The 901,519-nt window shown below is 73.4% G+C and carries 855 protein-coding genes, 12 tRNA genes, 1 pseudogene and 1 riboswitch (2 of these 869 cut by a window edge); of the genes and pseudogenes, 490 read left to right on the top strand and 378 right to left on the bottom strand.

Features of this window, described 5'->3' with window-relative positions:
- Together ald and FHR78_RS11315 are read left to right on the top strand one after the other, a co-directional pair.
- On the top strand, positions 1-171 hold the final stretch of the coding sequence (gene ald / locus FHR78_RS11320) for an alanine dehydrogenase (protein WP_166760561.1). 942 nt of this gene lie to the left of the window's left edge; 171 of the gene's 1,113 nt are visible here — the last part of the coding sequence; its start codon lies off the left edge, out of view; it ends in the stop codon at positions 169-171.
- A 259-nt stretch (positions 172-430) separates the two neighbouring features.
- Positions 431-703 carry a hypothetical protein gene (locus tag FHR78_RS11315; protein WP_166760560.1) on the top strand — a complete coding sequence of 91 codons (273 nt, stop codon included), beginning with the start codon at positions 431-433 and terminating at the stop codon, positions 701-703.
- A gap of 133 nt (positions 704-836) precedes the next feature.
- Here FHR78_RS11315 and FHR78_RS11310 read toward each other — a convergent pair whose 3' ends face one another.
- On the bottom strand, positions 837-1,238 hold the full coding sequence (locus FHR78_RS11310; RefSeq protein WP_347878160.1) for a PLDc N-terminal domain-containing protein: 402 nt from the start codon (positions 1,236-1,238) through the stop codon (positions 837-839).
- Between the two features lie 364 nt (positions 1,239-1,602).
- On the opposite strand from FHR78_RS11310, the gene FHR78_RS11305 reads away from it, so the two are divergent.
- Together FHR78_RS11305 and FHR78_RS11300 are read left to right on the top strand one after the other, a co-directional pair.
- Positions 1,603-2,232: a TetR/AcrR family transcriptional regulator gene (locus FHR78_RS11305; RefSeq protein ID WP_166760558.1), complete on the top strand. Its 630-nt coding sequence runs from the start codon at positions 1,603-1,605 to the stop codon at positions 2,230-2,232.
- 126 nt (positions 2,233-2,358) lie between these two features.
- The gene (locus FHR78_RS11300) at positions 2,359-3,390 is read left to right on the top strand and encodes a S66 family peptidase (protein ID WP_166760557.1); all 1,032 of its coding nucleotides are present in this window, start codon (positions 2,359-2,361) and stop codon (positions 3,388-3,390) included.
- Positions 3,391-3,537: 147 nt separating this feature from the next.
- Here the strand turns inward: FHR78_RS11300 and FHR78_RS11295 are convergent, their stop codons facing one another.
- Positions 3,538-5,010, bottom strand: coding sequence for an SLC13 family permease (locus tag FHR78_RS11295; protein WP_166760556.1), 1,473 nt, complete (start codon positions 5,008-5,010; stop codon positions 3,538-3,540).
- A gap of 110 nt (positions 5,011-5,120) precedes the next feature.
- Positions 5,121-6,482: a homoserine dehydrogenase gene (locus tag FHR78_RS11290; protein ID WP_347878159.1), complete on the bottom strand. Its 1,362-nt coding sequence runs from the start codon at positions 6,480-6,482 to the stop codon at positions 5,121-5,123.
- Between the two features lie 178 nt (positions 6,483-6,660).
- On the opposite strand from FHR78_RS11290, the gene FHR78_RS11285 reads away from it, so the two are divergent.
- The 5 genes from FHR78_RS11285 (at position 6,661) to nhaA (ending at position 11,653) form a co-directional block, all read left to right on the top strand.
- Positions 6,661-7,980 (top strand): four-carbon acid sugar kinase family protein, encoded by a 1,320-nt coding sequence (locus FHR78_RS11285; RefSeq protein ID WP_166760555.1) that lies wholly within the window; start codon positions 6,661-6,663, stop codon positions 7,978-7,980.
- Positions 7,977-8,876 carry a class II aldolase/adducin family protein gene (locus FHR78_RS11280; protein ID WP_243862283.1) on the top strand — a complete coding sequence of 300 codons (900 nt, stop codon included), beginning with the start codon at positions 7,977-7,979 and terminating at the stop codon, positions 8,874-8,876. The genes FHR78_RS11285 and FHR78_RS11280 overlap by 4 nt, the downstream gene beginning before the upstream one ends.
- Positions 8,877-8,886: 10 nt before the next feature.
- A complete protein-coding gene (locus FHR78_RS11275) occupies positions 8,887-9,666 on the top strand; it encodes a DeoR/GlpR family DNA-binding transcription regulator (RefSeq protein WP_347878158.1) in 780 nt (259 codons plus the stop codon).
- 380 nt (positions 9,667-10,046) lie between these two features.
- Positions 10,047-10,217 (top strand): hypothetical protein, encoded by a 171-nt coding sequence (locus tag FHR78_RS11270; RefSeq protein ID WP_166759760.1) that lies wholly within the window; start codon positions 10,047-10,049, stop codon positions 10,215-10,217.
- 230 nt (positions 10,218-10,447) lie between these two features.
- Positions 10,448-11,653: a Na+/H+ antiporter NhaA gene (gene nhaA, locus FHR78_RS11265; protein WP_166760793.1), complete on the top strand. Its 1,206-nt coding sequence runs from the start codon at positions 10,448-10,450 to the stop codon at positions 11,651-11,653.
- Between the two features lie 121 nt (positions 11,654-11,774).
- Here nhaA and FHR78_RS11260 read toward each other — a convergent pair whose 3' ends face one another.
- Positions 11,775-12,422: a GNAT family N-acetyltransferase gene (locus FHR78_RS11260; protein WP_166760554.1), complete on the bottom strand. Its 648-nt coding sequence runs from the start codon at positions 12,420-12,422 to the stop codon at positions 11,775-11,777.
- Positions 12,423-12,648: 226 nt separating this feature from the next.
- On the opposite strand from FHR78_RS11260, the gene FHR78_RS11255 reads away from it, so the two are divergent.
- Complete coding sequence (locus FHR78_RS11255) at positions 12,649-13,860, top strand: multidrug effflux MFS transporter (RefSeq protein WP_347878157.1); 1,212 nt, start codon at positions 12,649-12,651, stop codon at positions 13,858-13,860.
- 67 nt (positions 13,861-13,927) lie between these two features.
- On the opposite strand, the gene FHR78_RS11250 is transcribed toward FHR78_RS11255, so the two are convergent.
- The gene (locus tag FHR78_RS11250) at positions 13,928-14,143 is read right to left on the bottom strand and encodes a hypothetical protein (protein ID WP_166760552.1); all 216 of its coding nucleotides are present in this window, start codon (positions 14,141-14,143) and stop codon (positions 13,928-13,930) included.
- 173 nt (positions 14,144-14,316) lie between these two features.
- Between FHR78_RS11250 and FHR78_RS11245 the strand changes: the two genes are divergently transcribed.
- Positions 14,317-15,156 (top strand): ZIP family zinc transporter, encoded by an 840-nt coding sequence (locus FHR78_RS11245; protein WP_166760551.1) that lies wholly within the window; start codon positions 14,317-14,319, stop codon positions 15,154-15,156.
- A 113-nt stretch (positions 15,157-15,269) separates the two neighbouring features.
- Here FHR78_RS11245 and FHR78_RS11240 read toward each other — a convergent pair whose 3' ends face one another.
- The 3 genes from FHR78_RS11240 to FHR78_RS11230 form a co-directional block, all read right to left on the bottom strand.
- Positions 15,270-16,106: a GDSL-type esterase/lipase family protein gene (locus tag FHR78_RS11240; protein ID WP_166760550.1), complete on the bottom strand. Its 837-nt coding sequence runs from the start codon at positions 16,104-16,106 to the stop codon at positions 15,270-15,272.
- Between the two features lie 332 nt (positions 16,107-16,438).
- Positions 16,439-16,738, bottom strand: a complete 300-nt coding sequence (locus FHR78_RS11235; protein WP_166760549.1) for a hypothetical protein — start codon at positions 16,736-16,738, stop codon at positions 16,439-16,441.
- Positions 16,739-17,171: 433 nt separating this feature from the next.
- The gene (locus FHR78_RS11230) at positions 17,172-17,960 is read right to left on the bottom strand and encodes a hypothetical protein (RefSeq protein WP_166760548.1); all 789 of its coding nucleotides are present in this window, start codon (positions 17,958-17,960) and stop codon (positions 17,172-17,174) included.
- Positions 17,961-18,130: 170 nt separating this feature from the next.
- Between FHR78_RS11230 and FHR78_RS11225 the strand changes: the two genes are divergently transcribed.
- Positions 18,131-18,799, top strand: a complete 669-nt coding sequence (locus FHR78_RS11225; protein ID WP_166760547.1) for a response regulator — start codon at positions 18,131-18,133, stop codon at positions 18,797-18,799.
- Complete coding sequence (locus tag FHR78_RS11220; RefSeq protein ID WP_166760546.1) at positions 18,796-20,487, top strand: ATP-binding protein; 1,692 nt, start codon at positions 18,796-18,798, stop codon at positions 20,485-20,487. The genes FHR78_RS11225 and FHR78_RS11220 overlap by 4 nt, the downstream gene beginning before the upstream one ends.
- 131 nt (positions 20,488-20,618) lie before the next feature.
- On the opposite strand, the gene FHR78_RS15440 is transcribed toward FHR78_RS11220, so the two are convergent.
- The 6 genes from FHR78_RS15440 to FHR78_RS11190 form a co-directional block, all read right to left on the bottom strand.
- Positions 20,619-21,503: a DUF805 domain-containing protein gene (locus FHR78_RS15440; RefSeq protein WP_208393063.1), complete on the bottom strand. Its 885-nt coding sequence runs from the start codon at positions 21,501-21,503 to the stop codon at positions 20,619-20,621.
- Between the two features lie 193 nt (positions 21,504-21,696).
- Positions 21,697-22,167, bottom strand: a complete 471-nt coding sequence (locus FHR78_RS11210; RefSeq protein ID WP_166760545.1) for a GNAT family N-acetyltransferase — start codon at positions 22,165-22,167, stop codon at positions 21,697-21,699.
- A 162-nt stretch (positions 22,168-22,329) separates the two neighbouring features.
- Positions 22,330-22,956, bottom strand: a complete 627-nt coding sequence (locus FHR78_RS11205; RefSeq protein WP_166760544.1) for a hypothetical protein — start codon at positions 22,954-22,956, stop codon at positions 22,330-22,332.
- Between the two features lie 170 nt (positions 22,957-23,126).
- The gene (locus FHR78_RS11200) at positions 23,127-23,897 is read right to left on the bottom strand and encodes an alpha/beta hydrolase (RefSeq protein ID WP_166760543.1); all 771 of its coding nucleotides are present in this window, start codon (positions 23,895-23,897) and stop codon (positions 23,127-23,129) included.
- A 221-nt stretch (positions 23,898-24,118) separates the two neighbouring features.
- Positions 24,119-25,576 (bottom strand): sugar porter family MFS transporter, encoded by a 1,458-nt coding sequence (locus FHR78_RS11195; RefSeq protein ID WP_347878156.1) that lies wholly within the window; start codon positions 25,574-25,576, stop codon positions 24,119-24,121.
- Positions 25,577-25,580: 4 nt separating this feature from the next.
- Positions 25,581-25,651: transfer RNA gene (locus FHR78_RS11190), tRNA-Gly, on the bottom strand.
- A 180-nt stretch (positions 25,652-25,831) separates the two neighbouring features.
- On the opposite strand from FHR78_RS11190, the gene FHR78_RS11185 reads away from it, so the two are divergent.
- Complete coding sequence (locus FHR78_RS11185) at positions 25,832-26,314, top strand: hypothetical protein (protein WP_166760542.1); 483 nt, start codon at positions 25,832-25,834, stop codon at positions 26,312-26,314.
- A 184-nt stretch (positions 26,315-26,498) separates the two neighbouring features.
- Positions 26,499-27,383, top strand: a complete 885-nt coding sequence (locus tag FHR78_RS11180) for a DUF2231 domain-containing protein (RefSeq protein WP_166760541.1) — start codon at positions 26,499-26,501, stop codon at positions 27,381-27,383.
- 111 nt (positions 27,384-27,494) lie between these two features.
- On the opposite strand, the gene FHR78_RS11175 is transcribed toward FHR78_RS11180, so the two are convergent.
- Entirely contained in the window at positions 27,495-28,541 is a 1,047-nt protein-coding gene (locus tag FHR78_RS11175) for a dipeptidase (protein WP_166760540.1), read from the bottom strand.
- Positions 28,542-28,694: 153 nt separating this feature from the next.
- On the opposite strand from FHR78_RS11175, the gene FHR78_RS11170 reads away from it, so the two are divergent.
- Complete coding sequence (locus tag FHR78_RS11170; RefSeq protein ID WP_166760539.1) at positions 28,695-28,892, top strand: hypothetical protein; 198 nt, start codon at positions 28,695-28,697, stop codon at positions 28,890-28,892.
- Between the two features lie 104 nt (positions 28,893-28,996).
- Complete coding sequence (locus FHR78_RS11165; RefSeq protein WP_166760538.1) at positions 28,997-29,329, top strand: gamma-glutamylcyclotransferase family protein; 333 nt, start codon at positions 28,997-28,999, stop codon at positions 29,327-29,329.
- A 64-nt stretch (positions 29,330-29,393) separates the two neighbouring features.
- Here FHR78_RS11165 and FHR78_RS11160 read toward each other — a convergent pair whose 3' ends face one another.
- Entirely contained in the window at positions 29,394-29,552 is a 159-nt protein-coding gene (locus FHR78_RS11160) for a hypothetical protein (protein WP_166760537.1), read from the bottom strand.
- Positions 29,553-29,634: 82 nt separating this feature from the next.
- Entirely contained in the window at positions 29,635-29,901 is a 267-nt protein-coding gene (locus FHR78_RS11155; RefSeq protein ID WP_166760536.1) for a hypothetical protein, read from the bottom strand.
- A 134-nt stretch (positions 29,902-30,035) separates the two neighbouring features.
- Between FHR78_RS11155 and FHR78_RS11150 the strand changes: the two genes are divergently transcribed.
- On the top strand, positions 30,036-30,992 hold the full coding sequence (locus tag FHR78_RS11150) for a GNAT family N-acetyltransferase (protein ID WP_166760535.1): 957 nt from the start codon (positions 30,036-30,038) through the stop codon (positions 30,990-30,992).
- Positions 30,993-31,134: 142 nt separating this feature from the next.
- Positions 31,135-31,956, top strand: a complete 822-nt coding sequence (locus FHR78_RS11145; protein ID WP_166760534.1) for an ornithine carbamoyltransferase — start codon at positions 31,135-31,137, stop codon at positions 31,954-31,956.
- Positions 31,957-32,039: 83 nt separating this feature from the next.
- Here the strand turns inward: FHR78_RS11145 and FHR78_RS11140 are convergent, their stop codons facing one another.
- Both FHR78_RS11140 and FHR78_RS11135 read right to left on the bottom strand, forming a co-directional pair.
- Positions 32,040-32,603 (bottom strand): GNAT family N-acetyltransferase, encoded by a 564-nt coding sequence (locus FHR78_RS11140; RefSeq protein ID WP_347878155.1) that lies wholly within the window; start codon positions 32,601-32,603, stop codon positions 32,040-32,042.
- 43 nt (positions 32,604-32,646) lie between these two features.
- Positions 32,647-33,117, bottom strand: coding sequence for a hypothetical protein (locus FHR78_RS11135; RefSeq protein WP_166760532.1), 471 nt, complete (start codon positions 33,115-33,117; stop codon positions 32,647-32,649).
- 81 nt (positions 33,118-33,198) lie between these two features.
- Between FHR78_RS11135 and FHR78_RS11130 the strand changes: the two genes are divergently transcribed.
- A complete protein-coding gene (locus FHR78_RS11130; RefSeq protein ID WP_166760531.1) occupies positions 33,199-33,849 on the top strand; it encodes a hypothetical protein in 651 nt (216 codons plus the stop codon).
- Between the two features lie 24 nt (positions 33,850-33,873).
- On the opposite strand, the gene FHR78_RS11125 is transcribed toward FHR78_RS11130, so the two are convergent.
- Positions 33,874-34,113, bottom strand: a complete 240-nt coding sequence (locus FHR78_RS11125; RefSeq protein ID WP_166760530.1) for a hypothetical protein — start codon at positions 34,111-34,113, stop codon at positions 33,874-33,876.
- A gap of 9 nt (positions 34,114-34,122) precedes the next feature.
- Positions 34,123-34,320: a hypothetical protein gene (locus FHR78_RS11120; protein WP_166760529.1), complete on the bottom strand. Its 198-nt coding sequence runs from the start codon at positions 34,318-34,320 to the stop codon at positions 34,123-34,125.
- Between the two features lie 154 nt (positions 34,321-34,474).
- Between FHR78_RS11120 and FHR78_RS11115 the strand changes: the two genes are divergently transcribed.
- The 4 genes from FHR78_RS11115 to FHR78_RS11100 all read left to right on the top strand — a co-directional run bounded on the left by FHR78_RS11115 (position 34,475) and on the right by FHR78_RS11100 (position 37,981).
- Complete coding sequence (locus FHR78_RS11115) at positions 34,475-34,627, top strand: hypothetical protein (RefSeq protein WP_166760528.1); 153 nt, start codon at positions 34,475-34,477, stop codon at positions 34,625-34,627.
- A 170-nt stretch (positions 34,628-34,797) separates the two neighbouring features.
- Positions 34,798-35,802 (top strand): aldo/keto reductase family protein, encoded by a 1,005-nt coding sequence (locus FHR78_RS11110; protein ID WP_166760527.1) that lies wholly within the window; start codon positions 34,798-34,800, stop codon positions 35,800-35,802.
- A gap of 232 nt (positions 35,803-36,034) precedes the next feature.
- Positions 36,035-36,208, top strand: a complete 174-nt coding sequence (locus FHR78_RS11105; protein ID WP_123548416.1) for a CsbD family protein — start codon at positions 36,035-36,037, stop codon at positions 36,206-36,208.
- A gap of 828 nt (positions 36,209-37,036) precedes the next feature.
- Positions 37,037-37,981 carry an NAD-dependent epimerase/dehydratase family protein gene (locus tag FHR78_RS11100; RefSeq protein ID WP_166760526.1) on the top strand — a complete coding sequence of 315 codons (945 nt, stop codon included), beginning with the start codon at positions 37,037-37,039 and terminating at the stop codon, positions 37,979-37,981.
- Between the two features lie 77 nt (positions 37,982-38,058).
- On the opposite strand, the gene FHR78_RS11095 is transcribed toward FHR78_RS11100, so the two are convergent.
- The 5 genes from FHR78_RS11095 to FHR78_RS11075 all read right to left on the bottom strand — a co-directional run bounded on the left by FHR78_RS11095 (position 38,059) and on the right by FHR78_RS11075 (position 41,902).
- Positions 38,059-38,760 carry a lytic polysaccharide monooxygenase gene (locus FHR78_RS11095; protein ID WP_166760525.1) on the bottom strand — a complete coding sequence of 234 codons (702 nt, stop codon included), beginning with the start codon at positions 38,758-38,760 and terminating at the stop codon, positions 38,059-38,061.
- 28 nt (positions 38,761-38,788) lie between these two features.
- Positions 38,789-40,165 (bottom strand): fibronectin type III domain-containing protein, encoded by a 1,377-nt coding sequence (locus FHR78_RS11090; protein WP_166760524.1) that lies wholly within the window; start codon positions 40,163-40,165, stop codon positions 38,789-38,791.
- A 107-nt stretch (positions 40,166-40,272) separates the two neighbouring features.
- A complete protein-coding gene (locus tag FHR78_RS11085) occupies positions 40,273-40,695 on the bottom strand; it encodes a hypothetical protein (protein ID WP_166760523.1) in 423 nt (140 codons plus the stop codon).
- A complete protein-coding gene (locus FHR78_RS11080; RefSeq protein ID WP_166760522.1) occupies positions 40,695-41,348 on the bottom strand; it encodes an Asp23/Gls24 family envelope stress response protein in 654 nt (217 codons plus the stop codon). The genes FHR78_RS11085 and FHR78_RS11080 overlap by 1 nt, the downstream gene beginning before the upstream one ends.
- Positions 41,345-41,902 (bottom strand): RNA polymerase sigma factor, encoded by a 558-nt coding sequence (locus FHR78_RS11075; RefSeq protein WP_208393062.1) that lies wholly within the window; start codon positions 41,900-41,902, stop codon positions 41,345-41,347. The genes FHR78_RS11080 and FHR78_RS11075 overlap by 4 nt, the downstream gene beginning before the upstream one ends.
- 129 nt (positions 41,903-42,031) lie before the next feature.
- On the opposite strand from FHR78_RS11075, the gene FHR78_RS11070 reads away from it, so the two are divergent.
- Positions 42,032-42,523: an Asp23/Gls24 family envelope stress response protein gene (locus tag FHR78_RS11070; protein ID WP_166760521.1), complete on the top strand. Its 492-nt coding sequence runs from the start codon at positions 42,032-42,034 to the stop codon at positions 42,521-42,523.
- 77 nt (positions 42,524-42,600) lie between these two features.
- On the opposite strand, the gene FHR78_RS11065 is transcribed toward FHR78_RS11070, so the two are convergent.
- Complete coding sequence (locus tag FHR78_RS11065; RefSeq protein WP_166760520.1) at positions 42,601-43,581, bottom strand: NAD(P)H-quinone oxidoreductase; 981 nt, start codon at positions 43,579-43,581, stop codon at positions 42,601-42,603.
- Between the two features lie 217 nt (positions 43,582-43,798).
- Between FHR78_RS11065 and dcd the strand changes: the two genes are divergently transcribed.
- Complete coding sequence (gene dcd, locus FHR78_RS11060; RefSeq protein WP_166760519.1) at positions 43,799-44,386, top strand: dCTP deaminase; 588 nt, start codon at positions 43,799-43,801, stop codon at positions 44,384-44,386.
- Between the two features lie 34 nt (positions 44,387-44,420).
- On the opposite strand, the gene aroQ is transcribed toward dcd, so the two are convergent.
- Together aroQ and FHR78_RS11050 are read right to left on the bottom strand one after the other, a co-directional pair.
- A complete protein-coding gene (gene aroQ / locus FHR78_RS11055) occupies positions 44,421-45,056 on the bottom strand; it encodes a gamma subclass chorismate mutase AroQ (protein ID WP_166760518.1) in 636 nt (211 codons plus the stop codon).
- Between the two features lie 365 nt (positions 45,057-45,421).
- Positions 45,422-46,582: an AraC family transcriptional regulator gene (locus tag FHR78_RS11050; protein WP_166760517.1), complete on the bottom strand. Its 1,161-nt coding sequence runs from the start codon at positions 46,580-46,582 to the stop codon at positions 45,422-45,424.
- A gap of 239 nt (positions 46,583-46,821) precedes the next feature.
- Between FHR78_RS11050 and FHR78_RS11045 the strand changes: the two genes are divergently transcribed.
- Entirely contained in the window at positions 46,822-47,859 is a 1,038-nt protein-coding gene (locus tag FHR78_RS11045) for an aldo/keto reductase (protein ID WP_166760516.1), read from the top strand.
- Between the two features lie 165 nt (positions 47,860-48,024).
- On the opposite strand, the gene FHR78_RS11040 is transcribed toward FHR78_RS11045, so the two are convergent.
- The 3 genes from FHR78_RS11040 to FHR78_RS15210 form a co-directional block, all read right to left on the bottom strand.
- The gene (locus FHR78_RS11040; RefSeq protein ID WP_166760515.1) at positions 48,025-48,876 is read right to left on the bottom strand and encodes a tryptophan-rich sensory protein; all 852 of its coding nucleotides are present in this window, start codon (positions 48,874-48,876) and stop codon (positions 48,025-48,027) included.
- Between the two features lie 752 nt (positions 48,877-49,628).
- Positions 49,629-51,947 carry a heavy metal translocating P-type ATPase gene (locus FHR78_RS11030; RefSeq protein WP_166760514.1) on the bottom strand — a complete coding sequence of 773 codons (2,319 nt, stop codon included), beginning with the start codon at positions 51,945-51,947 and terminating at the stop codon, positions 49,629-49,631.
- 64 nt (positions 51,948-52,011) lie between these two features.
- Complete coding sequence (locus FHR78_RS15210; protein WP_166760513.1) at positions 52,012-52,455, bottom strand: DUF3817 domain-containing protein; 444 nt, start codon at positions 52,453-52,455, stop codon at positions 52,012-52,014.
- A gap of 33 nt (positions 52,456-52,488) precedes the next feature.
- Between FHR78_RS15210 and FHR78_RS15205 the strand changes: the two genes are divergently transcribed.
- The gene (locus tag FHR78_RS15205; RefSeq protein ID WP_166760512.1) at positions 52,489-52,941 is read left to right on the top strand and encodes a hypothetical protein; all 453 of its coding nucleotides are present in this window, start codon (positions 52,489-52,491) and stop codon (positions 52,939-52,941) included.
- A gap of 444 nt (positions 52,942-53,385) precedes the next feature.
- Here FHR78_RS15205 and FHR78_RS11015 read toward each other — a convergent pair whose 3' ends face one another.
- The 4 genes from FHR78_RS11015 to FHR78_RS11000 form a co-directional block, all read right to left on the bottom strand.
- Complete coding sequence (locus FHR78_RS11015; RefSeq protein WP_347878154.1) at positions 53,386-54,360, bottom strand: oxidoreductase; 975 nt, start codon at positions 54,358-54,360, stop codon at positions 53,386-53,388.
- On the bottom strand, positions 54,357-54,935 hold the full coding sequence (locus FHR78_RS11010; protein ID WP_166760511.1) for a molybdopterin-dependent oxidoreductase: 579 nt from the start codon (positions 54,933-54,935) through the stop codon (positions 54,357-54,359). The genes FHR78_RS11015 and FHR78_RS11010 overlap by 4 nt, the downstream gene beginning before the upstream one ends.
- A gap of 158 nt (positions 54,936-55,093) precedes the next feature.
- Positions 55,094-55,585 (bottom strand): hypothetical protein, encoded by a 492-nt coding sequence (locus tag FHR78_RS11005; RefSeq protein ID WP_166760510.1) that lies wholly within the window; start codon positions 55,583-55,585, stop codon positions 55,094-55,096.
- A 141-nt stretch (positions 55,586-55,726) separates the two neighbouring features.
- Positions 55,727-56,635 (bottom strand): hypothetical protein, encoded by a 909-nt coding sequence (locus FHR78_RS11000; protein ID WP_166760509.1) that lies wholly within the window; start codon positions 56,633-56,635, stop codon positions 55,727-55,729.
- A gap of 194 nt (positions 56,636-56,829) precedes the next feature.
- Here FHR78_RS11000 and FHR78_RS10995 point away from each other — a divergent pair, with 194 nt between their 5' ends.
- The 4 genes from FHR78_RS10995 to FHR78_RS10980 all read left to right on the top strand — a co-directional run bounded on the left by FHR78_RS10995 (position 56,830) and on the right by FHR78_RS10980 (position 60,958).
- Positions 56,830-57,450, top strand: a complete 621-nt coding sequence (locus tag FHR78_RS10995) for a superoxide dismutase (protein WP_166760508.1) — start codon at positions 56,830-56,832, stop codon at positions 57,448-57,450.
- Between the two features lie 316 nt (positions 57,451-57,766).
- A complete protein-coding gene (locus FHR78_RS10990) occupies positions 57,767-59,206 on the top strand; it encodes a sensor histidine kinase (RefSeq protein WP_166760507.1) in 1,440 nt (479 codons plus the stop codon).
- Positions 59,203-59,931, top strand: coding sequence for a response regulator (locus FHR78_RS10985; RefSeq protein ID WP_166760506.1), 729 nt, complete (start codon positions 59,203-59,205; stop codon positions 59,929-59,931). Before FHR78_RS10990 ends, FHR78_RS10985 begins: the two co-directional genes overlap by 4 nt.
- Positions 59,932-60,010: 79 nt before the next feature.
- Positions 60,011-60,958 (top strand): hypothetical protein, encoded by a 948-nt coding sequence (locus tag FHR78_RS10980; RefSeq protein ID WP_166760505.1) that lies wholly within the window; start codon positions 60,011-60,013, stop codon positions 60,956-60,958.
- A gap of 293 nt (positions 60,959-61,251) precedes the next feature.
- Here FHR78_RS10980 and FHR78_RS10975 read toward each other — a convergent pair whose 3' ends face one another.
- Entirely contained in the window at positions 61,252-61,905 is a 654-nt protein-coding gene (locus FHR78_RS10975) for a ScbR family autoregulator-binding transcription factor (protein WP_166760504.1), read from the bottom strand.
- 94 nt (positions 61,906-61,999) lie between these two features.
- On the opposite strand from FHR78_RS10975, the gene FHR78_RS10970 reads away from it, so the two are divergent.
- Complete coding sequence (locus FHR78_RS10970; RefSeq protein ID WP_166760503.1) at positions 62,000-62,566, top strand: GNAT family N-acetyltransferase; 567 nt, start codon at positions 62,000-62,002, stop codon at positions 62,564-62,566.
- A gap of 72 nt (positions 62,567-62,638) precedes the next feature.
- Here FHR78_RS10970 and FHR78_RS10965 read toward each other — a convergent pair whose 3' ends face one another.
- Complete coding sequence (locus tag FHR78_RS10965; protein WP_166760502.1) at positions 62,639-63,712, bottom strand: EamA family transporter; 1,074 nt, start codon at positions 63,710-63,712, stop codon at positions 62,639-62,641.
- A gap of 71 nt (positions 63,713-63,783) precedes the next feature.
- Here FHR78_RS10965 and FHR78_RS10960 point away from each other — a divergent pair, with 71 nt between their 5' ends.
- Positions 63,784-64,716, top strand: a complete 933-nt coding sequence (locus tag FHR78_RS10960) for a LysR family transcriptional regulator (RefSeq protein WP_166760501.1) — start codon at positions 63,784-63,786, stop codon at positions 64,714-64,716.
- 244 nt (positions 64,717-64,960) lie between these two features.
- Here FHR78_RS10960 and FHR78_RS10955 read toward each other — a convergent pair whose 3' ends face one another.
- Positions 64,961-66,292 carry a M23 family metallopeptidase gene (locus FHR78_RS10955; protein ID WP_166760500.1) on the bottom strand — a complete coding sequence of 444 codons (1,332 nt, stop codon included), beginning with the start codon at positions 66,290-66,292 and terminating at the stop codon, positions 64,961-64,963.
- 503 nt (positions 66,293-66,795) lie between these two features.
- On the opposite strand from FHR78_RS10955, the gene FHR78_RS10950 reads away from it, so the two are divergent.
- On the top strand, positions 66,796-67,950 hold the full coding sequence (locus tag FHR78_RS10950; RefSeq protein WP_166760499.1) for a glycoside hydrolase family 6 protein: 1,155 nt from the start codon (positions 66,796-66,798) through the stop codon (positions 67,948-67,950).
- Between the two features lie 258 nt (positions 67,951-68,208).
- Here the strand turns inward: FHR78_RS10950 and FHR78_RS10945 are convergent, their stop codons facing one another.
- Positions 68,209-68,607 carry a MerR family transcriptional regulator gene (locus FHR78_RS10945; protein WP_166760498.1) on the bottom strand — a complete coding sequence of 133 codons (399 nt, stop codon included), beginning with the start codon at positions 68,605-68,607 and terminating at the stop codon, positions 68,209-68,211.
- 118 nt (positions 68,608-68,725) lie between these two features.
- Between FHR78_RS10945 and FHR78_RS10940 the strand changes: the two genes are divergently transcribed.
- A complete protein-coding gene (locus FHR78_RS10940; protein ID WP_208393177.1) occupies positions 68,726-70,342 on the top strand; it encodes a SulP family inorganic anion transporter in 1,617 nt (538 codons plus the stop codon).
- Positions 70,343-70,476: 134 nt separating this feature from the next.
- Here FHR78_RS10940 and FHR78_RS15665 read toward each other — a convergent pair whose 3' ends face one another.
- Complete coding sequence (locus FHR78_RS15665) at positions 70,477-71,526, bottom strand: NlpC/P60 family protein (RefSeq protein WP_166760496.1); 1,050 nt, start codon at positions 71,524-71,526, stop codon at positions 70,477-70,479.
- Positions 71,527-71,648: 122 nt separating this feature from the next.
- Positions 71,649-72,248: a DUF1992 domain-containing protein gene (locus tag FHR78_RS10930; RefSeq protein WP_166760495.1), complete on the bottom strand. Its 600-nt coding sequence runs from the start codon at positions 72,246-72,248 to the stop codon at positions 71,649-71,651.
- A gap of 319 nt (positions 72,249-72,567) precedes the next feature.
- Here FHR78_RS10930 and FHR78_RS10925 point away from each other — a divergent pair, with 319 nt between their 5' ends.
- Both FHR78_RS10925 and FHR78_RS10920 read left to right on the top strand, forming a co-directional pair.
- Complete coding sequence (locus FHR78_RS10925) at positions 72,568-73,089, top strand: SRPBCC family protein (RefSeq protein ID WP_166760494.1); 522 nt, start codon at positions 72,568-72,570, stop codon at positions 73,087-73,089.
- A gap of 188 nt (positions 73,090-73,277) precedes the next feature.
- Positions 73,278-74,342 (top strand): TerC/Alx family metal homeostasis membrane protein, encoded by a 1,065-nt coding sequence (locus FHR78_RS10920; RefSeq protein WP_166760493.1) that lies wholly within the window; start codon positions 73,278-73,280, stop codon positions 74,340-74,342.
- 1,139 nt (positions 74,343-75,481) lie between these two features.
- Here FHR78_RS10920 and FHR78_RS10915 read toward each other — a convergent pair.
- The 4 genes from FHR78_RS10915 to FHR78_RS10900 all read right to left on the bottom strand — a co-directional run bounded on the left by FHR78_RS10915 (position 75,482) and on the right by FHR78_RS10900 (position 79,272).
- Positions 75,482-77,008 (bottom strand): PTS ascorbate transporter subunit IIC, encoded by a 1,527-nt coding sequence (locus FHR78_RS10915; RefSeq protein WP_166760492.1) that lies wholly within the window; start codon positions 77,006-77,008, stop codon positions 75,482-75,484.
- A 41-nt stretch (positions 77,009-77,049) separates the two neighbouring features.
- A complete protein-coding gene (locus tag FHR78_RS10910; RefSeq protein WP_166760491.1) occupies positions 77,050-77,322 on the bottom strand; it encodes a PTS sugar transporter subunit IIB in 273 nt (90 codons plus the stop codon).
- An 87-nt stretch (positions 77,323-77,409) separates the two neighbouring features.
- Entirely contained in the window at positions 77,410-77,877 is a 468-nt protein-coding gene (locus FHR78_RS10905) for a PTS sugar transporter subunit IIA (RefSeq protein WP_166760490.1), read from the bottom strand.
- A gap of 234 nt (positions 77,878-78,111) precedes the next feature.
- Positions 78,112-79,272 carry an ROK family transcriptional regulator gene (locus FHR78_RS10900; protein ID WP_166760788.1) on the bottom strand — a complete coding sequence of 387 codons (1,161 nt, stop codon included), beginning with the start codon at positions 79,270-79,272 and terminating at the stop codon, positions 78,112-78,114.
- A gap of 106 nt (positions 79,273-79,378) precedes the next feature.
- On the opposite strand from FHR78_RS10900, the gene FHR78_RS10895 reads away from it, so the two are divergent.
- From FHR78_RS10895 to FHR78_RS10870, 5 genes are all read left to right on the top strand, one after another.
- Positions 79,379-81,541, top strand: coding sequence for a transketolase family protein (locus FHR78_RS10895; protein ID WP_166760489.1), 2,163 nt, complete (start codon positions 79,379-79,381; stop codon positions 81,539-81,541).
- 622 nt (positions 81,542-82,163) lie between these two features.
- Positions 82,164-83,225, top strand: coding sequence for an iron-siderophore ABC transporter substrate-binding protein (locus FHR78_RS10890; RefSeq protein ID WP_166760488.1), 1,062 nt, complete (start codon positions 82,164-82,166; stop codon positions 83,223-83,225).
- 25 nt (positions 83,226-83,250) lie between these two features.
- The gene (locus tag FHR78_RS10885; RefSeq protein ID WP_166760487.1) at positions 83,251-84,297 is read left to right on the top strand and encodes an iron chelate uptake ABC transporter family permease subunit; all 1,047 of its coding nucleotides are present in this window, start codon (positions 83,251-83,253) and stop codon (positions 84,295-84,297) included.
- Positions 84,294-85,484: a FecCD family ABC transporter permease gene (locus FHR78_RS10875; RefSeq protein ID WP_347878153.1), complete on the top strand. Its 1,191-nt coding sequence runs from the start codon at positions 84,294-84,296 to the stop codon at positions 85,482-85,484. Before FHR78_RS10885 ends, FHR78_RS10875 begins: the two co-directional genes overlap by 4 nt.
- Positions 85,481-86,317, top strand: coding sequence for an ATP-binding cassette domain-containing protein (locus FHR78_RS10870; RefSeq protein WP_166760486.1), 837 nt, complete (start codon positions 85,481-85,483; stop codon positions 86,315-86,317). Before FHR78_RS10875 ends, FHR78_RS10870 begins: the two co-directional genes overlap by 4 nt.
- A 436-nt stretch (positions 86,318-86,753) precedes the next feature.
- Here the strand turns inward: FHR78_RS10870 and FHR78_RS10865 are convergent, their stop codons facing one another.
- Positions 86,754-87,794 (bottom strand): hypothetical protein, encoded by a 1,041-nt coding sequence (locus FHR78_RS10865; protein WP_166760485.1) that lies wholly within the window; start codon positions 87,792-87,794, stop codon positions 86,754-86,756.
- Positions 87,795-88,057: 263 nt separating this feature from the next.
- Between FHR78_RS10865 and FHR78_RS10860 the strand changes: the two genes are divergently transcribed.
- From FHR78_RS10860 to FHR78_RS10835, 6 genes are all read left to right on the top strand, one after another.
- A complete protein-coding gene (locus FHR78_RS10860; protein WP_166760484.1) occupies positions 88,058-88,363 on the top strand; it encodes a Dabb family protein in 306 nt (101 codons plus the stop codon).
- 81 nt (positions 88,364-88,444) lie between these two features.
- Complete coding sequence (locus FHR78_RS10855; RefSeq protein ID WP_166760483.1) at positions 88,445-88,978, top strand: hypothetical protein; 534 nt, start codon at positions 88,445-88,447, stop codon at positions 88,976-88,978.
- A gap of 238 nt (positions 88,979-89,216) precedes the next feature.
- Complete coding sequence (locus tag FHR78_RS10850; protein WP_166760482.1) at positions 89,217-90,524, top strand: ice-binding family protein; 1,308 nt, start codon at positions 89,217-89,219, stop codon at positions 90,522-90,524.
- A 39-nt stretch (positions 90,525-90,563) separates the two neighbouring features.
- The gene (locus FHR78_RS10845; protein ID WP_166760481.1) at positions 90,564-91,121 is read left to right on the top strand and encodes a MarR family winged helix-turn-helix transcriptional regulator; all 558 of its coding nucleotides are present in this window, start codon (positions 90,564-90,566) and stop codon (positions 91,119-91,121) included.
- 117 nt (positions 91,122-91,238) lie between these two features.
- Positions 91,239-91,592, top strand: a complete 354-nt coding sequence (locus FHR78_RS10840; protein WP_166760480.1) for an ATP-dependent DNA ligase — start codon at positions 91,239-91,241, stop codon at positions 91,590-91,592.
- Positions 91,593-91,814: 222 nt separating this feature from the next.
- Positions 91,815-94,586, top strand: coding sequence for a glycoside hydrolase family 70 protein (locus FHR78_RS10835; RefSeq protein ID WP_166760479.1), 2,772 nt, complete (start codon positions 91,815-91,817; stop codon positions 94,584-94,586).
- 121 nt (positions 94,587-94,707) lie between these two features.
- On the opposite strand, the gene FHR78_RS10830 is transcribed toward FHR78_RS10835, so the two are convergent.
- Positions 94,708-95,763, bottom strand: coding sequence for a zinc-dependent alcohol dehydrogenase (locus FHR78_RS10830; protein ID WP_166760478.1), 1,056 nt, complete (start codon positions 95,761-95,763; stop codon positions 94,708-94,710).
- A gap of 139 nt (positions 95,764-95,902) precedes the next feature.
- Between FHR78_RS10830 and FHR78_RS10825 the strand changes: the two genes are divergently transcribed.
- From FHR78_RS10825 to FHR78_RS10800, 6 genes are all read left to right on the top strand, one after another.
- Positions 95,903-96,574, top strand: coding sequence for a hypothetical protein (locus tag FHR78_RS10825; protein WP_166760477.1), 672 nt, complete (start codon positions 95,903-95,905; stop codon positions 96,572-96,574).
- 400 nt (positions 96,575-96,974) lie between these two features.
- The gene (locus FHR78_RS10820; protein ID WP_166760476.1) at positions 96,975-97,451 is read left to right on the top strand and encodes a hypothetical protein; all 477 of its coding nucleotides are present in this window, start codon (positions 96,975-96,977) and stop codon (positions 97,449-97,451) included.
- 20 nt (positions 97,452-97,471) lie between these two features.
- Positions 97,472-98,623: a zinc-dependent alcohol dehydrogenase gene (locus FHR78_RS10815; RefSeq protein WP_347878152.1), complete on the top strand. Its 1,152-nt coding sequence runs from the start codon at positions 97,472-97,474 to the stop codon at positions 98,621-98,623.
- Between the two features lie 112 nt (positions 98,624-98,735).
- A complete protein-coding gene (locus FHR78_RS10810) occupies positions 98,736-99,896 on the top strand; it encodes a glutathione-independent formaldehyde dehydrogenase (RefSeq protein WP_166760474.1) in 1,161 nt (386 codons plus the stop codon).
- A 23-nt stretch (positions 99,897-99,919) separates the two neighbouring features.
- The gene (locus tag FHR78_RS10805; RefSeq protein ID WP_347878151.1) at positions 99,920-100,567 is read left to right on the top strand and encodes a DUF1345 domain-containing protein; all 648 of its coding nucleotides are present in this window, start codon (positions 99,920-99,922) and stop codon (positions 100,565-100,567) included.
- Positions 100,568-100,759: 192 nt separating this feature from the next.
- Positions 100,760-101,083: an ATP-dependent DNA ligase gene (locus FHR78_RS10800; RefSeq protein ID WP_166760473.1), complete on the top strand. Its 324-nt coding sequence runs from the start codon at positions 100,760-100,762 to the stop codon at positions 101,081-101,083.
- A 25-nt stretch (positions 101,084-101,108) separates the two neighbouring features.
- Here FHR78_RS10800 and dnaB read toward each other — a convergent pair whose 3' ends face one another.
- The 7 genes from dnaB to FHR78_RS10765 form a co-directional block, all read right to left on the bottom strand.
- A complete protein-coding gene (gene dnaB, locus FHR78_RS10795; protein ID WP_166760472.1) occupies positions 101,109-102,503 on the bottom strand; it encodes a replicative DNA helicase in 1,395 nt (464 codons plus the stop codon).
- A 690-nt stretch (positions 102,504-103,193) separates the two neighbouring features.
- A complete protein-coding gene (rplI, locus tag FHR78_RS10790) occupies positions 103,194-103,646 on the bottom strand; it encodes a 50S ribosomal protein L9 (RefSeq protein ID WP_166760471.1) in 453 nt (150 codons plus the stop codon).
- 28 nt (positions 103,647-103,674) lie between these two features.
- Positions 103,675-103,935 carry a 30S ribosomal protein S18 gene (rpsR, locus tag FHR78_RS10785; RefSeq protein WP_055964231.1) on the bottom strand — a complete coding sequence of 87 codons (261 nt, stop codon included), beginning with the start codon at positions 103,933-103,935 and terminating at the stop codon, positions 103,675-103,677.
- Positions 103,936-103,986: 51 nt separating this feature from the next.
- Positions 103,987-104,544 carry a single-stranded DNA-binding protein gene (locus tag FHR78_RS10780; RefSeq protein ID WP_166760470.1) on the bottom strand — a complete coding sequence of 186 codons (558 nt, stop codon included), beginning with the start codon at positions 104,542-104,544 and terminating at the stop codon, positions 103,987-103,989.
- Positions 104,545-104,547: 3 nt separating this feature from the next.
- Positions 104,548-104,991, bottom strand: a complete 444-nt coding sequence (gene rpsF, locus FHR78_RS10775) for a 30S ribosomal protein S6 (protein WP_166760469.1) — start codon at positions 104,989-104,991, stop codon at positions 104,548-104,550.
- 172 nt (positions 104,992-105,163) lie between these two features.
- A complete protein-coding gene (locus FHR78_RS10770) occupies positions 105,164-106,555 on the bottom strand; it encodes an extracellular solute-binding protein (protein ID WP_166760468.1) in 1,392 nt (463 codons plus the stop codon).
- Positions 106,556-106,571: 16 nt separating this feature from the next.
- On the bottom strand, positions 106,572-108,002 hold the full coding sequence (locus tag FHR78_RS10765) for a CCA tRNA nucleotidyltransferase (RefSeq protein WP_166760467.1): 1,431 nt from the start codon (positions 108,000-108,002) through the stop codon (positions 106,572-106,574).
- A 173-nt stretch (positions 108,003-108,175) separates the two neighbouring features.
- On the opposite strand from FHR78_RS10765, the gene FHR78_RS10760 reads away from it, so the two are divergent.
- The 6 genes from FHR78_RS10760 (at position 108,176) to FHR78_RS10735 (ending at position 116,236) form a co-directional block, all read left to right on the top strand.
- Entirely contained in the window at positions 108,176-110,497 is a 2,322-nt protein-coding gene (locus tag FHR78_RS10760) for a DUF6049 family protein (RefSeq protein WP_166760466.1), read from the top strand.
- Positions 110,494-112,167: a murein biosynthesis integral membrane protein MurJ gene (murJ, locus tag FHR78_RS10755; protein ID WP_347878150.1), complete on the top strand. Its 1,674-nt coding sequence runs from the start codon at positions 110,494-110,496 to the stop codon at positions 112,165-112,167. The genes FHR78_RS10760 and murJ overlap by 4 nt, the downstream gene beginning before the upstream one ends.
- Before the next feature lie 206 nt (positions 112,168-112,373).
- Positions 112,374-113,381, top strand: coding sequence for a thioredoxin-disulfide reductase (trxB, locus tag FHR78_RS10750; RefSeq protein WP_166760465.1), 1,008 nt, complete (start codon positions 112,374-112,376; stop codon positions 113,379-113,381).
- A gap of 71 nt (positions 113,382-113,452) precedes the next feature.
- A complete protein-coding gene (gene trxA, locus FHR78_RS10745) occupies positions 113,453-113,779 on the top strand; it encodes a thioredoxin (RefSeq protein WP_166760464.1) in 327 nt (108 codons plus the stop codon).
- A gap of 123 nt (positions 113,780-113,902) precedes the next feature.
- Positions 113,903-115,210, top strand: coding sequence for a PLP-dependent aminotransferase family protein (locus tag FHR78_RS10740; protein WP_166760463.1), 1,308 nt, complete (start codon positions 113,903-113,905; stop codon positions 115,208-115,210).
- Positions 115,211-115,276: 66 nt separating this feature from the next.
- Positions 115,277-116,236 carry a D-alanine--D-alanine ligase family protein gene (locus tag FHR78_RS10735; protein ID WP_166760462.1) on the top strand — a complete coding sequence of 320 codons (960 nt, stop codon included), beginning with the start codon at positions 115,277-115,279 and terminating at the stop codon, positions 116,234-116,236.
- Between the two features lie 588 nt (positions 116,237-116,824).
- Here FHR78_RS10735 and FHR78_RS10730 read toward each other — a convergent pair.
- From FHR78_RS10730 to rpmH, 8 genes are all read right to left on the bottom strand, one after another.
- Complete coding sequence (locus FHR78_RS10730; protein WP_166760461.1) at positions 116,825-117,784, bottom strand: ParB/RepB/Spo0J family partition protein; 960 nt, start codon at positions 117,782-117,784, stop codon at positions 116,825-116,827.
- On the bottom strand, positions 117,784-118,686 hold the full coding sequence (locus tag FHR78_RS10725; protein WP_166760460.1) for an AAA family ATPase: 903 nt from the start codon (positions 118,684-118,686) through the stop codon (positions 117,784-117,786). Before FHR78_RS10725 ends, FHR78_RS10730 begins: the two co-directional genes overlap by 1 nt.
- Positions 118,687-119,206: 520 nt before the next feature.
- Positions 119,207-119,857 (bottom strand): 16S rRNA (guanine(527)-N(7))-methyltransferase RsmG, encoded by a 651-nt coding sequence (gene rsmG / locus FHR78_RS10720; RefSeq protein ID WP_347878149.1) that lies wholly within the window; start codon positions 119,855-119,857, stop codon positions 119,207-119,209.
- Positions 119,858-119,865: 8 nt separating this feature from the next.
- The gene (locus FHR78_RS10715) at positions 119,866-120,465 is read right to left on the bottom strand and encodes a protein jag (protein ID WP_166760459.1); all 600 of its coding nucleotides are present in this window, start codon (positions 120,463-120,465) and stop codon (positions 119,866-119,868) included.
- 85 nt (positions 120,466-120,550) lie between these two features.
- A complete protein-coding gene (gene yidC / locus FHR78_RS10710) occupies positions 120,551-121,513 on the bottom strand; it encodes a membrane protein insertase YidC (protein WP_166760458.1) in 963 nt (320 codons plus the stop codon).
- Positions 121,514-121,523: 10 nt separating this feature from the next.
- On the bottom strand, positions 121,524-121,886 hold the full coding sequence (gene yidD, locus FHR78_RS10705; RefSeq protein WP_166760457.1) for a membrane protein insertion efficiency factor YidD: 363 nt from the start codon (positions 121,884-121,886) through the stop codon (positions 121,524-121,526).
- The gene (rnpA, locus tag FHR78_RS10700; protein WP_166760456.1) at positions 121,883-122,218 is read right to left on the bottom strand and encodes a ribonuclease P protein component; all 336 of its coding nucleotides are present in this window, start codon (positions 122,216-122,218) and stop codon (positions 121,883-121,885) included. Before rnpA ends, yidD begins: the two co-directional genes overlap by 4 nt.
- Before the next feature lie 8 nt (positions 122,219-122,226).
- A complete protein-coding gene (rpmH, locus tag FHR78_RS10695) occupies positions 122,227-122,364 on the bottom strand; it encodes a 50S ribosomal protein L34 (protein ID WP_123356527.1) in 138 nt (45 codons plus the stop codon).
- A gap of 309 nt (positions 122,365-122,673) precedes the next feature.
- Between rpmH and dnaA the strand changes: the two genes are divergently transcribed.
- The 10 genes from dnaA (at position 122,674) to FHR78_RS10645 (ending at position 134,006) form a co-directional block, all read left to right on the top strand.
- Positions 122,674-124,089: a chromosomal replication initiator protein DnaA gene (gene dnaA, locus FHR78_RS10690; protein ID WP_166760455.1), complete on the top strand. Its 1,416-nt coding sequence runs from the start codon at positions 122,674-122,676 to the stop codon at positions 124,087-124,089.
- Between the two features lie 492 nt (positions 124,090-124,581).
- Complete coding sequence (dnaN, locus tag FHR78_RS10685; protein WP_166760454.1) at positions 124,582-125,730, top strand: DNA polymerase III subunit beta; 1,149 nt, start codon at positions 124,582-124,584, stop codon at positions 125,728-125,730.
- A 56-nt stretch (positions 125,731-125,786) separates the two neighbouring features.
- On the top strand, positions 125,787-126,671 hold the full coding sequence (gene gnd, locus FHR78_RS10680) for a phosphogluconate dehydrogenase (NAD(+)-dependent, decarboxylating) (RefSeq protein WP_166760453.1): 885 nt from the start codon (positions 125,787-125,789) through the stop codon (positions 126,669-126,671).
- Between the two features lie 15 nt (positions 126,672-126,686).
- The gene (gene recF / locus FHR78_RS10675; protein WP_166760452.1) at positions 126,687-127,859 is read left to right on the top strand and encodes a DNA replication/repair protein RecF; all 1,173 of its coding nucleotides are present in this window, start codon (positions 126,687-126,689) and stop codon (positions 127,857-127,859) included.
- On the top strand, positions 127,856-128,464 hold the full coding sequence (locus FHR78_RS10670; RefSeq protein WP_347878148.1) for a DUF721 domain-containing protein: 609 nt from the start codon (positions 127,856-127,858) through the stop codon (positions 128,462-128,464). The genes recF and FHR78_RS10670 overlap by 4 nt, the downstream gene beginning before the upstream one ends.
- Before the next feature lie 164 nt (positions 128,465-128,628).
- Positions 128,629-130,602, top strand: coding sequence for a DNA topoisomerase (ATP-hydrolyzing) subunit B (gyrB, locus tag FHR78_RS10665; protein WP_166760451.1), 1,974 nt, complete (start codon positions 128,629-128,631; stop codon positions 130,600-130,602).
- A 77-nt stretch (positions 130,603-130,679) separates the two neighbouring features.
- Positions 130,680-133,352 (top strand): DNA gyrase subunit A, encoded by a 2,673-nt coding sequence (gyrA, locus tag FHR78_RS10660; protein ID WP_166760450.1) that lies wholly within the window; start codon positions 130,680-130,682, stop codon positions 133,350-133,352.
- Positions 133,345-133,752 carry a DUF3566 domain-containing protein gene (locus FHR78_RS10655; protein ID WP_166760449.1) on the top strand — a complete coding sequence of 136 codons (408 nt, stop codon included), beginning with the start codon at positions 133,345-133,347 and terminating at the stop codon, positions 133,750-133,752. Before gyrA ends, FHR78_RS10655 begins: the two co-directional genes overlap by 8 nt.
- Positions 133,753-133,823: 71 nt before the next feature.
- Positions 133,824-133,897: transfer RNA gene (locus tag FHR78_RS10650), tRNA-Ile, on the top strand.
- A gap of 36 nt (positions 133,898-133,933) precedes the next feature.
- Positions 133,934-134,006: transfer RNA gene (locus tag FHR78_RS10645), tRNA-Ala, on the top strand.
- Between the two features lie 317 nt (positions 134,007-134,323).
- Here FHR78_RS10645 and FHR78_RS10640 read toward each other — a convergent pair.
- Entirely contained in the window at positions 134,324-134,869 is a 546-nt protein-coding gene (locus FHR78_RS10640) for a hypothetical protein (RefSeq protein WP_166760448.1), read from the bottom strand.
- A 138-nt stretch (positions 134,870-135,007) separates the two neighbouring features.
- Here FHR78_RS10640 and FHR78_RS10635 point away from each other — a divergent pair, with 138 nt between their 5' ends.
- Both FHR78_RS10635 and FHR78_RS10630 read left to right on the top strand, forming a co-directional pair.
- A complete protein-coding gene (locus FHR78_RS10635; protein ID WP_166760447.1) occupies positions 135,008-135,547 on the top strand; it encodes a peptidylprolyl isomerase in 540 nt (179 codons plus the stop codon).
- On the top strand, positions 135,548-136,393 hold the full coding sequence (locus tag FHR78_RS10630; protein WP_166760446.1) for a rhomboid family intramembrane serine protease: 846 nt from the start codon (positions 135,548-135,550) through the stop codon (positions 136,391-136,393).
- A 165-nt stretch (positions 136,394-136,558) separates the two neighbouring features.
- On the opposite strand, the gene FHR78_RS10625 is transcribed toward FHR78_RS10630, so the two are convergent.
- Positions 136,559-136,822, bottom strand: a complete 264-nt coding sequence (locus FHR78_RS10625) for a cell division protein CrgA (RefSeq protein WP_166760445.1) — start codon at positions 136,820-136,822, stop codon at positions 136,559-136,561.
- A 114-nt stretch (positions 136,823-136,936) separates the two neighbouring features.
- On the opposite strand from FHR78_RS10625, the gene FHR78_RS10620 reads away from it, so the two are divergent.
- The 3 genes from FHR78_RS10620 to FHR78_RS10610 are packed head-to-tail and all read left to right on the top strand — an operon-like array spanning position 136,937 to position 138,512.
- A complete protein-coding gene (locus FHR78_RS10620) occupies positions 136,937-137,713 on the top strand; it encodes a class E sortase (protein WP_166760444.1) in 777 nt (258 codons plus the stop codon).
- A 2-nt stretch (positions 137,714-137,715) separates the two neighbouring features.
- The gene (locus FHR78_RS10615) at positions 137,716-137,877 is read left to right on the top strand and encodes a hypothetical protein (RefSeq protein ID WP_166760443.1); all 162 of its coding nucleotides are present in this window, start codon (positions 137,716-137,718) and stop codon (positions 137,875-137,877) included.
- Positions 137,874-138,512, top strand: coding sequence for an anthranilate synthase component II (locus FHR78_RS10610; RefSeq protein ID WP_166760442.1), 639 nt, complete (start codon positions 137,874-137,876; stop codon positions 138,510-138,512). The genes FHR78_RS10615 and FHR78_RS10610 overlap by 4 nt, the downstream gene beginning before the upstream one ends.
- 27 nt (positions 138,513-138,539) lie before the next feature.
- Here the strand turns inward: FHR78_RS10610 and pknB are convergent, their stop codons facing one another.
- From pknB to FHR78_RS10575, 7 genes are all read right to left on the bottom strand, one after another.
- A complete protein-coding gene (gene pknB, locus FHR78_RS10605; protein ID WP_166760441.1) occupies positions 138,540-140,249 on the bottom strand; it encodes a Stk1 family PASTA domain-containing Ser/Thr kinase in 1,710 nt (569 codons plus the stop codon).
- A gap of 202 nt (positions 140,250-140,451) precedes the next feature.
- Entirely contained in the window at positions 140,452-142,251 is a 1,800-nt protein-coding gene (locus FHR78_RS10600) for a serine/threonine-protein kinase (protein WP_166760440.1), read from the bottom strand.
- A complete protein-coding gene (locus tag FHR78_RS10595; protein WP_166760439.1) occupies positions 142,248-143,720 on the bottom strand; it encodes a peptidoglycan D,D-transpeptidase FtsI family protein in 1,473 nt (490 codons plus the stop codon). The genes FHR78_RS10600 and FHR78_RS10595 overlap by 4 nt, the downstream gene beginning before the upstream one ends.
- On the bottom strand, positions 143,720-145,012 hold the full coding sequence (locus FHR78_RS10590; RefSeq protein WP_243862504.1) for an FtsW/RodA/SpoVE family cell cycle protein: 1,293 nt from the start codon (positions 145,010-145,012) through the stop codon (positions 143,720-143,722). The genes FHR78_RS10595 and FHR78_RS10590 overlap by 1 nt, the downstream gene beginning before the upstream one ends.
- A 169-nt stretch (positions 145,013-145,181) precedes the next feature.
- Positions 145,182-146,426: a PP2C family protein-serine/threonine phosphatase gene (locus tag FHR78_RS10585; RefSeq protein WP_166760437.1), complete on the bottom strand. Its 1,245-nt coding sequence runs from the start codon at positions 146,424-146,426 to the stop codon at positions 145,182-145,184.
- Between the two features lie 6 nt (positions 146,427-146,432).
- Positions 146,433-146,969, bottom strand: a complete 537-nt coding sequence (locus tag FHR78_RS10580; RefSeq protein ID WP_432207149.1) for an FHA domain-containing protein FhaB/FipA — start codon at positions 146,967-146,969, stop codon at positions 146,433-146,435.
- The gene (locus FHR78_RS10575; protein WP_166760436.1) at positions 146,966-147,679 is read right to left on the bottom strand and encodes an FhaA domain-containing protein; all 714 of its coding nucleotides are present in this window, start codon (positions 147,677-147,679) and stop codon (positions 146,966-146,968) included. The genes FHR78_RS10580 and FHR78_RS10575 overlap by 4 nt, the downstream gene beginning before the upstream one ends.
- A gap of 109 nt (positions 147,680-147,788) precedes the next feature.
- Between FHR78_RS10575 and FHR78_RS10570 the strand changes: the two genes are divergently transcribed.
- The 3 genes from FHR78_RS10570 (at position 147,789) to FHR78_RS10560 (ending at position 149,770) form a co-directional block, all read left to right on the top strand.
- Positions 147,789-147,872: transfer RNA gene (locus tag FHR78_RS10570), tRNA-Leu, on the top strand.
- A gap of 240 nt (positions 147,873-148,112) precedes the next feature.
- Complete coding sequence (locus FHR78_RS10565; RefSeq protein WP_347878147.1) at positions 148,113-149,237, top strand: Fic family protein; 1,125 nt, start codon at positions 148,113-148,115, stop codon at positions 149,235-149,237.
- Entirely contained in the window at positions 149,237-149,770 is a 534-nt protein-coding gene (locus FHR78_RS10560; protein WP_166760435.1) for a hypothetical protein, read from the top strand. The genes FHR78_RS10565 and FHR78_RS10560 overlap by 1 nt, the downstream gene beginning before the upstream one ends.
- Before the next feature lie 18 nt (positions 149,771-149,788).
- On the opposite strand, the gene FHR78_RS10555 is transcribed toward FHR78_RS10560, so the two are convergent.
- Positions 149,789-150,508 (bottom strand): SOS response-associated peptidase, encoded by a 720-nt coding sequence (locus FHR78_RS10555; protein WP_243862280.1) that lies wholly within the window; start codon positions 150,506-150,508, stop codon positions 149,789-149,791.
- A gap of 579 nt (positions 150,509-151,087) precedes the next feature.
- Here FHR78_RS10555 and FHR78_RS10550 point away from each other — a divergent pair.
- Positions 151,088-151,624 (top strand): universal stress protein, encoded by a 537-nt coding sequence (locus tag FHR78_RS10550; protein WP_166760434.1) that lies wholly within the window; start codon positions 151,088-151,090, stop codon positions 151,622-151,624.
- 91 nt (positions 151,625-151,715) lie between these two features.
- On the opposite strand, the gene FHR78_RS10545 is transcribed toward FHR78_RS10550, so the two are convergent.
- On the bottom strand, positions 151,716-152,630 hold the full coding sequence (locus FHR78_RS10545) for a cation diffusion facilitator family transporter (protein WP_166760433.1): 915 nt from the start codon (positions 152,628-152,630) through the stop codon (positions 151,716-151,718).
- A gap of 175 nt (positions 152,631-152,805) precedes the next feature.
- On the opposite strand from FHR78_RS10545, the gene FHR78_RS10540 reads away from it, so the two are divergent.
- The gene (locus tag FHR78_RS10540; RefSeq protein WP_166760432.1) at positions 152,806-153,729 is read left to right on the top strand and encodes an NAD(P)H-binding protein; all 924 of its coding nucleotides are present in this window, start codon (positions 152,806-152,808) and stop codon (positions 153,727-153,729) included.
- 250 nt (positions 153,730-153,979) lie between these two features.
- Here the strand turns inward: FHR78_RS10540 and FHR78_RS10535 are convergent, their stop codons facing one another.
- The 3 genes from FHR78_RS10535 to nucS form a co-directional block, all read right to left on the bottom strand.
- A complete protein-coding gene (locus tag FHR78_RS10535) occupies positions 153,980-155,257 on the bottom strand; it encodes an MFS transporter (protein WP_166760431.1) in 1,278 nt (425 codons plus the stop codon).
- Positions 155,254-155,943, bottom strand: a complete 690-nt coding sequence (locus FHR78_RS10530; RefSeq protein WP_166760430.1) for an HAD hydrolase-like protein — start codon at positions 155,941-155,943, stop codon at positions 155,254-155,256. Before FHR78_RS10530 ends, FHR78_RS10535 begins: the two co-directional genes overlap by 4 nt.
- A 63-nt stretch (positions 155,944-156,006) precedes the next feature.
- Positions 156,007-156,702 (bottom strand): endonuclease NucS, encoded by a 696-nt coding sequence (gene nucS / locus FHR78_RS10525; protein WP_166760429.1) that lies wholly within the window; start codon positions 156,700-156,702, stop codon positions 156,007-156,009.
- A gap of 142 nt (positions 156,703-156,844) precedes the next feature.
- On the opposite strand from nucS, the gene FHR78_RS10520 reads away from it, so the two are divergent.
- Complete coding sequence (locus FHR78_RS10520) at positions 156,845-157,912, top strand: LacI family DNA-binding transcriptional regulator (protein WP_166760428.1); 1,068 nt, start codon at positions 156,845-156,847, stop codon at positions 157,910-157,912.
- Between the two features lie 211 nt (positions 157,913-158,123).
- Here FHR78_RS10520 and FHR78_RS10515 read toward each other — a convergent pair whose 3' ends face one another.
- Both FHR78_RS10515 and FHR78_RS10510 read right to left on the bottom strand, forming a co-directional pair.
- The gene (locus tag FHR78_RS10515; protein ID WP_432207154.1) at positions 158,124-159,455 is read right to left on the bottom strand and encodes an MATE family efflux transporter; all 1,332 of its coding nucleotides are present in this window, start codon (positions 159,453-159,455) and stop codon (positions 158,124-158,126) included.
- On the bottom strand, positions 159,452-160,717 hold the full coding sequence (locus tag FHR78_RS10510) for a uracil-xanthine permease family protein (RefSeq protein ID WP_166760427.1): 1,266 nt from the start codon (positions 160,715-160,717) through the stop codon (positions 159,452-159,454). The genes FHR78_RS10515 and FHR78_RS10510 overlap by 4 nt, the downstream gene beginning before the upstream one ends.
- A gap of 137 nt (positions 160,718-160,854) precedes the next feature.
- Here FHR78_RS10510 and FHR78_RS10505 point away from each other — a divergent pair, with 137 nt between their 5' ends.
- Positions 160,855-162,819: a M13 family metallopeptidase gene (locus tag FHR78_RS10505; protein ID WP_166760426.1), complete on the top strand. Its 1,965-nt coding sequence runs from the start codon at positions 160,855-160,857 to the stop codon at positions 162,817-162,819.
- Between the two features lie 149 nt (positions 162,820-162,968).
- The gene (locus tag FHR78_RS10500) at positions 162,969-163,748 is read left to right on the top strand and encodes a serine hydrolase (protein ID WP_347878145.1); all 780 of its coding nucleotides are present in this window, start codon (positions 162,969-162,971) and stop codon (positions 163,746-163,748) included.
- Between the two features lie 23 nt (positions 163,749-163,771).
- On the opposite strand, the gene FHR78_RS10495 is transcribed toward FHR78_RS10500, so the two are convergent.
- Complete coding sequence (locus FHR78_RS10495) at positions 163,772-164,179, bottom strand: NUDIX hydrolase (protein ID WP_208393060.1); 408 nt, start codon at positions 164,177-164,179, stop codon at positions 163,772-163,774.
- A gap of 375 nt (positions 164,180-164,554) precedes the next feature.
- A complete protein-coding gene (locus FHR78_RS10490; RefSeq protein WP_166760423.1) occupies positions 164,555-165,838 on the bottom strand; it encodes a glutamyl-tRNA reductase in 1,284 nt (427 codons plus the stop codon).
- Positions 165,839-166,002: 164 nt separating this feature from the next.
- Here FHR78_RS10490 and FHR78_RS10485 point away from each other — a divergent pair, with 164 nt between their 5' ends.
- From FHR78_RS10485 to hemL, 12 genes are all read left to right on the top strand, one after another.
- Entirely contained in the window at positions 166,003-167,025 is a 1,023-nt protein-coding gene (locus FHR78_RS10485; RefSeq protein ID WP_166760422.1) for an NADP-dependent oxidoreductase, read from the top strand.
- A gap of 57 nt (positions 167,026-167,082) precedes the next feature.
- Positions 167,083-168,147 (top strand): uroporphyrinogen decarboxylase, encoded by a 1,065-nt coding sequence (gene hemE, locus FHR78_RS10480; protein ID WP_166760421.1) that lies wholly within the window; start codon positions 167,083-167,085, stop codon positions 168,145-168,147.
- Between the two features lie 13 nt (positions 168,148-168,160).
- Positions 168,161-169,558 carry a protoporphyrinogen/coproporphyrinogen oxidase gene (locus FHR78_RS10475; RefSeq protein ID WP_347878143.1) on the top strand — a complete coding sequence of 466 codons (1,398 nt, stop codon included), beginning with the start codon at positions 168,161-168,163 and terminating at the stop codon, positions 169,556-169,558.
- Between the two features lie 221 nt (positions 169,559-169,779).
- Positions 169,780-170,031: a hypothetical protein gene (locus FHR78_RS10470; RefSeq protein ID WP_166760420.1), complete on the top strand. Its 252-nt coding sequence runs from the start codon at positions 169,780-169,782 to the stop codon at positions 170,029-170,031.
- Positions 170,028-170,477 (top strand): phage holin family protein, encoded by a 450-nt coding sequence (locus FHR78_RS10465; RefSeq protein WP_347878142.1) that lies wholly within the window; start codon positions 170,028-170,030, stop codon positions 170,475-170,477. Before FHR78_RS10470 ends, FHR78_RS10465 begins: the two co-directional genes overlap by 4 nt.
- Positions 170,478-170,548: 71 nt before the next feature.
- The gene (locus FHR78_RS10460; RefSeq protein WP_166760419.1) at positions 170,549-170,776 is read left to right on the top strand and encodes a DUF3618 domain-containing protein; all 228 of its coding nucleotides are present in this window, start codon (positions 170,549-170,551) and stop codon (positions 170,774-170,776) included.
- A 77-nt stretch (positions 170,777-170,853) separates the two neighbouring features.
- Entirely contained in the window at positions 170,854-171,639 is a 786-nt protein-coding gene (hemQ, locus tag FHR78_RS10455) for a hydrogen peroxide-dependent heme synthase (RefSeq protein WP_166760418.1), read from the top strand.
- Positions 171,636-172,859, top strand: a complete 1,224-nt coding sequence (locus tag FHR78_RS10450) for a ferrochelatase (protein ID WP_166760417.1) — start codon at positions 171,636-171,638, stop codon at positions 172,857-172,859. The genes hemQ and FHR78_RS10450 overlap by 4 nt, the downstream gene beginning before the upstream one ends.
- Before the next feature lie 4 nt (positions 172,860-172,863).
- The gene (gene hemC, locus FHR78_RS10445) at positions 172,864-173,847 is read left to right on the top strand and encodes a hydroxymethylbilane synthase (protein ID WP_166760416.1); all 984 of its coding nucleotides are present in this window, start codon (positions 172,864-172,866) and stop codon (positions 173,845-173,847) included.
- Entirely contained in the window at positions 173,844-174,641 is a 798-nt protein-coding gene (locus FHR78_RS10440) for a uroporphyrinogen-III synthase (RefSeq protein WP_166760415.1), read from the top strand. The genes hemC and FHR78_RS10440 overlap by 4 nt, the downstream gene beginning before the upstream one ends.
- A gap of 82 nt (positions 174,642-174,723) precedes the next feature.
- A complete protein-coding gene (gene hemB / locus FHR78_RS10435; RefSeq protein ID WP_166760414.1) occupies positions 174,724-175,713 on the top strand; it encodes a porphobilinogen synthase in 990 nt (329 codons plus the stop codon).
- Complete coding sequence (hemL, locus tag FHR78_RS10430; protein WP_166760413.1) at positions 175,713-177,059, top strand: glutamate-1-semialdehyde 2,1-aminomutase; 1,347 nt, start codon at positions 175,713-175,715, stop codon at positions 177,057-177,059. The genes hemB and hemL overlap by 1 nt, the downstream gene beginning before the upstream one ends.
- A 54-nt stretch (positions 177,060-177,113) precedes the next feature.
- Here the strand turns inward: hemL and FHR78_RS10425 are convergent, their stop codons facing one another.
- From FHR78_RS10425 to FHR78_RS10400, 6 genes are all read right to left on the bottom strand, one after another.
- A complete protein-coding gene (locus FHR78_RS10425) occupies positions 177,114-177,932 on the bottom strand; it encodes an ABC transporter ATP-binding protein (RefSeq protein ID WP_347878141.1) in 819 nt (272 codons plus the stop codon).
- Between the two features lie 8 nt (positions 177,933-177,940).
- Positions 177,941-178,630, bottom strand: a complete 690-nt coding sequence (locus FHR78_RS10420) for a GntR family transcriptional regulator (protein ID WP_166760412.1) — start codon at positions 178,628-178,630, stop codon at positions 177,941-177,943.
- Positions 178,631-178,843: 213 nt separating this feature from the next.
- Positions 178,844-179,818, bottom strand: coding sequence for an MDR family oxidoreductase (locus FHR78_RS10415; protein ID WP_166760411.1), 975 nt, complete (start codon positions 179,816-179,818; stop codon positions 178,844-178,846).
- 126 nt (positions 179,819-179,944) lie between these two features.
- Positions 179,945-181,435: an SPFH domain-containing protein gene (locus tag FHR78_RS10410; RefSeq protein ID WP_166760410.1), complete on the bottom strand. Its 1,491-nt coding sequence runs from the start codon at positions 181,433-181,435 to the stop codon at positions 179,945-179,947.
- 106 nt (positions 181,436-181,541) lie between these two features.
- Positions 181,542-182,039: a hypothetical protein gene (locus FHR78_RS10405; protein WP_166760409.1), complete on the bottom strand. Its 498-nt coding sequence runs from the start codon at positions 182,037-182,039 to the stop codon at positions 181,542-181,544.
- Positions 182,040-182,139: 100 nt separating this feature from the next.
- Entirely contained in the window at positions 182,140-183,165 is a 1,026-nt protein-coding gene (locus FHR78_RS10400; RefSeq protein WP_166760408.1) for a 6-phosphofructokinase, read from the bottom strand.
- 88 nt (positions 183,166-183,253) lie between these two features.
- Between FHR78_RS10400 and FHR78_RS10395 the strand changes: the two genes are divergently transcribed.
- Positions 183,254-183,874, top strand: coding sequence for a hypothetical protein (locus FHR78_RS10395; RefSeq protein WP_166760407.1), 621 nt, complete (start codon positions 183,254-183,256; stop codon positions 183,872-183,874).
- Between the two features lie 57 nt (positions 183,875-183,931).
- Here the strand turns inward: FHR78_RS10395 and FHR78_RS10390 are convergent, their stop codons facing one another.
- The gene (locus FHR78_RS10390; RefSeq protein ID WP_166760406.1) at positions 183,932-184,417 is read right to left on the bottom strand and encodes a pyridoxamine 5'-phosphate oxidase family protein; all 486 of its coding nucleotides are present in this window, start codon (positions 184,415-184,417) and stop codon (positions 183,932-183,934) included.
- A gap of 117 nt (positions 184,418-184,534) precedes the next feature.
- Here FHR78_RS10390 and FHR78_RS10385 point away from each other — a divergent pair, with 117 nt between their 5' ends.
- Both FHR78_RS10385 and FHR78_RS10380 read left to right on the top strand, forming a co-directional pair.
- Positions 184,535-185,251, top strand: coding sequence for a GntR family transcriptional regulator (locus tag FHR78_RS10385; RefSeq protein WP_347878140.1), 717 nt, complete (start codon positions 184,535-184,537; stop codon positions 185,249-185,251).
- Positions 185,248-185,997: a GntR family transcriptional regulator gene (locus tag FHR78_RS10380; RefSeq protein WP_208393204.1), complete on the top strand. Its 750-nt coding sequence runs from the start codon at positions 185,248-185,250 to the stop codon at positions 185,995-185,997. Before FHR78_RS10385 ends, FHR78_RS10380 begins: the two co-directional genes overlap by 4 nt.
- Here FHR78_RS10380 and FHR78_RS10375 read toward each other — a convergent pair.
- Complete coding sequence (locus FHR78_RS10375) at positions 185,991-186,725, bottom strand: sugar transferase (RefSeq protein ID WP_166760404.1); 735 nt, start codon at positions 186,723-186,725, stop codon at positions 185,991-185,993. The genes FHR78_RS10380 and FHR78_RS10375 overlap by 7 nt on opposite strands.
- Positions 186,722-187,441, bottom strand: a complete 720-nt coding sequence (locus tag FHR78_RS14880; protein WP_208393059.1) for a GntR family transcriptional regulator — start codon at positions 187,439-187,441, stop codon at positions 186,722-186,724. Before FHR78_RS14880 ends, FHR78_RS10375 begins: the two co-directional genes overlap by 4 nt.
- Before the next feature lie 85 nt (positions 187,442-187,526).
- On the opposite strand from FHR78_RS14880, the gene FHR78_RS10365 reads away from it, so the two are divergent.
- Complete coding sequence (locus FHR78_RS10365; RefSeq protein ID WP_347878139.1) at positions 187,527-188,474, top strand: DNA-3-methyladenine glycosylase family protein; 948 nt, start codon at positions 187,527-187,529, stop codon at positions 188,472-188,474.
- A 40-nt stretch (positions 188,475-188,514) separates the two neighbouring features.
- Here the strand turns inward: FHR78_RS10365 and FHR78_RS10360 are convergent, their stop codons facing one another.
- On the bottom strand, positions 188,515-189,021 hold the full coding sequence (locus FHR78_RS10360; protein WP_166760403.1) for a MarR family winged helix-turn-helix transcriptional regulator: 507 nt from the start codon (positions 189,019-189,021) through the stop codon (positions 188,515-188,517).
- A 41-nt stretch (positions 189,022-189,062) separates the two neighbouring features.
- Here FHR78_RS10360 and FHR78_RS10355 point away from each other — a divergent pair, with 41 nt between their 5' ends.
- On the top strand, positions 189,063-192,689 hold the full coding sequence (locus tag FHR78_RS10355) for a proline dehydrogenase family protein (protein ID WP_166760402.1): 3,627 nt from the start codon (positions 189,063-189,065) through the stop codon (positions 192,687-192,689).
- A 6-nt stretch (positions 192,690-192,695) separates the two neighbouring features.
- Here FHR78_RS10355 and FHR78_RS10350 read toward each other — a convergent pair whose 3' ends face one another.
- Positions 192,696-193,133: an Lrp/AsnC family transcriptional regulator gene (locus FHR78_RS10350; protein ID WP_166760401.1), complete on the bottom strand. Its 438-nt coding sequence runs from the start codon at positions 193,131-193,133 to the stop codon at positions 192,696-192,698.
- A 110-nt stretch (positions 193,134-193,243) separates the two neighbouring features.
- Between FHR78_RS10350 and ddaH the strand changes: the two genes are divergently transcribed.
- Positions 193,244-194,113, top strand: a complete 870-nt coding sequence (gene ddaH, locus FHR78_RS10345) for a dimethylargininase (protein ID WP_347878180.1) — start codon at positions 193,244-193,246, stop codon at positions 194,111-194,113.
- A complete protein-coding gene (gene rocD, locus FHR78_RS10340; RefSeq protein ID WP_166760399.1) occupies positions 194,110-195,363 on the top strand; it encodes an ornithine--oxo-acid transaminase in 1,254 nt (417 codons plus the stop codon). The genes ddaH and rocD overlap by 4 nt, the downstream gene beginning before the upstream one ends.
- 79 nt (positions 195,364-195,442) lie before the next feature.
- On the opposite strand, the gene FHR78_RS10335 is transcribed toward rocD, so the two are convergent.
- The 4 genes from FHR78_RS10335 to FHR78_RS10320 all read right to left on the bottom strand — a co-directional run bounded on the left by FHR78_RS10335 (position 195,443) and on the right by FHR78_RS10320 (position 197,648).
- Complete coding sequence (locus FHR78_RS10335; RefSeq protein WP_166760398.1) at positions 195,443-196,966, bottom strand: glycosyltransferase family 39 protein; 1,524 nt, start codon at positions 196,964-196,966, stop codon at positions 195,443-195,445.
- 325 nt (positions 196,967-197,291) lie between these two features.
- Positions 197,292-197,364, bottom strand: a tRNA-Phe gene (locus FHR78_RS10330).
- 64 nt (positions 197,365-197,428) lie between these two features.
- Positions 197,429-197,505, bottom strand: a tRNA-Asp gene (locus FHR78_RS10325).
- Positions 197,506-197,575: 70 nt separating this feature from the next.
- A tRNA-Glu gene (locus FHR78_RS10320) sits at positions 197,576-197,648 on the bottom strand.
- 309 nt (positions 197,649-197,957) lie between these two features.
- Between FHR78_RS10320 and FHR78_RS10315 the strand changes: the two genes are divergently transcribed.
- Positions 197,958-199,253, top strand: a complete 1,296-nt coding sequence (locus FHR78_RS10315) for a M23 family metallopeptidase (protein ID WP_166760397.1) — start codon at positions 197,958-197,960, stop codon at positions 199,251-199,253.
- 278 nt (positions 199,254-199,531) lie between these two features.
- Here FHR78_RS10315 and ppa read toward each other — a convergent pair whose 3' ends face one another.
- Positions 199,532-200,023, bottom strand: a complete 492-nt coding sequence (ppa, locus tag FHR78_RS10310; RefSeq protein ID WP_166760396.1) for an inorganic diphosphatase — start codon at positions 200,021-200,023, stop codon at positions 199,532-199,534.
- A 69-nt stretch (positions 200,024-200,092) separates the two neighbouring features.
- Here ppa and tilS point away from each other — a divergent pair, with 69 nt between their 5' ends.
- The 13 genes from tilS (at position 200,093) to FHR78_RS10245 (ending at position 214,112) form a co-directional block, all read left to right on the top strand.
- Complete coding sequence (gene tilS / locus FHR78_RS10305; RefSeq protein WP_166760395.1) at positions 200,093-201,085, top strand: tRNA lysidine(34) synthetase TilS; 993 nt, start codon at positions 200,093-200,095, stop codon at positions 201,083-201,085.
- Between the two features lie 45 nt (positions 201,086-201,130).
- Positions 201,131-201,682: a hypoxanthine phosphoribosyltransferase gene (hpt, locus tag FHR78_RS10300; RefSeq protein ID WP_166760394.1), complete on the top strand. Its 552-nt coding sequence runs from the start codon at positions 201,131-201,133 to the stop codon at positions 201,680-201,682.
- A gap of 201 nt (positions 201,683-201,883) precedes the next feature.
- The gene (gene ftsH, locus FHR78_RS10295; protein WP_166760393.1) at positions 201,884-203,875 is read left to right on the top strand and encodes an ATP-dependent zinc metalloprotease FtsH; all 1,992 of its coding nucleotides are present in this window, start codon (positions 201,884-201,886) and stop codon (positions 203,873-203,875) included.
- 1,008 nt (positions 203,876-204,883) lie between these two features.
- A complete protein-coding gene (gene folP, locus FHR78_RS15720) occupies positions 204,884-205,696 on the top strand; it encodes a dihydropteroate synthase (protein WP_166760773.1) in 813 nt (270 codons plus the stop codon).
- Positions 205,693-206,148, top strand: coding sequence for a dihydroneopterin aldolase (gene folB, locus FHR78_RS10285; RefSeq protein ID WP_166760392.1), 456 nt, complete (start codon positions 205,693-205,695; stop codon positions 206,146-206,148). Before folP ends, folB begins: the two co-directional genes overlap by 4 nt.
- Entirely contained in the window at positions 206,145-206,774 is a 630-nt protein-coding gene (folK, locus tag FHR78_RS10280) for a 2-amino-4-hydroxy-6-hydroxymethyldihydropteridine diphosphokinase (RefSeq protein ID WP_347878137.1), read from the top strand. The genes folB and folK overlap by 4 nt, the downstream gene beginning before the upstream one ends.
- A complete protein-coding gene (locus FHR78_RS10275; RefSeq protein WP_208393058.1) occupies positions 206,771-207,241 on the top strand; it encodes a DUF3180 family protein in 471 nt (156 codons plus the stop codon). Before folK ends, FHR78_RS10275 begins: the two co-directional genes overlap by 4 nt.
- Before the next feature lie 43 nt (positions 207,242-207,284).
- Entirely contained in the window at positions 207,285-207,764 is a 480-nt protein-coding gene (locus tag FHR78_RS10270) for a PH domain-containing protein (protein WP_166760771.1), read from the top strand.
- Positions 207,765-207,814: 50 nt separating this feature from the next.
- Positions 207,815-209,950, top strand: coding sequence for a PH domain-containing protein (locus FHR78_RS10265; RefSeq protein ID WP_166760391.1), 2,136 nt, complete (start codon positions 207,815-207,817; stop codon positions 209,948-209,950).
- Positions 209,947-210,708, top strand: coding sequence for a DUF2520 domain-containing protein (locus FHR78_RS10260; RefSeq protein ID WP_166760390.1), 762 nt, complete (start codon positions 209,947-209,949; stop codon positions 210,706-210,708). The genes FHR78_RS10265 and FHR78_RS10260 overlap by 4 nt, the downstream gene beginning before the upstream one ends.
- 123 nt (positions 210,709-210,831) lie before the next feature.
- Positions 210,832-212,370, top strand: coding sequence for a lysine--tRNA ligase (gene lysS, locus FHR78_RS10255; protein ID WP_166760389.1), 1,539 nt, complete (start codon positions 210,832-210,834; stop codon positions 212,368-212,370).
- 100 nt (positions 212,371-212,470) lie between these two features.
- The gene (locus FHR78_RS10250) at positions 212,471-212,671 is read left to right on the top strand and encodes a hypothetical protein (RefSeq protein WP_166760388.1); all 201 of its coding nucleotides are present in this window, start codon (positions 212,471-212,473) and stop codon (positions 212,669-212,671) included.
- A gap of 415 nt (positions 212,672-213,086) precedes the next feature.
- The gene (locus FHR78_RS10245) at positions 213,087-214,112 is read left to right on the top strand and encodes a sigma-70 family RNA polymerase sigma factor (RefSeq protein WP_166760387.1); all 1,026 of its coding nucleotides are present in this window, start codon (positions 213,087-213,089) and stop codon (positions 214,110-214,112) included.
- A gap of 121 nt (positions 214,113-214,233) precedes the next feature.
- Here the strand turns inward: FHR78_RS10245 and FHR78_RS10240 are convergent, their stop codons facing one another.
- Both FHR78_RS10240 and FHR78_RS10235 read right to left on the bottom strand, forming a co-directional pair.
- The gene (locus FHR78_RS10240; protein WP_166760386.1) at positions 214,234-215,151 is read right to left on the bottom strand and encodes a hypothetical protein; all 918 of its coding nucleotides are present in this window, start codon (positions 215,149-215,151) and stop codon (positions 214,234-214,236) included.
- A 198-nt stretch (positions 215,152-215,349) separates the two neighbouring features.
- The gene (locus FHR78_RS10235; RefSeq protein ID WP_166760385.1) at positions 215,350-216,321 is read right to left on the bottom strand and encodes an NAD(+)/NADH kinase; all 972 of its coding nucleotides are present in this window, start codon (positions 216,319-216,321) and stop codon (positions 215,350-215,352) included.
- 286 nt (positions 216,322-216,607) lie between these two features.
- Here FHR78_RS10235 and FHR78_RS10230 point away from each other — a divergent pair, with 286 nt between their 5' ends.
- The 4 genes from FHR78_RS10230 (at position 216,608) to FHR78_RS10215 (ending at position 221,134) form a co-directional block, all read left to right on the top strand.
- Positions 216,608-219,097, top strand: a complete 2,490-nt coding sequence (locus FHR78_RS10230) for an ATP-dependent Clp protease ATP-binding subunit (RefSeq protein ID WP_166760384.1) — start codon at positions 216,608-216,610, stop codon at positions 219,095-219,097.
- A 190-nt stretch (positions 219,098-219,287) separates the two neighbouring features.
- Positions 219,288-219,824 carry an amino-acid N-acetyltransferase gene (locus FHR78_RS10225; RefSeq protein ID WP_166760383.1) on the top strand — a complete coding sequence of 179 codons (537 nt, stop codon included), beginning with the start codon at positions 219,288-219,290 and terminating at the stop codon, positions 219,822-219,824.
- 167 nt (positions 219,825-219,991) lie between these two features.
- Positions 219,992-220,663, top strand: a complete 672-nt coding sequence (locus FHR78_RS10220) for a hypothetical protein (protein ID WP_166760382.1) — start codon at positions 219,992-219,994, stop codon at positions 220,661-220,663.
- A 3-nt stretch (positions 220,664-220,666) separates the two neighbouring features.
- The gene (locus FHR78_RS10215) at positions 220,667-221,134 is read left to right on the top strand and encodes a dehydrogenase (protein ID WP_166760381.1); all 468 of its coding nucleotides are present in this window, start codon (positions 220,667-220,669) and stop codon (positions 221,132-221,134) included.
- A gap of 623 nt (positions 221,135-221,757) precedes the next feature.
- Here the strand turns inward: FHR78_RS10215 and radA are convergent.
- Positions 221,758-223,122: a DNA repair protein RadA gene (radA, locus tag FHR78_RS10210; protein ID WP_166760380.1), complete on the bottom strand. Its 1,365-nt coding sequence runs from the start codon at positions 223,120-223,122 to the stop codon at positions 221,758-221,760.
- A 276-nt stretch (positions 223,123-223,398) separates the two neighbouring features.
- Between radA and FHR78_RS10205 the strand changes: the two genes are divergently transcribed.
- Together FHR78_RS10205 and FHR78_RS15655 are read left to right on the top strand one after the other, a co-directional pair.
- Positions 223,399-226,074, top strand: coding sequence for a metallophosphoesterase (locus FHR78_RS10205; RefSeq protein ID WP_208393057.1), 2,676 nt, complete (start codon positions 223,399-223,401; stop codon positions 226,072-226,074).
- 364 nt (positions 226,075-226,438) lie between these two features.
- Complete coding sequence (locus FHR78_RS15655; protein ID WP_166760379.1) at positions 226,439-228,991, top strand: Ig-like domain repeat protein; 2,553 nt, start codon at positions 226,439-226,441, stop codon at positions 228,989-228,991.
- 97 nt (positions 228,992-229,088) lie between these two features.
- On the opposite strand, the gene FHR78_RS10195 is transcribed toward FHR78_RS15655, so the two are convergent.
- A complete protein-coding gene (locus FHR78_RS10195) occupies positions 229,089-229,964 on the bottom strand; it encodes an SGNH/GDSL hydrolase family protein (protein WP_208393056.1) in 876 nt (291 codons plus the stop codon).
- Between the two features lie 236 nt (positions 229,965-230,200).
- Here FHR78_RS10195 and FHR78_RS10190 point away from each other — a divergent pair.
- The 3 genes from FHR78_RS10190 (at position 230,201) to FHR78_RS10180 (ending at position 231,887) form a co-directional block, all read left to right on the top strand.
- Positions 230,201-230,291 (top strand) — tRNA-Ser (locus FHR78_RS10190).
- Between the two features lie 834 nt (positions 230,292-231,125).
- Entirely contained in the window at positions 231,126-231,530 is a 405-nt protein-coding gene (locus tag FHR78_RS10185; RefSeq protein WP_166760378.1) for a hypothetical protein, read from the top strand.
- A 9-nt stretch (positions 231,531-231,539) separates the two neighbouring features.
- Entirely contained in the window at positions 231,540-231,887 is a 348-nt protein-coding gene (locus FHR78_RS10180; RefSeq protein WP_166760377.1) for a hypothetical protein, read from the top strand.
- 56 nt (positions 231,888-231,943) lie between these two features.
- On the opposite strand, the gene FHR78_RS10175 is transcribed toward FHR78_RS10180, so the two are convergent.
- The 8 genes from FHR78_RS10175 to FHR78_RS10140 form a co-directional block, all read right to left on the bottom strand.
- Positions 231,944-232,315, bottom strand: a complete 372-nt coding sequence (locus tag FHR78_RS10175; protein WP_166760376.1) for an AAA family ATPase — start codon at positions 232,313-232,315, stop codon at positions 231,944-231,946.
- Positions 232,316-232,403: 88 nt separating this feature from the next.
- Positions 232,404-235,592, bottom strand: a complete 3,189-nt coding sequence (locus tag FHR78_RS10170) for a DEAD/DEAH box helicase family protein (protein ID WP_166760375.1) — start codon at positions 235,590-235,592, stop codon at positions 232,404-232,406.
- Positions 235,593-235,596: 4 nt separating this feature from the next.
- Positions 235,597-237,687, bottom strand: a complete 2,091-nt coding sequence (locus FHR78_RS10165; RefSeq protein ID WP_166760374.1) for a site-specific DNA-methyltransferase — start codon at positions 237,685-237,687, stop codon at positions 235,597-235,599.
- Between the two features lie 9 nt (positions 237,688-237,696).
- Entirely contained in the window at positions 237,697-238,365 is a 669-nt protein-coding gene (locus FHR78_RS10160; protein WP_166760373.1) for a DUF4391 domain-containing protein, read from the bottom strand.
- Positions 238,355-241,624, bottom strand: a complete 3,270-nt coding sequence (locus FHR78_RS10155; RefSeq protein ID WP_166760372.1) for a helicase-related protein — start codon at positions 241,622-241,624, stop codon at positions 238,355-238,357. Before FHR78_RS10155 ends, FHR78_RS10160 begins: the two co-directional genes overlap by 11 nt.
- Positions 241,625-241,925: 301 nt before the next feature.
- On the bottom strand, positions 241,926-244,046 hold the full coding sequence (locus FHR78_RS10150; protein ID WP_166760371.1) for a GmrSD restriction endonuclease domain-containing protein: 2,121 nt from the start codon (positions 244,044-244,046) through the stop codon (positions 241,926-241,928).
- Positions 244,047-244,803: 757 nt separating this feature from the next.
- Positions 244,804-245,370, bottom strand: a complete 567-nt coding sequence (locus FHR78_RS10145) for a hypothetical protein (protein ID WP_166760370.1) — start codon at positions 245,368-245,370, stop codon at positions 244,804-244,806.
- 388 nt (positions 245,371-245,758) lie between these two features.
- A complete protein-coding gene (locus tag FHR78_RS10140; protein WP_243862279.1) occupies positions 245,759-246,424 on the bottom strand; it encodes a nuclease-related domain-containing protein in 666 nt (221 codons plus the stop codon).
- Positions 246,425-246,621: 197 nt separating this feature from the next.
- Here FHR78_RS10140 and FHR78_RS10135 point away from each other — a divergent pair, with 197 nt between their 5' ends.
- On the top strand, positions 246,622-246,873 hold the full coding sequence (locus FHR78_RS10135; protein WP_166760368.1) for a hypothetical protein: 252 nt from the start codon (positions 246,622-246,624) through the stop codon (positions 246,871-246,873).
- Positions 246,874-246,912: 39 nt separating this feature from the next.
- On the opposite strand, the gene FHR78_RS10130 is transcribed toward FHR78_RS10135, so the two are convergent.
- A complete protein-coding gene (locus tag FHR78_RS10130) occupies positions 246,913-247,506 on the bottom strand; it encodes a DUF3592 domain-containing protein (protein ID WP_166760367.1) in 594 nt (197 codons plus the stop codon).
- A gap of 201 nt (positions 247,507-247,707) precedes the next feature.
- Complete coding sequence (locus FHR78_RS10125) at positions 247,708-248,157, bottom strand: MaoC/PaaZ C-terminal domain-containing protein (protein WP_166760366.1); 450 nt, start codon at positions 248,155-248,157, stop codon at positions 247,708-247,710.
- Positions 248,158-248,234: 77 nt separating this feature from the next.
- Between FHR78_RS10125 and FHR78_RS10120 the strand changes: the two genes are divergently transcribed.
- From FHR78_RS10120 to FHR78_RS10110, 3 genes are read left to right on the top strand one after another with little or no spacing between them, the layout of a single operon-like run.
- Positions 248,235-249,356: a glycerate kinase gene (locus FHR78_RS10120; protein ID WP_166760365.1), complete on the top strand. Its 1,122-nt coding sequence runs from the start codon at positions 248,235-248,237 to the stop codon at positions 249,354-249,356.
- 35 nt (positions 249,357-249,391) lie between these two features.
- Complete coding sequence (locus FHR78_RS10115) at positions 249,392-250,543, top strand: DUF993 family protein (RefSeq protein WP_166760364.1); 1,152 nt, start codon at positions 249,392-249,394, stop codon at positions 250,541-250,543.
- 1 nt (position 250,544) lies between these two features.
- Positions 250,545-251,348, top strand: coding sequence for a TIM barrel protein (locus tag FHR78_RS10110; protein ID WP_166760363.1), 804 nt, complete (start codon positions 250,545-250,547; stop codon positions 251,346-251,348).
- Here the strand turns inward: FHR78_RS10110 and FHR78_RS10105 are convergent.
- The 4 genes from FHR78_RS10105 to FHR78_RS10090 all read right to left on the bottom strand — a co-directional run bounded on the left by FHR78_RS10105 (position 251,345) and on the right by FHR78_RS10090 (position 256,139).
- Positions 251,345-252,373: a LacI family DNA-binding transcriptional regulator gene (locus FHR78_RS10105; RefSeq protein ID WP_166760362.1), complete on the bottom strand. Its 1,029-nt coding sequence runs from the start codon at positions 252,371-252,373 to the stop codon at positions 251,345-251,347. The two genes, FHR78_RS10110 and FHR78_RS10105, sit on opposite strands and share 4 nt — an antisense overlap.
- Before the next feature lie 20 nt (positions 252,374-252,393).
- Positions 252,394-253,167: an SDR family NAD(P)-dependent oxidoreductase gene (locus FHR78_RS10100; RefSeq protein ID WP_166760361.1), complete on the bottom strand. Its 774-nt coding sequence runs from the start codon at positions 253,165-253,167 to the stop codon at positions 252,394-252,396.
- Positions 253,164-254,528 (bottom strand): MFS transporter, encoded by a 1,365-nt coding sequence (locus FHR78_RS10095; RefSeq protein WP_166760360.1) that lies wholly within the window; start codon positions 254,526-254,528, stop codon positions 253,164-253,166. The genes FHR78_RS10100 and FHR78_RS10095 overlap by 4 nt, the downstream gene beginning before the upstream one ends.
- Positions 254,529-254,606: 78 nt before the next feature.
- Positions 254,607-256,139, bottom strand: coding sequence for an acyl CoA:acetate/3-ketoacid CoA transferase (locus FHR78_RS10090; protein ID WP_166760359.1), 1,533 nt, complete (start codon positions 256,137-256,139; stop codon positions 254,607-254,609).
- A 286-nt stretch (positions 256,140-256,425) separates the two neighbouring features.
- Here FHR78_RS10090 and FHR78_RS10085 point away from each other — a divergent pair, with 286 nt between their 5' ends.
- The gene (locus tag FHR78_RS10085; protein WP_166760358.1) at positions 256,426-257,499 is read left to right on the top strand and encodes a ubiquitin-like protein; all 1,074 of its coding nucleotides are present in this window, start codon (positions 256,426-256,428) and stop codon (positions 257,497-257,499) included.
- Between the two features lie 82 nt (positions 257,500-257,581).
- On the opposite strand, the gene FHR78_RS10080 is transcribed toward FHR78_RS10085, so the two are convergent.
- Both FHR78_RS10080 and FHR78_RS10075 read right to left on the bottom strand, forming a co-directional pair.
- Positions 257,582-258,250, bottom strand: coding sequence for a response regulator (locus FHR78_RS10080; protein WP_166760357.1), 669 nt, complete (start codon positions 258,248-258,250; stop codon positions 257,582-257,584).
- Complete coding sequence (locus FHR78_RS10075; RefSeq protein WP_166760356.1) at positions 258,243-259,514, bottom strand: histidine kinase; 1,272 nt, start codon at positions 259,512-259,514, stop codon at positions 258,243-258,245. Before FHR78_RS10075 ends, FHR78_RS10080 begins: the two co-directional genes overlap by 8 nt.
- Before the next feature lie 157 nt (positions 259,515-259,671).
- On the opposite strand from FHR78_RS10075, the gene FHR78_RS10070 reads away from it, so the two are divergent.
- The 4 genes from FHR78_RS10070 to FHR78_RS10055 all read left to right on the top strand — a co-directional run bounded on the left by FHR78_RS10070 (position 259,672) and on the right by FHR78_RS10055 (position 261,812).
- Positions 259,672-260,037 carry a PadR family transcriptional regulator gene (locus FHR78_RS10070; protein WP_208393053.1) on the top strand — a complete coding sequence of 122 codons (366 nt, stop codon included), beginning with the start codon at positions 259,672-259,674 and terminating at the stop codon, positions 260,035-260,037.
- The gene (locus FHR78_RS10065; RefSeq protein ID WP_166760355.1) at positions 260,034-261,068 is read left to right on the top strand and encodes a hypothetical protein; all 1,035 of its coding nucleotides are present in this window, start codon (positions 260,034-260,036) and stop codon (positions 261,066-261,068) included. Before FHR78_RS10070 ends, FHR78_RS10065 begins: the two co-directional genes overlap by 4 nt.
- Before the next feature lie 130 nt (positions 261,069-261,198).
- On the top strand, positions 261,199-261,507 hold the full coding sequence (locus FHR78_RS10060) for a hypothetical protein (protein WP_166760354.1): 309 nt from the start codon (positions 261,199-261,201) through the stop codon (positions 261,505-261,507).
- A gap of 71 nt (positions 261,508-261,578) precedes the next feature.
- Positions 261,579-261,812, top strand: coding sequence for a hypothetical protein (locus FHR78_RS10055; protein ID WP_166760353.1), 234 nt, complete (start codon positions 261,579-261,581; stop codon positions 261,810-261,812).
- A 31-nt stretch (positions 261,813-261,843) separates the two neighbouring features.
- Here FHR78_RS10055 and FHR78_RS10050 read toward each other — a convergent pair whose 3' ends face one another.
- The gene (locus FHR78_RS10050) at positions 261,844-262,737 is read right to left on the bottom strand and encodes a helix-turn-helix transcriptional regulator (protein WP_166760352.1); all 894 of its coding nucleotides are present in this window, start codon (positions 262,735-262,737) and stop codon (positions 261,844-261,846) included.
- Positions 262,738-262,899: 162 nt separating this feature from the next.
- On the opposite strand from FHR78_RS10050, the gene FHR78_RS10045 reads away from it, so the two are divergent.
- Both FHR78_RS10045 and FHR78_RS10040 read left to right on the top strand, forming a co-directional pair.
- Positions 262,900-264,486, top strand: coding sequence for a Na+/H+ antiporter (locus FHR78_RS10045; RefSeq protein ID WP_166760351.1), 1,587 nt, complete (start codon positions 262,900-262,902; stop codon positions 264,484-264,486).
- 257 nt (positions 264,487-264,743) lie between these two features.
- On the top strand, positions 264,744-268,100 hold the full coding sequence (locus tag FHR78_RS10040; RefSeq protein ID WP_166760350.1) for a hypothetical protein: 3,357 nt from the start codon (positions 264,744-264,746) through the stop codon (positions 268,098-268,100).
- Between the two features lie 264 nt (positions 268,101-268,364).
- Here FHR78_RS10040 and FHR78_RS10035 read toward each other — a convergent pair whose 3' ends face one another.
- The 3 genes and pseudogenes from FHR78_RS10035 to FHR78_RS10025 all read right to left on the bottom strand — a co-directional run bounded on the left by FHR78_RS10035 (position 268,365) and on the right by FHR78_RS10025 (position 269,645).
- A complete protein-coding gene (locus FHR78_RS10035; RefSeq protein ID WP_166760349.1) occupies positions 268,365-268,769 on the bottom strand; it encodes a tautomerase family protein in 405 nt (134 codons plus the stop codon).
- An 88-nt stretch (positions 268,770-268,857) separates the two neighbouring features.
- Positions 268,858-269,043, bottom strand: a pseudogene (locus FHR78_RS10030) (VIT1/CCC1 transporter family protein); the annotation flags it as partial.
- 101 nt (positions 269,044-269,144) lie between these two features.
- Positions 269,145-269,645, bottom strand: coding sequence for a hypothetical protein (locus FHR78_RS10025; protein ID WP_166760348.1), 501 nt, complete (start codon positions 269,643-269,645; stop codon positions 269,145-269,147).
- Positions 269,646-269,821: 176 nt separating this feature from the next.
- Here FHR78_RS10025 and FHR78_RS10020 point away from each other — a divergent pair, with 176 nt between their 5' ends.
- From FHR78_RS10020 to FHR78_RS10010, 3 genes are all read left to right on the top strand, one after another.
- Complete coding sequence (locus FHR78_RS10020; protein ID WP_166760347.1) at positions 269,822-270,646, top strand: oxidoreductase; 825 nt, start codon at positions 269,822-269,824, stop codon at positions 270,644-270,646.
- Between the two features lie 143 nt (positions 270,647-270,789).
- Positions 270,790-270,960: an antitoxin gene (locus tag FHR78_RS10015; protein WP_166760346.1), complete on the top strand. Its 171-nt coding sequence runs from the start codon at positions 270,790-270,792 to the stop codon at positions 270,958-270,960.
- A gap of 294 nt (positions 270,961-271,254) precedes the next feature.
- Positions 271,255-272,154, top strand: a complete 900-nt coding sequence (locus FHR78_RS10010; RefSeq protein WP_166760345.1) for an EamA family transporter — start codon at positions 271,255-271,257, stop codon at positions 272,152-272,154.
- A gap of 94 nt (positions 272,155-272,248) precedes the next feature.
- Here the strand turns inward: FHR78_RS10010 and FHR78_RS10005 are convergent, their stop codons facing one another.
- From FHR78_RS10005 to FHR78_RS09995, 3 genes are read right to left on the bottom strand one after another with little or no spacing between them, the layout of a single operon-like run.
- Positions 272,249-272,602, bottom strand: coding sequence for an SdpI family protein (locus tag FHR78_RS10005; protein ID WP_166760344.1), 354 nt, complete (start codon positions 272,600-272,602; stop codon positions 272,249-272,251).
- Positions 272,599-272,805 (bottom strand): helix-turn-helix domain-containing protein, encoded by a 207-nt coding sequence (locus tag FHR78_RS10000; RefSeq protein ID WP_166760343.1) that lies wholly within the window; start codon positions 272,803-272,805, stop codon positions 272,599-272,601. The genes FHR78_RS10005 and FHR78_RS10000 overlap by 4 nt, the downstream gene beginning before the upstream one ends.
- Complete coding sequence (locus FHR78_RS09995) at positions 272,798-273,217, bottom strand: hypothetical protein (RefSeq protein WP_166760342.1); 420 nt, start codon at positions 273,215-273,217, stop codon at positions 272,798-272,800. The genes FHR78_RS10000 and FHR78_RS09995 overlap by 8 nt, the downstream gene beginning before the upstream one ends.
- 184 nt (positions 273,218-273,401) lie before the next feature.
- Between FHR78_RS09995 and FHR78_RS09990 the strand changes: the two genes are divergently transcribed.
- The 6 genes from FHR78_RS09990 (at position 273,402) to FHR78_RS09965 (ending at position 280,649) form a co-directional block, all read left to right on the top strand.
- Positions 273,402-274,328, top strand: a complete 927-nt coding sequence (locus FHR78_RS09990) for a phosphate/phosphite/phosphonate ABC transporter substrate-binding protein (RefSeq protein ID WP_166760341.1) — start codon at positions 273,402-273,404, stop codon at positions 274,326-274,328.
- 130 nt (positions 274,329-274,458) lie between these two features.
- The gene (gene phnC, locus FHR78_RS09985; RefSeq protein WP_166760340.1) at positions 274,459-275,283 is read left to right on the top strand and encodes a phosphonate ABC transporter ATP-binding protein; all 825 of its coding nucleotides are present in this window, start codon (positions 274,459-274,461) and stop codon (positions 275,281-275,283) included.
- Positions 275,280-277,136: a PhnE/PtxC family ABC transporter permease gene (locus FHR78_RS09980; RefSeq protein ID WP_166760339.1), complete on the top strand. Its 1,857-nt coding sequence runs from the start codon at positions 275,280-275,282 to the stop codon at positions 277,134-277,136. The genes phnC and FHR78_RS09980 overlap by 4 nt, the downstream gene beginning before the upstream one ends.
- Positions 277,133-278,428, top strand: coding sequence for a TIGR03364 family FAD-dependent oxidoreductase (locus FHR78_RS09975; RefSeq protein WP_166760338.1), 1,296 nt, complete (start codon positions 277,133-277,135; stop codon positions 278,426-278,428). Before FHR78_RS09980 ends, FHR78_RS09975 begins: the two co-directional genes overlap by 4 nt.
- On the top strand, positions 278,425-279,324 hold the full coding sequence (locus tag FHR78_RS09970; RefSeq protein ID WP_166760337.1) for a phosphonatase-like hydrolase: 900 nt from the start codon (positions 278,425-278,427) through the stop codon (positions 279,322-279,324). The genes FHR78_RS09975 and FHR78_RS09970 overlap by 4 nt, the downstream gene beginning before the upstream one ends.
- Positions 279,324-280,649 (top strand): alcohol dehydrogenase catalytic domain-containing protein, encoded by a 1,326-nt coding sequence (locus tag FHR78_RS09965; protein WP_243862278.1) that lies wholly within the window; start codon positions 279,324-279,326, stop codon positions 280,647-280,649. The genes FHR78_RS09970 and FHR78_RS09965 overlap by 1 nt, the downstream gene beginning before the upstream one ends.
- 430 nt (positions 280,650-281,079) lie before the next feature.
- On the opposite strand, the gene FHR78_RS09960 is transcribed toward FHR78_RS09965, so the two are convergent.
- A complete protein-coding gene (locus FHR78_RS09960; RefSeq protein ID WP_166760336.1) occupies positions 281,080-281,829 on the bottom strand; it encodes a UTRA domain-containing protein in 750 nt (249 codons plus the stop codon).
- A gap of 188 nt (positions 281,830-282,017) precedes the next feature.
- The gene (chrA, locus tag FHR78_RS09955; RefSeq protein WP_166760335.1) at positions 282,018-283,298 is read right to left on the bottom strand and encodes a chromate efflux transporter; all 1,281 of its coding nucleotides are present in this window, start codon (positions 283,296-283,298) and stop codon (positions 282,018-282,020) included.
- 88 nt (positions 283,299-283,386) lie between these two features.
- Here chrA and FHR78_RS09950 point away from each other — a divergent pair, with 88 nt between their 5' ends.
- The gene (locus FHR78_RS09950; RefSeq protein WP_347878136.1) at positions 283,387-284,067 is read left to right on the top strand and encodes a histidine phosphatase family protein; all 681 of its coding nucleotides are present in this window, start codon (positions 283,387-283,389) and stop codon (positions 284,065-284,067) included.
- A gap of 123 nt (positions 284,068-284,190) precedes the next feature.
- Here the strand turns inward: FHR78_RS09950 and FHR78_RS09945 are convergent, their stop codons facing one another.
- Positions 284,191-284,856, bottom strand: coding sequence for an SDR family NAD(P)-dependent oxidoreductase (locus FHR78_RS09945; protein ID WP_166760334.1), 666 nt, complete (start codon positions 284,854-284,856; stop codon positions 284,191-284,193).
- 91 nt (positions 284,857-284,947) lie between these two features.
- Complete coding sequence (locus FHR78_RS09940) at positions 284,948-285,922, bottom strand: NAD-dependent epimerase/dehydratase family protein (protein WP_166760333.1); 975 nt, start codon at positions 285,920-285,922, stop codon at positions 284,948-284,950.
- A gap of 66 nt (positions 285,923-285,988) precedes the next feature.
- Between FHR78_RS09940 and FHR78_RS09935 the strand changes: the two genes are divergently transcribed.
- The gene (locus FHR78_RS09935) at positions 285,989-286,507 is read left to right on the top strand and encodes a hypothetical protein (protein ID WP_166760332.1); all 519 of its coding nucleotides are present in this window, start codon (positions 285,989-285,991) and stop codon (positions 286,505-286,507) included.
- Positions 286,508-286,801: 294 nt separating this feature from the next.
- Positions 286,802-287,677 carry an SDR family NAD(P)-dependent oxidoreductase gene (locus FHR78_RS09930; protein ID WP_166760331.1) on the top strand — a complete coding sequence of 292 codons (876 nt, stop codon included), beginning with the start codon at positions 286,802-286,804 and terminating at the stop codon, positions 287,675-287,677.
- A 526-nt stretch (positions 287,678-288,203) separates the two neighbouring features.
- Here FHR78_RS09930 and FHR78_RS09925 read toward each other — a convergent pair.
- Positions 288,204-288,854 (bottom strand): NAD(P)-dependent oxidoreductase, encoded by a 651-nt coding sequence (locus tag FHR78_RS09925; RefSeq protein WP_166760330.1) that lies wholly within the window; start codon positions 288,852-288,854, stop codon positions 288,204-288,206.
- Between the two features lie 189 nt (positions 288,855-289,043).
- Here FHR78_RS09925 and FHR78_RS09920 point away from each other — a divergent pair, with 189 nt between their 5' ends.
- Positions 289,044-289,382 carry a winged helix-turn-helix transcriptional regulator gene (locus tag FHR78_RS09920; protein ID WP_243862469.1) on the top strand — a complete coding sequence of 113 codons (339 nt, stop codon included), beginning with the start codon at positions 289,044-289,046 and terminating at the stop codon, positions 289,380-289,382.
- Positions 289,383-289,413: 31 nt separating this feature from the next.
- On the opposite strand, the gene FHR78_RS09915 is transcribed toward FHR78_RS09920, so the two are convergent.
- Positions 289,414-289,731, bottom strand: coding sequence for a hypothetical protein (locus tag FHR78_RS09915; RefSeq protein WP_166760328.1), 318 nt, complete (start codon positions 289,729-289,731; stop codon positions 289,414-289,416).
- Positions 289,732-290,218: 487 nt separating this feature from the next.
- Here FHR78_RS09915 and FHR78_RS09910 point away from each other — a divergent pair, with 487 nt between their 5' ends.
- Positions 290,219-290,710, top strand: coding sequence for an FBP domain-containing protein (locus tag FHR78_RS09910; protein ID WP_166760327.1), 492 nt, complete (start codon positions 290,219-290,221; stop codon positions 290,708-290,710).
- Positions 290,711-290,840: 130 nt separating this feature from the next.
- On the opposite strand, the gene FHR78_RS09905 is transcribed toward FHR78_RS09910, so the two are convergent.
- Complete coding sequence (locus FHR78_RS09905) at positions 290,841-291,404, bottom strand: TetR family transcriptional regulator (RefSeq protein ID WP_166760326.1); 564 nt, start codon at positions 291,402-291,404, stop codon at positions 290,841-290,843.
- A 113-nt stretch (positions 291,405-291,517) separates the two neighbouring features.
- Here FHR78_RS09905 and FHR78_RS09900 point away from each other — a divergent pair, with 113 nt between their 5' ends.
- Complete coding sequence (locus FHR78_RS09900; RefSeq protein ID WP_208393051.1) at positions 291,518-292,981, top strand: DHA2 family efflux MFS transporter permease subunit; 1,464 nt, start codon at positions 291,518-291,520, stop codon at positions 292,979-292,981.
- Positions 292,982-293,594: 613 nt separating this feature from the next.
- On the opposite strand, the gene FHR78_RS09895 is transcribed toward FHR78_RS09900, so the two are convergent.
- The gene (locus FHR78_RS09895) at positions 293,595-294,914 is read right to left on the bottom strand and encodes an NAD(P)/FAD-dependent oxidoreductase (protein WP_166760325.1); all 1,320 of its coding nucleotides are present in this window, start codon (positions 294,912-294,914) and stop codon (positions 293,595-293,597) included.
- Between the two features lie 318 nt (positions 294,915-295,232).
- Here FHR78_RS09895 and FHR78_RS09890 point away from each other — a divergent pair, with 318 nt between their 5' ends.
- From FHR78_RS09890 to FHR78_RS09865, 6 genes are all read left to right on the top strand, one after another.
- Positions 295,233-295,487 carry a hypothetical protein gene (locus FHR78_RS09890; protein WP_166760324.1) on the top strand — a complete coding sequence of 85 codons (255 nt, stop codon included), beginning with the start codon at positions 295,233-295,235 and terminating at the stop codon, positions 295,485-295,487.
- A 74-nt stretch (positions 295,488-295,561) separates the two neighbouring features.
- On the top strand, positions 295,562-296,152 hold the full coding sequence (locus FHR78_RS09885) for a dienelactone hydrolase family protein (RefSeq protein WP_166760323.1): 591 nt from the start codon (positions 295,562-295,564) through the stop codon (positions 296,150-296,152).
- A gap of 242 nt (positions 296,153-296,394) precedes the next feature.
- Positions 296,395-297,582, top strand: a complete 1,188-nt coding sequence (locus FHR78_RS09880) for a cobalamin-independent methionine synthase II family protein (protein ID WP_166760322.1) — start codon at positions 296,395-296,397, stop codon at positions 297,580-297,582.
- Positions 297,583-297,881: 299 nt separating this feature from the next.
- Entirely contained in the window at positions 297,882-298,949 is a 1,068-nt protein-coding gene (locus FHR78_RS09875; protein WP_166760321.1) for a hypothetical protein, read from the top strand.
- Between the two features lie 65 nt (positions 298,950-299,014).
- Positions 299,015-299,431: a phage holin family protein gene (locus FHR78_RS09870; protein ID WP_166760765.1), complete on the top strand. Its 417-nt coding sequence runs from the start codon at positions 299,015-299,017 to the stop codon at positions 299,429-299,431.
- A complete protein-coding gene (locus tag FHR78_RS09865; RefSeq protein WP_166760320.1) occupies positions 299,428-300,018 on the top strand; it encodes a DUF3618 domain-containing protein in 591 nt (196 codons plus the stop codon). The genes FHR78_RS09870 and FHR78_RS09865 overlap by 4 nt, the downstream gene beginning before the upstream one ends.
- Positions 300,019-300,155: 137 nt before the next feature.
- Here FHR78_RS09865 and FHR78_RS09860 read toward each other — a convergent pair whose 3' ends face one another.
- Positions 300,156-300,428: a hypothetical protein gene (locus FHR78_RS09860; protein WP_166760319.1), complete on the bottom strand. Its 273-nt coding sequence runs from the start codon at positions 300,426-300,428 to the stop codon at positions 300,156-300,158.
- A gap of 299 nt (positions 300,429-300,727) precedes the next feature.
- On the opposite strand from FHR78_RS09860, the gene FHR78_RS09855 reads away from it, so the two are divergent.
- Positions 300,728-302,233: a carboxylesterase family protein gene (locus FHR78_RS09855; RefSeq protein WP_347878135.1), complete on the top strand. Its 1,506-nt coding sequence runs from the start codon at positions 300,728-300,730 to the stop codon at positions 302,231-302,233.
- A gap of 429 nt (positions 302,234-302,662) precedes the next feature.
- Here FHR78_RS09855 and FHR78_RS09850 read toward each other — a convergent pair whose 3' ends face one another.
- Together FHR78_RS09850 and FHR78_RS09845 are read right to left on the bottom strand one after the other, a co-directional pair.
- Positions 302,663-303,937: a hypothetical protein gene (locus FHR78_RS09850; RefSeq protein WP_166760318.1), complete on the bottom strand. Its 1,275-nt coding sequence runs from the start codon at positions 303,935-303,937 to the stop codon at positions 302,663-302,665.
- Complete coding sequence (locus FHR78_RS09845; protein ID WP_166760317.1) at positions 303,927-304,472, bottom strand: RNA polymerase sigma factor; 546 nt, start codon at positions 304,470-304,472, stop codon at positions 303,927-303,929. The genes FHR78_RS09850 and FHR78_RS09845 overlap by 11 nt, the downstream gene beginning before the upstream one ends.
- A gap of 253 nt (positions 304,473-304,725) precedes the next feature.
- Here FHR78_RS09845 and hxlB (FHR78_RS09840) point away from each other — a divergent pair, with 253 nt between their 5' ends.
- A complete protein-coding gene (hxlB, locus tag FHR78_RS09840; protein WP_166760316.1) occupies positions 304,726-305,352 on the top strand; it encodes a 6-phospho-3-hexuloisomerase in 627 nt (208 codons plus the stop codon).
- A gap of 70 nt (positions 305,353-305,422) precedes the next feature.
- Positions 305,423-306,046, top strand: a complete 624-nt coding sequence (hxlA, locus tag FHR78_RS09835; protein WP_166760315.1) for a 3-hexulose-6-phosphate synthase — start codon at positions 305,423-305,425, stop codon at positions 306,044-306,046.
- A 230-nt stretch (positions 306,047-306,276) separates the two neighbouring features.
- Here the strand turns inward: hxlA and FHR78_RS09830 are convergent, their stop codons facing one another.
- Positions 306,277-306,945 (bottom strand): CG0192-related protein, encoded by a 669-nt coding sequence (locus tag FHR78_RS09830; protein WP_166760314.1) that lies wholly within the window; start codon positions 306,943-306,945, stop codon positions 306,277-306,279.
- Between the two features lie 57 nt (positions 306,946-307,002).
- Here FHR78_RS09830 and FHR78_RS09825 point away from each other — a divergent pair, with 57 nt between their 5' ends.
- The 8 genes from FHR78_RS09825 (at position 307,003) to FHR78_RS09790 (ending at position 318,318) form a co-directional block, all read left to right on the top strand.
- Entirely contained in the window at positions 307,003-307,272 is a 270-nt protein-coding gene (locus FHR78_RS09825; protein ID WP_347878134.1) for a DUF1653 domain-containing protein, read from the top strand.
- 600 nt (positions 307,273-307,872) lie between these two features.
- Positions 307,873-308,967, top strand: a complete 1,095-nt coding sequence (locus tag FHR78_RS09820) for a phospholipase (protein WP_208393050.1) — start codon at positions 307,873-307,875, stop codon at positions 308,965-308,967.
- Positions 308,968-309,220: 253 nt separating this feature from the next.
- On the top strand, positions 309,221-309,985 hold the full coding sequence (locus tag FHR78_RS09815; protein ID WP_166760313.1) for a DeoR family transcriptional regulator: 765 nt from the start codon (positions 309,221-309,223) through the stop codon (positions 309,983-309,985).
- Positions 309,986-310,272: 287 nt separating this feature from the next.
- On the top strand, positions 310,273-311,358 hold the full coding sequence (locus tag FHR78_RS09810) for an ABC transporter substrate-binding protein (protein ID WP_166760312.1): 1,086 nt from the start codon (positions 310,273-310,275) through the stop codon (positions 311,356-311,358).
- 222 nt (positions 311,359-311,580) lie between these two features.
- Positions 311,581-313,326, top strand: coding sequence for a sugar ABC transporter ATP-binding protein (locus FHR78_RS15190; protein ID WP_166760311.1), 1,746 nt, complete (start codon positions 311,581-311,583; stop codon positions 313,324-313,326).
- Positions 313,323-314,303, top strand: coding sequence for an ABC transporter permease subunit (locus tag FHR78_RS09800; protein WP_166760310.1), 981 nt, complete (start codon positions 313,323-313,325; stop codon positions 314,301-314,303). Before FHR78_RS15190 ends, FHR78_RS09800 begins: the two co-directional genes overlap by 4 nt.
- Entirely contained in the window at positions 314,300-315,340 is a 1,041-nt protein-coding gene (locus FHR78_RS09795; protein WP_166760309.1) for an ABC transporter permease, read from the top strand. Before FHR78_RS09800 ends, FHR78_RS09795 begins: the two co-directional genes overlap by 4 nt.
- A gap of 167 nt (positions 315,341-315,507) precedes the next feature.
- The gene (locus FHR78_RS09790; RefSeq protein WP_166760308.1) at positions 315,508-318,318 is read left to right on the top strand and encodes a PA14 domain-containing protein; all 2,811 of its coding nucleotides are present in this window, start codon (positions 315,508-315,510) and stop codon (positions 318,316-318,318) included.
- Between the two features lie 182 nt (positions 318,319-318,500).
- On the opposite strand, the gene FHR78_RS09785 is transcribed toward FHR78_RS09790, so the two are convergent.
- Both FHR78_RS09785 and FHR78_RS09780 read right to left on the bottom strand, forming a co-directional pair.
- Positions 318,501-318,806, bottom strand: coding sequence for a hypothetical protein (locus FHR78_RS09785; RefSeq protein WP_166760307.1), 306 nt, complete (start codon positions 318,804-318,806; stop codon positions 318,501-318,503).
- A 92-nt stretch (positions 318,807-318,898) separates the two neighbouring features.
- The gene (locus FHR78_RS09780) at positions 318,899-319,195 is read right to left on the bottom strand and encodes a hypothetical protein (protein WP_166760306.1); all 297 of its coding nucleotides are present in this window, start codon (positions 319,193-319,195) and stop codon (positions 318,899-318,901) included.
- Between the two features lie 266 nt (positions 319,196-319,461).
- On the opposite strand from FHR78_RS09780, the gene FHR78_RS09775 reads away from it, so the two are divergent.
- Complete coding sequence (locus tag FHR78_RS09775; protein ID WP_166760305.1) at positions 319,462-320,259, top strand: transglutaminase-like domain-containing protein; 798 nt, start codon at positions 319,462-319,464, stop codon at positions 320,257-320,259.
- 434 nt (positions 320,260-320,693) lie between these two features.
- On the opposite strand, the gene FHR78_RS09770 is transcribed toward FHR78_RS09775, so the two are convergent.
- The 3 genes from FHR78_RS09770 to FHR78_RS09760 all read right to left on the bottom strand — a co-directional run bounded on the left by FHR78_RS09770 (position 320,694) and on the right by FHR78_RS09760 (position 324,081).
- Complete coding sequence (locus FHR78_RS09770) at positions 320,694-322,142, bottom strand: glucose-6-phosphate dehydrogenase (protein ID WP_166760304.1); 1,449 nt, start codon at positions 322,140-322,142, stop codon at positions 320,694-320,696.
- 153 nt (positions 322,143-322,295) lie between these two features.
- Positions 322,296-323,039: a hypothetical protein gene (locus FHR78_RS09765; protein WP_166760303.1), complete on the bottom strand. Its 744-nt coding sequence runs from the start codon at positions 323,037-323,039 to the stop codon at positions 322,296-322,298.
- Positions 323,029-324,081 (bottom strand): hypothetical protein, encoded by a 1,053-nt coding sequence (locus tag FHR78_RS09760; protein ID WP_166760302.1) that lies wholly within the window; start codon positions 324,079-324,081, stop codon positions 323,029-323,031. Before FHR78_RS09760 ends, FHR78_RS09765 begins: the two co-directional genes overlap by 11 nt.
- Positions 324,082-324,163: 82 nt before the next feature.
- Between FHR78_RS09760 and FHR78_RS09755 the strand changes: the two genes are divergently transcribed.
- From FHR78_RS09755 to FHR78_RS09685, 15 genes are all read left to right on the top strand, one after another.
- Positions 324,164-325,489 (top strand): hypothetical protein, encoded by a 1,326-nt coding sequence (locus FHR78_RS09755; RefSeq protein WP_166760301.1) that lies wholly within the window; start codon positions 324,164-324,166, stop codon positions 325,487-325,489.
- Positions 325,486-329,910, top strand: a complete 4,425-nt coding sequence (locus FHR78_RS09750) for an FtsK/SpoIIIE domain-containing protein (protein ID WP_166760300.1) — start codon at positions 325,486-325,488, stop codon at positions 329,908-329,910. Before FHR78_RS09755 ends, FHR78_RS09750 begins: the two co-directional genes overlap by 4 nt.
- A gap of 201 nt (positions 329,911-330,111) precedes the next feature.
- Positions 330,112-330,780, top strand: a complete 669-nt coding sequence (locus FHR78_RS09745) for an FHA domain-containing protein (protein WP_166760299.1) — start codon at positions 330,112-330,114, stop codon at positions 330,778-330,780.
- A 61-nt stretch (positions 330,781-330,841) separates the two neighbouring features.
- Entirely contained in the window at positions 330,842-331,444 is a 603-nt protein-coding gene (locus FHR78_RS09740; RefSeq protein ID WP_166760298.1) for a hypothetical protein, read from the top strand.
- A 106-nt stretch (positions 331,445-331,550) separates the two neighbouring features.
- Positions 331,551-331,877, top strand: a complete 327-nt coding sequence (locus tag FHR78_RS09735) for a hypothetical protein (protein WP_166760297.1) — start codon at positions 331,551-331,553, stop codon at positions 331,875-331,877.
- A complete protein-coding gene (locus FHR78_RS09730) occupies positions 331,871-332,704 on the top strand; it encodes a PRA1 family protein (RefSeq protein ID WP_166760296.1) in 834 nt (277 codons plus the stop codon). The genes FHR78_RS09735 and FHR78_RS09730 overlap by 7 nt, the downstream gene beginning before the upstream one ends.
- 154 nt (positions 332,705-332,858) lie before the next feature.
- Entirely contained in the window at positions 332,859-333,152 is a 294-nt protein-coding gene (locus FHR78_RS09725; RefSeq protein WP_166760295.1) for a WXG100 family type VII secretion target, read from the top strand.
- A 59-nt stretch (positions 333,153-333,211) separates the two neighbouring features.
- Positions 333,212-333,607 (top strand): WXG100 family type VII secretion target, encoded by a 396-nt coding sequence (locus tag FHR78_RS09720; RefSeq protein ID WP_166760294.1) that lies wholly within the window; start codon positions 333,212-333,214, stop codon positions 333,605-333,607.
- Positions 333,604-333,912, top strand: a complete 309-nt coding sequence (locus FHR78_RS09715; protein WP_166760293.1) for a WXG100 family type VII secretion target — start codon at positions 333,604-333,606, stop codon at positions 333,910-333,912. The genes FHR78_RS09720 and FHR78_RS09715 overlap by 4 nt, the downstream gene beginning before the upstream one ends.
- Entirely contained in the window at positions 333,909-337,544 is a 3,636-nt protein-coding gene (locus FHR78_RS09710) for a hypothetical protein (RefSeq protein ID WP_166760292.1), read from the top strand. The genes FHR78_RS09715 and FHR78_RS09710 overlap by 4 nt, the downstream gene beginning before the upstream one ends.
- Positions 337,545-338,110: 566 nt before the next feature.
- Complete coding sequence (locus FHR78_RS09705) at positions 338,111-338,773, top strand: hypothetical protein (RefSeq protein WP_166760291.1); 663 nt, start codon at positions 338,111-338,113, stop codon at positions 338,771-338,773.
- Positions 338,774-338,910: 137 nt separating this feature from the next.
- Positions 338,911-340,095 carry a hypothetical protein gene (locus FHR78_RS09700; RefSeq protein ID WP_166760290.1) on the top strand — a complete coding sequence of 395 codons (1,185 nt, stop codon included), beginning with the start codon at positions 338,911-338,913 and terminating at the stop codon, positions 340,093-340,095.
- Positions 340,096-340,198: 103 nt separating this feature from the next.
- Positions 340,199-341,395 (top strand): hypothetical protein, encoded by a 1,197-nt coding sequence (locus FHR78_RS09695; RefSeq protein WP_166760289.1) that lies wholly within the window; start codon positions 340,199-340,201, stop codon positions 341,393-341,395.
- Between the two features lie 54 nt (positions 341,396-341,449).
- On the top strand, positions 341,450-342,625 hold the full coding sequence (locus FHR78_RS09690; RefSeq protein WP_166760288.1) for a hypothetical protein: 1,176 nt from the start codon (positions 341,450-341,452) through the stop codon (positions 342,623-342,625).
- Between the two features lie 264 nt (positions 342,626-342,889).
- A complete protein-coding gene (locus FHR78_RS09685; protein ID WP_166760287.1) occupies positions 342,890-343,822 on the top strand; it encodes a hypothetical protein in 933 nt (310 codons plus the stop codon).
- 16 nt (positions 343,823-343,838) lie between these two features.
- Here FHR78_RS09685 and FHR78_RS09680 read toward each other — a convergent pair whose 3' ends face one another.
- Both FHR78_RS09680 and FHR78_RS09675 read right to left on the bottom strand, forming a co-directional pair.
- Positions 343,839-344,531, bottom strand: a complete 693-nt coding sequence (locus FHR78_RS09680; protein ID WP_166760286.1) for an SDR family oxidoreductase — start codon at positions 344,529-344,531, stop codon at positions 343,839-343,841.
- 34 nt (positions 344,532-344,565) lie between these two features.
- Complete coding sequence (locus tag FHR78_RS09675; protein WP_166760285.1) at positions 344,566-345,012, bottom strand: hypothetical protein; 447 nt, start codon at positions 345,010-345,012, stop codon at positions 344,566-344,568.
- Between the two features lie 91 nt (positions 345,013-345,103).
- Between FHR78_RS09675 and FHR78_RS09670 the strand changes: the two genes are divergently transcribed.
- The 4 genes from FHR78_RS09670 to FHR78_RS09655 all read left to right on the top strand — a co-directional run bounded on the left by FHR78_RS09670 (position 345,104) and on the right by FHR78_RS09655 (position 351,706).
- A complete protein-coding gene (locus tag FHR78_RS09670) occupies positions 345,104-345,994 on the top strand; it encodes a hypothetical protein (RefSeq protein ID WP_166760284.1) in 891 nt (296 codons plus the stop codon).
- A 545-nt stretch (positions 345,995-346,539) separates the two neighbouring features.
- Positions 346,540-348,702 (top strand): glycosyltransferase family 2 protein, encoded by a 2,163-nt coding sequence (locus FHR78_RS09665; protein ID WP_243862276.1) that lies wholly within the window; start codon positions 346,540-346,542, stop codon positions 348,700-348,702.
- The gene (locus FHR78_RS09660; protein WP_166760283.1) at positions 348,699-349,430 is read left to right on the top strand and encodes an HlyD family efflux transporter periplasmic adaptor subunit; all 732 of its coding nucleotides are present in this window, start codon (positions 348,699-348,701) and stop codon (positions 349,428-349,430) included. Before FHR78_RS09665 ends, FHR78_RS09660 begins: the two co-directional genes overlap by 4 nt.
- Positions 349,431-349,612: 182 nt before the next feature.
- Positions 349,613-351,706, top strand: coding sequence for a glycosyl hydrolase (locus FHR78_RS09655; protein WP_166760282.1), 2,094 nt, complete (start codon positions 349,613-349,615; stop codon positions 351,704-351,706).
- 15 nt (positions 351,707-351,721) lie between these two features.
- Here FHR78_RS09655 and FHR78_RS09650 read toward each other — a convergent pair whose 3' ends face one another.
- Complete coding sequence (locus tag FHR78_RS09650; RefSeq protein ID WP_166760281.1) at positions 351,722-353,344, bottom strand: PQQ-like beta-propeller repeat protein; 1,623 nt, start codon at positions 353,342-353,344, stop codon at positions 351,722-351,724.
- 69 nt (positions 353,345-353,413) lie between these two features.
- On the opposite strand from FHR78_RS09650, the gene FHR78_RS09645 reads away from it, so the two are divergent.
- Positions 353,414-353,692 carry a hypothetical protein gene (locus FHR78_RS09645; RefSeq protein ID WP_166760280.1) on the top strand — a complete coding sequence of 93 codons (279 nt, stop codon included), beginning with the start codon at positions 353,414-353,416 and terminating at the stop codon, positions 353,690-353,692.
- 186 nt (positions 353,693-353,878) lie between these two features.
- Here FHR78_RS09645 and FHR78_RS15650 read toward each other — a convergent pair whose 3' ends face one another.
- Positions 353,879-355,765: a PQQ-binding-like beta-propeller repeat protein gene (locus tag FHR78_RS15650; RefSeq protein ID WP_166760279.1), complete on the bottom strand. Its 1,887-nt coding sequence runs from the start codon at positions 355,763-355,765 to the stop codon at positions 353,879-353,881.
- 214 nt (positions 355,766-355,979) lie between these two features.
- Here FHR78_RS15650 and FHR78_RS09635 point away from each other — a divergent pair, with 214 nt between their 5' ends.
- Positions 355,980-357,512: an APC family permease gene (locus FHR78_RS09635; protein ID WP_166760278.1), complete on the top strand. Its 1,533-nt coding sequence runs from the start codon at positions 355,980-355,982 to the stop codon at positions 357,510-357,512.
- Positions 357,513-357,661: 149 nt separating this feature from the next.
- On the opposite strand, the gene FHR78_RS09630 is transcribed toward FHR78_RS09635, so the two are convergent.
- From FHR78_RS09630 to FHR78_RS09620, 3 genes are all read right to left on the bottom strand, one after another.
- On the bottom strand, positions 357,662-358,318 hold the full coding sequence (locus FHR78_RS09630; RefSeq protein WP_166760277.1) for a peroxiredoxin-like family protein: 657 nt from the start codon (positions 358,316-358,318) through the stop codon (positions 357,662-357,664).
- 315 nt (positions 358,319-358,633) lie between these two features.
- Positions 358,634-359,410 (bottom strand): Fpg/Nei family DNA glycosylase, encoded by a 777-nt coding sequence (locus tag FHR78_RS09625; RefSeq protein ID WP_166760276.1) that lies wholly within the window; start codon positions 359,408-359,410, stop codon positions 358,634-358,636.
- A gap of 253 nt (positions 359,411-359,663) precedes the next feature.
- A complete protein-coding gene (locus tag FHR78_RS09620) occupies positions 359,664-364,628 on the bottom strand; it encodes an Lhr family ATP-dependent helicase (RefSeq protein WP_166760275.1) in 4,965 nt (1,654 codons plus the stop codon).
- A 62-nt stretch (positions 364,629-364,690) separates the two neighbouring features.
- Between FHR78_RS09620 and FHR78_RS09615 the strand changes: the two genes are divergently transcribed.
- The 3 genes from FHR78_RS09615 to FHR78_RS09605 all read left to right on the top strand — a co-directional run bounded on the left by FHR78_RS09615 (position 364,691) and on the right by FHR78_RS09605 (position 367,059).
- On the top strand, positions 364,691-365,002 hold the full coding sequence (locus FHR78_RS09615) for a hypothetical protein (protein WP_166760274.1): 312 nt from the start codon (positions 364,691-364,693) through the stop codon (positions 365,000-365,002).
- Positions 365,003-365,094: 92 nt separating this feature from the next.
- Positions 365,095-366,075, top strand: coding sequence for an aldo/keto reductase (locus FHR78_RS09610; RefSeq protein WP_166760273.1), 981 nt, complete (start codon positions 365,095-365,097; stop codon positions 366,073-366,075).
- 90 nt (positions 366,076-366,165) lie between these two features.
- A complete protein-coding gene (locus tag FHR78_RS09605; protein WP_166760272.1) occupies positions 366,166-367,059 on the top strand; it encodes an SDR family oxidoreductase in 894 nt (297 codons plus the stop codon).
- Between the two features lie 403 nt (positions 367,060-367,462).
- Here FHR78_RS09605 and FHR78_RS09600 read toward each other — a convergent pair whose 3' ends face one another.
- Both FHR78_RS09600 and FHR78_RS09595 read right to left on the bottom strand, forming a co-directional pair.
- On the bottom strand, positions 367,463-368,314 hold the full coding sequence (locus FHR78_RS09600) for an NAD-dependent epimerase/dehydratase family protein (protein WP_166760271.1): 852 nt from the start codon (positions 368,312-368,314) through the stop codon (positions 367,463-367,465).
- Between the two features lie 339 nt (positions 368,315-368,653).
- Positions 368,654-369,106, bottom strand: a complete 453-nt coding sequence (locus FHR78_RS09595; protein WP_166760270.1) for a DUF1810 domain-containing protein — start codon at positions 369,104-369,106, stop codon at positions 368,654-368,656.
- Between the two features lie 177 nt (positions 369,107-369,283).
- Between FHR78_RS09595 and FHR78_RS09590 the strand changes: the two genes are divergently transcribed.
- Positions 369,284-370,399 (top strand): GNAT family N-acetyltransferase, encoded by a 1,116-nt coding sequence (locus FHR78_RS09590; RefSeq protein ID WP_208393049.1) that lies wholly within the window; start codon positions 369,284-369,286, stop codon positions 370,397-370,399.
- Positions 370,400-370,564: 165 nt separating this feature from the next.
- On the opposite strand, the gene FHR78_RS09585 is transcribed toward FHR78_RS09590, so the two are convergent.
- A complete protein-coding gene (locus FHR78_RS09585) occupies positions 370,565-371,245 on the bottom strand; it encodes an SIMPL domain-containing protein (RefSeq protein WP_166760269.1) in 681 nt (226 codons plus the stop codon).
- A gap of 72 nt (positions 371,246-371,317) precedes the next feature.
- A complete protein-coding gene (locus FHR78_RS09580; RefSeq protein ID WP_166760268.1) occupies positions 371,318-372,019 on the bottom strand; it encodes an alpha/beta hydrolase in 702 nt (233 codons plus the stop codon).
- 100 nt (positions 372,020-372,119) lie between these two features.
- On the opposite strand from FHR78_RS09580, the gene FHR78_RS09575 reads away from it, so the two are divergent.
- Both FHR78_RS09575 and FHR78_RS09570 read left to right on the top strand, forming a co-directional pair.
- A complete protein-coding gene (locus FHR78_RS09575; RefSeq protein ID WP_166760267.1) occupies positions 372,120-372,677 on the top strand; it encodes an NUDIX hydrolase family protein in 558 nt (185 codons plus the stop codon).
- Between the two features lie 399 nt (positions 372,678-373,076).
- Positions 373,077-373,787, top strand: coding sequence for a hypothetical protein (locus FHR78_RS09570; protein WP_166760266.1), 711 nt, complete (start codon positions 373,077-373,079; stop codon positions 373,785-373,787).
- A gap of 962 nt (positions 373,788-374,749) precedes the next feature.
- Here FHR78_RS09570 and FHR78_RS09565 read toward each other — a convergent pair.
- From FHR78_RS09565 to FHR78_RS09555, 3 genes are all read right to left on the bottom strand, one after another.
- On the bottom strand, positions 374,750-376,642 hold the full coding sequence (locus FHR78_RS09565) for a DEAD/DEAH box helicase (protein ID WP_166760265.1): 1,893 nt from the start codon (positions 376,640-376,642) through the stop codon (positions 374,750-374,752).
- Between the two features lie 413 nt (positions 376,643-377,055).
- Positions 377,056-377,460, bottom strand: a complete 405-nt coding sequence (locus FHR78_RS09560; RefSeq protein WP_166760264.1) for a hypothetical protein — start codon at positions 377,458-377,460, stop codon at positions 377,056-377,058.
- A 64-nt stretch (positions 377,461-377,524) separates the two neighbouring features.
- Positions 377,525-378,151, bottom strand: a complete 627-nt coding sequence (locus FHR78_RS09555) for a DUF1684 domain-containing protein (protein ID WP_347878179.1) — start codon at positions 378,149-378,151, stop codon at positions 377,525-377,527.
- Between the two features lie 169 nt (positions 378,152-378,320).
- Here FHR78_RS09555 and FHR78_RS09550 point away from each other — a divergent pair, with 169 nt between their 5' ends.
- A complete protein-coding gene (locus tag FHR78_RS09550) occupies positions 378,321-378,647 on the top strand; it encodes a DUF4333 domain-containing protein (RefSeq protein ID WP_166760262.1) in 327 nt (108 codons plus the stop codon).
- A gap of 65 nt (positions 378,648-378,712) precedes the next feature.
- Here the strand turns inward: FHR78_RS09550 and FHR78_RS09545 are convergent, their stop codons facing one another.
- Positions 378,713-379,204 (bottom strand): hypothetical protein, encoded by a 492-nt coding sequence (locus FHR78_RS09545; protein WP_166760261.1) that lies wholly within the window; start codon positions 379,202-379,204, stop codon positions 378,713-378,715.
- A gap of 261 nt (positions 379,205-379,465) precedes the next feature.
- Between FHR78_RS09545 and FHR78_RS09540 the strand changes: the two genes are divergently transcribed.
- Together FHR78_RS09540 and FHR78_RS09535 are read left to right on the top strand one after the other, a co-directional pair.
- Entirely contained in the window at positions 379,466-380,101 is a 636-nt protein-coding gene (locus FHR78_RS09540; RefSeq protein WP_166760260.1) for a hypothetical protein, read from the top strand.
- A gap of 51 nt (positions 380,102-380,152) precedes the next feature.
- Positions 380,153-380,458 (top strand): DUF427 domain-containing protein, encoded by a 306-nt coding sequence (locus FHR78_RS09535; RefSeq protein ID WP_166760259.1) that lies wholly within the window; start codon positions 380,153-380,155, stop codon positions 380,456-380,458.
- Positions 380,459-380,871: 413 nt separating this feature from the next.
- Here the strand turns inward: FHR78_RS09535 and FHR78_RS09530 are convergent, their stop codons facing one another.
- The 9 genes from FHR78_RS09530 to FHR78_RS09490 all read right to left on the bottom strand — a co-directional run bounded on the left by FHR78_RS09530 (position 380,872) and on the right by FHR78_RS09490 (position 389,858).
- Complete coding sequence (locus FHR78_RS09530; RefSeq protein WP_166760258.1) at positions 380,872-381,528, bottom strand: CGNR zinc finger domain-containing protein; 657 nt, start codon at positions 381,526-381,528, stop codon at positions 380,872-380,874.
- Positions 381,529-381,613: 85 nt separating this feature from the next.
- Positions 381,614-382,069 (bottom strand): SprT-like domain-containing protein, encoded by a 456-nt coding sequence (locus FHR78_RS09525; RefSeq protein ID WP_166760257.1) that lies wholly within the window; start codon positions 382,067-382,069, stop codon positions 381,614-381,616.
- Between the two features lie 151 nt (positions 382,070-382,220).
- Positions 382,221-383,456, bottom strand: a complete 1,236-nt coding sequence (locus FHR78_RS09520; RefSeq protein WP_166760256.1) for a tetratricopeptide repeat protein — start codon at positions 383,454-383,456, stop codon at positions 382,221-382,223.
- 100 nt (positions 383,457-383,556) lie between these two features.
- A complete protein-coding gene (locus tag FHR78_RS09515) occupies positions 383,557-384,789 on the bottom strand; it encodes a PQQ-dependent sugar dehydrogenase (RefSeq protein WP_166760255.1) in 1,233 nt (410 codons plus the stop codon).
- A 512-nt stretch (positions 384,790-385,301) separates the two neighbouring features.
- Positions 385,302-385,730, bottom strand: a complete 429-nt coding sequence (locus tag FHR78_RS09510) for a flagellar assembly protein FliW (protein ID WP_166760254.1) — start codon at positions 385,728-385,730, stop codon at positions 385,302-385,304.
- Entirely contained in the window at positions 385,727-386,608 is an 882-nt protein-coding gene (gene flgL, locus FHR78_RS09505; RefSeq protein WP_166760253.1) for a flagellar hook-associated protein FlgL, read from the bottom strand. Before flgL ends, FHR78_RS09510 begins: the two co-directional genes overlap by 4 nt.
- 5 nt (positions 386,609-386,613) lie before the next feature.
- Complete coding sequence (gene flgK, locus FHR78_RS09500; protein ID WP_347878133.1) at positions 386,614-388,029, bottom strand: flagellar hook-associated protein FlgK; 1,416 nt, start codon at positions 388,027-388,029, stop codon at positions 386,614-386,616.
- 2 nt (positions 388,030-388,031) lie between these two features.
- Positions 388,032-388,559 (bottom strand): flagellar protein FlgN, encoded by a 528-nt coding sequence (locus FHR78_RS09495; protein WP_166760252.1) that lies wholly within the window; start codon positions 388,557-388,559, stop codon positions 388,032-388,034.
- Positions 388,560-388,673: 114 nt separating this feature from the next.
- On the bottom strand, positions 388,674-389,858 hold the full coding sequence (locus FHR78_RS09490) for an ROK family transcriptional regulator (protein ID WP_166760251.1): 1,185 nt from the start codon (positions 389,856-389,858) through the stop codon (positions 388,674-388,676).
- A 265-nt stretch (positions 389,859-390,123) separates the two neighbouring features.
- Between FHR78_RS09490 and FHR78_RS09485 the strand changes: the two genes are divergently transcribed.
- From FHR78_RS09485 to FHR78_RS09460, 6 genes are all read left to right on the top strand, one after another.
- Positions 390,124-390,852 (top strand): amino acid ABC transporter ATP-binding protein, encoded by a 729-nt coding sequence (locus FHR78_RS09485; protein WP_166760758.1) that lies wholly within the window; start codon positions 390,124-390,126, stop codon positions 390,850-390,852.
- Between the two features lie 129 nt (positions 390,853-390,981).
- A complete protein-coding gene (locus FHR78_RS09480) occupies positions 390,982-391,935 on the top strand; it encodes a glutamate ABC transporter substrate-binding protein (RefSeq protein WP_347878132.1) in 954 nt (317 codons plus the stop codon).
- A 129-nt stretch (positions 391,936-392,064) separates the two neighbouring features.
- Positions 392,065-392,709, top strand: coding sequence for an amino acid ABC transporter permease (locus FHR78_RS09475; protein WP_166760250.1), 645 nt, complete (start codon positions 392,065-392,067; stop codon positions 392,707-392,709).
- Entirely contained in the window at positions 392,706-393,593 is an 888-nt protein-coding gene (locus tag FHR78_RS09470; RefSeq protein WP_166760249.1) for an amino acid ABC transporter permease, read from the top strand. The genes FHR78_RS09475 and FHR78_RS09470 overlap by 4 nt, the downstream gene beginning before the upstream one ends.
- Positions 393,594-393,691: 98 nt before the next feature.
- Positions 393,692-394,795 carry an asparaginase gene (locus tag FHR78_RS09465; RefSeq protein ID WP_347878131.1) on the top strand — a complete coding sequence of 368 codons (1,104 nt, stop codon included), beginning with the start codon at positions 393,692-393,694 and terminating at the stop codon, positions 394,793-394,795.
- On the top strand, positions 394,792-396,573 hold the full coding sequence (locus FHR78_RS09460) for a copper homeostasis protein CutC (protein ID WP_166760248.1): 1,782 nt from the start codon (positions 394,792-394,794) through the stop codon (positions 396,571-396,573). Before FHR78_RS09465 ends, FHR78_RS09460 begins: the two co-directional genes overlap by 4 nt.
- Before the next feature lie 164 nt (positions 396,574-396,737).
- Here FHR78_RS09460 and FHR78_RS09455 read toward each other — a convergent pair whose 3' ends face one another.
- Complete coding sequence (locus FHR78_RS09455) at positions 396,738-398,795, bottom strand: bifunctional lysylphosphatidylglycerol flippase/synthetase MprF (RefSeq protein WP_243862275.1); 2,058 nt, start codon at positions 398,793-398,795, stop codon at positions 396,738-396,740.
- Between the two features lie 72 nt (positions 398,796-398,867).
- Here FHR78_RS09455 and FHR78_RS09450 point away from each other — a divergent pair, with 72 nt between their 5' ends.
- Both FHR78_RS09450 and FHR78_RS09445 read left to right on the top strand, forming a co-directional pair.
- Positions 398,868-400,196: an alpha/beta hydrolase gene (locus FHR78_RS09450; protein WP_166760246.1), complete on the top strand. Its 1,329-nt coding sequence runs from the start codon at positions 398,868-398,870 to the stop codon at positions 400,194-400,196.
- A gap of 48 nt (positions 400,197-400,244) precedes the next feature.
- On the top strand, positions 400,245-401,045 hold the full coding sequence (locus tag FHR78_RS09445; protein ID WP_166760245.1) for a DNA-formamidopyrimidine glycosylase family protein: 801 nt from the start codon (positions 400,245-400,247) through the stop codon (positions 401,043-401,045).
- 147 nt (positions 401,046-401,192) lie between these two features.
- On the opposite strand, the gene FHR78_RS09440 is transcribed toward FHR78_RS09445, so the two are convergent.
- Positions 401,193-401,753, bottom strand: coding sequence for a CGNR zinc finger domain-containing protein (locus FHR78_RS09440; protein WP_166760244.1), 561 nt, complete (start codon positions 401,751-401,753; stop codon positions 401,193-401,195).
- A gap of 106 nt (positions 401,754-401,859) precedes the next feature.
- Here FHR78_RS09440 and FHR78_RS09435 point away from each other — a divergent pair, with 106 nt between their 5' ends.
- The 7 genes from FHR78_RS09435 (at position 401,860) to FHR78_RS09405 (ending at position 409,417) form a co-directional block, all read left to right on the top strand.
- Positions 401,860-402,861, top strand: coding sequence for an EamA family transporter (locus tag FHR78_RS09435; RefSeq protein WP_166760243.1), 1,002 nt, complete (start codon positions 401,860-401,862; stop codon positions 402,859-402,861).
- Between the two features lie 88 nt (positions 402,862-402,949).
- The gene (locus FHR78_RS14870; RefSeq protein WP_208393048.1) at positions 402,950-404,461 is read left to right on the top strand and encodes a glycoside hydrolase family 16 protein; all 1,512 of its coding nucleotides are present in this window, start codon (positions 402,950-402,952) and stop codon (positions 404,459-404,461) included.
- A 499-nt stretch (positions 404,462-404,960) separates the two neighbouring features.
- Positions 404,961-405,782, top strand: a complete 822-nt coding sequence (locus FHR78_RS09425) for a sigma-70 family RNA polymerase sigma factor (protein WP_166760242.1) — start codon at positions 404,961-404,963, stop codon at positions 405,780-405,782.
- Between the two features lie 141 nt (positions 405,783-405,923).
- Positions 405,924-406,772 carry a flagellin gene (locus FHR78_RS09420; RefSeq protein ID WP_243862274.1) on the top strand — a complete coding sequence of 283 codons (849 nt, stop codon included), beginning with the start codon at positions 405,924-405,926 and terminating at the stop codon, positions 406,770-406,772.
- Between the two features lie 266 nt (positions 406,773-407,038).
- A complete protein-coding gene (gene fliD, locus FHR78_RS09415; RefSeq protein ID WP_166760241.1) occupies positions 407,039-408,421 on the top strand; it encodes a flagellar filament capping protein FliD in 1,383 nt (460 codons plus the stop codon).
- Entirely contained in the window at positions 408,421-409,110 is a 690-nt protein-coding gene (gene fliS, locus FHR78_RS09410; protein ID WP_166760240.1) for a flagellar export chaperone FliS, read from the top strand. The genes fliD and fliS overlap by 1 nt, the downstream gene beginning before the upstream one ends.
- The gene (locus FHR78_RS09405) at positions 409,100-409,417 is read left to right on the top strand and encodes a hypothetical protein (RefSeq protein ID WP_166760239.1); all 318 of its coding nucleotides are present in this window, start codon (positions 409,100-409,102) and stop codon (positions 409,415-409,417) included. Before fliS ends, FHR78_RS09405 begins: the two co-directional genes overlap by 11 nt.
- A 119-nt stretch (positions 409,418-409,536) precedes the next feature.
- On the opposite strand, the gene FHR78_RS09400 is transcribed toward FHR78_RS09405, so the two are convergent.
- Both FHR78_RS09400 and FHR78_RS09395 read right to left on the bottom strand, forming a co-directional pair.
- Positions 409,537-410,127, bottom strand: coding sequence for a DJ-1/PfpI family protein (locus FHR78_RS09400; RefSeq protein ID WP_166760238.1), 591 nt, complete (start codon positions 410,125-410,127; stop codon positions 409,537-409,539).
- A gap of 65 nt (positions 410,128-410,192) precedes the next feature.
- Positions 410,193-410,507: a hypothetical protein gene (locus tag FHR78_RS09395; RefSeq protein ID WP_166760237.1), complete on the bottom strand. Its 315-nt coding sequence runs from the start codon at positions 410,505-410,507 to the stop codon at positions 410,193-410,195.
- 290 nt (positions 410,508-410,797) lie between these two features.
- Here FHR78_RS09395 and FHR78_RS09390 point away from each other — a divergent pair, with 290 nt between their 5' ends.
- The 5 genes from FHR78_RS09390 to fliG are packed head-to-tail and all read left to right on the top strand — an operon-like array spanning position 410,798 to position 414,666.
- A complete protein-coding gene (locus tag FHR78_RS09390) occupies positions 410,798-411,160 on the top strand; it encodes a flagellar basal body rod protein FlgB (protein WP_166760236.1) in 363 nt (120 codons plus the stop codon).
- Positions 411,157-411,552: a flagellar basal body rod C-terminal domain-containing protein gene (locus FHR78_RS09385; RefSeq protein ID WP_166760235.1), complete on the top strand. Its 396-nt coding sequence runs from the start codon at positions 411,157-411,159 to the stop codon at positions 411,550-411,552. The genes FHR78_RS09390 and FHR78_RS09385 overlap by 4 nt, the downstream gene beginning before the upstream one ends.
- Positions 411,552-411,917 (top strand): flagellar hook-basal body complex protein FliE, encoded by a 366-nt coding sequence (gene fliE, locus FHR78_RS09380; RefSeq protein ID WP_166760234.1) that lies wholly within the window; start codon positions 411,552-411,554, stop codon positions 411,915-411,917. The genes FHR78_RS09385 and fliE overlap by 1 nt, the downstream gene beginning before the upstream one ends.
- Positions 411,917-413,605 carry a flagellar basal-body MS-ring/collar protein FliF gene (gene fliF / locus FHR78_RS09375; RefSeq protein ID WP_166760233.1) on the top strand — a complete coding sequence of 563 codons (1,689 nt, stop codon included), beginning with the start codon at positions 411,917-411,919 and terminating at the stop codon, positions 413,603-413,605. The genes fliE and fliF overlap by 1 nt, the downstream gene beginning before the upstream one ends.
- 41 nt (positions 413,606-413,646) lie before the next feature.
- Positions 413,647-414,666, top strand: coding sequence for a flagellar motor switch protein FliG (fliG, locus tag FHR78_RS09370; protein ID WP_208393138.1), 1,020 nt, complete (start codon positions 413,647-413,649; stop codon positions 414,664-414,666).
- Between the two features lie 313 nt (positions 414,667-414,979).
- Here the strand turns inward: fliG and FHR78_RS15645 are convergent, their stop codons facing one another.
- Together FHR78_RS15645 and FHR78_RS09360 are read right to left on the bottom strand one after the other, a co-directional pair.
- The gene (locus FHR78_RS15645; RefSeq protein ID WP_166760231.1) at positions 414,980-415,384 is read right to left on the bottom strand and encodes a transcriptional regulator; all 405 of its coding nucleotides are present in this window, start codon (positions 415,382-415,384) and stop codon (positions 414,980-414,982) included.
- Positions 415,381-415,824, bottom strand: a complete 444-nt coding sequence (locus FHR78_RS09360; RefSeq protein WP_166760230.1) for a chemotaxis protein CheY — start codon at positions 415,822-415,824, stop codon at positions 415,381-415,383. The genes FHR78_RS15645 and FHR78_RS09360 overlap by 4 nt, the downstream gene beginning before the upstream one ends.
- 214 nt (positions 415,825-416,038) lie before the next feature.
- On the opposite strand from FHR78_RS09360, the gene FHR78_RS09355 reads away from it, so the two are divergent.
- The 8 genes from FHR78_RS09355 (at position 416,039) to FHR78_RS09320 (ending at position 424,975) form a co-directional block, all read left to right on the top strand.
- Complete coding sequence (locus tag FHR78_RS09355; protein WP_166760229.1) at positions 416,039-416,887, top strand: hypothetical protein; 849 nt, start codon at positions 416,039-416,041, stop codon at positions 416,885-416,887.
- Positions 416,881-418,284, top strand: a complete 1,404-nt coding sequence (locus FHR78_RS09350) for a FliI/YscN family ATPase (protein WP_432207153.1) — start codon at positions 416,881-416,883, stop codon at positions 418,282-418,284. Before FHR78_RS09355 ends, FHR78_RS09350 begins: the two co-directional genes overlap by 7 nt.
- Entirely contained in the window at positions 418,284-418,835 is a 552-nt protein-coding gene (locus FHR78_RS09345; protein WP_208393047.1) for a flagellar FliJ family protein, read from the top strand. The genes FHR78_RS09350 and FHR78_RS09345 overlap by 1 nt, the downstream gene beginning before the upstream one ends.
- On the top strand, positions 418,832-419,647 hold the full coding sequence (locus FHR78_RS09340; protein ID WP_347878130.1) for a C40 family peptidase: 816 nt from the start codon (positions 418,832-418,834) through the stop codon (positions 419,645-419,647). The genes FHR78_RS09345 and FHR78_RS09340 overlap by 4 nt, the downstream gene beginning before the upstream one ends.
- 926 nt (positions 419,648-420,573) lie before the next feature.
- Positions 420,574-421,569, top strand: a complete 996-nt coding sequence (locus tag FHR78_RS15640; protein WP_166760227.1) for a flagellar hook-length control protein FliK — start codon at positions 420,574-420,576, stop codon at positions 421,567-421,569.
- Positions 421,570-421,672: 103 nt separating this feature from the next.
- Positions 421,673-422,113, top strand: a complete 441-nt coding sequence (locus tag FHR78_RS09330; protein ID WP_166760226.1) for a flagellar hook assembly protein FlgD — start codon at positions 421,673-421,675, stop codon at positions 422,111-422,113.
- A gap of 151 nt (positions 422,114-422,264) precedes the next feature.
- Positions 422,265-423,437 (top strand): flagellar hook protein FlgE, encoded by a 1,173-nt coding sequence (locus FHR78_RS09325; protein WP_166760225.1) that lies wholly within the window; start codon positions 422,265-422,267, stop codon positions 423,435-423,437.
- Positions 423,438-423,712: 275 nt separating this feature from the next.
- Positions 423,713-424,975, top strand: coding sequence for a mannosyltransferase family protein (locus FHR78_RS09320; protein WP_166760224.1), 1,263 nt, complete (start codon positions 423,713-423,715; stop codon positions 424,973-424,975).
- Between the two features lie 113 nt (positions 424,976-425,088).
- Here FHR78_RS09320 and FHR78_RS09315 read toward each other — a convergent pair whose 3' ends face one another.
- The 8 genes from FHR78_RS09315 to FHR78_RS09280 form a co-directional block, all read right to left on the bottom strand.
- Positions 425,089-425,364: a DUF4190 domain-containing protein gene (locus FHR78_RS09315; RefSeq protein ID WP_166760223.1), complete on the bottom strand. Its 276-nt coding sequence runs from the start codon at positions 425,362-425,364 to the stop codon at positions 425,089-425,091.
- A 123-nt stretch (positions 425,365-425,487) separates the two neighbouring features.
- A complete protein-coding gene (locus tag FHR78_RS09310; protein WP_432207152.1) occupies positions 425,488-426,171 on the bottom strand; it encodes a YitT family protein in 684 nt (227 codons plus the stop codon).
- Between the two features lie 154 nt (positions 426,172-426,325).
- Positions 426,326-426,841, bottom strand: a complete 516-nt coding sequence (locus tag FHR78_RS09305) for a hypothetical protein (protein WP_166760222.1) — start codon at positions 426,839-426,841, stop codon at positions 426,326-426,328.
- A gap of 79 nt (positions 426,842-426,920) precedes the next feature.
- The gene (locus FHR78_RS09300; protein WP_166760221.1) at positions 426,921-427,463 is read right to left on the bottom strand and encodes a hypothetical protein; all 543 of its coding nucleotides are present in this window, start codon (positions 427,461-427,463) and stop codon (positions 426,921-426,923) included.
- Positions 427,460-428,707, bottom strand: coding sequence for a hypothetical protein (locus FHR78_RS09295; protein ID WP_166760220.1), 1,248 nt, complete (start codon positions 428,705-428,707; stop codon positions 427,460-427,462). The genes FHR78_RS09300 and FHR78_RS09295 overlap by 4 nt, the downstream gene beginning before the upstream one ends.
- 77 nt (positions 428,708-428,784) lie before the next feature.
- A complete protein-coding gene (locus tag FHR78_RS09290; RefSeq protein WP_166760219.1) occupies positions 428,785-429,354 on the bottom strand; it encodes a hypothetical protein in 570 nt (189 codons plus the stop codon).
- A gap of 71 nt (positions 429,355-429,425) precedes the next feature.
- The gene (locus tag FHR78_RS09285; protein ID WP_166760218.1) at positions 429,426-430,709 is read right to left on the bottom strand and encodes a hypothetical protein; all 1,284 of its coding nucleotides are present in this window, start codon (positions 430,707-430,709) and stop codon (positions 429,426-429,428) included.
- Positions 430,706-431,011, bottom strand: coding sequence for a hypothetical protein (locus tag FHR78_RS09280; RefSeq protein ID WP_166760217.1), 306 nt, complete (start codon positions 431,009-431,011; stop codon positions 430,706-430,708). Before FHR78_RS09280 ends, FHR78_RS09285 begins: the two co-directional genes overlap by 4 nt.
- Positions 431,012-431,338: 327 nt before the next feature.
- Between FHR78_RS09280 and FHR78_RS09275 the strand changes: the two genes are divergently transcribed.
- The 13 genes from FHR78_RS09275 (at position 431,339) to csrA (ending at position 442,821) form a co-directional block, all read left to right on the top strand.
- Complete coding sequence (locus FHR78_RS09275; protein ID WP_166760216.1) at positions 431,339-431,734, top strand: flagellar FlbD family protein; 396 nt, start codon at positions 431,339-431,341, stop codon at positions 431,732-431,734.
- A complete protein-coding gene (locus FHR78_RS09270) occupies positions 431,734-432,534 on the top strand; it encodes a motility protein A (protein ID WP_166760215.1) in 801 nt (266 codons plus the stop codon). The genes FHR78_RS09275 and FHR78_RS09270 overlap by 1 nt, the downstream gene beginning before the upstream one ends.
- On the top strand, positions 432,531-433,565 hold the full coding sequence (locus FHR78_RS09265; protein ID WP_347878129.1) for an OmpA/MotB family protein: 1,035 nt from the start codon (positions 432,531-432,533) through the stop codon (positions 433,563-433,565). The genes FHR78_RS09270 and FHR78_RS09265 overlap by 4 nt, the downstream gene beginning before the upstream one ends.
- 46 nt (positions 433,566-433,611) lie before the next feature.
- The gene (locus FHR78_RS09260; protein WP_347878128.1) at positions 433,612-434,559 is read left to right on the top strand and encodes a flagellar motor switch protein FliM; all 948 of its coding nucleotides are present in this window, start codon (positions 433,612-433,614) and stop codon (positions 434,557-434,559) included.
- Positions 434,556-435,287 (top strand): flagellar motor switch protein FliN, encoded by a 732-nt coding sequence (gene fliN, locus FHR78_RS09255; protein WP_166760214.1) that lies wholly within the window; start codon positions 434,556-434,558, stop codon positions 435,285-435,287. Before FHR78_RS09260 ends, fliN begins: the two co-directional genes overlap by 4 nt.
- A 2-nt stretch (positions 435,288-435,289) precedes the next feature.
- The gene (locus FHR78_RS09250; protein WP_166760213.1) at positions 435,290-435,877 is read left to right on the top strand and encodes a flagellar biosynthetic protein FliO; all 588 of its coding nucleotides are present in this window, start codon (positions 435,290-435,292) and stop codon (positions 435,875-435,877) included.
- Between the two features lie 221 nt (positions 435,878-436,098).
- On the top strand, positions 436,099-436,980 hold the full coding sequence (gene fliP, locus FHR78_RS15635) for a flagellar type III secretion system pore protein FliP (protein ID WP_432207151.1): 882 nt from the start codon (positions 436,099-436,101) through the stop codon (positions 436,978-436,980).
- Positions 436,980-437,255 carry a flagellar biosynthesis protein FliQ gene (gene fliQ / locus FHR78_RS09240; RefSeq protein ID WP_166760212.1) on the top strand — a complete coding sequence of 92 codons (276 nt, stop codon included), beginning with the start codon at positions 436,980-436,982 and terminating at the stop codon, positions 437,253-437,255. The genes fliP and fliQ overlap by 1 nt, the downstream gene beginning before the upstream one ends.
- 6 nt (positions 437,256-437,261) lie before the next feature.
- Complete coding sequence (locus FHR78_RS09235; protein WP_347878126.1) at positions 437,262-438,014, top strand: flagellar biosynthetic protein FliR; 753 nt, start codon at positions 437,262-437,264, stop codon at positions 438,012-438,014.
- A 2-nt stretch (positions 438,015-438,016) separates the two neighbouring features.
- Positions 438,017-439,249 (top strand): EscU/YscU/HrcU family type III secretion system export apparatus switch protein, encoded by a 1,233-nt coding sequence (locus tag FHR78_RS09230; RefSeq protein ID WP_166760211.1) that lies wholly within the window; start codon positions 438,017-438,019, stop codon positions 439,247-439,249.
- Positions 439,249-441,300, top strand: coding sequence for a flagellar biosynthesis protein FlhA (locus FHR78_RS09225; RefSeq protein WP_166760210.1), 2,052 nt, complete (start codon positions 439,249-439,251; stop codon positions 441,298-441,300). Before FHR78_RS09230 ends, FHR78_RS09225 begins: the two co-directional genes overlap by 1 nt.
- Positions 441,301-441,319: 19 nt before the next feature.
- Complete coding sequence (locus tag FHR78_RS09220) at positions 441,320-442,447, top strand: hypothetical protein (protein ID WP_166760209.1); 1,128 nt, start codon at positions 441,320-441,322, stop codon at positions 442,445-442,447.
- A 119-nt stretch (positions 442,448-442,566) separates the two neighbouring features.
- Complete coding sequence (gene csrA / locus FHR78_RS09215; RefSeq protein WP_166760208.1) at positions 442,567-442,821, top strand: carbon storage regulator CsrA; 255 nt, start codon at positions 442,567-442,569, stop codon at positions 442,819-442,821.
- A gap of 75 nt (positions 442,822-442,896) precedes the next feature.
- Here csrA and FHR78_RS09210 read toward each other — a convergent pair whose 3' ends face one another.
- Positions 442,897-443,754, bottom strand: a complete 858-nt coding sequence (locus tag FHR78_RS09210) for a spermidine synthase (protein WP_166760207.1) — start codon at positions 443,752-443,754, stop codon at positions 442,897-442,899.
- A 339-nt stretch (positions 443,755-444,093) separates the two neighbouring features.
- Between FHR78_RS09210 and rpoB the strand changes: the two genes are divergently transcribed.
- From rpoB to FHR78_RS09195, 3 genes are all read left to right on the top strand, one after another.
- Complete coding sequence (gene rpoB / locus FHR78_RS09205) at positions 444,094-447,585, top strand: DNA-directed RNA polymerase subunit beta (protein ID WP_166760206.1); 3,492 nt, start codon at positions 444,094-444,096, stop codon at positions 447,583-447,585.
- Positions 447,586-447,633: 48 nt separating this feature from the next.
- Positions 447,634-451,515 carry a DNA-directed RNA polymerase subunit beta' gene (locus FHR78_RS09200; protein ID WP_166760205.1) on the top strand — a complete coding sequence of 1,294 codons (3,882 nt, stop codon included), beginning with the start codon at positions 447,634-447,636 and terminating at the stop codon, positions 451,513-451,515.
- 239 nt (positions 451,516-451,754) lie between these two features.
- Positions 451,755-452,867 carry a GNAT family N-acetyltransferase gene (locus FHR78_RS09195; RefSeq protein WP_166760204.1) on the top strand — a complete coding sequence of 371 codons (1,113 nt, stop codon included), beginning with the start codon at positions 451,755-451,757 and terminating at the stop codon, positions 452,865-452,867.
- A gap of 54 nt (positions 452,868-452,921) precedes the next feature.
- Here the strand turns inward: FHR78_RS09195 and map (FHR78_RS09190) are convergent, their stop codons facing one another.
- Positions 452,922-453,692, bottom strand: coding sequence for a type I methionyl aminopeptidase (gene map, locus FHR78_RS09190; RefSeq protein WP_166760203.1), 771 nt, complete (start codon positions 453,690-453,692; stop codon positions 452,922-452,924).
- A gap of 114 nt (positions 453,693-453,806) precedes the next feature.
- Here map (FHR78_RS09190) and FHR78_RS09185 point away from each other — a divergent pair, with 114 nt between their 5' ends.
- A complete protein-coding gene (locus FHR78_RS09185; protein WP_166760202.1) occupies positions 453,807-454,346 on the top strand; it encodes a GNAT family N-acetyltransferase in 540 nt (179 codons plus the stop codon).
- Positions 454,347-454,521: 175 nt separating this feature from the next.
- Here FHR78_RS09185 and FHR78_RS09180 read toward each other — a convergent pair whose 3' ends face one another.
- From FHR78_RS09180 to FHR78_RS09165, 4 genes are all read right to left on the bottom strand, one after another.
- On the bottom strand, positions 454,522-454,881 hold the full coding sequence (locus FHR78_RS09180) for a hypothetical protein (protein ID WP_166760201.1): 360 nt from the start codon (positions 454,879-454,881) through the stop codon (positions 454,522-454,524).
- Positions 454,882-455,060: 179 nt separating this feature from the next.
- A complete protein-coding gene (locus tag FHR78_RS09175; RefSeq protein ID WP_166760200.1) occupies positions 455,061-455,513 on the bottom strand; it encodes a roadblock/LC7 domain-containing protein in 453 nt (150 codons plus the stop codon).
- Positions 455,510-456,094, bottom strand: coding sequence for a GTP-binding protein (locus FHR78_RS09170; protein WP_166760199.1), 585 nt, complete (start codon positions 456,092-456,094; stop codon positions 455,510-455,512). The genes FHR78_RS09175 and FHR78_RS09170 overlap by 4 nt, the downstream gene beginning before the upstream one ends.
- Complete coding sequence (locus FHR78_RS09165) at positions 456,094-456,801, bottom strand: hypothetical protein (RefSeq protein ID WP_166760198.1); 708 nt, start codon at positions 456,799-456,801, stop codon at positions 456,094-456,096. The genes FHR78_RS09170 and FHR78_RS09165 overlap by 1 nt, the downstream gene beginning before the upstream one ends.
- 341 nt (positions 456,802-457,142) lie before the next feature.
- Here FHR78_RS09165 and FHR78_RS09160 point away from each other — a divergent pair, with 341 nt between their 5' ends.
- The 42 genes from FHR78_RS09160 (at position 457,143) to map (FHR78_RS08955) (ending at position 490,775) form a co-directional block, all read left to right on the top strand.
- Positions 457,143-458,816 carry an ATPase, T2SS/T4P/T4SS family gene (locus tag FHR78_RS09160; RefSeq protein ID WP_166760197.1) on the top strand — a complete coding sequence of 558 codons (1,674 nt, stop codon included), beginning with the start codon at positions 457,143-457,145 and terminating at the stop codon, positions 458,814-458,816.
- 58 nt (positions 458,817-458,874) lie between these two features.
- A complete protein-coding gene (locus FHR78_RS09155; RefSeq protein ID WP_279589941.1) occupies positions 458,875-460,689 on the top strand; it encodes a PilT/PilU family type 4a pilus ATPase in 1,815 nt (604 codons plus the stop codon).
- A complete protein-coding gene (locus FHR78_RS09150; protein WP_166760196.1) occupies positions 460,689-461,921 on the top strand; it encodes a type II secretion system F family protein in 1,233 nt (410 codons plus the stop codon). Before FHR78_RS09155 ends, FHR78_RS09150 begins: the two co-directional genes overlap by 1 nt.
- A 258-nt stretch (positions 461,922-462,179) precedes the next feature.
- Positions 462,180-462,608, top strand: a complete 429-nt coding sequence (locus FHR78_RS15630) for a prepilin-type N-terminal cleavage/methylation domain-containing protein (protein WP_166760195.1) — start codon at positions 462,180-462,182, stop codon at positions 462,606-462,608.
- Positions 462,609-462,730: 122 nt separating this feature from the next.
- Positions 462,731-464,077: a hypothetical protein gene (locus tag FHR78_RS09140; RefSeq protein ID WP_166760194.1), complete on the top strand. Its 1,347-nt coding sequence runs from the start codon at positions 462,731-462,733 to the stop codon at positions 464,075-464,077.
- Positions 464,074-464,736: a type II secretion system protein gene (locus FHR78_RS09135; protein ID WP_166760193.1), complete on the top strand. Its 663-nt coding sequence runs from the start codon at positions 464,074-464,076 to the stop codon at positions 464,734-464,736. Before FHR78_RS09140 ends, FHR78_RS09135 begins: the two co-directional genes overlap by 4 nt.
- Positions 464,737-464,762: 26 nt before the next feature.
- Positions 464,763-466,529: a hypothetical protein gene (locus FHR78_RS09130; protein WP_166760192.1), complete on the top strand. Its 1,767-nt coding sequence runs from the start codon at positions 464,763-464,765 to the stop codon at positions 466,527-466,529.
- Positions 466,526-467,359 carry a prepilin peptidase gene (locus FHR78_RS09125; protein ID WP_166760191.1) on the top strand — a complete coding sequence of 278 codons (834 nt, stop codon included), beginning with the start codon at positions 466,526-466,528 and terminating at the stop codon, positions 467,357-467,359. Before FHR78_RS09130 ends, FHR78_RS09125 begins: the two co-directional genes overlap by 4 nt.
- 31 nt (positions 467,360-467,390) lie before the next feature.
- Positions 467,391-468,440 (top strand): type IV pilus assembly protein PilM, encoded by a 1,050-nt coding sequence (pilM, locus tag FHR78_RS09120; protein ID WP_166760190.1) that lies wholly within the window; start codon positions 467,391-467,393, stop codon positions 468,438-468,440.
- Complete coding sequence (locus FHR78_RS09115; protein ID WP_166760189.1) at positions 468,437-469,102, top strand: PilN domain-containing protein; 666 nt, start codon at positions 468,437-468,439, stop codon at positions 469,100-469,102. The genes pilM and FHR78_RS09115 overlap by 4 nt, the downstream gene beginning before the upstream one ends.
- A gap of 4 nt (positions 469,103-469,106) precedes the next feature.
- Complete coding sequence (locus tag FHR78_RS09110; protein WP_166760188.1) at positions 469,107-470,072, top strand: hypothetical protein; 966 nt, start codon at positions 469,107-469,109, stop codon at positions 470,070-470,072.
- An 82-nt stretch (positions 470,073-470,154) separates the two neighbouring features.
- Positions 470,155-470,709, top strand: coding sequence for a DUF6121 family protein (locus tag FHR78_RS09105; RefSeq protein WP_166760187.1), 555 nt, complete (start codon positions 470,155-470,157; stop codon positions 470,707-470,709).
- A 334-nt stretch (positions 470,710-471,043) separates the two neighbouring features.
- Complete coding sequence (rpsL, locus tag FHR78_RS09100) at positions 471,044-471,418, top strand: 30S ribosomal protein S12 (RefSeq protein WP_043593380.1); 375 nt, start codon at positions 471,044-471,046, stop codon at positions 471,416-471,418.
- Complete coding sequence (gene rpsG, locus FHR78_RS09095) at positions 471,418-471,888, top strand: 30S ribosomal protein S7 (RefSeq protein ID WP_166760186.1); 471 nt, start codon at positions 471,418-471,420, stop codon at positions 471,886-471,888. Before rpsL ends, rpsG begins: the two co-directional genes overlap by 1 nt.
- Positions 471,889-471,972: 84 nt before the next feature.
- The gene (gene fusA / locus FHR78_RS09090; RefSeq protein ID WP_166760185.1) at positions 471,973-474,087 is read left to right on the top strand and encodes an elongation factor G; all 2,115 of its coding nucleotides are present in this window, start codon (positions 471,973-471,975) and stop codon (positions 474,085-474,087) included.
- A 126-nt stretch (positions 474,088-474,213) separates the two neighbouring features.
- Positions 474,214-475,407 (top strand): elongation factor Tu, encoded by a 1,194-nt coding sequence (gene tuf / locus FHR78_RS09085; protein ID WP_146902811.1) that lies wholly within the window; start codon positions 474,214-474,216, stop codon positions 475,405-475,407.
- Between the two features lie 151 nt (positions 475,408-475,558).
- Complete coding sequence (locus FHR78_RS09080) at positions 475,559-475,771, top strand: Rv0909 family putative TA system antitoxin (protein WP_166760184.1); 213 nt, start codon at positions 475,559-475,561, stop codon at positions 475,769-475,771.
- A gap of 96 nt (positions 475,772-475,867) precedes the next feature.
- Complete coding sequence (locus FHR78_RS09075; protein ID WP_166760183.1) at positions 475,868-476,842, top strand: DNA topoisomerase IB; 975 nt, start codon at positions 475,868-475,870, stop codon at positions 476,840-476,842.
- Between the two features lie 116 nt (positions 476,843-476,958).
- Entirely contained in the window at positions 476,959-477,789 is an 831-nt protein-coding gene (locus tag FHR78_RS09070) for a DarT ssDNA thymidine ADP-ribosyltransferase family protein (RefSeq protein WP_166760182.1), read from the top strand.
- 439 nt (positions 477,790-478,228) lie between these two features.
- A complete protein-coding gene (gene rpsJ, locus FHR78_RS09065; RefSeq protein WP_043593369.1) occupies positions 478,229-478,537 on the top strand; it encodes a 30S ribosomal protein S10 in 309 nt (102 codons plus the stop codon).
- 17 nt (positions 478,538-478,554) lie between these two features.
- Positions 478,555-479,205, top strand: a complete 651-nt coding sequence (gene rplC / locus FHR78_RS09060) for a 50S ribosomal protein L3 (protein ID WP_347878177.1) — start codon at positions 478,555-478,557, stop codon at positions 479,203-479,205.
- Between the two features lie 3 nt (positions 479,206-479,208).
- Positions 479,209-479,871, top strand: coding sequence for a 50S ribosomal protein L4 (rplD, locus tag FHR78_RS09055; protein ID WP_166760180.1), 663 nt, complete (start codon positions 479,209-479,211; stop codon positions 479,869-479,871).
- Complete coding sequence (gene rplW, locus FHR78_RS09050) at positions 479,868-480,167, top strand: 50S ribosomal protein L23 (protein ID WP_123547687.1); 300 nt, start codon at positions 479,868-479,870, stop codon at positions 480,165-480,167. Before rplD ends, rplW begins: the two co-directional genes overlap by 4 nt.
- A gap of 19 nt (positions 480,168-480,186) precedes the next feature.
- Entirely contained in the window at positions 480,187-481,026 is an 840-nt protein-coding gene (gene rplB / locus FHR78_RS09045) for a 50S ribosomal protein L2 (protein WP_166760179.1), read from the top strand.
- Positions 481,027-481,038: 12 nt separating this feature from the next.
- Positions 481,039-481,320: a 30S ribosomal protein S19 gene (rpsS, locus tag FHR78_RS09040; RefSeq protein ID WP_056057385.1), complete on the top strand. Its 282-nt coding sequence runs from the start codon at positions 481,039-481,041 to the stop codon at positions 481,318-481,320.
- A gap of 24 nt (positions 481,321-481,344) precedes the next feature.
- Complete coding sequence (gene rplV / locus FHR78_RS09035; protein ID WP_055799894.1) at positions 481,345-481,737, top strand: 50S ribosomal protein L22; 393 nt, start codon at positions 481,345-481,347, stop codon at positions 481,735-481,737.
- Positions 481,737-482,516 carry a 30S ribosomal protein S3 gene (gene rpsC, locus FHR78_RS09030; protein ID WP_166760178.1) on the top strand — a complete coding sequence of 260 codons (780 nt, stop codon included), beginning with the start codon at positions 481,737-481,739 and terminating at the stop codon, positions 482,514-482,516. Before rplV ends, rpsC begins: the two co-directional genes overlap by 1 nt.
- A 2-nt stretch (positions 482,517-482,518) precedes the next feature.
- Positions 482,519-482,938, top strand: coding sequence for a 50S ribosomal protein L16 (gene rplP, locus FHR78_RS09025; RefSeq protein WP_043593355.1), 420 nt, complete (start codon positions 482,519-482,521; stop codon positions 482,936-482,938).
- The gene (rpmC, locus tag FHR78_RS09020) at positions 482,938-483,270 is read left to right on the top strand and encodes a 50S ribosomal protein L29 (protein ID WP_166760177.1); all 333 of its coding nucleotides are present in this window, start codon (positions 482,938-482,940) and stop codon (positions 483,268-483,270) included. Before rplP ends, rpmC begins: the two co-directional genes overlap by 1 nt.
- Positions 483,270-483,566, top strand: coding sequence for a 30S ribosomal protein S17 (gene rpsQ / locus FHR78_RS09015; protein WP_166760176.1), 297 nt, complete (start codon positions 483,270-483,272; stop codon positions 483,564-483,566). Before rpmC ends, rpsQ begins: the two co-directional genes overlap by 1 nt.
- 34 nt (positions 483,567-483,600) lie before the next feature.
- On the top strand, positions 483,601-483,969 hold the full coding sequence (gene rplN / locus FHR78_RS09010) for a 50S ribosomal protein L14 (RefSeq protein WP_043593350.1): 369 nt from the start codon (positions 483,601-483,603) through the stop codon (positions 483,967-483,969).
- A 3-nt stretch (positions 483,970-483,972) separates the two neighbouring features.
- A complete protein-coding gene (gene rplX, locus FHR78_RS09005; RefSeq protein ID WP_133738230.1) occupies positions 483,973-484,332 on the top strand; it encodes a 50S ribosomal protein L24 in 360 nt (119 codons plus the stop codon).
- Complete coding sequence (gene rplE / locus FHR78_RS09000) at positions 484,332-484,919, top strand: 50S ribosomal protein L5 (protein WP_166760175.1); 588 nt, start codon at positions 484,332-484,334, stop codon at positions 484,917-484,919. Before rplX ends, rplE begins: the two co-directional genes overlap by 1 nt.
- Positions 484,920-485,060: 141 nt before the next feature.
- Positions 485,061-485,459 (top strand): 30S ribosomal protein S8, encoded by a 399-nt coding sequence (gene rpsH, locus FHR78_RS08995; protein WP_166760174.1) that lies wholly within the window; start codon positions 485,061-485,063, stop codon positions 485,457-485,459.
- A 6-nt stretch (positions 485,460-485,465) separates the two neighbouring features.
- Positions 485,466-486,002 carry a 50S ribosomal protein L6 gene (rplF, locus tag FHR78_RS08990; RefSeq protein WP_123547697.1) on the top strand — a complete coding sequence of 179 codons (537 nt, stop codon included), beginning with the start codon at positions 485,466-485,468 and terminating at the stop codon, positions 486,000-486,002.
- 2 nt (positions 486,003-486,004) lie between these two features.
- Positions 486,005-486,376 (top strand): 50S ribosomal protein L18, encoded by a 372-nt coding sequence (rplR, locus tag FHR78_RS08985; RefSeq protein ID WP_166760173.1) that lies wholly within the window; start codon positions 486,005-486,007, stop codon positions 486,374-486,376.
- Positions 486,373-487,116: a 30S ribosomal protein S5 gene (gene rpsE / locus FHR78_RS08980; RefSeq protein WP_166760172.1), complete on the top strand. Its 744-nt coding sequence runs from the start codon at positions 486,373-486,375 to the stop codon at positions 487,114-487,116. Before rplR ends, rpsE begins: the two co-directional genes overlap by 4 nt.
- Complete coding sequence (gene rpmD, locus FHR78_RS08975) at positions 487,116-487,301, top strand: 50S ribosomal protein L30 (protein WP_166760171.1); 186 nt, start codon at positions 487,116-487,118, stop codon at positions 487,299-487,301. The genes rpsE and rpmD overlap by 1 nt, the downstream gene beginning before the upstream one ends.
- Complete coding sequence (gene rplO, locus FHR78_RS08970) at positions 487,301-487,927, top strand: 50S ribosomal protein L15 (RefSeq protein WP_166760170.1); 627 nt, start codon at positions 487,301-487,303, stop codon at positions 487,925-487,927. The genes rpmD and rplO overlap by 1 nt, the downstream gene beginning before the upstream one ends.
- A gap of 69 nt (positions 487,928-487,996) precedes the next feature.
- Positions 487,997-489,319: a preprotein translocase subunit SecY gene (gene secY, locus FHR78_RS08965; RefSeq protein ID WP_166760169.1), complete on the top strand. Its 1,323-nt coding sequence runs from the start codon at positions 487,997-487,999 to the stop codon at positions 489,317-489,319.
- Positions 489,316-489,936 (top strand): adenylate kinase, encoded by a 621-nt coding sequence (locus FHR78_RS08960; RefSeq protein WP_166760168.1) that lies wholly within the window; start codon positions 489,316-489,318, stop codon positions 489,934-489,936. The genes secY and FHR78_RS08960 overlap by 4 nt, the downstream gene beginning before the upstream one ends.
- 5 nt (positions 489,937-489,941) lie before the next feature.
- Entirely contained in the window at positions 489,942-490,775 is an 834-nt protein-coding gene (map, locus tag FHR78_RS08955; RefSeq protein ID WP_347878125.1) for a type I methionyl aminopeptidase, read from the top strand.
- A gap of 22 nt (positions 490,776-490,797) precedes the next feature.
- Here map (FHR78_RS08955) and FHR78_RS08950 read toward each other — a convergent pair whose 3' ends face one another.
- Positions 490,798-492,087, bottom strand: coding sequence for an LCP family protein (locus FHR78_RS08950; RefSeq protein WP_166760167.1), 1,290 nt, complete (start codon positions 492,085-492,087; stop codon positions 490,798-490,800).
- Positions 492,088-492,266: 179 nt separating this feature from the next.
- Here FHR78_RS08950 and infA point away from each other — a divergent pair, with 179 nt between their 5' ends.
- The 12 genes from infA (at position 492,267) to glmM (ending at position 502,574) form a co-directional block, all read left to right on the top strand.
- Positions 492,267-492,488 (top strand): translation initiation factor IF-1, encoded by a 222-nt coding sequence (infA, locus tag FHR78_RS08945; RefSeq protein WP_055857193.1) that lies wholly within the window; start codon positions 492,267-492,269, stop codon positions 492,486-492,488.
- Positions 492,489-492,556: 68 nt separating this feature from the next.
- Positions 492,557-492,673 carry a 50S ribosomal protein L36 gene (gene rpmJ, locus FHR78_RS08940; protein WP_043593327.1) on the top strand — a complete coding sequence of 39 codons (117 nt, stop codon included), beginning with the start codon at positions 492,557-492,559 and terminating at the stop codon, positions 492,671-492,673.
- A gap of 188 nt (positions 492,674-492,861) precedes the next feature.
- Positions 492,862-493,236 carry a 30S ribosomal protein S13 gene (rpsM, locus tag FHR78_RS08935; RefSeq protein WP_056057338.1) on the top strand — a complete coding sequence of 125 codons (375 nt, stop codon included), beginning with the start codon at positions 492,862-492,864 and terminating at the stop codon, positions 493,234-493,236.
- A 44-nt stretch (positions 493,237-493,280) separates the two neighbouring features.
- A complete protein-coding gene (gene rpsK, locus FHR78_RS08930; RefSeq protein ID WP_055799944.1) occupies positions 493,281-493,679 on the top strand; it encodes a 30S ribosomal protein S11 in 399 nt (132 codons plus the stop codon).
- A 188-nt stretch (positions 493,680-493,867) separates the two neighbouring features.
- Positions 493,868-494,860, top strand: coding sequence for a DNA-directed RNA polymerase subunit alpha (locus FHR78_RS08925; RefSeq protein ID WP_166760166.1), 993 nt, complete (start codon positions 493,868-493,870; stop codon positions 494,858-494,860).
- 49 nt (positions 494,861-494,909) lie between these two features.
- On the top strand, positions 494,910-495,494 hold the full coding sequence (rplQ, locus tag FHR78_RS08920; RefSeq protein WP_166760165.1) for a 50S ribosomal protein L17: 585 nt from the start codon (positions 494,910-494,912) through the stop codon (positions 495,492-495,494).
- Positions 495,495-495,716: 222 nt separating this feature from the next.
- Complete coding sequence (locus FHR78_RS08915) at positions 495,717-498,509, top strand: ExeM/NucH family extracellular endonuclease (RefSeq protein WP_166760164.1); 2,793 nt, start codon at positions 495,717-495,719, stop codon at positions 498,507-498,509.
- Positions 498,510-498,619: 110 nt separating this feature from the next.
- Positions 498,620-499,546: a tRNA pseudouridine(38-40) synthase TruA gene (truA, locus tag FHR78_RS08910; protein WP_347878124.1), complete on the top strand. Its 927-nt coding sequence runs from the start codon at positions 498,620-498,622 to the stop codon at positions 499,544-499,546.
- Positions 499,543-500,025 (top strand): GNAT family N-acetyltransferase, encoded by a 483-nt coding sequence (locus FHR78_RS08905; protein WP_166760163.1) that lies wholly within the window; start codon positions 499,543-499,545, stop codon positions 500,023-500,025. The genes truA and FHR78_RS08905 overlap by 4 nt, the downstream gene beginning before the upstream one ends.
- A 195-nt stretch (positions 500,026-500,220) precedes the next feature.
- Complete coding sequence (gene rplM / locus FHR78_RS08900) at positions 500,221-500,667, top strand: 50S ribosomal protein L13 (RefSeq protein WP_166760162.1); 447 nt, start codon at positions 500,221-500,223, stop codon at positions 500,665-500,667.
- Positions 500,668-500,699: 32 nt separating this feature from the next.
- Positions 500,700-501,185 carry a 30S ribosomal protein S9 gene (gene rpsI, locus FHR78_RS08895; RefSeq protein WP_166760161.1) on the top strand — a complete coding sequence of 162 codons (486 nt, stop codon included), beginning with the start codon at positions 500,700-500,702 and terminating at the stop codon, positions 501,183-501,185.
- 27 nt (positions 501,186-501,212) lie between these two features.
- Entirely contained in the window at positions 501,213-502,574 is a 1,362-nt protein-coding gene (gene glmM / locus FHR78_RS08890; protein ID WP_166760160.1) for a phosphoglucosamine mutase, read from the top strand.
- Here the strand turns inward: glmM and coaA are convergent.
- The gene (gene coaA, locus FHR78_RS08885; RefSeq protein ID WP_166760159.1) at positions 502,571-503,515 is read right to left on the bottom strand and encodes a type I pantothenate kinase; all 945 of its coding nucleotides are present in this window, start codon (positions 503,513-503,515) and stop codon (positions 502,571-502,573) included. The genes glmM and coaA overlap by 4 nt on opposite strands.
- Positions 503,516-503,597: 82 nt before the next feature.
- Between coaA and glmS the strand changes: the two genes are divergently transcribed.
- Genes glmS through tsaE form a run of 5 tightly spaced genes read left to right on the top strand, consistent with a single transcriptional unit; the run spans position 503,598 to position 508,670 of the window.
- Positions 503,598-505,457, top strand: a complete 1,860-nt coding sequence (gene glmS, locus FHR78_RS08880) for a glutamine--fructose-6-phosphate transaminase (isomerizing) (protein ID WP_166760158.1) — start codon at positions 503,598-503,600, stop codon at positions 505,455-505,457.
- A gap of 30 nt (positions 505,458-505,487) precedes the next feature.
- Positions 505,488-505,877 carry a holo-ACP synthase gene (locus FHR78_RS08875; protein ID WP_166760157.1) on the top strand — a complete coding sequence of 130 codons (390 nt, stop codon included), beginning with the start codon at positions 505,488-505,490 and terminating at the stop codon, positions 505,875-505,877.
- Positions 505,874-506,962, top strand: a complete 1,089-nt coding sequence (alr, locus tag FHR78_RS08870) for an alanine racemase (RefSeq protein WP_166760156.1) — start codon at positions 505,874-505,876, stop codon at positions 506,960-506,962. The genes FHR78_RS08875 and alr (FHR78_RS08870) overlap by 4 nt, the downstream gene beginning before the upstream one ends.
- Entirely contained in the window at positions 506,959-508,137 is a 1,179-nt protein-coding gene (gene alr / locus FHR78_RS08865; RefSeq protein WP_166760155.1) for an alanine racemase, read from the top strand. The genes alr (FHR78_RS08870) and alr (FHR78_RS08865) overlap by 4 nt, the downstream gene beginning before the upstream one ends.
- Positions 508,134-508,670, top strand: coding sequence for a tRNA (adenosine(37)-N6)-threonylcarbamoyltransferase complex ATPase subunit type 1 TsaE (gene tsaE, locus FHR78_RS08860; protein WP_166760154.1), 537 nt, complete (start codon positions 508,134-508,136; stop codon positions 508,668-508,670). The genes alr (FHR78_RS08865) and tsaE overlap by 4 nt, the downstream gene beginning before the upstream one ends.
- Here the strand turns inward: tsaE and FHR78_RS08855 are convergent.
- Complete coding sequence (locus FHR78_RS08855) at positions 508,657-509,499, bottom strand: helix-turn-helix transcriptional regulator (protein ID WP_166760153.1); 843 nt, start codon at positions 509,497-509,499, stop codon at positions 508,657-508,659. The two genes, tsaE and FHR78_RS08855, sit on opposite strands and share 14 nt — an antisense overlap.
- 143 nt (positions 509,500-509,642) lie before the next feature.
- On the opposite strand from FHR78_RS08855, the gene FHR78_RS08850 reads away from it, so the two are divergent.
- The 6 genes from FHR78_RS08850 to FHR78_RS08825 all read left to right on the top strand — a co-directional run bounded on the left by FHR78_RS08850 (position 509,643) and on the right by FHR78_RS08825 (position 514,400).
- On the top strand, positions 509,643-510,389 hold the full coding sequence (locus tag FHR78_RS08850; protein WP_166760152.1) for an SDR family NAD(P)-dependent oxidoreductase: 747 nt from the start codon (positions 509,643-509,645) through the stop codon (positions 510,387-510,389).
- 64 nt (positions 510,390-510,453) lie between these two features.
- On the top strand, positions 510,454-511,128 hold the full coding sequence (tsaB, locus tag FHR78_RS08845) for a tRNA (adenosine(37)-N6)-threonylcarbamoyltransferase complex dimerization subunit type 1 TsaB (protein WP_166760151.1): 675 nt from the start codon (positions 510,454-510,456) through the stop codon (positions 511,126-511,128).
- Positions 511,125-511,661 carry a ribosomal protein S18-alanine N-acetyltransferase gene (gene rimI, locus FHR78_RS08840; RefSeq protein ID WP_166760150.1) on the top strand — a complete coding sequence of 179 codons (537 nt, stop codon included), beginning with the start codon at positions 511,125-511,127 and terminating at the stop codon, positions 511,659-511,661. The genes tsaB and rimI overlap by 4 nt, the downstream gene beginning before the upstream one ends.
- Complete coding sequence (tsaD, locus tag FHR78_RS08835) at positions 511,658-512,746, top strand: tRNA (adenosine(37)-N6)-threonylcarbamoyltransferase complex transferase subunit TsaD (RefSeq protein ID WP_166760149.1); 1,089 nt, start codon at positions 511,658-511,660, stop codon at positions 512,744-512,746. Before rimI ends, tsaD begins: the two co-directional genes overlap by 4 nt.
- A gap of 115 nt (positions 512,747-512,861) precedes the next feature.
- Positions 512,862-513,236 carry a DUF4190 domain-containing protein gene (locus tag FHR78_RS08830; protein WP_166760148.1) on the top strand — a complete coding sequence of 125 codons (375 nt, stop codon included), beginning with the start codon at positions 512,862-512,864 and terminating at the stop codon, positions 513,234-513,236.
- 138 nt (positions 513,237-513,374) lie between these two features.
- Positions 513,375-514,400 carry a DUF4190 domain-containing protein gene (locus tag FHR78_RS08825; RefSeq protein ID WP_166760147.1) on the top strand — a complete coding sequence of 342 codons (1,026 nt, stop codon included), beginning with the start codon at positions 513,375-513,377 and terminating at the stop codon, positions 514,398-514,400.
- A gap of 37 nt (positions 514,401-514,437) precedes the next feature.
- Here FHR78_RS08825 and FHR78_RS08820 read toward each other — a convergent pair whose 3' ends face one another.
- Positions 514,438-515,625 carry a THUMP-like domain-containing protein gene (locus FHR78_RS08820; RefSeq protein ID WP_166760146.1) on the bottom strand — a complete coding sequence of 396 codons (1,188 nt, stop codon included), beginning with the start codon at positions 515,623-515,625 and terminating at the stop codon, positions 514,438-514,440.
- A 185-nt stretch (positions 515,626-515,810) separates the two neighbouring features.
- Here FHR78_RS08820 and groES point away from each other — a divergent pair, with 185 nt between their 5' ends.
- The 3 genes from groES to FHR78_RS08805 all read left to right on the top strand — a co-directional run bounded on the left by groES (position 515,811) and on the right by FHR78_RS08805 (position 518,725).
- Positions 515,811-516,107 (top strand): co-chaperone GroES, encoded by a 297-nt coding sequence (gene groES, locus FHR78_RS08815; RefSeq protein WP_123355202.1) that lies wholly within the window; start codon positions 515,811-515,813, stop codon positions 516,105-516,107.
- A gap of 206 nt (positions 516,108-516,313) precedes the next feature.
- Positions 516,314-517,282: an EamA family transporter RarD gene (rarD, locus tag FHR78_RS08810; RefSeq protein WP_166760145.1), complete on the top strand. Its 969-nt coding sequence runs from the start codon at positions 516,314-516,316 to the stop codon at positions 517,280-517,282.
- Positions 517,283-517,390: 108 nt separating this feature from the next.
- Entirely contained in the window at positions 517,391-518,725 is a 1,335-nt protein-coding gene (locus tag FHR78_RS08805; RefSeq protein WP_166760144.1) for an ABC transporter substrate-binding protein, read from the top strand.
- A 535-nt stretch (positions 518,726-519,260) separates the two neighbouring features.
- Here the strand turns inward: FHR78_RS08805 and FHR78_RS08800 are convergent.
- The 4 genes from FHR78_RS08800 to FHR78_RS08785 all read right to left on the bottom strand — a co-directional run bounded on the left by FHR78_RS08800 (position 519,261) and on the right by FHR78_RS08785 (position 523,543).
- Positions 519,261-520,028 carry an ABC transporter ATP-binding protein gene (locus FHR78_RS08800; protein ID WP_243862412.1) on the bottom strand — a complete coding sequence of 256 codons (768 nt, stop codon included), beginning with the start codon at positions 520,026-520,028 and terminating at the stop codon, positions 519,261-519,263.
- 17 nt (positions 520,029-520,045) lie between these two features.
- Positions 520,046-521,113, bottom strand: a complete 1,068-nt coding sequence (locus FHR78_RS08795; protein WP_166760744.1) for an ATP-binding cassette domain-containing protein — start codon at positions 521,111-521,113, stop codon at positions 520,046-520,048.
- 64 nt (positions 521,114-521,177) lie between these two features.
- Positions 521,178-522,164 carry a branched-chain amino acid ABC transporter permease gene (locus tag FHR78_RS08790; RefSeq protein WP_166760142.1) on the bottom strand — a complete coding sequence of 329 codons (987 nt, stop codon included), beginning with the start codon at positions 522,162-522,164 and terminating at the stop codon, positions 521,178-521,180.
- 11 nt (positions 522,165-522,175) lie between these two features.
- Positions 522,176-523,543, bottom strand: coding sequence for a branched-chain amino acid ABC transporter permease (locus FHR78_RS08785; protein ID WP_347878123.1), 1,368 nt, complete (start codon positions 523,541-523,543; stop codon positions 522,176-522,178).
- Positions 523,544-523,859: 316 nt separating this feature from the next.
- On the opposite strand from FHR78_RS08785, the gene guaB reads away from it, so the two are divergent.
- From guaB to guaA, 9 genes are all read left to right on the top strand, one after another.
- Positions 523,860-525,362, top strand: a complete 1,503-nt coding sequence (gene guaB, locus FHR78_RS08780; RefSeq protein ID WP_166760141.1) for an IMP dehydrogenase — start codon at positions 523,860-523,862, stop codon at positions 525,360-525,362.
- 194 nt (positions 525,363-525,556) lie between these two features.
- Complete coding sequence (locus tag FHR78_RS08775) at positions 525,557-526,501, top strand: type IV toxin-antitoxin system AbiEi family antitoxin domain-containing protein (RefSeq protein ID WP_166760140.1); 945 nt, start codon at positions 525,557-525,559, stop codon at positions 526,499-526,501.
- 114 nt (positions 526,502-526,615) lie between these two features.
- Positions 526,616-527,737 carry a GuaB3 family IMP dehydrogenase-related protein gene (locus tag FHR78_RS08770; RefSeq protein WP_166760139.1) on the top strand — a complete coding sequence of 374 codons (1,122 nt, stop codon included), beginning with the start codon at positions 526,616-526,618 and terminating at the stop codon, positions 527,735-527,737.
- 117 nt (positions 527,738-527,854) lie between these two features.
- Positions 527,855-529,714 carry a glycerol-3-phosphate dehydrogenase/oxidase gene (locus FHR78_RS08765; protein ID WP_166760138.1) on the top strand — a complete coding sequence of 620 codons (1,860 nt, stop codon included), beginning with the start codon at positions 527,855-527,857 and terminating at the stop codon, positions 529,712-529,714.
- A 212-nt stretch (positions 529,715-529,926) separates the two neighbouring features.
- The gene (locus FHR78_RS08760; protein ID WP_166760137.1) at positions 529,927-530,457 is read left to right on the top strand and encodes a cation:proton antiporter regulatory subunit; all 531 of its coding nucleotides are present in this window, start codon (positions 529,927-529,929) and stop codon (positions 530,455-530,457) included.
- 6 nt (positions 530,458-530,463) lie between these two features.
- Complete coding sequence (locus FHR78_RS08755) at positions 530,464-531,921, top strand: cation:proton antiporter (protein ID WP_166760136.1); 1,458 nt, start codon at positions 530,464-530,466, stop codon at positions 531,919-531,921.
- Between the two features lie 144 nt (positions 531,922-532,065).
- Positions 532,066-532,881, top strand: coding sequence for an SURF1 family cytochrome oxidase biogenesis protein (locus FHR78_RS08750; protein WP_166760135.1), 816 nt, complete (start codon positions 532,066-532,068; stop codon positions 532,879-532,881).
- Positions 532,882-532,981: 100 nt separating this feature from the next.
- Complete coding sequence (locus FHR78_RS08745; protein ID WP_166760134.1) at positions 532,982-533,425, top strand: DUF3817 domain-containing protein; 444 nt, start codon at positions 532,982-532,984, stop codon at positions 533,423-533,425.
- Entirely contained in the window at positions 533,422-535,008 is a 1,587-nt protein-coding gene (gene guaA / locus FHR78_RS08740) for a glutamine-hydrolyzing GMP synthase (protein WP_166760133.1), read from the top strand. Before FHR78_RS08745 ends, guaA begins: the two co-directional genes overlap by 4 nt.
- A 392-nt stretch (positions 535,009-535,400) precedes the next feature.
- On the opposite strand, the gene FHR78_RS08735 is transcribed toward guaA, so the two are convergent.
- On the bottom strand, positions 535,401-536,246 hold the full coding sequence (locus tag FHR78_RS08735) for a Bax inhibitor-1/YccA family protein (protein WP_166760132.1): 846 nt from the start codon (positions 536,244-536,246) through the stop codon (positions 535,401-535,403).
- Between the two features lie 222 nt (positions 536,247-536,468).
- On the opposite strand from FHR78_RS08735, the gene FHR78_RS08730 reads away from it, so the two are divergent.
- The 4 genes from FHR78_RS08730 (at position 536,469) to FHR78_RS08715 (ending at position 544,648) form a co-directional block, all read left to right on the top strand.
- The gene (locus tag FHR78_RS08730) at positions 536,469-537,455 is read left to right on the top strand and encodes a glycerophosphodiester phosphodiesterase family protein (protein WP_166760131.1); all 987 of its coding nucleotides are present in this window, start codon (positions 536,469-536,471) and stop codon (positions 537,453-537,455) included.
- Positions 537,456-537,460: 5 nt separating this feature from the next.
- Positions 537,461-538,069 carry a hypothetical protein gene (locus FHR78_RS08725; protein WP_166760130.1) on the top strand — a complete coding sequence of 203 codons (609 nt, stop codon included), beginning with the start codon at positions 537,461-537,463 and terminating at the stop codon, positions 538,067-538,069.
- 141 nt (positions 538,070-538,210) lie between these two features.
- The gene (locus FHR78_RS08720; RefSeq protein ID WP_166760129.1) at positions 538,211-540,634 is read left to right on the top strand and encodes an ATP-dependent helicase; all 2,424 of its coding nucleotides are present in this window, start codon (positions 538,211-538,213) and stop codon (positions 540,632-540,634) included.
- A gap of 639 nt (positions 540,635-541,273) precedes the next feature.
- Positions 541,274-544,648, top strand: coding sequence for a PIN domain-containing protein (locus FHR78_RS08715; protein WP_166760128.1), 3,375 nt, complete (start codon positions 541,274-541,276; stop codon positions 544,646-544,648).
- Positions 544,649-544,797: 149 nt separating this feature from the next.
- On the opposite strand, the gene FHR78_RS08710 is transcribed toward FHR78_RS08715, so the two are convergent.
- From FHR78_RS08710 to FHR78_RS08700, 3 genes are all read right to left on the bottom strand, one after another.
- Positions 544,798-545,031 carry a hypothetical protein gene (locus tag FHR78_RS08710; RefSeq protein WP_166760127.1) on the bottom strand — a complete coding sequence of 78 codons (234 nt, stop codon included), beginning with the start codon at positions 545,029-545,031 and terminating at the stop codon, positions 544,798-544,800.
- Positions 545,032-545,091: 60 nt separating this feature from the next.
- A complete protein-coding gene (locus FHR78_RS08705; RefSeq protein WP_166760126.1) occupies positions 545,092-545,502 on the bottom strand; it encodes an ester cyclase in 411 nt (136 codons plus the stop codon).
- Positions 545,503-545,610: 108 nt separating this feature from the next.
- Positions 545,611-547,344, bottom strand: coding sequence for a RecQ family ATP-dependent DNA helicase (locus FHR78_RS08700; protein ID WP_166760125.1), 1,734 nt, complete (start codon positions 547,342-547,344; stop codon positions 545,611-545,613).
- A gap of 318 nt (positions 547,345-547,662) precedes the next feature.
- Here FHR78_RS08700 and sucC point away from each other — a divergent pair, with 318 nt between their 5' ends.
- The 7 genes from sucC (at position 547,663) to FHR78_RS08665 (ending at position 558,527) form a co-directional block, all read left to right on the top strand.
- On the top strand, positions 547,663-548,826 hold the full coding sequence (gene sucC, locus FHR78_RS08695) for an ADP-forming succinate--CoA ligase subunit beta (RefSeq protein WP_166760124.1): 1,164 nt from the start codon (positions 547,663-547,665) through the stop codon (positions 548,824-548,826).
- Between the two features lie 17 nt (positions 548,827-548,843).
- Entirely contained in the window at positions 548,844-549,731 is an 888-nt protein-coding gene (gene sucD, locus FHR78_RS08690; protein WP_166760123.1) for a succinate--CoA ligase subunit alpha, read from the top strand.
- Positions 549,732-549,884: 153 nt separating this feature from the next.
- The gene (locus FHR78_RS15165; protein ID WP_243862273.1) at positions 549,885-551,819 is read left to right on the top strand and encodes a cell division protein PerM; all 1,935 of its coding nucleotides are present in this window, start codon (positions 549,885-549,887) and stop codon (positions 551,817-551,819) included.
- Positions 551,820-551,886: 67 nt separating this feature from the next.
- Complete coding sequence (gene purN, locus FHR78_RS08680) at positions 551,887-552,480, top strand: phosphoribosylglycinamide formyltransferase (RefSeq protein WP_166760122.1); 594 nt, start codon at positions 551,887-551,889, stop codon at positions 552,478-552,480.
- On the top strand, positions 552,477-554,141 hold the full coding sequence (purH, locus tag FHR78_RS08675) for a bifunctional phosphoribosylaminoimidazolecarboxamide formyltransferase/IMP cyclohydrolase (RefSeq protein ID WP_166760121.1): 1,665 nt from the start codon (positions 552,477-552,479) through the stop codon (positions 554,139-554,141). The genes purN and purH overlap by 4 nt, the downstream gene beginning before the upstream one ends.
- 586 nt (positions 554,142-554,727) lie before the next feature.
- The gene (locus tag FHR78_RS08670) at positions 554,728-556,557 is read left to right on the top strand and encodes an ABC transporter ATP-binding protein (RefSeq protein WP_166760120.1); all 1,830 of its coding nucleotides are present in this window, start codon (positions 554,728-554,730) and stop codon (positions 556,555-556,557) included.
- Positions 556,554-558,527 carry an ABC transporter ATP-binding protein gene (locus tag FHR78_RS08665; RefSeq protein WP_208393045.1) on the top strand — a complete coding sequence of 658 codons (1,974 nt, stop codon included), beginning with the start codon at positions 556,554-556,556 and terminating at the stop codon, positions 558,525-558,527. The genes FHR78_RS08670 and FHR78_RS08665 overlap by 4 nt, the downstream gene beginning before the upstream one ends.
- A gap of 135 nt (positions 558,528-558,662) precedes the next feature.
- Here FHR78_RS08665 and FHR78_RS08660 read toward each other — a convergent pair whose 3' ends face one another.
- The 4 genes from FHR78_RS08660 to FHR78_RS08645 form a co-directional block, all read right to left on the bottom strand.
- Positions 558,663-559,079, bottom strand: a complete 417-nt coding sequence (locus FHR78_RS08660) for a hypothetical protein (protein ID WP_166760119.1) — start codon at positions 559,077-559,079, stop codon at positions 558,663-558,665.
- 34 nt (positions 559,080-559,113) lie between these two features.
- Complete coding sequence (locus FHR78_RS08655; protein ID WP_166760118.1) at positions 559,114-559,530, bottom strand: MGMT family protein; 417 nt, start codon at positions 559,528-559,530, stop codon at positions 559,114-559,116.
- Positions 559,527-560,000 (bottom strand): GNAT family N-acetyltransferase, encoded by a 474-nt coding sequence (locus FHR78_RS08650; RefSeq protein WP_166760117.1) that lies wholly within the window; start codon positions 559,998-560,000, stop codon positions 559,527-559,529. Before FHR78_RS08650 ends, FHR78_RS08655 begins: the two co-directional genes overlap by 4 nt.
- Positions 560,001-560,099: 99 nt before the next feature.
- A complete protein-coding gene (locus FHR78_RS08645) occupies positions 560,100-561,035 on the bottom strand; it encodes an ROK family protein (RefSeq protein WP_347878122.1) in 936 nt (311 codons plus the stop codon).
- A 335-nt stretch (positions 561,036-561,370) separates the two neighbouring features.
- Here FHR78_RS08645 and FHR78_RS08640 point away from each other — a divergent pair, with 335 nt between their 5' ends.
- From FHR78_RS08640 to FHR78_RS08615, 6 genes are all read left to right on the top strand, one after another.
- Positions 561,371-562,519, top strand: coding sequence for an ROK family protein (locus FHR78_RS08640; protein WP_166760115.1), 1,149 nt, complete (start codon positions 561,371-561,373; stop codon positions 562,517-562,519).
- 166 nt (positions 562,520-562,685) lie between these two features.
- Positions 562,686-564,008, top strand: coding sequence for an extracellular solute-binding protein (locus FHR78_RS08635; RefSeq protein WP_208393044.1), 1,323 nt, complete (start codon positions 562,686-562,688; stop codon positions 564,006-564,008).
- An 88-nt stretch (positions 564,009-564,096) separates the two neighbouring features.
- Entirely contained in the window at positions 564,097-565,059 is a 963-nt protein-coding gene (locus FHR78_RS08630) for a carbohydrate ABC transporter permease (RefSeq protein ID WP_166760113.1), read from the top strand.
- Complete coding sequence (locus tag FHR78_RS08625) at positions 565,056-566,021, top strand: ABC transporter permease subunit (protein WP_208393043.1); 966 nt, start codon at positions 565,056-565,058, stop codon at positions 566,019-566,021. The genes FHR78_RS08630 and FHR78_RS08625 overlap by 4 nt, the downstream gene beginning before the upstream one ends.
- 4 nt (positions 566,022-566,025) lie before the next feature.
- Entirely contained in the window at positions 566,026-567,702 is a 1,677-nt protein-coding gene (locus tag FHR78_RS08620; protein ID WP_166760112.1) for a family 20 glycosylhydrolase, read from the top strand.
- Between the two features lie 150 nt (positions 567,703-567,852).
- Positions 567,853-569,634, top strand: coding sequence for an N-acyl-D-amino-acid deacylase family protein (locus FHR78_RS08615; protein WP_166760111.1), 1,782 nt, complete (start codon positions 567,853-567,855; stop codon positions 569,632-569,634).
- A gap of 49 nt (positions 569,635-569,683) precedes the next feature.
- On the opposite strand, the gene FHR78_RS08610 is transcribed toward FHR78_RS08615, so the two are convergent.
- Entirely contained in the window at positions 569,684-570,088 is a 405-nt protein-coding gene (locus FHR78_RS08610) for a Rid family hydrolase (protein WP_166760110.1), read from the bottom strand.
- A 111-nt stretch (positions 570,089-570,199) separates the two neighbouring features.
- Between FHR78_RS08610 and FHR78_RS08605 the strand changes: the two genes are divergently transcribed.
- Positions 570,200-571,534, top strand: a complete 1,335-nt coding sequence (locus FHR78_RS08605) for an alanine racemase (RefSeq protein ID WP_166760109.1) — start codon at positions 570,200-570,202, stop codon at positions 571,532-571,534.
- A 117-nt stretch (positions 571,535-571,651) separates the two neighbouring features.
- On the top strand, positions 571,652-573,178 hold the full coding sequence (locus FHR78_RS08600) for a hypothetical protein (RefSeq protein ID WP_166760108.1): 1,527 nt from the start codon (positions 571,652-571,654) through the stop codon (positions 573,176-573,178).
- 155 nt (positions 573,179-573,333) lie between these two features.
- Here the strand turns inward: FHR78_RS08600 and FHR78_RS08595 are convergent, their stop codons facing one another.
- Complete coding sequence (locus FHR78_RS08595) at positions 573,334-574,200, bottom strand: copper homeostasis protein CutC (RefSeq protein WP_166760107.1); 867 nt, start codon at positions 574,198-574,200, stop codon at positions 573,334-573,336.
- A gap of 219 nt (positions 574,201-574,419) precedes the next feature.
- Between FHR78_RS08595 and FHR78_RS08590 the strand changes: the two genes are divergently transcribed.
- On the top strand, positions 574,420-576,135 hold the full coding sequence (locus FHR78_RS08590) for an AMP-binding protein (protein WP_166760106.1): 1,716 nt from the start codon (positions 574,420-574,422) through the stop codon (positions 576,133-576,135).
- Between the two features lie 279 nt (positions 576,136-576,414).
- Here the strand turns inward: FHR78_RS08590 and nagB are convergent, their stop codons facing one another.
- Both nagB and FHR78_RS08580 read right to left on the bottom strand, forming a co-directional pair.
- Positions 576,415-577,203, bottom strand: a complete 789-nt coding sequence (gene nagB / locus FHR78_RS08585; protein ID WP_166760105.1) for a glucosamine-6-phosphate deaminase — start codon at positions 577,201-577,203, stop codon at positions 576,415-576,417.
- A 3-nt stretch (positions 577,204-577,206) separates the two neighbouring features.
- The gene (locus FHR78_RS08580; protein WP_166760104.1) at positions 577,207-578,463 is read right to left on the bottom strand and encodes a PTS transporter subunit EIIC; all 1,257 of its coding nucleotides are present in this window, start codon (positions 578,461-578,463) and stop codon (positions 577,207-577,209) included.
- Between the two features lie 227 nt (positions 578,464-578,690).
- Between FHR78_RS08580 and FHR78_RS08575 the strand changes: the two genes are divergently transcribed.
- Entirely contained in the window at positions 578,691-578,924 is a 234-nt protein-coding gene (locus tag FHR78_RS08575) for a glucose PTS transporter subunit EIIB (protein ID WP_166760103.1), read from the top strand.
- The gene (locus FHR78_RS08570; RefSeq protein WP_166760102.1) at positions 578,921-579,382 is read left to right on the top strand and encodes a glucose PTS transporter subunit IIA; all 462 of its coding nucleotides are present in this window, start codon (positions 578,921-578,923) and stop codon (positions 579,380-579,382) included. The genes FHR78_RS08575 and FHR78_RS08570 overlap by 4 nt, the downstream gene beginning before the upstream one ends.
- A gap of 91 nt (positions 579,383-579,473) precedes the next feature.
- Here FHR78_RS08570 and FHR78_RS08565 read toward each other — a convergent pair whose 3' ends face one another.
- Positions 579,474-580,256, bottom strand: coding sequence for a GntR family transcriptional regulator (locus FHR78_RS08565; protein ID WP_166760101.1), 783 nt, complete (start codon positions 580,254-580,256; stop codon positions 579,474-579,476).
- A 208-nt stretch (positions 580,257-580,464) separates the two neighbouring features.
- Here FHR78_RS08565 and FHR78_RS15625 point away from each other — a divergent pair, with 208 nt between their 5' ends.
- On the top strand, positions 580,465-581,640 hold the full coding sequence (locus FHR78_RS15625; protein ID WP_166760100.1) for a peptidoglycan DD-metalloendopeptidase family protein: 1,176 nt from the start codon (positions 580,465-580,467) through the stop codon (positions 581,638-581,640).
- A gap of 175 nt (positions 581,641-581,815) precedes the next feature.
- On the opposite strand, the gene FHR78_RS08555 is transcribed toward FHR78_RS15625, so the two are convergent.
- The 4 genes from FHR78_RS08555 to FHR78_RS08540 form a co-directional block, all read right to left on the bottom strand.
- Positions 581,816-583,027 carry an N-acetylglucosamine-6-phosphate deacetylase gene (locus tag FHR78_RS08555; protein WP_166760099.1) on the bottom strand — a complete coding sequence of 404 codons (1,212 nt, stop codon included), beginning with the start codon at positions 583,025-583,027 and terminating at the stop codon, positions 581,816-581,818.
- Positions 583,024-583,407, bottom strand: a complete 384-nt coding sequence (locus FHR78_RS08550; protein ID WP_347878121.1) for a YrdB family protein — start codon at positions 583,405-583,407, stop codon at positions 583,024-583,026. The genes FHR78_RS08555 and FHR78_RS08550 overlap by 4 nt, the downstream gene beginning before the upstream one ends.
- A gap of 261 nt (positions 583,408-583,668) precedes the next feature.
- Entirely contained in the window at positions 583,669-584,562 is an 894-nt protein-coding gene (gene purU / locus FHR78_RS08545; protein ID WP_166760098.1) for a formyltetrahydrofolate deformylase, read from the bottom strand.
- Between the two features lie 30 nt (positions 584,563-584,592).
- A complete protein-coding gene (locus FHR78_RS08540; RefSeq protein ID WP_166760097.1) occupies positions 584,593-585,009 on the bottom strand; it encodes a DUF1304 domain-containing protein in 417 nt (138 codons plus the stop codon).
- A 202-nt stretch (positions 585,010-585,211) separates the two neighbouring features.
- Here FHR78_RS08540 and FHR78_RS08535 point away from each other — a divergent pair, with 202 nt between their 5' ends.
- The 6 genes from FHR78_RS08535 to rbsD all read left to right on the top strand — a co-directional run bounded on the left by FHR78_RS08535 (position 585,212) and on the right by rbsD (position 591,280).
- Positions 585,212-586,243 (top strand): LacI family DNA-binding transcriptional regulator, encoded by a 1,032-nt coding sequence (locus FHR78_RS08535; protein WP_166760096.1) that lies wholly within the window; start codon positions 585,212-585,214, stop codon positions 586,241-586,243.
- 2 nt (positions 586,244-586,245) lie between these two features.
- On the top strand, positions 586,246-587,769 hold the full coding sequence (locus FHR78_RS08530) for a sugar ABC transporter ATP-binding protein (RefSeq protein ID WP_166760095.1): 1,524 nt from the start codon (positions 586,246-586,248) through the stop codon (positions 587,767-587,769).
- Between the two features lie 54 nt (positions 587,770-587,823).
- Entirely contained in the window at positions 587,824-588,795 is a 972-nt protein-coding gene (locus FHR78_RS14865; RefSeq protein WP_208393042.1) for an ABC transporter permease, read from the top strand.
- A 138-nt stretch (positions 588,796-588,933) separates the two neighbouring features.
- Entirely contained in the window at positions 588,934-589,881 is a 948-nt protein-coding gene (locus FHR78_RS14860; protein ID WP_208393041.1) for a substrate-binding domain-containing protein, read from the top strand.
- Positions 589,881-590,900, top strand: a complete 1,020-nt coding sequence (locus tag FHR78_RS08520) for a PfkB family carbohydrate kinase (protein ID WP_166760094.1) — start codon at positions 589,881-589,883, stop codon at positions 590,898-590,900. The genes FHR78_RS14860 and FHR78_RS08520 overlap by 1 nt, the downstream gene beginning before the upstream one ends.
- A complete protein-coding gene (rbsD, locus tag FHR78_RS08515) occupies positions 590,897-591,280 on the top strand; it encodes a D-ribose pyranase (protein WP_166760093.1) in 384 nt (127 codons plus the stop codon). Before FHR78_RS08520 ends, rbsD begins: the two co-directional genes overlap by 4 nt.
- Before the next feature lie 156 nt (positions 591,281-591,436).
- On the opposite strand, the gene FHR78_RS08510 is transcribed toward rbsD, so the two are convergent.
- Positions 591,437-592,114, bottom strand: a complete 678-nt coding sequence (locus FHR78_RS08510) for an NADPH-dependent F420 reductase (RefSeq protein WP_166760092.1) — start codon at positions 592,112-592,114, stop codon at positions 591,437-591,439.
- A 244-nt stretch (positions 592,115-592,358) separates the two neighbouring features.
- Between FHR78_RS08510 and FHR78_RS08505 the strand changes: the two genes are divergently transcribed.
- Positions 592,359-593,057 (top strand): HAD family hydrolase, encoded by a 699-nt coding sequence (locus FHR78_RS08505; RefSeq protein ID WP_166760091.1) that lies wholly within the window; start codon positions 592,359-592,361, stop codon positions 593,055-593,057.
- Positions 593,058-593,105: 48 nt separating this feature from the next.
- Here the strand turns inward: FHR78_RS08505 and FHR78_RS08500 are convergent, their stop codons facing one another.
- The 5 genes from FHR78_RS08500 to FHR78_RS08485 all read right to left on the bottom strand — a co-directional run bounded on the left by FHR78_RS08500 (position 593,106) and on the right by FHR78_RS08485 (position 596,468).
- Complete coding sequence (locus FHR78_RS08500) at positions 593,106-593,348, bottom strand: hypothetical protein (protein WP_166760090.1); 243 nt, start codon at positions 593,346-593,348, stop codon at positions 593,106-593,108.
- Between the two features lie 216 nt (positions 593,349-593,564).
- On the bottom strand, positions 593,565-594,005 hold the full coding sequence (locus tag FHR78_RS08495) for an OsmC family peroxiredoxin (protein ID WP_166760089.1): 441 nt from the start codon (positions 594,003-594,005) through the stop codon (positions 593,565-593,567).
- Positions 594,006-594,061: 56 nt separating this feature from the next.
- Positions 594,062-594,508: a MarR family winged helix-turn-helix transcriptional regulator gene (locus FHR78_RS15155; RefSeq protein WP_347878120.1), complete on the bottom strand. Its 447-nt coding sequence runs from the start codon at positions 594,506-594,508 to the stop codon at positions 594,062-594,064.
- 83 nt (positions 594,509-594,591) lie between these two features.
- On the bottom strand, positions 594,592-595,257 hold the full coding sequence (locus tag FHR78_RS15150; RefSeq protein WP_243862272.1) for a hypothetical protein: 666 nt from the start codon (positions 595,255-595,257) through the stop codon (positions 594,592-594,594).
- Positions 595,254-596,468, bottom strand: a complete 1,215-nt coding sequence (locus FHR78_RS08485) for a hypothetical protein (protein WP_166760088.1) — start codon at positions 596,466-596,468, stop codon at positions 595,254-595,256. Before FHR78_RS08485 ends, FHR78_RS15150 begins: the two co-directional genes overlap by 4 nt.
- Before the next feature lie 113 nt (positions 596,469-596,581).
- Between FHR78_RS08485 and FHR78_RS08480 the strand changes: the two genes are divergently transcribed.
- Together FHR78_RS08480 and FHR78_RS08475 are read left to right on the top strand one after the other, a co-directional pair.
- Complete coding sequence (locus FHR78_RS08480; RefSeq protein ID WP_166760087.1) at positions 596,582-596,794, top strand: hypothetical protein; 213 nt, start codon at positions 596,582-596,584, stop codon at positions 596,792-596,794.
- A 77-nt stretch (positions 596,795-596,871) separates the two neighbouring features.
- Entirely contained in the window at positions 596,872-597,459 is a 588-nt protein-coding gene (locus FHR78_RS08475) for a GIY-YIG nuclease family protein (RefSeq protein ID WP_432207147.1), read from the top strand.
- Between the two features lie 124 nt (positions 597,460-597,583).
- On the opposite strand, the gene FHR78_RS08470 is transcribed toward FHR78_RS08475, so the two are convergent.
- Positions 597,584-598,675: a hypothetical protein gene (locus tag FHR78_RS08470; RefSeq protein WP_166760086.1), complete on the bottom strand. Its 1,092-nt coding sequence runs from the start codon at positions 598,673-598,675 to the stop codon at positions 597,584-597,586.
- Positions 598,676-598,803: 128 nt separating this feature from the next.
- On the opposite strand from FHR78_RS08470, the gene FHR78_RS08465 reads away from it, so the two are divergent.
- On the top strand, positions 598,804-599,349 hold the full coding sequence (locus FHR78_RS08465; protein WP_166760085.1) for an MOSC domain-containing protein: 546 nt from the start codon (positions 598,804-598,806) through the stop codon (positions 599,347-599,349).
- 70 nt (positions 599,350-599,419) lie between these two features.
- Here the strand turns inward: FHR78_RS08465 and FHR78_RS08460 are convergent, their stop codons facing one another.
- Positions 599,420-599,788, bottom strand: a complete 369-nt coding sequence (locus FHR78_RS08460; protein ID WP_166760084.1) for a VOC family protein — start codon at positions 599,786-599,788, stop codon at positions 599,420-599,422.
- A 61-nt stretch (positions 599,789-599,849) separates the two neighbouring features.
- Between FHR78_RS08460 and FHR78_RS08455 the strand changes: the two genes are divergently transcribed.
- Complete coding sequence (locus FHR78_RS08455) at positions 599,850-600,320, top strand: MarR family winged helix-turn-helix transcriptional regulator (protein ID WP_166760083.1); 471 nt, start codon at positions 599,850-599,852, stop codon at positions 600,318-600,320.
- Between the two features lie 181 nt (positions 600,321-600,501).
- Positions 600,502-601,452, top strand: a complete 951-nt coding sequence (gene bla, locus FHR78_RS08450; protein ID WP_166760082.1) for a class A beta-lactamase — start codon at positions 600,502-600,504, stop codon at positions 601,450-601,452.
- 82 nt (positions 601,453-601,534) lie between these two features.
- Here bla and FHR78_RS08445 read toward each other — a convergent pair whose 3' ends face one another.
- The 4 genes from FHR78_RS08445 to FHR78_RS08430 all read right to left on the bottom strand — a co-directional run bounded on the left by FHR78_RS08445 (position 601,535) and on the right by FHR78_RS08430 (position 605,681).
- Positions 601,535-603,466: a PTS mannitol transporter subunit IICBA gene (locus tag FHR78_RS08445; protein WP_166760081.1), complete on the bottom strand. Its 1,932-nt coding sequence runs from the start codon at positions 603,464-603,466 to the stop codon at positions 601,535-601,537.
- Between the two features lie 67 nt (positions 603,467-603,533).
- Positions 603,534-604,328 (bottom strand): sorbitol-6-phosphate dehydrogenase subunit, encoded by a 795-nt coding sequence (locus FHR78_RS08440; protein ID WP_166760080.1) that lies wholly within the window; start codon positions 604,326-604,328, stop codon positions 603,534-603,536.
- A gap of 64 nt (positions 604,329-604,392) precedes the next feature.
- Positions 604,393-604,950, bottom strand: coding sequence for a 6-phospho-3-hexuloisomerase (gene hxlB / locus FHR78_RS08435; protein WP_166760079.1), 558 nt, complete (start codon positions 604,948-604,950; stop codon positions 604,393-604,395).
- Entirely contained in the window at positions 604,947-605,681 is a 735-nt protein-coding gene (locus FHR78_RS08430) for a ribulose-phosphate 3-epimerase (protein ID WP_166760078.1), read from the bottom strand. Before FHR78_RS08430 ends, hxlB (FHR78_RS08435) begins: the two co-directional genes overlap by 4 nt.
- 136 nt (positions 605,682-605,817) lie before the next feature.
- Here FHR78_RS08430 and FHR78_RS08425 point away from each other — a divergent pair, with 136 nt between their 5' ends.
- From FHR78_RS08425 to FHR78_RS08410, 4 genes are all read left to right on the top strand, one after another.
- Positions 605,818-607,107 carry an ROK family protein gene (locus tag FHR78_RS08425; RefSeq protein WP_166760077.1) on the top strand — a complete coding sequence of 430 codons (1,290 nt, stop codon included), beginning with the start codon at positions 605,818-605,820 and terminating at the stop codon, positions 607,105-607,107.
- Between the two features lie 263 nt (positions 607,108-607,370).
- Complete coding sequence (locus FHR78_RS08420) at positions 607,371-608,708, top strand: ABC transporter substrate-binding protein (protein WP_166760076.1); 1,338 nt, start codon at positions 607,371-607,373, stop codon at positions 608,706-608,708.
- A 111-nt stretch (positions 608,709-608,819) separates the two neighbouring features.
- Entirely contained in the window at positions 608,820-609,683 is an 864-nt protein-coding gene (locus FHR78_RS08415) for a carbohydrate ABC transporter permease (protein ID WP_166760075.1), read from the top strand.
- Positions 609,680-610,576, top strand: coding sequence for a carbohydrate ABC transporter permease (locus FHR78_RS08410; RefSeq protein ID WP_166760074.1), 897 nt, complete (start codon positions 609,680-609,682; stop codon positions 610,574-610,576). The genes FHR78_RS08415 and FHR78_RS08410 overlap by 4 nt, the downstream gene beginning before the upstream one ends.
- A 15-nt stretch (positions 610,577-610,591) precedes the next feature.
- On the opposite strand, the gene FHR78_RS08405 is transcribed toward FHR78_RS08410, so the two are convergent.
- On the bottom strand, positions 610,592-611,803 hold the full coding sequence (locus FHR78_RS08405; protein WP_166760073.1) for a hypothetical protein: 1,212 nt from the start codon (positions 611,801-611,803) through the stop codon (positions 610,592-610,594).
- Between the two features lie 155 nt (positions 611,804-611,958).
- On the opposite strand from FHR78_RS08405, the gene FHR78_RS08400 reads away from it, so the two are divergent.
- Positions 611,959-612,477, top strand: a complete 519-nt coding sequence (locus FHR78_RS08400) for a DinB family protein (RefSeq protein ID WP_166760072.1) — start codon at positions 611,959-611,961, stop codon at positions 612,475-612,477.
- A gap of 18 nt (positions 612,478-612,495) precedes the next feature.
- Here FHR78_RS08400 and FHR78_RS08395 read toward each other — a convergent pair whose 3' ends face one another.
- The 3 genes from FHR78_RS08395 to FHR78_RS08385 are packed head-to-tail and all read right to left on the bottom strand — an operon-like array spanning position 612,496 to position 613,669.
- Positions 612,496-612,906, bottom strand: coding sequence for a DUF202 domain-containing protein (locus FHR78_RS08395; RefSeq protein ID WP_166760071.1), 411 nt, complete (start codon positions 612,904-612,906; stop codon positions 612,496-612,498).
- Positions 612,903-613,277 carry a DUF202 domain-containing protein gene (locus FHR78_RS08390; protein WP_166760070.1) on the bottom strand — a complete coding sequence of 125 codons (375 nt, stop codon included), beginning with the start codon at positions 613,275-613,277 and terminating at the stop codon, positions 612,903-612,905. The genes FHR78_RS08395 and FHR78_RS08390 overlap by 4 nt, the downstream gene beginning before the upstream one ends.
- Complete coding sequence (locus FHR78_RS08385; RefSeq protein ID WP_347878119.1) at positions 613,274-613,669, bottom strand: DUF2256 and DUF3253 domain-containing protein; 396 nt, start codon at positions 613,667-613,669, stop codon at positions 613,274-613,276. The genes FHR78_RS08390 and FHR78_RS08385 overlap by 4 nt, the downstream gene beginning before the upstream one ends.
- 229 nt (positions 613,670-613,898) lie before the next feature.
- On the opposite strand from FHR78_RS08385, the gene FHR78_RS08380 reads away from it, so the two are divergent.
- The 3 genes from FHR78_RS08380 to FHR78_RS08370 all read left to right on the top strand — a co-directional run bounded on the left by FHR78_RS08380 (position 613,899) and on the right by FHR78_RS08370 (position 617,218).
- Positions 613,899-614,471: a DUF805 domain-containing protein gene (locus tag FHR78_RS08380; RefSeq protein WP_166760068.1), complete on the top strand. Its 573-nt coding sequence runs from the start codon at positions 613,899-613,901 to the stop codon at positions 614,469-614,471.
- A 160-nt stretch (positions 614,472-614,631) separates the two neighbouring features.
- A complete protein-coding gene (locus tag FHR78_RS08375) occupies positions 614,632-615,951 on the top strand; it encodes an MFS transporter (RefSeq protein WP_166760067.1) in 1,320 nt (439 codons plus the stop codon).
- Between the two features lie 625 nt (positions 615,952-616,576).
- On the top strand, positions 616,577-617,218 hold the full coding sequence (locus FHR78_RS08370; RefSeq protein WP_166760066.1) for a hypothetical protein: 642 nt from the start codon (positions 616,577-616,579) through the stop codon (positions 617,216-617,218).
- 67 nt (positions 617,219-617,285) lie between these two features.
- On the opposite strand, the gene FHR78_RS15620 is transcribed toward FHR78_RS08370, so the two are convergent.
- The 3 genes from FHR78_RS15620 to FHR78_RS08355 all read right to left on the bottom strand — a co-directional run bounded on the left by FHR78_RS15620 (position 617,286) and on the right by FHR78_RS08355 (position 621,311).
- On the bottom strand, positions 617,286-618,527 hold the full coding sequence (locus FHR78_RS15620; RefSeq protein ID WP_166760065.1) for a GDSL-type esterase/lipase family protein: 1,242 nt from the start codon (positions 618,525-618,527) through the stop codon (positions 617,286-617,288).
- Positions 618,524-620,203 carry an ABC-F family ATP-binding cassette domain-containing protein gene (locus tag FHR78_RS08360; RefSeq protein ID WP_166760064.1) on the bottom strand — a complete coding sequence of 560 codons (1,680 nt, stop codon included), beginning with the start codon at positions 620,201-620,203 and terminating at the stop codon, positions 618,524-618,526. The genes FHR78_RS15620 and FHR78_RS08360 overlap by 4 nt, the downstream gene beginning before the upstream one ends.
- A 298-nt stretch (positions 620,204-620,501) precedes the next feature.
- Positions 620,502-621,311 carry a hypothetical protein gene (locus FHR78_RS08355; RefSeq protein ID WP_166760063.1) on the bottom strand — a complete coding sequence of 270 codons (810 nt, stop codon included), beginning with the start codon at positions 621,309-621,311 and terminating at the stop codon, positions 620,502-620,504.
- 181 nt (positions 621,312-621,492) lie between these two features.
- Between FHR78_RS08355 and FHR78_RS08350 the strand changes: the two genes are divergently transcribed.
- Positions 621,493-621,678, top strand: a complete 186-nt coding sequence (locus FHR78_RS08350; RefSeq protein ID WP_166760062.1) for a PspC domain-containing protein — start codon at positions 621,493-621,495, stop codon at positions 621,676-621,678.
- A 31-nt stretch (positions 621,679-621,709) separates the two neighbouring features.
- On the opposite strand, the gene FHR78_RS08345 is transcribed toward FHR78_RS08350, so the two are convergent.
- Complete coding sequence (locus FHR78_RS08345) at positions 621,710-622,171, bottom strand: DUF2017 family protein (RefSeq protein WP_166760061.1); 462 nt, start codon at positions 622,169-622,171, stop codon at positions 621,710-621,712.
- A complete protein-coding gene (gene clpS / locus FHR78_RS15140) occupies positions 622,168-622,470 on the bottom strand; it encodes an ATP-dependent Clp protease adapter ClpS (protein ID WP_347878118.1) in 303 nt (100 codons plus the stop codon). Before clpS ends, FHR78_RS08345 begins: the two co-directional genes overlap by 4 nt.
- Positions 622,471-622,625: 155 nt before the next feature.
- Positions 622,626-622,711: riboswitch (ZMP/ZTP riboswitch) on the top strand.
- 64 nt (positions 622,712-622,775) lie between these two features.
- Between clpS and glyA the strand changes: the two genes are divergently transcribed.
- Both glyA and FHR78_RS08330 read left to right on the top strand, forming a co-directional pair.
- On the top strand, positions 622,776-624,080 hold the full coding sequence (glyA, locus tag FHR78_RS08335; RefSeq protein ID WP_166760059.1) for a serine hydroxymethyltransferase: 1,305 nt from the start codon (positions 622,776-622,778) through the stop codon (positions 624,078-624,080).
- Between the two features lie 176 nt (positions 624,081-624,256).
- Complete coding sequence (locus FHR78_RS08330) at positions 624,257-625,150, top strand: bifunctional methylenetetrahydrofolate dehydrogenase/methenyltetrahydrofolate cyclohydrolase (protein WP_166760737.1); 894 nt, start codon at positions 624,257-624,259, stop codon at positions 625,148-625,150.
- An 865-nt stretch (positions 625,151-626,015) separates the two neighbouring features.
- On the opposite strand, the gene galK is transcribed toward FHR78_RS08330, so the two are convergent.
- Together galK and galT are read right to left on the bottom strand one after the other, a co-directional pair.
- Complete coding sequence (galK, locus tag FHR78_RS08325; RefSeq protein WP_166760058.1) at positions 626,016-627,263, bottom strand: galactokinase; 1,248 nt, start codon at positions 627,261-627,263, stop codon at positions 626,016-626,018.
- Entirely contained in the window at positions 627,260-628,363 is a 1,104-nt protein-coding gene (gene galT, locus FHR78_RS08320) for a galactose-1-phosphate uridylyltransferase (RefSeq protein WP_166760057.1), read from the bottom strand. The genes galK and galT overlap by 4 nt, the downstream gene beginning before the upstream one ends.
- Positions 628,364-628,450: 87 nt before the next feature.
- Between galT and FHR78_RS08315 the strand changes: the two genes are divergently transcribed.
- Positions 628,451-629,341 carry a DeoR family transcriptional regulator gene (locus FHR78_RS08315; RefSeq protein ID WP_166760056.1) on the top strand — a complete coding sequence of 297 codons (891 nt, stop codon included), beginning with the start codon at positions 628,451-628,453 and terminating at the stop codon, positions 629,339-629,341.
- A gap of 88 nt (positions 629,342-629,429) precedes the next feature.
- Complete coding sequence (locus FHR78_RS08310; protein WP_166760055.1) at positions 629,430-630,371, top strand: aldose 1-epimerase family protein; 942 nt, start codon at positions 629,430-629,432, stop codon at positions 630,369-630,371.
- A 433-nt stretch (positions 630,372-630,804) separates the two neighbouring features.
- On the opposite strand, the gene FHR78_RS08305 is transcribed toward FHR78_RS08310, so the two are convergent.
- Positions 630,805-630,877: transfer RNA gene (locus FHR78_RS08305), tRNA-Lys, on the bottom strand.
- 148 nt (positions 630,878-631,025) lie between these two features.
- Between FHR78_RS08305 and FHR78_RS08300 the strand changes: the two genes are divergently transcribed.
- The 3 genes from FHR78_RS08300 (at position 631,026) to FHR78_RS08290 (ending at position 633,882) form a co-directional block, all read left to right on the top strand.
- The gene (locus FHR78_RS08300) at positions 631,026-631,655 is read left to right on the top strand and encodes a DNA-directed RNA polymerase subunit beta (protein WP_166760054.1); all 630 of its coding nucleotides are present in this window, start codon (positions 631,026-631,028) and stop codon (positions 631,653-631,655) included.
- Between the two features lie 710 nt (positions 631,656-632,365).
- Positions 632,366-632,962, top strand: coding sequence for a sigma-70 family RNA polymerase sigma factor (locus tag FHR78_RS08295; RefSeq protein ID WP_166760736.1), 597 nt, complete (start codon positions 632,366-632,368; stop codon positions 632,960-632,962).
- A complete protein-coding gene (locus FHR78_RS08290) occupies positions 632,959-633,882 on the top strand; it encodes an anti-sigma factor domain-containing protein (RefSeq protein ID WP_166760053.1) in 924 nt (307 codons plus the stop codon). Before FHR78_RS08295 ends, FHR78_RS08290 begins: the two co-directional genes overlap by 4 nt.
- A 120-nt stretch (positions 633,883-634,002) precedes the next feature.
- Here FHR78_RS08290 and pstB read toward each other — a convergent pair whose 3' ends face one another.
- From pstB to FHR78_RS08205, 17 genes are all read right to left on the bottom strand, one after another.
- Positions 634,003-634,782 (bottom strand): phosphate ABC transporter ATP-binding protein PstB, encoded by a 780-nt coding sequence (gene pstB / locus FHR78_RS08285; RefSeq protein ID WP_166760052.1) that lies wholly within the window; start codon positions 634,780-634,782, stop codon positions 634,003-634,005.
- Positions 634,783-634,866: 84 nt separating this feature from the next.
- A complete protein-coding gene (gene pstA, locus FHR78_RS08280; protein WP_166760051.1) occupies positions 634,867-635,964 on the bottom strand; it encodes a phosphate ABC transporter permease PstA in 1,098 nt (365 codons plus the stop codon).
- On the bottom strand, positions 635,964-636,926 hold the full coding sequence (pstC, locus tag FHR78_RS08275) for a phosphate ABC transporter permease subunit PstC (protein WP_166760050.1): 963 nt from the start codon (positions 636,924-636,926) through the stop codon (positions 635,964-635,966). Before pstC ends, pstA begins: the two co-directional genes overlap by 1 nt.
- A 187-nt stretch (positions 636,927-637,113) precedes the next feature.
- A complete protein-coding gene (locus tag FHR78_RS08270; RefSeq protein WP_432207146.1) occupies positions 637,114-638,211 on the bottom strand; it encodes a phosphate ABC transporter substrate-binding protein PstS in 1,098 nt (365 codons plus the stop codon).
- A 243-nt stretch (positions 638,212-638,454) separates the two neighbouring features.
- Positions 638,455-639,393, bottom strand: coding sequence for an NUDIX domain-containing protein (locus FHR78_RS08265; protein WP_166760049.1), 939 nt, complete (start codon positions 639,391-639,393; stop codon positions 638,455-638,457).
- A gap of 2 nt (positions 639,394-639,395) precedes the next feature.
- The gene (locus FHR78_RS08260) at positions 639,396-641,564 is read right to left on the bottom strand and encodes an RNA degradosome polyphosphate kinase (protein ID WP_166760048.1); all 2,169 of its coding nucleotides are present in this window, start codon (positions 641,562-641,564) and stop codon (positions 639,396-639,398) included.
- Positions 641,565-641,786: 222 nt separating this feature from the next.
- Positions 641,787-642,005: a hypothetical protein gene (locus FHR78_RS08255; protein WP_166760047.1), complete on the bottom strand. Its 219-nt coding sequence runs from the start codon at positions 642,003-642,005 to the stop codon at positions 641,787-641,789.
- Positions 642,006-642,147: 142 nt separating this feature from the next.
- On the bottom strand, positions 642,148-643,350 hold the full coding sequence (locus tag FHR78_RS08250) for a hypothetical protein (RefSeq protein ID WP_166760046.1): 1,203 nt from the start codon (positions 643,348-643,350) through the stop codon (positions 642,148-642,150).
- 13 nt (positions 643,351-643,363) lie between these two features.
- Complete coding sequence (locus tag FHR78_RS08245; protein WP_166760045.1) at positions 643,364-647,758, bottom strand: FtsK/SpoIIIE domain-containing protein; 4,395 nt, start codon at positions 647,756-647,758, stop codon at positions 643,364-643,366.
- Positions 647,755-648,840: a hypothetical protein gene (locus tag FHR78_RS08240; protein ID WP_166760044.1), complete on the bottom strand. Its 1,086-nt coding sequence runs from the start codon at positions 648,838-648,840 to the stop codon at positions 647,755-647,757. The genes FHR78_RS08245 and FHR78_RS08240 overlap by 4 nt, the downstream gene beginning before the upstream one ends.
- Positions 648,837-649,526: a hypothetical protein gene (locus FHR78_RS08235; RefSeq protein ID WP_166760043.1), complete on the bottom strand. Its 690-nt coding sequence runs from the start codon at positions 649,524-649,526 to the stop codon at positions 648,837-648,839. The genes FHR78_RS08240 and FHR78_RS08235 overlap by 4 nt, the downstream gene beginning before the upstream one ends.
- Positions 649,523-650,122, bottom strand: coding sequence for a hypothetical protein (locus tag FHR78_RS08230; RefSeq protein WP_166760042.1), 600 nt, complete (start codon positions 650,120-650,122; stop codon positions 649,523-649,525). The genes FHR78_RS08235 and FHR78_RS08230 overlap by 4 nt, the downstream gene beginning before the upstream one ends.
- Positions 650,119-651,603, bottom strand: coding sequence for a hypothetical protein (locus FHR78_RS08225; protein ID WP_166760041.1), 1,485 nt, complete (start codon positions 651,601-651,603; stop codon positions 650,119-650,121). Before FHR78_RS08225 ends, FHR78_RS08230 begins: the two co-directional genes overlap by 4 nt.
- Positions 651,603-651,893 (bottom strand): hypothetical protein, encoded by a 291-nt coding sequence (locus FHR78_RS08220; RefSeq protein ID WP_166760040.1) that lies wholly within the window; start codon positions 651,891-651,893, stop codon positions 651,603-651,605. The genes FHR78_RS08225 and FHR78_RS08220 overlap by 1 nt, the downstream gene beginning before the upstream one ends.
- Before the next feature lie 96 nt (positions 651,894-651,989).
- Positions 651,990-652,283, bottom strand: coding sequence for a WXG100 family type VII secretion target (locus FHR78_RS08215; protein ID WP_133738336.1), 294 nt, complete (start codon positions 652,281-652,283; stop codon positions 651,990-651,992).
- A gap of 296 nt (positions 652,284-652,579) precedes the next feature.
- Positions 652,580-653,395 carry a mycothiol synthase gene (gene mshD / locus FHR78_RS08210; RefSeq protein ID WP_166760039.1) on the bottom strand — a complete coding sequence of 272 codons (816 nt, stop codon included), beginning with the start codon at positions 653,393-653,395 and terminating at the stop codon, positions 652,580-652,582.
- Positions 653,392-654,072, bottom strand: a complete 681-nt coding sequence (locus FHR78_RS08205) for a winged helix-turn-helix domain-containing protein (protein WP_166760038.1) — start codon at positions 654,070-654,072, stop codon at positions 653,392-653,394. The genes mshD and FHR78_RS08205 overlap by 4 nt, the downstream gene beginning before the upstream one ends.
- A 110-nt stretch (positions 654,073-654,182) precedes the next feature.
- Here FHR78_RS08205 and FHR78_RS08200 point away from each other — a divergent pair, with 110 nt between their 5' ends.
- The 4 genes from FHR78_RS08200 (at position 654,183) to FHR78_RS08185 (ending at position 657,618) form a co-directional block, all read left to right on the top strand.
- A complete protein-coding gene (locus FHR78_RS08200; protein WP_166760037.1) occupies positions 654,183-654,476 on the top strand; it encodes a hypothetical protein in 294 nt (97 codons plus the stop codon).
- Positions 654,477-654,725: 249 nt separating this feature from the next.
- Positions 654,726-655,361 (top strand): heme-binding beta-barrel domain-containing protein, encoded by a 636-nt coding sequence (locus FHR78_RS08195; RefSeq protein ID WP_166760036.1) that lies wholly within the window; start codon positions 654,726-654,728, stop codon positions 655,359-655,361.
- Positions 655,354-656,502, top strand: a complete 1,149-nt coding sequence (locus FHR78_RS08190; RefSeq protein WP_166760035.1) for a YgfZ/GcvT domain-containing protein — start codon at positions 655,354-655,356, stop codon at positions 656,500-656,502. Before FHR78_RS08195 ends, FHR78_RS08190 begins: the two co-directional genes overlap by 8 nt.
- A 6-nt stretch (positions 656,503-656,508) precedes the next feature.
- Positions 656,509-657,618 carry an FUSC family protein gene (locus FHR78_RS08185; RefSeq protein WP_166760034.1) on the top strand — a complete coding sequence of 370 codons (1,110 nt, stop codon included), beginning with the start codon at positions 656,509-656,511 and terminating at the stop codon, positions 657,616-657,618.
- Between the two features lie 57 nt (positions 657,619-657,675).
- Here FHR78_RS08185 and FHR78_RS08180 read toward each other — a convergent pair whose 3' ends face one another.
- On the bottom strand, positions 657,676-658,452 hold the full coding sequence (locus tag FHR78_RS08180) for a class I SAM-dependent methyltransferase (RefSeq protein WP_166760033.1): 777 nt from the start codon (positions 658,450-658,452) through the stop codon (positions 657,676-657,678).
- 41 nt (positions 658,453-658,493) lie between these two features.
- Here FHR78_RS08180 and FHR78_RS08175 point away from each other — a divergent pair, with 41 nt between their 5' ends.
- Entirely contained in the window at positions 658,494-659,237 is a 744-nt protein-coding gene (locus FHR78_RS08175) for a phosphoglyceromutase (RefSeq protein ID WP_166760032.1), read from the top strand.
- 96 nt (positions 659,238-659,333) lie between these two features.
- On the opposite strand, the gene FHR78_RS08170 is transcribed toward FHR78_RS08175, so the two are convergent.
- Entirely contained in the window at positions 659,334-659,867 is a 534-nt protein-coding gene (locus FHR78_RS08170; protein WP_166760031.1) for an AAA family ATPase, read from the bottom strand.
- Positions 659,868-659,998: 131 nt separating this feature from the next.
- A complete protein-coding gene (phoU, locus tag FHR78_RS08165) occupies positions 659,999-660,652 on the bottom strand; it encodes a phosphate signaling complex protein PhoU (protein WP_166760030.1) in 654 nt (217 codons plus the stop codon).
- 193 nt (positions 660,653-660,845) lie between these two features.
- Between phoU and FHR78_RS08160 the strand changes: the two genes are divergently transcribed.
- Together FHR78_RS08160 and FHR78_RS08155 are read left to right on the top strand one after the other, a co-directional pair.
- Positions 660,846-662,036, top strand: coding sequence for a sensor histidine kinase (locus tag FHR78_RS08160; protein ID WP_166760029.1), 1,191 nt, complete (start codon positions 660,846-660,848; stop codon positions 662,034-662,036).
- Positions 662,033-662,719, top strand: coding sequence for a response regulator transcription factor (locus tag FHR78_RS08155; RefSeq protein WP_166760028.1), 687 nt, complete (start codon positions 662,033-662,035; stop codon positions 662,717-662,719). The genes FHR78_RS08160 and FHR78_RS08155 overlap by 4 nt, the downstream gene beginning before the upstream one ends.
- Positions 662,720-662,848: 129 nt before the next feature.
- Here the strand turns inward: FHR78_RS08155 and FHR78_RS08150 are convergent, their stop codons facing one another.
- A complete protein-coding gene (locus tag FHR78_RS08150; protein WP_166760027.1) occupies positions 662,849-663,478 on the bottom strand; it encodes a hypothetical protein in 630 nt (209 codons plus the stop codon).
- A 135-nt stretch (positions 663,479-663,613) separates the two neighbouring features.
- On the opposite strand from FHR78_RS08150, the gene FHR78_RS08145 reads away from it, so the two are divergent.
- The 4 genes from FHR78_RS08145 to rlmB are packed head-to-tail and all read left to right on the top strand — an operon-like array spanning position 663,614 to position 667,953.
- On the top strand, positions 663,614-664,096 hold the full coding sequence (locus FHR78_RS08145) for a CarD family transcriptional regulator (protein ID WP_043597211.1): 483 nt from the start codon (positions 663,614-663,616) through the stop codon (positions 664,094-664,096).
- A complete protein-coding gene (gene ispD, locus FHR78_RS08140; protein WP_166760026.1) occupies positions 664,086-665,501 on the top strand; it encodes a 2-C-methyl-D-erythritol 4-phosphate cytidylyltransferase in 1,416 nt (471 codons plus the stop codon). Before FHR78_RS08145 ends, ispD begins: the two co-directional genes overlap by 11 nt.
- Positions 665,498-666,916 (top strand): cysteine--tRNA ligase, encoded by a 1,419-nt coding sequence (gene cysS, locus FHR78_RS08135; RefSeq protein WP_166760025.1) that lies wholly within the window; start codon positions 665,498-665,500, stop codon positions 666,914-666,916. Before ispD ends, cysS begins: the two co-directional genes overlap by 4 nt.
- A complete protein-coding gene (rlmB, locus tag FHR78_RS08130) occupies positions 666,913-667,953 on the top strand; it encodes a 23S rRNA (guanosine(2251)-2'-O)-methyltransferase RlmB (protein WP_166760024.1) in 1,041 nt (346 codons plus the stop codon). The genes cysS and rlmB overlap by 4 nt, the downstream gene beginning before the upstream one ends.
- Positions 667,954-668,185: 232 nt before the next feature.
- Here the strand turns inward: rlmB and FHR78_RS08125 are convergent, their stop codons facing one another.
- Positions 668,186-669,487 (bottom strand): DUF4032 domain-containing protein, encoded by a 1,302-nt coding sequence (locus FHR78_RS08125; protein WP_166760023.1) that lies wholly within the window; start codon positions 669,485-669,487, stop codon positions 668,186-668,188.
- A 130-nt stretch (positions 669,488-669,617) separates the two neighbouring features.
- Positions 669,618-670,718 (bottom strand): ABC transporter ATP-binding protein, encoded by a 1,101-nt coding sequence (locus FHR78_RS08120; RefSeq protein WP_166760022.1) that lies wholly within the window; start codon positions 670,716-670,718, stop codon positions 669,618-669,620.
- 279 nt (positions 670,719-670,997) lie between these two features.
- Here FHR78_RS08120 and FHR78_RS08115 point away from each other — a divergent pair, with 279 nt between their 5' ends.
- Positions 670,998-671,981, top strand: a complete 984-nt coding sequence (locus tag FHR78_RS08115; RefSeq protein WP_166760021.1) for a DsbA family protein — start codon at positions 670,998-671,000, stop codon at positions 671,979-671,981.
- Here FHR78_RS08115 and FHR78_RS08110 read toward each other — a convergent pair.
- Entirely contained in the window at positions 671,978-672,529 is a 552-nt protein-coding gene (locus FHR78_RS08110; RefSeq protein WP_166760020.1) for a metallophosphoesterase family protein, read from the bottom strand. The two genes, FHR78_RS08115 and FHR78_RS08110, sit on opposite strands and share 4 nt — an antisense overlap.
- A gap of 32 nt (positions 672,530-672,561) precedes the next feature.
- Between FHR78_RS08110 and FHR78_RS08105 the strand changes: the two genes are divergently transcribed.
- The 4 genes from FHR78_RS08105 to FHR78_RS08090 all read left to right on the top strand — a co-directional run bounded on the left by FHR78_RS08105 (position 672,562) and on the right by FHR78_RS08090 (position 677,448).
- Positions 672,562-673,371 carry a glycosyltransferase gene (locus FHR78_RS08105; protein WP_166760019.1) on the top strand — a complete coding sequence of 270 codons (810 nt, stop codon included), beginning with the start codon at positions 672,562-672,564 and terminating at the stop codon, positions 673,369-673,371.
- Between the two features lie 84 nt (positions 673,372-673,455).
- Positions 673,456-674,598 carry an AI-2E family transporter gene (locus FHR78_RS08100; protein WP_166760018.1) on the top strand — a complete coding sequence of 381 codons (1,143 nt, stop codon included), beginning with the start codon at positions 673,456-673,458 and terminating at the stop codon, positions 674,596-674,598.
- A gap of 365 nt (positions 674,599-674,963) precedes the next feature.
- Positions 674,964-676,928, top strand: a complete 1,965-nt coding sequence (locus FHR78_RS08095) for a DHA2 family efflux MFS transporter permease subunit (RefSeq protein WP_166760017.1) — start codon at positions 674,964-674,966, stop codon at positions 676,926-676,928.
- A complete protein-coding gene (locus FHR78_RS08090; RefSeq protein WP_166760016.1) occupies positions 676,909-677,448 on the top strand; it encodes a MarR family winged helix-turn-helix transcriptional regulator in 540 nt (179 codons plus the stop codon). Before FHR78_RS08095 ends, FHR78_RS08090 begins: the two co-directional genes overlap by 20 nt.
- A 278-nt stretch (positions 677,449-677,726) precedes the next feature.
- On the opposite strand, the gene FHR78_RS08085 is transcribed toward FHR78_RS08090, so the two are convergent.
- Both FHR78_RS08085 and FHR78_RS08080 read right to left on the bottom strand, forming a co-directional pair.
- A complete protein-coding gene (locus tag FHR78_RS08085) occupies positions 677,727-678,770 on the bottom strand; it encodes an NAD(P)-dependent alcohol dehydrogenase (protein ID WP_166760015.1) in 1,044 nt (347 codons plus the stop codon).
- A 153-nt stretch (positions 678,771-678,923) separates the two neighbouring features.
- Positions 678,924-679,880 carry an ROK family protein gene (locus tag FHR78_RS08080; protein ID WP_166760014.1) on the bottom strand — a complete coding sequence of 319 codons (957 nt, stop codon included), beginning with the start codon at positions 679,878-679,880 and terminating at the stop codon, positions 678,924-678,926.
- A gap of 77 nt (positions 679,881-679,957) precedes the next feature.
- On the opposite strand from FHR78_RS08080, the gene FHR78_RS08075 reads away from it, so the two are divergent.
- The gene (locus FHR78_RS08075; protein ID WP_166760013.1) at positions 679,958-680,848 is read left to right on the top strand and encodes a PfkB family carbohydrate kinase; all 891 of its coding nucleotides are present in this window, start codon (positions 679,958-679,960) and stop codon (positions 680,846-680,848) included.
- Between the two features lie 118 nt (positions 680,849-680,966).
- On the opposite strand, the gene FHR78_RS08070 is transcribed toward FHR78_RS08075, so the two are convergent.
- The 3 genes from FHR78_RS08070 to FHR78_RS08060 all read right to left on the bottom strand — a co-directional run bounded on the left by FHR78_RS08070 (position 680,967) and on the right by FHR78_RS08060 (position 683,642).
- Positions 680,967-681,968, bottom strand: coding sequence for an NADP-dependent oxidoreductase (locus FHR78_RS08070; RefSeq protein ID WP_166760012.1), 1,002 nt, complete (start codon positions 681,966-681,968; stop codon positions 680,967-680,969).
- A gap of 206 nt (positions 681,969-682,174) precedes the next feature.
- Complete coding sequence (gene ypfJ, locus FHR78_RS08065; RefSeq protein WP_166760011.1) at positions 682,175-683,071, bottom strand: KPN_02809 family neutral zinc metallopeptidase; 897 nt, start codon at positions 683,069-683,071, stop codon at positions 682,175-682,177.
- Positions 683,072-683,192: 121 nt separating this feature from the next.
- On the bottom strand, positions 683,193-683,642 hold the full coding sequence (locus FHR78_RS08060; protein ID WP_166760010.1) for a DUF5997 family protein: 450 nt from the start codon (positions 683,640-683,642) through the stop codon (positions 683,193-683,195).
- 135 nt (positions 683,643-683,777) lie between these two features.
- Here FHR78_RS08060 and FHR78_RS08055 point away from each other — a divergent pair, with 135 nt between their 5' ends.
- The 3 genes from FHR78_RS08055 (at position 683,778) to FHR78_RS08045 (ending at position 685,445) form a co-directional block, all read left to right on the top strand.
- Complete coding sequence (locus FHR78_RS08055) at positions 683,778-684,539, top strand: LysR family transcriptional regulator substrate-binding protein (RefSeq protein WP_166760009.1); 762 nt, start codon at positions 683,778-683,780, stop codon at positions 684,537-684,539.
- Between the two features lie 199 nt (positions 684,540-684,738).
- Positions 684,739-684,981, top strand: coding sequence for a hypothetical protein (locus FHR78_RS08050; RefSeq protein ID WP_166760008.1), 243 nt, complete (start codon positions 684,739-684,741; stop codon positions 684,979-684,981).
- 179 nt (positions 684,982-685,160) lie between these two features.
- On the top strand, positions 685,161-685,445 hold the full coding sequence (locus FHR78_RS08045; protein WP_166760007.1) for a hypothetical protein: 285 nt from the start codon (positions 685,161-685,163) through the stop codon (positions 685,443-685,445).
- 79 nt (positions 685,446-685,524) lie between these two features.
- Here the strand turns inward: FHR78_RS08045 and FHR78_RS08040 are convergent, their stop codons facing one another.
- Positions 685,525-687,030, bottom strand: a complete 1,506-nt coding sequence (locus tag FHR78_RS08040; RefSeq protein ID WP_166760006.1) for a DUF4041 domain-containing protein — start codon at positions 687,028-687,030, stop codon at positions 685,525-685,527.
- A gap of 409 nt (positions 687,031-687,439) precedes the next feature.
- On the opposite strand from FHR78_RS08040, the gene FHR78_RS08035 reads away from it, so the two are divergent.
- The 3 genes from FHR78_RS08035 (at position 687,440) to FHR78_RS08025 (ending at position 688,518) form a co-directional block, all read left to right on the top strand.
- Positions 687,440-687,922: a YdeI/OmpD-associated family protein gene (locus FHR78_RS08035; protein WP_166760005.1), complete on the top strand. Its 483-nt coding sequence runs from the start codon at positions 687,440-687,442 to the stop codon at positions 687,920-687,922.
- Positions 687,923-688,062: 140 nt separating this feature from the next.
- The gene (locus FHR78_RS08030) at positions 688,063-688,269 is read left to right on the top strand and encodes a DUF2945 domain-containing protein (RefSeq protein ID WP_166760004.1); all 207 of its coding nucleotides are present in this window, start codon (positions 688,063-688,065) and stop codon (positions 688,267-688,269) included.
- A 12-nt stretch (positions 688,270-688,281) separates the two neighbouring features.
- A complete protein-coding gene (locus FHR78_RS08025; protein ID WP_166760003.1) occupies positions 688,282-688,518 on the top strand; it encodes a hypothetical protein in 237 nt (78 codons plus the stop codon).
- 58 nt (positions 688,519-688,576) lie between these two features.
- Here FHR78_RS08025 and FHR78_RS08020 read toward each other — a convergent pair whose 3' ends face one another.
- Positions 688,577-689,872 carry an MFS transporter gene (locus FHR78_RS08020; RefSeq protein WP_166760002.1) on the bottom strand — a complete coding sequence of 432 codons (1,296 nt, stop codon included), beginning with the start codon at positions 689,870-689,872 and terminating at the stop codon, positions 688,577-688,579.
- Between the two features lie 65 nt (positions 689,873-689,937).
- Here FHR78_RS08020 and FHR78_RS08015 point away from each other — a divergent pair, with 65 nt between their 5' ends.
- Positions 689,938-690,702, top strand: coding sequence for a TetR/AcrR family transcriptional regulator (locus tag FHR78_RS08015; protein WP_166760001.1), 765 nt, complete (start codon positions 689,938-689,940; stop codon positions 690,700-690,702).
- Positions 690,703-690,728: 26 nt separating this feature from the next.
- Here the strand turns inward: FHR78_RS08015 and FHR78_RS08010 are convergent, their stop codons facing one another.
- The 3 genes from FHR78_RS08010 to FHR78_RS08000 form a co-directional block, all read right to left on the bottom strand.
- Positions 690,729-691,313 carry a hypothetical protein gene (locus FHR78_RS08010; RefSeq protein ID WP_166760000.1) on the bottom strand — a complete coding sequence of 195 codons (585 nt, stop codon included), beginning with the start codon at positions 691,311-691,313 and terminating at the stop codon, positions 690,729-690,731.
- A gap of 106 nt (positions 691,314-691,419) precedes the next feature.
- Entirely contained in the window at positions 691,420-692,268 is an 849-nt protein-coding gene (locus FHR78_RS08005) for an ABC transporter permease (RefSeq protein WP_166759999.1), read from the bottom strand.
- On the bottom strand, positions 692,265-693,281 hold the full coding sequence (locus FHR78_RS08000; RefSeq protein ID WP_166759998.1) for an ATP-binding cassette domain-containing protein: 1,017 nt from the start codon (positions 693,279-693,281) through the stop codon (positions 692,265-692,267). The genes FHR78_RS08005 and FHR78_RS08000 overlap by 4 nt, the downstream gene beginning before the upstream one ends.
- 234 nt (positions 693,282-693,515) lie before the next feature.
- Here FHR78_RS08000 and FHR78_RS07995 point away from each other — a divergent pair, with 234 nt between their 5' ends.
- Positions 693,516-697,001 (top strand): bifunctional proline dehydrogenase/L-glutamate gamma-semialdehyde dehydrogenase, encoded by a 3,486-nt coding sequence (locus tag FHR78_RS07995; RefSeq protein ID WP_166759997.1) that lies wholly within the window; start codon positions 693,516-693,518, stop codon positions 696,999-697,001.
- 393 nt (positions 697,002-697,394) lie between these two features.
- On the opposite strand, the gene FHR78_RS07990 is transcribed toward FHR78_RS07995, so the two are convergent.
- From FHR78_RS07990 to FHR78_RS07975, 4 genes are all read right to left on the bottom strand, one after another.
- Positions 697,395-698,378: an NAD-dependent epimerase/dehydratase family protein gene (locus FHR78_RS07990; RefSeq protein WP_166759996.1), complete on the bottom strand. Its 984-nt coding sequence runs from the start codon at positions 698,376-698,378 to the stop codon at positions 697,395-697,397.
- Positions 698,379-698,718: 340 nt separating this feature from the next.
- Positions 698,719-701,451, bottom strand: coding sequence for an alpha/beta fold hydrolase (locus FHR78_RS07985; protein WP_166760734.1), 2,733 nt, complete (start codon positions 701,449-701,451; stop codon positions 698,719-698,721).
- Positions 701,452-701,456: 5 nt separating this feature from the next.
- On the bottom strand, positions 701,457-702,419 hold the full coding sequence (locus FHR78_RS07980; RefSeq protein WP_243862372.1) for a 3-oxoacyl-ACP synthase III: 963 nt from the start codon (positions 702,417-702,419) through the stop codon (positions 701,457-701,459).
- 369 nt (positions 702,420-702,788) lie between these two features.
- Positions 702,789-703,070 carry a hypothetical protein gene (locus tag FHR78_RS07975; protein ID WP_166759994.1) on the bottom strand — a complete coding sequence of 94 codons (282 nt, stop codon included), beginning with the start codon at positions 703,068-703,070 and terminating at the stop codon, positions 702,789-702,791.
- A 121-nt stretch (positions 703,071-703,191) separates the two neighbouring features.
- On the opposite strand from FHR78_RS07975, the gene FHR78_RS07970 reads away from it, so the two are divergent.
- On the top strand, positions 703,192-703,443 hold the full coding sequence (locus FHR78_RS07970; protein WP_166759993.1) for a hypothetical protein: 252 nt from the start codon (positions 703,192-703,194) through the stop codon (positions 703,441-703,443).
- Between the two features lie 31 nt (positions 703,444-703,474).
- On the opposite strand, the gene FHR78_RS15430 is transcribed toward FHR78_RS07970, so the two are convergent.
- A complete protein-coding gene (locus tag FHR78_RS15430; RefSeq protein ID WP_166759992.1) occupies positions 703,475-704,569 on the bottom strand; it encodes an FUSC family protein in 1,095 nt (364 codons plus the stop codon).
- A gap of 140 nt (positions 704,570-704,709) precedes the next feature.
- A tRNA-Thr gene (locus FHR78_RS07960) sits at positions 704,710-704,783 on the bottom strand.
- Positions 704,784-704,950: 167 nt separating this feature from the next.
- On the opposite strand from FHR78_RS07960, the gene FHR78_RS07955 reads away from it, so the two are divergent.
- Positions 704,951-705,133, top strand: coding sequence for a hypothetical protein (locus FHR78_RS07955; protein WP_166759991.1), 183 nt, complete (start codon positions 704,951-704,953; stop codon positions 705,131-705,133).
- 12 nt (positions 705,134-705,145) lie between these two features.
- Here FHR78_RS07955 and FHR78_RS07950 read toward each other — a convergent pair whose 3' ends face one another.
- Positions 705,146-705,712: a nitroreductase family protein gene (locus tag FHR78_RS07950; RefSeq protein ID WP_166759990.1), complete on the bottom strand. Its 567-nt coding sequence runs from the start codon at positions 705,710-705,712 to the stop codon at positions 705,146-705,148.
- The gene (gene msrB, locus FHR78_RS07945) at positions 705,712-706,140 is read right to left on the bottom strand and encodes a peptide-methionine (R)-S-oxide reductase MsrB (protein WP_166760733.1); all 429 of its coding nucleotides are present in this window, start codon (positions 706,138-706,140) and stop codon (positions 705,712-705,714) included. Before msrB ends, FHR78_RS07950 begins: the two co-directional genes overlap by 1 nt.
- 158 nt (positions 706,141-706,298) lie before the next feature.
- Here msrB and FHR78_RS07940 point away from each other — a divergent pair, with 158 nt between their 5' ends.
- From FHR78_RS07940 to groL, 5 genes are all read left to right on the top strand, one after another.
- A complete protein-coding gene (locus FHR78_RS07940) occupies positions 706,299-707,261 on the top strand; it encodes a DUF2332 family protein (protein ID WP_166759989.1) in 963 nt (320 codons plus the stop codon).
- 76 nt (positions 707,262-707,337) lie between these two features.
- Complete coding sequence (locus tag FHR78_RS07935) at positions 707,338-707,631, top strand: DUF3263 domain-containing protein (protein WP_166759988.1); 294 nt, start codon at positions 707,338-707,340, stop codon at positions 707,629-707,631.
- A gap of 26 nt (positions 707,632-707,657) precedes the next feature.
- Positions 707,658-708,269: a LytR C-terminal domain-containing protein gene (locus tag FHR78_RS07930; RefSeq protein WP_166759987.1), complete on the top strand. Its 612-nt coding sequence runs from the start codon at positions 707,658-707,660 to the stop codon at positions 708,267-708,269.
- 311 nt (positions 708,270-708,580) lie between these two features.
- On the top strand, positions 708,581-708,784 hold the full coding sequence (locus FHR78_RS07925; RefSeq protein ID WP_166759986.1) for a cold-shock protein: 204 nt from the start codon (positions 708,581-708,583) through the stop codon (positions 708,782-708,784).
- Between the two features lie 202 nt (positions 708,785-708,986).
- Entirely contained in the window at positions 708,987-710,606 is a 1,620-nt protein-coding gene (gene groL / locus FHR78_RS07920; protein WP_123355364.1) for a chaperonin GroEL, read from the top strand.
- Between the two features lie 378 nt (positions 710,607-710,984).
- Here the strand turns inward: groL and FHR78_RS07915 are convergent, their stop codons facing one another.
- From FHR78_RS07915 to FHR78_RS07890, 6 genes are all read right to left on the bottom strand, one after another.
- Positions 710,985-712,727, bottom strand: coding sequence for a sensor histidine kinase (locus FHR78_RS07915; RefSeq protein ID WP_166759985.1), 1,743 nt, complete (start codon positions 712,725-712,727; stop codon positions 710,985-710,987).
- A gap of 67 nt (positions 712,728-712,794) precedes the next feature.
- Positions 712,795-713,487 (bottom strand): response regulator transcription factor, encoded by a 693-nt coding sequence (locus tag FHR78_RS07910; RefSeq protein WP_123355366.1) that lies wholly within the window; start codon positions 713,485-713,487, stop codon positions 712,795-712,797.
- A 159-nt stretch (positions 713,488-713,646) separates the two neighbouring features.
- On the bottom strand, positions 713,647-714,216 hold the full coding sequence (locus FHR78_RS07905; protein WP_166759984.1) for a hypothetical protein: 570 nt from the start codon (positions 714,214-714,216) through the stop codon (positions 713,647-713,649).
- Positions 714,213-715,847: a DNA repair helicase XPB gene (locus FHR78_RS07900; protein WP_166759983.1), complete on the bottom strand. Its 1,635-nt coding sequence runs from the start codon at positions 715,845-715,847 to the stop codon at positions 714,213-714,215. Before FHR78_RS07900 ends, FHR78_RS07905 begins: the two co-directional genes overlap by 4 nt.
- 97 nt (positions 715,848-715,944) lie before the next feature.
- On the bottom strand, positions 715,945-717,798 hold the full coding sequence (locus FHR78_RS07895; protein ID WP_166759982.1) for a helicase-associated domain-containing protein: 1,854 nt from the start codon (positions 717,796-717,798) through the stop codon (positions 715,945-715,947).
- A gap of 40 nt (positions 717,799-717,838) precedes the next feature.
- Entirely contained in the window at positions 717,839-718,117 is a 279-nt protein-coding gene (locus FHR78_RS07890; RefSeq protein ID WP_166759981.1) for a hypothetical protein, read from the bottom strand.
- A gap of 94 nt (positions 718,118-718,211) precedes the next feature.
- On the opposite strand from FHR78_RS07890, the gene FHR78_RS07885 reads away from it, so the two are divergent.
- Both FHR78_RS07885 and FHR78_RS07880 read left to right on the top strand, forming a co-directional pair.
- Positions 718,212-718,589, top strand: a complete 378-nt coding sequence (locus FHR78_RS07885; RefSeq protein ID WP_133738370.1) for a cold-shock protein — start codon at positions 718,212-718,214, stop codon at positions 718,587-718,589.
- Complete coding sequence (locus FHR78_RS07880) at positions 718,582-719,256, top strand: DUF3027 domain-containing protein (protein ID WP_166759980.1); 675 nt, start codon at positions 718,582-718,584, stop codon at positions 719,254-719,256. Before FHR78_RS07885 ends, FHR78_RS07880 begins: the two co-directional genes overlap by 8 nt.
- Positions 719,257-719,367: 111 nt before the next feature.
- Here the strand turns inward: FHR78_RS07880 and serC are convergent, their stop codons facing one another.
- On the bottom strand, positions 719,368-720,480 hold the full coding sequence (gene serC / locus FHR78_RS07875) for a phosphoserine transaminase (RefSeq protein WP_166759979.1): 1,113 nt from the start codon (positions 720,478-720,480) through the stop codon (positions 719,368-719,370).
- A gap of 87 nt (positions 720,481-720,567) precedes the next feature.
- Between serC and FHR78_RS07870 the strand changes: the two genes are divergently transcribed.
- From FHR78_RS07870 to FHR78_RS07855, 4 genes are all read left to right on the top strand, one after another.
- Positions 720,568-721,260: a metal-dependent transcriptional regulator gene (locus tag FHR78_RS07870; RefSeq protein WP_166759978.1), complete on the top strand. Its 693-nt coding sequence runs from the start codon at positions 720,568-720,570 to the stop codon at positions 721,258-721,260.
- Positions 721,261-721,564: 304 nt separating this feature from the next.
- A complete protein-coding gene (locus FHR78_RS15425) occupies positions 721,565-722,545 on the top strand; it encodes an NlpC/P60 family protein (RefSeq protein ID WP_166759977.1) in 981 nt (326 codons plus the stop codon).
- Between the two features lie 328 nt (positions 722,546-722,873).
- Positions 722,874-723,368: an HNH endonuclease gene (locus FHR78_RS07860; protein ID WP_166759976.1), complete on the top strand. Its 495-nt coding sequence runs from the start codon at positions 722,874-722,876 to the stop codon at positions 723,366-723,368.
- Positions 723,369-723,567: 199 nt separating this feature from the next.
- Positions 723,568-723,639 (top strand) — tRNA-Arg (locus FHR78_RS07855).
- Between the two features lie 427 nt (positions 723,640-724,066).
- Here the strand turns inward: FHR78_RS07855 and FHR78_RS14855 are convergent.
- The 3 genes from FHR78_RS14855 to FHR78_RS07840 are packed head-to-tail and all read right to left on the bottom strand — an operon-like array spanning position 724,067 to position 725,489.
- A complete protein-coding gene (locus FHR78_RS14855; RefSeq protein ID WP_208393037.1) occupies positions 724,067-724,405 on the bottom strand; it encodes a hypothetical protein in 339 nt (112 codons plus the stop codon).
- A 10-nt stretch (positions 724,406-724,415) separates the two neighbouring features.
- Complete coding sequence (locus tag FHR78_RS07845) at positions 724,416-724,877, bottom strand: MarR family transcriptional regulator (protein WP_166759975.1); 462 nt, start codon at positions 724,875-724,877, stop codon at positions 724,416-724,418.
- 3 nt (positions 724,878-724,880) lie between these two features.
- Entirely contained in the window at positions 724,881-725,489 is a 609-nt protein-coding gene (locus FHR78_RS07840) for a cysteine hydrolase (protein ID WP_166759974.1), read from the bottom strand.
- Between the two features lie 112 nt (positions 725,490-725,601).
- Here FHR78_RS07840 and FHR78_RS07835 point away from each other — a divergent pair, with 112 nt between their 5' ends.
- Positions 725,602-726,582 carry a zinc-binding alcohol dehydrogenase family protein gene (locus FHR78_RS07835; protein WP_166759973.1) on the top strand — a complete coding sequence of 327 codons (981 nt, stop codon included), beginning with the start codon at positions 725,602-725,604 and terminating at the stop codon, positions 726,580-726,582.
- A 6-nt stretch (positions 726,583-726,588) separates the two neighbouring features.
- Here FHR78_RS07835 and FHR78_RS07830 read toward each other — a convergent pair whose 3' ends face one another.
- Positions 726,589-727,071 (bottom strand): MarR family winged helix-turn-helix transcriptional regulator, encoded by a 483-nt coding sequence (locus tag FHR78_RS07830; protein WP_166759972.1) that lies wholly within the window; start codon positions 727,069-727,071, stop codon positions 726,589-726,591.
- 111 nt (positions 727,072-727,182) lie between these two features.
- Between FHR78_RS07830 and FHR78_RS07825 the strand changes: the two genes are divergently transcribed.
- Together FHR78_RS07825 and FHR78_RS07820 are read left to right on the top strand one after the other, a co-directional pair.
- Complete coding sequence (locus tag FHR78_RS07825; protein WP_166759971.1) at positions 727,183-727,752, top strand: NADPH-dependent F420 reductase; 570 nt, start codon at positions 727,183-727,185, stop codon at positions 727,750-727,752.
- A 202-nt stretch (positions 727,753-727,954) separates the two neighbouring features.
- Positions 727,955-728,926 (top strand): hypothetical protein, encoded by a 972-nt coding sequence (locus FHR78_RS07820; RefSeq protein ID WP_166759970.1) that lies wholly within the window; start codon positions 727,955-727,957, stop codon positions 728,924-728,926.
- Between the two features lie 411 nt (positions 728,927-729,337).
- Here the strand turns inward: FHR78_RS07820 and FHR78_RS07815 are convergent, their stop codons facing one another.
- Complete coding sequence (locus tag FHR78_RS07815; RefSeq protein WP_166759969.1) at positions 729,338-729,514, bottom strand: hypothetical protein; 177 nt, start codon at positions 729,512-729,514, stop codon at positions 729,338-729,340.
- A 97-nt stretch (positions 729,515-729,611) separates the two neighbouring features.
- Here FHR78_RS07815 and FHR78_RS07810 point away from each other — a divergent pair, with 97 nt between their 5' ends.
- Positions 729,612-729,929 carry an Imm59 family immunity protein gene (locus FHR78_RS07810; RefSeq protein WP_166759968.1) on the top strand — a complete coding sequence of 106 codons (318 nt, stop codon included), beginning with the start codon at positions 729,612-729,614 and terminating at the stop codon, positions 729,927-729,929.
- Between the two features lie 14 nt (positions 729,930-729,943).
- Here the strand turns inward: FHR78_RS07810 and FHR78_RS07805 are convergent, their stop codons facing one another.
- From FHR78_RS07805 to FHR78_RS07795, 3 genes are all read right to left on the bottom strand, one after another.
- Positions 729,944-730,210, bottom strand: coding sequence for a hypothetical protein (locus FHR78_RS07805; RefSeq protein WP_166759967.1), 267 nt, complete (start codon positions 730,208-730,210; stop codon positions 729,944-729,946).
- A gap of 124 nt (positions 730,211-730,334) precedes the next feature.
- Entirely contained in the window at positions 730,335-730,874 is a 540-nt protein-coding gene (locus tag FHR78_RS07800; protein WP_166759966.1) for a hypothetical protein, read from the bottom strand.
- A 72-nt stretch (positions 730,875-730,946) separates the two neighbouring features.
- On the bottom strand, positions 730,947-731,330 hold the full coding sequence (locus tag FHR78_RS07795) for a cupin domain-containing protein (protein ID WP_166759965.1): 384 nt from the start codon (positions 731,328-731,330) through the stop codon (positions 730,947-730,949).
- Between the two features lie 167 nt (positions 731,331-731,497).
- Between FHR78_RS07795 and FHR78_RS07790 the strand changes: the two genes are divergently transcribed.
- Both FHR78_RS07790 and FHR78_RS07785 read left to right on the top strand, forming a co-directional pair.
- Positions 731,498-732,472 (top strand): hypothetical protein, encoded by a 975-nt coding sequence (locus tag FHR78_RS07790; RefSeq protein ID WP_166759964.1) that lies wholly within the window; start codon positions 731,498-731,500, stop codon positions 732,470-732,472.
- 31 nt (positions 732,473-732,503) lie between these two features.
- A complete protein-coding gene (locus FHR78_RS07785; protein ID WP_166759963.1) occupies positions 732,504-733,349 on the top strand; it encodes a phosphatase PAP2 family protein in 846 nt (281 codons plus the stop codon).
- Between the two features lie 98 nt (positions 733,350-733,447).
- Here the strand turns inward: FHR78_RS07785 and FHR78_RS07780 are convergent, their stop codons facing one another.
- From FHR78_RS07780 to FHR78_RS07770, 3 genes are all read right to left on the bottom strand, one after another.
- Positions 733,448-734,374, bottom strand: a complete 927-nt coding sequence (locus tag FHR78_RS07780; protein WP_166759962.1) for an SDR family oxidoreductase — start codon at positions 734,372-734,374, stop codon at positions 733,448-733,450.
- A gap of 211 nt (positions 734,375-734,585) precedes the next feature.
- Positions 734,586-735,428 (bottom strand): helix-turn-helix domain-containing protein, encoded by an 843-nt coding sequence (locus FHR78_RS07775; RefSeq protein WP_166759961.1) that lies wholly within the window; start codon positions 735,426-735,428, stop codon positions 734,586-734,588.
- A 99-nt stretch (positions 735,429-735,527) separates the two neighbouring features.
- On the bottom strand, positions 735,528-735,938 hold the full coding sequence (locus FHR78_RS07770) for a Rid family hydrolase (RefSeq protein WP_166759960.1): 411 nt from the start codon (positions 735,936-735,938) through the stop codon (positions 735,528-735,530).
- A 91-nt stretch (positions 735,939-736,029) separates the two neighbouring features.
- Between FHR78_RS07770 and FHR78_RS07765 the strand changes: the two genes are divergently transcribed.
- A complete protein-coding gene (locus FHR78_RS07765; RefSeq protein WP_166759959.1) occupies positions 736,030-736,422 on the top strand; it encodes a winged helix-turn-helix transcriptional regulator in 393 nt (130 codons plus the stop codon).
- 144 nt (positions 736,423-736,566) lie between these two features.
- On the opposite strand, the gene FHR78_RS07760 is transcribed toward FHR78_RS07765, so the two are convergent.
- The gene (locus FHR78_RS07760; protein WP_166759958.1) at positions 736,567-737,001 is read right to left on the bottom strand and encodes a hypothetical protein; all 435 of its coding nucleotides are present in this window, start codon (positions 736,999-737,001) and stop codon (positions 736,567-736,569) included.
- A 205-nt stretch (positions 737,002-737,206) separates the two neighbouring features.
- Here FHR78_RS07760 and FHR78_RS15420 point away from each other — a divergent pair, with 205 nt between their 5' ends.
- Entirely contained in the window at positions 737,207-737,704 is a 498-nt protein-coding gene (locus FHR78_RS15420) for a pyridoxamine 5'-phosphate oxidase family protein (RefSeq protein ID WP_347878117.1), read from the top strand.
- A 64-nt stretch (positions 737,705-737,768) separates the two neighbouring features.
- Here FHR78_RS15420 and FHR78_RS07750 read toward each other — a convergent pair whose 3' ends face one another.
- Positions 737,769-738,422 carry an SMI1/KNR4 family protein gene (locus FHR78_RS07750; RefSeq protein WP_166759956.1) on the bottom strand — a complete coding sequence of 218 codons (654 nt, stop codon included), beginning with the start codon at positions 738,420-738,422 and terminating at the stop codon, positions 737,769-737,771.
- A 101-nt stretch (positions 738,423-738,523) separates the two neighbouring features.
- Here FHR78_RS07750 and FHR78_RS07745 point away from each other — a divergent pair, with 101 nt between their 5' ends.
- The 3 genes from FHR78_RS07745 (at position 738,524) to FHR78_RS07735 (ending at position 739,939) form a co-directional block, all read left to right on the top strand.
- Positions 738,524-739,030 carry a fluoride efflux transporter FluC gene (locus tag FHR78_RS07745; protein ID WP_347878116.1) on the top strand — a complete coding sequence of 169 codons (507 nt, stop codon included), beginning with the start codon at positions 738,524-738,526 and terminating at the stop codon, positions 739,028-739,030.
- Positions 739,027-739,404: a fluoride efflux transporter FluC gene (locus tag FHR78_RS07740; RefSeq protein WP_432207145.1), complete on the top strand. Its 378-nt coding sequence runs from the start codon at positions 739,027-739,029 to the stop codon at positions 739,402-739,404. Before FHR78_RS07745 ends, FHR78_RS07740 begins: the two co-directional genes overlap by 4 nt.
- A 133-nt stretch (positions 739,405-739,537) precedes the next feature.
- Complete coding sequence (locus FHR78_RS07735) at positions 739,538-739,939, top strand: arsenate reductase ArsC (protein ID WP_166759955.1); 402 nt, start codon at positions 739,538-739,540, stop codon at positions 739,937-739,939.
- 133 nt (positions 739,940-740,072) lie between these two features.
- Here FHR78_RS07735 and FHR78_RS07730 read toward each other — a convergent pair whose 3' ends face one another.
- From FHR78_RS07730 to FHR78_RS07695, 8 genes are all read right to left on the bottom strand, one after another.
- Entirely contained in the window at positions 740,073-740,456 is a 384-nt protein-coding gene (locus FHR78_RS07730) for a hypothetical protein (protein ID WP_243862270.1), read from the bottom strand.
- A 55-nt stretch (positions 740,457-740,511) separates the two neighbouring features.
- Complete coding sequence (locus FHR78_RS07725) at positions 740,512-741,558, bottom strand: Asp23/Gls24 family envelope stress response protein (protein WP_166759953.1); 1,047 nt, start codon at positions 741,556-741,558, stop codon at positions 740,512-740,514.
- A gap of 156 nt (positions 741,559-741,714) precedes the next feature.
- Positions 741,715-742,320: a hypothetical protein gene (locus FHR78_RS07720; RefSeq protein ID WP_166759952.1), complete on the bottom strand. Its 606-nt coding sequence runs from the start codon at positions 742,318-742,320 to the stop codon at positions 741,715-741,717.
- Complete coding sequence (locus FHR78_RS07715; RefSeq protein WP_166759951.1) at positions 742,317-742,898, bottom strand: DUF6286 domain-containing protein; 582 nt, start codon at positions 742,896-742,898, stop codon at positions 742,317-742,319. Before FHR78_RS07715 ends, FHR78_RS07720 begins: the two co-directional genes overlap by 4 nt.
- Positions 742,895-743,248, bottom strand: a complete 354-nt coding sequence (locus FHR78_RS07710; protein WP_166759950.1) for a hypothetical protein — start codon at positions 743,246-743,248, stop codon at positions 742,895-742,897. Before FHR78_RS07710 ends, FHR78_RS07715 begins: the two co-directional genes overlap by 4 nt.
- On the bottom strand, positions 743,245-743,433 hold the full coding sequence (locus FHR78_RS07705; protein ID WP_166759949.1) for a DUF2273 domain-containing protein: 189 nt from the start codon (positions 743,431-743,433) through the stop codon (positions 743,245-743,247). The genes FHR78_RS07710 and FHR78_RS07705 overlap by 4 nt, the downstream gene beginning before the upstream one ends.
- Entirely contained in the window at positions 743,430-743,867 is a 438-nt protein-coding gene (locus tag FHR78_RS07700; protein WP_166759948.1) for an Asp23/Gls24 family envelope stress response protein, read from the bottom strand. Before FHR78_RS07700 ends, FHR78_RS07705 begins: the two co-directional genes overlap by 4 nt.
- Positions 743,868-744,105: 238 nt before the next feature.
- Positions 744,106-745,110 carry a helix-turn-helix transcriptional regulator gene (locus FHR78_RS07695; RefSeq protein ID WP_166759947.1) on the bottom strand — a complete coding sequence of 335 codons (1,005 nt, stop codon included), beginning with the start codon at positions 745,108-745,110 and terminating at the stop codon, positions 744,106-744,108.
- A 283-nt stretch (positions 745,111-745,393) separates the two neighbouring features.
- On the opposite strand from FHR78_RS07695, the gene FHR78_RS07690 reads away from it, so the two are divergent.
- From FHR78_RS07690 to FHR78_RS07675, 4 genes are all read left to right on the top strand, one after another.
- Positions 745,394-745,936, top strand: a complete 543-nt coding sequence (locus FHR78_RS07690) for a sigma-70 family RNA polymerase sigma factor (RefSeq protein ID WP_166759946.1) — start codon at positions 745,394-745,396, stop codon at positions 745,934-745,936.
- Entirely contained in the window at positions 745,933-746,550 is a 618-nt protein-coding gene (locus tag FHR78_RS07685) for an Asp23/Gls24 family envelope stress response protein (protein WP_166759945.1), read from the top strand. The genes FHR78_RS07690 and FHR78_RS07685 overlap by 4 nt, the downstream gene beginning before the upstream one ends.
- Complete coding sequence (locus tag FHR78_RS07680; protein WP_166759944.1) at positions 746,547-746,924, top strand: hypothetical protein; 378 nt, start codon at positions 746,547-746,549, stop codon at positions 746,922-746,924. Before FHR78_RS07685 ends, FHR78_RS07680 begins: the two co-directional genes overlap by 4 nt.
- A 122-nt stretch (positions 746,925-747,046) precedes the next feature.
- Positions 747,047-749,257 carry an NADP-dependent isocitrate dehydrogenase gene (locus FHR78_RS07675; RefSeq protein WP_166759943.1) on the top strand — a complete coding sequence of 737 codons (2,211 nt, stop codon included), beginning with the start codon at positions 747,047-747,049 and terminating at the stop codon, positions 749,255-749,257.
- Between the two features lie 73 nt (positions 749,258-749,330).
- Here FHR78_RS07675 and FHR78_RS07670 read toward each other — a convergent pair whose 3' ends face one another.
- Positions 749,331-749,816, bottom strand: a complete 486-nt coding sequence (locus FHR78_RS07670; RefSeq protein ID WP_208393034.1) for a GNAT family N-acetyltransferase — start codon at positions 749,814-749,816, stop codon at positions 749,331-749,333.
- A gap of 49 nt (positions 749,817-749,865) precedes the next feature.
- On the opposite strand from FHR78_RS07670, the gene glsA reads away from it, so the two are divergent.
- The 3 genes from glsA to FHR78_RS07655 all read left to right on the top strand — a co-directional run bounded on the left by glsA (position 749,866) and on the right by FHR78_RS07655 (position 753,367).
- Positions 749,866-750,825, top strand: coding sequence for a glutaminase A (glsA, locus tag FHR78_RS07665; RefSeq protein WP_166759942.1), 960 nt, complete (start codon positions 749,866-749,868; stop codon positions 750,823-750,825).
- Positions 750,826-750,850: 25 nt separating this feature from the next.
- Complete coding sequence (locus FHR78_RS07660; protein WP_166759941.1) at positions 750,851-751,423, top strand: YdeI/OmpD-associated family protein; 573 nt, start codon at positions 750,851-750,853, stop codon at positions 751,421-751,423.
- Between the two features lie 252 nt (positions 751,424-751,675).
- Positions 751,676-753,367, top strand: coding sequence for an Ig-like domain-containing protein (locus tag FHR78_RS07655; protein ID WP_166759940.1), 1,692 nt, complete (start codon positions 751,676-751,678; stop codon positions 753,365-753,367).
- Between the two features lie 109 nt (positions 753,368-753,476).
- On the opposite strand, the gene FHR78_RS07650 is transcribed toward FHR78_RS07655, so the two are convergent.
- A complete protein-coding gene (locus tag FHR78_RS07650; RefSeq protein WP_347878115.1) occupies positions 753,477-754,112 on the bottom strand; it encodes a class F sortase in 636 nt (211 codons plus the stop codon).
- 59 nt (positions 754,113-754,171) lie between these two features.
- Positions 754,172-754,897 carry a CHRD domain-containing protein gene (locus FHR78_RS07645; protein WP_243862269.1) on the bottom strand — a complete coding sequence of 242 codons (726 nt, stop codon included), beginning with the start codon at positions 754,895-754,897 and terminating at the stop codon, positions 754,172-754,174.
- A 220-nt stretch (positions 754,898-755,117) separates the two neighbouring features.
- On the opposite strand from FHR78_RS07645, the gene FHR78_RS07640 reads away from it, so the two are divergent.
- The 3 genes from FHR78_RS07640 (at position 755,118) to FHR78_RS07630 (ending at position 757,735) form a co-directional block, all read left to right on the top strand.
- On the top strand, positions 755,118-755,669 hold the full coding sequence (locus tag FHR78_RS07640) for a sigma-70 family RNA polymerase sigma factor (RefSeq protein WP_166759937.1): 552 nt from the start codon (positions 755,118-755,120) through the stop codon (positions 755,667-755,669).
- Complete coding sequence (locus FHR78_RS07635) at positions 755,666-756,457, top strand: hypothetical protein (protein ID WP_166759936.1); 792 nt, start codon at positions 755,666-755,668, stop codon at positions 756,455-756,457. The genes FHR78_RS07640 and FHR78_RS07635 overlap by 4 nt, the downstream gene beginning before the upstream one ends.
- Positions 756,458-756,694: 237 nt before the next feature.
- Entirely contained in the window at positions 756,695-757,735 is a 1,041-nt protein-coding gene (locus tag FHR78_RS07630; protein ID WP_166759935.1) for a diacylglycerol kinase family protein, read from the top strand.
- A gap of 190 nt (positions 757,736-757,925) precedes the next feature.
- On the opposite strand, the gene FHR78_RS07625 is transcribed toward FHR78_RS07630, so the two are convergent.
- The 3 genes from FHR78_RS07625 to FHR78_RS07615 all read right to left on the bottom strand — a co-directional run bounded on the left by FHR78_RS07625 (position 757,926) and on the right by FHR78_RS07615 (position 760,876).
- A complete protein-coding gene (locus tag FHR78_RS07625; protein WP_347878114.1) occupies positions 757,926-758,753 on the bottom strand; it encodes a response regulator in 828 nt (275 codons plus the stop codon).
- A complete protein-coding gene (locus FHR78_RS07620; RefSeq protein ID WP_166759934.1) occupies positions 758,750-760,465 on the bottom strand; it encodes a sensor histidine kinase in 1,716 nt (571 codons plus the stop codon). The genes FHR78_RS07625 and FHR78_RS07620 overlap by 4 nt, the downstream gene beginning before the upstream one ends.
- A 90-nt stretch (positions 760,466-760,555) precedes the next feature.
- Positions 760,556-760,876, bottom strand: a complete 321-nt coding sequence (locus FHR78_RS07615) for a hypothetical protein (protein ID WP_166759933.1) — start codon at positions 760,874-760,876, stop codon at positions 760,556-760,558.
- Positions 760,877-761,088: 212 nt separating this feature from the next.
- Between FHR78_RS07615 and FHR78_RS07610 the strand changes: the two genes are divergently transcribed.
- On the top strand, positions 761,089-762,621 hold the full coding sequence (locus FHR78_RS07610; protein ID WP_166759932.1) for a cation:dicarboxylate symporter family transporter: 1,533 nt from the start codon (positions 761,089-761,091) through the stop codon (positions 762,619-762,621).
- Positions 762,622-762,678: 57 nt separating this feature from the next.
- Here the strand turns inward: FHR78_RS07610 and FHR78_RS07605 are convergent, their stop codons facing one another.
- Complete coding sequence (locus FHR78_RS07605; protein ID WP_166759931.1) at positions 762,679-763,701, bottom strand: aldo/keto reductase; 1,023 nt, start codon at positions 763,699-763,701, stop codon at positions 762,679-762,681.
- Positions 763,702-763,792: 91 nt separating this feature from the next.
- Between FHR78_RS07605 and FHR78_RS07600 the strand changes: the two genes are divergently transcribed.
- Positions 763,793-764,362 (top strand): TetR/AcrR family transcriptional regulator, encoded by a 570-nt coding sequence (locus FHR78_RS07600; RefSeq protein WP_347878113.1) that lies wholly within the window; start codon positions 763,793-763,795, stop codon positions 764,360-764,362.
- Between the two features lie 13 nt (positions 764,363-764,375).
- On the opposite strand, the gene FHR78_RS07595 is transcribed toward FHR78_RS07600, so the two are convergent.
- The 3 genes from FHR78_RS07595 to FHR78_RS15615 form a co-directional block, all read right to left on the bottom strand.
- Complete coding sequence (locus FHR78_RS07595) at positions 764,376-765,239, bottom strand: glycoside hydrolase family 16 protein (RefSeq protein WP_166759929.1); 864 nt, start codon at positions 765,237-765,239, stop codon at positions 764,376-764,378.
- A gap of 141 nt (positions 765,240-765,380) precedes the next feature.
- Positions 765,381-766,685 carry an MFS transporter gene (locus FHR78_RS07590; protein ID WP_166759928.1) on the bottom strand — a complete coding sequence of 435 codons (1,305 nt, stop codon included), beginning with the start codon at positions 766,683-766,685 and terminating at the stop codon, positions 765,381-765,383.
- Positions 766,682-767,206, bottom strand: coding sequence for a helix-turn-helix domain-containing protein (locus FHR78_RS15615; RefSeq protein ID WP_166759927.1), 525 nt, complete (start codon positions 767,204-767,206; stop codon positions 766,682-766,684). Before FHR78_RS15615 ends, FHR78_RS07590 begins: the two co-directional genes overlap by 4 nt.
- Before the next feature lie 110 nt (positions 767,207-767,316).
- On the opposite strand from FHR78_RS15615, the gene FHR78_RS07580 reads away from it, so the two are divergent.
- The 5 genes from FHR78_RS07580 to FHR78_RS07560 all read left to right on the top strand — a co-directional run bounded on the left by FHR78_RS07580 (position 767,317) and on the right by FHR78_RS07560 (position 773,870).
- Entirely contained in the window at positions 767,317-767,703 is a 387-nt protein-coding gene (locus FHR78_RS07580; protein WP_166759926.1) for a hypothetical protein, read from the top strand.
- A 66-nt stretch (positions 767,704-767,769) separates the two neighbouring features.
- Entirely contained in the window at positions 767,770-770,445 is a 2,676-nt protein-coding gene (locus tag FHR78_RS07575) for a phosphoenolpyruvate carboxylase (protein WP_166759925.1), read from the top strand.
- Positions 770,446-770,640: 195 nt separating this feature from the next.
- Positions 770,641-771,864, top strand: a complete 1,224-nt coding sequence (locus FHR78_RS07570; RefSeq protein WP_243862268.1) for a sensor histidine kinase — start codon at positions 770,641-770,643, stop codon at positions 771,862-771,864.
- Positions 771,852-772,571, top strand: coding sequence for a response regulator transcription factor (locus FHR78_RS07565; RefSeq protein WP_347878112.1), 720 nt, complete (start codon positions 771,852-771,854; stop codon positions 772,569-772,571). Before FHR78_RS07570 ends, FHR78_RS07565 begins: the two co-directional genes overlap by 13 nt.
- Positions 772,572-772,772: 201 nt before the next feature.
- Positions 772,773-773,870, top strand: a complete 1,098-nt coding sequence (locus FHR78_RS07560) for a BMP family lipoprotein (protein WP_347878111.1) — start codon at positions 772,773-772,775, stop codon at positions 773,868-773,870.
- A gap of 94 nt (positions 773,871-773,964) precedes the next feature.
- On the opposite strand, the gene FHR78_RS07555 is transcribed toward FHR78_RS07560, so the two are convergent.
- Both FHR78_RS07555 and FHR78_RS07550 read right to left on the bottom strand, forming a co-directional pair.
- Positions 773,965-775,266 (bottom strand): amidohydrolase, encoded by a 1,302-nt coding sequence (locus tag FHR78_RS07555; RefSeq protein WP_166759924.1) that lies wholly within the window; start codon positions 775,264-775,266, stop codon positions 773,965-773,967.
- A gap of 37 nt (positions 775,267-775,303) precedes the next feature.
- Complete coding sequence (locus FHR78_RS07550; protein WP_166759923.1) at positions 775,304-776,173, bottom strand: carbon-nitrogen hydrolase family protein; 870 nt, start codon at positions 776,171-776,173, stop codon at positions 775,304-775,306.
- Positions 776,174-776,275: 102 nt separating this feature from the next.
- Between FHR78_RS07550 and FHR78_RS07545 the strand changes: the two genes are divergently transcribed.
- On the top strand, positions 776,276-776,818 hold the full coding sequence (locus FHR78_RS07545; RefSeq protein ID WP_166759922.1) for a 2-oxo-4-hydroxy-4-carboxy-5-ureidoimidazoline decarboxylase: 543 nt from the start codon (positions 776,276-776,278) through the stop codon (positions 776,816-776,818).
- A 65-nt stretch (positions 776,819-776,883) separates the two neighbouring features.
- On the opposite strand, the gene FHR78_RS07540 is transcribed toward FHR78_RS07545, so the two are convergent.
- On the bottom strand, positions 776,884-777,636 hold the full coding sequence (locus tag FHR78_RS07540; RefSeq protein ID WP_347878110.1) for a YoaK family protein: 753 nt from the start codon (positions 777,634-777,636) through the stop codon (positions 776,884-776,886).
- A gap of 122 nt (positions 777,637-777,758) precedes the next feature.
- Between FHR78_RS07540 and FHR78_RS07535 the strand changes: the two genes are divergently transcribed.
- Entirely contained in the window at positions 777,759-778,013 is a 255-nt protein-coding gene (locus tag FHR78_RS07535; protein WP_166759921.1) for a glutaredoxin family protein, read from the top strand.
- Between the two features lie 5 nt (positions 778,014-778,018).
- Here the strand turns inward: FHR78_RS07535 and FHR78_RS07530 are convergent, their stop codons facing one another.
- Entirely contained in the window at positions 778,019-778,987 is a 969-nt protein-coding gene (locus FHR78_RS07530; protein ID WP_166759920.1) for an epimerase, read from the bottom strand.
- Positions 778,984-779,637: a DUF4166 domain-containing protein gene (locus tag FHR78_RS07525; RefSeq protein ID WP_166759919.1), complete on the bottom strand. Its 654-nt coding sequence runs from the start codon at positions 779,635-779,637 to the stop codon at positions 778,984-778,986. Before FHR78_RS07525 ends, FHR78_RS07530 begins: the two co-directional genes overlap by 4 nt.
- Positions 779,638-779,672: 35 nt before the next feature.
- Between FHR78_RS07525 and FHR78_RS07520 the strand changes: the two genes are divergently transcribed.
- On the top strand, positions 779,673-780,620 hold the full coding sequence (locus tag FHR78_RS07520) for a sulfurtransferase (protein WP_166759918.1): 948 nt from the start codon (positions 779,673-779,675) through the stop codon (positions 780,618-780,620).
- On the opposite strand, the gene FHR78_RS07515 is transcribed toward FHR78_RS07520, so the two are convergent.
- Together FHR78_RS07515 and FHR78_RS07510 are read right to left on the bottom strand one after the other, a co-directional pair.
- Positions 780,608-780,814 (bottom strand): YegP family protein, encoded by a 207-nt coding sequence (locus tag FHR78_RS07515; protein ID WP_166759917.1) that lies wholly within the window; start codon positions 780,812-780,814, stop codon positions 780,608-780,610. The two genes, FHR78_RS07520 and FHR78_RS07515, sit on opposite strands and share 13 nt — an antisense overlap.
- Positions 780,815-781,010: 196 nt before the next feature.
- Positions 781,011-781,442, bottom strand: coding sequence for a hypothetical protein (locus FHR78_RS07510; RefSeq protein WP_166759916.1), 432 nt, complete (start codon positions 781,440-781,442; stop codon positions 781,011-781,013).
- Positions 781,443-781,880: 438 nt separating this feature from the next.
- On the opposite strand from FHR78_RS07510, the gene FHR78_RS07505 reads away from it, so the two are divergent.
- Entirely contained in the window at positions 781,881-785,648 is a 3,768-nt protein-coding gene (locus tag FHR78_RS07505; protein ID WP_166759915.1) for an AAA family ATPase, read from the top strand.
- Between the two features lie 5 nt (positions 785,649-785,653).
- Positions 785,654-785,896 carry a hypothetical protein gene (locus FHR78_RS07500; RefSeq protein WP_166759914.1) on the top strand — a complete coding sequence of 81 codons (243 nt, stop codon included), beginning with the start codon at positions 785,654-785,656 and terminating at the stop codon, positions 785,894-785,896.
- Between the two features lie 12 nt (positions 785,897-785,908).
- Here FHR78_RS07500 and FHR78_RS07495 read toward each other — a convergent pair whose 3' ends face one another.
- From FHR78_RS07495 to FHR78_RS07455, 9 genes are all read right to left on the bottom strand, one after another.
- Complete coding sequence (locus tag FHR78_RS07495) at positions 785,909-786,880, bottom strand: glycosyltransferase (RefSeq protein ID WP_166759913.1); 972 nt, start codon at positions 786,878-786,880, stop codon at positions 785,909-785,911.
- Positions 786,881-786,985: 105 nt separating this feature from the next.
- Positions 786,986-787,705 carry a sugar phosphate nucleotidyltransferase gene (locus FHR78_RS07490; protein WP_166759912.1) on the bottom strand — a complete coding sequence of 240 codons (720 nt, stop codon included), beginning with the start codon at positions 787,703-787,705 and terminating at the stop codon, positions 786,986-786,988.
- Positions 787,678-788,727 (bottom strand): D-alpha-D-heptose-7-phosphate kinase, encoded by a 1,050-nt coding sequence (locus tag FHR78_RS07485; protein WP_166759911.1) that lies wholly within the window; start codon positions 788,725-788,727, stop codon positions 787,678-787,680. Before FHR78_RS07485 ends, FHR78_RS07490 begins: the two co-directional genes overlap by 28 nt.
- Positions 788,724-789,341: an HAD-IIIA family hydrolase gene (locus FHR78_RS07480; protein ID WP_166759910.1), complete on the bottom strand. Its 618-nt coding sequence runs from the start codon at positions 789,339-789,341 to the stop codon at positions 788,724-788,726. The genes FHR78_RS07485 and FHR78_RS07480 overlap by 4 nt, the downstream gene beginning before the upstream one ends.
- Entirely contained in the window at positions 789,334-789,912 is a 579-nt protein-coding gene (locus tag FHR78_RS07475; protein ID WP_166759909.1) for a D-sedoheptulose-7-phosphate isomerase, read from the bottom strand. The genes FHR78_RS07480 and FHR78_RS07475 overlap by 8 nt, the downstream gene beginning before the upstream one ends.
- Positions 789,913-789,980: 68 nt before the next feature.
- The gene (locus tag FHR78_RS07470) at positions 789,981-791,135 is read right to left on the bottom strand and encodes a glycosyltransferase (protein WP_166759908.1); all 1,155 of its coding nucleotides are present in this window, start codon (positions 791,133-791,135) and stop codon (positions 789,981-789,983) included.
- Positions 791,136-791,294: 159 nt separating this feature from the next.
- Entirely contained in the window at positions 791,295-791,801 is a 507-nt protein-coding gene (mscL, locus tag FHR78_RS07465) for a large conductance mechanosensitive channel protein MscL (RefSeq protein ID WP_166759907.1), read from the bottom strand.
- A gap of 76 nt (positions 791,802-791,877) precedes the next feature.
- Complete coding sequence (locus tag FHR78_RS07460; protein WP_166759906.1) at positions 791,878-792,264, bottom strand: FmdB family zinc ribbon protein; 387 nt, start codon at positions 792,262-792,264, stop codon at positions 791,878-791,880.
- A 37-nt stretch (positions 792,265-792,301) separates the two neighbouring features.
- Positions 792,302-792,880: a 5-formyltetrahydrofolate cyclo-ligase gene (locus FHR78_RS07455; RefSeq protein WP_166759905.1), complete on the bottom strand. Its 579-nt coding sequence runs from the start codon at positions 792,878-792,880 to the stop codon at positions 792,302-792,304.
- Between the two features lie 66 nt (positions 792,881-792,946).
- Between FHR78_RS07455 and galU the strand changes: the two genes are divergently transcribed.
- From galU to FHR78_RS07425, 6 genes are all read left to right on the top strand, one after another.
- Positions 792,947-793,840: a UTP--glucose-1-phosphate uridylyltransferase GalU gene (gene galU / locus FHR78_RS07450; RefSeq protein ID WP_166759904.1), complete on the top strand. Its 894-nt coding sequence runs from the start codon at positions 792,947-792,949 to the stop codon at positions 793,838-793,840.
- A gap of 11 nt (positions 793,841-793,851) precedes the next feature.
- Entirely contained in the window at positions 793,852-794,499 is a 648-nt protein-coding gene (locus FHR78_RS07445) for a GNAT family N-acetyltransferase (RefSeq protein WP_166759903.1), read from the top strand.
- A 140-nt stretch (positions 794,500-794,639) separates the two neighbouring features.
- On the top strand, positions 794,640-795,698 hold the full coding sequence (locus FHR78_RS07440; protein WP_166759902.1) for a hypothetical protein: 1,059 nt from the start codon (positions 794,640-794,642) through the stop codon (positions 795,696-795,698).
- A 75-nt stretch (positions 795,699-795,773) separates the two neighbouring features.
- Positions 795,774-795,849 (top strand) — tRNA-Ala (locus FHR78_RS07435).
- Between the two features lie 187 nt (positions 795,850-796,036).
- Positions 796,037-797,218 carry a hypothetical protein gene (locus FHR78_RS07430; RefSeq protein WP_166759901.1) on the top strand — a complete coding sequence of 394 codons (1,182 nt, stop codon included), beginning with the start codon at positions 796,037-796,039 and terminating at the stop codon, positions 797,216-797,218.
- Positions 797,219-797,340: 122 nt separating this feature from the next.
- Positions 797,341-798,903, top strand: a complete 1,563-nt coding sequence (locus FHR78_RS07425; RefSeq protein ID WP_166759900.1) for a DUF7059 domain-containing protein — start codon at positions 797,341-797,343, stop codon at positions 798,901-798,903.
- Between the two features lie 65 nt (positions 798,904-798,968).
- Here FHR78_RS07425 and FHR78_RS07420 read toward each other — a convergent pair whose 3' ends face one another.
- Positions 798,969-799,910 carry an NAD-dependent epimerase/dehydratase family protein gene (locus FHR78_RS07420; RefSeq protein WP_166759899.1) on the bottom strand — a complete coding sequence of 314 codons (942 nt, stop codon included), beginning with the start codon at positions 799,908-799,910 and terminating at the stop codon, positions 798,969-798,971.
- Between the two features lie 154 nt (positions 799,911-800,064).
- Here FHR78_RS07420 and FHR78_RS07415 point away from each other — a divergent pair, with 154 nt between their 5' ends.
- From FHR78_RS07415 to FHR78_RS07400, 4 genes are all read left to right on the top strand, one after another.
- Positions 800,065-800,253, top strand: a complete 189-nt coding sequence (locus FHR78_RS07415) for a hypothetical protein (RefSeq protein ID WP_166759898.1) — start codon at positions 800,065-800,067, stop codon at positions 800,251-800,253.
- Between the two features lie 31 nt (positions 800,254-800,284).
- Entirely contained in the window at positions 800,285-801,268 is a 984-nt protein-coding gene (locus FHR78_RS07410; RefSeq protein WP_166759897.1) for a hypothetical protein, read from the top strand.
- 372 nt (positions 801,269-801,640) lie between these two features.
- Entirely contained in the window at positions 801,641-804,211 is a 2,571-nt protein-coding gene (locus FHR78_RS07405) for a DEAD/DEAH box helicase (RefSeq protein ID WP_166759896.1), read from the top strand.
- Positions 804,212-804,320: 109 nt separating this feature from the next.
- Positions 804,321-805,082, top strand: coding sequence for an SDR family oxidoreductase (locus FHR78_RS07400; protein WP_166759895.1), 762 nt, complete (start codon positions 804,321-804,323; stop codon positions 805,080-805,082).
- A 103-nt stretch (positions 805,083-805,185) separates the two neighbouring features.
- Here FHR78_RS07400 and FHR78_RS07395 read toward each other — a convergent pair whose 3' ends face one another.
- From FHR78_RS07395 to FHR78_RS07385, 3 genes are all read right to left on the bottom strand, one after another.
- Entirely contained in the window at positions 805,186-805,710 is a 525-nt protein-coding gene (locus FHR78_RS07395; protein ID WP_166759894.1) for a ribonuclease H family protein, read from the bottom strand.
- An 85-nt stretch (positions 805,711-805,795) separates the two neighbouring features.
- On the bottom strand, positions 805,796-806,626 hold the full coding sequence (locus tag FHR78_RS07390; protein ID WP_166759893.1) for an aldo/keto reductase: 831 nt from the start codon (positions 806,624-806,626) through the stop codon (positions 805,796-805,798).
- Positions 806,627-806,673: 47 nt separating this feature from the next.
- A complete protein-coding gene (locus tag FHR78_RS07385; RefSeq protein WP_166759892.1) occupies positions 806,674-807,882 on the bottom strand; it encodes an MFS transporter in 1,209 nt (402 codons plus the stop codon).
- Positions 807,883-808,245: 363 nt separating this feature from the next.
- Here FHR78_RS07385 and nrdH point away from each other — a divergent pair, with 363 nt between their 5' ends.
- From nrdH to FHR78_RS07360, 5 genes are all read left to right on the top strand, one after another.
- Positions 808,246-808,479, top strand: a complete 234-nt coding sequence (nrdH, locus tag FHR78_RS07380) for a glutaredoxin-like protein NrdH (RefSeq protein WP_123547992.1) — start codon at positions 808,246-808,248, stop codon at positions 808,477-808,479.
- Positions 808,480-808,566: 87 nt separating this feature from the next.
- Positions 808,567-808,983 carry a class Ib ribonucleoside-diphosphate reductase assembly flavoprotein NrdI gene (gene nrdI, locus FHR78_RS07375; protein ID WP_166759891.1) on the top strand — a complete coding sequence of 139 codons (417 nt, stop codon included), beginning with the start codon at positions 808,567-808,569 and terminating at the stop codon, positions 808,981-808,983.
- Positions 808,984-809,009: 26 nt separating this feature from the next.
- On the top strand, positions 809,010-811,115 hold the full coding sequence (gene nrdE, locus FHR78_RS07370; RefSeq protein ID WP_208393089.1) for a class 1b ribonucleoside-diphosphate reductase subunit alpha: 2,106 nt from the start codon (positions 809,010-809,012) through the stop codon (positions 811,113-811,115).
- A gap of 106 nt (positions 811,116-811,221) precedes the next feature.
- On the top strand, positions 811,222-812,247 hold the full coding sequence (nrdF, locus tag FHR78_RS07365) for a class 1b ribonucleoside-diphosphate reductase subunit beta (protein WP_243862267.1): 1,026 nt from the start codon (positions 811,222-811,224) through the stop codon (positions 812,245-812,247).
- Positions 812,248-812,503: 256 nt separating this feature from the next.
- A complete protein-coding gene (locus FHR78_RS07360) occupies positions 812,504-813,625 on the top strand; it encodes a CPBP family intramembrane glutamic endopeptidase (RefSeq protein WP_166759890.1) in 1,122 nt (373 codons plus the stop codon).
- Between the two features lie 96 nt (positions 813,626-813,721).
- Here FHR78_RS07360 and FHR78_RS07355 read toward each other — a convergent pair whose 3' ends face one another.
- The 4 genes from FHR78_RS07355 to FHR78_RS07340 form a co-directional block, all read right to left on the bottom strand.
- Positions 813,722-815,515, bottom strand: a complete 1,794-nt coding sequence (locus FHR78_RS07355) for a glycoside hydrolase family 35 protein (protein ID WP_347878109.1) — start codon at positions 815,513-815,515, stop codon at positions 813,722-813,724.
- Between the two features lie 165 nt (positions 815,516-815,680).
- Positions 815,681-817,036, bottom strand: coding sequence for an ABC transporter substrate-binding protein (locus tag FHR78_RS07350; RefSeq protein WP_166759889.1), 1,356 nt, complete (start codon positions 817,034-817,036; stop codon positions 815,681-815,683).
- A gap of 122 nt (positions 817,037-817,158) precedes the next feature.
- The gene (locus tag FHR78_RS07345) at positions 817,159-818,106 is read right to left on the bottom strand and encodes a carbohydrate ABC transporter permease (RefSeq protein ID WP_166759888.1); all 948 of its coding nucleotides are present in this window, start codon (positions 818,104-818,106) and stop codon (positions 817,159-817,161) included.
- Positions 818,106-819,047 carry a carbohydrate ABC transporter permease gene (locus FHR78_RS07340; protein ID WP_166760721.1) on the bottom strand — a complete coding sequence of 314 codons (942 nt, stop codon included), beginning with the start codon at positions 819,045-819,047 and terminating at the stop codon, positions 818,106-818,108. The genes FHR78_RS07345 and FHR78_RS07340 overlap by 1 nt, the downstream gene beginning before the upstream one ends.
- Positions 819,048-819,134: 87 nt before the next feature.
- Here FHR78_RS07340 and FHR78_RS07335 point away from each other — a divergent pair, with 87 nt between their 5' ends.
- Positions 819,135-820,190 (top strand): LacI family DNA-binding transcriptional regulator, encoded by a 1,056-nt coding sequence (locus FHR78_RS07335; RefSeq protein ID WP_166759887.1) that lies wholly within the window; start codon positions 819,135-819,137, stop codon positions 820,188-820,190.
- Positions 820,191-820,283: 93 nt separating this feature from the next.
- On the opposite strand, the gene FHR78_RS07330 is transcribed toward FHR78_RS07335, so the two are convergent.
- The 3 genes from FHR78_RS07330 to FHR78_RS07320 all read right to left on the bottom strand — a co-directional run bounded on the left by FHR78_RS07330 (position 820,284) and on the right by FHR78_RS07320 (position 823,645).
- Entirely contained in the window at positions 820,284-821,531 is a 1,248-nt protein-coding gene (locus FHR78_RS07330; protein WP_166759886.1) for an aminotransferase class V-fold PLP-dependent enzyme, read from the bottom strand.
- An 86-nt stretch (positions 821,532-821,617) separates the two neighbouring features.
- Positions 821,618-822,706, bottom strand: coding sequence for a hypothetical protein (locus FHR78_RS14850; RefSeq protein ID WP_208393032.1), 1,089 nt, complete (start codon positions 822,704-822,706; stop codon positions 821,618-821,620).
- Between the two features lie 165 nt (positions 822,707-822,871).
- Entirely contained in the window at positions 822,872-823,645 is a 774-nt protein-coding gene (locus tag FHR78_RS07320; RefSeq protein WP_166759885.1) for a methyltransferase domain-containing protein, read from the bottom strand.
- Between the two features lie 71 nt (positions 823,646-823,716).
- Here FHR78_RS07320 and msuE point away from each other — a divergent pair, with 71 nt between their 5' ends.
- Positions 823,717-824,376 (top strand): FMN reductase, encoded by a 660-nt coding sequence (msuE, locus tag FHR78_RS07315; protein ID WP_166759884.1) that lies wholly within the window; start codon positions 823,717-823,719, stop codon positions 824,374-824,376.
- Between the two features lie 70 nt (positions 824,377-824,446).
- A complete protein-coding gene (locus tag FHR78_RS07310) occupies positions 824,447-824,863 on the top strand; it encodes a hypothetical protein (protein ID WP_166759883.1) in 417 nt (138 codons plus the stop codon).
- A gap of 160 nt (positions 824,864-825,023) precedes the next feature.
- Here FHR78_RS07310 and FHR78_RS07305 read toward each other — a convergent pair whose 3' ends face one another.
- Positions 825,024-826,559 carry an alpha-N-arabinofuranosidase gene (locus FHR78_RS07305; protein ID WP_166759882.1) on the bottom strand — a complete coding sequence of 512 codons (1,536 nt, stop codon included), beginning with the start codon at positions 826,557-826,559 and terminating at the stop codon, positions 825,024-825,026.
- Between the two features lie 158 nt (positions 826,560-826,717).
- Here FHR78_RS07305 and FHR78_RS07300 point away from each other — a divergent pair, with 158 nt between their 5' ends.
- Positions 826,718-827,743: a PhzF family phenazine biosynthesis isomerase gene (locus FHR78_RS07300; RefSeq protein WP_166759881.1), complete on the top strand. Its 1,026-nt coding sequence runs from the start codon at positions 826,718-826,720 to the stop codon at positions 827,741-827,743.
- Positions 827,744-827,873: 130 nt separating this feature from the next.
- On the opposite strand, the gene FHR78_RS07295 is transcribed toward FHR78_RS07300, so the two are convergent.
- Entirely contained in the window at positions 827,874-828,884 is a 1,011-nt protein-coding gene (locus FHR78_RS07295) for a LacI family DNA-binding transcriptional regulator (protein WP_166759880.1), read from the bottom strand.
- An 85-nt stretch (positions 828,885-828,969) separates the two neighbouring features.
- Entirely contained in the window at positions 828,970-832,953 is a 3,984-nt protein-coding gene (gene hrpA / locus FHR78_RS07290; protein WP_166759879.1) for an ATP-dependent RNA helicase HrpA, read from the bottom strand.
- Between the two features lie 287 nt (positions 832,954-833,240).
- On the opposite strand from hrpA, the gene FHR78_RS07285 reads away from it, so the two are divergent.
- The 6 genes from FHR78_RS07285 (at position 833,241) to FHR78_RS07260 (ending at position 840,521) form a co-directional block, all read left to right on the top strand.
- Entirely contained in the window at positions 833,241-833,711 is a 471-nt protein-coding gene (locus FHR78_RS07285; protein ID WP_166759878.1) for a hypothetical protein, read from the top strand.
- A 274-nt stretch (positions 833,712-833,985) separates the two neighbouring features.
- A complete protein-coding gene (locus FHR78_RS07280; RefSeq protein WP_166759877.1) occupies positions 833,986-834,189 on the top strand; it encodes an ArsR/SmtB family transcription factor in 204 nt (67 codons plus the stop codon).
- A 764-nt stretch (positions 834,190-834,953) separates the two neighbouring features.
- Positions 834,954-836,618: a long-chain-fatty-acid--CoA ligase gene (locus FHR78_RS07275; protein ID WP_166759876.1), complete on the top strand. Its 1,665-nt coding sequence runs from the start codon at positions 834,954-834,956 to the stop codon at positions 836,616-836,618.
- A 47-nt stretch (positions 836,619-836,665) separates the two neighbouring features.
- Complete coding sequence (locus FHR78_RS07270) at positions 836,666-838,309, top strand: MmgE/PrpD family protein (RefSeq protein ID WP_432207144.1); 1,644 nt, start codon at positions 836,666-836,668, stop codon at positions 838,307-838,309.
- Positions 838,309-839,208 (top strand): methylisocitrate lyase, encoded by a 900-nt coding sequence (gene prpB / locus FHR78_RS07265; RefSeq protein WP_166759875.1) that lies wholly within the window; start codon positions 838,309-838,311, stop codon positions 839,206-839,208. Before FHR78_RS07270 ends, prpB begins: the two co-directional genes overlap by 1 nt.
- 131 nt (positions 839,209-839,339) lie before the next feature.
- The gene (locus FHR78_RS07260; protein ID WP_166759874.1) at positions 839,340-840,521 is read left to right on the top strand and encodes a bifunctional 2-methylcitrate synthase/citrate synthase; all 1,182 of its coding nucleotides are present in this window, start codon (positions 839,340-839,342) and stop codon (positions 840,519-840,521) included.
- Between the two features lie 87 nt (positions 840,522-840,608).
- On the opposite strand, the gene FHR78_RS07255 is transcribed toward FHR78_RS07260, so the two are convergent.
- The gene (locus FHR78_RS07255; protein ID WP_166759873.1) at positions 840,609-841,640 is read right to left on the bottom strand and encodes a hypothetical protein; all 1,032 of its coding nucleotides are present in this window, start codon (positions 841,638-841,640) and stop codon (positions 840,609-840,611) included.
- A gap of 138 nt (positions 841,641-841,778) precedes the next feature.
- On the opposite strand from FHR78_RS07255, the gene FHR78_RS07250 reads away from it, so the two are divergent.
- Positions 841,779-843,779 carry a thioredoxin domain-containing protein gene (locus FHR78_RS07250; protein WP_166759872.1) on the top strand — a complete coding sequence of 667 codons (2,001 nt, stop codon included), beginning with the start codon at positions 841,779-841,781 and terminating at the stop codon, positions 843,777-843,779.
- Positions 843,780-843,819: 40 nt separating this feature from the next.
- Here FHR78_RS07250 and FHR78_RS07245 read toward each other — a convergent pair whose 3' ends face one another.
- Positions 843,820-844,695: a sulfurtransferase gene (locus FHR78_RS07245; protein ID WP_166759871.1), complete on the bottom strand. Its 876-nt coding sequence runs from the start codon at positions 844,693-844,695 to the stop codon at positions 843,820-843,822.
- Positions 844,696-844,721: 26 nt separating this feature from the next.
- Positions 844,722-845,858, bottom strand: a complete 1,137-nt coding sequence (locus FHR78_RS07240) for an acyltransferase family protein (RefSeq protein WP_166759870.1) — start codon at positions 845,856-845,858, stop codon at positions 844,722-844,724.
- Positions 845,859-845,957: 99 nt separating this feature from the next.
- Between FHR78_RS07240 and FHR78_RS07235 the strand changes: the two genes are divergently transcribed.
- Complete coding sequence (locus FHR78_RS07235) at positions 845,958-847,409, top strand: right-handed parallel beta-helix repeat-containing protein (protein WP_166759869.1); 1,452 nt, start codon at positions 845,958-845,960, stop codon at positions 847,407-847,409.
- 43 nt (positions 847,410-847,452) lie between these two features.
- On the opposite strand, the gene FHR78_RS07230 is transcribed toward FHR78_RS07235, so the two are convergent.
- The 3 genes from FHR78_RS07230 to FHR78_RS07220 all read right to left on the bottom strand — a co-directional run bounded on the left by FHR78_RS07230 (position 847,453) and on the right by FHR78_RS07220 (position 851,210).
- On the bottom strand, positions 847,453-847,971 hold the full coding sequence (locus FHR78_RS07230) for a CoA-binding protein (RefSeq protein ID WP_432207150.1): 519 nt from the start codon (positions 847,969-847,971) through the stop codon (positions 847,453-847,455).
- A 118-nt stretch (positions 847,972-848,089) separates the two neighbouring features.
- Entirely contained in the window at positions 848,090-849,382 is a 1,293-nt protein-coding gene (locus FHR78_RS07225) for an O-acetylhomoserine aminocarboxypropyltransferase/cysteine synthase family protein (protein WP_166759867.1), read from the bottom strand.
- 94 nt (positions 849,383-849,476) lie between these two features.
- Positions 849,477-851,210: a dolichyl-phosphate-mannose--protein mannosyltransferase gene (locus FHR78_RS07220; protein WP_166759866.1), complete on the bottom strand. Its 1,734-nt coding sequence runs from the start codon at positions 851,208-851,210 to the stop codon at positions 849,477-849,479.
- A 57-nt stretch (positions 851,211-851,267) separates the two neighbouring features.
- On the opposite strand from FHR78_RS07220, the gene rsmI reads away from it, so the two are divergent.
- From rsmI to FHR78_RS07190, 6 genes are all read left to right on the top strand, one after another.
- Entirely contained in the window at positions 851,268-852,098 is an 831-nt protein-coding gene (gene rsmI, locus FHR78_RS07215) for a 16S rRNA (cytidine(1402)-2'-O)-methyltransferase (RefSeq protein ID WP_166759865.1), read from the top strand.
- 72 nt (positions 852,099-852,170) lie between these two features.
- Positions 852,171-853,739, top strand: coding sequence for a methionine--tRNA ligase (gene metG / locus FHR78_RS07210; protein WP_166759864.1), 1,569 nt, complete (start codon positions 852,171-852,173; stop codon positions 853,737-853,739).
- Positions 853,736-854,692: a TatD family hydrolase gene (locus FHR78_RS07205; protein ID WP_166759863.1), complete on the top strand. Its 957-nt coding sequence runs from the start codon at positions 853,736-853,738 to the stop codon at positions 854,690-854,692. The genes metG and FHR78_RS07205 overlap by 4 nt, the downstream gene beginning before the upstream one ends.
- Complete coding sequence (gene rsmA, locus FHR78_RS07200; protein ID WP_166759862.1) at positions 854,692-855,531, top strand: 16S rRNA (adenine(1518)-N(6)/adenine(1519)-N(6))-dimethyltransferase RsmA; 840 nt, start codon at positions 854,692-854,694, stop codon at positions 855,529-855,531. The genes FHR78_RS07205 and rsmA overlap by 1 nt, the downstream gene beginning before the upstream one ends.
- A gap of 17 nt (positions 855,532-855,548) precedes the next feature.
- Positions 855,549-856,115, top strand: a complete 567-nt coding sequence (locus FHR78_RS07195; protein ID WP_166759861.1) for a hypothetical protein — start codon at positions 855,549-855,551, stop codon at positions 856,113-856,115.
- A gap of 13 nt (positions 856,116-856,128) precedes the next feature.
- Positions 856,129-857,067, top strand: coding sequence for a 4-(cytidine 5'-diphospho)-2-C-methyl-D-erythritol kinase (locus FHR78_RS07190; protein WP_166759860.1), 939 nt, complete (start codon positions 856,129-856,131; stop codon positions 857,065-857,067).
- Between the two features lie 73 nt (positions 857,068-857,140).
- Here FHR78_RS07190 and FHR78_RS07185 read toward each other — a convergent pair whose 3' ends face one another.
- Positions 857,141-858,832, bottom strand: coding sequence for a glycosyltransferase family 39 protein (locus FHR78_RS07185; RefSeq protein WP_166759859.1), 1,692 nt, complete (start codon positions 858,830-858,832; stop codon positions 857,141-857,143).
- Between FHR78_RS07185 and FHR78_RS07180 the strand changes: the two genes are divergently transcribed.
- Positions 858,831-860,081, top strand: coding sequence for a ThiF family adenylyltransferase (locus tag FHR78_RS07180; protein ID WP_166759858.1), 1,251 nt, complete (start codon positions 858,831-858,833; stop codon positions 860,079-860,081). The two genes, FHR78_RS07185 and FHR78_RS07180, sit on opposite strands and share 2 nt — an antisense overlap.
- A 95-nt stretch (positions 860,082-860,176) precedes the next feature.
- Here FHR78_RS07180 and FHR78_RS07175 read toward each other — a convergent pair whose 3' ends face one another.
- From FHR78_RS07175 to FHR78_RS07105, 15 genes are all read right to left on the bottom strand, one after another.
- On the bottom strand, positions 860,177-860,446 hold the full coding sequence (locus tag FHR78_RS07175; protein WP_347878108.1) for a MoaD/ThiS family protein: 270 nt from the start codon (positions 860,444-860,446) through the stop codon (positions 860,177-860,179).
- A 2-nt stretch (positions 860,447-860,448) separates the two neighbouring features.
- A complete protein-coding gene (gene moaA / locus FHR78_RS07170) occupies positions 860,449-861,552 on the bottom strand; it encodes a GTP 3',8-cyclase MoaA (protein WP_166759857.1) in 1,104 nt (367 codons plus the stop codon).
- Between the two features lie 359 nt (positions 861,553-861,911).
- Positions 861,912-863,378, bottom strand: coding sequence for an NCS2 family permease (locus FHR78_RS07165; RefSeq protein ID WP_166759856.1), 1,467 nt, complete (start codon positions 863,376-863,378; stop codon positions 861,912-861,914).
- Between the two features lie 58 nt (positions 863,379-863,436).
- Positions 863,437-865,020 (bottom strand): biotin carboxylase N-terminal domain-containing protein, encoded by a 1,584-nt coding sequence (locus FHR78_RS07160; RefSeq protein ID WP_166759855.1) that lies wholly within the window; start codon positions 865,018-865,020, stop codon positions 863,437-863,439.
- Positions 865,017-866,732, bottom strand: coding sequence for a 5-oxoprolinase/urea amidolyase family protein (locus tag FHR78_RS07155; protein WP_166759854.1), 1,716 nt, complete (start codon positions 866,730-866,732; stop codon positions 865,017-865,019). The genes FHR78_RS07160 and FHR78_RS07155 overlap by 4 nt, the downstream gene beginning before the upstream one ends.
- Complete coding sequence (locus tag FHR78_RS07150; RefSeq protein ID WP_166759853.1) at positions 866,729-867,541, bottom strand: LamB/YcsF family protein; 813 nt, start codon at positions 867,539-867,541, stop codon at positions 866,729-866,731. Before FHR78_RS07150 ends, FHR78_RS07155 begins: the two co-directional genes overlap by 4 nt.
- A 156-nt stretch (positions 867,542-867,697) precedes the next feature.
- Positions 867,698-868,105 carry a DoxX family protein gene (locus tag FHR78_RS07145; protein WP_166759852.1) on the bottom strand — a complete coding sequence of 136 codons (408 nt, stop codon included), beginning with the start codon at positions 868,103-868,105 and terminating at the stop codon, positions 867,698-867,700.
- A gap of 47 nt (positions 868,106-868,152) precedes the next feature.
- Positions 868,153-869,580 carry an AMP-binding protein gene (locus FHR78_RS07140; RefSeq protein WP_166759851.1) on the bottom strand — a complete coding sequence of 476 codons (1,428 nt, stop codon included), beginning with the start codon at positions 869,578-869,580 and terminating at the stop codon, positions 868,153-868,155.
- Between the two features lie 4 nt (positions 869,581-869,584).
- Positions 869,585-870,253, bottom strand: coding sequence for a phosphohydrolase (locus tag FHR78_RS07135; protein WP_166759850.1), 669 nt, complete (start codon positions 870,251-870,253; stop codon positions 869,585-869,587).
- Complete coding sequence (locus FHR78_RS07130; protein ID WP_347878107.1) at positions 870,243-872,267, bottom strand: vWA domain-containing protein; 2,025 nt, start codon at positions 872,265-872,267, stop codon at positions 870,243-870,245. The genes FHR78_RS07135 and FHR78_RS07130 overlap by 11 nt, the downstream gene beginning before the upstream one ends.
- A 29-nt stretch (positions 872,268-872,296) precedes the next feature.
- Complete coding sequence (locus tag FHR78_RS07125) at positions 872,297-873,040, bottom strand: potassium transporter Kef (RefSeq protein WP_166759849.1); 744 nt, start codon at positions 873,038-873,040, stop codon at positions 872,297-872,299.
- Complete coding sequence (locus FHR78_RS07120) at positions 873,037-874,611, bottom strand: AAA family ATPase (protein WP_166759848.1); 1,575 nt, start codon at positions 874,609-874,611, stop codon at positions 873,037-873,039. Before FHR78_RS07120 ends, FHR78_RS07125 begins: the two co-directional genes overlap by 4 nt.
- Positions 874,612-874,620: 9 nt before the next feature.
- On the bottom strand, positions 874,621-875,709 hold the full coding sequence (locus FHR78_RS07115; protein ID WP_166759847.1) for an AAA family ATPase: 1,089 nt from the start codon (positions 875,707-875,709) through the stop codon (positions 874,621-874,623).
- A gap of 1 nt (position 875,710) precedes the next feature.
- Positions 875,711-876,340, bottom strand: coding sequence for a nicotinamide riboside transporter PnuC (gene pnuC, locus FHR78_RS07110; protein WP_208393031.1), 630 nt, complete (start codon positions 876,338-876,340; stop codon positions 875,711-875,713).
- Positions 876,341-876,401: 61 nt separating this feature from the next.
- Positions 876,402-876,803, bottom strand: coding sequence for a hypothetical protein (locus tag FHR78_RS07105; protein WP_166759846.1), 402 nt, complete (start codon positions 876,801-876,803; stop codon positions 876,402-876,404).
- 211 nt (positions 876,804-877,014) lie between these two features.
- Here FHR78_RS07105 and FHR78_RS07100 point away from each other — a divergent pair, with 211 nt between their 5' ends.
- Together FHR78_RS07100 and FHR78_RS07095 are read left to right on the top strand one after the other, a co-directional pair.
- Entirely contained in the window at positions 877,015-878,067 is a 1,053-nt protein-coding gene (locus FHR78_RS07100; RefSeq protein ID WP_166759845.1) for an LLM class flavin-dependent oxidoreductase, read from the top strand.
- A 100-nt stretch (positions 878,068-878,167) separates the two neighbouring features.
- Complete coding sequence (locus FHR78_RS07095) at positions 878,168-879,142, top strand: acetylxylan esterase (protein WP_166759844.1); 975 nt, start codon at positions 878,168-878,170, stop codon at positions 879,140-879,142.
- Positions 879,143-879,184: 42 nt separating this feature from the next.
- Here FHR78_RS07095 and FHR78_RS07090 read toward each other — a convergent pair whose 3' ends face one another.
- The 5 genes from FHR78_RS07090 to FHR78_RS07070 form a co-directional block, all read right to left on the bottom strand.
- Positions 879,185-879,973 (bottom strand): DUF4166 domain-containing protein, encoded by a 789-nt coding sequence (locus FHR78_RS07090; RefSeq protein WP_347878106.1) that lies wholly within the window; start codon positions 879,971-879,973, stop codon positions 879,185-879,187.
- The gene (locus FHR78_RS07085; RefSeq protein WP_347878105.1) at positions 879,970-880,614 is read right to left on the bottom strand and encodes an SRPBCC family protein; all 645 of its coding nucleotides are present in this window, start codon (positions 880,612-880,614) and stop codon (positions 879,970-879,972) included. Before FHR78_RS07085 ends, FHR78_RS07090 begins: the two co-directional genes overlap by 4 nt.
- 88 nt (positions 880,615-880,702) lie before the next feature.
- Positions 880,703-881,572, bottom strand: coding sequence for a hypothetical protein (locus FHR78_RS07080; RefSeq protein WP_166759843.1), 870 nt, complete (start codon positions 881,570-881,572; stop codon positions 880,703-880,705).
- Positions 881,573-881,720: 148 nt separating this feature from the next.
- Positions 881,721-882,458, bottom strand: a complete 738-nt coding sequence (locus tag FHR78_RS15610; RefSeq protein ID WP_166759842.1) for a response regulator — start codon at positions 882,456-882,458, stop codon at positions 881,721-881,723.
- Positions 882,455-883,915, bottom strand: coding sequence for a sensor histidine kinase (locus FHR78_RS07070; protein ID WP_166759841.1), 1,461 nt, complete (start codon positions 883,913-883,915; stop codon positions 882,455-882,457). Before FHR78_RS07070 ends, FHR78_RS15610 begins: the two co-directional genes overlap by 4 nt.
- A gap of 66 nt (positions 883,916-883,981) precedes the next feature.
- Between FHR78_RS07070 and FHR78_RS07065 the strand changes: the two genes are divergently transcribed.
- From FHR78_RS07065 to FHR78_RS07055, 3 genes are all read left to right on the top strand, one after another.
- Complete coding sequence (locus FHR78_RS07065) at positions 883,982-885,010, top strand: NADPH:quinone reductase (RefSeq protein WP_166759840.1); 1,029 nt, start codon at positions 883,982-883,984, stop codon at positions 885,008-885,010.
- Positions 885,011-885,216: 206 nt separating this feature from the next.
- Positions 885,217-886,251 (top strand): MBL fold metallo-hydrolase, encoded by a 1,035-nt coding sequence (locus FHR78_RS07060; RefSeq protein WP_166759839.1) that lies wholly within the window; start codon positions 885,217-885,219, stop codon positions 886,249-886,251.
- Between the two features lie 138 nt (positions 886,252-886,389).
- Positions 886,390-887,481 carry an ATP-dependent DNA ligase gene (locus FHR78_RS07055; RefSeq protein ID WP_279589938.1) on the top strand — a complete coding sequence of 364 codons (1,092 nt, stop codon included), beginning with the start codon at positions 886,390-886,392 and terminating at the stop codon, positions 887,479-887,481.
- A 29-nt stretch (positions 887,482-887,510) separates the two neighbouring features.
- Here the strand turns inward: FHR78_RS07055 and ligD are convergent, their stop codons facing one another.
- Entirely contained in the window at positions 887,511-888,521 is a 1,011-nt protein-coding gene (gene ligD, locus FHR78_RS07050) for a non-homologous end-joining DNA ligase (RefSeq protein ID WP_166759838.1), read from the bottom strand.
- 64 nt (positions 888,522-888,585) lie between these two features.
- On the opposite strand from ligD, the gene FHR78_RS07045 reads away from it, so the two are divergent.
- From FHR78_RS07045 to FHR78_RS07030, 4 genes are all read left to right on the top strand, one after another.
- Positions 888,586-889,812: a glycosyltransferase gene (locus tag FHR78_RS07045; protein ID WP_347878104.1), complete on the top strand. Its 1,227-nt coding sequence runs from the start codon at positions 888,586-888,588 to the stop codon at positions 889,810-889,812.
- Positions 889,813-889,902: 90 nt separating this feature from the next.
- Positions 889,903-890,382 (top strand): heme-degrading domain-containing protein, encoded by a 480-nt coding sequence (locus FHR78_RS07040; protein WP_166759837.1) that lies wholly within the window; start codon positions 889,903-889,905, stop codon positions 890,380-890,382.
- A gap of 43 nt (positions 890,383-890,425) precedes the next feature.
- On the top strand, positions 890,426-890,932 hold the full coding sequence (locus tag FHR78_RS07035; protein ID WP_166759836.1) for a hypothetical protein: 507 nt from the start codon (positions 890,426-890,428) through the stop codon (positions 890,930-890,932).
- Positions 890,933-891,032: 100 nt separating this feature from the next.
- Complete coding sequence (locus FHR78_RS07030; protein ID WP_166759835.1) at positions 891,033-891,629, top strand: hypothetical protein; 597 nt, start codon at positions 891,033-891,035, stop codon at positions 891,627-891,629.
- Positions 891,630-891,689: 60 nt separating this feature from the next.
- Here the strand turns inward: FHR78_RS07030 and FHR78_RS07025 are convergent, their stop codons facing one another.
- On the bottom strand, positions 891,690-892,184 hold the full coding sequence (locus FHR78_RS07025) for a DUF427 domain-containing protein (RefSeq protein WP_166759834.1): 495 nt from the start codon (positions 892,182-892,184) through the stop codon (positions 891,690-891,692).
- Positions 892,185-892,359: 175 nt separating this feature from the next.
- Here FHR78_RS07025 and FHR78_RS07020 point away from each other — a divergent pair, with 175 nt between their 5' ends.
- Positions 892,360-892,824 (top strand): DIP1984 family protein, encoded by a 465-nt coding sequence (locus tag FHR78_RS07020; protein WP_166759833.1) that lies wholly within the window; start codon positions 892,360-892,362, stop codon positions 892,822-892,824.
- Positions 892,825-893,188: 364 nt separating this feature from the next.
- Here the strand turns inward: FHR78_RS07020 and FHR78_RS07015 are convergent, their stop codons facing one another.
- From FHR78_RS07015 to FHR78_RS07005, 3 genes are all read right to left on the bottom strand, one after another.
- Complete coding sequence (locus FHR78_RS07015; RefSeq protein ID WP_166759832.1) at positions 893,189-894,889, bottom strand: hypothetical protein; 1,701 nt, start codon at positions 894,887-894,889, stop codon at positions 893,189-893,191.
- A complete protein-coding gene (locus tag FHR78_RS07010; RefSeq protein WP_166759831.1) occupies positions 894,886-896,112 on the bottom strand; it encodes an OmpA family protein in 1,227 nt (408 codons plus the stop codon). Before FHR78_RS07010 ends, FHR78_RS07015 begins: the two co-directional genes overlap by 4 nt.
- A 340-nt stretch (positions 896,113-896,452) precedes the next feature.
- Positions 896,453-897,094: a helix-turn-helix domain-containing protein gene (locus FHR78_RS07005; RefSeq protein ID WP_166759830.1), complete on the bottom strand. Its 642-nt coding sequence runs from the start codon at positions 897,092-897,094 to the stop codon at positions 896,453-896,455.
- Positions 897,095-897,175: 81 nt separating this feature from the next.
- Here FHR78_RS07005 and FHR78_RS07000 point away from each other — a divergent pair, with 81 nt between their 5' ends.
- On the top strand, positions 897,176-898,315 hold the full coding sequence (locus tag FHR78_RS07000) for an NAD(P)/FAD-dependent oxidoreductase (RefSeq protein ID WP_166759829.1): 1,140 nt from the start codon (positions 897,176-897,178) through the stop codon (positions 898,313-898,315).
- On the top strand, positions 898,312-899,070 hold the full coding sequence (locus FHR78_RS06995) for a class I SAM-dependent methyltransferase (RefSeq protein ID WP_166759828.1): 759 nt from the start codon (positions 898,312-898,314) through the stop codon (positions 899,068-899,070). Before FHR78_RS07000 ends, FHR78_RS06995 begins: the two co-directional genes overlap by 4 nt.
- 100 nt (positions 899,071-899,170) lie before the next feature.
- Here the strand turns inward: FHR78_RS06995 and FHR78_RS06990 are convergent, their stop codons facing one another.
- Together FHR78_RS06990 and FHR78_RS06985 are read right to left on the bottom strand one after the other, a co-directional pair.
- Positions 899,171-899,617, bottom strand: coding sequence for a DoxX family protein (locus tag FHR78_RS06990; protein ID WP_208393030.1), 447 nt, complete (start codon positions 899,615-899,617; stop codon positions 899,171-899,173).
- A gap of 188 nt (positions 899,618-899,805) precedes the next feature.
- Positions 899,806-901,519, bottom strand: the 3' portion of a protein-coding gene (locus FHR78_RS06985; protein WP_166759827.1) for a glycoside hydrolase family 2 TIM barrel-domain containing protein. 1,463 nt of this gene lie beyond the right edge of the window; only the last 1,714 of its 3,177 coding nucleotides appear in the window; its start codon lies off the right edge, out of view — the gene reads right to left on this strand; its stop codon occupies positions 899,806-899,808.

Below are 901,519 nucleotides of genomic sequence, written 5' to 3'. Positions count from 1 at the left end.
AACGCGACGCTGCCGTACGTCGCCGCCCTGGCCGACCGGGGCTGGCAGGCGGCCACCGCCGCGGACCCGGCGCTCGCCTCCGGGCTCAACGTCGTCGCGGGGCAGGTCGTGGCCGCGGGCGTCGCGTCCGCGCTGGGGATGCCGCTCGGGGCGGTGCCCGCCGCGCGCTGACGCGCCCGCGCGGGGTGCCCGCCGCGCGCCCGCCCGGGTGCCCGCCCCGCGCCGCGCGGGTGCCCGCCCCGCGCCCGCCCGGCTTCGAACCACGTTCCGTTCAAAGAACCACGAAGCACGGTGGTTCTTTGAACGGAACGTGGTTCTTCGGCGGTGCGGAGGGGTGCTCGGGCGACACGCCGGAGCGGTTGCGGAGGCCGCTCGGGGCTGCTTACACTCGCCTCCAGTCGAACACGTGTTCGAGAGAGAGGCGACCCCGATGAACATCTCCACCACCCGATCGGCCGTCGCGCTCTGGTTCGTCGACGGCGCGCCCGACCGGCTCGTGCACGACGGCGCACGCTGGCGCGTCACCGACACCCCGACCGAGATGTGGCACGAGCCGGCCTTCGTCCCGGCGCTGATCACGCACCCGCCCCAGCAGTTCGTGGGCTGGCGGTTCCAGGCGACCGACGGCGACGGCACGACGCACATGTTCGAGGTGCTGCGCGACGGCGCCGGGCAGTGGGTGCTCGGGCGCGTCTACGACTGAGCAGGCCCGCGCGGCGGCGACGGGGCGGCCCCGCATCTAGACGAGAGGGCAGGCCCGCACAGCGACGACCGGGCAGGCCCGCACGTCGACGCCGGGGCGGCCCCGGGGCGGGCGTCGGCCCGGCCCCGCGGCCTCACTCGGCGCGCCTGCGCCGCTCGACCTCGATCTCGAGGGCGCGCAGGCGGGCCTGCTGCTCGTGGAACTCGATCTCGCGGTCGAGGTCGGCGAGCTGCTCCTCGGTGCTCTTCTGCCGCGGGGCGACCGGCTGCGCCGACCACGAGGAGGCGCGGCTCGGGCCCCCGAAGCCGGCCCGCTCCGCTCGGCGCGGGTCGCCGAACGAGACGTTCTCGCGGGCGACGCTCCAGTCGTGGCCGACGATGAACCACAGCGCGCTGCCCAGCAGGGGCAGGAACACGACGAGCAGCACCCACACGAGCTTGGGCAGGCCGCGCACCTGCGAGTCGTCACGGGACACGATGTCGACGAGGGCGACGAGGCTGACGGCGAACATCGCCACGGTGAAGAGGACGTACACGGTCGGGAGCATAGCGACCGGCGCGTGTCGCCCGCGAGCACGCGATCGGGGGTCGTCCTCGCCCTGTCCGTCGAGTCACCCACAGCCTGTGGAGAACCATGTGCACAACCCTGTGTCGGGCGGAGGAGAAACCGGGGATAACTGGGGACAACTGTGGATGACGGTGTGGAAATTACACCGGTGTAACTCGCCGGAAAAGCCCTGACCAGCACTTTTCGTCAGACACCGCCTGTGGATAAGTCGGCCCCCTGTGGGCAGCGGCCGTCCACGCCGCCGGAAGGGCGTGGATCGCCACCGTGAACAGGTCCTGGACGCCCGGCGTCGCCGAGGGCGACAGCCGTCGTACGGCCGTTAGGGTTGCCGCATGTCCACGACAGGAGGCGCCCCGGCCAAGCGCCCGCCCCGGGCCGAGGTCCGGGAGCGGCTGATCGCCGCGGCGGGCCGGCTCTTCGCCCTCCGCGGCGTGCACGCGACCACCCTCGACGACGTGGCGCACGCCGCCGGCTTCAGCAAGGGCGCCGTCTACTCGAACTTCGACTCCAAGGCCGACCTCGTCGCGACCCTGCTGCGGCAGGAGACGGACGGCGCGCTCCGCGCCCTGCACGCCATGGAGATCCCGGGCACCGACCTGCGCGACCTGCCCGGCGTCATCAGCGCCGCCTTCGCGCCCTACGCACAGGGCACGGCCGACGACTTCAGCCTGATGTCCGAGCTCCGCTCACAGGCCCTCGCCGACCCCCAGGTCATGGCGGTCTTCGTCGAGCAGCGCCGGGCCGTGCTCGACACGCTCCGCGGACTCGTCGACCAGGTCTTCGACGAGAGGACCGAGGAGGCGACGGGACTGTCCTCGGATCGGCTCGCGCGCCTCCTCATCACCGTCTCGGTCGGCTCCGCCTTCGACGCGCCGGCCACCGGCGAGGTCGCGCCCGGCGACCTCATGGGTGACGTCGTCGCCGCGCTGCTGCGCCCGGCGACCGGCGGCTCCCCCTCCTAGGTCCCCGCCCCGGGTCCGAGTGGTCGGCTCCGGCTCCCCGGGCCTCCCGCGACGACCCCTTCCGACCGCTCGGCGGGCACGACGGGGCGCACCAGTCGGCGGGGACGCGGTCGGTACGCTCGCAGGATGGTCGGCATCCGGTACCCGCGCCCCCTCGAGACCGGGGGCACGGTGGCCGTCCCGGCCCCCTCCTCCGGCGTGCCCGAGGCCCTGCACGAACGGCTCGACGCCGGTGTCGCCGCCCTCGTCGCGCGCGGTCTCCGCGTCGAGGTCGGCGATCTCGCCCGTCGCGGCGGACTCGTGTCGGGCACCGCCGCCGAGCGTGCCGCCGAGCTCACCGCGGCGATGACCCGCCCCGACGTGCGCGCCGTGCTGCCGCCTTGGGGCGGAGACCTCGCGATCGACCTCGTCGATCTGCTCGACTGGGAGGCCCTCGCGGTCGACCCCTCCTGGCTCGTCGGCTGGTCCGACCTGTCGACGCTGATGCTCCCGCTGACGGTCCTCACGGGCGTCGCGACCCTGCACGGGGCGAACCTCATGGACGAGCCGTGGGAGCTCCCGCGCGAGTTCACCCACTGGACCGACGTCGCCGCGGCCTGCGAGGGCGCCGTCGTCGACCAGGCCGCGGCGCCCCGCCGCCGCGAGCGCGAGTGGGGCCCCTGGGCCGACGAGCCGCTCGGCCGTGACGCCGCCTACACCGCCCCGACGCGCTGGCAGGCGCTGGACGGAGCCGAGGAGGTGCGGGTCGAGGGACGCCTGATCGGCGGCTGCCTCGAGACGGTCGCCCTCCTGGCCGGCTCCCCCGCGGGCGACGTCGACGGGTTCGCGCGGCGGCACGCTCCGGAGGGGACGCTCGTCTACCTCGAGGCGGCGCAGGCCGACGCTGTGTCGGTCGCGCGCCTCCTGCGGTCGCTGCGGCTCGCGGGCTGGTTCCGGCGGGCGAACGGCGTGCTGGTCGGCCGGACGACGGCGCCCGACGTCGCCGGGTCCACGCAGCGCGACGCCGTCGAGAGGGTGCTCGGCGACCTCGGGGTGCCCGTGCTGCTCGACGTGGATGCAGGGCACGTGCCTCCGCAGCTGCCGCTCGTGAACGGCGCCCTCGCCGAGGTGACGCTGTCGGGCGGGGCAGGGCGGATCGTGCAGCGGCTCGTGCCGTGACGAACGCCGAGGGCGGGTGTTCCGGGCCGAGGGCGGGTCGTCGCGGACCCGCCCTCGGGCCGGAAGACCCGCCCTCGATGATGATGTGGCGTGCGCCGCGTCACGCCGGCCGGAGCCGGCGGACGCGGACGCCGCCTACACGTGCGCCTACGCCCAGAGGAACGGCACCACGAACAGCAGCAGCGTCACGACCGGCCCGATGACGACCATCGAGAGGCCCCACAGCATGAGGTGGCGGTAGAGGCGCGGACGCTCCTCCTCGACGCCGGAGGCGACGATCGTCGCTCCCGTCGTGCCGAAGGGCGCGCAGTCGACCAGCGAGGCCGAGATGGCGAGCGCGTAGATGAAGCCGGTCATCTCGAGGCCGCCGCCGGGGATCAGCAGGGGCACGGCGAGCGGGATGAGCGCCCCGAGGATGCCGATCGTCGACGCGAACGCCGAGACGAGGCCGGCGATCACGCAGATGACGAGCGCGGCGAGCAGCGGCGAGTCGACCGAGCGCGCGGCCTCGCCGAGCTGGTCGATCGCGCCGAGGCGGGTCAGCACGCCGACGTAGGTGATGATCCCGCCGAGCAGCAGGATCGTGCCCCAGTCGATGCGGCCGAGCGCCTGGCGCCCGACGTCCGGGTTGACGAAGGCGAGCAGCACGGCGAGCGTCAGCGCCACGGCGCCGAGGTTCAGGTCGACGTCGAGCAGCGTGATCGTGAAGAAGCCGACGATCAGCACCGGGATCGAGACGAGCACGAGCAGCTGGTAGCCGCTGAGCTTCGCGGGCGGCGCGGCGTCCACGGCGGCGGAGCCCGCTGAGGAGGCGGCGGTCGCGGTGGCCGTCGAGGTCGCGGCGGCGCCGGCCTGGGCCCGCTCCGCACCGGTCGCGGGGGTGCCCACGGCGCCCTCGCTCGTGGCGACGGTCGCGGCGATGCCGGAGCCGCCGATGCCCGAGCCGCCGGCCCGACGACGCGCCGAGCCCGAGCCGGAGCCCGAGCGACCCGCCGAGGCAGCCCCCGCGGCGCGGGTGCGGGCGATCAGCTCGCGGCCGCCGAACATGAAGAACGCGACGAGCACGACGAGCGTGTTGATGCCGACCGACAGGCCGAACATGAGGGCGGGGTTGTAGGGGATGCCCGCGGTGCGCGCCACGGTCATCACCGTGATGCCGTTGATGCTGGTCGGGGCGAGGGCGCCGCCGACGATGGCGGAGCTCATGACGATGCCCATCATCGTCGAGTGGATCTTGTGCTTGTGGGCCAGGCTCATCGCGATCGGCACGATGGTGAACGCGGCGTGCGAGGTGCCGAGGCAGGCGACGAGCGTGCCGATGACGAACATCGCCCACGGGATGAGCGCGACGCGGTCGCCGATCAGGCGCACCGAGCGGTCGACGAGCCAGTCGATGACGCCGGTGACCCGGGCGATGCCGAACAGGTACGTGATGCCGAGCAGGATGAGCAGGGCGTCGACGGGGAACCCGCCGAGCACGTCGTCGAGGCTCTCGCCGACGACGAGCACGCCGACGGCGAGGGCCGCCACGAGCGCGAGCGCGCCCATGTGGATGTTCCTCACCGCCGAGATGGTGAAGACCGCGACCAACACGATCAGGGCGATGATCTCGACGCTCACGAGAGCACCTCCATCGGGGCGGGGGCGGGCGGTGTCGGGCTGAGGGGCATCGTCGTCGATCTCCTGTGCGGGTGGGGGCGGGCTGTGGGTGGGAGAGCAGGAGGCGCGGGTCAGGCCCCGAGGGCCAGGCCCGTCCGGTAGGCGGCCAGCGCGGCGGCGGGCACGTCGGCGAGGTCGTCGAGGCGCACGAGCTCGCCCGGCGCGACGTCGGCCACGAGCCGCGCGCCGCTGAGCAGGTAGTACGGGGCGACGCCGTGGTCGTCGGGGTCGACGATGACGGGCGAGACGCCGGCGATCTCGTGGTGGTGGCCCTCGACGCGGAACGTCGTGCCCGCCGTGAGCGCCTCGGCCGAGCGAGCCGCGAGCACGGTGTGCTGGCGGGGCTCGGCGACGGACGAGGTGCCGTCGACGGCGGCCGCGATGGTCAGCGGCGTCTCGACGCCCATGAAGTGGTACGGCCAGTAGATGCAGGCGTAGCGGCCGTCGCGGCTGACGACGTGGCCCTTGCCGCGCAGCGTGGCCCACGTGACGGGGTCGCCGGTGCGGACGACGACGAACACGCCGCCGGCGAAGCTGGCCTCGCCCGGCAGCCGCAGCATCGAGAACACGTCGACGCTGCCGGTGCGGCCGATGAGGCCGCCGTGCTCGCGCGCCGAGTAGAGGTCGGCGAGCTCGTGCGGACGGGCGACGGGGTAGTGCATGCCCTCGACGTCGGCGTGCGCGCCGGTGTAGAGCGACACCACGTTCATCTCGCAGTGGTCGGCCGCGGCGCTGCGCTTCAGCTGCGCGACGAGGCCGGCCCGCGCCTCCGCCGTCTCGAGGGGGCGGTCGCCGAGCTCGAGCAGGTCGGCGAGCCCGGGGGCGTCGACGGTCGTGCCGGCCTGGTCGACGACGCCGGTGGCCGGGTCGAAGGCGAGGTCGTACTCGCTCGACTTGCCGAGGGCGACGATGTCGAAGCCGCAGTCGAGCACCCACGCGACGAGGCGCAGCAGGTTGGCGGGCTGGTCGCCGTCGCCGGGCAGGTAGCGCAGGCCGGCCGCGCGGGCCTTGGCGCTGAGCGCGACGCCCGCGACCGACTCGATCTCCTTGCTGACCATGACGACGTGCACGCCGTGGTCGAGGGCGGCGTCGGCGTAGCCGTGGCCGGCCTCGATGCGTCCGGTGGCCTCGACGAGCACGTCGGCGCCGCTCCAGTCGACGGCCGCGCCGTCGGCGATCACGGCGACCTTGCCGGCGGCGAGCGCCGCGGCGGTCTCGGCGACGGTGCCGGGGGTGGCGACGCGGTCGGCGGGCACGCCGAGCTCGTCGAGCATGCGGGTGGTGCCGGCGACGTCGGGGTCGACGAGCTGGGTCGCGACCATGTCGTCGAGACGACGGAGCTGGTCGAGCAGCGTGCGGCCGTACCCGCCGTTCGCTCCGGTGAGGAGCACGCGGACAGGGGTCGCGCGGCGCGACGTCGAGTGGAGGATCACCGTTGTTCCCGTTCGTTCAGAGGCGGCCGTCGCCCGGGAGGGGTCGGTCGGCCAGGGGCTTCGTGGCCCACCGTAGCGTGACTTCACAGATTGTCAAAGATCGCACCAAATCGTCACATATGCTGGGATGACACCACCGCGTCCGACGACGGACGCACGTCTCCACCGGAAGGTCCCCATGCTCACAGGTGCCGTCGCCGACGACTTCACAGGGGCCACCGACCTCGCCGCCGCGTTCCGCTCCCGCGGGCTGCGCGCCGCCGTCGTCGTCGGCGACCGCCCCGTGCCCGACGAGCGGGTCGCCGGCCTCGACGCTGTCGTCGTCGCCCTCAAGTCGCGCACCGCACCGGTGCAGGAGGCGGTGGGCGCGTCCCTGGAGGCCGCCGACCGCCTCCTCGGCTGGGGTGCCGACCGCTTCTACCTCAAGTACTGCTCGACCTTCGACTCGACCGACGAGGGCAACATCGGGCCGGTGCTCGACGCCCTGCGCGAGCGCCTCGGCACCGACCGCAGCGTCGTCGTGCCCGCGTTCCCGGCGAACGGCCGCACCGTGCGCGACGGATCGCTGTGGGTCGGCGACGACCTGCTCGAGCACTCGTCGATGCGGCACCACCCGCTCACCCCCATGACGCGCTCGCGGCTGCGCGACCTGCTCGCCCCGCAGACCGACGCCGAGGTGACCGAGGTCGGGCTCGACGTGGTGCGGCAGGGGGCCGAGGCGCTGCGCACGGCGCTCGACACCGCTCCTGCGGGTTACCTCGCGGTCGACGCGGTCGACGACGACGACCTGGGCACCATCGCCCGGGCGACGGCCGGGCACCGGCTCGTCAGCGGCGGGGCCGGCCTCGCGCTCGGGCTGGAGCCCGCCGGCGGGCACGGGGCCGAGCTGCCGTTCCCCGCCTTCACGCGCCGTCGCCTCGTCGTCTGCGGCTCGGCCTCGACGACGACCCAGGCGCAGGTCGCCGCCGCCGTCGCCGCCGGGCACCCGACGCGCAAGGTCGATGTCTCGGCCGCGCTGGCCGACCCCGAGGCCGAGACCGCCTCGCTCGCCGCCTGGGTGCGAGGGCTCGACGCCGGCTCGGTGCCGGTCGTCTACTCGGTGGGCGACCCGTCGGACGTACGGCAGGCGCCGGCCGCCGCGGCGCCCGCTGTCGACGCACCCGGAGCAGGAGACCCAGGCACAAGTGACCCAGGCACAGGAGGCGCGGGCCCGGCCGGGACCGCCGCCGGCGCCGTCGAGGCGGTGCTGTCGGGCCTCGTGCTCGAGCTCGTCGCCGACGGCACCGTCGACCAGGTCGTCGTCGCCGGGGGCGAGACGAGCGGCGCCGTCGTCGGCGCGCTCGGCGTCGGCCTGCTCGAGATCGGCCCCCTGCTCGCGCCCGGCGTCTGCTGGAGCGCCGCCGTCACCGACGCCGGCCGGGAGGTGGCGCTCGTCCTCAAGAGCGGCAACTTCGGCTCGGTCGACCTGTTCTCGACCGCCTGGGAGGCACTCGCATGAGCGGCACCGACGCCCCGATGACCCCGGCTGCGGCTGCGGCTGCGGCTCCGGATTCGGCTGCGGCCCCGGCTGCGGCTGCGGCCCCGGCCGCGGGAGGCGACCGCCTCGAGACCGCGGCGGAGCACGCGACGGCGGGCCGCCTCCTCGTGGCCGCCGGCCGCGCCCTCGTCGCGGCGGGCCTCAGCCCCGGCAGCTCGGGCAACGTCAGCGTCCGCGTCGGCGACCGGCTGCTCATGACCGGCACCGGCACGCAGCTCGGTGACCTCGCCCTCGACGACCTCTCGGTGCTCGACCTCGCAGGGGCCCACCTCGGCGGTCCGGCCCCGTCGAAGGAGGTGGCGCTGCACCTGGCGATGTACGCCAAGGACTCCTCGCACACGGCCGTCGTCCACGTGCACTCGCCGTCGGCCGTCGCGCTGTCGTGCCTCGAGCCGTGGTCCGCGCACAGCGCCGTCCCGCCGCTCACCCCGTACTCGCTGATGCGGGTCGGCCAGGTGCCGCTGCTGCCGTTCGTCGCCCCCGGCGACCCGGCCATGGGGGCGCTCGTGAGCGAGAGCCCGCTGCCGTTCCGGGCGGCGCTGCTGTCGAACCACGGCGCCGTCGTCAGCGGCGAGGACCTCGACCGCGCCGTCCAGAGCACCATCGAGCTCGAGGAGGCGTGCCGCATCGCCCTGCTCACCCAGGGCGCCGCGCGCCGGCTCATCGCGCCGGAGCAGGTGCGGGCGATCACCGACGCGTGGGGCATGCCGTGGACCGGTCCTGCGGACGAGGGGGGCGCCTCCTCGGGGGTCGGGGCTGCCGGCTCGGCCGCTGGTGCTGATAGCGCGGCTGCGGGTGCCGGGGCTGCCGGGGCTGGTGGCTCGGGCCCGCTGCCGGGCGAGGACGCCGCGAACTAGGCTGGCGGCCGTGTCGACCCCCCTGATCCCCGAGCAGCGCCGCGAGTCGATCGTCGAGCACCTGCAGCGCGACCGGGTGCTCAGCTACCGGCAGCTCACCGAGCTGCTCGGCGTCAGCCAGATGACGATCCGCCGCGACGTCGCCGCCCTCGAGGACGCCGGCCGCGTCAGCGCGACCGCCGGCGGCGCCAAGCTCGCCTCCCGCCTGATCGAGGAGCCGAGCCGGGCCGTCAAGCAGGAGGCGGACGTCGCCGAGAAGGAGGCGATCGCCCGCGAGGCGGCCGGCCTGGTCCGTGACCACATGACCGTCTACCTCGACGCGGGCACCACGGTGCAGGCCATGCGCCGGCACCTCGACGACGTCGCCGGGCTCACCGTCGTGACGAACGACCTCGCGACGGTGCAGGCTTTCCTCGACCACCCGACTGTCGACCTGATCTGCATCGGCGGGCGGGTCGACCGCGCCAACCAGTCGACGATGGGCCGGCTCACCCGGGTCGCGCTGGCCGAGCTGTCGCTCGACCTCGCCTTCGTCTCGTCGAGCTCGTGGGACCTCGCCCACGGCGTCACCACCCCCGTCGAGGCGAAGATCGAGGCGAAGCGGGCGGCCCTCGCGGTCGCCGAGCGCACCGTGCTCGTCGCCGCGAGCTCGAAGTACGGACGCTTCGGCAAGTACCGGGCGCTGCGGCTCGACGAGCTCGACGGCGTGATCACCGACGACGCGCTCGGCGACGACGCGGCGGCCGCGCTGCGCGACGCAGGCGTCGACCTGCGGCTCGCGGCGCGCTGACGCGGGGCCGGGCGGGGCGGCCGGCCAGCCGGCGCGGGCTCGTGTTCGGGCGCACCGTTCCTCCCGCGCGGGTCCCTCCTCTGCAAATGCCGACCGTGTCCAACGGATGCGCTCTGCAACACCGCGATATCCCCGTATTGCAGCGTCCTCGGTCGGCATTTGCGACCTGCGCGGATTCCTCGCGCGCGGGGCCCTGCTCGCGCGGTGTTCTCCTGCAAATGCCGACCATCTGCGCTGGGTGCGCTCTACAACGACTCGATATCCCCGTATTGCGGCGCCCGTGGTCGGCATTTGCGTTGAAGCCGAGGGGCGGCGCGGGGGCGGGCACGAGGAGGCGCGGGTCGGGGAGGCGCGGAGCCCACGCGGGTACCATCGAGGGCGTGACCAGCCTCCCGGACTCCCGCACCGACCGACGCCGTCGCGTCGCGGCGCAGGCGTTCCCGAACCGCCTCGTGCTGACCAAGCGCACGTGCGGCACCAACGGCTGGATGAGCCTCTGGGGCAGCAACGCCCACGGTGAGATCGCAGGATGCCCGCCGCCGACGGAGTGACCGCACCCGGAGTCGTCGTCGACCCGGGTGCACACCCGTGCCCGCCGTCCCGCGACCCCCTCTGAGAGCGACCCGTGTCCCCTGCCGTCCCCGACGCCTCCGCGTCCCCCGCCGACCCGACCCGCGCCTCCTCGGCTGCTGCGGGCTCCCCTGCCGACCCGACCCGCGCCTCCTCGGCTGCCCCGCCGCCCCCGGCCCGCGCGCCCGGCCCGGTCGGCCGCGGCGCCCGCCTGGCCCGCTTCGTCAGCCGCGACACCACCGGCGGGCTGCTGCTGCTCGCCGCCACGGTGCTCGCGCTGGTGCTCGCGAACACCCCCGCCGCCGACTGGTACGGCGCCGTGCGCGACACGACCTTCGGGCCCGCGGCGCTGCACCTCGACCTCAGCGTCGGAGCCTGGGCAGCAGACGGCCTGCTCGCGATCTTCTTCTTCGTCGTCGGGCTCGAGCTCAAGCAGGAGTTCGTGGCCGGCTCGCTCCGCGACCCGCGCGCCGCGGCGCTGCCCATCGCGGCCGCGTTCGGCGGGGTCGCCCTGCCCGCCGTCATCTACACGCTCGTCAACCTCGACGCCGGCGGCGACGCCCTGCAGGGCTGGGCGATCCCCGCCGCGACGGACATCGCGTTCGCCGTGGCCGTCGTCGCGGTGGTGGGCAAGCGGCTGCCGCCGGCGCTCCGCACGTTCCTGCTGACCCTGGCCGTCGTCGACGACCTGCTCGCCATCACGATCATCGCGGTGTTCTACACCTCCGGCATCCTTTTCCTGCCGCTGCTGGCCGCGCTCGTGCCGTTCGCGGCCTTCGCCCTGCTCGTGCGCCGCGGGGTGCGCTCGTGGTGGCTGCTGATCCCGCTCGGGGTCGTGGCGTGGGCGCTCGTGCACGCGTCCGGCGTCCACGCGACGATCGCCGGCGTGGTGCTGGGCCTGCTCGTGCCCGCGATCGCGACCCGCCGGGCGGGCGTCGACCACGTCGGCGCGGACGGCCACGTCGAGCGGCACGCCCTCACGCACCACTTCGCCGAGCGCTGGAGCCCGATCTCGTCGGGCCTCGCCGTCCCCGTGTTCGCGTTCTTCTCGGCCGGGGTCACGGTCGGCGGCCTCTCCGGGCTGCGCGACGCGCTGACCGACAGCGTCGCGCTCGGGATCGTCCTCGCGCTCGTGCTCGGCAAGTCGATCGGCATCACCGTGTCGTCGCTGCTGGTGACGCGCCTCCCCGGGATCCGGCTCGACCCGAGCCTGCGCTGGCCCGACGTCGTCGGCCTCTCGTTCGTCGCGGGCATCGGGTTCACCGTGTCGCTGCTCGTGGGCGAGCTCGCCTTCGGCGCCGGCAGCGAGCAGGACGACGTCGTCAAGGTCGGCGTGCTCGTCGGCTCGCTGGTGTCGGCGCTGATCGGCGCCGCGGTGCTGACCGTGCGGGCGCGTCAGCGCGCCCGGGCCGCCTGACCTGGGCGGCTGCGGCCTGCGCGCCGGCGGCCGGCACCGCGGCTGGGCGGGCGGCCGGCGCCGCGCCTAGGCGGGCGGCCGCCTCAGCGGCTGGGCGGGCGGGTCCGTCGTCGGCGGTCCGTCACGCCGGCCCGTCCGCGACGGACTCGCCCGCCCCCGCACCGGTCGTCGCGCCGGGGACCGCGGCAGCGGTCGTCGCGCCGGCGGCCCCACCGAGCACCGGGTCGGAGGCGAGCCGGGCGTAGACCAGCTCGGACGTCCACTCGCCGCGCCAGAGCTCGTTCTCGCGCAGGTGCGCCTCGCGCCGCATGCCCAGCCGCCGGCAGAGCCGTTCGGAGGCGTCGTTCCCCTCGAGCAGGCGGGCGAAGACGCGGTGCGCGCCGTGCCGGGAGAAGAGCTCCTCGACCAGCGCGGCCGCCGCCTCCGTCGCGTACCCCCGGCCGGAGTGCACGGGGTCGAAGACCCAGCCGACCTCGACCTGGCCCGAGCCGACGTCGTCGAGCCGGGCGCTCACCTCGCCGACGAGCACGCCGTCGTCGAGCCGGGCGACGGCCAACAGGAGGCGGTCGTCCGCCTCGGCGAGCCGCCCCTCCTGTCCGCGCCGGATGCCGACGAGCACGCTCACCGCGTCCAGCGGGTCGCGCATCAGCCAGCGGGCCACGTCGGGGCGGCTCTGCCAGGCGAGCCGGGCCGGGCCGTCGGCCAGCTCGAACGCCCGGAGCAGGAGGCGGTCGGTGCGGATCGGGACAGGGCGCGCGGTCGTCGTCACGCCTCCATCCTCCCTCCCTCATTCAGGAACATGAGTCCTGATCCGCGCGACGCGGGGACTGCGAGTCCTGGACCGTGCACGGTCCAGGAGCGGCCCGCGCCGCGTTCCTGAATCGCGAGAGGCATCTTCCTCATTCAGGAGCATGCGTCCTGAACGACGAGAGGACGCACCCGGGCGAGAACGCAGGAGGCGCGGGCCGGCCCGTCGGACGACTAGCGTCGGTCAGGTGGACGACGACGACGCGACCCCTGCCTCCTCGTGGACCCGCCGACGGTCGTCGGTCACGCTCCTCGCCCTCGTCGTCGGCATCTCCCCGTTCGCGACCGACATGTACGTCCCGGCCCTGCCGGCCATCGCCCGCGACCTCGACACGTCGACGGCGGTCGCGCAGCTCAGCCTGACGGCGTTCCTCGTCAGCTTCGCGCTGGGCCAGTTCGTGATCGGCCCGCTCAGCGACGGCATCGGCCGACGCCGGGTGCTGCTGCTCGGCACGGCCCTCTTCACCGTCGCCTCCGTGGCCTGCGCCCTGTCGCCCGACGCGACCACCTTCGTCGTCGCCCGCGTGCTGCAGGGCCTCGGCGGCGCCGCGGGCAGCATCGCCGGACGCGCCATGGTCGGCGACAGCACCACGGGCACCCGCCGCAGCCGGCTCTTCGCGTCGCTCGCGGTCGTCAACTCGCTCGGGCCCGTCGTCGCCCCGCTCGTCGGCGGGGTCGTGCTCACCGTCGCCGCCTGGCGCTCGCTGTTCGTCGTGCTCGCGGTCTTCGGCCTGCTGCTGACGCTGCTGTCGGCGGTGCGGTTCCCGGAGACGCTGCCCGCCGCCTCCAGGTCCGGGGCGTCGCTGGGCGCCGCCGGTCGCCGGATGGGCGAGCTGCTGCGGATCCCGCGGTTCCGCTGGTACCTCGTCACGGGGTGCGCCGCCACGATCGGGTTCTTCTCGTACATCTCGACGTCGTCGTTCGTGTTCCAGGAGCAGTACGGCTTCAGCGAGCTCCGCTACACCCTCGTGTTCGCGTCGAACGCGTCGTGCATGATCCTGTCGACCCTGCTGTTCCGCCGGCTGGTGGGGCGGTTCGCCGAGGACTCCCTCTACACGGTCGGGCTCGTCACCTGCACGACGGGGTCGGCGCTCGTGCTCGTCGGCGCCGCGACCGGCGTCGGCCCGGCGCTCGTCTGGCCCGCGCTCGCCCTGGTGACGGCCGGCTGGGGGTTCGTCATCCCCGGGTCGATCACCCTGACCCAGGCGCTCGGGCACCGCTGGCCGGGCTCCGCCGCGGCGCTGCAGGGCGGGCTGCAGTTCGGGCTCGGCGGGTTGGCGACGCCGCTCGCGGGGGCGCTCGGCGGCACCGCCCTCGTGATGGGCGGGCTGATGACGGCGTTCGTCGGCGTCGGCCTGGCGGTGCAGCTGGCGGTGCGGTCGCGGTCGCGGTCGAGCTGAGGGTCCGGGTCAGCGGGGGCGGACCAGCTCGGCGGACGGCCGACCGCGACGAGCCGAGCCGCCGACCTCAGCGAGCCGACGAGAACGCGGCGACGGACGATTCGTCCTCGAGCGCCGTCGGCAGCCCGACCGGGGTGCGCCCCTCGCCCTCGAAGAAGTCGACGTAGCGGGCCTCGACGGGCCGCGGCTGCAGCGGCGGCAGCACGGTCACCGGGCGACGGCGCTTCGGGTAGGTCCCGATGGAGGCCGGGGCGATGCGGGGGTCCGATTCGTAGACGCTCATCGTCGGTTCCTTCCTCGAGGTGGGGACCGCTCGGTCGCTCATGAGGTTAGGCACCGGGACGCATCTCGGCCAGGGGGTTGCGCCCCGAACGGGGGGTGCTGTATTGCCGGGCGGCCCCCGATCTGCCCGGATCGGGGTACGGATCGCGCCCCTCGGGGAGTACACCGGACCGCGTGACCTCACCGCTCCTCCTCGCCGGCCTCGCCGGTCTGCTGTCCGGCCTCTCGCTCGTCGTCGGCTCCCTCGTGGCATGGTTCGTGAAGGTGCCGCGCGAGGTCGTCGCCCTCGTGATGGCGTTCGGCGCCGGCGTGCTCATCTCGGCACTGGCCTTCGACCTCGTCGACGAGGCGACGAGCAGCGGGGGCTTCGTGCCGACCATCTCGGGCTTCGTCGCCGGCGCGCTCGTCTACGTCGCGCTCGACCAGCTGCTCGAGCACGGCGGCTTCCGGCACAAGCGGCACCGCCGGCACGGGCAGGGGGCGGACGCGCACGCCCACGGCAGCGACAGCAAGAACCCCGGGACCGGGACCGAGAGCCGAGGAGGCGGCAGCTCGGGAGCCGGGGCGGCCGCCGCCGCCAGCGGCACCGGCCTGGGCATCGCCCTCGGAGCCCTGCTCGACGGCGTGCCCGAGACGGCGGTGCAGGGCGTCAGCCTGACCGGAGGCGGCTCGCTGAGCGTGGCCGTGCTCGTCGCCGTGATCATCTCGAACTTCCCGGAGGGGATGTCGAGCACCGCCGACCTGAAGCAGTCCGGCCGGGGCGCCGGCTACGTGTTCGGCCTCTGGTCGGGCATCGCGGTGGTGTGCGCGCTGTCGGCGCTCGGCGGCTACGCGCTGCTCGGCGGCGTGCCCGAGGGGGCCCAGTCGTTCGTCATGGCGTTCGCCGCCGGGGCGATCCTCGCGATGATCTGCGACACGATGATCCCGGAGGCGTTCCGCAAGGCGCAGACGCTCACCGGCCTCGTCACGGTGCTCGGCTTCGTCGCGAGCTACGCGGTGCACCAGGTCGGCTGAGCGCGGGCCGGGCCGGCTGAGCGCGAGCCGAGCCGAGCCGGGCAGGGCGCGGCGGGGCCCCGCCGAGCCCGGGGCCGGTCGGGGCCGCCGAGGCCAGCCGGGGCCGAGGGGGTCTAGGCGGCCAGCGTCAGGGAGGCGCCGGTCGCGTCGGGCGGGACCGCCGCCTCCTTCGCGACCTGCTCCGCCTGCGGCACGACCCCCGGGGTCGGTTCGGGTCCCGGGCCGGTCAGCGGCAGCTCGAGCCGGGCGGCGACGCCGAGCGCCCAGCCGCGGTGCATCGCGCGGAACGAGAAGGCGCGGCGGAGGGTGCCGTCGACGCTCCACGGGGGGAACGCCACGAAGTCGACGCCGTCGTGCTGCGCGGCGACCCGGCGCAGGGCGTCGTCGACACGACGCATCTGCGATCCGATCAGGCGGGAGGCGGCCGGCGGCAGCCCCTGGAACTTCGTCATCGGCGGCACCCCTGCCAGCAGCACCGGCACGTCGCGGCCCGCGGCTGCGCGGACCCGGGCGACCAGACGCGCGACGGAGCCCTCGACGTCGTCGCCGGAGGTCAGCTGCAGCACGTCCGGCACGCCGAGCGCGACCACCACGGCGTCGACGCCCTCGGCTGAGCGGCGCAGGTCGGGGTGGTGGGCCGCCCGGCGCACGGTCATCAGGGGGTCGGCGATCGTCTGCCAGCTGCAGCCGCGGCCGGTGCGGCTCGACCAGGCTCCGGCGAGCTGGGCGGGGAACGCCATGCCGTGCAGCAGCACGCCGTAGCCGGACGCGGCGAGGTCGCCGACGACGAGGAGGCGCGCGGCGGCCGGGCCGGGGACGGTCGCGACGACGGCGTCCCGGGGGAACGGCGCGCGGCGGATCTTGAGGCCGAGCACCCCGAGGTGCACGGCGAGGTAGGGGCGGGCGACCGCGAGCAGGGTCTCTGCGGTGCGGGCTCGGAGCGTGGGCATGGGCCGTCCTGGCTTGTGCTGGGCCGGGTTCCGTCCCGGGCGGTGGCGCGGTGGCGCATCCCGACGGTACATGCGCCCGCATGCAGGTGTCGAGGCTCGGCGGGCGAGCACTCGCGTTGCGGACAGACGGACCTGTCTGCGTGCTCGGCGCCTGCCGTGCACCCGCCCGGCACGCGCGCCTGCTTGCCCGGCCCGCGCCTCCCCCGCCGTCCGACACCGCCGAGTGAACGGAACACCGCCCACTACGGCGGTGGATGGTCCACTCGGCGGTGTCGGAGGGGGAAGGGTGCGGCAGCGCGGCGCACCGGCAGCGACGGCGGCGGCGATGCGGCTCAGAGCATCGCGAGCAGCGTCAGCGCGACCCCGATCGCGCCGATGCCGAGAGCGGGGACGACCACGCCTGCGCCGACCCGCGCCCAGGTGCCGCCGACGAGCGGCGCAGCGTTCGGCAGCGGCTGTCGGCCGAGCACCCCTTCGGATCGCGGATCGGTCCGCGCCAGGTACCGCCGGCAGACCCTGATGACCAGCACGGCCGCCCAGACGTTCAGGACCACGACGGCGAGCCAGATCAGGACGACCAGGACGTCGGCCACCGAGTAGATGGGCGACAGGGGAGCGAATTCGGCGTACACGTCTGGAGCGTAGGAGGCGCGGGTCGGCTCCCCCAGTCCCAGGAGGAGGCACACGCCCGCGCCCTCCGCCCCCGCCGCCGCCGGGCACCGCCGCACCCTCCGCCCCGCCGCCGGGCACCGCCGAGTGAACGGAACACCGAGTCAGTGGGCGGTGTCCCGTTCACTCGCCGGTGTCTCGGGGCGGTGCGGCGCCGGGGGCGGCCCGGCGCGGCGGCGGCCGCACGGCCGAACACCCCGGAGTGGGGGGGGGGGCCCCCCCCCACCCGGGGGGGGGGGGGGCGCCCCGGGGGGGGGGGGGGGGGGGGGGGGGGGCCCGGGCGGGGCCCCCCCCCCCCCCCCCCCCCCCCCCCCCCCCCCCCCCCCCCCCCCCCCGCGGGGGGTCCCCCCCCCCACTCCGGGGTTCTTGGGGAGCGGGGCGGCGGCGCCGGCGGCGTCAGCTGCCGGTGGCGGACTCGTCGGCGGGCGCGGACGGGGCGTCCGTCGGCGGGGTGGGCGCGTCGGTCGGGGGCGTGGGGCGGTCGGCGCCGTCCTCGCCGGGCGCGGGGGCGCCGGCCGGCGGGGCCGGCGGCGTGGGGCGGTCGGCGCCGTCGGCGCCGTCCGCGCCCGGCGCGGGGGCGTCGCCGGGCGCGGGGGCGTCGCCGGGCGCGGGGGCGTCGCCGGCGGCGCCGGGGGCGCAGCCGGGGCCGCCCGCGAGCGGACCGGCGGGGGCGTCGCCGTCGGCCTCGTCGCCGGGGGCGGCGGGAGCCGCGGGCGCATCCGTCGACGGCGACCCCGAGGAGTCGGAGCCGGGGGGCGTGGGGGCGGCCTCCTTGGGGGAGTCTCCCGCGCCTCCTTCGTCCGACCCCGAGCCCGAGCCCGAGTCCGCCCCGGCGCTGGGCGACGCGCTCGACGTCGCCGCGACGGGCGTGCTCGCGCCGCCGCCGGACGACGCCACGGCCGCGGTGCCGCCGACGAGGGCGAGCCCCGCCGCGGCCACTCCGAGGCCGAGCGCCAGTCGCTTCGAGACCCGACGGCGACCCGAGACGGGCGCCTCCTGCTGCGCAGCGACGCCGGGCGCGACGCCGGACGCGACGGGCAGCTCGCGGGTCGGGTCGTCCTGACGGGGCGCCCCGAAGGCGTCCCGTGCCCCGGACGCGTCGCGTCCGTCGCGCCCGTCGCGGTGCCGGTCGCCGTCGCCGGCTCCCGTGCCGCTGCCGTCGTAGGGGTTCTGCTGGTCGTTCATGTCGTCTCCTGACGAGTGGGATGAGGGGTGGAGGTGGTGCGGATCGTTCGTCCGCCGCTGTGATCAACCTCGGCAGCGCACCTGAAGCAGCGCTTAAGTCGCCGGGGCACCCAGCGGTTCCATAGGCGACCGGCGGCGGCGGCGCATCTCGGCCCCGTACCGTCCTGGCGGTGATCTCCCCTGCCCGCGTCCTCGTGATCGACGACGACCCTGCCCTGCTCTCGTCCGTCGTCGCCGCCCTCGGCGCGGAGGGCTTCGCCGTCCGCGGCCTCCCCGACGGCTCCGAGCTGCCGGAGGCGCTCCGCGCGTTCGTCCCCGACCTCGTCGTGCTCGACTGGATGCTGCCCGGGGCGAGCGGCATCCGCCTCGCGGCGACCGTCCGCACGAGCAGCGACGCGGCCGTCGTCATGCTGACGGCGCGTGACGAGCTGGACGACCGCCTCCGGGGCTTCGCCGAGGGCGTCGACGACTACGTCGTCAAGCCGTTCTCGGTCGCCGAGCTGCTGGCCCGGATCACCGCCGTGCTGCGCCGCCGCGGCCGCGTGCCCGCCGTCATCGAGGTGGCCGACCTGGTCGTCGACCCGGAGGCGGCGGTCACCACCCGCTCTGGGGTCGCGCTCGACCTCACCGCGACCGAGCAGCGCCTGCTCACGTTCCTCGCCGAGAGCCGGGGGCGGACGGTCTCGAAGACGCAGATCCTGACGCAGGTGTGGGGCTACGACGACTACGACCCCAACCTCGTCGAGGTGCACCTCAGCTCGCTCCGCAAGAAGATGGAGCGTGAGGGCCCGCGGCTGATCCACACGGTGCGCGGCCTCGGCTACCGGATGAGCGCGTGAGCGACGCGGTCGGGCCGAGCCGAGGAGGCGCGGGCCGGGCACCCGAGACCGGTCCCGACCCGGCGGCGCCGCGCCTCCGCACGGGCTCGCTGCGCGCCCGGACCGTCGTCGCCGTGCTCGTGCTGCTCGCCCTGCTGCTGGCGGGGCTGGCCGTCGCGGTCGAGGCGACGCTGGGCCAGCGGCTCCGCGCCCAGGTCGAGGACCGCCTCCGCGACCGGGCCTCCGCCGCGGCGGCGCTCGTCGGCACCGTCGACGGCGACGACCTGGCCGACCGGCTCTCGGCGCAGGGCCTCTCGGTCGTGATCCGCGACGCCGACGGCGGGGCGATCGTGGCCGGCCCCTCCCCCGACGAGCTGCGCGCGGGGCCGCCCGCCCTCGGCGACGGCCTGCCGGCCGGACCGGGCCGGGGCGCAGGAGGCGCGGGCACCGACGCCGCGACCGGCGACGCCACCGCAGATGCCCCGACCCCGGGGCAGGACGCGGCGGGCGCCTCCTCGGACGTCACCGTCACCTCGTCGAGCGTGACCGCCGACGACGAGGTGACCACGCTCGTGAGCGAGCTCAGCGACGGGTCGACGATCACCCTGACGGCCGACTCGAGCTCGGTCGGGCAGACGCTGACGCAGCTGCGCTGGGTGATGGTGGCAGCGTCGGCGGTGTTCCTCGTGGCGGCGGCGGCGGGGCTCGTGCTCGTCGTGCGGGCGACGCTGCGGCCGCTCGACCGGATGACGTCGGTGGCGCGCTCCATCGCGAGCGGCGACCGGGGGCGGCGGCTGCGGCCGGCGAACGAGTCGACCGAGATCGGCCGCGTCGCCGTCGCGTTCGACGAGATGCTCGACGGGGTCGAGGGGGCCGAACGGGCCGCGCTCGAGGCCGAGCGGATCGCGCTCGACGCCGAGCGGACGGCCCTGGCCGCCGAGCGGACCGCGCTCGAGGCCGAGCAGCGGGTGCGGGCGTTCGTGTCCGACGCGGCGCACGAGCTGCGCACGCCCGTGGCCGGGATGCGCGCCGCGGCCGACACGCTCGTCCGGTCTGCGGGCGACGTCGACCCCGGCGAGCGCGAGCGCCTCGCCGTGCACGTCGTGCGGGAGGCGGCCCGGGCCTCGCGCCTCATCGACGACATGCTGCTGATGGCCCGCGTCGACCGCGGGCTCGAGCTCGACGTGGCGCCCGTGGACGTGGAGGCGCTGGTCGCCTCGGTCGTGGAGGGCCAGCGGCTGCGCCGGCCGGGGCTCGCGCTGCGGGTGGCGGGGCGCGGGGCAGGTGCGGGTGCGGGCGGTGCCGGTGCCGGTGCTCGTGCGCCGGGCGGCGCGGGTGCGGGCGGTGCCGGTGCGGTCGTCGTGCGCGGGGACGCCGGGCGGCTCGCCCAGGTGCTCGGAAACCTGGTCGACAACGCGGCCCGGGCCACGGGCGGCACGGGCTCGGTGCTGCTGACGATCGACGGCTCCGCGCCGGACGAGGTGGCGGTGCTCGTCGCCGACGACGGTCCCGGGGTGCCGGAGGCCGACCGCGAGCGCGTCTTCGACCGGCTGGTGCGGCTCGACGAGGCCCGGCGGACCGGCGACGGAGGCGCGGGCCTGGGCCTGCCCATCGCCCGCGGCATCGCGCGGGCGCACGGCGGCGACCTCGTGTGCGAGGAGCCGCCTGCCGGGGGCGGAGCCGTGTTCCGGCTCACGCTGCCGCGCTGACCCGGCCTGCGCGGCAGCTCACCCGCCGACGGCGGGTCTTCCGGGTCGAGGGCGGGTCGCCGCCGACCCGCCCTCGGCCCGGAACACCCGCCCTCGAGCGGGGGCGCGGCGCGGCCGCGCCGGCGCCGGCGCTACGGGCGGGGTCGGTCGTAGTCGGCGCCGACGGCCTTCGGGCCGAGCAGCGACAGCACGAAGAGCGCGAGGCTGCCGAGGTACGGGACGATGGCGAGCAGCAGCAGCCACCCGCTCAGGCCCACGTCATGGAGCCGCCGCGCCCCGAGGGAGAGGTTCGGCACGATCGTGGCGAAGAAGATCAGCGCCAGCAGGATGGTGAACGGGAAGAAGCCGGGGCCGGGATCCGACGAGCCGTCGGCGTGCACGGTCGCACCGGGGATGCCGGCGATCGCCCCGACGAGGCCCAGCCCGAGGTACACGACGGTCGAGGCGAGTGCGACCCACCAGTACTCGCTCCGGCTGGCGCGGCCGGTGAAGTCCGCGTACTTGCGCACGTAGCGCTTGACCGACTCGACGAGTCCGGCGTCGTAGAGCGGGGCCCACAGCGGGACCCTCCCGTCCGCGAGACGCGGGGACACCCCCGGCGGCAGCCCGGCGGACTGCGTCGCCCAGGGCTGCTGCGGCTGGCCGTAGGCAGGCTGGCCGTACGGCGCCTGGCCGTAGGGCGCCTGCCCATAGGGCGCCTGGCCGTACGGCGCCTGCCCATACGGCGCTTGCCCATACGGCGCTTGCCCGTACGGAGCCTGGCCGGAGGGCGCCTGGCCGGAGGGAGACTGGCCGAAGGCCGGCTGCCCGTACGGGGACTGCTCGTCCGGCGCCTGCCCGTGAGGGGCGTGTCTGTCCGGCGCCTGCCCGGAGAGAGACTGCCCGTACGGGGACTGCCCCGGAGCCTGCTGCCCGTACGGCGCCTGCCCGTCCGGCGCCTGCCCGTACGGCGGAGCCCCCGCCGGCGGCTGCTGCCCCGCGTCGCCGTGCTGCTCGTGGTCTCGTGCGTCGGTCATGTCGTCCCCCTCGATCCGTCGCCCCTCGCGACCTGCCCAGAGTAGCGGCCGGCCCGGACGCCGCGCCCGCCGGGCAGCACGCGGTCGCTCGCACGCACACGCGCGCTCGAGCCGCCGACGGCGGGTCTTCCGGGCCGAGGGCGGGTCGCCGCCGACCCGCCCTCGGCCCGGAACACCCGCCCTCGAGCCGGGGCTACAGCTCGCGCCCGAAGCAGACCGAGTTGCCGCTCCCGACGTACGCCCCGAACAGCGGCACCTGCTCGTACCCCTCCCGGGCGTAGAACCGGATCGCGTCGGGCTGCAGGGTGCCCGTCTCGAGGACGACGCGGTGCGCGCCCAGGCCGCGCGCCTCCTCCTCGAGGGCTCGGAGCACCGCGGCGGCGACCCCCGAGCCGCGGGCGGAGGGGTCGACGAACATGCGCTTGACCTCGACGGAGCCGGGTCCGGCGACCTCGTCCGGCAGCGGACGGAGCCCCCCGCACGCGACCGCGGCGCCGGAGGCGGTCCTCGCGACCACGAAGACGGGCACGTCGTCGGCACTGGGCGGCGTGCCCGGCTCGTGGTCGTCGCTGCCGTAGCGGTCGTCCAGCTCGCGGCGCTGCGCCCGGCGCAGCTCGTCGGCCTCCGGGTGGTCGTACGGGACGACCTCGATCTGCCAGGTCATGCGGGTCCTCTCGCTCTCACGACATCGTCGCAGACCGGGTCCCGCCGGGCGGCCCGAGCCGCACGGGGCCTGCCGCACGGGGCCTGCCGCACGGGCCCTGCCGCACGGGCCGCACTGCGCGGGCCCTGCCGCGTCGCGTCGGCCGTAGCTCGGCGACCGCGGTCAGCGGCGCACGACGTCCGTGCTCGACCGCCACGCCTCGAGCCCGCGACCGGTCCGCGCGCGCACCCGGTCGCCCCGTCCGTGCAGCGCCAGGGCGACGCCCAGCGCCAGCAGCAGCACGGGGACGAGCAGGTCCACGCGCGCCGTGACGACCGCGAGCTCCAGCGTGACCGACGGCACGAACGAGAGCACGGCGAAGAACGCCCGGACGGCGACCACCGCGACCAGGGCCCGCCGTGCCCAGGGCTCGAGGAGCCGTCGGCGCAGCACCACGACGACCGCCGCGAGGGCGACCGCGAGCGACGCGAGACGCAGCACGGCGAGCGCCGTGAGCAGCACCTGGGCACCGCCGTCGGGCCCGAGCTCCCGCACGGTCGACGACAGCGCCTGTCCGACGACGTCGGGCACGAAGAGCAGCACGATCCCCGCCGACGCGAGCGCGGAGACCCGCCCGAGCCCGGTCTCGCCCCGGACGCCCACGACGAGCAGCACCGCTCCCGCGAGCGCGAGCAGGGGCCCGGCGGTGTGCAGCAGCGAGGAGGCGGCGGCCAGGCCGACGAGGGCGAGCACCGCCGACAGCCCCACGAGCACGCCGGCGACCAGCGTCGTGCGGGTCGACCCCGACATCGGGGTCAGGGCCGGGGCCGGGGCCGGCGTCAGCGGAGCCTCCGGGGCCAGCGGAGCCTGCGGAGTCGGCGGGCCCTGGGGGCCGGACGTCCCCGCCCGGCCGGCGCCCGCCTCCTCGGCCTCGGTCCTCGCGCGCCGCCCGTCGGTCGGGCGGCCGCGGTCCGCCGCGCTCACACGAACGCCCTCAGCTGCTCGACGACGAGGTCGGGCCGGGTGACGAAGGGGTGGTGCCCGGTGGGCAGGTCGACCGAGCGCGTGGCACGCGCGGCGTGCTCGCGCTGCAGGGCGACGGAGGTGCTGCGGTCGTCGACGCAGACGAGGTAGGTGGAGTCGACGCCCTGCCAGCCGGCCCGGGTGGTGGGCGTCCCGAACGAGGCGGCGTCCTGCGTCGTCACGCGGCGGAAGGCCTCGCGCTGCTGCTCGGGCGTGCCGTCCTGCAGGAACCGCGCCCCGAACGAGTCCGCGTCGTAGCCCGCGACGCCGAGGCGTCCGTCGCCCGCGTCGGCGATGCGCACGGGATCGGCCTCGCCGCCCATGACCGCTCCCTGCGAGAGCCCCACCTCGGGCAGGTACGACGAGACGAGCAGGAGGTGCGCCACGGCCGGGTGCGCACCGGCCTCGGCCAGGACGGTGCCGCCGTAGGAGTGCGCGACCACGATCGCCTCGTCGGTCTCGTCGAGGAGCCGGCGCAGGGCGGCGGCGTCGGCGACGAGGCCCGTCGCGGGTGCGTCGGGGGCGGTGTCCGCGCCCGCGACCGCGCCCGCGCCCGCGCCCGCGCCGATGCTCGTGTCGCGGCGGCCGTCGGCCGGTCGCTCGCCGCACGAGGGCAGGGCCAGGGAGCGGCTGCGGACGCCGGTCTGCGCCTCCATCAGCTCGGCGGTCGGCCGCCACCACCACTGGCCGTCGCGCACCAGGGCGCCGTGCACGAAGAGGATGTCCATCGAGGGTCCTTCCAGGGGGCGGGCAGGTCCGTCCGCCGCGCCCGAGGACGCCGACGGCCTGCCCTGAACCTACGAGCCCCGTGCGGGTCGGGCAAGGGCCCGAGCCGAGCCGAGGGCGGGTCTTCCGGGCCGAGGGCGGGTCGCCGCCGACCCGCCCTCGGCCCGGAACACCCGCCCTCGAGCAGGCGGCAGCAGGCGGCAACAGCCCGCAGCGCCGCGCCTCAGCCGCGCAGCTCCTCCTCGAGCTGCTCGAGCGAGCGGCCGCGCGTCTCGGGCACGCGCGTGATCGCGAAGACGAGCGAGGCCGCGTTCAGCACCGCGAAGACGAAGAAGGTCGTCGAGATGCCGATGCCGGCGACCAGCATCGGGAACGTGAGGCTGACGAGGAAGTTCGTCGACCAGAGCACGAGCACGGTGACCCCCGTGCCGACGCCGCGCAGTCGCAGCGGGAAGATCTCGGACAGCATCAGCCAGACGAGCGGGCCGATGGTGCCCTGCATGGTGCCGACGAAGCAGATCACGAACACCAGCACGACGACGGCCCGGGCGGTGCCCTCGGGCACGAGCACCGACGACAGCCCGATCAGCAGGTGGAACACGGCGATGCCCGCGAAGCCGACGATGAGCATCGTGCGGCGGCCCACGCGGTCGATGACCCGCAGGGCGACGAGCATGGCCGCGACGGCGACGACGCCGGCCCCGACGTTGGCGACGAGCGCGCCCGACTGCGAGAAGCCGGACTGCTGCAGCACCTGCGTGCCGTAGTACATGATCGAGTTGATGCCGGTGAGCTGCTGGGCGATCGCCAGTCCGACGCCGACCACGAGCACCCTCCGCAGCCACGGCGCGGCGACGAGGTCGCGCAGGCGGGCCCGTGCCGCCTCCTGGCCCTGGGCCGCGAGCTGACGCACCTCGGCCATCTCGGCGTCGGCCCGGTCGTGGGCGCGGATCTGCCGCAGCACGGCGAGCGCCTCGTCGTCGCGGCCCTTGGAGATGAGCCAGCGGGGGCTCTCGGGCACGCGCAGCATGCCGACGAAGAGGGCGATCGCGGGCAGCGCGGCGACGGCGAGCATGAACCGCCAGACCTCGTCGTGCTGGCCCCAGACGCTGCCGATCACGGCGTTGATGGTGAACGCGGCGAGCTGCCCCGAGACGATCATCAGCTCGTTGCGGCTGACGAGGCCGCCGCGCTGCTCGGTGGGCGCCAGCTCGGCGAGGAACACCGGCACCGTCACCGAGGCCCCGCCGACGGCGACGCCGAGGAGGCAGCGGGCAGCCGCGAGGAACTCCCACGTCGGCGAGACCACGCAGGCCAGGGCGGCGACGAAGAAGAGGACGGCGAGCGCCCGGATGGTCGGGCGGCGGCCGATCGCGTCGGAGACGCGCCCGACGAAGAACGCGCCCACGGCCGCGCCGACGAGGATCGCCGAGACCACGACGCCCTCGGTGGCCGGCGTCAGGCCGAGGCCCTGCTCGAGCGAGTCGAGGGCGCCGTTGACGACTCCGGTGTCGTAGCCGAAGAGCAGGCCGCCGAAGGTGGCGACGATCGCGACGCGGCCCAGGCGGCGGCTGTGCGGGCCGCGGGTGAGCGCGGGCAGGGCGGGGCGGCGCGCGGCACTGTCGTCGTGTCGGGCGCGGTCTGTCGCTGGGCCGCTGTCGGCGGCAGGTGATGTCGTCACGGGGAGCGAGTGACGGGAATCGAACCCGCGCTACCAGCTTGGGAAGCTGGAGTTCTACCATTGAACTACACTCGCGCAGCCGCCAGGCGGCCGGTCCGCTCGAGAGCGGGACGTCCCCACTATAGCGACCCGCACCTCCTCGTCCGGTCCTCTTCACCGGGTCTCCGCCCGCCCGCCGACCCCGGTCAGGCGGCCGCAGGGCACGACCTGCTGTGAATGCGGACGGCCCGGCTCCCCTCGCCGTACGGTCGCCCCATGATCACGAAGAAGACGCTGCTCCCCCTCGCCGCCCTCATGCTGCTGCCGCTGACGGGGTGCACGGGCGGCGCCCAGGTCGTCGACCCGGCCGGCGACGTGCCCGGCGACCAGAAGACGGCGACCAGCCCCGCCCAGGCCAACCAGGTCGACTGCACCCGCGTGCTCGACAGCGCCCTGAACGCCCTCGGCGACGAGGTCGACGACGACGTGCTGCTCGCCTACGCCCGCGAGGACGACGGCACCTGGTACGTCGCGGCGCCGGTCGGCGAGAACAACGTCCTCAGCGACACGGTGGGCCTGTGGACCACCACCGGCGACGTCGAGTCCGACGAGTTCGACGGCACCTTCGAGTCGGTCAACGACGACGCGCAGTCGTCGTCGACGTGGCCCGTCGCGTCCGACGCGTCCACCGCCGAGGAGTCCGACGCCGGCCAGCAGGCCCTCAGCTGCATCGCGGACGCCGGCGAGACCGCCCGCTAGCGAGCGAAGGAGGCGCGGGCCGGTCCTCGCAGGCCGACCCGCGCCTCCTGCTTCACACGTCGCGCACCCCGTGCGCAACCCCCTGGTGCGGAACGGCCCGCACGTGCTCCCGCGGACGACACTCGGCAGATCACCGCGACCACGACCGCGGGCGGGCACGGGAGCCCGCGCCAGAGGAGCAGCCATGCGAGAACTCAGCATCGTCGAGGCGCTGACCGCCGTCGAGAACGCGTCCGGGCTCGACCCGCTGATCGACAGGGTCGCCGGCGTCGTCGACGCGGTCGTCAGGCCGCGCGGCCTCAAGGACCTGCTGCACGGCGTCCCGGCCGGCCACCCCCTGCACCCGGTGCTCGTCCTCGTGCCGACGGGCGCGTGGATCAGCTCGGCCGTGCTCGACTTCATGCCCGGGCAGGAGAAGGCGTCGCAGGCGCTGGTCGGGGTGGGGGTGCTCGCCGTGGCGCCCGCCGCCCTCGCCGGCTTCGTCGACTGGGCCGCGGCGCACGAGCAGCAGAAGCGCACCGGCCTGGTGCACTCCGTCGCGAACCTCGTGGCGACGGGGCTCTACGGGGCCTCGTACCTGCAGCGAGTGCGGGGCCGACAGGCGAGCGCGAAGCTGCTCGGGCTGGCGGGGCTCGGGGCCGTCGGGCTCGGAGGGTTCATCGGCGGGCACCTCGCCTACCGGCAGGCGCTCGGGGCGAACCACGCCGAGGACGTCCCGCACCTCGTGAGCCCCGGCTGGCACGCCGTGACGCGGCTCGACGCGCTGCCCGAGGGCGAGCTCACCGCGCTCGAGGTCGACGGCGAGCCCCTGGTCGCGCTGCGCCGCGGCGACGAGGTCGACGTGCTCTCGAGCGTCTGCAGCCACCTGTCGGGGCCGCTCTCCCAGGGCGAGGTCGTGCTCGACGCGGGGCGTCCGGGCGAGGCCTGCGTCTCGTGCCCGTGGCACGACAGCGTCTTCTCGATGCGCACCGGCCAGGTCGTGCACGGCCCGGCGACCTCGCCGCAGCCCGTGTTCGACACGCGCGTCGTCGACGGGGCCGTCGAGGTGCGCCTGCCGAACGCCGGCTGAGGCGCGCTGCGCGCGCTGCCGCGCCGCGCCGCGCCGCCCGCGCTACACCCCCTTTTCCGCACCACGCCTCGAAAGATCGGGGTGTGGTGCGGCGAACGGGGTGTCGCCGTCTCAGCGGGCCGGCGCTGACGGCGCCGCCGCGGTGAAGCGCGCGTCCGTCGCCTCCAGCACGCGGAGCACGTTGCCCCCGGCCAGTGCGCGCAGGTCGTCGGCGCTCCACCCGCGCCGGCGCAGCTCGGCGGCCAGGACGGGGTAGCGCGACACGTCGCGCAGGTCCGGCGGCAGCACGGGGGTGCCGTCGTAGTCGCCGCCGAGGCCGAGGTGCGCCGCACCGGCGACGTCGCGGGCGTGGTCGACGTGGTCGGCGACGTCCGAGACCGACACGGGAGGCGCCTCCTCGGTGGACCCTGCCTCGAGCCAGTCCGCGTAGTCGCGCGAGACGAACTGGGGCACGAAGGTGATCATCACGACGCCGCCGTTGTCGGGCAGCCGGCGGAGGACGTCGTCCGGGACGTTGCGGGGGTGGTCGGCGACGGCGACCGTCGAGGAGTGGCTGAAGACGACGGGCTGCGTGGCGACGTCGAGGGCGTCGCGCATCGTGGCCGGCGAGGTGTGCGAGAGGTCGACGAGCATGCCGATGCGCTCCATCTCGGCGACGACCTCGCGACCGCGGTCGGTCAGGCCGCCGTGCGGGTGCGCCCCGGTCGCCGAGTCCGCCCAGGGAGTGTCGTCGTTGTGCGTCAGGGTCATGTAGCGGACCCCGAGCCGGGCGAGGACGCGGAGCACCGCCAGGTCGTCGCCGATCGAGTGCCCGCCCTCGGCCCCGAGCAGCGACGCGATGCGGCCGGACGCCACGGCCGAGCGCACGTCGGCGGCGGTCCGGGCGAAGGCGAGGTCGTCCGGGTACCGGTCGACGATGCGGTGCGCCAGGTCGATCTGCTGCAGGGTCGTCCGGACGGGGTCGGGCTCGTCGGCCGGCACGAACACCGACCAGAACTGGCCGACGACGCCGCCCGCGCGCAGCTTCGGGATGTCGGTGTGGAGGGTGCCGGTCTCGGCGTCGATGCCCTCGACCCCCGACCCGTAGGCCTCCCGGCGCTCCCAGGGGAGGTCGTTGTGCCCGTCGATCACCGGGAAGGGGGTCTCGTCGAAGGTCATGCGCCGACCGTATCGCCAGGCGTTCCCGAGCCGTCGCCGCTGCACCCCGTTCGCCGCACTACACCCCGATGGAACGGGGTGCAGTGCGGCGAACGAGGTGTTCCGCCGGCGAACGACCGAGCGCGGGGCGCCTCCCGCGGGCATGATCGACGGATGAAGCTGAACACGCCCGTCGGTCGGGTCGTCTACGTGCTCAGCGTCGTCGCCAGCGTGGCCCTCGTCGTGACCTTCTGGGTGGCCTTCGACCAGCCGGTCATCGTGAAGGTGCTGTTCACCCTGTTCGCCCTGGGCATCGACGTCTGGAACGGCAAGCTCGCGTTCGGGTCGACGCCGACCTCCTCGGCGCGGTAGGGACTCGCTGGTCCGCGGGGCGCGGCCCTGACGCGACGTGCGCACGGTCGTGGCCGGCCGTCCAGGGTGACGGCACCAGCGCCTCCTTGGCTACGGTGTGGTGCATGTCAGACGTCGTCTTCTCGTTCGGGACCCTGCAGCTGCCCGAGGTGCAGCGGGCCCTCTTCGGCCGGGTCGTCCCGACCGTCCCCGACGCCCTCGCGGGCTGGGTCGTGGGCGAGCTGCGGATCGTCGACCCCGAGGTGATCGCGACGAGCGGCAAGGAGGTGCACCCTGCGCTCCGTCCCGGGGCCGACGACGACGTGGTGCAGGGCGTCGCGCTCGACCTCACGCCGGACGAGCTGGCAGCCGCCGACCACTACGAGCGCGTGTCCTACCGCCGGGCCGCCGCCTCCTTGGTGTCGGGGCGCGACGCCTGGGTGTACCTGCCCCGGTGAGCCCGGGCGGCGAGTGCGCCTGAGCCGGACGCCGAGCTCGCCTAGAGCCGGTCGACGAGCTCGCCTAGAGCCGGTCGACGACGAACCAGAACAGGCCGCCGCCGACGCCGATCAGCACCAGGTTCACCAGGATCGACCGGACGGGCAGCCACGGCGACGGACGCTCGACCACGACACGGGCCTCGACGGGGCGCGCGTGCGGGAGTGCCTCGTGGTCGCTCATGAGAGGAGCATGCCCGACGGGGTGCTCCGGCGCCAGCGTGGATCGCCGCGGCCGGGGCCCGGCACCCGGCGTCCGGCACCCGTCAGCGGGCGTGCGGGGCGTCGCCGTCGTCGTCGCCGTGGCTCCGCTGATCGGGGTCGAAGCCGCGGTCGAAGACACTGTCGGCGCGGTACCAGACCACGATCCCGGCCACGATGAGAATCGTCGGGAGGGAGCGGGCGATCCACGCCGCCCATCCGATCCCCGGCGCGACGGAGGCCACGAGCACCGGAGCGGCGATCGTCACCATGCCGGCGACGACGAGGCCGACGGCCAGGCGTCGGCGTCTCCGAGCTGCGGGGGACTGCACGGGGGCATCCTGACACCGATCCGCGGGCGACGCGCGGCGCCGCCGTCGCGCCCGCCCCGGCGACTCCCGGCGCCCGGCCGCCCCGACCCCGGGCCGTTGCGCTCGCTCGGCCGCTGCCCCTAGCGTCGGCGGGGATGATCGACGCAGAGATCCTGGCCGCACTCGAGACGTGGACGCCCCCGCGGGTCGCCACGGTGAACCCGTCCTGGCGGGACGACCTGGCGAGGTGGGCGGAGCCGAGCCTCGCGCTCGTCGGCGACGCCGCGTGGGGCGGGCGGGTGCGCGACGCGGTGGGGCTCCCGGTCGCCGACCCGTTGCTCTGGGCGAACCGCCGCATCGAGCTCGAGTCCGGCAGGTGGGCGGTCACGGGCATCCGGTTCCGCGGCCGGGACGTGGCCGCGCCCTTCGTCGACGTCATCGCGACGGACGTCGGCCCCGACGCGGAGGGCATCGCCGAGCTCGCCGGGGTCCTGCCGCACTACGAGCCTTTCGCGCCGCTGTGCCTGAGGGTGCACCTGCCGGGCGACGCCCGGTCCGCCGCCCTCGCCGGCCCCTTCACCGCCGTGACCGACCAGCTCGTCGTCGCCGGCCCGGTCGCCCGGATGACCGAGCACGAGCCCGGCCCCCGGTCCGACGCGGTGCAGCTCGTCCGCACCACGCCGGACGAGGCCGCGGAGCGCGTCGCGCAGATCTACGAGGAGGCGCGGCGCACGACTCCGCGCCTGGCCGACTGGGCGACACCCGCCGACGCCGACCAGCTCGAGGACGCCGACGACGAGGACCCGCTGTTCGACGTCGTCGTCGACGGCCGGGCCGCAGGCGTCGTCGCGTCCGTGCGCGAGGACGCCTACGGCTCGACCGGGTTCGTGGTCGAGGAGATCGCCCTCGACGCGGAACACCGAGGGCGCGGGTACGGCCCCGCCGTCCTCCGGCACCTGGCGCGGCGGCTCCCGGCCAGCGCCTCGGACGTGCTCTGGGGCCACGTCCACCCCGACAACGCCCCGTCGCTGCGCAACGCGGTCGCGAGCGGGCGCGGGGTCGTCTCGTCCCTCGTCTGGATCACGCCCGACGGCTGGCCGGGGATGCCGTAGCCGCAGACCGCCGATCGCCGACGCGACGTCAGCTCGGACGCCCTCGCGCACCCGGCGTTCGTCGGCCGCGGGCGCCCAGGCCGCGGGCCCGCGGGACGTGTCGGGCGCACCCAGGCCGCGCCGCACCTCCTACGGTGGCACGATGCGTTCCCTCATCCGGCTCGACGACTGGTCGGCCTCGGACATCGCCCACGTCTTCGCCCTCGCCGACGCGTACGGCGACGGTCGGGGGCCGGTGACGAGCGGGTGCGCCGTGATGTTCTTCCCGCCGACCAGCCTGCGCACGCGCGTGACGTTCGAGCGGGGCGCCTCGCTGATGGGGATGCAGCCGATCGTGCTGCCCGAGACGACCCTCGACAAGTCCGAGGCCCTCGGCGACGTCGCCGGGTACCTCGGCGTCTGGGCCGACGTCGTCGTCGCGCGGCACCCCGACCTGGCCGTCCTGGCGGGGCTCGCCGCCGCCGAGGCCGTCCCGGTCGTCAACGCCATGACCGCCGAGAACCACCCCTGCGAGGTGCTCTCCGACCTCTGGTCGCTGCGGCGCGGCAGCGAGCTCGAGTCGTTGCGGTACCTGTTCGTCGGAGCCGACGGCAACATCTCGCGGGCCTGGCAGGAGGCCGCCCGGGCGCTCGGGCTCGACCTCGTGCAGTGCTGCCCGGCTGGGCTCGAGACCCCCGGCGCCCGGACCACCGACGACCTCGCGACGGCGATCCGCTCCGCCGACGTCGTCGTAACGGACGGGCCGGGCCGGCACGAACAGCTGCTCGCTCCCTACCGGATCACGGCGGCCCTGCTCGACACGGCCCCGGAGGGGGTGCGCTTCACCCCGTGTCCGCCCTTCGTCCGCGGGCGCGAGGTGAGCGCGGACGCCCTCGCGCACCCGGCGTTCGTCGGCCACGGGGGCAAGGCGGGTCTGCTGCCGGTGCAGCAGGCGGTCCTGGCGTCCTGCCTCGGCCTGTCCTGACGGGCGGGCGGGCGAGCCTGCGCGGCGAGCGCGCGGGCCGGGCAGGCGAACCTGCGCGTCGGCCCGGCCCGGCCCGGCCCGGCCTAGCTGCTGAACACCCGCAGCGCCGCCTCGCTCAGCGGGCGGTCGGCGAACACGAGCCGGACCGCGTCCGGGTCGGGGTTGCCGGCGTCGTGGCCGCGCCAGACGACCTCGAGGCCGGCACGCTCGGCCGTGCGACGCGACCCCTCGTTGTGCTCGAGGAGGCGCGCCACCAGGGGCAGGTCGCGTCCCGTCTCCGAGAGGGCGGCGCGTGTGGCCGCGACGAGCTCCTGGGCGTAGCCGTGCCCCCACGCCGACGGCGTCAGCCGGTAGTAGAGGTTCCAGGCGAGCCCGCCGCGCAGGCTCGGACCGCCCATGCCGACCAGCGCGCCGGTGGCCGTGTCACGGAGCACCCAGACGTCCAGGCCCTTCGCCTCCCACCCGGCGAGGTAGCCCTCGACGAGCTCCTGCGTCTGCGCGAGCGTGGTGTGGCGCGCGGACGGGAGGTGCCGCCACGTCTCGGGGTCGGAGTGCAGGTCGTGGAGCTCGGGCAGGTCCCGGGGCGTGGGGCGGGTGAGCGTCAGGCGCTCCGTGGTCGTGGGCGAAGGCGTGGGCGAGCTGGGCACGAGCACCATCCTGCCGTGAGCCGGTCGGCATGCTGTGAGCCGGTCAGCCCGCCGCGACCTCGATCGGCAGCTCGGCGCCCGTCTGCTCGCCGGTGCCGGACCGGACGACGAGGACGGCGCCTCCTGGGGCCAGGTCGTCGGGCAGGTCGAAGGTGCCCTCGACGGTGAAGCGGGAGCCGCTCGCGGCCTCGACCGTGCCGAGCAGGTACCGCTGCGCGCCGGCGGTCGACGTGAGGGTGACGTCGACGTCCTCGGCGGCCTGGTTCGTGCCCCCGGTGTCCTCGCAGCGAGCGGTCATCCAGTCGACGCTGAGCTGCACGTGCCCGCCGGGTCGGAGGTCGGAGTCGCCGAGCACGATCTCCTTCACGGCGCACGAGGCGGCCGCGCCTCCCCCGTCGACGGAGCTGCAGCCGGCCGCCGTCGCCACGAGCAGGAGCGAGAACGCACCGGCGAGCGCCCGGGCCCGGGCACGTGCCGTGCCCGCCCTCGTGCCGACGCTCGCCGTCTCGCGCATGGGGGCAGCTGACCACGACCCCGGCCCGCGCGTCAAGGACGGTGGTTGACCGGCGAGCCCCGGCCCCGGCACCATCGGTGCATGAGCATCGGTCACAGGGCGGCGGCGGTCGCAGCCGCAGGCGTCCTCGCCCTCACAGGATGCGCCGCCCAGGGCGCACCGCTCGCGGCTCCCTCGACGCCCGGGGCGACCGCCACGCCCGTCTCACCCGGATCGTCCGCCCCACCCGCCTCGCCTGGCTCCGTCGGCGAGCTCGCGGCGACCACGACGGTCCTCGACCGGGGCGACCAGCCGGCGCTGTGCCTCGGCGCCGTCGGAGAGTCGTACCCGCCCACCTGCGGCGGGCCGGCGGTCGAGGGCTGGGACTGGTCCGCCGTCGAGGGGGCGCAGACCTCCGGCGGCGTCACCTGGGGCGACTTCGACGTCGTCGGCACCTGGGACGGCAGCGCACTGACCCTGACCCGCACCCCGGTCGCGGCCGACCCCGACAGGGTCGTCGACGCGCCGATCGCCCTCCCGCCGGCCGACCCCGCGAACGCCCCGGCCGTCGACCGGGCCCTGCAGGACTACGTGGCCGACGCCGACACCGAGGAGGCGGTGCTCACGGTCGGCGAGGAGGCCGGCCGGGTGCACGTGGGCGTCGTGTTCGACGACGGCTCCCTGCAGCGGCGGGCCGACGAGCTCTACGGGGCCGACGTCGTCGTGCTCGACTCGGCGCTCGCGCCCGTCTGACGCGGGGGCGAGCTCACGTGACCGTCACTCGCGACGCTCGCGGCGCCTCCTCAGCTGACTCAGCAGTGCCCGGACGAAGTAGACCTCGAGCCCGATGCCGACCGCCACGACGCCCAGCGCGATCACGAGGTCGGCGCCGGACACGCCCGTCGTGACCGCGTAGATCGGGGCCGCGACCACGATCGCCGTGCAGACCAGCACGTTGAACCACGCCCCGACGACGCCGCCGGGCGCCTCGGGCATCCGTGATCGCCCTGTGTCCATCGTGTCCTCCTACGCTCGTTCGATCGCCAGCATCGCGAACCCGACGCCGAAGACGAGCCACGACGCGATGACCCACGGGAACACGATGTGCTTGCGGCCCTGGTAGACGGGGCCGCCGTCGCGCTCGTGGTGCACCAGCTCGTAGACGATGCCGCTGAGGAAGCCCGCGAACCCGATCACGACGAGCACGTACGGCAGGGCGTTCATCGGTCCTCCGGGGGCGGTGGGCGCAGGCTGGGCGCGACGTCGGGACGCGCTCCCCCAGCGAACCACGCGATCGCGGAGGAGGCGCGGAGCAGCCGGGCCGGGCTGGGCCGGGCCTGCCGGGCTGCCCGCCGCCGGGCGGCGTATCGTCGCCCGCATGAGCGATCACGACGACACCACACCGGACACCGCCCCCGACGGCTCCACGGACATCACCGACGAGCAGGCCCAGCACACGGAGGAGCTCGCCGACGGGTCGAAGCCCGGCCTCGTCGACGACGACAAGGACTCGGACGCCGACAAGGCCTGACCCGGCTCCCTCGCACTCTCCGAGAGGCCCCGATCCGACGTCCCCGCACCCGCGGGGGTCGGATCGGGGCCTCTCGCCGTCCAGGGCCGGGGCCAGGGCCGGGCCGGCGCCGGCGGGGCGTACCGTCGGGTGCGGCGCGCGCCGCTGCGCGCCTCGACAGGAGCGCACCCATGGAATTCAGGTACCTCGGCAACTCGGGCCTCAAGGTCTCCGAGCTCACGTTCGGCAACTGGCTCACGCACGGCTCGCAGGTCGAGAACGACACGGCGACCGCCTGCGTGCGCGCCGCCCTCGACGTCGGCATCTCGACCTTCGACACGGCCGACGTCTACGCGAACACCCAGGCCGAGACCGTCCTCGGCGAGGCCCTGAAGGGCGAGCGCCGCGAGTCGCTCGAGATCGCCACCAAGGTCTACGGCCCGACCGGCCCCAAGGGCCACAACGACACCGGCCTCAGCCGCAAGCACATCACCGAGTCGATCAACGGCTCGCTGAGGCGGCTGCAGACCGACTACGTCGACCTCTACCAGGCGCACCGCTACGACGTCGAGACCCCCCTCGAGGAGACGATGCAGGCGTTCGCCGACCTGGTCCGCCAGGGCAAGGTGCTCTACGTCGGGGTCTCCGAGTGGAACGCCGAGCAGCTTCGCGACGCCCACGCGCTCGCCCGCGACCTCGGCGTCCAGCTGGTCTCGAACCAGCCCGAGTACTCGCTGCTCTGGCGGGTCATCGAGGAGGAGGTGGTCCCGACCTCGAAGGAGCTGGGCATCTCGCAGATCGTCTGGTCCCCCGTCGCCCAGGGCGTGCTGACCGGCAAGTACACGAAGGGGGCCGAGCTGCCCGCGGGCAGCCGCGCCACCGACCAGAAGGGCGGCGCCTCGATGATCGAGCGCTGGCTGCGCGACGACGTGCTCGACGCCGTCGCCCAGCTGCGGCCGATCGCGGACGACCTCGGCCTCACGCAGGCGCAGCTCTCGCTGGCGTGGGTGCTGTCGAACGAGAACGTCGCGTCGGCGATCATCGGCGCCTCCCGGCCCGAGCAGGTGGAGTCGAACGCGGCGGCGTCGGGCGTGGTGCTCGAGGCCGACGTGCTCGCGAAGATCGAGGCGGTCTTCTCGGGACTGGCAGAGACCGACCCGCGCAAGACGCAGATGCCGGCGGGCCGCGGGGCCTAGGCCGCCGCGGCCGGAGGAGCCGAGTGGTCACCATCGGTCCCCGGGGCCGTTCCCCGAGACCGGGGCCGACCACTCGACCCGACCGGGCCGTCTGCCGGCGACGGGCCGACCGCCTCCTGGGTCGTTGTGTCTTCCCTGTGTGTCTGCCGGACGGCGGTCGCACCCGGTCGGGCGGGGCTACCGTCCACGGCACAGCCGGGACATCCCGGGACTCAGCAGGAGGAGGAACCGCATGTCCATCGGAGACAAGGCCAAGGACGCAGTGCAGAAGGCAGCCGGACACGTCGAGGAGGCCGTCGGCAAGAAGACCGACGACGCCGAGCTCACCGCGCAGGGCCAGAAGGACAAGTCGATGAGCGAGGACCGCCTCGCCACCGAGCGCGCCAAGGACGGCGACCAGCACTGATCCACCGGGGCACCGGGCTCTCGCAGTCCGTGTGCCCGCCCAGTCCGAGCCCGGCTCCCCCCAGGGGTGCCGGGCTCGACTGCTGCCCGGGGTGTGTGCGGTGCGGGCCCGTGCACACGGAGTGCTCGTGACGCTCTGCAGATGCCGACCAGGGGACCCGCAATTCGGGGATTCCCGGTGGTTGCAGGGCCCGAGGTCGCCCCGTTGTCGGCATGTGCGGCAGGGGCACGATCGCGGAACCGGTCGCCGCGGACCTGCGGCCGCAAATGCCGAACAGTCATCCCGCGATACCCGGATTTCTGGTGGTTGCAGGGCCCAAGACCGCCCCGTTGTCGGCATTTGCGGTTCGCGCAGCAGGGGCACGATCGCGGTACCGGTCGCCGCGGACCTGCGGCCGCAAATGCCGACCAGTCGTCCCGCAATACCGGGATTCCCGGTGGTTGCAGGGCCCAAGACCGCCCCGTTGTCGGCATTTGCGGTTCGCGCAGCAGGGGCACGATCGCGGTACCGGTCGCCGCGGACCTGCGGCCGCAAATGCCGACCAGTCGTCCCGCAATACCCGGATTTCCGGTGGTTGCAGGGCCCGAAGTCGCCGAATTGTCGGCATTTGCGACGGGAGGCCGGCGACTGCGAACGGGCAGACCGCCGGAGGCGCGGCGCGAGCGAGCAGGAAGACCGCAGGAGGCGCGGCGCGAGCGAGCAGGAAGACCGCAGGAGGCGCGGCGCGGGCGAGCAGGGCGAGCGCCGGAGGTGCGGGGGCGCTTGGGCGCCAGGGCTCACTCGGGGTCAGGGGCCGTCGGGGCCCGGGGCGGGCTCTACGGTGGGGGGATGAGCGACGTCGCCGAGTCCGCAGCCGTGTCCGCCTCCGATCGGCTCAGAGGAGCGCGGTGGGTCGTCACCGGGGCCGCGGGGCAGATCGGCGTGCACCTCCGGGCGGCGCTGCACGACCTCGGCGTCGTGCTCGTGTCGACCGACGTCGTCGAGGTCCCGCCGGTCGGGTCAGGCGCCGGGGCAGACGCCGATGCGACCGCAGACGCAGACGCGACCGCAGACGCCGCCGCGGCCGCCGAGCAGCGCGAGGTCGTCGACGTGGCCGACCTCGAGGCCCTCACGGCGCTCTTCGCCGGCTGCGACGGGGTCCTGCACCTCGGCGGCATCAGCGACGAGGCCGACTTCCACGACCTGGCGACCGTGAACGTCGTGGGCACGTACCACGTGCTCGAGGCAGCCCGGCGGGCGGGCGTCGGACGCGTCGTCTTCGCGAGCAGCAACCGCCTCACCGGCTCGTACGACACCGAGACGACCGTCGACGTCGACATGCCGCCGCGGCCCGACGGCTTCTACGGGGTCTCGAAGGTCGCGGGCGAGGCGCTCTGCCGCCTCTACTCCGACAAGTTCGGCCTCAGCACGATCGCGATCCGCATCGGCAGCTACGGCGACGCCCCGGAGGACACCCGGCAGCTGCACACCTGGCTCAGCCGCGCGGACGCCGTCCGGGCGTTCGTCGCCGCGATGACCACCGACGTCCACGTCGCCGTGTTCTACGCCGTCTCGGCGAACCGCGACGGCTGGTGGGACCTCGCCGCGGGCGAGGCGCTCGGGTTCTCGCCGCAGGACGACGCCTCCGCCGTCGCCGGGGCCGCGTCGCTGCCCGAGCCGGACGGCACGGCCCCGGCCGCCCCCTCCGGCCCGGCCGGCCCGGCCGGCCCGGCCGGCCCGCAGGGCGGCCCCTACGCCTCGCCGGAGTGGTCGCTCGACCGCATGACGCGCTGACAGGCCGAGCCGGGCCGGGCCGGCCCGAACGACGCCGAGCCGGCCCGGGACCGGCCCGAGCCCGAGCCCTGCCGCCCCTACGAGAAGTCGACGTCCGAGCAGGAGAAGAACGCCTCGTTCGACTGCACGGATCCGTCGGCCTTGATGTTGCCTTGCCAGACCGTGTAGACGACGTGGTGGCCGGTCTTGCCCTCGGGCAGGGCGACCGGCAGCTCGAACTCGCCGCCTCGGCCGCTGGTCGTCGCCGGCTCGACCGAGTCGGCGACGAGGAACGGCGTCGGCTCGAGGGCGTCCCAGGTCAGGGGCTGCGAGTCGTCCCAGCCGTCCTTCGTGACCCAGTGCGTGAACGTGTAGGGGTTGTGCACGGCCGTCGCGCGGAACCGCAGGGTGGTCTCGGAGCCGGCACGGAGCGCGGTCGTCGGGAACGCGCCCACGGCGTCGAGGCCGGCGTCGGCGGGGTTGCCCGCGGCGCAGAGGGCGCCGTCGTCGATGAGCGAGCGGTACTGCGGCTCGGCGGCGCCCTGGCGGGTGTCGCCGACGACGATCTGGTTCCAGTTGCTGAACGGGTGCTCGCCGCTGACGGCGAACGCGGTGTCGCAGCCCTCGTAGCCGGTCTGCCCGGTGGGCCAGTCGGCGACCCCGAGCTCCTTGCAGGCGAGCGCCCGGCTCTTCGGGAAGTCGGAGGTGCCGTGGGCCGACGCGGGGGTCGCGAGGCCGACGACGACGAGGGCGGCGACACCGGCCGCGGCGGCGAGCTGCGTGCGTTTCGTGGTCTTCATGGGTGGTCTCTCTCGGGGGTCGTGCGGGTCAGCGGACGGTGACGGGTGCGGTGGGCTCCGACCAGCTGCCGTCGGGCAGCTGCGCGCGCACCTGGACGGTGTGGCCCGCGGCCGGAGTGCCCGGGCCGAGCGCGAGGTGCCGGGTCTGGCGGCCCTGCTGCACGGCGGCCGACTCCTGGTCGCCGACGAGCAGGGTCTGGACGCCCTCGCCGTCGAGCAGGATCTCGTAGCGCCGGAACGCGCCGTCGCGGGGCGTCCAGCTCAGCGCGACGCGGTGCATCGTGAGCGTGCCGTCCTGGTAGGAGCCGGCCACGGCGGCGACGTCGGCAGGCGTGCCCGCGCCGGGCAGGGCGGGCGCCTCGTCGGCGGTCGTCACGTCGACGACGGCGGCGTCGGACTCGTTGCCCGCGGCGTCCCGGGCCACGACGCCGACCGTGTACCCGCGGCCCGGTCGCAGGCCCGTGAAGGTGGTCGACGTGCCGTCCGTCCGGCGCTCGACCCGCGTGCCGTCGCCCTCGAGGACGGCCGTGTAGCCGGCGACCCCGACGTCGTCGCGGGACGCGTCCCACGAGACGCTCGCCGTGGAGGCGGTGACGTCGGCGACGCGCAGCCCGCCCGGCACCGTCGGCGCCGAGGTGTCGTCGACCGGCGCACCCGGCAGGGTGACGGAGCTGGCGGCCGACCAGTCGCCCTCGTTGCCGGCGGCGTCCAGGGCGCGCACCCGGTACTCGTAGGTGGCCCCGGGCTCGTGGCCGGGGACGTCGAGCATGCGCCGGGAGCCCTCGACGTACATCAGGTGCTCGCCGTCGCGTTCGAGCTCGTAGCGGTCGACGCCGACGTCGTCGACGGCGTGCGCCCACATGACGTGGACCCGGTCGTCGTGCGAGAAGTCCGTGGTGAGGTCGGTGACCGTCGACGGCTTCTCGACGTCCTCGCCCGGGGCAGGGGCACCGCCGCCGTCACCGGCGCCGGGGGCACAGCCCGTGACCGCGGCGCCGTCGACGTCGCACGCCTCGGGCGCGAGGCCCGCCGTGCCGTCGCCCTGGATGCCGAACGCGACGTGCGCGGTCGCCCCGGGGGCGAGAGGCGACTTCGGCGTCACGACGACGTGGTCGCCGTGCACCTCGGCGTCGGTGGCCCACGAGGCGTCGTTCGTGAACGTGCCGTGCGGGACGGTGAACGAGAGCGTCCAGTCGCGGGGAGCGTCCGTGCCGTTGCGGACGACGAACTGGCCGCCGCCGTACCAGGTGCTCGAGGTCGAGAGCTCGAGCTCGGCCGAGAGGGAGCCGGAGGCGGGCGCCGTGAGGGCGAGGGCCGCCGTCGGCAGCGCGACCGCGGCGCACAGCGCGCCGACGGCGACGACCGCGACGCGGCGGGGGTCTGAGGAGAGCAGTGAACGTGGCATGACGGCAATATGTCACACGAAGAACTCGGTACGCAACGTTCTGTCTGTTTCCGGGCGCACGACAGCGCCCGACGACGCCCGGGGCGCCGTCCGTCAGGCGGGCGGCCCTAGGACGAGACGCCGACCACGCGCACGTCGATCGTCGGCTCGGGCAGCCCCCGGGCGGCGAGGTGATCGAGGAGGCGCGCCGAGACCGCACGGGCCACCGCCGGCGCCGAGGCGGTCTCGTCCACGGCCAGGTCGAGCACGACACGGGTCTCGTCGTCGGTGACGACGAGGGTGACGAGGGGCTGCGGACGCCCGTCCGGACCGGCGGGCACGGCGACGGCCGCCTCCCCGCGCCCGGTCACCGTCGCGACGGCCGACGCGATGCCGTCGATCGCCTGGCGGGCGATCTCGACCGCGCCGGGCCGGGCCTGCACGCGGGTCACGCCGTCCGTGCCCGCGGCGAGCGCCCCGAGCTCGTGCGCGAGGACGTCGGTCCCGGGCGCGGCGTCGCCGGGCAGCCCGTCGGTGGTCGAGGGGTCCATCAGCGTCCTCCGTCTCGGGCGCCGAGGTGGACGTCGCGCACGGTCACGTCGAGCGCCTCGACGACGAGCTCGGTCTGCCGGGTCAGGGCCGCGGCCACGGCGGCGCGCACGCGGTCGGCGACCTGCCTGACGTCGGCGCCGTAGACCACGCTCACGGCGACGTCGACGCGCACGGGCGCGTCGGCCACGCCCACGTCGCCGGCCAGGCCGCACGAGACCACGACGGCGCCCGGCACGGCGTCGCCGGCCTCGCGGACGAGCGAGCGGACGGCGCCCTCGGTGATGTGCAGGGTGCTGCGGGCGTCGGGCGACGCGAGCGGGATGTCGCGGCCGGTGCGGGACTCGCGACGCACGCGGTCCATCACGCCGGCGATCCACGACGGGTCGGGCGCGGGCGAGGCGGCGACGTCGCTCTCGACCAGCCCGACCGACAGCGAGCGCAGCCGCTGCAGGGCGAGCAGCTGCGCGAGGCAGGCCGGGTCGTCCTCGATGAGGGGGTCGTAGGGCTCGCGTCCCGAGTCGAGGTAGTCCGACAGCCGTTCGGTCGAGACCCCGGAGTCGTCGGGCTCGACGTCGACCGGCGGCACGGCAGGGGCCGTCGACTCGGGGCCGGTCGCGCGCGCGGCAGGCGAGAAGTGCGTCGGGTCGCTCATCGCCAGGCCTCCATCTCTCGGGTCAGGGACTCTCGGGCACGGGCGAGCTGGCCCCTCACCGCGGTCGCGGTCGAGCCGGTCTTCTCGGCGATGTCAGCGTACGACTCGCCGCCGACCTCGCGCATGGTCCAGACGCGCCGCTGGGCGGCGGGCAGCCGGCTCAGGGCGACGCGCAGCGCGGTCATCGCGTCGGAGGACTGCGCCCGGCGCTCGGGGTCGTCGTGGGCGCCGTCGGTCGAGGGCACCTCGAGCTCGTCGACGTCCGAGGCAGGGCGGCGACGGCGGATCAGGTCGAACGACTTGCGCGAGACGATCGTCATCATCCAGCCGCGCACGGCGTCGGGGGCCTGCAGGGTCGGGAGCTCCCGCCAGACGGTGATCGACGCCTCCTGCACGGCATCGGAGGCGTCGGCACGGGATCCCGTCAGCCGCGTCGCGTAGGCGGTCATCAACCCGAGGTGGCGTCGCAGCAGCACCTCGAACGCGCGCTCGTCGCCCTCGGCGGCCCGCGAGGCGAGGGTGCCGTCGGAGGCGTCCGACAGGTCGGCCGGCATGGCGCCTCCTCTGTGCGGCGGGCCCGTGAGGGCTGTTGACTCGGTGTGGACGGGACGCGATCCGTGACGATCTGGTCTCGGGACGCGTCCCATCATGACTACACCAGACGACGAGAGAACGGATCGACCATGACCGCGAACGCACAGCCCACCCCCGCCGACGTCGCGACGGCCAGCCCCGTCCCCGTCTCGGCCGGGTCGGTCGACGCCGGCGTCACGGGCACCCCGTCGGGGCTGCTCGACGACGACCTCACGCCCGGCCGCACGGTCGTCGCGGACGCCGTCGTCGCGAAGGTCGCGGGCATCGCGGCCCGCGAGGTCGCCGGCGTCCACGCCCTCGGCGGCGGCGCGGCCCGTGCCTTCGGCGCGCTCCGCGACGTCGTCGGCAGCACCGACCTCGGCCAGGGCGTGCGCGTCGAGGTCGGCGAGACCCAGGTCGCCGCCGACGTCACGATCGTCGTCGAGTACCCGGTCGCCGTGACCCAGGTGGCCGACGCGGTGCGCGAGGCCGTGGCGACGGCGATCGAGCAGCTCGTCGGCATGGACGTGGCCGAGGTGAACGTGGCCGTCGCCGACGTGCACGTGCCCGGCGACGACGACGAGGACGACGCCGGCCTCTGACCGGGCCGCCTGCAGGAGGCGCGGTGCGGGACCTCCTGCACCGCACCTCCTGCGGGCCGTGCGTCGGCCGCCGCGGCTCAGCGCACCGCGAGCACGATCTTGCCGAGGTGCTGCCCCGACTCCATGCGGGCGTGCGCGGTGGCCGCGAACTCGAGCGGGTAGACGCTGTCGAGCACGGGGCGGACCGTGCCGGCCGCGACGAGCGGCCAGACGTGCTCGCGCACCTCGGCCATGATCGCGCGGCGCTCCTCGAGGGGACGGGCGCGCAGCGTCGTGCCCCAGATGCGCGCACGCTTGGCCATCAGGCGCCCCACGTCGATCGTGGCGGACGTGCCGCCCTGCGTCGCGATCACCATGACGCGGCCGCCGGGGGCCACCGCCTCGACGTCGCGGGCGAGGTAGTCGCCGCCGACGAGGTCGAGCACGACGTCGACACCGCGTCCGTCGGTCAGCTCGCGGACGACCTCGACGAAGTCCTCCTGCTTGTAGTCGATGCCGCGGGCGGCGCCGAGCTGCTCGCAGAACGCCGTCTTCTCGGGCGAGCCGGCCGTGGCGTAGACGGTCGCGCCCAGGGCGGTGGCGAGCTGGATCGCGATCGACCCCACCCCGCTCGACCCGCCGTGCACCAGCAGCGTCTCGCCGGGCTGCAGCCGCGCCGACATGAACACGTTCGACCACACGGTCGCCACGGCCTCGGGCAGCCCGGCCGCCTCGACCAGGTCGAGCCCCTTCACGTAGGGCAGCAGCAGCCCCTCGTCGACGGCGACGCGGTCGGCGTAGCCGCCGCCGGGCAGCAGCGCGAGGACGTAGTCGCCCAGGGAGGTGCCCGTCACCTCGCTGCCCACGCTCACGACCGTGCCGCTCACCTCGAGCCCCGGCCAGGCGGGCGCGCCCGCGGGCGACGGGTAGTGGCCCTCGCGCTGCGAGACGTCGGCGCGGTTGACGCCGGCGGCCGCGACGTCGACGACGACCTCGTGGGGGCCCGCGACGGGCTCGGGGACTTCGCTGACGACGAGGGCGGAGGGCCCTCCGGGCACGGGGACGGTGACGGCACGCATGGCTCCATCCTCCTCCGTCCAGGAGCGCGCCTCCTGAACCCCGGGCTGCCCCTCCCTCGTTCAGGACCGCGCCTCCTGACTCCTCGCTCGCCTCTCCCTCGTTCAGGAACGCGCCTCCTGACTTCGCACGACTCAGGATCGTGCGTCCTTCCCCGTGCACGTCTCAGGACCCGGCCGGCCCGCGATCCTGAGTTCGGCGACCCCCTAGGCTGACCGCGTGCTGCTCTCCGACCACGACATCAAGCTCGAGCTCGACGCCGGACGCATCGGCCTCGACCCCTACGACCCCTCGCTGATCCAGCCGTCGAGCATCGACGTGCGGCTCGACCGCCTGTTCCGGCTGTTCGACAACCACAAGTACCCGTTCATCGACCCGGCCGCCGAGCAGCCCGAGCTGACGCGCCTGGTCGAGACGCCCGCCGACGAGCCGTTCATCCTGCACCCCGGCGAGTTCGTGCTCGGCAGCACCTACGAGCGCGTCACGCTGCCCGACGACGTCGCCGCCCGCCTCGAGGGCAAGAGCTCGCTCGGCCGCCTCGGCCTGCTCACCCACTCGACGGCCGGGTTCATCGACCCCGGCTTCACCGGCCACGTCACCCTCGAGCTGTCGAACGTCGCGACGCTGCCGATCAAGCTGTGGCCGGGCATGAAGATCGGGCAGCTCTGCTTCTTCCGGCTCAGCTCGCCGGCCGACCACCCCTACGGCTCGGGCGAGTACGGCTCGCGCTACCAGGGCCAGCGGGGGCCGACCGCGAGCCGCTCGGCGACGAACTTCGTGCACACCGACGTCTCGGCGCGCGACTAGGCCGCACCGGCTGCCCGAGCGGTGGGCGCCGCCGTCAGCGGCAGAGGTCGGCCGACGCCGTGGGCAGTGCCGCAACGACCTCCGGGGTCGACACGACGGCCGCCGTCCGCTCGGCGAGCACGGAGCGGCACGCCGACGCCGACGCCGGCGCCGACCGGTGCCGCCCCAGCTCCGCGAGCGCCTCGACGAGCTCGGGCGTGATCGCGTCGAGCGTCGGCCGGACGCCGGTCGCGAGGTCGGGGGCGCTGGCGGGCGCCTGAGCCGCGCCTGCTCCCCACCCGGCGTGCAGCGCCTGCTGCACCTGCTTGTTCGCCTCGACCTGGTCCTCGAAGACGGAACGGACCCAGCTCGAGTCGGCCCCCGCCTCCTCGGCCTCTGCCGTCACCGCGTCGAGGACGACGCCCTCGCGGACCGGATCCCCGATCGGCTGGCCGGAGAGGTACTTCGCCGCCGCCACGTCGGGCGCCGTCTCGAGCCGGTCGACCACGAGCCCGACCACGGCGTCCACGGCCGCGACCAGCGACGGGTCCGAGCTGGAGACGGCGCCCGGGGTCGCGCTCGGGGCGGTGCCGAGGGAGGACGACGCGTCCTGGCTGCCGGCGCACGACGCCAGCGACGACACGACGCAGGCAGCGATGACGAGGGACGACGTTCGACGAAGGAGCTCCATGCCGACACGATATGCGGACCGGCGGGTGACATTCACATGCTCTGCCGCAGGGGGAAGAGAAGGGGGTGCGGGCGGGGACCCGACGCCCTCACCCGCACCCCAGCGGTCCGGCCGGGGACCCGACGCCCCCGCGCGTTCCGCTGCGACTCGCGATCCTGAACCCAAATCGCGAGGCACACTCATTCTGCGACCTCGATCGCGAGCGTGACCACCAGGTGGTCACGGAACGAAGCGACAGGACACCGAGCGAAGGAGGCGCGGGATCGGATCCGGGACCCTCCTGCGACAGGTGCGCACCGCCTCCTGCGCGCGCGCCCGCGCCCGGCCCGCTCGGCCGGTCAGGCCGGCCCGGCGCGCCCGGCCGGTCAGGCCTCGAGCGTCTCCCGCGGGGTGCGGCCGAACTGCGCCGCGTACATCGCCGCGAAGCGCCCGGGGTTCGCGAAGCCCCAGCTGAGGGCGATGCCCGCGACCGTGTGCCCGCGGGTGGGGTCGCCGACCTCGAGGTCGGCGTGGGCGCCGCGTAGTCGGGCCGCGCGCAGGGCGGCGGTCGGGGTGGTGTCGAGGTGGCGACGGAAGGCCAGCTGGAGCCCCCTCGGGGTCAGGCGGGCCGCCTCCGCGATCTCGACGACGCCGATGTCGTCGTGGGCGTGCTCCTCGACGAAGGCGAGCGCACGCCGCACCGTCGAGGGCAGCGCCCCGGCGTCGGCGGGCCTGGCCGTGCCCACGGCGGTCGTCTCGAAGGCCTCGACGAAGGCCGTCACGAGCGAGCGGAACGCCGCCGACCGCACCAGCGGGCTGGCCATCGCCGCGTCGTTCGAGAGCACCCCGTCGAGCAGGTGCCGGGTCGTGCTGGCCCAGTGCTCGCCGAGCGCGTCCGAGACGGGCTCCATCGAGAGCGTCTGCAGCCCCTCGGGCGGCGTCGTCAGCGACAGCCCCGCGAGCTCGCGCTCGACGGCGGCGCGGTCGAGCATCACCTGGCCGAGGTGCATGTCGTCCCAGTGGTGCTCCTTGACGCGGTCGCTGGGGAACACGAAGCGGTCGCCGGGCGCCGCCCGGATCTCGTCGCGCCCGTCCGACAGCCCGTAGCGGCCCGCGAGCACCCGGCTGACGCAGAAGGACTCGGGCTGCGGCTCGCTCACCGCGTGCAGCCGGCCCCGGTAGTGGATGTCGCCCATGGCGAACCGCTCGTCGCCCGACACGGCCCGGCCGAAGCGGAAGTCGGGCCCCGTCGCCGGCGCGAGGTCGCGGATCCGGTAGAGACGCCCGATGGCCGCGTGCGCGACCGCGGGGTCGTGCGTCTCGATGCCGCGCACCCGCGGGTCGTCGAGGTCGGGGCGGCGGCCGTCGGCGACGAGCCACGAGGGGGCGATCGAGCTGCCGGAGGCGGGACGCGAGGGAGCTGCGCGGTGCGGGTCGGACGCGCGGTGCGGGTCGGCCGCGCGGTGCGGGTCGGCCGCGCGGTGCGGGTCGGCTGCGCGGTGCGGGTCGGCTGCGCCCGGCGAGGAGGACCAGCCCGGCGTGCCCATGCGTCCCTCCCGTCCGTCCGGCGAGGCAGGGGGCCCCGTGGGCGACCGCGGCGGTGACGGTGAGGACCTCGGGTCGCATCGGCCTGATCCGCCGATGGCGTGATGGTAGCCCGAGGCGGCGCGGCGGGCGACTCTCCCCCGACCGCCTGGTATCGAAGCGGGTCCCGGGGAGTCGACCCGCGCCTCCTCGGGTCGGCCCGCACTCGGCCCCGGTCGGGCGCACGGCGTAGCGTCGGGCCATGGACTACAGGACCCTCGGGAACAGCGGTGCCTCCGTGTCGGAGCTGACACTGGGCACCATGACGTTCGGCGCCGAAGCCGACGAGACCACCTCCCACCAGATGCTCGGCGCCTTCGTCGCGGCCGGCGGCACGCTCGTCGACACCGCCGACGTGTACTCGGCGGGCACCTCCGAGCAGATCATCGGGCGCTGGCTCGCGTCGCACCCCACGGAGGCCGCCCAGGTCGTCCTCGCGACGAAGGGCCGGTTCCCGATGGGCGACGGCCCCAACGACGTCGGCCTCTCGCGCCGCCACCTCGCCACGGCGCTCGACGCGTCGCTGACGAGGCTCGGCGTCGAGCACGTCGACCTGTACCAGATGCACGCCTGGGACTCCTTCACGCCGATCGACGAGACCCTGCGGTTCCTCGACGACGCGATCAGCGCCGGCAAGATCGGCTACTACGGCTTCTCGAACTACCTCGGCTGGCAGCTCACCAAGGCCGTCGCCCGCGCCCAGGCGCTCGGCTTCGCCCCGCCCGTCACCCTGCAGCCGCAGTACAACCTGCTCGTGCGCGACATCGAGCACGAGATCGTGCCGGCCTCGCTCGACGCCGGAATCGGCCTGCTGCCCTGGTCGCCGCTGGCCGGCGGCTGGCTGAGCGGTAAGTACCGCCGCGACGAGGCCCCCACCGGCGCGACCCGCCTGGGCGAGGACCCGACACGCGGCATGGAGGCCTGGGAGGCGCGCAACGCGGACCCGAGGACCTGGGCCGCCGTCGAGGCGGTCGCCTCCGTCGCGGACGCGCACGGCGCCTCCTCGTCGCAGGTCTCGCTCGCGTGGCTGCTGCGGCAGCCGGCCGTGACGTCGGTGATCCTCGGGGCGCGGACGGTCGCTCAGCTCGACGACAACCTCGGCGCCTCCGACCTCGCGCGGGAGCTCACCGACGACGAGCTCGCCCGCCTGGACACGGCCAGCACGCCCCGCGTCGACGACTACCCGTACGGGGTGGCCGGCGTGGCGCAGCGCGGGCGGAAGCTCGTCGGCGGGCGGTAGGGCTGCCCCTGCCCGTGCGAGTTGCTCGTGCGGGCTGCCGCCCCTGACGTCGAGGGCGGGTCTTCCGGCTCGAGGGCGGGTCCGTCGCGACCCGCCCTCGGCCCGGAAGACCCGCCCTCGAGCTTGCTCGGGCGTGCGCGGCGCTCGGCCAGGCCAGCCCGCGGCTCAGGAGGCGCGGAGTCGCGAGGCGCCCCGGTCGCGCTCGGCACGCAGCCGCAGCACCACCACAGCGACGAGCACCACGGCCGCCGCGACGAGCGCGGTGATCCCCGCGGCCACGTCGAGCGGCTGGCCCGCGAACCGGCCGACGGCGACCCAGGCGAGGCCCCAGACCAGCGAGAGCATCGGGGCCACGCGTCCACGGCCCGCGACGGCGACCGCGACGCCCGAGAGCCCGGCGACGGTGAGCACGACGCTCGACCACGCGCTGCTCGGCAGGCCGAGGCCGTCGAAGCCCGACTCGACCAGGGCTGCCGCGATGTTCGCCGCGGTCGCGACCGAGACCCAGCCGAGGTAGAGGCCCATCGTGCCGTCGGTGACGACGGCGTCGACCCGGCTGCGGGTGGGGGTGTGGACGACGAGCAGGAAGATCCGCACCAGCACCGCGAGCAGCGCCACGATCACGACGACGCTGAGCCAGACCTGTCCGAGCTGGACGGCCGCGAAGAGCCACGCGGCGTTCAGCAGCATGGAGGCGGCGACCCAGTACCCGAGGCGGCGGTGCCGGTCGACGGCCCGCTGACCGGGGAGCGCCTGGTAGACGGTGTACGCGACGAGTCCCGCGTAGATGACCGACCAGATCGAGAAGGCGGTGGTCGCGGGGGCGATCGGGGTCGCGTCGGCGCTGAGCGCGCCGCCCGAGGCGCCCGACACGGAGGTGCCCCCGAACGCCCCGGAGCCGACCGCGGCGAGGACGATCGCGAGCACCGCGCCCACCACGACGACGACCTGCCGGACGACGTCGGCGGACGCAGGAGGTGCGGTGGAGGTGGCGGGACGGGTCGCTGCTGTGCTCATGCGGGCGACGCTAACCCCACGAGATCTCTTAGCAACTGAATCATCAGCGAACTGTCAGCCGTGCCCGCGGCGCAGGCACCGCCTCCGCGCTGCCGCCGCCCCCGCACCCCGCACGCGCCGCCTCCTCGCCGCCGCCGCCTCCGCACTCGCACGCGCCGTCTCCGCGCTGCCGCCGCCCCCGCACCCCGAAGTGGGGGGGGGACCCCCGCGGGTGGGGGGGGGGGGGGCCCCCCCGGGGGGGGGGGGGGGGGGCGCCCCCCCCCCGGGGGGGGGGGGGCCCCCCCCGCCCGCCCGCCCCCCCCCCCCCCGCCCGCCCCGCCCCCCCCCCCCCCCCCCCCCCCCCCCCCCCCGGGGGGCCCCCCCCCGGGGGGGGGGGGGGCCCCCCCCCCACTCCGGGGTGTTCGGGGCGCGGGCGCACGCACGCGGTGGGCGGGGCGGCCGCACGGACGCACGGATCAGCAGGGTGGCTCGGGGAGGGGCGCCTCCATGTCGCCTTCCGCCCGCCTTACGGTGACGGTTCCAGGGCCGCAAATGCCGACCGATCGGGCGGCGCGGGGGATGCAACAACCGGATTTCCCGGTGTTGCAGATCTCGCGGTCGGCATTTGCGACGCCGGGCGGGGACAGGTCGGGCGGCGGCGAGGCGGCGAGCGGGGCGGGGCGGGCGCGTAGGCGCGCGGAGCCGGCGGAGCCGGCGGCGCGGGTCGGGGCGGGCGCGTAGGCGCGCGGAGCCGGCGGAGCCGGAGGCGCGGGTCAGGCGGCGGGGCGCCAGCGGCGGAGCAGCTGTGCGTTGAGCGCGACGATGACGGTCGAGAGGCTCATGAGCACCGCCCCGGCGGCGGGCGAGAGCACGAAGCCGACGGGGGCGAGGACCCCGGCGGCGAGCGGCACCGAGAGCACGTTGTAGCCCGCTCCCCAGACGAGGTTCTGGATCATCTTGCGGTAGCCGACCCGCGACAGCGAGATGACCGAGAGCACGGCGCGCGGGTCGTCCGATGCGAGCACGACCCCGGCGGACTCCACGGCGACGTCGGTGCCGGCGCCGATCGCGATGCCGACGTCGGCCCGGGCCAGGGCCGGGGCGTCGTTGACACCGTCGCCCACCATCGCCACGCGCTGGCCGCGCTGCTGCAGCTCGGCGACGCGGGCGTCCTTCTCGTCGGGGCGCACCTCGGCGAACACCTCGTCGAGGCCCAGCTGCCGGGCGACCGAGTCGGCGACCTGCTGTGCGTCGCCCGTCACCATGGCGACCCGCACCCCCGCGTCGTGCAGCCGGCGCACCGCCTCCGCCGACTCCGGGCGCACCTCGTCGCGCAGCGCGAAGGCGGCGACGACGACTCCCGACCGGACGAGCCAGAGCACGGCGGCGCCGTCGGCCCGCCACGGCTCGGCGGCGGCCGCCAGGTCGGCGGGCACCTCGAGCTCGTGGTCGCGGAGCAGGCCCGGGCCTCCGACGCTCACGTCGACCCCGTCGACCCGGGCTCTGACGCCGCTGCCGGTGAGCGACCGGAACGACTCGACCCGCGCCTCCTGCGCTCCGCCCTCGGCCGCGGCACGCACCAGCGCGCGGGCGACGGGGTGCTCGCTGTCGCGCTCGGCCGCCGCGGCCAGGCGCAGCGCCTCGTCGCGCGTCGGAGCGTCGGACGAGGAGGCGACGGCCACGTCCGTGAGGCCGGGCTCGCCCCGGGTGAGGGTGCCGGTCTTGTCGAAGAGCACGGTGTCGACGGTGCGCATGCGCTCGAGCGCGAGCCTGTCCTTGACGAGGACCCCGGCGCGCGCCGCACGCTCGGTCGAGATGGCGATGACGAGCGGGATCGCCAGGCCGAGGGCGTGCGGGCAGGCGATGACGAGGACGGTCACCGTCCGCGTGATCGCCTGGTCGACGTCGCCGAGGAGGAGCCACACGACGAAGGTGACCACCCCGGCACCCGAGGCGAACCAGAAGAGCAGCGCGGCCGCCCGGTCGGCGAGGGCCTGGGCGCGCGACGACGACGCCTGGGCCTCGGCCACGAGGCGCCGGATGCCGGCGAGCGCCGTGTCGTCGCCGACCGCCGTGACCCGGACGCGCAGCGCGCCGTCGGTCGCGACGGTGCCGGCGACCACGCGGTCGCCCTCGCCGCGCGAGACGGTGCGCGACTCCCCCGTGACCATCGACTCGTCCATCTCGGCGGAGCCGACCACGACCACCCCGTCGGCGGGCACCCGCGCGCCCGAGCGGACGAGCACGACGTCGCCCGAGACCAGGTCGGCGAGGGGGACCTCGGTCGTGGTGCCGTCGGCGGCCGAGTCACCGGCGGTGCCGTCGCGGGCGGCGTCGGCTGCGGTGCCGTCGCGGGCCGTGTCGCCGTCGACCCGGTCGGCCGTGTCGGGGAGCAGCGCGGCGAGCGCGTCGAGGGCTCCGGAGGCGGCGCCCAGGGCGCGCATCTCGATCCAGTGGCCGAGCAGCATGATGACGACGAGGAGGGCGAGCTCCCACCAGAAGTCGAGGTCGAGGCCGCCGATGCCGAGCGTCGTCGCCCAGCTCGCGACGAACGCGACCGTGATCGCCAGGGCGATGAGCAGCATCATGCCGGGCTGCCGCGACCGTGCCTCGGAGACGCCTCCGCTGAGGAAAGGCCAGCCTCCCCAGGCGAAGAGGAACGTGCCGAGCACGGGCGAGATCCACTCGGCGCCCGGGAACGACGGCACCTCGTAGCCGAGCAGGCCCGCGAACATCGAGCTGAAGACGACGACCGGCACGGCGACGACCAAGCTCACCCAGAACTTGTCGCGGAACTGCGCGGCGTGGTCGCCGTGGCCGTGGTGGCCGGCGTGGCCTGCGTGCGCGTCGTGGCCGGCGTGGGCGGCGTGGGCGGCGTGGGCGGCGTGGGCGTCGTGCTCCGCGTGGCCGTGCTGGCCCGCGTGCCCGGCGTGCCCGGCACCCGCGGTGTGCGCGTCGTGCTCGGCACCCGCGGCGTGCGCCTCCCCCGCCGCGGCGGCCTCCTGCCCGTGGGCGGCCGTGGCCAGGCCCGAGTGGTCGGCCCCGGGCTGCGGGTCGTCGCCGGGGGCAGGGTGGTCGTGCGAGGTGCTCATGGAGATACCCTAGGGGGGTATCGGGGCGGGCGTCCAGGTCTGGCAGCTGCCGCCTCCTCGGGCATCAGCCGCCGACCGGCGGCCCGACGATCAACAGCAGCACGAAGACGACCACGACGGCCGCCACCAGCAGCACGACCGCGAGCGCGAGGTGGCCGAGCACCCACCGCAGCAGCCGGTCGCGCGGGTCGTCGGTCGCCGTCCGGCGCCAGTCGCCGGTGAGGCCGCCGCGACGATCGATCGAGCGCTCGACCGGCAGCGACGCGAACGGCACGACGGCGCTGGCGAGCGCGAGCGCCGTGACGCCGACCGACCAGCGCTGGTTCACGGCCACGACGACGCCGGCCACCAGGTACGCCAGGAACACGAAGCCGTGGATCGGCCCCGCGACGCTGACCGGCCAGTCGCCCACCTTCGCCACGTACTTGAGCAGCATGCCGCCGATCAGCAGGGCCCAGGTCACGACCTCGGCGACGGCGAACGAACGGAAGAAGGTGCGAGGCGACACGGGCGGCTCCTGGTGAGGGGTCGAGGGGCCTCCATGCTCGCAGTCCCGGCCTGGACGCCGCCTCCTCGGGTGCCGGGCCTGCGGACGGACGCCCTGCCGCCTCCCCCTGTGGACGAAGGAGGCGCGGCGTACTGTGGACGGGTCGACGACGACCACGAGGGGGTCACCATGAGCGACCACGACACCGGGCACGACGACCGGGACCGACGATCCGAGCCGGGCCGAGGGGGCCGTCGGCGCCTGCAGTGGCCCACCTTCACCGGGGCGCCGTTCCTCTGGGGAGTGCTCGCGTTCCCGCTGCTGCTCGACCTCGTCACGGTCGGCGTGTCGGTGAGCCGCGGCGAGGAGCTGACGCCGCTCCGCATCGTGTTCGCCGTGCTGGTGGCTCTCGTGTTCGTGTTCTGCCTGGTCGGGATCGTGCAGACGTTCCGGCACCCGCGGCCGTCTCCGCCCTCGTGGCTCGACGAGGGCGACCCGCGCGCCTGAGCCGGCCCCCGCCTCCTCGGGCTCGCGCCGAGAGGCCGGAAACTGTTCTTCGTCGGGACGAGGAGGACCGTTCGGGGCCTCTCGCCAAGGCCAGGCCCGGCCCACCACTCGGGGCTCGTGCTCCGTCTCGAGACGGATCATGCCGAGTGGTCGGAAGGTGTTCTTCGCCGGGACGGGGAGGACCGTTCGTGGCCTCTCGCGAGGGCCAGGCCCGGTCTGCCACCCCGGGTTCGTGCTCCGTCTCGAGACGGATCATTCCGAGTGGTCGCAAAGGGTTCTTCCCCGGAACGAGAAGGACCGTTCGTGGCCTCTCGCGAGGGCCGGGCCTGACCGGTCGGCCCGGGTTCACACTCCGTCTCGAGACGGATCATTACGAGTGGTCGCAAAGGGTTCTTCCCCGGGATGGGAAGAGCCGTATGTGACCAGTCGGCAGGGGCGGGCGGCTCAGACCCCGCCGAAGCGCTCCGTGCGCACACGGGTGGGGTCGTGCCCGGCGTCCACGAGCCAGCCCGCGACCGTCTCGACGAACGAGTTCGTGCCGCAGACGTAGACGAGCGGGTGGTCGGCGGCCGGCAGCACGAGGTCGAGCAGCTCGTCACGGGTGAGCCTGCCGGAGGCGCGGGTCGACCCCGCAGGAGCCTCCCGCGTGTGGACCCAGTCGACCCGCAGCCCGTCGTCGGGGTCGGCGGCGAGCGCCGCCAGCTCGGCGTCGAACCAGCGGTCGGCCGGCGTCCGCACCGAGCAGAGCAGGCGCATCGGCGGCGCGAGTGCGACAGCGGCCGCCGCACCCCCGCCACCCGCAGCACCCGCACCCGCAACACCGGCACCGGCCGCACCCGCGGCCCGGGCCCGCACCATCGCGACGAGCGGGGCGATGCCCGACCCGCCCCCGACGAGCTGCACGGGCGACCGGCTCGGGGCCGGCGCCCCGTCGGGCTCGGGGAGCACGGCGTGCACGGCCGAGTCGGGGTCGAACTCGGTCGGCGGCCAGACGAACCAGCCGCCGATGGGGCCGCGCACCTCGACCGGGTCGCCGATCTCGGCGTACGAGACGAGGTAGGGCGAGACCTCGCCGTCGGGGAGCTCCTCGACCGTGAGCTCGATCTGCGGGACGCGGCCCGCGCCTCCTGCGGTCGCTCCCCCGGGGAGCCGGCCCGCGCCTCCTGCGCTCGCCCGCACGTCCGACAGGGAGTACGAGCGGACGGCCTGGTAGCCGTCGTCGGCGGTCAGCCGCAGGTCGACGTGCTGCCCGGCGCGGGCGGGCCGCAGGCCGGGCACGTCGAGCACGATCGAGCGGCCGGTCGGGGTCTGCCGCGTCTCGCCGGAGACGGTCGCCGGCAACCACCTGAAGGGGTCACCGGTCTTGCCACCATCAGCTGCAGCACCGTCCGCGAGGGCGTCAACGCCCTCGGTGCTCACGCGTAGCGCTCCTCGCGCCAGGGGTCGCCGAGCGGGTGGTAGCCCATGCTCTCCCAGAAGCCGCGCCGGTCGGTCGGCATCGTCTGGATGCCCTGCACCCACTTCGCGCTCTTCCAGAAGTAGAGGCCGGGCACGAAGAGCCGCGCCGGTCCGCCGTGCTCGGCGTGCAGGGGCTCGCCCTCGTAGGTGTCGACCACCCAGGCCTTGCCGCCGAGCAGCTCGCTCAGCGGGAGGTTCGTCGTGTAGCCGCCGTAGCTCGTCGTCATGACGTGCTCGTGCGTCGTCTCGAGCCCCTCGAAGAGCGTGTCGAGCGAGACGCCGGCCCAGTGCGTGCCGAGCTTCGACCAGCTCGTGACGCAGTGGATGTCGGTCTCGATCTGCTCGTGCGGCAGCGCCTGGAAGTCGGCCCAGGTGAGCGAGCGGGTGCCCTGCTCGGTGCCGATCTGGAGCTCCCAGCGCTTGATGTTCGGGGTCGGCCCGGCCGACAGCACGGGGAACCCCTTCTCGAGGTGCTGACCCGGTGGGAGGCGCGGGTCGACCTCGCGACGTCGGCCGAAGCCCGTGAAACCTGCCATGGTGCGCCTCCTCGTGGTGATCGCCCGGCGATCGCGTCGCCAGGCTACCCAGCCGGGGCGTGGTGTGCGCCCCGGTCAGGGCTGTGGGACCGGAGCTCGAGCCCGACCAGCTGCGTCCGGCCAGGCCCCGCCCCCGGCGGTACGCCGCGCGACCCGCCCTAGGGCAGCTCGAGCGACACCGGCTCGACGCCCTCGGCCGCCGACACGACCTCGACCGAGACCGGTCGCCCGTCGACGCCCGCCGGCAGCTCGTGCTCGGAGGCGGTCGGCACGTAGTCGAAGGTGCACGGACCGGGGTCGACCGGCGCGAGCCGCACCGTCACGGCGTCCGTGCCGGCGGCCTCGACGGCGTCGACGGCCGGGGGGCAGCTCGAGCTGCCGTAGAGCGTCAGCGAGAAGGTGCGCCCCTCGTCGACCCACGCGACCGACGGGCCGAGGTCGTCGGCAGGCGCGTCGTCGCCCGCGCCGTCGCCCTCGACGGGAGGGGACGAGGACGTCGCCGACCCGGTCGGCGCCGCCCCTGCGTCGGGCGCACTGCCCGGTGCCGTCTGCGCGCACGCGCCCAGGAGGAGCGTCGCCGCCACGGCCACGAGAGCGGTGCGGACGGTGCGGGCGGCGGCTGGTCGTCGGTGGTGGGTCGTCTCGGCCATGCACCCATGGTGACAGGGGCCGCCGACAGCCAGGCGCCTCCTTCGGTGACCGGAGCGGGACGCACTCGGGTGCCGGGCACGCACTCAGGCACCGGGCACGTGCTCAGGTGCCGGGCGCGCGCTCAGGCACCGGGCACGTGCTCAGCTGCCGGGCGAGGGGTCGGCCGTCTCGCGGAACGCGGGCATCTCCTGCCACCAGTCCGGGTGCAGGGCGGTCATGCGCACCCAGGCATATCCCGCCACGGCACGGTCGACGTGCCCCGTCAGCTCGGCGAGCGCCAGCTCGCGCTCGTCGCCGTCGATCATGCACAGTGCGTCGACGACGGTGACGGGCACACGCCAGGCGTCGTCCCCCTCGAGGTGCAGCGGCACGTCGTCGACGACGCCGAGCAGCACCGGCACCGCCGAGGGCGCACCCGTGAGGCCCAGCGCCACGACGACGTCGAGGTGATCGTCGTGCCAGGGGGCGTCCCAGAGCGCGGCGAGCAGGGGCACGTGCGCCTCGTCGAGGCCGAAGACGGCGGAGACGCGCAACGCCGCCCACGCGTCGTCGGCGACCTCCGACCGCAGGACCTCGTCCAGCAGCTCGAGACCCAGGTCGCGCCCGTCGGGGGCGCCGAACCAGAACAGGAAGTCGGCGGCGGGGATCGGGTCGGGCAGGCTGCGGACGAGGTGCCGCTCCTGGTCGGACAGTCGCCCCTCGACGCGCGGCCTCAGGACGGGCGGGTGGTCGAGCACGGCGAGCAGGGCCCGCATGTCGCGGCGACGTCGACCCATCAGGCGCACGACGAGGACGGCCACCGACCAGAACAGGACGAGCGGCACGAGGTCGCCGAGCGCCCGGCTCGCGGAGGACGACGTCGCCAGGATGCCGACCCCCAGCACCGCGGGCAGCACGCCGAGCATCGCGACGGTGAACCAGAGGCCGAAGCCCTGCGTGCCCAGCTCTCGCCGCAGCGCGGACCGCCACGGGTCGAGGGGCACGTTGATCGGGAGGTGTCGCCGACGGGCGGCGTCGAAGACCTCGACGCGGGTGATCGCGGTCGACATGGTGCCCATCTTTGCAGACCGTGCACGCGGGCCTCATGTCGGGGCCCTCGCCCCCCATCCCGAGCGCGCCCTCCCCGCGCCCACGCCCGCGCACGCACCTGAGCCCGCGCCTGCGTCCCGGCTGGGAGTTGTTCGACACGCACCCCGGCAGGAGTCGTACGGTGGACGGAGGTCAACTGCGAAAGGACTCCCACATGGCTGAGTACACCCTCCCCGATCTCCCCTACGACTACAGCGCCCTAGCGCCGCACATCAGCGCGCAGATCATGGAGCTGCACCACTCCAAGCACCACAACACCTACGTCACCGGCGCGAACACGGCCAACGCCGCCCTCGTCGAGGCCCGCGAGACCGGCAACCTGGCGAACGTGAACAAGCTCGAGAAGGACCTCGCGTTCAACCTCGGCGGCCACGTCAACCACTCCATCTTCTGGACCAACCTGACCCCCGAGACCGGCGAGCCCACCGGCGACCTGCTCGAGGCCATCGGCCGCGACTTCGGCGACCTCGAGAAGTTCAAGGCGCACTTCACGGCCACCGCGCTCGGCGTGCAGGGCTCCGGCTGGTCGGTGCTCGCCTACGACGTCATCGGGCAGCGCCTCAGCGTGTTCCAGCTCTTCGACCAGCAGGGCAACGTGCCGTTCGGCCTCGTCCCGCTGCTCATGCTCGACGTCTGGGAGCACGCCTACTACCTCGACTACCAGAACGTGCGCGCCGACTACGTCAAGGCTTTCTGGAACATCGTGAACTGGGACAACGTCGGCCAGCGCTACGCCGCGGCGACCACGAAGACCCAGGGCCTGCTGACCTTCTAGCGGTCGGCCCCTCGGGGAGGCGCGGTGCGGGATCCCCTGCACCGCGCCTCCTCTGCGTCTGCGGTCGTGGTGCGCGGCGGGGCACCGTTCAGGAACGCGCCGGCCCGAGTTCCTGATCGGTGCACGGATCAGGAACGCGCCTCCTCCCCTCGCGACGATCAGGACGCACGTTCCTGAACGAGGGAGAGGCAGAAGGGCAGAGGGGCCGAGGAGGCGCGGGCCGGGACCCGGGGAGCGGCACGGGCGGCTGCGACCTCGGGATGAAAAGCCGGTCAGGAGGCGCGTCCTGTCGGCCGCTGCACCTAACCTGGCGCACATGGCGGACGCGAGACGGTGGGGGCGGCACGTGGTCGCGCCCGCGGCCGCGCTCGTCTACTTCGTCTTCTGGGTCGCCAGCGCGTGGGGCCGCGGCGGCGTGGCCGACAACACCGTCGTGTTCGGCCTCTTCGCGGTCGCCGTCGCGCTCGCGTACTGGATCCCCACCACGTCGCTCGCGCTCGTCGTCGTCGTCCCGGTGCTGCAGCTGCTCGGGCTGGCCGAGGCTCCCTCGCAGAACACCTGGATGGCCTACGTCGCCATCGCGCTCGTCATGTTCTTCGTCGCGCTCAAGCCGTCGCCCTGGCTGCGGCTCGTCGCCCTCGTCGTCGCCGCGGTCGCCGCCGGCCTCGCCGCGTGGCTGCTCGCCGTGCCCACGCTGACCCGGCCGCAGAGCTGGAGCACCTGGGTCGGGGCGGGCACGACCGGGCTCCGCATCGAGTTCTCGCTGCTCACGGCCGCGTTGTTCGGCGTGTTCGCCGGCGCCTGGGCGATCGGGGTCGCGTTCGCCAGCATCCGGCGGGTGCTCGTCATCCGGCAGGCGCTCGAGGCCACCGAGACGCGGTTCGAGGCCGCCGACCTCGAGCTGCGCCTCGCCCAGGACAGGGCGCGCATCTCGCGCGACGTCCACGACGCGCTCGCCCACTCCCTCGCGGTGGTCGTCTCGCAGGCGCAGGGCGGGCTCGCGCTGCAGGCCACCCGCCCCGAGGTCGCCGAGGAGTCGCTGCGCACCATCGCCGACGTCGGCCGCACCGCCCTGCTCGACGTGCGCCGCCTCGTCGAGCGCATCACGCAGGACGACGACGTGACCGCGCCCCGCGAGACCCTCGCCGACGTCGCCGGGCTCGTCACGGCGATGCGCGAGGTCGGGATGGAGGTGGAGGTCGCCGTCGAGGGAGCGTCCGAGCCCCAGGGCCCCCCGGGCGCCCTCGCCCCCTCACAGGAGCTCGCCGTCTACCGCATCGTGCAGGAGAGCCTCACGAACGCGCTCAAGCACGCCGGCACGTCGAGCCGCGTCGCCGTCCGGCTCGACTGGCGCGGGCGCGGCCTCACGCTGCAGGTCACCTCGCGCGGCCGCGGGGCCCCGCTCGTCGCCGCCCGCACCGGCGCCGACCGCGGGGCCGGCGTGCGCGGCATGACCGAGCGCGCCCGCCTCGCCGGCGGGTGGCTGACCGCCCAGCCGTCGGCCGACGGCACCTCGTTCGAGGTCACGGCGTTCGTGCCGACCGCGGGCGGCTCGGCCGTGAGCGGCTCGGCCGCGGGCGGCTCGGCCGTGAGCGGCTCGGCCGGGGGCGGCTCTGCTGTGAGCGGCTCGGCCGTGGGCGGCGACGTGTCCTCCGACTCGGGCGCCTCCTCGGCCGGCGCCTCGTCGACCGCCTCCTCGATCGCCGGCGTGACCGCCGCCTCCTCGTCCGCCTCCACCGAGAGAAGCCCCTCATGACCGACGCCACCCCCGCCGAGCCCGCCGCCGACGCCGCGCCCGTCATCACCGTCGCCGTCGTCGACGACCAGCCGCTGTTCGCGTCGGGCCTGCGCATGCTGATCGAGGCGCAGCCCGACCTGCGCTGCGTCGGCACCGCCGTCGACGGGCGCGAGGCGCTCGCGCTGGTCGAGCGCGAGCAGCCCGACGTCGTGCTCATGGACCTCCGCATGCCCGTGATGAACGGGCTGGAGGCGACGGCGCGCATCCTCGACGGGGTCTCGCCCGACGACCTGCCGCGGGTCGTCGCGTTGACCACGATCCAGCGCGACGAGGCGGTGTTCGGCGCCCTCAAGGCCGGGGCCTACGCGTTCCTCACGAAGGACGCGACGCCCGACGAGGTGCTCACGACGATCCGGGCGGCGTGGGCGGGCGACCCCGTGCCGACGGCCGCGGCGGCGCTCGACGTCGTGCACGAGTTCGCGGTGCCCACCGCCCCGGCGCCGCGGGTCGACCCGCTCGAGCCGCTGTCGCCGCGCGAGCGCGAGATGTTCACCCTCGTCGCCAAGGGCCTCAGCAACATCGAGATCGCCGGCGAGGCGTACCTCAGCGAGGCCACCGTGAAGAGCCACGTGCGCTCGGTGCTGCAGAAGCTCGGCATGCGCAACCGGGTGCAGATCGTCGTCTTCGCCTACGAGAACGGGCTGGTTCCCGCGTCGGACGCGGCGTCGAGGCCGCGCCGGTGACGGCCGCGCCGCCGAGGGCCGCACGGTCGGAGGCCGCACGGTCCGCGCCGCTGGGGGCCGCACGGTCGGGGGCCGGCCGGTGAGCGGCGGACGGGAGCGCGTCGCGAAGCGGGCCACCGTCGCCGCCGTGGTCGCCCTCGTCGCCGCGGTGGTGGCGTTCGGCATCCCCGCGAACGTCGCCTGGACGGTGCCCGACCTGCCCGAGAAGGACAGGGCGTCGTGGACGATGCCGCTCGACCAGTACGTCGGCGTCGGCGTCGTGCGCCTCAACTACGCGACCGAGCTGCTCATCCAGGACTGCATGGTCGAGGCCGGCCACGACGACGCGGTCGTGCCGTGGCGCGACGTCGACGCGGCGACGAACGCGACCGAGCGGCAGCCGCTCCGCGCCTTCGACCTGGCCGCCGCCGAGCGCCGCGGCTACCACGTGCCGCCCACGGTCGACGCGGGCGCCGACGACTGGCGTGCCTTCGAGTACCGCGAGACGTCCCAGGCCGAGACGGCCGACCGCTCGTCCTGCCTCGACCAGGCGTACCGGCAGCACCCCGAGCTGCTCACGGGCGCGTCGGCGTCGTCGAGCACGGGCTCGGTCGGCGACATCGCGATCCGGCTCAGCAACGCCGCGTTCCTCGAGGCCCGTCAGGACTCCTCCGTGCGCCGCGCGGCCGACGCGTGGCACGCCTGCATGCTCGACGAGGGCGTCGGCGCCGGCCCGTGGGGCGGCGACCTGCCCGACGACCCCGCCGACATGCCGACGACGGCGATGGCCGAGGCCTTCGCCTCGTACGACCCGACGACCGCCGTCGGCGACGACGAGCGCGACCTCGCCGAGACCGACGCGGGCTGCCGGGAGACGTCGGGCTACCTCGACGCCCTCTACGAGGCCGAGTGGCAGGAGCAGCTCACCGTGCCCCACGACTTCGGCGAGCGCCTGGCGCAGATCGACACCGGCCCGATCGTCGCGGCGCAGCAGCTGGTCGACCGGACCATCGAGCGGCTCGGGCCGGAGCGGCCGAGCCGGCTCTGAGGCGCCGCGCCCGTCGGGGCCTGACGGGGCTCCCTCGAGGAGGCGCGACCGGCTCCCGCGGGACCGGCCTCGGGGAGGCGCGCACCGCCTCCTGCGGGTCCGGCCTCGGGGAGGCGCGCACCGCCTCCTGCGGGTCCGGCCTCGGGGAGGCGCGCACCGCCTCCTGCGGGTCCGTCTCGCGGCTGAGGCGGCGCCCCCTCCCACGGGGGTTCCGAAACGGACTGCAGAGTATGCATGATGGGGCACAGAGGAACACTGACGGGGCGTGGCTCCCGCCGATCAGACGGCGGGAGTCAGTCGATCGGGGGACGGTCCGTCGGCCTGATCACCGCGGCGAGCTCGCCGACGAGGCCGGCGGACCGCATCGACAAGAACGACGGCAACACGAACTGCATCATGTCGCGCAGCCGCTCGAAGACGTCGGCGTTGTCCGTGGTGAGGGCCGAGAAGGTCTGCACCCCGCCGAAGCAGCCGACGACGAAGCGCGCGGCGCGGTCGACGTCGAGGTCGGCACGGAACGTCCCCTCCTCGACGGCGCGGCCCACGTGGCCGGCGGTCTCGGCCACCCACTCGAGCGCGGCGGGGCCCCGGGTCGGCACCTCGCCGATCGACTCGGTCGAGAGGCGCAGCCCGGCCGCGACCATGGGCTCGGTCGACAGCTGCGTCGCCGACGACGCGCACGCGAGCATCAGCGCCTCCGCCGCGGACCGGGCGTCGGCGACCGCGAGGTCGTTCCAGGCGCGCGACAGGCGCTGCTGCTCGGCGACGACCGTCCCGGCGAGGTCGGCCTTCGACCGGAAGTGGAAGTACAGCGCGCCCTTCGTGACGCCCGCCGCGTCCGTGACCTGGTCGAGCGAGGTCTCGGCGTAGCCCCGGGCGAGGAACACCGCGGAGGCGCCCTGCAAGATGGCCGCCCGCGTCTCGCGAGCCCTGCGCTGCTGAGCCACCGTCGCCTCCTCGTCCGGTCGTCGCCGCGGGCCGGTCGGCGGCGGGCGGGACGACGATGTCCCCAGGGTAGGGCCGCGCCGGTACCGTCTCGACATGACCACCGCGCTGCGCCTCATGCCCGACGACCGCCTCGGCCCCTGGATCGCCCGGTCCCGGGCCGACTACGAGGAGGCGCGGCTGCGGTCGGGCGAGTCCCCCGCGGTCGCGGCGGAGAACGCCCGGGCCTCGTTCGAGCGGAACTTCCCCGGAGGGCGGCCCGCGACGGGGCACCTGGTGCACGAGGTCGTCGCGGTGTCGGCGGGGGCGGCGGGTGCGGGCGCGGTGGGTGCGGGTGCGGGTGCGGGTGACGACGGTGCCGGGCCGGGCGCCGACGGTGAGGTCGTCGGCTGGATCTGGATCGGCCCCTCCGCCGAGGGCAGCGACGCGTGGTGGGTCTGGGACGTCGAGATCGACGAGCAGCACCGCGGCGCCGGGCACGGTCGTGCGGCGATGCAGCTGGCCGAGCAGGAGGCGGCACGGCACGGCGCCGTGACCCTCGGCCTCAACGTCTTCGGCTACAACGACGCCGCCCGCCGGCTCTACGAGTCGCTCGGCTACGAGACGACGTCGCTGCAGATGCGCAAGCCGGTCGGCCCCGCCGCCGCAGCAGCCACGGCGTGACGGGCGGCGGGCTGCCCCGCGCCGTCGCGCCGACAGCCCGCCGCGACACCGCCGAGTGAACGGAACACCGCCTCAGTGGACGGTGTTCCGTCCACTCGGCGGTGTCGGGCCCGATTCGGCGGCGGGCACGCGCGGCTCGGCGGGCACATGCGGCTCGGCGGGCACGCGCGGCTCGGCGGGTGCGGGCGTCTCGGCGGCCGGCACGCGCGGCTCGGCAGCCACGTGCGGCTCGGCGGGCACGCGCGGCTCGCCAGCGGGCACGCGCGGCTCGGCGGCGAGCGCACGCGGCGCCCGGCTCGCGTACAGCACCCCGGCGACGACGACCACGCCGGCGCCGACCTCGACCAGGTCGGGCACCTCGTCGAAGGCGACCCACGAGGCGAGCACGCCGACGACGGGCACGAGCATCGAGAACGGCGCGACGGTGCTCGACGGGTACGCCGCGAGCAGCCTCGTCCAGAGGCCGTAGCCGAGCACCGTGGCGACGAGCACGACGTAGAGCAGCCCCACGACCGACGGCAGGGCGGCGAGCGAGAAGGCGCCGACCAGGCTGTCGCCGATGCGCTGCGGCCCCTCGACGACGAGCGACAGGGCGAGCATCGGCACGGGCGGCACGACCGACATCCACAGGGTCAGGCGCAGCGGGTCGGGAGCGGCCGCCCGACGCACCGCGACGTTGCCGAGCCCCCAGCCGACCGCCGCGCAGAGCGTGAGCACGACGGGCAGCAGCGCCGCGACCTGCGACCGGTGCGCCGCGATGACGGCGAGGGCGAGCACGGCCACGCCGATGCCGATCGCCTGCCGGCGCGTGATGCGCTCGCGCAGCCAGATCGCGGCGATGACGACGGTCGCGGGGGCCGAGGCCTGCAGCACGAGCGACGCGAGCCCCGACGGCATGCCCGCCGCCATGCCGAGGTAGAGGAACCCGAACTGCAGGATGCCCAGCCCGACGCCGACCACGAGCAGCCGCGACCACGGGATCGGCGGCCGCGGCACGAACAGCAGCGTCGGCACTGCGAGCAGCGCGAACCGCAGCGCCACGAGGAAGATCGGCGGGAAGTGCTCGAGCGCCAGCGCCGTCATCGGGAAGTTGACGCCCCAGGCGACCACGACGACCAGGGCGAGGAGGCGGTCGCGAGGGCTCATGGGACCACCCTGCCGGAGGTGCGGATGCAGGACCAGCGCAGGTCTCGTCATCGACGATGTAGCGTCCCTTCATGGAGATCCAGCACCTCGACCTGCTGCGCGAGCTCGCCGACCGCGGCAGCGTGACCGCCGTCGCCGCGGCCGTGCACCGGTCGCCGAGCGCGGTGTCGCAGCAGCTCCGCACGCTGCAGCGCCAGCTGGGCGTCGAGCTCGTGCGGCGCTCGGGACGCGGGGTGCTGCTGACGGACGCGGGGCAGGCGCTGGCCCGCGCCTCCGTGGCCGTCTCGACGGCGGTCGCCGAGGCCGAGGCCGCGCTCGAGGCGCACCGCGGCGGCCGGGTCGGCGTGGTGCGGCTGGCGGTGTTCCCGTCGGCGGCCGAGCTGCTGCTGCCGGGGCTGCTGCGTCGCATGCGCGACCACGAGGGCATCGAGCTCGAGGTGGCCGACCGCGACGTCTCCGAGGACGAGTTCGCGCCGCTCGCGGCCGACGTCGACGTCGTCATCGGCCACCGCTCCGACGGCGCCTCCCCGGTCGAGCACCCCGGGCTCACCGTCGTGCCGCTGCTGCGCGAGCCGCTCGAGGTCGCGCTGCCGCTCGACCACCCGCTCGCCGGGCGCGACCGGGTCACGGTGGCCGACGTGGTGCGCGAGCCGTGGATCAGCGTGCCCGAGGGCTACCCGATCGACCGCGTGCTCGTGGCGATGGCACTGCAGTCGGGGGTCGTGCCGCGGGTCGTGCACCGCACCGTGCACCTGCCGGTGATCGAGGCGATGGTCGCGGGCGGGCTCGGCGTCGCCCTGGTGCCGCGGCACACGTCGGCCGGTCGGGCCCCGGGGCGGTTCCGCCTGGCGACGCTCGACAGCGTGCGGGCCGGGCGGCACGTCGAGGCGCTGATGCGACCGGAGCGGGCGGCCCGGCCGGTCGTGCAGACGGTGGTCGCGGAGATCGTGGCCGAGGCGAGGGCGACCGAGGCGGCGTCCGAGGAGGCGCGCCGCACCTCCTGAGGGACCGGCCGCGCCGCTGCGGCCGGGACGAGGGGTGGCCCCCGGCTCACGGGAAACGAGTCGGGAGCCGTTCCGCCGGACGGGGCTCCGGCGCGGCAGGTCGAGGACCTGCTGGCGCCGACGCTACGCCGTCAGCCTGCGTGGTGGAAGCGGCTCGGGGCGATCAGGACGCCGTCGCCGGCGACCCGGTGCGCGTCGCCGACGCGGCGCGCATCGCCGACGCGGTGCGCGCCCGTCGTCGCTGCTACTGCACGCCCTTCGTGGCGAGGAACGCGACCGGGTCGGTCGCGATGCCGCCGCGGCGGATCTCGAGGTGCAGGTGGCAGCCCGTCGAGCCGCCGGCCGTGCCCACGCCGGCGATGTTCTGGCCCGCCGCGACCTGCTGGCCGTTGGCGACGTAGATGCCGGAGCGCTCCATGTGGCCGTAGGCGCTGCTGATGCCGTTGCCGTGGTCGATGATGATCAGGTTGCCGTAGCCGCCGGCGATGCCCGCGTAGGTGACGGTGCCGGCCGCGACCGAGTAGATCGCCGTGCCGCAGCTCGCGCCGAAGTCGGCGCCGGCGTGCAGCTTGTACTCGCCCGTGATCGGGTGCACCCGGTAGCCGTAGGCCTGGTACGACGAGTACGAGCGGATCGCCGAGACCCAGCCGGTGCCGGGGTCGGGCGTGGTCGTGCCGGGGGCGCCGGGGCCCGCGGGCACCGATCCGCCGCCGCCGCGCGGGGGCGCGGTCGTCGCCGCGGCCGCACGCGCGGCTGCCGCTGCGGCAGCCGCGTCGGCGGCCGCCTGGGCCTGCGCCGAGGCGTAGGCCTGCTCGAGGGTGAGGCGGTCGTCCTGCAGCAGGGCGACCTGGGCCGCCAGGGTCGCCTTCTCGTCGTCGACCGCCGCGACGTCGTCCTGGGCGGCGTCGCTCGCGGCGACGGCCGCGTCGAGCGCGTCGGCGGCCTTGTCGGCCAGCTCGTCGCGCTCGGCCAGGGCGACGGCGGCCTGGTCGGCCAGCGACGTCGCCAGGTTCTCGGCCGAGACGGCCCGCTCGCGCAGGGTGCTGAGGTTCTCGCCGATCTTGGTCGACATGCTCAGCCCGCGCAGCACGTCCTCGGCGCCGGCGCCGGACGAGAGCAGGTCGCCGGTCAGCCCGCCGCTGCCCGGCCGGGCGAGCAGTGCTGCGGCCTGGCCGACCACGATCTGCGCCGAGTCGGCGTCGGCCCGGGCCGTCGCGGCCTTCTGCTGCACCGTCTCGTACTCGCCGGTGGCCTCGTCGAGGGCGAGCTGCGCCTCCGTCAGCGCGGTACCCGCCTCGTCGGCGGCGGCCTGCGCGTCGGCCGCACGGGTGGAGGCCGCCTCGAGCGCGGTCTGGATCTCGGCCAGGGCCTGCTTCTTCGCCTGCTCCGAGCCGCGGGCGTCGAGCACCTGCTGCCAGCTCGGGCCGGCCGCCTGGGCGGGCGCCGGGGCGGCGAGCACGGGCACGGCCGCGAGGCCCGCCACGAGCAGCGCGGCGACGGCGGCGCGGGAGGCGCGGGCACGGAGGGAGGGACCTGCGGAGGGCAGCGAGGAGGGCGAGGGGGCAAGGCGGTGCATCGTGGTTCTCGGTTCGTCGTGTGGCGGCGGCGGGACCGGCGAGAGGCCGGTCGTGATCACGCTGCTCGGGCGCGGCGGTCCGTCCACCCTATCGAGCGCCTCCTCGCGGCCCCTCCCCCAGTGCACGGCACACGACGCCCCGGGCGCGCCGCGCTCCCTGTGGAGGAGCGACGGCGGGTGCGTCCCGCCCGCCCGGCCCGCGCCTCCTCGTCTCCCGGCCGCCGCCTCCGTCCCGTCCCGTCCCGTCTCCCCGCTGGGGACCTGCAAATGCCGACCATCTGCCCCTCGACGCGTCTGCAATACCCGGATATCCCCGTACAGGACGACTCGCGGTCGGCATTTGCGGCAGTCACCCCGCGCGTGGTCGGCAGGGGCGCCCGCCGACCGCCCGCGGGGACAGCGCGTGTCCCCCGAAGCGCCCCCTGTGCCCGGCGACCGCACGTGCTGTCATGGAGGTCCACCATCGTCGGGGCACCTCCTCCCGGCGCCCGGGAACGGGCCAGATGCCGCAGCCGCACCTCCTCCGCGTCGCCCTCGGCGGCCTCCTGGTCGCCGCGGTGCTCGGCGTGGCCGGCTGCACGTCGGGCGACGGCGGCCCCGCCGACCCGAGCGCGCCCGCGAGCGACGCCGCCCCCGACACCGGCGACGCGACCGACACCGGCACCGGCACCGGCACCCCGACCGACACCGATACCCCGTCCGCCCCCGCCGACGGCACCCCCACCGCCGGCGCCGCGCCCCGCCCCTTCGGCGCGATCACGCCGGACACGATCCGCTCCGCCCCGAACACCCTCGTCTTCGACGGCGGCCTCGCGGTCGAGCCGAACTCGCTCGCCGCGCGGGCCGCCGAGCGCCTCGCCGCCCAGGGCCGCGACGGAGCTGCCCGGGCGGCCGAGCTGATCGCCGAGCGCCCGGTCGCGCTCTGGCTGGGCGACGGCCACGACGACGCGGCGCTCGTCGACGAGATCACCGACTACCTCGTCGCCGCCGAGCTGCAGGACGCGACCCCGGTCTTCGTCACCTACGCGATCCCCGACCGCGACTGCGGCAACTACTCCGCGGGAGGCCTCGCCGCCGACGACTACCCGGCCTGGAACCAGCTCGTCGCCGACACGCTCCGCGGCCACCGTGCGGTCGTGATCGTCGAGCCCGACTCGCTCGGCATGCTCTCGCGCTGTCCGGAGCTGGCCGACGAGCGGCTGCCGCTGATCCGCGAGTCGGTGGCCGCGTTCGCCGACGCCGGAGTGCCGGCCTACCTCGACGGAGGCAACTCGAACTGGGTGCCGGCCCGCGAGATGGCCGACCGGCTCGAGCAGGCCGGCGTCGACCGGGCGCGCGGCTTCTACACGAACGTCGCGAGCTTCTACCCGGTCGACGACGAGCGCGCCTACGCCGAGCGGGTCAGCGAGCTGACGGGCGACAGCCGGTACGTCATCGACGTGTCGCGCAACGGCCGGGGCTGGAGGGGCACCTGGTGCAACCCCGAGGGAGCGGGCCTCGGCCAGGACCCCCACGTCACCGGCGGCTCGAAGGGGCTCGACGCGTTCCTCTGGGTGAAGACGCCGGGCATCAGCGACGGCACCTGCAACGACGGGCCCCCGGCCGGCGAGTGGTGGGCGTCGTACGCCGAGGGACTGGTCGAGCGCCGCCGCGAGTAGCCGGGGCCGCCGCCGGTCCTCGCGACCCTGCGGGCGCCTCCTCGTCCGGCTCCCCCACCCCGCCCCTCCGTGCAAATTTGAGAGCATTCCGCGCGCCGGCAGCCGTTCCTGGCCCGTCCCGGGCGGCGAACGAGGCCGATCTCTCTCACATTAGGAGGGGACCACGAACGCGCACACGGACGACCCGAGGAGGCGCGGGCCAGCCCGCAGACAGGCCGGGCGACCCGAGGAGGCGCGCCTCGGCACCGCGAGAGCGCGTCAGCGGCTGCGCAGCAGCTCCAGGAACTCGTCGGCCATCGCCAGCTGCCGCTCGAGCCGGGCGCGGCGCTCGACGGCCTGCTCGACGAACGCGTCGAGACGGGCGCGCGTGTCGCCCCCCGCGCCTCCTCGGCCCTCGCCGCCCGCGCCGCCCTCGAGCGCGTCGACGACGCTCAGCAGCTCGGCCATCTCGTCGAGCGAGAAGCCGAGCGGCTTCATCCGCCGGATGACCATGAGCCGCGAGAAGTCGGCCTCGGTGTAGAGCCGGAACCCGCCCTCGCTGCGGCCCGACGGCGTGAGCAGCCCCACCTCGTCGTAGTGCCGGATCGTGCGCAGCGACATCTCGGCGCGGTCGGCGAGCTCGCCGATCTGCATCATCGGTGCGTCGGCGGCTGCCATGTCCCCTGGCCCATCTCTACCCTGACGTGAAGGTAGTGTCGATCACACGGCAGTGTCGCCGGTCCCCCGATCCTCCCACCACCCACCCTCGGAGCACACCGTGACCGCCGCCTCACCCCTGCCCCGCGCCGTCGCGCCCGGCCGTCCCGACGACAGCGTGCGGGCCGTCCTCCGTTCACCGCGCCTCCTCACGCGGGAGGCGCTGGCCGGCATCGTCACCACCCTCGCGCTCGTGCCCGAGGTCATCTCGTTCTCGGTGATCGCGGGCGTCGACCCGATGGTCAGCCTGGTCGCGTCCGTCGTGCTGGCCGTGGTGATGTCGCTGCTCGGCGGCCGCCCCGCGATGGTCACCGCCGCGGCCGGCTCGGTCGCGCTCGTCATCGCGCCGCTCGTGCGGACCCACGGCGTCGAGTACGTCCTGCCCACGGTGCTGCTCGCCGGCGTCATCCAGATCGTCTTCGGCACCGCCGGCCTCGCGCGCCTCATGCGGTTCATCCCGCGCTCGGTGATGATCGGCTTCGTCAACGCGCTGGGCATCCTCATCTTCGTCGCGCAGGTGCCGCACCTGGTCGACGTGCCGTGGATCGTCTACCCGCTCTTCGCGCTGACCATCGCGATCGTCGTGCTGCTGCCGCGGGTCACGACGGTCGTGCCGGCGCCGCTGGTCGCCATCGTCGTCGTGACCGTGATCGTCGTGGCCGCCGGGCTCACCGACGTGCACACCGTCGGCGACGAAGGGCCGATGGGAGGCGGCCTGCCGGGCCTCACCCCGTGGCTCGTGCCGTTCAGCCCCGAGACCCTCGGCGTCATCCTGCCGACCGCCCTCAGCGTCGCGTTCGTCGGCCTGATGGAGACGCTGCTCACCGCCAAGCTCGTCGACGACATCACCGAGACGCCCTCGCACAAGGGCAAGGAGTCGTGGGCCCTCGGCGTCGCGAACATCGCCGCGGGCGCCTACGGAGGCATCGCGGGCTGCGCCATGATCGGCCAGACCGTCGTCAACGTGAAGATCGGCCGGGCGCGCACCCGCGTCTCGACGCTGGCGGCGGGGCTGTTCCTGCTGCTGCTCGTCACGGGGCTCAGCTCGGTCATGGCGCGGATCCCGATGGTGGCCCTCGCGGCCGTGATGATGGTCGTGGCGATCACGACGGTCGACTGGCACAGCGTGCGGCCGTCGACCCTCAAGCGGATGCCGGTGCCCGAGACACTGGTCATGGTGGTCACCGTCGTGGTGGTCGTCGCGACGAACAACCTCGCCGTCGGCGTGGCCGTGGGAGTCCTGCTCGCGATGGTGCTCTTCGCCCGCCGCATCGCGCACGTCATCACCGTCACGCGCACGGTCGAGGGGCGGGTCCGCTACGACGTCGTCGGCCCGCTGTTCTTCGGCAGCAGCAACGACCTCGTCGAGCACTTCTCGTACGCCGACGACGCGGCGCACGCCGAGTCCGCGGGCGTCGCGGGCGCGCACACCCGCGCTGAGAGCCTCGCGGAGGGGGAGCTCGCGGACGTCACGGACGCGCACGCCCGAGCCGAGGAGGCGCGGGTCACGTCCCGTCCGGAGGCGACCGTCCTCGTCGACCTGAGCCGCGCCTCCGTGTGGGACGCCTCGAGCGTCGCCGCCCTCGACTCGGTCGAGACGAAGTTCGCCGCGCACGGCCTCGCCGTCGAGTTCGTCGGGCTCGACGAGCGGAGCGGGTCGTTCCACGGGCGCCTCACCGGGCAGCTCGGCGGCTGAGGGCGAGGGCCGAGGCCGAGGCGGGCAGCCTGGGCCCGCCAGCCGGTTCCGCGCGCAGTGACTCACTGGCGCGTCCCGCGCGCAGTGGCCAGCCAGCGCGTCCCGCGCGCAGTGACTGCCCGGCGCGTCCCGCGCTACGAGCCGATGCGCACGAAGTGGTGCGGGGAGTCCCAGATCGGCCGCACGCTGACGAACCCGCCGGGCTTGGGAGCGTCGAGGATCATCCCGTCGCCCGCGTAGATGCCGTCGTGCGCCAGGTTGTCGAACACGACGAGGTCGCCGGGCACGGCCTCCTCGGCCGAGACGCGCGTGCCCTCGGTGTCCTGAGCGGGCACGTAGTGGGTCAGCTCGATGCCGAACTGGCTGTAGACGAACGTGATGAGGCCCGAGCAGTCGAACTTCGTCGGGTCCTCGCCGCCGTGCACGTAGGGCGTGCCGACGTACTGCAGCGCGACCGACAGCACCTGGCTGCGGTCGAAGGTGTCGTAGAGCGGGTCGGCCAGGTAGGAGGCGGTGGTGCGGCCGTCCCACTCGGTCGAGGTCGCGGCGGTGCGGTTGCGGAGCAGCTGCGTCTGGGCGTCGATCATCGACGTGGCCGAGTACGCGTCGCGGGAGACCTCGTCCGAGACGACGTCCGCGTCGACCGAGAGGTGCTGCTGCCCGGCGGCGGACACGGCCGAGCCGCCGGCGCCCGAGGCGACGGCCTGGGCCTCCTGGCCGGCCCCCGCGATCAGGGGCAGCGTGCCGCTCGCGGCGAAGCCGACGAGCGCCGCGGCGACGGAGACCCGCTTGAGCACGCCGGCGAGACGGCGGGAGGTCGGGACGTGGGCCGGGGCCGCTGCTGCTGCCGACGGGGCGGTGCGCGCGAGCAGCCCGGGTCGGCGGACCAGCCCGGCCAGGCGGCGCTCCTCGGCCCGGGACGAGCGCGCGGCCCGGGCGGCCCGGCGTCCGCTGAGCCCGGGGACCGTCACGACGGCGGCCTCGGCCGCGGCGACGGACGCGTCGACGAGCGCCTCTGGCTGCACGAACGAGGCCCGGCAGGTCTGCGGCAGAACCGCGGCCTCGGCCCGGCGTCGGCCGCGGGGCCGCAGCAGAGCGCCGCCGCCGGGGCCGCGACCGGCCTCGACGTCGCCTCGACCCGGCGCGCCGTCGGACGACGGGCTCGGGGAGGCGGTGGTCGTCACTCGGGCGGTCCTCACGGTCACGGTGGTCGGTCTGGAGGGAACGCTCGACCCTATCGCGATCCGTCCCCCGAACCGAGTGCGCTCCCAGGTTCATCCGGGTCACCTCGGACGGGTGAGCGCTCTCACCCGTCGCGGCGGCGCCTCCTCAGCTCTCGTCGCAGGGCCCGTCGCTCTCGGCGGGTCGGGGGTGTGGGCTCGACGGCCGCGGCGCGGGCCGCACGCCGTTCCTCTCGGCGGCCGCGCCACCTCCTGAGCTCGTCGTCGACGTCGCGCGTGGGCGTGACGACGGGAGGTCCGCCGGTCAGCTGGCGCCGCGCCTCCACGATCCGGGCGTTGAAGTCGTCGAGGTGCGCGCGCACGGCGGCCTCGGTGCCGAGCGCGTCGAGGGTGTCGTCGAGCTGCTGGTGCTCGGTGCGGAGCGAGAGCGCAGGAGGCGCCAGGCCGGTGAGCCCCTCCCTCTCGATCAGGCCCCTGATCCACCAGTCGGGGTCGACCGTGCCGCCGGCGAGGCCGGGCAGCGGCTTGCCGGCGAGGGGCAGGTCGTCGAACTCGCCGCGCTGCACGGCGAGGTCGATCGCGGTGCGGGCCCAGGCGCGCATCTCGGCGGCGGTGCGGGTGTCGCGGGGGGCGTCGTCGGGCGGGCGCTCGCCCTCGACGCGGTAGCGCGCGGCGGCGACGCGCGGGTCGTTCGGCGGCGGCGTGGTGCCGTGCTCCCCTGACATGCCGTCGAGGGTACGCCGCGGGGTGCCGGGCGGGTGCCGGGCGGGTGCGGGGCGGGTGCGGAGCGGATGCCCGGGGCAGGCTGCGGCGGACGCCGGGCGCGGCCCCGGGCAGGCGCAATTCAGGAAGCCGAGCGCGCTGGTTCCTGAACTGTGCACGGTTCAGGAACGCGCCTCCTTCGCTCGCGAGGATCAGGACGCAGGTTCCTGAATGAGGCGAGAGGGGGGCGCGGCATTCAGGACGGAGCTTCCTGAACGGTGGGCAAGAAAGTGCCGGGAGAGAACGACCAGTCCCCTGGACGGGTGACTCCGAACAATCGTCATGACCACGACAGCGAGTGCGATCCGCGAGGGTGTGACGACGGCGTCCCTCGGGCGGGCGTGGGAGATCGGCACGCCGATGACACCGGTGGGCTTCTACCCCCGCTCCGGTCCGCTGCCCGCCGTCGTCGCCGTGCACGGCCAGACCGGAGCGTGGGACTCCCCCGGCCAGACCCGCCGCCTCGAGCTCTCCGGCGGAGGCCAGCTCGTCGAGACCCTCGTCACCGTCGCGCGCCCGGCCCTGTTCGTCTACGAGCTGAGCGACTTCCGCGGCCCGCTTCGCGCCCTCGTCGGCCGCGGCCGCGCCGAGTGGTGGTACGAGCCGCTCGACCACGAGGACGAGGAGGGGTCGGGCACCCGCATCTGCTGGCAGTACTCGTTCGAGGCGAAGCCCGGTCGCGGGCTGCTGGTGCGCGCCGTCGTGCGCCTGCTCTGGGGCCCGTACATGACCAAGGTACTCGGGGGCGTGACCGCCGAGATCGACAGGGTCGCCGCCTCCCCGGGTCAGGCTCCCGCGGTCTAGGGCTCCGGGACCGCTCTCGGGCCCGCTTCTACCCCCTGAAGCTTGCAGGGGCCGCAGCTTCACAGCAGTGTCGGGGCAGCTTGGGGGCACGCTGACAGCGCTGGTCGACCTACGGTCGATCAGACCCCCTTCGCCGTGCGTGCGCAGGGCCCGCTGCCTCACAGCCCGACCTCTGCGGAGAGACCCCCGTGAACATCACCCTCACCACCTGGCTCATCACCATCGGTGTGACGATCGCCTTCTTCGTGTACGAGTTCTTCACGCACGTGCGCAAGCCGCACGAGCCCACGATCGGCGAGTCCGCCCGCTGGTCCGCCTTCTACATCGGGCTCGCGCTGCTCTTCGGCGTCGGCATCGGCTTCACGAGCGGCTGGGGCTTCGGCGGCGAGTACTTCGCCGGCTACCTCACCGAGAAGGCGCTGTCGATCGACAACCTCTTCGTGTTCCTGCTGATCATGACCGGGTTCGCCATCCCGCGGATGTACCAGCAGAAGGTGCTGATGATCGGCATCGTCATCGCGCTGATCATGCGCGCCGGGTTCATCGCCGCCGGCGCCGCCCTGATCGAGAACTTCTCGTGGGTCTTCTACATCTTCGGAGCGCTGCTCTTCGTCCTCGCCTACCAGCAGATCAAGGGCGACCACGGCGGCAACGCGGCCGACAACATGTTCGTCCGGGTCGCCCGGCGCATCCTGCCGGTGCACGACGACTTCGACGGCGACAAGTTCACGACCAAGATCAAGGGCAAGCGCTTCGTCACGCCACTGCTGCTCTGCGTCATCGCGATCGGCTTCGTCGACCTGGTCTTCGCGCTCGACTCGATCCCCGCGATCTACGGCCTCACGAACGAGGCGTACATCGTCTTCACCGCCAACGCGTTCGCGCTGATGGGGCTGCGTCAGCTGTACTTCCTGATCGGCGGGCTGCTCGAGCGCCTCGTCTACCTGTCGCAGGGGCTCGCGGTCATCCTCGCCTTCATCGGCGTGAAGCTGGTGTTCCACGCCCTGCACGTCAACGAGGTGCCCTTCATCAACGGCGGCGAGCCGCTGCTCTGGGTGCCCGAGATCCCGATCTGGCTGTCGCTGCTCTTCATCGGCGCGACCATCACCGTCGCCACCGTCGCCAGCCTCGCGAAGACCCGCGGGGACGCCGAGAAGAAGAAGCGCGAGACGGTCGAGGGCGAGCCGATCACGCACGCACACGACTCCTCCTCCTCTGCCGCCTCGCGGAAGGACGACAACGGGGCGCACTGACCCGCCCGCTGCCGCAGCGCCGCCGCTGCCCGCCGAGCCGCAGCACCGCCGCCGCCGAGCGCCGCGTCCCCGCCCCGGGGCCGCGGCGCTCTCGCGTACCCCCTCCCGCGCCGCCGCCTGAGCAACTCCCCTGCCGCCCCGCCGCCCCCGAAGAACCCCGTTGTGGACGAAGAACCCCGTCGTTTCCGGGTGTTCCGTCCACTTCGGGGTGTTCGGGCCGTGCGCCACACGCGGGCCGCGCGGGCCATGACGCCGACAGCCCCGCCTCCTGCGGAGAACCCCGTTCCGTTCAAAGAACCACGGTGCTCAGTGGTTCTTTGAACGGAACGTGGTTCGACGCGCACCGCGGCCGCCCGGCGCCCGTGAAACACCCCGTTGTGGAAGAAGAACCCCGTCGTTTCGGGGTGTTTCGTCCACTTCGGGGTGCTTCGGGGTGCTTCGGGGTGTTCGGGGTGCGCGGGCTGGCGCAGCGACGCGCCCCGCCCCGCAACCACCCGCACACACGAAGGAGGCGCGGTGCCGGTCCGACCGACACCGCGCCTCCTTCGTTGGCGAACTGCATACGCGCTGGCGCCCCGAGCCCGCCTCACGGGAAACACCCCGTTGTGGACGAAGAACCCCGTCGTTTCGGGGTGCTTCGTCCACTTCGGGGTGTTCGGGACGTGCGCCCGACGCGGGCCGCGCGCGCCACGACGCCGACAGCCCCGCCTCCTGCGAAGAACCACGTTCCGTTCAAAGAACCACGGTGCTCCGTGGTTCTTTGAACGGAACGTGGTTGGACGCGCACCACTGCCGCCCAGCACCCGGGAAACACCCCGTTGTGGACGAAACACCCCGTCGTTTCGGGGTGTTCCGTCCACTTCGGGGTGCTTCGGGGTGTTCGGGGTGCGCGGGCTGGCGCGGCGGCGCGCCCCGGCCCCGCAACCACCCGCACACACGAAGGAGGCGCGGTGCCGGTCCGACCGACACCGCGCCTCCTTCGCTGGCGAACTGGCGCGCCGGCGCCACACGCCCCCGAGCCCGCGGGCCCGCTTCGCGCGAAACACCCCGTTGTGGACGAAGAACCCCGTCGTTTCGGGGTGCTTCGTCCACTTCGGGGTGTTCGGGGCAGGGCTAGGAGCAGCGGCGCGGGCCGCAGCTCACGACGCGGACGTGCGCGTCGTCGACGACGCGGCCGCCGCCTCCTTGGCGCGCTTCGCCTCGGCGTCCGCCACGGCCTTCTCGGCCGCGAGGCGCTCGTCGCGCTTCAGGCCGGGCACCCAGCCGCCGTCGACGAGCTTGATCTGGTAGATCGAGGCGCCGATGACGAGGGCCGCGCCGATGACGAGGCTGAGCACCACGCCGACCATCGGGCTGCCGAGGAAGCTGGCGCCGATGAGCGTGCCGAACCAGCCGAAGTCGGCGTCGCCGAAGGTGCTGTTCGCGAACCCGAGGTTGCCGAGCACGAGCAGCAGGATCGCGGGCAGGAACGTGATGATGAGGCCGTTGACGAAGCCGCCGACCACCGCTCCGCGACGTCCGCCGGTCGCGTTGCCGAAGACGCCTGCTCCGCCGCCGGTGAAGAAGTGCGGCACCATGCCGGGCAGGATCAGCGCGAGGCCGAAGACCGGGTTGAGCCACGCGGCGAGCACGCCGAGGGCGACGAGGCCGCCGGCGAACGACGACAGGAACCCGATGAGCACGGCGTTGGCGCCGTACGGGAACACCAGCGGGATGTCGAGCGCGGGCTTGGCGCCCGGCACGACCTTCTCGGCGATGCCCTGGAACGCGGGCACGAGCTCGCCGAGCACGGTGCGCACGCCGTAGAGGATGATCGCGACGCCGACGCCGAACTGCAGCGCCTGGGCGAAGCCGGCCATGATGAACGCGCCCGCGTCCGTGACGCCGAAGATCTCGAACGCCTCGGCCTGCGGCAGGCTGATCAGGCCCCAGATGGTGAAGACCAGGTAGATCAGCACCATCGAGAGGCTCGTGGCGACCATCGAGTCGCGCAGGAACTTCAGCCCCTGGGGGAACTTGATCTCCTCGGTCGACTTGCTCTTGCTGCCGACCGCGATGCCGGCCGAGGCCGCCGCGACGTAGCCGAGGGTGCCGAAGTGGCCGATCGCGATCGAGTCGTCGCCGGTGATCTTCTTCATGAAGGGCTGCGCGAACGCCGGCATGACGACCATGATCACGCCGAGCAGCACGGCGCCGAGCACGACGGTCAGCCAGCTGAGGCCGCTGCCGAGCCCGACCGAGAGCACCACGGTGAGCAGCACCGACATGAACACCATGTGGTGCCCGGTGAGGAAGATGTACTTCAGCGGCGTGAAGCGGGCCAGCGCCAGCATCACGAGGAACCCGAGCACGAGCACGTAGGCGCTCTGCGCGCCGTACTGCTCCTGCGCGACGGCCGCGATGACCTCGTTGGTGGGGATGACGCCCTGGGCGCCGGTGACCGCGAGGATCAGCGTTCCCAGCGGGTCGAGGGCCCCGGTGACGACCGTGGCGCCCGCCCCCAGGATCAGGAAGCCGATCGCCGCCTTGAGCGCGCCTCCCACGACCTGTCCGGCGTTGCGGCGCAGGGCGATCAGGCCGATCGCCGTGATGATGCCGATCAGGTAGGCAGGCACGTTGAGGATCTGCTTGCCGATGAAGTCGAGTACGACGACCAGCCACTCCATTGGGACTCCTTAGTTCTTTCTCTCGCTCGTCTGACCGGGGGTCAGGCGATCGAGTCCTGGATCTTCTGCTGGATCTCGGCGACGTTGGTGAAGTTGTCGATGACGACGACCTTGGCGGGCACCTGGCCGAGCTCCTCGACCAGGTCCTCGCTCGTGAGCACGAGCTCGGCGGTGCGGGCGGCGCCGCGGGCGGTGCCGATGTCGGCGGCCTCCACGTCGGCGTCCACGTCGAGTGCGCGGAGGGCCTTCTCGGCGTTCATCTTGAGCAGCACGGACGTGCCGATGCCCATGCCGCAGACGGTGATGATCTTCATGGTCGTGTCCCTTCCGGGGATTCGGGTTGCGTGGGGTGACCGGCCTCGAGGAGGCGCGGCGGGAGCAGGTGGGGAGGGCCGGGTCCGCTAGGCGGCCGCGACGGCCAGCTCGTGCAGGGTGGCGAGCACCTCGTCGGGCGTCGTCGCCGCGCGCAGGCGGGCGAGTCCCTCGTCGTCGGCGAGCACGCCGGCGAGCGCCGACATGACCTCGATGTGGCCGTCGTGGTCGAGGGCGGCGAGGCCGATGACGAGGTCGACGGGGTCGTTGGTCTTGTGGCCGAAGGCGACGGGCTCGGCGAGGCCGACCCACGAGAGCCCGGTGCGGCTGACGGCGGGCGACGGGCGGCTGTGCGCGAGCGCCAGGCCAGGGGCGATGACGATGTAGGGGCCGAGCTCGTCGACCGCCGCGATCATCTCGTCGGTGTAGGCGTCGGTCGTGGCGCCGGAGGCGACGAGGCCGTCGCCGGCGAGGCGGACCGCCTCACGCCAGTCGGCGGGCCGGGCCGCGGTCGTCACGGCCTCGACGGAGAGTTCTTCTGCCAGGTCGACGGTCATGGGCGGGCTCCTTCGCTCGGCGCCGCGGCGGCGCGTGACTGCTCGCGAGAACAGGGATGCCCGACATCTGTCGACGGGCTGGCCCCGACTGTAGCCCGAAAAGCGCCTTTTGACCACTCGTGTTCGAAAGTTCCCGCGGAGAGCGGACAGGCGGCCGGACCGCGACGGCCACGCGGACGGCCGGCGACCGCCACACGGACAGCCTGCGCCGGCTACGCGGACGGCCTGCGCCGGCTACGCGGACGGCCTGCGCCGGCTCGTCGCGGCGCTCACCCGGGCGACGTCGAAGAGCTCGTCCTGGGCCATCAGGGAGGCGCCGCGCACGCCCGCCTTGTCGCCGAGCCGGGCGCGCTCGACGACGAGCCCGCGCCGCGAGAAGTCGTGCGTGCCCGTGAGCAGCGCCGAGCGGATCCCTGCGACGAGGCGCTCGCCCGTCTCGGCCAGGTTGCCGCCGACGATGACGGCCTGCGGGTTGAGCAGCCCCACGACGTCGGCGAGCGCCTCGCCGATCCGGGTGCCCACGGCATTCAGCTGCTCGAGCACGACGGGGTCGTGGGCCCGCGCGGCGGCGACGATGTCGGCGCTGGTCGCCACGTCGCGGCCCGCCTCGCGCAGGGCGCTGCGGATGGTCGCGCCGCTCGCCTCGAGCTCGAGACGGTGGAGGGGCTCGTGGGAGGCGCGCGGCGCGCTCAGCTGACCCGCGCCTCCTCGGGCCCCTCGGTACACGTGCCCGTCGAGCACGAAGGCGCAGCCGACGCCCATGCCGACCTTGACGACCGTGAGGTGCCCGTACTCGGGCCAGCTCAGGCGGGACTCGCCCACGGCGAGGATGTTGACGTCGCGGTCGACGGCGAACACGGCGTCGAAGTCGGTGAAGTAGTCGTCGACCCGCACCTCCTCCCACCGGGGGTCGAGCTGCGGGCTGCCGAGGCGGCCGGTGACGGCGTCGACGGGGCCGGGCACGCCGATGCCGATGGCGCGCACGTCGGCCCGGGTGCGGCCGAGGTCGGCGAGCAGGAAGTCGAAGACCTGCACCGCCCAGCTGAAGATCTCATCGGGGCCGTCGTGCAGGCCGATGTCGGCCTCGTCCTCGCTGAGCACGGTCGAGACGAGGTCGGTGACGCCGACGCGGGTGTGCGAGCCGCCGATGTCGATGGCGAGGATCACGCCGGCGTCGGCGTCGACCGCGAACTCCTCGGGCGGGCGGCCGCCGCTGCTGCTGAGCTGGCCCGCGCTCACGATGAAGCCGGCCTCGAGCAGGTCGTCGAGGCGGCGGGCGAGGGTGACGCGCGACCAGCCGAGCCGCTCGATGAGGTCGGAGCGGGTCGTCGCCTCCCCCCGCCGGATCAGGTCGAGCACCACGCCGGAGCCGGTCGAGGGCGTCCTCGGGGTCATCGCCACGCTGCGCTCCTCTGTGCCTGCCGCCGTTGTGCCTGCCGACCCGGCGTCGGCCGACCCGGCGTCGTTTGACTTCAGTCTAGGTGTAGACGAAAGTGGGGTGATGGCCGACGACGTCCCCTCGACTCCCCCGACAGACACTAGCCGTGAGGCCGACGCCCTCGAGGCCCGGGCGGTCGCCGCCGCGGTGATGATCCCCGCGCAGGTGGTGCAGGCGAAGGGGCACGGCCACGCCGGCACCGCGATGGCGCTGGGCCCGCTGGCCCACGTGCTGTTCCAGCACGTGCTGCGCCACGACCCCGCCGACCCCGAGTGGACGGGCCGCGACCGCCTCGTCCTGTCGGCCGGCCACGCGAGCCTGCTGCTCTACGTGCAGCTCGCCCTGACCGGCTACGGCCTCGGGCTCGACGAGCTCGCGCTCAGCCGCACCCTCGGCTCGCGCACGCCCGGGCACCCCGAGCTGCACCACACGCCGGGCGTCGAGATGAGCACCGGCCCCCTCGGCCAGGGCCTCGCCTCGGCGGTCGGCCTCGCCCTGGCGGCCCGCCGCGACGAGGCGCTGCACGGCGCCGGCACCGGGCTGTTCGGCACCACGACCTGGGTGATCGCCGGAGACGGCTGCCTGCAGGAGGGCGTCTCGGGCGAGGCCTCGAGCCTCGCCGGCACCCTCGGCCTCGACGACCTCGTCGTCATCTGGGACGACAACGGAATCACCATCGACGGCCGCACCGACATCACCTTCGGCGAGGACGTCCGCGCCCGCTACCGCGCCTACGGCTGGCGCGTGCTCGAGGTCGACGACGCCACCGACCGCGAGGCGCTGCGGGCGACCCTCGAGGAGGCGCGGCGCGGCGAGGTGCGGGACGGCGCGTCCCGAGACGGTGCGGCCCGAGGCGGCGCGGCACACGACGGTGCGGCACGAGGCGGCCGGCCCACGCTCGTCGCCGTGCGCTCCGTGATCGGCGCGCCCTCGGCCCTGCGCGGCGGCACCTCCGCGGCGCACGCGGGAGGGTTCGGCGACGAGGAGGTGGCGGCGGTCGCGACCTCCCTGGGGTTCGCGCCGGGCGCCTCCTCGGCCGACCTGCTGCCCGACGAGGTGCGCGACTGGGCGCTGGGCGCCCGCGACCGCGGCGCCCGGCTGCACGTCGAGTGGGACGAGCGCGAGGCCGCCTGGCGCCGTGAGCACCCCGAGCACGCGGCGCGGCGCGACTCGGTCGCGGCCGGTGCGGACGAGGAGGCGGTGGCCGCGGCCCTCGCCACGGTGCCCGTCGACGACGGGGCCGCCACCCGCACCGCATCGGGGGCCGTGCTGAGCGCGGTGCACGATGCCGCGCGACTCTGGGGCGGCTCGGCCGACCTGTCGTCGTCGACGAACGTCGCCATCGAGGGCGTGGCCGTCAGCGCCGACCGGCCGGGCGGGGACTTCGTGCACTTCGGGATCCGCGAGCACGCGATGACGGCGGTGCTGTCGGGGGTGGCCCTGCACGGGCTGTGGCGTCCGTACGGGTCGACGTACCTCGCGTTCAGCGACTACGCGCGGCCGAGCATCCGGCTCGCGGCGCTGATGGGGCTGCCGGCGCTGTACGTCTACACGCACGACTCGGTCGCCGTCGGCGAGGACGGCCCGACGCACCAGCCCGTGGAGCAGATCGCCTCGCTGCGCACGGTGCCCGGGCTCGACGTGGTGCGGCCGGCCGACTCGCGCGAGGTGGTGGCTGCGTGGCGGCGACTGCTCTCGACGACGGGCCGGGACGCTGGCGGGGACGCCGCTGGGCGCCCTGCGGGCTCGGACCGGTCTGCGCCGCCCACGGCGCTCGTCCTGTCGAGGCAGGCCCTGCCCGACCTCGAGGGCGGCTCCGCGACCGGGGAGGGAACGCCCCGAGGCGGTTACGTCCTCTGGCAGCGAGGAGGCGGTGGAGACCTGGCCCTGATCGCGACCGGCAGCGAGGTCCAGCTGGCCCTGCGCACCGCCCGGCTGCTCGCCGACGAGGGCGTCGCCGTGCGGGTCGTCTCGATGCCCTGCCTCGAGTGGTTCGACGAGCAGCCGCGGGAGTACCGCGACGAGGTGCTGCCGCCGACGCTGCGGGCCCGGGTCACGGTCGAGGCCGGGTCGCGTCAGCCGTGGGGCCGCTTCGCGGGGCTCGACGGGATCAGCATCGGCATCGACGAGTTCGGCGAGTCCGGCTCGGGGCCGGAGCTGCTGCGACTCCGCGGCGTCGACGACGACGCGGTGCTCGCCGCCGCGCGCGAGGTGCTCGCCCGCTAGGGCCGCGCGGCCCCCGGGCCGCGCGCGCCGCGCCCGCCCCCTCCTCTCCCCCTCCTACCCCTTCTTGTCCCTTCTTGTCCCTTCCGAATTTGAGAGCATCCGGGCGAGGGCGGGCCGCGCGGCGGCCTGCCGGCGCACCTCCGGCCGCGGATCGCTCTCACTTTGCACGGCGCCCGGCAGCGCTTCCCGTGCCCGCGCCTCCTGGTCCTGCTCCTCCTTCCGCAAATGCCGACTGACACGCCCGGGATGCACCTCTCCCCACGGCGTGTCGTCGGCGATCGGTCGGCATTTGCAGCATCGCGCCCCGGCCGCACCCGCCTCCGGGGGTTGCCGACACTCGTCGCCGTCAGTTAGGTTAGGCACACCTAACACGGCGATCACCCGTGGGAGCCCCGGCGGCCGGAACAGCAGGCCAGAGGGGCTGTCCGTCGACGCGGCGCGCACTCAGCCCGCCCTCCCGACACCCGGCGATCCGTCGTGTCCGAGGCACGTCCGCGGCGAGCCCGCGAGGCACCCCGCACCACCGCCCCGCAACACCGCGCCACAGCACCCGGCACCCCGCACCAGCACCAGCACCAGCACCAGCACCCCACATCCCACGCCCCACCCCCGGAAGGCCCCCATGCCCCGCACCCGCACCCGCACCGCGCGCCTGCTCACCGCGAGCGCCGCCGCCGCAGCCGCCCTCGCCCTGGGCCTGACCGCCTGCTCGACCGACGCCGGCACCGGCACCGCCGGCAACGCCGGCAACAGCAACAGCGCCACCTCCGGCGACTTCACCCCGATCACCATCGAGCACGCGCTCGGCACCACGACGATCGACGAGAAGCCCGAGCGGGTCGCCACGGTGAACTGGGCCAACCAGGAGGTGCCCCTCGCGCTGGGCGTCGTCCCCGTCGGCATGGCGCGTGCGGACTTCGGCGACGACGACGGCGACGGCGTCCTGCCGTGGGTCAGCGAGGCCCTCGACGAGCTGGGCGGCGACGCCCCCGTGCTCTTCGACGAGACCGACGGCATCGACTTCGAGGCCGTGGCCGACACGGAGCCCGACGTGATCCTCGCCGCCTACTCGGGCCTGACGCAGGAGGACTACGACACCCTCAGCGAGATCGCCCCCGTCGTGGCCTACCCCGAGACCGCGTGGGGCACCTCGTGGCGCGACATGATCCGGTTCAACAGCGAGGGCATGGGCATGGCCGCCGAGGGCGAGCAGCTCGTCGCCGACCTCGAGGGCGAGATCGCCGGGGTCGCCGACGCGCACCCCGAGCTGGCCGGCTCGACCGCCATGTTCCTGACCCACGTCGACACGACCGACCTCAGCGAGGTCAGCTTCTACACGACCCACGACACCCGCGTGCAGTTCTTCGACGACCTGGGGCTGCAGCAGCCGGGGAGCATCCAGGACGCATCCGACACCACCGATCTGTTCTCGTTGACGCAGAGCGCCGAGACCGCGGACACCTTCGACGACGTCGACGTCATCGTGACCTACGGCGACGACGAGCTCGTGCAGACGCTCGAGGGCGACCCGGTGCTGTCGCAGATGCCGGCCGTGGCGAACCAGGCGATCGTCGCGCTGCCGAGCACGGGCCCGCTGGGCACCGCCGCGAACCCGACCCCCCTGTCGATCTCGTGGATCCTCGACGAGTACGCCGACCTGCTCTCCGAGGCGGCGCAGAAGTAGGACGGGCCCGCCGACCGGGTCCGCCGTGACCGTCACCACCACCCCCGGGGCCGCCTCGGACGTCGCCGCCGTGCGCCGTCCGAGGCGGCTCCGCGCTGTCTGGCTGCTGGCCCTGCTCGGCGTGCTCGTCGTCGTCGCGGTGCTGTCGTTGACGGTCGGCTCGCGCTCGGTGTCCCTCGACGACGTGCTCGCCGCGCTCGGCGGCGCCGCCGACGGCTTCGACCGGGCCGCGGTCGCGAAGCGCATCCCGCGCACCCTGCTCGCCGTCGCGGCGGGGGCGGCCCTCGCCGTCGCCGGAGCCGTGATGCAGGGGGTGACGCGCAACCCGCTCGCCGACCCGGGGATCCTCGGGGTCACGACGGGCGCCTCCTTGGCGGTCGTCAGCGGCCTCGCGTTCTTCGGCCTCAGCGCGGCGACGAGCATCGTCTGGGTCGCCATCGTGGGCGCGGCCGCGACGGCCCTGTTCGTCTACGCCGTCGGATCGCTGGGACGAGGAGGCGCCACCCCCCTCAAGCTGGCCCTGGCCGGAGCCGCCACCTCGGCCGCGCTCGCCTCGTTCATCACCGCCGTCGCCCTGCCCCGCGGCGACATCTCGGCGAACATCCGCTCGTGGCAGATCGGGGGCGTGGGAGGCGGCACCTTCGCCAGCCTGGGACAGGTGCTGCCGTTCCTCATCGCCGGCCTCGTCGTGTGCCTGCTCTCGGCGAAGGCGCTGAACTCGCTCGCGCTGGGCGACGAGCTGGCCGCCGGCCTCGGCGAGCGCGTCGCCGTGGTGCGCGGGCTCTCGGCCCTCGGCGCGGTCGTGCTCTGCGGAGCGGCGACGGCCGTGACGGGGCCGATCGGCTTCGTCGGCCTCGTCGTGCCGCACGCCTGCCGGCTGCTGACCGGGGTGGACCACCGCTGGCTGCTGCCGTTCTCCGCCGTCGGCGGCGCCGTCCTGCTGACGGCCGCCGACGTCGTGGGGCGGGTCGTCGCGCGGCCGGCCGAGATCGACGTCGGGATCGTCACCGCGCTGATCGGGGCGCCGTTCTTCATCTGGATCGTCCGCCGCGCGAAGCTGAGGGCGCTGTGAGCGCGGCCGACCTGCGGGAGGCGGGGCGCGCCTCCTCGGGTCCGCGCGACGACGCGAGCACCCGCGACACCGCTGCCGATGCCGCCGCGGCCCGCGCCACCGCTGCCCACGCCGACACAGCCCGCACCGCCGCAGCCCGCGCCGCCGCTGCCCGCCTCGCCGGCGTCGCGTCCGACGTCGCGCGCGGCCGCGCCCGCCGCGGTCGCCGCCGGCGTGCCGTCATCGCCCTGCTCGCCGCCGCGGTCCTGCTCGTCTTCGTGCTCAGCCTCATGGTCGGCCGCACCTTCTACGGGCCCGGCGACGTGCTCGGCGTGGTCCTGGGGCAGGACGTGCCCGGCGCCTCCTTCACCGTCGGCCGCCTGCGGCTGCCGCGGGCCGTGCTCGCGATCGCGGCCGGGCTCTGCTTCGGCCTGGGCGGCGTGACGTTCCAGACCATGCTGCGCAACCCGCTGGCGAGCCCCGACATCATCGGCATCAGCTCGGGCGCGAGCGCGGCGGCGGCCTTCGCGATCGTGACGCTGTCGCTCGACGACGCCGAGGTGTCGGCGTTCGCGATCGCGGCCGGCCTGGCCGTCGCCGTGCTCGTCTACCTGCTGTCGAAGCGGGGCGGCGTCGCCGGCACCCGGCTCGTGCTCGTCGGCATCGGGGTGGCCGCGATGCTCGACAGCCTGACGGCGTACGTGCTGTCGGGCGCGGCGCAGTGGGACCTGCAGGAGGCGCTGCGCTGGTTGACGGGGAGCCTCAACGGCACGAGCTGGCCGCAGGTCGTCCCGGTGCTGGTCGCGCTCGTCGTGCTGACGCCCGTGCTGCTGTCGCGCTCGCGCGACCTCGCGGCCACGCAGCTCGGCGACGACGCCGCGGCGGCCCTCGGGGTGCGGGTCGACCGCACGAGGCTGGTCGTCATCCTCGCCGCGGTCGGGCTGATCTCGTTCGCCACCGCGGCGTGCGGGCCGATCGCGTTCGTGGCGTTCCTGTCGGGCCCGATCGCGGCGCGCATCGTGGGCCCGCACGGGTCGATGCTCGTGCCGTCGGCGCTCGTCGGGGCGCTGCTCGTGCTCGTCGCCGACGTCGTCGGGCAGTTCGCGCTGGGCACGCGGTTCCCCGTCGGGGTCGTCACCGGCGTGCTCGGCGCCCCGTACCTGATCTGGCTCATCGTCCGCACCAACCGCGCCGGAGGATCACTGTGACCACCGACCACTCGCTCGTCGTCGAGCGCCTCACCCTCGGCTACGGCGACCGCGTCGTCGTCGACGACCTCGACCTGGTCGTGCCGCCCGGCCGGGTGACCGCGATCGTGGGGGCGAACGCCTGCGGCAAGTCGACGCTGCTGCGGTCGATGTCGCGCCTGCTGAAGCCGCGGGCCGGGCAGGTCGTGCTCGACGGGGCCGAGGTGCACCGCACCCCCGCCCGGCAGCTGGCCCGCACCCTCGGCCTGCTGCCGCAGTCGCCCGTCGCGCCCGAGGGCATCACGGTCGCCGACCTGGTGGGCCGCGGCCGGCACCCGCACCAGGGCCTGCTCTCGCGCTGGAGCCACGCCGACGACCTCGCCGTCGCCGAGGCGCTGGAGGCGACCGAGACGACCTCCCTGGCCGACCGCCCCGTCGACGAGCTCTCGGGCGGCCAGCGCCAGCGGGTGTGGATCGCGATGGCGCTCGCGCAGCAGACCGATCTGCTGCTGCTCGACGAGCCGACGACGTTCCTCGACGTGAGCCACCAGGTGGAGGTGCTCGACCTGCTCACCGACCTCAACCGCAGCCGGGGCACGACCGTCGTGATGGTGCTGCACGACCTCAACCTGGCGGCGCGCTACGCCGACCACCTCGTCGCCCTGGCCGGCGGCCGGGTCCACGCCGCCGGGACGCCGCGCGAGGTGCTCACCGAGGAGTGCGTCCGCGCCGTCTTCGGCCTCGACAGCCGGGTCGTCGACGACCCGACGACGGGCGCGCCGATGATGCTGCCGCTGGGGCGGCACCACGTCCGCCCCGCGGGCCCGGGCCCGGCGGCGCAGGCCCAGGCGTAGACGCAGGCGCAGGCGTAGGCGCAGGGCCAGGCGCAGGTGCAGGCGTAAGCGTTCTTCGCAAATGCCGACCTGGCGCCCCGATCGCGCCCTCCAACAGCGGGACATCCCCGTATTGCGAGCCCCGCGGTCGGCATTTGCGAGAGGCCAAGCGGCGAGCGCAGGAGACGCAGCGCGAGCCCGCAGCAAATGCCGACCGGACGCCCCGATCGCGCTCTACAACAGCGGGATATCCCCGTATTACGAGCCCCGCGGTCGGCATTTGCGGACACAGAGCAGCGAGCGCAAGAGGTGCGGGTCCCGTCTCCCGGACCGGTCCCGACGAGCTCCGCCCGCCTCCTCGTCTCGCACGCACAGGCCCCGCACGCGACGGAGGGCCGCCCGACGATCTCTCGTCGAGCGGCCCTCCGCGTGGTGCAGGTGCAGGTGCTGGTGGCGACTAGCCCGTGAACGCGGCGTTGGCGCGCACCGGGGTGGCGACGGGCGCGACCGGAGCGGTCGGGACCGGCACGACGGCGTCGTCGGCGACGACGGTCACGACGCCCGCCAGGGTCACGCCCGAGTCGTTGCCGGCGAGGACGATGTTGTAGGTGCCGGGGCCCTGGACGTCCTCGGCGGGGATGACGACCGTGCCCGCGATGCGGCCCTGGGCGTCGGCGGTGAGGACGGTGTCCTGGTCGCCGGAGCTCTGGGCGTTCTCGCTCGTGAAGAACACGGAGAGCGTCTCGTTCGGGAAGAAGCCGGCGCCGTCGACCGTGATGCCGGTCGTGCTGACCTGCGTCACGGTGAGCGTCGCGGGCACGTAGGTGCCGGTGGGAGCCGGGATGAACCAGGTGCTCTCGTCACCGAACGCGACGGCCTGGACCGACGAGGTCAGCGGCGAGGGGGTGATGAAGCCGTAGCCGAGGATGGTCGCCGGGGCGGTCTGGTCGCCGGCGGCGTCGATCGCCGTGACCTCGGCCTGGAACTCGGCGAGCGTGGCGGTGTCGCCGGCGGCGTAGGTGCCGAAGGCCTGCGAGGTGACCCAGTCGCTGTCCGGGGTGAAGCCGGCGTCGCCGGTCGCGGCGGGGCGCAGCGTCGTGAACTCGGTGTCGGTGCCGGTGCCGTTCGCGTAGAGGGGCACCTGGAACGTGGCGTCGCCGTCCGAGACGAACGCGGCGTCGACGACGAGGTCGGTGAGGGTGCTGGCGTCGGCGGTGTAGGCGTTCAGCAGCTGGACGTTGCCGCCGGCCGAGTTGAGCCCGGCGCCGTCGAAGGTGACCGTGCCGGCCGGGGCCGCCACGGCGCCCGTGAACCAGCCGGACTCGCTGTCCGTCGGGTACGCCTGGCCGGGGGTCTCCTGGCTGAGGTCCGCGTTGGTGGTGACGCGGAAGGCGCCCTCGGGGTCGAACGCGGCGCTGGCCGTGCCGGAGACGGCGACGACCGAACCGACGACCGCGGCGGACGCCACGGCGACGGAGAAGATGCGGGACTGCTTCACAGGTGATCCTTCTACTCAGAGTGAGCCGCCCTCGGTGAGGAGCGGCAGAACGGTGATCCCCCCATCACGGCGGCGGCACACGAGAGCGCTCCGTCGCACCGAGAAGGTCGTGAGACAGTCTCACTGATGGCGGGTCTCTTGGGAAGACCTGTGAGGCTCCGATGTCGGTTCGTGACCTGACGTCGCGGACGCGCGTCGCGCCTCCTCGAGGGCCAGGCTGGTCCCTGCGGCCGTTCCCCGGTCGCCGACGAGAGGAACACGACATGGCCGAGACGACCGAGGTGCTGCACGTGGTGCTGGCCGAGTGGAACGAGGGCGTCGACGCCGCCGCCGAGGCGACGCGGCTCTCCGACGAGAAGCTGACGACGATCGACGGCGTCCTGTCCGTCTCGAGCGGCCCGAGCATCGGCACCGAGCACCTCGAGGCCGGCTTCGACTGGATGCTCGTCGTGCGGTTCCGCGACCGCGCCTCCCTCGAGGCGTACCTGCCGCACCCCGCGCACCTGCCGGTGGCGGGCTACCTCGGCGACTCCTCCGCGCGGATCGTCGTCTTCGACATCGACGCCTGACGCGTCCCGCGGGCAGCGTCCCGCGGCGGGCAGGGCCGGCGGGCAGCGGGCAGCGACCGGCGCCTTCAATAGGATCGGGGCATGCCCTTCGACCAGTGGTACGACGACGAGACGCGCGAGGCGGCGACCGCCCGGGTCCTCCAGCGCCGGGCCACGAAGCCGGGCGACCGCCACGTGTTCACGGTCGTCGCCGAGGAGTTCGGCATCCCCCAGCAGACCCTGCGTGCCTGGGTCGAGGAGGCGGCGCCCGAGACCGCGGCGCCCGCCCGGACCGCCCGCCCCAAGTTCTCGAGGGTCGTGACGACCCACGTCGAACGCGACGAGGTGCCCGCCGCGCCCGCACCCGAGGCCGAGGAGGCGGCGCCCGACGAGCCCGAGGACGTCACGGAGGCGCCCGCAGACCAGCCAGTCGCCCCGCCGGCAGAGCCCGAGGAGGCGCGCGCCGCCCCGGCCGAGGAGGTCGCGCACCCGGTCGCGCCGACACCCGCCCCGCGCACCCCGCAGACCCCCACCCCGCGCACCCCGCAGATCGCCGCCCTCGAGGCGGAGGCCGCCGAGCTCCGCGCCGGCAACGCCGCGCTCAAGGCCGCCCTGCGCGTCCTCACCGACCGCTGACGCGGCCCCAGCACCGGCCAAGCAGCGGCCCCGGGCGCACGCCGACGCGGCGCCGGCCAGGCGCCGAGCACGACCCCGCCGACTTGTCCACGATGCGCACGGATCCGGGCGGATTGCCAGTATGTAGCTCATTCGTTGAGTTATCTCGTCCCGTCGCGTATACCTCAGTTAACGGGGATCACCCGCACGTTCCGAACACGTGCAGCCAGGTGCCTCCTCTTCTCAGTCAGGTGCCGCCATGGCCCGCACGACGTCCTCTGCCCTCTTCGCCCGCGCGGGCCTCGTCCTGGGCGTCAGCGCCGCCCTGGCCGTGGCCTCCGCCGTCCCGGCCCACGCCGACACCGTGATCGACGGCCCCGTCGACCTCGGCACCGCGTCGTCGTACGCCGTGCTCGGCGCCAGCACGGTGACCAACACCGGCACCAGCGTCGTCACCGGCGACGTCGGCCTCAGCCCGGGCACGGACATCACCGGCTTCGACGGCGGTCCCGGCGTCATCGTCGGCGGCGAGACGCACGTCGACGACGAGTCGGCCCAGCTGGCTCAGGGCGACCTCACGACGGCCTACGGGGTCGCCGCGAGCCTGACCCCGCAGGAGGAGGGCGTGATCGACCTCGACGGCCGCTCGCTCTCGCCCGGCGTCTACCGCGGCGACGCCGTCCAGCTCGCCGAGAACGGCGACCTGGCCTTCGCCGGGTCCGACCGCTCGGTGTGGGTGATCCAGGCGTCGAGCACGCTCACCATCGGCAGCGGCACGACGATGACCTTCTCCGGCGGGGCCAGCGCGTGCAACGTGTTCTGGCAGGTCGGCAGCTCGGCCACCATCCTCGACGGCGCACAGTTCCGCGGCACCGTCCTGGCGCAGACCTCCGTCACGGCGACGACCGGCGCGACCGTCATCGGCCGCCTCCTGGCCCGCACCGGCGCCGTCACCCTCGACACGAACGTGATCACCGTGCCGCCGCCCTGCCCCACGGTCGGCACCCCCTCCGAGACCGTCGCGCCCACCATCACCTCGGGCAGCCCGCCCGCCGCCACGCAGGGGACCGGCTACTCGTTCACCGTCACCGCGAGCGGCACGCCCGACATCGGCTTCTCGGTGACCGCGGGCACGCTGCCCGCCGGCCTCGTGCTCGACGGCGAGACGGGCGTCGTCTCCGGCACGCCCACCACCCCGGGAGACTCGACCTTCACCGTCACCGCCGACAACGGCACCGCCCCGGCGGACAGCGAGACGTACACGATCACGGTCACGCCGGCAGCCGTCGTGCCCGTGCCCGGCGACGGCGGCGGCACCACACCGGGCGGAACGACCCCCGGCGGCACGGTGCCCCCCGGCTCGACGACCCCCGGCTCGACGACCCCGGTGGTCCCCGCCGCGGACCGCGCGGGCGGACAGGGCCGCGGCCTCGGCGGCGACCTCGCCTACACGGGCTCCGACGACACGCTGCCCGCCCTGGGCGCGGTCCTCGCGCTGCTGGCCGGCACGACCCTCGTGGTAGCGTCCGCCGTCCGCAGACGCCGTCTCGCCCGCTCCGACAGCTGAGGGGTCGGGGCAGGGTCGCACCGATCCGAGAGATCCCCCATGGGCGTCCCCGACCCCACTGCCCCCTCCCCCTCCGCCTCCTCCGTCCCCCCGGCCGCCGAGCCCTACGTCCACGACCCCGAGTCCGCGCAGGGCAGGGTGCTCGACGCCGTGTACGCCCTGCAGGAGGCGGAGGCCCTGTTCCGCTCCCGGCTGCGGGCGGTCCTGGGGCTCGGTCCCAACGAGCTCAGCGCCGTGCAGCTGATCGCCCGGATCGAGACCGTCGGCGGGGCGGCCCACCCGTCCGACATCGCCCGGCACCTGGGGCTCACGAGCGGCGGGGCCTCGACGATCGTGACGCGTCTCGTGGCCCACGGGTCGGTCACGCGCCACCTCGACCCGGTCGACGGCCGCGGCCAGGTGCTGCACCTCACCCCGGCGGCACGTGACGGCATCCGACAGGCGGTCGGCGGCGGCGAGCTCGGCGCGCTCGGGCAGATCGTGACGCTCTCCGACCGGGAGAGCGCGCGCGTCGTCACGCTGTTGTCGACGGTGACGGCCGGGTTCGAGGGCGGCGCCCGCCCGGACGCCCCGTCCGAGTCCGGGACCGCGAGCTGAGACTGACGACCTGACCCTCGCCTCTTGCGGCAGGGGCACAAGGCACCTAGCTTGGCCCGTGGTCGCCCCCGACCTCGGCACCCGACCCCTGGGGGCGCGCCGGGACTCGAGGCCCTCATGGGACACCTGCACTACGGCGACCACAGCGCGTCGGTCGAGATCGACGACCGAGCCCTCGCGCACCTCCAGATGGTGATCCTGCACAAGCTGAGGCGGGGCGAGTCCTTCCCGTTCTCGTGGATCGAGCCCACGAGCACCGGCTCCGGCCGCAGCACGATCTGGCTGCACCCGACGGTGACCCTGCGCTTCAAGTTCGCCGGCAACAGGATGCCGTCCCTCAACGCCGCGTGGATCGAGCAGCTGTCGGCCCTGGCGAACTCCAACGGCGGGCTCCGCAGCACGACCGAGCCCCTCGACACGACCCGGACGGACGTCCGACGGTCCGACCTGTCCGGGGCAGCCCCGCTCTGAGCCCCACCCGCGACCCGAGATGATCAGCAGGTGTCGCCGAACGGGTGGGAGAAGGGGTGGTCCTGGGCCCGTGTCCCCCTTTCCGGGGACCGGCACGCCGACGGGCACCTAGGGTCGACCGGGCCGGAACACCCCGGGAGCTGCTTACCCCTCCCCCCGTGGTGCCGGTTGTCCGTGCGCCCGGCCCCGGGCGTGCGGCGGACCCTACCCCGATCGGATCCCGTGCGCAGACCCCTGCCGTTCGCCCTGTCGACCTGTGCGCTCGTCGCCCTCGTCGGCACCCTCGCCGCCCCGTCAGCCCAGGCTGCCGGCAGCGTCGAGAGCCCCACCTTCGTCTCCGGCGAAGCCCTCGACAGCCGAGTCATCTTCCAGGACTTCAGCTTCTACCAGCCCTACGAGAGCGACACCTACACGACGCTCGCCGCGCGTGCGGAGGAGCTCGCCGACCTCGGCGTCACCGACGTGTGGACCGCCCCGGCGTCCCGCGCGCTGAACGCCTACAACGAAGAGGGCTACGCGATCACCGACCGCTACGACCTCGGCGAGTTCCCCGCCGGCCACGGCGGAGCGACGGCCACGAAGTACGGCACGAGCGACGAGCTCAAGGCCGCGATCGCGGCGATGCACGACGCCGGGATGAGCGTCCAGGCCGACATCGTGCCGAACCAGATCTACAACTACCAGGACCGCGAGGTCGTGCGCGTCACCGCCGTCAACCAGTGGGGCACGCCCGACAACCCGAAGGTCGTGAACAAGCTCTACGAGGTGTACACGAAGGGCAGCGCGGCCGGCCAGCAGAAGTACGGCACGTTCCCGCAGTGGAGCAGCGCCGACCTCAACGGCATCTCGACGCAGGACATCGGCACCGACCGGGTCATGCTCGACCCCGCGGGCGAGCCGTACCGCTACTTCGGCGCCGACGACGAGCGCAACTACCTGCCCGAGTGGCTCGCCGCCACCGACGCCCAGCGCTACGGCGAGATCAACGCCATCGACGGCTACCTGACCGTCGACGGCTACTACGCCGTCGCCCACGACGACCGCGGCGCCGTGTGGCGCTCGCTGCTGCTCGGCTACACCGAGAACCAGCCCGGCGCGATCACGCAGACCTACCTCGACTACATGCGCGAGCGAGGCTACGGAGGCGGTCCGGACGCCACCGACGACGAGGTGCGTGCCGCTCTGGTCGCCGTCACCGACTCGGAGGCGCAGAACGCGACGAACGACTACATCGGCCTCCAGCCGGGGTACTCGTCGAGGTCCGAGCAGGGCATCACCGCCCTCCGCTTCGACGACGACACCAGCGGCGTCAACGAGAACCTCATCCAGTCCGAGTTCCTGCTCGGCCAGGACGTCGACAACTCGTCCGCCGCCGTGCAGGCCGAGCACCGCAACTGGGAGGAGTTCCTCCTCGACGAGTACGGCTTCGACGGCTTCCGCTTCGACGCCGCCGGGCACTACAACAAGGAGATCCTCGAGCAGTCGGCCGACCTGTTCGCCGAGCGCTACGGCGACGACCAGCTCAGCCACCTCAACTTCATCGAGTCGTACGTCGACGAGCAGGTGCCGTTCCTGAACGGCACCGGCAACGGCCAGCTCGCCTACGACGACGAGCTGCACTACGCCTACTTCGACGCCCTCGGCGAGGGCGACCCGTCGAAGCCCCTGAGCACGGTCGTGACGAACTCGTACAAGGACCGCACGGGCACCGGCTCGACCGACACGGTCATCCCGAACTGGTCGTTCGTGACGAACCACGACACCGAGCACAACGACATGGCGAAGATCTCCCTCACGGCCGAGCAGGCCGGCGGGTTCCCGTACGGCACCAAGGAGTTCCAGCTCGCGCAGTACGAGATCTACACGGCCGACCGCGCGACGGTCGACAAGCAGCACGCGCCCTACAACGTGCCCGCGTCGTACGCCCTGATGCTCACGAACCAGGACACCGTCCCGACCGTGTTCTACGGCGACATGTGGGAGGCCGACGCCTCGTACATGACGACCGAGTCGCCGTACCACGACGCCATCACGGCCCTGCTGCAGATGCGTGAGCAGAACGTCTCGGGCGAGCAGACGGTCACCCTGCACGAGTCGAACCTCTCGAGCACGCCCGGCCAGGACCTCATCTCGAGCGTCCGCGCCGGCAGCGACCGCGAGACGGGTGTCGGCGTCGTCGTCGGCAACCAGCCCGACCTCGACACCACCGTCGAGGTCGCGATGGGGGCCGAGCACGCCGACCAGGAGTACGTCGACGCCCTCGGCTACCACGGCGAGACCCTGACCACCGACGCCGACGGCGTCCTCACCGTGCCCGTGCAGGGCACGCGGACCGTCGAGGTGAACGGCTACCTGGCCGCGTGGGTCCCCGCGCAGCCGGCCGAGACCTCCACGGCCGTCGTGGCCGCCGCCTCCTCGATCACGGAGGGCGAGACCACCGAGCTCGCCGCCGAGGTCTCGTCGCAGGCCGACGGGGCGACGGGCAGCGTCGAGTTCCTCGACGGCGCCGTGTCGCTGGGCACGGCCGAGCTGGTCGACGGCCGCGCAGTGCTCACCACCCCGGCCGACCTGGCCGTGGGCGAGCACTCGATCACCGCGGTGTACTCGGGCGACGAGCGCCACCTGGGCAGCACCTCGCCCGCGAGCGTGCTGACCGTCGTCGCGGCCGCCGTGCCCGGCGACCCGGGCACGACGCCCGGCGGCGGCACCGCGCCCGCCGACGGCACCGCCCCGGTCGGCGGCGGCACGAGCCCCGCCGACGGCACGACACCGGTCGGCGGCACCACGCCGGCGACCGGCAGCACCCCGGCGGGCGGCACGACCGGCCTCGCCGACTCGGGCACCGACGCGGGCACGGCGAGCGCCGCCTCCCCCGCCGGCAGCCTCGCGTTCACGGGTGCCCAGACCGCCGCGTTCGTGGCGGCGGCGGCCCTGCTGCTCGCCCTCGGCGCCGCGGCGCTGGTCTGGAGCCGCCGCCGCCGGCGTGCGCTCTAGCAGCAGCTGAACACGACGAGGCCCCCGCCGCTCACCCGAGCGGCGGGGGCCTCGTCGTCCCCTGGACCCTCGACCAACCCGGGGCGCCCCGGGTCGGTCGCTCGGCGCCCGCGCCCCAGCGTCAGCCGTTGGGCGCGACGAGCACCTTGGCGTGCCGGGTCTCGCCGCTGTCGAGCTCAGCGAGCAGGGCGGGCAGGTCGTCGAGGCCGACGGTGCCGGTGATCAGCGGGGCCGCGTCGACGGAGCCGTCGGCGAGCGCGCGCATCGCCCCGACGAAGTCCGAGTGCGTGTAGGCGAGGCTGCCGATCACGGTGAGCTCGCGGCTCTGCCAGTCTCCGTACGACACCTCGGAGCTGGTCATCGGGTACCCGAGCAGGGCGAGCGTGCCGCCGCGGCGGACCAGCTCGGCGCTGGACTGGAACAACGAGGAGGCGCCGGTGCACTCGTAGAGGACGTCCGCCCCCAGCCCGTCCGTCAGCTCGAGGACGCGGGCGCGGAACGCGTCTCCGGGTGCGTGGACGTCGGTGAAGCCGAGGCGGCGCGCGGTCTCGCGCCGCGCCTCCATGGGCTCGACGATGACGACGGCTCCGGCGCCGGAGTGGCGGGCGTGCTGGGCGGTGAGCAGGCCGATGGGGCCGGCGCCCTGGACCACGACGACGGAGCCGAGGCGCTGGCCGGCGCGGCGGACCGCGTGGAACGTGACGGCGGTGGGCTCGACGAGGCCGAGCTGTTCGTCGCTGAGGCCGTCGAGGGCGCGCTGGACGCGGCGCTCGTGGACGGTGACGTGCTGGGCGAAGGCGCCGTGCTCCGGGGCGTCGGGCGAGACGCCGTTGGCCTCGGCGAACGCGGTGTCGCAGTGGGCGGGGTGTCCGGCGCGGCACATGGCGCAGGTGCCGCAGGGCGGTCCGACGCTGGCGACGACGCGGTCGCCCACGGCGACGGTGGTCACCTGGTCGCCGGCGGCGACGACGGTGCCGGTCCACTCGTGGCCGAACACCGCGGCGGGGATGAGCCCGCCGGACGCCCACCCGTGCGTGTCCGTGGCGCAGACGCCGGTGTAGCGGATGCGCACCACGACCTGCTGGCCGGTGGGGGCCGCGAGGTCGGCCTCGGCGAGGGCGACCGAGCGCTCGGCGTCGACGGTGGCGTAGCGGGTGCGGGCGGGGAGGTCGGTCATGCCGTCCAGGCTAGGCCCGGGCGACAGGTGTCGCCCGGCTGGCTGGCGCCCGCCGGGTCTCGGTCGACAGTCGGCCTGCTTGCGAGACGGGGCCGGCGTCGGCAGAGTGAGGCGCAGAGCGAGAGAGAGCTGTGCCGAGATGACTCCCCCACCGAGCGTGCCGTCGTCGCTGTCCGACTACGTCCTCGTCTGGTGTGCCGACCTGCTCGAGGACCTCGAGCCCGACCGACGCCGGGACCTGCTGCAGAACATGGCGATGATGTACGAGGGCGGGCCGTGGCCCAGCCGGCTGCACATCCAGCGCCTCGCCGAGCAGATGAGCGGCCGGTACGGCGGTGCCGACGTCTTCATCGGCGACCTGCTGGCCCAGACGCCTGCCTACGTCGCCGGGATCGTGAGCCGCCTCGGCGACGACGACCCCGGAGTGCGCGAGGACGCCCGTCGGCGGCTAGCGCACCAGCCGGGCACGCCCGAGCTGGTCGCCCTGATCGAGCAGGCGACCGCCGAGGGCCACCTCACGTCGGAGCAGCGAGCCACGATCCTGGCGGGTGCGACGAGCAACCCGGTGCTGCCCGAGCCCAAGGAGGCGCCGCCCCAGTACCCGGAACTCCCCCCGGACCACCCCGAGTCGTACGCCGAGAAGCTCGAGCGTGACCCGCCCTACGAGGCGTTCACGTCCCGGCCCGACCAGCAGCGCGACCTCGCCCAGCTCGAGTCCAGGTGGCAGGCCGGCCTCCTCGAGCGCCAGGCCTACCGCCGCGCGCTGACCGACATCATGCGTCGCCCGCCCGGCGGAGAGTCGAACACGTAGGAATCGTGGTCTGCGGGGGCGACTCCGCGCGGTCTCGAGACAGATCCGTTCCGCACTGACCTGCCGAGACGTCCTGAGCACCGCTGCCTCGCGGAGTGGCTGGTCTCCGCGATCGCTCGCCACCCCACCTCGTGCGCGCGACCCACCCCGTCGACCCGCCCTGCGCCTCCTTCGCTCTCGGCCCCGGGTGCGATGTCAAGAGCCAACATCATGTCTCGCGGCCCGGCGGCCGGCCGCGCACACTGAGGGCGAACGCGCGGCCATCAGGGGCGATCACGACGCCCCGGGCCCCGCTCGCACATCCGGCAAGCGCTCATCGACGAGACGAGGAGGACGTGATGACGCACGACACGAACGACAGGGGAGTCATCCCCGCTCTGCGGCCGAGGAGGGCCGCCTGATGGCCGGTCGACTGGCCGGGGCCGGCGCGGTCGGCGCGGCCGCGGTGGCGACCGCAGCCGCCGTCGTACAGCGACACCGCCGCCGCCCCGACGAGGGCGCCGGGTCGCCGCAGGAGTCCCGCTCACGGTGGCAGGCCGTGACCGTCCTGGCCGAGCCGCACGAGGTCCTCGGGGCCGACCACACCCCGCCCTTCTTCGAGGAGCTCCGCGACACCGTCGAGGTGGAGGTGCGGCCCGCCCCCGCCGACAAGGGCAGCGAACTACGCGCCCGCCTCCGCCGACCTGCGTCGTCGGGGAGCGATGCCGAGGAGGCGGCCAAGACGATCCGGGTCGCGCTGCGGCGTGCCAAGCAGGTCATCGAGACCGGCGAGGTGCTGCGGGTCGACCCGACCCCCCACGGCGAGCGCAAGGACACCCCCACCGGTGCCCTCGTCGACGAGGCCACCGACCGAGCCGACGAGGAGGGGCTGCTGTGAAGGCCCTCTGCTGGACCGGAGTGAACGAGACCTCCGTCGAGACCGTCGACGACCCGACCCTGCTCAACGACCAGGACGTCATCGTCAAGGTCGGCCTGAGCACGACCTGCGGGTCCGACCTCCACCTGCTCGGCGGCTACGTCCCCACCATGCGGTCGGGCGACGTCCTCGGGCACGAGTTCATGGGCGAGGTCGTCGAGGTCGGGTCGGCCGTGCGCCGGCACCGCGTCGGCGACCGGGTGGTCGTCTGCTCGTTCATCGCCTGCGGCCGGTGCTGGTACTGCACCCACGAGCTCTGGTCGCTGTGCGACAACGGCAACCCGAACCCGGCGATCACCGAGACGCTCTGGGGCTCGCCGATCGGCGGGTGCTTCGCCTACAGCCACGCCCTGGGCGGCTTCGCCGGCAGCCACGCCGAGTACGTCCGGGTGCCCTACGCCGACCGGGGAGCCTTCACCGTGCCCGACGGCGTCTCCGACCAGGCCGCCCTCTTCGCTTCTGACGCCGCCCCGACCGGCTGGACCGGTGCCGACCTCGCCGGGATCACGCCCGGCGACACGGTCGCGGTCTGGGGCGCCGGGGGCGTGGGCCAGATGGCCGCCCGGGCCGCCGTGCTGCTCGGGGCCGAGCAGGTCGTCGTCATCGACGCGCTGCCCGAACGGCTCGGCCAGGTGCGGACCCACATCGGCGCCGAGACCCTGGACTACGAGGAGGACGACGTCCTCGCCGAGCTGAAGGAGCGCACCGGCGGCCGGGGTCCCGACGTCTGCATCGAGGCGGTCGGCATGGAGGCCGACGGCACCGGGGCCCAGCACCTCTACGACCAGGTCAAGCAGCAGCTGCGACTGCAGACCGACCGGCCGACGGCGCTCCGCGAGGCGATCTACGCCTGCCGCAAGGGCGGCAGCGTCTTCACCCTCGGGGTCTTCGCCGGGCTCGTCGACAAGTTCCCGCTCGGGGCCGTCATGAACAAGGGGCTCACCCTCCGGGGCGCCCAGCAGCACGGCCACCGGTACATCCCGATGATCCTCGACCGCATCGCGGCCGGCGAGATCAGCACCGAGCACCTCGCCACCCACGTGCTCCCGCTCGACCAGGGGCCGCGGGGCTACGAGATGTTCAAGAACAAGGAGGACGGGTGCGTGCGCGCCGTCTTCCGCCCCGGTGCCTGACGGTGCCCTGCCGTCCGGCACCGCACCTCCGCCGGGTCCCGGCACCGCACCTCCACCGGGATCCGGCACCGCACCTCCCCCACCACCCGTCAACGAAGGAAGGGAAGACACCATGAGAGCAGTCGTCTACGAGGGCCCGAGGAAGGTCACCGTGACCGACGTCCCGGACGCCCGCATCGAGCGGCCCACCGACGTCCTGGTGCGCATCACCAGCACCAACATCTGCGGCTCCGACCTGCACATGTACGAAGGGCGGACCGACTTCGAGACCGGCCGCTGGTTCGGCCACGAGAACCTGGGCCAGGTGGTCGAGGTCGGGTCGGCCGTCGACGAGGTCGAGGTCGGCGACTGGGTCGTGCTGCCGTTCAACGTGGCCTGTGGCCACTGCAAGAACTGCGAACGCGGCCTGACGAACTACTGCCTGACCGCCCAGCCGGAGCTCGCGTGGGCCGGCGCCGCGTTCGGCTTCGCCGACATGGGCCCCTGGCCGGGCGGGCAGGCCGAGCTGCTGCGGGTGCCGTGGGGCGACTTCAACTGCCTGCGCCTCGGCGAGGACGCCGAGGAGAAGCAGACCGACTACGTGATGCTCGCCGACATCTTCCCCACCGGGTACCACGCGACCGAGATGGCCCACGTGTCCCCCGGCGACCAGACCGTCATCTACGGGGCCGGCCCGGTCGGCGCCATGGCGGCCTACTCGGCGATCCTCAAGGGGGCGAGCAAGGTGATGGTGGTCGACCGGCACCCCGACCGCCTCGCCAAGATCGAGGAGATCGGAGCCGTGCCGATCGACGACTCCGCCGTCGACCCGGTCGAGGCCGTCCTCGACCTCACCATGGGGCTCGGGGCCGACAACGGCTGCGAGTGCGTCGGCTACCAGGCGCACGACCCCGACGGCACCGAGCAGCCGAACCTGACCCTGAACCGGCTCGTGCGGTCCGTCCGGTTCACCGGCCACATCGGGGTCGTCGGCGTCTACGTGCCACAGGACCCGGGCGGGCCGGACGAGCTGGCGAAGCAGGGCGTCGTCCCGTTCGACTACGGCCAGTTCTGGTTCCGCGGGCAGACCATGGGCACGGGGCAGTGCCCGGTCAAGAAGTACAACCGGGCCCTCCGCGACCTGATCGTCAGCGGCAGGGCGACGCCCTCCTGGATCGTCAGCCACGAGCTGTCCCTCGAGGAGGCGCCCCAGGCGTACGAGCACTTCGACCGTCGGGACCACGGCTGGACCAAGGTCGTCCTGCACCCCGACACCGCTCCGGCCGGCCGCTGACCCCGACCGGCGAGGACCCCGACGTGACCACGATCCACGACCGCATCCTGTCCCCCCGGCGAGCGGTCGCGTACGTGGTCGTCGGGGTCCTCGTCGGGGCGGCCGTCGCCCTGGCCGGCGCCCCGACGCTGGGGCCCCTCGCGGCCTGGTGCACGGCCGGCGTCGTCGCCCTGGTGCACGTGTGGCGGGCCTGCTGGCCGCAGGACCCGGCGGGCACCGAGCGCCTCGCCCGCGAGGAGTCGAGCTCCCGCCTCAGCGACGACGCCGTCGTCGTCGCGTGCCTCGCCAGCGTCGCGGCCATGGGCCTCGCCCTGGTGCAGGCACGAGACGCCAGCGACCCGGTGTCGGTGGCGACCGTCGTCCTCGGGGTGGTCGGCACCATGGTCGCCTGGGCCCTCGTGAACACGGTCTGGGCCCTCAAGTACGCCCGGGTCTACTACGTCGACCACGACCGCGGCGGCTTCGACGTCAAGCAGGAGGCGCCCCCCACGTACAGCGACTTCGCCTACCTGGCCTTCACCATCGGCATGTCGTACTCGGCCCCCGACGTCGAGCCCGACGACACCCTGACCCGGCGCCGGGCGCTCCCCCACGCGCTGCTCTCGTACTTCTTCGGCACCGTGCTGATCGCCACCACCCTGAACCTGGTGACGAACCTCGCCCAGAGCTGACCCCGAGGAGGCGGTGGCGCCTCCCCGGCGGACGGCCGACGATCCAGACGGACCGGCCGGGGTGCAAGGGCCTTGTGGCATCCCGACGGATGTGATTGTTTCGGGGCAACCCAGCTCTGCTGGTGCAGGGCTCGGGCTGCGACGCCTGGCCGCTGGGGCCTCGCGCCGCCCAGTTCCCCCGAGGTGAGATCGATGGGCAGGCTCACGTACGACCAGGTGGCCTCGGTCGAGTTCGACGACCGACTGCTGCTGCACTTCCAGATCGTCATCGGCATCAAGCTGAGACGGCGCGAACCGTTCTACTTCTCGTGGCGGGAGGACCAGACCGTGGGCAGGTGCCGCACGAGCATCTGGCTGCACCCGGCCGTCCTGCTGCTGTTCAAGTACTACGGATCCCGGACCCCGCAGGTCAACCCCGCGTGGATCCACGCCCTCGAGCTCACTGCCAACTCGAACTCGGGGCTGCAGTGCGTCCCCGAGCCCGACTCGCCTCGCAGCGCCCACGTGACCGTGTGAGCCGCCCGCCGGGCGTGTCGTCGACCTAGCTCGGCATGTCCACGAACCGCGAGAACATGCCGTGGAACGCCACGGTGATGGTGTCCGTCGGGCCGTTGCGGTGCTTGGCGACGATGAAGTCGGCCTCGCCCTGGCGGGGGTTGTCCTTCTCGTAGGCGGACTCGCGGTGCAGCAGGATGACCATGTCGGCGTCCTGCTCGAGCGAGCCGGACTCTCGCAGGTCGCTGATCGCGGGCTTCTTGTCGGCACGCTGCTCCGGGCCACGGTTCAGCTGCGACAGCGCGATCACGGGCACCTGCAGTTCTTTCGCCATGAGCTTCAGCGCGCGCGAGAACTCCGAGACCTCTTGCTGACGGCTCTCGACGCGCTTGCCCGAGGTCATCAGCTGCAGGTAGTCGATGACCACGAGCTTGAGGTTGTGCTGCTGCTTGAGCCGGCGGCACTTGGCCCGGATCTCGACCAGCGTCATGTTGGGGGAGTCGTCGATGAACAGGGGCGCGTCGTTGATGCGGCCGCGCACCTGCGCGATGTTCGTCCAGTCGCGGGCGTCGACGGTGCCCTTGCGCATGTTCTGCAGCGGCACGCTCGACTCGGCCGACATCAGGCGCATCGCGATCTCGCTGCGCCCCATCTCGAGCGAGAAGAACACCGATGCCTGGCCGTGCTTGATCGACGCCGCCCGCGCCAGGTCGAGCGCCAGCGTCGACTTTCCGAGCGCGGGTCGCGCCGCCACGATGATCAGCTGGCCGGGGTGGAACCCGTTCGTCAGGGCGTCGAGCTGCGCGAAGCCGGTCGGCACGCCCGTCATCTGCCCGTCGCGGCCCTTGGCCGCCTCGATCTCGTCGATCGCGACCGTCACGGCCTCGTTCAGGGGCACGTAGTCCTCGGTCTGCACGCCGCCGGCGACGTTGTAGACCTCGGCCTGCGCGTTGTTGACCAGGTCGACGACCTCGCCCTCGCTCGCGTAGCCCATCTGCACGATGCGGGTGCCGGCCTCGACCAGGCGCCGCAGCACCGCCTTCTCGGCGACGATCGACGCGTAGTAGCCGGCATTGGCGGCCGTGGGCACGACGCCGGTGAGCGTGTGGAGGTACTCTGCGCCTCCTGCCCTCGACAGGTCGCCCGACTTCATCAGCTCGTCGCTGACCGTGATGACGTCGGTGGGCTCGCCGTGCGAGTACAGCCCCAGGATCGCGTCGTAGATGACCTCGTGCTTCGGCACGTAGAAGTCCATGCCGCGCACCGTCTCGATGACGTCGGCCACGGCGTCCTTGCTGAGCAGCATGCCGCCGATGGTGCTCTGCTCGGCCAGCAGGTCGTGCGGGGGCACCCTGTCCATGCCGGTGCCGCCACGCTCGCCGCGCTGCTGGTCGCGGTCGCCGGAGGTGCCGCTCGCGAGACCGAGGTGAGCGATCGACATGGGACCTCCTGCAGGGTGTTCGGGACGTGCCGGACGGCGACGGACGCCGCCCAGGACGGTTCTACAACGAGCAGCCGACATCCCCGTGCCGGGCCCCCGCGGCACCCGTCTGGCGAGCGCGGTACACCTTATGGACACCTAGTTCTCCACAGCAAATGCACCTGTGGATAACTCTGGGGAGAACCGGTGAGAAACGCCGGGGCGAGTTGTTGACAACTGTGGATCGTCCTGTGGAGAAAAAGATACTTCGCGGGCTGGAGGCCACTCTGACCTGGGCTTTATTTTTCCGCAGCGTGTGTGTGAAAACTTCCTTAGACCGGGGGTTGAGACTCCCGATTTGACATCCGGCTGTGCACAGAGAAGTTGACAAGGAGGCGCGGCGCCCGGTACGAGCGCAGGCCGCGTTCAGCTTCACGTAACCCCCTGTTCGGGGGCTGTCTGCCGCCTCCTTCGCCCCTGCCGCCGCGGCGCAGCCCGCCCCCTCACGGCGGAGAACCCCGTTCCGTTCAAAGAACCCCGATGCACGGTGGTTCTTTGAACGGAACGGGGTTCACAGAGCCGACAGCGGACGACAGCGGCCGCACGCACGCACGCACGCACCCCGCACGCACCCCGCACGCACGAGAGAGCGGCGACCCCCGAGGGGGCCGCCGCTCTCTGGCACTGCTCGCTGCTGACGCAGCGCAGGGACTACTTCGCGCTGACCACCGTGAGGGTGATCGTGGCGATGACGTCCTCGCGCAGGCGCAGGGTGGCCTCGTGCTCGCCGACGAGCTTGATGGCCGAGGGGATCTCGACCTTGCGCTTGTCGATGGTGGCGACGCCCTGGGCGCTGACGGCGTCCGCGACGTCGCCGGGACGCACGGAGCCGAAGAGGCGGCCGTCGGCACCGGTCTTGACGGTGAGGCGGATCTTCTGGGCCTCGAGGCGGGCCTTGAGGTCGTGCGCCTCCTCGATGGTCTTGAGCTCGCGGGTCTCGCGGGCGGCGCGGATCTGCTCGACCTGCTTCTCGCCACCACGCGACCACGCCACGGCGAAGCCCTGGGGGACGAGGTAGTTGCGGGCGTAGCCGTTCTTGACGTCGACGACGTCACCGGCGGAGCCGAGGCCGGAGACCTCGTGCGTGAGGATCACTTTGGACATGGTTGCTCTCTCTTCCGTTCGCCGCTGATCAGCGGCCGGAGCCGGCGTAGGGGAGGAGCGCCATCTCGCGGGCGTTCTTCACGGCACGGGCGATGAGGCGCTGCTCCTGGACGGAGACGCCGGTGATGCGACGGGCACGGATCTTGCCGCGCTCCGAGATGAACTTGCGGAGGGTCGCGACGTCCTTGTAGTCGATGACGCCGACGCGGATCGCCTTCGCGGGAGCGGCGTTCTTGCCGCCCTTGCCGCGGAGGGGCTTGCGGCGGTCGCCGCTGCTCTTTCCAGCCATTGTTTTTCTGCTTTCGAGTTCAGATGAAGAAGAAGTGAGGTGCGACGAGGCCTAGAAGGGCGTCTCGTCGTTGTAGGTGCCGCCGCCGGGGGTGTTCCAGACGTCGCCGCCCTGGCTTCCGCCCTGGGCGGGCGCGGGCTGGCCCCACGGCTCGGACTGCTGTCCGCCGCCGACCTGGCCCTGCTGGCCGCCGCCGCGATTGCCCCCGAAGGAGCCACCGCCGCCGCCGCCGCCTTCGCGGGACGAGGAGGCGCGGGTGACCTGAGCGGTCGCGTAGCGCAGCGAAGGGCCGATCTCGTCGACGTCGAGCTCGAAGCTGGTGCGCTTCTCGCCCTCCTTCGTCTCGTAGCTGCGCTGCTTCAGACGGCCCTGCACGATGACGCGCGAGCCCTTCGTCAGCGACGACGCCACGTGCTCGGCGAACTCGCGCCACACGCTGGCACGGAGGAACAGCGCCTCGCCGTCCTTCCACTCGTTGGACGCGCGGTCCAACGTGCGGGGGGTCGACGCGATGGTGAAGTTCGCGACCGCGAGCCCGTTCTGCGTGTAGCGCAGCTCGGGGTCACTGGTGAGGTTGCCCACCACTGTGATGACGGTCTCTCCGGCCATCGGCTACTCGGCAGCCTTCGGCGCGGCGGGAGTCGCGGTGGAGGCCGGCGTCGCGGAGCCGGCGGAGGCCGGAGCGGCAGCCGGGGCGGCGGGGGCCTTGGCGGCCTTGCGGGCAGCCTTCTCGTCCGAGAGCTTCTTGGCCTCGGCGACCATCGCGATGGCCTCCTCGGCGCGCAGCACCTTGGTGCGGAGGACGGCCTCGGAGAGACCCAGCTGACGGTCGAGCTCGACCGTGGCGGCCGAGTTCGAGGTCATGTTGACGACGGCGTAGATGCCCTCGGTCTTCTTGTTGATCTCGTAGGCGAGACGACGACGACCCCAGATGTCGATGTTGTCGATCGTGCCGCCGTCGTTGCGGATGACGTTGAGGAACTTGTCCAAGCTCGGGGCGACGGTGCGCTCATCGATCTCGGGGTCCAGGATGACCATCAGTTCGTACTGGTGCATGACTAACCCACCTCCTTCGGACTTCGCGGCTACAGACGTTCTGCAGCAGGAGGGTGTTCATGACGTCGCGCCCACCCAGGGGCAGACGCAACCTTCCCAGCGTAGCCGCTCGCCCCTCGCACCACAACGCCCGGGTCGCGTCGCGACCAGGGACCACGAAGGAGGCGCCGCCTCAGCGAGGCGTCCCGCGACCGTCCTCGAGGGTGGCCGTCGCCGCTTCCTGGGCCCGGGCCAGCGCCTCCTCGACGCTCGCCGTGCCGAGGAACATCTCGTCGAGCACGGGGTCGACCACGGGCTGGGCGTCGCCCCAGATGCCGGTCGGCGCCGGGATCGTGTCTCCCGTCGCGAGGGCGTCGAAGAACGGCGACACGTCGACGCCCTGGTCGGCCCAGTGCTCGTAGTAGGCGGCCTGGGCGCCGAGCACGGCGGGCACGGCCGCGCCGTCGGCGCCGATGTACTCCGAGCCGTCGGTCGAGCCGAGCCAGGCGAGCACGCGGGCCGTCGCGTCGCGGTGCGGCGTGTGGGCGTTGCCCGACGCCACGATGCCGTTCGAGACGCTGACGCGCCCCTCCGGCCCCGCGGGCAGGTGCGCGACCCCCCACGAGAAGTCGGCGTCGGCGGCCACCGGCGCCAGGCTGTACAGCCCCGACTGGAACAGCGCCATGTGGCCCGAGGTGAACTGCTCGCGGCTGTGGTCGGGATCGGCGTTCGTCAGGGCGGCCGGGGGAGCGACCCGGTGCTGCTGCACGAGGTCGACCACGTACTGGAAGGCCTCGCGCGCCTCCGGCGTGTCCAGCTCGAAGGAGGTGCCCGCCGCGTCCTCGAGGCTCGCCCCGTTCGAGCCCAGGTAGTCGAGCCAGATCGCCTGCAGGTCCTGCCCGGCGTTGTAGCCGTACTGCACCGGCGTCCCGTCGAAGGCGGGGTCGGCGGCGGTGCGGCCCTGGGCGTCGCGGGTGAGCTGCTCGAGCACGGGCAGCAGGGTGTCGCCCTCGCCGCCGCCGGGCGCCCAGGTCAGGTCGTCGAGCACGGCGGGGTCGACGCCGTCGGCGGCCAGCAGGTCGGCGTTGTAGTAGAGCGCGATGCCGCCGTCGCTGAGCTGCGGCACGCCCCAGAGCCGGCCGTCGACCGTGTACTGCTCGGTGACGGGGGCGCTCCAGGCGCGGCGGGCCGAGGCGCCGAGCACCTGGTCGACGTCGAGCAGGTCGCCGGCCTCGGCACGGTCGGCGTAGCTCGCGCTGTTCAGCCAGTAGACATCGGGGGCGTCGCCCGCGTCGAGGTCGGCGTCGAGGGCCGCGGCGTAGTCGGCGTACGGCACCACCTCGACGTCGACGTGGATGGTCGGGTTGTCGCGCTCGAAGGTGGCGAACGACTTCTCGTAGCCGGCGGCCACCGCCTCGTCCCAGAGCCGCACGGTCACCGTGACGTCGCCGTGCCGACCGGGCGAGGCCGCGACGGTCTCGGGGGAGCGGGAGGCGCCGTAGGCCGCGATGCCGGCGGCGGAGCCGGCGACGACGGCCACGCAGACCGCGACGGCGACGGTGACGGAGCTGGGTCGGGAGCGCACGACCGAAGGCTACGGCCTAGGAGGCGCGCGCGGCCCACCAGGACAGCAACCGCTCGGTCGCGACCTCGGTGCCCAGGGGCCCCTCCTCGGTGCGCAGCTCGAGCAGGAACCGGTACGCCTCGCCCACCTCGCGGCTCGGCCCGATGCCCAGCACGCGCTGGATCTCGTCGCCGTCGAGGTCGGGACGCAGCGAGTCGAGCGCCTCGCGCTCGCGCAGGTCGGCGATGCGGGCCTCGAGGTCGTCGTAGGCGAAGCCGAGGCGGTCGGCCTTGCGCCGGTTGCGGGTCGTCACGTCGGCGCGGGTGAGCATGTGCAGGCGCTCGAGCTCGTCGCCGGCGTCGCGCACGTAGCGGCGCACGGCCGAGTCGGTCCAGGCGCCCTCGGTGTAGCCGAAGAAGCGCAGGTGCAGCTCGATCAGCCGCGACACCGACTTGACCGTGTCGTTGTCGAACCGCAGGGCCCGGAGGCGCTTGCGGGCGAGCTTCGACCCGACCACGTCGTGGTGGTGGAACGTCACGACCCCGCCGGGCTCGAGCCGCCGGGTGTCGGGCTTGCCGCAGTCGTGCAGCAGGGCGGCCAGGCGCAGCACGAGGTCGGGCGCCTCGCCCGGGTGGCGCTCGGCCTCGTAGCCGATCGCCTGGTCGAGCACGGTGAGGCTGTGCTCGTAGACGTCCTTGTGGTGGTGGTGCTCGTCGATCTCGAGGCGCATCGCGGCGAGCTCGGGCAGCACGTGGTCGGCGAGGCCCGTGTCGACCATCAGCCGCACGCCCTCGCGGGGGGAGGAGGTGCGCAGCAGCTTCGAGAGCTCGTCGGCGACGCGCTCGACCGAGACGATCGAGAGGGTGGCGGCGCGGGCCGCGACGGCCTCGCGGACCTCGTCCGAGACGGCGAAGCCGAGCTGCGCGACGAAGCGGGCGGCGCGCATCATGCGCAGCGGGTCGTCGCGGAACGAGTCGACGGCGCTGCCCGGCGTCGAGAGGCGGCCGGCGAGAAGGTCTTCGACGCCGCCCGACGGGTCGACGAGCACGCGCTCGGGAAGGCGCAGCGCCATCGCGTTGACGGTGAAGTCGCGGCGCACCAGGTCGCCCTCGAGGGTGTCGCCGAACTCGACGACGGGTTTGCGCGTCTCGCCGTCGTAGACGTCGCTGCGGTAGGTCGTGATCTCGACGACCTCGCCGTCGACGCGGGCGGCGATCGTGCCGAACTGCCGGCCGACGTCCCAGTGCGCCTCGGCGAGGGGGACGACGATCTCGAGGATCTGGTCGGGCGAGGCGTCGGTGGTGAAGTCGAGGTCGTTCACCCGGCGGCCGAGGAACGCGTCGCGGACCGGGCCGCCGACGAGGGCGAGCTCGTGGCCGGCGGCGGCGAAGGCGTCCGCGAGCCTCGCGACGCGGGGCGTGGCGGCCAGCTGGCCCAGTCGCTCGACTGCTGCTGCGACGGTGTCCATGACGGACCACTTTGCCACAGCGCGCCCGACGGCCGACGACGGCGGCGCCTCCTCCCCAGGGCTGAGGTCGGCCGTCACGGGGCCCGTGCCGGGGCGGCGACAGGGAGCGGACGGACTCGATTGCCTAGACTCGGCATGCCCGTCGGCCGTCCTGCGCCGGCCGCACCCTGCCTATGAGACGACTCCACGCCCTCCTCGCCGCGCTGACGGCGGTGTTCGTCGTGGTCGTGGGCGTCCCCTCCGTGGCCGGGCCCGACGCGGGCGGCCTGCTGGGCGCCTCCTCGGCCTCCGCCGCCCCGGCCTCGTCGTCCGTGGCCGACGACGCCGTGACGCTGACGCTCGCGCCGGCCGAGTCGGGCGTGCTCGTGCCGGGTCGCGACCTCGTGCTCGACGTCGTCGTCACGAACACGACCGACGACGACCTGCCTGCCTCGATCGCCCGGGTCTACCTCGACCGCAACGCGTTCGTGACCCGCGGCAAGCTCGCGAGCTGGCTGTCGCCCGCGTCGACGTCGGTCCGCGACTTCCTCGGCGCCTCGCTGACCCGCGTCGACGTGCCCGAGGTGCCCTCCGGCCAGTCGCGCACCGTCGGGTCGGTCACCGTGCCGGCCGCGTCCGTGGCCCTCGACGGCTACGGCTGGGGCGCCCGCGCCCTCGGCGCCCGGCTCGTCGACGACGCGGGCGACCAGCTCGCGCAGGCGCGCAGCAGCGTCGCGTGGTTCCCGGCCGAGAGCTTCCAGGCGACGCGCGTCGCGGTCGCGGTGCCGATCACGACGCCCGAGACCGAGAACGGCGTGCTCGACGCCACCGCCCTCGCCGCCTACACGTCGATCGACGGCACCCTGACGCGCCAGCTGCGGGCCGTGCAGGGCACCCGGGCCGCCGTGGCCGTCGACCCCATGATCATCGCGTCCATCCGCCTGCTCGGCACCGCGGCGCCGGCCTCGGCCCTCGACTGGCTCGACCAGCTGTCCCGGTCGGGCCTCGAGACCTTCCCCCTGGCGTACGCCGACGCCGACGTCGCGGGCGTGCGACAAGGAGGCGCGACGAGCGTCCCCGCCCCGGTCTCGTTCGACGCCCTGGTCGACCCGACGCTGTTCGCCGAGGCGACGCCGAGCAGCACGCCCGAGCCCTCGGCGACCGGCACCTCCGACCCGTCGTCGGCCCAGCCGCCGGCCGACGGGGGAGACCCCGGCACGGGCGGCGGCAGTTCCGACCCGACGAGCGCGCCCCCGCTGCCCACCACCGAGTCCCTGCTCAGCTGGCCCTGGACGCTCACGGGCGTCGCCTGGCCCGTGGCCGACTCGGTCGTCGCGGGCGACCTGCCCGTCCTCGCCGCCTCCGGCTACACGACGACGATCCTGTCGAGCTCGAACGTCGAGGTGTCGACGGGTTCGACCGAGAACGCGGCGACGCAGCTCGGCGACACCGCGGGCCTCGTCTCCGACGACGTCCTCTCCGACCTGCTCGTCGAGGCCGTGGGCGCCTCCGACGACGCCTCCTGGGCCTCGGCCATGGCCGAGCTCTCCGCCAGCGTCGCGACGATCGCCCGCGAGCGGCCGAGCGACGCGCGCACGCTGCTGGCCACGCTGGGCCGCGGCTGGTCGGCCGACGCCGCCTACGCCACGCAGACCCTGTCCGCCCTGGCCGACCTGCCGTGGTCGACGGCGACCAGCCTGCAGGAGGCGGTGGCCGGCACCCCGACGCCGGCCACGGTCGTCGACGCCCCTGAAGACGCCGCCCGCGTGACCCAGCTGCGCGCCCTCGTCGACGCCGACCGCCGCGTCTCCGACTTCTCCACGGCCCTCGAGCAGCCGCAGACGGTGACCGCCCCGGCCCGGCTGCGCACCCTCGCCCTCGCCTCGAACGCCTGGCGCAGCAACCCCGACGGCCTCGCCGCCGAGGTCGCGGACGCGGGCGCGGACGCGACCACCACCTCCGGCCTGGTGTCGATCGTGCAGGGCAGCGACCTGTCGATCCTCGGCGACCGCACCTCGCTGCCGCTGTACGTGCAGAACTCGACCTCGTCGCCGGCCACCGTGTACCTCGTCGTGCAGCCGTCGAACTCGCTGCTGTCGGTCGAGCAGAACCGCATCGAGGTCACCGTCGCGCCCGACTCGCAGGCGCGCGTCCGCGTGCCCGTGCAGTCCGTGGCCAACGGCACGGTCGACGTCTCGCTGAGCCTCGTGAGCGCCGCCGGCGTCGCCATCTCGACCCCGGGCACCGTGTCGATCTCGGTGCAGGCCGGCTGGGAGACCGCGATCACGTGGGTCTTCGCGATCGGGTTCCTCCTGCTCTTCGGCGGCGGCATCTACCGGACGTTCCGCAAGCGGCGCCTCGCCCGGGCGGGCGGCGGCGACGACACCGACGACAGCACCGACGGCGGCGCGGATGGTCTCACGCCGGGTGAGCCGGGCGACGACACCCCCCAGACCGGTTCCGGCAGGGACACCGGCCAGACCGGTGTCTACACCGGTCGCGGGGGGGCCTCGTGAGCGCCCCGGGCGCCGGCCTCGGCCGCGCGAGCGTCCTGCTCGCCTCGGGCACGATGGTCTCGCGCGTGCTCGGCTTCGTGAAGACGGCCGTCCTCGCGGCGGCCATCGGCCAGTCCGCCAGCCGTGCCGCCGACTCGTTCGCGCTCGCCAACCAGCTGCCGAACAACATCTACGCGCTGATCGCCGGCGGCCTGCTCAGCGCGGTGCTCGTGCCGCAGATCGTGCGCGCCGCCACGCAGGACGACGACGGCGGCCAGCGCTTCATCAACAAGGTCGTCACGCTCGGCACGCTGGTGTTCGCGCTGGTCGGCCTGGCAGGCACGCTGCTGGCGCCCCTCCTCGTCCGGCTCTACGCGCAGCAGGCGAACGCGACCGGTCAGGGGGGTTACACCTCGGACTCGATCGCGCTGGCCACGGCGTTCGCCTACTGGTGCCTGCCGCAGATCTTCTTCTACGCGATGTACTCGCTGCTCAGCGAGGTGCTCAACGCCCGGCAGGTCTTCGGGCCGTTCACCTGGGCCCCGGTCATCAACAACGTCGTCGCCATCGCCGGCCTCGTCGCGTTCATGGTCCTCTTCGGGGGATCGGCCGAGAACTCGGTGGTCGACGTCTGGACGCCGGGCCGCATCACGATCCTCGCGGGCACGGCCAGCCTCGGCGTGCTCGCGCAGGCCGGGTTCCTGCTGCTCTTCTGGCGGCGGGCCGGCCTCTCGTTCCGTCCCGACTTCCGCTGGCGCGGGGTGGGCCTCGGCGCCACCGGCAAGGCCGCCGGCTGGCTGTTCGGCATGGTGCTCGTGACGCAGCTCGCGGGCCTGGTGCAGAGCCGCGTCGCCTCGCAGGGCAGCGGCACGGGCGCCTCCAACGCCGTGCTCGCGAACTCGTGGCTGCTGTTCATGCTGCCGCACGGCATCGTGGCCGTGTCGATCGCGACGGCGTACTTCACGCGCATGAGCGGGCACGCCTCGCGCGGCGACCTGGCGGCGGTGCGCATCGACCTGTCGCAGTCGCTCCGCACCATCGGCATGTTCATGGTCTTCGCGGCGGTCGCGATGTGCGTCGTCGCGTGGCCCTTCGCGAGCTTCTTCGAGAGCACCTTCACCGGGGCGAGCCAGATGGCGCAGGTCATCCTCGGCTTCATGCCCGGCCTCGTCCTCTTCAGCGTGCTGTTCGTCGTGCAGCGCGTGTTCTTCGCGCTGCACGACCAGCGCACCCCGTTCTTCATGCAGATCGTCCAGTCGGGCATCTTCGTCGTCGGCACGCTCATCGCGTCGGTCGTCGTGGCCGACCAGTCGATCGCCGTGGCCATCGCCGTGACGACCTCGATCGCCGGCTCCGCGCAGACGATCGTCGCCCTCGTGCTCGTGAAGCGCCGCCTCGGCGGCATCGACGGCCGCTGGGTGCTGCGCCGCTACCTGCAGTTCGCCTTCTTCGCCGTGCTGGCCGGCGTCGTGGGGCTCTTCGTCGTCGCCGGCATGGGCGGTTTCAGCCCCGACGGCTTCGCGCAGTCGGGCCGCATCGCCGGACTCTCCACGGTCGTCGTGGCCGCGTTCGTCATGGCGGTCGTGTACTTCGGCCTGCTCGCGCTGATCCGCCTGCCCGAGCTGACCGAGCTGACCGCCCCGGTGCTGCGGCGCGTCCGCCCGCTGGCCGCCCGCCTCCTGCGTCGCTGAGCGCGTCCGCCCGTCGGCCGCCCGCCTCCTGCGTCCTGCCTGCCGCCTCCTGCGTCCCGCCTCGCTGAGCGGGGCCTGCGAGCCCCGGACCGGCGGAATGCGCCGACCCTAGGATGTGTTCCACCAGACGGTCGAGCGAGGGCGAGGCGGGCAGACAGCCTGCCGTCCTCTCCCGTCATCCACGAACGTCACTGAGGAAGGTGCCCATGCGCCAGATCATCATCATCGGCTCCGGCCCCGCCGGCTACACGGCGGGCATCTACGCGGCGCGCGCCGGTCTCGAGCCGCTCATCGTGGCGAGCTCGGTCGAGGCGGGCGGCGAGCTCATGAAGACCACCGAGGTCGAGAACTTCCCCGGGTTCCCCGACGGCATCCAGGGCCCCGAGCTCATGTTCAAGCTGCAGGAGCAGGCCGAGAAGTTCGGCGCCGAGGTGCTGCTCGACGACGTCACGAGCGTCGACCTCACCGGCGACGTGAAGAAGGTCACCCTCGGCAGCGGCGCCGTCGAGGAGGCCGTCAGCGTGATCTTCGCGACGGGCAGCGCCTACCGCAAGCTCGGCCTCCCCGACGAGGAGCGCCTGAGCGGCCGTGGCGTCAGCTGGTGCGCCACCTGCGACGGCTTCTTCTTCAAGCAGAAGGAGATCGCGGTCGTCGGAGGCGGCGACTCGGCCATGGAAGAGGCGACGTTCCTGACGCGGTTCGCCTCAAAGGTCTACGTGATCCACCGCTCCGAGTCGCTGCGGGCGTCGAAGATCATGCAGCAGCGTGCGCTCGACAACCCGAAGATCGAGTTCCTGTTCAACAAGCAGGTGACGGCGATCCTCGGCGACGAGAAGGCCACGGGCGTGCAGCTCACCGACACCGTCGACGGCAGCACCCGCGACCTCGACCTCGACGGCCTCTTCATCGCCATCGGCAACGACCCCCGCGTGCACCTCGTGCACGGCCAGGTCGACCTGACCTCGAGCGGCACGATCGCCGTCGAGGGCCGCAGCTCGAAGACCAACCTGCGCGGCGTGTTCGCCGCCGGCGACGTCGTCGACGACACCTACCGCCAGGCGGCCACCGCCGCGGGCTCGGGCGTCGTCGCCGCCCTCGACGCCGAGCACTTCCTCGCGAGCCTCGACCAGTCCTTTCTAGCCGAGAACACCGAGGGCGCCGCCGAGGGCATCGACACCGCCGAGTCGGTGGCCCCCGAGTCCGTCTCCGCCTAGCCGCCGGCGTCCGTCGACGACCTCGACGGACGCCCCACCGCCCCACGAACCCCCTGACGAAAGGAACCACCATGAGCAGCACCAAGGCAGTCACCGACGCGTCCTTCGAGGCCGACGTCCTCACGTCCGACAAGACGATCCTGGTCGACTTCTGGGCCGAGTGGTGCGGTCCGTGCCGCGCCGTCTCGCCGATCCTCGACCAGATCGCGGCCGAGAACTCGGACAAGATCGAGATCGTCAAGCTCAACGTCGACGACAACCCCCAGACCGCCATGAAGTACCAGATCACGTCGATCCCGGCCATGAAGGTCTACCGCGGCGGCGAGGTCGTCAAGACCGTCATCGGCGCCAAGCCGAAGCCGGCCCTCGAGGCCGACCTGGCGGAGTTCCTCGCGTAGGTCGACCCCGCGTCGACGCACCGCCCGAGAGCCCGCCCAGCACCCGCTGGGCGGGCTCTCGCCGTCTCCGGACGGCTCCGGGCATATCCTGAACCGCACCACCTCTGACCGACAGGGACGCACATGACCGACAAGGGCACCAACCTCGACCCGTGGTACGACTCGTACGCCGACCGCACGGCCGGCCTCAGCGCCTCCGAGGTCCGAGCCCTGTTCGCCGTCGCCAGCCGCCCCGAGGTGGTCTCCCTGGCCGGCGGAATGCCCTTCGTCTCCGCCCTGCCCCGTGAGCTCGTCACCGGCGCCATCGACCGCGTGATGTCGCAGGACGGCGGCGCGATGGCGCTGCAGTACGGCTCGGGGCAGGGCACGCCCGCGATCCGCGAGCACATCATGCAGATCATGGCGATGGAGGGCATCCGCGGCAGCGCCGACGACGTCGTCGTCACCACGGGCTCGCAGCAGGCCCTCGACCTCGTGACGCGCCTGTTCGTGAACCCCGGCGACGTCGTCCTCGCCGAGTCGCCCAGCTACGTGGGCGCCCTGGGCGTCTTCAAGGCCTACCAGGCTGACGTCGCGCACGTCGCGACCGACGGCGAGGGCCTCGTGCCGGAGGCGCTGCGTGAGACGATCGCCGCGGTCCGGTCACAGGGCCGCACCATCAAGTTCCTCTACACGATCCCGAACTTCCACAACCCGGCCGGCGTCACGCTGACCTGGGCGCGACGCCTCGAGATCCTCGAGATCTGCCGCGACGCGGGCATCCTCGTGCTCGAGGACAACCCCTACGGGCTGCTGTACTTCGACCAGCCGGCCCCGCAGGCGATGCGCTCGGTCGACGACGAGGGCGTCATCTACCTCGGGTCGTTCTCGAAGACCCTGGCGCCCGGGTTCCGCGTGGGCTGGGCGCTCGCCCCGCACGCCATCCGCGAGAAGCTCATCCTCGCCAACGAGTCGGCGACCCTGTCGCCCAACTCGTTCGGCCAGTTCGTCATCACCGAGTACCTCGACCAGGCCGACTGGCGCGGCCAGATCGAGTCGTTCCGCGGCCTCTACCGCGAGCGTCGGGACGCCATGCTCTCGGCCCTCGGCGAGTACCTGCCCTCGCTCAGCTGGACCGTCCCCGACGGGGGCTTCTTCGTCTGGGTGACCCTGCCCGACGAGCTCGACTCGAAGGCGATGCTGCCCCGGGCCGTCAAGGAGCTCGTCGCGTACACGCCCGGCACCGCGTTCTTCGCCGACGGGGGAGGGCGCCAGAACATCCGCCTCTCGTTCTGCTACCCGACGTCCGAGTCGATCCGCACCGGCGTCGCCCGGCTCGCCACCGTCGTCAACGGCGAGCTCGACCTGCTGTCGACGTTCCAGGGCGCACGGCTCGGGTCGTCCCGCTCGGTACGCACCGGCGTGTCGATGCCGCCCCCGAACCTCAGCTGACCAGCACTTCTTCCTGTTCCGCACGACACCGACCGGCGTCGTGCCCTGCCCCGAGAGAGAGACCTGATGACCGACAGCGCCGTGGAGAAGGTCACCGTCCTGGCCGGCGGGATCTCGCACGAACGCGACGTCTCGCTCCGATCGGGGAGGCGCGTGGTCGACAGCCTGGTCGCCAACGGCATCGAGGTCGACCTGCGCGACCCGGACGCCTCGCTTCTCGGGCACCTCACCGCCACCCGCCCCGACGTGGTGTGGCCGGCCCTGCACGGCGCCAGCGGCGAGGACGGCGCGCTGAGGGGCCTGCTCGAGGCACTCGACATCCCCTTCGTCGGCAGCAGCGCGGCAGCGGCCCGCCTCGCCTGGGACAAGCCCACGGCCAAGGAGCTGGCCCACCGCGCCGGCGTCCGCACCCCGCGCGGCATCACGCTCTCGCACGACGCCTTCCGTGAGCTCGGCGCCGCCGGCGTGCTCGCCGCCATCGCCGACGAGCACCCCGTGCCCGTCGTCGTGAAGCCGGCCCGTGGCGGCTCCGCGCAGGGCGTCACCGTGGTCGAGTCCGTCGACCAGCTGCCCCGGGCCATGGTCGACGCGTACACGTACTGCGACGACGTCATCGTCGAGCAGAAGATCACCGGCACCGAGGTGGCGGTCGGCGTCATCGACACCGGTGACGGCCCCTCGGCGCTCCCTGCCGTCGAGATCGTGCCCCGCAGCGGCTTCTACGGCTTCGAGGCCCGCTACAACGCCGGCGAGACGACGTTCTTCACGCCGGCCCGGCTCGGGGCAGGGGCGCAGGAGGCGGTGGCCGAGACCGCGGTCACGGTCCACCGGGCGCTCGGCCTCCGCCACCTCTCCCGGGTCGACCTCATCGTCGACGCGGCGGGCACCCCGTGGTTCCTCGAGGTGAACGTGCTCCCCGGGCTCACCGAGACCTCGCTCGTCCCCATGGCCCTCGACGCCGCTGGCTTCGAGCTGGGCATGGTCTACGCCGCCCTCGCAGAGAAGGCCGTGCGCGACCACCGCTGAGATGTTCCACGTGAAACGGGCCATGTCTTCAGTGGTCTGGAGCCAGTGAAAACCGTCCTGACCAGGACCGGACGTTCTCTAGCCATTGAGCGGACCGTAGGTCGGTGTTGCCCCTGATCGACAGGAGCGAGCATCCCGGTGATCGTGTCAGCAATCCAGGGCAACATGCGTTTCACGTGAAACCCTGCCTCTCCGACAAGGGGTTGGCCAGCTGTCAGTCTCGACAAGCGCGACGCACCCCCGAGTCGTTTTTGCATCTGGGGCCAGCCCGCAGGGGCGGCGTGCAGAGCCGGCGGGAGGCAGGGCCGGCGGGACGGAAGGGCGGCGCGCAGGGCCAGCGGCACGCAGAAGTCGGCGGAACGCAGGGGCGGCGGCCCACAGGCTCAGCGACACGCAAAGTCAGCGACACGCAAAGTCAGCGACAGGCCGAGTCAGCGACAGGCCGAGTCAGCGACAGGCAGGCACTGCGGCGGGCAGGTGCTGCGGCATGCAGGGCCAGCGCACTACGAGCGGGAACGCCCACGGTCACCCGGACATGAAGGAGGGCAGGCGTTTCACGTGAAACGCCTGCCCTCCCGCAATGACGGCCTACTGCGAGAACGGATCCTGTCCGAGCGCTGCCAGGATGCGGTTCAGGTCCTGCAGCGAGGCGAAGTCGATCGCGATGGAGCCCTTGCGGGCGCCCATCTTCACCTTGACCTTGGTCTCGAGTGCATCTCCCAGGTTCTCGGCCACCTCGTCGAGGTGGGCCTGGTGACGGCCGACGACCCCACGCGTCGAGCGGGGCTTCGAGGCCGTCCCCGCCGCGGCAGCCTCGGCGGCCCGCACCGACAGGTCCTCGTTGACGATCTTGTCCGCGAGCCGCTCCATGAGCAGCGAGTCACCCGTAGAGAGGATGGCGCGTGCGTGGCCGGCGGACAGCACGCCGGAGGCCACCCGACGCTGCACGCTGGCCGGCAGGCGGAGCAGGCGCAGGGTGTTCGAGATCTGGGGCCGGCTGCGACCGATGCGCGATGCCAGCTCGTCCTGGGTGATGCCGAAGTCGGCGAGGAGCTGCTGGTAGGCCGACGCCTCCTCCAGCGGGTTCAGCTCCGCACGGTGCAGGTTCTCGAGCAGTGCGTCCCGCAACATGGCCTCGTCGGCCGTGTCCTTGACGATCGCGGGGATCGTCGCGAGCCCGAGCTGCTTCGTGGCGCGCAGTCGGCGCTCGCCCATGACGAGCTCGTACTGGGGCGCAGCTGTCCCCGTCGTGCCGGCAGCACGGGGGAGGGGCCGTACGACGATCGGCTGGAGCACACCGACCTCGCGGATGCTGGTGACGAGCTCGGCGAGCTCCTCCTCGCGGAACTCCGCCCGGGGCTGCTGTGCGTTGGGCACGACGTCGAGCGGGTTGAGGTTCGCGAGGCGCGCGCCCGGTACGGCGACGAGCTCGTCCGCGGTCTGCTGACCGGTGGGGAAGAAGACGTCGACCGGCCTGTCCTGGCCTTCTTCCGCCACGGGGATGAGCGCTCCGATGCCGCGGCCGAGGCCGGTCCTCTTGGTCGCCATTACTGGGGTGCTCCTCGTCGTGCTAGTTCTGCTGCGGCCTCGAGGTACGAGATCGAGCCGGGTGAGTTGGTGTCGTAGCTGATGACGGTCTGGCCGTAGCCGGGTGCCTCGCTGATGCGCACCGACCGGGGGATGAGCGTCCGGAGCGCCTCCGCAGGGAAGTGCTCCCTCACGTCGGCGACGACCTGCTGCGCGAGGTTGGTCCTGCCGTCGTACATGGTCAGCAGGATGCTGGACACCTGCAGCTTCGGGTTGAGGTGCTTCTCGATGAGCTGGATGTTGCGCAGCAACTGGCTCAGGCCCTCGAGCGCGTAGTACTCGCACTGGATCGGGATCAGCACCTCACCCGCGGCGACGAAGGCGTTGATCGTGAGGAGCCCCAGCGACGGCGGGCAGTCGATGAAGACGTAGTCGAACCGCTCGCCTGCGGCCTCGGTCGACGACAGGTAGGCGTCGAGCTGGGTCCGCAGCCGCTGCTCCCGAGCGACGAGCGAGACGAGCTCGATCTCCGCACCGGCGAGGTGGATGGTGGCGGGCACGCAGAACAGGTCGGGGAACTCGGGGCTCTGCTGGACGACGTCGGCGATGTCGCCCTCGTTCACGATCACGTCGTAGACGCTCGGCGTCTCGGCCCGGTGCTCGACACCGAGGGCCGTCGACGCGTTCCCCTGTGGGTCGAGGTCGATGACCAGCACTCGTGCGCCGCTCCGGGCCAGGGCCGCAGCCAGGTTGACGGTCGTGGTGGTCTTGCCCACGCCCCCCTTCTGGTTGGACACCGTGAGGATGCGCGTCTTGGCAGGCGCGGGCAGCGGTTCCTTCGACAGGGCCTCGCGCCGGCGTCTCAGGTCCGCCAGTTCACGCGCCAGGGGAGTGCTGTCGTCGTACTCCGTGAATGAACTCACCGGGTGGTCTCCGCATCGCTGTGTTTCACGTGAAACGGCCTCTGGTTCCACCGGTGTGGACCGCGGGAGAGTCCGTCAGGCCGAGTCTCTACTCTATCTTCAACCCTCCGACATCCCCACCACAGGGACCCGCTCGGGCGCACACCTCCTTGTGGTTCGGGTCCCGTTTCACGTGAAACCATGCTCATCTCACGCGTGGCACGCGTACCCCGAGCCGCGACGAAGACCCCTTGTGCACAGCCCCGCCAACATGTGCATAACCATGTTCAGACCTCGCTGGCGACCGTCCGCGGCGCCTCCAGGCGGTTTCGACGGCATCGGACGCGCGCACGAGGCACCACGTCAGACTGACGGCTCTCAGATGGCTCTATCGCAGAGTAAGTGCTGATCAGAGGCACCTGGCCGTAATGAGCTGCCTGTACGCCGATCTGAGAGCGCCGAAGTCGCCGCCCCGAGGACGGAAGCGGGGCGATGCGCTCAGATCGCTTCCTGTGGAGCCGGATCGCGCCTCCTGCGGTGTTCAGTCGAGCGTGGCTCGGAACACCCGTGTCGTCTCGGCCGGGTCGACGAGCCCCACGCCGAGCTCGAGCACCTCGACGTCGACGAGGTGCGTGCGGGCGATGACCTTGCGAGCGGCCTCGATCTCCTGGTCGACGCGCGCGCCCTTCATCAGGATCAGCTCGCCGCCCGTCTTGACGAGGCGGGCCGTGAGCGGGATCAGCTTCGACAGGGCGGACACGGCGCGGGCCGTCGCCTGGTCGAGCCACGCGTCGAGCTCGACGTCCTCGGCGCGCGCGCGGACGACCTCGACGTTCGTGAGGCCGAGCCGGTCGGCCTCGGCCTGGAGCCAGTCGGTGCGTCGCTCCATGGGCTCGATGAGCAGGAGGGTGACGTCCGGGCGGGCGGCCGCGAGCACGAGCCCGGGCAGGCCGGCGCCCGAGCCGATGTCGCCGACCCGGCCGCCGGCCGTGAGCAGCGGAGCCACGAGGCCGGAGTTCACCACGTGCCGCGTCCAGAGGCGGGGCAGCTCGAGGGGCCCGATCAGGCCGAGCTCCTCGCCGTGCTGGGCCAGGTCGGCGGTGAACTGGCGCACGACGTCGAGCCGGTCGCCGAAGATCTGCTGCGCGACGGCGGGCTCTGCCTCGAGCGCGTCGATCTGTTCCGTGCTCACGGTCGGCGTCAGGCGCGCTTGATGACCGTGTGCCGGTCGCGGCCTTCGCCCTCGGACTCCGAGACGAAGCCGCGGGCGGCGACGATGTCGTGGACGAGCTTGCGCTCGTAGGACGACATGGGCGGGAGAGAGGCCGCCTCGGCCCCCTCCTCGAGGCGCTCGACCGCGCGGTCGACCATGGCGCCGAGCTCGGCCTCACGGGTCTGGCGCGAGCCGCCGATGTCGAGGATCAGGCGCGAGAACTCGCCGGTCTTGGTCTGCACGGCGATGCGCGTGAGCTCCTGCAAGGCGTTGACCGTGTCGGGCTTCGACAGCACCCGCAGCGACCCTTCGCCGTTTGCGTCGACCGAGATGTACGAGCGTCCGCTGCGCACCTCGATGTCGATGTCGCCGTCGAAGTCGCAGATGTCGAGGAGCTCCTCGATGTAGTCGGCGGCAATGTCGCCCTCGTCGAGGTCGGACCCGGACGCACCGGCGACAGCGTCGTCGTCGGTGCCGACGGGGGACTCGGAGGAGGTGCGCGGCGCGTCGGGCGCGACCGTCGCCTCCTCGGTCGTGGCCGTGGCCTCGTCGGGCAGGTCGCTGCCGGTGCTGTCGATGTCGTTCATGCTCGTCGTCTCTTCCGGGTAGATCGGTCACTCGGCGTCGGGCGCCCAGCGTGCTCCCCCGGCCGCAGGCCAGGGGAGCGGAGCGTCACTTCTTGGCGCCGTTCTGCTTCTTGGCGCGGTTCTTGCCCACCGGCTGGACCCGCTGGGTCGGCTTGGCCACGGCAGGGGCCGACTCGATCTCGGTGACGGTGATGTCGCCGAGGCCGAGGCCCTTGCGCTGGGCCTTCTTGGCGAGGCGCTCCTCGCGGGCGAGGGCCGCCTCGCTGCCGGGGGTCGGCATGTTGCGGATGACGAGGAACTGCTGGGCCATCGTCCAGATGTTCGAGGTCAGCCAGTAGAACATGACGCCGAGGGGGAACGACAGGCCCGAGAAGACGAACACGAGGGGGAGGAAGTAGAGCAGCATGCGCTGCTGCTTGAACATGGGGCTCGCCTTGGTCTCGGGCGACATGTTCTTCGAGACGATCTGCAGCTGCGTGATGAACTGCGACGCGGTCATGACGACGACCATGATGCCGGCCATGAGCCGGACCTCCCACGTCGTGGCACCGAGGAAGGTCTCCTTCAGCGGGGCACCGAAGAGGGCGGACTCGCCGAACGAGGTGGAGAGCGCCTGGTTGAGCAGGCCGATGCCGACCTTGTCCTGCTGGGCGTTGTGCAGCACCGTGTAGAGGCTGAAGAAGATGGGCATCTGGATCAGCAGCGGCAGGCACGAGCTGAGCGGGTTGGTGCCCGTGTCCTTGTACAGGGCCATGGTCTCGCGCGACATCGCCTCGCGGCTGAACTGGTCGCGCTTGCCCTTGTACTTGTCCTGGATCTTCTTCAGGCGGGGGGCGATCTCCATCATGCGGCGCTGGCTCTTGATCTGCCGCACGAAGATGGGGATGAGCGCCGCACGGACCACGAGCACGAGGCCGACGATCGACAGGACCCAGGTGCTGCCCGCCGCCGTGTCCATGCCGAGGGCCGTGAGCACGTTGTGGAAGCCCACGAGGATCGCCTCGACGACCCACCTGAGGGGCCAGAGGATTGTTCCGATGAAGTCCATGGTGTTCGGGTCAGCCCTTTCCGTGGCTCTGGACGATGAGGCGGGTCGGTCCGCCCGGGGCGGGCACGACCACGTCGGATCGAGGGACCACGAAGCCGAAGGCCGTGGTGGTGTGTCTCTGTCGCCGGGGCGGCGTCACGTCGTCGATGCCGCCGGCGGCCCAGGGGTTGCACCGTGCGATGCGCCAGGCGCCCATGGCCGACCCGCGCACGACGCCGTGCTGCTGGATGGCCTCGAGCGCGTAGCGCGAGCACGACGGGTGGTACCGACAGACCTCGCCGTAGAGCGGCGAGATCACGGCGCGGTACGCGCGGAGCAGCACGACGCACACGTTGCGCGGAAGCAACGTGACGAACTGCACCGCTGTGTTCACTGACCCACGACCTTGTCGACGACCCCCGAGATGTCCCTGAGCAGGGTAGACCACGGAACGTCGAGGCTGCCTGGCAGTGCGCGGATGACGACGTCGGTGCCCGGGGGCACCCCGGGGAGCAGGTCGTGGCAGACGTGCTTGAGCCGACGGCGGACGGTGTTCCGCGCGACGGCGTTGCCGACGGTCTTGGCCACGATGAAGCCGAACCGGACCGCGTCGTCGTCACGACGACGCACGTAGACGACCGAGTGCGCCGTGCCCGACTTGCGGCCACGGCGCACGGTGTTGCGGTAGTCGTCTGCGCGGACGATCCGGTTGGCCCGGGCCAACACGGAGGCTGCTACGCGGAGAGCTCGGTGCGGCCCTTGCCGCGGCGGTGGGCCAGGATGGCGCGGCCCGCACGGGTGCGCATGCGGGCACGGAAGCCGTGCTTCTTGGCGCGGCGACGGTTGTTCGGCTGGAACGTTCTCTTGCTCATGGGGGTTCTCTCCAGGGGATGCGGACCTGGCCTGGTGCCGTGATCCGAGAAGTCTTCTACAGCCGAGTCGGCTGGGATTCAACTGATTAAAAGTACGCGGGTTCCGTGCTGTGGTCAAACGCCGCCCCTCCGGAGAGTTTTCCACAGTGTTGACAACTTCGGTTGTGGCAGCCGTGCCCCGACGAACTAAAGTGGGCAGCCCCCGCTCCGCAACCGCGTAGTTCCGGGGAAGGAGCAGTGTTCCCGGCCTCGACGACGATCGTCAGCCGGTGGAGAAAGCTGTGCATAAGTAGGTAGGAAGAGACTCTCGTGGTGAACACCGTCGACCCGGTCCAGGACCTCTGGCGCTCCGTGCTGGCGTCGCTCACGACGGACGACCGCATCACCCCGCAGCTGCACGGCTTCATCAGCCTGGTCGAGCCGAAGGGCGTCCTGGGCGGCACCCTCTACCTCGAGGTGCCGAACGACCTCACCCGCGGCATGCTCGAGCAGCGCATCCGCACCCCGCTGCTCGAGTCCATCGCGGCCCTCGGCGACACCTCGGTCGCGAGCTTCGCGATCACCGTCAACCCGGACATCACGCCCGACACCCTCACGCAGCAGCCTGAGGAGTCCGAGCCGGCCCACTACATCGAGGCGCCGTTCGTCCCCGCCCCGGTCGAGTCGCCCTCGACCGGCAAGCGCAACGACTCGCGCCTCAACCCCAAGTACAGCTTCGACAACTTCGTCATCGGGGCCTCGAACCGCTTCGCCCACGCCGCGGCGGTCGCCGTGGCCGAGGCCCCGGCCAAGGCCTACAACCCCCTCTTCATCTACGGCTCGTCCGGCCTCGGCAAGACGCACCTCCTCCACGCCATCGGCCACTACGCCGAGACGATGTACCCGGGCATCCGCGTCCGCTACGTCAGCAGCGAGGAGTTCACGAACGACTTCATCAACTCGATCGCCAACAACCGCTCGAACCTGTTCCAGCAGCGGTACCGCGAGATCGACATCCTCCTGATCGACGACATCCAGTTCCTGCAGGGCAAGGACTCGACCCAGGAGGCGTTCTTCCACACCTTCAACACGCTGCACGACCACGACAAGCAGCTCGTGATCACGAGCGACCTGCCCCCGAAGCACCTGACCGGCTTCGAGGACAGGATGCGCTCGCGCTTCGAGTGGGGCCTCATCACCGACGTGCAGGCGCCCGACCTCGAGACGCGGATCGCCATCCTGCGCAAGAAGGCGCAGAGCGAGAAGCTGCAGGTGCGCGACGAGGTGCTCGAGTTCATCGCCACGAAGGTGTCGAGCAACATCCGCGAGCTCGAGGGCACGCTCATCCGGGTGACGGCGTTCGCGAGCCTCAACCGCACGGCGGTCGACATGGCCCTCGTGCAGACGGTGCTGAAGGACCTCATCACCCTCGACGAGGACAACGTCATCGCGCCGGTCGACATCATCCAGCACACCGCGGACTACTTCAAGCTCTCGGTCGACGACCTCTACGGGTCGTCGCGGTCGCAGGCCATCGCGACGTCCCGCCAGATCGCGATGTACCTCTGCCGCGAGCTCACCAGCCTGTCCCTCCCCAAGATCGGCCAGCTGTTCGGCAACCGCGACCACACGACGGTGATGTACGCCAACAAGAAGATCAGCGAGCTCATGAAGGAGCGCCGCTCGATCTACAACCAGGTGACCGAGCTGACCAGCCGGATCAAGCAGGACACCCGCTACAAGTAGGCGAGTCGAGGCGCCCAGCCCGCGCCTCCTCGCCGTGACCGCCCGACGGGCGTCGACCTCGTGTCGGCGCCCGTTCGTGCGTCCGGGGGCCCGCAGGAGGCGGTGGAAGGCACCTGAGGACGGCCATCCACCCCACAGTGTGGATAAGTTGTGGAAAGAGGTGGACAACTCGGGGGTCCGCTGTTCACGGATCGCCTCGGCCTGTGAGCGACGACCTCGTCGGCCTGGTCGGCGACCCGCTGACCACCCCGCCGCGTCCACACACCGTGCACAAGTCACAAAGGTGTAGTTCCCTGTCGCCTCGGGGTTTTAAACAGGTTATCCACACTGTGCACAACGGTTAAGACTGTTAATCCTGGATTACAAGAAATCGATCGAGAGACAACCTTGTGGACAGCCGGCCGGCGTCCCGGGGCCCGGGACCGCTCGCCTCTGCGCTGTGGCAGTATTGGCGGGCAATCCACGAGCGAGTAGTCGAACAGGGGTCCCCGCGTGAAGTTCCAGGTCAACCGCGACGTCTTCAGCGATGCCGTCTCCTTCGCCGTGAAGCTCCTCCCGCAGCGCACGACCCTGCCGATCCTCAGCGGAGTGCTCATCGAGGCCGACGCCGACGGCCTCACGCTGTCGTCGTTCGACTACGAGGTCTCGGCCCAGACGAGCATCGCGGCCGAGGTCGACGAGCCGGGCACGATCCTCGTGAGCGGCCGCCTCCTCGCGGACATCGCCAACCGCCTCCCCAACGCGCCCGTGACCTTCTCGACCGACGAGAACCGCATCGCGGTCAGCTGCGGCTCGGCCAACTTCTCGCTGCTGAGCATGCCCGTCGAGGAGTACCCGACGCTGCCCACCGTCGGCGACCGCTCCGGCGTCGTCCCCGGCGACGCCTTCTCGCTCGCCATCTCGCAGGTCGCCGTCGCGGCCTCGCGCGACGACGTGACCCCCGTCATCACGGGCGTGCAGCTCGAGGTCACCGAGAACGCCCTGTCGCTCGTCGCCACCGACCGGTACCGCGTGGCGGTCCGTGGCATCGAGTTCGACCCGGGCACCGCCGCGAGCACCGAGACCACCACGGCCCTCGTCCCCGCCCGCACCCTGCAAGAGGTCGGCAAGACCTTCGGCAGCGCGAGCACCGTCTCCGTGTCGATCACCGGCAGCGACGACCGCGAGCTCATCGCGTTCCAGGCCGGCGACAAGACCGTCACGTCGCTGCTGATCAAGGGCAACTTCCCCCCGGTCAAGCGGCTCTTCCCCGAGACCGTCGAGAACTACGCCGTGATCAACACGGCCGAGCTCGTCGAGTCCGTCCGTCGCGTCTCGCTCGTGCTCGAGCGCGAGGCGGCCCTCAGGTTCACCTTCACCATCGACGGCCTCACCCTCGAGGCGGTCGGCAGTGAGCAGGCGCAGGCATCAGAGTCGATCGACGCGTTGTTGACGGGAGAGGACACGGTGGTCTCGCTGAAGCCCCAGTTCCTCCTCGACGGCCTCGGAGCCGTCCACTCCGAGTTCGTGCGGATCTCCTTCACGAAGACGGAGAACCCGAACAAGCCCGGTCCTGTGCTGATCACCAGTCAGTCGTCCAAGGACCAGGCGGGGGCTGACAGCTACCGCTACCTGCTGCAGCCCAACCTCCTCCTGCGCTGACAGCGCGACACGACGAAGGCGCCGCCCGCGACGCCTCCCCAGAACAAAGGAACCTCATGCACATCGGCCTCGTCGGTCTCGGCAAAATGGGCAACAACATGCGCGCTCGTCTGCGCAACGCGGGCATCGAGGTGACCGGCTACGACGCCAACCCCGCCGTCTCCGACGTCGCCGACCTGGGCGCCCTCGCCCAGGCGCTGCCGTCCCCCCGCCTCGTCTGGGTCATGGTCCCGCACGGCCAGATCACCGACGCGGTCATCAACGACCTCAGCGAGGTCCTCGAGCCGGGCGACCTCGTCATCGACGGCGGCAACTCGAAGTGGCTCGACGACGAGGTGCACGCGAAGCTCCTCGACTCGAAGGGCATCCGCTACATGGACGCCGGCGTCTCCGGCGGCGTGTGGGGCCTCGAGAACGGCTACGGCCTGATGGTCGGCGGCGACGCGGCCGACGTCGAGCGCGCGATGCCCGTCTTCGACGCGCTGCGCCCCGAGGGCCCCCGCGAAGAGGGCTTCAGCCACGCGGGCGCCGTCGGCGCCGGCCACTACGCGAAGATGGTGCACAACGGCATCGAGTACGCGATCATGCAGGCGTACGGCGAGGGCTACGAGCTCCTCGAGGCCAAGGGCCTCGTCGAGGACGTCCCCGCGGTCTTCAAGGCGTGGCAGCGCGGCACGGTCGTCCGTTCCTGGCTGCTCGAGCTCATGGTCCTGGCGCTCGACGCCGACCCGAAGCTCGACGCCCTCTCGGGCTACGTCGAGGACAGCGGCGAGGGTCGCTGGACCCTCGAGGAGGGCATCGCCCACGCCGTCCCGATGCCGGCCCTGAGCGCGTCGATCTTCGCGCGCTTCGTGTCGCGTCAGGGCGAGGGCTCGCCCACGATGAAGGCCGTCGCCGCTCTGCGCAACCAGTTCGGCGGCCACGCGGTCAAGAAGGCCTAGTCGCCTCCGGCCCGCGTGCGAGTACTCCATCTCAGCCTGACCGACTTCCGGAACTACGCTTCCGCCGAAGTCGCACTCGCGCGCGGGCCCAACCTCTTCGTCGGGCGCAACGGCCAGGGCAAGACGAACCTGGTCGAGTCGCTCGGCTACCTCGCGACCCTCGGGTCGCACCGCGTCTCGTCCGACGCAGCGATGATCCGGCAGGGCACCGACTCGGCGATCGTCCGGGCGCGCCTCGAGGCCGACGGCCGCGAGCTGCTCGCCGAGGTGCAGATAAACCGGTCGGGCGCGAACCGCGCCCAGGTCAACCGCAGCGCCATCAAGCCGCGCGAGCTGCCGCGGTACTTCACCAGCGTCCTCTTCGCTCCCGAGGACCTGGCGCTCGTCCGGGGCGAGCCGTCGGGCCGGCGGCGGTTCCTCGACGAGTTGCTCGTGACCCGGGCGCCGCGCTTCGCCGGCGTCCAGGCCGACTACGACCGGGTGCTCCGGCAGCGGAACACGCTCCTCAAATCGGCCCGCGCCTCCGGGGTCAAGGCCGGCCAACTCGGCACCCTCGACATCTGGGACGAGCGCCTCGTGGCCCTGGGCACCGAGATCGTCGTCGCCCGTGAGCGTCTCGTCGCCGACCTCGCCCCCGAGGTCGCGTGGGCGTACGCCGCCGTCGCGGGCGAGGACCACGCCGCGCGGCTCTCGACGGTGCTGAGCATCCGGGGCGCGTCGGTCGACGACGACGCACCGGCACCCGAGGCTCCGACCGAGCAGGTCGAGCCGGCAGAGGTGGCCGACGTGTTCCGCGGAGCGCTCGCCCGGGTGCGTCCGAGCGAGCTCGAGCGCGGCCTCACCCTCGTGGGCCCGCACCGGGACGACCTGTTCCTCTCGCTGAACGGGCTGCCGGCCCGGGGCTACGCGAGCCACGGCGAGTCGTGGTCGTTCGCCCTCGCCCTCAAGCTCGCGTCGGCGGCCGTGGTGCGGGCGGGCGCGAGCACCGGCGACCCGGTGATCGTGCTCGACGACGTGTTCGCCGAGCTCGACGGCTCGCGCCGCGAACGTCTCGCCGACGCGGTCGCCGACTACGAGCAGGTGCTCATCACGGCCGCGGTCGAGGAGGACGTACCACCGCGCCTCGCCGCCCACACCGTCCGCATCTCGGCGGGCACCATCGTCGACGACGAGACGGCGCCCGCGTGAGCGACGGCGTCGGCGCGGGCGACGGCGACCGGCCGCAGGACGAGGAGGCGCGCGACCAGGCGACCGGACCGCGGACGTCCGCGGTCCCCCCGGCCGCGCCCGCGCCTCCTGAGCCCCTGCCCGACGACGAGGCACAGCGGGTCTACCTGCGGTTCCGACGTGTCTTCGGCGACCCGAACGGGCGGTCGCGCGACGGGCGGCGCCGCAAGGCGATCAAGCTCGGCTCGCCGAGCCAGCCCTTCGGCACGGGACGCGAGCCGCGCGGCATCGCCGACGTGCTCGCCGGCGTGACGTCCGAGATGGGCTGGAACTCGCCCCTCGCCCAGTCCGACCTCATGACGGCGTGGCCCGACATGGTCGGCGACGAGCTGTCGGCGCACTCGCACCCGGTCTCGATCGACGACGGCACCCTGACGGTGCAGTGCGACTCGACGGCCTGGGCGACGCAGCTGCGCCTCATGCGCGGCACCGTCACGACGACGATCGTGCAGCGCTACCCCGACGCCGGCATCCAGTCGGTGCGTTTCCTGGCACCCAACGCCCCGTCCTGGAAACGCGGCCCCAGATCGGTCCCAGGGCGTGGTCCTCGCGATACCTACGGCTAGGGAGAGTGAATCGTCCTCCGGGCTCGGGAAAATCCCTCTGAGGGCGGAATCCGCCCCGTGGGGGACAGGCCTGCGGTAGACTCTCAAGGTCGTCCGTGGGCCGTGTTCACCAGGTCCTGACCGGTCGACGTCCCTCGTCCCAGACGCCAGGAGCCCCCGCGAACATGACACCGAACCCCGCCGACGCCCAGCCCGACGACTCCTACGGCGCCAGCGCGATCCAGGTGCTCGAGGGGCTCGAGGCGGTGCGCAAGCGACCGGGCATGTACATCGGGTCGACGGGCCCCCGCGGCTTGCACCACCTCGTCTACGAGATCGTCGACAACTCCGTCGACGAGGCCCTCGCGGGGCACTGCGACCACATCGAGATCACCATGCGCGAAGACGGCGGGGTGCGCGTCGTCGACAACGGCCGCGGCATCCCCGTCGACGTCCACCCGGTCGAGGGCCGGTCGACCGTCGAGGTCGTGCTCACCGTGCTGCACGCCGGCGGCAAGTTCGGCGGCGGCGGCTACGCGGTGTCCGGCGGCCTGCACGGCGTCGGCAGCTCGGTCGTCAACGCCCTGTCGAGCGAGCTCGACGTCGAGGTGCGCCGTCAGGGCAACGTCTACCGCCAGAGCTTCACCGACGGCGTGCCCGTCGCGCCGCTCGCCAAGGGCGAGGCCGACGACACCACGGGCACGACCATCACCTTCTGGCCGAACGCCGAGATCTTCGAGACCGTCGAGTTCGACTACGAGACCCTGCGCACCCGGTTCCAGCAGATGGCGTTCCTCAACAAGGGCCTGCGCATCGAGCTCAGCGACGAGCGTCCGCAGCCCGACGACGCCGAGCCGCGGCACGACGTGTTCCACTACGAGAAGGGCCTCGTCGACTACGTCCAGTACCTGAACGCGACCAAGAAGGTCGAGACGGTGCACGACGACATCCTCGCCTTCGAGCAGGAGGACGTCGAGAAGAAGATCTCGCTCGAGGTCGCGATGCAGTGGAACACCTCGTACCAGGAGAGCGTCCACACCTACGCGAACACGATCAACACGCACGAGGGCGGCACCCACGAAGAGGGCTTCCGCGCCGCGCTGACGACCCTGATCAACCGCTACGCCCGTGAGAAGAACCTGCTCAAGGAGAAGGACGACAACCTCACCGGCGACGACGTGCGCGAGGGCCTGACCGCCGTCATCTCGATCAAGCTGGGCGAGCCGCAGTTCGAGGGGCAGACGAAGACGAAGCTCGGCAACACCGAGGCCAAGTCGTTCGTGCAGAAGGTCACCTTCGACCAGATCACCGACTGGTTCGACCGCAACCCCAAGCAGGCCGCCGAGATCGTCCGCAAGGGCATCCTCGCCGGGCAGGCGCGCATGGCCGCCCGCAAGGCGCGCGAGCAGACGCGACGCAAGGGCGTGCTCGAGTCGAACGGCATGCCCGGCAAGCTCAAGGACTGCCAGAGCAAAGACCCGTCGCTCAGCGAGATCTTCATCGTCGAGGGCGACTCGGCCGGCGGCTCGGCCGTCCAGGGGCGCAACCCCGAGACGCAGGCGATCCTGCCCCTGCGCGGCAAGATCCTCAACGTCGAGAAGGCCCGTCTCGACCGTGCCCTGGGCAACAACGAGGTCCAGGCCATGATCAAGGCCTTCGGCGCCGACATCGGCGAGGACTTCGACCCGGAGAAGGCCAGGTACCACAAGATCGTTCTGATGGCCGACGCCGACGTCGACGGCCAGCACATCACGACGCTGCTGCTCACGCTGCTGTTCCGCTACATGCGGCCGCTCATCGACCTCGGCTACGTCTACCTCGCCCAGCCGCCGCTCTACAAGCTCAAGTGGAGCAACGCCGCGCACGAGTACGTCTACAGCGACGCCGAGCGCGACGCCGTGCTCGTCTCGGGCAAGGCCGCCGGCAAGCGCATCCCCAAGGAGAACGCGATCCAGCGCTACAAGGGCCTCGGCGAGATGGACTACAAGGAGCTCTGGGAGACCACGATGGACCCCGAGACCCGCACCCTGCTGCAGGTGACCCTCGAGGACGCCGCCGCCGCCGACACGATCTTCGACACCCTCATGGGCGAGAACGTCGAGTCGCGCCGCAACTTCATCCAGCAGAACGCGAAGGACGTCCGCTTCCTCGACATCTGACGCGTGCCCCCGGCTGAGCCGGAGCACGCCCGCGCCCCGCGGAGGACACCGGGGCAGACCACGACAGACGGAGAATCATGGCCGACGAGCCGAACGACACCCCCGAGGGCACCGACGCCGAGGGCACCACCGCGTTCCCCGCGGCGATCAAGCGCGACAGCATCGAGCAGGTCGACCTCCAGCTCGAGATGCAGCGCTCGTACCTCGACTACGCCATGAGCGTCATCGTCGGGCGCGCCCTGCCCGAGGTGCGCGACGGCCTCAAGCCGGTGCACCGTCGCGTGATCTACGCGATGTACGACGGCGGCTACCGCCCCGACCGTGCGTTCTCGAAGTGCTCGCGCGTCGTCGGCGACGTCATGGGCCAGTTCCACCCGCACGGCGACACGGCCATCTACGACGCGCTCGTGCGGCTGGTGCAGCCGTGGAGCCTGCGCTACCCCCTGGCGCTCGGCCAGGGCAACTTCGGCTCGCCCGGCAACGACGGCGCCGCCGCGCCCCGGTACACCGAGACGAAGATGGCCCCGCTCGCGCTCGAGATGGTGCGCGACATCGACGAGGACACCGTCGACTTCCAGGACAACTACGACGGCCGCACGCAAGAGCCCGCCATCTTGCCGGCCCGGTTCCCGAACCTGCTCGTCAACGGCTCCGTCGGCATCGCCGTCGGCATGGCGACCAACATCCCGCCGCACAACCTGCGCGAGGTCGCCTCCGGGGCGCAGTGGTACCTGTCGAACCCCGAGGCCACCCGCGAAGAGCTGCTCGAGGCGCTCATGCAGCGCATCAAGGGCCCCGACTTCCCCACCGGCGCCCAGATCCTCGGCGTCAAGGGCATCCAGGACGCCTACCGCACCGGCCGCGGCTCCATCACGATGCGCGCCGTCGTCAACGTCGAAGAGATCCAGGGCCGTTCCTGCCTCGTCGTCACCGAGCTGCCGTACCAGGTGAACCCCGACAACCTCGCGATCAAGATCGCCGAGCTCGTCAAGGACGGCCGCATCGGCGGCATCGCCGACATCCGCGACGAGACCTCGGGCCGCACCGGCCAGCGCCTCGTCATCGTGCTCAAGCGCGACGCCGTCGCCAAGGTCGTCCTGAACAACCTCTACAAGCACACCTCGCTGCAGGAGAACTTCGGCGCCAACATGCTCGCCATCGTCGACGGCGTGCCGCGCACGCTGGCGCTCGACGGCTTCATCTCGGCGTGGGTCGCGCACCAGATCGACGTCATCGTCCGGCGCACGCAGTTCCGCCTCAAGAAGGCCGAGGCCGATGCCCACATCCTCCGCGGCTACCTCAAGGCGCTCGACGCGCTCGACGAGGTCATCGCGCTCATCCGTCGGTCGCCCACCGTCGAGGAGGCGCGGGCCGGCCTCATGGAGCTGCTCGACGTCGACGAGATCCAGGCCTCGGCCATCCTCAACCTCCAGCTGCGTCGCCTGGCCGCCCTCGAGCGCCAGAAGATCCAGGACGACGCCGACAAGCTCGAGCGAGAGATCGCCGACTACAAGGACATCCTCGCCAAGCCGGAGCGCCAGCGCACGATCGTCAGCGACGAGCTGCGCGAGATCACCGACAAGTACGGCGACGACCGCCGCACCGAGATCATGTTCGGCTTCGACGGCGACATGAGCGTCGAAGATCTCATCCCCGAAGAGGAGATGGTCGTCACCATCACCCGCGGCGGCTACGTCAAGCGCACGCGCAGCGACAACTACCGCAGCCAGCACCGCGGCGGCAAGGGAGTCCGCGGCGCCCAGCTGCGCGCCGACGACGTCGTCGACCACTTCTTCGTGACGACGACGCACCACTGGCTGCTGTTCCTCACGAACAAGGGCCGCGTCTACCGCGCCAAGACCTACGAGCTGCAGGAGGCGGGGCGCGACGCCAAGGGACAGCACGTCGCCAACCTGCTCGCCATGCAGCCCGACGAGTCCATCTCGCAGGTGCTCGACATCCGCGACTACGAGGTCGCCCAGTACCTCGTGCTCGCCACCCGCGACGGGCTGATCAAGAAGACGGCCCTGACCGAGTACGACACGAACCGCACCGGCGGCATCATCGCGATCAACCTGCGCGACGACGACGAGCTCGTCTCGGCGCTGCTCGTCGACGAGAGCGACGACCTGCTGCTCGTCTCGCGCCACGGCATGTCGCTGCGCTTCACCGCGACGAACGACTCGCTGCGCCCGATGGGCCGCTCGACCTCGGGCGTGAAGGGCATGACGTTCCGCGAGGGCGACACGCTGCTGTCCGCCTCCGTCGCCGACGACGCCGGCTACGTCTTCGTCGTCACCGAGGGCGGCTACGCCAAGCGCACCGGCGCCGACCAGTACCGGGTGCAGAACCGCGGCGGCCTGGGCATCAAGGTCGCGAAGCTCGCCGAGGCGCGCGGCGACCTCGCCGGCGCCCTCATCGTCGGCGACGACGACGAGGTGCTCGTCGTGCTGTCGAGCGGCAAGGTGGTACGTTCTGCGGTGGCCGAGGTACCGGCGAAGGGACGTGACACCATGGGTGTCGTCTTCGCCCGGTTCGCCGCCGACGACCGCATCATCGCACTGGCGCGCAACACCGAGCGCAACCTCGTGGCACCGTCCGACGAGGCCGTCATCGACGCCGTCGGCGACAACGACGCCGTGCCCGCAGTCACCCCCGGAGACGTGATCGACGCCGTCGAGCCCGTCACCGAGACCGACACGGACACGGCCGACGACAGCAGCACCGGAGAGGAACCCATCAATGAGTAGCGTCGCGGAGAAGCTCCAGCGCAAGACCGCTCGACCGTCCGGCACCAAGCAGGTGCGCCTGAAGCTCGTCTACATCGACTTCTGGTCCGTCGTGAAGCTGTCGTTCCTGATCGCCGTCGCCCTCGGCATCGTCACCGTCGTCGCGACCTTCCTGATCTGGCTGATCCTCAACCAGACCGGCATCTTCAACGACCTCGACCAGGTGCTGCGCGACATCCTGGGCGACCAGAACTTCACCATCCAGGAGAGCTTCAACGTCGGCCAGGTCATGCTGTTCTCCGTGGTCGTCGCCGTCCTCAACGTCGTCGTCGGCACCGTCCTCGGCGCCGTCGTGGCCGTGCTCTACAACCTGAGCGTCCGCGTCACCGGCGGCCTCCTGGTCGGCTTCACCAACAACTGATCCGGGACGCCTCGACCCTCACGGTCGATTCGTCATCTCCGTCGTGGTGCTGTAGGCTTTACGACGGTCCGGGGGCTATAGCTCAGGCGGTTAGAGCGCTTCGCTGATAACGAAGAGGTCACAGGTTCAAGTCCTGTTAGCCCCACTCCCGTAGGTCGCCCGGCGGGTGCATCCCCACCACGGGGCCTTAGCTCAGTTGGTAGAGCGCCTGCTTTGCAAGCAGGATGTCAGGAGTTCGATTCTCCTAGGCTCCACGAGAAATAGGCCTTTCCCTGCTCGCCCACTGCGTGGGCTCGCGGGGATTTCTCGTTCGTGCTCGTTGGCTGCGCCGCCGCCCCTGCGGCGCAGCGCGTCGGCTCCGCCGACCCAGATGGGCGAGTCGTGCGCGGGGGCGACATCGCTTCGCTCGTCGCCGCGGGCAACGTCGCTTCGCTCGTTGCCGCGGGCAACGTCGCTTCGCTCGTCGCCGCGGGCAACGTCGCTTCGCTTGTTGCCGCGGGCGGGGGGTGCACGGAGGGCCCGGCTCCGGGGGGAGGCGGGCCCTTCGTGGGGGTGCGGGGTGTGGCGGGGGCTACGCCTTGGTGTCGGCGTCGTCGTCGGCGACCCAGAGCTCGTCGTCGGCACGGAGCGTCTGCACGGCGGCGAAGACGAGGCCGCCGAGGGCGACGACGCCGAGGCCGATCAGCAGCACGCCGCCGACGCCGGGGCCCGACTTCTTCGCGGCGGGGGCGTACTTCGACGCCTGCGAGGCGAACTTGCCGCCCTGCTTCTTGGCCTTCTTGACGGCCTTAGCGACCTGCTTCTGGTCGACGAGGTCGAGACCGCTCAGGTACGACGAGATGGCGGGGTAGATGTCGTGCTTCAGGCGGTCCTGAGCGACGGTCGCCGCGTGGCTGCCGGCCGACAGGCCCTGCGAGACGGCGGGGCGCACGTTCTGGTCGACGGCGTGCTTGATGCGCGGCGTCACGTTCTTCTGGGCGTAGGTGACACCGTGGTCACGGGCGTCGCTGAGCACCTTGCCCGCGTGGCTGACGACCTCGCGCTGCTCCGACCACACGTCGAACGCGTGCTTCTTGAACTTCTTCAGTTCTTTCTTCTGCTTGCGTGACAGGGCCACAGTGTTCCTCCAACGACTAGTAGGCAACGGGTCAGTTCATTGCTGGCCTCCCATCCTGGCACGAGGCTTCCTGGCAGGTAACACCGCGGTCGCTGGGCGCTCCCTGACGCTCCGAGGGCCCTGTGGGAGAATGGGCCCATGTCCAAGCACACCGCAGTCGCCACGATCACGACCAACCACGGCACCATCACCGTGAACCTGTTCGGCGACCACGCACCCAAGACCGTCGCCAACTTCACCGGCCTCGCCACCGGCACCATCGAGTGGACGCACCCGTCCACGGGCAAGGTCAGCACCGACCCGCTCTACGACGGCGTCGTGTTCCACCGCATCATCAAGGACTTCATGCTCCAGGGCGGCGACCCGCTCGGCCAGGGCATCGGCGGCCCCGGCTACCAGTTCGACGACGAGATCCACCCCGAGCTGACCTTCGCCGAGCCCTACGTGCTCGCCATGGCGAACGCCGGCAAGCAGGGCGGCCGCGGCACGAACGGCTCGCAGTTCTTCATCACGACCGTGCCGACCCCGTGGCTGCAGGGCAAGCACACCATCTTCGGCGTCGTCGCCGACGACGAGTCCAAGAAGGTCGTCGACGCCATCGAGGGCGTCCCCACCGACGCGCGCGACAAGCCCCTCGACGACGTCGTCATCCAGAGCGTCACCATCGACGAGGTCTAGGTGACGCAGGTCCCCGCCGACGCAGCGAACCACTGCTACCGCCACCCCGACCGGCAGAGCTTCGTGCTCTGCCAGCGCTGCGGTCGCACCATCTGCGGTCAGTGCCAGACGCCCGCACCCGTGGGCGTCCACTGCCCCGAGTGCGTGCGCGAGGCGCGCGACGCCGCACCCCGGGTGCAGCCTCGCGTCCTCGGCGCCGTGCGCAGCGCCTCGCGCGGCGGGGCCCCCGTCGTCACCTACGGCCTCATCGGCGTGAGTCTGCTCGTCTACCTCGCGCAGGTCCTCACCGGCGGGGTCGTCAGCTCGGCGTTCGCGTACTACGCGCCCTACGCCCTCACCGAACCGTGGCGCATCGTCACGTCGATGTTCACCCACGGCAGCATCTGGCACATCGTCTTCAACATGTACGCGCTGTACATCTTCGGGGCGCAGCTCGAGCGCACCCTGGGGCGTGCCCGCTACGCGGCCCTGTACTTCATCAGCGGGCTGGGCGGGGCAGCCGCCGTCACGCTCTTGTCGCCGTTGACCCCGGTGGTCGGCGCGTCCGGCGCCATCTTCGGCCTCATGGCCGGGTTCTTCGTCATCGCGCGGAGCCTCGGCGGCTCGAACGGCGTGCAGCTGCTGGTGCTGCTCGGCATCAACCTCGCGATCGGCTTCATCTCGCCGAACATCTCGTGGCAGGCCCACCTCGGCGGCCTCGTCGTCGGGGCGCTCGTGTCGTTCGTCTACACGAAGACGCGGCACCGCTCGAAGACGGCCGTGCAGATGGGAGCGCTCGTCGCCATCGGCCTCGTGTGCCTGCTGATCGTCCTCGGACGCTCGGCGATGTACCTCGGGCTGGCCTGACGCAGGGCAGGAACGACGAAGGAGGCGGCACCCACCTGGGTGCCGCCTCCTTCGTCATGAGACCGCCGGCTCACCGACCGAGGTTGTCCACCGAGTTATCCACAGGTCTATCAACACTGGGGATACTTACACCCGTGTAACTGCGAACACCCGTTCGAGCCGAGGTCAGCGCCAGCGGGTCGTCATCAGGAAGCCGATGAACATGATGCCGAAGCCGATCAAGATGTTCCAGGAGCCGAGCGTGCCGATGGGCAGGGCGCTCTGGCTGACGTAGAAGACGACGATCCAGGCGAGCCCGATCAGCATGAAGCCGAACATGACCGGCTTGAACCACACCGGGTTCGGGGCGTCGGCCGCGGGGCGCGCCTCGGCGGAGCGGTCCGCGCGGGCGCGGGCGGGCTTCGAGGTGGGGTTCTTGTCAGCAGCCATGGCGCACATCCTACCGTGGCGGCCGTGACGGGCCTGGGGAGACGGTCCGTGCAGGCCCACGACGGGTCGGCGGCCGGGGCCCGGCTCCGAGGGCGCCGCCGTTAGGATCGACCCATGACCGTCGACGCGCGCCCCGCCCCGGCAGGCGCCCGCCGCCGCCGTCGGCGCAGCCGCCCCCGGGTGACCGTCGTCGGGGTGCTCGGCGAGCTGCTCATCACGGCCGGCGTGCTCGTCCTGCTCTTCATCGCGTGGCAGCAGTGGTTCAACGACCTCGTCGTCGCCGACGAGCACCGCGACCAGGCGTCGCAGCTCTCGCAGCAGCTCGAGCAGCAGTCGGCGGAGGCGCCCCCCGCGACGACCGACCCGGCCGGCGATCCGCCGGTGACGGCCGCGCCCGCCGACGGCCAGGCCTTCGGCAACCTCTACGTGCCCCGGTTCGGGGCCGACTACGCCGTGCCGATCGGCGGCGGCACCAGCACGGTGCGCACCCTCAACAAGATCGGCATCGGGCACTACGACGAGACGCAGATGCCGGGCGAGGTCGGCAACTTCGGCATCGCCGCGCACCGCACGACGTACGGCGCCCCGTTCAACGCCGTGGCCGACCTGCGGCCCGGCGACGAGATCGTCGTCCAGACCGCCGACGGCTGGTACACCTACCGGTTCCGCAACCTCCAGTACGTGCAGGCGACCCAGGTCTCGGTGCTGCAGCCGGTGCCGGACGCGCCCGACGTGACCGCCGCCTCCGGGGAGCGCCTCATCACCCTCACCAGCTGCAACCCCATGTTCTCGGCGCGCGAGCGCATCGTCGCGTACGGCGTCTTCGACTCGTGGCAGCCCCTCGCGGACGGCCCGCCCGCCTCGCTGGCCGCCGCCGGGATCGGGGGCTGACCGTGTACGGAGCCCTCTGGCGTATCCTCCCAGGACCGTGGTGGCTGCGGCTGCTCGTGCTGCTCGTCCTCGTCGCCGCGGTGCTGTACGCGCTCGTCGAGTGGGTGTTCCCTCTCGTCAACGAGCTCATCCCCGCCCCCGACGTCACCGTGGAGGACTCATGACGCGCATCCTGGTCGTCGACAACTACGACAGCTTCGTCTACACCCTGAACGGGTACCTGCAGCAGCTCGGAGCCGAGACCGACGTCGTGCGCAACGACGCGTTCGGCCACGTCGAGATCGCCGACCGCATCGCCGAGTACGACGCCGTGCTGCTCTCGCCCGGTCCCGGCACGCCCGCCGACGCCGGCGTCTCGGTCGACGTCGTGCACGCCGCACTGGCCGTCGACAAGCCCCTGCTCGGCGTCTGCCTCGGCCACCAGGCGATCGCCGAGGCGCTCGGCGCCACCGTCACCCACGCCGACGAGCTCATGCACGGCAAGACCTCGCGCGTCGAGCACGATGACAGCGCCTTCTACGCCGACGTGCCGCAGCCCTTCACGGCGACGCGGTACCACTCGCTGGCCGTCGTCGACGAGACCGTCCCCGGCGACCTCGAGGTCACGTCGCGCACCACGGGCGGCGTGATCATGGGCCTGCGGCACCGGGCGGCGCCGCTCTACGGCGTGCAGTTCCACCCCGAGTCGGTGCTGACCCAGGGCGGTTACCAGATGATCGGCAACTGGCTGGGGGTCGCCGGACTGCCGGAGGCGGCGGTCACGGCCCGTGGGCTGAGCCCGTTGGTCGACCTGGCCTGACGCCCCGCGGCCTGACGCCCCGCGGGCTCAGCCCGCGCTGCAGACGCCGAGCTCGATCGTCGAGCCCTGCGGCTGGTCGCCCGGCGGGAGCGACTGGTTCGAGACGCTGCCGCCCGAGCAGCCGGGGTCGACGTACGACTGCACCGTGAGGCCCAGCTGGTCGTCGAGGACGGCGACGGCCTGGGCGAGCGTCTGACGGGTGACGTCGGGCACCTTGACCTTGCCGTTGCTGACGACGAGGTCGACCGTCGCGCCCTCGTCGAGCTCGGTGCCGCCGGCGGGGTCGGACTCGAGCACGGTGTTCTCGGGCACGTCGGGCGAGTAGTCGCTGGTCTGCTGCCCCTGGGTCAGACCGGCCGCGGTGATCGCCGCCCACGCGGCGTCGAGGGACTGCCCGTCGACCGAGGGCATGGCCACCGTGACGGGCCCGGACGAGACGGTGACGGCGACCGTCGTGTTCTTGGGGACGGAGATGCCGGGCTCGGGGTCGGTCGAGATGACCACGCCCTCGTCGACCGTGTCGCTCGGGACCTCGGTGCGGGTGACCGTGAGGTCGAGGTCGCCGAGCTGGGCGGCCGCGTCGTCGTACGTGGTGCCGACGACCTGCGGGATGGTCGACGTCTGCGCGTTGTCGATCTGGGGCGGCGTGAGGTTGGCCACCCAGAAGACGACGGCGACGATGACGATGCCGACCAGCACGATGCCGGCCCAGATCCACGCCACGGGGGGCCGGGTCTGGGTGCGCTGCGGGCGGTCGTTGTCGTCGGACGAGAGCTCTTTGAGGGCGGCCTCGCTGCCGGCCCGGCTGTGCGGGTCGACGCCGAAGAGGGTCGAGCCGGCCTCGACGGGCGGCCGGCGGCGTTCGGGAGCCCGCCCCTCGCCTGCCGCGTGGACGTCGTCCCGGAAGTCGGCCGCGGTCTGGAAGCGCTCGAAGCGATCTTTCGCGAGGGCTCGCAGCACGACCGCGTCGAGGGCGGGCGACACGGCGGGGATCACCGTGCTCGGCGGCACCGGTGCCTCGCTGACGTGCTGGTAGGCGACCGCCACGGGGGAGTCGCCCCGGAACGGCGCCCGGCCGGTGAGCAGCTCGAAGAGGAGCACGCCGGTCGAGTAGAGGTCGGACCGGGCGTCGACGGTCTCGCCGCGGGCCTGCTCAGGGCTGAAGTACTGGGCCGTGCCCAGGATCGTCGTGGTCTGGGCGACCGTCGCGGACGAGTCGGAGATGGCGCGGGCGATGCCGAAGTCCATCACCTTCACCTGGCCCGCGTGCGTGATCATCACGTTGCCGGGCTTGATGTCGCGGTGCACGACGCCGGCGCGGTGCGAGTACTCGAGGGCGGTGAGGATGCCCTCGGTGACGCGGACGGCCTCGGCCGGGTCCATCGGGCCCTCGCGGACGATGTCCTTGAGCAGTCGGCCCTCGACGTACTCCATGACGATGAAGGGGACCTGCACCTCGTGGCCGCTGCGGTCGCGGGTGGACTCCTCGCCCGCGTCGAAGACGCGCACGATCGTGGGGTGCGCCATGCGGGCGGCGGCCTGCGCCTCTTGGCGGAAGCGGGTGCGGAAGGCGGGATCGGTGGCGAGGGACGGCTTCATCAGCTTGATCGCGACCCTGCGGCCCAGCCGGGCGTCGGTGCCGACGTGCACGTCGGCCATGCCGCCCCGACCGATCAGCTCGCCGATCTGGTACCGGTTCGCGAGGAGGTGGATTCCCTCTCTCACACCTTCGACCACGCGCCTCAGCCTCCCCTCTGGGACCCCGCGGCTGCGCGACCCTTCCGAACCGCACCCAGTGTATCCGGGCCCCGGCCCTCGGACGGGGTGCAGGCCTACGCCCGAGGGATGATTGTCAGCGGTTCGTGACGCCCGGGGACGAGAGAGGCCACGACCGTGGGGACGGTCGTAGCCTCTCTCGAGCTCTCAGGCTGTCGGCTCGCTAGCCGCGGCCCGTGCCTCCCTCGTTCCCGTCGCCCGGGGGGACCGACGGGTCGGGGGTCTCCGTCGCCACGGGCTCCGTGACGGTGACCGTGACGCCGGCGGAGGGCGCCGAGCTGAGCTGGCCGCAGACCGCGACGTACTGCACGGTCAGGTTGCCGGGGGTGGCCGACTTCACGGCGACGCTCGTCACGTTGGTGCCGAGTTGGCCGGCCGTCTGGCCGGCCGTGTCGGTGCCGCCGGTGATCGAGTACGTGTACCCGGTCAGCGTGTAGCCCACGGGGCAGTTGCCGTAGGCCTGCCACGAGATGTTGACCGTCTGCTGGCCGTCGCCCAGCACGCTGGTGGCGGAGGCGGTCGGCCCGGTCGGCTGCGGGGGCGTCGGCGCCGCACGGTAGATGTACATCGTGATGGACGCCCCGATGGGCACGTTGCCGCTGCGGTCGAGCCCGGCGACCGTGCCGACGGCCGCCTGGTCGGCGGGGGGCGTGGACGCGTCGACGGCGGTCACGTCGAGTCCGAGCTCGACGAGCTGCGCTCGGGCCTCGTCCTCGGTGAGCCCCAGGTAGGCGTTCTCGTCGATGGCGACCGTCGTCGGGGTCGGCTCGGGCTCCGGGCTCGTGCTCGACGGCGACGGAGGCGGCGGGGTCGCCGACGTCGTCGTGGGCACGGGCGTCGGGTCGTCCGCGGTGACGGCGAACGCGATCAGCGCGGCGGCGCCCACGAGCACGAGCACGCCGAGGACGATGAGGGGCCAGAACCACGGGCTGCGCGGCTTCTTCTCGTCGTCCTCGTCGTCGAGGCGCTGGGCGTCCGGGTCGGCGGCGCCGGGGATCCAGGCGGCGCCCGCCGCGGGCTGCTGGGCGGTGCCGGCGGGGTCGTAGACCTGCGTGCGGTCGTCCTGTGCGGAGAAGACCTGCGTGGCGGCGTCGCCGGCCCCAGCCGCGCCGATCATCGGCACGGCCACGGTCGCGGCCGCGACGTCGCCGCGGCGGAGGGCCCGGGCCGCCTGGGCGAGCGCCGAGGCGCTGGCCGGACGGTCGGCGGGCTTCTTCGCGATGCACGAGAGCACGAGGCGTCGCACGGGCTCCGAGACCGTCGAGGGGAGGTCCGGCGGCTGCTCGTTGATCTGCGCCATCGCGATCGCGACCTGCGACTCGCCCGTGAACGGACGGCGGCCCGCGAGGGCCTCGTAGGCGACGATGCCGAGCGAGTAGATGTCCGTGCTCGGCGACGCCGGGTGCCCGCTCGCCTGCTCGGGCGAGAGGTACTGCACGGTGCCCATGACCTGGCCGGTCGCGGTGAGCGGGACCTGGTCGGCGATGCGCGCGATGCCGAAGTCGGTGATCTTGACGCGGCCGTCGGGCGTGACGAGCAGGTTGCCCGGCTTGATGTCGCGGTGCACGAGGCCGGCCGCGTGCGCGGCCTGGAGGGCCGACGCGGTCTGGGCGACGATGTCGAGCACCTTGTCGGTGGGCAGGACCCGGTCGCGCTCGAGCACGGTCGACATGGCCTCGCCGGGGACGAGCTCCATCACCAGGTAGGCGCTGCCCTCTTCTTCGCCGTAGTCGAAGACGTTCGCGATGCCCTCGTGGTTGACGAGGGCGGCGTGCCGCGCCTCGGCGCGGAAGCGCTCGAGGAACCCGGGGTCGCCCAGGTACTCGTCCTTGAGGATCTTGATGGCGACCGTGCGGCCGATGACGAGATCGGTGGCTTCCCAGACCTCGCCCATGCCGCCGATGGCGACACGGGTCGACAACTGGTATCGCCCACCGAAGGTGATTCCGCCGGAAGGTCTCATTTGTTCAGCACCGCCTCTAGTACTTTCTTCGCGATTGGTGACGCGACACTGTTCCCGAACGCGGACTGCCCGAGCCCGCCGCCGTTCTCGACCACGACCGAGACGGCCACCTCGGGGTCCGCAGCCGGCGCGAAGCCGGTGAACCACAGGGTGTACGGATCGCCCGTGCCGTTCTCGGCCGTCCCCGTCTTGCCCGCGACGTCGACACCAGCGATTCTCGCACCGCTCGCGGCGCCGTCCGCGACGTCCTGGACCATCATGTCGGTCATCGTCTGGGCCGTCGCCGTGCTCACGGGCTTCCCGTACTCGCTGGGGGAGAAGTCCTCCACAGGGCTGAGGTCGGGGTTGAGCACGCTGTCGACCAGGGTCGGGTCCATGAGGGTGCCGCCGTTGGCGATGGCCGACGAGACCATGGCCATCTGCAGCGGCGTCACGCGGTCCGAGCCCTGGCCGAACGACTGCAGCATGAGCGTCGCGTCGTCGATCGGCTCGCCGTCCGACTCGGTGGGGAACCGGCTCGGCGTCACGGCCTGGGGGATCTCGATCGAGTCGTCGCCGAACCCGAAGGCCTCGGCCTGCTCGGACAGGGCGTCGGCGCCGAGGGCCTGGCCGAGCTGGGCCATGGGGATGTTGCACGACAGGCGCAGGGCGGTCGCGATGGTGGCCGTCTCGCCGCCGCCGCAGCTGCCGCCCTCGGCGTTGTTGATGCTGAACGTCGAGCCGGGCAGCTGCAGGGTCGCGGGGTTCGGGAACGCGCTGTCGGGCGTGTAGTCGCCGCTCTCGAGCGCCGCGGCCACGGTGACGAGCTTGAAGGTCGAGCCCGGGGCATAGAGGTCGCCCTGGATGGCGCGGTTCTGCAGGGGGTCGCCCGGGTCGGCGACGAGGGCGTCGTAGGAGCTCTTGACCGCGGCCGGGTCGTGCGAGGCCAGCGGGTTCGGGTCGTAGCTCTCCTTCGAGACCATCGCGAGGATGCGGCCCGTGGCCGGGTCCATCGCGACGACCGAGCCGGTGTTGTCGCCGAGGGCGTCCCAGGCGGCCTGCTGCACGGCGGGGTCGAGGGTGAGGTTCACCGTCGCGCCCTCCGGGTCCTGCCCCGTCAGCAGCGAGTTGATCTGGTCGAAGAACTGCGAGTTCGCGTTGCCGGTGAGGTACTCGTTCATGGCGTCCTCGACGCCCCGCGAGCCCTGGCCGAGCGTGTAGTAGCCCGTCACCGGGGCGTAGAGGTCGGGCTGCGGGTACGTGCGCTGGAACTCGTAGACGTCGTCGACCGGGACCGACTGGGCGACGGGCTGGCCGCCGACGAGGATCGGGCCGCGCTGGGCCGAGTAGCTGGCGAGCAGCGAACGGTAGTTCCGGCCGTCGGCCCGCAGCGAGTCGGCCTGGATCGTCGTGATGTACGAGCTCGAGACGAAGAGCGCCACGAACATGGCGAGCACGACGAGGCTCACGCGTTTCAGTTCTTTGTTCATCAGCCGATCACCAGCCTCGGTTGGTCGCGGACGGAGTCGGACAGCCGCAGCAGGAGCGCCACGATGATCCAGTTCGCCACGAGGGAGGAGCCGCCCGCGGCCATGAAGGGAGCCGTCAGGCCCGTCAGCGGGATCACGCGCGTGACGCCGCCCATCACGACGAAGACCTGGAGGGCGATGACGAACGAGACGCCGACGCCGAGCATGCGCCCGAAGTCGTCCTGTCCGACGAAGCCGATGCGGAACCCGCGCGAGACGAGCAGCAGGTAGAGCGCCAGGATGGCGAAGATGCCGGCCAGGCCGAGTTCTTCGCCGAGCGAGGCGAAGATGTAGTCGCTCTCGGCGAGCGGCGTCGTCTGCGGACGCCCCTGGCCGAGGCCGGTGCCCACGAGCCCGCCGTTCGCGAACCCGAACAGGCCCGTCACGAGCTGGTACGAGCCGCCGTCGGCGCTGTACTCGGTCGGGTCGAACGGGTTCAGCCAGGCGCGGAAGCGGCCCTGGACGTAGCCGAGGAACGTGCTGGCCACGATGGCACCGCCGAGGAACAGCGTGAGGCCGAGCACGATCCAGCTGCCGCGCCCCGTGCCGATGTAGATCATCACGAGGAACAGGCCGAAGTAGAGCAGCGAGGTGCCGAGGTCGCGCTGGAAGATCAGCACGCCCATCGCCACGACCCACACGACGAGGATCGGCCCGAGGTCGCGGGCCCGCGGGAACCGCATGCCCAGGATCTTCGGGCCCATCAGCGACAGGTTGTCGCGGGCGGTGACGAGGTACCCGGCGAAGAAGATCGCCAGCGTGATCTTGGCGATCTCGCCCGGCTGGAACGAGAACGGGCCGATGTCGATCCAGACGCGGGCGTTGAGGCCGTCGCGGCCGAGCCCGGGGATCAACGGCAGCAGCAGCAGCGCGATCGACACGAACATGGCGATGTAGCGGTACCGCGACAGCACCCGGTAGTTGCGGATGACGATCAGCGCCGCCAGCGCGATCGTCATGGCCATGACGGTCCACGCGATCTGCTTGACGCCGAAGGCCGCCCACCCGTCGCGCCCGTAGGCGAGGTCGATGCGGTAGATCATCGAGATGCCGATGCCGTTCAGCGTCAGGGCGATCGGCAGCAGGAACGGGTCGGCCTCGCGGGCGACGACGCGCAGCACGAGGTGGAAGATCAGCCCGAGGCCCAGCACGGCCGAGCCGGCGACGAGCACCGACGCGTCGATCTCGCCCGTCGCGCCGAGCTGCACGAGCACGATCGCGCCGGCGCAGATGCCCGCCGCGATGAACAGCATGAGCAGCTCGAGGTTGCGCAGCCGAGCCGGCTGGCGCAGGCGCAGCGTGATCGCCTGCGTCAGGTTCTGGGGCGAGTCCGAGGAGGCGCGCGGCGGTCTGCGGGACCCGCCCGCGCCTCCTGCGGGCCGGCCGATCAGCTCGGTCGAGGCCTCGTCGGAGGACCGCTGGTCATCGATCGACGGCATCGGCCAGCCTCTCGACGATGGCCCGGGCGTCGCTGAGCGAGTCGGCGTTGATCGTGTCCTCGACGGTCTGCTGCGTGTAGTTCGGCAGGTCGTCCACGCGCACGTCGGTCACCTCGTGCACCTCGCTGAGCGAGATCGGCCCGAGGGTCTGCTGCACGCCCTTGTAGATGACGACGGTGCCGCTGCGCTCGCCGACGTAGTAGTGGTCCTGCGTCCACTGGTAGGCGAGGAACAGGCCGGTGACGAGGGCCGCGACGGCGACCACGACGGCCACCAGCCACGTCACCCGACGGCGACGACGACGACGACGATCCTCGGCGATGAGCTCGGCGAGGTACTCGTCGGACTCGGGCTCGAAGTGGCTGTCCTCCGGCGTCGAGGCGACCTTGAGCGGGTGCAGCAGGATCGTCGGCAGACGGAGCGACTTGCGGCCCGCCTCGCCCTCGAAGGTGAGCGGCGCGGAGGCCGAGCCGACGGTCACCGCGGGCTCGACGCCGCTGTCGCCGCTGTCGTCGACGTCGACCACCACCACCGTCACGTTGTCGGGGGCGCCGTGGTCGAGCGTCTCCTTGACCAGCCGCTGGGTCGTCTGCTCGGCGTCGAGCCCGGCCGCGAGGGCCTTCACGATGCGGTCCTCGGCGAGGTAGCTGCTGAGGCCGTCCGAGCAGATCAGCCACCGGTCGCCCGGCTGCGTGCCGATGATCGCCGTGTCGATCTCGGGGGCCGCGTCGACGTCGCCCAGGACGCGCATCAGGACGCTCCTGCGGGGGTGGACCGCCGCCTCCTCGGGGGTGATCCGGCCGCTGTCGACGAGACGCTGCACGAACGTGTGGTCGGCCGTGATCTGGCTCAGCTCGCCGTCGCGCCAGAGGTAGATGCGGGAGTCGCCGATGTGGGCGATCGTCATGCTGTCGCCGACCCGCAGCATGGCGCTGACGGTCGTGCCCATGCCCGTGAGCTCCTGGTGCTCGAAGACCGTCTCGGCGAGCAGCTGGTTCGCCGCGATCAGCGACGACTGCAGGGCGAACTCGGCGTCGCCGGGCGACGTGTAGTGCTTGTCGGTCTCGCGGATGCGACGGATCGCGATCGCCGAGGCGACGTCGCCGCCGGCGTGCCCGCCCATGCCGTCCGCGACGACGAACAGCTGCTGACCGGCATAGCCGCTGTCCTGGTTGTTGGACCGGATCTTGCCCACGTTGGACAGGGCGGCACTCTTGGGCGTCGTCATGGGCGGCTACCGACGCAGCTCGAAGCTCGTCTGCCCGATCGTCACCGTGGCGCCCGACGGCACCGGGGTGGGGACCGTGACGCGCTCGCCGTCGAGGAAGGTCCCGTTCGTGGAGTCGAGGTCCTGCACGACCCAGCGTCCGTTCCAGAGCATCAGTCGGGCGTGGTGCGTCGAGGTGTAGTCGTCCCGGATGACCAGGGCGCTGTCCTGGGACCGGCCGATGGTCAGCGGACCGCCGCCCAGGGGCATCTCGAGGCCGGCCTTGGCGCCCTTCGTGATGACGAGGCGGGTCGCCGCCCCGTCGGAGGCGGGCGCCGCCGGGGGGCGCTGCTGCTGCGCGGGAGCCGCCGCGGGGGCGGGCCGGGGCGCAGGAGGCGCGGCGGCCGACGCCGAGGACTGCCCCGGCTGCTGGTCGGCCGGCATCTTGCGCGGCCGCTGCCCGAACAGGTCGGACCGCAGCGCGAACACGACGGCGAAGACGAAGAGCCACAGCACGGCCAGGAAGCCGAACCGGAGGGCGAAGAGCGTCAGCTCACTGGTCACCAGGATCCCCCTCGGACGTCGGGCCCGTCGAAGGGGTCGGGCGTCGCGGACTGGGGGAGCACGCGGAACACGATACGCGTACGACCGATCTCGATGACCGAGTCGGGCTGCAGGGGGGCCTTCGACAGGGGCTGGCCGTTCAGCTTCGAGCCGTTCGTCGAGCCGAGGTCACGGGCCTGGGCACGCTGGCCGTCCCACAGGATCTCGACGTGCTTGCGGCTCGTCCCCGTGTCCTGCACGGTGATGTCGGCGTCGCTGCCCCGGCCGATGACCGTGCGCTGACCGGTGATGGCGTGACGGGTGCCGTCGACGTCGACGAACGGGCGCCACTTCACGTCGCCCTGCACGTTGCGGGAGTCGACCGCCAGGATGCCGACGCTGAGCGAGTCGTCCTCGCGGAGGCGCACCCGGAGCGGCCCGGCGAACTGGTAGCCCTGGGCCGTCGCGTGGCGCTGCGTCAGCTGGGTCAGCTCGTCGATCAGCGCCGGGCCCACCGCGGCCATCGCCTCGTGGTCGACGGGCGACAGCCGGACGAGCAGCTCGTTCGGCACGAGGATGCGGTCGCGAGAGACCACGGCGGCCTTCGTGTCGAGCTCGCGGCGCAGCGCGCTCGTGATCTCGAGAGGCTGCACGCTCGAACGGAACGTCTTGGCGAAGGCGCCGTTCACGGCGCGCTCCAGCCCGCGTTCGAAGTTGTCGAGCAGTCCCATGGGTCTCCAGGTTCGGGGGTCGCTGGTCGCCCGATCTTAGCCGGACGGCGTGGACGGCCCCCGTCCGTGCTCGGACGAGGCGCTCGGACATGATAATGTTCTCGAGTTCGCGCGAGTGGCGGAATTGGCAGACGCGCTGGCTTCAGGTGCCAGTGCTCGAAAGGGCGTGGGGGTTCAAGTCCCCCCTCGCGCACGCGAACGAAAGGCCCTCCTATCGGAGGGCCTTTTTCGTTCGCGGTGTTCTTCTGTCGCGCCGCCGCCCCTGCGGCGCGACGGGGCGAGAGGCCCTCCTGTCGGAGGGCCTTCTTCGTTCGCGGTGTTCTTTTGTCGCGCCGCCGCTCCTGCGGCGACGTTCAGTGCAAAGCCGCTTGGCACGTCGTTGCGACATGCAAAGAAAACGCGGATTTCTTTACACGTCCCCTAGGCTCGGGACGTGACCGACTGGAGTGCCGACAGGCCGTTCAACGAACTCCCCCTTCTGCCGCCCCGGCACGAGCTCGAGACCCGGCCTGTGCTGAAGGCCACGATCGCGGCCCGGGCTGCCCTGGCAGCGCTCGAACAAGCCGCGCGGAACATCCCCAACCCCACCGTGCTCATCAACAGCATCCCGATCCTGGAGGCACAGGCGAGCTCGGAGATCGAGAACATCGTCACGACGACGGACGAGCTCTTCAAGTACGCCCACGACGACGCAGGAGCGGCCGATCCGGCTACCCGTGAGGCACTGCGCTACCGCACGGCACTGAACACCGGTTTCGAGCTCGTCCGGACGAGGCCCGTCGGCGTTCGGATCGCGCACGATGTCTGCTCCCTGATCAAGCTGCGCGACATGCCCCTCCGGGATGAACCGGGAACTTTCATCGGCAACCCCGTCACGCACGAGGCGGTCTATACGCCGCCCGTGGGCAGAGCGGTGATAGAGGAGAAGCTGAGGAACTGGGAGCAGTACCTCAACGACGACTCCGACGTGGACCCGCTCGTACGGATGGCTGTCTCGCACTACCAATTCGAGGCGATCCACCCGTTCGCCGACGGGAACGGGAGGACAGGCAGGGTGCTGAACGTTCTCGTCCTGGTCGACGCGGGGTTGCTCAGCCAGCCGATCCTCTACCTCTCCCGTTACGTCATCCAGAACAAGTCGAGCTACTACTCGCTCCTCCAGGGCGTGACGAGCGACGGCGACTGGGAGGCCTGGATCCTGTTCATGCTCGAGGGCATCAGGGCCACTGCGGTGTCGACCCTCTCCAAGATCGATGCGATCCGCGAACTGCAGGCGGAGTTCCACGCGGACCTGCGAACGGCCTTCAAGCCCGGCGTCAACGCGGACTTCCTGGCCGTGCTCTTCGAACAGCCCTACTCGCGCATCGGCGACGTGATGCGCCGGTGTGACGTCTCGCGCCCCACGGCGACGAGCTGGTTGAAGACCCTCGTCGAGGCTGGCGTCCTCACGGACGTCAAGACGGGCCGCGAACGGCTCTTCGTCAACAGCCGGTTCCTGCGGCTCCTGGCTCGAGACGAGGAAGGCGCGGCTCCGGAGACCGCCCCTTCCCTGTTCTGATGAGCGAGACGGAGCGGCTGCGGCGGCAGATGACCTGGCAGGCGATCGCCGCGCCCGTCGTGGTGGTGCTCGCCTTCGTCGTCGGGCTCGTCTGGTCCGGGAACGAGGGCCGCACGGCGCCGATCCTCATCTCGCTGATCGGCGGGGTCGCCGTGACGAGCGTCCTGTTCGACGTCTGGCACCGGACGTCCGCCCACGCCCTCTGGCGCGGACCCGTCCAGGCCGCTGTCACCGTCGGCGTCGCCGCCGGCACGGCCGGGATCGCCGGCCCCCTCGGCGTGCCCGCCCTGGCGCTCGTCCTCACCGCCGCGGCCACGGTGGGCGGCACCGCGCTCGCCGTCCTCGCCACGAGCCCGCGGACCGCCCTCGCCCTCCTCATGGGCCGGCCCGCGCCCGGCGGCGCCCCGGTCAGCCCGACGATCGACGTCCCGGCACGCGGCCCGGTGTCCGGCCCGGTCCTCGACGCCGGACCGCCGCCTCCTCGGCCTGGACCCGCCGCGACGCCCGACCGCGGTCACGGCCCCGTCGACTGAGCGTCGGCGTCGCCGTCCTCAGCGCAGCGGCTCGATGAGGCGCGGGCCCGTGTTCCGCACCGACCCGACGTCGCGCGTCACCTCGTGGTGGACCAGGTCGTGGGCGACCTCGAAGGAGGTGCGGTCGAGCAGCGAGAGCAGCTCGCCGGCGTCGAGGTGGTCGCCCAGCCAGTCGTCGTAGGCGTCCGGCGTGAGGCACGACGGCATGCGGTCGTGGACCTCGCCGGGCGCGACGTGTGCGTCACGGGTGATGATCGACATCGACAGCACCCAGCGCGAGGGGTCGTCGTCCTCCTTGGCTGGGTCGGGCCAGGCGCTCATCACGCCCGCCATCGCGAGCCCGGCGTCGGGCTGGTGGACGAAGTGCGGCTGCTTGCCCGTCTCGGTCACGACCCACTCGTAGTAGCCGAGGGCCGGCACGATGCACCGCGCCTGGGCGAAGGGGCGTCGGAACATGCCGCTCGTCGCGACCGTCTCGACGCGGGCGTTGATCGGCTGCGGCCGCTTCTTGAGGTCGGGGTACCACGGTGGCGTCAGCCCCCATCGGGCCTGGGCCAGCTCGCGCTCGCCGTGGCGGACGCGCACCACGGGCACCACCATGGTCGGGGCGACGTTGAAGTCGTCGGGCAGTTCGCCGAGCCCTCCGAGCAGCTCGGGCAGCAGGTCGGAGGTCGCCGTGGCGATGACGTAGCGGCCGCACATGGGGGCCAGTCTGCTCTCGCGGGTGCGTCGGTGCATGCTCTCGCCCCGGGTGCCCGCTCAGCTGAGGGAGCGGGTCCCGTCGTCTGTGTGGGGGCTGTTCCGTTTCACGACGCATGGGCGGGGGCGGGGGCAGCGGGTCCCGTTGTGTGTGGGGGCTGTTCCGTTTCGTGACGGATCAGCTGGAGGTGGGTTCCGTCGTCTGTGTGGGGCTGTTCCGTTTCGTGACGGATCGGCTGGGCGGGGCAGGCGGCGGGTCCCGTTGTGTGTGGGGCTGTTCCGTTTCGTGACGGAGCAGCCGGAGGCGGGTCGGCCGTGTGTGGGGGCTGTTCCGTTTCGTGACGGAGCAGCTGGGGGCGGGTTCCGCCATGTGTGTGTGGGCTGTTCCGTTTTGTGACGGATCAGCTGGAGAGCGGGCGGGTTCGGACGTGTCGGACCTGTTCCGTCACGTGACGGAACAGCGGGAGAGCGGGACCCCGCCCCCGCGTCGGCACCTGCACCCGCGACGGCCCCGTGCCGGCACCGGCGGAAGCCCCTCGCGCCGAGGGGCGCCGCGGTGGTTCACTGTGCTCACGCGCAGCGGCGCCGCCGCCGCCCGGTGTGGGAGAGGTGGTCGCCATGGCCCGGTCAGGAGACGTCGGACGCCCCGAGGAGGAGCTGCACGGCTGGGTCGTCGTGGGCGTCGTCCCCGCCACCGCCGAGCCCGTCGTCGCCCGGGCCGCGGAGTTCGCCCGCCGCTTCGGCACCGGCCTCGCCTGCGTGGCCGTCGAGCCCGACCGGATGGCCTTCGCCGAGAGCATCGACGGGACGGTGCTGTCGTACCCGATCGACCCCGACAGCTGGGCCGACGAGGTCGTCTTCGAGCCCGACCTGCGCGAGCGGCTGCTGGTCGTGCTCGCCGACCACGACGTCCCGACCGCGTTCGTCGCGCTCACGGGCGACCCCGCGACAGGTCTCGCGACGTTCGCCGAGACCGTCGACGCTCCCATGATCGTGGTCGGCAGCCGGGAGGCGGGCCTGCGCGGCAGCCTGCGGGAGTTCTTCGCCGGCAGCGTCGCCCTGCACCTCAGCCACCGTCAGAAGCGACCGGTGGTCGTCGTGCCGCTCGCACCCGTGCCGCGCTCGCAGGTGCTGCCGTGGGAGGACGAGCTGTAGGGGGCCTCCTCGGGCTCGTCGCCCCTCCCGGCCCGCCGTCGTCGGCCGCGCCCGCCGTCGACCGCCCTGCCCTCGTCGGCCGCGCCCGCGCTCAGTCGTGCGTCGTGCGCTCGTGCTCGGCGTGGTCGGCCGGCTCGAGCTGGAACGTCGCGTGCTCGACCTCGAAGTGCGACGCCAGGCAGCGGTCGAGGGCGTCGAGGGTCTCGTCGACCTTCATGTCGCAGAAGACGTCGCGCTCGACGACGACGTGCGCCGAGAAGACGGTCGCGCCGCTGGTGATCTGCCACGCGTGCACGTCGTGGGCGGAGACCACGCCCGCCGTGTCGGTGATGTGCGCCCGCACCGCGGCGAGGTCGATGTCGCCCGGAGCCGAGCCGAAGAGCACGCGCACGGCCTCGCGCAGCAGCGACCAGGCCCGCGGCACGATCATGGCCGCGATGATCAGCGAGCCGACCGAGTCGGCCTGGGCGAAGCCGGTGGTCAGCACGACGACCGAGGCGACGACGACCGCCGCCGAGCCGAGCAGGTCGCCGAGCACCTCGAGGTAAGCGCCGCGCATGTTGATCGAGTGGGAGGCGCCGCCGCGCAGCACGAGCAGCGCCGCGACGTTCGTCGCCCCGCCCACGAGGCCGACGACGAGCATCGGCACGCCCAGCACCTCGTGGTGCTCGGGGTCGAGCAGGCGGCTCACGGCGGCGACGGCCACCGACAGCGAGACGGCGACGAGCACGAGCCCGTTGATCAGCGCCGCGAAGACCTCGGCGCGGCGGTAGCCGTAGGTCTGGCGGCCGCTCGCCGGCCGCGCGGCCACGATCGTCGCCAGCAGGGCGATGACCAGCCCGGCCAGGTCGGACGCCATGTGGCCGGAGTCTGCGAGCAGGGCGAGCGAGCCCGAGAGGGCGGCGCCCACGAGCTGGGCGACGAGGCCGAGCGCGACGACGCCGATGGCGAGCCGCAGCCGACGGCCGTCGGCGGCCATGTGGCCGTGCGCGTGGTCGTGGCCCATCGCTCGCTCCTCGCCTCGCCCCGGTCGGCCCGCCGGGTGCAGGCCGTCGTCGACCCTACCGGCGGCGACCGACGCTCGACAGGTCCGGCGACCAGTCGATGACGAGGATCGTTCCCGACTGCGCGGCCGCACCCCGCGGGGGAACAGAGGAGGCGCCGCGGTCGTTGGCTGCCTCATGACCGACACCAGCGCCTCCTCCGCTCCCCGCCCCTCCTCGACCGGTGCCGGCGAGGGGGCGACCGGGCCGTCGGGCCGCCGTCGGCTGATCGGCGTCACGGGCGCGACCGGCGCCGTGGGCGGGCGGGTCGCCGCGGCGCTCGCCGAGGCCGGAGCGGCCCAGCGCCTCGTCGTGCGCGACGCGTCGCGGGCCCCCGAGCTGGCCGGCGCCGAGGTCGCCGTCGCGAGCTACGGCGACCACGAGGCCACCGTCGCCGCGCTGCGGGGCGTCGACGTGCTGTTCATGGTGTCCGGCGCCGAGGCGCCCGACCGCCGCGCCCAGCACCTCGACGTCGTCGCCTCGGCCGCCGAGGCCGGCGTCGGCCACGTCGTCTACACGTCGTTCCAGGGCGCGGCCCCCGACGCCGTCTTCACGCTCGCCCGCGACCACTGGGCCACCGAGGAGGCGCTGCGTGCGTCGGGCATGCAGGTCACGATCCTGCGCGACTCGTTCTACCTCGACGTGCTGCCCGAGTTCGCGGACGCGCAGGGCGTGCTGCGCGGGCCGGCGGGGTCGGGACGCGTCGCCGCCGTGGCCCGGGCCGACGTCGCGGACGCCGCCGTGGCGGTGCTGCTCGACCCCGAGGCGCACGCCGGGGCCGTGCACGAGCTCACGGGCTCGGAGGCGGTGACCCTCGACGAGGCGGCCGCGCGCCTGGCCGCGGCGCTCGGGCGGCCGTTCTCGTTCGTCGACGAGACCCTCGACGAGGCGTACGCGTCGCGGCAGCGCTGGCAGCCGGAGCCCTGGCAGGCCGACGCGTGGGTCAGCACCTACACGTCGATCGCGTCGGGCGAGGTGTCGGCGGTGTCGACCGCGGTGCGCGACCTGACCGGGCACGACCCGCTCACGATCGAGACGCTCTTCGGACCGCGCGGGGCCTGAGGGCCGGGCGGGGCGCGCGGGCCGCGCGGGGCCTGCGGTCCGCGCCGGGCCTGCGGTCCGCGCCGGGCCTACGGGCCGTGCTGCCGCGCTGTCCTGCCCGGTCGGCGGGTTCGCGTAGCTCCCGGCGGGTGGGCGCCCGCCCGCCACGGGCTACGGGAACCCGCCCGCTCAGCGCACGGACCCGCCGCGGGCTACGGGAACCCGCCGGCTCAGCGCACGGACCCGCCGCCGGCGACGGGGACCCGCCGGCTCAGCGCACGCGGCGCGACGACAGCACGCCGCTGACGCCGAGCACGAGCACCGACACGAAGATGCCGACCATCGGCAGCTCCCACCCGCCCGAGGCGTCGTGCAGCCCGCCGATGGCGAGCGGCCCGAGCGAGGCGATGGCGTACCCGCCGCCCTGCACGAGGGCCGAGAGGCGCCGGGCGTCGTCGCCGTTGGTGGCCATCCGCACGATGACGATGAAGATGATCGTGATGCCGCCGCCCTGGGCCGCGCCGCCGAAGATCGACCAGAGCAGCCAGTGCTCCGGGGCGAAGAACAGGCCGAGCGGCATGGCCGTCCAGAGCACGCCGATCAGCGCGATCACCGCCGACGGCCGCCAGCGCAGCGCGAGCAGCGGGACGCCGAGGGCGCCCACGACGGCCATGACCTGGAACACCGACGAGCTCGCCCCCGCGGCTCCGCGGCTGAGGCCCACCTCGTCGCCGAGCAGGGTCGGCATCCAGGCCGTCAGGCCGTAGTAGGCGAAGGCCTGGCCCGCGAAGGCGAGCGTGAGGCCCCAGGTGGTCCAGCGGCGCAGCAGCGGCCGACGCCGCGCCTCCGCGTCCGCCTCGTGGGCGGCGGTCCCGACCACGTCGATGCCGCCGGTCATCACGTCCACCGAGGAGGCGCCTCCTGCGTCGACCGCGGCGGTCTCGGCACGAGCCCCCACGCCGAGCGCGACCCGCGGCCCGACGGCGACGGCCCAGACCACGGCGGCGAGCACGGCGAGCAGGCCCCAGCCGAGCAGGGCCACCGGCCAGCCCACGACCGCGGCGATCGGCGCCGTCGCGAGCGACGTGATCATCGAGCCGACGTTGAGCGCCGACGTGTAGATGCCGGTGACGAAGCCGGCTCGGTCGGGCGTGTAGTCGCGGCGGATGATCACGGGCAGCACGACGTTGCCGACGGTGATGGCGACGCCGATGACGATCGTGCCGACGTAGAGCCACGACGACGTGCCCAGGGCGCGCAGCACCGTGCCGAGCAGCACGCCGGCCAGGCCGATCGTGACCGCGCGCTCGGCACCGACCTTGACGATGAGGCTCGAGGCCAGCGGGCTGGCGAGGGCGAAGCAGAGCACGGGGATGCTCGTGAGCAGCCCGGCGACCACGGCGCTGAGCCCGAGGTCGCTGCTCATCTGGCCGAGCACCGGCGCCGTGGCGACGATGGGCCCGCGCAGGTTCAGCGCGATGAGGACGATCGCGAGGGTCAGCAGCCAGGCCGCGGGGGAGCGGACCGCCGCCGAGCCGGCCCGCCTCACGCCGCGCCGCGCAGGGGCGCCGACACGAGCTCGACCCCGAGCAGGTCGGCCACCTCGCGCACGTCGGAGGCGACGGCGACGGCTCCGACGTGCTCGGCCGGCTCGCCGTAGCCCCACGTCACGAGGATGGTCGGCACGTCGTGCTCGGCCGCGCCCTCGACGTCGTGGTGGCGGTCGCCGATCAGCACCGGCCGCGAGACGTCCGCGCCGCGCTCGCGGAGGCGGCGCAGGGCCTCGGCGACGACGTCGGCCTTCGTGTTGCGCACCTCGTCGTCGGAGGCGCCCGTGATCACGTCCAGGTACCGCACGAGGTCGTGCGCCTCGAGGATCTTCGTCGCCGGCGTCTCGGGCTTGGACGTCGCCGTCGAGGTCGGCAGCCCGGCCGCGTGCACGCTCGCCAGGAGGTCGCGCACGCCCGGGAAGATCTCGCCCTCGAGCGCGCCGTTCGCCAGGTAGTGGGCGCGGTAGGTGCGCATCGCCTCGACGAGGCGGTCGCCGGTCAGGCCGAGGCGGACCTCGAAGCTCTGCGGCAGGGGCGGGCCGACCCAGCCCATGAGCTCGGCGTGCTCGGGCACGGGGAGCCCGAGGGAGGCGATGGTGTGCGCGAGGCTGGCCGTGATCGCCGGTGCGGAGTCGGCGATCGTGCCGTCGAGGTCGAACAGGACGGCCGTGTAGGTGGGAGTCATCGGCTCCAGCTTAGGGACGCCGCGGGCCGTCGGGACGACGGTGCGGCGTCCGGCCGCCGGGCGTCAGAACAGCCGCGAGTGCGAGTCGTCGAGGCCGCGCATCGCGTCGTAGTCGAGCAGCAGGGTTCGGATGCCGCGGTCGTGCGCGAGCGTGCGGGCCTGGGGCTTGATCTCCTGCGCCGCGAAGACGCCCGTGACGGGAGCCAGGTGCGGGTCGCGGTTCATCAGCTCGAGGTAGCGGGTCAGCTGCTCGACGCCGTCGATGTCGCCCCGGCGCTTGAGCTCGACGGCCACCGCCGCGCCCGAGGCGTCGCGGGCGAGGATGTCGACCGGCCCGATCGCGGTCATGTACTCGCGTCGGACGAGCACGTGGCCCTCGCCGAGCAGGTCGATCTGCTCGGCGAGCAGCTTCTGCAGGTCGGCCTCGACGCCGTCCTTGGTGAGCCCGGGGTCGACGCCCATCTCGTGCAACGAGTCGTGCAGCACCTCGTGGATCGACACGACGAGGATGTCGGCGGTCTTCGCCTGCGTGACCTTCCAGAGCTCGACGACCCCCGCCTCCTGCTGGTCGGCGTCGGGCTCGAGGACGCTCAGCGTGCACGGCGGGCTCATCCAGTTCAGCGGCTTGTAGCTGCCGCCGTCGGAGTGGACGAGCAGGCTGCCGTCGCTCTTGACCATGAGCAGGCGGGTGGCGAGGGGGAGGTGGGCGCTGAGCCGGCCGGCGTAGTCGACCGAGCAGCGGGCAATGACGAGACGCACCCGACGATCCTACGGGCCGGGTGGGGTCGGGCCGGGCCGGGGCCAGCCGGGCTGGGTAGGGCTGGGCCGGGTGGGGTGGGGTCGGCGGGCGGCCGTGCCGGGCCCCGGGGGCGTCGAGGTCGGTCGGATAGGCTGCGGCACCATGAGCCGGGCAGAGGGCGACGTCGCCGCGAGGCCGACCCTCGCCGCGGTCGCGCGGGCCGCCGGGGTCAGCGCGAGCACCGCCTCCTTGGCCTTCAGCGGCGCCGGCCCCGTCTCGGACGAGACGCGCAGCCGGGTGCTGGCCGTCGCCGCCGAGCTCGGCTACGGCGGGCCGGACCCCCGGGCGCGCTCGCTGCGCCGCGGCCGCTCGGGCATCGTCGGCGCCGTGCTCGAGGACACCCTGCGCAATGCGTTCCGCGACCCGATCAACGTCGCCCTGCTCGACGGCATCGCCGACGTCACCGGCCCGGCCGACAACAGCCTGCTGCTGCTCACCGAGACCGAGGGCGAGCACACCCGACTGCTCGACGCGCCCGTCGACGCGCTCGTGCTCTTCGGCTGCAGCACCCGCCTCGACGAGTCGGTGTCGACCGTGCGCCGTCGGGGCATCCCGCTCGTCTCGATCGAGGCCCCGCCCATGGAGGGCGTGCTCGACATCGGCGAGGACAACGTGGGCGCGTCCCGGCTGCTGGCCCAGCACCTCCACGATCTCGGCCACCGACGGGTCGCCGTCGTCGCGCTCGAGCTCGGGCCGGGCCGCGAGACGGGCGAGATCACCGACGCCCGCGTCGCCGCGGGCACCACCTGGCCCGCCCTCGAGCGGCTGCGCGGCACGCGCCTCGTCTACCCGGACGCCGGCGGCCTCGTGACCCTCGGCAGCTGGACGAGCGAGGGGCACCGCGCCGGGCTGCAGCTGCTCGACGTGCCCGAGGCCGAGCGGCCGACCGCGATCGTCGCCCAGAGCGACCTGCTCGCGTCGGGCGTCATCGCCGCGGCCGCCGAGCTCGGGCTGAGCGTGCCCGGCGACCTCAGCGTCGTCGGCTACGACGGCGTGCGGCTCGACGACCCGCGCGCGGCCGACCTCACGACGGTGGTGCAGCCCGCCGTCGAGAAGGGCCGCGCGGCGGGGCGCGCCGTGCTGGCGCTGCTCGCGGGCGAGGCCGCCACGGGGTCGACCTTCACGAGCGTGTTCCGGCCGGGTTCGACGACGGGGCCGCCCCGCGCCTGACGCGGGTGCACTCGTGCCTTCGTGCACGCGCGCGCTCGCTCTCTGCGTGCCCCACGCTGCCGCGAGAGCATCGATCTGCCCCGAACGGCTGCTCGCGGGGGCGCCGACCGGCCATCTCGGGCAGATCGTCACCCCGCCACGGGCGCGCGACCCCGCCCGCGCGGGCGACCGGGCGGGCGGGCGGGCGACACGGCCCGGGGAGGCCGACCCGTCAGCGCGCGCCGACGAGCATCCAGCGGTCGGTCCGGGCCCGCAGGCCGAGCGTCACGGCCCGGGCCCCGACGTACCCGAGGCCGAACGTGAGCCAGAGCGCGACCGCACCGGTCGTGCCGGGGCCGACCCGCGCCTCCACGGGGATCAGCAGCGCGAGGTAGACCAGCACGCTGACGACGCTCGCGATCGCGAGGTAGCGCGCGTCGCCGGCGCCGAGCAGCACCCCGTCGAGCACGAACACGAACCCGGCCAGCGGGATGCCGACCGCCATCGCGACGACCACCGACGGCAACAGTGCACGCACCGCTTCGTCGCTGCTGAAGACGGGCGCGAGCACCGGGGCCAGCACGGCGAGCAGGGCGCCGAGCAGCACGCCGCCGCCGACGCCGAACAGCATGAGGCGTCGGGTGATCGCCCGCACGCGCTCGCGGTCGCCCTGGCCGAGCGCGTGCCCGACCATGGCCTGCCCCGCGATGGCGAGGGCGTCGAGGGCGAAGGCGAGGGTGCTGAACAGGGTCAGCGCGATCTGGATGACGGCGAGCCCGGCGACCCCCGAGGAGGCGGCGGCCGCGACGGTCGCGACGAGCGCGGCACGCAGACCCGCGTTCCGCACCAGCAGCCAGGCGCCCGAGCGGGCGGTCCGACCGACCCCGGCGAGACCCGGCCGCAGGTCGGCGCCGACGGCGCGCGCGGCCCGGACGGCGATGACGACGTAGACGGCGGCCATGCCCCACTGGGCGACGACGGTGCCCGCGGCCGAGCCGGCGATGCCCCAGCCGAACGCGTAGAGGAAGAGCGCGTTGAGCGCGGCGTTGGCCGCGAATCCGATGCCGGCGACGATGAGGGGCGTGCGGGTGTCCTGCAGGCCGCGGAGCAGGCCCGTCGCCGCGATGACGACGAGCATGCCCGGCAGGCCGAGCAGCGAGACGGAGAGGTAGGTGGTCGCGGCCCGGGCCACCTCGCCGTCGACCCCGAACAGGCCGACGAGAGGCCCGGCGGCGAACGCCCCCACGACCGCGAGGGCGACCCCGACGAAGAGCGCGAACCAGAGACCGTCGACGCCGGCGCGGATCGCCCCGCGACGGTCGCCCGCTCCCAGGCGCCGCGCCACGGTCGGCGTCGTCGCGTAGGCGAGGAAGATCAGCAGGCCCAGCGCCGTCTGCAGGATCACGCTCGCGACGCCCAGCCCGGCGAGGGGCGCTGACCCGAGGTGGCCGACGAGGGCGGTGTCGGTGAGCAGGAACAACGGCTCGGCCACGAGCGCGCCCAGCGCGGGCACGGCCAGGCGGAGGATCTCGCGGTCGAGGGGCGACCGGAGGCGCACGCTCAGTCGGTGCCGCGGAGGCGGCCGACCGCGGTCATCAGGTGGTAGACGACGATCGCCGCGACGGTGCCGAGGATGATGCCGCCGAAGCTCGCGCCGCCGACTGCGAAGGTGAAGTTCGCGATCCCCATGATCAGGGCGACGCCGGCCGTCAGCTGGTTCTTCGGGCGGCTGAAGTCGACCCTGTTCTCGACCCAGATCCGGATGCCGATGACCCCGATCAGGCCGTAGAGCGCGGTCGTCACGCCGCCGAGCACCCCCGGCGGGATGGTGAAGATGACGGCGCCGATCTTGGGCGAGAGGCCGAGCAGGATCGCCACGACGCCCGCGACCCAGTAGGCGGCGGTCGAGAAGACGCGCGTGGCGCTCATCACGCCGATGTTCTCGCCGTAGGTCGTGGTCGCCGAGCCGCCGCCGAGGCCGGCGAGCACGGTGCTGAGGCCGTCGGCGAACAGGGCGCGGCCGGTCAGGGGGTCGAGGTCGCGCTTGGTGAGCTGGCCGACGCCCTTCACGTGGCCGACGTTCTCGGCGATGAGGGCGAGCACGACGGGCAGGAACCCGAGGTAGATCGGCAGCTGCGCCGGGTCGAAGGCAGGGGCGGTGAAGGTCGGCAGCCCGACCCAGGCGGCGTCGCCGACCGCGTCGAACGAGACCTCTCCGAGCAGCACCGCGGCCACGTAGCCGACGACCACGCCGACGAAGATCGACAGGCGGCCGAGCAGGCCCTTGAACAGCACGGCGCTCAGCACGACGGCGGCGAGCGTGATGACGGCGGTGAGCGGCGCCAGCGCGAAGTTGTCCCGTGCCGCGGGCGCGAGGTTGAAGCCGATCAGGGCGACGATCGCGCCGCTGACCACCGGGGGCAGCAGGGCGTTGATCCACCGGGTGCCGGCGAGGTGCACGACGACGCCGACGATCGCGAGCAGGGCCCCGACGACGACGATGCCGCTGAGCGCGAGCGGGATGCCGCCGATGTCGGTCGCGGCGCCGATCGGGGCGAGGAACGCGAACGACGAGCCGAGGTAGCTCGGCAGCTTGTTCTTCGTGATGATGAGGAACAGCAGCGTGCCGATGCCCGAGAAGAGCAGGGTGGTGCTCGGCGGGAACCCCGTGATGATCGGCACGAGGAACGTCGCGCCGAACATGGCGACGACGTGCTGACCGCCCAGGCCGATGGTGCGCGGCCAGCTGAGCCGCTCCTCCGGCGCGACGATCTCGGTGGAGTCGACCGTCTTGCCGTCGCCGTGCAGTGCCCAGGGGAGTGCCATGGGCACGACTGTAGCGGGGCCCTGTTTCCCGCTCGTTTCCGCTCGTCCCTCCCCGTCGCCTGGGGAGGAGCGGGTCGGTCTGCACAGGTCGGCCTGCCCTGGGCACGGCGTCGGCGGCCCCGCCTAGGCTGACGGACATGACGACCGACGCGCTGTCCTCTGGCATCACCACCGACGAGCTCGACCCGGGGGTGCGTCCGCAGGACGACCTCTTCCGCCACGTGAACGGGCGGTGGATCGAACGGACCGAGATCCCCGACGACAAGGCGCGCTACGGCTCCTTCTACCTGCTGGCCGAAGAGGCCGAGGCGGCGGTGCGCGACATCGTGCACGAGTCGCAGTCCGCCGAGCCGGGCACCGAGGCCCGCAAGGTCGGCGACCTGTTCACGAGCTTCACCGACGAGGACCGGGTGGAGGCGCTGGGCGCCGAGCCGCTGCGCCCGCTGCTCGAGACGGTCGCCTCCGTCGACGACGTGCCCGGGCTGCTCCGCCTCGTCGGCGCCTTCGAGAAGCAGGGCGTCACGAGCTTCGTGCAGCTCTTCGTCGACAACGACCCGGGCGACCCCACGCGCTACGTCGTGCAGGTCGAGCAGGGCGGCCTCGGGCTGCCCGACGAGTCCTACTACCGCGAGGAGAAGAGCGAGGCGATCCGCGCCTCCTACGTCGCCTTCGTCGCACGCATGCTGGGCCTGGCCGGCCTCGACGACGCCGACGAGCGCGCGGCCCGCGTGATGCAGCTCGAGACGGCGATCGCGTCGCACCACTGGGACAACGTCGCGACCCGCGACAGCGACGCCACCTACAACCTGCTGCCCTGGTCCGAGGCCGCGGCGCTCGCCGAGGGCGTCGACCTCGACGCCTGGCGCGACGGCGTCGAGGCGCCCGCCGGCGTCTTCGACGAGGTCGTCGTGCGCGAGCCGTCGTTCGTCACCGGCCTGGCCGGCCTGCTGACCGACGACCGCCTGCCCGCCTGGCAGGACTGGCTGCGCTGGCAGGTCGTCCGCTCGTTCGCGGCGTACCTCTCGTCGCCCTTCGTCGAGGCGAACTTCGACTTCTACGGCCGCACCCTGACGGGCACGCCCGTGCAGCGCGCCCGCTGGAAGCGCGGCGTCTCGCTCGTCGAGGGCGCCATGGGCGAGGCCGTCGGCCGCATCTACGTCGAGCGCCACTTCGCGCCCGAGGCGAAGGAGGCGATGGACGTCCTGGTCGAGAACCTCGTCGAGGCGTACCGCCGCAGCATCGCCGACCTCTCGTGGATGACCGACGAGACCCGCGCCCGCGCCCTCGACAAGCTCGAGAAGTTCACGCCCAAGATCGGCTTCCCCGTGAAGTGGCGCGACTACTCGGCCCTCGAGGTCGACGCCGGCGACCTCGTCGGCAACGTGCGCGCCTCGGCCGCCGTCGGCTTCGACCGCGAGCTCGGCAAGATCGGCCAGCCGATCGACCGCGACGAGTGGTTCATGACCCCGCAGACGATCAACGCGTACTACAACCCCGGCTTCAACGAGATCGTGTTCCCGGCGGCGATCCTGCAGTTCCCGTTCTTCGACGCGAGCCGCGACGCGGCCGCGAACTACGGCGCCATCGGCGCCGTCATCGGCCACGAGATCGGCCACGGCTTCGACGACCAGGGCTCGAAGTACGACGGCGACGGCAAGCTCACCGACTGGTGGACCCCGGCCGACCGTGCGGCGTTCGAGCAGCTCACCAGCTCGCTGATCTCGCAGTACGACGCGCTGGCCCCGGCGCAGGTGCCCGAGCACCACGTCAACGGCGCGCTCACCATCGGCGAGAACATCGGCGACCTCGGCGGCCTCTCGATCGCCTACGACGCCTACCTCATCTCGCTCGACGGCGCCGAGGCGCCCGTGATCGACGGCATGACGGGCGCGCAGCGGTTCTTCCTGAGCTGGGCCCAGGCCTGGCAGATCAAGCTCCGCGACGAAGAGGCGATCCGGCTGCTGTCGATCGACCCGCACTCGCCGAACGAGTTCCGCTGCAACCAGATCGTGCGCAACATCGACGACTTCTACGACGCCTTCGAGCTGACCGAGTCGGACGCCCTCTGGCTGCCGCCCGAGCAGCGCGTCACGATCTGGTAGCCGAGGTGCCCGAGGGGCGGACCGGCAGGCACAGCAGCCGATCGGACGACGACGACGGCCGCGTCGGACGGCACGCGCCTCGGCCGACGGGGGCCGGCCTCGGCCGGTCGCTGGTCGCGCTCGGCGACCTCGCGGCCGAGGGGGTGCGCGTGTCCGCCTCGGCGTTCGACCTCGACGACGGCAGGGAGCTGCTCGGCGTCGACGACCAGGTCGTGCTGCCGGTGGCGCAGCTCGGCGCGGTGCTGCTGCTGATCGAGGTCAGCGCGCAGATCGAGTCGGGCCGGATCGGGGCGCTCGACGAGCTCGAGCGCACGGCCGGCCCCGGCAGCCGCTCGGCCCTGGGCGGCGGGGGAGTCTGGTCGTACCTGCAGCGGAGACGGCTCGCGGTCACCGACGCCGCCGCCCTCGTGGGCGCCCTCCGCGACCCGGCCGCCGTCAACGCGCTCCTCGGCCGGGTCGGGCTCGAGGCCGTCCGGGCCCGGGCCGACGACCTCGGCCTCCGTCGCACGGCGCTGCTCGACGAGGTCAGGTCGGAGCGGGGGCCCGACGACGCCCCCGGGCTGGCGGTCGGGACGACGCGCGAGCTGGCCCAGCTGACCGCCCTGCTCGCCCAGGGCGAGGTGGTCGGGTCGACGGTCAGCAGTCGGGTGCTCGGCTGGCTGTCGCTCGGCGTCGACCTGTCGCTCGTCGCGGCTCCGTTCGGGCTCGACCCCGTCTCGCACCGCCGCACCGACCACGACCTGCAGCTCGTCAACGCCGTGGGCAGCGACCGCGGCGTGCGCTCCGAGCTGGGCGTGCTGCGCGGCCCGGGCGGGGGCGTCGCCTACGCCGTGACCATCGCGTTCGACGACCTCACCCTCGACCACCGCCTCCGCGTGCTCGACGCGGCGCACGCGGTCGGGGCGGACCTGCTGGCGCACGTCCGCTAGGCGCGCGGCCAGCGTCGGGCTGCTCAGTCGACGAGGCCGAGCGCGGTCGCCAGGCGCAGCGTCTCCACGCCGGCGGGCGGGCAGCGGTCGGCGTCGGCCGAGGTGACCCAGTGCAGTTCGCCGATCTCGCCCGAGGGAGCGGGCTCGGCGCGGTCGTCGACGGGCGACGCCGACCAGAGCCGCATGTGCACCTCGCGGCCCTCGGGCTCGCCGTGGGCCTGGGTCCGGACGGTGCCGAGCTCGCGCAGCGACGACCGGTCGAGCTCGAGCCCGATCTCTTCGCGGGTCTCGCGGACGAGGGCGTCCTCGCCGGTCTCGCCCGCCTCCTGCTTGCCGCCGGGCAGGTAGAGCACGTCGCGTCCGCGGGCGGTGACCATGAGGAGGCGGCGGTCACGCACCAGCACGAGCGCGCTGACGACGATCGGGTCCATGCCCCCATCCTCGGGCATGCCGCCGGTTGCCGTCCCCGCCGAGCGGTCCCGTCACCCACGCCCGCCGCCCGGTCCCGTCACGTACGCCCTCCGCGCCTCTGAGCTGCCATCCCCGCAAATGCCGACAAGATCCGCATGAGAGCACGCTCAGCAACGGGAAATGCAGGTACAGCAGCGCGCGAGGTCGGCATTTGCTGAAACTGAGGTACACGCGGGGGCTGGCGCGTCTGCAGGATCCGACAAGATCGTCGCGCGGGGCTGCGCAATACGGGGATGTTCCCGCATTGCAGCTCGCGCGGTCGGCATTTGTAGAAGAGGACGTGCACGCTCACGTCGACGCACACGGGGCGCCGCCGTCAGCCAGACGGGAGGGCGCTAGCCGACGTCGCTGCGGCGCGGGGCGTCGGCCGGGCGCAGGGCCACGGGCTCGACGGCCGCGCGGGTGTCGGTGAGGCCGAAGAGGGCGTCGAGGCCGTCGCGGAACTCCTCGCCGCGGCCCTCGCGGGCGAGCTCGCGGGCGCGGACCGACGGGGTGTGCAGCAGCACGCCCGCCAGGTGCCGCAGCGCCGACTCGGTGCGCTCGGACGAGTCGCCACGCGAGCGGGCGCGCTCGATCTCGGCGTCGAGCAGGTCGAACACGTGGCGGCGCAGGGCGACGACGGCGGGGGTGAGCGACTGCTCGGCGGCGACGGCGTGGAACTCGGCGGCCGCGCTCGAGACGAGGGCGCGGGCGTCGTCGGCGGCGGTGAGCTCGGCCATCGGCGCGTGCAGGCTGATGGTCTCGAGGTCGAGCAGCTCGACGCCGGGCACGCGCGCGACGAGCGGGTCGACGTTGCGGGGCAGGCCCAGGTCGATGACGAGGCGGCGCGACGCGTCGACGACCTCGGGCACGACCACGGGCTCGGTCGTCGAGGTGCAGGTGATGAGCACGTCGCTCCACGAGATGGCCTCGGCCAGGTCGTCGAAGGGACGCAGGTCGTGCTTGAGCCCGAACCAGGAGGCGCGGCCCGAGGCCGAGAAGACGGCCAGGTCGTCGGCGCCGCGGTCGCGCAGGGCGGCGACGGTGGTGGCGGCGTACTGCCCTGTGCCGACGATGAGCACCCGGGCGTGCGACCAGTCGGTGACGCGCGACGAGGCGAGCTCGAGGGCGAGGCGGACGAGCGACCGCCCGGCACCGCCGACGTTGGTGCGGTTCTTGACGCCGCGGGAGGTCTGGGAGGCCTTCTGGAACAGGCGCTCGAGGTCGCGCGAGGTGGTGCCGCTGGTTCGGGCGGCCTCGAGGGCGCGGCGGACCTGGCCGGAGATCTCGTCCTCACCGACGACGACCGACTCGAGGCCCGAGCTGACCGCGAACAGGTGCTCGACGACCTCGTCGCCGGTGATGACGCGGACGTTGTCGCGCATCTCGTCGGGCTCGACGCCGCTGGCGGCGCTCATGGTGCTGATCGTGGCCTCGACCGCGACGGAGGCGGCGGCCGTGAGGGGCTCCTCGACGTCGACGTAGGCCTCGAACCGGTTGCAGGTCGCGAGCACGACGGCCCCGCCCACGAAGTCGTTCGCGTCGACCAGCGTGCTCGCCGCGGAGGGTGCGCCGATGCTCAACTTCTCGAGGAGGTCGAAGCTGGCGTTCCGGTGGGACGCCGTGAGGCAGATGAGCACGCGTCAATGGTAACTCTCATGTGCGAGTCGAACCCGGGGGTTGCCTCGATGTCGAGGCTGTGCCCGGTCGATCCGTGCACGGAGCGCACGTTCAGCGGCCCGGTGACACGCTGGCGGACGGCCCCGCATCACCGGGGCCCCGCACGACCTCGAGGAGCAGCACCATGACCGAAGGCACCACCGCCACCAGCACCCAGTGGCAGCTCGTCGCCCGCCCGCACGGCGAGCCGACGACCGACGACGTCCGCGAGGTCGAGGTCGAGCTGCCCGCCCTCGGCGCCGGCGAGGTCCGCGTCGCGAACGAGTACCTCTCGGTCGACCCGTACATGCGCGGCCGCATGAACGACGTGAAGTCCTACGTGCCGCCCTTCGCCCTGGGCGAGACCATGACCGGCGGCGCGATCGGCCGCGTCGTCGAGTCCGCCGCCGACGACCTCCCGGTCGGCACGGTGGTGCAGCACGACCTGGGCTGGCGGGACGTCGCGCAGGGCGCCTCCTCGTCGTTCCGCGCCGTGGAGCCCGCACCCGGCGTCGAGCTCTCCGCCTACCTGGGCGTGCTCGGCCTCACCGGCCTGACGGCGTACGTCGGCCTGACCGAGATCGCGGGCATCCGCGAGGGCGACGTCGTCTTCGTGTCGGGCGCCGCGGGCGCCGTCGGCACGATGGTCGGCCAGATCGCCCGGCTGAAGGGCGCGTCGCGCGTGGTCGGCAGCGCGGGCAGCGCCGAGAAGGTCGAGCTGCTCACCTCGAAGTACGGCTTCGATGCGGCGTTCAACTACAAGGACGGCGACGTCGCCGAGCTGCTGGCCGAGGCCGCGCCCGACGGCATCGACCTGTACTTCGACAACGTGGGAGGCGACCACCTGTCGGCCGCGCTGGGCGCCTTCAAGGACGGCGGCCGGGCGGCCCTCTGCGGCTCGATCGCCGGCTACAACGCGACCGGCGAGCCCGTCGGCATCACGGGCACGACGAACATCGTGACCCGCGGCCTCATGCTCAAGGGCTTCACGCTCGGCAACTACCGCCACGTCGCCCCGGCGTTCCAGGCCGAGATGGGCCCGTGGCTCGCGGCCGGCGACGTCGTGCACGACGAGACCGTCGTCGAGGGCATCCACTCGGCGTTCGACGCGTTCACCGGCCTGATGCGCGGGCAGAACGTCGGCAAGATGGTGGTCAAGGTCGGCTGAGCCCGTCCGCCGGGGCGCCCCGCGGTCGCCGGGGGCGCCCAGCGGCCGGGTGGGAGGATGGAGCACGTGACCCTGCCCGACACGCACCCGCTCCTCTCCGGCCGCACCGCCTCCTCGTCCCTCGTCCGCGCCCTGCGCGGCGACCGACCCGAGGTGCTGCCCGTCTGGTTCATGCGCCAGGCCGGCCGCTCGTTGCCCGAGTACCGGGCGCTGCGCGTCGGCACCGCGATGCTCGACGCCTGCCTCGACCCGGCGCTGTCGAGCGAGATCACGCTGCAGCCGGTCCGCCGGCACGGCGTCGACGCCGGCATCTTCTTCAGCGACATCGTCGTGCCGATCAAGCTCGCGGGGGTGGGCGTCGACATCGTCGCCGGCCGCGGCCCGGTGCTCGACCAGCCGATCCGCACGCCCGCCGACGTCGCCGCGCTGCGGCCCCTCGAGCAGGAGGCGCTGGCCCCGATCGCCGAAGGGGTCGCCCGCACCGTCGCCGAGCTGGGCGACACCCCCCTGATCGGTTTCGCCGGTGCGCCCTTCACGCTGGCGGCGTACCTGGTCGAGGGCGGCCCCTCGAAGGACCACATCCGCGCCCGCGCCCTCATGCACAGCGACCCCGAGACCTGGCAGGCGCTGCTCGGCTGGGCCGCCGACGTCACGGGGGCGTTCCTCCGCGCGCAGGTGCTCGCGGGCGCCAGCGCGGCCCAGCTCTTCGACTCGTGGGTCGGCAGCCTCTCGCTCGCCGACTACGAGCAGCACGTCGCCCCCTTCTCGGCCCGGGCGCTCTCGCACGTGGCCGACCTCGACGTGCCGACCATCCACTTCGGCGTGGGCAGCGGCGAAGTGCTCTCGGCGATGCACGGCGTCGGGGTCGACGCGGTCGGCGTCGACTGGCGCATCCCCCTCGACGAGGCGTCGCGACGCCTGGGCGGCGGCGTCCCGGTGCAGGGCAACATCGACCCCGCGATGCTGCAGGCGCCGTGGCCGGTGCTCGAGGCGCACGTCCGCGAGGTCGTCCGTCGCGGCCGTGCGGCCCCCGCCCACGTGCTCAACCTGGGCCACGGCGTCGGTCCCGACACCGACCCCGACGTGCTGACCCGCGTCGTGGCGCTCGCCCACACCCTGTAGGAGGCGCGCGACCGTGACCGAGGCGACCCGCTCCTCCGGGGCGGCCACGCGGCGCGCGCTCGTGGTGGGCGGCGGCGTCGCCGGCCTCGTCGTCGCCCGCGACCTCGCGTCGGCGGGCGTCGACGTGGTGCTCGTCGAGGCCTCCGACCGCCTCGGCGGCGAGGTCGGCCGCCACGTCGTGGGCGGCCTGCCGCTCGACGCGGGCGCCGAGAGCTTCGCCACCCGCGGCGGCACGGTGCGGGCGTACCTCGACGAGCTCGGCCTCGGCGACGACGTCGTGCTGCCCGACCCGCGCGGGGCGTGGGTGCAGCACGGCAGCGGCCAGGCGTTCCCGTTGCCGCGGACCGGGCTGCTCGGCATCCCGGGCGACCTCGCGGCCGACGACGTCGTCGCGGTGGTGGGCGCGGCCGGCACGGCGGAGGCTGCCCGGCTCGACGCGGCCCCGGGCGACGTCGGCGCCGACGAGACCTCGGTCGGCGGCCTCGTGCGCGTGCGCATGGGCGACGCCGTGCTCGACCGGCTCGTCACGCCGATCATCGGCGGAGTCCACTCCGTCCACCCCGACGCGCTCTCCGTCGACCGGGTCGCCCCCGGCCTGCGGGCGGCGCTGCGGCGCGAGGGCTCCCTGGCGGCCGCGGTGCTCAGCGTGCGGGCCCTGGCGCCGGCGGGCTCGGCGGTCGCGGGGCTGCGCGGCGGCATGGCCAGCCTCGCGGAGGCGCTGGTCGCCGAGCTCGACCGCCTCGGCGTCGAGGTGAGGCTCGGCGCGCACGTGGCCGCGCTCGACGGGCGCTCGGTCACGCTGAACGGCGACGCGGCCGCGGCCGGCCAGGGTGCTGCGGCGACGTCGAGCACGTCGGGTGCGCCCGAGCGCCTCGAGGCCGACGTCGTCGTGCTCGCCGTCGGCGACGGGGCCGGGCGCGTCCTCACCGGCCGGGCGGCCCACGCCGCCGGGCTCATCACCCTCGCCACGCTCGTGCTGCGCGACCCGCGGCTCGACGCCGCGCCCCGGGGCACGGGCGTGCTCGTCGCGCCCGGCGCCGACGGCGTGCGCGCCAAGGCCCTCACCCACGCGACCGCGAAGTGGCCGTGGCTCGCGGAGCGCGCCGCGGGGCGGCACGTGCTGCGGCTCAGCTACGACTCCCCGGCGGTGACGGGCGCCACCACCGACGACGAGCTGCGCTCGACGGCGCTCGCCGACGCCTCGGTGCTGCTCGGGCTGACGCTCGACCCGGCCACCGTCGAGGACGCGGCGCGGGTGGAGTGGTCGGCGCCCCTCCCGCAGGAGGCGGCGGGCGCCTCCTCGTCCCTGCCCGACGGCGTCGTCCGCGTCGGCGGCGCCGTGGCCGGTCGGGGGCTCGCCGCCGTGATCGCCCACGCGCGTCGCGTCGCGGCGGAGCTCGTCGCCCGCTGACCCGCGCCCCGCGCCCCCCCCGCCCCGCGCCCTCGCGCCCCGCGCGGCCGATCGATGTGCCCCGAACGGTCGGCGGCGGGGTCGGCGGACGACCATCTCGGGCAAGTGGACGCCCGGGACGGACACGTGCGGGCACGTCCGGGCGGTGGCGGGCGGCACCGGGCTACATTGGGACAGCGCGCCGGGCACCGGTCCGTGCCCACACACATGAATGGAGCGACATGCGAGGCAAACTGATCTTCGTCGCCGGAGCAGCCGTCGGATTCGTGCTGGGCGCTCGCGCCGGCCACGACCGCTACGAGCAGATCGCCGCGAACTCGTCGAAGCTGTGGAACAGCCGCGCCGTGCAGCGCCAGGTCGTCAAGGCCGAGGACTTCGCCGGCGGGCTCGCCGCCGACGCGGTCGACGCCGTCGTCGAGGGCGTGAAGACGGTGGCCGTGAAGGTCGTCGGAGGCGGGAAGAAGAAGAAGTGACCGACTCCACGCGGAGCGACAAGGTGCGCCGGGGGACGAGGTCGCGCTCGTTCTTCGCCCTCGTGCAGGACGTCCCGACCCTCGTCACCGATCTCGTCAAGGGCGAGCTCGCGCTGCTCAAGTACGAGATCATCGGCACGCTCAAGGCGTTCGGCATCGGCGCGGGGTTCCTCGTCGGCGCCCTCGTGTTCGTCTTCGCGATGCTCGGCGTGCTGCTGACCGGCATCGTCCTGCTGATCGCGATCTGGCTGCCGGGCTGGCTGTCGGCGCTCATCGTCGCCTTCGTGCTGCTGCTCGTCGCGGCCCTGCTCGCTCTCCTCGGCTACAAGAGCATCAAGAAGGGCCTCCCGGCCGTGCCGGAGAAGACCATCGCGAGCCTCAAGCGCGACCTCAAGGCCGTGAAGGGCGTCGGCACCATCCCGGGACACGACGTCACCGACGTCTGAGCCGGCGCCTCCTCGAGGCCCTGCGAGCCCCGCTCGCGCCCCCTTCCCCGCACGCACCGATCGGAGACCCCGTGAGCGACAGCAACGACATCCAGGCCCACATCGACCGCACCCGTGCCGAGCTCGCCGCGACGCTCAACGAGCTCGAGGACAAGCTCAACGTCCCGAAGCAGCTCGGCATCGCCGGCCACCGGGCGAAGTCGTCGATCTCGCGCGACCCGGTGCCGTGGGCGGCGGGCGCGGGCGTGGCCGCGCTGGCCCTCGTGGGAGTGGTCGTCGCGGCCGTCAAGCGCCGCTGACGGGGTCGCCCCGAGGATCGCTCGACGGGCCTGCTACCTGGTTGGGCTCCCAGCCCGCACAGGAGGAGAATGGCGGCATGAGTCACAGCGCCGACGCGCCAGTTCCCGAGCTGCCGACGTCTGATCACCCCGCTGCCCTCACGGGCGACAGCACCGAGTCCCGTCCCTTGGAGGCTGCCAGCCCCGCCGACGCACCCGCCGAGCGCCTGGGCTACACGCTCTGGGCCGTGCTGCGGCGCGACCCGCAGAACCCGTACGCGCCCGAGCTCGACGACGTCGCACAGCTCGACGAGCTCGTCGAGACGCTGGCTGCCGAGGGCGTCGTCGTGCGCGGCTTCTACGACGTCAGTGCGCTGCGTGCCGACGCCGACGTCATGATCTGGCTGCACGGCGAGGTGCCCGAGACGATCCAGTCGGCGTACCGCCGCCTGCTGCGCACCGACGTGCTCGGCGGCCTGCTGCCCACCTGGAACGCGATGGGCATGCACCGCGACGCCGAGTTCTCGCGCAACCACAGCCCCGCCTTCATGCGCGGCAAGGAGCCCGAGGCCTGGCTCACCGTCTACCCCTTCGTCCGCAGCTACGAGTGGTACCTGCTGCCCGAGGGCGAGCGTCGTCAGATGCTCGCCGAGCACGGCAAGCAGGGGTCCGAGCACCGTGCGGTGCTCACGAACACCGTGGCCAGCTTCTCGCTCGGCGACTACGAGTGGATCCTGGCCCTCGAGGCGCCCGAGCTCGTGCAGCTCGTCGACCTCATGCGCGACCTCCGCTACACCGAGGCCCGCCGACACGTCCGCGAAGAGGTGCCGTTCTACACGGGCCGTCGCATCACCACCACCGAGATCATCGAGGTCCTGTCGTGACTGACACCACCGGCATCACCAACGGCCAGCTCGTCCGCGCGGCCACCCCCGCGGCCGCCCAGGGGCCCGAGCACGTCAGCGTGCCCACCGACTACGACGCGATCCTGCTCGCGGGCTTCGGCGGGCCCGAGGGCCAGGACGACGTCATCCCGTTCCTCCGGAACGTGACGCGTGGTCGCGGCATCCCCGAGGAGCGCCTCGAGGAGGTCGCCACGCACTACCGCCACTTCGGCGGCGTCAGCCCGATCAACGAGCACAACCGCGAGCTCAAGGCCGCCCTCGAGGGCGAGCTGTCGCGCCGCGGCATCGACCTGCCCGTCATCTGGGGCAACCGCAACTGGGACCCGTACATGGCCGACGCGGTGCGCGAGGCCGACGAGCGCGGCTTCACGAAGCTCATCGCGGTCGCGACCAGCGCCTACTCGTCCTACAGCTCGTGCCGCCAGTACCGCGAGGACTTCGCGATGGCGCTCGAGGCCACCGGCCTCGAGGGCAAGATCATGATCGACAAGGTGCGTCAGTTCTTCGACCACCCCGGCTTCGTGCAGCCGTTCATCGACGGCGTGCGCGACGGCCTCCGCAAGGCGCAGGCCGAGAACGCCGACCTCGACCTCGCGACCGAGGTGCAGGTGCTCTTCGCCACGCACTCGATCCCCTCCACCGACGCGGCCCGCAGCGGCCCCGAGGCCCGCGGGTTCGACGACGAGGGCGCCTACGCCGCCCAGCACAAGGCCGTCGCCGAGGTCGTCATGGCCGCCGCCGAGGCGGCCCTCGGCCTCGAGCTCCCCGCCGAGGGCGGCACGACCGTGCCCTGGCAGCTCGTGTACCAGTCGCGCAGCGGCCCGCCCTCGATGCCGTGGCTCGAGCCCGACATCAACGACGCCATCGACGACCTCGCCGGCGGCCCGACGCGCGCCGTCGTCATCGTGCCGCTCGGCTTCGTCAGCGACCACATGGAGGTCATGTGGGACCTCGACGAGGAGGCGCTCGAGACCAGCGAGAAGAACGGCTTCTGGGCGACCCGCACCCCCACCCCCGGCATCGACCCGAACTACGTGACGGGCCTCGTCGACCTCGTGCTCGAGCGCGTCGAGGGCGTGCCGGCGGAGGACCGCCCGCACCTCACCGACATCGGTCCCTGGTACGACGTCTGCCGCCCCGGCTGCTGCGAGAACGTGCGCCTCGGGTTCAAGCCCGCCGTCTCGGGATTGGTGCCGTAGCGACGTGGCGACACTGCGAGTAGGCACCCGGGCGAGCGCGCTCGCCGTCGCCCAGTCGACCACCGTGGCCGAGCGCCTCGCCGCCGCCACGGGCCACGACGTCGAGCTGGTGCGCGTGCACACCGAGGGCGACCGCACCCAGGCGACGGGCGAGTCGCTCTCGCTCGGCGGCACGGGCGTGTTCGCCAGCGCGCTGCGCGAGGCGCTGCTCGCCGACGAGTGCGACGTGCTGGTGCACTCCCTCAAGGACCTGCCCACCGCCTCCCACCCGGGTCTGCACATCGGGGCGATCCCCGGCCGCGCCGACGCCCGCGACGCCCTGTGCGCCCGCGACGGCCTCACGCTCGAGACGCTGCCGCAGGGCGCGAAGGTCGGCACCGGCTCGCCCCGCCGCGTCGCCCAGCTGCTCGCGCGGCGCCCTGACCTCGAGGTCGTGCCGATCCGCGGCAACGTCGACACCCGCCTCCGCCGCGTCGAGGACGACCTCGACGCCGTCGTGCTCTCCGCGGCCGGCCTGGGCCGGCTCGGCCGCGCCGCCGCCGTCACCGACCTGCTGGGCCTCGGCTGGTGGCCGAGCGCGCCCGGCCAGGGCGCCCTGGCCGTCGAGGTGCGCGAGGGCGACCCGAGCGACGACCTCGTCCGCGGCCTGCGCGCCCTCGAGCACGTCGAGACCCGTCTCGTCGTCACCGCCGAGCGTGAGGTGCTCGCGGGCCTCGAGGCCGGCTGCTCTGCCCCGATCGGCGCCACCGCGGTGGTCGACGCCGGCCTGCTGCTGCTCAGCGCCACGGTCTACAGCCCCGACGGGTCGCGGCGGCTGAGCTCGTCGCACGCCGTCTCCCTCGAGGAGGGGCCCGTCACGGCCCAGCTCGCCGACGTCCACGAGGTGGCCGGCCGGGTCGTCGACGAGCTGCTCGAGCTCGGCGCGGCCGAGCTCGCCCCGCTCGGCGAGGGGCCCTCCGGCGGGGACCCGCTGGGGAGCGCCTCGTGACCCCGGCCAAGCCCCTGAAGGGCGTGCGCGTGCTCGTGCCGCGCGGCGGCAAGTGGGGCGACGGCGTCTCGGCGTCGCTGCGCTCGTACGGCGCCGCGCCCGTCATCGCGCCCCTCATCAACTTCGCCCCCGCCGAGACGCCAGAGCTGCTCGCCGCGGCCCTCGCCCGCCTGCAGGCCGGCGTCTACGAGTGGCTCGTCGTGACCAGCGCGACGACGGTCGACGTGCTCGTCGGCAACGGCATCCGGCCCATCCCCGCGACGCGGATCGCGGCGGTGGGCGAGACGACCGCCGCGGCCCTGACGCTCGCCGGCTACCACGTCGACTTCGTCCCCGAGGGGGACAACTCGGCACGCGGCCTCGTCAAGGAGTGGCCCTCGGAGCTCGTCGCCGGGCGGGTGCTCGTGCCCCAGTCCGACATCGCCGAGCCGACCCTGGTCGCCGGACTCTCGGCCCGGGGCTTCGACGCCGAGTTCGTCTCGGCCTACCGCACCGTCGGCGTGCCCGTCACCGACGACGTCGTGCGCGACGTCGCCTCCGGCGACATCAGCGTGCTGCTCGTCACCTCGGGCAGCGTCGCCCGCCAGATCGCCGCCCAGCTGGCGCCGCTGCCCGCGAGCACCGTCGTCGCCTGCATCGGACCCCGCACCGCCTTCGACGCGCGGGCCGCGGGCCTGCCCGTCCACCTGATCGCCGAGACCCGCTCCGCCGCCGCGCTCGTGGCGGCGGTGGTCGAGAACGCCGTCGCCGGCGGCTCGGCCGACCCCGACGACGCGTACGGAGGGGGTCGCTGACGCGACCCTCCCGCGGTGCCCGCACCGCGCCTCCTCGGCTCGACCGTGCCGGGGCCCCCAGATCGACGACCCGAGAAGGACCATGTCCCAGTTCCCCCGCGTGCGGCCCCGCCGGCTGCGCGCCACCCCTGCCCTCCGCCGCCTGACCGCCGAGACGCGCCTGCACCCGGCCGACCTGGTGCTGCCGATGTTCGTGCGCGAGGGGATCGACGAGCCCGTCGCGATCAGCTCGATGCCCGGCGTCGTGCACCACAGCCTGTCGAGCCTGCCGCGGGCCGTCGAGCAGGCCGCCGAGGCCGGGGTCGGGGGCGTCATGCTCTTCGGCGTGCCGCTCGAGAAGGACGCGGTCGGCTCGGGGGCGACCGACCCCGAGGGCATCCTCAACGTCGGCACCCGCGTCGCGGTCGACGCCGCGCAGGGCGCGCTCGTCGTGCAGACCGACCTCTGCCTCGACGAGTTCACCGACCACGGCCACTGCGGCGTGCTCGCCGCCGACGGCTCGGTCGACAACGACGCCACCCTCGTGCGCTACGACGAGATGGCGGTCGTGCAGGCCGAGGCCGGCTCGCAGCTGATCGGCATGAGCGGCATGATGGACGGCCAGATCGGGTCGGCGCGCGAGGCCCTCGACGACGCCGGCTTCGGCGGCACCGCCCTGCTCGCCTACGCGGCGAAGTACGCGTCGGCGTTCTACGGCCCGTTCCGCGAGGCCGTCCAGTCGACGCTCGTGGGCGACCGGCGCACCTACCAGCAGGACGCCGCCAACGGCCGCGAGGGCATCCGCGAGGTCGAGCTCGACCTGGCCGAGGGCGCCGACATCGTCATGGTGAAGCCCGCGATGAGCTACCTCGACGTGCTCGCCGAGACCGCGGCCATGAGCCCCGTGCCGGTCTGGGCCTACCAGATCAGCGGCGAGTACGCGATGATCCACGCGGCCGCCGCGAACGGCTGGATCGACCTCGACGCCGCCTCGTACGAGAGCGTGCTCTCGATCAAGCGCGCCGGTGCGGACGCGATCCTCACCTACTGGGCCACCGAGCTGGCCACCCGTCTGCGCAAGGGAGACATCTGATGGACGACCACGCCAACGAGCACTACTTCACCCGCGCCAAGCAGTCGATCCCGGGCGGGGTGAACTCGCCCGTGCGCGCCTACGGCAGCGTCGGGGGCACGCCGAGGTTCCTCGTCGGGGCGAAGGGCCCGCACGTCACCGACGCCGAGGGCCGCGAGTACGTCGACCTCGTCGCCTCCTGGGGCCCCGCGATCCTCGGGCACGCGCACCCCGAGGTGGTGCGCGCCGTGCAGGAGGCGGCGGCCCGCGGGCTGTCGTTCGGCGCCTCGACGCCGGCCGAGACCGAGCTGGCCGAGCTGGTGCGCGAGCGCGTGGCCGTCGGCGACGCCCGCCCGATCGGCAAGATCCGCATGGTGTCGACCGGCACCGAGGCGACCATGACCGCCATCCGGCTGGCCCGCGGCTACACCGGCCGCGACCTGCTCGTGAAGTTCGCCGGTCACTACCACGGCCACTCCGACTCGCTGCTGGCCGAGGCCGGCTCGGGCGTCGCCACCCTGTCGATGCCCGGCTCGGCCGGCATCACCGCCGAGACCGCCGCGCAGACGCTCGTGCTGCCCTACAACGACCTCGACGCGGTGCGCGCCGCGTTCGACGAGCACGGGCCGCGCATCGCGGCCGTCATCGTGGAGGCGGCGGCCGCGAACATGGGGGTCGTCCCGCCCCAGCGCGGCTTCAACCGCAGCCTGTCCGAGATCACGACCCGCCACGGCGCGCTGCTGATCGTCGACGAGGTCCTCACCGGGTTCCGCGTCGGCCCCGCCGGCTGGTGGGGCCTCGAGGCGTCGAAGGTCGTGCCCGACGGCGCGGGCTGGGAGCCCGACCTCGTCACCTTCGGCAAGGTCATCGGCGGCGGGCTGCCCCTCGCCGCCCTCGGCGGGCGCGCCGACGTCATGGACCACCTGGCGCCCACGGGCCCGGTGTACCAGGCCGGCACGCTGAGCGGGAACCCCGTCGCCGTCGCGGCCGGCATCACCACGCTGCGGCTCGCGACGCCCGACGTCTACGCCCGGCTCGACGCCGTCGCCGACACCCTGTCGCGCGAGGTCTCGGCGGCGCTGTCGGCCGAGGGCGTCGAGCACTCGGTGCAGCACGCCGGCTCGCTCTTCTCGTTCGCGTTCTCGGCGACCCCGCCGCGGGACTACGACGACGTGCGGGCCCAGCAGACCTGGCGCTACCCCGCGTTCTTCCACTCGATGCTCGACTCGGGCGTGGCCCTGCCGCCGTCGGTCTACGAGGCCTGGTTCGTCACCGCGGCGCACGACGACGCGACCGTGTCGCGCATCCTCGACGCCGTGCCCGCGGCGGCCCGGGCGGCGGCCGCGGCGACCGAGCCCGGCGCCTAGGGCGGGGCAGGCCGGGCGGCTGGCCGGGACAGCGCGCGGCCCCGGCGACGGCGACTAGCCGGCTGACCGAGCCGACCGCGCCGTGCGCGCCGCCCAGCGCCCGTCGACGCGGTCGATGACGAGCGGATGGTCGAACGCCGCCGACACGAGCTCCGAGGTCAGCACCTCGTCGGCCGGGCCTCGGGCCGTGACGCGCCCCTCGCGCAGCAGCACCGCGTGGGTGGTGCTCGCTGGGAGGTCTTCGAGGTGGTGCGTCACGGTGACGGAGGCGACCTCGGGGTGGGCCGTGCGGAGCGCGTCGACGGTGTCGAGCAGGTGCTCCCGGGCGGCGACGTCGAGGCCCGTGGCCGGTTCGTCGAGCAGCAGCAGGGCAGGCTCGGCGAGCAACGCGCGGGCGATGAGGGCCCGGCCGCGCTCGCCCTGCGACAGGACGCTCCAGCGGCTGTCGCGCCGCGCCTCCATCCCCACGGAGGCGGTGAGCCGGTCGGCGCGCGCCTCCTGCTCTGCAGTGGGCGACCACCGCACCACGGGGTCGCTGCTGCCCGTCGCACCGGTCAGCACCACCTCGCGCACGGTGTTGTCGCCCACCATGCGGTGCCGCGGGTCGACGTGGCCGATCTGCCGTCGCAGCTCGGCCAGGTCGACGCGGCCCAGCCGCCGCCCGAGCACCTCGACGGTGCCGGCGGTCGGGTGGGCACGGGCGCCGCAGAGGGCGAGCAGGGTCGTCTTGCCGGCGCCGTTCGGGCCGATCAGGGCCCAGTGCTCGCCGGCGCGGACGCGCAGCGAGACGTCGTCGAGCAGGTCACGTCCGCGCCGCGAGACCCGGACGCCGTCGACGTCGAGGACCACGGGCGTCTGCACGTCGTCGGTCACCGTGACCGTCAGGCGGGGTAGATGCCCGTCTCGCGGACCTCCGCGAAGAAGCCGTCGAAGCGGCCGGGCTGCTCGCGGACGAGCTCGCCGGCGCGCTCGCCGTCGCCCTCGCGGAGGGCGTCGCGCAGGGCGGTCGTGAAGGTCGTCGACTCGTCGTACGGGAAGGCGCCCGCGACGGCCGCGCGACGGAACAGGAGCTGCAGCAGCGGCCCCGTCGTCGCCCAGACGCGGCGCAGGGTGCCGCTGCCGGCGGCCTCGACCAGCAGGTCGTCGAGACGGCCGATGTCGGCGACGGGCTCCTGCTCGTGGGCCGCGAGGGCGGCGAGGCGACGGTCGAGCACGGCGACGGCCTCGTCGCGCTCGGCGCCGGACAGGGCGGAGACGCCGCGCTCGACGACCAGCGACCAGATCTGGTAGCCGGTGCGGACGGTGTCGACGAACTCGTCGTAGCTGGGCGCGACGATCCGCGTGTAGCGGTTCGCCTCGATGTCGACGAGCGCCTGGTCGGCGAGCTTGGCGATCGCCTCGCGGACGGGGGTGCGGGAGACGCCGAGCCAGGCGACGAGCTGGTCGTCGTTGAGCCGCTCGCCCAGCTCGAGCGTGCCGTCGATGATCGCCTCGAAGACCTTGTCGTAGACGACGTCGCGCAGCAGGCGACGGGGTGTGGGGGGCTGGTCGGTCAACGTGGGGATCGGCATCCGGGTTGCTCCATATCGGGTCGGGGTGCTGCCAGCTCGGCTCCCTGCGCCGGGTGCTGTCACACCACCGTGTGCGAAGACGTATCGGGTATCCGGTACTTCATGTGAGCTTAGCGCGGCAGCTCGTCCAGGCACAGTGCGGGATGCCCCCTGTTCGCGTGGCGGACTGCCGGTCGGCGACACCTGTCGGTGCGTCGGGCCCCTCGGGCCGGGTCAGCGGCGCACGTCGACGACGACCCGACCCCGCACGGCGCCCTCGACGATGCGCGGTCCGTGCTCGACGACGTCGGCCAGCGCGATCTCGGTGGTCAGCCCGTCGAGCAGGTCGAGGTCGAGGTCGGACGCGAGCCGGCGCCACGCCTCGCGGCGCAGCTCGACGGGCGCGTCGACCGAGTTGACGCCCGCGAGCGTGACGTTCCGCAGGATGAACGGCAGCACGGTCGTCGGCAGGTCGCTGCCCTGGGCGAGGCCGCAGGCGGCGACCGTGCCGCCCCACGCCGTCTGCGCCAGCACGTTGGCGAGGGTGTGGCTGCCGACCGAGTCGACGCCCCCGGCCCAGCGGGCGGACTGGACCGGGCGGCCGGGCCCGGCCAGCTCGTTGCGGTCGACGACGGTCGAGGCGCCGAGCCCGGTCAGGTAGTCGCGCTGCTCGGCGGCACGACCCGAGGAGGCGGTGACCGAGTACCCGAGACCGCTCAGCAGCGCGATCGCCACCGACCCGACCCCGCCGGCCGCGCCCGTCACGACGACCTCGCCGTCGCCGGGGCGCACGTCGCGCTCGAGCCGGAGCACGCTGAGCATGGCGGTGAAGCCCGCGGTGCCGACGGCGGCCGCCTGGCGGGGCGAGATGCCCGGGGGCACGGCGACGAGCGACCCGCCGTCGACCACGGCCTGCTCGGCGAACCCGCCGTGCCGGCTCTCGCCGATGCCCGCCCCGTTCAGCAGGACCTGGTCGCCCGGCGACCAGTCCGCGGAGGACGACTCGGCGACCGTGCCGACGAGGTCGATGCCGGGCACCAGCGGAGCGGTCCGCACGATGCCCGGGTCGCCGGCCAGGGCCATCCCGTCCTTGTAGTTCAGGCTGGACCAGGCGACGTCGACGACGACGTCCCCCTCGCCCAGGAAGCCACGGTCGACCTGCTGCATCACAGCAGGTCGACCTTTCTCGGAGACCACGACGGCACGCATGCCGTCACGGTACGCGGCCCGCAGGTCGAGCGTCGAGCCTCGAGCTCCACGGGGCTAGCCGCCGGCTCCGAGCTCCCGGCGCCGAGCTGCCGGCTCCGAGCTCCTGGCCCCGCGGGCCGGCCGGCCTCAGGCCTGGTCGGCCGTCGCGCCGCCGGTCGAGCCGGTCGAGCCCGCCGAGCCCGCCGCGCCCGCCGCGCCGGTCGACCCGGTCGAGCCCGTCCTGCGGCCCGGCGTGACGGCGGACGCCCCGGCCTGACCGCCGAGGAACCCGCCCAGGGCGCTGACGAGGTCGAGCCCCGTGGTGGCCTTCACGACCTCCTGCAGCTGCGTCATGTTGTTCGCGACCGAGGTGGTGAGCTGGCCGGCGCCCTCGGTCGAGACGACCGTGAGGGCGTCGATGTTGCCCATCGGCGCGGCCATCTCGCGGGCGATGTCGGGCAGGCGCGAGATGACCTGCGACATGAGCGCCGCCTGGCCGAACTTGCCCTGCGCCTCGGCCAGGGCGTCGACCGCCTCGGCCTCGGCGAGGCCCTTGGCCTTGATCGCGGCGGCCTCGGCGCGACCGGCGGCCTCGACGGCGGCGGCCTCGTTCTCGGCGGCCGCACGGGCGGCGTCGGCCAGCTGGGTGCGGCGGAACGCCTCGGCCTCGACGGCCGCGTTCGCGGCGTCGCGCTCGGCCTCGGCGTTCTGCACGGCCGCGTAGGCCGCGGCCTCGGCGGGCTGGCGCACGTCGATGTTCAGGCGTTCCTGGTTCACCTTCGCCTGCTCGGCGACGGCGATGCTCTCCTGCTCGGCGACGAGCTTGTCCTGGGTGGCCCGGGCCAGCTCGCCGGCGGCCGACGCCTCGGCGTTCGCCCGGTCGGTCTCGGCCTTGATCTGCGCCTGGCGCACGTCGAGCTGCAGCTGGCGCTCGGCCGTCTGCTGGGTGTTGCCGATGCGCGCGAGGGCCGCGATGCGCTCCGCCTCCGCCTCGGCGACGTCGGCGTTCTGCTTCGCGACCGCCGCCTCCGCACGACCCCGGTCGGCCAGGTAGGTGCTGCCCGGCGTCTCGATCTCGCGGATGTTCATGGTCTCGATCTGCAGGCCGAGCTCGGCGAGCTCGCCCTTGGTCTCGTTGACCGCGTCGGCCGCGAGGCGCGAGAAGTTCTTGACGAGGTCGTCGACGGGCTGGCCGCCGATCAGGCCGCGGATCGACCCCTCGAGCGACTGCTGCACGATGACGGGCAGCTGCTGCTGCTGCAGCAGGTAGCGCTGGGCGGCCCGGCGCACGCCGTCCTCGGTGCCGGTCACCTTGAAGTTGACCGTGGCCTTGACCGCGGTGCGGATGTAGTTGGCGTCGATCGCCTGCACCTCGACCGGGGTCTGGTACTGCTCGAGGCTGAGCACGAAGCCCTCTTGGAAGATCGGCCAGACGAACGTGCGCCCGCCGATGATGACCTTCTGCGGGCTCGAGATGCCGCCGCCCTCGGAGCGCTCTGCCCCGCGGCCGACCACGATCAGGGCCTCGTTCGGCGGGACGCGGCGCACGCGGCTGGCGACGAACGACAGCAGGGCGAGCACGATGACCACGCCGACGATCACGGCGACGACGCTGGTGTTTCCGGAGATGAAGTCCACAGGGCTTCCTTTCGAGGGGCGGTGCGGGGCAGGGGACGAGGGGGCGGGCGGCGGGCCGCGCGCGGCAGGGGCGGGGGACGAGGAGGCGCGGGCCGGCCGCGCAGGATCAGCGGCGGTCGCCCTCGGCGTCGTCGGGCGCCACGGCCTCGACCCGCACGCGCGGCCCGGCCTCGGCCACCACCCGCACGCGGACGCCGCGGGCGATCGGCTCGTCGCTGACGGCGAGGCGCCGTTCGAGCTCGCGGACGTCGTCGAGCCGGACCTCGCCGCCGCTCGGCGTCGTCGCCTCGGTCGTCGTTCCGACGAACCCGACGGGCGACCAGTGGCCGCCGCTCTCGCGCCGGGTGACCCGGCGCACGAAGAGCTGCACGAGCACGAGCGCCGCCGCCGCGACGACCACGGAGAGCACGTACGTCCACACCGGGTCGAGACCGGCCTGGGTGGTCACGAGCCCCGCCAGGCCGAAGATCGACAGCGCGGCGCCGAGGGCGACGCCCGAGACGAGGCCGTCGCCGACGTCGAACAGGTCGAGCAGGTCGCCGACGACGATGCTGGCGAGGAGGAGGACGAGCCCGACCGCCCCCACGACGATGAACGTGATCATGGGTCGAGCCTGTCAGGTCGCGGCGCGCGGCGCATCGGCTGTGCGACGGACGAGGCCGCGGGCGACGACCCGGCCGGGCTGGGGAGGGACGACCGCGGGCTCAGCCGAAGAGGATCGCCGCCTCGTCGAAGCGCTGCTGGGGCACGGTCTTCAAGCTGTCCAGCGCCTCCTCGAACGACACGTGGACGATGTCGGTGCCGCGCAGGGCGACCATGCGCCCCCAGCGGCCCTCGACCACCGAGTCGCTGGCCGCCATGCCGAGCCGCGTCGCGAGCACGCGGTCGTAGGAGGTGGGGGTGCCGCCCCGCTGGATGTGCCCGAGGGTCGTCGCCCGGGTCTCGATGCCCGTGCGCTCCTCGATGATCGGGGCGAGGCGCTCGCCGATGCCGCCGAGGCGGGGCCGGCCGAACGCGTCGAGGCCCCGCTCGGAGTGCGCGTCGCTCTCGTGGTCGGGCACGAAGCCCTCGGCGACGACGACCAGGGGCGCGCGTCCGCGGTCGTAGGCCGACTGCACCCACGCCACGATCTGGTCCATGCTCGTCTTCTGCTCGGGGATGAGGATCGCGTGCGCGCCGGCGGCCATGCCCGAGTGCAGGGCGATCCAGCCCACGTGGCGGCCCATGACCTCGGCGACCATGCAGCGGCTGTGCGAGTCGCCGGTGGTGCGCAGGCGGTCCATGGCGTCGGTCGCGATCTGCACGGCCGTGTCGAAGCCGAAGGTGTAGTCGGTGGCGCCGAGGTCGTTGTCGACCGTCTTGGGCACGCCGACGATCTTGAGGCCGGCGTCGGTGAGGCGCTTCGCGGCCGCGAGGGTGCCCTCGCCGCCGATCGCCATGATGGCGTCGATGCCGAAGCGCTCGAGGTTCTCGCTGATGCGGTCGACGCCGCCGGCGCCCTCGAACGGGTTGGTGCGGCTCGTCCCGAGGATGGTGCCGCCCTGCTTGGCGATGCCCTGGATCTCCTTGCGGGTGAGCGGCATCACGTCGCCGTCGACGACGCCGCGCCAGCCGTCGCGGAACCCGACGAACTCCTGGCCGTGGATCTGCGTCCCCTTGAGCACCGCCCCTCGGATGACCGCGTTGAGTCCGGGGCAGTCGCCGCCGCTGGTGAGGATCCCTATCCGCATCGTGTCGCTCCGTCGCATGTCGGGCCCGGGTGCCGGGCCGAGGTGCGTCCCATCATGGCGCACGGACCCGCGTACTACCCTCGTCCCCATGACCGACCATCCCGCGCCGCGGCCGCCGTCGCCGTGGGCCAGGTTCGCCCGCCCCGCTCCCGGCGAGCAGCGCGGCCGGCCGGTCGTCGGTCCTCCGCCGCCCCTCCGGCAGGAGGCGCGGGCCGGCTGGGACGCCGGCTCCGGCCCCGAGGCGGCCTGGCCCCCCGTCGCGGCTCCGGCCACGTCGGACGAGGCGACCCTCTGGGCGCCGCAGCCGACCTCGGCCGGGGCGACCGACGCCTCCTGGGCCGGTCGTGCCGCCCCGAGCGGGCAGGGCTCGTACTTCGACTCGCTCGACGACGACGACTTCTGGGACAGCCGTCCCGACCGCGACGACGACCCCGGCCGCGGCCTGGCGATCGCCTCGGTCGTGTTCGGGGTCTTCGCCGCCCCGCTCGGCCTCGTCTTCGGGATCGTGTCGGCGGGCCGGTCGCGCCGGGCCGGCCACCCGCCGACGCTGGCCCTCGTGGGCATGGTCGTGTCGGGCGTCATGATCGTCGCCGGCCTCGTGTGGGGCATCTCGGCGATCGACTACGCGGTCCGGCTGTCGTCGACCTGCGCCCAGCTCGGGCCGGGCGAGTACGCCGACGCGGACGGCCGCCAGGTCACCTGCGACTGAGCCGGGTGCAGCGCACCACGCCCGGCGCACCGCGCCCGGCACCCGCCGGAGCGGGGCCTAGAGCTGGACGGTGCCGGTGTCGGCCACGTTCGACGGGTGCCCGCCGGTCAGCGCCGCCTTCGCGTACTTGACGAGCGTCACGGCCTTGGGCTCGTTGCTCACCCAGTACTCGGCCGTGTCGACGTCGACCTCGATCAGCGCGACGGTGGGGTCGTCGCGGCCCTCGTCGAACCAGGCCTCCGCGCCGGTCGACCAGAGGTCGTCGATCAGGGCCGCGTCGCGCGTGATCGACGCCTCGCCGGCGAGCGACAGCCAGCCCTTGCCGGTCTCGACCGCGACGTTGACCTGCGAGTGGGCCTTGATGTCGTCGACCTTCGGGGAGGGGTCGCGGGTGAAGAAGTAGACCTTGCCGTCGAACGCCCGGTCGACGAGGGCGAGGGGGCGGCTCACGAGGCGGCCGTGGCCGCTCCGGGTGGTCAGGATGCCGATGCGGCCGGCGTCGAGCACCTCGGCCACGCGGGCGATGTCGTTCGTCTCAGTCATGACGCGGAGAGTACGCCGCAGCGGAGGCGCGGGTCACGGTGACCACGCACCCGACGCTCACGGCACCCGGGCGCACATGCCCTAACATGGTGGATGTCAGACACGGGAGGAGGGGCGGTGCCCGTTCCGCACGACCGCCGGCCGGCCATCTCGCGCCGCCTGCAGAAGCACGAGGTGCAGGAGAAGATCCGCGCCGCCGTCGTGCGCGGCGACCTCGCGCCCGGGTCGAGGCTGCGCGACGCCGAGCTCGAGGCCTGGCTCGGGGTGTCGCGCACCCCCATCCGGACCGCCCTGGTGCGGCTCGAGACGGTGGGGCTCGTCGAGTCCGTGCCCCAGCGCTGGACGCGGGTCGCCCGGCCCCGGCCCTCGGTGGTGCCCGACCTCGTCGCGGCGCTCTGCGCCATCTGGCGCGACCTGCCCCGAGAGGGCCGGGGGCTGCTCCGGCCGGGGTCCGCCCGCGAGGTGCGCGGGCTGCTCGACCGGTGCTCGGCGTCGATCGAGTCGTTCCGCGCGGCGCCGCGACCCGGGGTCGACGAGTCCCGTGCGGTCGTCGACGCGTTCTTCGCCTGCGTCGCCCACTTCGAGGGCGACGACCTGCCCGCGGTCACCCGCGCCGTGCTCGGCGACCTGGGCGCGCGCCTGCGGCACCAGGCCGCCCTGCTGGGGCGTCGGCTCGAGACGGGCTCGTTGACGGTCTGCCTCGCCGAGGTCGACACGGCCGTCTCGACCGGCGACCCCCGTGCTCTGCAGGGCGCCCTCGACGGGCTCGCCCGGCGCACCGCGGTGGTCCGCCGTGCCCCGCAGGCGCCGCGACCGCCGTGGTGGCGCAGGTGAGCGACGGGGGCGCCGCCGGGCGGCGGTCGCTCAGCGACGACGTGTTCGGGGTGCTGCGCGACGCCGTGCTCGACGGCACCCTCGAGCCGGGCGAGCGGCTGCACGACGACGAGCTCGTCGCCTGGCTCGGCGTCTCGCGCACCCCGATCCGGAGCGCCCTCGACCGGCTGTGCGACGCCGGGCTCGTCGAGCTCTCGGCGAACCGGTACACGAGGGTGCGAGAGCCCGACCAGGCGTGGCTCGTCGGCAGCGCGGCCGCGGCGGCGGGCCTGCACCGGGCGGCGGCCGGCGTCCTGCCGGTGCTCGACGACGCCCGCGTCGACGCCGTGCTCGCCCGGCTGGCGGCGACGCGGCCCGTGGTGGCGCGCTCGGCGGCCGGGCCCGCGTCGCCGGCCGTGCTGCGCTGCGTCGGGGCCGCCGTCGGCGCCCTCGCCGCGTGGTCGCCCGGCGCCGTGCTGCGATCCGCGCTCGACGAGGCCGAGCTGCGGCTCGCCCACGGGCTGCGCTCGCGGCGCTGCGGCGTCGAGCTCGGCGCGTGGGACGCCTTCGTCGCGCGAGCCGAGGTGGCCCTGCGCGCTCGAGACGCCGTGGGGTGGAGCGAGGCCGTCGCCGAGCTCGCCCGCCGCGTCGTCGCGACCGCGACCACCGCCTCCGGTGCGGGCTGCGGCACGGCCGCCGACCCGGGGTCCGGCACGGCCGCCGACGCGGGCCCCGGCTCCTGGCCGGACCGGGCTGCCGGTCAGTAGGCGCCGACGGGCCGCAGCACGGCGCCGACGGTCTTGACGAGGATCAGCGGATCGGTCGTGGGCGTCCACCGGTGCACGTAGCCGAGGTCGAGGGCGATGCTCGTCTCCCAGTCGAGGTCGGAGCGCCCGCCGACCTGCCACGGCCCGGTCAGCCCGGGCAGCACGAGCAGGCGCCGACGGGCCACCTCGTCGTACTGGGCGACCTCGCGGGGCAGGGCCGGGCGCGGGCCGACCAGGCTCATGTCGCCGCGCAGCACGTTGACCAGCTGGGGCAGCTCGTCGACGGAGTACCGACGGATGACCCGGCCGACCCGGGTCACCCGAGGGTCGTCGTGCAGCTTGAAGAGCGGGCCGGCGCCGTCGTGCCGGTCGGTGAGCGGGTCGCGTGCCCCGGTGCTCATCGAGCGGAACTTGAGCATCGTGAACTCGTCGCCGTCGAGGCCGCAGCGCTGCTGGCGGAACAGCACGGGGCCCCGGCTGTCGAGCCGGACGGCCAGGGCCGTCACGAGCAGGAGGGGCGACAGGGCGAGCAGCAGCGCGAGCGACACGCAGACGTCGACGACCCGCTTGGCGCGGCGGGCCGCGGCGGCGCGGGCGGGGACCTCGACGAGGTGCTGCGGCGGGTGGGCGTCGCCCCGGTGGCGCCGGCCCGACTGCGACGGGGCGACGCGGTGGTCGACGGGCGCGACGGCGGACGGCCGGGCCGTCGTGGGCAGCGCGGCCGTCATCGGGCCACCGAGGTGGCGCGGGCGCGGAAGGCGGAGCCGTCGTACGAGAGCAGCGACGTCGTCTCGGCCACGGCCGGCACCACCTCGACGGCGCCCTGCAGGGCGGTGCGCCGCAGGGCGCCGGCCAGGGCGTCGGCCGTGCGGGGCCAGTCGCGGGCCTCGAGCGCGTCGCGCAGGCCGGCCAGCCTCGCCACCAGCGAGGGGCGCGACCAGTCGACGCTGAGGTGGCGGCACAGGAACGCGGCGCGGACGTCGAGCGGCTCGGCGGCCCGCCGGACGAGGGGGTTGCGGGCCAGGTCGAGGAACGCGCCGCTCGCCCGGACGATGCCCGTGCAGGTGGGGCCGGCGTCGAGCACCGACGCCAGGCGGTCGGCCCGGGCCCCGGCGCCCGCCGAGGCGGACCGGGGCAGCGTGCGGACGGCCTCGGCGTGGAGCACGCCGATCAGCTCGAGCGTGTCGAGCAGGTCGAGGACGTCGGCGGTCGCCACCCGGGTGTACCGGTTCGCCTCGATCTGCACGAGGTCGTGCGAGGACAGCCGCGCCAGGGCCTCTTTCACGGGCGTCTTCGAGACGCCGAGCCAGGTCGCGAGGTCGTCCTCGAAGAGGCGCTCGCCCGGGGTCAGGGTGCCGTCGACGATGGCGTCGCGGATGGTGTCGAAGGTCAGGTCGCGGAGCAGCCGTCGCGGGTGGCGAGCGGCGTAGACCGGCACGGGCATGTCTCCTCCAATGTGAAGCACACAAAATATCACACCGAGGAGGCGCGCGACAGGGGGCGTCGGAGGCGCGGGCTACCATCGCCGGGTGGTCCCTGAGGCGTCCGTCGACGCGCCCCCGCTGCGACCGGTCGAGACCGTCTACCGACCGGCGCGGCCCGTCGACGTCCGGGCGACCCTGCGCACCCTGGCCCGCGGCACGGGCGACCCGGCCTGGCGGGTCGAGGGCGACCGCGTCTGGCGTGCCGTGCGCACCCCGCACGGCGCCGGCACCCTCTGCCTGGTCGGCGGGCGCTCCGAGGTGCGCGCCGCCGCCTGGGGCCCGGGCGCCGAGTGGCTCGTCGACGGCGTGCCCGAGCTGCTGGGCGAGGGCGACGACTGGAGCGGCCTCGACGTGTCGGACAGCCCCTTCCTGAGCGAGGCCCGTCGACGGTCCCCGGGCCTCCGGCTCACCCGCACGCGACAGGTCGTCCAGGTGCTCGTGCCCGCCGTGCTCGAGCAGAAGGTGACGAGCACCGAGGCGTGGCGCGCCTGGCGCCAGCTGGTCCGGGCCCACGGCGAGCCCGCGCCGGGCCCCGCGCCCGCGGGGATGGTCGTCCCTCCGTCGGCCGAGACCTGGCGGCGCGTCCCGAGCTGGGAGTGGCACCGGGCGGGGGTGGGGCCGCAGCGGTCGGCGACCGTCATGCGGGTCTGTGCCGTCGCCTCCTCGCTCGAGCGCGTGGTCGGCCTGGGCCGGGGCGGGCCCGAGGTCGACGCCCGGCTGCGGTCGGTGCCCGGCGTGGGCGTGTGGACGGCCGCCGAGACGACGCAGCGCGCCCTCGGCGACGCCGACTCGCCGAGCGTCGGCGACTACCACCTCCCCGCGCTCGTCGGGTGGGCCCTCGTCGGGGCCCCCGTCGACGACGACGGCATGCTCGAGCTGCTCGAGCCGTATCGCGGCCACCGGGAGCGGGTCGTCCGGCTCATCTCGGCCAGCGGGTTCGCCAAGCCGCGCTTCGGGCCGCGCATGACGATCCAGGACCACCGCCGGCACTGAGCCGCCGGCGACGGCCCGGCGAGGGCGCGCGACGACCTGCCTAGGAGGCGCGGGTCGTCACCTCAGGGCGGGCGCCCGACCCGGCTCGGTCGGGCGACGCGTCGTCGCCGATCGCGTCGAGGACGCGTCGGGAGAACGACTCGAGCGTCGCGGCGTCGCCCTGCAGCGCCTCGACGAAGTAGCCGCGGATGGCGGCCGTGTGGCCCCGGGTGGCCGAGAGCATCGCGCGGCGCCCGCCGGGGGTGAGCTCGACCCAGGTGCCGCGCGCGTCGGAGGCGCACTCGGTGCGGCGCACGAGGCCGCGCTTCTCCATGCGGGTGACCTGGTGGCTGACGCGGCTCTTCTCCCAGCCGATCTGCTCGGCGATGTCGCGCACCCGGAGGCGGCGGTCGTCGCTGCGGCCGAGGCCCACGAGGATCTCGTACTCGGGGGCCGAGACGCCCGAGTCGGCGTGCAGGCGGAGCTCGAGGGCGCGGTCGAGCCGACGGCGCATCGAGTAGAAGGCGTCCCAGACGGCCCACTCGTCGTCGGAGAGCTGCTCGGCCATTCGCCCAGTGTAGGGACGGGGGTCCGGCCTATCCTCGACGCATGTCCGATGTGCGCGCCGCCGATCTCACCTCGCAGGTCGTCGACACGGTGCGGCGCTGGCTCGTCGTCGCCTCGACGGTGCCGGCCGACCCCGCGGCCGAGCGCTTCGCCGCCCTGCTGCGCGACCCCGACGGGCTCTCCTTCGCCGTCGCCTTCGCCGACCGCGTGGTGCGCCCCGACGACCCGGCGGTCGCCGCCCGGCAGCTCGACCGGCTCAGCCGCGACATGCCCGCCTCGCTGCCCTGGCACCTCCGGGCGGCCGTCGCGGCCGGGGGCGGCTTCGGGCCGCTCGCGCCGCGCACGGTCGTGCCCGTCGCCCGCGGCGCGCTCCGCCGTCTCGTCCAGCACCTCGTCGTCGACGCAGCCCCCGACAAGCTGGGCGCGGCCCTGGCCGTGATCGCCGCCGACGGCGCCCGCCTCGACCTCGTGCCGATCGGCGAGCCCGTGCTCGGCGAGGCCGGCGCCCGTCGCCGCCTCGCCGAGGTGCAGGCGCTGCTCGAGCGGGCCGACGTCTCGCACGTGTCCGTCCCCGTCGCCTCCGTCGTGGGCACCGGCGCCGCGTGGGGCGCCGACGAGCGCGCCGCGGCGGCCGTCGAGGCGCTCGCGCCGCTCTACGAGCGGGCGCTCGCGTCCGACCCCCCGAAGACGATCGACCTCGAGGTCGGCGAGCACCGGCACCTCGACCTCGCCATCGACGTCTTCACCCGGCTGCTCGACCAGCCGCACCTGGCCGACCTCGAGGCCGGCATCGAGATCCAGGCGCACACGCCCGACGCGCTGGCGTCCCTGCAGCTGCTCACCGACTGGGCGCGCGGCCGCGTCGCGCGCGGCGGCGCCCCGATCCGGGTGCGGCTGACGGTCGGCGCCGGCGCCGCGCTCGAGGTCGTCGACGGCGTCGTGCACGACTGGCCCGTGTCCGCCCACGCCTCGCGGGCCGAGGCCGACGCGGCGCTGCTGCGCGTGCTCGACGAGGCGCTGCGGCCCGTCGCGGCCGAGTTCGCCCACCTCGGGCTCGTCACCGACGACCCGTTCGTCGTGGCCCACGCCTGGACCCTGGCCAAGCGGCGCGAGGTGACGCAGCACCTCACGGTCGAGATGCCGCTCGGCACGCCCCGCGGGCTGCTGCGGGCCGTGCGCGCCGAGCTCGGCGACCTCGTCGTCCGCACGCCCGTCGTGCGGCACGGCGACCTCGAGGCGGCCGCCGACCACGTCGTCCGCCACCTCGCCGAGGTCGCGGCCCCCGGGTCGCCCACCGCCGCCGCGGCCGACCTCGCCCCCGAGGGGGCCGCCTTCGACCGTGAGCACCAGCGCTACCTCGAGGCGGTCGCCGCCGCCGAGGCGGCCGTCGACGACGAGGTCCCGCCCCCGGCCCGACGACAGGACCGCTCGCGGCCCCACCTGGCGACGGCCGACCTCGACCTCGACGGCTCGCTCGCGTTCCGCAACGAGCCCGGCACCGACCCGGGGCTCGAGGGCAACCGGGCGTGGGCCCGCCGCGTGCTGGCCGCCTCGCGGCGCTCCGTCGCGGGCGTCGAGACGATCGAGGCGGCCGAGCTCGACGGGCCCGGCGCGGTCGAGGACGTCGTCGCCGCGGCCGCCCAGGCCGGCGCCGCGTGGGGCCGCGAAGACCCCGCCACGCGGGCCGAGCTGCTCGAGCTGGCGGCCGACGGCCTCGCGCGGCAGCGGGCCACGCTGATCGAGGTGCTCGTGAGCGAGACCGGCGCCGTGCTCGACGACGCCGACCCCGAGGTCAGCGCGGTCGTCGACTCGGCGCGGCACCACGCCGGCCTCGCGCGCGGCGTCGCCGGCGTGACCGGGGCCCGGCACGCGCCTCCTCGGCTCACCGTCGTCCTGCCCTCGTGGCGCACGCCGCTCGTCTCGGCCGCCGAGCCCGTCCTCGCGGCGCTCGCCGCGGGCAGCGCCGTCGTGCTCGCCCCCGCCCGAGAATCGCGCCGCACCGCCGCCGTGCTCGCCGAGGTGCTCTGGGGCGCCGGCGTGCCGCGGGCGCTGCTGGTGCTCGCCGACCTCGACCTCGACTCCGACGCGGGCCGCCTGCTGGTGACGCACCCGGCCGTCGACCGGGTGCGCCTGACGGGGTCGCTCGGGCAGGCGACGCAGCTGCGCTCGTGGCGCCCCGACCTCGAGCTCGTCGCCGACGTGCCCGTCGCCGCCGTCGCGGTCGTGACCCCGAGCGCCGACGCCGACCTCGCGGCCGCCGACCTCGCCGCCGGTGCCTTCCGCTTCGCGGGGCAGGCCCCGTCCGCCTCGCGCACCGCGGTGCTCGTCGGGTCGGTGGCGCGCTCCGAGCGGTTCCGACGCCAGCTCGTCGACGCCGTCGCCAGCCTCCGGGCCGGCTGGCCCGACGACCCCACGACCCAGGTCGGCCCGCTGGTCGACCCGGCCGAGGGCGCCGTGCTCGAGGCGCTCACCGTCCTCGCGCCCGGCGAGAGCTGGCTCGTCGAGCCGCGCCGCCTCGACGACGACGGCGGGCTCTGGTCGCCCGGCATCAAGGCCGGCGTCACGCCCGAGGCCGCCGCGCGCACGGCCGCCGCGCCGGCGCCGGTGCTCTGCCTCGTCGAGGTCGCCGACCTCGACGCCGCCGTCGACGTGCAGGATTCGTCGTGCGCCGGCGGCTCGGCCGCGCTGCACAGCCTCGACGTCGACGAGGTCGACACGTGGCTGCGGCGCGTGCGCGCCGGATCGCTGGTCGTGGGGCGCGCGACGTCGCCGCTGGTGGTCCGCCGCCGTCCCGCCGCCGGGTGGGGCCGGGCGGTCGTGGGGCCCGCGGTCGCCCCCGGCGGTCCCGACGGCGTGCTGGCGCAGGGCTCGTGGTGGCGGCTGCCCCGCGAGCCGCACCCGTCGCTGCGCCTGACGGGCGTGCCCGACGTCGTGGTGCCCGTGATCGAGGCCGCGAGGTCGGCCCTCTCGTTCGAGCAGTTCGACCGGGTCCGGGCGGGCGCCGTGAGCGACGAGCGCGCGTGGCAGGCCCACGTGGGCGTCGCGCACGACGACTCCGACCTCGGCGTCGAGCGCGACGTGCTGCGCTACCGGCCCCGGCCCGTGCTGCTGCGGCTGTCGTCCGACGCCGACCTGTCCGACCTCGTCCGCCTCGTCGTGGCCGCGGCCCGGGTGCGGGCGCCGATCACGATCAGCTCGGCCGTCCCGGTGCCCGCGTCGCTCGTGCAGCTGCTGCACTCGTCCGCGTCGCCGATGCGGGTGGGGGCCGTCGTGGTCGAGAGCGACCAGGCGTTCCTGGCCCGCGCCTCCGCGGGTCTGCTGCAGGCCGCCGAGGCCGGGCACGAGCTCGACGACCTGAGCCTCCTGGCGCGCGCCACGGGCTCGACCGACCCCGCCGCCCAGGTCGAGGGCGACGACGACGGCGCCGCGCCGGCTCCCGACGAGGCCGCGGTGGCGCGCTACCGCGACCTGCACGTGCGGCTCGTCGGCGGCGACCGCCGGGCCCTGGCCCGCGCGGTCGGGGGCAGCGTCGACGTGGTCGTGCACGCGGGCGACGTCACCGACGAGGGGCGCGTCGAGCTGCTGCCGTTCGTGCGCGAGCAGAGCGTGGCCGTGACCGTGCACCGCTCGGGCCTGGTCGACCCCGAGCTGCGCGACCTGCGGATCTGACGGGCGTCAGGCCGTCCGGCGGCTGATCAGCTTGGACAGGACGATCGCGCTGCGGGTGTGGTCGACGTTGGGGGCGTTGCGCACCCGCTCGAGCGCCTCTTCGAGGGAGGGGATGTCGCGGCTGCGCATGTGCACGATGGCGTCGGCGCTGCCGGTCACGGTGCCGGCGTCGACGACCTCGGGCACGGTGCTGAGGATGCGCTGCAGCTCGGCCGGCGAGACCGTGCCACGGCAGAACAGCTCGACGAACGCCTCGGTGCCCAGGCCCTCGACGGCGGGGTCGACCTGGACGGTGAAGCCCCTGATCACCCCGTCGGCGACGAGGCGGTCGACGCGGCGCTTGACCGCCGAGGCGCTCAGGCCGACCGACGAGCCGATGTCGCCGTAGCCCGCACGGGCGTTCTGCCGGAGCAGGTCGATGATGCCGTAGTCGAGGTTGTCCACATCGGGCACTCTACGCTACATTCTTGCGTAGGAGGCGCCTCCTGCGCACATTCATTGCGTACAGAGCGCCCATGGTGCGTGGACTGCGTGTGACACTGGCTCTCGTGAGCATCGCCGCCGAGACCGTCCAGCCCTCTGCCGAGGGCAGCCAGCCGCCGACCCGGCGCCCGTCGCACCGCAGCGTGCTGATGTGCCGACCGGACCACTTCACCGTCAGCTACCGCATCAACCCCTGGATGGACCCGCAGGTGCCGACCGACACGTCGCGCGCCGTCGCCCAGTGGGAGTCACTCTACGAGACCTACCTCGGGCTCGGCTTCGACGTGCAGCTGATCGACCCGCTGCCCGGCCTGCCCGACATGGTCTACTCGGCCAACGGCGGCTTCGTGCTCGACGGCAAGGCCTACGGGGCGAGCTTCACCTACCCGCAGCGTCAGCCCGAGGGCCCGGCGTACATGGACTGGTTCGCCGAGGCCGGCTTCGACGTGGTCGTGCCCGAGGAGGTCAACGAGGGCGAGGGCGACTTCCTGCTCGTCGGCGACGTCGTGCTCGCGGGCACCGGCTTCCGCAGCGCCTCCGACTCGCACGCCGAGGTGGCGCGGGTGTTCGGCCGCGAGGTGGTCGGCCTCACCCTGGTCGACCCGAGCTTCTACCACCTCGACACGGCGATCGCCGTGCTCGACCCCGAGCCCGTCGACGGGCGGCACACCATCGCCTACCTCGAGAGCGCCTTCGACGAGCCGTCGCTGGCCGTGCTGCGCGAGCGGTTCCCGGACGCGGTGCTCGTCAGCCAGGAGGACGCCTCCATCCTCGGCCTGAACTCGTACAGCGACGGGTACAACGTCGTCATCGCCGCGGCCGCCACCGGCTTCGAGCGTCAGCTGCGCGAGCGCGGCTACAACCCGATCGGCGTCGACCTGTCCGAGCTGCTGCTCGGCGGGGGCGGCGTGAAGTGCTGCACCCTGGAGCTGCGACGATGACGACCGCGACGACCACCGCCTCCTCGTCCACCGCCTCCTCGTCCACCGACGCGGCGATCGCCGTCGAGGACGCCTCGCTGGCGCACAACTACCACCCGCTGCCCGTCGTCGTCTCGACGGCCGACGGCGCCTGGGTCACCGACGTCGAGGGGCGCCGGTACCTCGACTGCCTCGCCGCCTACTCGGCCGTGAACTTCGGCCACGGGCACCCCGTGCTCGTGGCGGCGGCGCGCGAGCAGCTCGACCGGGTCACCCTGACCAGCCGGGCGTTCCACAACGACCAGCTCGGGCCCTTCGCCGCCGAGCTCGCGGCGCTGCTCGGCAAGCAGATGGTGCTGCCGATGAACACCGGCGCCGAGGCCGTCGAGTCGGGCATCAAGGTCGCCCGGGCCTGGGGCTACCGCGTCAAGGGCGTGCGGCCCGGCGCCGCGAAGATCGTCGTCGCGGCCGGCAACTTCCACGGGCGCACGACGACCATCATCAGCTTCTCCGACGACGAGGAGGCGCGGGCCGACTTCGGTCCCTACACCCCCGGGTTCGTCACGGTGCCGTACGGCGACGCCGACGCGCTCGAGGCCGCGATCGACGACGACACGGTCGCGGTGCTGATCGAGCCGATCCAGGGCGAGGCCGGCGTCGTCGTGCCGCCGGAGTCGTACCTGCCCGAGGTGCGGCGCATCACGCGCGAGCGCGGCGTGCTGTTCATCGCGGACGAGATCCAGTCGGGGCTCGGCCGCACCGGGGCCACCGTCAGCTGCGACCTCGTCGGGGTCGTGCCCGACCTCTACCTGCTCGGCAAGGCGCTCGGCGGCGGCATCGTGCCCGTCAGCGCCGTCGTCGGCGACCGCGACGTGCTCGGGGTGCTGCGCCCCGGCGAGCACGGCTCGACGTTCGGCGGCAACCCGCTCGCCGCCGCGGTCGGACTCGCGGTGGTGCGGATGCTCGCGACCGGCGAGTGGCAGGAGCGCGCGTCGCGCCTCGGCGCCCGCCTCCGTGACGGCCTCGAGGCCCTGGTGGGCTCCGGCATCGTGACCGTGCGCGGGGCCGGCCTCTGGATGGGCGTCGACATCGACCCCGCCGTGGGCACCGGGCGCGAGGTCTGCGAGGAGCTCATGCGCCGCGGCGTGCTCGCGAAGGACACCCACGGCGCCACCATCCGGCTCGCGCCCCCGATCGTCATCACCGAGGACGAGGTCGACGAGCTGGTCGGCACGCTCGGCGCGGTGCTCGCGGACCTGCGGCGGGGCTGAGCGGTCCCGGTGCCGGTGCCGCTGCCCGTGCCGGGGCTGGCCGTGTCGGTGCTGGCCCTGCCGCCGTCGCCGTCGCCGCTCAGCCGCGGCCGGTGGGCGTGACGAAGAGGTAGACGACGCTGCGCGCCGTGCGGTGCTCCTGCGCGTTCGTGAAGCCGAGGGCGCCGAGGGTGGTGCGCTCGGAGTCGTCGAGCGCGTCGGTCTGCAAGCGCGCGATCCACAGGCGGTCGACGCCGGCCAGGCGCTCGCGCAGGGCGGCGGCGTCGTCCGGATCTTCGAGGTCGAGGGTCGAGTCGGTGAAGAGGCCGTCGGGGATCCCGCTGCTGACGAACGCGACGTCCTCGAGGTCGTCGAAGCGCTGGGGGTAGGCGTACAGCGCCTGACGGGGCCGCGTCGACACCGTGCCCGTGGCGTCGAGCAGGAACGCGTCGCCGGGCCGGGCCTGGCTCTCGACGTAGCTCGACAGCTGTGCCAGGTCGGCGCCGCCGCCCTTCGACGCGGGCAGCCGCTGGGCCACCCAGGTCGGCGCGGAGGCCGCGACGAGCAGCCCGACGAGCGCGAGGCTCACCCAGCGTCGGCGGAAGCCCGTGACGGCCACCGCGAGCAGCAGCGCCATGCCGGGCGACGACCACGTCACGATGCGGGCCTGGTAGACCGGCGACAGCACGACGCCGAGCACGAGCATGAGCCCGGTCGGCAGGGCCACCCAGAGGGCGCCGAGCAGCACGACGCTGCCGGGCGTGCGCGACCGGTCGCGGAGGCGCGTGCCGAGCAGGATCAGCAGCACGACGGCCACGACCGCCCAGGCCACCGAGGTCGCGAACCACGGCTCGACCAGCACGCTGAACCAGGTCACCTCCGACCCGGTCGAGGGGTCGTCGGCGGTGAGCAGTCGGGAGCGCTCGGCGAGCACGGTGCCGATCACCGGCGCGGACGCGAGCAGGGCGCCGCCGGTCGAGATCGACCAGCCGAGGAGGCGGTGGCGGGCTCCCCGACGTCGGCGCTGCGCCGGCGCCAGCACGAGGAACGTGCCGTGGACGACGACGATCAGGCCGAGGGGGACGAAGGTGACGATCGCCGCGGCGAGGGCCGCCCCGTAGCCGACCCACCACCTCCTCTGGTGTCGTCGCGACGCGACCAGGACGAGGACGGTCAGCCACACGGCGACCGCTGCCGTCAGGGCGTAGGGGCGCGCCTCCGTCGCCTCGAGGGTGAGGCGGGGCAGGACGGCGGAGATGCCGGCGGCCAGCAGCGCCGTGCGGCGGTCGGTGAGCATGCGCACCAGCACGAGCACGCCCGCGGCGGAGACCCCCACGGCGACGGCGCTCGGCAGGCGCGTGACGAAGGTGCTCTCGCCGAGCAGGCCCGTCCAGAGGTGCATGAAGAGGTAGTAGGCGCCGTGGACGAGGTCGCGCTGGTCGACGAACGCGAGCAGCTCGGGCAGGGGGAGGCGCGCGGCCTGGAGGGTGGTGGCCTCGTCGCTCCAGTACGAGGGCACCCACGCCGCCGTGAGGCCGACGACGAGGGCCGCGACGCCCGCGAGCACGGGGTCGAGCCACCGGCTGCGCGGGTGCGCGACGGCCGGGTCGTGGCCGATGCTCACGCGGCCTCGCCGGTCGGGGCGGAGGCGGCCGGTGCCTTAAAGAACACAGGCCCCGCCGGCGCGGGGCCCCCCGTCGTGGAGAACTGTGTGGCTGGACACGGCATCGATCCGTGGACCTTTCGATATTCAGCCAGAACGGCGGAGGACGTCGTGGTGCCGGGGCGGATGCCTAGAGCGTATCGTCCCGAGCGTCCTCCTGGGGCAGCCGGAGGCGACTGGCGGGAGGCCCCGGGGCGGGACGCAGCGCACGCTCAGTCGCACGAGGCCCCTCGGGTGCCCGGGAAAAGAAGAAAGCCCCCGGTTCGATCCCGGGGGCTTCTCAACGTGGCTGGACGCGGCGTCGATCCGCGGACCTTTCGATTTTCAGTCGAACGCTCTACCAACTGAGCTACCCAGCCGTGGAGACCAGCTCGCGGAGCTGACCCCTCGAAGGGACGTGCCCTCCAGGCGAGTGACTCGCCTTGGCGACCCTGACCGGACTTGAACCGGCGACCTCCGCCGTGACAGGGCGGCGCGCTAACCAACTGCGCTACAGGGCCAAACTTGTGTTGCTGGTGATGCTACCCGGACCTGGGCCGAAGGAGAAACCGGAGCTTCTCTGTCGGACCGTGACCCCAACGGGATTCGAACCCGTGCTGCCGCCGTGAAAGGGCGGTGTCCTAGGCCACTAAACGATGGGGCCGAGTGATCCGTGAAGGACCACAGGCAACCGAGGAGCAAGCATACAGACGAGAGCCCCGTCGCGCAAAACGTCCTCGTCCGCTCCGTGCCGGGCCCGTGCCGGGCCCGTGCGCGGCCGACGCCGCGGCCGCGTCCCGAGCGGCGGCCGCCGCGACTCGCCGCACCGCGCGACCTGCTGGCGGGTCGGCGCAGCGCCGTCTACCTTCGACCTGTAGTCCACGGTTCGTCGGTCGCGAGATCGGCGCCCCGGACGGACGGCCCGGGCCTCCCGGGCGAGCTCGACCTCGTGCACGACGAAATCGGAACCTCGATGACCTCCACCCGCACCTCCCGCCGCGACCGCGCCTCCTCGGCCCTCGCCCTGCCGTCGGGCCCGCGTGCCGGCCGGCTCGCGGCCGCCCTCGCCGCCGTCGCCCTGCTGGTGACCGCCGGGGTCGCGTCGCCGCAGGCCGCGCAGGCCGCCGACTACCCGTCGTGGGCGGACGTGCAGGCGGCACGGGGCAACACGACGGCGAAGCAGGGCGAGATCGACTCGCTGCAGGCTCTCCTCACGCAGCTCGACGCCGACCTGGACGCCAAGAACGAGGACGCCCGCCAGAAGGGCGACGCCCTGCAGACGGCGCAGACCGCCTACGACGACGCGCAGTTCCGCACCGCGCAGCTGCAGACCCAGGCCGACGACGCCGCGAAGGTCGCCGCCGCCAGCGAGGAGCGAGCGGGGCAGCTCGCCGCACAGCTCGGCCGCTCGGGCGGCAACGACGGCATCAGCAGCAGCCTGATCGCCGACCCGGGCGACGCCGGGCAGCTGCTCTACAAGCTCGGCGCGATGAGCAAGCTCACCGAGCAGGCCGACGGCATCTACTCGCAGGCCACGCAGGACAGGAACACCGCCCAGTCGCTCAGCGACCAGGCGGCCGTCGCCGCCGCCGCCCTCGAGGAGCTCGCCGACCAGGCGCGCGTCGCCCTGGCCGCGGCCAACGACGCCGCGCAGGCGGCCGCCGACGCGCTCGCCGAGCAGGAGGAGAACAAGAACCGCCTGGAGGCGCAGCTCGCGGTGCTGCAGCAGGACCTGCAGACCACCGAGGCCGAGTTCCAGGCCGGCGAGGAGGCGCGCAAGGCAGCCGAGGCAGCCGCCGCGGCCGAGGCGGCCAAGTACGGCAGCCCCACGAACGGCACCCCCGCCGGCGTCATCTCGAGCTCGGGCTGGACCCGCCCCTCGGGAGGCAACGTCGTCAGCGGCTTCGGCATGCGGGTGAACCCCGTCACGCACGTGTACATCCTGCACGCGGGCACGGACCTCGCCGCGGCCTGCGGCACGCCGATCTTCGCCGCGACCTCGGGCACCGTGACCTACGCCGGCTGGATGGGCGGCTACGGCAACTTCGTCCAGGTCGACCACGGCGGCGGCGTCAGCACCGGCTACGGGCACCAGGTCAACGGCGGCATCATGGTGTCGGTCGGCCAGCACGTCGAGGTCGGCCAGCGCATCGGCACCGTCGGCTCGACCGGCAACTCGACCGGGTGCCACCTGCACTTCGAGACCCGCCAGGGCGGGGTCGCGACCGACCCGGTGCCGTTCATGTCGGCGCGCGGCATCCGCCTCTAGCCCGTCTGCCAGCCCGGCGGCCGCGGCGGGCGGGCCCGGCTGGGTGCCTGCGCCTCCCCGGGTCTCAGCCCGCGCCTCCTTCGGTGCTCTCGTCGTTCAGGAACCGGGCGGTCGGTTCTCCTGGACGGTGCACGGTTCAGGAACCTGGGTCCCTGTGTCGCGCCGGGTCAGGACACGAGTTCCTGAATGAGGGAGCTGGGGGAGCCGGGGGCAGGGGACGGACGACAGAGGGCCCGACGCTGGTGCGTCGGGCCCTCTGTCATGCGGGGGTGCGGGGGTCAGTGGCCCTCGTCCGCGAGCTTGCGGATGCCGGCCTCGACGATGGCCTCGGCCTCGGCGGCGTCGCCCCAGCCCTCGGTCTTGACCCACTTGCCGGGCTCGAGGTCCTTGTAGTGCTCGAAGAAGTGCTCGATCTCCTTGCGGAGGTGCTCGGGCACGTCGGTGACGTCCTGGATGTGCTCCCAGCGCGGGTCCTTCGCGGGGACCGCGATGACCTTGGCGTCGCTGCCGCCGTCGTCGGTCATGTTGAACACGCCCACGGGACGGACCTCGACGCCGACGCCCGGGAACAGCGGGTAGTCGAGCAGCACGAGCACGTCGACGGGGTCGCCGTCGAGGCCCAGCGTGTTCTCGAAGAAGCCGTAGTCGGTCGGGTAGACGAAGCCGGTGAAGAGCACGCGGTCGAGGTAGACGCGGCCCGTCTCGTGGTCGACCTCGTACTTGTTGCGGCTTCCCTTGGGGATCTCGATCACGGCGTCGTACGCGGCCATGGCTGCTCCTGGTTCAGTCTCGGGGGCACGCCGACCAGGCTGGTCGGCGGCTGCCGGTAACGTTACAAGATGCCCGAGAGACCGCGCCTGACCCCTGCCGTGGCCGACGTCCGCCGAGCCGTCCGCGCCTCCCTCGCCGACCTCGCGCAGGGCGAGCTCGTGCTCGTCGCGCTCAGCGGGGGCGCCGACTCGCTGGCGCTCGCGGCCGCGACGGCCTTCGAGGCGCCGCGGGCGGGGCTGACCGCCGGGGCCGTCGTCGTCGACCACGGCCTGCAGCCCGGGTCGGCCGACGTCGCGGCCGCCGCAGCCGCGGCCGCCACGGCGCTCGGGCTCGCCCCCGTCGTCGTGCGCCGGGTCGAGGTGGGCGTCGACGGCGGGCCCGAGGCCGCGGCCCGCACGGCCCGCTACGCGGCCCTCGAGGCGGTCGCCGCCGAGACCGGCGCCGTCGCCGTGCTGCTCGGGCACACCCTCGACGACCAGGCCGAGACGGTGCTGCTCGGCCTCGCCCGGGGCAGCGGGCCCACCAGCCTGCAGGGCATGGACGCGGCGTCGGGGCGGTGGCGACGGCCGCTGCTGGTGGTCCGGCGGGAGGCGACCCGCGCCTCCTGCGCCGACCTCGGCCTGACGCCGTGGGACGACCCGCACAACGACGACCCCTCCTATGCCCGGGTGCGCGTGCGCACGACGGTGCTTCCCGTGCTCGAGCGCGAGCTGGGGCCGGGCGTCGCCGAGGCGCTCGTCCGCACCGCGGCGCAGCTGCGCGAGGACTCGGCCGCGCTCGACCACTTCGCCGAGGAGCAGGCCGAGGAGGTGGCCGACCACGCCGAGGCCGGCATCTCGCTCGACGTCCGGTCGCTGGCGTCGAACCCCGCCGCGCTGCGGCAACGGCTGATCCGCCTGGCCGTCGAGAGCGAGTTCGCCGTGACCCTCAGCCGGGCGCAGACCCTCGAGGTCGCACGGCTCGTCACCGACTGGCACGGGCAGGGGGCGGTGTCCCTGCCGGGCGTTACAGTTGTGCGCACCGGAGGCGCGCTGCACTTCGCCGCGACCGCCGCCTCCTGAGGCCCGCATCCCGACCCTGCACCCACGACTGGAGAACGCCCGACCATGGAACTCAGCGACATCGAGAGCGACCTGACCAGCGTCCTGTACACCGAGCAGCAGATCCACGACGCGATCGCCGAGGTGGCCCGTCGGGTCGAGGTCGACTACGCCGGTCGCGAGCCGCTGCTGGTCGGGGTGCTCAAGGGCGCCGTGATGGTCATGGCCGACTTCGCGCGCGAGCTCAAGCTCAACGCGCAGATGGACTGGATGGCCGTCTCGTCGTACGGCTCGGGCACCAAGTCGTCGGGCGTCGTGCGCATCCTCAAGGACCTCGATACCGACCTGCACGGCCGCGACGTCATCATCGTCGAGGACATCATCGACTCGGGGCTCACGCTCTCGTGGCTGCTCGAGAACCTCAAGAGCCGGGGCGCCGCCTCCGTCGAGATCTTCGCGCTGCTGCGCAAGCCCGAGGCCGCCAAGGTGCACGTCGACGTCAAGTACGTCGGCTTCGAGATCCCCAACGAGTTCGTCGTCGGCTACGGCCTCGACTTCGCCGAGAAGTACCGCAACCTGCGCGGCGTCGGGGTGCTCGCGCCCCACGTGTACAGCTGAGCCGGGCCGGGCCGGGCCGGGCCTGGCCGGGCCTGGGCCGGGCTGCCGGGCCGGGCGTGGCCTGGCCTGGCCCCGGGGCACCCCAGTACGGGAGCGGGCAGCCCGCTATGAGCGAACACCCACCGGGCCCCGAGGCGGCCCGTTGTAGCCTTTCGCTCACGTTCTTCCTGCAGAAAGGTGCCGGGCGTCGCCCGTACTGACATGGACTTCAAGAAACTCTTCCGCGGACCGATCATCTACATCGTGATCGCGGTGATCGGCATCGGCATCGGCTGGAGCGTCATCAGCGCCTCCGGCACGACCCAGGTGTCGACGCAGGAGGGGCTGAAGGCCCTGAGCGACGACAAGGTCGCGTCGGCCACGATCTTCAGCAACGAGCAGCGCGTCGACCTCGTCCTCAAGGACGGCGACGCGCACGAGCAGTTCTACTACTCGACGCCCCGCGGCGACGAGGTCGTCACCGCGGTGAACGACGCCAACCTCAAGGACTTCGACGACACCGTCACGCAGACCAGTTGGTTCGTGTCCCTGCTGAGCGTGCTGCTGCCCTTCCTCATCATCGGCGTCATCTTCTGGTTCCTCCTGTCGTCCATGCAGGGAGGCGGCAGCAAGGTCATGCAGTTCGGCAAGTCGAAGGCGAAGCTCGCCTCGAAGGAGACGCCGCAGGTGATGTTCACCGACGTCGCCGGCGCGGACGAGGCCATCGAGGAGCTCGAGGAGATCAAGGAGTTCCTCAAGGAGCCCGCGAAGTTCCAGGCCGTCGGCGCTCGCATCCCCAAGGGCGTGCTGCTGTACGGCCCTCCCGGCACCGGCAAGACCCTGCTCGCGCGCGCCGTCGCCGGCGAGGCGGGCGTGCCGTTCTTCTCCATCTCGGGCTCCGACTTCGTCGAGATGTTCGTCGGCGTCGGCGCCAGCCGCGTGCGCGACCTCTTCGAGCAGGCCAAGCAGAACTCGCCCGCCATCATCTTCGTCGACGAGATCGACGCGGTCGGCCGCCACCGCGGCGCCGGCGTCGGCGGCGGCAACGACGAGCGCGAGCAGACCCTCAACCAGCTGCTGGTCGAGATGGACGGCTTCGACGTCAAGACCAACGTCATCCTCATCGCCGCGACGAACCGTCCCGACGTGCTCGACCCGGCGCTGCTGCGCCCCGGTCGCTTCGACCGCCAGATCGGCGTCGACGCCCCCGGCCTCGACGGCCGCAAGCAGATCCTCGAGGTGCACGGCAAGGGCAAGCCCCTCTCCGCGTCGGTCGACCTGGCCGTGCTGGCCCGCAAGACGCCCGGCTTCACCGGTGCCGACCTGGCCAACGTGCTCAACGAGGCCGCGCTGCTCACGGCGCGCTCGAACGCCCAGCTGATCGACAACCGGGCCCTCGACGAGGCCGTCGACCGCGTCATGGCCGGCCCCCAGCGCCGCAGCCGCATCATGAACGACCACGAGAAGCTCATCACCGCGTACCACGAGGGCGGCCACGCCCTCGCGGCGGCGGCGATGCGCCACACCGACCCCGTGACGAAGATCACGATCCTGCCCCGTGGCCGCGCCCTCGGCTACACGATGGTGCTCCCTCTCGAGGACAAGTACTCGGTCACCCGCAACGAGCTGCTCGACCAGCTCACCTACGCCATGGGCGGCCGCGTCGCGGAGGAGCTCGTGTTCCACGACCCGACCACGGGCGCCTCGAACGACATCGAGAAGGCCACCGGCACCGCCCGCAAGATGGTCACCGAGTTCGGCATGAGCAACAAGGTCGGCTCGGTCAAGCTGGGCCAGGGCTCGGGCGAGCAGTTCATGGGCCGCGACATGGGCCAGCGCGACTACTCCGAGACCATCGCCGAGACGGTCGACGCCGAGGTGCGCGTGCTGCTCGAGCAGGCGCACGACGAGGCCTGGGCCGTCATCAACGACAACCGCGACATCCTCGACCACCTAGCCGCCGAGCTCCTGGAGAAAGAGACCCTCGACCACGACGAGCTGGCCGAGATCTTCAAGGACGTCAAGAAGCTGCCCGAGCGCCCGCAGTGGCTGTCGAGCGACAGGCGCCCCGTGTCGGACCGTCCCGCCATCCCCATGCCGACCAAGGCGCCCGTCGACGCCGCGGCGGTCGACGGCGGCGTGGGCTCCGAGCCCGAGGAGAAGCCCACGCGCCAGCGTCCCCCGCGCACCACGCCCGGCATCGCCACGGCGTAGGCGCACCCCCCGGTCCGGGCGGCGCGCGGTGCTCGCCCGGATCGGTAGCCTTGCCTCTCGACCCGTGGCCCCGACCGGAGGAACTGCCTCGTGACCGACTCGCCGCCCGACGGAGCGCACCGCTCCCCGGCCGCCCCGTCCGAGCCGCACGTCTGGAAGCGCCCGCGGGGTCGCGAGAGGTACCCCGACCCGGTCGTCGTCGACGCGACTCCTCCGGCCAGCGCCCCCGCCGCCGGGGCGGAGCGCCGCCTCGCCCTCTCGCTCGACGAGCGCGCCGCCGTGCGGCCCCCGGCCCAGCTGCCCCCGGTGACGCACACGCCCGCGACGCAGACGCCGGCCACGCAGAGCCCCGCCGCGCGCACGCCGGCCGAGCAGACACCTGGCGCGCGCACGCCCGCCGTGCAGACACCAGCAGCACAGACGCCATCAGCGCCGACGCCCGCAGCGCAGGCCTCACCGTCGGCCACACGCGAGCACCCGCCCGTGCCGACGCCGCCCACGGGCGCCCGCCCCGGCGTCCCTCCCGCCGTCGCGCCCCGCACGTCGGCCACGCCTGCTCCGGCGGCCGCGTCCGGGCACCTGGGCGGGCGGCGCCTGGTCGTCGGCGGACGCTACGAGGGGCCCCTGCCCGACGTCGACGCGACGCGCACGCGCGCGGGTTCGCACGCCGCCGCCGGCCTCGTCGACGCCGCGACCCGGGAGCCCGACCCGTCCGGCACGGCCCCGCGCGAGCGCACCCGGGTCGCCTCGCACGCGGCGCCGCCCGAGGACCGCGCCGAGCTGCTCGCGCTCGAGGCCGAGGACGTCGCGAACGGCCGCGCGACGCGCTCGGCGACCACCGCCTCCGGCCCGAGGGCCCGCCGCCGCGCCCGCGGCCGTGTGGAGGAGGCCGGGCCGGCCGACCTCGCGACGCGGGCGATCCCCGTCGTGCAGGCCACCGCCTCCGTGCGTCCTCGCGCCTCGCGACGGGACGACGCGCGCGCCGTCCCGGTGTCGCGCACCCTCGTCATGGGCATCCTCAACGTGACGCCCGACTCGTTCAGCGACGGCGGCCGCTTCGTGGGCCTCGACGACGCGCTGCGCCACGCCCGCGAGCTCGTCGCCGCGGGCGCCGACATCGTCGACGTGGGCGGCGAGTCGACGCGTCCGGGCGCCCGGCGGGTCGACCCCGTCGAGGAGCAGCGGCGCGTGCTGCCGGTGATCCGCGAGCTCGCCGCCGAGGGCGTGCGCCTCAGCATCGACACCATGAACGCCGCCACGGCCTACGCCGCCGTCGACGCGGGCGCCGACGTCATCAACGACGTCTCGGGCGGCCTCGCCGACCGCTACATGGCCCAGGTCGCCGCCGACAGCGGCCGGCCGTTCGTCGCGATGCACTGGCGGGGCCACCTCGCCGACGCGTCGACGGGCATGCGGGGCGACGACGTCGCCGGCCAGGTGCGCGACGAGCTGCGCCGCCGCGTCGACGAGCTCGTGTCCGCGGGCGTCGACCGCGAGCAGATCGTGCTCGACCCGGGGCTCGGCTTCTCGAAGGACGCCGACCAGAACTGGCAGGTGCTCGCCGGCCTCGAGGAACTGGGCCGGCTCGGGCACCCCCTGGTCGTCGGGGCGTCGCGCAAGCGGTTCCTCGGCGGGCTGCTGCCCGACGGCGCCGAGCCCCGCGACCGCGACTCGGCGACCGCGGTGATCAGCGTGCTCGCCGCCCAGGCCGGCGTCTGGGCCGTGCGCGTGCACGACGCCGCCTCGACCCGCGCCGCCCTCGACGTCTGGCAGGCCTGGCAGCGAGGCGCCGCCCCGGCACGCTCGGCGAGGCACGCGTGACCGCCGAGGAGGCGGTCGGCACGACGGGCGCGCACGTCGCGGCTGCCGAGGGCGCGGCCGGCACGGCCCCGGTCCGCACCGTCCCCGTCGGGCTCGACGTGCTGCGCCTGCTCGGGGTGCGGGCCACCGGCCACCACGGCGTCTTCGACCACGAACGCCGCGACGGCCAGGAGTTCGTCGTCGACGCGGTCGTGCACCTCGACGCCTCCGGGGCCGCCGGCGACGACGACCTCGAGCAGACGGTCCACTACGGGGTGCTCGCCGAGGAGCTCGTCGAGGCCGTCGAGCGCGACCCCGTCGACCTCGTCGAGACCCTCGCCGAGCGCCTCGCCGCCGTCGTGCTGAGCCACCCGGCCGCCGTCCGCGTCGAGCTGACCGTGCACAAGCCGACCGCGCCGATCACGGTGCCGTTCGGCGACGTGTCGATCACCGTCGTCCGGGAGCGCGCGTGAGCGCCGCCGCTGCTGCCGCTGCTGACGCCCCCGCCGTCGACGCCCCCGTGCGCCGCGGCGTGGTCGCGCTGGGCTCGAACCTGGGCGACCGCGACGAGCTGCTGCGCGACGCCGTCGCCGCCCTGGCCGCGACCCCGGGGGTGACGGTGACCGCCGCCTCCTCGCCGGTGTCGTCCGTCGCCGTGACGCTCGACGGCCCCGACGAGAGCAAGCCGACGTACCTCAACGCCGTCGCGCTCGTCGAGACGGCCCTCGACGCCCACGAGCTGCTCGACGTGCTGCTGGCCGTCGAGCACGCGCACGGCCGCGTGCGGGCCGAGCGCTGGGGCGACCGCACCCTCGACCTCGACCTCGTCGTCCTCGGCGACCTCGAGCTCGACACCGAGCGCCTGACGCTGCCGCACCCCCGTGCCGCGGAGCGCGCCTTCGTGCTCGAGCCGTGGCTGCAGGTCGACGAGGAGGCGCGCCTCGGCTCCCGGGGACGCGTCGCCGACCTGCTGGCCGGGCTGCCCGACCGCACCCGGCCCGTGCCCGGCGCGACCGGCCTGCTCGAGCCGGCCCGCGCCTCCTCGGCTGGGGCTGCTGCTGACGACGCTGCTGCCGCGCGGGCGGGCGGTGCCTCGTGAGGCACACGCGCCCCGCGACCCTCGTCGGCCTGTTCGTGGTGGCGGTCGTCGGCGGGTTCGTCGTCGACGCCGCGCTGGTGTCGTCCGGGCAGCCGTCGATCGTGCCGTCGATCGTGCTGGGGCTGGTGCTGCTCGTCATCGGCGGGATCGTCGTGACGATGGCGCTGCCCGTCCGCCGGGTCGCCAAGGGCACGCAGAAGGAGCGCGTCGACCCCTACTACGCCACCCGCGTGCTGTTGCTGGCGAAGGCCAGCAGCCTGGCCGGCTCCCTGTTCGCCGGGGCCGCCGGAGGGGTGCTCGCCTTCATGACGACGCGCGGCGTGGACGTGGCGATAGGCTCCGTGGTGCCCACGATCGTGGCCGTCGTGGGGGGCCTCGGCCTCCTCGCGGGCGGTCTGGTCGCCGAGCACATGTGCACGGTCCCGCCCGGCGACGACGAGGGCGGACCAGGAGCCCAGGCCGCCTGACCCGGGCCGCCGCCGACCGCACGCCGACCCGGAGGTACCCGCCATGGACCGACTCGACGTGGCGGAGCCCGCCTGGAACGGCGTCTCGCCCAAGTACGTCTGGCCCGAGCTCGCCGGCTGGCTGGTGAGCGGGCTCGTCGCCGCCGCGGCCACGACCCCGCTCTGGTTCATCGGCGCCTGGTGGTGCTACGCGATCACGGCCGCCGTCGTCGTCGTCACGCTCGTCGTCATGGCCTTCGTGCCGCGCCGCGTCCGGTCGATCCGGTACCAGCTGCGCGAGGACGACCTGCTCGTGCGCCGCGGCATCCTGTACCTGCGCTTCGTCGCCGTGCCCTACGGCCGCATGCAGCTCATCGACATCAACCGCGGCCCCGTCGTGCGGGCGCTCGGCCTCAGCGACCTCAAGTTCGTGACCGCGGCGGCGTCGTCCGGCGTGACCATCCCGGGGCTGCCGGCGGACGAGGCGGAGTCGCTGCGCGACCGGCTGGTCGGGCTCGCCGAGTCGCGGCGGGCGGGGCTGTGAGCGGGGGGCTGCCGGGGGAGGGGGCACCGCCTCCTGAGGGTGTGGACGGCGTGGGCGTGCCGGCCGCCGGCGTGCCCGGCGCCGTCGCGCAGCTCACCGACGGCGAGTGGCACCGCCTGCACCCCGCGACCCCTCTGCTCAAGGGCGGCATCGCGCTGATCGTCGGGCTCGGCATCGTGCTCAACAACGCCCGTGAGTGGGTCATCGGCCTGCTCGTGCCCGGCGGTCGTCGTCCCGACGGCGACGCCGAGGGCGACCCGTTCGGCTGGGTGCTCGAGCACGGGCTGCTCGGGTTCGTCCTGCTCGGCGTGCTGGCGGTCGTCGCGGTGCTGGTGCTCGTCTTCTGGCTGTCGTGGCGCATGAACACGTTCCGCGTCACCGAGGAGGTCGTCGAGGTGCGCAGCGGAGTCGTGTTCCGCACCGACCGTCGGGCGCGGCTCGACCGTGTGCAGGGCATCAACGTGCAGCGTCCCGTGCTCGCCCGCGTCTTCGGCGCCGCGAAGCTCGAGGTGAGCCAGGCCGGCGACGACGCGAACGTCTCGCTCGCCTACCTGCGGTCCGCCGCGGCGGACGACCTGCGCCGCGAGATCCTGCGGCGCGCCTCAGGGGTGCAGCGGTCGGCGGTCGACGGCGTGCGCGCGGTGCCGGGCCAGGGCGTGCCCGGTGCCGGCGGCGTGCCCGGTGCGGGCGGTGTGCCCGGTGCCGTGGGCGCGCCGGGCCAGGCGGTGCCCGCCGACGCCCGCCAGCGCTTCGTCGGGCTCGTCGAGCAGCGCGCCCAGGAGTTCCTCTCCGACGGCACCGACCCGCAGGAGGCGCCTCCCCGGTCGGTCGTCAAGGTCGACGCCGGGCGCCTGGTCGGCTCGGTGCTGCTCAGCGGCTACACGCTCTTCATCGTGGCGGCGGCCGTGGCCGTCGTGGTCAGCGTGCGGCTGACCGGCGAGTTCTTCCTGCTGTTCGCCCTGCTGCCGGCCGTGCTCGGCTCGGGCGGGTACTACGTCAACCGCGTCACGAAGTCGCTGCGGTACAGCATCTCGTCGTCGAGCGACGGCATCCGCATCGGCTACGGGCTGTTCTCGACCACGAACGAGACGCTCCCGCCCGGACGAATCCACTCGGTCAAGGTCAGCCAGCCGCTGCTGTGGCGGCCGTTCGGCTGGTGGCAGATCAGCATCAACCGGGCGTCGCGGTCGTCGACGAACGGCTCCGGCCAGCAGAGCGGTGCGACGCTGCTGCCCGTCGGCGACGAGACGGACGTCCGCCGCGTGCTCGAGCTCGTCCTGCCCGAGCTCGTCGGCCTCGCGGCCGCCGAGGTCCAGGCCGAGGAGGCGCGGGTCGGCTCGGCCGTGCCCGCCGAGGAGTCGCGGGTCGGCTCCGGCGTGCCCGCCGAGGAGGCGCGGGTCGACTCGGGCGTGCCTGCCGAGCCCCTGCGCGCCGCCGCGGACGACCACGCGTCGCACACCCTCTCGCTCGTCGAGGACGGCCTGACCTCCCGCGGCAGCGAGGGCGGCTTCACGACGTCGCCGCGTCGTGCCGCCGTGCTGCGCTGGTTCTCGTGGCGGCGCAACGGGTTCCGCACGGCACCGGGTGCGCTGCTGCTGCGCAAGGGCGCGATCTGGCGCGAGCTCGTCGTCGTCCCGCTGCCGAGGATGCAGAGCGTCGGGCTGTCGCAGGGCCCGCTGCTGCGTCGGCTGCGGCTCGCCGCCGTGCACCTGCACACCGTCCAGGGTCCGATCATCGCGACGATCGGCGCGCTCGACCAGGACGACGCGATGCGCTTCTTCGAGGGAGCCGCACACGACGCCGTCGCCGCCGCCCGGGCCGACAGGACCCACCGCTGGGCCGCCTCGCCGGACGCCGCTCCCGTCGACGCGACCCCCGCCTCCTCGTCCCCCGCCCCTGCCCCCGCGCCTGCATCCGAATTTGAGAGCATCCCGGCTCGGGACGAGCCAGGCGCAGCCGCGTCGCAGCCGGCCCCGGCCGACGCGACCCCCGCCTCCTCGTCCCTTGCCCATGCCGCGGAAAGCGAGAGCATTCCGGGTCAGGACGACGGGGGAACGGCGCCGCACGGGGCTCCGCGGCAGGATCGCTCTCAAATTCGAGAGCACGAGCACGAGCACGAGCACGACGTGGCACCCGCACCCGGCCCCGCACCCGCACCGCAGCACCGAGAGGAACCCCGCCCGTGAGTCCCCAGCAGAGCGGCCGCCTCGGCGTCGGCATCGTCGGCGCCGGCCACGTCGGGCCCGTGCTCGGCGCCGCCCTCGCGGCCGCCGGCCACGCGATCGTCGGCATCTCGGCCGTGTCCGAGCGGAGCCTCGACCGGGCCGAGGCGATCCTGCCGGGCGTGCCCGTGCTCACCGTGCCGCAGATCGTCGAGCGCAGCGAGCTCGTGCTGCTCGCGGTGCCCGACGACCAGCTCGCCGACCTCGTCCAGGGCCTCGCCGCGACCGGCGTCTGGCAGCCGGGCCAGCTCGTCGTGCACACCTCGGCGGCGCACGGCCTCGAGGTGCTGCGGCCGGCGCTCGCCGCGGGGGCCATCCCGCTCGCGATCCACCCCGCGCTCACCTTCACGGGCACGACGATCGACCTCGTCCGCCTCCGCGAGGCGTGGTGCGCGGTCACCGCGCCGGTGCCCGTGCAGCCGATCGGGCAGGCGCTCGTCGTCGAGATGGGCGCCGAGCCGGTGATCGTCAGCGAGGCCGACCGGCCCCGCTACGCCGAGGCCGTCGCGACCGCCACGGAGTTCTCGGCCGCGATCGTCACCCAGTCGGTCTCGATGCTCGCCGAGCTCGGCGTGCCCGAGCCGGGACGCCTGATCGCGCCCCTCGTGCGCTCCGCGATGGACCGCGCCCTCGGCGTCGCCGGCGGCTCGACCGGCCCCGGTACCATCGACATGGCGGCGTTCGACGACCCGCCGTCGCCGTTCGGCGGCACCGGCGCCTGAGGCGCCGCGCTGAACCGAGCACGACCGCACCGCACCGCACCGCACCACGCACCGCCGCACCGGGTCCTCGCGACCCTCGCCCCTCCTCCTTCTCTCCCCACCCCCCGCTGGAGCTCCCCGCACATGACCGACGCCCCCGAGACCACCACCCCCACCGACGACGCGGCCGCCGTGGCCGCCGCCGCGGCCGAGGCGGCTCGCGAGGCCAGCGAGCAGAAGCAGGTGCGGCTCGAGAAGCGCGCCCGCCTGCTCGAGTCGGGCCGGGACGCGTACCCGGTCGGGGTGCCCGTCACCGACACGATCCCCGCGGTGCGCGCCCGTCACGCCGAGCTCGAGGCCGGTGCCGAGACGGGCGAGGTGGTCGGCCTGGCCGGTCGCGTCGTGCACGCCCGCAACACGGGCAAGCTCTGCTTCGCGGCGCTGCAGGCCGGCGACGGCTCGCGCATCCAGGCGATGGTGTCGCTCGCCGAGGTGGGCGACGAGTCGCTCGCCGAGTGGAAGGACCTCGTCGACCTCGGCGACCACGTCTTCGCCAAGGGCCAGGTCATCTCGTCGCGGCGCGGCGAGCTGTCGATCATGGTGAGCGAGTGGACGATCGCGTCGAAGGCGATCCTGCCGCTGCCGAACCTGCACGGCGAGCTCAGCGAGGAGACGCGGGTGCGCCAGCGCTACCTCGACCTCATCGTGCGCGACCAGGCCCGCGCCACCGTGCGTGCCCGGGCCGCCGCGGTCTCGTCGCTGCGCCGCACCTTCGACCAGCACGAGTACCTCGAGGTCGAGACCCCGATGCTCCAGACGATGCACGGCGGCGCCGCGGCCCGTCCGTTCCAGACGCACAGCAACGCGTTCGATACCGAGCTGTTCCTCCGCATCGCGCCCGAGCTGTTCCTCAAGCGCGCGGTGGTCGGCGGCATCGACCGCGTCTTCGAGATCAACCGCAACTTCCGCAACGAGGGCGCCGACTCGACGCACTCGCCCGAGTTCGCGATGGTCGAGGCCTACCAGGCGTACGGCGACTACGAGCAGATGGCCCGCCTCACGCAGCAGCTCGTGCAGGAGGCGGCGCTCGCGGTCGCGGGGACCCACCTCGTCACGCTCGCCGACGGCACCGAGTACGACCTCGGCGGCGAGTGGGACCGCGTGCCGATGTACGAGTCGCTCAGCGCGGCCGCCGGCGTCGAGGTCACGCCCTCGACGACCGTGTCCGAGCTGCAGGCGCTCGCCGAGACGGTCGACCTGGTCGTGCCGCACGAGACCCACGGCAAGCTCGTCGAGGAGCTCTGGGAGCACTTCGTCAAGCCGTCGCTCGACCGGCCCACCTTCGTCACCGACTTCCCCGTCGACACGAGCCCGCTCGTGCGGCAGCACCGGTCGAAGCCCGGCGTCGTCGAGAAGTGGGACCTCTACGTGCGCGGCTTCGAGCTCGCCACCGCCTACTCCGAGCTCGTCGACCCCGTCGTGCAGCGCGAGCGCTTCGTCGAGCAGGCCGCCCTGTCGGCCCGCGGCGACGCCGAGGCGATGCGCCTCGACGAGGACTTCCTCCGCGCCCTCGAGCACGGCATGCCGCCGAGCGGCGGCATGGGCATGGGCATCGACCGCCTGCTCATGGCCATCACCGGCCTCGGCATCCGCGAGACGATCCTCTTCCCCCTCGTCAAGTAGGAGGCGCGGGTCGCCGGCTGCGGTCCGGTCGCCCGGGCAGGTCGTTCGGTCTCGACGAACCCGCAGCCGCGTCCCGGCTCGGAGCGCTTACCATCGAGGCATGCCCGAGACCTTCCTAGGAGCCGCGATCTTCGCCGTCACGCCGACGATCGTCGTCGGCCTGATCTTCTGGTTCGTCGTCCGCTCGCTGCTGCGGGCCGACCGGACCGAGCGCTCCGCCTACGCGAAGATCGAGGCCGAGGAGCGCGCCCGGGCCGAGGCCCTCGAGCGCACCGGCGCCGAGGCGACCCGCGCCTCCTGAGGCCGCATGCGCCCGGTGACGTGACCCGCGCCTCCTGACGCGACCCGCGCCTCCTGCACGTCCCCGACGCCCGTCGACACTGTCGGCGGGCGTTCGCTGTACCCCGGTTCGGGCGCTCTGTGGGCGCCCGGGACCGCGCTGTACCCCGGCCCGCGCGCCTACCTGAGCCGGAAGGCGTGCACTGTACCCCGTCGGGCCGATGTGCGCCCTACACCCGATGACGACGCGCGTCAAAGCTGGGCCGTCTTCGTCCCCCGAATGGCTCGAAACCCTGTGCGCACGCACACAACTGCCTTTCGATGGGCCGGAGCGGCTCGTGCTCGACCCCTCCCGACCGCCACACTCGTATCAACGCCGAAGAGCTTCACGAACTATTCGACATGACACCAGTCAGACCTCGAGCAGGGAGAGAACGATGACGATCACGTCCGTCACCACGCGCAACACCACCACAGACACCACCGACGAGCCCGAGGTCGAGGTCCTGTCCCAGGTCCGTGGAGCATCCACCGACCAGGTCGGCGACTACCTCCGCCACATCGGTCGCATGCCCCTCCTCGACGCGCAGGAGGAGACCGAGATCGCCCGCCGCATCGAGGTCGGCCTCTTCGCCGGCGAGAAGCTCAAGGAGCTCCAGGCCGCCGACGCCGTCAAGAAGAACCGCACGAAGGCGCACGCCGAGATGCTGCGCGACCTCCGCTGGCTGCAGCACGACGGCGAGCGTGCGAAGGACCGCATGATCACCGCGAACCTCCGCCTCGTCGTGAGCATCGCGAAGCGCTACACGCAGCGCGGCCTCCCCTTCATGGACGTCATCCAGGAGGGCAACCTCGGTCTCGTCCGCGCCGTCGAGAAGTTCGACTACACGCAGGGCTACAAGTTCTCGACGTACGCCACCTGGTGGATCCGTCAGGCCATCGCCCGCGGCCTCGCCGACAAGGCGCGCGCCATCCGCATCCCCGTGCACACGGTGGAGCGCATCAACCGCATCTCGCGGGCCGAGCGCGACCTCACCGTCGACCTGGGCCGTGCGCCCACCGTCGAGGAGGTGGCCGAGGAGGTCGCCATGGAGGTCGCCGACCTCGTCGAGCTCAAGTCGCGCTCGCACGAGCCCGTCTCGATCCACACCGTCGTCGGCGACGCCGAGGACAGCGAGCTCGGCGACTTCATCGAGGACGAGGAGACCCCGTCCCCGACGGCGGCCACCGAGAACTCGCTGCTGAACCGCGACATGCACGCCCTCGTGGCGACCCTGCCCGAGGACGAGGCTCGCGTCATCCGCATGCGCTTCGGCCTGGACGACGACCAGCCCATGACCCTCGACGAGATCAGCAAGCGCGTGCACAGCTCGCGCCAGGCCGTCTCGCGCGTCGAGAGCCGTGCCCGCCTCCGCATGTTCGCGAAGGCCGTCAGCCAGGACCTGCAGCTCTACCTGCAGTAGGCCCGTCCCTGCAGCCTGAGGGCCGCCTCCCCCTTCCCGGGGAGGCGGCCCTCTCTGGTCCCCCCTCGCGAGCCGTCACGAATGGCTGCTCCTGGCCTCGTGAACAGCCGTTCTCGTCGTCTCACGGGTCGAGGAGGGTCCGGAGGCGGGTGAGGAGGCGCGCAGCGCCTCGGCCTCGGAGGTCGTCGTGCGTCGCGCGCACCATCCGCCATCCCGCGTCGGCGAACCGCTCGGCTCGTGCGATGTCGCTGCGCCACCGTCGCGGGTCACGTCGGTGCTCGTCGCCCTCGTACTCGAGCGACACCAGTCGGTCCGGCCAGCTCAGGTCCGGCTTGCCGAGGTACCGGCCTCGGAGGTCGTACCGCTTCGTGTTGATCTCGGGCTCGGGCAGGCCCGCCCGGTGCAGGAGGAGGCGCAGCTCCGTCTCCTTGGGCGACTCGACGCCGGGGCGCACGAGTCCGAGGGCCTCGCGCAGACGTGCGGCTCCTCGCGTCCCGGCACGGCTGCGGACGGCCTCGGTGAGCGCCTCCATCGGTCGCCGCGCGGCCTCGGGGTGCTCTGACCACGTGCCCGCGAGGGCATCGCCGACGGCGATGAGATCGTCGAGCGCCAGGAGCGCGGCGCTCTGGCACCACGCCGTGAGCGGGCTGACCACGGGGAGCCCGTCGACGCTCCTGATGTCGACCCCGGGAGCCAGGTCGTGACCGACGACGCCCGGTCGGCGCGGGGCGCGACCACCCACGACCCCGACGTGGAGCGCCGACACCGCTCCGCCCGACCTCGAGAGCGCCAGCGGCAGACCCCAGAGCGACACGGCGGTCAGATGCGTGAAGCACCAGCCGTCGCGGAGGAGCGGGGCGAGCGCCCGGGCGCGCGAGCGGACGTCGAGCACGGACTGCGCGGCCGGGATGCGCACGCCGTGGAACGGCGTCGCCAGGTCGGGCCCCTTCAGGCGGCCCGTGCCCAGCCCCAGCTGCCGAGCGTGGCTCGTCGAGAAGGGCCGGCCGGCCACCGGGGGAGGCAAGGGGACTCGAGGCATGAGCCGATCATCTGGCCGGCGGGCTCGACCGGCACCCCGCGCGAGTGCCACCTGTGGACAGACACCGCCGCCCTCGGACCTGGGGAGGTGCCAAAGCCACTGGCCCGAGACCCGTGAACCGTCACGAATGGTTGTTCAGCGGCGGATGAAGGACCATTCGTGACGGCTCACGGGCGCGCGGCAGGGCAGGGGCAGGGGTCAGTCGGGGGTGGCGGCCGCGCGGCGGTGCGCCGTGCGGGCCTTGACCCGGGCGCGCACGTCGCTCGGGACGAGCTCGAGCAGCTGGTCCTCGCGCAGCGGCAGGTCGAGCAGGCTGAGCTTGAGCCGGCCCTTGGTGGCGTGGCGGCCCGCGTCGAGCCGGATCACCTGGCCGGCGTCGGGCCGCAGCGACATCGACACGACGCAGCCGTCGCTGACGTCGGCGACGACCCGGCCGTCGACCTCGAGCGCCGCCGAGTGCGTTCCGCTGCCGATCTGGAACCGCAGCCGCTCGAGCGGCCCGAGCACGACCGAGCGGTCGATGCCCGACATGGGCGCCACCGGCGTGATCAGGGTGGCGGCCACCGCGGGCGAGAGGATCGGCCCGCCCGCCGCGTAGTTGTAGGCGGTGGAGCCGGCGCTCGTCGAGACGACGACGGCGTCGGCCTTGTAGTAGCCGTAGGGGGTGCCGTCGAGCACGAGGTCGGCGGTGACCACGCCCTCGCCCGGCCGGCGCGCCATCGAGACGTCGTTGAACGCGAGGAACCGGTTCTCGAGGCCGGCGGCGGTGTGCACGACCTCGACGGCGTGGTGCGGCTCGAGCGAGAAGTCGTCGGCGGCGAGCCGCTCGAGGGCCGCCGGCAGCTCGTGCGGCTCGACCTCGACGAGGAACCCCACGTTGCCGTAGTTGACCCCGAGCACCGGCACCGGGCGCTCGGCGACGAGCCGCATCGCGCCGAGCATCGTGCCGTCGCCGCCGAGGGCGACCACGACGTCGACGGTGTCGCGGAACTCGGCCTCGCCGACGATGTCGACCCCGCCCTGCACGCGGGAGGCGTCCGCCTCCTGCGCGACCAGCCGGACGTGGCCGCCTGCCTCGTCGCCCCGCGCCTTCCACGCACAGAGGATGTCGACGGAGTCGCGGACCGACTTGGTGGGGTGCGGCACGAGACCGACGACGATGCTGCCCATGAGGGGAGGCTAGCCCGCCGCGCTGTCGCCCGGCTGACGCTGCCGACCCGGCCCGCGCCTCCTCGACCGGGCCCGCCCGACCCGGCCCGCGCCTCCTCGGCGGGGCCTGCCCGACCCGGCCCGCGCCTCCTCGTCGTACCCCTGGTTCACAGGGTGTCACGCCCCCAGCGAACAGGGATGACCTGCGGGGGAGGCGCTGGTTACGCTCTCTCGTAGACCGGTGCCGCCGCCAGGCACCGACCGCGTACAGGTGGCTCAACCACCCCGCCACCGAGGGAGTCAAGAGATGTTCGAGAGATTCACCGACCGTGCCCGTCGCGTCGTCGTCCTCGCCCAAGAAGAGGCGAAGATGCTCAACCACAACTACATCGGCACCGAGCACATCCTGCTCGGGCTGATCCACGAGGGCGAGGGCGTCGCCGCCAAGGCCCTCGAGTCTCTGGGCATCTCGCTCGACGCCGTCCGCGAGCAGGTCCAGGACATCATCGGCCAGGGCCAGCAGCAGCCCACGGGCCACATCCCCTTCACGCCGCGTGCGAAGAAGGTCCTCGAGCTGAGCCTCCGCGAGGCGCTGCAGCTCGGCCACAACTACATCGGCACCGAGCACATCCTGCTCGGCCTGATCCGCGAGGGCGAGGGCGTCGCCGCCCAGGTGCTCGTGAAGCTCGGCGCCGACCTCAACCGCGTCCGCCAGCAGGTCATCCAGCTGCTCTCGGGCTACCAGGGCAAGGAGGCGGTGGCCGTCGGAGGCGAGCAGCAGCAGGGCGCGCAGGGCGGCAGCCAGGTGCTCGACCAGTTCGGGCGCAACCTGACGCAGGCCGCGCGCGACAACAAGCTCGACCCGGTCATCGGCCGCGAGAAGGAGATGGAGCGGGTCATGCAGATCCTCTCCCGCCGCTCGAAGAACAACCCCGTGCTGATCGGCGAGCCCGGCGTCGGCAAGACCGCCGTCGTCGAGGGCCTCGCCCAGGCCATCGTCAAGGGCGAGGTGCCCGAGACGCTGAAGGACAAGCAGCTCTACTCGCTCGACCTCGGCTCGCTCATCGCCGGCAGCCGCTACCGCGGCGACTTCGAGGAGCGCCTGAAGAAGGTCACCAAGGAGATCCGCACCCGCGGCGACATCATCGTCTTCATCGACGAGATCCACACGCTGGTGGGCGCCGGGGCCGCCGAGGGCGCCATCGACGCCGCGTCGATCCTCAAGCCGCTGCTGGCCCGCGGCGAGCTGCAGACCATCGGCGCCACGACGCTCGACGAGTACCGCAAGCACTTCGAGAAGGACGCCGCCCTCGAGCGACGCTTCCAGTCGGTGCAGGTCAACGAGCCGTCGCTGCCGCACACGATCAACATCCTCAAGGGGCTGCGCGACAAGTACGAGGCGTTCCACAAGGTCTCGATCACCGACGGCGCCATCGTGTCGGCCGCGAACCTGGCCGACCGCTACGTCAGCGACCGGTTCCTGCCCGACAAGGCCATCGACCTGATCGACGAGGCCGGCGCCCGCCTGCGCCTGTCGATCCTGTCGGCGCCGCCGGAGCTGCGCGAGTTCGACGAGCGCATCGCCGGGGTGCGCGCCCAGAAGGAGGGCGCCATCGAAGATCAGGACTTCGAGAAGGCCGCCTCGCTGCGCGACGAGGAGAAGAAGCTGCTCGGTGAGCGCCTCCGCCTCGAGAAGCAGTGGCGCTCGGGCGAGGCCGGCGCCGGCGGCACCGTCGACGAGGGCATCATCGCCGAGGTGCTGGCCCAGGCGACGGGCATCCCCGTCTTCAAGCTCACCGAGGAGGAGACCTCGCGTCTCGTCTTCATGGAGCAGGCCCTGCACCAGCGCGTCATCGGCCAGGAAGAAGCCATCGCGGCCCTGTCAAAGACCATCCGTCGCACGCGCGCCGGCCTCAAGGACCCGAACCGCCCCTCCGGGTCGTTCATCTTCGCCGGCCCCACGGGCGTCGGCAAGACCGAGCTGGCCAAGGCGCTCGCCGAGTTCCTCTTCGACGACGAGGGCGCGCTGATCAGCCTCGACATGTCGGAGTTCGGCGAGAAGCACACGGTCTCGCGCCTCTTCGGTGCCCCTCCCGGGTTCGTCGGCTTCGAGGAGGGCGGCCAGCTCACCGAGAAGGTGCGCCGCAAGCCGTTCTCGGTCGTGCTCTTCGACGAGATCGAGAAGGCCCACCCCGACATCTTCAACTCGCTGCTGCAGGTGCTCGAGGAGGGGCGCCTGACCGACGGTCAGGGCCGTGTCGTCGACTTCAAGAACACGGTCATCATCATGACGACCAACTTGGGGTCGAAGGGCATCGCCGGCGGTCCCGTCGGGTTCCAGATCGAGGGCGACACCGCGACCGGCTACGACCGCATGCGTGCCAAGGTCAACGAAGAGCTCAAGAAGCACTTCAAGCCCGAGTTCCTCAACCGCGTGGACGACACCATCGTGTTCCCGCAGCTGTCGGGCCCCGAGCTGCTGCAGATCGTCGACCTGTTCGTGAAGCGACTGAGCGAGCGCCTGCTCGACCGCGACATGACCGCGATGCTGACCGTCCCCGCCAAGGAGCAGCTCATCAAGGTCGGGTTCGACCCGGCCCTGGGCGCCCGCCCCCTGCGTCGTGCGATCCAGCACGAGGTGGAGGACCGCCTGTCCGAGCGCATCCTGACCGGCGACCTCACGGCCGGCGACCACGTGGTCGTCGACTACGTCGACGGCGAGTTCACCTTCGCCACGACCCGCCAGCCGGGCCGCGACGAGGTGCTCGTGGGCGACGTGCCCGAGATCGAGAGCTAGGCGGCGCGAGCGCTCGCACCTGCGTGATCCGCCGAGAGGGCGGTCCGGCCGAGAGGCCGGGCCGCCCTCTGGTGCGTGTGGGGGCCGGGTTGTGCTGCTGGGACCCCGAGCGAGCCACGACCGAAGGAGGCGCGGGTCGGCCGGGCAGGCACCCCGCCGCGGGTGCGGCCCGGCTGGGTAGGCTCGGGGGATGACCTCAGCGGACCAGCACGGCATCACCGTCCGCGACGCCGTCGTCAGCGACGTGCCGCACATCCAGCGGCTCTGCGAGCCCTTCGTGCAGAAGCGCATCCTGCTCGGCAAGGACCTCGTCACGCTCTACGGCGACGTGCAGGAGTTCCAGATCGCCGTCGGTCCCGACGGCGTCCCCGTCGGGTGCGGGGCGCTCCACGTCATGTGGGACGACCTCGCCGAGATCCGCACCCTCGCCCTCGACCCCGCGTGGATCCGCAAGGGAGTCGGCCACCGCCTCCTCGACTCGCTGGAGGGCGCCGCCCGTCGGCTCGAGATCGGCCGCCTGTTCTGCCTCACCTTCGAGGTCGACTTCTTCGAGAAGCACGAGTACCTCAACGTCGGCGACGAGGGGCTCGTGCCGCCCGAGGTCTACGCCGAGCTGGTCCGCTCGACCGACGAGGGCGTGGCCGAGTTCCTCGACCTGGCGCGGGTGAAGCCGAACACGCTCGGCAACTCGCGGATGCTCAAGGCGCTGCCGCCGCTCACGGCGTAGCCGCCGCGTCGGCGTAGCCGAGGAGGCGCGGGCCGGGAGGTGGGGACAGGGCGCGTCGGCCGGTCCTGCGGTCTGCACCCGCGCCTCCTCGTGCTCGTCGGAACTTCTCAGGCGCACACGCCGCCAGCGTCCAGGGCAGGGCGGTGGCCAGCACTTAACCTGTGCGCATGTCGACGTTCACGAATCCGACCGGGCCGCAGCCGCCCTCGGTGTACTGGCGTCGCCGGGCCCTCGTGCTCCTCGGCCTGGTCGTCGCCGTCGTCGTCGTGGTGCTCATCGTGGTGAGGCCCGGGGCCTCGGGCGACGAGCCCGATGCGGCGGCCACGACCACCCCGGCCGCCGACCCGGCACCCGCGGCGACCACCCCCGCCGCGACGGCGCCCGCGGCCGACGCGACCGCCGCTCCCGGCGACGAGGCCACGGCCGCCGCCGGCGCACGGTGCGCGGCGGGCTCGCTCGAGCTCGTCCCCGTGGTCGACGAGCAGGTCTTCGCGCCCACCGAGCTGCCCCAGATCTCGATGTCGGTGACCAACACCGGCTCGACCGACTGCGTCGTCAACCTGGGCTCGGGCCAGCAGAAGCTCGTCGTCACCAGCGGCGAGGAGCAGTGGTGGTCGTCCGCCGACTGCCAGGTCGACCCCACCGACCAGGACGTGACCCTCACCGCCGGCAAGACCCTCTCGACCCCGGCGATCACCTGGGACCGCACCCGCTCGACCCCCGACACCTGCGACGCCGACTCGCGTCAGTCCGTGCCGGGCGGGGGCGCCACCTACCGTCTGACCGTCAGCGTCGGCGACGTCACGTCCGCCGACTCCGCCCCCATGATCCTGAACTGAGCGATGACCGACGCTGCTTCCCCCCGTTCCGAGGCGCTCGAGCTGGCCCTGGCCAGCCAGGACGTCGCCGCCGTCGCGTTCGCGCTGCGCCACGACGTGGTCGTGGTGCCCAAGCTGGTGGTGCCGCCGGGTGCGGGTGCCGCGGATGCGGGTGCGGGTGCCGGCGACGGTGCGGGTGCGGCTCTGGGCGACGGCGACTCGTCCGACCCCGTCTTCGGCGCGGCGGAGCAGGTGCGGGTCTTCGGGCGGGAGAACACCGACAAGCGGATCCTGCTGCTCTTCTCCTCGAAGGAGGCGTACGCCGCGATGGTGCCGGACGACCCGCACCTCGAGGTGATGCTCTACGACTCCGACGCGCTGCGCGCCTTCATGGAGGTGCACCTCGACGTGCTCGAGCAGGTCTTCTTCGACATCGCCGGGCCCCACACGATGGCCGCCGCCCCCGAGGACCTGCTCAAGGCCCTGAAGTAGCCCGCCCGGCCCGGGCGTAGCTCCGTTCGGCGGGCGTGTTCGTCGCGTTCGGGCGCTCGCGGCGGCCCGTCCGCGACGAACCCGCCCGTGCGAGGTGCGGTGGCCGGGCCGCACGTCCTGACAGACAGGAATGGGACGACTTGCCCGGGGGCCCGCGGGTAGCTCGTCCCTTTCCGGGTAGGTCGGGGGTGCGGTGTGCGGGCGGCGGTCGGCGGGCGTGTTCGTCGCGTGCGGGCGCCCGCGGCGGCCCGTCTGCGACGAACCCGCCCGGGCGCCGCGGCGGCCGGGCCGCGCGTCCTGACAGACGGAGATGGGACGGCTTGCCCGGGGGCCCGTGGGTAGCTCGTTCCTTTCCGGGCAGGTCGGGCGCGCGGCGTGCGGGCGGCGTTCGGCGGGCGTGTTCGTCGGGTGCGGGCGGTCGCGGCGGCCCGTCCGCGACGAACTCGCCCGTGCGCGGTGCGGTGGCCGGGCCGCGCGTCCTGACAGACGGGAATGGGACGACTTGCCCGGGGGCCCGCGGGTAGCTCGTCCCGTTCGCCGCAAGTCGCGGGCGCAAGCGCGCCGCGCCGGGCGCGCCGCGCCGCGCCGCGCACCGCCGCGCCGGCCGCGCCGACCGCCGCGCCCTAGAAGGCGCCGTCGAGCTCGCGGTCGCGGGGGGTGGCGGCGGCGCTGAAGGCGCGGCGCAGCGCCTCGCGGAGGTTGCCCGACTCGGCGTCGACGAGCTGCCCGAAGCCGAGCCGCCGCGCCTCGCTGGCGCGCTGCTTCGACGACGAGACGGGGCGGATCTCGCCCGCGAGGCTGATCTCGCCCACGGCGGCCATCGTGTGCGGGTAGCTGACGTCGCGGCTGGCGCTCGCGAGGGCGAGGGCGATCGCGAGGTCGGCCCCGGGCTCGGTGATCTTGATGCCGCCGACGGTCGAGACGTAGACGTCGGCGTCGCCGAGGCGGATGCCGGCCCGCCGCTCGAGCACCGCGAGCAGCATCGCGACCCGCGACGAGTCGACGCCGTTGACGACCCGCCGGGGCTGAGGAGTGCTGCTCGCGACGATCAGGGCCTGGACCTCGACGGGCAGCGCACGCCGCCCCTCCATCGCGATCATGATGCAGGTGCCGCTGACCGGGGCACCGGTGCGCGACATGAAGAGGCCGCTGGGGTCGGCGACCTCGGCGATGCCGTCGCCGGTCATCTCGAAGCAGCCCACCTCGTCGGTCGGCCCGAAGCGGTTCTTGTGCGCCCGGATGAACCGCAGCGCCGTCTGCCGGTCGCCCTCGAACTGGCAGACGACGTCGACCAGGTGCTCGAGGAGGCGCGGCCCGGCGATCGTGCCGTCTTTCGTGACGTGCCCCACCAGCAGCACCGGCAGGTTCCGGTCTTTGCTGACGCGGATCAGCGTCGACGCCACCTCGCGCACCTGCGAGGTGCCGCCCGCGATGCCGTCGATCGACGACGACGAGACCGTCTGCACCGAGTCGACGATGACCAGCTGCGGGTCGACCTGCTCGATCTGCCCGAGGATGACGGCGAGGTCGACCTCGGCCGCGAGGAACAAGTTGTCGTGCATCGCCCCGGTGCGCTGCGCGCGCATGCGGACCTGCTGCGCGCTCTCTTCTGCGGTGACGTAGAGCACGCGCGCACCGGTCGCGGCGGCACGGGAGGCGACCTCGAGCAGCAGCGTCGACTTGCCGACGCCGGGCTCGCCGCTGAGCAGGATGGCCGCGCCGGGCACGATGCCGCCGCCGAGCACCCGGTCGAACTCGGCGATGCCGCTCGGCCACGAGGCGACGGCACCGGCCTCGACCTGCGTGATCGGGCGGGCGACGCGGTCGCCGCCGACGCTGACGGGCGCGGTGCCGCGGGCGCTGACGAGCGCCGAGGTGACGTCGACGACGGTGCCCCACCGCTGGCACTCGCCGCAGCGGCCGGCCCACTTGAGGCTGGTCCAGCCGCACTCGGTGCAGCGGAAGGGCGGGGTGGTGGGACGAGCCATGGGGAGAGCCTAGGTGGGACGTCCGACAGCGGGGGCGCCTCCTCGGGTCGGCTGTGGAGAGCCGAGGAGGAGCGGCGTGCGTCCTCGGGTCGACGGCCGGCCGTCGGGACACCGGCTCCGCGACGGCCGCCCGGGCCCGCGCGGCCGCACCCCCCGTTCACGGGGCGGCGGCGCGTGGTTCACAGGCGGTCCACTGGCGGTGCATCGGAGGTCGACAGGGTGGGCGGGTCTCCCTCCCTCGCCGGCCCCCGGGCCGGCCCGTACGTCTGGATGCCCGTGCCGCTCACCCCTCGTCGTCGTCCCCGACGGCTCCGTCCCCTCGTGCTCGGGGCGGTCGCCGCCCTCTCGTGCGCGCTGCTCGCCCCGGCGGCCCTCGTCGCCCCCGCGGGCGCCCAGGCCGCCGCCGCCCCGACAGGCGACCCCGCCGCCGCCCCGACAGGCACCCCCGCCGCAGCAGCCCCCGCCGCCGACCTCGCCTCCCGCTTCACCCTCGCGGTGCTGCCCGACACGCAGTTCTACTCGCGCTACTCCGACGCGCAGTTCGTGCCCCGCTACGGCACCGACCCCTACCGCGTGCAGACGGAGTGGCTGGCCGAGCACCGCGACGAGCTCAACGTGCCGTTCGTCGCCCACCTCGGCGACGTCGTCGACCAGGTCGGCGTGCCGGCGCAGTGGGCGGTGGCCGACGACGCCATGTCGACCCTCGAGGAGGCGGGCCTGCCGTACTCGATCCTGCCCGGCAACCACGACGTGCTCGACTCGAGCGACGACCGCTACGACACGAGCTACGACCTCGCGGCCGAGCCGTACCTGCAGCACTTCCCCGCCTCGCGGGCGACGTCGCAGGCGTCGGTCGACAGCGGCACCGACCCGACCGGCCTCAGCCAGTTCCAGGTGTTCGAGGCCGAGGGGCAGCAGTTCCTCGTGCTGGCGCTGGGCTGGCGCTCGTCGGACGCGACGCTCGCCTGGGCCGACCAGGTGCTCGCGGAGCACCCGACGCTGCCGACGATCCTCACGTCGCACCAGATCATCGACGTCGACAACGACGGCGTCACCGCGAAGGACACCGAGTACGGCGACCGCCTCTGGCGCGACCTGATCGCCCCGAACGACCAGGTGTTCCTCACGCTGAACGGGCACTTCCACGGCGCGACCCGGCAGGTGCGCGTCAACGACGCCGGCCACGACGTAACCCAGGTGCTGATGGACTACCAGATGGCCTACGAGGGCGGCAACGGCTACCTCGGCCTGTTCGAGTTCGACCTGACCGCGGGCACCATCCAGGTGCAGACCGCGTCGCCGTGGGTGGTCTCGAAGCCCGAGGAGGCGCTGACCAGCTTCGACCAGCCGTTCCAGGAGGGCCCGCAGCAGCAGTTCGTCCTCGACGTCGACTTCGCCGAGCGGTTCGCGGGCTTCGCTCCCGGATTCTCCGCGGGGGAGCCGACCCGCTCCTCCTTGTCGGACGCGGCTCGCCGCATCCTGCTCGACGGCTTCGAGGGCGCCCCGCCCGCGACCACGGAGGCGCCCGGCTCGGTCGCCGACTACCCGCTCGTCGACGGGACCCTCGCGCACTGGCGCCCGGACGCCGCGCAGGGCGTGGTCAGCGAGGGCGAGGCCGTCGCCGACGTGGCCGGCGGGCAGGACCTGCACCGCGCCTCCCTCGCCCCGTCCGGCTCGGCGACCGCCCAGGTGGGCGACGTCGTCGCGAGCGCCGACGCCGACCCGCTCTCGTCGGCCGGGGCCTCGATGTGCTTCGTCGACTCCGACAAGTCGGCCGGCCGGTTCAGCTACCTGACCACCGACGAGGGTGCGCCGGTCAACGACGCGGCCTTCGCGGACGGCTACACGATCGAGACGTTCCTCAAGGTCGACGCCGACTGGTCGGAGGACGCAAACGGGTGGGCCAAGGCGATCGTCCGCAGCGGCAACCGCTCGCAGATCGGCGTGCCCGAGACCCGCTGGGACTGGACGGCGTCGCCCGCCGCCCTCGGCCTGTCGAACCTCAAGGAGCTGCAGTGGACCGAGATCCCCTCCGACCCCGCGAAGGGCGACCGCACCGCCTGGTCGGGTGAGGTCGTGCTCGACCGCTGGATGCACGTCGCCCTCGTCAACGACCCCGCGTCGGCGACGACGACGATGTACGTCGACGGGGCTCCCGTGCTGCGCAACACCGTCGACACCGCCGGCCAGACCGTGCAGCAGGGCATGCCCTGGCTGTTCGGCAGCGACTGGGTCGACGACCGGGCGACCAACGGCTGGGCCGGCTGCATCGGCGAGACCCGCGTGGTCGACCACCCGACCGAGGCGTCGCAGTGGCTCACCGCCCGCGCCGACCTCACCGGCCTGACCGTCGGCGAGCCGGTGCTCGACGCGGCGGGCGCGGTCGTCGCCGTCGGCGGCACCGGGCTCGCCAGCGCCACCGTCACGCTCGGCGGCGCGCTGGGCGGCTCGACCGTCGTCGCGGCCGACGGCACGTGGAGCGTCGTGCCCACGGGCGCCGGGCTCGCTGCCGACGCAGCGGGCGCCCCTGCCGACGCGGCGGGCGTCTCGCTCGCGGCCGCGGAGCAGCTCGTCGCCACGGCGACCCAGTCGCTCGGCACGCGCTCGGCCGCCCCGGTCGAGTTCCGGTTCGCCGCCGCGGTCGAGCCCGTCGACCCGGCCGACCCGCCGGTCGTCGCCCCGGGCACCGGCGGCGCGCTCCCCGGCGACGGCACCGCCCCCGGCACCGGCAGCACCGGCAGCACCGGCACCGGCACCGGCGCCGGCGCCGGAGCAGGAACCGCAGGAGGCGCGGGCACGGACGCCGCGACCGCCGGCGGCACCCGAGACGGCCTGGCCTGGACCGGCGCCGAGCTGATCGGCGGAGCCCTCGCCGCGGCCGGGCTGCTCCTCGCGGGGCTGGGCGCCGTGGTCGTGGCGCGCCGACGCCGGGGCGTGGTCGACGCCGACTGAGCCCGACGGGGCGCCCGGCCCGGGCGCCCCCCCGCACGACCCACCTCGACGGACGAGCCGAGGGGGCCGGTGCGCGAGCCGCTGCTGCGGACGCGCGCCGCGCCTCCTCGGCTCGTCCGTTCGTGCGTCGCGGAGGGGTCGTGGAGGCGTCAGGGAGGCGTCCGGACGCGGTCCGACAGGACGAGGAGGCGGGGGCCCGGTGTCCCCGATCGGGGGACACGGCGAGACGGCCGGCCCTGTCCGCGCGGCGCACGCGGCCCGTTCTGGGGGGTCGTCCGGGGGATGGACCCGTGGTTCCATCGACCTCGCGGTGAGCGCATGGCCACGGACGGCCTAGCACCCTGCCGCACGACTGGAGCTCGCTGTGCCCACCTCTGCCTGGACCCGTGTCCCTGCCCTCGTCATCGCCACGGCCGTCGTCGTCGCCGGCCTCGCCGCCGATCCGGCCGCCCACGCCGCAGCCCTCGACCCCACGTCGCCGGCCGCGATCGTCGACCCGGCCGGCGCCGCGTCGGACGTCCCCGGCACGACGCCCGTCGCCGGTGCGGACGAGGGCGAGTCGCTCGACCTCTCCGGCGACATGATCGAGGTGCCGAGCACGCCGATCACGCGCCCCCACCTGCAGGCCGCCGCCGCCGAGACCGCCGCGCGCGAGCCGGAGGCTGGGCACGACCACGACCACGACCTGGCCGGGGCGGACACCGACGCCGGTGCCGACGGCGAGAGCGCCCCTGAGTCCACCACCGGCACCGACTCCACCGGCACCGACGCCCCCGCCGACGAGGCCCGGGCCGCCGACACCAGCGACGCCACCACCCCGCCCATGGCCGACGCGTCCACCGCCGTCGAGGTGCACCGCATCTCGGTGAGCATCGTCACGGTGACCGCCTCGACCGCGGACGACCAGCGCTCCGCCCCCGACGACGCCTCCGTGGCGACGGCCATCTCGCAGCTGCGCGACTACTGGGCGGCGGAGTCGGGCGGCACCGTCGACGTGCGGCTGGACGCCGTCGAGCGCACCTCGCTGAACCGCAGCACGTGCGACCCGTCGTCGGTGCTCGACACCGTGCACACGACCGCCTTCGGGGGCTCCTTCGCGTCGTACCGCTGGGCTGGGACGGGCCGCCACCTGCTCGTGCTCACCCAGGAGGTCTGCGGCTCGGCCGCCTTCGGCACCGTCGGCGGCGGCGGAGGCGAGATCTTCAGCTCGGTCGGCACGGACACCGCCCTCGGCGTGCCGGTGCTGCTGCACGAGTTCGGCCACAACCTCGGCTTCGGCCACGCCGGCGCCGGCATGTGCCGCAGCGCCGACGAGGTCGACGCCCCGATCGGCGACTACCGCCACGCCTCCGACGGCGACACCTCGGTGCGCTGCCCGGTGGAGGAGTACGGCGACTTCCTCGACATCATGGGCTACTCGGTCTCGGGGGCGCGCCCGCACCTCTCGACGCCGCAGCGCATCCGTGCCGGGTTCCTCACCGACGGCGCGACGCTGACCGAGCCCGGCAGCCGCCGGCAGGTCGCCGTCGGAGCCCTCGACGGCCCCGCGTCCGGCCGCGCCGTGCAGGTCGTCGACCCGCTGAGCGGCGACGTCTACTGGCTCGAGTACCGCACCGCGAGCGGCGCCGACGCGAGCAGCGCCGAGTTCTGGGGAGCGCAGCAGCGCTGCTCGTCGCTCGACAGCCGGCTGCTGCGCTGTGCGCTGACCGGCGACCGGGCGGTCGGCGAGGTGCGGGTGCTGCGCGCGATCCCGCTGTTCGGCAGCGCCGTGAGCACGGTCGCCGTCGCGGCCGGCCCGCAGGACGGCGACACGCTGCGCCGCGAGACGTTCCTCGACCCGGGCGAGGAGTTCACGAGCACAGGAGGCGGCTTCACCGTCTCGGTGCTCTCCGCGAGCCCGTCGAAGGGCGCCGTGCTCGACGTGGCGCTCGCCGGATCGGCCCCGGCCACCGACACCAAGCCTGTCGGCGGCGGCACGTCCGAGCAGACCGGCGACCCCGCGCCCGTCGACGAGCCCGTCGCCCCTGCTGCGACCTCGACGGCGCTGAGCTCCGACCGCGCCCGTCAGACCTGGGGCGCGCAGCCCACGGCGCTCGTGACCGTGCGGGTCGCGGTCGAGGGAGGCGCCCCCGCCGCGGGCACCGTGGCCCTGCTCGACGGGGCGAAGACCCTCGGCGAGGCCACCGTGCCGGAGGGCGGCGCGATCGCGTTCCGCCTCCCGACCGGGCTCGCCCCGGGCAGCCACTCGCTGCGCGCCGCCTTCACGCCCGCCGGCGACGACCAGGCCGCCTCGACCTCGGCGGCGACCGTGCTGACCGTGGACAAGGCGGCCACCTCGACCTCGCTGACGCTGAGCGCCTCGTCGCAGCAGTACGCGTCGACGCGGCGGATCGCGGCGACCGCCACCGTGCCGGCCATCGCGGGGGAGGTCGCCACCGGCACCGTCGCCTTCTCGCTCGACGGCAAGGTCGTCGCCCGCGTCGGACTCGTCAAGGGCAAGGCATCGTGGGGCGTGCCGAGCGGCACCGCCGTCGGGTCGCACCGGCTCGTGGCGACCTTCACCCCGGCGGTCTCGGGAGCGGCGCCGTCGACAAGCGTCGCCCGCGGCTTCACGGTCTCGAAGGCGAGCTCGTCGAGCGTGCTCACGCAGCGCTCGGCCATGCCCAAGGGCAAGGGCTTCAACATGGCGGTGAGCGTCAGCGTGCCGGGCGTGGCCGCTCCGACCGGGACGGTCACCATCAAGCAGGGCAAGACGGTCGTCGGGACGGCGACGCTCACCGCGGCCGCCAAGGGCAAGCTCACCGTGGGCGTGAAGGCGTTCCGCTCAGCGGGCAGCTACCCGCTGACGGTCACTTACTCGGGCAACGGCAGCATCGGCGCGAGCACCTCGAAGGCCGTGACCCAGAAGATCAAGTAGGAGGCGCCTCCTCGGTTCGCAGGATCGGTCGCGCGGGCGGCCGGTCCCGTGGGCCGGGGTGCCCGTGCGGTCGTGGCTGCCGCGGGGGCGCCGGGCCTCAGCCTCGCGGCAGGGCGTCCGTGCCGCGGGCGGAGGCGCGGGCCGCGGCGCGCTCGGCGGTGCGGGCCGTGGCGCCCGCGGTGGCGGCGTCGTGCACGCTGGCGTCGGCGTCCGTGACGGCGTGGTCGGCGGCGATGCGGGCGACGCGTGCGGCGATCGCCGGCTCGAAGGCGCTGGCCCAGACCCGGTAGCCGCGGTCGTTGGGGTGGAACAGGTCGCCCGCGGAGTTGCGGAACGTGCGCACCAGCCCCTGCGCGCGGGTCGTGTCGTAGAGCGGGGCGACGGTGAGGCCGAGCTCGTCGGCCAGGCGGCGGACGATCGCGTTGGCCTCGGCGATGCGGTGCTCGCGCTCGGGGATCCACATGGTCGGCAGGTCGGCGACGATCGCGTGGCTCGGCAGCGCCTCGTAGATGTGGCGGAGGTTGCGCTCGAAGGTCTCGGCGTCGAAGTCGATGATGTCGTTGGCGCCGATGGCGACGGTGACGACGTCGGGCTGGTACTGGGCGAGCTTGGGCAGCTGGTCCTTGCGGCAGAGCCAGGTGGTGGCGCCGCTGACGCTGAGGTTGACCACGCGGACGGAGCCGCGGGTCGCGTGCCGCATCCGCACCGACAGTCGGCCCACGTAGCTGCGCGCCGGGCTCGAGGCGCCGATACCCTGTGCGGTCGAGTCGCCGAGCGCGACGTAGAGCAGCGCGCCCTTGCGGTCGAAGCGGGCGCGCCACCAGGCGGAGTGCACCGGCAGCAGGTCATTGAGCGTCGCGGCCGCCGACCGCTGGCTGCGCAGGGCGCGGCGCCACACGGCGAAGACAGCCCCGCCGGCGGCGAGGGTGACGCCGACTCCGGACAGGAATGCGAGGGGATGACGGGAAGGCATGCGGGGAGCGTACGCCCGCTCTCGCTCCCCATCCCTGCCCCTGTCCTGTTCGCGCGCGCTCGCTCTCGCGAGCCGTCGCGAACGGCTCTTCCCTGCCGCCCGAGCAGCCGTTCGTGACGGTTCACCGGTGTCTCTGTGCTGGCTGTTCCGTCACGAGACGAAGGAGGCGCGGGTCGGCCAGCAGGGAGGAGCGCCAGATTTCGACACACCGCCCCGGATGTACTAAGCTCTCTCCCGGTACCGTGTCCGAGCGGCCGAAGGATCATGTCTCGAAAACATGTGTGGGGGTTGACTCCACCGTGGGTTCAAATCCCACCGGTACCGCCAGAGCAAGAGCCCCGCGAACCCCGTGAATACAGGGGTTCCGGGGCTCTTTTCTTCGTCGGAGGCGCGATGCAGTAACGCAGCGGTAACAAGAACGCGGTGGGACGCTGTGAGCAACCGCACGCCGAACCGCGAAGGAACACCCGACAACGAGGCGCGTCCCTTTGTACGTGCCCAACGGCGGGGCGTGGACGACGCCAGAGGTCGTTGTTCGTGACAATCGTTCAGGGCAAAGTTGGCCCTCTTGGGAAAGCAGCTATGACATTGTTGTTCGGGGCCCGATCCCGGGTGTTCTCTGTAGTGAGGAAGCATCTTGGTAGTGGCCGATGACTCGACGCCCGAACGGAAGAGAGTGTCCATTCCCAAAGAGGATGAATCCGTGCTCGCTTAGTGGGCGCTGCAGCGTGATCCAGGGCTCTCTGTCAGGCAACTAATCCGCGCAGAGATCGAGCGCGGTGGTTACATCGATTTCGTCAATCGTCCCATTGGCGACATACCTGGTCAGCGGCTCGAATCGTAACTGCGCTAGCCGCCTATGCGCGCACCGGACTGATCATTGTGAGGCGGTCGATTTCTCGCCCACTCGACGAGAACTCCCGCGGAACGACCTGAGCGAACGTCTCGGTTGATGGCTAGCTATTGGCTGCCAACTTTGCGTTGATGTGGGGTGTGCCTCAATGCGACACGGCTCGAGAGGTGACTTGGAGTCGCAATAGAGTCCACCGTCCCGACTCGCGACAGATGCGTGCGAGGGTCCACATCGAGCTGAACTGCTGGGGCATCCTCGCCATTCGGCCGCTGCTAGCCTCGCGACTAGTTGAAATCAGTGGGGGAAGCATGGCGAAGAGCAACCTGGGCGCCTATCAGACCATGGTAGAGCTGGCGAAGGCAGCCAACGGGCCAGTCCAACTCGGCTTGTACGTGGCTGCTGGCGGGACGCTCATCGGCGGGGTAATTGGCGCAGCTGCCGCGCCGGCAATCAAAAAGGGTGCCGCTAGGGCGCTCGTCGCCGCGCGGCAAAAGATCAAGCCGACGACGATTGTCGTCCCACGGACTTACACCATCGTGTCGAGCGCAGACGGGGGAAACAAACTTTGGCTCCATGCAGGAGATAGGTTCCAGGTTTTATCCGAGGTCGAGGGCGGCGCTCTTATTGAAGTCGAGGGCAACAAGAAGAATCCGTGGTTGGTGTCGAGTGAATTACTCGCCACGATTTCCGACTTCATTGTCAGCGGAAGGTAGGAGGGGGACATGGGGTTCTTCAGATCAGCCGAGGGAAAGGCCGCTGCCGAGAGACAGAAAGCTCAGGGCAAGGCTGACGCAGCGGAACGCAAGGCTAAGGATCGGTACCTTCGGTCCCCGCTTGGCAAGGCGACAAGCGCGCATGCTCGTGGCGACAGCCTGCTCGAAGTCGTTCTTAGGGTCGAGGATGACGGCGGCCGGACATTGTCCGACATTGAAGCCATTGGCTGGCAGCTCGAGCGTGCGGATTATGCCTACGACGTCAGCGTGAATTCGACGAGCAATAGTAACGACCAAGTTTCGAGCGTCTACTCCCAAGGCACCCTTACCGGGGTCTATCTCTTTCGACGCGCCTAGCTCTCTTCACTTACTCGTGGGCGAAACGCGTCTAGCTCGTAGCCATACCCTGTGTCTCATAACCCTAGGGATAGCTGATCCTGATTGGTCAGCAAGTATTCGGCTGCGAATGTTGTCGAGCGGTCCGAATCGATCACGACGGACGAAGGAAGGTCGGCAAAGGTGCAACTGATGACGACCGGCTCGGTGCTGTCCACTGTGAAATCGGATAGCTCGAGTTTCGATCCCCCGAAGAAGATGTCCAGCGCTTCGAACAGGCTGGACTTTCCGGCGTCGTTACGACCAATGACTGTCGTTGTCTCGGCATCGATTGCTACGACTATCTCGCTTCGGTATCCCCGAAAACCCGACAATGACACAGAAGTCAGACGCACGATTCCCCATTTCGTAGTCAGCCCCGTAGCTCGACACGACGCTTCGATCGCCACACTAGCGGGCTAGAGAGGCCCGAGCCATGGCAGCCTGGTTCGGGCCCTGCATCCAGTTGAGACAGGTACAGCCCAATGACTGCTTCGATTAGGCTCCTACAATATCGATAAGTTGGTCGTAGTTAGTGACGACGTCGTATTTCACGTCCGGGGTACCCGCGACCTCGTTGAGCTTCGCAAAAAGCTTCCGGGCGTAGTCGATCTTCTTCTGCTCGGAAGTGCGGAGCTCGAGCGTCGACAGGTCGCCCTTGGTCTCGGCGACGAAGAAGACGTGTTTGATCGAGCCCTCTCTGAAGGCGATCGCCCAGTCCGGGATGTAGTCAGAAATCGGTGTGGGAATGCGGAAGCCGCGTGGCAGCTTCGTGTAGACAATGACGTCCTCACTGATGTCCAAGGCTGCGCCGAATGCTCGCTCAATGCCCGAATCGTCGATCAGGTACTCATAGACGTTTCGGTTCGGGGTAGGAACGGCCTTCTCGAAGTTCGTCGCGTCGAGCGTCTCAGGGAAGATGATCGAAGAGTTGTATCTGTCGTCGGACAGGTGGTATTCAACGTGCTCTGCAGTAATGGCCTGGGCCTTTTGCTCATTGATAATGCGAGCAGCCTCGTTGATGAATTGCTCTGGGTTCTGCCGGAACATTTCGAAGGTGTTCGGCTTTACGCCAGCTAGGACCGCCGCGCATGTGCGCCGAGTCAGATCCGTCTTCTCGGCGACTTCGCCGAGCAAGTCATACGTCACCGACGATCGTGCAGTCAATTCGAACTCCGCGATCTGGCGTCGCGTCACCTTGAAACTGCCACCCGCCGCCAGTGCGTCCGCCTCGATCATGTCTTGCTGGACGCCGTCAATCACCTCGTAACGGAGCCGCGTCACATGCAGCGACAGATCTAGTGCACTGATGGAGTTGTCGATGAGTTCCTTAGAGTCGAAATGGACTTCATATGTCACGCGCCGATTGATGCGATCCCAGAGATCGAGGAACGCCTGCTTCTTGAAATTTGCGTTGTTGCGCTGGATCTTCGGCTTTCTCGCATCGTCAACCGGCGTTGCCTGCACGTTGAGCGAATCGATCAGCTCGATCACCTGATGGGTGTAGGGCACTAGGGCTTCGGGCAGCGAAGGGATGGCCTCCTGGCCCGACCGGTTGAGCCATGTTTCGGCAAGATGGTCGTCGAGGTCGACGAATTCATGTTTCTGAAGCCAACGCAAAAGCTGCTTCGACTCCTCCGCGGTGATCTTGTGATCTGCGCCCGTCGGCGCAGCAGCGACAATTGCCCCTGTGAAGAAGTCAACACTCGCTGTTCGGGGCCGTGCGCTGAGAAGTGCCAGGGTTTCTTTCTGAAATCCGGCAACGAACTCGACGTAGGACTCCTCGGTGACCACAGTGAGGACGTTGATCTGGTGGACGGTGTCCGGGTTGTCAGTGCGGTCGCCATCGTGGTCGACGGCGAGGCGCAAGCCTCGTCCGACTTCCTGCCGTCGTGAGTCGCCGGCCGTTGCCTTCTTAAGGAAACCGAGCGTAAAGACATTTGGGCTGTCCCAACCTTCACGAAGTGCGGAGTGGCTGAAAATGAATCGCAGCGGAAAGTCCTGGTCGAGCAGCTTTTCCTTGTCCCGAAGGATCGCGTCGTATGCTTCAGCGTCTTTGGAGAGCCCTTTGCCCTTCTCATCGGAGGCTTCGCCAGCGTCGCTGTTCACCCACTTGCCGGTCTTGTCCTTCGAGAAGTACCCGTTGTGAATGTCACCAACTGCATCGCGCTCGAGAAATGAGCGGTACCTCTCACTCGCCTTATCGAGGTCGAGCTCTTCAAGGCGAGAGTCGCGGAGTGTGACATACTCCTCCTCGAACATTCGGGCATAATCACCCATCTGATCTGGTCGCAAGTAGTCGCGGTACTTCACGACCTCATCAATGAAAAAGAGGGACAGCACTTTGATCCCCAGCGGGAAGAGCTGGCGTTCCTTATCGAGGTGTGCACGGACGACCTCACGAATTTGGATGCGTCGCTTCTGCTCTTCGGTTGAGTCGTTGACGACGTCGCCGGCCAAAAGTGATTGACCGTCGATAAAGGTGACTTTGCCATCAACCGCATCGACTTCGTCAACAACAAGACCCTTGTACGCCTCCAGCTCACCCGAGAGGTCGTACAACCGAGAGCCCTTTCGAACCTTGAAGGTCTTGCGAGCCGGAGTGCCGCCCCCCTTCGGCTGCCACTCCAACTCCAGCCGCGCCTTCGGGAAGTCGGCTCCGATCCCAAGCTCGATCCCATCTAGGTAGAGGTACGCGCTCGTACCACTCAGCCCCTTAACGCTGATCCCTTTTGCCGCGATCTTCTTGACTAGCTTGTTGTTGTAGGCATCGAGAGCGTCAAGGCGGTGTACCGTGTTGTGCCTGATCTTGTGAGTAGCTGAGTAGCGGAGCGCAAAAAGAGCGTTGAACTGGCGTAGCGCTTTCAGCGTTTCCGAAGGCTTCTTCGGATCGGACCCAAGACGCTGCGGCTCGTCAATGATGAGGATGGGACGGTTTGCTGCGATGACATCGATCGGGCGTCGTGACTTGAACCCATCGAGTTCCCTGAACATCCTCAAGCCGCTCGATTTACCCTTGCTCTCGACGTCCTCGGCGGACTTCTTTGCGTCACGGTTGAAGTTTTGGGCATTGATGATCATCACTTGGATGCCGTCGTCGGAAGAGAAGGTCTCGATGTCTTCGATGTGATCGGAGTCGTACACGAAAGCGCGCACACGTCGGTTGTATTCGTTCAGAAAGTGCTCCGCTGTGATCTCGAACGACTTCTTCACGCCTTCGCGTATGGCGACGCTCGGAACAACAATGACGTATTTTGACCAGCCGAACTTTCGGTGGAGTTCCATGATCGTCTTGATGTATACGTAAGTCTTCCCAGTGCCCGTCTCCATGTCGACGTCTAAATTCAGATCGGCTGCGGGACTCCTGACCAGTTCGGACGACGGCGAAAGGCCAGGAGTGCGCCGCTGGACAATACGCAAGTTTTCCAAGAGTTGAGTGGCGCTCAGCGCCAGGTCCGCGTTTCGCAACCCTGGCCCACGTGGCTCAGCTCGAACGACCTCTGGGGTGAGCGCGGCGAGCATTCCAGCAGTCCTCCCCTCGGCGCGTGGATCCCAGATGGACTTGCCAGGGTCAATCTTGTACTTGATGCCGTCGACGAACGGCTGACGGTGCAAGGCGCCGAACACGTCAACTACAGCGTCGACCGCTGCGGTCTGGTAGGCCTGCACTTTGAAATGAAGCTTCATCCGGCTAGAGGACCTTCACCACGGCGTCCGGCGCGAGCAGGGCAAACACTTGCATGGCATTGATTCGTTCGTCGTCGTTGCCGAAGCCACTGTCCTTAAAGATTGCCGTCGCAGGCTTCCGCATCGCGATTGCGCGGACTACCTCATCGTCGATCTCGTCGTCTAGACAAGCGAGCATGAACCCGTCATCGAAATCGAGGACTTCGTGCTTGCCAACTGTTTCCGAAGCGACGGAGGAGGTCACGTCCAAGCCGGAGTCGAGCAACGCCTCGAAGAGGATATCTATGCTGCTGCGTTCTGACTTGAAGGTGTCGATGAGTCCGGCGAGCTGCTGCTGTTCGGTCGCCTCCGGCGAGGTCTCAACGATGGCCTTATTCGTCGTATCGACGGTGAAGGCGCGGAAGCCGACGTCACCGTTCCAGTCCGAAGCCTGGCGTTTCGCCAAGACCTGAGCGCCGGCCCTCTGGACACGGAGTTTCGTCAGCTCGGCGATGGTGAGCGGCTTGTCGAGATCCTCAAGCAGCTTGATGGCGTTCTGGATAGTTGTCTTAGCTGAGCCGGTGGCCGCCTTGAAGTTGTCTTCCAGTAATTCGGGGAGCTGCACCAGGATCACCGAGCAGTTGAGCCCTGTGCGAGCACAAAGCTCGAAGACGGCTTCGGCGGTCGTGCCGGACCCGGCGAAGAAGTCCATGACGATTCCGCCCTTGCCGCCCAGGACGTACTCAAACAGGCGCGACAGCACCTCGTGGTCTTTGGGGTTGTTGAATACCTGTGCGCCCATGAGGTTGCGAAGGTGCCGAACGGACACCTGAGATTGCTTGTAGAAGTAGCTTCCTCTGACTTGAACGGCAAGTCCGGTGTCATCCCCACTCTCTTCATCAGCACCGTCGTCGACATCGTTAACTTCACCTGCGACCGGCCGAAGATGAGATTTTCGAAACGGTGGCAAGGTGTGATCGTCACGGAACACAATGAGGCCCAGTGCGATACGCCGCTTCATCTCATCCTCGCCATAGCGCCATCCAGCTTCAGGAACCGCGCACGCCTGCCCCGTGACAGGGTGACGTAGGTCATAGTGCGGTCCGCCGCCCCCTGGCCAGGAAATGTTGTCGTCACGCCACGGCCCGTTCGCATCGACGTGTCGTGTGCGAGCAAGTTTCTTCGCCGGATGGCTTTTCGGGAGGTTCTTGTACCAGCTTGTAAGGGCATGCTCGATGGCCTCGTCATCGGCGCCATGAGCTTCTCGGAGCAGCAGATACTCCTCCCAGACCTCGCGAGCCCCTGGCTTTTCCTCGCGCCAAGATACGTTCTGTTCTCGAAGGAAAGATTTCGACTTTGCGTACACCAGAACGTATTCATGCCCGATTGAGAAAAACTTCGCATCGTTTTTGCGCCCCTTCTCCCACACGAGCTGAGCAACAAAGTTTTGTTCGCCGAAGACTTCATCCATGACTCGGCGGAGCGACGCCTGCTCAGCATCGTCGATGCTGACCAGGATCACACCGTCTTGGGCAAGGAACCGCTTGGCCAGCCGGAGTCGCGGGTAGATCATGCTCAGCCAGTCAGAGTGGAACCGCCCGTTCGACTCGGTGTTCGACGCGAGCTTTTCGCCAACTTCGTTCACTTGGCGCGACTGCCAGAGATATTCCTGCTTAGAGGATGAGAAATCGTCTCGGTAGACGAGGTCCCCTCCGGTGTTGTAAGGCGGGTCGATGTAAATGAGACGAACCTTGCCGAGGAATGACTCCTGGAGCAGCTTCAGCGCTTCGAGATTGTCTCCCTCGACAAGAAGGTTCTTAGTGGTGTCGAAGGCTACTGAGTCAGCGCGGTTAGGCCTCAGGGTCTTGCCGATGGGTGCATTCGAGGCGAATTCGGCGGCGAGTTTGCCCGGCCAGTCGATCTGGTAGAGCTCCTTGCCCCCGACGGTGTAGTCGCTGAGTTCCTGCTGGAGCGCCTCAAGATCGATTTGATGAACGAGCTTGCCGTCGTCGTCCAACCCCTCGGTGACGATGTGCGGGAATAGTGCAGCCAGCGCTTCGACGTTTTTGCGTGTCACGTCAGCTGACTGCAACTCCAGCTTGTCCGGCTTCGTCATCTTTTCCTCTCAATCCAAGGCCGCGAGGGCGGCCTTGCGATCCCGTAGCTCTCGGCGCAGCTCGACCTTCCGGTTGAGCTGGGGCTCAGTGCGGAGCTTGCGGTCCAGGGCTGCGATCTCGCGTTCGAGCTTCTTTGCTCGATCCATTCTGTCGCAGGCTTCAGACACCGACTCGCCGCGCCGCGTCGGGCCCGGCAGCAGCGAGGCCACAAGGGCCTCGTAAAGGGCGTGTAGGTCGATGGCGGTGGGCAAGGGCGCACGCTCAGAGGCCGTGGAAAGCCAGCCGGTCGTGAAATATGTGCCGATCTTTGGCGCGCTTGCCCCAAGCACCTTGTGCGCCGCGGTCGTGCGTACCGCGTCGCCCCTTACCACCTCAAAAATGACGGGGAAGTGAACCGACTTATCGATCGCCGCTAGCACGTCATTGCTGACGTCAGTGCCCTTTGTCTCGAGGCTGAAGACCTGAATCTCCGGGACCATGTCGGTCCCGGGGAGATGGATGGTGGTTTCGGCGAGCTTGTAGCTCCAGGTGATGCGGCGAACTTCGGCAACGAACCGCTGTCGGACGAGGGTGGTGATGGAGCCGTGTTCGTAGAATTTTTCCTTAGGAACGCGGGTGCCAAACCTGGCGGCAACCGGCCACCGATAGAGCGCATCGCTGACCGTCTCAGTCGTCACGTGCGGCACTCGCGGGGGCCACGACGGCAATGAAAGCGATCAACTCGAAGTCATCCAGGCCAGCAATGGCTTGAGCCAGCGCGGTGGTACGGCCGGGGGTGAAGAGACTGTCGATATCTCGTTCCTCCGTGACGTCGATCATAGAATGGATAGCGTCAGTCAGTAGATCGGAGTATTTGCTCATGTCCGCGCCGTTGTTAGTGGCGCGGTTGAAGGCCTCTACCACTTCCAAGACTGGTTGGTCGTAGGGACGCGAGCCGGTGCGGATGAGGTCGAGGAGACGTTTGACCTCAGTATGGTCGGCGACGACGTTCCCGAATTCATCGAGGTAGACCAGGTAGTAGGGGTGAAGTCGATTGCCGCGGTTGATGGTTTCGTCCGCATTGACGTTTCGCAGCGCGAAGATCACTCCTGGTTGAAGGCCCTTGGCTGGGTCTGCCGGCACGACAGCATGAAGACCTTTCGGCGAGGTTGCGAGGTCATCGTGCTCCTTCGTGTACGCAAGCAGGTCCATTCGGAAGTCGTTCAATCCGAGGTCGGTGATGGAGATGCCTGTTCTGACGTCCTCGAGTTCGATGACCTCGTCCTGAAGCTTTCGAAGCTGTTCTTTGCGGAAAGCCGCGTCGCTGTCCTCGAGGGTAAGGACGTTGTCATCGGCGGTGCCGGCGAGATCAGCGATGACCATGCGATTTTCGACGCGTTCCTTGAGATTGATGTACTCGTCGAGGGAAATATCGGGCCAGAAGTTGACGAGTTGAATTTGTTCGTTGACGGAACCGATTCGGTCGATGCGCCCAAAGCGTTGGATGATCCGGACCGGATTCCAGTGAATGTCGTAGTTGACGAGGTAGTCGCAGTCTTGAAGGTTTTGGCCCTCGCTGATGACGTCGGTACCAATGAGTACGTCTAGCTCGCGAGTTTCCGTGGGCATCGTCAGGTGCCGCTGTTTTGACCTGGGGGAGAACATCGACATCACCTGCTGGAAGTCAAAGCCCTGTCCGATACTTGTCTTGGCGCTATGTGCCCCACCCGTGATCAACGCCGACTGCAAGTCGGCGCCGGCGAGAACCGGCGTGAGCTCTCGATAGAGATATTCGGCTGTGTCGGCGAAGGCCGAAAAGACTAGCGCCTTGCGGTTCCCAGGATTGAAGGGATGCGCAGCCTTCTCGCTGAGGATCCGTATGAGCCGTTGCAGCTTGAGGTCATGGTCGGGTGTGATTTTATGCATCTCGTCAAGGAGCTCGCGCAGCGTCTCGCGGTCGTTCCATAGGTCGCGCTGCCACGACTCGACGTCGATGTCTTCTAAATCGATCTTAATTTTGGTGCCGAAGGTCAGTGCTTCAGCGTTCTGCTCATCCTCTTCGTCCATTTCGACGCCGGCAAGGTCTATCTCGAGATCGCTCAGCGATCCCGTTCGAGATTCGAGACGACCAAGGGTGTCGTGTACAGCGCTCTCGATTCTTGCCACTGTGAGTCGGAAGGCCTCGACTGAGCTCTCAAGTCGTTTAGGCAGATTAACGGTCATGAGCTGTTTGAGCCCTTGCTCACGGCCCCGCTGGCCCAGGTTGGAGCGGGCGGTACCCCCTTTGACGTTGTACAAGTCTTCGTACTTGCTCAGCCGGCTTGGGAAGACATAAGCCATGGGGGTGTAAACGGCGAGATTGAGTGCCTGGAGTTGATCGAATATCTCGTTGTAGGTCGGAGTGCCGGGCAGGTCGGAGAGAGGCTCGCGGATGGAGATGGGCTGCCGACGCTCGGGAAAGCCGCCGATTTCAGTCGTGTCGTAAAACGCCTCGATGTGTTTCCGCGACCTCGCGATGGTCACTGCATCGAGCAGTGCGAAAAAATCGAAGTCGAGCATGTTGAGAATGCGTTCGGATGTCCGATCTTCCGGCGCAAGCTTGGACCACTCGTTGAATACTCTTTGCGCGTCGCTGAAGACTGTTTCGACTGACGCCGAGAGGTTTAGGTGCTTGCCGAGGTTGTCTGACTCGCCCTCGTATGCGAGTTGAAGCTGATTCTTAAGGTCGTTGAAGCGGTTGTTGACCGGCGTAGCGGACAGCATCAGGACTTTGGTTTTTACCCCTTCCTGCATCACTTGACGCATGAGTCGCTGGTAGCGCGACTCTTTCTCTTCGGCGTAGTCGGCATTCCGAAAATTGTGCGACTCGTCGATGACGACGAGGTCGTAGTTTCCCCAGTTCACCCGATCCAGCCGCAGACCGAGAGATTCACCTCGAGTTCTGGTGAGGTCGGTGTGAGCAAGAACGTCGTAGCTGAATCGGTCGCGGGCGAAGATATTGGTCGTCAGATTGGCGTTGTAGTTTGTCCAGTTCTCAGCGAGCTTCTTGGGTGCGAGGACAAGGACGGACTTGTTGCGGAGTTCGTAATACTTGATGACGGCCAACGCCGTAAATGTCTTCCCAAGTCCCACACTGTCGGCCAGAACGCAACCGTTGTAGGTCTCGAGCTTGTTGATGATCCCCGTCGCGGCGTCGCGCTGGAAGTTGTAGAGGCTCTGCCATACCTGGGTTTCCTGGTACCCGGTGCGGTCATTTGGGAGGACGTCCTCGCTGATGTCCTCGAGGAAATCGGAGAAGAGGTTGTAGAGAATCAAGAAGTAAATTCTGGCGGGAGAGTTTTCTTCGTAGACGCTGGCGATGTGGTCGTAGACGGCCTCGGTGACGTCCTCGAGCTGGTTTGCGTTGTTCCAGATTTGATCAAAAAGTGCGACGTACTGAGAGGCCATCGACGGGTCGTCGAGCTTGGTGACGATGTTGGACACTGCATTTCCGCGTTCGTAGCCGAGATCGGCTGCGGTGAAGCCTTGGATGGGTTGGTATGCCACTCGGTAGTCGACTGCCGCGAATTGCTGCATCGGCGCGCCGGTCTGATTGGACCGAAATTGAACCTTTCGGCGGAGCCAATCGGCGCACTCTCTCGCGATCGCCCGCTGGGTGAGTTTGTTGCGCAGTCGTATCTCGAATTCCGATCCGTAAAGAGCAGACTCAGTGCCTGCTCCCGCCGGAATGAAGAACTGTCGCTGCTCTTTAGTCAGGCGGTCCGTTGCTTTAGCGGTCACAAACGAGGGCGAGGTGAAGATGAACTGGAGCTCTTCTACCTGCTCAAGCTCCTCGCGGAGCGCTTCGAACGCGAAGATGGAGAACGTCGACGCGGCGATTCGGACCTTCGATCCTGAATGGGCCTCTGCTTTGAAGTCGTCACCTAAGAGTTCGTTGACGTTGTCGATAATGCGCATCGGTCCCACCCCCGGATAAGCGTTGCCGAGTCGAGACCGGCGCGTCGGACCTGTTCAGCAAGGGCGAATGCCAGGTCCGCCTTTCGCTTGATCATATTGCGACCGAAGGCGGCCCAACGTGGGACACCCGTCACCATGGTTCGTCGCTCCGGGTCGCGCGGGAGCTGCGCATTGTCGCCCCGCTCATGGGTGCGAGATCGACGAGGAGAAAGCAATGAACGTAGCGCCGCGATTTTCAAGGGGCGACGCCGGCAGTGAGTGGGGCCCGTTCTTGTTGGCGGTCGTGGACCGTGAGCGCTCATTAGGCACCGGCCGCTGCCGCGGCACGAATGTCCGCCATAGTGCGGGTGCAGCCGGGATCGACGCACCAGAAGGTCCAGCCGGCAACCGCTCCACCGCCTTGTAGGAAGCGGGCCGCCCCGCTGAGGGTCGCGTAGTTGTTACCGTCCACAAGCAGGGTGCCGTCCGAGTTGATTGTGGCGATGTGGCCGCGGTGGGCCGCGGGCTTGGCGTAGAGGGTGGTTCCAGCGATCACGGCGCCGGATCGTACGAGGTCGACGACGTCAGTTCGGTACTGAGCTCGTTCCACCACTGCATCGTTGGCGCCCAGGTGACCTTCCGGGACTGGCCAGATCGACAAAATTGCGTCCAGAAGGTCGTCGGTTCGATCGCGGATGTCGGTTCCGGTCCAGGCCTCGGGGTGCTCGTGAACGACGTCGCGCGTCAGCAAGAGAGTGTCATGTCGGATCAGCGCGGCACGCTTACCGTTCTCCCCAGGCCATGCGGCGTTGGAAAGCCGCGCATTGAGGCTTTGCGTCACCAGGGTCAGGTTGCCAAACGTCTGAAGGAAGAGATCGCGGGCGGCCTCGTCCGTTTCCCCAGGGGTTGTGTTCCAGTTGGCGCGCCACTCCTGGGGCATGATGTGCTCAATCGTGCAGACACCGCGGGGGACTGGCGACACTGAGAACGACCGGCCGTCCTGGAAACCTCGATACCTGTCCTCGATGGCTTCCAGAACCATGCGAAGTCGGGCCTTCCGGAAGCGCTTGTAGGCCGGGAAGTCGGACAGTTCCCGACGCACTTCAGCATCACCTGGCCAGTAACCGACGCCAGAACTTTGGGCGGTGAAGAACGCCTCACTGGCCGGCCCGAGCCGAACACCGACAGCTCGTCTCGTCAGAGCGATAAGGAGGTCGAGCAGGAGTCGATTCGCGCCTTGCTGTTGAGCTCGGACGAGGGCGCGACGGACGAACCAGGATTCCAGGACGTCCAACAGCTTTTCTTGCTCCGCAAGTTCGATCCTCGCTTGTTCCGGTTCTCCAAGCCAGATCAGAAGTGGTTTGGCAATTTCGGAGTCGAGGGTGCTCATCCGGTAGACGAACAGATCGAGCCGGCCGAGGGCGCCGTCACGCGAGGCGGCCGCTTCCGTGAAGTTCCGATACCGATCGGCAGCCGCCCGCAGCGTTCGAAGAAGCTCGAGAATGTCGATGCCGGATTCGGCCACATACCTCTTGAACTGGGTGAATACCTCTCGGGCAGGGATTTCCTTCAACGTGCGAGCTGTCAACCATTGGGTAAGGAACAGGGCGCTTCGGGCATAGCGGATGCGGCCGGCGGTGACTTCTTCTTCCCAGAATGGCGTCTCGAAATCGGACCAGTACTCCTGGTAGGCACGCTCGGTTGCGGTCTCGTCGCCGTCAAAGCGCTGGAAGACAAAGTTCTTGATCAGATCGGCGGCGGTCAACGGGGTACCCCGCGCGTTGAGCGTCTCGAAGATCTCCTGAGCGTCTTCGTTGGCCAGCAGCTGAATTGACACGATCTGGAGCCGGGTCGTGATGGTCGGGACCAGCACCGTTGCCCGCATCTGCGTCAAAGCCGGGTCCTCATCGAGCCAATCACCGATAGTGGTCGAAAAGTAGTTGTGCGCCTGCGTCAACCGGCCCGCCGGCAGCAAGCTGTAGTCGATCGGCGTAGGCGCCGACATGGCGGCAGCAAAAACTGTCCGGTCGCGATTTGTTGGCCACACTTTGAATCGATCGTCTGGTCCCCGCCGGAACGATTCCGGATTCTCGACCAAGGTCACAACCTGCCCCGCTAGGCCCGTCATCTGCCGTGTCTCGAGCTGGGCGTGAAGGGCGTCTAAAAGGATCTGGAGAGTCGTCAACCGCTGCTGACCGTCAATGACGGTGTACTGGGTGAGGCCCCCAAGGGGTGTGGCTTGACCTTGAAGGACGACGGCGCCGAGGAAGTGTGTGGCCTGCCCGTCACCACTCTGAATTGTTTCGACAAGGCGGGTGATGTCGCTCCAAAGTGGCTCCCACTGGTCTTCTCGAGACCAGACGTACGGGCGTTGAAAAAGCGGCACGACGAGCCGCTGCGGATTGACGAAGACTTCCTGCGGCGAGGTGACCTGAGTGAGCATCGAAAAATCCCTTACAGCGTCGTGAGCAGACGAGCCTGATCGTTCCTCACACTAAGGGACGCCGCCACGGTGGCCGTTAGCCGCTCATCCAATGGCCTAGAGAGCTACTCCCGTGTCGGAGAACCGCCGTACGCTCGACCCACATTCCGATTCGTCACAATGCTCTGGTGGCTCGGTCTCCCCGTCCACTTGGGGATCGCGTTCTTCATCATGGTTGCCGGGTCCACGGGGTCGGTCCCCGCCGCGGTCGTGTGGATCGGATGGGGCACCCTCGTGGTCCACTATTTCGTGCGCCGAAGGGTCTTGGGCCGGTGGCTATATCGAACCCGTGTGCAGCGTGTCCGGTACTGGCCGAGCGTCAACCGCGACGCCCGCGGGAACTAGCGGAAGTCAGTCTTCGGGCCCGACGTGGTCTTCTATGACCCGAGGGGCAGCTAAAGCCCGCAAGGCCGCGACCCGCTCGACTGTCACGCAGCGTTAGCGTGGAGGGCGCGGTCGTTGACAGCCCGGCTTAGGTGCATGCGGCCGACAACGAGATCAAGGTGGCGGCGTATCAAAGGTGTAGTTGCTTCCCTGGCTTTCCAGTCATTGCTCGGGTGGTTCACAGCCGAGCCTGTCCGTGATGCACTCGCCGCCAACTCAAACACTTCGCTCATCTCGCTCAATAGCCTGTAGCCGCTTATTCGCCGCATCGCAGCGGCGTTCGGGGAGCAACTATGTAACAGTTCCTTCGTGCGCCGGCGTCCCGCCCGCGGCATTAGCAGCGATGTGAGTGCTTGATGAGCGACCTGACCTCTTTCGCATCACCGCCGTCTTCAAGCCAAGATGCTGGGGTCTCGCACCCAAACCCCAGAAGGTCTTCCTGGCGGGTCGCGAAGAATCGGCCCGCCGTCCTCCAGTCCCAATCCCGGAGTAGCGGGATGATGAATTCGAGATGCGGCAGTGTGCGGCCCACGGGTCGCGTGTTGAATTGCCAAATCGGAACTCGCCATTCGCCGGCTATGTCGACGGACATCAACCGGTCCTCGCGAATGGCCAACTCAATCTCGTCCATTGTGAGGTGGAGGAATGCGGCCGCGTCTTTCAGGGAGGGCGTCTCCGCTGCGGCGGTCAGCCACCACTCCATGGCGCTCAGTTCTAGCGAGCCGCGTGCAACTGAGGCATCAGCCTCGGCCAGTTCTTGCTCAGTAAAGGCGCCTGAAGATACGAGGAAGGCCCTGCTTGGGTCGCCGGAAAAGGGTCGTCGCACCGGCTCGAGGCTGCGGGCGAACGCTAAAAGACCGTCGAGAAGATACTCAGTGTCGGCCTCCAGGTCGCGAAGCACTCTGGCGACTCCGTGCAGCTGCGAGATACGTTCTGAAGGAACTTCTAGAAAGCCGGCGAGCAACCCGCTTCGCACACGATTTGAACTGTTCACACCCGTGACTAGGTGGGGCTCCCGGGCCCTTGTTGCCGCGGAAGTCGAGCAACGAGACGCGGTGGCGGTTGACGTACAGTGGGCTCAAATTCCATCGGTACGGCCAGAAACAAAGCCTCGAGATCCCCTTATTCATGGGGGCTCCGGGGCTTTTCTGTTGTCGAACTGCCCCTGGGTGGCGGTTCGTGGCTGCCGCCTCCTGCTCGAAGAACGGGCCGTTGCTGCCACTTCTTCGTCTTAAGTGACAACAACGGCGGAGATGTCGCCACAGAGCGCGGCAGGTAGGTCCCGGCGGTCACGCGGGCGGGAAGTGCTCCGCGACGGCGACCGCGACCGCAGCGACGTCGACCTGCCCGTCGAGGGCGGCGAGCCGCTTCGCGAGCTTCCTCGGCCAGCAGACCTCGACGCCACGGACGGTGAACGCGCCGCCGAACATCGGCCAGTCGGCGTCGACGAAGCAGAGCGTGCCGACGACGGGCACCGGGCCGACGAGGTCGCTCACGAGCTGCACCTGGCGGAGCACGCCGTCGACGAGCTTCGTATGGTCGCTGCCTCCGACGATGAGCTTCTCCTCCCGCGGACGCACGAGACCGCCCTCGACGCGGAGGGCGGGCCGCTTGTCGCGGTAGCGCTTGGCGTCGACGATCCAGACACCCGCACGGGTGATGACGACGTGGTCTATGTTGCCCCGGGTGCCCCGGGTGCCACGGATGCGGCGATCGTGCAGCACGACCAGGTGCTCGGAGGCGATCGCGTCGAGGGCACGACCGACGGCCGCTTCTCCCACGGCACCCGACCGCCACGCGACGGTGCTCTGCCGCTCTCCCGAGAGCGTCACCGCGAGGGTGCCGAGCCTGCCCTCGCCCCACGTCGCGCGGATCCCCGCCTCGTCACGTGCTCGCCGTCGCTCGTACTCCCGCCGCGCGGAGGCGCCGGCGCCGGTGGTGTCGTTCGTCCCCATGGGAGCCATCCAGCCAGGTCGGCCGGACCGGGCGACAGCCCCAGTCCACGGCGCAGGGGAGCCCGTCCTGCGAGAACGACTTGTCTGCTCACGGGGTCTGTGCGAGCGTGGGCGTGTGCCCCGAAAGGGGGTCGTTCCGCCGCGCGGCTGTGCCGCTCGGGACACCGAGAGCGACGAACTGACGAGAGGGGAACGTCATGACGAACGAGATGAGCCTCGGACGGGCCATGCGCCGCGAGCTCAAGAACCCTGTGATCGGGACCATCGGCCTCGTGCTGTTCGCCGGCTCGGCGGTCCTCCTGGCGTTGTTCTGGTTCACCGACCTGCGAGACACGGTCGCGCCGTACGTGGGCGACGGCATGGCGCTGCTGCTCGCGGGCTTCACGATCGGCGTCGCAGTCCGTGCCCGGCGGCGGATGCAGCGGGACGAGCGGAGCTCGCGCCGCTGACAGCGGTGCCCTGGGGCACGGCGTCGGCCGAGACCGGGGTCACCCCCGCGGTGAGCCCACGCGCTCCGCGAAGCGGCGCCGCTCCCGGGCCGCCCGGCTCGCCGCCCCTCGCCGACGGCGCCGGGCGTCCTCGTCGGTGGGCAGCCACCGCCGACGCGCCGCCTCGGCGGCGACCCCGACGGCGAAGAGCGCCACTCCGAGCACGAGCAGCCGCGTGTACACGTCGACGCGGCGGTCGACCAGCGCCCGGGCCGCGTCGGTGTCGATGGCCATCCTGCTCGGGTCGGCGGGGTCGTAGCGGACGGGCAGCTCGTCGCCCACCGTCCACGCCCCCTCGTCCCTCAGCGTGTAGGCCCGCCACTTCTTCGTGGCCGCGTCACCCGCGAGGTCCTGCTCGGTGACGGGGTACCAGACCGTCCGGCCGCCGCCGTAGCGGCTCGCGGTCGGCTCGCTGGCCCGGACGACCTCGACGATCGTCCCGGTCGTCCTCGCCCCCGACGTCGTGACCTCGTGCGAGACGCCGGCCGCGATCGCGGCTCCGGGCAGCTGGATCAGCCCGAGCACCCCGAACGAGAAGCCGCCGAACAGCGGCACGACCCAGACCAGCACCCTCAGCCACTCGCGCAGCGTCACGGGCCTCCGCGGTCGCCTCGCCCTCGACCTGCGCCGTCGCCTCCGCACCCGTCCTGCCCCCACGGCCCCCGCCTCCTCGATCGCCCTGCCGACCCAGTGTGCCGGGTCGGCCCGCAGGTCGTGCACGCAGCACGCCGCGCCCACCCACGGCGTCGACCTCGGGCCGGCACGGCGGGCACGTCGGCCCCGCCGAGTCGCGCCTCAGGCGGTCTTCATGAGGATCGCCTTGCGGCCGCTCTGCGTCACCTCGTCACGCTGGTTGCGCAGCTCCGCCTCGAAGGTGAGCACGCCCTGCCCCGGGTCCTTCGACCGCACGCGCAGCTCGACGACCTCGAAGTCGACGTGCACGGTGTCGCCGAGCAGGATCGGTGCACGGAAGCGCCAGTCCGAGAGGCCGAGGAACGCGATGGCGTTCCGCCCGAGCAGCTCGCGGCCGAGCATCAGCCCGTGGGCGATCGACAGCCCGAGCAGGCCGTGGGCGATGCGCTCGCCGAAGGGCGACGCCTCGGCGAACTCGCGGTCGACGTGCATGGGCGAGTAGTCGCCCGTCATGCCCGCGAACATCACGACGTCCGTCTCCGTGACGGTGCGGCCGGGGCTCCTGAAGCTCCGTCCCACCTCGAGGTCCGTCCATGCCAGCCCGCTGTCCATGCCTGCTCCGTCCCGGTCCTCGCCGATGAGTAACCGGTTACATTATGCAGCACCACCGATGGATGAGGAGGTCCGCCGTGTCGATCATCGTCATCGCCCCGGATTCGTTCAAGGGGTCGGCGTCGGCCCTCGAGGTCTGCGACGCCCTGGCCGCGGGCTGGCGGCAGGAGCGTCCCGACGACGTGGTCCGCCGCCTCCCCCTGGCCGACGGAGGCGAGGGCACGCTCGACGCCTTCGCCGCGGTCCACGAGGCGGAACGGATCCCCGTCGAGGTCCGCGGGCCCGACGACCGGCCGGTCCGGGCCCACTGGCTGAGCTTCGTCGACGACGCCGGACGCCGGACGGGCGTCGTCGAGCTCGCGTCGACCAGCGGCATCACCCTGCTGCAGGAGCTGCAGCCGTGGGACGCCCACACCCGCGGCTTCGGCCAGGCGGTGCGCGCGGCCCTCGACGCCGGCGTCGAGCGCCTCGTGCTCGCCGTCGGCGGCAGCTCGTCGACGGACGGCGGGTCCGGCTTGCTCGCCGAGCTCGGCGCGGTGCTGCTCGACGCGGACGGCCGGCCCGTCCCCGACGGCCTGCGTGGCCTGGGGGCGGTCGCGGTCGCGGACCTCGACCGCGTCCGTGCGCTGCCGGCACGCACGGTCGTCGTGTGCGACGTCACCAGCCCCCTGCACGGGCCGACCGGCGCGGTCGTCGGGTTCGGCGCCCAGAAGGGGCTGCGGGCCGAGGATCGGGCCGAGGCCGAGGCCCACCTGCGGCAGTGGGCCGAGGTGGTCGGGCGCGCTCGCCCCGCCGACGCGTCGGCGTCCGCACCGGGCGCGGGCGCTGCAGGCGGCGTCGGCTTCGCGCTCACCGCCCTCGGGGTGTCGCCGGGCGGCGGGGCGCGGATGATCGCGGAGGCGCTCGACCTGCCGGGCGCGCTCGCCGGTGCGGACCTCGTCGTCACGGGGGAGGGGCGCTTCGACGAGCAGTCGGCCTGGGGCAAGGTCCCCGGCGTCGTCACCGACGCTGCCCGGGCGGCGGGGGTGCCCGTCTGGCTCGTCGCGGGCTCGATCGCCGCACCGACGGAGGGCTTCGGCGCCGCCGCCGAGCTCACACGCCTCGCGGGCGGGGCGGAGGCGGCGATGGCGGACCCCGGCCGGTGGCTGCGCTCCGCCGGCGCACAACTGGCTCGACAGTTCCGGGCCGGTGTCGGGTAGCATCGAGGAAACCGGTTACCAGAAAGGCGGAGACCATGAGCGTCCTCCTCCCCACACCGTCCGGCGAGCTCGAGCGGCTGCACTTCGCACCCTCGACCCGGCCCGCCGTCAGCCCGACGCCGCCGACCAGTCGCCTGGTCTACGCGGCCAGCCACGTCGTCGCGGACCCGCTCCGGTCGTCGTCGACCGGACCGGCCGCCATCGACTGGGACGCGACGCTCGCCCTCCGACACGACATCTGGGCCGCGGGGCTCTCCGTCGCCGAGTCGATGGACACCGCGCAGCGCGGCATGGGCCTCGACGCCGGCCGCGCCATGGAGCTGGCCGCACGCACCATCGCCGAGGACCCCCGGCACGGCGAGGGCGTCGCCGTCGGGGTGACCTCGGACGCGATCACCGACCCGCTCCCGACCCTCGACGAGATCACCGGCGCCTACCTGCGCCAGATCGAGCACGTCGTGTCGTGCGGCGGCACCCCCGTGATCATGGCGAGCCGGCACCTGGTCCGCGTGGCCCGGGGGCGGGACGACTACCTCCGGGTGTACCGCGAGCTCATCGACTCGAGCGGCGTGCCGGTCGTCCTGCACTGGCTCGGCGACGTCTTCGACCCTGCCCTGACCGGGTACTGGGGCTCGACCGACCCGGCCGTGGCCCTCGACACCGTGGTCGAGCTGATCGCCGGGGACCCGACGGCCGTGAAGGGCGTCAAGATCTCGCTGCTCGACCCCGTCCACGAGCTCGCGCTGCGCGATCGCATCCCAGACGGGCCCGTGGTCTTCACGGGAGACGACTTCCACTACACGGACATGATGGCCGGCGACGGCACCCGCCACAGCCACGCGCTGCTGGGCGCCTTCGCGGCACTGGCCCCGTGGGCGGCGGAGGCGGTGCGGCGGCTCGACGACGGGGACGAGGCGGGCTTCCGGGCCGTCCTCGAGCCGACGCAGGCCCTCAGCCGCGTCGTCTTCCGGGCTCCCACCCCGGCCTACAAGGCCGGGGTCGCGTGGCTGGCCTACCTCACCGGCGGGCAGTCGCACTTCCGCATGCTCGGCGGGATGGAGTCCGCCCGCGACGTCCTGCACCTGGCGGACCTCGTGCGGGCGGCGAACGGCATGGGCTACTTCGACGACCCCGACCTCACGGCCGCCCGCATCGAGGCCGCCCTCCGCGCCCACGGGATCGTGTGACGTGGACCTGACCCGCTGCAGCCTCAACTCGGCCACCGTGCGCGGCCTCGACGTCGACCGGGTGGTGGCCGCCGCCGCGTCGAACGACTTCGGCGGCGTCGGCCTCTGGCGCGACGTGGTCGCGGCCGTGGGCGCGGAGGCGGCCGGTCGCGCGGCCGCCGACGCCGGCCTGCACGTCAGCTCGCTGTGCCGCGGCGGCATGTTCACCGCCGCCGCCGAGGCGGACCGCGCCCGGGCGTGGGACGACAACCGCGCCGCCGTGGACGAGGCGCACGCCGTCGGCGCCGAGTGCCTCGTGCTCGTCTGCGGCGGCATGCGCGAGGTCGGGCTCGACGCCGCCCGTGCCTTGATCGCCGAGGGAGTGGCCCGGCTCGCCCCGTACGCCGCCGGGGCCGGGGTGGCGCTCGCCGTCGAGCCCATGCACCCGATGACGGCCGCCGACCGGTCGGCCGTCACGAGCCTGAGCGAGGCGCTCGACCTGGTGGACGCGGTCGGGGCCGACAACGTGGGCGTCGCCGTCGACGCGTACCACCTGTGGTGGGACGAGCGGATGCCGGCGGACATCCGACGTGCCGGACCGCGCATCCTGTCGGCGCAGCTGTCCGACTGGGTGACGCCCATCTCGGGCGAGCTCTCGAGCCGGGGCATGCCCGGGGATGGCGTCATCGACCTCGCGGGCTTCCTGGGGCACCTGGACGCCGCCGGCTACGACGGGCTGGTCGAGGTGGAGGTGCTCAGCGACGCCTGGGCGCGGGTGCCCGAGCAGGCCCTGGCGGCAGCCGTCGAGGGGCTCCGCGGGATCTAGCGGGTCGGCCCCGTCGTCGGAACCGGGCCGATGGAGTCGCGGAACACCGGGTTGGAGCTCATCTCGACGTGCGACACCTCGTCGGGCGCCACGAGCATCGCCGACATGGCCGACCACGCGGCGCGGGCCACCTCGTCCTCGAGCATGCCCGCGGTCGTCAGCTGGGGCGTGATCCACCGGGCCAGCGCGGTGTCGTCCCAGCCCGAGACGGACACCTGCTCCGGCACGGCGACGCCGAGCTCGGTGAGGGTCGAGGTGATCGCCGCGGCGACCATGTCGTTGGCGGCCACCAGGGCGGTGCAGCCGAGCCCGAGGAGCCGCCGGACCTCCGAGCCGAGGTCCGGGTGGTCGACGTCGAAGCCCTCCTCGACGACCGTGCCCCCGGCGGAGGTGACCAGCTCGGAGATCAGCGTCCAGCGTCGCCGGTTCTGGCGCGACCGCGAGCTGGCGCCCACGTAGGCGAAGTGCCGGTGGCCGAGCTCGAGCATCGACCCGACGATGTCGCGGGTGGCCGGCAGCACGTCCACCACGACGCTCGAGACGCGGGGGGCGTCGCGGAAGCGGCGGTTCACGGTGACGACGGGCTTCGCGCCCGTGAGGACCGGCGCGAGGGCGGTCGAGGAGGCGCGGGGGCTGCAGAGGACGAGGCCGTCGGACCGCAGCGCCATCTGCCCGGCGAGTGCCGCCTCCTCGGCCTCCGACCCCACCGAGTCGCCGATGAAGACGTGGAAGCCGGAGGCGCGGGCCTCGTGGGTCAGGGCCCGCACGATCATCGTGAAGTGCCGGTTGCCGAGGTCGGGGACGAGGATGCCGACGTTGCCCGTGTGGCCCGTCGCGAGGGCCTTGGCCGCGGTGTTGACGCTGTAGCCGAGACGGGAGGCGGCCTCGAGGACCCGGTCTCGGGCCTCGTCGGCCACGCGCTTCGGCGAGCCGGACAGGACCCGCGAGACGGTGGCGACCGAGACGCCCGCCGCGGAGGCCACGTCGCGCACCGTGGGCGGCCGTTCCGGGGGTCTGACCGTCATTATCGCTCCAGCCTACGACGTCACATCATGACCCCGCCACCGTTGAGGTGCAGGGTCTGGCCGTGCAGCAGGGCGGCCGCGGGAGAGGCGAGGAACACGACGGCGGGCGCCACCTCGTCCGCCGTGGCGATCGCCCGCGTCACCGAGCCGACGGTGCGCTCGGCGACCCACTCGGGCGAGGTGACGAGGTCGGCGATGAGCGGCGTCAGGACCGGGCCGGGCGCGAGGGCGTTGACCCGGATGGCGGGTCCCAGCTCGCGGGCGAGCGCCCGGGTGAGGCCGAGGACGCCGGCCTTGGCCGCCGTGTAGGCCGAGAAGTCCGGCGCTCCCTTCAGCGCGAGCTGGGACGAGACGCTGATGATCGACCCGCGCTCGAGGCCCTGGCGCGCGAAGCGCTGCGCCATGAGCATCGGACCCGTGAGGTCGCTCGCGATGGTGCGCTCCCAGTCGGCGAGCGTCATCTCGGCGAGGGACCGCTCGTCCATCATCCCGGCGTTGTTCACGAGGATCGTGCAGCGGCCGAACCGGGCCGCGACCTCCGCGTAGACGCGGTCGACGTCGGCCTCGAGGGAGACGTCGCCCTCGACGACCAGCACCTCGGCGCCGCTCGCCCTGAGCTCGTCGGCCAGGGCCGCGGCCCGGGCGTCGTCGCGGAGGTGGTGCAGCGCCAGGCGTGCCCCCGCGGCCGCCAGGGCGCGGGCCATCGACCGGCCGAGCCCTCCGGTCGAGCCGGTCAGCAGCGCCGTCTCGCCGTCGAGGCGGAACGGGTCGACGGCCGTGGCCCCGGCCGTCATCGGGCGCCCTGTCCGGTCGTGCCGACGCCGGCCTCGACGACCGCGGCGTCCTCGCGTCGGAAGCGCCGGCTCGCGGCCCGGAGCGACACGAGCGTGATCGTGCAGCACAGCGCGAGGTACGCGGCCACCAGCCACGGCTGCCCGCCGAGCACGCCGACGAGCGCGGCGGCGATGAGGGGCGACGGGCCGCCGATGAGCGTGCCGGCCAGCTCGCGGCTCATGGCGACGCCGGTGTAGCGCACGTCGGCGGGGAACAGCCGCGTGAGGATCGCGCCCTGGCCGCCGGCCATCGCGCCGAACGACACCGAGTAGCTGAGCAGCAGGGCGAAGACGATGGCCACCGGTGCCCGGGTCTCGAGCAGGACGAAGGCGGGGAAGGCCGTGAGCAGGCAGAACGCCGCCCCGAAGCCGATGACGCGGGGGGCGCCGAGGCGGTCGGCGAGGTGCCCGAACCCGCCGGCGAGGGTGGCCCCGACGAGGCTGGCGGTGAGGGAGGCGGACAGCGCGACGGTGCTGCCGACCGAGAGGTCGGTCGTGATGTACGAGAGGGCGAACGTGGTCGTGACGTAGGACATCGCCTGGTGGCCGACCATGATGCCGAACCCGATGAGCAGGCCGCTCCACTGCGTCCGGAACATGGCCAGCGCGGGCACGCGCGCCACCGGGTTCGCGTCGGCACGAGCCTTGGCGGCCACGAACGCGGGCGTCTCCTCGATGTGGCGGCGGACGAAGAACGCCACGAAGAAGATCACGATGCTGATGAGGAACGGGATGCGCCAGGCCCAGACGAGGAACTGCTCGGCGAAGATCGCGTCGACCAGGAGGAAGCTGACGACGCCGAGCGCGGAGCCGATGGCGGTCGCGCCGTTGGGGACGGCGGTGTTGAACGCCCGTCTGCTCGGCCGGGTCGCCTCGACGATGATCGTGAACGTCCCGGCGAGCTCCGCGCCGGCGCCGGCGCCCTGCACGAGGCGGAGGAGCACGAGCAGCACGGGGGCGAGCAGGCCCACGTCCTGGTAGGTCGGCAGGCAGCCCATGAGGAACGTCGAGACGCCCATCAGCATGAGCGTGAAGATCAGGGCGGGCTTGCGGCCGAACCGGTCGCCGAAGTTGCCGATGAGCAGGCCCCCCACCGGGCGGGCGAAGAAGCCCACGGCGAAGGTCGCGAACGACGCCAGCGTGGCGGCCGCGGGCGAGAGGTCGCTGGAGAAGAACAGCGGGCCGATGACGAGCGCCGAGGCGGCGCCGAACAGGCCGAAGTCGTACCACTCGATGACGGACCCGACGGACCCGGCGACGAGCACGCGCCTCTCCTGGACGGGGTCGAAGTCTTGCTCGTCGGCGCGTGTGGTCTGGTTCATGAGGACGTCCTTGTCTCGTGAGGGGGAGGAGCGCGGAGGCGGTGCGGAGGAGGTGCGAGAGGTGCAGGAGGTGCGGGTTCAGTACGAGGAGTCGAAGAGCGCGCGGTCCATCAGGACCAGGTCGGGCGACACGACGAGGTCGAAGCCGAGCTGGGGGCGGACGTCGCGGTCGACGTCGATGCCGGGCGCGACCTCGACGAGCTCGAGCCCGCCGGGACGGACCTCGAACACGGCCCGCTCGGTGATGAAGCGCACCCGTTGCCCGCGCTGCGCCGCGAGGGCGCCGTTGAAGCAGATCTGCTCGACCTCGGAGACGAAGCGGCGGGCCCGCCCCTCCTCCACGATCGTGAGGCGCCCGGCGTCGCGATCCCACGACGTCACGAGGCCGCCCGCGGTGAGGGTGCCGCTGAAGACCATGGTCGAGGCGCTCTCGCTGATGTTGACGAAGCCGCCCACCCCGACGATCCGCCCGCCGAAGCGGCTGATGTTGACGTCGCCGCGGGACGAGACCTCGGCGAACGACAGGAACGCGATGTCGAGGCCGCCGCCGTCGTAGAAGTCGAACTGGTAGGGCTGGTCGAGCATGGCGTCGTAGTTCACGGCGGCGCCGGCGTCGAGGCCGCTCATCGGCAGGCCCCCGACGAGGCCCTGCTCGTTGGTGAGCACCACCTCGTCGATGAGCCCCGTCTCGGCGGCGGCGACGGACACGCCGGTCGAGATGCCCGACCCGAGGTTGCAGACGGCGCCGGCGACGAGCTCGCGCGCCGCCCGGCGGGCGATGAGCCCGCGGGGCCCGGTCGGCAGCGGCGCGAGGTCGTCGAGGGGCACCCGGACCTGGCCGGCGTACGCCGGGCTGACGGGCGTGGCGTAGGTGACGGGCTGGTCGGGCTCGACGACGACGAGGTCGACGAGGAAGTGGGGCACCTTGACGCTCTTCGGCGGCAGGGACCCGGCGGGGACCGTCCGGGCGACCTGCACGACGACGGAGCCGCCGGCGTTGTGGACGGCCTGCGCCATCGAGAGCATCTCGCCGAAGTACGCCTCGCCCTCCATCGAGACGTTGCCGCGCTCGTCGGCCGTGGTCCCGCGCAGGAACGCGACCTGGGCGACCACCGGCGCGTAGTGGATGAGGTCCTGGCCGTCGATCGTGATCGCGGCGGACGGGGCGTCCGACGCCGGTGCGCCCTGGCTGCCGCCGCCGAGGCGGGGGTCGACGTAGGTGCCGACGCCGACCGAGGTGAAGAGGCCCGGACGCCGCGCCGCGGACTCGCGCATGAGCTGCGACAGGGAGCCCTGGGGCAGGCAGAACAGCTCGATCTCGCCTCGGGCCGCCGCGTCGGCGATGCCGGGGGCGTCGACCACCGTCCCGCAGACGACCCGCCGCAGGAGACCAGGGTGCCGGAGGCGGTGCGCGCCCTTCGTGGACTTGTCGCCCAGCCCGACGGGGTGGACGGTCGTGAGGTCGCGGGGGGCGCCCTCGGCGAGGAACCGGGCCTCGAGCGCCTCCAGGAGGGCCTCCGGCACGGCGTGCCCACCGCCTGACCCGCCGATGACGACGGTGTCCCCGGCCTGGATGCCGGACACGGCCTCGATCGCACTCGTGATCTGCATGGTCGTCGACGTCTCCCAACGTTGCTGGGACAGATCGTCGTCGACCTGCCCGTGATGCTGCCGGTCAGCCGCGTCGCCGTCTCGGGCCATGCTGGGTAACCGGTTACATCCTGCAGGTCAGAGTACGAGCGCAGGGCGTCGTGCGCAAGGGGAAGGCGCGACGCCGTCCCCCGACGGGTGCTGCTCGGCCCGCCCGCCCGCCCGAAGAGGGGGTGGTGGTCGCGGGTCAGCTCGGCCACCGTGGGGCGACCGAGCGTGGTGCGCGGAGATCCGGGAGCAGGGGCAGATGCTGAAGAGACTCGTCGCGGCGCTGGCGGCCGGTGCGGCCCTGGCTCTCGTGTCCGCGGGGCCCGCCATGGCCATGCAGATCTTCGTCGTCCCGCCCGACGGGCCGACCGTGACGCTCGAGGTCGAGTCGTCGGACACGATCGACAACGTCAAGGCCAAGTACCAGGACCGACGAGACGTCCTGCCGGAGGACCAGATCCTCGCGTTCGCCGGGCAGACGCTCCAGGACGGCCGCTCGCTGTCCGACTACGGCATCCAGAAGGAGAGCACCCTCCAGCTGACCTACGCCACGCCCCGGTGGGACGACCTCGCCCTGGCGCGGCCGCAGGTCGGGGCGTCGTACGCCGACGCGGTCCACGCCGCCGGCCACCAGGTCGGCTACGCCGTCGTCGCGGGTGCCCTCCCCGCCGGGCTCAGCCTCGACGCGGCCACGGGGGCAGTCCAGGGCGCGCCCGAGCAGAAGGCGCTGTCGACCTTCACGATCCGCGCGTCCTCGCCAGGGGCCGGCGCCTCCGCCGACGCGGACTTCACGCTCGACACGACGACCGTGCCGGACGGGATCGGGGCGCCGACGGTCGACAGCGCGGCCACCGCCGCGGTGCTGTCGTTCCCCACGCCCGACGACGGCGGGATCCCCCTGACGGGATACGAGGTCTCAATCGACGGCGGGGCGACCTGGGCCGTCGCGGCCTCGGCGACGGGCACCGACGGGTCGGTGACGGAGGTGACCCTGAGCCCGCTCACGCCCGACACCGACTACCGGGTCGCCCTCCGCGCGGTCAACCCGAACGGCCCCGGACCGTCGTCCCCGGTGACGGCCCTCACGACGCTGCAGGCCGCCGCGGCCCCTGCCCCCGCACCCCAGGGCGACGCGCCCCTCCCCGGCGCGGGCGTCGCCCCCGTCCCCGCCGCCGCGGCCGGGACCGCACCGACGGCCGTCGACGCCCCACGACCGGCCGAGCTGGCGCTCACCGGCCCTGCCTCGTCCGGCGCCGCTGCGCTCGCCGCCGCCCTGCTCCTGCTCACGGGCCTCGGCTTGCGCCTCGTCTCGCGCTCCGCCGAACGAGCCTGAAGGAGGCGCGCTCCCGGCCCCGGGACCGCGCACGCCCTGCACCCCCGACGACGGTCGGGCCCCCGGGGCGAGACCGCGACGCCTACCGCTCCGCCGCCCGCGACGCCCCGCCGACCAGCCCCTGCTCGTGCGCGAACACCACCACCTGCAGCCGGCTGCGCAGCCCGAGCTTCGACAGCACCGCGCTCACGTGGGTCTTCACGGTCGCCTCCGCGACGTGGGACCCCTCGGCGATCTCGGTGTTCGTCAGGCCCTTCGCGAGCAGCAGGAACGTCTCGCGCTCGCGCGGCGTCAGGGCGGCGAGCGCGTCGACGCGCGGTCGTGCCGGCGGTGGACCGAAGTCGCGCAGCAGCTGGTCCGTGTCGCCGACCGTCTCGCCGACCGCCGCCGCCCGGACCGTCGCGAGCAGCACCTCCGGCCGGGCGTCCTTGGTGAGGAAGGCGGTGGCCCCGGCGCGCGCGGCGAGGTAGACGGCCTCGTCGTGGCGGATGGTCGTGAGGACGACCACGCGGGGCGCGTCGGCGCCGTCGTCCTGCAGCGCCGCCGTCGCGGCGAGGCCGTCGAGCACGGGCATGCGGATGTCCATCAGCACGACGTCGGGGCGCTCGCGGCGGACCAGCTCGAGGCCGCTGCGACCGTCGGAGGCGGTGCCCACGCAGGTGAGGTCGTCGGTCGCGTCGAGCTGCATGCGGATGCCGAGCGCGAAGAGGGGCAGGTCGTCGACGACGGCGACCCGGACCGGCTCAGCCACGAGCGGCGCTCCCGCCCGGCACGGTCGCGGCGAGCTCGTCCGGGGCGGCGGCCGCGGGGCCCTGGCCGAACGGCAGCGAGGCGGTGACGACGAAGTCGCCCGACTCGTCGGGCCCCGCCGTGAGCCACCCGCCGCTGATGGCGGCCCGCTCGGTCATGCCCGTGATGCCCGCCCCTGCCCCCGGCAGCGAGCCACGGGCGACGAGGGGAGCCCCGCCCGACGAGTGGACCATCAGCGCCAGCCCGCCCCCGCGCCAGTCGAGCACGACGGAGGCGCGGCTCGCCTGGCCGCCGTGCTTCAGCGCGTTCGTCAGGCTCTCCTGCACGAGCCGGTAGACGGTCAGCTGCTGGGCGGCGCGCAGCTCCGGGCGCTCGCCGAGCTCGTCGAGCGTGACGGCCATGCCGACCCCGCGCATCCGCTCGGCGAGGGCGGGGACGTCCTCGAGCGAGAGCAGCTCGTCGCCGGGCTCGGTGATGCGCTCGACCAGGCCGCGGACGTCGGCGAGGGCCTCCCGGGCGACCCCGCTGATGGCCTCGAGGACGACGTCGACGACGTCAGGGTCCCTGCGGTGCAGGGCGGCGCCTCCTTCGGACTGGGCCACGACGATCGTGAGCGCGTGGGCGACCGAGTCGTGCACGTCGCGCGAGATCCGCGACCGCTCCTGGCCCAGGCGCAGCTCGAGGTCGGTCTCCGCGAGACGGCCCTCGGTGTCGGCCAGCACGCTGTCGAGCCGACGGAGGCGCGTCGCCGCTCCGATGCCGAACCCCGCGCCCCACGCGAGCACGACCAGTCCGGTGCCGGCGAGCAGCAGCAGCGCGAGCGAGTCCCGGATCGGGTGCAGCGCGGAGAACGAGCCCGTCCACGAGGTCCACTTGCCCGGGTCGGCGGCGGTCGGCACGGTCAGGTGCACGACGGCCAGCGCGGTGGACACGAGCGTGAGCGGCAGAGCGAGCAGGCGCTCCCGTCGGCGCGCGGTGGCGGCGACGACGAGCGCCACGACGCAGATCGCGCCGTACATCGGCCAGGTGGTCGCGCTCGTCGGCGGGGCGAGCCCGAGCAGCTGCGCCGCGGGGAGGGCGACGACCGCGACGAGCGCGAAGGCCGGGGCGACGACGCAGAGGCCGATCGCGAGGCCGAGCACGGCGGCCTGGACGACGACGCCGGCGAGGCCGTCCCGTCCGGCCTCGGCGAACGTCCAGAGGGCGACGAACGCGGCGCCGCCGGCAGGGGCCGCCACGTAGGCGACGAGTCGAAGGGTGGTCATGTCACGACAGTAGGAGGGGCGGGTCGCGCCCCCGGGGAGAGGGCGCGGATCTCATCCCGACGAGGGAGACGACGCCAAGCGACCGGTCGCCGCGGCTGTCTGACGCCTTCTCGCGTCATCGCCTTGAATATTCTGATGAGTTGAATATAGTGGCCGCATGACCCACATCGAGATGCGCGAGCCGACCATGCTCGTCCTGACCTCGCTCGCCGGAGGGCGCAAGCACGGCTACGCCCTCATCGCGGACGCCGCCGAGCTGTCCGAGGGCCGGGTGCAGCTGAAGGTCGGCACCCTGTACGCCGCGCTCGACCGACTCGTCGAGCAGGGCCTCGTGGCGGTGGCCGGCGACGAGGTCGTCGACGGCAGGAACCGTCGCTACTTCGAGGTCACCGTCGAGGGGATCGAGGCGCTGCGGGCCACCGCGAGCCGTCTCGAGGCGAACGCCGCGGCCGCGCGCTCCCGCATCTCCCAGTGGCGACCGCAGGGGGTCGCGGGCCAGGTCCAGTTCGGCGGGGCCCGATGAGCGTCGTCGGCGTCGACCTCGAACGGCTGGAGCGGAGCTACCGGCGCCTGCTCCGCTGGTACCCCGGGCGGTGGCGCCGCGAGAACGAGGACGCCGTGGTGGGGACCCTGATGGACGTCGCCGAGGCAGAGGGCCGCGACCGGCCCCGTGGGCCCGAGGTGCTCGACCTCGCGGCGAACGGCCTGCGGGCGCGCGTCACGGCCGTCTTCCCGGCCGAGGCGCGCGACCTTGCCGCGAGCTTCGCGCTCGCCACCGGCGTGGCCTGGTCCCTCGTCTACTTCGTCGTCCAGGACTGGATGCCCTGGAACCCCAGGGCCCACGCTGCCGCCCTGGATCCCTTCGGCCCGTTCGCCAGCGCCGGCGTCCTGGTCACGGCCCTCTGGGTGCTGGCTGCGGTGTTCGTGCTGGCGAGGCGCGGCACGGCCGCTCGAGCGTCGACCATCGGCGCGGCCCTGCTCGCCGTCGTGCTCGTGGCGTTCCAGGCGTCGTCGTCGCCCGACTACGCGGTCGTGTACCCGACGCCGGACCGGGTGACGTTCGTCCTCCTCGCCGGTCTCGGCGTGGTCGCCGCCGCAGGGCGGCCGCGACGGACCTGGCGCACCGCCGCCGCGTCGGCGGGCTGGTCCGTCGCGCTGGCAGGGGCACTGCTCCTCATGCACCGGGCGGACACGACGTCCGTGCCCCTGGCCGCCGGGCTGCCCAGCTGGTACGACTTCTTCAACCGCTACCTCTGGGCCGGCGGACTCCTGTCTCCCGGGGTCACGGGCATCCTTATCGTCGCCGCACTGTCCGCCGCCCTCGGGCTCCGGGTGGCAGGGCACCGGCTCGGAGGCGCGCTCGTCCTCTCCGTCGTCCCCTGGGCGGCCAGCGCCCTGGCGTCCTGGGCGATCTTCCTCGGCGGGGACCCCTCGGCCCTCGGCACGGCCGCCCTCATGGTCGGCGTGTGGCTCGCCCTGGCCGTCGCGGCCCTCACGGTCCGTCCCCGCACAGCGCAGGAGGGGAGGACCCGTGGAGCACCGGACGCGGCCTGACGACATCGAGCTGCCGCCGACGCAGCCGCTCGACATCACGGCCTGGAACCAGGCACTGCTGGACGAGCGGCCGTAGCCGTCGGCCGGGACGTCGGGTAGACAGGAACCCCGGCCCAACGACAGGAGCACCATGACCGACCCCGACGACGTCAGCGGTTCGCTCGCCGACCGGCGGTTCCGCGAGGACCTGCGCCGGCGCCTGGCCGAGATCGACGACGACCAGGGCGATGCTCCCGTCGACGAGGCGCGGCCCTCCGTAGGCCCCGTACGACCCGCCGTCCGCTCCACGGGCACCGCCACGGCGGGCACGGCGCGCTCGCGCACCGACCGGTTCCTCGACTGGGCGCCGCTCGGCGTGGCCGTGCTGGCGATCGTCGCCATCGTCGGCATCGCGATCTACGGGCTCAACGGCGGCGACCTCGGTCCCTGGGACTCCTGACCGCGACCCGGGCCGCGGGCCTCCCTCACGCGAGGGAGGCGGAGGCGCCGGACGCGACGTAGCGTCGACGCATGGGATCGCTGAACGAGAGACCGAAGGGGCCCGCCGAGCAGGCCTTCCGCACGAACGTCTCCCTCGGGGTCGTGTCCGCCGTGGTCGGCATCACGATGTTCGCCGCCGTGGACACCCCGTGGGCCGGGACGCCGCTGCTGTTCCTCGGCGTCTTCTTCCTCGCGAAGGCCTTCCGCGACGTGCGCCGAGAGCGCTCTGCTCCCGGCGACGAGGGCAGCGAGCCGCGGCGATGACCGAGCGCGGGGCCCGGGAACGCGGGACGGGTCAGACCGCGTCGGGTGCGGGGGACTGGACCGCCGCCTCCTTCGCCTCGCCGGCCTCGGAGAGGGCCCAGCTGGCGAGCAGGGCGAGACGCTCGGCCGAGACCGTGCCGGGCTCGGCGCTGTAGACGAACACGGTGAGGCCGACGTCGGCCGTGAGCTCCATGCCCTCGAAGTCGAGGTCGAGCCGCCCGACGACGGGGTGGTGCACCCGCTTGAAGCCGGTGCGGTGGAAGGCGACGTCGTGGGCCGCCCAGCGGACGCGGAAGTCCTCGCTGCGGGTCGCCAGCTCGCCGACCAGGTCGGACAGGGCCCGGTCGTGCGGGTCGCGGCCGGCCTCGGCCCGGAGGATGGCGACGCTCGCGTCGGCCGTGCTCTCCCAGTCGACGAAGAAGTCGCGGGCGCGCGGGCTGAGGAACGTGTACCGGATCGTGTTCGCCGGCCGCACCGGGTCCCGGAAGATCTCGGAGTACAGCGCGCGCCCGAGCACGTTGCCGGCGAGGAAGTCGCCCCGCCCGTTGCGGACCCAGGCGGGCGAGCCCAGCGCGTCGAGCATCTGCTGCACCTGCGGGCGCACCCGACGCGTCGTCACCCGCCGCCTCGCCGTCGGCGACGCGTTCGCGGTGCGCGCCAGGTCGAACAGGTGCGCCCGCTCGGCCTCGCTCAGCTGCAGCGCCCGCGCGAGCGCCTCGAGCACGCTCTCGGAGACGCCGGACAGGTTGCCGCGCTCGAGCCGCACGTAGTAGTCGACGCTGACCCCGGCGAGCATCGCCACCTCTTCCCGACGCAGCCCGGAGACCCGACGCGTCGTGCCGTAGGCGGGCAGCCCCGCCTGCTCGGGCGTGATGCGCCCGCGTCGGCTGACGAGGAACTCGCGCACCTGGGTCTTGTCGTCCATGCTCCTGAGCGTAGGTCGCGGCGGCCGCGCGCGGGAGGGTCCGTCGGCACCCCTCGCCCGCCCCGCCGAGCCAGGCACCACCAGCACCCCGCACGACCCCCGCCGAGCGAGTTGTCTCAGGGGCACGGTGCCGCCTCGGCCCGCCCACCCGTGAGGAACCCCGTGCTCGGTCTCGAGATCGTCGTCGTGCTCGGCGCCGCCGTGCTCATCTGCAGCGGCCTGGCGAGCCGGCTGCACGTCGCCCCGCCGATCCTGCTGCTGGCCAGCGGCGTCGTGCTCGGCTTCGTCCCCGCCCTGCGCGAGGTGCAGCTGCCGCCCGAGGTGGTGCTGTTCCTCTTCTTGCCGGCCCTGCTGTTCTGGGAGAGCCTCACCACGTCCCTGCGCGAGATCAAGGCGAACCTGCGCGGCATCGTCCTCACCAGCACGGTGCTCGTCGTCGCGACCGCGGCCGCCGTGGCCACCGTCGCGCACCTCCTCGGCCTGCCCTGGGGCCCTGCCTGGGTGCTCGGCGCGGCCGTCGCGCCCACCGACGCGACCGCGGTCGGCGCCTTCACGAAGTCGCTGCCGCGGCGCACCGTGACGACCCTGCGCGCCAAGAGCCTCGTCAACGACGGCACCGCCCTGGTCATCTACGGCCTCGCGGTCGCGGTCGTCACCGGCGACGACGAGGCGACGCCGCTGCGCATCACGTGGCTCGTCGTGCTCGCCTACGGGGGAGGCGCGCTGATCGGCCTGGCCCTCGCCTGGGCGGTGAAGCGGATCCGCAGCCGCCTCGACGACCCCCTGCAGGAGACCGTCATCACCATCCTCACGCCGTTCGTCGCCTACCTGGTGGCCGAGTCGGTCGAGTCGTCGGGCGTGCTGGCCGTCGTCGTCGCGGGCCTCGCGCTCAGCCAGGCGGCGCCCCGCCGTGACCGGGGCGCGACGCGACGCGAGTCGGCTGCCTTCTGGAGCCTGTCGACGTTCCTGCTCAACGCCTCCTTGTTCGTGCTCGTCGGCCTCGAGCTGCAGACGGCGGTCCGCTCCCTCGACGCCCGCCTCGTCGCCACTGGGCTGGTGTCGGTCGCCGTGATCAGCGTGACGCTCATCGCCGTGCGCATCGCGTTCCTGTTCGTCGCGGCGTACGCGATCCGCGCGATCGACCGGCGCCCCCAGCAGCGCGAGCGGCGGGTCAGCCACCGGGCGCGGGTGCTCAGCGGGCTGTCCGGGTTCCGCGGCGCGGTGTCGCTGGCCGCGGCGCTCGGCGTGCCGCTCGTGCTCTCGTCGGGCGACGGGTTCCCCGACCGCGACATGATCGTGTTCGTCACCTCGGGCGTGATCGTCGTCACGCTCGTCGTGCAGGGCCTGCTGCTGCCCGCGGTCGTGCGCTGGGCGTCGCTGCCCGAGGACACCGGCGTCGTCGAGGAGCGCCGTCTCGCCGAGACGACGGCCACCGAGGAGGCGCTGGACGCGTTGTCGGCGGTCGCCCGCGACCTCGAGGTGGACCAGGAGGTCGAGGACAGGGCCCGCGAGGAGTACGAGGCGAACCTGCGGGTCGTCCAGGCCGGCGACGTCGCCGCCGAGGACGACGAGGACGTGCGGCGCGACGAGCAGTACCGCGCGCTGCGGCTCGAGATCCTGCACCGCAAGCGCGAGACCGTGGTGCGCCTGCGCGACGAGGGGCAGATCGACGACACCGTGCTGCGGCAGGTGCAGGCGACCCTGGACGCCGAGGAGGTGCGGCTGGCCCCCGAGGAGCTCTCGGAGTAGGAGGCGCGGGGCGGCTCTCGAGGAGCTGTCGGACCAGGAGGCGCGGTGCGGCCGGGCAGGTCGGCGGGCGGCCGCGGCGCCCCGCGTTTCGGGGTCGTTTCGGCGGCGTGAAGGTTGTATACAAAACCGCCTGCAGCCTGTGCATCGCCTTTATGGTTCCCCTGGATCCACCCTGGATCGGGTCGACGGAGAGCACGCCGCCTGCGCCCCGGGGGTGGACGACCTGTCCCGCTCCTCCCCCCTCACCCAGGAGATCCGTGCCCTCGTCATCCTCCCGGCCTGCCCGCAGGCCTGCCTCCCGGCGCCCCGCCGACCGATCGCCCGACCGACCCGCCTCCCGCCCGCTCGACCGCCTGTGGCGCCGCGTCGCGGTGGCGACCACGCTCTGCGTCGCCGCGGGCACCCTCGCGCTCGGCGCCCCCGCCGCCGCCGCGCCTCCCGCCGTCGCCACGCTCGCCCAGGGGGCGGACTGGACCGTCACCCCGGCCGCGGGCGGCTTCGTCGTCACCAAGACCCTCGACGTCCCCGTCGAGCAGCGCAGCGCGGCCCCCACGCTGTGGGCCGACGGGGTGGAGCTCGGCGTCGCCGCACAGAGCCTCGACGGCCTCACCCTCACCGTCGTGACGGCCGCGGCCGCCGCGGCCACCGCCTCCTCGGTGGAGGTCGGCTGGACGGGCGAGGCCGACCCGGCCGCCGCCTCCTCGGGCTCGGCGCAGCGCCGCCAGGCCACGCCCCCGCCCGCGACGTCCGCCCCGTCCGCCCCGGACGACGGCGCCGCCGCGGCCCGGCTGCTCGACGCGGAGCCCGCTGCCCTCGGCGCGTACGCGACCGAGCGCCTCGACTACGACCTGGGCGACGAGGCCGCCGAGATCCGCGGCTTCGGCCGCCTCGGCGAGATGCGCGCCTCGGTCACGATGCCCGTCGGCGCGGCGGGCGAGCGGCCCGTGGTGATGTTCCTGCACGGGCGCCACACCTCGTGCTCGGGCGGCACCCGCAACCCGCTGGCCTGGCCCTGCAACCCCGACCAGGTCGACGTCGAGAGCTGGCTCGGCTACCAGGGCGCGGCCGACGTGCTCGCCAGCCAGGGCTACGCCGTCGTGTCGATCTCGGCCAACGCGATCAACGCCCTCGACGGCACGCTGTCCGACGACAACGGCGCGGTCGCCCGCGCGCAGCTGATCCTCGACCACCTCGCGCTGCTCGAGCAGGCGAACGTCGGCACCGCGGCCGGTCTCAGCCCGGCGCTGATCGGTCGGCTCGACCTCGACCACGTCGGGCTGATGGGGCACTCGCGCGGCGGTGACGGCGCCGTGCGCGCCGCCCTGCTCAACGCCGAGCTGCCCGACCCCTTCGGCATCGAGGCCGTGCTGCCCCTCGCCCCGACCGACTTCGGCCGCATGACGCTGCCCGACGTGCCCATGGCCGTCGTGCTGCCGTACTGCGACGGCGACGTGTCGAACCTGCAGGGCCAGCACTTCTTCGACGACTCGCGCCTCGCCTACGGCGACGACGTGCTGCGCTCGTCGGTGCTCGTGATGGGCACGAACCACAACTTCTTCAACACGACGTGGACGCCCAGCAAGTACGCGTACTCGGCCAGCGACGACTGGGCCGCCCAGGACCGCCCGCAGGTCGACCCCGACTGCGGCTACGGCACGGCGCCCGCCCGCCTCACCGACGACGAGCAGTACGACGTCGGCACCGCCTACCTGTCCGGCTTCTTCCGCCTGACGATGGGCGGCGAGCAGCAGTTCCTGCCGATGTTCGACGGCTCGGACGCCGTGCCCGCCTCGGCCGGCCGCGCCGACGTGCGCGTCACCGCCTCGCAGCCCGCCTCGACCCGCCTCGACGTGCAGACGTTCGCGACGCCCGACCCCGCCGTGCGCGTGGCCGGCGCCGGGACGTACACCTGGTGCGCCAGCCTCGCCGGTCGCCCCGTGCCCGGCACCCAGCCGTACTGCGCGACCTCGCTGCTCTCGGCGCAGGTGCCCGACTTCACCCCGGCGAACTTCGCGCCGTCGGTGCCGACCACCCCGTCGCTGCGCTTCACATGGACCGAGCCCGCGTCCGCCACGGCGGCCCCCGCCGAGCTGCGCGTGCCGATGCCCGGCGGCTCGACCGACGTGTCGGGCACCGAGCGGCTGTCGTTCCGCGTCAGCCCCGACGAGACCGTCGCGACCCGCGCCGAGCTCGTCGTGACCCTCGTCGACGGCCAGGGCGGCTCGGCGAGCCTGCCCGCGTCGGAGTTCGGCGACGCCCTGCAGGTGCTGCCCGGCACGCGGACGCCGCTGCGAAAGCTGATCATGCAGCAGCTCGAGATCCCGGTCGCGTCGTTCACCGGGGTCGACCTGACCGACGTGCGCGAGGTGCGCTTCACGGCTCCCCGCACCGCCGGAGGCGCCCTGCTCAGCGACCTGTCGTTCCTCGGCGCGCCGAGCGTCGGCACGGCCGCCGTGTCGACGAGGCCGTTCCTCTCGGTGCCCGACGTGGCGGTCGAGGAGGGCGACGGCCTCGGGTCGGTGGACGTCCCGGTGCTGCTGAGCCGCGCCTCCGACGCCCCCACCACCGCGTGGTTCAGCGCGATCGGCACGCCGAGCGGCAAGGTCGACGTCGCGATGCGGCCGCTGACCTTCGCCCCCGGCGAGACCTGCAAGGTCGTCACGGTGCCGACGACGGGCGACGACGCGTCGAGCCCGACCGCGACGTCCCGGTTCCGCGCGACCATCTCGAACACGCAGGAGGGCTCGACCATCGGCGACAGCTTCGGCTGGGTGACGGTGCGCGAGGACGACGCGGTCGTCACGCCGGAGACGGCCACGGCGCCCGCCGCCGTGCTGCCGATGGCCCCGGCCGTCGGCGTGCAGGGCGACGCCTGTGCCGAGGCGCAGGCCGAGGCCGGCACGCTCACGGTGTCGGACGACGTCGTGCAGCAGGGCCAGTCGCTGACCATCTCGGGCTCGGGCTTCCGGGTCGGCGAGGCGGTCGCGGTCACCATCGCCCCGCAGGCCGCGACGGCCGACGGTGCGCCGACGGTCGCGGTCGTCGACGCCGGCGAGCCCCTCGTCGAGACCGTCGTCGCCGACTCGGCCGGCTCGTTCGCGCTGGTCAGCACGATCGCGGCCGACGCCCCCGACGGGGTCCGCACGGTGAGCGCGCTCGGGGCGGGCTCCGGCCTGACCGCGACGGCGAGCTACCGGGTGGGCGCCGAGGTCGTCGTGCCGGCCCCCGTCGACCCGGACGGGCCCGTCGTGCCCGGTGAGCCGACCGTGCCCGGTCAGCCCGCCGTGCCCGGTGCCGGTGCGGGCGGCGGAGCCGGCACGGGCGCAGGAGGCGCGGTGCCGGTCGTGCCCGCCGCCTCCGGTGCGTCGCCGATCGCGACCGGCTCGGGGTCCGGTGCCGCCGGTTCCGACCTCGCCTACACCGGTCCCGGCCTCGTCACGGGCGTGCTGCTGACGCTCGCCCTGGCGCTGCTCTGCCTCGGGGTCGCCGCCGTGACGGCGCGGCGCCGGGCTGCGGGGGAGGCCGAGGCGGTGTCCGAGGCCGGTGCCGGTGGGCTGTCCGCGCTGGCCGGTCTGGCGCCTGCTCCGTCTCGCGGCGAGGTGCGGGCCGACTAGGCCCCTGCCGCTGAGCACCGTCGGCCCCGTCGCGCACCTGCGCGGCGGGGCCGACGCGGCGCGGGCTTCGCACCTCCGCCCGGGCGGGTCGGCGCGGCTCTCGCACCCCCGAGCGACCCGGCGCTGCTCTCGCACCCCGAAGTGGACCATGCACCCCGTCGTTTCGGGGTGCATCGTCCACTTCGGGGTGCGGCGGCGGGGAGGGGGGCGGCGGCGGCACCGTCGGCCCCGTCGCGCACCCGCGGCGGCGGGAAGGGGGCGTCGTCAGCTGCCCGGCTTCGCGAGCTCGCCCGTCACGTACTGGGCGCGGCCGAAGCCGAACGACCAGTCGGCCGGGGTGTTCTCGACGAAGCCGATCACGAGGTCCTCGCCGGCGACTCCGACCGCGGCCAGGTTCTCGGCGAGGACGCGGAAGAACTCCTGCTTCTCGTCGGTGCTGCGCCCGGCCTGGGTGGTGATCTGGATGACGACGACCTGCTCGGAGCGCTCGATGCCGAGCCCGACGTCGAGCGCGGTGAGGCGGCCGGGCGCGTGCTCGGTGACGATCTGGAACCGGTCGCGCTCGGGCAGGCCGTAGACGTCGACGAGCGTGCGCATGAGGGTGTCGCCGATCGCGGCGATCTGCTCGTCCGAGCGGCCTTCGACGAGGTCGATCCTGATGAGGGGCATGGGCGTCTCCTGTCGGGGGATGGGGTGCGGCGGGAGCCGGTGCTCCCGGGGTCAGCTGTACTCGGGTCGTCTGTGACCGGAGACGCGCTCACGCGATGCCGGAGGTGCCCAGCAGGGTGCCCACGAGGTACGTGGCGGCGAGGGCGAGCGCCCCGCCGACGATCACCCGCACGGTCGCGCGACCGACGCCTCCTCGTCCCAGGCGCGCGCCGAGCGCACCCGTGCCCGCGAGGGCGAGGAGGACGACCACGACCGTCACCGGAACGCGCAGGTCACGGCGGCGACGTCCGGGTCGCCGCCACGTCGCCGGACGGGACCACGATGGAGCTCACGCTGCCGGTGGTGGTCGGCTGAGCCGGGCTCGTCGCGGGAGCGTCAGACCCGCCACATGCGGAACGGGCCCGTCCGCATGTAGTTGAGCGAGTCCACCTCGACGCCGTACGCGACGAGGGCCTCGTAGACGGCCTTGATCTTCTTCTCGATGCGGTGGCCGTCGTCGTCGTGCTTCGGGTTGGCGTCCCAGCTGAGCACCTCCCCGGTCGTCGAGCGCACCTTCAGGGTCGGCCCGCCGCCGAAGGGGGCCTCGCGCAGCACCGCCTCCTCCACGTCGCGGAACCACAGCACCTTCGCCGTGCCGGTCAGCGAGGCGTGCTCGATGCGGTCAGCGTAGAGACGGAACCAGCTCTTCTTGACGACGACCGCGATGAAGGCCATGAAGGCGCCCAGCACGACCAGGACGACGGTGCCGAGAGCGTCCGTCCGGGGCCGCCCGCCCAGCACCACGAGGAGGAGCGCCACGGCCATCACGGCCGGGAACACCCACACCGCACCCGCCTTCGTCTCGAACAGCACGGTCGTCTCGCCCTCGGTCCCCATGGCGCGATCGTACTGGCGGGGTCGACGCCGTGCGGCGGCAGGTGCGGCGTCAGGAGCGGGCAGGAGGGGGCCCGCCCGTACCTGGCACCGACGCGGGACCCGGGGTTGCATGGGACCCGGCCCAGGACGCCCCGATCGAGGAGGCGCCCCCCACCACGACAGGAAGAGGACCGACCATGTCGACCTGGCTCATCACCGGCTGCTCCACCGGACTGGGACGCGCGTTCGCCGAGGAGGCGCTGGCCCGCGGCCACGACGTCGTCGTCACCGCCCGCGACGTCGCCGCCGTGCAGGACATCGCGGACGCCCGCCCGGACCACGCGCTCGCGGCGGCGCTCGACGTCACGGACCCGCAGCAGGTCGAGGCGGCCGTGGCCGCGGCGACCGAGCGCTTCGGCGGCGTCGACGTGCTCGTCAACAACGCCGGCTACGGGTACCGGTCCGCCGTCGAGGAGGGCGACGAGGCCGACGTGCTGCGGCTCTTCGACACGCACTTCCACGGCAGCGTCCGGACGATCAAGGCCGTGCTGCCCGGGATGCGCTCGCGGCGCTCGGGCACGATCGTCAACTTGTCGTCGATCGGTGCACGGCGCACCGGGCCGGGGTCGGGCTACTACGGCGCCGTCAAGGCCGCCATCGAGCAGATGACCATGGCGCTGCGCACCGAGCTGGCCCCGCTCGGGATCCAGGCCGTGGTGGTCGAGCCCGGCAGCTTCCGCACCGACTTCTCGGGCCGGTCGCTCACGCAGTCCGCGACGCCCATCGACGACTACGCCGAGACCGCGGGCAGGCGCCGCAAGGAGAACGACACCAGCGACGGCACCCAGCCCGGCGACCCCGTGCTCGGCGCCCGGCTGCTCGTCGACGCCGTCGACTCCGGCGAGGCGCCGTACCTGCTGCTGCTCGGCGACGACGCGGTCGACATCGTCACGGGCGCCCTCGACGACCTGCGCACCGACGTCGACACCTGGGCGGAGCGCAGCCGGGCGACCGGGTTCTGACGCGACGGGGTACGACGCCGCCGCCGGGGTACGCCGTCGCCCGGGACTGTGACGTGGCTGGGCGTGCCGGGCGCGCGGCCGCCGAGGGGAGTGGCCTGGGCCGAGGTCCGCACCGGGCGGGCCGCCGACGAGAGGACACCGACATGGGTCTCATGGACAGCGCCAAGGACGCGCTCAACAGCGACAAGGGCGAGAAGGCCTCCGACGCGGGCATCGACAAGGCCGAGCAGGCCGTCTCGCAGAAGACCGGCGGCAAGTACGACGAGAAGATCGACTCGGCCGGCGACGCCGCCGACAAGAAGGTCGGCCACTGAGCCGAGCTGCCCACCAGCAGCAGCACCACCGCACCGCACCGCGTTCCGTGCACCGCACCGCGTCTAGACCCGGTGCCGTGCACGGGACCCGGTGCGGTGTCGTCTGTCCGGCCCCTGGCCGGACATCCGCACCTGCTAGGGTCCCGACCGACAGCGCCTAGGGTTCCGGGGTCCCACGACCCGACTGGTCCGAGCGGCGCCACGGCAGGGCGCCACCGTCCCGCCGTCATCTGAACGGACAAAAGCCTGGAGGATCCTGCCGACGTGCCCTGCGTCGGGTCGAAGGGTCCCGAGATGTCCACCACCGCGCTGTTCCTCGTCCTCGCCGCGGCCGTCTGCCACGCCTCGTGGAACGTCGTCGCCCACGGTGTCAGCCGCATCGGCACGCCGTTCCTCTGGTGGGGCGCCGTCGCCAGCGCCGTGCTCTGGCTGCCCGTCGTCCCGTTCACCGGCGGGCTCGGCGGCAGCGTCGCGGGCCTCGCCCTCGGCGCCGGCGTCTCGGCCGTGCTGCACGTCGTCTACATGACCGTGCTGCAGCGCGGCTACGCGGCAGGGTCGCTCTCCACCGTCTACGCGACCGCCCGGGGCACCGGCCCGGCCGTCAGCGCCGTGCTGGCCGTCGTCCTGCTCGGCGAACGACTGTCGGCGCTCGCCGCGGTGGGCATCGCCGTCGTCGTCGCCGGAGTCGTCGCGACCGGTCTGATCGACCGCCGCCCCGGGTCGTCGCCGGCACCCGTCGTCGACGCCGACGGGGCACCCCGAAGGAGGCGGCGGGTCGACCCCGGGATCGCCTGGGGCCTCCTGACCGGCCTGGCCATCGCCTCCTACACGATCTGGGACGCGCACGCCCTGCGCACCTGGGAGCTCTCGCCGGTGTCGTTCATGGTCGGCGTCACCGCCGTCGAGGTCGTCTTCTACACGGCGACGCTCGGCCGCCGACGCCGCGAGCTGCTCGACGTCGCCCGGGCGCACTGGCCGCGCGTGCTCGCCTTCGGGGTGCTGTCGCCGCTGTCGTACATCCTCGTGCTCGTCGCGATCCAGACGACCCCGGTCGCGCTCGTCGCCCCGGCGCGCGAGACCAGCGTCGTGATGGTCGCCGTCTTCGGCGCCCTCGTGCTGCGCGAGGGGTCCGTCGCGAAGCGGCTCACGGCCTCGGTCGTCGTGCTCGGCGGCATCGCCCTGCTCGCCCTCTGACCGGCAGAGCCGTGCCCGCTGCGCAGGCCGGCGGATGCCGCACGTCGTACAGGGCACCGAGCCCAGTGGCCGTGCCGTGCACGAGGGTGCGGCGTCACGCGTGCCGTTCCGCAGCTGCGACCCGCTGCGCCGCACGGTGCGCGATCACGGCGGCGCCGATGACTCCCACGACGGTCACGGCGGTGAGGATGCCGCCAGCTGTCTCCATCTGGCCCTCGGGCAGGCCGACGAGGAGGAGGACGATGCCTGCAGCGACGACGATCGCGGCGGTCAGCACGGTCGTCGGAAGTGCTCTCGCGTGGGCGACGCGCCAGGCCTCCTGGCTCCTCATGGTCGCGGCGGTGCGGATGCCCACCGCGCCGTTGGCCTTCAGCAGCCCCCGGGCGGCGGCCGCCGTCATCGCGGCGATGAGGACGGACAAGGTCATTGCGATGACGACGACGGTCATGAGGTGGGCCTTTCGACGGGGAAGAAGAGGGTCGTGAGCTCGGCCTCGAGCGCGGCGGCGAGGTCGAAGGCGAGTCGCAGACCAGGGTCGTACCTGCCGCGTTCGATCGAGATGATGGTCTGGCGGGAGACCCCCACGAGGTCGGCCAGCTGGGCCTGGGTGAGTCCCGCCCCCTCCCGTCTCGACCTGACGTCGTTATCCACCGACGGTCAGCCCCCTCCAGGCTCGGGAGGCGCGGACCAAGAAGTCGGCGATGGCGAAGACCGCGACCGCGGCCAGCAGGTACACGGCGATCGCAGGAGCGAACAGGCCAACGACGCTCGCGACCGCCGCGAGCGAGACCGTGTCGAAGAAGGCCGATCCGGCCGCCTTCTCGATGACGGCGTGCTCGATCGACCCGTCCCTGAACTCGGCACCACGCGCCTCGGGAGTCCGCTGGGCGAGCGTCCGAGCGGAGACGTGGACGGTGACGGCCAGGGCGACGAGGAGGCCGGCTCCGGCGCCTCGCACGATCGCGTCCGTCGCCCAGCCCGAGGTCGCGCCGGCCGCGCCTGCGCCGAGGGCTATGGCTGCGACGATCGTCGGGACGAGGGTCTTGGCCAGGGGTGCGAACATGCCTCGACGCTAGGGAGTCGAGACCGGCAGTGTCATGTTTGCTTTACTCTGACGGCCGCGGGTGACCGGCGCGGCTTCGGCATACAAGAGGTGAACTCTGCCTGAACGTGGCACGAGTTAGGTTCCTATGTCGGCCGGGTGCGTGTCACCATCGTGACGTCCCGCTCCCCTCCGAAAGGCCGTCATGTCCCTCCGCCGCCCCCGCGCCGCGATCGCCCTCGCCGGCGTCGCCCTGCTGACCACCGCCCTCGCCGGCTGCTCGACCGCCGCCTCCTCGGCCGAGGGCTCCGGGTCCGGCGACGCCGGCTACGCCGTCGACTCGAGCACGCTCGTCTTCGGCGTCGTGCCCGACTCGGTCGACACCGAGACCAACTACCAGCCGCTGATGGACTACATCGCGCAGGAGACCGGCAAGACCGTCGAGTACCACGAGTCCACCCACTACGCCGCGCTGATCGAGGCGAGCATCGCCGGCCAGATCGACGTCGCGTCGTTCTCGGGCTTCACCTACGTCACCGCCACGAACAACGGCGCCGAGCTGACCCCGATCTCGTCGATCACCACGGCCGAGGGCCAGGAGCCCGGCTACTTCTCGCAGGCCATCGTGCCGAAGGGCAGCGACATCACGTCGATCGCCGACATGGCCGGCAAGAAGATCTGCTTCGTCGACCCGTCGTCGACCTCGGGCTACCTGTTCCCGAGCTACGCGCTGCTCGAGGCCGGCATCGACCCCGAGGAGGACATCACGCCCGTCTTCGCCGGCAAGCACGACGTCAGCGTGCAGAAGACCGGCGAGGGCACCGAGTGCGATGCCGGCTTCGCCGAGGACAGCGAGGTGGCCAAGAGCGACGCCGTCGAGGTGATCGACGAGCAGATGGTGCCCGGCGCCCCGATCGTCGAGTCCGACTCCCTGCCCGACGACGTGAAGCAGCAGCTCAAGGACGTCCTCTCGAACGTCACCGCCGACCAGATCGTCGAGTCGGGCATCGAGAGCGCCGACAGCGAGGGCTTCCGTGCCGTGTTCTTCCAGACCACGCCCGTCGACGACGCCTACTACGACGAGATCCGCGACATCTGCGAGAAGACGAACGCCACGCAGTGCCAGGCCTGACGGCCCGAGCCTGAAGGAGGCGCGGTGACGGTCGTCCCGTCACCGCGCCTCCCGCGCACCGCACCTCGCGCGCCTCCGCGCACCGCACCTCCTCGAACACCCGCCTCGCCCCGTCCCGACCGGAGACCCCATGACACCGCAGACCGACCCCGCCGAGACCGTCGTCTCGCTCGAGGGCATCACCAAGCGCTTCGGCACGACCGTGGCCCTCGACGACGCGTCGCTGAGCGTCCGCCGCGGCGAGGTCGTCGTGCTGCTGGGCCTCTCGGGCTCGGGCAAGTCGACGCTGCTGCGCCACGTCGACGGCCTCGAGCGGCCGACCGACGGCCGGGTGACGGTGCTCGGCCGCGAGGTCACCGGCCTCTCGGGCCGCGCCCTGCGCGAGCTGCGCAGCGAGGTCGGCTTCATCTTCCAGCAGTTCGAGCTCGTGCCCTCGCTGACGGTGCTCGAGAACGTGCTGACCGGCTCCCTCGCCGCCGTGCGCGGACCCCGGCTCGGCCTCTGGTCGTACGGACGTGCCGCCCGCGCCGAGGGCCTCGCCCGGCTCGAGCGCGTCGGCCTGCTCGAGCGCGCCTACCAGCGCGCCGACACCCTCTCGGGCGGCCAGCAGCAGCGCGTCGCCATCGCGCGGGCCCTCATGCAGCGCCCCCAGGTGCTGCTCGCCGACGAGCCCGTCGCGTCGCTCGACCCCGAGTCGAGCGACCAGGTGATGGCGCTGATCCGCGAGATCGCGGTCGACGAGGGCCTCACCGTCATCTGCAGCCTGCACCAGGTCGACCTCGCGCTCTCGTGGGCCGACCGCATCGTCGGGCTGCGCCACGGCGCCGTCGTGCTCGACACCGAGACCGAGGGCCTGTCGAAGGCCCAGGTCATGGAGATCTACGGCCGCGTCGCGACCAGCACCGACCAGCTGGCCGCCATCGAGCTCGAGCTCGCCGGGGACGTGGCCCGATGACCGTCGTGGCCGAGCGCCCGCGGACGACCGAGGCTCCCCTCGCGCCGGTCGCCGCGCCTCCTCGTCACAGGGTCTCGCCCGAGCGCGTCGCGGCCGGCCTCACCCTCGTCGCCCTGCTGGTCGCCAGCGTCGTGGCCCTCCGCAGCGTCGGGATCGACCCGGCCCGGATGCTGCAGAGCTGGTCGAACGCCGAGCGCTTCGTCGGCCGGGTCGGCGCGGTCGAGTTCCCGCCGGCGGGCGAGCTGCTGCAGCTCACGGCCCTCACCCTCGGCCTCGTGATCTGCGGCACGCTGCTCGCGGCCGTGCTGTCGGTGCCCGTCGCCGTGCTCGCCGCCTCGAACACGACGCCCGGCGCCGGCTGGCGCGCCGCCGCCCGCTTCGTCACGGTGCTCGCCCGCGCCGTGCCCGACGTCGTGCTCGCGATGGTGTTCGTGCTGCTCTTCTCGCTCGGCACCCTGCCGGGCATCCTCGCGATCGGCCTGCACTCCGTCGGCATGATCTCGAAGCTGTTCGCCGACGCGATCGAGCAGATCGACGAGGGGCCGCGCACGGCGGTCCGCGCCGCGGGCGGCACCCGCGTGCAGCAGTTCGCCGCCGGGGTGCTGCCCCAGGTGCTGCCGTCGTGGGTCGCCACGGTGCTGCACCGCAACGACATCAACCTGCGCGGCAGCGTGGTGCTCGGGTACGTCGGCGTGGTCGGCCTCGGCCGGGAGATGTCGTTCGCGTTCAAGTCGCTCGACTACGGCCTGGGGCTCGGCTACGCGGTCGTCATCTTCGTGCTCTGCGTCGTCATGGAGATCGTCTCGAGCTCGGTCCGCGCCGCCATGCTCGGCGTCGCGCCCACCGGCCGCGGCCTCGGCGACCGCGTGGTGCGCCGGGCCACGAGGAGGCGCGCAGCCGGATCGAAGGCCGCCGACGTCCCCGAGACGGCCGGCCGGGCACCTGCCGGGGCGACGGGTGCGCAGGACGCGACCCGCGCCTCCTCGCCCCCCGCTCCTGCTGCCTCCGCTCCGTCTGCACCCGCCGCCTCCCGCACCGCCCCGGCCTCCGCTCCCGTCACCGTCGACGCGATGCTGCGCCGCCCGTGGGACCGCGCCCGCGTGCGGAACACGACCTGGGGCGCGCTCGCCGCGGCCGTCGTCGTCGCGAGCGTCGTCGTCTGCGACGTCGCCTGGGCCGACCTCGTCAGCGTGTGGAGCCGGGTGCCCGCCGTCGCCGTGCAGTTCTGGCCGCCGTCGTTCGGCAGCTACGAGACCTCGACCATGGTCGCCGCGATGGGCGAGACCGTCGCGATCGCCCTCGCCGCGACGCTGCTCACGCTCGTCGCCTCGGTCGTCGTCGGCTCGCTCGCCGCCCGCAACGTCGCGCCCAGCCGCGGGGTCCGCAGCGGCATGCGGCTGCTGCTCGTCGGCATCCGCGGGGTGCCGGAGGTGATCCTCGCCATCGTGCTGATCGTCGTCACCGGGCTCGGCACCCAGGCCGGCACCCTCGCCCTCGCCCTCGGCGGCGTCGGCCTGCTCGGCAAGCTGCTCGCCGACTCGTTCGAGGAGGTGTCGCCCGGCCCCGAGCGCGCGCTCGCCGCCACCGGCGCCACCCGCCTGCAGGTCTACGCCGGCGCGACCCTGCCCCAGGGCACCCGCGCGCTCGTCGGCCACGCCTTCTACATGCTCGACACGAACATCCGGGCGGCGACCCTGCTCGGCATCGTCGGCGCCGGGGGCGTCGGCTACTACCTGCTCAACGCGAGCCAGGGCTCGAACTACGGCGCCGTCACGGCGATCGTGCTGATGATCCTCGTCACCGTGCTCGCGGTCGAGGGCCTCGCGATGTGGATGCGGAAGGTGCTGCGATGACGGCGGTCGACGCGGGGGGCGGGGCGGCCGTGCTGCCTACGGGCGCGCGACCCGCGGCGGCGCGACCGGCGGAGGCGCGTCCCTCGGCGGCGCGGTCCGCGGCCGCGGAGCCGCACGACGTGGTCGTCGTCGGCTCGGGCATCGTCGGGCTCGGCGCGGCGCTCGCCGCCGCCGACCGGGGCCTGTCGGTGCTGGTCGTCGACCGGTCGGCCGCGATCGGCGGCTCGACGGTCCGCAACTTCGGCCACCTCTGCCTCACCCCGCAGAGCGGCGAGGCCCGCCGGCACGCGATCGCCGCCCGTGCGCTGTGGCTGCGGCTCGCCCGCGACGCCGGGTTCTGGGTCTCCGAGCGCGGCACCCTCGTGGCCGCGCGGCACGACGACGAGCTCGCGCTGCTCGACGAGCTCGCCGCCGCGCGCACCGAGCACGTGCTCGGCGACCGCCCCGAGATCGAGCCCCTCGACGAGCGCGCCCTCCGCGCCCTCGCCCCGGTGGCGCCCGGCACGACGCTCGGCGGCGCCCTGCTGCCGTACGACCTGCAGGTCGACCCGCGGAAGGCGGCGGACGCGATCCGCAGGCACCTCGAGTCGCGAGGGGTGCGCTTCCTGACCCGCACCTCCGCGGGGTCGGTCCGCAGCGGGCGCGTCGAAACGAGCCGGGGGCCGGTCGACGCCGGCACGGTCGTCGTCGCGACCAACCACGACCTCGACCAGCTGCTGCCCGACCTCGCCGAGCGCAGCGAGCTGCAGCGCTGCGGGCTCGACATGCTGCGCGTGCGGGCCGAGCTCGCCCGACCGCTCGTCGCGCCCCTGCTGACCGGCTGGTCGCTGATCCGCTACAGCGCCTTCGCCGGCACGGCCGCGGCCGACGACGTGCGGAGCCGCCTGCACGCCGAGCGGCCCGACCTCGCCGCGCTCGACCTCAACCAGATGTACACGCAGCTGCCGGATGGCTCGGTCGTCGTCGGCGACAGCCACGTCACGGGCGCGGCGATCTCGCCGTTCCAGGACGAGCGCGCCTCCGTCGCGTTCCTCGACGAGTTCCGCGCGCTGTTCGGCGCCGAGCCCGTCGTGGCCGAGCGCTGGCAGGGCGTCTACGCCTCCGGCCGAGACGAGTTCGTCGTCGACGAGGTCGAGCCCGGGGTGCTCGTCACCGTCGTCGCCACCGGGATCGGCATGACCACCGGCCTCGGGCTCGCCGAGCACGTCGTCGGCAGCCACCTCGACGGCGGGCGCGACGCCGCGCTCGCCGCCTCCCGACCCTCCTCCCTCCTGACAGGAAGCCGCCCATGAGCACCGACACCACCGCCCGCCCGTCCTCCTCCTCTGCCTCGGGGGCCGTCGCCTCAGGGCCCGTCGCCTCGGGGGCCGGCGCCTCCTCGGGCTCCGCGGCCGCCGCCTCCTCGGCCCGGGTCGAGCTCGTCGTGCTCGACATGGCCGGCACGACCGTCGTCGACGACGGCGTCGTCGAGCAGGCCTTCGCCCGCACCGCCGACCGCGTCGACCTCGGCCCCACGCTGACCCGCGACGAGGCGCTGCAGCACGTCCGCGACACGATGGGGCAGTCGAAGATCGAGGTGTTCCGTCACCTGACCGGCGGCGACGAGGCGCTGGCGCAGCGCGCGAACGAGCAGTTCGAGGTCGCGTACGGCGAGCTCGCCGACGAGCTCGGCGTCGAGCCGATCGCGGGAGCGGGTGAGCTGATCGAGGCCCTCCGCGCCTCGGGCGTCGCGGTCGTGCTGACGACCGGCTTCGCCCCCGCCACGCGCGACCGCCTGCTCGACTCGCTCGGCTGGCAGGTCGACGCGGCGCTCTCGCCCGTCGACGCGGGCCGCGGTCGACCGGCCCCCGACCTCGTGCTCACGGCGCTGCTGCGCACGGGCGCCTCGTCGGTCGCGTCGGTCGTCGTCGTCGGCGACACCGTGAGCGACGTGCTCTCCGGCCGCTCGGCCGGCGCCGGGCTCGTCGTCGGCGTGACCACGGGCGCGCACGGCCGCGACCAGCTGCTCGCCGCCGGAGCCGACGTCGTGCTCGACGGGGTCGCCGAGCTCGTGGGGCTGCCGCAGGTCGCGGGGGTGCTCGGGGGTGCGGGTGCGGGGGCCGGTGTCGCGGGCGGTTCTGCGGGCACCGGCTCTGGGGCCGCGGGGTCTGGCTCGGCGGCGGAGTCGACCGCGTTGTCGGTCGCCTGATGCGGCCCCGAGCGCTCCGAGCCCGGCACGTCGACGCGGGCACCGGCACCGCCGAGCCACAGGCCCGCGACGAGGAGGTGCGACCCGGCTCGTCGGGACGGCCTGCCTCGGGTGCCGGTCCCGTCCCGCGTCGCGGACGCCGCGCCTCCTCGGCTCCCGTGTCGGACCCGGCGGAGCCCGGGGGCGCCGCGTCCGCCTCCGCCGCCGCGGCCCCCGTCGAGCTGCGCCTCGACCCGTCGCCGACCGCGATGGTCTGGACCGAGCCCGGCCGCCGGCACGAGGCCGTCGCCGTGCCGACGGTGGTGCTCGCCCCCGGCGACGTGCTCGTCGCGCTCGAGCTGACGACGATCTGCGGCTCGGACGTGCACACGACACGGGGCGACCGCAGCGCCCCGGCGCCGCTCGTGCTCGGCCACGAGCAGGTCGGCCGCGTGGTGGCCGTCGGCTCCGGGGCGGCGGCCGTCGACGGCTCGCCGCTCGTGCCGGGCCAGCGGGTCGTCTGGTCGCTGACCGTCAGCTGCGGTCGCTGCGCGACCTGCCGGCGCGGGCTGCCGCAGAAGTGCGAGTCCGTGCTCAAGTACGGGCACGAGCGGCTTGTCACCGGGTGGGAGCTGAGCGGCGGCTTCGCCACGCACGTGCACGTGCGGGCCGGCACGGCGGTCGTCCCGGTCGCCGACGACCTCGACGCCGCGTTGCTCGCCCCCGTGTCTTGCGGCACCGCGACGGCCCGGGCGGCGCTCGACGCGGCCGCGCAGATCACCGACCTCGAGGGAGCCGTCGTGCTCGTGCTCGGCGCCGGCCTGATCGGGCTCACCGTGGCGGCGATGGCGAGCGACTCCGGAGCCCGGGTCGTCGTCGTCGACCCCGACGCCTCGCGACGCGCGCTCGCCGCCCGCTTCGGGGCCGTGGCGACCGCGTGCCCCGCGGCCGCGCCCGGCTCGGACGACAGCGTGGAGCACGCGCTCCGCGCCGCAGGAGGCGCCCCCCTCGTGGCCGTGGAGGCCTCCGGATCGTCCGCGGCCGTCGCCTCCGCGATGGCCCTGCTCGGGACCGGCGGAGTCGCCGTGCTCGTGGGCAGCGTGTTCCCCGCGCCGGCGGTGCCGTTCGACGCGGAGAGCGTCGTGCGGAGGCTCGTCACCGTCCGGGGCGTGCACAACTACGCGCCGCGGCACCTGGTCGCCGCCGCGCGCTTCGTCGAGGAGCGGCACACGGCCTGGCCGCTGGCCGAGCTCGTCGGCGAGGTCGTCGCGCTGGCCGAGCTCGACGCGGGCATCGCGGCGGCCGCGGCGGGCGGTTCGGTGCGCGTGGGGGTGCGCCCCGCCTGAGCGGCGCCCGGGCGGCGGGCCGCCCGGGCCGCCCGCCGGCCCGCTCGCAGGCTCGCCGGCCCGCGCCGCCCCGCGCCTCTGTCCGCTCCCGCCGCCCGCGCCGCCCGCGCCGCGCGCGCCGCCCGCGCCGCCGCTCGCGCCGATCCGCGCCTCCCGCCCGAACACCGCCGAGTGAACCGAACACCGCCCACTGCGGCGGTGTTTCGTTCACTCGGCGGTGTCAGGGGGAGCGGAGAAGGTGCGGCGCGCGGGACGTGCGGCCGGGCACGCGGGGGCGCGCAGGACGAGCGGCTGCGCACCGGCTGCTGCGCCGCCGTGGCGCCGAACCCCGTTCCGTTCAGAGAACCACGTTCCTTCGTGGTTCTCCGAACGGAACGTGGTTTTGTGCGCCGGACACCGGTGCGGGGGAGGCGGGCGGCGCCTCCTCGGGTCAGGCCCCGATCGCTCGGATGAAGTGGCCGCCCTCGCGGGCGCGGCCCGACGCGGCCACGGTGAAGCGGACGATGTCGCTGCGGTAGCGGTCGTCGGACGCCTCGAACGTGCGGCCGTCACGCCCGCGCGTCACGCGGTGCAGGCGCAGGATCGGCGTGCCGACCTCGACGTCGAGCAGCTCCGCGTCGAGGTCGTCGGCGGCGACCGCGTCGATCTCGTGGTCGACGTCGTCGTACGCGAACCCGCGGGAATCGAGGTACTCGGTGATCGACACCGTGTCGAGGTCGACGTCGAAGAGGACGCGGCCGACCTCCTCGATGAAGGTGAGGCGCTCGAGCATGGTCGGCCGACCGTCGACGAGCCTCAGCCGCACGACGTCGACCACCAGGTCGCCCGGCGCGATGCCGAGGGCCGCGGCCTTCTCGTCGTCGGCGCGGCGGAGCGACACCTCCTGGGTGCGGGCTCCCGGCTCGCCGCCGACGTCGCGCACCCACTTCGTGAAGGGGATCGAGACGTCGACCGGATGGTGCGCCTTGCGGGCGACGACCCGGGCCGGGCGACCGCGCCGGGTCTCGACGAGGCCCTCGCTGCGCAGCGCCGCCAGCGCGTTGCGGATCGGCCCACGCGAGGTACGCCACTGCTCGGCCAGCTCGCCCTCGCTGGGCACGTCGTCGCCGACCGCCAGCTCGCCGCTGAGGATGCGACGACGCAGGTCGTCGGCGATCTGCTCGTAGAGGGTGGTGGCCACGGTCGGATCCTAGCGAGGGGCGGTGACGCGCCGGTGCCGACGGGGGGTCGAACCCAGCGGCGGAGCCTGCGGCGGCCTGCCCCCCGCTCGTCCGGCAGGATCGCCTCCGCCTCCGCCGCCCAGCCGCCGCCCCCGCCTCACCCGCCGCCCCGCCTCCGCCTCCGCCGCCCCGCCGCCGCCGAGCCGCCTCACCCGCCGACCCCCGCCAGCACGAGCCCGCCGCCCGCCGCGACGAGCACCACGCCCCACGGCGGCGTCCGCCACGCCGTCAGCAGCACGAAGCAGACGAGCGCGAGGCAGAACGCCCCGGTCGACGTGATCGCCGTGGTCGCCACCGGGTCGAACAGGGCCGCGGCGAGCAGCCCCACGACGGCCGCGCCCGCGCCGCGCATCACGCCGCGCAGCCAGGCCCGGTCGCGCACCGCCGCCCAGAACGGCAGCACCCCGACGACGAGCAGCAGCCCCGGCGCGAACACCGCCAGCGTCGCGAGCAGGGCGCCGAGTGCGCCTCCGGGGCCGAGCGTCGTCACGGCGCCGAGGTAGGTGGCGAGCGTGAAGAGGGGACCGGGCACCGCCTGGGCCGCTGCGTACCCCGTGAGGAACGCCTCCTCGGTGACCCAGCCGGGGTCGACGAGACCGGCCTGCAGCAGCGGCAGGACAACGTGGCCGCCGCCGAGCACGAGGGCTCCGGAGCGGTAGAGGACGTCGACCAGCGCGACCGTCTCGGAGCCGGTCGCCCGGGCGAGCACCGGCAGGCCGACGAGCAGCGCGGCGAACGCGACGAGGCAGGCGACGGCCGCGCGGCGAGGCACCGCGGCCGCCCAGCGAGCCGAGGAGGCGTCGGTCCCGCCGGGCGCACCGGCCCCGGCCCCCGGCACGGTCGCGTCGCCCCGGCACAGCCACAGCCCGGCCAGCACGCCGAGGGCGATCGCCGCGAGCTGGCCGGCCGAGCCCGGCAGCGCGAGCGCGAGCACGGCGGCGACCACGGCCACGGACGCGCGGACCCGGTCGGGCGCGAGCGACCGCGCCATCCCCGCCACGGCGTGCGCGACGATCGCCACCGCCCCGATCGTGAGGCCGGACACGACCGCGCCCCCGACCGGACCGTCGAGGAGGCCCGCCCCGGAGGCGACCGCGAACATCAGCAGGGCCGACGGCAGCGTGAAGGCGACGAACGCGGCGAGGGCGCCGAGCGGCCCGGCGCGCAGCAGCCCGAGGCCGAGGCCGACCTGGCTCGACGCCGGACCGGGCAGGAACTGCCCGAGCACGACGAGGTCGCCGTAGTCGGCGTCGTCGAGCCAGCGGCGCCGCTGCACCAGCTCCGCGCGGAACCAGCCGAGGTGCGCCACCGGCCCGCCGAACGACGTGACCCCGAGCACGGCGAACGCGCGCAGCACCTCGGCCGCGGTGCCGCGACGAGGGGGCGCCTCCTGCGGGGCGTCGTCCGGGGCGTCGTGCGTCGTGTCCATCCCGTCCATGGTGGCCGGTCGGCGGCCGCGGCGGCGTGCGGCGAGGTGGACGCCCGGTGACGGTCGGGTGACGGGCAGGGCGGCGGCCGTGGCCCGTGGAACACTGGACGACGTGCGCATCTACCTCGTCCGACACGGCCAGAGCACCGCGAACGCCGCGGGGGCCGTGAGCAGCGCGGCCCCCGGGCCCGACCTCACCGACCTCGGTCGCGAGCAGGCCGAGGCGCTCGCCGCCTCTCTCGGCGACGAGCGGATCGACGCCGTCTACGCCTCGACGCTCGTGCGGGCGCAGCAGACCGCGGCGCCGCTCGCCGCGCGCCTCGGGCTCGAGGTCGTCGTGCGCGACGACCTGCACGAGATCGAGGCCGGCGACCTCGAGGACAGGACGGACGAGGAGGCGCTCCGCGGCTACGTGCAGCCCCTGGTCGCCTGGGCAGGGGGAGACCTCACCGCATCCGCCCCCGGCGCTCCCGACGGGCACGCGTTCTTCGCCCGCTTCGACGCGGCGATCGCGGACGTCGTGGCGCTGCACGACGACGACTCCGCCGTGGTGGTCGTGGGTCACGGCGCCGCGACCCGCGTCTGGCTCGGCGGCCGCGCGCTCAACGTCGACCCGGCCTTCACGACGAGCACCGAGATGGAGAACACCGGGGTCATCGAGGTGACGGGGTCGCCCGTGGCCGGCTGGACGGTCGTGAGCTGGCAGGGCGCGCCCGTCGGCGTCGCCGCCCCGAACGACCCGACCGGCGAGGCACTCGGCGAGGGCTGAGCGCCCCGCGGCGCCAGCCCCGCACCCCGAAGTGGACGATGCACCCCGTCGTTTCGGGGTTCATCGTCCACTTCGGGGTTCGGGGAGTGCGCGGGGTGCGCGGGGGGCTGCAGCAGCCGGCGCTCAGTCGGGCAGCGGCGCCGCGTAGACGCGGAACTCGCCCTTCTCGGCGTGCATCCTCCACAGCGTGTCCGCGAGCACCTCGGGCTCGTGGGCAGGGTCGCCGCCCCCGATGCCGAGCGGGATGATGAGCTGGCCGACGTGGATCCCCTCGTCCGCCAGCGCACCGTGCAGCAGCTCGGCGTAGGCGCTCTCGCCCGCGAACGCGACGGCGGTGCCGGTCACGCCGTCGCGGGCACGGACCGCGCTCGAGCCGTTGACGAAGAGCAGGGTGCCGCCGCCGAGGCTGCGCATGCCCGGGATGACCTGGTGCGCGGCCGTCGCCGGGCCGTAGATCGAGAACTCGACCGGTCCGACGAGGTCGTCGGCGACCGTCTCGAGCACGGGGCGCATGAACTCCTTGGCGGGCAGCGGGCTGTACTGCAGCACCTCGATCGGGCCGAGGCGCGACGCGGCCTGCTCGAGCGCGGCGACGAGCGACGGACGGTCGCGCACGTCGGCGGTGAAGCCCGCGGCGGTGAACCCCTCGTCGACGAGCTGGGCGGCGAGCTGGTCGACGCGTCCCTGGTCGCGGGCGATGAGCGCGATGCTGAGGCCCTCCCGGGCGAAACGGCGGGCGACGGCGAGGCCGAGGCCCTGGCCGGCGCCGATGATGGCGAGTGTGGTCATGCCCCGACCCTACGGACGGCCGAGGAGGCGCGACCCGCCCTGCCAGCGAACGTCGAGCCTCAGGGGCGGCCGGCCGGCGCAGGCCGTCGGGTCAGCGGCCGAGCTCGCGCAGCAGCGCCGCCTCGTCGTCGGCGTCGAGGCCGGCCCGCCGCGGGCGGTCGAGCCCGCGGGCGCGCTCGTCGGCGAGCACCCGGGCCGTCGTCTCGGCGAGGGGCCGCGTCGTGCCGCCCGCGGCGCGGAACGCCGCCGTGTCGCGCCGGGCGAACCCGGACGCCTCGTGCGGCAGCCACAACGGCAGCGACCGCGGGCCCGCCCACCAGTGCACGTCGTGGTCGACCAGCCAGGCGTCGTCGACCGGCACGAGCTCGGCCGCGGTGCCGGCGGCGACCCGCGCCTCCTCGATCACGTCGGCGAGCGGCAGCGGCTCGCCCGCCGCGGTGACGACCCCGAGGAGGCGCTCCCGCCCCGCCCGGACCACGAACGCCGCGAGGTCGCCCACGTCGATCAGCTGCGCCCAGCGGCCCTCGGTCGTCGGCACCAGCACGCGTCCGCCGCGCGCCAGCCGCGACGGCCACCAGCCGAAGCGGTCGCTCGGGTCTCCCGGCCCGACGATCAGCGACGGACGCACCACGAGGAGGCGGTCGCCCAGCCGGGCGGAGGAGGTGCGTTCTGCCCACGCCTTCTGCTGGGCGTAGTCGCCGGGGTCGGGGCGCTCGCCGACGGCGACGAGCTCGGCGGACTCGTCGGCGCCCGGCTCGTCGTCCCGGGCGTGCACGGAGACGGACGAGATCGAGGTCCAGTGCCGCGCGCGGGCGGCGAGGGCGTCGAGCGCGCCCTCGACCAGGTCGGGGTCGGTCGCGAGCTCGACGACCTCGTCCCAGTCGCGGTCCACCTCGTCGTAGGCGCCGGGGAGGGTGCGGTCGGACCGGACCAGCGCTGCTCCGTCGGGGGCGCCTCCTGCGCTGCCCCGGGCGAGGCAGGTGACGTCGGCCCCGTCCGCCACCGCCTGTCGTGCGATCTCGTGGCCGAGCCACCCCGTCCCGCCGAGCACCAGCACCTTGCGCATGTGGGCCAGCCTGGCAGGTCGGGCGCGGGTCGGCACGGTGTCGGACGCCTCGTCTACCCTCGCCGCATGGACGCCGAGCCCCCCGACACCGCCACCACCGTCGTGCGCCTCTTCGTCGGCCACGCCTCGTCGCCCGTCTGGTTCGAGGGTCCGCGCGACTGGGGCGAGATGGGCTTCGACGACGACCTCACCGCCGACCTCCGGCGCTGGGACGCCGACTGGTACTCGTCCCGCGACCGCGACGACCACCGGTGGGTGGCCGACGAGCCCGAGATCGAGCACCGGCGCCGCGGCCTCGCCCTGGCGGGGCGCGTCGCCGACGCCCTCGGGCGGCCGTTCGTCGTCCAGGTCGACGCGGTCGACGAGCCCCGCGGGCCGGACGGGGCGCTCCGGCGCGAGCTGGTCGCCTCCGAGCAGGGGCCGATGCAGCCGCGCGCGTCGGCGCGGTTCCGGGCGTGGGCCGACGAGGCCCGGGCCGAGCACGCCCGCACGAGCGCGGCTCTCGCCGAGGGCGGCGGCCAGTGGGTCGCGTACGCGCCGTTGTCGGGCGAGACGTTCCGCCCGGGCAGGGCGCCGCGGCGGTGAGGGCGCCGGGCGGATGGTGAGAGCGCGGCGGCGGTGGAGGCGCGACGCGGATGGTGAGACCGCGAGTCATGAGGCGGGCACGGCCGCCGCGCAGGCGGCCGCGCCCTGGCCGATGTTGTCCGCAGAGAGCTTCACGGGCAGGGCTGCAGAGCAACACCAGCCGGTGAAGACGCACGTGAAGACGCCTTCGACACGGTGGACGCTACGCCGCGCGGGGGCCGCCCGTCCGGATGCGCGTCCCCGTCGACCGTCGTGCACGACGCCCCCAGGCGGAGACGGTCTACCGTTCAGGGCATGTCCGTCACCCTCCCTGCCCCTGGCCGCCTCGACGACCGAGCGGTCGTCGTCACCGGAGCGAGCTCCGGGATCGGCCGGGAGGCCGCCCGTGCCCTCTCCGAGCTCGGCGCGACCGTCGCCGTCGTCGGCCGGAACCCGGACCGCACCCGCGCCGTCGCCGACGAGGTGGGCGGCACCGCCTACCTCGCGGACTTCGCCGACCTGTCGTCGGTCCGCTCGCTGGCCGACCAGCTGCTGGCCGACCTGCCCCGCATCCACGTGCTCGCCAACAACGCCGGCGCCACGATCTCGGAGCGCCAGCGCACCTCCGACGGGTTCGAGCTGACGTTCCAGGGCAACCACCTGGCGCCGTTCCTGCTCACGTCGCTGCTGCTGCCGCGCATGGTCGAGACCGCCGCCGACCTGGCCGCGGGCACCGTCCGCGTCGTCCAGACCTCGAGCGCCGGCAACCTGTTCGGCCACGTCGACCTCGACGACCTCGACGGCGACGAGCAGCGCTGGCTCGGCGGCTTCCGCGCCTACGGCACGTCGAAGCTGTTGAACATCCTCTTCACGCGTGAGCTCGCCCGCCGGCTCGGCAGCACCGGCGTCGACGCGTTCGCGTTCCACCCGGGCTTCGTGGCATCGGGCTTCGGCGGCGACGGACCGGTGATGGCCTTCGCCAAGCGCGCCGCCGTGTCGACCGAGCAGGGCGCCGAGCCCCTCGTGCGCCTCGCGGCCGCGCCGTCGGTGCCGGCCCCGAGCGGCAACTACTTCGACCGGCTGCGTGCGCCCGGCCGTGTCGCGGCGCAGGCCGGCGACCGCGACCTGATGCGCGGCCTGTGGGAGCGCAGCGCCGACCTGCTCGGCATCCCCGCCGACCCCCTCGCCTGACCCGGCTCCCTGCCCGGCCCCTCCCTCATTCAGGAACGCGCGTCCTGAGTCCGCGCGGCGGGGGGAACGAGGTTCCTGAACGGTGCACGGTTCAGGAACTCGGGCCCGCGAGTTCCTGAATCATGAGAGAACCCCGAGCCGCGTCGAGCCGAGCATCGGACGCGAGGACGCGAGGACGCGAGGACGCGAGGACGCGCGGACGCGAGGAGGCGCGGGTCGGCTCCCACGCCAGCTCCCTCACTCAGGAACGCGCGTCCTGAGTCTGTGCGGCGGGGGGAACGAGGTTCCTGAACGGTGCACGATCCAGGAGATCGGGCCCGCGGGTTCCTGAATCATGAGAGGCCGACCTCGAGCACGAGCTTGAGCTCGAGCACGAGCACGGGCAGCCGCACGGGCACGAGCGGGAGCGCGAGCGCGCGGCGGCGCCGGGCACGAGCCGTCGTCGCGCGACCGGACGCAGGAGGCGCGGGCCAGGAGTTCCCGACCCGCGCCTCCTCGGCACCCTGCGTCCGCAGGGCGGCTCCGCCTAGTACGCGACCGAGATGTGCTCGCGGCGGTGCGCCGGCGTCTCGATCTCGTCGACGATCGCCGTGGCGAAGTCGGCGCCGCTGACGGCGGAGACCCCGGCGTCGTCGGTGAAGGCGACCTCGCCGCCGACGCGGTAGCGGCCGAGCGCCTCGCCCGGCGCGTACGAGCCGAACTGCAGCGCCGGCGAGACGAACGTGAAGTCGAGCTCGTCCGAGCTGGCGAGCAGCCCGCCCAGCACCTCGTTCATCTGCAGTGCCTCGGAGGCGAACTCCGGCGGCAGCTGCCCGGTCTCGGCCTGGCGCGGCCCGCCCTCCTCGAGGCGCAGCGAGCTGTAGCCGCCGACGACGACGAAGCGGGCGCCGTGCTGCTCGGCCAGGGCGGCGAGCTCGCGGTCGACCTCGACGATGCGTCCGTCGAGCTCGCCGCGCGGCGACAGGCTCGACACGACGACCTCGGCGTCGGCGACGGCACGCGCACGGGTGTCGGCGTCGACGAGCGAGCCGGTCTCGTAGCGCACGCCCTCGACGCGCGCCTCCTCGGCGGGTGCGTTGCGGCTGACCGAGACGACCTCGTGGCCGCGGCGCGCGGCCTCGGCGACGATCGCGCTGCCGGCGTAGCCGGTCCCTCCGACGACGGTGATGCGGGTCATGGTGCTCCTTCTGTCCGTGGTGGTCGGCAGCTACGCTAGGTCCATTGCTCTCCGATGGGAAGTAGGCACTTCTTGGTAACCGTCACCGCCCCCGTGTCCGACACCGCGCCTCCTGCGGTCGACCCGGCCGCCGACCTCGGTGCGCCTCCCGCCCTCGACCCGTACGCGGCCGGGTGCCCGTCGCGCCGCCTGCTCGACCGCATCGGCGACCGCTGGACCGTGCTCGTCGTCGGCGCCCTCGGCGACGGGCCGCTGCGCTTCTCGGACGTCCGCCGACGCGTCGAGGGCATCTCGCAGAAGATGCTGACGCAGACGCTCCGCGGGCTCGAGCGCGACGGGCTCGTGACGCGCACCGTCTTCGCCGAGGTGCCGCCGCGCGTCGTGTACGAGCTGACGGAGGCGGGCGAGACCCTCCGAGGCCCCCTGCGCGCCCTCGAAGAATGGTCGATCGCGCACTTCGGGCAGGTCTCGGGCGCCTGGGCCGAGTACGACGAGCGGGTGGGCGCGGGGGCGGACGCGCAGGGCTGAGGCCAGGACGGGCCGGCGGTCGGGCCGGTCGCTAGCTGTGCTCGCCGCGGAGCACGTCGGCACGGGCCTCGCGGTGCTCCTCCGTGCTGATGACGCCGCGCGCGGCGAGATCATCGAGCTCGGCGAGCCGCTCGTCGAGCGAGCGATCGGGTCGCAGCGCCCGTGACTGCAGGAGCCGGGCCGCGAGGTCGACCTGCGAGGTCACCGGACTGAGGCCGTTCCGCCGGGCGCGGACGACGTTCACCACCACGAGCACCACGACCGCGACGAACCCGAGCGCGACCACGCCGAGGGCGAGGCTCCAGACGAGGTCGTAGGAGGCGGGGAACCGGACCGTCGAGAGCAGCATGTCGGTCATCCTGGCAGCCGGACGCGCCGGGCCGGAAGGGCCTCTCGACGGGACCCCGAGACCTGTCGCTGCGGTGGGCCAGCGGTGCGTCGGCCCGGCGGCCCCTGCCGCGGGCCAGGGGGTGGACGCAGCCGCGCACGGGTCGTAGGGTCGAGGCGTGATCATCACCGCAGTCGCGCAGCCCTCGGGGCGTCAGGAGGTCGTCGGCGGACTCTCCGCCGGCGGCAGGTAGTCGCACCGTCGACTCCTCTTCCTCTCCCTCCCCCTCTGATCACTGCTCGTGTGCGCCGTCGTGTGCGCGCCTCCTCGGCTCGAGGCCGGCCCCGGCCGGTCCGTCGTGCGTCGAGCGGTCACGATCGGTCCTCCCGCCCGGCGCGGAGCACCGTCCGCGACCACTCGACCCCGGCCGGCCCGGCCCCGGCCCCGGCTCACAGCCCCCGGCGCGCGGCACCGCACCCGAGCGACCCTGCCGAACGGTGAACCCCTGATGCTGCCCCTGACCGCCTCCGCCCTCCGCGCCTCCTTCGTGAACGCCTCGCGCAAGGAGCTCGGCGACCTGCCCCTCCCTCCCGACCTCGACGTGCTCGCCTGGGACTCGCTCGAGTTCCTCGGCTGGCGCGACCCCAAGCTGCCCCGCCGCGCCTACGTCGTGGTGCCCGTCGACGGCGAGCCCGTCGGCGTGGTGCTGCGCCAGGCCGAGGCGACCCCCCGCGCCCGTGCCCAGTGCAGCCTCTGCCAGGACGTGACGCTGCCCGCGCCGGTCGCGTTCTTGAGCGCGAAGCGGGCCGGCGCCGCCGGACGCAACGGCGACACCGTCGGCACGCTCGTCTGCGCGGCCTTCCAGTGCAGCGTGAACGCGCACCGCCCGCCGCCGCCCGCGTACCTCGGGTTCGACGTCGCCGCAGCCGTCGAGCAGCGGGTGCTCAGCCTGCGCGAGCGGGCCGCCGGCTTCGCCCGGACGGTGCTCGACGGGCGCTGACGGGCCGGCCGGGCTTGCTCGTAGGTGTCGAGTCGTCGGGTGCGGTCGTCCGGGCTGCCGTGAGGCGCCGGTGCTGACCACTCGACGGGCTCGGGCCCGGCTCGGGCCCAGGTCCGGGCCAGACCCGGGGTCAGCCGAGGAGGCGCCCCACGGCCACGCGCACGATCGCGCGCTGGGCATCGACGTCGGCCGTCCGCGGCTGGTCGTCGGGCAGGCCCGGCAGCTGCATCCACGCCGACGCGATGGCCAGCACGAGGGCGAAGAGGTCGTCGGCCGACCACGGGGGCGTCCCGTCGCCCGCGACGAGCCGCTCCAGGTGACCCACGGAGGTGGTGCGCACGCTCTCGAGGACCCCGAACGACGACGCCCAGTCGTGCCGCTGCTCGAGGCGGGCCCACGACAGCAGTCGCTGGTTCGCGGGGTTCTCGACGAGGTGGTCGAAGACGGCGACGGCGAAGTCCTCGACCGTGGCGAAGTCGGTCGAGGCCGCCTCGCCGAGCTGCGCGAAGGAGTCGTTGAGCACGGCGGTGAACAGGGACTCCTTGTCGCCGACGTGGGCGTAGAGGCGCTCCTTGCTGCAGGCGGCCGCGGCGGCGATGCGGTCGACGCGCGCGCCGGCGAGGCCGTGCTCGGCGAACTCGGCCGTGGCCGCCGCGAGGATGCGGCGGCGCGTCTCGTCCGCGTCGTAGGCCATGCCCTCACGATAGCCACTCTCGAGCCGCCCCTTACGACCCAACCAACTAGTAGGTAGTATCGATCCGTCCACGACGGCCGCCCGTCGTGCGGCACCGCAGATCCAGGAGAACAGTGACCACCTCAGAAGCGCGACCCGCCACCGGGTCGCACCAGACCGCCACCCCGTCGTCCCGCCGCTGGTGGGTGCTCGTCATCGTCGGCCTCGCCCAGCTCGTCGTCGTTCTCGACGGCACCATCGTCAACATCGCCCTGCCGCAGGCGCAGGCCGAGCTCGGCCTGTCGGACGAGAACCGCCAGTGGGTCGTCACCGCGTACGCCCTCGCCTTCGGCGCGCTCCTGTTGCTCGGCGGCCGCATCGCCGACTTCTGGGGCCGCAAGCGCACCTTCATCGTCGGCATGGTCGGCTTCGGAGCGGCCTCGGCCTTCGGCGGGCTCGTCTCCACCGGCGAGCTGCTCGTCGCGGCCCGCGCCCTGCAGGGCGTCTTCGCCGCGCTGCTCGCCCCGGCCGCCCTGGCCGTGCTCACCACGACCTTCTCGCGCGGACGCGAGCGCAACACCGCCTTCGCCGTCTTCGGCGCCATCTCGGGCGCCGGGGCGGCGGTCGGCCTCGTGCTCGGCGGCGTGCTCACCGAGTTCGTCAGCTGGCGCTGGTGCCTGCTCGTCAACGTGCCGATCGTCGTCGTGGCCATCGTCGCGGCGGCGCTCGTCGTGCGCGAGAGCAAGGCCGAGGGCGACAACCGCCTCGACGTGGTCGGCACCGTCGTCGTCGCGCTGGGCCTCGCGTCGCTCGTCTACGGCTTCACCCAGGCCGAGGACGGCTGGGGCTCCGCGGTCGTCATCGGCTTCATCGCGCTCGGTGCGGGACTGCTCGCCCTGTTCGTCCTCGTCCAGAAGCGCAGCGACCACCCCCTCCTGCCCCTCGGCGTGCTGACGAACCGGGTGCGCGGCGGGGCGTTCCTCGTGCAGCTCATCGTGGGCAGCGTCATGATCGGCGCCCTGCTCTACCTCACGTTCCACCTGCAGATCGTGCTCGGCTTCGGCCCGCTCGAGGCCGGGCTCGCGACCCTGCCGATGACGCTCGTCATCATGGTGATGGCGCCGATCCTCACCAAGCTCCTGCCCGTGATCGGACCGCGCGTGCTCATGGTCGTCGGGCCGCTCGTCGCCGCCGCCGGGCTGTTCTGGCTCTCGGGCATCACGGCCGACGGGTCCTACGCGACGCACGTGCTGCCTCCGTTGCTCGTCATGGGCGTCGGCCTCGCCGGCGTCTTCGTGCCGATGCAGAACCTGGCGCTCGCCGGGGTCGCCCCGCACGAGGCCGGCGCCGCCAGCGCCACCTCGAACGCGATGATGCAGATCGGCGGCTCGGTCGGGCTCGCCGTGTACACGAACCTCTACGCGTCGGCCGTGGCCGGCAGCAGCGCGGGGCAGCTCGGCGCGCTCGTCGACGGGTACTCGGCCGCGTTCGTCGCGGCGGGCGTCGCGACGCTGATCGCGGCGGCGATCTCGTTCACGATGATCCGCGGCCGCAAGGAGGACCTGCTGCCCAGCGGCCCCGTCGTGCACATGGGCTGAGCCGCGCGCCGGCTGCGCACCGAACCCCGTTCCGTTCGGAGAACCCCGTTCCGTTCGGAGAACCCCGTTCCTTCGTGGTTCGGTGAACGGAACGGGGTTCTCTGCGCCGGACACCGCCGAGTGAACGGAACACCGCCCACTGCGGCGGTGTTTCGTTCACTCGGCGGTGTCGGGGGAGCGAGGAGGTGCGGCGCGGGGCGCGTGGGAGGCGCGGCTCGGCACGCGGGGGCGCGCAGGGAGCGCGGGGGCGCGCAGGGAGCGCGGGACGTGCGGCTGGGTGCGGCTGCCGCGCTGGCCGTGGCACCGAACCCCGTTCCGTTCGGAGAACCACGTTCCTTCGTGGTTCTTTGAACGGAACGGGGTTCTCTGCGTCCGACACCGCCGAGTGGACCGGACACCGCCCATTGCGGCGGTGTTCCGTTCACTCGGCGGTGTCGGGGGAGCACAGGAGGCGCGGTGCGGGGCGCGTGGGAGGCGCGGCTCGGCACGCGGGGGCGCGCAGGCGGCGCGCGGGAGGTGCGGTGCGGGAACGCGCAGGAGGTGCGGCTCGGCACGCGGGGGCGCGCAGGAGGTGCGGGGCGCGCTCGGCGGACGCCGCGCCTCCTCGAGGGGGCTACTCGGCCTTCTCGGTCTGCCACTTCTCGGGGGCGCGGTCGCCGTTGGGGCGGACCGGGCGCACGTCGCCGACGATGGGGATGGCGCGCTTGCGCAGCGCCCACATGTAGCGGACGAAGAAGTGGGTCAGCGTCGACAGGCGGTTGCCGTTGCCGAGCAGGCTCGTGATGTGCACGAAGACCCAGAGCAGCCAGGCGACCGGCCCTGTCATCGTGAAGCCGTTGGGCAGCTGCACCACGGCGGCGTTCGTGCCGACCGTCGCCATCGTGCCCTTGTCGTGGTACTCGAACGGCTTGAGGGGCTTGCCCGCGAGCATCCGCTGGATCTGCTCGCCGATGTGCTCGCCGCCCTGGATGGCCGGCTGCGCCAGCTGGGCGAGCGCCTCGTCGGTGGCCGCGATGTCGCCGGCGGCGAAGATGCGGTCGAGCCCCTTGACCGTGAGGTCGTCGTTGACCTGGATGCGCCCGCCGTGGGTCTGCGGCACGCCCCAGCCGGCGACCTCGGCGTGGGCGGCGACGCCGGTGGCCCAGACGACGAGCTCGGCGGGGATGAACTCGCCCGAGGCGGTGCGGACGCCGTCGGGCGTCACCTCTTCGACGCCGGTGTCGAGGCGCAGGTCGACGCCGCGCTTGCGCAGCACCTTCGCGGCGTAGCGACGGAGGCGCGGCGCGAACGGCTTGAGCAACTCGCCGCTGCGGTGCACGAGCGTGATCGTGATGCTGGAGGCGTCGATCTCGGGGTACGCGTCCTTCAGGGCCTGGTCGCGCAGCTCGGCCAGCGCGCCGGCCATCTCGACGCCGGTCGAGCCGCCTCCGACGATGACGACCCGCACCTCGCCGCTGCCCACCGACGCGGCCGCGTTCTCGAGCTGCGTGAACAGCTCGTCGCGGATGCGCAGGGCCTGCGAACGGGAGTACATCGAGTAGGCGAACTCGTAGGCGCCCTTGGTGCCGAAGTAGCTGGTGTTGACGCCGTTGGCGAGCACGAGGGCGTCGTACGAGATCTCCTCGCCGTCGCGCAGCGTGATGACGCGCTCGTCGGCGCGGACGGTCGTGAGCAGCCCGTGGCGGAAGTCGGCGTTCGACTGCTTCGAGCGCAGGCTGCGGAGGAAGTACGTGACGTCGCCCGCGTTGAGGCCTCCGGTGGCGACCTGGTACATGAGCGGCTGGAACATGTTGTAGACGTGCCGGTCGACCAGGGTGATGTCGACGTCGGCGTCCTTCAGGGCCCGCATCGTGGCGATGCCCGCGAAGCCGCCGCCGACGACGACGACGTGGGGTCGGGTGGCTCGGCCGTCGGTGGTGCGGTCGTCGGACATAGGGGTGCTCCTGCGGGGTGCTCGGTTCGTGGCGGAGGTCGCCGATGACCCCGGATCTGCAGGCGGCTGGTTCCTCCGCCCGTGTCAGGGTACTCGCCTCCCAGGGCCCCTCGGACCCCCCTTTGCAGTCTGCGCAACAGGTGTCGCGGACTGCCCCCGCACGCGACGACGGCCCGACTCGGCGCGGTCGGAGTAAGGTCTGCCTCACCGGATCAGACAGGCCCGTGCTGACGCAGGGCCGAGGGGGCGCACCGTCGTGACAGGACACCACCGCGAGCACAGCAGTGCCCCGCTCGACCGCCGAACGCAGGCGCACCGGTGAAGGGCTACGTGCTCTGGCGCCGTGACGCCTCGCCCGTCGTGCGCCGTGACCGCGAGGGCGACGACCGCCTCCGGCTCGTCGCCTCGCTCGAGGACCTCGTGCCGCTGGGCGCCGAGATCGCCGGGCTCGTCATCGACGAGGGCGACCGCTGGGGCTCGACGCCCCCGGCCGACGACGCCCGACCGCTCGCCCCGGTCACCGACCTCTTCGGGGCCGGCCGTGCCGCCCCGCGCCGCCGCCGGCACCGCTGACCCTGCGCCCGCCGAGCTAGGGTCGTGAGGACCGTCGCGCACCCGGCCGACGGCAGTCGAGGAGGCGCGCAGCCGTGACCGAGGTCGTCCTGTTCCACCACGCCCAGGGACTCACGCCCGGGGTGGTCGCCTTCGCCGACGCCCTCCGCGCCGCGGGGCACGTCGTGCACACCCCCGACCTGTTCGAGGGCCGCACCTTCGGCTCGGTCGACGAGGGGCTCGAGCACGTGCACGGCCTCGGCGTGGGCGAGGTCGCGGCCCGGGGCGTCCGCTCCGCCGCCGACTTCGACGCGGACGTCGTCTACGCCGGGTTCTCCCTCGGCGTGCTGCCCGCCCAGCACCTGGCCCAGTCGCGGCCGGGGGCCCGGGGCGCCCTGTTCTTCCACGCCTGCGTGCCCGCCGCCGAGTTCGGCACCTGGCCGACGGGCCTGCCGGTGCAGGTGCACGGCATGGAGCACGACCCCTTCTTCGCCGACGAGGGCGACCTCGACGCGGCTCGCGAGCTGGTCGCGCAGGTGCGCGCGGCCGACCCGACCGCCGACGCCGAGGTGTTCACGTACCCGGGCAGCGAGCACCTCTTCGCCGACTCGTCGCTCGCGTCGTACGACCCCGCCGCGGCGGCGCTGCTCACGGAGCGGACGCTGGAGTTCCTCGCGCGGCGCTGACCCGCCCGCCCGGCCCGGCGCGGGCCCGCCCGGCCCGGCGCTGACCCGGCCGCCCGTGCGGCCGACCCGGCCGCCTGCCCGCGCGTTCGACCCGGCCGCCTGCCCGCGCGCCCGACCCGGCCGCCTGCCCCACGGGACGTCCGAGTCGTCGTGAGTCGCGCCTCCTTGCGTCCCCGGATCGATCGGAGCATCGTGGCGTCCCGGTGGGGCCCGCCCACCGGCCCTCGACCTCGGAGCGACCCATGACCGACCGCATCCTCACGACCCACGCCGGCAGCCTGCCGCGCACGCCCGAGCTGACCCGCCTGCTCGTGGCCCGCGACCAGCGCCGCCCCTTCGACCCCGCCGAGCTCGAGGCCGTCAGCGCCGCGGCCGTCGCCGACACCGTCGCGAAGCAGCTCGACACCGGGCTCGACGTCGTCAACGACGGCGAGGTGCCCCGCGTCGGGTTCTCGACCTACGTGCTCGAGCGCATCGACGGGTTCGGGGGAGCCGGGCACCGCAAGCCGACACTCGACAGCCTCGCGTTCCCCGACTACGCCGCGTACCAGGCGAAGCAGATCGTCGAGGGCGCCGACGTCGCCCGCGTCTGGGACCCGCCGGTCGCGCAGGGCCTGCTCGAGTACGACCCCTCGCTCGCGGGCATCACGGCCGACCTCGACGGCTTCGAGCGCGAGCTCGCCGTGCAGGCCGCGGCCGGCCGGACGCCCGCCGGCACGTTCTTCTCGGCCGCGACGCCCGGCATCGTCTCGACGACGCTGCTGCTCGACGCCGCCAACCCGCACTACGGCGACCAGCGCGAGTACGTCTTCGCGCTCGCCGAGCAGCTGCGGCTCGAGTACGAGGCGATCGTGGCCCGCGGGCACGTGCTGCAGCTCGACGCCCCCGACCTCGCCATGGAGCGGGTGATCCAGTTCGGCGACGCCACCCTCGACGAGTTCCTCGAGGCCGTCGACCTGCACGTCGACGCGCTCAACCACGCGCTGCGGAACATCCCGCGCGAGAGGACGCGCCTGCACGTCTGTTGGGGCAACTGGCAGGGCCCGCACCAGGACGACGTGCCGGTCGACGTGCTGCTGCCGCACCTGTACCGGGCCGAGGTCGGCGCCTTCAGCATCCCGCTCGGCAACCCGCGGCACCAGCACGAGGCGCCCGCGTTCCGCGAGCACCCGCTGCCCGAGGGCGCGTCGCTCATCGCCGGGGTCGTCGACGTGACCACGAACTACCTCGAGCACCCCCAGGTCGTCGCGAACCGCATCGTCGAGGTGGCGGAGGCCGTGGGCGACCCGACGCGCGTCCTCGCCGGGACGGACTGCGGCCTGTCGACCTTCGCCAGCTACGAGTTCGTCGCGACCGACGTCGCGTGGGCAAAGCTCGGCGCGCTGGTCGAGGGCGCCGGGATCGCGTCTCGGCGGCTCTTCGGGGCGTAGGGCGGGGGAGGACGGGGCGGGCGCGGGCCCGGGCCGGGCGAGCGAGCGAGCGGCCCCGGCGGGCGACCGGGGCCGAACGGGCGACCGGCCCCCCGCGGGCGACCGGGCCTCCGCGAACGACCGTGCCCACGCGGGCGAGCGCGCGAGCATCCTCCTCCGGGGAGCCGGGGTCAACCCCCTCCGCGCAGTTGTCCCCCTGGGCGGCGTTCCTGTGACGGCGCCGTGGGGTCGCGGAACAGTGTGAGCCGACGCATCGACGGACCGTGACCCCCACGGTCTCCGACCCCTGAGAGGTCCCCATGAGCGACACCCACGGAGACGGCACCACGCCGCCGACCCCCCTGTACGACCAGGCCGCCGAGTCGGGCTCGCCGCTCGGCGAGGTCGGCGCCTACCGCGACGTCGAGGGCAGCCTCGACCGACCGTTCGACGAGACCGACGTGGACGGCGTCCCCAGGGCCGCAGGAGGCGCCTCCTCGTCCGACGGGACCGGTCCGGCGACCGGCACCGACGGCACGAGCGCGGGGTCGACCTGGCCCGTCGCCCCGACCGGCAGCACGTACGCCACCGGCTCGACCGACGGCACAGCCTCGACCGGCAGCACCGCCTCGACCGGCAGCACCGACGGCTCCGGCTCGACCGGCGCCTCCGGCAAGGCCGACGCCGCGAAGGACGAGGCCGGCAAAGTCGCTGGCGACGCCAAGGAGCAGGCCGCGAACGTGGCCGGCAGCGCCAAGGAGCAGGCCGGCAAGGTCGCCTCCGAGGCGACCGACCACGCCAAGCAGCTCTACGGCCAGGCGACGAGCGAGCTCAAGGACCAGGCCGGCGCGCAGCAGGAGAAGGCCGCGGCCGGTCTCCGCTCCGTCGGCGAGCAGCTCGACTCCATGGCGCAGGGCGCCGACGACGGGGTCGCCCAGCAGCTCGTGAGCAACCTGTCCGGCCGCGCGCACGGCGTGGCCGAGTGGCTCGAGGGCCGCGACCCCGGCACGCTGCTCGACGACGTCAAGCAGTTCGCCGCCCGCAAGCCCGGCACCTTCATCGCGATCGCCGCCGTCTCCGGCCTCCTCGCCGGCCGCGTCGTCAAGTCGCTCACCGCCGAGGCGAAGGACCAGCACGACGCCGCGTCCGCGCACGACGCCGCCCCGTCCGCGCAGCACTCCACGGGAGCCGCGCACACCACGGGCACGACGGCCACCGGCCCGGTCGCCGGCGAGTACGACGTCGTCACCGAGGGCGACGTCCCCGGCCTCGGCACGCCCGGCACCGCGGGCTCGAGCAGCGGCGGCACCGCCAGCGGCACCGACCACGTCACCACGACCGGCACCGTGCCCGGCACGTGGCCCGACTCGGCGGTGACCCGCCCGTGACCGACCCGACCACGGGGGCGGCGTACCCGTCCTCGTCGACCGCAGCCGGCGCCTCCGGCGCTCGCGTGCCCAGCCCCGACGCACCTGCACCGCAGGAGCGCGCCGGGACCACCTCGCTCGGCGACCTGCTCGGCAGCGTCACCGGCGACATCTCGACCCTGTTCCGCCAGGAGGTCGAGCTGGCCAAGGCCGAGCTCACCGTCTCGGCCAAGAAGGCAGGCAAGGGCGCCGGCATGTTCGGCGGCGCCGGCCTCACCGGCCTCTTCGCCTTGCTGTTCCTGTCGCTCGCCGCGATGTGGGGCCTCGGCACGCTGATCGGCCTCGGCTGGTCGTCGCTGATCATCGCCGTGGTCTACGGCGTGGTCGCGCTCGTGCTGTTCCTGCGCGGCAAGAAAGAGCTGAAGCAGATCCAGGGGGCGCCGAAGACGGTCGACTCCCTCAAGAAGATCCCCGAGACCGTGAAGCCTGGAGGCACCGCATGAGCACCGCAGACGGGTCGAAGACCCCCGAAGAGATCCGCGCCGAGATCGAGCGCACCCGCGCCGGCCTGAGCTACGACGTCGACACCCTGGCCGACAAGGTCAACCCGTCGAGCATCGCGCAGCGTCAGACCGACAAGGTCAAGGGCAAGTTCACGAACATGAAGGAGTCGGTCATGGGCACCGCGCACAGCGGCACGTCGAGTGCGTCCGACGCCGCGTCGGGGGCCGTCGACTCGGCCCGCGAGACGGCGCAGCAGGCCGTCGGCAAGGCCAAGGGCAACGCCCTCGCCGTGGGGCTCATCGCCTTCGGCGTCGGTGCGCTCGTCGCCTCGCTGATCCCCGCGTCGGACGCCGAGCAGGAGCTCGCCGCCTCGGCCAAGGACAAGGCCGGCCCTGCCGTCGACGCCGCCAAGGGCGCCGCGCAGGACGTCGCGCAGAACCTGAAGGAGCCCGCCCAGGAGGCGTTCGCCAGCGTCAAGGACACGGCGCAGGAGGCGGCGAGCACCGTCAAGGGCGACGCCCAGTCGGCTGCCGGCGACGTGAAGGACAGCGCGCAGCAGTCGCGGGACACCGTCCAGGGCGCCTGACACCGGCCCCCGGCACGACCGCGGACGACCCCGGTCTCGACGTCTCCCTCCTCGCGGGGGAGACGGTCGGGACCGGGGTCGTCCGTCGTGCGGTGTGCGGCCTGGCGCCAGGCGCCTGCGGCCTGGCGGCCTGGCGCCTAGCGGCCGAGGACGATCGAGCCGGTGTGCGTGCGGATCGTCGAGGTCCGGGTGCTCAGCGCGCTCAGCTGGGCGCGCACGTAGCGGCCGAGCGAGGTGCGCTGCACCGACGGCGACACGTACGAGCCGATGGTGACGGCGTCGCGGTGCGCGGTCGAGACGTACGAGCCGACCGGCTCGTCGCGGACCGTCGTGCTGACGTAGCGGCCGCCGAGCGGGAACGGCTGGGCGGGGGTGGTCGACGCGGTGTGGGTCGATGCGGTGCGGGTCATGGGGGCCTCCTCGTTCGTGGAGGACGAGGCCGGCCGGTCGGGTGAGGGCGAGCTGCTCGTCTCCGTCGGCGTTGCCCCCACTGTAGCGCCTTTTCTTGAACAGTTCAAAACAACTGCCCCACGTCGCGCGCATCGTGTCGCGCGCCGCCCTGCCGCCGAGGGCGGGTCTTCCGGGGCGAGGGCGGGTGCGCGCCGACCCGCCCTCGGCCCGGAACACCCGCCCTCGAGCGCGTCTGCCCGGGCGCGCCCGGCGTCGGGACGCGGCGGTCGAGCCGAGGAGGCGCGCGTAGCGTGGGCCGGTGAGCACCGCACCCGGGACCCGCAGCCCCGACGACGCCGACCCCGGGCTGAGCGCGAGCCCGTCGCCGCTCGACCCCGCGCCGAGGGCGAGCACGTCGGCCCCTGCGATCGACTCCGACTCCGACCTCGACCCCGGGCCCGCGGCCGCCCCGGCGCCGGACGAGACCCGCAGCTTCGAGACGCGGGTCGGCACGATCGTCGGCCGCGTCGACGGCGACGTGGTGCGCGTGCTCGGCGTGCCGTACGCGGTGGCCGAGCGGTTCGAGGCTCCCCGACCCGCGCCTCCTGCGGTCGACGACGAGGGGCGACCCGTTCCGCTGCTCGCGTTCGAGCGCTCGCCCGCGTCGCCCCAGATCTCGTCGCCCGCGATGACGCTGCTCATCGACGACGCGGCCCGCGGCATGGTCGACTCCGAGCACTGCCAGGCGCTCTCGATCACGCTGCCCGCCGACCTCGCGCCGGGGGAGCGGCTGCCCGTGATGGTGTTCATCCACGGCGGGTCGTACGTCAACGGGGCCGGCGACCTCGCGGTCTACGACCCGCGCTCGCTCGTGGTCGAGCAGCGCGTCGTCGTCGTGACGGTGACCTACCGGCTGAACGTGTTCGGGTTCCTCGGCGACGGGGAGCGCGTGCCGTCGAACCTCGGACTGCTCGACCAGCTCGAGGCGGTGCGCTGGGTGCACGACACGATCGGGTCGTTCGGCGGCGACGCCGACACGATCACCCTGTTCGGCCAGTCGTCGGGCGGCGACTCGGTCGCGCACCTGATGATCAGCGAGGGGGCGCGCGGGCTGTTCCGGCGGGCGATCGTGCAGAGCGCACCGCTCGGGCTGGGCGCCGGCCGCGCCGCCATGTCGAAGGCCATGCTGCGCGTCGTCGGCACGCCCGACCCCGACGCGACGGTCGAGGAGCTGCTCGCCCTGCAGCCGCTCGCCGAGCGCGCCGCCCTCCGCTTCGGCCTGCGCGGCGGCATGCCCTTCGGGCCGCAGTACGGCCGGGCGCCCCTGCCCGCCGAGCGCGACCGGGACGCCGCCTGGCGCGACGCCGCCCCGCACGTCGACCTGCTCATGGGCGCGACGACCGAGGAGACCGGGCTGTACGTGCCGCTCGTCCGCGCGCTCGACGTGATGACGAGCCTGCCGGTCGTCGGCGGGCTGCTGCGCCGCGTGCTCGTGCGGGCGACGACGGGGGCCGTGTACGGACGCGACGTGCGTCGTTTCGTCGACCGGCACCGCGCCTCCGGCGGTCGTGCCGTGCGCTACGAGCTCAGCTGGGAGCCCACAGGCAGCCGCTACGGCGCCGCGCACATCACCGACCTGCCGCTGCTGCTGGGGTCCGAGGAGGCGTGGGGCCGGTCGGCGCTGCTGGGCACCTCCGACTGGGCGGACGTCGACCGCCTCGGTCGCCGCGTGCGACAGATCTGGGCCGACTTCGCCCGCACGGGGACCGTCGCGGCGGACGCCGCCGCGGGCCTCTCGGGGACGCTGGTGCTCGACCGCGGCTGAGCCGCGCGGGTGCTCGTCGCAAATGCCGACAGGTTGCGCTGATCGGGCGCCGCAACACGGGGAATTCCCGTCGTTGTGGCGTCGCCGGTCGGCATTTGCGTCGACCCCGCCATGCGCTAGGTGTGGCTGTCGCAAATGCCGACAATATGCGCTGATCGACCGCTAGAACCCTTGGATTTCCCGGTGTTGCAGCCTGCCCGGTCGGCATTTGCGGCACGGGCACGGATGCAGGGCTCGAGCACGAACGCGGGCACGGGCACGGGCACGGGCAGGTGCACGCAGCGCGCGCGACGGCGGGAGCGCCGGGTCGTCGCCCCTCGTGCTCGACCCGACGCTCCCGCGTCTCCCCCCTCGGCCGGTCGTCCTCTCCCCGACGACCGGCCCGGCCCGGCGCCCCCGCGCCCGACCGAGTCTGGTGTGCTGCCCGGGCTACCCCTGCCCCGAGCCGGCGGCCTGGGCGGCGAGCACCGCCTCGGCCATCGGGATGAGCAGGTGCTGGTTCTCGCGCGTCACCCCGAACCCTCCCTGCACCTCCACCCACGTGTCGTCGACACGGAGGTGGACCGAGCACGACATGCCCTCGCCCTCGATGCACGAGGCCCAGGCCTCGTCGGCGCCGGCCACGTCGACGGGCGAAGCGCCGTCCCCCTCGTCGGGGACAGCCCAGCCCGCTCCGGGTGCCCAGATGACGCTGACCCCCTGGATCCCCGTCTCCGACTCGAGTGCCGCATCCGGGGCCGTCAGCCACTGGCAGCCCTCGACCGACGGCTGCGTCGACCAGATGCCCGTCTCGGGCACCCACTCGAACAGGTCGGAGCGTTCGACGGGAACCCCACCCGTGAGCAGCCGGCTCACCTCTCCGCCGATGGCGAGGTCCGAGCACTCGGTGTCGTCCCAGCTGCTCGCCGGTGCGTCCCACACCGTCGGCACCGGCGTGGACCGCAGCTCCGCGGCGAGGGCGTCGAGCACCGGCCGGATCACCTCCGGGGTGGGCGGGGCCTCGACGCCGCCGCTCGGCTGGGAGGTGCCCTCGAACCACCACGGACCGACGACGACCGAGGCCCGGCAGGCGGACGAGTCGTCGCAGGCCACCGCCGAGACGTCGCCCACGCCGAGGTCGGCGAGCCCGCTCTGGCGCAGGCCGGAGATCCACTCACGGCCGCGGTCCCCGGCCGGGGACACCGTGATCTCGAGGGTCGTCCCGGTCGAGAACTCTCCCCCCGGGCCGAAGTAGCACCTCAGCACGCCGGCCTGGCGATAGGCGGCGCCCAAGGGGCGCAACACGGGTGCGTCGAGGTCGACCGTGCCCACGTCCGAGACCAGGGACGCCACGCCGATGCGGTCGCCGAGCGCATCGCAGTCGACGTCGAAGGCAGGTCTGGGCTCGGCCGGCTGTGCCGGAGGCTCGGTCGGGAACACCGGCGTCGCCGAGACGGAGGCGCCGGGCTCGGGCGTGGGCGAGGAGGTGGGGGTCGGGCTGGCGGCCGGTGCCGCCTGGAACGGAGAGGGCAGGACCAACGCCAACGCGCCTCCTGCGCCCCCGATCCCGAGCAGGGCGACGAGGCTCAGGGTCAGCCCCAGGTGGCGGCGGGCCCACGGGCGTCGCCGGGCGGGCGGCTCGGCGGCGGCGCGGCGCAGCACGTCCTGCTTCATCGAGACGAGCATGCGGTTCAGGTCGTCTCCGGTGGGGGGCTCAACGTCCATCGCGGATCACCGCCTTCCTCAGTCGTGTGCGGGTGCGGGAGACCCGTTGTGTCAATGCGCCGACGCTGAGCCCGAGCAGGGCGGCGGCCTCGGCGTAGTTGCGGCCCTCGATGAGGCACAGCTCGCAGATCTGCTGGTCGACCGGGCTGAGCGCCTCGATCTCGGAACGGACCCAGCGCAGCCGCTCGCGCGCCTCCTGGGCGTCGTCGTCGGCGGGGGCGGCCAGCTCGGCGGGCAGCTCGTCGGCCTCGGTGCGCTGCCGCTTGCGACGCAGGTTCATCGCGTGGTTGCGGCAGGCGACGAGCAGCCAGGGCAGCAGCGAGCCGTCGTGCAGGGTGATCTCGGCCGAGCGGCGCCAGAGGGTGACGAGCGTGTCCTGCACGATCTCCTCGACGTCCATCCGGCTGTCCACGAGCGCCCAGGCGTAGCGGGTCAGCGTCGGCGCCCAGCGGTCGAAGATCTCCGACAGCGCGCGCTCGTCGCCGCCCGACGTGCGTCGCACGAGATCGGAGTCGTTCTCCGTCGTCAGGTCCATGTCTGCCCCCCTCACTACAGGAATGTCGCAGATCGACGAGACCTGACAGAAATCGTGGAGTTTCTCTTCGGAGGGTGCCGGCGGCGTTCAGGAACGGCCGGGCGCCTCCTCCTGATCCGTGCACCGTTCAGGACTCCAGGCGGGCTCCGTGCACGGATCAGGACTCGCGTTCCTGAACGAGGGAGCAGCCCGCAGGCGGCGACCTGGGAATCAGCGCAAGGCCGAGGAGGCGCGCGAGAGCAGGCTGGGAGACATGCCCGACGCAGACAGCACCGCTCCCGACCCCGGGGCCACCGCCTCCTCCTCGACCGCCGACTCCTCGACCGCCGCGGCGCTCGACCTCGTGCGCTCCGAGGTGGACGCGGCCGTCCGTGCCGTCGCCGACACCGACCCCGAGGGCCTCGACGCCGTCGCCGACCTCGTGTCGGGCGCCGGGCGCGTCTTCGTGCACGGCGCCGGTCGCTCGGGGCTCGCGCTGCGGATGACCGCGATGCGCCTCATGCACCTCGGCCTGACCGTTCACGTCGTCGGCGAGGTCACGGCGCCCGCGATCGGCGAGGGCGACGTGCTGCTGACCGCGAGCGGGTCCGGCACGACGGGCGGCATCGTCCGCGCGGCCGAGTCCGCCCGCGACGCCGGGGCGCGCGTCGCCGCGGTGACCACCGCCTCCTCGTCGCCCCTCGCCGAGCTCGCGACGGCCGTCGTCGTCGTGCCCGCCGCCGAGAAGCTCGACCGCTCGGGCTCCGCCTCGGCGCAGTACGCCGGCGGGCTCTTCGAGCAGGTCGTCGTGCTCGTCGGCGACGCGCTGTTCCACGCGCTCTGGCAGCGGTCCGGCCAGAGCGCCGACGACATGTGGCCCCGCCACGCCAACCTCGAGTAGCTGACCGGCGCCCGCCGCGCCCGCGCCTGCCCGATCCCCCCACGTACCACCCCGACAGAAGGAGCACCACATGAAGCTGCAGTTCGCCATGGACACCCTGACCACCGAGGCCGCCCTCGAGCTCGCCGCCGCCGCCGCGCCCAGCGTCGACATCATCGAGCTCGGCACGCCGCTGATCAAGGCCGAGGGCTTCCGCGCCATCACCGCGATCAAGGAGGCGCACCCCGACAAGGTCGTGTTCGCCGACCTGAAGACGATGGACGCGGGCGAGCTCGAGGCCGGCGAGGCCTTCAAGGCCGGCGCCGACCTCGTCACCGTGCTCGGCGTCGCCGGCGACAGCACCATCGCCGGTGCCGTCAAGGCCGCCAAGGCCCACGGCAAGGGCATCGTCGTCGACCTGATCGGCGTGCACGACAAGGCCGCACGCGCCAAGGAGGTCGTCGCCCTCGGCGCCGAGTTCGTCGAGATGCACGCGGGCCTCGACGAGCAGGCCGAGGACGGCTTCACCTTCGAGACGCTGCTCGAGGCCGGCAAGGCGTCGGGCGTGCCGTTCTCCGTCGCGGGCGGCGTCAAGGCCGCCACCGTCGGCTCGGTGCAGGACGCGGGCGCCCAGGTCGCCGTCGCCGGCGCCGCGATCTACGGGGCCGACGACGTCGCCGACGCCGCCCGCGAGATCCGCGCCGCCATCAAGTAGCACGAGCCAGGGAACGCGCAGGAGGCGCGGTGCGGGTCGGACCTGCACCGCGCCTCCTGCGCGTCCGGGCCGTGCTCGCTCGGCGTCCGCGTGCCGGTCGAGCGTGCGCTGGCCGCGCGTGCCGCTCGTCGAGGGCGGGTGTTCCGGGCCGAGGGCGGGTCGGCGGCGACCCGCCCTCGAGCCGGAACACCCGCCCTCGACACGTGCCCGTGTGCCCGGCTGCGCGCGGACTAGTGCACGAGCACGACGGCGAGCGTCGTGGGGGCGTCGTGGCCGGGCCAGGTCGCGGACAGCACCTGCGTGGTGTCGTGCGCCGCGCCTCCTGCGGCCTCGACCAGCGACGAGACGGAGTGCTCGTCGACGGTGCGCGCGACCACGAGCGTGCACGAGCCGGCGTCGACGACCGACGCCCCTTCGAGGTGGCGCACCCCGACGACCTCGGTGTCGGGCACGACGGCGTCGGCCGTGCCGCTGCCCACGACGATCGTGGTCGACTCGTGCGGGACGCGCTCGCCGTCGGCGGTCTGCAGCACCTCGTCGGCCTGGCCGCCGCCCGTGAGCGCGGCCGCGATCGTCGTCGCGACGAAGACGGGGTCGCCACAGCCGTCGTAGACCCAGCGCTCGCCGAGCACGGAGTGCTGCATCGTGCCGACGAGCCGGTCGTCGGCGCCGGCGAGAGGGGCTCCGCGATAGGTCAGCGGCACCTGCAGCACCGGACCGTCGCCCGCGCGCACGAGCAGCACCTCGACGCCGACCTCGCCCGCCGGGTCGTCGAGGCGGAACGCCGCCACCTTCTCGAGCCGGTCGGGATCGCCCTCGAACCAGGGCTGGCCGGGCGCCCAGGCCGCGACGGCCTCGAGCTTCGACGGGACGAGTTCGGCCTGGTGCAGGAGTGCCATGCCGCGATCGTAGGGGCCGCCGCCGACGTCGACCAGCCCCGGGCCTAGCCTGGGAGGGTGACCTCCTCGCCTGCCGCGGCCGACCTGCCCGCCGAGCCCGCGCCTCCTGCGCCCGGCACCTACCGCCACTTCAAGGGCGGACGCTACGAGGTGATCGGCACCGGCCGCCACGTCGACACCGAGGAGGCGCTGGTCTTCTACCGCACGCTCTACGGCGACCGCTCGCACTGGGTGCGTCCCGTGGCCCAGTTCGTCGAGCGCGTGACGCGTGACGGCTGGGACGGCCCGCGCTTCGTCCGCGAGGACCCGCAGCCCGAGCGCCCCTGACGCGGCGCGTCGCTGGCGCTCTGCACCTGCGCCCGCGCCGCTGCGCCCTGACGTCACGCGCAGTGCGCCTGCCTGTCGGCGCCCGTGCGTCCCGACACCGCCGAGTGAACGAGACACCGCCCACTGCCGCGGTGTTTCGTTCACTCGGCGGTGTCACGAGGGGACGAGGAGGCGCGGGGCGAGGGGGCGCGGGTCGGGGACGAGGAGGCGCGGGTCGGGGACGAGGAGGCGCGGGTCGGGCCAGCCGGGCACGCGCCGGGCGACCGGACGGAGGCGTTCGACACGGGATTCTGCGCGGAATCCCAGGCGCGTCGTGCACACTCGTCACTTCGCCCGCGCCGGTCCGTGTCCTACGGACGCGCTGGCGGACGCGCCGGGACCCCCAGGCCCCGCGTGATCCGACACCGACCCGTCACCTCGACAGCACCCGTCTGCTCGTCTCGTCCGCCCGAGGGCGAGGCACGAGAGCAGCCCCCGGGACCGACTCCCCGGCCGTGCCGTCGCGCACCGTGCCCCCGCGCGGTGCCCGCGCCCCCGTCGCGCGGAGGCGATCGACGCGCCCGCGGCGTGTCGAGCAGGTCGGCCGAGCAATGGGACCACATGACCTCCGAGAACACCCCTGCCCCCGCCCCCGAGGGCACCACCGGCACCGGCACCGACGACACCCGAAGCACCGCTGACACCCGCAGCGCCGACGCCCGCACCACCGGCACCGGCACCGACGACACCCGCAGCACCGCCGACGCCCGCACCATCGGCACCGGCACCGACGACACCCGCAGCGCCGCCGCCGCCCGCACCGCCGACACCGGCACCGCCAGCACGGGCACCGCCGAGGCCGCCACCCGCACCGCATCAGCCCCGCTCACCCGCCGCGAGATCGCCGCCCGCCGCCGTCGCGCCTCCCGTCGCCGCCTCGTCGGCGTGACCGCCGTCGCCGCCGTCGCGATCGTCGGCGGCACCGGCTTCGCGTTCGCGAACCGCGCCCCGTCGGCCGAGGCCGTCGCGGCCGCCCACGCCGAGACCGTGGCGCAGAACGAGGACGCGATCGCCGAGTCGCTCCGCCACGCCCAGGCGAAGGCCACGATCGACATCGCGTCGCAGGTCGTCACCACGACGAAGGACAAGGTCGACGCCAGCGCGCTCGAGACCTCCGTCGCGTCGCTCGCCGACTACGAGACGCTCGACTCCGACACGCTCGCCGCCCGCGTGGCCGAGACCGCGACGACGGCGCAGACCGTCCAGGCCGCCGCGGCCGAGGCCGACCGCCAGGCAGCCGCGGCCGCCGCCGCCGCGCAGGCCGCCGCCGAGGCACAGGCCGCAGCGGAGGCCCAGGCCGCCGCCGAGGCCGCCGCCGCCGCGGCCGCCGAGGCGCAGGCCGCCGCGAACACGCCCGCCGCCGCCAAGGCCGCCGCTCAGCAGCTCGCGTCGTCGAAGTACGGCTGGGGCAGCGACCAGTACGGCTGCCTCGTCAACCTCTGGCAGAAAGAATCGGGCTGGAACTACAAGGCCTACAACCCGAGCGGCGCGACGGGCATCCCGCAGGCGCTGCCCGGCAGCAAGATGGCCACCGCCGGCTCCGACTGGGCCACGAACGCCACCACCCAGGTCACCTGGGGCCTCGACTACATCAAGCGCGCCTACGGCACCCCGTGCAGCGCGTGGGGGCACAGCCAGTCGGTCAACTGGTACTGAGCCGCGGCCCGTCGCGGGGGCGACGGGGCGAGGGCCCGAGGAGGCGCGGTGCAGGCATCCCTGCACCGCGCCTCCTCGTGTCCCCGGCCCCAGCCCCCCTTCCGCCGACCACGAGACGACGCGAAAGGCTGTTCCCCGCGCCGTGGGGGACCATCTGTGACGGCTCACCGGCCGACCCCGGCCGACCCTGGCGACGGCCCGCACAGACCCCCCGCACAGAGCCCCGCGCGGGCCGGGTCGTAAGCTCGGGCGGGTGATCGCCGCCCACCGCCGCAACCTGATCCTCGAGATGATCCGCGCCGACGGCGCCGTCTCGATCTCGGCGGCCGCCGAGCGGGTCGCCGCGTCGGTCGTCACCGTCCGCCGCGACCTCGACCAGCTCGCCGCCGAGGGGCTCGTCACCCGGACGCACGGGGGAGCGGTCGCGTCGGGCTCGTCCCGCGAGCAGCCGTACCTCGAGAAGCTCGGCCAGGCCGCCCGCGAGAAGGCGGCCATCGGCCGCCTCGCCGCCGAGCTCGTCAAGGACGGCGACACCCTCGTGATCGGCCCGGGCACGACCACGGAGGCGCTGGCCGAGAACCTGGGCGGCTTCAGCGGCCTCACGGTCGTCACCAACTCGCTGCCCGTGGCCGAGCTGTTCGTCGCGTCGCCCGACGTCGAGGTGATCATGACGGGCGGCTCGCTGCGCGGCTCGATCCGCGCCCTGACCGGCGACCCGACCATCGCGATGCTCGGCGGGCTGCACGCCGACAAGACGTTCCTCTCGGGCAACGGCCTCGCCGCCGACTTCGGGCTCTCGACGCCGGCGCTCGCCGTCGCCGACTCCGACCGGGCGATGGCGCGCGCCGGGTACCAGGTGATCGTGCTCGCCGACCACACGAAGCTCGGGGTCCGCACGGCGGTCCGCACCGTGCCCACCGCCGAGATGACGCACGTCGTGACCGACGCGGCGTCGCCGGCGCACGAGCTCGAGGCCCTGCGCGAGGCCGGCGTCGACGTGCACGTCGCCCGCGCCTGAGGCGCCGATCCGCTCAGAAAGCGTCATCTCCGATCACGCGCGCGCTCGCGGTCGAGCGCCCGGGGGTGTGCCCGGAACCCGGCTGTACCCCGTCCCGCCGCCCCGTGACACCTGACGGGATCAGGGATCGAGCACCCCGGGTGCACCGCCCAGCCGCAGGCGATCGTGACGTACCCCGGAACATCACATCGCACCTCCTCGGCCCCCTTGTTTCTTTTGTTTGCATTCTGATAGCTTCTGCACAGTCGCAGCAGAGTTGCTGAGTCTGCACGTTCAAAGGAGAACGCATGTACCAGGTCACGAGGCGCACGCTCTGGGTGCGGAGCGCCGTGGTCGTCGCAGCGGCGGGGCTCGCCCTGACCGGCTGCACCAACGAGGGGACGACCGCCGCGGGAGGCGGCACGGGCGACGCGGCGGAGGCCGTCAGCCCCAGCGCCAGCAGCGGCGACGGCTGCACGATGCAGACGTACGGCGGCAGCGGCGTCGAGGCCGTCGACCTGAAGGGCGCCAAGATCGGCTTCTCGCAGTCGGAGCCCGACTCGGCCAGCTTCCGGGCGGCCGAGACGCAGTCGCTCAAGGACGCCGCCGCCGACGCGGGCGCCGAGCTCGTCGTCACGAACGCGAACAACGAGCTGCCGAAGCAGATCAGCGACATCCAGGACCTGCTGAACCAGGACGTCCAGATCCTCGTCGTCGCCCCCGTCAACTCCGACGGCCTCGACCCCGCGCTCAGCGCCGCGGCCGACGCCGGCGTGCCCGTCGTCACCATCGACCGCAAGGTCACCAACGCGCCGTGCGAGGACTACCTGACGTTCCTCGGCAGCGACTTCGTCGACCAGGGCAAGCGGGCCGCCGACGCCCTCGCGAAGGTCACCGACTCGAAGGCGAACGTGGCCGTGCTGCTCGGCCCGTCGGGCAACAACGTCACCGACGGCCGCCAGAAGGGCTTCGTCGACCAGGTCGAGGCCGAGTACCCCGACATCACGATCGTCGCGCAGCAGACCGCCAACGCGAGCCGCTCCGAGGGTCAGGACGTGACGGCGCAGCTGCTGCAGTCGAACCCCGACATCGACGCGATCTACGCCTTCAACGACGAGGAGGGGCTGGGCGCGATGACCGCGATCAGCGACGCGGGCAAGACGCCGGGCGAGGACGTCAAGATCGTCTCGATCGACGGCACCCGCAACGCCGTACAGGCCATCGTCGACGGCTCGTACAACGCCGTGATCGAGTCGAACCCGCGCTTCGGGCCGCTCGTCTTCGAGACGCTTGAGAAGTTCTACGCGGGCGACGCGATCCCCGAGGACATCATCATCAAGGACGGCGAGTACACCTCCGACAACGCCGAGCAGGATCTCGACCAGGCCTTCTAGGCCGGCCCCGGGGCTGCTCGCCAGCCCGACCCCAGGAGGCGCGGCGCGGTCCGCGCAGGGCCGCCCGCGCCTCCTGGGCCCCTGTCTCCGACCTGCGGCGGGTCGCCGTCGTCCGTGGCGGGCCCGCGTCGACCCGCCGCCGCAGACGGGGACCCGCCGCACCGCCTGCCGCACCGCCCGCCGCGCCACCCCCGACCCCCACCCGCACAGAAGGGCCCGTCGATGACGACGACCTCCCCGCCCCCGACCGCCACGGCGGAGCGCCCGACCACGCCCGCGCTCCAGGCCGACGGGGTCACCAAGCGCTTCGCCGGCGTGACCGCCCTGAGCGGCGTCTCGTTCAGCGTGCAGCCCGGCTCGATCCACGCCCTCGTGGGCGAGAACGGCGCCGGCAAGTCGACGCTGATCAAGGTGCTCACGGGCGTGCACCGTCCCGACGAGGGGCGCCTGCTGCACCAGGGCGTCGAGACCTCGTTCGGCCGGGCCGCCGACGCGCAGGACGCCGGCATCTCGACTGTCTACCAGGAGGTCAACCTGGTGCCCCTGCTCAGCGTGGCGCGCAACGTGTTCCTGGGCCGCGAGCCGCGCACCCGCCTCGGGCTGATCGACGTGCGGCGCATGGAGCGCGAGGCCGCCGCGATCACCCGCGACCTCGGCGTCGACGTCGACGTCACGGGCGACCTCGGACGGCTCGGGCTCGGCATCCAGCAGATGATCGCCCTCGCCCGGGCCGTCAGCGTCGACGCCCGCGTCGTCATCATGGACGAGCCGACCTCGTCGCTCGAGCGCCGCGAGGTCGACACGCTCTTCACCGTCGCCCGGCGGCTGCGCGACCAGGGCGTCGGCATCGTCTTCGTCTCGCACCGCCTCGACGAGCTCTGGCAGCTCTGCGACGCGGTGACGATCCTCCGCGACGGCCGGGTGGTGCACACCGGCGAGATGGCGCCGCTGACCCGTCGCGAGCTCATCTCCCACATGCTCGGCCGCGACATCGACGACGTCGCCGCCCACGGCGCGACCGGCTTCGGCGACCCTGCCGCCGGTCCCGTGGGCGATCTCGAGGGCGCAGGAGGCGCCTCCTCGGCTCCCGGGGGAGCCCTCGTCGGCAGCGGCGTCGGCACCACCACCGCGACCCCGGCCCTCAGCGCGGACCCGGTGCTCAGCGTGAGCGGGCTCGACGCCCGCGCCGCCCTGCACGACGTGTCGTTCGACGTGCGGCAGGGCGAGGTCGTCGGCCTCGGCGGCCTGCTCGGCAGCGGGCGCAGCGAGACGGTCAAGGCCGTCTACGGCGCGCTCGCGACGACGGGCGGCGAGGTGCGCGTGGGCGGCGAGCCGCTGCGGCGCAACTCGATCCGCTCGTCGCTGGCGTCGGGCGTCGCGCTGCTCAGCGAGGACCGCAAGGCCGAGGGGATCATCCCCGAGCTCAGCGTGCGCGACAACATCGTGCTCGCGGTGATGGACCGCGTCTCGACGTTCGGCGTGATCAGCGACCGCAAGGTCGACGAGCTCGTCGACACCTTCGTGCGCCGGCTCGGCATCAAGGTGTCGAGCCCGCGCCAGCTCGTCTCGCAGCTCAGCGGCGGCAACCAGCAGAAGGTGCTGATCGCCCGGTGGCTCTGCACCGAGCCGCGCGTGTTCCTGCTCGACGAGCCGACGCGCGGCATCGACGTGGGCGCCAAGCGCGAGGTGCAGGGGCTGATCGACGAGCTCGCGTCGCGCGGGCTGGGCGTCGTGCTCATCTCGAGCGAGTCGGACGAGCTCGTCGAGGGGTCCGACCGCGTGGTCGTGCTGCGCGACGGCCGCGTCTCGGCACGGCTCGAGGGCGACGACGTGACCAGCTCGCGGCTGCTCGCCGCCCTGGTCGGCGACGCCGGGGGTGCCGAGAGCGCTGGGGGCGCCGGGGGCGCCGACTCCGATCTCGACGCCGACGCCGGCCCCGACGTCCGTCGCGAGGGAGGTGCCTCGTGAGCACGCAGACCACCACGCCGGAGGCGCGGGTCGAGTCCCCGACGAGACGTCGCCGCGTCGACGCGGCCTGGGTCGCCCGCAACGGCGTCTACCTCGCGCTCGTCGTGCTCGTGCTGCTCAACGTCGTCATCACGCCGTACTTCGTCAGCGCCTCGAACCTGAGGCTGCAGCTGATCCAGGCCGCGCCGGTGATCATCGTCGCCCTGGGCATGTCGCTCGTGATCGGCACGAAGGGCATCGACCTCGGCGTCGGCTCGGTCATGGCGCTCTCGGCCGCGATCATGCCGCTCTACATCGGCTACGGCACCCTGCCGGCGATCCTCGTCGGCGTCGCCGCCGGGCTCGTGACCGGCTTCGTCTCGGGCACGCTCGTGTCACGGCTCGGGCTGCAGCCGATCGTCGCGACGCTCGCGATCTTCGTCGGCGGCCGCGGCCTCGCGAACGTCATCGGCGGCCAGATCAAGAACCTCAGCGACCCCGGGCTCGTGCGCCTCGGCAGCGGCTCGACCCTCGGCGTGCCGAACACGGTGCTCGTCGCCGCGGCGGTCTTCGCCGTCGTCTGGTTCGTCGTGCGCCGCACCACCTTCGGCCGGGGCGTCGAGGCCATCGGCGGCAACCCGCGGGCGGCCGAGCTCGCGGGCCTGCGCCGCACGCGCATCCTGCTGATCGTCTACATGGTCGCCGGGGTGCTCGCGGCGCTCGCCGGGGTGCTCGCCGCGGCCCGCTCGCAGGCGAGCGACCCGCGCACGCTCGGCCTGCTCATGGAGCTGAACGCCATCGCCGCCGTCGTCATCGGCGGCACCCCGCTCACCGGCGGCAAGGTCCGCGTCGTGGGCACGGTCGCCGGGGCGCTGCTGATGCAGCTGCTCGTGTCGACCCTCGTCGCGCAGGACGTGCCCGACTCCGTCGCCCAGATGATCCAGGCCGGCGTCATCGTCGTCGCGGTCTGGGTGCAGCTCGGAAGGAAGAGATCATGACCTCGTCCCCCGCCCCCGTGCTCGAGTCGGCCGCCGACTCGACCCGGGTCGTCCGCACCGCCCGCTCGCGCGGCGAGGTGCTGGCGCGGCTGGCCCAGCGCAACGGAGCCCTCGCGACCCTCGTCGTGCTGGTCGTGGCGATGGCCGTCGTGTTCCCGTCGTTCGCGACGGCCGGCAACCTCAGCCAGATCGCGATCCAGTCGTCGTTCTTCGCGCCGCTCGCCCTCGGCATGACGTTCGTCATCTTCACCGGCGGGATCGACCTCAGCGTCGGCTCGGTCTACGCGCTCGGCGGGGTGCTCGCCGCGTGGGGGTCGCAGTACGGCCCCGTCGTCGCGGTGCTGCTGCCGCTCGCGGGCTGCGGCCTGATCGGGCTCGTGCAGGGCACGATCATCTCGCGCACCGCGATCCCCGCGTTCATCGTGACGCTCGCCGGGCTGCTCTTCGCGCGCGGCCTGCTGCTGATCCTCACCGACGAGGGCTCGACGACCTACAAGGTGCCGGCCGACAGCGCGTTCCTGCAGCTGTCCCGCGGCACGTTCCTCGGACTCGGCTGGCCCGTGTGGATCACGGTCGTGCTGTTCGCGGCAGGGGTGCTGGTGCTGCGCCGCACCTCCTACGGCTCCACCCTGCTCGCCGTCGGCGGGCAGGAGGACGCCGCCGAACTCATGGGGCTGCCGGTGCGCCGGTCGAAGGTGATCGTCTACACCGTCTCGGGGCTGCTCGCGGGCCTCGCGGGCGCGCTGACCGCCTCCTACACGGCGTCGGGGGTGACGACGCTCGGGGTCGGCCTCGAGCTCACCGCGATCAGCGCCGTCGTGCTCGGCGGCACGCTGCTGACGGGCGGCGCGGGCACCGTGTTCGGCTCGCTGGTCGGCATCGTGCTGCTGCAGGTCGTCGCGAACCTCATCAACAGACTCGGCCTGACCAACTCCAACTGGCAGGCCGTGGTGAACGGCGTCCTCCTGGTCGCCGTCGCCGTGGGACAGGTGCAGCTGTCCCGGATCCAGGCGAGGTCGCGCCCCGGCGACGACTGAGCCCGCGCGCGCGAGGTCGGTGCTGCAGATGCCGACCGATCGCCGCACAGAAGTGCCTCTTCGCTGCATTGCAGCCCTTCGCGAGCTCCTCTGGTCGGCATGTGCGACCGAGGAGGCGCGGTGGGCGACGGGCGGACATCGAGATCACCGATAGGAAGGTCAGTTCCATGTCACAACCACGACGAAGTGGTCCACCGACGCGAGGAGGCGCCGCCACGGCGCTGCTGCTCGCCGCGGTCATGGCCACCACCCTGGGCCTCGGCCAGACGGCGCAGGCCGCCGGCACGCCGACGCCCACGCCCTCCGCCTCGTCGGCGCCCGCCGACCCGAGCGCGTCGCCGAGCGCGTCGCCCACCGCCGACCCGAGCGCGACGCCCAGCGCGTCGCCGACCGCCGACCCGAGCGCCGACCCGTCGGCCCCCGCGGCCGACCCGACGGCGTCGCCCAGCGCGGCACCGAGCGCGGCGCCCGCCCCGCAGGCCCTCGCGCCGAGCGCCGTCGCGGCGCACGGCCTGAAGGGCGAGTACTTCCGCCTCGGCGGAGCACCCGACTTCACCCTGCTCGAGCCCGCGACCGCCACGGTGCTCGACACCGAGGTCGACTACGGCAACCTCGTGCCGGTCTTCGCCGAGCGCACCGGCCAGGGCGAGAACGCGGGCGCCCGCTGGACGGGCACGATCACCGCCCCCGCCACCGGCAGCTACACGTTCTCGGCCAAGGGCGACAACGGCATGCGCCTGTGGATCGACGGGAAGAAGGTCATCGAGCACTGGGTGAACGACTGGGAGGTCGAGCAGGTCGGCACGCCCGTGCAGCTCACCGCGGGGCAGGCCGTGCCGTTCCGCTTCGACATGTTCCAGGCGACCGGCGGGGCGAACATGCACCTCAGCTGGACCGGCCCCGGCGTCGAGAAGTCGATCGTCCCGCTCGAGGCGTTCGCGCCTCCTGCGGACTTCGCGACCTACCCCGTGCAGGCCAGCGTGCCGCCCGCGGGCGACGCCGTGAACGTCGTGCTGCCGGGCGTCGTGGGAGGCGCCGACACGGTCGCCGACCACCTCACGCTCTCGGTCGACCAGACCGGGTTCCCCGTCGAGGCGGTGACGCTCGCCGCCGACGGCCGCGGGCTCGTCGTCACCCCGGGCGGCCCCCTGCAGCAGGGCACGACCGTCCGCGTCGCCTACGACGGCCTCGGCGGGCTCACCGTCGACGGCGTCGCCGTGCCCGCGTTCGACCAGCCGGCCGCGAACCTGTCGACCTACGTGCTGACGACGCCCTGGGCGGAGGACGTCGACCCGACGAACCCGCTGCCCGAGTACCCGCGTCCGCAGCTCGCCCGCGACGCCTGGCAGAACCTCAACGGCCAGTGGCAGTTCGCCGCCTGGAAGTCGGGCGACCGCCTGCCGTTCGGCAAGGACCTCGCCGAGCAGATCGTCGTGCCCTACCCGGTCGAGGCGCAGCTCAGCGGCCTCGAGCGCCACGAGGACTCGATGGTCTACCGCCGCACCTTCGAGACCCCGAAGGAGTGGAAGAAGAACGCCAAGAACCGCGTCGTGCTGAACTTCGGCGCGGTCGACTACCAGGCGACCGTCTACGTGAACGCCCGCAAGGTCGCGACGCACACCGGCGGCTACGACGCGTTCAGCGCCGACGTCACCGACGCGCTGAACAAGAAGGGCGCCAACGAGATCGTCGTGCGCGTCGACGACACGACGGGGAACCAGCCCCGCGGCAAGCAGGACCCGAACCCCAGCGGCATCTTCTACACGCCCGCCTCGGGCATCTGGCAGACGGTGTGGCTCGAGCCGGTGCAGGCCGCCCACATCGACCGCCTGAAGATGACGCCCGACCTGGACGCGCAGGCGCTCGAGGTGACCGCGGTCTCGGCCAGCGCCTCCTCGGGGTCGAAGGTCGAGGTGCTCGTGCGCGACCACGACGGCGTCATCGTCGGGTCCGCCAAGGGCGCCGCGAACCAGCGCCTCACGGTGCCGGTCGACGAGATGCACCTGTGGAGCCCCGACGACCCGTACCTGTACGACGTCTCGGCGACCATGCAGGGAGGCGGCAGCAAGGACGCCGTCACCAGCTACCAGGGCATGCGCTCGATCGAGATCGCGAAGGTCGGCGGCCAGCAGAAGATCCTGCTGAACGGGCAGGAGACGTTCCTGCTCTCGACGCTCGACCAGGGCTACTGGCCGGACGGCGTCTACACGGCGCCGACCGACGAGGCCCTCGCGTGGGACATCGCCACGACGAAGGACCTCGGCTTCAACACCATCCGCAAGCACATCAAGGTCGAGCCGGCCCGCTGGTACTACCACGCCGACCAGCTCGGCATGATGGTCTGGCAGGACATGCCCGCCAACAACGGGGGCAACGCCGACCGCGCGACGCAGGACGTGTTCCGGTCGCAGCTGCGCACGATGATCGACCAGCACGACTCGTTCACGTCGATCATCGGCTGGGTGCCCTTCAACGAGGGCTGGGGCGAGTGGAACCGCGACATCACGGGCGAGATCGCCGACGGCGTGAAGGCCCAGGACCCGTCGCGGCTCGTCGACGCCCACAGCGGCGTCAACTGCTGCAACTCGAAGGGCGACAGCGGTCGCGGCGACGTCATCGACTGGCACCAGTACACCGGGCCGGCGCTGCCGCGTCCGGACGCGCGCCGAGCCGCCATGGACGGCGAGCACGGCGGGTTCTCGTACTCGGCTCCGGGCCACGTCTGGCCCGGCGGGTCGGTCAACCCCTACGGCGAGGTCTCCACGCCCGAGGAGCTGACGGCCGCGTACGTCGAGAACACGGAGGCGCTGGTCGGCCCCGCGTCGACCTACCTGTCGGGCTCGGTCTACACCCAGCTGACCGACGTCGAGGGAGAGGTCAACGGCTTCTGGACCTACGACCGACGCGTCGAGAAGATGGACCGCGACGCCGTGCGCGCCGCGAACCTCGAGGTGATCGCCGCCGGCTCCGGCGGCTAGGCCCCCTGGCCGCGGCCGGCCGGCCGGCCGCCGGCTGGCCGGTCGGCCGGCCGTGAACCGTCAGAGAAGGTCCTTCCCGAGCTCGGGGAGGACCTTCTCCGTCGGTTCGCGGGGTCGAGCCGGTGCCGAGGAGGCGCGGGCCGGGCACCCGGGACAGGCTGCGGCCCCGGGGGCCCCGGCCCCTAGTTCTGCGGGGGGATCGTCTGCCGGTCGGTGGGCTTGTCGGTGGTGACCGGCACCTCCACCGTGGGCTCGGGGGTGGCGGGCTCGGGCGTGGCCGTGGGGGTGACCACGGTCGGGCTCACCGTCACCACGGGGTCGTCGTCGCGCTCGCCGCAGCCGGCGAGCAGCGCGACCGCGAGCGCGGCGACGGCCGCCGCCGCCCCGGCCCGGCCGGCCCGGCCAGCCCGGCCAGCCCGGCCGGCTCGGCCGGCTCGGCCGGCTCGGCCAGCCCTGCCGGTCGCTCTCGTGCGCGTCGTCTCGTCCATGCCCCGAGCCTAGGCACTCCCCGTGCCCGTCGAGTGGTCGAGAACGGTCCCTCCCCGGCGCCCGAGCCACCACGTCCGACCGCTCGGCGCCCCTAGACGGCCCCGACGAGCGTCCAGGCCCCGCCGTCGCGACGGGTGACGCGCGCGCTGCGCACCTCGGCCAGCCTGCCGACCGTCGACTCGACCGCGGCGCCGACGCCGAGGGCGAACGGGTCGTCGGCCCCGGTGAACCGCACCACGAGCTGCGGCTCGCCGCGCACCATCATGATGTCGTTCGCCTCGACGGTGGTGAACTCGGCGGCCGACTCGGCGGCCCGGGGCAGCAGGGCGTCGGGCCGCACCCCGGGGCGCAGCGAGCCGACGGCGAGCAGGACGCGGTACGAGGGCATCCCCCGAGCCTAGGCACTCCCCGTGCCCGTCCCCGTGCCCGTGCCCGTGCCCGTGCCCGTGCCCGTCCCCGTCCCCGTCCCGTCCCCTCCCCGTGCCCGTCCCTTCCCCGCATTGGTCGAGTGGTCAGGAACGGTCCCTCTACGACCCCCGAGCCACCACATCTGACCGCTCGGCGCCCCGAGCAGGTCCCGCCGGCCCCGCCGAGTTCACACGCGCGACCCACGGCCGACTCGGGCCCGACGCGAGCGCCTGCCAGGCTCGCCCCATGAAGCGCACCGCCTCCGCCCGGCTCGAGTTCGACGTCGCCGGCCCCGCCGAGTTCGTCCTGTCGATCGCCGCCTCGGCCCTGTACGAGCAGAGAGCCGAGGAGGCGCTGGTCGTCACCCAGCACGGAGCACCGGTGGCCGTCCGCGAGCTCGTCGACCAGCACGGCACCCGGCTGCACCTCTGCGACGTGGGGGCGGGCAGGGTGCTCGTCGACTACCGGGTGGTCGTCGAGGGGCGCCTCGCCGCGCCTCCTCGGGACGAGCTCGACCTGGTGCGCTCCCGCCGCCCGAGCCGGTACTGCGAGTCGGACACCCTCGCGCCGACGGCGCGGGCCGAGTTCGGCGGGCTCGCCGGCCGCGACCTGCTCGCGGCCGTCAGCTCGTGGGTGGGCTCACGCCTCGCGTACGTGCCCGGCGCCAGCGCCCCGACCGACGGGGCCGTGCAGACGCTGCTCGACCGGCAGGGCGTCTGCCGCGACTACGCGCACCTCGTCATCGCGCTGCTGCGCGCGCTCGACGTGCCCGCCCGGCTCGTGTCGGTCTACGCGCCGGGACTGTCGCCGATGGACTTCCACGCCGTCGCCGAGGCCTTCGTCGACGACGAGTGGCACGTCGTCGACGCCACGACGCTGGCGCCGCGCAGCACGCTGCTGCGCATCGCGACGGGGCGGGACGCCAGCGACACCGCGTTCCTCACGAGCCACGGCGGCGCCGTCACCGTCGCGTCGATGCAGGTCGGCGCGGTCGCCGACGAGCTGCCCGACGACGACGTCACCGCCTTCGTCAGCCTCGGCTGACCGGCCCGCCGCACGCGCCCCCGCATCCGCCGCACGTCCCCCGCCCGCCGCACCCGCGGCACACGCCCGCCGCACCCGCGTAGCACCCGCAGCCCCCCCCCGAACCCCGAAGTGGACGATGCACCCCGTCATTTCGGGGTGCATCGTCCACTCTGGGGTGCATGAGGGGCTGCAGGAGGCGGTGCCTGCGCGGGCGAGGCGGCATTCAGTCGTCCTCGACGGCCGGCCACGACGAAGGCCCCGCCGTCGCACGCACCGCGCCCCCCCGAACCCCGAAGTGGACGATGCACCCCGTCGTTTCGGGGTGCATCGTCCACAACGGGGTGCGGGAGGGGGTGCAGCAGGGTGCGGGAGGGGGCAGCGGGGTGCAGCAGGGGGTGGGGGGGGTGCAGCAGGCGGTGCAGGAGGCGGTGCCTGCGCGGGCGAGGCGGCGCTCAGTCGTCCTCGACCGCCGGCCACGACGACGGCCCCGCCGTGCCCGCCGGGTACTCGTCGATCGGCACGTCGCCGGCCCGCCACGCGGCCAGCACCGGCTCGACGATGCGCCAGCCCTCGACGGCCGAGTCGCCGCGCACCGAGAGGGTGGGGTCGCCGTCGAGGATCCCCGCGAGCACCTCGCCGTAGGCGGTGAGGTCGCCGAGGCCGAAGTCGGCGTGCAGGGTCGCGCGCGACAGGTCGTACGAGTCGCCGGGGCCGTTGACGTTGAGCTCGAGCGACATCTCGTCGGGCGCGATGGCGATCCGCAGCCGGTCGGGGGTGCCGCCGCCGACGAACTCGCGGGGCACGTGGGTCGGCGGGCGGAACGTGATGACGATCTCGCGCCTCCTCGAGGCCAGGGCCTTGCCCGAGCGCAGCCGGATCGGCACGCCGGCCCACCGCCAGTTCTGCACCTCGACGACCATCTCGGCGAGCGTCTCGGTCTCGACCGACGGGTCCACCCCCTCCTCGTCCACGTAGGCGGGCAGGTCGCGGCCCTCGATGGTGCCGGCGGCGTAGCGGGCCCGGCGGCTGTTCGCGACGGGGTCGTCGCCGAGGAGGCGCGTGGCGCGCAGCACGAGCTGCTTCTCGTCGCGCAGGTCGAGGGCCGACAGGGTGGCGGGCGCGTTCATGGTGAGCACGGCCATCACCTGCAGCAGGTGGCTCTGGATCATGTCGACGAGGGCGCCGGCGTGGTCGTAGTAGCGGGCGCGCCCTTCGAGGCCGAGCGTCTCGTCGTAGACGATGTCGATGCTCTCGACGTGCTGGTTGTTGAGCATCGGCTCGATCAGGCGGTTCGCGAAGCGCAGGCCGAGCAGGTTGAGCACGGTGGCACGGCCGAGGAAGTGGTCGACGCGGTGCACCCGCTCCTCGGGGACGAGCTCGAGCACGAGGTCGTTGAGGCGCTCGGCCGACTCGACGTCGGTGCCGAACGGCTTCTCGAGGGCGAGCGACGTGCCCGCCCGCAGGTCGAGCTGCTTCAGCGCCTCGCACGCCTTCACGGTGATCGCCGGGGGCAGGGCGAAGTAGATCGCGGGCGGGGCGTCGCAGGCGTCGAGCAGCCCCTTCAGCGCGTCGACCGACGTCACGTCGGCCGTGATGTACCGGGTGGACCCCAGCAGGGCGTCGACGGCGGGGCCGTGCGCCTCGACGGTGGCGAACGAGTCGGTGACGCGTCGGTGCCAGGCGTCGTCGGCGTACTCCTCGACGCCGGCGCCGATCAGCTGCACGCGTCGCGTCGGCTCGTGCGCGAGCAGCCCGCCGAGGCCGGGCATGAGGAGGCGCGAGGCCAGGTCGCCGGACGCGCCCAGGATCAGCAGCGTCACCGGCTCCGAGCTCGGCCCTCCCTCGTCGCCGATGGTGCCGGTCGTGGGGTCCGTGGCCGTGCGTCGCGTCGCGGTCGTCATGCGCTCGACCGTAGACCGCGCGCCGGGGGCGTGTCCTGCCCCGCGTGCCGCCCGCTCGCGTCCCGCCTGCTGGCGCCCCGCCTCCTCGCGTCCCGCCCGCGACCCGCTCGCTGGCGCCCCGCCTCCTCGCGTCCTGCGTCGGACGCCCGGCCGTCAGCAGCCGAGCTCGGGCAGGCTCGCCTCCTCGTCCCAGCGGCTGAAGGTGAACACGGCACGGCCCGCGGCGTCGGCGGCCGTGAACGACAGGGGACGCGGCTCGCCCTCGGCCGAGACGACGAGCGTGCCCACCACCGACGACTCGTCGCCGACGACGAGCTCGACCGTCGCGGGCTCGCCGGGGCCGCCCTCGACGACGGCGCCGGTCGAGACGGTGAGCGCGGAGTCGCCGCTGCGCAGCAGGGTCGACAGCAGCGTCGGCGGCGACAGCAGGGGAGCGAACCGGGTCACCGCGTCGTCGGCCGACGAGACGCAGGAGGCGGCGGTCGTCGTGACCTCGGAGGTCGCGCCCGAGGTCCGCACGTCGGTCGTCTGCACCCCCGCGTCGTCCTCGACCTCGACCCGCGCGGAGTAGTCGGCGGCGGTGCCGACGAAGGTGACGACGAGCTCGCGGCCCTCGGGCTGCTCGTCGGAGCCCCGCGGGGCGTCCAGCAGCTCGGTGAACGTGCCGGCCATCGTGACCGACGTCGCGGTGCGGACCGAGCGCAGCACCGCGTCGAGCGCGGTCGGCCCGTCGAGGTACTCGACGCCGTTGCGGTCGGGGTCGCTCAGCTCGACCTCGGGCAGGTCGATGCCCGTCGGCGTGGGGACGACCGGGCCGTCCGAGCCGCAGCCGGCGAGCAGCACGCCGACCAGCGGCAGGGCGACGAGCGCGGCGAGGCGCCGACGGCTAGCCCGCATCGGCCACGCAGACGCTCTGCGCCGACTGGTCGCCCAGGTCGGCCGGCTCGAGCGACACCGGCTCGCCCGCGGTCGCCTCGGCGGCGCGCACGACGAAGCACGAGTCGTCGGTCACGAGGCCGCCCGCGCGGGGGATCCACGCCTCGGTGCCGCGCACGAGCTGGGTGAGGTCGGTGGCGGCGCCGTCGGAGGCGACCGCGTAGAGGTCGTACGGCACGTCGGGCCCGTCCCAGTCGAGCCGCACGTTGCCCTCGCCCGCGGCGATGGTGAGCGCGGTCACCTGGGGAGCCCCGGCCGACGTCAGCGACAGGATCATCAGCGTCGCGCCGACGCCGACGGCCAGCACGGTCAGCACGCCCGACACGATGAACGCGGGGTGGCGCCACAGCGGACGCTTCTTCTCCTCGCGGTGCTCGAGCTCGGGCAGCACGCCGATCTCGCTGCCGAGCTGCCGCTTCGGGGGGACCGCGACGGCCTCCCCGTCGTCGGCCGCGGTGCCTGCGGTGCCCGGGACGCTCGCGGGGCCGCGGCCTGCGCGCTCGCCCAGGTCGGGGGCGCCGGGCTCCCAGCCGAGGCTCGACGCGGTCAGGGCCGTGGGGGCCGACGACCAGGTGGGCGCGAGGGGCGCCGAGGAGGCGGGGGCCGGCAGGGACGGGACCGCCGGCGGCAGCGACGAGGCGGGCGCCGGCACCGAGGCGGCGGGCGTCGGCGCAGGCGAGGAGGCGGCCGACGAGGGCGCGGCCTCCGACGCGTACGAGGCGGCCGGGCGGGGCGGCGGCGTCACGGGGGCGGCGGCCGACGCAGGGGCGGCGGCGGGCGCGGTGGCGGCGGGCGCCGTCTGGGCCGGGGCGGGGTGCTCGCCGGCCGGGGCGCCGACCGGGTCGCCGTGCGGGGCGCGGGGGGCGCCTCCGGGGGCGACGGCGTCGACCGGGGCGTCGGCGGCACGACGGGCGCGGCGACCGCGCGTCACGGTCAGCTCGAGGTCGTCGTCCTCGAGCGGGTCGGGCTCGGTGCCGCCCCCGCGGTGCTGTCCGTCGCTCATGGTCCCCCTGGGCCGTCACCGCCCGGTCTGTCGGTGGTGGCCCTTAGTATATGGAGCACTCGACGAGAGGGGGGCCGGGGCAGTGAGACGATCCCTGCGCGCCGCCGTCCTCGCCCTGGTCGTCGCGGCCACCGCCTCCTCGTCGCTCCTGGCCGGCGTCGCCGAGCCCGTGCTGGCCGCCGGGCCTGTGCTTGCTACGGGGCCTGTGCTCGCTTCCGGGCCTGTGCTCGCCGCCGGGCCCGCTGCCTCCGCGACCGGCGGGCCTGCGTCCGGGCAGGGGGCCGACGGGGCCGAGGCGACCGAGCCGCCGGCCGACCCCGGGCTGGTCGTCATCCCGTTCGGCGACGAGGGCGAGGTCACGATGGCCGACGGCTGGTCCGTCGCCGACTGCGACGCGGTCTCGCCCCCCGAGGGCACCCGACTCGACTGCGAGCCGAGCCGCCTGACCCTCACCGCCGACGAGTACGACCCCGACGCCGGCACGGTCGTCATGCCGGTCGAGCTGCGCAGCGGCGCCGCGCGGATGACCGTCACGTACCGCGTCGAGCAGGCGCCGCCGACCCCGCCCGCGGCCGACGAGCTCGTCTACGACCACCCGTTCGACTCGGGCGCCGCGGCGCTCCTGCCGCTCGCCGACCTGCTGGTCCGCTGCGACGGCTGCGAGGGCGCGGGCGCCGGGCTGCAGGTGCGCGGCGTCTCGCCCGAGGGCGCCGCCGTCGCCCGGGCGACCCCGTCGCACCTCGCCGTGCAGTCGGCGCCCGGGTTCGTCGGCGACGCCGTCGTCTCGTACCGGCTGCGCGACGCCGAGGGCCAGTGGTCCGAGACGACCAGCCTGACGGTGGCCTTCACCGCACCTCCTGCGGGGGCGACCGGCGCCGAGCCGCTGCGGGCGCTCGCCGTGACGGTGGCCCTCGCCGACGAGGGCGACACGGTCGTCGACCTCGGGTCGCTCGCGTTCGCGGGCCGGTCGGGCGACGACGCCGACGCCCCCGCGCTGCTCGGCTGCGGGGTCCCGGCCGCGGGCACGGTGCGCTGCTCGGGCGACGAGGCCGTCTACACGCCGCCCGTCGGCACCGACGACGACCCTGCCCCCGACGTCGACCAGTTCGCGTTCCACGTCGCGACGCCCGACGGCCGCCAGGCCACCGGCAGCGTCACCGTGGTGCGCCCCCGCACCGACGCCGCCGAGGCGCTGCCCGTCGGACTCGCCCGCGTGGCGCCCGTGCCCGGCACTCGCGACGCGGCCGACGGCGACGCGGCCGACGGCGACGCGGCCGACGACGACGCCCCGGTCGTCCGCGGCCTCGTGCCCGCCCTGCCCTCCGACGACGACGAGGGCGACCCCGACGCGCCCGTCCTGCTCGCGCCCCTGCTCTCGACCCTCGACCGCCTCGGAGGCACCCCGTGACCCTGCGACTCAGCCTGCGCGACCCTGCCGACCCGGCCGCCGCCTCCTCCGACGACCCCGGCGCCGGCGAGCGCTCGTTCCTGCTCGACGTGACCGACGACACGTCGGTCGCCGAGGTCGCCGAGAGCCTCGGCGTCGACCCGTCCCTCGTGGCCCCGACGGTGCACCCCGACACCGCGCTCGTCGACGCGCCCGTGCTCAACGGCCAGACGCTCCCCCCGCAGGAGGCGCCCGCCCTGCACCCGGGCCAGCCCCGTCTCGAGGTGGTCGGCGGGCCCTTCGCGGGCGAGGTCGTGCCGCTCGCCGCGGGCACCCCGCTGCGCATCGGCAGCGGCGCCGGCGTCGACCTGCGCATCGCGGACCCGTGGCTCGCCGGGCACCACGTCACGCTCACCCTCGACCCCGTCGACGAGGCCGCCGGCGCTCGCCGCGGCCCGCTCGCCGCGCGGCTCTCGGTCGTCGAGGGCGCCGCCGCCGTCGCGGTCAACGGCGAGCCGCTCACCGGCGACGGGCGGGTCGTGCCGGCCGACGTCGTGCAGCTCGGCAGCTCGGTCGTGCGCATCGGCCTCGCCCCGTGGAGCGACGCCGACACCGCGCCCGACGAGGTCGGCATGCGGGGCTTCAACCGCACCTCCCGCATCTCGCCCGTCAAGGCGCCGCCGGTCGTCGTGCTGCCGGGCGACCGCCCCGACGACGCCGACAAGACGCCGCTGCCGTGGCTGTCGGCGGTGATCCCCGTGATCCTCGGCGTGACGATGGCCATCGTCTTCAACCGCCCGGTGATGCTGATGATGGCGGCGGCGTCGCCCGTCATGGTGATCGGCACGTTCCTCACCTCGCGCTCGCGCGCGAAGAAGAAGGGGCTGCGCACCTTCGACGAGTGGCAGCAGGACATCGTCGACGGGCGCACGCGCATCGCCCAGCTCGTCCGCGAGCAGCGGCTCGAGAGCTGGTACGCGCAGCCCGACCCCGTGGTCGTGCGCGACGTCGCCACGCTGCCGCTCTCGCGCCTGTGGGAGCGACGCAAGCGCGACGCCGACGCCGTGCACGTGCGGGTCGGCGTGACCGAGGTGCCGCTCGACGTGCGCTTCGAGGGCGGCAGCAGCCGCGACCGCGCGACGCCCCGGCACGTCGGGGTGGCCCCGTCGCCCGTCGCGGTCGACCTCGCGGCCGGCGTGGTCGGCGTGGCCGGCGCCCCCGACGCGACGCGCAGCGCCGTCCGCGCGATGCTCGCCTCGTTCGCGACGCTACGCTCGCCGCGCGACGCTCAGATCGTGGTGCTCTGCGACGACGACGACGCGGCCCTGTGGCAGTGGGTGCAGTGGCTGCCCCACGCCCAGGCCGGCTCGTCGGTGGTGGCCCTCGTCGGCAACACCGACGACACGCGACGCGACCGGCTGCGCGAGCTGAGCGCCCTGACGACCGCGCGCCTCCGTGCCTCGACCGAGCGCGGCTCGGCCGCCTTCGACTCGACCGTCGTGGTCGTGGTCGACGGCGCCCGTCGGTTCCGCATGCTGCCCGGCATGGTGTCGCTGCTCGAGTCGGGCGGCCAGGCCGACGTGCACGTCGTCGCGATCGACAGCGACCGCACCCGCCTGCCCGAGGAGTCGCGCACCGTCGTCGTCGTCGACGGCGAGGACCACTCGCTCGCCCGTCTCGAGTCCGACGCCGCCTACTACCCCGACGTGCTGCTCGACGGGCTCTCGCTGCCCGCGGCCGAGCAGATCGCCCGCAGCCTCTGCTCGATCAAGCACGTCAGCGGCGTGGGCGACGAGGGAATGCTGCCGACGTCGGTGCGCTACACCGAGCTGCTCGGCGTCGACCTCGACGACCCCCAGGCGATCGTCGAGCGCTGGCAGCTGTCGCCCCGGCGCACGAACGTCGTCGTGGGCGCCGGGCCCGACTCGCAGTTCGCCGTCGACATCGCCGCCGACGGCCCCCACGCGCTCGTCGCCGGCACGACCGGCTCGGGCAAGTCGGAGTTCCTGCAGACCTGGGTGGTGTCGCTCGCGCTGGCGAACCGGCCCGACGCCCTCAACTTCGTCCTCGTCGACTACAAGGGCGCCTCCGCCTTCGAGGACTGCTCGCGCCTGCCGCACACCGTCGGCATGGTGACCAACCTCGACGCCCGCGAGACCGAGCGCGCGCTGCAGTCGCTCGACGCCGAGCTCAAGCGTCGCGAGACCGTGCTGCGCCGCCCCGAGCTCGCCGTCAAGGACGTCGACGCGGCCTGGTCGAAAGACCCCGAGGCGGCCGCCCGGCTCGGCCTCGCCCGGCTGATGATCGTCATCGACGAGTTCGCCGAGCTCAAGACCGAGCACCCCGACTTCATCAACGGGCTCGTCCGCATCGCCCGCGTCGGCCGGTCGCTCGGCGTGCACCTCGTGCTCGCCACGCAGCGCCCCAGCGGCGTCATCACGCCCGAGATGCAGTCGAACATCAACCTCCGCGTCGCGCTGCGCGTCACCGACCGGGCCGACTCGACCGACGTGCTCGGCTCGCCCGAGGCGTCGCTGATCGGCGTCTCGACGCCCGGCCGCGGGTTCGTCCGGGCCGGCGTCGGCGTCGCCCCGGCCGCGTTCCAGACGGCCCGGGTCGCCGGCGTGCGCCCCGGGGCGCACCGCACGCGCAAGGTGCTGCCCGCGCTGGCCGAGCTCGACTGGCGGGCCGTCGGCTACCAGCCGCGGTTCCCCTCGCAGGGCGCCGCGTCGACGGGCGTCGACCAGGACGACACCGACCTGCGCGCGCTCGTCGACCTCGTCACCGAGGCGACGCGCCTGCTCGGCGTGCCCGCGAACCCGTCGCCGTGGCTGCTGCCCCTGCCCACGATGCTCCCGCTGGAGGCGGTGGTCTCGTCCGCCGCGGACGCCCCGGCCCCCGACGGCACGGGCACCGCCGCGCACCCGCACCAGCTCGTGATCGGCCTCGAGGACGTCCCCGCGCAGCAGACGCAGCGTCCCCTCGTCTGGGACGTCGCCTCCGGCTCGCACCTGCTCTTCATCGGCTCGGCGCTGTCGGGCCGCACGACGGCGCTGCGCACCCTGCTCGCGCAGGCCGTGCGCGCGCACGACCCGGCCGACCTGCACCTCTTCGCCATCGACTACGGCAACGGCGGCCTGCTGCCGCTGGCCCGGGCCCCGCACACCGGCGCCGTGGTGACCGCCCTCGAGCCGACGCGGCTGCCGCGGCTGATGACGCGCCTCCTCGACGAGCTGTCGCGCCGGCAGACCGTGCTCTCGCGTGCCTCCGTCGGCAGCGTCGTCGAGCAGCGCAGGCGGGCCGAGCCGGCCGAGCGGCTGCCGTTCGTCGTCGTCGCCGTCGACGGCTGGGAGCGGGTCACCTCGACCCTGCAGTCGGACGAGCTCGTGCTGTTCCGCGACCAGATGACCCGCGTGCTGCGCGAGGGGCCCGGCGTCGGCATCCGCGTCGTGATGGCCGCCGACCGCACCGTGTCGGGCGACCGCGTCTCGGGGTTCATCGGCGACCAGTACGTGCTGCCGCTGCGCGACGTCAACGACTACCGCGGCGCGGGCGTGATGATCCGTGAGCTGCCCGAGACGGTGCCCGCCGGTCGCCTGATGTTCGGGGCGAGCGCCCGCGAGGCTCAGGTCGCCGTGATCGGCCGCGACGCGTCGGCCGAGGCGCAGTCGGCCGTGCTGCGCGAGGTCGTCGAGGAGGCGCGGGCCCGGTCCGAGGCCGAGCCGCGCGACCCTGCCCTGCCGGTCCCGTTCCGCGTGGACGCCCTGCCCGGGGCGCTCTCGCTCGGCGACGCCGCCGAGCTGCCGCGCGCCTCCTGGTCGCCGGCGGAGTCGCCGACCGTGGGCGTCGGCGGCGACGTGCTGTCGCGGTACACGATCGACTGGCCGGCCGTCGGCGGGTTCGCGGTGATCGGCGACCGCGGCACCGGGCGCTCGACGGCCCTCGCGACGATCGCGCACCAGCTCATGTGGGACGCCCGCCCCGTGCTCGTCGTCTCGACGCGCGAGTCGCCGTTGACGCGCTGGGCGCGGGCCGCCGAGGTGCCCCTCGCCGTGTCCGCCGCGTCGCCCTCGGCCGGCGACGACGTCGCGGCCGAGGTGGCCCGCGTCGGCGACGACGTCGTGCTCACCGTCGTCGTCGACGACGTCGAGACCCTGCGCGACACCCCGCTCGAGCAGGCGCTGATGGCGCACCGCGACCGTCTCGCCTTCGTCGTGGCGCTCTCGCCCGACGCCGCCGGCAAGACGTTCTCGGGCCCCTACGGCGAGGTGCGGAAGACGCAGGAGGGGCTGGTGCTGTCCCCGACGTCGGCCCTGGTGGGCACGCAGCTCTTCGGGCAGAAGATCCCCAAGTTCATGGTCGGGCGTGCCGGTGCCGGCGGGGGAGCCCTGCACAGCGGCGGACGCTGGGCGCAGGTGCAGGTGCCCGACGTCACCCGCTGACGCGGCGGGGCCGGCGGGTCGGGCGGGTCGGGCGGTCCGGCGCTGCGTCCCTCCCGACGCGGGCGGGTCCCCGTCGTCCGTGGCGGGCGGGCGCCGACGCGCCGCCGCCCACGGGGACCCGCCGCGCGCCCTGCAGGTGCGGGCGGTCGCGTATCGTGGAGGACGGCTTCGAGGGGACGACGTGACGGGGACTGACGGCTGATGGCATCGCGCTGCGAGTACTGCGGGGCCGAGCTGCGCCCCAACAGCATGTTCTGCCTGTCGTGCGGGCAGCTCGTGACGACAGGGCGGGCGCCGGTCGTGGCGCCGTTGCCCGCGCCGCTCGCCAGCACGCGCCCGCCGCTGGAGCGGACGGTGCCGCCGGCCGCGCGCGCCGCCGCGGCGGCCCCGGCGCCGGCGTCGACCGGCGCGCCCGCTGTCCCCGCCGCCGACAACGCTGGTCCCGCCGCGTCCGCAGGCCCCGCTGTGCCTGCCGCCTCGGCGACCGCACCGGTGCCGCCGACCGAGCCCGCGCCTCCTTCGCTCGTGCCCCTGACCCAGCGGACGACGTTCGTCGTCGCGTTCTCGACCGGGCAGCGGCTCACGGTCGACGGCCCGGTCGTCGTGGGGCGTCGCCCGGAGCAGGCCGCGGCCGAGGCCGGCGCGGCGGCCTTCGCGGTGGACGACCCCGAGCGATCGACCTCGCGCGCGCACGCCGCGTTCGACGTCGTCGACGGGCAGCTCGTGGTGACCGACCGCGGCTCGGGCAACGGCACGGTGGTGCACCGCTCCGGCGTCGAGATCGAGTGCGTCGAGGGGCGCCCCGTCGCGCTCCGCCCCGGCGACGAGCTGGAGCTGGGCTCGGTCGGCGCGACCGTCGCCGCCGGCTGAGGCTCGGGCCGGGTCGCCGGCCCCGTGCCCGTGCACCGTCCCGGCCCCTAGGCTCGTCCCCGTGACCACGACCTCGCGCTCCCGCCGTCCCCTGTTCGTCCTCGCCGCCGTCGCGTCCGTCGTGGCCCTCGGGCTGACCGGCTGCGGGAAGATCGTCGACCGCAGCGACCTCGAACTGGGCACGGCCATCACCATCGACCCGGTGTCGTCGCAGGCGAGCGAGGACGCACGGGTGAGCATCGCCGTGACCGACTTCGAGCGGGTGTCGGACGACGAGGTCGCGACCTGGGAGTCCTTCGACGCGACGGGCGTCGACGTCTTCCGCGCGTCGGCCGATCTCGAGGTCGTCGAGGGCACGTTCCCCCAGGAGGGGCTGAACGGGTTCGAGACCGACAACTGGGGCCTGGTGGTCGACGACGAGGTCGTCAAGCCGAACCGCCTCAACGGGGCCCTGCTGCAGGACGAGGACTTCATCTCGGCCTGCCCGCTCTACGACGCGGCCCTCACCCCGGTGCTGGCGGACGAGGGCGAGGCCACGGCGTGCCTCGTGCTGACCGCCCCCACCGGCGCCGAGCCGACGCGGGTCCTGTTCGACGACTTCTTCGAGTCGACCCGGCGCACCACGAACAAGGGCGAGGCCACCTGGGTCGTCGACGGCTCGTGACGCCTGACGCCTGACGCTCGGCCGAGGCCGGGCTCGGCGGCCGGCCCTCGCTCGGGGTGAGCGTCGCTCGGTAGCATCGACGCATCCGATCGACGACGGGGGAGACGTGAACGACCTGGAGACCACGTGTGCGGCGCTGAAGGCGCCCACCATCGAGCTGATGAGCGCCACGATGCTGGCGCAGGGCAACGCGGGCGCGCTGGTGCGCGTGCAGGCCGCGGTCGAAGGGGTCCGTGCCGTGCTGGCCGAGGCGCCGTCGACGACGTCGTCCCCGGCGTTCGACGCCTGGGCCGCCTCCGCGCCGGCCGTGCTCGCCGAGATGGAGGCGGGGGTCGAGTCGCGTGACCCGCGTCGCGCCTGGCAGGCCTTCACCGACCCGGTGCGCGGCTTCGACCAGCTCGGCCAGGCGTGTGCGGGGATGCCGGGATGGTGAGCCCCTCGACCTCCCCCGACGAGGAGCGCAAGCGCCAGAACTGGCGCGACTACTTCGACCGCGGCGAGCGGTACGACGTGCCGTACCTGCCCGAGCGCTGGAACGCGATCGTCCGCCGCAACGTCGTCACGGCCGTCGTGATGATCGGCGCCGCCGTCCTGCTCGTGGCCCTGCTCTGGTGGTGGGGGCGCCTCGGCCCGTTCGTGCTCGGCAGCGTGCTGGCCCTCGTCATGGTCGTCTACGCCCTGACGGCGCTGCACACGCGGCACATGCTCATCGCCCACTCCGGCGGCGAGCCGGGCCTCGCCCTCGGGGTCTCGGACGAGGGGCTGCACACCCCCGTGCTCGGGACGCTGCCGTGGTCGGAGGTGATCGGCGTGTTCCTCGTCGACGAGAGCCGCAAGGTCGACGCGGTCCGCGCCCAGCGCGGGCTGCAGGGCGCCGCCGCGCGCTTCGCGGCGAAGAACGGCGCGGGCTCGGCGCACATCAACGTCGTGCTGCCGGACGGCAAGGAGGTGCGCCGGCGCATCGAGACGCGGTCCTGGCGGCGCATCGTCCAGACCTGGGCCCACCACGACGCCCCGATGTTCGGCGTCGTGTCGTTCACCCTCGACCAGGCGGTCGCACCGGCCGACATGACCCGCCTGGGCATGGCGATCATCGTGCAGGGCGAGCGTCACCCCCAGGTCGACGTGTCGCTGACGCGGGGCGCCTCGACCTTCGCGGAGTACATGATGCGCAAGTCGAACGTCTTCGACTACTCGAACGTCGACGGAGGGTCGGAGGGAGCGCCCTCGGGCCAGGCCGGGGGACAGTCCGGCGCCTGATCTGGACGGATCGTTCTGCCCGGCCGTAGGCTCCCCCTGACAGCATGACGATCCTTCGCTATGCTGCCGTGAGTTGTGTGCCTCGTTCAGGGGGGACACGGGGGCGACACCACCGGTTCGTCCCGTGTACACGAGCGTTCAGGAGGAAATGCCCATGGCCGATATCCGCGTCACGTCCGATTCACTGTCGGGCGTCTCGAACCAGCTCTCGTCGGGCTCGCAGTCGATCGAGTCCCAGCTGCAGAACCTCAAGTCCCTCGTCGACGGCCTCGTCGGCGGCGACTGGTCGGGTTCGGCGTCGCAGTCGTTCCAGGAGCTGTACTCGCAGTGGGACCAGTCGGCGATCCAGCTGAAGGAGAGCCTGCAGGGCATCAGCGAGCTGCTGAGCCAGGCCGCCCTGTCGTACGAGGAGTCCGAGAACTCCATCTCGGGCACGTTCCGCGGCTAGCAGACATCCGACGTCAGGGCTGCCCCCACGGGCAGCCCTGACGGCGTGGGGGGAGTGACATGGTCCAGTACCGGGTCAGGACAGAATCGCTGGGCGAGGTCGCGAACCTCCTCCAGTCGGTCGTGAGCACGTTCGACGCGCACGTCGCCGAGACGAACTCGGTGGTGCGCAGCGTCGTCGACTCGTCGTGGGAGGGCGAGGACGCCACGCTCTTCGACACCAACTGGCAGGAGTTCCAGGCCAGCGCCACGGCCCTCCGCACCGTGCTGGCCAGCCTCGCGACCCGCCTCCAGGCGGCCGAGGGCGGCTACGGCAGCACCGAGAGCGGCCTCAGCGGCGGGTTCTCCGAGAGCGCCGGGGCCATGGCCGTCCGGCCCGCCGCCGCGACCGCCGGCCTCAGCGAGGCCGTGCCCGCCGACCAGCCGTCGCCCCCCGCCGGGGAGGACGCCCGATGAGCGAGCAGCAGGCCGACACGACGACGCTGCAGCAGCTCGTCGACCAGATGCAGTCGCTCACCGAGTACTGCGACGCCCTCAAGCAGGGGGCGAGCACCTTCGCCTACATGCTGCCGAACGACTGGCAGGGGCCCGCGATGGCGGCGTTCCTCGGCAGCTTCGAGCAGTGGGCCGCCGGGGCCGAGGCGCTGAGGCAGGCGGCGACCTCGCTGCACGAGCAGGCCACCACCGCGCACACCGCCTACGAGACGGCCATCGAGCAGCTCGACTCGCAGTGGAACGACTTCAGGGGGCAGCTGCCGTGACCACCGTCAGGCTCAACGCGTTCGGGCTCGTCACCGACGGCAGCGAGATGTCGACCATCGCGTCCGACCTCGACGCCGCGTGGGCGAGCGTCTCCAGCCTCCTCTCCGGCTCCGCCGGCATGGCGGGCGACGACGAGCTCGCCGAGGACTGGAGCCCGGACTACGACGACTCCGCCAAGGGCTGCGCCCAGGGCGTGACCGCGATCTCCTCGTTCCTCCGTGGGTTCGAGGGCCTGCTGGCCGGCACCGGCGCCGCCTACAAGGAGGCGGAGCTCACGGGGGCAGGCAAGCCCGGCACCAGCGGCATCGAGATCCCCAGCGACACCACGCCGTACGCCACCGTGCCGCCGTCGGCGCTCGGGGCGAACCCCCTGCAGGGCGGTCTCGGCGAGCTCGCCGAACTGGTCGAGGGGGCCCTGTACGCCGTCGGCGTCGTGTTCCCCCGCGGCGACACGGGCAAGCTGCGAGCGGCCTCGGCGGCGTGGAGCACCTTCGCCGTCGACCTCGACGCCGCGAACGCTCGTCTGGGCAGCAGCCTCGTCGAGCTGGCGGCCGCCGACGTGCCGCAGAGCGGCGTCGCGCTCGAGGTGCGGACCGCCATCCAGAACCTCATGGGCGAATTCTCCGACGCCGCCGCCCGCAACTCCGGGGCCCTCTCCGACCTCGCGGACAACATCGACGCGACCTGGGCCGAGATCCGCAGCATGCTCGAGAGCCTCGCCATCGAGCTCGCGATCGACATCGGCATCTCGGTCGCCCTGTCGTTCGTCACCTTCGGCGTGGGCGCCCTGGCCGGGGCGGCCAAGGCCACGACGACCATCGCGCGCTGGGTCGTCAAGATCGCCGAGGTCATCCGCAAGCTCAGGCTGATCAACCGCATCCCGGCCGACAAGTTCCTCAAGGCGTCGAGCTTCCTCCGCAAGCTCGAGCACGGCCCCCTGCACTGGCGCTTCGGCGCCGAGGTGGTCAAGGGCACCATCAGCGGTGGCGCCTCCTCCGTCGTGGTCTCGGTGCGCGACGGTGAGAAGATCACGCCCGAGTCGTTGCTCGCCACCCTCGCCGGGGGTGTCGTCGGCGGCGTGGTGGGCGGCGGCGTGGGGGGCGGCTTCGCGGCCGCCTTCGGGCGTCGTGCCGGGCGCCACTCGGTCCCGCCGACGTTCTGGCGGGCCACGACGACCGACGCCGCCAAGGGCGCCGTCGAGGGCGCGGCCGGCGGCGTCGCGGGCGGCGGCACCGAGGCCGCCATCACGGGCGAGAAGTTCAACCCCGGTCTCGCCGCCCTGTTCGGCATGGGCGCCGGCTCGGCCATGGGGGGCGGCGGCCACATGGTCGGCGCCGCCATCGACGCACGCGGCGGCACGGGGCTCGGCTTCGACGCCGACGCGGCACTCGCCGGTCGCCCCGGCGAGAACGTCTCGCCGCAGTTCCTGGCCGACCGTCAGGCCCAGGCCGACAGCTTCACGGACCGTCCCGGTGATGGGTCCGAGGGCAGCGCATCGACCTCGTCGACCGAGTCGGGCGCCTCGAGCGCGTCGTCGTCGGCCGGCGACGTCCCCACGCCCGCGGGCGCCGGTCCGGGCACCGGCGGCGGGTCCGGGGTCGGTGGCGGCACCTCCGTGTCGACCCACACGGACGGACCGACACCGGCGGCCGTCGGCGGCGGCGGCGGCGCGGGCCACGCTGGAGGCGCCGGTCCCGTCCGCACGGACGTCGCCGACGTCGACACCGTGTCGCCCCTCGACACCGGCCCGTCCGCGGACGGCACGAACCACGCGGCATCGACCGACAGCACGACCCCGGAGCCGACCACCGGGGCGGAGTCCGGCTCTGCCGAGTCGTCGGCGTCCGACAGCTCGCCGTCGGACTCGACCTCGACCTCGGCGACGCCTGACGGGTCGACCACGCCTGACGGGTCGGCGACGCCTGACGGGTCGGCGACGCCTGACGGGTCCACCACGCCTGACGGGTCGGCGACGCCTGACGGGTCGGCGACGCCTGACGGGTCGACCACGCCTGACGGGTCGACCACGCCTGACGGGTCGACCACACCGGACTCTGCCGCCACGCCCGAGGCCGGCGCCACGCCCGACTCGACGCCTGAGGCCACCGTCGCCGAGACGCCGGCCGGGGAGGCGACCACCTCGGAAGCGGTCTCGTCCGACGCGGACGCGACCAGCGCCTCCTCGATCGACACGGACCTCGTGACCGCCGACCAGCTGGGCATCAGCCCGGAGTCGAACGGCGACGCCTCGGCCATCCCGTCGGACGCGCAGCTCGCGGACGTCCGTTCGGCCATCGACGCCGACGTCGCGGCGCACGCGGAGGCCGCGGCCGCCCACGCATCGCCCCAGGGCGACACCGTGGCGCCCTCGCCCGAGGCGACGGCGTCGCCGGACGCCTCGGCGTCGACGTCCCCCGAGTCCGCTCCCGACGGCAACCCCGCCGACGCGGCCTCGAGCACGCGGGACGACGCGACGCTCGGCGAGCACGCGACGTCGGACGAGGCGCACGCTGCAGGCACCCAGAGCAGCGCGACCTCGCAGGGAGAGAGCGTCATCGACGTGCCGCCGGCCACGGTCGGCGCGGCCTCGGCAGCGGGGGCAACGCTCCTCATGGCCAAGCCGACGATGCCCAGCGGGTCCAGTGCGCCGGTCACGGCCCGGGCGGGGGACAGCACCGTCGGCGTCGAGGGCACCGGCCGTGTGGACGCCAACTCCGATGGTCCGACACGGGGCGGGCACGACTCCGGTGGCACCTCGGCGATGCTCACTGGCGGGGACCCAGCCTCGTCTGCGTCACGCGTGCCCAACTACCCCGAGGCAGTCGTCGAGAGCGAAGCTCGCGCCTACCGTCGGGCGCTGGACGCCGAGCTCTCGAGGCACGGCCTCGATCGGCGGTCCTTCCGCCGTCTGGTCAGCAAGCCGATCCTCAAGCTCTCATCTCACGAGATGACGATGCTCATCGAGATCCGCAACTCATTGCCCGATCTGGGGCCGGGGTCGGTCGTGCAGAAGATCCTGCCTACGCCGACCTTGATGTCGAGCCTGTCGGGACCTGACGCGATCCAGAACGGTGTCGGGGGGTTCGTCGCCCGGTTCGCTCACATGACGGAGGCGTCGAACGGGCACTTCTTGACGCCGCGTCTCGTCTTCCAGAAGCTCGGTCTCGGCTATACGCCCGCGCGCGGGCAGACGACACCATTCAACATCGCTGAGGGTGAACGCTACGGCGTCCGGTTCGAGCTGGGACCGGAGGCTGACTTGGCAGGCAAGACCACGGACACCATGCAGCCCCTGCGTCTGCTCGATGATTGGCAGAGAGCTGCACCCGACGGGACGTGGGACAACCTCTCCATACGGGAGCGACGCGAGTTCGTCGACGCGCATCTCGACACGATCGCCGATCCCTCCGATCGCTACAACATGGGCAAGGCGCTCAAGTCCGAGGCCGTCGACCCCTTCCGGGGGAACGGCTGGGCGGGGCAGCGCGGTCACTACACACCCGAAGTGGCCATCTCGCGATACGAGAAGACTCCACCCTTGAACGAAGGTGCAGAGATCTGGCGGTACAAGTCCGATGGAACGCAAGAAGTGTTCGCAGTTCTGTCGGCCGGACGATGGATCCTGGTCTGAAGGCCGTCGTGCCCACCGGCGTCGTCGCGCTCGTCGGTGACGTCGTCGTCGCGAGGGCTGGTCGCATCAGACCGGACACGGTGCGAGGCGGTGCGGTGTCCCTTCACGACCCGCAGACCGGCACGACCGTCGTGCTGGCGGTCGACGAGGTCGCGATCGCCTCGACGGTGACCGTGGGCTGGCTCTTCGGACACGAGGTCACGGTGGCACCGGGGACGACGACCCGGTATCTCCTCGGCGGGCAGGCATGGGAAGGTCCGATGCCGCCGTTCGGAGTGCCTGCGATCGAGGACGATGGGTCGTTCCGGCTCGCGACCGACGATCTCGACGACCTCGTGGCAGTCCGCTCCGTGACGGACGTCCTCGTCGTCGACTCGGCGGACTCCTCGGTCACGGCGTCCGCATGGTCGACGTCCGAGGGCCATGGCGACCAGGTCCGGCCTCTCGCCTCGCTGGCTCCCGTCCCCGTCCCCGACGGGGAGCCGCGACCCGGTGTGCAGCGGGCCGACGGTTCCGTCGAGCCTCTGACCGACGGGACCGTGAGGACGTGGGTGCACGGTCTCGGGATGGTCGGTGGACGCGAGGTGGAGATCCTGGCCGAGCGGGGTCAGCGCGTGTGGGTGGCCTCTCGTCGGCCCCTCTCGCGTGACGACCGTCAGGTCAACGGCCGGTACTCGGACGGCGTCGGCAGCCGCTTCGTGAGCTGGGTGGACCAGGCCGAGGTGACGTCGCGCTCGATGCTGCGGCGCGAGTGGTCCGGTGTCGACGGAGCCCCCCTGCTGCAGGGTCGCTATGCGCGGGTCGCGGGGCTCTGGCGTGCCCTGCCGACCTCCGGGCTGGCCGACCTGGGCCCAGACGGACAGCGCCTCCTGCGGCCCGGGGTGACGGTGGTCGGGGGTGCGTTCCCTGTGCCTCTGGACGACGAGGACCACGCGTGGACCCTGACGACGGGGGGTCGTGCGGTGCCCGACGCCGAGGTCACCGATGTCGTGTCCGTGCGCACGACGGCGCAGGTGGCGGGCATCGAGGTCGAACTGGTGAGGCCGTGGGACCCGATGACGGACGGCGACGTGTTCCTCGTGGGCGGCGACGGCGTGCCCGGCGAACCGGTGCTGCTCTCCGACGGGTTCACGTTCCGGCCGAGGGTCGCGCTCGGAGGCGGCTGGGCTGCTCGGGTCCGGCGCGATCATCTCGAGGACGTGCGCACGACGGTCGTGGACGGGCCGTGACGCCGGCGCCGTCCGACGTCGCGACGTGCTGACAGAGGTGCGGGTCTCTGTTCGGACGACCGCGCGGGTGGCCGACCCAGAGGTCGAACTCGTGCGGCGTGACCACCTCGACGGTGTCGAGTCCACGGTGGTCACCGATGGGTGACCTGCCGTCCGGCATCCGACACGTCGACGGCAGCACCTTCGTGGGCTGGCGCGGAGGTCTGCTCGAGCTGGCGCTCGATCCTGAGCGGATCGCATCGGGTCTCGCGCTCGAAGGGCTGCGTCGGGATCGGACGGGTGCCTGGTGGCGGGGCATGGAGGTGGAGCTGGGACGGGACGCCGCAGGGACGGTGGTCGTCTCCGGCTACGGCTCGGACGCTCTCCGTCGCCGGGCCGGTGTCGTGACTCAGGACGAACGAAGCTCGTGGTTCGTCGCGCCGCTCGACGACCCGTCGGAGCTCGTGTCGTCCTGGACCACGACCGACACCGTCCTGGCCGGGACAGCGCATGTCGCCGGCGGCATCGTGCATCGAGGTCCTGAGCTGCGGAGGCTGCGCAGCTTCGAGCCGCACGGGAGCCGGACGGTCGGGGACGGCACCTCGATCGCCTTCGAGGACGACGGCGGCGGGGAGGTGGTCGTCGAGCCGGGGGATCGGCTGGGCTGGATCCAGAAGGGCGGCCTGCTCGACGGGCTGCCGGTCACGGTCTGGGCGGAGCGGGACGGCAGGTCGTGGGTGGTGGGCAACCGGGCTCCTCGTGATGCCCGGCGCGGCGCGAGGCCGATGGAGGTCTCGACCGACTGCTGGCCCCGGCGGCTCCGCGGATGGTGGTGCGATCCAGCTCGGGTCGAGGTGCTCTTCGCGTCGGAGCGCGCCTGGCAGGACCCCGTGCCGCCGTTCCTGCTGCAGGGCAGGTACGGGCGGGCTCTCGGACACGAACTGCACCTCACCGATCTTCCGCAGCGACCGGACACGGCCTCGCCTGTCGACGCGCCCTGGGGTCTGACCGACCTCACCACACCTGTTCCCGTCCTGGACGAGCCGTACTCGTTCGTGACCCCCTCCACAGGAGTGACGGTGCTCTCTGCCGAGCCCGAGACCCGTTCGCATCGAGTACTGCGGACATCGGGGCTCGTGGCGGGGCGACCTGTCGTCCTCGACGCGCCGTGGGCATCGATGGCATCCCGCCGGTCGACGGTCGTGAGAGGCGACGGACCCGTCCCCGAGGCCTGGACCACCGAGACCGGACGGCTGATCGAGCCGGCGGCCGACGAGCGCGGGTGGACGGCGCAGGTTCTCGTCGACGACCTCGTCGACGTGCGCACCGAGATGATCGGCTAGCGGCCTCGGGCCCCCAGCTCACGCCGAGGGCGTCGATGTCGTGCATGTCGGCGTCGATGTCGAGGTGCTCGAGCCGTGGCGGTCGGCCTGTCATCATCGAGGGGTGGTCGACTTCGTGAGCTCCCTGCCCGTGACGGGCGAGTGGGCGAAGAGCGGGGGCGAGTGGCAGAAGGCAAGCCTGCTGTTGCCTGACGGGTTGGTGGGCAACGAACTCTGGTTGGGGTCTGCGCCTCCGCGGGTGTCGGCGATGATCGATCAGGTCGACGAGGTCGTGTCGCGCGGCGTGCGCGGCTTCTATCGAGGTCTGGACGTCGCTGCGGACCCGGGGCCGCGAGGCCTGACTCGTCTCTGGACGGTGATCTCACGCGGAGACGACGCGTCCCTGGAGCGTGTCGGCGGGAGCCGGTGGGACCGGGACGAAGTGTCCATCGACGACGTCGATCTGGCCGAGGTCGCGGGGCTCCAGGTCGAGACGGTCAGATGGACCGCAGAGGGCGATGCCCGTCGTGATCTCGGCGTCTCCATCGTCGGAGCGTCCGGGGAGGTGCCCTTGGTGTCGGCGGTGGCGTTCCCGGCCGAGGGGTCTGGGGAGGCGGTCCTGCAGCCGGTGGAGGGCGAGCCGTTCCCTGTCCGTCCGGACGGGGAGGTCGTCCTCCGGCGTGGGGCGGCGTCGTACGAGGGCGCGTTCGTGGAGGCGTTGGCGTCGGCGGAGGGTCGGGTGCTGGTGACGAACCCGCGGATGTTCCGGGTGCGGGACGGTCGTCGTGGTGGCCGGTTGGCGGGGTCTCGGGGCATCTGTCGGTGGGTGAGGCCGGAGGAATTGTCGTCGTGGCGGTGGTTCGAGCGACGGGTGATGGCTCCGGGTGAACGGCAGTGGTTGCACGGGTCGTACGTGACGTGGCACGGTGTGCCGTTCCGGGTCGACGAGGAGGTCGCGGCGGGTGCGGGGATGGTGCGTCTCTTGTGTGACGGTCCGTGGTTGCCGCGAGTCGTGGACTGGTCGCCGACGCTCGGTGGTCTGGGTGCGATCGAGGTGCCGGAGTCGGAGGTCGTGCGATGGGGCTCGGCGGTCACGACGGCGACCCTCGCAGGCGAGCCCGTGACCCTGGTCGAGCCGCACCTCGACTGGCGGAACGGCGGGCTGGTCGTCGTCCAGGGCGTCGGGTCGATCCCGTCCGGACCTCGACCCGACGGCTACGGGGTCTCCGAGCGACTGCACGACGTCGGCGGAGGCGCCTGGCGAGGCGCAGCCCGGTACGGGGACCTGAAGCTCCTCACCACTGCCTTCGCCGATGCGTGATCCCGACTGGGCCCCCGCCGAGGCGCGCCGGCTGCGGCGAGGAAGGGCCACAGCGTGATCGTTCCCGCCTCCGAGTCGTGGGTGGTCCACGGCGAGAGCGTCCTCCCTGCCTCGGTGACCATGCCCGAGACGCTCCTGAGCCGGGAGGTCGTCGTCCTCCCGGAGGTCGGGTCGGATCAGGACCTGTTGCTGGAGCAGGTGTCCGAGGTCGGCCAGCGGAGGGTCCGTGCTCGGTGGAGAACGGTGCCTGTCGACGTCGTGGGTGTGGCGTCGCCTCCTGATGCCGGTCCGGGCGTGACCGTCTGGACGTCGCCCCGCCACGTCGAGCTGACGGGGAGGACGGATGCCGTCGTCCTCGACGAGGAACGCGCCGAGATACGAGACGTCTCCTCCCTCGATCTGGACGACGTCCGGGTCGAGACACATGTCTGGCGGGCAGCGACCGACGGCGCCGTGCCGTGCGGCCCGGTCGCCGTCGTCGGCGGGCAGGAGCGGCCGCTCGCGTCGTCCTTGGCGCGACCCGTCGTCGGACGGCCGGGCCTCTGGCTCCGAGCGCTCGACGGAGAGGACCTGGCGGCTGATCGGGTCGAGGCGCACCTCGACCGGCGCGCGGTCTTCCGAGATGAGCGAGCTGTCGTCGAGGTCCTGGCCGAACGGGCCGGTCTCTGGCTCGTCCGCAACCTCCGGGGTCACGGGAGCGTCGATGGGTCGAGACTCGCCGGCTCGGGGCGCTGCCGGTGGATCGAGGCGGTCGACGTGCCGGATGCGCCGCGGTACTCCGTCAGCGGCGGAGCCGTGCGCCGTGACCAGATCGCCGTGGGGTGCTACGTCACCTGGAGGGGCGTGCCGTTCCGTCTGGCTGCTGACCAGAGGAACGTTCGCGACGGCGTGCGCCTGCTCTGCGACACGGGTGACCTGCCAGCCGGCGCGAGGTGGCAGAACGACGTCGTGCGGGGCGGCACCGTCGACGCGCCGCGCGCAGAGGTCGAGGCCGTGGTGCGGGCTCGGACGCGGGCTCGGCTCTCCGGTGTGCCGGTCGAGGTCGTGACGCTGCGAACGGTCTGGGCAGCCGGCGACATGGTCAAGGTCGTGAGCGGACGTGAACTGCAGGGAGCCGTCTCCTCGACGAGCAGGCGGAGAACGGCCCTCCGGCGGCCGGACGGGACCTGGTCGGCGGAGGTTCCCTTCGACGAGCTCGACGACGTCGAGGTCGAGGTGCTCGAGCGGTGACGGGCCCTCGCGCACCGAGCCCGACGTCGGAGGACGAGCCCGCTCGGCGGCGGTCAGCACGTCGACCCTCGGGCGCCCGCGGCACCGCCGAGTGAACGAGGCACCGGCCACTGAGGCGGTGTCCGGTCCACTCGGCGGTGTCAGCACGTCGAGCCGCACGGGGCCGCGACGCCCCGGGCCGGTGCACCGACCCTCCTGTGCCATCCTGGTCGGGGCGATCGGCGAACCAGTGCCGCCGCCGCGGACGACCACGGAGGGGCTCGGATGATCCTGCAGAAAGCCGTCACGCCGCAGATGAGCGCGGCGTACCACGACCACGACCACGACCGGGTGGCCGGCTTCGTCGTCCCTTGGGGCGCCGTGGGCCACGCTCGCACCCCGCGCGAGCTGATCACGGCGCACGGCCTCGACTTCCCGGGGACCCCGTTCTCGGCGGACATGCCGCACATCGACGTGCTCCGCTTCGAGAGCACGGCGAACCTGCTGCTCGAGAAGGCGACCGGAGGGCCCGACCGGGCCACCCAGAACATCACGGGCGGGCCGTTCCTCGACCGGCCGCCGTTCCGCGGCGACGGCTTCGTCGCCGACCCCGAGCACATCATCCCCCTCTCGTGGCTGCCGCACCGCCGGGTGCCCTCGGGCGCCGAGCTGCACCGCATCTCGGCCGACGGCACCAGCACCTACCTGGCGTACTTCCACTCGGCCGCCTGGGGCTGGATCTACGCCGACGGCATCGAGCAGCAGCGCGTGCGCCAGCCGCGGCTCGTCAGCCGCTTCGTGGGCGGCCTCGCCCGCATGGACGACGGCGAGGTCTACATCGCCGACTTCGTCGACGGCGGGGCGCGCGTCGCCGCCGTGCGCCAGGACGAGGGCGCCGAGGCCGCCGGCTGGACGCCGACGACCCCCATGGTCTGGTCGCGCACCATCGACGTCGCCGACGTGCAGGAGTACTTCGAGCTCGACGTCCGCACCCGCTGGAACGGCCTCGGCTACCGCGTCACCGACGAGTACCCGAGCGCGGCCGGCATGCAGCTCAGCGGCACCTACAGCGACCACGACGCCGACCTCGCCGAGGCCCTGCAGCTGGTCAAGATCGACGCCGCCGTGTACGAGGGCGAGCTGCCGGGCCACCTGCTCGAGGAGGCGACCATCCGTCAGACGCAGCTGCCCGAGTGGCCGGCCCTCCCGCTGCCCTGACGACGGGGCCCGGGCCTCAGGCCCGGCGGGTCGGCCTGACCGACACCACCTCGGCCGTGGCGCCGTGCGGCAGGTCGACGACCAGCCGCACGGCGTCGGCCACCGACCCGGGCTCGAGGTAGAGAGCGGCGTCGTAGACGCCGCCCTCGCGCTCGACCAGCTCGTGCTGCATGTCGGTGTCGACGCGGCCCGGGTGCACCGAGCTGACGCGCACCCCGTGCGGGCGCTCCTCCTCGCGCAGCGAGTCGGTCAGCGCCCGCAGCGCGAACTTGCTCGCCGCGTACGTGCTGCCGCCCGGCCCGGCCGTGAAGCCCGAGCCGCTGTTGATCGCCACGACCGTGCCCTGCGCGGCCCGCAGCGCAGGCAGCAGCTGCCGGGTCAGCTCGGCCACCGCGAAGACGTTCACCTCGAAGACACGACGCCAGTCGTCGCGGCTCGTGCCCTCGACGGCGTCGCCGCCGATCACGCCGGCCGCGTGCACGACGACGTCGAGACGGTCGAGGGCGGGCGCCTCGAAGGGCGGCCCCGCGAGGTCCGCGACCCAGGGCGAGGCCGACGGGAGCGAGGCTGCCAGGGCGGCGACCGCCTCCTCGTCTCGGCCGTGCACCACGACGTGGTGCGTGCGCGACAGGTCGCGGGCGATCGCGAGGCCGATGCCACGGGTGGCTCCGGTGACGAGGGCGGTGGGGCGGGGTGCGTCGGTGCTCATCGCCCCAGTCTGCCGACGCCCGGCCCGCAGGCGCTCAGCCGCGGATGATCGGCAGCGGCCCGGTGAGCTGCGGCAGCTCGCGGTCGCTGAGCAGCCAGCGCTCGCCGGAGGCGGTGACCAAGAAGGCGAGCGGCCCCGGCCGGCAGACCACGAGGGCCCCGCCCGACTGCTGCTGCAGCACGCCGTCGAGGGCGCCGCCGAGGTCGCGGTCGTCCTCCGACCCGCTCGCCGACAGCACGGCGCAGCGGCCCTCGGCGCCCATCGCCGTGAGCAGACGGCGCACGCCCTCGGGGTCGCGCAGCTCGGGGGCCATCGGGTGGACGACGCCCATGTCGACCCACTCGACCGAGTCGAGCAGGGCGGCGAGGCGGTCGCGGCCGACGTCGTCGCCGTCGTCGGCGAGGCCGTGGACGACGTCGCGGGCGTCGGGCGCGGCGAAGGCCTCGAGCGCCGCGATCACGGGTGCGGGCAGCTGAGGCACGGCGGACTCCTTCGGGTGCGGATCACCCATCCTCCCACCTGGGGCGGCCCCGTGACTCCGCCGAGCGGCCGAGGGCTGCGAGGATGGGCCGGTGACCTCCTCCTCCGCCCCCGCGCTCGGACTGCTCCTCGACGTCGACGGGCCCATCGCCAGCCCCGTCAGCCGCAGCATCGCGCTGCCGCAGATCACCCGTGACCTCGTGGCCCTGGCGGCGGCCGGCATCCCGGTCGTGTTCAACACGGGCCGGTCGGACGCGTTCATCCGCGACGAGGTCGTCGGCCCGATGATCGCCGCCGGGCTGCCCGCGGGGGCCCGTGTGCACGGCATCTGCGAGAAGGGCGCGTCGTGGTTCTCGATCGGGCCCGAGCACGGCCCCGACGGCACGAGCGAGGTGCAGGTCGACTCCGCGCTGGCCATGCCCGCCGACTTCGCCGCCGAGATGGACGCCCTCGTCACGGCCGAGTTCGCCGACCTCGTCTTCTTCGACCACACCAAGCGCGCCATGGTCTCGATCGAGCAGCTCACGAGCGTCGACTCGGCCACCTACCTGGCCCGCCAGCGCGACTTCGACGAGAAGGCGATGGAGGCGCTGGTCCGGCGAGGCGCCGGCGTGCGGCGACTCGACGACGAGCGTCCCGACGCCCGGGGCGAGGTGCAGTGGCGCGTCGACCCGACGATCATCTCGACCGACATCGAGTCGGTCCGCCTCGGCAAGGACCTCGGCGCCGAGCGCGCCCTCGAGCTGCTCGCCGAGGACGGCGAGCTGCCGCTCGCCTGGCGCACGGTGGGCGACTCGCGCAGCGACTACGCCATGGCCGACTGGCTGCACGCGGCCGGCCACGACGTGGCCCACGTCGACGTGCGCCCGGCCGACGGCGTGCCGTCGACCCCGTACCCGGTGCTGACGAGCGGGTCGGGGCTGATCCACGACGACGCGGGGGCCGAGTTCCTGGCGCGCTGGGTGCGCGACGTGGGCGCCTGAGCCGACCCGCGCCTCCTGCGCCGTCGCACGCGTCGTTGCAGTCCGCGCAGTCCGCGCCGCCCTCGCCGCGTCGTCGGCGGGGCGCGCACGCGGGTGAGCCTGGGCATCGAGGGTGAGTCTGTCCCTCGCCCGGGTGACACGACGGGCGATACCTCCGGGTATGAGCCCGCCAACCGTGCGGGCTCCGGCGAGCGTGTGACCCGGAGGAGGGGTACGACCCCCCGAACGGGGGCCGGGTCGCCGCCGAACGACGTTGTACTGTTCTCATCAGTCGCCGAACGGTCCCCCGAAAGGCCCACACGGCGACCGCACCACCCGCCGCCCGGCCACCCACCGGGCGCACCCGACAGGCCCGTCCTCCCCCAGGACGCGCCACGGAGGCACCCACCTCCGCACCACCGCCGTCGCCGGCTCACACCCAGGCCGTCGACTGCACCCCTCGTCGCCATCGCTGCCGACGCCCTCCCCGGACGTCTGCAGGCGGCACCCGCTCCTCTCTGCCGTCCGGGTTCTCCGTAGCCCCGAACCAGGAGAGAAGTACCCGCATGTCCCGAACCATGCGCGACGCTCCGCTGTCCCCGGAAACGGGGTCGGCCACCGCGTCGTCCTCCGCCGACCGCCCCGCGGTCGGCACCGCCGCCCTCGTCGTCGACGAGCGGCCCGACATCGCGACGCCCGTCGACCTGAGGCACCTAGCACCCTCCGGGTCGGTCGGTCAGCGTCGTAGGCCGGCGCCCGCTCCTCGACCGCGGGCCGACCACGTCACCGTGGCGGCCCGCCCCGAGGGCGGCCGGGCGCACAGCCCCGTCATGGTGCTGCTCGTGCTCATCGCCACGCTCGGCATCCTGCTCTACGCGCAGTTCCTGCTGAACCCGGGCAACCGGGGCGACATCCTGCCGTACACGATGATCATCGTCGCCGAGGCGATCCTCGTCGTGCAGACGCTCTTCGCGATGTGGACGATCCTCTCGGGCGGCCAGGACCCCCGCGACTTCGACTTCCACGCGACGCAGGACACCCTGTACGACGAGGCCGAGATCGACCGCCTCGGCCTGCGCGGCACGCCCCACCTGTGGCCGATGCGCGTCGCCGGCGAGCGGATCGTCGCCGACGTGTTCATCACCGTCTACGGCGAGGAGCTCGCCAAGATCGCGACGACCGTCCAGGCCGCGCTGGCCCTGAAGGGCGAGCACCGCACCTGGGTGCTCGACGACGGCCGCAGCGACGAGGTCAGGGACCTCGCCGCGCAGCTCGGCGCGCGCTACATCCGTCGCCTCAGCAGCAACGGGGCGAAGGCCGGCAACGTGAACCACGCGCTCGCCATCGCGAAGGGCGACTTCTTCGCCATCTTCGACGCCGACTTCGTGCCCGAGACGGACTTCCTGTTCGAGACGGTGCCGTTCTTCGTCGACGAGAAGGTCGCCTTCGTGCAGACCCCCCAGACCTACGGCAACCTGACGAGCCTCGTCAGCCGCGGCGCGGGCTACATGCAGACGGTCTTCTACCGGTTCATCCAGCCCGGCCGGAACCGCTTCAACGCGGCCTTCTGCGTCGGCACGAACGTGATCTTCCGGCGCAGCGCGATCGACGAGATCGGCGGCATCGACACCGACTCGAAGTCGGAGGACGTCTGGACGAGCCTGCACCTGCACGAGGCCGGCTGGAAGTCGATCTACATCCCGATGACGCTCGCCGTGGGCGACGCCCCCGAGACCATCGAGGCGTACAGCAAGCAGCAGCTGCGCTGGGCGACCGGCGGCTTCGAGATCCTGTTCCGCCACAACCCGCTGAGCCCGCGTCGCACCCTGACGATGGACCAGCGCCTGCAGTACTTCGTCACCGCGACGAACTACCTGACGGGCATCGCGCCCCTGCTGCTGCTCATGGTGCCGCCGATGGAGATCTTCTTCGACCTGCGCCCCATGAACCTGCACATCTCGGTGCTGCAGTGGTTCCTCTTCTACGCCGGCTTCTACCTGATGCAGATCGTGCTGGCGTTCTACACGCTCGGCTCGTTCCGCTGGGAGGTGCTGATGCTCGCGACCGTGTCGTTCCCGATCTACGTCAAGGCCCTGTGGAACGTCATCAGCGGCAAGGACGAGGCGTGGAGCGTCACCGGCCGCAAGGGCACGGTGTCGTCGCCGTTCAACTTCATCATCCCGCAGGTGCTGTTCTGGCTGTTCCTCACCCTCACGTCGTGCGTCGCGATCGTCCGCGACGCCGACAACGGCGTGCTCACGCTGGCGACGGTGTGGAACCTGCTCAACACGTTCATCCTCTCGGCGTTCCTCGTCGCCGCCTGGCGCGAGGGCCGCACGCTCAAGCGCTTCGCCCGTGCCGAGCAGCGCGGCGAGTTGGCCGAGGCCCCCGTGGTGCTCACGGCCCCGCTCGGCTCGGAGCCCGCGTCGCGGCGCACCCAGGTCTCGCGCCCGGCTCCGCGCAGCGGCGAGGAGATCCTCGCCCTGCAGCGGGCCGACGAGGCCGAGCAGGCGGCGGCCAGGGAGGCGGACCTCGCGACCGCGCACCGCCTCGCCGACCGCACCCCCACCGACGACCCCGAGCAGGCCGCGCGCGACGCGTCCCGGGTCGCCGAGCTCGCGGCGTCCCGCGCGCTGGCCCACGGCCGCCGGGCCGCGGCCACGCCCGCCGACGACCGCACCACCGACGACGGCGTCACCGCCGACCAGCAGGAGAGGGTCACGTCATGACCTGGATGAACAGACTCAAGATGACCGTCGGCATGCTCGTCGTGCTGGTGCTCGTCGCCGGCTTCACGATGATCTTCACGCAGCGCCAGCAGCAGGTGAACAGCACCAGCGCCACCATCGCGGCGCAGGAGTACTCGGTCGGCACCGACTACAGCGGCACCATCACCCGCTCGTACGTCGAGAACGGCGACCAGGTGAAGGAGGGCGACACGCTCTTCGAGGTGCAGAGCCTCTCGCTGCTGCAGGACCTGCAGACCGGCCTCGTGACCGCCGACACCGCGACCTACTCGGTCGCCGAGGACGGCACCATGACGCTCAAGGCCGCCGTCGACGGCACCGTCGCCGACGTCGACCTCAAGGAGGGCAGCTTCGTCCAGGCGGGCGGCTCGCTCGCCACGATCGACAAGACCGGCACCCTCTTCGTCGCCGCCGACTTCGTGCTGACGCCGCGTGACTACGAGCGCATCGACTCGGGCGCCGCCGTCGACCTCATGCTGCCCAACCAGACCACGATCGCCGGCAAGGTCGGCATCGTGAGCGTCGAGACCAAGGACGGCGACGCCGAGACGACGCTGCAGGTCTCGAGCGACCAGCTCGTCGAGGGCGCCTACAACGGCCTCGTCACGCCGGGCACGCCGATCCAGGCGAAGCTGCACCTGCGGGACGACGGGGTGCTCGCCGGCCCCGTCGACACCGTCACCGACTTCCTGCGTCAGATCGGGGTCTGATCATCGCCGACGCAGGAGAACAGACGACGGGTCGTCGTCGTGGGCTGGGTCGTTCGGGACCCTCGACCGACGCCGCGACCACCCGTCACGCCGAGGAGGCGCGGGTCGACACCCGACGCGCGCCGCGCCTCCTCGGCACCCCCTCGCGCCCCGTGGGGCGGCTGCTCGCGGCCGTCGCGCTCGTGACCGCCGGAGGGCTCGTGCTCGCCGGCTGCACCGGCGACGACGGCTCGGCCGGCCCCGACGGCGGCAGCACCGAGGGCCGCACGACCGCCTCGGGCGACGTGCTGCCCGCCTCGCAGGTCGACCCCCTCGTGGCCGCGCTGCCGCAGGAGTCGGTCGCCGAGGTGCCGACCATGCGCCTCGCCGACGGCCTCGTGCCGCCGACCAACCGCTGGTTCTCGGGCCTGGTCTTCGGCGACGAGCCGATGCCGGTGTTCCCCCTGCCGATCTCGTTCCAGGCCACCGACGACGGCTTCGCGGCGGGCCAGCCCGCACCGGTGCCGTCGGCCACCGCGATCGTCGGCCCGGCGCTCGCCGACGTCTCGGTCGACCTCGGCTCGGGCGACTTCGTGGTCAGCGGCTACGACGACGTCTCGGTCACCCTCGAGCACCGCGACGGCGACGCCGTGCTCGGCCACACGACGATCGCCGAGGGCTCGCCCACGGTGTCGTACACCGCGGCGTCGGCGCAGACCGACGCGCTCGCCGTGCTCGGCGACGGCGTGCTCCGCGCCGCCGGCGACGGCCGGGCGACCGTCACGGTCGGCGACGCCACGTGGGGCGTGGTCGTCACGGGCGGCTCGCTCGACACGGGCGCCCCCTCGGTCTCGCTCGACGAGGGCGGCTCGGTCGTGCTCGTGTCGGTGCCGGCCGGCGCCTCCGCCGACCAGACGACGCAGGTGCTCGACGCGGCCGCCTCGCCGCTCACGGGCGTCACGACGACGTACGGCACCACCGGCAGCGGCGACCAGCAGGTGCAGACCACCGAGCTCGGCTACGTGACCGCCGCGGGCGGCGACGCCCTCGTCGTCGCGGCGCCGCACCAGGGCGACTCCGGCCCCGCGGCCGGCGGCACCGACACCGGCCTCGGCTACCCGACCGTCTACGGCACGGTGCCCCTCTCGATCGGCACCGGCCTGTCGTTCGGGGCGCCCACCACGACGGCGTCGACGTCGCTCGACCTGAGCGGGCTGACCGACGCCGAGCGCGCCTCCGTCCGCGACCAGCTCGAGATCGACGTCAGCCTCACGCCGACCTTCGCCGCCGACACCTACTACGGCGGCAAGGCGCTCTACCGCGCCGCGATGCTCTACCAGCTCGCCGTGCAGCTCGACGACCAACAGGTCGCGGCCGAGCTGAAGGAGCGGATCGTCGACGAGCTCGACCTCTGGACCGAGCCCGACGGCTGCGAGTCGCGCGGGCAGGAGTGCTTCGTCTACGACCCTGCGGTCAAGGGAGTCGTCGGCAAGGCGGCGTCGTTCGGCTCGGACGAGTTCAACGACCACTACTTCCACTACGGCTACTTCCTCTACGCCGCGGGCGTGATGGCCGCGGACGACCCCTCGCTCGCCGAGGGCTGGCAGCCGGTCATGGACCTGCTGGCCGCCGACATCGCGTCGGGCTCGCAGAACGGCTCGTTCCCCGACCGCCGCGCCTTCGACCCGTTCTGGTCGCACAGCTGGGCCAGCGGCTACTCGCCGTTCGCCGACGGCAACAACCAGGAGTCGTCGTCGGAGGCGGTGGGCGCCTACGCGGGCCTGTCGCTCTGGGCGTCCGCCACGGGGGACGACGCGCTCGGCGCCGAGGCCGCCTGGATGCTCAGCGCCGAGTCGCAGGCGGCCCTCGCCTACTTCGTCGCGCCCGACCTGAGCGACCCGGTGTTCCAGGGGAAGGACGGCACGGCCACGTTCGACCACCGCGTCGTCTCGCTCAACTGGGGCGGCAAGCGCGACTACGCGACCTGGTTCTCGGCCGAGCCGTCGGCCATCGCGGGCATCCAGCTGATCCCGCTGAGCCCGACGTCGGTCGACTACCTGACCGCCGAGGCCGCAGGAGGCGCGGAGCAGGTCGACGCGTTCGTCGCCGAGGCAGCCCCCGACGGCTTCGACGGGCCGCTCGCCGACTACGTGCTGATGTACTCGGCGCTGGCCGGGGCGGACGCGGCCGCCGACGCGCTGGACACGCTCGCCGCGCTGCCCGACACCGGCATCGACGACGGCAACTCGCGGTCGTACGCGATGGCGTGGATCCTGGCGGCGGGGGCTCGGGGGTAGGGCGCCGGGCGCGGGTCAGTCGACGACGCGCGTGCGGTCGACGAGCTGCGTGACGGCGCCGTCGTCGCCGACGGCGACCAGGGTGCCGCCCCAGAACTGCAGGTCGCTGACGTCGGCGTCACCCGCGGCGAGGCGCCAGAGCTCGCGTCCGTCGGCGAGGTCGTGGGCGACGACCGACCCGGCGACCAGGTCGCCGTCGGAGTCGTGTCGGGCGGGCGTCGCCAGGTAGAGCACGGTGCGCGACACGGCCACGGGCGACGCCTCGACGGGAGCCCACACCCGTGCCCGCTCGCTGCCGGTGAGGGCGTCGAGCACGAGCAGCGCCCGCTCGTCGGCGGCCGTGTCTGAGCCGACCCGCCCCGAGCCGCGGGCGCCCGGGCGGGGGATCGGGGTGCGCAGCAGCACGACGTCGTCGCCCTGCCCCGCCGTGCTCGGCCCGGTGAGCGGGATGCCGCCGAGGTCGGGGTCGTTCGTCACCGTCCAGCGGTCGGCGCCCGTCTCGCGGTCGACGCAGGTCGAGGAGGCGCGCTCCCAGAACAGGACGCACCCGCCCGACACCACCGGCGGGCTGCCGCCCTCGTTCGCCCGGCGCCACGCCTCGCCGCCGGCGAGCCGGAACGCGGCGGTCTCGGTGGGGGTGTCGGCCCGGCCGTCGTCCTGCAGCTCGACGAGGACGAGGTCGCCGTCGACCGTCGGGACGGCGTCGCGGCTCAGCGGCACGACCCACTGCAGCACGCTCCGGGCCGGCGGGTCGAACAGCGTGACGATGCCGTCGAGCACGACGAGCACCCGGTCGCCGACGAGGGCGGCCTGCCCGTCGACCCCGAGGTCGGTCTGCCAGGTCGCCCGCGACAGGTCGTCGCGCGCCAGCGTCGTGACCTGCGCCCGGGACGGGCCGTCGACGAAGCTCTGACCCCGGTCGCCGCCGCCGCCCGTGCGGGTCTCGACGAGCACCTGCCGGTCGTCGGCGTCGAGCACGACGACCGGGCCGTCGGCCAGCGTGCGCCGCTCGGCCACCACGCCGGTCTCGAGGTCGACCCGGGCGACCGTCGCGCTGTCCGAGCCGTCGTCGACGCCTCCGCGGACCCCGACGACGGCCGTCGACCCGTCGTCGGCGACCCACGCGCCGAGTCCGGCCGACGAGACGACGTCGCTCACGTCGGAGGTCGGGATGCTCCACCGCACCGTGCCCGAGCGGGGATCGACCCGGACGAGCCGGTCGCCGCTCGCGTCCGGGTCGGGCTGGGCGTCCGGGTCGGCGCAGCTCGTCGCGGCGGTCCCGGCCGGCGTCGTCGCGGCGACGAGGACGTCGTCCGCCACGGACGCGAGCACCCGCAGGTCGACGCAGCCGGGCCTGGCCCCGGCGATCCCGAGGTCGGCCGGCTCGATGCGCCAGCCCGCGGCCTCGGGCAGGTTCCGCAGCTCGTCGACGACGAGCCCGTCCGCGGGGGAGCCCCCCGGGTAGACCGGCTGCGAGGCCAGCCCTGCAGCCACGACCAGCGCGGCCGCGACGAGGCCGGCCGCGGCGACGGTGCCCAGCCGCCGAGCCGAGGAGGCGCGGTGCCAGCGGGCCTGCAGGCCGCCTCCTCGTCGCCCCGGCCGGGCGCGCCCGGGGTCGGTGCCGTCGTCGTCGGTCACGGTGCTCGTCCCCCTCCGCGTGCGTCCGTCGATGGTACGGGCGGCGCCTCCGGCCCCGCTGCGACGGCGGTGCCTGCCCCGCCTCCTGCCAGGCCGTCGCCGGTAGGCTGGCCCGGCCCGTCGCCCCGGAAGGACGCCGTCATCGAAGCCCTGGTCATCTCGATCCTCGCCGTCGCGGCGGTCGTCCTCATCGTGATGCAGGTCCTGTACCGGCGTCGGGTCATGCGGCGCCGCGAGGCCGCCGGGCAGGACCCGGTCGGTCGAGGCACCTACGTCGTCTTCGCGGTGACGGCCGCGTTCTTCCTCTTCGCGGTGTTCGTCTTCCCGCTGCTCGTCCGCGGGGGCTGAGGGGCACCTCCTCGGCCCGGTCCCTCTTCTTCCCCTCCCTCCGGATGCCGACTGGTCAGTTCCGGTCGTCGGGGGCCCGGTGGTGGACCGTTCCCGACCACTCGTGGGGCACCTCCTCGTTCCCCACCCTCCTGCCCTGACGTCGACTGGTCAGTTCAAGTCCTTCGGCTCGGGGCGGGGCCGGGGTCAGCCGGCGAGCTCGACGCCCGTCGCGAGCCCGTGCACGACCCCGTCGGGGTCGACCTGCACCAGCGTCGGGCCCCAGAACGCCGACGCGAACGCGCTCGTCGCGACCTGCGTCGACCACAGCACCCGGCCGTCGGCGAGGTCGAAGGCGATGAGCGTCGGGCTGTCGCGGTCGCTGCTGAAGAAGGTGGACGCGTAGCCGGTCGTCCGCGAGGTGGCGATCACGTAGGAGGCGACGGGCAGCTCCGTCGACCACCGCACGTCCCCGGTGCGTGCGTCGAGGGCGAGGACGGTCTTGCCCTCCCCGGACCCCCGCGGGCCGTCGCGCCCGCCGCCGGCGGCGGCCTCGGCGAGGGCGTCGGGGGCGACGAGGGAGGTGAGCACGTCGTCGGTCGCCGTCCCGAAGAAGGCCTGCACCTGCTCGGCCTGCACGTCGTCGCGCCCGGAGTCGCCGGTGGAACGGGTCCAGCGCTCGTCGCCGGTGCGCGGGTCGAGGCAGGTGACGTCGCCGTCCTGTGCCGTGATCGAGATGCACGCGTCGGTCACGGCGGGGTAGCTCGCGGTGGGCAGCTGGGCGCTCCAGCGCAGCTGGCCGTCGCCGTCGAGGGAGACCACGGAGCTGCCCTCGCCGGGGCCGTCGCCGTCGCCGTCCGCGCGGCCGCTGACCACCGAGCCGCCGAGCGACTCCGCCCACGACTCGACCGTCCGCAGGTCGCCCGGCAGCGGCCGCGTCCGGCCGGTCCGGGCGTCGACGAGCTGCAGCCCGCCCTCGGTGCCGCCCCTGGTGCTGCCCATCACGCCGTCGCCGTCGACGACGAGCTGGTGGCCCACGAGCATCGGGCTGCTCTCGTCGCCGGTGGCGCTCGTCCAGGTCGGCGTCGACAGGTCGTCGGCCCGGTAGAGCTCGAGGCGGGCTCGGCCGTCCGCGACGGACGACTCGACGGAGGCGTCGCCGGACAGGTCGACGAGCCGGCGGGACACGACCACGGCTGCGCCGCTCAGGCCCTCGACCTGGACGACGAGGGCCTGACCGCCGCGCGCGTCGGCGCCACCGCGCGCGTCGGCGGCGCCGGCCAGCACCTCGAGCACCTCGCCCGTGGAGGTGTCGACGCGGGCGAGGCTCGAGCCGACCACGGACTGCACGGCGACGAGCGCCTCCTCGCCTGCCTCGTCGACGGTCACCTGCAGGCCGACGGCGTCGACGCCGACGGCCTCCGCCACGTCGGTCGCCCAGCGCACCTCGCCCGTGCGGACGTCCAGACGGGCGAGCTGCCCGGGGGCGTCCTCGCAGCCGGAGTAGGGCTCGTACCCCTGGGCCGACGTCGCGACGAGCACGTCGTCGTCGCCGACCCGGACGCTCCCGTCGTACCCGACGCAGTCGGCCTGGGCATCCGGGGCGAGGAGCGCGCGCAGGTCGGTGCTCCACGCCGTGCTGGTCGGGGTGGTCCGCAGGTCGTCGACCTCGAACGACGGCCGGGCCACCGGGGCGTAGGCCGGGCCGGTCGCGACCCCGCCGACCGCGACGAGGCCCGCCGCGACGACGACCGCGCCGAGGACGACCCCCACGCGTCGGGCCGGGGGCAGCGGCCGCCAGCGGTCCGCGACGACCTGCGCCGCGCGACGGAGAGCCGAGGAGGCGCGGGTCGGCGGGTGCCGCCCCTCCCGTGTCGAGGTGCCCGCGTCGTCTGCCAGGGCGGAGCCGCCGGCATGCGTCGTGTCCGCGCCTGCCGTGCCTGCGCCTGCGCCCGGGCCTGCGCCCGACGTGCCTGCACCCGTGCCGGGGTCGCGGCCGGGGCCGGCCGCGCTCGGCGCGGACGCCCCCTCCCACACGGCCGGGGCCCGGGCGGGAGCCGCCGGGCGCCAGGGCTGCTCGTCGTCGTCCCGCACCCCGCCATGCTAGGTCGGGACCGGTCGACGCGGGCCGGCCCGCGCCTCCTTCGCGGCCTCGATCGCTCGTGGGTGCGAGCCTCCTGGGCCGGCCCGCGCCTCCTTCGTGCCCCGTCGCGGCCCTCCCGGGCACAGGTGCACGGGGTGCAGGCATCGCAGTATGCTGGCGCGTCGCCCCCGGCCGGGGGCCGCGACCGCCACCCGAGGAGTCACCATGGCGACCACCCCGCCGCCGAGCACCCGTCGCGGGCTGCTGCGCACCAAGTCCGTCGAGTCGTCGATCCAGGACTCGCTCGAGGGCGAGAGCAAGCTCAAGCGCTCGCTCGGCGTCACCGACCTGACCCTGATGGGCATCGCCGTCGCGGTCGGTGCCGGCATCTTCTCGGTCGGCGCGAACGCCGCCGCGAACTTCGCCGGGCCCGGCGTCATCATCTCGTTCATCCTGGCGGCCGTCACCTGCGGCCTCGCCATCATGTGCTACGCCGAGTTCGCCTCGACGATCCCCGTCGCGGGCAGCGCGTACACGTTCACCTACGCGACGATGGGCGAGTTCCTCGCCTGGATCATCGGGTGGGACCTCATCCTCGAGACCCTCACCGGCGCGGCCGTGCTCGCCAAGTACTGGGGCATCTACCTCAGCACCGTGTTCGAGCAGTTCGGGGTGCCGCTGCCCGACACCCTCTCGCTCGGACCGGTCGAGCTGAGCTGGGGGCCGTTCCTCATCGTCGCCGTCTTCACGGTGCTGCTCGTGCTCGGCACGCAGCTGAGCTCGCGCGTCGGCAGCGTCTTCACCGTGATCAAGGTCGCGATCGTGCTGTTCGTCATCGTCGTCGGGTTCTTCTTCGTGAAGGCCTCGAACTACAGCCCCTTCGTTCCGGCGTCGCAGCCGCGCACCGGCGAGGGCTCGACCGACGCCTGGACGCAGTCGCTGTTCTCGTTCCTCAGCGGTGCCGCCCCGGCCCAGTACGGCGTCTTCGGGTTGTTGGCGGGCGCCTCCTTGGTGTTCTTCGCCTTCATCGGGTTCGACATCGTCGCGACCAGCGCCGAAGAGGTCAAGGACCCGCAGAAGACCATGCCGCGCGGCATCTTCCTCGGGCTGGGCATCGTGACGCTGCTCTACGTGCTCGTCGCCGTGGTGCTGACCGGCATGGTGTCGTACCGCGACCTGGCCGCCAGCGAGACGCCGAACCTCGCGACCGCCTTCGAGCTCGTCGGCGTCGACTGGGCCGCGAAGGTCATCGCCGTCGGGGCGCTCGTCGGGCTCACGACCGTGATCATGGTGCTGCTGCTCGGGCTCGCCCGCATCGTCTTCTCGATGAGCCGCGACGGGCTGCTGCCGCGCGGGCTCTCGAAGACCTCCGCGAAGCGCGGCACGCCCGTGCGCGTGCAGGTGCTCGCCGGCGTCGTCGTCGCGCTCATCGCCGGGCTCACCGACGTCGGCGTGCTCGAGGAGATGATCAACATCGGAACCCTCTCGGCCTTCGTGCTCGTGAGCATCGGCGTGATCGTGCTGCGTCGCACCCGGTCGGACCTGCCGCGGGCGTTCCGGGTGCCGTTCGTGCCGGTGCTGCCGATCCTCTCGGCGGCGCTGTGCGTCTGGCTGATGCTCAACCTGACGACGCTCACGTGGGTGCGGTTCGCCGTGTGGCTCGTGATCGGCGTGGTCGTGTACTTCGCGTACGGACGACGGCACTCGCGCGTCGGGCAGGAGCAGGCCGCCGCGCTGCAGGAGGCGCCCCGGCCGTAGGCGGCGCTGCGTGGGTGGCGCTCGCGCTCGCTGCCCGTGTGGCTCGTCGCCGCCGCCCGTGCCCGTGACCCCCCGCAGTTACGAACGGGGTTCTTCGTCGCCTGGCGTGCGGCCGGCTGCGTGCAGGTCGGGCGCGCCCGCGCCGGGCGTCAGCTCAGCTGGTCGAGCGCGGCGACGACCTCGGCGACCTCGGTGCGGGTCGTGTAGTCGACGTGGACGTCGGCGAACACGACGCGCCCGTCCCGGTCGACGACGAGCACGGTCGGGAACGGGATGTCGCCCGTCGAGTCCGCGTTGCTGTCGGCGACGTCGAAGCCGAGCTGGGTGTGCGCCGCCCGCGCCTCGGCGGTCGGCTCGGTGACGATGCCGAGCGCGCGGCTCAGCACGTTGCCCGGGTCGGACAGCACCGGGAACTCCAGCTCGCCGTTGCTCGTGGCGAGGTCGCTGCCCTCGGGGGTCTGGGGGCTGACGGCGACGAGCGAGACGCCGCGCTCGCGCAGCACGGGCAGCAGCTCCTGCTGATAGGTCTTCAGCGTGAGGTTGCAGTAGGGGCACCAGGCGCCGCGGTAGAAGACGAGCACGGCCGCCGACTCGCCGATGGTCTCGGCGAGCGAGACCTCGTCGCCCGACGGAGCGAGCAGCGTGGCGTCGACGAGCTGGTCGCCGACCGCGACCGCGTCGTCGGGCACGCCCGCGTCGCGGAGGCCCCGCTGCTCGGCGTCGAAGACGGCACTGAGCTCGGGACCGATCTGGGCCGTGAACCCCTCGTTGAACGTGGTGACCTGCGAGGCGATGGACGTCGACATGGCGTGCTCCTGGGTGGGGCCGCGCGTCGGGTGCGGGCCGGGTGCGTGCGACTGTAGGGGCACCTCCTCGGGGAGTTCCCCGTGCACGTCATCGTTCGTCACGATCGAGAGCCGAGGAGGCGCGGGTCGCGTGCGCAGACCGCCCGCCTCGGCCTCGTGGCCGGCTCCCGTCCGTGTGCCCGGGCCCGGCACGATGCAGGACTCCGCCGTCGTCGAGTCCTGAGTCGTGCACCGTTCAGGACCCGCGATCTCCCCGTGGCGCGGATCAGGATGCACGTTCCTGAACGAGGAGAGCAGGGAGGGCGCGGGGCTGGGTCAGCTCTGGCAGTGGGGGCACCAGTAGGTGTCGCGCAGCTCGAGCTCCGACTCGCCCAGCTCGCCCCGGACGATCTTGGTGCCGCACCGCAGGCACGGCTTGCCCGCCCGGCCGTAGACCCAGTCCGTGGTGCCGCGGAGGTTGCCGGTCGTCGTGCGCTCGATCCTGTCCTTGTTCGCGACGATGAGCCGGTGGGCGAGGTCGATCATCTTCGGCCGGTTCTCGACCTCGCCGACGGGACGGGTCGGCAGCACCCCGCGGAGGAAGCACACCTCCGCCCGGTAGACGTTGCCGAGCCCGGCGAGCACGCGCTGGTCGAGCAGCGCCAGCCCGACCTCGCGGGCGGGATCGGCCTCGAGGTTGCGCAGGGCGAGGTCGGCGTCCCAGTCGGGGCCGAGCAGGTCGGGCCCGAGGTAGGCGGTGACGCTGTCGTCGGGGTCGCGGGCGACGAGCTCCACGATGCCGAGGTCGAAGCCGACGGTGACCCACTCCTCGGTCTCGAGCACGACGCGTGCCTGGTAGGCCGGACGTCGCCACTTCGTGCCGTGCTTGTAGACGTGCCACGAGCCCTCCATCTTGAGGTGCGTGTGCAGGGTGTGGTCGCCGATGTGGTGCAGGAGGTGCTTGCCGCGTGCGATCACGTCGTCGACCACCTCGCCGCTGAGGTCGACCGTGGCGAACGCCGGGACGCGGAAGTCGGTGGCCGTCAGCACCTGCCCGTGCAGCACGGCGTCGAGGTTCTTGGCGGAGCGGTAGACGGTGTCTCCCTCGGGCACGGTGGGGGCTCCTCCTGGTCGGTGCGGGTGCGGTGCGGGTGCGGTGTCGTCGGTGCGGTGCGGTGCGGTGCGGTGCGGTGCGGTGCGGTGCGGCTGCTGTGTCGGTGTCAGTGCGGGGCGGATGGAGTCGCGGTCGCGGTCGTGACTGCGGTGCGGGGCTGTGGGCGCCGGTGCGGTGCGGCACGTCGGGGCGGCGGACGGGGCGGGCGGCACCGGCCGGGGCGGCGCGCTCGCCTGGGCCCTCGCCTCGGGGCTACGACCTCAAGCGGATCCCGCTCGGGGTGGGGGCGAAGCCCGCGTCGCGCAGGGCGTCGCCGAGACGGGTGCCGAGCACGAACTCGCCGTCGACGCGCTCGACCGCGAGCTTGCCGAGACGCGTCCGGACGACGGCCGCCAGTGAGCCCGCGGCCAGCGCGAGCTCACGGTCGTCGGGGTCGCCGAACGTGAGCAGCGTCTTGCCGCCGCGCTCGACGTAGACGGTGAGGCGCCCGTCGACGAGGACCACCAGGGAGCCTGCCTTGCGCCCGGGTCGGTGGCCGGTCTTCTTCGAGGTGCTGCCGGCCGCGGTCGGGGACGTGCCGCCGGTCGCAGCGCGCACGCTGCCGGCTGCGCCCGCACCGGCAGCCGCGGCGCTCGTGCCGGCCCCGTCGCTCCCAGCCGTGCCCGTGACCGCACCGCCGGCCGCGCCGCCGGCGGCGTCGTCGCCCGCGACGGCGGGCTGGCCGGGCCAGGGCAGCGCCGCTCCGTACGGGTTCGCAGGATCCGTGGCGGCGAGGGTGACGACCGGGATCTCACGGCCGCGCCCGGCGGCCGCGAGGGCGTCGTCGTCGCGTCGGTCGGTCTCGTCGCGGACGAACGACCTCAGGCGGTCGACCGTCGGCCCCGTCGCGAACTGGGCCGCACCGAGCCCCTCGACGAAGTAGCCGCGTCGAGCGCGGCCCGTCTCCTCGAAGCCGCTGAGCACCTTGTAGACCGTCGAGAAACCGCCGCGCACGCCCTCGTTCGCGACGGCGCCGCGGGTCACGACGCCATGCCGCTCGAGCAGGATCTCGGCCTGCGCCGCCGCGCGCACCGTGGCGTCGGGCTCGGAGAGGGGCAGCAGCGACCAGCGCCCGCCCACGGTCGGCGGACCTGCCTGTCGCGGCATGGTGACGCGTCCGCGGCTGCGGTACGACGACCGCGAGCGGGTCGGCGTGCGCGGTCGGGACGCCTTGCCGCTGACCTGGGTGCGGAGCGGCGCGAACGTGTCGTTGGTGATCTGCCCGGCCCAGACGAGGTCCCAGATGGCGGTGACCAGCGCGGAGTCGTCGGTGCTGCCGACCGCGTCGGACAGCTGCCGGAAGAAGTAGGCGCCGCCGCCGGCCAGCGCGCCGAGCACCTCGCGCTGCAGCTCGTCGGTGTCGGTGCCGAGCGGCTCGGGCAGCGTCACCTGCGCGCCGTCGGCGAGGTGCAGGCTGACCCACCCGTCGTTGCCGGCGAGGCTGCCGGAGCCGGACCAGATGACCTCGCCGGTCGCCGTCAGCTCGTCGAGCATGCCGGGACCGTAGTCGGTGACGCGGGAGGGCAGGATCAGGGTCTCCCACGCGGAGGCGGGCAGGGCGACGCCGCTGAGCTGGTCGACCACCTGCACGACGCCGTCGAGGCCTCGCAGGCCGGAGCCCTTCGTGCCGGTGGCGACGTGCTGCCAGGCCGGCAGGAACCGGCCGAGCGTGTCGGGCGCGACAGGCTCGACCTCGTGCCGGAGCGCGGCGAGCGACCGGCTGCGCAGGCGCTTGAGCACCTCGGAGTCGCACCACTCGCTGCCCTGCTGCGACGGACGGAACTCGCCCTCGACGACGCGGCGCTGCACCCCGAGCTTGCGCAGGGTGTCGAGCACCACGGCCGTGCCCAGGCCGAGCCGGTCGGCGACCATCTGCGGGGTGAACGGGGCGTGGGTGCGCGCGAAACGGCCGACGAGGTCGCCGAGCGGGTCGTCGACCGGCTCGACGAACGCCGTCGGGACCCCGATCGGCAAGGCGACGCCGAGGGCGTCGCGCAGGCGCGACGCGTCTTCGATGCCGGCCCAGCGCTCGGTGCCGCCGTGGGTGAAGCGGAGCACCCGGTTCGACCGGACCAGGTCGGCCAGCGCCGCCTCCAGCTTCGCGCGGCCCTCGGCCGCCGGGGCAGCCTCGGCCGCCTGCGCTGCCTCGGCTGCCTCCGGGCCGTCGGCGTCGACAGCCGTCGCCAGCCAGCTGCGCTCGACGATCTCGGACGTCGTCAGCGGCCCCAGCAGGCGCAGCAGGTCGACGACGCCCTCGATGTCGCGGGCGCGGCGGTCGGGGGCGAGGCGCTGCAGCTCGAGCTCGTGCTGGTCGATGACGTCGGCGTCGAGCAGCTCGCGCAGCTCGGCCCGGCCGAGCAGCTCCTGCAGCAGCGTCGAGTCGAGCGACAGGGCGGCGGCCCGGCGCTCGGCGAGGGGCGAGTCGCCCTCGTACATGAAGGCCGCGACGTAGCCGAAGAGCAGCGAACGGGCGAAGGGCGAGGGCACCTCGGTCTCGACCTCGACGACGCGCACGGCACGCGTCTCGAGCTCGCGGGTGAGGCTCATCAGAGCGGGCAGGTCGTACACGTCCTGCAGGACCTCGCGGACCGCCTCGAGCACGATCGGGAACTGCGGGTACTTGCGGGCGACGTCGAGCAGCTGCGAGGCGCGCTGTCGCTGCTGCCACAGCGGCGACCGGCGCCCGGGGTTGTACCGGGGCAGGAGGAGCGCACGGGCGGCGCACTCGCGGAACCGCGACGAGAAGAGGGCGGAGCCCCCGACCTCCTCGGTCACGATCGCGTCGAGGTCGTCGCCCTCGAAGAGGAACAGCTCGGACCCGGGCGGCTCGGCGTCGGTGTCGGGGATGCGCACGACGATGCCGTCGTCGGCGGCCATCGCCCCGCCGTCGACCCCGAGCTGGTCGCGGATGCGGGCGGAGATCGCCAGGGCCCACGGGGCGTGCACCTGCATGCCGTAGGGCGAGTGCAGGATCAGTCGCCAGTCGCCCAGCTCGTCGCGGAATCGCTCGACCACGAGGGTGGTGTCGGACGGGACGTGGCCCGTGGCCTCGCGCTGCTCGGTGACGAAGGCGAGCAGGTTGCGGGCGGCGCGCTCGTCGAGCCCGCCCTGCGTGACCCGTTCGGTCGCGTCGTCGGTCGACGAGCTGGCCAGCTCGCGGATGTAGCCGCCGATGGCCCGACCCAGCTCGGCGGGCCGGCCGATGCCGTCGCCCTTCCAGAACGGGACGCGGCCCGGCTGCCCGTAGGCCGGCGAGACGAGCACGCGGTCGTGCGTGATGTCCTCGATGCGCCAGCTCGTGGCGCCGAGCGCGAAGACGTCGCCGACCCGTGACTCGTAGACCATCTCTTCGTCGAGCTCGCCCACGCGGGCGGCCTTCTCGCCGACCATGAACACGCCGAAGAGGCCGCGGTCGGGGATGGTGCCGCCGCTGGTGACCGCGAGCCGCTGGGCGCCGGGTCGACCGCTGAGCGTGCCGTGCACGCGGTCCCAGACGATGCGCGGCCTCAGCTCGGCGAACTCGTCGGAGGGGTACTTGCCGCTGAGGAGGTCGAGCGTCGCGTCGTAGGCCGACCGCGGCAGGCTCGCGAACGGGGCGCTGCGGCGCACGGTCTCGAACCACTCGTCGGCGTCGACCTCGTCGAGGGCGACGGCGGCGACGGTCTGCTGGGCGAGCACGTCGAGCGGGTTCGTCGGCACGCGCAGCTCTTCGATCAGGCCCGCCACCATGCGCTCGGCCGCGACGGCCGAGTGGATGAGGTCGGCGCGGTGCTTCGGGAACATGACGCCCCGGCTGATCTCGCCCACCTGGTGCCCGGCGCGGCCGACGCGCTGCAGGCCGCTCGCGACCGAGGGAGGCGACTCGACCTGCACGACGAGGTCGACCGCGCCCATGTCGATGCCGAGCTCGAGCGAGCTCGTCGCGACGACGCAGCGCAGGCGCCCGCTCTTCAGGTCGTCCTCGATGATGGCGCGCTGGTCTTTCGAGACCGAGCCGTGGTGGGCCCGGGCGAGCAGGGGCTCGCTGCCCTGGGTCTGCCCGCTGCCGCCGATCAGCTGGGCCGGGGCGCCGCCTCCCACCATGGGGTTGCGGGGCGCCGACGACGGAGCGGCGGGCGCGAACGGGTCGACCACGGACGACGCGTCGGAGGCGTCGGCCGCGCCCTCGGGGACGGCGCCGGCGGGCACCAGCTCGCCCCGCGCCTCGTCGGCGGCCTGCAGCGCGGCGGCCCGGGTCTCGGCGTCGGCGCCCGTGCGCTCGAGGTAGATGTCGTTGAGCCGGGCCGTCAGGCGCTCGGCCAGGCGACGGGAGTTCGAGAAGACGATGGTCGACCGGTGGTCGAGGATGAGGTCGACGATGCCCTCTTCGACGTGCGGCCAGATCGACCCCTGCGGGGCGCTGCCCGCGGCCGAGCCCTCGAGCGGGGCGGCGGTGCCCAGCTCGGTCATGTCGTCGACGGGCACGACGACCCGCAGGTCGAACGTCTTCTCGGAGCGCGGGTTGACGATCGTCACGGGCTTGCGGCCTGAGAGGAACCGCGCCACCTCGGTCGGCGGACGCACGGTGGCCGACAACCCGATGCGCTGCGCCGGCTTCTCGAGCAGGGCGTCGAGGCGCTCGAGCGAGAGCGCGAGGTGGGCGCCGCGCTTCGTGGCGGCGACCGCGTGCACCTCGTCGACGATGACCGTGTGCACGCCCTTGAGGTTCTCGCGCGCCGCCGACGTGAGCATCAGATAGAGCGACTCGGGCGTCGTGATGAGGATGTCGGGCGGGGTGCGCTGCAGGAGGCGGCGGTCGCCGGACGAGGTGTCGCCCGACCGCACGCCCACCGTGAGCTCGGGCGCGTCGATGCCGAGCCGGCGGGCGGTCTGCGTGATGCCGACCAGGGGCGAGCGGAGGTTGCGCTCGACATCGACGCCGAGCGCCTTCAGCGGCGAGATGTAGAGGACGCGGGTGCGGTGTTCTTTCACCTCGGGCGGCGGGCCGCTCGCGAGCGTGTCGATCGACCAGAGGAACGAGGCGAGCGTCTTGCCCGAGCCCGTCGGGGCGATGACGAGGGCGTCGTCGCCCTCGCTGATCGCCTGCCACGCGCCCTGCTGCGCGAGCGTGGGCGCCGCGAACGCACCGCGGAACCACTCGCGGGTCGCGGGGGAGAAGCGCTCGAGGATGTCGGTCATCGTGAGGACCATCCTGCTCCGGACCACCGACATCGCGCCGGGGCCGCCGCTACGGTGGGCGGATGCCGACCCCGCCGCGACCGGACCAGCCCGCCGCGGACCAGCCCGCCGCGGGCCGTGCCCGCGAGGTCCGCGTCGCGCCCGACGCCGGGCGTCCCGGCCGCGCCGGTCGCCTCGGCCGCCGCGCACAGGTGGTCGCGGCCCGCGTGCTCGGCTACCTCTCGGCGCTCGTCGCCGTCGTCGGCGTCGTGACGCTCGCCAAGGGCAGCCCCGGCGTGGGCGGACTGCTGCTCCTGGCCGCCTTCGTCCTCGTCGCGGTCGCGTACGCGCTCGTCCGCAGCGTCGCCCGCCGGTCGCTGTCCTCGCGACGCTGACGCCGCCTCCTCGGGGCCGGTGCCGTCCTCGCGACGCGGCCGCCGCCTCCTCGGCCCGACCCGATGTCGGAGGCAGCGCCTAGGCTCGCAGCATGCAGAGTCGTACCCTGGGCCGCACCGGCCGCGAAGTCTCCGTCATCGGCCTCGGCACCTGGCAGCTCGGTGCCGACTGGGGCGACGTCAGCGAGAGCGACGCGCTCGACGTGCTCGGCGCCTCCGTCGAGGCGGGCGTGACGTTCTTCGACACCGCCGACGTCTACGGCGACGGCCGCAGCGAGCAGATCATCAGCACGTTCCGCACCGCGAACCCCGACGTGCCGCTCACGGTCGCGACCAAGATGGGCCGCCGTCTCGAGCAGGTGCCGAGCAACTACGTCCGCGAGAACTTCATCGCCTGGACCGACCGCTCGCGGCGCAACCTCGGGGTCGAGACGCTCGACCTGGTGCAGCTGCACTGCCCGCCCTCGGCCGTCTACGACGACGACGCCGTCTACGACGCCCTCGACGAGCTCGTGCAGAACGGCGCGATCGCCTCGTACGGGGTGTCCGTCGAGGAGGCGCAGCAGGCGCTGACCGCGATCGCCCGCCCCGGCGTCGCGACCGTCCAGATCATCCTCAACGCGTTCCGCCTCAAGCCGCTCGACGAGGTCCTCCCCGCGGCGCAGCGGGCCGGGGTCGGCATCATCGCGCGGGTGCCGCTCGCGAGCGGCCTGCTCTCGGGCAAGTACACGGCCGACACGACCTTCGCCGAGAACGACCACCGCAGCTTCAACCGCCACGGCGAGGCCTTCGACCAGGGCGAGACGTTCAGCGGCGTCGACTTCGAGCAGGGCGTCCGTGCCGCTCAGGAGTTCGCGGCGGCCGTGCCCGACGGCGTCACCGTGCCGCAGGCGGCCCTCGCGTGGATCCTCGACCAGCCGGGCGTCAGCACGGTCATCCCCGGGGCCCGCAACGTCGAGCAGGCCAGGGGCAACGCGGCGGCCGGCGACGTCGTCCTCGACGAGGGGCTCGACTCCGAGGTCGTCCGCATCTACGACGAGTTCTTCCGCGAGTCGGTGCACCCCCGCTGGTGAGTCCCCGCTGGTGAGTCACCGCCCCGGCGGGGGCGGCCGGGGTACAGCTGCCTGACCAGGCGGGCAGCGGCCCCGGCGTAGACCGGGGTCATGGCCGACAACATGTACACCCCCCAGAACCCCATCGAGCAGTACCCGCAGCCGCCGTTCGAGGCGCAGCAGCAGAGCGCCCCCGGCGACGTCCACGCGATGAAGCCCGAGCCCGACCACGGCGAGACCAGCTACGTCGGCAGCGGCCGCCTGGCCGGCCGCAAGGCCCTCGTGACCGGCGCCGACAGCGGCATCGGCCGCGCCACCGCTATCGCCTACGCCCGTGAAGGCGCCGACGTCGCCCTGAGCTACCTCCCCGAGGAGCAGGCCCAGGCCGAAGAGGTCGCCGCGCTCGTCCGCGAGGCCGGCCGCACCGCCGTGCTGCTGCCCGGCGACCTGCAGGACGAGCAGACGAACGTCGACGTCGTCGAGAAGACCGTCGCCGAGCTCGGCGGCCTCGACATCCTGGCGATCATCGCCGGCGTCATGCCCACCGTCGACAGCATCGACGACTTCGAGACGAAGACCCTCGACCACGTGCTCAAGGCGAACATCTACCCGCTGTTCTGGCTGACGAAGGCGGCGTCGCCGCACCTCAAGCCGGGTGCGTCGATCCTCACCTGCTCGTCGATCCAGGGCTTCCAGCCGTCGCCCTCGCTCGCCGAGTACGCCGTCTCGAAGGCCGGCATCGCCAACTGGACCCGCGCCATGGCCCAGCAGCTCGCCGAGAAGGGCATCCGCGTCAACGGCGTCGCCCCCGGTCCCGTCTGGACCCCGCTGCAGCCCGCGTTCGTGCCGAACGAGAAGATCGAGACCTTCGGCTCGGAGGCCGCCTACGGCCGTCCCGGACAGCCCGTCGAGCTGGCCCCGTCGTTCGTGTTCCTCGCGAGCCAGGAGTCGAGCTACATCAGCGGCGAGACCATCGCGGTCACCGGCGGCACGCCGATCCACTGACCCGCGCCTCCTGCGGTCCTGACGGCCCGTCCCGCTGCTGCGGGGCGGGCCGTCCGCCGTCTGCGGTGCGGTGCCGCGTCGGCGGCGACGGATCTCGGCGCCGCGGCCAGGGTCGCCCGAATTTGAGAGAGATCCGTGCGCGGAGGGCGGCGCAGCGGCCTCGGCTCGTCGTCCGGCCGTAGATCGCTCTCAAATTTCTCGTGCGGAGTCGCGGCAGGAGCGACGGGGGTCGACGCCCTGCCCACAGTCGTACGAATTTGAGAGACATTCGCGCGTGGAGAGCGGCAACAAGGCCTGAGTTCGCCCGTCCAGGCCCCGATCGCTCTCAAATTCGGAAGGGGGTGCCCCCGAGCAGGAGAGATGAGCGCGTGCGGGGCCGCACTCGCGCCGACCCCGGCCAGCCCTACGCCCAGCGCACGCCCTCGCCCGCGAGCACCGCGCGGTACCCCTCGCGGAACGTCGGGTACCTCGGCGTGAACCCCGTGGCCCGCAGCAGCGCGTTCGACAGCCGCTTGTCCCCGCCGGCCTGGCGTCCCGACGCGGGCGCCCGTCGCGGAGCCGGCACGCCCAGCTCGTCGGCCAGGAACAGCAGCACGTCGTCGAGCCGCGCGGGCTCGTCGTCGGTGCCGAGGTAGACGGGCCCCACCATGGCCAGCCCGGCGAGGTGGACGAGCGCGGCGGCGGCGTCGTCACGGTGGATCCGGTTCGTGTGCGGCGACCCGTCCGGCGCCTCGGCGAGCGTCGCCGACCCGCCGCGCACCTGCTCGATCAGCCGTTCGCGCCCCGGCCCGTAGATGCCCGAGAGGCGCACGAGGGTCGCGTGCGGCGCCCGCTCGCGCAGCAGCGCCTCGGCCTCGACGAGCACGGCGGCGGTGGGGGTGCCTCCGGTCGCGGGGGTCTCCTCGGTGACGACCCCGCCGTCGTCGACGTCGTAGACCGCGGTCGACGACACCACGAGGAGGCGCGGGTCGGCCCCCGAGCGCTCGATCCCGTCGAGCACCCGGGCCAGCCCGTCGACGTACGTCGCCCGGTACTCGGCCGGGTCACGGCTGCCCGCCGCCAGGGCGACCACGACGACCGTCGCGTCGTCGTCGATGACCGGCACCTCGGTGCGGAGGTCGACGGCCCGGCCCTCGATCGCGTCGGGCAGCACCTCGGGGCGGCGTCGCAGGCCCACGACCCGGTGCCCCTCGGCGGCGAACCGCAGACCGGTCTCGGTGCCGAGGTCGCCGCAGCCGGCGATGACGATGCTCATCGGGCGAGCGTACCCACGGAGGCGCGGCCCGGCCTGGGCGGTGCGCCCGCCTTCCCCCCGCCCCGCGCTCCCCGCCCCCGCCCCGCGCCCCCCGCCCCCGCCCCGCGCCCCCCGCCCCCGCCCCGCGCCCCCCGCCCCCGCCCCGCGCCCCCCGCCCCGCGCCCCCGCCCCGCGCCGCCCGCCCCGTGCCGCAAATGCCGACCGGTGAGCCTGCAATACGGGTTCTTCCGGGTCTTACAGTGCAGACGGAGCCCGATCAGTCGGCATTTGCCGCTCAAGCGACCGCCGAACCGTCGGCATGGGCAGGCGGGCCGGGCCGGGCCGGGCCGACCCGCGAGGTCAGAGGCGCTCGAGCGTGGCCGGGTCGAGCGTCCCGCGGAAGTACCGCTCGAGCCCGCGCGCGAACCGCTGCTCCGAGGGGTCGGCCTGGGCGAACAGCGTCAGCGACGAGTGCAGCTTCATCGCGTCGACGTCGCCGAGCACGTCCGCCGCGGTGGGGGCGTCGTCCCCGTCCGGCAGGTCGAGCAGGGCGTCGACGCAGTCGAGGAGGCGCGGGCCGAGCACCGGGTGCGCGAGGAACGCCCGGGCGGCGCCCACCGTCTCGAGGGCGTACCGGCGGGAGGTCTCGCTGGTGCCCAGGCCGGCCACCTGCGGGAACACGAACCACATCCAGTGGGTGCGCTTGCGGCCGGCGCGCAGCTCCCGCAGCGCGTGGTCGTACGTGCCGTCCGCCTCCTGGGCGTCGACGAAGCGGTCGAGGTCGTGGCGGGAGAGCAGGTCGTCGTCGGTCATGCTCCCGGTCTACGCCCCCTCGGGGGGCGAGCGTCCGGCGTGGAGGGACCACCGCCTCCTCGGCTCGCGTCGTGTCGCCCCGCACTGGCGCCGCCCCCTCCGCACCGGCTAGCCTGGTCGGCTGCCCTCCCGGGCGGCGCGTCCCCGCCGCACGCCCCTGCGGCCCGAGAGACCGTCATGACCCCCTCCGCCGAGCCCGGCCCCGACCCCGACTCCTCGCCGACCCCGGTCGTCGAGCAGATCCCCGTCCCCGCGTCCGTCGACGCGCCCGACGCCGCCGACTACGTGGCCGCAGTCGACCTCGAGAACGCCGTGCGCGCCTCCGCGATCGGCTCGGACGAGCTGGCCTGGCTGCCCGACGAGCAGCTGCCGCACCTGCTCGACGACGTCCACAGCGACCACCGCCTGTTCGGCGTCCGCGAGCAGGGCCGCCTCGTCGCCGTCGGCTGGTACGAGACCCGGCGCGAGGGCGACGCCGCGTCGACCGCCTGGCTCGACCTGTCCGTGCTGCCGGAGGCACGCCGCCGCGGACACGGCACCCTGCTCGCCGACCACCTCGAGCAGCTCGCCCGCTCCGAGGGGCGGACGCAGGTGATCGCGTACGTGCGCTCCCGCGGCGACGGCGCGCCGCGCCTCGTGCCGCCCACCGGCGTCGGGTCGGTGCCGCGCGGGAACGGCGAGGTCCGGTTCTTGCTCGGTCGCGGCTGGGAGCTCGGCCAGGTCGTCCGGTGCAGCCGGCTCGCCCTGCCCCCGGACGAGGAGGCGCTGGGCGCGATCCGCGAGCGCGCCCGGTCGGCTGCCGGCGACGCCTACCGCCTGCACACCTGGGTCGGTCGCTCGCCCGAGCGCTGGATCGACGACCTCGCCGCGCTCGAGACCCGGATGAGCACCGACGCGCCCGCCGGCGGCCTCGACGAGCCCGAGGACGTCTGGACCGCCGAGCGGTTCCGCGACACCGAGGAGCGGGCGCTCGCCGGTCCGCGCACGCGCTTCACCGCCGTCGCCGAGCACGTCGCGTCGGGCCGGCTCGCGGGGTTCAGCCAGCTCGAGGCCCCGGTCGACCGGTCGCGGCCGGCGTTCCAGCACGACACCCTCGTGCTCCGCGAGCACCGCGGGCACCGACTCGGCTGGGCGCTCAAGGTCGCGACCACCGACCTGCTCCAGGCCGAGCGGCCGGGCCACCCCGCGGTCTTCACCTACAACGCCGAGGAGAACCGGCCGATGCTCGACGTCAACGAGGCCGTGGGCTTCGTCCCCTTCGAGCACGAGGGGGCGTGGAGCAAGAAGGTGTGAGGGCACCTGCCACAGCGTTCAGGATCGCGGGACCGCCGCCTCCTGCGTCGTGCACCGTCCAGGACGATCGCGGGCGCGCCCGCAGGGATCAGGACGCCTGTTCCTGAATGAGGAGAGGCAGAGGCCGAGGCGGAGGCAGGACGGGGGCGGGGAGGCAGTCGGGGGCTACGCCGTGAAGTCGGCGCTGATCTCGGCCCGCACCTCGATGTCGGCGGGGGCCAGGTCGAAGCCGCCGTCGCCTCCCGACGACGCGGACATCGCCGCCCGGGCGAGGCCGAACGTCTGCGCTCCGCCTCCGGAGCCGGGCCGCAGCCCGGGCTCGAACATCGCCACGAGCACGGGCTGGGGCAGGCCGAGCGCCTCGGCGTAGTCCTCAGCCCGCGTCACGGCGTCCGCGACGGCGGCGACCCGGGCCGCGCGCTCCGCCTCGAGCCGCGAGTCGTGGCTCAGCGACCACTCGAGCGCGTCGACCGACACGCCCTCGACCCGGGCCAGCTCCGACACCCAGGTCGACAGCGCCCCGAAGTCGGCGAACCGCACGACGACGGCCGAGCGGGCGCGGAACCGCTGCGGCCGGTCGGGGTCGGGAGCCGAGGAGGCGCCGTCCGCGTCCCAGCGGACCGGCTCGGCGACGGGCCCCGCCGTCACGTCCTGCGCGCTCCACCAGGTCGCGGCGCCCTGGCGGCGGTGCCCGGTCGCCTGGTCGGAGACGCGGGCGTGCAGCGCCTCCGTCTCGGCGACCACGGCGTCGCGGTCGGTGCCCTCCGTGACGAGCGAGAGGTGCACGACGCCCCGCTCGGCGCGGTGGCGGTGCACGACGGATCCGGTGACGGCGAGCACGGTCACGGTGCCTCCTCGGGTGGGCGAGCTGTCTGCGGCGGCGGGAGGCGCCTCCTCGGCGACCCCTGCCCCGGGGCCTCAGGCTACGGGCGCCTCGTCCGCCTCGTCGAGCACCACCGGGTTCGCCACCCGCGACATGAAGGCGACGAGGTCGACGAGCTCCTCCTGCGAGACGCCGTGGGCGAGCCCCGGGTAGACGGTCTGCTCGGCGTCGGCGTGGTCGTCGAGCCAGGAGGAGGTGCGCTCGACCGCGTCGACGGGGATGACGGAGTCGACGTCGCCGCGGCCGTAGAACACGGGCGGCCGGACCTCGGCCAGGGCCTCGTCGCGGGCCGTGGCCGCGGCGGCGACGTCGGGGGCGGCGTCGGGCGCGGTCGGCACGACGAAGCCGGCCAGCACGGCGGCGAAGTCGAAGCGGCGGGGCGCGTGGCGCAGCAGCTGCAGCGAGAGCGAGCCGCCCTGCGAGAAGCCCAGCAGGCCGACCGAGGGGTGCGCGTCGCCGAGCCCGTCGAGCCAGGCGAGCACCGCCTCCGCGGCGTCGTCGACGGCACCCGACGCGGGGGCGCCGGGCGTGCTCAGGGGGTACCAGGAGAACCCGTCGCCGTGCGGCAGCGGAGCCCGCAGCGACGCGAGCACCACGGTCTGCGGCAGGTAGGGGGCGAGGCCGATCAGGTCGCCCTCGTGCGAGCCGACCCCGTGCAGCAGGACGACGAGGGGTCGACCGGCGCGCTCGCCCTCGTCGACGGACCAGCGGACGAGGGCGGGATCGATGGTGACCATGCGTCGACCCTGCCAGACGGCCCCTCCGGACGCGCGCCTCCTCGGGGCCCGGAGCGCGTTTCGTCACCCGACCGTGACGAAGGGTTGGTAGACAGGGCCCATGAGCTCCGTGCAGACCCCCGACCCCACGCCCGGCGACCCCAACCCCGGCTGGTTGTCGGAGGAAGAGCTGTTCACGGTGCGCCAGCGCATGCCGATCCTCTACGTCGAGGCGGTGCCGGTGCGGACCGACGGCATGGGCGTCGTGACCGAGGTCGGGGTGCTGCTGCGCGCCTCCGAGGAGGGGTCGATCTCGCGCATGCTCGTCTCGGGCCGCGTGATGTACGGCGAGAGCCTGCGGACCGCGCTGTTCCGCCACCTCGAGAAGGACCTCGGGCCGATGGCGTTCCCGCAGCTGCCGCCGTCGCCGGTGCCGTTCCAGGTCGCCGAGTACTTCCCGCTGCCCGGGTCGTCGGTCTACACCGACGCCCGCCAGCACGCCGTGTCGCTCGCCTACGTCGTGCCCGTCACCGGCACCTGCGACCCGCGACAGGACGCCCTCGAGCTCACCTGGCTGACGCCGCACCAGGCCGCGTCCGACGACGTCGCCGGCGAGATGGAGGGCGGGCGCGGGGCGCTGCTGCGGAGCGCGCTCGCGTCGGTGGGCGCGCTGCACTAGGGCGCGCTGCGCTGGCGCGCCCGCTGCGCCTGCGCGCGCTGCGCTGCGCCTGCGCGACACCTCGGATTCCGCACCACGCCCCGATCTCTCGGGGTGCAGTGCGGCATCCGAGGTGTCGTGGCCGGTCATCCACAGGCGAGGAGGCGCGGGTCGCGCCTCGAGGACCGGGTGCGACATGCTGGTCCGATGCGTGACATGTCGGCGATCGTGATCCGACGGCGAGACGTCGTCTCGGCGGGAGGCGACTCGTCGACCCTGGAACGCGAGGCACGGAGGGGCCTCTGGGTGAGGGTGGCTCCCGGGGCGTACGTGCCGACGGAGATGTGGCGGTCGCTCGGGCCCGCCGAACGACACGCGACTCGCGTCCACGCGGCCGTCCCGCGCCTTGCACCCGACGTCGTGGTCTCGCACGAGTCCGCGCTCGCCCTCCGCGGGTTCCCGTTGCTGGGCCCGTGGCCCGAGCGCGTCCACGTCGTGGCTCCCCGCCGCGAGCGGGACAAGGTCGACGCGCGGGTGCACCAGCACGCCGCGTCGCTCGAGACGGACGAGATCGAGATCGTCGACGGTCTGCGGGTCGCCGCGAGTCGGCGCGCGGCCGTCGACGCGGTGCGGCGGCGAGACCTCCGGGGCGCGACGGTCGTGCTCGACCACGGTCTGCGGACAGGCGCGTTCACCCGGCCCCAGCTCGAGGCCTGCGTCGCGGCCCGTCGAGGTGTGCAGGGGAGCCGGCGCGCGGCGGCGTCCGTGGCGTTCGCCGACGGCCGAGCGGAGTCGCCGGGCGAGTCCCTGAGCCGGGCTGTGATCCACTCTGGCGGCCTCACGAGGCCGGTGCTCCAGCAACGGATCCCCGAGGTGGGAGCGCTGGCGGGGCTCGTCGACTTCTGGTGGCCCGAGTTCGGCGTCGTCGGCGAGTTCGACGGCGACGTCAAGTACCGGGACGCGTCCGTGCGGCGCGGCCGCAGCCCCGAGCAGGTCGTCATCGACGAGAAGCGCCGCGAGGACGCACTCCGGGCCACGCCCGGTGTGCGGACGGTCGTGCGGTGGACCTGGGCCGACGCGCTGCGCGGCGAGCCGCTGCTGCAGGCCCTGGCGCGTGCCGGGGTCCGCTGAGCGCTGCCGCGTGCCGGGCGTGCTGCCGCCTCCTCGCGCATGGGTGCGGTGCTGTTCCCGGGGCGTACGACCGATCTGCGGTGGCACACCCCGTTCTCGGCACGGCACCCCGATCGATGCGGGTGTAGCGCGGCGAACGGGGTGTTGCGCTGCACGAGCAGGGCGCGGCGCTGGCTGCGCGCGCGGCGCGCACGCTGCTCTGCGCAGTGTCCCGCCTCGAGCGCATCCCGCGCGCAGTGCAAACCGTGTTCTCGGCGTCACACCTCGTTCTCGCCACCACACCCCGATCGATGCGGGTGTTGTGCGGCGAACGGGGTGTTGCGTGGGCGGGCGGGGGCGCCGCTGGCCGCGGGCGCGGCGCGCACGCCGCGCTGGGCGGTGTTCCGCGTCACGAGCATCCCGCGCAGTGCAAGACCGTGTTCTCGGCGTCACACCTCGTTCTCGGCACCACACCCCGATCAATGCGGGTGTTGTACGGCGAACGGGGTGTTGCGTGGGCGGGCGGGGGCGCCGCTGGCCGCGGGCGCGGCGCGCACGCCGTGCTGGGCGGTGTTCCGCGTCACGAGCATCCCGCGCAGTGCAAACCGTGTTCTTGGCGTCACACCTCGTTCTCGGCACAACACCCCGACGGATCCGGGTGTTGTGCGGCGAACGGGGTGTTGTGCCGCGCGCGGGCCGCGCGGACGGTGCAACGCCGCGCGCGTGGGCGGGCGGGCGGCCCGCGCACGCCGGGCGGGCGTGGGGCGCGCGGGGCGCACGGGGCGCGCGCGGGCCGCGCAACGCCGCGCGCGTTGGCGGCCCGCGCACGCCGGGCGGGCGGGCGCGGGGCGCGCGGCGCGCGGGGCGCGTGGGGCGCGCGTGGGCGCGGCGCGCGGGGCGCGCGCAGGCGCGGCGCCCGGGCAGCACGACGCCCCCGGGCGGCGCGAGGCGCGGCCCGGGGGCGCGGGGTGCAGCTGGGGGGCCTAGCGGCCGCCGCGCTGGCCGCCGCCGCTGCGGGGCTTGCCGCCGACGAGGCCGCCGACCTTCAGGCCGCCGGGGCGTCCGCCGGCCGAGGAGGCGCGGCGCGAGCCGCCGCCGGCACGCGCGCCCTGCGAGCGCTCGCCCTGCGAGGCTGCGAAGTCGGCCTGGTCGTTGCGCACGGCGTTGGTGCGGCTCTGGCCGCCGTCGCTCTGCGCACGACGACCGGTCTGGCGCGTGCCGCGGACCTCGTCACGACCGGAGTCACGACCGCCGTCACGACCGCCGTCACGACCCGAGTCGCGACCCCCGTCGCGCACGGGCGTCACCGCGCCGCGGCCCGACTCGGTCGAGTAGAAGGTGGATGCGCCGCCGCGGGGAGCGGCGTCGCGCGAACGCCCGCCGCGAGCTCCGCCGTCACGCCCGGACCCGCCGTCGCGACCGCCCGAGCGGGCCGCCCCGCCGTCGCGACCGGACCCGCCGTCGCGACCCGCGCCTCCTGCACGACCGCCGGCAGCCGGACGGCCGGAGCGGTCGGCACGGGCAATGGGGGCTCCGGTGCTGTCCTGGCGGGCGGCGCGCTTGCGCTGGGCGTTGGCGCCCTGCGAGCGACCGCCGCCGCCCTGCTGCTGCTGCTGCTGCACGGCCGACTTCGGCAGGGGCTTGACGTAGGCGGCGACCTCGCCGACGAGCGCCGCGACCTCGGGGGAGGAGGTCGTCACGTTCGTGGTGATCGGCTTGATGTCGGCCTTCTTCATCAGCTGGGCGACGTCGCGCTTCTGGCTGGGGATGACGAGCGTGACGACGTCGCCCTCGGCCCCGGCGCGGGCGGTGCGGCCCGAGCGGTGCAGGTAGGCCTTGTGCTCGGTCGGCGGGTCGACGTGGATGACGAGCTCGATGTCGTCGACGTGCACGCCGCGGGCGGCGACGTCCGTGGCGACGAGCACGCGGGCGGTGCCGTCCTGGAACGCGGCCAGGTTGCGGTCGCGCTGCGGCTGCGACAGGTTGCCGTGCAGGTCGACCGAGGGGATGCCCGCCTCGGTCAGCTTCTTGGCGAGCTTCTTGGCGTGGTGCTTCGTGCGCATGAAGAGGATGCGGCGGCCCTTGCCCGAGGCCAGCTTCTGCACGAGGGCGTTCTTGCTGTCGAGGTCGGGCGTCTCGAAGACGTGGTGGGTCATCGCGGCGACGGGCGAGTTGGCCTCGTCGACTGAGTGCAGCACCTCGTCGTGCAGGAACTGCTTGACCAGCTTGTCCACGCCGTTGTCGAGGGTGGCGCTGAAGAGCAGGCGCTGGCCGTCGTTCGGGGTGGCCTTCATGATGCGGGTGACGCCGGGCAGGAAGCCCAGGTCGGCCATGTGGTCGGCCTCGTCGAGCACGGTGATCTCGACGGCGTCGAGCTTGATGAAGCCCTGCTTCATCAGGTCCTCGAGGCGGCCGGGGCAGGCGATGACGATGTCGACGCCCGACTTGAGGGCCTGCACCTGGCGGTTCTGCGAGACGCCGCCGAAGATCGTGGTGGTGTTCATGCCGTACGCGGCGGCCATCGGCGCCAGCACGGCGTCGATCTGCGTGGCGAGCTCGCGCGTGGGCGCCAGCACGAGGCCGAGGGGGCGGCCGGGGCGGCGCTTGCCGCCCGCGAGCTTGCCGCCGAGGCGCGCGGCCATCGGGATCGAGAAGGCCAGGGTCTTGCCCGAGCCGGTCTTGCCGCGGCCGAGGACGTCGCGTCCGCCGAGGGTGTCGGGGAGCGTGTCGACCTGGATCGGGAACGCGTTCTCCTTGCCGTCCTTCGCGAGGGCGGACACGATCGGGGCGGGGACCCCGAGGGAGGCGAACGAGACGGCCGGCGCGTCGGTCGCGTCGGCGACGGGGACGGCGGGGGAGTCGGTGGTGAGTGACATGCGTGCCTTTCGGGGGCAGGTGTCGAGCCGGGCCTGGCTGCGGGCCACGCGTCGCGGTCGCCCCGACGCGGTGGTCGAGGGCGTTCCGGGGAACGGCGGTGCAGAGCCGGTGAGCGGCTGTCGTAGCCGGGCTCGAGGTGTGGCGACGGTGCAGGTGTGCACGATCGTTTCGCCGCAGAGTGAGCTTCGCGCGCCTGCTGGTGCCTGGGTGTGTGCCAGGGCGGGAGGCGAGGAGGGGCGTGCTACGACGCAGGGAGCCGGTCGAGCCGACTCGCAAGTGACCCCAGCCTAGCGGCAGTCGTCGCAGAACGCGAGGAGGTGCGGGCCAGGCAGCCGAGGAGGTGCGGATCGGCCACCCGAGGAGGTGCAGGTCAGGCACCCGAGGAGGCGCCCCCCCGGCCAGGCCCGTCGCCCTAGGAGAAGAGGCCTCGGATCGCCTTGCCGAGGGCGGACCGGCGTCGCTGCCAGCCGTGGGCTTCGAGGGTCTGCTTGACGGGGCCGACCACCTTCGCCGAGTTGAACGACCAGCTGCCGCTGACGTTGCCCGCGCTCCGCTCGGTCTTGATCTCCGAGCGCTTGTACTCGTGCGTCTCCGGCAGGAGCGTGATGCGCAACTTGTAGTCCATCCGGCTGCTGCCGACGCGGCCCTGGGCGTCGCGGTAGACCCAGGTCGCGACGATGCGGCCGTCCTCGACGGCGACCGTGAACGGGTTCGCGGGGTCACGGCCGAGCGCGAGCAGCGCCTCCGTCACGACCTCGGGCGAAGAGGAGGCAGGCGTCGCGGATGAGGAGCCGTCGGGCGGTGTCGTCGCGGTCATGCGGCCACCGTAGCGGACAGGTCGTCCTGCCCCCGGCTGCACCCGTCCGGCCCGATGCCCAGCGTCAGTGCGTGCCGGCGTACCGCTCGCCGACGGGGATCTCGACGGCCACGCGGTTGCCCGGCTGCGCGAGCGGGCAGGCCCACGCGGGGTCGTAGGCGCAGCTCGGGTTGTAGGCGAAGTTGAAGTCGAGCACGATCGTGCCGGGCTCGGACCCGGGGCCGAGGTCGGCGCCCTTGACGGAGTCGATCAGGTACCGACCGCCTCCGTAGGTCCCGCCGGGCTTGCCCGCGAGGGCGTCGCCGACGGGGATGAACAGCCCGCCGCCGTACGAGCGCAGTCGCCAGACGTCGAGCGACCCCACGCCGGGCACCTCGACCCGGCCGACGCGGTCGAAGGGCACGTTCCCGTCGGTGCCCGTCTCGACCACCATGCGGTGCGGCTCCGCGGGCAGGATCGGCACCTCGAACCGCCAGGCGGCGTCGTACGGCTTCGTCGGCAGGCCGGTGAAGTGCGGCCTGTCCTCGGGCAGCAGGGGGGTGACCGGGTTCGTCGTGAAGAGCTCGTCGCGGGTGCGCCGCCACAGGTCGTGCGCCGCCTCGAGGTCGGTCGCCTCGCGCACCTGGCGGTACAGCCCGTGGATCGTCCGGCGCCACGCCGCGAGCGCGAGGCCCGAGTCGGTGTCGGGCACGAGGGGGGCGTCGGCGGGGTGCGCGGCGGCGTCCGCCTCGGCGGCGGGCGAGGACGAGGAGGTGCGGGTCGAGTCGGTCACGCGGGCGACGGTAGTCGGCGCGGTCGCCGTCGGTGCCAGACTCGACGGAGGGGAGCGAGGGGCGTTCCCCGGAACGAGGGGGAACACCATGCGAGCACTGCACACCGCCGCGAGCGTCGTCACGATCGCCGTGCTGGCCGTGGGCCTGGCCGGGTGCACCGTCGAGGCGAACCGGACCGTGTCGGCCGACAAGTTCGCCACGACCGTGGCGGACGGCCTCGAGGAGTCGGTCGGCACCCGGCCCGACGTCGACTGCGGCGACGACCCGATCGACGTCGTCGACGGCGCGGAGGTCCACTGCGACGTGAACACGCCGGGCTACGACGTGGTCTACGACTCCGTCTCGACGATCAGCACCGACGGAGGCGACGACTACAGCGTCGACGTCGAGGTCGACGAGCAGCCGAAGGGCTGAGTCGGGCCGGGCCCCGGGTAGCGCGGGCTCCGGTGGCGGGTGCCGCGGGTGGGCAGGCGCGCAGGTCAGCCTGCGTGCCGCGGGTGCGCCTCCGGAGCCTTCCAGCCCGGGGCCAGGGCGCGCATCCGCAGCGCCCGCCACTGCCAGACGAGCCAGAGCCCGGGCCAGAGGGCGATGCCGACCGGACCGGCCCGGAACACCAGCCGGTCGCGCAGCAGGGTCTCGTCGGGGCCGAGCGGCGAGACGGCCATGCGGTGGTCGATGCGCATCCGCGAGAACTGTCCGGCCGTGCCCGTGCCCGTGTCGCGCTGGATCCAGGCGCCGTCGCGCTCGTGCCAGTCGAGGTCGACGTGCGTGTCGCCGAGGGGCAGCAGGCCGAGGATGTGGGCGGTGACGGGGTGCGCCTCCTCGGTCCACCGGTCGGGGAAGCCGTCGGGCGCCAGGGAGCGGTACCGCACCAGGGGCTTGGTCACGGCCACCATGACGGCCGGGTCGCGCAGGGCGTCGGCCGCGGCGTCGACGGGACAGGCGAGTCGGATCTTGAGCTGCACGTGCATGCCCCGAGTCTGCTCCCTTCGTTCAGGACGATGCCTCCTGAGCCGCGCGGTGCAGGATCGAGACGTCCTGGGTCGTGCACGGTCCAGGAGGCGCGGTGCGGGTCTTCCTGAGTCACGAGAGCCCAGTGCCGAGAGCCGGGACCCCGAGCCCGAGCCGAGCGCCGAGAGCCGTGAGCCGTGAGCCGCGAGCCGCTCGCCGCTCGCCGCGTAACGCAGGGCAACGCACCGCCCCGAGGAGGCGCCCCGACCTACCCTGAGGACGTGACCGCACCCAGCGCAGCCCCGCAGCAGCAGGCCCCCCAGCAGCAGAAGTACCAGGTCCGCCTCGACCAGGGCGTGGCCGGCGCGGCCCGTGTCGCTCCCGGCGCCCACGTCGTGGTCGTCGTCGACGTGCTCGACGGGCACGGCCTGCTCTCGACGGCCGACGTGCTCGACGCGGTCGCGGCCGTCTCCGACGACGCGGCGCTCGTGCTGCACGCGACCGACGCCTCCGCGGCCGACGTGGCCCGCCGCGTGCTCGAGCGCCAGGCCGAGCGCGGCGACCGCGCCGTCGTGGCCGTGGTCGCGGCGGGAGCCCTCGACGACGACGGGTTCCGGTCCGCCGTCGAGGACGTCCTCGCCGCCGGCGCCGTCGTCGACGCGCTCGCCGCGGCCGGCGTCGACTTCTCGTCGCCCGAGGCCGCCGTCGCGTGCGCCGCGGCCGTCTCGCTGCGGGGCGCGCGCTCTCACCTGCTCACCGCCTCCTCGTCCGCCGTCGAGCTGAGCTCCACGGGACGCGAGGAGGCGCTGGTCGCCGCCCGCTCGCAGCCCGCGGTCGCGATCGTGCACCGTGCGCCCGCCGGGGCCGGCTCGGTCGTCCGTGCCGGTGCCCACGGGGAACAGAGCAGCGGGGCGTAGCGTTCTCCCGAGCACGAGGCCGACCAGGCCCGCGGACCAGAGGAGTGAACGATGAAGGCAGTTCTGAGCGACGGCACCGTGGTCGCCGAGGCACCGAAGGACGAGCTGATCTCGATCGAGGGCAACTGGTACTTCCCCCCGGCGAGCGTCAACGACGAGCTCTTCGAGGAGAGCCCCACGCAGTACCACTGCCCGTGGAAGGGCGACACCCAGTACTTCAGCGTCAAGCACGGCGACACGCTGCTGCAGGACCGGGCGTGGAGCTACCCCACGCCGATCCCCGCGTCGTTCGACCGGGTCGGCAAGGACTACACCAGCTACGTCGCGTTCTGGAAGGACGTACAGGTCGTCGAGTAGTCGACCCTGCGCGGGTGAGCGTCGACGAGGGCGGGTCCGTGAGGGCTCGCCCTCTGCTCGTCCGTCTCCGTGCCGCGGGCTCGACGTGTGCCCGTCGTGACGGCGACTCAGGTGTCGCGTCGCGGGTGCTGCGCCGCGGGGTGGGCCCCTCACGCGTCACCTGACCGTCGCTCGGCTCGGGGCAGCTCGGCTCAGGTCGGCTCGGCTCGGGTGCGACGAAGGCTCAGGTGTCGCCTCGTGGGTGCTGCGTCTCGGGGTGAGCCCCTCACGCGTCACCTGACGGTGCCTCATCGTGCGGGTCGGGCACGACGAACAGTCACGTGTCGCGTCGCGGGCCCTGCGCCTCGGGGCGGGCCCCTCGCGCACCACCTGAGGGCGGCTCAGGGCAGCTCGGCGCGGGACGTACCTGCCGGTCAGGCCCCGGGCTCGGCGCCCGCCAGCCGGGCGCGGTGCGCCCTGACCTTCGCCCGGTTGCCGCAGCGCTGCATCGAGCACCACCGGCGGCTGCGGGCCCGCGACTCGTCGCGGTACACGAGCCCGCACAGCGGGTTGGCACAGCGCCGGAGGCGCGACTCGTCCCCGCCGACGAACCCCACCTCGTCGAAGAGCCGGACCCCGTCGCGGGCGACGGAGGCGAGGGCCTGACCCAGCCGGAGCCGTCCCGCACCCGCTTGCCGACGTCCGCCCGGCAGCGAGGGCGGCACGTCGGGTAGTGCCGCGAACAGGTTGAGCGTGTCGATGTCGTCGGGGTCGGGCGACGCCCCGTCGACCGCGGCGACCGCCAGCCGGGCCGTTGCGTCGCGCAGCCCGCGGGCGTCGGCGAGCTCGCGGTCGGAGGCTCCGCCGGTCAGCCCGGGGAACCGCTCGGCGAGCCAGTCGTCGAGGTCGGCCGGCAGGAGGAGCCCGTCCCAGGCCGTCGACCCGTCGGCCGGCTGGGCGAGGCCCGACTCGGGCCCGAGGCGCGAGCCCGCCCGGAACCCGCCGAGGTACGCGAAGTCGAGCGCGAGCGCCCCGCTGTCGAAGAACCATCGCGTGCCGGTGTCGGAGCGCAGCCACTGTCCGGTCGTCATCTCACCACCTTAGACGGTTACGCGACCCGGCCCGCGCCTCCTCGGGTCTCGTCGCGCTTCCGGGCCTCCGAGGGCCTCCGCGGACTCAGACCTCACGCTTCGTCCAGGTGATGAGGTGCGCGGGGTCGTACCGGCGCGAGCAGCGGCCGCACGCGAGCGGGCGCTTCGGCTCGCGGTACCGGAAGTGCTCGTGGCCCGCGGCGCAGACCCCGACCCAGGGGGCGAGCTCGGAGGCGATGGCCCCGTCGTGCAGCCTGCCGCCGACGTAGCCGAGGTCGGCGGCGACGGACTTCCAGCGGGGGCCGTGGCCCGCCCGCGAGCCGGCGACGGCGTGCGCGACCTCGTGCAGCAGCACCTGGTGGATCTCGTCGTCGTCGTACCGGCCCGCGAGGTGCCGCGACACGGTGATGCGCTTCTTGCCGTAGTCGCAGAGCCCGGCGCGCGTCTTGGCCGCGTCGAAGCCGAAGCTCCACACGGCGGGGTCGAGGTGCAGCGCGATGAGGGCGTCGGCCCAGCGCCGCACCCGGTCGAGGTCGGCCACGGGTCAGCGGCTCCGCGCCGGGTCGGCGGGCGCGGCGAGCGGGCCGGCGGGCGCGGCGAGCGGGCCGGCGGGCGCGGCGAGCGGGCCGGCTCGCCCCGGCCGACCGACGGGCCGGGTCACGAGGAGGTGCGGTGCAGCATCAGCGAGCAGGTCAGCGCCCCGGGAACGGCCAGGTCGTCGGCTCGTCGTCGCGGGGCAGCCCCTCGACGACGCCGGTGACGCCGGTGGCGCCGCGGCGGGGCTCATCGTCGTCGACGTGCGGGGCGTCGACGACCACGGCGCGCTCGCCGTCCCGGTCGCGGTGGCCCGCGGCGTTCGCGGCGAGGCTCGAGATCTTGCCCCAGAGGCTCGTGTCGGCCCGGGTCGACGGCTTGTCGAGCACCGGCTCGGACGGGGCCGCGGGCGCCGAGGAGGCGGCGGGCGCGTCGCCGGGATCGGTCCGCATCGCGGCGGCGAGGGCCGGCTCGACCGGGGCGGGCGCCTGGGGCGCGGGGGCGTCGGCGGTCGTCGGGGACGGCTGCGCGCCTCCTTCGCCCTGGTCGACGCGGGCTGCGTCGACACGGGCTGCGTCGACGCGGGCACCGTCGACGCGGGGCAGGCCGGTGGGGTTCGTGTCGCCCTCCTCGGGCGGGGAGGCCGGCGACGCGGTCGGCTGCGCGGGCGCCGCGGCAGGCCCCGCCGTGTGCGACGGCAGCTGCGGCTCGGCCTCGACGGCGGCGTGCGCCCCGACGGTGCCCTGGCCGATGGGCGTGACGCCCCCGGTCTCGCGGGCGTGCGCCGGGCCGTCGGCGGCGGCGCGCATCAGCTCGTCGACGACGGAGCGCAGAGCCTCGAGGCGGTCGCGGGCGACCCCGGCCTGCGCGTAGGCGGTCAGCGCGGCGTCGAGCGCCTCGGAGCTCTCGTCGAGCCGGCCCAGGTCGAACAGCGTGTAGCCCTCGAGCTCGGCGGCGGTGGCCTCGAGCTCGCGCCATTCTTCGGTGGAGGCGGTGATGCGGCTGGTGTGCAGGTCGCCGAGCGCGCGCTCGAGCTTGCCCTGCTCGCGGAGCACGTGGGCACGGCGGATGCGGGCCGCCGTCGAGTCGGCGCGGTCGCCGGTGAAGTGCGCGAGGCGGAACGCCTCCTCGGCGATGGCGAGCGCCTCGTCGAGCCGGCCGAGGGTGCGCAGCAGGTCGGCACGCTCGCCCAGGGCGGAGGTGCTGCGGCTCTGGCCGAGGGCCGCGAGACGGGCCTCGGCCGCGCGCACGTCGACGGCGCCGCGGAGGCTGATCGGCTCGACGCCGCCGACCGGGCGCGAGGCGCGGGCGGAGGGCGGGGGGGAGCCCGGCGGCACGCTGCGGGGGCGGGTGCTGCCGGTCGCGGATCCGGGGTGGGAGTCGTGCTGGCTCATCGAGTACGAGGGTAACCGCAGCGCCCCCGATCGGACCGACCGGCGCGCAGGAGGAGCGGTGTCGGTCGCGCAGGGCGCGAGCGTCTCGCGTCGCCCCGGCTCAGTCGACGGGCTGCAGCGGCACGCTGACGATGCGGTCGTCGCCCCGCCGGGCGTCGCCGCGCCCGTCGGTGTTGTTCGTCAGCAGCCAGAGCGTGCCGTCGGGCCCGGGCAGCACGTCGCGCACGCGGCCGAGCGACGCGTCGCCCGCGAACCGCTCGGTCGAGGTCGCCTCGCCGCTCTCGGGCACCTGGATCTCGAACAGCACCTCGCCGCCGAGGCCCGCGAGGAACAGGGTCGAGCCGACCGCCGTGAGCCCGCTGGGGCTGGCGTCGTCGGTGCGCCACTGCAGCACCGGCTCGAGGAACTCGCCCGAGGCCGAGCCGGACGGGTCGCGCCCCTCCACCTCGGGCCAGCCGTAGTTCGCGCCGGGGGCGAGGGAGTTGAGCTCGTCCCAGGTGTCCTGCCCGAACTCGGCGACCCAGCCGCCTCCCCAGGCGTCCCACGCGATGCCCTGCGGGTTGCGGTGGCCGAGGCTCCACACGGGCGACCCGGGCATCGGGTTGTCGCTCGGCACGGCGCCGGTCGGCGAGAGCCGCAGCACCTTGCCGCCGAGCGACGTCTCGTCCTGGCTGGCCGTGTCGTCGGACGCGTCGCCCGTGGTCGCCCAGAGCATGCCGTCGGGGCCGAAGGCGAGGCGTCCGCCGTCGTGGTTCGAGGCGGCGGGGATGCCGGTGAAGACGTCCTCGAGCGGACCGAGGCCGTACGAGCCGGCCGTGCCCGTGACGGGCGCGCGCACGATCCGGTTGTCGTCCGCGGTGGTCAGGTAGGCATAGAGGTACGACGGCGACCCCGCGAGCACGGCCAGCCCGAGCAGGCCGGACTCGCCGTCGTGGACGACGCCGTCGATCGTGGCGACGTCGCGCAGCGAGCCGTCGGCGGTGAGCTCGACGACGCGTCCGCTGTCGCGCAGGCTCACGAACGACGAGCCGGAGTTGAGGCGCACCACCGACCAGGGGGCCTCGAGGCCGGTCACGACGTCGGTCGGCTCGGCGTCGTCGGCGATGCGGACGGCTGCCGTGTCGGTGGTCGGGGCGACGGGGCCCGGGCCGGGCGTGGCCTCGACGGGGGCCGCGGCGTCGCTCGCGGCCCGCGACGACGACGTGCCGCCGGTCGACGTCTCGGCGCCGGTGCAGCCGGCCAGCAGGAGGGCGAGGGCGGTGGTCGCCGCGGCGACGGCGACCACGGCGCGCGGGCGCCGGGCGGGCCGGTGCCGGGTCCGGTGTCGTGTCATGGGGTGCGCCTCCTCGTCCCTCCATGAGACACGAGGAGGAGCGGGCCGGGCGACGCGTGCGGCGCATCGTTGCACGACCGTGACGAGTGCGTCACCTGCCGGACACCTCGCGGCGCCCGCGCGGTGCGCCGCCGGCGGGTGCGACGTGCCGGCGGCGGCGGGCGCGACGTGCCGCCGCGACGTGCCGCCGGCGGAGTCCGCCCCGAACCCCGGAGTGGACCATGCACCCCGTCGTTTCGGGGTGCATCGTCCACTTCGGGGTGCGGCGCGGGGTGGTGCGGAGGGTGCGGCCCGAGGAGGCGCGGTGCGAGGAGGCGCGGAGGGTGCGGCGCGGGGAGGCGCGGAGGGTGCGGCGCGGGGAGGCGCGGCGCTCCGACACCGCCGAGTGGACGGAACACCGCCCAACGAGACGGTGTTCCGTTCACTCGGCGGTGTCAGGCGGAGGCGCGAGGAGGTGCCGCGCGGCGCGAGGAGGCGCGGCGGGTGCGGCGCGGGGAGGCGGCGGGCGGGCGTCAGGCGCGGGCGGCGAGCTCCGCGCGCAGCGGCCAGTCCTGGCCCTCGAGGATGAGCTGCGCGGCCGTCCCCGTGCGGGTGTTGACGACGACCGGCGCGAGCAGGTTGACCGTCATGCCGCTCGACGCGGGCGTCGCGACGACGAGCAGCAGCGCCTCGGCGGCGTCGTGCAGGTCGAGCCCGGTGGTCTGCTCGTCGGTGAGCACCGGCGAGTAGTCGGGCAGGTGCACCGCCGCGTCGAGCACGTAGAGCCGCACGGCCTCGGCCGCATCGGTACCCGAGCCCGAGCCGGCACCCGAGCCCGAGCCGGTCGCCCGCAGCGCGAACAGCCCGGCGGCCCCCTCCACCTCGTCGAGCGCGAAGTCGACGAGCGGCTCGAGGCCGAAGGGAGGCGCCACGAACGCGACGGGCGCGGTCACGGCGCTCATCGGAGGAAGTCCATCAGCGAGACCTGGAGCACCTTCGCGGTGACCTGCAGGGCGGCCTGGTACGAGTTGTTCTGCAGCTGCAGGTCGAGCACGGCCTGGCCGAGGTCGAGGTCCTCCAGCCCGGCGCGCTGCGACTCCAGCGCGACCTTGGTGTCCATCAGGGTGTCCTCGGCTCTCAGCAGTTGTGCGTGTCGGGCGCCCATGTCGGACTGCACGCTGCGCAGGCCGGCCACACGGGCGTCGAGGGTGGGCAGGTGGGACGCGACGTCGCCTCCGGTGCGGAGCGCCGTCGCGACGTCGTCGATCAGGGCGAACACCGAGGAGGCGCCGGTCCCGAACGCGGCGGAGCCGTCTGAGTCGACCGCGACCGTCGTCTCGGGCCCGATGCGCCGGGTGACGGTCGAGCCGGGCGTGCCCGTCCAGCTGTAGTCGGCGCGGAACGCGACCCCCGCGTCCGAGGTGCCGGCGAAGACGCTGCGCCCGTTGATGCTCGTGTTGGCGACGCCCAGCAGGTCGGCCTTGAGGCCCTCGAGCTCGGTGGCCACCGCCTCCTTGGCGTTCGGCGACAGGGCGCCGTTGGCGCCCTGCAGGGTCAGCTCGCGGACCTTGGCCATGAGCGAGTCCGCGGCGATGAGCGCCGAGTCGGTCGTGCTGAGCCAGCCGTCGCCGTCGGTGACGTTGCGGGTGTGCTGGGCGAGCGCGGCCTGCAGGCTCTTGACGCGCAGCGCCTCGGCCGTGGCGGTGGGGTCGTCGGAGGGGCGGGTCAGCTTGTCGAGGCTGGTCGCCCGCTCCTGCGCCTGGGCGAGGCGCACGGAGCCCGCCTGCAGGTGCTGCTGCGACTGCAGCGCGGTCATCTGGTTCGTCACGCGTGTCAGCATCGTCCCTACCTCCCGACCCGGCCCATGCCGTTGATCAGCGTGTCGAGCATCTCGTCGATGGCCGTCATCACGCGGGCCGCGCCCTGGTAGGCGTGCTGGTAGCTGAGCAGCGCGACGTTCTCCTCGTCGAGGCTGACGCCCGAGCCCGAGAGCTGCCGGGACTTCGCCGACGACGAGGCGAGGTCGGCGAGCGACGACTGGGCCATCTCGCTCTTCGCCGCGGCGCCGATGCTCGCGACCGTCGACGACCACGTGCGGTCGGGCGAGCCCGCGCCGACGCCGATCTGGGCGATCGCCTGCGCGACCGAGCCGTCGAGGGCGCCCGCCCCGCCCCCGGAGGCGATCGAGGAGGCGCCGGTCGGCACGACCGTGAGGCCGCGGGCCGCCGAGACGCCCGGCGCGAGCGAGAAGAACTCGCCGGCGGGCTGGCCGTCGGCGCGGACGCCCCCGGCGTGGACGGCGTTGACCTGGGTGGCGAGCTGGGTCGCGAGGGCGTCGTACGAGGCGGCGGCCTCGGCGAGGGCGCCGCCCGAGCCGCCGGCCGCGGGTCCGAGCAGCGAGACGGCGCCGGCCAGGCTGCCGCCGTCCATGACGACGGCGTCGCCGGGGCGGTGCGCCCACTCGACGGTGACGCCGGTCGAGGCGCTCATCGCGAACTCGCCCTTGACGACGACGCTGCGCGCGGTGGTGCCGCTGACGAGCGCGTTGCCGCCGATCAGCACGTCGACCGTGCCGTCGCCGGCGTCGCGCACAGTGCCGCCGGCGATCGTCGCGATCTGCTCGGTGAGGCGGGCGCGGGCGTCGAACAGCTCGTTGGCGCTGGTGCCGGCCTGGGCGGCCGAGCGGATGCGGTCGTTGAGGTCGGCGACCTGCCGGGCCGCGTCGTTGAGCTGCACGCCGAGGGTCTGGGCGCTGCTGCGCGTGGCGCTCCACTGGTCCTCGACGGCCTGGTGGCCGGAGGCGATGCTCGCGGCGAGGGTCTTCGCCTGGCCGAGCAGCACGGCGGCGGGGCCGGTCTCGGCGGGGTGGCTGCCGACGTCGCTCCACGAGTTCCAGAAGGCGCCGAGCTGGGCCGCGATGCCCGTGCCGCGCGGCTCGCCCAGGCCCTGCTCGAGGGTGGAGAGCGCGTCCGCGCGCACCGAGGCGTACCCGGCGGCGGCCGCGGCGCCGCGCACCTGGCCGTCGACGACGGCGTTGCCGAGGCGGGCGATCGCGTCGACCGACACGCCCTGGCCGGGCACGACGCCGGCGCTGAAGCGGCCGGCGCGGGCGGGCGCCTCGACCGAGCTCTGGCCGACGCGCTGGCGCGTGTAGCCCTCGGTGTTGACGTTCGCGATGTTCTGGCCGGTCACGTCGAGGCCGGTGCGGGCGGCGACGAGGCCGGTGTAGGCGGTGCCGAGGCTGCCGAAGGTGCTCACCACGGTCAGAGCCTCCCGTCGAAGAGCTGCCCGCCGGAGGCGGCGGTCGCGCCGGCACGACCCGGTCGCGCCGCCGAGGCGCCCCCGACCGAGCCGCTGGCGTCGTAGATGCTGCCGGCTGCCGCGTCGGCGGCCGTGGCGAGGGTCTCCTGCGTGGCACGGGCCGCGGCGCGGAGGAACCGCTCGTTCTCGTCGCGCAGCTGCGCGATGCGGGCGGTGAGGTCGGTCATCGAGCGCAGGTGCGCCGTGAAGATCTCGCCCCAGGGGCCTGCGGGAGCCGCGGCGATGATCTCGCGGAGGGGCGCCTCCTCGTCGGTGCCCCACTCCTGGGCGACGGACGAGACCTCGACGGCACGGGCCAGGCCGGCCTCGCGGAGGCGGTCGAGCACCTGCTCGACCTCGCGGGTCGCGTGCTCGATCCAGCGGGTGCGGCCGGCGGTGAGCAGCAGCTGCTCCTCCTCCAGCTTGAAGGTCAGCAGCTCCAGCAGCTCTCGCTCGCGCCAGAGCAGCGCGGACAGCTCGTTCGCGCCCATGGGGCCTCCTCGGTGGGGGTCGTGTGGTGCAGCGGAGCGGTGACGTCCTCTGCACGGGGGACTATCGGCGTCCCGCGGTCGCGCGTTAGGGGCCGTGCGGGCGCGCGGCGCCGCTCAGGCCAGGCCGCGCACCGAGAACACCTCGTCGAGGAACACCCGCGCCGCCCCGCGCAGCCCGCCCGTGCCCTGGTGCCGGGTGACCTCGACGCTCAGCTGCTCGGTCGCCATCGGGAGGCAGTCCGCCCAGAGCGTCGACCGCACCCCCGCGACGAAGACGTCGGAGCCGGCCAGCACGCCGCCGAGCACGAGCCGGTCGGGGTTGAAGAAGTTCACGATGGTCGCGAGCACGCCGCCGGTCATCACGCCGGCGCCGCGCAGCAGGCCGGTGGCCAGCGGGTGGGCGTCGCGGGCGAGGTCGATCATCGCCTCGACGGTGGCGACGTCGTGGCCGGCGAGCTGCATCTCGCGCACCAGGGCGTTGCCCGAGGCGAGCGCGTCGAGGCAGCCGGTGCGGCCGCACGAGCAGGGCACCGCGGCGGCGCCCGGCACCGAGACGTGGCTGATGTCGCCGGCCCAGCCGGCGCTGCCCGTGTAGAGCTCGCCCCGCGACACGATGCCGCAGCCGATGCCCGAGCCGACCTTGACGAAGACCTGGTCGGCGGGCACGGGCTCGTCGCCCTCGGCGACGAGCTCGCCGGCGGCCATGAGGTTCGCGTCGTTGTTGACGACCACCGGCAGGTCGACCTCGCGCCGCACGACCTCGGCGACCGAGACGCCGTTCCAGCCGGGCATGCGCGACGGCGAGACGATCCGCGACGTCGCCGACGACACGGGTCCGGGCACGCCGACCGACAGCCCGCTCAGCCGGACGTGGGCCTCGTCGCCGAGCTCGTCGAGCATCTCGAGGAGGTGGCGCAGCGACGTCGAGAGCACCGCGGTCGGCCCCTCGGACACGTCGAGCGCCACGTGCCGCTCGGCGAGCAGCGCGCCCGCGAAGTCGACGAGGCCGAAGGAGGCGCGGTCGACTCCCAGGTCGACGCACCCGACGAGGCCGGCCCCGCCCCGGATCTGCAGCCGGCGCGGCCGGCGGCCGCCGCGCGACTCGCCCTCGCCGGTCTCGACGACGTGCCCGAGCCGGATGAGGTCCTCCACCCGGGAGGCGACGGTAGAGGGCGACAGGCCGGTCACCCGGGCGAGGTCGGCGCGCGAGCGGGCGGCGCCCGAGCGCAGCGGACGCAGCACCTCGACGGCCTGCGGCGTGTGGCGGGCCGGGGCGCGGAACGGGTCGGTGCTGGTCATGGGCCCCTCGCATCGTCGGTCGCGGACCCCCGGGGCAGGTCGTCACGTTGCTCCAGTATTGCATGAAGTTGCTCGAAATCTACGTGCAACAATCGGGCTGTAGGTTCCCGTCCCACACGGACGGCGGCCTCCACCGGACGGCGACGCGGCCCCCTGCCGCACCCCTCGAGAAAGCGGCACGATCTTGGACAGCACCGCGACAGGCAGCAGCGCGACGAGCGGCAGCGCGACGGGCGGCACCGCGACGGGCGGCACCGTGCGCGACATGATCACGATGCGCGACGTCCAGAAGCACTTCGGCGAGAACCACGTGCTCAAGGACGTGTCGCTCAGCGTCGCGCCCCGCGAGGTCGTGGTCGTCGTCGGCCCCTCCGGCTCGGGCAAGTCGACGCTCTGCCGCTGCCTCAACCGCCTCGAGACGACGACGAGCGGCGAGATCCTCGTCGACGGCGTCCGCCTGCCCGAGGAGGGCAAGGCGCTCGCCGCCCTCCGCTCCGACGTCGGCATGGTGTTCCAGTCGTTCAACCTGTTCGCGCACCGCACGATCCTCGACAACGTGACCCTCGCCCCGATCACCGTGCGCGGCGAGTCGAAGCGCGACGCCCAGGCGCACGGCCTCGAGCTGCTCGAGCGGGTCGGCATCGCCGACAAGGCCGACGCGTTCCCCGCCCAGCTCTCGGGCGGACAGCAGCAGCGCGCCGCCATCGCCCGGGCGCTCGCCATGCGCCCCAAGGTAGTGCTCTTCGACGAGCCGACCTCGGCCCTCGACCCCGAGATGGTGACCGAGGTGCTCGACGTGATGATCGCGCTCGCCGCCGAGGGCATGACGATGATCGTCGTCACCCACGAGATGGGGTTCGCCCGTCGCGCCGCCGACCGCGTCGTGTTCATGGACGGCGGCCGCATCGTCGAGCAGGCCGACCCCGCGACGTTCTTCGACCACCCCGAGTCCGACCGGGCCAAGGCGTTCCTGTCGAAGATCCTCACCCACTGACCCGCACCCGATCCCGCAGCACCGACCGTTCCCGCAGCACCTCCGGCACCGCCCCCGCACCACCTCCCGCACCGCCCCTGAGCACCTCCTCCCTGCTCCGCCACGCACCCACAGAAGAGAGGCACCACCGTGCGCACCTCCCCCACCCCCCTCCGCCGGGTCGTCCCCGCGGCCGTCGCCGTCGTCGCGATGCTCGGCCTGGCGGCCTGCTCGAACGACACCTCCGCCGTCCCCGGGGCCGATCCCAGCGCCTCCTCGGCCGCTTCGGCCCTGGACGAGGTCTACGCGGACGCGGTCGTCGCCGACGCGGCCGACATCCTGCCCGACTCGACGATGGCGAAGATCAAGGAGCGCGGCAAGCTCATCGTGGGCGAGGCCCTCGACGCGCCCCTGCTCTCGCAGCAGGACCCGTCGAACCCCGACGACGTGCAGGGCTTCGACGCCGACCTCGCGAAGCTGCTCGCGATCTACATCCTCGGCGAGCCGAACGTCGAGATCGTGCCGCCCGCCTCCGAGACGCGCGAGGCGCTGCTGCAGAACGGCACCGTCGACGTCGTCTTCAACACGTACACGATCACGGAGGAGCGGGCCGAGCAGATCTCGTTCGCCGGCCCGTACCTGGAGTCCGGCCTCGCCGTCGCGGTCAAGGCGGACAACGACGACATCGAGGGCATCGACGACCTCGGCGGCAAGAAGGTCATCGTCGGCGCCAACACGCCCGCGGTCACCGCGGTGCCCGAGGAGCAGCCGACGGCCACGCTCGTCTCGTTCGCGACCGACCCGCAGGCGATGCAGGCCCTCAAGCAGGGCCGCGGCGACGCCTACGTGCAGGACTTCACCCTGCTCGCCTCGAACGCCGCGTCGGACGACTCGATCAAGGTCGTCGGCCAGCCCTTCACGACCGAGGCCTACGGCATCGGCCTGGCGAAGGACGACGCCGACTTCAAGGAGTTCGTCAACGACTGGCTCGTGAAGATCGAGGACGACGGCACGTGGGCGAAGGTCTGGGACGCCACCCTCGGCGCGGCCGTCGAGTCCGACACCCCGGACGCCCCCGAGATCGGCTCGGTGCCCGGCTCGTAGCCTCCCTGCCGGCCGGTCGGCGGGGCGACCCGACGACCGGCCGGCGCCGGCCCGCGCCACCGGAGGCGCGCCTCCTCGGCACCGTCCTCCTGTTCTTCCTGCTCCTCCGCCCTCGGCCCGAAAGACCCCATGGACTTCTTCGTCGACAGTGCCGGTCCGCTCGCGACCGCGCTCGGCACGACGATCGTGATGGCGCTCGTCGCCGGCGCGGGCGCGCTCGTGCTCGGCACGCTGGTCGCGGCCGCCCGGATCAGCCCGGTGCCCGTGCTGCGCGGCGCCGCCTGGGCCTACACGCAGTTCTTCGTGAACGTGCCGTTGCTCGCCCTGCTGATCCTCGCGGTCTTCGCCCTGCCCGACGCCGGCCTGATCACGCCGCTCGCCCCCACGACCGTGCTCGTGCTCGCGCTCTACGAGGCCGCCTACGTCGCGGAGGCCGTGCGCAGCGGCGTCAACACCGTCGGCAACGGCCAGATCGAGGCGAGCCGGGCGCTCGGCCTGACGCTAGGCCAGACGCTGCGGCTCGTCGTGCTGCCGCAGTCGCTGCGGGCGGCCGTGCAGCCGATCGGCAACGTCATGATCGCCCTCACGATGAACACCGCGCTCGCCGCGGCGGTCGGGGTGGTCGAGCTGACCAGCGCCGTCAACAAGCTCAACCTCGTGCAGGCCCAGCCGATCCTCATCTTCACGGCGGCGGGCCTCGTCTACATGGTGCTCGCCCTCGTCATCGGCCTCGGCGCCGGTCGCCTCGAACGAAAGGCGGCGATCGTCCGATGACCACGCCGACCACCCCCTCCGTCCGCACCGCGCCCACGGTCTCGCTCTACGACGAGCCGGGGCCCCGCACGCGCCGCGCGATCCGCCTCTGGTCGGTCGTCGTCGTGCTCGCCCTCGCCGGGCTGCTCGCGGCCGGCCTCGTGCAGTTCGGCTCGCGCGGGCAGCTCGACGCCGACCGCTGGACGCCGTTCCTCTCCTGGCCGATCTGGCAGTACCTGCTCGTCGGGCTGTGGGGCACGATCCAGGCCGCGGCCCTCGTCGCCGTGCTCGGCGGCGCCCTCGGCCTGCTGCTCGCCCTCGGCCGGCTGAGCCCCCGCCGGCCCGTGCGCTGGGTCTCGACCGCGTACATCGAGGTGGCCCGCACCGTGCCGGTGCTGCTGCTGATCTACCTCATGCTCTTCGGCCTGCCGCAGCTCGGCCTCGACCTGCCGCTGATCTGGAAGCTCGTCGTGCCGCTGACCGTGGCCAACTCGGCGGCGTTCGCCGAGATCGTGCGGGCGGGCATCCTCGGGCTGTCGCGCGGCCAGCGCGAGGCCGGGCTCAGCCTCGGGCTCTCGTCGGCGCAGACCACCCGGCTGGTCGTGCTGCCCCAGGCCCTGCGCTTCGTGACGCCCTCGCTGGTCACGCAGCTCGTCAGCCTCGTCAAGGACACCTCGCTCGGCTACATCGTCGCCTTCACCGAGCTGCTCTACCGCGGCCAGGTGCTGTCGTCGTTCAACCACCTGCTGATCCAGACGTTCCTCGTCGTGACGCTCGTCTACCTGGTCTTCAACGGTGCGCTCTCGACGCTCGCCGCCCGGCTACGGGCGCGGCCGTCACGGCGCAGCCCGCGGCGCGCGGCGGCGCCGGTGCCCGCGCCCGCGTCGGCGCCCGCCCTGGACTGACGACCCGCCCGGCCCGACCCCCTCGCACCCGCCGCACCCGCACCGCACTCCCACCGCACCGCCGCCCCACCGCCGCCCCGTCCCCAAGGAGCACCACCGTGGCCCCCTCCCTCCCCGCCCCTGCCGACCGCCTGCCCGACGCGACCGACGGCCCCGACGCGACGGGCGCCTCCTCGGGGGCGGTCTCACTGGCCGAGCTCGCTGTCGTCGTGCGCTCCGGCGTCGTCGAGAGCCGGCACCTCGGCTGGCTCGTCGCGCTCGACTCGGAGGGGCGCGTCGCCGCCGACCTCGGCCGCGGCTCGACGCAGGTGCTGCCCCGCTCGACCACCAAGCCGGTGCAGGCGCTGGCCTGCCTCGCCGCGGGCGCCGACCTCGACGGCGAGGAGCTCGCGATCGCGGCCGGCAGCCACACCGGCGAGGACGCCCACGTCGAGGTCGTCCGCCGCATCCTGGTGCGGGCGGGGCTCGACGAGTCCGCGCTCGGCTGCCCCGTCGACTGGCCCGAGGACGAGGCGACCCGCGAGCGCCTGATCCGCGACGGCGAGACGCGCTCGCGGGTGCGCATGAACTGCTCCGGCAAGCACGCGGCCATGCTGCTGGCGTGCGTGTCCGCGGGCTGGGACACCGCCTCCTACCTGGACCCTGCCCACCCGCTGCAGCAGCTCGTGCGCCGGACGCTGGAGGCGGTGGCCGGCACGACCGTGGAGGCGACGGCCGTCGACGGCTGTGGCGCCCCGCTGTTCAGCACCACCGTCGAGGGGCTGGCGCGCTCGTTCCGCGCGCTCGTCACGGCGCCCGAGGGGTCGCCCGAGCGGCGGGTCGCCGACGCGATGCGCGCCCACCCCTTCTTCGTGGGCGGGAACGACCACGCCAACAGCGACGCCATGACGCGCGTGCCCGGCCTGCTCGCCAAGGGCGGCGCCGAGGGCGTCATCGGCATGGCGACGTCGGGCGGCGAGGCGGTCGCGATGAAGGTCGTCGACGGCAGCCCGCGGGCGACCACGCTCGTCGCGCTCGAGGTGCTCGGCGCGCTCGGCGTCGACGTCTCGGGGGCCGGGTCGCTGACCGCGCTGCCGGTGCTCGGCGGCGGCGTGCCGGTGGGCGAGATCGCGGTGGGCGGCGACGTGGCCGCCTGGGTCGCGCAGGCCCGCGGTGCCAGCGCCGGCGCCGGCGCGGGCGACGCCGGGGCCGACGGCCGATGACGGAGCCCTCGGGGCCGCGGGACGTCGTCGTCGAGATCTGTGTCGACGACCTCGCCGGCGCGCTGATCGCCGACCGTGCCGGCGCCGACCGGATCGAGCTCTGCGCCGACCTGCTCGAGGGCGGGACGACCCCCAGCGCGGGGACGATCCGCTCGGTGTTCCGGGCCGTCCGGCACGCGGGCGTCCAGGTGATCGTGCGGCCGCGCGGCGGCGACTTCGTGCACGACGAGGCCGAGCTCGACGTCATGTGCGCCGACCTCGAGGCGATCGCGGCCCTCGCGCCCGAGTGCGCGACCGAGGTCGGGGTCGTCCTCGGGGCGCTGACCCCGGCCTCCCGGGTCGACGTCGCCGCGATGCGCCGCCTGCTCGCGGCGGCGGGCCCGCTGCCCGTCACGTTCCACAAGGCGATCGACGCGACCGGCGACCTGCCCACCGCGTACGAGGTGCTGCACGGGCTCGGCGTGCGCCGGGTGCTCACCGCCGGAGGCCCCGGCACCGCGGCCGAGGGCGCGGACGTCCTCGCCGAGCTGGTGCGCCGGTCGGCGGCGCCCGGCGCCCCCGAGGTGCTCGTCGGGGGAGGGGTGCGGGCCGCGGGCGTGCGCTCCCTGCTCGACGCGACCGGCGCCTCCTCGGTGCACCTGCGCGCGATGTCGCCGTCGCCGCGCGGCGACGGGACCCTGCGGACCGACCCGGCGGTCGTCGCCGGGTTCCTCGCGGCGGTCGGCCGGGGCCGGGCCGACGGAGCCGCCGGCGGGCCCGACGACGCCGTGCCCGACGCCGCCGTGCCCGAGAGCCGAGGAGGCGCGGCTCCCGACCCGGCCCCGGTCCGGACCGCGGTCGTCGCGGTCGACATCGGCGGCACCTCGTTCAAGGGAGCGGTCGTCGACGACGCGGGGCGCACGGTCCGCTCGCTCGCGGTGGCGGCCGGCTCCACCGGGGCCGAGTCGATCGACCGCGTCGTCGCGCTGCTGCACGACCTGCGGGCCGGAGCCCGCGCCTCGGGACACGACGTCGTCGGCGTCGGGGTCGTGACGCCGGGCATGGTCGACGCCGAGCGGGGCGTCGTGCTCTTCGCGTCGACGCTCGACTGGACCGACGTGCCGCTCGGGCCGATCCTCTCGGCCGAGCTCGGCGTGCCGGTCGAGATCGACCACGACGTCCGTACCAGCGGACTCGCCGAGAGCCTGTTCGGCGCCTCGGCCGGGGTGGCCGACTCGGTGCTCGTCGCCGTCGGCACCGGCGTGGCCGCCTCGATCACGAGCGGCGGGCACGCCGTGCGCGGCGCCCTCACCGCAGCCGGCGAGCTCGGCCACGTGCCGGCGGTGCCCGGCGGCGAGGCCTGCACCTGTGGCCAGGTCGGCTGCCTCGAGGTCTACCTCTCGGGCGCCGGCGTCGCCCGGCGCTACGCCGCCCTCGGCGGGCAGCCCGGGCTCGACACCGCGGCCGTCGTCGCCCGCCTCGGCACGGACCCCGTGGCCGACCGCGTCTGGGCCGACGGCGTGCGCGCCCTCGCCCTCGGCCTGACGTCGCTCACCCTGCTCGTCGACCCGGCCGTCGTCGTGCTGGCCGGGGGAGTCTCCCGGGCGGGAGCCGCCCTCGTCGACCCCCTCCGCGCCGAGCTCGCCGCGGGACTCGCCTGGCGCGCGGCACCCGAGATCCGGCTGTCGCAGCTCGGCACGCACGGCGGGCGCATCGGCGCCGCGGTGCTCGCGTTCCGCGCCGGCGGGCACGGGCACGTCGTCGACTCGTGGTCGCGGGCGGACCTGCTCGCCGAGTGAGCGGCCCCGCCAGGCCGGGTCCCCGCGACCGGGTGCGCGTGCCCGGGTCCAGTCCTCCCTCGTTCAGGACGATCGCTCCTGATCCGCGCCGGGAGGGCAGGCGGAGCCCTGATCCGTGCACGACGCAGGAAGCCGCGGTGCCGGGTTCCTGAGCCGTGCCGCGCTCAGGGCCGTGCCGTGTCGCGGACCTGCCCGCGCGAGCTGCGACGCGCCACCCGCAGCGCGCCCACGACCTGGTGGGCCCGCAGGCCGGGCACGTAGGCGGCGGCGAGCGCCCGGCCGATCGGCGCGAGGTCGGCGGCGCTCGGGCAGGCGAGCCAGAGCGTCTCGTACCGCGGGTCGAACTTGGCCTTGAAGCGGGCGAGCGAGGTGAAGCCGTACGACGGCTCGAGCACGTGCCGGACCACCTCGGTCACGCGCATGACGACACGGGTGGCCGCGGTGCGCGGCGGCTCGGAGCGGAGGGGCGCCAGGGGCGTGCCCGAGAGACTGAGCTGCTCGAGCCCTTCGGCCTGGAACGTCCGGGCGGCCGTCGCGACGAGGAACTCCACGACCCCGGGCATCGGGTCGACGCCCCGTCGCATCACGTCGAGGGTGCGGCCCACCAGCTCGCCGTCGCGCCACGACGGCAGCCAGCTCGTCACGCCGTGCAGGCGCCCCGCCTCGTCGACCGCGAGCAGGACGAGCACGTCGGGGTCGTCGAGCTCGGCCAGCCCGCCGAGCGTGAAGCCCATCTCGGGCAGGGCCTTCGCGTCGACCCAGTCGTCGCTGAGCGCCTCCACCTGCGCCCTGAGCCCGGCGGGCAGGTCGGCCCACGTGCCCCAGACGGCCTCGACGCCGTCGCGGGCGGCCCGGTTCACGGCGGTGCGGAGGTCCTGGCGCTTCTTGCCCGACGTGCTGAACCCGGCCAGGTCGAGCACCGCCTCCTCGGCCACCGGGGTGACGTGCCAGCCCATCTCGGCGAAGGTGTCGAGGTGCCGTCCGTGCACGCTGTAGAAGGCCGGCACGAGGGCGCGCGCCGAGCACCAGCGGGCGAAGCGGCGGATGGTCTCGGCCGCCTCCGGCCCGGTGCTGACCGGGTCGGAGACCGTGAGGGCGACGCCGTGGGCCGGGCGGTACGCGACGACGCCCTCGCACGGGGCGGCCGGCACGGCGTCCGCGACCGCCGCCTCCTCGTCGTCGGCGAACCAGTGGCAGTTGCCGGCCCAGGTGCCCATCCAGGCGAGCGAGCCGGCGTCGCCGCGCGTCATGCGGGCGAGGAGGCGGTCGCGGTCGGCCGTGCCGAGTGCGCCCCGGGGGCGGCGGGCGAAGGCGTGGCGTCGGGTGACCACCACGACGAGGCTCGCGGCGGGCGCGAGCCAGGTCAGCAGCACGGCGACCTCCCACTCGGGCGGGGGCGGCGGGAGGTCGTCGCCGTCGTACGGGCCGAAGGGGACCCCGGCGGTGCCGACGAACCAGACGAGCATGCCGGTCATCAGCAGCAGGGCGGCGACCGCGAGCACGAGGCCGAGCCGGCGACCGCGGAGCAGCAGGGCGACCGCGAGCACGAGCACCCCGACGGCCGCGACCGTCTGGGCGGGCGGGAGGACGTGGCCGAGGGTCATGAAGGGGCCGCTGGCGTGCGGGTCGACGGCGGCGACCGACCAGCCGAGCGCGAGCGTGCCGAGGGCCGTGGCCGCGACGGTCCGGGCGCGGTGGGCGGCCTGGTCGTGCCAGGCCGCGAGCGGCGAGACGGGCACGAGCCGACGGCCGAGGCCGAGGCCCGTGAGCAGCGCCGCCGCCCTGGCAGCGTCGGTCGCGTAGCCCCCGAAGAGCACCCCCGCGACGACGACGGCGAGCACGGCGGCCCGCACCCCGCGGCGGCGGGAGGGCGCCAGGCCCCGGCTCGCCGCGACGACCACCGCGACGAGCGTCACGCTCGGCGCCCAGACGACGTCCTCCGAGGCCAGCTCGGCGAACGCCTCGTCGACCGCGTCGCCGAGGGCGAGCAGGAGCACGGTCGCCACGGTGGGGACGACCGTGCCGACGGCCGCGATCACGGCCGTGCGTCGCGTGCCGAGGCGCCGCTCGGCCCAGCCGACGCCGACGGCCAGCAGCAGCGCGCCGACGACGTGCCCGGCCCAGTGCGGCTCGGCACCGGTGGCGGCGACGACGACCGCCCAGGAGGCGCCGGCGACGAACGCGAGGACGGCCAGCGGCGCCCTGGTCCGGTCTGCGAACATGGAATGTGCCATATTGGATGGTACCCCGGCGTCCTGTCCTGTCCTGTCCCGTCCCGTCCCGAGGAGCCCTGCATGTGGGAACTGTCCCTGGTCTCCGCGAAGACCCTCGCCGTCGTCTACCTCGTGACCGCGGGGCTCGTGGTCGTCGCGCTGCGCGGGCCGCTCCGCGACCGGCGGCGGTGGGGCTGGACCATCGGGGCGGCCGTCGCCGGTGCGGCCGTCGGGGCCGCCGCCTCCTGGTGGCTCGGCGACGTGCACGAGGTGGTCGACGTCCCGCCGACCTGGGTCGACCGGGTCTGGGTGAGCGCGCTCGGCGCGGCGATCGGGGCGCTCGCCGTCGCGGCTGTCAGGGGAGGCGCGGGGCGTCGGGTGCTCGCCGGCGTGGCGGCCGTGTGCGTCGTGCTCGCGGCGGGGCTCGCGATCAACCGCGACGCGGGCCTGTTCCCGACCGTGGGGGCGGTGGCCGGGCGGTCGACCGTGCCTCCGCTCGAGGTGCCCGCCGCCCAGACGGCCGCCGCGGCCGATCCGGCCTCGCCGCCCGCGGGCGACCTCCCCTCGTGGTCGACCTGGCGCGCGCCCGCCGACATGCCCGAGCGGGGGCGGCTCGGCAGCGTCGACGTGCCGGGCACGACGTCCGGGTTCCCGGCGAGGCCCGCTCTCGTCTGGCTGCCGCCGGCCGCGCTGACGGACGACCCGCCGGCGCTGCCGGTCGTCGTGCTGCTCTCCGGGCAGGGCCCGGGCGCGTCCCCCGAGAACCTCGTCGAGGCCGGGCAGGTGACCCGGGTGCTCGACGACCTGGCCGCCGCGAACGACGGCCTCGCCCCCGTCGTCGTGATGCCCGACCAGCTCGCCCGGCCGACGAACAACCCGATGTGCGTCGACGGGCCCCTCGGCGACAGCGCCACCTACCTGACGGTCGACGTCCCGCGCTGGATCCGCGGCACCCTGAACGTGCTCCCGCCGGGCGGAGGCTGGGCGATCGGCGGCTTCTCGCAGGGCGGCACCTGCTCGGCGCAGCTCGCGGCGGCCCACCCCGAGCTCTTCGCCTCCCTGGTCGACGTGGCCGGCCAGCTCGGGCCCGAGCTCACCGGCGGCGTCGAGCGCACGATCCGGCTCGGCTTCGACGGCGACCGTGCCGCGTGGGAGGCAGCCCAGCCGGTCGCCCTGCTCGCGGCCGGGGCGCCCTACCCGGGCTCGGGCGCGTTCTTCGCCGTGGGCGCCGAGGACGGCCGGTACGGCCCGGCCGCGGACACCCTCGCCGACGCCGCCCGTCGAGCCGGCATGGTCGTCGAGCTCGAGAAGGTGCCGGGCTCCGCCCACGACTGGCAGACCGCCCGGACCGGCCTGGCCGACGGGCTGGCCTGGTTCCAGGAGCGGTCGGGCCTGGCCGCGGCGGGCTGAGCGGGCCCCCGCCCCGCCGGTGTCGGGGGCGGCGGCTAGCCTGCCCGCATGCCCGAGGGTGACAGCGTCTTCCGACTGGCCGCGCGCCTCCGGGGCTCCCTCGACGGCCAGCGGCTGACGAGCGGCGAGCTGCGGTCCGGCGGGGCGGCGGGCACGTCCCTCGACGGCTGGCGGGTGGTCGAGCACGACACCCACGGCAAGCACCTGCTGACCCGCTTCGACACCGGTCGCACCCTGCACACGCACCTGCGCATGCAGGGCTCGTGGACGATCACGCGGCCCGGCAGGCGCGTGCCCGCGGCCGTGGCGGGGGAGGTGCGGGTGCGGATGCAGACCGAGGCCGGCTCCACCGCCTGGGGCGTCTCCCTGCCCGTGGTCGAGCTCGTCGACACCCGCGACGAGCGCGACGTGGTGGGGCACCTCGGGCCCGACCCCCTGCGCGACGACTGGGACGCCGCCGAGGCGCGACGCCGCGTCGAGGCCGCCGACCCGGCCCGCACCGTGGCCGCCGTGCTGCTCGACCAGCGCGTGCTGGCCGGGCTCGGCAACCTGTGGGCCAACGAGGTCTGCTTCCTGCGCGGGGTGTCGCCGTTCACGCCCGTCGGGTCGGTCGACGCCGCCGCGCTCGTGCGGGTCGCGGCGCGGGGGCTGCGGGCGTCGGTCCGGGTGCCGGGCATGTTCCAGACGACGACGGGCAACACCCGCCGCGGCGAGCGGCACTGGGTCGCGGGGCGGGCTGGACGGCCCTGCCTGCGCTGCGGCACGACGGTGCTCGTGCGGGCCGAGGTGCCCGACGACCCCGGGCAGCGACGCACCTGGTGGTGCCCGAGCTGCCAGCCGCTGCGCTGAGCCGCGCTGCGCTCGCGCTGCCCCGGCTTCCGCACGACACCCCGAATCCCGCACCACACCCCGATCCATCCGGGTGTGGTGCCGAATTCGGGGTGTGCCGCGGCGCGGCCGGCGCGGCCGGCGCGGCCGGCACGGCGCGCCGCCGCGCTACGCGAGCGGGTCGGCGGCCCGCCGCTCGCGGAACGCGACCGCGTTCATCCGGTTGCCGCAGCGCACGCTGCAGAACCGCTTCGACGCGTTGCGCGACAGGTCGACGAGCACGCCGTCGCAGTCGTCCGCGGCGCAGACCCGCAGCCGCCCGGTCTCGTCGGTGCGGACGACGTCGACCAGCGCCATCGCGGCCTCGACGAGGATGCGGTCGGCGAGCGGGGCGTCCTGCGGGGTGGCGTGCACGTGCCAGTCGAGGTCGCCGTGCCGCACGAGCCGAGGCACGGCCTGCAGGCGGGCCAGCAGCTCGTTCACCTCGACGACGAGGTCGTCGCGGTCGAGGTCCCAGAGCCCACGGAGGCGCGCGCGGGCCCGCCGCACGGCCTCGAGCTCGGCCTCGTCGCCGTCGAGCCGCCCCGAGAAGCCGAAGCGCGTCATCAGCTCGGTCAGCTGGCCGGTCGTGGCGAGCAGGTCGGCACCGCTGCGGGTCGCGCGCGGGGCCGTGTTGAGGATCGTCGCGTCGAACTCGAGCACGTCTTCTGTGTCAGGGGCGAAAAGCACATTGACTCCTTACTCGGAACCAGTCTACTGTCAGGACCCACAGCCCTTTCGCCCCTGACGAGGCTGTCGACGCGACGACACCGTCGCCCTGACGAGACGAGCTGCCGTGGACCGCCGCCACCTCACCACCGGACTGATCGTCGCGGTCGTGGCCGCCGCCTCCTTCGGGGTGTCCGGGCCCTTCGTCAAGCCGCTGCTCGCCTCCGGCTGGAGCCCCGTCGCCGCCGTGGCGCTGCGCGCCCTGGTCGGCGGCGTGCTGCTCGCGCCGATCGCCCTCGCGGCCCTGCGGCTCGACCTCCGGCCCGTCTGGCGGGCGCGGCGACGGGTGCTCGGCATGGCGGTCGTCGGGGTCGCGGGCACGCAGGTCTTCTACTTCGCGGCGATCCAGCACATCCCCGTGGGCACGGCGATCCTGCTCGAGTACACCGCCCCGCTGCTGCTCGTCGCGGTCGCCTGGGTCGTGTCGCGCCGCCGGCCCGCCGCGCCCGTGCTGGTCGGCTCGGTGGTCGCGGCCGCCGGGCTCGTGCTCGTCGTCTCGCCGAGCGGCGGGGGAGCCCTCGACCCGCTCGGCCTGCTGTTCGGCCTGCTCGCGATGGTCTGCTGCGCCGGCTACTTCGTCATCGCCGCGCAGCCGGCCGGCGACCTGCCGCCGGTGGCGCTCGCCGCGTCGGGGCTGCTCGTGGGCTCTGCTCTGCTGGGCCTGCTCGGGCTCACGGGGCTCGTGCCGTTCACTGCCTCGGCCGACGACGTGGTCGTGCTCGGCAGCACGGTCGCGTGGTGGGTGCCGATGCTCGTCGTCGGCGTCGTCGCCACCGCGGTCGCCTACGCGACGAGCATCACCGCGAGCACGATGCTCGGGTCGCGGCTCGCGTCGTTCGTCGGCCTGCTCGAGGTCGCGGCCGCCGCGGCCTGGGCCTGGGTGCTGCTCGGCGAGGCGCTCACCCCGTGGCAGCTCGTGGGCGGGGCGCTGATCGTCGGGGGCATCGTCGCCGTCCGGTCGGACGCCGGGGCGGCGCCGTCGCCGACGGCTGTCGCGGACCAGGCGGTGCCGACGCCTGTCGTGGAACTGCCGGCGCCGACGGTGGTGGCGGGGCGGCGGCGCCGGTAGGGTCGGGCACCATCGACGGGTCGGCCCTCGCCTCCGGGCAGGGTGCGCGGCAGGGCGCCGGGAGATCCGCGACGAGGGGGTCAGGACCATGGGACGACGTCATCGGGCAGCACTGGCGGTCGCGACCGTCTGCGTCGGCGCCACGCTGGTGAGCGGCCTGCCCGCCACCGCCTCGGGCGGAGCCGTGGGGGGCAGCGGCACGCAGTGGTTCCTGACCGACGGGTGGAGCGGCGCCACGGACCACGCCTTCACGTGGGGCCGCGCCGACGACGCCGTTCACGTCGGCGACTGGGACGGCGACGGCGGCGACACCCTCGCGACCCGCCGCGACGCGACCTTCGCGTACGACGACGTGCTGGGCGGGGGCGGCGCCGTGCGGACCGGCCGCTACGGCACGCCGTCCGACGTCGCCCTCACCGGCGACTGGGACGGCGACGGCGTCGACACCCCTGCCGTCCGCCGCGGGGCGACCTACTACCTCACGAACCGGCCCGAGGGCGGTGCCGCGCAGCGCGTCGTCTCGTACGGCCGGGCCGACGACCTCGTCGTCGTCGGCGACTGGGACGGCGACGGGCGGGACTCCCTCGGCATCCGTCGGGGGACGACCTTCCACCTCGCGAACTCGCTGACGGGAGGCGGCGCCGACGTCTCGTTCAGCTTCGGCAGGGCGACCGACCAGGCCTACGTCGGCGACTGGGACGGCGACGGCGTCGACACGCCCGCCGTCCGGCACGGCTCGACCTACTTCGTCAGCGACTCGCTGCGCGGCGGCGCCGCCGACCGGACCCAGATCTACGGGCGGGCGGGCGACACCGCCCTCGTCGGCGACTGGGACGGCGACGGTCGCGACACGCTCGGGCTCCGACGCGGGGCCGCCCTCCCGGCCGGGGTCGTCTGGGCACAGGAGTTCGACGGGCCCGCCGGCAGCGCGCCCGACCCCGCGACCTGGAACCTCGAGACGGGCGCTGGCGGCTGGGGCAACGCCGAGCTGCAGAACTACACGGCCTCGCGGGCCAACTCGTCGCTCGACGGCGCGGGCGCCCTCGTGATCACGGCGAAGAAGGAGGCGGACGGCTCGTACACCTCCGCGCGCATGACCACGCAGGGCCGGTTCCAGACCCAGTACGGACGCGTCGAGGCGCGCATCGCGATCCCGCGGGGCCAGGGGATCTGGCCGGCGTTCTGGATGCTCGGCGCCGACCTGCCCTCGAAGGGATGGCCGGCCGCGGGCGAGATCGACGTCATGGAGAACATCGGCCGTGAGCCGTCCCTGGTGCACGGCACGGTGCACGGCCCGGGCTACTCCGGCGGCGACGGCATCTCGGGCACGTACGCGCACCCCCGCGGCTTGTCGTTCGCCGACGACTTCCACACCTACGCGGTCGACCGCAAGCCGGGGTCGATCGAGTGGTCGGTCGACGGCCAGGTGTACCACCGGGTCACGCGCGCCGACACCGGCGGAGACCCCTGGGTGTTCGACGCACCGTTCTTCCTGATCCTCAACGTCGCGGTGGGCGGCCAGTGGCCGGGCTACCCGGACGCCAGCACCCGCCTGCCGCAGCAGATGACGGTCGACTACGTGCGGGTCTACAGCAACTAGACGGCGCTGCGGCCGGCGAGCTCGCTCGTCGGCCTGGCCCGGCCCGGCCCGGCCCGGCCCGGCCCGCAGGCCCCGGCCCGCGGGCCTGTCGCCGACCCGTCCGCGCCCTACCGCCTCCCCTCGGCGCGCCGCCAGCCCCCCGTCTCGTCCGCGCCGCCCCAACCCGGGGGACACCCCCGCCCGGCACCCCCCGAAAGCGCGTCGCGGCCGCCCCGCACTGGGGACAGACCCGGCCTTATACGGCTCCCGGCCCGTCGATAGGTTGGGTCGTGCACGGCAGGGGACACCCGCCGGGCCGGGAGACCCGAAGTCCCTGGCCCGACCAGTCCCCACCCGACCCGGACCCCGACGTCCACGCCGTCGCACCGACTCGCTTGCCCGCGAACGACCGCACGACCGAGCACCCCGACGAACCAGCCCTGATCAGAGGGCCGTTCGGCGTGCCCGGAACCCGACCGTGCCTGCCCCGTGCAGGCCCCCGTCCTGCTGGGAGCACCGGATGAACCGCACCGAACGCAACGCCATGGTGGTCGAGAACCTGCCGCTGGTGGGCTACCTCGTCAGCGAGGTGTGCGCCCGTGCCACCCACCTGTCGCGCGACGACCTCGCCAGCGTCGGCGCCGTCGCCCTCGTGCAGGCCGCGGACGCGTTCGACCCCACGCTCGGCATCCCGTTCGGCGCCTACGCCCGCACCCGCATCGTCGGCGCCTTCGCCGACGACATGCGCTCGGGCGACTGGGCCAGCCGCGGCACGCGCAAGCGCATCAAGGAGACGCTGGCCACGCAGGAGGCGCTCACCGCGTCCCTGGGACGCGCCCCCTCGGTCGACGAGATCGCCGGCGCCCTCGGCGTCGACCGGCAGACCGCGTCGAGCGCCCTCGCCGACGCGGCGCGCACCGTCTCGACCCTCGATGACACCGTCGCCGACCACCTCGCGGCCGACGTGCCGATGCCCGGCGACCACCTGCTCGCCAGCGAGCGCAGCCGCTACGTGCGCGCCGCCGTCGACGCCCTGCCCGAGCGCATGCGCCTCATCGTCGAGGCCGTCTACTTCGGCGACCGCACGGTCACCGAGGTCGCCGCCGAGCTCGGCATCACCCACAGCGCGGTGTCGCAGCAGCGCACGGAGGCGGTCCGCCTGCTCAGGGACGCGCTCGCCGCCCACTACGCGGACGACCCCGACGCGGCCTTCGAGCCCGTCTCCAGGACGGCGCCCGCGCGCCGCAGCGCCTACCTCTCGAAGGTCGCGACGAACGCCGCCGTGGGCATCGCCCGCGCCGTGCGCGAGCCCGCCGTCGAGGGCTTCAGCGCCGCCGTCTGACGGCGCCGCCGCCGCGGTCGCGGCGGCACGGAAGAAAACTTCGGCACTCGGCTAACGAGCGCCGGCGACCGGCCGAGAGTAGCCGGTGTCAGCCCACGGACGGGCTGACGAACACCACCCAGTCACGGAAGAGGAAACACCATGGGCATGCAGATCAACACCAACCTCGCGGCGAACAACACCTACCGCAACCTGAACGCCACGCAGAACGACCTGTCGAAGAGCCTCGAGAAGCTCTCGTCGGGCCTCCGCATCAACCGTGCCGCTGACGACGCGGCCGGCCTCTCGATCTCCGAGGGCCTGCGCTCGCAGGTCGGCGGACTGACGGTGGCCGCGCGCAACGCCCAGGACGGCATCTCGGTCGTCCAGACCGCTGAGGGCGGCCTCACCGAGGTCCACTCCATCCTCCAGCGCGTCCGCGACCTGGCCGTCCAGGCCGGCAACGACTCGAACAACGCCGACGCCCGCAAGGCCATCGGCACCGAGGTCACGGCCCTGACCGAGGAGCTCACCCGCATCTCGGCGTCGACCAACTTCAACGGCATCAACCTGCTCGACGCGAGCGCCGGTGCCGACACCGACGGCGTCATGAAGTTCCAGGTCGGCGCGGGCGGAACGGCCGCCGCGGACCAGATCAAGGTCGACCTGTCGAAGGCCGACATCGGTGCCGTCGCCACGACGATCAGCGGACTCGAGTTCGACACGGCCGACAACGCGCAGCTGGCGATCCTCGAGCTCGACAAGCAGATCACGGCCGTCTCGACGGTCCGCTCCGAGCTCGGTGCCGTGCAGAACCGCTTCGAGCACTCCATCGCGTCGACCAACGTCGCGAAGGAGAACCTCACGGCGGCGAACTCGCGCATCCGCGACGTCGACATGGCGGAGGAGATGGTCAAGTACACCCGCTCGAACGTCCTCAGCCAGGCCGGCCAGGCGATGCTCGCGCAGGCGAACCAGAGCACCCAGGGCGTGCTGTCGCTCCTCCGCTAGTCCTCACCGACCGGCGGACGAACGGCTCCCGATCCCAGCGGGAGCCGGACACCACCTGACACTCCGCTCCCTCGGGAGCACGGTTCACGACCGGTGGTCGGGACGCGGCAGCTGATCCTCCGCGCCCCGGCCACCGGTCATCCCGAGCGTCCCCGACGACCTCGCCCGCACCTCCTGCACCGCCGCACCGCCCCACGAACTCCTGCATCCCGCGGTCCCCTCCGCACCTCCCCGCCCGCCCGCCCCCGTCACCCAAGGAGCTCCCGATGGCCTCGTTCGGCATCGACGGCCTCGTCAGCGGGCTCGACACCACCACGCTGATCAACGGCCTGATGGCGGCGGAGGCGGTGCCCCAGACGATCCTGAAGAACAAGGCGACCTCGAACCAGGCGCTCGTCACCGCGCTGCAGGGCCTCAACACCAAGGTCGCCGAGCTCGCGACCCTCGCGACCAAGACCGCGAAGCCGGACTCGCTCGCCGCGTCCACCGCGACGAGCAGCTCGAAGGACGTCACGGCGACCACGAGCGCGACGGCGCTGCCCGGCTCCATCGACTTCAGGGTCGGCTCGACCGCCCAGGCGAAGAGCGGCGTCACCGCCGCGATGACCGCCTGGCCCGAGTCGCCCGCGACGCTCACGTTCACGTCCGCCGCCGGCAAGCAGGTGGAGGTGACCAGCGCCTCCTCGTCGCTCGACGACCTGGTGCGCGCCGTCAACTCGTCCGAGGCCGGCGTCAAGGCCGTCAAGGTGGCCTCGGGCAAGGACGCCGACGGCGCCGTCACGTACCGCCTGCAGCTGACCAGCGCCGCGACCGGAGCCGCCGGCGACTTCACGGTGCACCGCGGCACGGCCGCCGAGGTCGCCGCCGGCACCGCCCCCGACCTGCTCGCGGCGCCCGGTGCGGCCGTCGTCAAGCAGGCGCGCGACGCCTCCGTCACCCTCTGGGCCGGCACCTCGGCCGAGCAGGTCGTGACGAGCTCGACGAACACGTTCGCCGACCTGCTGCCCGGCGTCTCGGTCACCGTCACGGCCGCGGGCCCGGACCCCGTCACGCTCACCGTCGCCCGCGACGGCGCCGCCTCGTCGAAGGTCGCGTCCGACCTCGTCTCGGGGCTGAACGGCATCCTCACCCTGATCGCGTCGAAGACCTCGACGACGACGTCGACCAACGCCTCCGGCGTGACGACCGTCACCTCGGGCACCTTCACCGGCAGCTCGACCACCCGCGACGTCGTGCAGAAGCTCACCACCGCGATGTCGGCGCCCGTCGGCGGCGTCTCGCCGTCGAGCATCGGCATCTCGATCACGAAGACGGGGTCGTTCGAGTTCGACGAGGCGAAGTTCTCGGCGGCGCTCGCGGCAGACCCCGTGAAGGTGCAGGCGACGCTGTCGGAGCTGAGCGGGCGCGTCCAGGCGGCCGCGACCAGCACCTCCGACAAGCGCGACGGCTCGCTGACCAAGATCATCACCGGGCAGCAGTCGGTCGTGAAGGACCTCAACGACCAGATCGCGAACTGGGACGACCGGCTGTCGTCGCGCCGCACCCAGCTCCAGAAGACCTACACCGCCCTCGAGGTCGCCCTCAGCTCGCTCACCGCGCAGCAGAGCTGGCTGACCAGCCAGATCTCGAGCCTGAGCACGAGCAGCTGATGGACGCCACCTCCTTCGCGGCCTTCGCCGCCGCCTCCCGCCCCGCCGCCGCCGAGACGTCGGGCCAGCGCCCGCGCAGCGAGCAGGCCGCCTCGCAGGCCGCGTCGCAGTTCGCCGAGCAGGCGGTGCTCTCGGCCACGCCCGTGCAGCTCGTCACGATGCTCTACGACCGTCTGCTGCTCGACCTGGCCCGCGCCGAGAAGGCGCAGGTCGGCCAGGAGTGGGCCGCGGCGTCCGAGCAGCTGCTGCACGCCCAGGCGATCCTCGCCGAGCTCACGTCGTCGCTGCGCGTCGACGTGTGGGACGGCGGCGAGGGGCTGCTCGCGCTCTACGGCTACACGTCGACGGCGCTCGTCAACGCGAACGTGCACCGCGACGTCGCCCTGACCCGCGAGGTCGCCGGGCTGCTCGAGCCACTGCGTCAGGCGTGGCACGAGGCCGCGACGACGCTGGGCGGCGGGGCGGCCGGCGGGGCCGGCGCACCTGTCGCGGCGCCCGCGTCGGCGCCCGGCGCCGTGCCCGCGTTCGCCGCCTCGGCCTTCCCCGCGCCCGCGTCGCCCACGGCGTCGCAGCCGGGCGTCGGGTCGCCGCTGCCCGTGGGGGCCGCCGCCTTCGGGGCCGCGACCTCCGGCTACGGGGCGACCAACGCCTCCTCGTCCTCGCTCGGGGGCGAGCTCGGTGTCGCCTAGGACGGACCGCACCCACGCCGCCTGGCTCGCCGCCCTCGACGAGCTCGAGGCGATCGCCGGACGCGACCCGCAGGTCGGGGCCGAGCGTGCCGACGGACCGCAGGCCGCCTGGACGCCCCCGGCCGGGCTCGGGCCGCTGCCCGCCGAGCTGGCCGACCGTGCCGCCGCGGTCGCCGGGGCACAGCGCACCGCGCTCGCCCGGCTCGACGCCGCGCGCAAGGCCGTGCTCGCGCACCTCGGGGCCGTCCGCAGCGTCGAGTCGGCGCGCGAGCCGGAGCGGCCCGTCTACCTCGACGCCACCGGCTGACCCGGGGCTCTGCCCGCTCTCCCCTCCGCCGGTTGCGGCGCCGAGTGGTCACGAGGTGCTGCTCGAGCCGTCATGAGCGACCAGGACTGACCACTCGACGCCGCGCGACCGACCGCGGCTCACACGGGCGGCTGCGGGTCGTACTCGATGCCGCGGCGCACCTGCTTCGCGCGCGCCGCACCTCCCAGGCGCATGACGAGGTGCAGCGCCATGTCGATGCCCGCGCTCACCCCGGCCGACGTGACGACGTCGCCGTCGTCCACGAAGCGCTCGTCCTCGCGCACGTCGATGGTCGGGTCGAGGCTGCCGAGCAGCACGGTCGAGCCCCAGTGCGTCGTCGCGGCGCGTCCGGTGAGCAGGCCGGCGGCCGCGAAGACCAAGGAGCCGGTGCACACGCTGGCCATCAACGGCACGCTGTCGGCCTGGTCGCGCACCCAGGCGAGGCGCTCCTCGTCGTCGAGGTGGGCGCGCGTGCCCTTGCCGCCCGGGTAGATCAGCACGTCGAGCGGCGGCAGCTCGTCGATCGTCGTGTCGGGCAGCACGCGCAGGCCCTTCGCGGCGGTGACCGGCCCGGGGGCGTCGCCGAACGTGATCACCCGCCAGCCGTCGCCGGTGTGAGCCTTCGTCCAGTACGAGAGCACCTCCCAGGGGCCGATCGCGTCGAGCTCCTCGTACTGGTCGAACAGGAAGATGCCGATCGTCTTGGTCATGCGCCCAGTCTCGTCGCCCGGGCGACGCCGGGGCCTCGCCGAGGCCTCGCCCGACAGGCGACCGGCTAGGCGTACCGCCCCGGCAGCTCCGTGAACCACCAGGGCGACGGCAGCTCCACGGGCGGCGGCTCCAGGAGGGCGATCCACGCCCCCACCGGCCACAGGAGGAGCGGCGCCACGACGAACACGACGACGAGCGCGGCGATCAGCCCGAGCACGACGAGCCCCGCCGTGCCCCCGAGCGAGCGGCCCAGCACGTGACGCACCCGGTCGGAGTCGTCCACGTCGCCGTCGACGGTGACCGGCTCGGCCCCGTCGGGCGTGCCGAAGAGGCGGCGGGCCTCGTCGAGCCCGTCGGGCCACGCGTCGTCGTCGCTCACGGCCCCAGTGTCGCACCGCGCCCCGCCACACACGCGAGATCGAGTTGCCCCGGACGGTCACGTCCCCGGCCTCGACACGACCATCCGGGGCAACTCGCCGCTCTGACGCACCCGCGCACACCGCGCACCCACGCACCGCGCGTGCCCACGCACCGCCACGCGCCCCCACTCCGGGGGCGCGCCCTTACGCGCCCCCGCCCCGCGCCGATAGAGCGCCCTGAGCACGGATCGCTCGACCCCTCGGCCACGGATCGGCCCCCACCCCCCACGAGACCCCTCTGGACAGGCACATGCCGATCGAATCCGTGACCCAGGCCGCGCTGCAGAGCGCCCTCGACGGCCTCTCGCTGCGCCAGAAGACCATCGCCGCGAACATCTCGAACGTGAACACGCCCGGCTACCAGGCCAAGCGCGTGCAGTTCGAGGAGGCGCTCGGCCGGTCGGTCGCACAGGGCGGCGGGGTCCCCGGGGCAGGCCAGGTGCAGGCCACGACGCAGCGCTCGCTCGAGCCGACCCGGCTCGACGGCAACAACGTCAACCTCGACACCGAGACGCTCTCGAACATCGACACGGTGCTGCGGTACCAGTTCGCCACGCAGGCGATGAACGGCGAGCTCACCAGCGTCCGCGCCGCGTACAGGACCAACTCGTGACCGCCTTCGACGCGATCGGCATCGCGAGCACCGGCCTCACCGTGCACCGCAAGTGGCTCGACGCCGTCTCCGACAACATCGCCAACGTCAACACGGTCAAGAGCATGGACGACACCGCGTTCCAGGCCCGCTACGTCGAGGTGCAGGAGGGCGCCGGCACCAGCGGCGCCTTCGTCAAGGCCGACCGCTACGGCAGCGAGGCCGGCCGTGTCACCTACCTGCCCGACCACCCGCTCGCCGACGCCGAGGGATACGTGCGCATGCCCGACATCGACCTGGGAGCCCAGATGGCCGACCTGATCATGGCCCAGCGCGGCTACCAGGCGAACGCCGCCGTGGTCGACCGTGCCAAGACCGCCTACGAGGCCGCCCTCCAGATCGGTCGCGGCTGATGCCGGTCGCAGGGATCCCCGCCGTCGGGGCCGTCGCGCAGTCCGGGTACGCCGACGTGTCGTCGCTCCTGCAGGCCGGCGCTGCCGGGAACGCAGGAGGCGCCTCCTCGGCGACCGGGACGACCAGCGTCGCCAGCGCCTCCGGTGCCGCCTTCGGGTCGAGCATGGTCGGCGCCGTCGAGGGCCTGCAGCAGCTGCAGAGCCAGTCGAAGACCCTGGCCGTCAAGGCCGTCACCGGCGACCTCACCGACATCCACGACGCGACCATCGCGGCCACGCGTGCCCAGGTGACGCTCGAGCTCGTCGCCGCCGTCCGCAACAAGGGCGTCGACGCCTTCACCGAGATCATGAGGATGCAGGCCTGATGCCCACCGCAGTGCAGAACACGCTCGACCGGATGCGGGCGACCCTCGGCGGCTTCTCGCTCGCCCAGAAGACCATCGCGGTGATCCTCGTCGCGGCGCTCGTGCTCGGCACGGTCGCCCTCGTCAGCTGGTTGACGAAGCCGAACTACACCCCGCTGTTCAGCGGCATCGACCCCGTCGACGCCAGCGCGATCGTCGAGCAGCTGCAGGCCGACGGCGTCCCGTACGAGCTGACGGCGGGCGGCGGCACGATCCTCGTGCCCGAGGAGCACGTCTACCAGGAGCGCCTCACCGCGGCCGCGGCCGGCCTGCCGTCGACCAGCGGCCAGGGCGGCTACTCGCTGCTCGACACGATGGGCGTCACCTCGTCCGAGTTCCAGCAGGACGTCACCTACAAGCGCGCCATCGAGGGCGAGCTCGCCAAGACGATCTCGGCCATGGACGGCGTCAAGACCGCCAGCGTGCAGCTCGCCATCCCCGAGGAGAGCGTCTTCGTCGCCGAGCAGGAGGACCCGACCGCGTCGGTGTTCGTCGAGACGAAGGGGGGCGCGACCCTCACCGGCAAGCAGGTGCAGGCGATCGTCAACCTGACCAGCGCCTCCGTCGAGGGCATGGCGACGACCGACGTCGCCGTGACCGACTCGACCGGGGCCGTGCTCTCGCAGGTCGGCACCGGGGCCGTCGGCGGCGCCGGCGACCAGGTCAGCGACTACGAGTCGAAGGTGCAGACCGCCGTGCAGACGATGCTCGACAAGGTCGTCGGCCCCGGCAAGTCGTCGGTGGTCGTCGCCGCCGACCTCGAGCAGAGCTCGGGCACGAAGGTCACCGAGTCGTTCACGCAGCCCGAGACCGGGCCGATCGCCCTCAACGAGTCCAGCACGACCGAGCAGTACGGCGCGGGCTCCGGGGGAGCCGACGGCACCGGCGCGACCGGCGTGCTCGGCCCCGACAACATCGCCGTGCCGAACGGCACCGGCACCGGCACCGACGCGGCCGGCACCGCCGCCGGCGACGACGGCTACGTCAACGAGTCGGCCACCAAGAACAACGCGGTCGACAAGGTCACCGAGACCATGAGCGTGCCCGCAGGAGGCGTCAGCCGGCAGACCGTGTCGGTCGCCCTGGACGCCGGTGCGGCAGCCGGCGTCAACCTGCAGTCGATCAACGACCTCGTGCGCACCGCGGCCGGGATCGACGCCGCCCGGGGCGACGCCGTCGAGGTGGCCCTCGTCGACTTCGACACCCAGGGCGCCGAGGCCGCGAAGGCGGCGCTCGCCGCGGCGGACGCGGCCGCCGCCTCCGAGGCGATGTGGGGAACCATCCGCACCGTCGGGATCGTCGCGCTCATCGTGATCGCGCTGATCGTCGGCCTGATCGTCTTCGCGAAGAAGAACCGCCGCCACGACCGCGAGGACGTCGACCTCGGCGAGCTCACGGCCGGCAACCCCGCCCAGACCTGGGACGCGACCATGCGGCTCGACCTCGACGACGCGGGTGCCGCCTCCCGCGGTCAGCTCCTCGCCGACGAGGCCGTCACCGTGGCCCTGCCGGTCGCGGCGCCCGAGCCCTCGCCCGAGTACGTGTCGGCCGAGCGCCGCCGTGCCGAGATCGACGCCCTCGCCGAGCGCGACCCGGAGAAGACCGCCGAGCTGCTGCGCGGCCTGATGGACGAGCGGGTGCAGTCGTGAGCGCGACCGCCGCCGACCTCGCCCCCACCCAGGTCATCGGCCTGCCGGCGGCGCGGCCCGCGCTGACGGGGCCGCAGAAGGTGGCGGTCATCCTCATGCAGATGGACCAGGCCCGTGCCGCGGTCGTCATGAAGCAGTTCAGCGAGGAGGAGGCCGAGGAGATCACGGCCGAGATCGTCAAGCTGCGCCGCGTCGACCCCTCGGTGGCCGAGTCGGCGGTCGCCGAGTTCCACGAGCTGACGCGCTCGGGCCGCTACCAGCGGCGCGGCGGGCACGACGTCGCCGTGGGCCTGCTCGAGGCCTCCTTCGGCTCGGAGCGAGCGGCGGGCCTCATGGAGCGCCTCGCCTCGAACGCGATGGGCAAGAGCTTCGAGTTCCTCGACGAGGCCGACCCCGGCCAGGTCATCACCCTGCTCGACGGCGAGCTGCCGCAGACCATCGCCCTCGTGCTCGCGCACCTGCGCCCGCAGCAGGCGTCCGCCGTGCTCGCCGGGCTCGACGTCGCGGCCCGCACCGACGTCGCCCAGGCGATCGCCACGATGGGCACCGCCACGCCCGAGGCCGTCGGCATCGTCGCGACCACCCTCAAGATCAGGGCGGGCGCCGTCGTCGCGCCGCGGGAGCAGGTCGAGGTCGTCGGGGGCATCCAGCCCCTCGTCGAGATCATCAACCGCAGCGACAGCGCCACCGAACGCGCCCTGCTCGACGGCCTCGACGAGCGCGACCCCGAGCTCGCCGAGGAGGTCCGCTCGCGCATGCTCACCTTCGAGGACATCGTCAAGCTCGAGTCGCGCGACATCCAGCAGGTGCTGCGCGGCATCGACGCCGCGGTGCTCGCGACGGCGATGAAGGGGGCGCTCGCCGCCGTCACGGAGGTGATCCGGGGCAACGTGTCGGAGCGCAACCGCGAGCTGCTCGACGACGAGCTGCAGTCGATGGGCCCGGTCCGCAAGTCGCAGGTCGAGGAGGCGCGGGCCGAGGTCGTGCGCGCCATCCGGGAGCTCGAGGCCCAGGGCGCCATCACGGTGCACCGCGCCGACGAGGACGCCCTCGTCGAGTAGGCCGCCGCGCCGCGCCGTGCCGTGCCGTGCTGCGCGGTGCCGCGCATCCGCCGCCGCCGCGATTGCCGACCGCGGCACGCGCAACAGGTGCTTTTCCGGTTGCTCTGCGGCCTTGGAAGCCCGCCCTGTCGGGTTCTGCAGCGTCCCTCGTCCGGCCGACCCGCGCCTCCTCGGGGATGCTCGGCGGATGCCGACCGGCCGGGTCGTAACACCGCTTTTTCCCACCATTGCGGTGGTCGATGGGGCCGATCGGTCGGCATTTGCAGGGCCGGTCCGACGCGGGGTGCGGCGGGTGCAGCACGTGCGGCAGCGGCTAGCCGGCCGCGATCTCGCGCAGCACCGCGAGGTGGTCCGCCCACGCGGCGCGTCCCTCGGGAGTGAGCTTCAGCGTCGTCCGCGGCCGCTTGCCGACGAACCCCTTCGACACCGCCACGTACCCGGCCGCCTCGAGAATGCTGATCTGCTTGCTCAGCGCCGAGTCGGTGACCTGGACGGCGTCGCGCAGGTCCTTGAAGTCGAGCTGGTCGGCCGCCGCGAGCGCCGCCGCCATCGAGAACCGCACCGGCTGGTGCAGGGTGTCGGAGAGCCGGAGGCGCGGGTGCGGACCGCCCGCCGCGCCCCCTCCCGAGGCAGCCGCCCCGCCCGCAGCGGCCCCGCCCTCGGCCGACCCGCCCGCAGCCGCCCCGCCCCCGGCCGCTCCGTCCGCCGCCCCGCTCATCGCACGACCTGCCGCGCCTCGTGGGTCGCCGCGGCGACCGAGACGACCAGCAGCGCCGCCGCCGCCAGGCAGGTGGCCCCGACGGCCCGGCCCTCGGACGACCCGACCACGAGCATCGCGACCAGGTAGATCGCGAACATCGCGGCGATGTAGAGGCCCCAGCGGCGACCGCCGCCGAGTCGGTGCGACCGGAAGAACACGAGCTGGAACCCGACCACCACGGCGACCCAGGTCAGCAGCCCGACCATGGCGACGAAGTAGTTCGTGCCGGTGGTGAGCCCCATGGCGAGGGTGCCGAGCGAGAGCACGGCGCCGAGCGACAGCAGCACGGCGACGCCGGGCCAGCCTGCCCGCGAGGTGGTGTGCCGCCCGGTCGAGTCGGCGTCGTCGAGGAGGCGGCGGGCCTCCTCCGGGGTGGGGAGACGGCTCTGGTCGGTCATGGTCGGTCCTCTCGTCGATGTGCTCCCACTCTAGGAAGTACTTGCTCGCCAGGCAAGTAGTTTCTCGATGAGCCGCACGGGTCCCGCACCTGCCCCCGTTCGGGGCAACGCCTTACGCGCCCCCCGCGACCTGCCGAGAGTCGCCCCTGAGCACGGATCGCTCGACCCCAGGCCACGGATCGGCCGCACCGCCCCCGTCTGAACGGCCCCGTCGATGCCCGATCCCGTGATCTCCGCCCCGGAGTCGTTCTCGCGCGTCGTCTACCCCTCGCTCACGGAGGTGCGGTCCGGCTCCGCGACGACCGCCCACGCCCTCGAGGTCGGCCACGCCGCCACCTCCGCCGCCGGCCTGCACGCGGGCACCCGCGGCGCGGGCCACCTGGCGCCCCACGCCGACCCCGACGCCGCCGTGCGCGCCGCCCGGGCCGAGGCCCGCGGCCACGCCGCCGGGTACGCCGCGGGCCTGCGCGCCGCCGAGGCCGACCTCGTCGCCCGTCGTGCCGCGATGGAGGCCGAGCACCTCGAGCAGGCGACGCGTCTCGAGCGGTCGCTCGCCGCCTCCTTCGCCGCCCTCGACGCGGCCGCCGACGCGCTGCGCCGCCAGGTCGTGCCGGTGCTCGCCGAGTCCGAGGAGGCGCTGGTCGCGTCCGCGCTGGAGCTCGCCTCCGCGATCGTCGGCTACGAGGTCGCCGCCTCCGAGCCGCCGGCGGCGCCCGAGGCAGGGACCGCGCCCGACACCGCGCCCCACGCCGAGGCCGGCACCGACATCGACACCCTCCCCGCCGCGCAGCACCCGGCCGGCCCGCGCGAGGGCCGCACCGCCCGGGCCGCCGTCGCCCGCGCCCTCGACGGCGTCGACCGTGCCCTCGTCGTGGGCGTCCGGCTGCACCCGGCCGACCTGGCCGCCCTCGGGGACGCGGCCGCCGCCTCCTCGGTGCCCCTGGTCGCCGACGCCCGGCTCGGCCGCGGCGACGCCGAGGCGGACCTGCCCACGGGGCTCGTCGACGCCCGCCTGGCCACGGCCCTCGACCGGGCGCGCACCGCCCTGCTCGGAGCATCGTGACCCTCACCGCCCCCGTCCGCACCCGGCTCGACGCCGCCCGCGCCGCCGCGCGCCCGCAGCGCGTGGGCCGCGTCGTCAGCGCCGTCGGCCTCGGCATCACGGTGCAGGGCCTCGACGCCGCGGTCGGCGACGTGCTCGAGATCGGCGGGCCGGGCGCGACCACGAGCACGGCCACGCTCGCCGGTCCCTCCGTCGCCGCGTCGGACGCCGCCCCGTCGGCCGCCCTGGCCGAGGTCGTCGCGACGACCCCCGACGGCCTGCGCTGCATGCCGCTCGGCCGCCTCACCGGCGTGACGGCCGGCACGCCGGCGCGCTCGACCGGCCGCCCCCTCCTCGTCCCCACCGGCACCGGCCTGTTCGGCCGTGTGCTCGACGGCCTCGGCCGGCCGATCGACGGCCGCGGCCCCCTGCGCGCCCCGGACGGCGGCGCCGTCGACCTCGTCCCGCTGCACCACGAGACCCCGTCGGCGATGCAGCGCGCCCGCATCGACACCCCGCTGCAGCTCGGCGTCCGCGTGCTCGACACGCTCACCACGGTCGGTCGCGGGCAGCGCGTGGGCCTGTTCGCCGGCTCCGGCGTCGGCAAGTCGTCGCTGCTGTCGATGATCGCCCGCGGCACCGACGCGCAGGTCAGCGTCGTCGCGCTCGTGGGGGAGCGCGGCAGGGAGGTGCGCGAGTTCCTCGAGGACGACCTCGGACCCGAGGGCCTCGCCCGGTCCGTCGTCGTGGTCTCGACCAGCGACGAGCCGGCCCTCATGCGCCTCCGGGCGGCGTTCGTCGCGACCCGGATCGCCGAGTCGTTCCGCGACCAGGGCGCCGACGTCGTGCTGATGATGGACTCGCTCACCCGCGTCGCCATGGCGCAGCGCGAGATCGGCCTCTCGGTCGGCGAGCCGCCCGCCACCCGGGGCTACCCGCCGTCGACGTTCTCGGTGCTGGCCGAGCTGCTCGAGCGCGCCGGCACCGACCGCGTCGGCTCGGTCACCGGGCTCTACACGGTGCTGGTCGACGGCGACGACCACAACGAGCCGGTGGCCGACGCGGCCCGCAGCATCCTCGACGGCCACGTCGTGCTCGACCGCAAGCTGGCCGTGACGGGGCACTTCCCGTCGATCGACGCCCTCGGCTCCGTCTCGCGCGTCGCCTCGAAGGTGACCACGCCCGAGCAGCGCGCCGCCGCGACTGCCCTCCGCACGGTGATGGCCGCCCGCCGGGCCGCCCAGGACCTCCTCGACGTCGGCGCGTACCAGCGGGGCACGAACCCGCTCGTCGACGCCGCCGTCGACCACCAGGGCGCCATCGACGCGTTCCTGCGACAGGGCATGGACGAGCGTGCCGACGCCGCCTCCTCGTGGTCCGGCCTCGCCCGGCTCACCGCACGGCTCGGGGGTGCCTGATGGCCCGCGCCTTCTCGCTGATCGGCCTGCTGCGGCTGCGCCACGCGCAGCAGGACCAGGCCGCCGGACGCCTCGCCGAGGCCAACGAGCGCCTCCGCGACGCCGCCGACCGGCGCGTGGCCGCGAGGCGCACCCTCGACGACGGGCCCGCGCAGGTGACGGACGCGGCCATGCTCAGCGCGCTCGCCGCCTCCCGTGCCTCGAGCCGGGGCATGCTCGCCGAGCTCGACGCGGTCGCCGCCCGCCGCCGGGCCGACGCCGAGCAGGCACAGGCCGAGTTCGCCGCCGCCCGCCGCGCCGCGATCGGCCTCGAGAAGCTCGAGGCCGCGCACGCGGTCGAGGCCGCCGCCGAGGACCTGCGCACCGAGCAGGCCGCGCTCGACGAGATCGCCGGCCAGTCGTGGCGCACCCGGGCCGCCGAGGCCGCTGCAGGCGCGTCCGCCGCCGGCGTGACCGCAGCCCCGAGCGTCCCGCCTGCCCCTGCCGCCCCCGGCGCCTCGACCGCCCTGACCGACCCGACCGACCCGACGACCCCAGGAGGTGCCGCGTGAGCCCCGTGAGCGAGGTCCTGTCCCGCATCGACGACATCCGGTCGCAGATGGACCAGCTGCGCGGCGGACGCACGTCGTCCCTGCTCGGCACGGCCGCGGCCGCGGCGTCGTCCGCGACCTCGGCCGCCTCGGCCACGGCGTTCGCCGACGCGCTCGCCGGCACGACCGGGACCGGTGCCGCGTCGGCCGCCGGCACGGGCGGCCTCGCGAGCACCGCCTCCGTGGCGGCCGTCAAGGACGCCGTCGCGACCGGCAGCGGCGCCACCGGGGACGACGTCGTCGCCGGGGCGAAGAAGTACCTGGGCGTGCCCTACGTCTTCGGCGGCGAGAGCGCGAGCGGCATGGACTGCTCCGGTCTCGTGCAGACCGTGTTCGGCGAGCTCGGCGTCGAGATGCCGCGCGTCGTGCCCGACCAGGCGCGCATGGGCGCCGAGGTGCCGTCGCTCGCCGAGGCGAAGCCGGGCGACCTGCTCGTCGCGAAGGGCGAGGGGCACATCGTGATCTACCTCGGCGACGGCAAGGTGCTGCACGCGCCCCGTCCCGGCAAGGACGTCCAGATCGTCGACAACTGGTACAAGGACTCCGACCTGGCGACGATCCGCCGTGTCGTGCCGGCGACCGGGACGGCCGCCGCGAGCACCACCTCCTCGATCCAGGGCGCCGCCGCGTCGACCTCGCTGGCGTCGCTGGCCGCAACGCTCGGCGTGACCGGCACCGGCGCGACCGGCGCGACCGGGTCCGCCGGGTCCGCCGGGTCGACCGATCTGATGACCGCCGCGCTGCAGCGCATGATGAGCGGAGGGGCCGCCTGATGAGCGTCCTGCGCACCCTGCCCTTCGTCGGACCCGGCCCCCAGGCCCGACCCGACGCGTCGACCGGTCCCGACCGGGCCGCCGACCGCGCCGCCGACCGGGCGGGATCCGCCGCAGGTCGCGCTGCCGCGGGTCGCTCGGCCGTCGGGAGCTCGGCCGCCGGGTTCGGCGAGGCGATGTCGTCCGTCGCCCCGGGAGGCGGTGCCCCGCACCCCTCCGGCCACGGTCGCGACGTCGGTGCCGACACTCGTCACGACTCTGCTCGGCGCCCTGGTCCTGAGCGTGGGCGGGCCCACCCCGCGGCGGGCGCGGGTGTGGGTGCTGGCGCTGGTGCGGGCGCGGGCGCGGGTGCTGGTGCGGGTGTTGGCGCTGGTGCGAACGCTGGCGCCGGCGCGAACGCGACGGCCGATGCGAGTGCGCCCGTGAGTACGAACGAGGGGGAGGGAGAACGAGCTGCGGCTGTTCCGTCACGGGACGAAGCGTCCGCGGCCCCGATCCTCGTCCCCGCGACCGCGACCGCGACCGCGACCCCGCCCCTGACCGAGACCCTGCCCGCCGCGCTCACCCCCGATCCGTCTCGTGACGGAGCGACCCCCCTCTCGCCCGGAGCGTCCATCGATCCGTCTCGTGACGGATCAGGTCTTCTCGGGGCCGGGACCCCCTCCCTTTCCGCTGGCGTGCCCGCCGATCCGTCCCGTGACGGAGCAGCGGCCGCGGCCGCTGGCGCGCCCATCGATCCGTTCCGTGACGGAGCAGGGTCCGCGTCCTCGGCGGCCAGCGTGCCCGTCGATCCGTCCCGTGACGGATCAGCGAGAGAGGCGAGCCTCCCCTCCTCCGAGCTGGGCGATGCCGTCCGCGGTGCGGCCCTGGCCGGTGTCGCGTCCTCGACCTCCCCCGTCCGTCCCGAGGGGGACGCCGCATCCCTCGTGGCGAGCGCCACGCCCGGGACCATCACCGGTGCCCCGTCGGCCCCCGCGTCCACGCCCTTCCCGCCGGCCGGTCCGGTCGCGACGGCGACGGCGCTGGCGACCGTGGGCTCCGCGCAGGACCTCGCCGCGTCGACCGGCGTCCTCGTCGCCGCCGGCCCCGCAGGGACGGGCACGGACACGGGTGCAGGCACGAGCTCGGCCGGCACCGGCACCGCACCAGGGGCCTCGACGACCACCCCCGGCGGCGCCCCGGCCACCCGCGCGGCCGTCGCGACCACCGCAGCTGCCGCCGCCGCCGGCGCGAACACCACGTCGTCCCCGGCCAGCGGCCGCGCCCTCGGCGCCGACACCGGCACCGCGTCCCCCGCCGTGACGACGGCCAGCACCGGCGCCACGACCGCCACCACCACCACCACCACCACCACCACCCCCCTCTCCCCGTCCGCCGTGCCCTTCGCCGTGCCCCCGGTCGCACCGACCGCCCCGGCGCCCGCCACCGTCCCCACCCCGGCGGCGGCACCTCCCTCGACCCCGGCACCGCTGACGCAGCAGCTCGCACGTCCCCTGTTCTCGCTCGCCGCGGCCGGGCCCGGCACCCACGTCGTCACCGTGACCGTGAGCCCTGAGGCCCTCGGGCCGGTCACCGTGCGGGCGCACGTCGCGGGACAGGGCATGCACGTCGAGATGTTCGCTCCGTCCGACGCCGCGCGGGAGGCAGTGCGAGCGATCCTGCCCGACCTGCGTCGCGACCTCGGGGGAGCGGGCCTGCAGGCCAGCGTCGACCTCTCGAACCAGAACCGGCCGTCCGACCAGCGATCCGACCAGCAGGCCGCGGGGACGCCCGGCGACCCCCGCGACCAGCAGGGCCGCGCGCGACGCGTCGAGCTCGAGCCCGACCGGCTCCGGGCCGGGGCCCTCGCGGCCGCCGCCGGCGCCGGGGGGCTGCACCGCGCCTCCTCGTCCTCGACCGCCTCGATCGACGTGCTCGCCTAGCGCGCACACCCGCGCCCGCCGACCAGCCGCAGCCGCGCCCCCAGCCCCCAGCCCGCAGCCCCTCCGAACCCGACCTCCAGCCCTCCACAGGAAGACACAGCCCATGCCCTCGATCGACCAGATCTCCGGAACCGTCGACCCGGCCGTCATGGCCGCGGCCCAGCAGTCCTCCGCGGGACGGACGACCAAGTCCTCCATGGACAGCGAGATGTTCATGAACCTGCTGGTCACGCAGCTCAAGAACCAGGACCCGTCGTCGCCGATGGACACGAACCAGATGATGTCGCAGACCACGCAGCTGTCGATGATGGAGCAGATCACCAACCAGACGACCACCGCGAACGAGGGCTTCTCGCTGCAGATGCGCACGTCGGCGTCCGCCCTGGTCGGCCGCGAGGTCAGCTACACCGGGCCCGACGGCAAGGCCGTCACCGGCACCGCCACGAGCGTCTCGTTCGCCGAGTCCGTGCCCAAGGTCACCGTCGGCGGGAAGGAGGTCGCGTTGGATCTCATCTCCGGCATCTCCGCGACGCCGACGGCCTAGCGACGAGGACCGCTGCCACCGGCCCGCGCCGGCACCGGCCCCGCACCACGCAGCACCCCACCCCGCACTTCTCAGCACCGCCCGGACGCAGGACGCGACCGGTCCCCCCGCGCAGGACGCGCCTCCTCAGCTCCGTCCGAAAGGCAGCACCATGCTCCGCTCCCTCTACTCCGGCATCTCGGGCCTCCGGTCGCACCAGACCATGCTCGACGTCACCGGCAACAACATCGCCAACGTCAACACCGCCGGCTTCAAGTCGTCGACGACGCAGTTCCAGGACACCCTGTCGCAGATGACCCAGGGCGCCGGCGGGCCGCAGACCGGCATCGGCGGCACCAACCCCGCGCAGGTCGGCCTCGGCGTGCAGGTCGCCGGCATCTCGACGAACTTCGCGCAGGGCTCCGCGCAGGCCACCGGCAAGGCGACCGACCTGATGATCTCGGGCGACGGCTTCTTCGTCACCCGCCTCGGCAACGACACCGTCTACACGCGGGCCGGCGCCTTCGACTTCGACGCCGACGGCCGCCTCGTGTCGTCCGACGGCAAGATCGTGCAGGGCTACTCGGCCACGAACGGCGTCGTGAACGACGGAGGCGCGGTGGGCGACATCATGCTGCCCCTGAACGGCGCGGCCCCCGCCACGGCCACCACCGGCGCGAACGTCGCCGGCAACCTGCCGTCCGAGACCCCGGTCGGCGAGACGCTGACGCGCGACTCGAAGATCTACGACGCGTTCGGCACCGAGCGCACCCTGACCCTGTCGTTCACGCGCACCCAGGGCGGCTGGAACGTCACGGGCACCGACGGCGTCGGCACCCCGGGCAGCACGGCGCTGACCTTCACCGACGGCGCCCAGAACGGGGCCGGCTCGCTCACGGTCGGCGGCATCACGGTCGACCTGTCGAAGGTCACCGGCTTCGCCGCGCTCAACACGGTGGCCGTCACCGACCAGAACGGCCGCGAGGCAGGCACGCTCAAGGGCTTCAGCCTCTCGAAGGACGGCACGCTCGTCGGCCAGTTCAGCAACGGCGAGTCGCTCGCCGTCGGCCGCATCGCGCTCGCGACCTTCGCGAACCCCGGCGGCCTCGAGAAGGCCGGCTCGTCCGGCTACCGCGCCACGGCCAACTCGGGCAACGCGGCGCTCGGCGTGCCCGGCTCGCCCGGCGTCGGCTCGCTGTCGAGCGGCACGCTCGAGATGAGCAACGTCGACCTCTCGCAGGAGTTCACCAACCTCATCGTCGCCCAGCGCGGCTTCCAGGCGAACGCCCGCATCATCACCACGTCGGACGAGGTGCTGCAGGAGCTCACCAACCTGAAGCGCTAGCCACAGCTGCGCAGGAGGCGCGGGCCCGGTCCTCGAGACCGGCCCGCGCCTCCTGCGTCCGCCCCGTCGCCCAGCTCGCCGCCCCACCTCGTCCCGAACCCCGGAGTGGACCATGCACCCCGTCGTTTCGGGGTGCATCGTCCACTCCGGGGTGCGGCGGCCGCACTCCGGGGTGCGGCGGCCGGCCGGCCGGCGCCGGCCGCGCGTCGCGAGCCGCCCGGGCGCGCGGGGTACGGGGCACCGGCCTCCCAGCGCCCGCGAGGTAGACAGGGGCGATGACGACGGGGACGGAGGCGCGGCGCGGCACCCAGCCGGAGCCGCCCGCCCCGCGCACCGGCGCCCTCCGCCTGCCCCGCCCCGGCCTCGCCACCACGCTCGTGCTGCTCGGCGTCTACGCGGCCTCCCGCCTGCTCACGACGGCGGTGCTCGCCCTCGTGCACGCCCTGACGGCGACCGCCACGTGGGCCCAGCACGACGGCGGGCCGGGCTTCGCCGGCTACCTCTCGTCGTGGGACGCCCGGTTCTACCGCGAGATCTCCGAGCAGGGCTACCCGTCCGAGCTGCCCCGCGACGGAGACGGCCAGGTCGTCAAGAACGCCTGGGCCTTCATGCCGTTGTTCCCGGCGCTCGTGCGGGTCGTGCGGCCGGTCGTCGGCGGCGACTGGTTGATCGCGGCGCTCGTCGTCGCCGTGCTGGCGGGGGCCGGGGCGACGCTGGTGCTGCACCGGCTGATGCTGTCCCGGTTCGACGCGCGCGCCTCCTTCTGGGGTGCCGTCTTCTTCTGCACGGCGCCGATGTCGTTCGTGCTGCAGGTGCCGTACGCCGAGGGGCTCTTCCTGCTGCTGATGTTCGGCGCGCTGCTGGCGATGACGGCCCGGCGCTGGGCCTGGTTCACGGTGCTCGGCGTGCTCGCCTCGTTCGCGCACCCCGGTGCGCTCGCGCTGTCGGCGGCGCTCGGGCTGACCTGGCTCGTGCGGCTGGTCCGCGCCCGACGCGCCCACCGCGCCGACGGCTCCGACCGCGCCGAGCCCGACCGTGAGCCGTTGGCCGAGCACGTGCGCATCTGGATCGCGGGGCTCGTCGTCACCGCCGCGGGCTTCGCCTGGCCCCTGGTCGTGACGATCGTCACCGGCGAGCGCGACGGCTACTTCGCGACGGAGTCGTCGTGGTGGCGCGACTACATCGGCGCGGACGGCTTCGTGCCCTTCACGCCGTGGTTCCGCTTCGGCGCGGCGACGGCCGGGTGGCTCGGGGTCGTGGCCGTGGTGCTGCTGCTCGTGGGCGTCGCGGTGGGGCTGGTGCGCCGCTCGGGACGGCTCGGGCTCGAGCTGCAGACGTACACGATCGGCTACGTCGCGTACCTGGTGGCGGTGTTCCTGCCGCAGCAGTCGAGCTTCCGCATGCTCATGCCGCTGGCGCCGTTGCTGGGCGACCCGCAGCTGTCGAGCACGAGGAGGCGCGTGGTCGTCACGATCGTCGCGAGCGTCGCGCTCCAGGTCGTCGCGATCGTGCTGCTCTGGACGGTCTGGCCCCCGTAGCCCGATCCAGGCCTAGGCCGCGGCCCTGACCGGCAGGCCTGCCGGTGCCCGGACGCAGAGGAGGCGCGGTGCCCGTCGAACGGACACCGCGCCTCCTCGGCACCGGGGGTGGATCAGTAGGTCGTGCCGACCTGCGACATGCCGGCCGAGAAGACCGAGATGCTGAGCACGATGCTGAGGATCATGAAGACGACGCTGATGATGATGCCGGCCAGCGCGAGGCCGCGGCCGCGCTCGCCCGTCTTCTTGATCTGCGAGAACGCGATGATGCTGACGACGAGGCCGGCGAGGCTGAAGACGAAGGCCAGGATGAACCCGACGATCGCGAGGACGTTGTAGCGGGCGGCGGTGCCGTTCGCGGTGGCGGGGGTGTTCTGGTCGTAGGTCATGTCGTGACTCCTCTGGCCTCGGGGAGGGCGTCGACGATCGTCGGCCCCTGGCCCAACGTAGAGACTTCCTCGATCCTGTGTCGCACCTGAGAGCGGAATCACCCGAGATCACCCCCGAAGTGGTCACGTGCGACCCAGGTACCGCCCCTGCTTGTGGTTGAGAGCGAGCACGAGGTTGAGCACGACGGCGCCCGCGGCCGAGAGCAGGACCGTCCACGGGCTGACGACGGTGAGCGAGAACAGGATGATGACGACGTCGACCGCCATCTGCACGTAGCCGGCCCGCCAGCCGAGCTTCTCCTGCAGCACGAGCGCGAGGATGTTGATGCCGCCGAGGCTGGCCCCGTGGCGGAACAGGATCAGCAGGCCGACGCCGACGAGCAGGTTGCCGCCGAGCGTGCCGTAGACGGGGTCGACGCTCTCGATGTGGAACACCGCCGGGTGCAGGTACGACATCGCCGAGACCATGGCCACGGTGAGGACGGTCCGCAGGGTGAAGCCGAGCCCCTTCTTCCACACCGCGAGGGCGAAGAACGGCACGTTGACGAGCATGAAGAGCGCGCCGAACGACAACGGGCCCGCGTAGTCCAGCAGCAGGGCGAGACCCGCGGTGCCGCCCGAGACGGAGCCGCTCGCCTTGAGCAGGAACAACCCGAAGGAGGCGATGAAGACTCCCGTCAGCACCCCCATCACGTTCTCGACCAAGGTGTGCCGGTTGGCGTCGACGGTCGCGGCGTTCTCGGTGAGGGCCGGGTCGTCGACGAGCGGGGTCGCCGTGTCGGGCGACAGTGCCGCGTCGGGCGACAGGGTCGTGTCGCGCGCGGCGGAGTCGGGCGTCGGGTGGGTCGGGGCGGGGGAGGAGGGCCGGGCGACAGGGGTGGCGTCGCGCGTGCCGTCGTTCGCGGGGGTGTCGGTCACCGCAGCATCCTGCCAGCCCCGTGTTGCGGGCGCGTGTCGCGGCTCAGGCCATCCAGCGCGGGATCAGACGCGGCGCGACGGCCCGGATCTGCTTGCCGGTCAGCGGCTGGTCGGGGGAGACGATCTGGACGCCGCATCGTCCGGCGACGTCGGCCAGGGCCGGGAAGTCGAAGTACCCCTCGGTGAGCACGATGCGCGTGTCGTCCGCGCCGCGGACCGCGAGGACGCCGAGCCGTTGGACGCGCTGGTCGACAACGCACAGCAGCCCCCGCTGTCGGCCGTCCAACGACACGGTCCTCGTCGACCACGGGCGCCGGTAGGTGAGCTGCGTGCCCGACACCGTCACGGTGGTGCCGCGGACGTACCAGACGAGCCCGACGGCGAGGATCGGCGCCAGCACCGCGAGGATGACCAACGCCGTCCAGTTGCCCCTCAGCACCGCCAGGCCGATCACGATCGCGAAGAGCACGAAGCGGGTCTTGGCCACGACCAGGAGCTGCCGAGGGGAGGGCCGGTGGACGACGGACGTGGGATCGGTGTGGGGGACGGGCGTGGTCATGGAAAGGGCTCCTCAGGGATGGGGATGGGGACGGGATGGGGACTGGGGCAAGACGAGGTGGGAACCGAGGCGGCGGTGACTACGAAGAGACCGAACGAAAGCCGAGGGCCAGGTCGTCGAACAGGGGCAGCGCCTCGGCGGCCGGGTGGGGCACCGGCATCTCGGTCCCGAGACTGACGACGACCTCGTCGCCGTCGTCGACGATCTGCCACAGCCAGATCGCGTGGGTGACGAGGACGCTGCCGGGCGATCTGACGTCGTTGAGGGGCAGATGGTGGATGCGGTCGTGCTGCAGTCGCACCGCCGGGCCGAGTCGGGTGTGGACCGGATAGACGGCCGTCGCCGAGACGGCCGACGGCACGGCACGGAACCCCTCGACGACGGCGTCGACGGTGCACCCGGGCACGTCCTCCACGTGGAGCGTGGCCCACGCCACCGGCGCCGCGGCGGGCTCGGCGTCGTCGGCCAGCACGAACCCCGCCGCGGCCCGATCGGCGAGCATGAGCTCGCGCACGACGTCGCTCCCGGCCGGCAAGGGCGAAGGAGGCGCGCCGTCGACCATGCGGGCCTCCAGCCCCAGCACGGGCACCCATCGCGGGTCGTGGTCGATGCCGAACGTCATGATCTCTTCTCCTTCCAGCGTCGGACGACGCCGAGGAGTCCTCCTCGGGTCGGCCGCCCGAAGACAGCCCAGGCGGCGACCGGGAGAACGGCGACGTCCGATGCGATGAGCGCAGCGGCTGACATGAGCGCTGCGACCTGCACCGCGAGCTCGTCGACGAGATCGATCGCGAAGAGGAACGGCAGGAGCATCCCCGAGGCGAGGACGCAGAGTCGGGCGCTGCCGAAGATCGGTGCGACGCGCCACGGTCCGAGGCCGAAACCGGCTGCCATCCCGTCACCGCGGCCGTGCTCCACGTCGAATGGTGCCGGCAGCTCCACGTCTCGTCGCCGGCGCCTGTTCTCCGTGAGACCTGCCGTCACCAGAGTGGCCTTGAGAGCCGTGAGGGTTTTCGGACATGGTGCCCACAACTCAAGAGGGAGGACGAGGCGGGGGGTCCCTGCGCTGTCCCAGACGACGAGGGTGCCCCGGCCCCTCTGCTTGGAGCGTCGGACATCGAATTCCCTCAGCGCGAACGGCCCTTCCCTGCCCTCGTCACAGGACACCCGCGACGAGACCCCGACACCGTCGACGACGGCGAGCGAACCGGCTGAGGCCATGATGCGGGCATGTCGACGGAACCACGCCGGACATGTCCCGGCGGGTGCGCTCGAGGCCGGTGCGGTGATCCGTCGGGGCACTCGCCGCCACGACGGCAGGGGTGCAGCCGAGGCCAGGGCGCAGAGGAACCCGAGGACGCACATCGGGATGATCCAGGGCGCGAACGAGACCGGCGAAGGGGCGATGAGGGCGACGATGGGGAACGTGACGATGAGGGCCACGTAGTTCAGCCCGAGGGCCATGATCGCGAAGCCTTGCGCTCGTTGTCGCGGAGTTCGGACGATGACCGTCGGGTTGAACGTCGGGACGACCGCCGCGAGGATGTCCTCGTGGAGGGACGCCGGTGGCGCCTCCTTCGACGCTGCCACGCCCGCCAGGTCGAAGAGCGTCACGAAGCCGCTGCTCTCGAGAGGCGACTGGTCCGGGTCGGCAGGGCGGAGCGGCCACCAGTCGTCCAACGTGAAGGTGACCATGCCTACCGTCGTCTGGATCCAGACCAGTCCGTAGTGACCGACGTCGAGTGCGGAGCCGGGGATCTGGTAGCTCGACGACCACCCACCACGGACGATGTCGCTCACCGAGAACAAGGGTTCGCATCGACCGTCGGGAGACCGCAGTGCGACTCCGCCTGTGGTGTCGACCACGACGGCAGAAGGTGAGCTCTGCCCGCCGACGAACGGGCTCACGGCCGTGCGGCGTGCCACGACTCGGTCGCGCAGGATCACGTCCACCGCAGCGTCCTCACGATCGAGTCGGCATGGTGGAGCTCCGCCTCGACGTGGGGACCGCCGATCGCCCGGAACGAGAGCATGAGGCAGGCCCCGGCGCTGTCGGGCAGGGCGATCAGGTGATCGAGGGAGGCGCTGTCGGTCTCGTGCCCCTGGCCCCTCCGCCGAGCCGCGTCTGCGTCCGGCGCGCAGGCTTCGGGGTCGCCCACGGCGATGACGTCGTCGACCACGTCGGCGAGGGGCACGGCCTCGCGCCGGGCTCTCCGCAAGGCCGGGCCGGCGGGGAGGGAGACCCGGACGAACCGGGGCGCCACGGGATCGTCATCGTCTACGAGGCGGTCTTCGGTGTCGAGGCCGGTCCCCGCGACGACCGAGACAGTCAGCGACATGGGGCCGATGCCGGTGCGGGACGGGCCGGCATGCACGAACAGGTCGACGACGCCGGTGGCCCGGGCCCGGGCGACGAGGCGGGTCACGGTCTCGCGGAAGCGGTGACGGGCGAGCGCCGAGCGGGCGGAATCGTCGTCGCGGGTCAGGAACCGGTGCTCTGCCGATCGGACCACGGCCTGGTCGTCGTCCCTCAGCGAGAGTCGATGCCACCCGACGGGAAGCGTGATGGCGTATCCGCGAGCCATCAGAGGCTCCCGACGTGGACCGCGGTCTTCGTGTCCCAGTAGGTACCGGCACCGTAGTCGCGGCCGTGACCGATCACCTCGACTCCCGATCTGACGAAGTCCACGGCACCGTAGGGACCGATCGCCGCCGCCCAGGCGATCCCTGGTCTCCACACCTGCGCGGCCAGGGGCCCTCCGCCGCCGGCCGCGAGCAACCGCAGCTGCGTGAGTTCCCACGCGCCCCCGGTCAGGAGGCCATCAACGACGCGGGTGACCGGACTCGCAGCGATGGCGTCGGCCAGCCGGCCGACCTTCGCCTCTTCTGCCACGCGGGCACTGCGGAACGCGGCATCGACCTTGCGGGCAGGCACCCTCCCGGACACCGCCTTGCGCGCCGCTGCCATCGAGCGGCTCGTGACGACCGACTTGCGGGTCGCCGCCACGGCCGTGGCGACGGCGCGCGCGCCGCTGATGCCGACCACAGCCATCCCGACGTCGACGAGGTCGGCGAGCACGTCACCGACGGTCGCGTCGCCGGCGACCGCCTGGGCCAGGGTGAGCAGCAGCGTGACGGCGGCGAGCGCGAGACCCACGGCCAGGAGGGCAGGGGCTGCCGCGGGGAACACGATCGCCGCCACGGTGAGCACCGGCCCGAGGGCCTTGAGCACGTCCTTGACGACGTTGATGACGCCGCGGTTCTCGTGGACGAACTGCTTGGCCGGATCGAGCCACGAATCCTTGAGCTCGTCGTCGCCGGCCGCGACCAGGGCGGCCACGAAGGCGTCGTCGAGGAGGCCGAGCTCGCCCCCGCCGCCCGACCCGACGAGCTGGCGGACGACCCCGAGCGCGTCGTCGTGGTCCGACGAGCTGGCGGCGATCGCCCGCTCGCGGGTCTCGATCTGGTCGGCCTCCTCGACCGTTCCCGGTGTGGCGTCGACGGGCAGTGCTCGGGCGCGTCGCCCGGCGACTGCGGCGGCCTCCGCGTCGGCGAGCGCCGCGTCCGCCCGCCTCTGCAAGCCCTCGAGCCCGGTCGCGTAGGCGTCGAGCGCGGCGGCCAGCCCCGCGTAGCGCGCCTGTGCGCGGGCGATCGCATCGGCGAGCACCGGCGCGTCCGTGGCGAACGTGCGACCGGAGTCGGCGTCCCAGCCCTCGGCGGTGCCGAGGCGGCGCAGGTCGGCGACCTGCGACTCGATGAGCTGGGCTGTGCCGCGCGCGTCGGTCGCCGTGGCCCGGATGTCGTCAGGGCGTCCCGGCACGGGATCGGACGCGAGGTCGAGCGCGGACCAGTCGGAGGGGCGCGTCACGGCGTGCCCCCCACCTGCGCGGGCGGCGTCATCGATGCGGCGAGGTCGTCGTCGACCTGCGTGAACGCCGCGGCGGTGCGCTCGGCCATGGTGCCGACCGCCTCGATCGACTCAAGCAGGCGACCTCGTCGGACGGACCAGTCGTCGACGAAGTCCCGCAGGGCGCCGACGCTGCGCGGCGTCGCCAGGCCGGAGTCCGGCCCGAGCGTCGACGCCGTCGAGCCCAGTCGCGTGTGCAGCAGGGACAGCCCGACGGCGACCTGCCGCACCCTCTCGAGATCGATGTCGATCGCCTGCGCCACCCGCGCCTCCTCGGTGTCATGAACAATGTGACATACCGTACTGACCTGTCCGTCGTCGGGCAAGCTGGCGCCGGGGCCCTGTGGAGAGCAGGTTGCCCCTCTGTGTCCGAGTGGTCACGAACGGCTCGTCGAGCCGTCTCGGAGGACCAGAACCGACCACTCGACCGCCGGGCCCGACCCCGGGCCCCGACCCCGAGACCGACCCCGACCCCGACCCGCGCCTAACGTCCGCCCGCCCCCGGCCGATAGTGACCCCTGAGCAGCTCAGGACGAGCAGCTCGCCCGCCCCACGGACGGTGGCGGGAGACACAGACCTAGGACGGGCCGATGATCGTCGTCACGCGACTCAACGACAGCAGATTCGCTGTCAACCCAGACCTGATCGAGCGCATCCACGAGACGCCGGACACGACGCTGATCATGGTCGACGGGGCGAAGTACATCGTCACCGAGCCGATGGCCGCCGTGATCGAGATGATCGCCCGCTACCGCGCCCGCATCGTCTCGCTCGCCTACGACGCGCCCGACGTCGCCGCCCCGGCCACGCAGCCGCTCGGCAGCCGCACGTCGACCGGCCCGCAGCTCGGCATCGTCCGCGGCTCGCGCGGCGACGGAGGCGGCGGCCTCGTCAGCGCCCTCCGCCCGGCCCCCGAGGCGCCCGCCACCGCACCCGCCCCCACCGCGCCCGCCACCACCGCCCCCGCACCGACGGGAGCCCGCTGATGGATCCGGCGACGATCATCGGCATCCTGCTCGCGTTCGGCGCGCTGTTCGGGATGATCAAGCTCGAGGGCGTGCACATCGAGGGCCTGCTGCTGCCGGCGCCGATCATCCTCGTCTTCGGCGCCACCATCGCGATCGGCATCGCCGGCACGACGATCAAGGACGCGATCCTCAGCTTCAAGAAGATCGTCCGCGCCTTCACCGGCAAGGTGGTCGCCCCGCAGTCGGTCATCGACGACGTCGTGGCGCTCGCCGAGAAGGCGCGCAGCGAGGGCCTGCTCTCGCTCGAGCAGGAGGCCGACAAGCTCGACGACCCGTTCGTCAAGGGCGCCCTGCAGAACATCGCCGACGGCACCGACGGTGAGGAGCTCCGCATCCTGCTCGAGGACGAGATGGAGTCCCGCCTCGCCGCCGACCGCACCGCCTCCAAGTTCTTCATGAGCCTCGGCGGCTACGCCCCCACGGTCGGCATCGTCGGCACGGTCGTCAGCCTCACCCACGTGCTCGAGAACCTCGCCGAGCCCGACAAGCTCGGCCACATGATCGCCGCGGCCTTCGTCGCGACGCTGTGGGGCCTGCTCAGCGCCAACTTCATCTGGCTGCCGATCGGCGCCCGCCTCAAGAAGCTCGCCGACCTCGACGAGGCCCGCATGACGCTGCTGCTCGAGGGCGTGCTGGCCGTGCAGGCGGGCAGCCAGCCGCGCCTCCTCGGCGAGCGCCTCCGCGCCATGGTGCCGACGCACTACCTCGAGGGCGGCTCGAAGCCGAAGGCGACGGCCGACGCGGGGGTGCCGGCGTGAGCGGCTCGCGCGGGGCCCGCGTGAAGAAGGGGCACGCCGAGGACGAGCACCCCGACGAGCGCTGGATGGCCTCGTACATGGACATGATCACGGTGCTCATGTGCATGTTCATCGTGCTCTACGCGATGTCGACGGTCGACCAGGACAAGTACATGGCGCTGCGCAACTCGCTGGCGACCGGCTTCGGGCAGACCGACATCGGCGCGATCGACAGCGCCTCGGGCACGGTCGTGCCGGCCTCCGACGTCACCGAGGACGGCAAGGGGTACTCCACCGGCGACGAGACGGACATGAGCAAGACGGCCGCGAGCGGCACGGACGGCACGGCCGAGCAGCTCGCGCAGGCCGAGCTCGACGACCTGACCGCCATCAAGGAGGCGATCGCGTCGGGGCTCGCCGGCTCGGGCCTCACCGCCGACGTGCAGTTCGCGACCGACGCCCGCGGCCTCACCGTGCGGCTGGTCGGCTCGGAGACGTTCTTCGGCACGAACAGCGCCGACCTCAGCGACACGGCCCGCCGCGTGATGGACGCGATCGCGCCCGTGCTCCGCACCGCGGGCCACGACGTCTCGATCGAGGGGCACGCCGACCAGCGCAGCTCGACCGCTCCCTACGCCACGAACTGGGAGCTGTCGTCCGCCCGGGCCACGCAGGTGCTGCGCGACCTCGTCGAGCGGGGCGGCCTGCCGGTCGAGCACGCGCAGGCCGTGGGCTTCGGCTCGTCACGGCCGCTGACGACCGGCGGCACCGAGGCCGACTTCGCCACGAACCGGCGGGTCGACATCGTGGTCCTCTCGAACCAGTCCGACGACGTCAGCGCGCTGCTGCCCGAGCTGCAGCAGGCGGCCGAGGGCGCAGGAGGCGCGGTGACGGCCGGCAGGAACGCCCCCGCCGAGAGCCCGCCCGCCGTCGAGGAGGCCGCCGCCACCACCACGACGACCGAGGGCGAGGCCGCCGAGGGGACGGGCGGGAAGGCCGAGGACGAGACCGAGGACGCACACGCGGAGGGGGCCCAGTCCGGGGGGCACTGACCCCGCGGGGCTAACGACGAGGAGGCGCGGGCCGAGAGTGCCGGTCGTGACGCTCCTCGAGACCCTGCCCCCGGGCACGACCGCACCGGCCCTGGCCGGCGCCGCCGTGCGCCCGCCGCGGCAGGTCGAGATCTACGACTTCCGCCGCCCGACGACGCTGCCGCGCGAGCACTCGCGCGCCCTGGAGCTCGCCTTCGAGACGTTCGCGCGCCAGTGGGGCACGCAGCTGACCGCCAAGGTGCGGGTGCTGTCGCAGGTGACCTGCGAGCAGCTGCAGGTGCTGACGTACGACGAGTTCGCCTCGTCGCTGCCCGCGACGACGGCGATGGTGCTCTGCAGCTTCGAGGGCGTCGCCCCCAAGGCGGTCATCCAGTTCCCGACCTCGGCCGCCCTCGGCTGGGTCGGCCACATGCTCGGCGGCACCCGCCCGGCGACCGTGCCGGAGCGCACCTTCACGCCGATCGAGCAGGCCCTCGTCCGCCGCCTCATGGAGGACGCCCTCGACGACCTCCGGTACTCGTTCGGCAACCTGCTCGTCGACCAGATCAGCGTCGGCGGGTTCCAGTACAACTCGCAGTTCGCGCAGGCGGCGCAGAAGTCCGACTTGATGATCGTCGCGTCGTTCGACATCCGGGTCGGCGAGCGCAGCGCGGCCGGCACGGTGGCCATCCCGGCCGAGGTGCTGCTGCCCCAGCTCGGCGAGTCCGAGGCCGCCGCCGACCCGGCCGAGGTGCGACGCCTCGTCGGCGCCCAGCTCGCCTCCGTGCCCGTCGACGTGGCCCTCCGCCTCGCGCCCGCCGCGGTGCTGCCGAGCGTCGTGCTCGACCTCGCCGTCGGCGACGTGCTGCCGCTGCCGCACCCGCAGTCCCGCCCGCTCTCGATCACCGTCGACGACCAGGTCGTCGGCCGTGCCGCGGTCGGCTCCGCCGGGTCGCGCCTCGCGGGCATCGTCGTCTCCACCTCCCTGTCCGGCCCCGAAGAAGGAACCTCATGACCGGCACGACCATCACCCTGCACACCGCCGCGGCGGAGGCGCTCGTCGCGCAGCTGCCGACGCCCGTGCCGCTGCGGGCCGTGCCCGTCGACGCCGCGACCGCGCAGGCCCGCCGCAGCACCGCCTCCTCGGCCGTCGTCACCTCGTTCGTCGGCTCGCTCTCGGCCGACACCGCCCTGCTGCTCGCCGACATGGACCAGCTGTCGGCCGCGGCCGGCACCGACTCGCCCCTCGTCTCGGTCGTCGACGTGCTCCGCCCGGCCCTCGAGGCCGCGACCGCGGTGCTCGGCGCCGGCGTGCTCGGCGACAGCCGGCTCGAGTCGGCCGACGCCCTGTTCGCCGACCCCGCCACCGTCGTGTTCGACCTGGCCGCCGCGGGCGAGACCGTCGGCTGGTTCGCCGTGCGGCTCCGCGAGGACGGCACCGTCGGCCTCGTCTCGTCGTCCGCGCCCGCCGCCTCCGCCGGCCCGCTCGGCGCCGGCAACCTCGGCCGCATCAACAACGTCGAGATGCAGCTCACGGTCGAGATCGGCCGCACCCGCATGTCCGTGCGCGACGTGCTCGGCCTCGAGCCCGGCGCCGTCGTCGAGCTCGACCGCTCGGCCGGCGCGCCCGCCGACGTGCTGCTCAACGGCCGCCTCATCGCGCACGGCGAGGTCGTCGTCGTCGACCAGGACTACGCCGTCCGCATCACCCGCATCCTCGACGTCGCCGACGGCGTCGCCTGATCGTGGACACGCTCTTCGTCGCGCTGCGCGTCGCCCTCTCGCTGGGCGTCGTGCTCGCCCTGCTGTGGGTGCTGCAGAAGCGCATCGCGAAGGGCGGCCTGCGCCCGGGGCGGGCCTCCGCGCCCGTCACGGTCGTCGCCCGTCAGGGCATCGGCGCCAAGGCCAGCGTCGTCGTGGTCGACGTCGAGGGCGAGCGGCTCGTGCTCGGCGTGACCGAGTCGTCGGTCACCGTGCTGGCCGCCGCCGACGTGCCGGCGCCCGTCGAGCCCCCGCTCGCGCTCGTCGCGTCGAGCGCGCCCGCGGTCGAGGCCCCGCAGGAGGCGCGGGTCACCCCGATCGTCCCGGTCGCCTCCCCGAGCTTCGACGCCGTGCTCGCCGCCGACGCCTCCGCCGACGCCTCCGCCGACGGGGCAGCTGCCGCCGGCGGCGCGCCGATGCTGCGCCCGCGCGGCGCCGAGCGCCGCGCCGCCGCCCGCGACCCCCGCGAGCGCGCCCGTGGCCGCTCGGCGAAGGCGATCGAGGGCTCGATCCTCGCCCCCGACACCTGGCGGCAGGCGGCCGCCGCCGTCCGCGCCGGACGCGCCGGATGACCGGCAGCGCCGCGCACCGCGCGACCGCCGCCGCCGCGCACCGCGCGACCCGCGCCTCCTTCGGCTCCGCCCTGCTCGAGCGCGTGCGCCCGACGCTGCGCGACGGCCTCCGCGGCGCCCCGCTGCCGCACGCCCGCCTCGGCGCCCCGGCCGTCGGCGCCGCCCCCGTCCGCTTCGCCGACACGCGGCTCGCCCGCGCGGTCGTCGTGGCCCTGCTCGCGATGGTGGTCGCGTCCGGGCTCGTCATGCTGATCGGCCAGCAGGCCTCGGCCGCGCCGTCCGCGCCCACGGCGCCGACCGCCCCGGCCCAGCCCGGCACGGGCGCCGGCAGCACCGACGGCACCGACGCCACGTCCGGCACCGGCACCGGCATCGGCGAGACGCCCGACTTCACCGAGTCCGACCAGACCGTCACCGACGGCACCGGCACGGGCGGCCTCAACATCGACATCAACGGCCCCGACGGGGCGCCCAGCCAGGCGGTCGTGACCCTGCTCGGCATCACGCTGCTCAGCGTGGCGCCGGCCCTGCTGCTGATGATGACGTCGTTCACGAAGATCTTCGTCGTGCTCGCGATGACCCGGAACGCGCTCGCGCTGCCGTCGATCCCGCCGAACCAGGTGCTCGCGGGCCTCGCCCTGTTCCTGAGCCTGTTCATCATGGCGCCGATCCTCGGGCACATCAACGACGACGCCGTGCAGCCCTACCTGAACGGGCAGCTCGACTTCCAGGGCGCGATCGACGCGGGCGCCGCGCCCCTGCGCGAGTTCATGCTGGCCCACACCCGCGAGGAGGACCTCGCGCTGATGACCCGCTCCGCCGACCAGCCGAACCCGGCCACCCAGGCCGACGTGCCGATGCTGACGCTGATCCCGTCGTTCATGATCAGCGAGCTGCGCGCCGCCTTCATCATCGGCTTCGTCATCTTCATCCCGTTCCTCGTCATCGACCTCGTCGTCAGCGCCGCGCTGATGTCGATGGGCATGATGATGCTGCCGCCGGTGATGATCTCGCTGCCGTTCAAGATCCTGCTGTTCGTGCTCGTCGACGGCTGGGGGCTCATCATCACGAGCCTCATCGAGAGCTACCAGGTGGCTGCCTGATGGACTCGAACGCCGTCCTCGACCTGTCGATGCAGGCCCTCGTCATCACGGGCAAGCTCGCCGCGCCCGTGCTCATCACCTCGCTCGTCGTCGGGTTCGCGATCTCGCTGCTGCAGTCGATCACGCAGATCCAGGAGGTGACCCTCGCGTTCGTGCCCAAGGCCGTCGCGGTCGGCATCGCCCTGATCGTCTGCGGCCACTGGATGATCAGCGAGATGGTGACGTTCACCACCACGGTGTTCGACCGCATCCCCCAGCTGCTGAGCGGGGGCTAGGCCGCCGTGTCCGTCGACCTCAGCTGGCTCGAGGCCACCCTGCTCGCCGCCGTGCGCATGACCGCCTTCATCGTCGTGGCGCCTCCCTTCTCGTACCGGGCGTTCCCGGGGCGCGTGAAGGCGATGCTCGGCGTGGGCCTGGCGCTCGCCGTCGCGCCCCGCGTCGCGCCCGGCTACGAGTCGCTCGACACGGGCGGCTTCGTGCTGGCCCTCGTGCTCGAGCTCGTCGTGGGCGCGGTGCTGGGGTTCCTCGTGCTGCTCGTCTTCGCGGCGATCCAGTCCGCCGGCAGCCTGATCGACCTCTTCGGCGGCTTCACGCTCGCGCAGGCCTTCGACCCGCAGTCGATGATCAACGGCGCCCAGTTCACCCGGCTGTTCCAGATGACGGCGCTCGCGCTGATGTTCGCGAGCGGCGGCTACCAGGTGCTGATCGGCGGCCTGACCCGCTCGTTCGACGCGTTCCCGCTCGGCCTCGGCATGGACCTCTCGCACCCCGTCGAGCTCATGACGAACGGCGTCTCGCAGATGTTCCTCGCGACCCTGCAGATCGCCGGCCCCCTCTGCGTCGTGCTGTTCCTCGCCGACGTCGGGCTCGGCCTGCTCAGCCGCGTCGCGCCCGCCCTCAACGCCTACGCGATGGGCTTCCCGCTCAAGATCCTGATGACCGTCATGCTCGCCGGCGGCGTGTTCCTCGCCCTGCCCGGCGTCGTGGACAGCCTCACCGGCGACGCGGCCGACATGGTCCTGGGGGTGAGGTAGCGATGGCGGACGACAGCGGCGAGCGCTCCGAGGCGGCGACCGACAAGCGGATGAAGGAGGTCCGCTCGAAGGGCCAGCTCTCGCGCTCGCAGGACCTCAGCGCGTGGGTCGGCGTGGGCGCGGCCGCCGTCATGATCCCGAGCACCATCCAGCGCGGCGCCGAGGCCGGCACCGACCAGCTGCTCTCGATCGGCCAGGTGATCCGCCACCCCGACGACACCACCGTGCTGCAGCTGCTCGGCGGCGGCGTCGGCTCGATGGCCGCCACGATCGGCCCGATGCTCGCGGTCGTCGGCGTCGCCGTGCTCGCCACCGCCGTCGTGCAGGGCGGCGTGCACGTCAAGAAGATGACCGGCAACTACCAGCAGTTCAACCTGCTCAACGGCCTCAAGACCACCTTCGGCACCCAGGCGCTCTGGAACGGCGCGAAGGCCCTGATCAAGACCGCCGTCGTGGGCCTCGTGCTCTGGACGGCCGTGCAGGGCCTCATGCCCGTCCTCATGAGCGGCGGCGGCCTCAGCGTCTCTGCCCTGCTCGAGGAGGCGTCGGCCGGCACCGCCGTGCTGCTGCAGGCCGCGATCGCGGCCGGCCTCCTCCTGGCGGCCGCCGACGTCTTCGTCGTCATGCGCCGCAACCGCAAGAAGACGCGGATGACCAAGAAGGAGGTGCGCGACGAGCACAAGAGCAGCGACGGCGACCCCCTGGTCAAGTCCCAGCGGCGCTCGCGGCAGCTCGCGATGAGCCGCAACCGCATGATGGGCGCCATCGTCGACGCCGACGTGGTCATGGTCAACCCGACCGACTACGCCGTCGCCCTCAAGTACGAGCCCGGCAAGGCGGCGCCCCGCGTCGTCGCGAAGGGCGCCGGCGCGGTCGCGGCCCGGATCCGTGAGCAGGCCGAGGCCGACGGCGTCCCGCTGGTGGCCGACGTGCCCCTGACCCGGGCGCTGCACGCGTCGTGCGGCCTGGGCGAGGAGATCCCCGTCGACCTCTACACGCCCGTCGCCCGCGTGCTCACCTTCGTGATGGCCCTCAAGGCGCGCGGCGCGACCGCCGCGGTCGGCCGGGCCCACGCGAACCCCAGGCCGACCACCGCCGACGAGGTGTCGAGCGTGCTCGCCCCCGAGTCGCTCGCCCCCGACGCGGTGCCGCGCGCGATCCGCACGGCCCGCGCCGCGCCTCCTGCGCCTGCCCCCTCGCTCTCCCGTCCCGCCGCCACCGGAGGAACCGCCTGATGAAGAAGACACTCCCCAAGCTCGCCGTGCCGGTCGGCGTCGTCGCGATCGTGCTGCTGCTCGTCGTGCCCGTGCCGGCGCCGCTGCTCGACGTGCTGATCATCCTCAACATCCTGCTGGCGCTGGTGATCCTGCTCACGACGCTGTTCGTGAAGAAGCCGCTCGACTTCTCGGTGTTCCCGTCGCTGCTGCTCGTCGCGACGCTGTTCCGCCTCGGCCTCAACGTCGCCTCGACCCGCCTCGTGCTCGGCGAGGGCTACGCGGGCGACGTCATCGCGGCCTTCGGCCACGTGGCGGTCAGCGGCTCGATCATCATCGGCGCGGTCATCTTCTGCATCCTGATCATCATCCAGTTCGTGGTCGTCACGAAGGGCGCCGAGCGCGTCGCCGAGGTCGGGGCCCGCTTCACCCTCGACGCCATGCCCGGCAAGCAGATGGCGATCGACGCCGACCTCAACGCCGGCCTCATCACCGACGAGGTCGCCAAGGAGCGCCGCGCGGCCGTCAGCGCCGAGGCCGACTTCTACGGCTCGATGGACGGCGCCTCGAAGTTCGTCAAGGGCGACGCGATCGCCGGCATCCTCATCATCGTCATCAACCTGGTCGGCGGCGTCGCGATCGGCGCGATCCAGAACGGCATGGCGATCGGCGAGGCCCTCAGCCACTACGGCCTGCTCACCATCGGCGACGGCCTCGTCACCCAGATCCCCGCGCTGCTCATGGCGGTCAGCACGGGCATGATCGTCACCCGGTCGGGCGCCGACAGCGACATGGGGTCGCAGGCGGCCTCGCAGCTGTCGCAGTCGCGCATCGCGATCATGATCGCCGGCGTCGCGGCGATCGGCATGGGGTTCATCCCCGGCATGCCGATCATCCCGTTCCTCGTGATCGGCGCCGGCCTGCTGCTCGTGTCGCAGCGGCTGGCCGCGAAGGCGAAGGCCGAGGAGGCGCAGGAGGCCCTCGAGGCCCTCGCCGCGCCTCCTGCCCCCACCGACACCACCGAGGACCTGCTCGAGCAGATGCGCGTGCACGCGCTCGAGATCCTGCTCGCGCCCGACCTCGTCGACATGGTCAGCGGCTCGTCCGACGACCTGCTCGGCCGGGTCAAGGCGCTGCGCCGCAAGATCGCCGTCGACATGGGGATCGTCGTGCCGCCCGTCCGCACCCGCGACAGCGTCGACCTGCCGCCGTCGACCTACTCGATCCGCATCGCCGGCGTCGAGGCCGGGCGCGGCGTCGCCCCGGCCCGCTCGGTGCTCGCGCTCGGCGACCAGCTCGACGGCCTGCCCGGCACGGCCACGATCGAGCCCGTGTTCGGCCTCGCCGGCAAGTGGGTGCCCGCCGAGATGCGGCACAGCGCCGAGATGACCGGCGCGACCGTGATCGACCGGGTCTCGGTGCTCGTCACCCACCTGTCGTCGATCGTCGCCGACAACGCGGCCCGGCTGCTCAGCCGCGAGGACGTCCGCGTGCTCACCGAGGGGCTCAAGCAGGTCAACGCCTCGGCGATCGACGACCTCGTGCCCGGCATGCTCTCGCTCGCCGAGCTGCAGCGCGTGCTGCAGGGGCTGCTCGCCGAGCGCGTGCCGATCAACGACCTCGGGCGCATCTGCGAGGGGCTGACGCTGCGGGCCAAGGTGTCGACCGACCCGGAGGGCCTCGTCGAGGCGGCCCGCGCCTCCCTCGGCCCGGCGCTCACCGCCCGGCACCTCGACCAGGGCGTGCTGCGCGTCATCATGATCGACCCCGGCCTCGAGCAGTCGATGCTCGAGGGGCTGCGGCCGTCGGACCAGGGCACGCAGATCCTGCTCGACGGCCACCGGGTCGAGCAGGTGCTCGGCTCGCTGCGCGACTCCGTCGCCGCCGTCGAGGCGCAGGGCCTCAGCGCGGTGCTCGTCTGCGCGCCCGCGCTGCGCCCCGCCATCCACCGCCTCGTCTCGGCACAGCAGGGCGGGCTGCCGGTGCTGTCGTACCAGGAGGCCACGGCCGCCGGCTCGACCATCGAGACCGTGGGCGTCGTGCGCGCCGCCGACCCGATCACGGCGGCCTGACGTGCCGACGCGCAGGGTGATGAGCGGCGAGTCGCTCGAGGCGCTCCGGGCCGAGGTGCGGGCCGTCCACGGTCCCGGCGCCCGCATCGTCGCGGCGCAGAAGGTCACCGTCGGGGGAGTCGCGGGCCTCCTCGCCCGCAAGCACTACGAGGTCACCGTCGAGGTGCCCGACCCGCGCACCGACGTGCCGGTCGCGCGCGTCACCATCACGCCGCCGGCGTCCCGGGCCGGCATCGCCGCGCTGCTCGCCGACGCCGACGCGGGCGACGGGCCCGAGCCGCGCGCCGCCGCCAGGCCGCGCACCGCCGCCGAGCCGCGCGTGTCCGCCGGGCCGCGCGACCCGTTCGACGACGTGCTCGCCGGCCGCGACGGCCAGGCGGCCCGGGTCGTCCGCGCCGTGCCGGCGTCCGCCGCCGCGGGGCAGCCGCGCCTCGCGGAGAGCCCCCGCCGTGCCGCCCGCGCGGCCGCGGCCTCCGCCGCCGCGTCGGCGCTCGACGCCGCGTCGCCCGCCGGGCCGCCCGCCGCGCCCGCCGGCGACCTCTCGACCCGCACCGACGCCTTCGCCGAGATCATGGACGACTTCGCCTTCAACGGCATCGCCGCCCCCGAGGCGCCCACGGCCGAGATCGAGGAGGCGCCCGCCGGCCCCCTGACGACCGCCGCCGCCTTCCTGGCCGCGGCCGCCGCCTCCTCGTCCGCACCGGTGCCCGTCGGCCCGGGCGCCGCGGGCGACCTGACGGCGCCGTCCGTGCTGCGCGGGGCCGGCGACCTCGTGGTCGTCGTGGGGCGCCCCGGCGACGCGTTCCGCGTGGCCGCCCAGATGGCGACGTCGTTCGGGCTGCGCTCGGTCGACGCCGCCGACCGCCGCGGCGCGATCCTGGCCCGGGCGACGGGCGTGCACGAGGACTCGGCCGTCGTCACCGCCCTCGCGTGGGACGCCGCCGCGCCCGCCGTCCTCGAGGCGATCGCTGCCGACCAGGTCTGGGTGGCCGTCGACGTCGGGCGCAAGCACGACGACACGGCGCGCTGGGTCGAGGCCGTCCGCGCCGTGCAGCCGGTGGCGGCCGTCGCCGTGGTCGGCGAGGACGACACGGCCACGCCCGGCACGGTGCACCTGCTCGGCGTCCCCGTCGGCTGGCGCGCCTGACCCCAGGCCCCCCTGCCCCGGCCCCCCGTCGGAGGTCGAGAGGCCCCGGATCGACTTCCGGCGCGCCTCCCGGGTCGATCTGGGGCCTCTCGGGCGTCTCGCACCCTTAAGGTGGGGGGATGCTGGTGTTGACGCGCAAGGTCGGGGAGCGGATCCTCATCGGTGACGACATCGTCATCACCGTGCTCGACTCGCGCGGCGACGGCGTGCGCATCGGCATCGACGCGCCCCGCGGCGTGAAGATCCAGCGCGAAGAGGTCGTCAAGGCCGTCACCGAGGCCAACGTCGAGGCCGCCGGCGCGACGTCCGCGGCCGACGCCGAGGCCCGACTGCGCGCCGCCCTCGGCGGCCCCGCGCCCCGCACCGACCGGTAGCGCTCCCCGCGAGCAGCGCCCCCGGCGCCCCGGAGCGCCCGGCCGGCCCAGATCGCCCGGCCGGCCCCGGGATCCCTACCGCGCCCCGAACACGCTCCGGGAGGGCTCCGGCGACGGCACCGCGGTGGCGTCGGTGACGACGGGGGCGCCGGCGACGAAGTCGCGGAGCTCGCGCCCGTGCACCACCTTCGCCGGCAGAGGGTCCGACGAGTAGAGCCGCGGCATGCGGTCGGTGGGCAGCGGCGAGGGCGAGCCGATCAGCACGACGTTGCCGAACCTCCTGCCCTTGAGGGTGGCCGGGTCGGCCACCGCCGCGACGTGCTCGAACACGGTCGAGAGGGTCGACGCCTGACCGCGGGCGAAGGCCAGCCCGGCGCCGTCGGCCGAGTTCACGACGAGCATCCCCGTGGGCGAGAGGAACGCGGAGGCGGCGGCGTAGAACTCGAGGCTCGTCACGTGGGCGGGGATGCGCGACCCGCCGAAGACGTCGACGACGAGCAGGTCGACCGACCCGCGCAGCCCGGTCGGCAGCTTCTCCATCACCTCGCGGGCGTCGCCGTACCGCATGCGGATGGAGGCGCCCCTCGGGAACGGCAGCCGCTCGCGCACCAGCGCGATCAGGTCCGCCTCGAGCTCGATCACCTGCTGCCGGGAGCCCGGCCGCGTCGCCTCGACGTAGCGGGGCAGGGTAAGGGCGCCGCCGCCGAGGTGCAGGGCGGTCAGGGGGCCGTCGGGCAGCAGGTCGATCGCGTGGCCGATGCGGCGCACGTACTCGAAGGCGAGGTGCGTCGGGTCGTCGAGGTCGACGTGCGACTGCGGGGTGCCGTCCACGACCAGCGTGTACGAGCCGGGGCGGTGCCGGTCCTCGTCGACGCGGGCGAGGCCCGCTCCGATCGAGACCTCGGCGGGCGGGTCGTCGTGGGGTGCGGCCATGTCCCGATCCTCCCACCCGGGCGCCCGGGGCGGGAACAGGACGGCGCCGCCCGCGTTATACCCGAGGTCAGCCCCGAGGTCAACGACAGGGCTTGCCAGGCGTGTCCGGGCTGCATAGTATTGACCTTTGCGCTCCCTCGTGCGTCCTGTCGTCATATCGCGGTCGACGACGCACATCCGAGACAGCCCCCGAATATCGCGGCGGGGGCGTCCTCGACCTCGGTCTCCGACACGGTCCTCTGGCCCTGTCGTGCGGCCGACGGCTCCGGGAGGGCCGTTCACCACCCACTCATACTGTCCGACAGTGATGACCCGACGGGGTCCACGGAGGTAACTTCCTTGGCTGCTGCGAACACCGCATCCACCAACTCACCCAAGAACGGCCGAGGCGCATCGCGGCTCTCGTTCGCCAAGATCACCGACACGCTGACGGTCCCCGACCTCCTGGCGCTGCAGACCGAGAGCTTCGACTGGCTCGTCGGCAACGACATCTGGAAGCAGCGCCTCGCCGAGGCGACCGAGCAGGGTCGCACCGACCTCGCCCTGCACTCCGGCCTGGAAGAGATCTTCGAGGAGATCTCGCCGATCGAAGACCTGGGCGAGACCATGCAGCTCAGCTTCACGGCGCCCGAGCTCGAAGACCCCAAGTACTCCATCGACGAGTGCAAGGAGCGCGGCAAGACCTACGCCGCCCCCCTCTACGTCAACGCCGAGTTCATGAACCACCTCACCGGCGAGATCAAGACCCAGACGGTCTTCATGGGCGACTTCCCGCTCATGACCGAGCGCGGCACGTTCATCATCAACGGCACCGAGCGCGTCGTCGTCTCGCAGCTCGTCCGCAGCCCGGGCGTCTACTTCGAGCGCGCCTCCGACAAGACCTCCGACAAGGACATCTACTCGGCGCGCGTCATCCCGAGCCGCGGTGCCTGGCTCGAGTTCGAGATCGACAAGCGCGACCAGGTCGGCGTCCGCATCGACCGCAAGCGCAAGCAGAGCGTCACCGTGTTCCTCAAGGCCCTCGGCCTCACGAGCGAGGAGATCACCGAGAAGTTCGCCGGCTTCGCCTCCATCGAGGCGACCCTCGAGAAGGACGCCATCCTCACCAAGGAGGAGGCCCTCAAGGACATCTACCGCAAGCTGCGCCCGGGCGAGCAGGTCGCCGCCGAGGCCGCGCGTGCGCTCCTCGACAACTTCTACTTCAACCCGAAGCGCTACGACCTGGCGAAAGTGGGTCGCTACAAGATCAACCGCAAGCTCGGCATCGACGCGCCCCTCGGCGACTCGGTCCTGACCGTCGACGACATCGTCGCGACGATCAAGTACCTCGTCTCGCTGCACGCCGAGCAGAAGACGATCGACGGCACGCGCGACGGCGAGTCCGTCGAGCTCCGCCTCGACGTCGACGACATCGACCACTTCGGCAACCGTCGCATCCGCGCGGTCGGCGAGCTGATCCAGAACCAGGTCCGCACCGGCCTGTCCCGCATGGAGCGCGTCGTCCGCGAGCGCATGACCACGCAGGACATCGAGGCGATCACCCCGCAGACCCTGATCAACGTGCGACCCGTCGTCGCCGCGATCAAGGAGTTCTTCGGCACCTCGCAGCTGTCGCAGTTCATGGACCAGAACAACCCGCTGTCGGGCCTGACCCACAAGCGCCGCCTCAGCGCCCTCGGCCCCGGCGGCCTGAGCCGCGAGCGCGCCGGCGTCGAGGTCCGCGACGTCCACCCGTCGCACTACGGCCGCATGTGCCCCATCGAGACCCCTGAAGGCCCGAACATCGGCCTGATCGGCTCGCTGGCGTCGTTCGCCCGCATCAACTCGTTCGGCTTCATCGAGACGCCGTACCGTCGCGTCCAGGGCGGCAACGTCACGACGACGATCGACTACCTCACCGCCTCCGAGGAGGACGACTACGTCGTCGCCCAGGCCAACGCCCCGCTCGACGACGACTTCAACTTCGTCGACGACAAGGTGCTGGTCCGCAAGAAGGGCGGCGAGGTGGAGCTCGTCGCCAAGGACGAGGTCGACTACATGGACGTCTCGCCGCGCCAGATGGTCTCCGTCGCGACGTCGCTCATCCCGTTCCTCGAGCACGACGACGCGAACCGCGCCCTCATGGGCGCGAACATGCAGCGCCAGGCCGTCCCGCTGGTCCGCAGCGAGAGCCCCCTGGTCGGCACCGGCATGGAGGGCTACACCGCGATCGACGCCGGTGACGTCGTCACCGCCGACGCCGCGGGCGTGGTGTCCGAGGTCTCGGCCGACGTCGTCACCGTCCAGCTCGACGAGGGCGGCACGCAGGAGTACTACCTGCGCAAGTTCGACCGCTCGAACCAGGGCGCCAGCTACAACCACCGCGTGATCGTCGACGCCGGTCAGCGCATCGAGGTCGGCGAGGTCATCGCCGACGGCCCTGCGACCGAGAACGGCGAGCTCGCGCTCGGCAAGAACCTGCTCGTCGCGTTCATGCCGTGGGAGGGCTACAACTACGAGGACGCGATGATCCTGTCGCAGAACCTCGTCAAGGACGACACGCTCTCCTCGATCCACATCGAGGAGTACGAGGTCGACGCCCGCGACACGAAGCTCGGCAAGGAGGAGATCACCCGTGACCTCCCCAACGTCAGCCCCGACCTGCTGGCCGACCTCGACGAGCGCGGCATCATCCGCATCGGCGCCGAGGTCCGCCCCGGCGACATCCTCGTCGGCAAGGTCACGCCCAAGGGCGAGACCGAGCTCTCCGCAGAAGAGCGCCTGCTGCGCGCGATCTTCAACGAGAAGAGCCGTGAGGTCCGCGACACGTCCCTGAAGGTGCCCCACGGCGAGCAGGGAACCGTCATCGGCGTCAAGGTCTTCGACTCGCAGGACGGCGACGACGAGCTCGGCTCGGGCGTCAACCAGCGCGTCGTGGTCTTCATCGCCCAGAAGCGCAAGATCACCGCGGGCGACAAGCTCGCCGGCCGTCACGGCAACAAGGGCGTCATCTCGACGATCCTGCCCGTCGAGGACATGCCGTTCCTCGAGGACGGCACGCCGGTCGACATCATCCTCAACCCGCTGGGCGTCCCCGGTCGAATGAACTTCGGCCAGGTGCTCGAGATCCACCTCGGGTGGATCGCGGCGCAGGGCTGGAACGTCGAGGGCATCCAGGAGTGGGCGAAGAACCTGCCTCCCGAGGCCCTGAGCGCGGCGCCCGGCACGAAGGTCGCCACCCCGGTGTTCGACGGCGCGGCGGAGCGCGAGATCGAGGGCCTCCTCGAATCGACGCTGCCCACCCGCGACGGCGACCGCCTCATCGGTGCCTCCGGCAAGGCGCGCCTGTTCGACGGTCGTTCGGGAGAGCCCTTCCCGAACCCCATCTCGGTCGGCTACATGTACATCCTGAAGCTGCACCACCTCGTCGACGACAAGATCCACGCTCGCTCGACGGGCCCCTACTCGATGATCACGCAGCAGCCCCTGGGCGGTAAGGCCCAGTTCGGCGGACAGCGCTTCGGAGAGATGGAGGTGTGGGCCCTCGAGGCCTACGGTGCCGCCTACGCGCTGCAGGAGCTCCTCACGATCAAGTCGGACGACATCCTCGGCCGCGTCAAGGTCTACGAGGCGATCGTCAAGGGCGAGAACATCCAGGAGCCCGGCATCCCCGAGAGCTTCAAGGTCCTCATCAAGGAGATGCAGTCGCTCTGCCTGAACGTCGAGGTCCTCTCGGCCGACGGCCAGACGGTGAGCCTGCGCGACACGGACGACGAGGTCTTCCGTGCCGCCGAAGAGCTCGGCATCAACATCTCCTCCCGCTTCGAGTCGTCGAACGTCGACGAAATCTGAGCCCCCTCCCACAACGACACGTCGATACATCTGACAAGGGACTGAATTTTGATCGAAGCAACAACTTTCGATGAGCTGCGGATCGGCCTGGCCACGGCCGAGAACATCCGTGCCTGGTCGCACGGTGAGGTCAAGAAGCCGGAGACCATCAACTACCGCACGCTGAAGCCCGAGAAGGACGGCCTCTTCGGAGAGCAGATCTTCGGGCCGTCGCGTGACTGGGAGTGCGCGTGCGGCAAGTACAAGCGCGTCCGCTTCAAGGGCATCGTCTGCGAGCGCTGCGGCGTCGAGGTCACGAAGTCGTCGGTGCGCCGTGAGCGCATGGGCCACATCGAGCTCGCCGCCCCCGTCACGCACATCTGGTACTTCAAGGGCGTCCCGTCGCGCCTCGGCTACCTGCTCGACATGGCGCCGAAGGACCTCGAGAAGGTCATCTACTTCGCCGCCTACATGGTGATCTCGATCGACGACGAGGGCCGTCACGCCGACATGCCCGGTCTCGAGAACGAGCTCCGCCTCGAGATCAAGCAGCTCGAGACGCAGCGCGACACCCGCATCGCCGACCGCCTGCAGAAGCTCGAGGACGACCTCGCCGCTCTTGAAGAAGAGGGTGCGAAGAGCGACCAGAAGCGCCGCGCGAAGGACGTCGCCGAGAAGGAGATGGGCCAGACCCGCAAGGCCTTCGACGAGGACATCAACCGCCTCGAGCGCGTGTGGGAGGACTTCCGCACGCTCAAGGTCGGCGACCTCAAGCCCGAGGACGCCGTGTTCCACGAGCTCCAGGACCGCTTCGGCATGTACTTCGAGGCCCACATGGGCGCCGAGGCCATCAAGAAGCGCCTCGAGGGCTTCGACCTCACCACCGAGGCCGAGAACCTGCACCTGCAGATCTCGGAGGGCAAGGGCCAGAAGAAGATCCGCGCGATCAAGCGCCTGCGCGTCGTCAGCTCCTTCCTCGCCACGGGCAACTCGCCCGCCGCGATGGTGCTCGACGTCGTGCCGGTGATCCCGCCGGAGCTGCGCCCGATGGTGCAGCTGGACGGCGGCCGCTTCGCGACCTCCGACCTGAACGACCTGTACCGCCGCGTCATCAACCGCAACAACCGCCTCCGTCGACTGCTCGACCTCGGTGCCCCCGAGATCATCGTCAACAACGAGAAGCGGATGCTGCAGGAGGCGGTGGACGCGCTCTTCGACAACGGTCGCCGTGGTCGTCCCGTCACGGGCACCGGCAACCGCGCCCTGAAGTCCCTGAGCGACATGCTCAAGGGAAAGCAGGGTCGGTTCCGCCAGAACCTGCTCGGCAAGCGCGTCGACTACTCGGGTCGTTCGGTCATCATCGTCGGCCCGACGCTCAAGCTGCACCAGTGCGGCCTGCCCAAGCAGATGGCGCTCGAGCTGTTCAAGCCGTTCGTCATCAAGCGCCTGATCGACCTGTCGCACGCTCAGAACATCAAGAGCGCCAAGCGCATGGTCGAGCGTTCGCGCCCGCAGGTGTGGGACGTCCTCGAGGAGATCATCCGCGAGCGCCCCGTGCTGCTGAACCGCGCGCCCACGCTCCACCGTCTGGGCATCCAGGCCTTCGAGCCCCAGCTCGTCGAGGGCAAGGCCATCCAGCTGCACCCGCTCGTCTGCGCGGCGTTCAACGCCGACTTCGACGGCGACCAGATGGCCGTGCACCTGCCGCTGTCCGTCGAGGCCCAGGCCGAGGCGCGCATCCTGATGCTCGCGTCGAACAACATCCTGAAGCCGTCCGACGGCCGTCCGGTGACCCTGCCCGCACAGGACATGATCATCGGCCTGCACTACCTGACGACGGTCACCGAGGGCGCCACCGGCGAAGGCCGTGCCTTCTCGTCGGTGTCCGAGGCGATCCTCGCCAAGGACCAGGGCACGCTCGACCTCAACGCGATGGTCAAGATCCGCATGAACGGCGTGCACTTCGCCGAGGGCGAGGCTCCCGAGGGCTACGAGGTCGGACAGGACATCCTGCTCGACACGACCCTCGGTCGCGCGCTCTTCAACGAGAACCTGCCGGCGGACTACCCGTTCGTGCAGCAGGTGACCGACAAGGGCATGCTCTCGACGATCGTCAACGACCTCGCCGAGCGCTACCCCAAGGTCGCCGTGGCCGCCGCCCTGGACAACATCAAGGACGCGGGCTTCTACTGGGCCTCGCGCTCCGGCGTCACGGTCGCCCTCTCCGACGTCCTCACGCCTCCGCGCAAGCCGGAGATCGTGGCGGGCTACGAGAAGCAGGCCGCCGCGGTGCAGTCCGAGTTCGACAAGGGCCTCATCAGCGACGCCGAGCGTCGTGCGGACCTGATCAAGATCTGGACGGAGGCCACGAACGAGGTCGCCGCCGAGATGCGGTCGAACTTCCCGGTCGACAACACGATCAACCGCATGGTCACGTCGGGTGCCCGAGGCAACTGGCTGCAGGTGCGCAACATCGCCGGCATGCGAGGCCTCGTGAACAACCCGAAGGGCGACATCATCCCCCGCCCGATCATCTCGTCGTACCGCGAGGGCCTGTCGGTGGCCGAGTACTTCATCGCGACGCACGGTGCCCGCAAGGGCCTGGCCGACACGGCCCTCCGTACGGCCGACTCGGGGTACCTGACCCGTCGACTCGTCGACGTGTCGCAGGACGTCATCATCCGTGAGGACGACTGCGGCACCTCGCGCGGCCTCGAGATGCCGATCGCCGCACCCGACGCCGACGGCGTCATGGTGCGCGACGCGACCGTCGAGAACACCGTGTTCGCCCGTTCGCTGGCGGCCGCGGCCGTCGACGCCCAGGGCACCGTGGTGGCCGAGGCCGGCGCGGACGTCGGAGACGTGCTGATCGACGAGCTCGTGACGGCGGGGGTCGAGACCATCAAGGTCCGTTCCGTGCTCACCTGCGAGGCCGCGGTCGGCGTCTGCGCCCAGTGCTACGGCCGCTCGCTGGCCACCGGCAACCTGGTCGACATCGGCGAGGCCGTCGGCATCATCGCGGCCCAGTCGATCGGCGAGCCCGGCACGCAGCTGACGATGCGCACCTTCCACACCGGCGGCTCGGCCTCGGCCGACGACATCACGCAGGGTCTTCCCCGCGTGACGGAGCTGTTCGAGGCTCGCACCCCCAAGGGCGCGTCCCCGATCGCCGACGGTGCCGGTCGCATCACGATCGAGGACACGGACAAGGCCCGACGGGTCATCCTCAACCTCGACAACGGCGACGAGCCGGTCATCTACCCCGTGCTCAAGCGCTCGACCCTCCTCGTCGAGGACGGTCAGCACGTCGAGCTCGGTGCGCAGATCATCGCCGGTGCGGTCGACCCGAAGGAGGTCCTGCGAGTCAAGGGCGTCCGTGCGGTCCAGCAGCACCTCGTCGGCGGCGTCCAGGACGTCTACCGCTCGCAGGGCGTGCCGATCCACGACAAGCACATCGAGGTCATCGTCCGTCAGATGCTCCGCAAGGTCACCGTCGTCGACCACGCCGACACCGACCTGCTCCCCGGTGAGCTCGTCGACCGGTCGAAGTACAACGAGATCAACCGTGCGGCGCTGACCGAGGGCAAGCGGACCGCGTCCGCCCGCCAGGAGGTCATGGGCATCACCAAGGCCTCGCTCGCGACCGAGTCGTGGCTGTCGGCCGCCTCCTTCCAGGAGACGACCCGCGTGCTCACGCAGGCCGCGATGGAGGGCAAGAGCGACCCGCTGGTCGGTCTGAAGGAGAACGTGATCATCGGAAAGCTGATCCCCGCCGGAACCGGCCTGTCGCGCTACCGCGACGTCTCGGTCGAGGCGACGGAGGAGGCGAAGGCTGAGCGGTACCCCAACCGCGTGTTCACGGACGACGCGTCGTTCAGCGAGGCTGACCTCAGCTTCGTCGACTTCGACTCGTTCTCGTCGGACGACTTCACCCCCGGCACCTACAACTGATCGGCTGCCGCCACGGAGGCGAAGCAGGTCTGACGACCCGCTGAGCCACCGGCACCACGACGGGCCCCGGCCCTCGCACCACGCGAGGGACGGGGCCCGTCGTCGTCGGTCCGACCCGAGGAGGCGCGGGCCGGGTCGTGCGGGCAGGGTCGCGCGGGCCGGGTCGCACGGGCCGGGTCGCACGGGTCAGGTCGCCCGTCCGGCTCGCGACCGCCCCGGGCGCCGGGCAGGATGGGGGGATGAGCACCGACCAGACCGAGCCCCGTCCCGAGCCCACCGTCGCCCGCGGCGAGGCGGCGGAGGGCGTGCGGCTCGACGCGGTCGACCGTCCCGTCAGCGCGCGCGTCCCGCGTCCGGACGCCCGCCTCCCTCGCGACCGGGACGGCCTGCGCTGGCGACCGGCGACGCTCGTCGACCTGGGCGCCCTGCACGCCCTCGACGGGCGCGTCGCCGCCATCGACCACCCGCTGCACGTGACGTCGCTGGCGTCGATGCGGCAGCTGCTCGAGACGCCGGGCATCGACCTCGAGCGCGACTCCCTCGTCGCCGAGGAGCCCGACGGGCAGCTCGTCGCCTGGGGCGTGAGCGCCCTCTGGCCGGTGCGCGAGTCGGTGGTGCGCGTGTCGGTCGACGGCGGCGTCGACCCGTCCCGACGGGGCCTGGGCCTCGGACGCGACCTGGTCGAGTGGCAGCGGCTGCGCGGCGAGCAGCACCTGGCGGCCGCCGACGACGTGCTGCCGGCGGTGCTCGCGGGGGGCGTCGACGAGGGGGCCGAGGCCCACGCGCACCTGCTGCAGCGCCAGGGCTTCGGCCCGGCCCGCTGGTGGAGCACGCTCAGCCGCGACCTGGCCGAGCCCGTCGAGCCCGTCGCGCTCGACCCGGCCGTGCGGCTCGAGTCGTACACGCCCGAGCGCGAGGAGGCGACGCGCCTGGCCCGCAACGAGGCCTTCGTCGACCACTGGGGCAGCCAGGCCAGCACGCCCGAGGTGTGGAGCATGCTCGTCGGCGCCGCCACGTTCCGACCCGACCTGTCGTTCGTCGCGGTCGCCGAGGGCGACGACGGCGAGGAGGCGGTGGTCGCGTTCGTCCTGACGACGGTCGAGCCCGAGCAGTGGGCCGCGCACGGCGGCCGCAGCACCCACGTCGACTACGTGGGCGTGCGCCGGGCCTGGCGCGGCCGCCACCTCGCCCAGTCGCTGGTGGCGACCGCGCTGTCGCGGCACGCCGAGGCCGGGTTCGACCTCTGCGTGCTCGACGTCGACTCGACGAGCCCGACCGGCGCGGTGGGGCTGTACGAGCGCGCCGGCTTCGCCCTCGCCGGGCGGCGCGCGGCCTACCTGCGCGAGTACTGACCCCGGGCGGGACCAGCCGGGGCCGGTCCGGCCCGGGGCGAGCGCGCCTCGGGGCTAGCCCCGGACCGTCAGGACCTCGGCGCCGTCGTCGGTGATCGCGACGGTGTGCTCGCTGTGCGCGGTGAGGCACCCGGTCGCGCTGCGCAGGGTCCACCCGTCGTCGTCGGTGACGAGCTCGTCGGTGTCGGCCATGACCCACGGCTCGAGGGCGAGCAGCAGGCCGGGGCGCAGGCGGTAGCCGCGGCCGGGTCGTCCGATGTTCGCCACGTGCGGGTCCTGGTGCATGGTGGTGCCGATGCCGTGGCCGCCGAACTGCGTGTTGACGGGGTAGCCGGCGTCCGTGAGCACCGAGCCGATCGCGTACGAGACGTCGCCGATGCGGGCCCCGGGCACCGCGGCCTCGATCGCCGCGGCCAGGGCGCGCTCCGTGACCTCGATCAGCTCGGTGCTGCCCGCGGGACGGCTCGTGCCGACGACGAAGCTCAGGGCCGAGTCGGCGGCGAGGCCGTTCAGCACGACGGCCAGGTCGAGGGTGAGCAGGTCGCCGTCGCGCAGGGCGTAGTCGTGGGGCAGCCCGTGCAGCACGGCGTCGTTGACGGCCGTGCAGATCCAGTGCCCGAAGGGCCCGCGGCCGAACGAGGGCGCGTAGTCGACGTAGCAGGACTCGGCCCCGGCCTCGAGGATCATCTCGCGGGTCCACTCGTCGATCTCGAGCAGGTTCGTGCCGACGACGACGCGCTGGCGCACCGTCTGCAGGATGTGCCCGACGAGCGCTCCGGCGTCACGGGCCCGGCCCAGCTCGGCGGGGGTGAAGATCTCGATCACGGGGGCGTCTCCTCGGTTCTGCCGTCGTGCGGCGGGACAACTGTCCCGGCAATGCTATGCGGGCCGTCCCCGGGGGCGCGCCCCCGCCTCCTCGTCCGGGCCTAGGGTCGGGGGGTGCAGTTCGAGCAGGCCCTGACCGACACCGTCCTCCTGCGGGAGGCGCGGGTCGGCGACGCCGCCGCCCTCGCCGACGCCCACCGGCGCAACCGCGAGCACCTCGCCCCGTGGGACCCGGAGCGGCCGCCGTCGTTCTTCGAGCCCGCCGGCCAGCTCGCGATGCTCACGGCGCGGATCGCGTCGGCCGAGGCCGGCGAGCAGCAGCCGTTCCACCTGATGGAGGGCGACCGCGTCGTCGGCACCATCGCGCTCAACCAGATCGTCCGCGGCCCCCTGCAGCGGGCCTCGGTCGGCTACTGGGTCGACCGGGAGCGCACGGGCCGCGGGCTCGCCACGGCGGCGCTGGCGGCCGTCGTCGACCTCGCGGCCACCCGGCTCCGGCTGCACCGCCTCGAGGCGAGCGCCCTGCCGCACAACGCGGGGTCGCGGGCGGTGCTGGCCGCCTCGGGCTTCGATCAGTTCGGCACGGCGCCGGGCTACCTCCGCATCGCGGGGGAGTGGCGCGAGCACGTGCTGTACCAGCGCCTCCTCGACTAGGCGGCCGGCGCCTCCTCGACCGGACCGCCGCGCACGACCAGGCCGCCGCGGGAGACCGGGCCGCCGCGCGAGACCGGGCCGCCGCGCACGCCGACGGGGCGCCGACCATGTGGTCGACGCCCCGTCGGGTGCCGCGTCGCGGCGCAGGGTGCCGCGACGCCGGTGCGGGAGCAGCTCAGAAGGCGAGCAGGCCCTCGACCTCCTTGGACTTCATGCGGGCGAGGGCGAGGTTCGCCTTGGTGCGGTCGAGCACGAAGTAGATGAAGACCTCGCGGTTGCTGGCGAGGGGGCGGATGATGTGGATCTGGCTCGACAGGGTGATGAGGATGTCCTCGATCGAGTCGGCGAGGCCCAGCGACTTCGCCGTCTTGAGCTTGGCGCGGACGACCTCGGTGTTGCCGGCCGCGGCCAGCTCGAGGTCGATGCCGGTGCCGGCGCCGCCGAGCAGCATGCCGGAGGCGCTGTCCACGACGGCGGCGGCCATCGCGCCGTCGACGGAGAGGAGGGTCTCGAGGGAGTCGTTGATGTTCGCCATGGGGTGCGTTCTTCCTGTTCGGGTCTCTGCAGCTCGGTATCGAGCGCGTCGGAACTGACCCGGGCGGGTCAGGGATGGTGCGGTCGAGGGCGCCGACGGGTGGTCGGTGCCGCTCGTCGTCCTGCCGCGGAGGTGCGGCCGGAGCGGTCGGAGGGGCCGGGCGGCGTGCCTGGCCAGGATCAGTACGCCGGGACGGCCTGCTGGTCGGCAGGCGCGTCCGGCTGGGCTGCGGGGCGGTCGGCGAGGGAGGCGGCCAGCTGCTGGGCGCAGCGGCGCGCGACCGAGAGGGCCTTGCCGAGCGTCTCGTCGTCGTCGAACAGCGCGCCGAGCACGACGGGGTGCCCGGGGACGCGGAGCTGGATGACGTGGCCCTTCTGGGAGGCGATGATGACGTACTCGCTCGAGCCGATCCGCACCTCCCGCGCGACGGCCTCGCTGAGGGCCTGGATGGAGCTGGCCATGCTGGCGAAGCGGTTCGCGTCGACCTTGCCGTCGGGCACGTGGACGACCTCGAAGCCGTCGTCGGTGAGGAACGACGCGTAGACGAGCGAGCGGCTCACGTCGCCCATGGCGAGCAGGGCCTCGCGGCCCAGGTCGACGACGACGGGGTCGAGGTGGGGCGCGACGTTCATCGGGCTGCCGCCGAGGTCGGCTGCGAGGCGGTGGACGTCAGGAACATCTCCCGCATCTCGATGTTGGCGACGAGCGTCATCAGGACGGTGCGCATCTGGTCTTCCTCTCGGGGGTCGACGGTGAACACCGGCACGACCAGGTCGGGACGGCGCTCGGTCAGCGCCGCCGAGTAGTCGGCCACCGTCGGGGTGGCCGAGACGTCGGAGCGCGTGGCCGCGACGACGACCCCGCCGCGGTCGTACAGGTCGCGGAACTCGTCGAGGAACGCGAGCATCTCGCCCACCGGGTCGGCCGCGTCGTTGTTGACGAGCAGCACCATGCCCTTGGCGCGCTCCTTGAGGATGCTCCACATGAAGTCGAAGCGCTGCTGGCCGGGGATGCCGTAGAGGCGCACCTTGTCGGTGTCGCCGAGGGTGATCTCGCCGTAGTCGAGGGCGACCGTCGTGGTGTCCTTGTCGGCGGTCTCGCGGTCGGTGTTCGCGGCCTCGGTGCGGACGACCTCGGTCTCGCTGAGCGTCTCGATGGCGGTCGTCTTGCCGGCGCCCATGGGGCCGCCGAAGAGGATGACGTGCTCGGCCATCAGAGACCGAGCCTGTCGCGCAGGCGGCTGAAGAGGCCGCCGCGGCGCTGCTGCGGGGCGGGCGGGACGTAGACGGGGTCGGCCGAGACGGCGACCTCGCTGGGCTCCGGCGACTCGGCGCGGAGCAGGCGCATCAGGCTGAAGGCGTTGATCAGGCGACGGGCCTCGGCCGGGTCGGACTCGCTGGCGTTGGCCAGCTCGCCGACGGGCAGGAACGTGTAGCCGAGCATGGCGGTCATGCGCATCTGCTCCGGGGTGTGCGCGAGCATCGTGAAGTTCGGCCAGCGCACGAGCTTGTAGCGGTCGTCGCGCTGCAGCCACCAGGCGAGCTCGCCCAGGAACGAGTGGTTGCCGATCAGCCAGACGAGCGCGTCGAGGTCGGTGCCGGGGGCGCGAGACGCCTCGACGGCGGGGTCCTTGGGCTCGACCACCACGTCGATGTCGACCGGCTCGGACGGGAACGCGGTCAGCGGGGTGTCCCACCAGTAGGCGTTCGTCTCGAGGTCGATCACCAGGGGCAGGTGGTCCGCCTGGCGCACGACCACGATCGACGAGGTCGGCTGCTGCTGCAGGCGGTGGAGGGCGATGGCGACGCCGGTCCAGCCGAACGACGGCACGGTGATGCCCGTCGTCTCGGGACTGCGGGAGTCGCCGGTGAAGGGGGCCTGCGAGGCCGCGGGCGCGGTCCTGGCAGGGTCGAACGTCATCTCGTGACCGTGCATCGTGTAGGTCTCCTCAGGGGTCGGCGGTCGTCGTCCGTGAACTGAGCCACACCTGTCGTGCCCAGGACCGCCGACGTCCACTAGACCAGTCGCGCCGAGCGGCGTGCCATCCCCCGTTCTGGGCGACGACGGCCCCCTTTCTGGGCGTGCCCGGCGCCTCCTCGGCCCTGCCGTCCCGACGCTGTGACGCAGACGGGGGGCACCCTCACTGGGACGTGTCGGGGGCACGGCACGGCCGTAGCGTGGCGACTGCTCGGGACGACTCCCGAGGACCTGTGCCGCCCGGACCCCGACATGCCGGGTGCGCGTACCGAGGAGATGCACCCGTGGCTTCGATGACCGAGATCCTGATCCTGCACGGCCTGCTGCCCATGGAGCACCTCGACCGTGTGGGCCGCCGCGGCGCCGACGAGGAGGCGTCCATCCGGGAGCTGCTCGAGTCCGGCACCGTGACCACCGCGCAGGTGGCCCGCGCCCGGGCCCAGGCCAACGGGGTCGACTTCGTCGAGCTCGTCGACTACCCCGTCGACCGCGCCGCCGTCACGATGGTGCCCGCCGCGGTCTGCCGCCGGCACAGCGTGCTGCCGATCGCGGTGCGCGACGGCCTCCTCCTGCTCGCCATGGCCGACCCGGGCGACGTCTTCGCGATCGACGACGTGCGCGCCGCCCTGAAGATCGGCGTCGAGCCCGTGCTCGCCGACCGCGCCGACCTGCAGGCCGCCCTCGACCGCTACCTCCGTGCCGACGACGAGCTCAACGACCTGACCTCGACCCTCGAGGAGGAGACGAACGCCGTCGAGGCCGCCCAGGCCGACATCGCCTCCGCCGGCCCCGACGACGACGTGCCGATCGTGCGCTTCGTCAACCTGCTCGTCAGCCAGGCGATCACCGACCACGCCTCCGACATCCACATCGAGCCGGCCGAGCACGACGTGCGCATCCGGTACCGCATCGACGGCGTGCTGCACGAGATGCAGCCCGCCCCGAAGGCGATCCAGAACGGCGTCATCTCTCGCCTCAAGATCATGAGCGAGATCGACATCGCCGAGCGCCGCCGCCCCCAGGACGGCCGCATGTCGGTGCGCCACGGCGGCCGCCAGATCGACCTGCGCGTCGCCACGCTGCCGACCGTGTGGGGCGAGAAGGTCGTCATGCGGATCCTCGACAACTCGAACACGTCGATGAGCCTGCGCGACCTCAACCTGCTCGAGCGCAACTTCGACGTGTACGCCGCCTCGTACTCGAAGCCCTACGGCATGATCCTCGTCACGGGCCCCACCGGCTCGGGCAAGTCGACCACCCTGTACACGACCCTGAACGCCGTGGCGCGGCCCGAGATCAACGTCATCACGGTCGAGGACCCGGTCGAGTACCGCATGGACGGCATCAACCAGGTGCAGGTCAACCCCAAGGCGGGCCTGACCTTCGCCGGCGCGCTGCGCAGCATCCTGCGGTCCGACCCCGACGTCGTCCTGCTCGGCGAGATCCGCGACCACGAGACCGCCCAGATCGCCATCGAGGCGTCGCTGACCGGCCACCTCGTGCTGAGCACGCTGCACACGAACGACGCCCCGAGCGCCATCACCCGCCTCACCGAGATGGGCATCGAGCCGTTCCTCGTCGGCAGCGCCATCGACTGCGTCGTCGCCCAGCGCCTCGCCCGGCGCCTCTGCGACCGCTGCAAGACGCCGACGTCGTACACGCCCCGCCAGCTCGAGCACCTGCGGTTCCCCGTGCGGCTCGACGAGCCCGCGCCGCTGGTCTACCAGCCCGTCGGCTGCGCCCAGTGCTCGAACACCGGCTACCGCGGCCGCATCGCCCTGCACGAGGTGATGAGCGTCTCCGAGGAGATCGAGCGCCTCGCCGTCGCCCGTGCGTCGAGCGCCGAGATCGCGCGCGTCGCCGCCGAGCAGGGCATGGTCAGCCTCCGCCACGACGGCTGGGCCAAGGCGAAGCTCGGCCTCACGAGCGTCGAAGAGATCCTGCGGGTCGTCGCGTGAGCGCCTCGCCCCGTCCCGTCCCGTCCGTCCGCCGCACCGCACCCGAGGGGGAGCCCGCATGAGCGACAACGTCTTCGAGATCCCCGACCAGGTCGACCCCGCCGACGGCTGGACCCCCGGCACGCCCGGCAACGACCTGAGCACCCAGACGCCCGCCACCGCGTGGGAGTTGCCGCCGGCCGTCTCGCCCATGTCGCCCCACCGCGGCGACGACGAGCACGGCCCCGTCTACTCGATGGACGACGAGGAGGCAGGGGAGGCGGTGCTCGGCTGGAGCCCCACGCCCGCTCCCACGAGCCGTCGCGCCGCCCGTCTCGCCAGCGCCCTCGAGGGCGGCGGCATGCCCGCCCGCACCCCGTGGAGCGACCCCCGCTTCGACGAGGCCGAGACGCCCGCGGCCCAGGTCGCCCCGGCGAGCCCCGCGGTGGGCGGGCCGGGCGCGGCAGTGCCCGGCGCGGCGGTGCCCGGTGTCGCAGTACCTGGTGCGTACATGCCGCCGTGGCTCGCTGCCGAGGCCGCCCTCGAGGACGCGGCCGCCGCCTCCTCGGCTGCCTCCGCGCCCGACGTGTCGTCGGCCGCGCCGACTTCGCCGCAGCTGGGCGACGGCGGCCTGCTGCGCGTGCCGTCGTTCGCGCCGACCAGCCCCCAGCACGTCGCCGAGGAGGCGCCCCTCGCCGCCCCGGTCATGTCCCGACCCGGCATCGAGCTGCACGAGCACGCCCGCACCCAGGCGCACCCGGCCCTCATCTCGGCGCTCTGCGAGGTCGTGCTGCAGGGCGCGTCCGACCTGCACGTCACGGTCGACGCCGTCCCGACCGTCCGCGTCGACGGCGCGCTGCAGCCGGCCCTGCCCGGCGGCGAGCCCTGGGACGCCCCGACCGTCGCGGCCGCGCTGACCAGCCTGCTCACCCCCGCCATGCGGGCCCAGTTCGACGAGGCGCTCGAGCTCGACTTCGCGTACTCGCTGTCGGACGAGTCGCGCTTCCGCGTGAACTTCTACCAGCAGCGCGGCGCGATGGGCGCGGCGTTCCGCCTGATCCCGACCGAGATCAAGCAGCTGCACGACCTCGGGGTGCCCGAGGTGGTCAGCCGCTTCGCGAAGCTGCCCCGCGGCCTCGTGCTCGTCACGGGCCCCACCGGCTCGGGCAAGTCGACGACGCTCGCCGCTCTGATCGACCTCGTGAACCGCACGCGCGCCGACCACATCGTGACGGTCGAGGACCCGATCGAGTTCATGCACCAGCACAAGAAGGCGATCGTCAACCAGCGCGAGGTCGGCAACGACACGCACAGCTTCGCGAACGCCCTCAAGCACGTGCTGCGCCAGGACCCGGACGTCATCCTGATCGGCGAGCTCCGCGACCTCGAGACGATCTCGGTCGCGCTGACCGCCGCCGAGACCGGCCACCTCGTCTTCGCCACGCTGCACACGCAGAGCGCCGCGCAGACGATCGACCGCGTCATCGACGTGTTCCCGCCGCACCAGCAGGACCAGGTGCGCACCCAGCTCGCGTCGACCCTGCAGGGGGTCGTCTGCCAGACGCTGCTGCCGAAGGCGGGCGGCAAGGGCCGTGTCGTCGCCACCGAGATCATGATGATGACCCCGGCCATCGGCAACCTCGTGCGCGAGGGCAAGACGTACCAGATCGCGTCGTCGATGCAGGCGGGGCGCGACCTCGGCATGCACACGATGGACCAGAAGCTGGCAGACCTCGTCAACACCGGCACCGTCACGCACAAGGCGGCGATGGAGAAGGTGCACGACACCGAGGGCTTCGACCGCCTCGTCACCCGCGTGATCAACAAGTCCGAGACGACCGGCCTCGACGCCGGCATCGACTTCGGCGACGCCTTCTCGATCGGGAGCAACTGATGGCCACCAGCACCGCCTACGCCTACAAGGGCCGCGACTCGGCCGGCAAGGTCGTCAAGGGCAAGGTCGACGCGTCGAGCGAGGGCGCCGTCGTCACGCGGCTGCGCACGATGGGCGTCCAGCCCATCTCGATCGCCGCGGCGAGCGACGGAACGGGCCTGCAGCGCGAGATCTCGCTCGGCGGCCTCGGCGGCGGCGGCGTCAAGATGAAGGAGGTCGCGGTCATGTCGCGCCAGATGGCGACGATGATCGCGTCCGGCCTGTCCCTGCTGCGCACCCTGACGATCCTCGCCGACCAGGTCGACAACAAGACCCTGCAGAAGGTCATGCAGGAGGTGCGCGACGACGTCGAGACCGGCGTCTCGTTCTCCGACGCGGTCGGCAAGCACGACAAGCACTTCCCGCCCCTGATGATCAACATGATCCGGGCCGGCGAGGTCGGCGGGTTCCTCGACAAGGCGCTCGAGTCGACGGCGGACAACTTCGAGAAGGAGGTGGAGCTGCGCTCGACGATCAAGTCGGCCATGACCTACCCGGTCGTCGTGCTCGTCATGTCGCTCGTCGCCGTCGTCGTCATGCTGACGTTCATCGTGCCCGTCTTCCAGGAGATGTTCACGAACCTCGGCGGGCAGCTCCCGCTGCCGACGATGATGCTCGTCTACGCGTCCAAGGCCATGCCGGTCGTCCTGCCCGTGGCCATCGTCGTCGGCATCGGCTTCTCGATCTGGTGGCGGACCAACAAGAACTCCGTCAAGGTCAGGTCGAAGCTCGATCCCGTCAAGCTCAAGCTGCCGGTCTTCGGCGACCTGCTGCGCAAGATCGCCATCGCCCGCTTCTCGCGCAACTTCTCGAACATGATCGGCGCCGGCGTGCCCATCCTCACCGCGCTGCGCATCGTCGGCGAGGTCTCGGGCAACTACGTGCTCGAGGAGGCGCTGGTCGACGTCGCCGAGTCGGTGCGGCAGGGCGAGTCGATCGCCGCGCCCCTGACGGCGTCCGGGGTCTTCCCGCCGATGGTGACGCAGATGATCGCCGTCGGCGAGGACGCCGGGTCGCTCGAGACGATGCTCGAGAAGGTGGCGGACTTCTACGACCAGGAGGTCAAGTCGACCACCGAGTCGCTCACGTCGCTGATCGAGCCGCTGCTCATCGCGTTCCTCGGCGTCGTCGTGGGCGGCATGATCGTCGCCCTCTACCTGCCGATCTTCCAGATCACGTCGCTGATCAAGTAGCACCTGCACCACCTCTCGAGAGGGGCCCGGCCGTCGGCCGGGCCCCTCTCTCTGTGCGACAGGTGTAGATCAGCTGTCTACCCCTGAACTGGGGTTCTTCCCGTTCGGGGGTGACCCGGACTGGGGCCGCGTCGGCGGCGAAAACCCCCCGTCTGCGGGATTCTCGTCGGTCTCGGCGGCTGGGAGAGTCATCTCCGGCGGGAACGACGTGACCGCCTCCGATCACCTCTCCCGCACCCGATCTCGAACGGACCAGTCATGTACTTCGCACTCATGGGCAAGCTCTCCGCCCGCCGCCAGAACCTCGCCGAGGACAAGGACAAGGGCTTCACGCTCATCGAGCTCCTCGTCGTCGTCATCATCATCGGCATCCTCGCCGCGATCGCCATCCCCGTGTACCTCAACGTGCAGAACAACGCGCGTGACTCGTCGGTGAAGAGCGACCTGTCGAACGCGAAGATCGCCGTCGTCGCCTACCAGACCGAGAAGGGCACGGCGCCGACCGCAGCCCAGTTCAACCTCGCGACGCTGGCCGACTACGGCTTCACGCAGAGCACGGACACCGTCCTCTCGTACGGCACGGCCCCGACCGCCGGCAGCAGCACCTTCTGCATCAACGGCAAGGGCAAGACCGAGAAGCCCTTCAGCATCAGCAACAGCGGATCCGTCAAGGACGGCGCCTGCTGACCTTCGTCTGACTGACGAGGTCGAGCCGGCGGGGCCGTCGCTGAGAAGCGAACGGTCCCGCCGGTCGGCCACCCTCCCCCTTCTTCTCCGCGCCCCCTAACCCGACCGGGAGGTGACCCACCGTGTTCCGACGCCTCAACGCCGTCCTCCGCCCCGCCTCCCCGGCCGAGCGCGACGCCGGCCTCAGCCTCGTCGAGGTGATCGTCGCCCTCCTGGTCTTCGCGATCATGACGGTCGGCGCCATCGCCGCCGTGGCCACGTCGCTCCGGCTGACGTCGGACAACCGTGGTCGCGAGGTCGCCGTGAACCTCGCCTCGAGCGAGATCGACCTGGCCCGTGCCACCGCCGCGACGCAGCTCGACGGCCGTGACTTCACCACCGACCCGATCGACGGCGTCACCTACACGGTGCGCCGGGACGTGGCCTGGTCCAGCTCCGCAGGCGTCGACAGCCAGTGCTCCGCCGGCGCACCCGGGTCCGGCTCCCTCTTCTACAAGCGCGTCAACGTGACCGTCTCGTGGAGCGGCATGCGCTCCTCGGACAGCGCCGTGACCGCCGACACCATCGTCGCGCCCGACGGCAAGGTCAGCAGCTCGACGACCGGCACCGTCCTCGTCTCGGTCAAGGACAACACGGGCGCCGGCGTCAAGAACACGACCGTGACGATCACCCCGGACAGCGACGTCCGCAACAACACCGCCGCGGCCCTCGACCCCGACTCTCGACCGGCGCGCACCGACGTCAACGGCTGCGCGTTCGCCCTCAACGTCAAGCCGGGCACCTACACGGTGACCCTGAGCCGCACGGGCGGCGACGTGTACGTCGACCAGGACCAGTCGACGACGCCGACGCGCACCGTGAGCTTCGCGAGCGGCGGCTCCACCAGCGCCACCTTCGACTACGCACCTGCCGACCGGTACGAGCTCGTCTGGCCGGCCGGCGCGCTCCGCGCCGACGACCAGCAGACGACCTTCCTCAGCGGTTCAGCCCGCTTCGTCGCCTCCGCCCCGACCGACGTGCAGTACCTCTACCCGCTGTCGTCGGGCTACCAGGTCTTCGCCGGGGCCTACGCGCCCGGTGCGGCCACCGCCGCGACCTCGTGCCTCTCGCCCGACCCCACCAAGTGGCCGCGCGCAGCGGACGGGCGTACCGGCAAGCCCGTCGTGACGTCCGTGCCCGACTACCGCGTGGGCCCGGTCGCGCGCAACGTCGTGGTGCCCGCCCAGGCGACCGCCATCCCGGTCCCGGCCGGCGACCGCGTCGTGCGGGTCACGACGGCGACCGCTGCCGGCGGCGACCCCGGCTGCCGGGCGACGACCACGATGACCTTCGCGATCCCCTCCGGTGCGACCACGGCCACCCTCGCGCTGCCGCCGGGCACCTGGTCGTTCAAGAGCGGCCGGACGGTCTCCGACCTGCGCAACACCCCGGCCCCCGTGACGACCGTCGACCCGAGGACCGCGCCGTGAACCGCCTGCGCGCGCGCCTCGCCGCCCAGCGGAGCGACGCCGGCGTCACCATCGCGGAACTGCTCGTCACGATCATGATCTTCGGGATCGTGCTGGCCGTGTCGACCAGCACGTTCGTCTCGCTGGCGCGCGCCACCTCCTCGGCCCGATCGCTCGACTCGGGCACCCGGGAGACGTCCAACGGGATGAACGCGCTCGCCCAGATCGTCCGCTCTGCCGGCGACGTCCCCGTCGCCGGCAGCTCCGACGCCCCGGCCTTCCGCGAGGCGCGCGCCGACCGCCTGCAGCTCACGACCTTCGTGAACTTCGGCGACACCCAGGCCAAGCCGGCGCTCGTCACCTATTCGCTGGACGCGTCGCGTCGGCTTCGAGAAGAGCGCACGGCGGCACAGTCGTCCGGCAGCTTCTGGGTGTTCCCCGCCGGCGCCTCGTCCTCGTCGCGCCTGCTGACGGCGTCCCTGGCGTCCGGCGGCACGCCGGTCTTCCGCTACCTGGACTCCGACGGTGACGAGCTGCCCCTGAACGCCGGGGCGCTCACCGAGGCGCAGCGCAAGCAGGTGTCCTTCGTGCAGGTGACCCTCGCCGTGGCCGGCACGGGATCCAGCACGAGCAGCGTGACGCTCACCAACACCATCGGCACCCCCAACCTCGTCCGCTGACCCGCCCGACCAAGACAGGAACCCTCGTGATCACCCTCCGACGACGACTTCGCCTCGACGAGGTCGGCACCGACCGCGGCATGGCCATGGCGATCGTGCTGATCTTCGGCATGGTGATCCTCGTCATGGCCGCCACGGCGGTCGGGGTGGCGGTCAGCGGTCTCCAGAAGTCGACGCGCGAGTCGTCTTGGGCCGCTGCCGTCGCCGCCGCGTACGCGGGGGTCGAGGACTACCAGGCCCGGCTCTCGAACGACGCGTCGTACTACCGCTACGGCAACGCCTCCGCACCTTTCAGCCGGTCCAGCACAGGGCTGGTGCTGCCCTCCGCCGCGAGCGCGAACCCGGCGTTCTCGCTCGGCACGTCCGCGTCGGCGTGGGCGACCGTGCCGGGCAGCGGCGGGGCGTCGAAGTTCCGCTACGAGGTCGACAACAGCGCCTACGCCTCGAAGGGCAGCCTCCGCCTGCGTGCCACCGGCACGTCGGGCGGCGTCGTGCGCTCGGTCGTCGCCGAGGTGCGCCAGAAGGGCTTCATCGACTACCTGTACTTCACCGACCAGGAGAACCCCGACCCCGATCTGGTCGACACCAGCGCCACGGCCTGCGTCGACAAGTACGCGTGGCAGGGGCGCCCGACGACCTGCCGGTCGATCGCGTTCGGCAGCGGCGACGTCCTCAAGGGAGACGTGCACAGCAACGACACCATGCGCATCTGCCAGGCCACCTTCGAGACGAGCGTCACGACGTCGAGCACGACCTACAACACGGGCCTGCGCTACCTCGCGACCGACTCCAACGGCAACAGGTGCACGGGGCAGTCGTTCCCCAACCGCGCCTCGCAGCCCGGCTACCGCGAGACCTACGACCTCCCCCGCACCAACACCGAGCAGAAGCGCGAGACGCGGTACGACCTCCAGAACGACGCCACGTCACCGGTCCTGACCCCGGGGTGCCTGTACACGGGCCCGACGTCCGTCGTGTTCAACGCGGACGGCACGATGACCGTCCGGTCGCCGAACACGAAGTTCGTGCAGACGGCGGGCGACACGGCGAGCGAGGCCCGGACGAACAACGGCGTGTGCGGCAGCGTCGCGGCCCTGAAGTCCGTTGCCGGGGCGACGGTCCCCGTGCTCGACAACAACCTGCTCTACGTGCAGGACATCCCCACCAGCCCGTCCGACAAGAACACCACGTCGGTCCTCACCATCCCCGAGGGCAGCTGCGGCGCGAACGGCGTCGGGTTCCCGATGGCCAACGAGCAGGCACCGGGAGCGGACGTCACGGGGCGCGGTTCCTGCGCCTACGACGCCCGCAAGGGCGACGTGTTCGTCAAGGGCACCCTCAAGGGCAACACGACCATCGCCAGCCAGAACTACCTCTACATCACCGGCGACCTGAAGTACGCCGACCAGAACCGCGACCTGCTCGGCCTGTCGCCGGCCGGCACCGCCTGGATCTACAACCCGGTCACCTCGTCGAACGGCGCGGTCCTCTCGACCGCGGACCGCGTGAACGAGGTCAACGCGGCCATCATCTCGCTCAAGCACAGCATCACCGTGCAGAACTACGACCGCGGTGGACAGCGGGGCACCCTCACCATCCGGGGCGCCCTCGGGCAGAAGTTCCGCGGCATCGTCAGCAGCGGCTCGAACGGCTACGTCAAGAACTACGTCTACGACAGCCGGCTCAAGACCCTGTCGCCGCCGAAGTTCATCAGCCCCGTCACGACCGTCTACGGCATCACGACCGTGACCGAGGTCGCCCCGGCCTTCACCTCGACGGGGGCCGCCTCGTGACCGCCCTGCTCCTCGCCGCGGTCACCGCCGGCGGCCTCGGCCTCCTGATCGGCTCGTTCCTCAACGTCGTCGTGTACCGGGTGCCCGCGGGCATGTCGATCTCGTCGCCGCCGAGCGCCTGCCCCGGCTGCCACGCCCCGATCAAGGCGTACGACAACGTGCCCGTGCTCAGCTGGCTCGCCCTCCGTGGCCGCTGCCGCAGCTGCCGCACGGCGATCTCGGCCCGCTACCCGGTCGTCGAGCTCGCCACCGGCGGCTTCTTCGCCCTGGTCGCCGCGGTCGTCTGGCCCTGGACGGCCGTGCCGACCGAGGCCGCGCCCCTGGTCGCCGCGCTGCTCGAGCTCGTCGCGTTCCTCTGGCTCGCCGGCGCGAGCGTCGCGCTCGCCATCATCGACGTCGAGCACCACCGGCTGCCCGACGCGATCGTGCTGCCGTCGTACGCGGTCGGCCTCGTGCTGCTGGGCGCCTCCTCGGCCCTGTCGGGGGAGTGGGACGCGCTGCTGCGCGGCGTCGTCGGCATGGCCGCCCTGTTCCTCTTCTACCTGGCCCTCGCGCTCGTCAAGCCCGGGGCCATGGGCCTCGGCGACGTCAAGCTCGCCGGCGTGCTGGGCCTCTGGCTCGGCTGGCTCGGCTGGGGCGAGCTCGTCGTCGGCGCCTTCGCCGCGTTCCTGCTCGGCGGCCTCTTCTCGATCGTCCTGCTCGCCACCCGCCGTGCCCAGCGCACCGGCGGCATCCCGTTCGGCCCCTGGATGCTCGCGGGCGCCTGGGCCGGCGTGCTCGTCGGCGGCATGGTCGCCGCCTCCTACCTCCAGCTCCTCAGCGTCGCGTGACCCCGACCTCACGCAGAAAAGAGACCACCCCATGACGAAGAACATCGTCGGCGTCGACATCGGCAGCCGATCGCTCCGTGCGGTCGAGGTCGCCGACGTCGACAAGCCGAGGCCCACCGTCGTCCGCTTCTCCGAGATGGCCCTCAGCGACGGCGCTGCCAGCCGCGGAGAGGTGCTCGAGCCCCAGACGGTCGCCAGCGCCCTCAAGCAGCTCTGGGCCACCGGCGGCTTCAAGAGCAAGAACGTCGTGCTCGGCATGGGCAACCAGCGCGTGCTCGCCCGTGACCTCACCGTCGCGAAGGCGTCGCGTGAGCGGATCCGCGAGTCGCTGCCGTTCCAGGTGCAGGACATGCTGCCGGTGCCCGTCGCCGACGCGCTGCTCGACTTCTACCCGTACAAGGAGACCGAGGGCGAGAACGGCCCCGTGCTCAACGGCCTGCTCATCGCTGCCGTCAAGGACGCCGTCCTCGGCAACGTGCGCGCCAGCAAGCTCGCGGGGCTGTCGACCATGGGCGTCGACTTGATCCCGTTCGCGAACACGCGCCTCCTGATCAACCGCCCGGGCCTCACCGGCACGGTGGCCCTGGTCGAGATCGGCCACAGCACCTCGTCCGTCATCATCGCGACGGACGGCGTGCCGCAGTTCGTCCGCATCATCCCCTCCGGCGGCGACGACGTCACGCAGGCGATCGTCGCCCGGCGCGGCGTCTCGGTCGAGGAGGCGGTGGCCGTCAAGCGGGAACGCGGCCTGAGCACGCACATCACCAACGCCGAGGAGCAGGCCTCGTCGGCCGCCATCTTCGAGTCGGTGAACGAGCTGCTCGGCAGCTTCCGCAACACCGTCCAGTACTTCGTCAACACGCGCCCGTCCGAGAGGGTCTCGCAGATCGTCCTCGCCGGCGGCGGCGCCCTGCTGCCCGGCCTGCCCGACGCTCTCTCCGAGGTGACGCGCCTGCCCGTCGTGATGGCCGACCCGTTCGCCACCGTCGCGCTCGGCAAGGGCGTCGACGAGGCGGCCCTCCGCGGCCGCGCCACCGACATGACCGTGGCCCTCGGGCTCGCCCTGGGGAGCGCCGCATGAGCCGCACGACCAAGAAGACCGCGACCGCCACGGTCGGGGGACTGCCCCGCGTCGACCTGCTGCCCCCCGAGGTGCGGGCCGAGCGTCGCAGCGGCGTCGCCGTCCGTCGTGCCTGGATGGGCGTGGTCGGCGCCGCCGCGATCGTCGGCATCGCCGTCGGAGGCGCCACGCTGCGTTCGATGGAGGCGCAGGACGAGCTCCTCGGTGCCCAGTCGGACACCGCGCAGCTGCTGCTCGAGCAGGGCAAGTACACGGAGGTGCGCGATACGAAGACCGAGATCACGCTCCTGAGCGTGGCGCAGGCGGTCGCCGGGTCGACGGAGATCGCGTGGCCGTCGTACCTGGCGCAGATCGAGTCGACCCTCCCCGACGGAGTCGTCATCACCAGCATCATGATCGACCAGGCCACGCCGGTCGAGGACTATGCCCAGTCCGACACGGCGCTCCAGGCGGCCCGGATCGGCACCGTGACGTTCACGGCGCAGAGCACGAGCCTGCCCAGCGTGCCCGACTGGCTGGACGGCCTCACCTCCCTGCCGGGCTACACCGACGCCACCCCGGGCACGGTGACCCTCGAAGACGGCGTCTACGAGACGACCGTGACGATGCACATGGACCAGCGCGCGTTCTCGAACCGCTTCGCGCTGACGGAAGGCGAGTGACCTCGTGGACAGCAACCGCATCAAGATGATCGTCGCCGTGCTGAGCGGCGTGGCCGTCCTGGCGCTCGGGTTCCTGCTCGGCGTCCAGCCGCAGCTCGCGGCCGCGACGACGGCCGCCGACCAGCGGGCCACGGTCGAGGAGCAGAACGAGGGCCTCCGGGCGACGCTCGCCCAGCTCGTCGCCGAGAACGACGAGCTGGGGTCGCTCAGCGCCGACCGCGACGCCCGTCGGGCCTCCGTGCCGGACTCGCCGAACATGCCCGAGCTGCTGAGGCAGCTCGGCGAGATGGCCGGCGCCGCCGGTGTGCCCGTGACGGGCTTCACGACCGAGGACGCGGTCTCGTACGAGATGCCAGCCTCCGTCGCCGCTCCGGCGGCCGATGCGTCGACCACGGAGGGGACGGACTCGTCCGAGGGCACGGACGCGTCCGCCGACGCGCCTGCCGCGGCGTCCGGGCCGACGGCTCCGACGACGTTCACCGATCCTGCCGTCACGGCCGCGAACTTCTCGACGATCGCCGTGACGGTCGAGATCGAGGGCTCGTACGCCCAGGCGCTCGACTTCGTCGACCGCCTGCAGAAGGGCTCGCGTCTCTTCCTGGTGACCACGATCGAGGGCGCCGAGGAGACCGAGGGCGAGCAGGCCGACGGCGCCACGGCCGCCCCCGGCGCCCAGGCCTGGACGATCGGCGGCCTCGTCTTCGTCCTCCAGGACGGGGACGACGCCACTGCCGACGACGACGCGACGACCACCGCGCCGACGCAGGCCGAGGGCACCGACGACGGAACCGACGCGACGGCCGAGGGCACCGACCCGGCCGCCGCCGAGGGCGCGGACGCGTCGGCCGCCGGCGCGACCGCCGACCAGGGCGCCGCCGCGACCCCCGCCGACGGCACTGCCGAGACCGCCGCCCCGGGCAGCACCGAGACCGCCGCCCCGGGCACCGACGCGACCGCCGCCGGCAACTGACCCGCGCCTCCTCGACGGCCCGGCGCCTCCTCCACCAGGGGAGGCCGCGGGCCGTCCTGCTGCCCCGGCGTACCCTCGACGCATGACCCGTGCCGTGTACGCCCTGATGGCGAGCGTCCTCTTCGGCGCCCTGCTCGTGGCGACCGCAGGCTTCGAGAGCCTGCTGCTCGACCGCGACGTCATCGGCGAGCCCGACGCCGGCCCGTTCCTCGGCCCCGCGATGGGCGCGGCCGCCCTGTTCGTCGTCCTGTCCGCGCTGATGCGCTCGGCCGCGCTCGCCGACGCCCGCGACGGGGGAGCGCCGGAGGTGCGCGGCACCTTCCCCGCCCAGCCCCTGCCCGACGCACGCCTGGCCCGCAGCGGCCCGCGCCCCGGAGCCGAGGGCGGCGGCGTCCCCGGTCCCCGGCCCGCGCCTCCGAGCCCCTGGCCGGCCGTCGCGTCGACGGCCGTCGCCGTCTGGGCGGCCATGCTCGTCGTGGGCGGGGTCGGCTACGCCGTGGTCCGCGGCGAGGCCGTGTGGCTCCTGCTCTTCGCCGCCCGCTACGCCCTCTCGCCGTTCGTGCTCGGCGCCGTCGTCTGCGCCGCCCTGGTGGTGCTCGGCACGCTGCTGCTCTCGCGGGCCGAGCCCGCTCGCTGACGGGCCGAGGAGGCGCCCGGTCGTCCGCGCCGGAGGTCCCGTCCCGCCCGGCGGACATTTGATTAACCCCCTCCCCGAAGCTATGCTCTCTGGGGTGTGCGCTTCATCGCGCGCCCGAAAATCCCGCTCGTACCACGGTCGACGACCCGGCACGAGCAGGGTCACACCGTCCCCCGGCTCCCCGCGTGCGTCATCTGCGCGGCTGCCGGGCGGGTCAGGGCCTCGTGCAGGCCCGGTCCCGACGAGACGAGGACGCCGACCATCCGGTCGGACAGAGCAGAGCACTGCACGGCGCACCACCGGCCGCACCGCAGAGCGCAACCAAGGAGAACCAGTGCCAACCATCCAGCAGCTGGTCCGCAAGGGACGCACGCCGAAGGTCGTCAAGACCAAGGCCCCCGCCCTGCGGTCCAACCCCCAGCAGCGTGGCGTGTGCACCCGCGTGTACACCACCACCCCCAAGAAGCCGAACTCCGCGCTCCGCAAGGTCGCCCGCGTGAAGCTGTCCAACGGCACCGAGGTCACCGCCTACATCCCCGGCGAGGGCCACAACCTGCAGGAGCACTCGATGGTGCTCGTGCGCGGCGGTCGCGTGAAGGACCTCCCCGGCGTGCGCTACAAGATCGTCCGTGGCGCCCTCGACACCCAGGCCGTGAAGAACCGCAAGCAGGCTCGCAGCCTCTACGGTGCGAAGAAGGACAAGAAGTAATGCCTCGTAAAGGACCCGCGCCCAAGCGCCCCGTCGTCGCCGACCCGGTCTACGGTGCGCCGATCGTCAGCCAGCTCGTCAACAAGATCCTCCTCGACGGCAAGAAGGGCCTCGCCGAGCGCATCGTCTACGGCGCCCTCGCCGGCGTGACCGCCAAGAACGACCAGGACGCCGTCGCCACGCTGAAGAAGGCGCTCGACAACGTGCGCCCGACCCTCGAGGTGCGTTCGCGCCGCGTCGGCGGCTCGACCTACCAGGTCCCCGTCGAGGTCAAGCCGCACCGCGCGAACACCCTCGCGCTCCGCTGGCTCACCTCCTACGCCAAGGCTCGTCGTGAGAAGACGATGACCGAGCGCCTCATGAACGAGATCCTCGACGCCAGCAACGGCCTCGGCGCCGCTGTCAAGCGTCGTGAGGACACTCACAAGATGGCCGAGGCGAACAAGGCCTTCGCGCACTACCGCTGGTAACAGCTGCGGAGGCGCGGTGTGCGCACGACGTGCACCGCGCCTCCTCGGCTCCCGCTTTCCCCACCTACCCCTTCGGAGGAACCTGTGGCACAGGACGTGCTCACCGACCTGAACAAGGTCCGCAACATCGGCATCATGGCGCACATCGATGCTGGCAAGACGACGACCACCGAGCGCATCCTGTACTACACGGGCATCACCCACAAGATCGGTGAGGTCCACGACGGTGCGGCCACGATGGACTGGATGGCGCAGGAGCAGGAGCGCGGCATCACGATCACGTCGGCCGCGACGACCTGCTTCTGGAACAAGAACCAGATCAACATCATCGACACCCCCGGCCACGTCGACTTCACGGTCGAGGTCGAGCGCTCGCTCCGCGTGCTCGACGGCGCGGTCGCCGTCTTCGACGGCAAGGAGGGCGTCGAGCCCCAGTCCGAGACCGTCTGGCGTCAGGCCGACAAGTACGACGTGCCCCGCATCTGCTTCGTCAACAAGATGGACAAGCTCGGCGCCGACTTCTACTTCACGGTCGACACGATCATCAACCGCCTCGGCGCCAAGCCGCTGGTCATGCAGCTCCCGATCGGCGCGGAGTCCTCGTTCGAGGGCGTCGTCGACCTGGTCGAGATGCGCGCGCTGACCTGGCGCGGCGACTCCAAGGGAGACGTCGAGCTGGGCGCGAAGTACGAGATCGAGGAGATCCCGGACGACCTCAAGGAGAAGGCGGCGGAGTACCGCGCCAAGCTCCTCGAGACGGTCGCCGAGTCCGACGACGTGCTGCTCGAGAAGTACTTCGGCGGCGAAGAGCTGACGATCGCCGAGATCAAGGGCGCCGTCCGCAAGATGACGGTCAACAGCGAGCTGTACCCGATCTTCTGCGGCTCGGCCTTCAAGAACCGCGGCGTGCAGCCGATGCTCGACGCGGTCATCGACTACCTCCCCTCGCCCCTCGACGTGCCCCCCATGGAGGGCCACGACGTGCGCGACGCCGAGAAGGTCATCGTCCGCAAGCCCGAGTCGAGCGAGCCGTTCTCGGCCCTCGCCTTCAAGGTCGCGGTGCACCCCTTCTTCGGTCGCCTCACCTACGTCCGCGTGTACTCCGGCTCCATCGAGTCGGGTGCCCAGGTCATCAACTCGACCAAGGACAAGAAGGAGCGCATCGGCAAGATCTTCCAGATGCACTCCAACAAGGAGAACCCGGTCGACAGCGTCACCGCCGGTCACATCTACGCCGTCATCGGCCTGAAGTTCACGACCACGGGCGACACCCTCTGCGACCCGGCCGACCAGATCGTCCTCGAGTCGATGACGTTCCCCGAGCCCGTCATCGAGGTCGCCATCGAGCCGAAGACCAAGGCCGACCAGGAGAAGCTCTCGCTGGCCATCCAGAAGCTCGCCGAAGAGGACCCGACGTTCCGCGTCGAGCTCAACGCCGAGACCGGCCAGACGGTCATCAAGGGCATGGGCGAGCTGCACCTCGACATCCTCGTCGACCGCATGAAGCGCGAGTTCAACGTCGAGGCCAACGTCGGCAAGCCCCAGGTGGCGTACCGCGAGACGCTCAAGAAGGGCATCGAGCGCTACGACTACACCCACAAGAAGCAGACCGGTGGGTCGGGCCAGTTCGCCAAGGTCCAGATCGCGCTGGAGCCCTTCGAGGTCACGGCCGAGTCGACCTACGAGTTCGTCAACAAGGTCACTGGCGGCCGCGTCCCGCGGGAGTACATCCCCTCGGTCGACGCCGGCATCCAGGACGCCATGCAGGTCGGAGTCCTCGCGGGCTACCCGACCGTGGGCGTCCGGGCCCTGCTCCTCGACGGTGCGGCGCACGACGTCGACTCGTCGGAGATGGCCTTCAAGATCGCTGGGTCGATCGCCTACAAAGAGGCGGCTCGCAAGGCCCAGCCCGTTCTCCTCGAGCCGCTCATGGCGGTCGAGGTGCGTACGCCCGAGGAGTACATGGGCGACGTCATCGGCGACCTGAGCTCGCGACGCGGGCAGATCTCGTCGATGGAAGACGCCAGTGGTGTGAAGGTCGTTCGGGCCAGCGTGCCGCTGTCGGAGATGTTCGGATACGTCGGTGACCTGCGGTCGAAGACCTCGGGTCGTGCCGTCTACTCGATGACGTTCGAGTCGTACCAGGAAGTCCCCTCGGCCGTCGCCGAGGAGATCATCCAGAAGAACAAGGGCGAATAGTCCCGAATCTCGCGGCCGTTCCTCGACCGCGTAACATGTACACACACCAATCCGCAGCGTCCGGTAGGCCGGGTCATCGACCCGGCCCCCGGCCCCGCTGCAACCGAGTCCTGAGGAGGACCCACAGTGGCTAAGGCCAAGTTCGAGCGGACCAAGCCGCACGTCAACATCGGAACCATCGGTCACGTCGACCACGGCAAGACCACGCTCACCGCGGCGATCACCAAGGTCCTGCACGACAAGTACCCGAACCTCAACGAGGCGTCGGCCTTCGACCAGATCGACAACGCGCCCGAAGAGAAGCAGCGCGGCATCACGATCAACATCTCGCACGTCGAGTACCAGACGGAGAAGCGTCACTATGCTCACGTCGACGCTCCCGGTCACGCCGACTACATCAAGAACATGATCACCGGCGCGGCTCAGATGGACGGCGCGATCCTCGTGGTCGCCGCCACCGACGGCCCGATGCCCCAGACGCGTGAGCACGTCCTGCTCGCCCGCCAGGTCGGCGTGCCCTACATCGTCGTGGCCCTGAACAAGTCCGACATGGTCGACGACGAGGAGATCCTCGAGCTCGTCGAGATCGAGGTGCGCGAGCTCCTCTCCAGCCAGGACTTCGACGGCGACAACGCCCCCGTCGTGCAGGTCTCCGCTCTCAAGGCCCTCGAGGGCGACGAGAAGTGGGCCGCCACGGTCGCCGACCTGATGGACCAGGTCGACGAGAACGTCCCCGAGCCCGTCCGCGCCACGGACCAGCCCTTCCTCATGCCCGTCGAGGACGTCTTCACGATCACCGGTCGTGGAACCGTCATCACCGGTCGTGTCGAGCGCGGCATCCTGAAGCCGAACGACGAGGTCGAGATCGTCGGCATCAAGGAGAAGTCGTCCAAGACGACCGTCACCGCCATCGAGATGTTCCGCAAGACCCTCGACGACGCGCGCGCCGGTGAGAACGTCGGCCTCCTCCTCCGCGGCACCAAGCGCGAGGACGTCGAGCGCGGCCAGGTCGTGGTCAAGCCCGGCTCGATCACGCCCCACACCGAGTTCGAGGCGAACGTCTACATCCTCTCGAAGGACGAGGGCGGCCGTCACAACCCGTTCTACGCGAACTACCGTCCGCAGTTCTACTTCCGCACCACCGACGTCACGGGTGTCATCACGCTGCCCGAGGGCACCGAGATGGTCATGCCCGGCGACACGACTGAGATCACCGTCCAGCTGATCCAGCCCATCGCCATGGAAGAGGGCCTGCGCTTCGCCATCCGCGAGGGTGGCCGCACGGTCGGCGCCGGCACGGTCGTCAAGATCGTCAAGTAGTCAGGTCCTCACCGATCTGATCTGCTGATCACCCGAAGGGGTCGAGCTCGCGAGAGCTCGGCCCCTTTCGGCATGTCCGGGGGTGCGGGCCGCGGCGGATCGGGGCAGACTCGTCGCGAGACCGGAGACGCCGGCTCGGAGGAGGTGCACCATGGCAGGCTTCGACGACATCAGCAAGAAGGCCCAGGAGTTCCTGAAGGACGGCAAGGTCCAGGACGCCCTGAAGAGCGAGAAGGCCGAGGGCGTCAGCGACAACATCCTCGACGCCGTGGCCAAGGCGGCCGACAAGGCCACGGGCGGCAAGCACAGCGAGGCGATCGCGAACGCCAAGGAGCAGGCGGACAAGAAGATCGGCAACCAGTAGTCCTCGAGTCCCCGACGCCCCGTGCCCCGAGCGGCGCGGGGCGTCGCCTGTACCCCGGCCGACCGCGCCCCCGGCCGCCGGTGGTTCGATCGACGGATGCCGCGCCTCCGCAGGACCAACTCGAACGGACCCGGGATCACCCGTGTCCGCAGCGGCTCGGGCTTCACCTACCGCGACGCCGACGGGGCGACGGTGACCGACCCGGAGCTGCGTGAGCGGTGCGAGCACCTCGGCATCCCGCCCGCGTGGACGGACGTGTGGATCGCTCCGTACGCCAACGGCCACATCCAGGCGACGGGCGTCGACGGCGCCGGCCGGCGGCAGTACGTCTACCACCCGACCTGGCGCGAGCAGAAGGCCCGGGTCAAGTTCGACCGGTCGCTCGCCCTCGCGGAGTCGCTGCCCGTCGCCCGGCGTCTCGTCACCCGCGACCTGCGGCTCGACGAGCCCGTCCGCGACCGTGCCCTCGCGGCGGCGTTCCGCATGCTCGACACCGGGTCGCTGCGGGTCGGCTCCGAGCGGTACGCCGAGCAGCACGGCAGCCACGGGCTCTCCACCCTGCTCTGTGCCCACGCGCGGGTGTCGGGCGACGTCGTCGCCCTGGCGTTCCCGGGCAAGAGCGGCCAGGACTGGGACTCCGAGATCCGCGACCCCGACCTGGCCGGCGTCGTGCGCGGGCTCAAGCAGCGCGGCGGCCGGTCCCGCCTGCTCGCCTGGCGCCCCGAGGCCGGGTCGCCCTGGCGCCCGCTGCACGCCTCCGAGATCAACGAGTACGTCAAGGAGCGCGCCGGCGACGACTTCACCGCCAAGGACTTCCGGACCCTGCACGGCACCGTCGCCGCCGCGGTCAGCCTGGCCCGGACGGGGCCGCAGCCCACCGTCGGCAGGCGCAAGGCCGCCGTGGCGCAGGCCATGCGGGACGCCTCCGACGTGCTGGGCAACACCCCCTCCGTGGCCCGGTCCTCGTACGTCGACCCGCGGCTGGTCGACGCCTACCTGCACGGCGACACGATCGATCCCGCCCGCCTCGGCTCGGCCGAGAGCGAGGTCCGGTCGCTGCTCTTCCGCTGAGGCCAGAGCCGAGGAGGCGCCCCGACGGCCTGCAGGCGGTCGCGACCGGGCAGCCCCATGACGTACCGTAGAGGGTTGCGTCCGATCGAGTCGGGCGCCCGAGAGGACCAACTGCAGTGACTGACGAGTGCATCCACGGTTTCGAGCGAGAGCTGTGCGACATCTGCGCCCCCCGCAAGCGGGAGCCCCTGCTCGACGCCGACGGGCAGGCCCGGACCCTGGTCACGAAGCGCCGCGCCCCCTCGCGCAAGCCCGAGTCGCTGCGCAGCACGCCGGCCCTGGCCCGTGACTCCGCCGCCGTGGCGGTGGCCGCCCAGTCGGCCGCGCGCGTCGCGCCCGCCTTCGCCGCCCAGCGGGTCTACCACTGGACGCACGTCAGCAACCTCCCCGCCGTGTTCGCGGCCGGCGAGCTCGTCCCCTCGGCCGACGCCGCCCCCGTCCTCGACGTGAGCTCGGAGGCGACGCGGGCCCTCCGCGCCTCCGTCAGCACCGCCTCCGGCGCTCCCGTCGCCGCGCACGTGCCCTTCTCGCTGTCCCCGCACGCCTCCGCGTGGGACGTCCTGCGCTCCGGCGCCGAGGGCTACGAGTGGTCTGATGCCGCCCGCACCGCGAAGGCCACCGACTTCGTCATGCTCGTGGTCCCCGTGACGGCCCTCGGCGACGACTTCGTCGTGACCGAGCGCGACGCGGCCGTCCAGGGCGTCCGCTCGGGCGCCGGCCTCGACGACGCGTCCTCGATGGTGCGCCGCTTCTCGCTCGCCGACCCCGACCTGCTCGAGCCCGAGGTCCTGGTGCCGCGAGCCGTGCCGCTCGACGCCGTCACCCTGATCGGGGTGCCCCACGACAAGATGCGCGACCGGGTCAAGCAGCTGCTCGTCGAGTTCGGCGGCGCCGCGCCGCGGGTGGCCGTCTACCCGCCGTGGTTCCGCCCCGCCGAGACGGCCTGACCCGCCCGCGAGACGCTCGCCGCAGCCCCGTGAGGCCGCGGCGAGGTCCGCGACACGCCCGGGTTGCAGCATGTGCTCGGGTGTGGCAAAATCGTCTAGTTCAACATTCCGAGCTCGCCACGTGCGGGCGCCGGATCACTGCCAGGCAGTGCACAGACGCGAGACGTCTGGGCCGCGGGTAGCAGGACACATCTCACACAGGAACACCGCCAGGGCCGAGCTCTGCGCGACGGTGCAAGCGATGATGACCTCCCCGAGGTCCTCTCGCGCGGAACCCGTCGAGCGGCCGCCCGCATCGTTCCCGAGATGGCTTGACACCAGAACAGCGGTACGCGAGGGCGACAGTCCTCACAAGATCGTGTAGAGCCAGATGTTCGCCCAGCGAACAGCGTCAGGCGGCCCCCGAGGTGCGCGACGTCCGAACGAGAGAGAGTCACACATGGCGGGACAGAAGATCCGCATCCGGCTGAAGTCGTACGACCACGAGGTCATCGACACCTCCGCGCGCAAGATCGTCGACACGGTCACCCGCGCGGGCGCCACGGTGGTCGGCCCCGTGCCGCTGCCGACCGAGAAGAACGTGGTCGTCGTGATCCGTTCGCCCCACAAGTACAAGGACTCGCGCGAGCACTTCGAGAAGCGCACGCACAAGCGCCTCATCGACATCGTCGACCCGACGCCCAAGGCGGTCGACTCGCTCATGCGCCTCGACCTTCCGGCCGACGTCAACATCGAGATCAAGCTCTAGGGGAGGCGACCATGACCATCAGCAGCACCAAGAACGTCAAGGGCCTCCTGGGCAAGAAGCTCGGCATGACCCAGGTCTGGGACGAGAACAACAAGCTCGTCCCCGTCACCGTCGTGGAGATCGCTCCCAACGTCGTGACCCAGATCCGCTCGCTCGAGAAGGACGGCTACACCGCCGTCCAGGTCGCGGCCGGCCAGATCGACCCCCGCAAGTCGAACAAGCCCGCCACGGGCCACTTCGACGCCGCGGGCGTCACGCCCCGTCGTCACCTCACCGAGGTCCGCACCGCCGACGCCGCCGAGTACGCACTCGGCCAGGAGCTCACGGTCGACACCTTCGAGGCCGGCCAGAAGGTCGACGTCGTCGGCACCTCCAAGGGCAAGGGCTTCGCCGGCGTCATGAAGCGCCACAACTTCAAGGGCGTCAGCGCCTCGCACGGTGCGCACCGCAACCACCGCAAGCCCGGCTCGATCGGTGCTTCGTCGACCCCCAGCCGTGTCTTCAAGGGCATGCGCATGGCCGGTCGCATGGGCGGCGAGCGCGTCACCATCCTCAACCTCACGGTGCACGCCGTCGACGCCGAGAAGGGTCTGCTGCTCGTCAAGGGCGCCGTCCCCGGTGCTCGCGGCCGCATCGTCTTCGTCCGCACCGCCGTGAAGGGGAAGTAGCTCATGGCCACCATCAACGCAACGGCCACCTCGGTGGACGTCCTCGACGCCAAGGGCGCGAAGACCGGCACCGTCGACCTGCCCGCCGAGATCTTCGACGTCGTCACGAACGTGCCGCTCATCCACCAGGTCGTCGTCGCCCAGCAGGCCGCCGCCCGTCAGGGCACGCACAAGACCAAGCGTCGCGGCGAGGTCTCCGGCGCCGGCCGCAAGCCCTTCAAGCAGAAGGGCACCGGCCGCGCCCGTCAGGGCTCGATCCGTGCGCCCCAGATGACCGGCGGTGGCATCGTCCACGGTCCGCAGCCGCGTGACTACGCGCAGCGCACCCCCAAGAAGATGATCGCCGCAGCCCTGCTCGGTGCTCTCTCCGACCGTGCCCGCGGCGCCCGCGTCCACGTCGTCGAGGGCTTCGTCGCCGACACGATCTCGACCAAGGTCGCGCTCGAGCTGCTCTCGACGGTCTCGTCGAGCAAGCACGTCCTGGTCGTCATCGACCGCGACGACGCGCTGACCCGCAAGAGCGTCAACAACGTGTCCACGGTCCACGTGATCACGTTCGACCAGCTCAACGCCTACGACGTCCTCGTCAGCGACGACATCGTCTTCACGAAGAGCGCCTTCGACGGCTTCGTCGCCTCGAAGAGCAAGAAGGAGGCCACCGCATGAGCGGCTACGGCAAGGACCCCCGCGACGTCATCATCGCGCCCGTCGTCTCCGAGAAGAGCTACTCCCTGATCGACCAGGGCAAGTACACCTTCATCGTCGACCCGCGGTCGAACAAGACCGAGATCAAGCTCGCCATCGAGAAGATCTTCGACGTCAAGGTCGACAGCATCAACACGTTGAACCGCGTCGGCAAGACCCGTCGCACCCGCTTCGGCACCGGCAAGCGCAAGGACACCAAGCGCGCCATCGTGACGCTCAAGTCGGGCTCCATCGACATCTTCACGGCTGTCGGCTAGGGCCCGGAGGGAAAACAAAATGGCTATTCGTAACTACAAGCCCACGACCCCTGGTCGTCGCGGTTCGTCGGTCGCCGACTTCGCGGAGATCACGCGTTCGACCCCCGAGAAGTCGCTGCTCCGTCCGCTCTCCAAGAGCGGTGGACGCAACAACGCCGGTCGCATCACGACGCGTCACATCGGTGGTGGCCACAAGCGCCAGTACCGCGTGATCGACTTCCGTCGCAACGACAAGGACGGCATCGACGCCAAGGTCGCCCACATCGAGTACGACCCCAACCGCACGGCGCGCATCGCGCTCCTGCACTTCGTCGACGGCACCAAGCGCTACATCATCGCGCCGAACAAGCTGTCGCAGGGCGACGTCGTCGAGTCGGGTCCCGGCGCCGACATCAAGCCCGGCAACAACCTGCCGCTGAAGAACATCCCGGTCGGTACCGTCATCCACGCCATCGAGCTCAAGCCCGGCGGCGGCGCGAAGATGGCCCGCTCGGCCGGCGCCTCGGTGCGTCTCGTCGCCAAGGACGGCCCCTACGCGCAGCTCCGTCTGCCGTCGGGCGAGGTCCGCAACGTCGACGCCCGCTGCCGCGCCACGATCGGCGAGGTCGGCAACGCCGAGCAGTCGAACATCAACTGGGGCAAGGCCGGCCGCATGCGCTGGAAGGGCGTCCGCCCGACCGTGCGTGGTGTCGCCATGAACCCCGTCGACCACCCGCACGGTGGTGGTGAGGGCAAGACCTCCGGTGGACGCCACCCGGTCAGCCCGTGGGGCCAGAAAGAGGGCCGCACCCGCCACCCCAACAAGGAGAGCGACAAGCTCATCGTCCGCCGTCGTAACGCTGGCAAGAAGCGTAAGTAGGAGTTGTAGAAGATGCCACGCAGTCTTAAGAAGGGCCCCTTCGTCGATGACCACCTGCTTCGCAAGGTCGTCACGCAGAACGAGGCCAGCACCAAGAACGTCATCAAGACCTGGTCGCGCCGATCGATGATCGTCCCCAACATGCTGGGACACACCATCGCCGTGCACGACGGGCGCAAGCACATCCCCGTGTTCGTGACCGAGAGCATGATCGGCCACAAGCTCGGCGAGTTCGCGCCCACCCGCACCTTCCGCGGCCACGTGAAGGACGACAAGAAGGGTCGTCGCCGCTAACGCGGCGACGTAAGGAGGAGAGAAATGGTGGAGTCGATCGCACGCGTGCGTCACATCCGCGTCACCCCCATGAAGGCCCGCCGCGTCGTCAACCTGATCCGCGGCAAGCAGGCCCTCGAGGCCCTGGCCATCCTGAAGTTCGCGCCCCAGGGCGCGAGCGAGCCCGTCTACAAGCTCGTCGCGTCGGCCATGGCCAACGCTCGCGTCAAGGCGGACAAGGACAACAGCTACCTGGACGAGCAGGACCTCTACGTGAGCCGTGCATTCGTCGACCAGGGCGCGACCCTCAAGCGGTTCCAGCCGCGTGCCCAGGGCCGTGCCTTCCAGATCCTGAAGCGCACCAGCCACATCACGATCGTCCTCGCGACGCCGGATGAGGTCGAGGCTGCCGACGCTACGAAGAAGGCGAGCAAGTAATGGGCCAGAAAGTAAACCCGTACGGCTTCCGTCTGGGCATCACGACCGACCACGTGTCGCGGTGGTTCACCGACAGCACGAAGGCCGGCCAGCGCTACAGCGACTACGTCGCCGAGGACATCAAGGTCCGTACGCTGCTCAAGACCTCGCTCGACCGCGCCGGCGTGGCCAAGATCGAGATCGAGCGCACCCGTGACCGCGTCCGCGTCGACATCCACACGGCCCGCCCGGGCATCGTGATCGGTCGCCGTGGCGCCGAGGCCGAGCGCATCCGCGGCGACCTCGAGAAGCTCACCGGCAAGCAGATCCAGCTGAACATCCTCGAGGTCAAGAACCCCGAGGCCGAGGCACAGCTCGTCGCCCAGGGCATCGCCGAGCAGCTCGCTGCTCGCGTGGCGTTCCGTCGTGCGATGCGCAAGGGCCTCCAGGGCGCCCAGCGCGCCGGCGCCAAGGGCGTCCGGATCCAGGTCTCGGGTCGCCTCGGCGGCGCCGAGATGAGCCGCTCGGAGTTCTACCGCGAGGGCCGCGTGCCCCTGCACACCCTCCGCGCCAACATCGACTACGGCTTCTACGAGGCCAAGACCACCTTCGGTCGCATCGGTGTCAAGGTCTGGATCTACAAGGGCGACATCACCAACAAGGAGCTCGCGCGCGAGCAGGCGAACCAGAAGTCGTCTCGCCCCGAGCGCCGCAACGACCGTGACGGTGCACGTCGCGGGGGCAGCGACCGCGCCCCCCGCGAGCAGAAGGCACCCGCCACCACAGGAGCTGAGGCGTAACCATGCTTATCCCCCGTCGTGTCAAGCACCGCAAGCAGCACCACCCCGGCCGTAGCGGCCAGGCCACTGGTGGCACCAAGGTCAGCTTCGGTGAGTACGGCATCCAGGCACTCACGCCCGCCTACGTGACCAACCGTCAGATCGAGTCCGCTCGTATCGCCATGACGCGTCACATCAAGCGAGGCGGCAAGGTCTGGATCAACATCTACCCCGACCGTCCCCTCACGAAGAAGCCCGCCGAGACCCGCATGGGTTCCGGAAAGGGCTCGCCCGAGTGGTGGGTCGCCAACGTCAAGCCGGGTCGCGTGCTCTTCGAGCTCAGCGGCGTCAGCGAGGAGATCGCCAAGGAGGCGCTCACTCGTGCAATCCACAAGCTGCCCCTCAAGGCACGCATCATCAAGCGCGAGGAGGGCGACGCATAATGGCGATCGGTTCCAAGGAGCTCCGTCCTGTCGAGCTCGACACTTTCGAAGACGAGCGTCTCGTCGACGAGCTGAAGAAGGCCAAGGAAGAGCTGTTCAACCTGCGCTTCCAGTCGGCCACCGGCCAGCTCGAGAGCCACGGCCGCCTGCGCGCCGTGAAGCGCGACATCGCTCGCATCTACACGGTCCTGCGTGAGCGCGAGCTCGGCATCCGTGCCACCCCCGCCCCGGTCGAGGCCGCCCCCAAGGCGACCAAGAAGTCGACCAAGAAGGCTGCCGCCGCCGACGAGGCGCCCGCCGCCGACACCGTCGAGACTGCCGAGGAGAAGTAATGGCCACCGAGAACAAGACCGAGGTCGACTCGGCAGCCGTCGAGGTCCGCGGCTACCGCAAGACCCGTCGCGGCTACGTGACCAGCGACAAGATGGAGAAGACCATCGTCGTCGAGGTCGAGGACCGCGTGAAGCACCCCCTGTACGGCAAGGTCATCCGCCGCACCTCCAAGGTGAAGGTCCACGACGAGGCCAACTCGGCCGGCGTCGGCGACCTCGTCGTGATCAGCGAGACCCGTCCGCTCAGCGCCACGAAGCGCTGGCGCCTGGTCGAGATCCTCGAGAGGGCGAAGTAGGCCTCGCGGTCTGCTCGCGTAGAAGGAGACAGAAGTGATTCAGCAGGAATCCCGCCTCAAGATCGCCGACAACACCGGCGCGAAGGAGATCCTCACCATCCGCGTCCTCGGTGGCTCCGGCCGTCGTTACGCCGGACTCGGTGACGTGATCGTCGCGACCGTCAAGGACGCGATCCCCGGCGGCAACGTCAAGAAGGGTGACGTCGTGAAGGCGGTCATCGTTCGCACCAAGAAGGAGGTCCGTCGTCCGGACGGCTCCTACATCAAGTTCGACGAGAACGCCGCAGTGATCCTGAAGGCCGATGGCGACCCCCGTGGCACGCGCATCTTCGGACCGGTCGGTCGCGAGCTTCGCGACAAGAAGTTCATGAAGATCATCTCGCTGGCGCCGGAGGTTATCTAAGTCATGGCAAACATCAAGAAGGGTGACCTCGTGCAGGTCATCACCGGAGCCACGCAGGCCCGCGGCGGCGACCGCGGCAAGCAGGGCAAGGTCCTCGAGGTCCTCGTCGAGCGCAACCGCGTCGTCGTCGAGGGCGTCAACCTGGTCACGAAGCACGTCCGCGTCGGCCAGACGCAGCGCGGCACGAAGACGGGCGGCATCGAGACCCACGAGGCTCCGCTGCACGTCTCGAACGTCGCCATCGTCGACCCCAAGACCAAGAAGCCGACCCGCGTCGGCTTCCGCGAAGAGACGGTCACGAAGAACGGCGTCACCAAGACCGTCCGCGTCCGCTACGCCAAGGCGTCGGGAGAGAACCTCTGATGACTGACACCACCACGAGCACGCCGGCCGCGCTGCCCCGCCTCAAGGCGAAGTACCGTGCCGAGATCCTGCCGCAGCTGAAGGACGACTTCGGCTTCACGAACGTCCACCAGGTCCCCGGCCTGGTCAAGATCGTCGTGAACACCGGTGTCGGCGAGGCCGCCCGCGACAGCAAGATCATCGACGGCGCCATCAAGGACCTGACCGCCATCACCGGTCAGAAGCCCCAGGTCACCAAGGCCCGCAAGTCCATCGCGCAGTTCAAGCTGCGCGAGGGCCAGGCCATCGGTGCGCACGTCACGCTCCGTGGCGACCGTGCCTGGGAGTTCCTGGACCGCCTGCTGTCGCTGGCCCTGCCCCGCATCCGCGACTTCCGCGGCCTCAGCGACCGCCAGTTCGACGGCAACGGCAACTACACCTTCGGTCTCAACGAGCAGAGCATGTTCCACGAGATCGACCAGGACCGGATCGACCGCGTCCGTGGCTTCGACATCACCGTCGTGACCACGGCCCGGACCGACGACGAGGGCCGGGCTCTGCTCAAGGCTCTCGGCTTCCCGTTCCGCACGGCCGACCAGGCCAACTAAGATCGTCCGGTCGGCAACTCCTCGTCGGAGTTGCCGACCGTTCCCCTGAGGTCACGGAGAATCGCTCCGTGACCGCCCGATCATCGAGGTCGGCACCCGGTGTACCGGATGTCGAAACCGGATGAGGAAGAGATCAACCGCATGACGATGACAGATCCGGTCGCAGACCTGCTGACCAGACTGCGCAACGCGAACTCGGCTCACCACGAGACCGTCTCGCTCCCCAGCAGCAAGCTCAAGTCCCACATCGCCGAGATCCTCAAGCGCGAGGGCTTCATCGAGGCGTGGAAGGTCGAGGACGCCCGCGTGGGCCAGACCCTCACGATCGACCTCAAGTACGGCCCCGACCGCCAGCGCTCCATCGTGGGCATCAAGCGCGTCTCCAAGCCCGGTCTCCGGGTGTACGCGAAGTCGACCGAGATCCCCCAGGTCTTCGGCGGCCTCGGCGTGGCGATCCTGTCCACCTCCTCCGGTCTGCTGACCGACCGTGAGGCCGAGAAGAAGGGCGTAGGCGGAGAAGTCCTCGCCTACGTGTGGTAACCCGCCATGTCTCGAATCGGAAGACTCCCCATCTCGATCCCTGCCGGGGTCGACGTGAAGATCGACGGCCAGGCCGTCTCGGTCAAGGGCCCGAAGGGCGAGCTCGCGCTCGTCGTCAAGAGCCCCATCGAAGCCAAGCTCGAGGAGGGCACCGTCGTCGTGACGCGTCCCGACGACGAGCGTGAGTCGCGTGCCCTGCACGGCCTCACCCGCACCCTCATCGCCAACCAGATCATCGGCGTGACCCAGGGCTACACCAAGGGCCTCGAGGTCGTCGGCACGGGTTACCGCGTCCAGGCGAAGGGCTCGAACGTCGAGTTCGCGCTCGGCTACTCGCACCCCATCACCGTCGAGCCGCCCGCGGGCATCAGCTTCACGGTCGAGGGCAACAACAAGCTCACGGTCGTCGGCATCGACAAGCAGGCCGTCGGCGAAGTCGCCGCCAACATCCGCAAGCTGCGCAAGCCCGAGCCCTACAAGGGCAAGGGCGTCCGCTACGCCGGCGAGGTCGTCCGCCGCAAGGCCGGAAAGTCAGGTAAGTAATCATGGGTCTCGGAACACGAGGAAAATCCAAGTCGGCAGCCACGAAGCGCCGTCACACCCGCCTGCGCAAGAAGGTCGTGGGCACCGAAGCACGCCCCCGTCTCGTCGTCACCCGTTCGGCCCGCCACGTCTTCGTGCAGGTCGTCGACGACAGCAAGGGCATCACCGTCGCCAGCGCCTCGACCCTCGAGGCCGACATGCGCACGTTCGACGGTGACAAGACCGCGAAGTCCCGCAAGGTCGGCGAGCTCGTCGCCGAGCGCGCGAAGGCAGCGGGCATCGAGGCCGTCGTGTTCGATCGCGGCGGCAACAAGTACGCCGGACGCGTCGCGGCCATCGCCGAAGGCGCCCGAGAGGCTGGTTTGAACCTGTGAGCGACGCTACGAACACCACTCCCCCCGAGGCGACCACGGAGGCGACCAAGGCTCCGGCCGAGGCCGTCGTCGAGCGCCCCGTCGAGACGGCTGCCGGCTCGGAGTCCAACAACCGCGAAGGCGGTCGCACCGACCGCCGTGGCGGCCAGGGACGCGGCGACCGCAACGCCGGTGGCCGTGGCCGCGGCGACCGTGACGACAAGAGCCAGTTCCTGGAGCGCGTCGTCACCATCAACCGCGTGTCCAAGGTCGTCAAGGGCGGTCGTCGCTTCAGCTTCACGGCGCTCGTCGTCGTGGGCGACGGCAACGGTCTCGTCGGCGTCGGCTACGGCAAGGCCCGCGAGGTCCCGACCGCCATCAGCAAGGGCGTCGAGGAGGCGAAGAAGAACTTCTTCCGCGTTCCCCGCATCGGCAACACCATCCCGCACCCCGTGCAGGGCGAGGCCGCTGCCGGCGTCGTGATGCTGCGTCCGGCCTCGGCCGGTACCGGTGTCATCGCGGGTGGTCCCGTCCGCGCCGTGCTCGAGTGCGCCGGCATCCACGACGTGCTCAGCAAGTCGCTCGGCTCGTCCAACACGATCAACATCGTGCACGCGACCGTCGAGGCGCTGAAGCTCCTCGAGGAGCCCCGTGCCGTCGCGGCCCGTCGTGGCCTCGACATCGACCAGGTGATGCCGGCGTTCCTGCAGCGTGCAGAGGACGCAGCGCGCACCGCCGCGACCGAGAAGGCAGGTGCCTGATGGCCGCCAACCTCAAGGTGACCCAGATCAAGTCCGTAATCAGCGAGAAGCAGAACCAGCGTGACACGCTGCGGAGCCTGGGCCTCAAGCGCATCGGCCAGTCGGTCGTCCGCGAGGACACCAAGCAGAACCGTGGCTACGTCAACGTGGTCGCCCACCTCGTGAAGGTCGAGGAGATTGACTAATGGCTGACGAGAAGAAGGAGCCGGCCGCGAAGGCCGCTCCCAAGAAGGCCGCCGCCCCCAAGGCGACGACCACCAAGGCTGCTGCCCCCAAGGCCGCCGCCAAGAAGCCGGCGGCCGACCAGGCCGCCGCCTCGACGGCGTCCACCACGAAGTCGGCCCCGGCCGCCTCGTCGGACGTCGCGCGTCCCCAGGTGCTCAAGGTGCACCACCTCCGTCCGGCTCCCGGTGCCAAGACGGCGAAGACCCGCGTGGGACGCGGTGAGGGCTCGAAGGGCAAGACCGCCGGTCGTGGCACCAAGGGCCAGAAGGCCCGGTACCAGGTCAAGGTCGGCTTCGAGGGCGGCCAGATGCCGCTGCACATGCGTACGCCGAAGCTGCGCGGGTTCAAGAACCCGTTCCGCGTCGAGTACCAGGTGGTCAACCTCGAGAAGCTCGGCGAGCTCTACCCCCAGGGCGGCGACGTGACCGTCGGCGACCTGGTCGCCAAGGGCGCCGTCCGCAAGAACGAGAAGGTCAAGGTCCTCGGACAGGGCGACCTCAGCGTCGCGCTGACCGTCGCGGTCGACAAGGTCTCCGGCTCTGCCGAAGAGAAGATCGTCGCCGCGGGCGGATCCGTCACCAAGTAATCACCTGGAGGGGTGGTCCGTCAGGGCCACCCCTCTCAGTCGTCTATCCTTCACACCGGGAGGCCCACCATGTTCAGAGCAGTCGCGCGCATCATGCGCACGCCCGACCTTCGTCGCAAGATCGGGTTCACGCTCGGCATCATCGCGCTCTTCCGGCTGGGGTCCTTCATCCCTGCGCCGTTCGTCGACTACCAGAACGTGCAGCTCTGCCTCGCCGGCAGCCAGGGCACGTCGGGCCTCTACGAGCTCGTCAACCTCTTCAGCGGCGGCGCTCTGCTGCAGCTGTCGGTGTTCGCGCTGGGCATCATGCCGTACATCACCTCGTCGATCATCGTGCAGCTGCTGCGCGTGGTCATCCCGCACTTCGACACCCTCTACAAGGAGGGGCAGTCGGGCCAGGCGAAGCTGACGCAGTACACGCGTTACCTCACCATCGCGCTCGGCATCCTGCAGTCGACCACGCTGATCACCGTCGCCCGCTCCGGCACCCTCTTCGCCGGCTCCGGCGCCGCCGAGTGCCAGCAGCTCATCACCAACGACGCCTGGTACGCCGTCCTGCTCATGGTCATCACCATGACCGCCGGCACGGGCCTCATCATGTGGATGGGCGAGCTCATCACCGAGCGCGGCATCGGCAACGGCATGTCGCTGCTGATCTTCACGTCGATCGCCGCACGCTTCCCCACGGCCCTCTGGAGCATCGCCCAGGCCCGTGGCTTCGAGATCTTCCTCATGGTCATCGCGGTCGGCCTCGTCATCATGGCGGCCGTCGTCTTCGTCGAGCAGTCCCAGCGACGCGTGCCCGTCCAGTACGCCAAGCGGATGGTCGGCAGGCGGACCTACGGCGGCAACAACACGTACATCCCGATCAAGGTGAACATGGCCGGCGTCGTGCCCGTCATCTTCGCGTCGTCGCTCCTGTACCTGCCTGCGCTCGTCGCCCAGTTCAACCGCCCCACCGACGGCACGGCGCCCGCGCCCTGGGTCTCGTGGGTCGAGGCCAACCTCACGTCGGGCGACAACCCGCTCTACATGGCCGTGTACTTCGCCCTCATCGTCGGGTTCACGTACTTCTACGTCGCGATCACCTTCAACCCCGAAGAGGTCGCCGACAACATGAAGAAGTACGGCGGGTTCATCCCCGGCATCCGTGCTGGTCGCCCCACCGCCGAGTACCTCGACTACGTCCTGACCCGCGTCACGCTGCCCGGCTCGCTCTACCTCGGCATCGTCGCCCTCATCCCGCTCATCGCCCTGGCGACGGTCGGCGCCAACCAGAACTTCCCCTTCGGCGGCGCCAGCATCCTGATCATCGTCGGCGTCGGTCTCGAGACCGTGAAGCAGATCGACTCGCAGCTGCAGCAGCGCCACTACGAGGGGCTCCTCCGATGACCGACACCGAGACCCGTCCCCGTCCGCTCCTGCTCATCGTCGGCCCGCCCGGCGCCGGCAAGGGCACCCAGGCGACCCGCATCGCCGAGACCTTCGGCATCCCGGCGATCTCGACCGGCGACATCTTCCGCGCCAACGTCAAGGACGAGACCGAGCTGGGCCTCAAGGTCAAGGCGATCCTCGACGCCGGGGACTACGTGCCCGACAGCCTCACCAACGAGCTCATCGGCGACCGGCTCGCCCAGCGCGACGCCGAGGCAGGGTTCCTGCTCGACGGCTACCCGCGCACCGTGCAGCAGGTCGAGTTCCTCGACGAGTTCCTCGGAGGCCGCGGCAAGGCCCTGGCCGCCGTCGTGCAGCTCGTGGCCGACCGCGACGAGATCGTCGAGCGCCTGCGTCGACGCGCGCTCGAGCAGGGCCGGTCCGACGACACCGAGGAGGCGATCCGCCACCGACAGGACGTCTACCTCCGCGAGACCGCGCCGCTGATCGAGACGTACCGCGACCGCGGGCTGCTCGTCGAGGTCGACGGCCTCGGCAGCATCGACGAGGTCGCGACGCGCATCGACGAGGCGCTCACCGGCGCCGGCTTCCGCCCCACCGCCTCCGCCTCCTGAGCTCCGTGTCGCTGAGGAAGCCCGGCATCTACAAGACGCCGGACGAGCTGCGGCTCATGGTGCGTCCCGGTGTGCTCACCGCCGAGGCGCTGGACGCGGTCTGCGCCGCGATCCGCCCCGGGGTGACCACCGGCGAGCTCGACGCGGTGGCCGAGGGCGTCATCCGTGCCGGCGGGGGAGTGCCCAACTTCATGCTCGTGCCCGGCTACCGCCACACGATCTGCGCCTCCGTCAACGACGAGGTCGTCCACGGCATCCCGGGCGACCGGGTCCTGCAGCCCGGCGACGTCGTGTCGATCGACTGCGGCGCCCAGGTCGAGGGGTGGAACGGCGACAGCGCGCGGACCGTCGTGCTCGACGACCCGGAGCGACCCGAGCTGGTGGCCGAGCGCCGCCTCCTCGCCGAGGTGACCGAGGAGTCGCTCTGGCGCGGCATCGCGGCCCTGGCCGAGGCGCGCCACCTCAACGAGATCGGCGCCGCGGTCGAGGAGCACCTGGAGTCCCGCGGTGAGTACGGCATCGTCGAGGACTACGTCGGGCACGGCATCGGCCGCTCGATGCACGAAGACCCGCCGGTCTACAACTACCGGGTCTCCGGGCGGGGCCCCGCCGTCCGTCCCGGCCTGGTCGTCGCGATCGAGCCCATGGTCACGCTCGGCTCCGCCGACACCGTCACGCTCGACGACGACTGGACGGTCGCCACGGTCGACGGCTCCGCAGCCGCCCACTGGGAGCACTCCGTCGCCGTCCACGCCGGCGGCATCTGGGTCACGACCGCGCACGACGGGGGAGCCGCAGGGCTGGCCCCGCTCGGCGTCCGACCCGTCGCGATCGGCTGACGCGGGCCTCGGCCCGGCGGCCCTAGCCCCGCGACGACCCGACCGAGCAGGTCGCCTCGGCGGCCGTCTGGCCGGTGATCGTCGACGGCAGCGTCGTCGTCGTCGTCGTCGTCGGGGCGGGCTCGGCCGGCGCCGTCGTGCCGCCGGCAGCCCCGGGTTCACCCGTCTCGGTCTCGGGGGCCGTCGACCCGCTCGCCGCGGGAGCCTCGGACGCGGCGGCCGCCGACTCGTCGGCCGTCGAGCCGCGGCCCTCCGTCGCGTCGCCGAGGGTGAACTGCTGGTCGGCCTGCAGGGCCGCCTCGAGCACGGCGGCGTCCGCGTCGGAGCGGACGACGCGCCCCGCCTGGTCCGGGTCGTCGACGACCGGGTACTGCACGAAGACGATGTCCGCCGGCTGCAGGTCCTTGAGGGCCAGGGCCAGCGAGACGAGGGTGTCGGGGGAGCTCAGCGACGAGGTCAGGGTCATGTTGCTCAACGCCGCCGAGGCCAGCTTGTAGAGGGTCGCCGGGTTGCTCAGCGTTCCGCCCGAGATGATCGTGCGCATCATCGACGAGAGGAACACCTGCTGCGAGCTGATGCGCGCGAGGTCGCTGCCGTCGCCGACGCCGTGGCGGGTGCGCAGGAACTGCAGGGCGTCGTAGCCCTGCAGCGAGTGGGTGCCGGCCGAAAGGTCGAGCCCGGTGTCGGTGTCGCGGATGCGGTCGGTGACGCAGACGTCGACGCCGCCGAGCGCGTTGGACATCTCGATGACCCCGTCGAAGGTGATCATGCCGCCGTAGTAGACGCTGAGGCCCGTGAGCTGCTCGACGGCCGCGGCGGTGCAGCTGATGCCCCCGAGCTCGTAGAGCGTGTTGAACTGCACGGAGGAGGCCGCGTCGTGCGCCGTGCCGTCGTCGCCGGTGCAGGCGGGCCGGTCGATCATCAGGTCGCGCGGGAAGCTCACGGCGGTGAGCTGGGACTGGTCCTCGGAGAGGTGCAGCAGGATGTTGACGTCGTTGCGCACGCCGTCGACCACGCCGGCCGGCACGGCGCTGTCCGGGTCGCGCTGGTCGCTGCCGATCAGGAGGATGTTCGCGCCCCCGGTCATGGCCGTGATCTCGGCCGGCGCCTCCGTCGCGTTCGGCAGGGCGACCGACGTCACGGACGACGTCAGCTGCTGCGCCGTGATGGCCGCCAAGGAGGCGCCGCTCACCAGGAGCACCGCCAGCGCGCCGGCCACGACGGTCACCAGAGACCGGACGGGGCCGCGACGTCGGAGCCGACCGTGGCGGGCCGCCCCCCGGCGGCTGGTCGGTCGGGTCTGCTCGGGCATGGGTGGCTCCTGGTCGGCGTCATCGTCGACGACTCGGCGTGTCGGGTCGACGGGCGGGTTGCTGAAGTGTAGCGGCATCACCTAGGATCGATCTTTGGTGTTCCCAGGCCACATCTGTGTGCCCGGGGCGCCGATTGCCCGCACGACCAACACCCCCAACTCTGAGCGACTGTGAGTCCATGGCCAAAAAAGACGGTGTCATCGAAATCGAAGGCGCTGTGATCGAAGCTCTGCCCAACGCGATGTTCCGCGTCGAGCTGACCAACGGTCACAAAGTTCTCGCCCACATCTCCGGCAAGATGCGACAGCACTACATCCGCATCCTCCCCGAAGACCGTGTGATCGTCGAGCTGAGCCCCTACGACCTGACCCGCGGCCGGATCGTCTACCGCTACAAGTAGGGCGTGCTGGAAAGGAACGGCCCCACGCACCCGTGGGGCACGAAGCCAGCGAGATCAAGGAAACAACGATGAAGGTCAACCCCAGCGTCAAGCCCATCTGCGAGCACTGCAAGGTGATCCGCCGCAAGGGCAACGTCATGGTCATCTGCAAGAGCAACCCGCGCCACAAGCAGCGTCAGGGCTAGCACTCGGGCCGAGTGATCGGCCCACGCAGCAACCGGGGCTCCCGAGCCCCACAGCACCACCCCACGAGCAGCACCAGAACCCGTCGAGTCAGTCGCCCCGTGCGACCGCCGGCGGGGGACACCCCGGGACGGAGGCCCGGGCACCGGTGCTGCGACAGACCTCCACCACTCTCTGAGGAGAAGCCACCATGGCACGTCTAGCAGGCGTTGACATCCCGCGCGACAAGCGCGTCGAAGTCGCACTGACCTACATCTACGGAGTCGGCCGCACCCGTGCGCTCAAGACTCTCGCCGAGACCGAGATCGACGGCAACATCCGCGTCAAGGACCTCACGGACGACCAGCTCGTCCTGCTCCGCGACCACATCGAGGGCAACTTCAAGGTAGAGGGCGACCTCCGCCGCGAGGTCGCCGCCGACATCCGCCGCAAGGTCGAGATCGGCAGCTACGAGGGCATCCGCCACCGCCGCGGCCTGCCTGTGCGCGGACAGCGCACCAAGACGAACGCGCGTACCCGCAAGGGCCCGAAGCGCACCGTCGCCGGCAAGAAGAAGGCTCGCTAGGCCCCGGCTCCCGCCGTACGCCTCTAGGTTCGTAGGAGATCAAAATGGCAGCACCGAAGTCGGCCGCGCGCAAGCCCCGCCGCAAAGAGAAGAAGAACGTCGCCGTGGGCCAGGCCCACATCAAGAGCACGTTCAACAACACCATCGTGTCGATCACCGATCCCTCGGGTGCCGTGCTGAGCTGGGCTTCGTCCGGCGCCGTCGGCTTCAAGGGCTCGCGCAAGTCGACCCCGTTCGCCGCGCAGCTCGCGGCCGAGTCGGCTGCGCGTCAGGCGCAGGAGCACGGCGTCAAGAAGGTCGACGTCTTCGTCAAGGGCCCGGGTTCCGGTCGTGAGACGGCGATCCGCTCGCTGCAGGCCGCCGGCCTCGAGGTGGGCTCGATCAACGACGTCACCCCGCAGGCGCACAACGGCTGCCGCCCGCCGAAGCGTCGTCGCGTCTAACTGAGTTGCCGCCCGTCGTGCCTCCTCCGCCCCTCGAGGGCCGAGGAGGCGCGGCGGGCTCGACCGCGTCACCACCGCCTCCTGCGTCCATCGCACGGGGCGCCCACAACTCAAGAGACCGACGGGCCAGCCACCCTGTCGTACCGCCGAGAGTCATATAGCGGACTCTCCGCCGAAAGGAATCCACAGTGCTCATTGCACAGCGCCCCACCCTCACCGAGGAGAACATCTCGGAGTTCCGCTCACGCTTCGTGATCGAGCCCCTCGAGCCCGGCTTCGGCTACACCCTCGGCAACTCGCTGCGTCGCACGCTCCTGTCGTCGATCCCCGGCGCGGCCGTCACCAGCATCCGGATCGACGGCGTGCTGCACGAGTTCACGACCGTCCCCGGCGTGAAGGAGGACGTGACCGAGGTCATCCTCAACATCAAGCAGCTGGTCGTCTCGAGCGAGCACGACGAGCCCATCACGGCCTACCTGCGCAAGCAGGGCGCCGGCCAGGTGACGGCGGCCGACATCTCGGCTCCCGCCGGCGTCGAGATCCACAACCCGGACCTCGTCATCGCGACCCTGAACGACACCGCGAAGTTCGAGCTCGAGCTCACGATCGAGCGTGGCCGCGGCTACGTCTCGGCCGTGCAGAACCGCGCCGAGTTCAGCGAGGCCGGCCAGATCCCGATCGACTCGATCTACTCGCCCGTCCTCAAGGTCACCTACCGCGTCGAGGCGACTCGTGCCGGTGAGCGCACCGACTTCGACCGCCTGGTCGTCGACGTCGAGACGAAGCCGGCCATCACGCCGCGCGACGCCATCGCGTCGGCCGGTCGCACGCTGACCGAGCTCTTCGGCCTGGCCCGCGAGCTCAACACCGCCGCCGAGGGCATCGAGATCGGCCCCGCGCCGGTCGACGCCGTCCTCTCCAGCGAGCTGCAGACCCCCATCGAAGACCTGGATCTGTCGGTCCGCAGCTACAACTGCCTGAAGCGCGAGGGCATCAACACGGTGTCCGAGCTCGTCGCCCTCTCGGAGACGCAGCTCATGAACATCCGCAACTTCGGTCAGAAGTCGGTCGACGAGGTGAAGGACAAGCTCGTCGAGCTGGGTCTCTCGCTCAAGGACACGGTCCCCGGGTTCGACGGAGCCCACTTCTACAGCGGCTACGACGAGGAAGAGACCAACTAGGTCTCGTCTCCCGACGCCCTCCATCTTCGACAGCTAGGAACCAACGATCATGCCCAAGCCCACCAAGGGTCCCCGCCTCGGAGGCGGACCGGCTCACGAGCGCCTGATGCTCGCGAACCTCGCCGCCTCGCTCTTCGAGCACAAGAGCATCAAGACGACCGAGACGAAGGCCAAGCGCCTCCGCCCCGTCGCCGAGCGCCTCGTCACCTTCGCGAAGCGGGGCGACCTCGCGTCGCGTCGTCGCGCGATGCAGACGCTGCGCAACAACAAGGACGCCGCGCACATCCTCTTCACCGAGATCGCGCCGCTCGTCGAGAACCGTGAGGGCGGCTACACCCGCATCACGAAGCTCGGCTTCCGCAAGGGCGACAACGCCTCGATGGTGTCGATCGAGCTCGTGCTCGAGCCCGTCACCCCCAAGGTGAAGAACTCGTCGAGCTCGAAGGCCACGCCGGCCGCCGCGCCCGTCGAGGAGCCCGCCGAGGCCCCCGTCGACGAGACCGAGACGGTCGAGCAGAGCGAGCCCGTCGAGGCCGAGACCGAGACGGCCGCCGCCGACGAGGTCGAGACCGACGCCGCCGCGAAGTCGGACGACGCCGCGTCGGACGACGCCGCGAAGCCGGACGACAAGTAACGAGCAGCACCGCACCACCGGCCGAGGGCCCGTCACCGCGAGGTGACGGGCCCTCCGTCGTTCCCGCGGTCCGTCACGAGCGGCGCCGGTGGGGCGTCCTGCGGACGGCGACGTCCCCCGAACAGGTGTCGTTCACCTCGACGACACATGACGGAAACCCGGGGGGCGCGGGCCCCCTCTAGGGTCGCGGGGACCCCTCCTCCCCACTCGCCGAAGGAACCCATGTCACCCCGACCCCGACACACCACCCCGAGGGCGGTCGCCCTGGTGGCCGGTCTCGCCGTCCTGCTCGGTCCGCTCGTCCCCGCCGCCGCCTCCGCGGCTCCCGGCGGGACGGGCGTCGTCATCGCCGAGGTCTACGCCAAGGGCGGCAGCGCGAACGCGCCGTACACGAACAAGTTCGCCGAGCTCTACAACCCGACCACCGCCTCCGTCTCGCTCGCCGGGTGGTCGCTGCAGTACCGCTCGGCCGCGGGCACCGGGACGTTCTCGACGGCCGAGCTCAGCGGGGCGATCGCCCCCGGGGGCCACTACCTCGTCCAGATGGCGGCCAACGCGACGAACGGCGTCTCGGCCGGGGCGCCGCTGCCCACGCCCGACGCCGTCACGACGCTCAACCCGGCCGGCGGCAGCGGCGTCCTCGTGCTGTCGGACGCCGCGACGCCCCTCGCCCTGCCGGCGGGCTCGGTCTCGTCGACCACCCCCGGCGTCGTCGACGCCCTCGGCTGGGGAACCGCCACCGTCTACGAGGCGACCGCGGCCGAGGCGGGCACCGCCAACAGCACCCCCACCTCCTACGTGCGCACCGACGCCGCCGACACCGACGTCAACGCGGCCGACTTCGTGCAGCAGTCGCAGGTCACGCCGCAGAACTCCGGCGGCACCGGGTCGACCCCCACCGAGCCGCAGCCCGTGCCCGAGCCCGTCAGCGAGGCGGACGTCACCATCGCCGAGCTGCAGGGCACGACGGACGTCAGCCCGTGGGCGGGACGCACGGTGACCACGCGCGGCGTCGTGACCGCGGCCTACCCGACCGGCGGTCTGGACGGCTACGTCGTCCAGACCGAGGGCACCGGAGGCGCGCTCGACCTGGGCACCCACCGCGCGTCCGACGCGGTGTTCGTCTACTCCGCGGTCACCGTGGGCTCGGTGGCCGTGGGCGACCACGTCGAGCTGGTCGGCGAGGTGACGGAGTACCGCGGGCTGACGGAGCTCACCGTCACCACCGCCTCCTCGTTGACGGTGCTCGACGTGCCCGCCGTCGCGCCGCTGCCCGCGACCGTGGGCTTCCCCGCCACGGACGCCGAGCGCGAGTCGCTCGAGAGCATGCTCGTGCTGCCGCAGGGCGACTTCACGGTCGCCGACACGTACACGACGAACCAGTACGGCGAGATCGCCCTGGCGGTCGGCGACCGGCCGCTGATCCAGCCGACCGAGGTCGCGGCCCCCCGCAGCGCCGAGGCGGCGGCGGTGGCGGCCGACAACGCCGCCCGCGCGGTGTCGCTCGACGACGGCGCGAGCACGAACTTCCTCACGGCGTCGAACCAGTCGATCCCCGTGCCCTACCTGTCGAACGAGCACCCCGTCACCGTGGGGGCGGGCGTCACGTTCACCGAGCCCGTCGTGCTCGAGTGGCGCAACGACGGCTGGACGTACCAGCCGACCGCGCGCGTGACCGGCGACACGGCGTACGCCGACCTGCCGGCCGAGTTCGAGGACGTCCGCACGGAGCGTCCGCGCGACGTCGGCGGCGACGTGAAGCTCGCGAGCTTCAACGTGCTGAACTACTTCACGACGACCGGCGACCAGCTGACCGGCTGCACCTACTACCGCGACCGGACGGGCGCGCCGCTGACGGTGAACGAGGGGTGCGACGCCCGCGGCGCCGCGGACGCCGCGAACCTCGCCCGCCAGCAGGTCAAGATCGTGACGGCCATCGACGCCCTCGGCGCGGACGTCGTCTCGCTCGAGGAGATCGAGAACTCGGCCCGCTTCGGCGAGGACCGCGACGCGGCCCTGTCGACCCTCGTCGGCGCGCTCAACGCGGCCGCCGGCTCGGACGTCTGGGCCTTCGTGCCGTCGCCGGCCCCGGAGGCGCGCCCCGCCGACGAGGACGTCATCCGGCTGGCGTTCATCTACAAGAAGGCCGTGGTCGAGGTCGCGGGCGCCTCGACGATCCTCACCGGCTCGGCGGCCTTCAGCAACGCGCGCGAGCCGCTGTCGCAGGCCTTTCGCCCCGTCGGCGGCGACGCCGACTCGACGTTCCTCGCGATCGCCAACCACTTCAAGTCGAAGGGCAGCGGCACGGGAGCCGACGCCGACCTCGGCGACGGCCAGGGCGGCTCGAACGCCTCGCGCGTGAACCAGGCCACGGCGCTGGCGGCGTTCGCGGCCGAGCAGGAGGCGGCGGCCGGCACCGACGCGGTGTTCCTGCTGGGCGACTTCAACGCCTACAGCGAGGAGGACCCGATCCAGGTGCTGCGCGCCGCCGGCTACGTCGACCTGGGGTCGACCGAGACCGACGAGTACAGCTACGTGTTCGGCGGCCTGAGCGGCTCGCTCGACCACGTGCTCGCCTCGCCGGCGGCCCTGGCCGCGGTCACCGGGGTGGACATCTGGAACATCAACTCGGGCGAGTCCGTCGGCCTCGAGTACAGCCGGTTCAACACCAACGTGGCGCAGCTGTGGGCCCCGGACCAGTTCCGGGCCAGCGACCACGACCCCGTCGTGGTCGGCGTCGACCTGCTCGCCGACGAGGCCGACCCGGGCGCTCCCGGCGCGCCGGCCGACCCGGCCGACCCGGCCGACCCGTCGGCGCCCGCCGACCCGGCCGACCCGTCGGCGCCCGCCGCCCCCGGCGACGCCGTCCCGGCCGGCCAGGGCCAGGCGTCGCCCGCCGGGCTCGCCTACACCGGGGCCGGGCCGCTGGCGGCCTGGGCCGCTCTCGCCCTGGTGCTGCTGACCGCGGGCGGGGCGCTCGTCGTCCGACGTCGCCGCGCCTCCTCGGGGGCCTGACCGCACCTGACGACGACGGCCGCGACACGGGAGCACCGTGCCGCGGCCGTCGCCGTCCCGGCGAAGGGGGCGACGAGGAGGCGCGCCCCGGCACCCGTAGGATCGACGGCGTGACGAACGCCCCGGCCCTCGACGACCCGGCCTTCGTGCAGGCGGGGCTCACCCGCATGCGGCTGACCGTCGCGTACGACGGCACCGCGTTCTCGGGCTGGAGCGAGCAGCCCGGCCGTCGCACGGTGCAGGGCGAGATGGAGGCGGCGCTCCGCACCCTCTTCGGCCGCCACGAGCACGTGCCCACCGTCACGGTCGCCGGCCGCACCGACGCCGGGGTGCACGCCCGCGGCCAGGTCGTCCACCTCGACCTCACCGACGACCAGGTCGCCCAGCTGCAGCGGCCGCACCGCGGCATGGTCGACCGCTCGCCCCTCGACGCGCCCACGGTGCTCGCGCGGCGGCTCAACGGGCTGGCGGGCGCCTCGGACGAGATCGTGGTCTCGGGGGCGCGGGTGGCGCCTCCGGGGTTCCACGCGCGCTTCGGCGCGCTCTGGCGACGCTACGAGTACCGCATCGCCGACCGGGGCGCCGAGCGCGACCCCTCGCGACGCGGCCACACGCTCTGGTACGACCACCGGCTCGACCTCGACCTGATGAGCGCCACGGCCGCCGGGCTGGTCGGGCTGCACGACTGGGCCGCCTACTGCCGGCACCGCGACCACGCGACGACCATCCGCGAGCTGCAGCACTTCACCTGGAGGCGCGAGGCCGACGGCGTGCTCGTCGCGACCGTGCAGGCCGACGCCTTCTGCCACAACCTCGTGCGCAACCTCGTCGGGGCCTGCGTCGCCGTGGGGGAGGGCTCGATGCCCGAGCACCGCGCCGTCGGCATCCGCCGCGAGGCCGCGCGCAACGGCGAGTTCCGGGTCGTGCCCGCGACCGGGCTCACGATGGTCGAGGTGGGCTACCCGCCCGACGACGAGGTGGCGGCCCGTGTGGTGCTGACGCAGGTGAAGCGGTCGGCCGCTAGCCTCGACGGATGAGCGCACCCCGTCCCGCGACACCGTCCGACGTCCCCGAGATGCTCCGGCTGATCGTCGAGCTGGCCGTCTACGAGAAGGAGCCCGACGCGGTCAAGACCTCGGAGGCCGACCTCGACCGGGCGCTGTTCGCCGACGCGCCGGCCGTGTTCGCGTTCGTGGTCGACGGCGACGAGCCCGGCGAGCTGGTCGGCCTGGCGATCTGGTTCCTCACCTTCTCGACCTGGGAGGGGGTGCACGGCATCCACCTCGAGGACCTCTACGTCTCGCCGCGGCACCGCGGGGCCGGCCACGGCAGGGCGCTGCTGGCCCGCCTGGCCCGGGAGGCGACCGCACGGGGCCTCGCCCGGGTCGAGTGGGTCGTGCTCGACTGGAACGAGCCGTCGATCGGGTTCTACCGCTCGCTCGGGGCCGCCTCGATGGACGAGTGGACGGCGTTCCGCCTCGACGGCGAGGCCCTCGCCGCGCTCGGCGCGGCCTGACGCCCGCCCCGCGCCGCCGCACGCTGTTTGACGCCCCCGGGCGTGTCGGGTATCGTCGACCCTCGGTGTCTGCGCAACTGCGCGCGGCGCCCGAAGTTGAGCCCTCCACCTGACTCGTTCTCGCGACATCGTCGCGACAACGGCAACGGAGCGGGATTCACGGACACCTCACCTCGACCAGGAAGCAGCACTACTGTGACGCGCACTTTCTCCCCCAAGCCGGCTGACGTCCAGCCGCAGTGGCTGATCATCGACGCGAACGACGTCGTCCTCGGCCGCCTCGCGAGCCACGTGGCAGCCCTGCTGCGCGGCAAGCACAAGCCGACCTTCGCCCCCCACATGGACATGGGCGACTTCGTCATCGTCATCAACGCCGACAAGGTGGCCCTCACCGGCTCCAAGCTGGCCGAGAAGCTCTACTACCGCCACTCGGGCTACCCGGGCGGCCTGACGGCGACGACCTACTCCGAGATGGTCGAGAAGCACCCGACGCGCGCCGTCGAGAAGGCCATCCGCGGCATGCTGCCGAAGAACTCGCTGGGCCGTGCCCAGATCAAGAAGCTGAAGGTGTACGCGGGTGCCGAGCACCCCCACGCTGCTCAGCAGCCCACGGTTTACACCCTCGACCAGGTCGCCCAGTAGCGTCCGCCTTCAGACTTAAGGACCCCCACACAGTGGCTCAGATCGCAGATTCCATCGACCAGGCTCCCGAGAGCTTCACCACGGAGAGCTCGGCCCCCGAGGCCCAGGCGACGCCCCGCGCCGTCCTGAACGTCTCCGGCTCGGCCGTCGGCCGCCGCAAGGAGGCCATCGCCCGTGCGCGCCTCGTGCCCGGCAACGGCACGTACGTCGTCAACGGACGCACCCTCGAGGAGTACTTCCCGAACAAGCTGCACCAGCAGCTGATCAACGACCCGTTCAAGGTGCTCGACCTGCTCGGCGCCTACGACGTCACCGTCAAGGTCACCGGCGGCGGCCCCTCGGGCCAGGCCGGCGCGCTCCGCCTCGCCATCGCGCGTGCGCTGAACGAGATCGACCGCGAGAACAACCGCGCCACGCTCAAGAAGGCCGGCTTCCTCACCCGCGACGCCCGCGTCATCGAGCGCAAGAAGGCCGGTCTCAAGAAGGCCCGCAAGGCCTCGCAGTTCTCGAAGCGCTAGTCGCACACCCACCAGGCAGGTCTCGCGATGTCGCGTCTCTTCGGTACCGACGGCGTCCGCGGACTCGCCAACCGTGAGCTGACCGCCGCGCTCGCCCTGGGCCTCGCCCAGGCGAGCGCGGTGGTGCTCACCAAGGGGCACCACGCCGACGCGCGTCGTGCCGAAGGGCGCCGCCCCGTCGCGGTCGTCGCCCGTGACCCCCGCATCTCGGGGGAGTTCCTCACCGCCGCCGTCTGTGCGGGCCTGGCCAGCTCCGGGGTCGACGTGCTCGACGCCGGGGTCATCCCGACCCCCGCGGCGGCGTTCCTCGTCGACGACATCGGCGCCGACTTCGGCGTCATGATCAGCGCGTCGCACAACCCGGCGCCCGACAACGGCATCAAGTTCTTCGCGTTCGGCGGCACGAAGCTGCCCGACGAGGTCGAGGACCGCATCGAGGCCGCCATGAGCGACCCGCAGCTGATGCCCGTCGGGGGCGACGTCGGCCGCATCCGCCGCTTCGCCGACGCCGAGGACCGCTACGTCCTCCACCTCCTCGGCGCCCTGCCCAACCGCCTCGAGGGCCTGCACGTCGTGCTCGACTGCGCCCACGGCGCCGCCTCGGCCGTCTCGCCCGAGGTCTTCACCGACGCCGGCGCGACGATCACGCTGATCGGGGCCGACCCCGACGGCATGAACATCAACGACGGCGTGGGCTCGACGCACCTCGACAACCTCGCCGCCGCCGTGCTCGAGCACGGCGCCGACATCGGCATCGCGCACGACGGCGACTCCGACCGCTGCCTCGCGGTCGACGCGACGGGCGCGGTCGTCGACGGCGACCAGATCATGGCGATCCTCGCCGTCGCCCAGAAAGAACACGGCCGCCTGGCGCACGACACGCTCGTCGCGACCGTCATGAGCAACCTCGGCCTGATCCGCGCGATGGAGGAGCACGGCATCACGGTGCGCCAGACGCGGGTCGGCGACCGCTACGTGCTCGAGGACATGAACGAGCACGGCTTCACGCTGGGCGGCGAGCAGTCGGGCCACATCGTCTTCAGCGAGTGGGCGACGACGGGCGACGGCATCCTCACCGGGCTCTCCCTCGTGGCGCGCATGGCCGAGACCGGCAAGACGCTCGCCGAGCTCGCGCAGGTGATGACGGTGTTCCCGCAGATCCTGATCAACGTGAAGGGCGTCGACCGCGACCGCCTGGGCGGCGACCAGGGCGTCGCCGACGCCGTCGCGGCGTTCGAGGCCGAGCTCGGCGACACCGGCCGGGTGCTGCTGCGCCCCTCCGGCACCGAGCCCGTCGTGCGGGTCATGGTCGAGGCCGCCGACCAGGCGACCGCCGACCGCGTGGCGCACGCCCTCGCCGACGTGGTGCGCGAGCGGCTCGCGCTCTAGATCTTCCGCAGCAGCACCGAGCTGACCGCGTGGTCGGCGGCCTTGCGCAGCACCAGGGTCGCGCGCGAGCGGGTCGGCAGCACGTTCTCGATGAGGTTCGGCTCGTTCACCGAGCGCCAGACCGACGACGCGAAGGCCCGGGCCTCGGGCTCGTCCATGTCGGCGAACCGGTGGAAGAACGAGCGCTCCTGCGTGAAGGCGCTCTTCTGCAGGGCGAGGAACCGGTCGACGAACCAGTTCTCGATGTCGCCGGTGCGCGCGTCGACGTAGACCGTGAAGTCGAACAGGTCGCTGAGGGCGAGGCGCCCCGCGACGGGCGGCTGCAGCACGTTGAGCCCCTCGACGATCAGGATGTCGGGGCGCCGCACGACGACCTCGGCGCCCGGCATGATGTCGTAGCTGGTGTGCGAGTAGAACGGCGCCCGCACCTCTTCGGCGCCGCTCTTCACCTGCGAGACGAAGCGCAGCAGGTGGCGGCGGTCGTACGACTCGGGGAACCCCTTGCGGTCCATGATGCCCCGGCGCTCGAGCTCGGCGTTGGGGTAGAGGAACCCGTCGGTGGTGACGAGCTCGACGCGGGGCGTGTCGTCCCAGCGGCTGAGGAGCTCGCGCAGGAGGCGCGCCACCGTCGACTTGCCGACCGCCACCGAGCCCGCGACGCCGATGACGAACGGGGTGCGCTGCGCCCGCTCGCCGAGGAAGTCGCTGGTGGCCCGGTGCAGGTTGCGGGCGCCGGCCGCGTAGAGGTTGAGGAGGCGGCTGAGCGGCACGTAGACGTCCTGCACCTCGCGCATGTCGAGCCGGTCGCCGAGGCCGCGCAGCTGCACGATCTCGGTCTCGGTGAGGGGCAGCCGCGTGGTGGGCGCGAGCTCGGCCCAGGCGTCGCGGTGGATCTCGACGAAGGGCGTCGCGTGGGTCGTCGGGGAGCTCGCGTCGGCCATGCGCCCGAGGCTACCCGGTCGGCGCGCGGCCCACCGCCGGGTCGCGCAGGGAGGCCGGGAGCGACGCCGTAGGATCGTCTCCATGTGTGGAATCGTGGGATACGTGGGCTCCGCCGGTGCCGGCTCGACCAGCGTCGACGTGCTGCTGAGCGGCCTCAAGCGGCTCGAGTACCGCGGCTACGACTCGGCCGGGGTGGCCGTGGTCGGCGACGACGGGTCGCTCGACAGCCGCAAGCGGGCCGGCAAGCTGAAGGTGCTGGTCGACGACCTCGCCGAGACCCCGCTGCGCGACGGGCAGACCGGCATCGGCCACACCCGCTGGGCCACGCACGGCGGCCCCACCGACGAGAACGCGCACCCGCACCTCGCCGACGACGGCAAGCTCGCCCTGATCCACAACGGCATCATCGAGAACTTCTCCGAGCTGAAGGCCGAGCTGCTCGCCGAGGGCGTCGAGTTCCTCAGCGAGACCGACTCCGAGGTCGCGGCGCACCTCGTCGCCCGGGCCTACCGCGCGTCCGGCGACCTCACCGAGGCGCTGCGCACCGTCGTCGCGACCCTCGACGGCGCCTTCACGCTGCTCGTGGTGCACGCCGACCAGCCCGGCGTCGTCGTCGGCGCCCGCCGCAACTCGCCGCTCGTGATCGGGCTGGGCGAGGGCGAGAACTTCCTCGGCAGCGACGTGGCGGCCTTCGTCGCCCACACCCGTCGCGCCATGTCGATCGGCCAGGACCAGCTCGTCACGATCCGCCCCGACTCGGTCGAGGTCGTCGGCTTCGACGGCGTGCCCGTCGAGACGACCGAGTTCGAGATCGACTGGGACGCCTCGGCCGCCGACAAGGGCGGCTGGTCGAGCTTCATGGCGAAGGAGATCAGCGAGGAGCCCGAGGCGGTCGCCAAGACCCTGCTCGGCCGCGTCTCCGACGGCGCCGTCACGCTCACCGAGCTCGACGGCGTGGCCGAGCGCCTGCAGACCGTCGACCGGGTGATCGTTATCGCCTGCGGCACCGCCGCCTACGCCGGCATCCTCGGCAAGTACGCCATCGAGCAGTGGGCCCGCGTGCCCGTCGAGGTCGAGCTCGCACACGAGTTCCGCTACCGCGACCCGGTGCTCGACGAGAAGACCCTGGTGGTCTCGATCAGCCAGTCCGGCGAGACGATGGACACGCTGATGGCCGTGAAGTACGCCCGGGAGCAGGGCGCCCAGGTGCTGTCGATCTGCAACACCCAGGGCTCGACGATCCCGCGCGAGTCCGACGCGGTCATCTACACGCACGCCGGCCCCGAGGTCGCCGTCGCGTCGACCAAGGCCTTCGTCGCCCAGGGCACGGCGCTGTTCCTGCTCGGCCTGCACCTGGCCACCCTGCGGGGCACGCTGGGCCGCGACGAGATCGCCGCGCAGGTCGCCGACCTGCAGGCCATCCCCGAGAAGATCGAGCGCGTGCTCGAGTCGTCCGAGCGCATCCGCACGCTGGCCGGCTGGATGGCCGACACCCGCTCGGTGCTGTTCCTCGGCCGCCACGTGGGCTACCCGATCGCGCTCGAGGGCGCGCTCAAGCTCAAAGAGCTGGCCTACATCCACGCCGAGGGCTTCGCCGCCGGCGAGCTCAAGCACGGCCCGATCGCGCTGATCGAGCCCGGCCAGATCGTGTTCGTCATCGTGCCGTCGCCCCGCGACCCCCGGTCGCTGCACCCGAAGGTCGTCTCGAACATCCAGGAGATCCGGGCCCGGGGCGCGCGCGTCATCGCCGTCGCCGAAGAGGGCGACGCCGCCGTGCTGCCCTTCGCCGACGAGGTGCTGCACATCCCCCTCGCCGCGCCCCTGTTCGAGTCGCTCCTCGCCGTCGTGCCGCTGCACGTCTTCGGCATGGAGCTCGCCGCGGCCAAGGGCCTCGACGTCGACCAGCCGCGCAACCTCGCCAAGTCGGTCACCGTCGAGTAGCGGCAGCCCCGTGACGCACCGGCACGCATCGTGATCGTGGGCATCGGGGTCGACGTCGTCGACCTGGAGCGCTTCGCGAGGTCGCTCGACCGCACCCCCGCCCTGCGGCCCCGCCTGTTCGGCGAGGCCGAGCTCGTGGCGCCCGGCGGCGGGCCGCGCCGCGTCGAGTCGCTCGCAGCGCGGTTCGCGGCGAAGGAGGCGCTGATCAAGTCCCTGGGCGGCTCGACCGGGGTGCGCTGGCACGACGTCGTGGTCGAGTCCGACGCCGACGGCGCCCCGAGCCTCGTGCTCAGCGGGGGCGCGCGGTCGCTCGCCGACTCGCGGGGCGTGACGCGCCTCCACCTCTCACTCAGCCACGACGGCGGCGTCGCCGTCGCGTACGTCGTCGCCGAGGGGGCCGAGGAGGCGGTGGTCGCGTGACCCAGGACGTCCGGCTGGCCGTCGACACCGCCGCCCTCGCCCACAACGTCGCCGTGCTGCGTCGCGCCGCCGGCGACGCCCTCGTCATGGTCGTCGTCAAGGCCAACGCCTACGGCCACGGCGCCGTCGAGAGCGCCCGGGCCTTCGCCGCGGCGGGCGTCGACTGGCTCGGCGTCGCCGACCTCGGCGAGGCGCTCGAGCTGCGCCGGGCGGGCATCACGACGCCCGTGCTCGCCTGGCTGCACGCCCCCGGCGAGACCTTCGACGAGGCGGCCCGGCACGACGTGACCCCGGCCGTGTCCGACCTGGCCCAGCTCGAGGCCGCCGCCGCCGCGGGCGTCCGCGCCGTGCACCTGTGCGTCGACACCGGCCTGAGCCGCAACGGCGCCGTCGAGTCCGAGTGGCCCGCGCTCTTCGACCGGGCGGCCGAGCTCACCGACGTGCTGCCGGTCGAGGGGCTGATGACCCACCTGTCGAACACGTCGCCCGAAGAGGACGGCCTGCAGTTCGCCGCGTTCCTCCGCGCGGCCGCGGCCCTCGGCGAGCGGGGCGTCGAGCCGCCGCTGCGCCACCTGGCCGCCTCGGCCGCCGCCCTGCGCTTCGAGGGCTCGCACGGCTCGATGGTGCGCTTCGGGCTCGCCGCCTACGGCCTCAGCCCCTATCCCGACCGCCGGCCGGCCGACCTCGGGCTGCGTCCCGCGATGACCATGACGGCGCCGGTGACCTCGATCAAGCGGGTGCCCGCGGGCGAGGGCGTCTCGTACGGCTACCTGTTCCGGCCCGAGCGCGACACGACCATCGCCGTCGTGCCGGTCGGCTACTCCGACGGCGTCGACCGGGCGGCGAGCGACCGCGCGTCGGTCACGATCGGCCGGCGCACCTACCGCGTCCGCGGCCGCATCGCGATGAACGCCCTCGTGATCGACGTCGGCGACGACCCGGTCGAGGTCGGCGACGAGGTCGTGCTGTTCGGCGACCCGGCGCTCGGCCGCCAGGGCGCCGACGACTGGGCCCGCGCCTCCGGGGGCATCACCTGGGACGTCGTCGCGTCCCTCTCCGCACGACTGCCGAGGAGCTGGTCATGACCGCCTGGCTGCGCCGCGCGACGATCGACCTCGCCGCCTACCGGGCCAACCTGACCTCGCTGATCGAGCGGATGGCGCCGGTCGAGGTGCTCGCCATCGTCAAGGCCGACGCCTACTCGCTGGGCGCCGACGTCATCGTGCCCGAGGCGCTCGCCGCCGGCATCCGCTGGTTCGGCACGGTCGAGCCGCAGCCCGCCTACGAGATGCGGCGGGCCGGCGTCGGCGACGAGGCGTCGTTCTTCGCCTGGCAGCTCGGCCCCGACGAGGACTGGGACGCGGCCGTGCGCCTGCGCGTCGACCTCGGCGTCTCGACCCTCGAGCAGCTCGAGTCGTTCGCGGCGGCCGCCCGGGCCGCGGGCCCCGGCCACGAGGCCCTCGTGCACCTGACCATCGACACCGGCCTGCACCGCGAGGGCTGCCTGCCCGCCGACTGGCCCGCGTTCGTCGCGCGCGCCGTCGAGCTGCGCGACGAGGGCACGGTGCGGCTGCGCGGCGCGTTCTCGCACGTGTCCGAGACGAGCGAGGCCGACGACCACGCCGCCTCCCTCGTGTTCCGCAAGGCGCTCGACGACGCGGAGGCGCTGGGCGCGACCTTCGAGAAGCGCCACATGTCGTCGAGCTCGGCCGGGATGGAGCACCCCGAGCGCCGCTTCGACATGGTGCGCATGGGCTCGAACGGCTACGGCAACCCCGTCACCGAGGGCGTCACGGCCGCCGACCGCGGGCTGCGGCCCGTGCTGACGCTGGGCGCGCGCGTCGTGCGCGTCAAGCGGGTCGCGGCCGGCACCGGCGTCTCGTACGACTACACCTGGCGGGCCGAGCGCGACACGACGCTCGCGCTCGTGCCGCTGGGCTACGCCGACGGCGTGAGCCGACGTGCGCAGGGCTCGGCGACCGTGACGATCCACGGGCGGCGGTACCCGATCGTCGGGCGCGTCGCGATGGACCAGTTCCTCGTCGACGTCGGGGACGACGCCGTCGAGGTCGGCGACGAGGTGCTGCTGTTCGGGCCCGGGGACGACGGCGAGCTCACCATCGGCGAGTGGGCCGACCTGACGGACTCCATCCCCGAAGAGGTCTCGTGCCGCATCGGGGCGCGGGTGCCGCGGGTCTACCTCGGCGGCGTCGCGGGCGGGGGAGCGGGCGGGGGAGCCGCCGCCGGGGCGTCCTCGTGACCGTGCCGCCGCCTCCTGCGGGCCGGGTGCTCGTCGACCGCACCCTGCCCGACACCGAGGCCACGGAGGCGCTGGGCCGGCAGCTGGGCGGCCTGCTGCGGGCAGGCGACCTGCTCGTGCTCACGGGGCCGCTCGGCGCCGGCAAGACGACCTTCACGCGGGGACTCGGGGCGGCGCTGCACGTGCGCGGCCAGGTGGCGAGCCCCACGTTCGTGCTCGCGCGGACGCACCCGAGCGAGCAGGGGCCGCCGCTCGTGCACGTCGACGCGTACCGGCTCGGCGGGGCCGACGAGCTCGACGACCTCGACCTCGACTACGCCGGCTCGGTCGTCGTCGTCGAGTGGGGCGCCGGGCTGCTCGACGGCGTCGCCGAGTCGTGGCTCGACGTCGTGATCGAGCGGCCGACCGGGGCCGGCGACGCGTCGGCGGTCGACCGCGACCGCGACCCGGACGACGTGCCCGACGAGCCCCGCCGCGTCACGGTGACGGCGCACGGCCCGCGCTGGGCGGGCGTCGAGGTCACGACCGGCTGAAGCGCTGCTCGCCGACCACGCCGAGCAGCGCGAGCGCCTCGACGGCCCCCGACCCGGGCGTCGGGGTGAGCACGAGCAGCACCTGCGACTGGTCCTCGGTGAAGAGCGCCTGGCAGTGCACCTCGATCTCGCCGACCTCGGGGTGCTGCAGGGTCTTGCGCTCCTCGAAGCGGGTGCCCACCTCCTGCAGGTCCCAGTAGCGGCGGAACTCGTCGCTCGTCGCGAGCAGGCTCGCCACGACGCGCGCCGCGAGCGGGTCGGGGTCGGCCATCGACGCGGCGACGCGCAGCTGGGCGACCTGGAACCGGCCCTGGCGCTCGTGGTCGCGCTCGGGGTACTGGCCCCGCGCCTCCGGGTGGGCGAACCAGCGGTGCACGCCGCTGCGGTCGAGGCCGGTCCAGGCCGCGTGGTCGCCGAACAGCGCGGCGGCGAGCCGGTTCTGGGCGAGCGTCTCGCCGAGCTCGGTGATGACGAGCGCGGGGGTGTCGTCGAGGCGGTCGAGCACGCGCATGAGCCCGGGGCTGACGTGCGGCGAGAGCCGGGCCCGCCGCGGGGCCTCGTGGCCGGCGAGGCGGAACAGGTGGTCGCGCTCGTCGAGGCCGAGCCGGAGGCCGCGGGCGATGGCCGTGAGCATCTGGTCGGACGGCTGCGGGCCGCGGCGCTGCTCGAGCCGGGCCCAGTAGTCGGCGGACATGCCGACGACGGACGCGATCTCCTCCCGCCGCAGGCCGGCGGTGCGTCGGCGGGCGCCGGCCGGCAGCCCGACGTCGGAGGGCTGCAGCGCCTCGCGGCGTGCTCGGAGGAACTCGGCGAGTCCGGGACGGTCCATGCCCTCATCCTCGCCCCTGGCCGCGCCGCGGACCAGGGAGCGGCGCTCCCCCGATCGGCGCTCCCTTCCCGGCGGGGGAGGCGCGGCGCAGGCTGGACCGCGACGGGGCGACCGGCCCCGTCCGACCCCACCGAGGAGACACCGTGAAGACCACCGGCAACACCGTCCTGATCACCGGCGCGACGTCGGGCATCGGCCTGGGCCTGGCCGAGCGCCTGCAGGCCCGCGGCGACACCGTGATCGTCGCCGGGCGACGCCGCGCCCTGCTCGACGAGATCGTCGCGACGCACCCCGGCGTGCACGCGGTCGAGCTCGACGTCGCCGACCCGGCCTCGATCGCCCGCGCGTTCGAGACCGTGACCGCCGAGCACCCCGACCTCGACGTCGTCGTCACGATGGCGGGCATCATGCAGCCGGAGGACCTCCGCGACGCCGGGCACCTCGACACCGCGGAGGCGATCGTCACGACGAACCTGCTCGGCACGATCCGCACCGCGGCCGCCTTCGGGCCCTGGCTCGCGGCGAAGCCCGACGGGGTGCTGATGACCGTGTCGTCCGGGCTCGCGTTCGTGCCGCTGCCCGCCACGCCCACCTACTCGGCGACGAAGGCGGCCGTGCACTCGTTCACGCAGAGCCTCCGCGTGCAGTGGGCCGACACGCCGCTCCAGGTCGTCGAGCTGGTGCCCCCGGCCGTGCGGACCACCCTGATGGGCCAGCAGGACGACGAGTCGGCGATGCCCCTCGACGAGTTCCTCGACGAGACCGTGGCGATCCTCGAGCAGCAGCCCGACGTCGAGGAGGTGCTGGTGCAGCGCGTGCGGTTCCTCCGCGACGCCGAGGCCGAGGGGCGTCACGCCGACGTGCTCGCCCTCCTCGCGCAGCGCCACTGACCCGCCCGTCGCCCCCGCCGAGGAGGCGCGGGCCGGGTCGGCGGCACCGCCTACGATTGACCTCGTGATCCTGGCCATCGACACCTCAGCCGGCACGGCCGTCGCCGTCGTCGACCGCGACGGCGGGGTCCTCGCCGAGAAGACCGTCGCCGACACGCGTCGGCACGCCGAGGTCGTCGGCACCCTGATCGAGGCCGCGACGACCGAGGCGGGCATCGCGCCCGGCGACCTCAGCGCCGTCGTGGCGGGCGTCGGCCCCGGGCCCTTCACGGGCCTGCGCGTCGGCATCGCCGCGGCGCGGGCGTACGCCTTCGGCGCCGGCGTGCCGTGCCTCGCCGTCGGCAGCCACGACGCCGTCGCCTTCGAGCGGCTCAGCGCGCAGGCGGGGCGCACGGTCGCCGACGCCGGCGGGCGGCTCGACTCCCCGCTGGTCGTCGTGACCGACGCCCGTCGCCGCGAGGTCGCGTGGACGGCCTGGTCCGGCCTCGACGACGACGGGCTGCCCGTGGCCGTCGACGGGCCGGCGCTCGTGGGGCCGGCGCTCCTCGACGAGGCGACCGGCGCCTCCTCGGGGTGGCCCCGCACCGACCCCGACGACACCGTGGTCTCGGCGGGGGCGCTCGGCATGCTCGCCGAGCGGCTCTTCGAGCACGGCCGGCCGTTCGCCGACGCGGCCCCGCTCTACCTGCGCGAGCCCGACGTGACGCCCGCGGCCCGGCCCAAGACGGTCAGCCAGTGAGCGTCCGGCTGCGCCGCGCCTCCCTCGACGACCTCGACGCGATCATGGCGATCGAGACGTCGGTGTTCGTCACCGACGCGTGGTCGCGCGAGGGCATGGCGCACGAGCTCGGCTCGCCCGACGGCTGGTACCTCGTGGCGACGCCCGACGGCGACGACACCCGCATCGTCGGTTACAGCGGCCTGATGGTGCTGCCCGGGGCCCCCGACGCCGACGTGCAGACCATCGCCGTGCTGCCCGACGCCCGCCGCGCCGGGCTCGGCCGTGCCCTCATGGGCCAGATGATCGCCGAGGCCCGCCGCCGCGGCGTGCGCGAGGTGTTCCTCGAGGTGCGCGCCGACAACCCGGGCGCCCAGCGCCTCTACGAGTCCCTCGGGTTCGAGGGCATCGCGGTGCGCCCCCGCTACTACATGCCCGACGGGGTCGACGCGGTCGTGATGCGGCTGCGGGTGCCCCCGACCGTCACCCGGCCGGCGGGCGGCGACGCCCCGGTCGTGCTGCCCGAGACGAGCGAGAGCGAGCCGCTGCCGTGACCGAGACGACCGCCACCTCGACCCGCCCGCCCTCGGCGGCCGCCCCCGTCGTGCTCGGCATCGAGACCAGCTGCGACGAGACCGGCGTCGGGATCGTCCGCGGCACCGAGCTGCTCGCCAACGTCATCTCGTCGTCGATGGACGAGCACGCCCGCTACGGCGGCGTCGTGCCCGAGGTCGCCGCGCGCGCCCACCTCGAGGCGATGGAGCCCGCCCTGCGCGCGGCGCTCGCCGAGGCCGGCCTGGGGCTCGACGAGGTCGACGCGATCGCCGTCACGAGCGGGCCGGGCCTCGCGGGCGCTCTCATGGTCGGCGTCGGCGCCGCCAAGGCCCTCGCGCTCGCCACGGGCAAGCCGCTCTACGCCGTCAACCACCTCGTCGGGCACGTCGGCGCCGACGTGCTCCGCGACGACGGCAGCGACCTCGAGCTGCCGACCATCGCCCTGCTCGTCTCGGGCGGGCACACCTCGCTGCTGCACGTGCGCGACCTCGTCGACGACGTCGAGCTGCTCGGCGAGACCATCGACGACGCCGCGGGCGAGGCCTTCGACAAGGTCGCCCGCCTGCTCGGGCTGCCCTACCCCGGCGGGCCGCACATCGACCGCGTCGCGGTCGGCGGCGACCCGGCCGCGATCCGGTTCCCGCGCGGCCTGACCCTGCCCAAGGACATGGCCGCGCACCGCTGGGACTTCTCGTTCTCAGGGCTGAAGACCGCCGTCGCCCGCTGGGTCGAGCGCCGACGCGACGAGGGGCAGGAGGTGCCGGTCGCCGACGTCGCCGCCAGCTTCCGCGAGGCGGTCGCCGACGTGCTGCTCACGAAGGCGCTCGCCGCCTGTGCCGACCTCGGCGTGCCCCGCCTGCTGCTCGGCGGAGGGGTGGTCGCGAACGCCCGCGTGCGCCAGCTCGCCGAGGAGCGCTGCGCCGCGGCCGGCGTCGAGCTGCGCGTGCCGCCGCTGTCGCTCTGCACCGACAACGGCGCCATGATCGCCGCGCTCGGCGCCCAGCTCGTCTCGCGCGGGCGGGCGCCGTCGCCGCTCGACTTCGGGGCGGACTCGACCCTCCCGGTGACGGTCGTCCAGGTCTGAGGCGACCCGCGCCTCCTCGGCTCGGCAGGGCCGTCCACAGGCGAGCCGCCGCCCTGGGAGGGGCGGACGGGCTCGCGCTAAGGTGGGGGCCTCACGACCAAGGAGACCACGGGACATGACCGACCAGAACCCGGCCCCCCAGGGCCAGCCGTACCACCAGGACGCCTACCAGCAGAACCCCTACCAGGCGCCCCAGGCCCCGAACGGCGGCTACGGCGCCCCGGCCCAGCGCAACTCGCTCGCGCTCGTCGCCCTGATCCTCGGCATCGCCGGGTTCTTCACGGGCATCGCCAGCATCGGCGCCATCGTCGTGGGCCACATCTCGCTCAGCCAGATCAAGAAGACCGGCGAAGAGGGCCGCAGCATGGCGCTCTGGGGCACCATCCTCGGCTACGTCGCCGTCGCGCTCGGCCTCATCCTCATCGTGGTCGTGATCATCTTCGCCGCCGCGGCCGCCGAGGCCGGGCTGAGCACCTACGACAACTACTAGGCACGCTGCCCCGGCTCCTCTGCGGGTCGGTGGATAGCATGACGGGGTCCGCGCTCACCGGCGCGGGCCCCGTTCCCGCATCCTGAGCGTGCCACCGCACGACTCGTCCGCAGCCGTCCCGCACGCGAAAGGCTCCTCATGGCCACCGACGACACGAACCCCGAGCAGCAGGCCCCCGGCTCGGCGCCGACCCCTGCCCCGTCGTCGGGCTCGACGCCCCCGCCGGCGGCCCCTCCCGTGCCCGCGGACGAGCACGGCCGACCGGCCGACTCGCCGCCCCTGCCGCCCACCGCGTTCCCCGGGGCGCCGTCGCAGCAGCCCGCGCCGCAGCCGTCGCACCACCCGTTCGTCGCCCCCGGGGCGGCGCCGCTCGGCTCGCAGCCGCCGGCGTCGGCTCCGTACGGTGCGCCGCAGCCGCCGGCGTCGGCTCCGTACGGTGCGCCGCAGCCGCCCGCGTCGGCCCCGTACGGCGGGCAGCAGCCGCCCGCGTCGGCCCCGTACGGCGGGCAGCAGCCGCCCGCGTCGGCCCCGTACGGCGGGCAGCAGCCGTCCGCGTCGGCCCCGTACGGTGCGCAGCAGCCGTCCGCGTCGGCTCCGTACGGTGCGCCGCAGGCGCCCCCGCGTCCCGTCTACGGCCAGCCGGTGCCGCCGCAGCAGCCGTACGGCGCTCCGCAGGCGCAGGCGTACGGCGCTCCCCAGCAGCAGCAGCAGCCCTACGGCGCTCCCCAGCAGCAGCCGTACGGCGCCCCACAGCAGCAGCAGCAGCCCTACGGTGCTCCCCAGCAGCAGTACGGGGCCCCGCAGCAGCCCTACGGCGCGCCCCAGCAGCCCTGGGCGACCTCGTACGCGCCCTACGGCTCGGCGGGCCCGACCAAGCCCTCGAGCGTGCTGAGCATCCTCTCGCTCGTCGGCTCGATCGTGGGCGTGCTCGCCGTGCTCGTCACCTTCGGCGGGGGCGTCGTGTTCTCGGTCGCCGGCGTCGTGCTCGGCCACGTCGCCAGCCGCAAGGAGCGACCGGCGCGCCGCCTCTGGCTGCCGGGCCTCATCGTCGGCTACGCCGGCGTCGGCCTCGCGATCATCATCTGGATCGGCCTGATCGTCTTCTTCTCGAGCATGCCCGGCGGGTCGTCCGGCACGTTCGACGGGGGCTACGGGCAGTCCTGACCCGCGCCTCCTCGGCCGTCGACCCGTAGGCCGGTCGTCAGACGCGCTCGCAGAGCAGCGCCGTGTGACGACCGGCGACGCGGGTCAGCACGAGGGTCGCGGCGTGCGAGCCCTGCAGCGAGAGCCGCTTGCGGAACGCCGCCGGGTCGACGTCGACCCCCCGCTTCTTGATCTCGAGACGGCCGATGCCGCGCGTGCGCAGCTCGCGCTTGAGGGTCTTCTCGTCGAGCGGGAACGTCTCGACGACGCGGAACACCTGGGCGAACGGCGTCTCGACGGCCTCGTCCGCGGTGAGCCACGCGATGTCGCGGCTCAGCGTCCGTGCGCCGAGGCGGCGGGCGAGGTCGCCGATCAGACGGGCCCTGATGACGGCGCCGTCGGGCTCGTAGAGGTACTCGCCGAGGTCGCCGACCTCGACGTCGTCCGAGTCGGCGGGGGCGGTGAGCTCGGCCGAGCCGTGGGCGCCGACGACGAGCGCGGCCCGGCCCACGCCGGGGCGCGCCAGGGGGCCGAACCAGACGCCGACCTCGACGACCTCGCGGTCGACCGAGATCCACTGGCACTCGGCGTCGTCGGGCAGCAGCTCGCGGTCGACGCCCGGGCCCAGCTTGACGCCCGTCGGCAGGCGCTCGGCCCAGCCGAAGGCCACGTCGAGCGACGGCGACCAGTCGGCGGGGTCGGCGAGGCGCCTCGTCGCGCCGTGGCCGGCCGTGCGCCGGGCCGGGTCGAGGAACACGCCCTCGACGCCGCCGACGTCGACCGTGGCCGCGTCGCCCTGCACCACGCGGGACGACGCCCAGGGCGCCAGGTTGTACGACGCGACGGCCGCCGTGACCTCGTCCCGGTCGACGGCGAGCACCTCGAGGTCGAGGGCGGCGAGGGCGAGGGCGTCGCCCCCGATGCCGCAGCCCAGGTCGGCGACGCTGCCCAGGCCGGCGGCGCGGTAGCGACCCGCGTGGCGAGCGGCGACGGGGAGGCGCGTGGCCTGCTCGAGGCCCGCCTCGGTGAAGAGCATGCGGCTGGCGAAGTCGCCGAACTTGGCCACGGCCTTGGCGCGCAGGCGCGACTGGCTGAGCACGGCGGCGACGCGGGCGGGGGAGTGGCCCTGGCGGCGCAGGGCGGCGACCGAGGCGACGACGTCGTCGCCCGGGCTCCACGGAGGCAGCGAGTCGAGCAGTCGGAGGCCCTCGGGCGAGAGCACGTCGAGCAGCTCAGCGGTGTCCATGCCGTCCAGTCTCGTGCATCGTCGAGGGGCACCGGGACGGCCCGGCGCGGACCGGCCCGCCCCGTCGGCGCGCTCTGGCACTCGGATTGACCGAGTGCCAATCCGGCTCTAGAGTTGCGTTGGCACTCGCACGTGGCAAGTGCCAGCCCACGTTCTACGAAGTTCCGAGAAAGCAGAGGTCAACCGTGTCGGTCTCCATCAAGCCGCTCGAAGATCGCATCGTCATCCAGCAGGTCGAAGCCGAGCAGACCACGGCTTCCGGCCTCGTGATCCCCGACACCGCCAAGGAGAAGCCCCAGGAGGGCGAGGTCGTGGCCGTCGGACCGGGTCGGATCGACGACAACGGCAACCGCGTGCCGCTCGACGTCGCCGTCGGCGACAAGGTCATCTACAGCAAGTACGGCGGCACCGAGGTCAAGTACGCCGGCGAGGACTACCTCGTCCTCTCGGCGCGCGACGTGCTCGCCGTCATCGTCCGCTAGGCAGACGACGCACCTGCTCCACCCGGAGGCCCCCGCCCAGGCGGGGGCCTCCGTCGTGTCCGGGGCTTCAATCAGCCGGCGGGGCGCACCGGAGGGGCAGCCGGGCACCGCAGATCGGCAGCCGGACGCCGCAGCGTGGCAGCACCGCTCGTGTCCGGGCCGCACGGGCCGTCCTAGAGTCGACCCGTGACCCGCAGAGCCCTCTCGTGAACCGCCCCCGCACCTCCTCGTCCGGCGGTCTCGCCTACGCCGTCGGCGCGTACGGCCTCTGGGGCGTGCTGCCGGTGTTCTTCCTGCTGATGTCGCCGTCCGGGCCGTTCGAGATCGTCTCGTGGCGCATCCTCTTCTCGCTCGCCTTCTGCGTGGTGCTGCTCGCCGTGACCCGCGGGTTCCCCGCGTTCCTGGCCCTGCTGCGGCAGGGGCGCGTCGTCGGCACGATGGCGCTCGCCGGTGCGCTGATCGTCGTCAACTGGACGACCTTCGTCGTCGCGACGCTCGCCGGGCACGTCGTGGAGGCGGCCCTCGGCTACTTCATCAACCCCATCGTCACGGTGCTGCTGGCCGTGCTCGTGCTGCGCGAGCGCCTCCGGCCGGTGCAGTGGGTCGCGATCGGGCTGAGCGCGGTCGCCGTCGTCGTCATCACGGTCGGCACGGGCGGGGTGCCGTGGCCGTCGCTCATCATGGCGTTCTCGTTCGGCGCCTACGGCCTGGTCAAGAAGCAGATGGGCGGCCGGGTCGACGCCGTGGGCGGGCTGACGCTCGAGACGATGGCGGTGGCGCCCTTCGCGGCGCTCGCGCTCGTCGTGCTGGCCGTCACCGGCATCGGCGGGGGAGTCGTGTTCGGCTCGGTCAGCGTGCTGCACACCCTCGTCGTCGTGAGCTCCGGCGTCGTGACGGCCGTGCCCCTCCTGCTGTTCGCGGCGGCGGCGCGCCGCCTGCCGCTCGCCACCATCGGCCTGACCCAGTACCTCGCCCCGGTGCTGCAGTTCGTCGTCGGGGTCGTCGTGCTGCACGAGCAGATGCCGACGAGCCGCTGGATCGGCTTCGCGATCGTGTGGGTCGCCCTGATCGTGCTCACCACCGACATGGTGCTCGCCAGCCGTCGGGGTCGCGCGCGCGATCGGAGCGGAGGTGCTGAGCCGATGTCACGAATTGCTAACGAAACGGCCGGGTGACCGGGAGAACACACGCAGGAAACAATCCGCCCCTAGTTTCTTCTCAATCGCGGGGACCGTCCACCTAGTGTCGGTCCGGCTGTACGCGCTTCATGAAAGGGACCACGGATGATCCGATCCACCAAAGGGCTGAGGGCCCTGGCGCTCGCAGGAGCCGCCTCCGTTCTGCTCGCAGCCTGTTCCACCACCTCGTCCTCCACCGACGACCCCTCCTCGTCCGCGTCGTCCACGACGAAGGCCGACCCCGCCGCCTCCTGCGAGGCGCCCAGCAGCCCCGGCACGGACGCGCTCCGCATCGGCACGATCCTGCCGAACACCGGCACGCTCGCCTACCTGGCCCCGCCCGCCGAGGCCGGCGTCGGCCTCGCCGTCGAGGACATCAACGCCGCCGGCGGCGTGCTCGGCCAGGACGTCACCGTCGACCCCGCCACGGACTCCGGCGACAGCAACGACCTCACCGTCTCGAGCGCCGCCGCGACGCAGCTCATCGACGCGAAGGTCCCGGTCGCCATCGGCGCCGAGTCGTCGAGCGTCACGCTCAACGTCATCGACCAGCTCACCGCGGCCTGCATCGTCGAGATCTCGCCCGCCAACACGGCCACCGCGCTCAGCGGCTACTCGTCGTACTACTTCCGCACCGCTCCGCCGGACTCGGTGCAGGGCAGCGCGCTCGGCACCCAGATCGTCAACGACGGTCGCGCCAACGTCGCGTTCCTCGTCTTCAACGACACCTACGGCACGGGCCTGCGCGACTCGGTGCAGGAGTCGGTCGAGGCCTCGGGCGGCACCGTCGTCTACGGCGGCACCGGCGAGGGCCAGGAGTTCCCCCCCGGCCAGACCACGTTCTCGTCCGAGGTGACGGCCGCCCTGGCGACCGACCCCGACGCGATCGTCATCCTCGCCTTCGACGAGACCAAGTCGATCGTCCCCGAGCTCATCTCGCAGGGCGCCGACATCAGCTCGGTCTACATGTCGGACGGCAACACCGCCGACTACAGCGAGGACTTCGACCCGGGCACCCTCGCAGGCGCCCAGGGCACCATCCCCGGCGCGTTCCCGTCGACCGACCTGCAGGGCCGCTTCAACGACTTCTACCAGCGCACCGCGGGATCGGCCCTGGCCGACTACTCGTACGCGCAGGAGTCGTACGACGCCGTCATCCTCGCCGCGCTCGCCGCGGTGAAGGGCGGCGGAACGGACTCCGGCACCATCCAGGCCAACATGGCCGCGGTGTCGGGTGCCGACGGCGGCACCGAGTGCAGCACCTTCGCGGAGTGCGTGACGGCCATCGACGCCGGTGACGACATCAACTACAAGGGCCCGTCGGGCATCGGTCCGTTCGACGACCAGAACGACCCGTCGAGCGCCTTCATCGGCATCTACAAGTTCGACGAGAACAACGTCCCCGTCTACCAGTCGGCGGTCGAGGGCCAGGTCAAGTAACCAGGTCCCTGCCTGACGAGAGGCCCCGGTGCGGTTGCGCCGGGGCCTCTTGGCGTGCCCGGGGCTCGTGGGGCGCGTGCCGTGGGCCTGCGGGGCCTGTGCTGGCGCCGGGGCGCGTGTCTCGCGCCGGGTCGCCTACGGGGCGCTTGCCGTGCGCCTGGGCGCCTACGGGGCGCATGCCGGGCGCCTGCCCGACCCGCACCTCCTCGGCTGCCCGACCCGCGCCTCCTAGGGCACACGACCCGCCTCCCTCCGAATTCGAGAGCATCCGAGCCCGCCGGCCCGCCCGAGGCCCCGTCTCGGCCCGCCAGCCGACCCGATCGCTCTCGCCCTGCGGCAGCACCGCCCGAGGAGGCGCGCCGAGCGATGACCGACACCCCTCCCGCCCCGCAGCCCCCGCACACGCCGAAGGCCCCGCACGAGTCCGTGCGGGGCCTTCAGCGTGCAACCCGGGTGCGTGACATGCAAGGCGGAGGCGGCGGGCCATGGCGGAGCCATGCCCGCCGCCGACAACGCCGCAGGTCGCGTGCCCGGGTCAGTGGGAGTCGTCTACGTCCTTGGCGAGGGTGCCGAGGTAGAGCTCGATGACCTTGGGGTCGTCGGCGAGCTCGCGGCCGGTGCCCGAGTAGGCGTTGCGGCCCTGGTCGAGCACGTAGCCGCGGTCGCAGATCTGCAGGCAGCGGCGGGCGTTCTGCTCGACCATGATGACCGAGACGCCGGCCTTGTTGATGCGGCGGGTGCGGATGAACGTCTCGTCCTGGCGCACGGGCGACAGGCCGGCGGACGGCTCGTCGAGCAGCAGCACCTTCGGGTCCATCATCAGGGCCCGGGCCATCGCGACCGACTGGCGCTCGCCGCCCGAGAGCGAGCCGGCGCGCTGGCCGCGGCGGTCGCCCAGCACGGGGAACAGGTCGTAGATGTACTCGAGGCGCTCGGCGAACATCTTGGGGCGCAGGAACATCCCCATCTGCAGGTTCTCCTCGATGGTGAGCGAGGGGAACACGTTGTTCGTCTGCGGCACGAAGCCGACGCCCGCCTGCACCAGCTTGTTGGCCTTGAGGTTCGTGATGTCCTCGCCGCCGAGCGTGACGTCGCCGGAGTGGATCTTCACGAGCCCGAAGAGGGCCTTCAGCAGCGTCGACTTGCCGGCGCCGTTCGGGCCGATGATGCCGATGAGCTCGCCGGGGTAGCAGACCAGGTCGCACCCGTTGAGGATGTTCACGCCCGGCAGGTAGCCGGCCGTGAGGTCGCGGGCGTGCATGATCGGCTCGATGCCGGCGAACTTCTCGGTGCCGGGGTGCATCTCGGTTGTCGAGGCGCTCATCGCTTGTCTCCGCTCTGCTGGTCGTCGGCCGCGTTCGTGGCCGTCGGGGTCGACGGGTCGGGGGAGCCGGGCAGGTCGCGACCCGGCGTGCCGCCTCCCGTCGCGGTCGAGGAGGCGCTGGTCGCCTCGGCCTCGCGGGCCGCGTCCTCGGCCGCCACCTCCTGCTCGAGCTCCTCGAGCACAGAGTCGGTCAGCAGCGAGTCGTCGCCGAGGTCGGTGTCGTGGTGGGCGCCGAGGTAGGCGTCGATGACGGCCTGGTCGTCCATGACGGTGTCGGCGGGGCCCTCGGCCACGACCTTGCCCTCGGCCATGACGATGACCCAGTCCGAGATGTGCCGCACCATGTGCATGTCGTGCTCGACGAAGAGCACCGTGGTGCCCTCGTCGCGCAGGCTCTGGATGTGGCCGAGCAGCGACTGCGTCAGGGCCGGGTTCACGCCGGCCATGGGCTCGTCGAGCATGATCATCTCGGGGTCGCTCATGAGGGCGCGGGCCATCTCGAGCAGCTTGCGCTGGCCGCCCGAGAGGCTGCCGGCGTAGTCGTCCTTCTTCTCGTGCAGCTTGAAGCGGTGCAGCAGGTCCTCGGCCTTGGCCGTGATCTCGCGCTCGCGGGCCCGCCAGAGCGGGGGCACGATGCCGACGAAGAAGTTCTCGCCGGGCTGGTCGCGGGCACCGAGCAGCATGTTCTGCATGACGGTGAGGCGCGAGAGGGCCTTGGTCAGCTGGAACGTGCGCACCATGCCGGCGCGGGCGACCTTGGCGGCGCCGACGTTGCCCATGGGCTTGCCGTCGAAGACCCACTTGGCGGTGTCCGCGCCGCGCTTGAACGTAGTCGGCGCGGACGAGGCCTTGTCGAACCCGGTGAGCAGGTTGAAGAAGGTGGTCTTGCCGGCGCCGTTCGGGCCGATCAGCGCGGTGATGGCGCCGCGCTGCACCTCGACGTGCTGCACGTCGACGGCGGTCATGCCGCCGAAGCGGCGCACGACGTTGTCGACGGTGAGGATCGAGTCGGGCTTGGCCGAGCCGGGGGTGCGCTCGACGCCGCTGAGCTTGCCGCGCAGCACCTCCCGGTCGTAGTCGTAGCCGGGCTTGTCGCGCCGCCCGGCGCTCGGGGTGGTCGTGTTCGTCTCAGACACTGAACGACAGCTCCTTCTTGTTCCCGAGGATCCCTTGCGGGCGGAAGATGATGAGGCACATCAGGGCGATGCCGACGAGCACGTACGAGAACTGGTCGGCCTGCTGGTTGCTCATGATGCTCGCCGGGATGAAGTCGCCTGCCAGGGTGCGGATCGCGAGGCGGACGACGAAGAACAGGATCGCCCCCAGCACCGGTCCGAACACCGTGGCGGCGCCTCCCAGCAGCAGGGCCGTCCAGATGAAGAACGTCGTCGAGCGGCCGAGGGCGTCGGGCTGCACCGACGAGGGCAGCACGTAGATGATGCCCGCCAACGAGCCGATCACGCCGCCGAAGACGAGCGCCTGCATCTTGTACGAGAAGACGTTCTTGCCGAGGCTGCGCACGGCGTCCTCGTCCTCGCGGATGCCCTTGAGCACGCGGCCCCAGGGGCTGCGGTTGAGCAGGAACACGATGAGGCAGAGCAGGGCCACGAGCACCCAGGCCACGATGCGGATCCACCAGCCGTTGACGCCGTTGTTGTCGTACGTGAACCACAGGATCGTGGTCTGGCCGTCGGGCAGCGGCGACAGGGCGGTGAACGGGTCGCGGTACGACGACCCGGTGATGCCGTTCGAGCCGCCGGTCACGTCGGTGAGGATGCTCGAGCGGCCCACCATGCGGATGATCTCGGCCGCGCAGATGGTGACGATGGCGAGGTAGTCGCCCCGCAGCTTCAGCGTCGGCACGCCCAGGATGAGCGCGAACACGAGGCCGGCGGCGAGCCCGATGAGCACGGCGAGCCCGAGGGGCAGGCCGCTCACGAGCGAGATCGCGAAGCCGTAGGCGCCGACGAGCAGGAACGCCGCCTGGCCCATGTTGATCAGGCCGGTGAAGCCGAAGTGGATGTTGAGGCCGATGGCCGCGAGAGCGAACGCGGCGGTGGTCGGCGCGAGCGCCTCGCCGGTGAGCTGGCGGATGAGGTCGATGACGTAGTCCATGGTTCTTCCCCTCAACCGATCCGCTCGGCGCGACCGAAGATGCCCTGCGGCCGGAACAGCAGGATGACGATCAGGATGAGCAGTGCGGTGGCGTACTTGAAGTCACCCGGCAGCACCAGGTTGGTGAGCTCGACGATGACGCCGATGATGAGCGAGCCGACGAGCGCCCCGAAGGAGGTGCCCAGTCCGCCGAGCGTGACGGCCGCGAACATGAGCAGCAGGATCTGCAGCCCCGTCATCCAGTTGACGCCGTTGAGCACGAGGCCGAGCATGACTCCCGAGAGGCCGGCGAGGCCGGCGGCCAGGGTCCAGACGAGCCGGATGATGCGGTCGACGTCGATGCCGGACGCGGCGGCCAGGGCCGGGTTGTCCGAGACGGCGCGGGTGGCACGCCCGGTCCGCGTCTTCGTGAGGAACAGCCCGGTGAGCACGAGCACGACGACCGAGATGCCCATGGCCACGTACGACTGCACCGTGAGCGTGATGCCCGCGAAGGTGACCGTGGTCGGGTTGGCCGTCTGGATGCGCACCGTCGCCGCGCCGAAGAAGTACTGGAACGCGTACTGCAGGGCGATCGAGAGGCCGATGGTGACGATCATCAGCTGCGTGAGGCTCAGGCCCTTCCTCCGCAGCGGCTTCCAGATCGCGGCGTCCTGCAGGAACCCGGTCGCGGCGCAGATGACCACGGTCAGCGTCGCCGCCACGAAGATGTTCATGCCCAGCTGGTTCGCGAACACGTAGGCCAGGAGCCCGCCGAGCGTCACCTGCTCGCCGTGCGAGAAGCTGCTGAGGCCCGTGGTGCCGTAGATCAGCGAGAGGCCGATCGCGGCGAGGGCGAGCAGCAGGCCGAGGCGGATGCCCGAGGCGAACTGCTGCGCGGCCCGGTCCCAGCTGAACGACGAGGCCTGCGCCCCGCCGGTCGTGGCGCCCTCGGTCTCGCTGAGCTGGAAGATCACGCCGGCGTTGGCGCCGAGCGTGGCGTTGACCATGCGCTCGTCCTGCTCGGCGTTCGTGAGGAACTGCCCGTCGGGCAGCGAGTCGGTGTCGAGGGTGACCGTGTACTGGCCCGCCTCGGTGACCGGCAGCGCCCAGCGGCCGGTGCCGTCCACCTCCGCCGTCTGCTCGAAGCCGCCGGGGCCCGTCACGTCGAGGACGACGCCGGTGGCCGGCTCGCCCTCGGAGGTGCGGATGCTGCCCTGGATGCAGCCGGTCGAGGGATCGGCGGCGCAGGAGGCGGTGGCGCCGCCGGACGCGTGGGCTGCGGCGGGCGCCGCCATCACCGAGACGAAGGAGCCGGCGAGGCCGAGCAACAGCGCGAGGACGGTGACGATCAGGGCAGGCCGCAGAGCACGCGGTGCGATGGTCGTGTCGGGTTTCACGGGACCTCCTGGACAGGTGCCAGTCGGGGCGATGCCCCGGGTGCCGCTGGCCCACCGTCGTTGGTGAAGATACTTTCGCCGTGTGTCGGCCGTGTTTCGTGCAGGACACAGGGGAGAGTCGAAAATTCGTCACCCAATCGTGTCCTGGGGGCCGTCCTGCGGCGTGTCGGGGCGCCTCCTGCCTTGTCGTCCGGCCCCGGCGGGCACGCCACGACCGGAATGCAGGAGGCGCGGGCCGGGTTAAGATCGATCACCGGACTCGACGGCGAACCGGTGCTCCCTCCTCCCATCTCACCCGCACCTTCGAAGGGGACCCATGGACCAGCCGGATCCGTTCGGATTCATCGGACTCACGTACGACGACGTCATGCTCCTCCCCGGGCGCACCGACGTGATCCCGAGCGAGGCGGACACCTCGTCGCGCCTCACCAAGCGCATCCGCGTCGCCGTCCCGCTGCTCTCCGCGGCGATGGACACCGTCACCGAGTCGCGCATGGCCATCGCGATGGCCCGCCAGGGCGGCATCGGCATCATCCACCGCAACCTGTCGATCGAAGACCAGGCGGCGCACGTCGACAAGGTCAAGCGCAGCGAGTCGGGCATGATCACGAACCCCGTGACGACCTCGCCCGACGCGACCGTGGCCGAGGTCGACGCCCTGTGCGGCCAGTTCCGCGTCTCGGGCCTCCCGGTCGTCGAGCGCGACGGCACGCTCGTCGGCATCATCACGAACCGCGACATGCGCTTCGTCTCGCCGTTCGAGATGCAGACCACGCTCGTGCGCGACGTCATGACGAAGGCCCCCCTGATCACGGCCCCCGAGGGCGTCGACCCCGACTCGGCGGTGGCGATCTTCGCCCAGCACAAGATCGAGAAGCTGCCCCTCGTCGACGAGCAGGGCAAGCTGCGCGGCCTCATCACCGTCAAGGACTTCGACAAGAGCGAGAAGTACCCCGATGCCACGAAGGACGACGAGGGCCGCCTCCGCGTCGGCGCCGCGATCGGCTTCTTCGGCGACGCCTGGAAGCGCGCGTGCGCGCTCCGCGACGCGGGCGTCGACGTGCTCGTCGTCGACACCGCGAACGGCGAGAGCACCGGCGAGCTCGACATGATCAAGCGCATCAAGGCCGACCCGTCGTTCGCGGCGATCGACGTCATCGGCGGCAACGTCGCGACCCGGTCGGGCGCCGAGGCGCTCATCGAGGCCGGCGCGGACGCCATCAAGGTCGGCGTGGGCCCCGGCTCCATCTGCACCACCCGCGTCGTGTCCGGCGTCGGCGTGCCGCAGGTCACCGCCGTCTGGGAGGCGTCGCTCGCGGCGCGCGAGGCCGGCGTGCCGGTCATCGCCGACGGCGGCCTGCAGTACTCGGGCGACATCGCCAAGGCGCTCGTCGCCGGCGCGGACACCGTCATGCTCGGCTCGCTGCTCGCCGGCTGCGACGAGAGCCCCGGCGACCTGGTCTTCGTCAACGGCAAGCAGTTCAAGAACTACCGGGGCATGGGCTCGCTCGGGGCCATGCAGACCCGCGGCAAGAACACGTCGTACTCGAAGGACCGGTACTTCCAGGCCGACGTCCCCACCGACGACAAGCTCATCCCCGAGGGCGTCGAGGGCCAGGTGCCCTACCGCGGCGCGCTGGGCAACGTCGTCTACCAGCTCACCGGCGGCCTCCGGCAGTCGATGTTCTACGTGGGCGGCCGCACGGTCGACGAGCTGAAGGCCAAGGGCAAGTTCGTCCGCATCACCGCGGCCGGCCTCAAGGAGAGCCACCCGCACGACCTGCAGATGGTCGTCGAGGCGCCCAACTACCGCCGCTAGCCCAGCGCTTGCCCCCGACGGGCGAGTTCGTCGTTCTCGGGCCGTCGCGGCGGCCCGGTCCGGACGAACTCGCCCGTCGTCGTCTCCCCGGGGGCAGGTCTGCCGGTCCTCCACAGGCGGCGGAGGCCGCGAGCGGCGCACAGGAGGGGGCCTGCGGGCGGCGCGGGGCCGTCCGTGGTCGCGAAGCTGTCGCCATGACGACGCCGATCGCCCACGACGACCTGTTCCTCAGCCGACGGTCGTCCTCGCTCGGCCTCGACCCCGCCGAACTGCGGCGAGCCTGTGCACGCGGCGAGCTCGTGCGGCTGCGGCCCGGCGCCTACGTGGCGGCGTCGACGTGGGCCGCGGCGGGTGTCGACGAGCGTCACCGCCTCCGCATCAGGGGAGCCGCGGCGGCGTCTCGCACGCCCGTCGTCGTCAGCCACGTGTCGGCGGCGGTGCTGCACGGGCTGCCGCTGGTCGGGGCGCCCCCTCACGGCGTGCACGTCCTCGTGCCGCCGGCCGGCGGCAGCAGGCGCGAACACGGATTCGTCAAGCACGCGAGGGCCCACGAGCTCGACGCGCAGTCCGAGACGGGCGGCCTGCTCGTGACGCCCCTCGCCGTCGCCCTCGTCGACGTGTGCCTGACGGAGTCCTTCACGCGCGCGGTCGTCATGACGGACCACGCGCTCCGCACGGGGGCCGTCACCCTCGCGGACATGGTCGCCGAGTTCGCCTCCCGGGGCACACGCCGCGGCGCCCGGAGGCTCGAGGCGGTGGTGGCCTTCGCGTCGCCGCTGGCCGATCGGCCGCTGGAGTCGATCAGCAGGGTCGGCATGCGCCTCCTCGGCCTGCCCGACCCCGTCCTGCAGCACGAGTTCCGGCACGCCGGCCGGCACGTGGCGACGGTCGACTTCTGGTGGCCGGACGTCGGGGCGGTGGGCGAGGCGGACGGCGACCTCAAGTACTCGGACCCGGGCATGCGCGCCGGGCGTTCCCCGGCGCAGGTCGTGATCGACGAGAAGAAGCGGGAGGACGCCGTCCGTGGCCTCGACGAGGTGAGGGCGTTCGTCCGCTGGGACTGGGCTACCGCCCTGGACGCCGAGAGGCTCGGGACCCGGCTGTCCGCCGCCGGGGTGCGCCGCCTCCGGGCGTCCTAGGCGGGCGGGTGCGACGGCGGCGGGCGGTACCGGTGGCCCGCCCGAGTCGAACTCGCCCGTCGGCGGGGCGGGCGGGCCCGGGGAGCCGACCCGCGCCTCCGGTAGGGTTGCGGCGTGACTGAGGTAGAGATCGGCGTTTCCAAGCGCGCACGCCGCGCCTATGCGTTCGACGACATCGCGATCGTCCCGAGCCGGCGCACCCGCGACCCCCGCGACGTGTCCGTCAGCTGGTCGATCGACGCGTTCCACTTCGAGTCGCCCATCATCGCCGCGCCGATGGACTCGGTCGTGAGCCCCGCCACGGCCATCCGCATGGGCCAGCTCGGCGGCCTCGGCGTGCTCGACCTCGAGGGCGTCTGGACCCGCTACGACGACCCGGAGGCGGTGCTCGCCGAGATCCGCGACCTGCCCGAGTCCGAGACGGTCGCGCGCATGCAGCAGATCTACGCCGAGCCGATCAAGCCCGAGCTCGTCACCGCGCGCATCGCCGAGATCCGCGCCGCCGGGGTGCCCGTGGCCGGCTCGCTCAGCCCGCAGCGCACGCAAGACCTGTACCAGACGGTCGTCGACGCCGGCGTCGACCTCTTCGTCATCCGCGGCACGACGGTGTCGGCCGAGCACGTGTCGAAGACGACCGAGCCACTCAACCTCAAGAAGTTCATCTACGAGCTGGACGTCCCGGTGATCGTGGGAGGCGCCTCCACGTACACCTCCGCGCTGCACCTCATGCGCACGGGCGCGGCCGGCGTGCTCGTCGGGTTCGGGGGCGGCGCCGCCAGCACGACCCGCGCCTCCTTGGGCATCCACGCGCCCATGGCGACCGCGGTCGCCGACGTCGCGGGCGCTCGCCGCGACTACCTCGACGAGTCGGGCGGACGCTACGTGCACGTCATCGCCGACGGCGGCCTCGGCACCTCGGGCGACATCGTCAAGGCCGTCGCCTGCGGCGCCGACGCCGTCATGCTGGGCGCCGCGCTCGCGCGCGCCACCGACGTGCCCGGCGGAGGGTTCCACTGGGGCGCCGAGGCGCACCACCCCGAGCTGCCCCGCGGTCGCCGAGTGCACGTCGGCCAGGTCGGCACGCTCGAGAAGATCCTCTACGGCCCGGCCGAGACGGTCGACGGCCAGGCGAACATCGTGGGCGCCCTGCGTCGCTCGATGGCGACGACCGGCTACAGCGACCTCAAGGAGTTCCAGCGCAGCGAGGTCGTCGTCGCTCCCTACCAGCCGCACTAGGCGGCACAACCTCCACAGGCAGGTCGTTCTCTCCTGGCGCTGCCAGGCGATCGGGCGTTGGATGGTCGCATGCACGGGTCCTCGACCCGCTGACCGATCCGACGATGGAGGCACCGCATGGCCACGACCGCGACCGAGACACCCTCTTCGAAGCTCGGGCCGGACGAGCGCGATCGCGCCGTCGAGGCCCTGAAGACCGAAGAGCTCGACATCCTGGTGATCGGAGGCGGCATCGTCGGGGCCGGCTCGGCCCTGGACGCCGTCACCCGCGGGCTCAACGTCGGCATCGTCGAGGCGCGCGACTGGGGCTCGGGCACCTCGAGCCGGTCGTCGAAGCTGGTGCACGGCGGCATCCGCTACCTCGAGCAGCTGAACTTCCGTCTCGTGCGCGAGGCGCTCATCGAGCGCGGCCTGCTGCTGCAGCGCCTGGCCCCGCACCTGGTCAAGCCCGTGCGGTTCCTGTACCCGCTGAGCAAGCCGGTCTACGAGCGCTTCTACATCGGCGCGGGCATGGCCCTCTACGACATCTTCAGCTGGACGGGCGGGCGCCCGCCCGGGGTGCCCCACCACCGCCACCTCAGCAAGACGCAGGTGCTGCGGGCCATCCCGAGCCTGTCGAAGGACGCCGTGGTCGGCGGCCTCACCTACTACGACGCCCAGGTCGACGACGCGCGCTACGTCTCGTCGCTCGTGCGGACGGCGTCGAGCTACGGCGCGCACGCCGCCAGCCGCGTGCGGGTCGAGGGCTTCGTCAAGGTCGGCGAGCGGGTCGTGGGCGTGAAGGCGCACGACTACCAGACGGGCGAGCACTTCGAGATCCGCGCCAAGCAGGTCGTCAACGCGACCGGCGTCTGGACGGACGACACGCAGGCGATGGTCGGCGAGCGCGGCCAGTTCAAGGTGCGCGCCTCGAAGGGCGTCCACCTCGTGGTGCCGCGCGACCGCATCCACTCCGACATGGGCATGATCTTCCGCACCGAGAAGAGCGTGCTGTTCGTCATCCCGTGGGGCCGTCACTGGCTGGTCGGCACCACCGACACCGACTGGGACCTCGACAAGGCGCACCCCGCCGCGACGGCCGCCGACATCGACTACATCCTCGAGCACGTCAACAAGGTGATGGCGGTGCCGCTGACGCGCGACGACGTCGAGGGCGTCTACGCGGGCCTGCGCCCGCTGCTGGCCGGCGAGTCCGACCAGACCTCGAAGCTGTCGCGCGAGCACATCGTCGCCCACACGGTGCCCGGCCTCGTCGTCGTCGCCGGCGGCAAGTGGACGACGTACCGGGTCATGGCCGAGGACGCCATCGACGAGGCGGTCGCCGCGCTCGACGGGCGCATCCCCGAGAGCACCACGATGGAGATCCCGCTGCTCGGCGCCGAGGGCTACCACGCCGCCTGGAACAAGCGCGGCAAGATCGCCAAGCAGCTCGGCGTGCACAAGGTGCGGGTCGAGCACCTGCTCAACCGCTACGGCACGCTGACCGACGAGGTGCTGGCGCTGATCGGCGAGCGTCCCGAGCTGGCCGAGCCGCTGCCCGGGGCCGACGACTACATCGGGGCCGAGGTCGTCTACGCGGCCAGCCACGAGAGCGCGCTGCACCTCGAGGACGTCCTCGCGCGGCGCACCCGCATCTCGATCGAGGCGTGGGACAGGGGCGAGTCCGCGGCCCCCGTCGCGGCGAAGCTGATGGCCGAGGTGCTCGGCTGGTCCGACGCCGAGACCGAAGAAGAGGTCGGCAACTACCTCAAGCGCGTCGCCGCCGAGCGGGCCAGCCAGCTCGAGCCCGACGACGAGTCCGCCGACCGTGTGCGGCTCGAGGCCCCCGACATCACCTTCGGCTTCGACGAGGACGACGTCGTCGTGCCCGGCGCCGACCAGGGCGGCGCGCCGAAGCCCGGCGAGGACGTGGTCGAGCCCGCGGGCACCCCGGCCGACGAGACGTCGGCCGGCACCCCGGGCGGCCGCTCGGAGTAGCACCCCGCGGTCGCGAGGCGACCGACTGCAGGAGGCGCGGTGTCCGCTCGACGGGCACCGCGCCTCCTGCGTCCGCCCGCCGAGAACGCGGCGTCGTCCCGGGAACACCGGGGGACGGGGGCGGGTTGTCCACCGCATGAGCAGCCCGGTGTCCGCGTCCGTGCCCGTCGCTAAGCTGAGACGACTGCCCCTGAGTGACCTGGAGTCGGACCATGGCTGATGTGCGTCGAGTGAAGCTGCCCGGTGTGGGCGTGCTGCACACCTTCATCACCGACGACGGCGGCAAGTGCGGCGTCATCACGCACCGCTCCGGCCACAGCGACCTGATCACGTTCAGCGACGACGCCGACGGCGCCGACGTCACGAAGGTGTCGCTGCGCCTCAGCGAGGACGAGGCGCACACCCTCGCCGAGCTGCTCGGCGGCACCCGCATCACCGAGTCGCTGTCGGCGCTCGACCAGATCCCCGGGCTCAGCATCGACTGGTTCACGGTCGACTACGACGACCACATCGCCGGGCAGCCGCTCGGCGACCTCGGCGCCAAGGGCGTCGTCGGCCTCACGGTCGTCGCCGTCGTGCGCGGCGACGCCGCCAACCCCGCGCCGTCGGGCGACTTCAAGGTGTTCCCGGGCGACACGCTCGTCGTGGCGGGCAGCCCCGAGAAGGTCGCCAAGGCCTTCGCGTTCTACCGCACGGGCGAGCTGCGCCACCGCAGCCCGGTCGACGCTCCGCCCGGGAGCTGATCGCCGGTGCACCTGGGTGAAGAGCTGGTCGTCCTCGGCGTCCTGCTGCTGATCGCCTACGGGCTGGGCAGGGCAGGCAAGCTGATCGGCCTGCCCTCGATCCCGATCTACATGATCGTCGGGCTGCTCGCGAGCACGAACACGGGCTGGTTCCCGATCAGCTTCGACTCGCACAGCATCGAGCTGATCGCGATCTTCGGGCTGATCCTGCTGCTGTTCAACCTCGGCCTCGAGTTCGACCAGGACGAGTTCTTCTCCAACGCGGGCCGCCTGATCGTCTCGGGCGGCAGCTACATCGCCGTGAACATGGGCGTGGGGCTCGTCTTCGGCTTCATGCTCGGCTGGGGCACCCGCGAGGCGCTCATCATCGCGGGGATGACGGCGACGTCGTCGAGCGCGATCGTCACGAAGCTGCTGATCGAGCTGAACCGTCTGGCTAACCGCGAGACGCCGATGATCCTCGGCGTGACCGTCGTCGAGGACATCTTCATCGCCATCTACCTCGCCATCGTGTCGGTCGTGCTCAGCGGCGAGACCGACCCGCTGCCGGTCGTGCTCAAGCTGGTGGTCGCCTTCGCGTTCCTGGTCGCGATGTTCGCCGTCGCGCGGTGGGGCGGGGCGGTCGTCTCGAAGCTCATGCGCACCCGCGACGACGAGCTGTTCACCGTGCTGTTCTTCGGGCTCGCGGTGCTCTTCGCGGGCCTCGGCGAGATCCTCGGCGTGACCGACGCGATCGGCGCGTTCCTCATCGGCCTCATCATCGGGGCGACGCGGTACCGCAACCGGGTCGAGCAGTTCGCGCTGCCGATGCGCGACGTGTTCGGCGCGTTCTTCTTCCTCAACTTCGGGCTCGGGCTCAACCCGTCGCTGTTCCCGAGCGTGCTCGGCCCGGTCGTGATCGCCGTCGGCATCACGGTCGCGCTCAACGTCATCGCCGGCCAGTTCGTGGCGTGGCTGAACAAGCTCGGGCCGCAGGCGGGCATCAACACGGCCGTCATCCTGCAGAACAGGGGCGAGTTCGCGCTCATCCTCGCGACGCTGTCGGCCGGCGCGGGGCTCGACGAACGGCTGCAGCCCTTCGCCGGCCTCTACGTGCTGATCATGGCGGTGCTCGGCCCGGTGCTCGCGGCGAACTCCGAGCGCATCGGCGGCGTCGTGCTGCGCACGCGACGGCGCGCCGAGCGCGAGGCGGCCGAGGCGCGACGGGTCGAGCGCGACGCCCGTCACGCCGAGGAGATCGCCCTGATGGAGGCGGCGCTCGCCGGCGAGGCGCCGGCGTCGTCGGGTGACGCCGACCGCGACGACGAGGAGGCGCTGCTCGGCACGGACGGACCGGGCGCGGCACAGCACGACGACGACGACGACCTCGACGAGCAGGAGCGCGCCCGCGCGACGATCCTCGCCGAGCAGGCCGGTCAGCAGTCCGACCAGCGGGCGACGCGGCAGCGCGACCCCGAGTACTGACGCGGGGGCTGCCGGGCCGGGTCGCCGGGCTGCCGGGCCGTCGGCCGCAGGCTGTGGGCTGCGGGAACGGGTCCGGCGAGTGCCCGGCCGCCGGGCTGCGGGCACCCAGCAGGCTCCCGCAGGAGCGGCGGTACGATCAGCCCCGTGACCCGCACCGACGACCCTCCCGTCTCGAGCGTCGTCGACGTGCCCGCCAGCATGTGGGAGGTCGCCCGCCGCCCCCGCTGGATCGCCATGCTCGCCCTCTGCCTCGTCATCGCGGGCATCTTCGCCTGGCTCGGCCACTGGCAGATCGAGCGCAGCGTCGAGAGCGGGCAAGAGGTCAACCCCGAGACCGAGACGGTCAAGGTGCTCAGCGACGTCGTCGAGCCGCAGTCGCCGTTCTACGACCGGGTCGGCGGCCAGATGGTCGAGGTGACCGGCCGGTTCGACCCGGACGACTTCCGCGTCGTCGTCGACCGCTACAACGGGGGCGACCCCGGGTCGTGGCTGATCGGCCGGCTCGTCGACGACGTCGACGGCTCGTCGGTCGTCGTGGCCGTGGGCTGGAGCAGCGACGAGGGTGGGGCCGAGGCCGCCGAGAGCGCCGTCCCCACGGGCACCGTGACCGTGACCGGCCGCTACATGCCGAGCGACCAGCCCTCCGACGGCGACTTCCGCGGCGGACGCGAGAACGTCGTGTCGGTGCCCGCGCTCGTCAACGAGTGGGCCGACCTCGACGGCGACGTCTACTCGGGCTACGTGGTGTCCGCCGACCCCGTCGACGGCCTGGCCGCGATCGACTCGGTCGCCCCCGAGAGCGACCGGTCGCTGAACTGGCTCAACGTCTTCTACGCGATCGAGTGGGTCGTGTTCGCGGGCTTCGCGATCTTCCTCTGGTTCCGCCTCGTGCGCGACCGCTTCGAGCGCGACGTCGACGAGGCCGAGGAGGCGCGGCTCGAGGGGGCGACCGCCTCCTGACCTCGTCCCTCCTGCACAGGCCGACCCGCACCTCCTGCGCTGGCTCGACGACGACCGACCCCGCCCTGGCCCCGTCGGCGTCGCAGGTAGGATCGACCCCATGCCCCTGAAGCCCCGGCAACGCGACATCCCGAAGATCCCGGGTGCCGTCCGGTTCTACAAGATCTCCGCGTACGTCACCGGCGTGATGCTGCTGCTGCTCGTGTTCGAGATGGCGTTCAAGTACACGCCGCTGCAGCTCGAGATGCAGCTCGGCGGCGAGGGCGGGTTCCTCGTGCCGGTCGACTCGATCACCACCGGGTTCAACCTGTCGACGGCGATCCTGATCGCCCACGGCTGGCTCTACGTCGTCTACCTCTTCGCCGACTTCCGCCTCTGGAGCCTGATGCGCTGGCCGTTCTCGCGGTTCATCCTCATCGCGCTCGGCGGCGTCGTGCCGTTCCTCTCGTTCTTCGTCGAGAGCCACATGACCAAGCTGGCGATGCGTGAGCACGCAGCGCTGGTCGCCGAGCCCACCCCGAACACCCAGGGAGCCCCCGCGTGACAGAAGCCACCGAGACGGCCCAGAGCCCCGTCCTCGTCGTCGATTTCGGCGCGCAGTACGCGCAGCTGATCGCACGACGCGTGCGCGAGGCGAACGTCTACTCCGAGATCGTGCCGCACACCATCACGGCGGCCGAGATCGCGGCCAAGAACCCCGTCGGCATCGTGCTCAGCGGCGGCCCGTCGAGCGTCTACGAAGAGGGCGCGCCCGGGCTCGACCCCGCCATCCTCGAGCTCGACGTGCCCGTGCTGGGCATCTGCTACGGGTTCCAGGCGATGGCCAAGGCCCTCGGCGGCGAGGTCGCCCGCACGGGTCAGCGCGAGTACGGCGCGACCGACGTCACCCTCGCCGAGGGCGACAGCACGCTGCTCTCGGGCCAGCCGACCTCGCAGACGACGTGGATGAGCCACGGCGACTCGGTCTCGAAGGCCCCCGAGGGCTTCGACGTGCTCGCGTCGAGCGCCGCGACCCCCGTCGCCGCGTTCTCGAGCGACGCCCGCAAGCTCTACGGCGTGCAGTGGCACCCCGAGGTCAAGCACTCGTCGTTCGGCCAGGCCGTGCTCGAGAACTTCCTCCACCGCGCCGCCGGCATCCCCGCCGACTGGAACAGCGGCAACGTCATCGCCGAGCAGGTCGCCCGCATCCGCGAGCAGGTCGGCTCGTCGCGCGTCATCTGCGGGCTCTCCGGCGGCGTCGACTCGGCCGTCGCGGCCGCCCTCGTGCACGAGGCGGTCGGCGACCAGCTCGTCTGCGTGTTCGTCGACCACGGCCTGCTGCGCGCCGACGAGCGCCGTCAGGTCGAGGAGGACTACGTCGCCTCGACGGGCGTCCGCCTCGTCACGGTCGACGCCGAGCAGCAGTTCCTCGACGCCCTCGCCGGGGTGACCGACCCCGAGCAGAAGCGCAAGATCATCGGCCGCGAGTTCATCCGCAGCTTCGAGGGCGCCGCCGAGGCGCTCGTGCTCGAGGCCGCCGCCGAGGGCGACTCGGCCGTGAAGTTCCTCGTGCAGGGCACGCTCTACCCCGACGTCGTCGAGAGCGGCGGCGGCACGGGCACCGCGAACATCAAGAGCCACCACAACGTGGGCGGCCTGCCCGAAGACCTGCAGTTCGAGCTCGTCGAGCCGCTGCGCACGCTCTTCAAGGACGAGGTGCGGGCCATCGGCCGCGAGCTCGGCCTGCCCGAGGTCATCGTGGGGCGCCAGCCGTTCCCCGGGCCCGGTCTCGGCATCCGCATCATCGGCGAGGTGACGCACGAGCGCCTCGAGCTGCTGCGCAAGGCCGACGCGATCGCCCGCGCCGAGCTGACCGCCGCCGGTCTCGACGACAGCATCTGGCAGTGCCCGGTCGTGCTGCTCGCCGACGTGCGCTCGGTGGGCGTGCAGGGCGACGGCCGCACCTACGGCCACCCGATCGTGCTGCGTCCGGTCTCGTCGGAGGACGCCATGACGGCGGACTGGACGCGCCTGCCCTACGACGTGCTCGCCAAGATCTCGAACCGCATCACGAACGAGGTCGACGGCGTCAACCGCGTCGTGCTCGACGTCACGTCGAAGCCGCCGGGGACGATCGAGTGGGAATGACGCTTCGCGTCATTCCCACGGCGCCCTGCGCCGTGGGTGCCCACCAGTAGGTGCTCGGCATCGCGTTCCGCGCGGGCTCCTGCGGAGCGTGCTGACGCGGGTCGACAAGCGGGCGGCACCGACCCCGCTCGCGCCGGGCGCCCGAGCGTGCGCCGCGGCCACCAGCCCCTAGGTGGCACGAAAGGGACGTCTTGCCGGTGGGCCCACCGGCAGGACGTCCCTTTCCCGTCACGTCGGCGCTCCGCTCCGGCGCTGGGCCGCCTCGGCGCCGGGCCGCGGGCGCCGGCCCGCGGCCCGCGCGCCGGCGGGGCCGCGTCTCCGCGCTCCCGGGCACGAAGAAGCGGGGCCCGTCCCTCTCGGAACGAGCCCCGCCTCCTGGTGTCGCCGACCTGCTAGTCGTTGCCTCGCAGGATGGCGAGGAGGCGCAGGATCTCGACGTAGAGCCACACGACGGTCATGACCAGGCCGAACGCGGCCGACCAGCCGTAGATGCGCGGGGCGCCGCGCTCGACGCCCGTCTTGATGTTCGTGAAGTCGAGCACCAGCGAGTACGCGGCCATGAGGATGACCAGGATGCCGAGGACGAAGCCGATCGGGATGCTCGTGCCCGGGATGTCGGTGCCGCGCAGGCCCCACGGGTTCGAGTTGGCGCCGAAGGCCATGAGGCCGAGGTTGAGCAGCGAGAAGACGGCGTAGCCGATCATGCCGATCATGAAGATCTTCGTGGCCTTGGCCGACGCACGGATCTTGCCGCTGCGGAACAGCAGCAGGGTGACGACGAAGACCGAGGCGGTCGCGAGCAGCGCCTGGGTGACGATGCCGTCGAACCGAGCCTCGAAGATCGACGAGATGCCGCCGACGAACAGGCCCTGGGCCGCCGAGTAGGCGAGCACGAGGCCGGCCGACGGGCGCTTCTTGAAGATGTTGACGAGCGCCAGCACGAAGCCGGCGATCGCGCCGACGATGGCGAGGGCGGGGACGAACCAGCCGACGGCTGCTCCGAGCGCGACGACGGCGAAGGCGATGACCGTCTTCGTGATCGTGTCCTCGTAGGTCATGCGGTCGGTCTCGACCGGGCCTGCGGCGGGCTGCGTGTACAGGTCTTGCAGCTGCTCGGCGGTCATGCCGTTGTACTCGACGGGGCGCTGACCCGCAGCGGCGCGCTCCTGTCGGATGACGGCGGCGCCCTTCTCCGAGAAGGCCGGCGACTGACTGAAGCCGGGATTCGAGAATGCCAAGGGAGTTCCTCTTCTGGTCGTGAGACGTGGTCGCGACGCGAGGTGCTGTGTGCTGCGTCGCCGTAGAGACGAGGCTAACGGGTGTCGGCCGGGGGAGGGCTGAGGATTTGCCTGATGAGGCCGGGATTCGCGGCAGGCGAACGTGCACCGGCTGCAGACTTGCCCGGTCTCGGGTGCGGGGTGCCGCCTCCTTCGTCGCCGGCCGCCGCTAGCGTGGCTGCCATGTCGCCACGGCCCCTCGTCATCGCCCACCGCGGAGCCAGCGGCCACCGGCCCGAGCACGGCGAGGCGGCCTACCGCCTCGCGATCGAGCTCGGGGCCGACGCGATCGAGCCCGACATCGTGCCGACGCGCGACGGCGTGCTGGTGCTGCGGCACGAGAACGAGATCTCGGGCACGACCGACGTCGCCGACCGCCCGGAGTTCGCCGACCGGCGCACGACGAAGCAGATCGAGGGCAAGGAGGCGGTGGGCTGGTTCACCGAGGACTTCACCTGGGACGAGCTCGCGACCCTGACCGTGCGCGAGCGCCTGCCGCACCTGCGCCCGCTCAGCGCGGCCCACGACGGCGAGGGCGGCATCCAGCGGCTGAGCGACCTGCTCCGGCTGCTCGACGACGCCCCGCGCGAGGTCGGGCTCGTCGCCGAGCTCAAGCACGCGCACCACTTCGCCTCGCTCGGGCTGCCCCTCGACGAGCTCGTGGCGGACGAGCTCGCCCGACACGGCTGGGCGGGCGACGCGCGCCTCACGGTCGAGAGCTTCGAGCAGACGGTGCTCTGGCAGCTGCGCGACCGCGGCGTGGCCGGCCGGCTCGTCTGGCTCGTCGAGAGGGCGGGCTCGGCGGCCGACCAGGTGGCCCGGCTCGGCTCGGCGGCCCCGACCTACGCCGACCAGCTCGACGAGGCGTCGCTGGCCGGGCTCGCCGAGGCCGGGCTGCACGGGGTCTCGCTGAACAAGGCGTTGCTGCTGCGCGCCTCCGGCGAGACCCGGCCCGAGATCGTCGACCGGGCGCACGCGGCCGGTCTCGACGTGTTCACCTGGACGCTGCGCGTCGAGAACGCGTTCCTCGCGAAGGCGAACCGCCAGGCGGGCGGCGACGCGGCCGAGGGCGACTGGGAATCGGAGTTCGCCGACCTCATGGCGCTGGGGCTCGACGGCGTGTTCGCCGACCAGCCCGAGCGCGCGGTCGCGGTGCGCGACGGGCTGTGACGGGGATGCGACGAGACTGGTGGCGCCGCTCGGAGGCGGTGCTCGTGCGCGCGGTCGTCGCCTGCCTCGGCTCCCTCGTCCTGGCGCTGGTCCTGGTGCTCGTCGCGGCGTTCTGGTTCGTGTTCGCGCTCGCCTCGCCGCTCGAGTCGCCCGGGCTGTTCGTCGTCGCGCCCTTCGCCGTCATGATGGGCGGCCTGGCCGCCAGCTCGCTGGCGAGCACGAGCGTCGTGCCGGCCGTCTGGGCCACGCGCGTGCGCGTGAGGCGACACGAGGAGGCGGTGGCCCAGCACACGGGACGCGCCCCCCGCCTCCCCGACTCCGACCTCGAGGTGGAGTGGCTGCTGACCGGCTCGCGCTTCGTGGGCTTCTTCTTCACGGCCGTGCACACGGGCGACGAGCGCGGCATCGACCCCGAGACGGCGAGGCGGCTGCCGCGGCGACCCGAGCGGTGGCTCGCGCCCGTCCGCGCGTTCCGGGCGCCGCTGCCGAGCCGGGTGTTCGACCTCGTGCGCACCAGCGCCCCGCGGGGCACCTGGCTCGCCGTGCTCCTCGCGGGCTTCGCGGAGACGGGGCTGCGGGCGCTCGCGGCGTGGGCGGCGGGCGTGCCCCTCTGACCGGGCTGCCGCCTCCTCGGGGCTCGGCCGCCGCCTCCTCGTGGCCGGGCCGCCGCCTCCTCGTGGCCGGGCCGCCGCCTCCTCGTGGGCTGGCCGCCGCCTCGTGTCGATGTCGGGGGCCCGGCTTAGACTGGCCGCGCCATGACGATCGTGCTCGAGCCCTCTGACGCTTCCGGTTCTGCCGGTGATCCCCTGACCGCGGGGCTGAACCCGCAGCAGCGCGAGGCGGTCGAGTACCGCGGGCAGTCGCTGCTCATCGTCGCCGGCGCGGGGTCGGGCAAGACGAGCGTGTTGACGCGGCGCATCGCCGGGCTCATCGCGACCCGCGAGGCGTGGCCGAGCCAGATCCTCGCCATCACCTTCACCAACAAGGCCGCGGCCGAGATGCGCGAGCGCGTGCAGCACCTCGTCGGCCAGGCGGCCGAGGGCATGTGGATCTCGACGTTCCACTCGGCGTGCGTGCGCATCCTGCGGCGCGAGGCCGAGCAGTTCGGCTTCACGAAGAGCTTCACCATCTACGACTCGGCCGACTCGCGGGCGCTGCTCAAGCGCATCCTCAAGCAGCTCGACGCCGACTCGCTCGGCTTCACGGTCAGCCAGGCGGCCGGCAAGATCTCGAAGCTCAAGAACGAGCTCAGCGACGTCGAGACGTACGCGCGGCAGATCAACGCCGGCGACCCGCAGGACGTGATGTTCCTCGAGATCTTCCGGCAGTACACGCGGTCGCTGCAGCAGGCCAACGCCTTCGACTTCGACGACCTCATCGCGCAGACGGTGTTCCTGTTCAGGGCGTTCCCGCACGTGGCGGCGACGTACCAGCGGCGGTTCCGCCACCTGCTCGTCGACGAGTACCAAGACACCAACCACGCCCAGTACGCGCTGATCCGCGAGCTGACGCGGCCGGTCGACCCCGAGCATGTCGACGCCCTCGAGCGCGGCGGCCAGTTCGTGCAGTCGATGCGCGACGGCAGCGGGCGCATCCCCGGGGCGTCGCTCACGGTGGTCGGCGACAGCGACCAGTCCATCTACGCGTTCCGCGGCGCCGACATCCGCAACATCGTCGAGTTCGAGCGCGACTTCCCCAACTCGAAGGTGATCCTGCTCGAGCAGAACTACCGGTCGACGCAGAACATCCTCGACGCGGCGAACGCGGTCATCGCCAACAACTTCGACCGGCAGGCCAAGAACCTGTTCACGACGGTCGGCGCCGGCGAGAAGATCGTCGGGTTCACCGGCTACACCGGCCACGACGAGGCCCAGTTCGTCGCCGACGAGATCGCGAAGCTGCACGAGCAGGGCACCGCGTACAAAGACGTCGCCGTGTTCTACCGCACCAACTCGCAGACGCGTGCCCTCGAAGAGATCTTCATCCGCTCGGCGATCCCGTACCGGGTGCTCGGCGGCACGAAGTTCTACGAGCGCGCCGAGATCAAGGACGCGATGGCGTACCTGATCACGGTCGCGAACCCGTCCGACCCGATGGCGCTGCGCCGCATCATGAACGTGCCCAAGCGCGGCATCGGCCCCGCGACCGAGACGGCGATGCAGCGCTGGGCCGACGAGCGCGAGGCGCCCCTGCGCGACGCGATGCGCAACGCCAAAGAGCTCGGCCTCGGCCCGAAGGTGACCGGGGCGATCACCAGCCTCGCGACGCTGCTCGACGAGGTGCAGGCCACGGCCGACACGGCGCCGGTGCACGAGATCCTCACCCGGCTGATCGAGGGCAGCGGCCTGGTGGAGGCGCTGCGTGCGTCGAGAGACCCGCAAGACGAGGCACGCGCCGAGAACATCGACGAGCTCGTCGCCGTCACGAAGGAGTTCCAGCGGAACAACCCCGACGGCACCCTGCTCGACTTCCTCACCGAGGTCACGCTGGTGGCCGCGGCCGACGACCTCGACGACTCGAGCGGCACGGTCTCGCTGATGACCCTGCACACGGCGAAGGGGCTCGAGTACGAGGCGGTGTTCCTCACCGGCGTCGAAGAAGACCTGCTGCCGCACCGCATGTCGGCGAGCGAGCCGGGCGGCCCCGCCGAAGAGCGCCGGCTGTTCTACGTCGGCATCACGCGTGCCCGCAAGCAGCTGTTCCTGTCGCTGGCGATGACCCGGGCCCAGTTCGGCGAGGTGAACGTGGCGATGCCGTCGCGCTACCTGCAAGAGATCCCGGTCGACCTGATCGACTGGAAGCAGTCGCCCGGCATGGCGAACAGCCGAGGAGGCACCCAGCCGCGGGCGCTCAACGCGCGTCGCGAGGGCGGCCCTGACGGCAACCGCGGGGCGACCCCGCGCGCGTCGGGCGGCTACGGCAGCGGCAGCTACGACCGCGCGACGGCGGCAGCGAAGACGAAGCCGAAGACCGAGTGGGCCAACCGGGTCACCGGCACGGTGCGCGACAACGGCGACCTCGTGCTCGAGACGGGCGACCGCATCTCGCACGTCGACTTCGGCGAGGGTCGCGTCATGGCCGTCACCGGCGAGGGCGCACGCCGCATCGCCGAGGTGCTCTTCGACTCGGCCGGCCGCAAGAAGCTGCTGATCAAGGTCGCGCCGATCACTAAGATCTAATTTCGGAGTAGCAAAAATGGAGAATATTGACGCGCTGGACTTGTTACCGCTTCTTTCTGGACAGAGATACACCTCATCTGGCAAATTGATGCAGTTGCTTACGGTAGGCAGCGACGACGACAACTTCCTTGAGGACTTAGCGCCCTTCCACAGCCGTACTTCGGAGGAACTCTGACGGCCGCTGCACGAGCACTTTGAGCTAGATTGCCGCGGTAAAATGGCCGAGTCCAGGACTTCGTTCCTGCCGGCCATCGATTCCCTGGAGCCTCCTACGAAGAGTGGGGTTGAAGCTCATATTGATAAGAACAAATGGCATGTACTTCCATGCGAAAGGTTCACTTAGGAGTTGTTGTGCCAACGTTGCCAGCTGGACCGCTTGCTCGCCTCGCGTCTACGGCGGCGCTCCGGATGTCCCTAAACTTACGCGTTGCCTTTCGATCGCGGCAGATTTTTCGACAAGAAGATGGTCAACGAGTTAAGTTAGGCCTCATCTACCGATCGCTTCGCGACGGCGCGGCGCTCGAGTCGTTCGGTACCGTAGGGCCGGCGTCTCGTAATGCACAACTGTCCCTAGTCGGTCTCATCAGCGATTTGACTCCACGAGGTATCTCGTCGGAACGCGCGACTGCGGTCATATACATGGCTTACACGGAGCTGGTGACGCCCTCGCGGGCTGCTCTCCTCTCGGGCTTGAGCACACAAGCGGCTATGGCTGCCAGTGGACAGGTCGTTGTAAAACGGGTGGAAGAAGTCGAAACACATCTGTCGAGCCAGATCCAAGCCCGTAACAACGAGGCCGCAGCTTTTCCTTATAAGGCCCAAAACTTGCCGCGCCTCATTGCCGAGCAGGCCACGCTTGCTTTGGCTAGATGGCCAAGCATTGCAGACGCCGTGGCGGCCGTCGTGGCTGCTTCAAACCCTGGATCCCAGCTCCGCACTTGGTCTGAAAGCGACTTTACTTACTTTCGAGGTGCCTATCCCGACGTAGTTGCGTTCATGGGAGAACTTGCCGAAGAATATGGTCTTTCGGATGTCGCTGCAAGTTACTACCATCAGGCAGTGGCCGCAGGCGCAAGCCCAGGCGGGTACTGGCGCGTTCGAGAAATTCAGTGTCAATCTGACTGGACAACCGAACAGCAGTTGGCGTATCTGGAGCCTGTAAACACTCATCCCTGGGCGCATGCAGCTATAGCTCAGCTCCGTGCGACCCCGATGGATGGGCAGGATCTTCTTGATAGCTGGAATCCGGAATCGGAATCGGAACGCGCACAACACATGCTCGTGGCGACTCGTACGTATCTCTCTCGCGGAAATTGGGATTCCGCCGAACAAGCGGGTCGAGACCTATGGCGCAAGACTGATTTGGCAGCAGCCGGCCTTCTTGCGATAGAGGCAATTTTAGGAAGTCACCACGATGCCGAGGCCTATGGCGGCTCATCACGACTCGCTGAAGCCCTTGACTTAGCCCTAGAGGTCCGTAATCGGTGTCGTGAGCTTCGACTTCCAAGTGGACAGGCTGTTGCGAAAGCGATGCGCATAGCGTTGACACTCGGAGACTCAGCGCGTGCCATTCGACTCGGGCTTCCGCTCCCAGACGGTGATGCGATTGACGACGAGGCAACTTCGATACCCGTCAGCGAGGAACTTGCATACTTCGCAGCTCGCTCAGGGGAAACCGACAAGACCCTAGAACTCTTGACGAGGATAAGTTCTGCATCTCGACGGAATGACATCCTGGGGCTTTTAGAAGAGGCAGTCGGTCATGAAAGCATGGCTGTCATGCGATGGTGTCTAGCTGCCGACGCGGAGACCAGTCCAAGACAGCAGGCCATTTTGCTTTGGCGTCTCGCGCTTCGAGGGGTCCGACATAAAAGACTGGTTGCTGTAGCTGCAATAAGTGAGGACGTTGCGGCCAGTCTTGAGCTCACGGTGCAGTTGGTGCGTAATCCATCAGTGGCCGTTCCCGAAGCTCGTACTACGGCCCTCTCAAACCGGCGAACAACGCTCAGCCTGCTCGAATACTTTTCACGCACTGGACGACACGGTGATGCCGAGCAGCTGGCAATCGCAGCCGCTCAAAAGTTTGAGGATGCGGATTTGTGGCAGAGCGCCGCGGAATTCGCCCTCAGGGACCAACGGGCCAATGACGCACGGCGGTACGCAGAAGAGGCCCTAGCGTGTGCGCCGGTTGGCTGGGGAAGTGATATACAAGCGCACCGGGTCATCATCAACGCTTCTGGACGCCTCGACGACTGGGATGCTGCAAGCAAGGCGGCCAAGCTGCTGCTTAAGAGATTGCCTGACAATCCGGTGGTCGTATGGACCCTTGTCGAGGCTCGTTATCGCGCCGGGGACTTTCCTGAGAGTCTTAAGGCTTGGGAGGATGCCGGACGCCCGCGTCCTATCGAGCGCAACCATGCCCTCACGTGGCTCGACCTGCGCCGGCAGATTGGCCCGAGAGTGGGCTCAATCTCCGACGCGATTGAGTTCGTCTCCCCGTGGCCTCATGACGAACAATTAAGGGCTGCGCTTCTCATCACATTTATTACTGTCGAAGTTGGTTCTGACGAGCTAAGTGACGTTCGGGGCGCTTTCGCATCTTATTGGGAGGACTTTCCCGAGGGTGGCACACTGCAACGTTATGAGGTCGATTCTAGCGATGTTTTGAATTCAATCAATAACGCACTTGCTGCTCGACGGGGGATGGCGGGTGGCGCACCGCGGCCTGACGGCGAGGAAGGCATGCGAAGCCGCCAGGATCAGCTCGATCGCTTTGGTTCGGACTCGGATCTGGAGAAACTCGTCGAGGCCTTGACAATCGGATCTATGCCTCTAGGCATGTTGTCATCTGTTCAGGACCGCACATACTCGGAAGTCCTTGTCCTCTGGGGCAGCGCCCCGCGGCACTCTTCCCGAGTAGACGAATACGAATTGCAGGGTGTCGGGGACGGCGTTGCTGGCGGTGTTGTCGTCGATTTGTCCTCGATATTCACACTGTCGGTGCTCCATAAGGGGTTGGCCGCTTCGGTCTTCGGGGCGTTCCCATCGTTAGCCATTCCTGCCGCGCAATACCGCGATGCCATTGCCGGGGAATTTGTCGTGCGCACGCTATCCGGACTTTCATTAGTGCCTCAGGGTGTGGAAGGCGGTTTTGTGCCGCTCTCAGTATCCGACGAAGACCTCGCCAGGGCTAAGGACCGCGCCCTGCAACTGTCGGAATGGGCGAAGGTTATGAGCCGCCTACCGCCCACGGAAACACGAGGTCTGCCGGAACTGTCGGGAGGTGGCCTCGCAGACGCATCGTGGGTGGCAGCGCTGGATGCAGCAGTAGTAGAGAAGAAGGCGCTTTGGGCGGATGATGCCGCTCTTCGGTCTCTGGCACGATCCAAGGGAATAGGCGCATTCAGCACCGCGGCGGTGATGTCGTTTCTGCTGTCCCAAAAGCTCATAGAACCGGATCTGGGCGATGTGGGCTATGCCCAACTGCAATCAGCCGGCTATGTGGGTGTGCCCTTCACCCCTCGCTCATTTGCGTTGGCACTGCAGCTCGACAAGCAGGAGCCCGCCGGCACTGCACAGGCGCTTCGCTTCGCAACCCCAACGGAAAGTCACGAAATTAATGCACGTATGGAGTTGCTCCTTGGGAGCGTAAGTGAGGCATCCCACAATGCAGAACTGCTACGGCGCTGGATACGCCTCATTGGAGATTGGCTCATTCGGCTGGGCGGTGATAGTAAAGCGTCTGACAACCTCACGGGCCTGATGAGCATAGCTTTGGATTCCAACTGGTTGAACGCATCAACTCTGCCCTTTGTTATTCAAGGAATTCGCGATTCGGACGTCGAGGACCTTTTTGCAGACGACTCCATCATTGGCGCATTCCTGTATAAGTACCGGCAAGAATCTATTACTGCCACGCCCGAAATAGCTTTTAGTTGGCTAACAGCCCTTTGTAGCAATATCGATGACCCTCTTCGGCTTCGAATAGTGTCGCAAATTCTTACCGGCCGATAGTAGGTTTCTAGCCAGGTAGTAAATGTCGAGGGTAGGGCGGCGCGGGCCTGGCGACCGGGCCAGTCACGCCCTGAGCTCGTGTTCGGCCCCTATACGCCGACGCCCGCCAGCCGCAGAGCGGTAGGCGGGCGTCGTGTCGTTGCTGCGCGCTACTCGGTCTCGTCGAGGTCGACGTCCTGGTTGTCCAGGTCGTTGTCGGCGAGCCTCGGCTCGGCCTCACGCGGCGAGCCGCCGGTGGGGCCGTCGTTGCCGTCGCCAAGGCCGGGCAGCACGGTCTCGCCGGCGACCGCGTCGTTCGTGACGATCTGCTGGCTCTCCTCGAACTGGGTCTCTTCGTCGTAGGGCTCGTCGCCCGAGGAGGCGGGAATCTGGGTGTCGCTCATGGTGCGTCCTTCCGGTCGGTGGTGCGGTGCTGCGGTGGTGCCGTGTGGCGAGGGAGCGGCTCAGGCGAGGCCGAGCTGCTGCATGAGGCCCGCCTCGTCGGTGGCGCCCCAACGCTCGACGAGCAGGCCGTCGTCGTCGAAGCGGCCGACCTGGATGCCGCGCACCGTGAAGCTCTTGCCCGTCGCCTCGTGGCCCTGGAACGGCCCCGTGTGGGTGCCCTTGATGGTGAAGACGGCGGTCACGTTCTCGTGGTCGGCGACGAGCGTCTCGACGCCGAGGTCGGCGTCGGGGAACGCCGTGAAGAAGTCGCTCCAGAACGCCTTGATGCCCTCGACGCCGGCGGGCGCGCCCGGGGCCGGGTCGTGGTCGACGACGGCGGCGTGGAAGCCCTCGCCGAGCCGGTCGATCTCGCGGGCGGTCAGGATCTCGCCGATCAGCTGCTGGGTGGCGACGTTCTTCTCTTTCGACATCTCGTTCTCCGTGTCTCGTGTGTGTCAGGTGGTTCCCGTCTACTCCCGCACGGTGCCGCGACTCCTGCGGAGCTTCACAGGGAAGCCGCGTCGGGACCGTGCTGGGCGTCAGACGGCCTTGAGCAGGTCGTGCTGCTCGACGGCCTCGAGAGCGAGCACCTTGTAGCCCTCGCCCTCGAAGAACACCGTCATGCGGTCGCCCTCGGTGCTCATGACCGTGCCCTGGCCCCAGGTGGTGTGCTCGACGCGCGTGTCGTTCTCGAACAGGGGCGCCTGCTCGGGCTGGTCGGCCTGCGTGCCGGCGTCGGCGGCACCGGCACCGGCGGCGTCGCCGTCGGCCGGGCGGTCGGGCTCGGCCGCCGCGGCACGGCAGTCGTCGCAGTTGCCACAGCGCCGGGGAGCCTCCTCGCCGAAGTAGCCGAGCAGGAACCGGCGTCGGCAGCCGCGCGCCTCGGCGTACGTGCGCATCATCTCGATGCGCGACTTCTCGACGCGGTCACGGGCCTCGGCGGCCTGGCGCGCCTCCTCTGCCGCGGCCCCCGAGTCGAGGTCGTTCGTGACCCGGTAGCCCTTCTTCGTCTCGGCGACCACGCCGGCCTCGAGCAGCAGGTCGACGAGCCGCGACACCTGGCGGGGCTTCAGCTCGGTCGCCTCGGTGATCGCCTTGCGCGCGATCGGCCCCGAGGAGGCGCGGATCGCCTCGTGCACCCGCCGCAGATCGGCTCGTGACGGCAGCCCCGACGCGAAGAACGACCGCAGCGACAGGTCTTCGGCCCGGTAGTGCAGGGTCGCGTCGGCCGGCTCGCCGTCGCGCCCGGCCCGCCCCACCTCTTGGTAGTACGCGTCGAGCGACTCGGGCACGTCGGCGTGCACGACGAAGCGGACGTCGGGCTTGTCGATGCCCATGCCGAAGGCGCTCGTCGCCACGATCACGTCGATCTCGCCGGCGTGGAAGCGCTCGTGCAGGGCGCCCCGCTCGGCCGAGCGGAGGCCCGCGTGGTACGCCTCGACGGTGCGGTCAGGGCAGCGCTCGCCGATCTCGTCGGCGTAGCGCTCGCTCTCCTTCCGGGTGGCGACGTAGACGATGCCGGGGGTCGTGAGCTCGGCGACCTGCTCGACGATCGCCCGGCGCTTCTCGGCCTCGTCTTCGTGGCGGTGCACCGCGAGCGACAGGTTGGGGCGGTCGAAGCCACGGCTGATCACCAGCGGGTCGCGCAGCCGCAGCCGCTCGACGACCTCGTCGCGCACGGGGCCCGAGCCTGTCGCGGTCAGCGCCAGGACCGGCGGGCGGCCCAGTCGCTCGACGACCTCGCCGAGGTGCAGGTAGTCGGGGCGGAAGTCGTGGCCCCACGACGACACGCAGTGCGCCTCGTCGACGACGAGCAGGGCGACTCCCGCCCGCTCGAGGCGCTCGACGGTCTCGTCACGGGCCAGCTGCTCGGGCGCCAGGAACACGTAGGTGACCTCGCCGGCGTCGACGCGCCGCCAGCTCTCGTCGTTCTCGTCGTCGGTGTGGCCCGAGTTGACGTCGACGGCCGGCGGGGCGTCGGGGTGCCCGACGAGCCCGGCCACCTGGTCGGCCTGCAGGGCGATGAGCGGCGAGACGACGACGGCGGGGCCGTCGAGCACTGCGCCCGCGACCTGGTAGATCGCGCTCTTGCCGAAGCCGGTCGGCATGACGCCGAAGGTGTCGCGCCCGGCGAGCAGCGACTCGACGGCCTCGACCTGCGCGGGCTTGAGCTCGTGCCACTCGAACAGGCGGGCGGCGACGTCGGCGATGCGGTCGCGGACGGGGGCCTGCACGTCGTCGGCGACGGTGCGGGCGGTGGTGGCGGTGGTCATGGAGCGTCCTCGCGGTGCGTCCCGCCGCCGGAGTGCGCCGAGAGGATCCATACGATGCCGGGGACCACCGACACGCGCGTCGTGCACAGGGGATCGGGAGGGACTCCTCCCCAGCCGTACCCCGGGGTCGGGGAGGGTACCCCTCCGCGCCTCCTCGGGCACGGGCCGGGAGGAGCCGCGAGGCCACGCGCTAGGCTGGCGGAGGCCTGTTCGTCCCGACGTCGAGACAGACGCGAGAGGCGGCGACGAGGCCGGAGCCGACCCTGTCGGCACACCCCTCCAGAGCACTGGCGCAGCGATGCGGATTGGAAGAACAGCGTGGATCTTTTCGAGTACCAGGCCAGGGACTTGTTCGAGTCCTACGGCGTGCCCGTCCTGCCGGGGGTCGTCGCCGACACCCCCCAGGAGGCGCGAGCCGCAGCCGAGCAGATGGGCGGCGTGACCGTCGTCAAGGCCCAGGTCAAGGTCGGAGGCCGGGGCAAGGCCGGCGGCGTCAAGGTCGCGAAGACCCCTGACGACGCGGAGGCCGCGGCCGAGGCGATCCTCGGTCTCGACATCAAGGGCCACGTCGTCAAGCGCGTCATGGTCGCCGGCGGCGCGCAGATCGCCCAGGAGTTCTACTTCTCGGTGCTGCTCGACCGGGCGAACCGCTCGTACCTGTCGCTCTGCAGCGTCGAGGGCGGCATGGAGATCGAGCAGCTGGCCGTCGAGAAGCCCGAGGCGCTCGCGCGCGTCGAGGTCGACCCGCTCGCCGGCATCGACCTCGACAAGGCCGAGGAGATCGCGCGTGCCGGCGGGTTCCCCGACGAGCTCGTCTCGAAGGTCGCGCCCGTGCTCGTGAAGCTCTACGAGGTCTACGCCGGCGAGGACGCGACCCTCGTCGAGGTCAACCCCCTCGTGCTCACCGAGCAGGGCGACATCGTCGCCCTCGACGGCAAGGTCTCGATCGACGAGAACGCCGACTTCCGCCACCCCGGCCACGCCGACCTCGAGGACGCCGACGCGGCGGACCCTCTCGAGGCCAAGGCGAAGGCCGCCGGCCTCAACTACGTCAAGCTCGACGGCGAGGTCGGCATCATCGGCAACGGCGCCGGGCTGGTCATGTCGACGCTCGACGTCGTCGCCTACGCCGGCGAGGCGCACGGGGGCGTGAAGCCCGCGAACTTCCTCGACATCGGCGGCGGGGCGAGCGCCGAGGTCATGGCCGCCGGCCTCGACGTCATCCTCGGCGACGAGCAGGTCAAGAGCGTCTTCGTCAACGTCTTCGGCGGCATCACCGCGTGCGACGCCGTCGCCAACGGCATCGTGTCCGCCCTCGGCATCCTCGGCGACTCGGCCACCAAGCCGCTCGTCGTCCGCCTCGACGGCAACGCCGTCGACGAGGGCCGACGCATCCTGGCGGAGGCGGCGCACCCGCTGGTCACCGTCGTCGCGACCATGGACGAGGCAGCCGACAAGGCCGCCGAACTGGCTTCGAAGTAAAGGGACAGAGCACAACCATGTCGATCTTCCTCAACAAGGACAGCAAGGTCATCGTCCAGGGCATCACCGGTGGCGAGGGCACGAAGCACACCGCCCTGATGCTCAAGGCCGGCACCCAGGTCGTCGGCGGCGTCAACGCCCGCAAGGCCGGCACGACCGTCACCCACGGCGACGTCGAGCTGCCCGTCTTCGGCACGGTCGCCGAGGCGATCACCGAGACCGGCGCCGACGTCTCGATCGTCTTCGTGCCGCCGGCGTTCGCCAAGGACGCCGTCGTCGAGGCCGTCGAGGCGGGCATCCCGCTCGTCGTCGTCATCACCGAGGGCATCCCCGCGCAGGACGCGGCGGAGTTCTGGGCGCTCGCGAAGTCGAAGGGCGGCGCGACCCGCATCATCGGCCCGAACTGCCCCGGCATCATCACGCCCGGCGAGTCGCTCGTCGGCATCACCCCGGCGAACATCACGGGCGCCGGCCCCATCGGCCTCGTCTCGAAGTCGGGCACCCTGACCTACCAGATGATGTTCGAGCTGCGCGACCTCGGCTTCTCGACCGCCATCGGCATCGGCGGCGACCCCGTCATCGGCACGACGCACATCGACGCCCTCGAGGCGTTCGAGGCCGACCCCGACACGAAGGCCATCGTGATGATCGGCGAGATCGGCGGCGACGCCGAGGAGCGCGCGGCCGACTACATCAAGGCGCACGTGACGAAGCCGGTCGTCGGCTACGTCGCCGGGTTCACCGCTCCCGAGGGCAAGACCATGGGCCACGCCGGCGCCATCGTCTCCGGCTCCGCGGGCACGGCCCAGGCCAAGAAGGAGGCGCTCGAGGCCGCCGGGGTCAAGGTCGGCAAGACGCCGAGCGAGACCGCGGCCCTGCTGCGCGAGGTGTACGCGGCGCTCTGACCGGCACCGCACCTCCTGGGCGGGCGTGTTCGTCCGATCCGGTCCGTCACGACGGACCGCGGTCGACGGACACGCCCGCCCTCGTGCGTGCGGCCCGCCGTCGCGGCGGGGCACGCCCGCCGACCAGCGGCCCGACCGGTACAGTCGTGCCCGATGAACCGCCCTGTCACCGCCGTCTTCGCCGCGCTCGAGGCCCTGCTCGTCGTCGGCATCGGCGTCGGGCTGCCCGTCGTCGTGCTCAGCCTGCTCTGGGCGTTCCAGTACGGCCTGCAGATCGACTGGGTGGTGTTCTGGCGGGCCGCCGTCGACATCTGGCTCGTCGGCCACGGCGTCGACCTCGACCTGCAGCTCGGCTCTGCGACCGCCGCCGCCTCGGGCGTGCCCGGCGCCGAGGCGCCGTTCGCGGTCACCATCGCCGCCCTCGGCTTCTCGGTGCTCACCGTGCTGCTCGGCGGCCGCGCCGGCCGAGCCGTCGCCGAGACCCGCCACCGCGGCGTCGGCATCCTCAGCACGGTCGGCGTCTTCGCCCTGCTCAGCCTGCTCGTCACCGCCACCGCGCAGCACCCCCTCGCCTCGCCCCGCCTCTGGCAGGGGATCGTGCTGCCGACGCTCGTCTACGCCGTGCCCGTCGTCGTCATGGCCGAGGTCACCCGCCGTCGACGCGGCGAACCTGCCGACCCCGTCACCGGCGCGGTGCTCTCGCTCGTCGCCCGCGCGCCCCGCACGGCCCGCGTCGTCGCGGCCGCGGGCCTGCGCATCGGCACTGCCACGGCCGCAGCTGTGCTCGCCGTCTCGGGCATCGTCGTCGCGCTGCTGCTGCTGACGCACTACGCCGAGCTCATCACGCTGTACGAGGGCGCCCACGCCGGGCTGCTCGGCGGCGTCGCCCTGACGCTGGGGCAGCTGGCGCTGCTGCCCGACCTCGTGGTCTGGGCCGCCTCCTGGTTCGTGGGCCCCGGCTTCGCGCTCGGCACCGGCTCGGGCGTCTCGCCGCTGGGCACGTCGGTGGGGCCGATGCCGGCCGTGCCTTTCCTCGGGGCGCTGCCCACCGCCTCCTGGTCGTTCGCCTTCGTCGGGCTGCTGGTGCCGGTCGTCGCCGCGTTCGTGGTCACGACCCTGCTGCGGCCGCGCATCGAACGGCTGCTCGCCGAGGCCGGGTCGGCCGACGTGCTGCGTCGCGTGCTCGTCGGGGTCGTGGGCGGCGTCGTCGCCGGAGCCGTGCTCGGCCTGCTCGCCTGGTCCGCCTCCGGCGCCGCGGGGCCGGGGCGCCTCGCCGAGGTCGGACCCGACCCGGTGCTCGTCGGCCTCTTCGGCGCTCTCGAGGTCGCCGTGCCGGCCGTGCTCGCCATGGTCGTGTCGCTGCGCGCGTTCCTCGGCCACGACGACGACCTCGCCGGCAGCAGCGCAGGAGGCGCCCGCACCGAGGACGACGTCGAGACCGGTCCGCAGCCGGTGCTGTCGACGGCCGCCCGGACGTCGGGGGAGTCGCAGGCCGAGTCACGGGCGTCGGCGTCGGCTCCGACGCCGAGGTCGACCGACACGGGACGGGTGCTGGGCGCGTCGTCGTCCCCTGCGGTCTCCGACCCTTGGGCGGACGGCGGCGTCGCGGTGACCGGTGAGTCGGAGACGATCAGACATGCGGACTCGACCGACGACGCCGACGGGTCGAGGCGCGGGCTCTCCTCTGGGCCGCGACGACTGTGGGCGCGGCTGCGGCACGGGCGCGACGACGCTGGACAGGACGACGCACGACAGGACGTCGGCGGGGCCGCGACCGGCGGGTCGACGGGTCACGAGGGTGCGACGGGGTCGAGCGCCGTGGGGCTCCCGGCCGACGACACCGCGACCGGCGAGACGGCGGTCGTCGAGACCGGGCTGTCGGGCGAGCGCGGCGGACGCGACCGGGACCGTGGCGCTCTCGACCGCGACGACCGCGACCGCCGCGACGACCGCGACCGCGACCGCGAGCACGACGACGACCTCGACGGCCCCGCCCCGTGGTGGCGACGACTCGGGTCGCCCGCCGACCGGCCGGCCCCGGCGGACGACGGCGACGAGACCGAGCCGATCCGCGGTCTCGACCGCTGACCCGCGCCTCCTCGGCCCCCGTCGTGACCGGCCGAGCCGCCCCCGCCCCGGACGCTAGGCTTGCCGGGTGCTGAAGCTCGTGGTGCTCATCTCCGGTGGCGGCTCGAACCTGCGCGCGCTGCTCGAGGCCGCGCAGCACGACAGCTACCCCGCCCGCGTCGTCGCCGTCGGCGCCGACCGCGAGGCCGACGGCTTCGAGCACGCCGAGCACTTCGGCGTGCCGACCTTCTCGGTGCCGTTCTCGAGCTTCGCCGACCGCGCCGCGTGGGGCGACGAGCTGCTGGCGCAGATCCGCCAGTGGCAGCCCGACCTCGTCGTGCTCAGCGGGTTCATGCGCCTGCTGCCCGTCGGCGTCGTCGACGCGCTCAGCCCGCACCTGATCAACACGCACCCGGCCTACCTGCCCGAGTTCCCCGGCGCGCACGGCGTCCGCGACGCGATCGCGGCGGGCGTCGAGCAGACGGGGGCGAGCGTGATCGTCGTCGACGCGGGCGTCGACAGCGGGCCGATCCTGGCGCAGCGGCGCATCCCCGTGCTGCCCGGCGACGACGAGTCGTCGCTCCACGACCGCATCAAGATCGTCGAGCGCGAGCTGCTGGTGCAGACCGTGCGCGAGATCGCCGACGGAACGACCGACCTCGAGGAGACGAGACCCGCATGAGCGGCCACCAGATCGACCCCAGCCTCTACCGCGAGCGAGACGCCGTGCCCGTGCGGCGCGCGCTCATCAGCGTCAGCGACAAGACCGGACTGCTCGACCTCGCCGAGGCGCTCGCCGCCGCCGGAGTCGAGATCGTCTCGACCGGCTCGACCGCGTCGACCATCCGCGACGCGGGCCACGAGGTCACCGACGTCAGCGCCGTCACCGGGTTCCCCGAGTCGCTCGACGGGCGCGTCAAGACGCTGCACCCCGGCGTGCACGCGGGCGTGCTCGCCGACCTGCGCCTCGAGTCGCACGAGCAGCAGCTGGCCGAGCTCGGCATCGAGCCGTTCCAGCTCGTCGTCGTCAACCTCTACCCGTTCGTCGAGACGGTCGCGTCGGGCGCCGAGGCCCCGGCCGTGATCGAGAACATCGACATCGGCGGGCCGGCGCTCGTCCGTGCCGCCGCGAAGAACCACGCGAACGTGGCCATCGCCGTGTCGCCCGCCAGCTACCCGCAGATCGTGAAGTCGCTGACGCTCGGCGGCACGACCCTGGCCCAGCGTCAGCGCCTCGCCGGCGAGGCCTTCGCCCACACCGCCTCGTACGACACGGCGGTCGCCGCCTGGTTCGCCGCGAACGTCGGGGTGCGGGCCGAGCACGAGGCGGGCGCCGACTCGACGACGACCGTGGCCGAGGAGGCGCGGGCCGGGTCGTCCGACGCCGTCGCCCCCCAGCACGTGACCGTCGAGGGAACCCGGCAGGCGGTGCTCCGCTACGGCGAGAACTCGCACCAGCGGGCTGCGCTCTACGCGTCGCCCGAGGGCGCGGGCATCGCCCAGGCGGAGCAGCTGCACGGCAAGGAGATGTCGTACAACAACTACGTCGACGCCGACGCCGCGCTGCGCGCCGCCTACGACTTCGCCGAGCCCGCCGTGGCGATCATCAAGCACGCCAACCCGTGCGGAATCGCCGTGGCCTCGCCCGACGCGGCCGACGCGATCGCCGACGCGCACCGTCGTGCCCACGCCTGCGACCCGGTCTCCGCCTACGGCGGGGTGATCGCCGCGAACCGGCCCGTCACGCTGGCCATGGCCGAGACGGTGAAGGACATCTTCACCGAGGTCGTCGTCGCCCCCGCGTTCGAGCCCGAGGCCCTCGCGCTGCTGCAGACGAAGAAGAACATCCGCCTGCTCGTGCTGCCGACCGACTTCGCCCGCCCGCAGACCGAGGTGCGCCAGATCTCGGGAGGGCTGCTGGTGCAGCAGGTCGACTCGTTCGACGACTTCTCGTCGGCCGGCTGGACGCTCGCGGCCGGCGACGAGGCCGACGCCGCCACGCGCGCCGACCTCGAGTTCGCCTGGCGGGCCTGCCGCTCGGTGAAGTCGAACGCGATCCTGCTCGCCGACGCCGGCGCCTCCGTGGGCGTGGGCATGGGGCAGGTCAACCGGGTCGACTCCTGCCAGCTCGCCGTGACGCGTGCCGGCGAGCGGGCCCGGGGCTCGGTCGCCGCCTCCGACGCGTTCTTCCCGTTCGCCGACGGCCTGCAGGTGCTGCTCGACGCCGGCGTGCGCGCCGTCGTGCAGCCCGGCGGCTCGATCCGCGACGACGAGGTCGTCGCCGCGGCGGCCGCGGCCGGAGTGACGATGTACTTCACGGGGGAGCGGCACTTCTTCCACTGAGCGCCCCCGCTCCTCGCAGCGTTCCCCGACGGACGCCCCGGCACGCAGCGTGCCGGGGCGTCCGTCGTCTGCCCGCGCGCGTCGCCGCACGTCCCCGCGACGCGGCGCGCGGGCGCGGCCCCGCCCGCGGGCGCGGCCCCGCCCGGGGGTGCGGCGCCGCCCCGGGTGCAGTCACTGCACCCTCACCCTTGCGGCGGAGGTACTGCCACAGATATCCTGAAAAGCTGCTCACAGCCGGTCGCTCGCGACTGACGGACGAACGACGACCCGCACTGGAGGACACGATGAACTCGACGACGCTGACCACGGGGGCCTCGACCCCCGCCGGTGCTCTCGTGCCCGCCGCGCCGGCCGCCGGTGCCGCCTCCGCCCGATCGACGGCCTCGGCCCTGATCGGCTAGGGCCGACGGGTCGCAGGCCCTGCCTCGCAGCCCGCACCGCACCTCCTTCACCCGGACCGCCCACGGGCGCTCCCGCACACGACCGCCGCCGAGCCCTCCCCAGGGCGCGCCGGCCGCGGTCCCCTCCCCACCCGGTCACTGCCGAGACGGCACCGACCCGCCAGATCACGACACTTGGATCACCCATGTCTCAGAAGTCCCCTGCTCCTCCGTCCGCGACGCGTCGCCCGTCGACGTTCCGGGCGCTGATGCGCCTGCGCCCCTACGCCCGGCCGGCCATCCCGCGCATCGTGCTCGGTGCCGTCGCCGCGCTCGCCGCCGCAGTCGTGGCCCTGCTCATCCCCGCCGTCCTCCAGCTGCTCGTCGACGGTCCGCTGTCGAGCGGCGACCGGGCGCAGGTCTGGCCGGCCTTCGCCGTCGTGCTCGCCCTGGGCGTCGTCGAGGCGGCCATGATCGCCGCGCGCCGGCGGCTCGTGCTCACGCCGAGCACCCACGTCGAGGCGTCGATGCGCAACTCGCTCTACGCGAAGCTGCAGGACCTGCCCGTCGCGTTCCACGACCGGTGGCAGAGCGGCCAGCTGCTCAGCCGGTCGGTGAGCGACCTGTCGCTGATCCGTCGCTGGCTCGCCTTCGGCCTCGTGCTGCTGGTCGTCAACGTGCTGACGATCATCGTGGGCTTCGCCGTGCTCTTCTTCTACAGCCCCGTGCTCGCGGTGCTGTTCGTCGTCGCGTCGCTGCCGGTGTTCTTCGTCAGCTTCGCCTTCGAGAAGCGCTACTCGATCGTCGCCCGGCGCAGCCAGGACCAGGTCGGCGACCTGGCCACGAGCGTCGAGCAGAGCGTGCACGGCATCCGCGTGCTCAAGGCCTTCGGGCGGGGCAAGCACTCGCTCGACGAGTTCGCGAAGCAGGCCGACGACCTGCGGGGCACCGAGATCGAGAAGGCGCGGGCGATCAGCCGGCTGTGGCTCTGGCTGCTGCTCGTGCCCGACGTCGCCTTCGCGCTCTGCCTGCTCGGCGGCATCTGGCTGGCGGCCGACGGGCAGCTCACCGTCGGCCAGCTGTTCGCGTTCTTCGCGACGGCGACGGTGCTGCGCTGGCCGGTCGAGTCGATCGGGTTCCTGCTGTCGATGACCTTCGACACCCGCACGGCCGCCGACCGGTTCTTCGAGGTGCTCGACAGCGAGAACGCCGTCACCGACCCCGAGCACCCGGTCACCATCGAGGCGCCGGAGGGGCGGCTCGAGTTCGCGGACGCCCACTTCCGCTACCAGGACAGCCCCGCCCAGTACCCCGACCTCGTCAACGGCGTCGACCTCGTCGTCGAGCCGGGCGAGACCATGGCGCTCGTCGGGCTCACCGGCTCGGGCAAGACGACGCTGCTCGCCCTCGTCTCGCGCCTCTACGACGTCACGGGCGGCAGCGTCCGCATCGACGGCGTCGACGTGCGCGACCTGACGCGGCACGAGCTGCGCCGGCTGGTCGGCATGGCCTTCGAGGACGCCACGCTGTTCAGCGCGTCCGTGCGCGACAACGTGCTGCTCGGACGACCCGACCTCGCCGACGACCCCGACGAGGCGGAGCGCGTGCTGCGCGAGGCCCTCGACATCGCCCAGGCCGACTTCGTCGAGCGCCTGCCCGCCGGGGTCGACACCCTCGTCGGCGAAGAGGGGCTCAGCCTCTCGGGCGGCCAGCGCCAGCGGCTCGCGCTCGCCCGCGCGGTCGCGGCCCGACCGGCGATCCTCGTGCTCGACGACCCCCTGTCGGCGCTCGACGTCGACACCGAGGCGCGGGTCGAGGCCGGCCTGCGCCGGGTGCTGGCGTCGACGACTTCGCTGATCGTCGCGCACCGCCCGTCGACCGTGACGCTCGCCGACCGCGTCGCCCTGCTCGAGAACGGCAGGGTCACCGCGGTCGGCACCCACTCCGACCTGCTCGCCTCCAACGAGCACTACCGCTGGGTGATCTCGTCCCTCGACGACGACACCGCCCCCACCCGTGAGGAGGCGCTGGCATGACCGAGCAGACCACGCACGACCAGGCCGTGCGCCGAGACCAGGACGCGCCCGCGATCCCGCCGACGGGCCGCGACGACGGCTTCGTCGACGGCACGGGCGGCGGCCCCGCCCACGTCGCCCTCGACGGCCGCACCCCCGCCGAGAAGCGCGCCGAGCAGGGCTCCACCACCCAGGGCGTCCGGGGCGAGGAGCGCGACGACTTCACGAAGGCCGAGAGCAAGCGGCTGCGGCGACGCTCGCTGCGCCTCCTCGGCTCGTTGATCCGGCCGCTGCGCTGGCGGCTCGCGCTGATGGCGGTCGTCGTGATCGTCAGCACCGCGTCGCAGGTCGCCGGGCCGGCGCTGATCGCCTTCGGCATCGACAGCGCCCTGCCCGCGCTGATGGACCGGCAGGACTGGGCGCCGGCGATCCTCGTGGTCGTCGTGTACCTCGTGACGGGTGTGCTCGGCGCCGTGCTGATGGCGCAGTACACGGTGCTGTCGGCGCGCATCAGCCAGGCGATCCTGTTCGACCTGCGCAAGCGGCTGTTCCTGCACACACAGCGGCTCAGCCTCGAGTTCCACGAGACGTACACGTCGGGCCGCATCATCTCGCGGCAGACGAGCGACCTCGACTCGATCCGCGAGCTGCTCGACTCGGGCATCAACCAGCTCGTGTCGGGCCTGCTCTTCATGGGCTTCACGGCGATCGCGCTGGTCAGCGTCGACGCCCCGAGCGGGCTCGTGCTCGCGGTGGCGCTCGTGCCGCTGGTCGTGCTGACGCGCTGGTTCCAGGTGCGCTCGCAGAAGCTGTTCCGGGCGACGCGCGTCGCCAGCGCCCGGGTGATCGTGCACTTCGTCGAGACGATGACGGGCATGCGCGCGGTGCAGGCGTTCCGCAAGGAGGAGCGCAACGAGAAGGAGTACGCAGGCTACGTCGAGGAGTACCGCCAGGCCAACTCGAAGGTGTTCACCCTCTTCGGCACGTTCGACCCCGGCCTGGTGCTGATCGGCAACGCGACCCTCGCGGCCGTCGTGCTGTTCGGCGGGTTCCGCGTGATCGACGGCTCGCTCGAGATCGGCGCCCTGCTCGCGGCGGCGCTGTACGCCAAGCGCTTCTTCGACCCAGCCGAGGAGATGGCCATGTTCTACAACGGCTACCAGTCGGCGTCGGCGGCGCTCGAGAAGATCTCGGGCGTGCTCGAGGAGGAGCCGAGCGTGCCCGACCCCGAGACGCCCGTCGAGCTGCGCCACGCGAAGGGCGCCGTCGTGTTCGACGACGTCGAGTTCGCGTACTCGGCCGACACGGTCGTGCTGCCCGAGTTCGACCTCGACGTGCCCGCCGGGCAGACCATCGCCCTGGTCGGCTCGACCGGCGCGGGCAAGTCGACCCTGGCCAAGCTGATGTCGCGGTTCTACGACCCGACGCGCGGCCGGGTCACCCTCGACGGCGTCGACCTGCGCGACCTGCACCCGAAGGACCTCCGCCGGGCCATCGTCATGGTCACCCAGGAGGCCTACCTGTTCTCGGGCTCGGTGGCCGACAACATCGCCCTCGGCAAGCCCGACGCGACGCGCGACGAGATCGAGCGGGCCGCCCGGGCGGTCGGTGCGCACGAGTTCGTCGTCGCGCTGCCCGACGGGTACGACACCGACGTGAACAAGCGCGGCGGCCGGGTCTCGGCGGGGCAGCGCCAGCTGCTGTCGTTCGCCCGCGCCTTCATCGCCGACCCGGCGGTGCTCATCCTCGACGAGGCGACGGCGTCGCTCGACATCCCGTCCGAGCGCATGGTGCAGGAGGCGCTGCAGACCCTGCTCGCCGACCGCACCGCCGTCATCATCGCGCACCGCCTGTCGACGGTCGCGATCGCCGACCGGGTGCTCGTGATGGAGCACGGCCGCGTCGTCGAGGACGGCACCCCCGCCGACCTCATCGCGGGCACGGGGCGCTTCGCGCAGCTGCACGCGGCCTGGCGCGACTCGCTCGTCTAGCCCTCCCTCTCCCTCTCCTCGTTCAGGAACATCGGTCCTGCATCGCGCGAGGGGGAGAGGCAGGGTCCTGAACCGTGCACGGTTCAGGACCCTGCGCGGACGGGTTCCTGAATGCTGCGCACGGCGACGGCGGCGTCAGCCGTGCCAGGCCCAGACGGTGCCGTTGTCGGTGACGACCGTCCAGTCGTCGCAGTTCCACCCGGTCGTCGGCATGTCGACGGGCAGCCAGTCGGGAGACAGCGGCGGGGCGGCGGTGACGGGGTCGAGGGCGGTGCAGCCGGCCGTGTCGGCGACGGAGGCGGCGCTGCGGAACGTGAGGACCGCCTCCCCCGGGGACTCGCGACGGGCCACCGCGCGGATCTCGGTCGCGTCGGAGGGCACCCACGCGTCGAGCACGAACGACCGCGTGCCGGCCTTCGGGGCGTCGCCGTAGCGGGCGAACTCGTACGACTTCTCGTCCGAGCCGAGGCCCAGGGACGAGCAGGACGCGACGGAGGTGCAGACGGCGGCCGCGACGACGGCGGCGGCCACGAGACGGGCGAGCGAGGACATGCCTCCATCGAAGTGCCGGGGAGCCCGCGGCGCCTCAGCCGGAGGTGCCGACCGCCTCGTCCCCCAGGACGAACTCCGGCCACCAGGAGGCGCGGTCGAGGTCGACCCGGACGGTGCCGGTGCGCGACGTACGCAGCGGAGTGCTCTCCGCCCGCCAGTGCTCGAGGGCCCGCTGCCCGTGGCCCTCGGGGGCGTGCCCGGACGCCTTGACGACGCGCCACCAGGGCAGCTCGGACCCGGCGTGCGCCATGACCTTGCCGACGCCGCGCGACGACAGTGACCCGACTGCCGCCGCGACCGACCCGTACGACATGACCCGCCCCTCCGGGACGGACTCGACGACCGCGATGACGCGCGAGACGAAGTCGTCGCCGGCCGCGTCCGCACCGGGCTGTCCGAGACCTGGCTCGGGCTGCCCGTCGGCCGACCCGTCAGCCGACCCGGCGGTCACTCCGCGTGCGGGCCGGGCGCGATGGTGAGCGCCGCGAGGTGCTCGCCGTAGGGCGTCTCGCCGACGACCTCGAAGCCGATGTGGCCGAAGAACCGCTCGGGGCCGTCGTCGCCGGGCTCGTAGATGACGGTGAGCGTGTCGAAGCCGCGGCTGCGCGCCTCCCCGGCGAGGGCGTGCACGGCGAAGCGGCCGACGCCCTGGCCCTGGTGCTCGGCCGACACGTTGATGCGCCAGATGCAGCTGCGCAGCGACTCGTCGTCGGCCTCGGCGTCGAAGTTGCCCATGATGAAGCCGACCACCTCGTCGCCGTCGAGCACGACGCGGGGCCAGGCGGTGGAGGGGTTGACGTACGCCTCGGCGATCGAGTGCGAGACCGGGGCCACGAACTGTTCCTGGCCCGGCTTGAGCGTCAGGTTGTTGGCCGCCACGACGGTGGCGGCGGACAGGGTCTCGAGGCGCAGGTCCGACATGGCCTCAGGGTAACGGGGCGCCCGGCCGTGCACCACCGTCGTCCGGCTGAGGCCCGCCGACGTGCCGTGCCGCTCGCGGCGCGGGCAGCGTCGCCCGGGTCAGCCGGCCGCGGCGACCGGCACCGGGTCGGCGGGCGTGCCGGCCAGGGCGGCGCCCATCGCGGCCGCGGGCAGGCCGGCGGGCAGCAGCACGAGCCGCGAGGCGAGCTCGAGCGAGGCGATGAACGAGGAGGCGGCGCCCTGGTCCGCGAGCGCGTCGCGCACGGGCCCCATCAGGTCGTCGCCGAGCGCGCTCAGGCCGCCGCCGACGACGACGGTCTGCACGTCGACGGTGAGGGCGAGCAGGCGGACGGCCTGGGCGACCCCGTCGACGAGGACGGCGCGGGCCCGCAGCGCGGCGTGGTCGCCCGTGGCCGCGGCGTCGAGCAGGGCGCGCGCCGGGTGCAGCGCCGTCGTCGGCCAGAGGCGCGCCGCGGCGGAGCCGGAGGCGACGGTCTCGAGGCAGCCGCGCTGGCCGCAGGCGCACCAGGCCCCCGCCGGGTCGACGGGCACGTGGCCGATCTCGCCGGCCGCGCCGTGGGCTCCGCGGCGCAGCCGGCCGTCGAGCACGAGCCCGGCGGCGAGCCCGGTGCCGAGGTTGAGGTAGGCGGCAGAGCCCTGCAGCCCGAGGGCGTGCCAGGCGCCGAGGGCCGCGGCGTTGACGTCGTTCTCGACCCGGACGGGGGCGCCGACGCGGCGTGCGAGCTCGTCGCCCAGGGGGACGTCGACGAGCCCGAGGTTCACGGCGTGCGCGACCCTGCCGGTGGCCGGGTCGACGACGCCGGGCACGCCCACGCCGATCGAGTCGAGCGCCTGCGGCGGCACGCCGGTCAGGGCCGCCAGGTGCCGCACTGCCTCGACCGCGTTGCCGACGACCTCGTCCGCGCCGTAGCCGGAGGCGAGGCGGACGCGGTGCACCGGAGCGCGGGAGGCGAGCGCGTCGTCGACGGCCACGGCGTCGATCTTGGTGCCGCCGATGTCGAGGCCGATCCTCACCGCAGCACCTCGAGCCGAGGGGCGCGCAGCCCTCGGGGCGCGGCCGGGGATCGCCGGGCGACGGCGCCGCGGGCGGCGGGTGAGGGCCTGCTCATGTTCGTTAGTAAAGCTTACTAACCCGGGGGTGGCAAGACCGTGAGGCCCGCGAAGTCGGGCACATTTCGGGTATTGACCGGCCGTGTTTCCTGCTCGTAAACTCGCCGCACCAGCCTTGACAACGTGTTTGTAAGGCATTTTTACTAAACGGCAACGCTGCCGGGCCCGACTCCTCAGACGAGACGGTGCACGCCTCTCGAGGCCCCGGTCGGCGACGCCCGAGACGAGAGGAGGCGACCGTGCCCCGAACGGCCGCTCCCCGTGCCGACGCGCTGCGCGTCACGGCGAAGTCGCTGCCGCAGCACACGCGGGCCCACAACCGCTCCCTCGTGCTGCAGACCCTCTGGCGCCAGGGCTCGATGAGCCGCGCCGACCTCGCCCGCGAGAGCGGCCTCACCCGGCCCACCGTGTCGGGCATCGTGCAGGAGCTGAGCGACGACGGCGTCGTGGTCGAGCTCGGCCTGCGCGAGGACGCCCGGGTCGGCAAGCCCGCCACCCTCGTCGGCATCCGTCCCGACTCGTTCCACATCCTGGCCCTCGACCTCTCGTCGGCCCAGCGGTTCTCGGGCGCCGTCGTCGACGTCCGCGGCGAGGTCGTCGGCCGGGCCAGCGTGGACATCGACGGCGCGACGGGCGAGGACGCGGTGGCGCTGGCCGAGCGCCTCGTCGACGAGCTCTCCCTGCTGACGACCACGCGCCTCCTCGGGGTCGGGGTGGGCACGCCCGGCATCGTCGACCACCAGGGCGTGGTCCGCACCGCCGTGCACCTCGGCTGGTGGGACCTGCCGCTCGCCGCTCGTCTCAGCGCCCGCGCGGGCGTGCCGGTGCACGTCGGCAACGACGCGAACCTCGCCGCCCTGGGCGTGCACACCTTCGGCGAGCCCGACCGCGACCCGTCGCGCAGCCTCATGGTGATCACCATCGAGCACGGCGTCGGCGTCGGCCTCATCGTCGGGGGAGCGCTCGTCGAGGGCGACCGGTTCTCGGCCGGCGAGATCGGGCACGTCACCGTCGACGACGGCGGCGACGTCTGCGCCTGCGGCCGACGCGGCTGCCTCGAGGTCTCGCTGGCGGCCCCGGGCCTGTCGGCCCGCCTCCTCGGCGTCGACCCGGGCTCGCGCGGCGCGGTGCTGCACGCCGCCGGTCGCGACCTCGGCCTCGTGCTCGCCCCCGTGGTGAGCGCCCTCGGGCTCGACGAGGTCGTGCTCTCGGGGCCGCGCGAGCTGCTCGACGGGGTGCTGCCGCGCGCCGCGCTCGAGACGGTCCGCGCCCGGACGCTGTCGGCCGTGAGCAACGGGCTCGTGCTCCGCTACGCCGGGGACGACCGCGACCTGGCCGTGCTCGGCGCCGCCTCCCTCGTGCTCTCGGCCGAGCTGGGCGTCTCGTGACCCCGCCCGCGAGCCCGGCCCGTGGGTCCTCCCCAGGCCCGTCGACGAGCCCGTCGACCACAGACCGCACCACCCGCACCAGCACCACCCGCACCTGCTCCACCACCATCACTCCCAGCAGCACCACGCGGCACCGCCGCCCCGTCCACGAGGAGACACAATGCGAATGACACGTCACACAGCGGTCGCGGCCCTCGGCCTCACGGCCGCCCTGGCCCTGACGGCCTGCTCGAGCGCGGGCACGGCAGGAGGCGGCGGCAGCGACGGGCCGAAGACGGTGCCCACCACGAAGGGCGACGGCGAGACGCTGACCGTCTGGGTCATGACGGGCGACTACACCGACGAGACCATCGCGGCGATCAACGACGAGTTCACGGCGCAGACCGGGGCGAAGGTCGACGTGCAGACCCAGCAGTGGGACGGCATCACCACCAAGGTCAGCACGGCGCTCGCGACGAACACCCCGCCCGACGTGCTCGACCTCGGCAACACCCAGGTGGCCAGCTACGCCGAGAACGGCGCGCTGCTCGACCTCACCGACTACGCCGACGACCTCGCACAGGGCCAGGAGTGGCTCACCGGCCTCGAGGAGCCGGCGACCGTCGACGGCTCGCTCTACGGCGTGCCCGGCTTCGCGGGCACCCGTGCCGTGATCTACAACAAGGCCCAGTGGGCGGCCGCGGGCATCACCGACGAGCCCACCACCTACGACGAGCTCACCGCCGACCTCGACGCCCTGAAGGCCGCCAACACGGCCAGCGACTACTCGCCCTTCTACATGCCCGGTCAGTACTGGTACGCCGGCATGCAGTTCGTCTGGGACGCCGGCGGCGAGATCGCGACCCAGGCCGACGACGGCACGTGGGAGGCGGGGCTCGGCTCGGACGAGGCGCAGCAGGGCCTCGAGGACTTCGTCGAGTTCCAGAACGCCTACTCGACCGGCGCCTCGCAGACCCTCGACACCGACGTGCCCGACCAGAACCAGGTCTTCGCCGACGGCAAGACCGGCGCGATCCTCGGCACGAACGGCAAGATCGACCTCATCAAGGAGGCGAACCCGGCGCTGACCGACGACGACTTCGGCACGTTCCCGTTCCCCGGCAAGTCGGGCGACACGCAGCCCGTCATGCTCGGCGGCTCGGACTGGGGCATCGCCGCGAAGAGCGCGAACACCGACCTCGCCCTGCAGTGGGCCAAGATCGCCGCGAGCCCCGAGATCCAGAACGACTGGGTCTACGGCAACGACGGCTGGATCCCGAACAGCACCGACGGCATCGAGGCGGCGCAGAGCACCCTCGGCGACATCGACGAGGGCTTCTTCACCGCCGCGCTGAACTCGAAGGCCACCCCCGCGAGCGGCAACTGGGCCGCGCTCGAGGGCGACCGCAGCATCAACGAGCTCTTCTCGAGCATCGCGTCGGGCAGCAAGACGCCCGAGGCCGCCGCGAAGTCGTTCGACAGCTCGACGAACGACGCGCTGAACAAGTAGCCGGCCGGGGCGCCGCACGACGAGCTCGTGCGGCGCCCCGCCCCCGCCCTGCCCTCGACTCGAGTCCCACCCGACCCAGGAAGCAGTCATGGCCGTCACGACAGCGCCGCCCGTCACTCCCCGTCAGGACGCCCCCGCCGGCCCCGCGCCGCGGCCGCGCAAGAAGCGTCAGCTCGCCCCGCTCTGGTTGCTGAGCCCCGCGGGGATCGTCCTGCTCGTCGTCATGGTGGCGCCGATCGTGTTCCTGGTCTTCACCTCGTTCACGAACTACGACCAGCGCAGCCTGTTCACCGGGGCGTACGAGTCGGTGGGCGTGCAGCAGTACGTCACGCTCTTCACCGACAGCGACTTCTGGTGGTCGCTGCTGCGCACGGTGCTCTTCACCGCGGCGATGGTGCTCGGCAGCGTCCTGATCGGCATGGGGGTCTCGCACCTGCTGACGCGGATCCACACGAGCATGCGGTACGTCGTCACCGTCGTGCTGATCTTCGCGTGGGCGATGCCGAACGTCGCCTCCTCGCTGGTCTGGAACTGGCTGTTCCAGCCCGGCTACGGCGTCGTCAACTGGATGCTCAGCCAGCTGCGCGTGTTCGGCGACATGACCGACACGCAGTGGTCGAACGACCCGCTGCTGTCGTACACGTCGATCTGGATGCTGATCGTCTGGCAGGCCGTGCCGTTCATCGCCCTGACCCTCTACGCCGCCGAGACGCAGGTCTCGCCCGAGTACAAAGAGGCCGCGCGGCTCGACGGCGCCGGCGAGTGGCGCGTGTACCGCGACGTGACCCTGCAGTTCCTCAAGCCGACGCTGCTGCTCGTGACGATCCTGTCGATCATCTGGGACTACAACGTCTTCAACCAGATCTGGCTCGTCTCGCAGGGCGGCCCCGACGACGCGACCTCGACCCTGGGCGTGTTCATGTACAAGACGGCCTTCGTCGGCTTCGAGATCGGCCAGGGCGCCGCCATCTCGGTCGTCACGACCCTGCTGCTGCTCGGCCTCACCGCGTTCTACATCCGCAACCTGATCCGCTCGGGAGAAGACCTGTGACCACGACAGTCCCCACCGGCGTCGGCGCGTCCGCGACCGACGGCCCCTCCGAGACCGCGGCCGCGGCCGACTCGGCGACCCCCGCCTCCGTCGACGGCACCGCAGGGGGCGCGGCGTCCGTCCGCCGGCAGCGTCGCCGCAAGAAGCCCCGCTGGGTCAGCAACACCATCGCCGTCGTCTTCAGCGCGGTGTGGATCTTCCCCGTCTACTGGATGGTCAACACGGCGTTCAAGCCCCGCTCGGAGTCGATGACCTCGACCCCGCTGTTCCTGCCGCGGAACCCGACGCTCGACAACTTCGTCGTGGCCGTCACGCAGAGCGGGTTCCTGGTGAACCTGCGCAACAGCGCGGTGGTCGTGGTCGCGACCGTGCTGCTCGCGATCATCCTCGGCTTCTTCGCGGCGGCCGCGCTCTCGCGGTTCCGGTTCCGCGGGCGCCGCACGATCATGATCGTGATCCTCGCGGTGCAGATGCTGCCCACGACGGCGCTGCTCATCCCGTTGTTCCTGATCTTCAACAGCCTCGGGCTGCTGGGCACCTACGCGGGCCTCGTGCTCGCCTACATCGCGACGGTGCTGCCGTTCTCGATCTGGGTGATGCGAGGGTTCTTCGTCGCGATCCCGATGGAGGTCGAGGAGGCCGCCCAGCTCGACGGGGCGAACACCTGGCAGGTGCTGACGCGCATCCTCTTCCCGCTGGTGGCGCCGGGGGTCATCGCGACGAGCATCTTCGCCTTCATCGCGGCCTGGAACGACTACATCATCGCCTACACGTTCATGAAGGACCAGTCGATGTACACGCTGCCCGTGTGGCTCGCGTCGTTCGTCTCGCAGAACACCGGCACCGACTCCGGCGGGCAGATGGCCGCGAGCGTGCTGTTCTCGCTGCCGGTCGTCGTCTTCTTCGTCATCATCCAACGCAACCTGGTGTCGGGCATGTCCGCCGGCGCCGTGAAGGGCTAGAACCGTGACCGACCCCCTGCTGCTGCCCCGCGTCGACCGGCTGACCCGCGCCTCCGGCGCCTACCTGCTCGACGCCGCGACCCGGATCTCCGGCCCTGACGAGCTGCTCGGCACCGTGGCCTGGCTGCAGGCCGCCCTGCGTCCCGTGACCGGCCTGCCGCTGCGCGACGGCGACGGCGACGGCACCGGCATCACGCTCGACCTCGACCCGGCCCTCGACGACGAGGGCTACCGGGTCGAGGTGCGACCCGCGGGCGTCCGCATCACCGGGGGCACGGCGGCCGGCGTGTTCTACGGCGCACAGGTGCTGCTGCAGCTGCTGCCGCCCGAGGTGCACCGCCGGTCGCTCGTCGAGGGGGTCGAGTGGTCGGTGCCCGCCGTCGACGTGGCCGACTCGCCCCGCTTCGGCTGGCGCGGCATGCACCTCGACGTGGCGCGGCACTTCATGCCGGCGCACGACGTCATGCGCCTGATCGACCTGATGGCGATGCACCGCCTCAACACGCTGCACTGGCACCTGACCGAAGACCAGGGCTGGCGCATCGAGATCCTCAAGTACCCCCGCCTCACGACGGTAGGCGCGTGGCGTGCCTCGTCGCAGGTCGGCGCGGGGCCCGAGGCGACCCAGGACGGCCGGCCGCACGGCGGCTTCTACACGCAGGCCGACATCCGCGAGGTCGTCGCCTACGCCGCCGCCCGGCACGTGACGATCGTGCCCGAGGTCGACGTGCCCGGGCACTCGATGGCCGCGATCACCGCCTACCCGCACCTCGGCGTCGGGGCGGTCGAGCTCGGCGGCGCACCGGTGCCCGAGCCGCGGCAGATCGCGGTCGGCACCGAGTGGGGCATCTTCGACGACGTGCTCAACACCGAGCAGTCGACCGTCGACTTCTACCGGGACGTGCTCACCGAGGTGATGGCGCTGTTCCCGGGCACCTGGATCGGCGTCGGCGGCGACGAGTGCCCCAAGGCCCAGTGGCAGTCGGACCCCCGCACGCAGGAGCTCATGCGCGAGCGGGGCCTCGCCGACGAGGAGCAGCTGCAGGCCTGGTTCATCGGGCAGCTCGACGAGCACGTGACGGCCGCGGGGCGCCGCACCTTCGGCTGGGACGAGATCCTCGAGGGGCACGGAGCCGCCGGTGCCCGCCCGATGTCGCCCGGCGCGACCGTCGCCTCCTGGCGCGGCATGACGGGCGCGGTGACCGCCGCCCGGCTCGGCTACGACGTCGTCGCGTGCCCCGACGACCAGGTGTACCTCGACTACCGGCAGTCCGACTCGCCCGACGAGCCGATCCCCGTCTCGATCGTGCTCGGGCTCGAGGACGTCTACGCGTTCGAGCCCGTCCCGGCCGAGCTGACGCCCGAGGAGGCGCGGCACGTGCTGGGCGGCCAGGCGAACGTCTGGACCGAGCACATGGACTCGCCCCGCACCGTCGACTTCCTCGTGTTCCCCCGCCTCTGCGCGGTGGCCGACGTGCTCTGGTCGGACGCGCCGCGCGACTTCGCGGGGTTCTCCGCCCGGCTGGACCACCACCTCCTGCGCCTCGACGCCGCGGGGGTCGAGTACCACCGGGCGTCCGGACCGCTACCGTGGCAGACGCGCCCCGGCGTGCCCGGCCGGCCCGCCTCGCGCGAGGAGCGCGCGGCGTACATCGCCGAGGTCACGGCCAACATCGCCTGAGCCCCCGGCCCTGTGCCTGCCCCAGCCCCTGCCTGGTCTCTCACCGTTCAGGAACATGTGTCCTGAACCGTGCGGCTCAGGACGCACCGGTCCTTGATCGTGCATCGTCCAGGACGGGGCGGTGCCCGGTTCCTGAACGAGGAAGGACACATGTCGACGCTGGTCATCACGCGAGCGACGGTCCACGACGGCCGAGGAGGCGCGGGTCGGGTCGCCGACGTCGTCGTGCGCGACGGGGTGGTCACGGCCGTGGGCCCCGGGGCAGGGGCCTCCGTGGTCGAGGCGGGCCGCGCCTCCTCGGCTCGGGGCGCCGCTGCCGGGCCGGCGGGCCGGGCCGGCGGGGGAGCGGCCGAGCACGCGCCCGGCCGCGCCCCGCGGGTGGTCGACGGTCGCGGGCTCGAGGTGCTGCCCGGGTTCGTCGACGTGCACGCGCACGACGACGCGGCGCTGTTCCGGCCGGGCGGCACGGCCCCCAAGACGGCGCAGGGCGTGACGACGACCATCGTCGGCAACTGCGGCCAGGGCGCGGCCCCGTCGCCCGCCGACCCGGCCGACCGGTCGCTCGAGCAGTACTCGCTGCCGGTGCTCGGGGAGTTCCCCGACCGGCGCTGGGCGACCTTCGGCGACTACGTCGAGACGCTCGCCCGCGAGCCGCTCGGCCTGCACGCCCGGGCGCTCGTGCCGCACGCGCCGGTGCGTGCCGCCGTGCTCGGCATGGTGCGCCGCCCCGCCGACGCGGCCGAGACGGCGCGCATCGCGGGCGCCGTCGGGGACGCGCTCGACGCCGGCGCCCTCGGCGTCTCGCTCGGCCTCATGTACGCGCCGGGCGACGCGGCCGACCGGCCCGAGCTGCTCGCGATCGCCCGCGAGGTCGCGGCGCGCGACGGACTGCTCGTCGCGCACGTGCGGAACGAGGCCGACGGTCTGCGCGCCTCCGTCGACGAGCTGGCCTCGCTCGGCCTCGAGACGGGCGCCCGCGTGCACGTCAGCCACCTCAAGGTCACCGGCCCGCGCAACGTCGGGGGCATGGGCCGGATCATCGACCGGCTCGACGCCCTGCGCGACCAGGGGCTCGACGTCTCGGCCGACGTCTACCCGTACGACGCGGGCAGCACGACGGTGGCGTCGCTGTTCCCGCCGTCGACGGCCGACCGGGGCGTCGCCAGCCTGCTCGAGGCGCTGTCCGACCCGGTGAGCCGCAGGGCGGTGCTCGCCGGGCTCGACCGGCCCTGGGAGGGCACGGCGCTCGAGAACCAGTGGGCGGCCGTCGGGCCGACGCGCATCCTGCTCGCCGGGTTCGCCCGCCCCGAGAACGCGGGGCTGGAGGGACGCAGCGTGGCGGACATCGCCGTCGAGCTCGGCGGCGACCCGCGCGAACTGTTGGCCGACCTCGTCCTCGCCGAGCGCGGCGCCCTCACCGTCATCGTGTTCCACACCGACGTCGAGGGCATGCGCACCGCCCTCGCCTGGCCCCACACGCTCGTCGGGTCGGACGGGCTGCCGCGCGAGACCGGCACTGTGCACCCGCGGCTCTACGGCACCTTCGCCCGCGCGCTCGACGTGTACTCCGGCCCGGGGCCGTCGGCGGTGCTGAGCCGCGAGGAGGCGGTGCACCGGATGAGCGTGGCCGCCCACGAGCGGTTCCGGCTCGGCGCCGACAGGGCCAGGGGCGGCGGCGGCGGGTCCGGAGCCTCAGGGGGGACAGCCGCCGGGCCCGGAGCCGCCGGGCCCGGGGCCGTCGTACAGGGCGCGGTCATGCCGGGCGGGGTCGTGCCGGGCGCCGTCGCCGACCTGCAGCTCGTCGACCCGGCGGCCTACGCCGACCGGGCCACCTACGCCGAACCGCGGCGCTCGCCGTCAGGGGTGCTCGGCGTGTGGGTCGCGGGCGAGCTCGTGGCGGGAGAGCTCGCCGCGAGGCCCGTCGGTGGCTGACGCTGCTCCGCCCCGCGCCGCATCGCCCCGCGCCGCGACGCCCCGCGGCCTAGCCGAGCACGGCGAGCGCGTCGATCTCGACGAGCATCGCCTCGTTCGGCAGCTCGACGAAGATCGTCGTGCGCGTCGGGAACACGCCCGACGTGACGTTCGCGCGCACCCACTGCTCGTAGGCGGCGTTCATCTCGGCGAAGTCGCTGCGTTGCGTGAGGAACACGCGCAGCGACATGACGTCGTCGACGGTGCCGCCCGCCGCCTCCACGATCGCCGCGACGTTGTCGAGGGTGCGCAGGGTCTGCGCGGTGAGGTCGCCGCGGAAAAGGTACTCGCCCGTCGCCGGGTCCTGCGGGCCCTGGCCCGACACCGAGAGGAACCCGTTCTTCAGCACCCCCTGCGAGAAGATCGGCATGGGGGTCGGGGCTCCGGTGGTGGTCACCTGGGTCTTGTCGCTCACAGGGGTGGTCCTTCCGAGTCGAGGAGGCGGTGGCTGTGGACGACGCGCTCGTCGCGTCGTCGCCCTGCAAAGCTATCGGCAGACCACCCGCGCCACGACGAGAGGACCCCCGTGCAGACGTCCAAGGCCACCTTCGCGAGCGGGCACCGACCGGTGCCGCTGCTCGACCTGCCCACGCCCCTCCTCACCCTCGACCTCGACGCCCTCGGCCACAACGTCGACACGATGGCCGCGTGGTGCCGCGCCGCGGGCGTCGACCTCGCCCCGCACGGCAAGACGACGATGTCGCCCGACGTCTGGCGGCTGCAGCTCGACGCCGGGGCCTGGGGCATCACGGTCGCGACCGCCTTCCAGGCGTCGGTCGCACGCGAGGCCGGCGTGCCGGTCGTCGTGCTCGCCGGCACGACGTTCCACGAGGAGGCGCTGGTCGCCCTCGCGACCGACCCCGGGTCGTCGCGCGTGCTGATGTGGGTCGACTCGGTCGACGCGGTCCGTCTCGCCGACGAGGCGCTCGCCCGGGCGGCCTCCCGGGCGGCCTCCCGCACGGCCGACGCGCCCGCACCCGTCCCGCCGCTCGCGGTGCTCGTCGAGATCGGCTCGCCCGTGGGCCGCACCGGAGCCCGCACCGTGGCCGAGGCGCTCGCCGTGGTCGACGCCGTCGTCGCCGCGCCGCACCTCGTGCTGGCGGGCGTGACCGGCTACGAGGGAGCCCTGACGCACGACGTCGACGGCGCTGGCATCCACCTGGTCGACGACTACCTCCGCACCGTCCTCGAGCTGCTCGACGCGATCGACCCCGCGGCCTTCGCGCCGTGGCTCGCCGACGGCGGCGACGTCGTCGTCAGCGCGGGCGGCAGCGTCTACTTCGAGCGGGTGGTCGCGGTGCTCGCCGAGCGGCACGACCCCGACGGCGCCCGGGGCCCCCGCACCCGCGTCGTGCTGCGCTCCGGCTCGTACGTCGCCCACGACCACGACCTCTACCGCCGGCTCACGCCCTTCGCCCGCGACACGACGCCCCCGATCGACGGCGCCACCGGCGACGAGGCCTTCGAGCCGGCGATCGAGCTGTGGGCGACGGTCATCTCGCGTCCCGAGGCCGAGCTCGCGCTCCTGAACGTCGGGCGTCGCGACACCGCCGACGACGAGGGCCTGCCGCTGCCGCTCGACGCGTGGCGGCCGGGCGCAGGAGGCGCGGCTCACGACGCCTCCGCGCCGCGCCTCGACGGAGTGCTCGACGGCGCCGTGGTGACCGCCCTGAACGACCAGCACGCGTTCCTGGCGCTGGGCGCCTCCTCGGGGCTGGCCGTGGGCGACCTGGTGCGGCTCGGCGTCTCGCACCCCTGCACGACGCTGTCGCAGTGGCGCGAGCTGTCGCTCGTGCGCGGCGGCACGGCCGAACGGGAGCAGCCTCCCGTCGTCGAGGGCACCTGGTCGACGCGGTTCTGAGCCCGAGCCTGCCCGGCGTGCCCGGCAGCGGCGGCTAGAGCCAGGCCCGACCGACCCCGGCCCGGCCAGGCCAAGCCCGACCCCGACCCGGGCAGCGGCGGCGGCTAGGGTCGGGGCATGGGCGTGGGGACTCCGAGCAGGCGACGGTGGCAGCTGGCCGCAGGGGCGGCGACGGTCGCGCTGCTGCTCGGCGGCTGCGTGTACTTCCCCGACTCGGCCGGGCCGCTGCGCGACCTCGAGGCCTGGGCTCTCGACCAGGACGGGGTCGTCGACGTCGCCGACAGCGGCTCCGAGCTGACGAACCCGGCCAACCCGTTCTCCGGCGACTCCGTCGGCGTCGCCACCATCGTGCTCGACGACGACTCCGACGTGGACGACGTCGTGCGGCTCGCCCGGGCCGTGCGCGCCTGGGCCGACGAGCGCCCGGACGACGCCTTCGAGCTCAGCGTCGACGGCCCGACGGGCGGCGTCGCCGTGTCGGACGACGACGACGTGCTCGACTCGTCGCTCGCCCTCGTCGAGCAGGCCGCCGACGACCCGGACGTGGTGGGCGTCGACGTCGAGCTCGTCGCGGACTCGGTCTCGTCCACCGTGGTCGTGCGACGGGCCGACGACGCACCGGCCTCCTGGGTCTGGACGACCTGGGCCGACGCCGTCGCCGCGCGGGGGCTGGCGGCCGACGTGCAGGTGGTCCTGCCCGAGGGCGGCACCGACCCCGGCAGGGACGGCCTCACGGCAGCCCGCGAGGCCTCCGACGAGCTCTCCGTGAGCGGGGTCCGCCGGTTCGCGGCCCCCTCCGGCGCCGCCGGGACGATCGGCCCCGAGCTGACCTGGCTCGACGCGCTCGACGTCGCGACCGGGGCCCCGGGCGTCCCCGGCGTGGTCGGCTGGCGCGTCGACACGACCGACGGCGGCACCGCCGACCTCGCCGTCGGGTCGCGCGGCGACGTGGACGCCGTCGACGCCGCCGCCCGGGCGCTGCCGGGCGCGGAGTCCCTGACGGCGCTCACCGTGACCTGGGGCGACGTGGTCCTCGACGCCGGAGCCCGCCCCGACGCGCCCGCGCGGCAGCTCTGGGAGGCGCTCTCGACCCTGACCGACCTCACGAGCGTGGCCGTCGGGGCCGACACGCTGACCGCCGCCACGGCCGACCCCGGCGTCGGCGCCGCGCTGGCGGAGTCGCTCGCCGAGGTGCCGGGCGCCGGCGACGTCGTGCTGACCCTCGACCTGCGGGCCCGCGACGGCGACGGCGACGGCGAGGGCGAGGTCGACGTGCAGGGGGCGTCCGCCGCGACGGCCGCCACGGTGCTCGACGGGCTCGCCGCGCTGACCGACGACCCGGCACGGGTGATCTCGTACGTGCGCGACGACGGAGCGGTCGACCTCTACGTCGACGACCGCTGGACGACGCAGGGCACCACGGCCGTGACCACGGCCCTCGCCGGCGTGACGGACGGGACCCCGGTCAGCGTCGCCTTCGACCCGGTGCGCGAGGACGCCGAGGGGGAGCCGTGGGCCGCCTCCTTCGTCGCCTCGGCGGGGCTGGCCGCCGCCGACCTCGACGTGCGGGCGGAGGGGGTCGACCCCGCCGCGACACGGTCGCGCACCGACGAGTTCGTCGCCGCGTGGAACCGCCTGCGCTGAGGCCCGACCGGCCCCGGCGGCCCGGCGGCCCGCCCGGCCCGACCGGCCCCGCGGCCCCGCGGCCCCGCCGGGCGAGTCCGTCGCGGGCGGGCGGTGACGACGGCCCGTCCCCGACGGACTCGCCCGCACCCCGTGCCGGCGCCGCGCCGCCTGCGTCAGACCGCGGCGTCGACCGCCGCCCGCGCCGCCCGCACCACGGAGGCGTCGGTCACCGCGTACGCGTCGCTCGCGCCGGCCGCCCCCAGCGACACGAGCCCCGCCCCGTCTCCGCCGTCGAGCTCGGAGGACGTCGACGCCGTGGTCGACGCCGACAAGTGCACGCCGGACACGCCCGCCGCCACGAGGGCGGCCACGTCGTCGACGCGCACGCCGCCCCCGGCCATCACCTCGACCGTGCCGGCCGCGGCGACCATCTCGGCGAGGACCCCCGCGGCGAGCCCGTCGCCCGCCCGCGACGCGCCGCCCGAGGTGAGCACGCGGTCGACGCCCAGGCCGGCCAGCGCGGCCACCGCGTCGACGGGGGAGGCGGCGCGGTCGACGGCCCGGTGCACGGTGACGTCGAGGCGCGCGCCGCCGAAGTCGGCCGAGCGCCCGGCCGCGGCCTCGCGGGCGGCGCCGACCAGCCGGGCCACGGCGTCGAGGTCGAGCGAGCCGTCCGCGCGCAGCGCGCCCACGACGACGCCGGCCACGCCGCCGGCGACGAGCGTGCGCACCTCGCGGTCCATGACGTCGAGGTCGGCGTCGTCGTAGACGAAGTCGCCGCCGCGCGCCCGGACGAGAGCGTGCACCGGGACGCCCGTCGCGACCACCGCCTCCACCAGGCCCTGGGACGGGGTGACGCCGCCGATCTCGAGCGCGGTGCAGAGCTCGACCCGGTCGGCGCCGCCGGCCAGCGCGGTGCGGGCTCCGCCCAGCGAGGTCACCGCGATCTCGAGCGCGACCCGCCGCCCGGCCCGCCCCGCCCGCCCGGCCTGCCCGGACGTGGCCGACGAGGACGAGGAGGCGCGCGTGCGGTCGTTCATCCCCCGATCCTCCCAGAGGCGCGGACCTCGCCGCCGAGGGCGGGTCTTCCGGGCCGACGGCGGGTCGGCGCCCACCCGCCCTCGGCCCGGAACACCCGCCCTCGAGCACCGGGTGCATCGCGAGCGACGGGCGGGCGCGTCAGAGTCGGACGCGCCGGAGCCGGGCGCGGCGCAGCCCGCATGCCGCGCCCGGCATGGGCGGGCGAGCATCATGGGCACATGGTCCCCGTCGCCGAGAAGTCGTCCACCGCCGCGTTCCGTGCCGCCCGAGACTCGCTGGCGGCGCACGCCGGCGACCACGCCGCCGCCCGGGCGGCGTTCCGCTGGCCCGACGTCGGCGACTCGTTCAACTGGGCCGTCGACTGGTTCGACGTGATCGCCCGCGACAACGACCGCGTCGCGCTCTGGATCGTCGACCAGCACGGCGTCGACCACCGGGTCACCTTCGACGAGATGCGCCGACGCTCAGACCAGGTCGCCTCGTGGCTCGTCGAGCGCGGGGTCGCGAAGGGCGACCACGTCATGCTGATGCTCGGCAACCGGGTAGAGCTGTGGGAGGCGATGCTCGCGATCATGAAGATCGGTGCGGTGATCCTGCCCACGTCGGTCGTGCTCGCGCCGCACGACCTCGCCGACCGTGTCGAGCGCGGCCTCGTCCGGCACGTCGTCGCCGACGCGGCCGACGCCCCCAAGTTCGACCACATCGCGCCGGGCGTGGGCCGGATCGTGGTGGGCGGGGAGCACCCGGGGTGGGCGTCGTTCGACGACTCGCGCCGCGCCTCCGAGACGGCTCCCGTCGTCGTGACCGCGACGAGCGACCCCTGCCTCGTCTACTTCACGTCGGGCACGACGAGCAAGCCCAAGATGGTCGTGCACACCCACGCCTCGTACCCGGTCGGGCACCTCACGACGACGTACTGGATCGGCGTGCGTCCCGGCGACGTGCACCTGACCATCTCGTCGCCGGGCTGGGGCAAGCACGCGTGGAGCCTCTTCTTCGCGCCGTGGACCGCCGAGGCCACCGTCTTCGTGCACGAGCAGGCCCGCTTCTCGGCCGCCGCCCTGCGCGAGCAGCTCGACCGGGCCGAGGTGACCTCGTTCTGTGCCCCGCCGACCGTCTGGCGCATGCTCATCCAGTCGTCGCTCGGCGAGCGGCCGGTCGCCCTGCGCGAGGCGCTCTCGGCGGGCGAGCCCCTCAACCCCGAGGTCATCTCGCGCGTGCAGCAGGCGTGGGGCCTCGACATCCGCGACGGGTACGGCCAGACCGAGACGACGGCGATCGTCGCGAACCCGCCGGGGTCGGTCGTGCGGGCCGGGTCGATGGGGCACCCGCTGCCGGGCGTCGAGGTGGTGCTGGTCGACCCCGCGACCGGCGAGGTCGGCGACGTCGGCGAGGTCTGCCTCGACCTCACGGTGCGCCCGGTCAACCTCATGGCCGGGTACCTCGGCGACGAGGCGCGCACGGCGGAGTCGCAGCGCGACGGGCTGTTCCACACCGGCGACGTCGCCACCCGCGACGCCGACGGCATGATCACCTTCGTCGGGCGCACCGACGACGTCTTCAAGTCGTCCGACTACAAGGTGTCGCCGTTCGAGGTCGAGAGCGTGCTGATCGAGCACCCGGCCGTCGCCGAGTCGGCGGTGGTGCCGGCGCCCGACGACGTGCGGCTCGCCGTCGTCAAGGCCTACGTGACGCTCGCCGCGGGGTGGGAGCCGTCGGCCGAGACGGCCCGCGCCGTGCTCGCCCACGCCCGCACGGGCCTGCCGGCCTACGAGCGGGTGCGCCGGCTCGAGTTCGTCGACGAGCTGCCCAAGACGATCTCGGGCAAGATCCGCCGGGTCGAGCTGCGGGAGCGCGAGGAGGCGGCGGCCCGGTCGGGCGACCGCCTCGCGGCCGAGTGGCGCGACGCCGACTTCCCGGACCTGCGGGGCTGACGCCGCGCCTCCTGCGGGCCTGCCCTCGCTCCCTCGCTCCCTCGTTCAGGAACTTGCTCCCTGATCCGCGCGGGGGAGGGAGCGAGGTTCCTGGACCGTGCACCGTTCAGGAAGTCGGCGCGGCGGCGTCCTGAATCGTGTGAGGGGCCTCAGCGTCGTTCAGGAGGCGCACTCCTGAACGGTGCGAGGAGCCTCGGCGTCGTTCAGTACGCACATTCCGGAACGGTGCCCGAACCCGTGCCCCGCCCGTGCCCGAGCCCCGCCCCACCCGCACCGGGCTCAGTGCTCGAAGCGCTGCCACTCCGGCTTGTTCGCGTACGTGTAGCGGTAGTAGTCGGCGAGGGAGAGCTGTGACGCCGCCTCCTCGTCGACCACGATCGTCGCGTGCTGGTGCAGCTGCAGGGCGCTGCCCGGGCACATCGCCGAGAGCGGCCCCTCGACCATGCCGGCGACGGCCGCGGCCTTGGCCGTGCCGACGGCCACCAGCACGACCTCGTGGGCGTCGAGGATGGTGCCGAGGCCCTGCGTCATGCAGTGCGTCGGCACCTGCGACGGGTCGTCGAAGAACCGCGCGTTGTCGGCGCGGGTCTGCGGCGCCAGCGTCTTGATGCGGGTGCGCGACGCGAACGACGACGTCGGCTCGTTGAAGCCGATGTGCCCGTTCGCCCCGATGCCGAGGATCTGGATGTCGACGCCCCCGGCCGCGGCGATCGCCTGCTCGTAGTCGGCCGCTGCGGCCTCGATGTCGTCGGCGCGGCCGTCGGGCACCCGCACGCGCGACGGGTCCATGCCGAGCGGCTCGACGACGTCCCGGCGGATCACCGAGGCGTAGCTCTCGGGGTGCTCGAGCGGGATGCCGACGTACTCGTCGAGGGCGAACCCGGAGGCGCGCGAGAAGTCGAGCTCTCCGGCCTGCACCCGGGCCGCGAGCGACGCGTAGATGCCGGTGGGCGACGACCCCGTCGCGAGGCCGAGCACGGCCTCGGGGTCGCGCTGCACGACCGACGCGATCTTGAGGGCGGCGACGCGGCCCGCCTCGGCGGCGTCGCGGACGATGACGATCTCCATGCCTCAGGCCTTCGTCGCCGCGTCGGCGGACTCGGCCGAGACGTCGTCGTCCTCGCGGCCGGGCGTCTTGAGGTTCCACTTCTTGATCACGAAGCTGAAGACGACGTAGTAGATCACCGCGTAGCCGAGCCCGATCGGGATCAGCCAGATCGAGTTCTGCGAGATGTTGAAGTTCAGCACGTAGTCGATCAGGCCCGCCGAGAACGAGAAGCCGGTGTGGATGTCGAGGGCGTTCACGAGCATCATCGACGTGCCGGTGAGCACGGCGTGCACGATGTACAGCGGCCAGGCGACGAACATGAACGAGAACTCGAGCGGCTCGGTGATGCCGGTGAGGAACGAGGTCAGCGCCGTCGAGAGCATGATGCCGCCGATGAGCTTCTTCTTCTCGGGGCGGGCGTGGCGCCAGATCGCGAGGGCCGCGGCGGGCAGGGCGAACATGAAGATCGGGAAGAACCCGGTCATGAAGACGCCGGCCGTGGGGTCGCCCTGGAAGAACCGGGTCAGGTCGCCGCGGTAGATCTTGCCGTCGGCGCCGGTGAAGTCGCCGACGAGGAACCACACGACGTTGTTGAGGATGTGGTGCAGCCCCGTCGGGATCAGCAGTCGGTTGACGACGCCGAAGACGCCGCCGCCGACGACGTCGTTCGCGGCGACCGCGGTGCCGATCCAGGTGAGGGCCGAGTTGAAGAGCGGGTAGATGAACGACATCACGACGCCGACGACGAGGCCGGTGACGGCCGTGAGGATCGGCACGAGGCGGCGGCCCGAGAAGAACCCGAGGAAGTCGGGCAGCTTCGTGCGGTAGAACCGCTGCCACAGCATCGCCGAGAGCAGGCCCATCACGATGCCGCCGAGCACGCCGTAGTCGATCACGGCGGGGTCGCCGGTGGCCGTCTCCTCGCCCGCGAGCACGAGCGGCGACATGGCGGTGAAGACGCCGTCGATGACCATGTAGCCGACGACCGCCGCGAGGGCCGTCGAGCCGTCCGACTTCTTGGCCCAGCCGATGGCGATGCCGACGGCGAAGATCAGCGGCAGCCAGGTGAAGACGGCGTTGCCCGCCGCGCTGATGACCGAGCCGCCGGTCTCGAAGCCGGGGATGGCGCCGAGCAGGTCGGGCTGGCCGAGGCGCAGCAGCAGCCCGGCGGCGGGCAGCACCGCGATCGGCAGCATGAGGCTGCGGCCGAGGCGCTGCAGCACGGCGAACGCCGCGGAGCCCCTCTTCGGCGTGGTCGCCGTGGTCTCGGTCGTGGTCATGAGGGGTCCTCTCGTCGGTGCACAGCGTCGTGCGACAGGGCCTCGCCACGACGGGTCGTCGGGGCGGGCGGGGCCCTGGGGCAGGAGGTGCGGGTCGGCCGGTCCTGTCCGGTCATGACCAGTGAGTGGTAGTTTCCTCAGACCCGTCCGTGGTGTCAACTGGGAGGGCCGTTCCGGCCCCCGGGCCGCGTCCGGCGTCCGAGCCCCACGACGAAGGAGAACAGCTCATGTCGAGAGCACAGGCCATGATCGACGGACTCGGCGGCGCCGACAACATCGACGAGATCGAGGGCTGCATCACGCGCCTCCGCACCGACGTCAAGGACCTCAGCCTGGTCGACGACGCCGCGCTCAAGGCCGCGGGCGCCACCGCGGTCGTCCGTGCCGGCGGCAGCGTCCAGGTGATCGTCGGCACGATCGCCGACTCGCTCGCCGAGGACATCAACGACCTCCTGCCGTGACCGTCGCGCTCGCCCCCGTCACGGGTCGGGTCGTGTCGCTCGCCGACGTGCCCGACGCCGTGTTCGCCGGCCAGCTCGTGGGAGCGGGCGTCGCGATCGAGCCGAGCGCGCCTCCTGCGGGCGGTCGACTGGTCGACGTCGTCTCGCCCGTCGACGGCGAGGTCGTCAAGCTGCACCCGCACGCGTTCGCCGTCGTGCACGAGTCGGGCACGGGCCTGCTCGTCCACGTGGGCATCGACACGGTGAAGCTCGGCGGCGAGGGCTTCGAGCTCGCGATCGCCGAGGGCGCCGCGGTGGCGGCCGGCGACGTCGTCGTCCGGTTCGACCCGACGGTCGTCGCGGCGGCCGGGTACTCGGCCGTGTGCCCCGTCGTCGTGCTCGACAGCGCGCCGGACAGCGTGCCGCAGCAGTCGGTCGGCAGCGACGTCGAGGTGCGGTCGGCGCTCTTCGAGTTCTGACGCGCCGCCTCCCAGGGCCGGTCCGCCTGCTCGGAGCGGGCTGACGAGGGCCCCGAGGAGGCGCGGGTCGCCCGACGGCGTCCGCTCGCGCTCAGGAGGCGGTCGCCGGCTCCCGTTCCGGGGCGGACGCCGTCGGGGGCGCCGCCGGCTCCGCGGCCGACGACACCTGCATCGTCACCCGGTAGCGGTCCGACCGGTACCAGCTCTCGGAGCGCTCGATCGGCTCGTCGCCCGAGAACGACACCCGGTCGAAGTAGAGAACCGGCGAGCCGTCCCGGGTGCCGAGCAGCGTCGCGATGTCGGCCTGCGCCTCCCGCGCCGCGACCGTCTGCGTGGCCCGGGTGACGGGCGCGTCGTACTCGTCGGCGAGCAGCCGGTAGAGCGAGAGGCTGAGGTCGCGCTCGAGCAGGCCGGGCAGCCGAGCCGACGGGTACCAGGCGTCGTCGATGCTGACGGGCTCGCCGTCGGCCAGCCGCAGGCGCTTGACGTGCAGGGCGGTCTCGCCGGGGGAGAGCCGCAGCGCCGCGGCCGTCTCGGGCTCGGGCACGCACTCGTCGCGCACCAGGACGACGGTGCTCGGGCGGTGGCCGAGCGCGGTCATCTCGCTCGTGAACGACGCGAGGTGCAGGGTCGACTGCACGGCCCGGTGCGCCACGAACGTGCCCTTGCCCCTGACCCGCGTGAGCCACCCCTCGGACACGAGCTGCCCGACCGCCTGGCGCACCGTGATGCGGCTGACGCCGTGCTCGACCATGAGCTGGCGCTCGCTCGGGATCGCGGCGCCGGCGGGCAGGTCGTCCGCCGCGAGCCGCTGCAGGATCGACCGCAGCTGCTCGTGCTTCGGCACGGCGCCGTCGGTGATCAGCTTGCCCATGCGTGCCCTCCGTCCGGCCGGAGGCGGTGGTCCCGTCCGGTCATGACCTATCTCCGTGCCACGAGACTACGCACCCCGGGGCCGCGTCCGCTGGCCCGCGACCGGGGCGTGGCCCCTGGTGCCACGGGCGCGGCTGTCCTACACTCGTCGGGACCCGTGGAGCGAGGAGGACCGTGATCGACACCCCCGGCCCCTTCGTGACGGCCCCGTGAGCGCGTCCGACGCCGCTCCGGTCGAGACCCCGGCCCCGCTGACCCGCCGCGAGGCGCTGGCGCTGGAGCGCGCGGCGCTCGCCGGCCAGACCGTGCCTTCCGTGGCCAACCCTGCTGCGGCGGCGCCTGCTGCGACCGTGCCCGCCGAGGCCGCACCTGCGGCGATCGCGACTCCCGAGTCCGCTCCTGCCGCGTCGGCAGATCCCGTGTCGGCCGCGTCGTCGGGCCGGGCGACCGTGGCCGTCCGCCCGCGTCGGGTGCCTGTCGCTGCCGGGGCGACCCGCGCCTCCTCGACCCGCGCGTCCTCGACCCGCGCCTCCTCGACCCGCGCGTCCTCGGCCCGCGCCTCCTCGACCGCTCGCGCCGCCGCGAAGCCCGACCCCCGGGTGCGCGCCTCGAAGGCCGCCCGCCGTCTCCGCGCCGCGGCCGTCCCCGCCCTCGCCTTCGTCGCCAGTGCGCTCTTCTTCTCGTCGAACGTGACGCCCGCGACCGCGAGCGACCTCGGCGGCACGGTCGTGCAGACGTCGGCCGCCGCTCCGGTGCCCGGACAGACGCTCGCCGCCTCGCTCGTCGTGCTCACCGTCTCGGAGCGCGACGCGTTCGTCGTCAAGGACGCGCCGCCGCCGCCTCCGCCGCCCCCGCCCGTGGTCGAGTCCGAGACGGCGTCCGGCACGTCGAACGCGACGTCGACCCGCAGCGGCGGGGTCGCCGCGGGCGGCGGCACCATCGTCAACTCGGGCACCGGCGACATCCGCTGGCCGTTCCCGGGCACCGTCGTGCTCAGCTCGGGCTTCGGCCCCCGCGCGGCTCCGTGCGCCGCGTGCTCGAGCATGCACATGGGGCTCGACATGACCCCGGGCAGCGGCACGCCGATCGGCGCCGTCGCCGCCGGGACCGTCCGCACGTCGGGCCTGCACGCCCAGTTCGGGCAGTACGCCGTCATCGACCACGTCATCGACGGGCAGAAGGTCAGCACGCTCTACGCGCACATGGTCGTCGGCTCGAGCCCGCTCGTCGTCGGGCAGCAGGTCGCGGTGGGCGAGCTCGTCGGCCTCGTGGGTCGCAGCGGCGTCGCCACCGGGGCGCACCTGCACTTCGAGGTGCTGATCGGCGGCTCGACGCAGGTCGACCCGCGCGCCTGGCTCGACGCGAACGCCGGCCGCACGCTCTAGCTCGCCGCCCGCCGCTCGCCGCCCGGCGCCGCCGCCCCGCACCTGCGCGTGGTGTGGTGTCCCTCTCAACGTTCAGGAACACCGGTCCTGAGCCCGCACGGCTCAGGGGGAGCGCTCCTAACCCGCGTGCACCGGTCAGGACCCGAGCCCGGCGCGTTCCTGAGCCGTGGCGGGCTCACCGACCGTCGGTCAGCTCCCGGCCGGCGGCCCAGACCCGCGAGACGTGCCAGTCGTCCGTCCAGGCGACGGCGTCGGCGACGTAGCCCGGGGCCAGCAGCCCGAGGCGGTCCGCCTCGCCGATCGCCCGGGCCGGGGTCAGGGTGAGGGCCTCGACGGCGGAGACGGGCGTCTGCCCGGCCGCGGAGAGGGCGAGGCGCAGGGCCGCGTCCTGCGTCAGGGTCGAGCCGGCGATCGTGTCGGTGCCCGACAGCACGGCGACGCCGTCGGTCACGGTGACGGCCAGCTCGCCCAGCAGGTAGTCGCCGTCGGCCGAGCCCGCCGCCGACATGGCGTCGGTGATGAGGGCGACGCGGCCGGGTGCCGACGCGAACACCATGCGCACGACCTCGGGGTGCACGTGCACGCCGTCGAGGATCAGCTCGATCGTGACCCGCTCGTCGCTGATCGCCGCGACCACGGGGCCCGGCTCTCGGTGCCCGATGCCCGCGATCGCGTTGAACGCATGGGTCATCATCGTGGCGCCTCGGTCGAAGGCGGCGACGGCCAGGGCGTGGTCCGCCTCCGTGTGGCCGATCGCGACGACGGCGCCTGCGGCCACGATCCGCCCGACGGCGTCCAGCCCGCCCGGCAGCTCGGGAGCGAGCGTGATCTGACGTACCGTCCCGGGCGCGGCCCCGAGCAGCGCGTCGACGTTCTCGGGCGACGGCACGGCCAGGTGCTGCTCGGCGTGCGCGCCCTTGCGGTGCGGCGCGAGGAACGGCCCCTCGAGGTGGGCGCCGAGCACGAGCGGGTCGCGTCGGCGCAGCTCGGCGATCGCCTCGATCGAGCCACGGAGGCGGTCGATCGGGTTCGCGACGAGGCTCACCAGCGATCGGGTCGTGCCGTGCGACCGGTGCAGTGCCAGGCCGCGCTCGATCTCGTCGGGACCTCCGTCGTGGCTGGCACCGCCGCCTCCGTGGCTGTGCAGGTCGACGAGGCCCGGGGTGAGGCGCGCACCGCCCAGGTCGACCACGGTGTCGGCGGCGGGGAGGGCGCCTCCCAGGCCGTCTCGGCCGTCGTGGTGCCGGCCCGGCGCCTCGAGGGGGCAGGTGCGGTCGGCGGCGCTGCCGGTCGCGGCGATGCGGTCGCCGTCGAGGAGCATCCAGAAGCCCTCGGTCTCGCCCGAGGCGTCGACGGCGTGGGCGTTCGCGACGAGGGTGGTGGTCATGCGCGGTCCTCCCGGCGTGCGGCGACGACGCCGGTGACGGCGGCGACGAGGGCGAAGGCGACGGCCACGACCGGGTGGCCGAGCTGCGCCCAGGCGACCGCGGCGGCGCCCATGACCGCGATCTCGACGAGGCTGCGGCCGACGCGGTCGGTCGGCACCACGGCGCGCGGCGAGCGGAACAGGGCCCAGACCACGATCGCGAAGCCGGGCGCGCCGACGACGAACGCGAGGGCGGGCCACGGCCTGTCCCAGGCGAGCCAGCCCCAGAGCGCCAACGAGAACAGGGCGACGAGCTCGACCGCGAACCGGAGCAGGGCGAAGGCCCCCGGGCGGCGGTCCGCCGACGGACGGCGGTCGGTCGCGGGGTCGATCGGGGTCACGGTGCCAGCGTACGGCCGCCGATCGGCTGCGCGGCGCCCTGCCGCACCCCGGAGTGGGGGGGGGGCCCCCGCGGGGGGGGGGGGGGGGGCCGCCCCGGGGGGGGGGGGGGGGGGGGGGGGGGCCCCGCGGCCGCCCGCCGGGGGGGGGCCCCCCCCCCCCCCCCCCCCCGGCGGGCCCCCCCCCCCGGGGGGGGGGGGGGCCCCCCCCCCACTTCGGGGTGTTCCGCGCGGAGACGGCGGCAGCGGCGCCGCGCGTGTGGGTCAGCGGAAGACGATGGTGCGGGCGCCGTCGAGCAGCACCCGGTTCTCGGCGAACCAGCGGACGGCCTGGGTCAGCGTGCGGCTCTCTTCGTCCTGGCCGATCGCCATCAGCTCGGGGGCGCTGCGGGTGTGGTCGACCCGGACGACGTTCTGCTCGATGATCGGGCCCTCGTCGAGGTCGCTCGTCACGAAGTGCGCCGTCGCGCCGATCAGCTTGACGCCGCGGGCGTGCGCCTGGCGGTACGGGTTGGCGCCCTTGAACCCGGGCAGGAACGAGTGGTGGATGTTGATCGCCCGGCCCTCGAGCGCCGCGCAGAGCTCGGGGCTGAGGATCTGCATGTACCGCGCGAGCACCACGAGCTCGATGTCGTAGCGGTCGACGACCTGCAGCACGCGCGCCTCGAACGCGGCCTTCGTGTCGGCGTCGACGACGGCGTGGTGCTCGAAGCGCGTGCCGTAGAACTCCGCGAGCTCGCCGAGGTCGGGGTGGTTGGCGAGCACGAGGGGGATCTCGACCGGCAGCTGCCCGGCCCGCTGCCGGAACAGCAGGTCGTTCAGGCAGTGCGCGGCCTTGCTCGCGAGCACGAGGGTGCGGGTCGGGCGGCCGACCACGTCGAGCTCGTGCTGCATGCCGTAGCGCTCGACGACCGGGGCGAGCCGGGCCTCGAAGGCCGCCCGCTCGCCGGGCGCCTCGACCTGCAGCCGCATGAAGAACGTGCCCGTGTCGTGGCTCGAGAACTGGGCCGACTCGGTGATGTTGCCGCCCGCCTCCACGACCGCTCCGCTGATCGCGTGCACGATGCCGGGAGCGTCGTCGCAGACGAGGGTCAGGGTCCAGTGGGTGGTCGACGCGGCGGGGGCGTCGACCGAGGAGGCGGTGGTCGCGTCGGTCACGAGCCCAGGGTAGTGCGCGGCGCCCGCGTGCTACGCGGCGGCCCAGGCGAGCAGCGCCAGCAGCGCCACCAGGGGCAGGGCGCCCTGGACGGCCGCGGCGCGCGCCTTCGTGCGGTCGCTGATCACCAGCACGAGGGCGGCGGCGAGCATCGAGCCCGCGCCGGCCGCGATCAGGGCGTTGCCCGAGGGGGACGCGCTGAAGGCGCTGGAGGCGCTGCCCGGGTCGCCGGCGACGACCAGTGCGACGCCCACGGCCGTGACGATCGCGAGGAACAGGTTGTAGAAGCCCTGGTTGAGGGCGAGGGGCGCGGTGTGCTCGGCCTGCGCGTCGCTCGTGACGCCGAAGGTCGCCCGCACGCGGGGCGTCGTCCAGAGGAACGACTCCATCACGAAGATGTAGACGTGCAGCAGGGCTGCCAGGGAGGCGGCGACGAGGGCGACGATCATGCGCCGACCCTAGCCCATCGGACATATCGGATGCAGGCGAGGGTCGACGTGGACGATCCGCGAGTCCCGCTCGGACTGGTCGTCACGGTCGTGTTGACAGCGGGGGCGCTCGCGGCTACCGTCGTGGAATCGGTTCCATGGAATCGATTCCACGACGCGGGCCCCGCCCGCCGCACCTCACGAGCTCACAACGGAGTGGCCGATGCCAGCTGTCACGATCAAGGACGTCGCCCAGCGCGCCGGGGTCTCCCCGGCGACCGTCTCGCGCGTGCTGTCGGGCAACCCCGCCACGTCGCCCGGTGCGCGCGAGCTCGTCGAGCAGGCGGTGCGCGAGCTCGACTTCCGGCCCAACGCCCAGGCCAGGGCCCTGCGCTCGACCCGGTCGGACACCGTCGGGCTGCTCGTCTCCGACGTGCGCAACCCGTTCTTCGCCGACCTCGCCCACACCATCGAGCAGGGCCTGCTCGAGCTCGGCTACGTGACGCTGCTCGGCAACGCCAACGAGAACCGCGAGCAGCAGGACCGCTACCTCGACACCCTCATCTCGCGTCGCGTCGACGGCGTCATCGTCGCCCCGCAGGGCGGCGACTCCGCGAGCATCGACGCCCTGCTCACGCGCGACGTGCCCACCGTCTTCGTCGACCGCACCATCCCCGGCGTCGACGTGCCGAGCGTCACGACCGACAGCGGCCCCGGCATCCGGGCCGCCGTCCGCCACCTCGCCGACCTCGGCCACGCGCGCGTCGGCTACATCGCCGGCCCGCAGAGCGTCTCGACGGGACGCGAGCGGCTCGAGTCGTGGACGAGCGCGGTCGCCGAGAGCGGCCTCAGCGACGACCCGGACCTCGTCCACCTCGGCGACTTCCAGAGCGCCAGCGGCTCGGAGGGCGTCCACGCGCTGTTCAGCCTCGACGAGCCGCCGACCGCCATCCTCGCCGCCGACAGCCTCATGGCCGTCGGCGCCGTCGCCATGCTGCACCGTCTCGACCTCCGCATCGGCGAGGACGTCGCCGTCGTGGCCTTCGACGACGTCGAGTGGTTCTCGCTGCTCAACCCGGCGCTCACCGTCATCGCGCACAGCGTCGACGAGATGGGGCGCCGCGCCGTCGAGCTGCTGCAGGAGGTCATCGCGGGACGGCGTCCCGACTCGGTGACGCTGCCGAGCGAGCTCGTCGTCCGCGCCTCCTCGTCCTCTCCCGTCCCCACCCCGTCCCGACCCCTCGGCAGGAACTGACCATGACCACCTCGATCAGCGACGATCGTCCCCTCCTCACCCTCGACCACGTGAGCAAGTCGTTCGGGCCCGTGCGGGTCATCGACGACGTCACCGTGCACGTGCGCGCCGGCCAGGTGCAGGTGCTGCTCGGCGAGAACGGCGCGGGCAAGTCGACCCTCATCAAGATGATGTCCGGCGTGTACCAGCCCGACGGCGGCCGCGTGCTCGTCGACGGCGAGCCCGTCTCGTTGCCCGGCACCCTCGCGGCGGAGAAGCTCGGCATCGCGACCATCCACCAGGAGCTCAACCTCGTGCCGTCGCTCAGCGTCGCCGAGAACGTGATGATGGGGCGGTTCCCGACCCGCTTCGGCATGGTCGACCGCCGTGAGCTGAAGCGCCGCGCGCGTGCCGCGCTCGAGCTGATCGGCCTCGAGGTCGACGTCGACACGAAGGTCGCCGAGCTGGGCATCGCCCGCCAGCAGCTGGTCGAGATCGCCAAGGCCCTCAGCATCGACGCGCGCATCCTCATCCTCGACGAGCCCACCGCGGCGCTCACCCGGCACGAGACCGAGCAGCTCTTCGCCGTCGTCGCGCAGCTGCGTGCCCGAGGCGTCGGCATGCTCTTCATCAGCCACCACCTCGACGAGATCGCCGAGATCGGCGACACCGTCGCCGTGCTGCGCGACGGCCGCTTCGTCGCCGAGGTGCCCGCGTCGACGCCCGAGCCCGAGCTCGTCCGCCTCATGGTGGGCCGCGACATCGACGAGCAGTACCCGCGCGGCACGGGCGCCGGGACGGGCGCCGACGACGTGCTCGTCGTCTCGGGCCTGACCGGCGACGCGTTCCGCGACGTGTCGTTCACCGTGCGGGCCGGCGAGGTGCTCGGCATCGCGGGGCTCGTCGGCGCCGGGCGCACCGAGGTGATCCGGGCGATCGCGGGCGTCGACCGCTACTCCGCCGGCACCGTCAGCGTGCGGGGCCGCGTGCTCAAGAAGGGCGACGTCGCGGGCGCCATCGCCGCGGGGATCGGGCACGTGCCCGAGGACCGCAAGGCGCAGGGCCTCGTGCTGGGCGCCTCCGTGAACGACAACCTCGGGTACGCGACCCTCGCCTCCAGCGCCCGCGGCGGCCTCGTCGACTTCGCGGGACAGCGCGAGCGCGCCGAGCAGGTCGCCGCGCGCCTGCGCATCCGGATGCGCGACATCGACCAGCCGATCGGCGCCCTCTCCGGCGGCAACCAGCAGAAGGCCGTCTTCGGCCGCTGGATCATCGCCGGCTCGACGGTGCTGCTGCTCGACGAGCCGACCCGCGGCGTCGACGTCGGCGCGAAGGTCGAGATCTACGAGCTCGTCAACAGCATCACGGCCGCCGGCGGCGCCGTCGTCATGGTCAGCGGCGAACTGCCCGAGGTGATGGGCATGAGCGACCGGATCATCGTGATGCGCGACGGCGTCGTGGCCGGCGAGGTCGCCGCCGCCGACGCGACCCAGGACGCGCTGATGACCCTCGCCGCCCGCGACCTCCCCGGCGCCGACGCGGCCTGACGCCGCCCTCCCCGACCACGACCCGACGACCTCCACCCGAGCAGGAAGACACCCATGACCACCACCACCGTGAAGGCGCAGCGACGCTCCTTCGACATCAAGGCGTTCCTCGCCGCCAACGGCGCCCTCGTCGGGCTCGTCGTGCTCTGCCTCGCCCTCTTCATCGCGACGCCCGACTTCCTCACGGGCCGCAACCTGCTGAACATCGGCATCCAGGTGTCGACCGTCGCCGTGCTCGCCTTCGGCATGACGTTCGTCATCGTCGCCGGCGGCATCGACCTCTCGGTCGGCTCGGTCGCCGCGCTCTCGGCGATGGTGTCGAGCTGGACGTTCGCGACGGCCGGCCTGCCCGGCGGGCTCGCCCTGGTGGTCGGCCTCGCGACCGGCCTGGTCGCCGGCCTCGTCAACGGGTTCGCCAGCGCCTACGGCAAGCTGCCGTCGTTCATCGCCACGCTCGCCATGCTCAGCGTGGCCCGCGGGCTCACGCTCGTCGTCAGCGACGGGCGCCCGATCTCGACCCCCGCCGCGGTGTCGTTCCTCGGCGGGAACGTCGGCCCCGTGCCGGTGCCCGTCATCGTGCTCGTCGTGGCCGCCGCGATCGCGTCGTTCATCCTCAACCGCACCGTCGTCGGCCGCACCATGTACGCCGTGGGCGGCAACGCGGAGGCGGCACGCCTGTCGGGCCTGCCCGTCAAGCGCATCGTCGTCACGGTCTTCGGCCTCGCCGGCCTGTTCGCCGCGCTGGCCGGGCTGCTGCTCGCCGGCCGCCTCGACTCGGCCCAGCCCCAGGCCGCGGCGGGCTACGAGCTCGACGCGATCGCCGCCGTCGTCATCGGCGGCGCGAGCCTCGCCGGCGGCGTCGGCCGCATCTCGGGCACCGTCATCGGCGCCCTCGTGCTCGTCGTCATCCGCAACGGGCTCAACCTGCTCAACGTGACGTCGTTCTGGCAGCAGGTCGTCATCGGCCTCGTCATCGCCCTGGCCGTCGGCGTCGACGTGCTGCGCCGCAAGACGCGCAGCTCGTAGGCCGCCGGGCGCCCGCCCGCCCCGACCCGCGCCTCCTCGACCCGGCCCGCGCCTCCCCGGCCCGCGCCTCCTCCCGCTCTTCCCCCTGACCCTCCCGACCCTCACCGCATCACCCGAACCCCCACCGAAGGACACACGATGAAGTCTTCCTCGTTCCGCAAGGCCGCCACCGTCGCCGCGATCGTCGCCGTGGTCGCCACCGGCACCGCCGGCTGCAACCGCACCCCCGCAGGGGAGGCCGACCGCCCCACGGTCGTCCTGTCGCTGTCGACCCTCAACAACCCGTTCTTCGTCGAGCTGCGCGACGGCGCGCAGGCCGAGGCCGACGAGAAGGGCGTCGACCTGCAGGTCGTCGACGCGCAGAACGACTCCGCGACGCAGAGCAACCAGCTCGCGACGGCCGCCTCGAACGCCGACGCGGTCATCCTCAACGCCGTCGACAGCGACGCCGCCGGCCCCGCCGCCGCGCAGCTCAACGACGCCGGCGTGCCCATCGTCGCGGTCGATCGCGCGGTCAACGGCGCCGACGTCGCCTCGTTCGTCGCCAGCGACAACGTCGCCGGAGGCGAGCAGGCCGCCAAGGCCCTCGCCGAGGCGATCGGCGAGAAGGGCGAGGTCATCGTGCTGCAGGGCGTCGCCGGCACCTCGGCCAGCCGCGACCGCGGCGAGGGCTTCACCAAGGGCATCGCCGAGTTCCCCGGCATCACCGTCGTCGCGCAGCAGACGGCGAACTTCGACCGCGCGACCGCCCTCGACGTGACGACCAACCTGCTGCAGGCGCACCCCGACGCGGTCGGCGTCTTCGCCGAGAACGACGAGATGGGCCTCGGCGCGATCCAGGCCCTCGGGTCGCGCGCCGGCACCGACGTGAAGGTCGCCGCCTTCGACGGCACCGAGGACGGCCTCAAGGCCATCGAGGCCGGCACCCTCTCGAGCACGATCGCGCAGCAGCCCGGCGAGCTCGGCGCGCTGGCCGTCGACCAGGCCGTCAAGGCGATCGACGGCGGCGAGGGCGACGACGGCCCGTCCGACCAGGCCGTCGAGGTCATCACGGTCACGAAGGAGAACGTGGGTGACTTCTCCTGATGCCCCGCTCCGCTGAGGTGGTCGTCGTCGGGTCGATCAACGTCGACCAGGTCGTGACGACCGACCGCCTTCCCCTGCCCGGCGAGACGCTGATCGGCACGTCGATGACGCTGCTGCCCGGCGGCAAGGGCGCCAACCAGGCCGTCGCGGCGGCCCGCCGGGGCGCCGCGACGACGATGGTCGGGGCGGTGGGCGACGACGTGCACGCCGAGGCCGCCCTGCCCCTGCTCGTCGCGAGCGGCGTCGACGTGGGCCGGGTCGGCGTCGCCGCGGGGCCCACGGGGCTCGCCGTGGTGACCGTCGGCTCCGACTCCGAGAACACGATCGTCGTCGTGCCCGGCGCCAACGCGTCGGTGGACGAGGAGGCGGTCGCCCGCCACTCCGAGGTCGTCTCCGGCGCCGCCGTGGTCGTGCTGCAGGGCGAGATCCCCGTCTCGGGCATCGAGCGCGCGGCACGGCTGGCGACGGGGCGCCTCGTGCTCAACCTCGCCCCGGTCGTGGCGGTGTCGGCCGAGGTCGTGCGCCTGGCCGACCCCCTCGTGCTGAACGAGCACGAGGGGCGGCTGCTGCTCGAGATGATCGCGCCCGACGCGGCGGGGCGCCTCGCGGGACGGGAGTCGTCGGACTCCTCGACCGGCGCCTCCTCGTCCGACGCTTCCTCGGCCGGCGCGGACACGGCCGACGCGGCCGTCGTCGCCGAGCTGCGCGCGCTGGGCACGGCCTCCGTCGTGCTCACGCGGGGAGCCGCGGGCGCCCTCGTCTCGGACGCCTCCGGCTCGTGGTCGGTGCCGTCCCCGCGGGTGCGGGCCGTGGACTCGTCCGGGGCCGGCGACGCCTTCGTCGGCGCCCTGAGCGCCGCGCTCGCGAGCGGGTCGTCCCTGCTCGAGGCGGCACAGGAGGCGGTGCGCGTCGGCGCCTACTCGGTCACGACCGCGGGCACCCAGCCCTCGTACCCGGGCCTCGACGACGACCTGCCCGGAACCGACGAGCAGGTCACGGCGATCGAGGTGACGGCGTGAAGCGCGGCGGCATCCTCAACGCCCAGCTGAACGCGGCGATCAGCGGGCTCGGCCACGGCGACCTCGTCGTCGTGGCGGACTGCGGGCTGCCCCTGCCGGTCGGCGTGCCGGTCGTCGACCTCGCGGTCGTGCACGGCCTGCCGCCGTTCGCGGCGGTGCTCGACGCCCTGCTGGCCGACGCCGTCTTCGAGGCGTGCACGGCGGCGGACGAGAGCGTCGGCACGCTCGCGGGCGAGCAGATCGCGGCCCGGTTCGACGAGGTCGACCACGTGACGCACGACGAGCTCAAGGCCCTGAGCGGCCGGGCGCGGCTGCTCGTCCGCACGGGCGAGGCGACCCCGTTCGCCAACGTCGTGCTGCGGTGCGGGGTGCCGTTCTGACCTGAGGGTCCGAGCGGGCGCCGGCCCAGACGCAGAGAACCCCGTTCCGTTCACCGAACCACGGAGCAACGTGGTTCGGTGAACGGAACGGGGTTCGTCGTGGGGCGCGGGTCGCACCCCAGGAGGCGCGGGTCGCGCCCCGGGGACGAGCGGCGGCTACGCCTCGTCGGCGTGCGGCGCCGGCTCGTTCGTCGCCGTGGCGCGCGTGGCCTTCGCCAGGTTCGCGACGAGCTCCGAGCGGGTCTGCGTCACGACGTAGGCGGGCTGGTCGCGCTCGACGCGCCAGCTCTCGCTGAGCGGCCCGACGTTGACGGTGTCGAAGCCGAGCTCGTCGTAGAGGCGCTGCACGAGCTCGGCGGCCTCCTCGAAGTCGCTCGACGTCGCGAGGGCACGGCGGCCCTCGGTGCCGGAGGGCTTGCCGTCCGTCGTGATGTCCTTCGCCATGATGTGGTTGAAGCCCTTGGCGACCTTGCTCTCGGGCAGGTGGCGCTGCAGCATGCCCGAGACGGTGTCGAGGCCGTTGTCGAGGGCGGCGATGTGGCCGTCGCGCTCGAAGTAGTAGTTGTTCGTGTCGATGACGACCTTGCCGGCGAGCGGCGCGACGGGCACCTGCTCGTAGTTCTTCAGGGGCACGGTGACGACCACGACCTCGCCGGCCTCCGCCGCCTCCTCGGCCGTCGCGGCGCGCGCCTTCTCGCCCAGGTCGTCGATGAGGTCGCTCAGGGTCTCGGGACCGCGCGAGTTGCTGATCACGACGTCGTGGCCGTGCTCGATGAGGGCCCGGGCGACCTGGCTGCCGATGTTGCCTGCTCCGATGATTCCGTACGTAGTCATGCGAGCAGCCAACGCCTGCCGGGTCGCCAGGTTCCCAGCGAGCTCGGAGGCGGCGCCCAGCACGGCGCCCGCCCGCGGCGACGATCCGGCCCGGACGGCCGCCTCGGGGCCGGGGACGCGACCATCGGGGGCAAGTCGCTCGCGTGGGGTGCGGGCGCAGGGCGTGGGTTGCTCGGACCTGGCCCGGGCGCCGGCGCGGGGCGCACCCCGAACGGTGCAGTCCCTGCAGGTACAGGCTGGGGGCATGACCGACCCGACCCCCGCCTCCTCCGCTCCCGTCACCGCCGTCCTCTTCGACATCGACGGGACGCTCGTCGACTCGAACTACGCGCACGTCGACGCCTGGTCGAAGGCCTTCGCCGACATCGGGCACCCCGTCGACAGCTGGCGGATCCACCAGGGCATCGGGATGGACTCGTCGCTGCTGCTCTCGACCCTGCTCGGCGACGAGGTCGCGGAGGCGCGGGGCGACGAGGCGAAGGAGCGGCACTCCGCCCACTACCTGCCCCACGGCGACACCGACCTGCACGTCTTCGCGCGGGCGACCGAGCTGCTCTCGGAGCTGACCCGGCGCGGGCACCGGGTCGTGCTCGCGACCAGCGCCCCCGAGGAGGAGCTCACGGTGCTGCGCGGCCTCCTCGACGTCGAGGGCGCCCTCTGGGCCGTCACCTCGTCCGAGGACGCGGACACCGCCAAGCCCGACCCGGGCATCGTCGAGGGAGCGCTCGAGAAGGCCGGCGTCGACGCCGACCACGCCGTCATGGTCGGCGACGCCGTCTGGGACCTGGAGGCGGCAGGTCGCGCCGGGGTCGCCTGCGTCGGCGTCCTCACCGGCGGGACGTCGCGGGCGGGGCTGCTCGAGGCGGGCGCCGTCGAGGTGTGGGACGACGTCGCGACGCTGCTCGACGCGCTCGACGACAGCGCGGTGGGCCGGCTGCGCTGACGCCCCTGGCGGGCGGGCTGCCCGCGTTCGGCCGGCGCCCGGCCGTGCCTAGCGCTTGCCGAGCCGCCCGACGAGGCGGGCCCAGGCGCTCCGCCCGCGGATCGGGCACGGCGCCCGGCGCTCACGGCTCTCGGGGTCGGCCACGAACGACGACGACGAGCAGGCCGTGCAGGTGAGCACCCACGGGTGCACGCTCAGCCCGGAGCCGTAGTACGGGTTGTCGACGAGCCGGGCGCGGCCGCCGCAGCCGGGACAGGTCGGGGTCGCCGTGGGGCGGGTGTGGTCGTTCATCGTCGGGCCTTCCGTGGAGGGACGCCCGGTCGTCCGTGCCCGAGCGCTGCTGCGTCGTCTCGGGTTCGGAGTGCCGCCTCCTCGTGACTGGCCCGGGCCTGGCCCCAGATCGGGGCGCGGCCGCACCGGGCCCACGACGAACACCGCCGAGTGGACGGGACACCGCCGAAGTGGGCGGTGCCTCGTTCACTCGGCGGTGTCGGAGGGTGCTGCTGCCTAGCTCTCGAACGTCGCGTCGAGCGTGATGTCGACGCCGGTCAGCGCCTTGCTCACGGGGCAGGTCTCCTTGGCGTTCTGCGCCGCGGCCTGGAACGCGGCCTCGTCGATGCCCGACACCTCGCCGCGCACGGTGAGGGCGATGCCGGTGAGCTTGAAGCCGCCGGCCGAGTCCGGGCCGAGCGAGACGTCGGCCTTGACGTCGAGGGCCTCGACGGTGCCGCCGGCCTGGCCGAGGACGGCGCTGAACTGCATGGCGTAGCAGGCGGAGTGGGCGGCCGCGAGCAGCTCCTCGGGGCTGGTGGCGCCGTTGGCGTCGTCGGCGGCGCGCTTCGGGAACGAGACGTCGTAGGTGCCGAGCTTCGAGCTCGAGAGCTCGACCTGGCCCTCGCCGGTCTCGAGGCTGCCGTTCCAGGCGGTGCGGGAGGTGCGAGTGGGCATGGTGTCCTTCTTTCGTGGAGGGGATGGTCGGGTCGGAGGAGTCGTGGTGGCCGTGCCTAGGAGGCGCCGCGCACGCTGTCGCCCAGGTCGCCGACCTGGGCCGTCAGGGCCGCGATCGCGGCGGCGTCGAGGCCGGTCGCGGCGCAGATGCTCGCCGGGATGCCGGCGGCCGAGGCCCGCAGTGCCTCGCCGGCGTCGGTCAGCTCGACGCGGACGCTGCGCTCGTCGTCGGGGACGCGGGTGCGTGAGACGAGCCCCTGCCCCTCGAGGCGTCGCAGCAGCGGCGACAACGTGCCCGAGTCGAGGTGGAGGCGCTCGCCGAGGCCCGAGACGCCCGTCGGCCCCTGCTCCCACAGCACGAGCAGCACGAGGTACTGCGGGTACGTGACGCCGAGCGGCTCGAGCAGCTCGCGGTAGCGCGCGGTGACGGCGCGGCTGGCGGCGTAGAGCGCGAAGCAGATCTGCTCGTCGAGCAGGGGCGTCGCGGGGGCGGTCGTGGTCACGAGCACGACTGTAACACGTTGTGCGCAACTAGGTTGCACGCAATTCGTCGAGAGGGCCCCGCCGGCTCGGCGCGCGGCGTCCGTCAGCGGTCCGCCGGGGCGGTCCGCGCCTCCTCGACGGCAGGGTGCGCGGTGGCGAGGTCGATCGCGACGGAGGCGCGGCCCAGCGTCTCGAGGCTCGTCACGACGCTGAACGGCAGGCTGATCGCCGACACGAGCGCCCCGGCGAAGCCGACCCCCGGGAACCCCGCGGCGACCATGACGCCCACGACGCCGACGACCGCGAGGGCCAGGGCGCCGGACAGGCCGAGGAGGAGCGTCACCGAGCCGACCAGGCCCACGTGCTGCTTGCGGGCGGAGGCGAGGAGGCGCGGTGCCAGCGTCGCCGACAGCTCGGGTGCACCGGGGCTCGAGTAGTCGAGCACGAGGCGGTCGTCGCGCCACGAGACGGGGGCGAGGTCGCGTCGGTCGTGCCGCAGCGAGACCCCGACGACGGCGGCGACGCCGAGGGCGGCGGCCACCGAGGCGAGGCTGATCGGCGCCACGACGCGCAGGGCTCCCGCCCAGTCGAGGTCGTCGTCGCCCACGAGCACCCGGTCGACCGCGACCGCCGCGAGCGACCCGACCACGACCGCCACGACGACGAGCCACGCACGACGGCGCGGCGTCAGGAACCGCGGGGCGGCGGCCCGCCACTCGTGCCAGCCACGGCGACGGAGGTCGGCGCGGGTGGGGGACGGCCCGCTCACGGGCGCGCCTCAGAGGCCGGACCGGTCCCGGGCGACGGGGTCGGCGCCTCCTCGGGGGTGGTCGCGTCGAGCACGTGCGCATGGTCGTCGGCGAACCGGCGGAGGCGGCGGTGGCGGACGAGGAACAGCGGCACGAAGGCGACCATCGCGACGGGCAGGACGACGACCAGGACGCGGGTCGCGATCCACGCGTCGTCGGACAGGGCCAGGGGCAGCTGCTGGCAGAGGAGACCTGCGAAGAGCAGCTCCGACTGGGCGATCTGCACCGGGTACGCGACCCTGTTCATCGAGGCCCAGCGTGCAGCGAGGCGCTCGTCGTCGGGGCCGAGCTCGACGGCGCGCCGGCCCATCACGGCTCGTCCCACCCTGCGTGCGCGTTCCTGGTCACGACCGAACAGGCTGGTCACCGTCCGCTGCATCCGCAGCGACACGACCAGGCACGCGCACGAGGCGGCGATGAACGCCAGCCCGGCCGCGACGAGCAGCGCCTGTGCCCCGCCGTCGTCGTCCTCGCCCGGGACGAACGAGAGCCCCACCGCGACCGGCACGAAGGTCAACGCGAACGTGAGCGCGACCGTCCGGACGGCCCGCCGCACCTCGGTGCGGGTGGGCGGCCGCCAGGTCGGCGACTCCGCCTGCTCGGCCGCGCGTCGACCGGCGCGCTCGCCGAGGGCGGGTCCGGCCCAGAGGGCGACGAGGGTCAGGACTGCGCCGACGGCCACGAAGGAGGCGGGCAGCCAGGCCGGCGACCCGCTCAGCACCGCGGACACCAGCACCAGGGCCGCTCCCGCGACCTCGGCGCCCAGCACCGCGGCGAGGAACCGGCGGTGTCGGCGCCTCCCGGCGTCGCTCGCCGGGACGTCCCACGCGGCGAGGACGGCGCCGAGCACGAGCGGTGGCAGCACCAGCAGGCCGAGCCCCGCGACCCCGGCGAGCAGCGGCCCGGTGCCGCCGTCGGTCGAGAGCAGCACCAGCAGCACGGTGCCGCCGATCTGCACGCCCGTCGCGAGGAGCACGGCTCCGACGAACCCGACGACCGCGAGCGAGTCGGGGCCGGAGCCGCGTCGCCGTGGTGCCGGTGGCCGGAGGGCGGTGCTGTCGGTGTCGGTGTCGGGGCGGGCGTCGGTCTCGGCGCGGGCGGCGTCCCGTGCCGCGGGAGCCGCGGCGGGCGAGGGGGAGGCGGCCGGAGGGCGGTGGTCGTCGTCGGTCACCGCCCCAGTCTGGCCGCCCCGCGTTCGGGGGGCGCGGCGCCGGGCGGGTGGAAGCCCGCGGCCGAGGGTGACCGGCGGGCGGGCGGTCCCGGCGCCCGCGTAGCCTCGACTGCATGAGCAGCGACACAGCCGGGCACGACGACCCCACGGGCATGACCGACGACGAGAAGCGCCACGACCAGCTGACGCGGGCGCCCAAGTCGGACGAGTCCGACGCCGCACCGCGCATCACGACGGAGGAGCGCGGCGACGGCGTCACCCGCATCGACGTCGCGGACACCGCCAAGGTGCGACCCGGCGGGGGAGAGGCGCAGGAACTCGACTGACCGGTGCCGGCGCTCCGCTGGCCGGCGCCGGTGTCGGTGCCGCTGGCGGTGTCGGCGGTGCGGCCTACGGTGACGACGTGACCGCGTCCTCGACACCTGCCCGCGCCTCCTCGGGGCTCGACGGGGCGTGCCTGGTCGACGGCTGTGCCCGGGCCGCCGAGGCCGGTGCGCCGGCTCTGCTCTGCGCCCGGCACCTCGACGCGGCCGCCGACTGGTCGGAGCGCGAGCACGGGCTCACCGACCTGCTGCCCTCGCCGTGCGTCGCGTGCGGGTCGCGGCTCGGGGTGCACTGGCCCTCGGGCTGGCTCTGCGCGGTGTGCGAGTGGCGGCACGGCGACTCCCCGGACGGCGAGCTGCCGCCTCCCCGGGTCGACGTCGTCTACTACCTGCGCTTCGACGACCGCGTCAAGATCGGCACCTCGTCCGAGCCGCGACGACGGCTCGCGCGGCTGTGGCACGACGAGCTGCTCGCCTTCGAGCGCGGCGACCGCCTCGTCGAGCACCGCCGGCACGTGCAGTTCGCCGAGCACCGGTTCGGCCGCACCGAGTGGTTCACGGCCGCCCCCGAGCTGATCGAGCACGCCGCCGCGCTGCGGGCCGGGTCGGACGACCCGTGGCGGACCTACGACCGCTGGCGCAGCGAGGCGGTGGCGCTCCGGGGCTGACGCGACGCCGGCGCGCGCCGGCGCGTCGTGCGGCTGCGCGAGTTGCCCCGAACGGTCGCTCGGCTCGCGCGGGAGCGGCATTCTGGGGCAACTCGTCCGCCCGTCGCACGTGCGGCGCGCGTGCTCAGCGCAGCCAGGCGTCGACGTAGAGGTCGCCGCGCACGGCGCGGAACACGTCGAGCAGCTGCGGCACGGTGCTCTTCGTGAGGCCCGACACGACGAGGTCGTGCGGCCCGAGCGCCTCGAGCCCGCCGGTGCGGACGCGCACGACCTCCCACCCGGCGGACCGCAGCGCGCGGTCCTTGCGGCGGTCCGCCTCCTCGCGGTGGCCGACGTGCTCGAGGCCGTGCCGGCCCGTGGAGTCGTACTCGACCGCGACGCGCAGCTCGGGCAGCAGCACGTCGGGCCAGGCCTCGACGTGGTCGAAGAAGGGCCGCGCGATGCGCACGGCGTTGACCCCTGCCGTGAAGGTGATCGCGGCCGTGAGGTCGGCTCGGAGCTCCTGCTCGACCGCGGACGCCGGAGGCGGTGCGCACGCGCTCGAGAACGCCTCGCCGACGGGCAGGTCGGGCGTCGCGCCGCAGAGCTGGCTCGGCCGGCGGGGAGCCGGGGCCGCACGCCGCGCGCGAGCGGTCACGGGGGAGGGGCGGGTCGAGGTCGTGTCGCCCGCGGTCCGTGACGGCCTGTCGTCCGCACGCCGCGACGGCAGGCCGTCTGCGGTTCGCCTCGAGGGCCCGCCGTCCGCGGCGCGTGCCGCGGTGCCGCCCATTCGCCCCGCGGCCGCCGCCCCCACGCGCCGCAGCAGGGCCGCCCGCTCGCCCGCGTCGACGACGGGTGCGGCAGGCGCCGCGGGCCCGTCCGCGCGCGGCCGCTTCGGCGCGGGGTCGATCGGCACCGCGGGCAGCCGGCGGGGCGAGGCGAGCTCGGCGCAGGTCGGGCACCACGACGACCGCCGCCGCTCGCGGCCGGGCCGGTGCCGTTGTTCGTCGGGGGTCGCCACGAAGACGTGCCCGACGTCGCAGAGCCAGGTCAGCCAGACCTCGGCCGCGGGCGGCACCTGGCTGAGCAGCAGCCCTCGGTTGTTCTCGGGCCGGTACTGCCGCACGAGCACGGGGTAGCGCGCCCAGGCGTCGCGGTACGCGCCGGGGGCGTAGGGCACCTCGGCGCCGCGGGACCGCTGTCGGCGGGCCCACCAGCTCTCGATCGGTTCGGGCACGCCGCGACGCTACGACGCACCGCCGACACCCGGGCGCACCGCCGGCGGCGTGAGGCGCCGTCGACGTCGGCCACGACACGAGGAGGCGCCCCCTCGACCCGGCGCCCGTCGCGACGGATGATGGGGACATGACCCGCGCCTCCGTCGTCTCCGTCAGCCGCGACGCCGAGCACCGCTTCTCGAAGCCCGCCGTCGACGAGGTCGTGCTCGTCGCCGGTCTCGGGGTCGAGGGCGACGCCCACTCCGGCACGACCGTGCAGCACCGCTCGCGGGTGGCCCGCGACCCGTCCCAGCCGAACCTGCGCCAGGTGCACCTCGTGCACGCCGAGCTGTTCGACGAGGTCGGCGGGTCGGGCTTCGCGGTGCAGCCCGGCGAGCTCGGCGAGAACGTGACGACCCGCGGGGTCGACCTGCTCGGGCTGCCGCGCGGTGCCGTGCTGCGGCTCGGGGCCGACGCCGTGGTCGAGGTGACGGGGCTCCGCAACCCGTGCCGCCAGATCGACGGGCTGGGGCAGGGCCTGATGCGCGAGCTGGTCAGCCGCGACGACGACGGCGAGGTGGTGCGCAAGGCGGGCGTCATGGCCGTCGTGCTCGTCGGCGGACGCGTGGCGGCGGGCGACCCCGTCCACGTCGAGCTGCCCGCCGGGCCGCACGAGGGCCTCGAACCGGTCTGAGCCGGCGGGGCCGCGGGCCGCGGGGCCGTGGGGCCGCGGAGCGCCCCGGCATGGTGCCGTCGACCCCGGGTCAGGCGCGGTCGTGCAGCGTCACGTGGTAGCCGTCGGGGTCGGCGATCGTGACCGTGCGGCCGAAGGGACCGTCGAAGGGCTCGGCCACGATGGTGTGCCCGTCGGCGGCGAGCGCGTCGTGGATCTGCTGCACGTCGGTCGCGTGCAGCCACAGCGCGACGCCGAGACCGGGCTGGGGCGTCGAGTCGAGGTCGGTGCCGGGCAGCGTGTCGCGGAGGGCGAAGGCGATCGGCGTGGTCGTGAAGACGACGGCGTGCGGTGGCCCGGCGGGGGAGCGGACGAGGCCGAGGTAGCGCTCGTAGAACGCCTGCGACGCGGCGAGGTCGCGGGTCTGCAGCGAGATGAAGTCGGGTCCGGTGACGGGCATGGTGTGCTCCTCTGTTCGTGTCAGGTTCCTGACACGAGTCAACCTATGTCAGAATGCTGACATGAGTCAAGAGGGCACCGGCGTGGACCTGGACACCTCGCTCGGCTACCTCCTCAAGGAGGCGGCCAGCGCGCTGCGCGCGGCCATGGAGGAGGTGCTGCGTCCGCTCGGCATGACCGTCACCCACTACGCCTGCCTCGAGCTGCTCGCGCAGCGGCCGGGCTCGTCGAACTCCGAGCTGGCGCGCGGCACCTTCGTCACCCGGCAGAGCATGAACGTGCTGCTGCAGTCGCTCGAGCGGGACGGCTCCGTCGTCCGGCCCGCCGAGGCGCCCGTCGGCAAGGCCCTGCCCGCGAGCCTCACGCCGAAGGGCCGTCGCCACCTGGCGCAGGCGACGGCGGCCGTGCGGAGCGTCGAGGTCAGGATGCTGGGCGGCCTGGCCGAGGCGGAGCAGGCGACGGCCCGCCGCCTCCTGCGGTCGATGGTGGCGTCGTTGCGCGACGGCGCCGGCGCGCGACCCGACGCGACCTGAACGACCCGACCCGCCCCGACCCGCTCGACCCGACCCGAGGAGGAGCGGCGTCGTCCTCGAGGACGAACTCGCCGCCTCCTGGGCGTCCGGTCGCGCGCGGCGCCCCGGGTCTCCGACAAGCTGGCCCGGGTCGCCCGACCTGCCGCGCCCGCGGCCCGGAGGGCGTCCGAGGAGGAGCGACATGACCATCGAGAAGACCCTCGCGGTGCTGGCCGCCGCCGTGCTGGCCGCCACGACGGCCGGGTGCAGCGCCCCGGCGGCGCCGGACGGCACGTCGACCCCGTCGTCGTCGGCGACCGCGACCGCTCAGCCCGCTCCCGTCCCGACCGACGTCTCCGACGCCGTCGCGGCGGACCTCGCCGCCCTCGAGGCCGAGTACGACGCCCGCGTCGGGGTCAGCGTCGTCGACACCGGCACGGGTGCGACCCTGTCGCACCGCGCCGACGAGCGCTTCGGCTACGCGTCGTCGCTCAAGGCGCTCGCGGCGGCGCAGTTCCTGCACGACGTGCCCGCGGACCAGCGTGACGAGGTGGTCACGTGGACGGCCGCCGACGTCGAGGCCGCCGGCTACTCGCCCGTCACGAGCGAGCACGTCGCCGACGGGCTGCCGCTGGTGCAGCTCGCCGAGGCGGCGGTGCGCCGCAGCGACAACACCGCGCTGAACCTGGTCCTCGCGCGCATCGGCGGGCCGGCCGGGCTCGACGCCGGCCTGGCCGCGATCGAGGACCGCACGACCGAGGTGGTGGGCACCGAGCCCGACCTCAACACGATCGAGCCCGGCAGCACGGACGACACGAGCACGCCGACGGCCTTCACCGCCGACCTCGTCGCGCTGCTCGACGGCCGCTGGCTCGCCGACGACGACCGGGCGCTGCTGCTCGACTGGATGAGCGGCAACGCCACGGGCGACACGCTGATCCGGGCCGGTGCCCCGTCCGGCTGGGTCGTCGCCGACAAGTCGGGAGGCGCGGGCGGCATCCGCAACGACGTCGCGGTGGTCACCCCGCCCGGTCGCGCACCGGTCGTGGTCAGCGTCTTCACGTCGCGGAACGACCCCGACGCCGACTACGACGACGCCCTCGTCGCCCGGACGGCCGCGCTCGTGCTCGGGGCGCTGCCCGCGACGAGCTGAGGGACTGCGGCGGGTGCGCGGAGGGGGACGGCAGGAGGCGCGGTGCCGGTCTCGCACACCGCGCCTCACGGGCTCCCGCCGGCTAGGCGTCCACGTCGGCCGTCGTCAGGATCTCGACGATCTCGTCGGCGCTGGTCGCGCGGCGCATCCGCTGGACCTGCTCCTCGTCGGAGCAGACCTGTGCGATCCGGCTGATGATCTCGAGGTGCGAGCCGTCCTTGCCGGCGATGCCGATGAGGACGTACGCGATCTCGTCGCCGAAGGCGACCCCGTCCGGCACCTGCACGACCGAGATGCCCGACCTCAGGATGTCGCCCGCCGAGCCGTCGTCCCCGTGGGGGATGGCGACGTGGTTGCCGACGTAGACCGTGACGAGCGCCTCCCGGCGGTGCATGGCGTCGAGGTACGCCGGCGTGGCGTAGCCCTGGCGGACGAGGATCTCGCCGGCGGCCGTGATGGCGGCGTCCTTGTCGGTGAAGGACCGCCCCAGCTCGACGTTCTCCCGGGTGAGCAGGTCGGGGTCGACCACGACGGGGGCCTCGGACGCGGGCGCCGCCGCCGAGCTGGTTACCGAGTTGGCCGCCGCGCCGTCCGCGGTCCGCAGCACGTCGACGATGGCGTCGAACTGGGAGGCCTCGACGAAGTTCGTGATCGCCATGAAGCGCACGGAGCCGTCGTCGTGCTGCCGCTTCGTCCGGTCCATGAGGTTCGTGTGGGTGACGATCAGGTCGACCCCCTTCGGGATCTCCTCGATCTTCGAGTTCGTCACGGTGACGTCGAGCATCGCCTTGCGGACCTTGGTCGCGAGGATGGACGCGCCCATCGCGCTCGACCCCATGCCGGCGTCGCAGGCCACGACGACGGAGCGGATCGGCTGACCGGCGGTGCCGGCCGCCGCCAGGCCCGCGTTGATCCGCTCGCGCTCGACCGCGTCGCCCTCGGCGATCTCGTCGTCGTCGCCGCGACGCTTGCCCGTCTTGAGCAGCAGGGCCGCCAGGACGAACGCGACCGCCATCCCGGCGAAGAAGCCGATGAGGTTGCCGGCGAGCGCGCCCTTCGGGGTGAGGGCGAGCATGGCGAAGATGCTGCCCGGCGACGGCGTGGCCACCGTGCCGCCGTCGAAGAGGACGAACATCGACAGCGAGGTGGCGATGCCGCCCATGGTCGCGAGCACGAGCTTGGGGTTCATCAGCACGAACGGGAAGTACACCTCGCCGATGCCGCCGACGCCGGCGATGAGCGCCGCCATGGGGGCGGTCCGCTTGGCGAGTCCTCGGCCGAAGACCGTGATGGCGAGCAGGGTGCCCACGGACGGCCCGGGGTTCGCGTCGACCAGGAACAGGATCGACCGGCCCTGCTCCGCCACCTGCTGGATGCCGAGGGGGGCCATGATGCCGTGGTTGATGGCGTTGTTGAGGAACAGCACCTGCCCCGGGGCCACCGGGACGGCGAGCAGCGGCAGCAGGTCGTTCGCGAGGATCCAGTTGACGCCCGCCGACAGCACGGCCAGCACCACCGCGAAGGCGGGCCCGATGGCGAGGTAGCCGGCGATGACGATGAGCAGCCCGAGGATGCCCATCGAGAAGTTGCTCACGAGCATCTCGAAGCCGGCCTTGACGCGGCTGGCGAAGAACCGGTCGACGTGCTTGAGCAGGAAGGCGGCGAACGGCCCCATCACCATCGCGCCGGCCAGCATCGTCACGTCGGACCCGACGATGACGCCCATCGTCGCGAGCGCTCCGATCGCGCCGCCCCGGGCGCCGTGGACGATGTGCCCGCCGGTGTAGCCGATCAGCAGGGGCAGGGCGTACGTGATGATCGGCGACACGAGGTTCGCGAGGTCGGCGTTCGGGAAGTAGCCCGTCGGGATGAACAGGGCGGTCAGCAGGCCCCAGGCGACGAAGACGCCGAGGTTGGGCATAACCATGCCGCTGAGGAAGTTGCCGAACCGCTGGACGCGCTGCAGGATGCGGCGGTCGTGTCGGGGATGAACGTGCGTCGTTGCGATGTCCATGTGCTGCCTTTCGAGGCGGTGGTCGATCGGGGTGGTGCACGGCCCGTCGACGGCGACGGGCCGCGGGTCAGCGGGACTTGCCGCCGGTGACGTTCAGGGTCGTGCCGGTGATGTAGCTGGCGTGGTCGGAGACGAGGTAGGACACGAGGTCGGCGATCTCGCCGAGCTCGCCGACGCGGCGCAACGGGATGGACGAGGCGTAGTCGTCGTCGATCAGGTCGGGGTCGAGCCCGCGCGTGTACGCGAGCGCCGCGTAGTTCGCGTCGCTGTTCATGGCCGTGCGCTTGTTGATGCCGGGCGCGACGCCGACCACCCGGATGCCGTGCTGCCCGAGCTCCTTCGCCCACGAGCGGGTGAAGCCGTTCAGCGCGGACTTCGTGGCAGCGTAGATGCTCTGGCCCACGGAGCCCTCGGCTCCGGCCTCCGACGAGATGTTGACGATGACGCCCGACTGCTGGTCGACGAAGCGGCGCGTGACGGCCTGGGCGCAGAGGAACGGGCCCTTCTGGTTGACGCCGGTGATGAAGTCGAAGTCGGCCTCGCTGGCCTCGTACTCGGGCTTCTCGCCGTAGAAGTCGACGAGCAGGCGCGGACGGTTGACGCCGGCGTTGTTGACCAGGGCGTCGACGCGTCCGTAGGTCTCGACGACGTCGGCGACCAGGGCCTCCACGCTGGCCTTGTCGGTCGTGTCGCAGGTGACGAAGCGGTCGGACCAGGTGGGGACGTCGTCGTTCGTGCGGAGGTCGGCGACGACGACGATCGCGCCGTTGGCGCGGAGGGTGGCCGAGATGCTGGCGCCGACTCCCGACGCTCCGCCCGTGACGATGACGACCTTGCGGTCGAGGTCGATCCAGTTCTTCATGGTGCGTTCCTTCGGTGCAGTGTGTCGGTGGGGGAGATCGGGACGGAGGACGAGGGACGGGCCGTCACTCGAGGTTCGCGTGGTGCTGCCACAGGCTCGCGAGGTCGATGCCCTCGGTGTCGATCAGGGCGAGGGCGAGCGAGTCGCCGAGCAGCAGCAGGCACTGCTCGAACAGGCTCGTCATCGGCTGGACAGAGCTGACCTCGGCCCCGGTCGAGAACTTCGTCTGCACGGGGATGCGCACGAAGACGCCGGTGTGCGCGGCCATCGAGCTCACCGGGTTCGCGCCGATGTGGGCGACCCGGGCGCCGATGGACGCGGCCTTGGCGGCGATGGCCAGGGGGACGGCGCTCTCACCGCTGCCCGAGCCCACGACGAGCAGGTCCGTGGGCGTGATGGCCGGCTCCGTGACCTGGCCCACCACGACGGTGTCGACGCCGAGGTGACCCAGCCGCTTCGCGACGGACTCGAGCGCGAGCAGGACGCGTCCGACGCCGACGAAGAACACCCGGTCGGCGTCGGCGATGCTGCGGCTGAGCGCGGCGACCTCGTCGTCCGACACCGCGTCGAGCGTGGCGGCGACCTCGGAGACCACGAGGGACTGCGCCTCGGAGAACTTCACCGGGTCACCGCCCCGACGGTCTGCGGCGCGTCGTCCGGGGCGAGCGGTCCGGAGGCCGAGGCGACGACCTCGTCCAGGCGCCGCTTGTTCTCGGCCAGGGTCGCCCCCGGGATGAAGAGGCCCGTGCTGCCGAGGACGAGGTTCGAGGCGCCGGCGCGCACGAGGGCGGGGATGGTGTCGAGCGAGACCCGGCCGTCGACCTGCAGGTCGACCCCGGGCGCCTCGGCGTCGATGAGGGCGCGCAGGCGACGCACCTTCTCGGCGGCGTAGGGCACCTGGGTCTCGCTGCTCGAGGTGGCGTAGCCGGGGTTGATCAGCATCGCGCAGACCATGTCGACCTGGGGCAGCACGTACTCGAGCACCGAGAGCGACGTCGCCGGGTTGAGGGCGATGCCGGCTCGTGCCCCGGCGCGGTGCACGAGGGTGACCAGCCGGTCGACGTGGAGGGTGGGCTCGTGGTGGAACGTGACGCTCTCGAAGCCCATGTCGAGCACGGCGCTGACGAAGTACTCGTTGTTGGTGGACATCACGTGGGCGTCCATCGGCAACGACGTGACCTGGCGGAGCCGGGCTGCCGTGTCGAGCCCCATGGGCATGCTGGGGCTGAAGCTGCCGTCGATGACGTCGACGTGCAGGGCGTCGATGCCGATGCTCTCGAGCTCCTCGACGGTCGCCTGGAGGTTGACCAGGTCGCCCGTCATGATCGACGCCGAGTAGGTGACTGGTCGCATGGCGGCCTGCCTTCCGTGTTCGTGGGCCAGGAGGGTCCGTCGCGCTGCCGGGCGGCGACGCTGGACGGCCCGTGTGTCACAGTAGGAAAGAGCTTTGCGCCGTTCAACGACGGATTATCAACGGATCGAGACACAAATGAACGAGCACGTCCGCACCGGGCAGTCGCTTCCCCGGCTCGTCGCCCCGGGGACGCGCAGGAACATCGCGGTGCTCACGGAGGACGTCCTCAGCGCCGTCGCCGAGGCCGTCGCCGACCTCGGGACGGCCAGCAAGGCCGACCTGGTGCGCCACATGGGGCTGCCACGGTCGACCGTCAGCGCGCACGTCGACTGGCTGCTGAACCGCAGCGTGCTCGTCCACGTCGAGGGAGAGAAGCGCATCGCACGCGGTCGCCCGGCGGAGGCCGTGGCCCTGAACGGCCGGGCCGGCTGGGTCCTCGCCGTCGAGATGGGCGCGCTCAAGACGACAGCGGCCGTGGTCGACCTCGCGGGCGAGGTCCTCGCCCGCCGGCAGGTCGACCTCCCCGTCGCCCAGGATCCCGACTCGTACCTGGGCGCGCTGACCGACCTGCTGCACGAGCTCACCGGCGAGGCCGCCCTGACGGCCGGGCACGCCGTGCCCCCGGCCAACTGGGTCGCGGCGATGGCGCTCCCCGCCCGCATCGACACCGAGACGCGGACGCCCCTGCGGCCGACGATCATGCCCACGTGGGACGGCTACCCGGTGGGGGCGGCCGTCGAGGAGAGGCTCGGCTGCCCGGCGCTCCTCGAGAACGACTGCAGCGTGCGTGCCCTGGGCGAGGCCGGGTTCCTCGGCCCGGAGCACCTGCCGCTGATCTCGGTCCAGATCGGCACCGGAGTCGGCGCCGGCATCGTCGACAGCTCGGGCCACATCATCCGCGGCGCGAACGGGGCCGCGGGCGACGTGGGCCACATCCCCTACTCCCGAGGCGGCGACGCCCTCTGCTCCTGCGGGTCGCGCGGCTGCGTCGAGGCCGTCGCGTCCGTCCCCGCCATGCTCGCCAAGATCGAGGCTGCGGGGGTCACCTGCAGCGACCCGACGCTCCGCGGCTCCGACCTCCTCCTGCGCCTGCTGCTCGAGGGCGACCCCGCGGTGACGCAGGCCATCGACGAGAGCGCCGAGGCGATCGGCGAGGTCGTCGCCTCGCTGTGCAACGTCATCAACCCCCGGCGCGTGATGATCACGTCCGCCTTGGCGAACGTCGGCCACGAGCTCCTCGCCGGGGTCCGGAGCTCGGTCTACTCGCGGGCGCGCCCCCTGGCCACGAAGGACCTGGTGATCGACTACAGCCGGCTCGGCGCCGACGTCGGCATCGCCGGCGGCTACCTGATGGGCCGCGAGCACCTCCTGCAGCCGGGCACCATCAAGGCGCTGCGCGTCACGGGCCCCGACGGCGACGCCTGAGGCGGGAGGCCGGGCCGCGACGACGGGCCCTCGGGTCGGCCCGGACAAGCCGCGTCGGGTGGGCCAGGATGGCGGTGGACGTCACGTCCGCCGCGAGCCCCAGCCGCAGTGCCCTCCCGCCGCCCCGCGTGAGGCACACCCTCTTGTTCCGTCGAGCGCTTGCCCTGGTCACGACTCCCATGAGTGACAGCTCCGGCAGGTCGGTCAGTGGTGCAGGGAATCCATGCCCCGAACAGGGCTCCATCTGTTTCCGAGGACACTCCATGACACTTCCCCTGCGCACCCCTGCGCGTACCCGCCGCCTCCTGCTCGGCGCCCTGGCGCTGTCGACGACGGCCCTCCTGACCGCGTGCGGCGCCGGAGCCGACGTCGGCGGAGCGGGCGTCGCCTGCGACGTCCCGCAGCCCGACAGCGCCACGACGGTCAACGTGCTGTCGTACAACAGCCCGTCGACGAACCCCTTCTCAGACGCCATCGCGACCGGCTGCACGGGCGGGAACCTCACCGTGAACGCCCCGACGACCGACTTCTCGGGCCAGAGCCAGCGGGCCGTCCAGTCCCTGTCGGGCGACCAGGCCAGCTACGACATGGTCGAGGTCTACGGCCTCGTGCTGCCGCTCTACGCCGAGCGCGACTGGATCCAGCCCCTCGACGACCAGATCGACGCGAAGGGCGACGACCTGGCGATCGACGACATCGACCCCGAGCTGCTCGCCGCCCTGCAGTACGACGGCCAGCAGTACGCCCTGCCGACGTTCTGGGGCACCGTCATCTTCGTCTACCGCCAGGACGTCTTCGACGACCTCGGCCTCAAGGTGCCGACCACGTTCGACGAGATGTACGCCGCGGCCGACACCATCCGTGCCGAGACCGACATGGAGAACCCCCTCGCCCTGCCGTTCAACGCCGCGGGCGACACCACCACCTCGTACAACCAGTACCTCGGCTCGCTCGGCGGCTCGTGGTTCGAGGGCGACACGGCCGTCCCCTCGCTCGACACCCCCGAGTCGATCGCCGCGCTCGACGCGATGCGCGCCACCTACCAGCAGATGAGCACGCAGTCGACGTCGTGGTCGTCGCCCGAGGTCATCACGCAGCTGCAGACCGGCCAGGCGGCCATGTCGATGCTCTTCGCGGGCCGCGTCTCGGCGCTGCTCGACGAGGGCCAGACGGACCAGTTCGACAACTTCGCCTTCGCCGTGCCCCCGTCGGTGAAGGAGGGCGGCACGCCCGCCACCAGCCTGTCGGTCGACGGCCTGTCGCTCGCCGCCAACTCGACGGTCGACGACGACCTGCTGTTCGACCTGCTGGGCGTGGCCACGGGCGCGGATGCTGCCGAGGAGGCCGCCGCCGCGACCATCCCGGCCCGCACCACGCAGGCCCAGGCCGCCGACCTGCCCTTCGAGAAGGCCGCGCGCGACGTGCTCGAGGGCGCGAACCCCAACGGGCTGCCGCAGGTGCCCTACATGTCCGACGTCTACGCCGCCATGGCCCCGGTCCTGGCCCGCGTCGTCAACGGCGAGATCAGCTCGGCCGACGGTGCCGCGCAGCTGCAGGCGGCCGCCGTCTCGGCGGTCGCGTCGGCCGGCTTCGCGCCCTGATCGACGGCCGGAGGTGCGGTGCAGGTCCGACCTGCACCGCACCTCCGGCTCTCCCTCGTCCTCCTCGGCACGCGCCCTGCGGCGCCCGTGCCCCGTCCGCGTCAGGACCTCATGAAAGCCAAGGAATTCGCAGCGTTCACCGCTCCGGCGGTCGTGCTGATGGGCGGACTGCTCATCGTGCCGCTGGTCACCACCGTCGTCTGGAGCTTCCAGAACGTCCCCGTCGGCCAGCCCGGTGTCTTCAACGGCCTCGACAACTACGTCGAGATCTTCTCCGACGAACGGTTCGGCAGGGTCGCCGCGTTCACGGTCGGCTACACGCTCGTCGTCACCGCCGCGAAGCTCGTGCTGGGCTACGCCATCGCCCTGCTGCTCGCGCGCGTGCGACGGGGGCGCATGGTGATCCTCGGCCTGCTCATGGCGAGCTACGTCGTGCCCACGGTCATCGGCGCCCTCAACTTCTCGTGGCTCTTCAACGACGTCTTCGGCGGCGTCGTCAACCAGCTGCTCGCCGTGGTCGGCGTCCACGTCGACTGGCTGACCGAGACCGGCCCGGCCCGCACGCTGATCGGCCTGCACGCCCTCTGGCACGAGACGCCGTTCGTCATCCTCGTGCTGCTCGCGGGCCTGCAGACGCTGCCCGAGGAGCCCCTCGAGGCCGCCCAGCTCGACGGGGCGAACTGGTGGCAGCGCCAGCGCTACATGATCCTGCCGCTGCTCGCGCCGCTGATCTCGTTCGTGACGCTCATCAGCATCATGGACAGCCTCAAGGTCTTCGACTCGATCCGCATCATCACGCCCGCGGCGAGCACCGTGGGCACCGAGTCGCTCATGGCGTTCGTCTACCAGGTGGCCCTCGCCGAGTCGTACCGCCTCGGCGTCGCCAGCGCGGTCAACGTCGTGACCATCGTCATCACGCTGCTGCTGCTCATCCCGTTCCTCCGTCAGACCTGGAAGGGCGCCCGAGCCGCATGAGCACCGCCACCCGTATCCCCGCCCGCCGACCGGGCGCCGACCTGCGGCCCGCCGCGCTCGAGCGCCGCCGTCGCGAGCGGATCGGCGGGGCCCTCGCCGCCGCCGCGCTGATCGTGGTCGTCCTCGTCTCGCTGAGCCCGTTCCTCTGGGCCCTGCTGACCGCGATCAAGCCGTTCCAGGACGCCTTCACGAACCCGCCGACCTGGGTGTTCGAGCCGCGCCTCGACGCGTTCGTCGACCTCTGGCGCGGCACGCGCTTCGCCGCCGTCCTCGTCAACACCTTCGTCGTGGCCGTGCTCACCGTCGTCGTGGCGCTCGCCGTGGGCGCGCCGGCCGCCTACGCGTTCGCGCGCTACGCGGGCGTCGTCGGCCCGATCCTGCTGGTGCTCGCGGTCGTGCTGCGCACGATCCCGCGCTTCGCGGTCGTGCTGCCCTTCTACGAGATGTCGCAGGCCCTCGGCATCTACGACACGAACATCGCGCTCGTCGCGGCGCTCGTGGCCGTCAACATGCCGTTCACGCTGCTGCTGCTCGTCGGGTTCTTCCGCGACGTGCCCACCGAGCTCGACGAGGCCGCCATGATCGACGGCTGCAGCCGCTTCGGGGCGTTCCGCCGCGTCATCGTGCCGCTCATGGGCCCCGGGCTCGTCACGGCCGGCGTCTTCACGCTGCTCGTGGCGTTCCAGGAGTACCTGGTCGCGCTGACGCTCACCCAGAACCGGGCCGTCACGATCCCGGTCTTCATCGCCGCGCAGAAGGGCGCGGACGACGTCTCGACCTACCAGACCCTGGCCGCGGCGAGCATCGCGCTCGTCGTCCCGATCGTGCTCATCGCCGTCTTCGCCCGCAAGTACCTGGCGGCCGGGCTCGGGGGCGGCGCCGTCAAGGGCTGACGCGCGCCGCTCCCCCTACAGGCTGTCCGGGTCGAGCAGCAGCGTCGTGCCCTCGAGCAGGTGCTGCTCGGCGTCGAGCACCTCGAGGCCCTGGTTGAGGTAGATGAGGGCCGAGACCGAGATGCCGAAGCGCTGCGCGACGACGTCGGTCAGGTCGCCGCTCGCGACCTGGTAGCGCTTCGGCGCGCCGGAGGCGGTGGTCGCGGTCACCTCGCCGCCCGCGAACGAGGTCGCGCCGCTGTCGACCGGGGCGATGTTCGTCGCCCGCGCCGGCACCGCCCACGGCACGTCGGCCACGGCGAGCACCTTGCCGGTGCCGATCTCGACCGGGGCGTCGACCGGGGCCTCGGCCGTCGAGACGACGAGGCTGCGCAGGTACGAGGGCTGCCCGATCGGCAGCGGGGTCGACACCGAGACCGGCGAGCTCGTCGGGCCGCCGAGCAGCATCGGGCCGCCGCCCGACGACGTGAGCCCGTCGCCCACCGCCGGGGCGATCTCGAAGAACGACGCCTGCACCGAGACGGGCAGCGTCGAGGTGAAGCCCGACACGTCCGTCGTGAAGTCGCCGTTCCCCGTCGCCACCACGCGGTAGTGGAACGAGATGCTGCCCTTCGGGGAACGGACGTCGTCCTCGGCCACGACCGTGCCGGCCGCGATCGGCGTGACGTACGGCGCCTCCTCGGCCGCCTCCGCCGGGGGCGGGGTCGCGGGGCGCTGCGACGGGGCCTCGGACGGCGTGGGGCTCGGGGTCGTGCTGGGCGTGGCGCTCGCCGTGCTGGCCGCGCGCGCGCTCGTCGAGGTCGTCGTGGCGGGCTCCGACGTCGCCGCGGGGGCGCCCGCGGCGAGCGGGCCCCCGCCGCTGAAGGCGAGGACGGTGCCGAGCACGACCGCGACGACCGCGGCCCCGCCGACCACCGCGACCACGGCGGCAGGACGCATGCCGCGTCGCCCGGGCTCGTCGTCGTCGACGTCGTCCGTCGGCACGGCGCCGGTGTGGGCGCCCGTGTCGGCGCCGGTCGCGGCCGTCCCCGAGGAGGCGGCGGCCGGCCCGGTCGCGCCCTCCCCGGTCGTGGGGCGGTGCGTCCAGGGCACCAGTCGCGGGCCGGCGCCGGCCGCGGCGTCCGTGGCCCCTGCGCTCGTCGGCGTCCGGTCGGACGCGGCACCGCCCTGGTCGGCATGGCCTTGGTCGTCGGGCCCCGGCGTCGTCCGGTCGTGATCGTCGTTCATGTTCCCCCCTCCGGGCGATCCTAGGACAGGGCCCGGAGCCCGTCGAGCCGCCCGCCGCCGCCCGCCGCCCCGCGCCGCGGACCGTGGCGGTCGCTCGACGCAGGTCGGCAGGATCCGTCTCGCGTGCCTCCTCGGCTCCTGGCTACGGTCGGGGCATGCCGATCGTCCCCGACACGAAGAACTGGACCTGGGTGCTCGACGAGCGCTGCCCCGAGTGCGGGTACGACTCCGCCGCGGTGGGCCTCGGCGACGTGCCGGGCCTCGTCCGCGCGAACGCCGCGGCCTGGCCGGCCGAGCTGCGCCGCGCCGACGTCCGCGAGCGGCCCGACGACGCGACGTGGTCGCCGCTCGAGTACGCGGCCCACGTGCGCGACGTGTTCCGCGTCTTCGACGGGCGCCTCGTGCTGATGCTCGAGCAGGACGCCCCCGCCTTCGCGAACTGGGACCAGGACGCCACGGCCGTCGCCGACGACTACGCCGGCCAGGACCCGGCCGCCGTCTCCGACGACCTGCTCGCCGCCGCCGAGGTCGTCGCCCGGCGCTTCGAGGAGGTGCCCGCCGACCAGGTGCACCGCACCGGCCTCCGCAGCGACGGCGCCGCCTTCACGGTCGAGACGCTCGCCCGCTACTTCGTGCACGACCCGGTGCACCACCTGCACGACGTGCGTCGCTGACGACCCCTCCGCCGCGGGTCAGCCGGCCGCGACGCCCAGCACGACGCCGAGCGCCGCGACGCCGGCGGCCAGAGCGAGGGCCGCCACCGCCGCGGGCAGCGCGCCCCCGGTCGTGGGCACCCTGTCGGACGAGCCGGACGAGCCGGTCGCACCGCCCGCGTCGTCGGTCGCGGCGTCCCGGGCCGAGACGAGGAGGCGGTGCACCCGCCGGTACCGCCGGTGCGCCGCCGCCAGCACCGCCAGCGAGGCGACGACCCCGACGCCGGCGAGCACCAGGGCCGACGGGCCGAGCAGGGCCGGCAGGACGCGCAGCCCGATCAGCGACCCCACGGTGAGCGCCAGCCCGGTGCGGCGCCAGGCGAGGGCGGTGCGCTCGGGCTGCAGGCCCGCGTCCCAGGGGCGGTCGAGCGGAGAGGCGTCCGAGGTCACGCCAGCACGACCCCGAGCAGCACGAGCAGCCCGGCGACGGCGACCGCGGCCACGAGCGGCAGCGTGAGGGGCGCCGACGGCAGGGGCCGGTCGGCGCGGAGGGCGCGCTCGGTGCGGGTCCAGCCGACCCAGGCCTGCACGGGAACGGCGATGCCCGCCACGATCAGCACGAGGGAGGCGGCGAGCCGCAGCCCGGGCTGCAGGCCGAGGCCGAGCGCCTCGAGGGCGACGCCGCCGGCGACCAGGGCGAGGGCGGTGCGCACCCAGGCGAGGAACGTGCGCTCGTTGGCGAGGCTGAACCGGACGTCGGGCTCCTGCCCCGTGCCGTAGACGCGACGGGGGAACCGACGGTCGCGGTCCCGGTCGCTCACCGGCCGCCTCCTGCGCGCCTCTTCCGGATGCGGATCGGGCCCTTCGCCGTCGACGGGTCGACGACGGAGCCGCCCTGCGTGATGTCGACCTCGCCGGCCGCGACGAGCCGACGTGCGGCACGGCGGACCGGCTCCATGAGGTCCCGCCAGGCCGCCTCGTCGTCGGGGGCGATCGAGCGGGCGACGTCGGAGGGGCAGATGGTCGAGGTCGCGGCGCGCGCGGCGAGCAGCTCGCGGATGCGCTCCTCGAGCTGACGGTCGAGGGCGGTCACCTTGCGGCGACGGCACGCGTCGCTGCAGTACGCGACCTCGTCCCAGTTCGCCGCCCACTTCTTGCGCCACTCGATGCGGCGGCCGCACGAGCGGCAGGTCTTGTCGTCGGGCGTGCTCACCCCTCCATGGTGCGCCTCCGTGCCGGGCAGCGTCCTGGGACGACGCGACGGGGCGCGCTTGCGCGGCGCCCGCGGGCCGGGGATGCGCCCTCGACAGAGCGGTCCGCCCTCGCTAGCGTCGAGGGGCGACGGCGTCGACCGGGTCGTCGCGAGACCCCGACGGCTGCGCCGTCCGCCCCGAGGAGGCGCGCTCATCCCACTGCCCCGCTCGCTCGCCGTCGCCGGGCCCGTGCCCGTCTCGCGGCCCTGGATCGCCTGGGCCCGGGCCGTCGCCCACCTCACCACCGCGGGGCGGGCCAGCCGCTCGGAGTTCTGGTGGACGTGGCTGCTGCAGATGGCCATCGCGGCCGTGCTGCTGCTCGCGGTGCCGCTGCTGACGGGGCAGACGCAGGGCCTGCGCCTGCCGACGGGGCCGTTCGGGCCGGGGCCGCTCGGCACCCAGCCCGTGTTCTCGTGGAACGACACCTCCGGCCAGCCGGTGGGCGGCGCCTCCGTCGTCGTCTGGACCGTGTGGTCGCTCGTCACGCTCGCCCCGATGGTGGCGCTCGCGGTGCGGCGGCTGCACGACGCCGACATCTCGGGCTGGTGGGCGCTCGTCGCCGTGGTCGTGCCGGTCGTCTCGTTCATCGTGCTCGTGCTGCTGGCGCAGCGGTCGAAGCCCGCCGGGGTGCGCTTCGACCGGGCGCCCGGCGCAGCCGCCGGAGGCGCACCCGCTGCGGGCGCACCTGCTGCGGGCGCACCTGCTGCGGGCGCACCCGCTGCGGGCGCACCTCCTCTGGCGCCCCCGGAGGGCGGCCGGTAGGATCGACGACGGTCGCGCGGCACGTGCGGCCCCGGGCGTGCACGACAGCGCGCAGTCGGGATCACCATCCTCCCCGCCCTCCCGGCGCTGCAGCAGAGCTGCCGGCGCCGCGGCACCGCGGGTCGAGGGAACGGCGCCCGCCGACTGACCGAGACCCCTCATGACACCTGCTCCCCAGGGTCGTCCCTCGACGACCTCCGCCACCGCCTCCTCGTCCCCGACCACCGCCTCCTCGGCGGGGCGCGCCTCGACGCCGGCGAGGTTCCCCCTCGCCGGCCTGCTCGCGCTCGCCGTCGCGACGTTCCTCAGCATCTCGGGCGAGATGCTGCCGACCGGCCTGCTGCCCGAGATGAGCGGCGAGCTCGGCGTCAGCGAGTCGAGCATCGGCCTGCTCGTCAGCGTCTTCGCCTTCACCGTCGTGCTCACGAGCACCGGCCTGACGCACCTGACCCGCAGGCTGCCCCGCCACCTCGTCGTCGTCGGCCTCATCACCGTGCTCGCCGTCAGCGCGGCCCTCACGGCGATCGCGCCGACCTACGAGCTCGTCGTCGCGTCGCGGGTGCTCGGCGGGCTCGCGCACGGCATGTTCTGGGCCATCGGGGGCGCCTACGCGGCGCACCTCGTGCCCCGTGAGCAGGTCGGACGCGCGCTCGCCGTCGCGATGAGCGGCGGCACCCTCGCCTTCGTGCTCGGCGTGCCGCTCGGCACCGCCCTCGGCCAGGCGCTCGGCTGGCGCGCGGCGTTCGGCATCCTCGCCGGGGCGATGGCGCTCGGCGCCGTGCTCGTGTGGCGACTGCTGCCGCCGGTCCCGTCGACGCACGACGCGCCTCCTGCGGCCACCGCGACCGCGACGGGGAGCGTCCCGACGCTGACCGGCTCGACGCCGGTCGCGTCGCGGCACCTGCCGCCGCCGTCGGTGCTCGGCATCGTCTTCAGCTGCGTCATCACGGCCGTCTTCATGATCGGCCACTACTCGTTCTTCACCTACATCGCGCCGTACCTGCTGCGCTCGACCGGCATCGCGGAGTCGAGCCTCAGCGTCGCGCTCTTCGCCTTCGGCATCGCCGGCGGCGTCGGCCTGCTGATGGTGGGGTGGTTCCTCGGCAAGCGCCCGCGCGTCAGCATCCCCGTCGGGGTGGGCGTCGTGGTGGTCTCCGTGCTGGCACTGGTGCTGTTCGAGGGGCGGCCGGGCCCCTCCCTCGTGGCCTTCGTCGTCTGGGGCGTGACCTTCGGGGCGCTGCCGCCGCTGTTCCAGACCAAGATGCTGCAGGTCAGCCCGGAGCGGCACCGCGACATCGCGAGCGCGTTCTACACGACCGCGTTCAACACCGGCATCGGCGGCGGGGCCCTGATCGGGGCCCTCGTCCTCGACGGGTCGGGGCTCGACACGCTGCCGCTGCTCTACGTGGTGGTCGCGGCCGTGGTGCTCGTCGCGGTCGTGGTGACGGACCGCGTGCTGGTCGCCCGCGCGCGCCGCTGAGCACCGGCGCGGCCAGGCCCGCGCCGGGCCCGGGTCCGGCCGCGCGCTCGGGCCCGCGCCCGGGTGCACCGCCGCGCCCGGGTGCACCCCCGCGCGCGCAGAGAACCACGTTCCGTTCAAAGAACCACGATGCAGCGTGGTTCTTTGAACGGAACGTGGTTCGTCGGCGAGGGGACGAGCGCCGCACGTGCGAACACCGCCACACGCGCGAACACCACCGAGTGAACGGAACACCGCGTCAGTGGGCGGTGTTCCGTTCACTCGGCGGTGTCGGAGGGGTGCTGCGGAGCCGGGCGCGGCACGTGACCGTGCCCGCCGCGCGGCCTAGCGGCGGCGCGAGGAGCCGCCGCGGGGAGCGGAGCCCCCGCCGCTGCGCTTCTGGAACTGGCGGATGATGATCGGGATGAGCAGGGGCGCGAGCCTGCGGAGCAGCGAGGCCATGGGTGACTCCGTATCGTCGGTGGTGGAGGGTCGACGGTACCCGTCCGCTGACGAGTCGGCGCGGCCGACGCAGAACCGCCCCCGCGCCGTGCGCCCCGCGGCCAGGCGGCCGTCGGTGCCCCTCGGTAGGGTGACACGGCCCGTCGGCGCAGGGAGCCGACGGCGATCACCGGGGGAGACACCCATGACACCGACCATCTCGACGACGCGTCCGCGCCGGGCGGCCGCGACCGCCGCCTCCGGGGCCCTCGCCCTGGCCTTGCTGTTGACGGGCTGCACGGGCTCCGGCGGCGACGGCTCCGGCGACGAGGCGAGCCAGGGCTCGACCGCGGGCAGCAGCAGCGGCAGCACCGCCGCCGCGGGCGACGGCGAGCCCGGCTCGATGATCGCGGTCGACTCGTGCGACGCGGTCGGCGAGACGCTCGGCTCCGCCATCGACGGGCTCGAGCTGCGCGACGAGAGCACGGCCACCGACGCGGGCTTCCAGTGCACGTGGACCTCGCCCGGCGACACGGCCGACGCGAGCACGGTCCAGGCCGTCATCGCGGCGGCCGAGGCGCAGGAGCTCGACGAGGCCGCCTTCGCCGAGCGGGTGGCGACCATCTCGGCCGCCGAGGGCGTCAGCACCGTCGACGACGGCCGCGCGGCCGACCTCGACGGCCAGGCCTTCACGCAGACCGGCGAGAGCGCCGGCATCCAGGTCAACGGCGGCACCGTGGTCACCCCGCACGGCCTCTTCAACGTCACGGCGACTGCGACGAACGACACCTCGCTCGACGCCGACGGCGCGCTCGACGCCGCGTTCTCGCTGATCGAGCAGGGCTGACCGACCCCAGCTGATCGAGCAGGGCCGGCCGAGACCGGCTCACCGAGCAGGGCCGACCGAGCCCGGCTCAGCGCGCGAGCACGCCCGTCATGAACGCGGCGATCGCGCGCTGGCCGGCGTCGTTCGGGTGCACCCCGTCCGACGACAGCAGGCTGCCGAGGTCGGTCGTGCCCGCGCTCGCGAGCGCGTCGCCCAGCGAGACCGACACGACGCCGGTCTCGTCGACGACCCGCGCGAGGGCGTCGGCGTAGTCGGACAGCGGCGCCCGGCCCGGGTCGGCCAGGCCGCCCGCGACCGGGAACTCGTCGACGACCACGACCGTGGGAGGCGCGTCGAGAGCCTGCAGGCCCTCGACGACGTCGAGGTAGCCGGCCTCGAACTCCTCGGGGTCGAGGCCGCGCAGGTCGTTGGCGCCGAGCGTGACGGTGACGACGTCGGGCTGGGCGGCGGCGACGGCCGCGAGCCAGCCCGCGAGGTCGTCGGTGAAGGTCGCCGTCGTCGCGCCGGAGCGTGCCGAGTCGTACAGCGTCACCCCACGGTCGCGGTCGCCGTCGAAGGCGGCGAGGCCGTGCATCACGACGGGGTCGTCCGAGTCGGGGTCGACCGTCACGGTGAGCGTGTGCGGGCCGGCGCCGAGGCCCTCGACGGGCGTGACCGACGACGACGCCACGGAGTCGTCCGTGTCGACGCGGCCCTGCCGGGAACCGTCGACGTCCCAGGTGAACGAGCCGCCGCCTCCTGCCCACCAGAGGTCGACGTCGGTGCCGGTGACGGGCCAGCTGACCTGCGCGCCGGGGTCGAGCGCGAGGCTGCGGAAGCCCAGGTCGGGCGACGTGCCGTCGGGCTCGACGCGGCCCTGGCGGTCGGCGGCCCAGTCGCCCCAGGGCGAGTCCGGGCCGTAGGTCGCGAAGACGGCCGGCCGGTAGCCGACGCCCCCGGCGACGCCCTCGACGGGGTGCGCGGCGCGGAGCGCGTCGCGGGTGAGGTCGGTCCAGCGGAGGTCGACCGAGGAGGCGCCCTGCCCCTCCGTGATGGAGTCGCCGACCGCGAGCCACCGGGCGGGCGACGAGTCGACGTCGGCCAGGGCGGCGTCCCACGCGGCCCAGGCGTCGTCGGAGCCCGTGCTCGTGCCGGAGCCCCGGCCCGAGTCGGGGGTCGCCGCCGACGTGCCGCCCGTCGGCCCGGTCGTGGGCTCGTCGTCCGGTGCGTCGCCGCCGGTGCAGCCGGTCAGCAGCAGGGCCGCGGCGAGCAGCCCCGCGACGGGGAGGGCGCGTCGCGTCGACGAGCGAGCCGAGGAGGCGCGGGTCACGACTCCGTCACCTGCCCGCCCTCGACGCGCCACTGCCGGTCGAGCCTGACCGTCTCGAGCATGCGGCGGTCGTGCGTGACGAGCAGCAGCGTGCCCTCGTACGACTCGAGCGCCTGCTCGAGCTGCTCGATCGCGGCGAGGTCGAGGTGGTTGGTCGGCTCGTCGAGCACGAGCACGTTGACGCCGCGGGCCTGCAGCAGGGCCAGGCCGGCGCGGGTGCGCTCGCCGGGCGACAGCTCGTCGACGGGTCGGGAGACGTGGTCGGCCTTGAGGGCGAACTTGGCGAGCAGCGTGCGCACCTCGGCCTGCGGCCAGTCGGGCACGAGCGCCTCGAAGGCGTCGGCCAGCGGCTCGTCCCCGGCGAGGAGGGCGCGGGCCTGGTCGATCTCGCCGACGGCGATGCTGGCTCCCCGGCTGGCGCCTCCTTCGCTCGGTTCCTGGCGGCCGAGCAGGCCGCGCAGCAGCGTCGACTTGCCCGCGCCGTTCGGGCCGGTGATGCCGATGCGGTCGCCGCCGTCGACCTGCAGCGAGACGGGCCCGAGCACGAACTCGTCGCCGGGCTCGCCCTGGCGGAACACCGCGCCGCTCAGCGTCGCGACGACGGCGCTCGACCGGGGCGCGGAGCCGATCGTGAACTCGAGCTGCCACTCTTTCCGGGGCTCGTCGACCTCGTCGAGGCGCGCGATGCGGCTCTCCATCTGGCGCACCTTCTGCGCCTGCTTCTCGCTCGACTCGGCCGAGGCCTTGCGGCGGATCTTGTCGTTGTCGGGCGCCTTCTTCATCGCGTTCCGGACGCCCTGGCTCGACCACTCGCGCTGCGTGCGGGCGCGTCCGACGAGGTCGGCCTTCTTGTCGGCGAACTCGTCGTAGGCCTCGCGGGCGTGCCGGCGGGCCGTCTCGCGCTCGTCGAGGTACGAGTCGTAGCCGCCGCCGAACACGCGGTTCGCCGACTGCGCGAGGTCGAGTTCGAGCACCTTCGTGACGCAGCGGGCGAGGAACTCGCGGTCGTGGCTGACGAGCACGACGCCGCCGCGCTGGCCCTGCACGAAGCGCTCGAGCCGCTCGAGGCCGTCGAGGTCGAGGTCGTTCGTGGGCTCGTCGAGCAGGGCGACGTCGAAGCGGCTGAGCAGCAGGGCCGCGAGGCCGACCCGGGCGGCCTGGCCGCCGCTCAGCGACGTCATGGGGCTGTCGGGGCCGACGGCGCCGCTGTCGAGGCCGAGCTCGGCCAGCACCTGGGGGAGGCGCTCGTCGAGGTCGGCCGCGCCGCTCGCGAGCCAGCGGTCGAGGGCCGTCGAGTACACGTCGGCGGGGTCGAGCCCGTCGGCGCGGGGAGCGGCGTCGACGTCGCCGAGGGCGGAGGCGGCCTCGTCCATCGCGGCGGCGGCCTGCGTGCAGCCCGTGCGGCGGCCGATGTAGCCGGCGACGGTCTCGCCGGGAACGCGCTCGTGCTCCTGCGGCAGCCAGCCGACGAAGGCGTCGCCCGGGCTGAGCACGACGGAGCCGTCCTGCGGCTCGTCCACCCCCGCGAGGAGGCGCAGCAGCGTCGACTTGCCGGCCCCGTTGACGCCCACCACGCCCACGACGTCGCCGGGCGCGACCGTGAGGTCGAGGTGGTCGAAGAGGGTGCGGTGCCCGTGGCCGCCGGCCAGGTCCTTGGCCACGAGTGTCGCGCTCATCCGCCCATCCTCCCAGGCCCGCGCCCTCGCCGCTGCGGGTCACCTCCCTCGTTCAGGAACCCGCGTCCTGATCCGTGCTCGCGGGGGAGGCGCAGTCCTGAGTCGTGCACGATGCAGGATCGGCGCCGTGCCGGTTCCTGCACGACGGTGCACCACGCTCGCCCGTCGTGCGGGGCGGGTGTTCCGGGCCGAGGGCGGGTCGGCGTCGACCCGCCCTCGGCCCGGATGACCCGCCGTCGAGCTCGCCGGGGCGGCCGGGCCGGGCGGGGCGGGGCAGGCCCGGGCTGCGCGACGCGGCTCAGCGCGGGCGCACCGGGCCCCAGGGCAGCTCGGGCGTCCGCTCGCCCGTGCGGGCGAAGTGCACGGCGGCAGCGACCGAGCGACGACGCAGCTCGCGAGCCCCGAGGAGGCGCGGGTACGGCTCGCCCTCGACGGGCACCGTCGCGGTGTCGAGGGCCTCGAGCCACGGCCCGGCCGCGGCGTCGTCGGCCTGCAGGACGAAGGAGGCGGTGGCCCGCTCCCGCAGGAGGAACATGCCCGCCTGCCCCCGCCGCAGCTCGACCACGAAGACCCGCTGGTCGCGTTGCCTGCGGACGGCCTTCTCGAGGGTCCCGGGGGACGGGTCCACCGCCTCCCACCGGAGACGGCCCTTCTCGAGGCCGAGCACGGTGCGGCCCGGCACGTCGCCGGGCTCGGTGGGCGGGGCGAGCTCGCGCACGGCGCGGGCGTCGGCGCGGGCGCGCAGCCAGGCGCCGAGCGTCGCTCCGCAGAACACCCCGGCGGAGGTGGTGAGCACGTTCCACGCCTCGGGCAGGCCGGGCGCGACGGTCGGGACGACGAGGACGACGCCGACCGTGACCGAGAGGCGGACGGCGTCCGGGCGGAACGGGCGGCTGCCCGCGACCGCGACCGCGAGGACGGCGACGACCGCCCAGAAGGCGACGAGGCCGGGCGTGACGCCGCCGAAGAGGGAGGCGGCGACGCCGATCGGCAGCGCGGCGACGGCGAGGACGCGGCGGTCGACCGAGGGCGGCGCCAGCGGCGGCGACGGGGGGAGGCGGCGGAGGACGTCGGCGGGCTGCTGATGGCGGTCCGGTGCGCTCCCCACGAGTTCCCCCTCGTCGTCGGCTGCTCCCGTCGGCGGCCCGACCTCGATCCTGGCAGTGCCCGGGTCCCGGGAGCGTGCGACGCGCCTCCTCGTGCTCGTGTCGTCGGCGACCCAGGCGCGGCCCAGGCGCGCCCCAGGCGCGATCCAGCCGCGACCGAGCCCGGCCTGGCAGGCTGGGCCGATGGCTACCCTCACTCGTCCCCGCCGCGGCAAGGTCATCGCCGGAGTCTGCGCCGCCCTCGCGAACCGCTTCGGCCTCAGCCCTTTCTTCGTGCGGCTGCTCTTCGTGCTGTCGCTGCTGCTGCCCGGGCCGCAGGTGCTGCTGTACCTCGTGCTCTGGGTGGTGTTCCCGAAGGAGGGGCGCTAGCCCCTCCCCGGTCTGGCCGCTGGGCCGCCGCTCAGGGCAGCGTCTGCACCAGGCTCTCCTGCAGGTAGCCGAGCCAGTCGAAGACGTCGTGCATCACCATCACCTGCGGGTCGTCGCTCGGCGCCGGACCGTCGGCCGTGACGCCGAGGCGGCTGCCGAGCACGAGCCGCAGGTCGGTCAGCGTGCGCAGCCACGACTGCTGCGCGGCCTGGTCGAGGCGCTCGGCGGCAGGAGGCGCCAGGTCGTCGAGCACGCGGCGCGCGTTCGCCAGCTTGCGGGCGGTGAGGTCGTCCGAGGTGAACCTGCGGAACTCGGCCGCCGCCTCCTCGTCGTCGGGGTAGGCGGACGGCAGGAGGCGCGCGACGGCCGGGTCGTTCGCGTCGCCGCCCTCGAGCACGGTCACGAGCTGCGCGACGAGGTCGCCGAGCAGCCGGGCCTCGTGCTCGGGCAGGTCGAGCAGCAGGTCGTCGCCGCGACGCCGGAACGGGATCACTCGTCGGCCTTCGCGACGGTCGCCCAGAGGCCGAAGTCGTGCAGGGCCTCGACGTGCCGCTCCATCGCCTCGCGCGGGCCGGTCGCCACGACGGCGCGGCCGGTCGTGTGCACCTGCATCATCAGCCGCTCGGACTCGGCCGCGGCGTAGCCGAAGTAGCTGCGGAACACCCAGCTCACGTACGACATGAGGTTCACCGGGTCGTCCCAGACGAGCACGACCCAGGGCACGTCCGGCGCGACGAGGAGGCGCTCGCCGGTCTCGGTGCCGGTGCGCGTGTCGTCGAGGGTGTGCGTCACGGCTCCAGCGTGCCACGGCTCGCCCGAGAGGACGAACGGTCTCGTTCGCCGACCGTCACGGCGCAGGAGGCGGGGGTGCGGTCGGGCGCCGCCCCGTCTCGCCGCCCCGGTCTCGTCTCCGCCGTCTCGCCTCCGCCCAGGAGCCCGAGTTATGATCGACCCGTCGCGACTGGCGTTCAGATGGTCGACCATCGGGGAGCGACGCACACACGGTACGTGGCCGTACGCCTGGGCCACCTCACCACCTGAAGAACCGGCACCTCCGTGCCGCCCTCGTCCCGTGACCGTGTAGAGAGAGACCCGCCATGACGATCCAGTCCGAGTCCGGCCCCAGCGTCGCCGGCCAGAAGCTGCCCTCGACCTTCAACGCCCCGCTCAGCGAGGTCGACCCCGAGATCGCCGCCGTGCTCGAGCAGGAGCTCGGCCGTCAGCGCGACTACCTCGAGATGATCGCCTCCGAGAACTTCGTGCCGCGCGCCGTGCTCGAGTCGCAGGGCTCCGTGCTCACCAACAAGTACGCGGAGGGCTACCCCGGGCGCCGCTACTACGGCGGCTGCGAGTTCGTCGACGTCGCCGAGAACCTCGCCATCGAGCGCGCCAAGTCGCTCTTCGGCGCCGACTTCGCCAACGTGCAGCCCCACTCGGGCGCGCAGGCCAACGCAGCCGTGCTGGCAGCGCTCGCCGACATCGGCGACACCATCCTCGGCCTCGAGCTGTCGCACGGCGGCCACCTCACGCACGGCATGAAGCTCAACTTCAGCGGCAAGATGTACAAGGCCGTGGCGTACGAGGTCGACCCCGAGACGTACCTGATCGACATGGACGTCGTCCGTCGTCAGGCGATCGAGCACAAGCCGAAGGTGATCATCGCCGGCTGGTCGGCCTACCCCCGCCAGCTCGACTTCGCCGCGTTCCGGGCGATCGCCGACGAGGTCGGCGCGTACCTCTGGGTCGACATGGCGCACTTCGCCGGGCTCGTCGCCGCCGGCCTGCACCCGTCGCCCGTGCCGCACGCCCACGTCGTCTCGTCGACCGTGCACAAGACCCTCGCCGGGCCGCGCTCGGGCGTGATCCTCTCGAACCACGAGCCGCTGTTCAAGAAGCTCAACTCGGCCGTGTTCCCGGGCCAGCAGGGCGGCCCGCTGATGCACGTCATCGCCGCGAAGGCGACCGCGTTCAAGCTCGCGGCCGAGCCCGAGTTCAAGGACCGCCAGGAGCGCACCATCCGCGGCGCCCAGGCGCTCGCCGCGCGCCTCACGCAGCCCGACGCGAAGGCGGCCGGCGTCGACGTGCTCACCGGCGGCACCGACGTGCACCTCGTGCTCGTCGACCTGCGGGCCAGCGAGGTCGACGGCAAGCAGGCCGAGAACCTCCTGCACGAGGTCGGCATCACCGTGAACCGCAACTCGGTGCCGTGGGATCCTCGCCCGCCGATGACCACCTCCGGCGTGCGCATCGGCACGTCCGCCCTCGCGACGCGGGGCTTCGACGACGCCGAGTTCGCCGAGGTCGCCGACATCATCGCGGCGACGCTGATGCCCTCGCCCGACATCGCCGCGCTGGCCGCGCGGGTGAAGGCGCTGACCGACGCGTTCCCGCTCTACGCGTGAGCGTGGGCGTGGGCGACGCGACCAGCGCCTCCTCGTCCTCCGCCGTCGCGGGCACGAGTGTGCCTGCGGGGGCTGGCGGGGCGCCTGCCAGTGCTGAGGCGCCTGTCGGTGCCGTGGTGTCTGCCGCCGGCGGGGTGCCTGTCGGTGCTGACGTCGACGCGCAGGGGCGGCCGCTGATCGCAGGGCCGGGCAGCGCCGTGAAGATCGACGGGACCGCCCTGGCCGCGAGCGTCAAGGCCGACCTGCGCGAGCGTGTCGACGTCCTCAAGGCGCGCGGCGTCGTGCCGGGGCTCGGGACGATCCTGGTCGGGGCCAACCCCGGGTCGCTCTCGTACGTCGCCGGCAAGCACCGCGACTGCGCCGAGGTGGGCATCGAGTCGATCCGCATCGACCTGCCCGACACCGCGTCGGAGGCCGAGATCCGGGCCGCGATCGAGACGATGAACGCCGACGACGCGGTCACCGCCTTCATCATCCAGCTGCCGCTGCCCGAGGGCATCGACCCGACGGCGATGCTCGAGCTGATGGACCCCGCCAAGGACGCCGACGGCCTCCACCCCGTGAACCTCGGCGAGCTCGTGCTCGCCGTGCCCGGGGGCAAGGGAACCATCGACACGCCCCTGCCGTGCACGCCGCGGGGCATCGTCGCGATGCTCCGCGCCTACGACGTGCCGATCGCGGGCACGCACGTGACGATCGTCGGGCAGGGCCTCACGGTCGGCCGTCCGCTCGGGCTGCTGCTCACCCGGCTCGAGGCGACCGCCACGCTGACGCATTCGCGCACGGTCGACGTCGCCGCGGAGGTGCGCCGGGCCGACATCGTCGTCGCGGCCGCCGGGGTGGCCGGCCTGGTGAAGCCCGACTGGGTCCAGCCCGGAGCGACCGTGATCGACGTGGGCATCACCCGCGTGCTCAACGAGGAGACGGGCAAGTACAAGCTGCGCGGCGACGTCGACCCGGCCGTCGCCATGGTCGCGGGCGCCCTGTCGCCCGTGCCCGGGGGCGTCGGCCCCATGACCCGCGCGATGCTGCTCGCGAACGTGGTGGAGGCCGCCGAGCGCGTCGCCTGAGGCGCGACGCGACGCGACGCCGCGCCGCGCCGCGGCGCCGGGGCCCCGGGGCGCCGGGGCAGCGGCGCGCTGCACCGTCGCGCTGCACCGTCGCGCTGCACCGTCGCGCTGCGCTGCGCCGCGCGCCGCGCCTCCTGCCGCACGGGCGGGTTCGTCGTCGGCGGGCCGTCGCGAGCGACCGCCCACGACGAACCCGCCCGCTCTGCCGGGGGTTGGCGGCGTCCTGTACGAAAAGGGACGAGTTGCCGCGGGGCCCCACGGCAGGTCGTCCCTTTCCGGGTACTCCGCCCGGCCCGCGGCCGCGGGCCCGCCGGAACGGGCGCGCCGACCAGGCCGCGGCGCGGCGCGGCGCGGCGCGGCGTGGCCGGCGGACCGCCTTCTTGCGACGCGGGCGACTCCACCCTGGGCGGGCTCTCATGAGCGATCGCGAGCGACGGACTCGCCGCTCGGCTCTGCGGGAGCCGGGCTGACCGCTCTGCCGCTGGCGGCGCAGGAGCCAGCGGTGCTCTCCTGCCGCACGGGCGAGTTCGTCGTCGGCGGGCCGTCGCGAGCGACCGCCCACGACGAACCCGCCCGCCCTGCCAGCGCTCGGCGGCGTCCTGCCGGGAAAGGGACGAGTCGCCGCGGGGCCCCACGGCAGGTCGTCCCTTTCCGGGCACCTTGCGGGTGCTCTGCGCGGCGCGGGACCCGCGGCGGCGGCGGCCCGTCGGCGTCGCCGCCAGCCCGGGCCCGCGGTGCCGCGGCGCGGCCGTCGGCCCGGCCTGCGGGCCGACGCACCGGGCGCACCGGCCGGGCCCGGGGGCCGCAGCGCCGGGCCCGCGGCGCGAGGCCGGCGGGCCCGGCGGGCCCGCCCGCGCACCCCGCGTCAGGCGTCGCGGCGGGCGCCCTCGGCGGGGTGCACGGTGAACACGGTCGGCGCCGTGTAGCCCGCCGAGGCGAAGGCGGCCGTCACGGCGGACGCCACGGCGTCGCGGTCGGCCGTGCGCACGAGGGCGATGGCCGCTCCGCCGAAGCCGCCGCCCGTCATGCGGGCGCCGACGGCGCCGGCGGCCTGGGCCGTCGAGACCGCGAGGTCGAGCTCGGGCACGGAGATCTCGAAGTCGTCGCGCATCGACACGTGCGAGGCGTCGAGCAGGGCGCCGATGCCGACGGCCCCCTCGGTGCGGAGCGTGCGGACGGTGTCGAGCACGCGCTGGTTCTCGGTGACCACGTGGCGCACCCGACGGAACGTCTCGTCGTCGAGCACGTCGGCGGCGCGCTCGAGGTCGTCGACGTCGAGGTCGCGCAGCGAGCTCACCCCGAGGGCCTCGGCGCCGCGCTCGCACGATGCCCGGCGGTCGACGTAGCCGCCGGTGGCGTGGGCGTGCTCGACGTGGGTGTCGACGACGAGGATCTCGAGGCCCGCCGCGGCGAAGCCGAGGTCGACGACGTCGGCGTCGAGGCTGCGGCAGTCGAGGAACACGGCCGAGTCGGCCTGGCCGAGCAGCGACGCGGACTGGTCCATGATGCCGGTCGGCGCGCCGACGGCCTCGTTCTCGGACAGCTGCCCGACGGCGGCGAGGGTCGACCGGTTGACGTCGAGCCCCCACAGCTCGGTCATCGCGACCGCGACGGAGCACTCGAGCGCGGCGGACGACGACAGGCCCGCGCCGATCGGCACGTCCGAGGTGACGAACAGGTCGAGCCCGGGCACGGCCGAGAGGTCGATGGTCGAGAGGTCTCCGCCGGCGGCGGCGAACGACGGCGACGCGGCGCGCGTCGGCGCGACCGACAGGGCCCAGGCGATGCCGAAGACGTAGGCGGACCAGCCGTCCATGCGGGCCGGATCGAGCTCGTCCAGCGAGATCTCGTGCACGCCCTCGTCGAAGGTGCTGGCGACGCGGAGGAGGCGGTCGTCACGCACGCCGACGGTCACGACCGTGCGCCGGTCGATCGCGAACGGGAACACGAAGCCGTCGTTGTAGTCGGTGTGCTCGCCGATCAGGTTGGCGCGGCCGGGCGCGGACCAGCGGCCCGTGACGGGGGTGTCGAAGACGGAGGCGTAGTCGCGGGCGGGGCCGGTCTCGGGGGCGTGACCCGCGCCTCCTGCGGTGTCGGGGGTGGGGGAGCTCATGAGCGCGTCATCGCCTCTCTCAGTCGGTCGGCCTGGGCCTCGGGCACGAGGTCGCCCACCCAGGCTCCCATCGCGGCCTCGGAGCCCGCCAGGAACTTCAGCTTGGTCTCGGCACGTCGCGGCGACGTGATCTGCAGCATCAGGCGCACGGTGTCGCGCCCGACGTTGACGGGGGCCTGGTGCCACGCGCCGATGTACGGCGTCTCGTCGCCGTAGAGCGCGTCGAGGCCCGTGAGGAGGCGCTTGTACATGACCGCGAGCTCGTCGCGTTCGTCGCTCGTCAGCCCCGCGAAGTCGGGCACGTGGCGGTGCGGCAGCAGGTGGATCTCGATGGGCCAGCGCGCGGCGAACGGCACGAAGGCGGTGAAGTGCTCGCCGGCGAGGACGACGCGCGGGCCGCTGCGCTCGCTCTCGAGCAGGTCGGCGAGGAGGTCGGGACCGTAGGCGTCGATGCTGCGCAGCAGGGCCGACGTGCGGGGCGTGACGTACGGGTAGGCGTAGATCTGGCCGTGCGGGTGGTGCAGCGTCACGCCGATCGCCTGGCCGCGGTTCTCGAAGGGGAACACCTGCTCGACGCCCGGCAGCGCCGACAGCGCCTCGGTGCGGTGCGCCCACGCCTCGACGACCGTGCGGGCGCGGGAGTCGCTGAGGCCGGCGAACGAGCCGTGCGTCTCGGGGCTGAAGCAGACGACCTCGCAGCGCCCGACGCTGCGGCGGGTGCGGCCGAGGCCGACCTCGGCCAGGTCGTCGAGGCCCGCGGGGGCGTCCGGGTCGTCGAGCGCGGGGCCGAACGACGGGGAGCGGTTCTCGAAGACGGCGACGTCGTACAGGTCGGGGATCTCGGACGGGTTCGTCGCGGAGGCCGGCGCCAGGGGGTCGAGCTCGGCGGGCGGCAGGAACACGCGGTTCTGGCGCGACGAGGCGATCGACACCCACTCGCCGGTCAGCGGGTCCTGCCGCATCGAGGCCGTCTCGGGGCGGGGGTCGAGCACGCGCGCGTCGGCCCGGCGCTCGGCGCCCAGGGTCGTGTCGGCGTCGTCGAAGTAGATGAGCTGCCGGCCGTCGGCCAGGGTCGTCGGGCGGATGGCGATCGACGCCATGGTGCCTCCTCGGGGCGGGGGTGGGGCTGCGGACGCCTCCGCGACTTGCACTTGCGAAAGCAGGTGAAAGCATACGAAGATCGGGGGGTGACCCGCAACCTCGACGACGCCGCCCTGCCGGGCCAGCGACGTCGAGACCGCATCGCCGACCTCGTCGGCCGTCGCGGGTTCGTCCGCACCGCCGAGCTGGCGCGCGAGTTCCGGCTGTCCGAGGTGACGATCCGCACCGACCTCGAGAGCCTCGCCTCCGAGGGGCTGCTCTCTCGCGTGCACGGCGGTGCGCTCAGCGTCGACCGGGCCGTCGAGCGCCCCTTCGAAGAAGAGAGCGCGGTCGGCACCGACGCCAAGCGGGCCATCGGCGTGCGCGCCGCGTCGCTCGTGCGCTCGGGCGACTGCGTCGTGCTCGACGTCGGCACGACGACCACGCAGATCGCGCTGGCCCTGCTCGACCGGCACGACCTCGAGGGGGTCGTGGTCGTGACGAACGGCCTCACCATCGCCCTGGCGCTCGAGCAGGCGGTGCCGCGGTTCACGGTGATCGTGTCGGGCGGCACGCTGCGGCCGCTGCAGCACTCGCTGGTCAACCCGCTCGCGACCAGCGTCTTCAGCTCGATCACCGCCGACGTCGCGTTCATCGGCTGCACCGGCGTGCACCCCGAGCACGGCGTCACGAACGTCAACCTGCCCGAGACCGACCTCAAGCGGCTGATGACGACCACCGCCCGCCGCTCGTACATCGTCGCCGACGGCAGCAAGCTCGGCGAGGCCCACCTCGGCGTCATCGGGCCCCTCGACCGCTTCGAGGCGCTGCTCACGGCCGACGCCGACCCCGAGCACGTCGAGGCGCTGCGCGCGGCCGGGCTCGACGTCGTCGACGTCGCGCAGCCGGCCCCCGATCTGCCGGCCGTCCCGGACGGCTCCGCCGCCACGACCGGCCCGGACGGCCCGGACGGCCCGGACGACGACCTGGCAGGCTGACGCAGGAGGCGCGGTGCCGGCCATCGGCGTCGCCGCACCTCCTGCAGTCCGCACCCGCACCTCCTGCGCTCACGACGAAGGGACGACCATGACGACTCCTCCCACGGGACACCAGCACGAGCTGAGGCTCGAGACCGGAGGCCGCGTCGTCACGGCGACGGTCACCGAGGTCGCCGCCGGGCTGCGTGCCCTGGCGGTCGACGGCGAGGCGCTGACCGAGACCTTCGGCGAGCACGAGACGCCTCCGTCGGCGTGCGGCATCACGCTGTTCCCGTGGCCGAACCGGGTCGACGGCGGGCGCTGGACGCTCGACGGCCGCGAGCTGCAGCTCGACCTCACCGAGCCGGCCAAGGGCAACGCCAGCCACGGCCTGCTGCGCTACACGGCGTACCGGCCGGTCGACGTGCAGCCGCACGCGGTCACCCTCGCCGCGACGGTCTGGCCGCAGCACGGCTGGCCGGCCACGCTCGAGACGACGGTGCGGCACGAGCTCGTCGCCGACGGCATGCGGGTGGAGCACACCGTGACCAACGCCGGCGCGGGGCGGGCGCCGTTCGCGGTGGGGTCGCACCCCTTCTTGCGCGTCGGCGAGCACGACCCGGCAGGGCTGACGATCACGCTGGAGGCGGCGACCCGGTACGAGGTCAACGAGCGCGGCATCCCGACCGGCACGTCGCCCGTGGCGGGCACGTCGGCCGACCTCCGTGGCGGGCCCCGCCTGGGCGACCTCGACCTCGACACGCCCTACCGCGACGTGTCGCCCGGGCCCGACGGGGTGCGTCGCACGCGGCTGACGGCGCCCGACGGCACGGCGACCGAGCTCTGGCAGGACGAGGCGTTCGGGTACGTGCAGGTGTTCACGCCGCGGAACTTCCCGCGCGGCGGGGTCGAGGGGCTGGCTGTCGCGGTCGAGCCGATGACGGCGCCGCCGAACGCGCTGGCGACGGGCGAGGGGCTGGTCTGGCTCGAGCCGGGGCAGACGTGGACGGCCGCGTGGGGCATCCGACGGATCGAGGCAGGGGCCGCCTGACCTGGTGAAAACGTACTCGGCGCCCGGTTGTCCAGAAAGCGCAGGTGGTCCGTACCTCGCACTCTGCTCCCCGCCGACGGGCGCTAGCGTGGGTCCGTTCGGCTGGTTACCGGACACAAGTCGCCGAGAGGTCCGTGCGTCGCGCCCCACCTGATCCGGGGTGCGACGCCGCTCGCGGTGCACCGTGCCCCCGATCGGCTCCCGCTGGTCGGGGGCACGCTCGTGTGCGGGGTGCGGCAGGGTGACCTTCGGCCGCCCGGGTCGCACGGACGTGGGCCCCGTGGGGCTCGACCCCACCGGCACGGCCGTCACGCTGCTCCGCAGCGCGCCGGGACCGGCGGCGGGGCGCACCACGGGTGCGTCCTCGACGACACGGGGCCCACGAACGAGAACGGCGACACCCGGTGGATCTGGGTGTCGCCGTTCTCGTTCGTGGGCCCCGTGGGGCTCGAACCCACGACCCGCGGATTAAAAGTCCGATGCTCTACCAACTGAGCTAGAGGCCCTCAGGGCTCAACGATACGGGATGCGGGGCATCCTCGCGGGCCGGCAGCGCGCCTCCTTCGCTGCCTCGTCGGCCGGCGTCGACGTCGTCGGGCCCGGCGGCCGGCGGCACGGAAGCGGCTCCCGGCGCACGCGCGTATCGTCGTGGCGATGCCCAGAGACTTCCACCGCCCGACCCAGTTCCCCAGCGCCGCCTTCGAGGCGTTCCAGGGCGGCGACGACCCGGCGACCGTCAACCGGATCGCGCACGAGTCGGCTGCGGCGCTCGTCGCGCGGGTGAAGCACGACCCGCAGCCCGAGATCCTCGACCGGCTGGTGTCGTTCAGCGACGAGCACGGCATCGATGTCGTCGCCGAGCTCTGGGCCCGCGCCGCCCCGCACACCCTGCCCGGCGCGCTGTGGCGCATCTACCTCGTGCGCGCGGTGATCCGTCAGGCGCCGGAGGAGGTCACGTTCCTCTTCGACCGCGGCGTCGAGACGTCGACCACCATCGACCCGATCGTCGCCGGAGCCCCGACCCCGGCCACCCCGGCCGAGGTGCTCGAGCTGGCCGACCTGATCCTCCGCGGCGTCTTCGACGGCGACTTCGCCCTCGCCCTCGAACGCGGCGCCGCCTTCTGCCGGCTCGCCTCGGCGGGCGCGACGAGCGTCGCCGACGACCAGGACACGATCGGCTCCGACCTCGCCTCGACCCTGACGCGACGCGCGCTGCGCCTGTCCGAGCTCGGCGTCGACCTCACTGCGTGCGCCGCCCTGTGGCGCGACGGCGGCCTCGACTGACGCGGACGTCGACGCGACCCGCCTGCTCGCAGCGGCACTCTGACCCGCTGGCGTTCTGCAAGCGAGACACTTCCGGCCGGGGCGAGGCCAGGTGAGCGGCATCCCCGTGCCCGCGTCGGGCAGATGCTCTCAAATTCGGAAGAGGAGCACGAGGAGGCGCGGCGTGGGCAGCAGCAGCACCGGCGGCCCAGGAGGCGGTGCGTTCGCACCCGGCGAACGCCCGCGCGACGCTCGGCGAGGGCGGTTAGACTCGATCACTGTCGGGCCGCAGTAACCCCGGGCTCCAAATTTAGCCGCTTCGAGCGGCCTCGCGCCGAGAGGCGTTTCTGCGGCTCGACACCCTCCCCTCCTCCGCAGCGTGACCACCCCGCAGCGTGATAACTCCGCCGCGTCGAGGCACCCCGCCGTCAGCAAGAGGACGCGGCAGAACGCGGCACCGCACCCGCACCACCACGTGCACCCGAGGCAAACTCGCCCAAACCACCAGCCGCCCGGTGCCGAACCATGAGCGTGAAGGGTCGAGAGATCCTCCGCCGACTTCCCGCCGCCCTGACCGGCGGGACGACGCGGTCGTCCCCTCCGCACGGCTCCGGGCCTCCCGGTCATCCCAGACGGAGCCCGTGCGGAGGGGACGACTCACACAGCGACACGAATCCGTCACGATCCCGTGGCGGTACGGACATCACAGGCGGATCGAGGTGAACCCTGACATGCTGACGCTCGTGACCCACGACATCGAGACTCCCCAGGACGAGGTCCGTGCCTCGACCCCGGACGAGCTCCTCCTCAGGGTCGCCCAGGCAGATCAGGTCGCCTTCGGCGAGCTGTACGACCAGACCGCACCCCGTGTGATGGGCCTGATCAAGCGGCTCCTCAAGGACCACTCGCAGTCCGAGGAGGTGACCCAGGAGGTCTTCCTCGAGATCTGGCAGAACGCGACGAGGTTCGACCCCACCCGGGGCAGCGCCTCGAGCTGGATGCTCACGATGGCGCACCGCCGTGCCGTCGACCGTGTCCGCGCCTCCCAGGCCGGACGCGACCGCGACCTCAAGATCGGCGTCCGCGATCTGGAGCCCGGCTACGACTCGGTCACCGAGTCGGTCGAGATCCGCATCGAGCACGAACGCGTCGAACGCGCCCTGGGACGACTCACGGAGCTCCAGAGCCAGGCCGTCAGGCTGGCGTACTACGGCGGCTACAGCCACAGCGAGGTGGCCGCGATGCTGGGGGTGCCGATCGGCACCGTCAAGACACGACTGCGCGACGGCATGATCCGTCTGCGCGACGAGATGGGAGTGGCATCGTGAACGACCGCGACGACTCCGCCGGACGGGGCACCCCGCCCCACGACTCGCTCGAGGCGCTGTCCGGCGCCTACGCGCTGAACGCGCTGAGCGACGACGAACGACACGACTTCGAGGCTCTGCTGGAGGAGTCCGAGAGCACCAGAAGGGAAGTGACCGAATTGCGAGAGACAGCACTGCTGCTCGCCCACGCGGCCCCGCCCGTGATGCCTTCGGCCGCCCTCCGCGCGAGCATCATGGACTCCATCGCCGGGATGCCCCAGCTGCCGGCCCTGCCGACGGCGACGTCGGGCCCCGGCGGCCGCCACGGCGCGTCCGCCGCCCCCGAGACCGCAGGAGGCGCGGGTGACGACCACGAGGTCGCCGCGCCCGCCCGTAGGGCCGTCCCCGAGATGGAGCCCAGCGAGTCTGAGACGGCCGCCCGCGTGCTCGAGCCCCACGGCGCCGCCCGTGCCCGCTGGTTCACCCGCCCCGTCGCCGTGCTCGGCGTCGCGGCGGCAGCCGCCGCCCTCTTCTTCGGAGGAGGCGCGCTGCTGTCCGAGGTGACCGGTTCGACCCAGCAGCAGGAGGCCACCGCCTCGTCCGTGGACGAGATCTACGCGGCCGGCGACTTCCAGCGCACCGTGGCCGACGTGAGCACCGGCGGCACGGCCACCCTGGTCTGGTCGAACGAGCTCAAGCGCTCCGCGGTCGTCCTCGACGGCCTGACCTCGCTGCCCGGCGACAAGACCTACGAGCTCTGGTACATCGGCGCCGACGGCGCCGTCCCGGCCGGCACGTTCGACACGGCGTCCGACTCGACGGTCACGAAGGTGCTCAAGGGCGAGATGACGCCCGGCGACACCATCGGCCTCACCATCGAGCCGGCCGGCGGCTCCGAGCAGCCGACCAGCGAGCCGATCCTGGCCGTGCAGAGCGCCTAGCGACGACGAGGTCGGGGGCGCGGACGCGCGACCCGGCCACAGCACGACGGAGGCGGCCCACCAGCAGGTGGGCCGCCTCCTTCGCGTCGTGCCGGCGCCCGAGGGGCGTCGCCGTGGGGATCAGCCGAAGCGACCCGAGACGTAGTCCTCGGTGGCCTGGACGCTCGGCTTCGAGAACATGGTGGCGGTGTCGTCGTACTCGATGAGCTTGCCGGGCTTGCCGGTGCCGGCGATGTTGAAGAACGCCGTCTTGTCGCTGACGCGGCTGGCCTGCTGCATGTTGTGGGTCACGATGACGATCGTGTACTGCTGCTTGAGCTCCTCGATGAGGTCCTCGATGGCGAGCGTCGAGATCGGGTCGAGGGCCGAGCAGGGCTCGTCCATGAGGATCACGTCGGGCGAGACGGCGACGGCGCGCGCGATGCAGAGACGCTGCTGCTGGCCGCCCGAGAGGCCGGAGCCGGGCTTGTCGAGGCGGTCCTTGACCTCGTTCCAGAGGTTCGCGCCGCGCAGCGAGCTCTCGACGAGGTCGTCCTGCTCGCCCTTGCCCATGCGGCGGTTGTTGAGCTTCACGCCGGCGAGCACGTTGTCGCGGATGCTCATCGTGGGGAACGGGTTCGGGCGCTGGAACACCATGCCGACCTGACGGCGCACGAGCACCGGGTCGACGCCGGGGCTGTAGAGGTCGTTGCCGTCGATCAGCACCTCGCCGTCGACGTAGGCGCCCGGGATGACCTCGTGCATGCGGTTCAGCGTGCGCAGGAACGTCGACTTGCCACAGCCCGACGGGCCGATGAACGCCGTGACGGTGCGCGGCTCGATGGTGATGTTGACGTCCTCGACGGCCTTGAACTTGCCGTAGTAGACGTTGAGGTCCTTGACCTCGATGCGCTTGGACATTCGGGTTCCTTCGGTGAGGTGCGGCGTCGTGCGGTGCGGCGGGTGCGGGACGCGGGGGAGGAGGGACGAGGAGGCGCGGGGCCGTCAGCGACCGAGCTTGGGGGCGAAGACGCGGGCGATGAGGCGGGCCAGCAGGTTCAGGGCCATGACGATGAGGATCAGCGTCAGCGCGCTGGTCCAGGCGCGGTCGATGTAGGCGGCCGCGTCGGTGCCCTGGCTGACGTACGAGCTGTAGGCGAAGACCGGCAGCGACTGCATGCGGCCGTCGAAGAGGTCGTAGTTCATGCTCGCCGTGAAGCCGGCGGTGATGAGCAGCGGGGCCGTCTCGCCGATGACACGGGCGATCGAGAGCATCACGCCGGTGGTGATGCCGGCGATGGAGGTGGGCAGCACGACCTTGAGGATCGTCAGCCACTTCGGCACGCCCAGCGCGTACGCCGCCTCGCGCAGCTCGTTCGGCACGAGCTTGAGCATCTCTTCGGTGCTGCGCACGACGACGGGGATCATCAGCACGGCGAGGGCCACCGAGCCGGCGGCGCCCATGCGGACGCCCTCGCCGAAGAAGATGACGAACAGGGCATAGGCGAACAGGCCGGCGACGATCGACGGGATGCCCGTCATGACGTCGACGAAGAAGGTGATCGCCCGGGCGAGGCGGCCGCGGCCGTACTCGACGAGGTAGATGGCCGTGAGCAGGCCGATCGGCACCGAGATGACGGCGGCGAGGGCCGTGATGAGCAGGGTGCCGGTGAGGGCGTGAAGCCCGCCGCCGCCCGCGCCGACGATGTTGCGCATCGACATCGAGAAGAAGTCGCCGTCGAAGCGGGCCGCGCCCGAGGTGACGACGGTGACGAGCACCGAGACGAGCGGGATCAGCGCGAGGACGAACGCGGCGCTGACCAGGGTCGTGACGACGCGGTCCTTGGCGCGGCGCACGCCCTCGACCTGCATCGAGATGGCGAAGACGAGCGCGGCGTAGAGCACGGTGCCGAGCACGATCGCGGCGACCCAGTTGAAGGTCTCGGTGACGCCGCCGGCCTGCAGCAGGCCGAAGACGACGAGCATGACCGCCCAGCTGCCGACGAGGATGACCAGCGGCGCGGCCTTCGGCAGGCGGCCGGTGGTGAGGGTGTTGACGGTGCGTCCGGCCGTGCGGGGACGGGCCTGGGTGGTCGTGGCCATCAGTTCGCTCCCGAGAAGGCCTTGCGGCGGTTGATGACGACGCGGGCGATCGAGTTGACGACCAGCGTGATGACGAACAGGACGAGGCCCGTGGCGATCAGCGTGTTGATGCCGATGTCGTGCGCCTCGGGGAACCGCAGCGCGATGTTCGCGGCGATGGTCGACGAGTTCGTCGAGGTGAGGATCGCGGGGTTGACGACCAGCGCCGGCGAGAGCACGAGGGCGACGGCCATCGTCTCGCCGAGGGCGCGGCCGAGGCCGAGCATCGACGCCGAGATGATGCCGGGGCGGCCGAAGGGCAGGACCGCGACCTGGATCATCTCCCAGCGGGTGGCGCCCAGGGCGAGCGCCGCCTCCTCGTGGAGCGTCGGGGTCTGCAGGAACACCTCGCGGCTCAGCGCGGTGATGATCGGCAGGATCATCACGGCGAGCACGATGGAGGCGGTGAGCAGCGTGCGGCCGGTGCCCGACACGGGACCGGCGAAGAGCGGGAACCAGCCGAGGTGGTCGACCATCCACGCGTAGACCGGCTGCACGGCGGGGGCGAGGACGATGCTGCCCCAGAGGCCGAATACGACCGACGGCACGGCGGCCAACAGGTCGATCACGTAGCCGAGGCCCGCGGCGAGCCGGCGGGGCGCGTAGTGCGAGATGAAGAGCGCGATGCCGACGGCGACCGGGAGGGCCATGACGAGCGCGAGGGCGGCGGCGTAGACCGTGCCGAAGGCGAGGGGGCCGACGTACTGCCAGAACGAGTCGGGGAAGCCCGAGAGCGAGATGTCGTCGGGGGAGGCGACCAGGGCCGGGACGCTCTGCACGACGAGGAAGATCGCCACGGCGGCGAGGACGGCGAGGATGAGCCCGCCGGCGACGACGGTGCTGCCCGAGAAGATCTTGTCGGCGGGGCGACGAGGCGCGCGCGGGGCTCTCACCTTCGTGGCGGTCGATGCGGGGGCGGTCATCGGACGAGGTCCTCCGGGTGGGTGCTCGATGTCAGGGCGGTGCTCGGGCGGCGGTTCGGGTGCTGCCTGTGGTGCGGGTGCTGCGGGTGGTGCGGGTCCTGCGGGTGGTGCCGGTGCTGCGGTGCCCCTGTCAGGGCGACGGCCCGGGACCGCACGGCGTGCGGTCCCGGGCCCGGTGAGGCAGGTGCTACTTGATGAGCGCGATCGCGTCGGCGACCTGGCCCGAGAGGGTGCTCGAGATGGGAGCGGAGCCGGCGGCGTCGGCCGCGACCTGCTGGCCCTCCTCGCTGGTGACGTACTCGAAGTACGACTTCACGAGCGCGCCCTGCTCGGCGTCCTCGTAGGACTCGCAGCCGATGAGGTAGCTGACGAGGACGAGGGGGTAGACGCCCGCGGCGGTCGAGGTGCGGTCGAGCTCGATGGCGATGTCGCCCTCGGTGCGGCCCTCCTCCTCGGGGGACTCGTCGACGATCGCCGCGGCGGCCTCGGCCGAGTACTCGACGAACTCGTCGCCGACCTTGATCTTGGCGACGCCCAGGTCACCGGCGCGCGAGGCGTCGGCGTAGCCGATGGTGCCGGTGCCGTTGGTGACGGCGTCGATCATGCCGGAGGTCTGGTTGGCGCCTTCGCCGCCCTCGAGGGGCCAGACGCCGTCGGGCTCGGAGGACCACACGTCGGGGCTGTTGGCGTTGAGGTACTCGGTGAAGTTCTCGGTGGTGCCCGAGTCGTCCGAGCGGTGCACGGCCGTGATGGGCGTGCTGGGAAGCGTGGCGTCGGGGTTGTCGGCCTTGATCTCGGCGGCGTCCCACGTGGTGATGGCGCCGCTGAAGATGCCGGCGATCGTGGCGGGCGACAGGTTGAGCTCGTCGACGCCGTCGAGGTTGAAGATGACGGCGATGGGCGAGACGTAGGCGGGCAGCTCGACGATGCCGGTGTCGGGCGTGCAGCCCGCGAAGGTGCTCGACGAGATCTCGTCGGTCTTGAACGCGCGGTCCGAGCCGGCGAAGGCCGCGGCGCCGGAGATGAAGCTCTCACGGCCGCCGCCCGAGCCCTGCGGGTCGTAGTTGATCGTCACGTCGGGGTTGGCGGTCTGGAAGCCGGTGACCCAGGCCTCCTGGGCGGACTGCTGCGACGAGGCGCCGATGCCGGCGATCTCGCCGGAGAGGTCGGAGGAGGCGCCGTCGGTCGAGGTGCCGGAGCCGCCCTCGTTGGCCGCGCAGGACGCGAGGAGCATGGTGCCGACCGCGGCGATCGTCAGGATGCTGCCGGTGCGCTTGAAGTTCACAGAGGTTCCTTCTCGGGATGTGTGGCTGTGTGTGCTGGGCCGGTGCTGACCCGAGGCGAGACGCTACGTCGACCGGGTGACCACGGTCGTCTGCGACGGTGAACGGGAGGTTAACGCGGGGGGAACATCGGCCGGGCGTCCCCGTGGCGACAGGGCCCGAGCACAGCCGGGACACTGCCCGGGCTCAGGCACCGCTCGGCCGCGGCCCAGGCCGCTCCGGCGCCCGGCGCGGCCGCCGTCCCGTCAGGCGACCGGCCCGTGCGTCTCGACGGCGACGAGCGAGGCGTCGGCGCACGACACGTGCAGCACGGTGTACTCGCCGGGGCCCAGCGAGGAGGCGCGGCGCAGGTCGAGGCGGTGCCCGCCCTTCGTGCCCGCGGCGATCTGGCGGACGATCTCGGGCAGCACCGGGGCGTGCGTGCAGAACACGGCGGGCACCCGCTTCTTCAGGCGCTTCGCGACGACGCCGGGGACGTCGTCGTCGTGGCGCTCGAAGGCGTCCTGGCTGATCGAGTCGCTCTGCTTGACGCCGACGCGGGTGAGCGCCGAGAGCGGCTCGAGCGTGGCGAGGCAGCGTGCGGCGGTGCTGCTGATCAGGCGCTGGGGCGCCCACGCGGCGATGCCGGGGGCGATCGACTTGGCCTGGCGACGGCCCTGGGGCAGCAGCGGCCGGGTGGCGTCCGAGCCGTCCCAGTCGCCCGGCGACGTGGTCTTGGCGTGGCGCAGGGCCACGAGGGCGAACGTGCGGGCGGCGCCGGCGGCGACCCGGTCGGCGAAGCGGTCGAGCACCTCGGCGTCGCGCTCGTAGGTGAGCTTCGCGCGCGCCTTCTCGACCGAGACCCACTCGATCGCGGCCACCTCGCTGTTGGGCGCGAAGCGCCCGGCGGCCGCGAACGACTCGTCGGTGACCTCGGCGGCCCAGTAGTGCACGACCTTGTCGCGGCCGCCGGGCATGACGTACTCGGCGGTGCCGAGCGGCGCGCCGAGCGCGACGCGGTAGCCGGTCTCTTCGTGGATCTCGCGCACGGCGGTCTGGGGCGTGGACTCGCCGGGGTCCACCTTGCCCTTCGGCAGCGAGACGTCGCCGTGGTGCTCGCGGTGGATGAGCAGCACCCGCACCTTGCCGTCGACGACGCGGAAGCAGACGGCGCCGGCGGCGACGACCGTGGTGGCGGCGACCACGCTCACCGGCTGGCCCGGCGGCGCTGCGTGATCTGCTTCATGAGGACGTTCTGCAGGTCGGCCAGCGGGGCGCCCTGCTCGTCGCGGGCGTGCCGCGTCCAGGTGCCGTCGCTCTCGAGCCACCACGACGCGGTCTCGTCGGACATCGCCCGCTCGAACAGCGCCGCCACCTGGTCGAGGTGGTCCTGCTGGGTCAGGCGCACGAGCGCCTCGATGCGGCGGTCGAGGTTGCGGTGCATCATGTCGGCGCTGCCGATGAACACCTGCGGGTCGCCGTCGTTCGCGAACCAGAACAGCCGCGAGTGCTCGAGGTAGCGACCGAGGACCGACCGCACGCGGATCGTCTCGCTGAGCCCCGGCTGCCCGGGCTTGATCGTGCAGATGCCGCGCACCCACACGTCGACCGGCACCCCGGCCTGGCTGGCGCGGTAGAGGGCGTCGATGATCTGCTCGTCGACGATCGAGTTGATCTTGATCTTGATGCCCGACGGCCGGCCGGCCTGCGCCGCCTCGATCTCGCCCTGGATCTGCTTGAGCAGGCCGCGGCGCAGGTAGCGCGGGGCGACGAGCAGCCGCTTGAACTTCTTCTCGATCGCGTAGCCCGAGAGCTCGTTGAACAGGCGCGTCAGGTCCTTGCCGACCTGGTCGTCGGCGGTGAAGAGGCCCATGTCCTCGTAGATGCGGCTGGTCTTGGGGTTGTAGTTGCCCGTGCCGATGTGCGTGTAGTGCCGCAGCGTGCCCTTCTCCTGGCGGATCACGAGGGCGAGCTTGCAGTGGGTCTTCAGGCCGACGAGGCCGTAGACGACGTGCACGCCGGCCTTCTCGAGCTTGCGGGCCCACGTGATGTTGTTCTGCTCGTCGAAGCGCGCCTTGACCTCGACCAGGGCCAGCACCTGCTTGCCCGACTCGGCGGCGTCGATCAGCGCCTCGATGATCGGGCTGTCGCCGCTCGTGCGGTAGAGGGTCTGCTTGATGGCGAGCACGTTGGGGTCGGCGGCCGCCTGCTCGAGGAACGCCTGCACGCTCGTCGCGAACGACTCGTACGGATGGTGCACCAGGATGTCCTGCCGGGCGATGCTCGCGAACATGTCGGGCTTCATGTTGGGCTCGGTCGGCTGCAGCTGCAGGGCCGTCTGCGGCAGGTGCTTCGGGTACTTGAGGTCGGAGCGCGACATCTTCGTGATCTCGAAGAGGCCCGCGAGGTCGAGCGGCGCCGGCAGGCGGTAGACCTCCTGGTCGGTGACGTCGAGCTCGCGCACGAGCAGCTCGAGGGTGACCGGATCCATGTCGTCGGTGATCTCGAGGCGGATCGGCGGCCCGAAGCGTCGGCGCAGCAGCTCGCGCTCGAGCGCCTGGATGAGGTTCTCGGACTCGTCCTCGTCGACCTCGACGTCCTCGTTGCGGGTGACGCGGAACACGTGGTGCTCGACGACCTCCATGCCCGGGAACAGGTCTTGCAGGTGGTTCGCGATCAGGTCTTCGAGGGGGATGAACCGCACGCGCCCGCTGTCGTCGTCGGGCAGCTGCACGAAGCGCGGCAGCATCTGCGGCACCTTGAGGCGGGCGAACTCCTGGCGCATGGTCTTCGGGTTGCGCACGCGCACCGACAGATTCAGCGACAGGCCGGAGATGTAGGGGAACGGGTGCGCCGGGTCGACGGCGAGGGGCATCAGCACCGGGAAGATCTGCTCGGTGAAGATCTCGCGCATGCGCACACGGTCGGCCTCTTCGAGGTCGGACCACTTCTCGATGTGGATGCCGGCGTCGTCGAGGTCGGGCTTGACCAGGTCGAGGAACGCCCGCGCGTGCCGCTCTTGCAGGTCATGGGCCTTGGTGTTGATGTCGGCGAGCACCTCGTTCGGGCCGCGGCCGACGTTCGTGGGCACGGCCAGGCCGGTGGCGATGCGCCGCTTCAGCCCGGCGACGCGGACCATGAAGAACTCGTCGAGGTTGCTGGCGAAGATCGCGAGGAAGTTCGCGCGCTCGAGCAGGGGCGTCGACGCGTCCTCGGCGAGCTCGAGCACCCGCTGGTTGAAGGCCAGCCAGCTGAGCTCTCGGTCGAGGTACCGCTCGGCGGGGAGGGTGCCCTCCTCGATGCTGACGATCTCGTCGAAGTCGTCGAGGAAGTCGGGGGTGACGCCGGCGCCGTCGACGCGTGGTTCGCTGTCCATCGCACCATCGTGCCACCCCCGACAGCCGCCGACGTCCCCGCCACGTGAACGGCTGGTGACGAGGCCCGGCCCCGAGGGCGGGGAGGGACCGACTCAGGGGGCTGTGGGGACCTCGGCGGCCGACCCGCGCCTCCTCGGTCTCGCCGGCCCGCGCCTCCTGCAGGGACAAGGGAACGTCCCCCCTCGCGACGAGGCGAGGGGGGACGCTGACGAGCCTGAGGGCTACTTCTCCTCGTGCTTCAGCGCGAGGCCGAGGGCGAAGAAGGTGGGGGCCCAGTGGCCGATGAAGATGCCCCAGCGGTCGGACTGCGCCTTGTCGTTCGAGTCCTTGCCCTGGGAGGCGATCCAGGCCACGAGGGCGACGACGATGGAGGCGAAGCCGCCCCAGTAGGCGTGCTCGCTCTTGACGCCGAGGTCGGAGATGAATTTGACGGGGTTCATGGTGTGCTCCTGCAGATGGGGGACGGACCGGTGCCCACAATCCACTCCCTCATGCTGTGAGCGGCGTGGCAGGTCGGGTCGCATCGCCGAGTAGGCGCTCCCGCCCCGTCGACGTACCCCGGCCCGTACCCCGGGCAACCGCTCAGAACTGCAGCAGCGTCGAGGTGAAGGTGGCCCCGTCGGCCGTCACGTCGGGGATGACGCCCTGGATCGGCACCCGCACCGCGCCGACCGAGTTGAAGGTGCCGGTGCCGCCCGCCCCGTCGCTGACGCTCGACGTGAAGACGGCAGAGCCCTCGGTCGTCGCGTCGACTTGCCAGCCGCCGCTCGTCCAGTCGCCGACCTCGTAGACGGGCGTCGTCTGCAGGGTCCACTTCTGGTCGCTGAGCGTGTAGCCGGTGGGCTCGTTGAGGATCTGGAAGCTGCAGCCGGCCGGCTTCAGGTCGGTGCTCGCGACGCAGGCCGCGAGCCACGAGTCGACCGCGGCCCGGGCGGCCGCCTGGCCGCTCTCGGTGAGCGCGGCGACGAGCGTGGCGGGGGTGCCGGTCGAGGAGGCGCCCGTCGCGATCCCGACGACGTCGTCCGCCGCGTAGGCGCCCGCCCCGTCGAGCGTGGCGGGGTAGCTGCCGGGGAACGCGCGCAGCGTCACCGTGTCGCCCTCGGCGCCGGCGTGCGGCACCTCGACGCCGGCGGCCGTCACGACGGCCGCGTCGGGCGCGCCGACCTGGACGGTCAGGGTGCCCAGCTCGACGGGCTGCAGCGCCCACCGGTCGAAGAAGAGCAGGTCGGTGCCGTCCTTCTCGAGGGTGAACTGCTGGTCGTACGCGGCGCCGCCCTCGCCGCCCTGCTGCACGACGGCGGTGACCACGGCGGAGTCGCCGTCGACGGTCGTGCCCGTCACGCTGTAGCCGGTGACGCCGTCCGTGACGGCCGAGTAGGCCTCGTCGGTGAGCAGCACGTCGTCGTCGCCGACCTCGGTGCCGTCGAGCGACATCGCCCGCTCGACCTGGCCCTGCTGCACGGCCTCGAGGTACTCGACCGCGGCCGCCTGCGGCTGGTGCGACGCCGCCGTGCGCCCCACGGCGACCGCGAGGACGACGCCCAGGGCGAAGACCACGACGGCCCCGCCGACGACGATCAGCGTGCGTCGCCGGCGACGGCTCGAGGCGGCGTCCCCCGCCCCGTCGGCCTCGGCGGGCCCGGCAGGCCCGGCAGGCCCGGCAGGCCCGGCAGGCCCGGCAGGCCCGCCCGCCCCGGCAGGACCGGCGGCCCCGGGGGCCGCCCCCGCCCCGCCCGTGCCCTGCGTGGTCTCGTGGTGGCGCTGTGCCCCGCCGTCGTCGCTCATCTGGTCCCCCTGGTCAGTCGTGACCGGCCAACACTACCGCCGCCCGGGTCGCCGCCACCGGCACCTGCACGGTCATCGGCTCGCCGCTGCCGAGGTGCACGAGCGCCCGCCCCGGCGTCACGCGCGACGACACCATCGACCTCGTGACGCGCACGCCGACGAGGTCGCCGTCGAGCGTCGCCTGCGGGCTGAGCAGGGCGCCGCGGCGGTTCTTCTTCGCCTCGACCTGCCAGCCCGAGAAGCCTGCGCAGAGGCCGTTCGCGTTGCCGCCGAGCACGAGCGCGCGACGGTGGTCGGCGGCCGACTGCACGAACGAGCGCAGCCACTGCTTGGCGGTGACGTCGAGCAGCAGCTCGCCGTCGTCGACGACCAGCGCGACCGGCCGGCCGTCGGGGGCCAGCAGGGGCGCCAGGTCGGCCTCGGTGAGGTCGGTGCCGGTCAGCACGCCGCGCACGCCCGCGTGGCCCGCGAGGCCGCGCAGCGGCGACGGGCGGGGAGCCGCGACGACGATCTCGGTGCCCGCCCGCAGCAGCGACTCGGCGATCGTGAGCAGCATCGTGCTGCGCCCGCTGCGCGACGGCCCGGCGACGACGAAGGTGGGCGCGTCGGCCTCGAGGTCGATGCCCTGCGCCGTCATCTCGTCGCCGCCCACGCCGACGAGGGCCCAGAGCGGACGGCTCGCGTCGGCGCCCGCGAGCTCGAGCGCCGCGTCGAGGTCGAGCTGGCTCGGCAGGTCGTCGACCCGCAGGGGCGAGGTGCGGCGCAGCGCCCGGGGCTCGGCCGCCTGCAGGCGCTCGGCCAGCTCGCGGACCGCGGCCACCTGCGCCTGGCCGCTGACGTCGTCGCCGAGCACGCCGACCTGCACCTCGACCCCGCTGCCCGAGCGGAAGCCCCGCCCCGGGCCGATCTCGGCGGGCAGCGTCTTGTGGTCGATCGTCGCGAGGCTGTAGTCGAGCCGGTCGGTCAGGCGCAGCACCACCTTGTCGTCGGTGAGCACGGCCATGCGGCTCGTGAGCAGCGACCGGTCGCCCGAGACGACCAGGTGCAGCCCGGCCCCCGCTCCGTCACGGAGCATCGACTGCACGGCGTCGGTCAGGCGCCCGCCGTCGACCTCGCCGAGGGTGCCGACGAAGTTCTCCCACCGGTCGATCAGCACGAGCACGTGGGGCAGGCGGTCCTCGGGGGCGGCCGTGGCCCGCTGCTCGGCGATGTTCGCGACGCCCGCGGTCCCGATGACCTCGTGGCGTCTCCCCATCTCGGCCACGAGGCGGTCGATCAGCCGGGTCGCGCGCTCGAGCTGGGTGCGCTGGGCGACCGCGCCGGTGTGCGGGAACCCGGCGAGCGAGGTGATGCCGCCGTTGCCGCAGTCGAGGCCGTAGAGGTGCAGGTCGCTGCTCGACACGGCCGAGGCCGCGGCCGCCGCGATGCTGCGCAGCGCCTGCGACCGGCCCGAGCCGGGCGCGCCCACGACGTAGAGGTGGCCGAACTGGTCGAGGTCGACGACGGCCGGCCGCTGCTCCTGGCGGTCGGGCAGGTCTTCGGTGCCCCAGCGGAAGGTGAGGGGCGCGCCCTGGCCGGCCCGCTCCTCCGGCGGGGTCAGCGCCAGCGGCAGCACCGTGCCGAGCGGCGCCAGCCACGGGCTGCGCTGCCGCTCGACGCCCGCCAGCTCGGTCGCCCGGCGCAGGGCGCCGACGAGCACGGTCAGGTCGGTCTCGACCGCGGTCGCCCCCGTCGCCGGGCGGCTCGGCAGCGCGAGGGCCGCGTCGCGCCAGTCGAAGAGCCGCACGAACGGCGGCGCCGTCGTGCCGTCGCTGTCGAGCGCGCTGCGCCCGCCCACGCGCGCCGACTGGAACGGCACCACCGACGAGTGGCCGAGGCGCGCGTAGGCACGGCCCGGCAGCGACTTCGCGATGCGCGCCGCGTCGGGCACGTCGATCACGTCGGAGCTCTCGCCCGTGTCGGTCATCCGCAGGGCGACGCGGAGGTTCGTGTTCGCCCGGATCTCGGGGCTGATCACGCCCGAGGGGCGCTGCGTGGCGAGGATGAGGTGCACGCCGAGCGACCGTCCGCGCTGGGCGATGCCGACGAGGCCCGTGACGAAGTCGGGCAGCTCCTTGGCGAGGGCGGCGAACTCGTCGATGACGATCAGCAGGCGGGGCAGGCGCTCGCCGAGGCCGCCGCGGTCGAGGTGCTCGTCGTGGTCCTCGATGTCCTTGGCCCCCGAGGCGGCCAGCACGTGCTCGCGCCGGGTCAGCTCCGACCGCAGCGACCGCAGGGCGCGCTCGACGAGGTGGCTGTCGAGGTCGGTGACGAGGCCGACCGTGTGCGGCAGGTCGGCGACGGCAGCGAACGCCGCGCCTCCCTTGTAGTCGACGAGCACGAAGGTCATCGCGTCCGGGCGGTTGGCGACGGCCAGCGACGCGACGAGCGTCTGCAGGAACTCCGACTTGCCCGAGCCGGTCGTGCCGGCGACGAGCCCGTGCGGCCCGTCCGACACCAGGTCGATCGAGAACGGGCCGTCGATCGAGACGCCGACGACGGCCGAGGTCGCGGCCCCGCCCTCGTGCCGCCAGCGCTCGGCGAGCAGCTCGCCGGTCGGGTGCTCGATGCCGAGCACGGGCAGCAGCGCGGCCGAGTCGGGCACGAGCCCGGCGGTCTCGCTCGAGCTCAGGTCGCGCACGGGGGAGAGGTCGCGGGCGACGTCGTCGTACCAGTCGTCGACGACGAGGTCGGCGAGCACGTCGTCGAGGTCGGCCCGGCCGTGCTCGCGCACGGTCAGCCTCGTGTCGGCGTGCTGCACGACGGTCGCCGTGCACTCCTCCGGCAGCTGCCACTCCTCGGCGTCGAGGCAGACCACGCGGATGCCGTGCTGCGGCCCCTCGCGCAGCAGCCCGACGACGCCGGGCATGGCGCGCAGGCGACGGGCGCCGTCGAGCACGACGACGTACTCGGGCGAGAAGCGCTGCGGGTTCGCCGACCGGGCCGACGAGGCCGCGCGCCGCTCCTGCAGCACGAGCGACAGCTCGGCGAGGCGCCGGCCGATGGTCTCGCCGTCGGCGCCGATCGCGGCCAGGGCGTCGTCGCCGTCGCCCGGGCGGGCGTGCGGCAGCCAGGTGGCCCAGGCCCACTCGGGCAGGGCGGGCACCGACGTCAGCACCACGAGCCGCACGTCGTGCGGGCTCTGCGCGACCGCGAGCTGGCCGACCAGCCAGCGGCCGAGGAGGCGCGGGCGGCTCCCGGACCCGGCGAGCCCCACCACGCCGGTGCGGGCCAGCGACAGCACGACGGGCACCTGTCGCGTCGTGCCGGTGGCCGTGCTGCGCTGGTCGGTCGAGCGCTCGTCCTGGATCTCGACGGTGCTCGGCAGGTCGGCCGTGCCGACGCGGACGTGCAGGTGGTCGGGGTCGGTCGGGCGGCGCTCCCAGAGCCGGTGCGTGGGCACGCGGGCCGCCGTGCGCAGCTCGGCCGCGTCGGCGGCGCGGGAGCGGCGGCGGTCGCGCTCGGCGGCGATCGAGTCGTCGACCCAGCCCTCGATGCGGGCGACGAGCTCGCGGTGCTCGGCGAGGGCCTTGCCGTGGCTCTTCTTGCCGTTGCGGCGGTTCGTCACGGTCGTGCCGATCATCATGATCGGCGACATGAACGCGAACATCAGGTAGAAGGCGTGCTGGAACGCCACGGCCATCACGATGCCGAACACGGCGGGCACGGCGGCCATGATCCACGGCAGGGGCGAGCGCTGCGGCGGGGCCGGCACGCGCGGGATGACGTACTTGACGGGCGGCGTCGGCGGCAGCAGCCGCGGGGGCCGGTTGTAGTCGACCCAGCCCGAGTCCGGCGCGCGCAGCAGCACGACGTCGGGCACGGTGGCGGGCAGGGCTGCGAGCACCGACTCGCCGACGCGCAGCCGCGCCTCCGGGGGCCACTCCGCCCACTCGTCGGTCAGCGGCTCCTCCTCGAGCAGCGCCGGCGTCGTCGCCAGCCCGGGCTCGGGCGGCACCGCCCTGACGCGCACGCCGGCGTCGAACGCGACGTCGAGCTCGGCCACGGCGGGCAGCTCCGACGCGCCGAGCACGAGCAGCCCGTCGGCATCGACGGCGAGCAGGGTGCGGCCGACGACGACCGGCTCGGAGCGCCCGGCGCCGACGCCGCCGACGAGGCGCAGCTCGACCACGCCGGGGGCCGCGCGGCCGGGAGGCGGCGACCCGACGTGCAGCAGCGCGCCGTCGAGCAGGCCGCTGGTCGCGAAGGTCGCCTGCTCGTCGACGCCCTCGGGGGTGCGCGACACGGTGCCGACCTCGCGGCCGATCGCCTCGAGCACGAGGGCCAGGGGGGTCTCGCCGGGGGCGTCGACGACGAGGTCGGAACGCGTGCCGGCGACGTCGTCCGAGACGGTGAGGACGACCCTCATCGCGTCGGCACCGGGCCGCCCTGCTGCGGGGCGCCTCCTCGGCTCGGCTGGGCGCGCCGACCGGCGGGCGCGGTGCCGGGGGCCACGGGGACGGAGGGCACGGGCGGCGACGCCGGCGCCCCGTCGGCCGAGGGCCGGGCGAGGCCGGCGGGCACCGCCACGGCCTCGTGCCCGTTGAGGGCGACGTCGACCCAGCGCAGCTCGCCGACGGCGTCGCCGGTGAGCGTGCCGTCGCGGCGCGCGGTCAGCTGCCAGCGCACCTGCTCGTGCCGGGCGAGCAGCACGACGCCCCAGCGGTTCTCCGGCCGCTCGAGGGCCGAGCGCAGGGCGGTCCAGGCGGAGGCGGACGGCACCTCCGAGAGGAACAGCACGCCGGGGGAGGCGCCCGTCACGACCACGTCGAGGGCGTCGTCGAGCGAGAGCAGGGCGCCGGCCGCGACCTCGTCGTCCCGCACCCCGACGCGCAGCACGGCCGTCGAGCGGCACCACGGCGACGTGGCGAGCTGGTCGGCGACGCGGCGCGCGACGGCCAGGCGGGAGGCGCGGTCGCCGTCGACGCCGAGCACCCCGTGCAGGGCCTCGAGCCCGACGAGCACGCGGCCCTCGGGCGACGAGCCGAGCGCCACGACCGTGGCGAGCTCGTCGGGCCGGCGCGCCGGCACCGCCTCGAGCTGCACGAGCTCGACCGGCGCCGACCAGCGGCGGCCGTCGCGGCCGGTGGTCCAGGGGGCCGGCGGCGCGACGGTGGGCGTGACGAGGTCGACGTCGATGCGCTCGGCGCCGACGACGACCCGCGACAGCCCGGGGAACACGACGTGCTCGCGCTCGCACGAGGCGAGCAGCACGCGCAGGGCGCGGTCGGCGGCCCAGGTCGCGGACGGGTCGCCGCGCACGTCGTCCGCCCAGGCCACGGCCTCGACCTTGACGACGCGGCGCGAGGCCACCCAGACCGGGATCGTGAAGGCGAGCACGGCGACCGTGAGCACGACCGCGACCGTCAGGGCCAGGTCGCCGAACGGCTCGAGCATCGGGGGCAGGTCGACCGCGCGGGCCGTGACGGCCACCGCGCCTCCTGCGGTCACCGCGCCTCCTCGGCGGCGGCGACGGCGAGCTCGACCGGGGTCGGCTCCTCGCCGGGCACGTCGGTCCAGCGGAAGGTCGTCATGATCGCGTCGAACAGCTCGACGAGGGCGTCGGCGAGGCGCTCGCTCGGCTCGTCGCCATAGACCGCCGACCAGGTCAGCACGACCCAGCGGCCGGGCCGGTGGGGCACCGAGACCGTGTAGACGACGCGTCGCGACCAGGTGCGCTCCCACGAGCCCTCGGCCTGGTCGGAGGCGACGGTGGCGACGGTGCGGGCGGCGGCGGCGCCGTCGACGTCGCGGAGGCCGTCGAGCTGGCCGGCCTCGCTCAGCAGGTCGGCGACGATGCGCACCGGCTCGGTCTCGGACTCGTCGTCGACCTCGGCCTCGCTGAGGCTGACCGGCAGGGCGAACCCGTCGACCGACGCGGGCAGGTACACGGCGTTCGCGCCGGCCCGGCCGGCCTCCTCGACCGCGTCGGTCAGGCGGCGGCGCAGCTGCCGGCGCAGCGGCTCGGCGCTGTCGCGGGGCAGGTCGTCGGGCAGGGCCTCGCGCACGATGCGGTCGACCTCGCGGGCCAGGTCGTCGGCGTGCTCGGCACGGGCCGGCAGCCGGGCCCAGCCGGCGGGCAGGGCGACGGCGAAGGAGGCGGCGGGCGCGAGGGCGCCCGAGGTCGCGGTGGTCATCGTCCCGCCTCCTGCAGCTCGTCGGCCCGGTCGGCCAGGCGCACGCGCCCGGCGAGCTCGACGACGTGGGGGGTCTGCAGCGCGACCAGCGTGAGGTCGGTGCTGCGCCAGGTCGTCGTGACGTCGATCCCGTCGCGGCGCGCGGCCGCGGTGACGGTGGCCCAGACGCGTCCCTCGAGGTCGAGGTCGAAGCGGGTCACGACGACGCCGGGCCCGACGTCGTCGGGCAGGTCGTCGATGAGCGGCGCCTCGAGCGGCGAGCCGCCCCGGGCCCGGCCGAGCTCGAGCAGGTCGGGGGCGTCGTCGCCGGTGAGGCCCGCGTCGACGATGACCGGCAGCGACCAGGCGCCGGGCACCGAGAAGCCGGCGACGAGCCGCGAGCCGTCGCCGAGCGTGGCCGCCATGGCGAGCAGGCCGTCGAGCGCGGCCTCGACGTCGAGCTCGGGGGGAGTCACGTCGCCGGTGCGGTCGACCTCGGCCGAGAAGGCGAACAGCGCCACGGCCGCCTCCCGCCAGGGGCCGGACGCCGTGTCGGCGGGAGGGACGATCAGCCAGGCCGGCGGGTCGACGTCGACGACCAGCACGGGGCCGGTCACAGCTTCTCCGCGTCGGCCTCGGCGACGGACGGCGTGCCGCCCGGGAAGTTCGCCTTCGCGTCCTCCCAGCCCGCCCAGCGCGCGATGTCCGGGCCGATGCCCGTCGGGTTCGCCCCGAGGCTGAAGGCGGTGCTGCCCCAGCCGAAGACCTTCGACCCGCCCGTGAAGTAGATCAGGTTCTGGGCGCTCTTCAGCGACACCAGGTCGATGCCGCTGAGCTTGGCCTTCGTGGCGATCTCCCCGAGGCCCTTCAGCCCGTCGACGCCGATGACCTTGTCGAGCTTGGGGATCATGTCGGCCCGCCACTCGGTGACCGTCTTCGCGTCGGCCTTCCAGATGCCCTTGAGGTCGCGCAGGTTCCACCAGTTCGGCTTGATCTCGCCGAGATCGGTGGCCTTGTGGATCGTGACCGCGTTCTCGCGCATCTCCTTCAGGCGGGTCGGCAGCTCCTTGAGCTGCTTGATCGCGTCGTCGATGCTCGTCCTGCCGTCGAGGGCGGCGTCGAAGATCTCCTTGCGACGGGCCGCCTGGTTCGCCGTGAACCTCATCGCCTCGAAGGCGTTCTTCGTGACGTTCGTCGTGGTGGCGGCGCCGCCCTTGCCGATCATCGCGATCTTCTTGAGGTTCGTCGCCTTCGTGATGAGCGCCCCGGCTCCGAGCGAGAGGATGCCGACGCCGGCCATGATCACCGACACCCACGAGGCGTCGCCCATCGCCGCCTGGGCGATGGTCGCGGCGAAGGCGACGCCCGCGGTGACCGCCCCCATGAGCGCGACGAAGCCGAGGCCCGGGATGAGGATGGCGATGACCGCCAGGGCGATCCCGATCCAGGTGAGCACCTTGATGAGGATCGCGAGGAACTTCTTGAAGAAGGCGCGGATCTTGTCGCCGAGGGTGTCGTGCAGCCCGTCCTTCCAGGCGCCGCGGATCGTCGACGAGGCCGCGTGTCCCGCGGCGTCGAGGTCGGCCTGGGCGCGGCGGAGGTGCGCGATCGCGGCCGCCGCCGCTCCCTGCGCCGAGTCCAGCGCGGCGTCCTTGGCGCGGCCGGCCCCTTCCTCCTCGCTCGTCAGCGGCGGGGCGTCGTCGGCGCGGCCCTCTCGCGGGTCGGCCATGCCGGTGGCCTGCGACATCGAGTCGCGCGCGGCCACCGCCTCCTGCAGGGCCGAGGCCGACTCGGCGAGGCCGTGGTCGAGCTGGGGCAGGTACGAGCGCAGGGCGTCGCGGACGGCGTCGTAGCGCCCCGACATCTGCTCGAGCGCCTCGCCCACCGTCTTGCTCTTGGCGCGCACCTTGTCGGCGCCCTGGCCCTTGAACTGGCTCTCGTCGCCGTCGCCGATGCGCTTGAGGACGTCGGCCTGCTCGTGGATCGTGCGGGCCATGTCGTCGTAGAAGGCCGCGAGCACCTTCACCTGGTCGACGTCGGCCGACATCGGGTCGCCGCTCTCGTGCAGCAGCGACCACTCGCCCGGGCGCGCGCCCATCAGACCGTCTCCGTGCTGATGCTCTTGGCCATCTCGCCGTCCGCCTCGTCCCAGGTGTCGCTCATCTCGACGAGCTTGTCGTGCAGCTTGACGACGTCGTCCTTGATCTTGTTGCGGTGGATCTTCCAGTCGCCGCTGAAGTCGTGCATCGCCTTGTTCAGGTCCTTCTGGCCGAAGATGTCGTGGTTCTCGTCGCGACCCGACATCTGGTCGCTGAGCTCGTCCCGCACGCGGGCGAGGGAGTCGATCGAGGTCCTGAGGGCCTCTCCGTCGACGATGAGGTCTGGCATGGGGCGTCCGTTCGTGAAGGGCCGAGCCGAGGAGGTGGGGGCTGGGGGGAACGCCGAGGTCCCGTCCCGCGACGGGGACGGGACCGCGGCGACGCGCTACTTGAGCGCCTTGGCCAGCTCGGAGTCCGTCTGCTCGAGCGCCTCGGCGGCGCTGTTGAGGTACGAGCTCATGCCTTCGAGGCCCTGGATGGTCTTCGTGGCGCCGTCGTTGAACTCCTGGTACGAGGTGCCGAAGGCGACCGACGACTGGTCGGTGACGTAGCCGCCGCTGATCAGGCTGTCGACCTGCGCCTTGAGCTCGCGCAGCTTCGACTCGATGTCGGCCTCGCCGTTGGTCAGGCGGGTGGCCGCGTCGCGCATGTCGCCGTAGGTGACGTTCAAGTTGGGCATGGGTGCTCCTCGGGGTCGTCTTCCGTGTGGTCGCCCTGACCGTCCGGCCGGGCGGGATCGGTGGCCCGCCGGGGCGAGCCGAGAACGAAGCTAGAGGCCGACGCCCCCCGAGCGGGGGGCGGAAACGCAACGTTAACCTCGACGACCGAACGACCTGGTGCGCCGCCGGGGCCCGTACCGGCGGGCATCGCGGGCGTGACCGGCGGTTATTGCACGCCGTGCACGAAGTTGCACAGAATTGTGCAGACGCTGCGGTTCACCCCGACGTTCACCCCGATCGGGGTACAGGGGCGAGGTCAGCGCGAGAGCGTGAACTGCACGTCGACCGCGTGGTCGACGAAGCCGCGGGCGGCGTAGAGGCGCAGCGCGGCCGTGTTGTCGCCCTCGACGTAGAGGGCCGCCGTGGTCACGCCACGGTCGTGGAGGCGGGCGAGACCGGCGTCGACCACCGCGCCTCCCAGGTGCTCGCCCTGGTGCTCGGGGCTGACCGCGACGGCGTAGAACTCGCCTGGCTGGCCGGCCTCGAGCTTGAGCCAGCACGAGGCGAGCAGCTCGTCGCCCCGCCAGAGCAGCAGCAGGTCTCCCGCGTCGAACCAGTCGTCGGCCTTGCGGGCGTCGAGGTCGGCCTGCGTCAGCGAGCCCTGCTCGGGGTGGTCGGCGAAGGCGCGGGCGTTGAGGTCGAGCCACGCGGCGTCGTCGACGCCGGGGCGGAACGCGGCCACGCGGTCGCCGTCGCGCAGGCGCGGGGTGCGCGGCTCGACGGGCGCGCGCTGCTGCAGCAGCCGACGCGTCTCGACGAAGCCGAGCCGGACGGCGATCGCGCGGGCACCGGGGTGGTCGCCGTGCGCCCAGGCCGCGAGCGGGCCCGTCGTCGCGTCGACGACGCGTCGGGCCAGGGCGGTGCCGAGGCCGCGTCGCCGGTGGTCGGGGTGCACGACGAGCTCGACCTCGCCCGGGCGCAGCACGGCCGCGGCCCGCTCGTCGCCGAGCAGCCCCGCCTGGCCCGTGCGGGCCTCCACGAGCGCCTGGTCGTTGACGGGCGGGCTGCCGTCGACGGCCTGGGCCGCACGGGCGAGGCCCTCGAGCGTCGTCGCGTCGAGGTCGGCGGTCACCCGACGACCGGGCCCGGCTCGTCGTCGTAGACGTTGAAGCGGTAGCCGACGTTGCGCACGGTGCCGATCAGCGACTCGAGGTCGCCGAGCTTGGCGCGCAGGCGCCGCACGTGCACGTCGACGGTGCGGGTGCCGCCGAAGTAGTCGTAGCCCCAGACCTCGCTGAGCAGCTGCTCGCGAGTGAACACGCGCGACGGGTGCGTCGCGAAGAAGCGGAGCAGCTCGAACTCCTTGAAGGTGAGGTCGAGGGGGCGGCCGTGCACCTTGGCCGAGTAGCTGGCCTCGTCGATGACGACGCCGGACGCGTGGATCTTCGAGCCGGTCTGCGACTGCGCCAGGCGGCCCGTGACGAGCCGGATGCGCGCGTCGACCTCGGCGGGGCCGGCCGTCTCGAGCACGACGTCGTCGGCGCCCCACTCGTGGTTGACGGCGGTCAGCCCGCCCTCGGTCAGCACGAGCACGAGCGGCACGGTGACGCCGGTGGTGCGCAGGATCTTGCACAGCGACTTGGCGCTGGCGAGGTCGACGCGGGCGTCGACGAAGATGAGGTCGCTGGAGGGGGCGTTCACGAGCTGCGCAGGCTCGGCGGGGATCTGCCGGGTACGGTGGCTCAGCAGGCCGAGGGCCGGGAGCACGTCCGACGAGCCGGCCGAGGTCAGGACCAACAGCTGTGCCACACGGACCTCCAGTGAATGTACTGTCGAACAGCCTAGGTCACGGGCGACGACCGCCCCGACCACCCCGATGCTAGGGCAGCCGGGCAGGCCACGAACGAGGGACGACGCCCATGAGCGCAGCAGCCGACACCACCACGGGCCGTCTCGCGCGCCTCAAGCCCGCCACGGTCGTGCCCGTGTGGCTCTTCGCGATCGTGGCCGGCGTCCTCATCGTCACCACCACGACGGGGGACGACCACTGGGAGTGGCTCTCGCTCGCCCTGGGCGGCTGCATCGTCCTCACCTTCGTGCTGCAGCTCGCCGCGAGCGAGAAGGACGGCCTCGTCTCGCGCACCATGCTCGCGCTGTGCGGCAGCCTCGTCGTCCTGGCGGCGGCGACGGGCGTCGTCGCGCTGCTGCGCTGACCACGCGGCGACACGGACGGCAGGTCGACGCCGGGCGCCGCAGGGCCCCGGCCGCAGGTCGTTCGACGCTGCTCCGACCACGCCCCGCTCGCCTGTCCATCTCGGCGCGCCGCAGGTAGGCTCGACCCATGGACTCCTTGCTCGCCCTCGAGATCTTCTACATCGGGCTCCTCGGCCTCGCCTCGCTCGCCATCGCCTTCGTGTCCGGCGTCGTGCTGGTCAAGCTGTTCAAGGGACAGCGCTAGACCCGTGATCGACATCCCCACCGACCTGCCGGCCGAGCTCGTCCCGCTGTCGTGGCTCATCGGCGTCTGGGAGGGCACCGGCGTCGTCGACTACAAGATCGGCGAGGGCGACCCCGCCGCCCCGGCCGACGGCCAGCCCCCCGCCGTGCGCCGCACCCACGAGTTCGGGCAGCGCATCAGCTTCAGCCACGACGGCACCCCCTGGCTCAACTACAGCTCGTTCGCCTGGCTGCTCGACGACGAGCGCACGCCCCTCGCGAGCGAGACCGGCTTCTGGCGCCTCGAGCGCCCCGCCGAGGTGGGCGACCGCGGCCCGGGCATGCTGCCCGGCCAGGGCGTCGCCCCCTACGCGAGCGCGCAGACCGTCGAGATCCTGCGGCGTCCCGACGACGGCTTCGGCCTCGAGGTCCAGCTCGTGCACCCCACCGGGGTCAACGAGCTCTACCTCGGCCGCGTCGCCGGCCCGCGCATCGACCTGTCGACCGACGCGGTGCTCCGCTCGAGCAACGCGAAAGAGTACTCGGCGGCCACCCGCATGTACGGGCTGGTCGAGAACGACCTGCTCTGGGCGTGGGACATCGCGGCCCTCGGGCAAGAACTGCGCACGCACGCGTCGGGTCGGCTGGCCCGCGTTGGCTGACGCCGACCTCGGCGACGCGACCGACGCCTCCTCGGCTCCGGTCGTCTCGCCGTTCTCGGCCCGCGAGGGGTTCGTCGACGACGGCACCGGCGTCGCGGCCCACTACGGCACTCCCGTCGCCGAGCAGCGCGCGCTGGCCCGGGGCGCGGCGGTCGTCGACCTGTCGAGCCGCGGCGTGCTCACCGTCTCCGGCCCCGACCGCCTGAGCTGGCTGCACTCGCTCACGAGCCAGAGCCTCACCGGCCTGGCCCCCGGCGACTGGACCGAGACCCTGCTGCTCGACGCCAACGGGCGCCTCGAGCACGCGGCCCGGGTCGTCGACGACGGCGAGACCACGTGGCTGCTCGTCGACCGCGTCGAGGCCGAGCCCCTGCGCGCCTGGCTCGACCGCATGCGCTTCATGCTCCGTGTCGAGGTCGCCGACCGCACCGCCGACGTCGCGACGCTCGGCTCGCTCGGCGAGGTCGAGCTGCCGGTGCCCGTGCTCGCGCCCGCCGGCGTCCCGGTCGTCTGGGTCGACCCCTGGTCCGAGGTCGCCGTCGGCGGCCACTCGTACGCCGACGCCGACGACCACCCCGGTCGCTCGTGGACGGCGCGCGAGACGCTCGTCGCCCGGGCCGACCTCGCGGCCCTCGCCGCCTCCGACCTGCCCGCCGCCGGCACGCTGGCCCTCGAGGCCCTGCGCATCGAGGCCTGGCGGCCCCGGCTCTCGACCGAGGTCGACGAGCGCAGCATCCCGCACGAGCTCGACTGGATGCGCAGCGCCGTGCACCTCGCCAAGGGCTGCTACCGGGGTCAAGAGACCGTGGCCAAGGTGCACAACATCGGCCACCCGCCGCGGCGCCTGGTCATGCTGCACCTCGACGGCAGCGACTCGGTGCTGCCCGCGCACGGCGACCCCGTCGTGCTCGCCGCCGACACGGGGCGCGAGGTCGGGCACGTCACCAGCTCGGCCGTGCACCACGAGCTCGGTCCGATCGCCCTCGCGCTGGTCAAGCGCACCACCGACGAGGACGCGCCGCTGGCCGTCCTCTCGGCCGACATCGTCGTCGCCGCCGCTCCGCAGACGATCGTGCCGGCCTCCGCGGGCGCCTCAGCCGGCGTGCCCCGGCTGCCGCGCCTGGGGGCCGTCCGCCGCTAGCCGGTCGTGCGGCGTCCGCACGCCCCCGGCGCGTCGGCGGCGCCCCGCGCGGCCCGGCGACTCGACCTGCGGGGCCCGGCGCACCGTGCGGCCACGGCGTTGCCCGCGATCGTGCAGATCGTCGTGGCCGTCACCGCGTCGTACGCCGTCGCCCACTACGCGCTCGGCCACGCGGTGCCCCTGCTCGCCGTGACGATCACCATCTCGTCGCTCGGGCTCGCCCGCGACGCGCGGCCCAAGGTGGTGCTCGAGAACGCCGTCGGCATCCTCATCGGCATCGCGCTCAGCGAGGTGATGCTGCTCGTGCTGGGCAAGGGGCTCTGGCAGGTCGCCGTCGTGCTGTTCGTCGTGCTCGTGGTCGCCCGCTTCAGCTCGCCGAGCCCCGGCTTCGCCGCGGCGGCGGCCACCCAGGCGATGCTCGTCATGCTGCTGCCCGATCCCGACGGCGGCCCGTTCGTGCGCAGCGTCGACGGCGTCGTCGGGGGAGCGGTCGCCCTCGCCGTGACCGCGATCGTGCCCCGCGACCCGCTGCGGCTCGTCCGCGCCGACGCCCGCACCCTCTTCGCCGAGCTCGCGGCCGCCTTCACGGCGCTCGTCGACGCGCTCCGCTCCGACGACGTGCGGCGGGCCGACGAGGCGCTGCGCCGCCTCCGCTCGACGCAGCCGCTGCTCGACGACTGGGCCGCCGCCCTCGAGTCGGCGACGTCCATCTCGCGGCTGTCGCCGTTCCTCCGTTCCCGCCTGCCCTACCTGCGCCAGCAGCAGGAGCTGCGGCAGGACGTCGACCTCGCCGTCCGCAACCTCCGCGTCATCGCCCGGCGCATCGACACCGTGGTCGGCGACGGCCGCGACCGGCTCGGCCTCGCCGACGTGCTCGAGAGCACCGGCCGGGCCGTGGCTGTGCTCGGCGAGTCCGTCGACGACGTCGAGCGGGTGCCGGTCGCGCGCGACGCGCTCGCCGCCGTCGCGGGCCGGCTCGACCCGGCCGTCGTGGCCCCGGGCTCGCCCGTCACCGAGGCGATGGTGGTGCTCATGATGCGGCCGCTCGTGGTCGACCTGCTCATGGCGACGGGGCTCGACCACGCCGAGGCGCGACGGCGGCTCGTCGAGGTCTGAGGCCGGGCCTAGCGGCGCCTGGCGGGCGGCGCCGGCCGGGCGGCGCCGGCGGCGGGCTCAGCCGCGCGGCGCCACCGCGTCCCACGGCAGCGTCAGCTCGCCGAGCCGCCACCGGGTGCGCCCGTGCCGCACCGGCCAGCCGGCCGCGCGCAGCCCCTCGACAGTGGCGACCCAGCGCTGCACCGGCCCGTAGACCGACAGCGGCGCCGCGACCGCCCACGCCCGGTCGAGGTCGACCAGCAGGTCGTGCACCCGCTCGCCGGCGACGTTGCGGTGGATCAGCGCCTTCGGCAGGCGCTCGGCCACGATCGAGGGCAGCTCGAGCGAGGCCAGCCGCAGCGAGATCGTGAACGTGCGGGGCCCCTCCTCGTCGACGTCGACCCAGCTCGAGACGCGGCCGATCTCGTCGCAGGTGCCCTCGACGAGCACGCCCCCGGGCTGCAGCCGCGAGGTCATCAGGGCCCACGACGCCGCGACCTCCGACTCGTCGTACTGCCGCAGCACGTTGAACGCGCGGATCACCGCGGGTCGCCGACCGCCCTCGAGCGGCACCTCGAAGCCGCCGAGCCTGAAGCTCACGCCCGGGCGGGCCGACAGCTGGGCGCGCCGCACGCGCTCGGGCTCGATCTCGATGCCGACCACCTCGACGTCGGGGCGGGCCCGCAGGAGGCGCCGGTGCAGCTCCAGGGGAGTGGTCGCGCTCGCCCCGTAGCCGAGGTCGACGACGAGCGGGTCGTCGGCGCGACGCAGGGCAGGGTGCGCGGCGATCCAGCGGTCGACCCGACGGAGGCGGTTGGTGCCGGTGGTGCCGCGGGTCACGGATCCGACGGGCATGAGCCGATTCTCGCACCGGGTCGCAGCGATACGCTGGAGGCATGACTTCGACGCTCATCCTCCTGCGACACGGCAACAGCGAATGGAACGCCAAGAACCTCTTCACCGGCTGGGTCGACGTGAAGCTCACCGAGCAGGGGCGCGCCGAGGCGAAGCGCGCGGGCGAGCTGCTCCGCGAGCACGACCTGCTGCCCGACATCCTCTACACGTCGCGCCTGACCCGGGCGATCCAGACCGCCGACATCGCCCTCGACGAGGCCGACCGCCTCTGGATCGACGTGAAGCGCTCGTGGCGCCTCAACGAGCGCCACTACGGCGCGCTCCAGGGCAAGGACAAGGCGCAGACGCTCGAGCAGTACGGCCCCGAGCAGTTCCAGACCTGGCGTCGCTCGTTCGACGTGCCGCCGCCCCCGCTCGACGACGACAGCGAGTTCTCGCAGGCGCACGACAAGCGCTACGCCGAGCTCGGGGTCGACGCCCCGCGCACCGAGTCGCTCGCCCTCGTCATCGAGCGGATGATCCCCTACTGGGAGAGCGACATCACCGAGAGCCTCGCGGCCGGCGACGTCACGCTCGTCGTCGCGCACGGCAACTCGCTGCGCGCGCTCGTGAAGCACCTCGACGGCATCAGCGACGACGAGATCAGCGAGCTGAACATCCCCACGGGCATCCCGCTGGTCTACGAGCTCGACGACGACTTCCGCCCCACGGGCCCGGGGCGCTACCTCGACCCCGAGGCCGCCGCGGCGGGCGCCGCCGCGGTCGCGAACCAGGGCAAGAAGTAGCACCTCCCGATCACCCCGCGCCCCGCGGCCCGTTCCCTGGGTCGTGGGGCGCCTCGGTGTCCGGCGCGCCCCGCCGACGCGGTGCGGGGGCTGCGGTCAGACGAAGCGGGCGCTGATCTGCATGACGAGGTCGTCCATGTCGACGGGCGTGCTCGTGTCGACCCGGATCACGGGCCACTCGCCGAGCGGCTCGGCCGCCCCGGCCCACTCGGGCCACGACGCGCGGGCCGACTCCACGGTGCCGTGCGCCGGGTGCCGGCCGCCGGCCGCGTGCCGGTCGACGACGCGCTGCAGGGCCACGTCGGGGTCGACGTCGCACCACACCTCGAGCGTCCGCGGCGACCCTGCCCGCGACACCCCGGCCCGGGCGTGCTCGAGGTCGCGCGGCCGGTGCCAGAACGAGTCGACGACGACGCCGGCCTCCACCTCGGCCGCCATCGACCAGACCGTGTCCATGGCGATCGAGCCGAGCGCCTGCGGGGCGATCATCGGCCCGGCCAGGTCGGCCAGCGCCTCCGTGATCGGGTCCTTCGCGAGCAGGGGGCAGCCGAGCACGCCGGCGAGCGTGGCGGAGACGGTGGTCTTGCCCGATCCGGGCAGACCGTTGACGAGGATCGCGACTGAGGCCATGCCCCCATCCTGCCGCGTGGATCAGGACCGGCCGACCCGCGCCTCCTGATCCGTGCACGACTCAGGACCGGATCGTCCTGAGTCGCGCGGATCAGGACCGAGGTTCCTGAACGAAGAGAGAGGGGCGGGGCTCAGACCTCGGGGGCGACCCAGTCGCCGGTGGCGAGGTACTGGACCTTCTTGGCGATCGAGACCGCGTGGTCGGCGAAGCGCTCGTGGTAGCGCGAGGCGAGCGTCGAGTCGACCGTGTCGACGGCGGCGCCCTTCCAGGTCTCGCCGAGCACCTTGTCGAAGACGCTGAGGTGCAGCTCGTCGATGCGGTCGTCGTCGTTGCGGATCTCCTCGGCGAGGCGGACGTCCTCGGTCGTGAGCAGCTCGGTGAGCTTGTTCGCGATGGCGACGTCGAGCTCGCCGAGCTCCTTGAAGGTGGGGCGCAGCGACTTCGGCACGACCTTCTCGGGGAACCGGTAGCGCGCCAGCTGCGCGATGTGCTCGGCCATGTCGCCCATGCGCTCGAGCGACGAGCTGATTCGCAGGGCGCTCACGACGATGCGCAGGTCGCGGGCGACCGGGTTCTGGCGGGCCAGGATGTCGATGGCGAGCTCGTCGAGCGCGATGGCGCGCTGGTCGATCTGGTCGTCGTCGGCGATGACCTTCTCGGCCAGCGTGACGTTCGACTCGTTGAAGGCGGTGGTGGCGTTCGCGATCGACACCGCGACGAGGCCCGCGATCTCGACGAGGCGCTCCTGCACCTCTTGCAGCTCCTGCTGGAATACCTCGCGCATGTGGTGATGGGACCTCTCGTGGTGTCGGGGCGACGGAGCGCCCGTGCCGCAGACGTCGTCGCCCGCACAGTCCAGACGACTCTCGGGGGTCGAGGTTAACGACTGGTGCCCAGCGACTGAACAATCACCAAAGTACAGCGGATGGGGAGGGGGCGGTCGGTCCGCCGAGCCGCCGTTCACTATCGTTGGCGGCATGGACTCCGCCTGGCTGGTGCCGGCGTCGCTGCTCTTCGGCGCCGTCGTGGGGGCGACGATCGTGATCGTCGTCGTCGCTGCGCAGCACCGTGCGGCCCGCGTCGCCGCCCTCGTCGACAGCACGCTGCCCGACGGCATCGACGCCGTGCTCGACGCCCTCGAGTCGGCCGGCCTCGTCGTCGACCCCTCGGGCAACGTGCTCAAGGCCTCGGCCGCGGCGACCCAGCTCGGCCTCGTCTCGGCGCAGCAGCACCTCGTGCACCCCGAGATGGAGGCGCTGGTCGGCCTGGTGCGCCACGAGGGCGGACCGCAGGAGGCGGTGCTCACCCTCGCGCGCCTCCCCGGTTCCGAGTCCACCATCGAGCTCGGGGTGCGGGCGGCGGCCCTGGGCGGCCGGTACGTGCTCGTGCTCGCCGAGGACCACACGGAGGGGCGGCGCCTGGACGACATGCGCCGGGACTTCGTCGCCAACATCAGCCACGAGCTCAAGACGCCCATCGGCGCGGTCGGGCTGCTCGCCGAGGCCCTCGACGCCGCCTCGGCCGACCCCGAGCGCGTGCGCCACTTCGCGGGCCGCCTCACGCAGGAGGCCGACCGGCTGGGGCGCCTGACGCAGGACATCATCGAGCTCTCGCGCCTGCAGGCGGTCGACGCCCTCGAGGCCTCGCAGGTCATCGACCTGCGCCGGGTCGTCGACACCGCGGTCGACCGCAACCGCGTCGTCGCCGAGGCGCGCGGCGTCGAGCTCGTCGTGCGGGGCGGCCGCAGCGCCCGCGTGCTCGGGGACGAGGCCATGCTCGTCACGGCCGTCGACAACCTCGTCGCGAACGCGATCGCCTACTCGCCCGACGGCTCGCGGGTCGGCGTCGGCCTGGCCGCGGGGGCGGACGGCACCGTCGAGGTCGCCGTCGCCGACCAGGGCTTCGGCATCGCCGAGGACGAGCTCGAGCGCGTCTTCGAGCGCTTCTACCGCGTCGACCCGGCCCGTTCCCGGCGCACGGGCGGCACCGGCCTGGGCCTCGCGATCGTCAAGCACGTGGTGCAGAACCACGGCGGCGACGTTCGCGTCTGGTCGCAGGTCGGCAGCGGCTCGACCTTCACCGTCCGGCTGCCCCAGGTCGAGGCCCGACCCGAGACCCGCAGCGTCCCCATCCCGGTCACCACACGAGGAGACACCGATACCCGATGACAACGCACATCCTGATCGTCGAGGACGAAGAGTCGCTCAGCGAGCCCCTGGCGTTCATCCTCGAGCGCGAGGGCTACCACGTCACGGTGGCCGACGACGGCCCCTCGGCACTGGCCGCCTTCGACAAGACGGGCGCCGACCTCGTGCTGCTCGACCTGATGCTGCCCGGCATCCCCGGCACCGAGGTGTGCCGGGTGCTGCGCGCGAAGTCGCAGGTGCCGATCGTCATGCTGACCGCGAAGGACAGCGAGGTCGACATCGTCGTGGGGCTCGAGCTGGGCGCGGACGACTACGTGACCAAGCCGTACTCGACGCGTGAGCTGCTCGCCCGCATCCGGGCGGTGCTCCGCCGCCGGGTCGACGACGACGACGATCTCGCCGACGGCGTGCTCGAGGCCGGCGACATCCGCATGGACGTCGAGCGCCACGTCGTCACCGTGCGCGGCGAGGACGTCGCCATGCCGCTCAAGGAGTTCGAGCTGCTCGAGCTGCTCATGCGCAACGCCGGCCGGGTGCTCACCCGCGGCCAGCTGATCGACCGGGTCTGGGGCTCCGACTACTTCGGCGACACCAAGACCCTCGACGTGCACATCAAGCGGATCCGCTCGAAGATCGAGCCGGTGCCCTCCGAGCCGAAGGCCCTCGTGACCGTGCGCGGGCTGGGGTACCGCATCGAGGCCTGACGGCCGGGCCGCCTGCCGGCCGACGCCTGGCCGACGGCCGGGCGGACGCCCGGAACGAGAGAGGCCCGGCCCCGCGTCTGCGGGAGCCGGGCCTCTGTCACGCCGGGGTCGACGTGCGGGGTCCGCGGGTCAGCGGTCGGCCGTCGCCGACGGGCTGGGCTCGGACTCCTGGACGTCGCTCTCGGGCAGCGGGGTCGACCCCTGGCCGGGCTCGACCGTGACGCCGCTCGGCGTGGGGGTCGGCAGCAGCGTCGAGTACTCGGGCAGGTCGCCGGTGAGCACGGGCACCTGCAGCGTCTTGCCGGTCTCGGTGCCGTACTGGACGAACACGGGCAGCAGCTGGCCCGGCGTGACGTCGAGGTCGCTCATCACGAGCTGGTCGACGTCGGTGCTCGTGCCGCGGTCGACCTGCGAGCGGGCGTCGACCTCGACGGTCTGCGTCTCGTCGCCCGACCCGGTCTCGTACTGGAAGCCCACCTCGACGGGCTCGTCGCCGTCGTTGATGACGGTCATGACGAGGCTGGCCTCGGTGCCGTCGTCGGTGAGGGCGATGGCGTTGCGCACCTTGACGTCGCCGACGGTGATGCTGGTGCCGTCGCTGGCGTCGTAGATCTTCGTGGTGCGCTGGGGGCTGATGAAGTTGCAGCCCGCGGCCAGGGTCACGACGGCCAGGGCGACCGCGGTGATCGACGCCCCGCGGGAGAATCGTCGCGCACGGGCGACCGTCGAGTTCGTCTCGAGCACAGGTCCGACTCGCACGGGTGACCTCCAGGATCCAGTTCACGGCAAGGGTTCTCGCCTAGCCTAGGCGATGCCGTCGACCCCGGCTTCTCAGGCATGCCTGGCCGAGGGGCGCGCATGTTATCCTGGGTGCCGCAGAACGGAGCCTGATTCATGCAGTTCGAGGTCGGAGAGACCGTCGTCTACCCCCATCACGGGGCCGCGACGATATCTGAAGTCAAGAAGCGGATCATCAAGGGCGAAGAGAAGCTGTACCTCAAGCTTCGCGTCACCCAGGGTGATCTGACCATCGAAGTACCCGCGGACAACGTCGACCTGGTCGGCGTCCGCGACGTCATCGGCAAAGAAGGGCTCGACCGCGTGTTCGACGTGCTGCGCGCGCCGTTCACCGAAGAGCCCACCAACTGGTCCCGCCGCTACAAGGCGAACCTCGAGAAGCTGGCGTCCGGCGACGTCATCAAGGTGTCCGAGGTCGTCCGCGACCTCTGGCGCCGTGACCAGGATCGCGGCCTCTCGGCCGGCGAGAAGCGCATGCTCGCCAAGGCCCGCCAGATCCTGATCAGCGAGCTCGCCCTCGCCGAGAAGACCGACGAAGAGAAGGCGTCGAGCGTGCTCGACGAGGTTCTTGCGTCCTAGCACCACCGACGACCGCGCGGTCGGCGCCCCCGGGGTCTCACTCCCCGGCGGCACCGCCCGCGCGGTCGTCGTCGTAGCGGCGGGCAGCGGCACCCGACTGGCCCAGGGGCGGCCGAAGGCGTTCGTCGAGGTGGCCGGTCGCAGCATCCTCGCCCGCTCCCTCGAGGCGGTCTTCGCGTCGGCGGTGCCGACGCACGTCGTCGTCGTCGCGCCCGCGGCCCTCGTCGACGAGGCCACCGCGATCGTGCGCGAGGTCGCGGGCGTCGCCGCCGACCACGCGACCGTGGTCGTCGGCGGCGACAGTCGCCAGACCTCCGTCGCCGCCGGCTTGGCCGCAGTAGCTCCCGACGTCCGCACCGTGCTGGTGCACGACTGCGCGCGCCCGTTCACGCCGACGAGCCAGTTCGACCTCGTGGCCGAGACCGTCGAGGCCGGCGGGCACGGCGTCGTGCCCGGGCTGCCGGTCACCGACACGATCAAGAAGGTCCCCGCCGGAGGCGCGGGTCGGGTCGTCGGCACCGTCGACCGTTCCGAGCTGGTCGCCGTGCAGACCCCCCAGGGGTTCCCGCGGGCCGAGCTCGACGCCGCCTACGCCGAAGCGGCCACGTCCTCGGCCGACGGCGTCGCCGTCGAGCACACCGACGACGCGGCCCTCTTCGCCGCGGCCGGCCACGAGGTCGTCGTCGTCCCGGGCGACCCCCTCGCCTTCAAGATCACCACCTCGTGGGATCTCCGCCGGGCCGAGTCGCTCGTCGCCGAGGGCGCCGCCGCCGCCGGGTCAGCCGGGGCCGGTGCCGGTGCCGCCGGGCGCTCCGCCGCCGAGCGCCTCCGCACCGGGCTCGGCGTCGACGTGCACGCCTTCGACGCCGCCGAGCCGATGCACCTCGGCCTCCTGCACTTCCCCGACGAGGCGGGCCTCGCCGGGCACAGCGACGGCGACGCCGTGGCGCACGCCGTCGTCGACGCGCTCCTCTCCGCCGCCGGCCTCGGCGACATCGGCTCGGTCTTCGGCACGGACGACCCGCGCTTCGCGGGCGCGGGCGGCGAGGTGTTCCTCACCGCCGCGCTCGAGCGGCTCACCCACGCCGGCTTCGACGTCGTCAACGTCGCCGTCCAGGTGATCGGCAACCGCCCGCGCCTGGCCCGCCGCCGCCTCGAGATGGAGGCGCGCCTCATCGAGGTCGTCGGCGCGCCCGTCAGCGTCTCCGCGACCACCACCGACGGGCTCGGCGCCACCGGGCGAGGCGAGGGCGTGACGGCGATCGCGACCGCACTCGTGTCGGTGGTCGAGCCGCGGGAGCGCACCGCGCCTCCTCGGGGCCCCTCGCGCGCCGACGGCGCCGAGACCGGCGCCGTCGACCCGACCACCCAGACCGACCCCACCGAAACGGACCGATCCGCGTGACCATCCGCCTCTACGACTCGCGCGAGCAGGCGCTCGTCGACTTCGTCCCCCGCGTGCCCGGCAAGGTCGGGCTCTACGTCTGCGGGCCGACGGTGCAGTCGTCGCCGCACATCGGGCACCTGCGCTCCGCCCTCGTCTACGACCTGTGGCGGCGCTGGTTCACCTACCGCGGGCTCGACGTCACGCTCGTGCGCAACGTCACCGACGTCGACGACAAGATCCTCGCCCTGTCGAGCGGCACCGACGAAGAATGGTGGGCCCGGGCCTACCGCTTCGAGCTCGAGTTCACCGCGGGCTACCAGGCGCTCGGCGTGCTCGCCCCCACCTACGAGCCGCGCGCGACCGCGAGCGTGACCGAGATGCAGCAGCTCGTGACGACCCTGATCGACAAGGGCCACGCCTACGTCGCGCCCGACGGCTCGGGCGACGTCTACTTCGACACGGCCAGCTGGCCCAGCTACGGCGCGCTGACCAACCAGGGCCTCGACGACATGGCGCCGGCCGCCGACGCCGACCCGCGCGGCAAGCGCGACCCGCGCGACTTCGCGCTCTGGAAGGGCGCCAAGGCCGACGAGCCCGCCTCGGCCGCGTGGTCGTCGCCGTGGGGCGACGGCCGGCCCGGCTGGCACATCGAGTGCTCGGCGATGTCGCGCCGGTACCTCGGCACCGCGTTCGACATCCACGGCGGCGGCCTCGACCTGCGGTTCCCGCACCACGAGAACGAGCTCGCGCAGTCGACCGCGGCCGGCGACGAGTTCGCGTCGTACTGGCTGCACAACGGCCTCGTCGCCGTCGAGGGCCAGAAGATGTCGAAGTCGCTCGGCAACTCGATCTTCGCGAGCGAGTTCCTCGAGTCGGCGCGGCCCGTCGTCGTGCGCTGGTTCCTCAGCTCGGCGCACTACCGCTCGACGATCGACTACCACGACGGCGCCCTGGTCGAGGCTGAGGCGGCCCTCGACCGCATCGAGACGTTCCTGTCGCGGGCCGGCCGACGACTCGTCGGCACCCGCTTCGCCGGGGTCGGCGCGCGCGTCGTGCCCGACGACTTCGCCGAGGCCATGGACGACGACCTCAACGTGCCCCAGGCGCTGGCCGTGCTGCACGACGCCGTGCGCGCCGGCAACTCGGCCCTCGACGACGGCGACCTCGACACGGCCGCCCGCGAGTGGCAGCACGTGCAGGCCATGGTCGCCGTGCTCGGCGTCGACCCGCTCGCGCCGGAGTGGCGCGGCGCCGACGAGGGAGACGCGCACCGCGCGCTCGGTACCATCGTCGAGACCCTCCTCGCACAGCGTCAGCAAGCCAGGGCCTCGCGCGACTTCGCGCAGGCCGACCGCGTACGCGACATGCTGGCGTCCGCCGGCATCACCATCGAAGACACCCCCAGCGGGTCGCATTGGAGCCTCGAACAGTGAAGAACACCAGCGGAGCACGCAAGGGCCGTCCGGGCAGCAGCGCCGTCCGCAAGGGCAGCAAGGGCAAGCAGGTCGGCAGCGGGGGCCAGGGACGCCAGGCGCTCGAGGGCAAGAAGCCCACGCCCGCGGCAGAAGACCGCCCGTACCACCCCGCCGGCAAGGCGAAGGCGGCGCGCGAGCGCCTCGACGCCGCCCGCGGCCGTGCGGGCAACGGTCCGCGCGCCGGGTCGGCCGTCGCCGGCCGGGGCGGGCAGGAGGCGCCCCGTCGCCGCCCGAAGTCGTCGGACGACAGCGAGATGGTCACCGGCCGCAACTCGGTGCTCGAGGCCCTGCGCACGCGCATCCCCGCCTCGACGCTCTACATCGCGGCGCGCATCGAGATGGACGACCGCACGAAGGAGATCCTGACCCTGGCGACGCGGCGCGGCCTGCCCGTGCTCGAGGTCATGCGCCCCGAGCTCGACCGCCTGACCGGCCCGGACTCGGTGCACCAGGGCGTCGCGCTCAAGGTGCCGCCGTACCAGTACGCGCACCCGATCGACCTGCTCGAGGCCTCGGTCAAGCGCCAGCAGACCCCGCTCTTCGTCGCCCTCGACGGCATCACCGACCCCCGCAACCTCGGCGCGATCATCCGCTCGGTGGGCGCGTTCGGCGGCCAGGGAGTCATCATCCCGCAGCGACGCTCGGTCGGCCTCACCGCGTCGGCGTGGAAGACCTCGGCGGGCGCCGCCGCGCGCATCCCCGTGGCGATGGCGGCGAACCTCACGCAGACGCTCAAGTCGTTCAAAGAGCAGGGAGTCTTCGTGCTCGGCCTCGACGGCGGCGGCGACGTGATGCTGCCGGGCCTCGAGCTCGCCGACCGCCCCCTGGTCGTCGTCGTCGGCAGCGAGGGCAAGGGCCTGTCGCGCATCGTCGCCGAGACCTGCGACGCGGTCGTGTCGATCCCCATCACGACCGCCGTCGAGTCGCTCAACGCCGGCATGGCCGCGAGCGTCACGCTCTACGAGATCTCGAGGCTGCGCGCCGAGCGCAAGTAGCGCGGGCCGCCAGCACGAGGAGGCGCGGTGTCGGTCGGACCGGCACCGCGCCTCCTCGGCGTCTGCGGCCCGTGCGCCGGCACCGCGCCTCCTCCGCGTTCCCGACCCGCGCCGACCCGTCCGACCCGTCCGACCCGCCCGACATTCGCCGCGCACCCCGGAGTGGACGAAACACCCCGTCGTTTCGGGGTGCTTCGTCCACTTCGGGGTTCGAGAGGGCCGCAGGGGCAGGTCAGACCTTGGCGCGCCAGTCGTCCTCGGCGTCGTCGTCCTCGTCGTCGAGCAGCTCGGCGTCGGGCAGGCGGATCGACTCCGTCGCGGGGGCGATGACCGTGCGCTCGTCGCGTCGGTGCCTCAGCACGTCGTTGATGTACGAGGTCAGCGCCTCGGCGATCGGCACGTCGCGCCCCTCCTGCTGCGACTTGTACCAGCGGTGCTCGAGCAGCTGGTGGAACACCTCGGCGGGCTCGAGCCGGCCTCGCATCTCGCGGGGGATCGAGCGCACGACGGGCTCGAAGACGCGCGCGGCCCACTCGTGCGCCACCATCTCTTCGTCGGCGTCGATCTGCCCGGTGCGCAGGCGGTAGGCGTCGAGGTCGTTGAGCAGGCGCCGCGCCTGGTTCTCCTCGACGTCGAGGCCGGTGAGGCGCAGCAGCCGCCGCGAGTGGTGCCCCGCGTCGACGACCTTGGGCTGGATGCGCACCTGCGTGCCGCCCTCGGTCGTCTTGATCGCCAGCTCCTCGATGTCGAACCCGAGGTCGTTGAGCCGCTCGACGCGGTCGTTGATGCGCCAGCGCTCGGAGCTGTCGAAGGTCTCGCTGCCGGTGAGCTCGGTCCAGAGGCTGCGGTACTTCGCGACGATGCCGTTGCTGACCTCGACGGCGTCGAGGTTGTCGTCGAGGCGGCCGCCGGCCTCGAGGTCGAGCAGCTCGCCGGCGATGTTGACGCGGGCGACCTCGAGGTCGTTCTCGCGCTGGCCGTTCGACAGGCCGCCCGGGTACAGCTTGCCCGTCTCGGCGTCGACCAGGTAGGCGGCGAAGGCGCCGGCGTCGCGGCGGAAGAGCGTGTTCGACAGCGACACGTCGCCCCAGTAGAAGCCGATCACGTGCAGCCGCACGAGCAGCAGGGCGAGGGCGTCGACGAGCCGGGTCGCCGTGTCGGGGCGGAGGGTCTGCGAGTACAGGGCGCGGTACGGCAGCGAGAACTTGAGGTGCCGCGTCACGAGCACCGGGTTCAGCAGGCTCCCGTCGGCGTCGCGCCGGTTGGTGATCACGGCGAGCGGGTCGACGCAGGGGATGTCCATCCGCTGCAGCGTGCGGAGCATCTCGTACTCGCCGCGGGCCATCTCTCCCGAGGTCTCCTTGATGGCGATCACGTAGCCGCTGAGGTGCGCGAAGCGCACGAGGTGCCGCGAGATGCCCTTCGGCAGGGTCGCGATCGCGTCGTCGGGCCACTCGTCGAGCGGCAGGTCCCAGGGCAGGTCGAGCAGCGCGGGGTCGGCCGTGGCGGAGGTGATGTTGAGGGAGTCGCTCATGGTCGCTTTCGGGGGAGGGGAGCGGACGGCCGGGGGCCCAGGAGGCGCGGTGCCCGACACAGGGGATCGGCCCGCCGAGCCGTGCGGAGCGGTGCTCCGGGCGGGCTCGACGGGCCGATCAGGGGTGTCGCTACGCGCTGACGACGGCCTTGTCGCCGAGGCGCTCGCCCGACTCGGTGTCGAAGACGTGCACGTGGTGCGCCTGGGGCGTGATGTGGATCGTCTCGCCCAGCTTCGGGTGGTTGCGACCGTCGACGCGCACGACGATGTCGACGCGCTGGCCGCTCACCTCGGTGTGGCCGTACAGGTAGCCATCGGCGCCCAGTTCTTCGACGACGTCGACGGTGACCGCGAGGCCCTCGCCGGCGGTGTTGACGACGACGTCCTCGGGGCGCACGCCGATGGTGACGCTCGTGCCGTTGGCCTGGCCGACGGTGTCGCGGTCGACGGCGGTGACCGCGGTGCCGAACTGGATGCCGCCGTCGACGACGTCGGCGGGCAGCAGGTTCATGGCGGGCGAGCCGATGAAGCCGGCGACGAAGACGTTCTGCGGCTTCTCGTACAGGTCGCGGGGCGTGCCGACCTGCTGCAGGACGCCGTCCTTGAGCACCGCGATGCGGTCGCCCATGGTGAGCGCCTCGGTCTGGTCGTGGGTGACGTAGACCGTCGTGACGCCGAGGCGGCGCTGCAGCGACGCGATCTGGGTGCGCGTCTGGACGCGGAGCTTGGCGTCGAGGTTCGACAGCGGCTCGTCCATGAGGAACACCTGGGGCTGGCGCACGATGGCGCGGCCCATGGCGACGCGCTGGCGCTGGCCGCCCGAGAGGGCCTTCGGCTTGCGCGACAGGTAGGGCTCGAGGTCGAGCAGCTTGGCCGCCTCGAGCACGCGGGTGGCGCGCTCCTCCTTGCCGACGCCGGCGATCTTGAGCGCGAAGCCCATGTTCTCGGCGACGGTCATGTGCGGGTACAGCGCGTAGTTCTGGAACACCATCGCGATGTCCCGGTCTTTCGGCGGGACGTCGGTGACGTTGCGGTCGCCGATGAAGATGTCGCCGCTGTTGACCTCTTCGAGGCCGGCGAGCATGCGCAGGGTGGTCGACTTGCCGCAGCCGGAGGGGCCGACGAGGACGAGGAACTCGCCGTCGGCGACCTCGAGGTCGATCGCGTCGACCGCGGGGCGGGTCGAGCCGGGGTAGAGACGGGTTGCCTTGCTGAACGTCACGGACGCCATGGTTCTTTTCTCCTTCACCGGCAGGTACGTGCCGGACGATCCTTCGTGAACGGAATGGTGGTCACCCTGGGTCAGCGGCGACCATCCTCCCCAGCATGCCACAGAGGTGACGCATCCCCACCTCCGAACGGGGGCCGCGGCGTCACGATCCGGCCACGGGTTGTTTGGACTTTTCCCAGTCCGCGCTCGTAGCATTCGTCGTGGCCCCGCACCTCCTGGGGCCCCTTGATCCCCTCAACGACGCGACCGTCACCTCGTCGCGCATCGGAGACACGTCCCATGACTGACACCGGCCCCAGCGGCTCCGCGCCCCTGAGCAAGAACCAGCGCCGCGCCGCCGCGCGCGAGCGCGCGCAGCTCGCCCGCAAGAAGCAGAAGCGCCGTCAGAAGCAGGGCCGCTGGCTGCTGCAGGGCGGCCTCGTCGTCGTCGTGCTGGCGGTCGTCGTCGGCATCGTGCTCGTCATCACGAACAGCATCCGGCCCGCGGGCCCCGGCCCGGCGAACATGGCCAGCGACGGCATCCGCATCGGCCAGGACTTCACGGCCCAGGCCACGCCCGCCCTCGGCGCCGACGACGAGCCCGTCGCGACCGAGACCACCGCGTCGTCCGACACGGTCGACATCGTGGTCTACCTCGACTACCTCTGCCCCATCTGCGGCGCCTTCGAGGCCGAGAACAACGAGTACATCGCCGGCCTGGTGTCGTCGGGCGCGGCCACGGTCGAGTACCACCCGATCGCCATCCTCACCAACAGCTCGCTGGGCACGAAGTACTCGAACCGCGCTGCCAACGCCGCCGCCTGCGTGGCCAACTACTCGCCGAACTCGTTCTTCGACTTCAACACGGCCATGTTCGAGAACCAGCCCGAAGAGGGCACCAAGGGCCTCGACGACGCCCGGCTGGCCGAGATCGCGACCGGCGTCGACGGGGTGACCTCGCCGTCGCGCATCACCCAGTGCATCGACGACCAGGAGTTCGCGTCGTGGGTCGGCGCCGCCACCGAGCGGGCGCTCGACGGGCCACTGCCCAACAGCAACGTCCAGACGTTCCGCGGCACGCCGACGATCCTCGTCAACGGCCAGCAGTACGACTTCAGCACGCCGTTCTCGAACGACGAGTTCCGCAACTTCGTCGTGACGGCCGCCGGCAACAGCTACGCCGACGCCGCCACGGCCACGCCGTCGCCCGCCCCGACGGACGCCCCCGCCGAGGCGCCGTCCGAGACGCCCGCCGAGGCCCCGGCCGAGACGCCCGCCGGCTAGGTCCGCATGCGGGGGTGCGGCAGCACCCCGTCGAGCCGGTCGGCCCTGAGCGGCAGCTCGTGCAGGCGCACGTCGCGCACCTGCCCGGCGTCGAGCTCGAGGGTCAGGTAGGTCGCCCGCGGCTGACGGCGACGATCGGTCGGCGATCCCGGGTTGAGCAGCCGCAGGCCCGCGGGGCTGGTCGTGTCCCACGGGATGTGGCTGTGGCCGAAGAGCAGCAGGTCGGTCTCGGGGAACGCGCGGTCCATGCGGGTCTCGCGCCCCTCCTTCTGTCCCGTCTCGTGCACGACGGCGACGCGGACGCCGTCGATCGTCGTCCGGGCCACCTCGGGCAGCCGGGCGCGCAGGTCGTCGCCGTCGTTGTTGCCCCAGACGGCCACGAGGAGGCGCGCCCTGGCCTCGAACTCGTCGAGCAGCGGCACGCCGGTCCAGTCGCCCGAGTGGACGACGACGTCGGCCCTCTCGACCGCGCTCCACACGGCCGCGGGCACGGCCTTGGCCTTCTGCGGGACGTGGGTGTCGGACACGACGACGACGGAGGTGCTCATGGCGCCCAGGGTAGGCGGGCAGGATGGTCCCCGTGCGCGTCTCCGTGGTGATCCCCGTCCGTGACGACGCACGCCATCTCGAGGCGTGCCTCCGGTCGCTCGCGCGGCAGACGGTGCTCGCCGACGAGGTCGTCGTGATCGACAACGGCAGCTCGGACGACAGCGTCGCCGTCGCCCTCGCCGGGGGAGCCCGCGTGCTGCACCAGCCCGTCGTCGGCATCGCCGCCGCGGCCTCGACCGGCTACGACGCGGCGCTCGGCGAGCTCGTCGGCCGCTGCGACGCCGACAGCGTCCTGCCGCGCACCTGGGTCGAGGAGCTCGTGCGCACCTTCGACGAGCGCCCCGAGGCCGTGGCCGTCAGCACCGGCGCCCGCTTCTACGACGCCCCGGTCGGGCTGCAGCGCATCCTGTCGGTCGGCTACGTCGGCGCCTACCACGTGCTCGTCGGGGCGGGGCTCGCCCACTGGCCGCTCTTCGGCTCGACGATGATGATGCGCCGCTCGGCCTGGGAGGCGGTGCGCGACGAGGTGCACCGCCGCGACGTGGGCCTGCACGACGACATGGACCTCGCCGTTCACCTCGGCGACCTCGTGCTCGGCCGGCCCGGTCGCATCGTGTGGCGCCGCGACGTCGTCGCCGCCATCTCGGCCCGCCCGTTCGCCCGGGGCGGCCGCCAGTGGCTGCGGAGCACGCGGGCCGTCCGCTCGTTCGCCGTGCACGGCCGCGACGGCGTCCCGTTCGTGCGGTGGTGGCGCCGTGACCTCTTCTCGCTGCGCGCCGGCGTCGGCGCCGGCCGACCCGACGGGGCACGCCGCACCGGTTCCGGCCCTCGGGCGCGCTGACGCGGTTCGATGGGGGCTGTCGGCCGACCGGGCCGACGAACACCGCCGCCCCCGATCGGCGCACCGAGTTGAAAAGGACACCACGTGCCCATCTTCCGCAGCCGTGAGCGCGACGCGACGGCCGACGCCGCCGAGGCCGTCGCCACCCAGGCGAACCAGTGGGGCGACCCGTTCGGGCGCCTCGCGACCCGCTCGATCCAGATCATCGTGGTCGTCGTGGTGGTCGCCGGCCTCATCTACGCCTTCACGACCCTGAGCCTCGTCACCATCCCGGTGCTGCTCGCCCTCATCTTCGCCTCGGCGATGCACCCCGTCGTGTCGTTCCTGCGGCACCACCGCGTGCCCTCGCTGCTCGCCACGCTCATCGCGCTCTTCGGGGTCCTGGCCGTGCTCGGCCTCGTGGGCTGGCTCGTCGTCTGGGCGGTCGAGAACCAGGCGAGCATGCTCGTCTCCTCCGCCGAGAAGGGCATCGGCCAGCTGCAGGACTTCGTCACGACCCTGCCGTTCTCGATCACCGACCAGCAGATCGAGGACGTCCGCGACACCGTCGTGAACTTCGTGACCAGCGCCTCCTTCGGCTCGGGCGCGCTCGCCGGCGCGAGCGCCGTGGGCAGCTTCGCCACCGGCCTGGTGCTCATGATCGTCGTGCTGTTCTTCTTCCTCAAGGACGGGCCGGCCATCTGGGAGTTCATGCTGCGCCCGTTCCGCGGCCAGCAGTACGCCCGTGCCCGCCGCATTGGCGACAAGACCGTGGCGACGCTCGGCGGCTACGTCCGCGGCACCGCGACGGTCGCCGCCGTCGACGCGATCGGCATCGGCGTCAGCATCTGGATCGTGGGCGTGCCCCTCGCGCTGCCCCTGGCCGTCGTCGTGTTCCTCACCGCGTTCATCCCGCTCGTCGGCGCGACCGCGGCCGGCATCCTGGCCGCCCTCGTGGCCCTCGTGGCCCTCGGCCCGGTGCAGGCACTGATCGTCGTCGGCATCGTGGTCGTCGTCAACCAGCTCGAGGGCAACTTCCTGCAGCCCGTGCTGATGGGCCGCACGCTGCAGCTGCACGGCCTCGTCATCCTCGTCGCGCTGACCGCCGGCACCGTGCTCGGCGGCATCGTCGGCGCCGTCATCGCCGTGCCGCTGACGGCCGTCGCCTGGGGCATCGTCGGCGTCTGGCGCGGCCCGGACCAGCCTGCCGAGATGTTCCGGCAGAAGCGGCCCGAAGAGGTCCGCTAGGCCTGGTCTGGTGCGTGCAGGAGGCGCGGTGTCCGTTCGTCGGGCACCGCGCCTCCTTCGTGTGGCCGGGTCGCGCTGTGCCGAGGGCGGGTGTTCCGGTGCGAGGGCGGGTCGTCGTCGACCCGCCCTCGGCACGGAACACCCGCCCTCGAGGGGGCGCGCGCGGGGAGGCAGTTCTGCGCGATCTGCAGAAAGATGGTTGCAGATCGTCAACTGAGGCGTATGGTTGTGGTTCTACAACTACCTGGCCGACGGCGTCCGGGTCCCCTCATCTCAGAGCCACCACGGAGCCGACCTTGTCGCAGACCACCACCGCCGCGGGCACGAAGCCCGCGGCTCCGCACGAACCGGGCGAGGCGCCCGGCATGAGCCACCGCGAAGTCCTCACGGCCCTGTCGGGCCTGCTGATGGGCATGCTCGTGGCGATCCTCTCGTCGACCGTCGTGTCGACCTCCCTGCCGCGCATCGTCAGCGACCTGAACGGCAGCCAGACCTCGTACACCTGGGTCATCACGGCGACGCTGCTCGCGACGACCGTGAGCACGCCGCTCTGGGGCAAGTTCTCCGACCTGACCAACCGCAAGGTGCTGCTGCAGGTCGCGCTCGTGCTGTTCGTGCTCGCCTCGGTCGCGGCCGGGTTCTCGCAGAACACCGCGACGCTCATCACGTTCCGCGTGTTCCAGGGCCTCGGCGCCGGCGGCCTCACCGCCCTGGTGCAGGTCGTCATGAGCGACATCATCAGCCCGCGCGAGCGCGGCCGGTACATGGGCTACCTCGGCGCCGTCATGAGCGTCGGCACCATCGGCGGCCCGCTGCTCGGCGGCGTCCTCACCGACTCGATCGGCTGGCGCTGGAACTTCTTCGTCGGCGTGCCCGTGGGCATCGCCGCCCTCATCGTCATCCAGCGCACCCTGCACCTGCCGCCGAAGCCGAAGAAGGCCGTCGTCGTCGACTACTGGGGCGCCGGGCTCATCGCCGGCGGCGTCTCGCTGCTGCTCGTCTGGGTGTCGCTCGGCGGCAAGCAGTTCGAGTGGGCCTCGACCACCAGCTGGCTGATGGCCGTCGGCGCCGTCGTGCTGCTGGCGCTCGCCGTCGTCGTGGAGTTCCGCTCGAAGGAGCCGATCATCCCGCTGACGCTCTTCAAGAACCGCACCTTCACGTTCGCGGTCGTCGCCTCGCTCAGCGTCGGCGTCGCCATGTTCGGCACGAGCGTGTTCCTCGGCCAGTACATGCAGCTGGCCCGTGGCCAGTCGCCGACCATGGCGGGCATCCTGACCCTGCCGATGGTGCTCGGCCTGCTCATCTCGTCGATGGTCGCCGGTGCGCTCATCTCGAAGTACGGCAAGTGGAAGCCCTACATGATCGTCGGCTCGGTGCTGCTCGCCGCCGGCCTGTTCCTCATGTCGACCATCGAGTACGACACGAACTTCGCCATCGTCTCCGTGTTCATGGCGATGATGGGGCTCGGCATCGGCATGGTGATGCAGAACCTCGTGCTCGTCGTGCAGAACTCGGTCGACGTCAGCGTCGTCGGCGCCGCCTCGTCGAGCGTCGCGTTCTTCCGCAGCCTCGGCGGCACCATCGGCGTCTCGGTCATGGGCGCCGTGCTCGGCACCAAGGTCTCGGGCTACATCACCGACGGCCTCACCGACGCCGGGGTCGACCCCAGCGCGCTCGGCAGCGGCGGCTCGACGAGCATCCCCGACCTCAGCACCGTGCCCGGCCCGATCCGCACCATCATCGAGTCGGCGTACGGCCAGGGCGTGGCCGACGTGTTCCTCATCGCGGCCCCGCTGGCCGTCATCACCATCGTGTTCGTGTGCCTGCTGCCGAACGTCGAGCTCGGCACGAAGACGGGCATCCAGCGCGCGGCCGCGGCCGGCGACGGTCCGGCTGCGGGCGCTGCGGGCGCCGCCCCGGCGACCGACGCCGGTGCTGGTCGGGCTGCCGGTGCCGACTCCGAGGGCGAAGGCGGCGGAGACGGCGTCCGCGCCGACGCTGCCGGCGCCTCCGTCGTGGAGAAGGGCGTCGCGGCCACCGCCGGGCTCGCCCCCGCCGTGTCCAGCGCCCCGGCGACCACGACCGACGACGCCTCGACGTCGCGGGGAGCCTCGTCCCCGGCCCCCGTGTCGCCCGTCGACCAGGGCGGCGACCTCCCGGAGGCGCCCCGCCACCACGCCCACGCGGCTGCCGGCACCGGTACCATCGACACGATCATCGCCACCGGTGCCGCCGAGGTGGCGGGCCACCCGGTGTCGGACGACGAACTGGCCGAGAGCCCGGTGTTCTCGTCCCTGGTCGAGGAGAAGGATGTCGCAGCCGACCGATGACGGCGCGCCCGCGGGCGCGGTGCTCGACGCGCCGCGCCTGCCCGGGCCTGACGCGCCGCGCCTGCCCGGGCCCGACGACGACGGCCGCGAGGGCCTGATGGCGAGCGTGGTCGACGAGATCGGCTCGATGATGGTCGAGGCCAAGCGCACCATCGCCGCCGCCGCGTCGCGGTTCGACCCCGACGTGCCGCCGACCGCGTTCTACGTGCTCCGGTACGTGATGAAGCACCAGCCCTGCACGGCGGGCGACATCGTCAAGGCCATGGCCCTCGACAAGAGCGCCGTCAGCCGCCAGGTCGCGCTGCTGCGCGAGGCGGGCTTCGTCGACGTCGCGCCCGACGCCGCCGACGGCCGTGTCGTGACGCTCGGCAGCACCGAGCGGGCCGAGGCGCGCATGCTCGAGGTGCGGCACGAGAACCGCGCCGTCTTCCGCAGCCACGTCGAGGGCTGGACCGACGACGAGCTCGCCGAGTTCGCAGGCTGGCTGCACCGCTTCAACACGCCCGCCGACCCGCGGTAGGCGACCCGCGCCTCCTCGGCCTGCCTCCGGCTGCTGGCCGGCCCCCCCTGATCGGCGCGGCCGGGGCTGCAGGGCAAGGGCTGCACGGCAGGGCGGGCGGGTCCGTCGGGTGCGGGCGTCCGTGGTCGCCCGGACGCGACGGACTCGCCCGCCCCGGCACCCGCCCCGGCACCAGCCCCGGGCACCCGCACCCGCACCCGCACCGGCGACGACGCAGCACGACGAAGGCCCCCTCCCGGTGCGGGAGGGGGCCTTCGTGCGAGGGCGTGCGGCCGACGCTAGATCGTGGCGGTGTCGATCACGAAGCGGTAGCGGACCTTGCTGCCGACGACGCGCTCGTAGGCGTCGTCGACGTCGTCCGCGCTGATCGTCTCGATCTCGGCGCCGATGTGGTGCTCGGCGCAGAAGTCGAGCATCTCCTGCGTCTCGGGGATGCCGCCGATGTTCGAGCCGGCGAGGCTGCGACGACCGCCGATGAGCGACCCGGCGCCGAACGACTGCGGGTTCTCGGGCAGGCCGACGAACACCATCGTGCCGTTGAGGCGCAGGGTGCGGGCGTAGGCGTCGATGTCCATGTCGGCCGAGATCGTGTTGATGATCAGGTCGAACGAGCTGCGCAGCGTCGTGAAGGTCTCGGGGTCGCTCGACGCGTAGTAGTGGTCGGCGCCGAGCTTCAGGCCGTCCTCCTGCTTGGAGAGCGTCTGGCTGATGACGGTGACCTCGGCGCCCAGGGCGTGCGCGATCTTGACGGCCATGTGGCCGAGGCCGCCCATGCCGACGACGGCGACCTTCTTGCCGGGGCCCGCGCCCCAGTGCTTCAGCGGCGAGTAGGTGGTGATGCCGGCGCAGAGCAGCGGCGCGGCCTCGTCGAGCGAGATGCCCTCGGGGATCGACAGCACGTAGTTCTCGTCGGCGACGATCTGCTTGGCGTAGCCGCCGTAGGTGGGCTCGCCCGAGTACTGACGGCCGTTGTAGGTCGCGACGTTGCCCTTGGTGCAGAACTGCTGCTCGCCGGCGAGGCAGTTCTCGCACTCGCGGCAGCTGTCGACGAAGCAGCCGATGCCGACGCGGTCGCCGACCCGGTGCTTGGTGACGTCGGAGCCGACCTGCGTGACGACGCCGGCGATCTCGTGGCCGGGGACCATCGGGAAGATGGCCTTGCCCCACTCTTCGCGGGCCTGGTGGATGTCGCTGTGGCAGATGCCGGCGAACGCGATGTCGATCTGGACGTCGTTCGGGCCGACGTCGCGGAGCTCGACCGTGGAGCGCTCGAAGGGCGCGCCGGCCGAGGGGGTCTGGATGACGGGGACGGTGGTGGGCATGGAGATACCTCCGTGTGGTGGCGGGTCGTGCGCGCCCGGGTGCGGGCGCGCGGGATCCCGACGTCGTCGTGGGGATGCTCCCAGCCTAGGCAGGGCCGCCGACGCCCGCTCCTGACGGGAACGGTTCTCAGGCCGGGCCGCAGGAGGCGCGGGTCAGCCGAGCAGGTCCGCCTGCCAGACGAGGGCGGCGGCCCCGACGAGCGGGCTCTCGTCGCTGAGGCCGGAGCGGACGACGCGGACGCGACGGGCGTAGCCGTTGACGGGCGCCTCCTCGACGGTCGTGCGGACGAGGTCGAGGTAGTCGTCGCTGACGCGCGAGAACCCGCCGCCGATGGCGGCGACGTCGAGGTCGAGCAGCGTCGACACCGACGAGATGGCCTCGCCGACCGCGTTGGCCGAGCGGCGCACGGCCGCGACGGCGACCACGTCGCCGGCGACGTAGCCGGCCGCCAGGTCTTCGCCGCGCTCGCCCTGCCAGCCCTGCTCCTGCGCCCATCGCACCACGTTGGGGCCCGAGGCGATGACCTCGAGTGTGGCGGCCCAGGCGCTCTCGCCCGCCGGGCGGTCGGCGATCTGGATCTGGCCGATGTGGCCGGCGTTGCCCGTGCCGCCCGAGAGGAGGCGTCCGTTCACGATGAGCCCGCCGCCGACGCCCGTCGAGACGGTGATCGCGACCGCGTTGTCGACGCCCTGCGTGGCGCCGACCCAGTGCTCGGCGAGGGCGAGGCTGACGCCGTCGAGGCGCAGGGTGACGGGCAGCTCGCCGGGGGCGCCGGCGGCCGGGGCGGCCTCGGCGAGCAGCTCGACGACGAGGCCGCGCAGGGGGAACCCGCGCCAGGCGGGCAGGTTGATCGGCGAGACCGTGCCCGCGACGAGGTCGACCGGGCCGGCGCTGCCGATGCCCGCGCCGACGAGCACGTCGTCGTCGCCGAGCGCGGCGAGGGCGTGGCGCGTCACGGCGCGGACGGCGTCGGCCAGCTGGTCGCTCGTCGAGTCGTGGCCGGTCGGGCGGCGGTCGCGGCTGCCGGGGGAGAGGACGCCGTCGGCCGCGACGAGAGCGGCCTCGACCTTGGTGCCGCCGACGTCGACGGCGAGAACGTAGTCAGTCACCGCGCCAGCGTAGTGGGGTCGGCGGGCCCCGCGCGGGGACCGGCGCCGGCGCCCCGGGCGGGCCCTAGGGTGTCGACATGGACCAGTCTGCACCGCGCGTCGTCGTCGTCGGCGACGCCCTCATCGACGAGCTGCGCACCCCCGCGGGCTCGGACGACCACGTCGGCGGCGCCGGCCTCAACGTCGCCGTCGGCCTCAGCCGCCTCGGCGTCCCCACCACGCTGCTCGCGTCGGTCGGCGACGACGCCGACGGCGCGTCGATCCGCGCGCACCTCGCCGAGCACGGCGTCGAGCTCGTGGCCACCGCGAACCCGCTCGGCACCGGCCGGGCCGTCAGCGAGCGCGTCGACGGCGAGCCGACCTACGCCTTCAGCGACGCGGCCGTCGCCCGCGGGCTCGACTTCGGCGACGCCCAGCTCGCCGCCCTCGCGGCGGCGCCGCTCGTCGCCGTCAGCTCGTACCCGTTCGACGACGCCCGGCTGACCGATCGGCTGCTCGCCGCCGTGGGGGCCGAGCCGCCGCGGCTCGTCGTCGACCCGAACCCGCGCCCCGGGTTCCTGCGAGACCCCGCGGCCTTCGCGAGCGGTCTCGCCCGCGCCGCCGCCGCCTCCTCGTTGGTCAAGATCGGCGAGGACGACGCGGCGCTCGTCGCCGACGGCACCCTCGACGAGTGGCAGGAGGCGCTGCTCGCCGCCGGCGCCGGGGCAGTGCTCGCGACGCGCGGCGCCGACGGGGCCAGCCTCACGCTCGCCGGGCGGCCGCCGCTGCGACAGGGCATCGTCCCGCTCGACGGCGACGTCGTCGACACGATGGGCGCGGGCGACGCGACCTTCGCCTCCGTCGTGGCGTCGTTGCTCGCGAGCCGGTCGGCGCCGGACAGCGTCGACTGGGAGGCGGCGCTCACCGACGCGATGCGGGTCGCGGCCGCGACGGTGCGGGCCCCGGGCGCGCTGCTGCGCCTGCCCTGAGCGGGCCGCCGCGTCGAGTGGTCGGTTCCGGCCCGTCGACGGGCCGGGGAGGACCAGATCCGACCGCTCGGCGGTGCGGAGCCGGCCCTGGCCGACCCTGGGTCAACCCTGGCCGACCCTAGCCGGCCTGCTCGGCGAAGGTGCGCGCCTTCGCCGACAGGTACCAGTGCGAGCGGGCCCCCGTCTCGACCGGCTGCATGCCCACGACGACCTTGCCGCGCGAGTGGTGCTCGGCGAGGTCCTCGAAGGCCTGCGCGATGTTGTCGAACGGGTAGAAGCCCGAGATGAGCACGCGCACCTTGTTGTCGGCGATCAGCTTCGCCAGGGCGGCGAGGATCATCGACGGCTCGGTGTCGTCGCGCTCGGCCGTGATGAAGCGCATCTCGACGTCGAGCCGGTGCGCGCTCGAGCTGAACCGCGACTCGGGCACGCCCAGTTCGCGGCTGAGCGCGGGGTTGTCGCCGCCGAAGTTGTCGATGAACGCCGTGACCGGTCGACCCGCGGCCTTCTCGATGCGCTCCTGCAGGCCCTCGCCGTAGTTCACCGGGGTGACGCCGATCTGACGCAGGTAGTCGTGGTTGCCGGGGCTGCAGGTGCCGATCACCTTCGCGCCCGCCGCGAGGGCGAGCTGGCACTCGATGTGCCCGACGCCCCCGGCCGCGGCCGTGATGACGACGACGTCGCCCTCGCCGAGGTGCAGCGACCGGACGATGTCGTAGGCGGTGGCGCCGGCGAGGTAGAGACCGCCCGCGACCTCCCACGAGACGCTGCTCGGCTTGCGGACGACGGCGCTCGCCGGCACGGCGATCCACGTGGCGTGGGCGCCCCCGCCGACGGCGTGGCCGATCACCTCGGCGCCGACCGCGACGTCGCGCACGGCCGAGCCGCGCTTCTTGACGATGCCGGCGAAGCACGAGCCCTGCCGGGCCGGGAAGGTCTGCGGGAGGCGGTCCTCGAAGTCGCCCTTGCGGGTGAAGTTCTCGATGTGGTTCAGTCCCGCGCACACGACCTCGACGACGACCTCGTCGTCGGCCGGGACGGGCATCTGCTGCGGGACGAAGTGCAGCTCGTCGATCTCCCCGTACCGGTCGTACTCCACTGCTCTGCCTGTCTTGACCATGACGTGCCTCCTCGCGACGTGAGCAGAGTCTGCTCCTGCGTCGCGCCGGGTGGTCGGGAACCGGCTGGGAGTTCGGCGGGTCGTCGCCCGGTGCGGGAGGGCGGAGGCGGCGAGCGGAGGCGGGAGGCGGCGAGCACGCGGCGGCAGGCGGGCGGCGGCAGCCGCGCGGCGCCTCTCGGCAAGAGCCGCCTCCGCGCAGGCGGCGCCTAGAGCTCGCTCGTCGGCACGCTGAACGTGTCGCAGGCCGTGGGCCCGCCGGCGCGACCGGCCTCGAACCACTTCGTGCGCTGGTCGGCCGAGCCGTGGGTCCAGGTGTCGGGGTCGACGCGGCCGCCCGACGCCTCCTGGATCCGGTCGTCGCCGACCGCAGCGGCGGCGTCGAGGGCGTCGGCGACCTGCTCGCGGGTGACGGGCTCGAGGAACGTCTCGCCGTACTCGTTCTGGATCGTCGTGGCGCTGCCCACCCAGGCTCCGGCGTAGCAGTCGGCCTGGACCTCGAGGCGGATCGTGTCCGAGCCCGGGCCGGTCTGGCTGCGGTCGGCGCGGTCGAACGAGCCGCTGAGCTGCTGGATGTGGTGGCCCCACTCGTGCCCGACGACGTACATCTGGGCGAGGGGCCCGGCCGAGGCGCCGAACTGCTCCCGCAGCTGGTCGAAGAAGTCGGTGTCGACGTAGAGCGACCGGTCGGGCGGGCAGTAGAAGGGGCCGGTGGCGCTCGTGGCGCCTCCGCAGCCGGTGTCGACGGAGGCGGTGAACAGGAAGAAGTCCGGGCGCTCGTAGTCCTGGATGCCGACCTCGGGCGCGGCCGAGGCCCAGTAGGTGTCGAGCGAGTCGGCGGCGCCGGCCATGCGGCAGTCGATGCTCGCGTTCGCGTCGGCGCCGGTGGTGCAGCCCTCGAGCGCCTCGCCCTCGACCTGCTGGGCCGGGCCCACCTGGGCGCCCCCGACGAGGCCGGAGAGGTCGACACCGGTGAACTGGCTGATCAGCGCGACGACGATGACGCCGACGATGCCGACGCCTCCTGCGGCGATGCCGGTCGTGCGGCCACGGCCCGCTCGCTTGACCTTGCTGCTGTCGATGCGGGTGTCGTCGTTGAAGGACATGGCTCAGACGCTACTGCCCCGACGCGACCAGGGCCCGGCCCGGGGCCGTGGCCGGGGCCTCGCCGGGGCCTCTTCGTAGCCGTGGCCTCACTGTGGCCGGGCCTCGCCCGGCGGGGACCGCCTAGAGCCCGCGACGCTCCTGCTCGGCGCGCTCGGCGGCCTCGCGCTCGGCGCGCAGCACGGCGCGGCCGGCGTCGCGCTCCTTGACGCGGAGCTCTTCGTCGCGCACCTCGGCGAGGTTCGCGCGCTCGGTGACGAGCCACTGCGGCATCTGCTCGAGCAGGGCGTGGATCTCGTCGGTGGTGAGCGCGTCGTCGATGCCGGCCCGGGCCAGGCCCGAGATCGTGACGCCCAGCTTCTGCGCGACCACGGGGCGGGGGTGCGGCCCGGTGCGGCGGAGCTCGGCCAGCCACTCGGGCGGGTTCGCGGTCAGCTCGGCGAACTCTTCGCGGGTGACGGGGGTCGACCGGAACGAGTCGGGCGTCGCCGGCAGGTGCACCCCGAGCTTCTTGGCGGCCGTGAAGGGCTTGAGGGTCTGCTGGCTCTTGCCGCTGGGGGTGTCCGAGGTCATGCCGCAAGGGTACCGTCCGGGCGGCGCCGGGCCGTGGCCCCGGCCCGGGCCTGTGGACGGGGGCCGGGCGGCGGGCACGGGGGAGGGAGCCGGGCCCCGGGGCTGGGGACGCGACCCGCCCGGTAGCCTGGCGCGATGACGACCGAGCCGAGCCGCGCCTCCTTCCGCATCGGCTTCGTGCCCGGCGTGACCCTCTCGAAGTGGTCGCGGCTGTGGGAGGAGCGGCGCGACGACCTGCCCCTCGACGTCGTCGAGGTGACGGGCGACGCCCTCGCCGTGCTGCGCGGCGACGACCGCGTCGACATGGTGCTCGCACGGCTGCCCCTCGCGCTCGGCGACGACTTCTCGTCCATCGCGCTCTACGACGAGCGGGCCGTGGTCTGCATGGGCAAGGAGCACCCGCTCGCGGCCGCGGGCAAGGACGACGAGCTCTCGCTCGACGACCTCTCCGGCGAGGTGCGGCACGACCTCGACCCCGCGCTCGACGAGGCGCAGGCGATCGAGGTGGTCGCGACGGGCTCCGGCGTCGCGGTGATGCCGCAGTCGCTGGCGCGGCTGCACGGCCGTTCGGGCGTGACGCACCGGTTCCTCTCCGACGTCGAGCCGACCACGATCGCCCTCGTCTGGCCGTACGGCGAGCTCGACGACGACATCGACGACTTCATCGGCGTCGTGCGCGGACGAACCCGCAACAGCAGCCGGTCGAGGAGGCGCGACGACGACGCGCAGGCGGCTCCCGCCCCGAAGGCGAAGGGCCCCGGCAAGGGCGGCGCCGGGGGCAAGGGCGCGGCGTCCGGCGGTCGCGGCTCGGGGCCCGGCCAGGGCAGGACGCCGCCCGGCGGTCGCGGCGGCCCCCAGCGCGGCACCGGCCGCAGCCGCCCGCGCCGAGGCCGCTGACCTGCCCCTCCCCCTCCGCCTCCGCCCCTCCCTCATTCAGGAACCTGAGTCCTGTTCCCCGCGAGGGCGGGACGCATGTTCCTGAACCGTGCACGGCGCAGGAACCCGGCCCGCCCCGTTCCTGAACGACGAGGAGGCGCCGCCCCCGGCCACGGCGGACGAGCGTCGTCAGCCTGGCCGGCCTGGCATGCTGGCGCACATGAACGACAGCACCGAGGGCGAAGCGCCTGTCCCGCGGCGGTTCCGACGCCTGACGTTCGATCCCCTGCGCCACGTCATGCCCTGGGTGGCGGTCGTGGTCGGTCTGTTCCTCGTCGTGCGGGCTGCACTCGGACGCAGCCCCGGCGACGACGCCCCGTGGCTGGTCATGGGCCTCGCGCTGGTGGTCGTCGGCATCGCGGTGTTCGTCGTCGACCGCTGGCGGGCGCGGCGCGGTCGCTAGGTTCGCTCTCCCGACGGGCCTCCGCCGGGTAGCAGGCGGCGCTCGGGGCACCGGACCGCCCGGACCGCCCGGATCACCTGGGGCTGGATCTCGGGAGCCGTCGAGCCCGACTGCAGGCCTCTCGCCCGTTGGACTGGCTCAGCAACGCGATCCTCGGCCCGATGAGAGATGCTGACAGCATGAGAGCCGAGAGTCGCGTCCACCGGCAGATCACGGCCGCGGTCCTGGCCGTTCTCACCGAGGTCGACCCGTACGGCCTCGAGCCCGGGACGTCGGACGGCGCTCCCGCGGACGAGTACGAGCCGGAGGCGGTCGACCTGGCTCGCCTGCTCCTCCGGGACGGCGTCGTGACCGTCTACGACGTGGAAGACGTGTGGGTGCGCTGGTTCTCGGAGTCCCTCGTGCTCAGACTCGGGGTCGACCGGACGGCGCGGTTGGTGGACCGGCTGAACGCGCTGGTCTGAGAACAGAGAGCGACACGTCGATGAACGAGCGATCGTGTCTGGGGTCGGGCTCGCCGCCGGGGGAGTTCGTTGCCCGAGCTCAGACGAGCGGACGGGTGTCGCGGCTCTGCCCCGAGGGCTGGACGATGCGCGCTTCGCGGGCTGAGCGACTGATGGACCACTCCTCCGATTCCACCTCGAGACGGAACTCGACGATCTCGACGGATTCCTGGTGGAGGACGTCGAGTACTTGCTGCGGTGTCACGTAGAAGAACTCTCTCCGGAAATTGACCTGGTTGACGCGTTGCTGGGCGAAGCGACGATGGAGCATCGCCTCGACGCCGACGGCATCGTGGGCGAAGAACAGAGCGTGCACGTCGAACCGGAACGGCACCGAGGCATCCCCGAGCTCGCGGACTCTGTCCATGGGTTCGAGGCGCCTCGTCATGCCGATCTTGACCACGGAGTCCCCGAACGACCCCTTGTTCGAGATCACGTAGACGTAGCCGGCGCGAATGTTCGCTGCTCGATAGTCCACGTCGTCGATCGCCCGCTGGACGTCTTCCAACTTCGCTTCCATCCTCGCGACGCCCGCGTGGTCACCCTTGAGTCGAAGTGCCTCCAGCGCTAGCTCGTAGTGGCTCTGTTCCTTCCTCAGGCGTTCTTGTTCCCGCTCGAGTTCTTGCTCCGCCTTGCGCTGTTCGCGCAGCTCCTCCCGACGTTCGCGTTCGCGCTCCTTCTCGACTTGGAGCGCAGCGAGATGACGGTTGGCGAGTGATATCTCTTCCAGACGCAGTCCGTGGAAGCGCGGACTGATCCGCAAGTCGATCATCGAACCCTGCCGGGCGATCTGATCCGCGGCCGTCGTGAGGCGTTTCTGGGCCGTAGCGAGGTTCCCGGCTCGCGTCGTCTTGACGCAGTTCTCGGCCTCCGCGTTGTACGCGCGCAGAAGGATCTTCGTCATGTCGTTGACGAACTTGGTTCCCTTCGAAACCGAGTTGTTGAAGGTGAAGCCGGTCGTTGCAGTAGCCGCCGTCTTGTCTCGGATCATCTGCTTGACGCTCAATCGCACGACTTCAAGCTTCGTCGCGAGGTCAGCGGAACCTTCGGCCGGGTGGTCGTAGTCGTACAGGCCGAGCTCCTGGATCCCTGCTGTCTGCCGTACGTCTATGATCGCGAGTCGTGCTCGCTCCAGCTCAGATGCGGCGGCAGCGACCGAAGTCTGGACGTCGTGGAGCTCACGATGCGCGTTGCTGATGTCCGCCGCGATCCCTGCTCGCTGTGCCTCGAGGTCGAGCAACTCGAGATGGCCGTAGCGCGCCGCGGCGCCTTCTAGTTCGGCGACTCGCGCAGCGAGCTGTTCCGCTGCCTTCCGCGCGCCGAAGAAAGGCACTTTGCTCTCCCCGTGGCCGATGCCGGCGAGGGTGCCGTCGCTGCCGGGGGCGGATGCTGACGTCGTCGTCGACGTCGGGGGTGGTGTCGTTGCTGGCATCGGAATGACGACAGGGTCGTGCGGCTGCTGAACGTGGTCCGTCCATGTCTGCCCGTCCCACCAACGAATCATGCCGGCGCTGTCGTCGTACCAACCGGGCAGTACATGGGTCATCGAGAATCGCCCTCGTTCTGTCGCAGTCGGTCCGGCCGACGCGGACCCGGACGCCGTCTGCGTCTGTGTGCACAAGCATGTGCATGTGCGTGATTGAAGGAAGTATCCCTCAGGTAAGGCTCGCGGCATGCGCGGGACGACCGAGCACGCTGGCTGCGTGTCGGTGAAGGCCTGCCTCCTGACCGGCGCCGGACGGCGCCAGAGCAGCGGGAGGGCCGTCGCCCGCGATGTCGGCGCCGACGGCAGCTGATCACGACCGACGGCAGCTGATCACGACCGACGGCGGCTTCTCCGTCTGACGGAGAGGCGCGGGCGGGGACTGGGAGGCGCGGGCAGGGATGACGAAGCGAGGCCATGCTCCCACAGGCCCCCCTTCCTCGCGGAGGCGTGAGCGCCCTACCCTCTGCCCATGACCGACTCCGTGCCCTCCGTCACCTTCCGCACCGTCGTCCTCGAGGCGCGGCCGGGCGTCACCGGTCTCGTGGTGCCGGCTGACGAGCTCGCGGCGCTCGGTGCGGGGAAGCGCCCGGCCGTCGTCGTGACGGTGCGCGGCGTCGGCGACGTTCCCACCGAGCCCTACGGCTACCGCAACACGGTCGGCGGCATGGGAGGTCGATCCCTCGTGTCCCTCAGCGCCGAGCACCGGCGGGCCTCCGGGCTGGTCGGTGGCCAGCAGGTGGAGGTGACGCTGGTGCTCGACACGGAGCCCCGGGTCGTCGAGGTGCCCGCCGCGCTCGCCGAGGCGTGGGCCGGGGACGAGGCCCTGCGCGCCTCCTTCGACGCCCTGTCGCCCAGCAGGCAGAAGGCCCTGACGCTGCCGATCGCCGACGCGAGGACGGACGCGACCCGCGAGCGGCGCGTGGCCGCCGCGCTCGACGCGCTGCGCGGCTGACGCGACCGACACGGCCGTCCCGGCGGATGCGACCGGCACCGCCCACGCCCCTGGGGGCGCCGCCTCCCTGTGCCCCACCCGGGAACGCCCGAGGAGGCGCGGGTACCGTCCAGCGCATCCCGAGAGCCTGAGGAGGCACGATGACGTTCAGCAAGGGCGACCACGTGACGTGGAAGACGCCGCAGGGCGAGACCCACGGCACGGTCCAGGAGAAGCGCGTGAAGGAGTTCCAGTTCGACGGCCAGCACTTCAAGGCCTCGGAGGACGAGCCGTACTTCATCGTCAAGAGCGACAAGACCGACGCGGAGGCGGCTCACAAGGAGTCGGCCCTCTCGAAGAAGAAGTAGGGGAGCGACACCATGGCCGATCTGAACGACGTCGTCTGGAACCAGGAAGCCCGCGACAAGATGCTCACCGACGCCGACCGCGTGCTGCAGGACGCCGTCCGCGAGGTCGCCGCCCAGCACGAGGGCGACGACTGGGAGCCTGCCTTCGCGGCGCTCAACGAGCGACTCAAGGGCCGCTTCATCGACTACGAGCCCGGCCCGGACGTGCGCAAGTACGCCGAGGCCATCGCGCGCGGCGACTACAGCTGAGCGCCGGCACGCGCTGAGCGGCGACCACAGCTGAGCGGCGACTGCCGCTGAGCGCCGGCTACCGCTGACCGGGCGGCCCCTGGCCGACTCGTTCGTCCGCTGACAGCCGTGCGGGTGCGTCGATCCGGCGCACCCGCGGGCTGACGGCGACGACCACCGCCACCACGGCGACGAGGCCGGCCAGCGCGAGCAAGGCGGCGGGCGTGCCGAACCTCTCGGCCAGGGGCCCGACGACCAGCTCGCCGACGGGGATCCCCGCGAGCGTCGCCAGCGTGAGCGCGGCGAAGACCCTGCCCAGGTAGGCCCGGGGCACGAGCGTCTGGATCGCCACGTCGAGCGGCACCGTGAACAGCTCGAGCCCGACGCTCGACACGAAGAGGCCGAGGCAGAGCCAGAAGGCCCAGTGCAGCGGGTCGACGTACGGCGGGTCGAGCACCTCGGGCTGGTCGAGATGCGCGGCGGCCAGCAGGGCGAGCGGCAGCACCAGGGCCGCGGTCGCCAGGCACGCGACCGCCAGCCGCAGCCTGCCGCGCAGGCGGCCGGCCCAGACGGCGCCGACCACGAGGCCGAGCGTCTGCACCGCCCCCGCGAAGCCCCAGAGCACCCGCCCGAACGACTCGTCCGCGACGAGCGGCCCGATCACCTGGACGCCGCCGGCGAAGCTCAGCTGGTGCACGAACGCGAGGGCGAGCGTCGCGGTCAGCCACGGCGACCGTGCCACGAACGCCACGCCCGATGCCAGGTCGCGCAGCAGCGAACCCGTACCGGAGGCGCCCGTCACCGATCGCGGGACGCGCGCGAACGCGACCGCGGCGGCGATCGAGAGCCCGGCCCCGACGAGCAGGGCGCTGCCCGTGCCCGCGACTCCGACGAGGGCGCCGCCGACGGCCGTCCCGATGATGAGGCCCACGTTCATGCTGATGCGGGCGAGCACCGTGCCGTCGCTGATCAGCGGGTCGACGAGCACGTCGCGCAGCATCGCGCTCGACGCCGGCCCGAAGAACGCCGCCGCCGCGCCGGTCAGCGCCGCGGCCACGGCGAGGGTGACGAGGGTCTCGCGCCCGGTGAGCAGCAGCACGCCTGCAGCCACGAGGGAGGCGGCCGAGACCACCGAGGAGGCGGTGGCCACCAGGCGCCGCGGCAGCCGGTCCGCGAGGGCCCCGCCGACGAGCACGAGCACGACGTTCGGCACGGCCCGAGCGGCCACGACCCACCCCAGCTCGACGGCGTCGGCGCCGAGGTCGACGGCCGCGAAGACCAGGGCGAGGGGCGCGAGGCCCGCGACCACCCACGACAGCAGACGACCGACCCACAGGGCGCGGAACGCCGGGATGCGCAGCAGCGACCACCTCACGGGCGCAGCCTACGCTCGGCGCATGGGCGCCCCGGCGGCGGGCCGCCCGCCCTAGGCTGGCCCCGATGTCCGCCGTCGACGAGACCCCCGCTGCGGAGCAGGAGTCCGCCGCCGACCGGCCTGGCAGCGCCGACCGGCCCGGCAGTGCCGACCGGTCCGGCACCGGCGAGCCTGTCGCGGCGGCCGCTCCCGTCGCCCCCGGTCGGTACCGGAAGGGCGTCGCCAAGCGGGAGGCCATCCTCGAGGCCGCCCTGCCCGTGTTCGGCAAGGTCGGCTTCCACGGTGCGTCGCTGCGCGAGATCGCCCGCAGCTGCGGGGTGTCGCACCAGTCGCTGATGCACTACTTCCCGACCAAGGACGAGCTGCTGCTGGCCGTCCTCCGTCGACGCGACGAGCGCCTCCGGCGGCACTTCGACGACGAGGGCGGCATGCGCCTCGCCGAGCTCGTCGCGCTCGCCGAGTACAACGTCGACGTGCCCGCCGTCATCTCGCTGTTCATCACGGCGTCGGCGGAGGCCACGTCGACCGACCACCCGGCGCACGGCTACTACGCCGACCACTACGACCGCATCATCGGCTCGACCTCGGCGTACCTCGCGGTGGCCGAGGCGCGCGGCTGGCTGCGCGACGGCTTCACGGCCGAGTCCGCGGCCCGCGTGGTGCTCGCGGTGCAGGACGGCCTCCAGCTGCAGTGGCTCTACCGGCGCGACGACGTGCAGGTGGCCGACCTCATGCGGCTCGTCATCGGCACCGTCGTCACCGTGCCGACGGCCGACCTCGACGACGCCGTCCGCGAGCAGGTCGCGGCTGCGCGTCCTGCGTCGGGCTGACGCGCCGGCCTGCTGCGGCCGCAGGGTCAGGCAGCTGGGGTCTGGTCCGGCGGGCAGGCTCGGGAGACCGTGACGGTGTGCCAGGCGGAGCGCGACCCCTCGATGAACCGCACGTCGGTCGCGACGAGCAGGGCGTAGAGATCGTCGAGGCTCTCGAACAGGGCGTCTTCGTTCCAGGACAAGAAGTCGCTCTTGCCCACGCGGTGCGCCTTGCTGGTCCAGGTCCGACGCAGGTTGCTGATGGATTCGACAGCCCAGGCCAAGGTGTAGAAGGCACTGATGTAGTTCTCGCGATCGCATCGCACCCGTCTGAGCTGTCGCCATCGGGGCAGGTTGAGCAAGGTGCCGACGAGATGGCGGGCCGACGCCACCTCTCCTGTCGTGAGCCTGATGTGCGCTTCCGTCATCGCGAGACGTCGTGCGTGGACGCGGTCTTGCGCGCGTGCGTCACTGCTGCTCCTCGCCACTGCGATCGCGATCCAGACGGTCGCCCCCACCGCCATGAAGGTCCCCACCACGGTCGCCCAGTCCGCCGGACTCGCCGATCGCCACTGGTCCGCAGCACCGGGCGACTTGGTCAGGAGCAGGAGGAGCAGAAGGGCATCGGGCACGTCTCGACCTTGGCAGCCGGACCGACCCGTCCGCACACCCCCGTCCGGGGACGTCGCCGTCGCGCTGACGCACCGGGCAGCGCCTACGCCGCCGCCGGCCCGCCCCCTACTTCGCGCTGATGCGCTGGAACTTCCGGATGCTCAGCGGCACGAACACGACAAGCATGACCGCGAGGCCGACGAGCACCGTCGCGTAGGGGTGCTGCAGGGTCCAGATGTCGGGCACGGGCGTGGCGCCGAGGTTGCCGAACGACGTGCGGGCCGCCTGCACCAGCGACGACACCGGGTTCCACTCGGCGAAGACCCGCAGCACCGTCGGCAGGGTGTCGCTCGGCACGAACGCGTTCGAGATGAACGTCAGCGGGAACAGGATCATGAACGACGCGTTGTTGATCGTCTCCGGCGTCTTGACGCTCATGCCGAGCAGCGCCATCACCCAGCTGAACGAGTAGCTGAACAGCAGCAGCAGCGCGACGCCGCCGACGAACGACAGGGGCGACGTGGTCACCCGCCAGCCCACGGCGAGCCCGGTGAGCATCATGATCACCATCGAGATGCCGTTCAGCACGAGGTCGCTGTTCGTGCGGCCGATCAGCACCGCCGACGGGCTCATCGGCAGGGTGCGGAACCGGTCGATGATGCCCTCCTTCAGGTCCTGTGCCATGGCGGCGCCCGAGAAGGTCGAGCCGAAGACGACGGTCTGGGCGAAGATGCCCGCCATCAGGAACTGCGTGTAGTCCGTGCCCTGCACGGCGATCGCCCCGCCGTAGACCTGGCTGAAGAGCAGCACGAACATGATCGGCTGCAGCACGGCGAAGATCAGCATGTCGGGCGAGCGCTTGACCTTGATGAGGTTGCGCTTCGTCACCGTCCAGCCGTCGGAGGCCCAGGAGGCGAGCCCCGTCGGGCCCAGGGGCGTGAGGGTCTGCGCGAGTGCGTCCGTCGTCGTGGTCATCGCCGCGCCTCCTTCGTCTTCTTGCCCGTCGTGACCGGCGCGGTGTCGGGGTCGTCGTCGTCCGCCGCCGCCTTGCGGCCCGTCAGCTGCAGGAACACGTCGTCGAGGGTGGGGCGTCGCATGCCGGCGTCGTGCAGCTCGATGCCGGCGGCGCCGAGGTCGGCGAGCGTGCGCTGCAGCGCGGTGGGCCCGTCGGTGACCGCGACCTCGACCTGGCGGCCGTCGCTGCCCAGCACGGGCTCGGCGTCGCCGTGGCGCCGCAGCACCTCGAGCGCCTGGCCGGCCCGCGCGTCGTCGACGAGGGCGACGACGAGGCGGTGCCCGCCGACCTGGGCCTTGAGCTGGTCGGCGGTGCCCTCGGCGATCACGCGCCCCTCGTCGATGACGGCGATGTCGTCGGCGAGGCGGTCGGCCTCCTCGAGGTACTGGGTCGTCAGCAGCACCGTCGTGCCGCCCTCGACGAGCGACGTGATGATGTCCCACAGGGCGAGTCGGCTGCGCGGGTCGAGGCCGGTGGTCGGCTCGTCGAGGAACAGCACGCGCGGGTTCGTCACGAGCGCGCCGGCGAGGTCGATGCGGCGCCGCATCCCGCCCGAGAAGCCCTTGACGGGGCGGTCGCCGGCGGCCGACAGGTCGAAGACGTCGATCAGCTCGCGGGCCCGCTCGCGCGAGACCTTCGCGCCCAGGTGGTAGAGCCGACCGATCATGTCGAGGTTCTCGAAGCCGGTGAGGTTCTCGTCGACCGCCGCGTACTGGCCCGAGACGCCGATGGTGCGCCGGGTGGCCTGCGGATCGGCGACGACGTCGATCCCGTTGATCGTCGCGCTGCCCGAGTCGGGCACCTCGAGCGTCGTCAGCATCTTGACCGTCGTGGTCTTGCCGGCGCCGTTCGGCCCCAGCAGCGCCTTGACGCTGCCCTCGGGCACGACGAGGTCGAGGCCCGTCAGGGCGTGCACCGGGCCGCTCTTCGAACGGTAGGTCTTCGTCAGGCCCGAGGCCTCGATCATCGCCATGCGCGCCTCCCGCGGGGTGGAGCCACCGCACCAGGAGGTTCGGTGACGAGGGGAAAGTACCGCACGCGGGGCTCGCGCGCCAGAGGACCGGGCGGTCCCGAGCCGAGCCGAGGAGGCGCGGGTCGCCTGTGCAGGAGGCGCGGGTCGCCTGCGCAGGAGGCGCGCACGACCCGACACGTTACGGTCGTGTGTCAAACCTTGCCACCTGGCAAGTTCCGGTCTTATCGTGACCGCATGACCACCATCGACCAGCCGGCCCGTCCGGCAGCCGCCCTCCCCGAGTCGATCGGCGACGACGCCGTCGCCCTGGCCCGCCGCTGGGCGCACGAGGCCTCGTCCGCCCCGAGCACGGACTCGGCGCACCTGCTCGCGCAGGTGCTGAAGGACGAGTCGGGCCTCGCCTTCACCATCGGGTTCGTCGACCGCGTCGTGCGGCCCGAGGACCTCAGCGTGGCCGCCCGCAACCTGTCGCGCCTCGCCGCGCAGGTGCCCGCGTTCCTGCCCTGGTACATGCGCGGCGCCGTCCGCGTCGGCGGCGTCGTCGCCCCCGTGCTGCCCGGCGTCGTCGTGCCCGTCGCCCGCCGCGTGCTGCGCGGCATGGTCGGCCACCTCATCGCCGACGCCCGCCCCGCCAAGCTCGGCGCCGCGATCCAGAGCATCAAGGCGGAGGGCACCCGCCTCAACCTCAACCTGCTCGGCGAGGCCGTGCTCGGCGACGCCGAGGCCGAGCACCGCCTCGCCGGCACCCGTGCGCTGCTCGAGCGGGACGACGTCGACTACGTCTCGATCAAGGTGTCGTCGATCGTCAGCCAGCTGTCGATGTGGGCCTTCGACGAGACCGTCGAGCGCGTCGTCGAGAAGCTGACCCCGCTCTACGAGCTCGCCGCGCGCTCGCGCGAGCCGAAGTTCATCAACCTCGACATGGAGGAGTACCGCGACCTCGACCTGACGATCGCGGTCTTCACGCGCCTCCTCGACCAGCCGCAGCTGAAGGGCCTCGAGGCCGGCATCGTGCTGCAGACCTACCTGCCCGACGCGCTCGGCGCGCTGCAGGGGCTCACCGAGTGGGCCACCCGCCGCGTCGACGCCGGCGGCGCCTCGATCAAGCTCCGGGTCGTCAAGGGCGCCAACCTCGCCATGGAGACCGTCGACGCCGTCGTGCACGAGTGGCCGCTCGCCACCTACGACACGAAGCAGGCCAGCGACACGAACTACAAGCGGGTGCTCGCCTGGGCGCTCACCCCCGAGCGCGCGCGGGCCGTCAAGATCGGCGTCGCGGGCCACAACCTGTTCGACATCGCCTTCGCGCACCTGCTCGCCGAGGCCCGCGGCGTGGGCGACCGCGTCGAGTTCGAGATGCTGCTCGGCATGGCCGAGGGGCAGGCCGAGCTCGTCAAGGCCGACGTCGGCGGGCTGCTGCTCTACACGCCCGTCGTGCACCCCCGCGAGTTCGACGTCGCCATCAGCTACCTGATCCGCCGCCTCGAGGAGAACGCCTCGAGCGAGAACTTCATGTCGGCCGTGTTCGAGCTCGCCTCGAACGAGGCCATGTTCGAGCGCGAGAAGGGCCGGTTCCTCGCGTCGCTCGCCGACGTCGACGCCGAGGCGCCCGCCCCGCACCGCGTGCAGAGCAGGCTCGACGACGCGCAGGCGCTCCGCCCACGCGACGCCGGCAGCGGCTTCGACAACGAGCCCGACACCGATCCCGCCAAGGCCGACAACCGCGCGTGGGGGCGCGAGATCCAGCGTCGCTCGCGCACCTCGGTGCTCGGCGTCGACCTGATCGAGCAGGCCCGGGTGACCGACGCCTCCACGATCGACGACATCGTCGCCGGGGCCGTCGCGGCCCAGCCCGCCTGGGCGGCACGAGGAGGCGCGGGCCGGGCCGAGGTGCTCCGCGCCGCCGCCGTCTCGCTGGCCGCGCGACGGGCCGACCTGATGGAGGTCGCCGCGAGCGAGACCGGCAAGACCGTCGCCGAGGGCGACGTCGAGGTCAGCGAGGCGATCGACTTCGCCAACTGGTACGCGCACCTCGCCGAGGAGCTCGACGTCGTCGACGGCGCCGACTTCGTGCCCGAGCGGCTGACGCTCGTCACCCCGCCGTGGAACTTCCCCGTCGCGATCCCCGCCGGGTCGACCCTCGCCGCGCTCGCCGCGGGCAGCAGCGTCGTCGTGAAGCCCGCCGGCCAGGCGAAGCGCTGCGGCGCCGTCATGGTCGAGGCGCTCTGGCAGGCGGGCGTGCCCCGCGACGTGCTGCGGCTGGTCGACGTCGACGAGGGCGACCTCGGTCGTCACCTCGTCTCGCACCCCTCGGTCGACCGGGTCATCCTCACCGGCGCGTTCGAGACCGCCGCGCTCTTCACGAGCTGGCGCACCGACCTGCCGCTGCTCGCCGAGACCAGCGGCAAGAACGCCATCATCGTCACCCCGAGCGCCGACCTCGACCTCGCCGCCGCCGACGTGGTCAAGTCGGCGTTCGGCCACGCCGGGCAGAAGTGCTCGGCCGCGAGCCTCGTCATCCTCGTGGGGTCGGTGGGCACCTCCGACCGGTTCCGCCGCCAGCTCGTCGACGCCGCGTCGACGATGCGCGTGGGGTACCCGAGCGAGCCGACGACCCAGATGGGCCCGATCATCGAGCCCGCGCACGGCAAGCTCGAGCGCGCCCTGACGACCCTCGGCGCCGGGGAGTCGTGGCTCGTCGAGCCCCGCCAGCTCGACGACACCGGGCGCCTCTGGTCGCCCGGCGTGCGCGCCGGGGTCGCCGCGGGCAGCGAGTTCCACCTGACCGAGTACTTCGGCCCGGTGCTCGGCATCATGACCGCCGCCACCCTCGACGAGGCCATCGCCCTGCAGAACGCGACCGACTACGGCCTCACCGCGGGCCTGCACACCCTCGACCCCGCCGAGCTCGCGACCTGGCTCGAGGGCGTCGAGGCCGGCAACCTGTACGTCAACCGCGGCATCACCGGGGCGGTCGTGCGCCGGCAGCCGTTCGGCGGCTGGAAGAAGTCGTCGGTCGGCGCCGGAGCCAAGGCCGGCGGCCCGAACTACCTCGTGCACCTCGGCTCGTGGCGTCCCACGACGCTCGCCGGGGCGGCGGCGGGGGAGGCGCGGCCCGCCGCGGCCGTCGCGGGAGCCCTGCGCGCGGCGACCCCGTCGCTCGGAGCCGACGCCGACCTGGTCGCGGCGGCCGTCGCCACCGACGAGCACGTCTGGAGCACCGAGTTCGGCGTCGCCCGCGACGTCAGCCAGCTCGGCCTCGAGCGCGACCTGCTCCGCTACCGCCCGATCGCGGTGACGGTGCGGGCCGCCGAGGGAGCCCCGCTCGCCGACGTGGTGCGCGTGCTGCTCGCCGGGCTGCGGTCGGGCTCGCCGATCACCGCCTCCGTGGCGACGGCGCTGCCCGAGGCGTTCGTCTCGGCCCTGGGCCTCGGCGTGGGCGCGATCCGCGTCGAGAGCGACGACGCCTGGCACGAGCGGCTGCGCTCGGGCGGGCTGCGGACGGAGCGCGTGCGCCTCGTGAGCGGTCCGGACGACGGGGGCGCCGCCTCCTCGGCCCTCGCCGACGCGCTCGGCGGAGACCCGGCCGTGGCCGTGTTCGCCGCGCCCGTCACGCCGGCCGGGCGGCTCGAGCTGCTGCCGTTCCTGCGCGAGCAGGCCGTGTCGATCACGGCGCACCGCTTCGGCAACCCCGACGGCTGGAGCGACGCGGTCATCTGAGGCGGGCCTGGCGGTCGTGCGGCTCGCTCCTGAGTCGGTGGACGACTTGCCCCGGAAGGTCGGCTCGCCCGCGCCGGGGCGACCATCCGGGGCAAGTCGTCCGTGCTGCCGCGGGCGCGGCCGCCCGGGCGCGCGCCCAGAGCCTTCCTCATGTGACTCGACGCGGGGTCTCAGCGCGGGGCAGGGCCCGCGACGCGTCACATGACGCGTCGTCGCACCCGAGCGTGTGCGTGAGGTCGAGTCAGGTGTCTCGACGTGGGGCCCCCGCGCAAGCCAGGGGCCGCGACGCGCCACATGAGGGTCCCTCTGGGGGAGGCGGGAGCGCGGCGCACGAGTTGCCCCGGATGGTCGGCTCGCCGTGGCGGGCGACACCATCTGAGGCAACTCGTTCGCTCAGACCGGGGGCTGGCCCGCGGCGTACCAGGCGGCGAGCCGCCGCAGGCCCTCGTCGACCGAGACCTCGGGCGTCCAGCGCAGGTCGTGCTGCGTGCGCCGCTGGTCGAACCAGTGGGCCGTCGACAGCTGCTCGGCGAGGAACCGCGTCATCGGGGGCTCGTCCGTCCCCGGCCGCACGGCCCAGACGCGCTCGACGAGCGACCCGGCCGCCCGGGCGACCCCGGCCGGCACCCGCACGTGCGGCGCCGGGACCCCGCCCGCGGCGCAGATGCCGCCCATCAGGTCGGCGACCGTCCGGGGCTCGCCGTTGGTGAGGACGTAAGCCCGCCCCGAGACGGCGCCGACCCGCTCGAGGGCGGCCGCGATGCCCGCCGCGGCGTTGTCGACGTAGGTCGAGTCGATCAGGGCGGCTCCGTGGTCGAGCAGCGGCAGGCGGCCCCGTCGGGCCCGCTCGACGATGCGCTCGACGAGCTGCGTGTCGCCCGGGCCCCAGACGAGGTGCGGCCGCACGGCGACGACCCGCAGCGCGTCCGACGCCGCAGCCAGGGCCAGCACCTCGGCGGCGGCCTTGGTGCGGGCGTAGTCGCCGCGGGCACGTGCGGGCGAGGCCGGCGCGGCGTCCTCGCCGACGATCGACGCGCCTCCGTGGGCCACCGAGGGCGACGACACGAAGACGAGCCGGGGCACCGAGGAGGCGCGCATCGCCTCGAGCAGGGAGCTCGTGCCCCCGACGTTGACGGCCTCGAACTCCGCGGGGTCGCCCGCCAGCGAGACCTTCGCGGCCAGGTGGACCACCGCCTCCTGCCCGTCGACGGCCGCCGCGACGGCGTCGGGGTCGGTCATCGAGCCGGCGACGTCGCGGGCACCGGCGATGCCCGACGGACGGCGCTGGAACGTCGTCACGTCGTGGCCGGCCGCGGCGACCGCTCGGGCGACGGCGCCGCCGAGCAGCCCGCTCGCGCCGGTTACGAGCACCTTCACGCGCCGACCCCCGGCGCGGTCGGCGCGAGCACGACGGGCGGGTTCGTCGTGCCCGGGCGTGCGTGACGGCCCGTCGACGACGGACCCGCCCGCCCGGCGAGCACCGGCGTCGGCGCGAGCGCAGGCCCAGGCGCAAGCGCGGGCGCAGGCGCAGGCCCGGGCCCAGGCGCGCTCATGGGCGCGAGCACGACGGGCGAGTTCGTCGTGCCCGGGCGTGCGTGACGGCCCGTCGACGACGGACCCGCCCGCCCGGCGAGCACCGGCGTCGGCACGAGCACGAGCACAGGCGCAGGCACAGGCGCAGGCAGAGGCGCAGGCACGAGCGCGCGCGCAGCCGCGCTCACGGGCGCCGCATCCGTCCGCCCGAGAGCACCGACCCGGCCCACGCCGCGAGGCGGGCGCGGTCGATCTTGCTGTTGTGGCGCACGTCCGTCGGCAGCTGCGGCACGACGAGCACCGCGGCGACCCTGTGGCCCACGGCGTCGAGCACGGCACGGCGGACGTCTGCCGAGAGCTCGGCGGACGCCAGGCCCGCACGGCGCACGGACGCCGCCGTCTCGGCGACCACGACGACCTGCTGGGTGCCGGCCGGTCCGACGCCGACCACGGCGGCGCGGGCGACGCCGGCGAGCGACTCGACGGCCTGCTCGGCCGCGACCGGGGTCAGCGGCCCGGAGGCGGTGGTCACGACGTGCGGCAGCCGCCCTTCGACCCACAGCCGCCCCTGCTCGTCGAGGTGCCCGACGTCGCCGGTGCGGTGCCAGCGGCCCGTGCCCGGCTCGACCCCGCGCACGCTGGCCCGGTCGGTCAGCCACAGCCGGTCGTACCCGTGCTTGAGGTGGGGGGCCGACACGACGATCTCGCCCGTGACGCCGGGGGCGTCCGAGAAGGCGCCGGAGGCGCGCCCCGCCTCGTCGAGGGGAGCCACGCGCACCTGCACGGTCGGCGCCGGCCGGCCTACGCAGACCCCGTCGGCCGAGGGGTCGTCGGCCGCCTCGCGCACCCCGTCGAGGGTGACGTCGGTCATGAGGAGCCCCTCGGTCATGCCGTAGGGGGTGTGCGGCACCGCGGCGGGCATCAGGTCGCCGGCGGCCGCGAGCAGCGTCGCCGGGACGGGGGCACCGGCCGACAGGAACGTCGACACCCCGGCGAGGGCACGTCGCCCCGCGGCGTCGAGCTCGTCGGCGGTCGCGACGACGTTGGTCAGCGCCGCGGGGGAGAGGAACACGACCGTCGCGTCGACGGCCCCGGCGGCCGCCGCCACCGCGCGGGCCGTGAGGGTCCGAGGCGAGGTGACGTCCATGTCGGGCGTGACGCTCGTGGCGCCGAGCGCCGGGCCGAGCAGCGCGAACGGGGCGAAGCCCGCCACGAGGCCGGTGCCGGGACCGACGCCGTACCGGTCGGCCAGGGCGTCGCGCAGCGCGGTCAGCTGGCCGTGCCGGTAGACGACGCCCTTGGCGGGGCCGGTCGACCCCGACGTGAAGAGGATCGCGGCGGGCGCGTCGGCCGCGGGAGCCTCGGGCAGCTCGGCCATCGCCTCGTGGGCGCGACGACCGAGCGCGGCGATCTCGGGCAGCGAGGTCTCGACGCCGAGCGAGCTGGCCAGCACGGGCGAGAGGCGCTGCGTCGAGACGACCCGGCCGGGCCAGCCGAGGGCGCGCGCGGCGGTGAGGCCGGGCAGCTGGCCGATCACGTGGTCGGGCCAGGCCCCGCGCACGGCACGGGTGAGCCCGCGCACGCCGAGGCCCGCGTCGGCGACGACCACGACCGCGCCGATGCGCAGGCAGGCGTAGAGCACGGCGGTGAGGTCGGCCCCGGGCTGCACGAGCAGCGAGACCCGGTCGCCCGGCTGCACGCCGTGCCGGCGCAGCCCGAGGGCGATCTCGCGCACCCGGCGGCTGAGGAGGCGCCAGCTGACCGTCCGGGGACCGGCCCCGCGGGCGGCCCCGTGCGGCACCATCTCGACGAGCGCGGCGTCGGCGCTGTCGGCGAGGGAGTCGAGGTGGTGCCAGAGCGGGCGTTCCTGCGCGGCGGCGGGCGCCTCCTGCTCGCGCGCACCGGCACCGGACGCGACCCCGGACGAGGAGGCGCGGCGCGGCCCCTCGGGGAACCGGTCGCCCAGCCAGGTCAGCACGGCGTCCGCGTAGTCGACGTCCTCGGCGATCATGTGCCCGGCGCCCTCGAAGCGGTGCACGTCGGCGTGCGGGAGGCGGTCGACGAGGTCGTCGAGGTAGCGGTCGCCGAAGATCGGGTCGCGAGGACCCCACAGCATCAGGCTCGGCACGGTGAGGTCGCGCAGCGAGGAGGCGATGCGGTCGAGCTCGGGACGGCTCAGGTGCCGCTGGTCGACGGGGATGTCGGCGACGAAGCCGCCCACGCCGCCCCGGCGCTCGGGCGAGCGGTACGGCGCGCGGTAACCGGCCCGGACGGTGTCCGGCAACGAGGGATGGGCGAGGGCGAGCGTCACGTCGATGAAGCCGGTCGTCGCGACGGTCGCCCGGCCGAGCACGCCGCGGGCGAGCGTGAGCCGCAGCGGGGCGGGGATCGGCTCGTCGGCGGGCTGGTGGATCGCGGTGTTGAGCATCGTCACGGCCGCGAGCTGGCCGGGGTGGTCGACCGCCCAGCCCATCGAGACGACGCCGCCCCAGTCGTGCCCGAGGGTGACGACCGGGCCGTCGAGGCCCAGCTCGACCGTGAGCGCTGACAGGTCGGCGACGCGCTGCGGCAGTCCGCGCTCGACGCCGGTGCGCTCGGAGAAGCCCATGTCGAGCTGGTCGACCGCGACGACGCGCCAGGCGGGACGGCCGGCCGCCGCGGCCTCGGTGGCCCGGTCGAGCAGGCGGCGCCAGAGGTACGACCAGGTCGGGTTGCCGTGCACGCAGAGCACGGTGCCGACCGGCTCGACGCCGAGCGCGTCGAGGGAGGCCGCGTTGTCGAGGAGGTGCCAGGTGCGGTCGACCGGCTCCGCGCCTCCTGCGGGGACGGTGACGAGCCGCGACCACGACGGGTCGAGGCCGTCGAGCCCGGCCGGGGGGAGGGTCGCGGGCGACGTCGCCCGCGCGGCCGAGGGCAGGCGACTCACCAGGCGAGCTCCATCATGGCGGTGTTGATGCCGGAGCCGACGCCCATCAGCAGCACGCGGTCGCCCTTCGACAGGGTGCGCGACTCCTCGACGAGGGTGATGGGGATCGACGCCGGGCCCACGTTGCCGAGGGTCGGGTAGGTGAGGGGCACGCGCTTGCGGTCGATGCCCGCGGCCTTGACGAAGGCGCCGGTGTGCACGTCGCTGACCTGGTGCATGATGTAGCGGTCCATGCGCTGCCAGTTCCAGTCGCGGGCCGCCTCCTTCCAGGCCGACACCACGAGCTCCATGCCGCGCTTGAGCAGGGCCTTCGCGTCGGTGAACATGCCGTCGACGCTGCCGACGCAGAGGTCGTAGTTCTCGGTCGCGGCGCGCGTGACCCCGCCGACGATGCGGTGGCCCTCGGGGTGCCGGTCGGCACGGCCGAGCACGGCGGCGGCCGCGCCGGAGCCCAGCGTCAGGCTCGCGAACTCGCTCATGAAGTCGTCGCGCTCGTAGCCCTTGGTGAGCAGGCGGTCGATGGTGTTGACCTGCACGTCGTCGGCGTCCTCGCCGTCGATGATGACGGCGTAGTCGATCTGGCCCGCGTCGATCAGCTGCGCGGCGAGCGTCATGCCGTTGACGAAGCCGAGGCAGGCGTTGGCGATGTCGAAGTTCGTGGCCGACGAGGGCAGGCCGAGGCCGTGGTGCAGGCGGACGGCGACCGACGGCTCGAGGTGCGGCCGCGTGACGGACGTGTTGATGAGCAGGCCGACCTGGTCGGGGCGGACGCCGGCCTCGGCCAGGGCGCGCTTGCCCGCGTCGATGGCGGCCTCGTCGAAGCTCTGGCCCTCGCCCCAGTTGCGGCGCTCCTCGACGCCGGCGACGCGCTGCAGCAGCCCCGTGGGCAGCTTGAGGCGCTTCAGCACCGGGCGGAGCTTCTCGTCGATGCTCGCCGAGGTGGTGACCCGGGTCGCCATGGTGCTGGCGACGCTCAGCAGCGCGACGTTGCCGTGGCGGGTGGTGGCGTTGCCCGCGGCGGGGGAGGGGGCGACGGGGTCGGCCTCGGGGGTCTCGACGTCGGCGGTCGCGGCGTAGGTGGGTGCGGGGCCGGTCGTGGCGTGTCCGGTCAACGGGACTCCCTGTCGAATTGTCTCGGTCGTGTGCGCCGGCTCGGGCGACGGGCGGTGGCCGTCGGCAGCCGGGAGATCGTGTGAGCACCGGTCAGGTGCATCGGTCGAGTTTACGGCTCGCGTCTCTGTGCGGTTGCCAGGATCGCGGGGCACATCCATGCCCCTCGGGGCATGTCCTCGGGCGTCGGGCGCGCCCGGGCGCCGGCGGCCGGCGGCTCAGGCGCCGGGGTCGCGGGGCAGCTTCACGATGGCGCGGCGGCCGCCGATGCTCCACCACACGACGTCGACGACGGCCCACGCCGCCGCGGCCACGGCCACGACGAGCAGCACGACCGCCACGACGGTGAGGCTGCCGCCCCCGATGAGCAGGCTCGTGAGGATGCTCGCGACGAGCACGCCCGCCGACAGCACGGTCGCGATCGGCAGCACGAGGCCGCCGCGCTTCGTCAGCAGCCACTGGGGGACGTCGGGGTCGACGTGCACCTGACGGGTCTTCACGGGGCCTCCTGGGGGTCGAGCCGGGCGGGTCCAGCCTGTCACGCCGGCCGGTGCGGGCCCGGACGGGCGGGGCGAGCAGGAGCCGACCGCGCCGGGCACGGGCTCTCCGTAGACTCGCCCCATGAGCGAACTCCGCCGCCCCTGGTACACGCTGACCAAGACCGGCAGCGTGCTGCCCCCGGTGATCGAGATCGTGCTCGGCGTGCTCGGGGCGGTCGTGCAGCTGATGACGATCGGGTCCGGCGAGCCCGCCGACGGGCTCACGGTCGCGGTGCTGGTCGTCGCGGTGCTGCTGATCGCCCAGGGCGTGGCCGACCTCGTGTGGTGGTCGCGGGACGACCGTCGCGCCCGGGCCCAGGCGGACGCCTCCTAGCCCGCACCTCGACGGGGCGCGGGCGTCCCGCTCAGGCGGAGGGCGCCTCCTCGACGGGGCGGGGCCGGGTGCGCAGCCGGTGCGTCGCGAGCAGGGCGACGACGACGACCCCGACCCCGATCGCGGTGTCCGCGCCGCGGGCGACGACGAGGGCGCCCACGTCGACCTGCCCGCCGCCGAGCGCGGGCATGCTCAGGGCCATCGGCGTGATGAAGACGAGCGCGAGGCCGTAGTTGCGCACGACCACGAGCTCGGTCGCGAACTGCAGCACGCCGAACGCGACGACGAGCGCGACCGGGGTCGGGTCCCACGCGAGCAGCAGCGCCGCGAGGCCGACCCCGACGAGGGTGCCGAGGAGGCGGTGGCCGGCTCGCAGCAGCTGGGCCGACGTCGCGCGCCCGACGACGGGCACCACGGCCGAGACCATCGCCCAGTACGGGTTCTGCAGCCCGCAGGCGATGCTGACCAGGCCGGCCACGAGCGACGCCCCCAGGCAGATCGCGGCGTGCAGCAGGGTGCGGCGCAGCTCGACGGCGACGACCGGACGACGCAGCGTGCGGGTGCCGGGCGCGTCGAGCGCGCGACGGCCCGAGGCGCGGACCAGGCCGACGAGCGAGGTGGCGAGGGCGAGGAGCACGCTGAGCGACGACACGACCGCCGCGGCGCCCACGCTCGACGGCACCGCCGGGACGAAGGCGCAGACGCCGAGCCCGAACACCGGGAACAGCGGCCCCGGCGGCGTCCAGCCGCGCAGGTCGGACAGCACGGAGGCGAGGCCCGCCACGAGCGCCACGACCGGCACGAGCGCGACCGCGGGCACGGACGCCGCCGACAAGGCGGTGCCGAGCACCACGACGGCGATGAGCAGGGCCCCCGCCTCGAGCTGCATGCCGAGGCGCGGACCCCGGCCCAGCCCTCGGCCGAACGCCGAGGCGAAGGCGCCGAACGTGGCGTAGGGCGCCCACTCGACGTGCCCGATCGCGACGAGCACGGCGAGGGGCACGACCACCGAGACGGCGACGCGCACGGCGGGCACGTGGGCGCGGTCGTGCGGACCCACGCGCAGCAGGTCGCGCGGGCGGGGGAACGGGCTGCCGGAGGCGGCGGCCGGGGAGCGGGACGGCACGGTCTCGAGGTCCTCTCGTCGGGAGAGCGCGTCGTCGGGCTGCGGGGGTCGGTCGGGTGAGGTCGACCGGGGGCGGAGCGTCGACGACGCGGTCGACGGAGGAGGCCCCGCCTCGCCGGGGAGGCGGGGCGGGGCCGGGGAGCCGCCTGTCGGATTCGAACCGACGACCTTCGCTTTACAAGAGCACTGCGCTACCGGACTGCGCCAAGGCGGCGGGCGGGACCATCCTACCGATCGGGCGTCGGGGAGGCGACGGGCGCCTCCTCGGGGTGCGCGTCGCGCAGGATTGGCGCAACCCGGTCGTGAAGTGGTGAAGTAGGAGGTGCAGCGACCCCCGCGGTCGCGCCCGGTCGCCCCGGGCACCGATCACGAGGAGCTCCCATGACCAACGTCCTGACCGCCATCGGCTCGATCATCCTGCTCTTCGCGAGCTTCGCGCTCTTCGCGTACTCGTTCGGCCAGGACGAGCCCAACGCGTTCATCTTCTTCGCCGGCATCGTGCTGATGACCGGGTCGTTCTGGCTGCCGATCACCGTGGTGGGGCAGAGCCGCAAGTCCTGGTAGGGCCGGCCCGGCCTAGGCCGAGACCGCTCGCGAGCCCGGTGCGCTGACGAAGCGCCCGGGCTCGACGAGCTTGCGGGGCTTCTCGTCGCGCTCGGTGCGCCCGCCGACGTAGAGCCAGCCGAGCAGCTTCTCGTGCGGCGCGAGGCCGTGGGCACGGTGGACCGCCTCGTGGCGCGTGTCGGTGCCGGTGCGCCAGAACACGCCCCAGCCCTCGTCGTCGAGCACGAGGGACAGCAGGTGGGCGACGCCCGAGGCGACGCTCTCCTGCTCCCACTCGGGCACCTTGCGGCTCTCGACCGGCGACAGCACGACCGCGAGCACCAGCGGGGCCCGCAGCGACTTCTGCTCGAGCTTCGCCGCCGACGCGCCCTCGGCGCCGCTCGCCTCGGCCAGCGCCCGGCCGATCAGCAGCCGGTCGTCGCCGCGCAGCTCGATCAGCCGCCACGGGCGCAGCGACGAGTGGTCGGCCACCGTGGCGGCCGCCTGCACGAGCTCGAGCAGCTGCTCGTGCCCGGGCGCCTCGTCGGTGACCTTCGACCGGGACCGTCGCCGGCGGGCAGCGTCGGCGACGGCGCCCATCAGGCGCCGGCCTGCTCGCCGGAGCCGGACCCCTCGGCCTTGAAGTCGAGCGAGATCGAGTTCATGCAGTAGCGGTCGCCGGTCGGGGTGCCGAAGCCGTCGGGGAACACGTGGCCGAGGTGCGAGCCGCACGTGGCGCAGCGGACCTCGGTGCGGACCATGCCGAGCGAGTTGTCGTCGATCAGCTGGACGGCCTCGGGGTCGACCGACTCGTAGAAGCTCGGCCAGCCGCAGCCGCTGTCGAACTTGGTGCCGCTCTTGAACAGCTCGGCGCCGCAGGCGGCACAGGCGTAGACGCCGGCGCGGCTCTCGTCGAGCAGCTCGCCCGTCCACGGGCGCTCGGTCGCCGCCTGGCGGAGCACCTGGTAGGCGTCGGGGCCGAGCTCACGGCGCCATTCTTCGTCGGACTTCTCGACCTGGTACGACACGGGCTCGTTCGCCATGGTGCACTCCTCTGCGTCAGGGGGACGCCGGGCTCGGGAGGCCCGGTCGTCGGGGGGACTCTCCATCCAACACCCCGCCGCCGACAGCCATTCCTCGGGGGCGCCTCCTCGGAGCGGTCGCCCAGGGGTGCGAGACTCGCCCGGTGACCCGCCCCGCGACGCTCTCCGCCCGCTTCGCGGCGTACGCCGACGCGGTCGAGCGCGAGGGCTCCGCGCCCTGGGCCGCGGCCGCCCGGGGCATCGCCGGCGACCCCGAGGTGCTCGCCCTGGTCGAGAGGGCCGAGGAGGCGCGTCGCCAGCCCGTCCTGGTGCTCGCGGTCGCGAGGTGGCTGGGCGCGCCCCTCGGCCCCTGGCCCGAGCTGCGGCGCTGGCTGCTCGACCACCCCGACGCGGTCGTCGCCGAGCTCGGCCGCCGTCTCACCCAGACCAACGACGTGCGCCGCACCGGTCCGGTGTCGCTCGCGCTCGCCCGGGTCGAGGGGCCCGTCGCGCTGCTCGAGGTGGGCGCCTCGGCGGGCCTCGGGCTGCTGCCCGACCGCTACGGGCACCGCTCGGGCGACGCGCGGTGGGGCCATCCCGACAGCCCCGTGCAGCTCGACCTCGACGTGCGGGGCGACCTCGGCCCGGTGCGGCTGCCCGAGGTGGCCTGGCGGGCCGGCCTCGACCTCGACCCGGTCGACGTGCGCTCGGACGACGAGGTGGCCTGGCTGGACGCCCTGCTGCCGCCCGGGTCGCCCGGCCGGGCCGCGCTGCTGGCGCAGGCGGTCTCGGTCGCGCGCGCCGCGCCTCCTCGGGTCGTGCGCGGCGACGCCGTCGACGACCTCGCGCGGCTCGCGGCCGAGGCTCCCCGGGACGCGACGCTCGTCGTCGTGTCGACCGGCACGCTCGTCTACCTGCCGGGCCGCCGCCGACAGCGGTTCGTCGACGAGGTGCGGCGCCTCGGGGCGCGCTGGATCTCGTACGAGCGGCGCGACCTGCTGCACGACGTCCGCGCGACGGTGCCCGCGGGCGTGGCCGACGACGAGGCCTTCGCGGTGCTCGCGCTCGACGGCCGGGCGCTCGCCGTGGGGGACGCGCACGGCACGCGCCTGTGGACCGTCCCCTGAGCTGGCGAACCGCCCCGCGCCTCCCCGACCGCCCCGGCGCCCGCCCCTATGCTGACCGGGACCGAGAGGGCAGGGCATGAGCGACGAGAGCACCGGCGGCGGAGACGTGCGCACCAGCGCGCTGTCCGAGCGCGACCGCGCCCTGCTCGACTTCGAGCAGCGTGCGCCGTCCTCGCCGGGACGCAAGGAGGCGGCGGTGCGTCGCGAGCTCGGCCTCACGAGCACGCGCTACCAGCAGCTGCTCGGCTCCCTCTTGGACAGGCCTGCTGCACTGGCCTACTCGCCCATGCTCGTGGGGAGGCTCCTGCGACTGCGCGACGAGCGCTCCCGGGCCCGGGCCGCCCGCTCGTTCGGGCCGACCGACCGCTGACCCTCACGGAAGACCGACACCACACCATGGCGAAACACCCCCAGGACCGATTCGACGAGGTGCCCGACGACCTGCAGAGGGTCGGCGCCCACCGTGCCGAGGCGCGCCGCGGCCGAGGCTGGATCGTCTTCGCCTGGGCGGCCCTCGCGACGGGCCTGCTCGTCGGGGCCGGCGTCGTCGCCCTCGGCGTGGTGAACGACAGCTTCCAGTTCGTCGCCCCCACGTCGGACGAGACCGCCGACGCCGGGTCGGCCACGCCCACCGACGAGGCGACCGACGGCGCCTCCGGCGGGTCGACCGACGAGGCCGCGCCGACGACCCCGGCCGAGACCGTCGCCCCGGCCGACCCCGCGTCGGTCGACCCCGACGTCACGTCGATCACCGTGCTGAACGGCACGACCACGAGCGGGCTGGCCGGGCAGGCCTCGCTCGCCCTCGCAGAGGCGGGCTGGACGGTCGCGGGGCAGGGCAACGCCGACGGCTCGGCGCCCTCGACGGTCGTCTACTACTCCGAGGCGGGCGACGAGGCCGTCGCCCTCGGCGTCGCGCGCGACCTCGGCTCGGCCACGGTCGAGCTCAGCGACCAGTTCCCCGACTCGTCCGTCACCGTGGTGCTCGGCGCCGACTACTCGCCGTAGTCCGTACCGTCCCGCCCCGTCCCGCGCGTGCCCGCCTGCCGGCCCTGTCGTTGCCGAGGTGTTGCGGCCGTGTTGCGGTCGTGTTGCAGAACGTGTGAATTCGTCAGGTCCGTGGGCGATGTCGGCCTCCGGGGCCTGTTCCACGGGCTCGTCCCTGGCTAGCATCTGTCTCGGTCGCCCCCTTCCGGCTCGCCGACCGCGTGCGCAGCACGGGCGAGGCCGCCACGTCGGGGCGCGCAGAGCCTGCGCGGAGACCCGGCACTGGCACCATCGCACGCGCCGCACCGGAGGACAGCAAGGGGAGCAGCACCATGGCACACGGCACCGTCAAGTGGTTCAACGCGGAGAAGGGCTACGGCTTCATCACCGTCGAGGAGGGCGGCCAGGACGTCTTCGTCCACTACTCGGCCATCGACATGAGCGGCTACAAGGTCCTCGAGGAGGGCCAGGCGGTCGTCTTCGAGGTGGGCACGGGCGACAAGGGCCCGCAGGCCGAGGGCGTCCGCCCGGCCTGACCGCACGACGTCCGACGGGCTCCTCCCGGGCCCGTCGTCGGCACCGGCGCCGCCTGCCCCCGGCAGGCGGCGCCGCCGTGTGCGAGGAGGCGCGAGCTCACTTGCACTCCATAGGTGAGAGTGCCAGAATCGTCCCTGGCACTCGCCGCTGGTGAGTGCCAATGCTTCTGCTTCATGACGTCCGGGAGGGACGAGGAAACACATGGCTAAGATCATTGCTTTTGACGAAGAGGCCCGTCGTGGCCTCGAGCGCGGCCTGAACATCCTGGCCGACGCGGTGAAGGTCACGCTCGGCCCGCGCGGCCGCAACGTCGTGCTCGAGAAGAAGTGGGGCGCCCCCACGATCACGAACGACGGTGTCTCCATCGCCAAGGAGATCGAGCTCGACGACCCGTTCGAGAAGATCGGCGCCGAGCTCGTCAAGGAGGTCGCCAAGAAGACCGACGACGTCGCCGGCGACGGCACCACCACCGCGACCGTGCTCGCCCAGGCGCTCGTCCGCGAGGGCCTCCGCAACGTCGCCGCAGGCGCCGACCCCATCTCGCTCAAGCGCGGCATCGAGAAGGCCGCCGCGGCCGTCTCGGCCCAGCTGCTCGCCGACGCGAAGGACATCGAGACCAAGGAGCAGATCGCCGCGACCGCGTCGATCTCCGCCGCCGACCCCACCATCGGCGCGCTCATCGCCGAGGCCATCGACAAGGTCGGCAAGGAGGGCGTCGTCACCGTCGAGGAGTCGAACACCTTCGGCACCGAGCTCGAGCTGACCGAGGGCATGCGCTTCGACAAGGGCTACCTGTCGCAGTACTTCGTGACCGACCCCGAGCGCCAGGAGGCCGTCTTCGAGGACGCCTACGTGCTCATCGTCAACTCGAAGATCTCGAACATCAAGGACCTCCTCCCCGTCGTCGACAAGGTGATCCAGAGCGGCAAGCAGCTGCTCATCATCGCCGAGGACGTCGACGGCGAGGCGCTGGCGACCCTGGTCGTCAACAAGATCCGCGGCATCTTCAAGTCGGTCGCCGTCAAGGCCCCCGGCTTCGGCGACCGTCGCAAGGCCCAGCTGCAGGACATCGCCATCCTCACCGGTGGCCAGGTCATCGCCGAGGAGGTCGGCCTCAAGCTCGAGAACGCGACGCTCGACCTGCTCGGTCGTGCCCGCAAGGTCGTCATCACCAAGGACGAGACCACCATCGTCGAGGGCGCCGGCGACCCCGAGCAGATCGCCGGCCGCGTGCGCCAGATCCGCAGCGAGATCGAGGCGACCGACAGCGACTACGACCGCGAGAAGCTCCAGGAGCGCCTCGCCAAGCTCGCCGGCGGCGTCGCCGTCATCAAGGCCGGCGCGGCCACGGAGGTCGAGCTCAAGGAGCGCAAGCACCGCATCGAGGACGCCGTCCGCAACGCGAAGGCCGCCGTCGAGGAGGGCATCGTCGCCGGTGGTGGCGTCGCGCTCATCCAGGCCGGCAAGACCGCTCTCGCCGAGCTGCAGCTCGAGGGCGACGAGGCGACGGGGGCGAACATCGTCCGCGTCGCGATCGACGCTCCGCTGAAGCAGATCGCCTTCAACGCGGGCATGGAGCCCGGCGTCGTCGCCGACAAGGTCCGCGGCCTGCCCATCGGTCACGGCCTCAACGCCGCGACCGGCGAGTACGTCGACATGATCGCCGCCGGCATCATCGACCCGGCCAAGGTGACCCGTTCCGCCCTGCAGAACGCCGCCTCCATCGCTGGTCTGTTCCTGACCACCGAGGCCGTCGTCGCCGACAAGCCCGAGAAGAACCCGGCCCCGGCCGGCGACCCCACGGGCGGCATGGACTTCTAGTCCGCGACTGCACCACCGCGTCATCCGCAAGGGCGGCTCTCCTCCGGGGGAGCCGCCCTTCGGCGTCCCCGCCGCCACCGGTCTCGGGCGCAATTTGAGAGCATCCCGCGCGCGACCGACGTACGAACCGAGGAGGCGCGGGTCCGCCGAGACGGGGGTGCTCTCGTTCTCGGAGCGCGCGCCCCTGACAGAGGCCGCGGCGCCGCCGCACCGCCTCGGAGCCCCCGGCTCGGAGAACGAGAGCAATTCGCCGGAGGCTTCCCTGGGAGCCCCGCAGCCGCCGTTCCCGCGTCGCCGAATGCTCTCAAATTCGGAGGCCGAGCAGAGCTGAACCGGAACGAGTCGGGGCTTCGGGCCGAGGTGGTGCGGCGCCCGGGACTAGGAGGCGGGGGTCGGCACGGGCGCGGGGGTCGCCACGTCGGGCGCCCCGGCCGCGCTGGCCGCCTCGGGGAAGAGGGGCAGCGCGACGCGGAACGTGGCTCCGCCGCCCGGGGTGTCGAGCACGTCGACGCTGCCGCCGTGGGCCGAGACGATCCCCGACACGATGGCGAGTCCGAGACCCGAGCCGCCCGTGTCGCGGGTGCGCGACGAGTCGGCACGCCAGAAGCGCTGGAAGATCTTCTCGCGGATCTGGGGCGGGATGCCCTCGCCGTGGTCGACGATGTCGATCGTGGCCACGCCGCGACCGGGGTCGGACTGCACGGCGAGCTCGATGGGGCTGTCGTGCTCGGTGAAGCGCATGGCGTTGCCCATGAGGTTGGTGATCACCTGGCGCAGCTTGTTCTCCTCGCCGAGCACCACGGCGGGAGCCTGCGGCCCGTGGCCGGCCTGGTCGCCCGACCCGGCGTCGTCGACGGGCTCACCGGCCCGCACGGCCCGGGCCCGCAGCCCACGGAGGCGGGCGAGGGTCGCCCCGGCGAACGAGATGGCGCCCGTCGACCCGGGCGGCGCGACCGCGGCGTCGTCGGCCGCGACCGGTGCCTCGGGAGCCGGCGCCTCGACGACCTGGCCGCTGACGACCGGGTCGTGCACGACGACGGCGATGTCGCGGTCGGGGTTCGAGGCCATGGTGTCGAGGGCGGAGTCGCGGGCGATGGCGACCAGGTCGACCGGGCCGAGCTCCAGGGGCTTCGACTCGTCGAGACGGGCGAGCGCGAGGAGGTCCTGCACGAGGACGCCCATGCGGATCGCCTCCTTCTCGATGCGGTCCATCGCCTGCGCGACGTCCTCCGGTTTGGTGAGCGCGCCCATCCGGTAGAGCTCGGCGTAGCCGCGCAGGCTGACGAGGGGCGTGCGCAGCTCGTGGCTGGCGTCGCCGACGAAGCGCCGCATCTGGTCGATGGTCTTCGAGCGGTCGTCGAAGGCTGAGTCGATGCGGCTGAGCATCGTGTTGAGCGAGCGGTTGAGGCGGCCGACCTCGGTGTTGGGCGTCGTCGAGTCGAGGCGCTGGCTGAAGTCGCCGTCGGCGAACCGGGCCGCCGTGGCCTCGACGTCGCGCAGCGGCGAGAACGTCGACGTGACGAGCAGACGCGTCAGCGCGGCGCCGAGCACGATGACCGAGACGCCGAAGCCCAGGAAGATGCCGCTGAAGCGGCCGATCACGGCGTTCGTGCTGGCGAGGTTCGTGCCCGTGACGATGGTCGCGTCGATCTGCTCGACGACGCCCGTCACCTGGTCGCGCTGGGTCAGGGGCTTGTCGAAGGCGTAGATGCGCCACTGCTGGTCGTGGTCGGAGTTGTAGACGCTCATCGGCTCGGCCGCGGCGGCCGCCCGCGGCAGGTCGACCGCCGAGAGGTCGGGGCCGGTGCCGCCCTGCAGCTCGTCGGCGTTGTCGCAGATGCGCGTGCCGTCCTCACGGAACAGCGCCACGAAGCTGCTGCTCGTCGCGCCGAAGGTGACCGTGCACGACTGGGCGTTGGTCGCGCTCTGCGAGGCGCCGGAGAACGTCTCGGCCGCCGACTTGAGCGACAGGTCGACCTGGCCGTAGAGGTAGGTGCTCAGCACCGTCATCGTGCCGAGCCCCGCGACCAGCAGGCCGAGGGTCACCAGGGTGACCGTGATCCCGGTGATCTTGGTTCGGATGGAGATCTCGTTCCACCACTGCGACAGGCGTTCGTGCATGGGAAGCGAACATACCGGTGGCGCCTGGGAGCCGAGGCTCCCGGGCGCCACCGGGGTTCGTACCGCGTCAGGCCTTGGCGGCCTTGAGCATGTAGCCGAAGCCGCGCTTCGTCTGGATGATCGGCTCGGCCGAGAACTGGTCGAGCTTGCGGCGCAGGTACGAGATGTAGCTCTCGACGATGCCGGCGTCGCCGTTGAAGTCGTACTCCCACACGTGGTCGAGGATCTGCGCCTTCGACAGCACCCGGTTGGGGTTGAGCATGAGGTAGCGCAGCAGCTTGAACTCGGTGGGGCTGAGCTCGATGGCCGTCTCGCCGATGGTGACCTCGTGGGTGTCCTGGTCCATGGTGAGCTCGCCGGCGCGGATGATCGCGTCCTCGTCCTCGTTCATGGTGCGACGGAGGATCGCCTTGATGCGGGCCACGATCTCGTCGAGGCTGAAGGGCTTCGTCACGTAGTCGTCGCCGCCGACGGTGAGGCCGGTGATCTTGTCCTCCGTGTCGTCCTTCGCGGTGAGGAACAGGATCGGCGACGTGTAGCCCGACGACCGCAGGCGCTTGGTGACGCCGAAGCCGTTCATGTCGGGCAGCATGACGTCGAGGATGATCAGGTCGGGCTCTTCTTCGAGCACGGCGGAGATCGCCTGGGCGCCGTTGCCGACCGCACGCACGGCGAAGCCGGCGAACCGGAGGCTGGTGGTCAGCAGGTCGCGGATGTTGGGCTCGTCATCGACGATGAGAATCTTGGGGCCGTCGCTCATGGCCCCAGTATCTGTCCGCGCCCTCGGTGTTCCCTGTGAGTCGTGAGTGCGTCAGCCGCGTGTCGGCAGCGTGCGCGCCGCCAGCTCGCTGACCCCGAGCGTCCGTTCCCGGCTTCCGGGCCCGGCGTCCGGGCGCAGCGTCCGGCCCAGGTGCCTGGACTACGCGGTCGGGTCGTCCCACTCCGTGTTCGGCACCAGGGCGATGCGGGTCGTCAGCTCGAGCAGCTCGTCCGGCACGGCGAGGGTGAAGGCGACGCCGTCGCGCTGCTCGAGCACGGCCGTGTAGCCGGAGGCGCGGGCGATCTCCCATCCCGGGAACCGCTCGACGGGCGCAGTGACGACCCGCGCCTCCTCGGCGTCGTCCAGGTCGGCCACGGCGCTGAGGCCCGCGTACAGGTGGTCGACCACGGGGGAGCCCGCGAGCAGGTCGCTGCGCTCGAGCACCTCGGGGTCGCGCGTCCACGTGACGACGCTCAGGCTGGCGCCGGCGTGCAGGCCGCCCTGCACCTCGTAGGTGCGCTCGACCGACACGACGACCGTCGGGTCCCACGGGGCGGTGCGGGAGCGCTGGCCCCGGTACTCCACGGCCTCGTGGTCGAGGGAGGCGACCAGGGGCCCGAAGGCCGCCCACGGCGACTGGTCGGCCAGGAACACACGGCGCAGCCCGTCGCGCCAGAGCTCGTCGTCGCCGAGCGGGACGTCGCCCGGGCCGAGGTCGGGCCCGCTCACGCCGCCAGCGCCGGGGAGTCGAGGATCGTGTAGCTGTAGCCCTGCTCGGCGAGGAACCGCTGGCGGTTCTGCGCGAAGTCCTGGTCGACCGTGTCGCGGCTGACCAGCGTGTAGAAGGAGGCGGGCAGGCCGGACTTCTTCGGCCGCAGCAGGCGTCCGAGCCGCTGGGCCTCTTCTTGCCGGGAGCCGAACGAGCCGCTCACCTGGATGGCGACCGTCGCCTCCGGCAGGTCGACCGAGAAGTTGGCCACCTTCGAGACGACCAGCACCTTGACCTCGCCCGACCGGAACGCCTGGAACAGCCGCTCGCGCTCGTCGACAGGCGTCGCGCCGGTCAGCGTCGGGGCGTCGAGCACGGCGGCCAGCTCGTCGAGCTGGTCGAGGTACTGGCCGATGACGAGGATCTGCTCGCCCTCGTGCCGGTCGACCAGGTGGCGCACGACGTCGAGCTTGGCGGGGGCCGTCGCGGCGAGGCGGTAGCGCTCGTCGTCAGGGGCGGCGGCGTACTCGAGCCGGTCCTGCTGCGGCAGGTCGACGCGCACCTCGAAGCAGCTCGCGGGCGAGATGTAGCCCTGTGCCTCGATCTCCTTCCAGGGAGCGTCGAACCGCTTGGGGCCGATCAGGCTGAAGACGTCGCCCTCGCGGCCGTCCTCGCGGACGAGCGTCGCGGTGAGGCCGAGCCGGCGGCGGGCCTGCAGCTCGGCCGTCAGCTTGAAGACCGGGGCCGGCAGCAGGTGGACCTCGTCGTAGACCACGAGGCCCCAGTCGAGCGCGTCGAGCAGCGACAGGTGCGTGTACTTGCCCGCACGCCGCGCGGTGAGGATCTGGTACGTCGCGATCGTGACCGGCTTGACCTCCTTCACCGAGCCCGAGTACTCGCCGATCTCGTCCTCCGTCAGGGAGGTGCGGCGCAGCAGCTCGTCGCGCCACTGCCGCGCGCTGACGGTGTTCGTGACGAGGATGAGCGTCGTCGTGCCGGCGGCCGCCATCGCGCCCGCGCCCACGAGGGTCTTGCCGGCGCCGCAGGGCAGCACCACGACGCCCGAGCCGCCCTCGAAGAACTCGTCGATCGCCTTCTGCTGGTAGCCCCGCAGCTGCCAGTCGGTCTGGTCGAGCTCGATCGCGTGCGGGGTGCCGGGGGTGTAGCCGGCGTGGTCCTCGGCGGGCCAGCCGAGCTTGACCAGCTGCTGCTTGATCTCGCCGCGGGCCCAGGGCAGCAGCTCCCACACGGTGTCGCTGCGGCGCACGCCGAGCAGCTCGCCGATCTTCTTGACGCGGGTGACCTCGCGCAGCACGGCGTCGTCGGTGCCGCGCAGCACGAGGGCGTCGCCGTCGCGTTCGATGACGATGCGGCCGTAGCGCGCCACCGTCTCGGCCACGTCGACCGTGACGCTCTGCGGCACCGGGAACTTGCTGTACTTCTCGAGCGTGGCGAGCATGTCCTCGGCGGTGTGGCCCGCGGCGCGCGCGTTCCAGAGGCCGAGGCGCGTGATGCGGTAGGTGTGCACGTGCTCGGGCGCGCGTTCCAGCTCGGCGAACACGCTCAGGTCGTGACGAGCGTCCTCCGCCTGGGGGTGCGCCACCTCGAGCAGGACGGTGCGGTCGCTCTGCACGATCAGGGGGCCGGTCATGAGGGTCGAGTCTAGGCGCGGCCCGCCTGGGGACGGCCGGTGTCCGCCCCCGGCGTCCCCCGAGGGGCGCACCCGGGGCGGCCGTGAGGGTCGGCGCCTAGCTCGACACCGAGACGACGTGCGAGAGCGGCAGCGTGCGCTCGACGTCGGACTTCTTGTCGCGGCCGCGCACGCGGCCGCCGCCGACGCCGGTCGGCTCCATCTCGAGGTGGCTCGTGCTGCCGTCGGGCATGGCGATCGCGATCGTCACCGTGAGGCGGCCCTTCACCGCGGCGTCGAGCTGGCGGGTGATCCACGCGCGGTCGGTCGTCTCGGTGCTGGCCTCGGTGCCCGCCGTCAGGCGCTCGACCATGTCGCGCACGGCGTCGCGCGGCGGCACCGGCACGGGCCGGTGCAGGCGGCGGCGAGCCGGGGGAGCCGTCTCGCCGTCGCCGTCGACGACGACCACGGGGTAGCGCTCGTCGCTCAGCGCCCAGAAGACGGTGTCGCGGTCGAAGGTCGTCGCCACGCGCTGCGCGTCGACGCGCTGCAGGGCGAGGGGAGCCAGGGCGTGGTCGACCTCGAGGGTGTCGACGCTCGTCCGCTCGTCGGAGCTGACGACCGTCACGGCGCCGGCGGGCAGGTCGGCGCCGCCGACGACGCGCTCGACCCGGTACCGGCCGTGGCGCTCGGCGGACTGCTGCAGCAGGTAGTCGAGCGGCTGCGGCACGCCCGTGAGGCTGATGCCGTCGAGGAACGACCGGAGGCTGTCCGCCGTCTCGCCGGCGGTCAGCGCACGCTGGATGCCGCCCTCGGTGATGCGGTAGGTGGCGGCGAGCCCCGCGCTCTCGACGTCGGCGATGACCCGGAGGCGGGCGTCCAGCGCCGGGGCCAGCGGACCGGGTGCGACCACGGTGAGGTCGTGCTGCAGGTACACCTGCTCGATGGCGTCGGGCAGCAGCTCGGCGACCCTGGTGCGCGCCGCCTCCGGCCCCTCGCGCAGCAGGGCGACGGCGGCCCGGGTGGGGGCCTGCCCGCTCGTGAGGCCCAGCAGCTCGGCGGCGCGGGCGAAGGCCGCGAGCCGCTCGGGCAGCCACGCGCGGCCCGCCGGGTACGCCCAGCAGGCGTACTCCGACAGCGGCTCGCCCCACGACGTCTCGACGCGCTCGTGCAGCACCGCCAGGATCTCGGCGGGCAGCGAGGCGAGCCACGCGCGGGTGAGCGACTCCCAGCGGTCGGGCCACGAGGACGCGAGCCAGGCCGCCGCGTCCTGCGTGGTCGCCACGCCGTCGGGGCCCGCGGCCGCGAGGCCGGCGCGGGAGGCGATGCCCACGACGGCGGGGACGTCGTCGACGTCGAGGCGGGCGGCCTCGGCGAGCCGTCGCACCTCGGGCAGCGCCAGGCCGCCCTTGGCGAGCTCGCGGGCCGGGGAGCGGTCGAGGGCGCGGAGGATCTCGGCGACCTCGATCACGACGGCGTAGAGGCGCTCGGCCGATCGGGCGTCGGTCGCGTCGCGGTCGACGTCGGCGACGGCCTCCAGCACGACGGGCGGGTGCTCGGCGCCGAGGCGGCCGGGCGACAGGGTCGGGTCGTCGTCGAGGCGCTCGGCGACCCCGTCGAGGGTGCTGACGCTCGCGGCCGGGCCGTCGCCCTGACGGACGACGAGGAACAGCTCGACGAGGTGGTCGACCGCGAGGGCGAGCGCGCCCCGGCCGATCTCGAAGACGGCGTCGACGCGCCCGGCGAGGGCGTCGAGGTCGCCCGGGGTGCGGGCCGCGTGCAGCACGAGCAGCTCGGTGCGGTCGAGGTGAGACAGGGCGTCGCGCACCGACGACGGGTCGAGCAGGGTGTCGGCGAGGTCGAACGCGTCGTCGACCGAGGAGGCGCGCAGCAGCCTCGAGGACAGCCGCCGGACGAGGTCGTCGGGCGCGGAGGAGCGGAGCACGCCCGCGAGGTCGAGTGCACTGGACATGGGGCCTGGCCTCCTGGTGGTGAGCAGCTCGGTGCTGCGTCTACCGTGTGGTGTCGCGACTCGCCCTGCTTCGCCGGACGATGCTGACCACCACCGACGCGATGATCAACAGGATCGCGAGCGGCAGTCCGATGAGCGGCAGGATCGTCACCATGGGCCACACGCCGCCCGAGTAGTCGTCGACGCCGACGACCCTGCCCACGAGGCGGACCACGAAGGCCGCGATCGAGAGCCCCACGATGGTGACCATCATGACGATCAGGACGCGTTCAGTACGATGGACGCCCTGAGGTGCCGTCTGCTCGCTCTTGTCTGCCACCTGCCCAGAGTAGTGGCAGGCCGCCGAGCACGGCGGTCCCGTGCCTCACGTCCTAAGCTCAGGGCGCACGCCCACCCCGACGAGGAGTCATCTCATGCCCACCGGCAAGGTCAAGTTCTACGACGACGAGAAGGGCTTCGGCTTCATCAGCAGCGATGACGGCCAGGAGGTCTTCCTCCACGCGTCCGCCCTGCCCGCGGGCACCGTCGGCGTCAAGGCGGGCACCCGCCTCGAGTACGGGATCGCCGACGGCAAGCGCGGCGCCCAGGCCCTCTCGGTGCGCGTCCTCGAGGCCGCCCCGAGCCTCGTCAAGCGCAACCGGCGCAGCGCCGACGACATGGCGGTCATCGTCGAGGACCTCGTGAAGGTGCTCGACCAGGCCGGCGGAGACCTCCGCCACGGCCGCTACCCGCAGAACGGCGCCAAGCTCGCCGTGCTGCTGCGCACCGTCGCGGACCAGTTCGATGCCTGACGCCGCCTCGACCGACGGGCCCCGCACGTCGCCCTTCGCCGGGCTGGCCCGCACCGCGCTGCTCGAGATCACGCCCGACGAGACCATCGGCGCCGAGGCGCCCCCGGTCGACGAGGTCGACGGGGTCGTCTCCGTGCGCTTCGCGACCCTGCTGCCCGGCTACCCCGGGTGGTTCTGGACGGTCAGCGTCGCCCAGGTCGAGGGCTCCGAGCCCACCGTCCTCGAGGTCGAGCTGCTGCCGGGAGACCACGCGCTCGTCGCGCCCGACTGGGTGCCGTGGGCCGACCGCCTCGCCGAGATGAAGGCGCAGGAGGCGGGCGACGGCGACGAGGACGCTGACGACGACGAGGACGACGAGGACTCGGACGAGGACGACGAGTCGGACGACGAGGACTCGGACGACGACGACGATGACTCGGACGAGGACGACGACGAGTCGGACGACGATGACGACTCCGACGAGGACGACGGCCCCCGGCCCGTCCACGGCGGCGACGTGGACGGCGTCGACATCGACGACCTCGGCGACGCGGACGACGACGATGAGTCCGACGACGACGACGACTCCGACGACAGCGACGACGACGACGACTCCGACGACGACGAGGCCCCGTCCGACCAGGACGAGGCCCCGGCGGCCCGGCCGCGCCGACGCCGACGACGCTGACCTGCGTCACGCGACCCGCGCCTCCTCGGCTGACGGTCGCGTGACGGCACTGTGCGAGAGGCCCCGACACCAGCTGGTGTCGGGGCCTCCGTCGTCGTGGGGGAGCGTCGCCTAGAGGGCGCCGACCACCCAATCGATCGAGCGGATCAGCTGGCGCACGTCGTCGGGCTCGATGGCCGTGAACGTGGCGACGCGCAGCTGGTTGCGGCCGAGCTTGCGGTACGGCTCGGTGTCGACGACGCCGTTGGCGCGGAGCACGGCGGCGACGGCGGCCGCGTCGACCGACTCGGCGAAGTCGATCGTGGCGACGACCTGCGAGCGGTGCGACGGGTCGACGACGAACGGCGTCGCGTACTCGGAGGCGGTGGCCCAGTCGTAGAGCGCGGACGACGACTCGCGGGTGCGGGCGTCGGCCCAGGCGAGGCCGCCGGCGTCGAGCATCCAACGGGTCTGGTCCTCGAGCAGCAGCAGCGTCGTCAGCGCGGGGGTGTTGAGCGTCTGGTCGAGGCGCGAGTTGTCGACGGCGTTCTTGAGGCTGAGGAACTCGGGCACGTAGCGACCGCTCGCGGCGACGCGCTCGACGCGCTCGAGGGCGGCCGGCGACATGAGGGCGAACCAGAGGCCGCCGTCGGACGCGAAGTTCTTCTGCGGGGCGAAGTAGTAGACGTCGGCCTGCGAGACGTCGACGTCGATGCCGCCGGCGGCGCTCGTCGCGTCGATCACGGTCAGGGCGCCGGGGTCGCCGGCGACCCGGGTGACCGGGGCCATGACCCCGGTCGAGGTCTCGTTGTGCGGCCAGGCGTAGACGTCGACGCCCTCGACGACCTCGACCTCGCTGAGCGACCCGCCCTCGGCGGTGCGGACGACGGGGGCCTCGAGCCACGGTGCGCCGAGGGCCTTGCCGAACTTGGAGCCGAACTCGCCGAACGACAGGGCCTCGGCGCGCTTCTCGACGAGGCCGAACGCGGCGGCGTCCCAGAAGGCCGTCGAGCCGCCGTCGCCGAGCACGACCTCGTAGCCGTCGGGCAGGCGGAACAGCTCGGCCAGGTCGGCGCGGACGCGCCCGACGAGCTGCTTGACGGGCGGCTGGCGGTGCGAGGTGCCGAGGATCGTCGCGCCGGAGGTGACGAGGTGCTCGAGCTGCGCCCCCCGGATCTTCGACGGGCCGCAGCCGAAGCGGCCGTCGCGCGGGAGGAGGTCAGTGGGAATCGAGAGGTCCGCCATGGATCGATCCTAGTGAGGCGGCACGGGGCCCTCCGCGCAGCAGATAGGCTGACGAGGTAGTCCACGTGTTCCACCGGGAGGCCCCAGTTGACCGATCTCGTCGACACCACAGAGATGTACCTGCGCACGATCCTCGACCTCGAAGAAGAGGCGATCGTCCCGCTGCGGGCCCGCATCTCCGAGCGCCTCGGCCACTCCGGCCCGACGGTGTCGCAGACGATCGCGCGCATGGAGCGCGACGGGCTCGTCGTCGTCTCGGGCGACCGGCACCTCGAGCTCACGCACGACGGCCGGTCGAAGGCGACCCACGTCATGCGCAAGCACCGCCTCGCCGAGCGGCTTCTCGCCGACGTCATCGGGCTCGACTGGGCCTACGTGCACGACGAGGCCTGCCGGTGGGAGCACGTGATGAGCGAGCAGGTCGAGCGCCGTCTGCTCGACATGCTCGACCACCCGACCGAGTCGCCGTACGGCAACCCGATCCCGGGCCTCGACGAGCTGGGCGACTCGCCCGCCGGCCGGTTCCTCGACGGTGTCGTGAACCTGGTGCAGGTGCTCGCCGAGAACCCCGAGGGCGTCACGCGCCCCGTGCGGCGCCTGGCCGAGCCGGTGCAGTTCGAGCCCGAGCTGCTGCAGCAGCTGCAGGACGCGGGCGTCCTGCCCGGCGGCGTCGCCACCGTCACCTCTGCCGGGGCCTACGTGCTCGTGCGCGTCGAGGGCCACGACGAGGGCCTCGAGCTGCCGACCGAGGTGGCGCAGCACATCTACGTGTCGGCCTGACGCCTCCTCGTCCCGCTCCTCCCGCAGGAGGCGCGGGTGCGGTCGTCCCGGTCGGGAACCTCACAGCTTCCGTATAGGAGGTGGATTGCCGACACAAGGGTCGTTACCCATTCGTGACGAATGTCCCTCTGGAGGATGATTTCCGGGCCGAGGTCACGTAGGGTCGCATGGTCCCCGAGCCAGGAATCCGGCCGAGGGGCCCGTGGCAGGACGTCTCGAGCATCCGTCTCCTGCCGCGCGTCGTCGATCTGACGTCGGACGGAGCACCTCCCTAGGGTGGCGAGACGCAGGAGAACCACCCCCCGTGACCACACCCGTGCTGCCCTCCGACCGAACCGACCGCGCCGCCCTGCGCGCCGACTCCGCCCCCCTGCCCACCCGCTCGTCCCTCCGTCGTGCCGAGGCCGCCGCCGCGGCGGCCGCAACCGGCCGTCGTGCCGTGGCTCCCTCCGCGCGACGCGTGCTGCGCTCGGAGCTCGTCGCCCGTCGTGCCGTCGAGCACCACGCGGCGCAGGCCGCCGCCGCGGAGCCCGCGACCCGCTCGCGTCTCTCGGTCCGCCGCAGCGTCGTCAGCGTGACGGTCATGACCGTCACCGCTGGCCTGTTCGGCACGGTGGCGCTGCCCGCCTTCGCGCTCGACCCCGACGACGCCGCGACGACCACGACGGCCGCCGGCCCCGTCGCCCTCGACGGGCAGACCCTCTCGGTCGACGCCGCCGCGACCGGGGCCGACGCCACGCGCGCCGACTGGTCGGCCACCTCGCAGGCCACCCTCGACGCCGCCGCTGCCGCCGCGGCCCTCGCCGCGCAGCAGCAGGCCGAGGCGGCCAGCGCGGCCGCGGCCGCCTCGTCGTCGACGGCCTCGACGACGAGCAGCGCCGGCAGCGCCGGCACCACCTCGTCGCGCTCGGTCGCCACCGAGGCCATCGCGTCGTCGTCGACCGGCCAGGCGGCCGTCTACCAGACGGCCCTGCAGTACGTCGGCACGCCCTACGTCTTCGGCGGCGCCACCCCGGCCGGCTTCGACTGCTCCGGGTTCGTCATGTACGTCTATGCGAAGTTCGGCGTCTCGCTGCCGCACTCGGTGGGCGCCCAGGCCGCCCGCGGCACGACGATCTCGGCCGCCGAGGCGCGCCCCGGCGACATCGTCGTCTTCAACGACGGCTCGCACGACGGCTTCTACGCCGGCAACGGGATGATCCTCGACGCGCCCAAGCCCGGCGGCTCCGTCAGCGTGCGGCCGCTGTGGTCGAGCGCCGTGCACTACGTGCGGTTCGCGGTCTAGGGTCCGCACCCGCGCCTCCTCCGCCCGGCCCCGGGTCGAGCAGCAGTGAACGAGCAGTGAAGAGCCGCCCCGCCTCTAGGCAGGGCGGCTCTCGCGGGTTAACCTGGCGATCTCGGAGTTCCGCTGAGACCAGGAGCGTCACATGAGCCGCACGACAGCCACCCGCACCATGGGTGCGCTGTCGCACGAGCACATACGACACACCGTCGACCGATAGAGCACCGTCATCCGTGACGGTGCTCTTCTCGTTCCCCGGCCTGCTGGCCCCCGCTGCCCCGAGTGCAGTCGAATCCCTGGAAGCCGTCCAGGGTGCTTCGAAAGGGAAAGCATGCGCACTCTCGTCCTCAACGCCGGTTTCGAGCCCCTCGCCGTCGTGTCGTTCCGCCGGGCCCTCGTGCTCGTCATGACCCAGAAGGCGACCGTGGTCGCCGCCGACGTCGAGCACCCCGTGCACGGCGCCGGGTTCGCCTACGACCGCCCCACGGTGATCGTGCTGACGCGGTACGTGCGCATCCCGCACGGCCGCACCGTGCCCGTCTCGCGCCGCGGGGTGCTGCGCCGCGACGCGCACCACTGCGCCTACTGCGGCCGCTCAGCCTCGACCATCGACCACGTGCAGCCGCGCTCGCGCGGCGGCGCGGACAGCTGGGAGAACCTCGTGGCGTGCTGCCTCCGCTGCAACAACGTCAAGAGCGACCGCACGCCGGCCGAGATGGGGTGGACGCTGCGCTGGCAGCCGAAGGCGCCCCACGGCGTCGGCTGGGTCGTGCGCGGGACGGACCGGCCGCAGGCGGAGTGGGACGAGTACCTCGCGGCGGCGTGAGGGCGGGGTGCGGCTGCTGCCGCTGCTGCCGCTCTCGCTCTGCTCGGTGGCATCGAACCACGTTCCGTTCTGAGAACCACCAAGCAACGGGGTTCTTTGAACGGAACGTGGTTCGTCGGGGTCGTGGTCGCCGCGCGGGGCGGCACGGGCTCGCGGGGCAGGGACGAGGAGGCGCGGGTTCGGTAGACTCGCCCGGTCAGCCTCTGTAGCTCAATGGAAGAGCAGTTCCGTCCTAAGGAAAGGGTTGGGGGTTCGAGTCCCTCCAGGGGCACTCCTCGCCGGCGCTCGTCGGCCCCTTCCGGGCCTCGAACCCCGGCGGCCCCGCGCTTCGCGCGCCCATCCAGGGGCACTCCTCACCGGCGCTCGTCGGCCCCTTCCGGGCCTCGAACCCCGGCGGCCCCGCGCTTCGCGCGCCCGTCCAGGGGCACCGCGAACGTTGCCCAGGCGAGTCGGTGGTGGGAGTCGGTCTCGTCGGCTGCGAGCGGTTCTCCTTCGTGCTCCATGGTCGTGTTCTCCGCGTGCCGGTCAGTCGAGGCCGATGCCCGCGAGCCAGCCGCGGGCGATGAGGGTCGCGGAGGCCTGCTCGTCGACGCTCCTGGTGTTGAGGGCGAGGAGCTGGTCCATGGTGAGCGCTGCGGTCACCTCGTCCATCACGGCAGCGGCGTCCGCGTCGAGGGCGTCGCTGCAGCCAGGGCCTTCTAGACGTCCGCCTCTGAGTTGGCGGTGGAGTCGGGGTCCCAGGCGTGCAGGAGGGGGCCGGTGTACTCGGGGAAGAGGTCGATGCCCCTCTCTTCGATCTTTGGGAGGTGGACCTCGCGTCGGCCGATGGCGAACTGGCGGTCGACCTCGCGCCCGTCGGCCTCGAGTGCCTGCGCGAGGATCTCGTTCGAGTAGTACTGCTGAGAGCCGATTACGATGGCGCCGGCGCCGGCGCCCGCGTCCTTCGAGGCCAACGGGTCGGACGACGCGCAGCTGGCGACGGCGAGGGACGTGACGAGCGCTGTCGCCGTCGCCAGGGTGCGGTGCAGGGGAGTCATGTTCTGTCGGTCATTCCGGGAGGGAGGATTCGTTGGTGGCGCGGCGGAGAGCACGGAGAGCACCGCGTAGGGCGGTGATCTCGTCGGCCGTGAGATGGGCGTCGAGGTGGGACCGGAGGGTCGTCTCGATGACGGCCTCGCCGCGGTCGATGACGGCGGGGGCGGTCTCGGCGAGGGTGATGAGGGACGACCGCCGGTCGTCGGGGTTGGGTGCCCGAAGGCAGAGGCCGGTGGTCTCGAGCTTGTCGATGAGCTTGCTCGTGCCGCCGACGGTCAGTGCGAGTTCGCGGGAGACGTCGAGGATGCGGCAGGGGCCCAGTCGCCGGAGGACGAGGAGCGCTTCGAACCGCCCCAACGGCACGTCGATCTCTGCCCGGAGGGCGTCGTCGATGTGGTCCCAGAGGTGCATCTCGGCGCGGGTCAGGTCGAAGAACACGTCGTACAGGCTCACGTCGTCGGGGCGGGTCGTCACGGGTCAGCCGGCGAGGGCGGCGGTGACCGTGGCGGTGTCGCTCACGGTGGCGATGTTCGTCAGGGCGAAGCTCGTCGCGGCGTGCTGCCACTCGGCGCTGAGGCTCGAGGTGGCGTCCTCGACCAGGGTCACCCGGTAGCCGTGGTCAGCGGCGTCGCGGACGGTGTGCTCGACGGCCATGTTCGTCCACGCTCCCACGACGACGAGCGTCTCGATGCCGAGGTTCCGGAGCATGTTGTCGATCGCGGTGCCGTTGAAGACGCTCATCCGGGTGCGGTCGAGGACGACGTCGCCGGCGACCGGGGTCAGCTCGTCGACGATCTGGGCGCCCCAGCTGTCGAGCTTGAACGTGTCGGGGGCGAGCATCTGGAAGATCGGGGCGTTGGTGCCGCTCATGCCCGCGACCGGGTAGACGACGATGCGGCTGTAGAAGACGGGGGCGCCGGAGGTGCGGGCGGCGTCGACGACGGAGCCGACGTTCGCGGTCACGTTCTGCGACTGGGCGTGCTCGACAGCGCCGGAGGTGGCGTAGGCCCTGTCGGCGTGGACGGTGTCGTTCTGCATGTCGATGACGAGGACCGCGGTGGTCGTGGGGGCGAGGGGGGTCGACATGATGCGGCCTTCCTTGGGAGGGGCGGTGCGGATGTGCACTCCAAGGAACTATATTCCTTGTCAACTACTTTGTGTGACCCCCGGGACGATCTGGGGGTCGGGAAGGCGCGAGATGAGCACCATGCGAGCGATCGTCCTCGACGGACCGGGCACACCGGACGTCCTGAAGATCCGGGATGTTCCGCGCCCTGGCGCCACAGTGGGGCAGGTGCTGATCGAGGTGCGCGCGTTCGGGCTGAACCGTTCCGAGCTGCACTTCCGGCAAGGCATCGGGTCGTTCGGGTCGTTCCCGCGCGTCCCGGGGATCGAGGCGGTCGGTGTCGTCGTCGAGGCGCCGGGCGGCGAGTTCGAGCCCGGCACCCAGGTCGCGGCGCTGATGGGCGGCATGGGACGGACCATCGACGGCGGCTACGCCGAGTACGTGGCCGTGCCGACCTCGTCCGTCGTCCCGTTCGTCAGCTCCCTCGACTGGAGCGTGATCGGTGCCGTCCCGGAGATGCTCCAGACCGCCTACGGTTCGCTGGTGACCGGTGTGGACGCGCAGTCGGGTGACAGCCTGCTCATCCGGGGCGGCACCTCCTCGATCGGCCTCGCCCTCGCCGTGATCGCCAAGCAGCGAGGCATGACGGTGATCTCCACCACCAGGAGCGCCGCCAAGTCCGCTGTCCTCGAGGCTGCGGGCGTCGACCACGTCGTCGTTGACGACGGAGCCGTCGCGGATGCCGTGCGCCGCATCGTGCCCGGTGGGGTCGCCGGCGCCGTCGAGCTCGTGGGCGCGCCCACGTTGCGCGACACCCTGAGGGCGACTGCCGTCCACGGGACGGTCTGCTTCACGGGCATGCTCAGCGACCAGTGGACCGTGCCGGACTTCTACCCCATCGACTACCTGCCCAACGGGGTCCGCCTCACCGCGTACTCGGGCGAGGCCAGCGACCTGCCGGCTGCCGTGCTGCAGGAGTTCCTCGACGCCGTCGAGGCCGGCCACGTCACGGTGCCGATCGGCCGCGTCTACGCGTTCGACGACATCGTCCAGGCCCACGCCGACATGGAATCCGGCTCGGCACCCGGGAAGCTCGTCGTCACGGTCCGCTGACCGTCGTCAGGCCTCGCTGGCGAGCATGCGACCGTCGGGGTCGAGGCGGCCGAGGAGTGCTGCCGAGATCGCGCCGAGCTGTTCTACCTGCTCTGCGGTCAACGCGTCGATCACGAGATGCCGGACCGCGCCGACATGACCCGGGGCTGCCGCGACGACCTTCTTCCACCCGGCGTCCGTGAGGGTGACGTTCGTCGCGCGTCGGTCCTCGGGGCACGGTGCCCGCTCGACCAGCCCTGCGTTCTCGAGGCGGGTGACCACCTTCGACAGTCGAGGAAGCGTGGCGTTGGCCCGAGCCGCGAGGGCGCTCGTGCGGAGGACGCGCCCCGGCGCCTCGGAGAGCATCGCGAGGGTGAAGTAGTCGAAGTGGGTCAGGCCCTCGTCCGTCGTCAGCTGCACGTCGAGCGCGGACGGCAACAGCTCGAGCACGGCTGTGAACCGCACCCAGGCTGCGCGCTCGGTCTCGGACAGCCACCTCGTCTCGGTCATGGGTCCATCGTACCAATGACTTGCATCTACAACTATTGCCGTCTACGTTAGTTGTAGAAGCAACCATTGGTCCCGGCCTCGTCGACGAGACCCAGCAGAAGGAGAATCCGCATGACCAACGTCACCATCTTCGGTTCCGGCAACATGGGCTCGGCCATCGCGAGCGTCCTCGCAGCCAACGGCGCCTCCGTCGAGCACATCGGCACCGACGGCGGCACCGTCACCGGCGACGTCGTCGTCCTCGCCGTCCCGTACCCGGCCCTCGACGCCATCGTCGCCAGCCACGGCGACCAGCTCGCCGGCAAGATCGTCGTCGACATCACCAACCCCCTCGACTTCTCCACCTTCGACTCGCTCGTCGTCGCCGACGGCAGCTCGGCCACCGCCGAGCTCGCCGCGAAGCTCCCCTCGTCGTCGGTGCTGAAGGCCTTCAACACGACCTTCGCCGCGACGCTCGCGACGAAGAAGGTCGGCGACCTCGACACGACCGTCCTCATCGCCGGCGACGACGAGGCCGCCAAGCAGACCCTGGCCGGGCTCATCACCGCCGGCGGCGTGCACGCGATCGACGCCGGCTCGCTGAAGCGTGCCCACGAGCTCGAGGCGGTCGGCTTCCTGCAGCTGACGCTCGCCGCCGCCGAGAAGATCAACTGGACCGGCGGCTTCGGCATCGTCCGCTGACACCGCTGGTCGGGCGAGGGCGCTGCACCTGCCAGGGGGTGCAACTCGGAAGATTGTCTCGAGTTGCGCCCTCGTGCTGTACGAGCAAGAGTCCGGTGATCGACGACGCAGGAGGGGCCGGCTCGTCGCAAGAGCGACTGAGTCAAAATCTATTCATTCTGACTAGCCAGTTAGCTCGTCGGCAAGCAACTACCGTCATGTCATGCCCGCAGCCGAGTTCGACACTGCCCACCTGAAGGCCGCGCGAGCTCGTGTCCACGCCAAGGAGCTCTCGGAGATCTGGAACACCTACCTCGATGGCCATCCGTTCGACTTCGATCTACATCAGACCGGGAACGAGCAGTGGACAATGACGATCACACAGGACCGACCTGTCCCGCCGGAAATGTCGATCGTGTTCGGTGAGTGGTTGTTCGACCTTCGAAGCGCTCTCGATTCGGTCATCTGGGCCACAGCAGTGCACGTTTCCCGTCAGGAACCCCCGCCAGGTGAGGATCGCCTGCAGTACCCGATTTTCGAGTCGCGTGCCTCTTGGGACCGCAATCTGACCCGGCTTCGTCCGCTCGCCGAGCACCACCGCGAGATGCTCCTGACGATGCAACCGTTCATGTCCGAGAATCCGGACGCAAACTTCCTTGGTTGGATCAACAAACTGGCACGTATCGACCGGCACCGCCGCATGACTGTTGCCACCGCATACGTTGCGGTAGCGGAGCCCGTCGTCGAACTCAGTGGGGGATCGGAAGTCCGGCTCGAGTGGGGTGAACGGTTGTTCTCCGCCGGTCAGTGCGATCTCTTCAGGCTGACAACGGAGCATCCTGGGGCTGTTCCTCGCGCGAACCCTCGAATGGGCATCGACCCCGAGATCGGAGACTGGGCTCAGTCGGACTTCTATCGAGCAAGGCGGTTCAGTGACCGCCTGCGGATGCTCGAGACGTTCGTGCGTGCCGAGATCGCCTTGTACGAGTACGACTGCACCGGCGAGTCCCGGGACTGGGATGCGGCGTCGGACTCCTTCAAGCAGGAATCGGACGCTAGGCGTCAGGCTCGTGACGTACAGCCCATCAGACGTCCCGGGCGCCCGCCCGTCCACTGGACTGAAGCTGGCGGCCAACGCCCCAGCACTTCAGCGCGGCTCCGTGGCGAGGGGTTCATGCCTGATTCCCGCGGATGACAAGGCCTGAAGGCGTTCTCCCTAGGTGTCCGTCCTCGAGTTCTGCTGTGGTGATCGCGGTGCAGGTGCAGAACGGGCGATGGCCCCGCGTTCACCCCACGCCATCCGTGGGACCCGACGGGACACTACGGGTCGAAACGAGCAAGTGCCTGTCTTGCTGTAGCGGCCCGAGGCGGCGGTTCTGCGGCCCGTGGCTTATGAACAAGGGAGATCGTCTCGGTGATCCCAAGGAAAGGGTTGGGGGTTCGAGTCCCTCCAGGGGCACTCCTCGCTGGCGCTCGTCGGCCCCTTCCGGGCCTCGAACCCCGGTGGCCCCGCGCTTCGCGCGCCCGTCCAGGGGCACCACGTCGACCTGATGCCGGCAGCGGCACGGACCTCGCCCATCGCGGCTCGGCGCTGGCGGGCGAGGCGTCAGGCGGGGACCCCGGGGAACGTTACGAGCGCGATGCCGAGAGCAGCCGCCACCGCACCCAGCACGACGATCACGATGCCCGGCAGCGCGCTGCCGCCTTCACGCCGCCGGATGATGAGCGCGCCGCCGACGACGCCGACGAGACCCAGGACGAGGAGGACGATCGCGAACACCATGAGAGGCCTTTCGATTGGTGACAGCAGCGTAGGTGGGCGAGCCTGCTGCCCAGCTGCGCCCCGCACGACGGGTCACGTCGACCGTATCGTGGGCGACATGACGACAGTCGAAGCCACCGTGGCCACCATCGAGGCAGAGGGGCTCGACCGGTTCAGGTACGTGATCGGTGACGACCACGGCAACGAGATGAACGCCCTCGTCCTCACATGCCGCGACGGTGTCTGGACGTCCTTCTCCACGAGCGAGCGCGCGAGCGTCGTGACGACCAGCATCCGCACGTACGAGGACCTGTCCGACGCGCTGGACGACTTCCTGCGCCTCATGAGGCTCCGGGCCGAGGAGCACGCGCTCATGTCCCGAGTCAGGGAGTCGAACAGGATCGCCCGCGAGCAGTCTCGAGACTCGGACGGCTGACCGACCACCCGCCCTCAGCGGCTGACGCCCCCAGGGTTCGGTGTTCCCCACAGCGCCTTGACGGTGATCCACGCGAGGAGCGTCGAGAACCAGCCGGACAGCGCGAGGATGCCCACCGAGCCTGCGATGCTGGCCGTCGTGAGCTGCGATCCGGTCGGGAAGCCGTCGGGGCCCGTGCTCGCCTGCGAGAGCAGATAGATGCCGAGCCCGAACGAGACGAGCGCGGCGACGAGCAGGAAGATCCACAGGGCCAGCAGGAAGTCGCGGTATCCGGTGTGCACTGAGTGATCCTAGGAGGGGATCGTCACGGCTCCGAGCCGGGCGCGCCCATGCCGCCTGGAGCGCCGTCCACATCCGCAGGGACTCACGTCGTCGTGACGACCCGCCAGCAGGGCGGCGGCGAGGTCACTCCACGCGTTCGTAGGACGCGATCCCGGGGGAGCTCCTGAAGAAGCGCCAGAGGCCCCTCAGTGCCCATTCGCTCTCGCCCACCTCGATGCGGTACTCGCCGGGGCGTGCGTCGATGTCGGCGGCCACGTCGAGGTAGTCGTCGGAGTCCACGCCGCGCAGCACGAGCTGGCCGCAGTCGCGGGTCTCGACGACGACCGCCCGGTCCCACGAGCTCGCGCCGCGCCGGGGCCGGTGGCCGGAGCGCTCGGACCCCCGGGCGCTCTGGACGTCGCACGTGAGGGTGGTCCGGTGCGTGCTGTCGTGCACGCTCGACGCGAACGGGACCAGGCCGAAGAGGACCCCGCTGCCGACCAGGACGACGAGCGTGACCACGGACACGACGCGTCGGGCGGTCCGCTGACGCGGCGTGAGCTGCTCCCTCTTCCGCTGGGGCGGGGCGACGCCGGTCAGGCGCTCGTGATCGAGGCTCGCCTGGCGCTCGCCGCGGGGCGGGACGGCCGACGGGGACGAGTGGTCGGGGCGGGGCGCAGGCACGGCGGGGGCTCCTGGTCGATGGGGTCGCGCGCCGATGCCGGCCGCGACGTCGAGGTCAGCGCGGCGTCCGGGTCAGCGGAAGGTGCCGACCTGGCGCTCGACGGGCACGGTGCCCTCGACGACGACGTCGCCCGTGTGCGCGGTGGTGACCGTCTCGATCAGGACGATCTCCACCTCCTCGTCGGCGACCGGGTTGTGCTGCACGCCCCGCGGGACGACGTGGAACTGACCCGGGGTCAGCACGACCTCCTGGTCGTCGGGCAGCTGGATCCGGAGCCGGCCCGACACCACGAGGAACATCTCGTCCTCGGCGTCGTGGGCGTGCCAGACGAGCTCGCCGAGCAGCTTCGCGACCTTGACGTACTGGTCGTTGACGCGGCCGACGACCCGAGGCGTCCAGTGGGCGGTGACCTGGCGCAGCTCGGTGGCGACGTCGATCCCGGTGAGAGCGGTCATGCGGCCATGATGCCGTACCTCGGAGACGCCGGCGATCGCGAAGGCCCCTCCCCAGGGCTGAACTCGGGGCCCGTAGTCCCCAGGTCCCGCTCGGGGGACTGTGGCGGAGCGGAGGCGCGTGCCAGTGTCGAGGTGACCACCGGCCCCGATCTCGAGGAGACCCGCCCATGCCGACCACGTTCCCGTTCGGCCGCGTCAGGCCGATCATGCTCCGGGTGGTGATCGTCTCGCTCGTGGTGGCCGCCGTCGTCGCGATCGTGTCGATCGCCACGGCGCAGTTCGGCGAGACCTCGTGGCGCCTCATCGGCACCGCCGTGCTCTTCACCGCCTTCGCGCTCTTCTCCTGGTACGACGCCGACGTGTCGTCCCGACGCAGCTCGGTCTTCGCCCTGGTGAGCTTCGCCGTGTCCGTCTACCTGTTCGTCGCGGGCATGCTCAAGATCTGGGCCCCGCCGCCGGTGTCGTACGACTCGTACGGCTACGCGGAGTGGTCGCCCTTCGACGGGTTCCTCGGGTGGGTGCTCCTCGCCGTCATCGCACGGATCGCACTTCTGCACGTGCACCTCGTACTCATCATCGGGGCCCGCCTGCAGTACCGCGTCATGTCGGTCGTCACGACGGTGACGCTCGTGCTCGTCGGCACGCTGGCCGTCCTGCTCACCCTGCCGGTGCTGTTCTCGTGGTCCGACGTCGACGAGTCGTACTGGCGCGCGGTCGGCGTCGTCGCGGTGCTCGACGCCCTGGGCACCGTGCTCGTGCCGCTCGGGTACCAGCTCTTCGCCGGGTCGACGCCGCGCGCCGGGTCGGGGGCGGGCGCGCCGCCGCCGGTGACCGGGCCGGGCGCGGTTCAGCCGACCGGGGCGGGCCCCGTCCCACCGACGGCGTCGTGGACGGCACAGCGAGGAGGCGGGTGGACGACGGGCGTGCCCGGTCCCGTCAACGGGACGGGCGCCTCCTCGGCGGGGTTCCGGCCGCCCGCAGAGGCGTACGCACGTCCGGGGCAGCGGACGCTGCAGTGGCCCCGGTACGAGGACGGCACCCTGCTGCCGGCGGGGACGGACGGTGCCCCGGACTTCCGCGGCGTCGTCGGGTACGACGACTGGGCGCAGCAGGATCGGGGCGACGAGGGCGTCCCGCTGTGAACGGCACGCAGCCGAGGGCCAGACTGGTCGCATGACCCGCACCTCTGATCCTGCCGGCGTGACGAGCTCGCGGAGGGGCGCCGGTCGCTCCGTCCCGCCCGGCCGTGCCGACCGGCGCATCGGCCGGCGCGACCTCACCGAGTGGCGCACGCCCGCGGGGCAGCGGCTCGCGTCGCAGCACCGCGAGGTCGCCAAGCGCGTCGGCGCGCGACGGGCCCTCGTCGCCACGCTCGCCGTCGGGGGCAGCGTCGTCGTCGCCGCGACGGCGGGCGCCGCGTGGATCTACGACGGCGTCACCGGCCGCGACGGCATCGGGAGCCTCGACCGCCCGGCGCTCGAGAAGGCCAAGTCGCTGCGCTCGCCCGCCGTCAACCGGGCCGCCGCGACGATCGCCCACGCCTTCGGCCCGGTCGCGATGCCGCTGCTCACGGTCGGCGCGGCCGTGGCGTTCGGCGTGCGCGACCGCCGGGCGAACCCCGTCACGGTGATCGTCGCGGCCAGCGCGGGGTCGCTCGTCATGACGCTCGTCGGCAAGAGGCTCATCGCGCGGAACCGCCCGCCCCGCCACGAGGCCATCCCGCCCTACGAGAAGTCGCCGTCGTTCCCGTCGGGGCACACGCTGAACACGACCACGATCATCGGGATCCTCGCCTACCTCGTCGCGCTGCGCCAGGAGAAGAACGGGCCGCAGGTGGCCGTCATCGGCGGCGCCGCGGCCACCGCGGTGACCGTCGGCCTCTCGCGGGTGCTGCTCGGCGCCCACTGGTTCACGGACGTCGCCGTCGGCTGGGTCACCGGCACCGGCTGGCTCTCGCTCGTCATCACGAGCCACCGGCTCTACCTCTCGGCCCAGGACGACGACGAGATCGGCGAGTAGGCGGCCCCGCCACCGCCACCGCCACCGCCACCGCTACCGTCACAGGCCGCAGGCGTCGGCCACAGGGCCCAGGCCCGTGCCCCGTCCGCGGTCGGGGCTCAGCCCTCGGCGCGCACCCCGGTCAGCTGCTCCGACACGTCCCACAGGCGCCGCGCCTCCGTCGTGTCCCGCAGCGGCTCCCAGAACTGCTGCCGCGCGGGCGGGCCGCCGAGCGTGCGGCGCGGGCCCCAGAACTCGTCGCCGGCCGTGTCGGGCCGGGCGGCGGCGAGGGCGGGCAGGGCCGCGCTCTCGACGGTCCCGACCACGCCGAGGCGGGACAGCACCCCGATGACCCTCCGCTCGGGCGAGACGCCGGGACGCCCCATGCCGGGCTGCGCCGCCAACAGGTTGGTCGGCGAGACGCCGGGGTGCGCGAGCGTGCTGCTGACGCCCCACCCTGCCTCGCGGCTGCGCCGGTCGAGCTCGCGGGCGAACAGCCCCACCGCGATCTTCGACGCCGAGTAGGCGGCCATGACGTCGTACGACCGGCGGGCGTCGAGGTCGTCCCAGTCGATTCGGCCCCGGCGGGCGGCCACGCTGGTCTGGTGCACGACCCGGGCACGACCCGCCCGGAGGAGCGGCAGCAGCCCCAGCGTCAGGGCCGCGTGCCCGAGGTGGTTCGTGCCCATCTGCAGCTCGAAGCCGTCCACGGTCTCCTGCCGCTGAGCGGGCCGCATCACCCCCGCGTTGTTCACGAGCAGGTGGACGGGCCGCCCCTCAGCGCCGAGCCCGTCGACCAGGGCCGCGACCGAGGCCAGCGACGACAGGTCGAGCGGCCGCGTGCCGACCACGGCGCCCGGCACCGCGTCGCGGATGCGCTGCGCCGCGCGCTCGCCCTTCTCGGCCGACCGGACGGGCATGACGACCTCGGCACCGGCCCGGGCGAGCCGGGTCGCGACGACGTGGCCGATGCCGTCGCTCGCGCCGGTGACGACGGCCAGCTGGCCGGTCAGGTCGGGCAGGTCGGCGTCGGATGTGCGAGGCATGGGGTGCTCCTTCGTGTCAGGGCCACCCGAGGAGGTGGTGGTCCCATGCTGCGACCGGTCGCGGACCGCATCCAGGGCCTGTCGATCCACGGCTCGACGCTCCTCGTCGGGCGCTGTCCGCACAGGTGGGTGGGCACCGAGCGGACAGGCGGGCGCCGAGCGCACCGGCGCGCGGGCACTGTCCGCGCAGGCCCGGGCCCGCACCGCTGCCCTACGACGTGGCGAACTGCCCGCCGCCGACGACCGCGAGCAGCTGCAACGCGTCGTGGCTCGCGCTGCCCGGCGCGGCCGTGTACACGAGCAGCCGGTGCGACTGGTCGGGGTCGACGAGCGTCTGGCACGACAGCTCGAGCGCGCCGACGACCGGGTGCCGGAACCGCTTCACGTCGGGCGGTCGCAGGCCCACCTCGTGGGCCTCCCACACGCGGCGGAACCGCTCGTCGTCGATCAGCAGGTCGACCAGGCCGGCGGCGCGCGAGCCGGGGCCGCGAAGGGCGACGAGCTCGCGCAGGCCCGAGGCGTAGAGCCGCGAGAGCTGGTGCTGCTCGTCCTCCGGGTACGCGGCCCGCGCCTCCTCGTCGGTGAACCAGCGGTAGCCGAGGCTGCGCGCCGGGCCGCGGCGTCGGGACGCGTCGCCCAGCAGGGCCGTTCCCAGCGGGCTCTGCCGCAGCGTCTCGCCGAGCTCGGTGACGATCTCGGCGGGGGTGTCGACGAGGCGGTCGAGCACCCGCAGCAGGCCCGGCGCGACGTGCTCGCCGTCGGAGCCCCGCACGGGCGGCCGGTGCCCGGCGAGCCGGAACACGTGGTCGCGCTCGTCGAGCGTGAGGTGCAGGCCCTGGGCGATGCTCGACAGCATCTGCTCGGAGGGGTGCGGGCCCGTTCCTCGCTCGAGGCGGGCCCAGTAGTCGGCGGACATGTGGCAGAGGGCGGCGACCTCCTCACGGCGCAGCCCGGCCGTCCGGCGACGGGCGCCGCGGGTGAGGCCGACGTCCTCGGGCTGCAGCGACGTGCGCCGTCGGCGGAGGAAGTCGGCGAGTGCGGGGCGGTCGATCACGGGTCCTGCCTTCCGGGCCATGGGCGTGGCTCGATCCTCGCGCACGGGCCCGGCGCGAGCCAGGACCCGACGATCCGCCCCTCCGCATCCGCCTCCGTCTCAGTCGAGGACGGCGTACGCCTCGAGCTCGACGAGCACGTCGGGCTCGAAGAGGAAGTCGACGCCGATCACCGACACCGGCGGCAGGGGCGTCGGCAGGTCGAGCTCGTCGGCCACCAGCTCGATGCCCGCCATGAAGTCGCCGAACATCTCGGGCGTCGACCCGGTGACGAAGAACCGCAGGCGGACGACGTCGCCGTAGCCGGCGCCCGCCGCCGTGAGGCCCCGGTGCGCGTTGCGGAGCACCGCGGCGACCTGCTGGGCGAGGTCGCCGGGGGACAGGCGCCGGCCCTCGCCGTCGCGCGCGATCTGGCCCGCCACGTGCACGTGGCGGGAGCCGGTCGCGATCGACACGTGGTCGTACGGCACGGGCTGGAACATGCCCTCGGGGCTCAGGGTCTGGACGGTCACGGGGGTCCTCTCGTCAGGGCACGACGGGGGATCGTCGTGGTTCCCTCTGTCTACCTGGTGCACGAGAGCGACTTCAACGAGACTAGGTGCCATGGACGACACCGCCGCCCGCCCTCCCCACGACGTCGGCCCCGAGCTGCTCGCCGTCGACGCCCCGCACCGCGAGCTGCTCGACGAGCTGCTCGACAAGTGGTCGCTGCAGGTGCTCGACCAGCTCTGCGGGCGGCCGCTCCGCTTCAACGAGCTGCGTCGCGCCGTGCCGGCGGTCGGCCAGAAGTCGCTGACGGCGACGCTGCGCCGACTCGAGCGCAACGGGATGATCGAGCGCGTCGTCCTGCAGACGAGGCCGGTCGCCGTCGAGTACCGCATCGCCCCGATCGGCGACTCGCTGAACGAGCTGGTCGACGCCCTGCTGCGCTGGACCAGCGGGGCACTGCCCGACGTCGAGCGCGCCCGGGCCCGCTACGACGCCGAGGTCGGCTGACACCGCCGAGTGGACGAGACACCGCCCACTTTCGCGGTGTTCCGTCCACTCGGCGGTGTCCGAGTCCGTTCGGCGGGCGCAGCCCGCGCGGGCGGCAGCCCCGAGGAGGCGCGGGTCGCCTAGAACCGAGGAGGCGCGGGTCGCCTAGAACACGGCGGTGACGGCCAGCGCCAGCACCGCCACCAGGGCGATCGCGGCGACAACCCGCGACGTGCCCATCACGAGGCGGCGTCGCCGGCCCGGCACCCAGTCGTCGTCGTCCGCGTCGCGCAGCTCGGGCGGCAGCTCGGCCTCGCGCAGGCGGGCGGCGCGCTCGCGGCGCTCCCGCTCGGCGGTCTCGCGCTCGCGCCGACGCAGCGCCTCGACCTCGCGGTCGTGCTCGAGGTACAGCTCGAGCTCGCGGTGCCGCTCTTCGGACCAGGCGTCCAGCGAGGAGGCGGGGGGCGCCTCCTCGGGAGCTGTGCCATCGGTCGTCGGGGCGTCCTGCCCGGTCTCGCGCGCCTCCTCGACGGGGCCGGTGGCCGGCCCGCCCTCGGGCTGGTCGGCAGGCAGGTCGTCGGGGTGACCGTCGTGTCGCATGGGAGTCCTTCGCGCCGGGGGGACGTGCACGGACCAGCGTACGTCGCGCCCCCGTCGGCCGTGGGACACGCCTTGTGCTGGGAACGGTCTGCGAGGTCCCGCGTCGGGAGCCGTGCATCCGGCGGCACCGGGGGAGCAGGGTGGGCGCAGCACCACCCCCGCTCGACTCGTGTCGGCCCAGGCCGACGGACGGAAGGAGCCACTCGTGGCCGACAACACCAGCACCACCCATCACGACGACGTCGCCAAGCTCGCGAAGCTGCTCGGCGACTTCGACTTCGCGATGCTGACCACCATCGACGAGGACGGCGCCCTCGTCGGGCACCCGATGACCCTGCAGGAGGCCGAGTTCGACGGCGACCTCTGGTTCATCGTCGGCCTCGGCTCGACGGCCGTCGCGCACCTGAGCCGCAAGGACACCGTCGGGGTCACCCTCAGCGCCCGCGACTCGTGGGTCTCGCTCGCCGGCACCGCGGCCGTCGTCGATGACCACGCCAAGCTCGAGCAGCTGTGGAACAGCCGTGTCGAGGCGTGGTTCCCCGAGGGACCGAGCGACCCGACGGTCGGCCTCGTCAAGTTCACGGCCCACAGCGCCGAGTACTGGGACAGCCCCGGCGGCAAGGTCGCCTCGGCCCTGTCGTTCGTCAAGTCGAAGGTGACCGGCGACGCGCTCGACGCCGAGAACGAGAAGATCGAGCTCTAGGGCGACCGCCCACCGCTCGCCGCAGGGCCCCGGGTCGTCGTCGACCCGGGGCCCTCGTGCGCTCTCAGAACAGCGGGTGCGGCCCGCCCCAGGCGGCGGGCCAGGTGCCCGGGTCGATCTCGGTGCGCGGAGGGTACGGGCTGTGCGCCCAGGCGTCGGCCCACAGCTCGGCGAGCAGCGCGTCCCGATCGGGGCCGAGGGGAACGTCCTGCTCGTGCTCGTCGAGCAGACCGGCCTCGGCCAGGGTGCTCACCGCGTCCACGACGTGGACGAGCGAGGGGGCCACCACCCGGGGCAGGTCGGGCCAGCTCGCGTCGACGACGACGCCGCCCTGCGGGGAGGACAGGTCGAGCACGGACTGCCACCAGCCCTCGTGCGAGATCGACAGCCACGCCCGGCTCCACTGCCACGGCTCGACGAACTCGCGAAGCTGCAGCTGCCCCTCCGCCATGATCCGTGCGGGGAGCAGCGGACCCATGTCGATCGAGGGCCACCAGGGCAGCCGGGTGCCCTGCCGCTCGGGCTGCCCGTCGTGGGTGCGGAGCAGCAGCACGAGCTCGGCCGGCAGCACGAACGGGGCGGCGGCGTCCCGGAGGGCCTCGAGGTCGTCCTCGCCGACCGGCCCGCCGAGGCTCGCCCACAGCTCGGGGCCGCACCGGGGCAGCACGTCGGCGAGCCGGGCGAGCGCCCGGGCCATGTCGTCGGTGAGGGGATCCATCCGCGCATCATGGCATCGACCGGAGCCGGACCGGGGGCGGTCGACGTGCTTGACTCTCGACGGTGCCCCCGACTGGGGGCGCCGACCCCGAGGAGGCGCCCGTGACGACACCCGCGCCCGGCGTCGACCCCGAGGAGGCGGCGGCCCGGCCGGTGCACCTGCGCTGGCGGTCGCTCGGCCTCGTCGCCCTGGGCGGCACGATCGGCACCGGGGCCCGAGAGGCCCTGGCCCTGTCCCTGCCCGCCGCTCCCGGCACGCTTCCCGTCACGATCGCGGTCATCAACGTCGCCGGGTCGTTCGTGCTCGGCCTGCTGCTCGAGTCGCTGCTGCGGCGGGGGCCCGACCGCGGTCGCCGACGCGACCTGCGGCTCTTCGTCGGCACGGGCGTGCTCGGCGGCTTCACCACCTACAGCGCGCTCGCCGTCGACACGGGGCTGCTGCTCGACGGGCACCCCGGCACGGCCGCCGCGTACGCGCTGGGGTCGGTCGTCATCGGTGCGCTCGCCGCGGCGGGCGGCATCGCGCTCGGCGCCGCGGCCGCCCGGCGCGGGGCCCGGCGCGGCACCCGGGACGGTGCCCGGGACGATCGTCCGGGGGAGCGCTCGTGATCGCGCCCTGGCTCTTCGTCGCGGTGGCGGCGGCCGGCGGCGTCGGCGCCGCGCTGCGGCTCGTCGTCGACGGCACCGTCCGCGCGGCGGTGCCGACACGGGTGCCGCTCGCCACGGCGGTCATCAACGTGGGGGGCTCGTTCGTGCTCGGCCTGCTCACCGGGCTCGCCGCCTCCTCGGCTCTGGCCCCCGGGTGGCTGCTGGTGCTGGGCGGCGGGCTGATGGGCGGGTACACGACGTTCAGCACGGCGAGCGTCGAGACCGTCCGCCTGCTCGCAGAGGGGCGACGGGGGCCGGGGCTGCTCTACGGGCTCGGCGTGCTCGTGCTCGCCGTCGGCGCGGGCCTGCTCGGCGTGCTGCTCGGCTCGGCCTGAGCGTCGCGCCCCCGCTCGCCGAGACGGGTCGAGGGCGGGTCTTCCGGGCCGAGGGCGGGTCGACGCCGACCCGCCCTCGAGCCGGAAGACCCGCCCTCAGCTTCAGGACGGACGCCTCCGGCAGGATGTCGACATGACCCCGAAGCCCGTCGTCCTGTTCGTCTGCGTCCACAACGCCGGGAGGTCGCAGATGGCCGCCGGCTTCATGCGCTCGCTGTCCGGCGGGGCGGTCGAGGTTCGGTCGGGCGGCTCCGAGCCGGGCGACAGCATCAACCCCGTCGCCGTGCAGGCCATGGCCGAGGTCGGCATCGACATCTCGGCCGCCGTGCCCCAGCTCATGACGACCGAGCAGGTGCACGCCTCGGACGCGGTCGTGACGATGGGCTGCGGCGACGTGTGCCCGATCTTCCCCGGCAAGCGCTACGAGGACTGGGAACTCGCCGACCCCGCCGGGCAGGACCTGGAGGCGGTGCGCCCGATCCGGGACGACATCCGCGGGCGGGTCGAGCGCCTGCTCGGCGAGCTGCTGCCCTAGCCGACCGGTCGGGCGCTCCACGCGGTCGAGGGCGGGTGTTCCGGGCCGAGGGCGGGTCGCGGACGACCCGCCCTCGAGCCGGAAGACCCGCCCTCGGCGGAGTGAGCAGCAGAGCAGAGCGGAGCAGCGCGGCTCAGCTGAAGCGCTGCAGCAGCTCCTGGATGAACGGCCACACGTCGCGCGCCTGGTCGACGCCCGCCAGCGCGGTCGCGACGAGCGGCCAGAGCGACACGAGCAGCGTCGAGACGACGGCGGCCACGCCGAGCACCCAGGCGAGCGGGCCGTTGCGCACGACGAGGATCAGCGCCAGCAGCACCAGCGCCAGCAGGTAGCCGATCGCGGCGGCCGCGGCGATCGACCCGACGGGGACGTCGAGCGCCCCCGCCGTGCCGCCGTCGGCCGCCCCGATCAGCCCGAGCACGGGCAAGAACACGCCGCCCACGATCAGCAGGCACAGCACTACCGAGGTGACGAGCGCGGCCCAGACGGCACGGGGCCGGGCGCATCGGGTGGACATCGTCGTGCGTCGGAACATCGTCGTCGCCTCTCGCGGTGGTGGGTGGTGGTGCGGGTCAGCGGGCGGAGGTGCCCTGGTCGCCGTCGGTGCGGCGGTCGTCCGGCGTGTCGACGACGACGCTCGTGTCGCCGTCCTCGACGGTGACCGTCACGGTCGTGCCGTCGGGCACGTCCGTGACCGACTCGTCGGCGGTGCCGGCCGAGGAGGCGGTGTCGGCGGAGGAGGCGGTGGTCGCGTCGGCGGACCGGTCGCGGTCGTCGCCGGCCCGGTCGGACGCGTCGGACAGCGAGTCCAGCGCGTCGGCGGCCCGGGTGCGGGCGGCGTCGAGCAGGTCGCCGGCGGCGTCCTTCGCGTCGGACGCCGCGCCTCCTGCGCTCGCGGCCGCGTCGTCGCCGCGGCGGCCGGCCTCGTCGCGGAGGTCGCGGGCCTGGTCGCCCAGCTCTCCGGCCTTGCGGCGGGCCTGCTCGCCGACCTCGTCGGCCTTGTCGGAGGCGGCGTCGCGCACCTCGGCCGCCGTGTCGGCGACCTGCGCGGCCTTCTCCTGGAGCGTGTCGGAGGCGCGGTCGGCGCCGTCCTTCAGCGCGTCGCCGACCTGGCCGGCGCGGTCGGCGACGGTGTCGCGGACCTGCCCGGCCTTCGCCTTCGCCGAGTCGCGGGCGTCGTCGAGGGCGGCCTTGCGCTTCTCGGCGGCCGCCTTGCGGCGGGCCTCGTCGGCCTCGTCGAAGGGGCCGTGGACGTCGGTGACGGCCACGTCGACCGTGACGACCTCGTCGCCGACCTGGCCGACGGCGTGGCGCACGGCGGTGCGGACGTGGTCGGCGACCGCGGTCACCGTCGCCGGGTACTCGGCGACGACGGAGATCTCGACGAGGAGGCCGGCGTCGGTCGTGCTGGTGCGGATGCCGGGGGTGGAGGTGGCGCCCACGGCCGTGCGGAGCGCGCCGGCGACGCGGTCGGCGGTGGTGCCGAGGCCGTGCACGCCCGTGGTGCCGAGGGTGGTCACGGCGATCATGCGGTGCAGGGCCTGCTCGGGCGTCTCGGCCTCGGCCGGGCCGGCGTCGTCGAGGGCGATGGGGGTGACGTGGTGTGCGGAGTCGGTCACGATGGGCCGTCCTTCCTGGAGGGTGCGGAGTCGGGGGAGCGCCGGAGGCGACGCTCGGGCGTCGAGGGGACGCGGTCGTCCCGGGGTCGGGACGCGGACGGCCCCCGCCCTCGGTCGAGAGCGAGGGCCGTCCGGGTGGTGCGGTGTGGAGCCGGGTCAGTCGAGCCGGGTGGCCGACGACATCTGCGTGCGCAGGCCGCCGTTGATCTGCACGACCACGGGGGTCACCGTGCCGAGCAGGTCGTCCCAGCGGGAGACCGCCTCGTCGACGGCGCGGCGCAGGTCGACCGGGGAGGCGCCGCGACGGGCGTCCACGGTCACGCGGAGCACGTTCTCGCCCTTGATCCGGAACGCGACGACGTCGGCGGAGACGACGCCGGGGGTGTTCGACAGCGCCTCCTCGAGGACGTTCGCCGCGACCTTGGCGTCGATGACGACGTGGCCGCCGGTCGGCGAGTGGCTGTCGTCCGCCTCCGAGAGGTCGAGCAGCGTGCTGGTGCGGCCGCCGCCCTGACGGACGATGAACGCGATCAGCAGGACGATCAGCACGAGGCAGACGACGGCCGTGACCCAGAGGATCCAGACCTGGCTGCCCGAGAGGGCGTCCGTGACCTGGCCGGTCGCGTCGGACGCGCCGTCCGAGACCGTCTGCTGCACGTCGGGCCACAGGGCGCCCACGGCCACGGCTGCGCCGGCGAGGAGCAGCACGAGCCCGACGACGAAGACCAGGAGGCGGTTGAGACCGCGGTTGGTGTCGTTCATCGGCCGACCTTCCCCTTCTTGGTGGACAGCTTCACGCGCGGCCGGAGCGCCGGCGTGTAGTCGTAGCCCGAGATCTCGTCGCGGACCGCCTCCTCGATGCTGCGGAGGTCGGCGGTGCGGCCCGAGACCGGGTCGATCTCGACGAGGGCGACCTTCTTGCCGACGCTGACGCTCACCCGGTCCGGGTGGACGTCGCCGGCGAAGCTGGCCGTGCGGGCGAGCGACCGGGCGATGACGCGGTCGTCGACCACGGCGGCGGTGCGGTCGGCGCCGGCGGCTCGGCGGCCACGGCGACCGGGAGCCAGCGAGACGACGATCAGGACGAGGCCGACGATCGCGACGACGATACCGATCGCGGTGAGCGTGCCGACGGGGGCGCCGGCTGCGCCGAGCACGGCCGAGGCGGCGTCCGCCGGGGCCACGAGCAGCGGGGCGGTGCCCACGGCGGCGAGCACGGACTCCGTGCCGATCCACGCGAACACCAGCACGAGCAGCACGGCGAGGGTCACGGCGATGCCCGACCTCGACGAGTGCGTCTCGCGACGGAGGATGCGGCGGTAGGTGGTGCTGGTGCTCATGAAACCCGCCTCCTCTGGCTGAGCTCGGCGCCGGTGATCTGCAGGTCGACGCGTTCGACTTCGGTGCCGGTCAGCTGCAGGACGCGCTGCCGGATGGTGGACTGGGCCGACGTGAGCCGGTCCAGCAGGGTGCCCGTCGACCGGTCGGGCAGGCCGAGCGGGGTGATCCGCACGGGTGCCTTGGCGACGAGGGTGAGCCCGCCGTCGCGGTCGGTCAGCTCCACGGACACGTCGGACGCCTTGGCGTCCAGTGCCTCCGCGGTGACGGCCGACACCACACGGCGCACGGCGCGCGACGTGATCACGGTGCGGCCGTGGGAGGCCTGGTCGGCCGTCACCGCCGCGGTCACGAGGACCGCCGCCCGCGGAGGGCGTCCGCGACACCGCGGACGTCCAGCTTGCCCTCGGTGAAGCGACCGACGAAGTAGCCGATCACCAGTGCGAGGGCGACCAGGAGGAGACCCCCGAAGCCGAACTGCAGGGCCGTCAGCGCGAGGACCGCGCCGACGAGCATGCCCTTGGTGGTCGCGGTCACTTGACGCGGCTGTCGTCGGCGGAGTCGTTGTCGTCCTCGGAGGGGATGTACACGTCGGAGACGGTGACGTTGACCTCGGTGACCTCCATGCCCACGACCTGCGAGATCGCGTCGGTGACGGAGGAGCGGACGTCGTCGGCGACCTGCTGGAGGTCGACGGGGTACTCGGCGACGATGACGATGTCGGCGGCGACCTGCTTCTCGCCGACCTCGACGGAGACGCCCTGGCCGCGGTCCTGCTGGTTGATGGCGTTGCGGATCGCGCCGATGGCACGGGCCGCGCCGTTGCCGAGGTCGTGCACGCCGGGCACCTGGCGGGCCGCGATGCCGGCGACCTTCGAGACGACGCCGTCGGCGATCGTGTTCTTGCCGCCGGCGTCGGTGGTCTGCGTGGCGGCCGAGGTGGTCGAGGTGGTGGGGGCGACGGTGCTCATGTGCTTCTCCTCAGTTCGTGAGTCGGGTTCGACGACCGGTCGGTCGTCCGGGGCCCCGGTGTGGGACTCATACAGTCAGGCGCACCGAGTGCCCTCGACGTCACGGTCGTTCAGACTGCTCTCAGGAACCGAGGAGGCGGTGCTCGCTTTCCGGCCTAGGGCCGGCTGATGACACGGCCGGCCTAGGGGCCGGCCGACGACACGGCCGGCCCACGGCCGGCTGGTCGAGGTGCGCGCCTCAGCCGGCCAGGGTGTCGCGCGGGTGCTCGCCGAAGCGCGCCCGGTACGCCGCCGCGAACCGGCCGAGGTTGCCGAACCCCCAGCGCCGCGCCACGTCCGACACGAGCACCTCGCCCGGCGACGCCTCGCGGAGCTCCTGCTGGGCGCGGTCGAGCCTGACCTGCCGCAGGTAGCTCGTCGGGGTCATGCCGAGGTGGGTGTTCATGGCCTGCTGCAGCGTGCGGGTGTGCATGCCGACGGCGTCGGCGATGTCGGCCGAGGTGATGGCCTGGTCGGCGAAGGCGTGCACGTACTCGGCGGCCTCGCGGAGGCGGGCGGTGCGCGGCGTGCGGATGCTGCGGGGCACGTCGACCGCACGCCACGGGAAGAGGTCGAGCATGGCCCGGGCGAAGGTCAGCTGGCCCTCGAGCCTGACGAGCGGCGGGACGTCGTCGACGACGGCCGCGGTGGCGCCGGACACCCGGCGGCGCCAGGCGGCCAGGGCCTCGGCCGGCAGCTCGGGCGCCCGGGCGAACAGCACCCGCTGAGCCGGCCCGCCGTGGCGCTCGGTCGCGACCTGCTCGAGGAACTCGGCGGAGACGTGCACGAGGGAGTTGCGGTGCGGCGTGAGCGTGAAGGAGAACGACGCCTCGGCCGGCAGCAGGAACGGCTCGCCGTCGATGGTCGTGAACGAGCTGCCCCGGGTCGCCAGGGTGCCCCGGCCGTGGCGGAACCACGACATCACGTACTCGGACGACCAGGGCACGTCGCCCTCGAGGTGGCCGGTCACGGTCGCCGTGCGGAGGCTCAGTCGGTCGTCGCCCGCCGACGCGTAGCGCCAGCGGAACGGCTCGACCCCGGGCCGGAGGCGGAACCGCCGACCGCCGTAGAGCTCCTCGAGACGGGCCGCCGCCTCCCGGACGTCGTGGCCCCCCTGCTCGGAACGGCGGAAGGGGCGGGGCGTCGCCGGGTCGGCGGACCCGGGGCCCGCCGGGGTGACGGCTCCGGTGCTCGTCGTGGTCATTCGGGTCCTCTCGTGCCGTCGCCCGGGTCCGTCCCTCAGGGACCCGTGCACCTCTGGGACGGGCCCCGGACGGGGATCGTCACAGATCGGCGCGACTCGGGGAGCGGCCAGAGGTGGACGGCGGGGCCGCCCGGGGTGGCATCCTCGTGCGGGGGTCGCGACCGCGGCACGGAGAGAGCCGGAGGAGGACGTCATCTCGGACACAGGCACCGAGGCGGGTCCCGGACCCGACGTCCCTGGTCCCTCCGCCTCCCTCCCCGCCGTCCCCGACCCCGGCGCCGACGTGCTGGTCGACGCCTCGGACGACACCCTCGCCGTCCGCGCCCGGGACGGCGACGTCCAGGCCTTCGAGGCCGTCGCCCGTCGGCACGGGCCGCTGATGCGGGTCTACGCGGCGCGGCTGCTCGGCAACGACCTCGAGTCCGACGACGTCGTGCAGGACGCCTTCCTGACGGCGTGGCGCCGTCTCGGCGACCTCGAGGACCCGGCCCGCCTGCGGCCGTGGCTCATGCGGATCGTCAGCAACAAGAGCATCGACCGGCTGCGGGTCCGGCGCGACCACGACGACATCGACGCGCACGACGCCCCTGCCTCGCGGGCGGCGGCTCCCGACCGCGTGGTCGAGTCGCGGCTGCAGATGGACGCCATGTGGACGGCCCTCGACAAGCTCCCCCTCGACCAGAGACGGTGTTGGCTGTTGCGGGAGACGGGCGGCTGGTCGTACGGCGAGATCGCCGACGCGCTGCAGCTGCCCGTGTCGACGGTGCGCGGTCGGATCGCCCGGGCACGCACGTTCCTGCTCCACGAGATGGAGGCCTGGCGATGAGCGGTCACGACGACGCGCCCGACGGCCTCGACCCGCTCGTGGCCCCCGACGAGCTGGTGGACGGCCGCACGCTCGACGACCTCGAGGCGTACCTCGACCGCGGCCGCATGCCCCGCGACCCGGCGATCGAGTCGAGCGCCGCCTGCCGCCTCGCCCTGCGCGCCCTCGAGCAGGTCAGGGGCCTGTCGCTCGCGGTGCTCGAGGACGAGGCCGCCCGCCTGCCCGCACGGGACGACCGGTGGATCGCGGGACTGGTGGCCTCGATCAAGGCCGAGGTCGTCAGCGGTCGCGACATCCCGCTGCGCCACCCCGACCCCGGCGTCCGGCTCGCCGTCACGGAGGCCGCGGTGCGCGGCCTGCTGAGGCAGGTCGGCGACCTCGTGGACGGGGTGCTCGTCCGGTCGAGCGAGCTCGAGGGCGACGTGTCGGAGCCGGGCGCGCCGATCGAGGTGACGCTCCGCGTCACGACGAGGTACGGGCTGCCCGCGCGCGACGTCGCGCAGGCCCTGCGGGCGGCCGTCGTCTCGGCCCTCGACCGGCACACCCAGCTCACGGTCGCCGCCGTGCACGTGCTCGTGGACGACGTGTGGCTGGCGGAACGGAGGCGACGATGACGGACGCACGAGGGCGAGGCCGGGGGCGTCGGGGCGAGTTCGTCGACCTGGCCCGGGAGCTGACGGAGGCGCTGCGCGCCGTCGAGGGGGTCGTCGACGTCCTCGACGCGCGGCCGGTCGTCGCCGCCGTGCGGGCCGTGGCCGGCGCCGTCGACGGCCGGCGGCGGCACGGCCTCGTCGAGGTCGAGCGCTCGGGCCGCGTGCTGAGCGTGACCGCCTCCGTGGCGACGGACGCGGCGCTGCCGACGCCCGAGACGCTCGCGCGGGCGGCCGAGGTGCTGCGGGACCACGCGGGGCACGCCTCCGACTCGGCGGACGACGAGGTCGTCGTGTCGGTGACGGCCCGTGTCGTGGAGCCGTCGCCCGGTCGCTGAGCCGACCCGCGCCTCCTTCAGGGAGCCGCCGACGGCGGCATGTATCTTGATGTCGAGAGACCCCTGCCGAGTACCGTGGGGGCGACCGCACGCACGCGCGACACCAGAGGAGCACCTGCCGCATGGCCACGATCATCTACACGCTCACCGACGAGGCGCCGATGCTGGCGACCTACTCGTTCCTGCCCATCGTCCAGGCGTACGCCCGCACCGCGGGGGTCGACGTCGAGACCCGCGACATCTCGCTCGCCGGACGCATCGTCAGCCAGTTCCCGGAGCGGCTCACCGACGAGCAGCGCCAGGGCGACGCGCTCGCCGAGCTGGGGGCCCTGGCGAAGACGCCCGAGGCCAACATCATCAAGCTGCCGAACATCTCGGCCTCGATGCCGCAGCTCAAGGCCGCGGTGAAGGAGCTGCAGGGGCAGGGCTACGACCTGCCCGACTACCCGGACTCGCCCGCCACCGACGAGGAGCGCGACGTCAAGGCACGCTACGACAAGGTCAAGGGCAGCGCCGTGAACCCGGTGCTGCGCGAGGGCAACAGCGACCGACGTGCGCCGCTGTCGGTGAAGAACTACGCCCGGAAGCACCCGCACCGCATGGGCGCCTGGACGGCCGACTCGCGGACGAACGTGGCGACCATGGGCGTCGACGACTTCCGTTCGAACGAGAAGACCGTCGTCGTCCCGGCCGACGACGTGCTGCGCATCGAGCACGTGGGCGTCGACGGGGCGACGACCGTGCTGCGCGAGTCGATCCCGGTGCTCGCCGGCGAGGTCGTGGACGCCACGGTGCTGCGCGTCGCCGCCCTGCACGAGTTCCTGGCCGCGCAGATCGCGCGCGCCGAGCAGGAGGGCGTGCTGTTCTCGGTGCACCTCAAGGCCACGATGATGAAGATCAGCGACCCGATCCTGTTCGGGCACGTCATCCGGGCGTTCTTCCCGCGCGTGTTCGAGCAGTACGGCGACGACCTCCGCGCCGCCGGGCTCGACCCGGCGAACGGGCTGAACGGCATCCTGCAGGGGCTCGCCGCGCTGCCGAACGGCGACGAGATCCGGGCCGCGTTCGACCAGGGCATCGCCGACGGCCCCGACCTGGCCATGGTCGACTCCGACAAGGGCACCACGAACCTGCACGTGCCGTCGGACGTCATCGTCGACGCCTCGATGCCCGCGATGATCCGCACGTCGGGCCACATGTGGGGTCCCGACGGCGAGGAGCACGACACCCTCGCGGTGATCCCCGACTCGAGCTACGCCGGCATCTACCAGGCCGTGCTCGACGACTGCCGCGCGAACGGCGCCTTCGACCCCGCGACCATGGGCTCGGTGCCGAACGTCGGCCTCATGGCCCAGGCCGCCGAGGAGTACGGCTCGCACGACAAGACCTTCGAGATCCCGGCCGCCGGCACCGTCCGCGTCGTCGACCAGGCGGGCGACGTGCTGCTCGAGCACGAGGTCGCGGCCGGCGACGTCTGGCGCGCCTGCCAGACGAAGGACGTCCCGATCCGCGACTGGGTGAAGCTCGCCGTGACGCGCGCCCGGGCCACCGGCACGCCCGCCGTCTTCTGGCTCGACGAGACCCGCGCCCACGACGCGACCCTCATCGGCCTCGTCCGCGGCTACCTCGCCGAGCACGACACCGACGGCCTGCAGATCGAGATCCTCTCGCCGGTGGACGCCATGGCGTTCTCGCTCGAGCGCATCCGCCGCGGCGAGGACACCATCTCGGTCACCGGCAACGTGCTGCGCGACTACCTGACCGACCTGTTCCCGATCATGGAGCTCGGCACCTCGGCCAAGATGCTCTCGGTCGTGCCCCTGATCAACGGCGGCGGCCTGTTCGAGACCGGTGCCGGCGGCTCGGCCCCGAAGCACGTGCAGCAGCTCGTCGAGCAGGACTACCTGCGCTGGGACAGCCTCGGCGAGTTCCTCGCTCTCGCGGTCAGCTTCGAGCACCTCGCCACCACGACGGGCAACGCCCGCGCCCAGGTGCTGGCCGACACGCTCGACCGGGCGACCGGCACGTTCCTCGACCAGGACAAGTCGCCCGGGCGCAAGCTCGGCTCGATCGACAACCGCGGCAGCCACTTCTTCCTCGCGAAGTACTGGGCCGACGAGCTGGCGGCCCAGACCGAGGACGCCGAGCTGGCCGCTTCGTTCGCGTCGCTCGCGGCCAGCCTGGGCGACCAGGAGGAGGCGATCGTCGCCGAGCTGATCGCGCCGCAGGGCACCGCGGTCGAGATCGGCGGGTACTACCACCCCGACGCCGCCGCGACGGAGGCCGTGATGCGGCCGTCCGCCACGCTGAACGCGGCGCTGGCGACGCTCTAGCGGCAGGACGGTCGCTCGGGCGCCCCGTCTCGGACGGCGGGGCGCCCGGCCTCGGACGCTCGGGCGCCCCGCCTCAGTCGGCGGGCCCGAGCGACCGCCCGAGCGACACCGTCTCGGGCTCGTCGGCGTAGTGGCCGTACGCGGGGATCGGCGCGTAGCCGACCGACTCGTAGAGCCGGATCGCCTCGGCGTGCACGGTGTTCGTCTCGATGACCATCTCGGCGACGCCCGCGTCGCGGGCGGACCGCTCGAGCCAGTCGAGCACGAGCCTCGACAGCCCGCGACCGCGTCGCTCGGGCCGCACGAACATGCGCTTGAGCTCGGCCCGTCCGTCGGGCAGCAGGCGCCAGGCGCCCATCGCCACCGGCTCGTCGGACGCGTCGTAGGCCACGGCGAACGTGCCGCGCGGCAGCTCGAACTCGGCCCGGTCGATCGGGCTCTCGTCGCGCCCGCCGTACAGCTCGACGTAGAGCTGCTGCAGCCCCTCGACGAGCTGCTGCACGTGCGGGTGGTCGTACGGCAGGGGACGGATCCGGGCGGCGTCGTGAGGAGCGGTCACCCGACCAGTCTGGCGGACCGCCGCCGACGCGTCGCGGGAGGATGGGGAGGTGACCTCTCCCGACTCCTCGACCCGCACCTCCTCGGACGACCTGGGCGCGCGGCTCGCGGCCCTGATCGAGGGCGTCCGCGACCGCGACGGCGGCGAGGTCGACGACAGCGTGCCGCGGCTCGCCGAGGCCGACCCGGCCCTGCTCGGTCTCGCGCTCGCGACGCCCGACGGCGAGGTGCGGGCGGCGGGCGACTCCCGGCAGGCGTTCTCGATCCAGTCGGCGGTCAAGCCGTTCCTCTTCGCCCTCGCGCTCGTCGACACCGACGGGGAGGCCGTCGACGCCGTCGGCATCGAGCCCACCGGCGAGGCCTTCGACGCCATCGTTCTCGAGGGCGGCACGGGCCGGCCGCCCAACCCCATGGTGAACGCCGGCGCCCTGCTGACGGCCGCGCTCGTCGACGGCGGCGACGCCGACGGCCGGGCCGAGCGCATCGTGCGCGGGCTGGCGTCGTTCGCCGGGCGCGACCTCGAGGTCGACGACGACGTGGCCGGGTCCGAGATACTGCTCGGCGACCGCAACCACGCCCTCGCCCACCTGATGCGGTCCGAGGGCACGCTGCACGTCGGGGCCGACGACGCCGTCTCGGCCTACGCCCGCGCCTGTGCCGTGCTCGTCGACGCGGAGGCGCTCGCCGTGATGGGCGCCACGCTCGCCCTGGGCGGTCGCAACCCGGTCACCGGCGAGCAGGTCGTGTCGGCGGCGGTCGCCCGCGACGTGGTGTCGGTCATGGCGACCTGCGGCGTCTACGACGGGTCGGGGCGGTGGATGCGCAGCGTCGGGGTGCCGGCCAAGTCGAGCGTCTCGGGCGCGCTGGTGCTGTCGTCGCCCGGCCGCCTCGGCGCGGCCTCGTACAGCCCGCGGCTCGACGAGCTCGGCACGAGCGTGCGCGGGGCCCTGCTGATGGAGAGGCTCAGCCGCGAGCTGGGGCTGCACGTCTTCGACGCCGGTCGCGGCTGACGGGGGCGGGCGCTACCCTCGCCGCATGGTCAGCGTCGCCGACAAGCCCGTGGTCGAGTTCACGGTCGAGCAGTGGGAGGCGTGGCTGTCCGCCACCGACGACGTCGTCGGGGTGCGGCTGAAGCTGCGCAAGAAGACGAGCCGGCCCCCGGGCATGACCTGGTCCGAGGCGCTCGACGTGGCGCTCTGCCACGGCTGGATCGACGGGCAGACCGCCCGGCTCGACGACGACCACGTGCTGACCGCGTTCCAGCCGAGGCGGCGCGCGAGCCCGTGGTCGCAGGTCAACCGCGAGCACGTCGCCCGGCTGGTCGCCGAGGGGCGCATGCGGCCGGCGGGGCTCGCCGAGGTCGAGCGCGCCAAGGCCGACGGCCGGTGGGACGCCGCCTACCGCCAGCGCGACGCCCGCGTCCCGGACGACCTGCAGGCCGCGCTCGACGCCGAGCCGGCGGCGGCCGCGTTCTTCGCCGGCCTGACCAAGACCGAGCGCTTCCGGGTGCTCTTCCGGCTGCAGTCGATCAAGACGCCCGCGGTGCGCGCGGCACGCGTCAGCGACGTCGTCGAGAAGGCGGCGCGCGGCGAGCTGCACTACCGCTGATCCCCGCCCCTCCGCGCCTCTCATCCTCCGCCACGTCGGCCTCACCCGCCACGGGTGGATTCGTACGCGATACGGGTGAGCATCGAGGCCGGACGTGCCGGGACCCCCGTCCGGGGGGTTAGATTTCAACGTCCCGCGGCATCGTCCGCGCCGAGCCCCACCCGAACGACCTCGTCGGCCACCCACCGGCGACACCGTGGCTCGTCGCGCCGTCGCCCCCACCCGAGCGGGCCCCCGACAGAGAGCACCCGAATGCCCAGAAACCCCCGGATCGTCGCCGATCCGCCCGTCCAGCCTGCCCTGACCTCCCTGCAGGAGGCGCCCGCCGCCTCCTCGTCCCTGCACCGGCCTCGTCGCCGTGCGGGCCTCGCCGCGGCCGTCGCCCTGGCGCTCGCCACCGGGGGCCTCGCCCTCGGCGTCGCGGCCCCGGCGTCCGCCGCCGGCCCCGTCACGGGCGACTCGACCGCGGTGTCGCCGCGCGCCGGCCAGAACATGCCCAGCGCCGTCACGGACATCGTCGTCAGCCCCACCACCCCGGAGCAGGGCGCGCAGGTCAAGACGACGCTCGACTTCACCGTGCCGGCCGGCACGGTCGCGGGCGACAGCTTCACCGTGCAGCTGAGCCCGCGCCTGAAGGACCTGCCGCAGACGTTCCCGGTGATCGACACGGCCAGCGACGAGGTCGTCGCGAACGCCGTCGTCGTGACCACGCCGGCGTCGGGCACCACGCCCGCGAGCTACCGCCTGGTCGTCACCTTCACCGGCTTCGTCGAGACGCACTCGAACGTCAGCGGCTCGGCCTACATCGAGTCGTCGTTCGACGCGGCCACGACCCCGTCGGGCGTCACCACCCCCTTCACCTCGCAGGTGCTGGACGGCGAGGCCTTCACGACGGAGATCACGCCCCGGGGCCCGGTGGGCAGCCACCTCAACGCCTCGAAGTACGGGGTCTTCACCCGCTCCGACCAGGGCCGTGTGAACCCGCAGCGCGCCCTCGAGTACCGCATCGACACCCCCGTCGGCCCGTTCGCGACGGCCACGACGACCGACACCCGGCCCGCCGGCCAGACGTGGACCTTCGCCTGCGACGCGCTGAGCTTCCAGGACCGACAGGCCGACGCCGCCGGGCTGTACGTCCCGAACACCTCGAAGGCGCTGACGCTGCCCGCGGGCTCGGTCACCTGTGCTCCGGACAAGGTCACGGTCACGTGGCCCGTCGCCGCGAGCAGCCACTTCTACCGCCTGATCGCCCCCGTCGACCTCGCGGCCGCGACCGGCACGGGCGCTGCGCAGAGCTTCAGCAACAGCGCCGTGACGGTGCTCACGCGGACGGCCGGCGGCGCGCCCCTGACGTACCCCGCCCAGTCGGTCACCCGTCAGGCCAGCGCCGGCGGCGAGGCGGACGGCACCGAGGTCACGCCCCCGGTCACCACGCCCCCCGTCACCACGCCCCCCGAGACCACGCCCCCGGTCGTAACGCCGCCGGAGACGACCCCGCCCGTGACCACGCCGCCGGTGGAGACGCCGCCGGAGACCACGCCCCCCGTGACCACGCCCCCGACGCTGCCCGCCGACAACCCGCCGGTGGTCACGCCCCCGGAGACGACGCCCCCCGTCACGACGCCGCCGGCCACCACGCCCCCGGTGACGACGGTCCCCGCCGACACGACGCCCGTGACGGTGCCCGCCGGCACCACGCCGGTGACGACGACGCCCTCCGCGACGACGCCCTCCGCGACGACGCCCGCCGGGACCACCGTCGCGCCGACCACGCAGGCGTCCGCGGCCCCCGCGGCCGCTCGTCAGGGCGACCGCTCCGACGACGACTCGTCGCTCGCCTTCACGGGTGACGAGCCCCTGGCGCCGGCGCTGATCGCGCTGCTGTTCGCCCTGGTCGGCACCGGCCTCGTGGTCGCGGCGCACCGTCAGGCACGCCGCCGCTGACCCCACGGCCGCCGCGCCGCCGATCCGCCGAGGGCGGGTCCTCCGGGCCGAGGGCGGGTCGATCGCGACCCGCCCTCGCACCGGGGGACCCGCCCTCGGCCTTGCGGGCTCACCCGGCGGGCGACGCGAAGACGACCCGGTTCTCGTCGTAGTGGCCGGAGCCCGGGTCGAAGACCCCGCCGCACGTGATCAGGCGCAGCTCGTCGCCCGGGCGGGCGCCGAAGACCCGGGCGGTCGGGAACTCGGCCTTGGGCACGTCGACGACCTCGTCGACCACGTAGCGCACGGCCGTGCCCTCGACGGTCGTGACCGTGACCTCGTCGCCGGGCACGAGCTCCGACAGCCGGAAGAACACCGCCGGCCCCGTCGTCGAGTCGACGTGGGCGGCGATCACGGTCGGGCCACGCCCTCCCGGACGACCGCCTCCCGTGAACCAGCCCACCTCGTCGGCGTCGACGGGCACCTCCATGGCGCCGCCCTCGGCGATGCCGAGGCCGATCAGCGGCTCGTCCAGGTCGATGGCCGGCACCGAGACCCGGGCGGGCTCAGCACCGACCGCCGCCACGGGCGCGGCCGGCTCGGGCGAGGACGTCGCAGGAGGCGCGGGCACCGAGGCAGGAGCGCTCGGCTCCGCCCCCGCACCCACGCCGCCCGTCGGCGTCGGCCCCGTCGTGCCCGACGTGCACCCCGTCAGCAGCAGGGCAGCGGTCAGCGCGACCGCCAGCCCGGCGCCGGCCCGAGCCACCGGAGCCCGAGCCACGCGAGCCCGGCCCACGCCGGCCCGAGCCGACCCCGCCCGCAGGCTCATGCCCGCGCGGCGGCCCGACGACGCAGCACGAGCCCGGTCGCGCCCGCGAGCACGAGCCCGCCGACGGCCGCGGCGCCGACGAGGGCACCGCCGTCCGAGGTCGACGACACGGCCGAGGCCGCCCCGCCCGCACCGGTGTCGACGCCGCCGACCGGCACCTGGGTCAGCTGGCCGCGCACCACGCCCGCGGCGAAGGCCGCGGTGTGCGAGTCGCCGGTGAAGCCGGCCGGGTCGGCCTCGATCTGCGCGAGGGTGAAGCCCTCGCCGGTGTCGGTGCCCGCGTCGCTCGTGACGCCGGTGGTGAAGGGCCCCTGCAGGCAGCCGCTCGCCTCGCGCACGCCGTCGCCGTCGGCGTCGGTCGGGTTCGGGAACGCGATGCGCGGCGGCCCGGCCTTGCCCGCGGCGGCCTGGTGGATGTGCGTCGCCGTCTTGGCGGGGCTCTGGTAGTCGCCCGTGACGCCCGTGAGGGTGATGTCGTAGCAGATCACCTCGGTGTCCGAGTTGATCCGGAAGTCGAAGGTGCCGGTGGCTCCGGGCTCGCCGGCGACGGCCACGCCGTCGTTGTTGATCACCTGGTCCGGCGTCGCCATCACGGTGAACGCGCTGGTGAACGAGCTCGGCTCGGGCACGGTGGTCTCGGCCGCGGCGGGCGAGGCCACGATCAGGGTGGCGGCGGCCGCGGCCGCGCCTCCGATGGTCAGGTGTCGGACGGAACGCTTCATCGTCATGCTTCCTCTGCCTCTCGTGGGTGCCGCCCAGGCGGACGACACGTGTCGGAGGGCCTTACGAGCGACGGGGCCCGCGCGTTCACCGCCGAGCCGAGAAAGATCCGAGGAGGTGCGGGGCGGCGGACGGGACCGGTCCCGGATGAACGCCCGGCGCCTCCTCGGCGTACTCCCCGTGAGGCGACCGTCTCGATGTCCGTAGGGTGAGGGGAGCCGGATGCCGCTCGTGATGACGCGTCCCGACACGTACGAGGGGAGCCGCATGGGCGGGACGACGACGGGCCTGGACGTGTCCGCCGCCTTCGCCGAGCACGGCTCGGCCCTGCTCGGGTTCGCCGTCAACGCTCTCCGCGACCGGGCCCTGGCCGAGGACTGCGTGCAGGAGACGTTCCTCCGCGCCTGGCGTGCCCGCGCCTCGTACGACCCCGCCCGCGGCGGTGCGCGCACCTGGCTCTTCGCCATCGAGCGCCGCGTCGTGCTCGACGTGCACCGCGCCCGGCAGCGCACGCCGCAGCTCGTCCCCGACGACCAGGCGCCCGAGCAGGCGGCGCCCGCCGCCGACCCGCTCGACCGGCTCGGCATCGTCGAGGGCCTCGCACGGCTCAGCGACGAGCACCGCGAGGTCGTCGTCGCCGTCCACCTGACCGGGCTCAGCTACCAGGAGTTCTCCGACGTCTCGGGCGTCCCGGTCGCCACCCTCCGCACGCGGTGCTTCTACGCCCTGCGCGCCCTCCGCAGCCACCTCGACGACGGGGAGAACCGCTCGTGACCGACCCTGCTCCCGACACCTCGGCCGACCGCCGCGCCGAGCTGATCGCCGCCGCACTGGCCTCCGACCTGTCGCCCGCCGAGGCCGTCGAGCTCGACGCGCTGCGCGCCGTCGACCCGACCGTCGACGACGAGATCGCCTCGCTGGGCGGGGTCGTGGCCCGCCTCCGGCCCGTCGGCGCCTGGCACGACGCCGTGGCCGGCGACGACCTGCGCGACCGCGTCGAGTCCGCCGTGGCCCGCGAGGGTCGGGCCGAGGAGGCGCCCGCAGCGTCGGGCGCGCCGGTCGCGTCGGGCGTCGCGGCGGCGCCGGACGTCGCGCCGGTCGCCCCCCTCGTGCCCCTGCGCCCCCGCCGTGCGCGGCGTGCGGCGCTCGCCGTGCCCGGCGCGGCCGCCTGCGTCGCGGTCGGGGTCGGCGGCGGCGTGCTCGCCACGACCGTGCGCGACGCCCCCGTCGCCGGTCCGCCCGGCACGCTCGGCGCCGTCGAGCACGTGGCCTTCGCGGGGGAGCCCTCGGGCGTCGCCGTCGACGGCGACCTCGTCGCCCACACCTGGGGCACCGAGACCGTGCTCAGCGTCGACGGCCTGCCGGTCGGCGACGCGTTCTCGGTCGTCGTCGTCGACGACGCGGGCGTCGAGCACGAGTCGGGCACGTTCCTCGGCACCGACGTGACGATCGACTGCCGGATGAACGCGGCGGTGCTGCGCGAGCACGTCGTCGCCGTCGAGGTGCGCGGTGCGGACGGCACGGACATCGCGACGGCGACGGTGCCCTCCCTCGGGGCCTGACCCGCCCCTCCTCGGCTCCCGCCCCGCCGTTCCTCGGCTCCCGCCCCGCCCGGATCGCCGAGCCCCGTCCCCTCTCCTCGTTCAGGAACACGAGTCCTGGATCCGCACGGCTCAGGAGGCGCGCTCCTGACTCGTGCACGGCTCAGGACCCAGCCCGGCCGGGTCCCTGAACTGTGCACAGAACGCAGTCCTCCGCGGGCCCGACCGTGCGCGGCGGCGCGGTGCCATCATCGACGGGTGAGCACAGACACCGACCCGACGTCCTCCGCGACGTCCGGCGCCGACGAGACCGCCGCCTCCTCGACCGGCGCCCCCGGCACGGGCACGCGCGTCGCGGCCGTCGTCTACAACCCGATCAAGGTGGACCTCGACGCCGTCAAGGCCGCGGTCGCCCGAGCCGAGGGCGCCTCCGGCTGGGGCACGACGCTCTGGTTCGAGACCAGCGAGGACGACGCGGGCCAGGGCCCCGCCCGCGAGGCGCTCGACGCCGGGGCGACGATGGTCATCGCGGCCGGCGGCGACGGCACCGTGCGGGCGGTGGCGGAGGCGGTGCACGACTCCGGCGCCTCGCTCGCCCTGCTGCCCAGCGGCACGGGCAACCTGCTCGCCCGCAACCTCAAGCTGACCCTCGAGGACCTCGACAACTCGCTCGACACCGCGTTCGGCGGCGAGGACCGGGAGATCGACCTCGGCATGCTCGAGATCCGCCGCGAGGACGGCTCGACCAGCGAGCACGTCTACGTCGTCATGGCCGGTCTCGGCATCGACGCGAAGATGCTCGCGAACACCGACGACGACCTCAAGAAGAAGGTCGGCTGGCTCGCCTACGTCAAGGCCCTTGCCGCGACGCTGCGCGACGAGAACCAGCTCGTCTTCCGCTACCGGATCGACGGCGGCCAGCAGCGCGACATGCGCGCCCACACGATCATCGTCGGCAACTGCGGCGCCCTGCCCGCCAACATCGTGCTGCTGCCCGACGCGGCCATCGACGACGGCCTGTTCGACATCCTGCTGCTGCGCCCGAAGGGCGTGCGCGGCTGGGCGCACATCCTCTACAAGGTGTTCTGGGAGAACGGCGTCGTGCGCCGCCTGCCCTTCGCCGACAAGCTGCCGGGCACCGAGAACGAGGCCCTGCGCTACGTCAAGGCGAAGCAGATCGAGGTGTCGCTGAAGAGCCCCGAGGACATCGAGGTCGACGGCGACGGCTTCGGCGTCGCGACCGGGTTCCGCACCTGGGTCGAGCCGGGCGGGCTGACCGTGCGGGTGCCCCGGGCGTAGCGGCGGCGCCTGGCTCCGTGCCCGGCACCCGGTGCCCGGTGTCCGGCTCCCGGTGCCCGGCACCCGGCACCCGGCACCCGGCGATCCCGTTGTGAACCACGTTCCGTTCAACGAACCCCGTTGCTCGGTGGTTCCCTGAATGGAACGGGGTTCGTCGTGCGCCGCGCCGGCGGCCGGGCGGCGGGGCACCTCAGCGCCAGCGGTACTCGTGCTCGGGGCGGCCCGGCGCCCCGTAGCGGGGCACGCGGTCGACCTGGCCCGCGTCGGCGAGGTGCTCGAGGTAGCGGCGGGCGGTGACGCGCGAGACCGCGACGGCCGCGGCGACCTCGCCGGCCGAGAGCGCGCCTCCTCGCGGGGTGGTCGCGCCGTCGTCGGGGTCGACGTCCGCTGCGTCGTCGGCCGGCGGTCGCGCCCAGGCCTCGGATGCCGACGTCGATGCCGACGCCGACACGGACGCCGCCGTCGACGCCGAGCGCAGCGCCTCGACCACGGCGGCCAGCGTCTCGGGGGCGATGCCCTTGGCGAGCGCGGGCGTCGTCGCGGTGCGCAGCGTGGCCAGGCTGGCGTCGACCTCGGACTGGGTCACCTGCCCCTCGCCCTGGTCGAGCCCGCGGCGGAACGCGAGGTAGCCGGCGAGCCGCTCGGCGAAGGTCGCGAACGTGAACGGCTTGATCAGGTACTGCACGATGCCGAGCGAGACCGCGCTCTTGACGACGGCGACGTCGCGCACGGCGGTGATCGCCACGACGTCGACCGTCGAGCCCGCCGCGCGCAGCGCCCGGCAGAGCTGCAGTCCGTGGATGTCGGGCAGCGTCAGGTCGAGCAGCACGAGGTCGACGTCGGGCTGCCGCAGCCGGTCGAGGGCGGACCGGCCGTCGTGCACGACGCCGACGAGCTCGAACCCGTCGAGGCGGGCGAGGTACGCGCCGTGGGCCTCGGCCGTGAGCGGCTCGTCGTCGACGACGAGCACGCGCACCGGGGGAGCGGCCGGGGGCCGGGACGAGGAGGCGCCGGTCACGACCGCACCTGCCCCTCGTCGTCGTCGGGCAGCTCGACGGTGATCGTGGTGCCGTCCTGCGTCGTGCGGGCGTCGACGGTGCCGCCCGCCCGCCGCGCGACCTGGGCGACGAGCGCGAGGCCGATGCCGCGCCCCTCGGGGCCCGCCGCCTTGGTGCTCACCCCGCGGAGGAACACGTCCCGGCCCTCGGGCAGCCCGGGGCCGGTGTCGGAGACGGCGACGCGGACGAGCCCCGGCGCCGGGCGCTCGAGGGCGACCCGGACGACCGCGCGAGCAGGGCTCTGCGCGCCCAGGCCCGGCTCGGCCAGCCCCGGCTCGGCCGGCCCCTGCCCCACGTGGCCTGCCGCGTCGGCCCCGGCACGAGCCCGGGGCGCCGCCGCGTCGAGGGCGTTGTCGACGAGGTTGCCGACGACGGTGACCAGGTCGCGGACCGGCACCCGCGGCGTGCCGAAGTCGGGCGAGACGTGCAGCCTGAGGTCGACGGCCCGCTCCCGCGCCTGGGCGCTCTTGCCGAGCAGCAGCGCGGCGAGCACCGGCTCGTCCACCGCCGCCACCACCTGGTCGGCGAGGACCTGGCCGAGGTCGAGCTCGTCTGACGCGAAGCGGAGGGCCTCGTCGGCACGGCCCAGCTCGATCAGCGCGACGATCGTGTGCAGCCGGTTGGCGAACTCGTGGGTCTGCGACCGCAGGGCCTCCGACAGGGTGCTCATGGTGCGCAGCTCGTCGGTCAGCTGCCGCAGCTCGGTGTGGTCGCGCAGGGTGGTGACCGTCCCGAGGCGGCGGCCCGCGCCCGTGCGCGCCCGCGCCGTGCCCGGGGCCGCCGCGACGCGCTGGTTGACGACGAGCACGCGGTCGCCGGCGACGTGCACCTCGTCCTGGGCCTCGCCGCCGCCGCGCAGCAGCTCGGCCAGCGAGGCGGGCAGGTCGAGCTCGGCGACGGGGACGGGCCGCCGCGCGACGTCGGCGGCCAGCGCGGGCTCCTCGAGCAGCGCGGCGGCGTGGTCGTTCGCCAGGGTGAGGCGTCCCCGGTCGTCGACGAGCACGAGCCCCTCGCCGACCGAGTGCAGCACGGCCTCGTGGTGGTCGCTGACCCGGCCGAGCTCCTCCGCGCCGAGGCCGCGGGTCACGCGCCGGAGGTGGCGGCTGAGCAGCCACGCCGCCAGCGCCCCGAGGGCCACGGTCGCGAGCGCCCCGCCCACGAGCAGGGGGAGGCGCGTGCTCAGGGCCGCGGACACGCTGTCGACGGTCACGCCCGCGGCCACGAGGGCGACGATCGAGCCGCCCTCGTCACGGACGGGCACGACGGCGCGGACCGAGGGCCCGAGCGTGCCCGCGTAGGTCTCGCTGAACGCACGGCCCTCGAGGGCAGGCTCGATCGTGCCGATGAAGGGTCGCCCGATCTCGGCCGGGTCGGGGTGCGTCAGGCGGGTGCGGTCGGGCGTCATGACGGTGACGAAGTCGGTGTCGGTGTCGCGCATGAGGTCGAGCGCGTACGGCTCGAGCTCGGCGGACGGGTCGTCGGAGCGGAGCGCCTCGAGCACGAACGGGTTGTCGGCGATCGACGTCGCCAGGGCGGTGCAGCGCGCCGCGGCGGCGCGCTCGGTGTCGGTGCGGGCGCTCGTCCACTGCCAGGCGCCCGCGACGAGGGCGAGCACGACGACGCCGACGACCTGCAGCGCGAAGAGCCGCGCGGCGATGGAGGAACGACGCATCGAGGACTCCTCTCGCGACGGTGCGGGCGGGCGTCGGCGGGCGAACAGCAGGACGGGCAGGACAGGCGGGACGGGAAGCCCGCCCCGACCTCAGACGACGGGCTCGACCAGCCGCACGTGCGACACGGCGACGCGCTGCGGCTCGCCCGCGAACGCGGAGGCCCGCGCGTCGGAGGCCAGGTAGTCGGCCTCGAGCGCGAGGAACGCCTCGGCGTCGCCGGGCGCACTGACGGCCCAGGTGAACTCGTCGACCTCGCGGTCGGCGTAGGCGAACTCGACCGTGAAGCCCGAGGAGGTGCGGGCCGGCACCAGCCGGGAGGTGAACCACGCGACGAAGTCGTCGAGCACCCCGGGGGCGAGCTCGTAGCGGCGCAGCTGGACGGTCTTCTGGGGCACGGCGTCGTCGGTCATGGCGACACCCTAGCGACCGCCCCCGACGCCGACGGTCGACGCAGGCCCCGACGCCCCGACGCCCCGACGCCCCGACGCCCCGCGCGGGCCGTCGCGGCCGCGAACACTATGAACGCAACCTCGTGCCGGCCGCCCGGGCCGATCAAGATGGCCCGACCACCCCGCCGACCGGTCGACGACGTCGTCCCGGTCACCAGCACGAGGAACGACCGATGGCAAAGACGCCCTCCGCCCGAACGCCCCGCCCCGACGGCAGCGACCGCCCCGACGGCCCCGGCCGCACCGCCTCGTCGGGCGAGCCTCCCCGTCGTCCCCTCGCGCGCCTCCGGCGCATCGAGAAGTCGCACTGGCTCTACATCGCCGTCATCGTCGCGGTGGGGGCCGGCATCCTCGTCGGCCTGACCGCGCCCGACGTCGCGGTGCAGCTCAAGCCGATCGGCACCGCCTTCGTGTCGCTCATCTCGATGATGATCGCGCCGGTGATCTTCTGCACCATCGTGCTCGGGGTCGGCTCGATCGCGAAGGCCGCGACGGTGGGCAAGGTCGGCGGCCTGGCCCTCGGCTACTTCATCGCCATGTCGACCTTCGCCCTGGCCATCGGCCTCGTCGTCGGCAACCTGATCCACCCGGGCGAGGGGCTGATGGTCGGCAACACCGGCTACGAGGCGCCGGCGAGCGAGGAGGCCGGCGGCACCGCCGCGTTCCTGCTCGGCATCATCCCCGAGACGCTCGTCTCGTCGCTGACGAGCGGGTCGATCCTGCAGACGCTGTTCGTCGCCCTGCTGGTCGGCTTCGCGCTGCAGCGGATGGGGGCGCGCGGCGCGACGATCCTCGAAGGGGTCCGCAACCTGCAGGTGCTCGTGTTCCGCATCCTCGCGATGATCATGTGGGTCGCCCCGATCGGCGCCTTCGGCGCCATCGCGGCCGTCGTCGGCGAGACCGGGGTCGCGGCCATCGTCGCCCTGGCGACGCTGATGGTCGCCTTCTACGTGACGTGCATCGTCTTCGTCGCGGGCGTGCTGGGCACCGTGCTGAAGCTCGTCACGGGCATCAACATCTTCCGGGTCATGAAGTACCTGGGCCGCGAGTACCTGCTGATCGTGTCGACGTCGTCGAGCGAGGTCGCGCTGCCCCGCCTCATCGCGAAGATGGAGCACCTCGGCGTCTCGAAGCCCGTGGTCGGCATCACCGTGCCCACCGGCTACTCGTTCAACCTCGACGGCACGGCGATCTACCTGACGATGGCGTCGCTCTTCATCGCGAACGCGATGGGCACGCCGCTGAGCGTGGGCGAGCAGCTGTCGCTGCTGCTGTTCATGATGATCGCGTCGAAGGGCGCCGCGGGCGTCACCGGCGCCGGCATCGCCACCCTCGCCGGCGGGCTGCAGGCGCACCGGCCCGACCTCGTCGACGGCGTCGGCGTGATCGTCGGCATCGACCGCTTCATGTCCGAGGCGCGGGCCCTGACGAACTTCACGGGCAACGCGGTCGCGACCCTGCTCGTCGGCACCTGGACCGGCGAGGTCGACAAGGGCCAGGTCGAGCGCGTGCTCGGCGGCGACTCGCCCTTCGACGAGTCGACCATGAGCGCCGACGGCCACGGCGAGGCGGCCCACGCCGCCGCCACGGGGGCGGGAGCCGAGGAGGCGGCGGCCGCCTCGACGGGCACCGCTCGCGACGACCGCATCTCGACCGACACGGTGCGCACGATCGTCGGGCACGACGACCGCGTCGCCCGCCGCTGACCGGCCCGGCCCCCTCCGCGGCGTCGCACGCCGCCGTGGGGGCCGGCCCCTCCGGAGTCAGGCGGCCGAGCGCGAGCCGACCGGGCGACGACGCAGCGACGGGTCGCCGACCTCCGGGCCGCGGTAGACCATGTCCATCGCGCCGACGCTCTCGCCCGGGGGCACGATCTGGTCGATCCGGTCGAGCACCTCGTCGGACAGGCTGACGTCGGCGCCCGCGAGGGTGGCCTCGAGCTGCTCCATGGTGCGGGGGCCGGCGATGGCCGACGTGACGCCCGGGTGGGCGAGCGTGAAGGCCATGGCGAGGTGCGCGAGGGGCATCCCGAGCTCGTCCGCCAGGGCGATCAGCTGCTCGATCGCGGCCAGGCGGCGCTCGTCACGGAAGTGCCGCATGCCGGTGCTCGCCCGGAAGTTCTCGTTGGCCTGGCCGGCCCGGTACCTGCCCGAGAGCGCGCCGCCCGCGAGCGGGCTGTAGACGAGGGTGCCCATGCCGTACCGCTGGGCCACGGGCAGGATCTCGCGCTCGATCTCGCGGTCGAGCATCGAGTAGTTGGGCTGTTCGGTGCGGAAGCGCTCGTGCCCGCGTCGCTCCGAGGCCCACTGGGCCTCGACGATCTCCGAGCCGCGCATCGACGAGGTGCCGATGGCCCGCACCTTGCCCTGGCGCACGAGGTCGCTGAGCGCCGACAGCGTCTCGTCGACGTCGGTCTCGGGGTCGGGCCGGTGCAGCTGGTAGAGGTCGATGTAGTCGGTGCGCAGGGCGCGGAGCGAGCGCTCGACGGCCTGGACGATCCAGCGCCGCGACGCGCCGCGGTGGTTCACGTCGTCGTCGACGGGACCCCAGAACTTCGTCGCGAGGACGACCTCGTCGCGCCGGCCGACGAGGGCCTCGCCGACGACCTCCTCCGAGTCGCCGTAGCGGTCGGCCGTGTCGACGAGGTTGATCCCGGCGTCGAGGGCGCGGCGCACGATGCGCACCCCCTCATCCCTGTCCGGGTTGCCGAACGAGCCGAGCATCATGGCGCCGAGGGCGAAGGGCGTCACCTGGATGCCGGTGCGGCCGAGGGTGCGGTGCTGCATGGGGGTCCTCCTGTAGAGTCGGATGCGGAACGTCGTTCCGCTCTCGTCCGACTATACGGAACACTGTTCCGCTTTCGCAAGGGGTGCCTCCGTGTCCGCTTCTCCCGCCCCGCGTCGCGTGCGTGCCGACGCGCAGCAGAACCTCGACGCCCTGCTCGTCGCGGCCCGCGCCGTCTTCGCCCGGGCGGGCGTCGACGCGCCGGCGCGGGACGTCGCGGCCGAGGCGGGGGTCGGCGTCGGCACGCTCTACCGGCACTTCCCCAACCGGGCGGCCCTGGTGTCGGCCGTCTTCACGACCGAGATCGACGCCACGGCGGCCGCGGCCGACGAGCTGCTGGCCGAGCACGCCCCCTGGCGGGCCCTCGACCTCTGGATCACCCGCTTCACGTCGTTCGTGGCGACGAAGCAGGGGCTGTCGGCCGCGCTGCGGTCGGGCGACCCGGCGTTCGACGCCCTGCCCGGCTACTTCCGCGACCGGCTGGGCCCCGCCATCAGCTCGCTCCTCGACGCCGCGGTCGAGGCGGGCGAGGTCCGCCCCGGCGTCGACCCGCTCGAGCTGCTGCAGGCGGTCGGCGACCTCAGCCACCGGGCTCCGTCGGCGGACGGCTCGCCGAACGCGATGGTCCGCCTCCTGCTCGACGGGCTGCGCGTCCGGCCCTGACGCCGGCCTCGGCTCAGCGCGAGGTGACCCTCACGTAGTCGATCTTCATCTGCTGCGGGAGCTGGGTCGTGCCGTCCGGGTATCCCGGCCAGGCGCCTCCCACGGCCACGTTGAGCACGATGAAGAACGGCTTGTCGAACACCCACGGGTCGCCGCCGGTGCTCGCCGGGGTGACCTGGTGGTACACCTGGCCGTCGACCGACCAGGTGATCGAGCCCGGTGCCCAGTCGACCGCGAAGGTGTGGAAGTCGTCGGCGATCGACCAGCCCCGCGGGTGCTGCCAGGTGCTCGTCAGCCCCTCGCCTCCCGAGTAGCCGGGGCCGTGCACGGTGCCGTGCACGCGGTGCGGCTCGAAGCCGACGTTCTCCATCACGTCGATCTCGCCGGAGCCCGGCCACGGGTTGCTCGGCAGGTCGGCGCCGAGCATCCAGAACGCGGGCCAGATGCCCTGCCCGCGGGGGATCTGGATGCGCGCCTCCACCCGCCCGTACTGGGCCGCGTACTTCCCCTGCGTCGTCAGCCGGGCCGAGGTGTACGAGCCGTCGCCCTCGCGCTTCGCGGTGACGACGAGGTTGCCCTGGCCGTCGAGCGCCGAGTTCGCGCGGGAGGCCGTGTAGTTCTGCAGCTCGCCGTTGCCCCAGCCGCCGCCCCCGGTCTCGAGGTTCCACACGGCCGGGTCGGGCGCGCTGCCCGCGGCGCCGTCGAAGTCCTGCGACCAGACGGCCGCCTGCTGCGACGTCGAGGAGGCGGCGGTCGCCGAGAGCCGGTCGCTCCCGGTCGGGTCGGGCGCCGACTGTGCCGCCAGCGACGGCAGCACCGTCCCCACCAGGGTGGCTGCGGCTCCTGCCGCGATGAGTGTCCGAGTGCGTCTGTGCATGGTCGTCTCGTCTCCGGCGACGTCGTCGTCGCCTCCCGGCACCGTACGTCCGTCCCCAGCCGATAACAAGACCCCCCTGTCCAGTACCCGAACGGGGGGCACGGGCGGCGGTGCCCGTCCGCCCCCTCCGCCCGGGCGGCGTCAGGGCGCCGGCACCTCGACCGTCAGCTGCCGCACGCTGCGGGTCGACACGGCCGCCGCGGTCGCGACGACGATGACCGTCGCGCAGGCGACGAGCGTCGGGGCGGTGCCGAACACGTGGGCGGCGGGGCCGACGAGCACCTCGCCGAGCGGCACGGCCACGAACGACCCGACCATGTCGTACGAGTAGACCCGCGAGAGCGCCTCGCGCGGCACCCTGGTCTGCAGCGACTGGTCCCAGGCGATGGCGAACACCTCGAGGGCGACCCCGCCCAGCCCGAACGCCACGAGCAGCACGGGCAGCGCGGGGGCGAGGCCGAGCGCCGCGACCGGCACGGCCGTCACCGCCATGAGCGCGACGCCGACGCCGAGCGCCTGCCGGGGCCGCCAGCGCAGGGCGAGCACCGCGCCCACCGCCAGCCCCACGGCCTGGGCGGCGACGACGAGGCCCCAGGCGGCGCGGCCGAACGACTGGTCGGCCACGAGGGGCCCCAGCACGGTCGTCGCCCCGACGAAGGCGGCGTTGAGCACGGCGAACTGCACCACGACGATCCACACCCACGACCGGCTGCGGAACTCCTGCCACCCCTCGCGCAGGTCGGCGAGCACGGACGGCGCGGAGGCGGCGGGCACCGAGCCGAGACCCGGCCCGGCCGCGGCCGCCGCCTCGCCCCGAGCGCCCCGCGGCAGCCGTAGTCGCGTGAAGAGCAGGGCGGCCAGCGCGAAGCCCGCGGCGTCGACGGCCAGCCCCCAGCCGGGCCCGACGACCGCGACGACGGCCGCCCCGACGGAGGCGCCGACGATGCTGCCGCCGTTCAGGCCCAGTCGCAGCAGCGCGTTCGCGGGGCGCAGCTGCTCGACGGGCACCGTCTCGGGCACCAGGGCCGCCGCCGCCGGCAGGCTCACGGCGGCGACGGCGCCGTTGAGCACGCCCAGCACGACGAGCGAGGGGATCGTCGCCGACCCCGTCAGCACGAGCGCGGCGACGACGCCCTGGGTCGCGGCGGCGGCGAGCGACGTGCCCACGAGCACGACGTCGCGCGGCAGCCGGTCGGCGACCACCCCGCCGAGCAGCAGCACCGCCACGTTCGCCACGGAGCGCGCGGCGACGACGAGCCCGAGGTCGGCGGCCGACCCGGTGAGGTCGAGCACGGCGAAGGCGAGGGCGATCGGGGCGACGGCGTTGCCGAGCACGCTGGTCGTGCGCGCCGCGAGCAGCCAGCGGAACGCGGGGCGCGCGAGCGGGCCGGCGCGGCCGGTGCGCGTCCCGGGGGCCGAGGAGGCGCCTCCTGCGTCCCGGGTCACGGTCGCCTCAGCGGGAACAGCGCGGCCGTCATCGACACCGGCACGGTGCCGGGCGTGCGGGGCGGACGCGCCGCCGCGTGCAGGGCCGCGGAGGCCCGGCCGACGTGCTGCACCACGCGCTGCCAGGTCTCAGGGTCGACCCACAGCTCGGCGTCGGTCGAGACCTGCGGGCCGGCGACGCGCTGCCGCGAGCGGCGACGCAGCTCGTCGGCCAGCGCCTCGACGTACTGCGCGCGTTCCTCGTCGCCCCCCGCGACCGCGGGCGAGGGGCGGAGGGGGAACGGCTCCGCCGACGACCGGTGCCGGTAGCGCTTCGCGTCGCCGCCGCGCACCCGCACGACCTCGACGACCGAGACGAGCCCGACGCGCTCGAGCACCCGCAGGTGGTAGCTCGCGGTCGCCTGCGACAGGCCGAGCTCGCGGCCCGCCTCGGCCGCGCTGAGGGCGACGCCCGTGAGCAGCGAGAGCAGGCGCAGCCGGATCGGGTGGGCGGTCGCGCGGAGTTCGTCGAGTTCGGTCACGTGCCCAGCGTGCGCCGCCGGGGCCCCACCGTCAAATGTGTCTTTGGGGGTCGTGGACGCCGCCCCTCGTCTCTGGCATGCTGCATGTCGGAGAGACGAGGGGAGAGCCCATGGACGAGGCACTGCTCTATGACCTGTGCAGCCGCGCCCGCCGCGTGCAGGACGCCCACGGCACCGAGGCGAGCCTGCGGGGCCTCACCGACCTGGTCCGCGCGGCCGCCGACCCGCGGGGCCGCCGGTCGGACGTCGACCTGCACCAGCTGATCGAGACCGCGCCGCAGCCCGTCGGCATGCGGTGGAGCGTGCGCCAGCTCGAGGCCCTGGCGCGCGCCCGCCGCGACGCCCCTTCCGACCTCTCCGAGGACGAGGCCGAGCAGTACGAGGAGGCGCAGCTCGCCCTCCTGAGGGCGGTCGGCCGGGACGACGGCGAGCCGCTGCCCGGCCCCCTCGGCGTCGCGAAGAACGTGTTCGACCAGGTCATCCGCCGCTGGTTCTAGGCCGCGGGCACGCAGCAGGACGCGAACACGGCGTCATCCGGCCCCGAGTTCGTCCATGATGGTCCCGTGACCGACACCGACACCGCGAAGCGACCCGACGGAGCCAGCCGAGACGACGTCCGAGGGGCGGTCGACACCGACCTGCGCGCCGACGTCAGCTTCCTGGGCAGCCTGCTCGGACGCGTGCTCACCGAGGCCGGCGGCCCCGACCTGCTCGCCGACGTCGAGCGGCTGCGCGCCGCCGTCATCTCGGCCTACGAGGACGCCGCCGCGGGCCACGCCGGCAAGACCGACTCCGCCGAGCCGGTCGACCGCGCCGGCGAGATCGTCGCCGAGCTCGACCAGCAGCGCGCCGAGCAGGTCGCGCGTGCCTTCACCGTGTACTTCCACCTGTCGAACCTCGCCGAGGAGCACCACCGCGTCCGCGTGCTGCGCCGCCGCCGCGAGCGCGCCGACTCGTTGCCCGCCGCGGTCGAGCGGCTCGTCGACGAGCTGGGGGCCGAGGAGGCGTCGGCCCGCCTGCAGGAGCTGCGGTTCCAGCCCGTCTTCACCGCGCACCCCACCGAGGCCCGCCGTCGGGCGGTCGCCAGCACGATCCGCCGCATCAGCGACCTGCTCGACGAGCGCGACTCGGCGCAGAGCACCGCCGACCTGCTCGAGACCGAGCGCCGCCTCCTCGAGGAGATCGACGTGCTCTGGCGCACCTCGCCGCTGCGCACGACCCGCCCGACCCCGCTCGACGAGGTCCGCACGGCGATGAACGTCTTCGACCAGACCCTGTTCGAGGTCGTGCCGCACGTCTACCGCGTGCTCGACGACCGCCTCAACGGCGACGGAGCCGGCCGGCAGCCCGTCGCCGCGCCCGCGTTCATGCGCTTCAGCAGCTGGATCGGGGGCGACCGCGACGGCAACCCGCACGTCACCGCCGAGGTGACGCGCGCCGCCGCCGAGATCGCCTCCGAGCACGTGCTGCTCGGCCTGCACCGCGCGACGAGCCGCATCGGCGGCACGCTCACCCTCGACGAGGCCGACACCCCGGCCGACGCCGGCGTCCGCGAGCTCGCCGAGCAGCAGCGCGCCCTCGACCCCGACACCGCCTCGCGCATCGGCATCCGCTCGCCGAACGAGACCCACCGCCGCGTGCTGCTCTTCGTCGCCGAGCGCGTCGACGCCACCCGTCGCGGCGTCGAGGGCCTCGCCTACGCCGGCCCCGACGACCTGCTCGCCGACCTCCGCACGGTCCAGGCGTCGCTGCGCGCGGCCGGTGCCCACCGCGCCGCCAACGGCGAGCTGCAGAACCTCGTCTGGCAGGTCGAGACGTTCGGGTTCCACCTCGCCGAGCTCGAGGTGCGCCAGCACTCGCAGGTGCACCGCGCCGCCCTCGAGGAGGCCCGCGCGGGCGGCGAGCTCAGCGCGCAGACCGTCGAGGTGCTCGACGTGTTCCGCACCGTCGCCTCGCTGCAGCGGCGCTTCGGGCGACGGGCCGCCTCCCGCTACATCGTGTCGTTCACGCAGTCGTCGGCCGACCTCGCGAACGTCGTCGAGCTCGCCGAGATCGCGCTGGGCTCCGCCGAGGCGGCGCCGGTGCTCGACGTCGTCCCGCTCTTCGAGACGTTCGCCGACCTCGAGGCGTCCACGCGCATCCTCGACGAGGCCCTGCAGACCGAGGCGGTGCAGCGTCGCCTCGCCGCGACGGGCCGGAAGCTCGAGGTGATGCTCGGCTACTCCGACTCGTCGAAGGACGTCGGCCCGGTCAGCGCCACCTTCGCCCTCTACGACGCCCAGGCGCGCATCGCCGAGTGGGCCGAGCGCAACGAGATCCAGCTGACCCTGTTCCACGGCCGCGGCGGCTCGATGGGCCGCGGCGGCGGGCCGGCCCACGAGGCCGTCCGGGCCCAGCCGCCCGGGTCGGTCGAGGGCCGCTTCAAGATCACCGAGCAGGGCGAGGTGATCCTCGCGAACTACGGCAACAAGGTGATCGCCGCGCGCCACATCGAGCAGATGGCGGCCGCGACCCTGCACGCGTCGACGCCGTCCACGGCCGCCGCGAACGCCGCCTCCGCCGAGCGCTTCGCCCCGCTCGCCGCGGCGATGGACGCCGCCTCGCGAGACGCGTTCTTCGGCCTCGTCAAGGCCGACGGCTTCGCCCAGTGGTTCGCGACCGTCACCCCGATGGAGGAGGTGGGCCTGCTCGCGCTCGGCTCGCGTCCCGCCCGGCGCGGCCTCTCGGTCGAGTCCCTCGAAGACCTTCGCGCGATCCCGTGGGTGTTCGCCTGGACCCAGGCCCGCATCAACCTCGCCGGCTGGTACGGCCTCGGCTCGGCGCTCGCCGCGGTCGGCGACGTGCAGGTGCTGCGCGAGGCGTACGAGGCGTGGCCGCTGTTCCGCACGATGATCAAGAACGTCGAGCTCTCGCTGGCCAAGACCGACGACCACATCGCCCGCCGCTACCTCGGCCTCGGCGAGCGCGACGACCTCGCCGACCGGGTGCTCGCCGAGATGGCGCTCACCCGCGAGTGGGTGCTCGCGACGAGCGGGTCGAGCGACGTGCTCGAGGGGCGGCCGGTGCTGAGCCGCTCGGTGCGCCTCCGGAGCCCCTACGTCGACGCGCTGTCGCTGCTGCAGCTGCGGGCGCTGCGGGGCATCCGCCGTTCGGTCGAGAAGGACCCGGCGGACGCCGACCACCGCCTCCTGCTGCTCACCGTCAACGGCATCGCCGCCGGCCTGCAGAACACCGGCTGACCCCCTCTCCCCGTTCAGGAACCTGCGTCCTGATCCGTGTCGAGAGGGCGGCGGGCGTCCTGGGTCGCGCACGGCTCAGGAACCCCGCGCGCGAGGTTCCTGAACGACGCGAGGCGTGCCCCGGCGCCCGCGGCTCGGCACACCTCCGACCTTCGGTCGATCCCCGAGGAGGCGCCCCCTCCGTACGCTCGCAGCATGAGCACCGCAGACACCACCGATCGACCGCGCGGCTGGGCCCGAGCCTGGGGCGAGGTCTGGCGCCTGATCGTGGCGGCGCTGGGCGGGCTGGTCGTCTCGCTGGCGGTGTGGTTCGGCGACCCCACCAGCAGCCGCGGGGCCGACCACCTCTTCGTCCTGTTCGTGCTCCTCGACGTCGTCCTCGGGCTGACCGTCCTGGTGCTGCTGCCGCTGCGCCACCGGGCCCCGCTCGTCCTCACGCTGGTGGCCGCCGCCCTCGCGGGCTTCACGCCCTTCGGGTCGGTGGCCGCGTCGATGATGCTCGTCTCGCTCGCCACGCGGCGCCGCCGCGCCGAGATCGTGCCCGCGGCCCTCGTGTTCCTCGTGTCGAGCCTGCTGGGCGAGCTCTTCGTGCTCTCGTCGGAGCCGTCGCTGCCCTTCTGGCAGACGCTCCTCGCGGCCGTCCTCGCCACGACCCTGATCGTCGTGGTCGGGCTCTACATCGGCGGTCGCCGCGAGCTGGTGCGCAGCCTCCGCGAGCGCGCCCGCCTCGTCGAGGAGGAGGAGCAGCTGCGCCTCGGCCAGGCCCGCGACCTCGAACGCACCCGGATCGCGCGCGAGATGCACGACGTGCTCGCCCACCGGCTCTCGCTCGTCGCCCTGCACGCCGGCGCCCTCGAGTACCGCGAGGGCCTCGACCCCGCCGAGGCGCGGGCGACGGCCGGCGTCATCCGCGACAACGCCCGCACGGCGCTCGTCGAGCTGCGCGACGTGCTCGGCGTGCTGCGCGAGCCCGACGGCTCCGGGGCGGTGGCGCCGCCCCAGCCCACCCTGGCGGGACTGGGCGCCCTGCTCGACGAGGCACGGGCGGCGGGCGCCGTGGTGCAGCTCGAGTCGACGCTGCCGGTCGGCGACGACCCCGAGGAGGCGCCGCCCACCACGATCAGCCGGCACGCGTACCGCATCGTGCAGGAGGGCCTGACGAACGCCCGCCGGCACGCGCCGGACCAGCCCGTGACGATCACCCTGGGCGGACGACCCGGCGGGGACCTCGTCGTGCGCGTCGAGAACCCCGTGCCCGCGTCGGCGCCGTCCTTCCCCGACGGTGCGGTCCCGGCGTCGTCCGGCGGCCACGGCCTCGACGGCCTCGCCGAGCGGGCCCGGCTGGTCGGCGGGCACCTGACCGTCGACGCGACGCACGGCCGCCACGTCGTCGAGGCGAGGCTCCCGTGGAGCCGCTGAGCCCCGGGGGCGCCGCGCCCGTCCGCGTCGTCCTCGTCGACGACGAGCACCTCGTCCGCTCCGGCCTGCGGCTGCTGCTCGGCGGGGAGTCGTCGATCGAGGTCGTCGGCGAGGCGGGCGACGGGGTCGAGGCCGAGCAGGTCATCGCGGCGACCCGGCCCGACGTCGTGCTGATGGACATCCGGATGCCCCGGCGCGACGGCCTCGAGACCACCCGGCTCGAGCTCGCCCGACGGCCCGACCTCGCCGTCCTCGTGCTCACGACCTTCGACGCCGACGACATGGTGCTCGGCGCGCTCCGCCTCGGGGCCCGCGGGTTCCTGCTCAAGGACACCCCGCCGGCCGAGCTCGTGGCGGCCGTGCACGCCGCGGCGCGGGGGCGCTCGACGCTGTCGCCGAGCGTGCTCGACCGCGTCATCGGGGCCGCGACGGCGTCCGGGTCCCTCGCGATCGTGGACGACGGCGTCGAGGAGGCGGCGGCCGCGACCGACGAGGCCCGGTCGCGTCTGGCGCAGCTCACCGCCCGCGAGGCCGACGTCGTGCGGGGCGTCGTGCGCGGGCGCTCGAACGCCCAGATCGGGGCCGAGCTCTACGTGAGCGTCGCGACCGTGAAGACGCACCTCGGCCACGCGTACGACAAGCTCGGCGTCGACGGTCGGGTGCAGCTCGCGCTGCTGGCCCGGGCGGCGGGCCTCCCCGAGGGCTGACGCCGCACCTCCTCGGGGTCGGGGTCGGCGTGGGGGCCCGCTGGGCCGGCGTCGCGCCTCCGGCTGCGGGGCGGTCGTCCCTCCCCAGGTCACGATCGGACACCACCTGCCCGGGCAGGCGGCCCCGGCGCCGTGACCGGGCGGCGGAGGTGCCATGATCGTCGGCAGAGCAGCGCCCGCTCGCCGTCCAGGAGGTCATCCGTGTCTGTCCGTGCCGTCTCCCGCTCGTCGTCCCGCACCGCCCGCCCGCGCCTCCTCGGCGCCGGGGCCGGCCTCGCGGGCCTCCTCCTGCTCTCGGCGTGCGCCTCGGCGCCCGAGGGCGGCGACGCCGCCCCCACCGCCGCCGCCGAGCACTGCGCGCGCATGGTCACGAACTCGGGCGGCCTCGACGACCGCTCGTTCAACCAGTCGAGCTGGGCGGGGCTGCAGGCGGCGGGGGCCGACGGCGTCGACTCCGAGGTGCTCGTCTCGACGTCGGAGACGGACCTCGCCCCGAACGTCTCGCAGGCGGTCGGCTCCGGCTGCGGCTTCGTGCTGACGGTGGGCTACGAGCTGGCCGCCGCCACGCAGGAGGAGGCGGCCGCGAACCCCGACGTCGACTTCGCGATCGTCGACGAGACCGTCGAGGGCGACAACGTCAAGCCGATCCTGTTCGACACGGCCCAGGCGTCGTACCTCGCCGGGTACCTGGCGGCCGGTGTCTCGAAGACGGGCGCCGTCGGCACCTTCGGCGGCGGCAACCAGCCGCCCGTCACCCTGTTCATGGACGGCTTCGCCCAGGGCGTCGACGCCTACAACGCCGCGCACGGCACGACGGTCCGGGTGCTCGGCTGGGACCAGGAGGCGCGCGACGGCTCGTTCACCGGCGACTTCGAGGACGTCAACAAGGGCAAGCAGGTGGCCCAGGCCCTGATCGACCAGGGCGCCGACGTCATCATGCCGGTCGCCGGCCAGGTGGGCGAGGGCGCCGCCTCCGCCGCCCTCGACGCCGGGGGAGTGAGCGTCATCTGGGTCGACAACGACGGGTACGACACCCTGCCCGAGACCTACCGGCCGATCCTGCTCACGTCGGTGCTCAAAGACACCGAGCAGGCCGTCCGCGAGATCGCCGTGTCGACGACGGACGACACCTTCACGAACGAGCCGTACGTCGGCACGCTCGAGAACGGGGGAGTCGGCCTCGCGCCGTTCCACGACCTCGAGTCGAGCGTGCCCGCCGACCTCGCGGCCGAGGTCGACGCGCTCAGCGACGAGATCGTCGCGGGCACGGTGACGGTCGACTCGCCCGACGCCCCGTAGCGAGCCCGGGCGGGGCCGAGCCGCGCGGCCCCGAGCCCGGGCGGGCCTGAGTCGGCGCGGACTCGGGCACAGACCCGAGCCCGGGCCGCCCGGCTCAGGGCCGGCTGGCCCGCCGGCCCCGGGTGCGCCCGCCGCGTGCGGCGGCCGCCGCGGCGACGAAGCGCTCCGAGCGCTCGACCGTGCGGCCGCGGTGCGCCGCGGCGTCCCACTCGTAGACGGTCGTGCCCGCGATGAGCACGTGCTCGGCCCGGCTCATCACGTCGAGGGGGTCGCCCGACCAGATGACGACGTCGCCGTCGAGCCCGGGGGCCAGGGCGCCCACCCGGTCGTCGAGCCCGAGCATGCGCGCCGGGTTGATCGTCAGCGCCTCGAGGGCGACGACGGGGTCGAGCCCCTCCTTGACGGCGAACGACGCCTGGTGCACCAGGAAGTTGATCGGCACGACCGGGTGGTCGGTCGTGATGGCGACGGTGACGCCGGCACGGGCCAGGGCGGCGAGGTTGGCGATGGCGCGGTCGCGCAGCTCGACCTTGGTGCGCGAGGTGAGCATGGGGCCGAAGATCACCGGGATGCCCTTCTCGGCGAGCACGTCGGCGAGCTTGTGGCCCTCGGTGCCGTGGTTGACGACGAGGCGGTAGCCGAACTCCTCCGAGAGCCGGATCGCCGTGGCGATGTCGTCGTGCCGGTGCGTGTGCTGGTCCCACACGAGGGTGCCGTCGAGCACGTCGGCGAGGGTCTCGAGCCGCAGGTCGCGGCGGAACGGCTCGCCCTTCGTCGCCGCCGCGGCGCGCGACGCCGCGTAGAACCGGGCGTCCTCGAACGCCTGGCGCAGCACCCAGGCGACGCCGAGCCGCGTCGACGGCACGGCGTCCTTCGCGCCGTAGACGCGCTTGGGGTTCTCGCCCAGCGCGCTCTTGACGCTCACGGCGTGCTTGATGACCTGCTCGTCGATCGTGCGGCTGCCCCAGGTCTTGATCGCGACGGTGCGCCCGCCGATCACGTTGCCGCTGCCGGGCTTGACGACGACGCTCGTGACGCCGCCCGACAGCGCGTCGCGGAACCCCTCGTCGTCGATGTCGATCGCGTCGATCGCGCGCACCCCGGCGGTGTTCGGGTCGGTCATCTCGTTCGTGTCGTTGCCGGCGGGGCCGTTGGCCTCCTCGCTGATGCCGACGTGGCCGTGGGCCTCGACGAAGCCCGGCAGCACCCAGCGGCCCGTGGCGTCGACCACGCGCGCGTCGGCGGGCACCGTCACGTCGGCGGCCGGGCCCACGGCCTCGACCACGCCGTCGCGGATCAGCACCGTGCCGCCCTCGACCGGGTCGCCCACCACGGGCACGACCCGGCCTCCCGTGATCGCGACGACGGTGGACGGGGTCTGCACGGCACGTGTCATGCCCCCACCGTAGGCCCGGCCCCGAGGAGGCGCGGCCTCAGCCCCGAGGAGCGGTCGCGACCGCGAACCGCTGGTTCGCCAGCACGGGCAGGGTGCGCCGCGCCGCGGCGACCTCGTCGAGGTCGAGGTCGACGACGAGCAGGCCGGGCGCGGCGCCGAGCTCGGCCACGACCGCCCCGAGGGGAGAGGCGACGAGGCTGTGGCCGACGCCGGTCGGCGACGCGCTGCCCGCCGCCGCGGCGGCCTCGCGCTCCGTCTCGGCGTCGCCGGCCTCGCGGGCGGCCTCGGCGACGGCGGCCGGGTCCGCCTGCCCCACGGCGACGACGAAGGTGGTGCTGTCTGCCGCCCGGGCCCGGGTCAGCAGGCGCCACTGGTCCACCTTGCCCGGCCCGTCGCCCCACGACGCGGCGACGACGCTCACCTGCGCGCCCGACGTCGCGTTCGCGAGGAACAGCGCGGGGAACCGCACGTCGTAGCAGGTGGCCAGGCCCACGACGGCGTCGCCGACCGCGACCGTGACGGCCTCGTCCCCGCCGTCGACCGAGTCGGACTCGGCGTGCCCGAAGGCGTCGAACAGGTGCACCTTGTCGTAGCTCGCCGCCGGGGCGCCCTCCGGCCCGGCCACGAGCAGCGTGTTGCGCACGCGGCCGTCCCGGCCCGGGGTGAACGTGCCCACGACGATCGTCACGCCGAGGCGGGCGGCGAGGGCGAGCACGGCCGTCGCCCACGGCCCGTCGAGCGGCTCGGCGGCCGCGGCGAGGTCGGAGCCGAACGCGGTCATGGCCGCCTCGGGGAACACGACCAGCTCGGCCCCGGCGACCGCCGCCTCCTCGGCCGCCCGCTCGACCTCGCGGAGGTTGCGGGCCGGGTCTCGGGTGCTCCAGATCTGGGCGAGGGCGATGCGCATGCGCCCAACCTAGCCACGCCGCCGCCCCCGGCCGTGGGCGAGCCGCCGCCCGGGCGCGTGGGCCCGGGGCCGGGCGCCCGCCCGACGGGTACCGTTCACGACATGATCGACCTCCCCGAAGGCGAGCTGCGCGAGCGGCTGGCCACCGCCCTGTCCGTGCCTCGCTGGGTCGACGAGGTGGCCGCCGAGGCGCCCTTCGCCGACGTCGACGAGCTCCTCGCGGCCGCGCGCCGCGCGGGCGACCCGCTCGCCCCCGACGAGGTCGACCAGGCCCTCGAGCAGCACGACCTCGTGACGGCCCCCGCCACCGGCGACGCGGGCGCCGATGAGTACGGCCGCCGCGAGCAGCGGGCCGCCCACGACACCGACGACCCCCAGCTCGTCAAGGCGCTCGCCGAGGGAGGCGCCGTCTACGAGGAGCGCTTCGGCCGCGCCTTCGTCATCCGCACCGCCGGCCGCAGCCGTGACGAGGTGGTCGACGAGCTCGACCGTCGCCTCAAGCTCGACGACGAGGCCGAGAAGCAGGAGGTGGGGGTGCAGCTGGTCGAGATCGCCCTGCAGCGCCTGCGCGTCGTCTTCGCCGAGCGGACGGCCGAGACGGGCCGCGGCGCCGAGACGGCGTCGCCGGTGCAGCCCGTCGCCTGAGGCCCTCGCCTGAAGCCTTCGTCTGATGACTCAGACCCGGGGCTGCCGGTCGGGCGTCAGGGGCCTCAGCGGGTGACGGTGTCGGTCGAGGCGACCGACGCCTCCTTCGCCGCCGCGGCGGCCTCGGCCGCGGCCAGCTCGGCCCGACGCGCCCGCAGCAGGTGCCCGGCCAGGGCGACGAGCATCGTGAGCCCGCCCGCGACGGCCATGCCGACGCCGATGTGGACGTCGAGCAGCAGCGCCCCCACGCCGGCGCCGGCGAGGATGGCGAGGACGGCCAGCACGCGGCGCGGCGCACGGGCGCCGTCGCCGCCCGCGAGACGGGAGTCGGACGCGAGGCCGACGATTGTCGACGTGACCACGATCGTCGTGACGTCGGCCACGGCGAGGCGGCGGGCGCTCGCCGCCTGCAGCCCCATCGCGAGCCCGAGCAGCCCGGTCACCGAGTAGCCCCACGGGGTGCCGGCCTCGGGCGGGGCGAGCACGGAGGCGACGCCCAGGCCGACGAGCAGCGCTCCCGTGCTCGAGAAGGTGACCGTGCTGCGGCCCGACCAGCCGACCCGCGCGCCGCGCAGCAGCCGTCCGCCCACGGCGGCGCCGAGCAGGAACGTCGCCAGCGCGACGACCGGCCCGAGGATCGGCAGGCCGCCCGCCTGCGCGATCGCCATGCCGAGGATGACGACGTTGCCCGTCATGTTCGCGGTGAAGACCCTGTCGAGGCCGAGATAGCCGACGGCGTCGACGATGCCCGTCGAGAACGTCAGGGTCAGCATCATGACGAGGTGCATGCGGGCCTGGTCGTCGCGCAGTCTCTTCACGCCGGTCCTCTCGGGTGGGGGCTGGTGCGGGCTGGTGAGGGGCCCAGTATCCCATCGGGCGGTCCGCACGGCGACACCTGTCGGGGGAGGGGCGCCCGGGGGCGCGAGCGTACGATGGGCGCATGTCCGACGCAGCCCCCGACCGCATCCTCATGTTCGGCGCCGAGTGGTGCCGTGACTGCCGCCGCTCGAAGGCGCTGCTCGACCGCGAGGGCGTCGAGTACGACTACGTCGACCTCGAGGCGGTCGAGGACGGCGCCGACCGCGCCCTCGCGATCAGCGGCCGCACGCAGATCCCCGTCGTCGTGTTCCCCGACGGCAGCCACCTGGTCGAGCCGACCGACGCCGAGCTGTCGGCGAAGCTGCCCGTCGCCTGACCGGCCTAGGCCCGGCTCCGCCGCTCGGCCACGATCCGCTTCACGGCCTCGTCCAGGTGCGGGTGGGCGAACTCGTAGCCGCCTTCGACGAGCCGCTCGGGCAGCACCCACCGGCTCTTGAGCACGAGCTCGGTCTCGGTGCGCAGCACGGCGGTGCCGAGCTCGAGCATCCAGCGCGTGGCGGGCAGCCCGACGGGCATCCCCACCGCGCGGCGCACGATGCCCATCATCGTGCGGTTGTCGCTCGGGTTCGGCGACGAGAGGTTGACGACCCCGTCGACCTCGTCGTGCTCGCGCAGCCAGTCCATCGCCCCGAGCACGTCGTCGACGTGGATCCAGCTGAACTTCTGCCTGCCCCCGCCCGCGCCCTGCCGGTGGTGGGTGCCGGCGGCGACCCGTGCCCGGGTGGCGGGCCAGGGGCCGTCGAGCTGGGGCCCGCCCAGGCCGGCGCGGGCGAGGCCCATCAGCGGGACGAGCGCGCTCCCGTCGCCGAGCACGATGGCGATGCGCAGCGCGACGCGGCGGGTGTCGGGCAGGTCGCCGGCGAAGAACTCGCGCTCCCAGCTCGTGGCGACGTCGACCGAGAAGCCGCTCCCGATCTCGCCCGTCGACTCCGTCATCGGGCGGTCCTCGGCGTGGCGGTAGATCGTCGCGGTGGACGAGTTCATCCAGAGCCGAGGAGGCGCGGCGCAGGCGAGCACCGCCTCCCTCAGCTCGCGCGTCGTCTCGACCCGCGACTGCATGATCTCCGCCCGGTTCGCCGGGCCGTAGCGGCAGTCGACGCTCTTGCCCGCGAGGTTGACGAGCAGGTCGGCCCCCTCGAGCAGCGCCGTGATCGCCGCGGTGTCGCCCCAGCGGGCGTCGGGCCCCGAGCGGCCGATCTCGCTGACGCGGGCTCCCCGGGCCCGCCACGCGGCGGCCAGGTGCTGGCCGATGAAGCCGGACGCCCCGGCGATGACGACGTGCTCGGTCATGGTGCTGTCTCCCCTGGCTGGTCGGGCTCGACCGAGTAGTCGAAGTGGCCCGTGTACTCGTAGATCCGGCCGATCACCGGCGCGTCGAGGGTCACCGAGACCCGCTGGCGGCCGACGGCGACGTCGAACTCCTCGCGCAGCGACACCCGGGGCGAGACGAGCGCGGGCACGGCGACCGAGCGGCGCCCCAGGCGCACGCGCATCGTGCCCGACGTCATCGTGAGGGCGCCGTCGCGGGCGTGCGCGACGAGGTCGGCCGACCACCGCCTCCGGTGCCCGAGGTGGTCGACGAGGCCTGAGGGGGTCGCCGTCACGGCGTCGACCATCCGACGCTCTCCGGTCGCGAACGAGAAGGTCCGCACGGCCCGCACGACGGGTCGGCCCTCGTCGTCGACGCCCGGGCGGTTCTCGACGGTGAACGGCACGTCGTGCTGCCAGGCGGCGAAGAGCACGCCCTGGCGGCCCAGCACCCGGAGCGCGGGCCAGAGCCAGCGTCGCGGCGTGCCCGCGCGGGCGAAGACGCCGCGGCCGCGGCCGACCGAGCCCGCCGGGATCGCCCGGAAGTAGGGCAGGAGGCGCGGGTGCAGCCCCGAGAGGGCCTCGCCCGCCGCGGCCTCCCACGGCGACTGCGGGGCAGGGGCGTCGGGCACGACCCGAGCCTAGGCCCGGTCGGTACCCTCGCGACATGGACCACGCCAGCGCCACGGACGCCGCCCCCGATCGACCCGCCGCCGTCCCGCACCCCCTCGTCGATGTCGCCGAGCTCGACCGCGCCCTCCGGGGCGGGCGGCCGCCGCGCCTCCTCGACGTGCGCTGGCGCCTCGACCGTCCCGACGGGCGCCCCGCCCACGCGGAGGGGCACCTGCCCGGCGCCGTGTACGTCGACCTCGACGCCGAGCTCGCGGCGCACGGTCGTCCGGCGACCGAGGGCCGCCACCCGCTGCCGTCGACGGCCGAGCTGCAGCGCGCGGCCCGGGGCTGGGGCCTGCGCCGCGACGAGCCCGTGGTCGTGTACGACGACCTCGGCGGCCAGTCCGCCGCGCGGGCGTGGTGGCTGCTGCGCTCGGCGGGCGTCGCCGACGTGCGCCTGCTCGACGGCGGGCTCGCGGCGTGGTCGGCGGCGGGCCTGCCGCTCGAGACGGGCGAGGTGCGACCGGAGCCCGGCGACGTCGTGCTCGCCGAGGGCCGCCTGCCGACGATCGACGCCGAGGGCGCGGCCGGGTTCCCGGCACGCGGGGCCCTCGTCGACAGCCGCGCCGCCGAGCGGTACCGCGGCGAGGTCGAGCCCGTCGACCCCCGGGCCGGGCACGTGCCGGGGGCGGTCAGCGTGCCGACCGCGGGCAACGTCGACGCGTCGGGCCGGTTCCTGGACCCCGAGGCGCTGCGCGCGAGGTACGAGGAGGCGGGCGTCGCGCCCGGCGCACCGGTCGCGGTCTACTGCGGCTCGGGCGTCACCGCGGCGCACGCCGCCGTCGCCCTCACCGTCGCGGGGTTCGACCCCGTGCTGTTCCCCGGGTCGTGGAGCGCCTGGTCGTCCGACCCCGGCCGCCCCGTCGCGACGGGCGCCGAGCCCGGCCGAGCGGTGGCGACGCGCGCCGAGCCCGGCCGACCGGCCCCGGGTCAGTCCGTGTAGGCGGGCGTCGGCTCAGGCGTCCGGTCGTCGGTGACCGCGTCGACGGCGGTGCGTCGCACCGAGTCGATCGCGTTGAGGGCCGCGCCCTTCTGCTTGTAGCCCTCCGAGGTCACGATGACCTCGCCGCTCCCGGCGGTCAGGACGAAGCGGTACTCGCCCGACTCGTCCTGCGTGACGATGAACTTGCCTGCCATGGCGTCCTCCTCGGCTGCGGGGAACGGCGTCTGCGCGCTCCGCGTCGGGTCAGCTTAGGCAGACCCGTGTTTCCTGCGTGTCACGTCGGGGCGCCTGGCGAAGCGCCCGGACGCGACACGGGGCCACGTCGGGCACGGTGGCAGCCCCCGCTGCCCGCGTGCCCGGTGCGACCCCGTGCCCGGTGCCGTCGTCGGGTCAGTCGGCGACGAGCACGCCGATGGCGGCCTTGAGCGCCTCGCGGTCGCGACGCAGCTTGGCGACCTCGGCCTCCAGCTCGGCGACGCGCTCGGCGGTCGCCTGGCTGCCGCTGCCGTTGCCGCTGCCGGGCGGGCGGCCGCGGCGGGGCGCGGCGGAGGCGGCGGGCTCGTCCTGCTGGTCGGCACCGGCCTGGACGGGCGAGCCGTCCTCGGCGGTGTCGGCCGCCTCCTCGGCGATGACGGACGCCGCCGGGGCGTTCGCCTTCTCCCAGGCGCGGATCCAGCCGCGGAGCGACTGCTCGCCGACCTCGAACTCCTCGGCGGTCTCGCGGATGATGGCCCGGTTGCCGGGCTCGGCCTCGCGGCGCTCGAGGACGCGGGCGAGCGACTTCTCGCGGGTCTCGTCGGTGTACTTCTGCTCGAAGGGCATGTCGTGGTCTCTGTTCGTGTGGGGGGCGGGGGCGCGGACGCCGTGCGACCGCGCAACCGCCGCCGCAACAGCACCGTTGACGTCGACCGTACTGCACTCGCGTGTCGCACCAGCCGATCTGCACGCAGATGTCACGTGATCACGGTCGTGACACTCGTCGCGCGACCATGCGGGCCCGCCGCGCGACACGTCGGGGCACGCTGCGACACGTGCTCGCACGCTGCGAGTCGACGTCGCGTGGCGCGCAGCACGCCGCGCGGCACGGGACGGTACATGACGGGCGGCATCCGTCAGCACCGGCCAGGCGCATCCGATGACACGTCACGCACATGCCACCGTCGGGCGGCCCGCACCGACCGTCCCGGAGGCGCCGCCGCAGTCGCCGCCGCCCCGTCCGTCCTGAGGCGGATCACGGGGGCGACGGCTTAAGGTAGCCGTGTGTGGCGCGCCGACAGACAACATGACGACGACGGCGACGGGGTCCCTCCCGTCGGCGCCCCGACCGGTGCGCCCGGGGGAGCGGCCTCGCCCGAGACGGTCAGCCTCGGCGACCCCGGCCTCGCCGTGGGCAACGTGGCCGAGCCGTCGCGCACCGGCTGGCGCGACCAGCTGAGCGTCGTCGGCGGCACCTCCACCCTGCTGCACTTCGGCGACGAGCAGCGCGCCCGCATCGAGCTCAGCACGACGCACCCCGGCGGTCTCGCGCAGTTCATCACGGGCAAGACCACCCTGCTCTCGAGCCTCATCCGCGACGACCTCGCCCTGCGCACCGCCCGCGTCGCCGCCGGCGAGATCGCCGCGAAGGGCCTCGAGCTGGCGACCGTGCGCGGCATCGACGCCGTGCACCTGGCCATCGGCATCGCCGCCTGGTCGTTCGCCGGCCGCGACCACCGCGCCCCCGTGCTGCTGCGCCCGCTCGCCATCCGCCGCCACGGCCGCGACTTCGAGGTCAAGCTGCTCGGCGAGCCCTTCCTCAACCCGGCGCTCGCCGACGCGCTGCACGACCAGTTCGACATCTCGCTCGACGCCGAGGCGTTCGTCGCGCTCGCGAGCCGCGAGGGCGCGTTCACGCCGAACCCCGTGATCGACCGGCTGCGCGGCCTCACGGCGCACCTCGACTGGTTCACCGTCCAGCCCCGCCTCGTCGTGTCCACCTTCGCCGAGGTGTCGACCGAGATGGCCCTCGACGCCCGCGAGCTCGGCCACCCCGTGCTCGACGCGCTCGCCGGCAACGCGATGGCCATCCGCCAGGTGCAGGAGGGCTGGCGCCCGACCACGGCGACGCCGCAGGACGAGCGCAGCCCCGAGACCGACACGCTGCTGCTCGACGCCGACCCCGAGCAGGAGAACGTCGTCGCGCAGATCGCGTCGGGCGCCTCGGTCGTCGTCAAGACCCTGCCCGGCACGGGCGGCACGCAGACGATCGTCAACGCCATCGGCCGACTGGTGTCGCAGAACAAGCGCGTGCTCGTCGTCAGCGCGCGCCGCGCCTCCCTGCGGGGCATCACGGCCCGCCTCACCGACGTCGGCCTGCCCGGCATGGCCGTCTCGCCGACCACCCTGCGCCGCGACGTCATCCGCGCGATCAGCCGCGACGAGAAGGCCACGCACCCGCAGATGGGCGAGGTCGACGACGCCCTCGTGCGCCTGCGCAAGGTGCTCGTCGACTACCGCGGCGCCCTGAGCAAGCGCGACGAGGTGCTGCGCGTCTCGGTGCTCGACTGCCTCACCGAGCTGTCGCGCCTGGCGCTGCTGCCCGCGCCCCCGGCCACCACGGCGCGGCTGAGCCGCCGCAGCGTCGAGGCCATGGTCGACGGCCGCCGCCGCGTCGCCGAGACGATGGTCAACGCCGCCAACCTCGGCGAGTTCCGCTACGGCCCCGGCGACTCGCCCTGGTACGGCGCGCGCTTCACCGACTCCTTCGGGGCGGGCGACGCCCACCAGCTCGCGAAGAACCTGCACCACCGCGACCTGCCGCGACTGCTCGAACGAGCCCAGGAGGTGATCGGCAGCACCCGGATGCGCCCCTTCGAGTCGGTGGCCGAGCTGGGCGTCTACCTGCGCCTCCTCATCGAGATCCGCGACACGCTCGACAAGTTCCAGCCCGTCGTGTTCGACCGCTCGGTCGCCGAGCTCGTGGCGGCCACGGCGCCGAAGCGCGAGGCGCCCGACATGTCGAGCGCCAACCGGCGTCGCCTCAAGAAGCTGGCGAAGGAGTACGTGCGCCCCGGCGTGCACATCGCCGACCTGCACAGCGCGCTGCAGCGCATCCAGCAGCAGCGCATCGCGTGGCAGCGCTACGTCGTCGCGGGCACGCCGCCCGAGGTGCCCACCGGCATCGCCGACGCCCACGTGCTGCACCAGCAGGTCAGCCAAGACCTCGAGCGCCTCGACGCGCCCCTGGGCCTGCACGGCGACGACAGCCTCACCGAGATCGGCGTCGTCGAGCTGCAGCCCCGGCTGCGCGACCTCGCCGCCGAGAGCGACGTGCTGCAGAACCTGCAGGAGCGCACCGAGCTCATGACCACCCTGCGCGACCTCGAGCTCGCCCCGCTCATCACCGACCTCGCCAACCGGCACGTGCCCGAGCAGCAGGTCGCCGCCGAGCTCGAGCTGGCCTGGTGGCGCTCCGCCCTCGAGTCGCTGCTCGAGGCCGACCGCGCCCTGCTCGGCGCGAACACCGCGATGCTCGACCGGCTCGAGGCGGACTTCCGCCTCGTCGACGAGGCGCACGCGGCCGGCAGCGCCCAGCTGCTCGGGTGGCAGCTCGCCGAGAACTGGAAGATCGGCCTCGTCGACTGGCCCGAGGAGGCGGCGGCGCTCAAGGCCCTGCTGCGCCAGCCGCACCTCACGGCCCGGCTGCTGCACGACGCGGCCCCGCACCTGTCCCGTGCCGTCGCGCCCGTCTGGCTCGCCTCGCCGTACGAGGTGCACACGATCGCCGACACGGTGCCCTTCGACACCGTCGTGCTGGTCGACGCCGGCGCGACGACGATCGCCGAGAACGTCGGGGCCATCCGCCGCGGCAAGCAGACGGTGGCCTTCGGCGACCCGGTGACGCAGACCCCGTCCGAGTTCGACATCGCCGTGACGCCGGGCAAGCAGCCCCCGCGGCACGACGACGCCGAGCTGGACGCCCTGCACGCCGACAGCGCCCTGGCGCGCCTCTCGACGCTGCTGCCCACGCTCTCGCTGACCCGCAGCTACCGCGCCGGCGGCGAGGACCTCGCCGAGCTCGTCAACCGCCGGTTCTACGGCGGACGCATCGAGTCGCTGCCCTGGGCGGGCAGCTTCCTCGGCCACGGCAGCATCGCGCTCGACTACGTGTCGGGCGGCACGGCCGTGCCCGACCCTGAGTCCGGGGCGGTCGAGAGCGTCGACGCCGAGGTCGACCGCGTGGTCTCGCTCGTCGTCGAGCACGCCCGCACCCGCCCGGCCGAGTCGCTCATGGTCATCACGGCCAGCGCGAAGCACGCCGTCCGCGTGCAGCAGGCCGTGCTCACCGCCGTCTCCGGCCACAAGGACCTCACCGAGTTCGTCGTCGGCGACCGCGGCGAGCCGTTCATGGTCGCGACCCTCGAGCAGAGCGTCGCCCAGAGCCGCGACCACGTCGTGTTCTCGATCGGCTACGGCCGCACGCCCCACGGGCGGGTGCTCAGCGACTTCGGCCCCCTCGGCCAGCCCGGCGGGGAGCGCCTGCTCGCCGTCGCGATGACCCGTGCCCGTCGCTCGATGATCATCGTCACCTGCTTCCAGCCCGCCGACATCGACGGCGGCCGCATGGGCCACGGCACCGTGGCGCTGTCCGAGATCCTCACCGAGGTCCAGGCGCGCACGACGGCCGAGCACGTGCCCGACGACTCCGACCCGATGCTGGTCGACCTCGCCCGGCGCCTCGAGGCGAAGGGCATCCCGGTCGCCCTCGGCCACCGCGGCAAGCTCGGGCTCGTGGCCGCCCACGACGGCGTCTGCGTCACGATCGAGACCGACACGACCCTGTCGCGGACCAGCCTGCGCGAGTCGCTGCGCGCCCGGCCCGAGACGCTGCGCCGCCTCGGCTGGCACTACGTGCGGGTGCACGCGTTCCAGCTCTTCACCGACCCGGACGCCGTCGCGGCCCGCGTGGCCGAGGTGCTCGGCATCGACGGGTCGCGCACGCAAGAGGTCCCGACGCTGTCCGCCAGCCAGCACGTGAACCGGCTCTGAGCCCCGTGGCGCCCTCCGACCGCACCGGCGACGTCCCCGCCGGAGGCGCGGGTCGGCCCGACCCCGCAGGGCCGGTCGTCGAGACGGTCGCCTCGGCGCCCCTCGTGGTGCGGCGACGCGGCGGGCGGCGGGTCTCGACCGACCCGGTGCCCGGCAGCGATCCTGCTCCCGCACCCGAGCCTCCTCGGCACTCGTCGGGGGAGAACGACCGGCAGCTGCGTGCCGACGTGCCTCCGCACTGGGGCTGAGGCCCCGGCTCGTCAGCGCGCGTCCGCGACGACGGTGCCCCACGACCGGCGCGCACGGTCGCGGTAGTCGCGGAACGCCGCCTGCATCGGGGCCGGGTCGTCGGTGACGTGCGACAGGGCGGCGACGTACGCCTCGGCGCCGGCGCCGACCGGCACCCGCAACGCCTCGTGCCCGGGCAGCAGGTCGGCGAGGAACGGCGTGGCCTCGCCCACGGTGGGCGTGCCGTTCTCGAGCGCCCGCACGGCCACGCCCGACTGGAAGTACTCGCGGTAGGGCAGCAGCAGCGCCCAGGCGGAGCCGAGCAGGTCGTCGAGCTCGTCCTCGGAGACGAAGCGGTCGTCGACGTCCCAGCCCTCGACGGGCGGCCAGCCCCTGCCGACGACGGTCGTCGTCCAGCCGGCGCGGCGGAGCCGGGGCCCCAGGTCGGCGAGCAGGTCGAGGTCGCGGGCCGGCTTGAACTGCCCGGCGACGACGACGGAGGGGCGGGGCGTCTTCGCGACGAGGCGCTGCTCGTCGAGGATCGGGTGCATCGTCAGCACCGCCGGGTGGGCGGGCAGCGCCTCGCGCACCACGTCCAGGGCGGCTCGGCTCTGCACGAGCAGCGTCGGTCGCGTGGCCGCGGGCGCCCGCCGCGCCCACCGGCGGGAACGGTCCGAGAAGCCGTGCTGCCGCCGCAGGGGCGACGGGTCGTGGAACAGCACCCAGCGGGCGTGACGGCGGGAGGCCCAGCCCCGCGCCTCGAGCAGGCCGAGGCTCGGCCAGAGCTGCAGCAGCGGCTGCCGGGCGAGCCGGGCCCGGACGGTGTTCCAGAGGCAGTTCAGGCCCATGCGGACCGTGCCGAGAGCGCCCGGCATGCCCTCGACCGGGCGCGACCAGTGCGCGAGGGAGGCGGTGGTGCCGACGCCCGCGAGCGTCTCGGCGAGCTCGCGGCGGTAGCGGGCCTGCACGGTGGGGATGGGGTCTGAGTAGAGCAGCGTGGCCACGGGGTCCGTTCGGGGGTCTGGGGGTTCGGCGGGTCGGTGTCTCGGCGGGTCGACGCGCGGTCGGGTCGGCGGGTGGGCGCGCGGGCGGGGCGTCGGGTCGGGCCGTCAGGGGGCCGACAGGCGGCGGAAGAAGGCGTCGGCGGCGCGGAGGTCGTCGGGCACGCCGATGTCGAAGAAGTCCGGCCCGGTCGGCACCCAGCGCGGGCGCAGGCGGGGCAGCAGCGGCTGCAGCAGGTCGACCTCGAACGACGAGCGCCCCTCGGCGGGCAGCTCGTCGAGCAGCTCGCGCCGACAGGCGTAGACGCCCGCGTTGATCAGCGCCGGCCCCGGGGCGCCCTTCTCGACCAGGGCCGTGACGACGTCGCCGTCGACCTCGACGCGCCCGAACCGCCCGGCGTCGTCGACGCGGGTGAGGCCCAGGGCCAGGGGCGCGTCGTCGAGACGGGCGACCAGCGCCGTGAGGTCGACGTCGGCCCACGTGTCGCCGTTGGCGAGCACGAACCGCTCGTCGAGGAGGTGCTGCGCGCGTCGCAGCGCCCCTCCCGTCCCGAGGGGGGTCGTCTCGACGCTGTGCCGGACGCGCACGCCCCGGTGCTCGTGGCCGACGTGGCGCTCGACGACCTCGGCACGATGGCCGGTGAGCAGGACGACGTCGTCGACGCCCCGGCGCAGCGCGGCGTCGAGCAGGTGGTCGAGGAAGGGGCGCCCCGCGACCTCGGCCATGGGCTTGGGCACGCCGTCGGGCAGCACTCCGGCCAGGCGCGTGCCGAGGCCGCCGGCGAGCACGACGAGCTGCATCAGGCCGCTCGCCCCGGAGCGCGCCACGACTCCACGCCGTGGTCGGTGAAGTGGCAGGTCGCCACGGTGCCCCCGCAGACGTCCTCGAGGGCGCGGGCGACCTCGAGCCGGCGCAGCGGGTCGACGAACAGCATCATGAACCCGCCGCCGCCGGCGCCCGACATCTTGCCCGCGATCATGCCGCTGCGGGACGCGACCTCGTGCGCGTGCTCGATCGCCGGGTTGGTGATGCTGCGGGCGAGCTTCTTCTTGGCCGACCAGCCCTGCCGGATGCACTCGGCGAACGCGGGGACGTCGCCGGTGAGGAGGTGCTCCTTCATCAGCAGCGACTCGCGACGGATCGCGTGGGTCGCGTCCAGCGCCTCCTCGTCGCCCCTCGTCACGGCGCCCTGCTGCTCGGCGATCACCGCGGCGGAGTCGCGCGAGACCCCGCCGAAGTAGAGCAGCATCGACGCCTCGAGCTCGGAGCGGACCTCGCGTCGCACCCGCAGCGGGTTGACGACCACGCGGCCGCCGTCGGTCGTCTCCATGTAGTTGAAGCCGCCGAAGGTCGCGGCGAAGTGGTCCTGCCAGCCGCCGGCGAGGCCGAGGTCCTCCCGCTCGACCTGCCAGGCCAGCCGCGCGAGCGCGTAGGGGTCGAGCGAGGCGCCGACCACGTCGCCGAGGGCCTGGGTCATGGCGACGACGAGCGCGGAGGAGGAGCCCAGGCCCGAGCCGGGGGGCGCGTCGACCTGGGTCGACAGGCGGAGGGGCACGCGCTCGCCGCCGTTGAGGTCGGTCATGACCCGTTCGTAGACGGCGACGTGCAGGGCGAAGTCGTCGGCCAGCGACCGGACGTCGCCGGGGGCTGCACGGCCCGTGCACTGGCGGTCGGGCGAGTCGAACAGCACGTCGTCGCCGGCGGCGCCGGGCTCGACCGACGCGTACGCGAAGCGGTCGATCGTCGCGTTGAGGATGCGCCCGCCGTGCGTCTCGCTGTAGGGCGACACGTCCGTGCCGCCGCCGCCGAGGCCGAGGCGGAGGGGCGCGCGACTGCGGAAGGTGGTCATCGTGTGCTCCAGGACGGGTGGGCGCTCGGGAGGAGCGGGACGAGGTCGACGGCCAGGTCGACGAGGGAGGCGCGGCCGAGGTCGGCCTCGGAGCCCGGCAGCGAGACGGCGACCGACGTGCAGCCGCCGGTCACGGCGCCGAGGCGCCCCGCCATCTCGACGTCGGACGGGGAGTCGCCGACCATCACCGACAGGGCGCCGTCGACCGAGGGGCTGTCGGCGAGCCAGGAGGCGGCGAGGCCCGGCGCCGGCTTGCGGCAGGGGCAGCCGGCCGACGAGGCGTGCGGACAGGCGAGCACCGCGTCGATCCGCCCGCCGGCCGCCGCGACCGCCGCCGTCATGCGCGCGTGGACGTCGTCGAGGTCGGCCTCGGTCATGAGCCCCTTGGCCACCCCCTGCTGGTTGGTGACCACGACCACGTGCGGAGCCCACCGGGCGAGCACGGCGAGGGCGTCGAGTGCACCGGGGAGGAACGAGAACTGCTGCCACGAGCGCACGTAGTCGCCCTCGACGCGGCGGTTCACGACGCCGTCCCGGTCGAGGAACAGGCACCAGTCGCGGCCGGACCGGTCGGCGACGACGCGCTCGAGCGAGCCTGCGGCACCGTCAGCCACGGCCGAAGAGCCCGAACTCGACCTGCTCGGAGATCGCGTGCACGAACACGACGTGCGACTCCTGCACCCGCCCGGTGTCGGTCGACGGCACCCGCAGCGCGAGGTCGGCCAGGCCCGCGAGCCGGCCGCCGTCGGCGCCCGTGAAGGCGACGACGTGCACGCCGAGGGAGCGGGCGGTCTCGGCGGCCCGCACGATGCTCGGGGAGTTGCCGGAGGTGCTCAGCGCCACGAGCACGTCGCCGGCCCGCGCCGAGCCCTGCAGCGCCCGGGCGAAGACGCTGGCGTAGTCGTAGTCGTTCGCGACCGCCGTGACGTGCGAGGCGTTGCCGTGCAGGGCCTCGGCCGCGAGCGGGGGCCGGTCGAAGACGAAGTGGCCGCTCAGCTCGGCGGCGAAGTGCTGGGCGTCGGCCGCGCTGCCGCCGTTGCCGCAGAAGTACGCCCGGCCCCCGGCGCGGTACGAGTCGACGAGGAGGCGGCCGATCTCGGTCGCCGTCGCGAGCAGCTCGCGGTCGGCGAGGACGGCCTCCTTCACGTCGATCGTGGAACGGAAGATGCTCTCGACGCTGCGCATGGCGGTCCTCTCGGGGGCGTGGGCGGGGGCAGGGGCTGGCGACGGGACGCGGGCGCCGTCGGCGGCGCTCACGAGGCGGCCCCCTGCCCCGCCTCGACGTGCTGCCGGGCCCCGACGTGCTGCCGGGCCTCGACGTGCCTCCGCGCCTCGACGTGCAGCCAGGCGTCGGCGGCGAGACGGCCGTCGCGGTCGGGGAGCGACCGGCGGACCTCGTCACGGGGGAGCGGGCTGCGCAGGGCCGACTCGATCGCGGCGGCGAGCAGCTCGGGCAGCGCGGTGAGGTCGTCGACCTCGACGACGTGGTGGCCGTGCTCGTGGAGCCAGTCGGCGAGGCCGGTCTGCCGGGTCGTGACGATCGTCGCCCCCGCGGCCAGCCCCTCCTTGATCGGGAGGCCGATCTGCTCGATCCAGCGCCCCTCGGGCACGGAGGGGGCGACCAGCACGGCCGCGTCGGCGACGGCGGCCTGGGCGTCGGCGTGGACCAGGCGACCCAGGGCCCTGCGGCTCGCCCCGGACCCGGCCGCCCAGTCGGCCACCTCGCCGGCGAGCGGGCCGGAGCCCACGACGTCGAGGCGTGCGCCGGGCACGGCCTGCTCGACGCGGGGCCACGCCCGCATCAGCTGGCGGATGCCCTTGCGTTCCTCGAGCACGCCGAGGAACACGGCCCGGAGCGGCTCGGCGGGTCGGGGGTCGCCGGTCGCCTCGGGCAGTTCGAGGCGGAGCGCGGAGGGGATGCCCGCGACGAAGGGCAGCCGTGCGTAGGCGTCGCGGGCCGACGGGCTGGCGTAGCAGATGCGGTCGAGGCCGAGACGGGCGACCGCCCCGACGAGCGCGGCGACGACGGGCACCAGGATCGCCGGCGCCCGGCCGTCGCCGCGCACGAGCACCTCGACGGCGTTGTTCTCCATCGCGTACGTGCAGACCTCGTGCGGTCGTCGTCGCAGCAGGCCGGCCAGCCGGAAGCCCGCCACGAGCGCGACGTGACGGGGCCAGAAGCGCATCCACAGGGGCTCGGGCACCTCGAGGACCGTGGCCTCGGTCGACGCGAAGCGCCGCAGGACCGAGGCGAGGGTCGCCTTCTCGATGCCGGGGAGGAGGGGCGTGCCCGCCAGGTCGTACTTGGCCCGGAGGTAGAGCAGCTCGGCCGGGGTGCCCCGGCGGTGCCGTTCGACGTGCACGGCCCGGAGCTCGGGCACGACGCGCAGGGAGGCGGGTCGGGGCATGGTGTCACCTCGCTGATCCGGTCGAACGGCTCGCTGAGCCGACTCCACGAGCGTAGACCGAAATGTCACAGGTCACAACCGACATACGAACAAGGCGGGTGCGCAGGAACGCGAGAGGCCCCCCGACCGGACGGTCGAGGGGCCTCGGGAGGGAGGTGCTCAGCGGCTGCCGAGGGGCCCGTTCCCGACGTTGACGCCGTCGGTCGGCGTCGGGTCGGCCGCGTGGCTGCCGTGGCCGGAGGTCGCGGTGTCGAGGCCCGTCTGCGCACGGAGCAGGTCGCGGATCTCGCTCAGCAGCTCGACGTCGGTCGGCGGCACGTCGGCCGGGGGCACGGTCTCGTCCGACTGCTTCGCGAAGGTGCGCTTGAGCAGGCTGTTAACCGGCAGGACCAGGCAGAAGTACACGACGGCCGCGATGACCAGGAAGTTGATCAGGGCGCCGAGGACCGCGCCGAACCGGAGGTCGGCCGTGTCGCCGCTCACGGTCGGGATGCTCACCACGAGGGCGTCGTCGAGCATCGTCGCGTTGAACGCGGCGCCGATCAGCGGGTTGAAGACATTGGTCACGAGCGACGTGACGATCGCCGTGAACGCGGCTCCGATGACCACGGCCACGGCCAGGTCGATCACGTTGCCGCGCAGGACGAATTCCTTGAAGCCCTTCACAGGCGTGCTCCTTCGATCAGGTGGGTGGTCGTCGCCGACCACCTAACCACTCCGCGGCGCCGTCGGCCGCGACGGGTCAGGAGGAGCTGCTCGAGCCGCCCGCGGACGAGCCGCCCGAGCCGGACCCGCCGGACGACGAGGCGCCGGACGCGGAGCTGCTCGACGACGAGCCCCCCGACGAGCCGGACGACCCGCTCGAGGACGTGCCCGACCCGGTCGTCGCGCCGCCGCCTCCTGCGCTCTTCTTCTCGGACGTCGACGACGAGCCGGACGACGAGCCCGAGCCGCTGCGCGAGTCGGTGCGGTAGAAGCCGGACCCGTTGAAGGTGACGCCGACCGGGCTGAAGACCTTGCGCAGCGTGCCCTGGCACACGGGGCAGACCGTCAGGGAGTCGTCGGTGAACGACTGGACGACGTCGAAGGCGTTGCCGCACTCGGTGCAGCGGTACGAGTAGGTGGGCACGGGCGTCCTAGCTGGTGTCGAGGGGCGGCGGACGAGATCAGAACTCGTGGATGCCGCTGGGGGTGACGACGCCGTCGACGGGCTGGTCGTGACGCTCGCGCGGCACCTGCTCCACGTACTCGGAGTCGAACACCACAGCATAGACCGGGGGTCGCTTCTCCATCGATCCGAGGGTCTTGTCGAAGTAGCCGCGGCCCCAGCCCATGCGCATGCCGGTGTGGTCGACGCAGGCGGCCGGCACGATGATCAGGTCGACGTCGTTGATCGCCATCGGGCTCAGCACCTCGCCGACGGGCTCGGGCAGGTCGAAGAGGCCGAGCGTCTCGGTCTCGCCGTCGCCGACGGCCCAGTCGAGGAGGCCGTCGGGGCGCGAGACGGGGAACAGGACCCGGATGTCGTTCGCGTGCGCCCAGTTCAGGAAGGGCCGCGTGCTCGGCTCGTCCGCCGTCGACAGGTACGCCGACACCGACCTGACCGCCAGGCCCGACGCGAGGTCGACGAGGTGCCGGGTGAGGCCCGCCGTGGCCTGCTCGCGGGCGTGCTCGCCCTGGTTGCGGCGCCGCTGTCGCAGCTCTGCCCGGAGTGCGCGCTTGGCGTTGCCGACCTCGTCCGTCATGTCCCCGATGGTACGGGCAGGAAATGTGCCCCCCGCGGAACGCCGCGGGTGGATACGCTGAGCGGCATGGGCTTCACGATCAGCAAAGCAGTCATCCCCGCCGCCGGCCTGGGTACCCGATTCCTCCCCGCGACCAAAGCCATGCCGAAGGAGATGCTCCCCGTCGTCGACAAGCCGGCGATCCAGTACGTCGTCGAGGAGGCCGTGACCGCGGGCCTCACCGACGTCCTCATGATCACCGGGCGCAACAAGAACGCGCTCGAGAACCACTTCGACCACGTCTCCGAGCTCGAGGAGACGCTGAAGAAGAAGGGCGACCACGACAAGCTCGCCAAGGTCAACCAGTCGACCGACCTGGCCGACATGCACTACGTGCGCCAGGGCGACCCGCTCGGCCTCGGGCACGCCGTGCTCCGGGCCAAGATGCACGTGGGCCGCGAGCCGTTCGCCGTCCTGCTCGGCGACGACATCATCGACGCCCGTGACCCGCTGCTGACCCGCATGATCGACGTGCAGGGCCAGAAGAACGCGACGGTCGTCGCCCTGCTCGAGGTCGACCCGTCGATGACCCACCTCTACGGCATCGCCACGGTCGAGCAGACCGACGAGGACGACGTCGTCAAGATCACCGGCCTGGTCGAGAAGCCCCCGCAGGGCGAGGCGCCGAGCAACCTGGCCATCATCGGCCGCTACGTCATCCGCCCCGAGGTCTTCGACGTGCTCGAGAAGCAGGAGCCGGGCAAGGGCGGCGAGATCCAGCTGACCGACGCGCTCATGAAGATGGCGAGCGCCGAGGAGTGGACGGGCGGCGTCTACGGCGTCGTCTTCCGCGGTCGTCGCTACGACACCGGCGACAAGCTCGACTACATCAAGGCGATCGTGCAGCTCGCGAGCGACCGGGAGGACCTCGGCGACGAGCTCCGCCCGTGGCTCAAGGAGTTCACGGCTGGTCTGGAGTAGGCGACCACCACGTGACGAGCATCCCCACGCTGACGGAGGGGCGGGTCGGCATCCGGCCCCTCCGTCTGCGTGACACGCGCGACCTCGACCAGGCGCTGACCGAGAACCGGTCGTGGCTGCGGCAGTGGGAGGCGACGAACCCGAACGGCTTCACGAGCCACGACGTGCGCGGCAGCATCCGCTCGCTGCAGGTGAACGCCCGCGCGGGGCTCGGCCTGCCGTTCGCGATCGAGCTCGACGGCCGCTTCGTCGGCCAGCTCAACGTCAGCGGCATCACCTACGGCTCGCTCGGGTCGGCGACCATCGGCTACTGGGTCACGCAGTCCGCCGCCGGCCACGACGCGACGCCGACGTCGGTCGCCCTCGCGACCGACCACTGCTTCCGGGTGCTCGGGCTGCACCGCATGGAGATCTGCATCCGCCCCGAGAACGCCCCCAGCCTCCGTGTCGTCGAGAAGCTCGGCTTCCGCTACGAGGGGCTGCGCCGGCGCTACATCCACATCAACGGCATGTGGCGCGACCACTTCTGCTTCGCCCTGGTGGCCGAGGAGGTGCCCGAGGGCGTCCTGCACCGGTGGCGGTCCGGCACGGTGCCGGCCGGGCAGGGCAGCGTGCCGCCCGAGGCGCTCGCCGAGGCCGGGCGCCCGCTGCCCCTCTAGGCGCGCTCCCGCCGGGACGCGGCGACGTCGTCCGCGGGCCTCCTCCGGGGCGCGGCGGACCGGCCGCGGCCGGCGAACCCACCGAGACACACCCCGCGACATCGCGGACACGCCGTGCCTCCGCTCATACCCTCGTCAGCATGGACATCGGGTCGTGGGGCGGGGGCCTCGTGCTGGCGCTCGTCGCCGTGCTCTGGCTCGTCTACCTCGTGCCCACCTGGCAGAGGCGGCAGGAGTACCTGGCCACCGAGCGCAACGCCGTGCGCCTGCAGCAGACCCTCCGCATCCTGGCCGAGACGGCCGAGCTGCCCGAGGAGGTCCGCATCGAGGCGAACGCCCGCTCGATCGCCGACGCCCAGCGCGTCCTCGCCCGCGAGGAGGCCCGCCGCGAGGCGCTGCGCCGCGCCCACGAGGCGGCGAGGCAGCGCGCCGTGACCCGCGAGCTCGCGGCCGCGGCGCCGGCCCTGCGCGCGGCCGACCACGATCCCGTGCTCGCCGCCCGCCGCCTCCGTCGGTCGCGTCTCGTGTCGACGCTCGTCCTCGTCGCGTGCGTCGTCGCGGTCGTCGCCGGGGCGGTCACGTCGTTCTGGGTCGCGTCCGTCGCCGGCCTCGTCTTCGGCGCCGGGGCCGTCGCCGTGCTGGCCCAGCTCGCCGCGGTGTCCCAGGCCCGCGCGCGCCGTCAGGCCTCCGCCGCCCCTCGGGTCGCGCAGCCCCTGCAGGACTTCTCCTCGTCGCTCGTCGAGCCGCAGGCGGAGGCCGAGCCCGCGTCGCGCGAGTGGACCCCCGTCCCCGTGCCTGCCCCCCTGTACCTGCGGCGCGGTCGTCAGCGCGCCGCGGCACGTCCCGCCGCGGCGGCGGCCCCGACGTCGTCCGCCGAGACCGGGTCGCCCGCGGACGAGCTCCGGCGGCAGTCCGAGCGCTCGGTGCAGGCGCTGCGCGAGTCGCAGCGCGCCCAGCACCAGGCCCTGCGCGAGGCGGCGCGGGCCGAGGCGGCCCTGTCGGCCGCTCGCACGCCCGCGCCGACCCCGGCGCCGACGTCCGCCCCGTCACGGACGCCGAGCCAGGTCGCTCCCGAGTCCGTCGCGCCGGCGGCGGCGCCGGCCGCCCCGAGCCGCTTCGCGCGGATGGGCATCGTCGACGACCTGGGGCAGCCGAGCTTCAGCCTCGACGAGGCGCTCGAACGGCGACGCGCCGTCTGAGCCGCCTCGGGGAGGTGCCGATCGCGTCGATTCGGACCACCGCCTCCTCGGGTGCTATCGTTGTGGAGCACGTCAGGGGCTATGGCGCAGTTGGTAGCGCGTCTCGTTCGCAATGAGAAGGTCAGGGGTTCGAATCCCCTTAGCTCCACCACCACGAAGGCCCTCCCGCTCGGGAGGGCCTTCGTCGTCCGCCCCGACGGCGTCGCCGTCGCCCCGTCCGCGTCGCTGAGCTCGTCGTCCCTCCACAGAGGGGGACCACCGATCGTTCTGTCTATGATTCTCGTCGGAGCGCGGGTCCTGACGGTGCAGAGGCTGCACTCGATGCCATGCTCGGGGGCATGAGCGATCCGCAGCAGCCGACCGGCCCGTCCGAGCCCACGCCTCCGCAGTCCCCGTCGGCCCCGCAGCCGCCGGCGCCGTACCCGGGGCCGGGTCGTCCCGACGGCTCGGTGCCCGGCGCCGCGCCGTCGTCCGCGCCCGTCGGCGGGCCGCCGCAGCGCCCGGGTGCGCCGGCCTACGGCGACGCGCCGTCGAGCGCCCCCGCGTACGGCTCCGGCCAGCCGGGGCCGTCGCCGTACGGCCAGCCGGGGCAGCCTGGTCCCGCGCCGTACGGCCAGGCCGGCCAGGCTGGTCCGCCGCCCTACGCCCAGGCAGGTCAGCCGGGGCCGTCGCCGTACGGTCAGTCGGGCCAGGCTGCCTACGGTCAGTCGGGCCAGGCTGCCTACGGTCAGCCGGGTCAGCCGGGTCAGCCCGGCCAGGCGCCCTGGGGCCAGCCGGGTCAGCCCTCCGCCTACGCTCCCTACGGCGGCGCGCCCCGTCCGCAGGGCGGCAGCGGGCTCGCGATCGCGTCGCTCGTGCTGGGCGGCGTCGGCCTGCTGCTGTCGTGGATCGTCGTCGGCGGCCTCGTCGCGCTCGCCGGTCTCGCGCTCGGCATCGTCGCGCTGCTCCGCAAGACCGGCGGGCGCGTGCTGGCGATCATCGGCACGGCCCTGTCCGGCCTCGCCATCCTCGTCTCGATCGGCGTGCTCGTCTTCGGCATCGCCGTCAGCCAGAGCGTCCGCGACACGCAGGGCGTGTACGGCGAGGACGACGGCTACGGCACCTCCGAGAGCGACGACCCCACCGAGGACGCGGCCTCGGCCGAGAACCTCGCCTTCGGCGAGACGTACACGTTCGACGACGGCGTCTCGATCACGGTGTCGGCCCCCGAGCCCTTCACCCCGAGCGACTACGCCGACACCTCGGAGCAGGCGGCCGACATCACCGTCAGCATCACGCTGACGAACGGCACCGGGGCGAACTTCGACCCGTCGCTCGTCTACTCGTCGGTGACGTCGGGCGGCGTCGAGGGCGACCGCGTCTTCGACTCGGCCCAGAAGGTCGGGCTCTCCCCGACGACGGCCGTGCCCGACGGGCAGTCGATCAGCTGGCTCGAGGGCTACTCGGTCGCCGACCCGGCCCAGCTCGTGCTGCAGATCTCGCCCGGCTACGACTACGAGGACGTCGTCTACGTCAGCTGACGAGCGATGCCCCGCCGCGCCGTCCGCCCTCCGGGGCGGGCGGCGCTGTCGTGTCCGGGCATGAGACAGCGCCGAACCGTGGCCGGTGGTCGAGCGCCCCGCGCGTCCGCGAAGATGGAGGCGTGCCCCTCCTCTCCCGTGATCCCGACCTGCTCGCGCGCCTCCGGGCCGACCTCGCCTCCTCGGACTTCACGGTCGACCGGCTGAGCGGGCCCGACGCCTGGGGCGCGAGCGCCGGAGCCGCGCTGTTCCGGGGCGAGCGCGTGGCCGCCCGGCGCGCCCTCCTGCGCAGCGCCTCCCGGGTGCCCTCGCTGCGACGCGCGGCGACGCTGGCCATGCTCTTCGTGCTCGGCGCGGAGCAGCCGGTCGACGAGGTCGACACGGCCCTGTCGAGCCTCGGCGCCGAGGGCGCCGCCCGCCTCGGCCTGGTCGAGGTCGCCGACGGCGTGGTCCGGGCGCTGGTCGACCTGCGGCCGTACTCGTTCGTCGACGCGTCGGGGGAGGCCAGCTGGTGGATCGCCTCCGACCTCGGCGAGCTCGCCCTGGGCGGCGCCCTCCGCGAGGACCACGTGCTCGGCGTCGGTGGAGCCTCGGCCACGCTCGCCGGCCTGATGATCCCGCGCACCGTCGACAGCGCCCTCGACCTCGGCACCGGCTGCGGCATCCAGGCCCTGCACGTGGCCCGGCACGCGCGTCGGGTGGTCGCGACCGACATCTCGCAGCGGGCGCTCGACTTCGCGGCCTTCAACGCCGCGCTCAACCTCGTCGACGGCATCGAGTTCCGGCTCGGCAGCCTCTTCGAGCCCGTCGAGGGCGAGCTCTTCGACCACGTCGTGTCGAACCCGCCCTTCGTCATCACGCCGCGGGCCCCGGGCGTGCCCGAGTACGAGTACCGCGACGGCGGCATGGTCGGCGACGCCCTCGTGGCGTCGGTCGTCGCCCAGGTCGGCGCCCACCTCGTGCCGGGCGGGGTCGCCCAGCTGCTCGGCAACTGGGAGACGCGGGGGGCGGGCTCGGGCGGACGCGGCGCGTGGTCCGTCGGCGACTGGGTCGAGCGCGGCGACGTGCCCCTCGACGTGTGGGTGGTCGAGCGCGAGCTGCAGGACCCGGCGGCCTACGCCGAGACGTGGATCCGCGACGGGGGCACCCGCGCCGGCACGCCCGAGTTCGAGCGGCTCTACGAGGCGTGGCTCGGCGACTTCGAGCAGCGGGGGGTCGTCGAGATCGGCTTCGGCTACGTGACGCTGAGGCGACCGGCCGACCCGGCGACCGAGCCCGTGGTGCGCACGGAGCGCCTCCTCGGGGGCCTCGGCGCGAACGACGTCGGCCTCGGCCGGCACCTCGGGGCGACGCTCGACGCCGTCGACCTGGTGCGCTCGCTCGACGACGCCGCCCTGCTCGCGGCCCGGCTGACGGTGGCGGGCGACGTCACCGAGGAGCGCCACTACTGGCCGGGCAACGACGACCCCACGGTGATCACGCTGCGGCAGGGCGGCGGCTTCGCGCGCTCCGTCGAGTCGGGCACGGCGCTCTCGGCGCTCGTGGGCGCCTGCGACGGCGAGCTCAGCGTCGGCGCGATCGTCGGGGCGCTCGCCCACCTGCTCGAGGCCGACGAGGTCGCGCTCACGGCCGAGCTGCTGCCGCAGGTGCGCGAGCTCATCACGACCGGGATGCTGCGCGCGTAGGGGCCGGCGCCCGGGCGGCCGGCGCCGGGCCCCCACGCCGCGCGCCCGAGACCAGACGCTCGGCGCTACAGGTCGAGGTCGTCCTCGTCGGCGACCGCCGCCTCCGGCTGCTTGCCGACCCGGTCGCCCCAGGTGCGCCAGCTGTACTCGGGCACGAACCCGAGCAGGTCCCTCGCCTTGTCGCTGCTGAGCAGCGAGTCGGTGCCCTCGACGGCGGCACGGCGCTCGACGTCCGGCCAGAACTGGTCGGCGAGCACCGCCGTCGGCGTGGCCATGACCGTGTCGGTCGCCGCGATGATGAACGCCTCGTAGCCGACGAGGTCGCTCTCGAGCGCCCGGCGCACCGCCTGGGCGCCGTCGCGGGCGTCGATGTACGAGAAGAGGTTGAAGGTCTTCTTCTCGGGCGTCTCGTCCCAGGGGAAGTCCTCGTAGTCGCCGTCGTCCATGACGTTCGAGAAGCGCAGGCCGATCATCTTGAGCTGACGGTCCCAGCGGGTGAAGTGGCGCGCCATCTCCTCGTCGAGGGCCTTGCCCAGCGAGTACGACGACTCGGGGCGCACGGCGTACTCCTCGTCGAGAGGCAGGTAGGGCGGGTCGAGGTCGAAGGGGATGCCGAGCAGGGTCTCGCTCGAGGCCCAGACCACGTTGCGGACGTGCGCGGCCCGCGCCGCGGCGAACACGTTGTAGCTGCCCGTGACGTTGTTGTGGAACAGCGTCGCGTTCGGCACGAGGCCGGGCGCCGGGATCGCGCCCAGGTGCACGACGGCGTCGATCGAGTCGTACCGGTCGTCGACGTGGGTCAGGGCCTGCAGCACCTGGCCGTAGTCGGAGAGGTCGACCTGCACGAACGTGACGCCCTCGACGGGGTCCGGGCTCGGCACCCGGTCGAGCAGGACGACCTCCCAGCCGTGCGCGGCGAGGTCGCGCACGACGGCGCGGCCGAGCTTGCCGCTGCCGCCGGTGACGGCGACGCGGAGGGCGGTGGGGGACGGGGTGGGTGACGTCATCGTCTGCGGCTCCTGGTGCTTCGGGGCGGCGCTCGCTGCGCCTCCTCCTGTCTACCGTGTCGGCGGCGCACGCGCGCGGGTACGGTCGGTCGGGACGGGGCTGTCCTGCCCCGCTCGCCGCCGGCCGGCGGCGGAGAACACGAGGAGGCGCCCCATGAGCGACACCCAGAGCCACGATCCCGCAGACCACGACGTCGACCCCCGCCACGACGCGGCCGCGGTGCACGGCGACGACCCGGCCCCCGTCGAGGAGCACGCCGGCTCGGCCGCCGACGACGCGGCGCGCGAGGGCGCAGTGGAGCAGGTCGACGACGTGCTCGGCGGGCACCTGCCCCTGCGATAGCATCCGGTCACGACAGCGACGGGGGCCGCAGATGACGGACGACGACCGACCGGCCCTGACCGTCGGACGTTCGCTCGGGGCCGTGGGGGGCGGCCTGGCGGCCGGGGTCGCGACCACCGTGGGCGTCGCGATGATCGCGGGTGCCGCCGGCTCGGGCGGCTCGAGCCCGACCGACGGGCTGGGCGTGCTGCTGGTCGGCCTGGCCGGCGGGGTGTTCCTCGGCTGTCTCGTCGCCGCCCTCGTCGTCCTCTTCTCGGTGCGGGGCCGCCGGCACGGCACCCGGTTCTCGGGCCTCTTCTCGGCCGGTCTCGCCCTCCTGCTCGCCTTCGTCGCGATCGGGATCGTCGGCGGACTCGCCGCCCCCGTCACGGACGTCGTGGGGGCCGGGGCCCTCGCGTGGGTGCTGGTGCCCCTGCTCTGGTCGGTGCCGGCCGCGGCCGCCCGCGTCGTGCGGGCCCGTTGGGTCGGCTGGGTCGCCGCGCTCGGCCTCGTCGCCGTGGTGGCGACCATCGGCGTCGCCGACGTGCGCGCCGACCGGGAGCAGGCGCGGTACGACGCCGCGTGGGACGGACCGGTGCTCGTGCCCGGCGAGTCGCCCGGGTCTCCCGTCGACGGCTGGCTGCTGCGGCAGGTGAGCCTGCCGGGGGAGTACTCCGACCTCTCGTACTCGTACGTCTCGCCGGGCGACCAGGTCGTGCAGGACGACGGGACGGTCACGGGCGGCGACGTGCCCGACACCTACTACCAGGTCCGCCTCGTCCCGCCGTCGGACGTCGACACCTACGCACCGTGCGCGTCCGCGGGGTCGTCCTGCCGCTCCGTCGGCACGGCCCTCGGCGGCGAGGTGCTCGCCGACGACTCGAGCAGCACGTGGGTCGTGCGGCTGACGGACGGCGCCGTCAGCGTCGAGGGCTCCCTCGACGACGACGAGGCGCTCGCCGTGCTCGACGACCTGCGGCCCGCCGGGTTCGACGAGGTGCACGACCTGCGGGTCGATCCCGACGTCGCTGTCTGACCTCTGGCCCGACCCGGCCCGGTCCGGTCCGGTCCGAGCCCGGCCCGGCCTCGCGCGGATCGGCCTCGTCCGGACCGGCCTCGTCCCGCCGCTGGCCCCAGTTCTAGTCAGACGCATGAATCACCTGTCGTTCACCCCCCGACGCCCAGGAGCCCGGGGCTATGGTGAACCGTGCTCACCGGCTGGTTACCGGGGCACATCGCGCCCGTCATCGTCGACGTGCGACCGAGCGTGGTCTCCTGATCCGATCCCGCCCGACCTCGTCCGAGGGCGCGACCGCACGCCTCCGCTCGAGCCCGGCTCGACCACGGGGGCGTGTGTCGTCTCCGGCGGCACCGCGGCCCGGCCCCGATGGGGCAGGATCGACACATCATGTCGCCCGCTCCCGCCGCCCCGCTGTCCGCCCTGCTGCCCGAGCGCCCGGGGCCCGAGTCGTACGACCCGGACGCGGCCTACACCGACTTCGCGGCCTGGGCCGAGAGCCGCGGCCTGCCCCTGTACCCGGCGCAGGACGAGGCGATGATCGAGCTGGTCTCCGGCGCCTCCGTCGTCCTCAGCACCCCGACGGGCACCGGCAAGTCGCTGGTCGCCGCGGGCGCCCACTTCGTCGCCCTGAGCCAGGGCAGGCGCACGTACTACACGGCCCCGATCAAGGCGCTCGTCAGCGAGAAGTTCTTCGCCCTCGTCGACCTCTTCGGGCCCGAGGCCGTGGGCATGGTGACGGGCGACTCGTCGGTCAACCCCGACGCCCCGATCATCTGCTGCACCGCCGAGATCCTCGCGAACCTCGCGCTGCGGCACGGGGCCGACGCCGACGTCGACCAGGTCGTCATGGACGAGTTCCACTTCTACGGCGACCAGTCGCGCGGCTGGGCCTGGCAGGTGCCCCTGCTGCTGCTCGAGCGGGCGCAGTTCCTGCTCATGTCGGCCACGCTCGGCGACGTCACCCGCCTCGTCGACGACCTGTCGCGTCGCACCGGCAGGCCCGTCGCCCGCGTCACGGGCGTCGAGCGCCCCGTGCCGCTGCACTACTCGTACGCGCAGACCCCCGTGCAGGAGACGGTCGAGGAGCTGCTCTCGACCGGCGAGGCCCCGGTCTACGTCGTGCACTTCTCGCAGGCGGCGGCCCTCGAGCGGGCGCAGGCGCTGTCGAGCATCAAGGTCGCGAGCCGCGAGCAGCGCGACGAGATCGCCGAGCTGATCGGGGGCTTCCGGTTCAGCACCGGTTTCGGCAAGACGCTCAGCAGGCTCGTCCGCTCCGGCATCGGCGTGCACCACGCGGGCATGCTGCCGAAGTACCGCCGCCTCGTCGAGCAGCTGGCGCAGCGGGGCCTGCTGCGCGTGATCTGCGGCACCGACACCCTCGGCGTCGGCATCAACGTGCCGATCCGCACCGTGCTGCTGACCGCCCTGACGAAGTTCGACGGCACCCGCATGCGGCAGCTCACGGCCCGCGAGTTCCACCAGGTCGCCGGGCGGGCCGGCCGCGCCGGCTACGACACCTCGGGCACGGTGGTGCTGCAGGCGCCGGAGCACGAGATCGACAACCTCAAGGCGATCGAGAAGGCGGGCGACGACCCGAAGAAGAAGCGCAAGATCGTCCGCAAGAAGGCCCCCGAGGGCTTCGTCTCGTGGGGCGAGCCGAGCTTCCAGAAGCTGATCGCCGCCGAGCCGGAGGCGCTGGTCTCGCACATGCAGATCACCCACGCCATGCTGCTGAACGTCATCGGGCGCGGGGGAGACGTCTTCGCGAACGTCCGCTCGCTCGTCTTCGACAACCACGAGCCGAGGGCGGCGCAGTACGCGATGGCGCGCCAGGCCGTGTCGATCTACCGCACCCTGCGCACCGCCGAGGTCGTCGTGCAGGAGCCGGACCCCGAAGGAGGCGCGCCCACGATCCGCCTGACGGTCGACCTCCAGGCCAACTTCGCCCTCAACCAGCCGCTGTCGCCGTTCGCCCTGGCGACGTTCGACGTGCTCGACCGGGAGTCTCCCACCTACGCCCTCGACGTCGTCTCCGTGGTCGAGGCCACCCTCGACGACCCGCGGCCGATCCTCTCGCAGCAGCAGTTCACGGCCCGGGGCGAGGCCGTCGCCGAGATGAAGCGCGAGGGCATCGAGTACGACCAGCGCATGGAGCTGCTCGAGCAGGTGACCTGGCCCAAGCCCCTCGACGAGCTCCTGACGGCCCTGTTCGAGACCTACGCCGCCTCGCAGCCCTGGATCGGCGACTTCGCCCTGAGCCCGAAGTCGGTCGTGCGCGACCTCTACGAGCGGGCGATGACCTTCGGCGACTACGTGGCCTTCTACGGCCTCGCCCGGTCGGAGGGCCTGGTGCTGCGCTACCTGTCCGACGCGTTCCGCGCCCTGCGCCAGACGGTGCCCGACGAGGCGAAGACGCCCGAGCTCGCCGACCTCATCGAGTGGCTCGGCGAGCTGGTGCGCCAGGTCGACTCGAGCCTGCTCGACGAGTGGGAGGAGATGCTGAACCCCCGCGAGGCCGAGGCCCACGACGACATCGTCCCGCCGGTGCTGCGCCGGTTCACGGCGAACGACCGGGCGTTCCGCATCGCGGTGCGCAACGAGATGTTCCGCCGGGTGCAGCTGATGGCCCGGGACGACGCGGAGGGGCTGGGTCGGCTCGACGCCTCCTCGGGGTGGGACGCCGACCGCTGGGGCCAGGCCCTCGACCGGTACTTCGACGAGTACGACTCGATCGGCACCGACACCGACGCGCGCGGGCCGCACATGCTGCAGATCGAGCAGCTGCCCACGGTGTGGCGCGTGCGCCAGATCCTCGCCGACCCGGACGGCGACCACGACTTCGGCATCTCGGCGGTCGTCGACCTCGCCTCGAGCGACGAGCGCGGGGAGGCGGTGGTCACGGTCACGGCGGTGGGCCCGGCCTCGGAGCGCACCGGGGGCATGCTCGTCGAGGAGTAACGTTGACGGCGGCCCTGTCCGACCCCGGCGGCCCGTCATCCCGTCATCCCGGAGCGACCCTCCGGAGCACCGACCCGGCATCCCCTGCCGGGCTCCCCGAGGAGGACCCATGTCTCGTCTGTCCGGAAGAGTCGCGATCGTCACGGGAGCCGCCTCGGGCATCGGCGAGGCCATCGTCCGCCGCTTCGCCGACGAGGGAGCCCAGGTCGTCGCGACCGACATCCTCGACGGGTCGGCCGTCGCGGCCGAGGCGGGCGCCGAGTTCATCCAGCACGACGTCGCCAACGGCGGCGACTGGAAGCGCGTGATGGACAGGGTGGCCGACCGCTACGGGCGGCTCGACGTGCTCGTCAACAACGCGGGCATCGTCTCGGGCCAGTCGATCGACGTGACCCAGCTCGAGAGCTGGAACCGCGTCTTCGCCGTCAACGTCACCGGCGTCATGCTCGGCACCCGCTTCGCCATCGAGCAGATGCGCGCCAACCCGGGGCGCTCGGGCGGCTCCATCATCAACCTCGCACCGGCGACGTCGTTCCTCGGGTTCGGCGACGACGCGGCCTACACCGCCAGCAAGCACGCCCTCGTCGGCCTCACCCGCTCGAGCGCGGCGCACGCGGCGCAAGAGGGCTGGGACATCCGCATCAACTCGCTGCACCCCGGGCCCACCGACACGGCGCTGTTCCGGCGACAGGTCGAGGCCCAGCCCGCCCTGCTCGACGCCTTCAAGACGATGAGCCCGCGCGGGCGCCTCGCCATGCCGGAGGAGGTGGCCGGGCTCGCCCTGCACCTCGCCTCGGACGACTCTGCGTTCTCGACCGGCGCGCAGTTCGTCGTCGACGGCGGGCTGTCGAGCACGCACCCCTCGATGTAGCGCGCGCTGCGCTGCGCTTCACTGCACCGGGTGCCGTGCACCGCACCGGGTCCAGACACGGTGCCGTGTACGAAGCCCGGTGCAGTGCCGTGCGGACGGCCGCCTAGAAGAGCGTGGCGGGCGGCTCGGGCGGCGCCGCGACGGGCGACGTCGTCGCCACGGGCGCGCCGGGCCAGCCGGGGCCGGCGGGCACGTCGGTGCGGTTCTGGAACGCCGTCGCCGCGCCCCGCGCCCGCACGTCGGCGGCCTCGTTCATCTCGTGGCCGACGTGGCCGCGGACCCACTCGAAGGTGACCTTCCGCCCGGCGAGGGCGTCGTCGAGCTCCTTGAGGATCTCGACGTTGAGCACCGGCTTGCCGTCGGCCTTGCGCCAGCCCTTGCGCTTCCAGCCGGGCATCCACTCGGTGCAGGCCTTGATCGTGTACTGGCTGTCGCACAGCACGTGGACGGGCTCGTCGGCACCGGCCGTGGCCCGCAGCAGCTCGAGCACCGCCGTGAGCTCGCCCTGGTTGTTCGTCGCCCGCGGCCAGCCGCCCGCGGCCCAGCGGTCGTCGTCGACGTACCAGGCCCAGCCGGCGGGGCCGGGGTTGCCGAGGGCGGATCCGTCAGCGGCGGCGACGATCGTCATGGGTGCTCCTTGCTCGAGATGTGCGCCCACCACGGTACGCGAGCGGGCGGCGCCTCCTCGACCCGCGCCTCCTCGTGCCGGCGGCTCAGCCGACCTGGTCCGGGTGCGAGCCGGACCGCTCGCCGCTGTCGAGGGCGGCGAAGGCCGCCAGGTCGTCCTCGTCGAGCTCGAAGCCGAACACGTCGAGGTTCGACCGCAGCCGCACCGGGCTGACCGTCTTGGGGATCACGACGAGCCCCTGCTGCAGGTGCCACCGGATGACGGCCTGCGCGGGCTGGACGCCGTGCTTCGCGGCGACGCGGCCGACCACCGCGTCGTCGAGCACGCGACCCCGGGCCAGGGGCGACCAGGCCTCGACGGCGATGCCGCGGGCGGCACAGAACTCGCGCAGCTCGTGCTGCTGCAGCCACGGGTGCGCCTCGACCTGGTCGATCACGGGCACCACGCTCGTCTCGCCGAGCAGCCGCTCGAGGTGGTGCACCTGGAAGTTGCTGACGCCGATCGACCGGGCCCGCCCCTCCTCGGCGATGCGCTCGAGGGCACGCCAGGTCTCGACGTACCTGTCCTGCGTCGGGGCGGGCCAGTGGATCAGGTACAGGTCGACGTGGTCGGTGCCGAGGCGGTCGAGGCTGGCGTCGAACGCGCGCAGCGTCTCGTCGAAGCCCTGCTCGGTGTTCCAGACCTTGGTCGTGACGAACACCTCGTCGCGGGGCACGTCGGAGGCGCGGATCGCCTGGCCGACGCCGACCTCGTTGCCGTAGAACGACGCCGTGTCGACGTGCCGGTAGCCGAGCTCGAGGGCGGTGGCGACGACGGTGCGCGCCTCGTCGTCGGCGACCTTGTAGACGCCGAGGCCGAGCTGGGGGACGAGGGCGCCGTCGGAGAGGGCGACGGCGGGGACGGTGGTCTCGGGCATGCCCCGATCCTGCCACCCGGCCGCCGCTGTGGACGAGGAGGCGCGGGTCAGCTCGCCTGGACCGGCACCGGCTCGGTGTCGGGCAGCGGGCTCGCGTCGCGACCCCGCAGGTCGGGCAGCCAGCGGTGGAACACGACGCCGACCACGACGCCCACGGCGGCGAAGGCCGCGGCGACGACGAGCCCGCCCTGGCCGCCGATGCGGTCGATCCAGAACCCGGCGATCGCCGAGCCGAGGGCCGACCCGATCAGCTGGCCGGTGCCCGCCCAGCCGTACGCCTCGGCGGTGTCGCTGAACTTCACGCTCGACGACACGACGGCGAACATGACCGCGAGGGCCGGCGCGATGCCGACTCCCGCCACGAGCAGCGCGCCGCTGAGCGGCAGCAGCCCGCTGACGAAGATGGCCAGCACCATGCCGACGAAGACGATGGCGAGGCGGCGGGCGAGGGCCCACGGGCCGACGGGCACGTGGCCGAGGGCGAGGCCGCCGACGAGTGAGCCGAGGGCGAAGACGGCCAGGGCGATGCCCGAGTCGGCGCTGCCCTCGCCGAACAGCGCGACGACGCCCGCCTCGACGGCCGCGCAGGCGCCGATGAGCAGGAACCCCGCGACCGTGGCCAGCAGCACGGGCGGCCGGGCGAGCACCTTGCCGAACGACCGCTTGCTGCGCGGGATCCGCACCCGCCCCACCTCGGGCGACGCGATGAACCAGATGCCCCCGCCGACGAGGAACAGCGCGGCGAGCCAGATGGCCTCGCGCGTGCCCACCTGCGTGCCGACGAAGGTGGTGATGACGGGCCCCGCGACCCAGATGATCTCCTGGGCGGAGGCGTCGAGCGAGAACAGCGGCGTCAGCTGCGACGAGTTGACCATCTTGGGGTAGATGGTGCGGACCGCGGGCTGGATCGGCGGCACGCTCAGCCCCGTGACGAAGCCCAGCGCCATGAAGGCGGGCACCGAGAAGTCGAAGGCCGTGAAGGCGAGCATCGTGACGAGGCAGACGGCCAGCGTGAGCAGCAGCACGGGCCGCATGCCCCAGCGGCCCATCCACCGGCTGGTCAGGGGGCCCGAGATCGCCTGGCCGATGCTCGTGGCGGCGAGCACGAGGCCCGCGGCCGCGTAGGAGTGGTGCACGTGCTCGACGTGCAGGAGGAACGCGAGCGAGAGCATCCCGAAGGGGAAGCGCGCGGTCAGCTGGGCGGCGATGATGCGCCCGACGCCGGGCGTCTTCAGGAGGGAGGTATAGGTGCTCACGAGACGTCGATTCTACGGAGGCGCGGGGCCGTCCGTCAGACCCCTCGCGACACGCCGACGACACGCCGTGGCCCCGAAGTGGGGACGACCCGGCACGGATGTCGGAGGTGGGGACGAACATGTGCACAACGGCCCGGATCCGGGGAGAACTCCCGCAGATCTGTGCAGAACGTGGGGGAACTCCTGTGGAGAACTCCCCCTCGGGAACTACAGGCGTGTAACACCGCATCTAGTTGTGGGCCCTGGTGTCGGCCACTAGATGTAGTATCGAGTGGTCGGCCAGGGCACCACGTGCCCCGGCCCCGAGAACCAGCCGAACGACACTGTCCGACCTCGAGTCGGCCACCGAAACCAGGGGATCCCATGGCCATCACCGTCTACACCAAGCCGTCCTGCGTCCAGTGCACGGCCACCTACCGCGCCCTCGACAACAAGGGCATCGAGTACGAGGTGCTCGACGTGACGGCCGACGACGCCGCGCTCGAGACCGTCAAGGCGCTCGGCTACCTGCAGGCCCCCGTCGTCATCGCCGACGACGACCACTGGAGCGGCTTCCGCCCCGACAAGATCGCCGGTCTGGCCGCTCGCGTCTCCTGACCCGCGCCTCCTCGTGTCGGGGCCGGGCCGCGGCCCGCTCCCGTCACCGGAGGCACAGCACCACGAGCAGAGGAGGCGGTCGTCACCATGGCCCATCTCATCTACTTCTCCAGCGTCTCGGGCAACACGCACCGGTTCGTCGAGAAGCTCGGGGTGCCGGCCGAGCGGATCCCGCTCTTCCCCTCCGAGCCCCCGCTCCACGCCCGTGACCCCTACGTCCTCGTCCTGCCGACCTACGGCGGCGGCGAGGGTCGAGGCGCCGTCCCGAAGCAGGTCATCCGGTTCCTCAACGACGAGGGCAACCGGAGCCTCGTCCGAGGCGTGATCGCCGCGGGCAACACCAACTTCGGAGAGGGGTACTGCCTGGCCGGCGACATCGTCGCGGCCAAGTGCGACGTGCCCCTGCTCTACCGGTTCGAGGTCTTCGGCACCCCGGACGACGTCTCAGCAGTACAGAACGGATTGGAAGAATTTTGGACGCAGCAGTCGACGATCTCGAAGTGATCGCAGCACCCGGGCAGGGCATGAGCATGGACTACCACTCGCTCAACGCGATGCTCAACCTGTACGGCCCGTCGGGCGAGATCCAGTTCGACAAGGACCGCGAGGCGGCGAAGCAGTACTTCCTGCAGCACGTCAACCAGAACACGGTCTTCTTCCACAACCTGCGGGAGCGCCTCGACTACCTCGTCGAGAACGAGTACTACGAGCTGGCGACCATCGAGCAGTACGACTTCGCGTTCATCGAGAAGCTGAACGACCTCGCCTACTCGAAGAAGTTCCGGTTCCAGACCTTCCTCGGCGCGTTCAAGTACTACACCTCGTACACGCTCAAGACGTTCGACGGCAAGCGCTACCTCGAGCGCTTCGAGGACCGCGTCGTCATGACCGCCCTCGGCCTGGCCCAGGGCGACGAGCAGCTCGCGATCGACCTCGTCGAGGAGATCATCGGCGGCCGCTTCCAGCCGGCCACGCCCACGTTCCTCAACACCGCGAAGGCCCAGCGCGGCGAGCTCGTCAGCTGCTTCCTGCTGCGCATCGAGGACAACATGGAGTCCATCTCGCGCGGCATCAACTCGTCGCTGCAGCTGTCGAAGCGCGGCGGCGGCGTCGCCCTGTCGCTCTCGAACATCCGCGAGGCGGGCGCCCCGATCAAGCAGATCGAGAACCAGTCGTCGGGCATCATCCCCGTCATGAAGCTCCTCGAGGACAGCTTCAGCTACGCGAACCAGCTGGGTGCCCGTCAGGGCGCCGGCGCCGTGTACCTCAGCGCGCACCACCCCGACATCATGCGGTTCCTCGACACCAAGCGCGAGAACGCCGACGAGAAGATCCGCATCAAGACGCTGTCCCTCGGCGTCGTCGTGCCCGACGTCACGTTCGAGCTCGCCAAGAACAACGAGGACATGTACCTCTTCTCGCCGTACGACGTCGAGAAGGTCTACGGCATCCCCTTCGGCGACGTGCCGATCAGCGAGAAGTACCGCGAGATGGTGGCCGACGGCCGCATCAAGAAGACCAAGATCAAGGCGCGCGACTTCTTCCAGACGATCGCCGAGATCCAGTTCGAGTCGGGCTACCCCTACATCGTCTTCGAGGACACGGTGAACGCGGCCAACCCCATCAAGGGCCGCATCAACATGTCGAACCTCTGCTCGGAGATCCTGCAGGTCAACACCCCCACCACGTTCAACGAAGACCTGTCGTACGCCGAGATCGGCAAGGACATCTCGTGCAACCTCGGCTCGATGAACATCGCGCTGTCGATGGACGCCCCCGACTTCGGCAAGACCGTCGAGACCGCCATCCGCGGCCTCAGCGCCGTGAGCGACATGAGCCACATCCAGTCGGTGCGCTCGATCGAGGTCGGCAACGACCAGTCGCACGCCATCGGCCTCGGCCAGATGAACCTGCACGGCTACCTGGCGCGCGAGCACGTGCACTACGGCAGCGAAGAGGCGATCGACTTCACGAACATCTACTTCTACACGGTGCTGTTCCACGCCCTGCGCGCCTCGAACACCATCGCGATCGAGCGCGGCGTCACCTTCGGCGGCTTCGAGGACTCGAAGTACGCGTCGGGCGAGTTCTTCGACAAGTACACCGAGCAGGCGTGGGTGCCCGCGACCGAGCGCGCGGCCGGCCTCTTCGCCGCGTCGGGCGTCGCGATCCCCACGCAGGACGACTGGCGCCAGCTCAAGGCCAGCGTCATGCAGCACGGCCTCTACAACCAGAACCTGCAGGCGGTGCCCCCGACCGGCTCGATCTCGTACATCAACCACTCGACGTCGTCGATCCACCCGATCGCGTCGAAGATCGAGATCCGCAAGGAAGGCAAGCTCGGCCGCGTCTACTACCCGGCGCCGTTCATGACGAACGAGAACCTCGAGTATTACACCGACGCGTACGAGATCGGCCCCGAGAAGATCATCGACACCTACGCCGCGGCGACGCAGCACGTCGACCAGGGCCTGTCGCTGACCCTGTTCTTCAAGGACACCGCGACCACCCGCGACATCAACAAGGCCCAGATCTACGCATGGCGCAAGGGCATCAAGACGATCTACTACATCCGTCTGCGCCAGCTCGCCCTCGAGGGCACCGAGGTCGACGGCTGCGTCAGCTGCATGCTGTAGGCCCCACGGCCTCGGCCTCCGGGCCACCCGGCGGGGGCCGGTCTCGACGACCGGCCCCCGCCTCCTGAACTGAAGTCCACGGCACCACCCCGACGGAAGAGATGACATGACCATCACCGACAAGCTCGACGCGGTCGCCGGCGACCCGGTGCACGCGACCGGCAAGTCCGTGCCGCTCGTGCGCAGCGTCAACGCGATCAACTGGAACCGCATCCAGGACGACAAGGACGTCGAGGTCTGGAACCGCCTCGTCAACAACTTCTGGCTGCCCGAGAAGATCCCGCTGTCGAACGACGTGCAGTCGTGGAACACGCTCACCCCCGAAGAGCAGCAGCTCACGATGCGCGTCTTCACGGGCCTGACGCTGCTCGACACCATCCAGGGCACCGTGGGCGCGATCAGCCTCATCCCCGACGCGATCACGCCCCACGAAGAGGCCGTCTACACGAACATCGCGTTCATGGAGTCGGTGCACGCCAAGAGCTACTCGTCGATCTTCTCGACCCTCGCGTCGACGCCCGAGATCGACGACGCCTTCCGCTGGTCGGTCGAGAACCCGAACCTGCAGAAGAAGGCCCAGATCGTCCTCGACTACTACACGGGCGACGACCCGCTGAAGCGCAAGGTCGCGTCGACCCTGCTCGAGTCGTTCCTGTTCTACAGCGGCTTCTACCTGCCGATGTACTGGTCGTCGCGCGCCAAGCTCACCAACACGGCCGACCTGGTCCGCCTCATCATCCGCGATGAGGCCGTGCACGGGTACTACATCGGCTACAAGTTCCAGAAGGGCCTCGAGGGCGCCTCGGACGAGCGCAAGCAGGAGATCAAGGACTACACGTTCAACCTGCTCTTCGAGCTCTACGAGAACGAGATCCAGTACACACAGGATCTCTACGACACCGTCGGCCTGACCGAGGACGTCAAGAAGTTCCTGCACTACAACGCCAACAAGGCGCTGATGAACCTCGGCTACGAGCCGATGTTCCCCAAAGAGACGACCGACGTGAACCCGGCGATCCTGTCGGCGCTCTCGCCCAACGCCGACGAGAACCACGACTTCTTCTCGGGGTCCGGCTCGTCGTACGTCATCGGCAAGGCCGAGAACACCGAGGACGAGGACTGGGACTTCTAGCCCTCCCTCTCTCTCTCGCACCGTTCAGGAACCCGCGTCCTGATCCTTCACGGATCAGGGCGCGGGTTCCTGCGTCGTGCCCCGTGCAGGACGTCGCGGTGCCCCGTTCCTGAACCGTGAGCGTGCCGGCGAGGAGGCGCGGGTCGGCTGACCGGAGGAGGCGCGGGTCGGCTGACCGGGGGAGGCGCCCCGCCTCGCCGCGCGGCAGCATGGAGGCGACCCTGGCACGAGCCCCGAGCTGACCGACGGAGCACCGATGACGACGAGCCCGCACGCCCGACCTCCCGCCGGCCCCGGCGGTGTGACCGGCTCCGGGGACGCGGCCGCCGACGCGTGCGACCTCGACGAGTCGACGGAGGCGGAGTGGCAGCCGGTCGCGGCGCACGTGGCCGGCGACCGCTACCTGGCCGCGGACTCGGCCGACGCCTCCTCGGGGTCGATCGTCGTCGGCCTGCGCGTCGCGTGGTGGCCGGTGATCGCCTTCGTGCTGGTCTCGTTCGGCCTGGCCTGGCTCGTCTGCCTGCCGCTCTGGCTCGGCGACGGCATCGCGAGCCCGCTGCTCGGCGTCTGCGCCCTCGTCATGATGTCGACCCCCGCGATCGGCGCCCTCGTGGTCAGCCGGTTCGTCGACCGTCCGGCGTCGATCCCGAGGGCGCTCGGGCTGTGGCCGCTCCGCCCCGTCGGGCGACTGCTCGGGTACCTCGGCCTCGGTCTCGTCGTGCCCATGCTGCTCGTGCTCGTCGCCCTGCCGATCGGCGCCGCCCTCGGGTCCTACCCGGCCGACGTCACCGGGTTCTCGGCGTTCCGCGAGCTGACCGAGCAGCAGGTGGCGCAGGCCACCGCGGGCCTCGGCGACCCGGGCCCGTTGCCGCCGATCGGCCTGCTCGTCGCCCTGCAGCTCGTCTCGATCCCGGTCGGCGCGGTCGTCAACGCCGTGCCCGCGCTGGGGGAGGAGCTCGGCTGGCGCGGGTTCCTGCTGCCGCGCCTCCTGCCCCTCGGCACCGCGCCGGCCGTCGTGCTCAGCGGAGTCGCGTGGGGGCTCTGGCACGCGCCGCTGATCCTGTTGGGCTACAACTACGGCGTCGAGACGCCCGGCTGGCTCGGCGTGGTCATGATGACGGGCACCTGCGTGGTCGTCGGGGCGGTGTTCTCGTGGCTGCGGCTGCGCTCGGCCAGCGTCTGGCCGGCCGCGCTCGCCCACGGCGCGTTCAACGCCGCAGCCGGGTCGTACCTGCTCTTCGCGGCGGCCGGGCAGCCGATCGACCTCGTGCAGGGCACGATCCTCGGCTGGTCGGGCTGGATCGTCCCCGTGCTGCTCGTCGTCGTGCTCGCCGCGACGGGCCAGTTCCGTCGACCGGGTGCCTCCCGCCGCCGCTGAAGCGTGCATCGAATTGCCCCGAACTGCTGCCTGGCGGGGCGGGAGGCAGCAGTTCGGGGCAACTCTAATCAGGACCGAGGGCGACCGCGAGCGGGGCTACTGCTCGGTGTGCCCGAGGTCGGGGTCGGCCACGAACGACACGACCGGCGCAGCGGCCGCGCCCGTCTCGAAGACGACGAGGTCGTTGTCGCCCGCCCGCAGCTGCTCACCGGGCACGTAGAGCGTGTGCTGCGGCCCGCGCGTCCAGTACCGCCCGAGCGAGAAGCCGTTGACGAACGCGACGCCCTTGCCCCACGAGCGTGTGTCGAGGAACAGGTCGGCCGGCTCGTCGAGCGTCACCGTCGCGTGCGCGAAGACCGGCCCGTCGAAGGTCGTCGGGGCGGAGGAGGCGCGGGCCGGGTCGGCCGTCGCGGTCGCGTCGCCGGACAGCGTCGCCACCACCGCGTCCAGGTCGAGCGGCGTGCTGCGCCATCCGGTCAGCTCGACGCCGTCGAGCAGCGCCGGGCCGACGAGGCCCTTCGCCTCGCCGATGCGGACGCCGTAGTTGACGCGTCCCTGGTCCTCGACCAGCACCTCGAGCACCCGTCCGGGCGGGACGCTGATCGCGCGCTCGTGCTGGTCGCGCTGCAGCACGCCGACGCGCAGCCCGTCGACCGAGACGACGGCGCGGTCGCGCACCCCGGCGAACGACAGCACCCGCGTCCGGTCGCCCGCCGGCAGCTCGACCCGGTGCAGGGCGAAGCCGCGGTAGGTGCCGAGCGCGTCCATCGTGGGCACGCCGGGCGTCCCGCGCCAGCCCGCGGCGCCCACCCCGTCGCCGCCGGCACCGTCCCCGACGACGTCGCCGAGGCGCACCGCCCGGTCGAACGTCGTCGACAGCACGGGCGACGGCGTCCGCCGCGCCGGCACCTCGTCGGGCACGGGCAGGTGCCTGCCGATCACCTCGCGGAACGCGAAGAACTTGTCGGTCGGCCAGCCCGCCTCGTCGAGCGGGGCGTCGTAGTCGTACGACGTGACGTGCGACTGGTAGGTGCCCTTGTGGTTCGCGCCGTTGCTGAAGCCGAAGTTGGTGCCGCCGTGGAACATGTAGACGTTGAGCGACGCACCGGCCGCCAGCAGCGCGTCCAGCTCGCGCGCCGCCTCCTCGACCGGGGTCGTGTGGTGGTGCTCGCCCCACTGGTCGAACCAGCCGTCCCAGAACTCCGAGCACATCAACGGTCCTGTGGGCTGGTGGCGGCGCAGGGTGGCGAGCCGCTCCTCCGCGCGCGACCCGAAGCTGCCCGTCGTGTGCAGCTCGGGCAGGGTGCCCGCCGCGAGCATCTCGTCGGTCGGCTGGTCGACCGTCGTCAGGGGCACGACCACGCCGGAGGCGCGGGTCAGGTCGACGAGGTGCCGCAGGTACCCGGCGTCGTCGCCGTAGGCCCCGTACTCGTTCTCGATCTGCACGAGCACGACGGGCCCGCCGTGGTCGATCTGCCGGGGCACGACGATCTCGTAGACCCGGGCGAGGAACTCGTCGACGGCGGCGAGGTACAGCGGCTCGCTGCGGCGCACGCCGACGGCGGGGTCGTCGAAGAGCCAGCCGGGCAGGCCGCCGCCGTCCCACTCGGCGCAGATGTACGGCCCGGGGCGCACGATCGCGTGCATGCCCTCGGCGGCGACGAGGTCGAGGAACCGGCCGAGGTCGAGGCCGCCGCTGGTGTCGAAGTCGCCCCGGCGCGGCGAGTGCGCGTTCCACGCGACGTAGGTCTCGATGGTGTTGAGGCCCATCAGCCGCGCCTTGTGGATGCGGTCGGCCCACTGGTCGGGGTGCACCCGGAAGTAGTGCAGGGCGCCGGCGACGACCCGGTGGGGGGCGCCGTCGAGCTCGAAGTGGTCGGGGCCGATCACGAAGCGGGTGCTCGTGGGGGCGGTGCTGCTGATGATGATCCTCCGGGGGGCGTGGCAGCGGGGAGGCGCGACGTGCGTCGTGCCTCCCCGCTGCGGTGGTGGGGCGGCGCCGTGGTCAGGCGGCGCCGTGGTGCTGTGGTGCTGCGGTGCTGCGGTGCTGCGGTGCTACTTCGTCTCGACGGTGAAGCCCTGCTGCTCACCGTACGAGGCCGTGGCCTTCGCCCAGTCCTCGAGCACGGGGTCGAGCGAGGTGCCGTTCGTGTAGGCCGACGACGCGCTGTCGCTGAAGATGCTGTTCGCGTAGACCTGGAACGGCAGGTACTGCCAGTCGGGCAGCACGTCCTTCGCGGCGGCGGAGAGCACCTCGTTGATCTTCTGGCCGCCGAAGTACTCGGGGGCCTCGCTGAGGAACTCCTCGCTGTCGAGGTCGGCGACGGTGGACGGGAACCCGCCGGCGTCGAACGAGATCTGGCGCCCCTCCTCCTCGGCGGTCGCGAACTTGGCGAACTCGGCGGCGACCAGCTTGTTCTGCGACTGCTGCATGACGGCGATCGACGACCCGCCGTTCTCGGCGGTCGCGGTGTCGCCCGCCTCGTACTGCGGCATCGGGGCGACGCGCCACTGGCCGGAGCCGTCGGCGGCCTGCGCCTCGAGGTTGCCGGGCATCCAGGCGCCGGTGAGCATCGTGGCGATCGAGCCGTCGCCCAGGGCGCGGAACCACTCGTCGGTCCAGCCCGGGGTCTGCGCGAGCGAGCCGTTCTCGACCAGGGTGTTCCAGGTCGACGTCCAGCGCTTGGCGCCCTCGTCCTGCAGGTCGATCGAGACGGTGTCGCCGTCGACCGAGTAGGGGTGGCCGCCGGCCTGCCAGATCATGCTGGTCGTGAAGCCCGCGTCGCCGGTGTCGCCGGCGATGTACTGGTTCGGGTCGGCGGCGTGCATGGTCTCGGCCGCGGCGACGTACTCGTCCCACGTCGTCGGCACGGCGATGCCGTACTTGTCGAAGACGTCCTGGCGGTAGAACATCGCCATGGGGCCCGAGTCCTGGGGCAGGGCGTACACGGCGTCGCCGTCGGAGACCGAGTTCCAGGTCGAGGCGGTGAAGTCGTCCTCGAGGTCGCCGTAGCCGTAGCCGCTGAGGTCGGCGAGCGAGTCTCCGAGCGAGAACTGGGGGATCGCGAAGTACTCGACCTGGGCGACGTCGGGGGCGCCCTTGCCGGCCTTGATGGCGTTCTGCAGCTTGGTGTACTGGTCGGCGCCGGTGCCGACGTTCTGCACGTCGACGGTGATGTCGGGGTACTTCGCCTCGAAGGCCTCGGCGATGGGCTCGACGGCGGGCGCCCAGGCCCAGACGGTGATCGACGACTTCTCGGTCAGGGCGGCGGCGAGCTCGTCGCTGGTCGCGGTGTCGGCGCTCGCACCGCCTCCGGAGCCGGACGAGCAGGCGGCGAGCGAGCCCGCCAGGGCGATGCCGAGACCGAGGGCGACGGCGCGCTTCACGGTGCGGGGGAGGGTGTGGGACATGGGTGGTGCCTTTCACTTCATCGTGGAGGTGGGACGGGGTGGTGCGGACCTGCTGCGGTGCGGGGGCGGTCCGGTGGTGCGGGAGGGGACGAGGAGGGGCGGGTCGGCCTGGCCGGGCCGGTTCAGGCCTTGACGCCGCCGGCCGACAGGCCGGACTGCCAGTAGCGCTGGAGGAACAGGAACGCCACGACGATCGGGATGATCGCGAGGAACGAGCCCGTGATGACCAGGTTGTAGATCGGGTCGCCGCCGACGGTGGTCGACTGCGCGTTCCACTGGTTGAGGCCGACCGTCAGGGGGTACCAGCGCGAGTCGCTGAGCATGATCAGCGGCAGGAAGTAGTTGTTCCAGGTCGCGACGATCGAGAACAGCAGCACGGTGATGAGGCCGGGGCTGAGCAGGCGCAGGCTGATCGTGAAGAAGGTGCGCACCTCGCTCGAGCCGTCCATGCGCGCCGCCTCGAGGATCTCGGTCGGCACCGAGTCGACGGCGTAGGTCCAGATCAGGTACAGGCCGAAGGGGCTGATCAGCGAGGGCAGGATGATCGCCCAGGGGGTGTTGGTCAGGCCCATCTGGCTGAACATGAGGAACGTCGGGACGGCGAGGGCGGTGCCGGGGATGGCGACCGCGCCCAGCACGACCGCGAAGACGGCCTTCTTGCCCGGGAAGTCGAACTTGGCCAGGCCGTAGCCGGCCAGCGTGGCCAGCAGGGTCGCGCCTCCTGCGCCCACCACCACGTAGAGCAGCGTGTTGCCGAGCCAGCGGACGAACTCGCCGCCGCCGTAGGTGAACACCCCGCGGACGTTGTCGACCAGGGCGAAGTCGCCGCTGAACCACAGGCCGAACGAGCTGAAGAGGGCCTCCTGCGTCTTGGTCGAGTTGACGAAGAGCCAGAACAGGGGCAGCACCGAGTAGACGAGCAGCAGGGCCATGACGACGGTGAGCAGCACGCTGCGCTTGTCGCGCGGGGCGCCGGCCCGGCGCTTGCGAGCCGTGACGGCCCGGCTCGGAGCGACGGTGGGGGTGCCGGCGTCGGGCGCGGCGACGGGGGAGCCGGTGAGGGTCGACATCAGGAGTCCTTCCGGGTGCCGACGAGCTGCACCACGTAGGCGACGACCATCGTCAGGACGCCCATGATGATCGCGATCGCGGCGGAGTAGTTGTACTGCTGGCCCGCGAACGACAGGTTGTACGCGTACATGTTCGGGGTGAAGAAGGTGCTGATCGCGTTGGGCGCCAGCGTCTGCAGGATGTTCGGCTCGTTGAAGAGCTGGAAGCTGCCGATGATCGAGAAGATGACGCCGATGACGAGCGCGCCGCGGATGGCCGGCAGCTTGATGTTCCGCACGATGCGGAACGGGCCGGCGCCGTCGAGCTCGGCGGCCTCGTAGAGGTCGGGCGAGATCACGCGGAGGGCGGCGTAGAACAGCAGCATGTTGTAGCCGACGAACTCCCACGTGACGATGTTGCCGATCGACGCGAGCACCCAGCTCTGCGAGAGCAGGTCGGGGAGGTCCCAGCCGGTGGCGTCCTCGAGGTTGCCGACGAGGCCGAAGCGGTTGCCGTAGATGAAGCCCCACATGAGCGCGGCGACGACGGCGGGCACGGCGTAGGGCAGGAAGATCGAGATGCGGAAGAACGCCGTGAAGTGCATCCGCGCCGAGTCGAGCGCGAGGGCCGCGGCCAGCGCGACGGCCAGCATGACCGGCACCTGCACGACGAGGAACAGGGCGACGCGGCCGAGGGCGTCCCAGAAGTTCGGGTCGGAGAGGGCCTGCAGGTAGTTCGCCGCACCGACGAACGCGGTGCCGCCGATCATCTTCTCCTGGAACAGGCTGAGGTAGATCGCGTAGACCACCGGGGCCACGAGCACGAGCGCGAAGACGACGAGGAACGGGAGGACGAAGCCCCAGCCCGTCCAGCGTCGCCTGTCGCGACGGATCGGCGACCCGCTGCGCGGCGACGACGACGTCGCCTCGGAGCGGGTCGCGGGTGTCGACAACGTCGTCATGTCCATCCACTTCATCGGGGTAGGGAGCCGTTGACACGCTGCCCGGGAGGGTGCGTGTTTACGTAAACATCTGGGATGCTCGCAACCATGACACCTCCGCCGTCCGAAATCAAGTCGGCATCTCGACGCACACCGCGCACCCGCACGGTGTCCATGGCCGACGTCGCCGCGCGCGCCGGCGTCTCGTCGCAGACCGTCTCTCGCGTGTCGAACGGCGCGCACAACGTCGAGGACGGCACGCGGCGCAAGGTGCTCGACGCCATGGCCGCGCTCGACTACCGGCCCAACAGCGCCGCCCGCGCGCTGAAGACCGGGCGGTTCCGCAGCGTCGGCGTGATCATGTTCACGCTGTCGACGCTGGGGAACATGCGCACCCTCGACGCGATCGTGACCGCCGCCTCCGGGGCCGGCTACACGATCACGCTGATGCCGGTCGCCCAGCCCACCGAGGGCGAGGTGGCCGGGGCCTTCAGCAGGCTGCAGGAGGAGGCGGTCGACGGGGTCGTCATCATCATCGAGGCGCACATGCTCGACCGCGCCGACGTCATCATCCCCAGCGGCCTGCCCGTCGTCATCATCGACTCGGACGCGGGCGACCCCTTCGTCGTGGTCGACACCGACCAAGAGCAGGGCACGCGCCTCGCCACGCAGCACCTCATCGACCTCGGGCACACGCGGATCGTGCACGTCGCCGGGCCCGACACCTCGTACTCGGCGACCCGGCGCGCGGCGTCGTGGCACGCCACCATGCGCGACGCGGGCCTCGACCCCGAGCCGCCGCTCGGGGGCGACTGGACGACCGCCTCCGGCCACCGCCTCGGCCACGCGATCGCGGGCCGCGACGACGTCACCGCCGTCGTCGCCGCCAACGACCAGATGGCGCTCGGGGTCATGCACGCGCTGCACGAGCGGGGGCGGTCGATCCCGGGCGAGATCAGCGTCGTCGGCTTCGACGACACCGACGAGTCGGGGTCGTTCTGGCCGCCGCTCACGACCGTGCACCAGGACTTCGGCGAGATCGGCGCGCGGTCGATGCGCGTGCTGCTCGAGATGCTCGACGGCCGGCAGCCGTCGGGCGACCGCATCGTGCCGACGCGGCTCGTCGTGCGCGAGAGCGCCGGGCCGGTGCCGACGGGGCGCTGAGGTCGGCCCGGGAGGCCCGGGCGGCGCCGGCGGCGCGGGGGTCGGAGGCGCGGCTCGGGCGGGCCCGGGAGGCCCGGGCGCAGGAGGCGCGGGTCAGACCCGCTGCAGCGCCTCCCGGATCGCGGCCACGCCGACGCGCACCTCGTCGAACGTCGTGCTGAGCGGCGAGAGGCCGATGCGCAGGGCGTCGGGGCCGCGGAAGTCCGGCACCACCCCCTCCTGCCAGAGCGTCGCGACGACCTCGCGGAACCGCGGGTGCCGCACCGTCACGTGGCTGCCCCGCCGCTCGTGCTCGCGCGGCGTCGCCGTCGTCACGCCGAGCGGCGCCAGCCACGCGTCGACGAGGTCGAAGGCGTAGTCGGTCAGCGCGAGCGACTTCGCCCGGATGGCCTCGATGCCGGCCTCGTCGATCGCGTCGAGCATGTCCTGCATCGCGAGCATGCCCACGACCGGCGGGGTGCCGCTGACGAACCGACGGATGCCGGCCGCCGGCTCGTAGCCCGGGGCCATCGCGAAGACGTCGGCCGCGCCCATCCAGCCCTGCACGGGCTGGTCGAGCTCGGGCAGCAGGTCGGCCCTCGCATAGAGGAACGCGGGGGCGCCCGGCCCGCCGTTGAGGTACTTGTAGGTGCAGCCGACGGCGACGTCGACCCCCCACTCGTCGAGCTCGGTCGGCACGACCCCGACCGAGTGGCAGAGGTCGGCGACGACGAGCGCTCCGGCCTCGTGCACGACCTCGGTGATCGCGGGCAGGTCGGCGAGGAACCCCGACCGATACGACACGTGGTTCACGAGCACGACCGCGGTGTCGGGCCCGACGACCTCGCGCACCTGCTCGGGCGTCACGCCGCGCGTCTCGTCGACGCTCAGCCAGCGCACCGTGGCGCCGCGTTCGCGGGCGATGCCCTCGACGACGAAGCGGTCGGTGGGGAACTGGTCGTCGTCGATGACGATCTCGTGCCGGCCGGGCCGGGCGGCCAAGGAGGCGCGGATCGCCTTGTAGAGCAGCACCGTCGTCGAGTCGGCGACCACCGTCTGCCCGGGGGCGGCGCCGAGCGCCGCGGCGCCGATGCGGTCGCCGAGCTCGGTCGGCAGCTGCATCCAGCGCTCGTCCCACGAGCGGATCAGCCGCGTGCCCCACTCGCCGCGGACGAACGCGTCGAGCCGCGCCGGCGTCGCCGCCATGGGCCGGCCGAGCGAGTTGCCGTCGAGGTACGACACGACGTCGCCCGCGGGCAGGAACAGCGCCGTGTGGTGCGCGAGCGGATCGGCCGCGTCGCGGTGCGCGCTCGCCAGCGGGTCGTCGAGCTCGTCCGGGTCGGCCGGCGGCGCGGCGGGCACGGCCGAGGCCAGGGCCGACGCGGGGGCGGCGGGGGAGTCGGAGGCGGCGGGACCCGAGGGCGAGCCGGGGGCGGCGGAGGCGGTGGTCACGGGAGCAGCTCCTGCAGGGTCGAGGCGGTGAGGACGGAGGCGCGGGCCAGCCACGCGGGATCGTCGCGCTCGTCGTCGGGCGGCGGCTGCGGCACCCACGACGCGCGCGGTGTCCAGTGTGCGCCGTCGTGCCCGGCGTCGAGCGAGTCGTCGCTGCCGAGCGCCGTCAGCAGGGCGTCCCGGTCGAGCCCGACACGCTGGAGCGCCCGCAGCTCGCGCTCGTTCACCCCGACCGGCAGGTCGCCGTTGCCGAGGTCGGTGCCGTAGAGCACGTGGCCGCCCCGGTCGCGGAACCCGCGCAGGTTGGCGATCGCCACCTCCTGCACGGGGCTGGCCGGCCGCGACCCGGCCGACCCGTCGTCGCCGGCGTCGGGGTCGGCGCGGTGGATGTCGAGCGTGCTGATCCACGTGCCGTCGGCCGCGCGGTCGAGGAGGTCGTCGGGCAGCAGCTCGCTGAACGGCGTGTGGGCGAACCGCAGCAGGCCGGCGTCGAGGGCGCGGCGCACCTGCCCGGGGCCCTGCACGTGCGCCACGGTGAGCAGCCCCACGCGCTCGGCGGCCGTCGCGATCGCCCGGAGCACGTCGTCGTCGAAGACGGGGCCGGCGTCGGCGTTCAGGGTGAGCTTGACCACGGAGGCGCCGAGGTCGTGCATCCGCACCACGGCCCGCTCGGCGTCGGCCGCGTCGGCCACGACGACCGACGCGTCGTCGGGGGCCCAGCCGGCCCGTGACGGGTAGCCGTCGGGCGGGCAGAGCAGGCCGCCCGCCACCTGCACCTCGGGCCAGCCCGGGTCGACGCGGCCGCGCTCGGGCCAGAGGGCGGCGACGTCGGGGCTCCAGCCGAGGTCGAGCACGCGGCCCACGCCGCCGCGTGCGAGCTGCGCCGGCTCGACGAGGCCGAGGTGCACGTGCGAGTCGGTGAACGGCGAGAAGAGCGTGCCGGGCAGGTGCGGCAGGTCGGCGTGCTCGGGGCCCGCCGCCCCGACGAGGTGGACCGCCGCGGGCGAGACGCGCACGACGCTCGGGCCGTGCCACCTGCCCGACCAGGCCCGGTCGACGGTGACGAGTCGCGCCTCCTGCTGCATGGCTCCACCGTAGGGGGCGCCGCCGACGCCCGCGGCCCGTCACGGGCCCGTCCCGTCGAGGGCGGGTCGTCCGGCGCGAGGGCGGGTGCACGGCGACCCGCCCTCGGCCCGGAACGCCCGCCGTCGACCGCAGGAGGCGCGGGTCAGCCGGGCAGGAGGCGCGGGTCAGCCGGGCAGGACCGCGCGGCTCGCCCGCGTCACGTACGGCAGCCGGATCGTGTCGACGCCGCGGGTGTCGGGGTGCGTGTCGAGCAGCCGGCCGACGTCGCGGAGCACCTGGGCGCGGTCGTCCTCCGACAGGGTGATGACGTAGCTGCGCGAGGCGATCATCGCGAGCAGTTCGTCGCGGCCGAGCTCGTGCACCCACGGGAAGTCGCGGCGCTCGATCGGGGCGAACGGCTCGCCGACCGTCGGGGCGTCGGACGACATGTCGCGCTCGGCGGGCGAGTGCATCACCTGCGAGAGCTCGGCCAGCCAGGGCACGGTCTCGTCGCGGATGTTCCAGAGCAGGGCCAGCGTGCCGCCCGGTCGCAGCACGCGGGCGACCTCGGGCACGGCCGCGGCGGGGTCGACCCAGTGCCAGGCCTGGGCGACGAAGACGGCGTCGACGCACGCGTCGTCGAGGGGCATCGCCTCGGCCGAGCCGGCGAGCGACGTCGCCTCGGGCACCGCCCGCTCGAGCGCCCCGCGCATGCCCTCGCTGGGCTCGACGGCGGTGACCTGCTCGGCCCGCGGCAGCAGCACGCGGGTGAGCTTGCCGGTGCCCGCTCCCAGGTCGACGACGTGCCGGGCGCCCGGCGGCAGCAGCCACTCGACGGCGTCGACGGGGTACGAGGGGCGGCCGCGCTCGTAGACGTCGGCGGCCTGGCCGAACGAGGACGCGAGGGTGCTGAGGGGGTTCGCCGGGTCGAAGCCGTGCGGCGCGGAGGCGGTGGTCACGCGACCACTGTCGCACGACTCGGGGCGTCACACGGCTATGTGACGGAGCCCGCCCGGAGCACCATGAGGGCATGACGCAGACACCCCCGCAGCCGCTCCGTGTCGTCGCCGTGTCGGGCACGCTGAGCTCTCCCTCGAAGACCGACGCCCTCGTCGACGCCGTGCTCGACGAGCTCGCCCTCGTGCTCCCGATCGAGCGCCACGTGATCCGGCTCAGCGAGCTCGGGCCGCTCTTCGCGGGGGCGCTGACGCGCGACCAGCTCGACGAGCGGGTCGAGCGCGAGCTCCGTGCCGTCGAGGGGGCCGACCTGCTGATCGCGGCCTCGCCGGTCTACCGCGCCTCCTTCACCGGGCTCTTCAAGCACTTCTTCGACTTCGTCGAGCAGTACGCGCTCGTCGACGTGCCGGTGCTGCTCGCCGCGACCGGCGGCAGCGAGCGGCACGCGCTGATCCTCGAGCACTCGCTGCGGCCGCTGTTCGGGTTCTTCCAGGCGCTGACGCTGCCGCTCGGCGTCTACGCGCACGCCAGCGACTTCACCGACCGGCGGGTGACGGCGCCGCTGCTGCAGGAGCGCATCCGCGCGGCGATCGCCCGCGGGCTGCCCCTCATCCGGTCGAGCGTCGACGAGGCACGTCGCATCCAGCGCACCGTCGACGGCGTGCGCGACGAGCTCGACGTGCTGCCGACGCCGGCCGCGCGCGACGCCGTGCCGGTGCGGCTCTACAGCTGACGCCGTCACCTGCCCCGGGGCGACTCGCACGGGGGGAGGTGCCCGTCGCGCGGGCCGGTTAAGCTCGAGCGTGCCCCACGAGAACCCGACTCCCGACCCCCGCGACGTCTCCGTCGCCCGAGCCGAGATCCGCGACGACGAGGCCAAGCGGATGATCGGCATGCTCGCCGCCGGCGAGCTGCCCGTCCGCGCCGCCCAGTGGGTCGCCGACGGCGTCGACGACGAGACGGCCCACGAGCTCGCCGCCGCGACGGGGCGACCGCTGGAGGAGCGGGTCGTCCTCCTGGAACAGTTGGCCGCCTCCTTGGGGCTCGGCTTCGCGAGCACGCGCGAGGCGCGCGCCCACCACGGACAGAGCGTGATCGCGTCGATGACCGCCGCGTCGGCGGCCGGTGACTCGCTCTCGTTCTCGAACTCGTTCAGCGACACCATCGAGGAGTCGGTGCGCGACTCGATCTCGCGGTTGTTCCCGCGCCGCAAGAAGTAGGTGCGGGTGCGGGCGCGGGCGCTGGCGTTGGTGCGTTCGTAATTTGAGACAGTTCCTGCGTGGGGGCGCCTGTCCAGGCCGATCCGACGGGTGCCCGCCGCCCAGATGCTCTCGCATTCGGAGGCGAGGAGGGTCAGGGGCGGCGGGCCGGGCGGCGGGGTCAGGCGGCGGTGACCTCGAGCTCGACGACCACCCACGAGAGGGCGGGCAGCGTGAGGCGGGCGCGGCCGTCGTCGACCGTCACGCCGGCGAGCGGCACGAGGCCGACCGCGTCCTGCGCGTGCTCGGTGTTGGCGGTGAAGCGGTCGCCGCCCTCGGGCACCGCGAGCAGCTCGGCGCGCACGACCCGGCCGCCTGCGAAGCCGCGGAGGACCAGCTCGACGTCCGCCGCCTCCTCGAGTCCGCGGTTGGCGAGGAAGAACACGAGCCGTCCCGACTCCTCGTCCCAGGTCGAGCTGACGTCGACGAGGTCGGCGTCGCCGTACTTCGGGGTGTCGATCTTGTCGCTCGCGACGACGGTGCGGAGGATCTCGCCCTGGGCCAGCGCGGCCATGCGGGCGAACGGCCAGAAGATCGTCTGCCGCCAGGCGGGCCCGCCCTGCTCGCTGCGGATCGGCGCGATGACGTTGACGAGCTGCGCCTGGTTCGCGATCTTGACCCGGTCGCCGTGGCGCAGCAGCGAGTTGAGGAACGTGCCGACGACGACGGCGTCGGTGACGTTGTACTGGTCCTCGATGAGGCGCGGGTGCTCGACCCAGCCCTTCGACACGTTGTGCGGCTGGTCGTCGGTGTCGAGGCCCGTCTGGTACCAGACGTTCCACTCGTCGAACGAGATGTGCACCTGCTTGTCGTGCTTGCCCGCGGCCTTGACGCCGTCGATGGTCGAGACGACCTCGTCGATGAAGGCGTCCATGTCGACCGCCGTCGCGAGGAAGCTCGTCGCGTCGCCGTCGTGCTCCTGGTAGTAGGCGTGCATCGACACGTAGTCGACCTCGTCGTAGGCGTGCGTGAGCACCTCGTGCTCCCACGCGCCGAAGGTGGGCATGCCGCGCCCCGAGCTGCCGACGGCGACGAGCTCGATGGTCGGGTCGACGAACTTCATCGCCTTCGCGGCCTCCGTCGCGAGACGGCCGTACTCCGTCGCCGTCTTGTGGCCGATCTGCCACGGGCCGTCGAGCTCGTTGCCGAGGCACCAGAGCTTGATGTCGAAGGGGTCGGCGGCGCCGTTCGCGATGCGGCGGTCGCTCAGCGCGGTGCCGCCGGGGTGGTTGGCGTACTCGACGAGCTCCCGGGCCGCCTCGACGCCGCGGGTGCCGAGGTTGACGGCCTCCATGACCTCGACCCCCGCCAGTCGCGACCAGTCGACGAACTCGTGCAGGCCGAACGCGTTGGTCTCGACGGTGTGCCAGGCGCCGTCGAGGCGGCGCGGGCGCTGGTCGACGGGGCCGACGCCGTCCTCCCAGTCGTAGCCCGACACGAAGTTGCCGCCGGGGTAGCGGACGACGGTGGCGCCGAGCTCCTTGGTCAGCTCGAGCACGTCTCGGCGGAAGCCCTTCTCGTCGGCGGTCTCGTGGCCGGGCTCGTAGATGCCGGTGTAGACGCAGCGGCCCATGTGCTCGACGAACGAGCCGAACAGGCGGCGGGGCACGGAGCCGATGGTGAACTCGCGATCGACGGTGATGCGGGCGGTGGTCATGGTCCTCCTCGTGGGGCGCGTCCGGGACGGCGCGGCGTCGTGGGCGACGGTCGGAGGCGGTGCGACCCCGGCGTCTGCGACCACCATTCCATCGTTGTAATCGAAGCGCAAGAGCGCCCCGGCTGGCGCGGCAGGGCGCCGGGCTGCACAGTGGAGGGGTGACCCGCGACCCCGTGCTCCGCCTGACCGCGTTCCCCGACGGCCCGGACGGCGGCAACCCCGCCGGCGTGGTGCTCGACGCGACGGCCCTCGACGCCGTCGACATGCAGCGCATCGCGGCCGAGGTCGGCTACGCCGAGACCGCCTTCGTCGTCGACCGGGCCGTCGACGGCGACGAGCGCGCCGTCGCGACGCGGTACTTCTCGCCCATCGCCGAGGTGCCGTTCTGCGGGCACGCGACGATCGCCACGGCCGTCGCCCTGGCCGAGCGACGGGGGCCGGGGGCGTTCCGGTTCGAGACCGCGGTCGGCCCGGTCGTCATCGACACGACGCGCGACGGCGCGACTCGCGTCGGCGCGACGCACGACGACACGACTCGCGTCGGCACGGGCGACGGCACGAGCGGCGGCGGCACGCGCGGCGGTGGCACGGGCGGCGACGGCCCGGGCGGCGACGGGCCGGGCCACGGCGAGGCCGGGCTGCGTGCCGCCTTCACCAGCGTCGAGCCCCGCACCCGACCGCTTCCCGCGGGCGCCGCCGACGAGCTGCTCGGACTGCTCGGCCTGGGCCGCGACGACCTCGACCCGGCCTGGCCGCTCGACGAGGCCTTCGCCGGCAACTGGCACCCGGTCGTCGCGCTGGCCTCGCGGCGGGTCTTCGACGCCTTCTCGTTCGACCCCGGTGCCGTGCGCGAGCTCATGGACCGTCAGGGCTGGACCGGCACGGTCACCGTGCTCTGCACCGAGGGGGTCGACCTCGGGGCGGCCCGGGCCGCGGGGCAGCCCCTGCCCGCCGTGGAGGCCCGCAACCTGTTCCCGGTCGGCACCGTCGTCGAGGACCCCGCCACGGGGTCGGCGGCCGCCGCCCTCGGGGCGTACCTGCGGGCTGCCGGCCTGCTCGCGCCTCCGGCGCGGTTCGTCGTGCGCCAGGGCAGGCACGTCGGGCGGCCGAGCCTGCTCACGGTCGACGTGCCGCCCGCCGGCGGTGTGACGGTCAGCGGCACCGCCGACGTCATCGTCGGGTGACTCGCCCGCGGCTCCGGGGAGACGCGACACACCCCGGATGCCGCACGACACCCCGGATGCCGCACGACACCCCGAGAGATCCGGGTGTCGTGCGGCATCCGGGGTGTTCCGTGCGCGCGGCGCACGCGCGTCAGGCGCGGGCCGCGGTGCTCGCCCGGCGGACGATCTGGTGGGGCACGACCGCGAGCTCGGGCGGCCGGTCGCGGTCGGCGATGCGGGCGGCGAGCAGCTCGAGCGTGCGCTCCGCGTAGAGCCGCTTGTCGAGGCTGACGGTGGTCAGCGGGGGCAACGAGAACCGGCTCTCGGCGATGTCGTCGAAGCCGGCGACCGCGACGTCGTCGGGCACGCGCAGCCCGGCCGACCAGAGCGCGTGCAGGGCCCCGAGGGCGAGCGAGTCGGTGAAGCAGAAGACAGCGTCGGGGGCGCCGTCGACGGCGATCCGCTCGCGCACGGTCGCCGCGCCCGCCTCCGTCGACCAGGCCGGGCACGACCAGCGCAGCGACGGGTCGACGGGCAGCCCGGCCGCCTCGAGCGCCTGCTGCCAGCCGAGCGACCGCACCCGCGCCGTGGCCGGGTCGAAGCCCTCGCCGGAGCTGCCGAGCACGGCGATGCGGCGGTGCCCGAGCTCGATCAGGTGCGTCGTCATGTCGCGGGCGGCGGCGACGCTGTCCACCCGCACGTGGTCGACGACGCTCTGCTCGACCTCGCCGATCAGCACGACCGGGGGCAGCGACTCGGCGCCCACGACGGCGCTGTCGCCGAGGCTGACGGGGTTGAGCACGAGGCCGTCGACGAGGTGCTCCTTGCCGCGCAGCAGCAGTTCGCGTTCGCGCTCGGGCCGCCGGCCCGTCTGCTCGAGCTGCACCGACCAGCCGCGCTCGTGGGCGACCTCGACGAACCAGTGGGACATCTCGGCGCTGTACGGGGTGCTCAGGTCGGGCAGGGCCAGGGCGACGACGCCGGTGCGGCCGGTGCGGAGCCCGCGCGCGCTGAGGTTGGGCACGTAGTCGAGGGCGGCCACCGCCTCCTCGACCCGCGCCCGTGTCTCGGCGCTGACCGGCACCGCGCCCGTGACGACGTTCGAGACGGTCTTCGGCGAGACGCCCGCCCGGGCGGCCACGTCCTTGACCGTCGCTCGCATCCGCCCAGGCTAGCGGGCGGCGCCGAGCCGCCCGCTCGGCCGAGCCGCCGGCCGGGCCGAGGCGCCGGCCAGGCCGAGCCTGCGGCTAGGCCGACGCGAGCACCTTGACGATCCGCTGAAGCGACACGCTCTCGCTGGGCCTCAGGTCCTGGGCGAAGAGGCTGAGGCGGAACTCCTCGAGCATCCACCGGGCGCGCACCAGCGCAGGAGGCGCCCCCTCCGCAGGCGGGAACGCCCCGCCCGCCGCCTCGTACTTCTCGGTCGCCTGCTGCACCTCGGTCAGCCAGGCGCGGTCCCGCGACGGCGCCTCGAGCAGCTTCGCCGTGCGGCGCGTGATGCCGACGAGGTACACGGGCACGCGCTGCAGCTGCTGCAGGCCCGTGGCCGACACGAAGCCCGGGTAGATGAGCCGGTCGCGCTGCTGCCGCATGTCGGTGAGCGCCGTGAGCAGCGCCATGGCCGTGGCCGACTTCATCGCCTTGTCCGCGTCGCGGGCGGCCGTCAGCGTGCGGGCGACGAGCGACACCGTCTGGAACATCTGGTCCATCACGGCGCCCGACACCCGGTCGCGGACCGTGAGGAACTCCTTCTTCGTGTACAGCTGCCCGTCGGCCTTCACCCGGTGCAGCACGTCGTCGACGACGGCCACGAGGCAGTCGGCGAAGAGGGCCGCGGTGTTCTGGTACGGGCTCGTCGCGAGGATCAGCTTCTCGGGCGCCGTCAGGTGCTGCTGCACGTAGGCGACCGGGCTCGGCACCGCCAGCATGAGCAGGCGGCGCACGCCCTTGGGGGTCTCACGCGCCTGGTCGGCCGGCGTCGCCATGAGGCGGATCGCCACGGAGGCGCCCTCGTCGACCAGCGCCGGGTACGCCCGGATCACGGTGTCGCCGTGCCGCGTGTCGACGACGGTCGGCAGCTCGTCGAAGTCCCACGAGGTGAGGCCGCTGCGCTCGATGGCGTTCGCGGGGGCGGCGACCCCGGCGTCGGGGCGGGCGCCCTCGGGACCGCCGCGTCGTCGCCGGTCGCGACCCGCGCCTCCTGCGCCCTGGCCCTGGGTGACGCGCGCCACGCTCTCGCGCATGTCGTCGCTGAGCCGGTGCTGCAGCTCGTCGAGCGACTTTCCGGCGCCCACCGTGCGGCCGCGCTCGTCGACCACGGCGTACGTGACGCGCAGGTGCGCCGGCACCCGCTCGAGGTCGAAGTCGGCGGGCTCGACCGGCGTGTACGTGAGCTTCTTGATGACGGAGGCGAGGGTCGCGGTGAACGACTCGGCCACGTCGACCGGCGGCTCGGCCGGCAGCTCGGCGGTGATCTTCGATGCCCAGTCGGCGGCCGGCACCACGTTCTTGCGGATCTGCTTCGGCAGCGACTTGATGAGCGAGGTGACCAGCTCGTCGCGGAGGCCCGGCACCTGCCAGTCGAAGCCGGCCGGACGGAGGCGCGCCAGCAGCGGCAGGGGCACGACCACCGTGACGCCGTCGTCGTCGGCTCCCGGCTCGAACTTGTAGCGCAGGGTCAGCGTCTGGTCGCCCTGCCGCCACGTGCTCGGGAACCCCGCCTCGTCGACGTCGGGCTCGTCGTCGCCGAGCAGGTCGGCGGCCGTCATCGTGAGCAGGTCCGGCGTCTCTTGCTTCGCCTTGCGCCACCAGCCCTCGAAGTCGCGGGTGCTCGTGACGTCGGCCGGCACGCGGCGCTGGAAGAACTCGAAGGCGGCGTCGCCGTCGACGAGGATGTCGCGGCGGCGCGTCCGCTCCTCGACCTCGGTGAGTTCGCGCACGAGCTGTCGGTTGGCCGCCTCGAACGACTGGCGGCTCTCCCAGTCGCCCTCGACGAGCGCGTGGCGGATGAACAGCTCGCGGGCGTAGCCGGGGTCGATGCGCGAGAACTGGATGCGCCGGCGCGGCACGATCGGCACGCCGTACAGCGTGACCCGCTCGTAGGCGACGACGGAGCCCTGCTTCTTCTCCCAGTGCGGCTCGCCGTAGCTGCGTTTGACGAGGTCGGGCGCGAGCGGTTCGGCCCAGGCCGGGTCGATGGCGCCGTTGACGCGGGCGAACAGCCGGCTGGTCTCGACGAGCTCGGCGCTCATGATCGCGGCGGGCTGCTTCTTGGCGAGCGAGCTGCCCGGGAACACGAGGAACCGCGTCTGACGGGCCCCGACGTAGTCCTTCTTCTGCGGGTCGAACAGGCCGATCTGGCTGAGCAGGCCGGCGAGCAGGCTGCGGTGCACGCCGTCGGGGTTCGTGCTGCGCTCGCCGACGTGCAGGCCGAGGGGCTTCGCCGCCCGCAGCAGCTGGCGGTAGACGTCCTGCCACTCGCGCACGCGCAGGTAGTTGAGGTACTCGTCGCGGCAGAGCCGCTTGAAGGCGTTGCCGGTGAGGTCGGCCTTCGCGTCCTCGAGGTGGTTCCAGAGGTTGAGCAGGGTCATGAAGTCGCCCTGCGGGTCCTTGAAGCGGGCGTGCGCCTCGTCGGCCTGCGCACGCCGCTCGAGGGGACGCTCGCGAGGGTCCTGGATGCTCAGCGCCGCGACGATGGCGAGCACCTCGCGCGTCGTGCCGTGCACCTTCGACTCGACGGCCATGCGGGCGAGGCGCGGGTCGATGGGCAGGCGCGTCAGCTGCTTGCCCACGCGCGTGATCTGGCCGCCCTGGGTCACGGCGCCGAGCTCGCGCAGCAGGTCGAGGCCGTCCTTGATGCCGCGGCTGTCGGGCGGCTGCAGGAACGGGAACGCCGCGATGTCGCCGAGGCCCAGCGAGATCATCTGCAGGATGACCGCCGCGAGGTTCGTGCGGAGGATCTCGGGCTCGGTGAAGTCGGGTCGCTTCTCGAAGTCGGCCTCGCTGTAGAGGCGGATCGCGATGCCGTCGCTCGTGCGGCCCGACCGGCCCGAGCGCTGGTTCGCGCTCGCCTGCGAGATGGCCTCGATCGGCAGGCGCTGCACCTTGGCCCGCGTCGAGTAGCGGCTGATGCGCGCGGTGCCGGCGTCGATCACGTACTTGATGCCCGGCACGGTGAGGCTGGTCTCGGCGACGTTCGTCGCGAGGACGATGCGGCGCCTGGTGCCGGCGGTGGTGCTGGGCTGGAACACCCGGTGCTGGTCGGCGGCGCTCAGCCGGCCGTAGAGCGGCAGCACCTCGGTCTGGGGCAGGTTCCTCGCCCGGATGGCGTCCTCGGCGTCGCGGATCTCGTTCTCGCCGCTGAGGAACACGAGCACGTCGCCCGAGCTCTCGCGGGCCAGCTCGTCGAGGGCCTCGTTGATGCCCTGGAGGTAGTCCTTGTCGTCGGCGCGCTGCCTCGGGTCGCCGGCCCGCGCCTCCTTCGCCCTGCGGGCCGCGTCGCCGCGGCGGCCGGGCTCGCCCCGTCGGCGGCCGTCGTCGCGTCGGGCCTCGTCGCGTCGGGCGGCGGGACGCGACGGTGCCGGGGCGTCGTCGAGCTCGTCGAGGTCGTCGACGTCGCGGTCGTCGTCGCCCGTGGTGTCGTCGGCGACGAGCGGCCGGTACCGGATCTCGACCGGGTAGGTGCGCCCCGAGACCTCGACGATGGGGGCGCCGTCGAAGTGCTGCGAGAACGACTCGGGGTCGATGGTCGCGCTCGTGATGACGAGCTTGAGGTCGGGGCGCCGCGGCAGCAGCTGCTTGAGGTAGCCGAGGAGGAAGTCGATGGTGAGGCTGCGCTCGTGAGCCTCGTCGATGATGATCGTGTCGTACCGCTTGAGGTCGCGGTCGAAGTGGATCTCGTTGAGCAGGATGCCGTCGGTCATCAGCTTGATCTGCGTGTCGGCGCCCACCTTGTCGGTGAATCGCACCTGGTAGCCGACGAGGCCGCCGACCTCCTCGCCGAGTTCCTCGGCGATGCGCTCGCTGATGGTGCGCGCGGCGATGCGGCGCGGCTGCGTGTGCCCGATGCTCGTGCGGCCGAGCTCGAGGCAGATCTTCGGCAGCTGCGTGGTCTTGCCCGAGCCGGTCGACCCCGCGACGATGACGACCTGGTGGTCGCGGATCGCGGCGGCGATGTCGTCGCGTCTCTGGCTGACCGGCAGCTCGGGGGGATACGTGATGGTGGGCGACATGAGCCCTCCATCGTAAGCCGCGCGGGCTGGGGGGCGCGCGCCCCCGTGGTCCCTCCCCGTCGAGGCCGGGGTCGCGGGTCGTCCCCAGGGACGGTCGACAGGAGGAGGCGCGGGCCGGCGGGGCAGGCAGCCTCGGTCGCATGACGCCCACGAACCGCCTCCTCGCCTCCCCGTCCGCCCCTGTCGCCCCTGTCGCCCCTGTCGCCCCCGTCGTTCCTGTCGGTTCTCTCAGGCCTGTCTCTCCCGGCGGCACCGGCGGCCCCGGGTCGGCCTCGCCCCTCGAGGTGATGACCGACCCCGTGTGCGTCTGCCTGCTCGACGTGCTCGAGCGGGGCGCGTGCTCCGAGTCGCAGCTGCGGGCGGAGGCGGCGCGACGGCTCGGGCCGACGGCGGGCGGACCGGACCACGTCGCCCGCTGTGTCGGCGTGCTCGTCGCCGCGGGCTTCGCCGACGCGAGCGAACCGCCGCCGGGGTCGGGCCCGCACGCCGAGACCGTGCTGACGATCGCGGGGAGGCGCTCGTGCGAGCTGCTCGACGCGCTCGCCGAGGCCGTCGCCGAGGTGCGCGCGGCCGGCGACGTGCAGCAGGAGCAGGACCTCGTCGACGCCCTCGAGACCGCCTGGGCCGCCCGCGACGGGCGTCGGGCGGGGCTGCGGGGGGTCGAGGAGTTCCGCGGCTCGGGCGCGGGACGGCGACACGCGCGGCGCGTGGCGGAGGGGACGCTCGGCCAGCCGGGGTCGCCCTTCGCGGCGAGGTGAGGCCGGGCGTGCTCGGCGTCGGTGCGCTGCCGCGTCCGGGGACTTGCTCCTGGGGTGGCATGGCGGTCGGGCTGTTCCGTCACGGGCCGGACGGGGGGACGTCCGGCTGCACCGCGCCTCCTTCACGGAGGCGTCTCGCCGGAGCGACCACGACGGGGTCCGACGCGGCGCGGCTCCCGGGGGCAGCGTGAGTGCGCACCACGACGACGGAGGCGGGGAGTCCGACGTGCCGAGACGTGCGCGCTCCCGTCGCCGCTCTGCAGGTGCGCGGGCGATGCACCCGTTCGAGGTCCTCGGCGACGTCACCCGCCGGGACCTCGTGGAGGTGCTGACGATCGGGCGCCAGACGTCCGGCGACCTGGCGAGCGTCCTCCACGAGCGACGGGCTGTCGGGTGGTCGAGCGTCTCCCAGCACCTCGGCGTCCTGCTCGAGTCGGGTTTCGTCGTCGTCGACCAGGACGGGCCCCGGCGCTGGTAACACCTGCGTGACGACTGGCTCGATCTCGTCGGCGCCGGGCTGGACGAGCTCCGGAGCGCCTGGGAGGCGGGGGCGCCGTCGCGAGGACTGGGCGTCGGTCCGGCCGTGATGGCTCGGCGCATCCGGGACGGGGACGTCGTCCTGCGGGAGGAGGGCGACCCCGTCCCGCCGCGCCGTGACGCTCGGCGGGGGCGCAACGGCCGTGACCTGAGCGCTCGCGGCGTGGGCCGGAGCCACTGGAGCGACGATGCGGACGGCAGCGGCGACATGGACTGAGCCGGCCCGTGCCCCCGGGGGTGGAGTGCTCCCTGCTGGGGCTGTTCCGTCACGAGACGGATCAGCCGTGGAGCCGTCCCCCTTCGGGGCTGTCGATCCGTCCCGTACCGGAACGGAGGTGGCGGGTCTGCCTGGGCGGAGAGCGATCCGTCTCGTGACGGATCAGCCCGAGTGGGAACCCCTTCCCCGGGGCTCATCCGTGTCGTGACGGATCAGCCCGAGCGGGAACCCCTTCCTCAGGGCTGATCCGTTTCGTGACGGATCAGCCCCAGCGGGAATCTCGCCCCTCTCAGCTGGCATCCGCCCCTCAGCTGGCATCCGCCGTCGGGGCTCCGCCCTCGGCGTCGCCCCGGGGCGCTGCTCGAGGACGTCCGCACCTCCTCACCGCTCCACCTGATCGCCGGCCGATCGGCTGCGCCCCCGCCCTCCCGGCACGGCGACGTATGATCCGACCAGGATCACTCGTCAACGGAGACGGAGCAGCCGACATGACCACGAACGCACCCGACGGCCAGGCCTCGAGCCCGGCCCCCGCCCCTGCACCGGGCCCGGCCGCGGCCCGCCTGCCCGGCCACGCGACGGCCTCGGTCGCCGCGATCCTCAGCGAGGCGGCCGCCCGGTACCCGGACGACGTGGCCGTCGTCGTCGGCCCGCAGCGCACCACCTACCGCGAGCTCTGGCAGCAGTCCCTCGCCTATGCCGGCGCCCTGCGCGCCCGGGGCGTGGGGGAGGGCGACCGCGTCGCGATGCTCGTGCCCAACGTCGCCGACTTCGCCCGCGTCTACTACGCCACGCTCGCCCTCGGAGCCGTGGTCGTGCCCGTCCACGCGCTGCTCAAGCGCCACGAGATCGAGTACGTGCTGGGCGACAGCGGGGCGTCGCTGCTCGTCTGCGCCGCACCGCTCCTGCCCGAGGGCGCGGCCGGGGCGCAGCTCGCGGGGGTCGACGTCGTGACCGTGCTCGCGCCTCCTGCGACCGACGCCGGCACGGCGGTCGCGCCGGCCGCCCCCGACCGGCTCGAGGCCCTCGCGGCCGAGGCCGAGCCGCTCGGCACCTACGTGCCGCGGCACCCGTTCGACACGGCGACGATCCTCTACACGAGCGGCACGACGGGGCAGCCCAAGGGGGCCGAGGGCTCGCACTTCGCGCTGCTGCAGCAGGTCGACACGAACCTGATGAGCACCTTCGACATGCGCCGCGGCGACGTGCTGCTCGGGGCGCTGCCCCTGTTCCACACCTTCGGGCAGACCTGCACGATGAACACGGGGTTCCGCGCGGGCGCGACGATCGTCATGCTGCCGAGGTTCGACGGCGACGCGGCCCTCGCGGCGATGGTCGAGCACGGCTGCGAGGTGTTCATGGGCGTGCCGACGATGTACATGGCGCTGCTCGACGCCGCGACGCGCTCGGACGCCCGGCCGCCGCTGCGGTACGCGATCTCGGGCGGCGCCTCCTTGCCCCTCGCCGTGCTGAGCCGCTTCGAGCAGGTCTTCGGCGCGCCGGTGCACGAGGGCTACGGCCTCACCGAGACGTCCCCGGTCGCGACCTTCAACCACGTCGGCCGGCCGCCCCGACCCGGCACCATCGGCACGCCGGTCTGGGGCGTCGACGTCGAGGTCGCCGACTCGTCGGTCACCGACCGCGTCGTGCTGCTGCCGCACGGCGAGATCGGCGAGATCGTGATCCGCGGGCACAACCTCATGAACGGCTACCTCGACCGCCCCGACGACACGGCGGCGGCGATCGTCGACGGCTGGTTCCGCTCCGGCGACCTCGGCACGAAGGACGACGACGGCTACCTCACGGTCGTCGACCGGACCAAGGACATGATCATCCGCAACGGCTACAACGTGTACCCGCGTCAGGTCGAGGAGGTGCTCGCCCAGCACCCCGACGTCGCCATGGCGGCCGTCTTCGGCGTGCCGCACGAGACGCACGGACAGGAGATCGAGGCGGCCGTCGTGCTGCGCGCCGGCGCGACCGTCGCGCCGGACGACCTGGTCGCCTTCGTCGCCGACGAGATCGCGGCGTACAAGTTCCCCCGCGTCGTCCACGTCGTCGACGCCTTGCCGCTCGGCCCGAGCGGCAAGGTGCTGAAGCGCGACCTCGTCGCGCGCTTCGGGGCGCAGGAGGCGGCGGCCGCGTCGTCCTGACCGCCTGCGCCCCCGGGCGCCCGGCCCCGACGCCTAGGCTGGGCGACGTGATGCTCAACGACGTGCACGTCCACCGTTCCGACGACCCGCTCGCGCGGCGCGACGAGCTGGCCCACCGGCTGGCCGCGGTCGCGGTCGACCCCGTCGCGGTCGACGACGACGTGGCCGAGATGATCGTCAACCGCGTCATCGACAACGCCGCCGTCGCCGCCGCCAGCCTCGGACGGGCGCCCGTGGCCGCCGCCCGGGCCCAGGCGGCCGCCCGGCTGCAGCACCGCGCCCGGCACGCCGGTGCCGGTCACGACGACAGCGCCGCCGACACCGCCGACCGCCCCGCCGCCAGCCTGCGCGCGGCGGGCCCCGCGGGCGTCGCCAGCTCGGACGCGCGCAGCCCGCGGGCCGGGGCGACCGTGTTCGGCCTCGACCCCGAGCTGCGCGCCCAGCCCGAGTGGGCCGCCTGGGCGAACGGGGTCGCGGTGCGCGAGCTCGACTTCCACGACACGTTCCTCGCGGCCGAGTACTCGCACCCGGGCGACAACGTGCCGCCCGTGCTGGCCGTCGCGCAGCACGTCGGCGCCGACGGCGAGCAGCTCGTGCGCGGCATCGCCGCCGGCTACGAGCTGCAGATCGACCTCGCGCGGGCGATCAGCCTGCACGCGCACAAGATCGACCACGTGGCGCACCTCGGCCCGAGCGCCGCGGGCGGCATCGCCGCGCTGCTCGGCCTCGACGTCGAGACCACCGCGCAGGCGATCGCCCAGGCGCTGCACACCACCACCGCGACGCGGCAGTCGCGCAAGGGCCTCATCTCGACCTGGAAGGCCTACGCCCCCGCCTTCGCGGGCAAGCAGGCGGTCGAGGCGATCGACCGGGCGATGCGCGGCCAGACGAGCCCGAGCCCGATCTGGGAGGGCGAGGACGGCGTGATCGCGCGCCTCCTCGACGGTCCCGACGCCCGCTACGCCGTCCCGCTGCCGGGGCCCGGCGAAGCCAAGCGGGCGATCCTCGACAGCTACACGAAGGAGCACTCGGCCGAGTACCAGGCCCAGGCCTGGATCGACCTCGCCCGCCGTCTCGGGCGCGAGCGGCCCGAGCTGCGCGACCCCGCCGCCGTCCGCCGCATCGTGCTGCACACGAGCCACCACACGCACGTGGTGATCGGCTCGGGCGCCGGCGACCCGCAGAAGTACGACCCGACCGCCAGCCGCGAGACCCTCGACCACTCCATCCCCTACATCGTCGCCGTGGCCCTGCAGGACGGCGAGTGGCACCACGAGCGCAGCTACGCGCCCGAGCGCGCGCAGCGTCCCGACACCGTCGAGCTCTGGAGGCGCATCTCGACCGCCGAGGACGCCGACTGGACCCGCCGCTACCACTCCGCCGACCCTGCCGAGAAGGCGTTCGGCGGGCGCATCGAGGTCGAGTTCGCCGACGGCTCGCGGCTCGTCGACGAGATCGCCGTCGCCGACGCGCACCCCCTCGGCGCGCGGCCCTTCGCCCGGGAGGACTACGTGCGCAAGTTCCGCACCCTCGCCGACGGCGTGCTCGCACCGGAGGAGGTCGAGCGGTTCCTGGGGCTGGCCACGCGCCTCCGGACCCTCGAGCCCCACGAGCTGGCCGGGCTGACGGTCACCCCGCCGCCGGGCGCCCTCGACCGGGCCGACGCCGCCTCGCCCGGCGGGCTGTTCTGATGCTGTACTCGACGCTCACCCCGGCCCGCAAGCGTCGGCTGTTCCGCGAGGCGCTCGCGGGCGACGCGCTCGTGCGGATGCCGGGCGCGTTCAACCCGCTCAGCGCCCGCCTGATCGAGCGGAAGGGCTTCGACGGCGTCTACGTCTCGGGCGCCGTCGTGGCCGCCGACCTCGGGCTGCCCGACATCGGCCTGACGACGCTCACCGAGGTCGCGACCCGGGCCGGGCAGATCGCGCGGATGACCGACCTGCCCACCCTCGTCGACGCCGACACGGGCTTCGGCGAGCCGATGAACGTCGCCCGCACCGTCCAGACGATGGAGGACGCCGGGCTCGCGGGCCTCCACGTCGAGGACCAGGTCAACCCCAAGCGCTGCGGCCACCTCGACGGCAAGCAGGTCGTCGACCTCGACACCGCCGTCAAGCGGGTGCGCGCCGCCGTCGAGGGACGCCGCGACCCGGACTTCGTCGTCGTGGCCCGCACCGACGTGCGCGCCGTCGACGGCCTCGACGTCGCCGTCGACCGGGCGCGGGCGCTCGTCGACGCCGGCGCCGACGCGGTGTTCCCCGAGGCGCTGACCGGCCTGACCGAGTTCGAGGCCGTCGCCTCGGCCGTCGGCGTGCCGGTCCTGGCGAACATGACCGAGTTCGGCAAGGGCGAGCTGCACACCGTCGAGCAGCTGCAGGGCGCCGGGGTGCGCATGGTCATCTGGCCGGTGACGCTGCTGCGGCTCGCGATGGGCGAGGCCGGGCGGGGGCTCGACGAGATCGCCGCGACCGGGACCCAGGCGCGCCTCCTCGACCGGATGCAGCACCGCGCCGACCTCTACGACCTCGTCGACTACGAGGGCTACTCTGCGTTCGACGGCGGGGTGTTCGACTTCACCGTCGAGCGCTGAGCCGGGGCGGGCACGGCACGCCGCGACCGCACCATCCGCACGACGGCACGACCTGCACCACCCCGCACCACCGCACCACCCGCCGGCACCACCCGCCGGCACGCATCGCCTCACCTCACGAAGGAGTGACCATGAGCGACACCCTCACCGCACCTCCCGCGCCCGAGCTGCACAAGGGCCTGGCCGGCGTCGTCGTCGACCGCACGGCCGTGTCGTCGGTCGACGCGGCCAGCAACTCGCTGCTCTACCGCGGCTACCCGGTGCAGCAGCTCGCGGCCACCCGCGACGTCGAGGACGTCGCCCACCTGCTGCTGCACGGCGAGCTGCCGACGCCCGAGCAGCGCACGGCCTTCGACGCCGAGCTGCGGGCGGCGCGACCGCTCGCGCCGGGGCTGCGGCACCTCGTCGACCTCGTCCCGACGTCGGCGCACCCGATGGACGTGGTCCGCACCGCGATCAGCGCCCTGGGGGCGGCCGACCCCGAGCGGAGCAGCGCGCCGGGCGTGCACGACCCCGCCGAGACCCGGCGCCTGGCCACCCGCCTGTTCGCGGCCCTGCCGGCCGTGATCGCCTACGACCAGCGACGGAGGCGCGACCTGCCTGCCGTCCCGCCTCGCGACGACCTCGGCTACAGCGCCGACTTCCTGCACCAGGTGTCCGGGCGCGAGGCCGACGACCTCGACGTGGCCGCGTTCGACACGTCGATGGTGCTCTACGCCGAGCACTCGTTCAACGCGTCGACCTTCACCGCGCGGGTGGTCGCGTCGACGCTGAGCGACCTGCACTCGTCGATCGTCGCCGCCGTGGGGGCACTGAAGGGGCCGCTGCACGGCGGGGCGAACGAGGCGGCGCTCGACCTGCTGGTGCGGGTCGCCGACGAGGGCGGCGCCGAGGGCGCGGCCGCCTGGCTCGACGGAGCGTTCGCGCGTCACGAGAAGATCATGGGCTTCGGGCACCGCGTCTACAAGAACGGCGACAGCCGGGTGCCGACCATGGAGGAGGCGCTGGCCGGCCTCGTCGACCGGGCCCGCGCCTCCGGGGACGACCGCGTCGACCGGCTCGCCGCCGTCTACGACGCCCTCGCCGCCGGGGTGCTCGAGCGCAAGGGGCTCAAGCCGAACGTCGACTGGCCGTCGGGCTTCGCGTACCACCTGATGGGCTTCGACACGGCGGTGTTCACGCCGCTGTTCGTCGCGTCGCGGGTGCTCGGCTGGAGCGCCCACGTCATCGAGCAGCGCGAGGCCAACTCGCTCATCCGCCCGCTGTCGCACTACGACGGACCCGCGCTGCGCGACGTGCCGCCGCGCGCGTAGCCCGCGCCGCGCGAACCTCCGGGTGGACGGAGCACTGCCGACTCGGTGCTTCGTCCACCCGGCCGCGTCAGGGCCTGCCCGGAGGTGTCACGGAGTGACGTCGATGTGGTTCGACTCCGTCAAGGCGGCTCCGGATGTCGGGTCGAACGACGTCACGGCTGCCTGGCCGTCGATCGTGCGGTCCGTGACCAGGGTGAACGAGCCGTCGGCAGCGGCGAGGACGAGCCCCGATTCCGGATCGAACCAGCCCTGGCCGGGGTCGTTGGTGGTCTTCAGACGACTTCCCGGCTGGGCCCACCCGCGGACGGTGATGCCGTCTCGCCCTCGCGTCGCCGAGTACAGATGTGCTGCAGGGCGGCCCACCGTGCCCCGCGTGAGGTGCACCCCGCCCTGACCGGTGTCGGTCACGGTCGTGCGGCCCGAGCCGACGCAGCCGCCGTACTCGCGCTCGTAGGAGGTCGTGCCCGTCAGCTCGCCCGCACGCGGTGCGCCGTAGGCGACGTCGTAGAACAGCTGGTCGTCGCAGCTCGACCCCGCGTAGTACTCGGCGAAGCCCTGCCCGTGCGCGGTGAGGCTCCCCGAGCCGCTGGGCAGCGTCCACGTGCCGATGTGCTCCGCGGCGCCGGTCACGGTGTCGACGGCGTGGCCGGACCAGGTGTCGAGACCGTCAGCCGTGACGACCATGTCGTACGTGTGCCCGTAGACAGCGTCGAACTCGACGCCGCAGCTGACGCCCGGACCCCCGTCGGCACCGTCGTGGCAGTTCGGGTGGGCGGTGACCGTCCCCGGGATGAACGAGGAGAACACGCCGCGGATCCGTGCGTGCCCGTTCGCGTCGGGTCGGGGCTGCAGACCCGTGTAGCCGACTTTGGTCGCGTGGGTGAATCCGAACTGCTGGGCGAAGTACGTCCCGGAGAGCCGGGCGGTCTCGGGAGCCACCGTCAGCGGGAACGTCAGGGACGTCACCCCGGCAGCGGTGCCTCCGGGCACCGACCAGCTCACGAGTACGTTGCCGCCCCATTCTGCTGCCGTGGCGGGCGCGGCACGGGCTGAGGACGCCGCGCCGAGCAGGCAGGCCGTGAGCGCGGAGATGGTCATGATGGTCGTCATGCGTTTCATGCCGGGAACGGTAGCACCGACATGCGACATTTTGGTATTCGTAGCCGGGGTCAGGCGGAACGGGGCAGGTGGGAGGGCCAGGGGCGGGCGGGCCGAGGCGGGGCGGCACGGGACCCCGTCCGCGCCTAGCGTGGGCGGATGAGCAACCGACTCGCCGACGCCGTCAGCCCGTACCTCCGCTCGCACGCCGACAACCCCGTCGACTGGTGGCCCTGGGGAGCCGAGGCATTCGCGGAGGCGGCCCGCCGTGACGTGCCCGTGCTGGTCTCGATCGGCTACTCGACCTGCCACTGGTGCCACGTCATGGCGCGCGAGAGCTTCAGCGACCCCGACCTGGCGGCCCACCTCAACGACCGCTTCGTCGCGGTCAAGGTCGACCGCGAGGAGCACCCCGACGTCGACTCGAGCTACCTCGCCGCCGCGTCGGCCTTCATCCCGCAGCTCGGCTGGCCGCTGACCGTGTTCACGACGCCCGCGGGCCAGGCGTTCTTCGCGGGCACCTACTTCCCGCCGCAGCCCGTGCAGGACCACCCCGCGTTCCGGCAGGTGCTCGACGCGGTGACCGAGGCGTGGACGACCCGCCGCGGCGAGGTGGACCAGACCGCCCGGGGGGTCGCGGCGGCGCTGGCCGCCCAGCCCGCGCCTCCTGGGTCCGACTCGGTCGACCTGCCGTCGGGCGCGGCGCTGGCGCACGCGGCCGCGCGGGTCGCCGCCGCCGAGGACGTCGAGCACGGCGGCTTCGGCGGCGCCCCGAAGTTCCCCGTCGCGCCGGCCCAGCTCGCGCTGCTCGGCCTCGGAGCCGGGGGAGACCGCGCCGCCCTCGCGCTCGCGTCGCGCACCCTGCGGCGCATGGCGGCGTCGCCGCTGCGCGACCCGGTCGAGGGCGGGTTCTTCCGGTACTCGACGCGGCGCGACTGGGGCGACCCGCACTACGAGCGGATGCTCTACGACAACGCCCAGCTGCTCACCGCGTACTCGCGACTCGCCCTGCTCGAGCCGGACGAGCCCGCTCCCGACGGGTCGGGCACGAGCCGAGGAGGCGCGGGCCCCGTCGCCGGGTCCGCCCCGTCGGCGCTCGAGGTCGCGTCGGGCATCGCGGGGTTCCTGCTCGCGCGGCTGCGCACCCCGCGCGGGGCCTTCGGCTCGGCCCAGGACTCCGAGAGCACCCTCGACGGCCGTCGCGTCGAGGGCGGCTGGTACGCCCTCGACGCCGAGGAGCGCGCCCGGCACGAGGCACCACCCGTCGACGACAAGGTGCTGACGGGCTGGAACGGGCTCGCGATCGCGGCGCTCGCCGAGGCAGGCTCGCGGCACGACCGCCCCGAGTGGGTGGCGGCCGCACGGTCGGCCGCGGACCTGCTGCTCGACGAGCACGTGACCGCCGAGGGCCGGCTGCTGCGCGCCTCCTCGTCGACCGGTGCCTCACGGGCCGTGGCCACCCTGGAGGACCACGGCATGTTCGCGGAGGGGCTGCTGCAGCTCGCCCTCGCGAGCGGCCTGCCCCGGTACGCGGTCGCGGCGCGGACCCTGCTCGAGGCGTGCGCCACGGAGGACGCGGCCGCTCCGTTCGCGGCCCCCGGCGGGCCGGACCCCGTGCTGCGGGCCCAGGGCACCGCGCTCGCCGCCGACCCGTCGGAGGGCGCGTACCCGTCCGGGCTCGCCGCCACGGCGACCGCGGCGCTGACCCTGCACCGGGTCACCGGCGACGCCCGATGGCGGCGGGCCGCCGAGCGGGCCGTCGCCCCGTCGGCGGCGGCCGCCCTCGACTCGCCGGTCGCCTACGGCACGACGTTCGGCCTGCTCGCCGAGCTGGCGGCGGCGTCGACGCAGCTGGTCGTCGTCGAGCCGACGGGCCAGTCCCGGGCCGGAGGTGCCGACCCGGCAGCCGCCCCCGACGGGGTCGTCGACCTCGCGTTCCGTGCCCGGCGCACGCTCGGCCCCGGTGTGCTCGTCGCCGTCGTGGACGAGGGCTCCGCCGCCGCGTTCGCGCAGGCGGGCTTCGAGCTGTTCGAGGGGCGGAGGGCGGTGCAGGGCAACGCGACCGCGTACCTGTGCCGCGACTTCGTCTGCCGCCTGCCCGTCACGGGGATCGCCGAGCTCGACCACGACCTGGCCGAGGCCGCAGGGCTGCACGGGTAGGCCGCGCCGCCGCCGCCGCCGGGGCCGCTGCCCGCCCGTCTCAGGCCGCGGCGGTCTCGAGGGGCGCGTCGTCGTCGCCCGTCCACTCGTCGAGCGAGCCGTCGTAGACCGCGACGTCGTCGTGCCCCACGAGCACCAGCGCGAGGGCGTCGGCGCTCGCCGCGATGCCCTGGCCGCAGTAGACGACGACCTTCTCGGCGTCGAGCACCGGGGCGAACGCCGCCTCGAGGTGCCGGGGCTCCGCGAGGTGCCGGTCGGCGTCGACGAGCTCGGTCGCCGGCACGTTGCTGCTGCCGGGGATGTGCCCCCGACGGGGACGTTCGCCGGCAAGGCCCCGGAACTCGTCGCGCGGCGAGGCGCAGACGAGCGCCGCGTGCTCGTCGCCGCGCACCACGGCCTCGACGTAGCTCTTGTCGGCCCACGCACCCGGTCGCTCGTGGGCGACGAAGACCGCGGGCTCGGGCTGCACGGCCCCCACGTCGACGGGGCGACCCTCGGCCGCCCAGGCCGAGAAGCCGCCGTCGAGCACGGCCGCGTCGTCGTGGCCGGCGGCCCGCAGCAGCCACCAGAGCCGCGCCGCCCACGGCCCGTCGGTCGAGTCGTAGGCGACAACGGTCGTGTCGCCCGTGATGCCCAGCGCGCCCGCGGCCGCCGCGAAGCGATCGATGTCGGGCCGCGTGAAGGGCAGGGCGGCGCGGTCGTCGCTGAGGTCGTGGATGAGATCGCCGAAGACGGCGCCGGGCACGTGGCCCTGCTCGAGGTAGTCGGCGTGACCCGACGTGTACCGCCCGGTGGCGGTGCCGTCACGGCCGGCCACCGCCAGCACCGACACGTCGACCACGACCATGTCGTCGGCGCCGAGATGGTCGGCGACCCACTGGCTCGAGACGAGCGGCGAGGTGATGACGGGGGGCATGCGGGCCACGGTAGCGGCCGCCGCCGTCATCGACCCCGGAGGCGTTCACGCGGCGTCACGGGGCCCGGCTCGGCGACCACCTGTCGCAGCCCCAGGTGCTTGCGTCTCAGGAACCTCTTCTCGACCAGGTGCCACGACGCCGCCCCGAGCCCGAGGCTCGCCCCGAGCACGGCGAGCAGCGCGAGCCCCGACCCCGCGAAGCCCCACCACAGCGCGAGGTCGATGACGACCGAGTGCCACAGGTACGTGCCGAAGCTCCAGTCGCCGAGGCGGTCCGTCACCCGCCCCACGACCGGCGGCGTCCGCACGCCGGCCCAGAGCACGAGGTAGCCGGCCGGCAGCGCGCAGAGCACGGGCTTGACCGTGAGCTGCAGCGACGCCAGCAGGCCCGTGTCGGGGCCGAAGTCCTGGTGGGCGCGCAGGGCGACGTGCGCCGCGAGGGCGAGCAGGGCGAGCCACCACCGCAGCGGCACGAGCGCGCCGACGCGCGCCAGCACCATGCCGGTGGTGAAGTAGGCGGCCCGCTCGAGGAACAGGTGGTGGAACACCTCGTGCACGAGCGGACCGCCCGTGCTCGAGACGACGGCGCCGACGACGCTGACGACGGCCATGCCGGCGATCATGCGCCAGAAGCCGAACCGCGCGGCGACGAGCACGAGCACGGGCACGACCGCGTAGAAGCTCAGCTCGGCGGGCACCGTGTAGAGCGGGCCGTTCACGGATCCCGTCCCGACGTGCGCCCAGGCCGGCGGGTCGTAGTTGGGCACCAGCACGGCGGCGGAGCCGAGCCACAGGACCAGCTCGGGCGAGACGAGTGCGGCCCAGGAGACGGCGCCGGTGACCGCGAGCAGCACGGGCACCACGAGCGCGAACGTCCAGATCGCCGGCGCGACGCGCAGGAGGCGGTTGCGGGCGTACTGCCGGAACGACCCCGTCCGCGTCCAGGCCGACTGGGCCGAGGCGTAGACGAACATCCCGGTCAGGGTGAAGAACACCATGATCGGCTCGGCGAACTCGACGGCGCCCCCGAGCAGGTCGACGCCGAGCGCGGAGCTGCCGTGCAGCAGCACGACCGCCGTGGCGGCGACCCAGCGCAGCGCGTCGAAGCCCGGCCCGCGGGGCAGTCGGAGCAGCGGGCCTGCCGGCGGTGCGTCTCGTGTCATGTGCTGAATATGGCATGCATGCATGCACATGTCCACATGCACGCACTCCACATGTGCTGTGCTTTGGTCACCGGGCACACATGCCCTATGATCGACCACATGCAGCTGACTCCGTCCGCCCACGAGCACGACCGGCCCGGCGAGGCGACGTCCGGCCCGAGCCGTCGTGGGTTCCTCGGCGGCTTGCTGGCCGCCGGCGCGGGAGCCGTGGCGGCGGCCGCCGCCGACGGCGCCCACGCCGCCCCCGCCCGGGCCGCCGGCGCCTCCACGGGTCGACGCCCCGCCCGCACGTTCTACGTGCACCCCTCCGGCTCGGACGACGCCGACGGGGCGTCGACGTCGAGCGCCTGGCGGTCGCTGGCACGGCTCAACCGGGCCTTCGCCGAGCGCGAGGTCGCCCACGGCGACACCGTGCTCCTGGCGCGGGGCCGCGTGCACGCCGGCGTGCTCCGTCCGGTCGAGCCGCCCGCCGGCGACGACCGCCTCCTCACGATCGGCTCGTACGGCTCCGGCTCGGCGCCGCGCGTCTCGGCCTTCAAGACGCCGACCGCGGCGGGCTGGCGAGAGACGGCCCCGGGCTCGGGCCGGTGGCAGGTCGACCTCGCGGCCGCGGGGGCCGGCACCGACTGGCTCGGCGACGCCTCCTCGTCGACGGCGAACGTCGGCTTCCTCAAGGTGAACGACGAGATCCGCGCCTACCGCCGCGACTCCGTCGGCGACCTGCGCGGCCAGTGGGAGTTCGCCTCGCCGGTGGGCTCCACGGTGCTCACCGTCCGCAGCGACGCCCGGCCCGACACGCTCGCGAACGTGCAGGCGGCCGTCGACGACCCGCTGGTCGTCGGCGCCTCGCAGCTCGTGCTGCGGGGGCTGCACCTCGTCGGCACGGGCTCGAACGGGTACAGCGACGACGTCGGCGTGCACGACGTGCTCATCGAGCACTGCACGGTGAGCCACGTCGGGGGCTCCGAGCTGCCGGGTGCCGGCCGCTACGGCAACGGCGTGCAGGTCTGGCAGGCCGGGCAGCGCGTGACCGTGCGCCGCTGCGTCATCACCGACTGCTGGGACACCGCCACCACCGTGCAGGGCTGGGACGGCCCGTGGGCCGACATCGTGTTCGAGCAGAACGTCGTGCTGCGCTGCACGCAGGCCTTCGAGCTGTGGACGCGCGGAGGCGCGGGCACGGCCGGGGTCGTCAGCTGCCGCTTCGTCGACAACGTCTGCCACGACGTCGGCCTGGGGTGGGGCGCGCGGCCGCAGCAGGTCGGCCGGGGCAGCCACGTCCTCTTCTACGCGCTCGAGACGCCGATCGCGCTCGAGGTGTCGGGCAACGTCTTCGGGGCGAGCCGCGACGCCGTGTACTACGTCGGGTCGGGCTCGGGCTCGACGACGACGCTGCCCGCCGGGCTCTCGGCGCACGACAACGTCGTGGTGCAGCGACGGGGCCGCCCTATCGTCTGGGGCGGTTCGTGGACGGTCGACCGGTCCGAGACCTTCAGTACCGGGCCGGGCCGCGAGATCGACTCGTCGTTCGTGGTGGGCGACCCTCGCTGAGCCGAAGACCCCAGCTGAGCCGAAGACCCCCGCTGAGCTGCGCTCAGCGCCCCGAGCGGCGGGACGAGATCACTCCCGTGTCGAAGCCCATCAGGTTGAGCCCGCCGTTGAAGCGGGCGTGCTCGACCTTGATGCAGCGGTCCATGACGACGGTGAGGCCCGCTGCCTCGGCCTGGCGCGCGGCGTCCTCGTTCCAGATGCCGAGCTGCACCCAGATGGTGCGGGCGCCGCTGGCGAGCACCTCGTCGACGACCGAGGGGATGTCGCTCGCCTTGCGGAACACGTCGACGATGTCGGGCACCTCGGGCAGGGACGCCAGGTCGGGGTAGGCCTTCTCGCCGAGGACGACGTCGGCTCGTGGGTTCACGAAGTAGACGCGCAGGTCGCTCGACTGCTGCAGGTAGGTGCCGACGAAGTAGGAGGAGCGGGTCGAGTTGGGCGAGGCGCCCACGATCGCGACGCTCTTCGCCGCGCGGAGGATGGCCTGTCGGGCCCGGGCGTCCGGGCCGACCCAGGTGCGCTGCGACCGCAGCAGCTTCGCGAGTGGCGAGCTGGAGGGCAGCTCGCAGGTGCGGCCGTTCGCCAGCTGCGTCGTGACCGTGCCCGCGTCCGCCCCTGCCGTGCCCGTGCTCGTCCCTGCCGCGCCCGTCTCGGTGCCGGTCTCGGTGCTCGTGCTCACGTCACGCCTCCTTCGTCGCGGCGCGCAGCGCCTGGTCGAGGTCGTCGATGATGTCGGCGGCGTCCTCGATGCCGACGCTGATGCGGACAGACCCGGGCAGCACGCCCGCGTCGACGAGCTGCTGCTCGCTGAGCTGCGCGTGCGTCGTCGACCCGGGGTGGATGACGAGCGTCTTCGCGTCGCCGATGTTGGCGAGGTGGCTGGCGAGCTCGACCGACTCGATGAAGGTCTTGCCCGCCGCCCGCCCGCCGGCCAGCTCGAACGTGAAGACCGACCCCGGCCCCTCGGGCAGGTACTTCAGCGCCCGCTCGTGGTGCGGGTGCTCGGGCAGCCCGGCCCACCGCACGCGCTCGATGCGCGGGTCGGCGTCGAGCCACTCGGCGACCTCGCGGGCGTTCTCGACGTGGGCGCGCATGCGGAACGGCAGGGTCTCGACGCCCTGGGCCAGCAAGAACGCGGAGTGCGGGGCCAGCGACGGCCCGATGTCGCGCAGCTGCTCGGCCCGCAGCCGGGTGAGGAACGCGTACTCGCCGAAGTTGCCCGACCAGTTGAGCCCGCCGTAGCTCGGCACGGGCTGGTCGAACAGCGGGAACCGCTCGCTGTCCCAGCCGAAGCGCCCCGACTCGACGACGACGCCGCCGAGCGTGGTGCCGTGCCCGCCGAGGAACTTCGTCGCCGAGTGGATCACGACGTCGGCGCCCCACTCGATGGGCCGGTTGAGGTACGGGGTGGCGATGGTGGAGTCGACGATGAGCGGGATGCCGGCCGCGTGCGCGACCTCGGCCAGCCCCTCGAGGTCGGCGATCTCGCCCGACGGGTTCGCCACGGTCTCGACGAAGAGCAGCTTGGTGGCCGGCGTGATCGCGGCGGCGTAGTCGGCGGGCTCGCTCGACTGGACGAAGGTGGTCTCGACGCCGAAGCGGCGCAGCGTGACGTCGAGCTGCGTCACCGACCCGCCGTACAGCGCGGCGCTCGCGACGATGTGGTCGCCGGCCCCGGCGAGCGACGCGAAGGTGATGAACTGCGCGCTCAGCCCGCTCGACGTCGCGACGGCGCCGAGGCCGCCCTCGAGGCTGGCGACGCGCTCCTCGAAGGAGGCGGTGGTCGGGTTCGCGAGCCGGCTGTAGATGTTGCCGTACTTCTGCAGCGCGAAGCGGGCCGCGGCGTCCTCGGTGTCGTCGAAGACGAAGGCGCTCGACTGGTAGATGGGGAGCGCGCGCGCCCCCGTCGCCGAGTCGGGGACGTTGCCCGCGTGGATGGCCCGCGTGCGGAAGCCGTAGTCACGATCTGCCATGCGGCCACGCTAGCCGCTGGGCGTCACGCGGAGCCCCGGGGCGTAACGCGGCTACACAGAACGAGCGGCGGCGGCCGACGGGGGAGGAGCGGCGTCACTTCCAGCTGGGGATCCAGTAGTGCAGGCGGATGAACTCCCAGTCCTCGAGCCGGCCGGTCCACAGCGGCCAGAAGAAGACCGTCACGGCGACGGCGACGACCACGACGATGGCCGTCACGAGGATGCCGCTGAGCCTCCGGTCGGGGTGGTCCGTGCGGCGTCCGAGCACGATGCCGAGCACCATCGCCAGCCCGAGCAGCAGGTAGGGCTCGAAGGCGATCGTGTAGAACTGGAACACCGTCCGGCCCGAGAACGCCAGCCACGGCAGGTAGCCCGCGGCGATGCCGACGAGCACGGCTCCCGACTGCCACTCACGCCGCCGGACGAGGCGGTACAGCAGGTACAGGCAGGCCGCGACGGCGGCGTACCAGATGAACGGGTTCGCGATCGAGGTGATCGCCATGCCGCAGCGGGCGACCTCGCAGCCGCCCTGACCCTGGTCGAGCCCCTGGTAGTACATGCTCGTCGGCCGCAGCATGAGCAGCCAGCCGAACGGGTTCGCCGCGTACGAGTGGGGCGTGTGCAGCCCGACGTTGAAGGCGTAGACGCCGGCCTCGTAGTGCCACCAGTTCTGGACCGTGTCGGGGACCCAGGCGAGGGCGCCCGACCAGCGCTCGCCTCCTTCGCCCACCCAGTCGCGGTAGTAGCCGCCGCGGGTGACGAACCAGCCCGTCCAGCTCGCGACGTAGGCGGCCGCCGCGATCGGCACCGTGAGCACGAAGCTGACGGGCGCCTGGCGGAACAGCGTGCCCGACAGCCAGAACTCGACGCCGGCGCGGCGCCTCGCCAGCACGTCGACCACGACCGTGTAGACGGCGAACACGGCGAGGAAGTACAGGCCGTTCCACTTGACCCCCGTCGCGAGGCCGCAGAGCAGGCCGGCGGCGACCAGCCAGGGACGGCCCCAGAGCGACGGCCCCCAGGCGATGTCGCGCCCCGCGGCCCGCCTCTTCACCAGCCATGCCTCGAGCGCCCGTCCGCTCTGACGTCGGTCGAGCAGCACGGCGCCGAAGGCCATCAGCCCGAAGAGCATCACGAAGACGTCGAGCAGCGCGACCCGCGACATCACGATCGCGTGGCCGTCGATCGCCATGAAGAAGCCGGCCAGCGTGCCGACGAGCGTGGACCGCGCCAGGTAGGTGCCGATGACCGCGACGAGCGCCACGGCGAGGATGCCGGCGACGGCCGTGCTGATGCGCCAGCCGGCGGGGTCGTCCGGCCCGAGCGCCCACATGCCGAGGCCGATCAGCCACTTGCCGAGGGGCGGGTGGGCCACGAAGGAGGGGGCGGCCAGGTAGCCGTCCGCGCCCCCGGCCGCGAAGGCGGCGTCGTAGTCGCCCGGCCACGAGCCCTCGTAGCCGAGGTTCCAGAGGCTCCAGGCGTCCTTGACGTAGTAGGTCTCGTCGAAGATCAGGGTGCCGGGGCGCCCCAGGTCCCAGAGGCGCAGCGCGGCGGCGAGCAGCGTGACGAGCAGCGGTCCGCCCCAGGCCCAGGCGCGGCGCCGGGCCGGGGTGGACAGCAGCCGGCCCCACCAGGCGTCGACGCGCAGCAGGGGGCGAGGGGCGCGGGGCGGCCCGGGTCGCTCGGCGGGCTCGGGGGCCGCGTGGGCGGGCTCGGCGGGGGAGTCGGGGGCGACGGAAGTCGCGTCGTCGTCGGGGCCGCCAGCGTCGACGGAGGTCGCGTCGGCGGCGACCAGGACGTCGAACTCACGATCGCCCTGGCTGGTCATCCGGCCATCGTATTCGGCCCGTCCTCCGCGGCCGCACGGCCGGGGGAGAATGGCCGGATGATCGTCCTCGCCGCGACCCCCATCGGAAACCTCGGCGACGCCTCCCGCCGGCTGGTCGAGGCGCTGTCGAACGCCGAGGTCGTCGCGGCGGAGGACACCCGCACCGCCGTCCACCTCATGCGCGCCCTCGGCGTCGAGAACCGGCCGCGCCTCATCGCCCTGCACGAGCACAACGAGCGCGAGAAGGCGGCCGAGCTCGTCGAGCTGGCCCGCGGCGCCGACCTGCTCGTCCTCACCGACGCCGGCATGCCCGCCATCAGCGACCCCGGGTTCCCGCTCGTCGAGGCGGCGGCCGCGGCGGGCGTCACCGTCACGGCCATCCCCGGGCCGAGCGCCGTCCTCACGGCGCTCGCCGTGTCGGGGCTCCCCACCGACCGCTTCAGCTTCGAGGGGTTCCTGCCGCGCAAGCAGGGCGACCGCCTGCGGGTGCTCGGCGCCCTCGTCGACGAGCGCCGCACGATGGTGTTCTTCGAGTCGCCGCACCGCCTCGCCGAGTCGCTCGGCGACGTGGCCACGGCCCTCGGCGCCGACCGCCGCGTCGTCGTCTGCCGCGAGCTGACCAAGCTGCACGAGGAGGTGCGGCGAGGCTCCGCCGCCGAGCTCGCGTCGTGGGCGGCCGAGGGCGTGCGCGGCGAGATCTGCGTCGTCGTCGAGGGCGCCCCCGAGCGCGAGTTCGACCTCGCCACGGGCCTGGCGCAGGTGCAGGCCCTCGTCGCCGACGGCGCCCGCCTCAAGGAGGCCTCGACCGACGTGGCCGCCGCCACGGGCCTCTCCCGCCGCGACCTCTACCAGGCGGCCCTCGCGGCCAAGGCGCCCCGCCCCTCCTGAGCCCGCACGGGCCGGTGCCGAGGAGGCGCGGGCCGCGTCGCGGCGTCGGTGCCCGCACCTAAGATGGTCACCATGCCCGCCGGCGACTCCTTCTTCATCGCAACGCCCATCTTCTACGTCAACGACGTGCCGCACATCGGCCACGCCTACACCGAGGTCGCAGCCGACGTGCTCGCCCGCTGGCACCGCCAGCGCGGCGACGACACCTGGCTGCTCACGGGCACCGACGAGCACGGCCAGAAGATCCTGCGCACCGCGACCAGCCACGACGTCACGCCCCAGGCGTGGGCCGACAAGCTCGTCACCGAGTCCTGGAAGCCGCTGCTCGAGACCGTCGACATCAGCAACGACGACTTCATCCGCACCACCGACGAGCGCCACGAGAAGGGCGTGCAGCGGTTCCTGCAGAAGCTCCACGACGACGGCTACATCTACCAGGGCGAGTTCGAGGGCTACTACTGCGTCGGCTGCGAAGAGTACAAGCAGCCGAGTGACCTCGTCGACGGCACCGGCGCCTTCGAGGGCGAGCAGGTCTGCGCGATCCACTCGAAGCCCGTCGAGCTGCTGAAGGAGAGCAACTACTTCTTCCGCATGAGCGACTTCGAGCAGCGCCTGCTCGACCTGTACGAGTCGCAGCCCGACTTCATCCAGCCCGAGAACGTGCGCAACGAGATCGTGCAGTTCGTCAAGCAGGGCCTGCGCGACCTCTCCATCTCGCGGCAGACCTTCGACTGGGGCGTCAAGGTCCCGTGGGACGAGGCGCACGTCGTCTACGTCTGGTTCGACGCCCTGCTCAACTACGTCACGGCCATCGGCTACGGCGTCGACGACGAGCAGTTCGACCGCCGCTGGCCCGCGGTCCAGCTCGTCGGCAAGGACATCGCGCGGTTCCACGCCGTCATCTGGCCCGCCATGCTGATGGCCGCGGGCCTGCCCGTGCCGAAGGCGGTCTTCGGCCACGGCTGGCTGCTCGTCGGCGGCGAGAAGATGTCGAAGTCGAAGCTGACCGGCATCGCGCCCCAGCAGATCACCGACGTCTTCGGCGCCGACGCGTTCCGCTACTACTTCATGCGCGCGATCACGTTCGGCCAGGACGGCAACTTCTCGTGGGAGGACATCTCGGCCCGCTACCAGGCCGAGCTCGCCAACGGCTTCGGCAACCTGGCCTCTCGGGTCGTCGCCATGATCACGCGCTACTTCGACGGCACGGTCCCCGTCGCCGGCGAGCTGACCGACGCCGACCTGGCCGTGCGCGAGACCGAGCTGCGCGTCACCGCCGAGGCCGACGCCGCGATGGACCGCTTCGCGATCAACGAGGCGCTCTCGTCCATCTGGCAGCTGGTCGACGTGCTCAACGGCTACATCACCGAGCAGGAGCCCTGGGCCCTCGCCAAGCACGACGACGAGCGCGAGCGCCTCGCCACGGTGCTCGCGACGGCCCTGCGCGGCCTCGGCACGCTGACCGTGCTGCTGGCCCCCTTCATGCCGACGGCGACCCGCACGCTCTGGGAGTCGATCGGCCAGGGCGAGCTCACGAGCCAGCCCGTCGACCGGGCCGCCGAGTGGTCGAGCGCCCCGAGCGTCGTGCCCCTCGCCGCGGGCCTGTTCCCGCGCATCGAGCAGCCCGAGCCGGCCGCGTGAGCGACGCCCGGGGCGTCCCCGACGGCGAGGTCCCCACGCACGTCCGTCACCGCTCCTCCACCGAGTCGGGCGGGCAGACCCGCGACCTGAGCTACCCGCCGAGCCCGCAGGCCCTCGTCGTGCCCGTGTACGACAACCACACGCACCTCGAGATCGCCGACGGCGACGGCACCGAGCAGCACCCGGCCCTCGACTACCGCGAGCACCTCGACCGTGCCTCGAGCGTCGGGGTCCGCGGCGTGGTCCAGGTCGGCACCGACCTCGAGACGTCGCGCTGGTCGGCCAACATCGCGGCCCGTGAGCCGCGGGTGCTCGCCGCCGTCGCCATCCACCCGAACGAGGCCCCGCTGCTCGCCGCCCGCGGCGAGCTGCACGACGCGCTCGACGAGATCGACGAGCTGGCCGCGCGGCCGCGCGTGCGCGCCGTCGGCGAGACCGGCCTCGACTTCTTCCGCACCGGCGCCGAGGGCCGCGACGCGCAGCTCGAGTCGTTCGCCCGGCACGTCGAGATCGCCAAGAAGCACGATCTCGCCCTGCAGATCCACGACCGTGACGCCCACGACGACGTCGTCGACCTGCTGCTCGAGCTCGGCGCGCCCGCGCGCACCGTGTTCCACTGCTTCAGCGGCGGGCCCGAGCTGGCGAGCATCCTGGCCGAGAACGGCTGGTACGCCTCGTTCGCCGGCACCGTCACGTTCAAGAACGCGCAGCCGCTGCGCGACGCCCTCGTGCAGCTGCCCCGCCACCTCGTGATGGTCGAGACCGACGCGCCGTACCTGACGCCCACGCCGTTCCGCGGCCGGCCCAACGCGCCGTACCTCATCCCGCACACGCTCCGCTCGATGGCCGCGACGATCGGCACCGACGTGTCGATGCTTGCGGCGCAGATCTCGTCGAACACCGAGCTGGTCTACGGCTCGTGGACCGACGAGCCCGTGACGGTCGAGGGCTGATGTCGCGCTCGACCCTGCTCGGCCCGGCCGAGATCCGCGACCTGGCCGACCTGCTCGGCATCCAGCCGACCAAGAAGCTCGGCCAGAACTTCGTGCACGACGCGAACACGGTCCGGCGCATCGTCGCGGCCTCCGGGGTCTCGGCGGGCACCTCCGTCGTCGAGATCGGGCCCGGCCTCGGCTCGCTGACGCTCGGGCTGCTCGAGGCGGGCGCCCACGTGGTCGCGGTCGAGATCGACAAGCGGCTCGCCGCGCAGCTGCCGACGACCGTCTCGCTGCTGCAGCCCGCCGCCGACCTGTCCGTGGTCGTCGACGACGCCATGCGCGTCGTCGAGCTCCCGTCGCGCCCCACGCACCTCGTCGCGAACCTGCCGTACAACATCAGCGTGCCGGTGCTGCTGCACTTCCTCGAGCACTTCCCGACCCTCGAGCGCGGGCTCGTCATGGTGCAGGCCGAGGTCGGCCTCCGCCTCGCGGCCGAGCCGGGCTCGAAGATCTACGGCGCCCCGAGCATCAAGGCGGCCTGGTACGGCGAGTTCTCGACCGCGGGCCAGGTCAGCCGCCAGGTCTTCTGGCCCGTGCCGAACGTCGACAGCATCCTCGTCGCCTTCGACCGCAGGGAGGCGCGGGGCAGCGAAGACGAGCGGCTCGCCGTCTTCGAGCTGGTCGACGCCGCGTTCCAGCAGCGACGCAAGATGCTGCGGCAGTCGCTCTCGGGCGTCTACGGCTCGTCGGCCGCCGCCTCCGAGGCCCTCGTCGCCGCCGGGCTCGCGCCGACCGAGCGGGGCGAGCAGCTCACCGTCGACGACTTCCTCGCCCTGGCCCGCGTCGCCTCCTGAGGGGCCGGGCCGACCTCGTGAGCAGCTCGGGCACCGGTGGCGACGACCGCCGGAGGCGCCCCACGATCAGCGACGCCCGTCTCGCCTCGGGCACGGGGCGCAGCAGCGAGCAGTGGTTCGCGTTGCTCGACGGAGCGGACGCGACGCGGCTGTCCCACACGCAGATCGCGCGCATCCTCGTCGACGAGCACGAGGTGCCCGGCTGGTGGGCCCAGTCGATCACCGTGCGGTACGAACAGGCCCGCGGGATGCGCCTGCCGGGGCAGCAGGCCGACGGCACGTTCTCGGTGTCGGTCAGCCGGAGCCTCCGCGGCGGGCCGCTCGAGCTGCTCGACCTCGGCGTCGAGCGCTTCGCCGAGTTCGCCGGCGGGGCGCCCGAGGCGACCAGTCGATCGGCCGCGCACCCGACCGCCCGTTGGCGGCTCGAGGGCGAGGTGCTCCTGCAGCTGACGGTCTCGCCGGGCACGGGCGGCAAGTGCAGCGTCAGCCTCACGCAGAGCCGTCTCCGGCTGCCCGAACGGGTCGAGCCGGCCCGCGAGGCGATGACCCGGGCTTTCCGGGTCATGGGCGACCGGCAGAACTGACTAGGTTGGGAGCATGAGCTCCGTGGCCGGCCCGACCGTGGTCCACACCCGTGCCCCGGGCAAGATCAACGTGTTCCTCGCCGTGGGCGACCTGCAGGACGACGGGTACCACGAGCTCGCCACGGCCTACCAGGCGGTGTCCCTCTACGAAGACGTGCGGGCGCGCCGGTCCGACGACTTCACCGTCCGCGTGACCGCCGGCCCCGGCGTCGACGTGTCGGGGGTGCCGACCGACGAGAGCAACCTCGCGGTGCGCGCCGCCCGCCTCCTCGCGACGACCACCGGGTACCGGGGCGGCGTCGACCTCAGCATCGAGAAGGCCGTGCCCGTCGCGGGCGGCATGGGCGGCGGCTCGGCCGACGCGGCGGCCACCCTACTCGCCTGCGACGCCCTGTGGGGCACGGGCCTCGGCCGCGACGACCTGCTCAAGCTCTCGGCCGAGCTGGGCGCCGACGTCCCGTTCGCCTTCGCGGGCGGCACGGCCGTCGGCACCGGGCGGGGCGACGAGCTCAGCCCGGCCCTCGCCAAGGGGCAGTTCCAGTGGGTGCTCGCCCTCGCCGACTTCGGCCTGTCGACCCCGACGGTCTACCGCGAGCTCGACGAGCACCGGCTGCGCCACTCGAGCGACATCTCGACCGTGCGCCAGCCGGTCGTCGACACGGGCGTGCTCCAGGCGCTGCGCGCCGGCGACGCCGAGCTGCTGGCCGACGTCATGCACAACGACCTGCAGGCCCCCGCCCTGCACCTCGAGCCGGGCCTCGCCCGCGTGCTCGAGCTCGGCGAGGGCAACGGTGCGCTGGCCGGGATCGTGTCGGGCTCGGGGCCGACGGTGGCGTTCCTCGCCCCCGACCTCGACGGGGCGCTCGAGCTGCAGATCGCCCTGAGCGCCGCCCGGCTCACGGTCGTGCGGGCCACGGGGCCGGTGCCCGGCGCTCGCGTCGTCACCGACTAGGCACCCGCAAGGCGCAAGGCGCACGGCGCACGAGGCGCGACGCACGACGCACCACGCGCGACGGGCGCCGCCCTCAGCGCACGAACTTCAGCACGTTGGTGCGCGTCAGGCCCCACTCCTGGTCGAGCGTGAAGCCGACCGACCCGAGCTGCTCGGTCACCCGCGGTCGCCAGTCCTGCTTGTCGCTCGTGATCAGCCAGACGACGTCGAGGTCGTCGGTGCGGTCGAGCACGTCGCCGAGCGGGTACTGGGTCTCCCAGAGGCCGTCGGTCTCGGCGCCGGGCGTCTCGAGCGTGAAGTCGGACATGCCCCGGAACGCCTCGGGGTAGGTGTCCTGGATGACGCGCGACGTCGCCTTGGGGTGGCGCCGCACGGGGCCGAAGACGACGCCCTCACGGGTGCCGGGCGCCTCCTCGGCTCGCTCGCCGGCGACGAGATCGGCGACCTGGTCCCACGCGGCCGAGTCCTTGGCCTCCGGCTGCCGTTGGTCGACGTACGACGGCGACGTGAGCACCACGGCGACGAGCAGCACGAGGGCGATGACGCGGCGCCACGGGATCGCGGCGACCGACACGGCCATCGTCATCGCGATGGCGGGCGTGCCGAAGGTGAGGTACCGCGGCGAGTACAGCGGGTCGACGACCAGCGAGACGCCGACGAGCCCGACGGTCGGCACGATCATCCACGGCAGCACGACCTCGGCGAAGCCTCGGGCCGCGGGCACGAGCCGCAGCGCCAGCACCACCAGGGTCGCGCCGGCGCAGACGAGCGCGAAGACGGCGAAGTTCTCGTTGCCGGTGAACCACTGGGTGACGAGCACGCCGCGCAGGGTGCTGAAGCTCGGCCGCTCGATCCAGCTGACCTGGCTGTTCTGCGACGCGATGAACCAGGCGAGCGGCAGGCTGGCCAGCCCGGCCACGCCGGCGCCGGCGAACCAGCCCAGCAGGGCACGGCGCGACGAGCGCACCGAGGTGCTGCCCGCGGCGGGCACGACCGCGACGGCGCCCGTGCGGGCCCACTCGTCGACGACGGCGCGCTCGGCGGCGTGGTCGCGTCGGTCGCGCAGCACCCGGACGAGCATGGTCAGCGCGTGCCCGACGACGAGCAGCGCGATGTACAGGAAGAACGCGCAGGCCACGACGGCCAGCACGGCGTAGCCGACCCACCAGAGCGTGATCGACCGGCGGGTGCGCGCGTGGCCGTCCTCGGCGGTGCGCCGCGCCGCGACGACGAGCACGAGGGTGAGGGCGACGGCGAACAGGGCCGAGAGGGCGTACGAGCGGCCCTCGCCGCCCATCCACGTCACGCGCGGCAGCACGGTGAACAGCAGGCCCGCGACGACCGCGGTGCGCCGGTCGACCAGGATGCGCGTGAGCGACACGGTGAGCCCGGCGGCGACGCCGGTGGCCAGGGCGCTCGGCACGCGCAGCGAGGTGGGCGAGTAGGGGAACACGTCGAACCACAGGTGCATGAACGCGTAGTAGGCGGCGTGGACGAGATCGACGGTGTGGATCATGGCCCAGAGCTGGCCCCAGGTGCGGGTCGCCGAGACGACCGTGGCGGCCTCGTCGTACCAGACCGACGGCACCCAGAGGAACGCGCCGGAGACGACCGTCGCGAGCACGCCGATCAGCACCGCGTCGGTGTGGCGACCGTGGAGGAGGCGCCCCCACGGCCCCCGCGTCGGCGGCTGCTCGGGCCCCGGGGCGCGGGTTACTGTGGGCGGGGTCGCGTCGTCCGCGGCCCGTCTCAGGAGGTCTGCCATGTCGTCACTGCCCCCTCTCGTCTCGGTCGCGTCGGGCACGTCGGGGCCGGCGGCCGGCGACGAGACCGACGAGCGCTGGTCGCGCACCGTGCGGCTGCCGGGCTTCGGGCTGACGGCCCAGGCCCGACTGCGCGCGGCTCGCGTGCTGGTCGTCGGCGCCGGCGGTCTGGGATCGCCGACTGTCCAATATCTCGCAGCCTCGGGTGTGGGGACGCTGGGAGTCGTCGACGACGACGTCGTCGACCGGTCGAACCTGCAGCGCCAGGTGCTGTTCTCGCCGGGCGACGTCGGCCTGCCGAAGGCCCGGATCGCCGCCGAGCGCGTGCGCGCCACGGCCCCCGACACGCACGTCGTCGTGCACCCCGTGCGGCTGACCGCCGAGACCGCGGGGCTGCTCGACGGCTGGGACGTCGTCGTCGACGGCAGCGACTCGTTCGACACCTGCTACGTCGTGGCCGACGAGGCCGCCGCCCGCGGCCTGCCCGTCGTCTGGGGCAGCGTGGCGAGGCTCGACGGCCAGGTGAGCGTCTTCTGGGACGCCGCCCCCGACGGCCGTGCCGTCGACTACCGCGACCTGCACCCGTCCGCCCCGGCCGGCGGCTGGGACGAGTCGTGCGCCGACGTCGGCGTGCTCGGGCCGCTCTGCGGCACCGTCGGCTCGGTGATGGCCAGCGAGGTCGTCAAGCTCGTGACGGGCGTCGGCGAGCCCCTGCTGGGCCGCGTCGTGACGATCGACGCGGGCGCGGCCACCTGGCGCGAGAGCCGCCTCCGCCGGGCGCCGCACCGTGCCGCCGAGCGGGCGGCGGCCAACGCCTCCCGCACCGCGACCGCCGGCGCCGGGTCGTCCGTGCCCGGTGCCGACACCGAGGAGGCGCGGGCCGGCCAGGCGACGCCGCCCGCGACCGCGGCCCCCGGCACCCGCAGCCCGGACGTCTCGGTCGACGACCTCGTCGAGCTCCTCGCGGCCCGGGACGCGGGCGAGGCGGCCTTCACCCTGCTCGACGTCCGCGAGCCCGACGAGCACGCCTTCGCGCACCTGCCCGGCGACGTGCTCGCGGCGGGCCTGGGCGTCCGCACCCGGCAGCGCCCCGAGCTCGACCCGGGGCTCCCCGTCATCGCGTACTGCGCCCGCGGGCCGAGGGCGCGGGCGGCGGCCGAGCTGCTCGTCGCCGACGGCTACGACGTGGCCGTGCTCGACGGGGGCATGCTCGCCTGGCAGCTGCGCGCCTCCTCGGCCGCCCGCGCCTGACGCGCGCCCGCGCCTGACGCGCGCCCGTCCGGCGCCGTCCGTCCGGCGCCGCTAGGCCGCCCGACCCGGCGCCGCCCGACCCGGCGCAGTCCGGCTCAGCCGCCGGCGAACGGCGGCATGACGTCGACGACGTCGCCGTCGGCCACGACCTGCTCGCGGTCGCGGGTGGTCACCCCGTCGACGAGGAACGAGCAGCGCAGCAGCACGTCGCGCCAGTCGGCCGCCGACGTGCCCTCGACCGGGCGCACCTCGGTCAGCAGCCGTCCGATGGTCGGCGACTCCGACGCCGGCACCTCGACGACCTGCTCGTCGCGCCCGACGGCGGCCCGGGCGGCGGCGAAGAACCTCAGGGTGGTGCGGGTCACGGTCAGCCTCCGATGGCGCTCATGGTGCGGACGGGCTGCACGAAGTCGTCGCGGTCGATGCCGTGCGAGGCGGGCTTCGCCCACATGGCCCCGCGCCAGAGATCGGCGAGCTCGGCGTCGCTCGCCCCGGCGCGCAGCGGGTCGCGCAGGCCGGTCTCGGCGTCGCCGAAGAGGCAGCTGCGCACGCCTCCCTCGGCGGTGAGGCGGGTGCGCCGGCAGTCGCCGCAGAACGGCTCGCTGACCGACGCGATGATGCCGACCGTGCCCGCGAGCCCGGCCTCGGCGCCCAGGCCGACCGCGTCGAAGCGCTCGGCGGGCGCGCCGTCCCTCGGAGCGGCGTGCGGGCTCAGCACGAAGCGCTCGGCGAGCCTGCCCCGGATGTCGTCGGCCGTCACGAAGGAGGCGCGGTGCCAGGTCCGGTCCGCGTCGAGGGGCATCTGCTCGATGAAGCGCAGCTCGTGGCCCCTCTCGAGCGACCAGGCCAGCAGGTCGGCCGCCTCGTGGTCGTTGACCCCGGGCAGCAGCACCGCGTTGATCTTGATCGGGGTCAGCCCGGCCGCCGCGGCGGCGTCGACGCCGGCGAGCACCTTGTCGAGGAACGGCCGGCGGGTCAGCGTCTCGAAGGTCTCGGCGTGCAGCGAGTCGAGCGACACGTTGATGCGGTCGAGCCCGGCGTCGGCGAGGGCGCCCGCGCGCTGCGCGAGGCCGATCGCGTTGGTGGTCAGCGAGATGTCGGGGCGCGGCTCGAGCGCGGCGACGCGGCGCACGATGTCGACGAGGTCGGCGCGGAGCAGCGGCTCGCCGCCCGTGAAGCGCACCTGGCGCACGCCGAGGTCGCGCACGCCGACGCCCACCAGCCGGACGATCTCGTCGGCGCTGAGCGCCTGGTCCTTCGGCAGCCAGGGCAGGCCGTCGGCGGGCATGCAGTAGGTGCAGCGCAGGTTGCAGCGGTCGGTGAGCGACACGCGCAGGTCGGTCGCGGTGCGGCCAAAGCGGTCGAGCAGGCCGGGGGCCGAGTCGGCGGCGGGCCGGGCGGGCAGGGCGGCGCCCGCGTCGCCCGCGGCGAGGCGCCGGGGGATCGTGGGGAGACCGAGCGAGACCGTCATCCCCCTGAGAGTAGGCGACCGCGCCGTGCGCCGCAGGTGCACCGCGGCTCGCGCCGCAGCCCACGGCGCGGCCCGGCCCCGGGCGGGAGGCCGCCGCGCACCCCCGAGTGGGGGGGGGGGGGGGGCGCCGGCGCGGGGGGGGGGGGGGGCCCCGGGGGGGGGGGGGGGGGGGGGCCCGCCCCCCCCCCCCCCCCCCCCCCCGCGGGGGGGGGGGGGGGGGGCGCCCCCCCCCCCGGGGGGGGGGGGGCCCCCCCCCCCCCCGGGGCCCGCCCCCCCCCCCCCCGGGGGGGCCCCCCCCCCACTTCGGGGTGTCTCGCGGGCGCGGAGGCGCGGGGCGGCGCGCGCGCGGCGCGGGGGCGTCAGCCGATGAGCGACTCGATCGGGCCGCGCACGAAGTAGACCAGGAAGCCGACGGCGACGATCCACAGCAGCGGGCTGATCTCGCGGACCTTGCCCGAGAACGCGCGGACGACGACCCAGGTGACGAAGCCGACGCCGATGCCGTTGGCGATCGAGTAGGTCAGCGGCATGACGATGATCGTGAGGAACACGGGCAGGGCGACGGAGAAGTCGGTCCAGTCGATGTCCTTGATCTGCGACACCATCAGCGCGCCGACGATGACGAGGGCCGCGGCGGCGACCTCGAGCGGCACCACCTGCGTGAGCGGCGTGAAGAACATGGCGAGCACGAAGAGCAGGCCGGTGACGACCGACGCGAACCCGGTGCGCGCGCCCTCGCCGACGCCCGACGCGGACTCGACGAAGACGGTGTTCGACGACGAGCTGGTCGCGCCGCCGGCGATCGCGCCGATGCCCTCGACGACGAGCGCCGAGCGCAGGCGGGGGAACGTGCCGTCCGGCGCGGCGACGTCCGCCGCCTTGGCGAGGCCGGTCATGGTGCCCATGGCGTCGAAGAAGTTCGTGAAGACCAGGGTGAAGACGAGCATGACGGCCGACAGGACGCCGATGCGCGCGAAGGCACCGAAGCTGATGTCGCCGATCAGCGACAGGTCGGGCAGCGCCACGATCTGCGTCGGCATCACCGGGGCGTTGAGGTTCCAGTCGTCGAGGTTCTGGCCGTTCGAGGTCGGCACCTGGAAGATCGCCTGCAGCACGATCGCGACGACCGTCGACGCGACGATGCCGATGAAGATCGCGCCGCGCACCCGGCGGGCCATCAGCACGCCGATGACGACGAGCCCGATGACGAAGGTGATGGTGGGGAGCGTGCTGATCGACCCGCCGTCGCCGAGCTGCACGGGCGGCGACGAGGCGCCGCTCGTGCGCACGAAGCCCGAGTCCACGAGGCCGATGAACGCGATGAACAGGCCGATGCCGACCGTGATCGCCGTCTTGAGCGCGGCGGGGACGGCGCTGAAGATCATGCTGCGCAGGCCGGTCACGGCGAGGATGGTGATGACGAGGCCGTTGATGACGACGAGGCCCATGGCCTCGGGCCAGGTGACGTCCTGCACGACGGTCACGGCGAGGAACGAGTTGATGCCGAGCCCGGCCGCGAAGGCGAACGGGAGGCGCGCGACCGTCCCGAAGAGGATCGTCATGACCCCGGCGGTGAGGGCCGTCACCGCGCCGACCTGGCTGTTCTGCAGCCACCCGCCCAGGACGTCCTTCGCGGCCTGGTCCTCGCTGAAGCCGCCCAGGATCAGGGGGTTGAGGATGACGATGTACGCCATGGTGACGAAGGTGACGACGCCGCCGCGGATCTCGCGGGCCCAGCTCGAGCCCCGCCCGCTGATCTCGAAGTAGCGGTCGAGGGCGCCGGCCACGCCGGGACGGCGGGCGTCGGTGGAGACGGGGGTGGTCATGGGGGCTCCCGAGGAGTAGGCGGCGAGGAGGGCGCGCGACTCTGGGCGCACTCTCAGCTTACGACGCGGAGGGACCGCCACCTGCCCCGTCGTGGACATCCGTCGCGACCACGGCCGCGACGACGCCGGCCACCACCGTCGCCGCCGGGAGGGGGCCGACGTCCGCCTCGTCGTCGCCGACGTCCGCCGTCGGCAGCACGACCGGCACGAGACGGCCGTCGACGACGACCCAGCTGCGCCGGGAGGCCAGCCCGGCCGCCGCCTCCGGGGTGCCGACCGCGAGGGCGTCCAGCCACTCGCACTCGGTCTCGATCCAGCGGGTGTGCACCCGGGGCTCTCCGTCGTCGCCGCCGGCGAAGGCCGGGTCGTCGACGAGGAGGCGGTGGAAGCCCGCCGTGCTCGCCGGCCCCTCGACGACGAGGTCGCCCAGCGCCCGCCGTGCCCGGGCCAGGGCGGCGGCGCGGTCGCGACCCGTCACCACCACGGAGAGCAGGAGCGAGTCGCGCCCCGCGGCGACCGCCGACCCGGCGACGACGCCGGAGTCGACGCGGACGCCGGGGCCGCCGGGCAGCTCGAGACGGGTGACCGTGGCCGGCGCGGGCAGGAACCCCCGGCCCGGGTCCTCTGCCGTGACGCGGAAGGACAGCGTGTGGCCGCGGCTCTCGGGCACGTCCGCGAGGTCGAGGCCCCGGCCGTCGGCCACGAGCAGCTGCTGCCGGACCAGGTCGACCCCCGTCGCCTGCTCGGTGGCGACGTGCTCGAGGGGCAGCGCCGTGCCCACCTCGAGGAACGACACCTGGCCGGCCCGCGACACGAGGAACTCGACCGTGCCCGCTCCTCGGTACGACACCGCCGACCCGAGGGCGACCGAGGTCGACGTGACGACCTCGAGCTGCTCGTCGGTGAGGTGGACCGCGGGCGCCTCGCCGACGAGCTTCTGGTGGCGACGCTGCACCGAGCACTCCCGGGTGCCGACGACGACCACGCCGCCCTCGCCGTCGCCGAGCAGCTGCGCCTCGACGTGGCGGGGGCGGTCGAGGTACTGCTCGACGAAGACCTCGCCCCGCCCGAAGACGGCCGCGGACTCGCGGACGGCGCTGTCGAGCAGGTCGGCGACCTCGTCGAGCCGCCGGGCCACCCGCAGCCCGAGGCCGCCCCCGCCGTGGGCCGCCTTGAGCGCGATGGGCAGGCCGTGCCGCTGCGCGAAGGCGACCGCCTCGTCGGCGGACGCGATCGGCTCGGAGGTGCCGACGACGAGGGGCGCCCCGACCGAGTCGGCGAGGGCGCGGGCGGAGACCTTGTCGCCGAGCAGCTCCATCGTCTCGGGGTCGGGCCCGACCCAGGTCAGGCCGGCGGCCAGCACGCGCCGGGCGAACTCGGCGTTCTCGCTCAGGGGCCCGCACCCCGGGTGCACCGCGTCGGCCCCGCTGCGCTCGGCGACGTCGAGCAGCGCCTGCATGTCGCGGTAGGCGTCGGTGCCCGGCTGCTCGTCGAGCGCCCACGCCTCGTCCGCGGCGCGCACGTGCAGGGCGTCGACGTCGTCGGGCGCGAAGACGGCCACGGTGGCCAGGTCGAGGTCGGCCGCCGTGCGCGCGACGCGCACCGCGACGAGCCCGCGCTCGGCGATCAGGAGCTTCTTCACTGCTCGACCCCGCGCTCGTCGGCGGCGCGCTCGTCGACGCGGGCGTCGCGCCGCCCGCCCCGCCGGCCCGCGCCGAGGTCGGGCCCGGGGACGACGCGGAAGCGCACGCTGGCGCCGACCGGCACCTGGGCCGCGCGGTCGAGCTGGTCGCCGACCACGCAGGCGACGACCGGGTAGCCGCCCGTCACCGGGTGGTCGGCCATGAAGAGCACGGGCTGGCCGTCCGGCGGCACCTGCAGGGCGCCCGACACGGTCGCCTCGCTCGGCAGCTCGTGCTCGACGGCACGGTCGAGCGGCTGCTCGCCCTCGAGCCGGAGGCCGATGCGGTTCGACTGGGCGGTGACGGTGAAGCGCTGTCCCGTGAGCCGCTCCAGCGCCTCGGGCGTGAACCAGTCGTCGCGCGGGCCGAGCACGACGTCGAGCAGCGTCACCTCGTCGGGCGCCGAGACCGAGCGCTGGACGTGGGGAGCCGCCGCCGCGACGCTCTCGGACCACGCGCGTCCGACGCCGAGCTCGTCGCCGGCCTCGAGGCGCGCCGGGCCGATGCGGGCCAGCACGTCGCCCGAGGCGCTGTCGAGCACGGTCTCGGCCTCCCAGCCGCCGCGCACCGCGAGGTACGAGTAGACGCCCCGAGGAGGCGCCCCCACGACGAGCACGTCGCCGTCGTCGAGCGCGAAGGCCGCCCCCGGGACGGCGGTCCGCACGCCGTGGGCGCCCTGGATCACGAGCGGCACCGGGGCGCCCGCGACAGCGAGCACCAGGTCGCCGCGCGCCGTGGCCTCGAGGCCGCCGTACGCCATCTCGAGCGCCGGCGAGCCGGTGGCGGCGCCGACGAGGCGGTTCGCCTCGCGGAGCGCCCGGTGGTCCATCGCCCCCGAGCGCGAGACGCCGAGACCCGAGCGGCCGGGCCGCCCCAGGTCCTCCAGGATGCTGTGGGGGCCCGGCGCGGCGACGACGAGGGCGCGCTCGGGACGCGGCGGGGGCGGCGCCGACGGGCCCTCGGCCGGGACGACGGCCTCGCTCGCGGGGACGCCGCCGACCGCCTCGGCGGGGTCGTGCCCGGCCGTGTCGACGAAGCGCACCCGCATGCCCGGCTGCAGCAGTGCCGGCACGCGCTCGGCGAGGTCCCACATCGGCACGTCGGTCCGCCCGACGAGGTGCCAGCCGCCGGGGCTCTCGCGCGGGTAGACGCCGGTGAACTCCCCCGCCACGGCCACGGCGCCCGTGGGCACGGTCGTCCGCGGCGTCGCACGGCGCGGCACGGCCAGGGCCGGGTCGCCTCCCGTGAGGTACGCGAAGCCGGGCGCGAAGCCGGTGAAGGCGACCGAGTAGGTCGCGGCCGAGTGGCGCTCGACGACCTCGGCGACGCTCAGTCCGCTGAGACGGGCGACCTCGTCGAGGTCGTCGCCGTCGTAGGTGACCGGGATCTCGACGAGCCGGCCCTCCGTCGCCGCGTCGCGCGAGCTCGGCAGCGAGCGGATGACGCTCATCAGCGACGCGATCGGCAGCAGGGTGGGCAGGAACCGGACGGCCACGCTGCGCGCCGCGGGAACGACGTCGAGGATGCCCGCGACGGGCTGCGCGAGCAGGGCGCCGAAGAGGGCGAGCGACTCGTCCAGCCCGTCCGTCTCGATCAGCACGCCGTCGGTGCCGAGCGGCAGCACGCGGAGGTGGGCGAGGGCGGCCCCGAGGTCGACGTCCTGCCCGGTCACCGCGATGCCGTCCCGGTGTCGGCGACGCCCTGCGGGCCCGTCACGAACGCACGGGGCGCGACCCCCGCCTCCTCGAGCGCGGAGCGCACGCCGACGGCGATCGCCACGGCGTCCGGGCTGTCGCCGTGCACGCAGACGGTGTCGACCACCAGCTCGACGACGGTGCCGTCGACGGCGACCACGGAGCCCGTCTCGACGAGCCGGAGGACGCGGTCGCGGATCTCGCCCGCGTCGTGCAGCACCGCTCCCGGGAGGCTGCGGGGCGCGAGGGCCCCGGAGGCGTCGTAGGCGCGGTCGGCGAAGGCCTCGGCCACGACGTGCAGCCCCTCGGCCTCGGCCCGGCGCAGGAACGCGGACCCGGCCAGGCCGACGACGGGCAGGGACGGGTCGACGCGCAGCACTCCCTCGACGAGGGCGCCCGCGTGGACGGCGCCGCGCCCGTCGGCGTCGGCCACGACCGAGTAGAGCGCCCCGTGCGGCTTGACGTAGCGCACGGCTCCCCCGACGGCCCGGGTCAGCCCGGTCAGCGCGCCGACCTGCCAGACCACGTCGGCGACGAGCTCGTCGTGGGACGCGTCGACGTAGCGACGCCCGAAGCCGACGAGGTCGCGGTACGAGACGTGGGCGCCGACGACGACGCCCCGGCGGTGCGCCGCGTCGACCACCCGCAGCAGGCCCGCGGGGTCGCCCGCGTGGAACCCGCAGGCGACGTTCGCGCTCGTCACCACGTCGAGCAGGGCGTCGTCGTCGCCGAGCTGCCAGCGGCCGAAGCCCTCGCCGAGGTCGGCGTTGAGGTCGATCGTGGTCATGCGGGGCCTCCCCTCGGCCGGGTCGTGCGTCGGACCCCGCGACGCGTCGTGCGTCGTCGTGGTCGCTCGTGGTCGGGCCGGTCGGGCCGCCGCCGGGCGGCGGCCGTCACGCGGTCGATCGTCCACGGTACCGGCACCGACCGGGGAGGACGCCGGTCAGGAGGCGCGACCCACCCGGAGGGCGGCCGCGACGAGCGGCACCTGCAGCGGCAGGCGGGCCGCCGTGACGACCCGGCGCGCCGTCCCGGCCCGGCCGCTGCCGAGCGCGCGGAGGGCCATCGAGACGTTCGCGGGGAACACCGCGACGAAGAGCGCCGCCGCGAGCAGGCCGCCCGCCCGCCGTGTCGCGGTCGAAGCGAGCGCCCCCGCCACGACGACCTCGGCGAGGCCCGAGCTCGTCGTCCAGAACCGGGCGGGGCCGGGCATGCTGCGCGGCACGACGGCGTCGTAGACCGCGGGGCGCGCGAGGTGCAGCACGCCGGAGACCCCGCAGGCCGCGGCGAGCAGGAGGGCGGTGCGGCGGTCGGTGCCCCGGGGTGCGGGGCGAGTGCGTCGGGGGCTCATGCGGTCCATCCTGCCTGCTCGCGCCTCCTCGGCCACGACCCGGCGGGTCAGCTCGCCGTCGCCTCCGACACGTAGCGTCGCGGCTTGCCCTCGCCGAGGTCGAGCAGCGTGGGCACCCGGCGCACGTCGACCAGGCGCCCGAGCATCGCCCCGAGGCGCGACCGGACCATCTCGGCGTCGCCGCCGACGACGACGGCCCGCACCGCGCCTCGGCGGTCCTGGTGCACCGACCAGCCCCGGCACCGGGCGGCCTGCAGGTGCTGGGTGAGGTCGATGCAGGGCACGAGCGAGCCGTCCCCGTGCGCGAAGACCGTGGGGTCGCGGCCCTCGAGGTCGGCCAGCGCGGGCCGGCCGTCGACGTCGACGAGCCGCGCGAAGTCGCCCGTCCGGTAGCGGACGAGGGGCAGCAGCGGGTTCTCGCCGGCCGTCACGACGATCTCGCCCCGCTCCCCCGGGGCGACGGCCGCCCCGGCCGGGTCGACGACCTCGACGACGAGCCGCCGGTCGAGCACGACGTGCGGGCCCCCGTCGGAGCTGACCGCGATCGGCCGGGTCTCGTGCAGCCCGTAGACGTCGATCACCGGGCAGTCGAACGCGGCCTCGAGGTCGGCGCGCAGCGGCGCGGAGAGCGCGGTCGCTCCCGAGAAGAGCGCGAGCGGGCGCAGCAGCCCCGCCAGGTCGGGCTGCAGCAGCTCGGCGAGGCTCGTCGGGCTGCCGCTGACCACCTGGGGCCGCTGGTCGGCGAAGAAGGCCGCCCGCCGGCCCGGCGCGCCCCACTGCCCGGGGTGCAGGTTGACCCTCGCCGTCGTCGCCTGCCCGAAGCCGCTCAGCACCGACGCGTAGGTGAAGGCCTGCCGCTGGTGCACCACGTGGGCGAGCGCCATGCGGTCGGGGTCGGGCCGCCAGTCGACGCCGAGGTCGCGGACGAGCGAGACGTACAGGTGGAACGTGCGCGCCACCTCCTCGACGTGGTCGGGGATCAGCAGGGCACGGCCCGTCGAGCCCGAGCTGCTGCCCTGAACCATGAGGTCGAGGTCCGCGTCGAGCGGGACGAAGGCCGAGACGTCGTCGACGAGGTCGTCGCGGGTCGTGAAGGGCCACTGGTCGAGCCGGTCGAGCGGCAGGTCGCTGCGACGGTAGGCGGGCAGCCGCCTCGCCGTGGCCAGGTGCTCGTCGAGCCAGCCGGCGAGCGGGAGGGGCGTGCGCGAGCGCTCGACGCCCTCGGCCGTGAGGCGGTCGCCGGTGCGGTGCACCCAGGCCGGGGCCGCGGGGTGGTCGCGGAGGCGGAGGAGGCGGTCGCGGCCCTCCGGGGTCAGGGTCGGCCAGCGCTCGTCGTCGGTGAGGGCGACGGAGGTGCCCGGCACGTACTCGTCCAGGTCGAGCGGGTCGGGGGCGTCCGGGTCGGGGGCGCCGGGGCCGGGGGCGCCGGGGTCGAGGGCGGCGGGGTCGGCCGCGCCGGGGGCGTGCGCGGTCACGGCGTCACTCGTGCCCCGGTCGGGCGGCCGCCTCGCGGGCCCGCGCCTCGCGGAGCCGGCGCATCACCTCGAGCCGGTGCTGCTGCTCGGCCAGGGCCTGCGACAGCGACTGGTCGCGGCGCAGCGAGTCGCGCGCCTCGAGCAGGGCCCGGGCCGTGGCCGCGTCCTCGCCGGCGGGCAGCTGCCCGCCCCAGAAGAGCAGCGACCTCGCGGCCTCGTCGCGCCGCTCGGCGTCGGCGAGCCACACCCGGGGGTCGACGACGGGGGCGAGTCGCCAGGCGAGGGCGGCGAGGACGCGATCGGCCGACCGGGTCAGGAGGCGCGGCTCGGCCGGGCCGAGCTCGTCCTGGCTGGCCCAGGTCCAGAGCGCCACGGCCGCCCCGCGCCGGGCGGCGTCGTGCCCGGACTCGTCGATCTCGCCCGCCACGTCCGCCGCCCGCCGGGCGGGCCCGGCCAGCTGGCCCAGCGGGTCGGGCGCGAGGTCGTCGAGGACGTCGCCGACGAGGGACCGCAGCGAGAGCCCGGGCTCGAGGAAGCTGCGGGGCACGGCGGAGAGCCGGCGGGCGACGTCGTCGACGCTCGGACCGGGCACCAGCCGACCCCAGAGGTCCTGCTCGTCGTCGCCCCGGGCCAGCCACCGGCCGAGGGGCGTCGTCGTCTCGTCACTGGCCACGGGTCTCCTCCGGTCGCCGGGGCGGGTCGGTCAGCGCGGCCGCGAGCGCGGCGCAGACGCGGGGCGCGTCGGCCACGCCCGGCAGCACGCGCACGTCGTAGCCCGCGGCGGCGGCCTGCGCGTCGATGCCCGACCTGGTGCCGAGCAGCACCAGGGTGGCTGTGTCGAGCGTCCGGCGCACGCGGGCCGCCACGCCGCCCAGCTCCTCCTGGCCCCGCCCGAACAGGGACTCGAGGCCGTCGTCGGAGAGCACGACGAGGTGCCGTCGCACGGCAGGGTCGAGCCGGGTGCCCGGGTGGCGCGAGGCGAGCAGGTCGAGAGGGAACGTCGTGCCGCCGCCGAAGTACGTCGTGAGGTCGCGCAGCGCCTCGGCCCGGTCGCGGGTGGGCCGGGATCCCCCGGCGACCTGGCCCGGGCCGGAGAACGAGGTGATGCGCACCCGCCCGCCCCCGCGCAGCACGGAGAGCACGAGGATCGTGCCGGCGACCAGCGCGGCGGACCCGGTCTCGGGCGAGGGCATGGACCCCGAGGAGTCGACCCAGAGGTCGAGCTCGATTCCCTCGTCCGGAGGCGGCGGGGCGTCGGCGAGCCGGTCGCGACGGCGGGTGGTGACGCCCGGCACCACGACGGGCGAGCGCGACAGGGTGGCCGTCCAGTCGACGTCGTCGACGTCGTCGCCGAGCTGCCACGACTCGAGGGCGCCGGGGATCGTGTCGTCGGCGGCCGAGCCGACGAGGGCGGGCTGGACGAGCGGTCGCACCCAGCGCCGCGCCTCGGCGAGGTACCAGGCCGCGACGACGCCGTCCCGGTCGGAGCCGCGCCAGAGCCGGAGGGTGTCGGCGAGTCCGTACGCCTGGCCGTCGGAACCGCCCCGAGACCTGCCCAGGGCGTCGCCGAGCCGGACGCCCTCGCCCTCGCCGTCGTCCCCGTCGGACGCCCCGGCCCCGGCGTCGGCGTCCTCGCCGCGCGCCGCGGCGGCCTCCTCGGCGGCGCGACGGGCGGCGGACACCCCGGGGTGCTCCGGCACCGCGCGCAGACGCGGGTCGCCGAGGACCGCCTCCACCTCGGCGGGGGTCGGGGCGCCGTCCGACGCCTGGCCGCCGCATCCTGCGCCCGGCGTCCCGGCCCCCCGGGACGCGCCGGCGCGGAGCCGGTCCTCCTCGCGCGACCTGAGCACGGCGTAGGGGGCGAGCACCGTGCCGGCGGGCAGGGCGCCGCCCACGGGGTCGTCGGCGAAGCGCCGCACCGTGTCGGCCAGCCACTCGGCGTCGAACTCGGGGCTCGGCGTGCGGAGACGCGCGAGCTCGGAGCGGGCGGCCCTCGCGTCGGCCTCCGCCTCGGCCGCCTGCTCGGCGAGGGTGGGCTCGGCGCCCGCCGGGGCCGTCCGCCGGGACGCCGCCGCCGTGCCCGCGGCCCTGTCGGCACGCTGCTGGTCGTCGACCACGTCGGGCGGGGCCACGTCGCAGAACGTGCCGCGGGGCAGCGACCAGACGAGCTCGTGGGCCCGGCGGTAGACCCACCACAGCGCCGGGGACTCGCTGCCGGGGCGGTTGAGCAGGCGCCACAGGGCGACGATGTCGGGCTCCTCGCCCGGCCGCCCCGCGTCGGCGAGGCGGCGCCGCTGCAGCCGTGCGACCCGCGCGTTCACCAGGAGGTCCTCCCACAGGTTGGCGAGCCGCGTCGCCGTCCCGAGATCGGCCTGGCCGCCGCGGCCGTCCGACCACTCGTCGAGGGCCGTGATGGCCCGCGCCATCTGGTGGACCACCTTGAACTCGTCGAGACGCGTGCCGGGGGCGAGCACGTGGTGCCCGATCTCGTGGGCGAAGACGGACCCGAGGTGGTCGGCGCCGCCGGCCGCCTCCAGCAGCGCGAGGTCGACGGACACCTCGCTGGGGAACACGAACCACGCGAACGACGCCTCGCCGGCGCCCTCGACGAGCACGGGGTCGTGCAGGGCGACGCCCCAGAGGTCCAGGGCGTCCTGCCAGGCCTCGAGCTGCCCGGCGGTCGGCACCAGAGGGGCCGTCCGCCGCGCGCGCGTCCTCACGGCGCCGCCACGAGCAGGGCCAGGTAGCTCGACCACCGCAGCACCACGGCCGAGCGCGCCTGCCCGGAGTCGCCCGGACGGCCCCCGCCCGCGGGCACGGCGCCCCCGGCGGGCGCGTCGGGGGTGAGCAGCACGAGCCGGTGGCCGAAGACGTCGGCGTCGAGCCGCCAGAGCTCGCTGCCCCCACGAGGCCCGTCGCCGAGGGGCTCGGGGTCGACCCAGAGGACGTGCGCGCCGGGCTCGTCGAGCGGCGTCGTCCACTGGGGCCGGGCCTGCCACGGCCCGCCGAGGCCGCGGAACCCGCCGACCCGGGCGATCAGGTCGCCGGGCCGACCGGGAGGCCAGGCGAACGGGTCGTCGCGCTGGCCCGACGCGAACGCGTCGAGGTGGGCCGGGTCGAGGCCGAGCGCCGCGGCGGCGGCCTCGGGCGCGGGACGGTCGTCGCCCCCGCCGGCGAGCGCGAGGTCGAGCCGGCGCAGGGCGTCGGCGCGCAGCCCGACGACCCCCGACCGCCAGGCCGCCAGGGCCGACAGGTCGCGGTGGCCGTCCTCCGGCCGCGACGTCGCCCGCTGGGCGGCCAGGGCAGCGCCGAGCACGTGTCGCCACCGGGCGACGTCGCCGCCCCACTCCCCCGTGTTGCGCTCGGCCAGGTCGGCGTCGAGACCCGGTGCGAGACGAGGAGGCGCGCTGCCGTCGACCAGGACCCCGTCGTCGACGACGTGGCCGGCCCACCGCGTCACGACGAGCCGCCCTCGAGCCAGGCGAGGTAACCCGTGTAGCGCTGGTGCGCGTACTTCAGCGCGACCAGGTCGTCGTAGTGGCGACCGTAGAGCTTGCCGGTGCCGGCGATCGACGCGATGCGCGCCTCCACGGCCGTCAGCCGGCGCGACGCCTCGACCCGGTCGACGCCGTCGAGGCCCCGGGCGAGCTGGGCGAGCACCTCGGCCACCGGGTCGTCGCCCTCGAGGCCGAGCGCCGTGAACTGGCGGCAGCTCTGGGCGAAGAGGTCGGCCAGCCAGCTGACCGCGTCGGCGGAGAGCTCGCGGTCGGCGCCCTCGTCGAAGCGCGGGTGCTGCGGGTTCGGCAGCAGCTTGCCGCGCAGGGCGAAGGGCAGCACGGCCGCGACGTCGTCGAGCCCCACCGTCTCGCGGCCCCGGAAGAACGCCATCGCCTTCGCGTAGCCCACCAGGGTCTGCAGCGCTCGGACGGAGAGGCTGTTGACGGTCTGGGCGCCGAGGTCGACGGCGAGGTCGGCCCCCGTGTTCTCGTCGACGACGTCGGGCACGCGGCCGCCCCCGGTCGAGACCGTGTCCTTCGTGCGGTACTCGAAGCGGCGGCCGCCGTGCTGCACGAACTCGAAGTGGCTGGCGAAGAACTCGATCCGGCGGCGGACGGACGCCGGCACCGGCACGGCCCGCACCTCGGCCCGCAGGCGCGCCTGCTCGTCGGGGGTCAGCACCAGCTCGGCGGGCACGTGGTCCTCGGGCTTCTCGCCGGCCTCGACCCGGGCCACGAGCTCGTCGAGGAACCGGCTGTTGAAGCCGAGGGCGGCGACGGTGACGTCCATCCGGTCGCGCAGCGCCTGGATCACGGGGAACGTGCCGCCGCCCCCGTCGTCGTTCGCCGTGAAGAACCAGCTCTCGACGCCGGACGGCGGCGCCGTCCGCCGCACCTGGTCGTGGCTCTCGACGTAGCCCTCGGCGACCATCGTCAGCAGGGCGGACTGGGTCTTCGTGGGGATGCGGTTGTACTCGTCGACGATCTTGACGGGCTCGGTCAGCCAGCCGCGCCAGGCGACCGTGACCTCGTCGAGGCTCGCCGCCTGCACGAGGTCGCGCGGCAGCGGCAGCCCGACCAGGTCGCTGACGGTCATCTGCGGCTGGCCTTGCTGCACGTGCCGACGGACGTCGGCCGGCGTCGACCCGGCGAGCACGCCCATCAGCACGGCGAGCGTCGTCTTGCCGCGGCCCGGCCCGCCGACGAGCAGGCACTTGCCGCCGACCGCGAGCGTCAGCAGGGGCAGCAGCACGTTCGACGAGTACGACTGCTCGGTCGGCAGGTCGAGCGTCGCGCCGGCGTCGCCGAGCGTGAACGACACCGGGCTGCCCGTCGAGAACTCGACGTCGTAGAACGGCGAGATGACCGCCTGGTTGACGAGCCAGTAGTAGGCGCGGCGCAGCTTCTCGTCGAGCGGCTCGGGGCCCGCGGCCGCGCCCTCGGCGAACAGGTCGTCCGCGGTGAGCTCGTGCGGCGGGCCCGGCGCGACCCGACGGGTCGGCGACTGCGACAGACGTTTCCAACGATCCCCCATGGCGCGAGCCTAGCCGCGCGCCGACGGGCCGCGCGGCCCGTCCGCCTGCTCCCGCTGCTCGAGCGGCAGGGCGAAGCGCAGCGCCCCGGCCACCGCCTCCTCGACGGCCGGCAGGACGGCCTCGACCCGTTCGGCGACGCTGCCGCGCACCTCGGTCCAGGGCACCGACTGGCCGTCGAGCACTTCGCGGAACCGCCGGTGCATGTCGTGCCTCAGGTGCTCCCCGTCGCGCAGGCCGTCGTCGACGAACGGGATCTCGTCGCCCGTCAGCACGTAGAGCACCGGCGGGTGCGCGGCCGCCCGGGCCCAGAGCGCGGCCGGCGCCGGGCCGACGTAGCGCTCGTGCCACACGGCCGTGGCGAGCACGTCGGTGTCGCACACCAGCAAGGGGCGGGGCACGAGGCGCCGCGCCGCGTCCTCCCAGCCGATCTGCCGGTCGACGATCAGGTCGAACTCGTCGCTGCGCCACGGCGCGTCGAGGCCGCCCTCGCGCACCTCGCTGTGCAGCCGGCCGTACTCGGGCACCCACGCGGTGCCGAGGCGGTCGGCCAGCGCCTCGGCCAGCGTCGTGGAGCCGGTCGACTCCGCGCCGAGCACGACGACGCGGGGCGTGAGCCACGCCCGCACCGCGGGGGCGAGCGCCCACCAGAGGGCGGCCGGGTCGGCCCGGACGGCGGTGCCCGAGACCGGGTGCAGCACGCGACCGGGGTCGACCTGCACCCAGGAGGCGCCGAGCCGGTCGGCGAGCTCGCTCCCGTACTCGTCGCTCGTGAACACGGCGTCGACGGGGGCGTCGAGCAGGCCCTCGATGACGACCATGTGCTCGGCCCACGCGTCGTCGGAGTCGTAGTCGACCGGGGCGTCGTCGATCGCGGCGACGACGTGCGCGGTCGGGTGCTCCTCGCGCAGCCAGTCGGCGCGCACCTCGAGCGGGATCGACTCGACGCTGGAGCCCAGCACCTGCACGGTCACGCGGCGGCAGCGCTGCAGCGCCGTGCGGACCAGGTGCTGGTGCCCGACGTGCAGCGGGTAGAACTTGCCGAGGACGAGGCCGTGCTCGAAGCGCGGCCCGGGCCCCGGGCCGGCGGAGGCGACCACGTCAGGGAGCCGAGGGGGCCGGCTGGGCGACCCGCGCCTCCTGCGGGTCGACGGCCTGCTGCTGACGGCGCGCGCGGCGCCAGCCGACGAACCCGGTCACGCAGAGGCCGATGAAGAGCAGGTAGAGGGCGCCCGTGATCCAGAGGCCCTTGACGAGGTAGAGGCCGATGTAGGCGACGTCGACGGCGATCCAGACGAACCAGTTCTCGATCCACCGCCGATTGAGCATGTACTGCGCCACGAGGCTGACCGTGGTCGTCGAGGCGTCGGCGACCTGCGTCGTCGAGTCGGTGAAGGCGGTGAGCACCCAGGTGAGCAGGGCGGCTCCGGCCACGGCGGCCAGCAGCAGCGGCAGCCAGGCACGACGCGGCGTGCGGACGACGAGCGCCCGGTGGTCGTCGGCCCGGTGGCGGGCCCAGCCGACCCAGCCCATGACGCCGAGCACGAGGTAGACGACCTGCAGCCCGGCGTCGGCGTAGAGCGCGTGCTCGGCGAACAGCACGAAGAAGACGACGTTGTTCGCGATGCCGATCGGGAACGTCCAGATGTTCCGTCTCGCCGCCAGCAGCACGCAGAGGGCGCCGGTGACGAAGCCGAGCACCTCGCTCCAGTTCTCGATCAACCACCCCATGATGGTCGATCCTAGGGGGCGGCCACGGGCCGGCGAGGACCGGGCAGACCGATCGGTCGCGCTAGACGGCCGCGCTGCGCCCCGGCGACCCGAACCGGATCGACACGTCGACCCGCCAGGCCTTCGGCTCGCCCGCGACGTGGGTCGTGCCCACGAAGCGCAGGCGCTCGCCCGCGGCCAGGCTGAGCTGGCCGTGCACGTCGAGCGACTCGCCGAGCCAGAACGAGATGTCGTGCTCGTCGAGCAGGTCGTCGTCGACCGTCACGCCGAAGGTGGCGCCGTCGAACTTCAGGGGCACGTCGCGGAACTCGAGCCGCGGGGCGTCGTCCGACCAGTCGACCACCTCGGGCACCCGGGCGGCGACGATCGTCGCGTCGACGACCCCGTCGCTGCCCATGGTCACCGAGGAGGCGCGCAGGTCGACCCCGAGGTCGTCGCCGTCGATCCGGAAGCGGTTCTCCACGGGCACCACGCTAGCGGCGCCTCCTCGTCCCGTCACCTGCGAACTCGCCGCCGATCGCCCGGTCGCGGCGTGCGCCCCGTCCGTCGAGGGCGGGTCTTCCGGGCCGAGGGCGGGTCGGCGGCGACCCGCCCTCGGCCCGGAACGCCCGCCCTCGACACGCAGGTGCGACTCGCGCGGAATTCCCGGCCCGGTGCATGCGTTGGCATGGAACATGACGAAGCGCATCGGGTTCCTCTCGTTCGGCCACTACCAGGACGTGCCCGGCTCCCGCACCCCCACCGCGAAGGAGGCGCTGGTCCAGTCGATCGAGCTGGCCGTCGCCGCCGAGGAGATCGGCATCGACTCCGCCTCCGTGCGCGTGCACCACTTTGCGAAGCAGCTGGCCAGCCCGTTCCCCCTGCTGGCCGCGATGGCCGCGCGGACCAGCCGCATCGAGCTCGGCACCGGCATCATCGACATGCGCTACGAGAACCCGCTCTCGATGGCCGAGCAGGCGGCCGCCGCCGACCTGATCAGCGCGGGCCGGCTGCAGCTCGGCGTCAGCCGGGGGTCGCCCGAGTCGTCGCTGCGCGGGTACGAGGCGTTCGGCCACGTGCCGCAGGACGGCGAGACCGACGCCGACATGGCCCGCCGCCACACGGACCTGTTCCGCCGGGCGATCGACGGCGAGGCCGTCGCGCAGAGCGACCCGCGCATGACCGGCTGGTCGAGCCCGCTCGCGATCGAGCCGCTCTCGCCGGGCCTCGGCGAGCGCATCTGGTGGGGCTCCGGCACCCGGGCGACCGCCCGCTGGACGGGCGAGCAGGGCATGAACCTGATGAGCAGCACGCTGCTGACCGAGGACACGGGCGTGCCCTTCGACGAGCTGCAGGCCGAGCAGATCGCGGTGTTCCGCGAGGCGTGGGCGGCGGCCGGCCACGAGCGCGAGCCGCGCGTCGCGGTGAGCCGCAGCGTCATCCCGATCACGACCGACGAGGACGTCCGGTACTTCGGCGTCCGCGCCCAGCACGACTCGCACGACCAGATCGGGATGCTCGACGGCGTGCAGTCGCGCTTCGGCAAGAGCTACGTGGGCGAGCCCGACGTCCTCGCCCGGCAGCTCGCGGCCGACGCCGCCGTCCAGGCGGCCGACACGGTGCACCTCACCGTGCCGAACCAGCTCGGGGTCGACTACAACGCCCGCCTGCTGCGCACGGTGGCCGAGCACGTGGCGCCGGCGATCGGGTGGGTGCCCTCGTTCGGGCGCGCGACCGCCGCCTCCTGAGCCGGGTCGCCCTCGCCGCCGACGACGGGCGGCGCCCCGGCTCGCCGGCCGGGGCGCGCCTCCTCGTCCCGTGACGGCCCGCGGCCTGTAGACAGGGGGCATGAACACGGACCTCGACGAGGCGGCCCTCCGCGCCTACCGCAGCACCCAGACCGAGCCCGACGACTTCGACGACTTCTGGCGCCGCACCCTCGCCGAGGCGCGCGAGCACGACCTCGACGTGCGGGCCGAGCCGGTCGACACCGGGCTCGTGACGGTCGACGTGCTCGACGTGTCGTTCCGCGGCGCCGACGGCCAGCGCGTTGCCGCCTGGCTGCGGGTGCCCGCCGGGGCCGCCGCGTCGGGCGAGCTGCTGCCCACCGTCGTCGAGTTCGTCGGCTACGGGGGCGGCCGCGGGCACGCCCAGCAGAACCTGTTCTGGGCGTCCGCCGGGTTCGCCCACCTGCAGATGGACACCCGCGGCCAGGGCTCGCACTGGAGCTCGGGCGACACCCCCGACCCGGCCGGCACCGGTCCCGCGGCCGACGGCGTGATGACGCGCGGCGTCGAGAGCCCCGACACCTACTACTACCGCCGCGTCTACACCGACGGCGTGCGGGCCGTCGAGGCCGCGCGGTCGCTCGACGTCGTCGACGCCGACCGGGTCGCCGTGCTGGGCACGAGCCAAGGAGGCGGCATCGCGCTGGCCGTCGCCGGTCTCGTCGACGGGCTGGTCGCCGCGGTGCCGCGGGTGCCGTTCCTCTGCGACTTCCGCCGCGCCTCCGTCATCACCGACAGCGAGCCGTACGCGCAGATCGGCCGGTACCTCGCCGTGCACCGCCACAGCGCCGAGGCGGTGCACGAGGTGCTCTCGTACTTCGACGGCGTCGCGTTCGCGCGTCGGGCCACCGCTCCCGCGCTGTTCTCGACGGCGCTGATGGACGCGACCTGCCCGCCGTCGACCGTGTTCGGGGCGTTCCACGAGTACGCCGGCGAGAAGCGCATCACCGTGTGGCCGTACAACGGGCACGAGGGCGGCGGGGTCGAGGACGACCTCGAGGCGCTGGAGCTGCTGCGCGGGGCGTTCGGGCTGTAGGGCCGGGCGGCGCGGGGCGTTCGGGCTGTAGGCGGCGCTGCCCTACAGGCGCGGCTCGTGCCGCAGCGGCCGCACGTGCTCCGGCGCGGCGGCGGCCGGCGGGTACTCGGCGGTGAACCAGCCCTCGTAGCCGAAGAGGAACCCGAAGAGCCGGTTGTGCACCTCGAGCGAGATGCGGAACACGCCCGCCTCGTCGTCCCACCGCTCGCGCAGCGACGCAGTGCCCGACGCGGTCATCGGGAACCGGAACGCCGCCCGCCCCTCGTAGAACCGCTGTGCGTGCGAGGTGAGGTGCAGCGAGCCGTCGTGCTCGACGCGCAGGTCGAGGTCGACCGCGAGGTGCTGGTGCGTGCCGAGGTAGTCGACGACGGTGCCGCGCTCGGGATCGAGCACCATGGTCGCGTCGAACCGGCTGACCGTCCGGCGGCCCGGCGCCCGGTACTCGCGCACGAACGTGACGGTCTCACGGCCGAAGGGGTCGACGTACGGCCAGTTGTCGATGCGGAACGGCACGTCGCGGCCCACGTCGGCGATGAGGATGTTGCGCAGCCGGCCGATCTGCAAGAAAGGCACCGTCCACCAGGGGCCGCGCCGCACCTCCGTCATGACGCCCGTGCCGACGCAGCCCCGGCCGCCGGCGACGGAGACGCCGAAGCGCTCCTGGAGGCGCGGGTGCAGCCGGTCGAAGTCGTCGCCGAGCGCGGCACGGAAGACCGAGCCCGTCGTGGGGCGCGACGTGCGCGAGAGAGGCGTCGCGGGGCGACGGCGAGCGCGGCCCAGCCGTCGACGGAGCCGCGCGGGCAGGGCAGCGGCGGCGGTCAGGACGGTCACGGTGCCTCCAGGGTCGAGAGGGTCGCGGGCGCGTCGGCGAGCGCGCCGCGTCGGGGCGCGGTCGTGCCGCAGCGGGAGGCCCGCGGGCGGTCGGCCCGCCAGACGGCGAGCACGGAGACGAGCGGCCACGACTCGGGCGGGGTGCCGGTCTCGGCCCAGATGCGCAGGCGGTCGAACGACCAGGCGGTCATCCACAGCACGACGGGGCGGAGGAGGCGGTCGAGCAGCCGGCCGAACCCGGGCTCGTAGTCGTAGCCGGTCACGAACCGCACGCCGTCGGCGACGGGGACGTAGCGCCAGTAGCCGCGTCCGGCGCGGAGGGGCGAGAGGCGGTCGGCGGTGTCGAAGCGGAGGGCGGAGGTGCGGGTGCCGTCGGGCCTCTCCCTCTCGCCGAGGGAGGTCCCGGTGCCGGTGATGACGTGCCCCGGCAGCGACCGCTCGTAGCGGAACCGCCAGCCGCCGCCGGGCAGGTCGGCCTCGGGCACGATGCGGCTGAAGCGGAGGTCCCAGCGGACGTGCTCGGTCGGCGTCTGCGTCAGCTCCCACACGCGGTCGAGGGGCGCGCGGATGGTGGTCTCGACCCAGAGGGGCGCCGCGGCTCCCCCTCGGGGAGGCCGTCCGGCCCGGTCGCGTGTGCTCACGGCCCCGAGTCTGGCGTGCACGGCGACGGCGGGCCAGCCCCCGAGGAGGGCTGGCCCGCCGTGGCGGTCGTGCGTCGTGCGTCGTGCGTCAGCCGATCGGCGTCGGGTCGGTGGGCAGCGGGGGCACGGGCAGCGAGCCGCGGATCTGGTTCTGGGCCTGGCACTGGCTCGTGCAGTTCGTGGCGCCCGCGCTCAGCTCGATGGCGTCCTCGCCGAGCACGCCGCCGAGGCGTCCGCCCGACTGGACGAGCCACTTGGTGACGGTGCCGCTCTGGAACGTCTTCGCGGCCACCTGGGGGCTGTCCTTGCCGAGCAGCATCTGGTGCGCGCCCGTGCCGGAGGTCACGGGGTCGACGCCGTCGCCGAAGTTGACCTTGCCCGTGTACTGGTTGACGAAGTAGAACAGGCCGGCGCCGAGGGTGTGCGTGAACTCGACGGGGGCGCCGAACTCGGACTCCATCTGGAAGATGCCGCCCTGCGCGCCGTCCTTCGCCTGGATCTTGAACTTGCCGCCCGCGGTGCTGAACAGCACGACGAGGGTGTCGTCCTTGATCTCGAGGCTCTTGATCGTCGCGCCGGACAGCTGCGCCGGCGTGAGGGTCGGCACCTTGGAGGCGAAGACCACGGTGGGCTTCGTCACCATGCGCTGGGTGTCGGGGGCGCCGGTCAGCGTGTAGTCGTAGACGCCGAGGGTGGCGACGTCGATGTCGAAGCCGTTGTTGACGCCGCGGACCGCGATGCGGCCCGACGGGGCGATCCCGCCGACCTTGACGCTCTTGCCGGGGGCCGGGTCGTAGGTCGTGCTGCCGATCGTGACGCGGTAGTCGCCGCCGGCGCTGGTCTTGCCGGAGGCGCTGGCCGGGGCGGCCGAGAGGGCGAGCGACCCGGCGACGACGGCGGCGACGAGCACCGCGGCGCGGAGCGAGCGGGCCGTGCGGCCGAAGGTGGTGGTGGTCATGGGGAGCTCCTCGTGGAGGGGGTGGACGGCCCGTCCCCCGGGCCTGCGTCCACTCTCGCGGGGGGCGCCACGGCGCACCATCGGACCTTGGTACTAGTACCCCCTGACCCTGACCCTGACCCGGACCCGGTCCCGGTCCCGGAGGCGGTCAGGCCGGCGAGCCCGGCCCGCCCGGCGAGCCGTACCCGTGGTCCCGTGCCCAGAGGGCGGCGCTGGTGCGGTCGGCGACGCCGATGCGGCGGAACACGCTGCCGACGTGGGCCTTGACGGTGCGCTCGCTGATGCCGAGCTGCGTGCCGATCTGCTTGTTGGCGAGCCCGCGGGCGAGCAGGTGCAGCACCTCGGCCTCCCGGCCCGCGACGAGCGGGGCACCGGGCGCGGCGCCGGGCGCGGCGGCGACGGGCGCAGCGGCGGGCCCAGCGAGCGGCGCGGCGGCGGGCGCGGCCGCACCGGGGTCGGGCGTGCTGGCGCCCGTCCGGTCGGGCAGCAGCGCCCGGGCGGCGCGCGGGTCGAGCGGCGCCCCGCCCTCGGCCGCGGCCCGGACGCCGGCCACGACGGTGGCGGGCTCGGCGTCCTTGAGCAGGTAGCCGACCGCCCCGGCGCCGAGCGCCTCCCGCACGGCCGACGCGTCGGGCACGGAGGTGAGCACGACGACCCGCACCCGCGGGTCGGCCTCGACGATGCGGCGCGTGGCCTCGACCCCGCCGATGCCGGGCATCGAGAGGTCCATGAGCACGACGTCCGGCTCGTGCAGGGCGGCCGCCTCGACGCCCCGCTCGCCGTCGGCCGCCTCGGCGACGACCGTGACGCCGTCGGCCTGGTCGACGAGCGACCGCAGCCCCTGGCGCACGAGCGGGTGGTCGTCGACCACGACGACGCGGATCACGCGGCTCCCCCGTCGGTCCCGGCGGGTCGCACGCCCGCCGAGGACGTCGCGGCGGGGCGCACCGACGACGCCGGCAGGGTCACACGCCACCGGGTGCCCCGACCGGGCGCGGTCTGCAGGTCAAGAGCCGCGCCTCCTGCGCTCGCGACGTCCGCGAGCACCCGCAGGCCGAAGTGGTCGGGCTCGGGGCCGGTGAGCAGCGCCGGGTCGAAGCCGGCGCCGTCGTCGGCGAGGGTCACGACGACGCCGCCGTCGCCGCCGCGCCGCGCCGTGATCTCGACGGAGGAGGCGCGGGCATGGGCGACGACGTTCGCGAGGCACTCCTGCACCACCCGGAACACGAGCCGCTGCGCCTCGTCGTCGAGCACGGACGCGTCGTCCGCGGCGAGCACGACGTCGACCCCGCGGGCGCGCACGCCCGCCGCGAGGTCGTCGAGCGCCGCGCCGATGCCGGCCCGAGCGAGGTTCGGCGGGTAGATGTCGACGAGCAGCGAGCGGAGTCCCCCGACGCTGCCGCGCAGCGCGGCCGCCACCCGGTCGAGGCCGTCCGCCGTCGCCGCGTCGCCGCGGCCCCGCGAGCCGGCGGACTCGGCCGAAACGGCGAGGGACGCGCCCACGAGGTCCTGCACCACCCCGTCGTGCAGGGCGCCGGCGATCCGGCGCCGCTCGTCCGCGCTCGCGTCGAGGGCCCGCTCGAGCAGCGCCTCGCGCTGCACCCGGGCCCGGTCGAGGGCCCGCAGCAGCTGCCGCAGCACGGGCAGCAGCAGCAGCACGACGAGCACGATGCTGCCGATGGTGATGCCCGCGAACCCGGCGAAGAGCTGGCCGCTGCGCTGCAGCACCTCGTCGTAGCGGAAGTACACCTCGAACAGCAGCGCCTGGCCGCCCGGCGTCTCGACCGCGCGGTAGGCCTCGAGCAGCTTGCCGCTGTCGCGCTCGTACTCGTTCTCGGGCGCCGTGAGGTCGCTGACCTCCGCCTCGACGCCGTCGCCGCCCTCGGCGAGCGCCTCGAGGTCCTCGTCGCCGAGCGCGAAGCTGCGGTCGATCAGGGCGGGCTCGTCCGACCAGACGACGCGGCCGGTGTCGTCCCAGATCTTGACCCGGACGATGCTGTCGCTGAGCACGTGGGTCCGGACCTCGTCGTCCATGGCGCGCCGCGCCTCCTCGTCCCCGTCGACGAGCGCGTCGGTGAGGGCGGGCTCGACGACGGCGTCGGCGATGCGGTCGGCGCGGTCGGCGGCGTCGCGCACCGACTCGGCCTCGGCGAGGCCGCGGGCGGCGACCAGGGCGGCGACCGAGACGGCGACGATGACGAGCAGCGACACGACGACGACCCAGGCGACGACGCGGGCCGGGCGGGGGTCGGCGGCGGAGGCGGGCGTCCGGTCGGCGGGACGGGCGACGGGCGTCCAGTGCGGGGCGGCGCCACTGCCGCCCTCCCCCCGAGGTGTGCTCATGCCCTCATCCTCGTCGATGTAGGGCCGGACGGAACACGGGTCGCCGCCGCGTCGTTGACTGGGGGCATGAAGTCGATCATCTACACCGAGACCGGTCCGTCGTCCGTCCTGCACCTCGTCGAGCGCGAGGTGCCCGAGCCGGGGCCCGGCGAGGTTCGGGTGCGCGTCGTCGTGTCGGGAGTCAACCCGACCGACTGGAAGTCGCGCACGGGCACGACGAGCGGCGGCGACGTGCCGTACCCGGAGGTCACCCCGAACCAGGACGGCTCGGGCGTCGTCGACGCGGTCGGCGAGGGCGTGGACGACCTGGCGGTCGGCGACCGGGTCTGGTCGTTCATCTCGGCGAACGGGCACGCGACCGGCACGGCGCAGGAGTACACGGTGCTGCCGCGCGAGCGCGTCGTCGCCCTGCCCGACGGCGCCTCGTTCGACCTCGGGGCGAGCCTCGGGGTGCCGGCCATGACGGCGCACCGCGCGCTGACGGTGCACGAGGACGGCCCCTCGCGGCTCTCCCCCGGTGCGCTCGACGGCGTGACCGTGCTCGTCTCGGGCGGTGCGGGCGCCGTCGGCCACGCCGCGATCCAGCTCGCCGCGTGGGCGGGCGCGACCGTCGTCACGACGATCTCGGGCGACGAGAAGGCCGCGCTGGCCCGGGCGGCCGGCGCGCACCACGTCGTCAACTACAAGGAGCAGGACGCCGCCGCCGAGATCCGCCGCATCGCGCCGGACGGCGTGCAGATCGTCGTCGAGGTGTCGATCCGGCAGAACGCCGAGCTGGTCGCGGCGGTCGTCGCGACCCGCGCCTCCGTCGCGATCTACGCCAACGACGGCGGCGACGAGGTCCAGCTGCCGCTGCGCGCCAACATGGGCACCAACACCCGGTACCAGTTCGTGCTGCTCTACACGGTGGGCGAGGAGGCGCTGCAGGCGGCCGCGGAGGACGTCACGGCGGCCGTCCGCGACGGCGCCCTGCCCGTGGGCGAGGACGCGGGCCTGCCGCTGCACCGCTTCGAGCTCGGGCAGACCGCCGAGGCGCACGACGCCGTCGAGGGCGGGGTCACGGGCAAGGTGCTCATCGACGTCGCCCAGGGCTGAGCCGGCGGGGCGGCGTCAGGACTCAGGAACGGCGCGGCACGGCGTCCTGATCCGTGCACGACTCAGGACGCTCGGTCCCTCCCTCGTGCCGGGTCAGGACGCGTGTTCCTGAACGGGGAGAGCAGAGCCGGGCCGGGCAGGGGCTGACACCGGGGCAGACGCAAGGGCAGGGCGGGGCGGGGGCAGGGGCGGGCTAGGCTCGCCGGGTGCCTGCTCCCGCCCCGCTCAGCGCCGTGCAGGCCGAGGCGCTGCGCACGGGCTCGACGCCCCCGTTCGAAGAGGTGCGGCACGGCGTCTGGTCGCTGACCTCGCCGCCGACCTCCGGCGTCGCCGACTCGTCGTTCGGCTACCTCGTCGAGGGCTCCGACGGCCGCCTCGTCCTCGTCGACCCGGGCTGGCCCTCCCCCGACGCCATCGAGCGGCTGCGGGCCGTGCTGCACGAGATCGACCACGAGCTCGGCGACGTCGACCTGATCGTCGCCACCCACCTGCACGTCGACCACCTCGGCGCGGCCGACGCGGTGCGGCGGGCGACGGGGGCCCGCCTCGCGATGCACCCCGCCGAGCAGCGTGCGCTCGCCTCCCGTCCGGACGACGCCCGTGCCGCCGACGCCGACGTCGAGCGCTGGCAGGTGCCGGCCGACGCGAAGGAGGCGCTGGTCGCCTCGTGGGGGTCGGGGCGCCTCCTCGTCGACGTCGTCCCCGACCTGCTGCTCGACGACGGCGACGAGCTGCCGGTCGCGGGGCGTCGCCTGCGGGCGGTGCACACGCCCGGGCACACCTCCGGGCACCTGTGCCTCGTCGAGCCCGAGCAGCGCCTCGTCTTCACCGGCGACCACGTGCTGCCGACCGTCAACCCCGGCATCGGCCTCGGCGGCCGCACCGCGACGAACCCGCTCGACGACGTGCTCGCCTCGCTCGCCCGCGTCGCCGAGCTCGACCGGCCGGGCGCCGACGCCCTCGAGGTCTGCCCCGGCCACGAGTACCGGTTCACCGGCCTGGCCGAGCGGGCGGAGGCGCTGGTCGCCCACCGCGAGGAGCGCACCCGCGACGCCGTCACCGCCCTCGACGGGCTGCTCGCCGCCGGCGCTCGCCGCCCGTCGGTCTGGCGGGTCGCCGAGGCGATGACGGGCTGGCGCGGCGGGCTGCGCTCGATGAGCGGCCTGCCCCTCGCCTCCGCCCTGGCACAGACCGAGTGGCACCTGCGCGCCGCGGGCCGTGCCGCCGACCTCCCGGGCTGACCCGCCGCCTCCTCGAGCTCCCCGCACCGGGTCCCGTGCACCGCACCGCGTCCAGACCCGGTGCGGTGCACGAGACCCGGTGCGGTGAACGAGACCCGGTGCAGTGCGCAGCCACGCGGCAGCGAGCAGACTCGGGCGATGACGCCGCCACGCACCCCGAGCCCGTCCGCTGCCGTGCCCACCGCCGACCAGCCGATCACCCCCATGCTCGCCAAGGCCGTCGCGACCGTGCCCGACGCCGACAGCGTCGAGGGCGGCCTGTCGTACGAGCCGAAGTGGGACGGCTTCCGCGGCCTCGTCTACTGGGACGGCGAGCACCTCGAGATCGGCAGCCGCGGCTCGAAGCCGCTGACCCGGTACTTCCCCGAGCTGGTCGAGGCGCTCGCCGGCCTCCTGCCCGGCCCGTGCGTGCTCGACGGCGAGATCGTCCTGCGCCGCGGCGGCGCCGGGGGCGAGCGGCTCGACTGGGACGCCCTCTCGCAGCGCATCCACCCGGCGGCCTCGCGCATCGCGACGCTCTCGGCCGAGACCCCGGCCTCGTTCGTCGCCTTCGACCTGCTGGCCGAGGGCGACGAGAGCCTCCTCGACCGCCCCTTCGGCGAGCGCCGCGCCGCCCTGGAGCGCCTGCTCGCGGGCGTCGAGGCCCCCCTGCACCTCAGCAGGACGACGACCGACGCCGACGTCGCCCGCCGCTGGCTGGTCGAGTTCGAGGGCGCCGGGCTCGACGGCGTCGTGGCCAAGCCGCTCGCCGCCTCCTACTCGCCCGGAAAGCGGACGCTGCTCAAGGTCAAGCACCACCGCACGGCCGACTGCGTCGTGCTCGGCTACCGGGTGCACAAGAGCGGCCAGGGCGTGGGCTCGCTGCTGCTCGGGCTCTGGGACGCCGACGGCGAGCTGCGGAACGTGGGAGGCGCCTCCGCGTTCTCGGACGCCCGTCGCCTCGAGCTCGTCGACGAGCTCGCCGACCTCGTGCAGCGCGACGACGACGGAGGCGTGGCGCACGCCGAGACGGACCGCAGCCGGTTCTCGTCGGGCAAGGACGTCTCGTACGTGCCGCTGCGCCCCGAGCGCGTCGTCGAGGTGCGGTACGACCAGATGGAGGGCGAGCGGTTCCGGCACACCGTGCAGGTGCAGCGCTGGCGCGACGACCGGGACGCCCGCTCGTGCGGCTTCGACCAGCTCGAGGTGCCCGCGGCCTACGACCTCGGCGAGGTGCTCGTCCGCCCCTGAGCCGGTCCCGGGGTCGGGACCGGCGCCTCCTACGGCTGCTTCTTCGCGCGGCTCGGCTGCACGCGCGGCGGCTCGCCGGGCATCTTGGGGAAGTCGGGCGGGAACGGCAGCTCGCCGAGGCCCGCCTCGACGTCGCGCTCCCACCACGAGAGCAGCTCGTCGACGGTGCCGGGGTCGTCGTGCATCCGCTCCCACGGGTCGCCGGTCGCGGCGAGGCGGCCGGGGACGGTGAGCACGGTGTGCGCCCCGGGGTCGACCCCGTCGAGCTCGTCCCAGGCGAGGGGCGTGGACACGGAGGCGCGGGCGAGCGCCCGGGGAGACCAGGCGCCCGCCATGGTGCGGTCGCGGTTCGCCTGGTTGAAGTCGACGAAGACGCGGCGGCCGCGCTCCTCCTTCCACCAGTTCGTGGTGACGGCGTCGGGCAGGCGGCGCTCGAGCTCGCGCGCGGCGGCGATGACGGCGTGCCGCACGTCGAGGAACTCCCGCGTCGGCTCGATCGGGGCGAAGACGTGCAGGCCTCGGTTGCCGCTCGTCTTGACGAACGCGGTCAGGCCGGCGTCGGCGAGCACGCGGCGCAGCTCGTGCGCCACGGGCACGGCGTCCGCGACGTCGGTGCCGGGCTGCGGGTCGAGGTCGATGCGCAACTGGTCGGGCAGGTCGCTGGTCTCGGCCCGGGAGGCCCACGGGTGGAACACGACCGTGTTCATCTGCGCGGCCCACACGGCCGCCGCGGGCTCGTCGATCACGAGCTGGGGGTGCGAGCGGCCGCTGGGGTAGGTGACCTCGACGCTCCGCACGTAGTCGGGGGCGCCCCTCGGCGGGTTCTTCGAGAAGTAGTCGTCGCCGTCGACCCCGGCGGGGAAGCGCTGCAGCGAGACGGGCCGGTCGCCGTTCGCCCGGACGAACGCGTCGCCCACGGCGGCGAGGTACCGGGCGAGGTCGAGCTTCGTCACGCCGAGGTCGGGCCAGAGCACCCGGCCCGGGCTCGAGATCCGGACCTCGCGGTCGCCCACCTGCAGCATCGTCGCCTCGCTCGCCATGCCTCACCGTATGCCCGCGGCGGCCGCGCGGGGCCGGACGGGCCTCGACGGGTACGCTCGGGCGGTGACCTCACCCCTCCGCATCGCGCTCGTCTCGCTCCACACCTCGCCGGGCGCCGAGCCCGGCTCGGGCGACGTCGGCGGCATGAACGTCGTCGTGCGCAACCAGGCGGAGGCGCTGGGCGCGGCCGGCCACCACGTCGAGATCCTCACGCGCCGGTCGTCGCCCGACGGCCCCGACGTCGTCGACCTCGCGCCGGGCGTCGTGCTGCGCCTCGTCGCCGCGGGGCCCGCCGAGCCGGTCACGAAGGGCCGTCACGAGGAGTTCGTCGCCGAGTTCGGCGAGCGCCTGGCCGAGCTCGGGCCGTGGGACGTCGTCCACTCGCACCACTGGTTCAGCGGCGTCGCCGCCCTGCCGGTGGCCCGCGACCGCGGCATCCCGCACGTGCAGAGCTTCCACTCGATCGCCGCGGCCGACGACACCCCGCTCTCGCACGGCGAGCGGGCCGAGTCCCCCGGGCGCCTGGCCGGCGAGGCGATGCTGGCCCGCGAGTCGGACGCCGTCGTCGCCATCAGCCACGCCGAGGCGGACACCGTCACGACGCGCCTCGGCGGCGACCCCGCCCGGGTCGCGGTCGTGCTGCCCGGCGTCGACGCGTCGCTGTTCCGCCCGCTCGGGGCCGGCGAGACGGGCACGTCGTCGCGCCCGACCGTCGTCGTCGCCGGCCGCCTCGAGCCGCTCAAGGGCCCTGACCTCGCGATCGAGGCCGTCGCGGCGGTGCCCGCCGACCTGCGTCCCGAGCTCGTGATCGCAGGGGGCGCCTCCACGGAGTTCGCCGGCTACGAGCGCGAGCTGGCCACCCTGGCCGACCGGTCCGGCCTCGACGTGCGGTTCCTCGGGCCGCGCACCCGTCAGGGCCTGGCGAGCCTGCTGCGCGAGGCGCGGCTCGTGCTCGTGCCGTCGCACTCCGAGACCTACGGGCTGATCGCCCTCGAGGCCGCGGCCAGCGGGGTCCCCGTGGTCGCCGCCTCCTCGGGGGGCCTGCGCGAGTCCGTCGTGGACGGCGTCACGGGCGTCGTGCTCGACACGCGCGACCCGGCCGTCTGGGGCGCGACCGTGACCCGGCTGCTCGCGGACCGCGAGCTGTGGTCCCGCCTGGCCTGCGCCTCCCGCGAGCGCGCCGTCGAGCACCCCTGGTCGCTGTCGGCCGCCGAGCTCGCCGACGTCTACTGCCGCGCCGTCGGCCGCGACGAGTGCAGCGAGCTCGCCGCCGCGGGCGGTCGCCGCTGAGGCGAGGGCCCCTCGACGTCGCCCCCGGCGCTGCCGTCTAGGCTCGACGGAGGCGACGACGCCCGCTCGACCCGACGACCCGGAGGCACCATGACCGACGACACCCTGCTGCGCACCCTCGCCGAGCAGGAGGAGCGTCTCGTCTTCCGTCGCTTCACCGCCGAGACGGCCCTCGACCTCGGAGCCCACGTGCTCGCGGGCGCCCGCAGCCGCGGCCTCGCCGTCACGATCGCCGTGCGCGTCGGCCGACAGCGGGCGTTCCACGCCGCGCTGCCCGGCACGAGCCTCGACAACGACGAGTGGCTCGACCGCAAGGCCCGCGTCGTCGAGCGGTACGGCAAGAGCTCGTTCCGCGTCGGCGAGCAGTTCCGCGTCGACGGCGCGACCTTCGACGAGAAGTCCCGCCTCGACACCGCGCTCTACGCCGCGCACGGCGGGGTGTTCCCCGTCATCGTGCGGAACGTCGGCGTGGTCGGCTCCGTGGGCGTGTCGGGCCTGCCGCAGGCCGACGACCACGCGCTCGTCGTCGAGCTCGTCGAGGACTTCCTCGACCACGGCTACGACAGCTGACCTGCCCGAGCCCCACCCCACGACACGGCCCCGAGGAGGCGCGGTGAGCGACGACGAGGCCGTCACGGCCGCCGCCGACCTCGCGCAGCTGCTGCGCGACACCGCCGCCGCCCTCGACGCCCGGCACGCGCGCGACGAGGCCCTCGCGACGGTGAAGCCGTCGCGCCGGCTGCTGCTCGTGCACACCTCGGCGTCGATGCAGCCCGCGGGGCGTGCCTGGCGCCTCGGCGTCCTGCTGCTCGACCGGGACGGCCGGGCCTGGGCCACCGGCTCGATCACCCGCGCCACCGAGCCGAAGCGCGAGCAGAACCTCTCGGCCTCGGTCGAGGAGCGCCGCGACGCCCGCCGTGCCGCGTCGCGGCGGTTCACCGAGGGCGAGGTCGTCAACTTCGGGCACGTGCCCCTGCCGCTCGACGCCGAGTCGCTGCGGAGCGGAGCCGCCGACCCGCTGCTGCTGCGCGACGGCGTCGTGCACGTCCGCTGGGGGCAGGGCGCCGACGAGCTGCGGGAGCTGCGCGCCTACCTGGCCGACCGGTCCGAGTTCGTCTAGGCCGCCTCCTCGGCAGGCCTCCCGGGTCCGTCCAGGGCGAGCCCCTATCCTCGGTCGGGTCCTGACTCGTCCGACCTCGTCACCGCCCCGGGAGCCCGCCGTGCGCCGTCTCGTGATCGCCGCCTCCGTCGTCTTCTGCGGCGGCGTCGTCGCCCTCGTCGTGGCGCTCGTCATGGTCGTGACCTCGCTCGCCGGCACGCCCGACGAGCCCTCCGAGCCGGTCGCGGTCGGCGTCACCTGCCCCGACGTCGAGCCCGTCGTGGTCGGCACGATCAGCGTGCCGGCCGGCCCCGTCGCCGGCTACTGCCAGGACCGGCTGGTCAACGCCGCCTGGATCATGGAGGCGGCGAAGGCGCAGGGCATCGGCACGCACACCCAGGCCATCGGCGTCATGACGGCGATGGGCGAGTCGAGCCTGCGCAACATCGACCACGGCGACGAGGTCGGGCCCGACAGCCGCGGGCTGTTCCAACAGCGCGACAACGGCCAGTGGGGCACCTACGAGCAGCGCATGGACCCGTACACGGCCGCGACGAGCTTCTTCACGAAGCTCGTGCGCATCCCGGGCTGGAAGGAGCTGACCCCCACCCAGGCCGCCCACGCCGTGCAGGTCAACGCCGATCCCGACCACTACACGAGGTGGTGGGACGACGCCGAGACCGTCGTCGCCGCGCTGACGGCCAGCCCGGCGTCGTAGCCGCGCGCACCGCGGGTCGGCGGCGTCGCCGCGCTGCCGGCGGCCCCGCGGCGTCGCTGGCTACCAGCCCAGCGTGCCGGGGGCGCCCTTGAACGGGCCGACCACCGTCGACGTGATCCAGCCGCCGTAGAAGTCGCCGTCCTGGGCCTGCACGACCTCGCCGTCGACCTCGCACGAGTCCATCCGGCTCGGGTACAGCGCGACGTGGTCGGCGAGCACCTCGTAGCCGGGCCACGGGCTCGGGTAGGTCCAGCCGGCCGAGGAGGCGGTGGTCCCGCCGCCCCGCACGTCCACGTAGCGGGCGGTCCCCTTGAACTCGCACATGCTGCGGCCCTCGCCGGGCGCGAGCGCGCCCTCGACGAAGGCGTCGCGCGGCAGGTACCAGACCGGCGGGTGGCTCGTCTCGAGGACGCGGAAGGCGTTCGTCGTGTCCGCGACGACCTCGCCCCCGAGCCGCACGACGATGCGCTCGGACCGCGCCTCGACGCGGGGCGGACGCGGGTAGTCCCAGACGGATTCCTGGCCGGGCCCGGGCTCGGTGCGCTTCGCTCTCATGGCGACATCCTGCTCCCGGTGGCTGGGCGGGCGGCCGTGCCGCCGCCTCCTTCGCTCTCAGCCGCGTGCCGCCTGCGTCGACGGCGGGTGTTCCGGGCCGAGGGCGGGTCCGCCGGCACCCGCCCTCGGCCCGGAACACCCGCCCTCGAGCCGACCGGGCTGGCAGGATGGGCCCATGAAGCTCGCCGAGGCCCTCATGACCCGAGCCGACCTGCAGCGTCGTGTCGCGCAGGCGCAGGAGCGGATCCGCCAGAACGCCCGCTACCAGGAGGGCGAGGAGCCCGCGGAGGACGCCGCCGCCCTCGTCGACGAGGTGTCGCAGTCGCTCGACCGCCTCGAGGAGCTGGTCGTCGCCGTCAACCTGACCAACGCCTCCGTGCTGCTCGCCGACGGACGCACGATGACCGCCGCGCTGGCCCGCCGCGAGACGCTGCGGGCCAGGCACTCCCTGCTCGCCGGGGCGGCCGACGCCGCCCAGGGCGCCGGGAGCGGGTTCCGGCAGCTGCGCAGCGAGCTGCGCCAGTTCGCCGCGCTGCCCGTCTCCGAGCTGCGGCGCCGGGCCGACGACACGGCCCGTGAGCTGCGCGAGCTCGACGTCGAGATCCAGCGCACCAACTGGGAGGCGGACCTGCTGACCTGAGACACGGCACCACCGCGCGCGGAGAGTCGGTAGACGCCTCCCGGAGCGAGCACGAGCCGTGGCCGGCGGTCATCCCGGCCCCTGTCGGCGCGAGGGCAGCGCCATCCCTGCATGATGCACGCCCCGCACGCCGCACAGGTGACGTCTCACCGACGACGTCTCATCACCGTGTGCTGGCCGGGCGACGTCGAGGGCGGGACTGGGGACCTCTCCGCGCGGGACGCGCTCGCGCGCGCCCGGTGCCGGGCCGTCGTGGCGGTTCTGGGACGTCGTGGCCCGGGGCCCCGGTCCAGGACGTCTCATTTCCGTCAGGTCCTGACGCGGGGTCCCGGGCGCACGGCGCCGCGCGCGGGGCGCGGGTCGCTCAGTCGCCGAGGTCCGCGACGCGGGGGTCGCGGATCTGGCGCAGCGCCTCGTCGAGCCCGCTCCGGGCCGGACGCACCTGAGGCAGGGCGGCACCGACGTGCACCGTGCCGGCCAGCGACCTCGTGTACCGCAGGGTGCGCGTGGCCGGGCCGCGGTTGGCCCGCCGGTCGCCGCTCTGCTCGATGCGGGCGGCCGCCCGCTCGGCGCGGGCCGACAGCACGAGGGCCCGTCGCTCGATCCGGTCGAGCTCGCGGTGCAGCACGGCCTCGCGACGGTGCGCCCTGCGCAGGTGCCGGCCGAGGTGCAGGAGGCGGTCGGTCGCGCTCGTGCCGTCGCGCAGCTCCGTGCGGTAGATCAGGTGCCCGATCCCGGCCATCACCACGCCGATGGCGACGCCGAGCAGCAGCGCAAGCGGCAGCGGAGCCCCCGAGACGAGCGCGTCGTCGACGATGCGGACGCCGATCAGGATGCCGGGCAGCACCGTGAGGACGTGCACGAAGACGAGCTGCAGCCTCAGCTGCACGGCTCCCTCGGGCACCACGACCTCGCCCGAGGAGTCCTTGTGCGCCCGGTGCGCGTGGCCGAAGTGGTGCAGCGCGTAGGCGACGCCGAGGGTGAACAGCAGCGCGAAGACGATCGACGTCGTGAACGCGATCGGGTCGGTCGCCGGCATGAAGACGTCGACGTTGAGCACCCGCGACATGAAGTAGGCGAAGAGGGCGAAGTCGGCGAGCACGAAGAACAGCAGGAGGCGCTTGCGGGCCGGCGACTCGGTGCGGTGCTGCTCGGAGCCCGAGTCGAGCGACTCCTCGATCGCGACCGAGAGACGGTCCGCGGTCGCCCTGGCCTCGTCGCGGGTCACGGTGCGGCCCGTCGTGTCGAGGATCGGCTCGTCGCCGGACCGCTCGAGCCGCCGCAGCACCTCGCGGTGCCGGGCCGAGAGCGCGGTGAGGCGCCGCGCCGCGGGGTCGAGCGCCTGCCGCGTGCGGCGGGCCAGCCACCTCTCGGCGGCGACCTCGGTGCGCAGGCGCAGGGCCGCCTCCAGCGGGGTGTGCTCGTCGACCCCCTCGGGCAGGTCGGCGCGCAGCCGCTCGTCGTGCAGCCGCGGGGCCACGGCGACGTGCCGCGCGGGGACCGGGCCGAGGCCCACGAGAGAGAGGGCGAGGTCGCCGGCCGGCAGCGACTCGACGGCACGCGCCCGCGGGGCCGTGCCGGCCGGGCGGGGCGCGGGCAGCGACCCGGGAACTGGCGCAGGCGCACGCTCGGCAGGGGCGGCGGTCCCCTGGTCGGCCACGGGGGCGGCCGGCGAGGGCGCCCCGGGCGCGCCCGGCTGCGCGGGCACGGCGGGCGCGCTCGGCTCCGGGGCGACGAGCGACCTCGGGAACACCTGCGGCAGGGTCGGGTCGAGCGCCCGGCCGGCGTCGAGGCGGCCGGGGTGGTCGAGGGCGTCGAGCCGATCGGTCGCGCGGGCGTCCGGCCAGCCCGGCAGGCGCTCGGTGTCCTGCGCGTCGGCGGCGGTGCGGGACGGGCCTCCCGGCCAGCCCGGCAGGCGCTCCGTGTCCTGCGCGTCGGCGGCGGTGCGGGACGGGCCTCCCGGCCAGCCCGGCAGGCGCTCCGTGTCCTGCGCGTCGGCAGCGGTGGCGGCGGAACGGGCCTCGGGGCGGAAGTCGGGTCGGAGCTCGGGGCGGGTGTCGGTCATGACGCGGTGTCCTCACTGCGGAAGGTGATCTCGACGCGGCGGTTCTGCGCCGCGAGCTGCTCGTCGAAGACGCCGCCGGGCAGGTCGTCGACGACGGGGTCGGCGTCGCCGCGGCCGGCGACCTCGCCGAGGGCGCCGGCCGGGACGCCGAGGGCGACGAGGGCGTCGTGCACGGCCTGGGCCCGCTCGAGGCTGAGCTGCTCGCCGTCGACCACGCCGGCCCGGGTGTCGGCCGCGTGGCCGGTGACGTCGGCCGCGACACCGGCGGGGCAGCGGCCGAGCTCGTCGGCGACGCCCTGCAGCGCGGCGTCCGCCGACGACCCGAGGGCGGCCGAGTCGCCGCCGAAGAGCACGGCGGCCGACAGCACGAGCGGGGCCGTGCACGGCGTGGCGTCGCTCGTCACGGGCACGACCGGGACGGCCGAGGACGCGGCGGGCGCCTCCGCGGAGGCGCCCGCTCCTCCGTCGGTGCAGCTGGTCGCGCCGGCCGCGTCGCAGATCGCGAGCCAGAGCTCGGTCAGCCGTGTCGTCGACGAGATCGACGGCGCGGGCTGCGTGCCGGCGGTGCGGCCGAGCCCGACGAAGGTGACGTCGTGGCCCGAGAGGTCGGGCAGCGCGCCCTGGTCGGCGAGCGTCGAGGCGACCGCGGCCGGGTCGAACGACCAGCCGAGCTGACGCAGGTCGAGCGGGTCGGCGGTCTGCACACCGCTCGACACGACGACGACCGAGCCGCCGTCGTGCAGCGCCGCCGCGGAGGCGAGCACCGACAGCAGGTCGAGCCCCTCGCCGCCCGCGGTGAGCCCGGCCACGTCGGCGTCGAGACCGTCGAGGGCGTCGGCGACCGCCGCCTCCCGCTTGTCCGGCACCTGCTGCACCCGGTCGGCCGTGAGCATCGGGGTGAGGTCGTGGGCCGTCGACGACGGGGTGCCCTGCACCACGACGTCGACGCTGCCCTCGGCGGGCTGGTGGGCGGCGAGGGCGTGCGCCGAGACGGCGTCGGCCGCGCCGGCGCCGAGGGACGGGCGAGGCTCGGCCGAGGTGGCCGTGAAGCCGACGACGAGGGGCTCCGGCGACTCGAGGGAGCAGCCCGCGAGGGCGGTGAGGGCGACGGCGGCCGTGGCCGTGACGGCGGCGAGGCGGCGGGTCGTGCGCAGGCGTCGCCGGGGCGCGGGACGCGCGGGCGCCGCGGACGGCGCGCCGGGCGCGGTGGGGCGTGAGGTCATGGAGGGTCTCCTGGATCGCGCGGGCGGGGCCCGCTCGGGGACGTCGGACGTCCGGACCCCGAGCGTACGAAGGCGCCCGGGCCCGCCGCTGCCTGCCCAGGGATGACCGCGACCCGCCTCGGGGATGAACCTCGCTCCTCCTCAGGTCGCGCCCGCCGCCTCCTCGGGTCGCGCCCGCCGCCTCCTCGCGTGCTCGTCCGTGCCCGAGCCGGAACCCGAGCCCGAGGGCGGGTCTTCCGGGCCGAGGGCGGGTCCGTCGCGACCCGCCCTCGAACCAGAAGACCCGCCCTCGACGGACGACAGCGCCCGGGCAGGCCAAGTAGGCCGGGCGGCGCAGCCCTCAGGCCCCGAGGCGCCCGGGCGGGGCCGCCCGCACGTGCATCCGCTCGCCCTGGCGGCCGAACAGGCTGAGGAACTCGACGGCCCCCGGGCCCACGCGCCCGAACCAGTGCGGCGTGCGCGTGTCGAACTCGGCGGCCTCGCCCGCGGGCAGCACGAGGTCGTGCTCGCCGAGCACGAGCCGCAGCCGTCCGCGCAGCACGTAGAGCCACTCGTACCCCTCGTGCACCCGGGGGTCGGGCTCGCCCGAGGGCACGTCCGCCTCGATGACGTGCTTGAACGCCTGCAGCCCGCCGCCTCCGCGCGACAGCGGCAGAATCGTCTGGCCGTGCATCGTCACGGGTCGCAGGTGGATGCGCGGGTCGCCCGTCTCGGGGGCGCCGACGAGCTCGTCGAGGGGCACGCCGTGCACCCGGGCGAGCGGCAGCAGCAGCTCGAGGGCGGGGCGGCGCTGCCCCGACTCGAGCCGCGAGAGGGTGCTCACCGAGATGCCCGTCGCCTCGGCGAGCTGGGCGAGGGTGCGGCCGCTCGTCGCCCGCAGGGCGCGCAGTCGCGGGCCGACGGCCGCCAGCACGTCGTCCGTCGTGGTGTCGGGGGCGCTGCCGGAGGCGCTGCCGGGGAGGCGCGGGTGCTCGGGGACCATGCCGCCGATCTTGCCACATCGGCAAAGGAGCTTGCAGGTCGAGGAGGTGCGGGTCGACCATCGAAGCAGGAGGTCACCACCATGACGAACGTCCCGCAGTCCCCCCTCGGCTCCCCCGCCGGCGACCACTACGACGTGGTCGTCGTCGGCGGAGGCGCCGCCGGCCTGAGCGCCGGCCTCACCCTCGCCCGAGCCCGCCGCCGCGTGCTCGTCGTCGACGCCGGCGAGCCCCGGAACGCCCCGGCCGAGGGCGTGCACGGCTACCTCACCCGCGACGGCGTCGCGCCCCGCGAGCTGACCCGCCTCGGCCGCGCCGAGGTCGAGCACGTCGGGGGCGAGGTCGTCGACGGGACCGTGACGCGGCTGGAGCGCACGGACGGCGACCACCGCGGCACCGGCTCGCCCGCCGAGGCGCGGGCCCCGGGGGCGGGCGCAGGAGGCGCCTCCTCGTTCACGGTCTCGCTCACGACCCGGGGCGGTGCCGACCACACGGTCCGGGCCCGGCGCGTCGTCGTGACGACGGGCCTCACCGACCTGCTGCCCGACGTCGACGGGCTCGCCGAGCGCTGGGGCCGCGACGTCGTGCACTGCCCCTACTGCCACGGCTGGGAGATCCGCGACCGGGTGGTCGGCGTGCTCGGCACGACCCCGTTCGCCGTGCACCAGGCGCTGATGTTCCGTCAGTGGAGCCCGTCGGTGACGCTGTTCGTGCACGAGGCCCCCGAGCCGACCGACGACGAGTGGGAGCGGCTCGCCGCCCGCGACGTGCAGGTCGTGGTCGGGCGGGTGCGGTCGCTGCGGGTCGAGGACGACGTGCTGACGGGCGTCGTCGTCGACGGGGCGCCCGTCGTGCCGGTCGGCGCGCTGGCCGTCGCGGCCGAGGTGCACCCGAACGGCGACCTGCTCGGCCCCCTCGGCCTGGAGCACGAGCCGCACCCGATGGGCCTCGGCACCGTGATCCCGTCCGACCCGCTGACCGGGGCGACGGCCGTGCCCGGTCTGCACCTCGCCGGCAACGTCGCCGACGCGGCCATGCAGGTGGTCACGGCGGCCGCGTCGGGGGTGCGGGTGGCGATCGCCGTCAACTCCGACCTCATCACGGCAGACACGGACGACGCGGTCGCGCGGCGACGCCGGCCGTTCGGCGTGCGCGCCGAGGCCGAGAACACGACCAGGGTGCTCGGCGACCGCCGGCACGGACTCGAGGGAGCACGACGATGACCGACACGACGGACCACCAGGCGCACGGGCGCGAGCACGGGCACGGCGACGGGCACGAGCACCGGCACGGCGACGGGCGGCCCGCCGGGGCCGCCCCCGCCCGCCCGCCCGGCTACCCCGCCGCCGCCGACCACTACGGCCGCGCCTGGTGGGAGGACCGCTACTCGGCCCCCGGCCTGCAGTGGAGCGGCGCCCCCAACCCCGTGCTCGTCGCCGAGGCGTCGCCGCTCGAGCCGGGCCGCGTGCTCGACGTCGGCAGCGGCGAGGGCGGCGACGCCATCTGGCTGGCCGCCCGCGGCTGGCACGTGCTCGGCGTCGACCTGGCGCAGGCCGCGCTCGACAAGGCGGCGGCCCGTGCGGCCGAGGTGGACGAGGAGGCGGCGGCCCGGATCACCTGGGAGCAGCACGACCTCGCCGACTGGGCCCCGGCCCCGGAGTCGGTCGACCTCGTGTCGTCGCAGTTCATGCACCTCGCCGAGCCGGTGCGGTCGGAGCTGTTCCGCGCGCTCGTCGCGGCGGTCGCGCCGGGCGGCACCCTGCTCGTCGTCGGCCACGACCTCGGCGACCTCGAGGCCGGGGCCGGTCGCCACGGCAAGGAGGAGCTGATGTTCACCGTCGACGACGTGCTCGCGGCCGTGCCGGGCGGCGGCTGGACGGTCGAGGTGGCCGAGTCACGCGCGCGGCAGGTCCCCGCGACGGCGGGCGGCACCACGACGGTCCGCGACGTGGTCGTGAAGGCGAGGCGCGCCTCCTAGGCGGCCCCTGACGTGCGACCCCTGACGCGCGGGCGGGCGAGTCCGTCGTCGGCGGGCCGTCGCGGGCGCCCGCCGACGACGGACCCGCCCGCGCCCCGGCTCAGCGGCGACGCAGGCGGTCGAGCACGACGCGGCGGTCGCGCCACGCGCCCGTCGACCAGAGCGCGACGAACACGAGCAGCGGCTGGAACGGCAGGCGGAGCCAGCGCTTGGCGTCCGTGTCGAGCCCGAATGCGCTCGTGCGCGTCACGAGCTGCGAGATGTTGCCGGGGAAGATCGCGACGAAGAACGCCGCGGCGACGAGGCCGACCGCGACGCGCCACCGGCCGAGGGCGACGAGCGAGCCGCCGAGCGCGATCTCGACGACGCCCGAGGCGAGCACGACCGCGTCGTCGTCGATCGGCAGCCACTCCGGCACCTGCGCCTGGAAGTCGTCCCGGGCGAAGCTCAGGTGGCTGGCGCCCGCGAACACGAGGACGGCCCCGAGCAGGAGGCGGGCGACGGTCCGCGGGACGGACACGGGACGGGCGGTTCTGCGCTTCGACATCCGACCAGTCTCCTCCTCCCCGCCCCGCCTCTCCTCATTCAGGACTGGGATTCCTGAGTCCGGGCACCCGGGCGTGCCGCCGGGTCGAGTGGTCGGTTCAGGTCCCCCCGTAGCGCGGGAGGGACCGGAGCCGACCACTCGACGGGCCCGCCGGGCGGGCTGTGCCCGCCAGCCGGGCCGGCCGGGCCCTACCCGAGCGCGCTGAACCGCAGCCGCATCGACCGGGCCGACGGCCGCAGCACGTGCGGGGCCGACACGTCGGGCCCGCACGCCCGCGAGCCCAGCCCGTTCTGCGCCGCGTCGAGCCACAGGTAGGTGTGCTCCGGCTCGGGCAGCTCGTGCGGGTGCTGCGCGGCGTCGACCTGCTGAGCGGTGTGCCGGCGCAGGGTGAAGCCGGGCAGGCGGCCGAGCTCGTCGCCGACGGCGTCGACGCGCAGCCAGTCGCGGCCGTCGGCCCCCGTCAGGTCGAGGCTGCGCAGGTCGCTGCGGTGGCCGCTCTCCTGCGGGCGGGCGTAGTCGACGACGAGGTCGTCGACGTCGGCCGACCAGCGGCCGACCACCGCGGCGTGCCGGCTGTCCGGGTACGACTCGTGCGGGCCGGTGCCGAACCACGAGGCCGAGGCGACGTCGGCCGGCAGGTCGAGCCGCACGCCGACGCGGGGCCACGAGGTGTCCCAGCCGGCCGTGGGCACGAGGTCGAGGGCGAGCCAGAGCTCCCCGGCCTCGAGCGACCAGCGCTCGTCGACCGTGACGGCCTGGCGGGCGTCCGCCGCCGCCCAGCGGGTGCGCACGTGCACCTGACCCGCCGTCGCCGTGACCTGCTCGACGCGGGGCGTCATCCGGTCGAGCCCGAGCCGCAGCCAGGTGGTCTCGGCGCTCGGCAGCACGCCGACGAGGTACTGGTCGGCCCGGTGCCGGTCGCGCATCACGTCGACGTCGCGGTCGCGCGGCACCCAGCCGACGCCCTGGTCGTTGTCGGTCGGCGCGCGCCAGAGCTCGAGCCGGGGCCCGTCGACGGGCCGGCCGGCCAGCGAGACGAGACGGCCGTCGACGAACGACGCCGGTCCCAGGTCGAGGCGCCCCGAGGCCGCGCCCGCGAACCGCTCGGCGGCCGCGACGGGCGCGCCCGGTCGCAGCGTCACGGGCACGCGACGCACGGCGGCGGCCGGGGTGAGGTCGAGCTGGGCCGTCGCGACGACGTGCCCGGCGGGCGCCCACTCGGCGTCGGAGGCGGTCACGACCCGCACCGTCGCCCAGGTCTCACCCGCGCTCGCGACCGGGAGGCCGGGGACGGCCAGGACGATCGACTCCCCCGCGGCGAGGGCGTCGCCGTCCGGGCCCTGGACGGGGAGGTCGGCGACCAGCGCCTCCTCGCCGTCGTGCTCGACGACGAGCCGGACCACGACGTCGGAGGCGTCGGCCGAGTGCCGCAGGTTCGCCACCGTCACGAGCGCCTCGTCGTCGGCCTCGCCCGCGGTCACCGCCACGCGCACGGGCGCCACGACCTGGGCCCACTCGTGCAGGCCGGGCGAGGGGGTGTCGTCGCTCAGCACCATGCCGTCCATGACGAAGTTGCCGTCGTGCACGACCTCGCCGAAGTCGCCGCCGTAGGCGAAGAACTCGGTGCCGTCGGCCGTGCGGCGGCGCAGGCCGTGGTCGCGCCACTCCCAGACGAAGCCGCCGTGCAGGCGCGGGAACTCGTCGACGAGCGCCTCGTACTCGTCGATCGCGCCCGGTCCGTTGCCCATGGCGTGCACGTACTCGCAGAGCAGGAACGGCTTCGACCGCTGGCGCGCCGCCTCGGCCGGCGTGCAGCCGAGCAGCCGCACGGACGCGTCGCCGCCGCCGATGGCCCGCGTCTCGGCGACGTCCGAGTACATGCGCGAGTACACGTCGGTGTAG

It is taken from the genome of Frigoribacterium faeni (assembly GCF_011761235.1).
GTDB lineage: Bacteria > Actinomycetota > Actinomycetes > Actinomycetales > Microbacteriaceae > Frigoribacterium > Frigoribacterium faeni_A.
This window is presented reverse-complemented; position numbering and strand designations above follow the sequence as displayed.

What these genes read in the sequence shown, in the direction of transcription:
- FHR78_RS11315 (WP_166760560.1), top strand. Translation starts at nt 431, where the DNA reads ATGAACATCTCCACCACCCGATCGGCCGTCGCGCTCTGGTTCGTCGAC.
- FHR78_RS11305 (WP_166760558.1), top strand. Translation starts at nt 1,603, where the DNA reads ATGTCCACGACAGGAGGCGCCCCGGCCAAGCGCCCGCCCCGGGCCGAG.
- FHR78_RS11300 (WP_166760557.1), top strand. Translation starts at nt 2,359, where the DNA reads ATGGTCGGCATCCGGTACCCGCGCCCCCTCGAGACCGGGGGCACGGTG.
- FHR78_RS11285 (WP_166760555.1), top strand. Translation starts at nt 6,661, where the DNA reads ATGCTCACAGGTGCCGTCGCCGACGACTTCACAGGGGCCACCGACCTC.
- FHR78_RS11280 (WP_243862283.1), top strand. Translation starts at nt 7,977, where the DNA reads ATGAGCGGCACCGACGCCCCGATGACCCCGGCTGCGGCTGCGGCTGCG.
- FHR78_RS11250 (WP_166760552.1), bottom strand. Translation starts at nt 14,143, where the DNA reads ATGAGCGTCTACGAATCGGACCCCCGCATCGCCCCGGCCTCCATCGGG.
- FHR78_RS11240 (WP_166760550.1), bottom strand. Translation starts at nt 16,106, where the DNA reads ATGCCCACGCTCCGAGCCCGCACCGCAGAGACCCTGCTCGCGGTCGCC.
- FHR78_RS11230 (WP_166760548.1), bottom strand. Translation starts at nt 17,960, where the DNA reads ATGAACGACCAGCAGAACCCCTACGACGGCAGCGGCACGGGAGCCGGC.
- FHR78_RS15440 (WP_208393063.1), bottom strand. Translation starts at nt 21,503, where the DNA reads ATGACCGACGCACGAGACCACGAGCAGCACGGCGACGCGGGGCAGCAG.
- FHR78_RS11210 (WP_166760545.1), bottom strand. Translation starts at nt 22,167, where the DNA reads ATGACCTGGCAGATCGAGGTCGTCCCGTACGACCACCCGGAGGCCGAC.
- FHR78_RS11205 (WP_166760544.1), bottom strand. Translation starts at nt 22,956, where the DNA reads ATGTCGGGGTCGACCCGCACGACGCTGGTCGCCGGCGTGCTCGTGGGG.
- FHR78_RS11200 (WP_166760543.1), bottom strand. Translation starts at nt 23,897, where the DNA reads ATGGACATCCTCTTCGTGCACGGCGCCCTGGTGCGCGACGGCCAGTGG.
- FHR78_RS11185 (WP_166760542.1), top strand. Translation starts at nt 25,832, where the DNA reads ATGATCACGAAGAAGACGCTGCTCCCCCTCGCCGCCCTCATGCTGCTG.
- FHR78_RS11180 (WP_166760541.1), top strand. Translation starts at nt 26,499, where the DNA reads ATGCGAGAACTCAGCATCGTCGAGGCGCTGACCGCCGTCGAGAACGCG.
- FHR78_RS11175 (WP_166760540.1), bottom strand. Translation starts at nt 28,541, where the DNA reads ATGACCTTCGACGAGACCCCCTTCCCGGTGATCGACGGGCACAACGAC.
- FHR78_RS11170 (WP_166760539.1), top strand. Translation starts at nt 28,695, where the DNA reads ATGAAGCTGAACACGCCCGTCGGTCGGGTCGTCTACGTGCTCAGCGTC.
- FHR78_RS11165 (WP_166760538.1), top strand. Translation starts at nt 28,997, where the DNA reads ATGTCAGACGTCGTCTTCTCGTTCGGGACCCTGCAGCTGCCCGAGGTG.
- FHR78_RS11160 (WP_166760537.1), bottom strand. Translation starts at nt 29,552, where the DNA reads ATGAGCGACCACGAGGCACTCCCGCACGCGCGCCCCGTCGAGGCCCGT.
- FHR78_RS11150 (WP_166760535.1), top strand. Translation starts at nt 30,036, where the DNA reads ATGATCGACGCAGAGATCCTGGCCGCACTCGAGACGTGGACGCCCCCG.
- FHR78_RS11145 (WP_166760534.1), top strand. Translation starts at nt 31,135, where the DNA reads ATGCGTTCCCTCATCCGGCTCGACGACTGGTCGGCCTCGGACATCGCC.
- FHR78_RS11135 (WP_166760532.1), bottom strand. Translation starts at nt 33,117, where the DNA reads ATGCGCGAGACGGCGAGCGTCGGCACGAGGGCGGGCACGGCACGTGCC.
- FHR78_RS11130 (WP_166760531.1), top strand. Translation starts at nt 33,199, where the DNA reads ATGAGCATCGGTCACAGGGCGGCGGCGGTCGCAGCCGCAGGCGTCCTC.
- FHR78_RS11125 (WP_166760530.1), bottom strand. Translation starts at nt 34,113, where the DNA reads ATGGACACAGGGCGATCACGGATGCCCGAGGCGCCCGGCGGCGTCGTC.
- FHR78_RS11120 (WP_166760529.1), bottom strand. Translation starts at nt 34,320, where the DNA reads ATGAACGCCCTGCCGTACGTGCTCGTCGTGATCGGGTTCGCGGGCTTC.
- FHR78_RS11115 (WP_166760528.1), top strand. Translation starts at nt 34,475, where the DNA reads ATGAGCGATCACGACGACACCACACCGGACACCGCCCCCGACGGCTCC.
- FHR78_RS11110 (WP_166760527.1), top strand. Translation starts at nt 34,798, where the DNA reads ATGGAATTCAGGTACCTCGGCAACTCGGGCCTCAAGGTCTCCGAGCTC.
- FHR78_RS11105 (WP_123548416.1), top strand. Translation starts at nt 36,035, where the DNA reads ATGTCCATCGGAGACAAGGCCAAGGACGCAGTGCAGAAGGCAGCCGGA.
- FHR78_RS11100 (WP_166760526.1), top strand. Translation starts at nt 37,037, where the DNA reads ATGAGCGACGTCGCCGAGTCCGCAGCCGTGTCCGCCTCCGATCGGCTC.
- FHR78_RS11095 (WP_166760525.1), bottom strand. Translation starts at nt 38,760, where the DNA reads ATGAAGACCACGAAACGCACGCAGCTCGCCGCCGCGGCCGGTGTCGCC.
- FHR78_RS11090 (WP_166760524.1), bottom strand. Translation starts at nt 40,165, where the DNA reads ATGCCACGTTCACTGCTCTCCTCAGACCCCCGCCGCGTCGCGGTCGTC.
- FHR78_RS11085 (WP_166760523.1), bottom strand. Translation starts at nt 40,695, where the DNA reads ATGGACCCCTCGACCACCGACGGGCTGCCCGGCGACGCCGCGCCCGGG.
- FHR78_RS11080 (WP_166760522.1), bottom strand. Translation starts at nt 41,348, where the DNA reads ATGAGCGACCCGACGCACTTCTCGCCTGCCGCGCGCGCGACCGGCCCC.
- FHR78_RS11075 (WP_208393062.1), bottom strand. Translation starts at nt 41,902, where the DNA reads ATGCCGGCCGACCTGTCGGACGCCTCCGACGGCACCCTCGCCTCGCGG.
- FHR78_RS11070 (WP_166760521.1), top strand. Translation starts at nt 42,032, where the DNA reads ATGACCGCGAACGCACAGCCCACCCCCGCCGACGTCGCGACGGCCAGC.
- FHR78_RS11065 (WP_166760520.1), bottom strand. Translation starts at nt 43,581, where the DNA reads ATGCGTGCCGTCACCGTCCCCGTGCCCGGAGGGCCCTCCGCCCTCGTC.
- aroQ (WP_166760518.1), bottom strand. Translation starts at nt 45,056, where the DNA reads ATGGAGCTCCTTCGTCGAACGTCGTCCCTCGTCATCGCTGCCTGCGTC.
- FHR78_RS11050 (WP_166760517.1), bottom strand. Translation starts at nt 46,582, where the DNA reads ATGGGCACGCCGGGCTGGTCCTCCTCGCCGGGCGCAGCCGACCCGCAC.
- FHR78_RS11045 (WP_166760516.1), top strand. Translation starts at nt 46,822, where the DNA reads ATGGACTACAGGACCCTCGGGAACAGCGGTGCCTCCGTGTCGGAGCTG.
- FHR78_RS11040 (WP_166760515.1), bottom strand. Translation starts at nt 48,876, where the DNA reads ATGAGCACAGCAGCGACCCGTCCCGCCACCTCCACCGCACCTCCTGCG.
- FHR78_RS11030 (WP_166760514.1), bottom strand. Translation starts at nt 51,947, where the DNA reads ATGAGCACCTCGCACGACCACCCTGCCCCCGGCGACGACCCGCAGCCC.
- FHR78_RS15205 (WP_166760512.1), top strand. Translation starts at nt 52,489, where the DNA reads ATGCTCGCAGTCCCGGCCTGGACGCCGCCTCCTCGGGTGCCGGGCCTG.
- FHR78_RS11010 (WP_166760511.1), bottom strand. Translation starts at nt 54,935, where the DNA reads ATGGCAGGTTTCACGGGCTTCGGCCGACGTCGCGAGGTCGACCCGCGC.
- FHR78_RS11005 (WP_166760510.1), bottom strand. Translation starts at nt 55,585, where the DNA reads ATGGCCGAGACGACCCACCACCGACGACCAGCCGCCGCCCGCACCGTC.
- FHR78_RS11000 (WP_166760509.1), bottom strand. Translation starts at nt 56,635, where the DNA reads ATGTCGACCGCGATCACCCGCGTCGAGGTCTTCGACGCCGCCCGTCGG.
- FHR78_RS10995 (WP_166760508.1), top strand. Translation starts at nt 56,830, where the DNA reads ATGGCTGAGTACACCCTCCCCGATCTCCCCTACGACTACAGCGCCCTA.
- FHR78_RS10990 (WP_166760507.1), top strand. Translation starts at nt 57,767, where the DNA reads ATGGCGGACGCGAGACGGTGGGGGCGGCACGTGGTCGCGCCCGCGGCC.
- FHR78_RS10985 (WP_166760506.1), top strand. Translation starts at nt 59,203, where the DNA reads ATGACCGACGCCACCCCCGCCGAGCCCGCCGCCGACGCCGCGCCCGTC.
- FHR78_RS10970 (WP_166760503.1), top strand. Translation starts at nt 62,000, where the DNA reads ATGACCACCGCGCTGCGCCTCATGCCCGACGACCGCCTCGGCCCCTGG.
- FHR78_RS10965 (WP_166760502.1), bottom strand. Translation starts at nt 63,712, where the DNA reads ATGAGCCCTCGCGACCGCCTCCTCGCCCTGGTCGTCGTGGTCGCCTGG.
- FHR78_RS10960 (WP_166760501.1), top strand. Translation starts at nt 63,784, where the DNA reads ATGGAGATCCAGCACCTCGACCTGCTGCGCGAGCTCGCCGACCGCGGC.
- FHR78_RS10955 (WP_166760500.1), bottom strand. Translation starts at nt 66,292, where the DNA reads ATGCACCGCCTTGCCCCCTCGCCCTCCTCGCTGCCCTCCGCAGGTCCC.
- FHR78_RS10950 (WP_166760499.1), top strand. Translation starts at nt 66,796, where the DNA reads ATGCCGCAGCCGCACCTCCTCCGCGTCGCCCTCGGCGGCCTCCTGGTC.
- FHR78_RS10945 (WP_166760498.1), bottom strand. Translation starts at nt 68,607, where the DNA reads ATGGCAGCCGCCGACGCACCGATGATGCAGATCGGCGAGCTCGCCGAC.
- FHR78_RS10930 (WP_166760495.1), bottom strand. Translation starts at nt 72,248, where the DNA reads ATGTCAGGGGAGCACGGCACCACGCCGCCGCCGAACGACCCGCGCGTC.
- FHR78_RS10925 (WP_166760494.1), top strand. Translation starts at nt 72,568, where the DNA reads ATGACCACGACAGCGAGTGCGATCCGCGAGGGTGTGACGACGGCGTCC.
- FHR78_RS10915 (WP_166760492.1), bottom strand. Translation starts at nt 77,008, where the DNA reads ATGGAGTGGCTGGTCGTCGTACTCGACTTCATCGGCAAGCAGATCCTC.
- FHR78_RS10910 (WP_166760491.1), bottom strand. Translation starts at nt 77,322, where the DNA reads ATGAAGATCATCACCGTCTGCGGCATGGGCATCGGCACGTCCGTGCTG.
- FHR78_RS10905 (WP_166760490.1), bottom strand. Translation starts at nt 77,877, where the DNA reads ATGACCGTCGACCTGGCAGAAGAACTCTCCGTCGAGGCCGTGACGACC.
- FHR78_RS10900 (WP_166760788.1), bottom strand. Translation starts at nt 79,272, where the DNA reads ATGACCCCGAGGACGCCCTCGACCGGCTCCGGCGTGGTGCTCGACCTG.
- FHR78_RS10895 (WP_166760489.1), top strand. Translation starts at nt 79,379, where the DNA reads ATGGCCGACGACGTCCCCTCGACTCCCCCGACAGACACTAGCCGTGAG.
- FHR78_RS10890 (WP_166760488.1), top strand. Translation starts at nt 82,164, where the DNA reads ATGCCCCGCACCCGCACCCGCACCGCGCGCCTGCTCACCGCGAGCGCC.
- FHR78_RS10860 (WP_166760484.1), top strand. Translation starts at nt 88,058, where the DNA reads ATGGCCGAGACGACCGAGGTGCTGCACGTGGTGCTGGCCGAGTGGAAC.
- FHR78_RS10855 (WP_166760483.1), top strand. Translation starts at nt 88,445, where the DNA reads ATGCCCTTCGACCAGTGGTACGACGACGAGACGCGCGAGGCGGCGACC.
- FHR78_RS10850 (WP_166760482.1), top strand. Translation starts at nt 89,217, where the DNA reads ATGGCCCGCACGACGTCCTCTGCCCTCTTCGCCCGCGCGGGCCTCGTC.
- FHR78_RS10845 (WP_166760481.1), top strand. Translation starts at nt 90,564, where the DNA reads ATGGGCGTCCCCGACCCCACTGCCCCCTCCCCCTCCGCCTCCTCCGTC.
- FHR78_RS10840 (WP_166760480.1), top strand. Translation starts at nt 91,239, where the DNA reads ATGGGACACCTGCACTACGGCGACCACAGCGCGTCGGTCGAGATCGAC.
- FHR78_RS10830 (WP_166760478.1), bottom strand. Translation starts at nt 95,763, where the DNA reads ATGACCGACCTCCCCGCCCGCACCCGCTACGCCACCGTCGACGCCGAG.
- FHR78_RS10825 (WP_166760477.1), top strand. Translation starts at nt 95,903, where the DNA reads ATGACTCCCCCACCGAGCGTGCCGTCGTCGCTGTCCGACTACGTCCTC.
- FHR78_RS10820 (WP_166760476.1), top strand. Translation starts at nt 96,975, where the DNA reads ATGGCCGGTCGACTGGCCGGGGCCGGCGCGGTCGGCGCGGCCGCGGTG.
- FHR78_RS10810 (WP_166760474.1), top strand. Translation starts at nt 98,736, where the DNA reads ATGAGAGCAGTCGTCTACGAGGGCCCGAGGAAGGTCACCGTGACCGAC.
- FHR78_RS10800 (WP_166760473.1), top strand. Translation starts at nt 100,760, where the DNA reads ATGGGCAGGCTCACGTACGACCAGGTGGCCTCGGTCGAGTTCGACGAC.
- dnaB (WP_166760472.1), bottom strand. Translation starts at nt 102,503, where the DNA reads ATGTCGATCGCTCACCTCGGTCTCGCGAGCGGCACCTCCGGCGACCGC.
- rplI (WP_166760471.1), bottom strand. Translation starts at nt 103,646, where the DNA reads ATGTCCAAAGTGATCCTCACGCACGAGGTCTCCGGCCTCGGCTCCGCC.
- rpsR (WP_055964231.1), bottom strand. Translation starts at nt 103,935, where the DNA reads ATGGCTGGAAAGAGCAGCGGCGACCGCCGCAAGCCCCTCCGCGGCAAG.
- FHR78_RS10780 (WP_166760470.1), bottom strand. Translation starts at nt 104,544, where the DNA reads ATGGCCGGAGAGACCGTCATCACAGTGGTGGGCAACCTCACCAGTGAC.
- rpsF (WP_166760469.1), bottom strand. Translation starts at nt 104,991, where the DNA reads ATGCACCAGTACGAACTGATGGTCATCCTGGACCCCGAGATCGATGAG.
- FHR78_RS10765 (WP_166760467.1), bottom strand. Translation starts at nt 108,002, where the DNA reads ATGGACACCGTCGCAGCAGCAGTCGAGCGACTGGGCCAGCTGGCCGCC.
- FHR78_RS10760 (WP_166760466.1), top strand. Translation starts at nt 108,176, where the DNA reads ATGAGACGACTCCACGCCCTCCTCGCCGCGCTGACGGCGGTGTTCGTC.
- trxB (WP_166760465.1), top strand. Translation starts at nt 112,374, where the DNA reads ATGCGCCAGATCATCATCATCGGCTCCGGCCCCGCCGGCTACACGGCG.
- trxA (WP_166760464.1), top strand. Translation starts at nt 113,453, where the DNA reads ATGAGCAGCACCAAGGCAGTCACCGACGCGTCCTTCGAGGCCGACGTC.
- FHR78_RS10740 (WP_166760463.1), top strand. Translation starts at nt 113,903, where the DNA reads ATGACCGACAAGGGCACCAACCTCGACCCGTGGTACGACTCGTACGCC.
- FHR78_RS10735 (WP_166760462.1), top strand. Translation starts at nt 115,277, where the DNA reads ATGACCGACAGCGCCGTGGAGAAGGTCACCGTCCTGGCCGGCGGGATC.
- FHR78_RS10730 (WP_166760461.1), bottom strand. Translation starts at nt 117,784, where the DNA reads ATGGCGACCAAGAGGACCGGCCTCGGCCGCGGCATCGGAGCGCTCATC.
- FHR78_RS10715 (WP_166760459.1), bottom strand. Translation starts at nt 120,465, where the DNA reads ATGAACGACATCGACAGCACCGGCAGCGACCTGCCCGACGAGGCCACG.
- yidC (WP_166760458.1), bottom strand. Translation starts at nt 121,513, where the DNA reads ATGGACTTCATCGGAACAATCCTCTGGCCCCTCAGGTGGGTCGTCGAG.
- rpmH (WP_123356527.1), bottom strand. Translation starts at nt 122,364, where the DNA reads ATGAGCAAGAGAACGTTCCAGCCGAACAACCGTCGCCGCGCCAAGAAG.
- gnd (WP_166760453.1), top strand. Translation starts at nt 125,787, where the DNA reads ATGCACATCGGCCTCGTCGGTCTCGGCAAAATGGGCAACAACATGCGC.
- gyrB (WP_166760451.1), top strand. Translation starts at nt 128,629, where the DNA reads ATGACACCGAACCCCGCCGACGCCCAGCCCGACGACTCCTACGGCGCC.
- gyrA (WP_166760450.1), top strand. Translation starts at nt 130,680, where the DNA reads ATGGCCGACGAGCCGAACGACACCCCCGAGGGCACCGACGCCGAGGGC.
- FHR78_RS10655 (WP_166760449.1), top strand. Translation starts at nt 133,345, where the DNA reads ATGAGTAGCGTCGCGGAGAAGCTCCAGCGCAAGACCGCTCGACCGTCC.
- FHR78_RS10635 (WP_166760447.1), top strand. Translation starts at nt 135,008, where the DNA reads ATGTCCAAGCACACCGCAGTCGCCACGATCACGACCAACCACGGCACC.
- FHR78_RS10625 (WP_166760445.1), bottom strand. Translation starts at nt 136,822, where the DNA reads ATGGCTGCTGACAAGAACCCCACCTCGAAGCCCGCCCGCGCCCGCGCG.
- FHR78_RS10620 (WP_166760444.1), top strand. Translation starts at nt 136,937, where the DNA reads ATGACCGTCGACGCGCGCCCCGCCCCGGCAGGCGCCCGCCGCCGCCGT.
- FHR78_RS10610 (WP_166760442.1), top strand. Translation starts at nt 137,874, where the DNA reads ATGACGCGCATCCTGGTCGTCGACAACTACGACAGCTTCGTCTACACC.
- FHR78_RS10600 (WP_166760440.1), bottom strand. Translation starts at nt 142,251, where the DNA reads ATGAGACCTTCCGGCGGAATCACCTTCGGTGGGCGATACCAGTTGTCG.
- FHR78_RS10595 (WP_166760439.1), bottom strand. Translation starts at nt 143,720, where the DNA reads ATGAACAAAGAACTGAAACGCGTGAGCCTCGTCGTGCTCGCCATGTTC.
- FHR78_RS10590 (WP_243862504.1), bottom strand. Translation starts at nt 145,012, where the DNA reads ATGCTGTTCATCGCGGCGGGCATCTGCGCCGGCGCGATCGTGCTCGTG.
- FHR78_RS10585 (WP_166760437.1), bottom strand. Translation starts at nt 146,426, where the DNA reads ATGACGACGCCCAAGAGTGCCGCCCTGTCCAACGTGGGCAAGATCCGG.
- FHR78_RS10575 (WP_166760436.1), bottom strand. Translation starts at nt 147,679, where the DNA reads ATGGGACTGCTCGACAACTTCGAACGCGGGCTGGAGCGCGCCGTGAAC.
- FHR78_RS10560 (WP_166760435.1), top strand. Translation starts at nt 149,237, where the DNA reads ATGAGCGAGACGGAGCGGCTGCGGCGGCAGATGACCTGGCAGGCGATC.
- FHR78_RS10555 (WP_243862280.1), bottom strand. Translation starts at nt 150,508, where the DNA reads ATGCACCGACGCACCCGCGAGAGCAGACTGGCCCCCATGTGCGGCCGC.
- FHR78_RS10550 (WP_166760434.1), top strand. Translation starts at nt 151,088, where the DNA reads ATGGCCCGGTCAGGAGACGTCGGACGCCCCGAGGAGGAGCTGCACGGC.
- FHR78_RS10545 (WP_166760433.1), bottom strand. Translation starts at nt 152,630, where the DNA reads ATGGGCCACGACCACGCGCACGGCCACATGGCCGCCGACGGCCGTCGG.
- FHR78_RS10540 (WP_166760432.1), top strand. Translation starts at nt 152,806, where the DNA reads ATGACCGACACCAGCGCCTCCTCCGCTCCCCGCCCCTCCTCGACCGGT.
- FHR78_RS10530 (WP_166760430.1), bottom strand. Translation starts at nt 155,943, where the DNA reads ATGACTCCCACCTACACGGCCGTCCTGTTCGACCTCGACGGCACGATC.
- FHR78_RS10520 (WP_166760428.1), top strand. Translation starts at nt 156,845, where the DNA reads ATGAGCCGGGCAGAGGGCGACGTCGCCGCGAGGCCGACCCTCGCCGCG.
- FHR78_RS10510 (WP_166760427.1), bottom strand. Translation starts at nt 160,717, where the DNA reads ATGGCACTCCCCTGGGCACTGCACGGCGACGGCAAGACGGTCGACTCC.
- FHR78_RS10505 (WP_166760426.1), top strand. Translation starts at nt 160,855, where the DNA reads ATGACGACCGACGCGCTGTCCTCTGGCATCACCACCGACGAGCTCGAC.
- FHR78_RS10495 (WP_208393060.1), bottom strand. Translation starts at nt 164,179, where the DNA reads ATGGACCCGATCGTCGTCAGCGCGCTCGTGCTGGTGCGTGACCGCCGC.
- FHR78_RS10485 (WP_166760422.1), top strand. Translation starts at nt 166,003, where the DNA reads ATGACCGAAGGCACCACCGCCACCAGCACCCAGTGGCAGCTCGTCGCC.
- hemE (WP_166760421.1), top strand. Translation starts at nt 167,083, where the DNA reads ATGGAGCACGTGACCCTGCCCGACACGCACCCGCTCCTCTCCGGCCGC.
- FHR78_RS10470 (WP_166760420.1), top strand. Translation starts at nt 169,780, where the DNA reads ATGCGAGGCAAACTGATCTTCGTCGCCGGAGCAGCCGTCGGATTCGTG.
- hemQ (WP_166760418.1), top strand. Translation starts at nt 170,854, where the DNA reads ATGAGTCACAGCGCCGACGCGCCAGTTCCCGAGCTGCCGACGTCTGAT.
- hemB (WP_166760414.1), top strand. Translation starts at nt 174,724, where the DNA reads ATGTCCCAGTTCCCCCGCGTGCGGCCCCGCCGGCTGCGCGCCACCCCT.
- hemL (WP_166760413.1), top strand. Translation starts at nt 175,713, where the DNA reads ATGGACGACCACGCCAACGAGCACTACTTCACCCGCGCCAAGCAGTCG.
- FHR78_RS10420 (WP_166760412.1), bottom strand. Translation starts at nt 178,630, where the DNA reads ATGCCGATCCCCACGTTGACCGACCAGCCCCCCACACCCCGTCGCCTG.
- FHR78_RS10415 (WP_166760411.1), bottom strand. Translation starts at nt 179,818, where the DNA reads ATGCGTGCCGTCGTGGTCTCCGAGAAAGGTCGACCTGCTGTGATGCAG.
- FHR78_RS10405 (WP_166760409.1), bottom strand. Translation starts at nt 182,039, where the DNA reads ATGATCACGTTCATCGTCGTGGGGGCGGTCGGGCTCGTCCTCCTCCTC.
- FHR78_RS10400 (WP_166760408.1), bottom strand. Translation starts at nt 183,165, where the DNA reads ATGCGGATAGGGATCCTCACCAGCGGCGGCGACTGCCCCGGACTCAAC.
- FHR78_RS10395 (WP_166760407.1), top strand. Translation starts at nt 183,254, where the DNA reads ATGACCGACCATCCCGCGCCGCGGCCGCCGTCGCCGTGGGCCAGGTTC.
- FHR78_RS10390 (WP_166760406.1), bottom strand. Translation starts at nt 184,417, where the DNA reads ATGACTGAGACGAACGACATCGCCCGCGTGGCCGAGGTGCTCGACGCC.
- FHR78_RS10375 (WP_166760404.1), bottom strand. Translation starts at nt 186,725, where the DNA reads ATGACGGCCGCGCTGCCCACGACGGCCCGGCCGTCCGCCGTCGCGCCC.
- FHR78_RS14880 (WP_208393059.1), bottom strand. Translation starts at nt 187,441, where the DNA reads ATGCCCGTGCCGGTCTACGCCGCTCGCCACCCGCGACGGCTGCTCCGC.
- FHR78_RS10360 (WP_166760403.1), bottom strand. Translation starts at nt 189,021, where the DNA reads ATGGCCGAGCAGCTCTCCGACGACGAGTGGGCCGTCTGGGACGCCTTC.
- FHR78_RS10355 (WP_166760402.1), top strand. Translation starts at nt 189,063, where the DNA reads ATGTCCGATGTGCGCGCCGCCGATCTCACCTCGCAGGTCGTCGACACG.
- rocD (WP_166760399.1), top strand. Translation starts at nt 194,110, where the DNA reads ATGACGACCGCGACGACCACCGCCTCCTCGTCCACCGCCTCCTCGTCC.
- FHR78_RS10315 (WP_166760397.1), top strand. Translation starts at nt 197,958, where the DNA reads ATGACCTCCACCCGCACCTCCCGCCGCGACCGCGCCTCCTCGGCCCTC.
- ppa (WP_166760396.1), bottom strand. Translation starts at nt 200,023, where the DNA reads ATGGCCGCGTACGACGCCGTGATCGAGATCCCCAAGGGAAGCCGCAAC.
- tilS (WP_166760395.1), top strand. Translation starts at nt 200,093, where the DNA reads ATGCCCGAGAGACCGCGCCTGACCCCTGCCGTGGCCGACGTCCGCCGA.
- hpt (WP_166760394.1), top strand. Translation starts at nt 201,131, where the DNA reads ATGGAACTCAGCGACATCGAGAGCGACCTGACCAGCGTCCTGTACACC.
- ftsH (WP_166760393.1), top strand. Translation starts at nt 201,884, where the DNA reads ATGGACTTCAAGAAACTCTTCCGCGGACCGATCATCTACATCGTGATC.
- folP (WP_166760773.1), top strand. Translation starts at nt 204,884, where the DNA reads ATGGGCATCCTCAACGTGACGCCCGACTCGTTCAGCGACGGCGGCCGC.
- FHR78_RS10270 (WP_166760771.1), top strand. Translation starts at nt 207,285, where the DNA reads ATGGACCGACTCGACGTGGCGGAGCCCGCCTGGAACGGCGTCTCGCCC.
- lysS (WP_166760389.1), top strand. Translation starts at nt 210,832, where the DNA reads ATGACCGACGCCCCCGAGACCACCACCCCCACCGACGACGCGGCCGCC.
- FHR78_RS10250 (WP_166760388.1), top strand. Translation starts at nt 212,471, where the DNA reads ATGCCCGAGACCTTCCTAGGAGCCGCGATCTTCGCCGTCACGCCGACG.
- FHR78_RS10245 (WP_166760387.1), top strand. Translation starts at nt 213,087, where the DNA reads ATGACGATCACGTCCGTCACCACGCGCAACACCACCACAGACACCACC.
- FHR78_RS10240 (WP_166760386.1), bottom strand. Translation starts at nt 215,151, where the DNA reads ATGCCTCGAGTCCCCTTGCCTCCCCCGGTGGCCGGCCGGCCCTTCTCG.
- FHR78_RS10235 (WP_166760385.1), bottom strand. Translation starts at nt 216,321, where the DNA reads ATGGGCAGCATCGTCGTCGGTCTCGTGCCGCACCCCACCAAGTCGGTC.
- FHR78_RS10230 (WP_166760384.1), top strand. Translation starts at nt 216,608, where the DNA reads ATGTTCGAGAGATTCACCGACCGTGCCCGTCGCGTCGTCGTCCTCGCC.
- FHR78_RS10225 (WP_166760383.1), top strand. Translation starts at nt 219,288, where the DNA reads ATGACCTCAGCGGACCAGCACGGCATCACCGTCCGCGACGCCGTCGTC.
- FHR78_RS10220 (WP_166760382.1), top strand. Translation starts at nt 219,992, where the DNA reads ATGTCGACGTTCACGAATCCGACCGGGCCGCAGCCGCCCTCGGTGTAC.
- FHR78_RS10215 (WP_166760381.1), top strand. Translation starts at nt 220,667, where the DNA reads ATGACCGACGCTGCTTCCCCCCGTTCCGAGGCGCTCGAGCTGGCCCTG.
- radA (WP_166760380.1), bottom strand. Translation starts at nt 223,122, where the DNA reads ATGGCTCGTCCCACCACCCCGCCCTTCCGCTGCACCGAGTGCGGCTGG.
- FHR78_RS10195 (WP_208393056.1), bottom strand. Translation starts at nt 229,964, where the DNA reads ATGCCTTCCCGTCATCCCCTCGCATTCCTGTCCGGAGTCGGCGTCACC.
- FHR78_RS10185 (WP_166760378.1), top strand. Translation starts at nt 231,126, where the DNA reads ATGGCGAAGAGCAACCTGGGCGCCTATCAGACCATGGTAGAGCTGGCG.
- FHR78_RS10180 (WP_166760377.1), top strand. Translation starts at nt 231,540, where the DNA reads ATGGGGTTCTTCAGATCAGCCGAGGGAAAGGCCGCTGCCGAGAGACAG.
- FHR78_RS10170 (WP_166760375.1), bottom strand. Translation starts at nt 235,592, where the DNA reads ATGAAGCTTCATTTCAAAGTGCAGGCCTACCAGACCGCAGCGGTCGAC.
- FHR78_RS10165 (WP_166760374.1), bottom strand. Translation starts at nt 237,687, where the DNA reads ATGACGAAGCCGGACAAGCTGGAGTTGCAGTCAGCTGACGTGACACGC.
- FHR78_RS10155 (WP_166760372.1), bottom strand. Translation starts at nt 241,624, where the DNA reads ATGCGCATTATCGACAACGTCAACGAACTCTTAGGTGACGACTTCAAA.
- FHR78_RS10150 (WP_166760371.1), bottom strand. Translation starts at nt 244,046, where the DNA reads ATGCTCACTCAGGTCACCTCGCCGCAGGAAGTCTTCGTCAATCCGCAG.
- FHR78_RS10140 (WP_243862279.1), bottom strand. Translation starts at nt 246,424, where the DNA reads ATGGGGACGAACGACACCACCGGCGCCGGCGCCTCCGCGCGGCGGGAG.
- FHR78_RS10135 (WP_166760368.1), top strand. Translation starts at nt 246,622, where the DNA reads ATGACGAACGAGATGAGCCTCGGACGGGCCATGCGCCGCGAGCTCAAG.
- FHR78_RS10125 (WP_166760366.1), bottom strand. Translation starts at nt 248,157, where the DNA reads ATGGACAGCGGGCTGGCATGGACGGACCTCGAGGTGGGACGGAGCTTC.
- FHR78_RS10115 (WP_166760364.1), top strand. Translation starts at nt 249,392, where the DNA reads ATGAGCGTCCTCCTCCCCACACCGTCCGGCGAGCTCGAGCGGCTGCAC.
- FHR78_RS10105 (WP_166760362.1), bottom strand. Translation starts at nt 252,373, where the DNA reads ATGACGGTCAGACCCCCGGAACGGCCGCCCACGGTGCGCGACGTGGCC.
- FHR78_RS10100 (WP_166760361.1), bottom strand. Translation starts at nt 253,167, where the DNA reads ATGACGGCCGGGGCCACGGCCGTCGACCCGTTCCGCCTCGACGGCGAG.
- FHR78_RS10095 (WP_166760360.1), bottom strand. Translation starts at nt 254,528, where the DNA reads ATGAACCAGACCACACGCGCCGACGAGCAAGACTTCGACCCCGTCCAG.
- FHR78_RS10090 (WP_166760359.1), bottom strand. Translation starts at nt 256,139, where the DNA reads ATGCAGATCACGAGTGCGATCGAGGCCGTGTCCGGCATCCAGGCCGGG.
- FHR78_RS10085 (WP_166760358.1), top strand. Translation starts at nt 256,426, where the DNA reads ATGCTGAAGAGACTCGTCGCGGCGCTGGCGGCCGGTGCGGCCCTGGCT.
- FHR78_RS10075 (WP_166760356.1), bottom strand. Translation starts at nt 259,514, where the DNA reads ATGACCACCCTTCGACTCGTCGCCTACGTGGCGGCCCCTGCCGGCGGC.
- FHR78_RS10070 (WP_208393053.1), top strand. Translation starts at nt 259,672, where the DNA reads ATGACCCACATCGAGATGCGCGAGCCGACCATGCTCGTCCTGACCTCG.
- FHR78_RS10065 (WP_166760355.1), top strand. Translation starts at nt 260,034, where the DNA reads ATGAGCGTCGTCGGCGTCGACCTCGAACGGCTGGAGCGGAGCTACCGG.
- FHR78_RS10060 (WP_166760354.1), top strand. Translation starts at nt 261,199, where the DNA reads ATGACCGACCCCGACGACGTCAGCGGTTCGCTCGCCGACCGGCGGTTC.
- FHR78_RS10055 (WP_166760353.1), top strand. Translation starts at nt 261,579, where the DNA reads ATGGGATCGCTGAACGAGAGACCGAAGGGGCCCGCCGAGCAGGCCTTC.
- FHR78_RS10050 (WP_166760352.1), bottom strand. Translation starts at nt 262,737, where the DNA reads ATGGACGACAAGACCCAGGTGCGCGAGTTCCTCGTCAGCCGACGCGGG.
- FHR78_RS10035 (WP_166760349.1), bottom strand. Translation starts at nt 268,769, where the DNA reads ATGCCCCTCATCAGGATCGACCTCGTCGAAGGCCGCTCGGACGAGCAG.
- FHR78_RS10025 (WP_166760348.1), bottom strand. Translation starts at nt 269,645, where the DNA reads ATGGGGACCGAGGGCGAGACGACCGTGCTGTTCGAGACGAAGGCGGGT.
- FHR78_RS10020 (WP_166760347.1), top strand. Translation starts at nt 269,822, where the DNA reads ATGTCGACCTGGCTCATCACCGGCTGCTCCACCGGACTGGGACGCGCG.
- FHR78_RS10015 (WP_166760346.1), top strand. Translation starts at nt 270,790, where the DNA reads ATGGGTCTCATGGACAGCGCCAAGGACGCGCTCAACAGCGACAAGGGC.
- FHR78_RS10010 (WP_166760345.1), top strand. Translation starts at nt 271,255, where the DNA reads ATGTCCACCACCGCGCTGTTCCTCGTCCTCGCCGCGGCCGTCTGCCAC.
- FHR78_RS10005 (WP_166760344.1), bottom strand. Translation starts at nt 272,602, where the DNA reads ATGACCGTCGTCGTCATCGCAATGACCTTGTCCGTCCTCATCGCCGCG.
- FHR78_RS09995 (WP_166760342.1), bottom strand. Translation starts at nt 273,217, where the DNA reads ATGTTCGCACCCCTGGCCAAGACCCTCGTCCCGACGATCGTCGCAGCC.
- FHR78_RS09990 (WP_166760341.1), top strand. Translation starts at nt 273,402, where the DNA reads ATGTCCCTCCGCCGCCCCCGCGCCGCGATCGCCCTCGCCGGCGTCGCC.
- phnC (WP_166760340.1), top strand. Translation starts at nt 274,459, where the DNA reads ATGACACCGCAGACCGACCCCGCCGAGACCGTCGTCTCGCTCGAGGGC.
- FHR78_RS09980 (WP_166760339.1), top strand. Translation starts at nt 275,280, where the DNA reads ATGACCGTCGTGGCCGAGCGCCCGCGGACGACCGAGGCTCCCCTCGCG.
- FHR78_RS09975 (WP_166760338.1), top strand. Translation starts at nt 277,133, where the DNA reads ATGACGGCGGTCGACGCGGGGGGCGGGGCGGCCGTGCTGCCTACGGGC.
- FHR78_RS09970 (WP_166760337.1), top strand. Translation starts at nt 278,425, where the DNA reads ATGAGCACCGACACCACCGCCCGCCCGTCCTCCTCCTCTGCCTCGGGG.
- FHR78_RS09965 (WP_243862278.1), top strand. Translation starts at nt 279,324, where the DNA reads ATGCGGCCCCGAGCGCTCCGAGCCCGGCACGTCGACGCGGGCACCGGC.
- chrA (WP_166760335.1), bottom strand. Translation starts at nt 283,298, where the DNA reads ATGGACACGACGCACGACGCCCCGGACGACGCCCCGCAGGAGGCGCCC.
- FHR78_RS09945 (WP_166760334.1), bottom strand. Translation starts at nt 284,856, where the DNA reads ATGACCACACTCGCCATCATCGGCGCCGGCCAGGGCCTCGGCCTCGCC.
- FHR78_RS09940 (WP_166760333.1), bottom strand. Translation starts at nt 285,922, where the DNA reads ATGCGCAAGGTGCTGGTGCTCGGCGGGACGGGGTGGCTCGGCCACGAG.
- FHR78_RS09935 (WP_166760332.1), top strand. Translation starts at nt 285,989, where the DNA reads ATGGACGCCGAGCCCCCCGACACCGCCACCACCGTCGTGCGCCTCTTC.
- FHR78_RS09930 (WP_166760331.1), top strand. Translation starts at nt 286,802, where the DNA reads ATGTCCGTCACCCTCCCTGCCCCTGGCCGCCTCGACGACCGAGCGGTC.
- FHR78_RS09925 (WP_166760330.1), bottom strand. Translation starts at nt 288,854, where the DNA reads ATGACCCGCATCACCGTCGTCGGAGGGACCGGCTACGCCGGCAGCGCG.
- FHR78_RS09915 (WP_166760328.1), bottom strand. Translation starts at nt 289,731, where the DNA reads ATGCTGCTCTCGACGGTCCGGTTCCCCGCCTCCTACGACCTCGTCTGG.
- FHR78_RS09910 (WP_166760327.1), top strand. Translation starts at nt 290,219, where the DNA reads ATGCTGCCCCTGACCGCCTCCGCCCTCCGCGCCTCCTTCGTGAACGCC.
- FHR78_RS09905 (WP_166760326.1), bottom strand. Translation starts at nt 291,404, where the DNA reads ATGGCCTACGACGCGGACGAGACGCGCCGCCGCATCCTCGCGGCGGCC.
- FHR78_RS09895 (WP_166760325.1), bottom strand. Translation starts at nt 294,914, where the DNA reads ATGTCCGACGACCGCACCACCGACGGCCGAGCCACCCGACCCCACGTC.
- FHR78_RS09880 (WP_166760322.1), top strand. Translation starts at nt 296,395, where the DNA reads ATGACCGACCGCATCCTCACGACCCACGCCGGCAGCCTGCCGCGCACG.
- FHR78_RS09875 (WP_166760321.1), top strand. Translation starts at nt 297,882, where the DNA reads ATGAGCGACACCCACGGAGACGGCACCACGCCGCCGACCCCCCTGTAC.
- FHR78_RS09865 (WP_166760320.1), top strand. Translation starts at nt 299,428, where the DNA reads ATGAGCACCGCAGACGGGTCGAAGACCCCCGAAGAGATCCGCGCCGAG.
- FHR78_RS09860 (WP_166760319.1), bottom strand. Translation starts at nt 300,428, where the DNA reads ATGACCCGCACCGCATCGACCCACACCGCGTCGACCACCCCCGCCCAG.
- FHR78_RS09850 (WP_166760318.1), bottom strand. Translation starts at nt 303,937, where the DNA reads ATGGACGTTGAGCCCCCCACCGGAGACGACCTGAACCGCATGCTCGTC.
- FHR78_RS09845 (WP_166760317.1), bottom strand. Translation starts at nt 304,472, where the DNA reads ATGGACCTGACGACGGAGAACGACTCCGATCTCGTGCGACGCACGTCG.
- hxlB (WP_166760316.1), top strand. Translation starts at nt 304,726, where the DNA reads ATGCCCGACGCAGACAGCACCGCTCCCGACCCCGGGGCCACCGCCTCC.
- hxlA (WP_166760315.1), top strand. Translation starts at nt 305,423, where the DNA reads ATGAAGCTGCAGTTCGCCATGGACACCCTGACCACCGAGGCCGCCCTC.
- FHR78_RS09830 (WP_166760314.1), bottom strand. Translation starts at nt 306,945, where the DNA reads ATGGCACTCCTGCACCAGGCCGAACTCGTCCCGTCGAAGCTCGAGGCC.
- FHR78_RS09820 (WP_208393050.1), top strand. Translation starts at nt 307,873, where the DNA reads ATGACCTCCGAGAACACCCCTGCCCCCGCCCCCGAGGGCACCACCGGC.
- FHR78_RS09810 (WP_166760312.1), top strand. Translation starts at nt 310,273, where the DNA reads ATGTACCAGGTCACGAGGCGCACGCTCTGGGTGCGGAGCGCCGTGGTC.
- FHR78_RS15190 (WP_166760311.1), top strand. Translation starts at nt 311,581, where the DNA reads ATGACGACGACCTCCCCGCCCCCGACCGCCACGGCGGAGCGCCCGACC.
- FHR78_RS09795 (WP_166760309.1), top strand. Translation starts at nt 314,300, where the DNA reads ATGACCTCGTCCCCCGCCCCCGTGCTCGAGTCGGCCGCCGACTCGACC.
- FHR78_RS09790 (WP_166760308.1), top strand. Translation starts at nt 315,508, where the DNA reads ATGTCACAACCACGACGAAGTGGTCCACCGACGCGAGGAGGCGCCGCC.
- FHR78_RS09785 (WP_166760307.1), bottom strand. Translation starts at nt 318,806, where the DNA reads ATGGACGAGACGACGCGCACGAGAGCGACCGGCAGGGCTGGCCGAGCC.
- FHR78_RS09780 (WP_166760306.1), bottom strand. Translation starts at nt 319,195, where the DNA reads ATGCCCTCGTACCGCGTCCTGCTCGCCGTCGGCTCGCTGCGCCCCGGG.
- FHR78_RS09775 (WP_166760305.1), top strand. Translation starts at nt 319,462, where the DNA reads ATGAAGCGCACCGCCTCCGCCCGGCTCGAGTTCGACGTCGCCGGCCCC.
- FHR78_RS09770 (WP_166760304.1), bottom strand. Translation starts at nt 322,142, where the DNA reads ATGACGACCGCGACGCGACGCACGGCCACGGACCCCACGACCGGCACC.
- FHR78_RS09765 (WP_166760303.1), bottom strand. Translation starts at nt 323,039, where the DNA reads ATGCGGGCTAGCCGTCGGCGCCTCGCCGCGCTCGTCGCCCTGCCGCTG.
- FHR78_RS09760 (WP_166760302.1), bottom strand. Translation starts at nt 324,081, where the DNA reads ATGAGCGACGGACAGCACCGCGGGGGCGGCACCGAGCCCGACCCGCTC.
- FHR78_RS09745 (WP_166760299.1), top strand. Translation starts at nt 330,112, where the DNA reads ATGGCATCGCGCTGCGAGTACTGCGGGGCCGAGCTGCGCCCCAACAGC.
- FHR78_RS09730 (WP_166760296.1), top strand. Translation starts at nt 331,871, where the DNA reads ATGGTGAGCCCCTCGACCTCCCCCGACGAGGAGCGCAAGCGCCAGAAC.
- FHR78_RS09725 (WP_166760295.1), top strand. Translation starts at nt 332,859, where the DNA reads ATGGCCGATATCCGCGTCACGTCCGATTCACTGTCGGGCGTCTCGAAC.
- FHR78_RS09720 (WP_166760294.1), top strand. Translation starts at nt 333,212, where the DNA reads ATGGTCCAGTACCGGGTCAGGACAGAATCGCTGGGCGAGGTCGCGAAC.
- FHR78_RS09715 (WP_166760293.1), top strand. Translation starts at nt 333,604, where the DNA reads ATGAGCGAGCAGCAGGCCGACACGACGACGCTGCAGCAGCTCGTCGAC.
- FHR78_RS09705 (WP_166760291.1), top strand. Translation starts at nt 338,111, where the DNA reads ATGGTCGGTGGACGCGAGGTGGAGATCCTGGCCGAGCGGGGTCAGCGC.
- FHR78_RS09700 (WP_166760290.1), top strand. Translation starts at nt 338,911, where the DNA reads ATGGGTGACCTGCCGTCCGGCATCCGACACGTCGACGGCAGCACCTTC.
- FHR78_RS09685 (WP_166760287.1), top strand. Translation starts at nt 342,890, where the DNA reads ATGATCCTGCAGAAAGCCGTCACGCCGCAGATGAGCGCGGCGTACCAC.
- FHR78_RS09680 (WP_166760286.1), bottom strand. Translation starts at nt 344,531, where the DNA reads ATGAGCACCGACGCACCCCGCCCCACCGCCCTCGTCACCGGAGCCACC.
- FHR78_RS09665 (WP_243862276.1), top strand. Translation starts at nt 346,540, where the DNA reads ATGTCCCGAACCATGCGCGACGCTCCGCTGTCCCCGGAAACGGGGTCG.
- FHR78_RS09660 (WP_166760283.1), top strand. Translation starts at nt 348,699, where the DNA reads ATGACCTGGATGAACAGACTCAAGATGACCGTCGGCATGCTCGTCGTG.
- FHR78_RS09635 (WP_166760278.1), top strand. Translation starts at nt 355,980, where the DNA reads ATGGCGACCACCCCGCCGCCGAGCACCCGTCGCGGGCTGCTGCGCACC.
- FHR78_RS09630 (WP_166760277.1), bottom strand. Translation starts at nt 358,318, where the DNA reads ATGTCGACGTCCATCGCCTCGCAGGTCACCACGTTCAACGAGGGGTTC.
- FHR78_RS09620 (WP_166760275.1), bottom strand. Translation starts at nt 364,628, where the DNA reads ATGACCGACATCCTCGAGCGCTTCTCCCCCGCGACCCGCGAGTGGTTC.
- FHR78_RS09615 (WP_166760274.1), top strand. Translation starts at nt 364,691, where the DNA reads ATGCCGACCCCGCCGCGACCGGACCAGCCCGCCGCGGACCAGCCCGCC.
- FHR78_RS09610 (WP_166760273.1), top strand. Translation starts at nt 365,095, where the DNA reads ATGCAGAGTCGTACCCTGGGCCGCACCGGCCGCGAAGTCTCCGTCATC.
- FHR78_RS09605 (WP_166760272.1), top strand. Translation starts at nt 366,166, where the DNA reads ATGGCCGACAACATGTACACCCCCCAGAACCCCATCGAGCAGTACCCG.
- FHR78_RS09600 (WP_166760271.1), bottom strand. Translation starts at nt 368,314, where the DNA reads ATGAGCATCGTCATCGCCGGCTGCGGCGACCTCGGCACCGAGACCGGT.
- FHR78_RS09595 (WP_166760270.1), bottom strand. Translation starts at nt 369,106, where the DNA reads ATGACCGACGACGACCTGCTCTCCCGCCACGACCTCGACCGCTTCGTC.
- FHR78_RS09590 (WP_208393049.1), top strand. Translation starts at nt 369,284, where the DNA reads ATGACCCCCTCCGCCGAGCCCGGCCCCGACCCCGACTCCTCGCCGACC.
- FHR78_RS09580 (WP_166760268.1), bottom strand. Translation starts at nt 372,019, where the DNA reads ATGGTCACCATCGATCCCGCCCTCGTCCGCTGGTCCGTCGACGAGGGC.
- FHR78_RS09575 (WP_166760267.1), top strand. Translation starts at nt 372,120, where the DNA reads ATGAGCTCCGTGCAGACCCCCGACCCCACGCCCGGCGACCCCAACCCC.
- FHR78_RS09565 (WP_166760265.1), bottom strand. Translation starts at nt 376,642, where the DNA reads ATGTCACTCACCACCGACTCCCCCGCCGTCCCCGTCGCCGACGCGACC.
- FHR78_RS09560 (WP_166760264.1), bottom strand. Translation starts at nt 377,460, where the DNA reads ATGACCGCGACGACACCGCCCGACGGCTCCTCATCCGCGACGCCTGCC.
- FHR78_RS09550 (WP_166760262.1), top strand. Translation starts at nt 378,321, where the DNA reads ATGCGAGCACTGCACACCGCCGCGAGCGTCGTCACGATCGCCGTGCTG.
- FHR78_RS09545 (WP_166760261.1), bottom strand. Translation starts at nt 379,204, where the DNA reads ATGCACGTGCAGCTCAAGATCCGACTCGCCTGTCCCGTCGACGCCGCG.
- FHR78_RS09535 (WP_166760259.1), top strand. Translation starts at nt 380,153, where the DNA reads ATGAAGGCAGTTCTGAGCGACGGCACCGTGGTCGCCGAGGCACCGAAG.
- FHR78_RS09530 (WP_166760258.1), bottom strand. Translation starts at nt 381,528, where the DNA reads ATGACGACCGGACAGTGGCTGCGCTCCGACACCGGCACGCGATGGTTC.
- FHR78_RS09520 (WP_166760256.1), bottom strand. Translation starts at nt 383,456, where the DNA reads ATGAGCCAGCACGACTCCCACCCCGGATCCGCGACCGGCAGCACCCGC.
- FHR78_RS09515 (WP_166760255.1), bottom strand. Translation starts at nt 384,789, where the DNA reads ATGACACGACACCGGACCCGGCACCGGCCCGCCCGGCGCCCGCGCGCC.
- FHR78_RS09510 (WP_166760254.1), bottom strand. Translation starts at nt 385,730, where the DNA reads ATGAGCGCCGTGACCGCGCCCGTCGCGTTCGTGGCGCCTCCCTTCGGC.
- flgL (WP_166760253.1), bottom strand. Translation starts at nt 386,608, where the DNA reads ATGCTGACACGCGTGACGAACCAGATGACCGCGCTGCAGTCGCAGCAG.
- FHR78_RS09495 (WP_166760252.1), bottom strand. Translation starts at nt 388,559, where the DNA reads ATGGGCGCGAACGAGCTGTCCGCGCTGCTCTGGCGCGAGCGAGAGCTG.
- FHR78_RS09490 (WP_166760251.1), bottom strand. Translation starts at nt 389,858, where the DNA reads ATGACCAGCACCGACCCGTTCCGCGCCCCGGCCCGCCACACGCCGCAG.
- FHR78_RS09485 (WP_166760758.1), top strand. Translation starts at nt 390,124, where the DNA reads ATGATCACGATGCGCGACGTCCAGAAGCACTTCGGCGAGAACCACGTG.
- FHR78_RS09475 (WP_166760250.1), top strand. Translation starts at nt 392,065, where the DNA reads ATGGACTTCTTCGTCGACAGTGCCGGTCCGCTCGCGACCGCGCTCGGC.
- FHR78_RS09470 (WP_166760249.1), top strand. Translation starts at nt 392,706, where the DNA reads ATGACCACGCCGACCACCCCCTCCGTCCGCACCGCGCCCACGGTCTCG.
- FHR78_RS09460 (WP_166760248.1), top strand. Translation starts at nt 394,792, where the DNA reads ATGACGGAGCCCTCGGGGCCGCGGGACGTCGTCGTCGAGATCTGTGTC.
- FHR78_RS09455 (WP_243862275.1), bottom strand. Translation starts at nt 398,795, where the DNA reads ATGTTCGCAGACCGGACCAGGGCGCCGCTGGCCGTCCTCGCGTTCGTC.
- FHR78_RS09450 (WP_166760246.1), top strand. Translation starts at nt 398,868, where the DNA reads ATGTGGGAACTGTCCCTGGTCTCCGCGAAGACCCTCGCCGTCGTCTAC.
- FHR78_RS09445 (WP_166760245.1), top strand. Translation starts at nt 400,245, where the DNA reads ATGCCCGAGGGTGACAGCGTCTTCCGACTGGCCGCGCGCCTCCGGGGC.
- FHR78_RS14870 (WP_208393048.1), top strand. Translation starts at nt 402,950, where the DNA reads ATGGGACGACGTCATCGGGCAGCACTGGCGGTCGCGACCGTCTGCGTC.
- FHR78_RS09425 (WP_166760242.1), top strand. Translation starts at nt 404,961, where the DNA reads ATGAACCGCACCGAACGCAACGCCATGGTGGTCGAGAACCTGCCGCTG.
- FHR78_RS09420 (WP_243862274.1), top strand. Translation starts at nt 405,924, where the DNA reads ATGGGCATGCAGATCAACACCAACCTCGCGGCGAACAACACCTACCGC.
- fliD (WP_166760241.1), top strand. Translation starts at nt 407,039, where the DNA reads ATGGCCTCGTTCGGCATCGACGGCCTCGTCAGCGGGCTCGACACCACC.
- fliS (WP_166760240.1), top strand. Translation starts at nt 408,421, where the DNA reads ATGGACGCCACCTCCTTCGCGGCCTTCGCCGCCGCCTCCCGCCCCGCC.
- FHR78_RS09400 (WP_166760238.1), bottom strand. Translation starts at nt 410,127, where the DNA reads ATGACCAAGACGATCGGCATCTTCCTGTTCGACCAGTACGAGGAGCTC.
- FHR78_RS09390 (WP_166760236.1), top strand. Translation starts at nt 410,798, where the DNA reads ATGCCGATCGAATCCGTGACCCAGGCCGCGCTGCAGAGCGCCCTCGAC.
- fliE (WP_166760234.1), top strand. Translation starts at nt 411,552, where the DNA reads ATGCCGGTCGCAGGGATCCCCGCCGTCGGGGCCGTCGCGCAGTCCGGG.
- fliF (WP_166760233.1), top strand. Translation starts at nt 411,917, where the DNA reads ATGCCCACCGCAGTGCAGAACACGCTCGACCGGATGCGGGCGACCCTC.
- FHR78_RS15645 (WP_166760231.1), bottom strand. Translation starts at nt 415,384, where the DNA reads ATGAGCGGGGCGGCGGACGGAGCGGCCGGGGGCGGGGCGGCTGCGGGC.
- FHR78_RS09360 (WP_166760230.1), bottom strand. Translation starts at nt 415,824, where the DNA reads ATGACCGACCAGAGCCGTCTCCCCACCCCGGAGGAGGCCCGCCGCCTC.
- FHR78_RS09355 (WP_166760229.1), top strand. Translation starts at nt 416,039, where the DNA reads ATGCCCGATCCCGTGATCTCCGCCCCGGAGTCGTTCTCGCGCGTCGTC.
- FHR78_RS09345 (WP_208393047.1), top strand. Translation starts at nt 418,284, where the DNA reads ATGGCCCGCGCCTTCTCGCTGATCGGCCTGCTGCGGCTGCGCCACGCG.
- FHR78_RS09330 (WP_166760226.1), top strand. Translation starts at nt 421,673, where the DNA reads ATGCCCTCGATCGACCAGATCTCCGGAACCGTCGACCCGGCCGTCATG.
- FHR78_RS09325 (WP_166760225.1), top strand. Translation starts at nt 422,265, where the DNA reads ATGCTCCGCTCCCTCTACTCCGGCATCTCGGGCCTCCGGTCGCACCAG.
- FHR78_RS09320 (WP_166760224.1), top strand. Translation starts at nt 423,713, where the DNA reads ATGACGACGGGGACGGAGGCGCGGCGCGGCACCCAGCCGGAGCCGCCC.
- FHR78_RS09315 (WP_166760223.1), bottom strand. Translation starts at nt 425,364, where the DNA reads ATGACCTACGACCAGAACACCCCCGCCACCGCGAACGGCACCGCCGCC.
- FHR78_RS09305 (WP_166760222.1), bottom strand. Translation starts at nt 426,841, where the DNA reads ATGACCACGCCCGTCCCCCACACCGATCCCACGTCCGTCGTCCACCGG.
- FHR78_RS09300 (WP_166760221.1), bottom strand. Translation starts at nt 427,463, where the DNA reads ATGACGTTCGGCATCGACCACGACCCGCGATGGGTGCCCGTGCTGGGG.
- FHR78_RS09275 (WP_166760216.1), top strand. Translation starts at nt 431,339, where the DNA reads ATGATCGTCGTCACGCGACTCAACGACAGCAGATTCGCTGTCAACCCA.
- FHR78_RS09270 (WP_166760215.1), top strand. Translation starts at nt 431,734, where the DNA reads ATGGATCCGGCGACGATCATCGGCATCCTGCTCGCGTTCGGCGCGCTG.
- fliN (WP_166760214.1), top strand. Translation starts at nt 434,556, where the DNA reads ATGACCGGCACGACCATCACCCTGCACACCGCCGCGGCGGAGGCGCTC.
- fliP (WP_432207151.1), top strand. Translation starts at nt 436,099, where the DNA reads ATGGTGGTCGCGTCCGGGCTCGTCATGCTGATCGGCCAGCAGGCCTCG.
- fliQ (WP_166760212.1), top strand. Translation starts at nt 436,980, where the DNA reads ATGGACTCGAACGCCGTCCTCGACCTGTCGATGCAGGCCCTCGTCATC.
- FHR78_RS09230 (WP_166760211.1), top strand. Translation starts at nt 438,017, where the DNA reads ATGGCGGACGACAGCGGCGAGCGCTCCGAGGCGGCGACCGACAAGCGG.
- FHR78_RS09225 (WP_166760210.1), top strand. Translation starts at nt 439,249, where the DNA reads ATGAAGAAGACACTCCCCAAGCTCGCCGTGCCGGTCGGCGTCGTCGCG.
- FHR78_RS09220 (WP_166760209.1), top strand. Translation starts at nt 441,320, where the DNA reads ATGAGCGGCGAGTCGCTCGAGGCGCTCCGGGCCGAGGTGCGGGCCGTC.
- csrA (WP_166760208.1), top strand. Translation starts at nt 442,567, where the DNA reads ATGCTGGTGTTGACGCGCAAGGTCGGGGAGCGGATCCTCATCGGTGAC.
- FHR78_RS09210 (WP_166760207.1), bottom strand. Translation starts at nt 443,754, where the DNA reads ATGGCCGCACCCCACGACGACCCGCCCGCCGAGGTCTCGATCGGAGCG.
- FHR78_RS09195 (WP_166760204.1), top strand. Translation starts at nt 451,755, where the DNA reads ATGAGCACCGACCAGACCGAGCCCCGTCCCGAGCCCACCGTCGCCCGC.
- FHR78_RS09180 (WP_166760201.1), bottom strand. Translation starts at nt 454,881, where the DNA reads ATGGCGAACATCAACGACTCCCTCGAGACCCTCCTCTCCGTCGACGGC.
- FHR78_RS09175 (WP_166760200.1), bottom strand. Translation starts at nt 455,513, where the DNA reads ATGAACGTCGCGCCCCACCTCGACCCCGTCGTCGTCGACCTGGGCCGC.
- FHR78_RS09170 (WP_166760199.1), bottom strand. Translation starts at nt 456,094, where the DNA reads ATGGCCGAGCACGTCATCCTCTTCGGCGGCCCCATGGGCGCCGGCAAG.
- FHR78_RS09165 (WP_166760198.1), bottom strand. Translation starts at nt 456,801, where the DNA reads ATGACGTTCGACCCTGCCAGGACCGCGCCCGCGGCCTCGCAGGCCCCC.
- FHR78_RS09155 (WP_279589941.1), top strand. Translation starts at nt 458,875, where the DNA reads ATGAGCGACAACGTCTTCGAGATCCCCGACCAGGTCGACCCCGCCGAC.
- FHR78_RS09150 (WP_166760196.1), top strand. Translation starts at nt 460,689, where the DNA reads ATGGCCACCAGCACCGCCTACGCCTACAAGGGCCGCGACTCGGCCGGC.
- FHR78_RS15630 (WP_166760195.1), top strand. Translation starts at nt 462,180, where the DNA reads ATGTACTTCGCACTCATGGGCAAGCTCTCCGCCCGCCGCCAGAACCTC.
- pilM (WP_166760190.1), top strand. Translation starts at nt 467,391, where the DNA reads ATGACGAAGAACATCGTCGGCGTCGACATCGGCAGCCGATCGCTCCGT.
- FHR78_RS09115 (WP_166760189.1), top strand. Translation starts at nt 468,437, where the DNA reads ATGAGCCGCACGACCAAGAAGACCGCGACCGCCACGGTCGGGGGACTG.
- FHR78_RS09105 (WP_166760187.1), top strand. Translation starts at nt 470,155, where the DNA reads ATGACCCGTGCCGTGTACGCCCTGATGGCGAGCGTCCTCTTCGGCGCC.
- rpsG (WP_166760186.1), top strand. Translation starts at nt 471,418, where the DNA reads ATGCCTCGTAAAGGACCCGCGCCCAAGCGCCCCGTCGTCGCCGACCCG.
- FHR78_RS09080 (WP_166760184.1), top strand. Translation starts at nt 475,559, where the DNA reads ATGGCAGGCTTCGACGACATCAGCAAGAAGGCCCAGGAGTTCCTGAAG.
- FHR78_RS09075 (WP_166760183.1), top strand. Translation starts at nt 475,868, where the DNA reads ATGCCGCGCCTCCGCAGGACCAACTCGAACGGACCCGGGATCACCCGT.
- rpsJ (WP_043593369.1), top strand. Translation starts at nt 478,229, where the DNA reads ATGGCGGGACAGAAGATCCGCATCCGGCTGAAGTCGTACGACCACGAG.
- rplD (WP_166760180.1), top strand. Translation starts at nt 479,209, where the DNA reads ATGGCCACCATCAACGCAACGGCCACCTCGGTGGACGTCCTCGACGCC.
- rplW (WP_123547687.1), top strand. Translation starts at nt 479,868, where the DNA reads ATGAGCGGCTACGGCAAGGACCCCCGCGACGTCATCATCGCGCCCGTC.
- rplB (WP_166760179.1), top strand. Translation starts at nt 480,187, where the DNA reads ATGGCTATTCGTAACTACAAGCCCACGACCCCTGGTCGTCGCGGTTCG.
- rpsS (WP_056057385.1), top strand. Translation starts at nt 481,039, where the DNA reads ATGCCACGCAGTCTTAAGAAGGGCCCCTTCGTCGATGACCACCTGCTT.
- rplV (WP_055799894.1), top strand. Translation starts at nt 481,345, where the DNA reads ATGGTGGAGTCGATCGCACGCGTGCGTCACATCCGCGTCACCCCCATG.
- rpsC (WP_166760178.1), top strand. Translation starts at nt 481,737, where the DNA reads ATGGGCCAGAAAGTAAACCCGTACGGCTTCCGTCTGGGCATCACGACC.
- rplP (WP_043593355.1), top strand. Translation starts at nt 482,519, where the DNA reads ATGCTTATCCCCCGTCGTGTCAAGCACCGCAAGCAGCACCACCCCGGC.
- rpmC (WP_166760177.1), top strand. Translation starts at nt 482,938, where the DNA reads ATGGCGATCGGTTCCAAGGAGCTCCGTCCTGTCGAGCTCGACACTTTC.
- rpsQ (WP_166760176.1), top strand. Translation starts at nt 483,270, where the DNA reads ATGGCCACCGAGAACAAGACCGAGGTCGACTCGGCAGCCGTCGAGGTC.
- rplX (WP_133738230.1), top strand. Translation starts at nt 483,973, where the DNA reads ATGGCAAACATCAAGAAGGGTGACCTCGTGCAGGTCATCACCGGAGCC.
- rplE (WP_166760175.1), top strand. Translation starts at nt 484,332, where the DNA reads ATGACTGACACCACCACGAGCACGCCGGCCGCGCTGCCCCGCCTCAAG.
- rpsH (WP_166760174.1), top strand. Translation starts at nt 485,061, where the DNA reads ATGACGATGACAGATCCGGTCGCAGACCTGCTGACCAGACTGCGCAAC.
- rplF (WP_123547697.1), top strand. Translation starts at nt 485,466, where the DNA reads ATGTCTCGAATCGGAAGACTCCCCATCTCGATCCCTGCCGGGGTCGAC.
- rplR (WP_166760173.1), top strand. Translation starts at nt 486,005, where the DNA reads ATGGGTCTCGGAACACGAGGAAAATCCAAGTCGGCAGCCACGAAGCGC.
- rpmD (WP_166760171.1), top strand. Translation starts at nt 487,116, where the DNA reads ATGGCCGCCAACCTCAAGGTGACCCAGATCAAGTCCGTAATCAGCGAG.
- rplO (WP_166760170.1), top strand. Translation starts at nt 487,301, where the DNA reads ATGGCTGACGAGAAGAAGGAGCCGGCCGCGAAGGCCGCTCCCAAGAAG.
- secY (WP_166760169.1), top strand. Translation starts at nt 487,997, where the DNA reads ATGTTCAGAGCAGTCGCGCGCATCATGCGCACGCCCGACCTTCGTCGC.
- FHR78_RS08960 (WP_166760168.1), top strand. Translation starts at nt 489,316, where the DNA reads ATGACCGACACCGAGACCCGTCCCCGTCCGCTCCTGCTCATCGTCGGC.
- FHR78_RS08950 (WP_166760167.1), bottom strand. Translation starts at nt 492,087, where the DNA reads ATGCCCGAGCAGACCCGACCGACCAGCCGCCGGGGGGCGGCCCGCCAC.
- infA (WP_055857193.1), top strand. Translation starts at nt 492,267, where the DNA reads ATGGCCAAAAAAGACGGTGTCATCGAAATCGAAGGCGCTGTGATCGAA.
- rpmJ (WP_043593327.1), top strand. Translation starts at nt 492,557, where the DNA reads ATGAAGGTCAACCCCAGCGTCAAGCCCATCTGCGAGCACTGCAAGGTG.
- rpsM (WP_056057338.1), top strand. Translation starts at nt 492,862, where the DNA reads ATGGCACGTCTAGCAGGCGTTGACATCCCGCGCGACAAGCGCGTCGAA.
- rpsK (WP_055799944.1), top strand. Translation starts at nt 493,281, where the DNA reads ATGGCAGCACCGAAGTCGGCCGCGCGCAAGCCCCGCCGCAAAGAGAAG.
- rplQ (WP_166760165.1), top strand. Translation starts at nt 494,910, where the DNA reads ATGCCCAAGCCCACCAAGGGTCCCCGCCTCGGAGGCGGACCGGCTCAC.
- FHR78_RS08915 (WP_166760164.1), top strand. Translation starts at nt 495,717, where the DNA reads ATGTCACCCCGACCCCGACACACCACCCCGAGGGCGGTCGCCCTGGTG.
- FHR78_RS08905 (WP_166760163.1), top strand. Translation starts at nt 499,543, where the DNA reads ATGAGCGCACCCCGTCCCGCGACACCGTCCGACGTCCCCGAGATGCTC.
- glmM (WP_166760160.1), top strand. Translation starts at nt 501,213, where the DNA reads ATGTCGCGTCTCTTCGGTACCGACGGCGTCCGCGGACTCGCCAACCGT.
- coaA (WP_166760159.1), bottom strand. Translation starts at nt 503,515, where the DNA reads ATGGCCGACGCGAGCTCCCCGACGACCCACGCGACGCCCTTCGTCGAG.
- glmS (WP_166760158.1), top strand. Translation starts at nt 503,598, where the DNA reads ATGTGTGGAATCGTGGGATACGTGGGCTCCGCCGGTGCCGGCTCGACC.
- alr (WP_166760155.1), top strand. Translation starts at nt 506,959, where the DNA reads ATGACCGCCTGGCTGCGCCGCGCGACGATCGACCTCGCCGCCTACCGG.
- FHR78_RS08855 (WP_166760153.1), bottom strand. Translation starts at nt 509,499, where the DNA reads ATGGACCGTCCCGGACTCGCCGAGTTCCTCCGAGCACGCCGCGAGGCG.
- FHR78_RS08830 (WP_166760148.1), top strand. Translation starts at nt 512,862, where the DNA reads ATGACCGACCAGAACCCGGCCCCCCAGGGCCAGCCGTACCACCAGGAC.
- FHR78_RS08825 (WP_166760147.1), top strand. Translation starts at nt 513,375, where the DNA reads ATGGCCACCGACGACACGAACCCCGAGCAGCAGGCCCCCGGCTCGGCG.
- FHR78_RS08820 (WP_166760146.1), bottom strand. Translation starts at nt 515,625, where the DNA reads ATGGACACCGCTGAGCTGCTCGACGTGCTCTCGCCCGAGGGCCTCCGA.
- FHR78_RS08805 (WP_166760144.1), top strand. Translation starts at nt 517,391, where the DNA reads ATGATCCGATCCACCAAAGGGCTGAGGGCCCTGGCGCTCGCAGGAGCC.
- FHR78_RS08800 (WP_243862412.1), bottom strand. Translation starts at nt 520,028, where the DNA reads ATGCACCCCGGCACCGAGAAGTTCGCCGGCATCGAGCCGATCATGCAC.
- FHR78_RS08790 (WP_166760142.1), bottom strand. Translation starts at nt 522,164, where the DNA reads ATGGACTACGTCATCGACCTCATCCGCCAGCTCACCGGCGAGGCGCTC.
- guaB (WP_166760141.1), top strand. Translation starts at nt 523,860, where the DNA reads ATGGACCAGCCGGATCCGTTCGGATTCATCGGACTCACGTACGACGAC.
- FHR78_RS08775 (WP_166760140.1), top strand. Translation starts at nt 525,557, where the DNA reads ATGACGACGCCGATCGCCCACGACGACCTGTTCCTCAGCCGACGGTCG.
- FHR78_RS08765 (WP_166760138.1), top strand. Translation starts at nt 527,855, where the DNA reads ATGGCCACGACCGCGACCGAGACACCCTCTTCGAAGCTCGGGCCGGAC.
- FHR78_RS08760 (WP_166760137.1), top strand. Translation starts at nt 529,927, where the DNA reads ATGGCTGATGTGCGTCGAGTGAAGCTGCCCGGTGTGGGCGTGCTGCAC.
- FHR78_RS08745 (WP_166760134.1), top strand. Translation starts at nt 532,982, where the DNA reads ATGCCCCTGAAGCCCCGGCAACGCGACATCCCGAAGATCCCGGGTGCC.
- FHR78_RS08730 (WP_166760131.1), top strand. Translation starts at nt 536,469, where the DNA reads ATGTCGCCACGGCCCCTCGTCATCGCCCACCGCGGAGCCAGCGGCCAC.
- FHR78_RS08725 (WP_166760130.1), top strand. Translation starts at nt 537,461, where the DNA reads ATGCGACGAGACTGGTGGCGCCGCTCGGAGGCGGTGCTCGTGCGCGCG.
- FHR78_RS08720 (WP_166760129.1), top strand. Translation starts at nt 538,211, where the DNA reads ATGACGATCGTGCTCGAGCCCTCTGACGCTTCCGGTTCTGCCGGTGAT.
- FHR78_RS08715 (WP_166760128.1), top strand. Translation starts at nt 541,274, where the DNA reads ATGGCTTACACGGAGCTGGTGACGCCCTCGCGGGCTGCTCTCCTCTCG.
- FHR78_RS08710 (WP_166760127.1), bottom strand. Translation starts at nt 545,031, where the DNA reads ATGAGCGACACCCAGATTCCCGCCTCCTCGGGCGACGAGCCCTACGAC.
- FHR78_RS08705 (WP_166760126.1), bottom strand. Translation starts at nt 545,502, where the DNA reads ATGTCGAAAGAGAAGAACGTCGCCACCCAGCAGCTGATCGGCGAGATC.
- FHR78_RS08700 (WP_166760125.1), bottom strand. Translation starts at nt 547,344, where the DNA reads ATGACCACCGCCACCACCGCCCGCACCGTCGCCGACGACGTGCAGGCC.
- sucD (WP_166760123.1), top strand. Translation starts at nt 548,844, where the DNA reads ATGTCGATCTTCCTCAACAAGGACAGCAAGGTCATCGTCCAGGGCATC.
- FHR78_RS15165 (WP_243862273.1), top strand. Translation starts at nt 549,885, where the DNA reads ATGAACCGCCCTGTCACCGCCGTCTTCGCCGCGCTCGAGGCCCTGCTC.
- purH (WP_166760121.1), top strand. Translation starts at nt 552,477, where the DNA reads ATGAGCGGCCACCAGATCGACCCCAGCCTCTACCGCGAGCGAGACGCC.
- FHR78_RS08670 (WP_166760120.1), top strand. Translation starts at nt 554,728, where the DNA reads ATGTCTCAGAAGTCCCCTGCTCCTCCGTCCGCGACGCGTCGCCCGTCG.
- FHR78_RS08665 (WP_208393045.1), top strand. Translation starts at nt 556,554, where the DNA reads ATGACCGAGCAGACCACGCACGACCAGGCCGTGCGCCGAGACCAGGAC.
- FHR78_RS08660 (WP_166760119.1), bottom strand. Translation starts at nt 559,079, where the DNA reads ATGTCCTCGCTCGCCCGTCTCGTGGCCGCCGCCGTCGTCGCGGCCGCC.
- FHR78_RS08650 (WP_166760117.1), bottom strand. Translation starts at nt 560,000, where the DNA reads ATGTCGGACCTGCGCCTCGAGACCCTGTCCGCCGCCACCGTCGTGGCG.
- FHR78_RS08635 (WP_208393044.1), top strand. Translation starts at nt 562,686, where the DNA reads ATGACACGTCACACAGCGGTCGCGGCCCTCGGCCTCACGGCCGCCCTG.
- FHR78_RS08630 (WP_166760113.1), top strand. Translation starts at nt 564,097, where the DNA reads ATGGCCGTCACGACAGCGCCGCCCGTCACTCCCCGTCAGGACGCCCCC.
- FHR78_RS08615 (WP_166760111.1), top strand. Translation starts at nt 567,853, where the DNA reads ATGTCGACGCTGGTCATCACGCGAGCGACGGTCCACGACGGCCGAGGA.
- FHR78_RS08600 (WP_166760108.1), top strand. Translation starts at nt 571,652, where the DNA reads ATGGGCGTGGGGACTCCGAGCAGGCGACGGTGGCAGCTGGCCGCAGGG.
- FHR78_RS08595 (WP_166760107.1), bottom strand. Translation starts at nt 574,200, where the DNA reads ATGAACGACCGCACGCGCGCCTCCTCGTCCTCGTCGGCCACGTCCGGG.
- FHR78_RS08590 (WP_166760106.1), top strand. Translation starts at nt 574,420, where the DNA reads ATGGTCCCCGTCGCCGAGAAGTCGTCCACCGCCGCGTTCCGTGCCGCC.
- nagB (WP_166760105.1), bottom strand. Translation starts at nt 577,203, where the DNA reads ATGGAGATCGTCATCGTCCGCGACGCCGCCGAGGCGGGCCGCGTCGCC.
- FHR78_RS08580 (WP_166760104.1), bottom strand. Translation starts at nt 578,463, where the DNA reads ATGACCACGACCGAGACCACGGCGACCACGCCGAAGAGGGGCTCCGCG.
- FHR78_RS08575 (WP_166760103.1), top strand. Translation starts at nt 578,691, where the DNA reads ATGTCGAGAGCACAGGCCATGATCGACGGACTCGGCGGCGCCGACAAC.
- FHR78_RS08565 (WP_166760101.1), bottom strand. Translation starts at nt 580,256, where the DNA reads ATGGGCAAGCTGATCACCGACGGCGCCGTGCCGAAGCACGAGCAGCTG.
- FHR78_RS08555 (WP_166760099.1), bottom strand. Translation starts at nt 583,027, where the DNA reads ATGACCACCACCCTCGTCGCGAACGCCCACGCCGTCGACGCCTCGGGC.
- FHR78_RS08540 (WP_166760097.1), bottom strand. Translation starts at nt 585,009, where the DNA reads ATGATCGTCGCCCTCGTCGCCGCCTCCCTGGCAGCCCTGCTGCACGTC.
- FHR78_RS08535 (WP_166760096.1), top strand. Translation starts at nt 585,212, where the DNA reads ATGCCAGCTGTCACGATCAAGGACGTCGCCCAGCGCGCCGGGGTCTCC.
- FHR78_RS08530 (WP_166760095.1), top strand. Translation starts at nt 586,246, where the DNA reads ATGACCACCTCGATCAGCGACGATCGTCCCCTCCTCACCCTCGACCAC.
- FHR78_RS14865 (WP_208393042.1), top strand. Translation starts at nt 587,824, where the DNA reads ATGACCACCACCACCGTGAAGGCGCAGCGACGCTCCTTCGACATCAAG.
- FHR78_RS14860 (WP_208393041.1), top strand. Translation starts at nt 588,934, where the DNA reads ATGAAGTCTTCCTCGTTCCGCAAGGCCGCCACCGTCGCCGCGATCGTC.
- FHR78_RS08520 (WP_166760094.1), top strand. Translation starts at nt 589,881, where the DNA reads ATGCCCCGCTCCGCTGAGGTGGTCGTCGTCGGGTCGATCAACGTCGAC.
- FHR78_RS08510 (WP_166760092.1), bottom strand. Translation starts at nt 592,114, where the DNA reads ATGACTACGTACGGAATCATCGGAGCAGGCAACATCGGCAGCCAGGTC.
- FHR78_RS08505 (WP_166760091.1), top strand. Translation starts at nt 592,359, where the DNA reads ATGACCGACCCGACCCCCGCCTCCTCCGCTCCCGTCACCGCCGTCCTC.
- FHR78_RS08500 (WP_166760090.1), bottom strand. Translation starts at nt 593,348, where the DNA reads ATGAACGACCACACCCGCCCCACGGCGACCCCGACCTGTCCCGGCTGC.
- FHR78_RS08495 (WP_166760089.1), bottom strand. Translation starts at nt 594,005, where the DNA reads ATGCCCACTCGCACCTCCCGCACCGCCTGGAACGGCAGCCTCGAGACC.
- FHR78_RS08480 (WP_166760087.1), top strand. Translation starts at nt 596,582, where the DNA reads ATGAGCAGCGACACAGCCGGGCACGACGACCCCACGGGCATGACCGAC.
- FHR78_RS08465 (WP_166760085.1), top strand. Translation starts at nt 598,804, where the DNA reads ATGACCCGCGCCTCCGTCGTCTCCGTCAGCCGCGACGCCGAGCACCGC.
- FHR78_RS08460 (WP_166760084.1), bottom strand. Translation starts at nt 599,788, where the DNA reads ATGCCCGTCACCGGACCCGACTTCATCTCGCTGCAGACCCGCGACCTC.
- FHR78_RS08455 (WP_166760083.1), top strand. Translation starts at nt 599,850, where the DNA reads ATGAGTCAAGAGGGCACCGGCGTGGACCTGGACACCTCGCTCGGCTAC.
- bla (WP_166760082.1), top strand. Translation starts at nt 600,502, where the DNA reads ATGACCATCGAGAAGACCCTCGCGGTGCTGGCCGCCGCCGTGCTGGCC.
- FHR78_RS08445 (WP_166760081.1), bottom strand. Translation starts at nt 603,466, where the DNA reads ATGGACATCGCAACGACGCACGTTCATCCCCGACACGACCGCCGCATC.
- FHR78_RS08440 (WP_166760080.1), bottom strand. Translation starts at nt 604,328, where the DNA reads ATGAAGAACTGGATCGACCTCGACCGCAAGGTCGTCATCGTCACGGGC.
- FHR78_RS08430 (WP_166760078.1), bottom strand. Translation starts at nt 605,681, where the DNA reads ATGCGACCAGTCACCTACTCGGCGTCGATCATGACGGGCGACCTGGTC.
- FHR78_RS08425 (WP_166760077.1), top strand. Translation starts at nt 605,818, where the DNA reads ATGAACGAGCACGTCCGCACCGGGCAGTCGCTTCCCCGGCTCGTCGCC.
- FHR78_RS08420 (WP_166760076.1), top strand. Translation starts at nt 607,371, where the DNA reads ATGACACTTCCCCTGCGCACCCCTGCGCGTACCCGCCGCCTCCTGCTC.
- FHR78_RS08415 (WP_166760075.1), top strand. Translation starts at nt 608,820, where the DNA reads ATGAAAGCCAAGGAATTCGCAGCGTTCACCGCTCCGGCGGTCGTGCTG.
- FHR78_RS08410 (WP_166760074.1), top strand. Translation starts at nt 609,680, where the DNA reads ATGAGCACCGCCACCCGTATCCCCGCCCGCCGACCGGGCGCCGACCTG.
- FHR78_RS08405 (WP_166760073.1), bottom strand. Translation starts at nt 611,803, where the DNA reads ATGAACGACGATCACGACCGGACGACGCCGGGGCCCGACGACCAAGGC.
- FHR78_RS08400 (WP_166760072.1), top strand. Translation starts at nt 611,959, where the DNA reads ATGCCGATCGTCCCCGACACGAAGAACTGGACCTGGGTGCTCGACGAG.
- FHR78_RS08375 (WP_166760067.1), top strand. Translation starts at nt 614,632, where the DNA reads ATGACACCTGCTCCCCAGGGTCGTCCCTCGACGACCTCCGCCACCGCC.
- FHR78_RS08370 (WP_166760066.1), top strand. Translation starts at nt 616,577, where the DNA reads ATGACACCGACCATCTCGACGACGCGTCCGCGCCGGGCGGCCGCGACC.
- FHR78_RS08360 (WP_166760064.1), bottom strand. Translation starts at nt 620,203, where the DNA reads ATGAGCGCGACACTCGTGGCCAAGGACCTGGCCGGCGGCCACGGGCAC.
- FHR78_RS08350 (WP_166760062.1), top strand. Translation starts at nt 621,493, where the DNA reads ATGGCTACCCTCACTCGTCCCCGCCGCGGCAAGGTCATCGCCGGAGTC.
- glyA (WP_166760059.1), top strand. Translation starts at nt 622,776, where the DNA reads ATGACGATCCAGTCCGAGTCCGGCCCCAGCGTCGCCGGCCAGAAGCTG.
- galK (WP_166760058.1), bottom strand. Translation starts at nt 627,263, where the DNA reads ATGAGCTCCCCCACCCCCGACACCGCAGGAGGCGCGGGTCACGCCCCC.
- galT (WP_166760057.1), bottom strand. Translation starts at nt 628,363, where the DNA reads ATGGCGTCGATCGCCATCCGCCCGACGACCCTGGCCGACGGCCGGCAG.
- FHR78_RS08310 (WP_166760055.1), top strand. Translation starts at nt 629,430, where the DNA reads ATGACGACTCCTCCCACGGGACACCAGCACGAGCTGAGGCTCGAGACC.
- FHR78_RS08300 (WP_166760054.1), top strand. Translation starts at nt 631,026, where the DNA reads ATGCCCAGAGACTTCCACCGCCCGACCCAGTTCCCCAGCGCCGCCTTC.
- FHR78_RS08295 (WP_166760736.1), top strand. Translation starts at nt 632,366, where the DNA reads ATGCTGACGCTCGTGACCCACGACATCGAGACTCCCCAGGACGAGGTC.
- pstB (WP_166760052.1), bottom strand. Translation starts at nt 634,782, where the DNA reads ATGTCCAAGCGCATCGAGGTCAAGGACCTCAACGTCTACTACGGCAAG.
- pstA (WP_166760051.1), bottom strand. Translation starts at nt 635,964, where the DNA reads ATGGCCACGACCACCCAGGCCCGTCCCCGCACGGCCGGACGCACCGTC.
- pstC (WP_166760050.1), bottom strand. Translation starts at nt 636,926, where the DNA reads ATGACCGCCCCCGCATCGACCGCCACGAAGGTGAGAGCCCCGCGCGCG.
- FHR78_RS08260 (WP_166760048.1), bottom strand. Translation starts at nt 641,564, where the DNA reads ATGGACAGCGAACCACGCGTCGACGGCGCCGGCGTCACCCCCGACTTC.
- FHR78_RS08255 (WP_166760047.1), bottom strand. Translation starts at nt 642,005, where the DNA reads ATGAACCCCGTCAAATTCATCTCCGACCTCGGCGTCAAGAGCGAGCAC.
- FHR78_RS08250 (WP_166760046.1), bottom strand. Translation starts at nt 643,350, where the DNA reads ATGAGCGACGACGGCGGGGCACAGCGCCACCACGAGACCACGCAGGGC.
- FHR78_RS08245 (WP_166760045.1), bottom strand. Translation starts at nt 647,758, where the DNA reads ATGAGGGTCGTCCTCACCGTCTCGGACGACGTCGCCGGCACGCGTTCC.
- FHR78_RS08235 (WP_166760043.1), bottom strand. Translation starts at nt 649,526, where the DNA reads ATGACCACCGCGACCTCGGGCGCCCTCGCGCCCGCCGCCTCCTTCGCC.
- FHR78_RS08225 (WP_166760041.1), bottom strand. Translation starts at nt 651,603, where the DNA reads ATGGGCGCGCGCCCGGGCGAGTGGTCGCTGCTGCACGAGAGCGGCGAC.
- FHR78_RS08220 (WP_166760040.1), bottom strand. Translation starts at nt 651,893, where the DNA reads ATGCCAGACCTCATCGTCGACGGAGAGGCCCTCAGGACCTCGATCGAC.
- FHR78_RS08215 (WP_133738336.1), bottom strand. Translation starts at nt 652,283, where the DNA reads ATGCCCAACTTGAACGTCACCTACGGCGACATGCGCGACGCGGCCACC.
- FHR78_RS08200 (WP_166760037.1), top strand. Translation starts at nt 654,183, where the DNA reads ATGAGCGCAGCAGCCGACACCACCACGGGCCGTCTCGCGCGCCTCAAG.
- FHR78_RS08180 (WP_166760033.1), bottom strand. Translation starts at nt 658,452, where the DNA reads ATGCCCGTCGGATCCGTGACCCGCGGCACCACCGGCACCAACCGCCTC.
- FHR78_RS08175 (WP_166760032.1), top strand. Translation starts at nt 658,494, where the DNA reads ATGACTTCGACGCTCATCCTCCTGCGACACGGCAACAGCGAATGGAAC.
- FHR78_RS08170 (WP_166760031.1), bottom strand. Translation starts at nt 659,867, where the DNA reads ATGGCCTCAGTCGCGATCCTCGTCAACGGTCTGCCCGGATCGGGCAAG.
- phoU (WP_166760030.1), bottom strand. Translation starts at nt 660,652, where the DNA reads ATGCGCGAGGTATTCCAGCAGGAGCTGCAAGAGGTGCAGGAGCGCCTC.
- FHR78_RS08160 (WP_166760029.1), top strand. Translation starts at nt 660,846, where the DNA reads ATGGACTCCGCCTGGCTGGTGCCGGCGTCGCTGCTCTTCGGCGCCGTC.
- FHR78_RS08155 (WP_166760028.1), top strand. Translation starts at nt 662,033, where the DNA reads ATGACAACGCACATCCTGATCGTCGAGGACGAAGAGTCGCTCAGCGAG.
- FHR78_RS08145 (WP_043597211.1), top strand. Translation starts at nt 663,614, where the DNA reads ATGCAGTTCGAGGTCGGAGAGACCGTCGTCTACCCCCATCACGGGGCC.
- FHR78_RS08125 (WP_166760023.1), bottom strand. Translation starts at nt 669,487, where the DNA reads ATGAGCGACTCCCTCAACATCACCTCCGCCACGGCCGACCCCGCGCTG.
- FHR78_RS08120 (WP_166760022.1), bottom strand. Translation starts at nt 670,718, where the DNA reads ATGGCGTCCGTGACGTTCAGCAAGGCAACCCGTCTCTACCCCGGCTCG.
- FHR78_RS08115 (WP_166760021.1), top strand. Translation starts at nt 670,998, where the DNA reads ATGACTGACACCGGCCCCAGCGGCTCCGCGCCCCTGAGCAAGAACCAG.
- FHR78_RS08110 (WP_166760020.1), bottom strand. Translation starts at nt 672,529, where the DNA reads ATGAGCACCTCCGTCGTCGTCGTGTCCGACACCCACGTCCCGCAGAAG.
- FHR78_RS08095 (WP_166760017.1), top strand. Translation starts at nt 674,964, where the DNA reads ATGAGCCACCGCGAAGTCCTCACGGCCCTGTCGGGCCTGCTGATGGGC.
- FHR78_RS08090 (WP_166760016.1), top strand. Translation starts at nt 676,909, where the DNA reads ATGTCGCAGCCGACCGATGACGGCGCGCCCGCGGGCGCGGTGCTCGAC.
- FHR78_RS08085 (WP_166760015.1), bottom strand. Translation starts at nt 678,770, where the DNA reads ATGCCCACCACCGTCCCCGTCATCCAGACCCCCTCGGCCGGCGCGCCC.
- FHR78_RS08075 (WP_166760013.1), top strand. Translation starts at nt 679,958, where the DNA reads ATGGACCAGTCTGCACCGCGCGTCGTCGTCGTCGGCGACGCCCTCATC.
- FHR78_RS08070 (WP_166760012.1), bottom strand. Translation starts at nt 681,968, where the DNA reads ATGGTCAAGACAGGCAGAGCAGTGGAGTACGACCGGTACGGGGAGATC.
- ypfJ (WP_166760011.1), bottom strand. Translation starts at nt 683,071, where the DNA reads ATGTCCTTCAACGACGACACCCGCATCGACAGCAGCAAGGTCAAGCGA.
- FHR78_RS08060 (WP_166760010.1), bottom strand. Translation starts at nt 683,642, where the DNA reads ATGACCTCGGACACCCCCAGCGGCAAGAGCCAGCAGACCCTCAAGCCC.
- FHR78_RS08055 (WP_166760009.1), top strand. Translation starts at nt 683,778, where the DNA reads ATGACGACCGAGCCGAGCCGCGCCTCCTTCCGCATCGGCTTCGTGCCC.
- FHR78_RS08050 (WP_166760008.1), top strand. Translation starts at nt 684,739, where the DNA reads ATGAACGACAGCACCGAGGGCGAAGCGCCTGTCCCGCGGCGGTTCCGA.
- FHR78_RS08045 (WP_166760007.1), top strand. Translation starts at nt 685,161, where the DNA reads ATGAGAGCCGAGAGTCGCGTCCACCGGCAGATCACGGCCGCGGTCCTG.
- FHR78_RS08040 (WP_166760006.1), bottom strand. Translation starts at nt 687,030, where the DNA reads ATGACCCATGTACTGCCCGGTTGGTACGACGACAGCGCCGGCATGATT.
- FHR78_RS08035 (WP_166760005.1), top strand. Translation starts at nt 687,440, where the DNA reads ATGACCGACTCCGTGCCCTCCGTCACCTTCCGCACCGTCGTCCTCGAG.
- FHR78_RS08030 (WP_166760004.1), top strand. Translation starts at nt 688,063, where the DNA reads ATGACGTTCAGCAAGGGCGACCACGTGACGTGGAAGACGCCGCAGGGC.
- FHR78_RS08025 (WP_166760003.1), top strand. Translation starts at nt 688,282, where the DNA reads ATGGCCGATCTGAACGACGTCGTCTGGAACCAGGAAGCCCGCGACAAG.
- FHR78_RS08015 (WP_166760001.1), top strand. Translation starts at nt 689,938, where the DNA reads ATGTCCGCCGTCGACGAGACCCCCGCTGCGGAGCAGGAGTCCGCCGCC.
- FHR78_RS08005 (WP_166759999.1), bottom strand. Translation starts at nt 692,268, where the DNA reads ATGACCACGACGACGGACGCACTCGCGCAGACCCTCACGCCCCTGGGC.
- FHR78_RS08000 (WP_166759998.1), bottom strand. Translation starts at nt 693,281, where the DNA reads ATGGCGATGATCGAGGCCTCGGGCCTGACGAAGACCTACCGTTCGAAG.
- FHR78_RS07995 (WP_166759997.1), top strand. Translation starts at nt 693,516, where the DNA reads ATGACCACCATCGACCAGCCGGCCCGTCCGGCAGCCGCCCTCCCCGAG.
- FHR78_RS07980 (WP_243862372.1), bottom strand. Translation starts at nt 702,419, where the DNA reads ATGGCGACCCGGGTCACCACCTCGGCGAGCATCGACGAGAAGCTCCGC.
- FHR78_RS07970 (WP_166759993.1), top strand. Translation starts at nt 703,192, where the DNA reads ATGAGCGAACTCCGCCGCCCCTGGTACACGCTGACCAAGACCGGCAGC.
- FHR78_RS07955 (WP_166759991.1), top strand. Translation starts at nt 704,951, where the DNA reads ATGACCAACGTCCTGACCGCCATCGGCTCGATCATCCTGCTCTTCGCG.
- FHR78_RS07950 (WP_166759990.1), bottom strand. Translation starts at nt 705,712, where the DNA reads ATGGGCGCCGTCGCCGACGCTGCCCGCCGGCGACGGTCCCGGTCGAAG.
- FHR78_RS07935 (WP_166759988.1), top strand. Translation starts at nt 707,338, where the DNA reads ATGAGCGACGAGAGCACCGGCGGCGGAGACGTGCGCACCAGCGCGCTG.
- FHR78_RS07930 (WP_166759987.1), top strand. Translation starts at nt 707,658, where the DNA reads ATGGCGAAACACCCCCAGGACCGATTCGACGAGGTGCCCGACGACCTG.
- FHR78_RS07925 (WP_166759986.1), top strand. Translation starts at nt 708,581, where the DNA reads ATGGCACACGGCACCGTCAAGTGGTTCAACGCGGAGAAGGGCTACGGC.
- groL (WP_123355364.1), top strand. Translation starts at nt 708,987, where the DNA reads ATGGCTAAGATCATTGCTTTTGACGAAGAGGCCCGTCGTGGCCTCGAG.
- FHR78_RS07915 (WP_166759985.1), bottom strand. Translation starts at nt 712,727, where the DNA reads ATGCACGAACGCCTGTCGCAGTGGTGGAACGAGATCTCCATCCGAACC.
- FHR78_RS07910 (WP_123355366.1), bottom strand. Translation starts at nt 713,487, where the DNA reads ATGAGCGACGGCCCCAAGATTCTCATCGTCGATGACGAGCCCAACATC.
- FHR78_RS07900 (WP_166759983.1), bottom strand. Translation starts at nt 715,847, where the DNA reads ATGACCGGCCCCCTGATCGTGCAGAGCGACCGCACCGTCCTGCTCGAG.
- FHR78_RS07895 (WP_166759982.1), bottom strand. Translation starts at nt 717,798, where the DNA reads ATGTCCAGTGCACTCGACCTCGCGGGCGTGCTCCGCTCCTCCGCGCCC.
- FHR78_RS07885 (WP_133738370.1), top strand. Translation starts at nt 718,212, where the DNA reads ATGCCCACCGGCAAGGTCAAGTTCTACGACGACGAGAAGGGCTTCGGC.
- FHR78_RS07880 (WP_166759980.1), top strand. Translation starts at nt 718,582, where the DNA reads ATGCCTGACGCCGCCTCGACCGACGGGCCCCGCACGTCGCCCTTCGCC.
- serC (WP_166759979.1), bottom strand. Translation starts at nt 720,480, where the DNA reads ATGGCGGACCTCTCGATTCCCACTGACCTCCTCCCGCGCGACGGCCGC.
- FHR78_RS07860 (WP_166759976.1), top strand. Translation starts at nt 722,874, where the DNA reads ATGCGCACTCTCGTCCTCAACGCCGGTTTCGAGCCCCTCGCCGTCGTG.
- FHR78_RS14855 (WP_208393037.1), bottom strand. Translation starts at nt 724,405, where the DNA reads ATGACTCCCCTGCACCGCACCCTGGCGACGGCGACAGCGCTCGTCACG.
- FHR78_RS07840 (WP_166759974.1), bottom strand. Translation starts at nt 725,489, where the DNA reads ATGTCGACCCCCCTCGCCCCCACGACCACCGCGGTCCTCGTCATCGAC.
- FHR78_RS07835 (WP_166759973.1), top strand. Translation starts at nt 725,602, where the DNA reads ATGAGCACCATGCGAGCGATCGTCCTCGACGGACCGGGCACACCGGAC.
- FHR78_RS07830 (WP_166759972.1), bottom strand. Translation starts at nt 727,071, where the DNA reads ATGACCGAGACGAGGTGGCTGTCCGAGACCGAGCGCGCAGCCTGGGTG.
- FHR78_RS07825 (WP_166759971.1), top strand. Translation starts at nt 727,183, where the DNA reads ATGACCAACGTCACCATCTTCGGTTCCGGCAACATGGGCTCGGCCATC.
- FHR78_RS07820 (WP_166759970.1), top strand. Translation starts at nt 727,955, where the DNA reads ATGCCCGCAGCCGAGTTCGACACTGCCCACCTGAAGGCCGCGCGAGCT.
- FHR78_RS07815 (WP_166759969.1), bottom strand. Translation starts at nt 729,514, where the DNA reads ATGGTGTTCGCGATCGTCCTCCTCGTCCTGGGTCTCGTCGGCGTCGTC.
- FHR78_RS07810 (WP_166759968.1), top strand. Translation starts at nt 729,612, where the DNA reads ATGACGACAGTCGAAGCCACCGTGGCCACCATCGAGGCAGAGGGGCTC.
- FHR78_RS07795 (WP_166759965.1), bottom strand. Translation starts at nt 731,330, where the DNA reads ATGACCGCTCTCACCGGGATCGACGTCGCCACCGAGCTGCGCCAGGTC.
- FHR78_RS07790 (WP_166759964.1), top strand. Translation starts at nt 731,498, where the DNA reads ATGCCGACCACGTTCCCGTTCGGCCGCGTCAGGCCGATCATGCTCCGG.
- FHR78_RS07785 (WP_166759963.1), top strand. Translation starts at nt 732,504, where the DNA reads ATGACCCGCACCTCTGATCCTGCCGGCGTGACGAGCTCGCGGAGGGGC.
- FHR78_RS07780 (WP_166759962.1), bottom strand. Translation starts at nt 734,374, where the DNA reads ATGCCTCGCACATCCGACGCCGACCTGCCCGACCTGACCGGCCAGCTG.
- FHR78_RS07765 (WP_166759959.1), top strand. Translation starts at nt 736,030, where the DNA reads ATGGACGACACCGCCGCCCGCCCTCCCCACGACGTCGGCCCCGAGCTG.
- FHR78_RS07760 (WP_166759958.1), bottom strand. Translation starts at nt 737,001, where the DNA reads ATGCGACACGACGGTCACCCCGACGACCTGCCTGCCGACCAGCCCGAG.
- FHR78_RS07750 (WP_166759956.1), bottom strand. Translation starts at nt 738,422, where the DNA reads ATGGATCCCCTCACCGACGACATGGCCCGGGCGCTCGCCCGGCTCGCC.
- FHR78_RS07735 (WP_166759955.1), top strand. Translation starts at nt 739,538, where the DNA reads ATGACCCCGAAGCCCGTCGTCCTGTTCGTCTGCGTCCACAACGCCGGG.
- FHR78_RS07730 (WP_243862270.1), bottom strand. Translation starts at nt 740,456, where the DNA reads ATGTCCACCCGATGCGCCCGGCCCCGTGCCGTCTGGGCCGCGCTCGTC.
- FHR78_RS07720 (WP_166759952.1), bottom strand. Translation starts at nt 742,320, where the DNA reads ATGAACGACACCAACCGCGGTCTCAACCGCCTCCTGGTCTTCGTCGTC.
- FHR78_RS07715 (WP_166759951.1), bottom strand. Translation starts at nt 742,898, where the DNA reads ATGAGCACCAGCACCACCTACCGCCGCATCCTCCGTCGCGAGACGCAC.
- FHR78_RS07700 (WP_166759948.1), bottom strand. Translation starts at nt 743,867, where the DNA reads ATGAGCACCGTCGCCCCCACCACCTCGACCACCTCGGCCGCCACGCAG.
- FHR78_RS07695 (WP_166759947.1), bottom strand. Translation starts at nt 745,110, where the DNA reads ATGACCACGACGAGCACCGGAGCCGTCACCCCGGCGGGCCCCGGGTCC.
- FHR78_RS07685 (WP_166759945.1), top strand. Translation starts at nt 745,933, where the DNA reads ATGAGCGGTCACGACGACGCGCCCGACGGCCTCGACCCGCTCGTGGCC.
- FHR78_RS07680 (WP_166759944.1), top strand. Translation starts at nt 746,547, where the DNA reads ATGACGGACGCACGAGGGCGAGGCCGGGGGCGTCGGGGCGAGTTCGTC.
- FHR78_RS07675 (WP_166759943.1), top strand. Translation starts at nt 747,047, where the DNA reads ATGGCCACGATCATCTACACGCTCACCGACGAGGCGCCGATGCTGGCG.
- FHR78_RS07660 (WP_166759941.1), top strand. Translation starts at nt 750,851, where the DNA reads ATGGTCAGCGTCGCCGACAAGCCCGTGGTCGAGTTCACGGTCGAGCAG.
- FHR78_RS07655 (WP_166759940.1), top strand. Translation starts at nt 751,676, where the DNA reads ATGCCCAGAAACCCCCGGATCGTCGCCGATCCGCCCGTCCAGCCTGCC.
- FHR78_RS07645 (WP_243862269.1), bottom strand. Translation starts at nt 754,897, where the DNA reads ATGAAGCGTTCCGTCCGACACCTGACCATCGGAGGCGCGGCCGCGGCC.
- FHR78_RS07640 (WP_166759937.1), top strand. Translation starts at nt 755,118, where the DNA reads ATGCCGCTCGTGATGACGCGTCCCGACACGTACGAGGGGAGCCGCATG.
- FHR78_RS07620 (WP_166759934.1), bottom strand. Translation starts at nt 760,465, where the DNA reads ATGCGTCGTTCCTCCATCGCCGCGCGGCTCTTCGCGCTGCAGGTCGTC.
- FHR78_RS07615 (WP_166759933.1), bottom strand. Translation starts at nt 760,876, where the DNA reads ATGACCGACGACGCCGTGCCCCAGAAGACCGTCCAGCTGCGCCGCTAC.
- FHR78_RS07610 (WP_166759932.1), top strand. Translation starts at nt 761,089, where the DNA reads ATGGCAAAGACGCCCTCCGCCCGAACGCCCCGCCCCGACGGCAGCGAC.
- FHR78_RS07605 (WP_166759931.1), bottom strand. Translation starts at nt 763,701, where the DNA reads ATGCAGCACCGCACCCTCGGCCGCACCGGCATCCAGGTGACGCCCTTC.
- FHR78_RS07595 (WP_166759929.1), bottom strand. Translation starts at nt 765,239, where the DNA reads ATGCACAGACGCACTCGGACACTCATCGCGGCAGGAGCCGCAGCCACC.
- FHR78_RS07580 (WP_166759926.1), top strand. Translation starts at nt 767,317, where the DNA reads ATGGACGAGGCACTGCTCTATGACCTGTGCAGCCGCGCCCGCCGCGTG.
- FHR78_RS07570 (WP_243862268.1), top strand. Translation starts at nt 770,641, where the DNA reads ATGAGCACCGCAGACACCACCGATCGACCGCGCGGCTGGGCCCGAGCC.
- FHR78_RS07555 (WP_166759924.1), bottom strand. Translation starts at nt 775,266, where the DNA reads ATGACACGTGCCGTGCAGACCCCGTCCACCGTCGTCGCGATCACGGGA.
- FHR78_RS07550 (WP_166759923.1), bottom strand. Translation starts at nt 776,173, where the DNA reads ATGCGCATCGCCCTCGCCCAGATCTGGAGCACCCGAGACCCGGCCCGC.
- FHR78_RS07545 (WP_166759922.1), top strand. Translation starts at nt 776,276, where the DNA reads ATGATCGACCTCCCCGAAGGCGAGCTGCGCGAGCGGCTGGCCACCGCC.
- FHR78_RS07535 (WP_166759921.1), top strand. Translation starts at nt 777,759, where the DNA reads ATGTCCGACGCAGCCCCCGACCGCATCCTCATGTTCGGCGCCGAGTGG.
- FHR78_RS07530 (WP_166759920.1), bottom strand. Translation starts at nt 778,987, where the DNA reads ATGACCGAGCACGTCGTCATCGCCGGGGCGTCCGGCTTCATCGGCCAG.
- FHR78_RS07520 (WP_166759918.1), top strand. Translation starts at nt 779,673, where the DNA reads ATGGACCACGCCAGCGCCACGGACGCCGCCCCCGATCGACCCGCCGCC.
- FHR78_RS07515 (WP_166759917.1), bottom strand. Translation starts at nt 780,814, where the DNA reads ATGGCAGGCAAGTTCATCGTCACGCAGGACGAGTCGGGCGAGTACCGC.
- FHR78_RS07510 (WP_166759916.1), bottom strand. Translation starts at nt 781,442, where the DNA reads ATGCCCTTCGAGCAGAAGTACACCGACGAGACCCGCGAGAAGTCGCTC.
- FHR78_RS07485 (WP_166759911.1), bottom strand. Translation starts at nt 788,727, where the DNA reads ATGACCACCTTCCGCAGTCGCGCGCCCCTCCGCCTCGGCCTCGGCGGC.
- FHR78_RS07475 (WP_166759909.1), bottom strand. Translation starts at nt 789,912, where the DNA reads ATGCGCAGCGTCGAGAGCATCTTCCGTTCCACGATCGACGTGAAGGAG.
- FHR78_RS07470 (WP_166759908.1), bottom strand. Translation starts at nt 791,135, where the DNA reads ATGCCCCGACCCGCCTCCCTGCGCGTCGTGCCCGAGCTCCGGGCCGTG.
- FHR78_RS07455 (WP_166759905.1), bottom strand. Translation starts at nt 792,880, where the DNA reads ATGACGGACGAGGTCGGCAACGCCAAGCGCGCACTCCGGGCAGAGCTG.
- galU (WP_166759904.1), top strand. Translation starts at nt 792,947, where the DNA reads ATGGGCTTCACGATCAGCAAAGCAGTCATCCCCGCCGCCGGCCTGGGT.
- FHR78_RS07440 (WP_166759902.1), top strand. Translation starts at nt 794,640, where the DNA reads ATGGACATCGGGTCGTGGGGCGGGGGCCTCGTGCTGGCGCTCGTCGCC.
- FHR78_RS07430 (WP_166759901.1), top strand. Translation starts at nt 796,037, where the DNA reads ATGAGCGATCCGCAGCAGCCGACCGGCCCGTCCGAGCCCACGCCTCCG.
- FHR78_RS07420 (WP_166759899.1), bottom strand. Translation starts at nt 799,910, where the DNA reads ATGACGTCACCCACCCCGTCCCCCACCGCCCTCCGCGTCGCCGTCACC.
- FHR78_RS07415 (WP_166759898.1), top strand. Translation starts at nt 800,065, where the DNA reads ATGAGCGACACCCAGAGCCACGATCCCGCAGACCACGACGTCGACCCC.
- FHR78_RS07410 (WP_166759897.1), top strand. Translation starts at nt 800,285, where the DNA reads ATGACGGACGACGACCGACCGGCCCTGACCGTCGGACGTTCGCTCGGG.
- FHR78_RS07405 (WP_166759896.1), top strand. Translation starts at nt 801,641, where the DNA reads ATGTCGCCCGCTCCCGCCGCCCCGCTGTCCGCCCTGCTGCCCGAGCGC.
- FHR78_RS07400 (WP_166759895.1), top strand. Translation starts at nt 804,321, where the DNA reads ATGTCTCGTCTGTCCGGAAGAGTCGCGATCGTCACGGGAGCCGCCTCG.
- FHR78_RS07395 (WP_166759894.1), bottom strand. Translation starts at nt 805,710, where the DNA reads ATGACGATCGTCGCCGCCGCTGACGGATCCGCCCTCGGCAACCCCGGC.
- FHR78_RS07390 (WP_166759893.1), bottom strand. Translation starts at nt 806,626, where the DNA reads ATGCCCGAGACCACCGTCCCCGCCGTCGCCCTCTCCGACGGCGCCCTC.
- nrdH (WP_123547992.1), top strand. Translation starts at nt 808,246, where the DNA reads ATGGCCATCACCGTCTACACCAAGCCGTCCTGCGTCCAGTGCACGGCC.
- nrdI (WP_166759891.1), top strand. Translation starts at nt 808,567, where the DNA reads ATGGCCCATCTCATCTACTTCTCCAGCGTCTCGGGCAACACGCACCGG.
- nrdE (WP_208393089.1), top strand. Translation starts at nt 809,010, where the DNA reads ATGGACTACCACTCGCTCAACGCGATGCTCAACCTGTACGGCCCGTCG.
- nrdF (WP_243862267.1), top strand. Translation starts at nt 811,222, where the DNA reads ATGACCATCACCGACAAGCTCGACGCGGTCGCCGGCGACCCGGTGCAC.
- FHR78_RS07360 (WP_166759890.1), top strand. Translation starts at nt 812,504, where the DNA reads ATGACGACGAGCCCGCACGCCCGACCTCCCGCCGGCCCCGGCGGTGTG.
- FHR78_RS07350 (WP_166759889.1), bottom strand. Translation starts at nt 817,036, where the DNA reads ATGTCCCACACCCTCCCCCGCACCGTGAAGCGCGCCGTCGCCCTCGGT.
- FHR78_RS07345 (WP_166759888.1), bottom strand. Translation starts at nt 818,106, where the DNA reads ATGTCGACCCTCACCGGCTCCCCCGTCGCCGCGCCCGACGCCGGCACC.
- FHR78_RS07340 (WP_166760721.1), bottom strand. Translation starts at nt 819,047, where the DNA reads ATGACGACGTTGTCGACACCCGCGACCCGCTCCGAGGCGACGTCGTCG.
- FHR78_RS07335 (WP_166759887.1), top strand. Translation starts at nt 819,135, where the DNA reads ATGACACCTCCGCCGTCCGAAATCAAGTCGGCATCTCGACGCACACCG.
- FHR78_RS14850 (WP_208393032.1), bottom strand. Translation starts at nt 822,706, where the DNA reads ATGCAGCAGGAGGCGCGACTCGTCACCGTCGACCGGGCCTGGTCGGGC.
- msuE (WP_166759884.1), top strand. Translation starts at nt 823,717, where the DNA reads ATGACGCAGACACCCCCGCAGCCGCTCCGTGTCGTCGCCGTGTCGGGC.
- FHR78_RS07305 (WP_166759882.1), bottom strand. Translation starts at nt 826,559, where the DNA reads ATGACCACCGCCCGCATCACCGTCGATCGCGAGTTCACCATCGGCTCC.
- FHR78_RS07295 (WP_166759880.1), bottom strand. Translation starts at nt 828,884, where the DNA reads ATGCGAGCGACGGTCAAGGACGTGGCCGCCCGGGCGGGCGTCTCGCCG.
- hrpA (WP_166759879.1), bottom strand. Translation starts at nt 832,953, where the DNA reads ATGTCGCCCACCATCACGTATCCCCCCGAGCTGCCGGTCAGCCAGAGA.
- FHR78_RS07285 (WP_166759878.1), top strand. Translation starts at nt 833,241, where the DNA reads ATGACCGACCCCGTGTGCGTCTGCCTGCTCGACGTGCTCGAGCGGGGC.
- FHR78_RS07280 (WP_166759877.1), top strand. Translation starts at nt 833,986, where the DNA reads ATGCACCCGTTCGAGGTCCTCGGCGACGTCACCCGCCGGGACCTCGTG.
- FHR78_RS07275 (WP_166759876.1), top strand. Translation starts at nt 834,954, where the DNA reads ATGACCACGAACGCACCCGACGGCCAGGCCTCGAGCCCGGCCCCCGCC.
- prpB (WP_166759875.1), top strand. Translation starts at nt 838,309, where the DNA reads ATGCTGTACTCGACGCTCACCCCGGCCCGCAAGCGTCGGCTGTTCCGC.
- FHR78_RS07260 (WP_166759874.1), top strand. Translation starts at nt 839,340, where the DNA reads ATGAGCGACACCCTCACCGCACCTCCCGCGCCCGAGCTGCACAAGGGC.
- FHR78_RS07255 (WP_166759873.1), bottom strand. Translation starts at nt 841,640, where the DNA reads ATGAAACGCATGACGACCATCATGACCATCTCCGCGCTCACGGCCTGC.
- FHR78_RS07250 (WP_166759872.1), top strand. Translation starts at nt 841,779, where the DNA reads ATGAGCAACCGACTCGCCGACGCCGTCAGCCCGTACCTCCGCTCGCAC.
- FHR78_RS07245 (WP_166759871.1), bottom strand. Translation starts at nt 844,695, where the DNA reads ATGCCCCCCGTCATCACCTCGCCGCTCGTCTCGAGCCAGTGGGTCGCC.
- FHR78_RS07240 (WP_166759870.1), bottom strand. Translation starts at nt 845,858, where the DNA reads ATGACACGAGACGCACCGCCGGCAGGCCCGCTGCTCCGACTGCCCCGC.
- FHR78_RS07235 (WP_166759869.1), top strand. Translation starts at nt 845,958, where the DNA reads ATGCAGCTGACTCCGTCCGCCCACGAGCACGACCGGCCCGGCGAGGCG.
- FHR78_RS07225 (WP_166759867.1), bottom strand. Translation starts at nt 849,382, where the DNA reads ATGGCAGATCGTGACTACGGCTTCCGCACGCGGGCCATCCACGCGGGC.
- FHR78_RS07220 (WP_166759866.1), bottom strand. Translation starts at nt 851,210, where the DNA reads ATGACCAGCCAGGGCGATCGTGAGTTCGACGTCCTGGTCGCCGCCGAC.
- rsmI (WP_166759865.1), top strand. Translation starts at nt 851,268, where the DNA reads ATGATCGTCCTCGCCGCGACCCCCATCGGAAACCTCGGCGACGCCTCC.
- metG (WP_166759864.1), top strand. Translation starts at nt 852,171, where the DNA reads ATGCCCGCCGGCGACTCCTTCTTCATCGCAACGCCCATCTTCTACGTC.
- rsmA (WP_166759862.1), top strand. Translation starts at nt 854,692, where the DNA reads ATGTCGCGCTCGACCCTGCTCGGCCCGGCCGAGATCCGCGACCTGGCC.
- FHR78_RS07190 (WP_166759860.1), top strand. Translation starts at nt 856,129, where the DNA reads ATGAGCTCCGTGGCCGGCCCGACCGTGGTCCACACCCGTGCCCCGGGC.
- FHR78_RS07180 (WP_166759858.1), top strand. Translation starts at nt 858,831, where the DNA reads ATGTCGTCACTGCCCCCTCTCGTCTCGGTCGCGTCGGGCACGTCGGGG.
- FHR78_RS07185 (WP_166759859.1), bottom strand. Translation starts at nt 858,832, where the DNA reads ATGGCAGACCTCCTGAGACGGGCCGCGGACGACGCGACCCCGCCCACA.
- moaA (WP_166759857.1), bottom strand. Translation starts at nt 861,552, where the DNA reads ATGACGGTCTCGCTCGGTCTCCCCACGATCCCCCGGCGCCTCGCCGCG.
- FHR78_RS07165 (WP_166759856.1), bottom strand. Translation starts at nt 863,378, where the DNA reads ATGACCACCCCCGTCTCCACCGACGCCCGCCGTCCCGGCGTGGCCGGC.
- FHR78_RS07150 (WP_166759853.1), bottom strand. Translation starts at nt 867,541, where the DNA reads ATGACCACGATCGACCTCAACGCCGACCTCGGCGAGGGCTTCGGCCGC.
- FHR78_RS07145 (WP_166759852.1), bottom strand. Translation starts at nt 868,105, where the DNA reads ATGAGCCCCCGACGCACTCGCCCCGCACCCCGGGGCACCGACCGCCGC.
- FHR78_RS07120 (WP_166759848.1), bottom strand. Translation starts at nt 874,611, where the DNA reads ATGGGGGATCGTTGGAAACGTCTGTCGCAGTCGCCGACCCGTCGGGTC.
- pnuC (WP_208393031.1), bottom strand. Translation starts at nt 876,340, where the DNA reads ATGGGGTGGTTGATCGAGAACTGGAGCGAGGTGCTCGGCTTCGTCACC.
- FHR78_RS07100 (WP_166759845.1), top strand. Translation starts at nt 877,015, where the DNA reads ATGACGAAGCGCATCGGGTTCCTCTCGTTCGGCCACTACCAGGACGTG.
- FHR78_RS07095 (WP_166759844.1), top strand. Translation starts at nt 878,168, where the DNA reads ATGAACACGGACCTCGACGAGGCGGCCCTCCGCGCCTACCGCAGCACC.
- FHR78_RS07080 (WP_166759843.1), bottom strand. Translation starts at nt 881,572, where the DNA reads ATGACCACCACCACCTTCGGCCGCACGGCCCGCTCGCTCCGCGCCGCG.
- FHR78_RS07070 (WP_166759841.1), bottom strand. Translation starts at nt 883,915, where the DNA reads ATGAGCACACCTCGGGGGGAGGGCGGCAGTGGCGCCGCCCCGCACTGG.
- FHR78_RS07065 (WP_166759840.1), top strand. Translation starts at nt 883,982, where the DNA reads ATGAAGTCGATCATCTACACCGAGACCGGTCCGTCGTCCGTCCTGCAC.
- FHR78_RS07055 (WP_279589938.1), top strand. Translation starts at nt 886,390, where the DNA reads ATGACGCCGCCACGCACCCCGAGCCCGTCCGCTGCCGTGCCCACCGCC.
- ligD (WP_166759838.1), bottom strand. Translation starts at nt 888,521, where the DNA reads ATGGCGAGCGAGGCGACGATGCTGCAGGTGGGCGACCGCGAGGTCCGG.
- FHR78_RS07040 (WP_166759837.1), top strand. Translation starts at nt 889,903, where the DNA reads ATGACCGACGACACCCTGCTGCGCACCCTCGCCGAGCAGGAGGAGCGT.
- FHR78_RS07025 (WP_166759834.1), bottom strand. Translation starts at nt 892,184, where the DNA reads ATGAGAGCGAAGCGCACCGAGCCCGGGCCCGGCCAGGAATCCGTCTGG.
- FHR78_RS07020 (WP_166759833.1), top strand. Translation starts at nt 892,360, where the DNA reads ATGAAGCTCGCCGAGGCCCTCATGACCCGAGCCGACCTGCAGCGTCGT.
- FHR78_RS07015 (WP_166759832.1), bottom strand. Translation starts at nt 894,889, where the DNA reads ATGACCGACACCCGCCCCGAGCTCCGACCCGACTTCCGCCCCGAGGCC.
- FHR78_RS07010 (WP_166759831.1), bottom strand. Translation starts at nt 896,112, where the DNA reads ATGACCTCACGCCCCACCGCGCCCGGCGCGCCGTCCGCGGCGCCCGCG.
- FHR78_RS07005 (WP_166759830.1), bottom strand. Translation starts at nt 897,094, where the DNA reads ATGGTCCCCGAGCACCCGCGCCTCCCCGGCAGCGCCTCCGGCAGCGCC.
- FHR78_RS07000 (WP_166759829.1), top strand. Translation starts at nt 897,176, where the DNA reads ATGACGAACGTCCCGCAGTCCCCCCTCGGCTCCCCCGCCGGCGACCAC.
- FHR78_RS06995 (WP_166759828.1), top strand. Translation starts at nt 898,312, where the DNA reads ATGACCGACACGACGGACCACCAGGCGCACGGGCGCGAGCACGGGCAC.
- FHR78_RS06990 (WP_208393030.1), bottom strand. Translation starts at nt 899,617, where the DNA reads ATGTCGAAGCGCAGAACCGCCCGTCCCGTGTCCGTCCCGCGGACCGTC.